Origin of the sequence: Parabacteroides johnsonii DSM 18315, from assembly GCF_025151045.1 — a bacterium.
Taxonomy (GTDB): domain Bacteria; phylum Bacteroidota; class Bacteroidia; order Bacteroidales; family Tannerellaceae; genus Parabacteroides; species Parabacteroides johnsonii.
The window spans coordinates 1,672,473-2,595,218 of record NZ_CP102285.1 but is presented as its reverse complement, the minus strand read 5'-3'; the positions used below and the strand labels follow the sequence as shown (position 1 = coordinate 2,595,218).

The window sequence follows — 922,746 nt, the reverse complement described above, 5'->3', positions numbered from 1 at the left end:
CTTTCTTCAAAGCAAGTTAAAGCTACACGTTTCTCTGTATCAATCAATTCTCGGACATATAAAAGATAATTCCAATTTTCTTTTAGGGTAGATTTTTCATATGACTCAAAAAGAATTTCATAATCTTTTTGTGATTTTAAATCTTGTCTTTGTTCTGATTCTATTCCCAGTTGCGGTATATGGATATATTTTATACCTACTCCTGTACATGCTTTCTCTAATTGATTTTTTGAAAATCCATATTTTTGACTATAGGCATTTTTACGGACATCACAGAGAATATGTACATCATTCACGAGGAGAATATTAATGTATTTTTCTAAAGAGCGTCCTTCATATCCTATAGTGAATAATTGAGGCTCTGTAAAGGTTCTTTTTTGCTTATCTATTACAGCTAATTCTTCCTCATTTAGCAAATTAATTGCTATTGTACTTTTTGTTGCGTAATAAGGATAATTGATATAAGTGTAACGAATTAACTCGTTTTGAGATAGATAACCAAATTTTTCTTTTATTTCTTTTATAGCTTGCTGTTCAAACATATCAAGCATCATCAAATAATTATTGGGTTGACAAATTTGTATTCTACGACCATTCTCGCTTTTTATAATACTTAAGTAGCCCAATTTAGCTAATGTCATTATATCCTGATTTGCTTGGAATGAAAAACAACCATAGTAATAAGGAATAAAATCAAATGCTTTTTCCTCTTGTTTCCTTGTAAAAAGAAACAAATATTTCTGAAGTTGTTTGGCAGTCAAATGACCGCCAAATGCTTCAATCAATGCTAATAATATTTTTCTTCTATAATATAACATATTGCAAAAGTAAGAAAACTCTCTGCATTTTCGTGTTAAATATGGCTCTTTTATTTTATTACTCTATAATAAACACCTATCTTTGCATCAACTCAAACAACCACCGCAATACCCAGCAATCCAAAGAATTGCACATGTGGGGTTATCAGTGGGAGAAAGAATAAAAGAGCTTGCTAAGATATTGAGTACGTGAAGAATAGAATAAAAGTTCATCTTCCGTACGCACCGCGAAAGCAAATAGTAAATTAAAGCAAAGCTCTGAAATTCAAGGATTTCAGAGCTTTTTCTTTTTCCCCGCTTCGGCAAAAAACAGCGGTTTCAGGCAGTTCTCACGTGGCTTATCCGTGGGACTTTTGAAAAGTTACTTTTGCTCCCCCGCGTCAAGCGCGGGGACAAGGGGATTTCGACACACCTTCATAATTAAGAATCTCAGAACAAAAATACGAATATTGGGGAAATAATAGCTTTTTATGCTGTATATTCATCTTTAATAAATACCTTTGGGAATTATAAATATATGAAAGATGGAAGATCTTGTAAATAGACGTTGTGGCTGGGCTGGAACTGATGATTTATATGTGAAATATCACGATGAAGAATGGGGACGATTGGTTACCGATGATAAAACCTTATTCGAATTTCTTGTTTTGGAAAGTGCTCAGGCTGGGTTAGCCTGGATTACCATCCTTCGTAAACGTGAAGGATATAAAAAAGCATTTTATAATTTCGATGTAGAGAAAGTGGCTGCGATGAATTCGGATGATATTGACCGGCTGATGCTTTTTGATGGGATCGTCAGGAATCGGCTGAAGATCGCGTCTACGATCACAAATGCCAGATGTTTCATCGCAATTCAAAAGGAATTTGGTAGTTTCTATAATTATACGTTATCGTTTTTCCCCGAGCAGAAACCGATTGTAAATAATTTCAAGTCGTTGAAGGAGATTCCGATTACGACTCCAGAATCGGATGCAATGAGTAAGGACATGAAGAAACGAGGGTTTAAGTTCTTTGGCTCTACTATCTGCTATGCTCATATGCAGGCAACAGGGTTTGTAAACGATCATTTGGAAGGATGCTTCTGTCGGGAAAAGATTTTTACTGATTGTTCGGTTTAGAAGTTTTTGAAGTGGTAACAACCTCTGTGCAATAGACTTCTGATCCCAGATAATAATGGTGTTTTGACAGTCTTGACAAGAAAAACGAGAATTTATAGGTTGTAATAGTTGTTGGTTCGATTAATAGTGTTACCTTTGAGTCAGAGTTTGAGTTACGTATTATTAGCGTATAGTTCTTCTTTATTATTAAGTAGGCCTCTCCATTAATTTTCCTCCTCATACCCTATTAGTATTTATTAAAAAAAATTTTAAATGAACATTTACATTACAGGCTTAAATTATAGCATTAATGATGCTGATTTAAATGATCTATTTGCGGAGTATGGAGAAATTACGTCTGCAAAAGTTATCATGGATAGAGAAACAGGAAGATCCAGAGGATTTGGTTTTGTTGAAATGGTAAACGATGGAGATGGCCAAAAAGCGATCGATGCTCTTAATGGAGCTGAATTTGAGAAAAAAGTAATCTCGGTAAGCGTAGCGCGTCCTCGCTCTGAAAAACCTTCAAACGGCGGATACCGCGAAAGAAAAGGTGGTTATAATAGTTCCAGACGATATTAATCTCCTGGTATATGAAGGTGTGTCTAAACTACCTTGTTCCCGCGTTTGACGTGAGGTCGCATATAACTGGCCGTATAAACTTTGATTGATAAGGCCAGTTCTTTTGCGTCCTCGCGTCAAGCTTGGGGATTAGTATATTTTGACACACTGTCTTATTGCTCTCCTATAGTTTAGTTAGCTTTTACTCTTCAGTGCAATAGTTGGAATTTTTTATATCCAGCGTTTCCATATTCCGGAAATACCTTGGCATTCCACTCTGAATCCTTATATAATAGATTGATTATTAATATAAATAATATAGATAAATGGCAAAATCCGTAACATACAATAAACGAGAAAACGAAAAAAAGAAACAAGCCCGGAGGGCCGAAAAACAAAAAAAGAAAGAAGACAGAAAACTACTTGGCAAAGCGAATAGTTTTGATGATATGATCGCTTATGTGGATGAAAACGGCGTGATTACATCGACTCCTCCCGAACTGGATCCTAATAAAGAAGGAATTAAGCAAGAAGAGATTCTTATCTCGACCCCCAAAAAAGAAGATATAGAGACACCTACCGTGCTGAAAGGGAGGGTTGATTATTTTAATGAATCAAAAGGGTATGGTTTTATCAAAGACCTTGGTAGCGGCGAGAAGTATTTTTTTCATGTTAGTAACAATACACTGACCGATATTTCGGAAACCGACATCGTTACTTTTGAACTTGAACGCGGTCTAAGGGGAATGAATGCAATTAATATTCGTAATGAAAGTGAATCTCCCAATTAAAAAAGGAAGTAAATTCTTTAACTGACAGACTCTTGTCTTATATAGGCTGCCCTATTTTTTTGATTTAAGGCAGCCCCGTTTGAAATATAGGTTATTCTATCAAAGCAAAACAGCACCATAGTAGGGGAGCTTGCCCATGATAATCTCCCACTATCCTTCGACGGTCATAGTAATATTGTTTATCATTCTTTTTATTGGTTCCGATACACACTTCTGTCACGTCTCCTTCTTCATTGATATAGGGAATTAATGCCATCCAAGCTTTACGAGCAACTGGAGAATATTCTTTTTTATCTAGCCACCCTTGTTTAACCCCTGTGATCATAGCATACGTGAACATTGCTGTTCCTGATGTCTCTGCCCAGCAGGCGGGATCATCTACTAGTTGGCTCCACATGCCGTCAGGTAGTTGATAGTTTTTCAGATTCTTCATCATCAAACGATACCCTTCCAGGATACGGGGACGGTCTTGATTGTCTTTTGGCAAATAGCGCAGTAATTCTGTCATGCCGGCGGCCATCCAGCCATTGCCGCGTCCCCAATAAAAAGGAACATCTGGGGCGTGATAGAATAAACCGTTAGGGTGTTGGAGTTCATCCAGATACATTACCATTTCACGGGCTGCACGGTCAATGTATTCTCGTTTTCCGGTGGCTTTGTATGCTTGGGATTGGATAATGGTGATCATAAACATATCATCGATCCATAAACGGGTTTGCCAGGAGAAACCTTTTAGGGCCCAGTTCTTTTCTTCCGTTGTTGCTGTGTCCGGTACCTGCCATTGCGTGTCTGCATAAGGAAGCCCCATATCATAGTAACGTTGATCTTTTGTGATCTGATAAAACTCAAACGGTAAACAACCGAACATATTCAAATCTACGTGATTCATAAGCGGTTGATAATTTGCCTCGGTGGTAAAGAGTGGTTCAAACTTGTTCTGAAGTTGCTTGATCAATGCTTTGTCACCAACGGCAACAGCATATTTTAAGGCTCCATACCATGTACAGACTTCTGCATAGTGAATACCATCTTTTCCGTTTTTCTTATGAAGCATATGTTTACCGGAAATAAAGCGTTTGCTTATCCGTGTCCCAACTTCTTCCGGTGTATAACCTTCAGGAAAGTTCTTTAAATCTGCGTTAGAATTTGTCGAACATCGGGTGAAAAGCAACAGAAATATAATGGGAATAAAATACTTTGTTTTCATATCATTTATAAATGAGAAGCTGCCCGCTCTCAACAGGGCAGCTTCAGATAAATATTGTGTAATTAGAAATAACCGGGATTTTGTTCTTCAGCATCCGTTCCTTTTGGATTCAAGCGGTCTATATGCTTTTGAGGAATCGGACGAAGTTTGTGATGTGATTTGAAGGTGACAGCTCCTTCTGAATTCCATTTCTTGACGTATTCTTCCAGCTTTTCACATCGTACCAGGTCATTCCAACGGCAAGTTTCACCTAACAGTTCGCGTCCACGTTCATCTAACATAAAGTCGATAAAATTGCTTTGGATATCTGCAGCCGTGACTTGAATATCTGCAAAGGTACTATTGGTATCTCCTATTTTTCCTCCTTCTTCGCGCCAGTATTGAGACATTTTGGTTTCACCATCCTGCCATGCGGCACGTTTGCGGACAACATTAATGTAATCGGCTGCTGTTTGGTAATCACCGTTGCGGCCGGAAGCTTCCGCAGCAATCAGATACGTTTCGGCCAAACGCATTTTTACCCATTCGCGGCCACCTTGACCATCATTGACAGATAGACGCAGGGGATCGAAATATTTAAGCAAGGGAGGATAGTAGCGATTGTTTTTGGTTACATCTTCCTTATCCCAGGCAAAATATTTATAACGATATGTTTCCGTGGTCGGGTTTATACTGTAATAAATTGCTGTATCTCCCAGTTCCAGTCCTGCACCTTCACGATTGGCATAATATGCCCATTTGAAACTTTTATAGAAGCGGGAATCGTTTTTACGGTCAAACAGTTGCAACATTGTCTTTTGCGATTGAAGATGTCTTCTGTATGGACGTCCGTTTTCGAGGTCCCTTGTCATACCCGGTTGATCTTCATACCAAGATCCCCAATATAGGTGGAAGGAATTGCCATCTCCACGGTAAACCGGATCTGTCGTGAATTGAACGGAGAAAATCACCTCCTTATTACCCTGATTATTTATATCCCACAGATCGGCAAAATTTGTCAGTAATTCGTATTGTCCGCAATCAATTACCATTTTGGCATATTTCAGAGCATTCTCCATATCTGAAGGCTGCTGTCCGCGCTGATCACTTACGGCACTTCCCCTGGTCAGATATACCTTAGCCAACAGGTGAGCTGCAGCATATTTAGCTGCTTTCCCTGTTTTTGCCGGTTTCTCGGGAGAATATTGGACCGAATATTCCAGATCCTTGATAATTTGATTGTAAATATCGGCAACTGAAGCACGTGGAAAGTCAGTTCTCACGTCGAAAGACACATCTAATACCAAAGGGATACTTCCGAACTGTTGTACCAACTCAAAATAGAAGAAGGCACGTAAAAAAGACATTTCGGCAAGAGCTACTTGCTTTTGTACCTCAGACATTGATGTAGATCCTTCTACTTGCTGAATAACCAAGTTTGCAGTATTGATCGCTTTATAATGATTTTCCCAGAATTCGTACAAGACACTTGCATCTGGATTCAACTGGCTTCCATATTTGTTAAAAGCGTCAGCTTGTTTTCCCGGATCTTCTCCTTGCGTGAAGAGATCTGTGCCGTATTCTGTGAGTACGTTATATCTTTCATTACCAGCTCCCCAACGCATGAAGCTATATGTTGCTGTTGCGGCGGACTCCACACCGGCAACGGTTCCATAATAGTCGGGAGTTAAACGGGGAAGGTCTTTCTCCTTCAGATAATCATCACAGCTTATAAGCCCGATACATGCGCTTGCCAGGCTAAAAAGGACAACTTTCTTTATGTTATTTGATTCTTTCATTGTTTCTGATTTTTTAGATTAAAAGCTTATATTAAGACCTACTAACCAGGTTGAAGGAGTTGGACGCGTGTAACCTGCGTATGTTCCATCAACATCTTTATTCAGAGCGCTTTCAGGATCCACTCCGGTGAAGTTGGTCCACATCCATGAGTTTTGTGCCTGCACGTAGACACGGCAACGTGATATATCCCATTTCTTGGTAATATGACTTGGAATGGTGTATCCTAAAGTGACATTACGAAGTTTGATAAAGTCGCTTTTTTCATAATGCAACGTTTCATAATAAGGAAGATAGTCGACACCTTCAATCGGACGTGGGAAGGCGTTAGTCGGATTTGTCGGTGTCCAGTAATCGACTTTCACATTGCCGTTCCTGTGTGCTTGATTCAGATAACTGATGTTGTTTTTGATCATTGCTCCGAAATTGCCTTCAAAGAAGAAGCTGAAGTCGAAGTCCCTATATCTGAATGTATTATTTAAACTCAATATTACTTTAGGTCTTTGCTGGCCCTGGATAACACGGTCTTCCGAAGTGATCTTATAATCGCCATTATCCCACAGGCGGATAGTACCAGGTGCAAAGTTACTTCCGTTCTGGTTGAACTTCTCCATTTCGGCACGATCTTCCGGCGTGTCTTGCCAGATGCCTATTTTCTTGTAATCGTAGAACACGTTGATCGCTTCACCTATAAACCAGGAACTTCCGGGATCATCTTCCTTGCCATTATATAATTCAACAATTTCTTCCTTGTTGGTGTACATCATAAGGTCTGTAGACCATGTGAAATTCTTATTATTGATATTTAAAGAGTTCAAGGTAAGTTCAAGTCCTTTGTTACGCGTTTTTCCAACATTCGATTTTATTTGATTGAAACCGGATACGATAGGCAATTGTCTGTCCAATAGCAAATCTTTTGTGTTTTGTAAATAAATATCGATTGTACCGTTCAGCCTGTTTCCGAGAAATCCGAAATCAAATCCGGCATTCCATTGCCCTGTTGTTTCCCAGGTTAACATTGTATTAGGCATTTTGTTGGGAGCATAACCAAAGATCGACTCGCTGCCATAATTATATGGTTTTTGTGACAATGTCCCCTTGGTTTCATAAGGGTCTACTTCTGAGCTGGCAACGACACCATATCCGGCACGCAATTTCAGGTTACTGAGGAAATGAACATTTTGCATGAATGATTCTTCATTGATACGCCAAGCTAAAGCAGCAGCCGGGAAAGCGACCCATTGATGTCCTTCCGCAAGACGTGAAGAACCGTCATATCTGGCAGAAATAGTAGCCAAGTATTTCCCTTTGAAGCTATAGTTCAAACGAGCCATGAAGGAAGCTAATTTCCATTGGCTTTTACCGCTTTCCGTTTTTTCAGGATTAGAGGCAGAACCTACATCATAATATAGTAGTTCATCAGCCGGTGTTCCTTGAACCGGAATTTTGTTGTATTCCCGGAGGTATTCGTTTATAGATTGGAGCAAAGTTACCCCGATTGTATGATCCTCAAATGTTCTGTCATAGAATAACAGGTTTTCCCAAGTAAACATGGATCTGTTTTCCGTACCGTTCCGAGCATAATTCATGGTATTTCCCCGTGCTTCGGCCGATTGGAAATTATAATCTTGTCTGGTTTCATAGTCGATACCTAAATTCGTACGGAACCGGAGCCCTTTCAGTGGTAACGTGATATCAGCATAATAACTGCCAATAAATCTGTTTATCTTTAAAGGGTTGGAAACAGCTCCCTCTGCTAATCTAAGTAACGGGTTACGCCACTGGTCGTCTGTGCCTGAAACTTTTTCCAATAAATCGCCGTTGTCATCATAGAAACGGCCCATTGGCATGACACGCCACGAGTTAAACAGGGTAGACCCTCTTTCTTGCACGGAATGGGTATATCCAGTAAATGCCCCCAATTTAATATATTTGTTTACAGAATGTTCGAGATTCAGGCGAATAGAATACCGGGAAAATTCTTCATCTTTAACAAGACCTTTATAATCATAATAGGAACCGCTAAAAGTGAAATTGGTTTTGTCGTTGCCTCCGCGAACGCTTAACTGATGGTCGGTAACCATACCTGTGCGTTGTACGGCTTCCCACCATTTACTTCCTGAACGGACCTTTGAAGGATCATAATTCCCATTTTCATCGTATGCCATTTTTAGAGATTCCAATGTATAAGGGTCATTGGCGAAAGAACCGATCTTTTGGTCTTCTTCCCAACTCGGTTTATCAGAGAGGTATTTACCGGTTGAACGATAAGATTCCCGGACTGTTTCGGCATAGGCTGCCCCGTCCATGTATTCCAACTGGTTCAGCACTGTTTGGAAGCCAACATATCCATTATAGTCGACTTGAGTTTTTCCTGCTTTTCCCCTTTTGGTGGTTATCAGGATTACACCGTTTGAACCGCGTGCACCATAAATAGCCGTAGCAGAGGCATCCTTGAGGATATCTATTGTTTCGATGTCTGAAGGACTGATTTCATTTATTCCTCCTACTACTGGAATTCCATCGACTATGTAAAGGGGATCACTGCTACCGCTGATAGAACGTTTACCTCTGATAACCACAGATGCATTTTCACCTGGTTTCGTTGTCGAATTGGAAATGAATACACCGGGGAGGCGTCCTTGGATTGCTTGGGTTGCACTTGTCACAGGTGATTTAGAGATCGTTTCCGAGTTTACGGATGATACCGAACCGGTAAGGTCTTTTTTCTTAACGGTACCGTATCCTACGACAACGATTTCTTCCAAGCCTAATGTTTCTGCCTCTAATGTGACATTCAGGCTGGATTGATTACCTACTTTGATTTCTTGCGATTTATAGCCGATGTAAGAAATGACAAGAACAGCGTTTGTTTCGGTAATAGGCAAAGAGAATTTGCCATCGATGTCGGTTACTGTTCCTGTAGAAGTCCCTTTCACAACAATATTAACTCCGATTAGAGGTTCGTTTGTGTTATCGACAATTGTTCCTGTAATTGTCTTTGTCTGTTGTTGTGGTGTAGGATATGAAGATCCTGCTTTTTTCGACTTTGCAATTGATACCTGGCGATCGTTAATCGTATATACCAAGTCTGTATCAGCGAAAAGGTTATTCAAGATTACATCAAGTGTTTTTGAATTGACCTTTATGTCAACACTTTTTTCTAAATCTTGACGGACATTGTCCGAAAAGAAGAAAACATATTCCGACTTTTTCTCAATGATGCCAATAACTTCTTTTATGGACTGTTTATTGATGTCAAGCGAAAGTAATGTATTTTGAGAGTAGGTCATAGAAAAGGAGTTCCCAATGCTTAAGACCAGTAAAATGATTATGATTTTCATAATATGTAAGGTATAACGTAGACCGTTAAACCACGATCTATCAAGATAATGATTTATTTTCATATATTTGTAGTGATTTTAAAAGTTTAGTACGCAATAATAACTTTGAAATCTTATGCCGGGGAATACGCCAATATTGTCCGGCATTTTTTATTTTCATGATATATGTTTCATAGGCATCTCAATTTTAAATTAGACTTATAAGTTAGCAATTATGACTCTCTTTATTTTTTTCGAACCAATATCCGGCCTGCTTCGTGTGAATATTGGATCGGTATTGTGTTATATATGGTTTTCATGACATCTTCGATATTATCGAATAATACTAATTTTCCGTTACATTTTAGCTGTGCAATACTATTGTCGCAATCAATAGGGGTATCATAATAGCGGGACAAACGTTTCAGTATGTTGGATAGAGGTTCACTTGCAAATTGGAGGTATCCTTCTTTCCAACTTATATAATTGTTGACATCTATTTTTTTTACAGAAATCTGATCTGTCGATACCGATAACATCTGGTTGGGTAATAAACGGGCTTTTTCTTTGTCTATGCTGACATCTACACATCCTTCGACCAATACGACTGAATAATCCGTATCTTCGTCATAGGCAGTAACATTGAATTGAGTTCCCACGACGTTGATTACCATATGAGAGGTATTTACATAAAAAGGATGTGCTTTATTTTTTTCAACCTCTATATAAATCTCTCCATCTACCCAGATCTCCCTTTTATCTGTTTTGAATGTAGAAGGAAATTTGAGTGTGGACCCAGAATTGACCCATACTTTGGAGCCATCGGCCAAGGTGAGGCTTGACCGTTTTCCTTTAGGAACGATCAGCGTATTTAATGTGGTTTCTTTAGTAGCTTCTTTTGATACTTTTATTTGTTCGATTCCAGTATTTGCAGTAATACCACCCTTTTTATCATATTTGATATCAGCATCTTCTTCAAAAGTAATGGTCCTGTTATTGGCCAGTACTAATTGTATATCTTTTTGATTGACAGAGGTTGTATCTGCAACAACAAGCATGTTTTTGTGTGAAATCTCGTTTTTGCCAATAAATAGTGGTTGTAGTAAAACCAGAAATAGGACGATACAAGCAACTGCCGATACGGTCAGATATAGCCGGAGGTGACGTTGTTTGTCTTTCTTTTCTATATTTTTTTGTATTAATGCAAATATTTCCTGTTTCTCTTCCGGAGAAAGTTTTTGAGTATTCAATTTTATTGATTTTAATATCCTTATTGCTTCTTCTATTTCATCTTGGAAATGTGGGTTGTCTTGGATAAACTTCTCCCAATAGAGATTATCTTCTTCAGAAGGGAATAATCTCCATTGTATAAAAGATTTATTTTGTAACCACTGGTTCGACAACATACTTTCAAATCAATTTATATAGAATAGACGATTCGGAATTTTTTTTGTTCTCATTTTTTCTAAAATTTTTCGTCACGCATGCGTTTTATTGCTCTGGAGATAAGTTTTCTTACTGCAGGAGCAGTCATATCCAATAAATTTGCAACTTCTTCGTACTCCAATTCTTGTATAAAACGTAAATAAACAGCTTCTTTTTGTCTATCAGTTAGTATTTCCAACAAATTCTTTATTTCTGTTTCAATCGCAGCTTTATCCTCGTTTGCAACCAATTCATCTAAAACGGACGGTTCGATTAAAAAAGGCAAATTGGTTACGTCTACGATATTTTCTTTGTTTGAAGACTTATATATATCGAACAGGCGATTTTTAAGCATACGAAATAAGTAATATTTCAGATGAGTGACACCTTTCAATTGCTTCTTGTTGGTGTAAAATTTGAAGAAAGTATCCTGTATGGCGTCTTTGAGGGTTTCTCTTTCGAATCCTAATCCTATGCCATATGCAAATAGCTCATCGACATATTTATTGTATATCGATGAAAAAGCATTGTTGTCTCCTTTCAGAAATGAAAATAACAGGATCGGATCTTCTTCGTGTTCGCCTATTTTACTCACTTAAAAACGGATCTTCTTTTCTAATGAAGCACAAAAATAAGAAAAAAACTATTTTAGTATGGAAGAAACTCTGGAAAGCATTTTTCGAGTCATGATTTTATTATTCAGGAAACTCACGATATAGCCTGTGATGCAGGCTGCTATCAGGGAACCTTCTCTGACTCCTTCGATCCGTTGAGTGAAGATCAGTGATAAAATGACGGCGACCGTTACTAAGGTGAAATCGAAAATGACCTTGAATTTTCCGAACTCTTTATTGTAACGGCGGGCGGCGTAGTTGACGAATCCTTCTGCACTCATCATCGCAACCTGGGGCTTGATCTCTAATACGACACCGATAGACTGGATGAGACAACCCAGCAGTAACAGCGCAATCGACATTATATAGTTGGATGGATACAGGTCTTCAGTGAGTGCCATATTGAAATCGATGAATGCTGAAAATATGAACGAAAATGGAATTTGCAGCAGGATGGATATCTGGTCTTGACGGCTTTTCATTCCTCGGATTAACCAGAACTGTCCCAGTATCAGCAAAACGTTTACGATAAAGGTACAGGTGCCTAAAGATAAGGGACTGTTGAGGCTTAACACATAATTTACACTTGAAATAGGAGTGGTTCCTAAAGCGGAATGTATAATCAGGACGATTCCTGCAGCTAAAAAATATAATCCAATGACAAATACCAAATACTTTTTTAAAATCGTTTTTATATCCATATCTCCCGACAACATTTAATTACTTTCTTGCTTGGAGCAATATAAGTGTATGCAAAGGTCGTTATTTTTTCGTGAAGAGATTCTGATTTAGTATGAAAAAACGTTATTCATCGAAGCGATTGTTACTATTTGTCTGTCGGCTGTTGGGAAAGATTTTGTACCTTTAGGGCAATTAAAAGGGTATCTTATGTTTGAAAGTTTTGATTTTCAGCAAATGATCAGTGCATTCATTGTATTATTTGCTGTGATTGATATTATTGGTTCCATTCCAATTATTGTCAATTTGAAAGAAAAGGGCAAAGATGTGAACGCCATGAAGGCAACGGTTATCTCTTTTTTGTTGATGATCGGGTTCTTCTACGCAGGCGATGTCTTGCTACGGCTTTTTCATGTGGATATCGAATCGTTTGCTGTGGCAGGTTCGTTTGTTATTTTCCTGTTATCACTGGAAATGATACTCGATATAGAAATTTTTAAAAACCAGGGACCGATAAAGGAGGCGACACTGGTTCCGCTGGTCTTTCCTTTACTGGCGGGTGCCGGCTCGTTTACTACATTATTGTCTTTGAGGGCGGAGTATGCCAGTGTCAATATTGTGATAGCCTTGATACTGAATATGATATGGGTTTATTTTGTCGTTCGCATGACAACCCGTATTGAACGCTTTTTCGGAAAAGGCGGAATCTATATTGTCCGGAAGTTCTTCGGTATTATTTTGTTGGCGATATCAGTCCGTTTATTTACCGTCAATATCAATCTTCTGATAGAAGCTTTGCAAGGGCATTGAAAAGGAAATTATAATGATCCCTTTTTGCTTTCTATTTGTCCTTTGTTTCTGTGGGCTGGTGAATAACTGTAGTCGCCTGCAAGTTGATGTGGCATTAGCTCGACGGACTTCACTGCGATTTTGCCACCTTTTTGGGTGAATACCAGGCATTGATTGTTAAGTTTCCGTTCTTGCAGGTCGAATACCAGGTTCGGATTGAAGTGTTGCCCGTTTACCCGTACTTCAAAATGAAGGTGTTCCGTCGTAGCTCTTCCTGTTCGTCCGGTCAGTGCGATCGGTTGTCCGGCTTTTACATAGTCTCCCGGCTTGACCAGATTTTTGGAGTTATGGCTGTAAACTGTTTCCAATCCGTTGTAATGGCGTACAACAATTACGTTTCCGTATGCATAATAAGGCTTAGCCAGACGGACGATTCCGTCGAATGCCGATACGATCGTATCATTGGCGCAGGTTTTCAGATCTACACCCGAATGGTGTTTTCTACGTCCGGCATATGGAGAGATTACTTTTGCGCCGGGTAAAGGGAAAGCATAGTCTTCTTTCTGTACCAGGCTTAAATCGATAAGCATCGAATTCTCTTCTGCCATCAGGAGTGGGTCTATTACGGCAATATCATTTTTTTCTCTGTTGGAGAAGTTTTCCGTTATATTTTTGCGGGGAGAAGTTTGTTCGTTCAGCTTCGGTTCTTCAGGAAACAGAAAAGCGAAATCTGTGTTTGGAAGAGGGATATCCGTTGAAGGCAAGACCAGAATCGATTCCTGCTGTGGGGCAGGCTGGGTCTGGGCCGTCCACAAAGAATGGCATGCGCTTAACACAAGTAATAATAGGGCTGATAGTATACTGTAGTGTGTTTTAGACATTTTGCAAAATTATTAGTGCTGCAAAAATAAGGAAAAAAAGTGAAACGGGAGAGAGGTAAAATGAAAAAGGCGTCCGAAAAAGAATCAGACGCCTTTCAATGCCAAACTATTTGTGATTACTCGTCACTCATTATTTGAATAAAGAACGGGCAATACCCAGTTCTAAACCACGCAATTCAGCCAAGCTACGCAAGCGACCGATACAGGAATAACCCGGATTAGTCTTCTTGTGCAAGTCATCGATCATCTGATGGCCGTGATCCGGACGCATTGCGATTGAGCAACCGCGTTCCTGCTCGATTTCAAGAAGGGCTTTCATTACTTCATAAACGTTCACGTCTCCTTCCAGCAGGTTTGCTTCGAAGAAGTTTCCGGCTTCGTCGCGTTTGGTGCTGCGTATATGAACGAAGTCGATACGATCGCCGAAACGCTTCATCATGCCGGCCAGGTCATTGTCGCCACGAACGCCGAAAGAACCGGTGCAGAGGCATAAACCGTTACTTTGGTTTGGTACGGCTTCGATCAGCTTACGGAAATCTTCTTCTGTACTCAAGATGCGGGGCAAGCCTAAGATAGAGTAGGGAGGATCGTCCGGATGGATAACCATACGTGCTCCTACTTCGTCGGCAACCGGAGTAATCTCTTTCAGGAAATAAATTAGGTTCGCGCGAAGTCTTTCTGCATCGATATCTTTGTAACGATCCAGTTCTGCACGGAACTGATCCAATGTGAAACTTTCCTCGGAGCCTGGTAGACCGGCGATCATATTGCGTACCAGCAGTGCTTTGTCATCTTCGCTCATTTCGTCGAAACGAGCTTTTGCAATTGCCTTTTCTTCGTCTGTATATTCCTGTTCTGCCGCAGGGCGTTTCAGAATGTAGAGATCGAAAGCCATGAAAGCTGCCCGTTCAAAACGTAATGCTTTAGAGCCGTCAGGCATGGTGTAAGCCAAGTTTGTACGGGTCCAGTCCAGAACCGGCATGAAATTATAAGTGATCACACGGATATCACATGCTGCCAGGTTACGAATGCTTTCTTTGTAGTTCTCGATATATTTCTGAAAATCTCCGCTCTGTGTCTTGATATGTTCGTGTACCGGAACACTTTCCACTACGCTCCAGCGTAAGCCGGCAGCTTCGATCATATCCTTGCGTTTCTGGATTTCTTCGATCGTCCATACTTCTCCGTTCGGGATATGGTGCAAGGCATTTACAATTCCGGTAGCACCGGCCTGGCGGATATCGGAAAGGCTAACTGGATCGTTCGGGCCGTACCAGCGCCATGTTTGTTCGCATAAATACATAATGTCTTGTTTTTTAATTGTGAGATTAAATGGAGAATGCATCAAAACCGCCGTCTACGATAGCGATTGTTCCGGTTACGAATTTGGAAGCGTCGCTGATCAGATACTGGATCGTACCAAACAGTTCATCCGGTGTACCCAGACGTCTGAACGGAGTATGTGCAATGACAGATTCGGCACGTGGAGTGTAAGATCCGTCCGGATTTGTCATCAAAGTACGGTTCTGCTCCGTCAGGAAGAATCCCGGAGCGATTGCATTTACACGTAGACCTTCTCCGAATTTGATCGCCAGTTCACCAGCCAGATATTTAGTCAGGTTGGAGATAGCAGCTTTTGCGGCACCGTAACCTACGACGCGGGTAAGCGGGCGCAAAGCGGATTCGGAAGAGAAGTTGACGATAGCACCTTCTTTCTGATTAGCCATTACATCGGCAAACACCATTGTCGGGAGAACTGTACCGAACAGGTTCAGGTCTACTACTTTACGGAAAGCGTCGATATTCAAGTCGAAAATCGTGCAGTCCGGTCCGATAGTCGCACCAGCCATGTTTCCGCCGGCTGCATTCAGCAGCGCGTCGATACGGCCGTATTTGGCCAGGATATCTTTTTTGTTCTGTTCCAGGACTTCTTTGTTTAAAACGTCAGTCAGATAAAAACTTGCTTCTCCGCCTTTCGCTTTGATGTCGGCTACAATTTGTTCACCAACTTCGGCTGCGCGGTCGAGAATAACGATTTTAGCACCTTCTTCAGCCAGGTGGCCTGCAATACCTCTGCCCAAGATTCCGGCTCCACCGGTAATAATGACAACTTTGTCTTTAACGCAAAATAAATTAGCCATATTTTTATTGTTTATGATTGTGATAATTTCATTGTTACTATCTCATTGTGCTCGCGCACACATCGGGCACAAAAGTATAGTATTTATTTATCAAACAAAAAGAAAACAGGGAAAAAATACCTTTTTATGTTTTCAAATATAATTGTTATAGTATTTGATATTCTCTTTCATCAGGATATCGATCGGCATATAATTGATTTGTTCGACTTTTTCTTTGAGAACCAGATGGCGGAACAATGCCCGTATGCAATTGAATCCCTGTACTTCCGGCCGTTGGGCGATCAGGTGCGTGATGGAACCGTCATTCAGGCAAGTGATATTCGGGTCTATCACATCGTAGCCGATTAATCTGAATCTTTCTCCTTTGTCACGGAAGTATTTTCCCAATAAATGGGCACGGGAGTTGAATATGATACCAGCGTTCACTTCCTTATGTTCTTCTAAAAAGGCATTCAGGATGTTTATGTTCTTTTCCGGCTCGTCGGCATGCAATTGTACGGAATAGATACGCCCGTCGTAGTTCTTTTCTGCCAGATAATTCCTGAAGCCTTCCTCACGTTTCATGACTTGGGTTACTTGCATTTCTCCTTTACGGATAAAGCGGAAGATTGCGATATTTTCGGTCGGGTTGATTTGTTCGTATAGCAGACGGCCGGCAATATATCCGGAGTCGTACGAGTTGGTTCCGTAATAAGCTACGCAATTGGTGTTTTCAATGAATGCATCTATCAGTATGTAAGGTATTTGTATTTGATCCAGCCGGGACGCCAGCTTGACGACACTGTCATGGAACTGTGTTGCGATCACGACCCCCTGGCAGTTGGCTTCTTCGATCCGGGGAATGAGTTCGTCGAAACTGCTTTTGTCATATTGATTGAAGCACATACGTTCGACTTCTACGTTGTAGCTGAAAAGTTCCTGTTCCGCTTTGTCTATTCCTTCGCAAAGCTTATCCCAATATTCGCCTTTTGCAAAAGAGGGAATCAGTGTGATGAAGTGGTAGCTCTTTTTTAGTGCAAGGGAACGGGCTATTAGGTTCGGGTGATAGTCTATTTCTTTTAAAACTTTTTCTACTTTTTTCTGTGCCTCTTCAGATACTTTGCCCCGGTTATGTAATATGCGGTCGACAGTTCCGGTCGAAACACCGGACATCTCTGCAATGTCTTTGATTCTATATGTCTTACCCATAGATTGGAAAGCTATACAGCCCGCAGAATGTTTATTTTTGCGGGCTGTTGTCTATTTATTGATTTGAAATTATAGTTGTTGTACTTCTTCTTCCGTTGAAATCGTATTTAATTTTCTGAATGTGTAACACTGCATCATATAGATAAGGGGTACGGCCACAAAAAATCCGACGAAGAACAAGATGCAGCCGACGATCGCGGTGCCGATCATGGTCAGCAGCAACAGGAATAACGGAAGTGTCTGTCCTTGGGTCATATTCCAGCTTTTTTGCAGTGATTCGATGATGCCGCAGTTTTCCTCAACGATGAATGCCGTGAAAAATTGCAGGCGTAAGTATAGGTAGATACCGGGAATGATCAGCAAGACTGTACCGATACAGACAGCTATGGAGAACAAAATGTTGGCGATGAGATATGTGATTATCTTGCGCGATTGTTGCCCATAGGCGGAAAACTGCGGCTCTTCTCCATCAAGAGCCTGGAATATATTTTTGACATATCCCAGCATGAAAATACAGGAAATGAGCAAACTGACTATTTGGACAATAACTCGTCCGACAATCGAACCCTGTGCCGGCATACCGAACAGTGTGACGATCATCGACAGGATAGAAAATCCGATAAACAGCCCTACCAGTACCCAAATCTGCGATTTAGTGTGCTTCCATGAAGTGCCGAACACTTCCGATATCATAAACTTTGGTTCCATATGAATTGATTATTTAGGTTATATAAGCCGTAAAATTAGGATAAATTATTGAATAAACAAATTCCGTGTTAAAATTATGTAGCAATTTAAACGAATATATTTTCGATCGGTCAAAGTCCTAATATATCTCTGATACAGAAATATAAAATAAGCAATTTTTTAGTATAAAAGATTGTATAAACGGAAAAAGTACAACAAAAAGATTCTACATTTGTACGCTTTTTATGAGGAATAGGCTATGAACCCATAAATTTAGAACAGCATCGTTGTGGAATTTTTACTATGGCACAACGGATCTCACCCGTTGTGATGGCTTTAACGGCCTTACTAATGACTGAAAAACGAGAATAGATAGAATTATATAAATAATGAATATGGATAAACAAATGTTGAGAACTACTATTACCCAATTAAGGCAAATTGCATTGTTTGCAGTAGGGGTGTCTTTATTAACTGCTTGTGGAAACAAGCAAAGCGGTATGAAGTTAGGGGATAATGAATTTGCGGTCCTTGCTGTTAATTCGACAACAAGCGACCAGACGACTTCCTATCCGGCCACGATCAGAGGTACGCAGGATATCGAGGTACGCCCCCAAGTTTCGGGTTTTATTGTTAAGTTATGTGTAGATGAAGGAGCAACTGTTCGTAAGGGGCAGGCTTTGTTCCAGATTGATCCGACCCAGTATGCTGCTGCGGTTGGACAGGCGAAAGCCGCTGTCGAGATGGCAAAAGCCAATGTCGCAACTTTGACTTTGACCGAAAAGAACAAAAAAGCTTTGTTCGATCAGAAAATTATCAGTGATTTTGAATATCAGACAGCGGTCAACCAACTCATGTCTGCCAAGGCAAGCCTGGCTCAGGCGGAAGCTTCTTTGGTAAGCGCGAATCAGAATTTATCATTCTGTACGGTGACGAGTCCGTCGAATGGCGTTGTCGGTACATTTCCGTATCGTATCGGTAGTTTGGTCAGCCCCTCTGTTGCACAGCCGTTGACAACCGTATCCGAAATCAACGATGTGTATGTTTATTTCTCTATGACGGAGAAAGAGTTGTTGCGCCTGACAAGAGCCGGAGGCACATTGAAAGAACAATTGGAAAAGATGCCGGCTGTTCGCTTGCAACTGTCCGACGGAACTACCTATCAGTCGGAAGGTAAGATCGATGCCGTTAGTGGCGTGATTGACCAGTCTACCGGATCTGTCAGCATGCGTGCTGTTTTCCCAAATGATAAAAATATCCTGAGAAGCGGCGGTACCGGTAACATCATATTCCCGTATACGATGGATGGGATCATTATTATCCCTCAGTCTGCAACCGTTGAAATCCAAGACAAGAAGTTCGTTTTTGTTTTGCAGGCGGACAATTCTGTAAAAAATACGGAGATTCAGATCTCCAATTTGGATGACGGAAAGAATTACCTGGTGACGAATGGTTTGAAATCCGGCGACAAAATCGTGATTGAAGGCGTACAGAATCTCCGTGACGGCCAGGCTATCGAGCCGATCACCCCGGAACAGCAGAAAGCGAAATATGATCAGGCCTTGAAAGATCAGAACGAAGGTAATCTGAAGACCGCTTTTAATTAATAACTCCCATTTTGTTCGTTAAAAACAGAAAATATGAAATTAGATAGATTTATAAACCGCCCGGTGCTCTCAACGGTGATCTCCGTCCTGATTGTCATACTGGGTATATTAGGCTTGCTGTCCTTGCCTATTACCCAATATCCGGATATCGCCCCTCCAACCGTTTCGGTGAGAGCGACTTATACGGGTGCAAACGCACAGACGGTATTGAATAGTGTGATTGCACCGCTGGAAGACCAGATCAATGGTGTGGAGAACATGATGTACATGACTTCCAATGCCTCCAACAACGGATCTGCCGATATTTCCATTTATTTTAAGCAGGGAACCGATCCCGACATGGCTGCCGTAAACGTGCAGAACCGTGTTTCTATGGCACAAGGTTTGTTGCCCGCTGAAGTAACCAAGATCGGTGTGACAACTCAGAAACGTCAGAACTCCATGCTGATCGTGTTCTCCGTCTATGATGCAGAGGACCGTTACGACCAGCGATTCATCGAGAACTATGCCAAGATCAACCTGATCCCGGAAGTACAGCGTGTGCCCGGTGTGGGGGATGCGAATGTGTTAGGAACCGACTACTCCATGCGTATCTGGCTGAAACCGGATGTGATGGCACAGTACAATTTGGTTCCGAATGATGTTGCCGGTGTCCTGGCCGAGCAGAACGTGGAAGCTGCTCCCGGTTCGTTCGGTGAGCAGGGTAACCAGAGCTTCCAGTATACGATCCGTTATAAAGGACGTTTGCAAGAAGTGAACGAATTTGAAGACATGGTCGTAAAAGCCTTACCGGATGGTGAAGTCCTCCGCATGAAGGATATTGCCGATATCGAATTGGGACGTCTGACTTATAATTTTGTCAATAAAGTAAACGGTCATAGTGCCGTAACCTGTATCGTTTACCAGATGGCAGGAACCAATGCGACGGAAACCATCAATAATATCCAGAACCTGCTGGAAGAAACAGAAAAGATATTGCCTCCGGGCTTGAAGATCGACGTCGGTATGAATGCCAACGACTTCTTGTACGCTTCTATCCATGAGGTGCTCAAGACATTGATCGAAGCCTTCATCCTTGTATTCATCGTTGTGTATATCTTCTTGCAGGATTTACGTTCGACTTTGATTCCGGCTATCGCGATCCCGGTTGCGTTGATCGGTACGTTCTTCATGCTGTCGCTGATCGGCTTTAGCTTGAACTTGCTGACTCTTTGTGCCATGGTGCTCGCCATTGCGATTGTGGTCGATGATGCGATCGTGGTCGTCGAGGGTGTCCATGCCAAACTGGACCAGGGTTACAAATCGGCGAAATTGGCTTCTATCGATGCCATGAACGAGCTGGGTGGTGCTATCGTCTCCATCACGTTGGTCATGATGTCCGTGTTTATCCCGGTAAGTTTCATGAGCGGTACGGCCGGTACATTCTATCGCCAGTTCGGTTTGACAATGGCTATCTCGATCGGTTTGTCCGCATTGAATGCCTTGACACTGAGTCCGGCTCTGTGTGCGATGTTCTTGAAGCCGCACGAAGAAGGACATGAGAAGAAATCGACTTTCGTCTCCCGTTTCCACTCTTCCTTCAATGCCGCATACGATTCTTTGCTGAACAGCTATAAAAAACGTGTCGTATTCTTTATACAGAAGAAATGGCTTTCGTTCGGTATCGTTGCCGGATGTATCGTCCTGCTCGTTGTTTTGATGAATGCGACTCCGACAGGTATGGTTCCGAATGAAGATACCGGTACGATCATGGGCGCAGTGACGCTGCCTCCGGGAACATCCCAGGAACGTACGATAGAGGTGATGAACAAGGTGGATAGCCTGATCGCTGCCGACCCGGCGGTCAAATCACGTACGGCCGTCATCGGTTTCAGCTTTATCGGTGGCCAGGGACCTTCTTATGGTTCGTTCATCATCAAGTTGAAAGACTGGGAGGAACGTTCAATGATGCAGAGTTCGGATATCGTGTATGGCAGTTTGTTCATGCGTGCGCAAAAGATAGTGAAGGATGCACAAGTGCTGTTCTTTACTCCGCCTATGATCCCGGGTTATTCCGCTTCCAGTGATATCGAGTTGAATATGCAGGACAAGACCGGTGGTGATCTGGAAAAATTCTTCGAAGTGACGAAGCAATATACGGCAGCCTTGACTGCCCGTCCTGAAATCAAGTCGGCACAGAGTACCTTCAACCCTAACTTCCCGCAGTATATGATCGACATCGATGCGGCCGCCTGTAAGAAGGTGGGTATCAGTCCGAGTGATATTCTGGCAACCATGCAGGGATATTACGGTGGTCTGTATGCCTCCAACTTCAACCGTTTCGGTAAGATGTACCGTGTGATGGTCCAGGCTGATCCGGCTTTGCGTACCAATTTGGAATCGTTGAAGAATATCAAAGTCCGCAATGGAAACGAAATGGCTCCAATCTCGCAGTTCGTGTCTATCAAGAAAGTGTACGGACCGGATATTATCAGCCGTTTCAATATGTATACATCTATCAAAGTGATGGTTGCTCCGGCAGACGGTTACACCAGTGGGCAGGCATTGAAAGCGATCGAAGAGGTTGCCAGTACAACGCTTCCGACCGGTTTTGGATACGAATTGGGGGGGATGGCGCGTGAAGAGGCTGAAACCAGCGGCAGCACGACCGGTTTGATCTTCCTGCTCTGTTTCGTATTCGTCTATTTGCTGCTGAGCGCTCAGTATGAAAGTTATATCCTGCCGTTAGCCGTATTGCTTTCCATTCCGTTTGGTTTGATGGGTAGCTTCCTGTTCGTGCAAGGCTGGGCCGCTTTAGGCAATATCCCGGCTCTGAAGATGATCTTGGGTACGATGTCCAATAATATCTATATGCAGATCGCCTTGATCATGTTGGTAGGTCTGTTGGCGAAGAACGCCATCCTGATCGTAGAGTTTGCCCTTGACCGTCGCCGTATGGGTATGAGTATCACATGGGCTGCTGTTTTAGGTGCCGCCGCCCGTTTGCGTCCTATCTTGATGACATCACTGGCTATGGTAGTCGGTTTGTTGCCTATGATGTTTGCGTTCGGTGTCGGTGCTCATGGTAACCGTACTTTGGGTACTGCCGCCATCGGAGGTATGTTTATCGGTATGATCTTCCAGATCTTTATCGTCCCGGTTCTGTTTGTGGTATTCCAGTACTTGCAGGAGAAATTCAAACCTATCGAATGGGAAGATTTGGATAACAGCGATATGAATACGGAAATAGAACAGTACGCAAAAACAAAATAAGAGATGACAATGAAGAAACAGATTATATATATGGTGTGTGCAACCGCTCTTTTGAGCAGTTGCCATATCTATAAAGCATATGATCGTCCGGATACGATCGAAACTTCCGGCATCTACCGTGATCCGGTATCTGCTGCCGGTACGTTAGCCGAAACAGATACGACCAATATGGGAAACCTGCCTTGGCAGGAGGTTTTCCGTGATCCGAAATTGCAGGCCTTGATCGAAGAGGGATTGGCAAACAATGTGGATCTGCAAGCCGCTATCCTGAGGGTCGAGGAGGCCAAGTTGCTGCTGACTTCCGCTCGCCTGTCTTTTCTCCCTTCTTTGAACCTGGCTCCGCAAGGAACCATAACTAAAATGGAGAATACGGGTTATGTGAAAGCCTATACCTTGCCGGCGGCAGCCAGTTGGGAAGTGGATTTGTTCGGTAAGCTGTTGAATGCGAGTCGTGGACAGAAGACTGCTTATTTGCAGAGCCAGTACACACAGCAAGCGATACGTTCGCAACTGATCGGAGGAATCGCCAATACCTATTTCACTTTGTTAATGTTGGATCGTCAGGTCGAGATTACTTCCAAGACGGTGGATATCTACAAAGAGAATGTTCGGGTGATGGAAGCGATGAAGATTGCCGGCATGACAACAGAAGCCGCAGTCGTCCAGATGCGTGCCGTGTTCCATCAGGTGTCCGGATCGTTGATCGAACTGAAACGCCAGGTGCGTGAAGTGGAGAACTCCTTGTCTGTATTGCTTGCGAAAGCACCGCAGCCAATCGATCGCAGTACGCTTGAAGATCAGGTGATGCCGGAAGAGCTGATGGCTGGTGTTCCTTTGCAGTTGTTGGAGAACCGTCCGGATGTGAAGGTGGCCGAAATGACATTGGCCAGTGCTTATTATACGACCAACAAGGCCCGTGCCGCTTTTTATCCGGGAATCAATATTACGGCGACAGCCGGTTGGACGAATGGTTCGGGTGTTACGGTTTCCAATCCGGGACAGTTTATGTTCCAGGCTTTGGCTTCCTTGGCACAGCCTATCTTTAACAATGGTAAGCTGGTAGCCAATCTGAAGATATCAAAAGCGGAAGAACAGATTGCCAAGATGAACTATCAGCAAACGATCTTGGAAGCGGGAAAGGAAGTGAGCGATGCTTTGCATCTCTATGATGCGACCAATAGAAAACTGGTCCAGGATCAGGCCCAGATAGAAGAGTTGGAAAAGGCGGTTGCCTATACCAACGCCTTGTTCCAGTCAGGACAGTCCACTTATCTGGAAATCCTTTCTGCCCAACAGAGTCTGCTCAGTGCGCAGTTGACGGAAGTTTCCGACAATGTCCAGCGTATGCAGGCTGTTATCAATTTATATAGTGCCATTGGTGGTGGAAGAGAGTAGAAAGCAATTGACAATTTAAAAGGAGATTATTATGATTAGTCCATTAGCTTATGTAGATGCAAGCGCGAAGTTAGGAGCGAACGTAACCGTCCATCCGTTTGCATACATCGATAAGAATGTAAAAATAGGTGATGACTGCGAGATCATGCCTCATGCCAGTATCATGAGCGGAACCCGCATGGGGAAGAGGAACCGCATCTTCAATGGTGCCGTTATCGCTGCCGAACCACAGGATTTTAACTATAAGGGAGGTGATACGATTGTCGAAATCGGAGACGACAATGTGATCCGTGAAAACGTGGTGATTAATCGTGCAACCAATTCTGATGGGAAGACGATTATCGGTAATGGCAATTTCCTGCATGAAGGCGTGCATGTTTCCCACGACACGCATATCGGTAATCATAGTGTGTTCGGGTATGGAAGCAAGATTTCCGGCAACTGCATGATTGAAGATTATGTGATTTTCGGCGGCAACGTATTAGTGAGCCAGGGATGCCGTGTGGGAAGATGGTCGATGACGCAGACCGGTTGCCGCTTCCGTAAGGATATCCCGCCTTATATCGTAGCAGCATTGGAACCTACGACCTATTACGGGGTGAACTCCTTTATTCTGTCACATGAAGGCCTGAGCGAAAAGATAATCAAGCATATCAGCCATGCCTACCGTATCATTTACCAAGGTAATACGAGTATATTCGATGCTTTGCTGATGATTAAAGACCAGGTGCCGATGAGCGACGAAATCCAGCATATCATCGACTTCATCAATGCCTCGAAATTGGGTATCATCAAATAAAATAGGATTATCTGATAGAAAAGAAAGAGTTGTTCTTTATGGAGCAGCTCTTTTTTTATTTATCTTTGTTGAGTTTTATATTCTCAATGTCTAATCTAAAAATGAGATGCAACATGAAAAACTTATTTAAATCGTTTGTGGTTCTTTTGGCAGTTATGGCTGCTGTCCCTTCTTTTGCGCAAAAAGCGAATAACACGTTGACTGAAAAAGAAAAGAAACAAGGCTGGACCTTGCTGTTCAACGGGAAAGATTTTACCGGTTGGAGACAATGCAACAATACCGGGATGGCTCCGAACTGGGTAATCGAAGACGAGGCGATGAAGGTCTTTACCGCTCCGGGCAAAAAACCGGGACACGGTGCAGGAGGCGATATCCTGTATAAGGAAAAGAAGTTCAAGAACTTTGAACTGTCTGTAGATTGGAAAACCAGCAAAATGGGAAATTCAGGTATCTTCTATTATGTACGCGAAGTTCCGGGCAAACCGATCTATTATGCAGCTCCCGAAGTGCAGGTGCTGGATAATGTGGATGCTACCGACAACAAGCTGGCAAACCACCTTGCCGGTTCTTTGTATGATATGCTCCCTGCCGATCCGAAAACGGTAAAACCAGCCGGCGAATGGAACACGATCGTGATCAAAGTGAAGGATGGCAAAGTGACGCATACCCAGAATGGTAAAAAGGTCGTTCAGTATACTTTGTGGAGCAAAGAGTGGGATGATATGGTTGCCAACAGCAAATTCAAAGATTTCCAAGGTTTCCAGGAAGGCATTTCCCATGAAGGGTATATCGGCTTGCAGGATCATGGTTATCCGATCTGGTTCCGCAATATCAAGATTCGGGAATTGAAGTAAGTTCTTACCAAGGGAAATAATAAACCAATTGGACAATGTATCAAATGTCTTAAGATTCTAAGACAAAAAAGAGGATAATCCATCACGGACTATCCTCTTTTCTATATTATCAAACCTTTTTCCGATTATTAGAGAGCGCCGACTTCTTTCAAAGCTTCGTTTGTCTTGTGAACGGCTGCTGCACTCTTGGCGAAGAGTTCTTTTTCTTCGGCATTCAATTCCAGTTCAACGATCTTTTCGATACCATTCTTGCCCAAGATAACAGGAACACCGATGCAAAGGTCGGATTCTCCGTATTCACCTTCCAGATAAACAGAGCAAGGAACCATCTTCTTTTGGTTGTGGATGATAGATTCAACAACGTAAGCTCCTGCTGCACCCGGTGCATACCATGCAGAAGTACCCAACAGCTTAGTCAGTGTCGCACCGCCTACCATAGTGGAAGCGACAACTTCCTGCAGTTTTTCTGCGCTCAACAGCTTGCTTACGGGAATGCCTTTGTAAGTAGCCAGACGAGCCAGAGGGATCATAGTCGTGTCACCGTGACCACCGATTACCATGCCTTCGACTTCGTTGGCATTGCAACCTAAAGCCTGAGACAAGAAATATTTGAAACGAGAGCTATCCAGAGCACCACCCATACCGATGATACGGTTTTTCGGCAGACCCAGAGACTTCAATGACAGGTAAGTCATTGTATCCATCGGGTTGGAGATCACTACCAGGATTGCGTTCGGAGAATATTTCAAGATGTTCTGAGCTACGCTCTTAACGATACCAGCGTTAACACCGATCAGTTCTTCGCGAGTCATACCCGGTTTACGAGGAATACCTGAAGTGATGACAACAACGTCAGAGTTAGCCGTTTTTTCGTAGTCGTTTGTGCAACCAACAACTGTAGTATCGAAACCAAGCAGTTGAGCGGTCTGCATCATATCCATTGCTTTACCTTCGGAAACACCTTCCTTAACGTCAAGCATTACAACTTCGTCTGCCACTTCATTGAAGGCAAGAACATTTGCGCAAGTAGCACCTACATTACCGGCGCCAACAACTGTTACTTTAGACATAATAATAAGTTTTATATGTTTTACTTATAATAATATTTCCATCTCTCTTAAAAGTGAGACAAAGGTACAACCTATTACGAAATAAAGAAATATTTCCGTAAATATTTTGCACCTCCCTTGATTAAATTTATGATTTATGATTTATGATTTATCATCGACGCATAAATCATAAATCATAAATTATTACCTCTTCTCACTCCACATAAAGCACCAGCCCCTTCAGATATTCCCCTTCCGGATGGTAAATGTTGACCGGATGGTCGGCGGGTTGTGTCAGTTGGTGTAGGATACGGACACTGCGTCCGGACTGGGCGGCGGCACTGAACACGGCCAGACGGAAGTTCTCCTTGCTTACCACCTGTGAGCAGGAGAAGGTGAACAGGATGCCTCCTGGCTTGATCTTTTCGAAAGCGATGGCATTCAGTTTGCGATATCCCTGCAAAGCGTTGCGCAATACGTTTTTATGTTTGGCGAAAGCGGGCGGGTCCAGGATGATGAGGTCGTAGTTGCTTCCCATCTTTTCGAGATACTTGAAAGCGTCTTCCGCATAAGCCTCGTGGCGAGGATCACCCGGAAAGTTCAGTTCCACGTTCTTGTTGGTCAGCGAGATCGCTTTGGCGGAGCTGTCGACCGAGTGAACGACCTTGGCGCCTCCGCGCATGGCGTAGAACGAGAATCCGCCGGTATAGCAGAACATGTTCAGTACGGAGCGATCTTTGGCATAGCGTTCCAAGAGCGAACGGTTTTCACGCTGGTCGACAAAGAAACCTGTCTTTTGCCCCTTTTGCCAATCGACGCAGAATTTCAAGCCGTTCTCAAGTGCGATGTCCTCCACTTCGCCACCGTACAGGTAGCCGTCTTCGCTGCCCAGGTTGGCTTTGTAAGGCAAGGTCGCTTCCGATTTGTAATATATATTTTGTAAAGAATCTCCCAAAACGGCTTTTAAGGCGTCGGCAATCTGGTGGCGGGCATAGTGCATGCCGACAGAATGTGCCTGCATGACGGCGGTGTGGGCATACATGTCGATGACCAGTCCCGGAAGATTATCTCCTTCGCCATGCACCAACCGGTATGTATTATTGTTCTCCACTCCGGCAAGTTCCAATGCTTGGCGCAGTGTGTAAGCGATACGGATGCGTTCTTCCCAGAAAGCGGCATCTATCGTGACCGGTTTGAAAGATAAGATGCGTACGGCGATGCTGCCTATCTGATAATGTCCGATACCTAAAAAACGTCCGTTCGTACCATAAACTTCTACCAAGTCGCCTTCTTCCGGCTCACCTTCGATCGTCTGAATAGCGCCGGAGAATACCCACGGATGGAAACGTAGCAACGATTCCTCTTTTTTCGGTTTGAGAAATACTTTACACTCCTTCATTTATATCTGTTTCAATTGATTGTATATTTTCAGGCAGGCCCATGCGTCGAGGGCTGCATATTTTTTCTGCGCGTCGCTGAGGACGTCGGCTTCCCAGTTGCTCAAACGCTGTCCTTTCGAGATCTTCTTGTTGAAAAGGATGGCGTATATCTTTTGCAGGCTGGCATCTTCGATCCCGAATTGTCCGACATAATTCTGCAAGTCCAGGAAGTTGGCGGGTTGTATGTCCTTGCGCTTTTGCATCGCGCCGAAATCGTCGCGTAGCGAAAGGCCGATCTTCTGCACCTTTTCGTTTGCCAGAAATTCTTCGAGAACTTTCGGAATATCGATCCGGTTCAGGCGGAACAGGAAACAAGCCTCATCGGTCGAAATCTGCATAAGCGATATTTTGTAGCGTTGCCCTTTCTTGAAACTCGGACGGGTTTCCGTATCGAATCCGACGGCCTGGAACTCGGAGAGGTAGCTGACCGCTTTCTCCGTATCCTTCAATGTGTCGATCACGATGATCCGCCCGGTAAATTCCTCTAAGGGAAGCTCGGATACAGCCTCTTTTGTTATCGAATGTGTATATTGTTGTGTCATTCTTCTTCGTTGGTTTCTAAAAACTCTTCATCGCTGTATCGCACGGCGTGGAGCGCTTTTAATGCGTTTAATAATTGTTGTCCCCAGAATTCGCTGAAATTTTTACGACACAATACGATTGCCCCGAGCATCACTTCTTCATTGCCCTGGCGGAACAGAGAGATGAAATTACCCGCATCCTGGTAAACATCGGCCAGATTCTCTGAAATAAAGGCGGCGATCGGCGTGTCGCTATATTGCATATCCGGATGGAACGTTTCGAGGTAAGAGTCTTTCTCTCCGAGCAGTCCGGCAATCCGGTTGCGGACCGATTCGTACATGTCTTCCGTGACAGTCAGCTCTGGCTCTGCATCCTCCTCTTCTTCCGCTTCGGGTAGGAGGGTGGCTTTCAGATACAACAAGGGCAAGATCTTGACTGCCTTATCCAAAAAATCAAAAAGACCAGTATTGCCGGCATTCTCGACAAATGTACAAAATTCCAGTGCAACTGTTACGAATTCCAGCGTGTTGCGTTCGTATATCGGGTTGTTCTCTTTTTCCATGCTGATTATCTTAGTCGATACCTTGCGTTTATAATCTGCAAAAGTAGCAATTTTTTCTTTGTAAAGCTAATATAGGGAACCGTACCGCACCGAAATTCCTTTATCTTGGCAGGCTCGGTGGCAAACCATTGCGATTCGTTTCGACTTCGATGCAAGTGTAATCTGTTTTCGACGTTGTCGTGTACATATTCGACATTGTCGAGAATATACACGGCATTGTCAAAAATATATTCGACATTGCCGAAAACAGATTACACTTGCATCAAAGGGCAAATGCATTGGGAATTATCCGTATTTTATGAGGTTGTTTTTATAAGTAAAAAGAGGTGAGAATGTCTGTGGCAAGAAATGTTTTGTGATGCGGTTGCCGGGGAGAACTTTGAAAAAAGGCGGTAAGGGAAATACGAATGTCGTAGGGAACTTAAAATTTTCTGTGTACATTTGCGAGTTGTAAATTTAATTGTGTAATGGCTAAAAAGACGACTGCAAAACAAAATACGAATAACGGGGAAAGTAAATTTAAGGGGATTCGAAATTTCTTTACCAGTGAGCGGACCCGTTTTATTACCGGATTAGTTATTTCCATTGTTACCATATATGTCGGTCTGGCATTGATTTCGTTTTTCTTTACGGGAGGAGCGGATCAGAGCAAGATCGAAAATATCCCGTTATCGGACCTGGTGATCAATCGTGGATCGGTAGAGAACTGGACGGGTGTGCGTGGGGCTTTCCTCGCCGATTTGCTGATGAACCGGTGGTTCGGGATCTCTTCATTCTTGATTTTGTTTTTCCTCGGTTCGGTCGGGGCGAAGCTGATGAACCTGAGCCGGGTGTCGTTGCTGAAACGTTTCCTGTTCAGTGCAGCCATGCTGATATGGGGATCGTTGTTTTTTGCTTTTATCTTTATTCGTGGATATGAAGATACGTTTATTTATTTGGGCGGTCAGCACGGATATTATTTGTCGGAGGTGATGATGAATAATATCGGGATACCGGGTACGATCCTGCTGCTGGTCGGCCTGTTCCTGATTATTGCAATCTTCACCAGCAAACGGACGATTCCGTTCCTGCAAAACGTCTTCTCTTTCGGATGGTTGAAGAACCGTTTGAAACGTGAAAAGAGCGAAACGCCGGAAGTGCAGGAAGAGAAAGAAGAGGGTGAAGAAGAAAAGGATGTTTATGTTCCGGTTGAAAAACCGGCTGCTGCTTCTCAGCCTACTGCATATCACGAGACAAAAGAGGAAGTCGTCGAGCCGGACGAATATGTTTTCGATACGGAAACAGAGATGCGGAAAGCCGAGGCAGAAAAGAGAATGCCGGTAGGCAAGGAGATTCCGCAAAAGAATGATTTTGAATTTGAAGTAGCCAGGGGAGATGATCCGGTTGTCGAGGCGTCAGCCGATGGAGGTACGACTTTTGAAGTGGAAGTGCCGGAAGATGAGGAGGCTTTCGATCAATCCCAGTTGGGTAAATATGATCCGCGCCTGGATTTGTCCCGCTATGTGTTCCCGACGCTCGACCTGCTGAAATTTTACGATTCGGGCAATGTCGAGGTGAACCGCGAAGAATTGGAAGAAAACCAGCAGATGATCAAGCAGACGTTGGAAGATTTCGGTATCAATATCGCCTCTATCAAGGCGACGGTCGGACCGACGGTTACGCTCTATGAGATCGTCCCGGAAGCCGGTGTTCGTATTTCCAAGATCAAGAACCTGGAAGATGACATCGCTTTGAGCCTTTCAGCCTTGCAGATCCGTATTATCGCGCCGATGCCGGGAAAAGGAACGATCGGGATCGAGGTCCCGAATAATAAACCGCAGACTGTTTCGATGCAGTCGGTGGTTGCTTCGCGCAAATTCCAGGAATGTTCGTATGACTTGCCGGTGGCGATCGGAAGGACGATTGTCAACGAAGTGTTCATGTTCGACTTGTGCAAGACTCCCCACCTGTTGGTGGCGGGTGCGACCGGGCAAGGTAAATCGGTCGGCTTGAATGCGATTATCACCTCTTTGCTGTATAAGAAGCATCCGGCCGAACTGAAGTTCGTGATGGTTGACCCCAAGCAGGTGGAATTTAGTATTTACTCGAAGATCGAACGCCATTATCTGGCGAAATTGCCGAATGCCGATAAACCGATCGTGACGGAGCCGGGCGATGCGGTGGCAACCTTGAACTCTTTGGTGATCGAGATGGAAAATCGTTATAAATTGCTGGTGGAGGCTTCGGCACGTAATATAAAGGAATATAATGAGAAGTTCATTTCCCGCCGTCTGAACCCGGAGAAAGGACATCGGTTCCTGCCTTATATCGTGGCTATCGTCGATGAGTTTGCCGACCTGATCGCGACCTCAGGCAAGGAGATCGAATTGCCGATCTCGCGTATTGCGGCCAAGGCCCGTGCGGTCGGTATCCACATGATCCTGGCCACCCAGCGCCCGGATACGAAAGTGATCACCGGTACGATCAAGAGTAACTTTCCGAGCCGTATCGCTTTTAAGGTAATGTCGCAGATCGACTCCCGTACGATTTTGGATACTCCGGGTGCCAACCGTTTGATCGGTAAGGGCGATATGCTGATCCTGATTACCGGAAGCAGCGAGCCGACACGTGTCCAGTGTGCGTTTGTCGATACGCCGGAAGTGGAAGATATCGTGAATTATGTCGGTGCGCAGGTGGCTTATCCGACAGCTTACCTGTTGCCTGAATATATAGGTGAAGGCGGTGAGTCTTCTTCGGCCGGATCGGTGGATCTGTCGGATCGCGACCCGTTGTTTGACGAAGCTGCCCGTCTGATTGTGATCCAGCAGCAAGGCTCGACTTCGCTTATCCAGCGAAAGTTCGCAATCGGTTACAACCGTGCAGGCCGCCTGATGGATCAGCTGGAAGCGGCGGGCATCGTCGGTCCTTTCGAAGGCAGTAAAGCCCGTCAGGTCTTGATCCAGGACGAATACAGCCTGGAACAATTATTGAATTCATTGAAATAAAATATAAAGGATGATTTATCGGTGTGCAATAAAATAATGGTGTCCTGTAGGGGCGGGGTTCTACTCCGCCCAATGAATCCGCCAATGCAAATAATGTTCGTTTTGCTCCGGATTCAATGGGCAGAGCAGAGCCCTGCCCCTACAAACGACAATCGTTTCATGTTCCACACCCATAAACCCTTATTATGAATAGCAAAGAATAGATAGAATGAAAAGAGAAAATGAAATAAAAGTTTGCCGCATTTTGGTTGCAGTCTTCCTGTGTCTTGGGGTTGTATCCGGTATGAAGGTCGTAGCACAGAACGCCATTTCCATTTTGGATAAGGCCGCGTCTGCTTATGAAGATTCTAACGGTTTGACTGCTTATTTTACGATGCAGACACGCTCGGATGTGCAGAAAGTGTCGGAAAGCTTTGACGGTACGGTAGATATAAAAGGTGATAAATTCGTACTGAAGACCCCCGACATGATTACCTGGTTCGATGGAACGACACAATGGTCGTTTGTCGAGCGCAACGAGGAAGTCAACGTTTCCACCCCGACCGGCGAGGAACTACAAGCTACGAATCCGGCCCTTCTGCTCCGTTCCTATAAAAAAGGATTTACCGCAAAATATAAGGGCGAGAGCACGGCTTCGAACGGTAAATCCGCCTACGATATCGAGCTGGTACCCAAAAAGAAAAGTGATATCATACGGGTGGAGCTCCAGATAGAGAAGTTTGCCGGGCTCCCGGCCTCGATCGCTGTTTTTTCAAAGAATGGGATCAGCAGTACGATCCGTATCAGTAAAATGGAAACGGGAGTAAACCAACCGGATAGTTATTTTGTTTTTAACGAAAAAGACTATCCTGATGCTGAAATAATAGATTTGAGGTGATTAGAATGATTTATGATTTGTGATTTATGATTTATGCGTCGATAATAAATCACAAATCATAAATCATCAATCATAAATTATAAATCATAAATCATAAGATGAATACAACTCAGAATGAAAAAGTCCGTTGCCTGATTATCGGTTCGGGCCCGGCCGGTTATACTGCGGCTATCTATGCTTCACGTGCAAATCTGTCTCCTGTCCTTTACGAAGGTATTCAGCCGGGTGGACAGCTTACGACTACGACAGACGTCGAGAATTTTCCCGGTTATCCCGAAGGCATTGCCGGAACGGAGCTGATGGAAGACCTGAAAAAACAGGCAACCCGCTTCGGTGCGGATATCCGCGTCGGCATTGCGACTGAAACAGATTTGTCTGCCGCTCCCTATAAGGTGACGATCGACGGCGAGAAAGTGATCGAGACGGAAACACTGATCATCTCGACCGGAGCGACTGCCAAATATTTAGGATTGCCGGACGAGCAGAAATATGCCGGAATGGGTGTCTCGGCTTGTGCGACCTGCGACGGTTTCTTCTATCGCAAGAAAGTCGTGGCTGTCGTTGGCGGTGGCGATACGGCTTGTGAAGAAGCGCTCTATCTGTCCGGTTTGGCGAAACAGGTATATATGATTGTCCGCAAACCGCATTTGCGTGCATCGAAAGTCATGCAGGAACGTGTCCTGAACACTCCGAATATTACGGTCTTGTTCGAGCATAACACAATCGGTCTTTTCGGTGAAGACGGTGTCGAAGGCGCACATCTGGTAAAACGAATGGGTGAACCGGACGAAAAGAAATTAGATATCGCAATCGACGGTTTCTTCCTGGCTATCGGCCACACTCCGAACTCCAAGATATTCAAACCCTGGGTAGAAACAGACGAGATAGGCTATATCAAGACGATTCCAGGTACGCCGAAGACCAGAGTTCCAGGTGTCTTTGCTGCCGGTGACGTGGCTGATCCGCATTATCGCCAGGCCATTACGGCTGCCGGTAGCGGTTGTACGGCTGCGATTGAGGCGGAACGTTATTTGTCGGAAATAGGAAGATAATCTGTTACTTTTGGCTTGATCCAAAAGTAACCAAAAGATCAAGGCTTAAGCTGCTTCGCTACTCCGCTCCCTTCGTTCGCTGTCGCGTCTGAAACTCGCTTCGCTCAAACAGCAGACGCTCCGGACGCTCACTGCGGTCACTGCGCTTAACGCTCACCAGCTTAGGCCGGAGATAGAGCCTGACGGCTCTTTTGGGATGGCCGATACTGCCTGTTTTCTTGTGATCCCGCATCAAGTGCGGGAACGGGCTTGTCCCTGTGCTTGCCTCCGGGTTGCCTTTGGGCTTGTCCTCGCATTTGTGAGGATGCTTCGAAACTATCCTGTTCCCGCGCTTGACGCGGGATCACAAGAAAACAGGCAGTATCGGCCATCCCAAGAGAAAGCGGAGCTTTCTAAGAAAGGCCTAAGCGGGTGGGCGTCAAGCGGAGGGCAAAGGCGGAGCGTCCGGAGCCTGCGCTGTCTGAGCGAAGCGAGTTTCGCAGGCGACAGCGTAGTCTTTGCCCGGAGCAGCCCAGACGGTTAAGCCTTGAACTTTTGGTTACTTTTCTTTCAAGAGAAAAGTAATAGAACAATCTTGATCTTTTGGTTACTTTTGGATCAAGCCAAAAGTAACGTATAGCATATAAAATATATAGTATGAAACATTTGAAACTCTCTCTACTTTTTCTTTTGTGCGTATTGGTGGCGGTTCCCGTGTCGGCTAAAAGAAAGACAAAGATAATTGCCCATCGTGGTTATTGGAAAACGGAAGGTTCTGCCCAAAACTCTATTCGTTCGTTGGAACGGGCGAATGAAATCAAAGTCTATGGTTCCGAATTCGACGTGCACCTGACAGCCGATAATGTCCCGGTTGTGTTCCATGACCGTAAAATAGAAGGAAAGGATATCCAGACGACTCCCTATGCGGAGCTGAAAGACCTGAAACTTCCGAACGGCGAAACGCTTCCGACGTTGGAGCAGTATTTGGACAGGGCGAAGAAATTGAGAAAGACCAAACTGATCTTCGAATTGAAATCCCATGCAACTCCCCAGCGGGATCGGGAAGCGGCAAAGATTGCCGTCGACATGGTAAACGGCAAGAAATTGACGAAGCGCACCGAATATATCGCTTTCAGCCTGGAAGCCGCAAAGGAACTGCACCGCCTGTCTCCGAAGACACCGGTCTACTACCTAAACGGCGACTTGTCTCCGAAACAGTTGAAAGAACTCGGTTTTGCCGGTCTCGATTATAATTATAAGGTTATGCAGAAACATCCGGAATGGTTTGCCGAAGCAAAAGATCTGAATTTGAAAATCAATGTCTGGACGGTCGATGATCCTCAGATAATGAAAGAGATGATCGAGAATCGGGTGGATTTTCTGACTACCGACTATCCCGAAGAAGCGCAAAAAGCCGTACATTTGTACCGCTGAATAAATGTGTGAAATGAGAAAGTATTGCCTGTCGTTATTGCTCCTGTTACTGATATCGGTTTCGAATGCGGTCGAACCTCCCAAGCGCGAGATTCGGGGCGTGTGGCTGACAACCGTCTATGGTCTGGACTGGCCGCGTAAGCCGGCAACGACGGAGGCGGGGCGGAAGGCGCAGCAACGCGACGTCTGCGACATACTGGACCGTTTGCAGGATGCGAATTTCAACACTGTTTTTCTGCAGGTCCGTTTGCGTGGCGATGTCATTTGGCGTTCAGCCATTGAACCGGCAAGCAAGACTTTCTCCGGAAAATACGGAACGATGCCGGGATATGATCCGCTGGCTTTCGTGATCGACGAATGCCACAAACGCGGGATGGAGTGTCATGCCTGGTTTGTCACTTTCCCGCTGGGAACGGACAAAAGCGTGAAAGAGCAAGGAAAACTTTCCGTTGTCAAGCGCCAGCCGAAACTCTGCAAGCGTCATAACGGCGAATGGTATCTGGACCCCGGCGTTCCCGGAACTGCCGATTATGTTTTGTCCTTAGTGAAAGAACTGGTGAACGGATATGATATCGACGGTATCCATTTTGATTATATCCGCTATCCGGAACAGGCAAAATCTTTCCCTGATAAAGCCCAGTACACTAAATACGGCAAGAAACGCCCGTTGGCAGAATGGCGCCGGGAGAATATCAATAAGATGGTGTATCGCATTTACGACTGGGTGAAATCGGTCAAACCCTGGGTGCAGGTCAGTAGTTCGCCGCTCGGCAAGTATAATCGCATCGAACGTGTCCCGAATGCCGGATGGACGGCTTACGAAAGCGTCTTCCAGGACCCGAAAATATGGATGCAGAACGGGAAGCAGGATATGATTGTCCCGATGATGTATTACCTGCATGATAACTTTTTCCCGTTTGTCGACAATTGGGTCGATAACTGCAACGGACGCCTGGTGGTTCCCGGATTGGGCGCATACCGGATGCTGAAAGAAGAGGCGGACTGGACCGTCAACGATATAACGGACCAGATCGACTACAGCCGTTACTACGGAGGGGCTGGTTGCACGTTCTTCCGTTGTGCGAACGTCCTCGACAATACGAAAGGGCTGTATGACGAGTTGAAGGATAAATATTATAAATATCCGGCCCAACTTCCACCCTTGTCTTGGTTGAACGATACGGTTCCCGCTGCCCCGGAAGAGATACAGGTGGAAAAGGAAGGGAGCGAGTTGAAGCTCTCCTGGAGGAAACCGGATTTGGAAAAGGAGGTGTTGACTTATACCGTCTATTATTCGCTGACGGACTCGATCGACCCGGTATCCGCCCGGAGTATCCTGATGACGGGAATCCGGGATACTTCCATCTATCTGCCTGTCGATACGGCTTCGGAGCGGGGATATATATTCTCCGTTTCATCTTCCACCCGCTACCATATCGAAAGCGCACTATCGAAAGAAACCTATTATTATCTTTCCAAATATCCTAAATAATATTAACGGTTTGGAAGAAAATCCCGGAATGCTATATCTTTGTGCCGGATGAAAAAGACTGTGACATATCTGTTTATCGTATTCCTGGCGACCCTTGTGTTTTACGGAGGTGCTGGTGTCAGTCTGGTAACCTACTGCTGTGGGGATTGCCAGACGGAGGGTGTCACAGCCTTGCTGGAAAACAAATGCTGCGAGATGCATGGACAGGCCCGGTGTGCAAGTCAAGATGGCTGCTGTTGCGATGTCGAGTACGTCAGTTTCGACTGGAATGTCTTTCACGGTCATTTGTTCAATTTGCAGCCTGTGGCAATCGATTTGATTTCGCATATCTGTTCACATCTATCACTTGTTCCTGTCCCTTTTATAAACGAAGCGGGAGAAATCGAGCGGGAATCTCCTCCCGGATTCGATGCAGGAACCTACCTTTCTTTTTTGACAGTCCTTTTGATTTAGTCCTTGCCGGCGTGTCTCTTTATGTGGGATCGCCTTTGCCCGTTTTTGCAACCGGGTTGCATTGCTAACGCCTTATTTTTGCACGAAAATAAAGGAATGCAATGGAGCCCTCATGTAGATGAATGATCTAAGTCAGGATAACAAAAAAGGAATTTATGATGAAACAACTCTATCTTACAATTTTATTATTTCTTATTGCGATTCCGGTTTCTGCCGAGAAACTGGTGAAAGGACATGTTTTGGATGAACAGGAAGAACCGATAATCGGGGCGAATATCTATTGGGAAGGCACTCAACAAGGGACGACCTCCGATGCCGACGGTTATTTCGAACTGAAAGGAAAAGAAAACGCGAAGAGTCTGGTCGTCAGCTATATCGGGTACACGACAGCGGTTGTCCCGGTCGAGGACACAAGTAAGCCCCTGCGCATCGTGCTGGTTGGCGAAGTCGCTTTGCAGGAAGTCGTGATCAGCGAGCGCAAAATGGGGACGATCGCTTCCCGTACCAGCGTGTTGCAAACCCAGAAGATCACCTATGACGAGATTTGCCGGGCGGCTTGCTGTAATTTGGCGGAGAGCTTCGAGACAAACCCGTCTGTCGATGTCTCCTATTCGGATGCCGCTACCGGAGCCCGCCAGATCAAACTGTTAGGGCTTGCCGGAACCTATGTCCAGATGCTGACGGAGAATTACCCGAACTTCCGTGGAGCCGCCTCTTTGTATGGTTTGGACTACGTGCCTGGCGCTTGGATGGAAAGTATCCAAGTCTCGAAAGGAACCTCTTCGGTCAAGAACGGCTACGAAGCATTGGCCGGACAGATCAATGTGGAATTTAAGAAACCGCCTACGGCCGATATCTTTTCCGTCAACCTCTTCGGTAGCGATGCCGGCCGTTATGAAGGGAATGCCGATGCCTCTTGGCATATAAACGACAAGGTGTCGACCGGTTTGCTGGTGCATTATTCCAATGACAAGATGCAGCACGACGGCAATGACGACGGCTTTCTGGATACTCCCCTGAAAGAGCAGGTGAACCTAATGAACCGCTGGTATCATAAGCTGGAACATTATGTCGCCCAGTATGGCGTGCGCTATCTGCATGAGAACCGTACGGGCGGACAGTCTACGAAACACCATGACTTTGCCGATCCCTACCGCGTGCGCCTGCAAACGAACCGTGCGGAGCTGTTCACCAAACAGGCCTATATAATCGACAAGGAAAAGGTGGAAAGCGTAGCGCTGATCCTTTCCGGTTCCTATCATGAACAGAAATCTATGTATGACCGGACGCCTTACAATGTGTATCAGAATAATGTGTACGCCAGCTTGCTCTACGAAAAGGAGTTTTCTCTGGCACATAGCCTGAGCACAGGCTTGAGCATGAACTACGACGGTTTTGACGAAAACCTGACACTTGGCGGTGTGCGGACCCCTTACAACCGGACTGAAGTCGTGCCCGGAGCTTATGCACAATATACATACAATCTGAATGACAAGTTGATCCTTCTGGCAGGATTACGGGCGGATTACAGCTCGCTGTACGATTTCTTTGTGACGCCTCGCCTGCATATAAAATATAATCCTTTCGACTGGTTCCATGTGCGTGCTTCGGCCGGGAAGGGATTCCGGACGGCGAATGTGCTGGCTGAAAACAATTATCTTTTGTCCAGTAGCCGCAAAATGAATATAGCTGCCGACTTGGACCAGGAAGAGGCCTGGAATACGGGTGTGAACCTTTCGTTTTACATACCGCTGTTCGGAAAGGAGCTGACTCTGAACGGAGAGTGGTATTATACGGATTTCCGGAAACAGGTAGTTGTGGATATGGATAGCGATCCGCATGCTGTCAGTTTCTACAACCTGGATGGCCGTTCTTATTCCAACAGTTTCCAGGTTGAAGCCACTTATCCGTTCTTCCGTGGCTTTACCCTGACAGCCGCATATCGCTATACGGATGCGAAAACGGATTACCGGAATGCGGAAGGCGTCACCCGCCGGCTGAAAAAGCCGTTGGTCAGCGACTATAAGGGCTTGCTGACCGCCTCTTATCAGACTCCGTTGAAGAAATGGCAATTCGACCTCACCGGACAGTTTAACGGAGGTGGAAGAATGCCGACACCGGATGCCGTAAATCCCTTGTGGGAACCCGATTTTAAGGCCTATACGGTCGTGAATGCCCAGATCACGAAATATTTCCGCCGTTGGTCGATTTATGTCGGAGCGGAAAACCTTTTCGACTATAAACAGCCGCATCCGATCATCGATGCCGAGAACCCGCGCGGAGATAATTTTGACGGATCGATGGTCTGGGGCCCTGTTCACGGTAGAAAGATTTATGCCGGACTGCGTTTCAACATCAGTCGTGATTAATATCGCTTATTTTTTAATTCTTTCATTTTTTAATTTTAAATTTCAATTTAACATGATTCGTTTATTAGCAATTTTAATCTGTGCCGTATTTACTTTTTCAACGGCCTATGCGCAAGATGCGAAAAAGAAAAAGGAGACAGTGACTTTCTTTGTCGAAGGAATGGATTGTGCCAACTGTGTCAAAAAGATCGAGAAGAACATCGCTTTCGAGAAAGGGGTGACCGATCTCAAGTGCGATCTGAGCACCCGTACGGCGGCCGTTACTTATCGTGCGGATAAGACATCCAAGACGAAGCTGGCTTCCGCCTTTAAGAAAATAGGGATGGAAGCGACCCCTGTAGACAATGGCGCCGGTTGCCCGGTTGACCCTGCCAAAAAAAAGTGAGGGTTAAAGCTGTCTACCTCTACGCCGAAAATTAAAATGGATGCCGATTCCGATTATTTGCCGGAATACAGTATCTTTGTGCGTTCTCAAGAAAAATATTTTATCCGGAATGCAGCGTTTCGGATAATCTGAACATCATAATAAATGTATGGCCCCGGAAAGGGCGTGAAGGCACACACTAAATGACGGAGAAACAACTGATAGAGGGTTGTAGGAATGGGGAAAGGCTGGCTCAGAAGGAGCTGTACGAAACGTATTCCCGTAAAATGATGGGAGTTTGCCTGCGTTATGTCAGCGACAGGGAGACTGCCCGTGATTTGCTACAGGACGGTTTTGTAAAAGTCTTCACCAGTATGGACTCTTATTCGGGACTCGGGTCGTTTGAGGGGTGGATGCGAAAGATCTTTGTCAATTGTGCGTTGGAGTATTTGCGCAAATCGGATGTTTTGCGTGAGGCTGCCGATCTGGATAATACGGTGGAATTGATCCATCCGGACAGTTCTGCCATATCCGACATGTCGGCAGCCGAGTTGATGAAACTGGTGCAGGAACTTCCTGCCGGTTTTCGTACGGTGTTTAACCTGTTTGCAATAGAAGGTTATTCGCATAAGGAGATTAGCGAGATGATGAATATAACGGAAAGTACATCCCGGTCGCAGTTTACGCGTGCCAAACAATTATTACAACGCAGGATTAATGAATTGTATTGAGTAAAAAGAAATGAAGGATAAGGAAAGAGATATATTTGACGATTTGTGCCGTTCGAAGTTGCAAGACTTTGAAGCGGATACGATGCCGGGTGATTGGGAGGCGATAGCCGACCGCCTCGCGGTAAAAAAGTCTGTCCCTTTCCGTCGGACTTTACGCTATTGGGCGGCTGCCGCCGTTATTTCTTTATTAGTGCTAACGGGAGGCATCTATGTCTTTAACCACGATCGGGAACATCTGCCTATAGCCGAAACACAGGAATATCTGCCTGTAGTCGAAACAACACCTGCTGTTCCGGCCCGACCCTCTCAAAATAAGATGGCTGTTGTCGCTTCCGCACCGGTTGGCCGGATGGCAAAACGTGCCGTAGCGCAAGTTGCGGCCACTACTGCATTTCGTTCAGATAGGATAACGGAAGACGGCGTCGTCCTCTCGCCGGCAGACCATGATACTGTCGCAGTGGTGTCTTCCGAAGCATCCGAAGTGGAGGGAGCGGCCGAATCGGCAATGCCGGCCGGAACGACGCACTCTTTGCTTGCAGATGCTGCGCCGGTGGAAAAAGAAGAAAAGAAGGCGCGGGCAAAAAGATGGAGTTTCGGAATGGGCGGCGGTAGCGTGAGTGCCGGAACATCCAATTCTTTGAATGCCTATGCTTTAAAGAATACGATGATGACAGACCAGGAACTGTTGCAATTGAATTCCCCGTATTTCAATAACCAGTCCCCGAAAACGAATATTCGCCATAAGACACCGGTTTCGGTCGGATTGGGTGTCAGTTATTCTTTGAATGACCGTTTTTCCCTCCAGTCAGGTTTAAATTATACATTCCTCTCTTCCGAATGGGAGACCGGTGCCATCTATCATGGCGAGACGAAACAGAAGCTACATTTTATCGGAATCCCTCTTTCTTTGTCCTATAAGATAGCAGAATGGAAGCGTATTCAATTCTATGCAGCGGCGGGAGCCATGACCGAGGTCAATGTTGCCGGTAAGCTGAATGCCAAAATATTTGTGGAAAACAATGAAATTCGTCACGAGAAGAAGCATATCCGTATGAAAGAATGGATGTGGTCTGTGAATGCCCGTGCCGGTGCCAGCTATCCGTTGCTCCGTTTCTTAAGTGTTTATGCGGAAGTGGGAGCCGGTTATTATTTCGATAACGGAAGCGATATCGAAACGATCCGTTCCGAGAAACCGTTTAATGTGAATTTGCAGGCGGGTTTCCGTTTCGGCTTTTGAGTAAAGACAAATAAATAATAAACAATATAAAATTAAAGAACAGTAAAAATGAAGAAACTTAAAGTTTTAGGGTTGGCAGCCATCGCTGCAGGTATGTTTTCGTTAACCTCTTGTTTGGACGGCGGCGGTAATACACAGCAGCTTTCAAGCTACGCTATTGTAGATTATTCTTCTACGATGAGAACTCTGATTTATCCATTGGGTTATTATCCATTATATTTATCAACAGTAGCCAATGATCCGACCTATAGCGCAGGCGATTGTGTCTTGGCAAACTTTACGGTCGATTTTGATTCTCCGGAGAATGCGAATGCTAATACAAACGGCTTTTATGTAGCGACAGGAGCAGCTTCTTCTCCATTAGCAAAATATAGTTTGGATTTCTCACCATTGGATTCGACGGCATTGGATAACGAATTGCTTTTGTCCGGCTCTGAAAGTGCCTTATTGTTTTCTAATAATTATAAAAGAATCGTTGTTATCCCTACTTTTGCCTCTGTATTGACGGATCAGAAGAACACATATACTATGTCGATGGATTATGATCAGGAACCTGAAACTGTCGACGGAACAGACCGGGTTTATACGTTGTGCATACGTGCTCAAAAGCGGGAAGAGGGAAAAGCGCCAACCATTAGCAATGCTATGGACCCGATCGCTGTTGAAGGTGGTTCATTATATTCCATGTTGAAAGGAAAAGAATCGGCAGCCGGTAAGAAGGTTGTAAGTTATCGTGTAAAATATCCGTTGACATTCAATTCGGATTCGACAAAGATCGCGACTTGGGGATATTCTAAGATTTCCCAATTCTCGATTGAGGAAGCGACCAATTAAGATTCCATAAGAAATAGATAAAAGATAGACACTGAATTTGTTTTTGGTGTCTATTTTTTTTGTTTGTATGAAAGAATGGATTGTTTGCCTTAAAAGGTTGCCCGCATTCATTTTTCGAATAATTATTAACATCTTGTAAATGCAAAGAGTTACTTAACGGCATAGCACCGCAAATTGCTGGAAACATCGACACCTTTTTATATCCGGAGGTTTCGTCCGGAGCCTGTCCATCTTCATGCAGCAACTATTTCGGAACACGCCATAAACTACCTCAAAAGTCATAGTGAACTAATTCATTGCATATCGCATATTGTTTATATGTAGTACTCCCTCTCATGGATACGTAGTACTATATATTGTCAATAGGTAGTGCTACTTGTTGCATATAAGTAGTACTACCTATATCTACTTTACTATATGTTATCATTTAGTTCTTTGCATGTTTTGAATTAGTTGATGGCATGAAACAGGATAGTTGGTAGATTATTATTTGTCTACAAATATCCGGCAATCATCAGAGAGGGGAAAAGGTGTCGATGTGGTGTCGACCTTAAAACCGACATCGGCACCAGCTAATGTATTATTTATTAGATAGATGGTGGCAAAAGATACCAGGTGTCGTTCTCTTTTGTATTTTCTCTTGTTCTCCATGTTTTCGCCGCACAAGAGGTTATACATAAATATCAGCTTGGTTCATCGTCCAATGTTAGTAGATGTTTTGTCCTTTTTTACTATCTTTGCGTGCTTTCCCTCTGTAAAATAGGGAATGTCTGTAATATATAATGGATATGAAAATGAGAAAAACAGTATTATATGGCGTTTTGGCCTTTTGTTTGGTTGTGTTGAATTCTTGTTTGGGAGACCCGGCCACCCAGTTGACGATGGCCAACCAGGCAGGTGTCGTGGTGACCGGATACGGGCCGGGTAAGGCTATTTATACCAAGGGGGACGTTGTGGTTTCTTCGGAAGACTTCCAGAATGCCAATGTGGAAAACGGAGAATGTATCTTGTTTGATTACTCCATTGATTATGGGACTGCAAACAATATGGGAGCAGGGACGGATACCAGTTATACCGAGGCTGTTATCTATGAAAATACGATCTCGGAGGTCAATCGTTGGAACTTCTATAATACGTTGACCGATACCTCCGTCGTTGCAAAGGACGAATTGCTGCTTTCTTCCCTCCAGGCACGTTCCGCTTATATCAGAGGCAATTTGTTCCTGTTCACGGAGATAAGCAATCACCCGACAAACCAGGTGGATAGTTTCTCTTTATCCTATAATCCGGATCAATTGTTGGGAGACGATAATATTTATAGCCTCTACCTCCGCACGATCAGGATAAAGGCGGACACGACGAGAGGCGAATCGATGATTATTCCTTGTGCGTTCAATATAGAAGATCTGGTGAAAGAGGCGGGAAAGAATAATTCGGATGAACTGAAGTTCCGGATTAACTATGCCTATTCATTCGGGAAGGATTCTGCGTCGATAAACTGGAAAAGCTCCGATGTGTTTACAATAGACCTGTCGGGAAAAGGCAAATAAAGGATAAATAGCAAACGAACGTATTGAGAAATGTATAAAGAGATATTTAAATTGGTTGTAGCCATCATCTCCCAGCCGGGAAAGGCATGGGAGATTCTGACGAAAAAAGAAGAAAAAGACGATGAGTTTTTATCCCGGTTTGTCTATCCCCTGATTGGATTCGTTACGGTAGCAGCTTTTTTGGGCGTGCTGTTCACCCGGAAAGAGTTTGATGTCGAACTGGCGCTGAAATCGTCTATCCGGACGCTGGTTGCGGCGTTCGGCGGCTTTTATCTGGCAGCCTATTTGTTGAACGAACTTTGGCAGGGATGGTTCAAACGGGAGAAGGACATGAAGCTGTGCCAACGCTTTGTCGGCTATTCGTCTTCGTTGATGTTTGCTTTGAACATCGTGTTGATGTTGCTCCCGGAGTTTTTCTTTTTGCGTATATTTGTGTTATATACGTTTTATATCGTATGGGAAGGGGCTGGCCCTTATATGCAGGTGGAGGAGAAGATACGCCTGAAGTTTGTCGGGATCGCGACCGGGCTGATTTTGCTGACGCCTTGGCTGATTGAGGTCCTCCTTTCCATGTTGATGCCCGGCTTACGTTTTTGATAGAAGAATAAGATGAAAGAGAAGATTAGTAATAACATACAGATAAAGAACAAACGGGCGACTTTCGATTATGAGTTGCTCGACACGTTTACGGCAGGTATTGTGCTGACCGGTACGGAGATCAAATCGATCCGCCTGGGGAAGGCGAGCCTGGTCGATACGTTCTGTATTGTAGAGAAGGGTGAATTGTGGGTGAAGAATATGTATGTGGCAGAATATTTCTACGGGACATACAATAACCATACGGCCCGCCGTGACCGCAAGCTGCTGCTGACCAAAAAGGAATTGCGGAAGATTGAAGGTGCTGCCCGTAATAATGGCTTTACAATTATTCCGACACGCCTTTTTATTAATGACAAGGGACTGGCAAAAGTCGTTGTCGCTATCGCCAAAGGTAAGAAGGAGTATGACAAACGCGACTCTATCAAGGAGCGGGACGACCGCCGGGAGATGGATCGGGCTTTTAAACGGAATTGAAAGAATTTATAATTTATGATTTATGATTTATGCGTCACAAATAAATCATAAATCATAAATTATAAATCATAAATCATAACATGGATAAAGAGATGTTTTTGAACGCCCTGAAAGAACGTATTTTGATTCTGGACGGGGGAATGGGGACGATGGTCCAGGGATTTAAACTGACCGAGAAAGATTATCGCGGAGAACAGTTTGCCGATTGGCCGGGCGACCTGAAAGGAAATAACGACCTGCTGTGTATCACCCGACCGGATGTGATCAAATCGATCCATCGCCAGTATCTGGATGCCGGTGCCGATATTTTTGCTACCAACACTTTCAATGCAAATGCCATCTCGATGGAGGACTACGGCATGCAGGAACAGGTAAGGAATATCAACTTGGCTGCCGGAAAGTTGGCGCGCGAGGTGGCCGACGGCTTTATGGCGGAACATCCGGATCGAACGATCTTTGTAGCCGGCTCTATCGGACCGACCAATAAGACGGCCTCGATGAGTCCCGACGTGAGCGATCCGGCTTATCGGGCTGTCACCTATATGGATTTGTATGACGCCTATAAGGAACAGGTGGATGCCTTGGTAGACGGGGGCGTGGATATCGTCCTGTTTGAAACGACTTTCGACACGCTGAATGTGAAAGCCGGGCTGGAAGCTGCCGAGACTGTGTTGAAGGAAAAAGGCAAAGATTTGCCGATTATGCTTTCTCTGACGTTGTCGGCCCAGGGGGGACGTACGTTTTCGGGGCAGACGTTGCTTGCGTTTTTGGCTTCTGTCGGGCATGCCAATATTGTCAGTGTCGGTCTGAACTGCTCGTTCGGTGCTGCCGATATGAAGCCTTACCTGGCTGAATTGGCAAAACATGCTCCTTATTATATAAGTGCTTATCCGAATGCCGGTCTGCCGAACAGTTTCGGCTCTTATGACGAGACGCCGGAAAAGATGGCTGTTCATGTAAAACCCTTTATCGAGGAAGGGCTGGTGAATATCTTGGGAGGCTGTTGCGGTACGACGCCGGCCCATATCGCCAAATATCCCGAACTGGTGAAAGGGGCCAGGCCGCATGTGCCGGCTCCGAAGCCCGATTGTCTTTGGTTGTCCGGTTTGGAACTGCTCGAAGTGAAGCCGGAGAATAATTTCGTGAATGTCGGCGAACGATGTAATGTGGCCGGTTCACGCAAGTTCTTGCGACTGATCAAGGAAGAAAATTATGAAGAGGCTTTGACAATTGCCCGCAAACAGGTGGAAGACGGCGCGCAGGTGATTGATATCAATATGGACGATGGAATGTTGGATGCTGTGAAAGAAATGACGACGTTCCTGAACTTGATCGCTGCCGAACCTGATATTTCTCGTGTCCCTGTGATGATCGACTCTTCCAAATGGGAGGTGATCGAGAAAGGCTTGATGTGCGTACAGGGTAAAAGCATAGTGAATTCGATTTCTTTGAAAGAAGGTGAAGAGCTCTTCCTGCAACATGCCGCCCGTATTAAACAGTTGGGTGCGGCTACGGTCGTAATGGCTTTTGATGAAAAAGGACAGGCCGACACGTTTGAACGGAAGATCGAGGTGTGCGGACGTGCTTACCGTCTCCTCCGGGAGAAAGTGGATTTTGATCCGAACGGAATCATTTTCGATCCGAATGTATTGGCTATCGCCACCGGTATGGAAGAACATAACGGATATGGGCTTGATTTTATCCGTGCCGTGGAATGGATCAAGAAGAACCTGCCGGGCGCGAAGGTGAGCGGCGGTATCAGCAACCTTTCCTTCTCTTTCCGGGGAAATAATTACGTGCGGGAGGCTATGCATTCCGTATTCCTGTATCATGCGATTAACAAAGGTATGGATATGGGGATCGTGAACCCGTCGTCGTCCGTACTCTATGAAGATATCGAGCCTGTTTTTCGAACATTGCTGGAAGACGTTATTCTGGCACGCCGTCCGGAAGCCGCTGAAGAACTGATCGAATATGCCCAGAACCTGCATGTAAAAGCGCAGGAGAGGGAAGAAGAAAAGCTGGAAGCCTGGCGTGAATATCCGTTGAAGGAGCGTCTGGAAAACGCTCTGATAAAAGGAGTCGGCGATCATCTGGAAGAAGATTTAAAGGAAGCCTTGAAGGAATATCCTCGTGCGGTGGATATTATCGACGGACCGCTGATGGGTGGAATGAATAAGGTGGGCGAATTGTTCGGCGCTGGAAAAATGTTTCTACCGCAGGTTGTCAAGACTGCCCGTACGATGAAAAAGGCGGTTGCTATCCTGCAACCGGCAATTGAGGCGGAAAAGGTCTCTTCTGATTCTGCTAAGGCTGGAAAGGTCCTGTTTGCGACAGTGAAAGGTGATGTGCATGACATCGGAAAGAATATTGTTTCGATCGTCCTGGCTTGCAACAATTATGAGGTGATCGATTTGGGAGTGATGGTTCCGGCAGACGTGATCGTAAAAAAGGCAATCGAAGAGAAGCCTGATCTGGTCTGTCTTTCCGGTCTGATCACGCCTTCGCTCGAAGAGATGGTGCATGTGACGGACGAGATGCAGAAAGCCGGCTTGAGTATTCCCATAATGGTGGGGGGCGCCACGACTTCGAAGTTGCATACGGCCATTAAGATCGCTCCTCATTATGACTATCCTGTCATTCATGTGCTGGATGCTTCGCAAAACCCGTTGATTGCGGCCAAACTGTTGAACCCGGATACGCGGGATGCTTATATTGCCCAGTTGAACAGTGAGTATGAGGCTCTGCGTGCTTCCATGAACAAGAAAAAAGAGATCTTGGTTCCGTTGGCGGAAGCCCGGACGAATCGTCCGGAGATCGACTGGGCTTCTTACAGTCCGGTTGTCCCGGCCCGGGGCGGGGTGCAGGTGATTCCTTATATTCCTCTGGAAGAAATAATCCCATATATTCATTGGACCTTCTTTTTCAGTGCCTGGAAACTGAACGGGCGTTTTTCGGAAATTACGCGGATCCACGATTGCGATGCTTGTCGTGCCGCCTGGCTGGCCGAATTCCCGGAGGCAGACCGGGCGAAGGCGTCGGAGGCTATGCAGTTGTACAAGGATACTGTTAAGCTGTTGGACCGCCTGGTTGAGATGAAAGCCGAGTATTGCAAGGCGATTTATGGTTTCTTCCCGGCAAATGGCGACGGGGATAATATCCGTATGGGTGAGGTCCTGCTTCCGGTTTTGCGTCAACAGGCGAAGAGGGAGGAGGGAATTTATAAGTCGTTGGCCGATTATGTGATGCCGGTATCGGAAGGGCGTACGGATTATGTCGGCGCTTTTGTGGTGACGGCCGGTGTCGGTGCCGAATCTCTGAAAGAGCGGTTCGAGCGGGAAGGAGACACCTATAATTCCATGTTGCTGCAAACTTTGACCGACCGTCTGGCCGAGGCTACAGCCGAATATCTCCATGAAAAGGTCCGTAAGGAATATTGGGGGTATGCTCCGGATGAGTCGCTTTCCATCTCCGACCTGTACAAAGTGAAATATCAGGGAATACGTCCGGCTGTCGGCTATCCTTCATTGCCGGACCAGCTTTTGAACTATACGCTGGATAAGTTGTTGGATATGTCACAGATCGGCGTCCGGCTGACGGAAAACGGTGCGATGTACCCGACGGCGACGGTCAGCGGTATTTATATCGCACACCCGGATTCGCAATATTTCATGATCGGTACTATCGACGAGGAACAGATGAAGGATTACGCCCGCCGCCGGAATCTGTCGGAAACGGAAACGAAGAAATTATTGAATAAAAACATATCGAATTGAAATACATACGCCGGATAATCTTGTCTCTCCTTTTAGTCGCTATCTGGTTCACCATGCGTTCGCCGGGAGCAGGAGAGGCGTATGCCCGGAATATCTATCCGTATGTATCGGCTGTCCTGTCCCGTTTCTCATCTCTTTTCCCTTTTTCGGTGGGCGATTGCCTAATATATGGTAGTATTGTCGGTTTGCTTGTTTATGTGGGCTGTGCTATTGCTGGCAAATGTTCGTGGAAGACGTTAGCAGGGCGGACAGTCGAATATCTGTTGTGGGTGTATGTCTGGTTCTATATGGCATGGGGACTGAATTATTTCCGGCAGGATTTCTTTACCCGGACACAGCTTCCGTATGCGGCTTATTCGGCCGATGCATTCCGTTCTTTCCTGTCTGCTTACACGGATGCTTTGAATGCTTCTTTTGTCCCGGTTGAGGAGGTCGACAAAGCGGTTGTTGCGAAGGAATCCGAAAGGGGATACCGGGAAATTGCCGGACGATTCGGACTGGTTGCTCCTGCCGGATATCTGCATCCGAAGCCGATGTTGTTCCCTTCGCTGATGAGCGGTGTGGGTGTTTTGGGATATATGGGGCCGTTTTTTACTGAATATAACCTGAATCCGGAATTGCTGCCTGTCCAGTATCCGTTTACTTATGCGCACGAAATGGCGCATGTGTTGGGGATATCCAGCGAGGCGGAAGCGAATCTGTACGGTTTTCTGGTCTGTTCCCGCTCGGAAGTGCCGGAAATCCGTTTTTCAGCTTACTTCGCCTTGTTGCCATATGTGCTGAGCAACGCATATCAGCTCCTGCCGGAGGAAGAATTTATCCGGTGGAAAAACACGATCTCTCCCGAAATAAAAGAGCTTTACAACCGTAAAGTCGCTTATTGGGAAGAGTTGTACAGCCCGCTCATAGGTGAAATCCAAAGTATCGCTTACAACTGGTTCCTGAAAGGAAACAACATCCCCTCCGGCCGGAAGAATTATTCGGAAGTGGTGGCATTATTGATGGCACTGGAAAATACGTCAGGAGAGATTTGAGACCTTGCTGTTTCCATATTGCCTAATTCGAATTAAATCACTACCTTTGCGGCAATTTTTGAGAAGATAGATAAATATAACACATATGAGTAAGAAATTTGCCGAATACTCGAAATTTGACTTATCGAACGTCAATAAAGAGGTGCTGAAGAAATGGCAGGATGGCGACATCTTCCATAAGAGTCTTGAAATCCGCGAAGGACATCCCTCGTTTGTATTTTATGAAGGTCCTCCTTCTGCAAACGGTATGCCCGGTATTCACCATGTGATTGCCCGTTCGATTAAGGATATTTTCTGCCGTTATAAGACCATGAAGGGGTATCTTGTCAATCGTAAGGCGGGATGGGATACACACGGGCTGCCGGTAGAGCTGGGAGTCGAAAAAACATTGGGTATAACCAAGGAAGATATCGGCAAAAAGATCTCTGTGGCCGAATATAATGCCGCCTGCCGCCGTGACGTGATGAAGTTTACGAAGGAATGGACGGATCTGACACAGAAGATGGGATATTGGGTCGACCTTGAAAACCCGTATATCACTTACGATAACCGTTATATCGAAACATTGTGGTACTTGCTGAAGGAACTGTATAAGAAAGGTTTGCTTTACAAAGGGTACACGATCCAGCCGTATTCGCCGGCCGCCGGAACGGGGCTTAGCTCGCACGAGTTGAACCAACCGGGGTGTTATCGCGACGTGAAGGATACGACTTGTACGGCTCAGTTCCGCATTCTTGATCCGAAACCGGAGATGGCGGGATTTGGCGAACCGTTCTTCTTGGCATGGACCACTACTCCGTGGACTTTGCCTTCCAACACGGCTCTTTGTGTGGGTCCGAATTTCACTTATGTGGCTGTTCAGACCTATAATCCATATACAGGTATGCCGATGACGGCTGTTTTGGCTAAGGACTTGTTGAATGTGTATTTCAATCCGAAAGCCGCCGATCTGGCTCTGACCGATTATAAACCGGGCGATAAACTGGTGCCGTTCAAAGTGGTCGGCGAATGGAAAGGACCGGAACTGGCCGGCATGCATTACGAGCAGCTGATCCCGTGGGTCAATCCGGGAGAAGGTGCTTTCCGGGTAATCACCGGTGACTATGTGACGGTGGAAGATGGTACGGGTATCGTACATATCGCTCCGACTTTCGGTGCGGATGACGACCGTGTGGCAAAAGCAAGCGGCGTACCTCCTTTGATGATGATCGACAAAGACGGGAACCGCCGTCCGATGGTCGATATGACAGGTAAATTCTATCTGCTGGAAGACCTCGATCCCGAGTATGTTCAGGAGCATATGAATGCTGCCGACTATGATCCGTGGCAGGGCAAGTTCGTGAAGAACGCTTACGATGCGACAAAGGGAGAGAAAGACGAAACGCTGGATATCGAAATCTGCATGATGCTGAAAGCGCAGAACCGTGTGTTCCGCATTGAGAAGCATGTCCACAACTATCCGCACTGTTGGCGTACGGACAAACCTGTGTTGTACTATCCGCTGGATAGCTGGTTTATCCGCACAACCGCTTGTCGCGAACGGATGATCGAACTGAACAATACGATCAACTGGAAACCGCAGAGCACCGGAACGGGACGTTTCGGCAAATGGTTGGAAAACTTGCAGGACTGGAACTTGAGCCGTAGCCGCTACTGGGGAACGCCGTTGCCTATCTGGCGTACCGAAGACGGGGCGGAAGAAATCTGTATCGGTTCGGTTGAAGAACTGTACAATGAAATTGAGAAATCCGTAAAAGCTGGGCTGATGGAGTCCAACCCGTATAAGGAACTGAAATTCCAGCCGGGTGAATATACAAAGGAAAACTACGAAAAGATCGACCTTCACCGTCCGTATGTGGATGATGTGATCCTGGTTTCCGAAAGCGGTAAGCCGATGAAGCGCGAGACCGACTTGATCGACGTATGGTTCGATTCCGGTGCGATGCCTTATGCACAGATTCATTATCCGTTCGAGAACAAGGAAATCTTCGACGACCGCAAGGTGTATCCGGCCGACTTTATTGCCGAGGGTGTCGACCAGACACGCGGATGGTTCTTCACTTTGCATGCGCTCGCTACGATGGTGTTCGACAGTGTGTCGTATAAAGCTGTCGTTTCGAACGGACTGGTACTGGACAAGAATGGCAATAAGATGTCCAAACGTCTGGGCAACGCTGTCGATCCGTTCGCCACGATCGAGCAGTATGGTTCCGATCCTTTGCGCTGGTACATGATTACAAATGCGTCTCCGTGGGATAACATCAAATTTGATATCGATGGTATCGAAGAAGTTCGCCGCAAATTCTTCGGTACATTATATAATACCTATTCGTTCTTCGCTTTGTATGCGAATGTAGACGGTTTCGATTATTCCGAACCGGATGTAGACTGGAAAGAGCGTCCCGAAATCGACCGCTGGATTCTGTCGTTGCTGAATTCGCTGGTGAAGGATGTGGATGGATTCTTGGATACATACGAACCGACACGCGCCGGACGTGCGATCTCTGATTTTGTAAACGACAATCTGAGTAACTGGTACGTGCGTTTGAACCGCCGCCGTTTCTGGGGCGGAGGCATGACAACCGACAAGTTGTCTGCTTACCAGACTTTGTACACCTGTCTGGAAACGGTCGCCAAGCTGATGGCTCCGATCGCGCCGTTCTATGCAGACCAGTTGTTCTGCGACCTGATTGCCGCTACCGGACGTGAGAAGGTTGAATCTGTTCACCTGTCCGAATTCCCGGTTTGCAACGAGGCATTGATCGACAAGAATCTGGAAGAACGTATGCAGATGGCGCAGGATGTGTCTTCTATGGTGCTGGCTTTGCGTCGCAAGGTGAATATCAAGGTGCGCCAGCCGTTGCAGACCATCATGGTCCCGGTTGTGGATGCCCATCAGCAAGAAAGCATCGAAGCTGTGAAAGCGTTGATCCTGAACGAGGTCAATGTGAAGGAACTGAAGTTTGTCGATAACGCTGCCGGTATTCTGGTGAAGAAGATCAAACCGGACTTTAAGAAGTTAGGCCCGCGTTATGGCAAGATCATGAAGGCGTTGGCCGCCGCTATCCAGACAATGAGTCAGGACGAAATCAATGCGTTTGAGAAGGCCGGAACATTCACGCTGACGGTTGAAGGTCAGGAGGCGGTGATTGAACGTGCAGACGTTGAAATCATCTCCGAAGACATACCGGGCTGGCTGGTTGCGAACGAAGGCCGCCTGACAGTGGCTTTGGATATCACCGTAACAGAAACTCTCCGTAAGGAAGGATTGGCGCGCGAGTTGGTAAACCGCATCCAGAACCTGCGTAAGAGCAGTGGTTACGACATCACCGACAAGATATCCGTCACTGTCCTTTCGAACGATGTGATGGATGAGGCGATCAAGGACTTCAATTCGTATATCGCAAACCAGGTGTTGGCTGTATCAGTGGAAATTACGGATGTGATCAGCGATGCGACCGAGTTGGATTTCGAAGATTTCAAACTTTCGGTCCGGATTGAAAAAGCATGAGTGTTTTCAATTGAAGAATGAAAGAATGAAAGAATTAAAGAATGAAAGGGGGAAAGAAAGGAAGAATTGCTTACATTTGTGGCCAAGAGAAAGAAAAATCATCATTGATCTTTTCATTCTTTCATTCGTTAATTATTAATTTTTTAAAACTATGGCAGAAAAGACAAGATATTCGGATGCCGAACTCGAGGAGTTCCGCGCCATAATATTGGAAAAGCTGGAGAAGGCAAAAAAAGATTATGACCTGTTGAGATCCGGTGTCACTAACTCTGACGGCAATGATGTCGCTGATACGTCTCCTACGTTTAAGGTATTGGAGGAAGGCGCTGCGACTTTATCGAAGGAAGAGGCTGGCCGTTTGGCACAGCGCCAGATGAAGTTTATACAGAACTTGCAGGCTGCATTGATCCGGATTGAGAATAAAACCTACGGTATTTGCCGCGAAACCGGTAAATTGATCCCGAAAGAAAGATTACGTGCAGTGCCTCACGCTACGTTGAGTATCGAAGCTAAACAGGGAGGTGCCAAGTAAATGAGATATTCCAAAGGTTGGGGAGCAGCGTTGATTGTGATGCTGCTCCTTATTCTTGACCAGGCTCTTAAAATATGGATTAAAACTCACATGCAGTTGCATGAGAGTATTGAAATCACTCCGTGGTTTTATCTGTACTTCACTGAGAATCCGGGAATGGCTTTCGGGATAGAAGTGATCGGTAAGTTGTTTTTGTCGGTATTCCGTATTATTGCTGTCGGTTTTATCGGTTATTATCTGTATAAGCTGGTGAAACAGAATTACACCTTTGGCTTTATCGCTTGTATCTCGTTGATCTTTGCGGGAGCGATCGGAAATATCATCGACTCCATATTCTATGGGGTAGTGTTCGATCATAGCTTCGGACAGGTGGCCTCGTTTATGCCGGAGGGTGGCGGCTATGCCAGTTGGTTGCATGGAAAAGTGGTCGATATGTTTTATTTCCCTTTGATACAGACGGTGTTGCCAGACTGGGTACCAGTATGGGGAGGGGAGGAGTTTGTCTTTTTCCGTCCAATCTTTAATTTGGCCGATTCGGCGATCTGCGTAGGTGTCTTTTTGTTGTTACTGTTCTACCGTCACACATTGTCGACAAGTCTCTCAAAAGAAAAATAAAAGAACTGATGCGGAACAAACTGCATAGATATGGTGTCGTTTTGCTGCTGGGAACCTTACTGGTCGCCTGTAGTAAAGTGCCGGACGGCATTCTTTCGGAAAAGAAAATGCAAGCAGTACAGGTGGATATGCAATTGGCAGAAGCCATGATTAACCTGGATAGCAAAGAGTTTTCCGATAATGCCCGTAAGGAGGCTCTATATCAGTCCATCTTCCGCAAATACGATATCACACAAGCCGAGTACGACAGTTCGCTCGTTTGGTATGGACGGCATCTGGATATTTATATGAAAGTGTATGACCGCGTGCTGGCCGATCTGAATGAACGGCAGAAAGCATTGGGCGACGTACAGGCTTCGGCTGCTCCTGTTTCCAAACAGGATTCGGTGGATATCTGGCCCCGCCGTACCTCTTTAAGATTGGAACCCGATGCCTTGTTTAACGGTGTGACGTTCGATATCAAACCGGAAACGAACTATTCGTCCGGCAGTTCGTTTGTCTTGGGCATGAATGTCTGGGGTATCAACGAGGGGATGGCTTATAAACCGGAAATACGCATAAGCGCTGACCAGGGTGATACGATCGTGACTGTCAATGATAAGGTGCTTCGCGATGGCTATCACGAAACCGTTTTGAAGACGGTTCCGACCAAGCAGGTCAAACGCGTGTACGGGTATATCTTTATGAACAATGCCGATTCTTCCTACTACAAGGTTTATCTGGACAGTCTGAACCTCATGAAATATAATTACGGCCGTCTGACTGATATGGCAAAAGATTCGTCTGCCGTAAAAATATCCGCAGTGGAATAAATCGTGTTATGCGCCGGATCGCTTCCCATTATATCTATTGGAGACAGTTCTACCGGATGCACTATGTCGAGTTGGACGATAGCGGTATCCTAACCGGTGTTTTCCCTTTGGAAGGGGAAATTGCGGGTACGGAGTTTTATGACGGCATCTTGATCCTTGTGCCTATTCCCGCTCTTGATGCGAGATTGAAGGGGAACAAGCGATATTACCTGAATTTTTATTCTGATACTCCCTTTGTGATCCCGAGTCAAGTACGGGAACGGGTCGCTTTTGATATGCTGTCGGGAGAACAGTTGGCGGATGCCTTGGAACGTCGAGGTTTTACAGGTATTATTGAAGCGGGTTCGCCTGTTTGTGTGCTGTTATTGGGCGGCATTCCCCTGACGACGGCGAAATTCGGCGCAGATGACAGCCGTAGCGATGGCTACATTCAGAGACTCTGATGTTTCTCTTTCGGGTGGAAAGCTTGGAATGTAAAGTTTTTGATCAATCAGCTCTTCTATTTGCGGACGTATTCCGTTTCCCTCATTCCCCATCACGATAATTCCGTTTGCCGATAATTCCTTTGTGTACATATTTTCTCCGTCGAGGAATGTGCCGAACAACGGAATTTGCCTTGCCACTTGGGCTTTCAAGTAGTCTTCCAATTCCGTATAATGGACTTTTACGTGTGCCAGTGCGCCCATTGTGGCCTGTACGGTCTTCGGGCTGAAAACATCTGCGGTGTCGGGGCTGCAAACGATATGTTCGATGCCGAACCAGTCGGCAAGCCGTATGATGGTACCGAGATTGCCGGGGTCCTGTATGCCGTCCAATGCTAAAACGAGTGAGGAAGAAGGATCGGCTTCGTCGATCGACCAGTCCGGACGTTTGAATACGGCAAGTACATCCTGCGGGTTTTTCAGGAAACTGGCTTTACGGATGTCTTCGTCTTCCGCTTCCAATAGTTCTTTCGCCGGAATGTTCCCCTGCATCGCCATCCAGGATGGTTTGGCGAGAATCAGTTCGCATTCGAAAGCAAACATCATGTCGGCTACCAGCTTGTTTCCTTCGGCAACGAATGCATTCAGTTCGTTCCGATATTTCTTCATTTCCAACGAATGGATGTATTTGACTTTCCCCTTACTTAGCATCTTTATTCTCTTTTTTCAAGTGCAAATGTACAGGGATTTATTCAAATTCACGTTATTTTTTGTGCAAAGATACGTTGGTACGTGTGGCGTGACAATATGACAAGAATGTTTTTCGTCGCGCACCACGCTTTATGATTTTTTCTTCCTATTTTTGCGTGCGTAAAAGCTTGAATGATGAAGGGAATCCAAACACTATATTTCATTTGTTTCCTATTGCTGTTAGTCTCCTGTAGCTCGACAAAATATGTGGGCGAGGGAGAATACCTCCTGGACAAAGTGGAGATTGTGTCGGATGGCAAGACTTATAAAAACAGCGATTTGAAGCCTTATTTGCGCCAGCAACCCAACTTTAAGGCTTTTGGGCTGATGAAATGGCAGTTGTTCGTGTACGACTGGTCGGGCCGGAATGAGAAGAAATGGATTAATAAGCAGCTTCGTCGGATGGGAGAGGCGCCTGTTATCTTGGATACGACGCTGGTAACGCAGTCGGTCGACGAGTTGAAACGCTTCTTCATCAATAAAGGATATATGAACGCTGAAGTTTCGGCTTCTATCGATACTTCGCGAAGTAAAAAGGCTGTCGTGACCTATAGGATCGTCCCTAACACTCCTTACCGCATCCATAACTATTCGATGGATTTGAGCGATCCGAAGATCGACAGCATCGCCAAGCTCAAACCGCCTCACCGTTCCGTACTGGCTTCGGCTTTCCGTACTTATTCCGACGATTATACTTCCCTGATAAAAGACAGTGCCTTGTTTGACCGCGATGTACTGGATAAGGAACGGCAGCGCCTTACGACTTTGCTCCGCCGGCGTGGTTATTATGCCTTCAACCGGGATTACCTGTCTTATATTGCCGATAGCTCTTTGAACCGGAATATTGTAGACTTGGATATGCTGTTGAAACCGTACCGTTTGCAGAAGCCTGACGGGACGGTGGTCGACACATTACATCGACAGTATTATATTAAAGACGTTTCGATTGTGACCGATTATGATCCGTTGACGTTGGAAGAAAACAATGCTATGCTTTACGATACGGTCCGAACCGGCGGTATCGATATCCTGTACGGAAAGAACGGCAGAAGCATCCGTCCGGGAGTCTTGCGCAAGAGCAATTATATCATGCCGGGACGCTTGTATAACGAGCGGACGGTGGAGCAGACCTACTCTTCGTTTGCTACGCTGCGTGCTTTGCGTAATGTGAATATCCGTTTTTCGGAGGTCGAAGAGAACGACACGATGAAGCTCAACTGTACGATCCTGACTTCTCCTGCCAAACTACAAGGTTTCGGGGTCGACTTGGAAGGGACAAACTCGGCAGGAGATTTTGGTTTTGCTTCGAGTTTGAACTATCAGCACCGGAACTTGTTCAAGGGGTCGGAGGTTTTCTCGGCTAAAGTCCGCGGTGCTTATGAGGCGTTATCCGGCAACCAGTCGGAAGGAAACAACTTTTGGGAGTTCGGTACGGAGGCGTCTGTCTTGTTCCCCCGTTTCCTGTTTCCCTTCCTGCATGAGAATTTCCGTCGTAAGATTCGTGCAACGACCGAACTGAAGGTGAGTTACAGCATACAGACACGTCCGGAGTTCAAAAGAGCCATCGTCTCTGCTGGATGGAATTATATCTGGCAGGAGCGGAGTAATATGCAGGCGCGCCATGTGTTCAAGTTGTTGGACATCGACTATGTGCATTTGCCGAAGATCAGCCAGTCATTTAAAGACTCGTTGCCTGAATCTACTTTGCTCTACAATTTTACCGACCAGTTTATCGTCGGTTCCGGTTATACTTATTCTTTTAATAATTATGATCCTCAGAATCGTTTGAGGAATACGCATTCCGTTCGCTTCTCCTTCGAGATGGCGGGCAACCTGCTGTACGGGCTTTCCCACCTGACCGGTGCGGATAAGGATGACGAAGGGCGCTATAAATTGTTCGGGATTAATTATGCCCAGTTTGTGAAAGGGGATATCGATTTCAGCAAAAGCATTGTGTTGGACAATCGTAACAAGTTGGCTTTCCACGTCGGTGTCGGAGTCGGCTATCCGTATGGCAACTCGAAGATGCTGCCGTTCGAACGCAGCTATTTCTCAGGAGGAGCAAACAGTGTCCGCGGCTGGTCCGTCCGTTCGCTCGGTCCTGGTAGCATGCCGCTCGATTCGGTTAAGTCCTTTGCCCAGCAGATCGGTGATATCCGTCTGGATCTGAATTTGGAATATCGGACGAAGCTATTCTGGAAATTTGAGATGGCGGCTTTTATCGATGCCGGTAATATCTGGACTTTCCATAAAGATGAGAGTCGTCCGAACGGCAACTTCGATTTTTCCCGTTTCTACAAAGAGATTGCCGTCTCATACGGATTAGGTCTCCGTCTCGATTTCGATTTCTTCTTGATCCGCTTCGATACCGGTATGAAAGCCTATAATCCGCAGGAAAGTGGCAAAAGGAAATGGGCCATCCTTCATCCGAATTTTCACAGTAACTTCGCTTGGCATTTTGCCGTGGGATATCCGTTCTGATTTTGGAGGATAATAGTCTTTTGTATTCGATCTGTCGATTATCAAAATGATAGTGTTATACCATGAAATTTGAATTTGTATGGCTTCTAATTAAAATTACCCGCAAGGCTAATATTTTTTAACATTCTGTTTGATAGCAATAACCCTCTTTCGATATCGAAATGCTAAACGGTATGTTTGTGAATATAGCTTTTCCGTTGACTCTATCCTTATGAATTTTGGAGGAAAAATAACGGAAATATTTGCTTGTTAAAATAATATTACTACCTTTGCACCGCAAATAAGGATGGTTCCGTAGCTCAGCTGGATAGAGCAACGCCCTTCTAAGGCGTGGGTCGAGCGTTCGAATCGCTCCGGAATCACATAATTTGAAAAAATACCCGGTAGATATTAATTGTTTACCGGGTATTTTTTTATGCTTTGGATGCTTTGTTTGGATGTTGGCTGATATTTTTATTGATCAAATCTGCCGTAATTGTATATCAATTGCTTATATTTACAACAATTTTGAAAGGTACATACTTTTTGCACTGAAGAAGAAATGAGAAAATGGCGTATTGAAGACTCAGAAGAACTCTACAACATCACAGGTTGGGGTACTTCGTACTTTGGTATCAATGACAAAGGTCATGTAGTGGTAACTCCTCGTAAAGACGGCGTCGGTGTAGACCTGAGAGAGCTGGTCGACGAACTGCAATTACGGGATGTGGAGGCTCCTGTACTGATCCGTTTCCCAGATATTCTGGATAACCGTATTGAAAAGATAGCGAACTGTTTCAAGCAGGCTTCCGATGAATATGGTTATAAGGCGCAGAATTTCATTATCTATCCTATTAAAGTAAATCAGATGCGTCCGGTGGTGGAAGAGATTATCGGTCATGGCAAGAAGTTCAACTTAGGGTTGGAAGCCGGTTCAAAGCCGGAACTCCATGCGGTGATTGCGGTCAATACAGATTCGGATTCTTTGATTATCTGTAACGGTTACAAGGATGAGAGTTATATCGAACTGGCTTTGCTGGCACAGAAAATGGGCAAACGCATCTTTCTGGTTGTCGAGAAGATCAACGAACTGACTTTGATCGCTAAGATGGCCAAGCAACTGAATGTCCGTCCGAATATCGGTATCCGTATCAAACTTGCCTCTTCCGGCAGTGGCAAATGGGAAGAAAGCGGGGGGGATGCCAGCAAGTTCGGTTTGACGTCCAGCGAGCTACTGGAAGCACTTGATTTCTTGGAAAAGAAAGATTTGACGGATTGCCTGAAGCTGATCCATTTCCATATCGGCAGTCAGGTGACCAAGATACGCCGTATCAAAACGGCTTTGCGCGAAGCATCGCAGTTCTATGTGCAGCTGCATGCGATGGGCTTCAATATCGAGTTTGTGGATATTGGCGGCGGGCTGGGAGTCGATTACGACGGTACCCGTTCTTCCAATAGCGAGAGCAGTGTCAATTATTCTATCCAGGAATATGTGAATGACTCTATTTCCACAATGGTCGATGTCAGTGACAAGAACGGCATCCCTCATCCAAATATCATAACGGAGAGCGGGCGTTCGTTGACTGCCCATCATTCCGTTTTGATATTTGAGGTGCTGGAAACAGCTACGCTTCCCGAAATGGATGAAGACTTTGAAGTGAGTGAATCCGACCATGAACTTGTGCATGAACTGTATGAGATTTGGGATAAGCTGAACCAGAGTCGTATGCTGGAAGCCTGGCACGATGCGCAGCAGATACGCGAGGAGGCGTTGGATTTGTTCAGTCATGGTATTGTCGATTTGAAGACTCGTGCCCAGATCGAGCGCTTGTATTGGTCTGTGACGCGCGAGATCAGCCAGATCGCCTCCGGTCTGAAACATGCACCGGATGAGTTTCGCAAGCTGGACAAACTGTTGGCTGATAAGTATTTCTGTAATTTCTCGCTTTTCCAGTCTTTGCCGGACTCTTGGGCGATCGATCAGATTTTCCCGATCATGCCTATCCAGCGGTTGGATGAACGGCCTGACCGGACGGCGACTTTGCAGGACATAACTTGCGATTCGGATGGCAAGATCGCCAACTTTATTTCGACACGCAATGTTTCTCATGATCTACCGGTACATTCGCTGAAAGGAAAAGATGCTTATTATATCGGTGTCTTTCTGGTGGGAGCTTATCAGGAAATTCTGGGAGACATGCACAACCTTTTCGGCGATACGAATGCCGTGCATGTAACGGTGGATGAAAAAGGTTACAACATCGAGCAAGTTATCGACGGGGAAACGGTTGCCGAAGTGCTCGATTATGTTCAGTATAATCCTAAAAAACTGGTGAGGACGCTGGAAACTTGGGTAACTAAGTCCGTAAAGGAAGGAAAGATTTCGGTTGAAGAAGGTAAGGAATTCCTTTCCAACTATCGTTCCGGCTTGTATGGATATACTTATTTGGAGTAATCCCAGTCACTGAATTCGAAACTGAGTTGTTCCCAGCGAGCTTTCTCTTCGTTTTTCTCGTAAGGGTTGGAGATCGAAAGACCGATCAGGCGAATCGGATGAGTCGTATATTCGATGTCTTTCAACAGCCCTTTGGCTAAAGGTAGTATTTCGGCTAAAGTAGTCAGTTCGTGGCTTTGGGTGATACTTCTTGTCTTTTGGTTGAAATCATGGAATTTAATCTTTAAAGTAAGAGTGTTTCCTTTGAAACCGGTCCGTTGCAACCGTTCGATCAGTTCGGTTGCAACATGATATAATTCGATGATAACGGACGATTGCCGCGAAATGTCTTTTTCAAGCGTATGTTCGCAGCCTACGGATTTGCGGATTCGGACGGCCTCGACAGGGCGCAGGTCTATCCCTCTTGAGAATTCATAATATAAAACTCCCGCTTTTCCGAATTGTCGGGTGAGCATTTCGTGTGAACAAGCTCTCAACTGTTCACCGTTATGGATGCCTAATGAGTGCATCCGTTGGGCGGTGACCGGGCCGATCCCCCAGAAGGATTCGATCGGCAGATGTTTGATGAATTCTTCCGCTTGGGACGGATGGATGGTACACAGTCCGTCCGGCTTGCGGTAGTCAGAGGCGATTTTAGCTAAAAACTTATTATACGATACCCCAGCCGAGGCAATCAGATGCAGCTCCTCCCGGATTTTTTGCTTGATTGCTTTGGCGATGTCGACGGCAAGCGGGATGTTCTGTTTATTCTCGGTAACATCCAGAAACGCCTCGTCCAGTGAAAGCGGCTCGATAATGTCCGTATATTCGTGGAAGATTTCGTGTATCTGTCGGGACACCGCTTTATAGACATCCATCCGTCCGGAAACAAACGTGAGTTGCGGGCATAGACGTTTAGCCCTTTGTGACGACATGGCGGAACGTACGCCGAACTTCCGGGCTTCGTAGCTTGCTGCCGCTACGACACCCCGTTCCTCCGCGTGGCCGACTGCAAGCGGAATTCCGCGAAGTTCCGGATTATCCCGCTGTTCCACAGAAGCGTAGAATGCGTCCATGTCGATATGTATGATCTTCCGCTCCATTAAAATCCGTTCATCGGAACCAATACTGTCGGAATGAGCAACAGGAATCCGACTATTACCAGAAGCAATATGAATTTCCATGCCCAGCGAAACCATTTATCGTAGGGGATACGGCTGACACCCAGAACAGCGATCAGCACTCCGGATGTCGGGGTGATCATATTGGTGAATCCGTCTCCGAACTGGAAGGCCATCACGGTTGCTTGCTTTGACAATCCGATCAAGTCGGAGAAAGGAGCCATGATCGGCATGGTCAGGGCCGCTTTGGCACTTCCGGAAGGAATGATCAGGTTGATCAAGGTCTGGATCACGTACATCATACCGACGGTCGCCACTTGTCCGAGCCCTTCCATCCCTTTCGCCAAGTTGTAGAGAATGGTGTCGATGACAAGCCCGTCTTTCAGTACCACGATAATACCGCCAGCAAGGCCGACTACCAAAGCTGCGCTCATAATGTCCTTGCACCCGTCGAGAAACAGTTTGACCAATTCGTTCGGAGTCCGGTTGTTAGCGATGCCGGCTGCCAGTCCGAGGGCGAAGAATAGGGTGGCTATCTCCATGATATACCAGCCATATCCCATCACTCCCGTGATCAGATAAAAAATCGTGAAGAAGAGGAGGTTCAGGATATAAAGATGGACTGTCTTGCGGAGGGCGAACAGGGAAGTCAAGATAAAAGCAACCGTTAGAATGGGAAGGAGAGGCAATCCTTTGATTATGTTGTTCCCGATTTGTAAAGTTGTTGCAGGGTAATAAGCTGCGAAAATGATTTGTATGACTGCCAATATACCAAAACTGATCCAGGCGGTACGTGGCGTGTGATAGCTTACTTCCAGCGAGTTATTATTGTGCAGGTCCCGCCAATACTGGTCCTCTTCGTAGACTAACGATGCTTTCGGATTTTTCTTTACTTTAGCAGCATAACGCAGTATCCAGGCGAAACCGATCAGGTTGATTACGATCCAGCAAAATATCCGGTATTCGATTCCAGAAAAGAGCGGAATACCGGCCAGTCCTTGTGCAATACCGATTGTAAACGGGTTCAATATCGCTCCGGCAAATCCTAATCCGGCGGCGACAAAGACCATGCAAACACCTGTAATGGAGTCATACCCCATCGAGATCGCCATCGGGACAAGTACTAAGCAAAATGCAATGGTCTCTTCGCTCATCCCGAAGACAGCCCCGAATATGCTGAATAGTAGCATGATGGACGTCAGCAAGAAATTCTCCACTCCGATCTTACGCAAGAAGCGGTTGTTTTCCATTTTACGGGCGCGGCCGAGGAAACTGACGGTTCCGATATCGAAGGCCTTACTGTCGTTGACGATCCAGAACGCTCCTCCGATGATCAGGATGAAGACGATGATATCTGCCTTGTCGACAAACCCTTTGTAAAAAGCCGAGAACACCTGCCAGGTCTGCGGAGCATGTTCTACCGCTTCGTAGACAACCGTTTTTTCCCCGGCTGCATTGATGCTTTCCTTGTATTGTCCACCCAGAATGATCCAGGTGAGGGCGGCACAGAAAAGAATGATATAAAATATGATGGCGTATGTATGTGGAATCTGTCTCTTTTTCATAATCCGTTTTCGTCTTCTTCATCCGTTAATGAACCTATTTCCGGAAGGATAGCGCGTGCCTCCCTGTCGCTGAGGGTGTCTACATCTTTCAGTTTGCGCTGGATCACGCGTGTGCGTGTCCCTAACACCTCTTCGATCTGCCCGCTGGCCGTCTGCAAGTTCTTCTGTGCTTTTTCCAACATGCCGCCTACCTTCTCGAATTCTTTCTTTACCGCTCCCAGGATGGTCCATACCTCGCCGGAGTGTTTCTGGATAGCGAGTGTACGGAATCCCATTTGCAGGCTGTTCAGGATGGCGGCAAGTGTTGTCGGGCCGGTGACGACCACCTTATAGTTGCGCTGTAGTTCTTCCAATAGGGAGGAACGGCGTACTACCTCCGCATAGATTCCTTCGAAAGGCAGGAACATGATGCCGAAGTCAGTGGTGGCGGGGGGAGCCAGATACTTGTCGGAAATATCTTTTGCCATTTTTTTAATGGTTGTCTCCAGTAGCTTTCCGGCTGCCTCTATTGCCTGTGTATCGGCATGGTCGTATGCATCGAGCAGCTGTTCGTAGACATCTTTGGGAAATTTTGCGTCTATCGGCAGATATACGAATTCGCGGACGTCGTCACGCCCCGGAAGTTTGACGGCAAATTCCACGACGGCATCCGATCCTTTGCGGGTATGCACGTTCGCTTCGTATTGTTCCGGTGCCAGGATTTGTTCGAGAAGCATGCTTAACTGGATTTCCCCGATGTTGCCGCGTGTCTTTACATTGCTGAGGACACGTTTCAAGCCGCCTACGTCTTGTGCCAGCGTTTGCATTTCTCCAAGTCCTTTCTGTACGCTTTCCAGTTGTTCCGTCACAAGCCGGAAGGATTGGCCGATCCGGTCGTTAAGTGTCTTTTGCAATTTCTCGTCTACGGTCAGGCGGATTTCTTCCAGCCTTTTTTCTGTGTTAGTGACAAGTAGGCGTTGTTGTTCGTCCAGGTTGGCGAACTTTTCCCGTTGCAGGGTGTTGAACGAAGCGATCCCCCGGTCGAAAGCATCCCGGAATTCGTTCATGGAGCGCGTCAGCTCTTCCCGGTTGTCTCTGGCGACGATACGGCCTTCTTCCCGGTTCAGACGAAAATCTTCCCGAAAGTTTTTTTCGATACGTTCAAATGAACGTTGCATTTCGTCGAGCAACCGTTTCAGCTCGCCCGCGATGTCCGAATGGTCTTTCCGGGGACGGAAAAAGACCTGTAAAGCAATGATTACGACAAGTAAACAAATAATCAACCCATCCATTTCTTTCTATTTTGGGCCAAAGATAGAAAAAGAGTTATCGTGAGCAGTAATTAAAAAGAGTTAAAAGGAAAAACATTATTCAGATTCCTTTGTTTAAGTTATACAAAGCAGCTTATATTTGTAAGTCGCTTTTGATAAAGAACATAAAATACTACAAAAGATGGCAAAGATAACATTTAAAGGTAATGAAGTCAATACGAACGGTTCATTGCCCGCAGTTGGAGCAGAGGCTCCTGATTTTAAAGGTGTAAAGAGCGATTTATCCGAATTGCATCTGAAAGATTTAAAAGGTAAGAAAGTTGTGATCAACGTATTCCCGAGTTTGGACACCGCCGTGTGTGCCGCATCGGTAAGACGTTTTAATAAAGAAGCCGCTTCTCTTCCTAACACTGTGGTGCTTGCCGTATCAAAGGACTTGCCTTTTGCACAAGGACGTTTCTGTACCACGGAAGGTATTGATAAAGTGATTCCACTTTCTGCATTCCGTTGTTCTTGTTTTGAAAATGGGTACGGGATGCTGATGGTCGATGGTCCGCTGAAGGGTTTATTAGCCCGCGGCGTGATAGTTGTCGACGAAGCTGGTAAAGTTGTTTATGAGGAACTGGTTTCCGAAATAACAAACGAACCGAATTACGAAGCCGCAATCGCTTCATTAAAAAACTAATAAAGTAGATTATTGTTTTTCATTGGTTAAAGTTAAGGGTTAGTGTAGGAGGCCGTCGGATGTGAATCCCGCGGCCTTCGTTTTTTTAAAGTATTCCTTCCAATCCATTAACAATTTGTCCGTCGAAAAGGTGGATGATGCGGTCGGCGTAGGTGGCATCGTGTTGTGAGTGTGTCACCATGACGATAGTCGTTCCTTCGGCATTTAGTTGGCTGAGCAGTTCCATTACATCGAGGCTGTTTTTGGAGTCAAGGTTGCCGGTCGGCTCGTCGGCTAATATCAGTTTGGGTTTGCCTATCACGGCACGGGCAATGGCAACCCGTTGTTGCTGGCCGCCGGAGAGTTGTTGCGGATAATGTTTGGCGCGTTGGCTAAGGCGTACTTTGCGTAGGATGTCGAGTACTTGTTGCTTGCGTTCGGCTTTGGGGACACCGATGTATTTCAACTGGAGGTCCACATTTTCTTCCACCGTTAGTTCGTCAATGAGGTTGAAACTTTGGAATACGAACCCGATACGCCCTTTGCGGAAACGGGTCCGCTCTTTCTCTTTTAACCGTCCTACTTCTTCGCCATCCAGTAAGTAACTCCCCCCGTCCGGGTTGTCAAGCAGACCGAGGATATGTAGCAGGGTCGATTTGCCACATCCGCTGGGTCCCATAATGGCTACAAACTCACCTTTTTTCACTTCCATACTTACACCGTTAAGCGCAATAGTCTCTATTTCTTCCGTTCGGAAGCTCTTGCTGAGGTTCTCTATTTTAATCATGACTTGTTTTTGTTTTCTATGAATGATTCTTTTATATCTATTCTGTCCGTATACTCTCAATAGGATTGCGTCGTGCCACTTTCAGGGTCTGTCCGATGATAGAGACGATAGCGATGCCTACGGTTGTCAGAACAGCTACGGCAATGAGATGCCACGGGAATGCGATGCGGTTATAAAATGGTTCTAAACCGGTTTGAACCGCTTTTATACTGAGAGGCAAGGCGAAGCAGGCAGCGAGTAACGAGAGCGCCATGAAGTGTTTGGATAGTTCCCATACTGCACCGTTTGTTTCGGCCCCCATTACTTTGCACAAAGCAATCCGCTTGCTCTGCTGTTCGGTATAGCTTATCGACATGGCCAGTAGTCCCAAGGCTGAGATAAGAATGGAGATAGTCATGAAACAGAGGACGAGCATTACGGTGTTCTTCTCGCGTGTCAAATCTTTGTCCAGATAATCGTCAATATAATCGGCTTCCAGCTCTTTCGGCATTCCGAGTAGTTCGTTGGAGACTTCGCGACAGGTGCGACGGATAGCAGCCAAAGCCTCTGTCCGGTCGCCTACTGTTCGGACAAGTTGGTTGTAGGAGTTCGTTTGCGGGTTCAACACTTTGACAACCCCGTGTGAGTCGGGCATGGGTGTACTGAGTGCTGTAAGTGAACGGTAGTCACGGATAACGCCACAAATATTATACGTGTAACCGCCTTTGTCTCCATCCTTTCCGAAATGAGGGTTGTCGGTCGAAAGGTTGTATCGGCGGCAGGTCTCTTCCGTTGCCCAAGTTTTGCCAGGAAGTGGGTCGGACCAGCGTTCCAACACTTCGAATCCGAGCATCCGAAAAGCTGCACTGTCCATATCCGATAGGTGAAGCCATGACCTGCTCTCTTCGTCCGGTTGTTGGACACCGTTATGTCCGCAGATAAAGGGTAGACCTCTGGCTAGTGCAACTTCGGCCACTTGGGGCAGAGCTTGTAGACGTTCTTGCAGGATGACCTGTTTGTCATGCGTCATCCCCAAGGTCCAGGCTTTAACAAATACCAAATCGGTGTTATAACCAGTCGGCAGGGTGGCAAGGTGATGCATTTGAACAGCCATTGTCAATCCCAAGGTGATGAGCACCGTGCTGATAACATTCTGTACAATAATAAACAGACGGCTGAATATCTGCTTGTTTTGCAGACGGAAATTCCCCTTTACAATATCTATCGGATGGTATCGATGCATGATGAGGGCAGGAATCAATCCCGATACGCCGGCGATTCCCACCAGCAGCAATAGCATATAGGCAACAGTCGAGAACGAGTAAATCAATGATATTTGAGTGGAGAGTAAATATTCGAAATAGGGTTTGGCGATGACGGCAATCAGGCATCCGCCGATAAAACAACCGGTAGTGAAGAGGGCTGATTCGGCTAAGTAACGAAGCACAATTTCCCCGGCGGTATCTCCCAACAGGCGGCGGGTTGCCATCTCGTGGGCACGTTTGCCGGTTTGCGACACGGTCAGGTTGATATAGTTAATAATGGCAGACAAGAGTAATATCAATGCGATGCCGAACAGGATTTGTACCTGCTTTTGAGTTCCTTGACGGAAAGGTCCATATCTGTTCAATGGTGAAAAGTAAATTTCGTCCATACGTGTAAGTGTGGAACCCCATAAGAATCCGTTACCACTCTCGTCTTTGCTCCAAAAGTCCCAATAGCTTGTATATTTGTCGAGTAGTTTGCGAGAAACGATATCGGGAGTCGTCCCCTCTGCCAAGGTGACGAATATTTGGGTCGAACCGAAAGTATCCATATAGGCATAATCTTTTTCCTGTAGTTTGAAAGGTAGTAGGAGATCTATCGGTTTCAATAACTCCGTTGGGCTGAAAGACGGAAGAATCCCTATGACCTGTAGTGGTGTCTGGTTCAAATATTTCACCGTGCGACCGATAGGGTTTTCATTACCGAAGACTTTGCGGGCAAATGCCTCGGAGATGATAACTTCATCCGTTCCGGTCAAGACCTTGTTGCGGTCGCATCCGATCAGCGGATAGTCGAGCAGCTGGAAAAAGTTAGAATCGACTGCCATACACTGGGCTTGGTAGTAATTGTTGTCTATGGTTACGTCCGTTTCATTGGTTGAGGTCAGGCGTGTCCATTCTTTTATTTCAGGAATGGAGGGGAAAAATTCCAAAGCAGTACCGACCGTCATACCCAGTCCGTCTCCGTAGCCGAGGGCATACAGTTGTCGGGATAACGGTTGCCTGTTTCCAATGTTAAACTCGGTTCGGGCATATGAAGTCAGAAGGACGACAGTCCCTAACGCAATAGCCAATCCGAAGAACTGGATAGCGGTATAGAGTTTGTTACGGCTGAGAAAAGTGAAGTATGATTTCATGTTTATTCATTTTTTATTTGTTGCAAATGTAGGGGTTTGCCGGTGTTCGACAATGGTAGGAAAGTTTGGTGGGAGCGGTTTGTATGAAAATCATACACCTGTATGTATGATCTTCATACAGCCTTTTTCCGTACCTTTATCCCCGCTTAGAGAAATGAAGAAAATTTAAACGAATCGGATATGACGAATTATGGGACAATATTGGTGGTGGATGACAATCCGGCGATTCTTACGGCGGTCAGGATATGTCTAGCCGGTGAGTTTGACAAAGTCTTGACACTTACTTCTCCCGATACGCTTCTTACGGTATTGGCTCAGGAAGTGGTGAATGCGATTTTGCTTGACATGAACTTTGTGCCGGGAGGGAACACCGGACAAGACGGGCTGCTTTGGCTTCGGGCGATTCATAAGAAGCATCCGGCGATTCCGGTTGTGTTGGTGACGGCATACGCTGATATCAAGTTGGCGGTGCGCGGATTGAAAATGGGGGCGGCTGACTTCGTTACCAAGCCTTGGGATAACCAGGAGCTGATCCGTGTCTTAAAAGATGCGATTGATGCCGGACGAAAGGTTATCCCGTTGGAACAGGTCGAGGCGGAACATGTACACAAGGTCGTAGAGCGTTGTCATGGCAACATCAGCCGAGCAGCAGAATTGCTGGGCATCACCCGGCAGACGCTTTATGCTAAAATGAAAAAGCTATGATGTTGGTATTGTCTCTTGTCTTGGTCGCTGCTGTTTTTTTCGGGTGGTTTTATCATCATCAAATGTTGCTGAAAGACCGGGCACATTTGATGCGCGAGGCAATTCGCAACGAAGAGTTTACGTTCCGTCTTCCGGTGAAGGGGCTGTTTTTTGGCGAAAGGGCGTTGCAAGAGGCTCTTAACGAGACGGGCAAGGACATCGGCGGACTGCTTGCCCGTAACGAAGTGGATTCATGGCAACGATTGACTCGTGTGCTTACGCATGAAATCATGAATGCCACTACACCGATAGCCTGTATTAGCCAAGCCTATTTGGATAACCCTGCTATTGCTGGGACTGTTTACGAAGAGGGAATCCGTGCTATCCGCGATACCAGTCGGGGGCTTGCTTCGTTTGTGGACAGTTACCGGAAACTGGCGGAATTGCAGGAACCGGTTCTTGTGGAGGTCTCTTTGGTTGCTTTTATGGAAAAGATTCGAGTGCTTTACCCTGATTTGGAGTGGCATATCTCCATTCCTTTGTCAGTTACGATGGTTGTTGATGAGAATATGTTACGCCAAGTATTGTTCAATCTTATCAAGAATGCTTGTGAAGCAGGAGCGACGGCTATGGATGTACGTTGGAAAAAGGAATTATGGGTTAGTAACAATGGCGCACCCATTCCGGCAGATGTCGGACGAGAGATTTTTGTCCCGTTCTTTACTACAAAAAAAGTAGGGACGGGTATCGGCTTGTCTCTTTCCCGGCAGATGATGATTCGGCAGGGTAGGGAACTTCGGTTGGCGGAGCGGCCGTTGCAGGGTTGGCAAGTGACATTTGTTGTGTCTTAATCGAGTATCTATCATGCTTTTTACTTGTGGATTTGTTTATATGTCTGGTAATATGCTGCTTATGTTTGCATGAGACAAAAACAGCTATCGCCCCAAAGGGGACCATTTGAAAAAACGCCTTTTTCCGCCGGATAAGATGTAAAAACAGGATATAAAAGTGTCTCTGACATGGCAGATAAACATTCCTGCACCTCCGGTAGGAATCCCCGAAGATCCGGGTCTGTACCTCTCACACATCCGGATGTAAGAGGCACAGACATCCGGGTCCCGAATAGCTTTCCAAGCTGTTTTTGGCAAAAGAAAAGCCAGTCTTGATGAAAAAAGATATCGTTTTTAACCTGTTTTGCACCTATTCCTGATTGGTCTTTATTTTTATCGTAGATTGATACACAGTATGTTAGTGTTTTTTACCATGATAGTTATGATAGATGAATGATAGTATAAAACGGCAACTGTCATGCAGTAACGTATTGTTTTAAAACAATATATGGATAATTATGATAGTATGGTAGTTGTTCTTGCAAAAGCACTTATATACGTTTGTCCGTATCGGTGGCAAAAGTAGATGGGCACTTTATGAGTTTGGTTGCCCTGGTTATTTATAAAGTAATCTGTAACTTTGCCGACAAAGTTAGGAATAGTTTTTTTATAGGTATGATGAATAATGAATAAAAAGATACTTCAGTTAGCGCTTCCTTCTATCGTTTCCAATATAACGGTCCCTTTGTTGGGATTGGTCGATGTGGCGATTGTCGGGCATTTGGGGGCTGCTTCTTATATAGGGGCGATTGCGGTAGGGGGAATGTTGTTCAATATTATTTACTGGCTGTTCGGCTTTTTGCGGATGGGAACGAGCGGGATGACTTCGCAAGCTCTGGGGAGACGGGATTTCCTGGAAGTAACGAAGGTTTTGTTCCGGTCGGTCGGTGTCGGGATTCTGATTTCTCTGGCTCTGCTTTTGCTCCAGTATCCGATACGGGAGATAGCTTTCTCCCTGCTGGATACGACAGATGAGGTGGAACGGTTGGCTTCCTTATATTTCAATATTTGTATTTGGGGTGCGCCGGCTGTGTTGGGGTTGTATGGCTTTTCCGGTTGGTTTATCGGAATGCAGAATTCCCGTTTCCCGATGTTTATTGCGATCACCCAGAATATCGTGAATATCGTGGCGAGCTTGATCTTCGTCTTTGTGTTCGGCATGAAGGTACAAGGGGTTGCGATGGGAACGCTGATCGCCCAATATGGGGGCTTCGGGATGGCTATATTCCTGTGGTTCGCATTCTATCGGAAGCGGTTGAATATTCGTGTTTGCTGGCATGAGGTCATGGATAAGGTCGCTATGCGTCGCTTCTTCCAGATGAATGGCGATATTTTCTTTCGTACGCTTTGTTTGGTGGCGGTTACTACATTCTTTACCTCTACGGGTGCGAGACAGGGGGATATCGTTTTGGCTGTTAATACGTTGCTGATGCAGTTGTTTACGCTTTTCTCCTATATCATGGATGGTTTTGCCTATGCAGGCGAGGCTTTGGCGGGACGTTATATCGGTGCCCGTAATAAAATAGCCCTTAGCCGGACGATCCGTTTGCTGTTTGGCTGGGGAATCGGGCTGTCCCTTTCGTTTACCCTGCTTTATGGAGTAGGAGGGAAAGGTTTTCTGTCTCTCCTGACAAATGATCCTGCTGTCATACAAGAGGCCGGAACCTATTTCTATTGGGTGTTGGCTGTCCCGCTTGCCGGCTTTGCCGCCTTCCTGTGGGATGGCATCCTGATCGGTGCGACAGCCACCCGCCTGATGCTTTATTCTATGTTAGTCGCTTCCGGCACTTTCTTTTTGATCTATTACCTCTTTTCCGGGATGATGGGCAACCATGCATTATGGATGGCATTCCTGATATATCTGTTGCTTCGTGGTAGTATGCAATGGGTATTATGGAATCGCCACAATGAATTAGCGTAATCGGTCGTATGCCCATTGTGCCGGATTGTTTAATATATAATTGGATATATTATGATACGCCTTTTCATCCCGTATGATATGTTCATAATAATTACGTTGCCATAATTTTTGACCGTGTAGATTAATCATTTTTGTCGATTGATATTTAAAATATCCCACAATATGCCCCAGTGTCACCACGTAGGGGCGGGGTTCGCCCGCCCTAAATGTATCCCGATCGATTTTTATAATCGCATGGAAATGATTTGGCATAATAACATATTCGCAACATTCGATATTGGGGTATTTATGTTCCAAATCCCAATAACATTGTTGGATTATTTCACCATATGGGTTTAATATCATTTGGGGGATGTTGATATTAGATTCGGGGCAGGCGGACCCTGCCCCTACAGTCCCTACGTGGGGAACGTTTTTGATTTCGCCGAATAAATGTTTATGGTTTTGGGTACATATTGTGATGAAATATAACCCTTCCTGTGAATAATCATATCCTTTCAAACGGATACTGTGACGATGGTAGATGTCTGGATTGTACTGTTTCATAGTCGATGGTTGTCTTATTGGCTTAATACGAGCCTAAATATAAGGAAAAAGCCGGAAATCAAAAGAAGATATCCGGCTTTTATAAAATAGATAATGTCTATTATTGTCTGTAGCTTGCTAATTCGTTTGCATTGAACTTGCAGATGAAGTTGCTGTGTTTTTCCACTTCCGCTTCGACATAATTCAGATATACGACAGCTGATTTGGCAAACATTTCAGGAGCTTTTGTCGCGTCTTGGATCAGCAGGTGAGCCATGATGCAGCCGGCTGCCATTTCATAGAGGCGACGGGCAACAAAGTCCTGCAATTCTTGGTTCTGAGCTTCCTTCACCTTGTTCATGCAGGCTTCGAACTTATTGGCCATTTCAACCAAGCGGGCTTTCAGCGGTTCCATTTCCGGAGAACACGGGATTGTCTCGAATTCGCGTATGGTAGCCAGATAAGAACCGTTGGTCACGTAACGGATGGCTGCAACTGTCTGCAACTGCGTCGTACCCTCATAGATGGAGGTGATGCGGGCATCCCGATAGATACGTTGACAAGCATATTCCAGCATGAAGCCTGAACCACCATGAATCTGGATACAGTCATATGCGTTCTGGTTGGCATATTCGGAGTTCATACCTTTTGCCAGCGGAGTAAAAGAGTCGGCCAGTTTGGCATATTTCTTCTGTTCCTGACGTTCTTCCGGAGTCAGCTTACGTTCACGGGCGATGTCGTCTAACGCTTTGTAGATATCTACATAGCGAGAAGTTTGGTACAGCAGTGCGCGGCCGGCATCCAGCTTCGCTTTCATGATAGACAGCATGTCATAAACAGCCGGGAATTCGATAATGGCTTTGCCGAACTGTTTGCGTTCCTTTGCGTAAGCCAGTCCTTCGTTGTAGGCGGCCTGGCTCAGACCGACAGACTGTGCGGCGATACCCAGACGGGCACCATTCATCAGCGCCATTACATATTTGATCAAACCCAATTTGCGGTCCCCGCAAAGTTCGGCTTTCGCATTTTTGTAAACCAACTCGCAAGTAGGCGAACCGTGGATACCCAACTTGTTTTCAATACGGCGGACATCTACGCCACCTTGACGCTTGTCATAGATGAACATAGACAAGCCACGTCCGTCTTTCGTCCCTTCTTCCGAACGGGCCAGAACCAAATGAAGGTCGGCGTCTCCGTTGGTGATGAAACGTTTCACGCCGTTCAGCAACCAGCAATTTTCTTTTTCGTCGAAAGTAGCTTTCAGCATCACGGACTGCAAATCGGAGCCGGCATCCGGCTCTGTCAAGTCCATAGACATCGTTTCTCCGGCGCAGATACGCGGAATGAAACGGCTGTGCTGGTCTTCGTTTCCGAATTCATATAATGTTTCGATACAATCTTGCAACGACCAGATGTTTCCAAATCCTGCATCGGCGGCAGCCACGATTTCGGCACACATGGTGTACGGTGTGATCGGGAAGTTCAAACCACCGAAACGGCGCGGCATTGTCATACCGTTCAGGCCGGCTTTCACCATTGCATCCAGATTCTGCTTGGTCCCGGAAGCGTATTCCACACGTCCGTTTGCGCAGTGAGGACCTTCTTCGTCGACACCTTCGGCATTGGGGGCAATGATCTCACCTGTGATTTCACCTGTGATTTCAAGCACTTTGTCGAACGAGTCCATTGCATCGGCATAGTCTTGCGGTGCATAGTCGAACTCTTCTTTATCTCTGTAATTGCGTTCTTTCAGTTCGCAAATACGTTCCATCATCGGATTGTTCAAGTGATACTTGAGTTCCGGAATGTCTGTATAATAATTTGCCATCTCTTTACTTGCTGTTCTGTTTGTAATACTTAATCATCTTCGGAATCACTTCCTCAACGGTACCGTTGATTACGTAGTCGGCAATCGTGTTGATCGGAGCGTTCTCGTCGTTGTTGATAGAGATGATGATACCTGCATCCTGCATACCTGCGATGTGCTGGATTTGTCCGGAGATACCGCAAGCGATATATAATTTCGGACGAACCGTCACACCCGTCTGGCCAATCTGGCGGTCATGGTCACAGAAACCGGCATCAACGGCTGCACGGCTGGCGCCCACTTCGGCATGAAGTTCTTTCGCCAGTTCGAACAACATATCGAAACCTTCCTTGGAACCCATTCCGTAACCGCCGGCTACTACGATCGGAGCACCTTTCAGGTTGTGCTTGGCCTTTTCTACGTGGCGGTCGATGACTTTTACGACATAATCCGTTTCCGGAACATATTTGGCGACGTCATGTTTTACCACTTCGCCTTTATAATCGGCGTCCAGGATTTCCTTTTTCATCACGCCTTCGCGAACTGTCGCCATCTGAGGACGGTGTTCCGGGTTGATGATCGTCGCCACGATGTTACCACCGAAAGCGGGGCGGATCTGGTATAACAGGTTCTCGTATGTTTTACCAGCTCTTTTGTCTTCATGCGAGCCGATTTCGAGGGATGTACAGTCGGCAGTCAGACCGCTTGTCAATGCAGAAGAAACACGGGGGCCTAAGTCGCGTCCGATAACCGTAGCTCCCATCAGGCAGATCTGCGGTTTTTCTTCTTTGAACAAATTGATTAAGACAGAAGAATGAGGAAGGGAAGTGTACGGGAACAGACCCGGGGCATCGAAAATATGCACCTTGTCCACACCATAAGGCATCACCTGCTTTTCAATCCCTTCCAGTCCGGAACCGGCAATGATGGCTTCAAGTTGGCAGTTCAACTGATTGGCTAACTTACGACCTTTGGTCAGCAGTTCGAGGCTTACATCGGCAACCGTCGTACCTTCAAGCTCACAATATACAAATACATTATTCATATTGTTCAATCTTTTTTACCGTATGTAATTGTCAATTACCCGATAGTGTGGTTAGCTAACAGTTCAACAATCAAATCTTCCACATCCTTGTCCGAGCCGGTCAGCGTCTTGCTTTCCTTAGCCTGGAACACGATGTTTTGGATGGCTTTCACCTTTGTCGGCGAACCGGACAAACCGCATTGTGCGAGATCTCCGTCTACATCGGCAACACTCCATTCCGGAATATTCAGGTACGGGCGTTTTTCATACAGTTCGGGGTATGACAGTGCAGATACGCCTTCCGGATGACAAGCGGGAGCGGGAGCTTTTTCCTGTGCGCCCAATGCCCGTTTGAATTTCATCACCAATTTGGCGTTACGCGGACGGCAGGGGGCAGCCGAACCATTGACCGTAATCACGATAGGCAACGGTCCTTCTACTGTTTCGACACCACCGTCGATATGCCGTTTCACTGTGATGCTGCGATTCTTTTCATCTACGTTTAGGATTTCTTCGGCATATGTGACCTGTGTTAATCCCAATTTTTCGGCGACTTGGGGACCAACCTGGGCCGTATCACCGTCAATGGCTTGGCGTCCTCCGATGATAATATCGTAGTCACCTATCTTTTTGATCGCTGTGGCAAGCGCATAGGACGTTGCCAAAGTGTCGGCGCCGGCAAATGCACGGTCGGTCAGCAGATAACCACCGTCTGCTCCCCGGTATAAACCTTCACGAATAATTTCTGCTGCACGCCCCGGGCCCATTGTCAACAGAGTAACCGTAGTTCCCGGATAGGCGTCTTTCAAGCGGAGGGCTTGTTCTAATGCGTTCAGGTCTTCCGGGTTGAAGATTGCGGGGAGAGCGGCACGGTTGATAGTTCCGTCCTCTTTCATCGCATCCTTTCCCACATTGCGTGTGTCCGGAACCTGTTTCGCCAATACAATAATTTTTAAACTCATATTAATAGGAATATTAGATTTCTATATTGGATATTTGTTCGAATTAACCTTCTAAATATTGACTTGCAAAAGTAATCAAACATTCTTTATATCAAAGAACTTTCGTCTGGAATCTGCACACTTTAGGTTTTTTTGAGCATATCCTTTCGAATATCTTTTGTATTTTTGCATTTCGTTAGACCAATAAAAATATAATGAATAGTACCATGAATTTTAATCAGAAAACCACAAAGCCATTGATCATGCTTTGTATGACTGGATTTTTTGTCGCAGGCCTTCAGAATAAAGTATTGGCGGAAGAATTGGTTCGTACCGTGGAAGTCTCGAATGAATGGAAAACCGGCAAGCAGGATGAACCGGTAGTGCTTCGCCTGAGCGATATGAGTCCGTCTTTTCGTGTACGTTCGGCAACAGTCTGGGACGGAACGAAGGAAATACCTTCCCAGTTGGATGATTTGGATGGTGACCGTAAAGCGGATGAACTGGCTTTTGTTTTGGACGTTCCTGCCCAGTCGGTCAAGAAGCTGAAAGTTGTTCTCTCTTCCGAAAAGACAGACCGGACCTATCCTGCCCGTGTCTATGCCGAGATGTTGGTGAGCGATAAGAACGGCAAGCATGTCCCGATTTCATCTCTTACTATTCCGGGGACTAGTAACGTTTATAATCAGTTGCACCATCATGGTCCTGCTTTCGAATCGGATCAGGTAGCCTATCGTATTTATTTCGACAAGAAACAGACTGTCGATATTTACGGCAAGTTCAATAAGGGTTTCGAAATACGGGAGTCTCAATTTTATCCTACCGATGAACAGCTGGCACGTGGTTTCGGAGACGATGTCCTGTTGGTAGGCAACAGTTGCGGCGTAGGAGCCTTGAAAGGATGGGATGGAAAGAAAGCGACCCATATCGAACCGGTTGCCAGTCTGACGGAAACTATACGGGCATACGGTCCGGTGCGAACTGTTACGGATATTGTTTCGACTGATTGGCAGTATCAAGGTTCGGAACTTCAGATGACGGTCCGTTATATTTTGTATGCCGGACATCGGGATTGCGAAGTTCAGGTGCATTTTGCCGAGCCGCTGAAAAATGAAGTGTTCAGTACGGGTGTTCTGAATATAAAAGGTTCTTCTTCTTTTTCCGATCATAAAGGTCTGGTGGCCTGTTGGGGTACAGATTGGCCTGTCAACGATACGGTCAAATATGCAAAGGAGACGGTCGGTGTTGCCACTTGCCTGCCTTCCGATCTGATAAAGAACGAAACGCAAGACGCTGCCAATTATCTATATGTGATAGGAGCGGAGGGACGGTCTTCTTTTACTTACCACATCACTTTTACATCGATGAAAGAAACTTTCGGTTATAAAACAAAAGAAGACTGGTTTGCCTTTGTCCAAAAATGGAAAAAGGAACTGCACCAGTCTTGTCAGATCGAAGTCAAGTGATTGGATTGATATCTCCTATCTTGTATCCAGCCTTTTGACTACTTGCCCGTAAATGATAAGGGCGAATGCCGAAACCAGCGCGATTGCTCCGAAGTAGTACCAGATGTAATGGGCGTGGGCGCTTGCGGCTACCCATTCTTCGTGCGTACTGAACAGGGTCGGTTCAGGGCAATACTTGCTTAGCAGGAATCCGGACAGACCGAATCCTAAGATAGAAGAAAGGAAAGAGTGCAAATGGCTGAACCCCAGATAAAGCCCTTCTTCTCCTTTCGGAGCCTGCAAAGAGAAGTATTCGAGGAAGCGTGGAGAGATGAAAGTTTCGGCCAGACCTTGGAAAACGATGCCGACTACCATCATAAAGGCAACAGGGTGCATGCCCAGGATAGTCGAACTGCCGTCCAGCATATTTCCGGAAGCCATACATAAGGCCGATACCGGCATGATAAACATCCCGATAGTCATAGACATCAGTGCGGTTCTTTTCCGCATTAGTTGGGTAACCAGGTTGACTGTCAGTACTACCACCAACGGGTTGACATTCGCATACCACGAAGGAGAAGCCCCTTCACCTGCCAGGCGGAGCACATATTTAGGCATTGTAGCATATAACTGGTGTTGCACCATCCAGAATCCCGTAATGATCAGGATCAGGATGATAAGACGTCCGTTGCAGCAGACTTTTATTAGTGCCTGCCAGATTTGGCTGAATGTTTTTCCTTCACCGCTATGCTGGCTGCTCTTGTAGAAGAACCAGATCGCGAGTAAAGCCAGAAATGTCATGGAAGCGGAGAAATAGTTCAGTGTGATGAGCCCCTCGTTTCCGAGAGCTTCGCGGAGTGGTTTGACAATCGTCTTGCCGGAGAAAGCCCCTATATTGACCATCGCGTAAAAGATGGAGAACCCTTTGGCGCGGGTTTCAGGGGTCGTCTCTTTGGCTACTGTACCGGAAATCACGCTTTTGATGAAAGCACCACCGCATACGATCAGGATCATGATCGGGATGATTCCATATTGCAGGTTGCTTTCCAACAGTCCGGTAAAAGTGGTGGTCGTTCCATATTGCACTAATCCGGCAGACTGTAGCCAAGTCGGATAGACGGCCAGTCCCAGATATCCGAAAGTGAGCAAGGAGAAAGCGATTAACATGGAGTTGCGGAAGCCGATCTTGTCGGCAAGAGCTCCGGCAAACGTGGGAAACAGGTAGAGGCAGGCGGAGAAGACACCGGCGATACCGGCTGCCTGAATGTCATTGAATCCGAGAATCCGGCTAAGATAGAGGGTGATTACGATGAAGACGCCGTAGTAGGCGGCACGTTCGAAGAGTTCAACGGTATTTGCTACCCAAAATGCTTTGCTGAATCTGATTTTCTCTTTAGTTGTAGTGTTCATTGAATTTATTGTTTGTTATTAAAAAAAATAACGCAAACGGCGGGGAAAGCAGATGAGAAAATAAGAGCTGCGTTTTCGTGCCGTTTGCGTTATACCGGTTTATATTAAATTTCGCATGCGCAAAGTGTCGGGATCAGGTTACGGTCGCCATACGCATTGTCTACGCGGGCTACGTTGATCCAGAACTTGCTGTCGTGCAACCATTCCAGCGGGAAGGCGGCTTTACTGCGTGGATACTCGTGTTTCCATTCGTCGGCTGTCACTTCGTATTCGGGATGAGGAGCATTCTTTAATACGTTATCTTCCTTCGAAGCCTTGCCTTCTTCCACTTCCTTGATTTCGTTCCAGATACATTCCAATACCTCGACGAAACGGTCCAGTTCGGCCTTGCTTTCACTTTCGGTCGGTTCGACCATCAAAGTGCCGTGAACAGGGAAGGAAAGAGTAGGAGCGTGGTAGCCGAAATCCATCAGACGCTTGGCGATATCGCCTTCATCAATGCCTGAACGTTCTTTTACCGTGCGGCATTCCAGGATTAGTTCGTGACCGACACGGCCTGTAGCACCTGTGTAAACGATTCCGTAAGTATCTTTGAATTTAGCCGCTAGATAATTCGCATTCAGGATTGCGGTCTTGGTGACCGTTTCCAATCCTTCTGTTCCCAACATGCGGATGTAAGCATATGTGATCGGCAGAATGCCCGCGCTACCGTAAGGTGCAGCGGAGACTGTGTTCAGGCCGTTACCCCATAATACCGGGTGTTGCGGTAGGAACGGAACGAGGTGTTCGGCAACGCAGATCGGACCGACACCAGGACCGCCTCCACCGTGAGGAGAAGAGAAGGTCTTATGCAGATTCAGGTGGCAGACGTCTGCACCGATAGTCCCCGGGTTAGTCAGACCGACCTGTGCGTTCATGTTGGCACCGTCCATATACAGCTGACCGCCGCAAGCGTGAACAATGTTGCACATTTCTTTGATGTCCACTTCGAAGATACCGTGGGTAGACGGATAGGTGATCATGCTGGCAGCCAAGTTGTCTTTGTTGGCTTCGGCTTTTGCCCGGAAATCTTCCAAATCGATATTACCCTTGTCGTCACATTTTACCGTAACAGTCGTGAAACCGCACTGGATCGCACTTGCCGGGTTTGTACCATGAGCGGAAGCCGGAAGCAGAACGATGTTGCGATGTCCTTGCCCAATGCTTTCCAAGTAAGCCCGGATTACGCGCAGACCTGTATATTCGCCGGCTGCTCCGGAATTAGGTTGAAGTGTACAGCCTTTGAATCCGGTGATCTCGCACAAGTAGGCCGATAAGTTTTCAATCAGTTCCGTGTAGCCTTCGACCTGGTCTTCCGGTGCATACGGGTGTATATTCATGAATTCCGGACGGCTGAGCGGAAGCATGGATGATGCTGGGTTCAGTTTCATTGTACAAGAACCCAAGGAGATCATGGACTGGGCTAGTGAAACATCCTTGCGTCCCAGGCGGGTGATGTAACGCATCAGCTCCGTTTCAGTATGATACTTCTTGAATACGTCTTCCTGCAGGAATTCGGAAGTACGGGTGAACTTCGGATCGAAATAAGTCTTTTCAGGAACGGCTTCTTGCAGCATGTAATCCTTTCCGGCTGCACCAGCGAAGATATACAGCAATACGCCGATATCGGTCGGACCGGTCGTTTCGTCCAAACTGATACCGATCTGTCCGGCCTCGAAGTAACGCAAGTTTACCTTGCATTCCAATGCGATCTCGCGGAGCGCATTGATGGATACTTGTTCCGGTAACTGGATTTTCAACGTGTCGAAATAGTCTTTGTTCAATTGCTTGTAGCCCAGTTTTTCCAGTTCGCCTGCCAAGAAACCGGCAGAAGCGTGGATACGACCGGCAATGTTCTTCAGGCCTTCGGCACCGTGGTAAACGGCGTAGAAACCTGCCATCGTGGCCAGCAAGGCTTGGGCGGTACAGATATTGGAAGTTGCCTTTTCACGTTTGATATGCTGTTCGCGTGTTTGCAAAGCCAAGCGATAGGCCGCGTGTCCATAGGCATCTTTGGAAATGCCGATGATACGTCCGGGGATGGAACGCTTGTATTCGTCTTTCGTTGCGAAGAATGCAGCAGACGGGCCGCCGTAGAACATTGGGATACCGAAACGCTGGCTGCTCCCGAATACGACGTCTGCGCCCCATTCTCCCGGAGGAGTCAGCAGGACAAGGCTCATTAGGTCGGCAGCAACGGCGACACGTGCTCCACCGGCATTGGCACGCACGATGAATTCTTTATAATCTTCGATCAAACCGTCGGCATTCGGATACTGGACGATAGCCCCGAATACATCCGGTGTGAATTCAAATGTTTTGTAATCACCCACAACGACCTTGATGCCTTGCGGGATCATGCGAGTGTTGATAACGGCCAGTGTAGAGGCGAATACGTTTTCGTCGACAAACAACGTATTGGCTTCTGCTTTTACCTGTGCACGGCTACGGCTACCGTAGAACATGGTTGCCGCTTCGGCTGCTGCTGTCGCTTCGTCCAGCAGGGAACAGTTGGCCAGCGGAAGGCTGGTCAGTTCCGCGATAACAGTCTGGAAATTCAACAATGCTTCCAGACGTCCTTGTGAAACTTCTGCCTGGTACGGAGTGTAGGAAGTGTACCAAACCGGATTTTCAAATACGTTACGTTGGATAGGAGCCGGACATACTGTGTCATACCAACCCATTCCGATATAAGAAGTGAAGACTTCGTTTTTGGATGCCAACTCCGAGATGTGTTCTGCGAACTCACGTTCCGTCATGGGTTCGGGAAGGTTAAGCGGCTCTTTCAAACGGATGTCGGACGGGATGGTCTGATCGATCAGTTCGTCAACCGACTTGACGCCGATGGCTTGCAGCATGGAAGGTATGTCTTCTGCCGAGATACCAACGTGGCGGTTTACAAATTTATTTGTGTCCATAATATTATGATTTATGAATTATGATTTATGATTTAATTCTTAATTACAAATAGGGATTATTGAACTTCTCATCGATGACCCTTGTTTCCGGTCCATGCCCCGGATAGATTACTGTCTCGTCGGGAAGCGAAAGGAGTTTGTCGCGGATGGCGGCAACCAATACCTCCTGGTTTCCACCCCAAAGGTCGGTACGGCCGATACTTCCGGCAAACAGTGCATCGCCGACGATCGCAAAGCCGTTCTTTTTGTTATAGAAAGCGACGCTGCCGGGTGAATGTCCGGGAACTGTCAGCACTTGAAGTTCGGATGTGCCGAACTTGATGGTCTCGCCTCCTACGATATATTTTTCAACCGGGACATTCTCGACCTGCTGACGGAGTCCGAACAATTTGGCCTGTTCGTCTGGAGAGGGCAGTTTCTCGACATCCTGCTTGTTCGCTTCGGGTTTCAAACCGTATGTCTTATATATAAAACCGTTTCCGAATACGTGATCCACGTGTAGATGAGTACAGAGCAAATGCTTTAATGTCAACTTGTTTTCGAGGATAAAGTCGGTTAACTCCTTTTCCTCTTCCTTGCGACAGCAACCACAATCGATCAGTACGGCCTCGCGTGTATCATCATACAGCAGGAATGTGTTTTCCTGGAAATAATTGAACTCAAACGATTTTATTGTAATCATAACGGTACGTAAACAACTTTTTTAGTTTGGAAAAATTCTTCTTTAAAATGGTCACTCAGGTTGAGGCTGACAGCTTGCTTGTGGAATGGCAATATTTCATGCTGCAACTCTCCTCCTTTCAGACAAATCAAACCGTTAGGAAGTGCATTTTGTTGTTCCTTCTTTATATTCTTACGGGCGATTTTTGCCAGATCGGCCAGCGGCATGACGGCACGGCTCACGACAAAGTCGAATAATTGTTTTTCCTCTTCGGCACGACAATGGCGGAAAGTGACGTTTTTCAAACCGATCGCTTCGGCTACGGCTTGTCCGACTTTGATCTTTTTCCCGATACTGTCTACTAAATGAAACCGTACTTCAGGAAGCAGGATAGCAAGTGGTATGCCGGGAAAACCTCCTCCCGTACCGATATCCATCACTGTTGATCCTTCTTTGAATTTCAGCATTTTCAGGATACCCAAAGAATGAAGCACGTGGTGCAGGTACAGGTTCTCTATATCTTTGCGTGAAATTACATTGATTTTGGAATTCCAGTCTGAGTATAAGTCGAACAGGGCATCTATCTGTAGCTTTTGCGCATCGGTCAGCGTTGGAAAGTAAGACTTTAGAACCCCCAATTGACAATTGACAATTGATAATTGGGGAGAGGATGTTACGTTGTTATCCATAGATTATTATGTGTAGGATTTTATTGTATTTTAATTGTCAATTGTCAATTGATAAATCGGACTGTCTTTCTTCAATAGATATTGGATTTCCGCATAGGGTAAGAATACATTTGTTTCTCTTACCACGTAAGCGGCGATTTCATATTCATTAAAGGTATATGTGATACCGTCTCCGTCGACCAGGAAATTACCGTTCGGAAAGATTTCTTCGACACTGAAGAAACCTATGTTTTCCAAGTCTTTCGGATTCTCTACCTTGTTTTGTTTGGCAATATGATCGATCAATATCTGTGCGAGACTGTCCTGGAAGTTCTCGATGAAAATATCTTCTTCCGTGATTGCATTGCCTGTTTTCAGGTTGATCACATGGTTGTTGTAGGCATGCGAACCGTGTGCGCCGCCTGTATAGTTTTCAAAACTTACGGTATAGCTCAAGATGTCATTCTGGTTGTAGACGATTTCATCCGACGACATTTCGAAATAAGAGAACCAGGCCCCGACCGGCAAATCATCCTTCTTTTCCAACTCCGCCTTGAAATCAGCTTCCAGCTCTTTATAGTTGTTCAGATAATCTTCCGTGTACTTGGCGACCGCTTCTTCCGGAGGCAGGTTCTCGTAATTCTCGCCGAAATAGGAGAGGACGAAGTCATTTTGTATCTTTTTCAGGATCTCTTTATCGGAAAATTTGGCGGGATAGGTGAAGCTCAATTGCAGGTTACAATTGGGATTATCAGGATTATCCAGCAGATGATAGGTCTTATCCACCCGGATAGAATCGAATTTGATATCGTTATCGGCCGTTTGCTTTATGTTGGTATTGCAACCGGTTACGAACATTCCTAAAAAGAAAAGCGCTATCAGGCTTTTACTAATTTGTGTACTCATCGGAATCATAGATTTTAGATAATACTTTTAGATGCAAATGTAAGCTATTATCTTGTAATAAACGAATGGCTGGTTTCTTTTTTCAGCCTCAGAGGCATCAAAAGGGTGAGGAGATAGCAGTGCAAGTGTTGTTCCCTGCCTATGTAACGGTCGTTCCTTACCTATGGAACCACTGTTTCCTGCCCATGAAACGGGAGTGCCATGCCAGTGGAACTCTTGTGCCAATAAAATGTAACAGGCTTGGCACTGCGTTTTAGCTTATCATCTGGAAAAGGAATTCTGCTTGGCGAAGGTTGAGTTGTAATAAATGTTTTAAACGAAAATAAACGCTAATTAGGCAACCTTTTAAGAAAAAGGTTGCCTAATTCTATTTGTGAAACGAACAAATCCCCTATATTTGCAGAGTGTGTACGCGCACCTCTTTGAACCATGTAAAAAATAACAAGTAACAAATGGCTTATTCTAACTATTATGCGGCTTCCGGGCTTTTCCATGGATCTATGTCGTCGGTAATGGGAACGCAGTTCGACATCTTGATGGTCGGCAGTGATCCCCGTCTTCTTGGTACGGTCTGGGAAAAGGTCGAATCGGAAGTGCAGCGATTAGATAAAATGCTGAACCGGTTCGATCCGGAGAGTGAGGTTTCATTTGTTAACCGGGAAGCCGGGCACTACCCGGTGACGGTGGGGGAAGAGCTTTGGAATATATTGTTGAACTGCAAGCGTTACAATGAGCTGACGGAAGGATATTTCGATATAACTTTGCAGGGATTCGACCAGGTATTGCTGACGGAAGAAGATAAAAGCATTTTTTTCTTTTCTGAATCTTTACACATTGATCTCGGCGGGTACGGGAAAGGATATGCGCTTGCTAAAATACGGGAACTGTTGGAAGAAAACGGGATTGGTAAGGCGCTTGTCAATTTCGGAAATAGTTCGGTTCTGGCGGTCGGTACGCATCCGTGCGGCGAATATTGGCCGGTGGGTCTTGACAATCCGTTTACGAAAGAGCGGATTGCCGATTTGAAGTTGTGTGACAGTTCGCTATCGACATCGGGAAATATGCCTTCCCATCCGCGTCATATCGTGAACCCGCATACGGGAACATTCGTGGAGGATAAGAAAATGGTGTCGGTGGTGTCGAAAGATCCGGTGGTGGCGGAGATTCTGACAACTGCCTTTATGATCTGCGACGACGAGCGTGTTCCGGTAATCGCGTCTCAATTTGATATTTATGAAAAACATGTATATAAGTTATGAAAAATGATGAGAATTCAGTCAATTTAAGCCGGCGGGACTTCTTCAAGGAGTTGGGAATGATTGGTGGAGGCGGTGCACTGCTTTCCGCGTTTCCCTGGTTGCAGTCCTGTAGTGCCGACGATAAGGTGCAGATCGCAAAGGAGAAAGTGCGGATCGGATTTATCGGTACAGGTTCACGCGGACAATATCACTTGAACAACCTGAAGACGGTTCCGTATGCTGATGTGGTTGCCTTGTGTGATAATTATCCTCCTAATCTGAAAGCCGCTTCGGTTATCTATCCCCAGGCTAAGACGTATGATGATTACCGAAAGGTTTTGGAAGATAAGGATATACAGGCCGTTATGATCGCGACTCCGCTGTACGAACACGCGCATATAACGATAGATGCTTTGCACGCCGGAAAGCATGTCTTTTGCGAGAAATCGATGGCGATGACGTGTGCCGACTGTCTGGATATGTATAATGTGTTTAAAGAATCCGGTAAAGTGATGTTTATTGGCCAGCAGCGCTTATATGATCCGAAATATATAAAAGCGATGGAAATGGTTCATGCCGGCTTGTTGGGAGATATAAACTCGATACGGGCGTATTGGTTCCGTAATAACGACTGGCGCCGTCCCGTTCCTTCTCCCGATTTGGAACGTAAGATCAACTGGCGCTTATATAAGGAATATTCATGTGGCTTGGTAACGGAGTTGGCCACCCATCAGTTGCAGGTCGGAAACTGGGCGCTCCGGATGCTTCCTGAAAAGGTGGCCGGCATGGGGGATATCGTCTATTGGAAGGATGGCCGCGAAGTGTATGACAGCATCAATTTGATTTACCATTATCCGAACGGTGTGAAGATGACCTATGAGTCAATGATTGCCAACAAGTTTTATGGCCTTGAAGAAGAGATCATGGGAAGTAAGGGCACAATGGAACCGGAAAAAGGTAAATATTATTTTGAAGATGTCGAACCTGCTCCTGGTATCATGCAGTTGATCAACCAGATCGAACATAAGATTTTCGACAATGTTTCATTTGCCGGCCCGAGTTGGGTGCCTGAAACTGCATCGGTAAACAAGGGACATCTGATCATGGATAATGTCACAACGATCAGTGGACAGTCATCGGTAGGTGCTGCCGGCGACGGCTCTATCGAGTTGGTTACCGCTTTCTGTGAAGCGGCCATTACCGGAAAACCAGCTCCTAACTTGGTGGAAGAAGCTTACTATTCTTCTGTTTTGGGTTTGTTGGGTTTGCAGGCGATTGATGAAGGACGGGTGATTACTTTCCCGGATGAATATAAAATACCGTATCTAAATTTTGCATGATTATGAAAGAAATCGTATTATCTGTAAAGAGACAAAAAACGGAAATCAAGATATTCTGTGTCTGTATCGCGCTCGCCTATCTGATGAACATTATCTCTATCATCACATACGGTACAAGTTGGTCCGAGCTTTGGACACAATCGTTGTGGATGCTGCTCATCACGTGTGGCTTTTACGGGTTGTCGGTTGTACTCCGTCTGTTGTATTACGGAGTGTGCCAGTTAAGAAAGTGATTGTTGCTTTTCTCTTGAAAGAGAAGTAACCAAAAGATTTTATATCGTTCTATTGCTTTTTCATCAGGAGGAAGTGATAGAACGATTTTTATATGTTTTTGATTGATTTCTTATCATGTTTTTCTGTCGGATTCCTTTCCTTTGTCCAATAAATCTGATAAGCATGAAAAAGACGATTTTACTTTTCTCAATTCTGTTGGCGTCGTGTGCAGGTAAACAGACGCAAGAGATTCGGACGATGGAACGTTTGTCCACAGCCTCTCGTAATGACTATTATGTAAGTAACCGGGCCCCGTTGCAACCATTGCAATTTATCAAGCTGCCCGCCGGAAGTATCGAGCCTGAAGGCTGGATACGTCGGCAAATCGAATTACAGAAGGACGGACTTTGCGGTCATTTGGGGGAGATTAGCGCTTGGCTGCAAAAAGGAAACAACGCCTGGTTGAAAAATGGAGGCGAATGGGGTTGGGAAGAAGTACCTTACTGGCTGCGTGGGTATGGTAATATGGCGTATGCCTTGAAAGACGAGGCTTTGTTGAAAGAAACGAAATTCTGGATAGAAGCCATTCTGGCCAGTCAGCGGGCGGATGGTAATTTTGGACCGGTGCATCTGAATAACGGCAAGCAGGATTTTTGGCCGAACATGATCGTCCTCTGGATCATGCAATCCTATCATGAATATACGAACGATAATCGGGTGATCGACTTCATGACCCGCTATTGTCACTATCTGCAAACGGTTTCCGATGACGCTTTCCTGTCAAGTTACTGGGAAAATAGCCGTGGAGGGGATAATCTTTGGAGCGTGGTCTGGCTATATAACCGTACGGGTGACGAGTCGCTTCTTCCGTTGGCCGAAAAGATTCACCGGAATACGGCAGACTGGACAAAATCGACTCAGCTTCCGAACTGGCACAATGTGAATGTCGCTCAGTGTTTCCGTGAACCTGCCACCTATTATCTGTTTACTAGAGACTCGGCGATGTTGGCTGCCAGCTATAATGTCCAGAGTTTGATACGCCGTGCTTTCGGCCAGGTTCCCGGTGGAATGTTCGGGGCGGACGAGAATGCTCGTATCGGATTTTTCGATCCTCGCCAGGGAACGGAGACTTGTGGTTTTGTGGAGCAGATGGCATCCGACGAGATCATGCTTCTGATCAGTGGCGATCCTTATTGGGCCGATCACCTCGAAGATGTCGCGTTCAATAGTTATCCGGCTTCTTTGATGCCTGATTACCGGGCACTTCGTTATCTGACTTGTCCGAATATGGCGATCAGCGATTCACGCAATCATCATCCGGGATTGGATAATTCCGGCCCGTTCTTGGCCATGAACCCGTTCAGCAGTCGTTGCTGCCAGCACAATCATGGTTTCGGCTGGCCCTATTATGTCGAACATTTGGTGTTGGCGACGCCGGACAACGGGGTAGCCGCCGTTTTATATAATTCTTGTAAGGCAAATGTAAAGGTGGGCGACGGAACGGAAATCACCTTACATGAACAGACGAATTATCCGTTTGAGGAAATGACACGTTTTACGGTCGGAACATCCGAAAATGTATCTTTCCCCTTCTATCTCCGCATCCCTGCTTGGTGTAAAAATGCTTCTGTCCTGATCAATGGGAAACCTCAGCAGACGAAGTTCGCTCCCGGAACATACGCTTGTATCGAACGGGAATGGAAAGATGGCGATGAGGTTGTCCTGAACCTTCCGATGGAATATGCCGTTCGCCAGTGGCAGGTAAATAAGAACAGTGTCAGTGTCGATTACGGTCCGCTTACCCTGTCTTTGAGAGTAGAGGAAGAATACAAGCAAATGCCCAGTACCGAAACCGCCGTTTGGGATTCCAAATGGCAGGAAGGAGCGGATGCTTCCGCATGGCCGACATTCGAGATTCTGCCTGCAAGCCCGTGGAATTATGCCTTGAGAGTCCAGTCACCTATCACGTTGCAACGCAGAAACTGGCCGTCGGACAACAATCCTTTCACTCTCTCTTCCGTCCCGATGGAATTTAAGGCTCAGGGACGTTTGGTGCCGGAGTGGAAAATTGACGAATACGGATTATGCGGAGTCCTTCCATACGAAAACGCTCGCAAGTCCAACCGCCTGGATGAAATCACCTTGGTCCCTATGGGAGCGGCAAGGTTGAGGATTTCTGCTTTCCCGGTGGCTGAGTGATAATACACTGCCTTACTTCGTTCCCGCCTGTTTCAGATACTCCGACGGCGTCTTCCCGTACTGCTTCTGGAAGCAGGTGGAGAAGTAGGCAGGTGACGAAAAGCCGACTTGGAAAGCGATCTCGCTGATGCGGTTCTCTCCGTTCTGCATCAGCAGGATCGCTTTCTTTAAGCGGGCGATGCGGATGAAGTCGTTAGGAGAGAGACCGGATAAGCCTTTGACCTTGCGGTAGAGACTGGAAGTACTCATTCCCATCGTATCGGCAAGCATCTCAACGGAGAGGGCTTCATTGCTGAGGTTCTCTTCCAAGTAATCGTTCAGTTTGTGAAGAAAAATATCATCCACCTGTGAAACAGCAAGAGAGGCTACTGGGGCGAACGGTTTCTCCAAATAAGTTTTGTTCAGTAGCTCACGGCTTTTCAAAAGGTTACTAACCTGGGCCGTCAGTAGTTCGATGGAGAAAGGTTTCTCCATATAGGCATCGGCTCCTGTGTTCAGTCCCTTCAGGCGTGACTGCAGGTTGTGTTGTGCCGTCAGCAGGATAAATGGGATATGGCTGACATTGACGTCGTTTTTCACTTCGTTGCAAAGTTCAAAGCCGTCCATGATCGGCATCATGACATCGCTGATGATCAGGTTGACCGTGTTCTTACGAACCAGATCGAGAGCTACTTTCCCGTTTTCAGCTTCTACTACTTGATACATTTCCGCCAGTTCGCGAGCGATGAAATGGCGCATATCATTCTGGTCCTCGACAATCAAGATCACCGATTTGTCGGTTTCGGTCAACGTGACCATTTCCACTTTCTCTTTCTCGTTTCCGGCAGCGATCCGGTAACTGTCTTCCTGTTGTTCCGGCAGCTTTAGGACAAACTGGTTCAAGCCGTCCGGTGTTTGCCGGTAGAACAGTCTGCCACGGTGGAATTCAGCCAAAGAATGGGCTAGCGATAAACCGATACCGCTTCCCTGTCGGTTTTCTGTTTCTTTGAGGCGATAGAACGGATTGAATATGTTTTCGGTTTCACTGTCGGGTATCAGATGTCCGTCATTGGTGACGAGTAGGGTGAACATGCGTTCTTCGCCCGAAGGAGGGAGCAGTTCGAGCGATATCCGGCTGTCCGAGTACTTCAACGCGTTGCTGACTAAGTTGCTGACGATCTTGGAGAATGCCTCCCTGTCTAAACTGGCTTCGAAAGGCAGCTCCGGAAGTTTGACTGTAAAATGCTTGTTTCCTTGTTCGAAAGCCGGGCGGAACGGATGCAAAATCGTTTCCAGCCAGAGAACGACATCGGTCGTGACATAATTCAGCTTGAACCCGCGGCTTTCCGTCTTGCGGAAGTCCAATAACTGGTTGCTGAGGTCTAACAGCCGTCCGGTGTTTTTCTCGATGATCCGTAAGTTCTCCTGTGTGGCGGGCGTTCCATCTCCCGAACGAAGGATCTTTTCTAACGGGGCTTTTATCAATGTGAGCGGTGTCCGTATTTCATGTGTAATAAAGGTGAAGAACTGTATCTTTGCATCGTAAAGTTCTTTCTCCTTTTTGGTTTCGAATATTTCACGGTTGATGCGGTGCTTCTCTTCCAGTTTGGCTTTTTTGTAGTAATACCAAAGTACGATCAAGAGGCATACGGTCAGGAAATAAATAAGATATGCCCATCCGGTAGCCCAGAACGGCGGTGTTACCGTAATTCGGAGAGTCGTCTCGTTATCCTGCCAAACCCCGCTGCTGTTGGTCGATTTTACCCGGAAAACATAATCTCCGGGTGACAGGTTTGCAAAGGTCACGTCTTTATTCTGCTTCATATAGATCCAGTCCTTGTCACTTCCGTCCAAGCGATAGGCATACTGGATCGCATCCGGCGAGGTGTAGCTCAATGCCACATACGAAAGGGTAAAGGTGGAACGGTTATGTGGGAGTTTCAATTCTCCGCTTTCCAAAATCCGGTTGACATTATATTTAGGGGCGCCGATACGGTCGTCCTGAACATCTATGCGGGTGATGCATACCGATGGAGAATAAACATCCTCTTTAAAATCACGCGGATTAAAGGCGATCATTCCGTTGATCGTTCCCATATACATGGTCCCGTCCGGCATCTTGTAAGCGGAACAATAGTTGAATTGCGCTTCGGGTAGGCCATCCGTGTATGAGAAAGTCTTCATCACGTATGTTTCGGGGTTAAAACGAACCAGCCCGTTGGCCGTTGCAATCCAGAAAAAATGTTCGTCATCTTCCAGGATGCGGTGTACGATATTGCTGGGCAGTCCGTTTTCAACCGTGATGCGATTGAATGAATCGGATATCTCGTTGTAGAGGGAGAAACCATAGACGGTCGCCACCCAAATTCTGTTTTTCGAGTCTTCGAATATGGAAGTCACGTTGTTGTCGCCGATAGTCTGCGACCGCTCACGGTTGGATGTATAATGCGCGAACTTCTTTTCGGTTTTGGAGTAGCGGTAAGCTCCGGAGGTGGTTGCCACCCAGATATCCCCTTTGCTGTCCTTGTAGATTTGACGTACCATCGACTTGATCTCTGTTCCCCAAGGGATGAAACATTCTTCTTTTTTACGGAAGAGGACAAGCCCTTCGGAGGTTCCGATCAGGATTTCGTCTTCAGAGAGTTTGCAAAAGCAGAGTATGAAGTCTGACGGTAGTAGGTTGTCGGTATTACTCCGGGTATATCGTTTGATGATTTTCCCGGAAGGAATGTCCAACAGATCGATTCCGGTGTTGAAAGTTCCTACCCACAACCGGCTGTCGTCGGCAAGTAGGCCGTGGATATTGGTTGCCGAAAGTGGATGGGCGGGGTTGGTACGGGAGAAGTTCGTGATCTCGCCGGTAGCCGGGCTATAGCGGTTGATCCCGTTATCTTCCGTTCCTAACCAAAGGTTGCCGTACTGGTCCGGACAGATTTCACGTACAGCATTTCCCGGCATTCCCGGATGGGTTTTCCCTCCGATAAAATATTTAAACGGGATATATTCTTTGGGCAGATAGTTGATTCCACCGAAAAAGGTGGTAACCCATATTCCTCCTTCACGGTCTTTTGTGATTGAATAGACCGCATTGTCGGAAATCGTATATTCGTTTGTCAGAGATTTTTGCAGGTGCGTAATACTCCGGTCTGTCATATTCAAGATATAGACACCGGATTCGGATGCGATCCAGTAAGTATTCTCATTGCACTGCTTGATGTCGCGAACTTGTATGTCCGGGATGATCGTTTCCGTGTTCCGACTGTTTCGATCGTAAAATTTGAGTCCCGCCCGGTCTGTTCCGACCAGTATTCCCCAGTCCGGCACGAGGCAAAGCCTGGTGAGGCTGATCGGATTTCCTTTTTCCTTTTCTGTCAGTACTGGGATGCGGACGAATTTGTCTGCCTCCGGTTTGTAGAAAAACAGGTCGCTACGTCCGGCGAGGATCGGCTCGTTCTCTTCGTCCATCGTGATGTCTATCAAGCTTATCTGTTCCCCTTCAGGATAGAAATGCGGACTGCTTTCGCCTGAAAGGGCATAACGGGCAATCCGGTTGTAGCTCATCAGCCACAAATTCCCCTTTTTATCTTCTCTGATTTGCTGGAAATATTCCGGGGTATTATTGCTGTCGGAAAAGGTCAATGGGTGAAATGCATCTGTTTGATAGTCGTAGTAACAGGTGTGGGAGTAAGTGCAGACCCATATCCTACCGGTCGAATCTTCGAAAAGACTGATGATCCTATCGTTCGGCAGGCTTTCCGGATCGTACGAATTGTAACGGTAAATCCGGAACTGATGTCCGTCGAAACGGTTCAATCCGTCGTCTGTCCCGAACCACATGAATCCTTTTTTATCCTGTAGGGCACAATAAACCGTGTTGTGCGACAATCCCTGTTTGTTGGTATAGTGGCGGAAATACAAATCGTGTGCCTTGCCGGAGTAGGGAAGGAGTAGCAAAAGTAAGTTTATTATGGTAGTTAAGAGTAGTCTCATACAAAGTTGTTATTCTTCTGTTGTGTGCTGCAAAAGTAAGTAAAAAAACGCTATTTAAGAGGTCTTTGTACGATTTTGATTGATATTTGAAAGCTTCTGATTGATCCTTGAAAGAGGTTTTAAAGGTCTGGAAATATCTTTGCATTCAAATTTCAGACAAAGGAAATTTAAGTTCTTATGAATGTTGTGTTTTATTATATATATGAAAGAATGAAGAGAACCTCTCTGATACTATTGGTTTGCTGCCTTTGGATACTGAACGTATCCTGCGGTTCAGGGAATTTGTTTCAGCCGGATAAGAAGAATGCCCTGCGTGCTCCTTCTTATCCACTGATAACGATTGATCCTTACACCAGCATCTGGTCGTTTACAGATCAGCTGAACGAGGATGCGACCCGTCATTGGACCGGAAAGGAGCAGGGACTGTTAGGTGTCATCGAAGTGGATGGGGTTTCTTATCGTTTTATGGGAAAAGAAGCACCGGAGGAGGGAACTCCGGTGCGTTTTGAAAAGGCTGCGGTTCAACAGTCGGTGAATGTTCTTCCGACACAAACCTATTATACATTCGAATGTGGTCCGGTCTGTCTGGATCTCATTTTTACGTCTCCTCTTTTGTTGAATGACTTGGATCGTATGTCCACGCCTGTTAATTATATCTCCTGGCAGGTTCGTGCTACGGATGGAAAAACGCATGAAACTCGTCTGACGGTCGAGGCTTCTCCTTCTTTAGCCGTTCATTCAGACGATCAGGCTGTGACAGTGGCCTTTGAAGAGGAAAATGGTATTTCATATGTAAAAGCAGGAACCGTCGAGCAGTCCGTGCTGGCACGTAAAGGAGATGATGTCCGTATCGATTGGGGATACTTCTACCTGGCTGCCCGAACGGAAAAACAGACGGAGATGAAAGTGAGTGACCGGCAACAACTTGTTTACAGCCGTGATATGGGGACGGTGTCTAATTCTCCCCAATCCGGTTTCCTGATGGTCGGGTATGATGATTTGTATTCGATCCAATATTTTAAAGATAACCGTATGGGGTATTGGAAGCATAACGGAAAGAAAAACATCCGGCAGGCTTTCGAAGGATCGGCTGAAGAATATCGTTCGGTTATGGATCGCTGCCGTCATTTCGACACTCGCCTGATGGAAGATGCGGAAGAAGCCGGAGGGAAGGAATATGCGGACCTTTGTGCCGTCGCTTACCGCCAGGCGGTAGCAGCCCACAAACTTATAGAAGACAAAGATGGGAACCTGTTGTTCCTTTCCAAAGAAAATTTCAGTAATGGTTCGATCGGTACGGTCGATGTGACGTATCCGTCTGCCCCCTTGTTCTTACTTTATAACCCGGAGCTACTCAAAGGAATGTTGAATCCAATTTTCCATTATAGCGAAAGCGGACAATGGAACAAGCCTTTTGCTGCCCATGACGTCGGAACTTACCCGCATGCCAACGGGCAAACGTATCCGTTCGATATGCCGGTCGAAGAATGTGGGAATATGTTGATTCTGACCACTGCCATCGCTTTGCGTGAAGGTAACGCGGATTATGCCCGTGAACATTGGAAGACATTGGGTGTTTGGGCCAATTATTTGTTGAAAGAAGGACTTGATCCTGAAAACCAGTTGTGTACGGATGATTTTGCCGGACATTTGGCTCATAATGCCAACCTTTCGATAAAAGCAATCATGGGTATTGCCGGATACGGAAAGTTAGCAGAGATGTTGGGAGATAAGGAACAGGCGGTCCGGTATGTTTCCGCCGCTCGCGAGATGGCGGAGAAATGGGAACGGATGGCTGACGATGGAGATCATTTCCGGTTGACATTCGATCGGGAAAACACTTGGAGCCAAAAGTACAACCTGGTTTGGGATAAGGTTTTGGGGTTGCATATTTTCCCGGAAAGGATCGCCCGGAAGGAGGTCGCTTTCTATTTGAGCCGGCAACAACCGTTCGGTCTTCCTCTTGATAGCCGCAAGACTTACACTAAGATAGATTGGATCTTATGGACGGCTTGTCTGGCTGATACACAGGAGGATTTCTCCCGCTTGTTATCGCCCGCTTATAAATATGTGAATGAAACTGAACCTCGGGTGCCCTTGACCGATTGGTACGAGGCTACCGATGGCCGGTCCATCAACATGCGTGCCCGTTCGGTGGTAGGCGGCTTTTTTATGAAGATGCTGGAAAAGCAGATGTATAAACCCTCTTCCCGCCCTGAACCGATGGAAGAACCGGTTACGCAGGCTAAAAGCACTTACCGGAATCCAGTGATCGATTACAGCTTGCCTGATCCGACCGTCATCAAAGCGGATGATGGCTATTTCTACCTGTATGCAACCGAAGATATCCGCAACACGCCGATCCACCGTTCACGCAACTTGGTGGACTGGGAGGAGATCGGGACGGCTTTCACGGAAGAAACACGTCCGACTTTCGAGCCGAAAGGTGGTTTATGGGCTCCGGATATCAATTATATTGACGGACGGTACGTGCTGTATTATTCTATGTCTGTCTGGGGAGGCGAATGGACCTGTGGGATCGGCGCCGCCGTTTCCGATAAACCGGAAGGACCATTCATAGACAAGGGACCGTTGTTCCGAAGCAAGACAATTCAAGTTCAAAATTCTATAGACCAATTTTTCATGGAAGATAACGGGAAAAAATACCTGTTTTGGGGTAGTTTCCGCGGTATCTATGGGATAGAGCTGTCGGGAGACGGCCTATCTGTTTGGGACGGAGCCAAAAAAAGACAGGTTGCCGGAACCGCCTACGAAGGTACTTACATCCATAAAAGGGGCGATTATTATTATCTGTTTGCCTCGATAGGGAGTTGTTGTGAGGGATTGAAAAGTACCTATACTACAGTTGTAGGCCGTTCTGACAGCCTGTTCGGCCCGTACACCGACAAACAGGGACGACCGATGATGGAAAATCATCACGAGATCCTGATTCATGGAAATGAGGCGTTTGCTGGTACGGGGCATAACTCGGAAATCGTCACGGACGATCGTGGAAACGATTGGGTTCTCTATCATGCTGTGAGTCGGGAGCATCCTACCGGACGTGTCCTGATGTTGGACCGGATTCGTTGGAAAGATGGTTGGCCGGAAGTCGAAGGGGCGAGTCCTTCTCTGGAAGCGGAAGCACCGGAGTTTATTAATTGAAAGTTGAAGATTGAAAGTGAAAATCAATTACAAATCATAAATCATAAATCATGAAAAAGACCTTATTAGCATGTTGTGCATTGGCACTGACCTTGGGCGCACAGGCTCAATGGAAACCGGTAGGAGATAAGATCAAGACACCGTGGGCGGAACAAGTGAATCCGGCGAATGTCCTTCCTGAATATCCCCGTCCTCAATTGGAACGTGGCGATTGGCAAAATCTGAATGGTGAATGGGAATATGCCATCAAACCGGCTGGCGATGTAGAGCCGGCAACATTCGATGGCAAGATTTTGGTTCCTTTTGCTGTCGAATCCTCTCTTTCTGGCGTACAGAAAGAAGTTGGCGAAAACAACGAATTATGGTATAAACGTACTTTTTCCGTTCCTTCAGCCTGGAAAAACAAGGATATCGTATTGAATTTCGGTGCGGTGGATTGGAAAGCGGATGTGTTTGTAAACGATATCCTGATCGGTTCTCATAAAGGTGGTTTCACACCGTTCTCCTTCAATATCACTCCGTATCTGACAGGAAAGAGTAATCAGAAACTGGTTGTTCGCGTATGGGACCCGAGCGATAAGGGATATCAACCGCGTGGTAAGCAGACTTCCCGTCCGGAAGGCATCTGGTACACGCCTGTAACCGGTATCTGGCAGACGGTATGGCTGGAACCGGTAGCTGCTGCCCATGTGACTTCTGTAAAGTCTATTCCCAATATCGACAATAATACATTGAGTGTGACGGTCGGAACTTCCTGCGACTGCAATTCCGGTATTGTAACCGTGAAGTTGTTGGACAAAGGTCAGGTTGTGGCTTCCGCAAAAGGTGTTCAGGGTGAAGAATTGCGCTTGTCTGTGCAGAACCCGACACTCTGGAGCCCGTCCAATCCCTATCTGTATGATATGACGGTTTCTTTGTCGAAAGACGGGAAAGTGTTGGATGAAGTAAAATCATATACGGCTTTCCGTAAGATTTCTTCCAAACGTGATGCTGCCGGTATTATGCGTATGCAGTTGAACAATCAGGACTTATTCCAGTTCGGCCCGCTGGACCAGGGATGGTGGCCTGACGGACTTTATACGGCTCCGACAGACGAAGCATTGCTGTTCGACATCAAGAAAACGAAAGACTGGGGCTTCAATATGATCCGTAAGCACGTGAAAGTGGAACCGGCACGCTGGTATTATCATTGCGATAAGGAAGGTATTCTGGTATGGCAGGATATGCCGAGTGGAGATCATGGCTCTTACATTTGGGATCACCACGTGTATAACGGTGGAAAAGACAATGAACGTACGCCTGAATCAAAGGCCAACTATTACCGCGAATGGAAAGAGATCATGGATCTTTGCGTATCCAATCCTTCTGTAGTCGTTTGGGTGCCTTTCAACGAAGCATGGGGACAGTTTGAAACGGAAAAAGCGGCTGAATGGACAAAAACTTATGATCCTTCCCGCTTGGTGAACCCGGCAAGCGGCGGTAACCATCGTCCTTGCGGTGATATCCTGGATTTGCATAATTATCCGGCTCCCGATATGTTCCTGTTCGATCCGAAACGTGTGAATGTGTTGGGTGAATACGGCGGAATCGGTCTTCCGGTGGAAAATCACTTGTGGTGGAACAAACGTAACTGGGGGTATGTGCAGTTTAAGAACAGCGACGAAGTGACGGCTGAATATGTCAAATATGCCAATATCCTGAAAGATTATGTGAAACGTGGCTTCTCTGCTGCTGTCTATACGCAGACTACTGATGTGGAAGGTGAAGTAAACGGTTTGATGACATACGACCGCAAAGTGATCAAGATCAACGAAGCTGCCGTAAAGAACGCCAATCAGTCGGTTATTAACGAATTAAAGTAAAAGCATGAAACGGATTAGCATAGCTTTTTTATCTCTTTTTCTGTGCGTGGCCTCTATCTGGTCCATGCCGCGTCCCGAATATCCCCGTCCGCAGTTCGAGCGGACGGGTTGGGTCAACCTGAATGGAGAATGGACCTGCTCGTTTGATTTCGGCGGTTCAGGGATGGAACGCGAGTTCTATAAATCGAACGGCTTTGACAAGAAAATCACTGTGCCTTTCTGCCCGGAAAGTAAGTTGTCCGGCATAGGATATACAGACTTCATCAATCATTTCTGGTATCAGCGTCCGATCACGATCCCGCAGGAATGGAGCGGAAAGAACATTCTGCTTAATTTCGGTGCGGTCTACTATAAATCGGAAGTCTATATCGACGGCGTTTTGGCCAACCGCCATTTCGGTGGAACCTCTTCGTTTGCTGTGGATATTACTTCTTTAGTAAAGCCGGGCCAGACACATAGTTTGGTCGTTTATGTTGAAAGTAACGTGCGCGGAGCCAAGCAAGCAGCCGGCAAACAAAATCTGCAATACGCTTCTTATGGTTGTAACTATACTCGAACGACCGGTATATGGCAGACGGTCTGGATGGAAGCTGTCCATCCGGAAGGATTGCAATCAGTTCAGGTGTTGCCCGATATCGACCAGCAGCAATTGGTTGTCCGTCCTCGTTTCTATAAAGAAGCAGGAGGAAAATTGCAGGTGACACTGAAAGACAATGGTAAGGTTGTTGCCAGTCGGACGGTTTCGGCAAGTTCTCTGTCTTCCGTTGTTCTTCCGGTTAAGAAGATGAAGACCTGGAGTCCGGAAAGTCCTTTCCTTTACGATCTGGAGTACAAGGTTTTGGATAAGAATGGAAATATAATTGATGAGGTCAATGGTTATACCGGTATGCGTAAGGTGCATATCGAAGGCAATAAGATTTATCTGAACAATAAGCCTTACTACCAGCGTCTGGTGCTCGACCAAGGTTTTTATCCTGACGGTATCTGGACGGCTCCGAGTGACGAGGCATTGAAACGGGATATCGAATTGTCTATGGAGGCAGGTTTCAATGGTGCCCGCTTGCATCAGAAGGTTTTCGAAGAACGTTTCTATTATTGGGCGGATAAGATGGGTTATCTGACTTGGGGGGAAGCTTCCAGCTGGGGGATGGATTGTAACGATACGGAAACGGCTCGTAATTTCATTACCGAATGGAGTGAAATTGTGCAGCGCGACCGTAACCATCCGTCACTCCTGATCTGGACGCCGACCAACGAGGAGTTCTGGCCGGACCGTGTACAGTATCCGCGCCTGATGCACGACCTCTATAATCTGACGAAAATGATCGACCCGACCCGTCCTTTCCACGGGGCAAGCGGTGGAACGCATATTGCAACCGATATCTGGACCGTTCATAATTATGAACAGGATCCCGCCAAGTTGAAAGAAAAGCTGTATAACGGCGGTAAGTTGATGGAAGCCCCAAAATGGGAAATTCATCTGAATCCGATGAATATCGGTTATAATGGTCTTAAATATACAGACCAGTATGCTTTCCCGGAATACAAGAAGGATATGCCTTATTTGATCGACGAGTTCGGCGGTATCAAATGGAATCCGGCACAGCAGACGGAAAGCGCCCAGAATACCTCATGGGGATATGGCGAAGCTCCCCGTTCGTTGGAAGAGTTCTATGCTCGTTTGGAAGGCCAGGTGGATGCGGTTTTATCTCTTTCGAACGATATTTGGGGATATTGTTATACGCAGTTGACGGATGTGGAACAGGAGCAAAACGGTATTTACTATTATGACCGTACACCTAAGTTCGACATGAAACGTATCCACGCTATTTTCAGTAAGACACCAGAATCAAAATAATAACGGACTAAAAATCAATTAAGGGGGAGCAGAGAATATCTTTGCCTCCCCCTTATTTTATTAATTATTTGTTCAACCATATTTTTATCCGCTTATTCATAGGCTTTTCAAAATAGTAGTAGGAAAGCAAGCTAAGCAGGACGATGATGCCGAATAGAACCGGAACAGCAATATACCACGCTATATGGAAACTACTTCCTTTCTGCCATTCCGAATAGGTAAGCAGAACAAAAAGATGAATCAGATAAAAACTGTAACTAATCTCTCCGCCTATTATTAAAAAGCGGTTGGACAGGAGATGCGAAACGTAGCCTTTTTGCAATGAGAAACTGATCAGGATCACGGCTACCGGCAGCCAATAGTAACAGGAGTACCGATATACTTTAGGTATTTCAATCGCATAGAAATAAAAGGCGAGGAATAAGACTATGGAGGCTATTTCGATGATGGTCCCTTGAGGCAAAGAAATGTTCTTGTCTTTTAGCCGGTCATATAGCTGGAATAAAAGCATACCGGCGATGAAGTCCGGAAGCCGGGTAATCGGATTCACGTACCAATATCCTTTGATGTCGTTTTCCGGAGTAAAATACATACCGGTCACGACCAGGATGGCTGCAACTATAAAAATGCAGAGCAGACGTTTGTAATTCTTGGTTAGCGGTATAAAAAAAGGGAAACAGAAGTAAAAAAGCTGCTCGCAACATAGACTCCAGGAAGGGCTGTTGAAGGAGAAGAAATAATCAGCTTGAGGTATGTAACCGTTTGTTAGAGTAAGCGAAGCAAAAAAGTGCTTGAGCCAATCTGTTGTTCCTGAAGCTACCACATAATTCCCTAATACAGCGGCAACCAATAGTGTCAACCAATGCAACGGATAGACGCGTGCTATGCGTGCCACCCAAAAAGTTCGTTTGCTGATCTTACTTTCGCTTAACTTTTTTTGATAATTGTAGGCGATGATGAAACCGCTCAGTACAAAAAAGAAGCTGACACCGACAAATCCTTCTTTGAAAAAATGGGTGTTGAAAAAGCTGTCTATTACGTAGCAGTGTGCACTGAAAACCATTATGGCGAATATAAACCGTAGTGATGTTAATGTGTCGATCATGGCTTTGTTTTTTGTCCGGTCGTAAAGATCGGAATTTAATTTGGATAAAAATTTATGGAGAGGCACTAAAAACTGTATAAGGCAGGCGATAAAAATATATTTTCTTCAAATATAGCGATAATGAAACAAAGTACAATTTACTATCAGACAAAAAGTAGTCAACTAAAATTATTAAGCTACAGTGAAAATATTTTTTTTGCGGGTGAAAATAAATTTTCACTTGCAGGAAAATTTATTTTCACCCAAAAGTAAATGCTGAAACAAAAGTTTCAACCTGTTTTTTCTCTGAAACTTTTTTGCATTTCAATTTTATTGAATTATAAATTCAGTAATCGCTGGCACTGATTACTGAATAAATGCAGGGGTAAACAAGATTTGTCCCCTGTCTGTTATCTTTTAGATTGCCGGCAGAGCCATATTGTTTAAATCAATTATAATCTGTAACTTTGCCGGATAAACAGAATTTGTAATGAAATATAATACAGAAGAAAAGAAATTGGTTATGCCCGAATATGGACGCAATATACAGAATATGGTGGACTATTGCATTACCATTCAGGACCGGGAAGAACGTAAACGCTGCGCAAACACGATAATCAACATCATGGGAAATATGTTTCCCCATCTACGTGATGTAAACGACTTCAAGCATATTCTTTGGGATCACCTGGCTATTATGGCCGACTTCAAACTGGATATCGATTATCCGTACGAGATCGTAAAGAAAGAAGACCTTTACTCACGTCCTCCACGTATACCTTATAACAATTCGCGTATACGTTACCGGCATTACGGCAAGACGCTTGAGAAAATGATCCAGAAAGCAACCGGGTTCGAACCGGGAGCGGAAAAGGATCTGCTGATCAAATTGCTGGCTACCCAGATGAAGAAATCGTTCCTGACCTGGAACAAAGAGTCCGTAGATGACCGGAAGATTTTCAAGGACCTCGATGAATTGTCGGAAGGCCGGATCATTTTGGATGAAGAGGTGCATAAACTGGCGGAAAGCCGTGATATACTCGCTCGCAACAATACGAACAACAAGAAAAATTATTCACGTAAAGGCCGATGAGTTCATTTGTCATAGAAGGCGGTTACCGGTTGGCCGGTGAGATTGTACCGCAGGGCGCAAAGAATGAAGCCTTGCAGGTCATTTGTGCAACATTGCTTACGCCGGAAAAAGTGACAATCCATAATGTACCGGATATACTGGATGTGAATAACCTGATACAACTCTTGCGCGATATGCAGGTGAAGGTGGAACATCCGGCGGCCAATACCTATACATTCCAGGCCGATGCTGTCGACTTGAACTATCTTGTGACGGAGGTGTTCTTGCGTAAAAGCGGTTCCCTGCGCGGTTCGGTGATGATTGTCGGCCCTCTGGTCGCCCGTTTTGGCAAGGCACTGATCCCGAAACCGGGAGGCGATAAGATCGGACGCCGTCGTCTGGACACTCACTTTGTCGGTATTCAGAAGCTGGGGGCTTGCTTCAGTTATGATCCCGACCGTCAGCTCTACGAAATAGAGGCGAAGAAGTTGAAAGGAGCCTATATGCTGCTCGATGAAGCTTCGGTGACCGGTACGGCCAATATCCTGATGGCGGCTGTGCTTGCGGAAGGAAAAACAACGATTTATAATGCTGCCTGTGAACCTTATCTGCAACAACTTTCTTCCATGCTGAACCGTATGGGAGCCCGTATTTCGGGTGTCGGTTCCAATTTGCTGACAATAGAAGGGGTTGAGGCGTTGGGTGGCACTACACATACGATCCTGCCGGATATGATCGAGGTCGGCAGTTTTATCGGAATGGCCGCTATGACCGGTTCCGACATTACGATCAAAAATACAGGCTATGATATGTTAGGGATTATTCCCGATTCATTCCGTCGCCTGGGAATTACAGTCGAACAGATCGGTGACGATATCCATGTCCCGACACACGAATCCTATCAGATCGAGACGTTTATCGACGGCTCTATCATGACGATTGCCGATGCTCCCTGGCCGGGACTGACGCCGGACTTGCTGAGTGTCTTCTTAGTTGTGGCGACGCAGGCTGTCGGCAGTGTGCTGATCCATCAGAAGATGTTCGAAAGCCGTCTCTTTTTTGTCGACAAACTGATCGATATGGGGGCACAGATCATTCTTTGCGATCCGCATAGGGCGACTGTGATCGGGTTGGGCAATCGTTTCAAACTGCGTGGCTCCAATATGGTTTCTCCGGATATCCGCGCCGGTATTGCCTTGCTGATCGCGGCGATGAGTGCCGAAGGAACCAGCCATATCCACAATATCGACCAGATAGACCGCGGATATCAGAATATTGACAAACGGTTGAACAGCATCGGGGCACGGATTACCCGACTTTAAACATTCTTGTCATGATTAAAAAAGAAGATGTTTTCAAGATAGGGCAGTTTGCCAAACCTCACGGCATAAAAGGGGAGATCGCATTGGTTACGAACAGTGACGTTTTTGAGGATTCGGACGATCCGTATATTATATGTGAGATGGACGGGATCTTGGTTCCTTTTTTCATTGAGGAGTATCGCTATAAGACGGATACCGTCATCCTACTGAAGTTGAAGAATGTGAACGATGAGAAAGCGGCCCGTGAATTTTCCAATCGCGAAGTCTTTTATTCGCTTGATGAAGTGGACGAGGACGATCTGGTGGGAGATATGACATGGGACAGTTTTATCGGCTATCGGGTCATAGACGAGCATCATGGCGAAATAGGCGAGATTACCGATGTCGACGAGTCGACTATCAATGTCCTTTTGCAGATCGACCATAATGGCGAAGAGCTGTTGTTACCTGCCGCAGAGGAACTGATCTTGTCTGCCGATCATGAAAATAAGACGCTGACCGTTTCCATCCCGGAAGGTCTGCTGGATTTATGAAATTGACGAATACACATGGCACAAAAGCAAAGACGAACAAATAAGAAATCATTCTGGCACCGGATTAGGTTTAAATATAAACTGTCTTTCTTCAATGAAGGAACGCTGGAAGAAGTATGGTCTTTCCGGTTGTCGCAGCTCTCCGCGTTTGCGATGCTGGCTGTGTTTGCTTTCCTGCTGATCGCCTTTACTGCCTTTATCATTATTAAGACGCCGATACGTAACTACCTGCCGGGTTATCTGGATGTGGAAGTCCGTAAGGAAATCATGCAGAATGCCTTACGTGCCGATTCGCTGGAAAGGATGATACAGATACAATCTCTTTATCTGAATAATGTGGCGGGTATCTTGTCGGGGACGATGCCGGTCGATTCGATTCGAGAGATCGATTCGCTGGCGCGGGTGAACCCTGACTATGAGATTCCGCAAACAAAGGAGGAAAAGAAATTTGTAAAAGATTTTGAAGAGGCGGAGAAATATAACTTGGCTGTCCTGGACCCAAATCCGGTTCCTACCGACGGTGTCTTTTTCTACAAGCCGGTAAATGGTGTGGTTTCTTCTCATTATGATGCCAATATCCGGCATTACGGTGTCGACTTGGTTGCTGCTCCGAAGGAAAGCGTGCTGGCGACGTTGGATGGCACGGTGGTTTTTGCCGGCTTCGATCCGAATTCCGGGAATGTGATACAGGTGCAGCATAAGAACGGTTTTTTATCTATCTATAAACATAACGAGTTATTGCTGAAAGAGGTGGGCGACCGCGTTGTTGCGGGTGAGGCCATTGCTTTGGTTGGCAATACGGGTAAATTGTCGACCGGTCCGCATCTCCATTTCGAGTTGTGGTATAAAGGTGGTCCGGTCAATCCTGAAGAATATATAGCATTTTAATACGCATGAAAAGAAACTTGGCCATATTAGGCTCTACAGGTTCTATCGGAACGCAGGCTCTGGAAGTAGTCAGCGAACATCCCGACCTTTTTGAAGTATATGCTCTTACTGCCAATAATCAGGTGGATCTGCTGATCAACCAGGCACGTAAATATATGCCCGAAGTGGTGGTAATCGCCAACGAGCAGAAATATCCCGAACTGAAGGAGGCGTTGGAAGATCTTCCCATCAAGGTATGGGCAGGCTCGGATGCCATCGCTCAGGTCGTGCAGTCGGAGCCGATCGATATGGTGCTGACGGCAATGGTAGGATATGCGGGGCTGAAACCGACGATTGCAGCGATCAAAGCCGGTAAGGCGATTGCCTTGGCAAACAAAGAGACGCTGGTGGTGGCCGGCGAACTGATCACTGCCCTGGCTGTCGAACACAAAGTTCCTATCTTGCCTGTCGATTCTGAACATTCAGCCATTTTCCAGTGTTTAGCGGGAGAGTGGGAGAACCCGGTGGAAAAGATTTTGCTGACGGCTTCCGGTGGCCCCTTCCGTACCAAGACAATGGAGGAACTGGCAGTCGTGACTAAAGCACAGGCGTTGAAGCACCCTAACTGGAGCATGGGGGCAAAGATCACGATCGATTCGGCGTCGATGATGAACAAGGGGTTCGAGATGATCGAGGCGAAGTGGTTGTTCGGGCTTGCACCGGAACAGATACAGGTTGTGGTGCATCCGCAGTCGGTGATCCATTCGATGGTTCAGTTCGAAGATGGTGCGGTGATCGCCCAGTTGGGGATTCCCGATATGAAACTTCCCATAAGCTATGCTTTCTCTTATCCTAAGCGGTTGCATAGCAAAGCACCTCGTTTGGATTTCACCCAATATGCAACGCTTACGTTCGAGGAGCCGGATATGGAACGTTTTCGTAACTTGGCATTCGCCTTCGATGCGGTTCGGAAAGGCGGAAATATGCCTTGTATCCTGAATGCGGCCAACGAAGTGGTAGTGGCAGCTTTCTTGCGTGACGAAATCGGCTTCCTGCAGATGAGCGACGTGATTGAAAAAACAATGGCGAAAGCCACCTTCATCCCTGTTCCCACCTACGAAGATTATGTGGCGACGGATGCGGAGGCGAGAAAAATTGCGGAGAAACTTATTTAAATTGACAAAGTATGGAGACATTTTTAGTTAAGGCTCTACAGCTCATTCTGAGCTTATCGATATTGGTGTTGGTCCACGAGTTCGGGCATTTTATTTTTGCTCGTATCTTTAAGGTCCGGGTGGAGAAATTCTATCTTTTCTTTGACCCGTGGTTTTCGATTTTTAAATTCAAACCTAAAAACAGTGATACGGAATACGGTGTCGGCTGGCTTCCTTTGGGTGGTTATTGCAAGATTTCCGGTATGATCGATGAGAGTATGGACAAGGAGGCGATGGCGCAGCCGCCGAAGCCATACGAGTTCCGTTCTAAGTCAGCCGGACAACGGTTGATGATCATGGTTGCGGGCGTGTTGTTCAACTTCCTGCTGGCGCTGTTTATTTATTCGATGGTGTTGTTCACTTGGGGCGATACTTTCCTGCCGTTGAAAAATGTGAAGGCAGGTATGGATTATAGTGAGACTTTCCATAACGTTGGATTTCAGGATGGGGATATCTTGCTGAAAGCAGACGATACGGAGTTGGAGCGTTTCGGAGAAGACTGTTTCCGCCATGTACTCAATGCACAGACCGTAACGGTTTTGCGTGGCGGTGTTGAAACGGTAATTCCCATCCCTGAAGATATGGCACAGCGTGTTATGCGGGATAAGAAAGGGTTTGCTTCTTATCGTTTCCCGATGGTCGTGCGCGAATTGGGTGAAACGGAAAGTGGCGAATCGCCTGCCGCAGTTGCCGGTTTGCAGCCGGGAGACAGTATCGTGTCTATTAACGGCCTTTTAACCCCTTCCTTCTATGAAGTGGGTGAAGTGCTTGCACAAAATAAGGATAAGGATGTCTCGGTCGGTTTTTACCGTGCTGGTGTTCCGCAAACATTGACGCTGCATACGGATACGGCCGGGAAAATGGGTGTTTATTCTGTTTCCCCTCTTGAAATCTACCAGACGGTGACTCGTAAATATGGTTTCTTTGAGTCTTTCCCTGCTGGTGTCATGCTGGGTGTGAATACGCTGAAAGGTTATGTCAGCGATATGAAATATGTCTTTACGAAAGAGGGGGCTTCCAGCCTGGGTGGTTTCGGTACGATCGGCAGCCTGTTCCCAGCGCAGTGGGATTGGCATTCGTTCTGGATGAAAACGGCTTTCCTTTCTATTATCCTTGCCTTTATGAATATTCTGCCGATCCCGGCCTTGGACGGCGGACATGTGATGTTCTTGCTCTATGAGGTGATTGCACGTCGCAAGCCGAGTGATAAATTCCTCGAATATGCGCAGGTTACCGGGATGTTCCTGCTGTTTGCTTTACTGATTTATGCAAACGGAAACGATATTTTCAGGTTCTTCTTCAAGTAATAAGTGATATATGAATAAACGGGGCTGTGTCAAATTGATATTACCGGACGCAGATGACGCGGAACACGCAGACTGACGCAGATTTATTTTATTGATAATAAATAATATCTGAGTTAATCTGCGCTCGTCTGAGTCGTCTGTGTCCCATGAATACCGATATTTGACACAGCCCCGTTCTTATAAAGGCATCTGACGCTTTGTCATTGCTGTGACGGTGCATGATGGACGTTCGAGGTGCCAGACCTGATTCATACTACTTCGTCGTAAACTGATACACCATTCAAAACACCGATGCTTTGATTTCAAAACACCGATGTTTTGGATGCGAAACACCGGTGTTTTGAAAAGGAGGGGTAGAGGAATTTTAGAGTAGGCTGCTGATATCTATGTCAACCTCTCCTGCCACTTCTTCCGGAAGCGTGATAAGGGCGGTTCCGGGAAATTCTTTTTTCAGATATTGGGTGAGGTATTCCTGTGTGTTGACGGTTATCAATTCGTCTGTAGGGGGATAGAGGTTGTAGACGACTGCCTGAACCGGAATCTTGTATTGCTTGCAGGCATAGAGGCTTAATAATGTATGGTTGATACTGCCTAACTTTCCGGATGTCACTAAGATAACCGGATAGCCTTGCTCTTTTACATAATCAATAGCGAGCGAATGAAAATCGTTCGGTACCATTAATCCGCCCGCCCCTTCCAGCAAGACGTATTCATATTTCTCCTGTAGGCGGCGGGTTGCTTCGGTGACAACTGAGAGGTCGATTGTTTTCCCGTCTTTCTCCGCAGCCATATGGGGAGAACAGGGATAGGTAAAGATGTAGGGGCAGGTTAATCCGGTTTTATCCTCTTCGGTGAAAGGGATTCCCTGTATTTTCCGGTGCATTTCGATGTCTTCCGAAACTTCTGCGCAACCTGTTTGAATCATTTTCTGGGTGATGACTTTTTTCCCTTTTCCGGCCAATGCGCATGCGATCATGCCGGTGGCAAAAGTTTTACCGATATTGGTATCTATTCCTGTAATAAATAAGACTGTTCCTTTCATACTACTACTATTTTTTTATTGCTAATATATAAAGCGGGCGATATGTGAGTGTCACTTGGCCTGTGGTTGTCGTGAACTGTTCCGAATAGTGCCGGCAGAATGATTCTTGCCGGCCCCTTGTCCAACGGCCATTCCCGGTTGCTGTGACGCCTGTTGCTTTCAGGTGTCGCAGTACGTCCAGCGGGGTTTTAAAGGTGAGGACGATCGTCTCCTCTTCGTAATGAAGCAAATTGAAGCCGGCTGTGGATAACCATCCTACAAGTGTATCGGAAGTTGGGTACACGAGTCCTTTTCCTGTCAGCTCTTTGATCTCGTACAGATTGCCGGGGACAAAAGTGCTGAACAGGAGCATCCCTTGCGGCACCAGCAGTCCCGACAGTTTATGGAGAAACGTTTCCGGTTCTTTCATCCACTGGAAAGCAGAGGCGGATGCAATCAGGTCGTACTTGCCGGGAAAGGATAGTGTTTCGGCATCCCCGGCTATGAAGAGGGGAGGATTGCCGGGGAAAAGTTGCTCTATCTTTTTCTGGCAGTCTTCGCAAAGATCATTCAGTATCCATTCGTCAATGTGGCATTGTTGTTTCAGTGCTCCGGTGAATCCTCCCGTCCCGCAACCGATTTCCAGCACTCTCCTGTAACGGGTATCCGCTTGATGAGGGAGGAGAGAAGCGAGTTTCCGGCTGATACGGTGTTGGGCATCGGCATGATTGTCGTAGCTGGACAAGGCGCGTGTAAAGCGGATATGTATGCGTTTAGCTTCTATTGTTTCCATATTTCGTTCCATTGTTTCCATAAATAAAAAGGATAGTGAGGAGCCTCTATCTCAGTTATAGGACAACGATCTTGCCAGAAGGCACGCAGGTTCGCGGCAGGAAAGATCCGGTCGCCGGAGGGGATGAGGGTATGCGTCCATCCACTGAATAAGGGGGAAGCTGATGGTGTTTTCTTTATTTCTGTGTACAGATAGTCCAATTCTTCCCGGATGTCGGTGAGTGGACGAGGTGGTATCTGTTCGTAGGCTTCGAGGAGATCCCGTTTGCCGCACATCCTCCGGTTGAAGCGGTGCATGCCTTCCTCAGTCAGGTTATCCAATGTTCCTCGGAAGATCGTTTCCGGGATGCCCCACTGGTCATGGACAGGGTAGAGAGTTCCACCCACGGCGATAGCCTCGGTGAAGGGTATTTGCCTCTTACCAAATACGACCGATGCAACCCATACTCCTAATGACCAGGCTATCAGTCGAATTTCGGGGTATCTGGAAAGGGCTTCTCCTTCAAATTCCATCCCCCGATAGTCATAGCAAATCCAGATATCCGTATCCGACTCCGGTTCCAGATGCCGGAATACTTCAGGAGAAGCCGCCCAGCCTGAAAAGACGAGAAGGAGTTTGCTGTTGCCTGCTTTTGTTTGTTTATATATGTTCATGATTTATGTGTTTTGATATAAATCATAAATCATAAATCTTATCTCCTCTTCAGTTATGTCGGCTGTTAATGAGAAACGTATTCGTGCCGTTCCTTTGGGGATCGTAGGAGGGCGGACAGGGAGGCAGTAGAAGCCTTTCCGCTGTAGGCTGAGGCTTGTCAGGATGCAATCCTCGTTTTCTCCGATAATGAAAGGAATGATGTGGCTTGCCGATATTTCTCCTCCTTTCCCTTTCAAGGCCTCCGAAAGTAGGTGGCTGATAACGGACAGACGGTGTCGTTCGTCAGTAAAGCAGGGAAGTTTCTCAAACAGGAACTTTGTCCAGGCTATTTGGGCAGGCGGAAGGGCTGTGCTGAATATCAAAGGCCGCATCGTATTGATCAGGTATTCTCTGACTGTCCGGCTGCACATCAGGTAGGCTCCCATCGATCCCAAAGCCTTACCAAAAGTACCGACCAAGAGGTCTATATCACGGATGCAATCTTGCTCCTCGGCGATCCCCAAACCGTTTTTTCCCCTAACACCGATGGCATGCGCTTCGTCTACATACAACCATATATTCGGATAGCTTTTCTTTAAGGACACCAGGCGGCGGAGGTCGGCGACATCTCCATCCATGCTGAAAATACTTTCCGTAACGATAATAATCTGCTCATACTCATGCGCATATTTCACTAATAGTTGTTCCAAATGCTCATAATCACAGTGACGATAGCGTTGATAAGGCGCACCGCTTAACCGGATACCATCGATGATACTCGCATGTATCAGTTTGTCTGCCAGGATGAATGACTGTTTGTCTGTCAAGGCAGGGAGTATTCCGGTATTAGCATGATAACCGCTGTTGAACAGCAGGGCGGCTTCGCGCTCGAAGCGTTCGGCCATTAGTTCTTCCAGTTCGGTATAGATCGGGAAATTCCCTGTCAGTAACCGGGAAGAAGAGGAGGAGAACGGCAGGCCGCTTTCCTGCAACTGTCCGATAAACTCATTCCGCAAATCCTGCCGGGACGAGAGTCCGAGATAGTCGTTGGAAGATAGGTTGAGCATAGTCTGCCCTTCTTTTTCGATCCATTTGCCACGATGGATGACATCGGGAAGACTGCGCAGGTTGCCGGAAGACTTCCATTCTTCCAGTTTATTGTTATAGTATTTCATTATTTTTTTGAATATAAGTGTTTTATATATTATTGAATGGATGCCCTTCTATGACATCCATATGTCGGTGTCGACGACATCTCGGTGAAGATCCTGCCGACATCTCGATGAAGCTGCCAGGGACATCGGTATGTCGTTTCAGCTTTCTTCGGAGAGTGTGTTGAGCAATCCTTTCGTCAGCTTCGATAGCTCCTCCTTAGTGATGATAAAGGGAGGCATCAGGTAAACCAACTTTCCGAACGGACGTATCCAGATGCCCTCTTCGACGAAACGTTTTTGCAAGACTGCCATATTCACAGGCTCTTTCATCTCAATCACACCGATGGCTCCCAGTACACGTACTTCTTGTACGCAGGGGAAGGATATTGCCGGAGCTAATTCTTCCCGGAGTTGTGCCTCTATGGTCTTTACCTTTTCTTGCCATCCGCTTTCTAGCAAGAGAGAGACCGATGCCGATGCGATCGCGCAGGCTAACGGATTCCCCATGAAGGTCGGTCCGTGCATGAAACAACCAGCTTCTCCACTGCAAATCATATCGGCTACGGGGGTACTGGTGATGGTTGCCGAAAGTGTCATGTAACCTCCCGTCAATGCTTTGCCGATGCACATGATGTCAGGTTCCACTCCGGCCCATTCCCAGGCAAAAAGGCGCCCGGTCCGTCCGAATCCAGTTGCGATTTCATCAAAAATCAGCAATACCTGATATCGGTCGCACAATTCGCGTGCCTTGACCAGGAATGCGGGCGAATAGAAATACATACCGCCTGCTCCCTGAACGATAGGCTCAAGGATCAAGGCGGCGATTTCTCCTGCATGTTTTTTTAACAAGTCTTTTAAAGGTTCGATCGCCTTTTCGTCCCATTTCTCTCCGAATTTGACGGAAGGCTGGGGGATAAAATATTGTATAGGCAGGCTTCCGGCAAAAATTCCATGCATGCCGGTTACCGGATCGCAGACAGACATCGCGTGCCAGGTATCGCCGTGATAGCCACTGCGGATGGTCGCAAAAGCATGTTTTTCCTGTTTCCCTTGCGACTGCCAATATTGGATTGCCATCTTCATGGCGACTTCCACCGCAACGGAACCGCTGTCGGCAAAGAATATCTTTTCCATGGAGGGAGGTAGTAGCGGGAGTAACTTGGCTGCCAGTTCTACTGCCGGTTCGTGGGTAAAGCCTCCGAACATGATGTGGCTCATCTTATCCAGTTGTGCCTTGGCTGCCGCATTCAATACCGGATGATTGTAGCCATGTACGGCTGCCCACCACGATGACATGCCGTCGATCAACTTCCGGCCGTCTTTCAGGGTGATCGTAACCCCTTCCGCACGTTCGACCGGATAGACCGGAAGCGGATCGATAGTCGATGTGTACGGGTGCCAGATGTGTTCCCGGTCAAAATGGAGTAATTCTTCTGTCGTCATCTTTCCCAATCTGTGTTTTCGGTTAATGAATATCCTTCGGAGGTGAAAAGGACTTTGTCTTCTGCCACCCGGCTTCCGATAGTTGTCAGGAGGTCGCCGATGATGGCCGAATTGATACCAATATAAAGAGCCTTACGCTGTACCTTTTCACTCAGCCTGGCTCGTCCGCCTGAGAAACGCAGGTAAGCATTCGGATTGATAAAGCGGAACAGGGCGATCGTGGTCAGGAACTCTTCGTCCGTCAGAGGTTGTGCCTTTTCCAATGGTGTGCCGGGTATCGGCTGCAGGAGATTCAGCGGGATAGAGAGGATTCCTTCCTTTTGAAGTAACAAAGCCATCTCGATGCGCTGCTCAACCGTTTCGCCCATCCCGATTATCCCGCCTGAACAGATACGGAAACCTATTTCCCGTGCCGTTCGGATCGTTTCGAGCTTCTGCTGCGTCGTGTGGGTCGTGCAAAGGGTGCGGAAATAGGAGGGAGCTGTTTCTATATTGCAATGGTAATTTTCCGTTCCGCTGTCGTAAAGAGCTTGCAGCTGCTCACGGCTTAGAAGTCCCATCGAGGCGCAACATTTGATATCGCAGGCTTGTTTGATAAGGCGTACGGTTTCCGTAATCTTCACCATATCTTTGTCTGAAACCTTCTTACCGCTGGTGACGAGTGCAAAACGGCTGATTCCTTGCTTATGGTTATGCGTAGCATGGCGGATACATTCTTCTGCCGGCAACAACGGGTAAAGCGTCACATTTGTTTTATAATGTCCGGACTGTGCACACCATTTACAGTCTTCACTGCAATTCCCGCTTTTGGCATTGATGATGGAGCAAGTGTCGAACTTGTTCCTCATGAAATGACGGGTGATCTGATGGGCCGCTTCGTATAAGGCCTCTTTATTTGGGATAGCAGCCAGTTCTCTTGCTTGTTCTTCGTTGATCATGCCACCGGAAAGAACGTGTTGTTTGAGTGTTTCAATCATGTGATTTCGTATTTGTATAAACGAAAATCGCGGAAGGCCTTCAGCTTATAGCTGGGACCTTCCGCGATTTCGGAAATGTTATCTTTTACTATGTGTGCGTACGATGCTGCAGGCTGGCTTACAGTCAGGACAGGGCATAAGGCTTGCAGGTACAGTCTGGACAGAGGGATGCTTTCCGAACTGTCAGAACGATATGTCTTTTCCTTTTCTTCGGCTTCCCCTTCTCCTGTCTTGTCGAAAGTGAGTACGGATGTATGTACGGAACCATTTTTGGTCTGGAACCGTTCGGATACATTTGCTGACAATTGCCCGATCGTAACGGCACGTTGTATACTGACGAAAGCAGCATACCTTTTCCGGCTCCACCTTCTGAAGCGGAGAGCGACAGGTTTATATGTATACTGCTTTCTCATGGTTGTCTTATGCTACCTTTTCTAATTTTTTCATGACTGAGAAAATGAAAACGGCAGAAACGAGGCATACTCCGACCAATACCCCCCATACGATCCATAGAGGCATATCTCCCCAAATCCATGCCGCTACGGCTGTCAAATAGTTTCCAATAGCTGTTGCAACAAACCAGCCTCCCATCATCATACCTTTGTATTTGGGAGGAGCGACTTTCGAAACAAAAGAAATACCCATAGGTGAAAGCAATAACTCACCGAATGTAAGGACCAAATAGGTGGAAATTAACCAATTGGGGGAAACGAAAGAGGCAGTGCCAGCCTGAATTGCTTCGGATTGTGCTGCTGGAGTCAGTAAGCCGAATGATGAAAACATCATTAATATGAATCCGCATGCTGCCACCAGCATGCCGAGGCCGATTTTACGTGGAGCCGACGGTTCCTTGCCCTTTCTGGATAATGCACCGAAAATGGCCATGGAAACAGGAGTTAAAGCAACCACGAAGAATGGGTTGAATTGTTGGAAAATAGGAGCATCTACAGGAACCGAACCATTGAGTGAACTGTATCGGTATCCTAAGAATGCAAGTGCGAGTAAAATGACGATACCGGATATCGCTTTTCCTTTTCCTGTAGAAGACTGGAATAAGGAAAATAAACCATAGACGATAAAGATTATAGCAACCAGATTCCATACGTCGAACATCATACTCTCCAATCCGGTTGAACTTTTGGCCGTGAACTCATCGGCAAAATAAGTCAAGGTAAGTCCGTTTTGATGGAATGCCATCCAGAAAAAGATGACAACAGCAAATACTAAACACAGAGCGATGATACGGTCTTTTGTTTCGCTCGGAGAGAGTTCTTCTACTTTGGCCGTTTCTTTTCCTGCACTTGTTTGTTTGATATTCCCTTCCACATGCTTGAATGTGCGACGGGAGGCATAATAGATAGCCATGGATATGATCAGTGAGACGCAGGCCACTCCGAAAGCGAAATGATAAGAGTCGTTTACACTTACACCTAAACTTTGTTGGGCATATTCCATGATCTTTACGGCTGCCGTAGGAGCAAATAATGCGCCGATATTGATAGCCATATAGAAGATACTGAATGCGGAATCACGTTTAGATGCATATTCGGGAGAGTCGTATAGATTACCGACCATTACTTGCAGGTTCCCTTTGAATAGTCCTGTCCCCGTACTGATTACCAACAAGGCGGAAAACATACAGGCCAAAGCCAATGTTCCACTGCCTAATGGCAATGCGAGCAGAACATATCCGGCAAACATGGCGATGATACCGATTGTCACCATCTTGCCATAACCGAATTTATCGGCTAAAATACCGCCGATGAATGGTAAAAAATAGACTAAAGCAAGGAATGTAGAGTAGATCGTTCCTGCCATACCTGGCGATAGGCCAAAGTTTGCTTTTAGAAAAAGTACAAAAATCGCGAGCATGGTATAATAACCAAAACGCTCGCCGGTATTCGCTAAGGCTAACGCATATAAACCTTTAGGCTGTCCTTCAAACATAGAATTAAATTGTTAGATGATTATTGAATGATTTGTTTTATTGCACCTGTTTCCGGGTAGAAATAAACTTTTACCGGAGCTTTTTTGTCTTCAAACATGACGGGGGCAAGTCCTTCCCGTGTACCGAATTGGGTAATTTGTGCTTCGCCTTTATAAAGTGTTTTTTTGTTCATGCTAATTTCGATGCTGGCTTTACCCGGTACATTATATATAATGCCTTTCAGTGATTTTTCTTTCTTTTCAGCTTCTTTCGGGTCTAAAACAGGAGCGCGGTCGATGGCTTTTAAGTTCATGTATACAGGAGCTCCGCCCAAATCATCGGCATCCACGATACCAAGCTGGGGCGAGAAGCGGAACAATACTTCTTTATCAAGGTTGTCGAAAGGAACAATTGTCACTTCGTAGTCACTGACTTCCTTTGTCCGGATTCCTGTGAACAAGTTGGTTAGCGCTTTCTCCTGCTCTTCCAATTGCTGGATGACCAGCTTCATCGCTTCGCCGTCGGGCGGCAGGTTATCGGCGTCACCCGTAAGGATGTTCATGCGGCTTTCACGGATACGGTAGATTTGCTTGGCTGCCACCTCTGCTTGTTTAGCTGTAGATCCCGCCATAAGTAACTCTTCTGAAAAAACAGAGGCGTCGGTTACTTTTGTCGGAGTTTGGTTTTTCTTTCTTGCCGCTTCCAGTGCGGATTCATTGGGTGTGTATTCGGCGTTGATGGAACATAGCAGTCCGTCTTCTGTCAGATAAGCATATGGAGCGACTGTGCCGGCCTTAAATTCAACGATAAATGTATTGTCCGCATCGGGTACACCTTTGTTGATCAAGCCGATCTTTCCTAATTCGTAATAGACATTATCTTCTGTGATAGCGTCTTTTACACCTAAATATTTTTCTGCGTATTTATAATAGGGACCTGCTTTGCAGGTTACTTTCGTGACTTCTGCATCTACAACCAAAGATGTTTTGGGAAGTGAATAAGTTATGCCGAAATTATTGGCCTTGACGGCATTTTTCTTTACAACTTTCGTCTGAGCCATAATGGGGAAACTAAGGAGCAGACTGGCTATAATGATTAAATTCTTCATATTCTAATCTAAGTTTAATCTCTAATAAATGATTGTACAAAACTATGAAATATTTTGTTAGTAACCAACCGGAAAAGCCTCTTTTCCTCATTTATAGATTAGAGAAGATATAAAGAACGGTCCCAAGGCGGCGGAAAAGGAGATCGAGATATTAGGCCTGGTTAAATCACCGCCCGGGACTGTTCTTATACATTTACATGTAAAGGAGAATTACACGCAACCTGTTATTTTATGGCAAACTCACCAGTTAAATAGCCGAGTTCATGAGTGAATGACAATGTATAATCGCCATTTTCTGCATTCAAGATTACAGACTTGCTCTGCGGAGCAGATGCGGAAATACATTCTTCATAAACAACTTTTCCTGTTTTGTTGTCTGTAACTTTTACGGTCAGATCAGCAAGTGGATTTACAAAGTTAACTGTTAATACATTTCCTTCGATGGAGGCTGTTGGAGGTGCAGGAACTACGGAACGTATGTCTTCGATACTCCATTCTCCTTTTATAGGGATAGTATCACAAAATGCCACTTGGGTACAAAATATACCACACACAATTAAAAATAAAGTTGAAATTAGATGCTTCATAATATTAAATAAGATTTGTTTTACTAAAAGTCAAAATTGAGATTTCGGGCAAAGATAAATTTATCATTATTATGGAGTACGTATTTTTGTTGACAAAAATGTGACAAATTGTATCTGTTTAAAAATCAGATATAAATTTGTCGAATTTTTCCGTGTTTTGTGGTTCCCCCGTGAATTTTTTGTATAATCTTCTACGGCATTGAGATACTCCTGAACTCGTGATGTGCATGATGGAGGCTATCTTTTTTATAGATAGTTGCATCTTTACTAAATAACAAATATGTATTTCTTCTATGGATATTTGTGGGTAAAGTTTTATAAGCCGATTGGTGAAATCTGAATATGTTGCATCAATTAATTGGTGTAGTTCTTCCCATTCACTTGAACCAAGTTGTATATCATCTTCTCTATGAATTCTGATATATAAAGATGAGTTATGGAAGTCTTTTTCTAACAAAAGAAACGTTCCCTGTTTTTCGAAGATTTGCCTGTTTTCCATTTCGAGCATTAATTTTCTTGCTTCATATAATTGCCTTTCAACTTCACTCATTTCTTCTTGCTTGGAATGAAGTTTTTCAGTCAGTTGCAAAATTTGCCTTTCATTGTCTTCGATATATTGCTGACTACGTTTATACTGTTCTTCTCTTAAATCAGCAAGCCTTTTTCTTTTCTTTTGTCCCCTTTGGATGGTAATGAAGCTCATTGCAAAGATGATGGAGAAGATAATAATGACCTGATATACTAATATCATTCTATGAGTTGCTTCTTTTTCAAATTTGTTTTTTTCTTTAGCTATATGTTGATAATTAAACATGCCTTGAACCATGCGAATATTTTCAAAGTGTGAGTATTTTGTGATAGAATCCCGTACCTGTTCGTAGTTTGTGATGTATCGAACATAATCGTGAAGTTTATTTTCTTTTAATGCTATTTGAGCTAAACGTTGCAAACTTCCTGCTTTTGTATAGATATAGGGACTTTTTAATCCTTTTGTTAAATAATGTTTGGCAGAATCAAGCTCTCCTATAGCTGCAAATAATTTGCCTTTTGATAAATAAACAGGTCCTAAGGTTTTTTTATTAACTGCTAAATTTAGCGCTTTTTCAATATATTCTTTTGCTTTCTGATATTCTCCTTTTTCGTAGCTTAAATTACCTAAACTAAGGAAAATTGACGATATATTTTGAGGAGTTGTATAATTGATAGCTTGCAAATAGTAATATTGTGCACTATCTGTTTGTTCAGTGGAAGAAAATACACGGGCTATATTCCTTAAAGCAAATCCTGTTTTTACCGAATCAGGCTCTAACTCCAAATATGACAAGACCTTTTTATACATAGGTAATGCCATATCGTTGATATCCTGGTATGCATATAAAGTACCTAAGTTGTTATAAATTTTAATTAGGAGAGTATAATCTTTTGAATCTTCGCCGATCTCCAAAGCCCTTAAATAATATTCTTGTGCTTGTAGAGCATCTTGTAAATCGGAGTTTACACGTCCTAAGTAGTAGTAAGCTAACATGGAGTGTTGTTTATCGTTACTTTTCTCAAAATACGTCGCCGCAATTTTAATTAAAGAATCTGAAGTATGTGTGATATAATTCAGGTCTTGAGCTTGGGTTAAGAGCAGGCAATAAGTTGCATGATCCTTTTCGGACAGCTGGTTGATATTTTCGATTTTATTCAGGATACTTAGGGCACTGTCTGGTTGTTCTTCGATGATTTTCTCCACTTCGAGTAGCATTGGGGCCTGTGGGTGATTATGGCAAGCACCCATGAACAGGAATAAAATAATGACTACAAACGATGTTATATGTAGTAAAAACTTATTCATTTCTATCTCCTTTAATTATGGATTCGAATATACTTGTTTTCGGGGAAAAAACGATTTATTTACAATAAAATGTTTTAATCATTTTATTTATTTGCTTCGGTTTATGAGATAAAAGCCTATCTTTTTGTCGATACAGTAGCAGATTAGCGGATCATATAACAAAGGCGGTGTGTCAAAATCTCCTTGTCCCCGCATTTGATGCGGGGCCGCAAAAGAACAGGCCTTATCAATCAGATTTTTATAGGGCCGGTTTTAATGCGATCCCGCTTCAAGCGCGGGAACAGGATAGTTTCGACACACCTCCTTTATTGAGTTAAATAAATGGAGTGTTTTTATTTTATCTGCTTGAACGCTTTCCCCAGCATATCCGTAATATCACTGGCGATCATGCTCTCTTCGGAGCGGTAGACGGCAGCCAGGTCACCTGCTGTCCCGTGGAGGAAAACACCTGCGACAGCAGCCGTTTCAGGTTCTAACCCTTGCGTAAGCAATGCCAGGATGATACCTGTCAAAACATCGCCACTGCCGGCTGTAGCCATACCCGGATTTCCACAATTGTTGAAATAAACATTCCCGGTAGCCGTACAGATTGCCGTATAAGCCCCTTTCAGGACAACACAAAGTTGATGATCGATAGCGAAAGCCTGAGCTTTTTTCAACCGTTCGTATGAATTGATGCTTTCACCCGCTATCCGGTCGAACTCTTTGGGATGCGGCGTCAGGATACTGCGTGGAGGGATACGTTTCAATAAATCTTTATTGGCTGCGATCAGATTCAATCCGTCGGCATCGATCACAAGCGGCTTCTCTACTACTTGGAGCAGTTGTTCCAGTGCTTTTGCGGAATCCTGATGTTTTCCCAAACCAGGCCCGATTGCGATAGAAGAGTAGGCTTTGATACCGGAAACAGAACTGAAATGATCTTGATGTTGGTCCAGATCAACCATCGCTTCCGGAAAAGCAGTCTGCAAAATCTGTTCGCCACGTCCGGGGATATGAACAGTCAGCAAGCCGGCGCCACTCCTAAGGCAGGCCTTTGCGGACAGCAGGGCGGCTCCCATCTTTCCTTGGCTTCCGGCTATCAGCAGTGCATGTCCGAATGTACCTTTATGGGCAAAACGGTTACGGGGCTGGAAGACAGCAGCAATATCCTCTTCTGTCACCAATGTGAATTGTGTCGGAGTGTTGGCTATTATTTCCGGGTGTAACAGAATATCCAGTACTTTCCATTCACCGACAAATTCTGCATTTTCAGGGAGCAGGAACGCCAGTTTCGGGAAACCGAATGTCAGCGTCAGGTCGGCATGGATAATAGAGTCCGGATCGTTCTTGCGGTTATCTTCTCCGAACAGGCCGGAAGGGATGTCAATTGAGACGATGGTCGCATCCGACTGGTTGATATATCTTACCATTGCAGCAAAACCTCCGGTTAAGGGGCGATTCAAGCTGGAACCGAACAAGCCGTCTATCACTACATCCCGCTCTTCCAGTTCGGGCGGGACAAAATCATCCACGACTTCCGTGAATTCGATCTTTTCCATGTGGAGCAATCGTTGCTTATTCAGTTCGCAGTCTTCGGAAAGACGCATGGTAGGATTGAACAGATAAGTTTCCACCCGGTAACCGGCATCCGTCAGCATACGGGCAATTGCCAGTGCGTCGGCTCCGTTATTTCCTTGTCCGGCAAATACGATAATGCGGGTTTGTTTGGAATAGCGGCGGCAAAATTCACTTGTAAATACGGTTGCCGCGCGTTCTACCAAGTCGATAGAGCTGATCGGTTCGTTTTGAATGGTATATTTATCGAGCTCTCTGACTTTGTCTGTTGAGAATATCTTTATCATAACTATCTGCTGTCTTTGTTTCTTTGTGCATACAAATGTAGGAATATTACTTTTCTCTTGAAAGAAAAGTTTTGCTTACTTTTGAATTGAGCCGAAAGTAACGAAGAACCGACTGCCTTGTCCGTTCTCGGATAAAACGGACAAATCTCCTTTGTGCATGTGCATGATCTGCCTGGAAATACTCAACCCGATGCCGGAGCCGGAAGGTTTGGTCGTGAAGAATGGGATAAAGATACGTTCCTGAACTTCAACCGGTATGCCTGTCCCGTTGTCGCTTACCCGGATAAAGGTTTTGCCCTCTTCGTTGATGCCGGCAGACAGTTCGATCTGTGGCCTCAGACAATGGCGTGTTGCGTCCAAAGCATTCTTGACCAGGTTGATCAGCACTTGTTCGATCAATCCTTTGTCGGCAATAACTTGTAGGTGTGCCGTCGCGGGGATGATCTTGATCTTGTCTTTCTGGTCCTTGAACAGGAGGCTGATGTTGTCTAGGAAATGGTTGACCGGTATAATCTCCGGAATAGGCATCGGGATGCCCGTAACTTTCCGGTAGCTTTCTACGAAGCGTACCAAGCCGCTGCTCCTGCGGAAAATCGTTTCGACAGCTTGGTTGATCTCTTCCCTGTCTTCCGTATCGACTCCCGGTTCATCCATGCACTTGTTCCGGAGCAGTTCGGATAGGGAAACGATCGGCGTCATGGAGTTCATGATCTCGTGTGTCAGAACCCGGATCAATTTCTGCCAGGCTTCCGTCTCTTTGTTTTCCAGGACGGAACGGATGTTTTTCATGCTGACGACCGTAAGCGGCTTGCCCAGGACGACGAATGATATGGCTGAAAGGATCAACTGCGAATATTCATCTTTCCGCCTGACTTGCAGGATGGACAGTTCGCCAGGATGCAAAGTGCGCAGGCGGGCGGGAAGTTCCGGATGATAGGTGGCCAGATCGTCGATCGTTTCGGCAAAGTTCAGACCCGTTTGTATCTTGAACGCTTGGTTCATCCATTCTACCTGTCCGGTGGCGGAGTAGACAAATACGGAAAGGTCGATATGGTTTGCCAAAGCCTGGAAATATTGCAGCTGGCTTTCCTTCTCTTGCAGGTGTTTTTTGTAATGTTGCAAAGCTTCTTCCATGACCTTCACCATGTCTTGCGGAATCTTGTCATTCTGTTTTTGTAAAGGAGTGCCGGAGGCGAGAAAGTCGGAATAGCGAATCGACCAGATAAACTGTTTGAACAAGCGGTCACTGCGTTCCATCATGTGAAACAGATAATATCCCTCGAACAAAATCAAGGCAAACGTGACGATGGCGGAGATATAAAACTGGAAAGCGACAAGTAGCCCGAACGTCACGCTGGTCGCCAACAGTAGGAAAATCAATCCGGCCGCTTTTTTCGTATAACGTTTCATAAGCTGTATTTTTCCAACCTCCGGTATAAGGAAGTACGTGTGATACCAAGCAGGCTGGCTGCCTGTGTCATATTTCCGGAGCAATGACGAAGCACTTCCTGTATCGTGTTTTTCTCCAGTTCTTCCAGGTTGAACTTGCCTTCTTTGTCCTGGGAGTTGTAAACAGGAAGGCGAAGCATGAAATCGTCATATTGCAATTGTCGGGTTTCGGAAAGGATTACGGCGCGTTCGATCACATGTTGAAGTTCACGCACGTTTCCCGGCCAGTTATACTGTTTCAACAGTTGATATGCTTCGTCGGAAAAGCCGTCTATCTCTTTTTTATACTTCTGGCAATAGCGTTGCAGGAAATGCCGGGCGAGGAGCGTCACATCATTTCCCCGTTCACGTAAAGGCGGGATTATGATCTCGATCGTATTGATCCGGTATAACAAGTCTTGCCGGAAATGTCCTTCCTGCACGGCTGCGTGCAAGTCTGTATTGGTGGCTGAGATCAGGCGGATGTCGATCGGGATCTCTTGTGTGGAACCAACCCGGTTTATTTTGCGCTGTTCGATGACTGTCAGTAATTTGGATTGGGCCATCAACGGCAAGTTACCGATCTCGTTCAGGAAAAGCGTGCCGCCGGATGCGATCTCGATGCGCCCGGATTTATTTTTGTCCGCATCCGTAAACGCTCCTTTCTCGTGGCCGAACAGTTCGCTTTCGAACAGTTCATGTGGGATGCTTCCGAGATCTATCGGGATGAACGGCTCTTTCCCGCGTCCGGATTGCTTGTGAAGCGTGTAGGCGATCAAATCTTTACCTGTCCCGTTTTCTCCCTGCAACAGGATGTTGGCGTCCGTATCTTTTAGCTTTTCAAGCGTTCGAAACACGTTTTGCATGGCAGCCGATTCGCCGATTACTTCCGTTTCCGGCTCTGTTGCAGCTGTGAGCGTTGATTTTTGCGCTTTAAGCGCTCGCACTTCCGAACGGCTGAAACTAAGTTCGAGGGCAGACGATAGGGTTGCCAGCATCTTTTCGTTCTGCCAAGGTTTAGGAATAAAGTCGGTTGCACCGGCTTTGATGGCACGTACGGCTTTTTCTGTGTCCGAGTAAGCGGTGATCAGGATAACGACTGTATCCGGCGCGATTTCCAGTATCCGTTCCAGCCAGTAGAATCCTTCTTTGCCGCTGACGGCATCCGTTGTGAAATTCATATCCAGCAGGATGACGTCATATTGATTTCTGGAAACTAACCGGTTGATTTCTTTCGGATCGGAGCAAGTGGTGATACTTTCTACGCGTGGACGCAGTAACATCTTTAGTGTGAATAGTATATCCTCGTTGTCGTCAACTATCAGAATCTTTCCCTGCCGTATTGTCATTGTCTGTTTATTGCTTTTTGCTTTCAAACATACAGATAATTTATGAATCCCAGCCTTCTAATCTTGTTTTTCCTGGCGGATAATCGTAAATATATGCTGAGCCGCTGGGATTTTTCTGTGCATGTATTTTGTTTTCGGCATTGTCGAGTATATTCCCGACATTGTCAAAAATATACACGACAATGTCGAAAACAAGCTAACCTTATATCTGCGGTATCTTTTTGCTATGTGTATGATTTGTTTCTTGCAAAGAAAAAACACTCCCGATTATCTGTTAATAGTTTGATAATCAGAGAGTGTTTTCTTAGGAGCGGTAGGCGAGGCTCGAACTCGTGACCCTCAGCTTGGGAAGCTGATGCTCTACCAACTGAGCTACTACCGCGTTGGATGATGCAAAAGTATACAAATCTTTTATTTTTTAGTACCTTTGGCTCAAAAAATTTAAAAGAATTTATTAGAAATGGAAAAGCTGACGCTGATAAAGGTGGGAGGAAAGATTGTGGAAGAAGAAGAAACACTCCGCAATCTGCTGAATGACTTCTCGCAGGTGGAAGGATATAAAGTGCTGGTTCATGGGGGGGGACGTTCCGCTACCAAACTTGCTGCACAGTTGGGTATCGAGAGTAAGATGGTGGGCGGTCGCCGGATTACGGATGCAGATATGTTGAGAGTGGTTACAATGGTTTACGGAGGACTGGTCAATAAGAATATTGTCGCCGGCCTTCAGGCCTTAGGCATAAACGCGTTGGGACTGACCGGAGCGGATATGAATCTGATGCGGTCGGACAAACGTCCGGTAGGAGAGGTTGACTACGGTTTTGTCGGTGATGTGAAAGAGGTGAATGCGGATTTGCTGGCCTCCCTGATTCATCAGGATATTGTTCCCGTATTAGCTCCCCTTACACACGACAAACAAGGACATATGTTGAATACCAATGCCGATACGATCGCGGGAGAAGCAGCTAAAGCTCTGGCAAAACATTTTGAAGTGACTTTGATGTTCTGCTTTGAGAAGAAAGGGGTTTTGAAAGATGAGAACGATGATGAAAGTGTGATTCCCGAAATAGACCGTACGGCTTTTAAGCAGTATGTGGAAGCAGGTGTGATTCAAGGGGGAATGATCCCTAAACTCGAAAATTCGTTTCAAGCGATTGATGCCGGGGTTAAGCAGGTGATTATCACGCAGGCTTCAGATATTCATTTGGGAAAGGGCACACGTGTCTTTTAATGTGTTACTAAACTTATTGTAAATATTATGTTTTGCAACAAATTTGAGTTGTAAAATGATAATAAGTAAAATTATTTACTATATTTGTGGTGTAAATAGTTTAAGTGTATTTTTGAAACGAACGTTGGGATACTGTACAGGTCTGTTTTTGGTAACTAATTTGCGAAGAAATATATATAACAATATACCTGTACAAAATAGAAGGGGGAGCTTGGGAGAGTTTCCCCTTTTCTGTTACCTTTGCTTCGTGTAATAAAAAGGCGATGGAAAATAGGAAAATAATGGTGAATATTCGGAACGTCGTGACCCGTTTGCCGGAACTGCGTTTTGAAGAACCTCTCAACTGGATAATAGAAGAGGGACAACAATGGGCTGTCATCGGGCCAAATGGTGCAGGCAAAACATTGATTGCCGATGTTATGCAACGTAAATTTGCATTGAAGGAAGGCGAAGTTACTTTCGGATACGAGGGGAATGTCAGTAATCTGGTGAAAAGTATAGCGTTTAAAGATATTTACTCTTTGGCTGATTGCCGTAATTCTTATTATCAGCAACGCTGGCATTCGACTGAAACGGACGAGGTTCCTACAATAGAAGATATATTAAATGAAGATGCCGGATCGGAAGATTATCATAATGTGTTATCTTTGTTCGGTATAGAAGAGTTTTTGCCGAAGAAACTGATCTTCCTGTCCAGTGGTGAATTGAGAAAGTTCTTGATTGTTCGTACGTTGTTGAAACGTCCCCGTGTCTTGATATTGGATAATCCTTTTATCGGACTGGATGCTCCTTCGAGAGGTGTTCTGGTGGAGATGTTGCAGCAAATGACGAAATTGAAAGGTGTGCAGGTGGTTTTACTGCTTTCCAATCCGGATGATATACCTGAAATGATTACGCATATCTTACCGGTCAAGCAGCGTAAGTGCCTTCCGATTTACAGTCGGGAGAAATTCCTGAAGCAAACGGATCTGATTGCTGATTTGTTCCCGTCCGAAGGAAAAGTCGATTCTGTTCGGAGCGAGTCGTTTTCACTCCCGGTTGAGGATCAGAAAGAACCTTCCACCCATCTCGTTACTTTCAGGATGGAACACGTTTCGGTCAAATATGGTAGCCGTACCATCCTGAAAGAATTGGATTGGGAAGTGAAAAATGGGGAGAAGTGGGCGTTGTTCGGTCCGAACGGGGCAGGCAAGTCGACTTTGTTGAGCTTGATTTATGCCGATAATCCTCAATCGTATGCCAACACGCTTTATCTTTTTGACCGGAAACGTGGGTCGGGAGAAAGTATCTGGGATATAAAGAAGCGCATCGGATATGTTTCCCCGGAAATGCATCTTTTCTATATGGAGAATGTACCGGTATTGAGTATCGTTGGTTCCGGTTTCTTTGACTCAGTCGGGTTGTTCAGGAAGTGTACGGAGCAGCAACAACAGATAGCTTTGGCTTGGATGCGTGTATTCGGTATCGAAGAGTTGAAAGACCGGTCTTTCCTTACGCTTTCGTCCGGCGAACAGCGGTTGGCACTTTTGGCGCGTGCGTTTGTAAAAGATCCGGACCTGATTATCTTGGATGAACCGTTGCATGGGTTGGATGTGAGCAATAAGAAGAAGGCGGCTGCCATTATCGAGCAGTTTTGTTCGTGTCCGGGAAAGACGCTGATCTATGTCACACACTATCCGCATGAATTGCCGTCTTGTGTGGATAGACGTTTTGAATTAGTTAAACACGCTTAAGGATTTGTCTGATGAAATACAAACTTGTTGCCTTTTGGTTGGTCGTTTTCGGAGCTTTGTTTGCTTTCTTGCAAACGCGTTTCGAGTATCACTTTTATTATATAGAACAGAGCCAGCTGTTTTTGTTTACCGAGGCGTATATAAGGAATAAACTGCTTCTTCCGGGTGGCTTTTCCATGTTGGTGGCGGAATTCCTGGTGCAGTTTTTTATCCGTCCCTATGTTGGGGCGTTGGTTACTGCGGCCTTATTGACAGGTGTCGGGGTTTGTACGGCTGGTATTGTGAAACGGATCGCGCCTGTTTCGGGGCTTTTTATCCTTTATGTGCTACCGATGTTGGCTTTGCTATTCATGCATTTCGACTTCAATTACAGGGTACAGGGCACTGTTTGCTACCTGATGATGATGGCTTTGCTCTGTGGGTATATGAGGATACGGAATGATCTTTTCCGTTTGGTGGCAGGCTGTGTGTTGGTTACGGTCTTGTTCTGGTTGGCAGGATCGATTGCCGTCTTGTTTGCCGGAATGGTTTGCCTGTTCGAAGGGTTGCGGAAGACGCCTAAATGGTATATCTCGTTGATCTGGGTTGCGGAGGTTTTGCTATTAGGTGTTGGAACGGTTTATTTCTCTTTGATGGGCGAATATCGGTGGGTTTTCGGGCCGGATCTGTATTACCACAATACGCTCCATCCAAAAGAAATCATTTATTATTCTTGGATTTGCCTGCCTCTGGTCTTTCTTGTCGCTTTCTTTATCCGGAATAAAAATAGCTTGTCCGGAAAGAAATGGCGGGCGGGGATCAGTTGTATCGTTCAATTGGCTATGATCGGTGCCGTCCTGTGGTGGGGAATGCCCAAATATAGCGATGCAAAGACGCTGAGGTTGAAAAAACTGGATTACTTTGCCCGAACGGAACAATGGGACAAGACAATAGAAGAATGTAAAGGGAAACTGACTAACTTTTTATATATGTGCCATCTGAATATGGCATTGGCCAATAAGGGGGAACTTTCGGACAAAATGTTCAACTTCGACCAACGGGGACCTCAGGGATTGCTTGTACAATGGAATAAATCGGAAAATATATCTTGCCTGCTCAGTGATATCTATTTTACGATGGGAGCAACCGCATCATCGCAGGAAATGGCTTTTGAAGGTTATGTGAGTGCTATGGAGGATGGCAATCCTCGTATGCTGAAAAGACTGGTGCAGACAAATCTGATTTATGGCACGTATCCCATAGCTGAAAAATATATCTCGATACTTGAGAGAACATATGCATATCGTGATTGGGCTCAATCACAGCGCAAATTCCTTTATAATGACGAAGTTGTCGAAAGCGATCCTGTATTGGGAATCCGCAGGCGGATGTTGCCGGATCGGAATTCATTGGCAATGATAAATGGGTTGACGGGGGACCTGGAGCTTTTCCTGGAAAAGGGACCGGCCAATTCTGCAGCATTGCAGTATTTGGGTGCTATGTATTTACTGGCTAAAGATTTAGAGGGGTTTAAAGCGATGGTGGAGAAATATTATGGGACGGAGTTCTTGCCTGTTTTACCTGTGCATTTCCAGGAAGCTGTCATTGTGATGTCTGAAAAAGAACCGGATTACTGGAAACGTTTCAATGTCTCCGAAACAACTGTAGCCCGCTTCGCCGACTATAAAAAGCAGGTGCTTGCGAACCGTAATAACAGTGCTATTGCCGGGTTGTTGAACCGGTCGTACGGAAATACCTACTGGTTTTACTTTATGTTTAAATGATGTGTGAGAACATGGAAAGAAAGAATATATATATGTGTATGCTGGCTGCTTTGTTGTCTTGTTCCGACTCGGTGAAAGTGAGCCGTACATTGGACGAGATGCCTGTCATTTTTCCGGATTATAACGGTGTGGTAATTCCCCCTAATATAGCTCCCTTGAATTTTGCTTTGAACGACCAGGATGCCGGATCGTGTGCTGTTTTTTCTTTTGGAGGGCAACAATTCGAAGTGAAAGGAGAAAAGGGTGGCTTTGTGATTCCCCCTTCCAAATGGAAGAAATTATTGGAATCGGCTACTGGTAACTCCATACAGGTGACGGTTCAGGTGAAACAAGGCAATGAGTGGGTGGCCTATTCTCCTTTTACCATCCAGGTTGCTGCGGAAAAAATAGACTCTTATCTGGCTTATCGTCTGATTGATCCGGGATATGAGTTGTGGAATAAGATGGGAATCTATCAGCGGGATCTGGAGAGTTATACGCAAACTCCCATTATTGAAAATAAGATGAGTGGAAACAATTGTGTGAATTGCCATTCGTTTTGCATGCAGAATCCGGATAAGATGTTGTTCCATATGCGTGAGACTTTTCCGGGAACGATCCTGGTCGATGGTGATAAGATAGAAAAACTGAATACCAAGACGAGGGAAACGATTTCTTCTTTGGTTTACCCTTCCTGGCATCCTTCGGGTAAATATGTGGCTTTCTCTGTGAATACGACCAAGCAGGCATTTCATCTGAATGACAAGAATAGGGTGGAGGTATATGATGAGGCTTCAGATGTTGTGGTATACGATGTGGAAAAACACGAGATCGTAACAGCTTCAACTATTTTTTCGAAAGATGCTTTTGAAACATTTCCTACTTTCTCTCCCGACGGAAAGACACTCTATTTCTGTACAGCGGAGGCCCGCCCTATTCCGCAGGAATACTCAGAAGTCAAATATAACTTATGTTCCATTTCCTTTGATCCGGCGACACGTACTTTCGGAACGCAGGTTGATACGCTTTACAATGCGAAGAGCGGCGGAATGAGTGCTTCTTTCCCGCGTGTTTCACCTGACGGACGTTACCTTTTATATACATTGTCCGGTTATGGAAACTTTTCGATCTGGCATAAAGATGCCGATTTATATATGACGGATCTTCAGATTGGCACGAGTCGTCCGTTGGCGGAAGTGAATAGCGACGATGTTGAAAGCTACCATTCCTGGAGCAGCAACAGTCGTTGGTTCGTTTTCAGCAGCCGGCGGATAGACGGTTTATATACACGTCCGTATATTGCTTATGTGGGAGAAGATGGCAAAGTAGGCAAGCCGTTTCTACTGCCTCAGAAAGATGTCGGTTTCTATCCCTCTTTTATGAAATCTTTCAATATCCCGGAATTTATAACCGGAAAAGTAAAAGTTCAAGGCCGGGCTCTGGCTATTAAGGCGAAAGAGGATAAGGGGACCGATGTCAGGTTTGCAAAATAATTCTTAATGACGTCAGAAATGATATAAGCCAAGGTCGTATTGGTATCAGCACTGGTGATATTCGGATTCGCTTTTTTGGTAATTGTATTCTGATACATAAAAAACGAGGCTGTCTATTTTTCAGACAGCCTCACTTGTTTAATATAATAAATAATCAGATTTTACTTGCCTGGATATTCTTTACTCCAAACAAAAGATCCGTTTCCGACATACAGGTCGGATCCGTTGTCAGTAAACAAGAAACCGAAATTAAAGCTATTTCCTTCATTTGTAAAGAAGCAGTAATTAGGATATTGTTCAGGAACATAGTAAAGCTGGTATCCATTTCCTAAATCGAACAGAGAACCGACCGGCAATAAAGATACAGCATTGTGATTATCGTCCAATGTAAATTGAAGATGAATTCCAGCACCTTCTTCACAATACGGTTCGATGATTCTATAAAGGTTATTACCTTCTTTTGCTTTTTCTACCTTTAATTCACCTTCTGCTCCGGTAAAAATCGGATCAGAGAAGGTTAAAGAGCCTGCAGAAACCCAAGTGTAATCTCTGGCAACTTTAATGGTCTGCTCAGTTAAACCATATATATATGTATCACCTTCCTCAATACCTATTTTCACAGATGCTGAAGCCCCGATTGCAATATCGAATGTGATTTTTACGGCTTTTTCAGTTTCACCGGCTGCAAATTCAACCGTTTGTGGAACATTGAACTTTTCACCTTCTGCCGTAATATGGACTGTTGCTGCTTCTGTTGTCAATTGACGGCCGATTTTTATTTCGAAAGACTGTTCGTCATCGGGTAGGAATGCGAAAGAAGTTGGCGTATTGAAATCAATATAAGCAGTAATCCCATCTGTCTGAACAGGAGAAGCTTCTCTTTCGCATTCGTCTGTACAAGCATTGAACACCATAGTTAAAGCGCCCAATGCAACCATGCTAATGTATTTATTTATCTTTTTCATATTGATATACTTTTAATATTATTCAGCCCAAGAAGAATATACATCACTCGGATCCGGATTCTCGAATCCGACTAAAGCTGTGTTATTGTTTCCTTCGCTTCTAACGATACAGAAGTTCATATAGGCAGGACGTGTTGTCGTATTGAAACGGCTGATTGTATGATGCATTGTTCCTGCATAACCGCGAGTCTGAGGCATGTTCAAACGTTTAATGTCGAAGAAACTCTGTCCTTCACCCCAAAATTCCACACGCTTCTGGAATACGATTTCTTTTACAATATCGTCTTTGTTGGACTTTGTACATTTGTACTGCGGATCTCTATAATTATTCATAAAATCATTCAACAGAGTAACCCCCTGTGCCGGATTTTGCTGAGCGACTGCTTCTGCTTCGATAAAATACATTTCCTCTACACGCATCATCGGATATGAACAAGCTGACCCTACATTGAAATCGGACGTATTTCCGGAGCCTGGGCGGAATTTCAAAGAGGCATATTCCGGTAAAGCAGCTCCTGCAGCTTCATCGACGTAAGTATTTTTGCCGGATAAAGCACTACCGGCCGGAGCTTTCCAAGATAATTTTCTAAAGTCCGTATCTGCAATTTTGTTATAGAAGTTGACATCTACTAAAGGCATCGGTCCGGCAGCTGCATATCCGTAGGTCGTTTCATTCGACATCCAAGAAGTCCAGTTGATGATACCGGATTTTACCACATCGTCTTCCTTTTGCATGGTAGAACCGAACATCCAAGAAGAAACAGAGATATCATTGAATCCGGAAGTGGCATTTAACCATTGCTCCTGCGTAGTTGGGGTTGCACCACTTTCGTCAATAGCCTTACGCGCATAGATCTGTGCATTAGCATAATCTTCCATCCACATATATAATCGGGCTTTCAATCCATATACAACGGCCAAATCGGGTAATGTTTTAGTCGAGCGATGGAAATTAGGGATATATTCTTCGGCCTTATTTAGGTCGGCAAGGATGAACTCATACATTTCCTGACGTTTCACACGCGGATTATTACGAGCGGATTCTTCAGTTACACCTTCCGTTACAATGGGAACAGTAAGATTCAAAACATTGTTTCCACTTGCATTGGTTGAAGAAGTTCCGTCATTTTCGAGAAATTCGTACATACGGGCCATATCCAGATAAATAAATGCACGATATCCATAAGCGGCCCCTAAATATCCCAGCTGTGTCTCATTTGCGTTTTCCGGATCGATAGCGCCGATCATATTATTGGTTGTCTGAACGAATTTCCAGAAATAAGTCCAGATGAACTGAGTGGAAAGATAGTTCGGACCAATGTATTGGTTATGTTCCCAAGCACTATAATGATCGTAATTGCTTTCTAAAACAACCATTTCTTCTGTCATTACGTCACGGATGTGCATCAATGAAGCGTATCCATAATCATAATCCCCGCCATCTACGGTTTTATAGTTATTGGCAAATGCCGGCATAGCCCAAAGAAGTGCCTCCGTTGCTTTGGAAGAAGAACTTAATTGCTCATCCGTAGCTTGATGAGTCGGCAAAGTCTCATCTATACATCCTGTCAAAGCGATAGCCGAAGCACAAGATATTCCTAATATAATATTCTTTAAACTTTTCATCTTCTAATTCTTTTTTCAATTAAAATGTAAGTGTTATACCACCTGATACGGTACGAATCGGTGCATAGTAAGAAGCTGTACCCTCTCCGGAGATAGTCTGTCGTGGATCCAATCCTTGACGTTTTGTCCACAAGGCAACATTATCGGCAGCCAGATAAAGTCTTAATTTTTGGATGCCTAACGGGCGGCAAACTCTAGTTGGCAAAGTATAGCCGAAGTTAATGTTCTGTAGACTCAGGTAAGAACCGCTTGTCAAGAAACGATCAGATGTCGCTGCGGTATAAGAATCTCCATATTGGAAACGAGGAATATTGGACGTTGTATTTTCCGGAGTCCATGCATTCAATATATCGGCGTGGATTACATGTCCTTTACTGCTGGCTGTAGGAGAATTCATAGCAGAAGAATAATCCCCGTCGTATACCTTTCCACCAATCTGGTATGCGAAATCAATCGAGAAGTCAAATCCTTTCCAGCTTACAGATGTTCCAAAACCACCATATACATCTGGCAGAGAAGAACCGCAAAGATACTGGGTTGCTTCAGAGTAGTTAGTTGTCTTTTCGCGTGTAATATTACCTTTATCGTCTTTTACATCTTTAAAATAAAGAGCTTCTCCCTGTTCATTGACACCTGCATATTTCTGCATATAGAATGTATACAATGGAATACCTTCACCGAAGAAATGGTTTCCGCTGGAATAACCTTGTACGCCTTCAGGAGTAGTCATTGTCTTACGTTCATCCGGCAAGTAGCTTACTTTGTTTTTGTAGTGGGTCAGATTGACATTCACATCCCAATAAAAATCTTTGGTTTGGAGAATAACACCTTTCAAATCCAATTCGAGGCCTCTGTTACGCATATCACCGATATTGGCATAATAAGATGTATAACCATAAGAAGGAGGCAATGGGAATGAGAATAGCATATCGGAAGTCTTGCGATTAAAGAATTCAAAAGTACCGCTAAAACGGCTTTTGAACATTTCAAAATCAAAACCAGCATTGAAGTTTCCGTTTGTTTCCCATGTGATGTCTTTATTTCCTAATACTTTAGGCACTGATGCCGGGTGGCCTGACGAGTTTACGATATCATACGTATTTGTATAGCGGGGTGTTTCATAACTGTCGGCGATATTGTCATTACCTTGTGAACCATAAGAAGCCTTGATCTTTAACATATCGATAAATTTCAAAGCATCGCTGTTCTGGAAAAAGTTTTCTTTTGAAATCAACCAAGCAGCACCGGCTGACCAGAAATTACCCCAACGGTTATCCGGATGGAAACGGGAAGAAGCATCTCGACGATAAGAAGCTGAAGCGTAATATTTTTCATCGAAATTATATTGTACACGGGCAAAATAACCTTCCGTATTATAATCTGTTGTATATGAATTGGAAGAACCGTCAGTCACGGCACCGGCCAGTTCGTGGTTGCTTGGGTCGAACATATTGGATTTGCTACCATAAGTATAGAAGTACTGCGTCCGATAATATTCGTGACCAATCATCGCTGTGATATTATGTAATCCGATTGATTTTACATAGTTCAATAACTGCTGATAGTTGACTGAATATCTCCGACTATGTGTTTTTCCTAAAATACCGTTTGAAGAAGCGTAACTACCGTAATAAGGATTTGTTACAGTTGTCAATCGGCTTTCATCTACATAAACACTGTTTGTTGTTGTAAACTTAAAATCTTTAAGGAAAGAAATTTCTGCAAAAGCAGTTCCGTTAATCGTATTGCCATCTGTTGCATAAGTGTTTAGAATAGCATCTGACAAAGCATTAGATTTGCCAAACACAGGACGTTCCAAACCAGCATTTCCACCATCTCCATAATCGTACATCGTATTGCCATTTGCATCAATCAGTACATTACCGTTTTTATCGCGGATAAACAATGGATAGATTGGAGCCACTTGAGTAGCCGCAGCGAAAATATTACCGGAAGAAACCGAACTTCCGTCACCATCGCCACCACTTACGAAAGAATTCATATCGTAATGAGTGAAAGAGGCATTCGCACCCACTTTCAACCAATCTTTTACTTGATAATCCGCTTTCAAACGACCGACAAAACGAGTATAATCAGAATTGTCTACAATACCTTCGTTTTTCAAATAACCGAAAGAAGAATAAAAAGAACTTTTCTGGTTACCGGAAGAGATTGTTACATTGTACTCTTGACGCAAACTGTTTTTGTAGGCAGCATCCAACCAATCATCAGGAGTCAAAAGATATTCCTGTCCGTTGTAATTGACAAGATTACCGATTGTAGCGTTCGGATTCAACTTTCCGTTACTACCGATCATAGCCTGACCTGCAGGTACATTAAACACATTATACCACAATCCGTAACTGTTGTTGGCACACAAGTTTTGGTTAGCCAGATAGTGAGCCTGTGCTGCACCGTTTCCGTTAGCCATAAACATATTTTTCAAACCTGTGTAATAGACTTCATAGTATTGTGCAGGATCATTAATCGTATTATATGTTTTAGTTGCACGTGAGTTTACACCCCATTTGGCATCTAATGTCACACGCGCATCTCCTTTTTGTCCTTGTTTTGTCGTAATCATAATCACACCATTGGCACCACGTGCACCATACAGAGCATTTGAAGCTGCGTCCTTCAACACAGTCATTGATTCAATATCCTGCGTATTGATACTGTTCATATCTCCGTCAAAAGGAGAACCATCGAGGATGATCAACGGAGTATTGCCGGCATTGATAGAACTGATACCACGAATACGAATACTTGGTGAAGAAACACCAGGCTGTCCTGATGCTGTAGACAGTTGCACGCCGGCAGCTTTACCGGCCAGTGTACTCATGGCATTTGATGTCTGTATTTTACCGATCTCTTCAGATTTGAGAACAGCCGCAGATCCTGTAAATGCAGATTTTTTAGCAGTACCATAAGCGACAACCATTACTTCTTCAAGCATCTGATTGTCAGATTCCATAAAAATTTTTAAGTTAGATTTTACCCCAATTTCCTGGGCTCTCATACCCACAAAGGAAACTACCAGAGTCTTTGCAGAACTTGATACCATTAAAAATTAATGATTATCAATACTTTACGCTTCTATCCAATTCAATTATCTTTATGTATATAGAACAAGATACATCAAGCAGTAATAACGTGTATTTCATTTACAAACAATACATTAGCATTAATAATTCAAGTAACATCCTATTCAAGAAAGCCTTTAAACGGGACTATCATTCTACTAATTTCCCCATCCCAAACTTCGATTTTATTATTATTAATATTAGAATATTATTTTGAATTATATATTGAAAATCAAGTCCAATACGAATGGGCAGTAAAACGCGTAGAAGTACTTCTTCCCTTAAAAGATGGGAACCAACTTTGAAAGTTGTGCGTGAGATAAGCAAAAAATTGAATATTGACGCTAATATTGTATTGGGAGGAATTTGATTTTATCAAAATGTCACTACTCGCCCGCCAAAATCGAATTAGTACCCCACATATTTGGAATTAGTATAGCGGGTAATATTTTTTAACATGGCAAAATATCATGCTTTGTCATAGAAAAATGGCAAATTGTCAAAGAACAAAAACGAGTAAACTCATTATAGGTTAGCATTCGATCCGAAACCCTATTGGTTACGATGGATAAAGCTATGCATTACGGTCACTAAGGCATAGCTTTACAGAGGCAAACCTGATGCTGAATTCTCATTCTCCCAATAGCTTCAAATTCTACACCCCTTCATCAGGTTTTCGGAATTTTCTACCCTGGTGGTCCTAAACTGTTTTTTGCCCCCTTGAAATGACTCAAAAACGAAGGGTTAAAAATAGGAAATTTTAAAGGGGCGGAATTAAAAGAAATTTCATGCAAAATCAATACAAAATATCGATTTTGCATGATCTTTTGTTAATTATCATCCCCATTTTTGTAAAATCCTATTAGTTTTTAGTTGTTATAATAAATTTATTATTACATTTGCCCACTCTTAGGAATATTTATACATTGCTTGTACGTATAAAAACAGATAGTGCAAATTAGTTATTTATAAGTTAAACAAAAAAAGTGTGTCTATGAAAAGGTTAACTTTCCTTTTATTCTGCCTATTATTAGGTATTGGGATGGCCAACGCTCAGACGACGAAAGTAACAGGTACTGTTATTTCGGCGGAAGACAACGAGCCCATCATTGGTGCATCTATAGTTGTTAAAGGTACGACTATAGGTACAGTAACAGATTTTAACGGTGCATTTTCTCTGGATGTACCAAGTTCTGCAAAGACTCTGGTTGTTTCCTTCGTGGGTATGAAGGCTCAGGAAGTTGGAGTGAAATCTGATTTGAAAATTGTTTTGGAATCTGACAACCAGATGCTTGATGAAGTAATGGTCGTCGCTTATGGAACCGCGAAAAAAAGTTCTTTTACGGGATCGGCTTCTACGATTAATAATGAAAAGTTAGAACTTCGTCCTATTACGAACTTAACAAAAGGGTTAGAAGGGCAGGCTACAGGTCTGTTGACAACTTCAGGATCCGGACAGCCTGGTGAAGATGCTTCCATTGTAATCCGTGGTTATGGTTCAATTAATGCATCACAAGACCCTTTGTACGTTGTCGATGGTATTCCGTTCGATGGTTCTTTAAGTTCTATCAATCCGTCTGATATTGAGTCTATGACTGTATTGAAGGACGCTTCTGCTGGTGCTTTGTACGGTGCGCGTGGTGCGAACGGTGTCGTTATGATCACAACTAAACAGGGTAAAGAAGGAAAAGCTCAAGTAACATGGCGTTCTACTGTAGGATGGGCCTCACGTGCTATCCAGCCGTATGACATGGTCGATCAGAAAGAATTTGTGCAATTAACTTATGAAGCTCTTCGTAACGGTTATGCTTTCAACTCTGGCTATTCATGGGAACAAGCACAACAGATGGCAAGAGCTGGTCTAAGTGCCAATTTAGGAGGTGAACTATATAACCCATTTAAGAATTATACATGGGACAATTTGATCAATCCTGAAACAGGAATGGTACAAGCTGATGCTGTTTCTGCCTGGGATGAACGATGGATGGATGCAGTTCAACGAGATAATGCATTCAGACAAGAACACCAATTATCTGTAAATGGAGGTTCTGAAAAAACAAAATATATGTTTTCTCTTGGTTATCTGAATGAAGACGGTATTCTTATCAATACAGGTTTCCAACGTTACAATGCTCGTGTAAACGTTAATTCCAATGTAACAGATTGGTTTAAGGCCAATGTAAATGCTTCCTTATCTAATTCTGTACAGGATTATAGTGATTATGACGGATCTTCCACATCAAATGTATGGTATTCTGCTCAGTTTGTTTCACCATTATTCCCTGTCTATATGAAAGGGTTGGATGGAAAGAATGTATTAGGTGAAGATGGTAGACCTCAGTTGGACTATGGTGAAAATGGGCGTCCGGGAAGTTATACAGATTACAATCCGGTTGGCGGTTTGACTGATGACAAGTCGAATAAAAAGAATGATGTAGCGAGTCTTCGTACTGGCGTGACTTTTGGTTCGGATAAAGATAACTTCGGAATTTTCAAGGGAATTAAACTGAATGTGAATTTCGGTCTTGATTACCGTAATCAGGCACGGATGAGTTATATGAATATGTATCACGGTAACCAAGCTACAGCAGGTGGTTTGCTGACCAAGTATAATACACGTATGCAGAGTTATACTTTTAACCAACTGTTGTCATGGAACCGTTCTTTCGGATTACATTCTTTTGATGTTCTGGCCGGACATGAGTTTTATGCTTATAGTTATGAATATTTACAAGCAGGTAAGACAAATCTGGTAGACGGTATCCTTGAACTTCGTCCAGGAACAACTTTGTATGCAGCCGATTCTTATACGGACAAATATCGTATCGAATCGTGGTTAGGACGTTTCAACTATAATTATGATGAAAAATATTATTTCTCAGCATCATTGCGTACTGACGGATCTTCTCGCTTTCATAAAGACCATCGTTGGGGTACATTCTGGTCTATAGGTGGAAACTGGCGTATTTCTAAAGAGGCATTTATGGAAGATGTTAAGTGGGTCGACAACCTGTCTTTGAAATTAAGTTATGGACAACAAGGTAACGATAATATCTTAAATTCGGATGAGACGAGCAACTATTATTTGTGGCAAAGTTTGTATGATCTGGGATGGCCGAATTCAAATCAGATCGGAGGTATGGTTTCTTCTTTGGAAAATCAGGTTGTGTCTTGGGAGAAGAATGGAAATTTGAATGTCGGTGTAGAAGCTACATTCTTTGGAAGTCGTTTATCTGTCAATGCAGAATATTACAATCGTAAGACAGTCGATATGTTGTTAAGCTATCCGATGGCAACCTCTACAGGATTCAATGGCTACAATGCTAATGTCGGGGATATGAGAAACTCAGGTTTTGAATTTGAAGTAAGAGGTACGGCTATTAAAACAGACGATTTCACTTGGAATATAAGTTTGATGGGATCTACTGTAAAAAATAAAGTTTTGAAACTGACTAATACAGCACCTGAAATTATTAAAGGTGTTTATAGTATCAAAGAAGGTATGCCTATCAATACATTCTATATGGCTAAATCTGCAGGAGTAGATCCGGCAACAGGAGCTCAGCTTTATTGGGTGTACGACAAGGATGAGAATGGAAATATCATCAATGAACGTATTAGTGACGACTATTCGAAAGCATCAACCAGCAAATATTATTTGGGAAGTCGTATTCCAGATCTCTACGGAAGTATTGGTACTGATTTTTCTTACAAAGGTTTTGATTTATCAATCTTGACTTCTTATTCTATTGGTGGTAAGATATATGATGGCCTGTATATGGGCTCTATGAATGCTCAATATGCGACAAATACATGGAACAAACACCAGTTGCGCCGTTGGCAGAAACCAGGAGATATCACAGATGTTCCTCGTGTGGAAATCAATGGTTCTTATACAACAACAGATCGCTTTTTAGTTGATGCATCTTATTTTGCAATCAAAAATATCACATTAGGTTATTCTTTGCCTAAGGACTGGATGAGAAAAGCAAAATTGGGTAATGTCCGTGTATTTGGCTCTATTGATAATTTGGCATTATTCTCACATTTGCAAGGTATGGATCCTCAATATAGTTTCAAAGGTGAAACGGATTATTCATATGCTCCTAATAAGACTTATTCTTTTGGTGTAGAAATTAATTTCTAAAATAGAAACATTATTTTATAAGAAACAAGATGAAAAAGATATTTAAATATATGATTGCCGGTTTGGTGGCTTGTACGACTCTGTCGTCTTGCTTGGAAAGTTCTCTTGATACCAATCCGACCGATTCAATGTCCGGGAGTGGACTATTGGCAAATGCAAATGCGGCTTTAGTTCCCCTGAACGGTCTTTATCGTTCCATGTATTCAGCATGGTCTCCAACAGGAAACACGCATCAGTGCTTCGGTATCAGTGCTTACAATCTGATGGCTGATGTTATGGGAGAAGACATGATCATGTCCGCAGCTGGTAGCGGTTGGTTTTGGTACGATTGTTTGTATAACGTAAAAAGTAGATATACCACTACTACTTGGCGTCCATATGATTTATGGAATTGCTATTATACTTGGATATCTAATGCAAATTATATACTTGCAGCAGAAGAGACTATGGCTGGTACAGAAGCGGAAGTAAACTACATTATGGGGCAAGCTTACGCAATACGTGCTTATTCTTATTTTATGTTGGCGCAGAGCTTTGCCCGGACTTATAAAGGGCATGAGGCTGAACCTTGTTGTCCGATCTATATCGAGCCGACAGTTGCCGGAACGGAAGGTAAACCACGTTCTACGGTACAAGAGACATACGATCAGATTGTGAGTGACATCAACAAAGCAGTCGAAAAATTGAACGGTACAACTCGTAAACATATTTCACATATTGACTATACCACGGCTTTGGGCTTACAAGCTCGTATCGCATTAGTGATGGAAGATTGGGCTACAGCTAAAAAAGCGTCAGAAGATGCAATTGCGACAAGTAAATGCACGATTGCAAAAGTTTCAGAATTTAAAGGTCTGAACAGTACGAGCGCATCTAATGTCATGTGGGGAGCTGAAATCATTTCTGATCAAAGCGGTATGTATGCAAGCTTGTTTTCACACATGGATGCCACAGCCGATAAATATGGAGCAACAGCCCGTAAGCAGATCAGCAAGGAACTGTATGGAAAAATAGGTACGGAAGACGAACGTCTGGTATGGTGGAATCCCAAAGATGCCAACAATAAAGATGGTGGTTATCAACAGGAAAAATTTAAGTTTTCCGATATCCAAACTTGGATGGGAGACTATGTCTGGATGCGTATTGAAGAGATGTATCTTATTGCAGCGGAGGCTGAATGCCGTTTAGGAAATGACGCCGGTGCACGTGAATACTTAATGGATTTGATGAGTAAGCGTGACGCATCTTACAACTGTGCTCAAAAATCCGGTACATCTATGGGAAAATTGACTACCGATTATACAGGTTCGCTATTGGAAGAAATTATTACACAACGCAGAATTGAACTTTGGGGTGAATTTGGGCGTATTTATGACATTCGCCGTTTGAAACAGGGATTCAAACGAACTGCAGAAATGGGTTGGCCAACTGATGCTTTGCTTGTTAATCGCAATGCAAATGACCCGGAAAGCTATATGTGGGTATTGACAATTCCCCAAACTGAGTTTGATGGAAATGTTAATATGGATCCGACAAAAGACCAAAATCCGGTAGGTGATACTAAATAAAATTTATTCACTGATTAAAAGATTAAAGCGATGAAATATATTTCAAAAATATCAACATTGATAGCTCTTCTATTAATTACACTGAGCTTTACTGCCTGTGATAGTGAACAAGAATGTGCTATATATACAGATGCTACAGATGGGGCGGCCTTTATAAATGCTTCTTTAGCCAACATTACAGTTTCACCGGTTGATCCGACTTTTACTGTAGACATTGTACGTGCAAATGCTGGTGGTGAATTAAGTGGAACTGTTGCATTGACTGCTATGGTAGATGACGAACCATTGAGCGGTTGTACCGTTTCTGGCTATACTTTTGCAGCAGGTGAAAATATGACAAAAATCACTGTGAATGTATCTCCTTTGGAAATTGGCAAAGAATTGAATGTCACATTAACATTGGATAATACAAATGAACCTATAAGTGGTAGTAATACTGTTTCAGTTACGGTTAATAAAGACTATAACTGGGTATCTTTGGGGACTGGTACATTTGCAGATGTTTTAGCTTTTACAGAAAAGCCTTATAATGTGGAAATTCAAAAAGCGGATGGCTTTGATCGTTATCGTGTAATGAAACCTTATGAACAAGGTTTGAAAAATGATGACGGTGAATGGGGAAATGCTGTAGCCGCAACTTCGTGTGACTATATTGAATTTTGGATTAAGGATGGCATCATTTATTATAATAAATTCTTTATTGGAATCAACTATGATGGGAATGCTTCAAATGCAATCTATGCTCACCATCCAAGTGATTTTGCAGGAATCAGTTTGGTAAATAATAAACAGCTTGATGACAAAACATTTCAGTTAGCTCCTTACTATTATATAGAAGCTTTACAAGGTGGATTTGATTACACAGGCGAAGGTGGTTCTATTCTTATTACTCTTCCATAAAAAGACAGAATAATATTTTTTGAGAGCCGGGTTCTATTAGTCAGAACTCGGCTCTTTTTATTTACTTACACATTGTAAGTAAATAGAGTTTTATAGATAAAGAAGCAGCTATATTTTAAAATAAATGTAGTGAGTATTGGCTTAAAAATGTGTATCGGAATCCTGCAAAATAGTTTAATCTAGATCAAAAAGATCAGAAAGAAATCGGTAGAACTTCAGCGCTATTTGGGAGTATTACGGATGTAGCTATTATTTACACTAAATACCTTAATGTGTTGTATATTAAATAAATATGCTTATTGGGCATTTAGAACGTCATCTCTTATAAATGGATGATGATTTAAAAATAAATATAGTATAATATATTGATAATAAGATGATTATGTATTGAGTGAGTTCTGCAAAGACTCTGGTTGTTTCCTTCGTGGGTATGAAGGCTCAGGAAGTTGGGGTCAAGCCGACATTACACGTAGTATTGTCTTCTGATAATCAAATGCTTGATGAAGTAATGATTGTAGCTTATGGTACAGCTAAAAAGTCTTCATTTACCGGAGCTGCTACATCGGTGAATGCAGAGAAAATATTAAAAGATGTACCTGTTACATCTTTTGAACAGGCCTTGCAAGGCGCAACAACAGGTCTGACCGTAAATTCGAGCAGTGGACAGCCTGGTGCGGGTTTAAGTATCCGTATTCGTGGTACAGGTTCTATGAACGCAACAAATGAACCTCTTTATGTAATTGATGGTGTACCTGTTGTTTCCGGAGATATTGCTGTATCTGGGGTAAGCAATGACTCAAAAGCTTTCAATATTATGTCTTCAATCAATCCAAGCGATATTGAAAATATTACAGTTTTGAAAGATGCTGCGGCTGCTTCTTTGTATGGTTCACGTGCTGCAAATGGTGTAATTCTTATTACAACGAAAAGAGGTAAAGAAGGCAAAACACAGATCAATTTTAAAGCGAACTGGGGTTTTTCTGATTGGGCTGTTAAAAACAGAGAAACTGTTTCAGGAGAACAACAGCACGAACTTACCTATGAAGCATATTACAATGAAGGTATTCTGTATAAAGATATGTCAGAAGAAGAAGCAAGAGCTTATGCACAAGATGGTGCGGATACTTTTGCCCCTCTGAGAGATCGCTATTCAAACTGGGAAGATGCATTGTTCAAGAAAACAGCATTCAACCAGAATTATGAATTTTCAGCACAAGGAGGTAGTGAACAGACAAGTTTCTTTGCTTCATTAAACTACAAAACAGAAGATGGTATGATCAACACGACCGGTATGGAAGGTTTTACCGGTAGAGCTAACATAACCCACAGGTCAAAAGACGGAAAAATGCAGATGGGGGCGAACATCTCATTCTCAAAACAAAAATCCGAAATGGCTTCAGAAGGGACAGCTTATGCCAATGCCTATTTCGTTAAAAACTGGTATGCAATCCCCAACCTTCCTATCTATAATGAGGACGGCTCATTCTACGAAGGTTTCCCATTGGATCAGTTAAATGTACCCAACCCTTTAAAAGACCAAGGGATGGACAAAAATACTTCCGAAGTATTGAGAAGTACGAATTCTCTTTGGGCGTCTTACAAAATAATCGAAGGCCTGACAATCAAAGAAACAATCAGTTATGATTTTATTGACAATCAGTCTACGACTTACTGGCCAATGAATTCTAATAACGGTGAGGCTTACAAAGGTTTGATGATTAAATATCCGTATCAACACCATAATATATATTCATCTACAGTGTTGAATTATACCAATACATTTGCTGACAAGCATAATTTGGATGTTTTGGTCGGTTGGGATGTCGATGACAGAAAAGAACAATATGTCCAGGCTGTCGGAGCCAACTATCCGCACGATAAACTGCCGGAACTTGAAAATACTTCGGAACCAATGACGGCTGCATCCGGATACAAGGAAGATCATCTGTTGTCTTTACTTTCCCGTATCAATTATGATTATGACAACAAGTATTATGTTTCAGCTAACTATCGTCGTGACGGTAGCTCAAGATTAGGAGCAAACAAACGTTGGGGTAATTTCTGGTCTGTTTCAGGTGCTTGGAGATTGAGCCAGGAAGCTTTCATGAAAGACTTGACTTATGTCGATGACTTGAAGCTGAGAGTTTCTTATGGTATAAATGGTACTTTACCCTCTAAATTTTATTCTCATTTAAGTTTGTTCGGTTATGGTTATAACTATCAGGATCAACCGGGATCTGCTCCTACGACTATCCCTAATCCTGATCTGGGATGGGAAAAGAATGAGAACTTCAATATCGGTTTCGATGCCAGATTGTTCGGACGTTTAAGTGTCGCATTCGATTTCTATAATCGTGAAACAAAAGACTTGTTGCAGGATGTTCCGGTTTCCATGACTACCGGTTTCAAAAACACATTGAAAAACGTAGGAGCTATGAATAACCGCGGTATAGAATTGGACATCAACTATGATGTATTCAATGAAACAGCCGTAAAATGGTCTACAGGTATTGTTTTGTCTCATAACAAAAACAAGATTAGTAAACTATATGGAGGAAAAGACATTATTGACGGAACTTCCATCTTAAGAGAAGGCGAGTCTTACTATTCTTGGTGGAGCCGTGAATGGGCTGGTGTTGATCCTCAAACCGGTGAAGAACAGTGGGTATTGAACACTGAAAACGAAGATGGAACTATTAATCGTGAATTGACAAAAGATCCATCACAAGCTCAACGTGTTATTATCGGAAAACCGGATCCTAAAGTAACCGGAGGATGGAGAAATAACCTTTCTTGGAAAGGCTTGGATTTAAGTGCTTTGTTCTCGTTCTCTTTAGGTGGACATATCATGGATGATCCCGCGTTGCTATACACAGATACAGATGGTGAAACCGCATATCAGTCCATCGGTATCCAGCAGCTGGACAGATGGCAAAAGCCTGGTGACATCACAGATGTCCCGAGACGTGTCAATAGTTACCAATATGCTCGTTACGGAAGTTCCCGTCACATGAAAAGTTCGAATCATCTTCGTCTGAAGACCGTGACATTATCTTATAATTTACCGTCAAAATGGATGCAGGCTGCCGGAATGAGAAATGTCAGAATCTTCGCATCTGGTAATAACCTGCTGACATGGGCTGCTTATAAGAATATTGATCCGGAACAGCCGGTCAATGGTGTGGCTACTTGGGCGTTGCCGAACTTGAAATCAGTAACATTTGGTATTGAAATCGGATTGTAATCCGGAATTCGTTTTACTATAAATAATAACAATGATGAATAGACTAAATATAAAATCTATGTTTGCTGCTGTAGCAATCGCTTCAGTAACATTTACATCTTGTGATGGATATCTGGAAACTTTCCCTTCAGATTCATTGGTCAGTACAGATGCTATCACGACTTTACAAGATGTAGAAACAGCACTAAATGGTACATACTACAGTTTAAAAAGTGCCAGCTATTATGGTTGTGATTTTGTATCACGTGCTGAAGTGGGGGGTGAAGATGTACAGACAATTTCTTCCGGTGGTTTAAGAACCGATACTTATTATCGTTTCACACACCGTCAGAATAACTCTCCGGAAAACTTGTGGAGTTATCCGTATGCTGTTATCAATCGTGCGAATGTATTGCTGAATGCAATTGAAACAGGAGCCCTTCCTACAGGAGACGAGCTCAATAATGCAAAAGGAGAGGCTTTGGCCCTTCGGGCTTTATGCCATTTTAATCTCTTGATTACATACGGAAAGCCTTATTTTGTGGAAAATGGAGCGACTCCGGGTGTCGTACTGGTAAAGGATGTTTTGAGTGCAGACGACCTTCCTGGTCGTTCCACTGTAGCAGAAGGATATGAAATGGTTATCAACGACTTGGAAGAAGCTTTAAAATGTATCGGGACAGAAGTAAAAGACGGACGTTTCAATAGTTGGGCAGTAAAAGGGTTACTGGCACGTGTCAATCTATATAAAAGAGATTGGGATAAAGCTTTTTCTTATGCTGAGGATGTAATTAATAATTCTCCGTATTCTTTGCTGAAAACAGAGGATTATGTTGCAGCATGGTCAGGAAGATACTCTTCAGAATCTGTATTTGATTTGGAAATCTCAGATTTGGATGCAGGTGATCGTGAAATGTTTGGATATGTGGTCGATCCTGAAGGATATGCGGCAGTTTCCAATACGAAAGAGTTTGAAGATCTTATCAATGAGAATCCGGATGACATCCGTCGTAATTTGTTGAGTGAGACATCGGTCAAGGGACGTACTTATATGAATAAATATCCAGGCATCAATGGTAAAACGGCTGTAAACAATATCCGTGTAATTCGTCTATCAGATATTTATTTGATTGCTGCTGAGGCTGCATTAAAAAAACCTTCTGCAGATCAGGCAAGTGCAAACAAATATTTGAATGCAATTATTAAACGTGCTATTCCTTCTGCTTCAGATGTGACTGCTACCGAAGCATTGGTCTTGAAAGAAAGACGCAAGGAATTAGTGATGGAAGGTCATCGTTTTCATGATATCATGCGTTTGGGAATTACGGTAACTCGTAAGGGGGGATATCATTTCCTGAACAATACAGATCTTATATCTCCGAGTTATCAGGATTATCGTACAATTTTGGCAATACCACAGTCTGAAATAGATGTTAATCCTAACATCAAACAGAATGAAGGGTACTTCTAAAAGGATAATATTCAAATGATAAATAGGCTGTTATGTAAAAATGACAGCCTATTTTCTTTTGTGACTATTATGTATTATCAGTACCTCCTTTTTCAATATTATTTTAGTCGATATGTATGAAACTGGTTAATTTGAAATAGATTGATTTCAAATTAATCGGTTTCATATTTGTGTCTTCCAACTATTGTTGCTACATTTGTTTATATATAAAAAGATTATCTTATGGAGGCTCCATTTGTTTACGGGCGTATTGCCGATGACTTAAATTTTACTGATAGGGAAGACGAGGTTGCTTTGTTAACGCAAAACTTCAAGAATCTCATTAATACCATTATTATATCTCCACGCCGCTGGGGTAAAACGTCTTTGGTAAATAAATGTGCCAGACTTTTATCCGAAGAGAGTAAGGATATACTGGTCTGTCAGGTCGATATTTTTAATTGTAGGACGGAAGAACAATTTTATACAGCTTATGCTAATGCCTTAATGCGGATATCTACTTCTGCTTGGGAGGAATTCGTAGCAGGAGTAAAAAAATACTTGAGCCGAATGGCACCTACCGTTTCTCTTTCTGAGGGTAGTCAAAACTATGAATTGTCTTTTGGTATCAGTTTTAAAGATAACCGGTTATCTTATGATGAAATATTAGATTTGCCACAACAAATTGCTAAAGATAAGGGTAAAAAGATAATTGTCTGTATCGATGAATTTCAAAATATCAACGAATATGAGGATTCACTTGCATTTCAACGTAAACTTCGTGCCCATTGGCAGACGCATACATCTGTCTGCTATTGTTTGTACGGGAGTAAACGTCATATGTTACTGAGTATTTTCAATGATTACAGTATGCCTTTTTATAAATTTGGCGATATCTTATTCTTACAAAAAATAGAACGAAAAGACTGGGCTGCATTTATATCCCAACGGTTTGTTGATACCGGAAAGCAAATATCGGATGAACTATCAGGTATGATTGCCGATAAAATGAAAAATCACCCGTATTATACTCAGCAATTAAGCCAGCAAACTTGGCTGCGTACTTCAAAGGATTGCTCAGAGGCTATTGTCAATGAGGCGTTCAGCAGCTTAATCGGACAATTGAGCCTGCTATTTACCAATATAATAGATACTTTAACTTCCCGTCAAATTAGCTTTTTGATAGCAGTTGCTGATGGAGTGGTTAATTTTTCTTCTAAAGACATTTTGAAACAATATCAACTGGGAACTTCAGCAAACATTAAAAACCTGAAAAAAGCGACACTTGAAAAAGACTTGATCGATATATTGCCTGGCAATACAATAGAAATCCAAGATCCAGCTTTTGAGTATTGGCTTAAAAATGTGTATCAGAATCCAATAAGATAGTTTAATCTATATCAAAAAATCAGGAGTAAGCCGGTAGAACTGTGGCACTATTTGAGAGGTATTACAAGTGTGGATATTTTTCACATTAAGCATATTAATATACTGTATATTAGATAAATAAAACTATTTGGTATTTAGAATGTTCTCTCTCATAAATGGATGATGATTAGAAAATAACTATGGATTAATATATTGATAATAAATATATTATATATTGAGTGAGTTCTGCAAAGACTCTGGTAGTTTCCTTCGTGGGTATGAAGGCTCAGGAAGTTGGAGTTAAGCCGAAAGTAAATGTGGTGTTGGAAGGTGACAATCAGATGCTTGATGAAGTGATGGTTGTTGCTTATGGTACAGCAAAGAAAAGTGCTTTCACTGGATCTGCTGCAACAATTAAAAGCGAGAAAATCACATCTCGTCAAACCTCAAATGTTACAAATGCTTTGACTGGACAGGTTGCTGGTGTACAGACAACGAGTAATAGCGGACAGCCTGGTAAAGATGCTGAAGTCCGGATTCGTGGTATCGGATCTATTTCTGCCAGCAATAAACCTTTATATGTAGTTGACGGTGTTCCCTATGACGGTGAGATTTCGGCGATTAGTACTTCTGATATCGAATCTATGACTGTGTTGAAAGATGCTGCTTCTAATGCGTTGTATGGTGCCCGTGGTGCTAATGGTGTTATTTTGATTACGACTAAAAAAGGTAAAAGTGGTGAAGCTCGTGTCAGCTTTGATGCAAAATGGGGGGTAAATAAACGTGGAGTACCTAATTATGAAACAATTAATGACCCTGCGAAATTCTATGAACTGAATTATTCTTCTATTTATAATGCAGACTTGAAAGGCTATGCTGCAGCTGGTGATCTGGTAAATGCTAATGCATATGCTAATCAAGCTTTACTTTCCGGTACTTATTTAGGATATCAGGTCTATTCTGTGCCGACAGGAGAACAGTTGATTGGTATGGATGGAAAATTGAATCCTAAAGCTACACTTGGTTATTCCGATGGAACTTATTATTATACTCCGGATAATTGGTCTGATGAAATTTTCGAAAATAATGTTCGTCAGGAATATAATTTAAGTGTTAGCGGTGCTTCTGACAAAATGAATTATTATATGTCCGCTGGCTATCTGGATGATCAAGGTATTGTCCCTAATTCAGGTTTCCAACGTTATTCTGCTCGTTTGAAAGCTGATTATCAAGTGAAATCATGGTTGAAGATGGGAGCTAATGTTTCATTTACTCACTATGATAGCCGTGAACAGGATACAGAAGGGGGATCTTCAAATGCGAACATATTCTATGCTTCTAATATTATGGGAGCGATATATCCGATGTATATCCGTGATACGCAGGGAAATATAATGACCGATAACCGTGGCTTCCAACGTTATGATTATGGAAAGAAAGGACAAGATACGAATGGATCTCGTAATACTATCCCTAATGCTAATCCACTGGCCAGCTACATGTTGGACAAAATGAAATATTCCGGAGACGTAGTTAGTGGCAAATGGTTTGCGGATGTTGATATCTGGGGTGGTATTAAGGCTAAGGTGAATATTGGAGTGGATGCCAATAATGTTCGTAATACTGATATGGTGAATCCGTTTTATGGGCAATATTCGGAAACGACAGGTGTCGGTGGTTTGATTTCCGTTTCAACCCAACGTACATTTAGTGTAAATCAACAGTATTTATTGACATACAATAAAACGTTTAATGATGTACACAATCTGGATGTTTTAGCAGGCCATGAAAGTTATAACTATAAATACCAATATTTATATGGCCAGCGTGAAAAACTGTATAATCCGAATGTTCCGGAATTGGATAATGGTATTTCAAATCAATATAACTCATCTTATTCAAAAGATTATGCAACTGAAGGTTGGTTGTTCCGTGTTCAGTATGATTATGACGGAAAATATTTCGGTTCAGCTTCTTATCGTCGTGATGCTTCTTCTTGTTTCCATCCGGATAATCGTTGGGGTAACTTTTGGTCTATTGGTGCAGGTTGGTTATTGAATAAAGAAGCTTTTCTGGAAAATCAAAGTTGGATTAATATGTTGAAGTTTAAAATCAGTTATGGTTTGCAGGGTAATGACAATTTGATGTATCAAGGTGGGTTATATCGCAACTATTATCCATATCAAGATCAGTTTACTTTGGCAAACAGTAATGGAGATTTCTCAACATCTCTATATTATAAAGGGAATAAAGATATTACATGGGAAACTTCTCATAGCTTCAATACCGGTTTTGACTTTACGTTGTGGGGAGGTAAGCTGAGTGGTTCTGCAGAATACTTCTCTCGTAAGACTACGGATATGCTTTATTTCAAACCAGTTGCAGCCTCAATGGGATATTCTCGTTTCCCGGAAAATGTCGGTTCTATGGTGAATCGTGGCGTTGAAATCGATTTGAATTCGAATATTATTGAAACAAAAGATTTTTCATGGAGTGTAAATTTGAACTTGACTCACTTCAAAAATAAAGTGTTGGAACTGGCGCCTGAACTGAATGGCCAGATGATTGATGGTAGTCGTATCTATCGTGAAGGAGAATCTATGTATCAGCTTTATTTACCGAAGTATGCCGGTGTAAATCCTGAAACAGGGGAAAGCCAGTGGGCTTTATTGAAACCGGATGCTGATGGTAACACTGTTACAACGTCTTATTCTACTGCTACAGAAAATCGTTTTGCAACAGGAGATATTCTTCCCAAAATATATGGAGGATTCGGTACAAGTTTTACTGCTTATGGTTTTGATTTGTCAATCTCATTCGCTTACCAGGTGGGGGGACGTGTTTTGGACTACACATACCAGGAATTGATGAGCCCTGCTGCTACAGGTAGTGCTTTGCATAAAGATATGCTGAATGTATGGACTTCTGAAAACAAGAATACAAACATTCCTCGTATGAATATAACTGATAAGTACACAAACAGATTGTCTGACCGCTTTTTGACAAGCTCTGATTATCTGAGTCTGCAAAATATCACGTTGGGTTATACTCTGCCGAAAAACTTGACTCGCAAGTTACAGATTGAAGGCGTCCGTTTGTACTTTGTTGCAGATAATGTTGCATTGTTGACTGCTCGTAAAGGGCTGGATCCACGTCAAGGTTATGTCGCTTCTGATAATGTTTATTCACCGATCCGTACGATCTCAGGTGGTATATCATTGAATTTCTAATCCATTAAATTGTTTTTGAATATGAAATTAACAAACAAATATATAATGTTCGCAACCGCCACTCTTATACTGGCATCTTGCGATTTGGATAAATATCCTGAAGGCCAATATGTCTCTGACGGGCAGAAAGAAGAAACGATCAAAGACAGACCTAACTTGATCACGGCTGAGGTAAATGCTATGGCTGCTAAATTGAATGCTTTCGGAACGATCTCCGATGATGCATCTACTTCTCATAATGATTATGGAGTCCCAGCTGTCTCTATGGCGTTGGAGTCAGGAGGACAGGACCTTGTTGCATTAGTGACAGGATATAATTGGTTTAACACTTCCCAAAACTATTCTGACCGTGTTTATGACAGTTCTATGGATGAGCTGATCTGGAAAACTTTTTATAATCATCTGAAGGCAGCCAATAACGTATTGAGCTTGATTGATCCTGCCACAGAAGACGCTTCTTTGAAAACTTATCGTGGTCAAGCCTTGGCTGCTCGTGCATACGACTATTTGAATCTGGTTCAGATTTATCAGTTTACATATGCAGGTCATGAGAATGCTTTGGCGGTTCCTATTGTAACAGAAAAGATGTCTGACGAAGAAATGCAAAATAATCCTCGTGCTACAGTTCAGCAGGTATATGATCAGATTATGAGCGATTTGAATCAAGCTGCAGAATTGTTGGCCGGTTTTGATAATGGAGCGAATAAGGACCAATTAGATGAAGCGGTCGTATATGGCTTGCGTGCCCGTGCCAATCTGTTGATGCAGAAATGGGCTGATGCTGCAAAAGATGCAGAAAGAGCTATTGCCGGCGGAACTCCGCAATCATTGGCAGAAGTATCTACTCCGACATTTAATTCAGCTACTGCAAATTCTTGGTTATGGGGTGTCATGATTACTCCGGATAACGATGTTGTACAAACAGGTATCATAAATTGGCCTTCTCATTTATGTTCTTTTACGGGGAATGGATATACTTCAGGCGTGCCTGACGGATACAGAAAAGTAAATACGGCTTTATATGACCAGATCCCGGATACAGATATTCGTAAACAATGGTTTTTGTCTCCGGATAACACATCTTCGTTGATAGACAACGAAAAGATAGAAGGTTATTCTATTGTTGAGTATTTTGGTCTTGAACCATATGTAAACACTAAATTTGGTGCTTATCAGAGTGTGTTTGGGAACACAACTAATGCTTCGGATTGGCCGTTGATGCGTGTGGAAGAAATGTATTTGATTAAAGCGGAGGCTGAAGCAATGAGTGGAAATCTGGCGGCAGGTAAGTCTACATTGGAAAACTTTGTGCAAGCATATCGCGATCCTTCTTTTGTTAGCAAAGCAACTTCGCCACAGCAATTTCAAGATGAGGTCTGGCTGCAGCGTCGTATGGAACTTTGGGGTGAAGGTCATTCGTTGTTCGATCTTCTGCGCTTAAAGAAGCCGGTTGTACGTAAAAATACGAATTATCATGCTTCCGTACAGTTTAATTTGGAGCCGGAATCCCAAATAATGATCTATCGTATCCCACAATGTGAAATGGAAACCAATACAGGCATTTCTGATACAGATAATAATCCGGCTGCTCCACAACCTACCTTATAAAAGAAATAAGGTTTACATCCGGAAAAGGGCTAAAGAGGCGTGTTTTTTTTGAACACGTCTCTTTTTTTGTCTCTGTCCGGGCTTTTGCAGGATCGTTTTGCGGATAGCTGTTCGTCTATTGAAACACGAAATATAACAAACTTTTAGTTTGTCTCATACGAAACAAAGAACTTATTATTGTTCCTTCGTGTTCTCATTCAGAAAATAATGTATATCATGGAAAAAGTTATTTACAATCTGGTGTTCAATCGGAAAAAGCGGTTGAATGCAGAAGGAAAGGCTTTGATTCAGGTAGAGGCTTACTTGAATAGGCAAAAGAAGTATTTCTCAACAAAAATCTATGTTAAGCCCACGCAGTGGGATAGCAAGAGGAAAGCTGTGAGGAACCATCCTAATATGGATGAGCTCAATCAGTACATTGAGGATTATATTACTTATTTGGAACGGATCGAATTAGATATGGTCCAGAGCGGACGTCCGTTCTCTTTGAGGTATTTGAGAGAGAGAGGAGATTTTGAGTCTGTTTCTACCTCTTTTGTCTCTTTTATGAAAAATGAGATCGATCATAGTAATTTAAGACTGTCCACATTGAAAAACCACTTATCCACTTTGCAGGTTTTGTGCCAGTATCAGCCACAAGTCTCTTTTGACGATCTCACCTTTAATTTCCTGTGTGATTTTGAACATTTTCTTCTTGAGCAAAAGTATCACCGAAATACGATTGCCAAGCATATGAAGCATCTGAAAAGATATGTTAACCTGGCGATTAATAAGGATTTGTTTGAATTGCAGAAATATCCTTTTCGCAAATATAAGATTAAATATATGGAGAGCAAGCGTGGTCATCTGACACCGGAAGAATTGGGGAGGTTGGAGAAAGTCGCTCCTAAATTGCAACGGACGCTCAGACGGACGCTCGATATGTTTCTTTTCAGTTGTTATACAGGGCTTCGCTTTTCCGATATTGTAAATATACGACCGGATAATTTTCATCTGATCGATGATAAGTTATGGCTGGTCTATTCATCGGTCAAGACGGATGTGAACGTCCGGCTTCCTTTGTTCCTGCTGTTCGACGGAAAAGCTCTTGCAGTCTATGAACGCTATCGCAAGCGTTATTCAAGAACGCTGTTTGGAGTTTCTGTTTCGGCAAACTCGAATGTGAATAAACAATTGAAAAGGATTTGCCGGCTGGCGGAAATAGATAAAAGGCTGTCTTTCCACATGGCACGCCATACCAATGCGACCCTATTGTTATATAATGGGGCGAATATCACGACAGTCCAAAAGCTATTAGGGCATAAAAGCGTACGGACAACGGAAATCTATAGTGATATTATGGATATGACTGTTATACGTGACCTGGAAAATATCACATTGAAATAAAATGAAACGATGGATACAGGAGGGCAGGCTGCATTGAACGGGTGTTTAATACAGCCTGATCTTTTATGATTTCATTTAGTGTCCAGAAGTTGTAAATATGACAAAATGGTATAATTTTATAGTACCAATAGGTGTATGTAGCTATGTTTGCTTACTTTTTTTTATATTTTCTGCTGTCAAACATTAAAACAGGCTCGAATTTTTACGGTGTTTATACTTTGAAAAGTAAATAAAATATACGACTTTTGCCTACATGATGAGTCAACCGTTAGCAGAGAGATTACGTCCGAAAACGTTGGACGATTATATCGGGCAGAAACACCTGGTAGGTCCGGGGGCTGTTCTTAGAAAGATGATTGATGCGGGTCGTGTCCCCTCTTTTATATTGTGGGGACCTCCGGGAGTAGGAAAGACTACGCTGGCGCAGATTATTTCAAATAAGCTGGAAGCTCCGTTCTATACGTTAAGCGCAATTAGTTCAGGAGTAAAAGATGTGCGAGAGGTAATAGAAAAGGCAAAAGGTAATCGCTTTTTCAATACCGTTTCACCGATCCTGTTTATTGACGAAATACATCGCTTTAGCAAGTCGCAGCAGGATTCCTTGCTCAATGCAGTAGAGACTGGTGTGGTAACCTTAATCGGAGCCACAACGGAGAATCCCTCGTTCGAAGTTATCCGTCCGTTGCTTTCCCGTTGTCAGGTATATGTTTTGAAGTCATTGGAGAAAGCTGATCTGTTGACTTTGTTGAATAAGGCAGTTACGGAAGATATCGTATTGAAGGATATGAATATCGTGTTGACCGAAACGGATGCCATGTTGCGTTATTCCGGTGGTGATGCACGAAAATTGCTGAATATCTTAGAACTCGTAGTGGCAGCAGAAGAAGGGAATGAAAAGATTGAAATAACAGATGAAAAGGTGGTAGAGCGCTTGCAGGAAAATCCGGCGGCGTATGATAAAGGAGGAGAGATGCATTATGATATTATATCCGCTTTCATCAAATCCATTCGCGGAAGTGATCCGGATGCTGCTATCTATTGGCTGGCTCGTATGGTTGCCGGTGGTGAAGATCCGGAATTTATAGCCCGTCGTTTGGTTATTTCAGCCTCGGAAGATATCGGATTAGCGAATCCGAATGCTCTATTGTTGGCAAATGCCTGTTTTGATGCCTTGAAGAAAATCGGTTGGCCTGAAGGACGGATCATTTTGGCGGAAACAACCGTTTATCTGGCATGCAGTCCTAAAAGTAATTCGGCTTATATGGCGATTAATGATGCGTTGGAGTTGGTGAACCGTACAGGAAACCTGCCTGTTCCCCTTCATCTGCGAAATGCACCGACAAAGTTGATGGCGGAACTGAATTACGGAAAAGACTACAAATATGCACACGATTATGAAAATCATTTTGTCAAGCAAGAGTTCCTTCCAAAGGAGATTTTGAACGAACGGCTGTGGAAAGGACAGGAAAATCCGTCCGAACATAAACTAATTGAACAAATGAGACGTTTGTGGGGGGACCGGTATTAGAATTGACAATTGATAATTGATAGTTGCCAATTGGGAGGTAAATGTTATGGATAAAGGTGGCTGTTGTAGCGTTTTGGTAATAATTGTCAATAATTAATTGTAAATTGTCAATTTATTTGTACATTAGCCGCCTGTTTTTGGGAAATTAGTTACTTAAATTATATTTAACATTAAAAAGACATTGGTATGAAGAAGCACAATTTTTATGCAGGTCCCTCTATCTTGAGCGAGTATACAATTAAAAATACGGCTGCTGCGGTAGAGAATTTTGCGGGTATGGGTTTATCTCTTCTTGAAATCTCCCACAGAAGTAAAGAATTCATTGCTGTGAACGATGAGGCGCGTGCGCTGATCAAAGAATTGCTGGATGTTCCTGCCGGTTATGAGGTTGTTTTCCTGGGTGGAGGTGCAAGCATGCAGTTCTGTATGGTGCCTTACAATCTCTTGAATAAGAAAGCTTCTTATTTAGATACCGGTACATGGTCGTCCAAAGCTATCAAGGAAGCTAAATTGTTCGGAGAAGTTGAGGTCGTAGCATCTTCTAAGGATAAGAACTATACATATATTCCGAAGGATTATACGATTGCCGACGATGCGGACTATTTTCACTTTACGACCAATAATACGATTTACGGAACGGAAACTCGCAAGGATCCGGATGTGAAACAGCGTTTGGTTGCCGATATGTCGTCCGATATTTTCTCCCGTCCGATCGATGTGTCCAAATATGACATCATCTATGCCGGAGCACAGAAAAATTTGGCTCCTGCCGGTGTGACATTGGCTATTGTACGTGTAGATGCTTTGGGACATGTGGAGCGGCCGATTCCGACAATGTTGAACTATAAGACTCATATTGACAAAGATTCTATGTTTAACACTCCTCCCGTACTGCCTATCTATGCCGCTTTGCAGACATTGAAATGGTATAAGGAACAAGGCGGTGTTGCCGCTATGGAAAAGAAGGATATGGAAAATGCCGCTATCCTGTATGATGAAATCGATCGTAACAAGCTGTTTAGAGGGACTGTCGCGGCTGAAGACCGTTCTATCATGAATGTATGTTTCGTGATGAATGACGAATATAAAGACCTGGAAGACGAATTCAGCAAATTTGCTGCGGCTGCAGGTATGGTCGGTATCAAGGGACACCGTTCTGTCGGTGGTTTCCGGGCTTCTCTGTACAACGCAATGCCAAAGAGTAGTGTTGAAGCTTTGGTTGCATGTATGAAAGATTTTGAAAAACAGCATTGATTATGGCAAAGATATTAGTAGCAACAGATAAACCTTTCGCAGCGATAGCTGTGAAAGGTATCCGCGAAGTAGTGGAAGGTGCAGGTGACGAACTGATCCTGTTAGAGAAATACGGTGAAAAGGCTAAACTGCTGGACGCTGTCAAGGATGTGGATGCGATCATTATCCGCAGTGACATTATCGATGCAGAAGTGCTGGATGCCGCTAAACAGTTGAAGATTGTGGTCCGTGCCGGAGCGGGTTACGATAATGTTGACTTGGCTGCTGCGACAGCACATAATGTTTGTGTGATGAATACCCCCGGGCAGAATTCCAATGCCGTTGCCGAATTGGCTTTCGGCATGATGGTAATGGCTGTCCGCAATTTCTATAACGGAACTTCGGGAACAGAATTGAAAGGAAAGAAACTGGGTATCCACGCATATGGCAACGTTGGCCGCAATGTGGCTCGTATCGCAAAAGGTTTTGGAATGGAAATCTATGCATTCGATGCTTTTTGCCCAGCTTCGGTAATTGAAGCGGATGGTGTGAAACCGGTAGCTTCACCGGAAGAACTTTATGCTACCTGCGATGTCGTTTCTTTGCATATCCCGGCAACCGCCGAAACAAAGAATTCTATTGGTTACGCTCTGGTTGGCAAGATGCCGAAAAACGGTCTGCTGGTTAATACGGCCCGTAAGGAGGTGATCAACGAAGCCGAGCTGATCAAGCTGATGGAAGAACGCGCAGACTTGAAATATGTAACTGATATTATGCCCGCAGCAGGCGAAGAGTTTGCTGCCAAGTTTGCCGGCCGCTATTTCTCCACTCCTAAAAAGATGGGGGCACAGACTGCCGAGGCTAATATCAATGCCGGTATTGCCGCTGCCAAGCAGATCGAAGGCTTTTTGAAAGAAGGATGCGAAAAATTCCGCGTAAATAAGTAATAGACGGTGATTTATGAGTGTGGAATAAAATAATGGTCTCCCGTAGGGGCGGGGTTCTACTCCGCCCAATACAAATAACGTTTGCCTTGCCGGATCACAAGGGCAGAGCAGAGCCCTGCCCCTACGAGATGATAATTGTTTTGTATAACCATGTTTTCAGATTCCACACCGGATAAATCATCATGGGGTGTAAAACCTAAATAAATCTACATCATAAATCATAAATCATAAATATCATGGCACAAATAAAACCTTTCAAAGGAATCCGTCCTCCTAAAGATTTGATCGAACAAGTCGTATCCCGTCCTTACGATGTGTTGAACTCGGAAGAGGCACGCGAAGAAGCGAAGGGAAATGAAAAATCATTATATCATATCATTAAACCGGAGATCGATTTTCCGGTCGGGACAGATGAACATGATCCTGCCGTTTATCTGAAAGCTGCTGCCAATTTCCAGATGTTCCAGGAAAAAGGCTGGTTGGTACAGGATAAGGAAGAATGCTATTATGTATATGCCCAGACAATGAACGGCAAGACACAATACGGTCTGGTTGTCGGTGCATACGTGCCCGATTATATGAATGGTATTATTAAGAAACATGAGTTGACACGGCGTGACAAGGAGGAGGACCGTATGAAGCATGTACGGGTGAATAATGCCAATATCGAACCGGTGTTTTTTGCTTATCCCGATAATGCTGAATTGGACAAGATTGTCGCCAAATATACTTCCCATACTCCGGAATATGACTTCGTCGCGAAAGACGATGGTTTCGGTCATACGTTCTGGATCATTGACGAGCCGGCGGATATTGCCCGCATTACGGAATTGTTTGGCGAAATGCCTTCCTTGTATATAGCTGACGGTCATCACCGCTCTGCTGCTGCTGCGTTGGTCGGTGCGGAAAAAGCCAAACAGAATACAGCTCATAAAGGTGATGAGGAGTATAACTACTTTATGGCTGTCTGCTTCCCGGCTAACCAATTGACGATTATCGATTATAACCGTGTGGTGAAAGACTTGAACGGCTTGTCGGATGATGAATTTCTGATCAGATTAGGGAAGAACTTCGTTGTGGAAGAAAAGGGAGCGGATATTTATAAACCGGCAGCTTTGCATAACTTTTCGCTCTATTTAGGAGGAAAATGGTACTCACTGACGGCCAAACAAGGCACATACAACGATAACGATCCGATCGGTGTCCTGGATGTGACGATCTCTTCCAACCTGATTTTGGATGAAATTTTGGGTATAAAAGATCTTCGTTCGGATAAGCGTATCGATTTCGTAGGCGGTATCCGTGGTCTGGGAGAATTGCAGCGGCGTGTGGACAGTGGTGAGATGAAGGTAGCGCTGGCTCTTTATCCTGTCACTATGAAGCAATTGATGGATATTGCCGATACCGGTAATATCATGCCTCCCAAGACAACTTGGTTCGAACCGAAACTGCGTTCCGGCTTGGTTATCCATAAACTCGAATAAGACAATCGGCATTATCTGAAAAAAAGCTATAGCCTGTTCTCAAAAAGGTTATAGCTTTTTTCTTGGAAAGCTATAGCTTGTAAGTGGAAAATCTATAGCTTTTTGTGGGGGTGAATTGTTTTTTTGAGTCTCTAAATATAGAAAAGGACATAAAGGGGTAAAAAAGGCACCGCTTGTTTTTTCAACCGATACAATGTATGGTTGTGATGTATGGTGTTGATAAACATGTGATTGCTAAATTATGTGTAATCTCTTTTGTCTTTTTTCGAAGGTTCGCATTGCATGGTCCCGAGCCTCCTTTTTTGGTCTGTATGGGAGAGGTCGGGAGTGGAGAAAATATTAAAAAAACGTTCAATACGCATCGTTTGCGTCAAAGTTAATTTATCAGGCAAGCAGGGGAGGCTTCCACGAGGAATGATGTGCCAATAAAATAATGAAGTAATAGAATAATGGATCAATATGCTCATGTCGGAAAATGTGAGCATAAACGTATTGCTCTGAAAAAACAGGTGGTGCCTTTTTTCCCCTTTTTTGTCCTTTTCAGAAAGAGAATATTTGTAATGTGTTGATATGTTCTGTTTTAGTTAAAAACCAAGTGCCAATTTTGCTTGCATGGCCACCCCTGAGTCTTTAAATGAAAAAGAGGATGCCAATGGGTTTTAGAATGAATTTTGGCACCCTCTTCTTCTATCAATTATGAGAATAATTCCGATTACATGATACCGCGTTCACGCAGTTTTTCCTGCCATTTCCAAGCAGAAGCCAATGTGTCGGCCAATGTTTCTGTCGCTTTCCAACCCAATACTTTGTTGGCTCGTTCGGGGTTGGCCCAAACTTTCTCGATATCACCTTCGCGGCGACCTACGATCTTGTGCGGGACTTTAACACCTGTAGCAGCTTCGAATGTATTGATCAGTTCTAATACGGAAACACCGTTGCCGGTTCCGAGATTGAAGATTTCCACATTATCCAAAGACTTGCCGCCCAACATGCGGTCCATCGCGATCACGTGGGCCTTAGCCAAGTCTACGACATTGATGTAGTCGCGGATGCAGGAACCGTCAGGCGTGTCATAGTCATCGCCGAATACACTCAACTCTTTACGGATACCCATAGCAGTCTGTGTCAGATACGGGATCAGGTTCTGAGGAACGCCGTTAGGCAATTCACCGATCTCTGCTGTCGGATGTGCTCCGATCGGGTTAAAGTAACGCAGGATGATGCTCTTGAAAGGAGCACCGGCATGGATAGTATCGCGGATGATCTCTTCGTTGATCTGCTTTGTATTTCCGTACGGAGAAGTAGCCGGTTTGATCGGTGCATTCTCAGTTACAGGCAGATTCTCGGGATCGGGCTGTCCGTACACGGTGCAGGAAGACGAAAATACAATACCTTCGATATTGAATTCAGGCATCAGTTCCAACAGGTTTACCAGTGTCACTACGTTGTTGCGATAGTATTTCAATGGCTGTTGTACGGATTCGCCTACTGCTTTGCTGGCGGCGAACAGGATGATGCCTTTGATTCCCGGATGAGCTTTCAGCGCTTCGCGGGTTCCTTCCTTATCTTTCAAATCCAGTTGGATGAATTCAGGACGGATGCCTGTGATGCGTTCGATACCGTCCAATACTTCTATATTGGAGTTAGACAGGTCGTCGATGATGACTACTTCATAACCTGCGTTCTGCAGTTCTACTGTGGTGTGTGATCCGATGTAACCAGTTCCACCTGCTACTAAAATCTTCTGTTTCATCTTAGTGTTTATTTAGATTAGTAATTACACAATCCCTGAAAATCCCATGAAAGCCATCGCCAACAGACCAGCTGTGATAAGAGCGATCGGGGTTCCTTTCATGCCATCGGGAACATTTGTCATTGCTAATTGTTCTCTGACACCTGCAAAGATAATCAAAGCTAACGCAAATCCAATAGCAATAGAGAATGCATATACTACAGATTCTAATAAATTATACTGCTTCTGGATGACCTGGATGGCGACACCCAACACGCAACAGTTTGTCGTGATCAGCGGAAGAAACACCCCCAATGCCTGATAGAGGGCAGGAGAAACTTTCTTCAGGATGATTTCCACCATTTGAACCAGAGCTGCGATGATCAAGATAAAGCTGATAGTCTGCATAAAGCCCAGACCGAATACATCCAGCACATATTTCTGTACGAGGAAAGTCACGAGTGTCGCAATGATAAGCACAAATGCAACGGCTGCTCCCATCCCTATTGCTGTATCCACTTTCTTGGATACGCCGAGGAACGGACATATACCTAAGAACTGGGACAACACGACGTTGTTGACAAATACAGCGGCGATAAATATCAATATATATTCCATATCTTACCTTGTTTTATGCTTTACGCAGTTTATTAACAATAGCTATCAGGAATCCCAATGCGATGAATGCACCCGGAGCCAATACGAAAATCAGTGAGCCGAACTGTTCCGGCATAATTGTCAGGTTAAACAGTTTGCCTGTTCCCAACAGCTCGCGGATAGCTCCTAACAGTGTCAAAGCAATCGTAAAGCCGAGTCCGATCCCGATCCCGTCGAAGGCCGAGGCTACCACTCCGTTCTTAGCGGCGAACGCTTCGGCACGTCCTAACACGATACAGTTTACGACGATCAACGGGATAAACAATCCCAAACTTGCGTATAAGGCAGGAACAAATGCTTCCATGCACATTTGCACAACTGTTACGAATGTGGCGATCACGACAATGTATCCAGGGATACGGACCATATCGGGGATTACGTTCTTCAGCGCGGATATAGCCATGTTGGAACAGATCAGCACGAACATGGTGGCAAGTCCCATACTCATACCATTCATCGCCGAAGAAGTTGTACCCAATGTCGGACACATACCTAACAGCAATACGAATGTCGGGTTCTCTGTGATGATTCCGTTCATCAATATTTTCAGATTACTCATTATCGTTTCCTCCTTCTTTAGTTGTGTTATCGGATGATGTGGTTGCACCGGTCGATCCGTCGGCACCGGTGAATGCGCTGTAGGCGCGGTTCACAGCGTTCAGGAATGCCCGGCTGGTAATGGTCGATGCTGTTATGGCATCGACGTCTCCACCATCTTTGGTTACTTTCAGTTCGCCATCGGATAATTTGCGTCCCAATACGCTCTGGCGATTCTTGTCTGTGCGGAACCATTCTTGCATCTTAGCCCCTAATCCCGGGGTTTCAGCATGTTGTAAGACAGAATAGTTCAGCAGTTTGCCTTCGATGTCAAAACCGACAATCACGCGGATTTCACCGCCGAACCCTTTCATTGTGTTACTTTCCACTGCGGCACCGACGAATTTGCCGTCTTGTTTTGCCGGGTAGATTTTCAATGAGTCGCCATCTGAGGTGGCTGCCATATAGGCTTCTTCTGTCGGTTTGTTGTTGAATTCGGGTGTCACCTCCTTGATTGCTTTTTCCAAAGTTGCTGCTTTGGTGGCGGCAATCGGACCGGTGGTGTACATATTCACACCTGCTAATATTGCTCCGGCCACTACACAGATGATCGTGAGTGAAAGGAACATATTGGGTAATGTTGATTTTAGTTTTGCCATGCTTATTTTCCTCCGAAATGTTTAGGTTTCATATAACTGTTGATTAGCGGAGTAACTCCATTCATGATGAAGATGGCAAATGACATACCTTCGGGATAAGAACCGAACAGACGGATCACCGTTGTCAGGATACCAATGCCGACACCGTAGACAATCATACCGCTCTTGCTCATCGGCGAAGTCACATAGTCGGTCGCCATGAAGATGGCTCCCAACATCATACCACCGGATAACAGATGGACGAACGGGCTTGCATATTGAACCGGATTCACCAGGTGCATGATACCTGTGAAGACAAATACCGTAGCGAAGATGGATACCGGAACGTGCCAGGTGATAATCTTCTTCCATAACATATAGAACATACCTAACAGCAGTGCCAGTGCGCTGACTTCACCAAGGCTACCGCCCATGTTACCGACCAGCATATCGATGAGTGTCGGCATCTTGTCGAGTGCGCCTTCGTTCATCAAGGAGAGGACGGTTGCGCCTGTTGTTGCGTCCGTATAGGATGTTAACTGTCCGGCTACAGGCCAGGTGGTCATCTGTGCCGGGAAAGAGATCAGCAGGAAGATACGGCCTGTCAGTGCCGGGTTGAAAATATTGTTACCCAGGCCGCCGAACGACATCTTACCGATACCGATGGCTGCCAGCGCACCGATGGCGATGATCCAGATCGGCAGGTTGGACGGCAGGTTGAATGCCAGCAAAACACCGGTCAGGATAGCCGAACCGTCGTAAATGGTTGGTTCCTTTTTCATCAGGAACTTCTGAATCAGATATTCGAACAGGACACAGAAGAAAACCGAAACTACGGTTACGATCAGTGCACCCAGTCCGAAAAAGTAGAGTGATACCAGGAAAGCCGGAACAAGGGCAATCAGTACACCGTACATATTTTTGCTTATGCTGTCGCCGCCATGAATGTGGGGCGAGGGAGACACGTATAATTTGTTTTCCATATTGCTCTTGTTTTATGACTTTCTTGCACGAATAATACCCATAACTTTGCCTTTACCCAATCGGATCTGATCCAACAGCGGGCGGTTGGCAGGACAAGTATAGCTACAGGAACCACATTCGATGCAGTCCTGAATGTAGTTGGCCTCGGCTTTTTCCCAGTCTTTATAGACGGTGAACTTCATCAAGAAGGCCGGATTCAGCCCCATCGGGCAGACGTTCACACACTTGGCGCAACGGATACAGTCCTGCATCGGCTTGCGGACGGATTCTTCTTTTGTCAGGAGCAATACGCCGGAACTACCCTTGGTTACCGGAACTTCAGCGCTTACCAACGCTTTACCCATCATCGGGCCGCCACCGATAATCTTACCCGTGTTTTCGGGAATACCACCGGCTGCCTCGATCAGTGTGTTGATGGGCGTACCCATACGGACCAGGAAGTTCGACGGGTTGGCAACGGCCTTTCCTGTTACGGTCACGACGCGCTCGAACAACGGTTTGTTCTTCTGGACGGCTTCGTAGACGGCGTAAGCGGTTCCAACGTTCTGTACGACGGCTCCGGCCGAGATGGGCAGGGCGCCGCTCTTTACCTGACGACGGATCACAGCGTCGATCAACTGCTTTTCACCCCCTTGCGGATATTGCACCTTCAGTGGCATGATCTCGATTCCGGGATAAGCGGCTGCCAGCTTCGTCAGGTGGGCGATTGCATCGGGTTTATTGTTTTCGATACCGATAATGGCTTTGTTTACATTGACGGCTTTCATCAGTAACGTGACGCCTACCAGGATCTGTTCACCTTTTTCCATCATCAGGGAATGGTCGGAGGTCAGATAAGGTTCACATTCGACAGCATTGATGATGATGATCTCTGCTTTGCTTCCGGGAGGTGGCATCAGTTTCACTTGTGTCGGGAAAGTAGCACCCCCCAGACCTACGATACCGGCTGCTGCAATCTTGTCGACGATCTCTTTAGAGGATAACGTACAGTCTTTTACCAATGCATCACTGCGGTCGATCGTTTCTTCCCATTCATCTCCTTCCACATCGATGTAGATGGCAGGACGCTTGTAGCCGCTTGAGTCGAGAGCGTTATCTATTTTGTTTACTTTACCGGATACCGACGAGTGGATGTTGGCGGAAACGAAACCTCCTGCCTTGGCGACAAGTGTTCCGACTTTAACCAGATCACCCTTCTTTACCACTGCCTGGGCCGGAGCCCCGATGTGCTGACTGAGCGGTATGATTACCTGCTTAGGAGCAGCTAACGCGGTAATTTTCTTACCGGCAGACAATTTATTTTCGGGCGGATGTATACCTCCGATTCGAAATGTCCTTAGCATACTATTAGATTTTATTTTTGATTTGTTTCTTCTTTTGTTTCAACTTTAGGAGTTTCTGTTTTAAGAACTTCGGCCTTCGGTGCTGCCGGTTTCGGTGCTACCTTCGGTTTTACTTTGTCGGCGTCCACAGCCGGAGCTGCCTCTTTACGTGGCGGGAAATTCAATTCGTGAATAGCACCGGTCGGACATACGGCTACGCACTTGCGGCATAAGCGGCATTTTGTGTAATCGATGTAGGCCACGTTGTTTTCTACTGTAATGGCTTCGAACGGGCATTCCTTTGCACATTTGCCACAACCGATACAAGCATTGGCACATGCTTTCTTGGCTACTCCGCCTTTGTCTTTGTTTACACAGCTGACGAAGATACGGCGTGATTTGGGGCCTTTCTTACGCAGTTCGATGATGTTTTTCGGGCAAGCTTTTACGCAAGCTCCGCATGAAGTACATTTGTCTTCGTCCACTTCCGGAAGTCCTGTCTCAAGGTTGATGTGGATGGCGTCGAAGTTACATGCTGCCACACAGTCGCCATAACCTAAGCAACCGAATGAACAGCCGGTCTCTCCGCCATACAGGGTAGAAGCAATCGCACAACTCTGCACACCGTCGTATTGGTTGGTACGCGGACGGGCGGCACAGGTTCCGTTGCAGCGGACAACGGCTACCATCGGTTCTGCGCTGGCTGCTTCTTTTCCGAGGATGGTGGCTACTTTACCCATTACCGGTGCTCCGCCTACGGGACATAACAGGCCGTCCAATGTGTCGGCCTTTACACAAGCCGCAGCAAAACCACCGCATCCGGGATATCCACAACCTCCGCAATTGGCTCCAGGCAATACCTCCTGAACTTGTGCGATACGAGGATCTTCGTATACTTCAAACTTCTTGGAGGCGGCGTATAGAAAAACTGCGCCGATGGCTCCAATCGCTCCTAATGAAATAACGGCAATTAAAATCATGATATGTTTGTCAATTAAGTTTTTTCAAAGTAAAAATGAATCGCCTTTTTAGTTGGTCGCGTAAAAAGTATAATATGCAATAATAAGGAACTAAGAGCAGTAATCCGGTTAACCCGCTTGTGGTTTCTTCCCATTGCATACTTGTACCTGTTACAATAGCCGCAAAAACTATTATAAGCGGAAATACAAATGCAAGAAGTACGGCCTGCAGCCCCAGTGAACTTTGTCCGCATAACTGGACTTCTTCATTTATATGGAATTTTCCAGAGTTGTCCGGAACCTCGATGATCTTCTCTTTACTCTCGGATGCCGTACACATACTTTTCGCATGGCATCCGGAGCAAGCCGATTGTTGGATGATCCTGACATAGACCGTACCGCCGTCGATCTTCTCTATAACCCCATTGTGATTGATACTTTCGCTCATATTTGTAATCTCGACATTGCAAAACCGAGGCAAAAGTACGTATTATTTGGAAATTATGTCACGATTAACAAAGTTTATTATGGAAATAATCGACTTTGTCTTACCATTTGTAATTAAACCCGAAGCTTAACAGCTCGTTGATCTGAAGATAACTGTCGAAATCTTCTTTCTTTTCCACGGCATCATCATACCGGAGGTTCAATGATATGGTTGTAGAGAAGAAGCGGCTGATGGCCATTGTCAGGCGGTTTTCAAATTCACCCAACATGCGGTCGTAGCTGGTAAAATAATAAAAACGTGAATACCAGCTTACATTCCGGTTGAATTGGAATGTCATGGTTGCATTGATCGTGGAACCGAACTGGCTGAGCTTGTAGTTGTATTTATCTGTAGCTTCATTCTTTTTGAAACCGTGACGTCCCAAATCTATGTCCTTGTCCGTACTGTACATGAATGTATATGAAAGCGGAGCCAAGTTGGCAGACAGGGTCAGTTTTTTATGGCGTCTGTTGGGGAATGTTTTATTCAAGTCGTATTTCATACCGATACCGAGGTTGATGTTGAAGGGCGATAAGAAACCGGCGAGTTTATTATTTGTGTTTTCCGCATAATTGCTGAACAACTGTGTTTGGAAAGTCGCATCGAAGGTATAGAACCATTTATTGAATGCTTTGTAACCGATATTACTGTGAAGACGCAACACGTCATCACCGATCTTATAATCGCGCAACGTATCCTTGGGAGCCGTATAGACATTCGTTTTCCATTCCAATTCATTTGTAAACTGAACTTTGTCTTTGTTATAATTGTACACGAAATATTGGCGGTTGGTCAGATTTAAAGTGCTTACACCCCCCTTGTGCCAGTTCGGAGAAATATAATTCTGTGCAAACTGAATGGCGCTTTCGAAATGAGAAATCCAATAACGGCGTTCCGGGATGAACTTGACCGGAGTGTCCACGTCGCTGAAAGCGTTCGGGTCGCTTTCTATTTTGATTAGTTCCGGTTCATATGTCGCTTTCTTGATAACATGTGTTTTAACGACATCGGTTGGCAGGTCGCGTTCCGAATAGCGAAAATATTCCGGGTAGTTTACACGTACATAATTATATGCGGTATTCTGTAACTTGTTCTTTAATGTTTCGTCTTGGAATAAAGTGGTATCCGGTTCGAACAATGGAAAATTGGGACGTTGTTTCGCAATAAAGTCCTTATCATACAATTGCAGGTCTTTCGGGATAAGTCCTCCCTTGAACAAGATCGGTGTGAACAGCGGGTTGACGATGGTCGTATCCCGTAAGGTGGCCCACGGGCTGATGATAGTAGACGGGTCGCGTACCCAATTTACCCAATATTGTGCTTCCGGCGATAATTCTATCTCGTCTTTTTTTAAAAAGCGGAGCAAGTTTTCACTCGGTGTAGCGGGAGAGGAGTAGCTGCTATTGAGTTTTTCGAACTGTGCCCTGAGGTCAGGGATTTTATCCAGTTCCGTTTCTTCCAAATCTAATAAAGGGAATGTATCGGGGACAGCAGTCTGAACCGGCTGGTTCAACTGATTCCCGCTGATTATATTAACTTCCTGTGCTCCTCCCCGATTACTACTAAATAACAATACAATAAATAACGCTAAAACAGACCTCTTTATCATAGTCGCATCTTTTTACATTCATTTAAAATATTGGTGCGAAATTAATGAAAAGTTCTGAGATAGACTAATTTTATGTGTAATTGTGGTGAGGTTGAATGCTTTGTTTTTTACTACTACATTGCACGATGTTTTCTATTGAGCCTATCTTATTGTTGATCAGCTACTAATTCTGATTTTATGCAAGTGTATTTTGTTTTCGGCGTTGTCGAGAACATATTCGACAATGCCGTGTAAATATTCGACAATGTCGAAAATATCTTCGGCAATGTCGGAAACAAATTACATTAGCATTTATATATGCATATACTGCATAGGAAAGCTGGTTCCATCGGAATCTGTTCGTCATTTGTTGAAATGGAATTTTATTTTGTCTGGTGATGGAGGATCATATCTGTGCGTTTTTGCACGTAAGGTGTACGGGAACGGACAATCTGTTTAAAGGGGAGAGTATATATAGGGTTGTAAATAAGTGAATTCCGAAATTGGCATGGTCTTTGCTTTGTTTTAAATGATTCATAAAAAAGAGATATGTTTAAACACTATGTAAAAGTCGCACTCCGGTTAATCAAACGGAGCTTTTTGTTTTCGTCTATTAATATGTTGGGGTTTGTGCTGGGGATGACGGCTGCTTTCCTGATCTATCTTTGGATTGTGGATGAGTTGACCTTTGAAGATTTTCAAATTAACCGGGATTCGATCTATCGCCTGGTTGCGGTAGAGCAGGAGGGGGGCGGACAAGTAAAGGAGTCTGTCTATACGGTAGCACCGTTGAGCAAGGCATTCCGGGAAGAGTTTCCGCAGGTGGAGAATGCGACTTTTATGTTGAATTTCGGAACTTTGAACTTGCATTCGGGCACTGATTTGATTGAAGCGACCTATAAGTATGTCGATACTACCTTTTTCGATGTATTCAGTTTTCCGGTTATCGCCGGCGATCCTGGTCTGATAAAGAAAGATCCGCAACAAATCGTGCTGGCGGAGTCGACGGCAAAGAAATTGTTTGGTAGGACTTCGGCTGTCGGGAGAGAAGTTACCTGTCAGTTTTTCGGGCAGACTTTTCGTTATAAAGTGGCGGCAGTCCTGAAAGTCCCGCGTAAAAGCCATATAACGTTTGAGGTCCTGTTGAGCGAACAGGCTTATTACGAACCGATGAATTGGGATTTTGTCGAGGGAACAAGTGTCTATATCCAGTTACGAAAAGGTACGGTTTTATCCGAAACAGACTGGAGGAAGATGAGCCGTGTCTGGCTGAACCATAGGGATAAGGGGATGCGTTTGGAGTTCCAACCGCTGAAAGATATTCATCTACAGACGTCGTTTAAAGATCCGGAAGTCGGCAATCATGGGAATATGTCGCAAATTTATCTGTTTACGGTTTTGGCGGTTCTGATCGTTTTTATGGGGGCATTCAATTTCACAACCTTGTCTACGGCACGTGCTTCCCAGCGATTTAAGGAAATCGGCGTCCGGAAAGTGACTGGAGCCAAACGGAAGGTTCTGGTGATGCAGTTTTTGTCGGAGAGTCTGGTACAGGCGTTCCTGTCGCTTATATTGGCATTGGCGTTGACGGAATTGCTGCTACCGCTTTTCAACCGGTTTGTAGAAAAAGATATTGTGTTGACGGCCAATTGGCAGACCGTATTGTTTGTCCTGTTCGGAATTATCGGAGTCGGCTGCCTGGCAGGAGCGTTTCCTGCTTTTTATATGTCGCAGTTTAATCCGCTGCAATCTTTTAAGGGAGGATCTTCGACCGGGAAAAAAGGCACGTTGGTCAAAGGCCTGGTATGTGTACAGTTTGTCATCGCTATAGCGATGGTCATTTGTACTTCTGTCGTATTCAAACAACTTCATTATCTGCAAAATGCAGATTTGGGCCTGGACAAGGAAGATATGGTGGTTGCTGATTGCGGCCTTTTCGACTTTATGTCGTATATGGGCGGTTATGGGATTGATGATTATAAGCAGGAAGTATTGAAGAATCCGAATGTCAGGTCTGTGACCGGAGGAGTGGAACTTTCGGATTATCTTCAGGGACATCGTACGGAGGAGAATTCGTTCAGTTGGACGAATGAGGCCGGACAAGTCGATTCGCTGAAAATGGTCGGAGTGGCCGGTGATGGCGATTTTATGGGAACATTGGGCTTGACTCTGTTAAAAGGAATGTCGTTTGGAACAGATAAAAAAGCCTATATGGATGGCGCCTATGAGAAAGAGTTACCGATTGTAATTAATGAAACCGCCTGGAAGATGATGAATGTGGAAGATCCGGTCGGTATGCTTCTGCAGAATAAAGGGTGGTACGGAGAGGCATCGCGGATTGTTGGTATCGTGAAAGATTTTAACTTCCAGCCGTTGCGTGAGAAAGTTAAACCGGCTTATCTGTATTATTCCCGCCGGCTGTTAAATACATTATATATAAAGATTTCTCCTGAGAATAAGGCTGAGACATTGAAGTTTCTGAAAGAGGAGTATGAGAAGATGCGCCCGGATAACGTCTTTACATATCATTTTTTCTCAGATGCCTTGAATCTGAATTATGTTCATGAACGGCAGCTTGGCCAGATGTTTCTGGTCTTTACGATACTGGCTATCATTGTCGCTATGATGGGAGTGTTCGGTCTGGTCGCTTTGTCGACGGTGCAACGTACGAAAGAGATCGGTATCAGAAAGGTGAACGGAGCACATTCCCGACGGATTGTGTGGATGTTCTGCCGGGAATATATGGTTGGGGTTGGGATCGCATTTTTATCGCCTGCCCGTTGAGCTATCTTCTGATGCTTCGCTGGATAAGTAACTTTGCTTATCAGACAACGATCAGTTGGTGGTTGTTTCCGCTGGCTGGCTGTGTCATCTTGCTGATTACGATGTTGACGGTCATTGTCCAGGTTGGGCGTGCCGCCTCCCGCAATCCGGTGACATCATTGCGCTATGAGTGAATGAAATGACAAGCATGGAATAAAAACAGATGATTATGATAAAAGCAATTAGTCTGACAAAAGTGTTCCGTACGGAAAGTGTGGAGACGACAGCCTTGAATGGCATTAATCTGGAAATAAACGAAGGGGAGTTCCTGGCAATCATGGGGCCTTCCGGTTGTGGAAAATCGACTTTGCTGAATCTCTTGGGACTGTTGGATAACCCGACGGACGGCGAGCTGTGGTTTCTCGGACAGGAAGTTTCCCAATATACGGAAAATAGCCGTACGGACTTGCGGAACGGAAATATCGGTTTTGTTTTTCAGAGTTTTAACCTGATAGACGAATTGACGGTCTTTGAGAATGTGGAACCTCCTTTGCTGTATGCAGGTGTTTCGGTCAAGGAACGGGTGGAAAGGGTGAATGCGGCTCTCGACCGGATGCAGATCGCTCACCGCTCGGAACATTTCCCGCAACAATTATCCGGCGGTCAGCAACAACGTGTGGCGATTGCCCGTGCCATCGTCACGAATCCGCATATCGTCCTGGCGGACGAGCCGACCGGAAATCTGGATTCCGTCAATGGCAATGACGTGATGAATCTTCTAACGGAGCTGAATCGTAAAGGGACGACCGTCGTGATGGTTACCCACTCCGAGGAAAATGCCCGGATGGCAGGCCGGCTGATCCGTATGATAGATGGCAATATTTTGACAGAAAGTAGAAAATGAATGGAAACATTAATAAAATAAGATAATGAAGAGACTAAATTTAAGTTGGGTACTTTTTTTGCTGATAGCTTGCAGTTCACCGAAATCCGATCCTTCGAACTGTCCGGTAGCGGATATAAGGGCTGGGCTCGAGAATCCGAAGAGTTTGAAATTGAGTGATGAAATAGAAAGCGTTGATTATGTTCCGTTAGAAGTAACTTCCGATGATGCATCTTTAATAGATGGGGTAGCGAATTATGCCGTTACGGATAAATATATTTATGTTCTCCCGGTAAAGGAGCAGCGGATTGTTTTGTTCGACAGGCAGGGGCATTTTATAAAGACATTGATTCCGTTCGGGCAGGGACCTGGAGAGTTTAGCGGTTTCGTTGCCAGTATGCAGGCGGATGAAAAGAACGATCGTCTCTATTTATTCAGTACGGATCGGGTAGAGGTCTATACGTTGGACGGCGAACCTGTGCAGCATTTCACTCATGATTATCAGATTATTTTCCAGTATAAGCTCGGTCAGGGACACTTGGCGGCCGTATCTATGCCTTATGTACCTTTCCAGAACGGTAGTTTCGGTATCGGTCTTTTTACGGAAAAGGGAGATACGATTACGATGAAGAATGATTTTTCATCTCCTTTGGTTTCAAGTGATAAGTCAGGTTTGACGGTTCGGATCGCAGCAGGCTATTCCGGTCGGCAGCAATCTGTGTTGTTCAAAACCGGTAGTAACGATACCGTGTTCAGGCTGTCGGACGATAAGATTTCGCCCGCTTGTGTCCTGAGTTTGCGTAACTCGGATGAGGAAATGATCAATTCGCTCGATGTGACGAATTTTAATAGCCTGAAAAACTTTGGAAATGGCAAAGATTACTTTGTTTCCGATCTCTTTGAAACACCCCGTCGATATTATTTCCGCCTGAGGAATAACGACGGGCATTATGTCGCTTCGGTAGATAAGAACACCGGTGAAGCGTTGGTGGAAAAATGCGAACAACCTGCTTCACTCAAGGAATTGGCGGCTACGACTTTGCAGCATGGTCTTTTAGGGACAAGAAGCTACCAGGGATTCCCGGTCTGGGGAAATATGACAGGGAATGACCTGGTACAGGTCATAACATCGGCAGAGCTTGATTATTATAAGAATATCCGTTCGATTTTAATCCCTGAACAATTGAAAAACTTAGGGGAAGAAAGCAATCCGGTCTTTATATTTTACAAATTAAAGGACTCCTGATCGATCACATTGTTTGTGCTTACCCGAAAAAGTTGTACATTTGTCCCCTCGAAAATCAGACGGAATATGGATAGAATCCGATTAAAAGACAAAGAATTTGAACTCTTTATCCCGGAAGAGGAGATAAAAGAAGCGATAGCAAAAGTGGCGGAACGTATTCGTGCCGATGTGGAAGGCACACATCCGTTATTCGTAGGGATTCTGAACGGAGCTTTCATGTTCACTGCGGAGTTGATGCGCCAGTTGAACGAGCCGTATGAAATCACTTTTGCCCGCTATTCATCCTACAAGGGGACCAGTACGACCGGTGTAGTTCGTGAGATTATGCCAGTACAGGCCGATGTGAAAGGGAGGACTTTGATCTTGATCGAGGATATCATCGATACCGGCTTTACGATGCAGTATGTTATGGATAAGCTTCGCAAGGACGGGGCGGCCGATGTTAAGTTGGCGACTATGCTGTTCAAGCCTGATTCGTTGAAGTGCGATCTGAAACCTGATTATATCGGCATCCGGATTCCGAGTGACTTTATTGTCGGTTACGGACTGGATTATGATGAACAGGGACGGGGCTATCGGGATATCTATAAGATAATTGATAATTTGGGAAGAGGAGGAAATTTATTAGATTAATGTATAATAAGAGGCGATGGATGGTTGGATAGTTGGCGAGTAATTGTCAATTGCCAATTGTCAATTGTCAATTTAAAAAGTTTACTTTTTATGTTGAACATTGTTATTTTTGGTGCTCCCGGTTCAGGAAAGGGAACACAGAGCGAATTGATTATTAAAGAATATGGTTTGGACCATATCTCTACAGGTGATGTTTTGCGTTCTGAAATGAAGAACGAGACAGAGCTGGGTAAGATTGCTAAAGATTATATCGAAAAAGGACAACTGGTTCCGGATGAGTTGATTGTTGACATGCTGGCTAAGGTTTTGGACAGCAAGGTGAACTCCAAAGGTGTCATCTTCGACGGTTTCCCCCGTACGATCCCGCAGGCAAAAGCACTGAAAGAAATGTTGAACAAACGTGGAACCGATGTATCCGTTATGCTGAACCTTCAGGTAGAAGAAGAAGAACTGATCAACCGTCTGTTGGAACGTGGTAAGGTCTCAGGCCGTTCGGATGATAATCTGGAAACAATCAAGTCAAGACTGGATGTTTATCACAAACAGACTGCTCCTTTGGCTGATTACTATATCGGTGAAGGTAAACATGTTGCCATCAAAGGTATGGGGACAATCGAAGAAATTTTCGGACGTATCAAAGAAGCGGTAAATAATTTGTAATAGATTTATGAATGGGATTTATGATTTATGATTTGTGATTTATATCCTTTGTCGCTATGAATCATAAATCATAAATCATAAATCATAAATTAAAAAGTAAAAGTGGCTGAATCAAACTTTGTAGATTATGTAAAGATCTATTGCCGCTCAGGTAAGGGCGGGAGAGGGTCTTCTCACTTTCGCCGCGAGAAATACATTCCGAAAGGAGGTCCCGACGGAGGCGATGGAGGGCGAGGAGGCCATGTGTATCTTCGTGGAAACCGGAATTACTGGACGCTTCTTCATCTGAAGTATGAACGTCATATCATGGCGACAAATGGTGAAGGCGGCGGTGCTAAACGCAGTTTTGGGAAAGACGGTGAAGATCGTGTGATAGAAGTCCCTTGCGGAACAGTCGTGTATGATGCCGATACGGGTGAGTTTATCTGTGATGTGACCGAGGACGGTCAGCAGGTAATGTTATTGAAAGGCGGGCGTGGAGGATTGGGTAACTGCCACTTCAAGACGTCGACCAATCAGGCTCCCCGTTATGCACAACCCGGCGAACCGGCGCAGGAACGTATGGTGATCTTGCAATTGAAACTGCTGGCCGATGTCGGTCTGGTCGGTTTCCCGAATGCAGGAAAGTCGACGTTGTTGTCGGTTGTTTCGGCTGCCAAACCGAAGATTGCCAATTATCCGTTCACGACGCTCGAACCGAATCTGGGGATAGTAAGCTATCGTGACAACCGTTCGTTCGTTATGGCCGATATCCCTGGCATTATCGAAGGTGCCAGTGAAGGTAAAGGGTTGGGATTACGCTTCTTGCGCCATATCGAACGCAATTCGTTACTCCTGTTTATGGTGCCGGCCGATGCGGATGATATCAAGAAGGAATACGAAATTCTTTTGGGCGAACTGGTCAAGTATAATCCGGATTTGCAGGGTAAAAGTCGTGTTCTGGCTATTACCAAGAGCGATATGCTGGATGAGGAGTTGATCGAGGCATTGTCCGAAGATCTGCCGGAAGGCGTTCCTTATGTATTTATTTCTTCCGTTACCGGAATGGGGATCACCGAATTGAAAGACCTGTTATGGAAGGAACTGAACAAGGAAACGTTCCATGAGGTAGAGTGTATTGTACATAAGAACATCGATGTAAGCGCACTTTCGCTTGATGATGATTTTGTTATTCCTCTTGAGGAAGATGATCCCGACGACGATGAAGAGTATGAAGAATATGAAGATTGGGATGACGCAGAAGATGACGATATTTCCAAATGAAAAAGTGAAGATGTTGCAATTTCCCGCATTAAGCGAGGATTGCAACATCTCTCATTTTGTGACAACCCGCCAAGGAGGTGTGAGCGAAGGTGCATATGCTTCCTTTAACCCCGGCGAATACAGCGGGGACAATCCGGAAGCTGTCCGGGCGAACCGGAAACTTCTTTCAGATGTGCTCGGAATTCCTTCCGAACGTATTTTCGTGCCTTTCCAGGTTCACGGGGCGGAGATTCGTTCGATCGAGCCTTTTTTTCTTTCCCTTCCATTGGAAGAACAGCAGCTTTATATGCACGGTGTAGATGCTCTGGTGACGAATGTGCCGGGAGTTTGCATTGCCGTCTCAACAGCTGATTGTGTCCCTGTCCTGCTGTATGCTCCCGATGTAAAGACGGTGGCCGCCATTCATGCCGGTTGGCGGGGAACCGTACAGCGGATCGTCGCGAAAACCGTTCGCTTCCTTATTGATGAATATGGAGCCGATCCTTGTCTCATGAAAGCCGGTATCGCTCCTTCCATCGGTCCCGATGCCTTTGAAGTCGGCGAGGAGGTTGTCGACGCCTTTCGGGAAGTCGGTTTTGAAATGCCGCGTATTTTGAAGCGCAATGTCGATACAGGAAAAGCTCATATCGATTTATGGGAGGCTAACCGACTGCAACTATTGTCCGAAGGCCTCTCAACCGGACATATCGAACTAGCCGGCATCTGCACTTACACCCATCCCGACGATTTCTTCTCCGCCCGCCGTTTGGGAATCAAGAGCGGGCGTATCTTGTCCGGTATCATTGTTAAATAGATGGTAAATAACAATCTATAGTTTTATAAATCATAAATTTTCCCTATGTTACACATTTCAATTTCAGAAGAAGTAGCTACCGCCTGTCCGGATTTACATGTTTTGGTCCTGTCTTGTGATGTTTGCAATTCGGAACCGGATGAACGGCTTTGGCAGGAGATAGCGGACGAAGAAAAGGTAGTCCGGGAAACAGTTAAACTGGAACAAATCAACAAATGGCTCCCTATACAGGCTACCCGCCAGGCTTATAAGCGTCTGGGAAAAGATCCGAATCGTTATCGTCCTTCTTCTGAAGCGTTGCGGCGGCGTATTCTTCGTGAATTACCCCTTTATAAGGTCGATACGTTGGTTGATCTCATCAATTTGGTTTCTATCCGTAGCGGATATTCCATTGGTGGCTTCGATGCAGATAAGATTGCCGGTGGAAGTCTGGTGCTGGGAGTCGGTAGGGAAGGTGAAGTTTATCATGGAATCGGGCGTGGAGAACTGAATATTGCAGGTTTGCCAGTCTATCGGGATGCGGTCGGCGGGGTCGGAACTCCGACCAGCGATGAGGAACGGACAAAAATAGGGCTGGATACCACCCGCCTGTTAATGATTATAAATGGTTATTCCGGATTGGATGGTCTGGAATCGGCAGGAAAGTATGCGGCAGACCTATTAAGCAAATATGTTTCAGCTATAAACATGGAGGTGGAACTTATTACAGCTGAGGATAGGCGGAAAATAACACTATAATTGTGCTATAGCAATGTTAATTATGCTTACAAAGTATAAAAAGCACCTGTTTTTATGCTAAAAAACATCTATATCCTTTTGTTTTAATCGATTAATCTATAAATTTGCCCCCGTTAACGAATTAACAAAACAAAAAGAAACATGATCGAATTGATTGGAACAAACGCCGGCCTTGTTTGGAACGCATTAAATGAAGGCGGTAAGATGAGTGTTAAGGCAGTAAAGAAAGCGACTAAGATTAAAGCGGAAAAAGATATGTATGCTGCTTTTGGTTGGTTAGCGAAAGAAGGCAAATTGGCTTTCGAAGACGTCGAGGGTGAATGGTATGTTGCGTTAGTATAAATATAGCGTAGCTGAATCTATTAGAAGGAGGGCTGTTCGGATTTTAGTTTGAACGGCCTTTTGTGTATCCGGACGTTTTCTGTCAAAAAAACAAACCGATTCGTTGTTTTATTCAATTCTATAGTTTACTTTTGTGTAGAATTTGGTGTGAAATGACCGAAGATCATAAAAGATTGTTGGCTGTATTTGATGTTAGGGTTCGTGATTTGATGGAGCTTTGCGATAGGCAAAAGCAGAAAATCAACGAGCTTGAAGATTTTTTGGTACAGAAGGAAGGAGAACTTCAACAAGCAATGAAGACGATCGAAGAGTTGAATGCCAAATGTGATAACATGCTGACTGCACGGGTTGTTTCTGTCAATGAGGGAGAAATGAAAAGTGCCAGGATGAGGTTATCGAAGTTAGTGCGGGAAGTAGACAAGTGCATTGCACTATTAAACGAATAGAGGCGATGGACGATAAATTTCTTATACATGTAGAGATAGCCGGTAAAAGTTATGGTATCAGGATCAACCGGAGCGAAGAGCAGGTAGCCCGTGAGGCTGTCCGGCAAATCAGGATGAAAATGGACCAGTACCGGAAGAAATATTCCGAAGTGGATGTAAAAGATTTGTTAGCCATGGTGACCTTCCAACTATCAGTGGAAAATTTGATGTTGGAGGATAAAAATGACACAAGTCCCTTTACTGAAAAGATACAGGAACTGACCGATAAATTGGAAAGTTACCTGAAGGATAAATAGTTGTAAGAATAAAGAAGATGCGTTTCCGCACTACTTTGCATGGGGATTCCATGTAAGGCAGTGCTTTTTTTGTATAATAATATAACTGAATTTAAACTATAAGTAAAATGGGTATGACTATAATCATAGCACTTGTAACCTTCGTTGTCGGAGGTTTGCTCGTGTGGTTTGTGATGAGAGTCCTTATGAAGTCAAGGTATGACGCTGTGATACGCGAGGCTGAAAAGGAGTCGGAAGTAATGAAGCAGAAGAAATTGCTCGAAGTAAAAGAGAAGTTCCTTCATTTGAAAGCGGATCTGGAGAAACAGGTGTCCGCACGTAATTCAAAGATACAGTCCGTAGAGGCTAAGTTGAAACAACGCGAGTTGGGCTTGAACCAACGCCAGGAAGACTTGCAACGCAAAAATAGTGAAGTGGATGCCGTAAAGGAGAACCTGGCCGCCCAACTGGAACTGGTAGAAAAGAAGAAGCAGGATCTGGATAAACTTCACCAGCGTGAAATCGAACATCTGGAAACCCTTTCCGGACTTTCTGCCGAAGAAGCGAAAGAACGTTTGATCGAATCCCTGAAAGACGAGGCTAAGTCCGAAGCCACTTCCTATATCAACGAAATCATGGAGGAAGCGAAGATGACGGCCAATAAGGAAGCGAAGAAAATCGTTATCCAGTCCATCCAGCGTGTGGCTACCGAAACGGCAATCGAGAATTCGATTACAGTCTTCCATATCGAATCAGACGAAATAAAAGGCCGTATCATCGGTCGCGAAGGCCGTAACATCCGGGCGTTGGAAGCGGCAACCGGTATCGAGATCGTGGTTGACGATACGCCTGAAGCAATCGTGTTGTCCGGCTTTGATCCGGTTCGTCGTGAAATAGCTCGTCTGGCTTTGCACCAGTTGGTACAAGACGGACGTATTCACCCGGCACGTATTGAAGAAGTAGTTACGAAAGTGAGAAAGCAGGTTGAAGACGAAGTGGTGGAAACCGGTAAACGTACCGTTATCGACCTCGGTGTTCATGGCTTGCATCCTGAACTGATCCGTATGATCGGTAAGATGAAATATCGTTCTTCTTATGGCCAGAACTTACTGCAGCACGCACGCGAAACGGCGAACTTATGTGCAGTGATGGCTTCTGAACTGGGATTGAACCCGAAAAAGGCAAAACGCGCCGGACTGTTGCATGATATAGGTAAGGTGCCTGATGACGAGCCGGAATTGCCGCACGCAATCTTAGGCATGAAACTTTGCGAGAAATATAAAGAAAAACCGGATATCTGCAATGCCGTAGGTGCTCACCACGACGAAGTGGAAATGCAGACACTGCTTGCTCCGATCGTACAGGTTTGTGATGCTATTTCAGGTGCACGTCCGGGAGCCCGTCGTGAGATCGTTGAGGCTTATATCAAGCGTTTGAATGATTTGGAACAGTTGGCTCTTTCTTATCCGGGTGTAGTGAAGACATATGCTATCCAGGCCGGTCGTGAACTCCGCGTAATTGTCGGAGCTGACAAGATCGACGATAAGGATACCGAAAACCTGTCAAACGAAATCGCAAAGAAGATCCAGGATGAAATGACTTATCCGGGCCAGGTGAAGATTACGGTAATTCGTGAGACTCGTGCGGTAAGTTATGCTAAGTAGAATCGATAATCATTGAATAAGTTTATGGAAGGCCGGGCTGAATAAAGTCCGGCTTTTTTATTTTTCCGCCATAATCAGGAATTTGCCTTCACTTTTGTATGCACTGGTTTGATTATAAGATTGTTAATGGGTGAAGGTAAATACTAAAAGTACCTTCACCTGCTACGGTTGTCTTCATCTGCGGGTGAGTCGGGTATGGGAGGTACTATACCGCTTTGTATAAGAGACCGGAATTGGTGTATCTGGGAGGGACGGGGTGAAAGTAAATTTTTTAGGGTGAAGGTAGATATCGAGATTGCCTTCACCCCTCCGCCTAATAATAACCAAAAGGTCTCAAGGAAAGGTGAAGCCTAATCGGATACTTGCACAAAAAAAGCGGTTGTCTGGAAATGAGGCAACCGCTTTTTTAGTTGTTATTGTGGGACGGACTACTTATTTGTAGCTGTAACCCGCTTTCTTCTGTGCGCTGTTGGCATTAGCACCAGGGATCAGAGTGAAGCCCCACTTGTATTCCCGGTCTGCCGGTAAAGTGTATTCCGGTTCCGGACGTGAATACCAACTGTCGTAGCCGGCCAATCCCTGTTGTTTTAGGTCTACACATACTTCAACGAAGTTACGCGGTGCGATGTCGTTGATATGTGTCTGGCGAGGTTTGTCGTACGGTCCGATTTCCGGACGGTTGGCAATCTCTTCAGGTGTGAAGTTGTTCCACTGGTACGGACGGTTGGTCGCCTTGCCGGCATCGAAGTCTTCGACGGAGTTACGCATAGCGTTGAATTCCATCTCGTCGTCTGCAACGATCAAAAGGTTCTTGCCTTTACCGCCTAAAGAGATCCAGCGGGTGTCGCAGTGGTGACCGTTTTCCTGTGGGCGGACATAGGGGAAATACTGTTCTTCTGCCGTGCTCTTATACTGTCCGATCATGTAACCGGCTTTGCGGTCCCAATAGTTTTCCAATGGACCACGACCGAAATATTCCAGTTGGTTCATCGTTGCCGGCAGACGGAAGCGTACACCGATACGCGGAACGACCATCTTGTCGCGTTCGCTCATGTTCTCGCGGCCCGGAGAGAAGGTGGCGGTTGCAGTCGCTTCCGATATCTCGATCTTTTTCCCATCCAAATGAGCTGGAGTGAAAAGTGTAGCTACGTTCATGGTGCCATCGGGATAGATTTTATAAGTGATGATGAACTGGTTGCCGGCCGGCAGTTTATAGTCAGCCTTCACGATAGCATTGCCGTCTACGATTTCAGCGGAAGTGCTTGTCACGTTGAAGTTGCGGCTTGAGATTTCCCAGATTTCCAGACGCTGTGGGTCACCGCTTCCGTAATCATTATCATTCGGGGCACGCCAGAAATTCGGTTGGATACCGAAACCTTCATTGAAGTATTCCGTGTTGCCCACCTTGTAAGAGGTGACGACACCGGCTTTCTTGTCGAATACGAAGTTTACTTTCGAGGAAGTCACTTTCACGTTGTCTCCTTCTTCCGATACAGTCAGTTTAGGACCACCGGCCTTGTAAGCCGTCTTGTCGGCTTTGACAGGCAGACGGAACTGGCCCAGTGCGATATCGTGACCGGCAGGAACAAGACCTTCTGCCTTTACGGTCGTAACGACGAAGTCAACTAAATAATCCACACCTGCTTGCGGTTTCAGGCCGGCTACGGGAACCGTGATTTCCTGTGAAGCCTGCGGAGCCAGGTCGAGTGACATCTTGTTGCTCTTGATGATCTTGTTGTTTGCTTTTATGGTATAAGTAAACATATAGTCCTTCAGATTCGTGAAGTAGAAGCGGTTGGTGATTTTGAACACACCGTTTGCCGCATCGACTGCTTCGAAGCCGACGTTCTGATGCGTGAACTTCACTTCTGCCATTCCCGGATGGGGGGTGCGATCCGGATTGACCAAACCGTTGCAAAGGAAGTTGCCGTCGCTCGGCATATCTTTGCCGAAGTCACCACCATAGGCGTAAAACTCTTTTCCGTTTTCATCTTTGGTAAGGATACCCTGGTCTACCCAGTCCCAGATCCAACCGCCTTGCAGGTTCGGATATTTGTAGATGGCTTGCCATTGTCCCCACAGGTTACCGGTTGAGTTACCCATCGCATGGGCATATTCGGACGGTGCAATCGGACGGTCGCTACCCTGTGCGCCGATTTCTTCCAGCCATCCGGCACTTGGGTATTGCGGTACATACATATCGCTATTCCATTCCCAAAGAGCACGTTCGTAGTTGACCGGACGGTTCATCAGATTTTTGTCTTTATTCTTTACATACAGGTAAGTCTGGTAGAAGTTGTAACCGTTTCCGGCTTCGTTACCTAATGACCAGATTGTCACAGACGGATGGTTTTTGTTGCGTTCGTACATGTTGACCGTACGGTCCATGTGCGGTTTCAACCATTCCGGATTGTTGCCTAATGTTCCACCTTTGCGCAGATTGTAGTACATGCCGTGTGATTCGATATTAGCTTCGTCGTAAACATACAATCCGTATTCGTCACAAAGCTCGTAGAATCTGCGGTCCTGCGGATAGTGGCACAGACGGACGGAGTTGATGTTGTTCTTCTTCATGATTTCGAAGTCCTTACGCATTAGCTCTTCTGTCACGTAGTGTCCGGTCAGCGGGTTGTGTTCGTGGATGTTTACTCCTTTGAATTTGATCGGCTGGCCGTTGAACAGCAGGACGGTGTACGGTTTGCCGTTGCCGGCGATCTGATCGATCTCTTTGATTTCGATGCGGCGGAAACCGACGTTCTGCGGGATTACTTCCGTCACCTTGCCGTCTTCCTTGATTGTCATCAACAGTTTGTAGAGGTTTGGATGTTCCGCGTTCCAGGTTTCTACATTGTTCAGTGTCTTTTCGAACGAAGTTGTTGCAATCGTGTTCGGACTTACCCACAGTTTGTTTTCGGCTGTTGCAGCCACGTTGCCTTTTGCATCTAATAATTCGTATGTGACGTCGATGTTCTTAACCTTGTCGGAATGGTTCTTGATATCCATTGCCAAGCTGAAGATACCGTTTTTGTAGGTGTCGTCGAGCGTGGAGACAATGCGGTAATCATTGACGGCGATCTTGGGCTGTGACCATAGATAGACGTCGCGTTCGATGCCGCTCAGACGCCAGAAGTCTTGGCATTCTAGATAGGAACCTGTGCTCCAACGGAAGATTTTCAGTGTCAGCACATTCTTGCCCGGCTGCAGGTATTTGTTGATCAGGAATTCGGCCGGGTTTTTGGAATCTTCGCTATAGCCGACTTCCTTGCCGTTTACATAAACATATAAACCTGATTTAGCTCCGGCGATGTGCAGATATACGTCACGTCCGTCCCAACCGGCAGGAATCTCGAAATCGCGGCGGTAAACACCTACCGGATTCGTTTCCGGCAACAGCGGAGGTTGCGGGTTACGCGGTTTGAACTCATATCCGTGATTTGTATAGATGGCGGTACCATGTCCCTGAACTTCCCAGTTTCCCGGAACGGTGATATCGTCCCAATCGGAAGTGCTGACAGAAGGATCTGTGATATTGGCAGGAAGGTCTTTGTACGAATCTACAAAATAGAATTTCCATGTGCCGTTCAGCAATGAATAGAAAGGACTTTTTTCATACTGGGAAGAGAGAGCTGTAGCACGGTCTCCATAAGTCATAAAAGAGGAGCGGGGTGCCTCTTTATTAACGGCAACGACCTGAATGTCCTGCCAATAAGGCTTCTCTGGCTGGTTTGTCGCATTGTCAGCCAAAGCGGTGCCCAGAAGGAAGCAACTCAATGCTCCTGTGAGCATCGTTTGTTTGATCATGTGTTTCATATGCATTTTTAATTTAGATTAGACTTAGTCAGTTGAAAGTTGAGAGTTGAAAGTGAAAAGAGTATTTCTTTAACTTTCAACTCTCAACTGTTTTATCTTGCTGCGTAGAAAGAATACCCTTCGGCTACCTGTTTGAAAGCAAGTACGCCTGCCTGGTTCAGTTCCACATTCATTTCTTTGCCGTCAGGAAGGTACATGACAACTTCGTCGTCACCTGTGAACTTCAACAGCTTGGTCGATTCACCGTCTGCTTCTACACTCCAGCTTTTATCTGTTTCATTGAAAACTAGGTCGACCGCTTTTTCTTCTCCTTCTTTCTGGATGTGGTAGCCGTCTTTCTTTGTTTCGATAGCATACGTGCCGTCTTTTGTTTCGATTGTTTTTACCGTACCGGTATCTGCAACAGGGTTGCTTCCGCTCCAGAATTCAATTGAGTTCAATACCAATATGTCGGCTAATGCAGAGATTTCGTAAACCGGAACAATCCAGAATGCGATGAAAACCAGTTCGTTTACAAACTTGCTGTCAATGTTTCTGTTCCAATCCAACAGCTTATTGGACAACCCAAATGATCCAATACATGATGAGAATAATACACTGCTGGCGAGCGTTGCCGTCACCAATAAAGTTACACTTTTTTTCTTCATGAATATTTAGTATTTGTAGTTAATTTGGGGACGAAGATAACAATTTATGCGATAATAGCTATTAATGGAGAACTTATAATTATCTATAGGTAACTTTATATACGTCTTTTATTAAGCGAAGAGACTGTTTGAAAGAAGAAAGACTCCTGAAACTTTTCGAATGAATTCTTCAAAAAACTTCAGAAGTCTCTCTTTTTTATTTAATAGATAATGTCAACTGTCAATAACCTGGGTTCTGGTCCGTAGCCAATAGCGGATTCAGGTCGATAGCCGTTTGAGGAATGGGTCTTAAACTCATACGACTGTCCCATTTCATCGTAAGAACTTTTTCTCCGTCAGGCATAGTGATAGGAACATTATTTAATTGAGCATTCCAGTAGGCATCTCCGTAACGGCTCAGGTCGTCGCTGCGCATACCTTCGCCAGCCAATTCGATGCGGCGTTCAGTCTTAATCAGATTCAATCCTTCTTCTTTGCCGAGGCTTGTCGGAACATCGGGCATACCACAACGTTCGCGAAGCTGGTTTAAGGCTGCCTGGGTTTGTCCGTCAAAACCGGTTGTTTGCGTATGTGCTTCGGCGAAGATTAACAGGATTTCTGCATAACGGATGCAAGGATAGTCACCGGTTGCCTGTCCATCATTGTTTGCGTCATTTTCCAGTGGTGACATTTTACGGAAATTAAAACCGGTCTTAGACTCGTTGTTCCCGTTTTTAATCCATTCATAGATGAAGTCCGTGCCGTAATTGGTCTCATACCAGCCCTTGAATGGGAATAAAACAGAGGCATATAGACGGCTGTCTCGATTACGGAATTCCTGCATATATTCATAGTCTTTCAGTTTGCCACTGTTGATCAAATTGGATGCGAAAGATATGAATTTGGCTTCTCCTTCCGGAGCTTTATAATCATCCAGATCTTTTTTGATTTTACTGTATGCCTCTTTACGTTTTTCTATGCTTGGAGTAGTCGGTGTCTTGCCTTCTACCGTCCAGTAAGCATCGACCAAGTTCTGTGTCGGGGTTACGGAAGACCAACCACCCAACTGGTTGGGGCGAATGCTTGTATAGCGCGTCATGTCCTGATAATCCCAGCTTGAGGCTGTGTATTGACGGGTCATTACATATTCCGGATTATCCGGATTCCCGTTTTCCGTGTGCCACAAAGTCTCGTAGCTGAAGATACCTTTTATGAAAGCGTCACGGTCGATACCATATTTATCAAAGTCGATATATAGTTCCATTTCTTCCGCTTCTTTCTTTTGGGCTTCAGTCAGCTCGTTTACTTTGAAAAGAGAGAAGCCTCCTTTGTCCATGATCTCTTTGGCGGTAGCTTCGGCCGTTGCATAATCTCCGAAATAAAGAGCTGCCCTTGCTTTTACGGCCAGAGCTGCGTATTTCGTCATGCGTCCTTTTTCATTTGGATAGCCACCTGCATATTTTTCAGGAAGTATAGCGGCCGCGGCTGTCAGTTCATTAATAATGAATTCTCGCACCTTGCTTACTTCATCGCGTGGAATGTTGGGTGAGTCATAAGACGGGACATCGGTGATCAAAGGTACTTTTCCGAATGTGAGGGTCAGGTTCAAATAAGTCCATGCGCGCATAGCACGAACTTCGGCTTTAAACCGCTCTTTCAGGTTTTCGTCCATCGGAACATTTTCCACTTCCTGCAAGAATATATTTTGTTTGCGTACGGTCTCGAAGTTGTAACCTTCATCATACAAGGCACTCAGACCGTTTTGCAGGTAGATGGAACCGCTTGATTCCCAGGCATACTGACAGTAAGCGTCATTCGTATAGGAATCGCTATGGACTGCCGCACCGGGGATGCTTGCTGAGTAAACGGCGTTCAGATTATACCAGGCATCTTTTTCTGATGTCCAAAATGTTTCCGTTGCAATGCTGGAAGTAGGCTCAACATCCAAATCGCAACTGCAAACAGTTGCTCCCAGAGCCATGCAAAGGAATGTATGTTTGAATATTTTATTAACTGTTTTCATTTTGCTTTTTATTTAGAATGTTAAGTTTACACCGAGTGATATGGAAGAAGAACCGCGGGTGTCTGTACCACGTCCCGAAGGAGTTTCCGGATCGAAGTCTTCCATTCTCTTGTCGGCACGGATCGTGAATGGATTCTCGGCAGAGACATACAGCTTCAACGCGTCTACTCCTAAATGCTGAATCTGGCTCTTGTTGAAATTATATCCGAATGTGATGTTTTTGATACGGAAATAGTCGGAGTCGAACAGCCAGAAATCGGAGAATTTGTTGTTGAATGTCGAATGCGTACTTGTACGTGGATAGATACGTGGGTAAGCTGCATTCGGGTCCGGATTGTCTACAGTCCAGCGTTTCAAGTGGAATTCACGCGGGCTGGCATTGTCAGAGAATGCCCATGCCTGTTCTTGATAGAAACGAACCATCGTTCCGGTGACACCTTGTCCGAACATGCTTAATTCGAACCCTTTGTAACGCAGGTTCAGGTTGACACCGTATGTGATGTCGGGCACGTCGCAAGCCAGATAATCTCGGTCCTTGTCTGTCAACTGTCCATCTCCGTCCAAATCGACGTATTTGATATCTCCGGCTTGCGGAGTAATACCATCTGTGATGTAGTTACCGTTGTCGATATCTTCCTGTGTCAATAAACCGTCTGTGCGGAAACCATAGAATGTACCGATTGCATAACCTACTTTTTTGATCCAAGGATCTTCGATCATCGGATCGTTCGCGCCTAAATCTTTCACTTTGTTCCAGTTTTTGGACAAGTTGAATCCTACCGTGTAAGAGAAGTCACCGATGTTATTGTTGTGGGATACGTTGAATTCCAATCCCTTGTTGCTTACCTTACCGATGTTCTGCGAAACCTTATAATCTTTATTGATACCTACTTCGGCTGGGCTTGGGTAAGACAGCAGGATATCTTTGGTTTGTTTGTCGTAAAACTCACCTGTAAAACTGAAAAGTCCGTTGAGGATGTCGAAATCGACGCCGACATTGGTGATTGTCACGGTTTCCCAGCCTAAGCCGGTGTTGGCAGGTTTACCTTCCCGGATACCGCTGACGATTGTGTTTTCGAAGTTGTAGTTACCTCCCTGAACATAAGTGGCGAAATAGTCATACTGGCCTACGTTATTAATATTACCAAGCTGTCCCCAGGATGCGCGTAACTTTAGGTTGTCGATCCAGTTTGCATCTTGCATAAAGCCTTCCTGGTTGATACGCCATCCGGCAGAGAAGGAAGGGAAGAATCCCCAGCGATTGTCTTTGTGGAAACGAGATGAGGCATCGGCACGGAAGTTGGCTTCTAACAGATAGCGATCTTGGAACGAGTAGTTCAAACGTGCGAAATATGACATCAGTTTGTCTTCGTAAACGTCGCCTTCCGTATTCATGTCGCTTGGTGCGCTCGAACCGCCATTGATACCAGTCATACCGTTTGTCGGGAAGTTACGACGCCATGATTTCTGTTGCTGGTATTTGTAATGCTCATAGGAGACACCGCCTAATGCGCTTATATTATGATTGTCGTTGCTCCAGTTATAGTTTGCCAAACCGTTATAAGTCAGACGGGTGTTTTCATTCCAGTCATAAGTCATCTTAGATGCCGTCACATCTGTTCCGTTCAGTTCTTTGCCTGTGACGAAGTCTTTGATCTTGTTTCTATTGGCTTCGTATGTTTTGCCTTTGTAGTCATACGCTTTGTAGATCATCTGTCCGGTCAATGTCAGTCCTTTTACGGGTTTGATGTCGAGAGCGAGATCGATCAGGGTGTTCTGAGACTTGTTGTTGTTCCATCCTCCTTCTTCAAGACGGCGCAATGGGTTGCGTTGCATGTTTACCAGTGCTGCTGGATTACCTCCTTCATAACTACCCCATTCACCGTTGCTTTGGCGAGCTACATATGTAGAAGGAACGGTTAGTAATTCCGTATAACCGATACCACCGCTTTCGGTGTTGTTTGTATTCTGGATGTATTTGAAATTTGAACGCCATGACAGCCAGGAAGTGATGTCGGATGATAGATTCGTCATCATGTTATAGCGGTTGGAAGATGCACCCGGTGTAAATTTATCGTCGTACATATAGCCCAATGAAGTGTAATACTTCACTTTGTTTCCACCACTAACGCTGACCGAATGCTTGGTCATGACAGCGAGATCGTCGAGTACGAGGTCATACCAATTGGTATTAGGATACATGTCCGGGTTGCTGCCGTTGCGGAACAACTCGATTTCTTCGTCCGTGTAAGGCATTTCCGCATTTGGATTTTCGTTAAATGCAGCTTCATTGCTCAGACGGGCATACCACTCCGAACTTAACACTTTCGGTGTATAGGTTGCAATTTTCATAGAGACTGTTCCATCGTACGTTACTTTTACGTCGCCTTCCTTACCATCTTTGGTTTTTACTAATACGACACCGTAAGCGGCACGTGAACCGTAAATTGCCGAAGAAGCGGCATCTTTCAAGAAAGAAACGCTTTCGATGGATGTTGGGTCCAAGCTTGAAAAAAGAGTTGCATCGGCGATAGCTCCGTCAATGACAAACAATGGAGAAGAAGTCCCCAAATTTCCGCGACCACGCATGTTGATGGAGATGGAACCTTGACGGTTGATAATGGTTACACCCGGTACCTGCCCTTGAACGGAAGCCAACACATCTGTATTGACGCGCTCTTTCAATTCTTCGGAGCCGACAGATGCAACAGCACCGGTGAGGTTTACTTTCTTTTGAGTACCATAGCCGATCACGACTACTTCCTCCAATTTTTGAGTGTCTTCTTTCAGATTGACTTTGATCGTTTGTTCTCCATTGTATTTAATCTCTTGAGTAAGATAACCAATAAATGAGATAACGATTACATCCCCCTTTTTTACTTCCAGGGTAAAGTTTCCATCCATGTCGGTGACGGTACCGTTAGTCGTACCTTTTACAACGACCGAGGCTCCGGCTACCGGGCCGAGTTCGTCTTCAACGACACCTTTCAAACTTGCCTGTTGCTGAGAAATACCAACTTTGGGAGTAGCAGTTTCGTTGGCAGCAAATATCACCCCTGATGAACAAAGGGTAACAGACAACAGCAAAAAACTGACTGGTCTTGCGATTTTCAACATACTAATTGTTTTTTGTTTAATAATAGTTAGATATAATAGGCTTTAAGAGGACCTGTTTTCTTCTACAGCTCACACTTACTTGCTTATTTTTTAGTAATTAGAGCCAAAGTTTATGCTTGCATATACGTAGTTCTTGTAGGACTAAGACTTATTGTAAAAAATATAAAGATGTATAAGCAAAAAGGAGGGATTTTTGTATGAAGTTCTTGTAGGACTATGATTAAGTTATACGAATTTGTACTGGAACATCAGAATTTATCAGCCAGTCCATAGCAAAATCTCTTGGGAGTAAATTTGATTTTCTCGGTGGTTGGTATATTGATGTTAGTAAGTCGTGTGGTCTATGATTATCAACCGGACAGTATACAATTATCAGCCAATAAATAGGATTGCTTTAATATGTAGATAGTTTTGTGTTATTATTCTGGTTATTAGTTGTTTGCATATTTGGAGGCGCTTGTGGGGAAAAGCGGGCAATCATATAACAAATTAAATTATTGATTAGAGTCTATTCTATAGATATTAGATATATACAATAAGTATAAAGAAAAAAGCCGGAAAATTTGATAGGCTTAGAAAATAACACTCGAATACACTTAGTTGTTAATTAACATTTCAAGATGTGTACTTGATTAAAATATTTGAGAACTTCGGAACATGTATGAAACAAACCGTAGATTCATACATCTTGTACAATACTATCATATTGTCGAATTTTCAAAGGATTTAGGGCGGAATATAGAAGTAGTAGAAGAAAATGACGATTAATATTGTTTGTATTAGTAAAATATTTTAATATATTTGTCTCGATGTATAAAAACGGCATTAAAATACATTCAAGAGTATTCTTGCTAATTTTTTCTAAAAAAAACATGCATGATAATAAATAAATGTATTACATTTGCCATGTCAAAGGACGTAGTCCTACAAGAACTATGTCTTCATTTATATGGCGAATTTATGATATATGTTAGAAATCATACCATGAATGTATAAAGTCTATAAGTCAGGTGTTTATCACCTCCTTGGATCTTATTCATATAGTGACTATTATTATTAAACAAAAAACTATTTTAGTATGTTGAAAATCGCAAGACCTGTTAGCTTCCTGCTGCTGTTTGCTGCATTTTGTTCTGCTGGAACAACGTATGCATCGGATATGACGGCAACTCCCAAAGTTGGCATTTCTCAGCAACAGAAAAGTTTGAAGGGAACAGTTAATGATGTATTAGGCCCAGTTGCTGGTGCATCAGTAGTAGTAAAAGGTACTACAAATGGTACAGTTACCGACCTGGATGGCAATTTTGTTTTGGAAGTGAATAACGGTGATGTTATTCAAGTCTCTTTTATTGGCTATATCACACAAGAAATCAAGTACACAGGACAAGCTACTTTAGCTGTAAATCTGGTGGAGGATACCCAAAAGCTAGAAGAGGTTGTGGTTGTAGGGTATGGTACACAAAAGAAGGTAAATATGACTGGGGCTGTAGCCCAAGTTGATAGCAAAATGTTGGAAAGTCGTCCTGTGCAGAATGTGTCTACAGCTTTACAAGGAACTATGCCAGGGGTGACGATTACAGCTGGCCAAGGCCGACCAGGACAAGATGGCGCAACGATTCGTGTACGTGGTGTTGGAACGTTGAATACTGCTGACCCGTATATTTTGGTGGATGGTATTGAAACGAGTACGATGAACGAAGTCGATCCTAATGACATTGAAAGTATTTCTGTGTTGAAAGATGCTGCTTCTGCTGCCATTTATGGATCAAAAGCATCCAATGGTGTCATTTTGATTACAACCAAACGTGGTAAAACTGGTAAAGCTCGTATCTCTTATAATGCGAATGTAGGTTTTTCTAGTCCGACAATGATGGTTGATCGTATGAGTTCTTATGATTATGCAACTCGTCTGAATCAGGCGATGATTGATCAGGGAATGACCCCCCGTTTTGGAGATGATGTTTTGCAAAAATTCAAAGATGGAACAGATCCTCTTTATCCGAATACTGATTGGTATGATTTGGGGTATCGGACTGCGGTTCAGCATTCCCATAACGTAAATGTAAGTGGTGGTACGGAAGATGTCAAATATATGGGATCTGTCGGTTATTTATCTCAAGAGGGTATCTTGAGGAATTCTGATAGGCAGCAATTTAGCGGACGTACGAATTTGGATGTAAAGTTGACGTCGAAGTTAACGGCCCGTTTGAATTTGGCCTATATCAAGAATGATTATTCAGATCCTAACCCCAGTTATTTTGGAGGTACAGATTCGGACCAGATTATTCGTCAGTTGAATCGTATGGCTCCTTGGATAGTTGCCCGCTATGATGATGGAACTTGGGGAACTATCAGTGACGGTAGTCCGATTGCTTGGTTGGATATGGACCAGAAAATAGATACGAAAACTCAGAACTTTTCAGGTTCATTGGCACTTGACTATGAAATTATCGATGGTTTGAAGGCTACTGTGACTGGTGCTTATGTTAATGATCAGATGCATAGACGTGCATTCCAGAAAGATTATATGTATAATGCGACTTTCCCCTCTCAACAGAGTCAATTGAATGAGAGATTTGAAGGTTGGCATCGTGCGACGTTTGATGCTTTATTAAACTACGATAAACAATTCGGAGATCATGGCTTAAAGGCTTTAGCCGGTTGGCATACTGAAAAATATAGCTTTTATAGAAATGATATGGAGCGTAAAAATTTCCCGAATAACGATTTGGATGATATGAATGCAGGTGATGCATCAACTCAGAAAAATGAGGGATATCGTCGTGAATTGGCTATGATTTCTTGGTTTGGTCGTGTTAATTACGATTATGCTGGTAAATATTTATTAGAGGCCAATATTCGTGCAGATGCATCTTCCCGTTTTGCTGATGGTAATCGTTGGGGATATTTCCCATCCTTCTCTGCTGCTTGGCGTATGAGTGAAGAAGGGTTCATGGAAAACACGAAAGATTGGTTGAATAATTTGAAGGTTCGTGGTTCATGGGGATTATTGGGTAATCAGGATGCATTAGACGATTATTATCCTTGGATGAATACTTATCAATTGGATGCTACCTATCCATTTGGTGGATCTTTAAATTCTGGTTTTTATCAGAAATATTATAAACTGCAGACAATCTCTTGGGAAAAAGCTCGTACATGGGGATTGGGTTTAGATGCAACGATCAATAATAAGATTAATTTAACAGTAGATTATTACGACAGAAAAACAACTGGTATTATCATGGATGTTTCTGTTCCGAAAGAATTCGCTTTGGAACCGTATAAAGATAATGTGGGTGAAATGCTGAATCGTGGTGTCGAAGTTATTCTAAGCTATAACAATAAATGGGGTGACTGGTCATTCGGTGCAACAGCTAATTTCTCTTACAATAAAAATAAATTGTTGGATTTAGGTGGAGTTCCTTCCATGGCAGATCCGAACAATGGTAATATGTACAGAGCAGTTGGAGAACGTGTGAACTCTTATTACATGTATCGTACAGACGGTTTCTTCAGTTCTGATGCAGAAGCTAAAGCATGGATGGATAAATATTCAGGACAGTCCGGTTATCCTTTTGGAACTGCAGAATTTAAAGGAGGGGATGTAATTGTTCAGGACGTAAATGGTGATGGTAAGATTACGGAAGCAGACCGTGATTTTTGTGGTTCGGCTGATCCTTCATGGGCTTATGGCTTGAATTTGAATGTTGGTTGGAAAGGCTTTGATCTTTCAATGCTGTTTACGGGAGCTGCCGGTGGACATATTTATTTGACAAATGACGGTATTGGATATTTCAAAGGTGATGATTCTCATCCGGCATCTGTTTGGTTGGATGCTTGGACTCCTGACAATCAGGATGCAAAGATGCCTCGTATTGCTTACGATACAAAGTCTCCAAGTCTAAACTATACGACAGATTTCTTCTTGCAGAACACAAGTTACTTGCGTATGAAAAATTTGCAGTTTGGTTATACATTCCAACAGTCTTGGTTGAAAAAATTAGGTGTACAGAATTTGCGTGTATATTATTCGGCTGAAAATCTGTTTACTATCCATAATATGCTCGTCAATTTTGATCCGGAAACTCCGCCTACTTCTGGTCAAGGAGAACGTGGTTCTAACTACCCGTTATCGCAAGTTCATTCGTTTGGTGTGAACTTGACATTCTAAACAATATTAATGACTTAAGGTAAATTAAGATGAAACGATTATTTTTATATATGTTGACAGGAATGTCATTGATGGGTGTAACTTCCTGTTCTGATTTTTTGGATACAGTTCCGCATGATGCGCTTTCTCCTTCTACAACATGGAAAACGGAAGATGACGCACAAAAATTTTTGGTTGGTTGTTATGATGGTTGGGCAGACCCGACGCAACTTGTATATTTGGATTGTGGTTCGGATATCGGCTATAACAATTTCGAATGGGAGGAGTGGAAAACGATTGGAAATGGTAGTATGAGTGCTGCTGCCTCGGTTTACGATATGTATAAATTCGATATAATTCGCCGTTGTAATACTTTTTTGGAAAATATCGAAAATATCGAATTTGAAGATGATGCGAAGAAAAACGATATGATTGCTCAGGTTCGAACAATCCGTGCTTACCAATATTTTGATAAGAACTGGTGGTATGGTGGAATTCCTATTATTAGCAATTATGAAACAGCAGAAGAAGCTCAGGTTCCACGTAATACAGAGGAAGAAGTAAAAAAATTCGTTTATGATGAATTGGATGCTGCTATTCCTTTGTTGAAAGATGCTCCTTCTTCAAGAGGTTATATTGCTAAAGGGACAGCTTTAGCAATAAAGATGCGTTCTGCTTTGTATTATGGTGATTATGATCGTGCAAAGGCTACTGCTCAAGCTATTATGGACTTGGGACAATATGAGTTGGATTCTAATTATTCCAATCTGTTTACAGTTGCTGGTCAAGGATCAAAAGAGATTATAGCATCGGTTCAACGTATTGAGAACTTGAAAACTTTTGGAGTTATCGGTCAGATGTATAATAATGCAGATGCAGGATGGTCTTCTATTGTTCCGACACAAAAACTGATAGATATGTATGAAATGGATAACGGTTTGACAAAGGAAGAAGCTGGAACTTATTATGATCCCGCTCATCCTTTTGCTCATCGAGATCCACGAATGGCAATGACGGTTATTTTTCCTGGACAAGATTGGAATGGAAGAATATTTAATACGTTGGATAAGCAGATTAACGGAGAGGATAACAAAGATTTTCCGGGTGGAGCTGATAATGCATCTAAAACAGCTTTGACTTGGTATAAGTATTTGGGACCTAAATCTCAGTATTCCGATATGTGGAACACAAATGCTTGCCCGATTATTTTCCGCTATGCAGAAGTCCTTTTAACTTATGCAGAAGCAGAGAACGAGTTGAACGGTCCGTCGGCTATTGTTTATGATTTGTTGGATCAAGTTCGTTTACGTGCAGGACATAAAGCTGTGGATCGGAGTAAATATGGCACACAAGCGACATTGCGTGAGTTGATTCGCCGTGAACGTACAATAGAATTTGCTGGTGAAGGATTAAGACGTGCCGATATTTTACGTTGGAAAGACGAAAGCGGTAAAATGATCGCAGAAAAAGTCTTGAACGGAAAGTTGACTCGTATTGTTGGTACGGTGGACTATAATGGTACTGATCCTTATACTCGTGCAACGATTACTGGAACAGACGAGTTTATTGAAAATCGTAGTTTTAAAGTAACGAATCGTTATTTGCCTATTCCACAGAAGGCACGGGATGCAAATCCTAACTTGGAACAAAATGACGGTTATTAATTTTTTAATTTCTAATTAAGTAAAATCCACTTCAAAAAGTCTGAAAATCGTATCTTTATTCTTCCATGAAGAATAAACAAGAAATCGATATTTAAGACTTTTTGAAGTGGATTTTTTATTTGTTTAAAGGCTTAACTAGTGAATTACAATTATTTTTATTGTAGATCAATATAAAAAGACATGATATGAGAACCTATATATTAATTCTAAGTCTCTTATTAATAGCTTGTATTGTTAAAGGACAAGCTATAATAGAAGGTATAAGTTATGATGAATCAAAAGTTCCGAATTACGTCTTACCAGATGTTTTAACTTGTAATGATGGGAGTAAAGTTACGACTGTTGCTGAGTGGGAGAAAAAAAGACGCCCTGAAGTGTTAGAGTATTTTTATTCTCAAGAATACGGTCGAACTCCAAAAGAAACAATTGCTGTTACATATGAAAAATTAACAGAGAATCCCAATGATATGGGAGGAAGAGCTACCAGTAAGCAGGTTCGTTTTAAGTTTACGAATGGAAAAAATGTTGTAGAAGCAATATTATTAGTGTATATTCCAAATAAGCGGAAAGGAAAAGTTCCTGTTTTTGTTGGATATAATTTTAAAGGAAACCATAGTACAACACTTGATACAACTGTACTTTATTCACCTTCATTTTCTTTAGTGAAAGCTCCTGACCATCCAGATTGGCAGCGTGGAAACCAAATGAATCGTTGGTGTTATGATAAAATTATTGATAGAGGATATGCTGTTGCTACGATGTGCTACCATGATATTTTTCCGGATAAACTTGGGTTGATAAAGCACAGTGTTTCTTCTCTGTTTCCAACATATGATCCTAATTCAACTGCATTAGATGAGTGGAAAGCTATTGGAGTTTGGGCGTGGGGTTCCAGTCGTATTGTTGATTATTTAGAAACACAGGATTGGGTTGATCTTGAAAAGATTGCTATAATGGGGCATTCTCGACAAGGGAAAGCTGCGCTATGGGCAGGTGCTCAGGATACCCGTTTTAAAGTTGTCATATCTAATGACTCAGGTTGTGGTGGAGCTGCTCTTTCCAAGAGAGTGTATGGTGAAAATATAGCTCGAATAGTTAAAATTTTTCCTCATTGGTTTTGTCCTGCTTTTGAACAATATGCTGATAACGAGGATAAATTACCTTTTGATCAGCATGAGTTGTTAGCCCTGATTGCACCTCGGCATGTGTATGTTGCCAGTGCTGTGGGTGATCTTTGGGCAGACCCTAAAGGTGAGTTTTTATCGGTCTATCATGCAGGGCCAGTTTATGAACTTTATGGTCTTTCCGGATTAGGAACAAATATAATGCCTGATATTCATCAGCCAATCATGACAGATGTTGGCTATCATATACGTGCAGGAGAGCATGATGTAACAGATTATGATTGGGAACGTTTTATGGATTTTTGTGATATGCATTTTAAGATAGTAAAAAGAAAGTAGTAATACCCCAAGTGTTAATGATTACATTTAAATGAAAGTTGAAAGCTCTTGGCCTTGTGGATTTATAAAAAGAGGAGGGATAGAATCCCTTTGTTGTCCTGATTTTACAGAGTTCTTGATTTTTTGTAAATTAAATTTACGAAGTAGTATAAAATTTAATGATCTTTATTGATGTGAAACGAATTAATTTTTTCTTGTTCTTTTTCTTGTATATAGGACTAAGTTCTTGTTCCCCTTCTTCTTCCGGCCGGGAAATCCTGGATATGAATACCGATTGGGCTTTTTATCGGGGGGATGTGGAAGAGGGGAGACGGGCGGATTTGGATGATTCCGGATGGATGCCTGTTGCCTTGCCTCATATCATGCAACTGGAAACGAAACATTGTGGCGGGAACTCCATTTATGACGGGGTCGGTTGGTATCGCCGTTATTTCAAACTGCCTGCAAAATATAAGGATAAACGGGTCGTCGTCTCCTTTGAAGGAGTGATGACGAATTGCGATGTTTATCTGAACGGTCAAAAAGTGACGGAACATCATGGCGGTTATATGGGATTTGTCGCAGACCTTACGGACCGTATTGATTGGAACGGTAATAATGTGCTGGCTATCCGGGTCTCTGCCGAACCGGATCCACTGACACCTCCGGGAAAGCCGCAGGACAAGATGGACTTCTATTATTATAGCGGAATTTATCGGGATGTCCGGATGGTGATTACTGACAAAGTATATATCACCGACCCGTTACAGGAAAATATTGTTGCCGGCGGAGGTCAGTTTGTGACATTTCCTGAAGTAACGAAAGACAAGGCGAGGACACATCTTGCGACCCATATTCGGAATTTGACGGATAAAGATCAAACATTGTCCGTTATCTCGCAACTGGTCGATTCTGTTGGCCATGTCGTTGCAGAGGCTGAAACACCAGTAACCTTGCAAAAGCAATCGGACGGGACGGTGGAGCAGGATCTCATTGTCGATCGACCTGCATTATGGCATCCTTATACGCCTAATCTCTACACCTTGCATACACAGTTATTATCGGAAAATAAAGTCCTCGATGAAACCACCCGGAAAATCGGTATTCGTACTATCCGGTACACGGCCGAGGACGGGTTCTTTATCAATGGGGAAAAATTGTATATGCGTGGAGCTAACCGCCACCAGGCTTTTGCCAATGTCGGGGATGCAGCCTCCAACTCGATGCAGGTTCGGGATGTGATCGACCTGAAACGGGGAGGTTATAATGCGGTTCGCGCCGCCCATTATCCGAATGACCCGGCTTTCTTGGAAGCATGTGACGAGTATGGACTGTTAGTGGTGGAGTGTATTCCCGGATGGCAGTTCTATAATCCGGATTCCACCTTTATTAAACGTCTGTATGAAATCGGACGCCAGATGATCCGTCGTGACCGGAATCATCCATCTGTCGTTCTTTGGGAAACGGCTTTGAACGAATCCCGTTATCCGGTCTCTTTGGCAAAAGAGATTTTCGAACTGTCTCATGCCGAATATCCGGGCGACCAGATGTATACGGCAGGCGATTATTTCGGACATGCGGAGATGGAGCCTTATTATGATGTCTTTTATAAACAGGTTTCCAAATTTCCGAAAGACGGAGATGTGATGAGTAATTATCCGGAAGATTTTATAGCGATCAAGCCGTTGTTTACCCGTGAATGGGGAGATGGCGTGGGCGAAAAGCCGCGGGTCAGCCTGAAAGAAAGCGAGCAGGAGCAGATGCGCCAGTGCCGTAGCCGTATCGAGCAATTGAACGGTAAAGGCTATTTTGACTGGTGTATGTTGGATGCCAATCCGCATATGGGCGGACATTTCGTTTGGAGCTACAATGACTATGCGCGGGGTAGCCAGGATGAAACGATGTATAGCGGTGTGGTGGATATCAACCGGTATCCGAAATTCAGCTATTTCATGTTACAGAGTATGCGGGACAAGGCGGTTTCGCAACTGGGATTGTATGAAGGACCGATGGTCTTTATCGCTTCTTATAATGCTTCGGGTGATTTCGCCTCGTCAACGACGGATTTGACAGTATTCTCCAACTGCGACGAGGTTCGTCTGTACCGTAATGGAAAACTGATCGGAACTCAGACGCGGGCAGAACGGACTCCGCTGTATCGTTCGGTTGTTGAGAAGGGAGGCAGTCCTGTATTCGTTTTTAATGCCGGGGAATATGAAGCCGGGACATTAAAAGCGGAAGCGTTGGTGGGTGGAAAGGTTGTTGCGACCCACAATGTGAGCACTCCGGAACAAGCTGATCGTCTGGTTGTGGATATCAAGACGGATGGTATTGTCCCTGTTGCCGACGGTTCGGATATGATCCCTGTCTACTTTAAGGTCTGTGATAAGAATGGTTCTTTGGTTTACAACTCCGGACAGGAAATCCGGATTCAGGTGTCAGGCGAAGGGGTATTGGTCGGAGATACGATCAGCCGTATCGGTATCAATCCTCAGAAGGTAGAAGGAGGTGTTGGTTTCGTATTTGTCCGCACGACGAAGAAAGCTGGTAAGATTACGGTGAGAGCGACAGCAGAGGGTTTATCTTCCGGTGAAGCGGAAATCAGTACGAAACCGTTTGAAGGAAAGTATCTGCCCGATGGAAAGCATGCCCTGTTTACCGGAAAGGAAGAAGACAATGTCGTGGTGAAACCTTCTTCCTGGCAGAAGCGTATTTTGGAGAAATCTCGCCTGAAAATAGCTTCGGTTCAGGTTGGAAGCAGCCAGGACGGGTATCCGGCTTCCAATATAATCGACAATGACGATCATACCTGGTGGATTGCCGGAGAAGACCGGTTGCCTCAGGTGGTCACTTTGGCACTGGACCGTCCGACGTACGTGGCTGCCAGCCGTATCCTTTTTCAGAAAGACAGTTCTTCTTATAAGCATAAAGTGGAGACTTCTGAGGATGGAGAACGGTGGGAACTCCTGTATGAACGCGAATGTACGGGGTGGGAGTTCAAACCGATGACGGTCGACCGGGAAGTGAAATATGTCCGCCTGACAATCGAGAATGTTTCCGAAGGACGTGCCGGCCTGGGGGAAATCTCGCTCTATTAATAAATAATTGTATAATAGTCTAATCAGAATAGCATGAAAAGAATCTTATTTATGTTGGCAGTCCTGTTTTACGGGACAAGCCTTTTTGCACAGGACAAGCCGTTCGACATTGAACATGCGCCGGCTCCTTTGTTTCGTTGTCCGATCCATGACGGTCCTACCGACCCGACGCTCGAATGGAATGAGGAGCGGCAGGAATGGTGGATGTTCTATACACAACGCCGTGCCAATGTCCCTAACTTACAGGAAGTGGCCTGTGTCTATGGTAGTAAAGTCGGGATCGCGGCTACCAAGAACAACGGTAAAAACTGGTATTATGTCGGAACGGCGAACCTGCCGGAACCCATGCAGGGACAGAGCACCTTCTGGGCTCCCGATGTGTTCAAGCATGAGGACACTTATTACATGATCGTGACCTTTATCCCCGGTATCCATCCTTTTTGGGGAGGCGATGCCCGGCTTGTCTTTTATAAGAGCAAGGACCTGATGAATTGGGACCTGGTGGAGGAAATAGAGGGTACTCATGGCTGTATTGATGCTTCGGCGTTCCAGATGCCGGACGGGACATGGAAGATGTGGTATAAAACTCCTGACTCCAAAACGAATACAGGGGTGAGTAAGGATCTGACAACTTGGAAGGTAACCGGCAAATGCGAGATTGACGATGTCCCGCACGAAGGGCCGGTTGTCTTTTATTGGAAAAATAAATACTGGAACATCATCGATGAATGCAATTTAGGATATGTCGGTTTGCATTGTTATGAATCGGATGATGCGACAAACTGGACCTATAATTCGACGATCCTGAATAAGCCAGGTCTCCGTCCGGACGATTTCGACCAGGGAAGGCATTGTGATGTCGTTGTGATTGGTGACCGTGCTTTTATCTTCTACTTCACCCACCCGGGACGAACATACAAGATGGACGGTATCGAAGTGGAAGAAAACACTTGGAACTATCATCGTGCCTCTATCCAGATTGCCGAGCTGGAATATGTGGATGGAAAGATTGTCTGCGACCGGGATAAGTATGCAAAGAAAGTCCCGTCGCCTATTGAGAGAAAGGAAAAGTAAAGGACGGATAAGGAAAATATAGGATGAAAATCGATCATTTGTTAGTGGTCTCCTTGGGGACAATTGTTGGATTGACAGCTTGTTCCTCCGACCAGAAAGAAGAGGTGCGGAAGCCGAACATCCTGATTCTGCTCGCCGACGATGCCGGATATGCGGATTTTGGATTTATGGGGTCGGCAGATATCCAGACACCTAACATAGACCGCCTGGCAGCCGAAGGGCGTATCTTTACGGATGCTCATGTAGCGGCGACAGTGAGCAGTCCTTCACGCTCCATGATGCTGACGGGCCGCTACGGACAACGCTATGGATATGAATGTAACCTGGATAAGCCGGGAGACGGCATTCCTGACGATGAAGAATTGCTTCCGGCTTTGTTGAAACGGTATGGCTATCGTACGGGCTGCATCGGAAAATGGCATTTGGGATCCGAACCTTCCCAGCGTCCGAATGCGAAAGGCTTCGATACGTTCTATGGGCTTTTGGCCGGCCATCGCTCTTATTTCTATGATCCTGAAACCAGTGATAAGGATGGGAACCTGCAACAATATCAGTATAACGGGCAGAAATTGTCTTTTGATGGTTACTTTACTGATGAGCTGGCTTCTAAGGCTCGGCAGTTTGTTGCGGAAAGCGAGCAGCCTTTTATGTTGTACATGTCCTTTACTGCTCCTCATTCTCCCAATGAAGCGGCGGAAGAAGACTTGGCGCGTTTCGAAGGACAGCCCCGTCAGAAGTATGCGGCTATGATGTATGCGTTGGATCGTGGTGTCGGTAAAATCGTGGATGAGCTGAAAGCGGCGGGCAAGTTCGATGATACGATCATATTCTTTTTGAGCGACAATGGCGGTTCCACGACAAACCAGTCGTCAAACCTTCCGTTGAAAGGGTTTAAGGGAAATAAGTTTGAAGGCGGACAGCGGGTACCGTTTTTTGTTGTTTGGGGAGATCGTTTCAAACGGGATCAGCGTTTCACAGGGCTGACTTCTTCGCTGGATATTTTTGCCACGGTAGTGGATGCGTTGGATATTCCGGAAGAAGGGTTGCATAAACCGGTTGACGGCGTCTCCCTGTTGCCGTATCTTTCCGGGGAAAAATCCGGCAATCCGCATGAAGCCTTATTCTGGCGAAAGATGGATACGCGGGCCGTCCGCTCCGGTTCGTACAAGTTGATCATTACTCGCGGAGTCGATTCCGTCCTGTATAATATGGATCAGGATGTGGAAGAAATGCACGACCTTTTATCATCCGAACCGGAAAAAGCACAAGAACTCATGGAGCAATTGAGCGAATGGGAACAGACCTGCTGCAAAGATCCCCTTTGGATAGAAGAAGGCTGGGCCGAAATCACAAACGGCCTGCATGAACGTTTGATGAAAAACGAGATAAGGACGGCACAGGATCTTTGATAAAAAAAGCCTCGGTATAAAGTCGAGGCTTTTTTTATGGATAAATTGTATCTTTGCAACCATAAAAGAGAAAAAATATGATTTCTGTTGAAGGACTTACAGTTGAGTTTGGCGGGTTTACGCTTTTTGATGATGTTTCGTTTGTGGTAAATAAGAAGGATCGTATTGCACTGGTGGGCAAGAACGGTGCGGGAAAATCGACGATGCTGAAAATCTTTTCCGGATTGCAGTCGCCTACATCCGGTTCGATCAGTGTACCGAAGGAGACGACGATCGGCTATCTTCCCCAGCAGATGAAACTGGCGGATACTCAGACGGTGCGCGAAGAGGCGGAACATGCCTTCGAGCATATCCATGAGATGGAAAAAGAGATAGAACGACTGAACCAGCAACTGGCTGAGCGGACCGACTACGAAACGGAATCGTATCAAAACCTCATAGACCGTGTCACGCATCTGACGGAACATTTCCAGATGATGGGTGGAAACAATTATCATGCCGAATTGGAGCGGACATTGATCGGTCTGGGATTTAGCCGGGAAGATTTCGACCGGCCGACCTCTGAGTTCAGTGGGGGATGGCGTATGCGTATCGAGCTTGCCAAGCTTCTGCTCCGCAAGCCGGATGTTCTGTTGCTGGACGAGCCGACCAACCATTTGGATATCGAGTCCATCCAATGGCTTGAAAACTTCATAGCAACACGTGCTAATGCGGTGATCCTGGTTTCACATGACCGGGCGTTTATCGATAACACGACTTTCCGTACGATAGAGATAGAACTTGGGAAGATTTATGATTATAAGGTAAAATATTCCGAATATGTGGAGTTGCGTAAAGAGCGCCGCGAACAACAGCTTCGTGCCTTTGAAAACCAGCAGAAGAAATTGGCCGATACGGAGGCTTTCATCGAGCGTTTCCGTTATAAGGCGACTAAATCCGTGCAGGTGCAATCCCGTATCAAACAATTGGAAAAGATCGAACGCATCGAAGTGGACGAAGTGGATACGGCTATGTTGAGCCTGAAATTCCCTCCGGCCCCCCGTTCCGGTTCCTATCCTGTAATAGCGGAAGATGTAGCCAAGCGCTATGGCGACCATCTGATTTTCGAACATGCCACTTTTACCATTAACCGTGGAGATAAAGTCGCTTTTGTCGGCAAGAATGGCGAAGGTAAGTCCACATTGGTCAAATGCATAATGGGAGAGATCACCGACTTTACTGGAAAGCTTCAGTTGGGGCATAATGTGAAGATCGGCTATTTTGCACAGAACCAGGCACAGCTGTTGGATGAGAATATGACCGTTTTCGATACGATCGATTACGTTGCGCAGGGGGATATCCGTCTGAAGATACGGGATATACTGGGAGCTTTCATGTTCGGTGGAGAAGCATCGGACAAGAAAGTGAAGGTGTTGTCCGGTGGAGAAAAGACCCGTCTGGCCATGATCCGCCTGTTGCTGGAACCGGTGAACCTGTTGATTCTTGATGAGCCGACCAACCATTTGGACATGCGTTCGAAGGATGTGCTGAAAGATGCTTTGAAAGAGTTCGATGGTACGGTTATCGTCGTTTCGCATGACCGTGAATTCCTGGATGGACTGGTAGATAAGGTCTATGAATTCGGAAATAAACGGGTTATCGAGCATTTGGGTGGTATTTATGATTTCCTGGAACATAAAAAAATGGATAGTTTGCGTGAATTGGAACGTTCCACCCAGGTTACAGTCTCTATGGAAGGAACCGTTTCGGAACCGACTCGAAACAAGCTCTCTTATGAAGCCCGCAAGGAACAAAGCAAAGCAATCAAGAAGGTTGAAAAAGCGATAGCCGAATCCGAAAAGAAAATCACGGAGCTCGAAAGCTCTATTGCAGCTATCGAGGCCAAGCTGGCCACTCCGAAAGGGGCGGCAGATGTTTCCTTATACACCGAATATTCAGATTTGAAGAAGAACCTTTCCGACACGATGGATCTTTGGGCGGAACAGACGATGGAACTGGAAGAACTGAATGCTGCTAACAGTTAGCGGCCAATTCTTGGCAGATACGAAATTCGCAACTGTATTTCAAGCTGAAAATAAGGATACTATAATCCGAATTAATGAATATCGATACAGGTATTTATGGATGTTACTACCATTCTTTTACCTTTTGCCCTTGGTCGAAAAGGCTTTTGACAATTGTCGAAAAGGTTTTTGACCAAGGGCAAAAGTCTTTTCGGCCAAGGGCAAAAGGGCAATGATGGGGCTGTCTGACAATAGAAGCATGGCGGTTGATGGTTTAAAAGTAAATATTAACGCTTGATTTTTAACTCTCTTTAGAAAATCTTTCTACCTTTGTCTACTTAAAAACTAAAAAACACAAACTTAATTCTTGCGCTATGTTAACTCAGATTATAAATGGCAAGATCCTTACCCCACAGGGCTGGTTGAAAGACGGTTCTGTTCTGATAAGCGATAATAAGATTTTGGAAGTGACTAACTGCGATCTGGCAGTGGTAGGAGCCACTTTGATAGACGCTAAAGGTATGTATATCGTGCCGGGCGGAGTAGAAATTCATGTTCACGGTGGTGGAGGCCGTGATTTTATGGAAGGTTCCGAAGAGGCCTTCCGTGTTGCAATTGCCGCCCATATGCAACATGGTACGACCAGTATTTTCCCGACACTGTCGTCTTCGACCATCCCGATGATTCGCGAAGCAGCTGCAACGACTGAGAAGTTGATGGCGGAAAAAGACAGTCCTGTCTTGGGACTTCATCTGGAAGGACATTACTTCAATATGAAGATGGCCGGCGGCCAGTTGCCGGAAAATATCAAGAATCCGGATCCGGAAGAATACATCCCTCTGTTGGAAGAAACCCATTGTATCAAGCGTTGGGATGCCGCTCCTGAATTGCCGGGTGCCATGCAGTTCGGTAAATATATCACATCGAAGGGTGTATTGGCATCTGTCGGTCATACGCAAGCCGAATACGAAGATATCCAGACTGCTTATGAAGCTGGATATACGCATGCCACACACTTCTACAACGCAATGCCCGGTTTCCACAAACGTCGCGAATATAAATATGAAGGTACAGTTGAGAGTATTTATCTGATCGACGACATGACGGTCGAGGTGGTGGCTGACGGTATCCATGTGCCTCCTACGATTCTCCGTCTGGTTTATAAGATCAAAGGTGTGGAACGGACTTGTCTGATCACCGATGCGTTGGCTTGTGCCGCAAGTGACAGCCAGACGGCGTTCGACCCGCGTGTAATCATCGAAGACGGCGTTTGCAAGCTGGCTGACCGTTCTGCTCTTGCTGGTAGCGTTGCGACTATGGACCGCTTGATCCGTACGGTCGTCCAGAAAGCAGAGATTCCCTTGGAAGATGCCGTTCGCATGGCTTCCGAAACCCCGGCGCGCATCATGGGCGTTTACGACCGTAAGGGTTCTTTGCAACGAGGTAAGGATGCGGATATCCAGATTCTGGATAAGGACTTGAATGTCCGTGCTGTTTGGGCGATGGGTAAATTAGTGGAAGGAACGAATAAACTGTTTTAAGGAAAATCGAAGAATAACATGCTGACACAAATAATAAATGGCCAGATTCTTACCCCTCAGGGATGGTTGAAGGACGGCTCCGTATTGATTAGCGACGGGAAGATTTTGGAAGTGACAAATAGTGACTTGGCTGTTATCGGGGCCAAAGTGGTTGATGCCAAGGGGATGTACATCGTCCCCGGTTTCGTAGCCATGAACGTGCACGGTGGTGGAGGTCACGATTTTAAGGAATGCACAGAAGAAGCCTTCCATAGCGCGATAGCTGCTCATATGAAGCATGGTGCGACAACTCTTTTCCCCACTTTGTCATCTTCTCCTAAAGAATTGATATGCAAAGCTGTCTCTATCTGTGAGAAGCTTATGGCGGAAAAGGATGGTCCTGTGTTGGGACTTCATGTGGAGGGACCGTATTTGAATACGAAGATGGCCGGTAACTTATACGATGTGAAAGATCCGGACGAGGAAGAATACAGGTCTATTCTGGAAAGCACGAACTGTATTAAGCGTTGGGATGCCAGTCCTGAATTGCCGGGTGCGCATGATTTCGCCCGTTATCTCAGGTCGAAAGATATCCTGGCAGCCATTACACATACGGAAGCTGAATTCGGGGATATCAAAGAGGCTTATGCGGCTGGTTTTACTCATGCTGCCCAGTTCTACAATGCAATGCCCGGTTTCCACAAGCGTCGTGAGTATAAATACGAAGGAACGGTGGAAAGTGTTTTCCTGATGGACAATATGACGGTGGAAGTGATTGCCGACGGTAAACATTTGCCTTCTACGATCCTTCGTCTGGTGTATAAGCTGAAAGGGGTGGAACGCACGTGCCTGGTAACCGATGCGCTGTCTTATGCCGCGAGCGATGTGAAACCGGCTGAAGGTTCACGTATTATCATTGAGGATGGCGTCTGCAAGTTGGCCGACCATTCTTCGCTTGCCGGGAGTATTGCCACGATGGATGTGCTGGTTCGTACGATGGTTCAAAAAGCCAATATCCCGTTGGCCGATGCTGTCCGCATGGCTTCCGAAACTCCGGCACGCCTGATGGGGGTATCCGACCGTACAGGTACGTTGCAGCGTGGAAAAGATGCCGATATCATCATCCTGGACCGCAATCTGGCTGTCCGTGCCGTTTGGTCGATGGGACATCTGGTTCCAGCTGCCAATACGCTGTTTTAAAGAAATATGAACCGTAAATGCAGATTTATCGATGTGAAACCTGGATGGCATGATTATGCAAAATAATTGTCATTCCGTAGGGGCAGGGCTCTGCTCTGCCCATTGAACCCGGGCAGACGGGCGTTATTTTTATTGGGCGGAGTAGAACCCCGCCCCTACGTTGCCATATAAATTCACACCGGTAAACCATCATTTACGGTTCATATCTTCCAAACCTTGTATTATCTATATTGCCTATAACCGTATTGATTTTTTTAATGGTCTGGTAAAGCTAAATTCGTTTATTTATTGTTATATTTGTGATTCAAGTTATGATAATATACTAAATCAAGAATTAAACATGAAAACAGACCTTAGTTCGCAGATTACCCTGACGCGAATACCGCAGCGGTACTATCGTCCGGAGAATGCTTTTGAGCATTCAGTTTTAACCCGTCTGGAAAAGATTCCGACAAACATCTATGAATCGGCTGATGAAGGTTCGTTTGCTATCGCTAAGGAGATAGCGGACCAGATTCGCAAGAAACAGGAAATCGGTGAAAATTTTGTGATGGCTATTCCCGGAGGCCGTTCTCCGTTGAGTGTATATAAAGAATTGATCCGTATGCATAAGGAAGAGCAACTGAGCTTCCGCAACGTAGTTGTCTTTGTCGAATATGAATTCTTCCCGCTTGTCTCCCCTTCCGCCGGCAACGTAGCGCAGTTGAAAGAGGCTTTGCTGGACCATATTGATATTGCTCCTGAGAATATTTATGCTCCCGACGGATGTATGCCGAAGGATGCCATCATCGATTTCTGCCGGATGTACGAAGAAAACATCCAGAAGGCAGGCGGTTTGGATTATATCCTATTAGGCGTGGGACATGCGAGCAACATTATGTTCAATGGCGTAGGTTCGACTTTGAGTTCGCGTACCCGTCTGGTTCTGTTGGAAGGGGCAGCCCGTAAAGAAGCTTCCCGTACATTCCCGTCACTGGACAATGTGCCCGCGGGTGTTATCACAATGGGGATCGCTACCATGATGAAAGCCCGTAATGTGATCCTGATGGCGTGGGGTGAAGATAAGGCGAAGATCATTGCAAAAACGGTGGAAGGCAAAGTGAGCGACGCTGTTCCCTCTTCTTACCTCCAGAATCATACGAATGCGAAAGTCGTAGTCGATTTGTCTGCCGCGTATGATCTGACACGTATCAGCCATCCCTGGCTGGTTACCAATTGCGAGTGGGATAACAAATTGATCCGTCGCGCAATCGTTTGGTTGTGCCAGTTGACGGGCAAACCGATCTTGAAACTGACAAACAAGGATTATAGCGAAAACGGCCTGGGTGAGCTGCTTGCCCTGTACGGTTCGGCCTATAATGTGAATATCAGAGTATTCAACGATATCCAGCACACGATTACCGGATGGCCGGGAGGCAAGCCGAATGCGGACGATTCAAACCGTCCCGAACGTGCAACCCCGTATCCGAAGAAAGTCATTATCTTCAGTCCGCATCCAGATGACGATGTAATCTCAATGGGCGGTACATTCCACCGTTTGTGTGAACAGCATCACGATGTGCATGTCGCTTACGAAACTTCCGGCAATATTGCCGTAGGGGATGAAGAAGTAATCCGCTATTGCGAATATCTGCGTGACGTTTGTGCCAAATATACCGAAGACGAAACGGTTAAGAAGAAAGCTGAAGAAATCATCCATTTCCTCCGTTATGAAAAGGTGGAAGGTGAAGCTGAAAAACGCGATGTACTCTTTATGAAAGGTACGATCCGTCGGGAAGAAGCCCGTGCAGGTGCCCGTTACAGCGGAATCAAGAGTGACGACCATATCCACTTCCTCGACCTGCCTTTCTATGAAACAGGGTTGGTGAAGAAGAACGACCTGAGCGAAGCGGATATTGCCATCGTGAAGAAGTTGTTGACGGATGTGAAGCCTGATGAGATGTTTGTTGCTGGTGATCTTGCCGACCCGCATGGCACTCATCGTGTATGTTTGAATGCTGTTCTGGCGGCTATCGACGAACTGAAAGATGAAGAATGGTTGAAGAACTGCCGTATCTGGATGTATCGCGGAGCTTGGGCTGAATGGGAAATGGACCATGTGGAAATGGCTGTTCCTATCTCTCCCGAAGAATTGCGGCACAAGAGAAATGCGATCCTGAAACACCAGTCGCAGGCTGAAAGCGCACCGTTCCTCGGAGACGACGAACGCTTGTTCTGGCAGCGTGCCGAAGACCGTAACCGTGCTACTGCCGAACTGTATCATCAGTTAGGTCTTGCTTCTTATGAAGCGATGGAAGCATTCGTACAATATGTTCCGGTTCGATAAGTAACCCGGACTGTCATAAAAAAGAGAGGGCGACTCGATCATCGGGCCGCCCTTCTTCGTTGTTTAATATATATAATATGAATTAGTAAGTGGTTCCTTGGAAAACGTTGGAGTCAGAATAAGGAAGCAATGTTCCGTTCATTGTCAGGTCGTTTCCTGAGAAGTTCGGGTCGACGGTAACCATTGCATTGTTGGTTCCGCTGTATAGTACCAGGTTTACGGTTGCAGAGATAAAGATACCCTGTACGCTCATGGAGAGATACACGTTCCCGTTGTTTTCCTGTTTAACCTGTACATTGGATGCTGAACCTTGTACGGTGATACCACCTAATCCGTTAGGACCGGGGTAAGGAGAGTTGGAGGCGATCTGAACCATAGCCTGTCCGTCGTTCAATGAAACGAAGTTTGTGTTTGAGTTTACATAGTAAACACGTCCGTTCAACGGTTGTACGGAGTTGGCTTCGAGTACGAACGACTGGTTTGTGATAGCTTGCATGGCATTGTTGAATGCTTCTTCGCCCATGACGGCGTCTTTAGCTAACCTTTCTTCTTTTTTCTCTTTTCTTTCCTGCTTTTTTTCAGCTTTTTCTGCGGCTTTACTTGTTTGAGCCTGCACATGGGTCATGCCACCCAACAGAAGGGTGAAGATCACCATCATAGATACAATTCTTTTCATACGACTTAGTTTAAAACGTTTATTCAAAAATGTAATAAAAGAACAAGCTGATAGGGGAAATGTTTAAAATCTCCCGTATTTTTGTAGGGATAATAATCGTTTGATATGAAAATAGATGTTTGTTTTTCACCGGTATTATATCCGGTCTATCATAATCCGGAAGCTATCGTGGTGGTCGTGGATGTGTTTCGTGCGACGACGACGATGGCCGCCGCTTTTAGTAATGGAGTTAGTAGCATTCGCCCGGTCGCAACTGTCGAAGAGGCCGAGGCATATAAGGCAAAAGGCTGGCTGGTCGGAGCGGAACGGAATGTGAAGCGATGTGAGTTTGCCGATTTCGGGAATTCCCCGTTCGATTATACGTCGGAAAAGGTGTTTGGGAAAGATATTGTGTTCACCACGACCAACGGCACGCGTGCGATCACGATCGCCAGAGCCGCTTTCCGGGTGATAACGGGAGCTTTCATTAATTTGCAGGCGGTGGCCGGTTACTGTGTCCGTCATAAGCGGGATGTGGTCGTGCTCTGTTCCGGATGGCAGGATAAGGTGAATATAGAAGATACGCTTTTTGGCGGAGCTTTGACGGATGTGTTACTGAATACCGGCCTGTATGAAATGGGCAGTGATGCTGCCGTGATTGCCCGTGATATGTGGACGAGTAACAAGGAGGATCTGTTTGCTTATCTGGAGACGACGGATCATATGGGACGTCTGAAAGCGAACCACCTCGAGGAGGCTGTTCCCTATTGCCTGACTTTGAGTATTACGGACAAGGTTCCCGAACTTTCGATAGAGGGAGATACATTAATATTATGTTGACAAGAAATGGAATATATGGAAAAATATACCGGAAAAGTACGTTTTGGAGTAGTCGGAACTAATTTTATAACCGACTGGGTGATTGCTGGGGCGCGGCAGGACAACCGTTTTGAATTGGTTGCTGTTTATTCCCGCAAGCAGGAAACGGCAGATGCCTTTGCCGTCAAACATCAGATACCTTATACTTTCACCTCTCTGGAAGAGATGGCGGAAAGTCCGTTGATCGATGCCGTGTATATCGCATCGCCTAATTTCCTTCATGCGGAGCAGAGTATTTTGTGTATGAAACATGGAAAGCATGTGCTCTGTGAGAAACCTTTCGCTTCGAATGCACGGGAAGTGAGGGAGATGGTCGCTGCCTCGGAGGAATATGATGTTACGCTGATGGAGGCAATGAAACCGACCCTTACCCCGAATTTCCGGTCTGTGCTGGAGAACTTAGGACGCTTGGGAACGATACGGCGTTATTTTTCCTGCTATTGCCAGTATTCTTCCCGTTATGATAAGTTTAAGGAAGGAGTCGTACTGAATGCCTTCAGACCGGAACTGTCGAACGGGGCGATGATGGATATCGGGATTTATACCGTTTATCCGATGGTCGTTTTGTTCGGACGCCCAAAAAAGATCGATGCTTCCGGGATTGTCCTTTCGTCCGGAGCGGATGGACAGGGAGCTGTCAATTTCGAATACGAAGGGATGAATGCGACCGTCCTCTATTCTAAGATAGCTAATTCTTCCCTGCCCACGGAGATACAGGGGGAAGAGGGAAACATAACACTCGACCGGATCAATATAATCGGAGAGGTGAAATATACGCCTCGTCTGGCAGCTGCTTCCGGTAAAGGTCCCTCTGCCGAACATCAGGATATAAGTGCCGTGACGGACAAGGATGAATATTATTATGAGGTGGCAGAGTTTATCGATCTGGTTCTGTCCCGCAAACGCCAGTCTGGAATTAACAGTCACGAACATTCCCTGATCACACTGGAAATCATCGATGAGGTACGCAGGCAGTTGGGGATTCGGTATCCGGCTGACCGATATTGATTGTTACTTTTCTCTTGAAAGAAAAGTAACCAAAAGTTCAAGGCTTAACCGTCTGGGCTACTTCGGCCAAAGACTCCGCTGTCGCCTGCGAAACTCGCTTCGCTCAGACAGCGCAGACTCCGGACGCTCCGCCTTTGCCCTCTGCTTGACGCCCCTCCGCTTAGGCCTCTCTTAGAAAGCTGCGCTTTCTCTTAGGATGGCCGATGCCGACTGTTCTTTTGCGGCCCTGTGCGGGGCACGGGGACAAGCCCGTTCCCGCACTTGATGCGGGATCACAAAGAGGCAGGCGGTATCGGCCATCTCCAAAGAGTCGTCAGGCTCTATTTCCGGCCTAAGCTGGTGAGCGTCAAGCGCAGTGATCGCAGTGATCGTCCGGAGTGTCTGCTGTTTGAGCGAAGCGAGTTTCAGACGCGACAGCGAACGGAGGGAACGGAGTAGCGAAGCAACTTAAGCCTTGATCTTTTGGTTACTTTTGGATCAAGCCAAAAGTAACAATCAATATTCCCGAAGGAAATACCGCATCAAGAACTCCCAGTTCTCATGAACGATCGCCTTGCTGCGTTCCTCGCCGAGCAGGCTCTTCGCCTGTGCATCGGCTAACATGCCTTTTTCTTCCAATATTCTCAGCAGATACGGTCTGCATTGCCGGATCATGAAGAAGGATATACCTTGGTCTTCCGCCTCTTTCTGATCGTAGAAAGGATTGTTTTCGTCTTTGATATACTTGACGCCGGAGGTCAGGACTTGCAGACCTTCTGTCGGAGTGGCATAAACGGCAAATTTCCGGGAGGCAGTATCGCCTTCCACCCCTTCCATCTCGATACCGGCCTTCGTCAGGAAATCTAAGAATTCCTGCTTGTTTTGGAAATAAAGGAGCGCTTTGCCATCTGCTGCTGCCGTAAATTTTTCGAAATGCTCGGCCAGCTTTTTCTTGCTCTCTTCGGACATTGGTTCTGTGAACGCTTGTGCCTCTTCACCTTCTTTAACGAACAGGCTGTGATCCGGATGGTCTGCCGGAAGGATCAACGAAAGCCATTTGGGGGAGGTATAGGCCAGGAATGCACTTTTGGAAATATGTGCCAAAGCCTTATGGATGGCCATGATGTACTGCTCGTTCTGTTCTTTCGCCTGTTCCCAATATTCCTTGACTGTATCCGTCAGTTCCTGTAGTGAATCGGTAAATAGGTAAGATTGGTAATGGAACCAATAGAGCAAATTCAAGTATTTGTCTTTATCCTCATAGCGGGTTTCCGGAGCAAAAAGCTGTTGCATCCGTTCGTTCTCCGGGGCAGTTGTCCATTCTTCGCAGAACATCTGATAGATCAGGCTGGCTGTCTCGCCGTTTGCCGCATTGTCGGGACCGACGAACGTACTGTTGGCAAGGCCGTGGTACTGCTGTGTGTAATGCCAGAGTAGGAACCGGATGTCTTCGTAGTTGACTTCGTCATCATAATAATGATCATCAGGCGTGTAGAACGGCAGGTATTTGCCGTACAGGGCTTTGTGCTCCGTAATGAACGAGCGCCAAATATTCAGGCCGGAAATCACGTCTTCGAAATAGGCGGCCATACGTATGCTGATCTGCTTCACCTCGTTCTTCTCGAAAGAATAGGCGAGATTCGTCTCTTCCAACATTCCGTAAATACGGTTTGCAATATTAGTATAATAGAGGTCAGTCGGATCTGACTGCTTATAAGGGTGCAACTGCAACCAATCTTTCGGATAGATTTTAATGTCCTTCATATATTAAATAATTCGTGTCCATATTAATGATATGTGGCACAAATGTAACAAATATTTAGTTGTAAACGGATTGTAATAATCGTTTTTACAATGTAATCCTGTTTACATCTTCCTGCAATACGCCCCTTCTACTTTTGCCGGCAAATAAATGTAACAAGTAGTAAGGAATGGGAAACAAGTGTGAAACAGGATATGTGAAGAGGTTCTTTCTTTTGTTGTTAGGAAGTTTTCTTTCGCTGTCTGCCTGGGCGCAGACGGGTGTTATCTGCGGAACGGTGTCGGATGCTAAATTTAAAGATGCGCTGATCGGTGCTTCGGTCGTGATCGAAGGGACTACGGTGGGAGCGATTGCCGATGTGGAGGGGAACTTCCGTATAGAGAATGTCAAACCGGGAAAATATACGGTCGTCGCTTCTTATGTCTCTTATAAATCGGAAACTATCCGAGACGTCGTGGTGAAAGCACACCAGGAATCAGTGCTGAGGATCGAACTGTCGGATGCCGACCTGCAACTTCAGAACGTGGTGGTTGTAGCACAGCGGAAGTTAGGGACGGAAACCGCCATTATCAATACGCTACGAAACAGCCTGCCGGTCGTAAGCGGCATTTCAGCCCAGCAGATCGGCAAGACACAGGATAGCGATGCCGCCGAGGTGTTGCGCCGTATTCCGGGGCTTACGATTGTGGATGACCGGTTTGTGGTGGTCCGAGGGCTGGCGCAACGATATAATAATGTCTGGCTGAACAAGGCGACTACTCCTTCGAGCGAGACGGACAGCCGGGCGTTCTCGTTCGATGTACTTCCTTCTTCGCTGATTGACAATATGATGGTCTACAAAAGTCCGTCTGCTGAACTGCCGGCCGATTTCTCCGGTGGTTTCGTACAAGTGATGACCAAAAATATACCGGACGGGAATACTTTCAACGTCTCTTACCAGATGGGATTCAATACGAATGCCACTTTCCGGAGTTTCCAGCTGACAGACGGGAACTGGAAAGATTATCTCGGTTTTGGAGCCGGACTGCGGAGTCTGCCCTCTTCTTTCCCTTCTCATTTAGGGGATTATTCGACAGAGGAAGCCGCAGCCTTCACACGCCGGATCAACCAGCGGTGGGGAATCAATCGGTTCACGGCCGTCCCGGACCAAAAGATATCGCTCACTTCGCACCGTTCGTACGATGTAGGCGACTGGAGAATCGGGAATATCACGAATGTGAATTGGAGTACGGGGTACGACTATTCGGAGACGGTGAATAACAACTATATCGCCTACGATGTGGCGAACGATGCCTCACGTCCACGTTTTGAGTACAACGATGTCCGCTATAAGAATATTTCCAAGTTGGGAGCCTTGTTCAACTGGTCGTTTATGAAAGGTAACCATAAGTACGAGTTCCGTAACTTCTTCAGCCAGCGTGGTGTTTCCGCCTTGACACAACGGGAAGGAATGAACTACTATTCCGACAAGGCGATCCGCAAATGGGAATCCCTTTATACCGGACGTACTACCTACTCAGGACAGCTCGGCGGTACGCATACGTTGCAGGAGAATACTGGCAAAGTGGACTGGACCGCGGGCTATGCCTTTGCGTCTTATCGGGAGCCGGACCGTAAGATCGTGAACTCCATCCTTGACGAGGCGAAGACGGACTTGCCGAACTATTACGTCTCCGACCCGATGCGTTATTATCAGGATCTGAAAGACCATAGTGTCTCGCTTGCCGCCAATTATGAACATAAGTTCACTGTCTCCGACAAGTTCGCCCCTGTTCTTAACGGTGGTGTCTATGGAGAATACAAGAGCCGTGCGTTCGATGCCCGCCGGTTTGGCTACAACCTCTTGGGAAAAGGGTATGACCGGTATGCTGACTGGGATTATACGGGATTGTTCAGTGATGAAAACATTTCGGCAGACCGGATATGGATGCGTGAGACGACGACGAACAGCGACTCTTATACTTCCGAAAATATCCTGGGAGCTGCTTATGTTTCTGCCAAACTGAACTATGGGGAGGCGTTGAATGCAAATATCGGTGTCCGCATGGAATACTATAACCTGAAAATGGATGGCTACAGTTCGGACGGTACGACTCCTGTCCATTTGGATAACCGGACGGCCGATTTCTTTCCTTCCGTCAATGTCTCCTACAACCTGTCTGCGAAACATCTTGTGCGTGCCGCTTACGGTCGCTCGGTCAACCGGCCGGAGTTCCGCGAGGTGGTGCCGTATGTGTATTTCAACTTCGAACGAGATGCGAATATCGTCGGTAATACCGGATTGAAAAATGCGTATGCGGACAACTTGGATGTGCGTTATGAGTTCTATCCGGCATCCGGCGAGATGATAACGGTCGGGGCTTTTTACAAGCGGTTCAAGGACCCGATCGAGGAAACCTATAACGAGGCGGGTTCCGGTCTGCAATATACCTACCACAATGCGAAGAATGCCGAGACGTTCGGTATTGAGTTGGATGTGAAGAAAAGCCTCGACTTCATCGGACTGAGAGGGTTGAGCTTGGTTTGCAATGCCGCCTATATTCATAGCCGTGTCCGCTTTGAGGAAGGAGCACCCGAACGTGACCGGCCGTTGGCGGGACAATCTCCTTACTTGGTGAATGCCGGCCTGTTTTATCAGCACGACGACAAAGGAATCTCAGCCTCGCTTCTTTATAACCGTATAGGGAAGCGTATCGAATCGGTCGGTGTTCCGATGCAGAACCAGAATGAAGATATTCCCGACATATACGAGATGCCTCGTAACTCTCTGGACCTGACCTTCTCGAAGAAGATAGGCAAGGTGGTCGAGATCAAAGCGGGAATCCAGGATATGCTGAATTCTAAAATCGAATACAAGCAGTTCGTGAAGCTGGCGGATGAGAACGGGGGCAAGCGTGAACGGGAACAGTTGGTGCGCAGCTACCGTCCAGGAGTGGATATTAACGTCGGTGTCTCCCTCAAGTTTTAAAGTGAATTGGAATATATCTCTATTACAAACAAAATGTGATTATTATGAACAGATTTCTATTGAAAGGTTGGGCCTCTGTATGTGCATTGGCCGTTATGTTTGGAACGGTGTCTTGTAGCGAAGACGACAAGCCCGTTGGCACCATAGCCGTGTCGGCTGTTGCCGTAAGTCCTGCGACTGCAACTGTCAAGGTGGGCGAGTCGGTGACATTGTCCGCCACGATTACTCCGGAAGATGCAACGGACAAAACGATAACATGGAGTTCCTCTGATGAAAAGGTGGCAACGGTAGATGCCGGTAAGGTGACTGGGGTTGCCGAGGGTACTGCCACGATCACTGCTACGACTAAGGATGGTGAGAAGACGGCTACTTGCGCCGTGACTGTTTCCAATAGTGCCCCCTCTTCCAAAGAGGTGATCCTTGAAGGTGAAATTACTTCCGATCTTACGCTGAATGCTGCTGATAAGAACTATCTGAAAGGCTTTGTTTATGTAAAGCCGGGGGCTACGTTGACAATCGAAGCCGGAACGGTTATCAAAGGTGTGTCCGTCTCTTCCGGTGAAAAGGCCGCCTCTTTGATTATAGAACCGGGTGCAAAGATCATGGCTGAAGGTACAGTCGACAAACCGATCGTCTTTACTTCCGATAAAGAGCCGGGCAAGCGTGTGACTGGTGACTGGGGTGGTTTGATTATCTGTGGCAACGCCCGTGTGAACCAGACAAAAAGACCGGTTATAGAAGGTGGACCCGGAACGGAATATGGTAATACGACCTCCGATGAATTTAACGGTGAGAGTTCCGGTAAGCTAAAATATGTCCGCATCGAATTTGCCGGTTATCCTTTGGAGCCGGACAAGGAGATCAACGGTTTGACATTCGGAGGGGTAGGTAGCGGTACGGAAGTGGAGTTCGTACAGGTGTCTTATTCCAATGACGATTCGTATGAATGGTTCGGTGGGACGGTCAATGCCAAGCACTTGGTGGCTTACAAAGGCTGGGACGATGATTTTGACACCGATTATGGCTATACCGGTAACTTGCAGTTCCTGTTGAGCGTACGTGACAAGGATATCGCTGATACTTCCGACTCTAACGGCTTCGAATCCGATAATGATGCAAGCGGCTCCTCCAACACTCCGCTGACGAAGCCGATCTTCTCAAATGTAACCTTGATCGGTCCGTTCTATGGAAAAGTATCTGATATGACACAGGCAGAGGTAGAGGCAAAGACTGCCGATGCCGCCAATGGTGCCAAGGGTGGTAAATTCCAGGCTGCTATGCACCTGCGCCGTAATTCGAGCCTGAACGTCTACAATTCCGTATTCACAGGATGGCCTTACGGACTTCGTGCAACGGATAAGAAAGGTACGGCAAACGACGGTATCGCTGTGAAGAACGTCATTTTCGCCGGTATGTGGAAGAATTTCTATGATGATGAAAAAGTAAGCGAGAATTTCTTCAACCGAGCTGGCAACAATACGACTTTGGCAACGACCAACGAGATTATCTCAAAAGACGGTGACTATTCTTCCGTCATCGCTTCTGCTGTACAGGGAGCTGAATTTATCGACGAAGTCCTGAACAACAACTTCTTCGAGAAAGTAACCTACAAAGGGGCTTTTGACGGTACGAACGATTGGACAGCCGGTTGGACAAACTGGGACCCGCAGAACACTGAATATTAAAAAAAGATGATAAAGAGATTATTATTGACATCGACATTATTGGCAAGTTCTGCCCTGGCGATCCAGGCGCAGGACTTGTTCCTTAGCGAAGGCCAGTATTATACGGACGAGTCTCAAACGACTCCTTACACTGGCCGTTATACCGAGTTTTATGACGACGGTATGTTGAAGATGGAACTTTTCCTCAAAGACGGTCGCCCCGAAGGAACGTATGTGATTTATTATCCCGACGGTAAGATCGCGGAAGTCCGTTCTTACTATCACGGTATTTTCCATGGAGAGTGGCGCACGTATAACGAAGCTGGACAACTGACCGGTATCGCTTCCTATAAAGAGGGGCAGAAGGACGGCCCTTGGCGGGTATGGAACGACAAAGGCGTCCTCCGTTTCGAGATGTTCTATACCAAAGGAAAGAAGATCGGTATTTGGCGTACCTGGGATGATGATGGCAGACTGTTGACGGAAGAGAAGCAAGAGGAGTAATTGACACACCTTCCGACAGGGAAGGTTATCGGTTCCCTAAATCGTCATACAAGGTTTGAAGGAGTGCCTTTCCTTTGCGAAGTCGTAGGTCACTGCCTTCGCGGGGTGTTTCGATCAGAGTTTTTTTCCCTTCGTTGTCATAGACGGAGATACCTGTACTGTCAATAAATCCGAACCCGTTGGAATAAGTATAGAAAGCATATTCCGGGTAATCGGGACTTAGGATGTTCCGGCTGAAAGTAAAAGCGTCGTGATCGATCCCTAACTGGTTCAACAAAGTGGCGGCAAGATCCGTCTGGTTGGCAAGTTTGTCAATCACGACGGGTTCTTTCACCGCACCGCCGATCCAGAGCATCGGGATATGATAGCGGCGGGGCTCATAGCCCGTCACATCTTTCGGATAAGGATATCCGTGGTCGGAAACGAAAATAACCAGCGTATTCTTCCACACAGGCAGCTCTTTCAATTTTTCTATGAAGTGGCCGATACAACTGTCCGTGAAAGCAACCGAGTTCGGATATAGTCCCATTTCATCCAATCGGTGATAAGGAACTTCAAACGGCTCATGGCTACTTAATGTCAGGAAAGTAGTCAGCCAGGGGACTTGGTTGTCCCGGCTTTTGATGTCTTCGTACAGGTTGCGGAATGTAATATCGTCGTTCGCTCCCCATTTACTCAGGCGGCTGGTGATCGGAAAATCACGGTCTGCCGTGATCCGGCTATAACCGGAGCCGAAGAAATAACTCTGCATATTGGTGAAGTTGATGTCTCCGCCATAAAGCATATTGGCAATATATCCTTCGTTTGTCAGGCTCTTGGCGATAGAGGGGAGCGTTTGACTTTTTGCCGGATACTTCATAATGGAAGTGGTAGGCTGTGCCAGGTACCCGTTTAACACTGAAACGATTCCTCTGTCTGTTCGGAATGAATTGGCATACATATTCGTAAAAAGCACTCCTTCCCGACTTAACCGGTTCAGGTTAGGCGTAATGACGGAATCTCCACCGACAGCTCCGACCGCGTTTGCCGAGAAACTTTCCATCAGGATAATCAATATATTCGGCCGAGAGGTATTGAGAAGGGTCTGCGGTTTCATGGAGTCTTCCTCGTTTCCGTACCCGGTACGGGGGGACGAGGACAAGGTTTCCATTACTTCCTTCCTTTCCTCTTCCGGGAAGAAATTGAACTGTGCCGCAAAATCCTGTTGCTTGCTAAGCGAAGCGATCAGGCTGAAACAAGGATTGATGGCCGAATGGTTGAGGAACTGGTTCTGGCTGAAATACACCATTCCAACGTTGGCCGTCGAAGTTGTTACGCCTCCCCGTATTGGAATAAAGAGTATTCCTCCCGATAATAGGACGACAAGACTGCCGCTCAGTCGTTTCCGTACCTGTGTTTCAGGGAAGAGTGGAACGATACACTTCTTCAACACCCAATATATCCCGGAAGCATATACGACGAACATCCCCAATTGAGCAAAGAACTGTCCCAGCGGTACGCTTGCCATTGCATCTTTGGGCGATTGAAGATAGAAGAAAAGAGTTGCATCCAGCCTGAACCCCCAATAGCCGTATAAAGCCACATCTACAGAGAAGATCGCCGCGATCAATACCGCCATGATCCCGAAATATCCTTTTAGCAGCTTCTTATAAAAAGTCCCCGGCAACCATATCGAAACGAGTGTCATCAGCAAAGGCAATGCCGTCAGATAGCCGGCCATCGTACAGTCCAACAGCAACCCGTGTGTAATTACCTTAAGGTAATCGCTTAGCGAGCATCCGCTCGCTAAGGCATGGTGGTACAGCAGAAACACTGGCTTCTGGACCGCCAAAAGTGGCAACCAGATGAAAAATAGGGCAAGGAGGAAGAGAATTCTTTTCTTCATTACATTATTTATAAAGCTTTTCTCTCAGCTCGGCAACCTTCGGATCAGTAATATAATCGTCGTATTCCATTATACGATCGATGATACCATTCGGAGTCAGCTCGATGATGCGGTTGGCAACCGTTTGAATGAACTCGTGGTCATGGCTGGAGAACAAGACGTTTCCTTTGAATGACTGTAACGTGTTGTTGAATGCCTGGATGGATTCCAAGTCCAGGTGGTTGGTCGGCGTGTCGAGGATGATGCAGTTGGCATCTGTCAACATCATGCGGGAGATCATACAACGCATCTTTTCACCTCCGGAAAGTACCCCTACTTTTTTCAACAGCTCTTCGCCGGAAAACAGCATACGTCCGAGGAAGCCTTTCAGGAAGACTTCGTTGGTGTCGGGTGAGAACTGACTCAGCCAATCGATCAGGTTGTAATCCGAATTGAAATATTTGGAGTTGTCGAGTGGCAGATAGGTCGTCGTGATGGTTTGTCCCCACTGATACGTTCCGGCATCGGCCTTTTCTTCTCCGTTGATGATCTGGAAAAGGGCGGTCATCGCACGCGGGTCGTGACTGATGAATACGATCTTGTCGTCTTTTTCCACATTGAAGTTCAAATCCTGGAACAGGACTTTGCCGTCGATGGACTTTGTCAGCCCCTTTACTTCCAATATCTGGTTGCCCGGTTCGCGGTTGGGCGTGAACAGGATACCCGGATAGCGTCGTGAAGACGGCTTGATTTCTTCGATGTTTAGTTTCTCCAACATCTTTTTGCGACTGGTCGTCTGTTTGGACTTCGCTACGTTGGCACTGAAACGACGGATGAACTCTTCCAATTCTTTCTTCTTCTCTTCCGCTTTCTTATTCTGGTTCTGCTGCTGGCGAAGTGCTAACTGGCTGGATTCGTACCAGAAGCTGTAGTTTCCGGCGAACATTTGCAGTTTGCCGAAGTCGATATCTACCGTATGGGTACAAACAGAGTCGAGGAAGTGGCGGTCGTGGCTGACAACCAACACTGTGTGCTCGAAGTTTGCCAGATAGTTTTCAAGCCACATAACGGTTTCAAGGTCGAGGTCGTTGGTAGGCTCGTCCAGCAACAGGTTGTCGGGTTGTCCGAAGAGGGCGCGTGCCAGCAGGACACGTACTTTTTGCTTACCGCTCATGTCCTTCATCAGCGTGTAGTGGAATTCTTCCGTGATACCCAAGCCACTCAATAGGGCAGCCGCATCGCTTTCGGCATTCCAGCCTTCCATTTCGGCGAATTTTTCTTCCAGTTCCGATACGCGGATACCGTCGGCATCGCTGAAATCAGGCTTTGCATACAAGGCGTTTTTCTCGCTCATCACCTCCCAAAGGGTGGTGTGTCCCATCAACACCGTGTCCATTACGGTATATTCGTCGAATGCGAAGTGGTCCTGGCTCAATACGGAAAGACGTTCACCCGGTCCTAAAGATACCGTTCCTCGTGTAGGGTCCAGCTGCTTGCTGATAACACGGAGGAATGTTGATTTGCCGGCGCCATTAGCTCCGATGATACCGTAGCAATTGCCCGGTGTAAACTTCATATTGACATCCTGGAACAGGATACGTTTTCCGAACTGTACGTCCAGATTGTTAACCGTTATCATATCTTCTATACCTATTAATTTGCTTATGAGTGTGCAAAGGTACAAAAAATATCGGTTACTTTCGGATTAAGCGAAAGTAACTATTTGTACAAGCCTTCCCTCGACAGCAAATGATCCAGGTTGGCCACTCCTAACGTCACGATCGCGATTACGGTGGCGGCATGCTCCTGATATTCCGGGATGCTTTTGCTGTAAGTGTCGCGTTCGGTGTGCCAGATCTCACCGTAGTTGAAGTTGTATCCTTTGATGTCCTTTTCGTTGAAGGCGATGGCCGGGACTGCTTCGACAGCAAAAACGGATGCATCCGTACCGGCAGGTTTGGCAGGTTTAGTGAACGGGCCGGCTTCTTTCACTTCGAACGGATAGTCGAGGCGGATCTTCTTGACGGGCGCGCATATCTTCACGAAGTCCTGATACATCGCTTTCGGAACATTGAGTCCGACGGGAGGTGTCGGGCCTCCGTCGCGGTTGAACAAGTTGGAGATTTTATCTAACTTATCTTTATTGGCTTTCACCCAGGCTGTAGAACCTAACAATCCGAATTCTTCGCCAGCAAAAGCACAGAATAACATCGTCCGTTTAGGCTTCGCACCGGATTTCATGATCATGCGGGCCGCTTCCATCACCGGAGTGATGCCGGAACCGCAGTCCACACCACCCGTCGCCACGTCGAACGCATCCAGATGGCCGCTTGCCATCACATACTCGTCCGGGTATTGGGTGCCTTTGATTTTACCGATCACATTATAGTATTTCACCGGCCCCATACGGAAATGGTTGCGGATATCGAATTCAAGGAAGAAGGTACGGCGTTCCTTTACCATCTGCTTGATGGTCGCATATTGGTGCTCGTCCAACTTGATGTCGCAGACGTCCGGCAGATTGTCGAAGGTGAAAGTCGGGTCGTTCATGATTGTCCTGTCATAGAGCGCTCTGAGCGGAACTGTCGCCGACTGGATAAAGCCTAATACACCGGCTTCGCACATCTGTTTGTAGAACAAGGCCGGGACATCCTCTTTCAATGGCAGCAGCGGGTTGTCGGTATTGTTGCGCCAGTTATCCTCCATGATCTGGTAGTTCTTTTGGGCCGTTTCATTGTTTTCGGCAATGATGGTGGCGCGTATGGAATCGCCTTTAGCGGAACGGTCGACCGGCCAGCCGACATTCTTTCCGTTAATCAGCACCCAAGCCCCTTTGAGTTGTCCTTTTATACGGTCGAATTCGCTTTGGGTAAGCGGTTCTTGTAAGACGTGTCCACGTTGAACCCCCTTTGTCCCGGCAGTGTAGGAGGGAGTGACGAAGTGTAGTTCCATCCCGTTCTCTCCTAATAGCTTGCCGAACCACGGCCCCCGGTTGAAGCCGACCGGTAGCGTACCGGCCTCTTGCAGTTCAACTTCCAATCCCCATTCCTTAAACTTGGAAGACACCCAATCGACTGCATTGTCGTATGCGTTCGAGCCGATCACGCGGCCGCCGATGCGGTTGGTGAGTATATCTAAATGATCCATCACCTGATTATCCGTTTGACCGATTTCGATGATTTTATTTACCGTAGCGTCCTGTGCCGGAACCGAATGAACAGCCATGCAAGCCATCGCTGCCCAGATAAGTAAAGCTCGTTTCATATTGTGTGTTTTTTATGGTAATGCAAATTAAGATATAAAAAAGTCGTGTTCCAAATGAATCAGGGGGGAATGTAGAGCAGCGCTAAGAGAATTTCTTAGACAAGCCTTCCCTTTTTGTCATTTTCTTGAATTATACCTACTTTTGTGCTTCAAATAACGAATAGGAATATGATATTTTACTTTACCGGAACAGGGAACTCCCTTTGGGTGGCAAAGACGTTGAGTGAAACGTTGGGAGAACCGTTGATCTCAATTGCAGATGAATTGCATAAGGAAGAAAAAGACTTGATTTATCCGGTTCGTCCGGATGAAAAGATTTTGTTTGTCTATCCCGTGCATTCCTGGGGACCGGCGGTGCTTGTTATCCGCTTTATCTCCCGTCTGACTTTAACCGGATATACCGGGCAACCGGTCTATTCTGTTTCTACCTGTGGAGATGAATGTGGATATACGGATCGGCTGATCGGGAAAGCGTTAGGAAAAAGAGCTATATCACTTACGGCAGCATACTCTGTTATTATGCCGAATAATTATATCTTGCTGCCTGGTTTCGATGTAGACGGTAAAGATGTAGAGGAACGGAAATTGCAAGATGCCCCGGCACGTGTCGCTGAGATTATCAGAGTAATCCGGGAACATCAGCAGAATACTTTGTATCAAACAGGGAGTATGCCCGGTTTGAAAAGTTACTGGATTTATCCTCTTTTCGCACATCTGGCCATCGGAAGTAATTCTTTCCGGGTAACGGATGCCTGTATTTCCTGTGGGTTATGTGAACGGATTTGTCCGACCGGAACGATCAGTCTGCAGGGAGGGAAGCCTGTTTGGGCGAATACCTGTGTGCAGTGTGTCGCTTGCATTCATCGCTGTCCGGTTCGTGCGATCGAATATGGGAAGGGAACGCTGAAAAAAGGGCGATATCATCACCCTGAGATAAATAATAAACAAAACAGATAGAAATGAAACGATTAGTAGCGACAGTCCTGGTGGCCTTGACGTTGGTGAGTTGCCAGGAAACACCGAAAGGTTATGTAATAAATGGAGAAGTGACTGGCAGAACGGATGGGAAAGTTTATCTTAAGTCCTTCCGGAATAAGATGTTTTTTGATATCGATACGGCAGAATTAAAAGAGGGAAAGTTTACTTTTAAGGGAGAAGTGGATCAGCCTTTATTGTTTGGTCTGGCAACAGAAGACATGAATTATCCGGTTCAGTTCTTTGTCGAAAATACGAATATGGATGTGCGGATAAGTAATGACGGCGAAACGATTACGGTCCGGAACTCTCCTGTCAATACGATCTTTCAGGAGAATGCCGAAAAGGTTTTTGAAGAAGGGTATGACATAGACAGTCTGATCACTAAGTACCCGGCTTCGCCTGCCGCCGCTTTTTACCTGTATCGTTATTTCACTTACCAATTGCCGCTGGATGAACTGAAAGCAACTCGTGCCAAGATTTCTCCCGAACTGGCCGGTTGTCCGTATGTAAAAGATTTGGATGGTATTATCAAGCAGCTGGAAAATGTGCAGATAGGGAAGGTGGCTCCTGAATTTTCATTACCTGATACAGCGGGAGTATCTGTTTCGCTTTCTGATTTCAGAGGTAAATATGTGCTGTTGGATTTCTGGGCTTCCTGGTGTCCTCCTTGTCGTCGCGAGAATCCGAATGTAGTAAAGGCGTTTAATGAATATAAAGATAAAAACTTCACGATTGTGGGGATTTCTCTGGATAAGGATAAAAGTAAGTGGCTGAAAGCAATTACCGACGATAATCTGGCCTGGACACATCTTTCCGATTTGAAATATTGGGATTCGGAAATTCCGGCTCTTTACGGGGTTCGTGGTATTCCGGCCAATGTCCTGTTAGATCCGGATGGAGTGATTGTCGCTAAAAACATTACTGGCGAGGATTTGCATAAAAAACTAAAAGAAGTAATCAAATAAACGATGCGGAAGTACGGTTTTCTGACTTTGTTCCTTCTTTTCTGTCTCTGTCTTTTGGCGACAGAAAAGAAGGATTTCGAAAAAGCGGTGCGTGAAGCTGTTTCCCGGCAGATGCAAAACTATCCGAAGTCAACCTTGAAAGACTTATACAAAAATTTCTTTCAGGATAAATTCGGTCCCGGACATATCATCAGCGATACGACGGCTGCCGGTAACTATTTGCATCGCGAACTGGCCTCTTATACGGAGTGTACCGGAGAGATCGCGGAGCCGACTGGGTGGGAAGGTAACTTTCTTCGGGTAAACCTCTCGGTCATCAAGAACGGCCGAATCTCTTATAATACATTCTTTGATGCGTTTGTCCGGAGTGTGAATGGTGTCCGACCTGTTACAGTTGCCGATTGGCAAAAAGAATGGCAGCGGATTGAGTCTATTATCCGTTCTATGGAACTTTCTTTGCCGGATTACGATGCCGATTGCAAAGAAATAGAAGACCGTCTGGACCGGGGAGAATATGTGGGACATCACAGCAAGGTTTTCGAAGAATCCTATTCGCCGCATTATCGTATAATCAGCAGACAGATCTTTGAAAAGGAGCTACAACCCTTGCTGTGAAAAACGGGCTTAGTCTTCGTCTTCCGGGTCCTCGAAGTCAAACTCGAAATCGAATCCATCGTTCATCATCCCTGGATCGGTAAACTGTTCCAGTTCGCGACGGTCTTTTTTGGTCGGACGGCCTAAACCACGTGCACGGTCTACGAATCCGGATATGCGGTTCATTTCCAATATTTCGTATTGGTCGGGAGTTGTGACGTTTTCCAGATAATCGGGTACCAGTTTTGCTCCCATACGACGTTCTGTTAAATCGAGTACCTTGAAGGAAAAGGTGATAGGTGGCTTGCGTACCTGAATCACTTCTCCGACTTTGATCATACGGGAAGGTTTTACATTGACTCCGTTTATCATCACCCTGTTTTTCTTGCAAGCCTCGGCTGCTATGGTACGTGTCTTGAATATGCGGGTGGCCCACATCCATTTGTCTATACGGACTTCGTTCATGGATTTAATTGTCAATTTATTTATTATTAAATTGATTCATCGTATTCTGTATACCGGCCAGGCAGAAGCTTTTGATGATTTCTACCGCCCGTTTCATCTTATCCGGCATCTCCTGGAGTTCTTCCGGAGGAAACTTGCCAAGTACATAGTTGATTTGTCCTCCACGCGGGAAATCACTGCCGATACCGAAACGAAGGCGGCTGTATTCTTGTGTGCCTAACAGCTGTTGGATGTTTTTCAATCCGTTGTGTCCTGCATCACTGCCTTTCGGCTTCAGGCGGAGTGTCCCGAACGGGAGTGCCAGATCGTCCACTACGACTAACAGATTCTCTACCGGAATATTTTCTTTCTGTAACCAGTAGCGGACAGCATTGCCGCTCAGGTTCATGAATGTGTTAGGCTTCAGTACGATCAGCTCACAGTTCTTGACACGCATCCGTGCGATTGCACCATAACGTTCTTCTGTGAAAGGGATGCCGGCATCTTCAGCCAATGCATTTACAACGCGGAATCCGATGTTATGACGGGTCCCTAAATATTCGGAGCCGATATTTCCAAGTCCTGTTATCAGATATTTCATTGTCATGTTGTTTTTAGTAATAACAAAGGGAAGAATACTCTGCTGAATATTCTCCCCTTACATTATTTAGGAATAATAATTTTATTATGCCTTAGCCTGAGCACCACGAGCGGCACGAGTCAACTGAACGGCGCAAACAACAGCGTTCTTAGCGTTCATCAGTTCAAGACCTTCGAAGTGTAATGCGCCAACCTGCATAGTCTTGCCTAATCCCAGGTGATCGACATTGATAAACAATTTCTCAGGAATTGCTGTGTAAAGGGCTTTTACTTTCAGCTTTCTCATCTGCAAGTTCAATTTACCACCGGCTTTAACACCTTCGGCGTGACCTTCCAGAACAACCGGAACTTCCATTACTACCGGCTTGTTATCTGATACTTCCAAAAAGTCCATGTGCAGGATAGCGTCGGTTACAGGTTGGAACTGGATATCTTTAACGATAGCCATTGTCTTCTTGCCGTCGATAGCCAATTCTACAACAAAGATTTCAGGGCTGTAAACCAAGTTACGGACGCTGTCTTTCGTGATAGTGAAATGAGATACTTTTTCGCCGCCGTACAGTACAGCAGGAATTTCGTTGTTTTTACGCATAGCCTTCAAAGCTCTCTTCTGGTCTGCAGAAGTAGCGGCTACTTCTCTTGACTTTCCTTCTAATTGAAATGTCTTCATTTTGTTTTAATTTTTGTGTTACTCAAAATTAGATGTTTATGCTTTCTAATTTCCCATCACACGTACGGGGGTTAAAAGCGGTGCAAAGGTACGATTTATATTTATATCTGCAAAATCTTGTCTGCATGAATTTTCAGTTTCATAGGCATGAAACTGAAATTCCCTCGGCATGGAACGGTAGTTTCATAGGCATGGAATAGGAGTTTCATCGGTATGAAACTAAAAGTGCATGCCGGTTCAGAACCGGATTCCTTTTTGCCGGAGCAAGATTTCCGTATCGTCCCAAAGTTGTTTTTGCTGTGTATGATGCCGGATGCGTTCCGGCACATTCCTCTTTTTACAATTGGCATAACAACAACCGTTTTTATCTTTCGCCTCATTCGAAAGAGCCAGGTGGATGGCGGTTGCCGCACCTTGGGCCGGTGTTTTGATAAAGGGGCGGAACAGGATGTCGGTAAGCGGGTCGAACCAGGCTTGCATCGTGATCATGTTTGTACTAACAATTCCTGGGTCTGATGCATTTATGGTGATGCCCTTGTCCTGAATCCGCTTGGCAAGTTCCTGTGTGAACAGAAGCAAGGCCAGCTTGGTATTCCCATAGACCGGAATGCGGAAAAAGCGTCCGTTCTTCCCTTTTTCAAAGAAGTCTGGTTCGATCCGGCCGATAGCATACGTGCAGGATACTGTGTTTACAATGCGGCATCCCGGTTGCATCAGGGGTAATAACTGGCGGGTGAGCATGTAGGGTGCCACATAATTGACGCTTACGATTGTTTCCAACCCATCTTCAGTTTTGCGTACCGGAGTCGTCAGGATTCCGGCATTGTTCATCAGGAGGCTGACGGGACGTCCTTCTTTTAATAATTGACCGGTGAAATTGTTTACGGATGAGAGGGAAGCGAGATTGATTTCCCGCACTTCGATCTGAGTGTTACCGGTTTCTTGCTGGATCCGGGTGCATACGGGGACGGCTTTTTTCGGATCGAGGCAAGCCATAATCACCGGATAGCCTTCTTTTGCGAGGGCTGCCGTGATTACTTGTCCCATGCCTCCGTCGGCACCGGTTATGATGGCTAATCCTTTTTCCATTACTTGTATTCTAATTTCTCTATTTCTTTAATAATGCTTTTAGGCAAGTTCTGAATATGTTTATGGCATGCCATTTCGATGGAGTACATGCGAGCGATACAATAGTTGCTATGTCCGCAGTCGCAACGGGCATGTTCGTCTTCCTTCATCTTGTTTACGAATGACGGATCGTTGAGCAAGGCCCGCGCCATACTCACGAATTCGAAACCGTCGTTCAAGACTTCGTCTATCTTCTCGCGTGAGGTCAGACCGCCTACATAGACAAGCGGCATTTTCAACGCTGCCCTGAACTTCAGTGCATCTTCCAGGAAGTAAGCCTCTTTGAATGGTTCAGACGGGATCATGAACCGTCCGGCCATTTTGACTCCAAGCGGCAACCAACCGAAAGGCATATAATGCGTCATCGTATGAATCGGCATGGACCCCCGCATCACGTACATCGGAGCACGGCTGACGAAGCCACCGCTAAGTATCAAAGCATGTGCTCCACATTCGTCCTGCAAGGTACGGGCTACCTCGAGTGTCTCATCCAGCTCCATTCCTCCTTTGAAGCCGTCGCGCATATTCATCTTTACCAGTACTGCCATATCCTGTCCGGCTGCTTTCATCACTTCGTCCATGCACATTTTCATAAAACGCATCCGGTTTTGCAAGCTGCCGCCATATTCATCTTTCCGGTGGTTGGTATAAGGAGAAAGGAACTGGCTGATCAGATAACCGTGACCGGCGTGTATTTCCACAGCATCCATTCCGGCTTCGCGTGCCAGATGAACTGCTTGTCCGAACGCTTTTGCCATCGCTGTGATTTCGGAAGGTTTCATTCCCCGGACAAGAGTGGGGGAATAGATATTGAAACCGCCGGATGCGGAGATAGGCCTGCATCCGCAGATATTTTTGTGGGACATGTTCCCGCAATGTCCGAGTTGTACGGAGGCGGCCGCTCCTTCTTTGTGGATGGCATCAGTGATACGTTTTAATCCGGGGATGATATCCGGGCGCATCCAGAGCTGACGCTCGAAAGAAAGTCCACTTTGCGTAACAGCCGCATAGGCCAAAGTCGTCATACCGATCCCGCCGACGGCAACCGATTTATGGTAATCGTACAACATGTCGGAAGGCGCGTTTCCCGGGCACATGCTTTCAAATGCAGCTGCCCGTATCGTCCGGTTTCTCAGGGTCAACGGCCCGATTTTACCGGGAGTGAACAGTACAGATTCTTTTTCCATATCCATATGAGTTAGTCATTCAATATATAAAAGGAATAACCCGTTTCCGGTTTTCCAGTTCGTTGCCAAACATCGCTTTGTATTTATGGTAGATGGTATTTGCGCGAGGTACAAGGTTTGCAAATGTCCACCAAGCGAAAACAGCCCCGCTTGCGCTCCAGGTCAGGATTGCAAATCCGCACCATTCCACAATCTCCCCGAAGTAGTTAGCTGATGTCACATATCGGAACAGGCCTTTTTGGGGTAGATAATGATTCGTGTCGCCAGGCTTTCTGAGATGGCGGACAATATGGTCCGATTGGATATTAATTGCCATGCCGGTGAAAAATAAGATGGTCCCGGTGATAAATTGAGGGCTGTACAACCAACTTTCCGTATACATATCCTGCGGTGCCAGATGGAAAATCCATTCTCCCTGCATATAGCCGTTCAAGAGGTTAAAGGTGATTCCCATAAGCATGATGCCTGCCGGCATTTTGCTTTTGCCTTTTATCAGCAATGGAAAAATAAAAGACCGTTGGAAATAATGCAGTTCGAAGAATAAAAATATCAGGAACGGTACTGCCTCGAACTGCCGTTCCGATCCGTTCCATAACAAAAACATGACGATAAAAACCGGAGCTTCCATACAAATCCAAGCGATCTTGTTCGGTATCGGAAATCCCCATTTTTTATCGAACAACATTCCATAACCGGCTTCAACGAAGTAAAGGGCTATGAAAACAATGGCGGCGATAGCTGCCATTACGATTAGAAATAAGGTGAAATGTTCAATTGTCATCTTCGCGCGTTGATAATTTATAACCTCTTCCGTGAATGTTTATAATTTTGATAGTAGGATCATCCTGCAATAATTTGCGTAATTTGGTGATATAAACATCCATGCTACGGGCACTGAAATAGTTATCGCTTTTCCATATGACTTGCAGGGCGTGTATCCTCTCTACCATATTGTTTGCGTGTTGGCACAACAATGTGAGCAAATCAGCCTCTTTGGTCGTCAGCTTGGTCGTTTTGCCTTCTATGGACAAGAGCTGTTTGGGCAAGTCGAATTTGAATTTCCCGAAAAGATAGACCCTGGCCTCCTTCTTGTGCTGAGGTCGGTAACGGCTTTGTATCGCCTTAATCCGAGCCTGTAAGATATCAGCGTCAATAGGTTTGCGTATCACATCGTCCGCATGGAATGAAAACAGTAGTGCTATTTCTTCTCTCGTCGGATGTTCGCATAGGAAAACGACTGGTATGATATTTTCCGAACTTTTGATCATGGCAGCCAATGTCCGTGTTTCATTCGTGTCTATATCGTGGTCGATAATACAGAATGTGAAATTTCCGGAAAGGAGACCCTCATATGCCGCCTTTTCCTGATCGAATACTTGTGAGTTGTATCCGGTAGCTTTTATATAGTCCTGGATGATCGCTCCCTGATTATAGTCTTTACTGAAAATGAGAATGTTAAAAAGATCGTTCATTATATTCTTAAATTGTTTTTTCGATGTTCCAGACGAAAGCACGTAACCCTTGTGCTTCCGTCTTCTGATCCATCTGATGAAGTATCTCCAGGAAATGGTCGACTTTTTCGTCATCGACCATTGCCAGGATTGCCGAATTCAGTGTCGGCCAAGCGTGACTCCCATAGTGCGGCTCGCCGGTCTTACTTCCACGTCCTTGTACTTCGTCCCAGTATGTGAAGCCCCGGATGTTGTTCCGGTCCATCGCATTCAGGATCATTTCGTAATATGCTTGATTAAATGATACAAATATAGCTTTCATATTAACTTATTCCTAATTATTATTTATTCTTTTTTAGAAGATATTCCATTTCTTGCCATCTTGCGATGTCTGCGCCGGACTCCGTTTCCGGCAAATACACAGTATACGACCGGTACGATTACCAGGGTGATCAATGTTGACACCGAAAGTCCCCATGCAACCGTCATACCCATCGAACGCCACATTTCCGAACCTTCGCCTGTTCCGACTGCCATCGGGATCATACCCAATACGGTCGTCAGGGTGGTCATCAATACCGGGCGAAGGCGGGATTTTCCGGCTGTCACTACTGCGGTCAGGATTCCCATTCCTCTTTCCCTGCAAAGGATCGTGTAGTCGATCAGTACGATACCGTTTTTAACAACGATACCCATCAGCATAATCAGGCCGATCAATGCCATAACGCCCAATGGAGTCTGCGTGATTGCCAGCCCTAAGATTATGCCGGTGAAGGCGAAGGGGATGGAGAACATGATTACGAACGGGTCTGTCAGTGATTCGAACTGAGCGGCCATTACGATAAATACCAAAATGATGATCAGGATCATCAGGATTGTCAGGTCGAAGAAGGTGTCCATCTGGTCTTCGTACGTTCCTCCTAACTGCCAGCTGACATCCGAAGGTATATCCATCTCCTTCAATTGATTCCGGGCGGCTGTTACGATATCGCTCATGGCTGCACCTTTTCCGACTACTGCCGATACGGTAATAACGCGTTCGCGGTCTTTGCGTTCAATGGTCGGAGGTGTCATTCGTTCTACTACTTTACCCAGGTCGCGGATACGGATTCCCTGACCGGCACTATTATACACCAGGATATTCTCGATGTCTTCAACCGACTGGCGGAATTCAGGGGCGTAGCGTACTTTTATATCATACTCGTCACCGTCTTCGCGATATTTGGAGGCGGTAGAGCCGTTGATGCGGTTACGCAAAGCCATAGCAGCCGTTGTGATATTCAATCCGTTGATCGCCAGTTTTTCCCGGTCGAAATCAACTTGATATTCGGGTATGTAATCCTCACGGCTGATGTTGACCTGTGAACAACCTTTTACCTTACGCATCCTTTCGGCCAGCTCGGCGGCTACGGCATCGGTCCGGCCGAAGTCGAAACCATAAATCTCGACGTCGACAGCGTTTTGTCCGCCCATGCCTTCTTCCTGTCCACCTTCGATAACCTTAAAGGTTTTGATCTCCGGGTATTTAGCTAAATCCTTACGCATCTCTTCACAGATTTCAACCATACCGCGTTCACGATCGCCGACACTTGACATATTGATGTAATAATCGATAATATGTGTCCCGTTATTGCTCAATTGAGCCCAGGTATTATCGGAATCGGCTTGTCCCTCGGTAAAGTTGCTGGTTTTTATTTCCGGATATTTCTGTCGAAACAGTTCGTCGATTTCAAGCGCCAGTTTACGGGTGATGTCCTGGCGGGTTCCGACCGGCAACTCAATGTGAACACTGATCTGCGCATTATCCTGAGTCGGGAAAAATTCCGTCTTGATAGTCGGAACTAATAACATACTTCCCGCAAAGATCAAAGTTGCGCCGAATATAACCGTTTTCCGATGGCGTACCGCCCAATAAAGGAAATTGGAATAGCCACGATCCAGCGCATCCAATGCCTTTTCGATCGGCGTGAAGAACAAGGTGTACAAGCGGCCTTTTTTAGGATTTTGCTTGAGTAGTTGCGAACTCAACATCGGAGTCAGTGTCAAAGCTCCGACCGTTGAAACAATCATGATGATACTAACGATCCAACCTAACTGTTTGAACAGGATACCCGCCATACCCGTCACCATCGTCAGGGGCAGGAATACAGCCAACATGGTCAGGGTTGAGGCGATTACGGAAATAGCCACTTCGTTTGTCGCATGTACGGCCGCCTGTTTCGGGGCACTACCTCTTTCAATATGAGTTGTAATGTTTTCCAGCACCACGATCGCATCATCCACAACCATACCGATAGCAATGGAGAGTGAACTTAGCGAGATAATATTCAGTGTATTGCCGGAGGCAAGCAAGTAAGCGAATGAAGCTATCAGTGAGATCGGAATGGTCAGGATAATGATAAACGTTGCTCTCCATCGTCCGAGGAACACGAACACCACTAACATAACGATAACGAAGGTGATGAAAATGGTTTCTTTCAGGCTGTCGATCGTATTCAAGATATTAGTGGAAGTATCCATGATGACCCCCAACTTGACATCCGAAGGGAGACTTTTCTGGATTTCCGGCAGTTTCTGGTGAACCTTTTTGGCTATGTTCACCGAGTTGGCCCCTGATTGTTTTTGGATAACGATCATACCGCCTTTTTTTCCGTTATTGTAAGTCTCCTGGGCACGCTCTTCGATGCTGTCTTCAATGCGGGCGACATCACGTAGGTAGATCGTTTTATTATCCTTATGACCGATTACAAGATCGTCCATTTGATGTGCATCCGTAAATTCACCTTGTACGCGGAGCGCATAAGCGTTGGAACCGATATCCACGCTACCGCCCGGGGTGTTCCGGTTCTCCTGTGCGATAATTGCGGATATTCCTTCGATTGAAACTCCGTATGCTTCCAGTTTGTACGGATCGCAATAGACTTGTATTTCACGTGTCGGCGTACCGGAAATGGAAACCGCTCCTACACCACTGATGCGTGCAAGTGGGTTCGATACCTTGTCGTCCAGAATCTTGTATAGGGCGTTTGTACTCTCTTCCGCCGTAACCGACAGGATGATAATCGGAATATCGTTCGTTCCGAATTTGAAGATAATAGGATTATCCACATCATCCGGTAGCATTGGCTCGGCAACGTCCAGTTTGTCACGCACGTCATTGGTTGCCACGTCGATATCCGTACCATAGTCGAATTCGAGTGTGATGATCGAGATGTTTTCACGCGACTGTGACGTGATGTGTTTCAGGTCGCTGACGCTGTTCAATACGTTCTCCAGTGGTTTGGAGACGTTCATTTCGATATCCGCAGCACTGGCGCCGGCATAGGAGGTCATGACCATGATCGTGTTTGTCTCGATCTCCGGCAGCAAGTCTACTGATAATCTGGTTAATGAAAAAAGACCGAAGATCACGATTGCCACAAAGACAAGGGCAGTCGTAACCGGCTTTTTTACCGCTGTTGCATATAAGCTCATAGTGTTTGTCTCTTACTTTTCGATTTCTACTTCCATTCCGTTATTCAGTCGGCTTTGACCGGATACTACTACCTGGTCGCCGCTGTTTACCCCCGAAATGACTTCATATTTATTCCCCATACGGCGTCCTAACTCTACTTTCTCGTAGGAAACTTTACCGTCTTTGTATACATATATATAGCGGTCTCCTGCACCGGACTGTTTTACGATGGCGAGATCCGGAGCGACCACATGGTTTTGTGTCCCGAAACCGATCGTCACGCGGGCGAACATTCCCGGACGGACACGCTCGTCATTGTTGTCGATTTTGATTTCGACAGGGAATGTGCGTGTATTCGGATCGATAGTCGGGTAAACCAGGCTGACTTTCCCTTTGAATACTTCGTCTCCGTATACATCCAACCGGATGTCGACATCTTTCCCCTTTTTTACTTTTGTGAAGAGGCTTTCGGATACGTTGATCAGCAGTTTGACCGGACGGATCTGTTCAACGGTGAAGATAGGCAAGCCTCCGCTATACATATCTCCGCTATCATAATTGCGGGCGGTGACGATACCGGTGATCGGACTCAGTAACTGTGTGTTTTCTTGTAAATTCTTGTAGGTCGCACGGCTTATGTCCAACTGTGTTTTCTGTGCATCCCAGGCTGATTTGGAAGCACCGCCTACTTTGTACAGTTCGTCGATACGTTTGAACTCCAGCTCCTGGTTGTCCAATTGTATTTTGGTCTGTTTGAGGTTGGTCTCATCCATCTTGACCAGGAGTTGGCCTGCTTTTACATGATCGCCGACTTCTGCAAACAACTTCTCTATGCGTACCGGGGTTTGCGGGGCGATGTTATTCGAGATGTTGGCCTCGACTGTTGCTGTAAATTCACTGATCTGCTCTACGTCTTGTGCAGATACAGTCTCTACTCTCACAATAGCTTTGTTGCTGACAGTTTCTGTTTGTGTCGAATCTTTCTTTTCGCCTGAACAGGATAACAGTAAAGGTAGAATGAGGAGTGATATGAAGTGTTGTCTTTTATTTGTTTCCATTTTGTGATATTTTTATTCAATGTCTACTTTTTATTCCTTAAAATTCTTGCTGGCCTAACACCTTTTCCAGGTCAGCCTTTGCTACCATATAATCGTAAATAGCCTGGTTGAAATTCAGTTTGGCCTGTGTCAACGCTAATTCCGAATCGTTCATCTCGAGCAGAGTCCCGGCACCTGTGTCATAGCGTTTCTGTGAGATCATATACCCCCGTTCGGCTTGTTCCACTCCCTTCTGTGAGGCGTCGAAGCGTTTGACGCAGGTATTCATATTATCTATATATTGCTTGATTGCCAGTTGCAGGTTTCGCTGTGTATCCTCTCTTTGCAGGCTCAATTGTTCGATCGAATTTCTTGTTTGTTTGATCTTATAGAACTTACTACCGCCGGAGAAGATCGGAATGGAAAGTGAGACACCGACCATAGAGTAGGGGTTCCACATATAGTCTTTGAACTTGAAGTCGTTGTTCATGGCTGTCCACTGATACAAACCGGTGAGCGACAGCGTCGGCAAATAATCGAACTTTTGCATGGTCAGTGTCTTTTCCAGTTGCTTGGCTTGTAAATCCATTTGTTTCAAATCTGTATTATTAGCCAATGTCGTGTCTGTCGAAAGAAAATCGCCGAATAAATCTTTTTCAAAATCGGTCAATTGTCCTTCACATTCGATGTTTATGTCCAGGTCTATGCCTAATAAAGCTTTTAATTGCCATTTGGCGAGAACCAGTGCGTTTTCTGCCTGCAACATATTGGGCTCGCTATTCTTTACGGTAACATTGGCGCGTATCAGGTCATATTCGGCGACAGTTCCCTGTTCAAACTTACGCTTGATATCCAGGTAATTTTCCATCGCGTTGTCATAGCTTTCCTTAAATACGCGGTATGAATCGTTAGCAAGAAGCACGCCGTAATACCCTTTCTTTACCTGGTTGACCATCGCAATTTTGGAAGAACGTGCCTGTTCGATTGCCAATTCCACATCGACAGCCGAGATACTCAGGCTTTTCCAAAGAGCAGCGTTGACAATCGGCATCGAGGCGTTGAAACCGAGGTTCCAGTTATTATCACGTCCCACTTCAATCCCTTCATCCATATTCGGCATGTCTTCCATGCCTGGTATTTCGGTACTTCCCATGTCGAAGCCGTCCATATACATCACTTGTTTTTTCAAGGTCCGGTTGTAGTCGGCTGCAAAACTGACTTGGGGAAATAGAGCGGCATATGAACCTTTCTGTGCATATTTTTTCTTCTGGATTTCCTTATTAGCCACTTTTACAGTAGGGTTTTCGCTCAGCGCGATCTCAAGAGCTTTTCCTATATCGAGAACGAGTGTGTCCTGAGCTTTTGCGGAGGTAAAGGCCAGAGAGGGGAGTAACATTATCACTACCCACATCATCTTTTTAGTAATTAAGATTTGTCTCATTTAGAATAAGTAAATTTGATTTTTAATAAAATCGTTTGTTCAATCTAATTGCTTCTGTGTATATTTCAATAAATAACGGTCTAAAATGGCAATACCTTTTTCAGTAGAGATTCCCCGGAGGAAGGTATAAAGAATCGTATTGAACACTTCGGCCACGGAATGGTTGGAGAGGGCTTTGGACGGACGGATCATCTTCGCCTGCTCTTTCGCCAGCAAAGCTACAATTTCGAAGTTAATATTCGGTTGAAAAACACCTTCTTTTGCCCCTCTTGACAGTAGTTTTATACATTTTTTCAAAAATCGGGATTTTTCTTCTTCTGTTTTTTGCAATGCTTTCGGATAACGTTTCAGATCATCATAGAACTTCCGGTTAAACCAGCGAGGTCGCCTCATAAGCTCTTCATAAAAAAGCAAGGCAATTTCAAGAGCTGTTATCGGCTCGGATTCAAGTTGCTTCATGGATAGCTTCATTTTGGTATAACTCAGGTTTATACATTCTGTTAGTAGAGTCTCCTTATCTTCGAAAAGTTCATAAAGAGTCCGTTTGGATATACTCGCGTTATGAGCGATATCATCCATACTGACATTCTTGATCCCGTGTTCCGAAAATAAGTCGAATGCCGTTAACATTATTTGTTCTTTTATGATCATCGATTTTAATGATTACTTTTTATACGATCAGATGTTGCAAAGGTCTGTCTAATTTGGAAAACTAAAAAGGTTTATTCTGTTACGGAATTAGTCGAAAACGAATAAATGAAGCCTTCTTTATTCCTAAAAAACCGTTATTCATTGGTAAAAAATGAAACATATTTCTGTTTGTTGAAAAAATGTTTACCTTTGCAAGTACACGATTAGTAAATATGTAAAGATGGAAAAACTTCCTTTAATAGAATTGGCGGAGTTGAATAAGAGTATTATTTTCCGTGATAGTTTTCAGGATATTTTTTCGATTGCGGATCTGGACGGAGGTATGGATATCGGAGATCCCGACTCGCCTGAGCGTTTTGCTCCGATGCGGTTGAACGCACTTTTGATGGTGCTGACTTTTGAAGGGACGCTTGAAATCCATCTGGATTATGTTTCTTACACTGTCAAACCGAATAGTTTTATAACGATCATGCCTACGCATGCTCTCCAGCTTGACAAAATCAGTAAAGATTTTAAAGGTCGCTTGCTGATTGCATCCAAAGAGTTTCTGGACGATTGTAATCCTGGTGGGGGTAACCGGACTCAGGCAATCGCTAACTATATGGAGGTTCGGAAGAATCCTTGCACGGAGCTGGAACCGGAAGAAGCAGTAAAACTGGCCGGAAATATGCAGATTATACGGGATAAGATGAGGGAACGTACTCATTTTTATCAGAAAGAACTGGTGCAGAACGCCTTTATCGGCTTCCTGCTGGAGTTGGGAAATATAATGTTAAGCAAGAAAGACCGTTTGATCCGGCCGACTCTTTCCCGCAAGGAAGAATTGTTCGAACAGTTTCTGCAATTGTTGTTTGAACATTGCAAGGAACAGCATGTAGTTACTTTCTATGCTGAAAAGTTGTTTATCACACCGCAGTATCTATCATTGATACTGAAGGAATTGACAGGTAAATCTGCTAATAAGTGGATAGACGATGCCCTGATCGTCGAGGCGAAAATTCTTTTGAAAGCTCCTCAGGCAACTGTCCAGCAGGTGGCGGATATACTTCATTTTTCCGACCAGTCGACTTTTGGAAAATTCTTTAAGAAACATATGGGGATTTCTCCGATGGAGTACCGTAAGTCCTGAAACGGGCGGTACTCCGTTTTCTTTTATCTTTTACTGAACTTATACCAGTTGATCAGTTCGGAAATACCATAGACCAGGCAAGCGACTCCGAAAATCACAAATGTGTTGGCGGCTGCTCCGAACGGGTAGGCGAGGATCATAACTCCTGTTATCAAAATCAGGGACGGTAGGATGTAAAAACCATAGGGTACGGTACTCCATTTGCGGGCGGAAACCAGCGAAATCAGTTGTTGTGCACCTGCAAGAACCAGTAAAGCTCCTAAAATATACATTAGTATGCTAACGAAAAACTGCGGCATGATCACTAACCATGCTCCGAACAGGATACTGCCCGCTCCGTCGATCGGAAACATCGGGCTTGGCTCTCCTTCTACTTTTTCGCGGGTGAAATAATTCAAGAGCGAGAATAATCCCGGTATGATAAAACAAATCCCGATTGTTATTACCAAATAAGTAACGGCCGCTTCCGGCCAAAGAACCAATACAAGTCCCAATACGATTGCAAATATGCAGCGCAGGACTGATCCATTTAAACTTTTCATCTTATGTCTATTTTATTCTTTCTTTATATATAACAACGAAGATACACTTTTTTCTTTGGACTGGAAAGAAAAATGAAGAATACCCGTCTCCTTTTCGATTGACAAAATGTTACTGCCCTACAGTGAAAAACTATTTTCTACCCCATGAAAATGGAATTACTATAGCGGGTAATATTTTTTCACATATCTATATGGAGAGAATTTACCTCCTTTTGCTGTCAAAAAGACAAAAGATGTTTTTTCTCTCCCCCTTGTTATATGAATGAAATTATGTAACTTTGCAGTTTTGAAATGCGAGTGTGCAATTAAAAGATAATTAAAATATTACTATCGTGGCAGATACAAAGTACATCTTCGTTACGGGCGGCGTGGTCTCTTCATTAGGTAAGGGAATTATTGCCGCATCATTGGGTAAACTACTTCAGGCAAGAGGTTACAAGGTTACCATTCAGAAATTTGATCCCTATATCAATATCGATCCGGGTACGCTGAACCCGTACGAACATGGGGAATGCTATGTTACCGTAGACGGACATGAAGCGGATTTGGACCTCGGACACTACGAGCGTTTTCTGAATGTTCAGACAACCCGCGCAAATAACATCACTACAGGGCGCATCTATCAGAGCGTTATTAGCAAAGAGCGTAAAGGGGATTACCTGGGAAAGACTGTGCAGGTGGTGCCTCATATCACGGACGAGATCAAGCGCAATGTGAAATTGCTGGGAAATAAATACAAATTTGATTTCGTGATCACTGAAATCGGCGGTACGGTCGGTGATATCGAATCTCTTCCATTTATCGAAAGCGTGCGTCAGTTGAAATGGGAACTGGGAAAGAATTGTATATGTGTACATCTTACTTATGTGCCTTATATCGCGGCTGCAAAAGAATACAAGACCAAACCGACACAGCATTCCGTAAAACAACTGCAGGAGTTGGGGATTCAGCCGGATGTTCTGGTATTGCGTACCGAGCATGAGTTGAGTGCCAATTTGTTAAGTAAAGTGGCTCTCTTCTGTAATGTAGCGCAGGATGCCGTTATACAGTCAGTCGACGTTCCGACGATTTACGAAGTTCCGTTGGTATTGCAGCGTCAGAAGATGGACGAAGTGATCCTGCGTAAAGTCGGGCTGGAAGTCGGACCGACACCTGAGATGAAGCCTTGGCATCAGTTCTTGCAACGTAAGGTGGATGCTACTGAAACAGTAAAGATCGGCTTGGTCGGTAAATATGTCGAACTACAGGATGCTTATAAGTCAATCGACGAATCTCTGCTGCAGGCTGCTATTTATAATGATCGTAAGCTGGATTTGCATTTGTTCCATTCCGAAAAACTGAATGACGGCAATGCAGCCGAATTGTTGAAAGATATGGATGGAATCCTGATCGCTCCGGGATTCGGGCAGCGTGGTATTGAAGGGAAATTTGCCGCATTGAAATATGCTCGTGAAAACGATGTCCCTTGCCTGGGTATCTGTTTGGGTATGCAGTGCATGGTGATCGAATTTGCCCGCAACGTAATGGGGCTGACGGAAGCCAACTCGACGGAAATGGAACCCAATACCCCATATAAAGTGATCGACCTGATGGAAGAGCAGAAAAACGTAACCAATATGGGTGGTTCTATGCGTCTGGGGGCATACGACTGTATCTTGAAGGAGGGGTCTAAGGCTTATGAAGCGTATGGACAGACACACATCCAGGAACGTCATCGCCATCGTTTCGAGTTCAACAGCGAATATCGCGATAAGTTCGAAGCTGCCGGCATGATGTGCGTAGGTGAAAATCCGGAATCGAACTTGGTTGAAGTGGTAGAGATTCCTGCATTGAAATGGTTTGTGGGTGTTCAGTTCCATCCGGAATATAACAGCACGGTCGTTAATCCTAATCCTCTTTTCGTTAGCTTTGTAAAAGCTGCAGTTGAAAATAAAAAATAAAAATTATAGATGGATAAAAACACGATAATAGGTTTCCTGCTTATTGGAGTTGTCTTAATTGTATTTACTTGGTTGAACCAGCCTACACCGGAACAGATAGAAGCACAGCGCCGGATGCAGGATTCGATCGCCCAGATAGAATACGCAAAGCAGCTGGAACAGCAGAAAGAGTTGAATAGAGAAGCAAAAGCGGACGACGAACTGGCTGGCTTGCCCGATTCCGTACGGCTTGCCCGTTTACAGAACACGTTTGGTGTTTTCGCCGATGCAATGGTTGGAGAGGAGGGTTCCACTGTCTTGGAAAACGAGCTGGTTGAAGTCCGTTTGGCTAATAAGGGAGGACGTGTCGGATATGTCCGCCTGAAAAAGTACGATAATTATAAAGGTGAACCTTTAGTGCTTTTCGATGAAAAGGACTCGAAGTTCGATTTTACTTTGATTACGGCTGATAATCGCGTGGTAAATACCGGTGATTTGTATTTTACCCCTGTAAAAGGAAATGATCAGAACAGCATCACCATGCGTCTGAATACAGGAGAAGGCAGTCATCTGGATTTTATCTATAGTTTGAAACCGGACGATTATATGTTGCAGTTCTCCATTAAGGGAACTGGCCTGAATGGTGTACTGTCACCGGGTACGACTGCATTGGACTTGTTATGGCAACAAAAAATAACCCAGCAGGAAAAGGGACGTAAGTTTGAAGACCGTTATGCAACAGTGTACTATAAATTTATGGCCGACGATGTGGAGTACCTGAGCGAAACCAAGAACGACAGCAAACAATTGTCTAACCGGTTGAAATGGGTCGCTTATAAAGACATGTATTTTTCTTCTATCCTGATCGCCGGAAACGAAGGATTCGAGTCGACGACTATCGATTCGAAGATGCTGCCCGAAGACGGTTCTTTTCTGAAGGAGTATAAGACAACAACGTCCGTACCTTTCGATTTGAAGGGGAATGAAGCGACGGATATGCGTTTCTATTTTGGTCCCAATCAGTTCTCCCTGTTGAAATCTTACGATGATGATGTAGAGAAAGCCGATCAACTGGATCTGGAAAAGATCGTTCCGCTGGGATGGGGTATTTTCCGTTGGGTGAACCAGTATTTCGTCATTCCGTTGTTTAATTTCCTCGGACAATTTATTCATAGCTACGGCTTGCTGATCTTCCTGTTGACGGTTATCGTAAAATTGATCCTGTTCCCGTTGACGTATAAGTCTTATATGTCATCGGCCAAGATGCGCGTATTACGTCCGCAGGTGGAAGAGCTCAATGCTAAATATCCGGGACAGGATAAGGCTGTAGAACGCCAGCGTGCGACAATGGAACTGTATAGTCGCGCCGGAGCAAGTCCGATGGCAGGATGTGTTCCGATGTTGTTGCAGATGCCGATCCTGGTCGCTCTGTTCATGTTCTTCCCGTCAGCAATCGAATTGCGTCATCAGAGTTTCCTTTGGGCGCACGACTTGTCTACTTATGATGCGATTGTAAGTTGGAATACATATATTCCTATTATTACGCCGTACTTCGGTAACCATATCAGTTTGTTCTGTTTGTTGATGACCGTAACGAACATTATATATACGAAGTTCAATATGGAACAGACGAATACCGGACAGCAGCAGATGCCGGGGATGAAAGCGATGATGTATATGATGCCGCTGATGATGCTGGTATTCTTCAACCAGTATGCATCCGGTTTGACTTACTATTACTTCATCTCTACATTGATCACGATCTTGCAAACTATCATCTTCCGTTATACGATTGACGAAGATAAGTTGCTGGCCAAGTTGGAAGAAAACAAAAAGAAGCCGATGAAGAAGTCCGGTTTCATGAAGCGCCTGGAAGAAGCTCAGAAAGCTCAACAGGCTCAGTTGGAAAGACAGAAACAGCAGCGGGAGAATAACCGTCGCCGTTAAGAAGTCAAATCTGATGTGATAAAAGGAATGCCGATTGCTCTCCAAAGCAACCGGCATTCCTTTTTATGCGGATACCGATTCATTTGTCAGTTGATGCTCGTGTTTTTCAAGAAAGCCAGTGCCTTTTCCATATCCTCCGGTGTGTCGATACCGATTGTTTCCTGCTGGGTAATTCCTACTTTGATCTTGTAGCCGTTTTCCAGCCAGCGCAGTTGTTCTAAGCTTTCAGTCAGTTCCAGGGGAGATTGGGGTAAATGAGTGATCTCCTTGAGTGTGTCGGCGCGGTAAGCATATAGTCCGATATGCTTGTAATAGGTATGGTTCGGAAGCCATTCGGTATATTTCCTGCCCCTCATATAAGGTATAATCGAACGGCTGAAGTACATGGCTTCATTGTTCTTGTTCAAGACCACTTTCGGTGAATTGGCGTTGAATAAGGTCGTTTCGAAATCATCATCCGGTCGAAAGGGTTTTACCAAGGTGGCGATTTGGATACTGTCATCGATGAAACATGCTTTTAGTATTTCGATCTGTTCCGGTTGGATGAAAGGTTCGTCACCTTGTATGTTAACAACCACGTCATATCCGTCTCCTATTTTACAATACGCTTCATAACAACGGTCTGTACCGCTTTTGTGTTGGTCGGATGTCATAACGACATGGCCGCCGAAAGCTTGGACGGCAGCTTCTATACGGTCGTCGTCCGTAGCTACGCAGACTGCATCAAGCACATTTTGGACTTGTTCGTATACCCGTTGAATCATCGGTTTGCCTGCCATATCGGCAAGTGGTTTCCCCGGAAAGCGGGTAGAGGCGTAGCGTGCGGGAATTATTCCTATAAACTTCATGATGTATAATGTATAATTTATAATGTATGATTCATAAAATTGTCCATTGTCAATTATTTACCGTTTTCCCCTCGCTCAACAGCAGAACCTTCTCATGTTCTCCAACAATCCATACAATATCACCCTCTTCAAAAACGGTCGAAGGAGATGGATTTTTGATGGAAGAGGTTCCTCGTTCGATACCGATGACCAGGCAGGCGGACTTGTCCCGTATGCCGGATTCCAGAATGGTACGCCCGATCAGATGGGAGCCTTCGGCGATAGTGAATTGCTCCATATTGACTTCATGTGTCGTCTGCTCCTTATTGGTTTGGGCTTTTTTATATCGTTCGACTATATATTGACGGAAATGTTCAAGATCGTCATCCGCACCGACTACTACCAATTTGTCAAATGGATAGAGGCGTTCTTCTCCTCCGGGTATATTAATCCGTTGTTCTCCTCGAATAATTGTCACGATGTTTACATTACATTTCTGTCGGAAGTTGAGTTCTTTTAAGGTCTTTCCCATGCTGGGAGAGTTCTGCTTCACTTCAAAATCGGCTAAATGCAAGTCACGTTCCAACAGGTGGTTGGCAAAACGTTGGTTGATCGGTGCTTTCCGTTCGTTTTCCAATTCGCGTGCGGAGAGGTTACTGAAGAAATGCCGTTCCATCAGGATGGATTGTCTTTTCAACCGTTTGGATAAAATGACAATAACTATGACAGTTGCTGCGATCGCCAGTACGATACCGACTGCGGCATTCAGCAAACGGGCGACGGGCAGCATGACCAGGCCGATACATAATATAATACGTAAAATGATCAATGAAACCAATGGCCCCCGATTGTACTTGCTATCCAGCCATAATTGTTGGAACTCGGCTGAGTGGTTTTTCTTCATCATGATCGCACGCAACATGGGGGCTATTAATAGAAGGATCAGAACGAGTGAGATCCCCGCTCCCCGTATGCCCGGAAGTTCCTTCATGATAAAAGGTGCTATGAACTGAAGCCAGATAAAGATCAGGACAAGGGTAACGGCTGTATAAGTGCCGACTATACGGACCAGTGCCTTCAACAGTTTATTCCAGGCGCTTTTCTGGTGTATGGTATTGGAGCCGGAAGAATAGCGTTCGAGAAATTTCATCCATGACTTCGGTATGACCTGATCGGCAGCCCGGCATGCCGGTTCTGCCATACGAATCATATAAGGTGTAAAGAAAGTCGTAACAACTGAAACCGCCACGACAATAGGATAGAGGAAATTATCGGTTACCCCTAATGACAGTCCTAACGATGCAATGATAAAAGCGAATTCACCTATTTGAGCGAGAGAGAAACCGGATTGTATGGCTATCTTGACCGGTTGGCCGGAAAGCAATACCCCAAAACTGGCAAATAGTATTTGTCCGGCCATTACGACCAGTGTAAGGATTAGAATCGGAATTTTGTATTCCCACAGTAATGCCGGATCGATTAACATTCCGACTGAGACAAAGAATATGGCCCCGAAAAGATCTTTTACAGGTTTGATAATATGTTCGATATGTTCTGCGTCGATCGTTTCTGCCAGGATAGATCCCATAACGAAAGCTCCCAAGGCTGAAGAAAAACCGGCTTTCGTGGCAATGATGACCATTCCGAGGCATAGTCCCAGACTGACGATCAACAAGGTCTCGTCATTCAGGAAAGTCCTGGCTTTTTTCAGAAAAGAGGGAATCAGATAAATGCCGATAACGAAACAGAACAGCAGAAAAACTCCCAGTTTGACCACGCTGTTGAGCAACTCCATTCCTTCCACGTGTTTGCTGACTGCCAATGTAGACAGTAAAACCATCAGTAAAACGGCAAACAGGTCTTCGACAACAAGGATTCCGAAAACCACTCCGGCAAACCGCTGGTTGCGCAGTCCCATGTCGTCGAACGCTTTGAAGATAATCGTTGTAGACGACATGGAAAGCATTCCTCCGAGGAAAAGACTGTTCATATGTCCCCAACCTAATGACAATCCGGTAGTATAGCCAAGTGTCATCATGCCTATCACGATGGTAATAGCCCCGATCACTGCTGTTCCGCCGACTTTCATCAGCTTTTTGAAACTAAAATCAAGCCCTAAAGCGAATAGAAGGAAGATCACGCCTATATCCGCCCAGATGCGGATGCTTTCTACATTCGTGACAGTCGGTATTTGTGTGATGGAAGGGCCGGCAAGAAGTCCGGCTACGATATATCCGAGTACGACCGGTTGCTTTAATTTTTTGAAAAGCAAGGTAACCAATCCCGCTGAAATCAATATGACAGCAAGATCCGATATAAGAGATGGTATTTGAGACATGCTTTCGTTGTTTTTCCGTTGGCAAAGTTATGTATTTATTTTAATTTTGCCGGTCTAAAAAATTGCCAAAATGAAGAAGATACATCCGATAGAAGCGTTGATAGAGCAAGGAGAACACCAACAACTTGATTTTAAATTCGAAGTGAGCGACAGTAAGAAGATTGCGCGTACGCTGAGTGCTTTTGCCAATACTGACGGGGGACGCCTTTTGATCGGTGTGAAAGATAATGGGAATATCTCTGGTGTCCGAAGCGAAGAAGAATATTATATGATTGAAGCAGCCTCCAGGATGTATACCCGCCCGGAAGTCCCCTTTGAGGCGACCCGCTGGGAGGTGAACGGCAAGACGGTTCTTGAAGTATATATCGCCCCCAGTCCGGATAAACCGCATACGGCTCCTGATAAGGATAACAAGTTTAAAGCCTATATAAGGGTTGCCGATGAAAATATATTGGCCAATGAAGTGTTGGTGCTTGCCTGGCAGAAAAAGCATAAACGGGACGGGACTTTATTGAAGATAAGCAAACCTGTGGAGCGTTTGTTTGCTTATCTGGATGATCATCCCCATATCAATGTCAGCCAGTTTTGCCGGATCGGACGGATCAATTATTACACCGCAAAGAATATCCTAAGTGACCTCCTGGCCATGAACGCCCTGCAATATATCGTAATCGACAAACATATCTTATATCAGCGTATCCCTGCATAGAGGCGACCTTTATGGCCGCCTTACAATGTGTTAAAGATTTTCTACATACACTTGTGCATTCTCGAAACGGACCACTTTGACCTTGTCCCCTTTCTCTATAAAACCTGATTCGGAAACCCCGTCATAAAATTCTCCGTCGACCGAAACTTTCCCGGAAGGGCGCAATACGGTGGCAGCTATTCCCTCTTTCCCTACCAGTGAAGATAGGTCAGGAGATGATATAGCATCTTTCAAATCCGTATTCAGCGCGACTTTCCGGAACATTCCCCGGTGTCCGATCTTATTGGACAGCCAGATCATCAGGCCGAAGCCGGCCACTAATCCGACCAGGACCGTCAATGTCGCTTCCCCGATCTCTTTTCCGCTGACTCCTTCGAAATCGAAATTATCGTTATTCAGTAAGCCCATGACCAGGCCGCCGATAACCAATACGATACCGCTTATTCCGGCAACCCCGAATCCCGGAATGATGAAGATTTCTACTGCGAGCAATAGAATGCCGATGATGAAGATCAGAATTTCCCAATTTGCCGCCAGTCCGTCTATATAGAGTGGTGCAAAGTAGAGGACTGCTGCCAGTAGGGCGGCCGCAGAGGGGAAACCTAGCCCTGGTGTTTGCATTTCAAAGTAAATACCGCCGATGATAATAATGATCAGAATAGACTGAAAAATAGGGTTCATTAAAAATCCTTTTAAATCATCTTGCCAACTGGGTGTATAACTTCTCATTTCGTAGTCTTTATATCCCAAATATTGCGTGATTACTTCATCCGGATTTTCGGCTATGCCGTCGCAATATCCCCACTTTTGAGCTTCCTGCGCTGTGAAAGTAAGGACTTTTCCTGTGTCTATCAGGTTGGGAATAGCCACCCGTTCGTCTACCATCGCTTCAGCTATCAACGGATCTCGTTTCCATTTGTATAAAGTATCGTTTTTTTGAATGATTGTATCCTGTCCGTGCGCTTCGGCTGTCGAACGCATCATGGAGCGCATATAGGACTGGTATTTGTCCGGCATGGCTGCCCCTGTTTGGTTCACGACAGTGGCTGCCCCGATGTTTGCGCCTTTCCGCATATAAATTTTCTTGCATGCGATGGAAATGAGCGCTCCGGCAGAAGCGGCATTGTTGTCGATAAAGACATAGACTGGGATGGAATTGTACAAAATGGCCGTACGCATCGAGTCTGCCGCATCCACTTGGCCGCCGTATGTGTTCATATGGATCAGGACGGCATCTGCCCCCAAGGCATTGGCTTCCGCCAGACCACCTCTAAGATACAGGCGCGTGGTATTGCTTATCTCCTTTTTTATATCGATTTTATATACTAACGGGTGCAAGGTGTCTGCCGCTGATATAAATGGGGCTATCTGGACCAATATGATAGCTAAAAAAAGTCCTAAATTTTTCTTCATTTTATATTATTCTCCATCTCTTTTACATGTTGTACGAATTTGTAACATACATGTTGTGAATTTTGTATTTTAGTTGCTTGAAAACTTGTAAATACTGCTCATTTTCAAAGCTGTTTGTTATAAATGTATTAAGTTACGATTTTTAATATTAATAATCATCAAACCGCATTGTAATTAAAATATTATTCCTACATTTGTAATGTCCTTCAATGCTGAAGGATAATGCCAAACCGGTATTAAACAAATAAAAAAATAAGTAATATGAATGCGTTGCAATTTCAGAAAAAATTATTGAGCATGCAAGAAAACATGATGAATTTTGCATTAATGCTCACCGCAAATCGGGATGACGCCCAGGATTTGATGCAAGACACAACGCTGAAAGTTTTGGACAATCAGGAAAAGTTTGTAGATAATATTAATTTCAAAGGATGGGTCTTAACTGTGATGCGTAATATCTTCATAAATAATTACCATAAAATCGTTCGTACACAGACTGTCGTTGACCAAGGTGTCGACCTGTATAATCTGGATGTAGTGAATGATTCAGGTTTTGATTCTCCTGACGGTGCTTATCAGATCAAAGAAATAACAAAAGCGATAAATAGTCTGAACGATGAACTGAAGGTTCCGTTCTCCATGTTTTTGAGTGGTTACAAGTATAATGAGATTGCAGAAAAGCTCTGTGTTCCTCTGGGGACGGTTAAGAGTCGTATCTTCTTCGCTCGTCAGGAATTACAGAAAGTCTTGAAAGATTTTCATCGGAGTTGAGGTGAAGTTTAAAATAAATATGTGAAAAAATAAACGGGGGTATCCAAGAGGTGCTCCCGTTTATTTTTATTACTTTTGGCGCAAAATTCTAAACGGAAATGAGAAGTTTTGCAAGTGATAATAATTCGAGCGTTCATCCTTTGGTGATGGATGCTGTGATAAAGGCGAACGATAATCATGCAGTAGGATATGGTGACGATCCCTGGACAGCAGCAGCTACAGCGAAAATAAGAGAAGTGTTTGGCGAAATGGCATCGCCTTTTTTTGTTTTTAACGGAACGGGGGCGAACGCTGTAGCTTTGCAGGCAGTGACACGTCCGTTTAATAGTATTTTGTGTGCTGAAACAGCTCATATTAATGTGGACGAGTGTGGTGCTCCTGCCCGTATGACCGGCTGCGCTGTCGTGACGATTCCGACTCCGGACGGAAAACTGACACCGGAATTGATCAAACCTCGGCTGCATAATTTCGGTGTCTGCCATCATTCACAGCCGAAAGCTGTCTATATTTCACAAGTTTCCGAGTTGGGGACGATTTATACGATCGAGGAGGTCAAGGCGATTGCCGATTTGTTACATTCTTATGACATGTATCTGCATATGGACGGTGCACGTTTGGCGAATGCCTGCGCTTATCTGAATTGTTCGATGCGAGAGATAACCGTTGATGCCGGGGTGGATATCCTCAGTTTCGGGGGAACCAAAAATGGGATGATGATGGGAGAGGCAGTCGTCTCTTTCCGTCCGGAAATAACCGAAAATTTGCAGTATTTCAGAAAGCAATCTGCTCAATTGGCTTCCAAGCTGCGTTATCTTTCCTGTCAGTTTATCCCTTATCTTGAAAATGACCTGTGGCTGGAAAACGCAAGAAGAGCTAATCATAGTGCTTATCGTTTGGCTGAAGCGTTGAAAAAGTATCCGCAGATACGGTTTACCCAGAAAATAGAATCCAACCAGCTTTTCTTTACCATCCCCACGGAACCGTTAAAGAAGTTGCAAGAGAAATATTTCTTCTATATGTGGAATGAAGAAGCCAACGAAGCACGGCTTGTCACTTCGTGGGATACGACGGAAGAGGATATTGACGCTATGATACGGACGTTGGACGCCCTGTTCTGAGTAAAAAAGCCGTAGGGCTGCCTACCGTTCCCTTATAGGGAAATTTGCGTTCCCTGCCGGGGAAACATCCGTTTCCCGCTGAGGGAACTCCCGTTTCCTGCCAGGGGAACGGAAATTTTTCCAGCTTCCTGCTGCTGGTGTGCCGGCGGGTAACGTGGATTATGTATGGTGTTCCAAATGAAAATAACTACTTTTGCGTCAAATTTGTAAATAGAGCGATAAAATGAAACAAGCGGTTTGGCTGGCGGCAGCATTGATGATGTTGTTGCCTCTGGGGAAAGTCTACTCGAAGGAGAGGAGCGAACGCGAAAATAACACGTTGCGTATCATGAGTTATAACATCCGTAACGGCAGAGGAATGGACGATATGACCGATTTCCGGCGTACGGCGGAAGTGATCAATAAAGTTTGCCCCGATGTCGTGGCCGTACAGGAGCTCGACAGTGTGACAGGCCGTAGCGGAGGAAAAGATGTTTTGCGGGAAATAGCCGGACTCACCCTGATGCATCATATTTACGCCCCGGCAATTGATTATGACGGAGGGAAATACGGTATCGGCATGTTGAGCAAGGAGAAGCCTCTCGGCTATCGTTACCTGTCTTTGCCTGGAAGGGAGGAAGCCCGTGCACTGCTTGTCGTCGAATTTGAAAAGTATATATACTGCTGTACGCACCTCTCGTTGACGGAGGAAGACCGGATGCTTTCCTTGCCGGTCATCCAGCAGGTGGCGGCTTCGGCAAACAAGCCTTTTTTTATTGCCGGTGATATGAATGCGCATCCCGATTCGGAGTTTATCCGGCAGTTGAAGAACGATTTTGTGATCTTGACGGATATGGAGAAGCCGACTTTCCCTGCTGATAAACCCGATGAAACGCTTGATTACATTGCAGCCTATGCGAAAGATACGGTTGCCTTTACCCGTATCTCCTCCCTTGTATGGGAGGAACCGGCCGCTTCCGACCATCGTCCGATCCTTACGGATATCATCTTCAACCTTGGGAAAGAGATGACTCTTCGTGTGTTGAATGCGAAAGGGGAAACATTAAAAGAATTGAATTTATAATAGACGAATAGTAAAGATATGAAACTGAACCCGGAAGAGTTGGAAGAAATGATTGAACCGGTCGAAAAGACCGATCTGATTTATGGTATAGACGACCGTCCTCCTTTTAAAGAAGCCCTGTTTGCCGCTTTGCAACATTTGCTGGCGATCTTTGTGGCGATCATTACACCTCCGTTGATTATTGCCGGAGCCTTGAAGCTGGATCTCGAAACGACCGGTTTCCTGGTTTCGATGGCACTTTTTGCATCCGGTATCTCGACATTCATACAGTGTCGCCGAATTGGCCCGGTAGGGGCGAAGTTGCTTTGTATCCAGGGAACGAGTTTCTCTTTCATCGGTCCGATCATAACGGCTGGACTGGCGGGAGGACTGCCTCTTATATTCGGGGCGTGTATTGCGGCGGCTCCGATCGAGATGGTGATTAGCCGGACATTCAAGTATATGCGTTCTATCATTACTCCGCTAGTATCGGGTATCGTGGTGCTGCTGATCGGACTTAGCCTGATCAAGGTCGGAATCGTTTCATGTGGCGGTGGCTATGGTGCGATGGATAACGGGACGTTCGGGAGTATCCGGAATATAGGGGTGGCGGCGACAGTGTTGCTGAGTGTCTTGTTCTTTAATCGTTGCAAGAACAAGTATCTCCGTATGAGTTCGATCGTGTTAGGGTTGTGCATCGGTTATGCGCTGGCTTACTTTCTCGGTATGGTCGATATGGCGGCGGCTTCTTCGCAAAGCCTGATGGGATTTAATATCCCGATGCCCTTCAAATATGGGCTGGACCTGAATTTCTCCGCTTTTGTCGCTATTGGTTTGGTGTACCTGATTACGGCGATTGAGGCTACTGGCGATGTGACGGCCAACTCGATGATTTCAGGTAAGTCGATAGAAGGGGAGGGCTACCTGAAGCGTGTTTCGGGCGGTGTGCTGGCGGATGGGGTGAACTCCTTTATTGCCGGGATTTTCAACTCTTTCCCCAATTCGATCTTTGCGCAGAATAACGGTATTATCCAGCTGACGGGAGTTGCCAGCCGGTATGTCGGATATTATATCGCCGGTATGTTGGTATTGTTAGGACTGTTCCCGGTTGTTGGCGTTGTCTTTTCCTTGATGCCGGACCCGGTGTTGGGTGGGGCGACCTTATTGATGTTCGGTACGGTTGCGGCTGCCGGCATACGGATTATCGCTTCGCAGGAAATCAACCGGAAGGCTACTTTGGTCTTGGCGGTCAGCCTCTCGCTCGGCTTGGGGGTGGAACTGATGCCGGATATCCTGAATACGGCACCGGAAGCTATAAAGGGCATTTTTTCTTCCGGGATCACGACCGGGGGGCTTGCCGCTATTTTTGCGAATGTATTGATACGAGTCAAAGAAGATAAAACAGAATAAAAATGGAATTACTTAAACAGCGTATTCTGCAGGATGGCAGATGTTTTCCGGGAGGGATTCTAAAAGTTGACAGCTTTATCAACCATCAGATGGACCCCATGCTGCTTTATAAAGTGGCTGAAGAATTTATTTACCGTTTCCGGGATGCGGATATCAATAAGATTGTGACGATAGAAGCAAGCGGTATCGCCCCGGCGATCATGGTGGGATATATCATGCATCTGCCTGTCGTCTTTATCAAGAAAAAACAGCCGAAGACGATGGAGAATATGTTGTCTACCGTTGTCCATTCGTTTACAAAAGATCGAGATTACACGGTGTGTATCAGCAATAACTTTCTGACAGCTGACGACCGTATCCTCTTTATCGACGACTTCCTGGCGTATGGTAATGCCGCAATGGGAGTGCTCGATCTGGTAAAACAATCCGGAGCCAAGCTGGAAGGAATGGGTTTTATCATCGAAAAAGCCTTCCAGAAGGGACGCGATGTGCTGAATGATGCGGATGTACGTGTGGAAAGCCTCGCCATTATCGACAGCCTGGAAGATTGTACGATCACCATCCGCTAATGATTTAAATAACCGTATGATATGGATCAGGAAGTGAAGGAACGGCTGATAAGCCGTGTGAATACGAATCCGTATGTCAATCACCTGGGTATTGACTTTACGGTGGTGGAAGAGGGAAGGGTGGAAGCCCGCATGCCCTTGCATGATGAGCAACGGCAATATAGCGGCGTTATTCACGGAGGTGTTTTGGCAGCCCTTGCCGACACGATTGCCGGTTTTGCTGCCTATACGATGCTGCCTCTGGACCGCGACGTGCTGACCGCCGAACTTAAAATTTCCTTTTTGCGGGCGGCATGGGGGAAGGAATTGATTGCTAAAGGCTATGTTGTGAAGCCTGGAAGCCATCTTCACTTTTGCGAATGCGAGATTTATTGTGATGACAAGCTTGTCAGCAAATCATCGGGTACTTTCTGTGTCGTCCATCCCCAGATATAAAGCCGATTGCCTGAAAATAAACCGTCAGAAGATTACGGCAGCGTGAAACGCATGCATGCCGTATTCTTCATGATTGGTAAACTCAGTATCTTTTCTGGGGTCAGTTTTTCCAACTGCGCGATGATAGCACGGTTGAAGCCTCCATGCCCGATCGCCAGAATCCGTTTTCCCGGAAACTCCTTTTTCAGGAAGTTGACAAAATCTCCCGCTCTTTTATACAGGGCATCTATGGTCTCCACGCTTTCCGGCAGTGTCGTAAAATCCATTTCATCCGCTACCTTCCCAGTATATACACCCCAATCCATTTCACGAAGAAGGGGAGTCACCACCGGTTGCAACCCTTTCCGCCGGGCGACGGCCATTGCTGTGTCATAGCTGCGTGCGAGGTCACTGCACACGATCACGTCCAGCTCTTCCTTGTCCAACATTTCAGCCAGTGCTTCGGCCTGTTGTTTGCCCAGTTCCGACAGGTGGCCGGGGAGCTGGCCTTGCATAATATGTAATTTGTTTTCTTCCGTCTCGCCGTGGCGGCTTAGGATCAATTCTATCTGACTCATCTCTCTTTTTATTTGGCGGTAAAGATAAATAAAAAAGAGAACCAATTGCTTGATTCTCTTTTACTGGTTGCGGAGGCAAGACTCGAACTTACGACCTTTGGGTTATGAGCCCAACGAGCTACCACTGCTCCACTCCGCGATATAGTGGCAATCATTCTGGATTGCGAGTGCAAAGGTACAAAAATATTCTTATAATCCAAATTTATTTACAAATAGTTTGTTGAATATTCTTGTACCCCGGTTCTCAAGCTTTAAGAAACAGCATTTTGACAGCTTATAAATCTTCAATCGAATCATGATTTTCTGTTTCGTATAGCCTTAATTTGCTTTTCAACCGATTAACTTCCTGTTGCAGGGATTCCACCCGGCCCAGCAAATGGTGGATGGCATCGATCCCCTCGATATTGATGGATAGGTCGTAATACATACGCGTATATCGTTCTACATCATACAATTGGGAGGCAGGCAGGTAGCTTTCTCCTTCTACTGTGTCTATCTCTATCAGGCCACCTTTCTGTAGCAGGTAGAGAAACGATGGTTCGATATGGCATATCCGGCAGTATTCACTGACTATGATTAAATCTGTTTGCATAACAATCTCGTTTTTTAATTAAGACTTTGTATTTCGCGGAACAATTCTTTTTGTTTGTCCGTCAAGTTGGTCGGGATGTCGATGGAGTAGGTCACTATCATGTCACCGAACTTCCCTTCTTCCTTATAAATGGGGAATCCTTTTCCTTTCAACCGTACCTTCGTGTTGTTCTGGGTTCCCGGTTTGACCTTGAGTTTGACTTTGCTGTCCATTGTCTCGATGATCTGTTCGCCACCGAGAATGGCGGTGTACAGGTTCAAAGGAGCGGTGACGTACAAATCATCACCCACCCGTTTGAACCGGCTGTCTTCCGGGATGTGGAAGGTGATATACAAATCACCTGCCGGTCCGCCGTTTACACCCGGTCCTCCCTGTCCTCTCAGCTTGATGGTCTGCCCGTCGGCGATACCGGCCGGGATGGTGATACGCAGGTTCTTACCGTTTACGGTGATGATCTGCTTGTGTGTTTGGGCAGCGTCTGCCAAAGAGACCTGCAACTCTGTCGTGTAGTCCTGTCCGCGGAAACCGTGGCTGCGTCCGCCTCTGCTGCCCATGCCTCCGAACATCTGTTCGAAGAAGTCGGAGAATTCGCTGCCGTCACCGGAGCTGCTCCAGTAGGCTCCTCCGCCTTGTCCATTCTGGTATTGGCGATATTGCTGTTGTTGGGCTTCGAATTCGTCAGCGTGTTTCCAGTTTTCTCCGTACTGGTCATATTTCTTCCGTTTCTCCGGGTCGCTGAGTACCTCATTGGCTTCATTTATTTCCTGAAACTTGCGGTGAGCGTCCGGATCATTCGGGTTCAAGTCGGGATGGTATTTTCGCGCAAGCTTTTTGTACGCCTTTTTGACGTCGTCCTGCGAAGCGCCTTTGTCTACCCCCAGAATTTTGTAATAATCTATATAGGCCATATTTATATATGTTATTAAGTCTGCTTCTTTTTCTGATTTTAATACATATATAGAATAACAACAAATGTGCCGGAGAGTTCATGCCGGGTTTAAATAGAACTAATAAATTTTAGAGGAAGTAAAAATAAAAAACCTCCGATCCTGAAAAACCGAAGGCTTACTGAGTTGCGGAGGCAAGACTCGAACTTACGACCTTTGGGTTATGAGCCCAACGAGCTACCACTGCTCCACTCCGCGATATAGTGGCAATCATTCTGGATTGCGAGTGCAAAGGTACGACTTATTTTTAATAAAACAAATTTTTCAGCAGTTTTCTTTATCTCTTTAAGCTGCGCCCCTTCTTGTCGGAAGATTCTTGTTTGAACAAAATGTCACTACTACCCCGCCAAAATCGGATTAATAGGGCATATTTTGGAAATTAGTATGGCGGGTAATATTTTTTAACGTTTCTTCGTGCGCTATAATACCTGTGTAAGGATAGCAAAATGATATTTGAGAGAAGTTCTGCCCTTTTTAGAGAATGATTGGTTCATATCTCTATTATAAAGGTTCGTTTGGATAAAATGTAAGTATGTTTTTGGTAGTTATTATTTTTTCCGGTACTTTTGCGCACAGTTTTAATCAAAATGTGCAATACAAATGCCGATGACAGTTTCTAAAACACGTGAGATGTTGGTGGATGTGGCCAGACAATTGTTTGCCCGCATGGGGGTGGATAATACGACAATGAACGATATTGCACAGGCATCCAAAAAGGGAAGGCGTACGCTTTACACGTACTTTAAAAGTAAGAACGAGATTTATCTGGCAGTAGTCGAGTCCGAGCTGGACCAACTATACAAGATGCTTCAGGATGTGGCTGCGAAAGACTTGCCGGCAGACGAGAAGTTGATGACGTTTTTGTATGCAAGATTGGATGCTATCAAGGCGTTGGTGTTTCGTAACGGGACATTGAAAGCTAATTTTTTCCGTGATATCTGGCGGGTGGAGAAGATCAGGAAGAGCTTCGATATCCGTGAGACGGAATTGATACAGGGAATTCTGGAAGCCGGAGTGAAGGAAGGAATTTTTGCGATGCCCGATACCGAGATTACGGCGGTCGTTCTTCATCATGCCCTGAAGGGGTTGGAAGTTCCGTATATACGTGGAATCATGGGGGATAATATCAGCCAGCGGATTAAACGGAGAGATAATGTAATGAATTTGATATTCAATGGTATAAAGATAAAGTAACACAATACTGAGGAATGTTTATTAATGCAACAGGGTTTTATGTACCTGAAGAACGGGTCGATAACCAACATTTTTTAGAGTTAAACGGGCTAACCAGCGAGTGGATTGAACAGCGCACAGGGATTCGTTCCCGGTCTAAGGCAAAAGCGGAGGAAAATATCAATACGATGAGTATGGAAGCTGTTCGCAACGCCCTACCTAAATTACCGTATGATATTACGGATGTGGATTTGATTGTTTCTGCCTCTTATTCTCCGTACGATACGGTAGCGACTGCGGCTCATCTTGCCCAGCACGAATTCAATATTGAAAATGCGAAAGCGCTCTATCTTTCTTCCGCCTGCTCTTCCTTCCTGAATGCATTGGAAGTTGTGGAAGGATATTTTGCTATGGGAAAAGCAACGAAAGCGCTGGTCCTTTCCGCTGACAAGAACTCGGCTTACTATAATGAGACGGACCCGAAAGCCGGCCACCTCTGGGGCGATGCGGCTGCAGCCTTTTTCATCTCGAAGGAACGCGTTTCGGAAAAGGATTCCGAGATCGTGGATGTCTATACACAAGGACTCGGTTACCTGGGCAAGGCTCCGGATGCGGTTCACCTTCGTCCGCGCGACGGCGGTATCATGATGCCGGAAGGACGTGACGTGTTTATCCAGGCTTGTACCTATATGCCGAAGAACGTGCTCTATCTGCTGGAAAAAAATGGCTATACGCTGGACAACCTAACATATTTCATCGGCCACCAGGCCAATATGCGTATCATGTCCAATATCGCTAAACAGCTCAATCTGCCGGAAGAGAAGTTCCTGCATAATATTGAAGAATTGGGAAATACCGGTTCGGTAAGCTCAGCGTTGGTATATGCCCAGAATGATCATAGTTTCAAGAACGGCGACCTGGTTGCCATTACCGTGTTCGGCGGTGGCTATTCTACGGGTGCTTGCTTGATTAAGTGTTGAATTTAAAACGGAATTAATATGAAATTATTAGAAGGTAAAGTGGCAATCGTTACCGGTGCCGCACGCGGTATTGGTAAGGCGATCGCATTGAAGTTTGCCGCAGAAGGTGCAAACATCGCATTCACGGATTTGGTGATCGACGAAAACGGTCTGGCTACCCAGAAGGAAATCGAGGCATTGGGTGTAAAAGCAAAAGGCTATGCTTCAAACGCTGCTAATTTTGAAGAAACACACAATGTCGTAGCTGAAGTCGTAAAAGATTTCGGTCGTGTGGATATCCTCGTAAACAATGCGGGCATCACGAAAGACGGTCTGATGATGCGTATGAGCGAAGGCCAGTGGGATGCTGTCATCGGCGTCAATCTGAAATCTGCTTTCAACTTCATCCACGCTTGTACTCCGGTGATGATGAAACAGCGTTCGGGCAGCATCATCAATATGGCTTCTGTCGTAGGTGTACACGGTAATGCCGGCCAGAGCAACTATTCGGCATCCAAAGCCGGTATGATCGGTCTGGCTAAGTCTATCGCGCAGGAATTGGGTTCACGCGGTATCCGTGCCAATGCAATTGCTCCGGGCTTTATCATAACAGATATGACAGCCGGTCTGCCGGAAGAAGTAAAGGCAGAATGGGCAAAGAAAATTCCTTTGCGTCGTGGCGGTACGCCTGAAGATGTGGCCAATATCGCTACATTCCTGGCTTCCGATATGTCTTCTTATGTCTCAGGCCAGGTGATTCAGGTTGATGGCGGTATGAATATGTAAAGAGATTTATGATTTATAATTTATGATTTATGTAGGTGACGTTTGTTTTGCAAAATCATAAATCCATAAATCATAAATCATAAATTTGAAATCATGGAGGTTATTTACGAAGACAATCATATCATTGCGGTGAATAAGACTTGCCGCGAGATTGTTCAAGGAGATAAAACCGGTGATACTCCTCTTTCGGACATGCTGAAGGCATGGCTGAAAGAGAAGTATTGTAAACCCGGAAACGTGTTTGTCGGTGTTACGCATCGCTTGGACCGCCCGGTCAGCGGTGTCGTGTTATTTGCCAAAACGAGCAAGGCGCTCGCCCGTCTGAACGAGATGTTCCGGGTTGGCGAGGTAAAGAAGACCTATTGGGCAATCGTGAAGAATTGTCCGCCGTCAGAAGAGGGAGAACTTGTTAATTGGCTGGTACGTAACGAAAAGCAAAACAAAAGCTATGCTTATGATACGGAGCGTCCGAATGCCAAGAAAGCGATCCTGCGTTATAAGGTGATTGCCCGCTCGGAAAACTATTATCTGTTGGCTGTAGATCTGAAAACAGGTCGTCATCATCAAATCCGTTGCCAGCTTGCCAAGATGGGCTGTCCTATCAAAGGTGACTTGAAATACGGCTTTCCCCGTTCTAATCCGGACGGTGGCATCAGCCTGCATTCCCGCAGTGCCGAATTCATCCATCCCGTATCGAAACAACCGGTCAGCATTGTCGCTCCTGTGCCTGTGGATTCCCTTTGGAAAGCACTTACAGAGTTGTAGGCTACTTTTTATATCCCTGCTTTCATAGGAGTAAAAAAGCAGAATGTCTGCCAAGTCTGCTAAATCTGCCTAGACCTTTTTCCTGGAGGGGATATAGAATGGTTTGTTTGTAATGTTTTGATTATTATTACGTTATTATTATTCCCCTTTATTTTTGTTTAGTTTGAGGGTGGAAAAATAATTTTTCACGGACATTTATTTGTTACTTTTGGCTTGATCCAAAAGTAACCAAAAGATCAAGGCTTAAGCTGCTTCGCTACTCCGTTCCCTCCGTTCGCTGTCGCGTCCGAAACTCGCTTCGCTCAAACAGCAGACGCTCCGGACGCTCACTGCGGTCACTACGCTTAACGCTCACCAGCTTAGGCCGGAGATAGAGCCTGACGGCTCTTTGGGGATGGCCGATACCGCCTGCTTCTCTGCGATCCCGCATCAAGTGCGGGAACGGGCTTGTCCCTGTGTTTGCCTCCGTGCTTGTCCTCGCACTTGTGAGGGTGTTTCGGAACAAGGGGATTTTGACGTACTTTCTACAAAAGAACTGTCGGTATCGTCCATCCTAAGAGAAAGCGTAGCTTTCTATGAAAGGCCTAAGCGGATGGGCGTCAAGCGGAGGGTAAAGGCGGAGCGGCAGGAGACTGCGCTGTCTGAGCGAAGCGAGTTTCGCAGGCGACAGCGTAGCCTTTGCCCGGAGTAGCCCAGACGGTTAAGCCTTGATCTTTTGGTTACTTTTGGATCAAGCCAAAAGTAACAGATAAATGTCCGTGGAAGAACCTTGTTTTGTGACCTTAAGTTTTATCTTCTCCTTTTGTTCTATATAGTAATATATTGATCTATAATTGTTTGTTTACTTTTGTTACACATCCTTTGTAAAATGTCTCTTTTTTAAGAAGGCCCGGCAGACTTGGCAGACTTGGCAGGTTTTTTGTGTCTTGTTCAGGTTGGAGGCGAAAGGTTTTATTCAGGTTGGTATTCGTTTGAAGTTCGACAGGCATCCGTTTCCGCATTGACAGGCATCCGTTTTGAGATGGATGCCCATGCAATTCGGCATCTCTCTCCTGGGAATATAGGGAAGTTTCGCATAATAGTTTTATCTTTGTATATAGTAGAAACAATAAAGGTAAAAATCGTATGAAACCGACTCGTATTATCGAAATTTGTGCCAACTCCGCACAAAGCTGTGTGGAAGCAGAAGCCGGAGGAGCTAAACGTGTGGAACTTTGTGCCGGAATTCCGGAAGGGGGAACGACACCCAGCTATGGGGAGATCCGGACGGCGCAGGCACTCACTTCGTCTATCGATATAAATGTGATTATCCGTCCGCGTGGAGGCGACTTCCTTTATGCACCGGCAGAGGTTCAGTCGATGTTGCTGGATATCGAACTGTGCAAGCAGTTGAAGGTGCACGGCGTAGTCTTTGGTTGCCTGACGAAAGACGGGGATATCGACGTCCCTTTGATGCGCCGTCTGATCGAGGCAGCCAAGCCGCTGTCTGTCACCTGTCACCGGGCTTTTGATGTCTGCCGCGATCCCTTTGCCGCATTGGAACAGTTGATCGAGCTGGGCTGCGACCGTATCCTGACTTCCGGCCAGCAGTCTGATGCCGTGAAAGGGATTCCTCTCATTGCCGAACTGGTGAAACGTGCAGCAGGACGCATCATAATCATGCCGGGATGCGGAGTTCGGGAAAATAACATCTCCCGTATCGAAGCGGAAACAGGGGCAAAGGAGTTCCATACATCCGCCCGCAGCATCGTCTACAGCAAAATGGAATACCGGAACGAGAATGTCCCGATGGGCAGCAGTATCGTTTCTTCCGAGTTTGAGACAGTCGAAACGGACCGCAATAAGGTGGCTGCCTACCTGTAAGGAAATCATTTATAATATTTCAATATCAATATGAAAAAACAGTTGTTAGGGGCAACCCTGTTCTCATTAATTTTGACCGCTCCGGTCTCTGCTGTTCAACCATATAGGAAGGCGGCGGGAGATTGTAAGATAGAGTTGAAACAAGATACGCTGACGATCGAAAACAATCAGATCAAGCGTAGCTGGCTTTGGAATAACGGTAATCTGATTACTTGTAAACTGGAAGACAAGGGAAATGGCTTAGCCTGGCAGCTTCGGAACAACCAGCCGGACCTTTCCCTTCCCGGAGAGGAAAAGGAGGGGAGCGAAGCTTCTATCCGGATAGAGGAAGTACCTGCTTCTTTGCAATATACACACCATCTTCGTGCTACGGTGGAGTATAAAGCCGGCAATTTGCAGGTGAGGAAAATTCTCAAGATCTATCCTGACTGTCCTGCCATCGCTTGCGAATTGTATCTGAAAGGACAGGCTTCGCAGAAATGGATAAAGGCATTGGATAATCCTGCCGACTTGCAGAATATAGAAAAACTGACGCAAAATTCGCAGGGCGGAAATGTCCCGGTGATGGAACAGCTTATGCTGGAAGGAAAGCACTGGCAGCTGGAGGCGGTGGAGTTCTTTGACGTCACCGACCGTTTCAATACGCTGGTTCGTCCTGTTCATGCGCTTTCTTACCGGGATTGTCTCTATCGTGGCAATCTGCTCTTTGCAGAGAATACGGAGAAGGAAGCTGGCTTTTTCATGTTGAAAGAGGCACCTACGTCAAATGTACAACTCTACTATCCGGGAGGTGATTATCTGGTGAGCGAGGGTACTTTCCGAATGGTCGGTTTGGGTGTCGACAGTGCGGATATAAAGACTGACGAGTGGACAAAGGCTTATAGCTATGTGACCGGAACATTTCGTTCGGGTGAGAAACAGAAACGGATGGCGCTTCGTAATTACCAGATGCGTATCCGCCCGTTCCTCGAAGACCGCGACGAGATGGTGATGCTGAATACCTGGGGAGACAGAGGACAGGACACGCGTGTGAACGAGGCTTTTTGTCTGAAGGAATTGGAACTGGCAGCCAAGTTGGGTGTCACTCATTTCCAGATCGATGACGGATGGCAGGCCGGACGTAGCGCGAACTCGGCTTATGGTGGCAGTTTTAAGAATATCTGGGATAACCCGGATTACTGGACACCCGATCCGGACCGTTTCCCGAATGGCCTGGCGCCTATCGTGAAGCGTGGTAAGGAGTTGGGGATCGAAGTGTGTCTTTGGTTTAATCCCAGCATACAGCACGATTATGCCGATTGGCAGAAAGATGCCGATGCGTTGATCGCTTTGTATGAAAAATATGGTATCCGTACTTTCAAGATTGACGGTACTTTTTTTGATAACAAATTGGCGGAAAGCCGTCTGCGCAGTCTCTATAACCGAGTGATGGAAGCGACTGGATGGAAAGCTGTCTTAAACCTGGATGCGACAGCCGGACGGAGGGGAGGATATTTCTTCTTTAATGAATATGGAAACATCTTTTTGGAAAATCGTTATACGGATTGGGGCAACTATTATCCGTACTGGTCGCTGCGTAACTTGTGGATGCTGTCGCGCTATGTAGCTCCCCAGTCGCTGCAGATCGAGTTTCTGAACAAATGGCGTAACAAGGAGAAATATGCCGGTGATAAATTCGCTCCGTCAACTTATTCATTCGATTATTTGTTTGCAATAACGATGGCAGCCCAGCCATTGGCCTGGTTTGAAGCGTCTAACTTGCCGGATGAGGCATTTCCGACGGGTGGAGTGATCCAGAAATATAAAACGGTACAGCATGATTTCCATACCGGATATGTCTTCCCAGTGGGGGACGAACCTTCGGGCAAGTCATGGTGTGGTTTCCAGTCTGTGAAGGACAGGAAAGGATATTTCCTGTTGTTCAGGGAGTCTAACGAGGAGGAGTCATTTGATATGGATACGTTCTTCGAACCGGGCGAACAAGTTGAATTTACTCCGGTTCTCGGTGCTGGAAAAGCATTCCGCAGCATAGCCGGAAAGGATGGGCGGATTCGTTTTTCCCTTTCGGAACCTAACAGCTATGTATTGTATAGTTATCGAGTATTATAAGTATATTTGTAACATAAATAAAGGATAAACAATAAAAAACGAAAGAATAATGGAAGAACCTAAAAGACTTTACCGTTCGAATAACGGGATGATAGCAGGTGTTTGTGCGGGTATCGCCGATTATTTCGGCTGGGACCCTACGTTAGTGCGCATCGGATATATATTATTGAGCATCTTTACGATGTTTTCCGGGGTGATCGCTTACCTGATCCTCTGGATGGTTATACCGAAACAATCTAAATAGTGAAAGGAGAGGCGGAATGACTCGATGGAGCGGGGTGATTTTGGGCTTGATGGTGCTGGGCTTGTCTTGTACGCAACCGCCGGTACAGGAAAAATATCAGAAAAGCCGGGACAAGGTGGTCGATGTGAAGGACAAGGTGGTGGAGATCGGGACCGGAGATGTGCTGGTCGGTAATAACAACTTGCTGTATGTGCTGGGCGATTATTTAATTGTCGTCGAGTATAGCTGGACGGCGATTGATAAGATCGTGCACCTGTTCGATCGGTTTACCTATAAGCCTGTTTTGAGTACGGTAAACAAAGGGCAGGGGCCGGGAGAGATTGCCAATCCCGGAGTGTTGATTATGAATGAACGAAAGGGGTGTTTTTACTTTCCTGATAATGCTCGGATGAAGTTGTACACCTATGTCTTGGATAGCCTGCTGGCTGATCCTGACTATATACCTGAGGTCAAATGCTCCTTCCCAGAAGACCGCGTACCAAGCGATGTCGTTTATGTTTCCGACACGCTTTGTATCGGTGGGACGGTCGTCCCGATCGGGACAAATGATTTCAAGACGGCTGTCGGATGTTGGAATATGCAGACTGGGAAGGTCCGTCTGATGCCCTACGAACATCCGGAGATTAAAAAGAAACGAGCGGATTGCATCGTCTCGACGGAGCATGGTATCTATGTGGATGTCTATTCGCGGGACGACTTGCTGACGATCTGCGACTTGGATGGAAATCTGAAATACAATGTTTATGGCCCGGAGTGGCGGCATGGCGAGTGGAATGATGTTTATCGGCATATTGACGGCGTATTTTGCGGTGACAAGATCGTGACGGCTTATTCCGGGAAACATCGTCAGGAGAAAGACGGATTTACGGCTTCTCTGTTGCTGGTATTCGATTTGGAAGGCAATTATCTGAAGACGCTCGATGTCGGTCGTCCAGTGGTCAGGCTTTGCTATGACGACCACAACAAACGTTTGCTGTTGAGCATGAACGACGAGATGCAGTTTGGTTATCTCCCGTTGGATGAGTTGCTCCGGTAAAGCGGACGTTTTGCGAAGGATCGGATTTTCCTGAATGCATAACTGTATAACCTATAAAATAAAGAATGAACTTTGAACTATCTTCCCCATTTAGTCCGACGGGCGACCAGCCGGAAGCGATTGCGGCTCTGTCCGATGGAATAAAGAGTGGTGTGCCTTTCCAGACCTTGTTAGGGGTGACTGGGTCCGGAAAGACGTTCACTATCGCCAACGTGATCAAGGAAGTGCGGAAACCGACCTTGATTTTGAGTCATAACAAAACGCTCGCTGCACAGTTATACAGCGAGTTCAAGGCATTTTTTCCGAACAATGCCGTCGAGTATTTTGTCTCTTATTACGATTACTACCAGCCGGAGGCTTATCTTCCGACGACGGATACCTATATAGAAAAGGACTTGCAGATCAATGACGAGATCGATAAACTTCGTTTGCGTGCAACCGCTTCGCTTCTGTCGGGACGGAAGGATGTCATTGTCGTTTCGTCTGTCTCCTGTCTGTATGGTATGGCGGACCCGACTGCCTTTGCCGAGAAGGTGGTGCATCTGGAGAAGGGGATGCGGATAGACCGGGATAAACTGTTGCGTCGCTTTGTGGATGCCCTTTATGTCAATAATAAGATAGAGTTTAATAGGGGCTGTTTTCGTGTAAACGGCGATACGGTCGATATTTTTCCGGCTATCGAAACTTTTGATGGGGCAGCCTACCGTATCGAGTTCTGGGACGACGAAGTAGACCGTATATCTTCGTTCGACCCGCAGACCGGGCAGGAAATAGACGAGCAGGATGAACTGAACATCTACCCGACCAACCTCTTCGTGACTACCCAGGAACGTATCAATACCGCTATCGGGCAGATCGATGTCGACCTGGGGACGCAGGTGAATTTCCTGCGGGAGATCGGCAAGCCTTATGAGGCGAAACGTTTGTATGAGCGTGTTACGTTCGACTTGGAAATGATACGCGAGTTAGGACATTGTTCTGGAATTGAGAACTATTCCCGTTATTTCGACGGTCGTCAGGCGGGTGAACGGCCTTTCTGTCTGCTCGATTATTTCCCGAAAGATTTTCTGTTGGTGGTCGACGAGAGCCACGTGACGATCCCGCAGATACGGGCGATGTATGGAGGCGATTATTCCCGTAAGAAAAATCTGGTGGAGTACGGTTTCCGTCTGCCGGCGGCGATGGATAACCGCCCGTTGATGTTCGACGAGTTCGAGTCGCTGACTCCGTTGGCGATTTACGTGAGTGCGACGCCTGCCGACTACGAGTTGGAGAAGAGCGAAGGGATCGTGGTGGATCAGGTGATCCGTCCGACAGGCTTGCTTGACCCGGTTATCGAGGTGCGTCCGACGCTTAACCAGATCGACGATCTGATGGAGGAGATCACGCAGCGCTCCGCTGTGGATGAACGTGTTTTGGTGACGACATTGACGAAGCGCATGGCGGAGGAACTGACTACTTATCTGACACGCATGGGAGTCCGTTGTAACTATATCCATAGCGATGTCGATACGTTGGAACGCATTCAGATTATGGATGATTTGCGGAAAGGGTTGTTCGACGTGCTGATCGGTGTCAACCTGCTGCGTGAAGGGCTCGACTTGCCGGAAGTCTCTTTGGTCGCTATCTTGGATGCCGATAAGGAGGGTTTCCTGCGCTCGCACCGTTCGCTGACGCAGACAGCCGGACGTGCTGCCCGAAACGTGAATGGGAAGGTGATATTTTATGCCGACAAGATAACGGACAGTATGCGCCTGACGATGGACGAAACGGCACGCAGACGTGAAAAACAGCTCGCTTATAACGAGAAACATGGCATTACACCTAAGCAGGTTATCAAAAACAGTGTTTCCTTGGTAGCGGAGAAACAACAGCCGGTTACCGGTGAGCCGTATGCTTATGTGGAACCGGAACCCAGCCTGGTTGCAGACCCGGTAGTTCAGTATATGAATCGTAAACAGCTTGAAAAGGCGATCGAACGGACGAAGAAGCAGATGATGGAGGCGGCCAAGAAGCTGGACTTTATCGAAGCTGCGCAGTTCCGTGACGAGTTGGTGAAGCTGGAAGACTTGTTAGCGACAAAGAAGGATTGAAATTAGATCAAGAGATGAAACGGACGTTATTTTGTTTGCTCTTTTTAGCCTTTCTTTCTCTGTCCGGGAAAGCCCGGGAGGAGAAGGTGATTTACGAACGCTATTGTGAGGTTGTGAAGGAGAAAGCGACTTTTCCGACAGGTGACCTGATGATGGAAACTGCCCGTTTTTTCTTGGGGACTCCTTATGTGGCTGGGACATTGGAGGAAGAACCCGAAAGCCTGGTAATAAACTTGCATGGCTTGGATTGCATGACTTTGGTTGAGAATACAGTTGCTTTAGCCTGGTCTGTCAGGCAACATCCCGGATATGAAGGATATGCTTCTGTCTTAAAAAATATGCGTTACCGGGATTCCGGCAACGTGACACTCGATTATACGGATCGCCTCCATTATACGACCGACTGGATGTATGAAAACGAAAAGAGAGGGTATCTGAAGGATGTCACGAAAGAAATCGGGGGACAACCGCTTAAACTCGACCTGTCCTTTATGTCCACACATCCCGATAGCTACAAGCAGCTGAAAGGCAACCCGGAGCGCATCGCGATAATAGCGGCGAAGGAAAAGGAAATCAATGCCCGTCCGCATTACTATATTCCGCAGGATGAAATCAATGCGCACGCCGGTCAAATCAAGAATGGCGATATCGTCTGTTTCGTCACGACTGTGAAAGGACTGGATATCTCGCACGTTGGCATTATCTGCCGGGAAGGGGATAAACTCACTTTTATCCATGCCTCGACCACGAAGAAGCAAGTGATTGTGAACGAAGAACCTTTGCAGGAGTATGTGCAGGGTATCAAACGTAACTGCGGTATTATGATTGTCCGTCCGCAATTCTGAACTTACTGGAAGAGTTCGAACGCAAATTTGAATCCGATCCCGTCATATTTCAATTTGTCGAACCCGATGAAGGCGGCAACGTTGAAGATATGGTTACCGAAACCGTATCCGATTTCTGTGTAACTGGGTTTGACCGGCATCCATAACTGGCTGAGGTAAAAACGTTCGGAGATGATGTGTTTGGTAGCCTCCGGCTTGAATAGCTGGAAGAGCATGAACGGGCTTTCGTACATGACATGCGCCTGGACATATTTGTCGGATGCGTTGAACCACACGCTCCTTAGCTGATGAAAGACACCCCCGAAATCGTCACCTCCCCATGATTCGGGGAAGTTGTGCCGCGTGAAATACCTGTAGTCGGCAAAATAGGTCGATTTCTGGGCTGTATAAAGCCCTCCGCTAATATGGTAGTTGAACCGGCGTGACAGGCCCAGGTAAATGCTTTGGTGGATATCGGCTTCCATACGTCCGTAATTGCCGCTGCTTTTCCATACGCCCGGTATGGCTCGCCCGAACTCGATGGAGACGGTCGGGTAGTAGGAGTAGAGGTACTCTTTACGATAGCCGTCCATCCAGTAGTATTGTCTGGGAGTATAGGAAAAACCGATCGTAGGAATGAAATCGTGATAGTTTTCGTTAATGATCTCCGTAACGCCGTCTCCCGGATCTATTGCGCTTTTGCGGGTGGGGATGCGGCGGTGGTAGGAGATTCCGGTGGTCATCTGGAAACCGTTGAACAGTTCGATCTGGTTCTTGAGCTCTATGTAATAGTGCTTGAAGTATTCCAGGTCCAGGTTTTCGAAGTTGAAAGTGGAGTCTTTCAGTTGTTCGTTGATTTCGTTCATGATCTTGGAGGAATATCCTTGGTTGGTGTTTCCGAGGCTGAGGCTTAGGGCACCTTGTTTCTCCGGAAGGTATTCCCAATCTCCTCCGAACTTGAAGAATAACTCTTTTCGTTTGAACACGAAACCGATCTCAGGCCGGAAACGTAGCTGGCGGTCCTTCTTGAAGGTCTTGCTGAAACGTAGTTGTTGCCTGTAGGTAATGCCGTTCCGTCCTGAATAGCCCAACTGGAAGGGATTCAAGATGCCGGAATATTTCAGACGGGTTGTCTTATAATCCAGATTGATGGTGTTGGTCAGGCGTTCTGTTATTTTCAGGTATTTCTGAATGTTACTTGTGTCGTTGGCCTGAGTAGTCTTGATGATTGTCTTTTCGTACTTTTTCTCTTCTTCCTGAGTCAGCGGGATATCTCTTTTGTTTTTCCAATAGCTGCTGTCACTGATGATCGGGATCGTATCGGATGATAGCTGGTAATATCCGGTCAGGTCGAGGGAATGGTGTTTGTTGTCTTCATTGTCTTCTTCAACCCATTCGACGGCTTCGTATTTGAATGATGTATGATAGTAACTGGCGATGGCATTTCCCAGCACATGGTACCGGAGAAAGAGGTCTGCCTTTTGCGGCAGGATGAAATGGCGGTAATCCCGTCCGAATGTCATGACCAGGTTGAATTCGGCAAAGGAGAAACGCCCGTTTACGTCGATCTTGTCGATGTGCCAGTCTTTGTCGGTGATGTACAAGTCTCCGCAAATGAGCTTCTGGCTCCATAGCTTGGGCATGAAACGTATCTTATAGATTTTCAGGTTATCGGTTATTTCGACACTTTCCAAGTTGAAGTTGTAATATTTGAATGCTTCATGGGCTACCGGCATGATGATCCCTTCGTTGTAGATGGTCGGCGAATAAACATTCAGGTTCAGGAATGTCAATACTTCCTGCTGTTTTGCGCCGTTGGGGATACTGTTCCCGTTTATCGCTTCGAAGCTGTGCAGGTAGTTGTTCGGGGCGTTGAACTTGGAGTGGCTGACCATCTCGAAGATCATATCCTTGTTCTTCCTGTCTACCGGGAAAAGATGATGGGCGAAACGCATCAGGATGTTTTGTTTGAGGATTTCCGTTTTGCCTTTGATATAGATTTCGGCCTCGTAACGGGAAACGACTGTTTTGTATTTGTCGGCCTGCTCGATTACCTTCCTCATAATAGAATCCCCTTGCTGGGATGATTCCGTTTTGGGAGACCGGCCCAGCAATAAAAGGTTTCCATAACTACCGTCAAGGTTAGCTAAGGCATTTACTGCGATAAAAAGCAGAATGATTATATAAGAATACTTTTTCAACAAATTATCGTCTCTTTCTTTACAAACGTAACGAATAAAATCGAATTTTTATTCATTTATCGTATTAAACTTATTCAGCTTTTAAAAGAAAAGTATTACATTTGTGCTTCATAAGTATGTTATATAGCAGTCGTGGTTAAACAACAGAAAGAAGAGGTCGATCTATCGGCCAGTTTGGCAGAAGTCTGGAGGGTCCTGACCGAAAAGGAGCGGGATGTTCTCCGTAATAATTCGACGATCCAGCATTTCAAACGTAATGAGTTGATATATTGCGAGGGCGACGAACCGAGAGACATGATGTGCTTATTAAAAGGCAAGGTTAAAATCTTTAAAGAAGGTGTTGGCGGAAGAAGCCAGATCATTCGAATGATTAAACCGGTGCAGTATTTTGGCTACCGGGCAAATTTTGCTCAGGAGAATTACCTGACGAATGCATCCGCTTTTGAAGCTTCGACGGTATGCATGATTCCGATGACGATTGTCCGGAATCTTTTGATGAGCAATCCGCATCTTGCCATGTTTTTTATCCGCCAGCTTTCTCTCGATTTAGGAATTGCAGACGAGCGTACAGTCAACCTTACTCAGAAACATATCCGGGGTCGTTTGGCAGAATCCTTGTTATTCCTGAAAGACAGTTACGGTTTGGAGGAAGATGGGGCGACATTGAGTATTTATCTCTCTCGAGAAGATTTAGCTAATCTTTCGAATATGACGACATCTAATGCAATCCGTACATTGTCTACATTTGTTGCTGAGCGTATTATCGCAATCGACGGTCGGAAGATCAAGTTGATAGACGAGGACAAGCTCAGAAAAATAAGTAAGATGGGGTGATATAATTGAATTGAGAATTGACAATTAAAGAGTAAAAACAAAAAATTGTCAATTCTCAATTGTCAATTGCTCCTGACTGCTTCCCGTATCCTCACCAATTTTGTCAGCATCTCTTCCAATAAATCCAGTTGTAGCATGTTCGCGCCATCGGATTTGGCTTTAGAAGGCTCCGGATGGGTTTCGATGAATAGTCCGTCGGTTCCGACGGCAATGGCTGCTTTAGCTATTGTTTCGATCAGAGCAGGGAGTCCGCCTGTTACGCCTGATGTTTGGTTAGGTTGTTGCAGGGAGTGGGTCACATCCATGATAACAGGATAGCCGAACTGCTGCATTTGAGGAATACCCCGATAATCAACAACCAGATCCGTATATCCGAATGTAGTGCCTCTTTCCGTAATCATGACGTTGTCATTTCCGGCGTCAGCTACTTTTTGTACGGCAAACTGCATGGCTCCCGGCGAGAGAAACTGTCCCTTTTTGATATTGACGATCTTCCCTGTTTTGGCGGCGGCGACCAGCAGATCTGTTTGCCGGCAGAGGAAAGCTGGGATTTGTAGAACATCCACATATTCGGCAGCCATTGCGGCTTCAGTCGTTTCGTGAATATCGGTTACAGTCGGGATGCCGAACGTCTCACCTACCTTGCGGAGTATTTTCAACGCTTTTTCATCGCCTATGCCTGTGAAGGAATCTAGTCGCGAACGGTTGGCCTTCCGGTATGAGCCTTTGAATACATACGGTATATTTAACTTATTCGTAATGCCGACTACCTTCTCCGCAATACGCAATGCCATATCTTCCCCCTCTATCACACAGGGGCCTGCCATCAGAAAGAAGTTGTCTTTATCTTTTAAATCCTTAACTGTTACCATAATTATTATATATTGTTTTGTTTCAAAATTTGCCAGTTTCGAGTCATAAATGATGATTTATCGGTGTGGATTGATAATGGCGACCCGTCGAGGGGGGTGTCAAAATCCCTTTGTCCCCGCGCTTGACGCGGGGCCGCAAAAGAGCAAACCTTATCAATCAGATGTTTATATGACTGGCTCTAATGCGATCCCGCGTCAAGCGCGGGAACAGGATAGTTTTGACACACCTCCAATGAAAAATAGCATCCGTCTTGCCCGGATTCAATGGGTAGAGCAGAGCCCTGCCCCTACGGGACGACAATCCTTATCGTTTCAATAACTCTAATGCCTTCTCTATCTTTTCCTCTGTCGGCAATGTTGCATCTATCCAATGGATGGTGCTTCCCCGGCGCTCCATACCCCGAAACCAGGTCATTTGCCGTTTGGCAAACTGGTGGATAGCGATCTCCAACTGGGAAACCATATCTTCGTAAGACAGTCCGCCTATTATATATAATGTCAGATATTTATATTCCAGCCCGTAATAGATCAGATCTTCCGGTTTAACTCCCGAATCGATGATCTTCCGTACCTCGTCGACCATCCCTTCATCCAGGCGGGCATGCAGACGGCGGGAAATCTTTTCGCGCCGTAGCTCCCGGTCTATGTCTATACCGATGATCAGGCTATCGATCGGATCATATTCATTGGCATCCGGCGCTTCGTTCTTATAATATTCTTCGATTTCGATTGCCCGGATAGCCCGTTGGGCGGTATCTACATCTGTCTTGTTATGAAGGACCTTGTAGCCGGCAAGTATCTGCTCCAGTTCCGGGAGTGACTTGTCTTTCAAAGACTCGCGCAATTCCGGGTTCTGAGGGACATCCAAGAGTCTGTATCCTTTCAGAACAGCTTCTATATACATGCCTGTACCGCCGCATAAAATCGGCAGTTTTCCCTTTTTCCGGATTGCTTCATACACCCGGAAGAAATCATGCTGGTATTCGAATACGTTATATTTGTATCCCGGATCGCAGATGTCAATCAGGTGGTAAGGAATCTTTTTTCCATTTACCGTATAATCGGCCAGGTCCTTTCCGGTCCCGATATCCATCGAACGGTAGATCTGTCTGGAATCGGCGCTGATGATCTCCGTGTCCAGCTGGGCGGCGAGTGCAGCGGCAAATGTTGTTTTGCCGGATGCTGTCGGCCCTAAAACAGTGATAAGTTGATAGGCATCCATAGATGCAAAGGTACATGATTATTTGTCAACTACCATATGGAGCTGGAGGATTATGGAATAGCTGACATAAAAAAAGCTGCACCTTTTCAGGTACAGCTTCTTTCATATATGTTTGTTTCTGATTACTTACCAGCGATAACGCGAGCCATTTCACAAACTTTGTTTGAATAACCCCATTCGTTGTCATACCAAGAAACGATCTTAGCGAAGTTGTCATCCAAAGAGATACCAGCCTTAGCATCGAAGATAGAAGTGTTAGAGCAACCACGGAAGTCAGTTGAAACAACTGCATCTTCTGTGTAACCCAGTACACCTTTCAATTCGCCTTCAGAAGCTTCCTTCATAGCAGCCTTGATGTCGTCCATTGTAGCAGCCTTTTCCAGAACTACTGTCAGGTCAACAACAGAAACGTCAGAAGTCGGAACGCGGAAAGCCATACCAGTCAGTTTACCGTTCAATACCGGCAGAACTTTACCTACAGCCTTAGCAGCACCTGTTGAAGACGGGATGATGTTTTCAAGGATACCGCGACCACCTCTCCAGTCTTTCTTAGAAGGACCGTCTACTGTCTTCTGAGTAGCAGTAGCAGCGTGAACTGTAGTCATCAAACCTTTAACGATACCGAACTTGTCGTTCAATACTTTAGCAATAGGAGCCAAGCAGTTTGTAGTACAAGAAGCGTTAGAGATGATGTCCTGACCTGCGTAAGTTGTGTGGTTAACACCATAAACGAACATAGGAGTAGCGTCCTTAGAAGGAGCAGACATGATAACTTTCTTAGCACCAGCCTGGATATGTTTGCGAGCTGTTTCGTCTGTCAAGAAGAAACCTGTTGATTCAACAACAACTTCAGCACCAACTTCGTTCCATTTCAGGTTAGCAGGATCCATTTCAGCAGTCAGACGGATTTTGTTACCGTTTACAACTAAATTGTTGCCTTCTACTTCTACAGTTCCGTCGAAACGGCCGTGTACTGAATCATATTTCAGCATATATGCCAAATAATCAGCATCCAACAGGTCATTGATACCTACAATCTGAATGTCATTGCCGAAGTTCTTAACTGCAGCACGGAACACCATACGTCCGATACGGCCGAAACCGTTAATACCTACTTTAATCATTGTAATAAAACTTTTATGGGTTTATTAAAAATATTATTTATCTCCAATTTAACTGAACAACTGCAAGGAAAAAATACATTCGTCGCACCTTGTTTTTAACGACTGCAAAGTTAGTCATTTTTTTTATTGTACAGGAATTAGAACGAGAAAAATATGCCCTCTAACATAAATTAATTGTTGAGGCTTATTTCTTTTTCTTGAAAAGTTTCTTAATTATCCATGTCTGGACTTTCTGGATGCCCCAGGCAGTCAATAATGGGCGTGCGACATCCCATGCGACGGGTAATAATCCTTGTGCCACAGAAAGATAATCGGCAAAGCCTAATGACATGGATGGCACTTCCGGTGTCTGTGCGGGCCGGTTGCTTTCTGTCCCTTTGGATTTGGCTTTTGTGTTGGGGAATAGGAGTGCGGAGACACCTGAAAGTAACAACGTTCCGGCATTCTCTTGTATGTAGGAGAAGTCGGCATTCAATTTCCGCTCCTGTATCGTGCATTCCTGTTGGATGCGGCGACGGTCAGAAATCAGTTTCTCCAGTGGTGTCTGTTGCGGATTGTTCATTGTCTGTCGCGTTTGTTTTATCATCATTTGTTGTCAATGCGGAGATCACAACGTTTAATACTTTATTGCTGATTCTGTCTTTGTTCATAATAATAATGCCGATCAGCAGCAGATAGAGTACGGCTACCACGCCGAATCCCGAACCAGCCGAACCGAACAGATCCCCCAGGAAAAAACCTAATGCGAGGAAAATGAACAGAATCGCAAAGAAAGCCAGAAATAGTAAAATAACACCATATGAAAGAACGGCAATAACCTTTCCCGTTCTCTCATATGTGTTTAATTTTAGGAGTTCGAGCTTCAACTCCACGTAAGCCGAAAGATCTTTTTTCAGCTCCCGGAAGATTTCACCTGAGTCTTTCTCCATACAAAATTATTCTGCTACGATTTCTTCTGTAGTTTTTGCAATTTCAGCTTTTCCTTCTTTATATTTGGCAAGAGCAGAATTGAAGCCTTCTTTTACTTTACCAACTACACCATTCAATTCGTCCAATAGTTGTTCCCTTTTATCTGTTGCTGCCAGATAACCAACTGCGGCGCCAACGGCTGCACCAACTACTAATCCCAGTAATAATTTAGAATCTACGTTTTTCATAACTCTTTCTTTTTATAATGTTGCTACTAAGATAACGAATATACTTGAATGATGGTTTATTTTGGCCTTAACTTTTAGGGTTAATTAATGTTATTGTTTTTGGACTTTCACCGCTGCCCAATTATTCTTCTCTGTGTGCGACAACAATGCTAATCCGTTACGTTTGCACTCCTCTTCAATGGCAGGAATGTCTTCTACATAAAAGCCGCTCATGTAAAGGAAGGCTCCGGGTTTCATACACTCGTTGTAATGGCGGATGTCATTCAGCAGAATATTCCGGTTGATGTTTGCGAATACGATGTCGAATGTTCCGAATGCCGGGATCTGTTCGGCCCCTCCCAGGGCGACCATGATATCGTTCGTATTGTTAAGGCGGATGTTTTCGAGCGCATTGTTGTAGGCCCATTCGTCGATGTCGATGCCCACCACACGTCCGGCTCCTTTCATACGGGCGAGGATGGCCAGTACGGCTGTTCCGCAACCCATATCGAGCAACTCTTTGCCGATGAGGTCCAGTTTGAGCATTTCGCTGATCATCAAGAAGGTTGTCTCATGGTTGCCGGTCCCGAATGCCATCTTCGGATCGATGATGATGTTATAGGTATAACCCGGCTCATGTTCGTGGAATGAAGCACGGATGATACAATCCTTGCCGATGCGAATCGGTTTGAAATAGTTCTTTTCCCATTCTTCGTTCCAGTCCTTGCTTTCCACCATTGTTTCAGTAAAATGGATTTCCACGTTTTCCAACGGAAATTCGGCAAGTTTCTCCTGCAATCCCTTTACATTATATAGTTGGTCGGAAATATACCCTTGTAACCCGTTTTCGTTTTCGGCAAAACTTTCAAAACCGATTTCTCCCAGTTCGGCTGCCAATACGTCATTGATGATGGAAGTCTCGACAGGAGAGGTGTATGTGAATGTAAGTTCGTAATAATTCATATCGCTCTTTCTTTTAGTCGTTAATTACAGGCAAAAGTACTTAATTTGCTTTAGGAATGCAACCTGATGTCTTTCTGATTTGATGCAAGTGTAATTTGCTTTCTGCATTGTCGTGTATGTTTTCGACATTGTCGTATAAATTCTTGACGTTGTCGTATATATTTTCGACGTTGTCGAAAACAAATTACACTTGCATCGGATTGGAAACGGATGGGAATCGAACCGACTCTTCCTTTTGGTCGGCCGGGCAAACGATCGCAAGGCCGCTTCCGGCTCTTTTTTATCAAAATCATAAGATATAAAATCATTTTTAGAAACGGAGTCTGTGAAGAAATCGTTTCCTTTGAAAACAAAGTCATGCTATTAACAGATTAAATCGCAACGATATGAAAAAGACAGCTTTATTGCTTCTGGTCGCTTTGGTCTTGGGATGGACGGGATGTTCGTCCGATTCGACTGTCGAAGTGAAGAACCTCCGGTTGGAGATGAAAGAAAATCCATTGGGAATCAATGTGGTGCAACCCCGTTTTTCCTGGCAGATAGCTTCCGGCAAGCCGGATTTGAAACAGACTGCCTATCAGATACAGGTGGCCGCTTCTCCTGAACAGTTGGAGTCCGGTGACGGGCTTTGGTGGGATTCGGGAGTGGTCCGTTCGGACGAATCGGTACTGGTTCCGTATGCCGGAAAAGCGCTGGAATCGGGGAAACCTTACTATTGGCGTGTGAAATTGACGACTAATCAGGGTGATACTCCTTGGAGTGATGCCGGCAGATGGTCGATGGCGTTGCTCGATGGTTCGGAATGGAAAGCGACTTGGATTGGTGAAAATTCCCTTTCCAATCCGGGAGAGGAGATAGGTGTGGCCGGTGGAAACAATAAAACACGTTTGGCCGCTCGATATCTGCGTAAAGAGTTTACGGCGGATAAGGCAGTGGCAAGGGCTGTCTTGTATATTTCCGGCCTTGGCTCGTATGAGGCTTACCTGAACGGAAAGAAAGTAAGCGAGGATGTGTTTGCCCCGATGCCGTCCCTGTATTATAAACGTATATATTATAATGTATATGATGTAACAGCTTTGATGGCTCCCGACAAGAATACGTTGGGGGTGATTTTGGGGAATGGCCGTTTCTTCTCTATGCGTAACCCGGGAATGAAAACATTCGGTTTGCCCCGTTTGCTTGCACAACTCCAGATCGAATATACAGACGGGTCGCAGGAGACGGTCGCCAGTGATACGTCTTGGAAAATCACTTCGAAAGGCCCGATTATCGCAAATAACGAGTTTGATGGTGAAGAATATGATGCCCGCCTCGAGATGGAAGGTTGGAACACGAATGGTTTCAATGATGGTGCATGGAAGACTCCCGATGTGATGGAAGCTCCTACGGGTAAACTGACTGCGCAGCAGAATCCGAATATCCGCGTACAAGAAACGTTGAAACCTGTTGCCATTTTTGAACGTCCCGATGGAAAGTATATCCTGGATATGGGACAGAACATGGTCGGTTGGCTCTCTGTTGACTTGAAGGGGAAGAAAGACAAACCTGTTTCGATGAAGTTTGCCGAATTGTTGCAGAAAGACGGTTCGCTCTATCTGGCAAACCTGCGTACCGCACAGGTGACTGATGTTTATACTCCGGCTAAAGACGGTGATTTCAGTTGGCAGCCCCGCTTTGTGTATCATGGTTTCCGTTTTGTGGAAGTTTCGGGGCTCGATTATAAACCGGAACTGTCTGCGTTTACCGGACATGTGATTTATGACGAGATGGCGACAACCGGACGTTTTGAAACCTCCCATCCGCTGGTCAACCAGATACACAAGAATGCGTATTGGGGCATCCGAGGCAACTATCGTGGAATGCCGACCGATTGCCCGCAGCGTGACGAGCGTCTCGGTTGGTTGGGCGACCGTGCGACGGGTGCTTATGGCGAAGCCTTTATTTTCAATAATGCCCAGTTGTATAATAAATGGTTGCAGGATATTGAGGATTCTATGAGCCCGGAAGGAAGCATCTCGGATGTCTCCCCGAATTACTGGACGATCTATGCTGATGATGTAACCTGGCCGTCTGCTTTCTTCTATGTGGCGGATATGCTGTATCGCCAGTTCGGTGACGACAGTGCGATTCGTGCCCATTATCCTGCCATGAAACGCTGGATGGCGCATATGGAAGAAGTGACCATGAAGGACTATATCATGACGAAAGACCAGTATGGCGACTGGTGTATGCCTCCCGAATCGCAGGAACTGATCCATTCCAAAGATCCTTCCCGCAAGACAGACGGTGCTATTCTCAGTACGACTGTCTATTATGATTTGCTGAATAAGATGATCGGTTTTGCCCGTATCTGCGGACAGGATGTGGATATCCCCGGCTATGAATCTCTGGCAGCTAAAATGAAGGCGGCTTATAATGCCAGATTTTTTAATGAGGAAACAGCGGAATATGGTAATAATACGGTTACAGCTAACATCCTTTCGTTGCGCCTCGGACTTGTGCCGGAAGGGTATGAAGGGAAGGTTTTCAGTAATATCATGAAAAAGACGGAGGGGGATTTTAACGGGCATGTAAGTACCGGAGTCTTGGGAATCCAGCACCTGATGCGCGGACTGACTGAGTACGGGCGTGTCGATATGGCCTATAAGATATTGACGAACGAGACGTATCCGAGTTGGGGATATATGATCAAGAACGGTGCGACAACTATTTGGGAACTTTGGAACGGTGATACGGCTAATCCGGCCATGAACTCCGCCAACCATGTGATGTTGCTCGGCGACCTGCTGATCTGGTACTATGAAGACCTGGCCGGTATCAAATGCGCTCCTGATGCAGTCGGTTTCAAAAAGTTGGTGATGGAGCCTGTTTTCCCTGATGGCCTTGACGAAGTTTCCGCTTCTTACGGTTCGGTGTACGGAGAGATCAAGAGTGCATGGACCAAGAAGGGGGGCGACTTTAGCTGGGATATCACGTTGCCGGGTAATACGTCGGCAATCGTCCGGATTCCGAAGAAATATAATGTGACGGTCGGCCATTTGCCGGGCGTGCGTAGAGTTTCGGCAACAGAAGGATATATGGAAATCGAGATCGGTTCGGGAAGCTATCATTTTGGAAAATAGTTTCAAAAAGATTTGGATGATACGTCAAGAAACCGTAATTTTGCGCTCTGAATTCTGCAGGAGGTAAACAAGTGATGCTTAGAAGTGTATCCACCTCCGGGACATAACCTGTTTAAATATAAAAGACAGATGTACGTAATCGTAGAAATTAACGGACAGCAGTTCAAGGCTGAAGAAGGAAAGAAGTTGTTCGTTCATCACATTCAGAACGCAGAAAGCGGTGCTGTTGTGGAATTTGAAAAAGTATTGTTGGTTGACAACAATGGTGAAGTTAAAGTAGGTGTTCCTACCGTAGAAGGCGCAAAGGTAGTATGCGAAGTACTGTCTCCGCTGGTAAAAGGTGATAAAGTGCTGATCTTCCACAAGAAGAGAAGAAAAGGTTATCGTAAACTGAACGGTCACCGTCAGCAGTTCACTGAAGTGAGTGTAAAAGAAATTGTTGCTTAACGTTTAAAGGAGAAAAGAAGAAATGGCACATAAGAAAGGTGTGGGTAGTTCTAAGAACGGCCGTGAATCACAAAGTAAGAGATTAGGTGTTAAGCTTTTCGGTGGCGAAGTTGCTAAAGCTGGCAACATCATCGTTCGTCAGAGAGGAACAGTTCATCATCCGGGTGAAAACGTAGGTATCGGTAAAGATCATACGTTGTATGCATTGGTTGATGGCGTAGTAACTTTCCGTAGAGGCAAAGAAAACCGTTCTTTCGTTTCTGTAAAAGAAGTGGTAGCAGAAGCATAAGGAAGACATTTTTAAGATAAGGAAAGCGGTATCTCCGAAAGGGGGTACCGCTTTTTTAGTTAAGAAGTTTTGACATACTTTGTACAAATGTTGGAGGCATCCGAATAGTTTGTTCTTTATTCGCCTTTGGCTATGATGATGAAGACTTGGCGTTTGGATATGCGTGTGAGGAAGAAGTCTCTACCTCCTGTTGGGATTGATGGAGAGGGTAAGAATTATCGTAGGAATATACTATATTTGTAGAACATATTCTTAACATGCAAAATCGTTATGATTCATAAAAAATATAACCTGTTTTTCTTTTGGATACTGTTGTTTGTTTTGACGCTTACGTCGTGTGGCAGCAAGAAACAGCGTGTAGCCTTGCCGGCAGATTTCAAGGGACCGAAAGAACTTTCTCGCCTCTATGGTGTTCGTCTGACTCCGGATGATAATATATTTTTGTACAATGAAGGAGCCAAATGGTTAGGTGTCCCTCACCGGATGGGAGGGTTGACAAAGAAAGGTGTGGACTGTTCCGGTTTTGTGGCGATCGTATTTCGTGAAGTGTATGGAAAGCAGTTAGCACGTTCGTCGGCCGATATGCTGAAGCACAATTGCAAGAAAGTCAATCGTGCCAGCCTGAAGGAAGGCGATCTGGTCTTTTTTCGGACAGGCAAGGGAAGGAAGAAAGTGCCCAATCATGTTGGTATTTATCTGAAAAACGGAAAGTTTATTCATACCAGCACTTCGAGTGGCGTGATTGTCAGCAGCCTGAGTGAACCTTATTATGTCCGGTCATGGCTTACAGGCGGGCGGGTGAAGAATTTGTGATTTATGAATTATGAATTATGATTTATGCGTCGATGATAAATCATAAATCTTGCTTATCTTTGCAACTCAAATAAAAAAACATCATTAAAGTATGTTGACGCTTAAAGTAATTACGGAAGAGACAGACCGGGTGATTCGTGGTCTGGAAAAGAAACACTTTAAAGGTGCACAGGAAAGCATCGCAAAAGTGATCGAATTGAACGATAAAAGACGTGGTGCGCAAAATCAATTAGATAAAAACCTGGCAGAGGTGAACCAGACTTCGAAAACCATCGGTATGCTGATGAAAGAAGGTAAAAAAGAGGAGGCCGAAACTGCCAAGCAACGTGTTGCCGAGATCAAGGAAGCCAATAAAGCTATCCAGGCTGAGATGGATCAGGCGGCCGAAGATATGCAGAACTTGCTCTATACAATCCCGAATGTTCCTTACGATGAAGTTCCTGAAGGTGTGGGAGCTGACGACAATAAGGTGGAAAAGATGGGCGGTATGGAAACTGAACTGCCGAAAGACGCACTGCCTCATTGGGAATTGGCAAAGAAATATGACCTGATCGATTTTGACTTGGGTGTGAAGATCACAGGTGCCGGTTTTCCGGTTTACAAAGGACAAGGTGCACAGTTGCAGCGTGCGCTGATTAACTTCTTCCTGGATGAAGCCCGTAAATCCGGTTATACGGAAATTATGCCGCCGACAGTTGTGAATGCTGCTTCCGGTTATGGTACGGGCCAGTTGCCTGACAAGGAAGGACAGATGTATCATTGCGAAGTGGATGATCTTTATTTGATCCCGACAGCCGAAGTCCCGGTCACTAATATCTATCGTGATGTTATCCTCGACGAAAAGCAGTTGCCGATCAAGAATTGTGCCTATACGCAGTGTTTCCGTCGCGAAGCCGGCTCATACGGAAAAGATGTGCGCGGACTGAACCGTTTGCATGAGTTCTCCAAAGTGGAATTAGTTCGTATCGATAAACCTGAACACTCCAAACAGTCTCATCAGGAAATGTTGGATCACGTGGAAGGTCTGCTTCAGAAATTGGAACTTCCTTACCGTATTTTACGTCTTTGTGGTGGCGATATGAGTTTTACGGCTGCTCTGTGTTTCGATTTTGAAGTTTATTCGGAAGCCCAGAAACGTTGGTTGGAGGTAAGCTCGGTTTCTAACTTTGACAATTACCAGGCAAACCGCTTGAAATGTCGTTATCGCGACGAAAACAAAAAGACACAGCTCTGCCATACTCTGAATGGAAGTGCATTGGCTTTGCCGCGTATCGTTGCAGCCTTACTCGAAAACAATCAGACACCCGAAGGCATCCGCATTCCGAAGGCGTTGGTTCCGTATACGGGATTTGATATGATTAAGTAAATATTCGTATTAAAAAAACACGACCGTCTTCGTTGCCGCGAAGGTTGACTTCATCAGCACGAAGACGGTCGTCATTATAGGGGAAGTCAATCTTCATTTCTGCGACGACCGTCTTTGTCGCCATGAAGATTGACTTTTTTGTAATAATGTCTTTTTAGATGAACAGGTTTACATTCGCTTCCTCGGCTCGTTCGAGATAAGAAGCTACGCCGCCTAGCGTAACATTGTCCATCAACTCTTCTTTTTGCACGCCCATCACATCCATGCTCATGGTGCAGGCAATCATTTCCACGCCGTTGTCTACGGCTTGTTGGATCAGGCTTTCCAGACTGTCGATCCGCTTTTGCTTCATGATAAGGCGCATCATCCAGCTACCGGCACCTCCCATGTTCATTTTAGATAGTTTGAGCTTGCCGCTGTGTGCCGGAAGCATCCAGCCGAACATCTTGCCGAAAATATCTTTGGAGACGGCCGGTTTTTGTTGCTTCTTGATTACGTTCAATCCCCAGAAGGTGAAAAACATCGTTACCTTTTTGCCGGTCGAAGCTGCTCCGTTGGCAATGACGAAAGAGGCCAGCGCTTTATCCAAGTCATCACTGAATACGATCAGTGTCTTGTTATCGGCATTATTCTGCACGCTTGCGTGGGGGGCTGTCTTTTCTTGTTTGCGGATGGTGGCGGCAACGACTCCGTTCTTGTTTTCCAGCGCAACCAGTTCGGCACCTGTCACTTTGCACCAAGAGGCGACATCTTTACCGAACGCCTGGTCGGTAGCGGTTATCTGGAGTTGCTCGCCGGTTTTCAGTGTTTCGTAATTCTTTTTCAGTTGCATTACGGGACCCGGGCACATCAGTCCGCAAGCATCTACCTTCAGTGTGGGGATAGCGGAACATTCACAGTTTGCACCTTCCGATGATCCCGGATTGCAGGGGGCAACCTCCTTGACAGGGGCGGTCGCCACACTCCATGTCTTGTATCCGCCGGATAGATTGCGCACATTCTTGAAACCGTTCTGTACCAAGATGCGGTAGGCTAAATAGCCACGAAGCCCGACTGCACAACTGACAATGATCAGTTTATCTTTCGGCAGTTCGTCCAGGTGTTCTCTCAGCTCGTCAACCGGTATGTTGATGAATCCGGGGATTGATCCTAATTTGTGTTCGTCGCGCGTACGGACATCGATCCGGATTGTGTCGGCAGGCAGTTCGGCGAGTTCGCGCCACTGGATGATTTGCGATTTTCCTTTCAATATGTTTTCAGCTACGAATCCAGCCATGTTTACCGGATCTTTTGCTGACGAATAAGGAGGAGCGTATGCATGTTCCAGCTCTGTCAGGTCATAGATGGTTCCTCCTCGTTGGATCACCTGTTCCAGCATTTCGATGCGTTTGTCTACTCCGTTGAAGCCAACTATTTGGGCGCCTAAGAGTTTGCCGTTTTCCGGATCAAACAGAATTTTAATCGACATCGGAACAGCTCCGGGGTAGTAGCCGGCATTCGACGCTCCGTGTGTATAAGAAGAGGTGTAGGGAATGTTGTTCCGTTGTAGCAGCTTGGCATTAGCACCGGTGGCGGCGACTGTCAGGTCGAAGACTTTGGCGATGGAAGTTCCGATCGAACCTGCATATTTCTTTTTATTACCGAATATGATATTGTCCGCCACGATGCGTCCCTGTTTATTGGCTGGTCCTGCCAGAGGGATGAGAGAGGGCTGTCCGGTAACGAGATTTTTTACTTCCGTGGCATCGCCGAGGGCATATATGTCGGCATCGGAAGTTTGCATATAGTCGTTTACGGCAATACCGCCCCGTTCTCCGATGGCGAGTCCGGCCTCTTTTGCCAGTTTGGTTTCCGGACGTACCCCAATGCTCAGTAAAACCATGTCGGTAGCGATCTGTTTGCCACTACGGAGGTGTACGGTCACACCACCGTCTTTTTCTTCAAAGCGGCTGACACCATCTTCCAAATGTAACCCGACTCCCTTATCGGTTAGTTGCTGATGTACGATTGCCGCCATCGAGAAGTCTAACGGAGCCATTACTTGGTTAGCCATTTCCACCACGTCGACCTGGATACCCAAATCGTGCAGGTTTTCCGCCATTTCCAGTCCGATAAAGCCTCCCCCCACAACGATAGCGCGTTTCGGCTTTTCGATATTGATGTAATTCTTGATCGTATCGGTGTCCGGCACATTACGGAGAGTGAATATCTTCTTGCTTCCGATCCCTTCGATACCCGGTCGGAGCGGTTCGGCTCCCGGTGAAAGTACCAGTTTGTCGTATGTTTCGGTGTAAATTTCACCAGTGGATAGGTTCTTGACTTCCACTTCTTTTTTATCCGGACGGATGGCGGTTACCTCTTGTTCTGTGCGGATGTCGATCCGGAAACGATCAGTGAAACCTTTCACTGTCTGTACGAATAGCTTTTCCCGGTTATTAATCGTGTCACCTATATAATAAGGTAGACCGCAGTTTGCATACGATACATATTTTCCTCGTTCGAACAGGACGATATTGGCTTTTTCATCCATTCTGCGCAGACGTGCTGCAACGGTAGCTCCTCCGGCTACTCCTCCGATAATCAGGTAGTTCATGTTGTAAAAGTATTATTTATATTATACATATTTGTTAATAGAAAATATTGGGGTAAAAAAGGGGTTAACCTTTTTCCATACAAGTTTTCAGTTTCTCGAACAATTCGTCGAAACACAGTTCTGCATTCATCATCTTCTGTATTTTCTCTTTTCCGTTAGGGGTGAGGGAGAAGAACATCTGCCGTTTGTCGTTTTTGTTGATGTTGCGGCGGATATAACCTTTATTCTCTACGGCTGTGATGACTTTCGAAACGCGTGAGTTGGACAGGCCTATATATTCACAGATCATACCGGCCGATTTCGTTTCTCCGTCTTTCAGGCAGCAGAGCAACATGGCCTCGTTGATTGTAATATCGTGTACTTCCGCAAAGGTTTTCTCGAACTGATATAAAATTTTGTATATATCTTTGATCGCACAAATTGGTTCCATATTCTTATATGTTATTGATGGGTACAAAGATATATAATATTTTCAATATAAATAATGTTTAGTGGAAAATATTTTATCCGGATCATCTTTTTTACAAAAATATGTGTTGTTTTCTGTTGTAAAAGGGGCTGTGCCAATTCTCTTGCCCCGTACTTGACACAGGAACAAGGGAATTGACACAGCCCCTTTGAAATAATTTTGTCGGATGACGAAGTATCGTTTGTTTAATCTCTGTTGGAGAAATATTTCATGAACTGTGAGCGTTCATACATCGCCGGATTGGGGATGTTGGCATAGTTTAGTTTACCTTTGAACTGGTCAAGCGACTGGTAATGTGCCTGGTGCATCCATTCTTCGATACAGGTGAGCACCTGTGAGATAATTTCTGCCCCATGTGTATAGACGGCGCTACACATCTGTACGGCATCGGCTCCTGCGAGTAAACATTTGATGACATCTTCCCAATCGTGTACTCCGGTAGAGGAAGCAATACTGATTCCGGGTATTTTACCTGAAACGATTGCTGTCCAGCGAAGCGTGTCGCTCAAGTCAGAATGATTACTGAAGACATTACCTGAGACTATTTGCATATTGTTGATGTCGATATCCGGTTGGTAAAAACGGTTGAAGAGGACGATTCCGTCCGCCCCGTTTACTGTCAGCGTATGGGCTACAGCCGGAATATTACCGACCATTTTGCTCATTTTGATCATGACAGGGATCGAAACCGTTTCTTTCACTTTGCGGATAATATTGACATACAAATCGCGCATATTATCACTGTTGTACGTGAGGTCTGTTTCCAAGAAGAACACGTTCAGTTCCAAGGCGTCGGCTCCTGCCAACTCGATCTGGCGGGCAAATTCGACCCATGCATCCGATTTATAGCAGTTGATGCTTGCGATAACCGGGATGGTACATAGTTCTTTCGTCTTCTGGATCAGTTCCAGATAGCTGTTTATTTGATTTGCTTTTACATAGCCGCGTATGTAATCGGCCGCCTCGGGATAGTCCGACTCCTGCATCAGCACATCGCTTTGCATTTCAATCTGCTCTTCGAAGAGTGATTTCAGTACGATCGCACCTGCACCGGCTTTTTCAAATTCCTTATTTCGTTCCGCGTTGTTTGTCAAACCGGAACTTCCGACGATAAGCGGGTTACGAAGTGTCAGTCCCGCATATTGTGTCTTAATGTCAATCATGTCAGATTCAATTATGTTCAACGATTACAAAAATAGAGAATTATTTTCTCCCTTATCTATTCTTGTTATTTAAAATGGTTAAAACTCAATATTCCCGTTCTCCAAAAATGCTGGTTCCTATGCGTATCATCGTACTACCTTCACGGATAGCGATCGGATAGTCATGGCTCATTCCCATCGATAATTCGCAAAAATATTCATCACCCTTGAATACCGAGCTTTTCAGTTCAGTGAAAAGTTTATGGATCTTATGGAACTCATCTTGGATCTGTGATGTGTTGTCGGTGTTTGTAGCCATCCCCATCAGTCCGCATATCCGGAGGTTGGGAAGAGCTTCGGGTGATAAACTGTGCAGCAGTTCACGGCATTCGTCGGGACTGAAACCATGCTTGGCTTCTTCCTGAGCGACATGTATTTCCAGCAGAACACGGACGATGCGGCCATGCTTGGCCGCTTGCTTATTGACTTCCTGCAATAGTTTCAGCGAGTCAATGCTGTGTATCGTGTGGATGAACGGGGCAATATCTTTTACTTTGTTGCTTTGCAATGGGCCGATAAAATGCCATTCGATGTCACTGGGCAAGACTTTTTGTTTAGCTGTCAATTCTTGGGCCCTGCTTTCACCAAATACACGTTGTCCGGCATCGTAGGCTTCCTGCAAAGCCTCGGCGGGATGGAACTTGGAGACCGCCACCAGCGTGACACCTGCCGGCAGCGATGCTTTCAGTCTTGTTATATTTTCGGTGATGCTCATGCTTCTCTTGTTTCAGCCAGTTTTTTCTGTTCGGCAATCAGTTCTTCCTCTGATTTCTTTTCCGCAGGGACACTGTTGGCGTCAAAAGGAAAGACATCTATCAGCGGAGTTTCCGTAACGGATGCAATGGTATAGTCGGCAAGCGTCCCTTTCATGCCATCTTCCAATACGGCGATGGCATCTTTTAGATCAGACGCCTGTGCCAACATCTGTGCGGCTGTTTTCTTTTCGGCTCCGCTTTTTTCATCAAGGGTGATGAAGTAAACTTTGATTTTATAGAAACGGTCGCCGTTTTCGTTGAAGAACAATTCCGACAGGCGTGCGCGTTTGATGTCTGTCACCGTAAACTCCCCGGAGACGAAAGGACGGATTTCTTCGATGATACGAGCTTCAGCTTCCGTGAATGACAGGGCGTCAACCAGATAAGGTTCCGTCACTTTCTTTTGCATTCCATTCTCCATGACTTTTTCGAAGGAGACTTTACATTCAAACCAGTTATGCATATATTTATTACGTTTTATAATGTCTGTATTTTTATTTCAAACGAGGTACAAATATAACGGCAATTCGGGAATTAAGCAACCGGAACAAATTTCTTTGTCAATTATTGGAATCGTAGTGAACTTTTTATCCTATGCTCCGGTTATATAAGCGTAGTGTGTTTTTTCATGGTATTAGATTTTTAGATTAGTAATTAGGTTGTTTTGTCTGGTTCGAGAAGGATAGGGCAAAAGTTCTAAAATATCAGAGCTGGAAGTATAGGAATTCCCCATACATTCCGGCTCTTTTACGTTTTAAAACTCATCGTTGGCATAAGTCGCAAGCAAGTTGTTCATTCTGTAGTCAAACAATTCGTCATCATTGAAAAAACGTTTCAACTCGATGGCTGCTGTTTCGGGTGAATCGGAAGCATGGACGATGTTTTCTTGTACGCTCATGCTGAAGTCGCCACGGATGGTTCCCGGTTGTGCGTTCCTTCCGTTGGTGGCACCAGCCAGCTGGCGAACGACATGGATGGCGTCCACCCCTTCCCAGCAACATACGATGACGGGACATACCGACATGGCGTCTTTGATGCGTTGGAAGAATGGTTTTTCTTTTAGGTGTGCATAATGTTCACTGAGGATATTATCTGTCAGCCAGATCATTTTCATGCCTGCCAGTTGTAAACCTTTTCTCTCGAAGCGGGAGATTATTTCTCCAATCAGTCCTCGCTGAATGGTACAGGGTTTTAGGATAACAAGTGTCTTTTCCATACTGTTCGTTTAATAAGATTCGACGTATCTGTCAAAGATAAAACAATTATTTTTAATAAGTTAATTTGTAGTATAATATTCAATAAAGATTTTGAAATAAAGGAGGTTGGAAAGGGAATATGCAACTTATAACCGTATGAAAAGGGAAAAGTTCGTTCTACCGAAGGAAAGAATAAAGCACACAAAACCTGCCGCACACTGGCGGCACAGCGTGCAGAGGTATTGGATTATTTAGTATGCGGATCATCTTATCCCGTTGGGCATGCCGTATTGACTGATAATAAATTACCTCAAAAACAATTTATTAAGGTTACATAGATTAACATTCAGACAATTAGGGCTATGAAGGTCCGATTACTTAATATATCTATATTTCCTCCAGTCCGGGAATGTGTTCCTCAGGAAATCACGTAGAGTTTGGCGATTTACTCCGAACTTTTCGGCGATTTCGTTCATCGAGCATTTCTCATTGATCATTTTCCTGATGACATTTTCTTTTCCGGACAGTCTGACCTGCATGGTCTTTTTGCCTTTCGGACGACCGAGTTTCGTGCCTTCTGCTTTTTTACGCGCAAGTGCTTCGCGGGTACGTTGTGAAATCAGATTGCGTTCGATTTCTGCGCTCAGGCTAAAAGCGAAAGCCAGGATTTTACTATTGATATTATTCCCTAATTCATAGCGTTCTTTGACTGTAAGGACGATGATATCCCGTTCCATGCACTGGTGAAGGAAACTCATGACTTGCATCAAATTACGTCCAAGCCTTGATAGTTCTGTTGTTACAAGTGTGTCACCTTTACGAATTTGCTTTAATAGTCTGCCTAGTTGGCGATCCGATACACTTGTTGTTCCACTGATTGTTTCGTCTACCCAACGTTCGATACGGAAACCTTTCGCTTTTGAATAGTTCTCAATCTCGAAGCGTTGATTCTCAGTACTCTGTTTATCTGTACTGACTCTTACATAACCGTATATCATACCATCTGAATATTAAATGAATAACTAAAGATACTTCAGAAATAGAAATGAAAGGGTGGGATTAGTATTTACCAACTTTTTTTATTGTCGTATGATTATAAGAGTGCATTCCCTTTACAAAGGTGGATATAATAATTTAAACGAAATAGCCTCTGAAAGTAAAAATTAAATTAAATTTTACGCAGTAAAAGGGGAAAGGAGTACATTTGTCGGAAAGAATAGTGGGATATGAAGAAATTATTGTCGCTGCCGCCTAACCTGGTTGGCAGTTTTCACGAGATAGCCAATGCCGATCCGGCAGATTGGTTTTGTACGTCTGATCCTGTAGGTGCCCGTCTGGGATCGGGCGGAGGAACGACTTGGTTGCTTGAGGCTTGCCGCCGGGATGATAATACTGCCGGAACGTTGCTGCCTGGAGAGTGGCTGGCGCGTGAAAAGCGGATTTTGCTGCATGCCGGAGGGCAGAGTCGGCGCTTGCCTGGATATGCACCTTCGGGCAAGATATTGACACCGATCCCGGTGTTCAGGTGGGCGAGGGGACAGAAATTATCTCAAAACCTTCTTTCACTTCAACTCCCGTTGTACGAGGAAATCATGCGCAAAGCACCGGATTCGCTGCATACGCTGATTGCCAGTGGCGATGTTTACCTGCGTAACAGCGAACCGTTGCAGGAGATTCCTGAAGCAGATGTTGTCTGTTATGGTTTGTGGGTGGATCCAGCACTGGCCACTCGCCACGGGGTTTTCGTGTCGGACCGTAAATCTCCTGACCAACTTGATTTCATGCTTCAAAAGCCTACTCTCGATGAGTTGGGACGGCTGGCGGGTACGCATCTTTTTTTGATGGATATAGGCGTCTGGCTGCTCAGTGACCGGGCGGTGGAACTGCTGATGAAACATTCCTATGATCCGGACGGGAAACAGATGAAGGAATACGACCTGTATTCTGAGTTCGGTCTTGCTCTTGGGACTCATCCGCGTATAATTGACGAAGAGTTGAATGCATTGACTGTCGCTATCTTGCCTTTGCCGGGCGGCGAGTTTTATCATTATGGTACAAGCCGGGAACTGATTTCTTCTACGCTGTCGGTGCAGAATCTTGTGCGCGACCAGCGGGCGATCATGCAGCGCAAGGTCAAACCACATCCTGCCATGTTTGTTCAGAACGCCGAAGTTTCTTGTCTGCTGACCTCCGGCAATTCTGAATTGTGGATTGAAAACAGTTTTGTCGGGAAACGATGGATGCTTGCCGATCGGCATGTGATTACGGGAGTTCCGGTGAACGATTGGGAGTTGCATGTCCCTTCCGGTGTGTGCATTGATGTCGTGCCTGTCGGTGATGAAGGCTGGGTGGCACGTCCATACGGTTTCAATGATACTTTCAAGGGGAATACAATGGATGAGTCAACGTTCTTCATGGGGCGCTCTGTCGTGAAGTGGTCTGCGGAGCGGGGTGTTTGCCTGCCGGAGTGTGTCGACATACAGAATGCGGCCTTGTTCCCTGTCTGCCGGAGTATAGACGAGCTGGGTGTTGTGCTACGCTGGATGGTTTCTGAACCTCATTTGGAGGAAGGGCGCAAGGTATGGGAAGCGGCTGAAAAGATGTCTGCAAATAGGCTCTCCGACTGTGCGAATCTCCGCCGTCTGTTTGCTCAGCGAGAAGCGTTCAGGAAGAAAAACTGGCCAATGCTTGCGGCTAATCATGATAAAAGTATTTTCTATCAACTGGATTTGGCAGATGCCGCCTCTGAGTTTGTTTCCAAAGGAATTGCGTTGCCTGAGGGCTTGCCGGCGGATGCTCCGCTAATGAAGCGTGTGCATGACCATATGTTTCGTGCCCGTATCTTGCAACTTTCGGGAGATGACCGAGGTAGGGTGGAACAGCAGCAGGCATTCTCGCTATTGCGTGAAGGTCTGATCGCTACGATTGCTGATGCAAAACAGATGCCTCGTCTTAATGTCTATCGCGATCAGATTGTCTGGGGGCGCAGTCCTGTACGTATTGACTTGGCAGGAGGATGGACGGATACGCCGCCTTTCTGTATGTATACCGGTGGCAATGTCGTGAATGTGGCGATCGAGTTGAACGGCCAACCTCCTTTGCAGGTTTATGTGAAGCCGGCTCGTGAGTTTCGTATCATCCTTCGTTCTATAGATATCGGGGCGATGGAGAGCATCTCGACTTGGGATGAACTGCGTGATTTTAACAAGGTAGGATCTCCTTTCTCTATCCCGAAAGCGGCACTGGCTTTGGCCGGGTTTATACCCGAATTTTCAGCAGGCCGTTATGTTTCGTTAGAAGAGCAGTTGAAAGCATTTGGATGCGGGTTGGAAGTGACGTTGCTGGCTGCAATCCCGGCCGGTTCCGGTCTGGGAACCAGTTCGATTCTTGCTGCTACGGTATTGGGTGCATTGTCGGATTTTTGTGGATTGGCGTGGGATAAGAACGAGATTGGTAACCGGACGCTGATCCTTGAGCAGTTGCTCACGACCGGAGGGGGCTGGCAAGATCAGTACGGAGGCGTGTTGCATGGGTTGAAACTGTTGCAGACGGGCGAGGGGTTCCATCAGAATCCGTCGGTACGCTGGTTGCCGGAATATCTTTTTACCGAACCGGAATATCGCACTTGTCATCTGCTTTATTATACGGGAATTACCCGTACTGCAAAGGATATCTTGGCTGAGATTGTACGTGGAATGTTCTTAAACAGTGGTCCCCATCTTCGTCTGCTTTCAGAAATGAAAGTGCATGCATTGGATATGTACGAGGCTATCCTTCGGGGTGATTTCGCTTCCTATGGCCGATTGGTCGGCAAAAGTTGGGAACAGAACAAGGCGCTTGATGCGGGGACAAATCCACCTGCTGTAGAACGGCTCATCTCTCGTATCAAAGATTACGCTTTAGGTTATAAACTTCCCGGTGCTGGCGGAGGTGGCTACCTTTATATCGTGGCCAAAGATCCGGAAGTCTCTTTGCAGATCCGCCGCCTTCTTACGACAGATCCGCAGAATGACAATGCCCGTTTTGTCGAAATGAGCTTGTCGGATAAGGGGTTGCAGGTGAGCAGGTCGTAAGCCGTTGTGAGGTGCTGCCATGTGTGCGGACGGATCTCGATTCGGGATAACGATTCTTGGATTACGCTTCAGATCCCGGTGATGAGGTGATCTCATATTTCTGGATGATCAGATACCCGCATCCTCCGATGAAGGCGAGGAAGATGAATGCTACCAGAATCAGCAGTTTCTTGGGAGAAGAAGCTTTGAGAGGGACAGTTGCCGGTTCGATAATGGTGTAGACTGGTGTCTGTTCCTGTACCCGGAGTTTATCTTGTTCGAGCTTTTGCGCTAACGTGTTATATACATTGAACGTGAGGGTCATCTCGTTGCGTAACCGTTCTTGCTCGGTACGGTAACTGGCGGAGATAATGTTTTTGTTGCCGTCTTCGAAAGCTGCATAGGCCTGCTGTGCTTTGTAATAGGCACTGCGTGATTCCTTTAGCACTTTTTCTGTAAATTCCAGATCTTTCTTTGCTTTCTGTGTTCGGTAATGTGTGATGTAGGTCTGTAGCTTTATCACGATACTGTGCGCCACGTCGGCTGAGATCAGCGGGTCTTGCATGTCGACACCGAGAGTAACGACTTGTGTCTTTTTATCGACAAAGACAGTGATGCGCTGGCGTAGGTTTTTCAGTACATCTTCTTGCTTGCGGGTGAGCCGAAAGGGGTTTAGGTGCCCATCGTTTTCTTCGTTATCGAAGAAGAATGAACGGAGGGCGGCTATTCCTTTTAGAGGAGCTTTTATAAGGAGGCTCCACCAAGTGGAGCGCTGATGGCTGTCTAAGTAATCATATAGGGTGATCGTGTACTTATTCTCTTTGTCGGTTACCTTTTCGGGGAAAAGTTCCAACAGAAAAGGTGTACTGTGCACAATATCGGGATAGAGGTTGGGTGACAAAGCATCCTGGCCGGAGGCTGAGTTGAGGTTGATTCCTGCCATTGCCGCGAGTCCACTGAGATTGCTCATCTTGCTTGTGGCATCGAGGAGTTCGGGAGCCAGTTTCACCGTTGTAGTGAACTCTTTGGGTATGCTGAAAGCAATGATGAGTCCCACCATTGTTGCAAATCCGCAGCATTTTATGAAGAAACGTCGTTTTTTCCACAGGTAGCCGGTGAGGGCGACCAAGTCGATTTCCGATAGTGTAGATGACGGAGTATGATTGTTCTTATCCATTTGTTTACTTTAAAAGATTAACCATTGATGTTATCATTGCAGCCATTGATGTGACAGAACTGCCGACGCTCATGATTTCAGCCAGACTTGCCCGGCGGTCGCGTTGCGTCTTGGCGGGGACTACGATTTCGCAGCCAGGTTCGACCTTGGGGTAACGTTTGAAGAAAATCATTTTACGTTGCGTGGTCGCCACTTTTCCGTTCATGTAGATGACGATAGGATACTTGCGGGCAATGTCGTTGTAGCCACCAGCCTGTGAGAGGCAGTCCCGGATGTCCATTCCTTTCGTATAGGTCACGCTGTTAGGGTAGGTGACGGAGCCGCTCACTTTCACTGTGCTTTGCTGTTGGGGAATGTAGAGCACGTCTCCATCGCGCAATACCAGGTCGTCGGCGCTTCCCGGGTGGGCGAGCGCTTTTTGCAGGTCGATGCCTACGGGGTACTCCTTCAGGTTGGCAAGCGAAATGGAGATCGAGTCACGACTCTGCTTACTGTTATTACTCAATTGCAGGAGAGTTTCGATCTGGCGCAACTCGTCCGTTGTCAGTTTGCGTTTCAAGCTGGCTCCCCGCACATAGGCGTCTGGAGTGATTCCGCCCGATTGCTTGATCAGTTCGCTTAGGCGCGTATTCTTTTTCTTTAAAGCATAGTTGCCGGCAAAAGTGATCTCGCCTCCGACCTTCACTACTTGCTGTTCCTGGTAACCGGGTGAGAAACGGACGAATACTTCGTCGAATGGTTCGAGGGTGAAAAGTGTATCGCCGGAGGTTACAGCCAGTCCTTCGTCGAGGGTGAAGTTAAATGTCTCGGCTGTCTGGTTACTGCTCCGGGTGGCGGACGGATCTTTGAGCCGTCGTGCCACTTCCACGTTGATAGTCGAGGCTGCTTCGCGTAGGCCACCGGCGAGGACAATAACATCCTCTACTGTCAGATTCTTACGGAAGGGCAATACGGTATCGGGAGCGTTAACTGCTCCACTCACTTTGATAGTATAAGGTTCACGGAGGCCAAACAAAGAAGGGATATATAGTTGGTCTTCCTTCTGTAGTTCGATGTCAGGAGCCTTCCCGTTCAAAATGTCTACAATATTGATGGCGATTACCGAACTGGTGAAGTCAGGGTTGAGCCTTGTGATCTGTGCGCGTCCTGTAAATTCGTCTCCTTTAAGTCCCGAAGCCTGTTCGACCAATTGTTTGACGGTGTGTACGTCCGGACTTAACTCATATTCTCCGGGTCGCCAGACTGCACCGGAAATGATGATTCGATTATCGTAGTAGGGGATGACTGAATCCACCATCAGTGAATCGCCGTCTTGTAGCACAAATGTCTGGAATTGTTCCTCGTTAACTGTGGCAATCTTGTAGCGATCGCCAGCTTTGCGTTTCACCCGTATACTGTTGGTGTAGGCATCTCCTGTGAAACCGCCTGCCATGTCGAGCAGGTCGGCAAGCGTCTCTCCTCGTCGGAGTTCGTATGTACGGTCTCTTTTCACTTTACCACCGGCGGTGACAAGCTGTTCGTAAGGGCCGATAATGATCATGTCGTTGTCTTCCAGTCGTATATTCGTGTCATATTTACCGTTCAGCAGATAGTCGTATACATCGAGGTTGGCGATCTCTTTGCTGTTCCGGTATACTTTTATATTTCTCAGTGATCCGATATCGTTTACTCCTCCTGCTGCATAAAGGGCATTGAAAAGCGTGGCGAGAGATGAGAGTGTATAAGTTCCGGGTGCGACGGCCTCGCCGACAATATTGACTTTAATGCTGCGAATTTGCCCCAGTCCAACAGAAACGAATGTGTTAGGCTGACTGCCGTCAAGCGTTGCCATGATTTTACCCAATTCCTGCCGGATGCGATTCTCTGCTGCCTCGATAGTCAGTCCACTTAGGGATACGGGACCGACATTGGGGATCAAGATCGTTCCGTCGGGAGAAATACTGAGTTTCAAGTTCAGCTCCGAATCTCCCCATACATTGATCAGCAACTCGTCTCCTGCCGATAGGACATAATTTTTAGGCGTCGGCATATTCAGATCCGGTTCGAATGTCAAATTCTTATCAGAAAAGATTTCTCGCCCGAAAACAATATCTTCCAAAGGTTGCTTAGGCTTATGTTCGTCGCGTTGCTCCGTCAGTGGAGGAAGTGCTTGCTGGGTAGGTTGGGAACGGTCGGATACGATGTTTTCCGCAGTCGGATGAATGATCTGGTTGATACCATTTTGTTCTTTCCCATGCTTGGCTATTTCTTTTTGTATCTGTTCCTCTGTCATCCCGGCGGCACGGGCTTTATCGATTAATTCCTGTGGAATTTGTGCATGTATGGTAATTGATACCAGTATAAACAGGAACCCAATGATGTATCGTGTCAGATGCTGTTGTCTTATCCGTTGACGACTTGATGGCTTATGACGGCATAATACAGCTTGTTTTTTGTCAAGATTTTTCATATTACTTTTTCTATTGTTTGAACGATTTGTTGGCTGGCAGTTCCGTCCCCATAAGGGTTTACTGCTTGGCTCATACGGTTATAATAAGTATTGTCATCTAGCAAGTGGGATACTTCAGTCACAATCCGGGAGTAATCCGTTCCTACCAATTTTACTGTCCCTGCGTCAAGTGCTTCTGGCCGTTCCGTTGTGTCACGCATGACAAGCACTGGTTTTCCCAACCCCGGAGCCTCTTCTTGTATGCCTCCGCTGTCGGTTAGGACAAGTGTTGACTTCTCCATTAGATAGACGAAGGGAAGATACTCCAAAGGCTCTATAAAGAACAGGTTAGGGAGATGGGCATTTCCGAATATTTCGTGAATGGGTTCCCTTACATTTGGGTTCAAGTGCATAGGGTAGACAAAGTCTACCTCCGCATACTGCTCTGCCAGAGTCTTTATTGCCCGGCATATTTGGATAAATCCATCGCCGAAGTTTTCCCGGCGATGACCTGTTATTAAAACCAGTTTGCGGTAACTTTGTTCAGCAAGTGGAGTTGTTTTATAACCAGCAGACATCAGTTCGGTGTCAAGTTGTTTACGCAGGGTGAAATCTTTGCGGATAGTAGCGGCAACATGGTAAAGGGCGTCGATAACAGTATTACCGGTAATGCGAATCTTGTTCTCATTTATACCTTCATGTATCAAGTTATTCCGGCTCAAAACTGTAGGAGAGAAATGCCAGGTGGCAATCCTTCCGGTGATCTGTCTGTTCATTTCTTCCGGCCACGGACTGTAAATATTGTGTGTGCGTAATCCCGCTTCTACATGACCGACCGGTATTTGCCGGTAGAAGGCGGCGAGTGCTGCGGCTGTTGAAGTGGTGGTGTCCCCGTGGACCAGAACGATATCTGGCTTCGCTTCCTGCAGAACGTCTCGCATTCCTGTCAGAACTCGGGCTGTTATATCGTAGAGGTCCTGTCCTTGCCTCATTATGTTGAGATCGTAATCGGGGCGGATGTTGAAAAGCTTTAGAACTTGGTCCAGCATTTCCCTGTGTTGCCCAGTAACACAGACAATGGTTTCAAATTTATTTTTTTTCTGTTGGAAAGCTTTTACTAATGGTGCCATTTTAATTGCTTCAGGACGGGTTCCGAAGACGAGCATTATTTTCTTCATGTTGTTTCTGTTTAGATTTTTCCAGTCTTGACCAGTATCAAGAATTTGATTAAATGTATTTGTCGTTTGATGCGCGAGGGTTGTTTCAATAGGCGGTATGCAAATTCGAGATTGTGCTTTATCCACCATTCGGGTGCTCGTTTCACGTTCCCTGTATAGACGTCGAAACTTCCTCCTAACCCTTGGTAAATTGCGGGATGTGCCTGATACATTTTTTCCATCAATAACTCTTGTTTGGGTGATCCCATTGCAACGAATATGACATCCGGCTGTTTTGTCTTGATGTCTTCGATCAGTTCTTCCTGTTCTGTCTCTGTTTGTATGTATCCGTCACGGTAACCCGCTATCTGTATTCCGGGAAAGTCTTCTTTCAACCGGGAGATGGTCTTCTCTATTACGGGCTGTTTACTCCCGATCAAGTAGAAGGTTTTTTCTTTTTGATACAGAGCTGTTATAATCTTCAACCACAGTTCGCATCCCGCGATCTTGACGGCATCCACGGCTCCGTGCTGCCGTACTGCCATAACTGCTCCTATGCCATCGCAATATCCGATATTCCTGTTCACAATATCTTGTATTTGCTCGTTCGCATGCAGTATCTTCTCCGCATTTATCGCTACTAATATCCCTTTATGTTCCTCCACATATTCCAGCAAACTGGAATCTGAGGGAAAGGGGTGGACTTTTATTCCGTTTATGAATGTTGATTTACTTTTCATATTGCAATTGTTCTAATAAATAATAAGATAAGGCATTAAACATGAAAGCATTGCTCCAACGCATATATGGTATGTGCGAGCTGAAGAATTGTTTTAACTGGTAGTAAAAGTATCCTTCGGAATCTTGCATATTCGTGATTGTCCAGTTTACTACTTTGTCGGCTAATTCTTTATGTTCCGCATATTTTTTGAGTTTGGATAGGGTGACGAGCAGTTGGCCCGGACAATGGATATCAATAGGATATGTCTTATTGTCATAATATTTAGGTGTTCCGTCATTTTCGAAAAAATGCTGAATGTAGTATTTGAAACCGTTTTCGATATGAGCGGAGAATGTCGTGTCTCCTGTTAAAGTCTGATATTCCTGTATGCAATCTAAATTGTATCCTGTATGGAAACTGTCTTTCCAGGTTTGTACCGGCAACATTCCGTAAGACCAGGAACCGTCCCCTTTCTGTGCATCGCAACAGGCTAAGACCGATTCTCCTGCTAATTCTTTGTATAAGGTATTTTGGGTATAGTGATAACCATAACTTAAAATTTTACTTCCTAAAAGAGAAGCATTGTACACGGTGTCGTTGCCTGGTAACGGACTGTATGAGAATAAAAAACCTCTTTTCTGAGGAGTCCTGTGCAGATCTTGTATAACAAAATTGACAGCCGATAATGCGTTTGCAAGATAATTTTCTTTTCGTGTAATTTTGTATGCGCTAATGAGTGCCTCTGCGCAAAAACTTGTTGCTACTACTGTCGGGGTGTTTTTAGGAAAGAAAAATAAACGACGGGCCTGCCAGTCGAAATTGTATCCCCAGCATGAGCCGCTATATCCTTTTGAACGCAGTGCAATCAGAAGTTCGGCCAATTGATGGATACGGGATAGGACTCTCTCTTTTTCCTTTGATAAGTCCTCTTTGCTTGTTTTCTCTATGATGGTATAGAGGTTACAATATCCTTGCAGGAAAAGTCCGATTCCTTTTGAATTGTATTCTTTCGGAACAAGAAACAGAGGCCTCAAGTTAAAAGGCATGCGCTTGAATCCTTGTATCATGATCAATCGGCATAGGGCTGATTTATGAAGGAGGGGGATATTCTGGAAAATTTTAGAGTTTAATCCGTCATAAGGATCCCAACCTTTGAAGTGTTCGGACTCGCAATATTGGCGGAGTTTATTGAATATGTGTAATTGTTTATTATTCATATTATTTCTTTATTGGTGAGCAGTCGCTTATAAAATGAAGAAACTATATTTTTACTATAATTCTCACAGACAAATTTTGCTGGAGTGTATTGATTTATATGTTGGTATATCATTATTATTTTATCTTCTATTTCTTTAATGTTAGGCAAAAAAGGTATTAATTCTCCATTTATACCTGGCAATATTAATTCAGTCATAGATGTTGTATTTCTGGCAATAACAGGAACATTGCAGGCCATTGCTTCAAGTACTACGAGGCCTAATGATTCTCTTTTTGAAAACATAAGACAAATGTCGATATTCCTGTAAAATTTATACATTTCATTTTTTTTGTATGGTTCATATTCGACTAAATTTACTGGGTTTTTGTAAAATAATTTTTTCCATTTATTTTCTTTGTCTCCATAATTTATATAATGAATATATATTTCTTTTTTCAATTGTAATTGTAGTTTGGGAATATCTTGTATGAGTTTTAAAAGATAATCGACTCCTTTATGTTCGGTTAAAGAGGATGGAAAACCGATATGTAGGACTTCTCCTTTCTGTTTATGGTATATGGGACTGAATAAATCCGTGTCTACTCCTCCGCTTGGAGAAATAAGTATTTTTTTAGGATCAATTTTTAGTTGCTTGGCAATAATTGAACCGTAATAATGAGAAGGTGATATATGAATGTCTGTACTTTTGAATGTTTTCTTCATTAAAGAACGAATAAACTTAAATAACCAAGTATTGTGAATTAATTCTTCTCCGTGCCAATGGTAAATGATTTTATTTTTTTGGAATGGGATGCGTATAAATAGCGGAAGTAAAAAAGTGTAATGATTGATATATAATACATCATATTGTTTTAACGGTGCTAATAATAATCGAGAATAAAATGTAATATAATCTTTGATCTTTTTTAATCCGGATCCTGAAGGGCGTAATACGACTGTATCTACATGAAATCCGCCGCTTTCGAGTGCAAGTTTGATGGATTCAGCATATGTCCCGCTATTAGGCATTTGTGGAGATGGGTATGCATTGTTTATCAGTATAATTTTTTTTGTCATACAGGTTGTTAGTATCTTATGCTATTTTTTAAAATATAGCGGTAAGTGAGTAAAGCTAATTCATTATATTTATTCTTTGAAAATATCCATTCTCCATTATATTGAACAGGATATCCCCCAGATGATTGTTTGAATAGGTATACTAAGTTACTGCTGTTGATTCCTGGTCCTATTCTTCCGAAATCGAAGATCTTAATATTATTTTCAGAGAGGTAATCTAGTATTTTATCAAGAATAAAATAACTTGCGCCGTTTTTTCTTGAATAAGAACTATTTGCTCCATAAATATCCCAAGCCTGTTTGTTCTCAATATAAACAATTCTTCCTGAAACTATTGTACCAGTTTCGTTGTAAACAAAGAATAATTTGAAATTAGGATCATGAAGCAGATTGTAAATATCTTTTTTATCAAGAGTATACGTTAGATGTTTTATTTTCGCCATTTCACTAAAAATTTGGGCAAAGATTTCACATTCATCCATAGTTGGTTTAGATATAACTTCGAAGGAACATTTGGCATTGATTGCTTTTTTTACATTATTTTTCCAACTTCTATGTGGAAGAGGCCTGTCGATAGTGTTGACTAAGATAGTCAGTGGGCAAGTTGTTTGATGAAGAGGGCGGATGAATCCGGCCTGACGTATTCCGATTTCATATTCAATATTGTAGAGAGAAAGGCTGGAAACGAATATCAAAGAATATCCAATTTTGGTTATTTCTGCATAAAAGTTCCGAATAGTTTCTAGCTCTGGATTTTTAATGGCTTCTCCCTGTATCCGCAAGATGGAGCCTATGAGGGGCTTTTTATAAAGCTCTCCCCGACAACAAATAGTAGGATTCGTTGAATTATCGACAAAATAAACACTATTATCATTAGTACTCATATATTTATCCCATCCTTTACTTTGAGTAAAAGGAACTGTATCCATCTGTTTTATTATTTCGAAAAATAGTTGTTTTTTTATTATTTCCATCTGATTGTTTTTTTGTTGAATATTTTAAAAATGATGAACTTCTTTTTGGTTTTGAAGCCTACTTTTGTTTCAGCTTTTAAAGCTGGATAGTTACTTGTTAGTATTACTACAATACTTCGTTTTTTTCCATATTTGTAAAGCTGATTTAATCTGAAATTCAAAACATAACTGTGAAGTCCTCTTCTTCTGAATTCAGGCATACAATAATCATCTAATAAAGCACCTTCGTCCTCATTCAGTTTTAGTTCGAAGTTATATGGGAGTGGAAGTTTGTCTAGACTTATCCAGGCTGAATAAGCTAGTTTGTTGTTTATTACAATTCCATATGGAATATACGTTTTGTCGATTAACCGTTTTTTTATATCGGCAAGTTTTATCTTTGTAAAATAGGAAGCATCCCCTTTTAGGAAATCATCGAATGTCAGTTTTCGGATTATATAGCCGGTATTATTTTTCACTTCCAGTATACCGGAAGTGAGTACTTTTTCCATATAGTAGAATGTTTCCCACACAAAACCTATTTGCCGAAAGGCAAAATGGAAGATTCGAACAACAGTACCTGATGTTCCATATTGTTTTTTGTGTACTTGTATTTTTTTTAATAAATTCATTTGATAACAGATAATTTTCTTTTGATTTTAACTAGCGGTTTAAAAATGTATTTCAATCCGTCTACAACACAGATATTTTCTTTGTAATTTAGTGTATGTAAACCGTGTCTATATTGGGTATCAGGTAGAATATTTATTGATTTTTCTTCTTTGAATTTATTTTTATCAATGGATTTGATTTGGCAGATATAAAGAGAAGCTCCATAACTTTTAAAAGAGTTTTGTGTACATCTGTATAAATGATCGTTATAAATATATAGACCTCCACCAGAACGAGCCGATGTAATATCTTGTTTTACAGGATTATCAAAGAAAGGGATATAAGGACCGAACAGATTATCCGAATAGTAAATTAGTAAATCTGCATCTTGATCAAAATTCAGAGATGTACATAATAGAAAATAGGTATTATTAAGTTTTGTAACTACCGGATCTACAACCGGTGCTTGTATTAATTTTTGGGGAAACTCTAACTTTTGGTATTTCTGATTATAAGTATAGATAAAAAGTGATCCACTTTGGCTGTTTTCAGGAATGATGTATGTTTGATCGTTTTCCTCATAAATAAATGGAAAAGATAAATGCGTATCGAGTTTTAATAAGGTTTTTCTGTGTATTAACCTGTAGTCTCTGCGAGAAATGGTTAATAAAGAAATTTCACCTTTCCATTTAGCGTAAAAAAATTCTTCAACCAATACTTCAATTTTTTCATCTGTCACTTTTAGAATAAAAGGATCTGCGAAAAAACGATCGTGATAGGGATGCTTGAGCCAATGGATGACTGGTTGAAAAGATATGTTGTTTATGATATCATCTATGGATGATTCAATAAAACCAATATTCCAATGGAATATACCTAATTTTTTTTCTAAATTTTTTGTTGAAAATAGTTGCATAATAATTTAAATTTGATCCCACCAAAAAAAATAAGTTGCCTTCATTCTTTCTTGATCTCCTAAATAAATAGTACTGCTTAGGCTTAAAAGTTGGGTTACAATTATTAGTAAAAAAATAAATGTATGTGTAATGCTTTTACCTCCATACTTCCATAAATATACCATTAAATAAGAGAAAACAATAATATTCATATTGATGAAAAATAGGAATGGTCTTTGTAAAGCGTGATTTCCAACTAATAGAAGGTTTATGTAAGAACCAACAATATACAAATTGTAATATATACTTATATTTGATGAGGGAAATGTGTCTTTGATTTTTTTGTTATATAATATAAGTATGACATTTAATGAAAATATGAGCCATGTGCGTGGTCCATATACATATTCTTCATCAATAGCCAAAATATTATCTATATTGCTATATCTGTCTCCTAAGCCAATTAGACTCAGTATTACATCTATATTATTTAAATATTGGTTCCAAATAGAAACACCACTTAAAAATAGAGCACCGAATAGTAATGTAAGTTGCAGAGGTATATTTCTAAGAAAGTCTTTTCCTGGTTTAAAGATGAAATATAGAGGAATTAGCAGAAGTGCTGTTTTGTGAAGTGTAAATCCGATAACAACACATAGCATATAGGGTATAAATCTTCTTTGCTTGATAAAAGGGATAGCGTATACGAATAAACACCAAACTAAAGATTGTCTGATAACACTCATCCATCCTAAAAAAGCTCCAGACATAATCATGAATGATAGAAATGGGAAAAGATATCCTTCTTTTCTAAAAGTATAATAAATTAAAAATATTTGTAAGAAAGCAATTAGGCCAAAATAAATGGAATAGTGTAATCCGGTTTCTGCCATTAATCGAGTAACAAATTCGAATCCTATCTCCAAATCGTCTCTGATAGTATAATAATGAGCGTATCCTTCATATATATCTAAATAGCTCATGTAGTCATTGCCTACATTATATCTGATTCCAAAAATAAAAGAGAAACAAATTATCGGTAAGATAAAATCTATGTTGTACCAATTAAATTTAGAGTCTATACATTTGTAATATCTTTTCATGTAGATATATCCGGAAAAAATCATTATCAACATGAGTAATGTATATATGTAAATTGTTTGAATCATATCTAATTAAAGTAATTTGTAGTATAGTTTTTTGAGATGTGAATACCACTTTGGATAGATTTTTATTTTTTGTAATAATAGATAGTGTATGGAAAAAATGAAATTTGTATTATTATATACAGATGTAAGACTGTAAATAGTTTTGTCTAATGATGTGATAGATAGTATATCACTGAATTTGTATCCTATTTCCATTAAATATCGAATTCTGTAAAGATGATATTTTGTGATATATTTGGGGTTAACATTTTTTTCTGTGAGATATTGGTAGCACCAGTCATTAGAGAAGATGATATTTTTTAATATACGGTTGGAAATTTTGGGATATGAATTGGATTCCTTGTTTAAATAATAACAATAACATGAATGATGAGTGAAACTTGATTTTTTTGCATAGGATATTAATTGGATAAATAACATTCTGTCTTCTGCATTTGTTATACCTGAATATGAAACTATTGGATGATTTTTAAATAAGTTTGTAGAATAAATATTTCCCCATAATGTATAAGGAATTTTTTGCTCTAAAAATAGATTTTGTATTTCCTCTGAAGAACTATTTGTTGGTATATAACGTATAATATTTTTTTGAGACATATTATTGTTGATAATTGTATATCCACCAAATACAATATCTGATTTGTCTGTGATGATTGTGTCGTAGAGGATCTGAAAGGCATTTTGAGGGAAATAGTCATCTGCATCACTGAAAATAATGTATTTACCTTTAGCTTTGATATAGCCACTTTCCCTTGCAGACATTGTCCCTTCATTTTTTTCTTTGTTAATGATTATTATTCGGTCATCTTTTAGAATGTATTGTTTTACTATTTCGAAAGATTTATCTTGACTTGCATCATTGACTATAATTACTTCAAAATTTTTGAATGTCTGTTTAATGATTGACTCCAAACATCTTGAAATCCATTTTTCTGCATTATAAACAGGTATGATAACACTTATTTCAGGTTTAGTATTTCTGTTCATTTGAATAGTTTATTATTTCTGTATACGTTTAAAATTCCATCTTTTTATTTTTAGAATTAATTCTTTTGGTAGTAAATATTCAACTGTCTTTTTTAGATAGTGATAAATTATAAATTTGAAATATTTTATTTTCCATTCTATTGTTTGCTCGCGTTCGGATATAATCCCGAACTCTTTCTCTCTTGTAATCCTGTTAGAAGAGGAAACTCCTTCTCGAGCATCAAAAATTGCGATTGTACTTGGAACATATTGAAGTATTTTCCCTTCTTTTAGACAAAAAAGAAAAAAGTCATAATCAGCACAAATTTTATATTTTGTATTAAATTCCCGTTTCTTAAGTAAGTAAGTCCTTACAAATGAAGATTGGTGGCAGAAAATCATACTTTCTTTTAAATATGTAAGAGATGCTGGCTTTCTTATATATTTTCCAAATGTGTAAATAAATTCTGTATCACCATAAATGATATCAGTACTTGGTTTCGGAGCTGGTATAAACAGTGAACTTAAAATATTTTGGTCATAAAACCTATCTCCAGCATTCATAAAATTTATCCAATCACCGGTTGACTGTCGAATTCCTTTGTTCATCGCATCATATATGCCTTCGTCTGGTTCGCTAATCCAATATGTGATTTTATTTTGATATTTTTTTATAATATCTATCGTTCCATCATTGCTATTGCCATCAATAACAATGTATTCAATATTGGGATATGTTTGATCAATAATACTTTTTATTGTCATTTCTAAATCATCTTTACAGTTATATACAACTGTTATAATGGAGATTAAAGGATATCTATTTGGATTCATCTTTTTATTAATCTTAAGATTTGATATATGAATGGATCTTTAACTATTAGTAAATAGGAAATGTATATAATAGAACAGATAGTAATGCTTATAAGAATAAATGGAATGTTTTGTAAGTGTGTATAAGATAGTCCAGTTAATACAATTGTAATTAATAGACTTGCTATTATATATTGTGTGTTTTGTCTATTTATGAGTTTGAATGGGAGGTATTTATGTCCTAATCCAATCATCAATACAAATACAATTAATTCAGCAATAGATGTTGTAATTGCAGCTCCATATTGTGACATGTGAGGGATTAGTATCCAATTTAAAGAAAAATTGGTGGCTGCTCCGATTGCTGTTGCAATGATTACAATTATCTCTTTACCTTGAGGGTAGAGAATCTGTATGCCGATGACATTGGATAAGCTAATAATGAATATAATAGGAGAAATTAATTGTAATGTTAATATAGATGGTTCAAATCCTTCTCCACAAAACAGTTCAATAATAGGTCTTGCCATGAAAAGCAGTCCAATAAACATTGGCAGACTAAGTCCAATAGCAAAACTTATCGTTTTATTGGCTAATTTAGTGAATTCCTTTTTTTCTCCGGTAATTATCAGATTTGAAAATCTAGGTAATAAGACGCTTCCCATAGATGCGACTATTGCTAAAACAGCTCTGGTTAATCGTGTTGCTGCAGTATAATATCCAACTGCTTCTTGATCTTTTAGAAAACCGAGCATAACAGAATCTAAATTGACGTAAATACTTATAATTAAGTTTAATATAAAAATTTGTAAAGCAGGTTTTAAATGTCTAGAAAGTGATAATCTTTTAAACTCAATCTTGTGAATCTTGATATATTTTCTAAGTCTGATAAAGTTGAAAATATTACTACCGCTATTGGCAATAACAGTTATAAGTGCATAGATAAATAAATCATTTTTATCTTTTACAAATACAAAAAGGGCAATTAAAGATAATATCCGAATAACCAATGTTCGGATTGTAATATACTTAAAATCTTCTATTGCTTGATAAAACCATACGACTCCAACTGTATTGAAACAAATATTGATACTTAATAATAAAAAGAGGGGAATGTCAACTTTTATTATTGAAATAGTACTGGCTAAAATAAAAACAATAATATATCCACCAAGGGTTAGTAATCCATGTAGAAGTAAGATTTCAATAGTTGTTATACTATATTTTTTTTCATCATCACGAATACGTGCTATCTCTCTTATTGCATAAAGAGGAATTCCTAAAGAACAACAAAGGATAATATAGTCAATTATTGATTGAAAAAATTGGAATTTTCCAATTCCTTCAGCTAATAGAATACGTGACAAATAGGGAAATGTTATCAATGGAAATAGAAGGCCACTTAATGTATTAATTAGATTAAACGCATAATTTCTTCTTATTGAACTGTTTCCAAAAGTGTTGTTTGATGCCATTTTATGATGATACTTTATTTCTTAAACACCCCGCAAAAATCCAATATCACTTTTTCTTCGTTGTGAGGTAATGTTTTGAATTCTTTGTGGGAGACGAGGAAGGCGACGATGTCGGCGCGGGTGTAGGCGGATTTGTAGTCGGTCAGTTTGAAGACTGGATGTTCGTGAACGTTGGGTTCGACGATCAGGATGTCGGTATCGGCTGAACGTTGGAGAACTTTCGAGGTGATGTATTTGGCTGGTGATTCGCGCAAGTCGTCGATATCAGGCTTAAAGGAAAGGCCCATCAGAGCTACTACTGGTTTACGATGATGCTCAAGGAAGAAGCGGAGGATGGCGTTTTCGATTTTTTCGGCGCACCAGAATGCTTTGTAATTATTGATTTCGCGTGCTTTCGAGATAAGTTGCGACTCGTAGGGAAATTCGGATGTCAGGAAATAAGGATCTACGGCGATGCAATGTCCTCCCACGCCTGAACCTGGTTGCAGAATGTTGACACGCGGATGTTTGTTGGCGAGTTCGATCAGTTCCCAAACGTTGATACCTGCCTTGTCGCAGATCAGTGACAGTTCGTTGGCGAAAGCTATTTGGACGTCACGTGACGAATTTTCCGTCAGTTTGCACATCTCCGCTGTCCGGGCGTTTGTCCGGTGGAGTGTCCCTCTGACAAAGTGGCGATAGAATTGTATCGCCTTTTCAGTTGATTCGGAGTTGATTCCTCCGATGACCCGGTCGTTCTGCATCAGTTCGTAGATGACATTGCCTGGTAAAACGCGCTCCGGACAATAAGCGATATATATTTTTCCTTCCAGTTCCGGACGCAAAGCGTAGAGCAGATTTGCCATCTTTTCGGTGGTCCCGACAGGTGAAGTCGATTCGATGACGAAAAGATCCCCTTTCTTAAGAAAAGGTGCGACCATACGTGTAGCGGCTTCGACATATGAAATGTCCGGTTCATGATTTCCTTTGAACGGAGTTGGTACGACGATCAGGTATACATCGCTTTCTTCCGGAACATCTGATGCTTTCAGCTTACCGGATTCCACGACTTCCGAACACAACTCCTGTAATCCAGGTTCCACAATATGGATAACACCTCGGTTTGTCATTTCCACTACTTTCGGATTTACGTCGACCCCGATAACTTGAATGCCGCTTCCGGCTGCGATAATAGCTGTAGGCAGGCCGATATAGCCCAATCCCATAAAACATGCTTTCATTATTTGTATTTTTTCTAAATTCGTTTGACCCATTCTTTTCCGTTTAAAAATTCTTTTTTGTTTCTGGCCTTTTCAAACCAAATGCTTAATACTACCCAGATCACGATGTCGCCGGCAAATACGATATTGATATTCACGAACGACACGAGCAAGATATTGAGGCTACTGAATAGACTGGCGATTACGACGATACTGATCATCGCCTTGTGTGCGCTCATTCCCATATCGAGGAACTTATGGTGGATGTGATTACGGTCCGGTTTGAATAGTGGCCGATGGCTGCGTGCCCGTACGATCATCACACGCACAACGTCGAACATTGGTACGATCAGTGTCGAGAAGGCGACCACGATGGCACCGGCGGAATAGTGTGCAACATCCGGATTGTAAGACGCATAGCGGATGGCAAGGAATACCAGAATATAGCCCAATGTCAGACTCCCCGTGTCACCCATGAATATTTTCCTCCCGTGATCAGCCTGTCCGAAGACGTTGTAATAGAAGAAAGGCACCAGCACTCCAAGAGTCGCGAATGACAGCAGGGCGTATATCCACATTCCGTTAATCAAGAATAGACTGCCAAGCACGAGTAATGCCGAGCCAGTTAGCCCTGAAGCCAATCCGTCGATTCCGTCGATCAGGTTGATGGCATTGGTGATAAATACAATTACGAGGATAGTAAGCGGAATACCGATCCATGATGCCAGTTCGTGTATTCCGAATAACCCGTAGAGATTGTTGATCCATAGTCCTGACAACGGCAGGAGCAAGGCTGCCACAATCTGCACCATGAACTTCTTTGTATAACGCATTCCCACCAGATCGTCTTTCAACCCGGCAAGGTAGAGTAAGATCACTCCGCAAACCAACAGGTAGAATTCCGAAAGGGTATGTGTGAGCAACCATAGCGGTATTTGCTGTCCGTACATGTATCCCGCGCAATAGAGTGCGGAAACAAACGAGAGGGAGAACAGAATTGACGGAGCGAAAGACAATCCCCCCAGTCTTGGGATGGCTCCTTTATGTACCTTCCGACTGTCCGGAATGTCGAAAAGCCGCTTTTTCAGCGCGACGACCAAAATCCTCGGAATAATGATCATCGACATCAGGGCAGAGATCGTGAAGGCCAATAAAATCAATAGGTATATCATATAACAAATTTCGGTTTATATGTGACAAAGTTCGTCAGTCACATAGATATGTTCTGGCGATTGTCCACTATTCTTATAGTTTGAGAAGTAACAAGAGGCAGGAATAAAACGTTTTGTCTTTTGATTGTAATTGTGGTATTTTAGAAACCGTTTCCTAAAAATAATGGAGAAAGTACGGAGGGATGAGATTTGTATAAAAGGAAAAGAACAAGAGGTATGGGTTATGATTCAACCTATGCCCGCAAGTCATTGCCTAAGCAGAATGCATTATAGTATGTTAATAAGGAAAAGAATATTTAGCGAGTGCTAAAATGCTGTTTTCGGCAGTGGTGAAAGAGCATTATATGGCCTTCTATCGCCTCTGTGTGTGAAGGTCGGTATTCAATGAAGCATTCTTTCGCATGAACCATCTGTCTGGCAGTTATCCGACTTCTTTTTCATGCCAGTCCATTTTTAATTTCATGCCAGTCTATTCGCAAATGGATGCCAGTGCATATAAAACTCCATGCATGTTACTTAGTGGATGGAGTTTGTCGGCTTGCATTTGTCCTGTAATCATAACCGGAGACATCGGTTTGACGCATTGGAGGATGTGTCGAATTGACATTACCGGACGCGGATGACGTAGAATACGCAGACAGACGCAGATTTATTTTGTTGATAATTAATATATCTGCGTTCGTCTGCGTTGTCTGCGTCCCATGAATACCGATATTTGACACATTTACATTTGCAGTATTAAATATCACAATAAAATATAAGTGTATATTTGAAAAGAAGAGTTGCAGTGAACTAACTTTGACACTAGTCTTAAATGACTATAGGCTGAATCAGACTGCAACTCTCTTAATAGGAGAACCTAGCCAGTTAGAATTGTAGGTTCACGACCTAATAAATGTATTAGCTGTTTCTCCTTCATGTTTAATACTGTAAAATACAAAATTATGAATTATTCTCATTTTGTAGGTCTTGATGTAGGAAAAAAAACTTTCGATGCATCATTAATGTCTGCGGCCGAAAAAGAGTTGTCTCACAAGTCTTTTGATAACACTCCAGAAGGGATCCAATCTTTATTGGATTGGATAGCAGGTTATCATCTCTCTTTATCCAAACTCTTGTTCTGTGCTGAAAACATGGGAAGCTATGTCACAGAGTTATCTGTTTCCAGTGTCTCCATGGGATTTTCCCTGGCTTTGGTTTGCCCGTTGACCATCAAGAAGTCCATGGGCCTACAACGAGGCAAAAATGACCGCATTGACGCCAAAAGGATAGCGAACTATGCGGTATTACATTATCGAAAACTAGAGTTATACAAATTACCTAACAAAGACTTGGTGAGACTGCGGGGATGGATTATTATACGTGACAATTTGGTCAAGCAAAAAGTATCAAGCATAAAGTTATTGGAAACATTCTCCCAGATGGCTAAGTTGGCTGATGTGACAGAATCCATTTCTTTTTTGGAAGAGCAGCTCAAGTCGATAAAAGAAAAGATCCTGGAAGTGGAAGAAGATATGGAGCAACTAATAGCCGCCAGTACATCGCTTTACACAAACTACTTGCTATTAAGAAGTATAAAAGGAATAGGAATTATCAATGCCATTGTATTACTGTGTGTTACTGACAATTTTCAAAGATTTGACACCCCGAGGAAATTTGCCTGCTATTGTGGGGTTGCCCCATTTGAACATACTTCAGGTATTTCCATACGGGGAAAAACGCAGACTTCTTCATTGGCTAACAAAGAAGTAAAAGTATACCTTACCCGAGCAGCTATTACTGCCATATCTTGGGATCCGCAGATGAAAGCATATTATAAAAGGAAAATAGCGGAGGGGAAACATAAAGCATCTGTAATCAATGCAGTAAGAGCCAAAATCATAGCAAGATCTTTTGCTGTGATACGAAGGCAGACTCCATTTGTAGCATTAGCCGTATAATAAAAAAGGTCCTTAACTTCGAAAACATCTTAGGTTTAGGAAGTAGCTATACACTTCTGAAGAGTTGTTATGTCTATATACGAACTTACCCAAGGATACGTTAATGTTCGTAAACTTGGGTAAGATTTGAGAGATATTGTTTGGAAAGGACTTAGAATTCACCCTCAGGAAATTTATTTTTTTCTCAAGAACTTTTTGCCTAACCACTTTCTTACCGGTTCGTCATAAAGTTTCAGGCAGAGGTAAGCCAAAGCGATACTGCCGGCGTAGACCACTATTGCCATAGGCCAGATTTCTGCGAAGGTATAGAGTTCGTTGTCGATCAGCCAAGCATAGAATAGGTACATAATCGGGTAGTGGACGGCGTAGAGCGGATAGGATATGTCGCCTAAGAATTTACATATCTGTGTCGAACGTTTGTCCGTAGTCTTGCCGGAGGCACCGAGCCAGACAAGGACGGGAAAAATGAAGATGATACAAACTGCTTCGAATAGCCCGTTGAGACTGATAGGTGCTGCATCTGCCTTTATGTAAGGCACACAGAAGAGGATCAGCAGAACGATCGAACAAATCCAGAAAGCCCCTTTCATTTGGAACGGTTTGAAGTTGCGGGATAATAACATTCCTAACGAGAAGGGAAAGAGCATACGCAAGGAACCTCCGAGGAAATTCACGCCGTCAAGTGTCCAGCCCACACCGATCATGTCATATCCCGAAACATCGAATAGCGTGAATCCGGCCAGTCCTACTCCTAAAAGGACGACGAGTATGGTCAGGACTTTAGTGGAAAGGCGGTGAATGAAAACAGCGTAAAGGATGTTGCCGATATATTCGAAAAAGAGCGACCAGCTTGGACCGTTGAGCGGGAACATCTCGCCATTGCCGCGTACTTCATATCTCGCACCGGGCAGGGCGGGAATGAAAAACATCGCACAGAGTGTGGATAGCATCACTGCTGAGATTGCCACATGTTTACCGTCCCATTGGACACTGCCTTGTATGAGGAAAGCGATCGTTCCCAATATCACTCCCATGATAATCATCGGATGGAGGCGGATTAGGCGGCGTTTGAAAAAGTTACCGGTAGTCATGGTCTTTCCCAAACGGTCGTCATAGGCGTAACCGATCACGAAACCTGAAAGGATGAAGAAAAAATCGACGGCCAGGTAGCCGTGATTGATCGTTGTGATAGGAGTTCCTCCGGCAGCAAACGAAAGGCCTTCGAATATGTGATAAAAGACAACCAGCAAGGCTGCCACCCCTCGCAATCCGTCAAGGAGTTCGTAATGGGGTTTGGTATCCGCAAATGCGGCTGAAGAGATTGTTGTGTCTGACATTGATATTGAATTAGATATTTGTAATATGCGACAAAAGTATTCGTTTTTTGAGGTAAAAAATTTGTCCTATGTCAAATTCGGCTATCCGTTTGCCCGGAGCCGGCTGAGTGTGGAAAGTCTGATACCCAGATAGGACGCGATATATCCTAAGTTTACTCGCCGGTATGCGTCCGGAAACTGTTCCTTGAACGCCTCATATCGCTCCCTCGCCGACAAGGTCAAATGGTCTTTGTGGCTGCGATGTAAACGCCTGTATTCGTTTTGATGGATGATTCTTCCCCAGTTGCACAGTTCGATGTTTGTCTCGAAAAGATGTGTCAGAGTGGCCAGCGGTATCCGATAGGCTTCTACCTCTTCCAGGGTTTCGACGAATTCTTCGCTTATCTTTCCATAATACAGTTCATCCATACTGAACACAATGCTTCCTTCTCCGGCAAATGATGTCGTAACCTCTTCGCCGTCTACCAGCCAGAAGGAACGCGTTATTCCCTTCTCGATGAAAAAGGCAGATTTGCAATAGGTGTCTGCTTTTATCAACTGATACTTTTTAGGAAAGTGGCAGCAGGTCACGTTCTCTTTCAATACTTGAACGGTATCATCAGAGATAGGAAACAAGGAGTTTATTTTATTTAATATATTTGTCATGATGTTACTTTGGCATTGTCTGTCAATCACAAAGATACGAAAAACCGGTAAAAGACAATTGGCAACCGGGCAGTAATTATCTTACCGTCTGATTGCCAACCGCCAATTGAGTTATTGCAATGTTTTTATAGCCATTCGCTCATGAACGCATCCATTTCGTCAGCGTGTGCTTCGAGACTTTGGAGCAGTTTGAACTGAGCCTTTGTGCGGATCAGGTTATGCTTCGGGCTGTGTATCTTGTAGTATGTGTCACCGTTGATGTAGTCGGTCAGGAAACGGACTGTCTGCATGTAGGTCAGCAAACGACCGCCGTACGGGAGCAGCTTGATTTCTGTCGGAGTCAGGAAAGACTTGGCTTTCTCCATATAACCGCGTGTGTAAGCTTTGAAGATATCCATGTTGACATTGACATTATCCAGATTCTCGTCATCTTCGGCACCGGTATTGGCTCCTGTGCGGATGAAATCACCGATATCTGACAGGACGAAACCCGGCATGACAGTGTCGAGGTCAATCACGCATAAGACCTTGTCGGTTTCGGCATCGAACATCATATTGTTGACCTTCGTGTCGCAATGGTTTGTGCGTTTTTTCAGTTTGCCTTCACGATAGAGGCGTTCCTGGATACACATGGCTTCGGCGCGTTTTTCGATTTCCTCGATCAAATCTTTCACTTCGTCCAGACGGCCGGCGACGTTGCTCTTTACTGCATCGTGGAACTGCTCCAGACGGAATTCCATGTTATGGAAGTTCGGGATGGTTTCACCCAGCGTGCCTTCCGGAATGTCGGCCAGCATGGATTGGAAATCGCCGAAAGCCTTGCCAGCTTCGTAGGAAAGTTCCGGGTTAACCTCTTCGTAGCTCTTGCTGTTCGGGATGAACAGACAAACACGCCAATAGCTGTCTCCGTCGAAATAATACAGTTTGTTATCTTTTGTCGGAAGGAAAGTCAAGACTTTGCGGTCGATGTCGCTTTCACCTTTTTCTTCCAGTTTCTTACGGATATGAGAAGTAACTATCTGGATATTGTTCTGCAACATATCCACATTTGTAAAGATCAGGTGGTTGATGCGTTGCAGCACGTATTTGATTTCACCTTTTTCGTTTGTTACTTTCAGCGTATCGTTAATGTGTCCGTTTCCGAATGGTTCGGCGGAAACTACTTTCTCTGTGAGCTGGAACTGGTCCAGGATGTTTAGTAATTGTTCTTTCGTTTTTGCCATGGCATTATTTAATTGATAATTGATAATTGACGATTGACAATGAAATAAGGGTATGGATTCACTCCAATCATCAGTTACGTACAAAAGTAAGAATATCTTTGTAAATAAAAAACGGAAGTTGCTTTCTTTATGGATGTCTCCTAATAAAATAGGAAAAGGCCGTCCTTTTCAGAACAGCCTTTCTCTATTTTTTATCTAAACAGATTGTCAATCGGTTTTATTTTTTGTTACGGTTACCGTAGCGGCTCATGAACTTATCAACACGTCCGGCAGTATCGACCAATTTAGCCTTACCTGTGTAGAACGGGTGAGAAGTGCTTGAGATTTCGACCTTTACCAGCGGATAAGTAACACCGTCGATCTCGATCGTTTCTTTTGCATTGATAGTAGAACGAGTGATAAATACGTCCTCGTTTGACATGTCCTTGAATACTACAGGACGATAGTTGTCAGGATGAATTCCTTTTTTCATTGCTTTGTTATCTTATTTTTAATTTATATTCTCTTATACTTGAGTTTGGTAACCGGTATTTTGGGTTGCAAAGGTATGGATTTGGGTTGAACAAACAAAGAATTTTGCACTATTTTTTCAATCTGATCTACTTTTGTGTTATTTTATATGCTTAAAAGCATAATGTTACCGGATAGTTATTATCTTTGTGGAAGATTTCTAATCATTAACGTAATAACATATATAACAATGGTAAATTACAAAGATTTAGGTTTGGTGAACACAAAAGAAATGTTCGCAAAAGCCATCAAAGGCGGATACGCAATTCCGGCTTTCAACTTTAACAACATGGAACAGATGCAGGCTATTATTAAGGCTGCTGTTGAAACAAAGTCTCCGGTAATCCTGCAGGTATCTAAAGGTGCTCGTCAATATGCAAATGCTACTCTGTTGCGCTACATGGCTCAGGGAGCTGTCGAATATGCTAAGGAATTAGGTTGTCCGAATCCTCAGATCGTACTGCACCTGGATCACGGCGATACGTTCGAAACTTGTAAAAGCTGTATCGACTCAGGTTTCTCTTCTGTCATGATCGACGGTTCTCATCTTCCATATGAAGAAAACGTGGCTTTGACTAAGAAAGTGGTTGAATATGCTCACCAGTTTGATGTGACTGTAGAAGGTGAATTAGGTGTATTGGCAGGTGTTGAAGACGAAGTTTCTTCTGATCACCACACTTATACAAACCCTGAAGAAGTAATCGATTTCGCTACTCGCACAGGCTGTGATTCTTTGGCTATCTCAATCGGTACTTCTCACGGTGCTTATAAATTTACTCCGGAACAGTGCACTATCGACCCGGTAACAGGTAAGATGGTTCCTCCTCCATTGGCATTCGATGTTTTGGACGCCGTAATGGAAAAACTTCCGGGATTCCCTATCGTTCTTCACGGTTCTTCTTCTGTTCCTCAGGACGAAGTTGAAACGATCAACAAATTCGGTGGTGCATTGAAAGCTGCTATCGGTATTCCTGAAGAATGGTTGCGTAAAGCTGCTACATCTTCTGTTTGTAAGATCAATATCGACTCTGACTCTCGTTTGGCCATGACTGCTGCGATCCGTCAGACATTTGCAGAAAAACCGGCTGAATTTGACCCGCGTAAGTATCTGGGCCCGGCTCGTGATAATATGGAAAAGCTGTACAAGCACAAAATTATCAATGTACTTGGTTCTAATGATAAACTCTAATCTCTGTTTACAGAACGAGGTATAGGAAGGGGTACCTGTCGGTACCCCTTTTTATTTGTATCTTTGTAACGTATAAACATGAGTAAGAATAGATGAAAATGAGAAAGAATTGGATTTTGGGGGTTGCCGTTTGTGGCATATTGTCCGTGTCGGATTCGGTGTATGGACAATCAATTAAAGACATTTTGAATTCTGCTGCCGTAAAAGACGCTGTAACAGCCGTGACCGGAGGAAAAAAGCTGACGGTGGAAAATCTGGCCGGTACATGGACGTATGTGAATCCTGCCATTCAGTTGGAAGGCGATAATGCTTTGAAGAATGTGGCGGCAAGTGTGGCCTCTTCGGAGATGGAAAAGAAGCTGAAGGATTATTGTGCGAAAGTAGGAATCATTGAAGGAGCATTCAATTATACGTTTAATACCGACAGCACGTTCACCAGTGTCCTGAAAGGTCGAACATTGAAAGGTACTTATTCTTTTAATGCGGACGATAAGACGATGGAACTGCACTATGGTAAGATTGGAAAATCGAAGTTGACGACGATGACGGCTCATGTCGTTGTTACCAATGACCAACTCTCTTTGCTCTTCAATGCCGATAAATTACTGGACTTTCTGACGAAGTTGTCTGCTGTCTCCAAAAGCACGACCTTGCAAACACTCAATAAGCTGGCGAGCCAGTATGACGGGATGATGATGGGCTTCGAGTTGAAAAAATAAACAATGTGCCAATTTGATAATGTGCTAATATGCCAATGAGAGAATGCTCATATCACATCATTGGCACATTGGCATATAGTGTGTCGGCACATTATTGCCCTTTCCTGTATTCGTCTACGATTTCCAGTAGCTTTGCACCATAGTTTTCTACGATCTTTTTCCCGATACCTGGGATTTTGAGGAGATCGCGTCCGCTGACGGGTAAGGTGTTGGCCACACCGATCAGAGCCTTTTGTTGCAGGATGGTATAAGTAGGAAGTCCTTTTTCGGTTGCCACTTCATAGCGCCAGTGTTTCAGGTTGGCATATAGTTCCGGATGTTTGATGTCTGTCGATATTTCCAGTTTGGCCGGCTCTGATGATTTTTCGGAACGTTTGCGTGCGGTCGGAGCAGACGGTTGTTCGATGCTTGCTTTGGCTTTAGCCGACAAATAGCTGGAAATCGTGAATCCCTCTTGACAGCCCTGCAGGGTTGACAGTTTGATACGAAGGTCTTCGTTCCACTTGTCCAACGCATTCTTGACTGTTTTGCGCGTTTCTTTATTGTCGATTTCCACATCCGACGCTTCCTGCAATGGGCTGCAAAGGCGGTCTATTTGCTCCAGAAAATAAGCTACGCCTTTTCGGACACGTTCCTGGATTGTTTCGTCTTTCAGGTAATTGGTATTGCCTGCTATCAACCGTTTCAATTGCTGGATGAATCGTTCTCCGACATCTGTGACTGTGGAACGGAATGCGTCGCGAGTGTTGGAATACTGCACGCTCAGTTCCGGATATAGTTTTTGCAGGTTCCCGTACACGACAAAGGCGGCATATTGTATGCGCTGCTGGAGATTATTGAAGTCGAACAGTTCACATATCAGTTCCGTGAAATAGAGCTGCTGTGCGGCCTGCATCTGCTCTTCGCGCGGTTGTCGGCTGTCGACCGATGAAGTGAATTCCTGTATTCGGTAATCATTGATCATGGCGTTGCGGGTGATCTGGCTGCTCAGCACAAGGCCCTCTAATGTTTTGCAACGGCTGAGTGCGACATACACCTGTCCGTGCGAAAAAGCAGCCGAAGCGTCAATGATGGCATGTTCGAAAGTCAATCCCTGGCTCTTGTGGATGGTGATCGCCCAAGCGGTTTTCAGCGGATACTGGCTGAAGGTGCCGGAAATGGTTTCGGTGATTTCTTGTGTTTCGGGATCGATCGTATATTTTACATTGTTCCAGGTTTCCTTTTCAACGACGATCTCGTTTCCTTCACGGTCGACTACGGTTATCTTGTTGGAATTAATAAATACGATCTTTCCGATCTTCCCGTTATAGTACCGTTTTTCGGAAGACGAGTCGTTTTTGACGAACATGACTTGCGCGCCGCATTTCAAGATCAGCTTGTCGTCGGTCGGGTAAGAATATTCGGGGAAGTCGTTGTTGATCTCGGCCGAGAAGGCGTAAGGCTGGCCGGGAAGCTCCGCCAGTTTCCGGTTGTTGATCTGCTGTGCCTGGTAGTTATGCGTCGTGAGTGTGATATAGCCCGATTGTTCGTCCGGTCTGAAGTTGGGAATGTACCGCTGATTCAGTTGTTGCAAGGTCTCGTCGTCGAAGCGGTTCTCACGGATATTGTTCAGTAGGTTGATAAAATTCGTGTCGCTTTGGCGATAGACATGCGTTAGTTCAATACAGAAATAATTGCTTTCTGACAGCGCTTTGCTATCGAAAAAGAAGGTGGACGGATAGTGCTCTTTCAGTAGATTCCATTCATCGTCTTTGGCAACAGGTGCTAATTGTTGCAAGTCTCCGATGAGCAATAACTGGACACCTCCGAAAGGTTTACTATGATCTTTATAACGACGCAGAACGTCGCTGATAGCGTCCAGCAAGTCTGCACGTACCATACTGACTTCATCGATCACCAATAGGTCCATGCTGCGGATGATATTGATTTTATCCTTGCGGAATTGGTTTTTGAAATCTGTTTTTCCTCCCCGATATTCCGGTGAAGACGGAATATAAGGGCCAAACGGCAATTGGAAAAAGGAATGGATAGTGACGCCTCCTGCATTGATTGCTGCTACTCCGGTTGGCGCAACAACGATCATTCTTTTAGGCGAAACCTCTTTGAGCCTTTTTAAAAAGGTCGTTTTTCCCGTTCCGGCTTTTCCTGTCAGAAAGAGGTTGGTTCCGGTGTTCTGCAGTAAGTTGAAGGCGAGGTCAAACTGTTGGTTTGTTTGCATGGCGAATTTGTAATATTGTTAATCCTTACAAAATTAGGGAAAATAATTAGAATCTTCAATACATAAAAGGGAAAACGTTCGTTTTGTGCGGTGAAAAGGACTGGCGACTGAATATTTTCAGTTTATCCATTTAGGTGAAAATTTATTTTCTCTGGCATGAAAATTTATTTCCACCGGCATGAAAATAAATTTTCATGGTATGGAAACCTTTTTTTCATGCCGGAGAAACGTTGCTTTTTATGCAACCAAAGCTGCGATGAACTGGATAAAGAGAATCAGGAATACCATCGCGATTGGATAGACCGTCGCATAGGCGATGCTGGGAGCGGAACTGTCGCTCATCGAGTCGGCGGCGGCAAGTCCCGGCGTACTGGTCATTCCTCCTGCAATCGTCCCGATCAGGTCCAGAATATGGATCTTGAATACGAAATAGCCGAACAGGACAGCCACGATCATCGGTACCATTGTGATCGCCATACCGATTCCGAACAGTGTCCAGCCGCTTTCCTGGAATGTTGATACCAGGTTGACTCCGGCGGATGTTCCGACCTCGGCGAGGAACAGAAGTAGGCCGATCTGGCGAAGCAACTGGTTGGCGGAACCTGACATAGACCAGATGATCGGTCCCGTCTTGCCGATTGCGCTCAGGATAAGTGCGACAATCAGGATGCCACCTGTCAGTCCGGGCGAGAAAGAGAAGGAATCCGAAAACGAAATGTTCAGCTTCCCGAACAATACCCCAAGGACAATACCGGCAGCAATCGGGAAAAAGTCCGTGTCGGAAAGTTTCTTTTCGTCATTCCCGAATACCTGTCCCAATTCCTTTATGTCTTCTTTTTCTCCGGCGACCATCAGTTTGTCACCGAATTTCAGCAACAATTCCGGTTCAGGCGGAAGGTCGATACCACTTCGGCGTACGCGGGTGACGGTGCAGTTGAACGTGCGTTGCAAGTTTAGGTATCCTAAACTTTTATTGATGACGTTCTTGTTCGTTACTAACAGGGATTGTAATTCTTGCGTACTGCCGAAGGGAAGATCGTTTTCTACACGTTCTCCGACAAGAAGTGCCAGTTGTTCCAAAGACTTGTCGTTGCCGACAGCCTTGATCATATCCCCTTCATGCAGGATGGTTTGCGCTACCGGTATGCTTGTCCGGTCTTTATGTTTTACACGGGAAATAACGGCGCCTGTCATAGAACGGAGTTGTAACTGGGCCAGTGTTTTTCCGAATATATTGGCATGGGTGATGCGGAAAGTCGCTGTGTGCAATGGGGGATATTTCCCTTTCCGTTGTGCTTCGAGTGCTTTGGCCTCGGCGACAAGGTCCTTGCGTAGCAATTTCGGCAGTAATTTTATGAAAAGTATTACACCGATCACTCCGAACGGATAGGCGATACCGTAGGCGATGGAAGCGGAGGAAGAGTGCGTGCTGTCGATCGCGACGGCAAGACCCGGTGTACTGGTTAGCGCCCCGGCGATCAGTCCCACGAGGCTAGGTGTATCGATTCCGACAACATATTTAAGTATCAAACCGGTAAGGCTGGCGGAGCCGACGATCAGGAGCGTCAGTATGATCAGTGTTTTCCCTTTCGAACGGAAGGAGTCGAAGAATCCCGGACCCGCTTGTATGCCGATGGTGAAAATAAACAATACCAAACCGAAATTTCCCAGTTCCTTAGGAATGATTACCCCGAAATGCCCAAACAGGAGAGCGATAAAGATAACGGCTGATACATCAAGAGAAAGGCCTTTGATCTGTATTCTGCCTAACATGAACCCTAAGGCGATAATCAGGAACAAGGCAAAATAAGACGATTGAAGCAATGTTTCAAACATGTCAAATAGTTTTGTTGTGAAGATTTATGTTTGCAAAATTACACTTTTCTGTCCGCATAGGCAATCCCTTGGCAAGAATTCTGTTACCTTTGCATCCGAATTTAAACAGAAGCAAGGACATCCGGACGTGAACAGATACTTTATATATTTAGGTTATAACGGCAAAAAGTTTTGTGGCTGGCAAATACAGCCGAATGGAATCACAGTGCAGCAATCTATCGAAGAGGCCTTGGCAACCTTATTGCGCCAGCCGGTCCCCATTGTGGGAGCGGGGCGGACGGATGCCGGCGTACATGCCCGCCTGATGGTGGCTCATTTCGATTGGAAAGAACCGATTGACGACCTCGTTTTTCTGGTGGAGAAGTTGAACCGTTTGCTTCCCAAAGATATCGCGGTCTACCGTATCGTACCTGTTCGTACCGATGCGCATGCTCGGTTCGATGCCACTTCGCGTACTTATAAATATTATATCACGACACGAAAAGATCCGTTCAACTATGAACTGGTCTATAAAATTCCGGGAAAACTCGACTTCGAGGCAATGAACAAGGCTTGCCCGGTTCTGTTCGATTATATAGATTTCACCAGTTTCAGCAAGCTGCACACGGACGTGAAGACGAACAACTGTCGTATCTATAAGGCCGGTTGGGAAAAGGATGGCGATGTATGGTTTTTTACCATACAAGCGGACCGTTTCCTGCGTAATATGGTACGTGCTATTGTCGGTACTTTACTCGAAGTAGGTAGAGGAAAACTGACGGTCGATGGCTTCCGCCAGGTGATCGAGGCCAAAGATCGTGGCCGTGCCGGAACATCCGCTCCCGGACATGCCCTCTATCTGGTCGATGTCACTTATCCCGAAAGTATTTTCCTTTAATTTTTTAATTCTTAATTTTAAATTTCCATGTGGATTGGATTAGCTTTCATCTCCGCCTTTCTTTTAGGGTGTTATGAAGTAAACAAAAAGATTTCGCTGGATGGCAATGCCGTTATTCCGGTTTTGTTTTTCAATACATTGATAAGCAGTCTTATCTTCGTTCCTTTCATTTTTCTTTCGTTTTTTACGGATATGCTTGACGGGACGATGTTGTATGTGCCGCGTGTCTCCTTTGAGACGCATGTGGCAGTGTTTATCAAGGCAGTGATCGTCTTGTCGTCGTGGATATTCGGTTACTTTGCCCTGAAACATTTGCCGCTGACCATTACCGGACCTATTAAGGCGACCCAACCGGTCGTGACACTGGTGGGTGCCATGCTTGTCTTTGGAGAACGGCTGAATCTGTATCAGTGGATCGGGGTGATCCTTTCCATTGCCTCTTTCTATCTTCTTTCCTCATCCGGAAAAAAAGAGGGAATCCGTTTCACACATAATAAATGGATCTTCTTTACCGTCTTGTCTATCCTTACCGGAGCGGCGAGCGGCTTGTATGACAAACATCTGATGGGGAGTTTGGATGTGATGACGGTGCAGGTCTGGTTTAATGTCTATCAGTGCCTGATGATGTTACCGATCCTTCTGTTCCTTTGGTATCCGCGCCGGAAAAGCACGACGCCTTTTGTTTGGCACTGGAATATTATCTTTATATCCGTCTTCCTTTGCGTGGCGGACTGGATTTACTTTTATGCCCTGACTTTTCCCGGTTCGATGATCTCTATCGTCTCGATGGTCCGTCGTAGCAATGTCTTGGTGACCTTCCTTGCCGGTGCTTTGTTCTTCCATGAAAAGAACCTGAAAAGTAAGGCAATCGATCTGTTTTTAGTATTATTAGGAATGATATTCCTGTATCTCGGTACGCGCTAAGGCATATTCTATTACTTTTGTAGAGGAAAATTGTAATTTAAGATATGAAACGATTATTTCTTTCTATATTGCTTTGTGTATTTGTGTGTGGGATGAAGGCGCAGGACATGGATGCGGTTTTTGTCGCCATGCCTGACCAATATGTTCCTCAGCTGGAAAATGCCTGGCGTAAGGATTTGATAGATTTATATAATTCAGGGAAGGAAGCGAAGCTGAAAAACACCATGAACGGTTTTTCCACCCTGAAGAAGCTGACGGATGACTACCTGTTGTTGCAGGTGACGGAGCGTAGCACGGTAGAGATGAAGCTATTGCCGCTGGTCAACGATACCTATGTCGTTTGTATGATTACGACCGTATACGGTCCCGTTCCCGACAGTCAGGTCGAGTTTTTCACGACAGACTGGAAGCCGTTGAACCCCGCCGATCTGTATACTCCGGTTTCGGCAGAATGGTTTATTAAAGACGATGCCGATAAGAACCGTACCGCCTTTAGCGAAGCAACCGCCCGTTTGGACATGGACTTACGGAAATATTCGCTCAGCCCTGATGATCAGACGTTGACGGTCGAGTATACGACTCCCCAATATCTGACGAAAGCCGAACGCAAGCAGGTGGAACCTTTCCTGAAGAGCACTCCAAAGGTTTATACCTGGGAAAAGTTCCACTTCAAATAAGGGAGTTTATTGTAAAAAATGATTCATGAGTGAATACGGCAACCCGGAGCAACGAAGACGGTCGTCACGGCGATAAAGACCGTCTTCACGGAAAAGAAGTGCCGGAACCTCTTGGAATATCCGCCAATTGTAAGCCAAATACTTTTACCGTAATCCCGTATCCTTCCAAATATTCGATTCTCCGGGAGTTCATTTTTATCTTTCCTGCTGATTTTTGAGCCTATCAATTTCATTTTTCCGGCCTTTTTTATTTTTCCCGGTTTTCTTATGTTATGTTTTTGTTTCTTTGTCGTCATAATAGTAGAAATGGAACTCGAAACGTTTAAAATAACCGTGCTGCCGCTCCGGGAGAAGTTGATTAATATTTCCTGGCGGATGATGGAGGACAGGTCGGATGCAGAAGATATCGTGCAGGAGACTTTTCTGAAATTGTGGCAGATTCGCGAGAAGTTGGACGGCTATAACAGTGTCGAGGCGCTGGCTGTACAAGTGGCTAAGAACCTGGCGCTGGACAAGCTGAAACAGCACCGGCCGGAAGGGATGGATATCGCCTTGCTTTCGCTCGATTCGGGAACAAGAAACCCGGCGGAAGAACTGGAACAGCACGATACGGTGGCCCGTATCCGCTGGCTGATAAGCAAGCTGCCCTCGCTTCAACAAACCATTATCCGGATGAAAGACGTTGAGGGGTATGAGTTGGCGGAAATAGCGGAGATAACAGGAACCCAGGTCGAAGCGGTCCGGGTGAACCTTTCGAGAGCTCGAAAAAAGATACGGGAATGGTTGATGAAGGATTTATAATTTATGATTTATGGAAAAGAGGAATCTACATATGATGGAAGAGTTGCTGGAACGATATTTCGAAGGTGAGACTTCTGCTGCGGAAGAAAAGTTGATCCGTGCCTTTTTCGCTTCGGGAGAAGTGCCGGAGCATTTGGCCGCCTATATCCCTCTGTTTGCTTATTTCGATGAAGAAATAGAACGTAACGCGGAAGTACAAGATGGCAAAACGGATTCGAATCCCGAACCGGTATCCGTTCCGCTACGCCCAGAGAATAGGAAACGCTCTGCCCTTTACATCCTTTCCGGCGTGGCAGCCTGCGTGTTGGCTCTGTTGAGTCTTACCCGTTTGCTGTATCCTGCCGATCCCTGTTTCTGTTCCGATAACTATGTCGTGATAAACGGCCGTTGCTATACCGACATCCATAAAGTCCGTTCACTGGCGATTGAAGCGTTGCAGGAGGTGGCCACTTCTGCCAATGACTACTTCCCGGAGATGGATAAAGAGGAGGAGGCAGACCGCCAAATAATAGATAATCAATTAAAAGAATTAGGTAGCCTTTTTAGTGAGGACGAATAAAAGAGTATTAAGATGAAACAATTGAGATATACATTATTAATAATGTTGGTAGCCTTGGTGTTGTTGCCGACCGGTGTGGGAGCTGCCGAAACGCAAAAAGATTTGAAGATACAGGATGTCTTTACCCGTTACGGGAAAAAGAAGAATGTCACTATGGTGGAGCTTTCCAATGAAATGTTGGAAACATACGGTATGACACGCTACAAGAGCATTACGATCAAGAATGATCCGGAAGCTCTTCGTTTTACCCGACAATGCCTCGAAACCGATCAACGGGGAGCACGCAAGATCAAGGAAGTGACGGACGACGGGGGAGTGGTTTCCGCTTATTACCAGCTTCCGGGTAAGGAATCCGATGTGAACCGTTTTGTCTTGTTCAAAGTCAACTCCAAAGGGACGATCACGCTGGTTTACATCGAAGGCGAGTTGGACAGTGACGACCTGATCACCCTTTTATTTACCAAAAAAGATTTATAAACTGATAAACAAGAAAAGAGATGAAAAGATTTTTACTAATCATAGCCGCATGCTTTCCTGCTATCGGATTGCTGGCTGCAGATGTCGAACCGATGTCGACCGATACGGTTATTCGGTTGGAAAACAAACGTATCGTAGTGAAGGACAACGGTGAACGGATGAAGGTGAAGGTGTATGAACTGACCGAAGAAGGCGATTCTATAGACAGTGAAATGATTTTTGAGGGACATTACCGGGACGGACAGAGTTACGAGCGACGCAAGCATATCAAGTCGATCAACATCCCGATCCCTTCTTGGGACAAAGACTTCGATCCGCACTGGGCCGGCTTCGGCATGGGGTTTGCCAACCTTTCAGGTAGTGAAGGGGTTAATGATGTGGATGGTGTTTCGCTCCGTAGTGGTAGTTCGTTGGAGTATAATTTGAATTTTATGGAGTTCAGTTTCCCTTTCTCCCGTCATAGATGGGCGGTTGTGACCGGTGCCGGTATGCGCTGGAGTCGTTATCGGTTGGATATGAATGCACATTTCCAGGAGGTGGACGGTGTGACGCAGTTGATTCCTGCTCCCGATGGTATCGTCTATAATGCCAGTAAATTGAATATCACCAGCCTGACGATTCCGGTCCTGCTTGAATGGCAGTCGCCGAAGCATCGTCGCAAATCTCCGCGTTTCTTTGTCTCTGGTGGTGTCGTAGGTGTGATCAAAACTATTTCTTCTTCCAAAATCGTCTATCATGATGCGGATGGTGAAAAACGTAAGAAGAAGATGGACCGGGGCATGAACCTTCGTCCGGTAACCATGGATTTTCTTTTTCAGGCAGGTGTCGGTTGTATCGGTTTCTATGCCAAATATTCTCCTTTCGGTTTGTTTGAAAAAGATAAAGGTCCGAAAGTTCACCCTGTTTCGCTGGGATTACAACTGCATATATGAAAAGAAAGACTTGGCGTGTTCGGATTCAACAATTTAGGCTTCCTGCTTGTTCTATCTCCATATTAACAAATAAAACACAGATAATTATGGCTGGAATAATGAACACTTTGTGGGACGAAAGTTCCGAATTGGAGGATGAAATCCTTACTCCGCGTCCGGTTTTGTCCGATGATTACACGACTCATGATGTGACAAAATTGGATGAAACGATTGAAGATGCAGACGAAAATGACAAGATTATCGAAGAGTCATTGAAAACGTCTCAGGATAAGTAATTTGCTCCCGGCTGTTTCGCAAGTTTGCGGACGGCCGGGTTTTTCGCTTTATGTAGCACTCTTTAATAGTTGGTGATAGGAAATTATTATCATACCTTATATACATATTGAAAATAAATCCCTACTTTTGTGCTCTAAAACATTAAAATAAACCCAACGAAGATGGCTGCAACAAAACGTATTAAACGTGCATTGGTATCAGTATACCATAAAGATGGATTAGATGAAATTTTAAAGAAGCTCCACCGTGAAGGTGTTAGTTTTGTGTCGACAGGTGGTACTCAGAAGTTTATAGAAGAGTTGGGACTCCCGTGTGATGCGGTAGAGGACCTGACCGGCTATCCTTCTATCCTGGGCGGACGTGTGAAGACACTTCACCCGAAAGTGTTCGGCGGCATTTTGAACCGTCGTGACAACGAAGGCGACCAGGCACAGATCGCCCAATATGAAATTCCTGAAATAGACTTGGTGATTGTCGACCTGTATCCGTTCGAGGAAACAGTCGCTTCCGATGCGGAAGAGCAGGCAATTATTGAAAAAATAGATATAGGCGGTATTTCTCTTATCCGTGCCGCTGCAAAGAACTTCAAAGATGTTGTGATCGTAGCATCCAAAGCTCAGTATCAGCCGTTGATGCAATTACTGAACGAAAAAGGTGCGGAAACTTCTATCGAAGACCGTAAATGGTTTGCCAAAGAAGCGTTTGCTGTTTCTTCTGGCTACGATTCTGCAATCTTCAATTACTTCGACGATCGCCAAGGTTCTCATTTTCGTGCTACCGTAGATGATCCGATGCACCTGCGCTATGGTGAAAACCCGCACCAGGCTGCTAAGTTCTATGGCAAGTTCGATAATATGTTCGACCAGTTGCATGGTAAGGAAATCTCTTACAACAATTTGCTTGACATCGACTCTGCTGTAAACCTAATTGACGAGTTCGACGAACTGACGTTCGCTATTCTGAAACATAACAATGCCTGTGGTATCGCATCCCGCGGTAACGTGGTGGAAGCATGGAAAGATGCTTTGGCCGGCGATCCGGTGTCTGCTTTCGGGGGAATCCTGATCACGAACACGACTGTAAACAAGGAAGTGGCGGAAGAGATCAATAAGATTTTCTTCGAAGTGATTATCGCTCCGGCTTATGATGCTGATGCCCTTGAAGTATTGAAACAAAAGAAAAATCGTATCATATTGGTCCGCAAGGAATGCAAGACTTGTCCGATGCAGTTCCGTTCATTGTTGAACGGCGTGCTGATGCAGGAAAAAGACCTTAGTATTCAGGGGGAAGCTGATTTGGAACCGATGACGGAAAAGAAACCGACGGCTTCGGAAGTAGAAGATCTGTTGTTCGCCAACAAGATCGTGAAGAACAGTAAGTCTAACGCTATCACGCTGGTGAAGAACAAACAACTTTGTGCAAGCGGTATTGGACAGACTTCGCGTGTGGACTCTCTGAAACAAGCTATTGAGAAGGCAACTTCATTTAATTTCGACCTGAATGGTGCCGTTATGGCTTCGGATGCGTTTTTCCCTTTTGCCGACTGCGTGGAAATTGCCGACAAGGCCGGTATCAGTGCCGTTATCCAGCCGGGAGGTTCTATTAACGACAAGCTGTCTGTCGATTATTGCAACGAACATGGTTTGTCTATGGTTAAGACGGGTATTCGTCACTTTAAACACTAATTGAAATATTTATGATTTATGATTTATAGTTGATTGGGGTTTCGGTCTGTTTGTGAATCATAAGTTTATAGGTTATAAATCATAAATGATAAATCAGAAATCAAAAAAATGGGATTATTTTCTTTCACACAAGAATTGGCAATGGACCTGGGGACTGCCAATACCATTATTACCTGCAACGATAAGATGGTAGTGGATGAGCCTTCCGTGATCGCTTTGGATGCTCGTTCGGAAAAGGTGCTGGCGGTAGGACGCCAGGCACGTGAGATGTACGAAAAGACCAATCCGAATATTCGTACGATCCGTCCGCTTCGCGAAGGTGTCATTGCTGACTTCTACGCTGCCGAGCAGATGATGCGTGGACTGATTAAAATGGCCAGCGGACGCAAACGCTGGTTCGCGCCTTCGCTCCGCATGGTGATCGGTATCCCGTCGGGTAGTACGGAAGTAGAAATCCGTGCCGTACGCGACTCTGCCGAACATGCCGGTGGCCGTGAAGTGTATATGGTTTTCGAACCGATGGCTGCTGCTATCGGGGTCGGCATGGATGTGCTTGCGCCCGAAGGAAACATGATTGTCGATATAGGGGGCGGTACGACCGAGATCGCGGTGATTTCGCTGGGTGGTATCGTTTCCAATAAGTCTATCAAGATGGCAGGAGACGACCTGACGAACGATATCGTGGAATATATGCGTCGCCAGCATAATATACGTGTCAGCGAACGTATGGCGGAACGTATCAAGATCAATGTCGGCTCTGCTTTGAGTATCCTCGAAGATGCTCCCGAAGATTTTGAAGTATGCGGTCCGAACCAGATGACGGCTCTACCGATGAAGGTGCCTGTTTCCTACCAGGAGATCGCACATTGTCTGGATAAGTCGATCTCCAAGATTGAAGCAGCCGTTCTGAGCGCTTTGGAACAGACGCCTCCTGAATTGTATGCCGATATTGTGAAAAACGGTATCTATCTGGCTGGTGGTGGCGCTTTGCTGCGTGGTATCGACAAACGTTTGCGTGACAAGATGGGGATTGAATTCCATGTGGCAGACGATCCTTTGCATGCAGTAGCAAGAGGTACGGGGATTGCGTTGAAGAATATCGACAAATTTAATTTCCTTATCCGGTAAATACAAGTTGAAAGTTGAGAGTCGAGAGTTGAAAGTAAATGAGTGGTACACTTGCTGAATATTCAACTTTCAACTTTCAACTTTCAATTTTCAACTGATTATGCATAAACTCCTGGATTTTTTAGTCAGAAAGAGGCATTGGTTCTTATTCATTTTGCTTGAGATCATATCGTTGACGCTGATTTATCGTAATAGTGCGTATCAACGGAACATCATGTTCAGTTCGGCAAATGTGATAACCGGACATATTGCTTCTGTCTCCGGCTTTGTGACTTCCTACCTGAACCTGCGTGACATAAACCGGGAGCTCTTGGAGCGTAACGGGCAACTTGAGATGGAGTTGCTCGAATTGCAGGACCAGTTGGAGATGATGCGGGCCGACACTGCTTTGTTTGCCGGTTTTGCATCCGACTCGACCGAACAGTTTCCATATAGTTTTGTGACGGCGGATGTCGTGAATAACAGTGTTACGCATTTATCCAATTATATCACGGTGAACAAAGGTCGTAAGGATGGAGTTGAGCCGGACATGGGAGTTGTGTCCGAACGGGGGGTCGTAGGAATCGTGTCGACGGTTTCCGACCATTTTTCCGTTGTAATCCCTCTGTTGAACCCAAAGTTCAAACTGAGTTGTAAAGTGTTGGGAAGTAGCTATTTCGGAACGTTGAGCTGGAACGGGCGTAATGCGCGTTTTGCCAATTTGGACGAATTGCCGCGTCACGTGGAGTTTGAGAAAGGAGATACGATCGTGACGAGCGGTTATTCTGCTATTTTTCCGTCTGGGGTTGTTGTGGGTAAAGTCGTGAATTTCGAGAAACAGCATGATGATAACTTCTATTCGCTTGAAGTGGAACTGGCTACTGATTTTCAGGCCTTGAACAATGTGCGTATCATAAAGAACTACCGTCAGGCGGAGCAAAAAAATACAGAACGGGAGGCGAAAAAGAATGATTAACAATATACTGCGGGGCTTCATCTATTTTGTGGTGCTGGTGTTGGTCCAGGTCTTGATTCTGAACAATATCCATTTCCTGCGTGTGGCCACGCCGTTTTTGTATCTTTATTTCATACTGAAAATGCCTGTGGGGAGTTCACGGACGAATGTGGTGTTTTTCTCTTTTCTGATTGGGTTGGTGATCGATATCTTTTCAAATACGCCCGGAATGCATGCGTTTGCCTGTACGCTGGCCGGTTTTATCCGTCACCCGTTGATTCAGTTGTTGATGGGGAAAGACTTGCCGGAAGGGATTAACCCTTCTTACAAAACGTTCGGATATGGCGGTTTCTTCCGCTACACGCTGTTGTTTGTCGTGATTCATCATGTGGCGTTGTTTTTAATTGAGTCGTTGACATTATTCGATCCGTTGTTCCTGGCGATCCGCATCGCGGCGAGTGTGCTGACGACAACCTTGTTAATTTGTACAATAGAAGCATTCAATATAGAGTCCCAGAAAAGTGGAGATTAATACGAAGTATACTCTTGAGAACAGGCGTTTCGTGATTGGTGGCGCCGTCGTTCTGCTGGTTCTCATCTTTATCATTCGTCTATTCTTCCTGCAAGTGGTGGATAGCGACTATAAAGCATGGGCGGACAGCAATGCGTTTCAGAAAAAGACACTGATCCCTTCCAGAGGGATCATTTATGACCGCAACGGGAAATTGCTGGTCTATAACCAGCCTTCTTATGAAGTCATGCTGATCATGCGTGAGATTCAACCGTTCGATACACTTGATTTCTGCAATATCCTTGGTATTACAAAAGAATTGTTTGTAAAACGTATAGCCGAAATTAAGAACAGGCGATTGAATCCTGGATATTCATCCTATGTCCCGCAGGTGTTTATGAATCACCTCTCCGCACAGGAATGCGGCGTTTTGCAGGAAAAGTTGTATAAATTTCCCGGTTTTTATATTCAGAACCGTACGATCCGGGAATATGAATATCCTTATGGAGCCCATCTGTTGGGTAATATCGGGGAGGTTAACCGGGGGGATATCGAAAAAGATCCCTATTATGTGCAGGGAGATAATGCCGGACGTTCAGGCGTGGAATTGTCTTACGAAGAGGCTTTACGTGGTGTGAAAGGAGTGGAGATCTTGTTGCGTGATGCGCATGGACGTATAAAAGGAAGGTATGAAGAAGGCCGTCACGATGTGGCTCCCGTGTCCGGTAAGAACCTGACGCTTTCGATTGATATGGATTTGCAAGCTTTGGGTGAGAAGCTGATGCAGAACAAGAGAGGCAGCATTGTCATGATCGAGCCGGAAACGGGAGAGGTACTGTGCATGGTTTCTTCGCCTTCTTACGACCCAAACTTGTTAGTCGGCCGTCAGCGGGGAAAGAATCATATCATGCTTTCGAAAAATTCAGACAAGCCTTTGTTGGATCGTGCCATCATGGGACGTTATCCGCCAGGATCGACATTCAAGCCGACACAGGCGTTGACTTTCCTTCAAGAAGGAGTGATTACGACTGAAACTATGTACACTTGTGCACATGGATATACAGGAGCCCGAAATGGCAAACCGGCCTGTCATGGCCATGCATCTCCTCTAAATGTGACCTATGCGCTGGCTACTTCCTGTAACTCTTTTTTTTGTTGGGGGTTGCGGGATATGATCGATAGCCGCCGGCGTTATCCGAGCGTGGGAGAGGCGTTTGAAGTCTGGAAGAACTACCTGGTGTCTATGGGATACGGCTATAAGTTGGGCATTGACCTGCCTGGGGAAAATAGAGGTTTTTTGCCGAACAGTGAATATTATGACAAATATCATGGTAAACGTTGGAGCTCCAGTACTGTCATCTCCATTGCGATCGGGCAGGGTGAAGTGTTGGCTACGCCATTGCAGATTTGTAATCTGGCGGCGACCATCGCTAACCGGGGATATTTTATTACTCCGCATGTCGTGAAGGAGGTGCAGGACACCCCGTTGGATTCCCTTTACACGGATAAACGGTACACGATGGTGAATCGCGAAAATTATGAAATCGTTGCTGAAGGTATGCGGAATGCCGTTATAGGTGGCACTTGCCGAGGGGTGGCTATTCCGGATATTGAGGTCTGCGGCAAGACTGGTACAGCTGAGAATCCGCATGGGAAAGATCACTCGGCTTTTATCGGTTTTGCTCCTTATCGGAATCCGAAGGTGGCCATTTGCGTATATGTGGAGAATGGTGGTTTTGGTGCGACTTACGGTGTGCCGATCGGCAAGTTGATGATGGAGAAGTATCTGAAAGGCGAGATCTCGGAAGAGAACAAGTTGCTGGAAGAGACAATGTCAAATGCGGTTGTATCGCCAAACGTTTTATCTTTACCGAATCGTGAGTTATAGGAAGACAGAAATATGGAAGACGGTTGACTGGTTGACGATCATTCTTTATGTAGTTTTGGTCGTCGCCGGTTGGTTTAGTATCTGCGGTGCCAGTTATGAATTCGATAACGTGGGGCTGTTCGACCCGTCGGGGCGTCCTGGTTCGCAGTTGATGTGGATGGGGTTATCGGTAGGGTTGATCTTTGTGATCCTGATGCTGGAGAGTGAGTTTTTTGATGTTTTCGCCTATCTGATATATGCCGGTGTCATCGTGTTGCTGATTGCTACGATCTTTCTGGCTCCGAACATAAAAGGTTCCCATTCGTGGCTCGTTTTGGGACCTGTCAGGTTGCAACCGGCTGAGTTCGCCAAGTTTGCGACGGCACTTGCTGTCGCGAAGCTGATGAATACGTATGGTTTCAAGTTGACTGTACCTAAAAATTTCATACTCGTCTTGTCGCTTATATTCCTGCCGATGATTTGCATTCTATTGCAGCAAGAGACAGGTTCGGCGTTGGTTTACCTGGCTTTCTTCCTGATGTTATACCGGGAGGGGATGTCGGGATATATTCTTCTGTCGGGAGTCTGTGCGGTTGTCTTTTTTGTCACCAGCATGAAGTTCTCGGATGTGACGGCGGGAGCTACGGCAGTGGGAGAGTTGCTTGTATCTTCTTTGATCTTGTTGATCACGGTTATCCTGATACAAATAGAAAAGAAAGATACCCGTGCGATACAGGCGATATTAGGTGCTGTGGGGATTGCCTGTTTAGGGGGATATGCTGCCTCATTCTTTATGCCGGTCGATTATTCCCTGATATCGATCGGATTGGTTTTGCTGGTAGTCTGCTATCTGATTTTCCTTTCTATCCGCAACTGGGTATGGCATTATGTGCTGATCGCTGTTTTTGCATTGGGATCACTGGCTTTTATGTATTCGGTGGATTATGTGTTTACCGATATCTTGGAACCGCACCAACAGATACGCATCAAGGTTTCATTGGGATTGGAAGACGATCCGAGCGGTGCCGGCTATAATGTGAACCAGTCGAAGATTGCGATCGGTTCGGGTGGACTCACCGGAAAAGGCTTTCTGAACGGTACGCAGACCAAGTTGAAGTATGTTCCTGAGCAGGATACCGACTTTATCTTTTGTACGGTAGGTGAAGAGCAGGGGTTCATCGGAGCCTCGATAGTCCTGTTGTTGTTCGGGTTTCTGATCCTGCGGCTGATCGTGTTGGCAGAGCGGCAAAGCTCTACTTTCAACCGGGTGTATGGCTACAGTGTCGCTTCTATCTTTTTCTTCCATCTGGCTATTAATATCGGGATGGTGACGGGGCTTACACCTGTGATCGGTATTCCATTGCCTTTCTTTAGCTACGGCGGTTCTTCCCTTTGGGGATTCACGATCTTGCTCTTTATCTTCCTTCGTCTGGATGCCTCCAGAAGGGAACGGTAGCAAGCGAATGCTCGTGCTCGGGGCGGATGAAGGGGCCGTCAATGGGAGGGGCGGACCGAGAAACCGATTTCCTGTATTCCTTTCAGAGCATCGTCGCGCATTCCCTGTCGGAAACTGAACGTATATTGTCCAGCATACGGAAACTTATATTGCGAATGGATGGGAAAGCTGCTTTGATATAAGGAAATGCCATGCCCGTGCCATTTGCCGAATTCGTCGGCAAGTATACATTCAATGGTATCCCGGCGAAGTGGGCCGATCGGCTGCTCTTCACTACAGAAAAGCCATAAGTTCTGATAAGGGTACAGGTTGTTGTTCCTTACTTCCAGTGTCAGGTCGTAAGGAACGGATATATCTTTCACCTCGAAGGTAAAATAGTATTCCTTATCCTTTTCCCACGTGATATTGTTGATCGCCTGGTACTGGTCGTACAAGGCTGGGTTTTCGCAGGAAAAGAATAGGGAACAAGTCAGTACGGCAATGATTCCTTTAAGCTTCCGGCTTTGTGTCCGGCTTGTTTTCCGGTTTGGAGTCCGGTTTGGTAGCAGGCTTAGCTTGTTGCTGAGGTTTGTCATTATTCGGTTGCTTATCGTTATTTACTCGGTTCGGACGCGGTCTGTTACGGTTGTTGTCGCGGTTGTTTTCGCGATTCTCCCGCTCGCGGTTGTTGTCTCGGTTCCCGTTGTTACGGTTGCGGTTTCCGTTCCTGTTACCGTTTCCTTTACCGTTTTTATTTTCGTTGCCGTTGTTGCCGTTCGCTTTTTCTCCGTTGGTAGGTTTGCTGTTTCCTTCGCTGCCGGTGTTGGCTACGGTTTCTTTCGGCAGATTTTCCTTGTTGCCGTTTCCGTTGCGTTTCTTTTTCTTCTTTTTCAGGGAAGCATCGAAACGGGTAACGCTGTCCTGCCCCAAGATATCCTGGGCATCGCGCTTAGGTGGCTGCGGCTTGGTATCGGCTTCGAGAGTGACGGGCTTCATACCTTTCTTGTTCATGTTGATCACATCGAAGGCACGGTTGGCGGAGATCGTAACCAAATTGGCCGCGAACGATTTATCGGTAGAGTAGGTGATTTCCCGTTTGAAGATATCCGTTTTAAAATGATAGTAGGTATTGTCCTTTGTTTCCAGCACCACTTCACGGGACGGCAAACGTTTTTGTGCTTCCACATAAGCATCCACTTCATAGTTGATGCAACATTTCAGCTTGGCGCATTGGCCGGCTAACTTTTGGGGGTTCATGGAGATATCCTGATAACGGGCGGCTCCGGTGGCTACCGATACGAAACTCGTCATCCAGCTTGAACAGCACAATTCTCGTCCGCAAGGGCCGATACCTCCGATGCGTCCGGCTTCCTGACGGGCACCGATCTGCTTCATCTCGATGCGGACACGGAAGGCTTCGGCAAGTACTTTGATCAACTGGCGGAAGTCAACACGCTCGTCGGCAATGTAATAAAAGATCGCCTTATTGCCGTCACCCTGGTATTCCACGTCCCCGATCTTCATATTCAGTCCCAAGTCGGCAGCGATCTGTCGCGAACGGATCATTGTGGCGTGTTCCTTAGCTTTCGCCTCTTCGTATTTCTCGATATCGGTCGGTTTGGCTTTGCGATATACCTTTTTAGGCTCGTTACCTTCGCCGGTACGGACATTGTTTTTTTTCATTTGGAGAAGGACGAGCTTGCCGGTCAGCGTCACAGTCCCGATGTCATGTCCGGGACTGGCTTCCACTGCGACTAAATCTCCTTTTTCCAGAGGTATCTTGGAACTGTTGAGGTAATATCCTTTGCGGGTGTTTTTAAACTGCACTTCCACGTAATCGGTTGCATTTGCCGCATCGGGCACGTCGCAAAGCCAGTCGTAGGTGTTCAGCTTATTATTTTGTATCTTGCTGCATCCTTTTTTACCCATGCAGCAACTTCCTGTATTTAATTTAAAATCCATTTGTCTGGTATATATAATGTATTTATAGTGCGTACAATTACGCAAAAATAGTCAAAATATTTGGTTCGTAGCAAATGAAGAATGAATTATAAAGAGAAAGGGCAAAACAGAATGTTCCGCTTTGCCCTTTTCGATATCATTGTCCGTACTGATTTACTTAACCAGGCCGTGACTTTTAAATACTTTGTGTATTGCTTCCAATGCGTAGTCGAGCTGTTCGATCGTGTGAGTTGCCATCAGCGAGAACCGGATCAGCGTATCTTCAGGTGCAACAGCCGGAGAGACTACTGGATTTACGAAGATACCGGCTTCGAACAATTCTTTTACGATCAGGAATGTCAGGTCATTGTCGCGGATAAACAACGGGATGATCGGTGTTGAGGTATGGCCGATTTCACACCCCATGTTACGGAATCCGTCCAATGCATAGTGAGTCAGTTTCCACAGATGCTCGATGCGTTCCGGTTCACTCAGCATGATATCGAGTGCTGCACCGGCTGCTGCTGTAGCGGCGGGAGTATTACTTGCACTGAATATGTAAGAGCGTGAGTTGTGGCGGAGATAGTTGATCGTCTCCTTGTCCGAAGCGATGAAACCACCTATAGAAGCAAGCGACTTACTGAATGTACCCATAATCAGGTCTACGTCGTCAGTTACGCCGAAATGGTTACAGGTTCCGCGACCATGATCGCCCAGAACCCCCAGACCGTGAGCTTCGTCTACCATCACGCTTGCATTATACTTCTTGGCTAACGCAACGATTTCTGGTAATTTGGCAATGTCGCCTTCCATACTGAACACACCGTCGATAACGATCAGCTTCACCTTGTCGGGTTCGCATTTCTGGAGTTGCTTTTCTAAAGACTCCATATCGTTATGCTTGTATTTCAGTTTGGTAGAGAAGGAAAGGCGGTGTCCTTCGATGATGGATGCATGATCCAACTCGTCCCAGATAATATAGTCTTCACGTCCTGTCAGGCAGGATACTACACCCAAGTTTACCTGAAATCCCGTAGAATAAACAATGGCATCTTCTTTTCCGACAAATTCGGCCAGACGTTTTTCCAACTGAATGTGCAAATCCAGCGTTCCGTTCAGGAAGCGTGAACCGGCACAACCTGTACCATATTTCTTAATGGCATCAATTGCCGCCTCTTTTACTTTCGGGTGGTTTGTCAAGCCTAAATAGGCGTTAGAACCAAACATCAGGACCTTTTTACCGCTGATCATTACTTCTGTATCCTGATCACTTTCAATCATTCTGAAGTATGGATAAATTCCTGCGGCCATAGCCCGCTGAGGTGCATCGTACTTTGATAGTTTCTCTTGTAAAAGTTTCATATTATAATTAACAGAGAATGATTTTCTCGCTACGTTGTTATTCTAAAAGAACCCAGATCTGCTTACTACATAATATCTATGTTTCGGCAAATCCAGCCGCAAAAGTAGTAAAAAAATAACTTATAGTAGCCGAAATGCTTTAAAAGTTTTACAAAAGCATTATTTTTGTCCTCTCAAAGTAAGTAGCAGCAAGAATGGAGGGACAGACAATCAATATACAGGCTATTATAAATCCGATTTCGGGTGTCGGTTCGAAAAGGAAGATTCCGAAAATGATTGAAACCGCCTTTGCGGGCGGAAATTGTTGTGTGGAAATTTCTTTTACGGAATATCCCGGACATGCCAGTGAACTGACACGGCAAGCCCTCGATAAAGGAGCCAATTGCGTGATTGCGGTCGGGGGAGACGGGACTGTGAACGAGATTGCCCGCGCCATGCTCCATTCGGATGCTGTGCTGGGGATTATCCCGAAAGGTTCCGGTAATGGTCTGGCGCGTGAGCTGCATATTCCGATGGATGTACGCCGGGCGATCGATCTGATTGTAAAGGGGCACGTTTCGACAATTGATTGTTGCAAGGCGAACGGACGTATTTTTTTCTGTACCTGCGGAGTCGGTTTTGATGCGGCGGTCAGCCAGAAGTTTGCAGGGGAGAAACGCCGCGGGTCGCTTACTTATATAAAGAATACGGTGGAGGAATATCTGAGTTACCAACCCGAGCCTTATGAGCTCTTGATCGACAGTCAGACAGTCAAGGAAAAGGCGTTTTTGGTGGCTTGCGGGAATGCTTCGCAGTATGGCAACAATGCGTTTATTGCTCCTCATGCCAATATACAGGATGGTAAAATGGATATTACAATCCTTTCCCCTTTCGGTCCGCTGGACATAGCGCCGTTGGCTATCCAGCTGTTTACGAAGCAGATCGACCGTAACAGCAAGATCAAAACATTCAAAGGAAAAGAGGTGACGATCATTCGCCAGAATCCGGGAGTCATGCACCTGGATGGCGAGCCAATCATGGCGGACAGCCGGATTGAAATCTCCGTCCTTCCTAAATCATTGAACGTATTGACACCGGAAACTGTTTCCTTTACGGAGGAGGTGCAGAACCTGTTTGGCGAAGTGACTCGTTTCTTCGATAAGAAACTCCCTTACATCTTTAGATAAAAGTCTTTAGTCAGGCTGACATATTCGTCAGTGTACTGATGTCTTGCAATCTCAATGGTCAACTGGCTGGAAAATGTGGGAAAAACGGGTGGCTCTGCCGTTAGCTCGGCTAACAGTCGTTTCGGCTCGGCACCGGGTACGGGTATGACGGAGGTTTCTTTCGAAAGGAACAGGTTTTGTGTTCGGATACAATCCGTAAGACGTTCTTTTTGGTCGTAGGGCAGGATGAGAGCGATGCGTCCCTGCGGGGCGAGTAGTTTGCGGCTGTCCTGCAACAAATCTTCCAATGTCAGCGTGTCGGTGTGGCGAGCCGTGTTCCGCTTCTGGTCAGGACATTTCAACGAATCGACGAAATAAGGGGGATTGGATACGATCAGGTCATATAAGCCCGTATCGGTTTGTGCGAAATCAGACAGGGCGGAATGCTGGATTTTTATCCGTTCGGCGAAAGGAGAGGATTCTGCATTTTCCTGTGCCTGAAGACAGGCCTCGGCATCTATATCGATAGCGTCGATAACCGCCTTGCTGCGTTGTGCCAGCATCATGGCGATTAGCCCAGTCCCTGTCCCGATGTCCAGTATGCGGTTGCATGATTCTATTCCGGCCCATGCGCCGAGCAGAACACCGTCAGTTCCTACTTTCATTGCGCATTTATCATGGCGGATGGTGAATTGTTTGAATTGGAAAAAAGGATTTGACATAACAATTGACAATTAATAGTTGACAATTGACGATTGGAGTGGACTGAATAGTTGTTCATTGTCAATGGTCCATTGTCAATTGTTTTGTGCAAAAGTAGTCAGAATTGAGTTAAAAATAGTAACTTTGGCACGTTTATTGTACAAAATAGAATTGCGGTCGATAAAAGAATATTCCGCAACTATGACAAAGAATATATGAAGAAAGATAAAGTAACGATGTTTGCCGAGGAGTCGTATAACGACCTGGATGATAATATTGGTATAGTAATGCCTATCCTCACGGATTGTGATGTTGATGAAGACTTTACCGAAGGTATGGAAAAGGTGGGGGAGGAATTGCCCATTCTTCCGCTTCGGAATATGGTTCTGTTTCCGGGCGTAGCTATGCCGGTGATGATCGGTCGTCCTAAATCCATGCGCCTGATCAAGGAAGCCGCCCACAAGAAAAGTCTGATCGGAGTGGTTTGCCAGAAGGATATGAATACAGAAGATCCGAAGATGGAAGATTTGTATACGACGGGAGTCGTGGCTGATATTGTCCGCGTGCTTGAAATGCCTGATGGGACGACGACCGTGATCCTGCAGGGTAAGAAGCGTTTCCAACTGGAAGAGCTTTCCGCTTACGATCCTTACCTAACCGGAAAGATCAAATTGCTTGAGGACGTCATGCCGGACAAGTCCGACCGCGAGTTCGAGGCGCTTGTCTCGACTATCAAAGATTTGACGATCAAGATGCTCGGAGCTGCTTCCGAACCGCCCCGCGACTTGATATTTTCAATAAGGAATAATAAAAATATTCTTTACCTGATCAATTTTTCTTGTTGCAATGTTCCCAACGGATCGTCTGAAAAACAGGATTTGTTGTTGATCGGTAACCTGAAAGACCGAGCGTACCGTCTTTTGTTCATCCTGAATCGGGAGTATCAGTTGGTGGAATTGAAAACATCCATCCAAATGAAGACGCACGAGGATATTAACCAGCAGCAGAAGGAATATTTTCTCCAGCAGCAGATCAAGACCATCCAGGAAGAGTTGGGGGGCAATATCAACGAGTTGGAGATAAAGGAACTGCGCGAAAAGGCTGCCAAGAAAAAATGGTCGCCGTCTGTAGCCGAAACGTTTGAAAAGGAAGTGCGCAAGTTGGAACGTCTGCATCCGCAATCTCCTGATTTTTCCATCCAAACGCAATATGTACAGACGATCATCAATCTGCCTTGGAACGAATACAGCAAGGATAATTTCAATCTTGCCCATGCCCAGAAAGTCCTGGATCGTGATCACTACGGGCTGGAGAAGGTGAAAGAGCGCATCATCGAACATTTGGCGGTGCTGAAATTGAAAGGCGATATGAAGTCGCCCATCATCTGTTTGTACGGGCCTCCGGGAGTCGGTAAGACTTCGTTGGGAAAATCGGTCGCAGAAGCCTTGCACCGCAAGTATGTTCGGGTTTCGTTGGGCGGTTTGCATGACGAGGCGGAGATACGTGGTCATCGCCGTACCTATATCGGTGCGATGTCCGGACGTATCATCCAGAACCTCCAGAAGGCTGGAACTTCAAACCCCGTGTTTATTCTTGACGAGATTGACAAGGTAACGAATGATTTCAAGGGAGATCCAGCTTCCGCTTTGCTTGAGGTGTTGGACCCGGAGCAGAACAATGCTTTCCATGATAATTATCTGGATATAGATTATGACTTGAGTAAAGTTATGTTTATCGCGACTGCCAATAACTTGAACACGATTTCCCAGCCGTTGCTGGATCGTATGGAGTTGATCGAAGTGAGTGGTTATATCATGGAAGAGAAGGTGGAAATTGCTGCCCGTCATCTGGTCCCGAAACAATTGGAGATTCACGGTCTGTCGAAAGGAAAAGTGAAGTTCCCGAAAAAGACGTTGCAGGCGATCATCGAATCTTACACCCGTGAGAGCGGCGTTCGTGAACTGGATAAAAAGATAGCCAAGATTATGCGTAAGTTGGCCCGTAAGCTGGCTTCCGACGAGGAGCTTCCCGCACAGATACGCCCCGAAGATCTGCACGATTATTTGGGAGCAGTCGAATATACCCGTGATAAATATCAGGGAAATGACTATGCGGGTGTCGTAACCGGACTTGCCTGGACGGCTGTCGGTGGTGAGATCCTGTTTGTGGAATCGAGTTTGAGTAAAGGAAAAGGTTCAAAGCTCACTTTGACAGGAAACTTAGGTGACGTGATGAAAGAATCTGCCATGTTGGCACTTGAATATATTCATTCGCATGCCGGGCTATTCGGTATTGACGAAGGTATGTTCGAGAACTGGAATGTCCATATCCATGTACCTGAGGGTGCGATTCCGAAAGACGGTCCGAGTGCGGGTATCACGATGGTCACATCTTTGGTGTCTGCTTTTACGCAGCGTAAGGTGCGCAGTAATTTGGCTATGACCGGCGAGATCACGTTGCGGGGTAAAGTCCTTCCGGTAGGTGGCATCAAAGAAAAGATATTGGCAGCCAAACGTGCCGGAATCAAGGAACTGATCCTCTGTCAAGAGAATAAGAAAGATATCGAAGAGATCAAGCCCGACTATCTGAAAGGACTGACTTTCCATTATGTGGATGATATCCGCCAAGTAGTCGATCTGGCCTTGTTGAAGGAAAAGGTGGCTAATCCGCTGTTCTGAGGATAAATAAATTTTCTATATATACGCCCTGTAAAGAACACACCTTTACAGGGCGTATTTTATGCTGGCTATATTCGTCGGATTCCAAATATGTTAAAATGGTTCGTTTTTTGATGAAGATAGGCAGGTTTTTGCAAATAAACAGTTTGAGCACTCTCTCGAGACTTGGGTGTAGGAGATGGAGAGACCCGGATACTCGTGAAGTTTGGATAAGATGTGGCACTGTTTAGTTGCCTTACCAGGTGAAATTTATACTTTATTTTACATAAAAAGCCTCCGTATCGAGGCGATGCGGAGGCTTTTTATGTAAAATAAAGGACTTATCCTAAGAATCCTAACAGGATACCGGCTGCTACGGCAGAACCGATTACACCTGCTACGTTCGGACCCATGGCATGCATCAACAGGTAGTTGGTCGGATCATATTCCAGACCTACGATTTGTGAAATACGTGCAGAGTCAGGGACGGCAGAAACACCTGCATTACCGATAAGCGGATTGATTTTGTTGCCTTCTTTCAAAACCAAATTGAATACCTTAACGAACAATACGCCAGCACAAGTTGCGATCACAAATGACAAAGCTCCTAAGCCGAAAATCTTGACGGAATCGATGGTCAAGAATTGGGTTGCTTGTGTGGAAGCCCCTACCGTGATACCTAACAGGATTGTGATTGTATCGATCAGCGGACCACGAGCTGTTTCAGCCAAACGACGTGTTACACCACTTTCTTTCAATAAGTTTCCGAAGAACAACATACCCAACAGGGGAAGACCGGAAGGAACCAGGAAGCAAGTCAGCAACAGACCTACGATCGGGAATACGATCTTTTCTGTAGAAGAAACAGCTCTCGGTGGTTTCATACGGATCAGACGCTCTTTTTTAGTTGTCAATAAGCGCATGAACGGTGGCTGGATGATAGGGACCAGTGCCATATAAGAGTAGGCTGATACCGCAATAGCACCCATCAGGTTCGGAGCTAACTTGGAAGACAAGAAGATGGCCGTCGGACCGTCAGCACCACCAATGATACCGATAGCACCGGCTTGGTTCGGTTCGAATCCCATCTGGAGAGCGATGATATATGCACCAAAAATACCAAATTGGGCAGCAGCACCGATCAACAGCAGTTTTGGATTGGAGATCAATGCCGAAAAGTCTGTCATGGCTCCGATACCGAGGAAGATCAGTGGCGGATACCATCCGGAGGTTACACCCTGATAAAGGATGTTCAGTACGGAACCCTGTTCATAAATACCGACTTGTAGTCCGGCATCTTTAAAAGGTATGTTACCGATTAAGATACCGAAGCCGATCGGGATAAGAAGCATGGGTTCAAATTCATATTTAATAGCCAGAAATATGAACAACAGACCGATAAGGATCATGATAAGGTGACCCGGGGTCGCGTTGTAGACTCCTGTATATGTAAGGAATAGCTCAAGATTTTTCCCCAGAAACTGGAGAAAACTTTCATGAGCAACTCCTGCTGCTTGTAATAATACTGATCCTAACATAATATTATCCTATTACGACGAGGTCGGCACCTTCCAGCACTGAATCCCCCTTGTTTACTTTTATTTCGATGATCTTGCCGTCACGATCGGCGTTGATGTTGTTTTCCATCTTCATAGCTTCAAGGACAAGCAGGGTTTGTCCTCTCTTCACTGTGTCGCCGACGTTACATTTTATTTGCAGGATTACGCCTGGTAGCGGAGTTTTGACTGCTCCTTTGGTTGTAGAGGCTGCCGGACGTGAAATAACAGGTTCACCACTTGCTGTGGTAGGAGCTTGTGCGGGACGTTTTAATGTCACCATTTGTTTTTTAGCCGGTTTCTCCATTTTTACCTGATAAGGAGTGCCGTTTACTTCCACTTCGGCTACATCTTCTACAATTGAGTTAATATGTACTTTATATACATTACCATTGATGGTATATTTGAAACTTTTCATTCTTGTTTGTTTTTAGGGGTGATTACTTTTTGGGCATTTCACGCAAACCGTATATTTTGGAACTCCAGGGTGAATAAGCACGTTGCACCTTACGGATTGTGAGCACGGTATTCTCGATATCGTGGTTGTCGTCGCTGATCTCATAAAGGGCAGCACCGATGGCCGCGAATATTTCTCCGGATTCCTGTCCTGCATTGTCTGCAATAGGTGTGGTTCCAGCTGCTTTCTTGGCATTTCGTTTGCTGACGGCGATGGAAATTTTTCCAATCTGTTTGAAGATAACATACAACAGGAATAATCCAAGGAATACCACTGCCATAGCAGTAATGGTCATACCGATACCCCAAGAGTCGTTTTCCTTGAAATTGTCTATCTTTTCATTTGAGTCCAGTGTCAGGTTATTTGTGCTGGGAGTTACTTTTGTTAACTGTGCCCATTCTTCCTTACCATCGATAATACGTCCGAAACTGACGTCTGCTACCTGTCCTGCAGGTATAGTCACTTCGTCGATCAAGGTTTTTCCGTCCGCATTATATAAGGCTACATAGTTCTCTTTGGTCGGATCCAAAGAAAAACTGACATGGAATGTACCCCGGTCCGGTTCATTGTCTGCCCAGAAGAGCACGTGCTGTCCCGGAGGAATCTGTGTCAATACATCTCCTTTAGGGATCGGATATTTCTTCGGATTGTTTTTGTCGTCCGTCAGAAAACATCCTGCGATGTTCACCGTTCCGGCGGAGGAATTATACAATTCGATCCAGCCGTGACGTTTACCGTAGTCATCGACAAAGTTATCTTCGTTGATGACCAGCACTTCATTTATTCGCATGGAGGTTGCGAGCTGTGCTTTTGCCCCGAATGAAACGAGCAAAGCAAACAGCAGCAATACCCCTATTTTCTTATTCATCATAATCATTTCCTGTTTTAAGAATTATAGAGGCAGATTGTCATGTTTCTTAGCAGGATTGCTTAACTTCTTAGTCTGCAATTGTTGTAAAGCACGAATAATACGGAAACGAGTGTTACGAGGTTCGATAACATCGTCGATATAGCCATATTGAGCGGCATTATACGGGTTTGCAAATGCTTTTTTGTATTCGGCTTCTTTTTCTGCTGCGCAAGCTTTCGGATCTTCCGAGGCAGCCACTTCTTTTGCGAAGATCACTTCTACAGCACCGCTCGGACCCATAACTGCAATTTCGGCTGTCGGCCATGCGTAGTTCATATCGCCACGCAGATGTTTGGAACTCATCACACAGTAAGCGCCACCGTAAGATTTGCGCAATGTTACAGTAACTTTGGGCACTGTAGCTTCACCGTAAGCGTAAAGCAATTTAGCTCCGTGCAGGATAACGCCGTTATATTCCTGGCCTGTACCCGGTAAGAATCCCGGTACGTCAACCAATGTAACCAGAGGAATGTTGAAAGCGTCACAGAAACGGACGAAACGGCCTGCCTTGCGGGAAGCGTTGCTGTCCAGACAGCCTGCCATTACTTTCGGCTGGTTGGCTACGATACCGACAGTCTGGCCGTTGAAACGGGCGAAACCTACGATAATGTTCTTGGCATAGTCGGCATGTACTTCCAGGAATTCACCGTTATCGATGATGGTTCCGATTACGTCGTACATATCATAAGCCTGGTTAGGATTGTCAGGGATGATGTCGTTCAGGTTGTCATCCAGACGGTCGATCGGATCTTTACATTCGATCAGCGGAGTTTCTTCCAGGTTGTTCTGTGGCAGGAAGCTAATCAATTTGCGTATCAACTGCAAACCGTCTTCTTCCGTATCAACTGCAAAGTGGGCCACACCGGATTTGGTCGTGTGTACGCTTGCTCCACCTAACTGCTCTTGTGTAACGTCCTCGCCTGTAACTGTTTTTACTACTTTCGGACCGGTCAGGAACATATAGCTTGTTCCACGAGTCATAATGTTGAAGTCTGTCAGGGCAGGAGAATAAACCGCACCACCGGCACATGGACCGAAGATACCGGAAATCTGAGGAATAACACCGGATGCTAAGATATTACGCTGGAAGATTTCTGCGTAACCGGCCAAAGCGTTTACGCCTTCCTGGATACGTGCACCACCCGAGTCGTTCAAGCCGATAACGGGAGCTCCCATCTTCATTGCCTGATCCATGACTTTACAGATCTTCATGGCCAGCGCTTCAGACAAAGCACCACCGAACACGGTGAAATCCTGCGCATAAATATAGACCAGGCGTCCGTCGATCGTACCGTAACCTGTTACGATACCGTCGCCCAGATACTTAGTTTTTTCAATACCGAAGTTTGTACAACGGTGTTGTACGAACATATCGAATTCTTCAAAACTTCCTTCATCCAGCAACATGGCAATACGTTCGCGTGCGGTGTATTTGCCTTTTTTGTGCTGAGATTCAATTCTTTTTTCTCCCCCACCTAAACGAGCTGTTTCGCGAAGGGCGATAAGCTCCTTTACTTTTTCAAGTTGGTTACTCATTGTACTATAGATTTGTTGTTAGAAATGAACTTATTTGATTGGCAATTGATAATTGACAATTGACAATTAAATAGCATCAAATAATTGTCCATTGTCCATTTTCAATTGTCCATTGTTTTTTATTTTCCCGGCATGCAAAGTTCGGTCAGAACGCTGCAAGTCGATTTCGGGTGAAGGAATGCGATGTCCAAGCCTTCTGCACCTCCGCGAGGAGCTTTGTCGATCAGCTTGACACCTTTTGATTCGGCTTCGTTCAATGCTGCCTGTACGTCGGGAACGGCAAATGCGATGTGGTGGATACCTTCGCCTTTCTTTTCGATGAATTTAGCGATTGTACTGTCTTCGCTTGTCGGTTCCAATAATTCGATCTTAGTCTGGCCAACTTTAAAGAAGGCGGTTTTTACTTTTTGGTCTGCCACTTCCTCGATGTTGTAGCATTTCAATCCCAAAACTTCTTCATAATACGGCAGACAAGCTTCGATGCTCTTCACTGCGATACCCAAATGTTCGATATGTGTAAGTTCCATGTCAATAATAATTTAGTGATTTAATATTGTTTTTTGTTCTATGTGGACAAAGGTACACTTTTTTATGAATTAGGAAAGAAAAATTGTGATTTATGATTTATGATTTATGTGCCGATCGCAAATCATAAATCATAAATCATAAATTTAAAAGTCAACAATCAGACGGACATTCAACTGCCGACCGGTCAAGTAATTCGGGATCGCGTACTGGTGGTTGTCTATGTTGGTAATCCAATAATAGGAACTTGTATTCTTTATGTCGAACAGGTTGAAAATGTCGAGCCCGAGCCAAATGTTCTTGAGATTGCGGAAGAATCCGCGGTCCATAATCGCATCCGTTCCCCCGGCAAGCTGGTAAGAGAAACCGAGGTCTACACGTTTGTAGGTCGGAGTGCGGAAATAGCCGTCCTCATAGCCTGTGCGCGGGGCTGTGACGGGAAGGCCGCCGGACAGGACGCCTTTCAAGTTCAGCTTGACGCGTTTGTAACCGGGAAAATAATCCTGGAAAAAAAGCGAAACATTATAACCTTGGCTGTTTGGCATCGGGACATATTCGCTCCCCCGGATGCTCTGCTCCGCTTTCATCAGGGAGAAGCTGATCCAGGAGTCCGTACCCGGAACAAATTCACCGAAGAATTTGACATCGAGTCCCATCGCATGGCCCTCAGCGCAGTTTTCACCGTAATATCGGATTTTGACATTATCCACCGTATAAGGATTCAGGTTATCCAACTTTTTGTAATACATGTCGGCACTGACTTTGAAATTCCTGCCGGATGCCCGGAATGTATAATCGCCTCCTGCAATGACATGGATGGAGCGCTGCGATTTAAGATTTTTGTTCAGTTGTATGATACTGTTGCCGTGTTCGTCCTGCACGGTCGTACGCAATTCCTTATAGAACGGAGACTGATAATACAGGCCGGAAGCCAAGCGGAATGTCAGGTTCTGGTCGAAGTTCGGAATGAAACCGATTGAAGCACGCGGACTGAATATAAATTCCTTATTATAGCTCCAGTAACTACCGCGTACACCACCGACCAGCGTGAACAGCCCTTGTTTGGTACGGAACTTGAATACATCCTGCAAATAGCCGGAAATACGTGTGCTTTCCAGTTCATTATCTGAGAAAAGGTTGGCGATCACGTTGACATTGCCGCCTCCTTGCGGTAGCGAGTAGCCGGCAGAATCGCGTTTTTCCCATTCACTGATCTTGTCGTTGATTTTCTCCAACTGGACGGTGGCACCCCATTTCAACGTATTGTTTTTCATGCGGGCGATACCATAGTGTCCGACATTCATGATGTTGGAGTGCAGTCGGTTGCGGGCGTGCTCGTTATAGCGTGCTATGGATAGATTCTCTATTTCCCCGCCGCCTTCTTCGGCTGCATCTCCCAGCCAGTAATCTCCGGCGATATCATATCCTTCCTCTTCCTTGCTGGTGAATGCGGATGCCTGCAAGCCGAGTTCCGTATTCTCATTCAGGTTATGCTTTAAAGTGAGTGCTCCGAATAGCGTCTCGAACTTGTCCCGTTCCTGGCCGCTCATGAACACTTTAAACTTCTTTGCGTTTGTAGCCGTTCCGAAAGATGTTTCGCGGGTGTGGGGAATGAATTTGTAATTGTTTATGGCCAGGTTCCCGAGGAAGTTGATCTCCCATTTTGGGGCAAACTGGTAGGTCATATAGGTCTGCAAGTCAATAAAATTCGGATCATATTCGGCATCCGTATCGGTTGTTTTCAAAAGGGAGCGCCCTGTTTTATAACGGAAACCGGTCACCTGTGTGAACTTGCCGGAAGAACTTCCCACATAAGCATTGGCCCCCAACAGGCTGGCGGAGGCAGAACCTTCGAATCCTTTCGGTTTTTTGTAGGTGATGTCCAGTACGGAACTCATCTTGTCTCCATAACGGGCTTCAAATCCTCCGGCGGAAAAGTTGACGGCTTCTGTCATGTCCGGGTTGATAAAACTCAGCCCTTCCTGTTGTCCGGAACGGATGAGCAGCGGACGAAACACTTCCAGTCCGTTCACATATACGATGTTCTCATCATAGCTGCCGCCGCGTACAGAGTATTGCGAACTCAGTTCGTTATTGGAAGTAACGCCGGCAAATGTAACGACCAGGCTTTCAATACTTCCTCCGGCAGGATCGGGGAGCAGCTTGACGCGGTCGGCATTCAGGGTTTCGAGAGTGGTTGTCTGCTTGCGGATGGCGGTGGCTACGACTTCTCCCAGTTCAAGTGATGTATAGTTCATCTGCACATTGAGCCGCATATCTTTGGTTACCAGAGGCAGGATCCTCTCGGCCTTGTTGTAGCCTAAGCATGAGTAGATCAGCGTCACCGAGTCGCCGGTAGCGACCGAAAGCGAGTAGTGGCCTTTTTCATTACTCATCGTCCCGTTTAACGTGTTCTTGACTCGGATATTGACCAAATCCAGCGGATTGCCGTCTGCATCGCGGATGTAACCGCTGATTTTGGCACGTCCCTGTCCGAAAGCAGATATCGAAAATAATATAAATAGTAGCGTAGCTATTGCACGAATCTTCATATTCCATTTTAAGTTATACATCTACTAACGCGGGAAATAATGATTTATTTTCAAAGGAAGGCAATTTGATAGTAGAAAAGGATATTTGTTGTCTATTTGAATGTTAAAAAATATTACCCGCAAGTGTAATTCCGGATAGATGCCCTATTATTTTGAAATAGATGCAGTCATACTATCATTTTGACAATGGGTAGGAAGAGAAATTCTCACTATCTTTGTGCCTCATATAAATAATATCAAGGAAAGAAGATGCCTTTAAACCTACAGAAGAACTTACCGGCCGTTGAGCTGTTGAAGAAAGAGCACATCTTTGTGATGGACTCGTTGCGTGCGTCCGAGCAGGACATTCGTCCGCTACGTGTGGTTGTGCTGAACCTGATGCCGCTGAAGATCACGACGGAGACAGACCTTGTTCGTCTCCTGAGTAATACACCCCTGCAAGTGGAGCTTGACTTTATGAAGATAAAAGGCCATACTCCCAAGAACACGCCGATCGAGCATATGCAGGAGTTTTATAAAGACTTCGACGAGATGCAGGATGATTTCTACGACGGCATGATTATCACAGGTGCCCCGGTAGAGCAGATGCCTTTCGAGGAAGTGAACTATTGGGAGGAAGTGACCGAGATATTCGATTGGGCACGTACGCATGTGACTTCTACCTTATATATATGCTGGGCGGCGCAAGCCGGTTTGTACCATTTCTATGGTGTCCCCAAATATGATCTGCCTGCCAAGATGTTCGGCGTGTTCCGCCATACGTTGCGCGAACCTTATGTGCCGATCTTCCGGGGCTTCGACGATGAGTTCTATGTGCCGCACAGCCGGCATACGGAGATACGCCGCGAGGATGTGATGAAAGTTCCCGATTTGACGCTCTTGTCCGAAAGCGAAGAGTCGGGCGTCTATATGGCGATGGCACGTGGAGGACGCGAGTTCTTTATCACCGGGCATTCCGAATACTCGCCTTATACGCTGAACGACGAGTATATGCGCGACGTGAACAAGGGGTTGCCGATTGCCGTCCCCCGCAACTATTACCGTAATAACAATCCGGCCCTCGGTCCGGTGGTCCGTTGGCGTGGTCATGCCAATTTGCTGTTCACCAACTGGCTGAACTACTATGTCTATCAAGAAACCCCGTTCCGTATCGAGGATATCAGCAAGTTGGGCGATTTGTAATCAAGAAATAAGAAATAATAGCATGCAAACAAAATCCCGTCCTATAGAACTTCTCTCTCCGGCTAAAGACCTTAATTGCGGGATGGAAGCGATTAATCACGGTGCCGATGCGGTCTATATCGGTGCGCCCAAGTTCGGTGCGCGTGCCGCTGCCGGCAATTCTTTGGAAGATATACGCGAGCTTTGCGATTATGCCCACCTGTATGGAGCCCGTATCTACGTTACGCTCAACACGATCCTGAAAGAAGAGGAGTTGGAGGAAGCCGAACGGATGATCTGGGATCTTTGGCATGCCGGAACAGATGCCCTGATCGTACAGGATATGGGGATTACCCGGCTGAACCTGCCGCCTATCCCGCTTCACGCCAGCACGCAGACGGATAATCGCACGCCGGAAAAGGTTCGCTTTCTCCAGGCCGCCGGCTTTACGCAGGTAGTGCTGGCACGTGAACTCTCGCTGAATGAGATCCGCCGGATAGCGGAAGCGACTACCGTCCCGTTGGAAGTATTCGTGCACGGCGCCCTATGCGTCAGCTATAGCGGGCAATGTTACCTGAGTGCCGCCTTGAGCGGACGCAGTGCCAATCGTGGGGAGTGCGCCCAATACTGCCGCTTGCCCTATACGATGGTCGATGCGACAGGAGCGGAGATCGTCACCCATAAACACCTGCTTTCGCTTAAGGACATGAACCGTTCCGACCAGTTGGAAGCCCTGTTGGATGCAGGTGTCTCTTCCCTTAAGATCGAAGGACGGTTGAAAGATGTCGATTATGTCAAGAATATCACAGCTTATTACCGGAAGAAGTTGGACGCTGTCCTGTCCCGCCGTCCGGAATATCGCCGTGCTTCTGCCGGACGAAGCACTTATACGTTCGAGCCGGTAGCCGAAAAGAGCTTTAACCGAGGCTTCACCCCGTTCCTTTTGGAGGGGCGGACGGCAGATATTACCGCTTTCAATACGCCTAAATCGCTGGGTGAACCTGTCGGGACGGTCAAAGAGATCAAAGGCAATTCCTTTACCGTGGCCGGCTTGAAGCAGTTGAACAACGGAGACGGGCTTGTTTTCTTTAATAGGAAAGGCGAGTTGGAGGGCTTCCGCGTCAACCGGGTGGAGGCGAACCGGGTGTTTCCGCTGGATATGCCGCAGCTTGCCCCCAAGACTCCGCTTTACCGCAATTTCGACCAGGTCTTTGATAAGCTGCTCGCCAAGCCTTCCGCCGAACGCAGGCTGTCTGTGAAAATCGAGTTCCTGGACAATCCTTTCGGCTTTACGCTTTGCATGGAGGACGAGACGGGTGCACGGATCATGCTGGCCGAGCCGTTCGCAAAAGAGTTGGCTCGCCGTGAACAACAGGATAATATCCGGACACAGCTATCTAAGTTGGGGAATACCCCTTTCGAGGCCTCGGAGGTGGTGGTCGGTTTGTCTGAAAACTGGTTCGTTCCCTCTTCTCTGCTCGCCGATATGCGCCGTAGAGGAGTGGAGAAGTTGTTGGAAGTTCGCCGTGCCCGTTATCCTCGTGAGACGGTGAAACGTGTGCGGCTGTCCGAGCCGATACCTTTCCCTGAACGCAGCCTGACGTATTTGGGGAATGTCGCCAACGGGAAAGCCCGTTCGTTCTACCAGGACCACGGGGTGGAACAGGTTGACCCGGCTTTCGAACTGTCTCCCCGGAAAGATGTTCCGCTGATGTTTACCAAGCACTGCCTGCGCTACAGCATGGGGTGGTGTCCTACTTATCAGAAGAACAAGTCTCCCTATAAGGAGCCGTATTATCTGCTTTATAAAGATACGTGCCTCCGGTTGCAGTTTGACTGCAAGCATTGTCAGATGTTGGTATTTGAACACACTCGGCTTGCAGGCAAATGACTTTGTGCTGGCAGGTATCGAGAAATTGTTATGCATTGATTATTAGTGTGATATGTGGAAGCGTACCCCTCCTTTCGAGATAAAAGGACACGAAAGGGTAAAAAAGGCATCCGCTACAATTTCAAATGCGCAGGTGTATTCCCACCCATGCTGGCGGTTGGAGGATTTTCCGGAGTAGTTTTGCTTGTAGTTTACCTTGCAGGGAAGACGTGGCAAAAAGGAGATAAAAAGAAGGGGAAAAGGAGGGGAGGATGTTATATGTATGGATTTATATTGTTGTCTGTCAATCGTATAGTGTGTTATAGCCGTAAGAGGTTACCGTCCCCCCTTCACCCAAAAACACACGATGCCTTTTTGGCCCTTTTTTGCCCTTTTCCTCAAAAAGGCTCTTCGAACCCCAAAAAAAGCTATACCTTTTTCCTGCAAAAGCTATAGCTTTCGGGAGAAAAAGATATAGCTTTTTGGGGGATAGGGGATAGGCGGCGGGGGAGATAATAAACCTGCCGGGGTTATATTGCTTTCCCCAATAGTTCCATATATTTTTCCACCCCTTCCGTATCTTCCGGAGCCGGACTCCAGGGAGCGAAATTCTCCGGAGCAAGCGGGGCGAACGGCCCTTCCTTGATCTCATATATGACAGAGCCGGATTCCAGGACTAACAGGCCGTGCCATGTTCCCGCTTTTATTTCGGCGCCGTAGGCACCTTCTTTCGGATCAAGTATCTGCGTTTCGGTGATTTCCCCTTTGTTGTCGAAGAGGAAAACAGCAATGCGGCCGCGTAACAGAAGGAATATTTCATCCTTTGCAGGGTTCAGATGACGGTGCGGACGGAGGTAGGTTCCCGGCTCCAGGGCATTGAGCAGGCGGTTGACGGGATCGTCCAAACGTTCATGAAAGTTGTAGTTCATGCGTAGTCGGGGCGACTGTTTGGCACGTCCGGTCGTTTCGTCCAATAGAGCTTCGTTTATGATCTTCATGCGAATAATTGATTTCTGAGGGACGAATGTACAAAATAAATATTGGCTGGTATGCCATTTCTCCGTACATTTGCAGAAACCTGTAAACAAAACAGAATGAAACCTGCTCTAACTTATTACGCTCTACTGGTCTTACTTCTGGCATTCTGTTTTTCCTGCAAAACAGATTCGGAGAAGAAGAAGTATGTTATTGGCGTCTCGCAGTGTACACTTGAGGGTTCCTGGCGCAAGTCGATGTTGCTGGATATGAAGGTGCAGGCCTCCGAATATCCGGGTGTCTCCCTGTTGGTCGAGGATGCTGCGGACAGCAGTTTGTTGCAGGTGGAGCAGATACGCAGCCTGATAAAACGGAAGGTCGATCTGCTGATTATCTCCGCCAACGAATCGGAACCTGTCACTCCCATTGCGATTGAGGCCTACCGTGCCGGTATCCCGACTATCCTGGTAGACCGGAAGATCAGTTCGGACGAATATACGACTTATATCGGCGGCAATAATTACGAGATCGGTCGTCAGGCGGCATTTTTCGTGAACCGCCAGGTGAAAGAGAAATATCCTACCGTGCTGGAAGTATGGGGCTTATCCGGTTCTTCTCCGGCACAAGATCGCCATCGCGGTTTTATGGATGTCTTGAACTCCCGCACCAAGGTGAAGGAAATATACGGAAAATGGAAGCCGGAAACGGTGGAGAAGGAGATTGCGAAAATGGATTCGTTGGAGGAGGTGGACGTGGTGTTCGCCCATAACGATGTGATGGCAATGGCTGCCCGCAGGGCAATCGAGAAGAAGCATCCCGGATTGGCGGACCAGATTCGCTTTGTGGGCATCGATGCTGTTTCGGGACGCGGTTCAGGGCTGGAGGCTGTCATGCACGGGGAGTTGGCTGCTTCGATCCTGTATCCGACGGGTGGGAGCTTAGCTATCCGCGTAGCCATGCAGATATTGAACGGGGAAGATGTGTCCCGGCAATACTTACTTTCTTCCGCCTTGATCGATAAGAACAATGCCGGGACGCTGTTTATCCAGTCCGAACAGGTGGTCGACTATCAGCACCAGATCGAGTTGCAACGGGAGAATTTGGAGAGCATGCTTTCCAAATATACGTTCCTCCAAAGCTCTGTCAGCATCATCCTTTTGTTGATGGGGCTGTTGCTTTTGTCTGCCTTGTATGTGATTCATGTGAACCGGACGGTGAAGCGGAAGAACCGTGAGCTGAAACGCACGAACTTGCAGGTACAGCAGCAAAAAGAAGAACTGGCCGAGGCAAATCGTTATATAGAGAAGTCGACGGCTCAGAAACTTCAATTCTTTACCAATATCACGCATGAGATCAAGACACCGCTGACGCTTATTCTCGGTCCGCTCGGCAAGCTGTCGAAGGAGGCGCCCGAAGGTTCTTCGTTAGCCGACGATATCCGCATTATCCGGAAAAATGCGGAGAGGTTGAAGAGGGTAGTGGACCAGTTACTCGATTTCCGCAAGGTGGAGAGCAATAAAATGAATATGCGGGTCGGCGAGGTGGATTTAGTCGCTTTTGTGGCGGAAGTGAAGTCTTGTTTCGATACGATGGCTGCCGCCAAGCAGATACATTTCACGTTCGAACATGACTGTCCTTCTGTCAGTATATGGGTGGACAGGGACAAGATGGAGAAGATTCTGGCCAATCTTTTGTCTAACGCATTCAAGTTCACGCTGGACGGAGGTACGATCACGGTTCGCCTGAAGGATAAGGGCGATCAGGTCGAACTTTCTGTCGAAGATAATGGCAAAGGTATTCCGTTGGAAAACATTGCTTCCGTTTTTGACCGCTTCTTTACCGGCGACCAGAACTATGTGACGGGGACGGGGATCGGCCTGCATCTGACGCGTGAGTTCGTCCATATGCACAAAGGTACGATCCGGGTGGAGAGTGTTCCGCATAAAAGTACCGTCTTTACGGTTGTCCTCTTGAAAGGTAAATCTCATTTTGACGAATCCTGTACGTTCGATCTTTCCGTAACCGAGCTTTCCAGTGGTGTCGCCAATCTGAACACGGACGAATTGCAGGAGGCTTTGGACCGCACCTACGATTATACGGTCTTGGTCGTGGAAGACGATCCTGATATACAGGGTTACTTGCAGGCGGAATTAAAACAGAACTTCCATGTGTTGGTTGCCGATAACGGCGTGAAGGCTTTGGAGGTGCTGATGAGCGAAGAGGTTTCGGTGGTTGTCAGCGATGTGATGATGCCGGAAATGAACGGTTTCGATCTTTGCCGCAAGATCAAGTCGGATATTGTCCTGAGCCATCTTCCGGTTATGCTGTTGACCGCCTTGTCCGACGACAAGCAGCAGATGTACGGAGCTGCCAGCGGTGCGGATGCGTATATCCAGAAGCCTTTTAACATAGAAGTCGTGAAATTGCGTATCATCAAGCTGCTGGAGGATCGCGCCCAGTTGCGTGAGGCTTATGCTCGCGATGCTTCCTCGCCTGCTGTCTCCGTGAAGGAGGAAAAAGCGGAAAGCATGGACGATCTTTTTATGAATCGTTTCTTGAAACTGATTGAAGAGTCATATGCCGATCCGGATTTCAGCATCGAGAAAGGCAGTGAAAAGTTGGGCTTGTCGCGTGTACACCTTTACCGGAAAGTGAAGGAGCTTGCCGGAGTGACGCCGACCGATTTCCTGCGTAACTATCGTTTGAAGAAAGCCGCCGCCCTGCTCCGTCGGAAAGCCGGAAATGTGAATGAGGTGGCTTATGCGACAGGCTTCGGTTCGCCTGCTTATTTCTCGAAATGCTTTAAGGCCGTTTACAATATTACTCCGACGGAGTATCTGGAAAAAGAATAATATCCTTCTCTTTGATAACGCTCGTTACATTTGTGTAACATCTGTGTATGTAACTTGAAAATAAGTGCATTATGTAACAAACGTTATCAATCCTGTAGCATTTGTTATCGTCGCATCCGCCCCCGGTATCTATCTTTGCATCGTGAAAAACGAAATTATCCTTGTCAAATAAACTATAATGAAACAAATGCAAAGCAACAATAAGAAACCGGTCGTAGTAGGCATAGGAGAACTCTTGTGGGACATGCTGCCAACAGGAAAGAAAGCAGGCGGTGCTCCTATTAATTTCGTCTACCATGCTTCACGGTTGGGTGCGGAAGGATATGCCATCAGCGCCGTGGGAGACGACGAGCTGGGACATGAAATACTCGGCGAGCTGGATAATAATTCGATCCGGTATCTGATCGAGAAAGTCCCTTATCCGACCGGAACGGTACAGGTTACTTTGCAGAATGGTGTCCCTGATTATATTATCAACGAACGTGTAGCCTGGGATCATCTTTCTCCGACGTCGAATGCGATCGATCTGGCTGAACGGGCGGATGCCATTTGCTTCGGTACTTTAGGACAGCGTTCCGCGCAGTCGAGAGAGACAATACAGGCGATTCTTTCTTTTGCCCCGGATGATGCTTATCGTTGCTTTGACATCAATCTGCGCCAGCATTATTATACGAAAGAGCTGATCGAAGAGTCGCTTTATCTGGCCAATGTGTTGAAGGTGAATGACGGGGAGTTGGTTGTCCTGCGGGAGATGTTTCATTTGGAAGGAACGGACAAGGAGGTGGCACATTGGTTTATAGAACGCTATAATCTTCGTTTGGTAGTTCTGACTGCCGGAAGTGCTTATAGCACGATATATACTGCTAATGAAGAATCGACTTTGCAGACTCCGGAAGTGCAGGTGGCGGATACGGTTGGAGCGGGCGATGCTTTTTCCGGTGCGTTGATCATCTCACTATTGAAAGGGGCTTCGCTAAAGGAAGCACATGAATTTGCTGTCCGCACGGCCGCTTATGTTTGCACGAAAGAGGGGGCGTGGCCGGCATACGAGGAATAGGAAACTTGGGAAATATATATACGATTTGATAGGTTTAGTTTTTAGGTTAGAAAGATTGTTTAGTAATAGGAAACCTTAACGTAGAGTAGAACAAAAAGAGAAAGATGGTTGATGTTTAGGTTTTTAGGTTTTTTTGTTTTGGTTGATTGAATGGCTCGGAACTTCCGGGCCATTTTTATTGTTGAATAGCTATAGAAACATAAATAGTAAATGATATGGACAAAGATTTTACCAAAATTCCGGAGAATGCCGAATCGAAAGCATCAGACAGAGAAAAAGAAGAATATCCCGTACAGCAAGTTGCCGTTACCTATCCGATAGGTGAAAAAGAAGTGAAGGATGCCGTCAAAGAGCTCAATCCTGATACGGATAGCCTCGGAAGCAGAGGATAAAGGGTATTAAAATGGAAGTATGTCAAAATGTATTATGCGATTCAGCGTCAAGCACAGGAACAAAGCTGTTTTGACACACTTCCATTTTTAATTCTCAAAAACTTCCTTCTATTTTATATCTTAGCTGATCCAGCATCAGAGCTACTTCGGTTTCTTCGATACCGGCGATCAGTAGGTCTGCTACGTCTTGGCTGAACTGTTCCTGGAACTTGAGGAAGTTGCCGTTTTCCATTTGTACCGCTTGCAGGTAAAAGGAGAGTGCACCTTTGATATTCTGTAACGCCCATTCGGTATGCCCGGCATTCAGCAGGTCTTGTGCGTTGGGCTGGTTGTCCAGTATCTTTTTATAGTAGTTCCGGGCCTGGTCGTATTTTCCTGTCAGGAAAGAGCACCATGCGATAGGTCGCCATGCCTTGTGGCTTTTGCTATCCAGATAATCGACTTTGAAGAAGCATTTCAGTGCTTCGTTATAATCTTTTAGTTCGAGGTGGCAATGGCCGATGCTGATTTGAACCGACAAATTGTCCGGATTTAAAGCCTCGTACCGGCGGTAATATTTCAAGGCCTCTTCCGGTTGTTTTAGTGAACGGTAGCAACCGGCGATTCGTCGGATTACCCATTTGCTTTCGGAATTCAACAAATCAGCGTGCAAATAAGCTTCCAGGGCTCCTTTCAAGTCTCCTTCCATTTGTTTGCAATAGCCGATTTTCTGGAAAAGAATGTCGCTATCTTGATCCGTTTCCGCCAATTGGTCGAATATGGTCAATGCGTCGTTGAAATAGTTTTTGCGGAGGTAATATTCAGCGATAGTCGTAAGGCTTTCTTTATCCGAAATATAAGGACGCAGAATGGCGAGGTTGTGAAAATCGAGTGGCATTGTGAAGATATCCGTAAAATCCAGATGGCCCGGATATAGCTTGAAGAAACGATACAGGTCTTGTATGTATTGTCCGATGATTGTGTCCTGTTTTCCGCGTTTGCTGATCAATTCTTCTTTATTCTGTTGGATCATTTCCGTGGCCTGGCTGTCGAACTGATTCATCATCATCTTTCGGGCCTCTTTCGGCAATTGCATCATGCTGAAATAAAGCGAATATTTGTCCGAGTTGCACATGAAAGCTGCGAATGTCATAGAGTCGAGCATCTGTTTTTCAGATTCGTTGTCCGGAGTGAATTGATCGTCGAAATAAGAGTGCTCGATGGTGAACGGAAGCAGCCAATTGCTTAGTTCGTGGAAAAACGGGAAGTTTTTTAAATGAACGAAGGTCGAGTGCATGATGTCGGCCCCTTCCTGTTGAAGTTCCCCGAATTCTACCATCTTCTTTCCGAGGGTGCTGTCGGAAAAGAAGCTTTCCCATTCCGGATTCATCTCATTTCCTGTCAAATCCTCAGGGGTAAGTTCGTTGAGGTTGATTTTCTTGCTGAGCTTCGGACTCAATTTTAGCATCTCCGGGATGATCTCATCCTGTAGTTTGCGGGTGATCTTCTCTGTCTCGCGAGCTAAGATAAAGCGCAGGATGATTGTGCGGACCGTCTTGGTGAATCCCGGAGTTTCGGCCAAGGCTGCCAGTCTGTTGGCTATCTGCGGGTATAACTGTGTCCGTTTTCTATATGTATATAAAGTGATCAAGATTGAAATCAATGCCCTGACTTTGATCTCTTCGTCCGGATGGCTGGCTGCGTCGAACAATAAAAGAATCTTTTCTTTATCAAACGCCTCTTGCAATCCTAACATCAAGGCGGAAACAATCTGACTGCCGGTTGTAAAAGACAGTGCGTTATCCCGAAGCATGCCGCGGATGTCTTCAGCCTCCTCTCTCTTCAGAAAAGAGGATACCCATATTTTATTAAAAATGAGAATATTGAATGCATCGCTCTCTTTGTGCTTTCCGGCTTCATATTCTAACAACAGTTGGTCGTGCAGCTGTTTGTAAGTGAGAGGAGGCTGTATGTTCAGGCTTCTTCGGCGGCTGTAGTAGGATAGGGGAGATTCTACTGCCAATGCTTTTTGCTTGACTGAATCGGCCAGTTCATAGGTCGATGCCTGTAGATTGTTGTATATCTGTTCCTGCATCGGATCTTTCGCTCCTTCAATCCGGTAGCGCAGCATATATTTGTAGGTATCCTGCAGTTCGTTCAGCTTGTCCTGGAAAGAATATTCACGGCTTCCTGCAATAAGAGCCTGTAAGGAATCGAAAGCGTTCTTTAATTCTTTACTGTCCAATGAACCGACTATGCGGTTGTATGATTTGTTTATTTCTTGTAGTGTCATATATTATTAACAACAAATGGTATGCCAAATGTATAATAAACCAGACTAAATTTTCTATAAAAATTCAAGGTAACCGCACCAAATTCATTTCTCTCCATAGAAATAAGAAATTGTTGCTGCTGAATTTGGTACGGTTGCCCTATGAACCTATAAAATCCTCATTCCAGGTATGAAAAAAATCTGTATATTTGCACCACTGAAAGTGAATATCTGTCAGTAAACTTTGGATATTTTTTTACATATATCTTACAATAAGTTTCTGAATATGATATAAGCTTTTGAAAATAAATATATTACGGTATAAAAATGAAGAATATCCGCAATTTCTGTATTATTGCTCATATTGACCATGGTAAAAGTACTTTGGCCGACCGTTTGCTTGAGTATACCAAGACAGTAGAAGGTAAAGATTTGCAGGCGCAGGTTCTGGACGATATGGACCTGGAACGTGAACGAGGCATTACGATCAAAAGTCATGCCATTCAGATGAAGTATAATTATAAAGGAGAAGAATATATCCTGAATCTGATCGATACTCCGGGACATGTCGACTTTTCATATGAAGTTTCCCGCTCGATTGCTGCTTGTGAAGGTGCTTTGCTGATTATTGACGCCGCTCAGGGCATTCAGGCACAGACTATTTCCAATTTGTATATGGCAATAGAGAATGATCTGGAGATTATTCCGATCATGAACAAGATAGACCTTCCAAGCGCTATGCCGGATGAGGTGGAAGACCAGATTGTTGAACTGCTGGGATGTCCGCGGGAAGACATTCTCCGGGCCAGTGGTAAGACAGGAGAAGGGGTTTACGACATTTTAAATACGATTGTCGAAAAAGTACCGGCTCCGAAAGGTGATCCGGAAGCCCCGTTGCAGTGCCTGATTTTTGACTCTGTGTTTAATTCCTTCCGTGGTATTATTGCTTATTTCAAAGTTGTAAACGGGGTGATCCGTAAAGGAGACCATGTTAAGTTTATTGCAACCGGTAAGGAATATGATGCCGATGAGGTTGGGGTATTGAAGCTTACGATGTCTCCTCGTAATGAGATTCGTACCGGGGATGTCGGTTATATTATTTCCGGTATTAAAACTTCCCGCGAGGTCCGGGTAGGAGATACCATTACACATGTGGCTCGTCCGGCGAAGGACGCGATTGCCGGGTTCGAAGAAGTAAAACCGATGGTCTTTGCCGGTGTTTATCCGATCGATAGTGAAGATTTCGAGAATTTGCGTGCTTCTTTGGAAAAACTCCAGTTGAACGACGCCTCTTTGACATTCCAGCCGGAAAGCTCGGCTGCATTGGGCTTTGGTTTCCGCTGCGGCTTTTTGGGATTGTTGCATATGGAGATCGTGCAGGAACGTCTGGATCGTGAGTTCAATATGGATGTGATCACGACTGTTCCTAATGTGTCTTATAAGGTTTACGATAAAAAAGGCAATTGTACGGAGGTACATAATCCGAGCGGCTTGCCTGATCCCACGCTGATTGATCATATCGATGAGCCGTATATCCGTGCATCTGTCATTACCAATACGACTTTCATTGGTCCGATCATGACACTTTGTCTGGGTAAACGTGGCATATTGATCAAGCAGGAATACATTTCCGGTGATCGTGTCGAGATTCATTATGATATGCCTTTGGGGGAGATCGTAATCGATTTTTATGATAAGCTGAAAAGTATTTCTAAAGGGTATGCCTCTTTTGACTATCATATCCATGATTTCCGTCCGAGCAAGCTGGTTAAACTGGATATTCTTCTGAATGGAGAACCTGTGGACGCTCTTTCGACGTTGACTCATGTGGACAATAGTGTTACCTTCGGTCGGCGTATGTGTGAAAAACTGAAAGAGCTGATTCCTCGGCAACAGTTCGATATCGCTATCCAAGCGGCTATCGGAGCCAAGATTATTGCCCGCGAAACGATAAAGGCGGTTCGTAAAGATGTTACGGCCAAATGTTATGGTGGCGATATCTCTCGTAAACGTAAGCTACTTGAAAAGCAGAAAGAAGGAAAGAAACGAATGAAACAGATCGGTACGGTTGAGGTTCCGCAGAAAGCGTTCTTGGCTGTATTGAAACTGGATTAGAAAGGAATATTCTAAAAATAGATGGCATGTGAAATGAAAACTACGGTCATTTACACATGCCATTTACTACTATTCTATCATTAAGCCTCTTCTTGCGTTTCTTCAGCCGGAGCCTCTTCTGATGCGGGTTCTTCCGGTGTGAATTCTGTGATGCCGGCGCCGATCAGGATGTTATACCAAGAGATCAATTTCTTGATATCGCTTGGATATACACGTTCACGGTCGAAATTGGGAAGGATTTCTGCGAAATAAGCACGCAGTTCGTCCGGCTTGGCGGATGTGGGGATAGAAGCCTGCTGTCCGTTTTCTTTATTTTTGACGCTGGTCAGAACTTCATGCAAGGGAACTTCTGCTTCATCTGTGTAGATCGCAATGTCTCCCAGAGAAATTACTTTATCTTTTGCGTATGCAGGAACTCTTTTCTTGTCTGCTAACGACTCAACAATCAGCATATTTTTCCCGTGGGAAACCAATTTAAACAATCCCGGTTTACCCGAGATAGACAAAATCGTCTTCAACATAATACTTTGTTTTTCTAATAGTGTTTAACTTTTGTGCTGCAAATGTAGCATAACTGTCGGGAATTTCCGGCAGTTTTGAACATATTTTCTTGTTTCTAATGATTATTCACTAAGCGAAAAGGTCTCTTTTGACCGGATATCTTCGTTGTTCTGTTTGTTATAAAATTGAAAATCAATATTTTCATGTATTTAGCCCAGTAAGGAAAGCAGTTATCTGCGGAAGTAAAGCCTGCTTGCCGTCATTGAAGACCACGTAGTCCGATTTCTCTTTCTTCACTTCGTCCGGCAATTGGCTTTCGATGCGGCGTATGACTTCTTCGCGAGAAACGACGTCGCGTTCGAGTGCCCGTTTGATGCGTACCTCCATCGGGGCATAGACCATCAGTGTCGTATCGACAACCCGGTTAAAGCCCGATTCGAAAAGGATGGCGGATTCGATGGCGCATACCGGAGTATTTTGTCTCTCGGTCCAAGCAAGAAAATGACGGTTCACTTCCGGATGAATGATCGCATTCACTTGTTCAAGTCGTTCCGGATTTCCGAAAATATGAGAGGCAAGCCGTTTTTTATCCAAACCGTCGGCCGTATAAAGCTGCTCGCCGAATAAGGCAATCAGTTTTTCCCGGATAACGGGTGACGTGGCTGTCAGGAGCTTGCTTTCCGTATCGGCGATATACACGGGAATGCCTGATAACTCCAACAGAGTGGCTACCACTGATTTGCCGCTTCCGATTCCTCCGGTGATTCCAATCTTAATCATTTGATTTTGTTTGTTCCAATATAAATTCGATCCGATCAGGTGAAATAGTGGCGACATCCACCCAGCTCGGTTTTTTGTCCAGTTGCAAAGGTAATGTTCCCGAAGCGCTTTGCTCCAAATCGGCAAAAGAGATCCGTATCTCGAAATCATCCGCCGAGACATCCTTGAAGCGTGAAAGGGGAACACTACAGCTCACTTTCACGACAGATGGGAATGTGCGCAAGGTATAATGGCGCGGTAGGTTGGTACAGACAACCGGTATTTCCAGTGTCTTTTCCGTATATTCTTCTATTGGGACCGTGATGGTCACACTTGTCGGTTCGAGAGTGGCTCCGTCTATTTTTTCCAGTTGGATAGTGCGCGTGACGGTCTTGTTTCCTTTCTTGATCTCGGTATAGACCGTTTTTATCTCTTTCAAGGTATCCAGAACGACATCGCTGGCATAAACGCTGATGTTGCGGGGGGTAATGGATATATCGCCTGAGACTTTGAAACCGGCATTCGTCTGGACAGTTCCCTCGAACACGGCCGGTATCTCCTTCTTTATACGTTTGCTATAAGCTGCATCGATATACTGGGGCTCGAAGCTGAGCAGGGAAGTAGTCGCAATCAGATGTTTCTTTATATCGCTTTCGATATCCTTTCGGCTGATGACCAGTTTACCGGCTTTTTCCGGCTGTGCCTTCATGTTGGCCTCAATCGGGGCAAACGAACGGCCGAAGGAGTAGTTCAGCAATACGCTCCCCTTGTCTTTCACTTTGACCGTAATGGCTTCGGGCGGTGTTTCCGTGAAAGATATATCCGGTGGCACATTCTTGTATTTGACCGGAATCTTGATATCTATTTCATACTCCTGTTGGAGGCTCTGGAGAAGCCAGAAGCCGAAAGCCAACAGTATAAAACAGAAAAAGATCAAGGCTTCTTTCCACTGTTGACGGCGAAGAAAAGCCTTAATCTCTATCCGGACAGACTTGAATGTTTGTTTGATTTGTCCAAGTCGTGACATATGTTCCGTTGTTTATTTTTGCTGTGCGTCCTCTGCAGATGCAAACACGGATGTTTTGTCTACACGGATGCGTACGCCATCAGAAATTTCAATCAACATATAGGTGTCACCGATTTCTTTGATTTTTCCGTAGATACCTCCGGCAGTGATCACTTTATCTCCCGCTTTCAAAGCTTCGCGGGCTTTCTGAATTTCTTTTTGTTTCTTTTGTTGCGGACGGATCATAAAGAAATAGAAGATCGCAACAATAACAACCATCATCAAAATACCAGACCATTGCTGGCTTCCACCGGCGGCCTGAAGTAAAATAGTAAGTAAGCTCATATAACTATAAACATTAATAAGTTAATATCAATTCGATACTGACACAAATGTAAGGATAATAATTAATCTTTGAGCAATAACTTTTCTTTTTTTAACTCGTTGACTACGGAATCTAAAATACCGTTGATAAACGTTCCGCTTTTCGGGGTACTGTAGTATTTGGCCGTGTCGATATATTCGTTCAGCGTCACATTGATGGGAATTGTCGGGAACGTCATGATTTCAGCCAGTGCAACCTGCATGATAATAAGGTCCATATTCGCTATGCGTTCGGTCTCCCAGTTCTTCATGTGCTTGTTGATACGTTCGCGGAATTCACTACCTTTCATTAAAGATTGGCGGAATAATTTGATGGCGAAAGACTGGTCTTCGAGATCTTTAAACATCGGCAACAATTTTTGTTTGCTTCCGGCTGTTTCTTCGAATTGTTTGATTGTTTTCAGCGTAAATGTTTCGACGATGGAGATATCGTCGTTCCAATAAATACTCTTATCTTGTAGGTAGTCGTCGATCGCTTCGTTGCCGCAAATCAGTTTTTTGAATACGATGCGCCAGAATTCCTTGTCTGTCTCGTATGAATCGTTTTCGTTGTTCAGATATTCTCTGTACTGTTCGGACGATAAGATCAGGTCGAGTACCATTTTGATGAAATCTTCATCGTTATCCCATGAAAGCCCCTGCTCGGCCACATACTTCCGAAGCGCTTCGTTTTCAGCTATTTGTGCAGCGAATCGGTTGTCTATCAGTCGGGTGTTAGGGTTCAACTCGGCTTCAGTCGGCATATACTTGTTTTTACGGGCATCCAGGATGCGTCTTTGTAAGTTTGTGACGTCGACAATTAGGAGAAGAAAATAATGATATAAGTCATAAGACTTTCTAAGACTGAAAAGCAATTCGTTTTCCGCTACTTTGAGGTCGTTGTTTCCGTTTTGATAGTAAGAATATACTATCTGTAAAACTTTAATGCGGATTAAAATTCTGTTGATCATCGTTTGAAGGAACTACTTGTTATAAATTTGGCTGCAAAGTTAGTCATTCTTTTGATAAAAGTTCGCCGCTTTGCTTAATTTTATGTGTGTTATTTATTATTTCATACTATTCCGATTCTTTATACGCATTTTCATGCGTTAAAATAGTTGTTGTTTAAAAAAAAATGCACATATTTGAAGCAAGTTATGATAAAATGGGTGGGTGTTTAACGAATGTTTGCTATAATGGAAGACTCGGTGAAGAAAATACAGGTTGAAGGTGGTGACAAAGAGATTTTATACTCTAAAACCATTAAAGCAGGAAAAAGGATTTATTATCTGGATGTAAAGAAGAATCTGAAAGACGATTTGTTTCTGGCTGTGACGGAGAGTAAAAAGGTACAGCCGAAGAATGGTACGCAGGTTTCTTTTGAAAAACATAAGATTTTCCTGTACAAAGAGGACTTTGACAAGTTCATGGATGGGATGAATGATGTAATCAGTTACATTAAGCGATGTAGAGCTGGTGAAAAGCCGGAGGAGTCGGTGTCGGATGAAGACCGGCAGGAAGACGACTCGGATGAGATCAAACTGAATATCGAATTTTGACGAAGTCGGCAAAGAATGAGAAAATAATAAGGGGCTGTTCCGAAAGGAAACAGCCCCTTATCTTTATAGGTCCTGTGAAAGAAACCTATCGATGTTGCGGTTTATTCTGCCGGATGAATTGCTTCAGTAGGACAAGCATCTGCGCAAGTTCCACAATCTGTACACATTTCAGGGTCGATGCTGTATTTGTCACCTTCTGAAATTGCTCCTACCGGACATTCGTCAATACAAGTACCGCAAGCGATACAATCGTCACTAATTACGTAAGCCATTTTTTTAAACGTTTAAATTGATAACTATTAGTTCGTGCAAAAATAGAGCTTTCTTTGAATTAAAAAAAGAACTCCTCCTTTTTTTTACAAATAAATGTTCTTTTGCAATAAGTCGGGTTCTTTCCCGTTATAGATTCAAAATTACGAAAAGAATTGAGACGTCTACTGTTTATTATATGTGTGTTCTTTCTGTCTGTAACTGCTGTAATGGCACAGAAAGAAAAGGTGAAGAACCAGCCCTATGCGGATTTGAAATGGTTTCATCTGGGATTTCATGTAGGTTTGCATGCGCAGGATTTGATATTGACTAATACTGGTGTGGCAACAAATGGTGAAACTTGGTATGCTGAGATTCCGAGCTATTCGCCCGGTTTTAGTGTCGGGGTTATCGGAGATATGTACCTGAATCCATACTTCAACCTGCGTTTTACGCCGACTATCCACTTCGGTGACAAGAAATTTGTGTTCCGTCGTCCTGAAATGGAAGGAGTGGAAGGGACGGATGAAAATCCGGTGGTAAGTATGTATTCCACTTCTGTCCGTTCCAACTATTTGACGTTTCCGCTCGATGTGAAGTACAGCGCTTTTCGTGTGAATAACTATCGTCCTTATCTTATCGGCGGTATTTATGGCGCTTTCGACCTGGGGCGTAAAAAAGGAAATCCGATCCTGTTGAAAGGAACGGATTTCGGTGTCGAGTTCGGTATCGGATGTGATATTTATCTTCCGTTTTTCAAATTATGTCCGGAACTTAAGTTCAGTTTCGGCTTGGTAGATTTGTTGGAGAAAGACCGGGGTGACCTGACAGATCCGGAATTAATCAAATATCCAAACTCCCTGTCCAAAGCAACTTCCCGGATGGTAACGCTCACTTTTAATTTCGAATGAATAATTCAATATAGATGTAGCTGGCGGGAACAGCCAGCATAACGCTGTCGAAACGGTCCAGCATTCCTCCGTGGCCTGGCAATATATGGCCGGAATCTTTTACACCGAGTGTACGTTTCAGAAGGGATTCGATCAAGTCTCCCCAAGTTCCGAACAGGACGACTGTAGTTGCCAGCCCTAACCAATTCAGCCGGCTTATTTCCGGAGCGAACCAGGCGAATGCCTGCGAAGAAGCCAAAACGAGGATCAATCCGCCAAAGAAGCCTTCCCATGATTTCTTGGGAGAAATCCGTTCAAATAATTTCCTTTTTCCGATCAGGGAGCCGACCAGATATGCTCCGGTATCGTCCAGCCAAACAAAAATAAAGATTGCCATGATGAAGAGCGGCGTGTAGCTCATGACACCGGGTGTTCCCGGCTCTGCTCCGATGAAGTTCAGCATGGAGAAGGAGCCGGCACAATAAATCTGGGCAAAGAGCGTAAACGCCCAGTTGTTGATCGGGTTCGGCGCCTTATAGTAGAGTTCGGCTATCATTGTCAACATGATAAATAACAGGTAGGGAAGGAATATCTTTCCGTCTGTCAACCCGTTTGCATAAACGAAGGTGGCGATAAACAGATATACTCCTCCGAGCACATTTACGGCTCGTTGCAGATTTGCATTTTCGTAATGCTTGACCAGACCACCGAATTCCCAAAGGGTCAATCCTGTTATAATACAAAAAAGAATAAGGAAAAAAATCGGATGGATACAAATGGCACTGACCAGTACCACGACGAATATAATGCCGGTTAACGCCCGTATAATCAAATTTTTCAAGACGATAGTGTTTTTTTATTGATTTATTCAGGTACAAATATAATTAAAAAATAAATTCCATGCCCATCTGTTTCAAATTTAGTGGACATGGAATTATTATTTATTGTGCGGACAGTTATGCATTTACTGCCTTACTGTCGGATGTCGTGACAATTGTGTCATCTTCCTGTTTACTTGCTTCGGTAACTTTCGCTTCTTCGGCCTTCTTGCCGTTTGCTTTCTCTTGCAGTTCCAGGATCTCTTCCGAGCGGGAAACCCAGGCACGCTTACCGAAGATATGTTCGACATCTTCAGTGTAGATTACTTCCCGTTCCAGCAATACCTGAGCCAACATGTTGTGGCCTGATGCGTGTTCTTTCAGAATGCTTTTGGCCCGTTCGTACTGTTCATTGATAATGGCCTGTACTTCCAGGTCGATCATCCTGGCTGTTTCCTCACTGTACGGTTTGGTGAAGCCCCAGTCCTGTCCGCTTGAATCGTAGTAGTTCAAGTTCGGCAGTCGGTCGCTCATACCGAAATAGACGACCATCGCATAAGCCTGTTTAGTTACTCGCTCAAGGTCATTGGATGCTCCGGTAGAGATTTTTCCTAAGAAAAGTTCTTCGGCAGCGCGACCGCCGAGGGTGGCACACATTTCGTCCAGCAATTGTTCACGGGTGGTGATCTGACGTTCTTCCGGCAGATACCAGGCGGCGCCTAATGCCTTGCCCCTCGGAACGATCGTTACTTTAACTAACGGATTGGCATGTTCCAACAACCAGCTTAAGGTGGCATGACCAGCTTCGTGGTTGGCTATACATTGGCGTTCATCCGCAGTCGTTATTTTAGTGCGTTTCTCCAAACCTCCGACGATACGGTCGACTGCGTTCATGAAGTCTTCTTTCTGGACAAACTTTTTACCGTTACGAGCGGCAATCAAAGCTGCTTCATTGCAGACATTAGCAATGTCGGCACCGGAGAAACCGGGAGTCTGGCGTGCCAGAAATTCGGCATCGACACTTTCGTCGATTTTGATCGGACGCAGATGCACTCCAAATATCTCTTTACGCTCGTTCAAGTCAGGTAATTCCACGTGAATCTGGCGGTCGAAACGTCCTGCACGAAGCAGCGCCTTATCCAAGATATCGGCGCGGTTAGTAGCTGCCAGGATAATAACACCGCTGTTGGAACCGAAACCGTCCATTTCAGTAAGCAACTGGTTCAACGTGTTCTCGCGTTCGTCATTGCTGTTCATATTTACATTTTTGCCACGGGCGCGGCCGACGGCATCGATCTCGTCGATAAATACGATACAAGGAGCTTTCTCTTTTGCCTGACGGAACAGGTCACGTACGCGGGAAGCACCTACGCCGACGAACATTTCTACGAAGTCCGAACCGGATAGGGAGAAGAACGGGACATCTGCTTCTCCGGCTACAGCCTTGGCCAATAATGTCTTTCCGGTTCCAGGAGGGCCTACGAGTAAAGCGCCTTTAGGTATTTTACCTCCTAATTCCGTGTACTTTTCGGGGCTTTTCAAGAAAGAAACGATCTCTTCCACCTCCTGTTTCGCTTCGGCAAGGCCGGCGACATCCTTGAATGTCACTTTCCGGTCGTTGTCTTTATCAAAAAGTTGTGCTTTTGCCTTTCCCACACTGAATACACCGCCGGGACCGCCGGTCGCACCACCGGACATTCGTCGCATCAGGAAGATCCACACGACGATGATCAGCAAGATCGGGCCGAACGAAACAAGAAAATTCCAGATCGCATCATCGCCTTCTTCGAAGCTGACTTGCGTAGTGATATGATTTTCGGCAACGGCTTTGTCATAGAAATCCGAGAATTTATCGGCCGATGGTATTTTGACATACACTTTCGGGTTGGTACCCAATGTCGCACTATCTTTTCTGAACACCAGACCTTTTCGTCCGTCTTTTACGGTTGCTTCAACCAGATTCTTCTTGTTGTAGACGACCATCCGGTCGAATACGTTTTCCTGTGCTAATTTCTGGAATTCGGTCCAGCCTAATTCTTTAGATGCCGAAGAGTCGTTCGTCAGATACAAAGCAAAAAGCATAAGAAAGATGAGTCCATACATCCAGTATAGGTTGAACTTGAACATCTTCTGCTTGTTATTCTTCGGATTTTTGTTAAAAATGTCGTTTTTATTTTCCATATGTGATTATCTCTATACTATGTAAGATCGGTCATCAGTCGAGGTTAGCAATCTGTGTCACTTTGGCATCCGACCAAAGATTTTCCAGATTATAAAACTCGCGAAGTTCCGGTAAAAATATATGTACAAGAACCGTGCCATAGTCCATCCCGATCCATTCGGCACGCTGTGCTCCATCTATCGACAGCGGTTTTTCACCAGCCTTACGATGGGCAAAATCCCAGGCTGAATCAGACAATGCGGAAACCTGGGTAGGAGTGCTTCCTTCGCAGATTATCATATATTGGCAGATTGAGCCGGATAATTGGGTTAAGTCTACGGTTACAATGTTTTTGCCTTTTTTTTCCTGTAGGCCTTCTACAATCGTTTTAACTAATTCTTCTGTTTGATCCATTATTTTTTATTGAGTAATATTCGAAGTCGCAAATATACTTCTTATATTTATTATGTGGGTGATTTCCCTCTATTAATATATGTATATACTTGCAAAATCAAAACAAGCAGGAAAAGAAAAAAGTTTATTAATGAAAAAAAATTACAGTATCGTTTGTTTATTTTGAAAAAGTATGTACTTTTGCACTCGCTAACAACAAGAGAGTTGACAAGCTTTATTGAAATTGTTCAATGGTGTAATGGTAGCACAACAGATTCTGGTCCTGTTAGTCCAGGTTCGAGCCCTGGTTGAACAACGAAATAATTGATTGTCATTTTTGTTGAACGGAAATTGTTCAATGGTGTAATGGTAGCACAACAGATTCTGGTCCTGTTAGTCCAGGTTCGAGCCCTGGTTGAACAACAAAAAGCCTGTCATTCTTTTGAGTGACAGGCTTTTTTCATACATATCTTTTACAATATCAGGGCGATTGTGGATCATACCGAAATCCTGAGGGATTAAAATATAATCATCTCCCAAAGTATCCATTGCATCTTCCTATAAGCCCCCTGATAGTATTTAAGTATTTATTATAATCCCCGATAGTGTAAAAATAATTCCAGATAAATTTGTTTTGTATAAAATAAAAGCGTTCCTTCGTGCTGTCACTCATTTTCAGAGAGATTATAGGTATAGAGTGAACAAAAACAAAGGAGCCTTGACTGTGCAATGGGTATAGCTTGACAACTTTCAGGTCAAGCTTTTTTATAACAGTATATAACGACAAGAAATATAATAACCCAAACCTTAACTATTAGAAAGAGTGTGTTGCCTCTATATTAGAGGGACACGCTTTTTTATTGTAGTTATGTTGCAGTTCTTTTATTTAGCCCGGTTATGTACGTATAAGGAGATACCTATATTCATAGAGAATTAATTATGCATACATATTGGTGAGTCTGAATAAGAAAAAAGCAATATCCCTCACGCCTCTCAGCTGTGCTCTAAAAGCTTTGATTTTAGCATTGAAGGACTCACTCGCGGCATTGGTGGAGCGTCTTTTAAAAAAGCCAACAATATTCAAGTAGTGTGTTTGTATGGTTCTGGCAACAGTGCCAAAAGACAGGAAACCGGATTTGTCCACCTGATCATACCAATGTGCCAAACGCGTCAAGGCAATATCTGCCGATTGTGCCTGATGATATATCAACCCTAACCTCATGCTTAAGTAATAGGCCTTCTTGATATCGGGATATTCCCGGAAAAGGATTTTAGCTCTTTTTCTTTGGCTCTCCGACCACAGTTCAGTTTTTTTGAACAAAAGATAGCGGCTTCTGGCCAACAGCTGTTTTCGACTGTCCCCATTCTCAAATGTTTCAGTAACAAAAGGCTGTCCTGATGCTTTAGCGTATGTGATCTCGACCATTTCTTTATCCAAGGCTTCCCATCGTGCCTTTATCCGCATTTCCTGAACGGCTTCAAAAGCTAACTTTTGAACATGAAAACGGTCGATAACCAGCTTGGCAGCCGGGAAACAGAGACGGGCTATCCGGGCCATATTGGGTGCCATGTCCAATGTTATTTCCCGAACTTGAAACCGCCTGCGACGGGAAAGTTTGAGTATAACTTGGGATACCTTTTCTACGGATGTCCCTTTGATCATGGCGATGATTGTGCCTTTTCTTCCTTTGGCCTCTTTGTTAATCAGGATTGTATACAGTTCTCCCGACGACAGTGCCGTTTCGTCCATCCCGACGTAGGGTCCAATGTTTTTCTCGAAGAGAATCCATTCTTCGGCATGGGCACGTTGCTCCCAATTCCTGAAATGACTCAGATGATTCTTATATTGGGACTCCAACAGTTTGGCTTCCATTCCGTAATGATCCGCCAAAAGACTAATGCTAAGAGCGCGCGAGTCGATCCAATGCTTTTAAAAAAGACGCAAATTCAGTCGTTATTTGCGTTCCTTCTGCCACTAATTTCCAATTGCGGCTTACATACTTGCCAGTACTGTGATTGAACCATCTTCGTTTTTTGATAAACAACAGGCAGCTACGCCCACGCATCGGATAATCCTGCATCCTGACTTGTTCATAAAAGCCCTTGCTCTCCAAGTTATCGGTTGCATATTCTTTAGGATGTATATTCTTCTCTTCAAAATATATTTCTACCCTATCCGACTTTTCTTTGAAATCAGACAACTCAAAATAATCAAACATTCCCTCCAGAAAGATAAAACGAAGAAATTGATCGTAACTCATCTCTTTTATTTTTTTACTGCCACTAAGATACGATTTTTCCCCTCAGGATTTCGGGATGATCCGCGATTGTTACAATCGCCCTAACAATGTTATTTATATTTTACCCATTTGATCATTTCTTTGATGCTTGGTTTCTTTCCATACATTAAAATACCTACACGGTAAATTTTGGCCGAGAACCAGATGATGAGTAGGGCTGTGGCAAACAGCAAGGCAAACGAAAGCGCCAATTCCCATACCGGAATGTCGAATGGTAAACGGACCATCATCACGATAGGGGAGGTAAACGGAATCATCGAACACCAGAATGCCAGCGGGCCATCGGGATTATTCATGCTGTAGATTCCGGCATACAAGCTGAATGCCATTAAAAGCATAATCGGGGTCATGAACTGCTGAGCGTCTTCCTGCTGTTCCAGAGCACTTCCGATGGCAGCGAATAGAGCTGCATACAGTAGATAGCCTCCGATAAAATAAAGAACGAAGCTGGTGCCGATCATTCCGAAGTTGATTGAATTGATAATTTCCTGCACTTGGATGCTGATATCGGAAGAACCGGCAGCCACATTGTTTACGCCCTGTGCTGCCATCTGAGCGGCCACCATATCTTCAGGTGACGTGTTGCCACCGAAAAAGAAAAGGCTTCCCGATACCAAAACAGTTGTCAGGATTCCCCACAGGAATACTTGTGTCAGGCCGACAAAACCGATGCCGATGATTTTCCCCATCATCAGGTCGAATGGCTTGACGGACGAAATCATCACTTCGATGATACGGTTCGTCTTTTCTTCCATCACTCCCTGCATGACCATCCCACCGTACATGATGATAAACATATAGATAATGAAGGTCAATATCATACCCAAGATAGAGGCAACCTCGGCCGAAGTGCTTTTCTCGCTTCCGTCTTCGTCCCATTTGATGGTCTTGATATTGAAGTTGATCTTGCTGTCTTCGATGATCTGTTTCAGGTTGTCTATATTGTAAGAGGCGAGTTTCTCGTCTTTCAGGTATTCAGACAACGTTTTGTCGATCGTATTTTTCAATCCTATCGGAATTTGCTTTTGCGAGTAGAGTGTTGCGGCGGTCGGATTTTGCAGCAAATCGTCTGTTATATTCAAGAATGCGAATATTTCCTTATCCGGATTTTTACGATATTCTTCCAGGCTGGAACCTTTTTCGGTGATGAAAGTGTATTCTTCTGTGTCTTTGAACAGCGAGGCGTATTTGCCTGTCGTGTCGATGATCGCCACCTGCTTGGCATCATCTCCTTTGATAGTGGATAGCCAAAGCGGGACGAATACCAGTGCGGCAAACAGGAACGGCGTCAGGAAAGTCAGCAACAGAAACGATTTTTTGCTGACACGGCGGAGGTATTCTCTTTTTATTATAAGTCCTATCTTATTCATGCTTGCGTAGTATTTGTACCGGAGACGGTGTTAATAAATATGTCGTTCATTGAAGGTATCTCTTCCGTAAAAGAAATAATTTCGGTCTGTCCCGCCAATGCGGAGAGAAGGGCAGAGTTGGTAATGCCCGGCTCTTTATGGATGCGTACCTCGCTTGTTCCGGCCAGGTCTTTTTCCGCCAGCAGGCTGAACATTTCCGGGATGGGTTGCAACTTCCCTGATCCAGTATGGAAACGGATGGTGAAATTGTTTGTCCGGAAACGACTTTTCACTTCTGTTACATTGCCGGAAAGTACAACTTGCGAACGGTTGATCAAGGCGATATTATCACAAATCTCTTCAACAGACGACATGTTGTGCGTGGAAAAAATGATCGTGTGTCCAGCATTCTTCAGTTCGAGAATTTCTTTTTTCAGCAATTCGGCATTCACAGGGTCGAATCCGCTGAACGGTTCGTCGAAGATCAGAAGTTTCGGTTCGTGGATGATGGTGATGATAAACTGTATTTTCTGTTGCATCCCTTTGGATAGCTCTTCCAGTTTCTTATTCCACCAAGGCATGATATCGAATTTTTCGAACCAACGTATCAATCTTGTGCGGGCTTCCTGGTAGGAGAGTCCTTTGAGCTGTGCCAGGTAGATGGCCTGTTCACCGACTTTCATTTTTTTATACAGGCCGCGTTCTTCCGGCAGGTAACCGATCTGATAGATATCTTCCGGCTGGAACTCACGTCCGTTAAAGCGGACAAGGCCGCTGTCGGGGGCCGTGATGCGGTTGATGATACGGATCAGTGTGGTCTTGCCGGCTCCGTTCGGCCCTAATAACCCGAAGACTTTCCCCTCGGGAACTTGGATGCTAACCTTGTTGAGGGCGAGGTGGTTGGCGTATTGCTTTACCACGTCTTCCGTTTCTAAAAAGTTCATAGGCATTACATTTTTAATATGATTCTTTCTCCCAATTCTTTACTTAATATATTTTTTATTTCATTCAGGCGTGTGAGCTTTTTCATCAGCTCGAAAACCTGTTCCATGTCTTCGTTGTTTTGCATGTTCTTGATCTGCGCCTGTATCTCTTTGATTTGCGAGAGGATATAGGCATCTTTGAAAGCATACAGTTCCCGGATTACCAGCTGGTCGAGTTTGTCTTCTTCCTGTTCCAGCTCCCGGTATTTGGTGTGATACTTGCTAAGCTGATACTTTTCGCTAATCAGGTTGGCGGCAAGGCGGCTCACGTTCGGGTCGGGATGGGCGAGGAAATACCGGTTTGCGATGAACCCTTCGGACTGGCAACGGTCGGCCGCCTCATCCATCATACTCTTGAAAAGCGGAGTATAAAAGGTCAGGTCATCGCGTTCCAGCTCGGAACGGATATATTCGGAAACGCGGATTATGACTTCCTCGTTCGTCTCTTCATCCGTATATTGAAACAGGATACGCTCGCCATAACGTACGATGTACCGCAGCAGGACGATTTCGTATGCCTCGTAAGGTGAACGCTTCGGTCCGGCCGGAATGTGTGCCGGCGGTGTGAAAGGTGCTGTCGGCGGTATGCTGCCTCCTCCGTCATCGGGACCGTATTCTTCAGGCGGTGGCGGCGGGATCGTATTGTCAGGAGGCAGGGAACTTTCCTGTGGTTGTTCCGTCAATGCCTCTTCCGGGTAAGGTTGGTAACCAGGGATATCCGGATATTCGGGGAGATTGACAGGAGTAGCTGGGATGGAGGAAGGTGAAGTATTTGTCTGCCTTTCCCCCTTGTTGAGACGGATTTTGTTTACTTCGTTCAACAGAAGCATCTCGTCTATTTCCATCATCGCACTGCATTCCCGGATATAAAGGGAGCGGGCGATATTGTCGGGGATGATGGCTACCGTCCGGATAATATCGGAGATCAGTGCCGACCGTTTGATAGGGTCTGTTCCCGCATCATCCAATAGCAGGCGCGTTTTGAAACGGATGAAATCGGTTTCGTTCTGCCGGATAAACTCGGCAAACTGGCTCGCATTGTGCTTGCGGGCGAAAGAATCCGGGTCTTCTCCGTCCGGGAGGAGCACCACTTTCACGTTCATACCGTCTTCTAATAGCAGATCGATACCGCGCAAGGCTGCTTTGATACCGGCTGCGTCGCCGTCATACAAGACCGTGATGTTGCTGGTGAAGCGGTGTATCAGGCGGATCTGCCCCTGTGTGAGGGCCGTACCCGACGAGGCAACCACGTTCTCGACTCCTGCCTGATGCATGGAAATCACATCCGTGTAGCCTTCCACCAAGAAGCAGCGATCAGCCTTTACGATCGCCTGTTTGGCGAAATAGATTCCGTAAAGCTCATTGCTCTTATGATAAATCTCACTTTCGGGCGAGTTGACATATTTGGCCGTCTTTTCGTCTTTCTTCAGGACGCGTCCTCCGAAAGCGACGACTTTTCCACTGAGCGAATGGACCGGAAAAATGACACGCCCGCGAAAACGGTCGTTTACCCCGCCGTTGTCGTAGGTGATCACCAAACCTGTCTTTTCGAGAAATACTTTTTTGTAGCCGCTCTTTGTCGCGGCTTTATACAAGGCGTCCCGTTGGTCGAGGCTGTAGCCTAACTGGAATTTACGAATCGTATCTTCGCGGAAACCACGTTCGGCAAAGTAACGCAGGCCGGCAGCTTTGCCTTCCTGGTGTTCGTAGAGCTGGGTCGTGAAGTATTTCTGTGCCCAGCTATTGACGATCAGCATACTTTCGCGGTCGCTGCGTACCTGCTTTTCGCGTTCCGACAGTTCTCGCTCTTGTATTTCGATGTTGTATTTCTTGGCAAGATAGCGAAGCGCATCATAATAAGAAAGCTGCTCATGCTTCATAATGAAGTGAACAGCCGTACCTCCTTCGCCGCAAGCAAAGCATTTGCAGATATTCTTTGCCGGCGATACATAGAAAGAGGGTGACTTGTCGCTATGAAAAGGACACAACCCTACATAGTTTATACCTCGTTTCCGAAGGGTAACGAATTCGGAAACAACGTCCACAATGTTTGCAGCATCCAGTATCCGGTCTATGGTAGGTTGATCGATCATTGCTTATCTTTTTATGGATTGCAAAGGTAAAAAGATTTCAGATTTATGATTCAATCGGAACAAATAGTTTTCGCAGATACATTTGCCTATCACGTTTATAGTGGTAGAGGTGAAGGTAAAAAAAGTTACCTTCTCCTTACATAAACCTTGTTAAACAAAGCGTGTGGTTAAAAGGTGAATGGTGAACCATAAAGTTGTCGAAAACATTTGTTCAAAAGTAGTCGGGAGTCGTTTTATTGGGTTTCCGTCCCCAGAAAGATAGCCTAAAGGCGAAAAAACAGCCTATGACCTATGCGAGGGCAGGCTATAGGGGGATGGCAAAAAGGGTATAGGCTTTTCGGAAATAGCCTATACCCTTTCAAAAATGCTGCCTACAGTTTGTTTTATAAAAAGCAAAATGTAACGTATAGCGTTACGATCAGTCGAATCTCTTGGTGTAAAGTTATTCTTCAATCTCCATCTCATCCAGCAAATATCCCGCTCCGGCATATTTGTCCATGATGAAGAGGACGTAGCGGATGTCGACAATGATGCTGCGCTGGTAGTCGGGGAGATACTGGATATCGCCACCGACTCCTTCCCAGTTGCGGTCGAAATTGATTCCGATCAGTTCACCGTTTGCATTCATCACAGGGCTACCGGAGTTTCCACCGGTCGAATGAGTGGTTGTACTGAAAGCAACAGGCATTTTTCCGCCGGGAGCTTTGTAGCGTCCGAAATCTTTGGCGGCATACAGCTCTTTCAGGCGGGTGGGTACAACGAATTCCCAGTTGGTGGAATCTTCTTTTTCCATCACACCGTCCAGTGTTGTCTGATGACCGTAGTAGTCGCAGTCACGCGGGCTGTAGCCTTTTACCTGTCCGTAGGTGAGGCGTAAGGTAAAGTTGGCGTCGGGGAAATTGGCACGATCGCCATACATGGCCAGCAAACCTTTTACATAAGTACGGTGAGCCATTGCATACCCATCTTCAAATTCTTTTAAGGCATTCTTCAGATTGGTTTCTTCTGCACGGACAGACTTGGCAAAAAGAATCATCGGGTCGTTTTCCAACGCTTTGACAGATGGGCGGGAGAGGAATTTATTGAAATTATCCTCACTACCGAAGATGGATTCCTCGAACAGATAGTCGACGAACCGGTCCGTGTCTCCTTTGAACTTCTTGTCAATCAGTTCGAAATAGGTCGGTTGTGCTTTCGGATCGATCTGGCTACGGTATTCTTTCAGCATCACTTTGGCGATTTTCTTGTCTACGTCGGCTGAGTAATTGTTGTTGGCGAATCCATGATAAGCCCGTTCTAACAACCGGAGTTGTTCCTGTCTGGCTTTTTTGTCTTTCCCTTTCAGGGCATCTATGAGGACCTTCGTTTGAGTCGGCACGCTTGTAAATTCAATCCCTCTCAGAATCGCTTCGTCCAACATCCAACTGCGGAAACGCAGGTCTTTACGATCCGATACGATCTGTTCGAGTGCCATCAAGGCATCGGGATAGCTCGGTTCGCACATTTTGTTGGACCAGGCGATCAGTTTGTCCTGTTCCTCCTTTTTCACTTGTTCGAAATTCCGCTTTTTGATGGCCCAGTTGCTGCCGATCGCATTTTTGTAAGCATTTGTCGAGCCAGCATATTTGCTGGCATACTGAATTCGGACAGCCGGGTCTTTCAACATCTCGTCTAACATGACTTTCTGGCGCAAATCACGGATGTGGATACGGACCGTGTTGTCGATATCACGGCGTTCCGCCACTTCCCAGGAAGTATAGTATTTATTGGTCCGGCCGGGAAATCCCATCATCATGGCATAATCGTTTTCCTGGACGCCTTTCAATGAAATCTTGAACCAGCGTTTCGGGCGAAGCGGGACATTCTTGTCGGAGTAGGGAGCCGGGTTGCCGTTCGCATCGGCATAGACACGGAAGACGGAGAAGTCGCCTGTATGACGCGGCCACATCCAGTTGTCGGTATCAGCGCCGAACTTCCCGATCGACGAGGGAGGAGCCCCTACGAGACGGACATCGGAATAGATTTTCTTTGTGAACATGAAATACTGGTTACCACCGTAGAACGCCTTTATCTCGACTTCCGTGCCCGGATTGTCCTGCAGGAACTTTTCTCCGGCTTTTGCTTTTGCCAGTCCGTTCAGAAATTTAGGGGAGAGGAAATTCATGCTGTTAGGATCGGTGTCTTTTTCCAGTTCCTTTTTCACATAGTCGGTCACATCCTCTATTTTATCGATGAAAGTGACGGTCATGCCGGGATTCGGAAGTTCCTGATCGCGCGACATGGCCCAAAAGCCGTCTGTCAGGTAGTCATGCTCCAGCGTACTGTGACGCTGGATGCAGCCGTAGCCGCAATGATGGTTGGTCAGGAGCAATCCTTCCGGTGAAACGATCTCGCCCGTACAACCGCCTCCGAAGATGACGACGGCATCTTTCAGGGAAGCCGAGTCGGGGCTATAGATGTCATAATCTTGCAATTTAAGTCCCAGAGCTTGCATTTCCGGGAATTTTTGTCCTTTCAGCAAGGGTAACAGCCACATGCCTTCATCGGCTGTTACCGGTAGCGACAGGATGGCTGCCGCGAGGGAGATGATGAGTCTCTTCATTGATTTATGATTTATGAATTATGAATTATGATTTCAGATTTATGGCTTTATCGTCTTCATAAATCATAAATCTGAAATCATAAATCTTACCATTGTTTATACGGATGTTTTGTCAACATCGAGTTATAGTAACGACGATCTCCACTGACCTCTTGTCCGATCCAGTCGGGCCGTTCAAAAGGTTCGTCCTCGGAAGCCAATTCTATTTCCGCTAAGATCAGCCCTTCGTTCTCGCCATGAAAAACGTCGATTTCCCAAGTGTGTTTTCCTGCCGGGACCAGATTGCGCATTTTGTCTATGGCGCCGGGTTCGCATAGTTTCAATAGCTCTTCCGCATCCGCTAACGGTATCTTCTGTTCGAACTCGTAGCGGCTCAACCCTTTCTCATCCGATGCGCCCTTGATCGTGAGGAATCCTTCTTCCCCCCGGATGCGCACCCGTACTGTCCGTCCGGGTTGTGAACAGATATACCCTTGCACGATACGTTGTGCCGAGGTCACTTGCCGGCTGAAGTCACCGGTGACAAGGAATTTTCTTTCTATTTCGGTAGCCATGATGAGCAGTGGATAATTGACAACTTATTTAATCGTTACCATCGTTGCTCCGAAGCCGTATTCGCGGAAGGAGGCATCTTGGTAATAATGTTGTTTGTATTTTGTTTTTAGTTCTTTCTCGATTGCCTTGCGCAGTACCCCGTCGCCTTTTCCGTGGATAAAGACGATTTTCTGTCCTTTGTTGGCTGCGTATTTGGAGAGCACTTCATGGAATTTTTCCAACTGGTAGTTCAGCATGTCAGCGTTACTCAGCCCATTGGTGTTGTCCAGTAGTTCAGTGATATGCAGATCCACTTCGAGGATAGCGCTGTCTGTCGCTTTCTTCTTGACGATTGTTTGGGGAGCGCGGCGGTCTTCGCGTACCTTCTGCTGCATGGCTTCCTGCAATTCGGCTGCGGAAATCAGCAACTCTTTTTCGGGGATATCCTGGCGCACGATCGGGTAGACCATTGCATCTTCGTCGAAGAAATCGTTTTCCATGAAGCAGTGTTGCTTATAGAATTTGACCGTATCGAGATGGAGTTCTACCGAAATGGCATTCTTCAATGAATAAGGTTTGTCTTTTTTGAACGCGATCAGTTGCACGCAGATACGTTCCAAGTCGTTCAGTTCTTCTTTGCCGAATTCTTCCAGGAAAATCTGTGTATTCGGCTCCACGATACCGTTATAGCGGCTGATCCAACTGTTGTTTTGGCGATTCATATAATTGAAGAACAGATAGTAATTGCTGTCGTTGATGAAATAGGTTTCGTAACCGCTTCCCTGCATCACTTTGGCAGGCTCTATCGGGAGGTAAGCCAAGTAGATATTCAGCCGTTCGCCCTCTACGGTCTCCGTTACTTTTTCCATTTCGGGTTGAGGCGCCGGTTTCTTTGGTTGTGGGGCAGGACTCTGTGTTATGGGAGGCAGCGGTGAACGCCGGGAGCTATGTACTTGCATCTCGCTGTCTCCTACGACTACACATTCGCGGATCAGCGCCGGCACTTCGAATCCGTCTTCATCTTCCACCAAAACCTGGTCTTTTCCTTTGAAACTACGAACGACACCTCCACCGGTGCTGTTCAGGAAACGCACTTTGTCTCCTACTTTTATGTTACTCATAATTCGATTTACTTTTGTTATTTGCCACAAAAGTAGTAAAATTCAGCGATTAATCCGGTTTCGGACGGTTGATTTGCCAACCCTGCTTTTTATAGGAAATATCAGCATATCATTTTGCTATACTTATAAAGGCAAAGCATGGCAAAATGAAGTGTTAAAAAATATTACCCGCGATACTAATTCCAAATACATGCATAACTAATCCGATTTAGATGGGGTGGTAGTGACATTTTGATAAATCCGGGGTCGGATTCTTGTTCGTGTTTTCTGATGCTTTTTACCTATAAATTTGTACTTTTGCAACCCGGTTCGATTAAAAGAGCCTGTAATAGCAAAAGTCATGACAACACAGACGCAACAGATACGCATCGAAGATTTTGATTATCCGCTGCCTGACGAGCGGATCGCCAAATTCCCGTTATCCAAACGGGATGAATCGAAACTCTTATTATATAAGGAAGGAAAAGTCAGCGAGAGTATATTCAAGCATATTACGGATTACTTGCCGGATGGATCTCTGATGGTATTCAACAATACGCGGGTGATCCAGGCACGTCTGCTGTTTCAGAAAGAGACAGGTGCGAAGATCGAGATTTTCTGTCTGGAACCGGTCGAGCCACATGATTATGCTTTGGTTTTCCAGCAGACTGAATGCTGCCGCTGGACTTGCCTGGTCGGCAACCTGAAGAAATGGAAAGAGGGGGTCTTGAAGAAGGAGGTGCAGTTTGGCGACGAGACTGTCATACTGAAAGCGGAAAAATTACAGACCTGCGGGGATAGCCATCTCATCGAGTTTACATGGGATCATCCGACTTGCACGTTTGCCGACCTGTTGGATGCAGCGGGCGTATTGCCGATCCCACCTTATTTGAACCGGGAAACCGAGAAAAGCGATTTGCAGACCTATCAGACGGTTTATTCCAAGATAAAAGGTTCGGTGGCCGCTCCGACAGCCGGTCTGCATTTCACTCCGGAAGTTCTGGCTGCTATTGATGCTCGGGGGATCGGACGGGAAGAATTGACGCTTCATGTTGGAGCCGGGACATTCAAGCCTGTGAAAAGCGAGACGATCGAAGGACATGAGATGCATACGGAATTTATCTCCGTACGCCGGAGTTCGATCGAACGGATTAAGAATAACCTCGGTAAGATTATTGCAGTCGGCACGACTTCGGTCCGTACGCTTGAAAGCCTCTATTATATGGGGGGCACATTGGCTTCGAATCCGGATGCCACTGCCGAGGAGCTGATCGTTAAGCAGTGGATGCCTTATGATGAAATGAATAACAAGCTGACGGCTGGCGAGGCTTTGCAGAATATTCTTGATTACTTAGACAGGCATCAGGCGGATAAACTGGTGACGGCTACCCGGATTATTATCGCTCCGGGATATGAGTTTAAGATCGTACGTGGTATTGTGACTAACTTCCATCAGCCGAAAAGCACGTTGCTGTTGCTGATATCCGCTTTTGTAAAAGGAGACTGGAAAAATATTTATGATTATGCCTTAGGGCATGAATTCCGTTTTTTGAGTTACGGGGACAGCTCGCTGTTGTTATAGAGAACGGGTAGATCGGGTAGTAGTTGTGCTGAATGATGAATGGTAAGAATATCTATGCGTTTGTCATTCAGGACTAAATAAACAATTCTATAGTTGGAACGAATTAATTCCCGCACATGATATGTGTCATATTCAGGAACAATTCTTCCTGATAGGGGAAATGTTTCTAAAATACTAACTGAATCAAAAAGATAGTTTACCATTTTTGAGGCTTGGCGATAACTATGCTGTTCGATGTAATCTCCGATATCATTAAGGTTCTGAATTGCAAAATTAGTCCATTTTATTTCAACCATTTTGATAGTTTGTTTTTGGCTTCTTGTTTGGTATTGGTTAACATGAATGAAGATTCTAAACGGCCTTTTTCTATTTTTTCAAGAAAAAGTAGTTTATCCTTTGCTTCTTTCAGAGATGAAAGGTTAGCCGGTTCTTTTAAGATGTTCAATTCATTTAGCATAGCTCAATTGGTTTTATTGTTTGGTCAAAGATAATCATTTCTTTTTAATTCAAACTTTTGATGCAATAAGATTATTACGCATTCGTTGTAGTTACTGTAGATAATTGTATATTTGCCTCTCTTATTTGGCATAAAATGAATTTAAAAATAATTTCATATCTGTTTTTGTTTTTAGCAATAGGCTTTTTGTATTCCTGTAAATCGGCGAAACTGAGCGACGCGGAAGAAAAGCAGCGTATCGGTGAATATTTTGAAGCGGCGGCCATTTACCGGAAAGTATATACGAAGACTCCTCCTGCCAAGCGTGACCTGCGTGGATATATCGCTTTTAGGATGGCGGAGTGTAACCGCTTGATCAATAATACGCCGCGTGCGACCAGCGCCTATATGAATGCGCTCAGGTATAAATATCCGGACAGTATCGTGAATCTCCGTCTAGGGCAGATGTACCAGAAGAGCGGACGTTATGGGGAGGCAATCAAATATTACAACGATTACCTGCTGGCGGAACCGGGCAGTGTGTTGGCCTTTAATGGTGTGACGGGCTCGGAGGAAGCGGCGAAATGGAAACAGTCGCCAACCCGCTATATGGTGAAGCGGATGGATAAGTTTAACTCCCGCCGTTCCGAATTCAGCCCGATGCTGTATGGCGAAAAGTACGACCAGTTGTATTTTGCTTCCACCCGTACGCCTAAAGGGGCCGGGAAAGATAAGGAAGAGACCAACAGTGCGATCACCGGACAGCGGAATAATGATTTCTTCTTGGTCAAGCAGGATGAAAATGGAGCTTGGCAGGCTCCAGTCGAACTGGAAGATGAGGTAAATACGGAGTTCGATGAGGGAACGCCTTCTTTTTCTAAAGATGGGAATACGATGTATTACACCTATTGCGCACAAGACCCGGAAGGACCACGTACTTCGGAAATCTATATATCTTCCCGCAGTAGTGCCAAATGGGGAAAAGGAACCAGGGCGAATATCGTAAAAGATTCGGTGACGGCTCTCGGTCACCCCTCGATATCGCCGGACGGCAAGTATCTGTATTTTGTGTCGGATGCCGTAGGGGGGTATGGAGGCAAAGACCTGTTTCGGGCACGTGTCGTGGGGAGCGATTTCGGGCCGATGGAAAACCTGGGACCGGATATCAATACGCCGGGTGACGAGATGTTTCCTTACGTGCGGGATTCCGTAACGCTCTATTTTGCTTCCGACGGGCATCCGGGAATGGGAGGGTTGGATATTTTCAAAGCGACCTTGGACAGTACGGGTAAGTGGAACGTCGAGAATATGAAAGCTCCGATCAATTCGGCCGGCGATGATTTTGGAATTACGTTTGCCGGAAATAAGGAAAGCGGCTTTTTTAGTTCCAACCGCAATGATGCGCGTGGATATGATCATTTGTATTCTTTCGAATTACCGGTTATCACTATCTTTATCGAAGGTATCGTGTCCGATGTGGACGAGAACCCGATAGAAGATGCTACGGTTCGTATTGTCGGCAGGGACGGACTGAACGAAAAAGTGTTGGCAAAGAAAGACGGTAAGTACAGGGTTGAATTGGAACGTGATATCCGTTATGTGATGATGGCAAGTGCGCGTGGGTATTTGAATCAGAATTTTGAGTTGAAAACAGGGCCAGAGGAGAAGAACGAAACATATATCGTGGACTTTTTCCTTTCCCCGATCAGCAAACCTGTTGTGATCGAAAATATTTTCTATGATTTCGACAAGGCGACGTTGCGTCCGGAATCAAAGAAGGCGTTGGATGAAATGATCAAGATGTTGAACGACAATCCGAACGTGACAATCGAGTTAGGAGCGCATACCGACCGGAAAGGTTCGGAGCAGTATAACGAGCGGTTGGCGCAGCGGCGTGCACAGTCGGTCGTCGACTATCTGATTGCCGGGGGGATCGCCCAAGACCGGCTTGAGGCGAAAGGATATGGCGAAAGCGTTCCTAAAACAATCAATAAGAAGATGGCCAAGAATTATGATTTCTTGAATGAAGGAGATGTCCTGACCGAAGAATTTATTGATAAACTGACGCCTGAGCAGCAGGAGATTGCAGACCAGATAAACCGCCGGACGGAATTTAAAGTCTTGCGGACGAACTATAATTTGTTTTGATTTATCGATAAGATAAAAAAGATATAAGGTACCTCGAATTTTAACCTGTAGCCTGTAAGAGGTTATCCATAGAACACCGGTATTTTTTCTGAATGAGCCCACCGGTTTTCGGATAACCTCTTACTTTTATGAATAAGACCGTTAATTATTTGTTTCTCCAGTTTTTTAATTGCTAATAAATCATATCTTTGCAGGAATAAAAACAAGATACTATGAGGATAAAAATACTTTTCCTATTATCTTTTACATTAATCTTTAGCGCCTGCAACGGCCAGCAGACGAAGAAAACGGAAGCTGGAAACACGAAAGAACGTACTTTTCAAATGGTTTCTGTCCCCAGTGTCATTACGGAACCGGAAGAACGTGCCGCTTATTTGGTAAAACATTATTGGGATAAGTTCGATTTTACGGATACTGCTCTGATCCATCTCCCGGAGATTACGGAGCAGGCGACTTCCAATTATATCGATATGATGAAATATGTTCCGGCAAAAGTGGCCTCTTCTTCTATCAAGGAGATGATGAACAAAGCGTCGGTCGACAGTGTGATGTTTGTCTATTTTTCCGGTCTGTATGAAAAGTATCTCTATGATCCGAATTCTCCCATGAGGGATGAGTCTTTGTATATCTATGTGCTGGAAGCTGTATTGGAAGCTCCGGTTTTGGATGAGGTAAGTAAAATACGTCCGGCTCATTTGCTCGAATTGGCTCTTAAAAACAGGGTGGGAGAACCGGCAACGGATTTCACGTACACGCTGGCGGACGGCAAGAAAGGGACTTTGTACCACACGAAAGCCGATTATCTGCTCTTGTTTTTCTATAATCCGGATTGCCATGCCTGTAAGGAGATTACGGACCAGCTTACTGCTTCTCCGCTTGTGACGGAGTGGATCAGGAACAACAAGCTTAAAATCCTGGCTGTTTATCCGGATGAGGATCTGGAGGCCTGGAAAAACCATATTTCTTATATGCCTGCAAGCTGGATCAATTCTTATGACAGTGCGGTAAGTCTGAAAAATGATGAGATTTATGATCTGAAAGCAATACCGACTCTTTATCTGCTGGACAAGGATAAGAAAGTTGTATTGAAGGATGTGACATTCAATCAGGTCGAGAATTATTTAAAACAATAACAAACGATATGAAAGTAAGGACTATTTTATTATCAATGGCTTTAGTAGCCGGAGTCAGCCTGAATGCTTCGGCTCAGTTTAAGATCGGTGGTAAATCCATCAATACTAAAAAGTTGGTGAATGCCGCATCTGACGCGGCAAAAGCGGTGACTTTGTCGGACGAGGACGTGGCTGCTATGGCTCGCGAGTATATCCAGTGGATGGATACGCATAATGAGGTTGCCGGACCGGAAACGGAGATGGGGCAGCGTTTGGCAAATCTGACGAAAGATATCAAGGTCGAAGGTCTTGATTTGAATTTTAAGGTGTATAATGTGATCGACGTGAATGCGTTTGCTTGTGGAGATGGCAGTGTGCGTGTTTGTGGAGGCTTGATGAAGATTATGGATGATAATGAAGTGTTGGCTGTTATCGGTCATGAGATCGGCCATGTTTTACATACGGATTCGAAAGATGCCATGAAGCAGGCTTATCTGACTTCGGCCGCCAAGAATGCCGTCGGGGCTGCCAACAATACGGTAGCCAAGCTGACTGATTCGCAATTGGGAAGCTTGGCAGAAACGCTTGCCGGTGCACAGTATTCGCAAAAACAGGAGAATGCGGCGGACGATTATGGCTTTGAGTTCAGTATCGCGAACGGCATCGATCCTTATAGCATGTATAATTCGCTTAATAAACTCTTGGAACTAAGTGCGGAAGCTCCTAAATCATCCAAGTTCCGCCAGTTGTTTTCGAGCCATCCCGAAACACAAAAACGTGTCGAAAGGATGAAAGAAAAAGCGGATGAATACACAAAGAATCAGCAATGAACTGTTAATCACCTTTAAACGGGTGATTTGCAGGTTAAAATAATGCTAAAAACTTAAATATTCTGCCGTAAAACTATGCTGAATAACATAAAACCTGTATATTTGCACTGTGTTTTTCATGGTATTAGATTTAAGGTTAGCAATGAAGATTGGTTGTCGTGATGACAACCTTTTCTTTTTTTAGGCCCTTTGTACTTTTCTTTTCTTTCGAAAGTTTTTAAGATTCCGAAATAATATTACTTTTGTGTATTGACTAAAAAACTAAATAGTGTGGATACAAGAATAAAACTACGGGTGCAAGGTTTAACGAACAGCCAGATACAGTCAGGTGCTTATGCCTTGATTCTGGCAGAAGAGGATGGGGCTCGCCGCATACCTATTATTGTCGGGACGTCGGAAGCCCAGTCGATTGCGATCGCTTTGGAACGCATCACGCCTCCTCGCCCTTTGACGCATGATTTGTTTGCTACCTTTGCACAGGCATTCGGTGTTCGTTTGTGTGAGGTTTTCATCTATAAGTTTGAAGATGGTGTGTTTTATTCCGAACTGCTTTTTGAGGATGGTATAAAACAGATCCGCTTGGATTCACGTACTTCCGATGCTATCGCTATCGCTTTGCGTGTGAAATGCGATATCTATACGACACCTGAGATTGTCCGCGAATGTGGAGTCGTGCTTGAAGATGCCACAGAAGAGAAAGACAGGGATGATGATGATTCTATATTGGCTCTGGAACCGGAGGAAATACACGATGAAACAAAGCTGAAAAAATGGCTTTCTCTTTTGGATGCCGATGAATTGTCGGATCGTTTGGACGATGCGGTCGCCGATGAGAACTACGAGTATGCAAAGATGTACAAGGATGAAATCCGGCGTCGTGAAGAGGAGGGCAGGTCCAGATGATAGAACAACAACTTGGTTTTAGTCTTGAGTCTTTTTTACGTGGTATAGTAGGGATTGCTACGGTGTTGGGGGTTGCTTACCTGATGAGTTACGATCGGAAACGGGTCGATTGGAAATTGGTGGGGGGCGGATTGTTTATGCAGTTTGTCTTTGCTCTTGCCGTATTGTATGTCCCTGTAGTCGGAATTGCTCTGGAATGGGTGGGCAAGGCTTTTATTAAGTTGATGGATTTTACTCAGTCTGGGGTCACTTTTCTTTTAGGGCCGTTGGTAACTAAAAGTGAAGGGTTTATCTTTTTGTTGAACTCACTTCCGGTGGTGATTTTTTTCTCGGCCTTGGTTTCCTTATTTTATTATTGGGGGATTATCCAGCGCGTAGTAGGAGGTTTTTCTTGGCTGCTACGGCGTTTCATGAATATTTCCGGAGCCGAAGGATTGGTCACATCCGGCAATGTGTTTTTGGGAATGACGGAGTCACCTGTTTTGATCAAGAATTATCTACCGGCGATGAACCGGTCGGAAATATTTCTGGTTATGGTTTCCGGGATGGGGACGATAGCCGGAACGGTGATGGGAACTTATATCGGTATGTTGGCGGGAGGTGATCCTGTGTCGAGGGTTTTGTTTGCGAAACATTTGCTTTCGGCCTCGCTGATGGCTGCTCCGGGTTCTATTGTTCTGGCTAAAATTCTTTGTCCGCAAACAGAAAAGGTCGACGACCGCTTGGTGAAGATGGAGAAGGTCGGACAGCATTCCACTGTATTGGATGCGTTGGCTGCCGGTACGTCGACGGGGGTACGTCTGATGGTGAATATCGCAGCGATGTTGCTTGTATTCATAGCAATGGTCGCACTTGCCAATTATATTTTGGAGGGTGTGATCGGACGCTATACCGGACTGAATGACTGGATCGTATCCATTACAGGCGGGAAGGCTCAAGGACTGACATTCCAGTTTATATTGGGAGTGATCCTATCTCCTTTTATGTGGCTGATCGGAGTTCCTTATCAGGATGTGATGCTGGTCGGTTCTTTGTTGGGACAAAAAACCATTTTAAACGAGTTTGTCGCTTATTTCCAGTTACAGGAATGGAAAGATGCCGGTTTGTTTCTGTATCAGAAATCTATTTTAATGTCTACCTATATCTTATGTGGTTTTGCAAATATCTCGTCTATCGGTATTTTGCTGGGAGGGATGGGCGTGTTGGCTCCCGAAAAGAGGGAACTGATCACCCGTTTTGGCTTTCCGGCTATGATTGCCGGTGCGTTGGTATCGGTACTTTCGGCTACGATAATAGGAATGATGTTAATTGTCAATTGACAATGGGGAAATCTTTTAATTTTTAACTTTCAACTTTTAATTTATTCAAGTGCAGATATTTTATACGCCGGAGATAGCTGTGAACCCAGAGCTTCCGGAAGAAGAGGCCGGGCATTGTATTCGTGTACTCAGGCTGACTGAAGGTGACGAGATTTTGTTGACGGATGGTAAAGGTTCTTTTTTTAAAGCGGCAATCAGCCGTGCCCATCCTAAGCATTGCGAAGTGAATATTCTGGAACAGTGGGAACAGCCTGCTTTATGGAACTTCAATCTTCATATAGCAGTGGCTCCGACCAAGAATATGGACCGTATGGAGTGGTTTGCGGAGAAAGCGACCGAGATCGGTATCAATGCCATTACTTGTTTGAACTGTCGTTTTTCCGAACGGAAGGAAATTAAGCCTGCCCGCTTGGAAAAGATTTTGGTCAGTGCAATGAAGCAATCACAGAAAGCGACTTTGCCGGAACTAAACGGAATGACCGATTTCCGCACGTTCGTTAGTCTGCCTTTTGCCGGTCGTAAGTTTATTGCCCATTGCGAGGAAGGGGTAAAACCTCTTTTGAAACAAACGTATCATCCGGGAGAAAACGCACTTGTCTTGATCGGTCCGGAAGGCGATTTCAGTCCCGAAGAAATAGCGCTTGCCTTAAAATGTGGATTTGAACCCATTTCATTAGGCGAAAGTCGTTTGCGTACGGAAACGGCAGCATTGGTCGCTTGCCATACGATACATGTGTTGAATCAGTAATAATAAACAATGACCGAAAAAGAAAAATGCCGTCTCGGCCTGTTGTACGATGCTAATTATGATCCTGAAATATTGGCGGATCGTGAGCGTGCAAAAGAGCTGCTTTATGATTATAATCATTTACGTCCTTCCGAGCAGATCGGGCGGACGGAACTTCTGAAAAAGCTTTTGGGAAAGACTGGGGAGAACCTGATCGTCGAGCCTCCTTTTACTTGTGACTACGGGTATAACATAGAAGTAGGAGAGAACTTTTATGCGAATGTCAATCTGGTTATATTGGACGGAGCAAAGGTTCGTATAGGAGATAATGCTTTTATCGCCCCCAATGTCGGCATTTATACGGCAGGACATCCATTGGACGCATCCGATCGCAACAAGGGCTTGGAGTATGCTTACCCGATCACGATCGGAAATAATGTCTGGATCGGTGCCGGAGCGATCATCCTTCCTGGTGTTACGATAGGTAATAACGTGGTGATCGGAGCCGGTAGCGTAGTAACAAAAAATATACCCGCCTATTCACTTGCTGTCGGAAACCCTTGCCAGGTGATCAAGCGAATAGACGGATAATACTTTTTGTAATGTTTCCTTTTTATCTTATTCCCACTCGATTGTCGCATTGGGCTTCGGAGACATATCGTAGCAAACGCGGTTGACGTTTTTGACTTCTTTCAGGATACGGTCCGTGATCTTCATCAAAATAGGCCAATCGACGGGCTCGATAGTAGCCGTCATGGCATCTACCGTATTGACGGCACGTATGATAACAGGCCAGTCGAAAGAACGGGCATTGTCGCGTACACCTACGGATTTGAAATCAGGCACAACGGTGAAATATTGCCAAACTTTCTTGTCCAATCCGGCTTTCTGGAATTCTTCACGCAGGATGGCATCCGCTTCGCGAACCGCTTCCAGTCTGTCACGTGTGATAGCACCTAAGCAACGTACTCCTAAACCAGGGCCAGGGAACGGCTGGCGGAAGACCATTTCGTAGGGTAAACCCAATTCGAGACCGCAAGCGCGAACTTCGTCCTTGAACAATTGGCGCAATGGTTCGACCAATTCGAATTTCAAATCTTCGGGCAGACCGCCTACGTTGTGGTGTGATTTTACCATCTTGGCTGTCTTTGTACCGCTTTCCACAATATCGGGATAGATAGTGCCTTGCGCTAAGAAGTCGATGCCGTCCAGTTTGCGAGCCTCTTCTTCAAAGACCCGGATAAATTCGCCACCAATGATTTTTCGTTTTTCTTCCGGATCGGCAACACCAGCCAACTTATCTAAGAAACGGTCCGTAACGTCTTTATAAATCAGGTTTGCATTCAACTGGTTTTTGAAAACTTCAACAACATCTTCCGATTCACCTTTGCGCATCAAACCATGATTGACGTGTACGCAAACTAACTTGTCGCCGATAGCTTTCAGAAGCAATGCGGCAACAACGGAACTGTCGACTCCGCCAGAAAGAGCCAACAATACTTTTCTGTCGCCAACCTGGCGTCTTACCAGTTCGATCTGGTCATTGACGAAATTTGTCATGTTCCAGTTCGCTTCGGCTTTACAAGTATCGAATACAAATGGCTTTACCGCTTCTTTGATCGCTTCCATATCATCGGCAAATTCGCCTAATTTAACTTCGCAGAGAGCCTTGTCGTGACCGGCGGCCATAACAGGGATTCCAACCGAATAGATTGCCGGATTCACATCGATGGCGACACCGTCGATCACATTGTTAGGACCACCGTTGATGATGATACCTTTTACATTCGGAAGTGCTTTGAGTTCTTCAACCGTAATGTCGTGCGGATAGATTTCGCTATAGACACCCAATGCGCGGATTGCCCGTGCCAGCACAGTATTTTCATGACTGCCCAAATCCAGAATAACAATCATATCTTGTTTCATACGACTTTTATTTTTTATTGATTTTACAATTTTGTTATACTTTGAATGCAGATATTAGGACGATTATTCCCACTCGATCGTTGCAGGCGGTTTCGAACTGATGTCGTAGACAACGCGGTTTACGCCTTTGACCTTGTTGATGATTTCGTTGGAAACTTTCGCAAGAAATTCGTATGGGAGTTGTGCCCAGTCGGCCGTCATGGCATCCGTCGAGGTTACGGCACGCAAGGCAATTGTATTTTCATAGGTCCGTTCGTCACCCATGACACCTACAGACTGGATCGGAAGGAGGATTACTCCGGCCTGCCAGATCTTGTCGTACAAGCCCCATTCGCGCATCAGTGACATATAGATATCGTCAGCCTCTTGCAAGATTCGTACTTTTTCAGGGGTGATATCACCTAAGATACGAATACCTAAACCGGGACCGGGGAACGGATGACGTTTGATCAGATGTGGTTGCATACCTAACTCCATACCGACACGACGTACTTCGTCTTTGAACAGAAGGCGTAGCGGTTCGACCAGTTTCAGGTTCATTTTGGCAGGCAGACCGCCTACATTATGATGGCTCTTGATAACGGTCCCGGTAATGGATAGCGACTCGATTACGTCCGGATAAATAGTACCCTGGCCTAACCATTTTATATCTTTCAACTTGTGGGCCTCTTCGTCAAACACATCGATAAAACCTTTGCCGATGATCTTACGTTTCTTTTCAGGTTCGCTGACACCTGCCAGTTCCTTATAGAATTTCTCTTTGGCGTCGACTCCGATCACGTTCAGTCCCAGGTGTTCGTAATCTTTCAACACGTTTTCAAATTCATTCTTACGCAACAAGCCGTGATCGACGAAAATGCAAGTCAGGTTCTTGCCGATAGCCTTGTGTAGTAAAACGGCTGTAACCGAAGAATCCACACCGCCGGAAAGCGCTAAGATTACTTTGTCGTCTCCTAACTGTTCTTTCAGTTCGGCGACAGTCGATTCGATAAAGGATGCCGGCGTCCAGTCTTTAGCACATCCGCAAATATTCAGGAAGTTGTCTAATAGTTTAGTACCATCGGTCGAGTGGAACACTTCCGGGTGGAATTGTACGCCCCAAGTTTGTTCGCCTTCCACGTGATAGGCCGCTGCTTTTACATCGTCCGTACTGGCGATTACTTTGAAGTTTTCGGGGAGGACCGTGATGGTGTCTCCGTGGGACATCCAGATTTGCGAACCTACATTGATACCTTTCAGTAATTCGTCCGTACCCGCGATATACGACAGGTTGGCACGTCCGTATTCGCGGGAGTTGGCCGGTTCGACATTTCCGCCGGATGTATAAGCCAGGAATTGGGCTCCGTAACAGATTCCCAATACGGGATATTTACCGCGTATTTCACTTAAGTCAGCTTTGAACGCATTGGCGTCATATACGGAATAGGGACTTCCGGAAAGGATAACACCTTTTACATCTGTAGCATCATGGGGGAATTTGTTGTAGGGGACAATCTCGCAATACATATTCAACTCGCGGACTCTACGCCCGATTAATTGAGTTGTTTGCGAGCCGAAATCAAGAATAATAAGTTTCTCGTGCATGCAAATTATTATTTAATTGATGCGGCAAAGGTAGGGAAAATATTCGGAACTTAAATCATTTTTACTACCTTTGCGTGTTCATTTTTAATCGTAACCGTATGGATGCTGAAAAGAAAGAAACAAAAGAAATAAATAAGATGTCGCTGCTGATCATGGCAGTAGTTGTATTATTGTTGGTTATTGTCGGTGCTGTCTACTATATATTTAATCAAAAACAGCAGATGGAGGAGCTGGAACAAGCTTATGTTCTGGATAAAGAATCATTAGAAGATGAATTTAATGAATTGTCTCTCCAATATGAAGGATATAAATTTAATATAGGTAACGACTCGTTGCTGAACCTATTGTCTACCGAGCAAGCCAAGGTACAACGCTTACAGGAAGAACTTCGTACCGTAAAGGCGACAAATACGAAAGAGATTGCCCGTCTGAAGAAGGAATTGCAGACATTGCGTAAGATCATGCGTAACTATGTAGTCCAGATCGACTCCCTGAACCGCGCCAACGAACAGTTGAAAGAGGAGAAGAACGAAGCGGTAAAGAAATACAAACAGGCTTCCTCTACAGCGACCACTTTGAAGAAGGAAAAAGAGAAACTGACGGAACGTGTCACTCTGGCAAGCCGGCTGGATGCGACGGGCATCAATGTAACCCCTGTCAATGGCCGTGGAAAGAAGGCTAAGGTGATCAAGAAAATGGAACAATTTGTCGTGGACTTCCGGATCGGCAAAAACATTACAGCTCCGGTCGGAGAGAAGACGATTTATGTGCGCATCATGAAGCCGGACGACGATATCCTGTTGAAGAGCCGTGCCGATGTTTTTACCTTCGAAGGAAAAGAAATCAATTACTCTATGAAGAAGCTGGTAGAATATGACGGTGAGGAATTGCCGGTTACGATGTACTGGAATATCGAAGAGTTCCTTTCTCCAGGCACATATCGGGTCGATATATTTGCTGATGGTAACCTGATCGGCCGTAAAAGTTTCACACTCGAAAAATAGCAATGGAAACGGATGTCCATTTCGCGCGACTACTTGCCGACCTTCCGGAAGCTCTCGCTCGTGATGAAGCTTTTCTCGGCGAACTGGAAAAAAACGCAAAGGTAATCTCTGTGAAAAAAGGGGATTATCTGTTGCGTACAGGCGAGTTGTGTCAGGACGCTTATTTCATCAATAAAGGCCTTTTCATCAATCTATATGTAAACGAGAACGGCACTGAATGTGTCACCGGTTTTGCGGCCGATAATATGTTCCCGTTCCTTTCCGCCATCGGTTATTTTACCAAGCAGCCTTCCGAATTCGAGATCAAGGCACTTGAAGCCGGCGAGTTGCTCTGTTTCTCCCGCGACCATATTGAGGGCCTTTCGTTCCGTTACCCCTTGTTCGCTTCCTATTATCAAAATATCATGCTGACGATCATCTATAAATTGGATGTCTTGTTGGCCGTCCGCCTCTCCTCTACGGCGGAAGAGTTCATTCAGTTCCTCTACACGAACTATGCTTGGATGATCAATCGAGTTCCTGATAAGTACATCGCCCATTATATGGGAATCAGCAATGCTTGGTATTGCAAGTTGAAGCGGAAAGTTCTTTCATTCACTTAAAATAGGCAATGAAAAAGTAGTTTCCACCGCATGAAAATAAATTTTCTATAACGGGAAAATAAATTTTCATGCGGTGGAAAATTTATTTTCACTGTTTGGAGAAAGGTGAAATTATATCTCCTCGGATATATAAGAAAGCAATTATTGAATTAGTTCAATTGTATATTTAAAGCGAACCAGTACTTTTGCACTATTTAGGAAAGAATCCGAATAAAACAAGATAAAGATGAAGAGATTTGTCGTATTAGTCGCATTACTGGTTTCGTCGGGCTATGCAAGTGCCGGGCGTACATTGACGCTGGAGGAATGTCGTGAATTGGCTATTCAGAACAACAAAGAGTTGAAGATCTCGGGGGAAAAGATTAAAATGGCCGGCTATGAGAAAAACGCCGCTTTCACCAAATATTTTCCTCAACTTTCGGCGACTGGCGCGTATATGTGGAACCAAAAAGATATCAATCTGCTGGATATGGGAGCACTCGGCGCTTCTATCGGAGGGGCTCTCGGACCGATCGCCCAATTGCCGGTGTTTGGAAAGTTGATGGAAGGGGTGGACGACTTGCAACACCTCGACATTCAGAATATCTGGGTGGGAAGCGTTTCACTTGTGCAACCTGTGTTTATGGGGGGCAAGATTATCAATTACAATCAGATTACCAAGTACGCCAAACAATTGGCCGAGTCGATGAATGACCAGCAATTGCAGGAGGTCATCTATAAAACCGATGAAACCTATTGGCAGGTGATTTCTTTGGTAAATAAGAAGAAGTTGGCCGATGCCTATGTCGATTTACTTCGCAAGACCGATCATGATATAACGGCGATGATCAACGAGGGAGTAGCGACCGAAGCTGACGGGCTCTCTGTCAAAGTCAAACTGAACGAGGCCGAGATGGCGCAGACGAAAGTAGATAATGGTCTGGCCCTTTCCCGTATGTTATTAGCACAGATATGTGGGTTGCCATTGGAGGAACCACTTGTTTTGGTTGATGAAGATATTGAGGATTTCCCGACGGAACCCTCCATTACGGCTGCCGATGTAAACGAAGCCTTTATGAATCGTAACGAGTTGAAAAGCCTTGACTTGGCGACTAAGATTTATAAGCGGAAGGAACGGATCGTTTTGTCGGATATGTTGCCGAATGTGGCATTTATGGCGAATTATTTAGTCACGAACCCTAATTCCATGAATGGCTTCAAAAATGAATTTGCCGGGATGTTCAATGTCGGTGTAATGGTGAAAGTTCCGCTTTCCGGCTGGTGGGAGGGAAGTTATAAGCGCAATTCGGCTCGTGCCGAGACACGCATCAAGTCGTTGGAGTTGCAGGATGCCCGCGAGAAGGTGGAATTGCAGGTCAACCAATCCGTCTACAAGGTCAATGAAGCGAACAAGAAACTGATCGCCTCCACCCGTAATATGGAGAATGCGGAAGAGAATCTTCGTCATGCCAACCTCGGATTTGAGGAAGGCGTCATCCCAGCTCTTAACTTGATGCAGGCGCAGACAGCTTGGGTATCGGCTCGTTCCAGCCTGATAGATGCGCAGATAGAGGTGAAATTGACGGAAGTCTACTTGACAAAAGCAATGGGAAAATTAAAAGTTGAGAATTAAAAATTAAAAAATAAATCATAATACATACTCTTATGAACGAGGATAAGAAGTTTTCGATCAATAATATGCTATTGGCATTTATCACATTTTTAGGTGTGGTAGGATTAGTCGCATTAACCGGTTTCTTTTTACTGACACCGCCGGATGATATCATTATGGGGCAGGCGGAAGCTACGCAAGTTCGTATTTCGGGTAAAGTGCCCGGACGGATCGAAGCGTATCGTTTCGGTGAAGGCGATAAGGTGAAAGCGGGTGACACGCTTGTCTTTTTGGATACGCCCGAAGTCCTTGCCAAGCTCCAGCAAGCGGAGGCTGTGCGGCGTGCTGCCGAAGCCCAGAATGCAAAGGCTATCAAGGGAGCTCGCGCACAAGAGATAGCGGGTGCGTATGAAATGTGGCAAAAGGCGAAGGCTGGACTGGATATTGCCCAGAAGTCATATACACGCGTACAAAACTTGTTCGATAAAGGGGTAATGTCCGCCCAGAAACGTGATGAGGCGGAAGCCAATTACAAGGCAATGGTCGCTACCGAAAAAGCCGCCAAATCCCAGTATGATATGGCTGTTGACGGTGCCCGTACGGAGGATAAGGCCGCCGCCGCCGCCCTTGTGCAACAGGCCGGCGGAGCGGTTGCCGAAGTGGAATCCTACTTGAAGGAAGCGGCACTTGTCTCACCGATCGACGGAGAAGTGTCCGAACGTTTCCCGGAAGTGGGCGAGTTGGTCGGTACGGGTGCTCCGATTATGAATATCACCGATCTCAACGATATGTGGGTGACTTTCAGTATTCGTGAAGACCATCTGAAAGACATCAAGATTGGTTCCGAATTAGACGCTTTTATCCCGGCGTTGGATAACCGACCGGTTAAATTGAAAGTCTATTATATGAAAGATATGGGCACATACGCTGCCTGGAAAGCGACGAAAACGAACGGACAGTTCGACTCCAAGACATTCGAGGTGCGTGCCCGCCCGGTGGAGAAGGTGGCTGATTTACGTCCCGGAATGTCAGTCATTAAAAAATTGACAATTAAAGAACAAGATTAAATGAATGATGAAAAATTAAATAGTTCCCCAAAATTGTCAATTGTCGATTGTCAATTGTCAATTGCAAAGCGTGAGATATTCAGGATTTGTAAAGACCCGATCTACTTCTTTTGTATGTTAGTGGCTCCGACTATCTGTGTCGTTTTTTTCCTTTCGTTGATGAAGGAGGGCTTGCCGACCGATATGCCTGTTGCGGTTGTAGATCTGGACGGTTCTTCCAACTCCCGTAACTTAGTCCGGCAGTTGGATGCTTTCGAGCAGACGAAGGTGGTGCTGACGACTGTTTCGTTCGAGGAGGCTCGCCAAGCGATGCAGGAAGGGAAAGTGTATGGCATCTTTTATATCCCGAAGGATTTCGGTGTAGATGCGACGGCAGGCTGGCAGCCCAAGCTGTCGTTTTATACGAATGGGACTTATCTTATTGCCGCATCCCTACTGTTCCGGGATATGAAAACCATGTCCGTCTTAGCTGGTGCTTCGGTCGGGCTTCAGACGGGACTGGCGCATGGCTATACCGAAGACCAGATTATGGCGCAGCTCCAGCCGATCGTGATCGACACGCACGCGATCGGGAATCCTTGGCTTAACTATTCGGTCTATCTGAATAACACGCTTTTGCCTGGTGTTTTGCAGTTGATGATTTTCTTGGTGACGGTGTTGAGCATCGGTTCCGAGATCAAATACTCGACGGCTCGCGAATGGTTGTCGATGGGTGGAAACTCTCTTACGGTGAGCCTTATAGGAAAGATATTGCCTCATACGGTGATTTTTACGATCGTGGCATTCTTGTATGCGGCTGCCTTGTATGGGTTCAATTCGTTCCCGTTGAATAGTGGCTGGCTACCCATGTTGTCGGCTCTGTTTCTGTTGGTGATTGCTTCACAAGCGGTCGGGATCTTCATGATCGGGGTGCTGCCGACTTTCCGTTTAGGGCTGAGCTTCGCTTGCTTGTTCGGGATGATCGCTTTTTCTATCGTCGGATTCTCTTTCCCGGTGTTCGGGATGGACCCTACTTTACAGGCGCTTTCCGACCTGTTCCCTCTCCGGCATTATTTTCTGATCTATGTCGACCAGGCATTGAATGGAAGGTCTTTCTTCTATAGCTGGACCGAATATGCCTGGCTAACGGGCTTTCTCGTTTTGCCTTTTTTGATCGGAAAGAACCTGAAGAAAGCGTTGCTGTACTTTAAATATATTCCGTAAAAACAGAAAGTAATGAAAAAAGAACATCGTTTACGATATATAATAAAGGAAGGGATCTTGGATACCTTTTACATCTGGAAGGACGAGTTGAAAAATGTCTTCAAAGACGAAGGCGTGCTGATTTTCTTTTTTCTGGTGCCTTTTGCTTATCCGTTGCTCTATTCCTTCATTTATAATAATGAAGTGGTGCACGAGGCGAAGATGGTGGTTGTGGATCAGTCTGATTCTTATCTGAGTCGCGAGTTTACCCGTCGTGTGAATGCTACGCCTGATGTCGAGGTGGTCGCTGTTCGGGCGGATATGGAGGAGGCGAAGCGGATGTTGGACCGGAAGGAAGCCTACGGAATCCTCTATTTCCCGGCCGAGTTCAGTAAGGATTTGCATACGGGAAAGCAGACGACCGTTCCCCTGTATTGCGATATGAGTAGCCTTTTGTTTTATAAGGCGTTCCTGCTGGCGGCGACGGAAGTGTCGCTCGACTTGGGGAAAGAAATACGGATGCATAGTGTCCCGGGTACATCGGCAAAACAGGAGGAGATAACGGTTAACCCGATCCCCTATGAGTCTGTGACCCTTTTTAATACGCAAAATGGCTTTGCCAGTTTTTTGGTTCCGGCTATCCTGATTTTGGTCATTCAGCAAACATTGGTTTTAGGGATCGGGATGTTGGGGGGGACGGCACGCGAGAAGAATCGTTTTCATAGCCTTGTCCCGGTCAGCCGGCATTTTAGCGGAACCTTGCGTGTCGTGCTTGGCAAGTCTCTGACCTATATCCTGATTTATGTGGTTGTCTGCATCTGGGTATTGGCTGTTGTGCCGAAACTCTTCTCCCTGCCTCAGGTGGGCGATCCGGTTACGATCTTGCTGTTCATTTTGCCGTACCTGTTTGCCTCGATCTTCTTTGCTATGACGTTGTCCGGTTTTATGACGACCCGCGAGGCGCCTATGTTGGTGTTTGTCTTTACATCTGTGATCCTGATATTCATCTCCGGCGTTTCTTGGCCGAAAGAAGCGATTCCTCCGTTTTGGCAGGCTGTAGGATATCTGTTTCCCTCGACACCGGGTATCCAAGGATTTATCCGTATCAATACTTGCGGGGCGACATTGAATGAGGTGGTACATGAATATCATACGTTATGGATTCAGGCTGGTATTTACTTCGTACTGGCCCTCATAATTTACCGTTTCCAAATTATCCGTTCTCGTGCTTGACATGGGATAAGAAAGTTTTATGACTCCGTTTTGATGATTTTAACGTTATTATGTTAGAATCCACCGAATATAGTTTTACTTTTGTAGAAATTCTCAAAGCAAACTTAATTTTTTAGTACTATGCAGAACAGACGTGAGTTTTTAAAGCGAGCTTCGTTAATGCTCGCAGGGGGTATGGTGATGCCTCAGTTGTTATCTTCTTGTGCAGGAAAAGCGTCAGCTTCCGAGTCCTCCAAGTATATTGGGCTTCAGCTATATTCCTTAAGAGACCTTGTAAAAGAAGAAGGAATTCAGAAGGTATTGGAAACAGCTTCAAAGATGGGCTATAAGAATCTTGAAACAGCCAGCTACGACAATGGTAAGATCTATGGTTTGGCTCCGGCTGAGTTCAAGAAGATGGTGAATGACTTGGGCATGAAATGTACGAGCGCTCATTTAGGTCAAGCTTTCACAAAGGAAAAAGAAGCCGAAGTGATGAGTTGGTGGGATCAGGCTATCGATGCCCATAATGAATTAGGTGTCAAATATATGGTTCAACCTTGGATGCCGGTTACCGATCAGACGACTTTGGACGATTTGAAAATGTATTGCGACTATTTCAACACTGTCGGCTATAAAACAGCAGCTGCCAGCATTGCATTTGGTTACCATAACCATGCTTTTGAATTCCGTAAAATCGAAGACCAGTTGATCTACGACTTCTTGCTGGATAATGTAAGTCCGAACCATGTATTCTTTGAAATGGATGTATATTGGGTACAGGAAGGCGGTGGTGATCCAGTTGCTTACCTGAAAAATCGTCCGAGCCAGTTCAAGGCAGTCCATATCAAAGACGAAAAGGAAATCGGTGCCAGTGGTAAAATGAATTTCAAACCTATTTTTGATCAGATGTATGCCAACAACATCAAAGACTGGTATGTTGAAGTTGAACAGTATACCCAAAACGATCCGGTTGCCAGTGTCCAGCAGAGCTATGATTACCTGAACAAGGCGGATTATGTAAAGTAAGAAGTAGTTTGTATAGTTTTTAAATGTATCAAAAAAGAACCAGGTATGCGGATGAACGCGTACCTGGTTTTTTTGATACATTTCTAATTTATTTAAGAGACCTTGATTATATTCATCAGGTTGTTCCAATCCTCCGCCAAAGCTGTCATGCTGGGATAAAGCAGGTCGGCGCCGGCATCGAGTAAAACCCGGTCATCCAAAGGGCCGGTATTGACCGCTATCGTGAAGATCCCTGCAGCAACTCCTGCTCGTACACCCATCGGAGCATTCTCTACGACAAAAGCTTCGTGAGACTTGACACCTGCTTTTTCCAACCCCATTAGATAGGGTTCTGGATGAGGTTTACCTAACTTCACGTCAAAGGCCGTCACCATCTTCTCCCGTTTGAAATAGCCAGGGTAGGTATGTTCCAGTTTGTTGATCAAGCTATGTTGTCCGGAACCGGTTACGACAAGTGTTTGTAAGCCGGAGGCTCTTACTTCTTTCAGTACTTCGGCCGCTCCTTGCATTGCCTTTCCATCGTTGTATTGATTGAATAAGACTGCTTTTTCTTCATAGATGGATTTCTTTTCCTCATCGGTCGCATCCCTCTGGAAAGTCTTTTGGTATAACTCGTTGATCGTGCTTTCACCTGTCCGGCCTTCATACAAGTAGAATAGTTCCGGGGTGGAGATCAGCTGGTGGTGGGTAGCTGTTTCGTACCAGGCACGGGCATGAAAACGCATGGAATCGTACAAGATACCATCCATATCGAAAAGTACGGCCTTGGGAGCAAGGAAAGTTTGTTGCTGCTTTTGCAGATATCGGGCGATTGCTTCTTGAATCATTTTTTTATGCTTACTAATAGATATTTTTCAGGCACGATCCTTTTGAAAGGGTCGTGCCTGAAAATTGTTTGTGCTATGTGATTGCTGATTACAACCGTGCGCGGATCGCTTCGCTTTCCTTTTCGTAACCTGGTTTGTTCAGCAGGGCGAACATGTTCTTTTTATAGGCTTCTACACCCGGTTGGTCGAACGGGTTTACACCTAACATATAACCGCTGATACCGCAAGCTCTTTCAAAGAAGTAGAATAACTGGCCGATATAGTAAGGACTTACTTCCGGCATTGTGATCTTCAAGTTAGGAACACCACCGTCTACATGGGCCAACTGAGTGCCCAGTTCTGCCATCTTGTTCACTTCGTCCACACGTTTGCCAGCGAGGAAGTTCAAGCCGTCCAGGTTTGCTTCGTCTGTCGGGACAACCACTTTGTGATTCGGTTCTTCAACAGAGATAACGGTTTCGAAGATCGTACGTTCACCATCCTGGATCCACTGGCCCATAGAGTGCAGGTCGGTTGTCAGATCGACGGAAGCAGGGAAAATACCCTTACCGTCCTTACCTTCGCTTTCACCGTACAACTGTTTCCACCATTCAGCGATGTAGTGAAGTTTCGGGTGGAAGTTAGCGAGGATTTCAACTTTCTTGCCACTCTTATATAATTCATTACGGGTAGCAGCATAGATTTCCGCCATGTTTTCTGCAAAAGGAACGCTTACGTCTGTTGCTTTTTCCATTGAAACGGCTCCAGCAACCAACTCGCGGATGCTGATACTGGCAACGGCGATAGGCAGCAAACCAACCGGAGTCAGTACAGAGAAACGGCCGCCGACATTGTCGGGGATAATGAATGTTTTGTAGCCTTCCTGGTCAGCCAGCGTGCGGAGAGCCCCTCTTTTGGCATCCGTGATGGCGACGATACGGTGTTTTGCTTCTTCTTTACCAACGGCGTCTTCCAATTGCTTTTTCAGCATACGGAAAGCCAGAGCCGGTTCGGTTGTCGTACCTGATTTGGAGATATTGATCAGACCAAACTGTTTGCCTTTCAAGATTTCGCAAAGTTCGTACAGGTAATCTTCGCCGATGTTGTGTCCGGCATATACCAGAACTGGGTTTTTACGGTCCGTATGTAACCAGTCGAAGCTGTTATTCAATGCTTCTACCACTGCTTTTGTTCCTAAATAGCTACCGCCGATACCGATAGCAACAACAACTTCACATTTGGAGCGAAGTACGTTAGCTGTATTTTCGATATCTGTCAATTCAGCATCTGTAATAGAAGAGGGTAGGTGCAACCAACCTAAAAAGTCGTTACCTGCTCCATTACCATTCTGTAAAGTAGCATTACATTCGTTAGCCTTTGCAGCCTGAGCATACACCTGTTCTTTCGTTACGGTACCCAGTGCTTTGTCAATGTTAAGACTGATGTTCTTCATATTTACATTATTATTTAAATGTTTCAGTCAACTGCCGTATCGCGGTAGTCGGCGATTTCTTTTCGTATAGAATACTATATAAAGTATCCAGAATCGGCATGTTTACTTTATATTTTTCGTTTATCTCATGGATACATTTTGTTCCGTAATATCCTTCGGCGATCATCTCCATTTCTAGCTGGGCTATTTTGACGGAGTAGCCTTTTCCGATCATAGTTCCAAATGTACGGTTCCGACTGAAGCGGGAATATGCGGTTACCAGAAGATCACCGAGATATACTGAATCTGTTACATCTCGTTCCAGGCCATGTACGGCGTTAAGGAAGTTACGCATCTCTTCGATCGCGTTGCAGATGAAAACAGCCAGAAAATTATCTCCATATTTCATGCCGTGGCAAATACCTGCGACGATGGCATATACGTTTTTCAATACGGAAGCATATTCAATACCTGTAACATCCTTGCAACAGGAGTTGTTCAGATACTGGTTCTTGAATACGGAAGAGAAAGCTCGTGCATTCTCGATATTCGGGCAGGCCAGCGTGATGTAGGACAACCGTTCGAGAGCGATCTCTTCGGCATGGCACGGACCCCCGATAACAGCGATATTGTTGATCGGGACACTGTAGTATTCGGCAAAATAATCGGCAACGAGCATGTTTTCGTCCGGAACGATCCCTTTGATGGCCGAAATGATGAATTTGTCCTGCATGGAAGTCGTCACCTTCATCAAATGTTGTTTCAGAAAAGGAGATGGGGTGGCGAAAATCAAGGTGTTCGAATCTTTGATTACTTCGTTGATATCCGTGTAGAATTTGATTTTGTCAGTATCAAATTTAACGGCGGAAAGATAGCTGGGGTTATGTCCCAGCAGCAGAAATTCTTCCACCTGGTCTGGCCGACGCATATACCAGTTAATACTATCTTGTGTAGAAAGTACAATCTTGGCTAAGGCGGTAGCCCAGCTACCACCTCCCATTATTGCAATTTTTCCGGGCAACTTCATAGTATTACTTTTATTTGGCTGCGCCCGAAATCCATGCCTCTACTTCTTCGGCAGTGGGGTTTTGCAATTCCAGTTTGTATTTCTTATTCATTTCGCAGAGTTCCTGTCTCAGTTTGTTGGGATTGACATCGGCCAATGTGTCGATTGTGATATATCCGGCTTTATGCAAAGCGGGAACCCATGCTTCATCAATACCCAATGCAACGTATTTGTCTGCGGCATCTTTCTTTACTGTCTTTTCCGGACGCATCTGCGGGAAGAGCAACACTTCTTGGATAGTTGTCTGACCTGTCATCAACATTACCAGACGATCGATGCCGATACCGATACCGGATGTCGGAGGCATACCGAATTGCAAAGCGCGTAGGAAGTCTTGATCGATGAACATCGCTTCGTCGTCTCCTTTTTCACTTAAGCGTAATTGTTCTTTGAAACGTTCTTCTTGGTCGATCGGATCGTTCAACTCGCTATAGGCATTTGCCAATTCTTTACCATTGACCATCAACTCAAAACGTTCGGTCAATCCCGGTTTACTTCTGTGCATTTTGGTAAGCGGGCTCATTTCGACTGGATAGTCGATGATGAAGGTTGGCTGGATAAACGTGCCTTCGCAGAATTCACCGAAGATTTCGTCAATCAGTTTGCCTTTGCCCATTGTTTCGTCGATTTCGAGGTTCAATTCCTTACAAATCGCGCGTATCTCGTCTTCGCTTTTGCCATTTAGGTCATAACCTGTCTTTTCCTTAATGGCATCCAAGATCGGCAAGCGACGGTAGGGAGCCTTGAAGTTAATCGTCTTGCCATCGACCACGCTTTCGTGTGTGCCGTTGACGGCGATGCAGATACGCTCCAATAATTGTTCGGTGAAACTCATCATCCAGTTGTAGTCCTTATATTGGACGTAAAGCTCCATACAAGTGAATTCCGGATTATGCGTACGATCCATACCTTCGTTACGGAAGTTCTTGCCGATTTCGTAGACACCTTCGAAACCTCCGACGATCAATCGTTTCAGATATAATTCGGTTGCGATACGCAGATAGAGGCCGATATCCAGTGAGTTATGGTGTGTGATGAATGGACGTGCGCTTGCACCTCCGGGAATGGATTGCAGGATCGGAGTTTCCACTTCCGTATATCCAGCTTCGTCTAAGGCGGTACGCATGGTCTTGATAACTGCCGCACGTTTCATGAATATATTCTTTACACCATCATTGACTACCAGATCCACATATCGTTGGCGATAACGCAATTCCGGGTCGTTGAATCCATCATATGCTACGCCGTCTTTGTATTTGACGACCGGTAGCGGCTTGAGTGATTTGGATAATACCGTTATCTCTTGTGCATGGACGGAAATTTCACCCATCTGTGTACGGAACACGAAACCTTTGATTCCGACAAAATCTCCGATATCTAGCAATTTCTTGAAAACGATGTTATACAGATCTTTATTTTCTTCCAGGCAAATGTCGTCACGAGAGATATAAACCTGTATTCTGCCTTCTGAATCCTGCAATTCCATGAAGGAAGCCTTTCCCATAATGCGGCGGCTCATGATACGACCGGCAATACTTACGGGACGGGGCTCTGCATCGTCTTTAAAATTCTCTTTTATCTCTTTGGAAAATGCGTTCGTTACATACTCAGCTGCGGGATAGGGCTCTATCCCCATCTGGCGTAACTGCTCCATGCTGTTACGTCTTATGATTTCCTGTTCACTCAGTTCTAATAGATTCATTACGCTATTATTTTGTATAATACGGTGCAAAAATACAAAACTTTTCTTACTTATTGCCTAAAAACGTATGTGACTTTACGCTTTATGTTCTTAAAAGGTATTGTTTTGTAATGGAAAAGGCAGATTACGTATAGCTTCGGGCAGGAAGAAGCGGACATCTTTTCCAGTCTCGAATGCTTTGCGTATAAAGGTTGAAGATATTTCGATCAAAGGGGCGTCTACCTTTTTTATGTGAGGATATTGTGCCGGAATTTCAACATCGAATCCTTTGCGCGGATAGATGAAGATCGGATAATTGGAAATGATGGCTTCGTATTCTACCCACCGGGTAATATGTTTCCAATTGTCCGCACCCATGATGAAATAGAATTCACGGTCCGGATAACTTGCTTCCAATGTCCGGAGTGTCCGGATGGTATAAGTGGGCTTCGGAAGGGAAAACTCGAAGTCGCTGGCGTGGAACTTAGGGTAACCTGCGATGGATTTTTTTACCAGTTCATAGCGAAGCTGGTCATCCATCAATTCTTCCTTCTCTTTTAGCGGGTTGTGGGGGGTGATCAGAAACCATAGTTCGTCCAGCTCCGTAAATTCACACAGCCAGTTGGCTAATGCCAGATGGCCGATGTGAACCGGATTGAATGAACCAGAATAAATACCGGTTTTACGTCTGCTGGCCGTATTTTTTTTCAGTCCCGTTTCCACTTGATGATATTTATGACTTGTGCACCAAATACCAGTCCGGTACCGGTCGCTATGATATACTCCTTATGATATAGGGCGGTTGTACAAGTGGCAAGAGCGACAAATGCTATACCAATGAATGTATATAGCCATTTCTTGGATAACTTCTTGCCGTTCATGCTTTTTCAAGAAATCTTTTTATCACTTTTAGTGCTTCTTTTTGTGCGACTTCCAGCTTGTCGTTCACCACTATTACGTCAAATTTGTCGGCAAAACCCAGTTCAAATTCGGCTTTGGCAATGCGGCTTTCGATTACTTCCGGAGCATCCGTACCACGTTCTTTTAGGCGACTCCGCAGATCTTCGATCGAAGGGGGCTGAATAAAGACCGAAAGAGCACGGTCACCATAAAACTTTTTGATGTTGCAACCTCCTACGACATCGACATCGAATATGACGTTATCGCCACTCATCAACCTTCGTTCCACCTCACTTTTCAGTGTGCCGTAATATTTATCGGTATAGACCTCTTCGTATTCCAGGAAATCTCCTGCTACTATACGGGTGCGGAATTCATCCGGTGTAAGGAAATAATATTCCACTCCGTCTTTTTCCGTACCACGTGGGGCCCGGCTGGTAGCCGAGATGGAAAAATGCAGGTTCAGATTCTGTTTCAGCAGGAAATTGATGATAGTGGATTTGCCCGAACCGGACGGTGCGGAGAATATGATCAGTTTGCCAGCCATATATCGTTTTTATAATACGTTTAATACTTGTTCTTTGATCTGTTCCAACTCGTCTTTCATCTGAACGACAAGCTTTTGCATCTCGGCATGGTTGCTTTTCGAACCGAGGGTATTGATTTCGCGTCCCATTTCCTGGGCGATGAAACCGAGTTTCTTACCTTGTCCGTGTCCGCTCTCCATCGTGCTGATGTAATATTTCAGATGATTGTCCAGGCGGTTCTTTTCCTCGTTTACGTCCAGTTTTTCGATATAATAGATCATCTCCTGTTCGAACCGGTTTTTATCGTAGTCCTGTCCGGCAATCTTTTCGAGATTGTCCATGATACGGGCTTTGATTTTTTCAATCCTCTCCTTTTCGTAGAGTTCTACATCTGAAAGCAGACGGGCGATATTGGCAATTTTCTGTTCGAACAACTTTTGTAACATGGCGCCTTCCTGAATACGGAAATCACAGAGGTGCCTTATGGCCTCTTTGATCGCTTTCTCAACCACATTCCATTCCTCTTCGTTCACTTCCTGGGTCTCTGTCTTGATCACGTCCGGCATGCGGAGTAGGGTTTGGAACCAGTCAGCGGGAAGTCCGATGTTCAGGCGGTCGGCAATATCTTTAATTTGATTGTAGTAGTTTTCTACCGCAGCCAAGTTGATCTGTGTGGGTGTGTCTTTACCTATATATTCGACGAATATATTAAATTCGACTTTTCCACGTTCAAGCGACTGGAGTAACAAACTGCGTATTTGCATTTCTTTTTCTTTATAGATGGAAGGAATGCGGGTAGACAAATCCAGTTGCTTGCTGTTCAGAGCCTTTATTTCTACGGTTACTTTTTTAGAAGGGAGTTCGGCTGTAACCTTACCGAATCCAGTCATTGATTGTATCATTGTTCTAAAAATTTGTGCAAATATAGCTAATCAATTGATAATTGACAATTAACAATTGACAATTAATTGGAAAAAGCCGAAACCTTCCGTGCCAGCCTTAATAAAATCGGTTTTGATCATGAGATTACAGTTATGTTTTATATTTTTGCATCCATTATTAACCGATTGGCTTTTGACATATATTTAATTGTCAATTGCTGGTTGTCAATTGCTGGTTAAAATGTCTTGTATATTAAATATCGAAACATCGACTTCTGTATGTTCTGTAGCGTTGTCTATGGATGGTGAAGTCCTTTTTGAGAAGGCCTCGTTCGACGGTCCTTCGCATGCAGCCCTATTAGGCGTATTTGTTGAAGAAGCTCTTTCCGCATTGAAAAAGAAGGAGGGAAAAAAACTGGATGCCGTAGCGGTCAGTAGCGGTCCCGGTTCCTATACCGGACTCCGTATCGGAGTGTCTGTCGCTAAAGGCCTTTGCTTTGGTTTCGGTATTCCTCTGATCGGCATTCATACGTTGGACATCATGGCTGCTACTGCCTGCAGTAAGGGCGATTCGCAAATCGTCTCTACTACTGAGGACCTTCTTTATTGCGCTATGCTGGATGCCCGGCGTATGGAAGTTTATGCGGCTATCTACAATGCTTCTTTAAAGCCTGTCCGCGAGACGAAGGCTGATATTGTGGAAGCCGGCACGTATGCTTCTTACTTGGAAAAAGGGAAAGTTTGTTTCTTTGGCAACGGTGCCTCCAAATGCAAACCGGTCATCACTTCTCCGAACGCCATCTTTATCGAAGATATCTATCCTCTTGCCGTAAACATGATTCCGCTCTCGGAACAAGCCTTTGCCGCTGGCAAGTTTGAAGATACCGCCTATTTCGAACCGTTCTACCTGAAAGAGTTCCAGGCGACGGTTGCGAGGAATAAGGTGCTGGCAGCACGTTGATTTTCTATAAATTATAGAATAGATGACCACAGATTTTAATTGAATATTAAATAATAATTCTGTGGTCATCATGTTAGGAATCGTGATCTTTTTACCTCAAAATTCACTTTGTGTAAATAGAAAGACAATTTCACCAGACGGATTCATGAAACCGGCCGTGAGGGCACTTTTCCCATCATCAAAACAAACATAGGACCGATTATTAGAAAAAGGGCGGATGATATTTGACGCATATATAGCATCTCCTTTATTATCCATTAGAACTCCTTCTTCCGAAAGCCATAAATTGTTGGATGGCCAATGCTCTTCGTTATAATTGTCAATAAATAGTGGCATTTTTTTTGAAAGACCTACGACTTTGAACTCTCTATCAATAATGAAAATGAAGTTGTGATTAGGATCAATTTCTCGATAAGGACTTTCTTGGCTAAAATTGACAAATGCTTTATTATTGTAAAATGGTGTCATTTTATAAATAAAGTCTAAAACAATTTTTCCTGTTTTATCAATGAGGCAACTGGGGCCTTCTCTCCTGCTAACTAAAGCTACACCTTCAGAAAAGGGCATAGGTTCACGTGCATACATCGCTGGTATCTGGAATGTCCCATTTGTGTCAATGAATCCCCATTTGTCATTGGTAGTTAATACAGCAGCATACCCATCATGGAAGTCTTGCACCATTTTGTATTGAGCTTTTACGACAGTATTGCCTGTATGGTCGATAAATCCCCATAATTTTTGGTCATAATCATAGTAAGCAGATAAGCCGTCATTAAAAGGACGCATTGGTTTTGAATTTTCCCATTTAACAGTGAAATACAAATGAGGAAAAATCAATTCGCCTTTGTTATTTACATAAACAACTCTCCTTATGTTAAGATGTTTATTTTTAGGGTCAGGCATTGTTTGGGTTGCGGTAGCTATCCCTTGTTGGAAATTAGATAAATTATTGATGTTGGTAAATTGTGAGACTATTTTACCTTGTTTATTAATGATATAAGAACCTTTTGGATCTCTAACAGGACAGTATCCATTTTCAAATTCAGGCATTTGTGAGTTTCCTACTATGGTCCCAAAATGAAGTTTGTAGTCTATTATCTGAGTCCCAGTAGTATCAAACACTCCCCATCCTTTTTGAGGATGACAAGCCAAACAAACACCGTCTTTGAAATATTCGGTGCATAATATGGTCTTGTTTTCTATATAGATAATTTTTGTTTTATTCGTTTTTTGAGGATTTATTGGAGATGAATTATCTGTATACGCACTACCTATGTAAAGTTTGTTTTTTGTGACTGTTTTATTATTATCTGTTTGTGACTTTTCTTCTGTCTCTATAGCCGTTTTTTTATCACTGTTTACGGCTTTATTTACATCATTTACCGTTTCCAATACTTTCAATGTCTTTTTTAAGAATGACTGAGCGTGGGTAGTTGTAGTAAACAAGAAACCACACATGGAAATGCAAATAATATTGCCAATTTTGTTCATTGTTTTTGAATTAAAATGTTGTGTGATAAATTAGGTATAACCAAAGAGCCATACCCTATTTATTAGATTTGTTTAGGAACTGATTTTCCTCAACTCGAAGATAATCTGTGGTCAGAACTTATCAGTTTGAGTTTGGATCGTTTCCTGTTTTTCACCATTCATATTGACAGTGACATTGACGGATGTCGGTTGTGCCTGGTAGGGCATACGGTTTTTAGGATCTGCTCCATAGCGATTTGGGCCTACCGTGCCATCGGCAAATAGCATATACAGGCCTAAGATGAAGTTAACGATTGGTATCAATGCTAATAGTAAGAACCAACCGGACTTGTCTACATCATGCAGACGTTTTACATCTTGTGCAATAGTGAACCAAATACCACCGGCCAATGCAGCGATGCCGATTAAAACTCCAATGCCGAAACCGCCTCCGGAATTGCTGGCAGCTCCGAATACGGCGGTTCCTACTCCAAGCCAAAAGGCAATACCGGTTACGACACCGCCAATGATAGCGGATAAAAGGTATTCGATTCTGCGAATACGTCCTTCAAAAGAAAAAGGTGCTTTAAACATAAAATAATAATTTAAAAAATGAGAAAATAAAAATTTATAGAACTTTTCCCTATGTTTTAGCATAAGGCTTTTGTTGTGCTATTTTGTAAAATAGTTGTTTGGTTGCTGAATTGCCCTATAATTCCGAAAACAACACCGATGCTGCCACCTATCATGAAACCAGGCCAAAATGCATCGAATATCCAATACGATAACCCTCCCACTATAAGCCCCGGAATCAAGGAAGCCCCAATTAAAAATAAAGCTATCTTAAAGGCGATTACAACCAATACGAAGGCGACAAAAAGGCCGATGATTTTCAAGATAATTTCCATGATATTTTTGTTTTATTGATTCAATTTGATAATCCGTGGTTTTTCCTTCTCATATCCCGGCATACATTGGCCTATATCGGCACCTATGTAGGTCGGGTCGCATATCAGGTAGCGTTTGTCACCAGTGCGGATATAGCTGCCCGGGATTTCCTTTTCTATCCGGACTCCTGTAGCCACATGGTCGCTGTAATGCAGCAGGACGATCTCTTGTTTCAGCAGGCGGCGGACTAGCCAGGAGAAGAAGATCGCTCGGTCTTCGCAATCGGAATAGGGGTAGTAGAAAGTCTCTTCGGGGAAGAGCGATCGTTCGCGGCCGAATTGCTGGCCGTCTGTCTGGTAACGGAAAGCCGATTGGGTGAAATGCAGTAAAAAATTCAGGGCATCCTCCCTGCTCAACGGGGCTATCCGGCTTCCCAATCCTTGGCAGGTATTTTCGGCGAAAGCGACATCGACCGGCATATCGGCATAGACCGCCAAGTCCGTGTGGGGCATATCGTTGAAAAAGGAGATCCTATTTTGGTTGACCGGACTGTTCAGGCTGCAATCCCGGTATGTCCTGTTTGTGTCGCGGTAGTCTTCGGCCAAGAGCATCGGCTCCGTGATGGCGAGGCTGAACGGGCGTTGTTTGTTTCGGGAGAGGGATGGCAATGTCCGCACCGGGGTGGCGGATGGCTTTTCCCCGGCGGTGAACAAGTAATATTTCTTTCCGTTTTCCGGCAGGTAGCTGTAAGCATATACTTTTTCTTGGATGGGAACTAATAGGGCTACTTCTTTGTCTATAATCCCCATTTTGATGTCGTAGCCATATGTATGTAAGGCGTAGTGCATGAAAATGGTCCGAGTGTTGTCGTCTTTCAGCTGGGGTAATTGTCTGGCTGTTTGCTTGAGCAGGCAGAAAAAAGCCCAGTCGTTCAGCCGCATTTCTAATTTTACGGTAATCAAGTCGGTAAACAATGAGCCGTTTTTTTGTTTGCCAAATTGTTCCCACAAATCGGCAATCTGTTTTTCGCGGACTTGTGCTAACTGGCAAGGTTCGATGTTGTGGGTAAATTGTAAGGTTGATCCGTAAAAAGCTATTTGTACGTTATATTTTCCGACCTCTTTTTTCTTCTCTTCGAAGATGATGGGAGGAAGAGGCGGTGTTTGCAATCCGTCCGGTTTCGGAGCAACAATCAATTCGCTTGTCTTCGAAGGCCGTTTCTGTGGAGAGGCGGGGGGGAGATTGTCCGGTTTTGGGCGTTCGAATGGCTCGATCCCCTTTTCTAATCTGTATTCCTGCCAAGTCTGGCGCAGGTATCGGGCGTATTCCCGTTCGTTTTGCTTTTGGTATTCGGCAAACTCCGCCCGCATCTCTTTCCGCATTTGTTCGAATATCTCCCGGTCGCTTTGGGCGTGTCCGGACAGGCAGAACAGCCCGATTAGGCATAATATATAAACATCTCTTCTCATGGCAGGATTGTTTTATGGTGAGGAAAAGGGAGGAGGTGTGCCTGTCTTATTCAGACACGACCTCCTCCGGTAAGATTGTGGATTATTGAGCTTTCTCGTAATCGTAGATGGCTTTGATTTCCTGATTGCTCAAAGCACGGTCGTAGAAACGGATGTTGTCTATTTTCATGCTGCCGAAAGTCAGATTTTTATAAGCCCCTTCACCATCTCCTCCGATCTGGATCTTGGTCGCTTTCCCATTGTTGCTTCCTTCATCGAAATTTCCATCGGTCGTATCGATCAGCTTCCCGTCAATGTATAATTTTTTTATGCAATCGCTGCTTGTGTAAGTATCCTCGTTCGGGGTACAAATCAGAGTGACCATGTGCCATTGGCTGTCTTGGAGCGGTTTGAAGGAATAGGAGAATAGATAACTGTTATAAAAGTCATAATATCCGGTCGTAAATTCGAATTTACCGTTTGAGTCGGCTAATAAGCCGGGTACGTTGTAAGTCTTGTTGCTTGGGCAAACAGCGTTGAATATGACACCTGCGCCGAAATCTTTCAGCCACAGGGAGACGCTATAAGATGTTTTTGCCTTGAACGGGTTGTGAGGGATGTTGACGAACTGTTCCTTGGTGCCGTTGATGAACAAAGCTTTCCCTTTTCCATTCGGCGTATTATCTACGAATGTCGGGTTGTTCATCAGAACACCATTCATTTGGTTGTCTGTCGCATCGTCGGCATTTTCGTTATCGAACGTGTAGTAGGCCATCAGTCCGGCAACAACATTTTCTCCACTTCCGGGTTGATCTGGATTGTCCGGATTATCGGGATCATCCGAGTCTTCACCATTGCCACCTCCGCTTGCCAATATCGTGACATCGGCTGCACCGGCGTTGGAAGTGATGATGATGGAGTAGCTGTAGTTCTTCCCCTTTTCGAGTTTGCTACGGTCTATTTTGACGGTTACGGAACTTCTTTTGCCGGGAGCCGTGTTACCGGCGGATGGGGTGATTTCAGAAATCCAGTCGCAATCTTTTTTGATGGTCCATTGCAGTTCGATTTTCCCGCTGTTGCTGATTTCGAAAGCAGCCATATTGTTGCTTGTCCCCAAATTGATTTCCGATTTGTTCACTTTCAGGTAGCCGTCACCGGGGCGGAGCAGGATGTCGCATTGGGCGGTTTGTCCCGGCACGACTGTTACGTTGCCTACATTCGTCTGGTAGCCGTCTTTGGCGATTTGTAGGGTGTATTGTCCTGCTTCGAGTGTTGTGTATTCAAAGCGGCCGTCACTTCCGGTCACCGTTTTCTTCCCTCCGGGGTTGATGGTGACGCTGGCTGTCCGGATCGGTTCGCCGGTGGCTTCATCGGATACATAGCCGTGCACGTTGCCGTATAATTCCGGCTCCTCTTCCGTACAAGAAGTGGCTGTCAAACCTAAAGCTAAAAACAAGGCAAACAGCCATGAACAAGAAAATTTAAAGATAGGATTCATATCGTTTTTTTGTTTTAAAATTGATAACACAAACGGACTCCGTTGCAATCGGGCGAAGCAACGGGGGTGAAAGACAGATGGCTTTTCTTGACAATGGTCCGTTTTTTCCCATTGGCCACCAAAGCATCGATCAAGTTATATAGGTATAGGGCAGCCGCGCTTCCGATGCAGACATCCCGGAATGTCCGGCAATTGTCGGCTTTGTCGGCATAGCTGCGTATGTGGTCGGCGTTTTGTGTCCGGTGCATCTTCTTCGAATAGTTTTTCCGCATATTCTCGAATGCGACCGCCCCTCCGGCCAAAGCCGCTTCGCCACCTAATATGCAGACTCCTTTCACTACGCTCCCTTTGTAGATTTGTCCGCATCCGGGGATGATGGAGCGCACCAATCCTCGTGCTCCGTATTTGCGTGAGAAGGTGACTTCATCGAAGATAGCCGTCTCGCCCGGGTGGACGGCTACGGCGTAGAGCGTGAAGCAACGGTATTCCCTTGCCCGTCCATTGTAAGAGACGTATTCCCAATATTCGTCTATTTTCTTGTAGATGACACGTTGCGTTGCCCCTTTGCTCTCATATTCAAACTCGATATAGGAGCTCTCTTTCCCGGAAGCCTGTTCCAAACTTCCGCCTGACCGGATCGTCCCGCCGATCTCCCTGTCCTGTTTGATCTTTTCGGCCAGGTCGAGGATGCAATCGTAGCGGGCTTTAGCCAACGTGCTGCCTCCGGCTTCAGCGATCCGGTAAACGAATGTCCGGTTTCCGGGGGCAGGGGTTTTGTCGGCAAGCCAATCGGGTTTGGATGGCTCCGAACGTTCCAATATATCCTGCCCGTGGGCCGGACCGGATATATTCAGAAGGGACAGAACGAAGAGCGTTGTTATTATATAATGTATGTTCATTCTATGTCTGGCCTTTTGTTTACGTGTTCCCGGATCTTGTCGGCATATTTTTGGTCAAGGTCAACATTGTCCAAGGCTTTTTTCATGGCTGCTTCCCGGCTGGCCTGTGCTTTTACCTCATCGATCAGGTAATGTATTTCGCAATCCAACTTGCCGTCTTGGCGGTTGCGCACCAATGTATAAGCCTCTTTGAGGTCTCCCCGTATCAGTCGTTCGACGGTACTGGAGTAGGCTGCGTAGAGGTTGTCCCTTTCCGTGCCCAAGGCTTGTGACAATTGGGCATCGCTGTCGATCGCCCCTTTGACCAGCCGGGTCGCGGTTGCCGCATAGCGGTTGCTGGCGTTGGCTGCTGCCGCTTCCTTCCCGATGCTGACGACAGCGAAGTTGTTTGCCGTACCGGTCACTTCGACAAGGTCCGGGTTTTCGTTCAGGCGGTCGATCACGGAAGAGAGTACGCCGCGAAGTGTTCGCGAGGAACCCTGTATCTGCCAACCGGCAGTTTTGTATTCAGCGAGTTTTTCACTGATTTCATCTTGCACACTGTAGTGTGAGGCCTGTTTTTTACTGCCACATGAAAAGAACAGGGCGATAGCTGCGAGTAGGAGTAATTGGGTGGAATAGAACTTTTTCTGTTTCATGTTTGTTTGTTTTTTTTATGTTGTGCTTTCTATTGGTTGCAAATGTATTTGCTTTTTGTCTGATAGAATTTATCTTAAATTAAGAAGTGAGTGATATAAATACATAATTGTTTATTCAATATATACTATCATATTTGTTTATAAGTATTAGTTAATCAAGTGTATATATGATGATGGTTGGTGGTTTATACTATCATGATCAACTATCATACTATCATAATCATAATGGCTTAAATGAGGTTTTAGAGTGCTCTAAAACATAGGACTTATAGGAAATAAATGTGCTATAATGTTTTGTTTTACAATATATTATTTGTATATTTGTAGTGAAGAAAATACTCCGAGACCCGGGTTTAAACATCTGAAAGACCCGGGTGTGGAAACCGGTAATATCCGGGTCTGAAAAGTGTTAAAATAGGGGTTCTGACGTAGTTCTATGCATTGTTTAATGTTAAATATAATATCTTATGGCACATTTTTATGTAGTCCGGCAAAAACTGGACAAGACGGGAGCGGAAGATAAAGTACGCTATTATGGTGTTCCGGTTACGCGCGGGCGGGTTTCAACGAAAAAGCTGGCTGATTTGGTTGCCGATCGTTGCTCGTTGAGCCGAGGTGATGTGTTCGCTTCGGTTTGCGAGATCGGAGGGATGATTCTTGAATTGTTGAAAGACGGCCATTCTGTGGAGTTGGACGGGTTGGGTGATTTTTATCTTTCGGCAGGGAGCGAAGGCTTCGAAGATCCGAAAAAATGTACTCCCCATCGGGTGAAGGCGCGTCGTGTCTGTTTCAGGATGGCTCCCTGCGTGAGAAAGAGCATGAAATTTGTCAAATTCGAAAGAAATCCTTGGTAATGCAAATCACATATTACAGGCATAAAAAAGGCGTGTTGCGGATGCACTCGCGTGATATGGAATATATTGTCGGGTTGCTGAAAAACGGCAAGGATGCGGAAGGGATACTGTCGGTTCGTCGAAAATTGAATATGGCGTTTTTAGCACGAACTACGGATTTGTCCGGAAAACTACCGGTTCTGGCTTTTGGTTCGACGTTCAAGAAGAGTGGCGATGGAATACGGTTGAGGCGCTATAACGGATATGTTTTGTTGGAAGTGAATGGCTTGGGAAGCCAGAGTGAGGCGGAGGCCGTCCGTCGTGAAGCTGCCGCCCTGCCGCAGACCTTGCTGGCGTTCGTCGGGCTGAGCGGACGTTCGGTCAAGATCGTGGTTCCTTTTGTGCTGCCCGACGGCTCGTTGCCGAAAAAAGAGGAGCAGGCCCGTATGTTTCATGCTGCGGCTTATCAGCTGGCGGTGCGGCATTACCAGCCGCAGTTGGGCAGCATTATATCGTTGAAGGAACCGTTTCTGTCGCGGGGTTGCCGGATGAGTGTGGATCCGGACACCTATTACAATCCGGATGCGGTGGCGATCCGGATCGAGCAACCTTTGCAGGTGCCGGACGGGGGTGACTTGAAAATCGTACCATCTCCGGTTCGGGATCCGTTGGAGATGATGGCTCCGGGAGCGGATCGGAACGGGCAGATCGCCACGCTGTTCAGTGTCATTCTGATGGAGATGACGCGTCGGTTTTCAGAAAGCCCGGAAGATGATATCCAATTGCTGTTCATTGACTTGGCGCAGGCTTGCTGCCGGCTTGGAATACCGGAGGAAGAGGCGGTGGGCTGGACATTGCGCTATGAGGCTTTGAAAAAATATAAGATAGATATCCGTATGGCTTTCCGTACGGCATATACGTTGGAGAATATTTCAAACCGGGCAGAGCCGTTCTCTTCCATCCCGCCATCCATGTCGTTGGTGTTGCGGCTGGACGAGTTTATGAACCGGCGTTATTTCTTCCGGACGAATGAAATGAGCGGAGGAGTTGAATATTTGGACCGTTCGATGATACAGTTCGTTTACAAGCCTTATACGACGAAAGTTCGGAATTCCATTTGCCTGGAAGCCCAGCAGGAAGGGTTGAATGTATGGGACAAGGATATCGACCGGTATGTCAATTCCGATCGTGTTCCGGTATATCATCCTATCGACCATTTTCTTGGGAATCTTCCGGCTTGGGACGGGAAAGAACGCATCAGGGCATTAGCCGGGCGTGTCCCTTGTGACAATCCGGTATGGGGCGATTTGTTTTACCGTTGGTTCCTAAGCATGGTGGCACATTGGATGGAACTGGATTCGGAGCACGGGAATAGTACGACACCTCTGTTGGTCGGTGGCCAAGGGTGTGGAAAGTCCACGTTTTGCTTGAATTTGTTGCCACCGGTGTTGCGTCCTTATTATACGGACAGTATCGATTTCGGCAATCGCCGTGGGGCGGAGTTGGCTTTGCATCGGTATGCGTTGGTTAATATTGATGAATTTGATTCAGTGAAAAGTTCTCATCAAGGTTTTTTGAAGCATATCCTGCAAAAGGCGGTTGTGAACACCCGTTTGCCTTATCAGAGCGCGAGCCGTAACTTGCGTCGCTATGCCACGTTTATCGCGACCAGCAACAATTATGATTTGCTGACGGATCCGACCGGTAGCCGCCGTTTCATTTGTGTGGAGGTGAAGGACCGGATCGATTATGCCCAGCCGATCGATTATGATCAGTTGTATGCGGAAGCGAAAGAATTGTTGAGGCGTGGTGAACGTTTTTGGTTTACTCCGGAGGAAGAGGCACTGATCACTGAAAACAACAGGGATTTCCAGCAGCAGCCAGCTGAAGAGCAACTGTTCTTGCGTTATTTCAAGATCGCGGAGGATATTGAAGAGGTAAAGCCGCTTCTGGCGTCCGAAATACTGGATATGATCGCGGAGAAACAACCTGGTTTTAACATTACAAAAACGATGATCCTTAATTTCGGCAAGCTTTTGAAGCGGAATAGCGTGCCGAATAAGCGGACGATGAGGGGGACTTGTTATTATGTGGAAGAGGTAGATGGTTGATATATAACCGATTGACTAATTTTATGTATGATGGTATGATAGTAGCCATGACAGTTGTTTTGCGAACTGTCATGGCTGTTTTGTGTTGATATATAGTTAGTTGCTGAGTGGTATGATGATATGATGGTTATTTCTTTTCGAAAATCAATTCTCCGGCAGTGGTTTCGTCCGGGAGGTAAACGAATGTAAGTACCAGCCTTTTTTTGTCGATTTGTACAATCCTATATTCGTTGTCGTGTGTATCGTCTGTCAGTGATAGGCGCATGATGATGGATTTGTTTAATAATGTGTAGGTTGTCCTATCTTTTACTCCATTGAATGTTTCAAAAAGGCCGCAATTGTCGCAGTTGTCATTTTTTTCGAATGTCAATGTGTAATTTTTGACCGGCTGGGAGACTCCCGCTTTCTTTTGGGAGATTAGTTTCCAAGTCCCAACAAGGGAGGATTTTTCGAATGTTTGTTGTTTAGGTGTTTCGCTATTTGGGGCTTTTGAGGAGGGGGATGGTGCGGCCATTTCGTTCAAGAAATATCCGGCTGTGCCGTATAGGATGACTCCTGAGATGAGGCAGGCATAAAATAATTTCATTTTGTTTGAAGCCGCCAATCGGTTGCAAGCCAAATAAAACAGATAGACCCCTCCGGCAAGCAACAGGGCTCCTATGTAAGGGATGAGGAATAGGGCAATTTCCAGCAACAACCAAAGTGCGTAATAAATGAGGGCTGTCGTGAACAGTGGCATGATGAAAATATTGATGATGATGGTGTATAGGCAACCGCTCATAGCGTCTTCTTCCACGCCTCGCGAAGAAATATTGAAAACGGAATAGGATGTCATGTTGAACAGAATGAAAGATAGGGGAAAGCCGAAAATAAACAATACCCAAAACAATTCATCGGACTCGAATACGTTTCCATTGATCGGGTTTGCAATGAATGACAATGCTCCTTGGATGATCGAATATATGCACCAAAGGGTCATTATGCCTGCTAATACGGTGCAAGACAGAAGGAGTGTCCTGCTTTCTTTTTTGATAGTATTTTTCATATTATTAGTTGTTTTTGTAATTTTGGAATACAAATTAAGGGGGTGGTATTGGATGAAAAAATAATATAGATTAAGAAATAGTGGCTTGGATAGCTTGAAAATGAAAGCATTTTTTGTAAACCTTGTTTATTTGCACTACTTTTGCTCCTCGATAAACCGTAAAAAGCGGAATATGAAAATACTGCATTATAGGGTATTCTTGTTTTTGATTATAAATTGGGGATGCATTGTGGCGGATCCGGATATACCGGAAGGGTATAATTCTTATGAAAAAGGAGGAGAGCCGGAAGCACATATTAATGTGTGGGAGCTTTCTCAATATAGTGCGGTTCTGAAAATTAATATTGCCAGTGTCGGGAACCGGAAGCTGACACAACTTCGTGCCTGCTATAGTGAAACCAATCCGTTGCCGGATACAACCGATTGGGTAAGAGATATTTATTTGCAATATAAGCCGGATCATGAAGAATTATTGCTTTCTCTTCCTGATCTTGAACCTGCAACTAATTACTATTGCCGTCTCTATCTGGCTAATTCAGATAGTGGTAGTTATACGAATAGCGTGGTCTTTTCGACCAAAGCTCCAAGTGATGATTCTTCGTGGGAGAAAGTGGCAAGTATTCCTTGGATAGAGGAACAGTACGCGTGCGGCTTTAACTTTGCCGATCGTTATTTCGCCCTTTCGTCACTTTATCCTGTGGAAGGAGGGAACAAACTAATCGAGTATTTGCCGGAAACGGATGAATGGGTGAAACGGTCTGTTCTACCTTTCGGCTGCCGGGTCGGACCGGTTGCGGTTGTTGCGGGAGGAAAAGGATATGCCGGGTTGGGAGATATAGAGGTGATAACCGAAGATGGTTCCCATCGGTATTATTCCCAGCAGGATTGGTGGTGCTATGACCCTGAAACGAATGAATGGGAACGCAAGGCTGATATTCCAGCCCGTACAACGGGAATGATGGCTGCATTCGGGATAGAAGAGAAGGTTTATGTAGTGACTTCGACGGATTACTGGAATTCAACTCCGATGCAAGTATGGGAGTATGATACGCGATCGGATGCTTGGAGCCGGAAAAGGAATTTCCCCGGTGATAAGTTGCAACGTGCTTCCTCTTTTGTGATCGGTGGTAGGCCTTTTGTCTTTACTGGAATAACGAACCGGATGGAAGAAGGTGGAAATGTGGATGATAACAAGGTGGAATATACTTCGTGCATGTGGGAATATGAAGCAAATACGGATACTTGGCACAGGCGTGTGGATTTTAAGGGAGGTGGACGCGAGCGGATGGTTGCTGTAGCCCTGGATGGGAAAGGTTATGCCGGGTTTGGCGTTCAACCAGTGACGGAAACATATCTGATACGTGCTGTTGACTGGTGGTGCTATGATCCTGATACGGATCGATGGGGCCGGAGGAGTGTCCTGACTGATTGGTTTAATATTCGGCCTTCAATTTCATTTGCATTGAGAGGACATGTGTATATCGGGAGCATTTATGATGGAGTTTGGAAGTATGCGGAATAATATTCTTTTTTTTGCTTGTATATGGTTTTGTGCCTGTTCCACGATGGATCCCGAAATTCCGGATTATGAGTCGTTGGAAAATGATCCTTTGCCGATTGCCACGATCAAATCGGCAAGTCGGGTTTTTTTGCGGGAGGCAACGCTGAGCATTGTTTTGTCACCTACGAGCAGCCGGATCCCCCGTCGCCTTTATTTATGTTACGGGAAAGATTCGGACCGGCCGGACACCTTGCAACTTAAAGTCGATTTGTTACCCTTGTATAAAGATGGGACTATCGATGTCAAAATAACCAATTTGCTTCCAGCTACCTTGTATTATTGTCGAGTATATGCCGAAACTCGGAATGAAAAAGGCTATTCGGATGTATTTAAATTCCGGACTTCTACATCGGACACGGATATCGCTTGGAAGAAAATTGCTGATTTTCCGGATCGAAAGGCTTTCTATAATCGGGCTTTCACCATTGGAAAGGATATTTATTTTCAGGAATGCGAAATGGATGGGCTGATGAATGTCGGTGGTACGGCTATATTGAAATTTACGCCAGCCTCGTGTATATGGGAAAAGTTGACCGATTTTCCAGGTGGTAAACGATGTGATCCGGTAATATATGTGATGAATGATAAAATATATATGGGGCTGGGACATACAACGAATGGTGATAGTCTTGTCAACCTACAGAATGATTTCTGGGAATATGACTTATCGGATCGTTCTTGGAGACCGATGTCGGATTCGCCGGGCTGTTATTCGGCTTTGATGGCTTCTTTTGTGTATAAGGATAAAGGGTATCTGATTTCAACGGGCGCAATGTGGGAGGAGTATCCGATGATGATCCGGATGTTTGATCCGGTTTCAGGGAAATGGACCAAAAAAGCTGATTTTCCCGGAGAAAAAGTGAGTAATACGTTGACCCTTGTGGCTGAAGACCGTATATTCGTCATAGGCGGGAGTTTTGTCTATGGCAAGAATCCTGTTCATTCCAACTGCTTGTGGGAATATGTGCCGGATACTGATACCTGGTTCAGGCGTGCGGATTTTCCGGGGACGGCTCGGTCGGATATGCATGGGTTTGTTATTAGCGGGCGTTTGTATGCTGGTTTCGGATATGAGAATATGCGTGGTGATTGGTTGGACTATACACGTGATCTGTGGGAATATCTCCCGGACCGGGATGTTTGGGAGCCTCGTGCAGGTATTACAATGTGGAAACCTGATTATTTCACGTTTTCGGCTGGTACGGACCAAGGGGGATATATCGGTTGTGCTAAGGACGGTTTATGGATGTATTCACCGGAAAAAGACAAGTAAGAATGATGAGAAGAGTGACGTTTATATGGATATTATTCTTTTTGATAGGATTGCAATTGTATGCCCAGCGTATTTCAAACGTCCGTTTCGAACCTTTTGGACGGGCAATACGGATACATTATACGCTGAGCCGTCTGCCATTTGATTCGTTTGCTGCACTGAATTTGTTTGTCAGTACCAATGGAGGTGAAAGTTTTATCGGTCCTTTGGTGCAGGTACAGGGTGAGATAGGGAAAGTGGCCGGCAACGGGGAGAAGTCGGTTGTCTGGCAAGTGATGGATGAAATAGGGAGGTTGGAAGGACAAATAGTTTTCGAATTGCGCGGAGAGGTGGTAAAGGAGAAGCAGAAAGCGGAAAATATATTGATGTATAATGTTTCCGGTTCTTCTTGTTTCGGGCTGATGTATGGACGGGTGGCACGATGGGGAGGTTATGTGAGGGGAAAAACGAATTTTTCATTTGATAATGCACCTTATACCTGCGATAATTCGGGTATTTTCAGTTATGAAGGGGAAAATGATTTTTATATAGTGGATAAAGCTTCCAAACGGAGCCGCCTCGGGATTACGGGGGGAGTCTTGTTCCGGCCTGCCGGTTGCCTGTATCTGTATGCCGGAGCCGGATACGGATATCGCCGTTTGATGTGGCATGCTGAAACTTTCGATTATCTGAGCGAACAGCGGACCGGAGATTTATGGGCTATTAATACGTCTAATAGTGCGGATGGTGTAGAGGCAGAGCTAGGGGGAATTTTCAGATATAAAAAACTGGCTGTATCTTTAGGGGTAAATACGGTCGGTTTTTCGTTTTTTGAGGTGAATGGTGCAATCGGATTGTTTTTTTGATGAAGGTGGTGATGACGATACAAAGTGCTGTGACGGAATTGGTCCGGAAGGAATGCGAAGCATATCGATTAGTTGATTTGGGCTTGTTGTCTTCTGTAGAGGAAGGGGTAAGCATGTTGTTGCCAGTGTTTGAGACGGCCGATCTTTCTGTTTTAGATGACTTTGCCCGTTTCCGTGTGTGGCGCAAAGAGGTGTTGTTGCTGTTTTATCGACAACTGGATTATGCCGGTTTTATTCGGGAAGCCGGAGATTCAGCCTCTTTCCGATGTTTTCTGCTCAGTTTGAAGAAGAGAATAATTGCGACGTTACGTGAACGATGTAAAGAGCCGACGATAGATAGGGAATTGGCTGTTCCGGGGAAAACACTTGCGTTTAAGTTATCTGCAATGTTGGACGAGGAGTTGTTTCAGAAGGAGAGGCGGGTTTTGCTAACGGTCGACACACCGGTACTATTAGAAGAGATCTGTTGGGATTATTGCCGAAGGTTTTTCCCTGTTGGCATGGAAAATCTGATGATACGTTTGGAAAGGGATGATTCTGAGTTTTGGAATGATTTATACCTGACTATAAAAAAGATAGCTCATACTGTCACATCCGGACAATCAGTTTCAATACAATATAGGAAGGATGTTTTGCAGGAGGTGTGGGCGGATACTTCTTTGTTGTTGCACGGTAAGGTTGTGGAGAAAAATACTCCGGCCTTTGAAACGCCTTTGCATTTTCGCAATTATATAGCCCGGATGTGCTTGAATAAATGTAGAGAAGCCATTCGAAAACATAATTTTCCGGATATCATGCTAACTGTTACCGGAGAAATGCATTCAGAGGCTTTTTTGTATGAAGAAGAGGCAAAAGATGATATTGGTTTGCAGAAAGGGAATTTGCATGATATTGATTGTGAAGATGAAGAAGAGGTAAGACGTGGCCTGACTGTTGTCCTTTGGGATAAATTGGAACCTTGGTACTCGGAATTGACTCGGGGGATCGAAGAAAAGACCGAACTGATATTTTTACATTATGTGGAAGGCTTGTCTTATGAAGAAATTGCCGCAATGAAGGATACGAGAGTTTCTGTTGAGGGGCGGAGCCGTTTGGTCGGTAAGCTGAGACAGGATGTTGTCCGTACCCGACGTCTGTTAAAGCTGCGTTTTGTAGAACTATTGAAAGGAAAGTAAGAAAATGGATAGATGTAGTGAACATAAAGATCGGCAGTTACGGGATTATTTCTTGAACAGATTAACTCCAGAAGAGGTGGAAGTTTTTCAATTCCATTTGTTTCACTGCGAGACTTGCCGGATGAATCTGGAGCGTATGCGTCTTTTGGTACATGAAGGGGAAGAAGAGGTTGTTTCCGCATCTGATGCGGAAGAGTCAAACGCTAAAAAACGTCGTTTGACTTTTTCAGTCTTTACTCGTGCGGCTGCAGTGGCCGGGTTGCTGATTGGTTTGGCAGGAGGATGTTATTATTTTTTGTATGCACCGCCATCGGATGGAGAGTTGCAGTTGGAGATGAATGAGTCTCCTATTCTTCATTCGGGGGATTCCATTAAGATGGAGGTTGATAGTACGGCTGTGGAGTTGAATGAAAAAAAGAATAAAGATGTGGAATAAATGGATATGCCTATTGGGTGTTTTATGTTTGTTCGCCTGCAGAACACGCTGGCAGGATACGTCTGTTCAGGCCGCAAAAGAAGAACAATTGCAACATGCCGTTCGCCAGTTGCAGGCAGAAGGATATCATACTCTTGCCGGTAAACTGCCTTTGGAAGAACAACTTGCTGAATCTTGGCGTTACCAGCGGGAGAAAGACGGGAGCGGAGAGGTACGTTATTTCGTCGTTTCGGCCAAGTCCAAAGGCGATAGTTTTGATGCTGCCCGTGTGCAGGCGGAAAGTTTGGCAAAAGTACAATTGGCCGGATTGATGGAAACGCGTATCGGACAGCTTGTGACGAACCGTTTGGAAACTTCGGATGGAAATACGGTTATGCAGACGGTTGCAAGCAGTAAAAATTTGGTTACGACTCGGCTTTCCAATGTTTATCCTTTGTTGGAGGTGTATAGAGAGTGCCGGGATGGAGAGATCGAAGTCCAGCTCGTAATGGGATGTGACCGAAGGTGGGCAAGTGAGATTGCTTGGGCTGTTATTTCGGCGGAAGCAGTGCAGAGTCCGTCCCGTGGTGGTTCATTTTCTTTTTCTTTAACTGGTTTGGATCAAGCGTACCGAAATGGTGAGTCGTTGCGTTTTTCTTTGATTGCCGAACAGGATTGCTATTACCATCTGTTTGTCTTTGATGCGGATGGAGTTGAGCAGTTATATCCTGGAGCATATGAGGAAATATCCCTTTATAAAAAAGGAGTGGAGTATTTTTTTCCCCGGAATCAATGGGTGGCCTATAGTGTGGAGAAGGGAAACTATCCGGTCCGCTACGAACAGAATATATTATTGGTGGTGGCTACCCGGAAAGATATACCTTTTACCGGAGAAGTGACTGTTGGTAATGTATTGGGATGGTTACGCCGTATACCGGAAGAATTACGGAGTGAACAATATTTTTCTTTCCTTTCTGAATAGGTGAACCGATGAAAAAAAGCCGTTTTATATATAGTTGGTTGCTGTTCGTCTGTTTTTTAAATGTAAAGTATGCGGAACCGGCAGAGGCTCAAGTGAGTGCGGAAGATGAATTTGAAGATTATCTTTCTTCCATAGAGGCTGACTTTTATAACTTCGAAGACAGTATTAACAGGAATTTTGCAGATTATTTGGAACAAGCCTGGCAAGAGTTTACAGTTTATGAAGGAACGGAGCCGCCAGTCTATGCAGGTGGCCTATTTTTTACAGGAACGATAGAGACTACTTTGGTACACCCCCATGATTCTTTTTTCGGTAGTTTTTTGCATTTCCCTTATATGGTAGAGGAAGGGCTGTCTTTGTCTGGTCTGTCGGAAAAAAATATAGCGGATGGATGGCGCAAGTTAGGGACAGTGGATTTTACTTCTTTCTTCAGGGCTTATACAGGGTACTCCCGGCAGTTCAGTCTGAATGATTGGGGAAATTATCAGCTGCTTAAATATGCAAGTATGCAGTTATATCCTTCTTTTTCACCTCGCGAGCGGACTTTGTTTTTATTTTATGCCTTAAGTAATGCTGGCTATAAGGCGAAGATTGGCAGGGTGGAGAAAGATGTGTTGGTATTATTGCTTCCGTTTGCGGAGGAAGTTTATAAGCTCCCGTTTATCAAGGCTGGAGAAGAGAAGTATTATGTCATGGATATTTCTTCGAAGCAACTGAAAAAACTTTATTCGATCATGGCTGATTTTCCGAAAGCGGAGAAGGTCTTATCATTACATATTTCAGAAGCATTGGATTTTCCAGAAAATGAGATTGGCCGTAAGTTTACGGGGAAGTATCCTTTTTCTTTATCTTTGAACCGGAACCTACTTGACTTTTATGCAACTTTCCCGCTATGTGATTTGTCGGTTTATTTCAGAGCTGAACCGTCCAAGACCTTTACAAACTCTATGGATAAGATTGTAAAGATACATTTGAAGGGAAAGTCCCGACCGGAACAGATTGCCTGGTTATTGGATCTTGTACAACAGGTATTTATCCATAAACCGGATGTGGAGGTGCATAAAACGGAGGTTTATTATTTCCCGGAAGAAACGGCTTTTTATCCGTATGCGGATTGTGAAGATTTATCTGTATTTTTGTCATGGCTGATATGCCGGTATGTGACAAGTGAAGTGCTGGTCTTGTATTATCCCACACATGTGGCTATTGCTGTAGAATGTTTTGAAGGGAGAGAGGTTTTTAAGTTCCGGAATAAAGAGTATCTGATTTGTGATCCCTCTTATCGGGGAGCTGTACCTGGTAAAATAATTCCTGCTTGTGCTTCCTTAAAGCCTGTCATTGTTTCATATTCCAAACAGAAAAGAGTAAAATGAAGAAGATTACTTTATTGTTTATTGTATTGTTTTACTTTAGGTTTCTGCCGCAGGGCATAGGGCAGAAGAGAATATCCGGGCGTTCTGTATCTGTGCAGTTCAGTATGGTTGAATCGCCTCTGACACCGGAGGGGGAAGGTAGTTCGTTAAAAGAACATTACGTGTCATCTTTGCAGATTGCCGATCTGGACTCTCTACCGGACGATGTTCCGATACGTCCTAATTCTGTTGCTGTTATAATAGGAGTTGAACAATATGATTTTATTCCGGTGGCACCTTATGCAGCCAGGGATGCTGAATTGGTTTCCCGCTATTTCAAAGCATTATTAGGCTTGGAGAGAGTGATTGTGCATAAAAATAAAGATGTGTCCGGTTTCTTTTTTGAGAATTTATTTAATGCGGAAGAGGGAGAATTAGCCCGGATAATCGAAAAAGGAAAGACGGATTTGTATGTTTATTATTCCGGTCATGGGATACCGGCCGCTGATGGAGGAGATGTTTATATGCTTCCGGTAGACAGTAAGATGCGGTTGATAGAGAAGCAGGGATATAGTCTGAATACATTATTCGAGCAGTTGGATAAATTGCAGGCAAAGAGTACGACAGTATTTATAGATGCCTGTTTCAGTGGGTTAGGTAAGTTTTCCCAATCGGGAACACCTTTAAATTTGATGCAGACTAAAGGGGTAAAGGTGCAACCTTTGCTTTATCAGCCGTGGCTTCTGAATTCTTCTTTCAGAGTATTCACGTCTTCATCTGTGGGGCAGGCGGCATTAGTATTGGATGAGGCACGTACTGGATTATTTACTTATTTTCTGGCAATGGGGTTACGGGGAAAAGCTGATCTGAATGGGGATGGGCATGTGACAGCTGGTGAATTATATCGGTATATTTATTCGAACGTCTCTGAAAATTCAAAGAAAATCTATCAGGAGCAGATTCCTTGTTTCTATGGAGACGATTCTTTTATCCTTTATTAGTGTTTCTTATTTTACATCAATAGAAATTAGTAAAGACTTTTTTAGCTTCGCGTGCAATAATTGCGAGGTTTTTATGTCACAAAAAGTCTGTTTGTCTCAAATAAAAGAGATAAGATTTTTATTGAACTAAAATAAGAAACAAATGGAAGATAATAGGAAGGTGTTATATGATATCGTTTATGAGAAAATGTTTACCGTGATGAACAATTATCATCCAGTTTCCGAAAGTCTTCGTGAGCTGATTTACGATAATAGCGCTCCCGTTCGATTTACAAAAGGAGAATTATTACTGACAGAAAATAGGGAGTGTAATGTACTGTTTTTCATTGCGGGTGGATTCTGTTCCTGTTTCTATAATAAAGATGGGAAAGAATGTATCATACGATTTGCCGGTGACGGGAATTTTTGTACGTCATGGCATAGCTTTTTGGGGAAACAACGTTCTTTGATTAATATTAAGGCTACGGAAGATACGACGGCTGTTTGTTTTAAGCGAGAACAGTTTGATAAACTGTGGGAAGAAAGTACTGAATTTGTCGCTGTTATTTGTAGAGTGCTTGAAATGTATGCCATTGAAAGTGAAGAAAAAACATTCAGGATGCGTAGTAACCAGGCCGAGGGGAGAGTCAGACATTGCATGGATACGCGTGAAATCCATTATTTGATGAAGCATGTTCCTCGTTATAATATCGCTTCTTATTTGAATATGACGCAAGAGACTTTTTCTAAGATATTTACTCAGTTAAATAAAGAGCAAAAGTAGAAGAACGATTAAACCAAAAAAGAGATTGTCTTGTTTAATCTTCAAATCAATATTGAAGAATAGACATGAAACGAAAGAATACGAATGTACTGCTGATTTTTGGGGTAGTGATTGCGATTATCCTGTTAATGATCTGGTTGTTCTTGGGAACTACATTGGAACAGGAGGCAAATCCAGAGACAGATCCGATGACTGTCGAACAAAATATCTGATCTTTAGGAACGCCATGCCCATGCAATTCCGATTCCATGCCCATCCGATTTTGGATACATGGGCATGAAATCGGAAACGCGTGGATTGGATTTTTAATATTGTCTTTCCAGAAGCCAAGCATCCTGGAAGTTAGGAGCATATTTTGCTTTGATTGCATCGCGGCTGTCAGCAGCATCGGCTTTGTCATTAAAGCTGGCAACGATCACACGAAGCATACCTTGTTCGTTTTCACCCAAAACAGCATTATATCCGTCGTTCTGCATACGCTCTTTCAAAGCGTAAGCATTGGTTTTGTTCTTGAAACTGCCGATAACAACACTATAACGTTTCAGTCTGCTTGCGTCTTCACCTTGTGCAGCATTAATTCTTTCTGCACGTGTGCTGACATTGGAAGTTCTCGGTTTAGAAACCGGAGTTACTTCTTCTACCACTTCCTCTTCTTCGACAACTTCGACCGGAGCTGTTGACTCTTTTTCTTTTGCTTGTTCGTAAGCAGCCTTATACGCACTCTGTTTAGGTTTACAAGAACCTAATGCTAAAACCATACATATGGAGGCTCCAAATAACCAAATCTTATTCATACTGTTCAGTTCTTAAATTAATGGGACAAAGATATAAATTATATTTTGTACTTTCGTGCCCAAAACACAATATATTATAAACTGCATGAATAAATCTATCGGAACAATGGTTATGGCAACATCCTTATTATTTGGTGCTTGTAATAGTAAGGATATAGACATTGAAGTAAAGGTGAAAGCGAAAGAAAACATGGAAAATGTGATCGGGCGTTCGGATATTAAAGTGAAAGACGGACGGATGACGCCGGAAGTGCTTTGGGCAATGGGACGTATCGGAGGGATGAATGTCTCTCCGGATGGACAGAAAGTTGTGTATACTGTAGCTTATTACAGCGTACCGGAAAACAGAAGCAATCGCGAAGTCTTTGTCATGAACGCAGACGGGACGGACAATAAGCAGATTACGAAAACGGCTTACTCCGAAAATGAAGCTGTCTGGATCAAAGGAGGAAAGAAAATCGCTTTCCTTTGCAATGAAAGCGGCAGCAGCCAGCTTTGGGAAATGAATCCGGATGGAAGCGACCGTAAACAGCTCTCTCGGTATGACGGAGATATCGAAGGTTTTGCCTTTTCTCCTGATGAAAAGAAAGTCCTGTTTATTTCACAGGTAAAGACAGTCAAGAGTACAGCAGATAAATATCCGGATTTGGATAAGGCTACCGGCATTATTGTTACGGACCTGATGTATAAACATTGGGATGAATGGGTAACAACAGCCCCGCACCCTTTTGTTGCCGATTTTGATGGCAAGGCTATCAGTAACCCTGTCGATATTATGGAAGGTGAACCGTTTGAAAGCCCGATGAAACCGTTCGGAGGAATCGAACAGCTGGCATGGAATACGACATCGGACAAGATCGCTTACACGAGTCGTAAAAAGACTGGAAAGGAATATGCGTTGTCTACCAATTCGGATATTTATGTATATGACTTGAATACGAAAGAGACGACCAATATCAGTGAAGGCATCATGGGGTATGACACGAATCCCCAATATTCTCCCGATGGCAAGTTTATCGCATGGCAGAGCATGGAGCGGGATGGCTATGAGTCAGACCAGAACCGTTTGATGGTCATGAACCTGGAAACAGGCGAAAAAATCTTCGCCAGCAAAGATTTTGACTCCAACGTAGACGGGTTTGTCTGGAGTGCAGATGCAAAGGCCCTTTATTTTACGGGGGTATGGCATGGCGAGTCTCAGGTATATAAGATTGATCTGAAAGATGGTAACAAAATCACGCCGCTTACTTCCGGAATGTACGATTATGCCGGTGTAGCCTTGTTAGGTGAAAATAAGTTGATTGTGCAGCGCCATTCTTTGAGCATGGGAGATGAAATCTATTCGATCGATTTGGCTGATAACAATAAAGTGGCCCAGTTGACAACGGAGAACAAGCAGATTTATGACCAGTTGGCAATTGGCAAGGTGGAAGGTCGTTGGATGAAAACGACAGATGGCAAACAGATGCTTACCTGGGTGATTTATCCCCCTCATTTCGATCCGAATAAGAAATATCCGACCTTGTTGTTCTGCGAAGGAGGTCCTCAAAGCCCGGTAAGCCAATTCTGGTCTTACCGTTGGAATATGCAGATTATGGCCGCTAATGATTATATCGTGGTTGCCCCGAACCGCCGCGGCCTTCCCGGCTTCGGTATGGAATGGAACGAACAGATCAGCGGCGACTATGGAGGCCAGTGCATGAAAGACTATTTTACAGCTATTGACGAGATGGCCAAAGAACCGTTTGTCGATAAGGATCGTCTGGGTTGCGTGGGGGCGAGCTTCGGAGGTTTCTCTGTTTATTGGCTGGCCGGTCACCACAACAAACGTTTCAAAGCCTTTATTGCACACGACGGTATTTTCAATATGGAAATGCAATATCTGGAAACAGAAGAAATGTGGTTTGCCAACTGGGATATGGGTGGCGCTTACTGGGAAAAGCAGAATGCGACGGCACAACGTACGTTTGCCAATTCCCCGCACTTGTTTGTTGATAAGTGGGATACTCCTATTCTCTGCATTCACGGTGAAAAGGATTATCGGATTTTGGCTAACCAGGGTATGGCAGCGTTTAATGCAGCCGTCCTTCGAGGTGTTCCGGCCGAGTTGTTGATCTATCCTGATGAAAACCATTGGGTGTTGAAACCTCAGAATGGAGTGCTTTGGCAGCGTACATTCTTCGAATGGCTGGATATGTGGTTGAAGAAATAAGGATTTATTCATAAAAGAGAAAACGCCGTTCTGAATTGTCCGGGACGGCGTTTCTTTATTTATACTAAGCAATTGTGATTCCTGGGTCCAGGTATACATCCTGTATGGTGTGCAGCAGTTCTACACCGTCTTTCATTGGACGTTGGAATGCTTTTCGCCCGCTGATCAACCCCATACCGCCTGCCCGCTTATTGACGACAGCCGTGTAGACCGCATCTTTCAAGTCGGAAGCTCCATGAGATTCACCGCCGGAGTTGATAAGACCGACACGCCCCATATAGTTGTTGGCAACCTGGTAGCGACAGAGGTCGATCGGGTGTTCTGTAGTCAGTTCGGTGTACATCTTCTGGTCGATCTTGCCGAATTTGACAGCCGTGAATCCCCCGTTGTTTTCCGGCAGTTTTTGTTTTATGATATCCGCTTTAATCGTAACACCCAAGTGGTTGGCTTGTCCCGTCAGGTCGGCTGCGGCATGATAGTCCACACCGTCTTTTTTGAATTCACTATTGCGCAGGTAGCACCATAAGATGGTGGCCATTCCCAATTCGTGTGCATATTCAAATGCCTCTGACACTTCGACCAACTGCCTTCTGCTTTCTTCCGAACCGAAGTAGATGGTGGCGCCTACGGCAGCCGCTCCCATATCCCAAGCTTCTTTTACGGAGCCGAACATGATCTGGTTGTATGAATTGGGATAAGTCAGTAATTCGTTATGATTCAGTTTGACCACAAACGGAATCTTATGTGCATATTTACGTGCTACGGAACCTAATATTCCGAACGTGGAAGCTACTCCGTTGCATCCTCCTTCAATGGCCAGCTTGACGATATTTTCCGGATCAAAATAGATCGGGTTCGGAGCGAAGGAAGCTCCCGCCGTATGTTCGATATCTTGGTCCACAGGCAGTATCGAAACATATCCCGTGTTTGCCAACCGTCCGCTTCCTAACAAGCGTTGCAGGTTGTTTAATGTTTGGATATTTCTATCCGAGTCGATCCAGATACTGTCGATGACAGATGGTGAAGGAATGTGTATAAGTGATTTATCGATCGTTTTACAAGTGTGTCCCAACAGAAACTCGCTTTGTTCGCCCAGTAGGCTGATAATCTTTGATGTGTCCATATTTATGAAAGTTTTTTAATATAACATGGAGAGCAAAGGATAGGTTTCATAGTTTTTATCAATTAATAGATAGAATAAATTTATGAGTTTTTGTAGAGCTTGTTTTAGAATGTTTCCCTACATTTGCAAAGAACAAATGACGAGTGTTACAACTATTTTAGATTATACAACCAATAAAAATTTTACAAAAATGAAAAAGAAATGGATTTGCACAGTATGCGGTTATGTACACGAAGGTGATGAAGCTCCTGAATTCTGTCCTCAATGCAAGCAGCCGAAGAGCAAATTTAAAGAAATGGTAGAAACGACCGGTGCACTGACTTTTGCCGATGAACACGTGATCGGTGTTGCTAAAGGTTGTGATGAAGAAATGATTAAAGACTTGAACGCACATTTCATGGGCGAATGTACCGAAGTAGGTATGTATTTGGCTATGAGTCGCCAGGCTGATCGTGAAGGCTATCCTGAAGTTGCGGAAGCATTCAAACGCTATGCTTGGGAAGAAGCTGAACACGCCGCTAAGTTTGCCGAACTGCTGGGCGATGTTGTTTGGGACACAAAAACAAACCTGGAAAAACGTAAAGATGCCGAATGTGGTGCTTGCGAAGATAAGAAACGTATTGCCACTCGTGCAAAACAATTAAACCTGGACGCTATCCACGACACAGTTCACGAAATGTGCAAGGATGAAGCTCGCCACGGTAAAGGATTTGAAGGTTTATACAACCGTTATTTCAAATAATTCGCAAATTCGTTAACAGGAAAGGGTATTCTTTTTTAGGAGAATGCCCTTTTTTATTAAGAAAAATGCTCTTTGGAGGACAACGGAATTAAATTTTCCCTACATTTGTACTCGCAAATGACGACCTAAGGAAAGCTGCCAGAGTGGTCGAATGGGCCGCACTCGAAATGCGGTGTACGGGTAACTGTACCGGGGGTTCGAATCCCTCGCTTTCCGCAGAAAAGAGGATGTGTCACCAAATACTATGGCACACCCTCTTTTTTTATGTCGTCACTGACTTTAGTGCCGATATGGAATTGACAACTGCACACATACAATTCATCAAAGAACATGCCGCAGACGACTTGGCCCGCTTGCTGCTTTCTGCCGCCAAATATCCCGGAATGGATATTCCCTTTTTGGTCGATCAGATTGCGGCCAGGAGACAGATTCGGGAAAAATTGCCGTCGTGGTATGAGAACGGACAATTAATTTTTCCGGCTAAGATTGCTGCGGAGCAATGTTCTTCCGAACAGACGGCTGCTTATAAGCAGGAGCTGATTGGTGAAAGTTGGACAGTTTGCGACCTGACAGGAGGACTGGGGATCGATAGCTATTTCCTTTCCCTCAAGGCGAAACATTTGACTTATATAGAACGTTTTCCTGCTTATTGTGAAGCTGCGAAACACAACTTCTCCGTCTTGGGTGCCAACAACATAACGGTTGTAAATGCTGATACCGCCCAAGCCGTCGATACCCTTCCGGAGGTCGATGCTTTTTATATCGACCCTGCACGCCGGGGAGAATCCAACAAGCGGGTTTTCGCTTTGCAAGATTGCGAACCCGATCTGCCCGGACTGTTACCGGAGCTTCTGAAACGCTCTCCATGCCTCATCGCAAAGCTCTCGCCGATGGCGGATATACAAATGACTTTGGAACTGTTGCCGGGGACGACATCCGTGCATGTCCTTTCTGTTAGGAATGAATGCAAGGAACTGCTTTTCGTGACGGAGCGTGAGGCGGATGGCAGGGAACCGTCGATCCGGTGCATTAATTTCGGACCGGACGGAATGCAATCTTTCTCTTTTACATTAGAAGAGGAACGTAATGCTGTATTGGTTCCGGTCAGTCAGGTCGGTGCTTATTTATATGAACCGAATACTTCGGTTTTAAAAGCCGGTGCATTCAAGCAGGTAGCTGTCCGGACGGGAGTAAAGAAGTTGCAAGTGAGTAGCCATCTATATACATCTGACCAATTGTTGCCCGACTTTCCCGGCCGCAGATTCCGGGTGGACGAAGTGCTGCCTTTTGCTGGAAAACTGTGTAAAGGACTTTCAAAAACAATCCCTCAGGCAAATATAACCGTGCGCAATTTCCCTCTTTCCGTAGAAGATTTGCGCAAGCGGACGAAGATTGCCGATGGTGGGCACGTCTATCTCTTTGCAACCACTCTGGCAGATGGAGAAAAGGTGTTGGTCAGATGCTCCAAAGCCTGATCAGGTGAATAACATTAGTACCAACTGAGCCGAAATCACACGGATAAACATCGAGAGCGGATAAACAGTGGCATAAGAAACGGAAGGCTCGTCGCCATCGACAGTCGTGTTGGCATAGTTTAATGCCATCGGGTTTGCCATACTTCCGCAGAGCATCCCCACGTTGTGTGCATAGTCGAGTTTGAAGAATTGCGAAGCGATGAAACCAACAATCAGCACCGGAACGATCGTCAGCAGGAACCCAAGTCCGATCCAAAGCAATCCTTCTGTCCGGAAAACTGTTTCGAAGAAATGTGCACCCGAATCGATTCCCAATCCCGCCAGATAAATAATGATCCCCAATTGACGGAGCATCAGGTTGGCACTCATCGTTGTGTAGGTTGTCAGGTGGAAACGCGGACCGAATGCACCCATCAGGATTCCGACGATGATCGGACCTCCGGCAATCCCCAATTTGACCGGTGTGCTCATTCCCGGCAGTGTGATCGGTAATGCCCCCAACAGCATCCCCAATGAGATGCCGATAAAGACAGCCAAGAGGTTTGGATTGTTCAACCGTTTGATTTCGTCTCCTAAAATCTTTCCGACTGTGTTTACCGAATTCGCTTCTCCCACGATTGTCAGCCGGTCGCCGATTTGCAGGCGCAGGTCAGGAGAGGCCAACAGGTCTATACCGGCACGATTCACGCGCGTAATATTGATACCGTAGAGGTTACGGAGACGGAGAGAACCTAATTTTACCCCGTTCACCCGGTTGCGTGTCACCGCGATGCGGCGCGAGATCAGTTGGCTGTCGATGGCATTCCAATCGATATCTGCTTTGTTCCAGTCCACATTCTCTTGCTCGCCGAAGAGGACTTTAATATTTTCGACATCCGATTTGACAGAGATAATCAAAAGGTGATCATGCTCATGAAGCAAGGTGTCCGAAGTAGGGATGCTCACTTTCCCGTTTCTCCATACGCGTGAGATAACGAAATGCTTTTCCGTCAGCTTCATCACGTCCTTGATGCTCTTCTCGTAGATCGCCGGATTGCTTACGTGGAACTCGGCGACATAGGTAGTCATGTCGCGTTGTTCTTTTTGGTCTTTCTGTTTCTTGTCGGTAAACAGAGCTTTCAGTATGATAATCGCCAAGATCACGCCCACTACACCGAGCGGATAAGCGACGGCACATGCTAAAGCCATGTCTGTCACCCCTTTGGTGTTGGTTGGATCTATCTGTAACAAAGCTTGTTGAGCGGCTCCCAAAGCAGGTGTGTTGGTAACGGCCCCGCAAAGTAAACCGACCATATTGGAAAGGGAAATTCCTGTTGTCCAGTGCAACCCGACCGTCATAACCAGACCGAGCAGGATCACGCCCAACCCCATCATATTCATAGCTACACCTCCTTTTTTCAGTGAAGAGAAAAAACCGGGGCCAACCTGTAATCCTAATGCATAAACGAAAAGAATCAGGCCGAAACTTTGCGCAAAATAAAGCATATCCTTATTCACGACGATCCCTAAGTGTCCCGCTAAGATACCGGCAAAAAATACGAATGTGATACCCAGTGATATGCCGAATATCTTGATCCGCCCCAAATATAATCCGAGTGCAGAGACCAGCGAAATAATGATAACTGCTTGAACCATAGTAGGCTCTAAAAAAGCCTCTTGTAACCAATTCATACGTTCCGTTTCATTTATTGAGAGGGCAAAGATAGACAATAAATTCGGATATTGCCGTTTGTATGTCTATGTGCTTGACCATACAGGATATGTTTCCACGGCAAATATTCCTTTTGCTGTCATCGAATGATGTTCTGCCGGCTTATGACGAGGTGTCATTTTGTTCGTGAAAAAAGGGGAACGTAGTGCATTTTGTTGTGTTAAAAAATATTACCCGCTATACTAATTCCAAATATATGCACTACTAATCCTATTTTCATGGGCGGGTAGTGACATTTTGATAAATTGGCAAATCGTGGTTGAATGGCTCCCCGGATCGTGTTTGCGGTTCGGGGAGTTTTTCAAAAGCCTAACATGGCAGCAGGAGGTATGTTCAATATTTGGCAAAGCAATCTCGCTATCTTTAAAGTCGGTTCTGAACGTCCGGAAACAAAATCATTCACTCGTGAAGGGCTTATTCCGATCTCCCCGGCAAGCTGTTTTTGGCTCATCCCTTTTTCTTCAAGGGAAAGCTCGATCAGTTCAGCGATTGTTGGTTTTTTTATAGGGAAGTGTTCCTTCTCGTATGCGATTACTATATCGGACATGACGGTGAGCTCCACTGCATTCTTATCGTTTGTAGGAATATTGTCATTGACCAAAGGCAGAAGTTCTTCCACTCTTGCCAACGCAAATTCATATTGTTCTTTTGTTATTTTATTCATAACTAATCCCCCAAAGCTATGTGTGATTTTCATGACTTCTGTTTTATAGAGTTTTCTCAGTTCCTTAGGTGATACAATTCTTATTATCCTTTTTTGGTACAAATATACGAGTCGGTTTAGAAATATAGAATTTATTCGAGACAATATTTAACAAAATGGATTTATCGATTCTTTAATCGTGTTTTTGTGGTCCGGATATTTTTTATTTGAGCTAAATATAGCTTTGTTTCTATAAATTCCCTACTTTTGTGACAATTCCAAGTAGTAGCCTCGGTGGAGGTTGGAACGGAAGGACTTACTGAAAAAGCGAAAAGCGTTTACGATATTATTCCTAATCTAAAGAATCGCCAATTTTTTGTTATGCAGGAATAATAAACAATAAATGCTTGTGCTCTGCTGTATATTCCCTTGTTATGTACAAAGATTATTACAGTTATAGAGCGCAGGCTGTTGTTTTATTATTTGCATAACGGGTGTTTGGCGATACCTTTAGATTAGATAATAAAGTGACAGTTCCTGCGCTTTTCTTATTTTATAATCTTACAAAGTGAATGCCGAACGGAGGGGGACAGGGAGGCGGAGGTTAGGGGTATGAAAAAAACGTTACAGGTCATATTGCTCGTTTTATTAGCTTGTTTGGGTAGTATAAATGAAGTGAGGAGTGAATTGCTTGATCCAGAATTAAAGATGCAACATCCCGAAATCAAATATCTTAATTTTGGCTTTGATTATGATTTAACGTTGCAGGGAGTCAAAGCTGAAATCTCTTGCGAAGACGGAGTTTTGCGCTGGATATTTACTATTCCTGATCTTATCCAGACAAAATCTCTTGCATCTTTAAGTTTTACTTGTGAGGGAGACAATATTCCCATTTCTGTAAATAAACTCTATAGGAAACAACAGGGAGATGTGTATAAATATGATATCCAGTTAGTTTATGATGGTATCGACTTGGGGTTGAAGGATATTAAAGGTGTCTCTAAGATAGTAATAAAACAAGAAAGCAATGACACTTACCGATCTGCGACATCGGAATTTCAAATAAATTTTGATCAAACACACAAATTTGCTGTTCAAATTGTTCCTTGGAATGCTCAAGAGGGAAGTGTACATTGTTATGATGTGAACAATAAATATTATATGTTACAAGGTTCAATTGGATATTTTTTGGATAGTAACTATGGGGAAGGATCTCAATTTAAATTTACTTTTTCGTCTAAACAGGGTTTCCATATTAAAGATGTTAAAGTTAATGGAATTAGTCAAGGATCTATAAATTATTATGTTACAGAATATAGCCAACAGAAGAATTTTTTGATTGAAGTTATTTGGGAGAAAGATTCCGACGATCCTTATATAGAGGTTTTATACAAAGAGGAGAGAGGAACAATAATGGTCAATGATGTGGAAGTAAAGAATGGGCAGAAAGTATCTATAGAGAAAGGTTGTTCTGTTTCTGTTAGAGTTGTACCTAAAGATGGCAGTTGTCGTGGTTGGGTAAAACTTACTCCACAAAGAGAAATTTCAACCATGACAATGGCTGGTAGTAGAACTGATCCTGTTATTTATAAGTTTGATGATTTTGTTGAAAATATGACTTTCGATTATTTGTTTTATCAACTTTACGATGCCAATATAAAAGTTAGTGATGGAGGAGCTTATGATAGTCATAATTGGGTGAAAATTGATGGGAATTGGGTATATCCGGATCCATCGGACCTGCAGACGGTGATTCTTCGTCGTATGACAGGTATTGAAATGGAGTTCTCAAATCAGGAAGGATATTATTTGAAACGGGTTTTGATTGATGGTGCCGATAAGATTACTGAGATTAGTGAGAACAAATTAGTCCTATCTGATCCTCCGAGTGATATTAAAGTTGAATATGCTAAAACTCTTTCTGTTTCGGTTTCTTATAATGAAGGTGGAGCGGTAATGGTGAATGACAAGTCTGTCACATCTGGAAATTCTGTAGCTGTGGATGCTTCAACGGATGTGAAAGTTATGATAACCCCAAATAATGGTTATCACATTAAGCAAGTAAAATTAGGTACAACGGATGTGACTGATCTGGTTCGTGATAACCTATTGACTATTTCTTCTATTTCGGAAAATTCGAATGTGACAGTCATATTTGAAAAGGATGCTCCCGTAATTTATTCAGTAAAGGTTACTTGTTCAAATGGTGGGAGTGTAAAGGTAAACGGCCAATCTGTTACATCCGGAAATTCAATATCCGTGAATGCTTTATCTGATGTCAAAGTGACGATAATACCGGATAAAGGTTATCACTTGAAGTCAATGAAATTGGGAAGTACAGATGTGACAAATCAGATTCAAGATAATGTTTTTACGATTTCTGCTGTTTCTGCGAATGAAGAGATAACGGTTACGTTTGAAAAAGACCTTTATGCAGTAAAGGTGACTTATTCAGCAGGAGGAACTGTGAGATTGAATGATCGGTCTGTTACATCTGGAAGTCCAATATCTGTGGATGCTTTGACTGATGTCAAAATTTCAATAATACCGAATGCTGGTTATCATCTTAAACAAGTAAAAATTGGGGCTGTAGATGATGTTACTGATCAGGTAAATAATAATGTATTGACTATTCCTGCTATTTTAGAAAATAAGGAAGTGACAGTTGTATTTGAAAAGAATGCGGCTACCAGTTTTACTTTTCGAGTTAATGCTTCAGAAGGTGGAAAAGTTAAAGTTGATGGTAAAACAGTAGAAAATGGAAGTTCGGTGACTGTTCCGGTTACAGGAACGAAACTGGAGTTTTTGCCGGATAATAAATATCGTGTGGCTAAAGTACTGCTTGGCTCGAAAGATATAACCGACGAAATAGTTGACAATGTATATAATGTTACTTCTGTCTCTTCCAATATGTCGCTTTCTGTGACGTTTGAAAAGATCCCTACATACAAGTTGAATATAAATATGACAGGAGGAACTGGTAGTATAAAGATTGGGGATAAAACAGTAACGCAGTCAGATTTAATATCAAATTTGCAGGAAGGAACAATGCTTAGTCTCAATTTTTTGCCGGATAATTATTATGAAGTAAAAAGAGTAATTCTTGGAGGAAGTGACATTTCCTCACAAATAAGGAATGGGTATTATGAAATCCAATCCATAGAATCTGATTTGACATTATCAGTAGAATATCAAAGGAAGTCTTATACTTTGACATTGAGTACAATTCAAGGTATTGAAAAAATATATGTGAATCAAAAGGAGTATAAGGATGTCACTCAAATCGAGTTGCTTTCTGGAGAGGCTACAATTTCTGTTTATTCGAATGAACTATATTACATTGGGCAAGTCCTTTTAAGTGGTAAAGTAATTTATGATGATAATAATAATGCCACATCTGCTCATACAGGAAACTTAAAGATAGATATGAATGGGAATAAAGATTTGACTGTTGTTCTGACCTTACGCGAAAAAAGGCAGTTATCGGTAAAGGTAACAAAAGCAGGGACTTTGAATTCATTGTTATCAGAAAATGACAAGCTGTTAGTAACACACCTTATAGTTGAGGGTGATATAGATCAGCGGGATTTTGAAGTTATGAATCAAATGGGATCGCTTTTGGAATTGGATTTAAAGAATACGACTGTCGTAAAATATGGCATTCATTCGGCAAATACAATACCGGATAAGGCTTTTAATTGTAATCAGAAAATTCAATCCATGTATTTGCCAAAGTCAATAGAAGCAATTGGAAATCAGTCTTTTTATGGTTCTGTTATTTCGACATTCCCATCTCTTAATATAGAAATATATGAATATAAATATTTGAAAAAAATTGGAGAAGAGGCTTTTAAAAATTGTAGTCATCTAATTAATGGACCGAGACTTATGTCTGTAGAGCTGATTGAAAAAGGTGCTTTTGAAAATTGTTCAAATATGTATGGAGTCGGAATTTTGCAGAAAGTAAAAGAGATAAAAAATTCTGCTTTTAAAAACTGTGTCAAATGTAGTATACAGTTTACTTCAGGGTCTAATATCGCATGTTTGGAAAAAGTGGGGGATTATGCTTTTGAAAATATGAAAGCTGTTTATTTTGATGATGTCGAGAATTTATCTTATATTGGGTATCAAGCGTTGAAAGGTTGCCAAAATACGTCTTTTAATTTTAGTGATTGCCTAAGTTTGACTGAATTACCCAGTTTTGAAAACTGTTCGAATATGCAATCTATTGTATTCCCTCCTAAAGTTAAGCGAGTTTACTCAAATTCTTTTATTGGATGTAGTTCTCTGCAATCGGTACACATGGCAGGGGATATTTCAATAATAGAAGAGTATGCTTTTAAAGATTGTCCTGCTATAGATTATGTGTATTTGTCCTCAGAAGAGGTTCCACAGGTGTCGTTAAATAGTTTTTGCAATTCTGTTTATCAGTCTGCAAGGTTGTTTGTACCTGTAAACCGTTTGCAATTTTATAAAGAGGATGCCGTTTGGGGCAAATTTAAAAATATACGAACTCATGGAATTGTAACTAACTATGTAATCGAAATATTATTGTCGGAAGGAGGTACTGTCGGAACTCGACAAGACGAAGAAGATTGGGTGTATTGTTATTATGGTTATATGAAAAGGACGGAATCTTCTCGTATATATTTTCATGTCCGACCGGAACGGGGTTTTATAATAGAATCCGTTATTTTGAATGATGCAGATATAACAAATACATTGGATGAAAATAATCAGTTTGTACTTCCTTATTTAATGGAAAATGTTTATTTGTCTGTCAAATTCAAAAAAGAATCTGATCCCACCAGCATCGACCAACTGCCAAACACCACCAAACGCGTTTACCGTTCCGCCCCCAGACGCTTGGCTCTATCCGGTTTTGAAGCCGGTGTTCCGGTGTATGTCTATGATGGCAACGGGCGGCTTGTCGTTTTGAAAACGATCCGGGATAGTGTGGAGGTTGTGGATGTGCCTTCCGATGGACTTTACTTCGTTCGCATAGGAAAGGAATCGTTTAAGGTGATTTTGTAAAAAGGTAAATAGCCGGATTGTAAAGGGTATATCTGAAGGAAGGTCTGTCACTTTCGGATATACCCTTTGTTTTTTCTGTTTGAAAAAGTAGGGAAGGATAATGCTTTTTTCGTATGTTTGTATTGGCTATAATGATGGATAAATAGTAGTATAATAAAAGTAAAAAGTATGCCAGAAATATGTCGTTTTTTTGGAATCATCATAGCAATGTTTGCCGATGACCATAACCCTCCGCATTTCCATATCCGATATGGAGATTATCAGGCTATAGTGACGATTGAAAAAGGAGTGGTGAAAGGAGAAATTCCCAGTAGTGTCTTAAAGCAGGTTTTTCGTTGGATGGAATTGCATAAGGAAGAGTTGATGATGAATTGGGTGCGCTTGCAAAACGGCGAAGAAGTTCATAAAATAAATCCTTTAATATAAAAAGTCATGGAAGAAGATATAGATTTGATAAGAGTGACGAATGTAGATTATGTAGAAGGCTATACGATGGATTTGGAGTTCAGCAACGGGAAAACCAAAAGGATAGATTTCCTGCCTTTGCTCAACGGGAAAATATTTGAGCCTTTGAAAGACATGAAGAATTTCATCCAGTTTGGGCTGACGCATTGGACGATCGAATGGTTCAACGGTGCTGACTTCGCTCCCGATTATTTGTATAAGCAGGGAATTGAGATATAACCCTTTGCTGTTATGTCATTGAAAATAATCCATACCGCCGACTGGCATCTCGGACAAACCTTTTTCGGGTATGACCGCGATGATGAGCATGAGGCATTTCTTTCGTGGTTGACTGACCTGTTGGTGCAACGGCAGACCGATGTCCTGCTGATTGCAGGCGATGTCTTCGATGTTGCCAATCCATCAGCAGCCGCCCAACGTCGTTTTTTCCGGTTTTTGCGGGAAGCGAATCGGCGTAATCCTCATTTGCAGATCGTGGTTATCGCAGGCAATCATGATTCGGCAGCTCGTTTGGAGGCGCCGATACCTTTGTTGGAAGAACTGAATACGTCGATTGTCGGGATTGTCCCGCGAACGGACCTGTGCAAGATCGATTTCGATTCACTTCTGATCCCCTTATATAATAAGGAGGGGAAACGGGAGGCACTTTGCTTGGCTGTTCCCTATCTTCGCCAGGGAGATTACCCCGCTTCGGAGGAAAGGAAAGATACTTATGTGGAAGGGGTTACCCGAATGTACCGCGGGCTCTATGACTATGCCGATAGTCAGAGGCAGCCGGGCGAGGTACTCCTTGCGATGGGACACCTGCATGCGACCGGTGCCGAACTGTCGGAAGATGACCGGAGCGAACGGACTATCATGGGAGGGCTTGAATCGATATCGGTAGAAGCCTTTAACGAGGACTTGGCCTATACGGCTCTCGGGCATATCCACAAGGCACAACGGGTAGGAGGGCGTGAGCATGTACGCTATGCAGGTAGTCCGCTTCCGATGTCTTTCTCTGAACAGCATTATCACCATCAGGTTGTTGCCTTTACCCTCAAAAACGGATGCCTGTCGGATCTCGAAGCAGTGCCCATCCCACTCCGGACCGCCCTGCATCGGATTCCGGCGGAACCGGCATTGCCTGCCGAAGTCCTTTTGCAGCTTTCTGACCTGCCGTTGGCGGAAGAGGGAGCCGACCGCAGCCTATGGCCTTATCTGGAAGTACAGGTGCTGCTGACGGAGCCAGACCCGGGTTTCCGGCATCGGGTAGAGGAGGTGCTGGCGGATAAGGCTGTACGCCTGACTTCTATCATCCCTTCTTATCCGAAAAAGGAGGGAGAGGAAGATTCTCGTCCTTTGTCTTATACGGATTTGCAAAAGATCGCTCCGCTGGATATGCTTCGCCATACTTTTACGAACCGTTTCGGGGGAGATTTGCCGGAAGAGTTGGAGAAGATGTTTAACGATGTAATACGGGAGGTTTCCCTATGAAGATATTAGCGATACGAGGTCGTAACCTGGCCTCGCTGGAAGGTGATTTTGAAATAGACTTTACAGTAGAGCCGTTGCTCTCGGCCGGGATCTTTGCCATTTCCGGACCTACGGGAGCTGGCAAGTCCACGCTTTTGGATGCGATGTGCTTGGCTCTGTTCGCCCGTACGCCTCGTACCGATCAAGCAAAAGAAAATAATGTCAAGCTTCAGGATGTCAGTAATGAACAACTGTCGCAGAGCGATCCCCGTTTCTTGCTGCGGCGGGGGACGGCTTCTGGTTTTGCAGAGGTGGATTTCATGGCCTTGAACGGACACCGCTACCGGACACGCTGGTCGGTGGCGCGGGCGCGTGACAAGGAAAACGGACGGTTGCAGAATCCGCGTCTGGCGTTGTACAACCTCGACAAGGAGGAGGAAGAGCAGGGGACGCGTTCCGATCTGCAAGCCCGTATCATCGAACTGATCGGCCTGACCTTCGAACAGTTTACGCGTTCCGTATTGCTGGCGCAGAACGATTTTTCCACTTTCTTGAAAGCCGAGCAGGGAGAAAAAGCCTCCTTGTTGGAGAAGTTGACCGGAACCGAGCTTTATTCTGCTATTTCCCGCCAGATATTTGAAAGAAATGCGCGGGCGAAAGATGCCTTCGACTTGATCCAATCACGCATACAAGGCATTGAGCTATTGACGGATGAGGAAGAAAACGACTTGCGCACTCGTCTTGCCCAAGCGGAGAAAGAATCGCAGCGGATCGAGAAAGCGAAAGCGGAGCAGCAGGCTCTTCAAGAGGCTGTCCGCTCTGTCGAACAGCAGATTTCTGTCCGCCGGAGGCAGCAAAAAGAGGCTGCCGACAAGTTGGTGCACGCAACGGAATTGTTGTTGGTTGCTCGCCGTGAATACGAAAAGGGAGTGGAGGAGCAGCAACAGTCCGAAGCTCGTTTTAAATCTCTTCAACAGGAGATATTGCAGGCGCGTAAACTGGATATCCAGTTGGATACGGCCATCCGCGACTTGTCACATTCGGAGCAGCAGTTGAAGAATGTTACGCTTCGGAAGGAAGATGCCGAAAAGAAATATCAGGCTGCCGTCCTCCGTCAAAAGCAGGGGGCGGAGGAGATGGTCCGTCTGGCTGCTTGGCGCGAGCGTTATAAGAAGAAGGAACGTATTGCGGAGCAGCTTTCAGCCTTGTTGTTGCACTTGGATGCAGCATCGGTCGCCCGTTCGGGGATGGAAGCGGCCACTCGTTCGATCGAAACGCTCCAGCAGGAGGTTGTGGCGTTGAATAAACAACTTGCCGCTCTGCAACAGGCGAATGCAAACAAACAGCAGGCGTTGAAACGGGCGGAAGAGGAGTATCGGAACCTGGAAGAAGAACTGAAAGCTGTCGATGCACCGGCTTTAGACAAACAGATTGAGAAACTTCGCCAGGAACGAGAACAATTGCTTATCGAACAGGCACGCTTGGAGGCTTCCGGCAACATAAAGGATTTGCGCGGCAGGTTACAGGAAGGGCAACCCTGTCCGGTTTGCGGGAGTACACATCATCCTTTTGCCCATCAGGCACCCGTCGCCCCTGTTTCTGCCCTCACCCTTCAATTGCAGGCTTTATCGGATAAAAAAGAAACCTACATCGCCCATACTCGCCATCTTGCCCGTCTGCAACAGCAGTTGCTTCAACTCCATAAAGAACTTGCAGATAGCGAGGCTGCCTGTAAGGAGATGATCGGCAAGCAACAACTCGCCGCCAGCCGGCAAGAGAGGGAAGAAGTCACTATAAAAGAACAATCCGACCAGTTGGCTCAGTCCCTTTCGGCTGCCGACCTCTTGTTCGGCAATAGCGAATGGCAGAAAGCATGGTTGCAGAATCCGGAAGCCTTTCGTAAAACATTGACAGACTTTGCCCGTCAGTGGCAGGAAAATACCGAGAAACTTCATCAGTTGGAACGGCAGGAGAGCGCCCAAAAAGCCGAATGCGAATCTCTTGCTTCTTTTCTTCCTTCTCTCGAAAAGCAAGCGGAAGAAGCCGGACAGTTCCACGAAAAGAACCATATCGCTTTTTCCTCTTTACAGGCGCAGCGAAAGAAACTACTCGACGGCCGCCCCGCAGATAGTGTGGAGCAGGAGTACACCCGGCGAATGGAAGAACTGAAGGAACGTCTGAAAAAACTGTCGGCTACCCAGACCGAGCAATCCGGCATCGCCGACCAGACGCGTGGCATTGCCGACCAGATCGCAAAGGACTTGGATGAAGCTTCTGCCGACCTACTCCGGAGAAAGGTGGCTTTAGATAAATGGACTGCCGGCTACTTGGCTTCTTCTGATGGACAGCCACTCGAAGCAACCCTGCTCCGCTTTACGCAGGAAAAGACGGAACTTGCTTTCCGGCTTCGTACCCAGACGGAGAACAAGGCGAAAGTTTCCGGTCTACAGGAAGAATTGAATGTCCGGCGTACGGAAAGCGAACGTTGGGCGAAGCTGAACGAATTGGCCGGTTCTGCCGATGGCGCCAAGTTCCGTCGCATAGCGCAAGGATATACGCTTGATATTCTGTTGAACTATGCCAATGTGCAATTGCGTTGCTTGACAAGGCGTTATCGGCTGGAACGGGTTCCCGAAACGCTTGCCTTGCAGGTGATCGACCGGGATATGTGTGATGAGGTGCGTACCGTTCATAGCCTTTCGGGGGGCGAATCGTTCCTTGTTTCGCTGGCACTTGCGCTCGGTTTGTCTTCTCTTTCATCCAACCGGATGAGGGTCGAAAGCCTTTTTATCGACGAAGGTTTCGGGTCCTTGGATGCCGAGACGCTTCGTGTGGCGATGGATGCTTTGGAAAGTTTGCGGACGCAGGGACGCAAGATCGGTGTCATCTCGCATGTGCAGGAAATGACTGAGCGCATCCCCGTCCGCATCTGTGTGAACCGCGCCGGCAATGGACGCAGCTTTCTTGAAGTTTTGTAAAGTTCCAAAATCCCTTGTCCCCACGCTTGATGCGGGGCCGCAAAAGAACAGGCTTTATAAGGTTCGGTTCTCATGCGATCCCGCGTCAAGCGCGAGAATAGGGCTTTCGCCTTTACATATCTTCGACAATAATCCTAAAGCCGACGTTCATCGGTCGTTGCCAAGGCAGGTAGGCTTTACGGACGGCAGATGTGGAGTATTTAGGACGTTCACGCCAAGAGCCGCCACGTACGACTTTCTTTTCGGCAGTCTCTTTGTTTGCCTTTTCTTTTAAAGGATAAGGAATGTAATCGGAGGCCGTCCATTCCGCCACGTTTCCGTTCATGTCGTACAATCCCCAGGGATTGGGGCGGTAAGAGGCGACGGGGCCACTGATCAGTTGATGGTCGTTTACGTTCAGGACTTTCGGCAAGAAATCCCAGAACTTGCGCATGGGATCGTTTGCCCGCATCGGCTTCGGATCTACACCCGTTACCGCCAGATCGACAGTCGTACTGTCTGCCAAGTTCTCGAAAGAGCCGAAGTCGCTGCTCGTCGATCCGAACCAGAAATCATCTGCACTTCCTGCACGTGCCGCCCATTCCCATTGTGTTTCGGTAGGAAGGGAAGTGTTGCAGCCCGACATCTTGCCGAGTTTTTGACAGAAAGCGTTCGCCTCGTCCCAACTGACGCGCACGACTGGCTGTTCGGGTTGGTTGGCCGCATAGCCGGGAGTCGTATGGTCCTTCCAGGTCTGCCCGATGTATCGGCTGTCGTGTTCCGGGAAAAGTGCACGGAACTGTTCGTTCGTGATTTCGGTCGTACTCATCCAGAACCCCTCCTTTACATTTGCCTTAAATGCAGGCGAAGCGGAAGGCGTCCGGTTGTTGCCCATCACAAAGCTACCGGCGGGAATCCATACCAAATCGATATGGACATCCGGAGTGATACTGAGGCGGCGAGTCGTTTCGCCTTTGGCTGCTTGCCGGGTAGTCGCCGTCTGCGTGTCGAACGGGAATCCCTTTACTTTGATTGGGCGGATCGGTTTGGCCGGTTCTTTTATTTCGACTGTCTCTCCGGTCGTCGCTCCGGTAATACCGTCTGCTTTTTTGTTTTCTTTCAGCCAGTTGGCATAGTCGGCGATCTCTTTTTGCCAGTCTACCCGTACTCCGCTGTATTTCTCGGCCAGTTCCATACGACGTTCCACCTGGTTCTTCGGTGATTGAGGCTTTAGGTCGATTTGGGTGAAAGCCCCGTTGTAAGGCGCATTGAGGTCGATCCAGGTATAGAGTGTCCGCATATCTTCCTCTGGAACCTTTACACTGTGGTGTCCGGCTTGCAAGATGCGGATCAGTTCGCTATTGCTCGCGTGGAACTCGGCCGGTTTGAGGACGTAGATATCTGATTCCGGTCCCTGACGGTACACGTACGGATGCAGGTTCAGATAGCTCTGGTCATACTGTTTGTTGATTTTCGTCAATATACCTCTCTTATAAGTGACCATCTGATCCTTTCGGAAGTCCGGTTCGGCATTTTTCCCGTTGTGGCAAGAGACGCAGTTACGGTCCAGTACCGGTTGTACTTCCAGACGGAAAGTGAACGGACGGACACCTCCTTCCGGTGTCTCGAGCCGGCGTGCCTGCTTGGCCGAAGCAATCGTGCGTTTAGGAATGGGTATGCTGTTCTGGTCCTCATGGCAACCGACACAAGAGACGATCTCGCCCGGCATACCCGTCAACCAGCTACGCATCCACTGGATAGCAGCCCCGTCTTTATCCAACGGCTGGATGGAAACCGGCGTGTTGGCTGGAATGGTGAACAGTGCGGAACCGTCTTCCTCGACCGGGACCGTTCCGAGCACGCGCTTGATATCCCATCCGCTTTGTATTCCCTGTGCATCATGGTCGGAAGGAGCTAAGATATAGGCGTACTCATAGGCGAAGATACGGAGTGCCTTGATCGTACCTCGGGGAACACCCTGCGTACCTTCACCTTCATAAATATCTTGGATAAAGACCGTAGCCTCTTTGCTATCCGGCTTGATCTTCGAAGGGATGACAGGAGGTGTTTCACGTTTTACCAGCGGGATGGGAGCAGTCAGGCCTTCTCCTTCCTTCTCGGTGATGAGTGTCAGGTTATCGAAAACGTCAACCAGGTAAATTCCCCACAGGGCATCCTTATCCGGTTTGCAGGCAACTAAAAAATACTTTTCGCTGAGCGGGAACGGCTTCATGAACTGAGGCCAGACACCTTCCACCAATTCGTCTTTGATGATCGGGACGATCGGACGGTCTTTGAACGGCAGTTCTTGTATCATCCCTTTTTCCTCTTTCCGGCTTTTGGCAGGATCGAAGATGACGAGCCGTCCCGAACGTGCCGTCCCGTGATGGCCGGAGATAATGCCGATGAAGCGGCTGCTGTGCTTGGAGAGCGGTTTCATGTCGAACGTGCTGTTCGGAAAGTAGGAGCCGCTGCCGTAGAGTGCTTTGTTTTCCGTCCCATCAGGGTTCATGTGCATCACGATACGGGAGAAATAGTGTGTCAGATCCGTATATTCCCAGCGGGTGTACATAATGCGTCCGTTCGGAATCACGATAGGCGACCAGTTGCCATCCTGGTCGAAGGTGAGGCGGCGTAAAGCACGCGTCTCGGGATCAAAGGAGATAAGGTTGGCTACCACATCGTCGCCATGCACGCAAGGAACGCCGTTGTAACCGATATTGGTCGTTGCCACCACTTTCCCGTCCGGCAGATAATTGGCATCGCAAAACTCTAAATCCGGCTCATCGACGGTGATCTTCTGGTGGAGACCGCTTCCGTCCGTTTTTATTTCGTAAATCTGCCATTTCCGTTTTTCGTCGAGCGAGGAGAAAAGGAGTCGGTCGGCATCCCAGTGGAGTTGTATGTCCGACAGGGGAACATCGGCTTCAGGCTTGTATATACGGCCGCTTTCGATTTGTCCACGTAGGCCTGTGAGCAAGTCGATCTCGGCATCGTAGCCTTTACGCGGATTGGAAAATAGCGAGTTGTAGTTGGCCGTCGAAGTGCCCATAGACGGGCCCATTGCCTTACGGGCCTTGTCGCCTAAACGGTAACGGGCCACTATGACCTTGTCCATATCCAGCAGCGGATTGGCCAGGATGATCTCGCGCTTCAACGCGAGTATTTCTTGGGCTTGGCCAATCACTTCGTCGGCTGCATTGCCGGAAATCTTGCCGGAGAAGGCTTGCCGTACTCCGGGCAGGAGCGTTTCCAGACGGGACAGTTTTTCGTAAAGTGCGGGAGCTTTCTCTCCTAATGCCGTTTTTGTGTCGTCCAGATAGGCACGTATGGCGGTAGGATTTACCCATCGGATTTGCACTCCCAGATCATTAAGCTGCATTTGGCGTAATGAATCCTGTCCGTTCGTTGCGGAAATACCGGATAAGGAAAGGGAGAGGAATGCGAAGAGTAAACAAACTGTATGTCTCATTTGTCTGCTAATTTGTAAATTTCCGATGCAGCCATCAGGAATGCACCTGTACCATAGAGCTCGGTCATGTCGCGTGTCACCTTTTTCGGATCGGCGCCTACCGGCTGGACCCAACCCAATTTTCCGTCCGTTTCAACGGCGCGTGTCAATGCTTCCCAGCCTTTTTTTACGACAGGCAGGTATTTGTCTGCCAGCAGATAACCCTGGTTGATTCCGTATGCCAGGCCGTAGACGATAAATCCGGTCGCGCTTGTTTCGGGCGAAGGATAGCTGTCCGGGTCCAGCAGGCTGGCATGCCAGTAACCGTCTTTCCCTTGCAGCCCGGCGAGGCGCTCGGACATCTCCTTATAAAGTTCGAGATAGAAAGGTCGGAACTCGGTATCTTCCGCCGGCAGCGTCTTCAATATTTCCGCCAATCCGCCGATTACCCAACCGTTGCCGCGTCCCCAGAACACCTTCTTGCCGTTGGCTTCTTTCTGTCCGATATAGCGGCTATCGCGATAGAAGAGATCTTCGTCTTTATCATACAGGTGATTGTAAGTAGCACGAAATTCGCCATCGGCAAAATACATGTATTTGCGGTTGCCGGTCAGTGTGTAGAGCCGCGTGTAGACACCGGGCGCCATGAAGAGGGCGTCACACCAGGTCCAGCGTTCGATCGTGCTGCCTTTGCTGTAATCGAGGTCCATACTTCCGTTGGAAGGGTTGTTCAAAACCCAGTCAGCGCGAGCGATAGTCGGTTTCAGCATATTCTCGTTCTTTTCCTTATTATAGAAATCGATGTAGGTTTGTGCGATACAAACGTCGTCGGCATGATACATCCGGTTAGCGACTTGCCAGCTCTGGCGGTTGAAGATTTTCCGGAGCCAGTCGTAATAGGTATTGTCTCCACTCAGTTCCGCCCAGTCGAACATCCCCATATAAAGCGCCCCGGCGATCCATCCGCGCGGTTCGCTCTTGGCATATTTGTTTTCGGGATAATCCTTGATCTGCCAGTCTGCCACCCGGCGGGCGACGTCCATAACGCTTTGCCGGTTCCAGCCGGCAGCTGTCGTAGTGACGGCGGTATTTGTCGTTTCGGCCTGTGCCGGCAGGTTGTTCACTAAACAGGTACAAGCGCAAAGTGAGAGGCCTGTACAAATGTACTTGATTGTAGTTTTCATGATATTCGTTCTGTTTCTATTTAATTCTGCACCAAAAATAGGAAAGATAAGGCTCAGGATATAATAATATCATCTCAAAATGATTAAAAAATGTACCAAATCCAATGATTCTTATTAAAAAGAAAGGGGATGTTCCTTTGGCTGGAACTCCCCTTTCACCATATAAGTGTGTGTCTGTCAGTAGGTATTCAATGCTTAATACCCCGGATTCTGCGGGAACTCGGCTCCTGTGTTAGAGTCGATGATGGTCTGCGGGATCGGCCACAAAGTGTGGTGTTCGTCCATTGTGTTGCTGTGCGGGTTGTATTTCTTTACGCGCTCAACCAGCTTGCCTGTACGAACCAGCGTAAACCGGCGCAACTCTTCACCGACCAATTCACGGATACGTTCGTCCAGCAGGAAGTCGATCGTGGCATCTTTGGCTGCGATTTCCGGTGCGTTTGCACGTTTGCGGATTACATTGATCGCGTCTGCAGCTCCTTGCGCATTGTTTTGCATCAGACGCGCTTCAGCCAATAACAGATATGTTTCGGCCAGACGGAACTTCATGCGGTCTTTGTTGTTACCGCCGTAGCTCAGGTTTTCAGCTTTTCCGTAAAAGAATTTCGTGACAGCCGGGAATACGGTGAACTTGGTCCATGTATCCTCTGTAATTTCGGCTTTCTTTCCATATTTATCAGAAGAGGTATCATTGTAATACCAGTTCCTCTTGATGTTGTATTCCGAGTTACGGATATCGCTTGAAGCGAAGAAGTCGTTGCTGTCGATCCACCATTTGAATGGGACGATCTGTGCCAGGCCACGTCCGCCTAAAGAGTCTGCCAACACAAAACCGTCTTCGTTATAGTATTTGGGAACCCAGGCACGTTTTGTCCAGTCTTCATATTCCCCGCCGCCTCCGGTCGTGTTATATTCGAGCTGCATTACCCAGATACTTTCCATATTGCCGGAAGTACGGTTCTGGTTGTACTCTTTAAACATATCGGAGAAAGGATCACCGGCTTTATCTTTTTCCGCACCGAAGCGTGAAGTCATCAGATTGAAGTAACCGCAATCGATTACGGCTTTTGCAGCTGCTTCCGCTTCCGCATACTTGCCTGCCATGAGGTATACTTCCGAAAGCATATGCTGGGCAGCCCATTTAGTCAATTGTCCAACTTCGACCTTATCGGGATCTTCCGGAAGATTTGCAATTGCAAACTGCAAGTCTTCGATCATCTTGCCTAAAACTTCCGCTTTCGGCGTACGGGTAAAGTCTATACGGAAATTCTTTTCAATTTTGTCGACATATGGAACATCTCCGTACAAATATACCAGATACCGGTAAGCATAAGCACGGAAGAAGCGGGCGACAGCCTGATAATAGGCTTTGTCGGTCGGTTCGTCCCAGTTGACGTCACCTTCCGAATATTCGAGGATTTCATTTGCAGAGGCAATCAGACCATATCCCCAGTTCCAATAGGACGTGACAAACGTGGTAGAAGAGGTATAGGATAAATTCTCAAAAGGAACCAGTGAACCGTCGCCATGACCGGCATAGACAATGTCGGTTGCAACCTGGAACGATTCGTACGGGCAAGCTTGTCCCTGGCTTGTGGTAGCCTCTCCCCATGTGTTAAACTCAGAACGGGCCCAACCGTACAGTCCGTTTACGCCGACTTCGAAGCCATAGCTGCTTGTGTATGTATTGTCCGGAGCCAGCGAGCTTTTTAGCTCTTCATCCAGAAAACCAGAACAACCGGTTGATGTCACCAATAAAAATGCGGCAGCGGCAGTTGCTAATATATTTTTCATATTCAAATTCGATTATAATGTTAGAAAGTAAGATTTAATCCAAACATGTAAGAACGGGCTGTCGGATAAGTAACGAGGATGTTTCTGTTGTTATCGTTATCTTCCAAGTTCAACCAGTTGTCGATGTTGCTGAAAGTATAGAGGTTATTGACACTTGCATTGATACTCAGCGAACTGATTCCAATCGTGCTTAAAACAGTCTTCGGGAACGTGTATCCGATCGTGATGTTCTTGATATTGACATAATTCATCTTTTTGTAGAATGAGTGTTTGTCGTAAGGAACATAAGCCGGAGAGGTCATTTCGTTTGTCGGATTTTCCGGTGTCCAGTAGTCCATACCACTTATGTAGTTGTATGTCGGCATCCAGCGATCGAAGTTGTAGTCATGCAATTCTTTTGTCTGTCCGAACACTCCGTTCAGCAAGAAAGAGAAATAGATGTTTTTGTAATCGAAGCGGTTACCCATTGACAGCAGAAAGCTCGGTAGTTTAGAACCAATGATTTTCTTATCGTCGGCCGTGATGGAGCCGTTTCCGTCTTTGTCTTCCAGTTTAGCAGAACCGGGAACAGCACCTTTCTGGTATTCTTTTCCTTCTTCATTCAGGAACTTGCCGCTTTCGGCATCCCAGCTGATCGTATGTCCATTCTCAACGTATGTTTCGTTTTCCTGCCATGTCCCGACAACATTGTAATCGTAGAATACGCGCAGCGGTTCTCCGATGAACCATTTGTTTGTGATATCGTCTTTACCGTCGCCGCGCAGTTCGATAATCTTGTCACGGTTCAGTGAGAAGTTGACGTTCGTAGTCCAGCTGAAATCATTGTTCTGGAAGTTGACAGAGTTCAATGCGATTTCAACCCCCTTGTTACGGGTTTTACCTACGTTGTCCATGATGGATTTGTAACCGTTCATGTAAGGGACCGTACGGCTCATCAACAAGTCGCTTGTGTTGACCACATACACGTCGATGTTACCGGAAAGGCGGCCATTGAAGAAGCTGAAGTCGATACCGGCATTGACCGTGCGTGAAGTTTCCCATTTCAAGTTCGGGTTGCCGACCCCATCGGTAGGCAAGTAAGAACCGTTTACAACAGTACCGTGGTCGCCCCAAATATAGTTTGTCAGTTTCAAACGGTCAAGTGTCTGATAAGGGTTGATAGCCTGGTTACCGTTAGAACCCCATGACAGACGGACCTTTAACATATCCATCCAGTTTGACTGGTTCTCCATGAATTCTTCGGAAGACATGTTCCATGCTGCAGCAACAGAGGGGAAGAATGCATATTTGTTGTTCTTACCGAATGCAGAGTAACCGTCGGAACGGCCGGTAAGTGTCAGCAAATATTTATTTGCATAAGAATAGTTCAAACGTAACATATAGGACAGCATCGCTGTTTCCGTAAGCTTGGAAGTGATTTCCTTGTTCTTTTCAGCACCGGCCATATTATGGTATTCGGAATCGTCGTTTACAAAGCTTTCACCGGATTCTTTAGCTTCCTTTTTACTTGTTTCCTGCATACTGAACAAGGCTGTGGCATCGATTTTATGCAGGCCGAATGTTTTATTGTATTTCAAGAGATTTTCCCATGTGTAATCGTAATAGTGGATATTCTCTATGGAGGCAGAACCGTTTACTTTACTACCGGAAAGCGTGTTTCTTCCGTAATAAGTTCCTTCGAACTCGTTACGATAGTTGTAACCGAAGTTTGTGCGGAATGACAGACCTTCGATAGGGAATTGAATTTCTGCAAAAGTAGAAATAAATACGTTGCGGTTTGTCTTATCGTTTGTCGCATTTATGTTAGCCATCGGATTATAGAACAATGTCTGGTCCATCGGATAATCGACGTAGCGCCCTTCTTCATCTTTGTAGATACCGTAAGGACTCATTTTCAGGCCGGCTTCCAGGTAAGGCTGTTCTCCTCCGAATTCCTTCTGGACAGCTTGTGTACCCATTCCGACAGTTAACCATTTATTTAAAACCTGTGTAATGTTCAATGCGATGTTGGTACGTTTTAACCCTGTATTTTCCATAACACCATCTTCTTTCAGGTGAGAGATCGATGCCATATAGGTTGTTGCGTCTGTTCCACCGGAAATGCTGATCTGATGACTGGTGGTTAAAGCATTGCGGAACATGATGTCCTGCCAGTCCAGTTCCGAACCGTTCTGATAATTTGCACGTTCGCTTGGGTTCAGGAGTACAAGCGGATCGAGCTGATCTCCGGAATAACCGTATTTCATGCGGTTGTAGTCCTGCGTGTATTTTACATATTCGGCACCTTTCATCATGTCGATGCGACGTTGTGCCTGTTGCATGCCGACTTGTCCTTTGTAGCTTACGGTCGGTGCTCCTTTTTTACCTTTTTTAGTCTGGATCAGGATGACACCGTTCGCACCGCGTGAACCGTAAATGGCAGCTGAAGATGCATCTTTCAATACGGACATGTTCTCGATGATATCCGGATCGATGTCACCTAATGAACCGCTGTAAGGAATACCGTCCATGACGATCAAAGGGGAGTTGTCTGCACTCAACGAGTTTTCACCACGGACACGCAGTGACTGGTCTTCGCCCGGTTTGGCGTTGCCGGTCGTGACATTCATACCCGGAATCTGTCCGGCCAATTTATCCATCAAGTTGTTTGTCGTGACCATTTGGAGCTTTTCTTCGCCAACTGCCACGATACCGCCCGTCAAGTCTGATTTGCGCTGCGAACCGTAACCTACGACTACCACTTCGTCCAACTTTTGTGTGTCTTCAGACAGTTTGATGTTGAAAACCGTTTGATTTCCCACTTTGAATTCCTGGCTCGTAAATCCGATGTAGGAAATCTGGATGACTGCATCTTTCGATGACACGGTCAGCGTGAACTTACCATCCACGTCTGTGATGACACCGTTGGTCGTTCCTTTTTCGATGACGTTTGCCCCGATAATCGGCCCCATACTGTCATTGATCGTACCGGAAACTTTGACATCCTGCGCATATACCTGTACGGATACAAACGCCATAAAGAGTAGTAATAAGGAAAGAAATCTGTTCTTCCCGTTTGCCTTTTCGTTGGGAGGCAAATTCCCTCGTAGTTGTCTGTTCATGCCTTTCATAATTTATTAGCACATTAAACAATTAGTAATTAACCTGTCGGTCCTATTTATTTTTTGTGTCAAAAGAATGAAAGATGCAAGCCAAGCGCGTGTATTTTTATTCCAAAAGGGGATAAAAACATACCAACGTGCTAAAAAACATTTATTTTGATGAAATTTGATAGAAATACCCTTAGTTTTGAGATTCTGTTTCCTGATATTCTGTCGGCGACATTCCATAGACAGCCTTGAAACTGCGGGCAAAATACGAACGGCTACTGAAACCGATGTGCTGGGCTATTTCGGAAACGTTCATGTCCGATTCCTTTAGTAATTTCGCCCCAGCCTCCAGGCGGATGTTTTTGATCAGTTCGATAGGAGAAAGCCCGGTTACCGTCTTTACTTTCCTGTAAAAGTTAGTCCGGCTCATTCCCAATGCTTCATAAATGACCGACACGTCGAGTTCGGGATTCGATATATTGGCTTTTACAATCTCGATATATCGGGCGAGGAAATCGTCGTGCTCTTTCGGCTCTTCAACTCCGAACTGTTTGAGGGAAAGCGTTTCCCCGTACATCGTCTTCATTTTCTCGCGCAGGGAAAGGATGTTCCGGATGCGGGCTTTGAGCAAAGATATCTGGAACGGTTTGACGATATAGTCGTCTGCGCCGGCATCCAGGCCTTCTTCGATTTGTGATATCATCGATTTGGCGGTAAGTAGGATAACCGGTATATGGCAATAGTTTTGGTTTTCTTTGATACGTTTGCAAAGTTCGAGCCCGTTCATTTCGGGCATCATGACGTCGCTGATGACGATATGAGGATATGATTCCTCGATCATCGCCAATGCCTCTTTGCCATTGAATGCCTTGACCACGACATAGTCCAGGCAGAGTTGTTGTTCCAGATATTGAAGCACTTCCTGGTTGTCGTCGGCCAGCAAGATGGTCTGCTTGTTTTTGTTCCGAGTCTCTTCGACCAGCAAATCGAACTTTTTGCTGATTTCAGCAGATTTGGACAGGACGGGAGATTCGTCTTGCCCTTCTTCCTGCTTCTCGGTGTCGGGAAGAAGGAAGAGGAAACGAGTGCCTTCCGCTTCCGAGCTTTCGGTCCAGATGCAACCGTTATGCTGCAAAATGATGGAGCGTGTCAGGCTAAGCCCGATGCCTGTACCGGAAATCTGCCGGTGTATATCTTCTTGCGAACGGTAGAAAGGTTCGAAAATCTTTTCCGCTTCCTGTTCGCTGAATCCTTTACCAGTGTCGGCCACTTCGATAAACAAGTATCTGGCTTCTACCAGAATGGAGCTGTATTGAGCCGGGAAATGGGGGAGCAGTTCGCATTCTGCTTGTGTGATCGTACTGACACGGATGGTCACCTGTCCTTCTGAAGGTGTGAATTTGAAGGCATTGGAGAGCAAATTGAAGAATATCTTTTCGATTTCCGCCTCATCGAAACAAACCTGGTAGGTTTCCGGCAGCTCGTTGTCCAACGTGAAACGGATTTCCCTGTTGCCCGCCACACTCTCGAAGGAGTGATACATCTCGCGGATAAAGGCGGAGAAGTTGAAACTGGTCTTTTGCAGGATCGTTTTACCGGCCTCGTATTTTTGTATATCCATCAGGTTGTTGACTAAGAGTAACATCCGTCCGGTGTTCTTTTTGATCAGCTGAAGTGTCTCCTTTATTTCGGGCGAGAACGAGACGTACTGCATCAGGTCGTTTAGCGGGTTGATGATGAGCGTCAGGGGAGTACGCAGTTCGTGTGAGAAATTGGTGAACATGCGCATTCGTTCCTCATGCAGCTCGTTGACCTTATCCTGCTCCATCTGTTTGTAGCGAAGTTCCCGTTCCCGTTCATGCTTGTCGTGTTGGTGGCGGATGATTTTCACAATGATGAATGTGATGATACTGAAGTATAGGAGATAAGCCCACCAAGTCTTGTAAAAGGGCGGATCGATCGTGATGCGTAGTGTCGCTTCTTCGGAGTTCCATACGTTGTCGTTGTTGGAGGCTTTGATCCGGAACGTGTAAGTGCCGGGGGCCAAATTGCTGTAATAGGCTTCCCGCCGGTTGCCGACCGTGTGCCACGTCGGGTCGGCTCCTTCCAACTTGTAGGCATACTGGTTCCGTTCGGAATGGATAAAGTTTAACGCCGTGTATCTGAACGTGATGCTATTCTGGTCGGAAGCAAGCGTAATGCCTCCGTCCTCAATCTCTCCCGTCACGTCGTCTTTGTTATTTACAATCAGGGAAGTGATATATACGGGTGGAATGTTGGGGTTCACCATGATCTTGTCCGGATTGAAGAAAAGGATTCCTTTGTCTCCAGGAAAATAGATGCTGCCGTCGTCAGAAATGCTGTTGCCTGAAAATCGTGTAAACTCCATTGCAGGAATATCGGCTATCTTCATTTCGTTGAAAATATCGGTCGTACGATTCAGTTTGTACAGAGATTTTCCCGTCGTCACCCAGATATTTTGATGTCGGTCGATAGTCAGCGAGTTAATGTAACTGTCGGACAGCCCGTCCTCTTTCTGATAATGTTTGGCCAGTTTCAGGTTCCGGTTCAGGCGGTATAAGCCGTTTTTATTGGTCGCAATCCAGACGTTGCCTTCGTTGTCCTGCGTAATGGCCGTGATATTCCCCAACTTCTCGAACTTAGGATTCGGTTGCAGTTCGGTGGAAAGATTGCGGACGGTTTCTTTCTTGATGTCGTACAGGTAAAGGCTGTCGGACAATGTGCCGAACAAAAACAGGTCTGGTTCGAGTTCATGGATCACGGTGACCCATCTGAAAGGACGGGAAACACCATCGGCCATGAACCGATTGACCTGCTTCCCCCTGTCGACCATCACCAAGTCCTGGCTGCTGTTTGTCGGTATCCAGAGCCGTCCTTTTTTGTCGATGTATAGGGAGAAAATGTCGTTGTGCCGGAAGTCGTACAGCTTTTTATACTGTTTGTCACGGATAGAGAACAAATAGACCGATCCGAAATGCGTGGAACACAAAATCGAGTCTCCCTGTATCAGGATCGATTTTATGATATTGATCTCGTAATTCCCTTCGTGAAGAGGTTTGATGGGATAAAGCTGTTGCCGCCCGCTTTCCGGGTTATAGTAAAACAATCCGGCACCTTCTGTTGCAAACCACATGTTTCCGTTCTTGTCTTGTTGGCCTTTGCCGATGATACCGGCATATTCGTTTGGCGTGATATAGGAAACCGGCCTGTAAAAGGGACTGTGATAGTTGACTCCCGCCGAATAGGTCCCGATCCAAAGTGTCTGGTCTTTGTCGATCATCATGCTATGGATGGAGTAATGACTCAGTCCTCCTTTCCCGGCGATATTGATATCTGCCGGAGCGATGGCAAGCTCTTTTTTATCCAGTATGTTCAAACCCCGGAACGTTCCGATCAGAATGGAACTGTCGCTATAGGGGACGAGTGTGCGTATCGAGTTGTTGCTGAGGCAGGTGTTGTCTTTGTGCAACCAGGTAAAAGTCTGCCTCTCTTTGTTGAAAAGGCAGATTCCGGCTTCGTCCAGCCCCAGCCATATGTTTCCGCCCTCGTCCGGCAGTATGGCTGTTATGGTACCGTCGACTGGTATATGTTGTTTTAGTTTCCAGTTTCCGGAATAGATGTACAAGCCGCTGCTCTCCGTTCCGATATAGATGTCCTCGTCCGGAGCTTGTGCTACGGAGTGGGCCGGTGAAGAGATTACCGTGTCGGGCAAGATCGGTTCGACTGTCTGGTCCATGCTGCATTTGAATATGGACTGGTTGCAGAAAGCATAGACATTTCCGTCGGAATGCTTCAATAGTCGTACTGCGGCGTTGGTGGTGCATTCTTTGTCGATGCTTTTGGGGTAGAAACGGATTATCTTTTTGGTTGTATGATCGATGCAGTTGATCCCGTTTGAAGTTGCGATCCAGATATTCTTCCGGTCGTCTTCAGCAAATCCCCGGATATAGTTGTCGGTCAATGTGGCGTTGTTGTTTACCTCATTCTGATAGATGACAAATTCATACCCGTCATAGCGGTTTGCTCCGTTGCGTGTCCCGAACCAGATGTAGCCGTCCGAATCTTGGAAAATATCAAGAACGGAAACTTGCGACAGGCCATCTTCTACTCCCAGGTGGGAGAAGAAGAAATTTATGCTATATGCCGGGGTTGCATATAGCATAACCATATATATGATGAATGCGGTATAGAGTCTTTTTATCATTTGTAGTTTTTATTAAATTAGACCTTTATAGGGGTGTAACTCTGCAAAGATAACGATTTAGAGACGATCTTGAACAGGATTGAGATGATTTTACACGGTGGATTTGTCAGGTAATCCTATTTTTGTAACTCAATCAATTAAAACATCATGAATAAACGAGTATTAAGTTTAACCTTATTGCTGGCCTGTTTCAGTTTGATGATGCAGGCTGAAGGCCGGATTGTCGAGTCGTTTAACTCCGGCTGGGTATTTAAGAAAGCGCCGGCAGGCAAGGAACTGGCCGTCAATGCGCCCAAATGGGAGAGTGGATGGACCGAGGTCGAGATTCCTCATACATGGAATGCGAAAGACATGCAGGTGCAGTTCGATAATTTCTATGAAGGGCCTGCCTACTACAAAAAGCACTATTTCTTCCCTGTCGAAATGGAAGGGAAACGCGTGTTTCTCCGCTTTGAAGGTGTGGGAGCCGTTGCGGAAGTGTATGTGAACGGTTCGCTTGTTGCGACTCATAAAGGGGCCTATTCCGCTTTTTCATGCGAGATCGGCACGGTGCTGAAGCCGGGAGCGGATAACGAGATCATTGTGAAAGCCGACAATGCGTCACGTCCGGATGTGATTCCTGTCAACCATGTGCTTTTCGGCGTCTATGGCGGGATGTACCGTCCGGTTTGGTTGATCGTGACAGACCCTTATAATATCTGTGTGACCGATTGTGCATCTTCCGGTGTTTACATTACCCAGAAGAATGTCTCCAAAAAGCAAGCGGATGTAAAAGTAAAGGTGAAGTTGGATAATGGAACACTGCAACCTGCTCCGCTCACTTTGCAGAACACGATTTATGACCAGGAAGGGAAACAAGTCGCGACCCAGAGCCGTTCATTCGACCTCGCGGCACAGGGTGTACAGTCGTTCGAAGCCGATTTCAAGATTAAGAATCCCACCTTATGGCAAGGACGGAAGAACCCTTATTTATATAAAGTCGTGAGCCGCCTCGTCCGGGACGGGAAAGTGATCGACGAAGTGGTACAGCCGTTGGGCTTGCGCAAGTATGAGATCGTTGCCGGCAAAGGGTTCTATCTGAATGGCGAGAAATATCCGATGTACGGCGTTACCCGCCATCAGGACTGGTGGGAGCTGGGCAGTGCGTTGAAGAATGAAAATCATGACTTCGACTTGGCTACTATTATGGATATCGGTGCGACGACCGTCCGTTTTGCCCATTACCAGCAGTCGGACTACCTCTATTCGCGTTGCGACAGCTTAGGGCTGATCATCTGGGCGGAGATTCCTTTCGTGAACCGTGTCTCCGGGCAGGAGGCCGAAAATACCCGAAGCCAGCTCCGCGAATTGATCCGCCAAAGCTTCAACCACCCTTCGATCTATGTCTGGGGGCTGCATAACGAAGTCTATCATCCGCACGAATATACCAAGGAACTGACTAAGTCTCTGCATGACCTTGCAAAGACAGAAGATCCCGACCGTTACACTGTTTCGGTAAACGGCTACGGACACATGGAGCATCCGGTCAACCTGAACGCCGATATACAGGGAATGAACCGCTATTTCGGCTGGTATGAAAAGAAATTGCAGGATATCGAACCGTGGGTGGAAGGCTTGGAGAAGAACTATCCGGACCAGAAACTGATGCTGACGGAATACGGAGCCGATGCCAACTTGTTGCACCAGACGGAATATCTGGAGAACTCGTTGAACTGGACGAAGCCTTTCTATCCGGAAACGTTCCAGACGAAAACACACGAATACCAGTGGAGCGTGATTGCAGGGCATCCGTATATCGTCGCTTCTTATTTATGGAACACTTTCGATTTTGCCACTCCTCTGGCCAACCGCGGCGACCTTCCCGCCCGTAACATGAAGGGGCTGGTGACGTTCGACCGCAAGACGAAGAAAGACTCTTATTTCTGGTACAAGGCGAACTGGAGCGAAGACCCTGTCCTCTACCTGACACAGCGCCGGAATGTGGATCGCGAAAAGAAAGTCACTTCCATCACTGTCTATTCCAATATCGGCGAGCCGAAAGTCTTCTTGAACGGCCAGGAGCTGTCCGGCATCCATAAAGGTTATACCGACGTACATTATATCATAGACAATGTCACCCTCAAAGACGGAAAGAACGTCGTGAAAGCTGTCGTCCAGAGTGACGGTAAGACATACGAAGACACCATCGAATGGATGTACACCGGAGAGAAAAAGAGGGAAGCGGATTCCTTCTCCATCAAAGGGGTACATGCTGGGTTTGAATAAAAAAACAACATACTAATTAAATATAGCTGGCCTTGACTGTAGACGTCACTGAAGTTCGCCCGATTTGTGCAGCTTTAGTGGCGTTTTTTCATATCCAATCATATATTAAAGGTTCCTTGGAGGTGGTTATATTTAAATTTAAATCAGACAATATCCCCCAATAAAATAAATATCTACAATAAACCATTGTCTCCTAACACTATACTAGAAATAGTAGTTTGTTAAAAAATATTACCCTTGCTACTAATTACAACTATATGGGGTAGGAAATCGAATTAGATGCAGTAGTAGTTTCGATTTGAACCAATGGCTTTTTTACCTTTATTACAATAAGGGTAAAAAAAGACATATCGAGGAAAAAGCGGATTTACCATTCCGATGAATGGATGTGTATAAACGAATCTGAAGAAGGCAAATCTGACATTTTGCAAAAAAACAAAATCGTCAGTAAAATTTCTCATCACACAAAGAGTTATATTAATTCCTTTTCTTACTTTTGCAAGAAACCGTATCAGAGATAGCAGATGGGTAAAGGAACAAAAAGCATAGCCTTTTATTTGATGATGATCTTGGTCTTTGGCTCACTTATGTATTTCATAGTCAAAGAAGGAGAAAGCCAGCAGGTCGGAACAGCCGTTCAGACCATGCAAAATGCCCCCAAAACGATGGGGGAAGGCTTTCTTGTGTTCTGGGATTCGGTTACTCATCACATCCAATCGTCGATGGGAATCCTCCTTCTGCAAATCATTACCATATTAATCGTCTGCCGCCTGTTCGGCTGGATGTTCCAAAAGATCGGCCAACCCACTGTCATCGGTGAAATCGTAGCCGGTATTGTACTCGGTCCGTCCGTGCTCGGCCACCTCCTGCCGGGAGTATCCGCGTTTCTTTTTCCACTCGAGTCATTAGGCAATATCACCATATTAAGCCAATTCGGCCTCATTCTTTTCATGTTTGCCATCGGTATGGAACTGGATATCGGCGAAGTCCGCAAAAAATTGAAAGAGACCATCCTGATCAGCCACACCAGTACGGTCGTGCCGTTTTTCTTCGGTATGCTGACAGCCTATTATGTCTATGGATCTTATGCTCATAAAGGGACGCCGTTTCTCTCGTTCGCCCTCTTTATCGGGATTGCCATGAGTATCACGGCCTTTCCCGTTCTGGCCCGTATTATTCAGGAAAAGGGGTTGACCAAAACACATTTGGGAACTATCTCATTGGCAAGTGCAGCCAACGGAGATATCACAGCCTGGTGCCTGTTGGCCGTCGTGATTGCTATCGCTCAGGCCGGCAGTATGCTGAGTGCCGTTTACAATATATTGTTTTCCATCCTGTATATCCTCTTCACGTTTCTTGCCGTTCGTCCTTTCTTACGGATGATCGGGCACATATACCATAATAAAGAGGTAATCGACAAAGCACTGGTAGCCTTGATGTTCCTATTACTGATCGTATCCTCCTATTTTACTGAAATATTGGGGTTGCATGCTCTCTTCGGCGCCTTTATTGCAGGCGTGGTCATGCCGGGAAACATCAAATTCCGCAAGATCATGACAGAGAAGGTGGAAGACGTGTCATTGGCGCTTTTCCTTCCGCTTTTCTTTGTCTCGACCGGATTGCGTACGGAGATCGGCTTGTTGAACACTCCGGAACTTTGGGCCATGTGCGGAATCTTCATAGTAGTGGCTATTATCGGTAAGTTCGGAGGAGCACTGTTTTCCGCCCGTTTTGTCGGTGAAAGCTGGAAAGACAGTCTTTATATCGGGGCCTTGATGAATACGCGCGGTCTGATGGAACTGGTCGTGCTGACGATCGGCTATGAGATGAAGATATTGCCGCCTTCCATTTTCGTCATGTTGGTGCTGATGACATTGGTCACGACCTTTATGACGATACCGTTGGTCTCGTTCATTAAATTATGTTTCAAGACACGCGAAAAGATCAAGGAACACCAGGTTTATGCGGACCCGACCGATGGGATATTCAAGGTGCTCCTTTCATTCGGACGTGCCGGAAACGGACAGATTATGCTCGATGTCGCCCACCAGATGTTTGCCCGTGGGAAGAACAAACTGGACCTGACGGCGCTTCACCTGACCGTCGGCTCCGATGTCAATCCGTTGCATACAGATAATTTCGAGGAAGTGAGTTTCGGCCCTATCCTGTATGGAGCCAAAAAATTAGGCATGAACATCCATACACGCTACGAGGTTTCGAATAACGCCGGACAGGATATTTGCGACATCGTCAATAACGAAGGATTCGACTTCCTGCTGGTCGGTTCCGGTATCTCCATGAGCGACTCGCCGGACGATATCGCGGCTACCCGCTACCGTACCTCTTTCTATAACCGCTTTTTCAAACGCTTCAAAGCTCCCGAATCCTGGTTTTATCCCGGAGCATTGCTGAAAGACAAGACCAAGATGTTTATCGCCCGCAGCAATTGCGACGTCGGTGTGTTCATCAACCGCAATTTTGTGAAGGCTTCCAATACATTGGTCGTCATCAGCTCCGAAGAAGACCTCTTCCTGCTCGACTACACAAGGACATTGCTGAAAGCGACTCACGGTTCCGCAGGCATTGTAGCCAAGATATCCACCACGACGCCCGGACATGACCGGATTGTCAAAGAACTTTGGGATTTCGTCTCGTCTACCCCGCAAACTCATTTGCTGCCGGATAAAGACCTGACACCGGGATTGTTCAATAGCTATAACTTCATGCTGATCGGCTACAACACCTGGAACGATGTATCCGAACATCGTAAAGAGGCACTTCAAAAAATGCCGTCGACATTAATTTTGAATAAGAACAAACGGAATTCTTCGGATAATTAACCCGAAGCTTATGCATTTTATGTGAGTTTTTTCTTCTATCTTTGTGCGAAACCAATCTCAAAAAATCATGGAGTCGCTAAATCTAATAAAGAATGACCCTTGGCTGGCCCCCTATAAGGAGGCGATCGAAGGACGATACCAATATGTGGTAAACAAAGAAAAGAGCTTGACCGGTAACGGCAGACAGACGTTGTCGGAAATGGCTTCCGGGTATCTTTACTTCGGATTGCATAAAACAAAGAGTGGATGGGTTTTTCGTGAGTGGGCACCCAATGCCACCGCTATATACCTGATCGGAACTTTCAACGGATGGAAGAAAGACGACCGGTACAAGCTGCAACGGTTGGGCAATGGCGTTTGGGAGATCACGCTTGCAGAAGATTTGCTGCATCATGAAGACCTGTTCAAACTTCTGGTCGAATGGGAAGGAGGCAGCGGGGAACGTATTCCTGCATGGATACGGCGCGTCGTTCAGGATGAAAATACCAAAATTTTCAGCGCGCAAGTATGGAATCCGGAGAAACCTTATGTATTCAAGCATAAGCGGTTTAAGCCTAATGTCTCTCCTTTGTTGATTTATGAATGCCATATCGGTATGGCTTCGAATGAAGAAAAAGTCGGCAGTTACGACGAATTCCGCCGTATGGTCTTACCTCGTATTGCGAAGGAAGGATATAATGCCATTCAGATCATGGCTATTCAGGAACATCCTTATTACGGCTCGTTCGGTTATCATGTCAGCAGCTTCTTTGCCGCATCTTCCCGTTTTGGAACGCCGGAAGAGCTGAAACAGTTGATAGACGAGGCTCATGGCATGGGGATCGCCGTAATTATGGATATCGTACATAGCCATGCTGTCAAGAACGAAGTAGAAGGACTCGGACGTTTCGATGGGTCTTACACGCAATATTTCCTGGGCGGTGCTCGTCGCGAGCATCCGGCTTGGGACTCTCTCTGTTTCGACTATGGGAAGAATGAAGTGCTTCATTTTCTGTTGTCGAACTGCAAGTTCTGGCTGGACGAATATAAGTTCGACGGTTTCCGTTTCGATGGCGTGACCTCGATGCTTTATTACAGTCACGGGTTGGGCGAGGCATTCTGCAATTACAGTGATTATTTTAACGGCCATCAGGATGGTGATGCCATTGCGTATCTGACGTTGGCTAATAAATTGATCCACGAAGTCAATAAGAATGCGATTACGATTGCCGAAGAAGTCAGCGGGATGCCCGGTTTGGCTGCTAAATATGAAGATGGAGGTTATGGTTTCGACTATCGTATGGCAATGAATATTCCCGATTACTGGATCAAGACGATCAAGGAAAAGAAAGACGAAGACTGGCATCCTTCTTCTATTTGGTGGGAGACAACGAACCGCCGTGCCGACGAAAAGACAATCAGCTATGCGGAAAGTCATGACCAGGCGTTGGTGGGTGACAAGACGATCATTTTCCGCCTGATCGATGCCGATATGTATTGGCATATGCAGAAAGACGATCATAATTTTATGGTGGAACGCGGTGTGGCTTTGCATAAAATGATCCGTCTGGTTACGGCCTCCACCATCAACGGAGGCTATCTGAACTTTATGGGAAATGAATTCGGCCATCCGGAATGGATCGATTTTCCGCGCGAAGGAAATGGCTGGTCGCATAAGTATGCACGCCGCCAATGGGATTTGGTCGATAATATGGATTTGAAATATCATTTCTTGGGCGATTTCGATCGTGAAATGTTGGAGATGATCCGTAGCGTGAAGAACTTCCAGTCCACTCCGATACAGAAAGTCTGGGATAACGATGGAGATCAGATTTTGGCTTATATGCGGAAAAATCTGGTATTCGTATTCAATTTCAGTCCGACAAAATCGTTTACCGATTACGGCTTCCTTGTGCCGAAGGGAGAATATGAAGTGCTGCTGAATACCGATGCCACCCGTTTCGGAGGTTTCGGGCTCGCGGATGACTCCATTCACCATTTCACACAGTTTGACCCGTTATATAAAAAAGAGAAGAAAGAATGGCTCAAATTATACATTCCGGCACGTAGCGCCGTCGTATTGAGGAAAATGAAATGAGTTTTAAATTTATGATTTATGATTTATGATTTATGCGTTGACCACAAATCATAAATCATAAATCATAAATCTGACGAATCCGACAAATCATAAATCATCAATCATAAATTACTCATGTTATATCCAATGACATTTAAGCCTATCCTTAAGAGTATTATCTGGGGAGGCTCTGACATCTGCCCGTTTAAGGGGATCACTCCGGTACAGGAAGGTATCGGCGAAAGTTGGGAACTTTCACATGTTGAGGGGAATTATTCCGTTGTGGATAATGGTGCACTCGAAGGTAAAACGCTGGATGAACTGATCCGTACATATGGCAAACAACTGTTGGGGGAAAAGGTGGTCGAACAGTTCGGTTCCACATTTCCTTTATTGATCAAGTTTATTGATGCACGCGATGATTTGTCTATCCAGGTTCATCCGGATGACGAATTGGCTAAGAAGCGTCATAATTCTTTCGGCAAGACAGAAATGTGGTATGTGATCAACGCAACCAAAGGTGCCGGTTTGTATTCTGGTTTTTCAAAGCAGATCGATGCGGATGAATATGTGAAACGTGTCGAGGACAATACGATCATGGACGTGCTACAGCGTTACGAAGTGAATCCGGGCGATGTTTTCTTCTTGCCTGCAGGTCGTGTACATGCAATTGGGGCCGGTTGCTTCATCGCTGAAATTCAGCAGACAAGCAATATCACCTATCGTATATATGATTATGACCGTAAGGGACCGGACGGAAAAGGGCGCGAATTGCATACCGAACTGGCAAAGGATGCGATCGACTATACTTTGTATCCGGACTACCGCACCCATTACAAGGCGCATACGAATGCGACCGTAGAACTTGCCGCCTGCAAGTATTTTACAACGAATTTGCTGGATGTCGATACGATCATGGTTCGTGATTTCTCTGAGCTGGATTCTTTCGTCGTTTATATTTGTATGGAAGGTAAAGCTTCTATCCGTGATAATAAAGGCAATGAAATTTATATTCACCAGGGACAAACAGTCCTGATTCCGGCTGATACGGATGTCGTGACGATTTCACCGGTTCCGGGTGCCAAGTTCATGGAGACGTATATTGGATAAAGGCGGTGTGTCAAAATCTCCTTGATAAAATGCCGCAGGTTTTCCGGATCATCCGGAGGCCTGCGGCATTTGTTTTTATTCGATTGTCAACTCTAATCTCTGTAAGGCTTTATCGTCGGATGAACCGCCGTAAAGTATCTGGTATTTTCCGGGGCGGACTTCCATCGTTTGTGTATTGTCGTTAAAGGAGTGGAATGTTTCGGGAGCCAGTTCGATGTTGACTTCCTGACTGTCGCCAGCTTTTACGTGTACACGCAAGAAGGCCTTCAGCGCCTTGATCGGTCCTTCCGGATCGTTCGGATTTTTGATGTAGATTTGGGCGACTTCGTCACCATCCATTTTGCCGGTGTTGGCAATGTCGAACGTCAGTGTAACAGATTGGTCTTTGGCAATCTTGCCAGAAGACAGCTTCGCATTCCGATAGGCAAAGTTCGTGTAGCTCAAGCCATATCCGAACGGATAAAGCGGCGTTTCGGTCATATAACGATAGGTACGGCCTTTCATGCTGTAATCTTCGAAGTCCGGCAACTGGTCGATCGATTTATAGAATGTGACCGGCAGGCGGCCTGACGGGTTATAGTCGCCAAACAGGATGTCGGCAACTGCTGTTCCGGCTTCCTGTCCGCCATACCAGGCATTCAGAATGGCGTCGATGTTGGCCTCTTCCCAGTTCAAAGCCAGAGCACTACCCGTACAAAGCACATAAACAACCGGCTTGCCTGTCGCCTTCAGTGCTTTTACCATTTCTTGCTGTACTTTCGGCAGTTCGATATTGGTGCGGTCTCCTTTTTTGAAACCTTCCACGTTGACCGGCATTTCTTCACCTTCCAGGCGGGGAGAAATACCTCCGACATAGACAATCACATCCGCATCTTTGACTTTGGCGGCTGTAGCGGCATAATCGACAGGCCGACGCGTACCGATCTGGAAATTGAGGTCGGCGCTGCCCATGCGTTGCATATATTCGATCTTGACAGGATATTTCTTTCCCTTTTCTGCATTCAGCATATACGTCTTTTCCGCTCCGTATTCGTTTTCCCATACTTCGGCTACTTTTTCATCTCCGATAAAGAGACGGAAGGCGTCGTTTCCTGACAACTTGATCTCGACCTGTTCCGTCTCAGGCGCTTCAAACTCGCCGGTGAAACGTGCTGTGAAGTTTATCAGGTTTACATTCGGTGCGAACTGCGTGTTTCCACCTGTCGTATAATGCAACTGGCTTGCTAAACCTTTGTAAGCCGCTTCTCCCTTGAATTCCGTATTGTTGAAAAATTCGGAAGCGAATCCCTGTCCGGCAGAGGAGGTGATGTGGCTGCCCAAGTCTTGGATTACGAAGTCGGCGGCATGATTACATCCCAATTCGTAGATGACTTCTGTATCGGGTACTTTGTTGCGGATACCTTCCAATATTGTTACGGTATGTGTTGGGAAGCCATTGTAGTTCGCCCAAAGCATGGTCGAGTCGGCAGCGTTCGGACCGACAACCGCAATTTTCCGGATCGTTTTACTCAGCGGCAGTGTGTTGTTCTTGTTCTTCAGCAACACCATACTCTTATGCGCCATTTCGAGTGCTTGGGCCACATGTTCGGGGCTTTCCACCACATTGTACGGGATTTGTGCATAAGGAACCTGTTCGTCCGGATCGAACATGCCTAATTCAAAACGCCCTTTCAGCAGTCGGCGGAGGGACACATCCAGATCGTTTTCGGATATCTTTCCGTCCTTCAGAGCTTTGACCAAAGCTCGGTAGCTGTTGCCGCATTCCAGGTCTGTGCCGTTCAGGACGGCATCGGCAGAGGCACTTTCCGCATCGGGATGTGTTTCGTGGCGAGGCGTGCGTTCGTCCCGTTCCCAGAAGTCATTGATCGCACCGCAGTCGGAGAGGATGATGTTTTCATATCCCCAACTGTTCCGGAGGATGTCGATGAGCAGTTTGTCGCTGCTACAGCAGGGCTTGCCTTGATAGCGGTTGTAGGCGCACATGACTTCCTGTACATTCCCTTCTTTCACTAAGGCTTCAAAAGCCGGCAGGTAGGTTTGCCATAGATCACGAGGTGTCACCGTTACATCGAATTCGTGACGGTTCCATTCCGGCCCGCTATGGACTGCATAATGCTTGGCGCAAGCATGTGTCTTGAAGTATTTGGGATCGTCTCCCTGCAAGCCTTTCACTACGGCAACGCCCATCCGTTCTGTCAGGTACGGATCTTCTCCATAGGTTTCCATGCCACGTCCCCAACGGGGATCACGGAAGATATTGATATTCGGGGTCCAGAAGGTCAAGCCTTTGTAGCGGTCGTATTCTTTATCCTTTTGATACTGATGGTATTTGGCGCGGGCTTCGTCGCTTACCATCGTGAATGTCTCATACAGTGCGTCGTCATCAAAAGTAGCCGCCATCGCGATTGCTTGTGGGAAAACGGTCGCTTTTCCGGCACGTGCGACACCGTGCAAGGCTTCGTTCCACCAATCGTATTGGGGAATTCCGAGACGTTCGATTGCCGGAGTCGTATTCATCATTTGTCCGACCTTCTCTTCCGCAGTCAGACGCTTCAAGAGGTCGTCTATACGTTCGTCGATAGGGAGATCGGGGTTGCGGAACGGATAATCTTCTTGTCTTTGACTACAAGAAACAGACAGCAATAATGTCAATGCTGCCACCGTCAGATGTTTCATTCTCATGTTATTAAATTTTAGATATTGTATGATTTACGTTTTATCTTATTGTAAGATGTTTGTTATTAGATATTTATTGTGATAAATTGTGTTGCAAAACTAATGGTTTACTTGCATTTCTTCAAGTAGAATTACTTAAAATAGGTTACTTCGTCCGTTATTTTAGCAAATGTCCTATTTTTGTAAGATCGAATAATAAAAAGAAAAAGAGATGAAGAAGTTTTTAAGTATGCTTTTGGTAGCGGTGGGACTTGTGTCTTGTGGAGATGATGATAAGCCGTATATTCCCGAGTTGAATAAACTGACGAGTGTAACATGTACGAAAAACGGAAATGCTTTTTTTAACGCGGATATCACTTACGATCAGGACAAGCAAATCAATCGGATTATATTGACTACGGAAGGAAACCAGTTTACCGATAATTATATTATTGTAGACAAGACGATTTCCGTAAGCGGGGTGAAGATGGTTGACGGTTCTCCGACTAATCCGTTTGTTCATACGGTTTACACGTTGAGCGGAAATATGATTGCGGCCAAGGAAGAAAAATCCGAAAACAAGTATATGAGCAATGCTGTGTACACTGCTGTAGAAAACAGGTACACCTATAGCTCTAATTGGCTGAAGTCGGTTTCGCAGGTTATCCAATGGCCGAATGAGAACGGTTCGGGTTATCAGACAAGAGAGATGGGTGAGGTAGATCGCTATTCATGGGAAAATGGAAACGTGGTGCATTACGCTTACCTGCCACAACAAGAGATTACATACGAATATGACTCTCAATTGCGTCCGGAAAACTTCCCGTTCCGGGTTGTCAATTCATTCCGGCCGGTCGGCTTTGATATGATCTCTCCGTTGAACCTGCTGTATGGGAAGATGAATCAGAATCTGCCGACCCGCGCCTATTGGTATAATGTCTCTGCTGCTACGGATATCTGTGCCGAATATACATTCCGCTATACATTGACCGGTGATTATATCACAGGCATGACGATTGAAGAAAAAATCAATCCTGTGAATGGTGTTACTGCGGAAAACAACACGTATGAATATGCGTTTGTCTATAATTTCGTGGCAGAACAGAAGTAGAGAGCTCTACTTCAATAAATCGGGGCGTAGCCGGGCAGTTCTTTCTTGAGCTTGCGCGAGGCGCCACTCCTCAATCTTGCGTTGATGTCCGGATAGGAGGACTTCAGGGACTTTCCATCCATTATAATCGGCTGGCCGGGTATAGACCGGAGGAGCCAACAAATTATCCTGGAACGAGTCGGAGAGGGCGCTTTGCTCGTCGCCGATTGCTCCGGGAATGAGGCGTACGACGGCATCTGTGATGATGGCGGCAGCCAGCTCACCTCCTGTCAGGACATAATCGCCGACGGATATTTCCTTTGTTATCAGATGTTCGCGGATGCGGTAGTCGATTCCTTTGTAATGCCCGCAAAGGATAATCAGATTGTTCAGCATCGACATGCTGTTTGCCATCGGCTGGTTGAAGGTCTCCCCATCCGGCGATGTGTAAATAACTTCATCATATTCCCTTTCGCTTTTCAAAGCCGAGATGGCTCGGTCGATGGGCTCGATCTGCATCACCATGCCGGCTTCACCCCCGAAAGGATAATCATCCACACGCCGCCATTTGTTGGTCGTGTAATCCCGCAGGTTATGCAAATGTATTTCAGCCAAACCTTTGTCTTGTGCCCGTTTCACAATGGAGCAGTTCACCATTCCTTCGATCATCTCGGGAAGTACGGTCAGTATATCTATGCGCATCATATTTTATTTCAGATTTATGGTGCAAATGTAGGAGATTTCCGATAGTCTGCAAAATAAAGTTCCATGGGCATGAAATTTTAGCTCCATGAGCATGGAACTAAGTTTTCCCTTGCATGAAACGAAGGTTTCGCCTTAAGAAACTTCTTGGAACTATCATATTTAAATAATTATTTGTACTTTTGTCCGTCAATTTGGCGTAGGCCGGACGGCCCCGTCTCTTTACTGAATAAATTTTAAAGCGATGAATATATCTTACAATTGGCTGAAAGATTATCTTGATTTTGATTTACAGCCTGATGAAGTAGCAGCAGCACTGACCTCCATCGGTTTGGAAACCGGCGGAGTAGAAGAAGTTCAAACCATTAAAGGCGGATTGGAAGGACTTGTCATCGGTGAAGTTCTTACTTGCGAAGAACACCCGAATTCCGATCATTTGCACATTACAACCGTGAATGTCGGCGGTGCGGAGCCTTTGCAGATTGTTTGTGGCGCACCGAATGTGGCTGCCGGACAGAAAGTGGTTGTTGCTGTAAACGGTACTAAATTGTATGATGGTGACGAGTGCTTTACGATCAAGCGCTCCAAAATCCGTGGCGTTGAATCGAACGGTATGATCTGTGCTGAAGATGAAATCGGTATAGGGACGGATCATGCAGGTATCATCGTTCTACCGGCCGACGCGGTAGTCGGTACTCCGGCCAAAGAATATTATAATGTAAAGAGCGACTATGTGCTGGAAGTCGATATCACACCGAACCGCGTGGATGCCACTTCCCATTTCGGTGTAGCCCGCGACTTGGCCGCTTACCTGAAACAGAACGGTAAACCTGCCAACCTGAAACGTCCGAATGTGGATGCTTTCAAGATTGATGATGAAACTCCGGCTATCGAAGTAGTCGTTGAAAATACGGAAGCCTGCCTGCGCTATTCAGGCATCACGATCAAAGGTGTGACTGTGAAGGAAAGCCCGGAATGGTTGCAGAATCGTTTGAAGGTGATCGGTCTGCGTCCGATTAATAACGTGGTGGATGTCACGAATTATATTCTGCATGGTGTAGGACAGCCTTTGCACTCTTTTGATGCCGATAAGGTTAAAGGTAATAAAGTCGTGGTGCGCTCGGCGAAGGAAGGTTCCAAGTTCGTTACGCTCGATGGTGTGGAACGCACGTTGACCGACCGCGACCTGATGATTTGCAATGTGGAAGAGCCGATGTGTATCGCCGGTGTATTCGGTGGACTCGATTCCGGCGTGACGGAACATACCAAGAATGTATTCCTGGAATCTGCCACTTTCCATCCTACCTGGATCCGTAAGACAGCCCGTCGCTTCGGTCTGAATACGGATGCTTCTTTCCGCTATGAACGCGGCCTGGACCCGAATCAGACGGTCGATGTGATGAAACGTGCCGCCCTGTTGATTCAGGAAGTGGCAGGCGGAACGATTACGGGCGCCATTCAGGATATCTATCCGGCTCCGGTAGCACCGTATCGTGTGGAATTGGCTTATAACAAGGTTAATACGTTGATTGGCAAGGTGATCCCGGTTGAAACGGTTAAGAGCATTCTGGAAAGTCTGGAAATGAAGATCGTTTCCGAAACAGCCGAAGGTTGGGTGATCGATGTGCCTGTATATCGTATCGATGTACAGCGTGATGTCGACGTGATCGAAGATATTCTTCGTATTTACGGGTATAATAACGTGGAGTTCAGTGATAATGTGAAGTCCAATCTGAGCTATCAGACTCCGACCGATCGCAGTTATAAATTACAGAACCTGATTTCCGAACAACTTTGCGGTTGCGGTTTCAACGAAATTCTGAATAACTCGCTGACACGCTCGGCTTATTATGACAATCTTTCCACTTACCCGGTTTCTCACTGTGTGATGTTGATGAATCCGTTGAGTGCTGATCTGAATTGCATGCGCCAGACGTTGTTGTTTGGTGGCTTGGAAAGCGTCGAACATAATGCGAAACGTAAAAATGGCAATATCCGTTTCTTCGAATTCGGAAACTGCTACGATTACAATATCGACCATAAGAAGGAAGGCGAAACGTTGGCCGAATTCTCGGAAGATTATCGTTTGGGCTTGTGGGTGAGCGGTAGCCGCGTGGATAACAACTGGGCACATCCGAATGAAAAGTCTTCCGTTTACGAGTTGAAGGCGTATGTGGAAAATATTTTGGTTCGTCTCGGTGTGAACTTGCAGAAGGTCATTTTCGGTAATCTGGCTAACGATATCTATTCGGCAGGTTTGAGTATTACGACTTCCTCCGGTCGTCAGTTAGGTACGATGGGGATCGTCAGCCCGAAGATCTGCAAGGAACTGGATATTGAAACGGACGTCTATTATGCAGAACTTTCCTGGACATTGTTGATGAAGGAAATCAAGAAGAGCAAGGTTACTTTCTCTGAAATTTCCAAGTTCCCGGCAGTGAAACGAGACCTTGCCTTGTTGTTGGATAAGAATGTTCAATTTGCCGAAATAGAGAAGATTGCAACGGAAAGTGAACGTAAACTCCTGAAGAACATTGCTTTGTTTGATGTGTACGAAGGTAAGAATCTGCCGGCAGGAAAGAAGTCATATGCTGTCAGCTTCTATTTGCAGGATGAAGGAAAGACTTTGAATGATAAGCAGATTGATGCTATCATGAAAAAGATCCAGACGAACCTGGAACAGAAGTTAGGTGCACAGTTGAGATAAATGAAGAATTAAAGAATTAAAAATTAAAAAATAAAGATCATACATCATGGGAAGAGCGTTTGAGTTTCGCAAAGCGAGAAAGTTTAAGCGTTGGGGCAATATGGCCCGTGTATTTACAAAGTTAGGTAAAGAAATTACGATAGCCGCAAAAGCCGGTGGGCCGGATCCTGAGAACAACCCTCATCTGCGTGCATTGATGCAGAACGCCAAGAAAGAGAACATGCCGAAGGAGAATGTGGAACGTGCTATCAAGCGTGCGGTTGAAAAAGATTTCTCTGGTTATAAGGAAATGACTTACGAAGGTTACGGACCTCACGGCATCGCTATTTTCGTAGAAACGGCAACCGACAATACGACCCGTACAGTGGCAAACGTTCGTAGCTATTTCAACAAACATGGCGGTTCGCTTGGTACGAGCGGTAGTCTCGAATTCCTGTTCGATCATAAGTGTGTATTCCATATTGCTAAAAAAGAAGACATCTCGCTGGAAGATCTGGAACTGGAATTGATTGATTACGGTGTAGATGAACTGGATGAGGATGAAGATGAAGTCGTAATCTACGGTGAGTTTGCACAGAACTCCGCTATCCAGAAATATCTCGAAGAAAACGGATTCGAGATTACAAGTAGCGAATTTGTCCGTATTCCAAACGACTTGAAAGAAGTGACAGCCGAACAGCGTGAAGCAATCGAAAAATTGATTGAAAAGCTGGAAGAAGACGACGACGTTCAGAATGTGTTCCATAATATGAAGGAAGATGGAGGCGATGGCGAAGAATAAGTCCGTAATTGTTATAGAATAAAAAAAGAGAGTGCAAGGTTATCATCCTGCACTCTCTTTTTTTATTCTATATCAGCCTTTATGTCAAAAATTCTTCTTTTCTTTGCCGTACTTTATTTCAATACAAATACATTTTTTAGTGGTTATGAAAGGTTTTAGAACTCTACTTTGTGTTATTTCGTTGGCCTTGTCAGGCGTGGTTGTGAGTGATGTTATGGCCCAAAAAGAATTGGGAGTGTTTAATTCTTTAGCAGTAGGTGTGGGCGTCGGTACGACTGGTATTGACGTGAATGTGGCAACTCCTATCACTTCTCATTTTGATTTGCGTGGTGGTTTTTCTATTATGCCGAATTTCAGTATGAATACGGATGTGGATGTCGATGTGGAAGCAATAGAAGGTGTGAATGTTCCCTCTACGATCGATATGGAAGGAAGTATCAAGCGGGTCTCCGGTGAATTGCTTGTGAATTATTATCCGTTTAAAAAAGGTGCTTTCTTTTTGACTGCCGGTGCTTACTTTGGCGGAGGAACTCTGTTAAAGATTAACGGACATAGTGATGAATTGAAGGAACTGGTAGCCGAAGCTGGTAAGGCTGGTGTCGTTATCGGTGATTATACGATTCCGGTAGATGAAAATGGCAATGTGTCAGGTGGCTTGAAAGTTTCGAATTTTCGTCCGTATGTAGGACTGGGGTTCGGTCGTGCCGTACCGAAGAAACGGCTTGGCGTGATGTTCGAACTGGGAGTCCAATTTCATGGCAAACCGGAAGTTTATACGGACTATGGTAATGTCAATGATTTGCTGGATGAGGTCGATCCGGACGATACGTTTTCGAAAGTTATGGATAAACTGACTGTTTATCCGGTTATGAAGATACGTCTTTGTGGACGGATTTTCTAATCGTTCGTAAATATATTTGAATGAAAGCCTGGCTGTGGAGTCAGGCTTTCATTTTTACTATGAATAGTACAGGATTGTCTTCGTCTGTCCGGTCGGGAAAAGAGGTGGCGAGCTCTTTGCCACTTTTATAATAACAATAGGTGTTGCTCTGAAGGTCTATAGATTGAAGTTCGGGAATTTTGCCTGTCTTGTAGAAATTGTCTTCCAGTCCTCCCAGCACGTTATAGGCCTTTGTCTCTCGTTGATCGTAACAAAATGTATAGCTACGTTCCGGCAGGGTAGGATCGTAGTGTGTTGAGACTAAAAAACGTGTCCCAATCTGTAAAGGAAGAATTTTTGCATAATTCTCCGTGATAGCCAACTGGTTGCAATTGATGAGATAGAGCGTGTCGTTCAGGATATGGGCCGGCTGTAAGGAGGGAGCCTGTACATAAACGTGTCCGTCCTTGACGGCTATTTCGGAACCTGTCTTGTAATTGATATCCATTCTTCCCAAATCGGCTACATCCAGTTTGCGTTTCTCGACTTCATTGAAACCGAGATCAAATTTATAGAGCCATTGTTCTACTGTCGGAGCTTGTTTGTTTTCTGAATTGACCAAGTCGATTGTCGCCCACAGGTGGTTGTCATAATAAGCCATGTGGCCGAAAGTTTTCCATGAAGCATCTTGAGGAAGGATACTTTGGAAAAGGAGTTGCCCGTTGTAATCATAATAATATACTTCCTGTCCGGTGCCGATCACGATCAGCCGGTCGCGGACGGGATCGACTGCATAATCGGCCAGTTCGACAGGCTGCTTTGTTCCTGGCCGATATGCCGTTATTTGTCCGAGAAATTGTCCGGAGCTGTTGAAATGATAAAGCCTGCGGTCGCTGACAAGGAAGATGTCTTCACGGTCGCGCTTGATCATTTTGATCTTTTTCAAGGAACAATGTCCGTTGGTTTCCAAAGGAATGGCGATCACCTCTTCGGCGACATCGGACAGGCTTCCTTCCAGTTGGCATTGAGGCAAATCGGTATTATGGATCACTTGATATCCGATCCGGCCGTATAAGGCTATCAGACATATGAATAAAAGATTAAAGGTTTTTCTCATTTCATTTCTAATTAAAAAAAATATCCAACCATTTATTTGTATAAACGGACGATACTGTCGGTTTATTGCAAGGGTTTCTTAATCTTGCAAGAAAACCCAGTTGCTTTCGGAGGAGATATCTTCCCTGTACCGAAACCCTTCCCAAGTAAAACCTTTTAAGGCTTCCGGATCGGTAATCCGGTTTTTAATGATGTAACGGGTTATTTGTCCACGCGCCATCTTGGCATAGATTACGATTGTTTCGGCTTTCCCGTTTTTCCAGACTTTAAAATCCGGTGTTATTACACGGACAGATTGTTCTACCATTTTCCAGTCGAATGAGGGTTGTAGGTCCATGCTCCCTAAGTTGACCAGCAGGTTGTCGTCGGCTTTCACTTCTTCAATAAGCGGTTCTGTTTGGCGGGTACGCCAGTAAGCATACATATTCCCTTCTCCTAATTCAGGCAGTTTCACATCATATTCCATCCGGTAAGGTTTGATCAGGTCTAACGGACGAAGGAGTCCATAACAAATGGAAATGAGCCGCAGGTGATCCTGGGCAAAGCGGAAGTCCGCTTCTGTAAAATCTTTGGGATTGATATTCTTGAATACGACACCCGTATAAGCTAACAGAGCTTGTAGCGGTTCTTCTTCCGTAGAATGGAAATTCTGAAAACGGCGGTAACTTTCCAGCATCAGTTTGGGACTGAGCTTTAGTATCCTGCCTAATTCTTCGGCGGGATATTGAGCCATGTGCAATGCGATCTCGATTGCTTCCCGGTTGAATCGGGGCGTTGTGCCTGCAGGCGCTTTTATTTTGGATGTTCCAGCCATTGTCTTAGCTGGAGATAAGATGATATGCATATTTACGAATATATTGTTTTTATTATGTGAATATCTCGTCGTTTATATCCGGTGCATAAATAAAAGCCGGATATCCCGCATCCATTTTCTGATATAACTGCCTGATATCACGATGCAGACTGCCGATAGCACTACTACTATTCCGCCGATCTGCATCGGTTGTAGATGCTCTCCTAAGAAAAGGACACCCATACATACGGCGGTAAGTGGCTCCATACATCCCAAGATCGCGGTCGTTGTCGAACCTATATAACGAATGGCCAGTATGAGCGTAAGGTCGGATACCAGCGTCGGGAGGAAAGCAACCATCAACACGTCTATCGTTGTGTCCAGATTCGGCATCGGGTCGGGCAAATCTCCTTTTATCGCCAGATTTATCAGAAAGACAATCGCTCCGGAAAGCAGGATATAGAAAGTGGCTTTCAAGCTGTCGAGCCTGGCAATCCGGCTTCGGTTCATGCCTACGATGTAGGTTGCATAGGCAACTACCGTAGCCAATACCAACATCAATCCTTTCATATTGATAGAACCTCCCGGCGTATTTCCTCCACTCAACATATAGACACCGCTTACCGCCATCGCCATTGCCAGCAATATCGGCATTGTCAGCTTGTCCTTATAAAATACAAACATGATCAGGCTGACTACCACCGGATAAAGGAAATGGATGGTTGTCGCTACCCCGCTCGGAATATAAAGATAAGCCTCCGTCAGCCAAAGCGCCGTGATGGCATAGAGCGTACCTAAGATAAAAGCGATCCCGAATTCATCTTTCTGTATATCGAACGGAATCTTTTTCATCCACATCAGTACGGCAACCAGTACGGAAGCTAAAGAAAAACGGTAAAACAGCAACGAATCCAAACCTACGCCGTTTTCAAGTGCGGGAATGGAAAAAAGAGGAATCAATCCGAATGTGGCGGATGCGATAAGTCCGTACAAAAATCCTTTTACCTTCATGTAAATTCACTGTCTATTGAAATGAGGGGACAAAAGTAGCAAATCTTTCCGAACCTTTTCTAACGAAATGGGATTCATGCTTTGCTATTCTTTTCGATTAATTTTGTATGTTTACGGCGTATTAGAAAATGATGGACAGATAATTGTGTCCGGGTGCATGATGAAAACCCTTGTTTAGGGAGAGTGGAAATTAATACAAACTTTATATTATATGAAAGTCGGAATCGGTATTTTACTATTATTCTTTGTTGCTTCCTTGCAGGCACAGAATATAACAGGAAAGGTTACGGACAATAAAAACCGACCGGTAGATGGTGCAACTATCGTTTTGCAGGCAATAGATTCTACTTATATAAACGCCTCTATCTCAAATGTAGACGGAACTTTTGTGCTGGATAGCCTGCCGGAAGAATACCGCTTGATCATACAACATCTCTTGTACAAGACCAAGGAAATCATAGGAAAGGGGAAAGATGTCGGTCTCATTCGACTTGATCCGCAAGACTATGTTTTGGAGGAAGTCGTGATAAAAGCGGAGCGTCCTTTTGTGAAGGTGGAAGAAGGGCGTTTGGGGTATGATCTGTCTGTTCTTGCCGGCGACGGAGTGGTGAACAATGCCTACGAGGCTCTGACTAAACTCCCCGGTGTCACGGAGAGTAAAGGCGCACTTACTTTAGCTGGTACGGGAAACTTGACTGTGATCTTGAATGGAAAGCCGACCACAATGGACACCGGACAACTCGAGACGCTTTTGCGCAACACTCCGTTAGACCGGGTGGAGAAGGCGGAAGTCATGTACAGTGCACCTCCCGAATATCATGTAAGAGGAGCTGTGATTAATGTTGTCCTGAAACGCTCGAATGATTATTCTTTCCAGGGAGAAGTCAATGCCGATTATACAAACCAATATTTCAATAGTGGTGGAGCGAACGGCAATTTTCGCTTATCGACGCCTAAAATGGCTTTTGATGTCATGTATGGAGCCAATGATGTAAAAAAGATGGAATATATGAATCTCTATTCTAAGCATACATTGAAAAATCAAGTATATGATATCAGGCAAAACGAGCAATTGCGGATGAAGTATTGGAACCACAATCTTAGGACTGCATTCGAGTATAATCTGAATGATAAGGACCATCTCAATATCGCTTATACCGGCAGTTTCACTCCTGACCAGTATAGTAATAGCTTGACTTCCGGCAATTACCAGGCAAGCAATGTAGACAAATATGTTGAGACCCGTATGCACAATGTCACTTTGCAATATCATTCCGGAGTCGGATTTGATGTCGGTGGAGATTACACGCATTATACGTCCGATAATAACCAGACGTTGCTTGCGGACTATGCGGATGGCGGTCAGAGCAGTTTCTCTATAATCGGTGGTCAAAAGATAGACCGGTATTCTATTTATGCCGACCGGAAGCGTCATTTGGCTAAAGAATGGAATTTAGGCTATGGTATATCTTATCGATTTGCGAAAGATCGTGATTTTCAGACCTATGATAAGGTTACAGGTGATATTCCGACCGAAAATACAGATTCCCGGCTTCGCGAGCAAACTGCCAACTTCTATGTCTCCCTGAGTAGGAATTATGCGACCGGTACGTCGGTTTCTGTCTCTGCTACAGGTGAATATTATACCATTGGCAGTTATCGTAAGTGGGCGGTTTATCCACAAGCATCCCTGACGTATGTAAAATCTCCCAAACATTTATTCCAGCTTTCGTTATCAACGGATAAGACTTATCCGGGTTATTGGGATATGCAGTCTTCCGTCAGTCATCTGAACGGATATACCGAGCTTTGGGGAACACCAGGATTGAAGCCGTCGACAACCTATAATTTGAATGGCAATTATATATGGAAACAAAAGTATATTTTCGGCCTGTTCTTCATGCATACATCTGACTTTTTTGTTCAGACGGGCTATCAATCAACCGACCGTTTAGCATTAATCTATAAGAATACGAACTGGAACTATATGCAGATGTGGGGGGCAAACATCATCCTGCCCTTTAAAGCCGGAAATTGGCTGGATTCACGGCTAACTTTGGTCGGTATGCAGGTTCACCAGCGTTGTGACGACTTTTTCGATATCCCGTTTAACCGGAGAAAATGGATGTTCAACGGTTCACTGGATAACACGTTTAAAGTCAATAAAAATCTGGCTTTCGAATTGATAGGAAGCCTGCAAACCCCGATGATTCAGGGAACTTTCGATATTGAAGCGGTCTATAATCTTACTGCCGGATTGAAATGGAATTTTGCTAACGATAGGATAAGTCTGTCAGCCCGTTGCAGTGATCTTTTCAACTCCGGTATGCCTGACTTGAAAGTCCGTTTTAAAGGGCAGCATTTGGATATGAACAATGGTTTCTATTCACGTGCTTTCACCTTACATTTCAGTTACCGTTTCGGTGGATATAAGAAGAAAGAAGTCAGAAAAGTCGATACCTCAAGGTTCGGACATTAGAATGGGGCCTGTTTTTCTTTTGGGGCTGTATGCCAAATGTACTTGCCTCCGTCTTTATGGATAGCATACTGGACGAGTTACAGCTTGTCCAGTATGCTATTTATTTTTTGTAAATTATTTTTGCATGAGACGATTTGCCGAGAAGGCATTTCGTCTCCTATCAGGTCGTATATATCATGTAGCAGAGGTTTTACCCGAAGGGCGAGCCGTTCGCCTGCTTCTGTCAGGTGGATTTGTTTGTTACGCCGGTCCGTCGGGTCTTCCCGTCGTTCCACCCAGCCTTTCTTTTCTAGGTTATTGATAAGATTGGTCAGGCAGGCTTTATCTTTAGCTGTCTGTTCTGCCAGATATTGCTGGCTGACTCCGGGTTTCTTCCATAGACGGTGCATCACCTGGAGCATTTCAAATGTCATGTCGACATTATTGGTTTTTAATACTCTTTGTATGGTCTGGCGAAAGGTCATTCGCGTTTTCAGGATTTGGAGTATTAGTTCGTGTGCCGTTTCGTTATTTGCCATTGCTGTTTACTTTTACGGCACAAAAATAAGGAATATCCTTGAGATATCGGTTAGATGTTTGACTGTCGGTCAAAGAATGCGCCGTTCCAATTCGTCCAGCATATTCACGCGTTCCAAAGAGAATGTGTTGTCATGTGTTTGGATATATTCCAAGAGTGTCTTGGCCTTTTGCAACATTGCCTGTTCCTCGTCGGGGTAGAGATAACTTTCTTCGATCAAGGTCTTGACGGCTATCTCAAGACGGGGGATTCCGCCGTTATCGTCACTGTCGAGCTGGCGGATAAGTTCTTCGGGCTGGACCGTCATAAGGGTGGGACGGTCCAGTTTGAGGGAACTGTATACGGTTTGGATCAACTCCGGTGTATGGCGGGCCGCATTTGTGTTGCGGTTCATAATGATCTGAAGAACCACTTTGGTAAGCTCCTCGATCTGTACCAGGATAAAATCTCTCTTAAGCATAAGAAATATCAGCTTTTAAAATGGTCAATTCTCGATTGTCAATTGAATAATGCGTACATCCTTCTTAGGGCGGTCATATTCGTCGCGAGGTTGTCCGGCGATGGCATCGAGCACGTCGAATCCTTCAATGAGTTCGCCATATACGGTATAGTTGCCGTCCAGATGGTGGCAACCTCCTTCAGTGGTGTAGGCCTTCCGTTGCTCTTTGGTGAACAGCAGGTGCCCGGGTGTGGCACGTACCATTGAATCTACTTGGGCGTTGATCTTGCGCAGACGTTTCTGGTATTCGCGTTTATTGCTGGCTTTCTGCATGCGCAGTTCGGCGCGGACGGGATAGAAGAACTTCTGCATGGCCTTCTCCTTGATATCCTGGTTAGCGATCATTTCCAGCGTGTCCAGTTCACCATTAGTGTAGACTTTTCCTTGTACGATATAGAATTGCGACATATCCGATTTCTTTTGCGGGTTGATGTCGTCGTTCTGGCGGGGAGCAGCCAACGCACCCCGTTTGTTGAAATGGTGAGGCCGCATCTCCGGCATGATCTCCGAATTTCGGTCTCCGAAACCGCAACGAGCACCAGCGGGAGCATTGCGTGAATCGGGAGCGCCGCCCTGTATCATAAATTCCGGGAGTACGCGAGTGAATAGCGTTCCGTCGTATTCGCCTCGTTTGGCGCGTTCGATAAAGGTACGGACGTGGTTGGGAACATCGTCATACAGTTTCGCTTTCAGGATTCCAGCACTTGTGTTGATGGTGACTATTTTTGCTGGAGTCTGTTCTGATGCGGAGGTTACGGTGTCCGCATCGCTCTGTCCGAAGATAGGAGAGAGGTAGGTCAGCAAGCCTAATAAGATATAATAGCTCTTTTTCATCTTTTAAAATATTTGGTGGGTAAAGATAGTATATATGTTGTTAAACACAAAGTAAATGGCTACCTTTGCAGCCTTTAAGGCAAATTTAAGATTATAACTACACGTATTATTATGAATTGGATTAATGATTTGTTATGGGGCGAGGGCATCGGCCACTCCATACTTCTGCTTTCCTTTGTGATCGCTGCGGGCATACAATTAGGTAAGATCAAAGTCTTCGGCGTATCTTTGGGAATTACTCTTGTGTTGTTTGTGGGGATCATTTTAGGGCATTTCGGTTTTACGATCAACCACAATGTGATTCACTTTTTTAAAGAGTTCGGATTGATACTTTTTGTCTACTCTGTAGGTATGCAGGTCGGGCCGGGTTTCTTCTCTTCTTTCAAGCAGGGAGGAGTTACGCTGAATATGCTGGCGTGCGGTATTGTGTTTTTAGGAGTCTTGACGGCTGTCATTCTGCACTATGTGACTGGTATCCCGATGCCTACGATGGTTGGTATCTTGTCGGGGGCGGTAACGAATACACCTGGATTGGGTGCTGCCCAGCAGGCATTTTCCGATATGCACGGAGTGTCTGACAATACGATTGCTTTGGGATATGCTGTCGCTTATCCGTTGGGTGTGATCGGTATTATCCTGTCTATTATCCTGATTAAGTATATTTTTCGTGTAAGTTTCGATAAGGAGAACGAGCAGTTGAACAGTGAGGATTCTTCGCATATCAATGGCGCCAAGCCGATCTCGTTGCTCGTGAAGAATCCGGCTATCTTCGACAAGACGATCGCAGAATTGTCGAACCTGCTGGAACATCGTGATTTTGTTATTTCCCGTGTCTGGCGTGACAGCAACAAGCAGATCGAAATTGCTTCCGCCAATACCATTTTAAGGGAAAACGACAAGGTTTTTGTCATCACGACCGAGGCGGATGCCGAGACGATCAAGACTTTTGTCGGAGAAGAGATCGATATGGAACGTAAACAGTGGATCCGTATGGAGAGCCAGTTTATCAACCGCCGTATCCTGATTACGAAACCGGAACTGAACGGTAAGCGTCTAGGCCAATTGAAACTGCGTAAATTATATGGTATCAATATCACCCGTATCAATCGTGCCGGTGTCGATCTGGTTGCCAAACCGGAATTGACGTTGCAGGTTGGCGACCGTGTGAATGTAGTCGGTACCGAAACAGCGGTTTCCAATGTGGAAAAGGTTTTGGGTAATTCGATGAAGCGCCTGAACGAACCGAATTTGATCACGATCTTTGTCGGTATTGCGTTAGGTATCGTGCTGGGTAGTATTCCAATTACCTTCCCTGGTATTCCGCAGCCGGTCAAGTTAGGTCTGGCGGGCGGTCCGTTGGTTGTGGCTATTTTGATCAGCCGCTTCGGTTACCATTATAAATTGATTACTTACACGACACAGAGTGCGAACTTGATGTTACGTGAGATCGGTATTACACTTTTCCTTGCTTGCGTAGGTATCAGTGCAGGTGATGGTTTTGTCGATACGATTGTGAATAATGGCGGTTTTGCCTGGATCGGCTACGGTTTCATTATTACGTTTGTGCCGTTGATGATCATCGGTTGTATTGGCCGTTATTTCTGCAAAGTCAATTACTTTACGCTTATGGGGCTTATTGCCGGTAGTACGACCGACCCGCCTGCATTGGCTTATTCGAATGCGACAGCCGGAAACGACGCTCCATCGGTAGGGTATGCAACTGTCTATCCGTTGACTATGTTCCTTCGGGTATTGACAGCGCAGCTGTTGATTCTGTTCTTCGCATAACTGTATAATTATTGTCGTAGAAGAGGGGCAAAAAGACGACCGTCTTCATCACTGTGACGACCGACTTTATTTCCATGAAGTCAATGTTCGTTTCCTATGAACATTGACTTCATCGCGATGAGGACGGTCATTACGACGATGAAGACGGTCGTTTTTTTATAGCAATATGACTTCTGCTTTTATATTATAGAAATCGGGATTACTTTTTTGTCTGTTCTGTTGCTGTCGGTATTTGCCGCGTGCTGTCCGGTGTGGCCGGGCGTAGAGGAATTAAAGGGTATTTTTTCCGGCGACGGAAAATGTCGGAGAAGCGGGTAAAGTCTTTCTTGTACATGATGCCTACTCCCTGTGTTGTCAGGGCTTGTTTAAGGATCATGTACATATCGTTGGCATGGTTGTAGGCTTTTAGGCGGATATCACCGCTGGGTGTCAGCAGATATTCGAGGTCGAACTCACCGATGAAAGCATTCTTCTGGTTGTTTACGATGCTGTTCTTATATCCGAAGTTTCCGTTGAATATGAGGCGATTGTTCAGCAATTGGCTGGACAGCAGCATTTCTACTTCTGTATCTTCGATACCGTCCTGGCTGGTTCGGATATTTGTACCGAGTTGCACTTTGTCGGTGAAGCTGTTCATGATACTGGATATCTGGGAGGAAAGGGCGGATGAGGCCACTGCGCTGAAATCGTTCGATTTATATTGTGCATTGTATTCCGGTGTATAGAATTTGTTCAGAACCAGCAGATAGATGATTTGCCGGGTCATCATGTCTTCTGTATCGACCAAACTTTTGACCTGCCGTTGGAGTTCTTCGTTGGAGCTCGGCAGTTCGAGGTCGAACGAAATAGTTGGGTTCCGCAGCACACCGTCTAATTTCAATACGCAGTTGACCGGCGTATTGCGTCGGGAACTTTCGTACGTCAGACTGGGGTCCAAATCCTGTATGTTGGCTGTCACGTTATAGATGGCATTTACATTCATCGTTGCCTCGAAAGGATCTCCCCGAAAGTTGATAATACTGCCATCCCGTATCTTAAAGTTTTTATGGATGAGTTGTTGCAGGCTGAAATTATAGTTTCCTTGCACGATCCCGATGTTTCCATACATACGCAAGTCGGTTTTCGTCCCGTATTGTATCTGAAGGCTTCCGTTACAGTTCCCAGTTATTTTATCTCCTGCGACCGGATCCATGATCAGTTCGATGTCGGCATCTGGTGTGATGTCGAGAAGGAAGTTCATGCGCAATTCCGCCCCTTCATCTTCGTTTTTGAAAATAAGAGGTTTAATGGAATCGACCGGTTGTGTAAGTGCCATTTCCCGTAATTCCTTTTTATTCACGAAGGTGATGAAATCATATTCTGCCGCAGAAGAGTTGTTCATGAAGTCGAGTTTGACGGATGTTTTGGGATCACTTCGCATATTGATGTCGAAGTTGATCAATTGTCCATTCCCTTTTATGGAGGCTGTTCCGGTTCCGAAGACGGTTCCGAAGATCAGCGGATTTTGCTTTTGAGGTGCATCGAATACCAACATATTGTTTGTTTGGACTCCTACATCGAAGCTGACATCCTTGAAATGTTTGTGATTGACGGTCAGGTTTACTTTTGCCGAGTTGCCGAACTTGTCATGCACTGTTACGTTGCGTCCGATGATGGCTCCCGGAGTCAGGTGGATGGAGTCGGAAAACGTGTAGTAGGTGTTCAGATATTCGATACCCAGGCCACCATCGAGAACAAAGGCATCTCCCTCTACATTCAGCTCCTTGAATGGACCATGCAGGTGGACATTGCCGAATCCTCGTCCTTTCATGTTCTTGGCGATATTCTCGACGAAAGGCCGCAGGAAAGCGACGTCCAGGTCATTCGCCCCGAAGAAGAGGGAAAGGCCTGCGTTTTTGCCGACCGGATAGATATAGCCACTGACATCGGTCCAGGTCGTATCGTTCTTGTAGATGCTGCCTAGCATCAGAATGCCCTTTTGCTGGTCATCCCATTCGCTGAAAAGGTTGAGGCGTCCTAAGGGTACTTGGTTGAACGAAAAGTCTTGTACTTCGAGGTCGGTGTTCAGCATCCGGCTGCCGTAGAGGTCGGTGATGTTGAAGGTTCCGGTAGCCTTTCCGGCAAACTGGAGCACCGGGATGTTCAGGATGTCGAAGATGTAGCTCAGTTCGACTTGTTTCAGGTCCAGCAACAGTGTGTCGGCCGGATCTTTCGAAACCGTTCCTTCCATGTGGAGATATTCGGTGCCGTTGGAGACGGAAAAGTCTTGTATCCCGATCTTGCCGTCTGCAATGGTGATGGTGGACGGGGCGATGTGCCAGGTGGAATCGTTCAGGATCAGCGGACTTTCGTTCAGCGAGATTTCTGTGCGTAGTTTGGTTGGCCCTTTTTCCTGTTCTTCCTCGATGAAGAGCGTGGAGGCGGAAAGGTCTGCTTTAAATAGTCGTTCTTTGTTGTTTGCCCAGCTGATCTGCGTCTTTATCTGGTTGTCTTTTGCATCTACTTTCAGATCCATGTAGTTGCGTAATCCTTTGGCATTGTAATTGGTTGCCTTGAGTTTCAAGTTTACCTTGTCTTCGGGATTGTCACAGGTCAGATAGCCGGATTCGAACATAGACTTACCGATGTTGAATTTAGGTAGGTAGGCCTCGAAACGGAAGCGGTTGTACTGGTTGTTATAATGCCCTGTGATACGTCCCTGGTTCAGCATCGTAAAAGGGAGTTTCAGAGTGTTGGATATGACTTCTGTGTTTTCGATCGTCAGCAAGAGAGAAAAGTTGTTTTCCATCACTTTCTGTTTCTTTTGCGTGACGTTGATCAGAGCTGGAACATACCCTTTTAATGTCTGCATAAGGCTGGGAACGATTGTTGTGAAGGAGTAAGCCCCCGTTACTTCGCCATTCAGAACGTCGGAGGTGATGGTCAGATGGCGGTTCAGCGAATGGCCTGTAGCCTCCACCTTGAGCTTTTTCAGGAAAAAGGTGTCCGGCTTGGTTTTGAAAGAGAGGCTGTCAAGCGTAATGCTTCCTTCCAGATTGTCGATGTTGTTGCCTGTGAAATCAGCATTCAGCGAGCAGGAGATGTCCGGTGCTTCGTATTTATTCGTCAGATGGAGACTGTCCGGACGGAAATGTTCCAGACGTGAAGTGAAGTTGAACATGGAATTCTTGCCTTCATGCAGGAACAACCCTTCAGCATACAGTTTGCCGTTCGGATCGTCGATGTCCAGCACTCCGTTGAATCCGTTTTTCTTGAAGTTACCTGATAGGAGTATGTTTTCGTATTTATAGCCTTTGTATTCGAACTCATCTATATTAGCCTTGATATTACCCGAAAACGATCCTCCTACAGGACGGTGCGTGTCCAGTGTAACGGCTAATTTGGCTGTTCCATACGGATTGCCGTCTGGAAAAAGTTCGTCCAGTTGCAGGGTGGAGGTCGAAAGGTGCCCTTTCAGGTAGGCGGCGATATTCTTCTCCTTGTCATTCCCGAATATCAGGTCGGTCTGGACGGAACCGATCGCCGACGAGAACTTGCCGAAAGCGACCAGGTTGTCGAAGAAACCGGATATTTCGCCAGTAAAATTGATCGTGCCTAATTTGACGATCGCATCCGGCAGTTTGACCGGACGCTGGTTGAAGTTGTTAGCCAGGCCCGAAATTCCTTCGGTCGTGATATACATCTTATTGACTTGCCCGAAGATATAGGCGTCTTCCGGATGTGTGATCCCTTTCATCTCCATCTTGCCGACGAAAAGCATCTTGTCGCTGTATTTCAGTGTCAGCCGTTTCAGGTCGATATTGTTTATGTAGCCTGATGCCTCGGCCGAAAGTTCGATAGTTTCCGAGAAGTTACGGAATGCCGGGACGAAGGTGGAGAGGTCTTTCAGGCAAATTTGCGAAGGTGCGATATTTAGTTCGATGGGCGAACGGTCCAGCCAATCGGATGCACTGGTAGCTTCCCTAGTATGGATATGGGCGCGGTCTATATTGAGGTCCGTGTCAGGCAGCTTGATTTCAAAGTTGTTAATGATCGCGCTGTCCTTGTTGGCCACTATGTTGAGTGACAATTTGTTCAACGAAAAGCCCGAAGCCTCGTCGAAACTCATCTTCTTGATGTTGGCATTGAGGCTGTCCTTGTTGAATGCCTTCATCGAAATTTTAGCACTCATATTGCGGATGTCGATATGCTTGGCGTTGAACTTTCCGGGGGTGACGGCTGCATTCTTCACATCGTAACGGAAATTACCGCGGCGTATCAGGATCGAGTTGAAACGCAGGTCGATATTGGATTGTTTTTTCACCGTATCTTTGCTGGCGAAAGCATCGATAACGAATTGCAGGTTCAACTTGTCTGCCGGCGTTTCCTTGTTCAGGTTGACGGAGAAACCGAACAGGCGGACTGTCGAGAACACAATCTTTCCATTCAGCAAAGGTAGGATTTCGAAACCGGCCGACACATGGTTGGCATCGAACAGTACGGCTCCGCTTTTATCTTCGAGATACAGATTTTCCAGCACCAGGCGGTTGAACCACTCGATGTCTACATTCCCGATCCGTACGGGCACACCTAAACGTTCGGATAATTCTGTCGTTGCCGTATTTGCCACTTTTTGTTGCACATAGGGAATGCGCAACAAGATGGCTGGAGTTGCGTAGAATATCCAGAACAGGGTGAGCAGGGTGATGATTATGTATTTAAGTCCTTTGATATCTTTACTATATTTAAGCACAAAACTACAACAATATCCCGATAGATTTCGTTAATTTGCACAAAAATTAAAACGAAGATATGAGTGTGACAATATTAGGAATCGAATCGTCGTGCGACGATACTTCCTCTTCTGTAATACGCGACGGCGTGATGCTGTCGAATGTAATTGCCAGTCAGGCTGTTCACGAAGCCTATGGCGGTGTTGTTCCCGAACTGGCTTCCCGCGCACATCAACAGAACATTATCCCAGTGGTTGCCGAAGCGATCAAGCGTGCCGGTATCGATAAATCCGAATTAAGTGCCGTTGCTTTCACCCGTGGGCCGGGTTTGATGGGATCATTGCTGGTTGGGACTTCCTTTGCCAAAGGCTTGGCTGTCTCGTTGGATATTCCGATGATCGAGATCAACCACTTGCAGGCACACGTGCTGGCTCATTTTATCAAGGAGACGCCGGAAGATGATCATGCTCCTTCGTTCCCGTTCCTTTGCCTGTTGGTTTCGGGTGGAAATTCGCAGATTATCAAGGTGAATGCTTACAACGATATGGAAGTGATCGGGCAGACGATCGACGATGCTGCCGGTGAAGCGTTTGACAAATGTGCAAAGGTGATGGGGTTAGGTTACCCCGGTGGTCCCGTCGTGAACCGCCTTGCTAACGAAGGAAATCCGAAGGCTTTTACATTCAGTAAGCCGCATATCCCCGGTTATGACTATAGTTTCAGCGGATTGAAAACCTCTTTCCTTTATACCTTGCGTGACAAACTACAGGAAGATCCCGATTTTATCGAAAAAAACAAGCAGGACCTTTGTGCCTCTTTGCAAGCGACGGTGATCGATATCCTGATGAACAAATTGCGTCGGGCAGCGAAAGATCTGAACATTAAGGAGGTGGCTGTTGCCGGTGGCGTATCGGCCAATTCCGGCCTTCGGGATGCTTTCCTCGACCATGCGAAACGTTTTGGTTGGAAGGTGCATATCCCGAAGTTCTCTTTTACGACGGACAATGCAGCGATGGTTGCCATAACGGGGTATTATAAATATCTCGACAAGGAGTTCTGTCCGATGGATGCCGCTCCCTTTGCAAGGGTAGAGGCGAAGTTGAAGTAATGTAAATTTTATTCCATGCCTATGGAGCAAAAGTTTCATGCCTATGAAACTAAATTTTCATGCGCATGGAACAAAGGTTTCCTGCCGAGGAAACTGTTTGTATGACGTGAGGAAAAATAGAGAAGGTAAGAATGGCTATAGAAAAAGAAATAGGCGAGTGTCTCCGTGCCCGTCACCTGACGATGGGGACGGCTGAAAGTTGTACCGGCGGATATATCGCACATCTGATAACACGTGTGGCCGGCAGTTCCGATTACTTTTGCGGGGGAGTCGTTTCCTACAGCAATGAAGTGAAGCATCATGTTTTAGGCGTTTCGGAAGAGAGCTTGGCACAATACGGAGCAGTCAGCCGTCCGGTTGTCGAGCAGATGGCGTTGGGAGCGATCCGCGTGTTAGGTTGCGACTGTGCCGTTGCCACTTCCGGCATTGCTGGCCCCAGTGGAGGTTCACCCGAAAAACCTGTCGGAACCGTCTGGATTGCTGCCGCCTTGAAAGACAAAGTTGTATCCGAATGTTATCATTTCGGGACGGAGCGTGAAGAGAATATCTGGTTGGCGGCGAGAAGGGCGTTGAGGATGCTGCAGCAGTTGTTATAAATATTTTCCATTATTGATCCTTAGAAATAAAACATCCCGTATAAAACACCCGGCCATTCTCCCGTGTCGTTTGGTTGGAAACCTCGAATTGCGGAAAGGCCTGTTCCAGTCGTAGTGCCAGCGTGTCGCCTAAAAATGTATATAAACTGTCGGCGGCCGAATTATAAGGGAGGCTACCGAAATAACAAAGATGATTTTTGTTCATGAAAAGGTCGGCGCCTACCCATTCTTTCCGGATACGCCATTCGGCCGAATCGGGGAGGGAGATGTAGAGGTCGAGGCTGTCCGATTGTACCATCAGGTTCAACGGAGCGTTCCGATCGAATGAATGGCGCAGGCGATCTTGGTCGGGAAACAGGTAGCTTTGCCGGTTTCGTTGGATTTGGGCTACTTCTTCGAGCAACTTCTTGCTGTAACTTGCCACCCATATGCCTTCGTGCTGGTAATAACCGAAAAAACGGTTTCCGGCGTCCGGGTAATAGGTAAAAGTGATGCCGTTCCTTTTCTGCTTTTGTGGGGCGAATGAGCCGAAAGACTTTTGCAATGTATTTTTCTCTATCCGACCTGCGAGGCTGTTTCCCGCCTGTGCGTAAAAGACGACTCCCTGGGGATGGAAAGAGAGAAGCAGCCACGGAAGATCGCGGTTGTTTTGGATGATGGAAAGATAGATATCCGGGACCTTTGAGGCGAAAGCATCCCGTTCCGAATTCCGGGATAAGATATATTTTGTGAAAGCGGCAGGGCGATTTACACTCAGGATCGCATCCGATGCCGGGGCGACTAAGGTATATAGATCAGTCCGCACCGTCTCTTTCTCTTTTTGCATTTTGCTTAAAAAGAACCAGACTGCCACCAGCGTAGCGAGAGCAGCTATAACGAATGTCACTATTTCCCGCTTGTCAGCTTTCATTGTGCGTTATGTTTTCTTGGGACTCAGGAAATATTTACACCAAGGTTTGAGCCCGCATTCTTCACATTTGGGCTTGCGTGCAATGCAGGTGTAACGTCCATGTAGGATCAGCCAGTGATGGGCGATCGGGATTTGTTCCTCCGGGATGTGCTTCACCAGCTCCTTTTCTGTTTCCAACGGAGTTTTACTGTTGTTTGTCAGGCCGATACGGTTGGCTACGCGAAACACATGTGTGTCGACAGCCATTGCTGGCTTGTTGTAGACGACTGAGGCAATGACATTGGCCGTCTTGCGGCCTACGCCAGGCAACTTTTGCAACTCGTCGATATCGGATGGTACGACACCGCCGAAATCGGACATCAGCATCTTTGCCATGCCGACTAAATGTTTCGATTTATTGTTGGGATAAGAGATGCTCCGGATATATTCGAAGATCACTTCCGGGGTGGAAGCGGCCATAACTTCGGGAGTCGGAAAATCCCGGAAGAGGGCGGGAGTGATCATATTCACCCGTTTGTCTGTACATTGGGCGGACAGGATCACGGCGATAAGCAACTGATACGGGTTGTCGTAATGCAATTCCGTTTCAGCGACCGGCACATTTTCGTTGAACCAGTTCAAGACTCCTTTATATCGTTCCTCTTTACGCATATCTTATTTTATTAGTGACATGAAATTTTTACCAAGAAGCAGTCCGGAGAATACGGCTAACAATCCTAATACATTGCTGGCGAGCAGATTCAAAAGTGCCAACTTATATTCGCCTGTTTTCATCAGCGACATCGTATCCAGTGCAAACGAAGAGAATGTGGTAAATCCGCCGAACAGTCCGGTGAAGAGGAATACTCTTGCGCCCGCAGATAGATTACAAGTTTCGGCTATACTCCAGCAGAAGCCGATCAGAAAAGAGCCGATCACATTGACCGAAAGTATCCCGAAAGGGAAGGAGTGTAGCATCGAACGCTGTATCCACGTGGAAACTCCATAGCGGAATACCGTGCCGATTGCCCCTCCTGTTATAAGTAGTAAAACCTTTATCATACCATTTACGTTTTTAGTGTGTTTTTCCCCGGGCTGGTTAAGGACCCGGGGAAGATGGTAAATGATTTAGGTTCTCAACTTAATTGGCTGACTCAAACTGTCTCAGGAAACGGACATCGTTTTCGGAGAACATGCGTAAGTCTTTTACTTGGTATTTCAGGTTTGTTATACGCTCGATACCCATTCCTAAAGCATAACCGGAATATACTTTGCTGTCGATACCGCAGTTTTCAAGTACATTCGGATCTACCATACCGCAACCGAGGATTTCTACCCAACCGGTTCCTTTACAGAACGGGCAACCTTTTCCCCCGCAGATATTACAAGAAATATCCATTTCGGCAGAAGGTTCGGTGAACGGGAAATAAGACGGGCGCAAGCGGATTTTCGTATCTGCGCTGAACATTTCTTTGGCGAAGAACAGTAATGCCTGTTTCAGGTCGGCGAAAGAAACGTTTTTGTCCACATACAAGGCTTCTACCTGATGGAAGAAACAGTGTGCGCGATAGGAAATCGCTTCGTTACGATATACACGTCCCGGACAGATGATACGGATAGGAGGCTCTTGGTTCTCCATGACACGTGTCTGTACGGAAGAAGTATGTGTGCGAAGCAATACATCCGGATTATGTTGAATAAAAAAAGTATCCTGCATGTCGCGGGCAGGGTGGTCTTCTGCAAAATTCAGAGAAGAGAACACATGCCAGTCGTCTTCGATTTCCGGTCCTTCAGCAATGCTGAATCCTAAACGTCCGAAAATGTCGCAGATTTCTTTCTTTACGAGTGAAAGCGGATGGCGGGTACCTAATTCGATAGGATAGGCTGTACGGGTGAGGTCGATGTCATCGTTCGTCGTCTGTACATTCTCGAAGCTGGCTTTCAGCTCGTTTATTCTATTTTGGGTTGCCTCTTTCAGTTTGTTGAGGTGCTGGCCGACTTCACGCTTCTGATCTGCCGCTACATTGCGGAAATCGTTCATCAGCAAGGATATTTCACCCTTTTTGCTGAGGTATTTAATGCGTAATACTTCCAGTTCTTCAGCGTTTGCCGCTTTCAGGTTCTCTATTTCCTTAAGCAGAGCGTTAATCTTATTGATCATTTCTAATCATTTTTATTTTCAACGTGCAAATTTACTCCTTTCTTTGAATACTGCAACCGATTACGGCGGGTTTTTTTGAAAAAAGAGAGGCAACTATCCGCTTTTTATCAGAAATTATAAGCTACGCCGATACCTAAAACCTCTTTGAACTGAACTTTAGCACCGTGTTTTTCGCCTTCATCATTAAAGGTTTTCACGTCGTTGTCGTATTTGAGCGTGGTGTTGAGCGTAGCACTGAGGTATTTGTTAATTTTCATGTTGATCAGGACATCCCAGTTCACGTCTACATTGCCGAACTGTTTGTCATAGGGGGTGAAAAAGTCTACGCTTGTGATCAGATTCACGTTCTCCATGATCTTTTGCTCTGCTTTTGCCTTGATATAAGCTCCGATCTCCGCCCTGAAACGGTCGCCGGGATCGACACCGAACGCTCCTTCTTTGGATAGATAGTCATCTTCCACAAATGTTAGTTTTCCAGCGATTGGGGAGAGGTAGAGGGAATAATTGCTTTTTGGACGGAAATCCATACCTAAAGAAATATTGGAATAGGCGGGAGCAAAGAATTTGGAGATATAATGCGATTTATCCGGATAATTATAACCTTTATAGAACTGGGTGTTGAGGTCGGCCATCGCCGTGTAATACCATTTTTCGCTTGCCTGGTAGCCTAACTGGGTGGAGAAAGCGATCTTGTCGGATGTTTTCTGTACGCCCTGTGATTTTGTCTTCGTCAATCCGTAGTCCAGTCCGAGATTGCTGATCCATAGCCAATTCCCGCTTTTATGCGTAAGCGAACCGTTCAGATAGGCATTTCCGGCAAAAGAGTTTTCACCACCGGCCGACCAGTTGCTGACGGCTGTTTGTGACATATTTATACCAGTGATACCTTTCAATACCCATTTTCCCTCTTCATAACCTTTATCATCTGTTTGGCTATAGCCGGCAAGGCTTCCCATTGCGAGCGCTACTGTTAAAAATATACGTTTCATTTCAATTCTGTGTTTTTTTAAGTTGTAATTAATTAAAGACGTCTTTCAATAAAAAAACAGGTAGCGCTACGTTTTGTTTAGATTGACAATATTAATTTAGCCGTTTTCTTTTGATCGGCAACCGAGGGAAGAGCTTCCTGAAACGGATCAAATGGCTTGTGATATTGCTGCCCGCAATGATGATCGTCACGGCAAGAATGATTAATAATATCCCGCAACCGATCCTTGGTGTCAAGGCTTCTCCGAACACAGCTACCCCGAAAAATACAGCTGTGACCGGTTCGAGTGCTCCCAGTATGGCTGTCGGTGTCGAGCCGATATATTGGACAGCGCTGGTTGTACAAAGGAATGAGATGGCGGTCGGAAAGACGGCAAGTGCGATCAGATTTCCCCAAAGATACCATTTGTCTACGATATAGAGGTCTTTCCCGAATCCGACACGGACTAAAAACAGGGATACGCCGAAAAGTAGTATGTAAAAAGTCAGTGGGAGTGTAGCTACGGTTTTTAGTGTCGACTGGTTCACACCTATTATATAGATGGCATAGGAGAGGGCTGAAGCCATGACCAGCAAGACACCGGTAAGATTGAGCGTCGTGCCGTCACTGCTTTTATAGAGCAGACCGATACCTGCCAATGCCAATAAGATGCAAAAGACTGTTTGCAAGGTCAGTTTCTCTTTGAAGACAAGTGCCATGATCAATGCGACCATGATCGGGTAGACGAAAAGAAGTGTCGAGGCAATCCCGACTTCCATATAATTGTAACTTTGGAACAAGGCAAGTGAAGAAAAGGCGACCAACAGTCCCATGACAATCAGTGGAGCTACTGCTTTACGTTCTACTTTGAAACTTCTCCCTCTCCCTTTTATCATCATGCCAAGTATGGGAATTGCGAATAAGTACCTGAAAAAAAGAACCGAATCAGGGTCCATCCCGTCTTTATATAATGGAAGAGCAAACAATGGGTTAGTTCCGTAAGTTGCAGCGGCGATCGCTCCCAAAAAATATCCTTTTACCTTTGCATTCATGTCATGTAGAATTTGAGGTGCAAATGTAATATATATTTGGTGTTTTTTGTTCCGTTAAACCCTACAATTATAGTTTCGCACCCTTGTATCTCTCCCTTTTGAGGGAGCTGGACAGAGGGAGAAAAACTGCTGCAGTTTACAATAACCCCTATAATAAGGTCGTATGTTTATATTTGCTTGATAATTATAGAATTATGTGATAACGTGTTTGTTAAAAAATATTACCCCTGCGGCTAATTTGAAATATATGGGGTATAAAATCAAATTTTATGTGCTATTGTTTCGATTTGGACCAACGGGTATTGAGATAAATATGACAATAAGCAAGAAGTGCTTTCTGAAATGCTCCCGGGCATTGAAATAAAAAGGGGATAAAGTTTTGGAGGGATACCCGGGAACATTCTTTGTCTTTAATCAAATAATTATTATTTCGCCTTTTTCCCCTGATTAGCTACGGCATCCATTAGTTTTTTGATTTCTTCCGGATCACCGAGGAAATAATCCTTCACTAAAGTCAGACTATCGTCGAACTCAAATACATATGGTATGGCTGTCGGCAGATTGAGGTGTACGATCTCATCGTCTGGAATGTTCTTCAAATATTTGATGATCCCGCGCAGACTATTCCCATGAGCGGCTACCAATATCTCATCGGATGTTTTAAGCGAAGGGAAGATCACCTCTTTCCAATAAGGCAGAATTCGTTCTACCGTATCTTTCAGTGATTCGGTACGGGGAAGCTCGTTATCGGGTACATCTTTATAACGGAGTTCGAAACGTGGGTTGCGTGGGTCGTCTTCTTTCAGGGGCTGGGGAGCAATGTCATAACTCCTTCGCCAGATCAGGACTTGTTCGTCTCCATATTTTTCGGCTGTCTCACTTTTGTTCAGTCCTTGCAATGAACCATAATGTTTCTCATTCAGCCGCCAACTTTTTTCTACAGGGATCCAGTCCTGATCCATGCGGTCAAGAACGCAGTTCAGGGTTTTAACAGCACGTTTTAGGTAAGATGTATAGGCTTTGTCGAATTTGAATCCTTTCTCTTTCAACAAACTACCGGCTTTTGTCGCTTCTTTTATACCCTTTTCGGTAAGATCGACATCTGTCCATCCGGTAAAACGGTTTTCTTTATTCCAAACACTTTCGCCATGGCGAAGTAATACTATTTTTTTCATATTCTTAATCTTTATAACTGACTGATTATTAGTATAACAAATAAAGTGATGGAAAAGATTTTACAGATTCCTGAAAAAATCTCTTTTTATTATAATACAAATTCTTTAGCAATAATTACCGGTCGGACAATAAGGAGTTATTATCAAATAATATAATATGTTTTCACAAAATATATTATCTTTACGCCCGAAATTTTAATAAAAAGTTGTATATGTCTTTAAAGCGTTTTGGAGTCTCCTTAGAAGATAATTTATTGGAATCTTTGGACCAATATGTGAACGAGAATGGTTTTGCCAACCGTTCGCAGGCTATCCGTTTTCTGGTGGAGAAGAATGTCGCTGAAAAGAAATGGCAGTGTAACCATATCGTGGCAGGTACGATTATCCTTATGTATGATCAGGTAAAAAAGGAGATTGCTTCCCGGATTGCCGATATTCAACAAAATTATCAGGATGTTATCTTGTCCTCTTCCCAATATTATGTGAACCGGAATTTCTGTCTGCACATCGCAACTGTGATGGGTACGGCCTATCGTTTGACCGAACTGTCGGACCGGCTGACTACGATAAAGGGACTTAAACATGGCAAGTTAGTTATGAGTCGGGCGGATTAGATATATTTTTTATTCGAATGGTAGCACGAATTACGAAAAAAGTGACACGATTAAGGGTTTGACAATAGAAATTTAATACATAAAAAGAGATATGAAAAAAGTAATTTTACTTGCCTCTGGGCTTTTGTGCAGTTCTCTGGTTTTTGCAAATGATCCGACTGCCATCGATAGCCTGATTAACTTACAGGGGGTTGTGATTTCAGCGAATAAGGTACAAGTGAACCGGAGCAGTGTGCCACTTACTATCTCGGTGATTGATCGGGAGCAGATCGAGGCGAGCAGCGAATCGGCATTGTTGCCGGTGCTGTCAGAACGTATACCGGGGTTGTTTGTGACAGAAAAGGGGGTTACCGGGTTTGGGGTTTCTTCTGGATCAGCCGGTACGGTGAATATTCGTGGTGTCGGACAGGGCAATAAGGTATTGATGTTGTTCGATGGGCAGCCGCAATGGGCTGGAGTGTTCGGACATTCTTTGCCTGATACTTATGTGGCTTCGGATATAGAGCGTGTGGAAGTAATCCGTGGTCCTGGTTCTTTACTATATGGCTCTAATGCGATGGGAGGGGTTGTGAATATCATTACTCGCCAGCATAAACAGCAGGGACGACGGACACAGGCACGTGTCATGTTCGGTTCGTATAATACGCAGAAGTATATGATTAACAATGGGTATAATGTCGGGAATTTCAGTAGTTTCGTATCTGTCAATCATGATCGTACAGATGGACACCGGCCTGATTCCAAATTTGACATCACGAATGGTTTTGCAAACTTGGGATACCAGATTGATGATCATTATAAAGTAACTGGAAATTTGAGTCTTGCTAAATATAATACGGAAGATCCCGGTATGATCACTAGTCCCAAGTTCGATCATGTAATGCATATCTTACGTGGGACGACCTCTTTTGCATTGGAGAATCACCATGAAAAAACAAGTGGAGCACTTCGTGTTTTCTATAATTGGGGGCATCATAAAATCAACGATGGCTATTCGGAAGGAGAGCAACCGAGTCCATTTTTATTTTATTCGGACGATCACAATACAGGAATCCAATTATACCAGTCTTTCCGTTTGGTGAAAGGGAATACATTTACGGCTGGTGTCGATTATAAAAACTGGGGAGGACATGCTTGGAATGATTCGATCAAAGGTACGATAGGGGAAGTTGTCGATAAATCGGTCCATGAAGTGGCGGGATATGCCATCATGCAGCAGGATTTATTTGATATTTTGAGTTTGAATGCCGGTGTACGTTATGAACATAGTAGTGCTTACGGGGGAGAGTGGGTTCCACAAGCCGGTTTTGCAATTCGTCCGTTTGAAGGAAATACGATAAAAGCTTCTTTTTCTAAAGGTTATAGAAGTCCGACGTTGCGTGAATTGTACATTTCTTATCTTCCTTATTCGAAAGCTAATCCGGACCTGAAACCGGAAAGTATGTTGACTTATGAATTGTCTATCGGCCAATTCCTATTGGATAATCGTTTACATGCCGAACTGACAGCTTTCTATATTGATGGTAAAGACATGATTTCGGTTGTAAACCGACAGATGTCCAATATCGGGCGATTTTATAATAAAGGTATAGAATTCGAAGCTGGTTATCAAGTCTGTAAGAACTTGAATCTGGATATGAACTATAGTTATTTATATATGAATAAAGAAATAGAAGCGGCTCCGGCACATAAATTATATGCCAGTGCTACTTATACGCCTGGACGCTTTACTTTTAATATGAGTGTACAGTCTATTTTCGATCTCTATACTACGGTTGGGAAGACGCCGGAAGATAATAGAAAAGAGGACTATACGGTTCTGAACGCTCGTGCTTCTTATCGTTTCGGCTCGTTGGATAAGGGATTGAAACTCTTTATAAAAGGTGAAAATCTAACGGCTACCCGTTATTCGATAAATGCGGGATACCCAATGCCGAAGGCAACCTTTATGGGAGGTATCGATGTCACTTTCTAAACATTTTGTATACCTTTGCGCCTTGTAACATTTAATAAAAATCATTATGTCAGTTGCAAAGAGGGATTTAGAGGATAATAGAAAGGTGACCACACATCGCCTGATAGAAATGAAACAGCGTGGAGAGAAAATTTCCATGTTGACTGCTTACGATTATTCGATGGCTCAACTAATCGATCAGGCCGGTATGGATGTTATATTGGTGGGCGATTCGGCTTCCAACGTAATGGCTGGTAATGTAACAACATTGCCGATCACGCTTGACCAGATGATCTATCATGGTAAATCGGTCATGAAAGCGGTAAAGCGTGCCTTAGTTGTCGTGGATCTGCCTTTCGGGACGTATCAAGGTAACTCGAAAGAAGCGTTGGCTTCGGCCATCCGTGTGATGAAGGAAACGCATGCGGATTGTATTAAGCTTGAAGGAGGTTCTGAAATTCGGGAATCTATCGAACGTATTCTGTGTGCGGGTATTCCTGTCATGGGCCATCTGGGATTGACGCCTCAGTCCATTAATAAATTCGGGACATACACAGTTCGTGCCCGTGAGGAAGCGGAAGCGAAGAAACTGATCGCAGATGCTCATCTGTTAGAAGAGATTGGTTGTTTCGCAATCGTATTGGAAAAAATTCCGGCTGCTTTGGCTGCACAGGTTGCTTCCGAACTGACGATTCCGATTATTGGTATTGGTGCTGGCGGAGGTGTGGACGGACAGGTGCTGGTTATGCATGACATGTTAGGGATCAACCAGGGATTTTCTCCCCGTTTCTTGCGCCGTTATGCGAATTTGGCAGAGGAAATAACGCGTGCCGTACAAGCATATATTGAGGATGTAAAGACGCTGGATTTCCCGAACGAGAAAGAACAGTACTAATGCAATCTCATCTCCTTATCGGTGCCGCTTCATCGGGAAGCGGGAAAACAACTTTTACGCTCGGTTTGCTTCGTGCCTTGAAGAATCGTTCGTTTGAGGTGCAGCCTTTTAAATGTGGGCCGGACTACATCGATACGCGCCATCATAGGATGGCTGCCGGCAATCCGTCTGTGAACTTGGATCTTTTTATGATGTCGGAGGCACATGTGCACGACTTGTATGCTGGTTATACAGAAAAAGCGGATGTGGCGGTGACCGAAGGGGTGATGGGGTTGTTTGACGGGTATGACGGTATGAAAGGGAGCAGTGCGGAAATCGCTTGTCTGCTGAAAATACCGGTAGTCCTGATTGTAAATGCAAAAAGTACGGCATATTCGGTAGCTCCTTTATTGTACGGGTTTAAGCATTTCAAAAAGCAAGTACAGGTAGTAGGAGCTATCTTTAACTTTGTCGCTTCCGAAAGCCATTATTCTTTTTTGAAACAGGCATGTGAAGATGCCGGAGTCGAGGCGTTGGGATATCTTCCCAAGTGTGCGGATGTGGAGATTCCCTGCCGTCATTTAGGGTTGTCTCTCGATGAAGATTTTTGCTTTGAAGAGTTCGCCGACCGTGTAGCGGAACTTGTCGAGAAGTATGTGGACATCGACCGGTTGCTGGAATTGACGAAGCAGGTTGCGCCAGCAGCCCTTCCTATGTCCGTAAGCCATCGTACCTATAGACGTGAACCTTCTTTCACTGTTGCGATTGCTCGTGATCCTGCATTCAATTTTATGTATGAAGCGAATATCCGTTATCTGCATCATTTAGGAGAAGTTACTTACTTCAGCCCGTTGGCAGACACTTCTTTGCCAGATGCCGGTTTTGTTTATCTTCCCGGAGGTTATCCGGAGTTATATCTGGCTGCTTTATCGGCAAACAGGCCGATGCTTCAATCCATTCGCCGGTATGTCGAGAATGGGGGAAAGTTGTTGGCCGAATGTGGCGGTATGATGTATCTATGTGACGAGATACGAGATAAAAATGGAGATGTTTTTCCGATGGTAGGCGTATTGCATCAGTCTGCAACAATGGAGAATATGAAGTTACGTCTGGGGTATCGTACCCTATTGTATAACGATGCTCGTCTGAAAGGGCATGAATTTCACTATTCCCGTTTGGTGGAACAACAGGATCCGCTTCCGTCCTGTGCTGTCGCTTATACGGCCAAAGGTGTGAAAACGGATACTCCGCTTTATCGTTATAAAAATGTTTTAGCCGGATATACGCATTTGTACTGGGCAGATCCGGCCGGGAACGACTGGTTTACCAAATTTATCATTAAATGAAAATATACACGCGTGGAGGAGATAAAGGCCGCACCGGAATTCATGGGGGCGAGCGGGTGGATAAAGACGATATCCGGATCGAAGCGAACGGGACGTTGGACGAAGCGAATGCCGAAATTGGAATTGTCCGTGCACTACTCCCGGCCGGACATGAGTGGCAGGATTTGCTGGGGAAAATACAAATGGAGATGATGGCGGTGATGTCGCATGTGGCGACTCCATCGGCTATTCGTGATAAGAATCCGAACAAAATATCCGATGACCTGGTTCTCGTTTGTGAGGAACAGATCGATGCTTTGTCGGCGAAGATGGAGGATAACGGTTATTTTATCCTGCCTGGCGGCTCTTTGGTTTCTGCTCACTTGCAGTTGGCCCGTACGATTGTACGCCGTGCCGAACGCCGCCTGTGGACGTTAAACCGGAAAGACCCGGTTTCACCCGGGATCATGCGGTTCGTGAATCGCCTTTCCGATTTGTTTTTTACAATGGCACGTTATGAAATGTTTCGCCAAGGGAATGCGGAGGAACGCTGGCAGTCGTTTTTGTATAAGCGGAAAAAATAGAATAAAACTTGAAGATTCCACAAAGAAGTTGTTCACATTTTTGTGAATACTGAAAAGAATACGTTATATTTGTACGCAAATACGAGAACGATATGGTTGTTACATTCGGAGAAGCATATTTGCGTGACCTTTACGAGAAAGGAAAGACTGATGCCAAGAAGCATCGTTATCAGCCTGATGTGATAAGGCGTTATCAAAAGTGTATAGATTTTCTTTTGGATGCCAAGAAGGTAGAAGAACTTCTTTTGATAAATTCCTTGAATTATGAGATGCTGAAAGGCGATAAGGCTGGTATTTCATCTGTACGGGTGAATAATAAGTATCGAGTTGAGTTTACCGTAAGGGATTCGATAGAAGAACCGATTGTTACCGTATGTAATATAATAGAATTATCAAACCATTATAAATGATTGTAGCTATGATTACACTTCAAGGTATTGATCCTAAAATGATCGCCAATAATTTGACTCCATCCAACCCCATACATCCAGGCGAGTTGATAAAGGATGAGATAGAATATCGAGGTATTTCGCAGCGGAAATTGGCATTGCAAATGGGGGTTTCTCCGACATTGCTGAATGAAATATTGAATGGAAAGCGTTCTGTTTCGACAGAATATGCCCTTTTGTTTGAAGCTGCGCTTGGCATTGATGCAGAAGTTTGGATTCGTCAGCAAGCCCGGTACGACATGCAAATGGCAAAATCCGATACCTCTTTTTTGGAGAGATTGGCCCATATTAGAAAAATAGCGGCAGTATTATAGTAGGCACAGATTAAAATTAAGAATAGATATGACATCCGTAAAAAAATACATCGAGTCCAACAAAGACCGTTTCATCGAAGAGCTTTTCTCTTTGATCCGTATTCCATCGATAAGTGCTAAAAATGAACATAAGCCTGATATGGAGGTATGTGCAAAACGCTGGACAGAACTCTTGCTTGCGGCCGGTGCCGATAAAGCGGTTGTGATGCAGACCGAAGGCAATCCGGTCGTGTATGGAGAAAAGATGGTTGCTCCCGAGGCGCAGACCGTTTTGGTCTATTCGCACTACGACGTAATGCCCGCCGAACCGCTTGATCTTTGGAAGAGCCGCCCGTTCGAACCCGAAATCCGGGACGGTCGTATCTGGGCGCGTGGTGCGGATGATGATAAAGGGCAGGCCATGATGCAGGTAAAAGGCTTCGAGACTGCCCTGAATCTGGATTTGCTGAAATGTAATGTGAAATTTATCTTCGAAGGAGAAGAAGAGATCGGTTCGCCGAGCCTCGAAGCTTTCTGCCGTACACATAAAGAATTGTTGAATGCTGATGTTATCCTGGTTTCCGATACCAGCATGGTCAGTGCCGAAACACCTTCTTTAACCACCGGTCTTCGTGGATTGGCCTATTGGGAAGTAGAAGTGACTGGTCCCAACCGCGATTTGCATTCCGGGCATTTCGGGGGTGCAGTCGCTAATCCGATTAATGTGCTGTGCAAATTGATGGCTGACATAACTGATGCCGACGGACGGATCACGATCCCCGGTTTCTATGATGACGTGGAGGAAGTTTCCCCGGCCGAACGCGAAATGATTGCACAAATCCCGTTTGACGAAACCAAATACAAGGCCGCTATCGGAGTGGATGAACTGTTCGGTGAAAAAGGTTATTCTACGTTGGAACGCAATAGTTGCCGTCCATCCTTCGACATCTGCGGTATCTGGGGCGGTTATACGGAAGAGGGCAGCAAGACGGTTCTTCCTTCCAAAGCCTATGCCAAAGTTTCCTGCCGCCTGGTTCCACATCAGGATCATGAGAAGATTTCAAAACTGTTTGAAGAGTACATCGCTCGTGTAGCTCCGGCTTATGTCAAGGTAAAAGTGACGCCTAAACATGGTGGACAAGGCTATGTTTGCCCGATCGACCTTCCCGCTTATAAAGCAGCTGAAGATGCCGTAGCCGTAGCTTTTGGCAAACGTCCGTTGGCCGTGCGCCGTGGCGGAAGTATTCCTATTATCTCGACTTTCGAGCAGGTGTTGGGCATCAAGACGGTCCTGATGGGATTCGGCCTCGAACAGAATGCGATCCATTCGCCGAACGAAAGCTGTACGCTTGACTTCTTTTATAAGGGAATCGAGTCGGTAGCCGAATTTTATAAACGATTCAATTGATATGACAAATAATGAAATAGTCGCTCGTGCGCTTGCCAATACTGGCATTACTGCTCTGAACGAGATGCAGCAGGCGGTATTGGATGCCGGGACGATAAAAGACATGGTGCTGCTTAGTCCGACAGGGTCGGGCAAGACACTGGCTTTCCTTTTGCCTTTGCTGACGACATTGACGGATGAAGACAGAAAGATACAGGCATTGATCATCGCTCCTTCCCGTGAGTTGGCCTTGCAGATCGAAACGGTATTGCGCTCGTTGGGGGCCGGATATAAGGTGAATTGTTGCTACGGAGGACATCCGATCCGCACGGAGAAGAAGAGTCTCGAACATCCGCCGACGGTCCTGATCGGGACACCAGGACGTATCGTCGACCACCTGGAACGGGGAAATATCGACTTGGACAGTGTGCGTACGCTGATCCTGGATGAGTTCGACAAGTCGCTTGAACTGGGTTTTCTTGCCGAAATGAAAGAGATTCTGGCACATCTCCCCGGCGTACGCCGCCGGGTACTGACTTCGGCTACGGCAGCAGTCGATATTCCTGCTTTCACCGGAATCACAGCTCCGGTGCGGTTGTCGTTCCTGAAAGATGTGAAAGAAGCGAAAGGACTGACTTTGCGTGTGGTCAAGTCTCCCGTTAAGGATAAGCTGGAAACATTGTACAAGCTTTTGGGTGAACTGAAAGGCGGTTCTGCCCTTATCTTCTGTAATTACCGGGAGACGGTGGAACGGGTGAGCGACTATCTGACTGAAATGGGCGTGGATAACGAATACTTCCATGGAGGAATGGAACAGCCCGAACGCGAACGTGCCTTGTCGCATTTCCGTAATGGCAGTGCTACCGTATTCATCTCTACCGATTTGGCCTCTCGAGGTCTTGATATTCCGGAAGTGAAGAATGTGATCCATTATCATCTCCCTGTGAGTGAAGAGGCATACGTGCATCGTAATGGACGTACGGCCCGTATGAACGCGGAAGGAGTTGCTTATCTGATCTTGAATGCGGAGGAGACGGTTCCCGAATATATCACCCGCGAGCCGGACGAGTTTTTCTTGCCGGAAGTGGCGAAGAAGCCCATGCGTTCGGAGTGGGTGACGTTGACGATCAATCGGGGGAAGCGGGACAAGCTGAGTAAGAAGGATGTAGTCGGCTTTCTTTTCCAAAAAGGTGGACTGGAAAAGGATGATTTAGGTATTGTTGAGATAAAGGAAAGTTGTGCATTCGCTGCTGTCAAGCGGGACAAGCTTTCCGGTTTGCTGGATCGCATCCGGGATGAAAAGATAAAGAATATGAAAGCTAAGTTTATATGAGCATATTAATAAAAGGCGCTTTGTTGGATGGCGCTGTAACTGATGTTTATATTGAGAAAAAGGAGATCAGGCAGATAGGGGAGGATCTTCAGGTACAGGCAGATCAGGCGATAGACGGAAGGCGTAAGGCCTTGATCCCTGGTTTCGTAAATGCGCATACACATGCTGCCATGACGCTTTTCCGGGGCTTTGGCGATGATATGCCGTTGATGCCCTGGCTGGAACAGAAGATCTGGCCGAACGAAGCGAAATTGACGCGCGAGGATGTTTATTGGGGAACGAAGCTGGCCTGTCTCGAAATGATAAAAAGCGGGACGACAACGTTCTTCGATATGTATCATAAGTTCCGGGCTACGGCCGATGCTGTCGAGGAAATGGGGTTGCGTGCATTGCTTTCCGGTGTCTGCTTCGATCATTTCAAACCGGAACTGGCCGAAAAGAGCAAGCGGGAAAATGAGAAACTGGTTGTCGATGTGGCCGGCTATGGCAAACGTATACGGTATGCGATCGGTCCTCACGCCATTTATACCGTATCCGGCGAATTGTTACAGTGGATACATGGTTTTGCTGCCGAGCATTCCGTCCCGATCCATTTGCATTTGGCAGAGACGGAGGGCGAAGTCAGGGACTCCGTCAAACAGTTTGGTCTTACTCCCGTACGTTATTTATATAAATTAGGCATATTGTCCCCTCGTCTGATCATTGCGCACGGTATCTATGTCGATGATGATGAGATTCGTATGCTGGCGGATCACGGAGTGAAAGTGGTGCATAATCCGGCATCCAACATGAAGCTGGCTTCCGGTATCCAATTTAAGTTCTGTGAGATGCGAAAGGCCGGTGTGACTGTTGCTTTGGGGACTGACGGCTGTTCTTCTTCCAATAACCTGGATATGGTTGAGGCAATGAAGCTCGCTTCGCTTTTAGGCAAGGCCTGGCGGAAAGATCCGGAGGCGATTCCTGCTGGTGAAATATTCAGGGCGGCGACAGAAGCCGGTGCTTCGGCTATCGGGCTGAAAGCCGGACGGATTGCCGAAGGCTATCTGGCGGATCTCTGTTTGGTCGATTTGAATATCCCGGCTTTTACTCCGAATCATAACTTTGTCTCCAACCTGGTGTATGCAGCGAACGGCAGTTGTATCGATACCGTTATCTGTGATGGTAAAATCTTGATGCAGGATAAAAAAGTTCCGGGTGAGGAGGAAATTCTGGAGCGTACGGCCGAACTTGCCTATAAATTGGTGAGAGAACCGTAGACGGAGTGTATGAACAATAAATCTGAATGTATATGAATACAAATGACAATACGATTTATCGGGAAGCGGCCGGTTACTTGTCGTCCCGTATTACCGGCAATCCGGAAACTGCGATTATCTTAGGTAGCGGTTTAGGTTCCCTTGCCGACCAGATCGAGGAGGCTGTGGTCATACCCTATAGTGAGATCCCGCATTTTATGCATTCGACGGCCGCAGGACATAAAGGTAACTTCATTTGTGGCAGGTTAGGAGGGAAACAGGTGCTTGCCATGCAGGGGCGTTTCCATTATTATGAGGGGTACACGATGCAGCAAGTGACGTTCCCGGTTCGGGTGATGAAGTTGTTGGGGGTTAAGAATCTGTTAGTCTCCAATGCTGCAGGCGGTATCAATACGAATTTCAAAGTCGGTGACTTGATGATTATACGGGATCACATCAATATGATGCCTAACCCGTTGATCGGTCCGAATGACGAGCAGTTCGGAACCCGTTTCCCGGATATGACGCGCGCGTATGATCGGGAGTTTATCGGGCTTGTCGAGGAAATTGCCGCGTCCCACGATATCTCGTTGAAGAAAGGCGTATATGTCGGACTGACAGGCCCTTCTTTCGAGACTCCGGCAGAGTATGCTTTTTACGGTAGGGTAGGAGGTGATGCGATCGGAATGAGTACGGTTCCGGAGGTGATCGTGGCCCGTCATGCCGGTTTGCGTGTATTCGGTATGTCTGTGATTACAAATGAAGGCTATCATTTTGCCGATGATTTCGTCAATGACGGAGCCGATGTGATTGTCGCCGCCAATAAAGCGGCTGCGGTCATGACCGTCCTCTTCCGGGAGTTGGTTGCCAGGATATAAAAGGAAATTAGCCAACCTTGTCTATTGTAAACCGATCCTCATCTGAATATGGCTGAGAGGGGAGGTGATGAAAAGCTATGCGTTAGCATTTCGTAATGCATAGCCTTACGAGTCAAAAAGCATAACTTTACAATCCGGAAAGCATCTCTTTGGAAAACGGTCAGCAGATTTTCCGGCAGGGATGCCGACCGCTTTTCAAAAAGGTATAGGCTGTGCCGGAATAGGCTATACCTTTTTTATTGGCAGCCTATATCTTTTTTGCCGGAATGTTATAGGCTGCGATTAAATGTTTTGGGAAATTTGTATCCCTATTATTCACCCCTGTCTTGTGTACTTTATTTTTCAATGTGTTTAAGGATGAATGCACGCTTGCCGTTTGCCTTCACCTTTTACCGTTTGCCTTCACCGTTTCGTCCCCGTATATATATGTGGATAAAAAAGCACGGCGAAAGCAAAACTCCGGGTGAAGGCAAAAACGGTCAGTGCTTTCACTTGTTAAGATATTAACATACAGAATATTGAACAAACAGGTGAAAGACAAATTCCTAATTATGTACAAAAATTTTGATGTGGTAGTCCTGATAACTTGTTTTTGGAGAAGAGAAAATAGCATTACCTTTGTAAGTATGAAAACATTTGTAATAGTAGGATGTGGACGGCTTGCCGGAATAGTTTCGGAAGCTGTCGTTAAAGGATTATTGCCTGAATATGAGTTGGTAGGAGTCTATTCGCGTACGGTTGCCAAAGCTGAACGTATTGCCGGCGAGATGGAAAAGATTGGAAAAAGTTGTGCTGTATGTACTACGGTGGATGGATTGTTGGCTTTGAAACCCGATATATTAGTGGAGACGGCTTCTCCAGCCGCTCTTCGGGAGTTTGCCATTCCGGCTTTGAAGAATGGAACTTCTATTGTTACCCTTTCGATCGGAGCGCTAGCTGACGACTCGTTTTACAGGGAAGTATGTGAAACGGCAAAAGAGAACGGGACACGCGTTTATATTGCTTCGGGTGCTACCGGAGGATTCGATGTTTTGCGTACGGCTGCTTTGATGGGGAATGCGACAGCCTGTTTCTTCAATGAGAAGGGACCTGACGCTTTGAAGGGTACTCCGGTTTATGAGGAGACGATGCAAAGCGAACAGAAAGTGGTGTTTACAGGCAATGCAGTGGAAGCCATCCGCTTGTTCCCTACGAAAGTGAACGTTACGGTGGCTGCCTCGCGCGCATCTGTCGGTCCGGAAGCTATGCAGGTGACCATACAGTCGACTCCCGGATTTAAGGGAGACACGCAGAAGGTCGAGATCAGGAACGACCAGGTGCATGCTGTGGTGGACGTGTATAGCGCTACTGCGGAGATAGCAGGATGGTCGGTTGTGAACACCCTGCTGAATATTGTTTCACCCGTTGTATTCTGAAAGATTGGCCAGCACCTTCTCGCTTAGGCGGTCGAACGCCTGGCGGGTGCGGCCTGTTGAAGTCTGTACGCATCGTATATGCGGATGCTCTAAAAGGTGAGCATCGCCCAAGGCTCCGACGGTATCGCAAAAACAAAGGTTATTGCCCGATAGCCATTTGACAAACGGTTCTTCGTCCCATGCAGGAGAAAGCCCTGTGTTGAACAGTATCTTTTTATCACCCAACTTCTGGAATTCGGCTTCGTGCAGCAGGACGGTGTTTTTGTTCAGGCAGCAGAACAGGGCTTCGCTTTGTGCGAGCAGTTCGTCCAAAGGGAGAAAGCGATATCCTTTCTCACGTGCCCATTCCTTTTCGCTACGGGCAAAATAAGATATTTCCGCACCGAAGAACCGAAGTGCATCGGCGATCATGCCGCCTGACTTGCCCAAGCCGATAATGCCAGCTTTTAGCCCGGTGATTTCACGGACTTCGTCCTCCCAGGTCGGTCCGTCAAACCCATGAAAGCAACGTACCAGCTCGCTTATGACATATTCGACTACTCCTTCGTCTCCGTAATCCCGGATACCTGTGACTTTGATACCGTGCTCGTTGGCATAAATGATATCGACGTTGGCGCTTTCCGGTGAGTAAAGTGAACAGCACATACCGATATATTTGATATTGGGGCATCTTTCCATTACCTCGCGGCGGATACTCGAAGTATAACTCAGCAGCACCGCGTCGGCATCGCCGATGCGACGGACAATCTCCTCGTCGTCTACTGGAATATCAGGGTACATCACTACTTCATTTGCAAACGTGTGCAATGCTTTTTCTGCCGAGGGAATCAAACTGACCGGCTCTATCGCAACTATTTTACTAAACATGGTAAATTATTCTTTTTGAAAATATGAAGAAACAAAGATACGTTTTTTTGTAAAGTTTCTATCTTTGTATTCGATTCAATCAATGTAATAAAATAAACTTATTTCTACCCATGAAGAATTCCAGAAGAGACTTCCTTAAAAAGGGAGCATTGGCAGGGTTCGGCACCCTGATGATCCCGGAGATCGCAAAAGCCGCTGTAAAAGAAAATACATCTGTACATGCTCCGAAGATTAATCTGAAAAAAGATTGTGTGATCCTGTTCCAGGGAGATTCCATCACAGACTGCGGTCGAGACAAGAATAGTAACCGTTGCAATACGATGGAACAGTTTGGTAGTGGTTATGTGCTCTTTACCGCTACTCAGTTGTTAGAGAAGAAAGCGGCTTTGCAGCCAAAGGTTTACAATCGCGGTATCAGCGGCAATAAAGTCTATCAGCTTCGTGAACGCTGGGAGATTGATTGCCTTGCTTTCCAGCCGGATGTCCTAAGTATCCTGATCGGGGTGAATGATTACTGGCATACGTTGACACATGCTTATAAAGGAACGGTCGAGACATACGAAAACGATCTGCGCGCCTTGTTGAAGTATACGAAAGAGAAACTTCCGAATACGCAAATTGTCCTTTGCGAGCCTTTCACTTTGCGTGACGGAACGGCTATAGAAGATTCCAAATGGTATCCGATGTTCGATGAATTCCGTAAATCCGCCCGTAAACTGTCGGAGGAGTTCAATACTGTATTCGTACCTTTCCAATCGGGATTCGATGCTGCGGTGAAACTGGCTCCGGCACGTTATTGGTCGAATGACGGTGTGCATCCAGATTTACCCGGTCGCCAGCTAATGGCAAACATGTGGATGGAAGCAACTGGATTAAAGTAAGATATGATTTTGAGCGGGTGCGGACTGTAAAATAGTACAAAAAAAGTGCAGTCAGGTTTTGGAAAATAAAAAAATACCTCTATCTTTGCACCCGTTATCGCGGAAGTAGCTCAGTTGGTAGAGCATAACCTTGCCAAGGTTAGGGTCGCGGGTTCGAGTCCCGTCTTCCGCTCAAATCGATAACAGAGGCGGTATGAGGCCGCTTTTTTAATGTACTGAAGAAAGGCCCAGGTGGCGGAATTGGTAGACGCGCACGTTTCAGGTGCGTGTGTCGAGAGGCATGCAGGTTCGAGTCCTGTTCTGGGCACCTTTTCTCGCGCAGGTGGTGGAATTGGTAGACACGCTACTTTGAGGGGGTAGTGCCGGTTACGGCGTGTGAGTTCAAGTCTCATCCTGCGTACACAGATAGTCCATATAGTTAGTTTTAAAAGCTGATTATATGGACTATTTTTTTGTATCTTTCTCCCGTTCCTGTTCGGGATGCTCTCATTGTTATGGATTCCATGCTTTATTTGAATACAAAAACCTCATCCACATTCACATGTAGATGAGGTTGTACCAAATCAGTTTATATAAAAAACAAACTGAAGTTGACTAATACCTTAAACTTAGGAATAGTTTGTTTAATTAATGTGAGTTCTACACTGTAGAACTGTTTCTGCAAATTTATATATCTTTTTGTTATTATACAAGTCGCGTTCGTTTGAGTTCATATAAAAAATGATTAAAAAACTTTAGTCGTTTGCTTCCATATCCGGACCATATAAAAGGCCAGATGCGTAAAGGCAAAAACAAAAGAGATGATCAGCAGGACTTTACTTTCTTCCCAACCGACGGTTTGCTGATGCCAAAGTCCCGTGATCACACAAAGGATAGCAAGGACGATCCCGATCATATTCAGTGCCAGATGACCGCGACGGTTGGCTTGATTGTATTCCAGCTTGCTATGTTTGATGCCGTAGCAGGCATAAATATCCAGCCCGATCAACATCCACAGCACCAGTCGGATCCAAGTGTCGGCCGGTAGGAAAAGCATCATGCACAGACAAGTGATGATCCCGGCAACCGGAACAAACGGGACCAACGGAGTCTTGAAAGCACGATGTACATCGGGCATTGTTTTCCTGACCACAAGCACACCTGCACAAACCAGCGTAAAGGCGAAAAGGGTTCCGATACTGGTCATTTCACCTGCCAGGCGTGCCGGAACGAAAGCCGCCAGCAGACCGACGAGTACCATAAACAGCAGATTGCTGCGGGCGGGTGTTCTGAACTTTTCATTGATATGCGAAAAGAACGGAGGTAACAGACCGTCGTGGCTCATGCTGAGGAAAACGCGACTCTGCCCTAACAATGTCACCATAATGACTGAGCAATATCCGAATAAAATGGCAAGGACGATTGCCTTATTCATCCAAGGGTAATCCGGATGAAGTACACCCGAAGCATCTACTTCTCCCATATGTCCTATCGCAATTGCCACGGGAGCTATTCCCTGTTGGCCGCCAAATTCGGAATAATGGGCTACGCCTGTCATGACGTGGGCGAACAACATATATAATATGGTACATACAAGCAATGAGACGAGGATTCCGATCGGCATATCCCTTTTGGGGTTTTTGGCTTCCTGGGCAGCTGTACTGACAGCATCGAAGCCTAAAAAAGCGAAGAACACAATGGCCGCTCCGCGTAGGACACCTGATAGTCCATATTCGCCTAACGTACCAGTGTTTGCCGGAATATAAGGTATGTAATTGTCCGTATTGATATATTTCCATCCTAAAAAGACGAATATCAGGACGACCGACACTTTCAGAAAGACGATGATCCCGTTAAAGATAGAACTCCCTTCCGTCCCGCGGATCAGAAAGATACTCATCAGGACAACGATCAGGAATGCCGGGATATTGACAATCCCTCCATCCCAGGGGCAGGCGGTGAAAGCTGTCGGAAGGTTGATTCCGATCCCTTCCAAAAAGACGACGAGATAACGGCTCCAGCTGATGCTGACCGTCGTTGCAGCAACCGTATATTCTAAAACCAAATCCCAACCGATAATCCAAGCGATCAGTTCGCCCATCGTCGCGTATGAGTATGTATAGGCACTCCCGGCAACCGGAATCATCGAAGCAAACTCTGCATAACAAAGTCCGGCAAAGCAACATCCGATTGCGGCAATGGCGAATGAAAGTGTAATGGCCGGTCCTGTATATCCGGCGGCGACTGTTCCGGTTATGGAGAAAAGTCCGGCTCCGATAATGACTCCCACACCGAGTGCGACCAGACTCCAGGGGCCTAATACCCGTTTTAATGATTTACTTCCCGTTTGATTGGCTTCGGCCTGCAAGGCTTCCAAAGGCTTTTTAATGAATAATCCCATTGTTTATTTGTGCATATTTATAAATAGGACACAAAGGTAGGGATTGCCCGGATGATATACAAATGCTAATTGTGGATGGGTAATCGCCTCCATACAACGTTGGGAATCAACTTCCATAGAAATACTAAAACAGCATATTTCCAGTCGATTACGGAGTGTCGTTTCTTCCGTTCGATTGCCTTTACTATTTTTCGGGCAACATATTGCGGAGACATCAGCATCGGGTATTTATCGTTTTTCAACAGATCTGTCTTTACAAATCCGGGGCGGATATCCGTGAATACGATCGGGAGCTTTTCCATCCGTGCCAACTGGTCGAGTGCCTCGATATAAGTATTCTGGTAGCGCTTGGTTGCGGAATAGGAAGGAGCGGCTCCCAATCCTTTTGTACCGGCGATGGAACTGATCACGGCTAATTGGCCGCCGCCTTGCCTTTTAAAGTAGTCGTATGCGGCAACGACCATTCGGGTGAAACCGACCGTATTTGTCTGGACCGTTGATAATTCTATGTCGGGATTCAGGTCCCGATTCTGGCTGCCGATTCCGGAACTAAGCAAGAAGACATCCATTCCGCCGACTTTATCGATTAACTCCGCTAATTTGTTCGGGGCATCCTGACAAGTTATGTCTATTTGTGCCGTTTCGATTTGGTCAGGTGCTTCCGACCGGATTTTTGCGAGCAATTCCGTCCGTCGTCCGGCAATCCCGATCCGCCATCCCTGCTTACGGTACAGTTGAGTGATCTCGTATCCGATGCCTGAAGTAGCTCCGATGATAATGATTTTTCTTGCTGATGCCATGTTAAATGGTGATTTATATATGCAAATATACGATTTCTTTCGTACGAAAATCCTATCTTCGCAGCATTGTTAACAAACCAATGTAGGAAATGAAGAAGTGTTTTTGTCTCTTGTTGACCTTATTGTGTATTAGCTATTCTGTCATGGCGGCCCCAGGCTTCCGTATAAAAGGGAAAATAGTCGATGCCAATAACAACCAACCGATTGATTTTGCCGATGTCCTCCTTTTTCGTGAAGGAGACGTTAATCCAGTATTCCATGCTTTGCCCGACCCTGACGGTACGTTTCGTATTGCCGATGTGAAAGATGGAAAGTATAACCTTTTGGTACGCTTGGTCGGTTACGATCTGTATAACCGACCGGGTATTGTTTTAGACGCGGTTTCGAAAGCTGTAGATTTAGGGATGATCGCCATGAAACCCTTGGAAGTGGGATTAGCGGAAGTCGAAGTAGTAGCACAGAAAAAGCAAGTGATTTATAAATTGGACAAGAAAGTGATCGAAGCCTCTTCGAACCTGCTTGCCGGAGGGGGATCGGCTGTCGATATCCTGGAAAATACGCCCTCCATACGCGTGGATGCGGAAGGAGAGGTCAGTTTTCGTGGAAGTACCGGTTTCACGGTCTATGTAGATGGCAAACCGAGTGTATTCAGCGGTACTCAGGCTTTGGAGCAGATTCCCGCGGGACATATCGAGAATATAGAAATCATCACTACACCTTCGGCTCGTCACGATACGGGAGGAGATGTAGGGATCATCAATATCGTAACAAAGAAACACGCCCAGCATGGTTTTAGTGGTATGGTGAACCTGACGGGAAGCACGGTCCTTTCACGCGGGGTGGATTTTCTGGTGTCTCAGCAGAACAAAGCATCGCGCTGGTATTTGGGTGGTGTATGGAGTGATCGCCTGCGTAAAAGTGATTTCGATCAGGAGAAGACAACTATTATCTCAGACACGGCAACGACCTCCCATTCCAACGGACCGCGTAAAAGTAACAACTTCAACTATTCGATGAAGGCGGGTTGGATGTACACATTACCCCATACCACCTTGAATGCCGACTTTGAAGGTGGTTATGGTGGGCGTACGCGTAACGGTGACCTGGATTATAAGGAGAAGCGCCTGGCGGAGGGGATTACTTTCGGTGAAGGTGATTATTATAGTCGTGACGATTACGACCTGCATGAAACTTATTTTCAGGGAACAATCGGTTTCGATCATAAATTTGACGATAAGGGGCATCAGTTGACGGGCAGTTTCTATCTGAAATACGGAGGCAATGCGATGGAGTATTTCCAGAGTGACCTTTTTAATAAGAATAACGAGCGTGAAAAGGGACATCGTGCCTGGGAAGATGAACATCGTTGGACGGTACGGGGCAATCTGGACTATATTTACCCGTATAGCAAAACAGGACGGCTCGAAGGCGGTTACCAATATTTCTCGTATTTGGAAGACGGTGACTACACGATGCATTTCTGGGACCCGCAAAAGAAAGAGTTTTATAACCGGGACGATATCTATAACACATTCTATTTCCAACATGGCATCAATTCGGTTTATGCAATCGTTGCCGACAGCTATAAGTCGTTCGATTTTCAGGCGGGTGTACGGGGGGAGCATACGCATCGTGTCTTGCGGAGCTCGATCCCGGGCAAGGATCGTACATACAACAAGTTCGAGTTTTTCCCTTCCCTTCATTTGGGCTATACGTTTCCGAAGGAGCATAAGCTATTGGCTTCTTATTCGCGCCGTATTACTCGTCCGGAACTCTTTTTCATGGAACCGTATATCACCTATCGGGACTTTTATTCGGCCGAGATCGGTAATCCGGATATCCGTTCGGAATATATCAATTCTTTCGAATTGAATTATAAAAAGAATATCGGTGAGCATACGGTTTCAGCTACGGTGTTCCACCGGAGTCGCAAGGATAAGATCGAACGTTTGCGTGTCCCCTATGAAGCCGGTGTGACACTGGATTCGATGGCGAATGTCGGGCACGACTATTCGACCGGTATCGAATTGAGTGGCCAAGTACAACTTACCCGTTGGTGGAATGTGAATCTGAATGGCAGCCTGTATCATTATAAGGTAAAGAATCAGTATAAAACCGGCGGTGAAAATGAAACAAGTACGAACTACGATGTTATGTGGAACAACTCTTTCGATGTCTTTAAATATACCCGTATCCAGGTAGACGGCAACTTTGTCGGCCCGTCTGTCACGACCCAGGGACGTACGGATGCTTTCTGGTATGTGAATCTTGCCGTTCGCCAGCAGCTGATGAATCGTAAATTGGCGGCAACGCTTTCTTTCCGTGATGTTTTCAATTCGGCTCGTTATGTAAGTAAGATTATCACCTCCGACTTGCAATCCATTACGCGTATCCGTCCCAGCTATCCGCTCATTACGCTTACGTTGAGCTATACGTTCAATAACTTCAAAGCCAAGAGTTCCCAGAAAAAGGAAGATCATGATTTGTTTGAAGGAACGAACCACTAAGTAATTGACAATTGATAATTGACAATTGACAATTTTTTTTACATTTGTGAGCAATTTTAAAAGGATATGGAAGAACGGGAACTGATACTACTATTGAAACAGAGCAGCAAAGACGCGTTTACTGCTCTGTATAAGCAATACTGGAAACAGGTCTATAATTTCAGTCGCCTTTATTTAACCCGTGCCGATGCTGCCGAAGAAGTCGTGCAGGAGGTCTTCATCAAAGTATGGGAAACGCGTGAATTTCTTCGTGAAGATGACCATTTTAAAGGCTTGCTGTTTATTATCACCCGGAATCTGATCTTTAACCGGCATCGCAAGAATGTGAATGAAGATTTCTACAAAGTCACGGTCCTTGCTGCATTGGAAGAACCGTATGACGTAGAAGAAGAGATTGATGCCCACAACCTTCAGGAATACATAGACCGCCTGATTGACGAACTGCCGCCACGCCGCCGTGAGATTTTTAACTTGAGCCGAAAGGAACAAAAGAGCTACAAAGAAATAGCTCTCCTGTTGAATATTTCAGAGAAAACAGTCGAAAATCAAATCGGCGAAGCCCTCAAGTACTTAAAGAAAAATATAACATTGCTTCTTCTCTTTATCTGATTGAATGTATTCTGTCTCCTATCTCTTATTGTCATTTATCCCAAAAAGTGATTGGTGCAAATCGAAACTACTACTGCATCTAATTCGATTTTCTACCCCTTCTAATTCAAATTACCCGCAAGGGTAATATTTTTTAACAAACTGGTTGTTGTTGCATTCTATTAAAAATCAGTTTATTAGTTGAGATATTAGTCTTTAGAGGGGATATTGTCATATTTTTTTGGAAATTTGTACTGTCAGGTGCTAAAATAATCTGTTTTTTCCCGGACTGGGTAGGGGAAAGAAGTAACTTGTGTGTATTTATATATGTAAAGCAATTGAAATGGAATATAAAGACAAAAAATATATAGTAAAGAAACTAATGAAGGATGCGTTGACCGAAGAAGAGCGCATAGCCTTGCAATCTTCTCGCCGGGTGACAAAAGAAATGGAGCGGCAATGGAATAATGCTCCTGATGCAGTGGAAAGCGATTGCCCGGATGAGCCGTCCATCTGGCGGAATATTTGTAAGGAAGTCTGGCGGCATGGTGAAGAGCGGCAAGTTGTGTTTTATAAGATATATAGTATGGTTGCCTCCATCTTATTGGTATTGGGGGGAGTTGGAACTGCTTATTTCGTATCTCAAGATAAGGCGAATGTCCCGATGTATGTTGTAAGTTCCGGTATCCAAAATATGGAATCTGTCTCTTTACCGGATGGAACGAAAGTGCAGATGGGACCGGGTAGCCGCTTAACCTATCCTGCCAGTTTTTCCGGTAAGACGCGTGAGATAAGATTGGACGGGCAAGCCTTTTTCGATGTGGCGAAGAATCGCGAAAAACCTTTTATTGTTCATACGGAGGATATGAGTGTGGAGGCTTTGGGGACTGCGTTCGAATTGTTCAGCTACGACATGGAAAATAAGATGGAAGCGATTCTTCTGAATGGCAAGATCAAAGTAAGTGTGGCGGATAAGGAAACAAACCAAATGAAAGAATACTTCGTCTCTCCCGACGAAAAGATCTTGGTGGACCGGCAGACCGGCAAGATCGCCAAACAGATTGTGGATGCCGACAAATATACCGCTTGGCGCAAACAAAAGATGCTGAGTTTCGAAAACGAAAAACTTTCCATGATCATCCCGCGCCTCGAACAGTGGTACGGCAGAAAAGTGATGTGCCAGAAAGATCTGGCTGATAAATACCGGTTCACTTTTAAGGTGAGGGATGAGTCGCTGGATCGAATACTCTTTATGATGAAAGCCTCTTCTCCATTGCAATATAAAGAGGAGAAGAATGGTGATTATATATTGACTTTAAAATAACTTATTATAAACAACTTAATTCTAATGCTTATGGTATAAAAACGAGTTAGCCTTCAAAAATAGGAAGATGCCGGCAAGCACCTTCCTATCAGAGAGTTTTCAAAAATGCTTGTCATAGGAGTCCAAGCCAAGGACTTGCATTTATTATTCATTAAAAACTATTACAAAGTTATGGAAAAAAACAGTGACAGGGATTATTGTATCCCGTTATTTAGAAAAACTAAACGTATCATGAAGATCACAACCTTATTTTCGTTGGGAGTTGCATGTTGTATCTCTGCTTCTACTTATGCTCAGAGCTACAAGGTGTCGATCAACAAGCAGAACAGCAGTATTATTGAAATCCTTAGGGAAATTGAGAAAAGCAGTGAGTTTACATTCTTTTTTAACGATAATCGTGTGAATGTCAATAAAACTGCGAGTGTTAATGCTAAAAATGCTACATTGGAAGATGTACTGGATCAGGTGTTGAGGAATACCGGCTATAAGTATCAGATTATTGATCGCCAGGTGTTGATCAAGGCTTCGGACAACCTCTCATTGGCCAGTGCCCAACAGAATCAGAAAACTGTTACAGGTGTAATCCTCGATGAATCCGGTCTGCCGGTCATTGGTGCCAATGTGGTGGAGAAGGGAACAACTAATGGTACGATAACGGATGCGGAAGGGAGGTTCTCCCTTAACGTTGCATCTGATGCAACGTTAATAGTTTCCTATATCGGATATGTTCAGAGTGAAATATCTGTAAAAAATAAGACATCTGTGTCTATAACAATGAAAGAGGATGCGGAATTGTTGGAGGAAGTAGTTGTAATTGGTTATGGATCGGCTCGTAAAGGGGATTTGACCGGTCCGATATCCAGTGTCAAAGGGGCCTCTTTGACAGAACGTTCTACTCAAATGTTGTCTACGGCTATGCAAGGGCAGATTTCGGGTGTGGAGGTGACGCGTTCTTCCGGTGGTCCCGGTAGTTCGGCAACAATACGTGTTCGTGGTGTGACGACACTTTCCAACAATGATCCTCTTGTTATTATTGACGGTGTGCCAGGTTCGTTGAATGATGTCGTAGCTTCGGACGTAGAGACTATGAGTGTTTTGAAAGATGCAGCATCGGCTTCTATTTATGGATCTCGTGCTGCGGCGGGTGTCATTTTGATCACGACCAAGAGGGCCAAGGAGAATAAATTCAATTTAGATTATAATTATGAATATTCCATTGACAAACCGACTACACGCCCGACTAATGGAAATGTGATTGATTGGATGAATGTCCAAAATGAGATTAAATGGAACGATGGCGCTTCTAATCCTTATTCGCAATATTCGCAGGAAACCATTAATGCTTGGATGGCTAATAATGCAACGGATCCTTATCATTATCCGAATACAGATTGGGTCGATTTGTTGTTGAAGAATACGACTTCTCATCAACAACATAACATTAACGTTTCTGGTGGAACGGATAAATTACAATCCAAGATTTCGTTCAATTATCAGACTGCAGATGGGTATTATGCGAATAAATCGTATGAGCGGTATGCGGGTCGTATCAATAATGATTATAAGATAAACTCTTGGATTCGGGCCAATATCGATGTTGATTTTTCAACCTCGAAAAGTCTAAATCCTTTTTCAACCAATTTTTCTGAAGATCAAACTTTTAACCCGATTTATTGGGCATATTTGACGACTCCTTATTATAATCCGTATTGGCAAGATGGTAGTTATGCTGACGTGAAATCAGGTGCTAACCCGTTGGCTATGTTGAACGAGGGAGGAACAACCAATACCAATTATTATAAATTCGGAGGTAAAGCACAGTTGAGTTTGACCCCTATGAAAGGGTTGACTTTGACGGCGGTTTTTGCTCCTCGTTACACTTTCGAGAACAAAAAGGCATTTAATAAGAAAGTGAATGTTTATTATGAAGATGGGACAGCTATTGCTGCACAAAATAGTAAGACCACTCAGTTGAACGAAGCGCGTAATAACACGCAAAGCCGTACTTATCAATTTTATGCCAATTACGAGAACAAATGGAATGACCATTCCTTGAATGCAATGGCCGGTTATGAAGGCTATAAGTATAAATGGGAAAATTTGGGTGCATCAAGAAATAATTATGAATTGGATACTTATCCTTATTTGAATCTTGGGCCGGAAGATTATCAGTATAATTCAGGTAAAGCGGGCCACAATGCTTATCAATCTGTTTTCGGACGTGCCATGTATTCATACAAAAGCCGTTATATGTTGCAGGCGAATGTCCGGGCTGATGCCTCTTCTCGTTTTGCCTCCGATTATCGTTGGGGAGTATTTCCCTCTGTATCGGCAGGTTGGGTTGTCTCAAATGAATCTTGGTTCCCTAAAAATAAGCAGATCGATTATTTGAAAGTACGTGCATCTATTGGTTCATTAGGCAATGAGCGTATCAGTGATGCGGAATTTCCGTATCAGGCGGCAATCAATTTCGGAAATAGCTATATGTATGATAAGGGTTCCCAATCGGTGACCGCTGTACAGAATGCTGCACAATATAATTATGCATTTAGTGATATTACGTGGGAAACAACGACGACTTATGATATTGGTGTCGATATTACTTTGTTGAATAATCGTTTGAGCTTGACAGGAGATTACTATTATAAGAAAACGGCTGATATGCTTCTGACTTTGGGCTTTCCCTCTTATGCTGGCTTTTCTGCTCCGAAACAAAATGCAGGTGATATGTATACTCATGGTTGGGAATTTGAAGCAAGTTGGCGTGACCAGATTGGTGAGGTTTCTTATGGTGTATCTTTTAATTTATCTGATTATCGTTCAAAAATGGGATATTTGGGAGACAGAAGAACTATAGATGGTAATAAGATTTATGAAGAAGATTCTTATTATTATGAGTGGTTTATGTATAAGACCGATGGTCTGTTCGTTACTGATGCTGATTTGTATGATTCGGAAGGAAACAAGTATCCGACATTGACAGCTAATGACAAGGCAGGTAACATTAAATATGTCGATGTGAACGAAGATGGTGTTATCAATGCAGATGATAAAGTCCGTTTAGGTAATTCCTTGCCGGAGTTCCAGTTTGGTGGTAATCTGTTTTTAGGCTGGAAGGATTGGGACTTCTCTCTCTCTTTCCAAGGTGTGGGGCATCAGAATGTTCTCTTCAATTCTGCATGGATACAACCGCTGAAAGAGCAATGGGGAGCTGTGCCTTCTCTTGTATTGGGAAATTATTGGAGCCAGCATAATACAGAAGAGCAAAATCGGAATGCCCTATATCCTCGTCTTACCTATACCAATACGACTAACACTTATACAGGTTCTGATTATTGGTTGTTTAACGGGGCTTATTTCCGTGTCAAGAACATTACATTGGGCTATTCATTGCCAAAAACTCTTATGGATAAGTGCTTCGTCAAGGGATTGCGACTCTATGCTACGGTAAATGACCTTCCTGCCATCAGTCATTATCCTAAAGGATGGGATCCGGAAATCGGTGCAAGTTCCGACTTTATATCTACCTCTTTTACATTTGGCGTAAACGTTAAATTTTAAATTTATAGTGATATGAAACAGATAAAATTTTCTATATGTACAGCTTCTCTTTGCCTGCTGATGTCGTGTGTCGATCTAGACTTAAATCCTCTTTCTGAAGGATCAAGCGAGAATTGGTATTCTTCTCAAGCAGAAATAGAAATGTCTTTGAATGATTTCTATCGTACGGATTTTTTCCCGATTGATGATATGAAATGGGGAGATGATGTAACGGCTCGAAATGAAACATCGGCTGTGAATAACGGAACATTGACTTCAGAAGATGGAACGATTGCCAAACGTTGGGAAAACTATTATAAAGGTATCGCACGTGCTTTGCGTATAATCAATAATATGGATCGAGCACGTGCTATGGGTGTTTCGGAAAAGGATATCGCGCAATATGAAGGTGAAGCTTATTTCTATTTAGGATATGCTTATGGCATGTTGGCTTTTCATTGGGGGGATGCGATCTTGGATAAGGTGGGTATGAGTTTAGATGAAGCTTATACCGCTTCCCGATCTCCGAAAGCAGATGTATTGGCTTACAGCTACGAATGTTTGGACAAGGCTGCGGAACGTTTACCCAATAGTTATCCAGGCATCCAGCGTGCCACAAAGGGGGCTACTTATGCTTTTAAAGCAAGAATTGCTATTTATAATGAGGATTATGCTACTGCTGCTACTGCTGCCAAAAATTGTATGGATTTGAATGTGTATAAATTGCATGACAATTATCAGGACCTGTTTACGGCTTCTTGGTCTGACGAATGGATTTTCTTCTTCCGTGGAGATGTGACGTTGAAAAAATATTATTGGGCTGCGGGTGATGTGTTGAATAGCATATCTCGCCTTTCAGGCGGATGGGGTGGTCAAAAAGCACCTTCTTACGAATTGGTTTGTGCTTATCCTTGTATTGATGGTAAACCGATCGATGAATCTCCGCTTTACAATCCGAAAGACTTTTTCGAGAACCGAGATCCACGTATGGCAATGACGATTGTTCCGTTTGCCACAGCGCACAACAAGAGTGTGTTGGAAGGAACGTATGATCCAAACGATTATAAGTGGTTGGGTTATGAATATTCTCCATCGCCAGTTAAAACAACCGTTCTGAGAGTTTCTGACGGTGTACAAGTAGGAAATAATGATTCTAAAGCAAGAGCGGAACATGCTTCCTACACTGGTTTGTTGTTTAAGAAATATGTCGATGAGTCATTTTTGGAAAATGGTAAAGCCGGGGCACCGACTACTTATCCTATGTTGCGTTACGGTGATGTTTTGTTGATGTATGCTGAAGCGATGAATGAGATGAATCAGTGTAGCCAAGAAGTGCTGGATGCAACGATTAATAAATTGCGTGAAAGGGCTTATAACGGAACAAATCTTGAGTATCCGCGAGTAACGGAAGGATCACAACAGCAGTTACGTACGGTTATCCGTACCGAGCGTTTTATTGAAATGGCTTGGGAAGGTCATCGTTATAGTGATTTGATTCGGTGGAAGATTGCCGGTAAAGTTTTTAATCGTCCGATTTATTTCTTGAATCGTGCATGGTCCGGTAATACCTCTTGGAATGGTGATGAAAGTTCTGTATCGGCTGAATACAAGCAGTTGATTCAGAACTGGAAAGATGGTAACTATCCGATAGGTGGTATTCCACAGATTGATGAAGACGGTATTGCAGATTTAAGCGAAATGGCGAAAAAAGGGTATATTACCGTGGCAACCGAACGTAAATTCGATGAAAGTCGTGATTATTTGTGGCCGGTTCCTGCAGCAGATAGATTAATTAACGAAAATCTGTCACAGAATCCGAAATGGTGATCGGTTTGGGATAGATTCGATATGATATTCATTTAAGGGTTCCTCGGCTTTATATGGTTATATAGAGGATGAGGAACCCTTGTTGTAAAAAATCAAATAATATGAAACTGAATAGTGTAATAGGATTACTGACTGTATTTTCGGTATTAGGATGTACTGCCCAAAAGGATGTCAAAAAAATACCGGAATCGATTTCCGGTATTTATCCCCGTTTGGCTTACTATAATAATGAAGGCGAATGTGGGACAGGGGCAGTCGTACCTTGGGCGGATCGTTTATGGGTGATTACTTATGGGCCTCATTTACCGAATGGCTCTTCTGATAAATTATATGAAGTGACGTCCGATTATCGGCAGATCATGCATAAGGAGAGTATTGGAGGTACACCTGCAAACAGAATGATTCATAAAGAAAGCGATCAACTTTTTATAGGACCTTATGCGATTGATAAAACAGGTAAAGTTCGTGTTATTCCATATACTGTAATGTCTGGTCGACATACTGGAAATGCTCGTCATTTGACAGATCCGTCCAATAAGATTTATTATGGGACAATGGAAGAAGGATTTTATGAAGTGGATGTGAATACATTAGAAGTAAAAGAATTGTATCAAGATGGCAATAAGAAACAACAGAAAAAAAATGATACGGATGCCGGGCCGATAAATGCTTTATTACCGGGAGTACATGGTAAGGGGTTATATTCCGGGCAAGGCTGTATGTATTTTACCAACAATGGAGAAGGGACACAGGAAGCATTGAAGAAGTTTGACGTGGAGGCTGGTGTCTTAGCTGAATGGAATGGAAAAGAGTGGAAGGTGGTTCGTCGTAATCAATTTGTCGAAGTAACGGGTCCCGGTGGTATTTATGGGAATACGAATTCGGAAACAGACCCGATTTGGGCTACCGGTTGGGATTATAAATCGGTTATTTTAGGTGTACGCGATGTTCGAAAAGGATGGGCTTTTTATCGTTTGCCTAAGGCCAGTCATAGCTATGACGGAGCGCATGGATGGAATACGGAATGGCCGCGTATTCGGAATGTCGGGACAGAGTCTCAGCCTGATTATCTGATGACGATGCATGGAATGTTCTGGCATTTTCCAGGAATGTTTACGGCTGATAATTCAGCAGGTATTCGTCCGCGCTCCGCTTATTTGAAGGTGATTGGTGATTTTACACGTTGGAACGATCAGTTGGTTTTCGGTTGTGATGATTCGGCTCAGAAAGAATTCTTGAACAAACGAAAAGCAAAGGGGAGTATAGAGGGACCAGGTCAATCGAATTCGAACCTGTGGTTTACCTCTTTGACAAGACCGGATGAATTAGGACCGGCTACTGCTGAAGGTGCTGTTTGGGCAAAGGAAAGTGTGAAGGCAGGTGAGAGCTCTGAACCGTTTCTTTTTAGTGGCTGGACACATCGTTTCGGTTGGGTCAAAAATGAAGGAAAACAACCGGTGATCTTTACTTTTGAAATAGATGAAGCCGGTAAAAACGAATGGAAGACCTTGAAGAGTGTAACAGTAAATGCAGGAAAGTCGGTCTCTGTCCCTTTTGCTTCTACCGAAAAGGGAGAATGGATTCGTGTAAAAACGGATAAAAATACATTGGCAACGGTTAGTTTCAATTATACGACTGCCGATCCCCGTTCGACTTCTTCTGATCCGATTTACCAAGGTTTGACAACAGTTAAACAAAATACGACAATCGGAGGTTTGTTGTATGGGCTTGGTGACAACCGTCGTGCATTGGGAGTGTTGGCAAATGTGACGGTAGATGGAAAAACATCGGAAACCGGTTATTATGAAATGGGAGATAAATTGGAACTGGTTCGTAAGGAAGATACAAAAACGACTGATTTTATTCGATCAAAGTTTGCCATACCTCAACAAGTCGTTTCGATAGAAGAGGGTTCTGTCTTGATTGTAGATGATTTGAACCGGCGTTGGCGTCTTCCTTTGGGGGATGAAACGTATAAAGAATTGACTAACCAAGGTGTACTGCGTGTTTGTCGGGAAGTGGCAACGGAGCGTGATATGTTCTCTTGTATGGGAACTTTTTATGAACTTCCTGCGGAGAATGCGGATGGATATGCAAAAATTCGTCCTATATCAACTCATAATTACCGCATCAACGATTATGCTTCTTACCGAGGTATGCTTGTTTTGACAGGTGTGACACCTGAAGATACTAAAGGGAATCCGCATATTATTGTTTCGGACGATGGAAAAGCTGCTGTTTGGGTCGGTGTTATTGATGATTTGTGGACATTGGGTAAACCGGTAGGTCATGGTGGTCCGTGGAAGAATACAAATGTAAAAGCGGGTATCGCTTCTGATCCGTATCTGATTGGATTCTACGACAAGAAAGAGCTTTCGTTGTCGCATCAGTCTGATAAGAAAGTTGTCATTACGGTTGAAGTGGATCCTACCGGTAATGGAGATTGGATGGAATATGCCGCTTATACTGTACAACCTGGAGAAAGGTTTGTTCAGCAACTCCCGGAGGCATTTCAAGCAAGATGGATTCGTTTTGTATCGGATACAGATACAAAAGCAACTGCTTGGTTGGATTATAAATAAAGAAAATGTAGAAATGACATCCGGTGATGATACTGATAAATCAATTACCGGATGTTGTTGAATTGTAATCTTTAAATCTATAGAATCATGAAATACATTTTAATATCTGTTTTGTTAGTTTGGGGATGTCTGAATAATAAGGTTTTATCGCAGCAACAAATAAATTGTAGCGGAGTGTTTCCGCATTTAGCCATGATTGCAGATCAAGCTCCGAGAACTGAGGCTGGGACGGGAGCCTTGTTTCCTTGGGCAAACAGATTATGGGTCGTTACTTATGTCGCACATTTCTCCGCGACCGGTTCCGGTACGGGACTTTTTGAGATTAATGATAAGATGGAAATACATAAACGTCCGGAAAGTGTGGTGGGAACATATGCGAATAGATTGTTACACGGTCCTACGAATCAGTTGATCATAGGTCCGTATATAATTGATATGAAAGGAAATGTACGAGTAATTGATGGAGTAAAGGATCATCGTTTGGCTGCAACAATGACGCATTTAACGGATCCAGAGAATAAAGTTTATTTTCTGGCTATGGAGGGTCAATTTTTTGAAGTGGATGTAAATACCTTAGATACCAAATTATTGTTTAACCTTTATGATGAGTTGAAAGAACCGAAAGGGTCAAAACCTCATTTTAAATCTGGTTTTACGAGGCATGGTAAGGTTGTCGTGTGTAACAATAGTTATTCCACAAAAGATTATAATAAGGATTGGAAAGCGGGTCGTTTAGCAGAGTGGGATGGTAAAGTTTGGAAAATAATAGAAGAGAAGTCGTATACGGAAGTATGGAGCTCTTCTCATTTTGGGGCACCAATTTTGGCAACAGGTTGGGACAATGCATCTGCTGTAATGAGTGTGTTTTTCCCGAATACGAAAAAATGGAAAAGATATCGTTTGCCAAAATCCAGTAAGACATTCGATGAGACGAGTTGTACGGAGTGGCTGCGTATTCGTGAAATCGAAACGGAACGTGCAATGATGGATTGTCATGGATTATTTTATGAAATAGGATTTCATCTATATGCCGATCAGCTATGGGCTATTCGTCCGGTTTGTTCGCATTTGCGTGTAATTCCAGACTATTGCTCTTGGAGAGGTATGTTGGTGATGGGAGGAAATCAGGCGACACCAATGAAGTTTGGTTCTGCTGATGGAAATCCTTTGGCTGGTCAGCCTCAGGCTGGATTATGGTTTGGTAAAACAGACGATTTGTGGTCGTGGGGAAAACCCTCTGGTGAAGGAGGGGTTTGGTCTGATGATGAAGTTATAGCCAATGTCCCGTCTGATCCTTTTTTGATGTATGGATTTGATCAGAAATCTCTTCATCTGTGGCATGATTCTAATGAGGCTGTTTCTTTTAAAATAGAAGTAGACGTTGTAGGCAATGGGCAGTTTAAGATTTATGAAACCAAGATTGTTGGTTCTGGTGAATATATGCATTATGAGTTTCCTGAGAGCTTTTCTGCTCGATGGGTACGTGTAACCGCAAATAAAAATTGTAAAGCAACAGCATGGTTTATTTATAATTAGTTCTATTTTTGCAAAATAGAAAATTTAAGGAGTGTTGTGTTTTCTGTTGTTTTAGTTAATTTAAAAATATTAATATCATGAAGACTCGTGTAATTTTATCATTATTATTTTTGTTAAGTTTGGGAAGTGTCCGAGCAGCCGACCTTTTTGTCGAAGCCGAAAGTTTTAGTAACAAAGGAGGTTGGAAGGTTGACCAGCAGTTTATGGATTTGATGGGGTCTCCTTACCTTTTGGCGCATGGGATGGGTGTACCCGTCGATGATGCATCTACGGAAGTCACGTTTCCAGAAAAAGGAGAATATTATGTATATGTTCGGACCTATAACTGGACTTCCCCATGGAAAAAAGGGGAAGGTCCCGGTAAATTCAGTTTGTCTGTCGGAGGAAAGAAGATGACTTCTCCATTGGGAGCGGAGGGTTCTGCCTGGATGTGGCAGATAGCTGGAAAGGTATCTGTCAAGAATCTGAAAACAGTAATCAAGTTGCATGATTTGACGGGATTTGACGGTCGTTGTGATGCGATCTACTTTACTACGGAAGCAGGCAAGATGCCTCCGTCGGATATAAAGGAGCTGGAAGCATTCCGTCGTCAAGCATTGGGATTGCCGGATGAAGCACCGGTTGCCGGCGAATATGATCTTGTAGTCGTGGGAGCCGGTATAGCAGGGATGAGTGCCGCAGTGTCGGCCGGCCGTCTGGGTTGTAAGGTGGCTTTGATCAATGACCGTCCTGTGGTAGGCGGAAATAATAGCTCGGAGATACGTGTTCATTTAGGAGGCCGTATCGAAGAAGGAACTTATAAGGAACTTGGTGGTCTGCAGAAAGAATTTGGTCCGGAAAAGGGAGGAAATGCGCAACCGGCAGAATATTATGAAGATCAGAAGAAAATGGATTGGTTGGCAGGTGAGAAAAATGTATCCCTTTTCTTGAACTATCGCGCGATAGGAGTGACAAAGGAAGGCGATAAGATCACATCGGTTGTTGTCAAACACATCGAGAACGGTAAAGAATTAAAATTCGAGGCACCTCTGTTTTCCGATTGTACGGGAGACGGGACGATCGGTTACCTGGCAGGGGCTGATTACCGTATGGGGCGTGAAGGTCGTGACGAATATGGTGAGAGCATCGCTCCGGAGAAAGCAGACAAGTTGACAATGGGCTCTTCCGTACAGTGGTACTCTGTGGATAACAAGAAATCGAGCCCTTTCCCGGAGTTTAGCTATGGAGTGGAGTTCAACGACAAGAATTGTGAAAAGGTGATGATGGGAGAATGGACGTGGGAGACAGGTATGAACTTCGACCAGATCAAGGACTTCGAACGTATCCGTGATTATGGAATGCTGGTTGTCTATTCAAACTGGAGTTATCTGAAAAACCGTATGAAGGAAAATGACCAGTATAAGAACCGAAAATTAGGTTGGGTTGCTTATGTAGCCGGCAAGCGTGAATCTCGTCGTCTGATGGGTGATTATATCTTAAAGGAAGACGATATCACGAAAAACGTGTCCCATGAAGATGCCTCTTTCGCTACGACATGGAGTATCGATTTGCATTGGCAGGACCCGAAAAACAGTGAACATTTTCCGGGCAATGAGTTCAAAGCTGTGACGAAGCATATCCTGATCCATCCGTATGCTGTTCCATATCGTTGTCTGTATTCGCGTAATGTGGAGAACCTGTTTATGGCTGGCCGTAATATTAGTGTGACCCACGTGGCATTGGGAACGGTCCGTGTGATGCGTACGACAGGAATGATGGGAGAGGTAGTAGGTATGGCTGCATCATTGTGTAAGAAATATGATGTGACACCTCGTGGTGTTTACCGTTCTCATCTGGAAGACTTGAAAACGTTGATGAAGGAAGGTGTGAATAAGAAAGGACTGCCGAACAACCAGCGTTATAACGAAGGTGGTATATTGAAAGACAAACCGGTTGTTCAATAAATGTAAAAGTATGGGTGGGTGCCAAAATTGTCTTGTTTCTGTGCTTGATATGGGGGCAAGTACATTTTGACACCTCTCTTTTTAATATATGCCCATAAAATATTGCAAGTCCAAAAATCATGAAACGTAAAGCTCTTTATTTGTATCTGTTATTATTTTCTTTATTATGCTGTTCCGTCACTACTACAGGACAGGAGAAAAAACAGGAACGGTTTACCCTGATGGGGTTAGGTGATTCCATTACGGAAGGAGCGGATTTCTTCACTTGCTATTTGTATCCGCTTTGGGAGAAATTGTTTACAGCCGGGTATCAGTTTGATTTTATCGGTCCTCGTGAGAGTAAATGCCGGATCGGGACGCTTAATCATTGTGGTTTCAGCGGTAAGAATGTGGAGTTTTTAGAATCGAAGATCGACAGTATCTACCGGCTTTATCCGTCAGATATCGTATTGCTCCATGCCGGTCATAACCATTTTGTGGAAGAGAAACCTGTTTCCGGAATGATTGCTTCCTATAAGTCTATTATCAACAAAATACGGGCGATCAATCCGAATGTTCGTATTTTAATCGCCCAGGTAATACCAAGCGGCAAATTACCTAAATATTCGTATATTCCGGAATTGAACGAGAAGATAGCGGAAATGGTTGCCGGATTAAACTCAGGACAAGTCTTTTTGGTCAATCAGGCTCAAGACTTTAACTGGCAAGACTATACGGTGCACGATAAAGTACATCCGAATAAGGCTGGTGCGGAGAAGATGGCGACTGTCTGGTTCGAGGCCTTGAAAAAAGTACTGGCTTCATCGGAAACAGTATTCTCTCCTGATATCGTCCGGTATAAGACATTGGAAAATGGGGATTCCTTGGCACTTCACATCTTCAAGCCTCGGAATATGCAGGCAGGGGAAAAAAGGCCGGTTATTGTATATTTCTTCGGAGGAGGTTGGAAGTTAGGTACCCCGCTTCAGTTTTATCGTGAATGTGCTTATTATGCTTCAAAAGGAATGGTTGCCGTATCGGTTGATTACCGGATAGAATATCTGCATCATTCTACTCCGTTCGATAGTTTTGAGGATGCCAAAGATGCGATATGCTGGTTGCGTAGCCATGCTTCGGACTATCAGCTTGATCCGGATAAGATTGCTGTAGCGGGTGGTTCTGCCGGAGGTCATTTGGCTGCCGCACTCGGAACGATCGGAAGTGATGAGGCTGTTAATTACAGGCCGAACCTTTCCGTGTTATATTATCCGGTTGTAGATATGGTTTCGAGAGGTTATGGTTTTCCGGAAATCAAAAGAGATTTCGAAAAAATTTCACCGATCCATCATGTATCGGAAGCAACTCCCTCCACTCTGATATTGCTCGGAACGAAAGATCCGATCGTATCGGTCGAAACGATCAGATCCTATCAGGATAAACTTTTGCAAAAAGGAGTGGATTGCGAACTCCATCTCTTTGAAGGAGCCGGGCATCCGATCTTTTTATATAGAAAGCCGCTGACGGAAGATTATTATAAGGTCCGGAAGTTAACGGATGATTTTTTGAAAAGAGAGGGATTCCTGTAGTATTTGTTGTTTTCTTAATTTGGATATTCATTTATTTGAGGTTCTTGTCTAATATTGATTATTTTACAATGTTATACATCCTTTATAAACAGTACTGAAATTCAGCTTTTGCTCTTAAAAAAGTAGTTTTTCGGTATGAGGTGCACAGTTTGTTGTGAAGACGACCGTCTTTGTTTCTACGACGATCGTCTTCATTTCGTATGAAGATGAACTTCGTTATGATGAAGACGGTCTTTATCATAACGAAGACGGTCGTAGTCACAATGAAGCTCGGAAATACGTTTTAGATATTCGGATCCGTCCCCTGATTTTTTTGCTATAAGCCATTCTCCAATAATTCAGGTTTCCTGGAATGTCGTTTTTTCTCTCTTTTCTTTGTCATAAAAACTGTATATATCCATTATCTTCCGACTCCGTATTTTCGATTGTCGGTAAAACAGGATTAACAGTGTAAAAATGTCAAACCAAAATGATCTGTATTTGGAAGCGAAATAGAAAAAGCTCCAAATTGAGGTTATTGTAAATTTCGGGATACGGTTAAATGATTATTCTATCTGCTCGTGAAGAAGGCGAATATGGATAATTAACAGTCCATATAGACTCTACCCATATTGCCTCTTGATTCGTTGATTTGCTATTTAAGCAGAATATTCTATATTTGTAACCAATTCTCAGACCATTGATTTCTAATTTAAAATTTAAACCATGAAGTATTTTGTTAATTTTTTCTCAATCATGTGCTTGTTTATGTGTCTGGCACAATCGGCAGGTGCACAAAAAGACCATTTTAAAGATTTACCGGACGAGTGTTCTCCCCAAAAAGTCGGGGCAATTTTAGGGCAGCGTTTCATTCCTTCCAAACATATGCTGCATGGAGGCAAATGGATTCATTATGCAGAGGTCTGTACCTGGTATGGAGCATTGAGATATGCTGAAGTGGTCGGGGATAAAAAGTTGATCAAGCAATTACAGGATCGATTCGATTTGCTTTTTACCACAGAGAAGTCATATCAACCGATTATGAACCATGTAGACCTGAATATGTTCGGATGTCTCCCATTGGAATTTTATAAGATAACAAAGGATAAAAAATATTTCGAACTCGGTATGCCGTATGCCGATACGCAATGGACATTACCTGAAGGAGCAACACCGGAAGAAAAAGTTTGGGCGGATAAAGGCTTGTCTTGGCAAACCCGTCTTTGGATCGATGATATGTTTATGATTACGATTGTACAGGCACAAGCCTATCATGCAACAGGAAAACGTGAGTATATTGATCGGGCGGCCAAAGAAATGGTTGTTTATCTGGATGAATTGCAGCGTCCTAACGGCCTGTTCTATCATGCCCCCGATGTCCCTTATTTCTGGGCCAGAGGAAATGGTTGGATGGCAGCTGGTATGGCGGAACTCCTATTGTCCACTCCGAAGGACAATCCCGATCGTACCCGTATTTTGGAAGGTTATCGTCTTATGATGAAGAGCTTGAAAGATTATCAGAGTGAAAGTGGCATGTGGAATCAGTTGGTGGATAAAGCCGATTGCTGGCCAGAAACATCCGGTTCCGCAATGTTCGCCTATGCAATGATAATGGGAGTGAAAAAAGGCTGGCTGGATGCTGCCGAGTATGGTCCGGCGGCACGGAAGGCTTGGATTGCTTTAGTCCCCTATATTAATAAAGAGGGAGATGTTGAAGAGGTTTGTGTTGGTACGAACAAGAAAAACGATCTTCAATATTATTATGATCGCCCCCGTATTACGGGAGATTATCATGGGCAGGCTCCGCTGTTGTGGTGTGCTTACGCATTGTTGTGCGAATAAACATATTTGCTATGGTTATTAAAAAGGGGCTGTGTCATAATTCCTGATTATGTGCAGCCTCTTTTTTGTGTCTATACAGCAATAAATTTGATTATGCCGTCATTTTTTTCAAACTTATCCTGGCATATCTCCAGTTTATGCATGTAACAAATAAAAATAACCATGAATTTTCCATAAGAAGACGCTTTTCTTCCCTTTTTGTCCACTTTTCTCATCATTGAACATAGTTTCTTTATATTGAAGGCTATGGCAAAGAAGGTAAAATCCATCACGCCCTTGTCTTTTCCCATATGCCTGAAACGGCGGTAAGCCATATTGGACTTCATCTGTCCGAAGACTGCCTCCGGTTCAATGCACCGCCTTCCCCTTTCCTTGATCCCTTCTTCTGAAGTCAATAATTCACAGGCCTTTCGTTTATAGGCATGACCCTGATCGTCCTTTGGTTGGCCTTGGCCTTGTAACAGAGGCAGCGCAAGGGACACCCCTTGCATCGTATGGCGCGATAACAGGCGCTCTGGGAGATATAACCGCCCTCCGTCCGGGTTTGTAGCGTACCGGTCCGGGACATGCGCTGCCCCATCGGGCATATGTAATAATCTCCTTCCTCATTATAATAGAGGCTGTCGGGATGAAAGGTGTCAGGTTTATAGCGGGGACGGTGTTCCAAATGGAAACGATTGTATTTGACGAACCCCTCAATGCCGGCTTCGTCCATGAAACGGTAGTTCTCTTCCGAGCCGTATCCGGAGTCGGCGACGACCCTTTTTGGGAAACGACCGTAACGGCCCGGGAAAGAGCCAAGGAATGGAAGGTCAGCGTGTCGGTCGGGTTCGGAAAGAGGGCGAAGTCTGTGATGAATTGGTTCTCGGAGGATATCTGCAAGTTGTAGCCGGGCTTGGTTTGTCCATTACACATGGCGTCTTCCTTCATGCGCATGAATGTGGCCGAGGGATCGGTCTTGGAGATGGAATTGCGGCCTTCCATCTGTTCCAGGCGGCTGTTATATTCCGCTAGCTTCTCGCCATGCCTCTCCAATTCTTTGAACATCTTGTTCTTTCCTCTTTGCGCAGCCTTCTCTTCCTTTGTCTTTGCCTCAGGTTCCGAACCGAGTGCCTCCTTGAATTCCTTGGAGATCTCGCACAATGTCTGGGGGGTAAGCTCCAAGGGGTCAACATCGGCCGCCTTGTCTTGTGCCATCTGCTCATTGATCTGCTGGAGTAACACACGGATTTTCTCCAACAGCTTCTCACAGTTCCTTTCCACGCTCTTGCGCCATACGAAGGTATACTTGTTCGCCTTGGATTCTATCTTCGTCCCGTCAAGGTACTCGACCTCAAGCGTGACAAAACCTTTCTCTACCAATATCAACACTAAGAGGGTGAATATATGTCCGATCTCATTCTTGACACGGTTGCGGAAACGATTGATGGTAGCGAAGTCAGGCTTCTGGTATCCCGACAGCCAGATATAATAGATGTCCCGGTATAGGAGTTTCTCTATTTTTCGGCATGAGTATACGTTATTCATGTAACTATAAAGGATTACCATGAGCATCATTTTGGGATGATAAGGGCTACGGCCACGCTCATGGTATAGTTTCTTGAAACCTGACAGGTCCAGGCTCTCGATAACCGACTTGAGGATACGTACAGGATCATCCTTAGGGATATCCCGGTCGATCCTCTGGGGAAAAAGTAGCGTTTGATCGGGATCATAACTTCTGAAGTGTAAATTTTCTGGCATCTTGCAAGCGTTTATATGTCACTAAATTACAAAAATATCAGAACTTGGGCAAGTTCTTGCAATAGAAAATCAAGTTATTTATCTTGATTTTCATATCTTATAAAAAGAATAAGACTGCTGTGTGAATACCGGTTTTTACAAAAGGAGCGCGCCCCAAATATGGGACACGCTCCTCGTCATAATTAAAGTTTCGGCTGTCATTATTATATTATTATTTATCCTTGTCAATCCCATATTACAAAAAAAGCCTGACACGATAAGTTGTCAAGCTACACATCCCGTATAATCAAGGCTTCTTTTGCTTGGTTACTCTCTACTTATAATATCTCTTAAAACGAGTGACTTTGCAAAGGAACAATTTTATTTTATACAAAACAATTTTTTTAGACTTTACTTTATATGTTGTCCAGCATAAAAAAAGAAAGGGGGAATTTTGACACATTTACATTTGCAGTATTAAATATCACAATAAAATATAAGTGTATATTTGAAAAGAAGAGTTGCAGTGAACTAACTTTGACACTAGTCTTAAATGACTATAGGCTGAATCAGACTGCAACTCTCTTAATAGGAGAACCTAGCCAGTTAGAATTGTAGGTTCACGACCTAATAAATGTATTAGCTGTTTCTCCTTCATGTTTAATACTGTAAAATACAAAATTATGAATTATTCTCATTTTGTAGGTCTTGATGTAGGAAAAAAAACTTTCGATGCATCATTAATGTCTGCGGCCGAAAAAGAGTTGTCTCACAAGTCTTTTGATAACACTCCAGAAGGGATCCAATCTTTATTGGATTGGATAGCAGGTTATCATCTCTCTTTATCCAAACTCTTGTTCTGTGCTGAAAACATGGGAAGCTATGTCACAGAGTTATCTGTTTCCAGTGTCTCCATGGGATTTTCCCTGGCTTTGGTTTGCCCGTTGACCATCAAGAAGTCCATGGGCCTACAACGAGGCAAAAATGACCGCATTGACGCCAAAAGGATAGCGAACTATGCGGTATTACATTATCGAAAACTAGAGTTATACAAATTACCTAACAAAGACTTGGTGAGACTGCGGGGATGGATTATTATACGTGACAATTTGGTCAAGCAAAAAGTATCAAGCATAAAGTTATTGGAAACATTCTCCCAGATGGCTAAGTTGGCTGATGTGACAGAATCCATTTCTTTTTTGGAAGAGCAGCTCAAGTCGATAAAAGAAAAGATCCTGGAAGTGGAAGAAGATATGGAGCAACTAATAGCCGCCAGTACATCGCTTTACACAAACTACTTGCTATTAAGAAGTATAAAAGGAATAGGAATTATCAATGCCATTGTATTACTGTGTGTTACTGACAATTTTCAAAGATTTGACACCCCGAGGAAATTTGCCTGCTATTGTGGGGTTGCCCCATTTGAACATACTTCAGGTATTTCCATACGGGGAAAAACGCAGACTTCTTCATTGGCTAACAAAGAAGTAAAAGTATACCTTACCCGAGCAGCTATTACTGCCATATCTTGGGATCCGCAGATGAAAGCATATTATAAAAGGAAAATAGCGGAGGGGAAACATAAAGCATCTGTAATCAATGCAGTAAGAGCCAAAATCATAGCAAGATCTTTTGCTGTGATACGAAGGCAGACTCCATTTGTAGCATTAGCCGTATAATAAAAAAGGTCCTTAACTTCGAAAACATCTTAGGTTTAGGAAGTAGCTATACACTTCTGAAGAGTTGTTATGTCTATATACGAACTTACCCAAGGATACGTTAATGTTCGTAAACTTGGGTAAGATTTGAGAGATATTGTTTGGAAAGGACTTAGAATTCACCCCCTCGTTCCACAAATGTGGAAAATATGGCCCACAGGTGTGGAAAGTACGTTTCACGCTTGTGGAAAGATTAAAAACTGCCTGCTGCAGGATTAGAACATGACTAAATTCAGATGAATATGGCTGTACAATATGATTTTTATAAGAACCCTTCTCCAAAGGATAGCAAGAAACGGGTGCGCTACCATGCGCGGGTGGTTCCTTATGGAACTGTCGACACGAATAAACTGACACAGCGGATACATAGTCGTTGTACGGTGACGCCGGCCGATGTGAAGGCTGTCCTTTCTTCGCTCAGTGATGTCGTCATCGAAGAGCTGAAAGATGGAAACCGTATTCATATCGAAGGGTTGGGGTATTTGCAAATCACGCTTGAATGTCCGCCGATACAATCTACGAAGGAAATAAGGGCGGAATCGATACGTTTCAAGTCGGTTGCTTTTCGGTCAGAAGCCGAGTTGAGGAAACGTCTTAGGATAGCACGCTTCGAACGGGCTCCGCGTAAGAACCATTCGAGCGGACTTGTGGCGGGCGAACGGCTCGATGCGCTTCTTGCTGGTTATTTTGCTACGCATGACCATATAACTCGTATTGGTTTTCAAACACTTTACGGTTTTATCCGTACCACGGCGAACCGCTGCCTCAAGGAGCTTCGAGAGACGGGTAAGATCGACTGTCTCGGTGCAGCACGAGCTTCGATTTATATAGTGGGGAAGAACCTTGAGGTGCATTCACCAGGCTCACAGGAAACAACTGGTTTATAGTTGTTTGAGAATATGTGAAGGTGAAAAATGATAATTTATCCGTTAAAATAAAGATGCTCAATCAGAATCTTGGTCCCGATGCCGATTAGGATCAATCCGCCGATCAGGTCCAGTTTGAGATCGATCTTGCGGCCGAAGTGGTTTCCGAAGTAAACTCCGAAAGCCGAAAGCAAGAAGGTGACGATCCCTATTGTCAGGGCTTCCAGCGCAATGGCCGATTCGATGCAGGCTAGCGATATGCCGACTGCCAGTGCATCGATACTTGTCGCAATGCCTAATCCGTACAGAGTCTTGTAGCACAGAGGATTCGTTCTGCAATCCTCCTCCTGCTCCTGGGTGCTTTCGTATATCATTTTGCCTCCGAGGTAAAGTAACAGAAGGAAAGCGATCCAGTGATCGAATGCCGTGATGTATTTCTTGAAGCTCATCCCCGCCAGGTAGCCCGCTATGGTCATCCCTGCTTGAAAAACCCCCATCACGCAGCCGATCTTCAGCATGTGGTGATGTCTGTAGTTTTGTATGAGAGCTCCGCCGGTGACAGAAACTGCGAGACTGTCCATTGACAATCCCACTGCCAGTAACACTATTTCTAAAAATGACATATTACACTAAAATGTTTCTTCCTTGATGATCTCCTCCAACGCTTTCCGTTTTTTGGGAGTCTGTTCGAAAAGGTCCGGACTTTCCGGATAACCTATCGTGAGTATAATCGCCGGTTCTATTGTTTCTGGTAAATTGAAATGCTTCCGGCATAGATCCGTGTCAAAGTTACAAACCCAGCAGCTGCCCAGACCTTGTTCAGCGGCTGCTAAGCTGATATGTTCCGTGGCGATTGCCACATCGATGTCCATATGATCTTTCTGATCCGAAGAACGTTTCCATGACTGGCTATGGTCGCCGCAGATAAGAATGTAGAGCGGTGCGGACCGGAACCATTCGCGTGCATAGCATTCCTGGATTTTTGTCCTTCCTGCTTCTTGTCGGATTATGATGAAATACCAAGGCTGGAAGTTGACTGCCGATGGGGCCATACGTCCGGCTTCCAGGATATATGCCAATTTCTCGTCTTCTACTGGGAAGGACGCGTACTTGCGTACCGAACAACGTTTCTGTGCCAGTTCCAACAGGTTCATAATTCCGTTTCGATTTTATATTTGTTCCGGTTAGGTGAATCTCTTGAAATCAGTTCTCCGATGAATCCCGCGAGGAACATCTGCGTTCCGAGGATCATGGCTGTTAGCGAAACATAGAAGTAAGGTGAGTTGGTGACCAGTGGTCGCAAATCTCCCGTACAGATGGAAATCAGTTTCGCGCTCAACACAATGACCAGTGCGATGAAACCGATGAAAAACATCACGCTTCCCCATAATCCGAAGAAATGCATCGGCTTCTTGCCGAATTTGGAGGTGAACCAGAGGGTGATCAGGTCCAGGTAACCGTTTACAAAGCGGTTCAGTCCGAACTTTGTCGTTCCGTACTTGCGTGCTTGGTGTTGCACCACCTTTTCGCCAATCTTGCTGAATCCTGCTATCTTGGCAAGATAGGGAATGTAGCGGTGCATATCGTTATAGATTTCTATGTTCTTGATTACGATGTTTTTGTAAGCCTTCAGCCCGCAGTTGAAGTCGTGCAGGTTCGTAATGCCGGAGAATTTGCGTGCTGTAGCGTTGAACAGCTTGGTCGGGATGGTTTTCGACAGCGGGTCGTAGCGCTTTTTCTTCCAACCGGACACGAGGTCATAACCGTCTTCGGTGATCATCCTGTACAGTTCGGGAATCTCGTCGGGGCTGTCCTGCAGGTCAGCGTCCATCGTGATGACCACATCTCCCTTTGCCCGTTGGAAACCACAGTTCAGACCGGGGGATTTGCCGTAATTACGACGGAACTTGACCGCGTGTACCACTTCCGGGTTCTTGCTTTTAAGGGCTTCGATCACTTCCCAGGAGTTGTCCGTGCTTCCGTCATTGATAAAAATTACTTCGTAACTGAAATTATGTTCTTTCATCACCCGCTCTATCCATGCAAACAATTCTGGAAGAGACTCGGCTTCATTGTACAGTGGTATAACTACTGATATGTCCATTATTTGTTTTTATTTTCTTCTTATTTTTCTTCGGGCACAGGGCTTGCTGTTCGACCTCGGCAAACCAGTGCTGCTACCGGTATGGATAATATGATTCCGTAAAATATATTATTGAAAATCTGTTGAATAGCCATGTGGATGGGAGTGAAGTTGGTCCGGCTGATGGTCTCGATCACTTCGCTGTTGAAGCCTGCGTTCTTCAGCGCTACTATAGCTTGTGTAATCGTATTGCTCAGGAAGTCGGGCGGAGCGATAAACTGAAAGAATATGAAATGCTCGATCGAGACGATCAAGGCAGCAAAGAAGTACAGCATGATTCCGAACCGCCATGCGTGGAAGAAACTGATGCTTCCTCCTATGTCCTGCCGGTAACGCTTGGTCAGGTAGTAGGCTATGAAAGGAACGGCAAGGCTTAGGCCTTCATAAATAAAGATGAGCGAGGGGATGGAATATCCGAAAATAAGGAACAGATATTTTATCACCCAATAGATGCCCATCGCCAGGCCATAAGACATCGCGCACTTCAACAGTAAACCTTTATTCTCTTCCATGATAATGCTGTTTTTTAATGTTCTCATCAGCAAAATTAATCCTTTTGTGAGAATATACAATGCTTAGAATTGACAATTGGCAACTGACAATTGACAATTAACGAACGATTAACAGATAATTAACAATTGAAAATAAAAAAGGACAATTGACAATCGCAATTAAATATTTTTCTTAATTGTCAATTGTCAATTGTCCATTTATTTTGAGCCTCTTGTCGGATTCGAACCAACGACCCCGAGATTACAAATCACGTGCTCTGGCCAACTGAGCTAAAGAGGCAGGTGGGTAAGCTTACTACATCGCGCCGCTACAACCAAGTACCCTTGCTGCGGTCAAGCCCTGGGGGATTCCGAGGGAGCATGCCGTGTAGGACTTACCCGGGTGCAAAAGTAGATATTATTTTTTACAATACAAGTGTTTTTTGCGGGGGCAGACCTTATTTGTTTGTAAGTGGTTGGAAACCTTTTGTTTTTAGGTGTGTTAAAAAATGTATGCAAAATATTTGAGCATGTAATTTGTTGGAAAGTTCTATTTGTCGTTTTGGTAGTGAAAACAGGACATTGATGTGAAATAGCTTTGTTAAAAAATATTACCCTTGCTACTAATTCTAAATACATGGGGTATAAATTCGATTTTGATGGGGTAGTAGTGACATTTTGTAAATAATCTTGTACCTTTGCAACCAAATTCAAAAATCAAAAACACTATTTACAATGGGTGGTTTTTTCGGAACTATTTCTAAGTCGGCCTGTTCAACTGATTTATTCTATGGCACCGACTATAATTCTCATTTGGGGACCCGGCGCGGCGGTATGGCTACATACGATAAGGAAGCTGGTTTTACCCGTTCGATTCACAATCTGGAAAGTTCTTATTTTCGTACAAAGTTCGAGCCTGCTCTCGACAAGTTTGTGGGAAATGCCGGAATCGGTATCATCAGCGATACGGATGCGCAGCCGATTGTCATCAACTCCCATCTCGGTAAGTTCGCCATCGTGACGGTTGCCAAGATAAATAACATCGAGGAATTGGAACAGGATTTGCTGAAAGCGAATATGCACTTCTCCGAACTGAGTTCGGGCAAGACGAACCAGACCGAACTGGTAGCGTTGCTGATTACGCAGGGAAAGAATTTTGTCGAAGGTATTGAAAATGTCTACGACCGGATCAAAGGTTCCTGTTCCATGCTGTTGCTGACGGAAGACGGTATCATCGTGGCCCGTGACAAGTGGGGACGTACACCTATTATTATAGGTAAAAAAGACGGAGCCTATGCCGCTACCAGCGAATCGAGCAGTTTGCCTAACTTGGATTATGAAATAGACCGATTTGTCGGGCCGGGCGAAATCCTTCGCTTGCGTGCCGACAGCATCGAGCAGATGCGCCAACCGAACGAACAGATGCAAGTCTGCTCTTTCCTTTGGGTGTATTACGGTTTCCCGGTTTCTTGTTACGAAGGCAGGAATGTCGAGGAGGTCCGTTTCCAAAGTGGCTACAAGATGGGGAAGAAGGACGAGAGTGAAGTGGATTGTGTTTGCGGTATCCCCGATTCGGGCGTAGGGATGGCTTTGGGGTATGCCGAAGGTAAAGGGGCTCCTTACCATCGGGCGATAGCCAAATACACACCGACCTGGCCGCGTAGTTTCACTCCGGCTAATCAAGAGTTGCGTTCGCTTGTCGCGAAAATGAAACTGATCCCTAACCGGGCTATGCTGGAGGGTAAGCGGATTCTGTTTTGTGATGACTCGATCGTACGCGGTACGCAGCTTCGCGACAATGTGAATATCCTGTATGATTACGGAGCAAAAGAGGTGCATATGCGTATTGCCTGCCCGCCTCTTATCTATGGCTGCCCGTTCCTCGGCTTTACTTCGTCGAAGAGTCCGCTCGAACTGATCACCCGCCGGATCATCAAGGAGCTGGAAGGAGACGAGAACAAGAACCTGGAAAAATATGCGACGACCGACTCGCCGGAATATCAAAAGATGGTGCAGATCATTGCCGAACGTTTCGGCCTGAGCTCGTTAAAGTTCAATACGCTGGAAACACTCATCGAGGCAATCGGCTTACCGAAATGTAAAGTTTGTACACATTGTTTCGACGGAAGCAGCTGTTTTTAAAGAGATATGATCGGATGGAATAAGGAAAATCATGTGCAGAAATGCGCATGATTTTTTTGTTGTTAGTGACACTTTGATTACTTTTATGGCTTGTAACATTAATGATAAGCTTATGACTGTAACAGATAGATTTTTGAAGTATGTGACGTTCGATACCGAGTCGAGTGAAACTACGGGTGTGACTCCCAGTACGCCGGGACAACGTGTGTTTGCCGAAGCATTGGTAAAAGAGTTGGAAGAGATAGGATTGGAAGATATCACTCTCGATGACAAGAGCTACCTGATGGCTACTTTGCCCGCCAATACGGCGAAGGAGGTTCCGACGATCGGATTTATCGCCCATTTGGATACCAGTCCTGATATGTCAGGCAAGGATGTCGAGCCGCGTATCGTGAATTATAAAGGGGGAGATATCGTGTTGTGCGCCGAAGAAAACGTGGTGCTTTCGCCGCTTATGTTTCCCGAACTGAACGATTATAAAGAGCAGGATATCATCGTGACCAACGGCAAGACTCTGTTAGGAGCGGATGATAAGGGAGGCGTGGCTGCTATCATCGCCTCCATGAAATACTTGAAGGATCATCCGGAAATCGAACACGGCAAGATCCGTATCGGGTTTACGCCCGATGAAGAGATCGGAGCCGGAGCCGACTATTTCGATGTCGAAAAGTTTGGTTGTGAATGGGCCTATACGATCGACGGCGGACAGATCGGCGAGCTGGAATACGAGAACTTCAATGCTGCCGGAGCCAAAGTTGTTTTCAAAGGGCTGAACGTACATCCGGGATATGCCAAGGATAAGATGCTGAACGCATCGTTGCTGGCGGTAGAGTTCGCCTCTTGGCTGCCTGTTGCACAGCGTCCCGAACATACGACCGGTTATGAAGGCTTTTTCCATCTGACCGGCATGGGCGGAACGGTTGAGGAGGCTTCCCTTTCTTATATCATACGTGACCATGTGCGCACCGCTTTCGAGCAAAAGAAAGAGTTGCTGCATGAGCTGGTGAAACGAATGAACGAGATGCATCCGGGCAGCACGACGCTTGAAATGCGCGACCAGTATTACAATATGCGTGAAGTGGTCGAACCGAAGAAGTTTATTGTGGATCTGGCGTTCGATGCAATGAAGGAAGCCGGTGTCAAGCCTCTTGTGAAACCGATCCGCGGAGGAACGGACGGTGCGCGTCTTTCTTTCATGGGGCTGCCTTGCCCGAATATCTTCGCAGGCGGGTTGAATTTCCACGGACGTTATGAATTTCTCCCGGTCAAGTCGCTTGAAAAGAGTATGGAGACGATCATTAAAATAGCAGAATTGTTAGTCAAAGGTAATTATACATCATAAATCACAAATCATAAATCATGAAAACAACTCCGTTTACCGACGTGCACATCGCACTCGGTGCCAAAATGCATGAATTTGCAGGTTTCAACATGCCGATCGAATACACCGGTATAATCGACGAACACATGACCGTTGTGAACGGTGTAGGTGTGTTCGATGTCTCCCACATGGGCGAGTTCTGGGTAAAAGGTCCGAACGCGCTGGCATTCATCCAGGGTATCACCTCGAACGATGCTTCCGTGTTGCCGATCGGCAAAGCTCAATATACTTGCTTCCCGAATGACAAGGGCGGCATTGTGGACGACCTGCTGGTCTATCATTATGAGCCGGAAAAATATCTTTTGGTTGTCAACGCGGGCAACATCGCCAAAGATTGGGACTGGTGTGTAAGCCATAATACGGTGGGGGCGGAACTGGAGAACTCTTCCGACCGTACCGCACAGTTGGCTATCCAGGGACCGAAAGCTGTTGAGGTTTTACAACGCCTGACGCCGGTCGACCTGTCTTCCATCCCTTACTATGCGTTTGTGACGGGCGAATTTGCAGGTTGCAAGAACGTCATCATTTCCAATACGGGATATACCGGAGCCGGTGGTTTCGAACTTTATTTCTACCTGGACGATGCCATGACGATCTGGAATGCCATCTTCGAAGCCGGCAAGCCTGAAGGGATCAAGCCGATCGGCTTGGGCGCACGCGACACGCTGCGCCTGGAAATGGGCTTCTGCCTGTACGGTAACGACCTCGACGATACGACATCGCCGATCGAAGCTGGCCTGGGTTGGATCACCAAGTTCGTCGAAGGCAAGAATTTCACCAATCGTGCCGAACTGGAACGCCAGAAGAAAGAAGGCGTTACCCGCAAGCTGTGTGCCTTCGAGCTGGTTGACAAAGGTATTCCTCGTCACGGCTATGAGATTGCCGATGCCGAAGACAATATCATTGGTGTGGTAACATCCGGAACCATGTCGCCAGTATTGAAGAAGGGTATCGGTATGGGATATGTGAAACCGGAATTCGCAAAAGCCGGGACGGAAATCTGTATCAAAGTCCGGGGGCGCAACTTGAAAGCCCAAGTCGTAAAAGCGCCGTTTCGCAAGTAAGGCGAGATAGATAGGAAAACCCATAGGGTTAGAGGGTGTAAAGCTATGCATTATGACCCGTAACCCTACGGGTTTTGTTGTGCTTTGGATTTTATTGTGATTATAGTGCGGGAAGTGGGAGATGTTTTGTAAGTTTGCATCCCGAATAAAAAACATGCTGTTTCTATGTTGAATTTTCTGAAAAACTGGACATTGCCTGTTGCGATGCTCGCCGGTGCATTAGGTTATTTTATCTTTGCCAACTTCGCTTTTCTGGAGCCGACAAAACCATTTATGAGTTCTTTTATCTCTTATCTGACTCCTGCCCTGATCTTTGCACAATTATTGCTGACTTTCTGCAAAGTGCAACCACACGAGTTGATGCCTTCTCCCTGGCATGGATGGTTGCTGTTGTTCCAGCTTGCTTCGGCTTCATTGGTAGCTGTGTTATTGATATTCGTGAAGATGGATGGTGCCTACAAGGAGGTTTTCGAGGGTGCGATGGTTTGCCTGATCTGCCCGACGGCTACGGCCGCGGCTGTTATCACCGGTAAGTTGGGAGGGAGTGCGTCCAGCCTGACGACTTATACATTGCTGTCGAACATTTTGGCGGCGGCAGTCGTCCCGTTGATGTTTCCGTTGGTAGAACCTCATGCTGATATAACTTTTATGGTTGCTTTCCTGAAGATATTGAGCAAAGTGTTCCCTTTGTTGTTATGTCCGTTTTTTCTGGCGATGTTATTCCGCTATTTCCTTCCGAAGCTGCATCATTACCTGTTGGGGTTCCGCGATCTTGCTTTCTATCTTTGGGGTGTTGCGCTTGCCATCGTGACGGCACAGACTGTGAAGTCTCTTGCCGAAAGCAATGCTCCGGTAGGAGTGGAGCTGTTGATAGCCTTGGCCGGATTAGTAACCTGCGCCATCCAGTTTTATTTGGGTAAACAGATCGGAACCCGTTATTCCGACCGTATCAGTGCTGGACAAGCCCTTGGACAGAAAAACACCGTACTTGCCATCTGGATGGCCTATACCTATCTGGCCCCGCTTTCTTCAGTTGGCCCCGGATCATACGTCCTGTGGCAAAACATTATCAATAGTTGGCAGTTGTGGAAAAAGAGAAAAAATGAGATGAAATATTAAATATAAGATGTTGATATTTAATGTTTTGTATTTATTTGGTGTAATTTCCTTTATTTTCCTTGTTTTCTTGTTTAGTCTAATAAATGCCTTTATTTTGTTACTATTTTGTTACCCGTATTCATTGGAGTAACAAAACAAATCGTTATATTTGTATCGGTAACAAAATAAGAACATAATTATGGCGAAGAAAAAACAAGAAGTTAAATTGAAAGAACCTGTAAGGATTAGATTCAAGCAGCTTGCCAATGGCAACCAGTCTATTTATTTGGACTACTATACAGGTGATGTTATTAGAAAAGAAAATTATGTTGGCGGTAAACGGCAATATGAATTTTTGAAGTTGTACCTTATACCCGAAAAAACGAGGGAGGATAAGGCGAAGAACGAAGCTACATTGGCTCTTGCAAAAGCGATTCAGAGTAAGAGGATAGTGGAGTTACAAAATGATGCACACGGCTTTCAGAACACCAACAAATCAAAAGCGAATGTGATTGATTATTTAATGGGTATAAGAAGCCAATCTAAAGAGCGTGGCAGTTTGAACTATGAAAAGACTGTCGGTAATACTATCCGTGAGCTAAAGTTGTTCAGAGGGGATTATATCGCTTTTCGTGATATAGATAAGGATTTCTTAAATAGCTTTGTAGATTTCTTGAAGCAAGCGAAGAAAGCAAGCAAGTTTGGCTTGTTAAAAACTGGGGGAGTGTTAAGCAATAATTCAGTTATAGCCTATTATGGAGTGTTGCGTACTGCTATAAACAGAGCTTATAAAGAGGGAATTATTACGGTGAATCCTACAAAAGAGTTTGATTTTGCCAGTAAGGTAAAAGCGGAAGTCAGCCGCAGGGAGTATTTGACAATAGACGAGTTGAAATTACTTATTGGTACAGAGTGCAAGTATGAGATAATGAAACAAGCCTTTCTTTTCAGTTGTTTGTGTGGACTGCGTGTTAGCGATATAAGAAAATTGAAGTGGAACGATTTGCAGAAAAGCGGTGAGAGAATAAGAATTGAAATCAAGATGCAGAAAACCAAAGAGCCGCTTTATCTGCCTATATCCGATGAAGCGTTAAAGTGGCTGCCGCAACAAAATGAAGCAAAAGGCGATGATTTGATTTTTCCTTTGACGCATGAGGGGACTATAAATAAAATACTTCAAAAATGGGCGAAAGATGCAGGGGTTATTAAGCATATCTCGTTTCATGTTGCCCGCCATACCCATGCTACTATGATGCTTACATTGGGGGCTGATTTGTATACGGTTAGCAAACTGTTAGGGCATAAAAATATTGCCACAACCCAAATTTATGCGAAGATTGTTGATAAGAAAAAAGAAGAAGCTGTAAGTTTGATACCGAATTTGACGGACTGATTAAAAAAGAAAGTACGGGAACTGCGACATAACCGTACTTTCTTTCTTTTTTTGCCTTTGTTTAGTCGGAAAAATATATCTTTGTTTCTACTAACTGAAACATAGAATATTATGATAGAAGAAGAACTGAAAATAAAATTCGACCATATACAAGGTATATTTAACCGCTGTATCAATCATGCCAGCCAAGTTTTAACAGACAGCATTGCCGCTAAATCTGTATATCTTAATGAAGAACAGGCTGATAAACTGGAACGGCAAGAATATATTCGTACTGTTGATGAGTTGGTTCAACTATATATTCGCTATTCTGTATTGAATGATATTCAAAGTTTTTATTCAGTATCTGATTTCTTTTGGGAAAGTGGTTTTTATGAATCTTTGAAATCTGATGAGAAAAGAAAATACATGTCGTTTAATCCTCTTTCATTTGATTATTCCCGGTATGAACAAGATAATACGGTTTATGATGAAGAACTGCCTTATTTCTCCGTAATAGTCAAAGTTGTTGTGTTAGAAAGATATTCGGCATACTTGCGAAAAAAGAAAGAAAATAAGGTGCAAGCGGAAATGCAACCACAACAGGGACGGGAAGAACCGCAACCAATTCAAGATAAATACCAAGAGCCTAAAATTATACCCCATATTGCTAAAACTGAAAATCCTTTTAAGTCTGTTTTAAACGATAGGCAAATAGAGTTATTGGTAGAGTGTATCAATGAAGTAGAGATTTTCAATGTCCCTATGACCTTTGAAGATTTGAAAGCGATACTTGCCTGTAAGCCTAAAGTTATATTTAGGTCTAATAACAACAGGCTGGTAGCTTTTCTTTTTTCGGAGTTAAGCAATCATGGTTTGATAACACCTAACTGGCAATCGGTTATAGCAAAGAGTAAGTTGTTTGTTACGAAGAATATAAAGAAAGATAAATATCTGAATCAAGGTGATTTAGCCACAGCCGCCAATTATGTAAAAGGGCTGGAATATGAAAAAGATTATGCAATCATCAGCAACTATATCAAACAACTGAAAAAACTTTAAGAATAGGTTAAGACCTCAAACATAGCTTAATCCGCTATCAAGCTATTCCTCAATACTTTTGCCCCCGTAATCGATTACAAGAAACCGGAGGGCATACACTCCATATTGTCTAATGCAAATACTTTTGTTATATGGAAACAAGTATTGAGAAGCGAGTTGCAGAACTCGAAAATTTAGTGTTCCTTTCAAAGAACGTGCTTAGCTTCGATGAAGCGAGCAAGTTCTTGAACCTTTCTAAAAGTTACCTGTACAAGCTGACTTCGGGTAACTTGATACCCCATTACAAGCCGCAGGGCAAAATGCTTTATTTTGAGAAAGCGGAGTTGGAAGCATGGTTGCGTCAGAACCCGGTCAAGACGCAGGCGCAGATAGAGCAGGAAGCGCAGAAGTATATCCTTAACCGTCCTCTAAAGAAATAACGGCTATGGAAAATAGAAAAGCGACAGAAGCCGGGCAGGACATCACCATGCAGAAAGAGGATTTCGCAGCCCTTTGGAAAACCATTCATCTAAAGGTGACGGACACTTACGAGGTGCCGCCCGAAATACTTTGGGTGAACGGCTCTACCATTGGCACGCTGGGTAATTTCAGCGCATCCACGGGTAAAGCCAAGAGCAAAAAGACATTCAACATTTCCGCTATCGTTGCGGCAGCGTTGAAGAATGACGAGGTACTGAAGTATTCGGCATACCTGCCACCGAACAAACGGAAAATCCTTTATGTCGATACCGAGCAGAGCAAATACCATTGCTACAAGGTCATGGAGCGTATTTTGCGGCTTGCCGGACTACCTACCGACAAGGACAGGGACGATTTTATTTTCATCGTGCTAAGGGAGCAGACACCCGACAAACGGAAACAGATTATCGGCTATATGCTTGAAAATATGCCCGATGTGGGGTTGCTCATCATTGACGGAATCCGTGACTTGATGTATGACATCAACAGCCCCAGCGAATCAACCGACCTAATCAACCTCTTGATGCGCTGGTCAAGCGGATATAACCTGCATATCCATACTGTTCTACATTTAAACAAGGGGGATGACAATACAAGGGGACATATCGGTACGGAACTGAACAACAAGGCTGAAACCGTCCTGCAAATTACCAAAAGCACGCAGGACGGCAACATAAGTGAGGTAAAGGCGATGCACATACGTGACCGGGAGTTTGACCCGTTCGCATTCCGTATCAACGACAGCGCATTGCCGGAAGCTGTGGACGGTTATGTATTCAAGCAGCCCAGCCAAGACAGGGGCTTTCCACTGGCAGAACTGACGGAGCAACAACACAGGACAGCTTTGGAAAACGGTTTTGGCAAACAGGTTATATATGGTTACGAGAATGTCCTAAAGACCTTGAAACAGGGTTATGCGAGTATCGGCTATAAGCGTGGACGCAATATCCATGTGGAACTTAACAAGTTCCTTGTGAACAAGCGCATGATTGTGAAAGAGGGCAAGGGCTACCGCTATAATCCCGATTTCCATTATTAAAAGTCAGTTTGGTTTAGTCCGGGTGTATATATAAGAGGAACGGACTTACTATTTCCCTGTATCGGAACAAGCAGGTTTAGTATGGTACGGGTATATATATAACGGACTAAACAGGACTGGCGCACTTTTCAACTATTTTTTAATCCCAAAAAAAGAAAATGTTATGAACATCGAAGATGTGAAACAAATACCCATCGCAGACTATCTGCACAGTTTAGGCTACTCTCCTGTCAAGCAGCAGGGCAACGGCTTATGGTACAAATCACCGTTAAGGGAGGAACACGAACCGTCTTTCAAGGTGAACACTGACCGCAACCTTTGGTATGACTTTGGCGCAGGCAAGGGCGGCAACATTATCGCATTGGCAAAGGAACTCTATTACTCTGACAGCCTGCCATACCTTTTAAACCGGATAGCGGAACAGACACCGCACGTCCGCCCGGTCAGTTTTTCTTTTCCCCAGCGTAGGACAGAACCGAGTTTCCAACATTTGGAAGTCCGTGACTTGACCCATCCGGCATTGCTCCGTTACTTGCAGGGACGGGGTATCAATGTCGAACTGGCAAAAAGAGAATGTAAGGAACTCCATTTTACCAATAACGGCAGACCGTTCTTTGCTATCGGTTTCCCGAACATGGCAGGAGGTTACGAGGTTCGCAATTCCTTTTTCAAAGGCTGCATCGCCCCGAAAGACATCACCCATATACGGCAGCAGGGAGAGCCGAGAGAGAAATGTTTGGTATTCGAGGGTTTTATGGACTATCTTTCTTTCCTCACGCTCCGGGTGAAGAACTGCCCGACCATGCCCGACCTTGACAGGCAGGATTATGTCATACTCAACTCTACTGTCAATGTGCCGAAAGCTATTGACGTGCTGTATCCGTATGAACGCATCCACTGTATGCTTGACAATGACGAGACGGGGTATAAGGCAACACAGGCTATTACGTTGGAATATACCTATCGTGTGCGTGACTTCTCGGACAATTACAGGGGGTATTCGGACTTGAACGATTACCTGTGCGGCAGGAAGCAGGAACAGAAGAACAGCACCAGCCAAGCGCAGGAGATAAAGCAGGAAACCGGACAACGTGCCGCCCCAAGACAGAAAAGGGGCAGGGGCATTTAGTCCGGCAGGATTACCAACGGCAGGCGGTTTAATTTGGAGAGCAAGGTTATGTTTCGGTAAACCGAAACTACCTTGCTTTGCTTGACAGCAAAGAAAATTTCTCCCGTTGGTCGCAATTTTTAAGATACCATTTAAATGTAAAAACCTATGACGAATATAAAGGATAAGCCGGGGGGACGTCCGGCAAAGAAACGGATAGAGAAGCAGCAACGGGTAGTCAGCACGAAGCTGACCGAGTTGCAGTATTACGCCATCAGGAAGCGAGCCGGGGAAGCCGGGTTGCGTGTCAGTGAGTATGTAAGGCAGGCGGTTGTTTCGGCAGAGGTCATACCCCGGCTGAACAGGCAGGATGCGGACACCATCCGTAAGTTGGCAGGGGAAGCCAACAACATCAACCAACTGGCGCATCGGGCGAATGCCGGAGGTTTCGCACTGGTGGCGGTGGAACTGGTGAAACTCAAAAACAGGATTGTCGAAATTATAAACCAGTTGTCGGATGATTGGAAAAATAAAAAAGGGAAGCGGGTTTAAGGGCTGCGTAAACTATGTGTTAGGCAAGGAACAGGCAGCTTTGCTCCATGCGGACGGGGTACTGACAGAAAGCCGGGGAGATATAATCCGCAGCTTCTGTATGCAGACCGGGATGAATCCCGACTTAAAAAAGCCAGTCGGACATATTGCGCTAAGCTATTCGGTAGTGGATGCACCCAAATTGACAGACGAGAAGATGATACAGCTTGCGCAGGAATATATGCGTGAAATGAAAATCACCGATACGCAGTACATCATCGTGCGCCATCAAGACCGGGAACACCCACATGTGCATATCGTATTCAACCGTATTGACAACAACGGCAAGACCATTTCGGACAGGAACGATATGTACCGTAACGAGCAGGTATGCAAGAAGCTGAAAGCCAAGCACGGGCTTTATTTTGCTGGTGGAAAAGAACAGGTGAAGCAGCACCGCTTGAAAGAGCCGGACAAATCGAAATACGAGATTTACAACGCTGTAAAGAATGAAATCGGGAAGTCCAAGAACTGGCAGCAGTTACAGCAGCGGTTAGCGGAAAAGGGTATTACTATCCAATTCAAGTACAAGGGGCAAACGGGTGAGATACAAGGCATCTCCTTTTCCAAAGGTGAATACACGTTCAAGGGTTCGGAGATAGACCGCAGTTTCAGTTTCTCCAAACTGGATAAATGTTTTGGGGATGTAGGGCAAACGACAGTCGGAAGCAATAAGCAGACGGTTACCGCACCGGTTCAGAAATTAGTATCAGCACCCGACAAAACGGATAATTCTTTTATTGCAGGTTTAGGCGGTCTGTTCTCCGGTTTGTCAGCCCCGGCTGATGAAATGCCCGATGATTCCTTTTTGAGAAAGAAGAAGAAAAAGAAAAAACAACTTAAACTGTAAATACATGGAGGAAAATTTGATTTTAGAGGGGCTTCTCTCAATGGTTACTGAACTGAAAGAGAAGCAGGAAGCACAGGTAACGCCAGCCAGTCGGGAGGAAACTCTCGAAAGGCTGAACGCAATCGAACAGGCATTGTCGGAACTGCACAGTAACCCGGCTGTTCCCGAAAAGGATTTACAAGCTATCCAAAGCCAGCTTGACGAGATAAGGAACAGGATGCAAGGTCAGCAGAAACATATCGAGGACACCAAGAAAATAGTATTGGAAACCTATCGTTGTTTCAAGGTAATGATTGATGCTTTGGGCTCTTGCAAGACGGATAAAGAGGAAGCTGCACCCTTACCGTTCTATCAGCGGATTTACAACAAGGTCGCTTCTTGGATTCGTCCGGGATTGTTTCTTTTTTCGGCAGTGCTGGTTATCTGTTTCGCTTCCATATTCTTGAATGTCCGTTTGGCTGAACGTATGCAGCAGTTGCAGGACAACGATATGAAATACCGCTATTTGCTGATGCAAGGACAGGCAGACGGGGAAACTCTTGATATGCTGGAAAACAAGTTCAAGTGGCAACGGGATAACGGTTTTATCCGAAGTCTGACCGATTCAGTGATGGATTTTGAATACCGCATCCAAAGGCAGGTGGAAACACTGGAACGTGCAAGGCTGTTGAACGAGCAAGCCGAACAGCTAAAGGAGGAAGCCGATAAGTTGGGCAAGCCATAAACCAAAGCAAAGCCGGAGCAAAACCGCTCCGGCTTTTTTAATTCACTTCTTTTTCTTCGTGCAGTGTTCTTTCTCAAACTGGCGTAAGGTTGTAACACTAAACCGCTCCTTGATGAATTCCCGAACATCGGAAGCCTTGTAATATACTTTTCCGCTGATTGTGAAGTACGGCAGCGCACCGATAGCCCGGTAGCGTTGCAGGGTCTTGATACTTACTTTGAACAGCAGGCACAAGTCCTGATTATCCAATAGGTTGTCATCTTCGGGCAGTACCCTGTCGGCATTGCGCAGTACCCGTACATCTTTGCAGAGTTCTTCCAGTTTGGCATACAGCTTCTGCATCCATTCACCAAATTCGTCATTCTCTATATACATAATTGCTTCATGTTTCAGATTATACATTCTTATTTGTCAATCGATTGATGAAGCAAAGTTCTAAAAACGGATGCAAAGAAATTACAGGGGAACTAATGGAGTCCCCTATAAATAAATCATAAGTTGCTGATTATCTATATCCTTTCTTATCATGTTCATTTTTGATTAGGTTTGCCAGTCCATTAAGAAATTCGGTGAGTTTGCCCGGCTTCCGTTTTATCACGTCCTCATGTTTTTGGTGGCAGTCGCTTATCTTGATGTTAAACAACCATTCAAAACCTTTGGATAAATCCACCAAATAGGCAGGCTTTCCGTTCTGATAAACGATGTCTTTGGAGAGGAACAGACCGCTTATCATTTCCATGATGTCGATAAGAGCTGTTTTGTCTGCAAGAAAAAGAGGAGAAAGAGCTTGTTTATTAATGCGTTGTTGTAGCTGTTCCGGGTATTTGATGCGCCATTCAACAAGGCGTATTTCGGTGTTTAAAAGTTCTATCGCTTCATCAATTAGATGCAAAGAGGGTATTTTTTTCTTGCTCAAACCGTGTGCGATACGATTTAAGACGATACAAGCCAAAAGAAAAATAGCGGAGTAGTACGCTATAATCCTGTTCGTTAATACTGAAATCAGTTACGTGGGTAGCCAATTCATTGATAGCTTCTGTTAGTTCATTTGCAGAAACTTTGCATTGTGAGTATTCCGACAATAGGCGGAAAAATCTCTGTTCTAATAAATTCTTAACCATTAGGCAATAAATTACACAAAATAAAATCCAACCCTAACCTTAAAAAGTCAAGATTGGATTTTGCAAACAATAGTATTTTAAATCTCAAATTTGATATTATTCAAACGTTCTACCGCTTCCGGGTCATAATGGGAATAGAAAGCCGTTTGGTCTTTATCCAATGACTTGATTTGGTTCATGTCATCATCGGAAAGCCGGAAATCGAAAATGTCGAAGTTCTGTTGCATACGTTCCTTGTGCAAGGATTTGGGAATACAGACAATCCCCCTTTGGATAAGCCAGCGTAAGGCAACTTGAGGTATTGATTTTCCATATTTCTCTCCTATGTTTTTTAGAGTATCGTTTTGGAAGAAGCCGTTTTTCCCTTCTACAAATGCTCCCCAAGATTGAAGCTGTACACCTTTGCTTTGCATTAGCTTTTGGTATTCGTTGTGCTGCCAAAATATATGTGTTTCTATTTGATTGACGGCAGGAACTATTCTATTATGCTGAACCAAATCAACAAGACGGTCAGGGAAGAAATTGCATACCCCGATGGCACGTATTTTACCATCTTCATAAAGTTCTTCTAAAGCTCTCCATGCACCATAATAATCTCCCAGCGGTTTATGGATAAGGTAAAGGTCAAGATAGTCTAATCCCAATCGTTCGAGTGAACCGTAGAATGCACGTTTCGCACTGTCATAGCCAGCATCTTGAATCCAAAGTTTGGTAGTTATAAACAGTTCTTTGCGTGGAATATCACTATTCCTAATAGCTTCTCCAACAGCTTTTTCATTCATGTATGCCGCAGCTGTATCAATCAGTCGATAACCGACTTTTAGGGCATCTGTAACACATCTTTCGCAATCTTCGGGGGCAATCTGATAGACACCGAATCCCAATAAAGGCATTTCAACCCCGTTGTTTAATTTTGTAAACTCCATAATTTTAATTATTTGATTTGTAATTACTTGAAAAAATGGTGATAAACGATAATAATGTGAAGATGAAGCCGATTAGCATGGCTGTGTGGCAAATAGCAACCATATCTGCTGTATGGGTTGTACAAGCCACCATCACAGAAAGCCCGACAGAGCATCCTATCTGATGTGCCGCATTGACCACCCCGGATGCCGCTCCTGAATCTTCAGGTCGTACTTCCTGTATTCCAAGATTTGTAAGAGGGCTCATCACCAATCCTTGCCCAAATCCAATCAACATCATCGGTATGCCTATTCCCAGCCAATAACTACTTGTAGTATTTAAATAAAGCATGCCTATAAATCCGGTTAGCATCAGTACAAATCCCCCGAACAGAGTTTTTTTATTTCCCCAGTGTCTTACTGCCCGTGGAACCTCTATTGCTCCCCAAAAAGTAAATAGAGTTAAAGGAAAAAACGCAATACCCACCCATAAGGGTGAAAACATAAAAACCTCTTGTAGATATTCAGACACGAAGAAATAAAACCCCATCATAGCTCCGGCAAATAATATGCGGGCTATGTTGGCACGAGTGCGGGACTTGTTGAACAGGCGCAAAGGCATAATGGGGGCTGTGGCTTTTGATTCAATCCACATGAACAGAAAAAGGGAAATGCAGGAAACTATCAGCCATAGCCATATATTGCTCGCCCCATTAACGGCATAGACAAAGCTGAAAATGCCTATGACGGAAGCAATCGTTCCACAAATGTCAAAATACCCCTTGGAATGTTTTTGCTTATTTTTGTTAAGCACTTTCATTGAAACAATAAGCATGAACACAATAAGTGGAAGATAAATAAAAAATCCATATCTCCAAGAAAAGAAACTGGCTAAAGTTCCGCCTATAACCAAACCTATGCACATACCCAAACCAGAAATAGAACTGTACCACGCTATTGCTTTTATACGTTCTTCGCCAGTGAAGTAGTCCATAATCAAAGCCAGTGAAGTAGGTGCGAGAATAGAAGCCCCCACGCCTTGAATAAATCGGGAGAAAATCAATATTGTTGCAGATGTAGCGATTCCTGCAAATAATGAACCAATTCCAAAAAGTAAAAGAGACAGGTTCAAGATACCTCGCCTGCCGAAAGCATCACTCAATCGCCCGCCCAATAACATGAAACATCCCCAAGCCAATACATATGAATTCTGCACCCATGACAATACAGATTGGTTTAAATCCAAATCTTTAGCCATGTTCTCCAATCCTGTAATGACTATCGCCCCATTGATGGCAGTTGCCAAATAGCTTAACAATACAATGGTCAATATGAATTTCTTTTTTATCTCCATATTCTTATTCTTTTTTCGGGTGCAAAATTAGGATGTATCAGGCTTGTGGTCGGTGCAAATACTACGGATAGAATTATAAATTTTATCGGTACAAGGTGGAAATTCTATATTTCAATACCTGTATTGACTGGAAATAAATACCTTTGCTTTAGAATTTTGCAATAAACGATGATGAAAATAACAGAAATAAAGAATATACGGCAATATTGTGATATGATTGGGGCGGAAACATTACATCCATTGGTCAATGTCGTGGATTTCGCAGCACTTCCACCTATCCGTTATATCAATTTGCATCGGAGAGCAGAGTATTATGCCATTTATTTAAAAGAAAGCAAGCATACGGCTTTAAGGTATGGGCATAGCGTGTACGACTATGAAGAAGGTACACTCGTTTTCATAGCTCCCGGTCAGGTGGTCGGTTCAGAAGAAGATGGTGAATATCATCAAGTAAAAGGGTATGCGTTACTGTTCCACCCTGATTTGCTGCAAGGAACTGAATTGGCACAGAACATGAGGCGTTATTCTTATTTCTCTTACGACATTCACGAAGCATTGCACCTGACGGAGCAGGAAAGGCTGATTCTTGTAGATTGCCTGATACACATACAAAACGAATTGCAGCATTATGATGAGCAAAGCAAATATTTGATTACTGACTACATTAAGTTGGTTCTTGATTTTTGCGTTCGCTTTTACGACAGGCAATTCAAGACACGGACAATAGAGAATCATAATGTCTTGGCTCGGATGGAAAAATTGCTTGATGATTATTTCCTTTCTTCCTTGCCTGTGCAGAAAGGATTGCCTACCGTGCAATACTGTGCCGATAAGCTATGCCTTTCCGCTAATTATTTGGGCGACCTTGTCCGAAAAGTGACCGGAGTCTCAGCTTTGAAACATATTCATCGCAAAACATTGGAAATAGTAAAGTTGCGATTAGATGACCAGTCCAAATCTATTAATCAGATTTCAGAAGAGTTAGGCTTCTCTTCTCCGCAACACTTTAATAATTGGTTCAAAAAAATGGAAGGAAAAACGCCCAATGAATATAGGATACAGGGACATTAAAAAGATTAGTTGAATGAGTTTAGTTTATTCTTTTGTCTATATATCCAAAACGGACTAAACCTATTTCTATTGACAGCAAAGTATGTATGCTGGCGAAAAGAAAAAAAATAGTATTTTTCTTTTCGCCAGTTTTACTTTTATGGTTAGGGGGCATTTGTTACCTTTGCACATGAAGCCCACCACAAAGCGATTTCTTCGTTTTTTTTGTTACTATTTTGTTACCCACTGTTAGTAATATGTGGGCTTTTGTTTTGATAATCAATATTATATTCTGTCATATATATAATATGTGGCAAAATGTTTTTAACAGTTACCAGTTGTGGAAGAAAAGAAAGAATGAGATAAATCTATACCAAGTTTAATAGTGTTTCCAATCTTCAATGTTGCAATTAGATTGGAAATCATTGGTAAAACTCCACTTATAAAGAAGCGTAACCTGCTCTTTATAAGTGAAGTTTTTAAATAGCCTTTTCATATATTATCAAGGTGTTTTATTATTCGGCAAGGATTACCCACCGCTACGCAATTTTCGGGAATTGAGCGAGTAACTATACTGCCAGCACCAATCACGCTATTTTTGCCAATAGTGACACCTGGCAATAAAATTGCACCGCCGCCAATCCAAACATTATCTTCTATTGTGATTGGTTTTGAATAAGTGCGGCAGAAACAACCGGAGATTTTCTTGTTTTCGGGAGTGTTAGTACGTCCGGCAACATCGGTCGTGTGTGTGGCGGTATAAATTTTAACATCTGATGCGATGAGCACGTTGTTGCCAATGTTAATGCAGTTGTTATCTACAAATGTACAGTTCATATTGATTATGACATCACTACCACAATGTATATTAATGCCGTATTCACAGTGGAAATCAATATCGATATGTACATTATCACCTATTGAACCCAATAATTCATTCATAATTTTTTTACGTTCGCTTGTGTTTTCCATATCTGTGTTATTAAGACTTCGGAGAAGTCGCTTGCAACGATACGTTATCTGTAACATTTCCGGGTCGGCGGTGAAGAAATCACCGTCCATACATTTTTGATACTCTGTTTTCATACTATAATGAATTTATAAGTTAGTATTATTTAACTATGTCTTCTTTAAAAAACAGTGTAACACAAGATTTAATGTCTATGCGGTTTTTGATGCTTATTTTTTAATATCATTTATAACCAATCTGAATTGCGCATAAATCGGCATAGTTTTATTTTAAATCAGCTATGATACGCTGGCTTTCTGTTCGAATATATGTATATTTGCGGAAATACACAATATTAATTATGCGGAATTATGCTGAAAGAAGAAAGACATCGGTACATTATAGACCGGATAAACAGAGATAGCCGAATTTATGTCACAGCCTTGAGTGAGGAACTAAAGGTATCTGACGATACGTTAAGGCGAGACCTTGTAGAATTAGAAAATTTAGGCTTGCTTACCAAAGTACATGGCGGGGCTGTTGCCAAGTCTGATATATCCATAAAATTTTTAGAAAGGTTGAATACATCCACTTCCATTAAACAAGAAATGGCTGCAAAGTTAGTTCCTTTATTTAAGGAAGGTGATGTAATATTGATAGACGGAGGTACATCAAACCTTGAGGTAATGCGTCAGTTACCAAAAGACAAAAATTTTACGGTATATACCAACTGTTTGCCTATAGCCAGCGAGGTATCCAGCTATCCTAAAGTAGATTTGGTACTTTTAGGAGGAACGGTGTTTTCTTCTTCCCAAACAACGATAGGAGTATCAGTATTTCAGATGGTACAATCCATCTATCCGGATTGGGTCATTGTAGGTGTAAGTGACATTCATCCTCAAAAGGGATTGACTACATCAGATAGAGAGGAAGCTGTCATTAAGCGTTGTATGCTTAAGCAAGGAGGTAAACGGGTCATACTTGCAACAGGTGAGAAACTGAATACTGCAAGAAATTATCATGTTGCTTCTTTGGCTGAAATAGATTACATTGTTACGGAAAATAGTAAAGTAGATTATATTAAACAACATTGGCCTTCTTATACGTATCAAGTCCTATAAGTTTAGTCCGTTCTTTTGTTTATATATCTAAAACGAACTAAACCTATTTCTATAGACACCAAAATATTTTTAACAGTTACCAGCTTTGGAAAAAGAGGAAGAATGATCCTATTCCTTCGCCATCCAGAAATTAGTGAGAGATAGTTGATTGGCTTTGCGCTTTTGCTCTTTCTCTACTATATAACCTCTTTTTTCAAAGAATGGACGGGCTGTTAAACTAACTTCTGATGTGATTCGCTTGATCCCAGTTGCGGTTGCATGCTGTTCTATCTCATTTAGAAGCATTGTGGCAATGCCTTTGCCTTGGAAATCCTTATGGACAAACATGGAATGTAAATATCCCTGTGTCGTAATGGATGAAAAACCGACAATTTGTGCCTGCCGGTTAGTTGCCACAATAAAATAATGTGTCCGGATCATTTCTTTTATACGGGAAAGATCGTTTCCGCAAGATGCCCAATCTTCCACTTCCGCCTGTGAATAATCACGCTTGTTGATTGTGAGGACTGTCTCTCGGAATAAATCTCTGAGTTCAGAGGCATCAGACAGCTCGGCTGTCCTGGTTGTAAAATCTGTTTTCATACATTCTTTTATCATCGGAATACTCATAATTCCCTGATTAAACGATCCTTCTTTGACCTTTTTGAATCCCACGTGTTTGTAAAATGCTTCTCCATATGTTGAGGAGTTGACCGTTATTTTTGTGAAGTCACAATCATTCATCATATGATTGAAAAGCGATTTCCCTATTCCTTTCCGGTGATATTTCGGTAGGATGAAAAAGAGTGATATGTGTTGTCTTTTTCTATTGAGACCGATGACTCCTATCAATAGATTGTTATCAAAAGCCCCATATAGATCAAGTTCATTCATTAATGATGTGTCGTAGATGAAACTTTTGAAGGTTTCGATACCTTCTTGTGTAAAGTCGCTGATACCACATTCCATACAGACTTTATAGGATAAATCTGCGGCATTGTTGTACTCCTCTTTTGCTAATTTCCGTATCATACTAATGTCTTTAAGTAAGATTTGCAAATATAATCATTTCATTTTTTATTTTGTTATTTTTGTGTCTGAGTAGGAACGTAATAGGTTTCAGCTATCATACGGAATTTAAAAGAAAAAGCGATGAATGTAGAAGAATTTAGAGAGTATTGTTTGTCTTTTAAAGGAGTGCAGGAGAAGATGCCTTTCCTGGATGTGGCAGACCAATACAGCAGGGATGTGCTTTGCTTCTATGTCGGGAGCAAATGGTTTTGTTTTGTCAACATAGAGGTGTTCGATTTCTGTTGTTTGAAATGCGAGCCGGAGAGGAACCTTGAACTGCAAGAAACTTATCAGGGGATAAAGCCGGGATGGCATATGAATAAGCGGCATTGGATGAGTGTTCACTTTAATCAGGATGTTCCCGACAATATGGTCAAGGAACTTGTGCGGCAATCTTATGATATCGTTTATCGTACCCTTTCCAAGAAGGAGAAGGAATTGATGTAAGGCATGTGATCTTTAGCGATTCTTTCAGTCGCAGGTCGGGGTCAGCAAAAGTTCGTAGTCTGCGACATCCAGCCAGCGATCGAACTTTAAGCCGACCTTTTTGAAGTGGGAAACCTGTTTGAATCCAAGTTTTTCATGCAAGATGTTACTGGCTTCGTTTCCTTCCGTGATGCAGGCGATCAGGGCTCGGTAACCATTTTCGCGACATGCTCCGATCAATTTTTTCATCAGGAGCATCCCGATTCCTTTTCCGGTGTGTCCGGGAGACAAATAAACAGTCGTTTCCAGCGTATAGCGGTAAGCGGAACGTTCTTTCCACGTATGGGCATAACAATAGCCGGTGATTTCCTGGTTCTCCTCGTAGACGAAATAAGGAAAACGAGAGGATATTTCCGCAATCCGGGTACGCATTTCCTCTTCCAATACCGGTTCTGTGTCGAAAGTTGCTACACTCTGCAATACATATTCGTTGTAAATATTCGTGATTGCCTTCGCATCCTGGAGTTCTACTTGTCTGATCATATCCTTTTAATCTTGTATTCTTGCCGCAAAAATAAAGTATTGGTAGGAAAATAATCCCTATTTTTGTAGAATAATTGATATTGATATGAGATTAAGCAACGAGTGGTTTACCGCTCTTTCAGAGAATGAATCCGGACAACTGGTCACCGTTTCCGGTCGTGATGAATTGACCGAATTTATTCAGTCGGGCAAGTTTAAGGAACGGGTGGAAATCACCTGGAAATATAAAGGTGACGACAAAGGAATGCCTTCCGAAGCACTTGCCGAAAAGATGGAGGAGGTGCAGGAAGTTCTGCGTAAGGCGATGGAAAAGGATAAGCTATCGATCCTGACCGGCGTTTATACCGGAGGCGAAGAGAGGATATGGGTCTATTATACCCGCACCGTCCGCGTCTTTGGTGAACGGTTGAACGAAGCCTTGGCTCCGTTTGAAATGTTGCCGCTCTCTATCTATACGGAGGTGGACCCCGAGTGGGAGGAATATCTGGATATGTATGAGATGAAGGAGTGGGCTATTGAATGATGTCTTGCCTGTACGGAAAAAATTGAGGGACTATCCCGATGTCGAGTATGTGCGTGCAAAATCCCGTCATTCTGGGTTTCGAATTAGTTTAGGCCCTGAATGGCGGGATATTTATTTTTGTGCAGGCTGTTTATTGTGCCAATAGGTAGCTTTTGAATGTCTCGAAATCCTTTCTCATCCCGACGCTTTGCTTTTCTCCTTGCATAAAGGCTTTCAGTTTGGCAGGGATTTCGATGTCGGCATCCAGTATTTGGTCTACCGTCTCTTTGAATTTTGCAGGGTGGGCGGTTTCAAGGAACAAACCTGTTTCGTCCGGAGCCAGCCCGTTTTCGATCAACGCCTGATAACCGCAAGCGCCGTGCGGGTCCAGTATATAACTTGTTTCGTCGTAAACCTGCTTCATGGTAGCCCCGATCTCTTCATCCGTGAAACGGTAACCGCTGACCAGTTGGATGATTTTCGCGTGCGGATTGCCATTCTTCCCGTACAAGTCCAGGATACGTGCGAAATTACTCGGATCGCCGACATCCATAGCATTGGCGATGGTCGGTACGGAAGGACGCGGTGTGTAGACACCTGTACGCAGATATTCCAGGAATACATCGTTGCGGTTGTTGGCAGCCACGAAGCGTTTGATCGGCAGTCCCATCCGGTGTGCGAACAATCCGGCTGTGATATTGCCGAAGTTTCCGCTGGGAACAGATACAACGAGTTCGTCCGCTTTACCCATCTTGTCCAATTGTGCATACGCGTTGAAGTAGTAGAAAGATTGCGGCAGGAAACGTGCTACATTGATGGAGTTGGCGGATGTCAACTTCATGTGGCGGTTCAACTCTTCGTCCATAAAGGCAGACTTGACTAATGCCTGGCAGTCGTCGAAGGTTCCGTCTACTTCCAGAGCTGTGATGTTTTGTCCAAGCGTAGTGAACTGGCATTCCTGGATCGGACTCACTTTCCCTTTCGGATAGAGTACATACACGTGAATGCCTGGTACGCCGAGAAAGCCGTTTGCAACGGCACTCCCCGTATCACCGGAAGTGGCCACTAATACGTTTACCTGCTTCAATCCTTCTTTTTTGATGAAATAACCTAACAGACGAGCCATGAAACGCCCCCCTACATCCTTGAAAGCTAAAGTCGGGCCGTGGAAAAGTTCAAGGCTGTAGATATTATCGCGTACAGGGACGACCGGTGTTTCGAACGACAGTGTGTCCCGGACGATTGCATCGAGCGTTTCCGGTTCTATATCTTCTCCGAAGAAAGCCCGTGCTACTGTACAGGCGATTTCATGGAACGATTTGTTTTTAAGATCGGAGATCGTATCCTTGTCCAAAGGCCGGATGTGTTCCGGCATATATAAACCTTTGTCACCGGCAAGACCTTTTACGACGGCTTCTTCCAGTGAGGCAAGCGGAGCTTGTTTGTTCGTGCTGTAATATTTCATAATAATTCTTTTATAAATTCGTTTTTTTCTAAAATGCCATATTTCCCTTTCAGTACAGAGAACTCGTCGAAACGTGTCACACTGTCAGGGGCCTGTCCCGGCTTATAGATCAGGAAAGGGACGGGAGTGTTTGTATGCGTGCGGATGGCACAAGGAGTCGGATGGTCGGGCAGGACGGCAATCGCTACCGGTTCATCCCATTTCTGCAACTCTTCGAAGATGATGCCGATGGCCCGTTTGTCCAAATTCTCGATAGTCCGGATTTTCAGATCGATATCTCCTTCGTGTCCGGCTTCGTCGCTGGCTTCAACATGAAGATAGACGAAGTCATTTGTTTTCAGTGCTTCCAGGGCGGCACGCGCCTTCCCTTCGTAGTTTGTATCGTAAAGTCCGGTAGCCCCTTCCACATCGATTACTTTCAGGCCGGCATAAACACCTATGCCCCGTATCAGATCGACGGCCGAGATGACGGAACCTTGCTTGAAGCCATACATTTCCTGCATGGTCTGCATAGCCGGACGATATCCTGGCGACCAGGGCCATATGCTGTTTGCCGGGTCTTTGCCGACAGCAATGCGCCGGAGGTTGACGGGGTGATCTTTCAGTATCTCCTGCGATTTCAGGATCAGGTCATTCAGCAGATCGGCCGTTTCCTGTGCTTCGGGAATTTCCGGTTTGATCATCAGGGGGAGGAAAGGATGGAGAGGCACATCGTGCGGGGGAGTGCAATCCAGGCGTTTGTTGCCTCCTTTCACTACTAACAGGTGGCGGTAAGACACACCGGTATGGAAATGTACGCGGTCAGACCCTAACTGCTCATTCAGGAAGCGGATCAGCTCGTCTGCTTCCTCCGTGGTGATATGGCCGGATGAATGGTTCTTCAGGATATCGCCCTCCACGCAGATCAAGTTGCATCGCATGGCCATTTCACCCGGTTTCAGGTCATATCCGATACTGGCCGCTTCCAGCACGCCCCGTCCTTCGTAGACGGTCGGGAGGTCGTAGCCCAGTACTGCCATGTTTGCTACTTCGCTTCCCGGATGGAAACCGTCGGCAACGGTCTTCATGCGTCCGGTAACGCCTATTTCGGCCAGTTTGTCCATATAGGGAGTGTCCGCATATTGCATTGGTGTCTTGCCGCCCAAAGCCTCTATCGGCTCGTCGGCCATACCGTCTCCCAGGATGATGATGCTTTTCATAATTATCTTCTAATAATTGTAAATTGTCAATTATCAATTGTTTAACGGATATTCGCAATCGATATGATGTCGGCGAAGACTCCGGCCGCCGTGACATCGGCACCGGCTCCATAGCCTTTGATGATCATCGGATACTCGTGGTATCGTTCAGTAGAGATCATGATGATGTTGTTACTGCCTTCCAGTTCGTAGAACGGGTGGTGGGCATCGACTTCCTGCAAACCGACTTCGCAGATACCGTTTTCCATTTTGGCAACAAAACGGAAGCGCTTGTCTTCCGCTTCCAGTTGTTGACGCTTTTCTTCGAACCGGGCATCCAGGCCTTGTATGTTGCGCCAGAAATCATCCAGCGAACCTTCGAAATAACTTTCGGGAATGAAAAGGTTGCGTTTCACATCTTCCTGCTCCACCTTATAACCGGCTTCGCGTGCCAGGATCACTAATTTGCGTATCACGTCCTTTCCGCTTAGGTCGATACGAGGGTCTGGTTCAGAATATCCTTCTTCTTTCGCCATCATGATTGCTTTGCTGAAGGGAATGTCCGCACTTAACGTATTGAAGATATAGTTGAGCGTGCCGGAAAGGACAGCTTCCAGTTTTAGGATATGGTCGCCACTGTTGATCAGATCGTTCATCGTATTGATGATCGGTAGCCCAGCTCCGACGTTCGTTTCGAAGAGGAACTTGATACCTCGGTGACGGGCCGTCTCTTTCAGTTTGATATAGTTCTCGTATGAAGAAGAAGCGGCGATCTTGTTCGCGGCAACGACTGAGACGTTGTTGTTCAGTAATTCTTCGTAAAGGTCGGATACCGCCTGATTAGCCGTGCAATCCACGAACACTGAGTTAAAAATATTCATCTTCAGGATCTCTTCTTTCAGATGTTCGGGCGAACTTTCCTGTCCGTTTTTTTTCAGTTCATCAATACAGGTTTCCAGGTTCAGCCCTTCGCGACAGAAGATGGCATGCTTGCTGTTGGCTATGCCGACAACATTCAGTTTCAGCCCGTTCTGCTGCATCAGTTTCGGCTGCTGGATGCGAATTTGTTCCAACAGGTTGCCTCCGACCGTACCGATTCCGGCGATGAAGAGGTTCAGCACCTTGTATTGGGAAAGAAAAAAGGAATCATGGATCGAGTTCAATGCCTTGCGCAGGTATTTCAACTTGATGACGAAGGAAATGTTTGTTTCGGAAGCCCCCTGTGCACAGGCGATCACGCTGATACCTGCGCTACCCAGTGTCCCGAACAACTTACCGGCGATACCCGGAGTGCGTTTCATGTTTTCGCCTACGATAGCGACGGTTGCCAGGTCTTTTTCCGCTACCGTGTCACTCATGTCGCCCTGGGCGCGTTCAAGTGCGAACTCTTCGTCCAGGACTTTGACTGCCAGGTCTGCGTCTGCATTCCGGACGGCAAATGTCGTATTGTTTTCCGAACTGGCCTGCGAGACCATGAACACACTGATACCGTTCTTTGCCAATGTTTTGAAAATACGGTAGTTGACACCGATAACACCTACCATGCCCAACCCTTGAACCGTGATCAGGCAGGTGTCGTTGATGGACGAGATCCCTTTGATGATAGCTTTGCTGTCATCCTGCACCCGTTCTTTGGAAATATAAGTTCCCCTTGCAGTCGGGTTGAAGGTGTTCAAGATGCGGATCGGTATGTTTTTGTGATAAACCGGATAGATCGTAGGAGGATAAATCACTTTCGCGCCGAAGTTACATAATTCCATCGCTTCCGTAAAGGTTAACCGGTCGATGACGTAGGCCGAACTGATCACACGCGGATCGGCTGTCATGAAGCCGTCCACATCCGTCCAGATCTCCAGCCGGCGTGCACCTAAAGCCGTCGCCAGAATGGAGGCGGTGTAGTCGGATCCGCCTCGCCCGAGGTTGGTCACTTCTCCTTCTTTGCTGGAAGAGATGAAACCGGGAACCAGCGAGACTTTGGGCAGCGGGTTGAATGCCTCTTCAATCAGTTTGTTTGTCAATTCGAAATCGACGATATGCTTGTTGAACTGCTTGACCGTCTTGATGAATTTGCGCGAGTCGAACAGTTTGGCCTCGTTTATCACGTTCGAAACGATCAGCGAGGAGATGCGTTCTCCGTAGCTGACGATCGTGTCGGAAGTTTTGGCCGACAGGTCGTTGATGAGGTACACACCTTTGTAAATATTACCCAGTTCGTCGAGCAAAGCCATCACTTGCTTTTGCACTTCGATCCGCTTTGTTTTGTCGGGGATAACACCTTGTATGACATCGAGATGGCGGGTTACGATTTCGGAAAACTCTCTTTCGTAGGCTACATCTCCGTTTGTTGCCATCGAGGCTGTCTTCAGCAGTTTGTCCGTGATCCCTCCTAAGGCGGATACTACGACGATTACAGGCTCTTCAATGGCCTCTACTATCTTCTTTACACTCAGAATGCTATCCACGGAACCTACGGATGTTCCGCCGAATTTCAATACTTTCATCGATATGTATTTATTTAGTTGACAATCGGCGATCGACAATCGGCAGTTTAAAAACAAGACTGCATGCCGATTTGAGAATGTCAGTTATTTACTAATTATTGATTGATTTGAAAAAAAGAAACGCAAGTGCAATGTGAGAATTGCAACAAAGCGGGACGTGGTCTCCGCACTTGTTTATTTGTATATGCTAAACCCCCCAAGGGGTCATTGTCAGTGCCCAGGTATGATATGTGAAACCTGTTAATGTCATTTGCGATTTTCCTTGTGTTTATATTTACGTCGGCAATATTACGCATTATTTTTCAAATGCAAGCATTTTTTTAGCTGAAAGTTGAAATTTGATAGAAAAAAGTTCAATATCACGCCAAAAAGAAGGACGTAGTTCTAACAGGACTTGGCGAGACGATGTTTCAGTCGGTTTCCCCACAAGAAAACTTATCTACAAAGGCATAAAAAATATCGAAGTGCCTACTAATTCTTTAATCAGTGGCGCCGATTATATAATCAGTGCCAGCAATTATATAATCACAACCACTGATTACAAAATCACTGGTGCCGATTACAGAATTAGTAGGTATTTAAGAAAGAATTATTCGGAACGAAAAAGTTTTTTCTCCATAGAAATAAGAAATTGTTGCTTCTGAATTTAGTGCGGTTGTCCTGAAAAGGTATAGACTCGGTAGAAAAAAAGTCCGGAAACAGCGGCTCCGACAGTTTTGTGGTTTTACAATCTGAATATTTTTTAGCCTTTTCGATTAAAAAATATATTATTTTAGTTTGATTGATTATAAAATTAATATATTTGCGTCTATTAGTGTGTCGAATACAATGTCCTGTTAGAACTACGTCCTTTAATTGGGGATCATTAATGCTTTCCATACCTTAATTAAAAGGAAACGTTTTTATGGGTCAATGTAGCTCTACTTGAATGTATTATTTAAATCTATTGATTATGAAGAGGTTCTTTTGGATTCTTTTTGTAATGTCCTTATGGGGGCATTTGCTGTTAGCACAGGAAAAGACAGTGTCTGGTATCGTAATTTCTACCGAAGACGGCTTGCCGATGATTGGAGTGGCTGTCGTAGACAAGCAGACGATGAATGGCGTAACCACCAACGAAAAAGGAGAATTTTCGATGACCGTTTCTCCCCGTACGAAAACACTGCATCTCTCTTACTTGGGGTATAAGACGAAAGAAGTTTCCATTACCGGCCGTAGCATGAAGATCGAAATGGAGCCGGACATGGTAGCGATCGACGAGGTGATGGTGGTTGCCTACGGTACAGGAAAGAAATCGACCTTTACAGGATCGGCCAGTGTAGTCAAGAAAGAATCGCTGGAAAAAATCAAAGCCTCCAATGTAACCCAGGCTTTGCAGGGGCAGAGTAGCGGTGTGCAGGTGTTGAACAATTCTGGTGAACCGGGCGAAGATGCAACGATCATGATCCGTGGTATCGGTTCCATGAACGCATCCAGTTCTCCGCTTTATGTGGTCGATGGAACAGCCTATGACGGTTACCTGAATGCTATCAACCCGAACGATATCGAGTCCATGACTATTCTGAAAGATGCTTCGGCTACTGCTTTGTACGGTTCTCGTGCTGCTAATGGGGTTGTGATGATCACAACGCGTAAGGGTTCAAGTGAGAAAGGGCAGATCAATTTCCGTTCGACTTGGGGCTTCTCTTCTTTGGCTGTAGGATTGCCGGATCAACTTTCACCGGACCAACTATCACAATTAACTTGGCGTGCTTTGTATAATGGTTATCTGGATTCAGGTTATCAAGATGAAGATTCCCGTTCCTATGCGTCTTATTATGTGATGGGCGAATTCGGTAATAATCCTTATAGTATCGATATGCCGGTCGGGACAGATGGCAAGATGGATCCTAATGCCAAATTGAATTATTGGGGAGATTGGAGAAATGCTTTGTTGAAATCCCGTTTGCGTCAGGAATATACGATAGACTTCAGCGGTAAGAATAAAAAAGCCGACTACTTTATATCAGCTGGTTACTTGAATGATAAAGGTGTATTTTCTATCCAGCGTTTCGAACGCTATTCTACACGTGCAAACTTGAACTATAGTGTAAATAAATGGTTGAAGGTAGGAACCAACATCAGTTTGTCTCATAGTGTGCGCGAAGGGTCTGCTGGTGATCAGACTGTATGGCTTTTGCGTACGATGCCGACATTGTATCCTATTTATGAATGGGACGGAGCGACAAATGCCTATAGATTGGATAAGAATGGCAACCGTATTTTTGACTATGGAAACTATCGTACATCTTGGAGCGGAACCAACCCACTGGCTGATGATACCTATAACAAGGCCCCTTGGACACATGATGATGTTTCCAATCGTACCTATTTTGAAATAACATTCATTCCGGGCTTGAAATGGCGTACCAATTTCAGTGTGGATTTTTATCAATATAACTATGATGGTTATGTAAACAGCGAGTATGGTTTCGCAGCCGGTTACAAAGGGTCTGCTACTAAGGAAAGTGACCGGAATTTGTCTTACACGATCAATAACCTGTTGACTTACGAGAAATCTATAGGAGATCATTCTTTGTCCGTGTTGTTGGGACAGGAGGCTTATTCTTTGGAGTATAAACTGTTGTCTGCATCCAAGCAGGGATTCCCTTTTCCTGGTGTTACGGAGATCGGTTCGGCTGCCGTTATGAGTAGTATGAATTCTTATACCGACAAATATCGTTTGTTAAGTTGGTTGAGTCGTGTCGAGTATGACTATAAAGATCGTTACTACATTTCCGGTAGTTTTCGTACAGACGGTTCTTCCCGTTTTCATCCCGATAATCGTTGGGGGCAATTCTGGTCTTTAGGTGGTTCATGGAGAATATCCAATGAAGAATTTATGAAACCTTATAGTTCCTGGTTGGACAATTTGAAACTGAAGGCCAGTTATGGTGCTGTCGGTAATGATAATTTGGGAACTTATTATGCTTATCAAGGTTTGTATGCGACAGGTATGAATAACTATCGGGACCCGGGTGTTATGGTTAGCCGTTTGTCAAACAAGGAGTTGAAATGGGAGACGAATTTGCAGTTCAATGTCGGGTTGGATTTTGCAGTGTTTAATAAGCTGAGCGGTAGTGTCGAATGGTTCAGCCGTAAATCTAAAGATCTGTTGTTTACATTACCGATGGCTCCATCTACCGGTATGAGCGGTATTGACCGTAATATTGGTGACGTTAAGAATCAGGGTGTTGAATTCTCTTTGAATTATGCTGCCATATCCAATAAAAATTTTAAATGGACCATCGATTTGAACGGAACGTCTTATAAGAACCGTATAACTAAGTTGCCACAGGCCGAAATCAACTCGGGTGTTTTCAAATGGCGTGAAGGCGAATCCCGCTATAATTTCTGGGGAATCGAGTATGCTGGTGTGAATCCCGAAACCGGAAACGACCAGTATTGGAAAACGATTTACGAAACAAACGACAAAGGAGAAAAAGTCGTGAAGGAACGGGTAAAGACTGAAAATTATAATGAGGTGACAAGTGATAGCCAGCAGAAATACTTGGGTGATGCTATTCCAAAATTGTTCGGGGGCTTTACCAATAATTTTTCATATAAAGGTATCGATCTTTCTTTCATGATCTATTATAGTATCGGTGGCAAGTTGTATGATAGTGACTACGCACAATCCATGTATTACCGGAGAGGCTATAGCATGCACCCGGATATGTTGGATTCTTGGACTCCGGAAAATCCGAATGCCGAGTTCCCTCGTTTAACTAATTATTATAATTATGCGAATTATATGAGTTCCTATACTTCCAAATTTATTTTCAATAACTCTTTTGCGAGGTTAAGAAACGTGACGTTGGGATATACGTTGCCTAAAAACTTCACGAAAAAGTTCCAGGTTAATTCATTACGCCTGTTCGTGCAGGGTGATAACTTGGTTACGATTGGTAGTGCTGCCCGTCGTGGTACGGACCCGGAACAAAGTATATCTGGTACGACTGCCAATCGGTTCCCGGTAACAAAGTCCGTTTCATTCGGTTTGCAGCTTAATTTGTAAGAAGTCTAATTAATAAATGATGAAGAATATGAAATCAAAGAACTATATATTATCGGTTTTGGCTACAGGTCTCATGGCAGGAAGTTTGGTTTCCTGTAGTGATTTTTTGGATACGAAACCATCGACATCTGTCGATGATACGGATGTCTTCCAAACGACTTCCGGAGCACAGTCCGCTTTGAATGGTTGTTATTATCAAATGCGTGCGTATGGTAGCGGGGGAGCTAATCGAGGTGACGACTATGGTATACCTTCTATCCAGATGATTTCGGACATGTGTGGTGAAGATGTGATGAGCAATGGCGGAGGTTGGTATAGCTTTGTTTATAATTATTGGGGAGAAACGCAGGCCAATATCTTCCGTACGGATCAGTTGTGGACCTTCCATTACCGGTTGATTAATAATTTGAACTCTGTAATCACTTATGTCGACGATTCGGAAGGTGAAGACATTGATAAGCAATATATCAAGGGGCAGGCTTTAGCTTTGCGAGGATGGGCTTATTTTGATTTGGCCCGTTTATATCAGCAGACTTATGCTATCGCTAAAGATATGCCGGGAGTACCTATTTATACGGAACCGACTATAGATGGCACACAAGGAAAACCGCGTGGAACCTTAGAAGAAACCTATCAGCAAATTTTATCCGATTTGACGACTGCCGAACCGATGTTGGAGGGTTTTGTGCGCAGTTCCAGTTATCCGAACGTATTTGATCAAACGGTTGTACAAGGTGTTTTGTCTCAGGTTTATCAAGTAATGAATAACTGGGCTAAATCGGAAGAATATGCTAAAAAAGTGTTGGCGGCTTATCCTTTGACAACAGCGGAAGAATATGCAAACGGGTTTAACGATCATCTGACTAAATCTTGGATTTGGGGTATCAAGCAGACGGAAGAACAAAATATGGGTGACTATTCTCCTTTTGCCATGTGGTATAACGGAGATCGTAAGTGCTGGACTTTTGCTTGTTTTATCCTTTCCGATCAGTTTGTTGATTTATTTGATGAAGGTGATATACGTTTCAAGCAGTTCGAACGTTGGGCGGCAGGATCAGGTGAAACAAAAAAAGAATTTTGGATCTCCCATAAATTCCGAGACAATGAGGATTGTCGTGGATCGATGGTTGTCATGCGTTCCGACGAAATGTTGCTGAATGCAGCGGAAGCTTGTGCACATCAGGGAAAAGATGCGGAAGCGAAAGCACTACTGTGGGAACTGCAGGATCTACGTAATGCTAAACGTACGGAAGCGAGTGGTGGCGAACTGATCGAAGCCATTTTGAAAGAAAGAAGAAAGGAACTTTATGGAGAAGGTTTTTCTTTGTTTGATATGCTTCGAACACAGAAGGGGCTGGAACGAACCGGTAATCATTTGGATTGGGGCGGTTTGATTACATTCCCAGCTAATTCATGGCGATTTATTTTCCAGTTGCCGGGAGCTGAAATGAAGAACAACAAATCTTTGGTTGATGAAATCTGGCCTGCTGGTGACCAGAATCCGTTTGATGGAGTTTATGAACCGTAAAATTGATAGAAATGGACTGTTGAGAGAGGTGATATTGTCAATCAAAATGGCAATATCACCTCTATTGCTGTTAAAAAGATTAGAAAGAGTGGGACTATCCGGCGGCAATGTTTTGAGATATCCAAACCGTCTTATTGTATAATACTGTTTAGTTAACAATAAAATACTTCCTTTGCGAATAGTTGCAAATTCCGGTTCTTTATAGAGAAAAAAGGATTTCCCATCATGAGGTGCGCAGTTTTTCGTCACGAAAACGGTCGTCATTGCCGTGAGTTGTCGGAAGCGTGCATCGTGAAGACGGTTGTCGTGGCAACGAAAGCCGTCGTTGCAGTGATGAAGACAATCGTTATGCCGATAAAAGGGCAAATTCCTTTTGGAATATTCAGGCCGATATCGACTTTCGTTTGCTACAGACGATTCTCCGGAAGTTCTGCTTTTCCACAATGTCAGGATTTTCTATTTTTTAGTAACAAAGGAATTCCGTTTTTCTATTTCCTGCCGGTCTCGTTTTATCAACTGCTTATTAGTCCTGATTTGAAAGAGGAAAACGTCAGATATGAATCATCCAAGATTTCATACCAAATAGAAAAATGTTCTAATAAGGGTTATTGTCTGCTTTTATAACCTGTTTTTCTTTCTCTATGTCTTCCCTGCTTTTGCTCTGTGTCACGAGGTAAACACCTATAAAGACCAGGATTGCCGACAGGAATTTCTGCCAGGAAAAGGTGTCTTGGCCGATCATGACGGCGATGAACGAGGCAACGATCGGCTGCGCATAGTTATACATGCTGACCGTTGTCGGGCGGATTCGCTTCAAAGACATCGGGATGAGCAGGTAGGGGAGGAACGTCGCTCCGAAGAGGACATAGAAGATCGCACTCAGCTCCTTGAAATCCCAAACTTCCCGGTGGAAAGCAGGAGCGTCGAGCACATGCCGGAAGGTGAAGGGAACCAGCGTCAGCGTCGTAAATAGAAACATCCATTTCATCATCGTGACTGATGAATAGCGCAAGGAGAGCGGCTTCGACAGAACCAGGTAGATGGCGTACATTAACCCGCTGACAATCATCATCACGTCACCGTCGAGGCTACTGATACTGTCGGCGGTATGCGTGGAACTGAAGACCAACAACAGACCCCCACTGACTCCCATGAAGACCCCGAACGATTTCTTTCGGGTGATCGGCTCCTTCAGGATGACGGCGGCCAACAGCAGGACGAAGATCGGTACGGCGGTGGCGATGATGGAGGCGTCGACAGGAGAAGAGCGGTTTAGCCCGACGATAAATAACCCTTGGTTGATCCCTACTCCGCAAAGAGCACAGACAAAAAGCATCCCTAAGTCTTTCAACGGCACTTTCTCTTTTACCGTGAAAAGAGACACGATCCAGAACATCACGCAGGCGAAAGCCATGCGCATGATCGTAAGACCTTCGGGGGGAACGTGCGTCGGCAGCAGATATTTGGATATCGGCATGTTGACGGCAAACAGGATATTGGTTATCAATATCAGGATGTGACCTTTCAGTTTCTCGCTGTTCATAACAAGTGTTCTTATTTATAACGCTCTTTTTCTTTGATAAACCCATTGCGGAACGCATAAAGGAGTTTTTCCAGATCGTGGATCTGCTGCTGCAGGTCCGCTCCCTTATCTGTGTCCTTGACCATTTGGCGGTGAGAGTTCAGTTCGACGACGATGGTGGTCGAGCGGATGTCCTTGCCCTCCTTGATGGCCTGGTCGGTCGACAGGAACGGCTCGTGCTGCACAAGCTGGAAGCCGCGCGAATGGTAGACCAAGGTATAACCGGCTATACCTGTTTCTGGGTGGTAGGCTTTGGAGAAGCCGCCGTCGATGACAAGCAGTTTGCCATTCGCCTTGATAGGGTTCTCACCTTTGATAGAGCGGACGGGGACATGTCCGTTGATGATGTGGCGGTGTTGGCCGGTAACGCCGAACTCGTCCAACAGCATGTCGCAGACCGGCTCTTCTTCCCGGAGGGAATAGTAAGCACCTTTTTCTTCCTTCTGTACCGATTTGTCGTCGATGAAGCAACGTTCGAAAGTCGCCATCCGGCTTTTGTCGAAGAGGGGAGAGTCCTTGCCTTCCCAGAGGTACCAGATATAATCCATCGCAAAGTCCTTCTCCGGACTGTCGTCGGCGTCGAAATAGGCGGTGCGTACCAACTGGTCTACTTTGTCTAACAGGGCTTTTCCTTTATATTCCGTACCTTCGATCCGGACTGACTTGAGCGTACCGTCCGGGTTCATCGGGACGGAGGCGTGGAAGAGCAGGTTGGAGTTGCAGACCTGGTACATACTGCCGTGCGTGAACAGGCAGCGCATGTGCTTTTTCAGCTTTTCACTGCACTCGAACGAGTGTTTGATGCGTCGCATCAGTTCTTCTTCTTCGATGGAGAGAGCATAGGGATCTTTGGCGTTGAGGGTTGGCCAGTTTTTGTCTTTCAGCTCGTATTCCTTTCCTTCGATGCGGATTGTTCCACGTCGGAGGTCGATGTGGTGGAGTAGCAGGCGGTCGTCCATCCGGAATTCCGGACGACGGCGGATGATTTCGCCTTCCACCTTGAACTGTATGACCGTGATCGCCTTGTGCATGCGGGCGATCAGTTGAGTAGTCTTTTCATCGAAAGTCGTATCCGACGCGTTTGTGCGCGGGATGAACAGTTCGCAGGGATCGTCGCCATAGACTTCCATCGCGAATGTCGCTAAGGGCAGGAGGTTGATGCCATAGCCGTCTTCCAGGGTTGCCAGGTTGCCGTAGCGCATGCACATGCGGATCACGTTGGCGATGCTTCCTGCGTTGCCTGCGGCGGCCCCCATCCAGAGAATGTCGTGATTACCCCATTGGATATCGAAATTATGGTAGTTGCAAAGCGTATCCATGATGATATGGGCGCCTGGCCCGCGATCGTAGATGTCGCCGATGATGTGCAATAGATCGATTGTGAGGCGTTGGATCAGGTTACACATGGCGATGATGAAGTCGTTTGCGCGACCTGTCGAGATGATCGTGTTGATGATCTGGTCCACATAGGCGGACTTGTTCGGCTCGTCGCTCGATTCGTGGAGCAGTTCCTGGATGATGTAAGAAAATTCTTTTGGCAATGCCTTGCGAACCTTTGAGCGTGTATATTTGGAAGAAACGTTTCGGCATACGCGTACCAGCTGATTTAGGGTGATTAGGTACCAGTCGTCCAGGTCCTTTTCGCGTTGCCGGATCAGTTCCAGTTTTTGTTCCGGATAGTAGATCAGCGTGCAGAGTTCTTTTTTTTCTAAATCGCGCAATGTGTTGCTGAATATCTCGTTTACCTTGCGCTTGATCGCACCGGAGGCGTTCTTCAGCACATGGTTAAAAGCCTGGTGCTCGCCGTGGATGTCGGATAGGAAATGTTCCGTCCCTTTCGGCAGGTTCAGGATGGCTTCCAGGTTGATGATTTCCGTACTGGCGTCTGCCACCGTCGGAAAGCTGCGTGCCAACAGCGTCAGGTAGCGCAGGTCGTTTAATACGTGTTCTGCTGTTATGTCTTTAGTCATACACTATTTTTTTATTGTCAATCGATTGAAACGTTTCCAAAGTAACACCCCGAGCGTAGTCAGGCTGATCGGGAAGCCGCACCAGATGCCGATGGCCCCCCATCCGAAGGTGAATCCGCACAGGTAACCGATGGGAAGCGCCAGCCCGAAGTGGCAGAAAAAAGCCATGTAGGCCATGTACTTGACATCCGAGATGCCACGCAGGGCATTGGCGAAAAGGATTTGCAGCCCGTCGCCGAACTGGTAAAGGATCACTGACCAGGCAAGCAGGGCAACCAGCTCGACCACCTCTTTTTCCGGGGTGATGATGTAACCCATATTGTCGCGGAACGCCAAGATAAGCAGTACGACGATAATGGCGGTTCCCATGATCAGGTGAAGGCCTGCAAAAGAGGCATGGCGTATGGCCGGCCAGTCGTTCCATCCCTTGTAGGCACTTACGCGTATGGCGACGGCTGCTGCTATGCCGTAATAGACCATGAAACCGAGCGTGGTGATCACGCCTAATACTTGGTGGGCGGCGAGTGCCACGCTTCCCAGCCAGCCCATCATGATGACGCTCAGGCTGAATGAGCCTGTCTCGACTCCCATCTGGAAACCGACCGGCAGGCCGAGACGCACTAAATTGCTCAGGCTGATCTTGTTGAGGGTCCCTTTCTTGAATCCTTCCAGGTAGGGCTTGTAACGGGAGTGCTTGGCAAAGAGGAAGCAGAACATCCCGAATGTCAGGATGCGGCTGAAAAGCGTCGATATGCCGGCACCGGTAAGCCCCAGTTCGGGACATCCGAAGTTACCGTATATCAGCAGGTAGTTCCCGATAATGTTGATTACGTTGGCCCCTAACATGACGCACATGGGGGTGAGCGTATCTGTCGTGCCGTCGCTGAACTGCTTGAACGAATTGAACAGCATGGCAAAGATGACCGAGAAAAGTTGCAATATGTAGTAAGGCACGATATAGGGCATCAACTCTTCTGGTTGCTTCAGGATGTGGATGTTCAGAAGTAGTGCCAACATGCAGAGGCTGAGCAGCAGTCCCACGGCGAAGTTGATGCAAAGGCTGTTTTTCAGTGTCTCGCCCGCCTTGGTATACTCTTTCCGCGCGAAATAGCCTCCGATGATGGGGGTAAGCCCGTAAGAGAACCCCATCCCTGCAATGAACACAAGGTTGAAGAAGTTGTTGACAAACGACGCGGCAGCCAGTTCGGCCGTACTGTGGTGTCCGACCATGATGTTATCGGCAAAGCCGACAACAATAATGCCCAGCTGTCCCAACATGATCGGGACACCCAGGCGTATCGTTTCTTTGTAATGTTCCTTGTAAACTGAAAGTTGCATCATCCCAAAACCTCTACCGACTTGATTACTACATTTTCCGTCGGGCGGTCTTGTTTATTTGTCTTTACTTGCTGGATCGCATCTACCACGTCCAGACCTTCCACCACTTCGCCGTATACGGTGTATTGGTTGTCGAGGAAGGGCACGCCGCCGATCGTCTTGTAGGTCTCGCGTAGTTCAGCCGGCATCTTCGTCTCGTCTTTCCGTTTTTCGGCCTCCAGTTCGGTCTTTCCGATCAGGGTGTCGCGGAGCACGGCGAGTTCTTCTTTGTTGCCACTACGGTAGAGCTCCATGATTTTAGGTTTGTTTTCCGTCTGGAGGCGGTTGAAGATAGCTTGTTTCAGCCGTCCTTCCAGTTGCTTTTCCATTTGGCCGAGTTCGGCTTCCGAATATTTTTTGCCTGTGACAATATAGAACTGCGAGGCTGACGATGCTTTTTCCGGATTCACTTCATCTCCGGTACGGGCAGCACACAAGGCTCCCTTTTTATGGAAATATTTAGGGTAGTTGAATTCCGCCGGAACGGTATAACCCAAGTCTCCGGCTCCTAATTGCTTGTTCATCGGGGCGTCTTTAGAAGTGACGTCGCCACCTTGCACCATAAAGTCTTTGATGACGCGATGGAACAGCAGGCCGTCGTATTGTCCGGCTTTCGCCAACTTGATGAAATTGTCGCGGTGCTGCGGAGTATCGTTGTATAATTTGAATTTTATCTTTCCGAGCGTGGTGTCCATCACCACTAATGTTTCGTTCGTTTCCATTCTTTGTTGTTTATTTGTTGACTATTTTCATTGACTTGATCTTGATGTTCTTGACGGGACGGTCTTCTGCATTTGTCTCGGTGAACTGAATCTTGTCGACAGCTTTCATACCACTTACGACTTCGCCGAAGATCGTGTATTTACCGTCCAGATGAGGCGTACCGCCTTCCAACATATAGGCTTGCCGCTGTTCGGGAGTGAAGGTGATGCCTTGTTCCTCCTCCATCTTGTCGAGCTCCATTTCCGTAAAGAACTTACCGGTTACGATATAAAATTGGGTGGCTGACGAGGCGCGTTCGGGGTTCTCTTCATCGCCTGTACGGGCAGCTGCGAACATACCGCGTTTATGGAAATATTTCGGGTACACGATCTCTGCCGGGATCGTATAGTCTAGGTCACCGTCTCCCAAATGTTGTTCCAGTGGCGCGTCTTTTGAATTGATGTCACCAGCCTGTACCATAAACTGCTTGATGACGCGGTGAAACAACAATCCGTCATAGAGGTGCTCCTTCACGTTCTTGATAAAGTTGTCACGATGTTGGGGGGTGTCATTGAAGAGCTTCACTTTGATCTTTCCCATATCGGTATCGATCAGTACCAGTGTTTCAACCTCTTGCGCTTGCAAATGGACGGATATCAGAGCCGATAGGGCCACTAAACATATAGCAAACAGCTTTTTCATCTTCATCTTATTTTTGTATTATGGCAACAAAAATAGTGATATTTAGCCTGAGTTCGATATATCTTTTAAGAAAATGTATCCAATCTCTCCTTTTTGAACACTATATATTTTGCAGCCTTTCATATCATCTGCTTTAGCAGACGGCAAAAAAGACTGATAAAGGACATACTGAAAAAATATTATTTTAAAGAAATGTGTATAAATTTTATATACCCCGAATTATCTTTATCTTTGTGAAATTATCAAGATATTGGCTTGCAGCGGTAAGTCTTCAATAATTCGTTTTTGAGTAAAGCATTTTTGAGGTATTATTCCGGCACGAAAAGTTTCCCGTTTTTTAAGTATATCGGAGTAATGGAAACAAAATGCTCACGTCAGTTGTATATATCAGGAGTGTATAGCATAACGGCTTGGACTGTTGTTTATTATCTATGTACTGGGCATTGGGAAACGCCTTCGTGTGGATAGTATTGTGGCAGTCTCACGCTTTTTTTATATTCTGCTACATCATCTTGATCATGATGAGTTCATATTATATAGCATTATTTTCTGAGAAAAACGGGTCGATTTGAACGCATTCATTGACCATCTGTTTTTTATACAACTGTCCGTTCGCGAGAATATGGCAGTTGTTAATAATGAAATGTTTTGTTTTTGTGATGATAGAGGACCTCGAAAGCCTGTAACATGAGGCTGTTCCGCAAAAGACCGTTTTTTTCGGTGTGCGGACAGCCTCTTTCTTATTGGGGGGCATCCTGATGAGAAAAATGTTTCCCTGAAAAACGTTGGATAGCTCTCCGTGATATGGATGGAACGTGATGGATATTATCAATCACTCGTTAAATGAACCCTTTAACACAACCTTTTCCGCTGATATCTGTTCAAATTGGTAATTCATCTAAACAAAGCACATTTATGAAAACATTGTTGAAAAGCGCAGTTCTACTGCTCGGAATGGGACTAGTTTCTGCCCATTCCCATGCTCAGAAAGTTGTGGTTGAGGATAACGAACCTAACTCAGTCATGTTTGTCACCATTGATAAGGCAGGTAACGAGATTATCCGGATCATGAATGAGTCACAGAGTCCCCGTTTTCACGAACCGAAAGCGCCCCGCTTCCTACTGACGGATCGGAAAGGTAAATTTGCACTCGGTATTGGAGGGTATGTGAAACTTGCTGCCGAATATGATTTCGGCGGTATTTCCGATAATATAGACTTTTATCCGGCTTTGATTCCCGGAAAGGGACAGTCATACGTGCGGAATCAATTCCAGATGGATGCAACTACCAGTACCATCTTTCTGAAACTGGTCGGACATACGGATCTGTTGGGCGATTTCGTGGTGTATACTGCCGGGAACTTCCGGGGAGGTAGCGGCAAGATATTCGAGTTGAGGAATGCTTATGTATCGGCACGAGGCTTTACGGCGGGTTACGATTATGGTTCGTTCATGGATTTAGGCAATGTGCCTGCAACAATCGATTTTGCCGGCCCTAACGGAATGTCGATCTACCATGCTACGCAAATCCGCTACGAATATGCACTTGCCAAGGGGCTGAAAGCCGGTATTGGTGTGGAAATGCCGATTGTGGACGGCCTGACGAACGAACATGTCAGTATCGCCAAACAGCGGATGCCGAACTTCCCGATTTACGTGCAGTATGGGTGGACCCCTAAAAGCCATTTTCGCGCAGCGGCTATCATTCGTAGTATGAGTTACGACAATTTGACTGCCCACAAGACGGAGTCGGAGATCGGATGGGGTGTGTTGGCTTCTGCTACTTTCAACGTGATGAACCGTTTGCAGGTCTATGGACAGGGTGTTTATGGCAAGGGTATCGGACAGTTCCTGAACGATATGAGTTTGTTGAATGTCGATGTCGTCCCGAATCCAGAAAAGGAAGGGAAGATGCAGGTGCTTCCGATGATGGGATGGTTTGCAGGTATGCAGTATAATTTCTCTCCGAAAGTGTTTATTACCAGTACGTACGGACAGTCACGCCTATATAGTCATGATGGTTATCCTACCACTCCTTCTGAGCAGTACCGCTACGGTCAGTATTTGAATGCCACGCTTTTCTGGAACATCACTTCCGACCTGCAAGTTGGTGCCGAATATCTACGTGGCTGGCGTACGGATTTCAACGGTGATACACGTCATGCCAACCGGATGAACCTGGCGGTGCAGTATAGTTTCTAAGAAAATACAATGAAAAAGGGTTCCCGTGCAATAATGATTTTATCATACGGGAACCCTTCTATGTTTTGTCTTGCCGGTACTTAGAACAATTTGTTCGGATATTCGCCTGCATTGATCAATGCTTGGATCTTATCTACCACTTCCTGGCGGTCTTCCGGGTAGGTGACACCGAACCATTTGCTGGCGGTATCTAATACTTCGACCGTAGCAGTCTTGTCACTGATCAATTTATCTACCATCAGCGGAATGAAAAATTCGCTCTTCAGGTTTTCCATGTTCTTCGGATCGCTCAAAAAAGTTTTGAAGAATTCCTGGCTGTAAGCAAAGTAGTCAGGAGTGAAGCCCCAGAAATTCATGCTTACCGGGGTCGTGTCGGGAGTAGCTGTCCATTCGCCGTTGTCGTCGATGTACTTGACTTCGCCATCGATACGCTGGATCTTGGTACGTTCGACAACGGATGTTAACAGATGGTTTTCATCTGTGCTACAGATACCGCGTGATACCGTACCACTCTCACTCAATGTGTTGCCTACACGGAAACCTACCATTGAGTACACATTTTTGGAACCTTCCGGCAGGGCGGAAAGGAATTTACCCATTACCTGGAAAGAGTCGCGGCCGTAGAAGTCGTCGCAGTTGATAACAGCAAACGGTTCTTTGATGACATCAGCCCCCATCATGACTGCATGGTTTGTTCCCCACGGTTTTGTACGTTCTGCCGGGCAGGTGAATCCTTCGGGCAGGTTGTCCAATGCCTGGAATACCAGTTCGCATGGGATGTGACCTTCATATTTGGAGATGATTTTGTCGCGAAAATCCTGTTCGAAATCTTTGCGGATCACGAAAACAAGTTTACCGAAACCGGCGTGGATAGCATCATAGATAGAATAATCCATGATTGTTTCACCGTTAGGACCCAGTCCGTCCAATTGCTTCAAGCCTCCATAGCGGCTTCCCATTCCGGCAGCCAATAAGAATAATGTAGGTTTCATAATCTTTAAGTTTATATAGTGTTTTTGTTTTCTTCGGACAAAAGTAGGAAATAAATATGATTTATGATTTATGATTTATGATTTATTCGCTTACTCCTGACTTGATACCACGGACAACACCATGTTTAATCATAAATCATAAATCATAAATTATAAATTATTCCACTTCCAGTACGACAATTGATTTGGCCGGAAGGTTGACCTTGAGCTGTCCTCTTTCGATTTTCGCACCATCGAAGGCTACCGGTTTTACGACATCCGGTTTCTCGAAGGTGTTGTGATCGTTGATGGAAGCGGAGGACAGGATGCGGCCGTTTACACGCTTGATCTTCTCTCCTTGCAGGTCGAGGGTGATATTTTGGGCGTTGTCGACATCTACATTGGCCAAAGAAATGTGGATACGTCCGTTCTTGTCTTTGGAAGCGGAAGCACTTACCATCGGCACTTCTCGGCCTCCGCGCACCTTGGCTTTGTCGCAGATCAAGTCCATCGGCAGGAAAGTGGCGTCTTGGTGCACGTTGTACATCTGGAAAACATAGTAGGTTGGCGTGAGCAACATTTTCGGGCCGTTTGTCAGGATCATGGACTGGAGCACGTTGACGATCTGGGCGATGTTGGTCATTTTGACACGATCGGTATATTTATGGAACACGTTTAGGGTAAGGGCTGCCACGAAAGCATCGCGCATGGTGTTCTGTTGGTACAGGTGCCCATTTATCGTTCCCGGTTCTTCGTCCCACCAGGTTCCCCATTCGTCCACCATCAGGGCGATTTTTTTCTGCGGGTCGTATTTGTCCATGATCTGGATATGTTTCCTGACGACATCTTCAATTTCGAGGCATTTGCCCATTGTCCAGTAGTAATCGTCTTTGTTGAAATCCGTAGCCGATCCTTTACTGCCGCTCCATCCCGTCACCGTGTAATAGTGCAAGGAGATACCGTCCATGCGGCCACCTACGTTTTTCATCAGCGTTTCCGTCCAGTTGTAGTCGTAGTCACTGGCACCGCTGGCAATCTTGAAAAGCCGGTTCCCATCGTAATTGCGGCAGTAGGTGGAGTAGCGACGGTATAGATCGGCGTAATATTCGGGGCGCATGCTTCCGCCACATCCCCAGCTTTCGTTTCCGACGCCGATGAATTTGACTTTCCATGCCTTGTCGCGTCCGTTCTGTCGGCGTAGGCGGGCCATCGGGCTGTCGCCTTCCGATGTCATATATTCAACCCACTTGGCCATCTCTTCAACGGTTCCGCTGCCGACATTGGCGCTGATATAAGGTTCGCAGCCTAACAGTTCGCAGAGGTTCAGGAATTCGTGCGTACCGAAACTGTTGTCTTCGATCGTACCTCCCCAGTTATTGTTCACCATCTTGGGACGGTTTTCCTTCGGACCGATCCCGTCCATCCAGTGGTATTCATCGGCAAAGCAACCTCCTGGCCAGCGGAGGTTGGGGATTTTCAGCTCTTTCAAGGCGTTCAGCACGTCGTTTCGGTAGCCCCTGGTATTGGGAATTTCGGATTCGGGGCCGACCCAAAGCCCTCCATAGATACAGGTTCCGAGATGTTCGGCGAACTGGCCGTAGATGTGTTTGCTGATCTGTTGGTTCCCTTGCTCAGGATAGATACGGATGCTCGCGTCTTTCTGGGCGAAGAGGGGCAGTGCGGCGGCTGCCATTAAACTTACTAATACTGTTTTCATGTTATTTTCGTTTACTATGTTTTATTTGAATGTTTGGGTGAAAGCAGCCGTTTATAATGGAAACGGCTTATTTCAGGTTGATTACGAATGTTGTCAGCGACTTGGCCGGGCGGGTATAATCCAGCTTCTTTCCTTTGACTTTGACTGCCTGGAAAGACTGGCAGTCTTCCGTTTCGCTTGTGCGCCAATTACTGACGGAGGCTATTTTGCCTGCGAACTTGTCCAAGTCAATAACTAAAGGACTATCTGTTTCAGTCGTGTTCAGAACGGCGATGACCAGTTCTTTACCCGTGGGGGAGAGGGCGGCAAGTGTCCCGGCGTTTCCCGTCTCGATAAAGGTGTAGCCTTGTTTGAAGAAGCGGGTGATTTGCATGCGGACATATAGGTTTTTGATTACCTTGTATTCCTGTGTTTTGAAATTGCCTCGCAGTACACACCATTCGTTGTTGCCCTCTTCCATCAGTTGCCAGTCGAGCCAGGCTTGCGGGCGCATGATCCGCATGTCGTCGAATAGCTTCTGGGCGAGCAGGAGGTTGCTTTCCAGTCCTTGTCCTTTGCTGGGACCTGTTTCTGATTGCCAGAAAGGTTTGCCGGATTGTCGGATGAGCCTTCGTACTTCTTCCCGTTCAGTATTCGTGCCTGAATAGGTGTGGGTGTTAAGTTGCCCCAATTTATCCCAGATGTCACCGGCTGTCTGATAAGCTTTCTGGACGGTCAGGAAATGCCGTAAATTGGTTTCGTCGGAAGCCGATAGTAGGGTGTTGAGGCCTGTGGCTTTCAACTTGGGATATAGCATCCGGATGATTTTCATCTGGCTTTCCGGTTCGAAGTGGCAACCTTCTTGGCTTCCTTCCGCATACCAGTAATCGGAAAAAGACTCGTTGAAGGGTTCCAATGTCTTGAAATCGATCTGGTAGGTTGTTTTATAGTGTTTGCAGACATCTAACAGGTAGTCGCAGAACATCTCGTAATATTCCGGTTTCAGGTTATCCTTCAGCGGGTCCTCATTTCCGGCGGCACAACCGCTATAGGTCATCCAGTAGGGAGCGGAGTTCGAGAATGCTTCGAAAACAGCATCGGGTCGCTTTTTTTTGATTTTCAGGAGGATCGTACGCTGTCCTTTATCTGCCTCCCAGTTGTAGGGGGCGGTGGGGGAATCTTTGAATCCTTCCATTTCTGCCCGTTTCCCTTTTCCTTTGACCATATGGCCGTCTGCATGTGCCGGATCATCACCTCCTCCGATATTGTAACGGAAGATGTTCATATTGAGTTTGTCGGGAGACGTGATCAGGTCGACGATCTCGTCCACTTTCTTCTCGTCCCAGTTTCCGACCTGGGCAGCCCACCAGCAAAGGGAACTCCCCCAGCCTTCGAGTTTCTGGTAACGTAGGGTCGGATCAATTACGGCGTGCCCGTTTTCCGTCGCTTCCGCCTGGACAAACAGGGGAAGCGAAACGGCTACCATCAAACTTATGAATATGTTTTTCATGTCTGTGGATTAAAACTTGAACGGGCTCATTTTTGTATATGCCTTATATTCTTTGACCATGCCCGGATATCCTTCTTCTGCCCGGGGCAGATACTGGAAGCCGGAAACAACCACCTCTTCGCGTAGGTCGATCACGACTTGATGTGGGTATTTGTCACCGCGGGCCGTACTCCAATAAGTCGATTCCTGCAGGTCGAATATTTTATCGGCGGTGAAGTTTCCACCCCGTGTCTCTTCACTGTCGGCATATGCGATCTGCCAATGTTGGCGGGAGAGCGGTTTCCCGTTTTCGCCCAACAGGTAGAATTCGGCAATGGCGGCGTTGTCATTGCCATTTTGGGAGCTTAGTGCTTCGAAGCAGAAGAAACGGGCTTTTACAGGGGCATCGAATTTGACTTCTTGCCAGCCATTGCCGGGTTTCAATGTGCCTGAGGCCACCGGCTTTTCGTTTTTGAGGTTCAGGTTTTCACCTTCCTTGCGGTGTGTCATCGGTGCTTCGGCACGCAGCATATCCAGAATCGGTTTATCCAGACCTTTGATCGTTGCCTTCTCTGGACCTAACAAGTCGAGGACGATAATTTCATTTTCGCCTTTTTTCAACCAGCAACCCGGCATAAAGAGCGTTTGTTGCGGCCCGATTTCCCAGAAACGGCCTATCGCTTTCCCGTTTACCCAAACCATCCCTTTTCCCCAGGTCTGCATATCGAGGAATACATCGCCCGCTTCTTCCAGATTGAATGTCGCACGGTAATAAGCGGGTCCGTCTAATTTCTTGCCTGGGGCATACTTTTTTTCTTTCACGAATGGATAATCCACCGGAAAACTATACACTTGCCAGTTCTTCAATTCCTGAGTGGAGCTTTCGTTCAGCAATTCCACTTTCTCGGTGATCCCTTTGCGGTCGTGGATCGCTTTGTCGAAATTGACACGCCCCATAGCCTCTATCAGGATGTCCAACTGTGTCCCGGCTGCTAAAGCCGGCAGTTTGAGGGAGTTCTCACCGCGGCGGCGGTCCAGGCGTCCCAGGAGTTTTCCGTTTGCATAGACCTGTGCCCAATCATGCACTTCCGTAATCAGAAGGGTTGTGCCGGAGGTAACGGCAGGCAGAGTGGTACGGTACAGGATCGTTCCCCAGCCTTGATCGAACTGTTCCATCGGTTGGATGTTTTCAGAAGTCTTCGGCTCCGGCAGGTTACCGAATAAAGGAGCGACCTCCTTTATTTCGAATTCGGGTATTTCGATGATCGGTTTTGCTGCCGGTACCTCTGACTGTGTTTTCCCTTCGTCCATATAGTCTGCGAGGAGTTCACGTAATTTGAAATATTTGGGTGTCGTCCATCCTGCCTCGCTGATAGGTGCGTCATAATCGTAAGAACTGCACATGGCCGAATAGGCAGGGCTGTTGGCCCCTCCCCAATGGCCGAAAGTCGTTCCTCCATGCGTCATGTAAAGGGAGAATGAGATGCCCCTGTCAAGCATGTCCTTAAGACCGGATACCATTGTTTCCGCATCGCGTGTTTCGTGCTTGCGCCCCCAATGGTCGAACCAGCCGCTCCAGAACTCACTACACATGAGCGGGGTGTTGGGGCGTACTTCTTTCAGTTTCTTGAATTGTTCGTCTATATTGGCTCCAGTACCGAAATTGATGGTCCATACCAAGTCGTCGAGGGCGTTGTTCTGGAAATTGGAACTCCAATCGCATTGGAATAGAGGAACGTCTGTAAATCCGGCTCCCTTCACGATGTCTCGGATGTTGGCGATGTATTCCTTATCGGTTGCATAGGAACCGTATTCGTTTTCGACCTGTACCATAATAATATTGCCTCCTTTGGTGATCTGGAGGTCGGCAAGTTGTTTCCCGATTTCATTCATGAACAGTTTGGTCCGTTCCAGAAAATAAGGATCGTTGGTTCGTAGTTTGATATCGTCTTTTTTCAGCAACCACCAAGGCAGTCCTCCCATTTCCCATTCGGAGCAGACGTATGGACCGGGGCGTAGCATGATATACATATCGTATTTTTGAGCCAGACGGCAGAAAGCGGCAATATCGTTCTGGCCGCTGAAATCGAATTCGCCGGGTTTTTGTTCGTGGATATTCCAGAATGCATAGATGCAGATCGTATTCATGCCAAGTGCTTTGCAAAGTTGGATACGGTGTTCCCAATATTCGGCCGGAATACGGGTGTAATGGATCTCTGCGGCTTTGATCACAAAAGGCTTTCCGTCTAACAGGAATGTTTTGTTGCCGATCGCAAATGTGTGTTCTCCTGCCGGCTTTTGGTTACAGCCGGAAAAGGCGAAAAGGAGCAGGGCTGTCAGCCAGATAGCTGTATTTTGTAGGTACTTCATGATATAAAATTAGTTTATAAATATTTGGGGGTAAAAGTACACATAAAAAACAAGCCGGAGTACCGTAAACAGATTCTTTCTTTTATCAAAATGTCACTTCTACCCCATGTAAATCGGATTACTACCCCATGTTTTTGAAATTACACTGGCGGGTAATATAAATTAACATTTTCATTTGTAATGAAATTGCCGTTTTTTCTGTCATTATAATAATTCAATTTGCGTACCTTTGCCGGACATAATGAATGATTAAACGTTGAACAAAATGAAAAAGTTAATGGTGATACCGCTTGTTGCCGCCGGAATGGCCGCAATGGTGGGATGCAGTACGACTCCTGTGAAGGAGGCAGCGAAGAATGACGCTATCAATCTGGCAAACCTGGACACCGCCGTGGCACCAGGAACCGATTTCTATCAGTATGCTTGTGGTGGCTGGATGAAGAATAATCCGCTGAAACCGGAATATGCCCGTTTCGGTACTTTCGACCAGCTTAGGGATAACAATCAGGAACAGATCCGTACGCTTATCGAAGGTCTCAGTGAGACACCCGGGCAGGAGGGGAGCGTCGGGCAAAAGATCGGTCTGTTGTTCGCAATGGGGATGGATAGTGTGAAACTGAATGAAGACGGTTATGCCCCGATCAAGGATCAGCTCGCTGAAATCAACAAGTTAGGTACGAAGGACGAACTGACCAAGATGGTGGCAACCTTGCATAAAGAGGGGATGGCTCCTTTCTTCGCCTTGTATGTCGGAGCTGACGAAAAGAACAGTTCCATGAATATCGTACAGTTGTACCAGGCTGGGCTGGGTATGGGGGATCGCGATTATTACCTGCTGGAAGACGAAAGTAGCCAGAAAATGCGCGAAGCCTATAAGAACTACATTACCCGTCTGTTTACCCTGATCGGAAGCTCTCCTGAACAGGCCGATGCTGCCGTTGATGCGATCATGAAGATCGAAAGAGGTATTGCTGAAGTTTCTTTTAGCCGTGAAGACCTGCGCGATTCCCAAAAGAACTATAATAAGATGTCTATCGAAGAATTCAAGGCTAAGAACGATCCTTTGAACTGGGATGTCTATTTCGAAAGCATGGGGATGATGGATATCAAATATCTGGATGCAAAACAGCTTTCGTTTTACGAAGGTCTGTCGGCCTTGATGAAGAATACGACTTTGGATGAGCAGAAATATTACCTGACATTCAATTTGCTTAGCTCTGCCGCTCCTTACCTGAGCGATCCATTTGTTGCTGCTGATTTCGATTTCTATGGGAAGACGATGTCCGGTCGTCAGGAACAGCAACCGCGTTGGAAACGTGCTTTGTCTACGGTGAACAGTGCTTTGTCGGAAGCTGTCGGCCAGATGTATGTGGCTAAATATTTTCCGGCTTCTTCTAAAGAAAAGATGTTGAAGATGGTCGGTGACTTGCAGAAAGCGTTAGGTGACCGTATCTCCGGCCTGGAATGGATGAGCGATGCTACAAAGGCGAAGGCGCAGGAGAAATTGGCTGCTTTTATCGTCAAGATCGGCTATCCCGACACTTGGCGCGACTATAGCGGTCTGGAGATCAAGAATGATTCTTATTGGGCGAACGTACGCCGTTCCAATATCTTTGAAGTCAATTATATGTTGGCGGATGTAGACAAACCGGTCGATAAGGCTCGTTGGGGAATGAGTCCGCAGACGGTAAATGCTTATTACAATCCGACAACGAACGAGATTTGTTTCCCTGCCGCCATCCTACAACCTCCTTTCTTCAATCCGGAAGCTGACGATGCCGTGAACTATGGTGCTATCGGTGTTGTGATCGGTCACGAAATGACTCACGGATTCGACGATCAGGGACGTAACTATGACAAGGAAGGTAATCTGAGTGACTGGTGGACAGCCGAAGACGCCGCTCTCTTTACGCAACGTGCCGACCGTCTGGCTCAGCAATACAGCGATATTATTGTTGTGGATAGCGTTCATGCCAACGGTCGTTTCACTTTGGGAGAAAATATTGCCGATCAGGGTGGCTTGATGGTCGCTCATTTAGCTTACCTCAATTCTTTGGAAGGAAAGGAGATACCGGCTCCGATCGACGGTTTTACCAATGAACAGCGTTTCTATTTGGGGTATGCCAATCTCTGGGCTCAAAATATCCGTCCCGAAGAAATCTTGCGTCTGACCAAGATCGACCCGCACTCATTAGGCAAATGGCGTGTCAACGCCGCTCTCCGCAACATCGATGCTTTCTACACCGCATTCGATATCAAAGAAGGCGAACCGATGTACATGCTACCGGCTGACCGGGTGGTGATTTGGTAGAGTCCCGACAGATTGAATTTTTATAAAGAATATCCTGGTATAAAATGTTTTGTATCAGGATATTTTTTTACCTTTGGCGCAAATAGATAAAAGAATTGTTATGACAACCTTTGAATTAAATTCGCGTCGAGTATATTGCAACAAATGGCTGAACTGCTCAACAATGAAGAGGCAATAACCAAAGCCGAGCGTTGGATAAAAAGAATGTACCATTCCCAAGTTGAAACTTATCCTTTATTATTAAATAAAAAAGCCTTAAGAAAGGAAATAGAAGAGGCTGAGGAAGATATAGTTCATAACCGTTATATATCTCATGAAGATCTTCTTAAGGAAATAAAGACATGGTAGAAAAGAAAATAACCAAAATCCAATGGACTCGAAAAGCTCAAAAGAGACTTAAGGATATCAAAACCTATTATAAAGAAAATGCCAGTGAGAGTGTAGCGAACCATATTATATCTAATATTGTCGTCTCTGTTTCAATGTTATATCTTAATCCTGATATATTTACATAATGACGGTTTTTGATTGTCGGCAAAGTCTTTCGAAGTTATTGGAGGATATTACAGGCAAGAAATAATATTCTCATTCCATTGTGGAAATGCAGACGACGTAAAAGCGATCGCCATAAGGATTGCCGGCTTCGAAAAAGATACTCCGCCTTTATATATAGAGATGTATAGAAGTTATGTTGCTTTGATGCATCTCTTTTTTGTATCTTTGCATCTTTCTTTAACACTTTAACAATTTAGGATAATAAGATGAGAAAGCTCTTTGTGTTGGCGGCTTTGCTGGCGATTGTTTGCCAAGGGAAGGCACAGAATGTGCAATTACATTATGATTTCGGGGGTGCTCTTTATGATAAGGACTTACATGGCCGTCCGGTGCTGACCTCGACGGTGGAAATGTTTAAAGCGGATAAATGGGGGAGTACCTATTTCTTTGTCGATATGGACTATACCAGTAAAGGCGTTGCTGCCGGCTATTGGGAAATTGCCCGCGAGTTGCGTTTTTGGCAACCACCTTTTTCCATACATGTCGAATATAACGGGGGAGCGTCGAATTGTTTCTCCTATAATAACGCCTACCTCGGCGGTGCGACCTATACCTGGAATAATCCGGATTTTACGAAAGGTTTCACACTTACCGCCATGTATAAATATATCCAGAAACATCGGGAGCCCAACAATTTCCAGTTGACAGGTACTTGGTATGTCCATTTTGCCAAGAACGGTCTTTGTACATTCAGCGGTTTCGCCGATTGGTGGAGGGAACGGACCGATTATGCGGACGGTAGCCATCGGAACTTTATTTTCCTGGCCGAACCTCAGTTTTGGGTGAACCTTAACAAGCTGAAACATGTTGATGATAAGTTTAAGTTGAGTGTCGGTAGCGAGGTGGAACTGAGCCAGAATTTCGGTGCACGTAAAGGGTTTTATGCCATTCCGACATTGGCAATTAAGTGGTCATTCGATTAATCTGGTTGGAAATGCTGAAGAAGTTACTTGGGTTCGACCCGCAGACAATGACGTTGCGTACGGAGATCATTGCCGGGATTACGACATTCTTGACAATGAGCTATATCCTGGCCGTCAATCCCTCTATCCTGGCAACGACGGGGATGGATAAAGGCGCCGTTTTTACCGCAACCGCTTTAGCTTCGGCCCTCGCTACCTTACTGCTGGCTTTTATGGCAAAGCTGCCTTTTGCCCAGGCTCCCAGTATGGCGCTGAACGCCTTTTTCGCTTTTACACTGGTGCAAGGCATGGGGTATTCCTGGCAGACCGCTATGACGGCGATGTTTGTGGAGGGAGTGATTTTTATCCTGATTACGTTTCTGAACGTTCGGGAGGTGATCTTGAATAGCATACCGATGAACCTGCGTTTCGCTATTTCGGCGGGGATCGGCATGTTCATCGCTTTCGTGGGGTTGAAGAATGCTGGTATCATCGTTCCGAATCCGGCGACTTTCGTGATGTTCGGACCGTTTACCCCGGTTTCGGTCCTGGCGATGGTGGGGATTCTGTTGAGCGGTATCCTGGTCTTGAGGAAGGTGAAGGGAGCGTTGTTCTACAGCATTCTGATCTGTACGCTGATCGGTATTCCGTTAGGAGTGACGGAAATTCCGGATGGATTCCTGCCTGTTTCCGTTCCTCATTCGATGGCGCCAACGTTTTGCCGGTTCGATTTCAATGAATTTTTTACACTGGATATGGCAATCGTCATCTTTACCTTACTGTTTATGAATATATTCGATACGGTCGGTACGCTGGTCGGCCTGGCTTCGAAAACAGGTATTATGGAGGAAGACGGACAGATTCCTCACGTAAAGGAGGCGATGATGTCCGATGCGATCGGTACGACGATAGGCTCCATGATGGGAAGTTCTACGATTACTACCTATGTAGAGAGCGCTTCCGGTATTGCGGAAGGCGGACGTTCGGGGTTCACTTCACTGGTGACGGGTGTGCTGTTTTTACTGGCTTTGTTCTTTGCTCCCCTGTTCCTTTTGATTCCGAGTGCGGCAACGACGGGGGCTTTGGTTCTGGTCGGGGTGTTTATGATGGATTCTATCACAAAAGTCGATATGGACGATATTTCTGAGGCGCTTCCGGCTTTTATCACCATGATCATGATGGTGCTGACCTATTCTATTGCCGACGGAATGGTTGTTGGATTGCTGTGCTATGTACTGGTCAAGTCAGGATGTGGCAAACATAGAGAGGTAAGCCCTACCATGTATGTGTTGGCAGGCCTGTTCATCTTGAAATTTATTTTTGCATAAATGCCGTCAGAAGGTGTCGCGAAGTAACCAGAACATGTAAATCACATAGAAGAGAACCAACACGAACCCTTCCGTACGGGATATTTTTTGACCACTTTTCACCAGCGGCAATAACAAGACGGATATGCCCAACATGACTAGCAGGTCGATGTAGTTTACATTATTGGCCTCGATGGGATGTATAAGCGAACAAGAACCGGCGATGGCCAGTATATTGAATAAGTTTGAGCCGACGATATTCCCGATGGCAATATCCGTTTTACGCTTATAAGCGGCAACGATGGATGTTGCCAACTCCGGCATACTTGTTCCGGCGGCGACGATCGTAAGTCCGATAACCGCTTCGCTCACCCCGAGTTCTTTGGCAATGGAAATCGCATTGTCCACCAATAATCGGGAAGCAAAAACCAATACAACTAGCCCCCCGACGATGGCCAGCGTATCGGCAATCCAGTGCCCCGGTTGTTCTTCGAGCTCCTGGCTCGGCCCTTCTTCTCCATGCTTGCGGGAGTGGAACAGGCTGAATAATGTATAAATGATGATACCTGTCAGAAAGAAAAGTCCTTCTGTCCGGCCCAATGTCCCGTTCCAGAAAAGGATGGTGAGCAGTACGGTTGCGGCCAGCATGACCGGGATATCGATTCGGAGCAATTGTTTTTTTACTTGAAGCGGGCAAATGGTTGCCGAAACTCCTAATATGACTCCGATATTGAAGATGTTCGAGCCTACGATGTTTCCGATAGCTATATCACCTTGTCCTCTGAGCGTGGCATTTAGGCTTACTACTAGTTCGGGTGCGCTTGTCCCGAATGCGACGATGGTCAGACCGATTACCAAAGGTGAAATTTTGGCTTTGAGAGCTAAAGCGGAACTCCCCTGAACCAACCAGCCGGCCCCTATGTAAAGTGCCGCCAGCGAGAGAATCAATAACGTCAGACTTGTTATCATGGCCCCTTTTTCCTTATTCGTTGTTAATCTATTAAAATGTCTTGCTTCCTGCCATCCCGGCAAAGAATATTTGCCGTAACCAAGTAAACAGCAAGTTGTTTTATAGGCAGAAAAACGTACCTCGGAAAACCTCGAGATCACCACGAAGTAAATGACAGGAAGCGAATAGACATTCAGTTAGGGTTGTTAGGAATTATTCTTTACTATTCGTATTCTTCATTCTTCGGACTATTGGCTTCCTGCCGCATATAGATGATCCGTAAGGTAACCATTGCCACACTCAGCAGGGCGAGGCCACCCATTGTTATCTCTTTTAATAACATATCGGAGAAGTCGGTTGTTCCGATCAATACCAGAATAATGAATGACAACATCATGGTTGCATCCACAAGATCTTTATTTATTTTCATGTCTGTACATTTTTAGGTTGTGAAACAATCCTTTATTTTTCAGGAGTGGCTGTTTCTTCTGCCCCTGAAGGAGTGCTAAGGCCTTTCATGATGCCATACAAGCCGACACCGAGGGCTCCCATAACAACTACCAGTTTCAGATAATCGTTCGGAATGATGGAGCTGCAAGCGAGTACACAACCGATAATAGTAATAACGACATAGATATAGATGCTGAATTTATTCTTTTTAGTAGACATATATTTAATTTTTAAGTGAATGATGAGTTGTTCGCATTTTTCAAAAATGCAAAATAAGATAACGGTACGGAATTTATATCCCATACAAAAAACAAGTGATTCACTTACAATTAAATAATGATTTTCCGCAGGCCATACACATGATATCCCATGCGGCAGAGGAGAGTTGAAAAGTTAATGGTTTGACATATTGTTACCTCTTCGGATACTTTCCGGAGAAGATTAATTTCTTTCAAGCGAAAATACTGGATGGCTCTTTCTTCAATCTTCAGTAACCGTATGTTTAGGGTATTGCTGACATTCTGGATACTTCTGCGAGGTGTCAGGCAATTGCTGCCTTTCAGGTCACTGCTGAGGATTTCCAGATTATGTTGCATGTCGGTAGTCCCTTTTTCCATCATAACAGCCTCTTTCTGCGCCTGTAAGTCGGGCGTAGGATCGTTGTTCTGTACGTCTTCGGGTACAAAAAGCAACATACCGAACAGTAGAGTTAATATGAATAGAAAATTTTTCATGCTGCAAAGATATATGAATTCTTGCGTAAAAAACAAATATGTGCCCTTTTTGTTTTTATTTTTGCATGCAAATTATGCTGAAAACAGATATGGAAAATAAAAAATCTCTTGTTGGAGCTTGGGTAGAGGCGGCACGTCCCAGAACCTTGCCAGCCTCTGTCAGTCCGGTTTTGTTGGGATGCGCATTGGCCTACTATGACGGGGTGTTCGATGTCGTGCCGGCGGTATTGTGCCTCCTTGTGGCTCTCTTCGCCCAGATAGCCAGTAACTTTGCAAACGATTATTTCGATTTTAAGAAAGGAGCCGACCGGGAAGATCGGTTAGGGCCGGAGCGGGCGGTCGCCGAGGGGTGGATCACTCCGAAGGCCATGCTGGTAGGCACGTTCGTCACATTGGGATTGGCCTGCGCGGCGGGTTTGTTGCTGGTTTGTTTCGCGGACTGGCGGCTGATAGGGGTGGGGATTGCGATCGCCATATGTGTGCTGGCTTATTCTGCCGGTCCTTTTCCTTTGGCTTATAACGGCTTGGGGGATGTCTGCGTATTGTTGTTTTACGGGGTTATACCGGTCTGTTTCACCTATTATATACAGACGTTGAATTTCTCCTTATTGTCTTTTTTGCTATCTGTGGCTCTGGGGCTTTTGTCTGTGAATATCTTAATTGTCAATAATTACCGGGATTACGAGCAGGATAAGGCTGCCCGCAAACGGACGACAATCGTTTTGTTCGGTCGCCGTGCAGGACGGGTGTTTTATGTTTTAAATGAATGTATGGCGTTTCTCTTGGTTCTTCCGCTTATATTGGATGCTCCCTGGTGGATTCTGTTTTTATTCGGAATCCTGTTCGCCCTTTGCTTTTACACGACACGGGAATTGTTTACGCTGGAAGGGAGAGCGTTAAACCGTACATTGGGGCATACAGCACGCAATGTATTTCTTTTTGCATCCGTCCTTTCTCTTTTATTCCTATATATAGGGGGTGTGTCAAATTGATATTACCGGATGCAGAAACTCAGAATACGTACCCCTCTCTCTTACCGTAATCGGGCTGCCCTGTATATTTTTCGTAGGGTACTTTGTATCGATTTGGACAGGATGATCAGGGTGACGGCGATGATGATAAGCAGGATACCTATCGCCAGGTTAGGGGTGAAAGGTTCGCTGAAAACCAATACCCCGACACATACGGCGGTGATAGGTTCCACGGCCCCCAATACAGCGGTAAGCGTCCCGCCGATACCCCGTACGGCAAGTACGAGGGTGATATTAGAGATGACGGTCGGAACGATCGCCAGCAGGATCAGGTTGGCAAAGGACATCCAGTCGGGAATCGGTTGTATGCCCTGATTGGTTCCGGCCTTGATGGCAAATAGGATCGTACTGACAATGAATACATAGAAAGTCAGGCAGCGGCCGGTCATCTTTTGCACTCGGGATTTATTGACGGTCGTAATGTAAAGTGCATATCCTATCGCCGACAGCAGTACGATGAAAATACCCAATGCGGAGGGATGGTCGGTAAGGGATGGAAGGTCCGAACTGTCCGTGCCTTCACCTATCGAGAGGCGGGCCACTCCGCAAATAGCCAGTATGATCGCCATCAGTGTGATCCAGGAAGTCTTTTCTCGGAAAACGAGCAGCATGATCAGTGTCACGAATATCGGATAGGTGAAATGTAGGGTTGTTGCGATACCGGCCGACATGAAGTTATATCCCCAGAACAGGAACATGGCTGAAGCTGTATAGAAAAAGCCTAATAACACCAGTACCGGAATGTCCCGCTTTTCCACATGGAAAGATTCGTTCTTTGCGGCCATAATACCTGTCAGGGCCAATGCCGCGAACAGGAAACGATAGAACAGGATGGAATCGAATTGCATCCCTTTTGCCATCAAGGGCAAGGTAAACAACGGGATCAATCCGAATGTCGCAGATGTCAAGATACCAAAGGCAAATCCTTTTAAATTGTTCATAGTATTTTTTCTCGTAAAACGGCTGCAAAGATAGTAGAAATGGGCAAACGGATCAAGATTTATGTCTGATACTTGCTCGCATTCCATAAACCTATAGAGTGACGAGGTCTATTCCATAGGATTTAGCCTCTCTAAAACGATGTTTTATCAAAGTCGAAACAAGGGGGGCTGAATTCTAAGTCCTCTCCAAACAATATCTCTCAAATCTTACCCAAGTTTACGAACATTAACGTATCCTTGGGTAAGTTCGTATATAGACATAACAACTCTTCAGAAGTGTATAGCTACTTCCTAAACCTAAGATGTTTTCGAAATTAAGGACCTTTTATTATACGACTAATGTTACAAATGGAGTCTGTCTTCGTATCACAGCAAAAGACCTTGCTATGATTTTGGCTCTTACTGCATTGATTACAGATGCTTTATGTTTCCCCTCCGCTATTTTCCTTTTATAATATGCTTTCATCTGCGGATCCCAAGAGATGGCAGTAATAGCTGCCCGGGTAAGGTACACTTTTACTTCTTTGTTAGCCAATGGAGAAGTCTGCGTTTTTCCTCGTATGGAAATACCCGAAGTATGTTCAAAGGGAGTAACCCCGCAATAACAAGCAAACTTCCTTGGGTTGTCAAATCTTTGAAAATTGTTAGTAACACACAGTAATACAATGGCATTGATTATCCCTATACCTTTTATACTTCTTAATAACAAGTAGTTTGTGCAAAGAGAACTACTAGCGGCTATTAGTTGCTCCATAACCTCTTCCACCTGCAGGATCTTTTCTTTTATCGACTTGAGCTGCTCTTCCAAAAAAGAAATGGATTCTGTCACATCAGCCAACTTAGCCATCTGGGAGAATGTTTCCAATAACTTTATGCTTGATACTTTTTGCTTGACCAAATTGTCACGTATAATAATCCATCCCCGCAGTCTCACCAAGTCTTTGTTAGGTAATTTATATAACTCTAGTTTTCGATAATGTAATACCGCATAGTTCGCTATCCTTTTGGCGTCAATGCGGTCATTTTTGCCTCGTTGCAAGCCTATGGACTTCTTGATGGTCAACGGGCAAACCAAAGCCAGGGAAAATCCCATGGAGACACTGGAAACAGATAACTCTGTGACATAGCTTCCCATGTTTTCAGCACAGAACAAGAGTTTGGATAAAGAGAGATGATAACCTGCTATCCAATCCAATAAAGATTGAATCCCTTCTGGAGTGTTATCAAAAGACTTGTGAGACAACTCTTTTTCGGCCGCAGACATTAATGATGCATCAAAAGTTTTTTTCCTACATCAAGACCTACAAAATGAGAATAATTCATAATTTTGTATTTTACAGTATTAAACATGAAGGAGAAACAGCTAATACATTTATTAGGTCGTGAGCCTACAATTCTAACTGGCTAGGTTCTCCTATTAAGAGAGTTGCAGTCTGATTCAGCCTATAGTCATTTAAGAGTAGTGTCAAAGTTAGTTCACTGCAACTCTTCTTTTCAAATATACACTTATATTTTATTGTGATATTTAATACTGCAAATGTAAATGTGTCATAATTCCTGATTATGTGCAGCCTCTTTTTTGTGTCCATAAAGCAATAAATTTGATTATGCCGTCATTTTTTCAAACTTATCCTGGCATATCTCCAGTTTATGCATGTAACAAATAAAAATAACCGCGAATTTTCCATAAGAAGACGCTTTTCTTCTCTTTTTGTCTACTTTTCTCATCATTGAACATAGTTTCTTTATATTGAAGGCTATGGCAAAGAAGGTAAAATCCATCACGACCTTGTCTTTTCCCATATGCCTGAAACGGCGGTAAGCCATATTGGACTTCATCTGTCCGAAGACTGCCTCCGGTTCAATGCACCGCCTCCCCCTTTCCTTGATCCCTTCTTCTGAAGTCAATAATTCACAGGCCTTTCGTTTATAGGCATTAAGCCGGTGATTGACCCTGATCGTCCTTTGGTTGGCCTTGGCCTTGTAACAGAGGCAGCGCAAGGGACACCCCTTGCATCGTATGGCGCGATAACAGGCGCTCTGGGAGATATAACCGCCCTCCGTCCGGGTTTGTAGCGTACCGGTCCGGGACATGCGCTGCCCCATCGGGCATATGTAATAATCTCCTTCCTCATTATAATAGAGGCTGTCGGGATGAAAGGTGTCAGGTTTATAGCGGGGACGGTGTTCCAAATGGAAACGATTGTATTTGACGAACCCCTCAATGCCGGCTTCGTCCATGAAACGGTAGTTCTCTTCCGAGCCGTATCCGGAGTCGGCGACGACCCTTTTTGGGAAACGACCGTAACGGCCCGGGAAAGAGCCAAGGAATGGTATGAAGGTCAGCGTGTCGGTCGGGTTCGGAAAGAGGGCGAAGTCTGTGATGAATTGGTTCTCGGAGGATATCTGCAAGTTGTAACCGGGCTTGGTTTGTCCATTACACATGGCGTCTTCCTTCATGCGCATGAATGTGGCCGAGGGATCGGTCTTGGAGATGGAATTGCGGCCTTCTCTTCCTTTGTCTTTGCCTCAGGTGCCGAACCGAGTGCCTCCTTGAATTCCTTGGAGATCTCGCACAATGTCTGGGGGTAAGCTCCAAGGTGTCAACATCGGCCGCCTTGTCTTGTGCCATCTGCTCGTTGATCTGCTGGAGTAACACACGGATTTTCTCCAACAGCTTCTCACGGTTCCTTTCCACGCTCTTGCGCCATACGAAGGTATACTTGTTCGCCTTGGATTCTATCTTCGTCCCGTCAAGGTACTCGACCTCAAGCGTGACAAAACCTTTCTCTACCAATATCAACACTAAGAGGGTGAATATATGTCCGATCTCATTCTTGACACGGTTACGGAAACGGTTGATGGTAGCGAAGTCAGGCTTCTGATATCCCGACAGCCAGATATAATAGATGTCCCGGTATAGGAGTTTCTCTATTTTTCGGCATGAGTATACGTTATTCATGTAACTATAAAGGATTACCATGAGCATCATTTTGGGATGATAAGGGCTGCGGCCACGCTCATGGTATAGTTTCTTGAAACCTGACAGGTCCAGGCTCTCGATAACCGACTTGAGGATACGTACAGGATCATCCTTAGGGATATCCCGGTCGATCCTCTGGGGAAAAAGTAGCGTTTGATCGGGATCATAACTTCTGAAGTGTAAATTTTCTGGCATCTTGCAAGCGTTTATTTGTCACTAAATTACAAAAATATCAGAACTTGGGCAAGTTCTTGCAATAGAAAATCAAGTTATTTATCTTGATTTTCATATCTTATAAAAAGAATAAGACGGATCATCCCGAAATCCTGAGGGGAAAAAATCGTATCTTAGTGGCAGTAAAAAAATAAAAGAGATGAGTTACGATCAATTTCTTCGTTTTATCTTTCCGGAGGGAATGTTTGATTACTTTGAGTTGTCTGATTTCAAAGAAAAGTCGGATAGGGTAGAAATATACTTTGAAGAGAAGAATATACACCCCCAAGAATATGCAACCGATAACTTGGAGAGCAAGGGCTTTTATGAACAAGTCAGGATGCAGGATTATCCGATGCGTGGGCGTAGCTGCCTGTTGTTTATCAAAAAACGAAGATGGTTCAATCACAGTACTGGCAAATATGTAAGCCGCAATTGGAAATTAGTGGCAGAAGGAACGCAAATAACGACTGAATTTGCGTCTTTTTTAAAAGCATTGGATCGACTCTCGCGCTCTTAGCATTAGTCTTTTGGCGGATCATTACGGAATGGAAGCCAAACTGTTGGAGTCCCAATATAAGAATCATCTGAGTCATTTCAGGAATTGGGAGCAACGTGCCCATGCCGAAGAATGGATGCTCTTCGAGAAAAACATTGGACCCTACGTCGGGCTGGACGAAACGGCACTGTCGTCGGGAGAACTGTATACAATCCTGATTAACAAAGAGGCCAAAGGAAGAAAAGGCACAATCATCGCCATGATCAAAGGGACATCCGTAGAAAAGGTATCCCAAGTTATACTCAAACTTTCCCGTCGCAGGCGGTTTCAAGTTCGGGAAATAACATTGGACATGGCAACCCAATATGGCCCGGATAGCTCGTCTCTGTTTCCCGGCTGCCAAGCTGGTTATCGATCGTTTTCATGTTCAAAAGTTAGCTTTTGAAGCCGTTCAGGAAATGCGGATAAAGGCACGATGGGAAGCCTTGGATAAAGAAATGGTCGAGATCACATACGCTAAAGCATCAGGACAGCCTTTTGTTACTGAAACATTTGAGAATGGGGACAGTCGAAAACAGCTGTTGGCCAGAAGCCGTTATCTTTTGTTCAAAAAAACTGAACTGTGGTCGGAGAGCCAAAGAAAAAGAGCTAAAATCCTTTTCCGAGAATATCCCGATATCAAGAAGGCCTATTACTTAAGCATGAGGTTAGGGTTGATATATCACCAGGCACAATCGGCAGATATTGCCTTGACGCGTTTGGCGCATTGGTATGATCAGGTGGACAAATCCGGTTTCCTGTCTTTTGGCACTGTTGCCAGAACTATACAAACACATTACTTGAATATTGTTGGCTTTTTTAAAAGACGCTCCACCAATGCCGCGAGTGAGTCCTTCAATTCTAAAATCAAAGCTTTTAGAGCACAGCTAAGAGGCGTGAGGGATATTGCTTTTTTCTTATTCAGACTCACCAATATGTATGCATAATTAATTCTCTATGGATATAGGTATCTCCTCATACGTACATAACCGGGCTAAATAAAAGAACTGCAACATAACTTATTAAAAAAAGCGTGTCCCTCCAATATAGAGGCAACACGCTCTTTCTAATAGTTAAGGTTTGGGATATTTATATTTCTTGTCGTTATATACTGTTACAAAAAAAGCTTGACCTGAAAGTTGTCAAGCTATACCCATTGCACAGTCAAGGCTCCTTTGTTTTTGTTCACTCTATACGTATAATCTTTCTGAAAATGAATGACAGCACGAAGGAACGCTTTTATTTTATACAAAACAAATTTATCTGGAATTATTTTTACACGGTAGAGTCAACAAGCAAGTGCAATTATAGTCATAAAAATGAAATTCATCCAAAAATCGTCATTATTAAAAGAAAAATCAATAAAGATTTGCAAACTTTAAAATAATCGTTTACATTTGTGCATATCAAAACCCTAACTATGAAAAGAAACCGAAACCTTGACAGCAAAAACAAAAAGAATTATTGACCAAAGCCAGGCTATGATTAGTAAGGCTTTTTGTACGGGTGGTATTTATACCACCCGTTTTTGTTGCTCCCATTTCTCGAAAAAATACTCTTTGGGGCTTCTGAAGCCCAGCTTTTCCCGAGGCCTACGGTTGATCTTCTTCTGTATCTCCATGACGAAACGGTCGCTCACCGTATTAAAATCAGTGCCTTTTGGGATGTACTGCCTAACCAGCTTATTGGCATTCTCTATAGCCCCTTTTTGCCAAGAGCAATAACTGTCCGTAAAATAGACGGTAGCTCTTAACTTTTTCTCTATGAGTTCATGGCAGGCAAACTCGCCGCCATTATCCGTCGTTATGGTCCTAACGCCTTTGCCCCTATAAGGGAACAGAAGACGGTTCACCACTCTCGGCAGGGAAGCTGCCTTCTTGCCATCGGGCAGCTTTTCCATCAGCAATAAGTTGCTTGACCTCTCGGTTAAGGTAAGGATCGCCCCTTTGCCCCCCTTGCCAACGATAAGATCCATCTCCCAGTCGCCGAAGCGGGTGCCATCCGCTTCCAAAGGGCGTTCGCGGATACTCGTGCGGTTGGGGATGTTCGTGACTTTTGTAGGACAAAGACGGGATATATGCCGACGATACTTCATCTTGTGACGACAATGGGAAGCAAGCTCACCACTAAAGTCCGCACGTATACGTCTATAGAGGGTCTCATGGGAGATCTTATACCCTTTCCTCTTCAAATAACCGGATATTTGCATGGGAGACCAATCTTCTTCTACCAACAAACGCAACGCCTCTTTTTCTATGGCGCTAGGAATTTTACGATTGCCGGGGAGACGTTCACGCCGTTCGCGCGACATCTCATCCGCAAGGCTATAACTATAAACACGATGACTTTTATTGCGTCTGAGCTCACGACTTACCGTACTGGCCGACACTCCTATTTGAAGAGCTATCGCTTTTTGGGTCTTACCTTCTTTTAGTCCCAAAGATATTGCATATCTTTGCTCACGGGTTAATTGTTTATACTTCATAACAATACAAAAATAATTAATCCTAAGGAGACTTCGGTCTCCTTTTTTATTGTATTGCTAATTGATTCTACGCTCTCAGGGGCTATGCACCCCTGCCGCTGGGGCAAACCCGCAGTGGTTTTTTCATGGGAAACACACTGCGAAGTTGCACTTCTAAGTTGAATTTGCAATTATTTTTACACTATCGGGGATTATAATAAATACTTGAATACTATCAGGGGGCTTATAGGAAGATGCAATAGATACTTTGAAAGATGGTTATATTTAATCCCTCAGGATTTCGGTATGATCCAATAAGACTGCTGTGGGAATACCGGCTTTTACAAAAGGAGCGCGCCCCAAATATGGGACACGCTCCTCGTCATAATTAAAGTTTCGGCTGTCATTATTATATTATTATTTATCCTTGTCAATCCCATATTACAAAAAAAGCCTGACACGATAAGTTGTCAAGCTACACATCCCGTATAGTCAAGGCTTCTTTTGCTTGGTTACTCTCTACTTATAATATCTCTTAAAACGAGTGACTTTGCAAAGGAACAATTTTATTTTATACAAAACAATTTTTTTTAGACTTTACTTTATATGTTGTCCAGCATAAAAAAAGAAAGGGGGAATTATGACACACCCCCAAGGAGAGGATATGATCCGATTCCGTATCTACCGGTTTTTGCAAATGAGATTATAGAAAGTCATGATGTTTCTCAAAGGTTTATGAATGATTACAAACAAACGGTTTCAGACCTGATTGCGGAACATTATCGTTACCAACAAGAAGTTGCTCACAAAGATGGATTATTGACGATGTGTGAGGCTTCGGGCCCCCATCAGAATCAGTCGGATGCATTATTATGTCAAAAATATTCGGATGTTCCTATGGGGGAGTTTTGGGCTCGTTCCAAAACACATCGTATATCCTTAAAGCAGCGTTTTTTGACGAAAGAAGCTGTCTCTGCCGGGCATATTTATGGTAAAAATGTTATTTCTGCAGAATCTTTTACATCGGTCGGACCTCAATGGGAGGAAGATCCTTATTTTTTAAAACCGACTGCGGACCGTGCTTTCTGTGAAGGAATCAATAAATTGTATTTTCATACATATCCTCATTCTCCGTCTCTAACAGCGAAACCTGGTTTTGTCTATTATGCAGGGACCTATATAAACAGGAATACTACTTGGTGGAATTATTCTTTGGATTGGAATACTTATCTGGCCCGTAATCAATATGTGCTGCAGCAGGGAACTCCTGTTGTAGATGTTTGTATTTATTATGGTACCGGCATTGAAAAAAGGATTCAATATAAGCAAGATTCTGCTCTTATGGATCTTGGTTATCAATACGATTATGTTAATTCTGATGTCATATTAAATCAAATGTCGGTTCAAGATGGGAAGATATGCTTGCCAAATGGAATTTCATATGAATTATTGGTTTTACCGGAAGAAAGTGGAATTTCTATAGAGGTATTGGAAAAAATAAGGGAGATGGTGTATGACGGTGCAACGATTGTTGGTCCCAGACCTATTTGTTCTATTGGTTTATATAAAAGTACAGAGATAGATCGCCAGATAAAAAGTATCACGAATTTATTGTGGGGAGAACTTGATACACCACTGATAGATAGAACTGTTGGAAATGGAAAAATAGTCTATGGGAAAAATATCGATCAGATTTTGTCCGAGAAAAAAATAGAGCCGGATTTGAAAATAGAAAATAGAGATTCGAATTTCTCATTGGACTTTATTCATCGTCGAAATAAGGAGTATGACATTTATTATTTGGCCAATTTGAGAGAGGAGGCAATAGATTATGCAACTTTATCTTTCAGGACTTCTGGAAAGGTACCTTATATTTGGAATCCAGTGGATGGTACAGTAATAGAGCAAAGGGTATATGTTGATGATGGGGAAAGGACTCATATTCCTTGTTCATTTGATCCGTATGGCTCTTATTTCATTATTTTTGAGAAAAAGGAGAATGCGAAACCTTCTATAATTTCTGTTACAGGGCCGGATGGTAATAGAAGTTGCTTTTTGGAGAAAAGTGGAAATTATCAATTGACTTATAGTAATGGTGAAAGTAAGAATATTACAATTGCTTCTGCACGATATTTAACGATAAATACATCTTGGAATGTCTCTTTTTCAACGGAAATGGGAGGACCCGGATCTGTTGAATTTAAGAATTTGATATCTTGGCCTGAATCAGAGAATTTAGGTATAAAATATTATTCGGGGACAGCTTCTTATCAAAATACATTTATAATAAAAGACGAGATTGAGGGAGCAAAAGTTTTTCTTGATTTAGGAGAATTGTATAATGTGGCTGAAATTGTTCTTAATGGACATAATCTGGGAACTTGTTGGCTGAGGCCATTTCAAAAGGAGATTTCGGAATATGTAAAACAGGGAAGAAATAAGATAGAAATCAAAGTAACAAATTTGTGGCCTAATCGGTTAATTGGAGATCAATTTCTTCCTGAGGCTGAAAGGTATACTCAGACAAATATATCCAAGTATACGAGACAAGATACATTGAGACCCTCCGGGTTATTGGGGCCGGTGCGTTTGATGATTATTCCGGACAGAGATGAATTTTAATGATTATTTTTTCTGAACTGCAACCCTAATAATATCCCTCCCGGTATCAATATGATCCCGGCTGAAACGAGCAAGGCTATCTGGAGGGAATACATGTCATTCAACCAACCGATGAAGGGGGCGATAGCGGCGAACATCAGGCGGATAATGAAGTTACGGATGGAAAGCACTGTCGCCCTCATGTCGGAAAATGTCATTTGGTTGATGTAGCCTTTGAGGATGGGTGTGGCAAAGCCTCGGAAAATGTAAAAGACGAACAATATGGCAAGGCCGGCATATGTAAGGTTGAAAGCTAAGGAGATATATCCGCCGACGATAAAGACGAGGATCAGGATTCCCATCTTACGCGGACCGAAGTAGTTGTCCACCCGGTCGGACCAGAGAGCGGCGAAGCCGACCGTCAGGTTCAGCACTGTCCAAATAACGCCATACCAGGAAACGGGAGTTTTCAGATACATTAAAACCGGTTGTACGAACCAAGCCATCGTGAGAGTGGCTGCCCCAATGATACCTGAATACATGATATTGTAGCAAAGTTGCTTGTTCGTTACCAGCGAATATTTAATGATCCGGACAATCTCGTTTACCGGATTCTGTATTTTATTGGAACGGCTGACCTCCTTAAGTACGAATGCTGCCGGAATGCCTGTAAATGCAATCACAGCTTGCGCATAAAAAGGAAGACGAAGGGAATAAGCTGCCAATAAACCGCCAAAGATACCCGCCAGTGCTTCGGCGAAATTACCGATCATTGTGATCCGTCCCTCATATCGTAAGTATAAATTCTCTTTTTGGTATTGGGCGGTAGTGTCGTATAATAGAGCGGAATCTGCACCGTTCACCAGTGTTTGCCCTGTGCCTAACAAGATTTCGGCGAAAAGGAAAGCTGTGAATGTTGAAGTGAACGAATAGCACAGGTATCCGAGAAAGAAAAGGATACACCCCAGTATCAGGCATTTTCGGCGTCCCCAAACATCAGCCAGATAACCCGAAGGAATCTCCAAAGCTACGGCAGCTACCGAGTAAACACTCTTCAGGATAAACACGTCCTGCAATCCTAGCCCGTGTTTTTCGTAAAAAAGCACGATGATAGGCATAACCAGTGTGAACCATTTGGATAGTTTGATCAGATAAAGAGCAAGTATGTTCCGTTTCATGCCTGCAAAAGTACAAAATATATGAAATGGCTTTTCTTCCTTTTGGAAAATGATATGCGTCGTACTCATTTTACGTTTTGAGCGTAAATAAACGAAATATTCGTAATGTGTTTGTTTATTTTGAATTAAATTGTTTTATTTGCTTTCGTATATTGATAGGATCAACTTAAAAAATCATATTATGAGAAACATTTTTATTTTGTTACCGACTATTTTGCTATTGTGCACATTGGGAGCATGTAAGAAAAATTCTGGGGTGGAGGAAGCCTTGCCGGTGCTGGATTTTCGTCAGGATATACCTGAAAAAGAAGTGACTTTGCAGGATATAGGGAATGTCAGGTACATCCGTTTTCACACATCCGACAGTATTTTGTTGGGAGACCATATGCGCTTACTCCCCTGTGGTGATAAACTCTTTTTCTATGATCGGGGAGGCGGTGATGTTTTAGGGTTTGATAAGGATGGCAATAGTTTAAGCCGCTTTAACCATAAAGGGCAGGGAGCCGACGAGTATACAGGTATTTATTATTTTGCCTTCGACCAAGAGAAAGCGGAGGTTTTTATCTGTGCCCCTAAAAGAATACAGGTTTACGGAATGGATGGCAGATATAAGCGCTCGTTACCGATCCCAGATTCCATTTTGATAGACGATATTATCTCTTTGAATGGCCGGTTCCTGTTATTGTCCGAAATGAGAAATACCCCTTTTATCCAGGATGGCGAACTGAAAAAATATGCTGAAGAGCTTCCGGATCCCAATCCTTATCCCTTCCTTTTGATGGATAAGGAAACCGGTAAGATCGAAGCTGTGCCGGTAAGGTCTGAAGGGCGTTTTCAGAATCTTGTATGGACCATGCGGGAAGGTAAGCCTTTTATCCTTGTGGGACGCCAACAGCATTTCTTTCCGGCTAGTGGGAAATACCTGTTGAGCCAGCCGGCAGCCGATACGCTCTATGCTATTTCCCCATCCCGTGAACTGGTTCCGATGTTTGCCCGTTTGCCATTGACTAAAGAAAAAGATGGTAAGATCGGCTGTGCCTTAATGGCGGCAACTTCCCGGATTATGCTTGTGGATGCCGTCTTTTTGAAAGATGAAGGAATGAATCAGTTGAAACGTCAACTCTATGTCTATGATATAAATAAGAAGAGTCCTGCCGTCGGCAGTTTGGTTAATGTTGAATTTGAAGGATACAATAATCAATATCCGGTTGTTTCGGATAACAAATTATATTTTATCCTGTATCCCCATGTTCTGTTGGAGGCAAAAGAGAATCATAAGTTGAGCGGCAAGCTGTTGGAGATAACGGAAACACTGGACGAAGAGGACAATCCAGTGTTGGTGGAGGTCGAACTGTATTAGTTTTTTCTGTATTCGGTAGTAGCGTCTTTTCTATGCCGGATAATAAACCAAGAGTGTCTAATTATTGTACACCATTGTCAAATAATTGGACACTTTGAAAAAATATCGTTGTATTTATTTGTTTGAACCTTAGTGTATTATGTGTTTTGGCACGTTTTTTGATTCTATAAAGGCAGAATATAATAAATTACATGACGATATGAAAAACTTAAACATCGCAGTTCGTTCCCTTTTTAAGAAAGGGCGACACAACGGAATGAAAATTGTTTCCCTGAGCGTAGGGTTATCGGTCGCTTTGGTCTTGATTGCGAAAATCTATTTTGAACAGTCGTATGATACGTTCTATCCGGATGCTGATCGTATCTATCGATTGACTGAAAGTTTTGTTACGGCAGATGGAAGTGGCGACTTTCCTCAAGTTCCTGGGGCTGTGGCAAGCGGGATGAAGGCTGAAGTTCCTGGTATCGAGGAGGCAACTCGCTTGACATATATTGCCGGTGAAGGAACGACATTCAAGACGCCGGAAAAAGAACGCTATTTTGCTGATTATATCTTGATGGCAGATAGCAATGTGTTCGATGTTTTGCAGCGGCCGATTCTGCTGGGTAACCCGAGAGAGGTGTTGGCTCGTCCCTGGTACGCCATGATCTCTCGTTCATTGGCTGAGAAGATGGGGGGCATCGATGCGGTAAACGGGATTCAGATCACTCCGGACGATATGCCGGGAATGAAGCTGACGATCGGGGGCGTATTTGAAGATATTCCGGAGAACTCGCATCTGCGGTTTGATATGTTGGTTTCTATGAATGGTATGAATGAATGGAGTCGTACCAATTGGGTGGGCAACGATCGTTATTTGAGTTACGTGCGCCTTTCTCCGGGTGTCTCCCCTGAAAGCCTGAAACCGGCCATACATGAAATGACACTGCGCCATATCGACCAGGAAGAAATGCAAAAGGCTGGAGTTGAATTAGATTTTTTCATGAAGCCAATGTTGGAGATGCATAGTGGCAGCAGTGATGTCGAAAACATGATGATGATGCTTGCCGTTTTGGCTTTCGCTTTGTTGTTTACGGCAGTTATGAATTATATTTTGATTGCAATCTCTTCGATCGTCAACCGGACGAAAGAGGTGGCAGTACACAAGTCTTATGGTGCTTCGGAAGGAAATATCTATAGTATGATAATGTCCGAAACATTTGTACACATGATGATTTCCTTACTGTTAGCTATTTTTATCATCTTCTTATGCCAAGATGTGATCGAGGATTTGTTAGGCGTTTCGGTAGCGAACTTGCTGCTTTCAAAGGGGGCATGGCTACTGTTGATGATATGTGCAGTTGTCTTTTTGTTGACAGGGTATGTGCCGGGTTTCCTGTTTGCTCGCATTCCGGTAGCTTCTGCGTTTCGTAATTTTCGTGAGAGCAAGCGGGTGTGGAAATTAGGGTTGTTATTCTTGCAATTCATTGCGGCGGGATTGTTGGTCACCTTGTTGATGAATGTGATTCGGCAGCATCAGTTTATGATACATGATGATCCAGGCTATGCTTACGACCGTTTGGCTTATTGCAACATCGCAGGACTCGATTCGACGAATCGGTCGAAGGTTTCACAGGAATTGATGCGTATGCCGGAGGTAGAAATGGTTTCAACAGCCTATGCATTGCCTCTTAGTGGTATGTCGGGAAACAATATCTCGTTGCCCGGATCGGAAGAACAGTTGTTTAATGTGGCAGACCAATATTGGGTAGGAAATGGCTATCTGGAATTGATGGAAATCCCCGTGATCGAAGGGCGTTCATTTACGGAAAACGTTGCTGTTTCTTATGAAATTATGGTGAATCGCGCCTTTGTCGAAAAGATACAGATGTATGCCAATTGGCCGGATGGACCGATAGGAAAGCAGATTTTTATTACCGGACATGACCAGGGTGAGAATGTCAATGCCATGTCGGGAGGTTACTACACCATTTGCGGTGTATATGAAAATTATCGGATCGGCTCTTTGGCTCGCTTGGATGATCGCCCTTCGGTCTAGTAGTACTCCTTTATCGATCCAATTGGTTAAGTTCAACACTTTGACAGCCGAGGCGGTTGATAAAGTCAACAATCGTTTGTTGGAAGTGATGCCGGACCGCAATGAGACATTGTCGATCTATTCGGTAGATGTCGTCAATTTATATCGGGATTCCCGGAAATTCCGCGATCAAGTGCTGGTTGGAGGGATCATCACGCTAATTATTTCCTTGATCGGTCTTATCGGATATACAAACGATGAGATCAACCGTCGTCGCAAAGAGTTGGCTATCCGCAAAGTGAATGGGGCGGAATCATTCGACATTATCCGGATTTTCTTGAAAGATATTATGCAGATCGCCATTCCGGCTGTTTTGATAGGATGTGTCGGTTCCTATTTTATCTCGGACTATTGGCAAGAACAGTTCCAGGAAAAGGTTAGTTTGCATCCTATGGTCTTTATCATAGGCGCTCTCTCGGTTTGGGTGATAGTTGCCATTTGTGTGGTTTATCGTACTTGGAAAGTGGCTAATTCGAATCCAGTGGAAAGTCTAAAATCAGAATAAGTTGAACACCCTTCATTTTTCGGTGAGTGTCTAATATCTTTACACTACTGTCTAAAAATTAGACACTCCCCAGAAATATCGAAATCTTTATAATGTTGTAAATAAATAGTTTATATACTTTGGCACGCTGTTTGCCTATAAGTAAGCAAGAAGAAGTAATAACAATAAAAACAGATACAGTCATGATTAAAATTGAAGGATTAAGTAAGTTTTTCCGTACGGAAGAAGTGGAAACGATAGCATTGAACGGAGTGTCGATGGAAGTGAAGGATGGTGAGTTTGTGGCAATCATGGGCCCTTCCGGCTGTGGAAAGTCCACTTTGCTGAATATCTTAGGTTTGCTGGACAATCCGACGTCGGGCGACTATTACCTGGCGGGCAAAGAAGTCGGACACCTGAAAGAAAAAGAACGTACACAGGTGCGTAAAGGCAATATCGGTTTCGTGTTCCAGAGTTTTAACCTGATCGATGAACTGAATGTATTTGAAAACGTGGAGTTGCCGCTTACCTACCTGAAAGTGAAAGCAAGCGAGCGCAAGCAGATGGTGAGTGATATCCTGAAACGCATGAACATCAGCCACCGGGCCAGTCACTTCCCGCAGCAGCTTTCCGGAGGTCAGCAGCAGCGTGTAGCCATCGCCCGTGCCGTCGTTTCGAATCCGAAAATCATTCTCGCCGATGAGCCGACCGGTAACCTCGACTCCAAAAACGGTGCTGAAGTGATGCAACTCCTGACTGAACTAAACAAAGAAGGAACCACTATCGTCATGGTGACCCACTCTAAACACGATGCGAGTTTCGCCCACCGCGTGATCAACCTGTTCGACGGTAGTATCGTTTCATCCATAAGCGAATTCATTTGATTTTTTGCAAAAACGCATAGACACATTCAAATTGTTTTTTGTAGATATATCCGGCTTGGGAAAGTCGGATATATCGCTTAATTAAAAGTAACATTATGAGCAATCTATTGGATATAAAATCTTTTCTGAAATTCCTGAGCCGGAATAAAGGGTACACGGCGATAGATGTCTTCGGACTGTCCGTTTCGCTGATGTTCGTGATCCTGATTGCGGTATATGTGGAACGGGAATTGAATATTGACAAGCAGCAGGCGAATTACGACCGGATCGTTGCTATCGGCAATGAAGAGTTTTTGGAATCGGCTGTTCCGGTTTCTTATTGGTTGGAAGAACGTTATCCGGAAATCGAAAAAGTCTGTCCGGTCATCACGGATCAGGGGAAGGGCAAACAGATTTTTTATGGCGACAAGAAGTTGACGGCTGATCTTGTGTATGCGGATTCAACGTTTTTCGATCTTTTTTCGTTCAAGGTACTCGATGGTGACCGTGACCGGCTTCTGGAAGATCCCTACAGCGTGGTAGTTTCGGAAAGCTTTGCCCGGAAAGTATTCGGTAATGATAATCCGATCGGGAAGAGTTTGCGCATCAGCGACTCGACCAGTGTCATGGTAACCGGTGTCATGGAGGACATCAACCGTTCGGTGATTCCGAATATGGACCTGTTGGTGCGTATCGAGCGGGTGACGGAATTCAACCAGTCATTGTCGAAGACAAATCCGGGTAATGCCGGCTCCTGTGTCTCGTTCCTGTTGCTGAAGCCGGGAATGGACTTGCAGGGACGGGCGGATGAGATATTGAGCTTTTTCAAAGAGCGGTATTGGCTTTACAAGAATGATTTCATGAAAGAGGTGCGCATTGTTCCCCTTTCGGAGATCTATTTCGGAAATACAGGGGTGCATAGTTTGAACCGAGGGGATAAGCGCTTTTCATTGGTCCTGATGTCTGTCGGTATCCTGATCCTGATTTTCGCGATCATCAACTATATCAACCTGACGGTGGCACAGGCCGGCCAGCGGGCGAAGGAGATGGCGACACGTCGCCTTTTAGGTTCTTCGCGTGTGGAACTGTTCCTGCGGTTGATGCTGGAGGCTACTTTCCTGACAGTCGTTTCGTTTATTATCGGGCTGATGTGTGCCAAGGCGGCATTGCCGTATGCCAATGATTTGTTGCAGGTGCGTTTGACGTTCGATGTGCTGGCGACACCACTTTGGATAGGGGCGATCGTTGCATTTATTGTGCTGACGGGAGCTTTGTCGGGACTCCTTCCGGCCTTGATGATCTCGTCGGCCAAGCCGATCGACGTAGTGCGCGGGACGTTCCGCCGGCAGACGAAGATGGTGTTCAGTAAGGTCTTTATTACGTTTCAGAATGTAATTACGATCGCCATGATCGCTGCCTCGCTGACGATGTATCTCCAGATCGACCATCTGATACATGCTCCGTTGGGCTATAATACGACGAACATCATCGAATCGAATAATGTTTTCCGTTCGAAGAGCGAGATGGAGCGGGCGGAAGATCTGTTGCGCCAGCTTCCGATGGTCAAGGCCGTCGGTCACAGCAACGGGACACCTTCGAGTGGGACGAACAATATGAGCGGAACTTATGAAGGCAAATCGCTCAGCTTCCAGCAAGTGCAGGTCGACAGTGCGGCTTTCCACATCTTCGGTTTCGAAATCAAGTCGGACAACCGGGTGGCTAATGCCGATGGAGGCTGGTATTTGAACGAGCTGGCTTTTAAACAGATGGAACTGACGGAAGATGCCCCTTCTTTCAAGATGTATGAAAATACGGTCCCGATCTTAGGGGTGATCCGTGATTTCCAGTTGAGGGACATCACGCGGAAAAATTCACCGGTGATGTTCCGTTTCCGGAATACGGAATCCGGCTGGTGGCCGTGGGATTATGTGATCGAGGTACAGGGTGATCCAGTCGAAGCATATGAGTCTGTGCGCAAGGTCTTCGAGGAGGTGTCGGGTATTCCTTTCGAGGGGCGGTTTATTGACCAGGGCATCCGAGCACATTTTGAGTCGCAGATCCGTTTGGCCAAGATCGTGGTGATCTTTGCCTGCATTGCGATCCTGATTTCTCTGTTGGGGTTACTGGCGATGTCGACCTATTTCATCCTGCAACGTTCGCAGGAGGTGGCGATCCGCAAGGTGTTCGGTTCGGACAACCGGGGAATCTTGATTCGCCTCGTCGGTACGTTCCTGATGTATGTTGGGATTGCGTTCGTGATCGCGACGCCACTGAGCTGGTTTTTTATGAAGCAATGGTTGGAGGACTACAACTACCGGATCACACTTAGCCCGCTGATCTTCATTGCGGCTGGCCTGTTTTGCCTTCTGATCTCCTTCCTGGCGGTATTCTTCCAGAGCTGGAATGCGGCGAATGCGAATCCGGTGGAGAGCGTGAAGAACAATTGAAATTAAAAATGAAAAATAATGAAAACACTTTTGCGCAATTTTCTGAGCGTCCTCAGGCGTTTTCAGATGGCAGTCGGTCTGAATATCATAGGCTTGTCTGTTGCCTTTACGGCATTCTTGGTCATTATGATGCAGGTGAGCCATGACCATAGTTTCGACCGTTGCCATCCGAAGGCGGGACGCATCTTCCTTGCCGAACTCTGCGACAGTGTGATGGCGAATGGCCGCGTGATTTATCCCGGTGCTTTTTCCGACGTGCTGATCGCCTCCTCTCCCCATATCGAGGCTGGGACGATGATTACTCCTTATGACAAACGGAACTATCTCTCGGTCGGCGAGGGAAGTGATGCAGAAGGTTTTCGCGAAAAGGTGACGACCTGCCATCCTGCAATCGTGGATATATTCGGATTCTCATTTGTCGAAGGGGACAAGGATTGCCTTTCCGATCCCGAAAAAGCGATTATCCCGGAGAGCATGGCACACCGAATGTTCGGTAGCGAACCGGCTGTAGGGCGGCAGATCCATTTTAAGGAGGCCGTTTGGACAAAGGCCGGCCGCGACCTGACAGTAGGGGGTGTCTACCGCGATTTTCCGGATAACACGCAATTGGGTAACACGATCTACTCTGCGATAGATGCTTCTTTCCGGAAACCTACCGAGTGGGGCGGATCGAACTGGCTTTGTTACCTGCTCCTTGATAGTCCCGAATCTGCCAAAGTGGTGGAGGATAATTTCAACCGGACGTTCGATTTCTCGCAAATCTGGGGATGTGAAAATCTCCATCTCCGATTGCTGCCACTTGAAGAACTTCATTATATGAATATGCAGGACATATGGGGAAGCAACTCGCTCAGGACACAAAGCCCCGAAACAGTACGCCTGCTTTTTCTAATCGCTTGGCTGATCCTGTTGATCGCGGCGGTCAATTATATGAATTTCAGTACTGCCCTCACTCCGATGCGTATCCGGAGCATCAACACACAGAAAGTGTTGGGAAGCCCGGCGAGTGCGCTCCGCCTGTCGTTGTTGGTGGAGGCGGCGGCTATTTGCTTGATGGCTTACCTGTTGGCACTCGTTTGGGTCTATTTGTTGGACAGAGGACAATACCTGTCTTTTGTAGAGGCGGATATTAGTTTGCTGCCGAACCTGCCGATTGTGCTGGTGACGGGGGGAATCGCTTTGTTGGTGGGGAGCCTGTCGGGTGTCTATCCGGCTTATTATATCACCTCTTTCCCGCCAGCATTAGTGCTGAAAGGGAGTTTCGGGCTGTCGCTGAACGGACGCAGGTTGCGCACGGTGTTGATCGGCTTCCAGTATATCGTCTCTGTCGCACTGATCGTTGGGGCGTGCATCATTCAGTTGCAGAACTATTTCATGCGTCATTATGCGCTTGGTTTCGACCAGGACCAGATCATGATTACTGAGCTTAGCCGGGATCTATGTATCAAGCATAAGGATGCTTTTACCGGCCAGTTGATGAAATATCCCGATATAGAAGGTGTCGCTTTTTCCGCCCAAAAGGTAGGGGGCGAGGATGCGTATTCGACTTACGAGTTTACGCATAAGGAAGAGGCTTTTCCCGGTTTCTTTTTAAGTGTCTCCCCTTCGTTCTTGGATGTGATGGGGATCGAGGTGACGGACGGAAATTGTTTCTCGCCGTCGGACGATAAGGATGGCAATTTTCATTTTATATTCAATGAGACGGCTCGCCGGGCAAACGGGCTTGAAGTCGGAGAGATGGTCGATATGGGGTGGGGACCGGGACGGATCACCGGTTTTATAGGTGATGTGGCGCTGACTTCGCTCCGGGAGGAGGAACAGAACATTGCTTTTTGTGTCTCGCCCGACAATAAGTTCCAGTGGTTGAGTTATGCTTATATCCGCCTTAGAGCAGGGGCGGATGTAACCAAGGCGGTCGACCGTCTTCGCGAGGTGGTGTCGGGGCTGGATGCTTCTTATCCGTTGGAAGTAGAGTTTTACGACTCGCTTTATAACCAGCTTTATCATCGCGAGGAGTTTGTAAAGAAGATGGTGACGGGGGCGAGCTTGTTAGCAATCCTGATCTCGGTCGTGGGTGTCTTCGGCCTGGTGATCTTTGAGACGGAATACCGCCGTCGGGAGATCGGCATCCGCAAAGTCTACGGGGCGACGGTGACGGATATCCTGCTGATGTTTAATCGCAAATATCTTTCTATAGTCGTGGTCTGCTTCGTTCTTGCCACACCGGTCGCTTACCTGTTTGCCGCCGGCTGGCTCGAAAATTTTGCCTATCGTACGCCTGTCTATTGGTGGGTGTTCGCATTGGCTTTCGGCATCATTTTCCTGGTCACTTTCCTGACCGTCTCGTTCCAGAACTGGCGGACGGCGAATGAGAATCCGGTGGATAGTGTGAAGGAATAGTTACTTTTCTCTTGAAAGAAAAGTAACCAAAAGTTCAAGGCTGAACCTGGCGAGCTACTTCGTTCCCTTCGTTCGCTGTCGCGTCTGAAACTCGCTTCGCTCAGACAGCAGACGCTCCGGGCGCTCACTCCGGTCACTGCGCTTAACGCTCACCAGCTTAGGCCGGAAATAGAGCTTGACGGCTCTTTGGGGATGGCCGATACTGTCTGCTTCTTTTCGATTCCGCATCAAGTGCGGGAACAGGCTTGTCCCCGTGCTTGACACGGGGCCGCAAAAAGAACTGTCGGTATCGGCCATCCTAAGAGAAAGCGTAGCTTTCTTGGAAAGGCCTAAGCGGATGGGCGTCAAGCGAAGGGCAAAGACGGAGCGTCCGGAGCCAGCGCTGTCTGAGCGAAGCGAGTTTCGCAGGCGACAGCGTAGTCTTTGCCCGGAGTAGCCCAGACGGTTAAGCCTTGAACTTTTGGTTACTTTTCTTTCAAGAGAAAAGTAACAGAATCAAATCTTTTTCTTGAGTGTAAAGAAGAACGTCATCCCCTTGCCCAGCCCACTCTTGGCGGATATCTGTCCTTTGTGGAAGTTCACGCCGTTCTTGACGATGGAGAGTCCCAGACCGGTCCCGCCCACCTTGCGGCTGCGGCCCTTGTCGACACGGTAGAAGCGTTCGAAGATACGATTCACGTGTTCTTCTGAGACGCCGACGCCATTGTCCGAGAAGCTGAAATAGTAGAACTTCGGGTCCTCCTTGTAGCAACTTACCGTGATCCGGATGCCTTCGCCCGCATACGCGATTGCATTGTCGTAGAGGTTGCGGAAGATCGAGTAGAGCAGCGAATAATTGCCATAGATCGTGGGGTTGCCTGGAAGGGCCACCTCTGTCGTGATCTTTTTTTCCTCCATCTCCTTCGAACATTCCTTCTCGATCTCGCCGACTAATTTCCGGATGTTTACTTCCGATAACTCGAACATTTCGGAAGCTTCGTCCAGCCGGTTCAATACCGAGATGTCGCGCAGTAGTCCCGTTAGCCTTGTACTCTGCGAGTAGCAGCGTTCGAGGAAGAAGCGGCGTTTGTCGTCCGGCAATTCCGGGTTGCTGATGATCGTTTCGAGGTAGCCTTGGATACTGCTGACGGGAGTTTTCAGCTCGTGCGCCACGTTCTGTGTCAGCTGTCGTTTCATCCGGCTTTCTTCCTCCTGACGGGATATATCGTTGATAGATATCTCGTAGCTGTTGTCGAGGAACAGGATACATTCGATCAGGAAAATCTTCCCATTTTTGTCCACCGTGACCGATTCGCGTAGCACTTTCCGTTTGCGGTTCGTGTTCGGGATGTTTTTGGAAAGGAACAGATGGATCGGTTCCAGTTCCGGGATGTCGACTGCGTCTTCCGATTGCCGTATCTGCATGTCGGAAATCAGGTTTGCAAACTGTACGAACAGGATGTTGGACAATATCTCCCTGCCTTCCGGCGTGAACATGGCGAAACCTTCTTTTGCATATTGGAAATGCTTGATCAGCTTCTCGCGTTCCATCGAAAGCTCGTCTTTGGCCTTCTGCTGGCGGTGGTAAAGCCCGACGATGTTCTTCGATATGTCTCCAAGCTCGTCGTTAGGAAAGACATATTCATTCTCCGGTATGCGGTCTTTCTCCACATTCAGGGCGAAATCGCGCAGTTTCGAGATCGTCCGTCCGATGCTGAACGTGAAACGGGAGAGGACGAAGAAGAATATCAGCGTCATCAACGCCATAAAGTAGATGAAATCCTTGTCGATTGTCAGTACGCGTTGCGTGTAAGGATCCCAGGGAAGAGCGGAACGGTAGATATACCCGCCGATATTCGTCGCCGTGTAGAAATAACGTTTACCGGTCGAATTAGACGAACGGATGGCGAATCCTTCATTGTAGAGGCGTGCCTTGCGCACCTCGCTGCGGTCGTTATGGTTGTTGAACTCCTCGGCGCCACTATTATCGAACAGCACTTTCCCCGCGGGGTCAATAATGGTCACGCGAAGATCTTTTTGGGGGATGTCGTCGATAAACTGGTGGACCACTTGGCTGATATCTTCTACCTGTTGTGTGCGGCGGAACAACTGGTAATTGTAATTCCCCAACACGTTATTCAACTTTTCCTGGGCAAACTCTCGTTCCCGCTGATACTGGAATAGCAGGAAGCAAGCTGTGAACCCCAGAAACATGGCGAATATTGACCAGAAAAGTCGCTGGCTAAACGGTATTCTGCTGTTTGTTGTTGATTCTATCTTGACCATAATATGAGTTGAGAGTTGAAAGTTGAGAGTTAAAAGTTGGGAACTGAAAGTTGAGAGTTGAGGTCTGTGTGCCCTCCACTTTCAACTTTCCACTCTCAACTCTCAAAGCAGTATCCGAAACCGAGGCGCGTTACGATGTTCTTGCCATACGGCCCGATCTTTTTGCGTAGGCGAGTGATATTTACATCGATGGTGCGGTCAAGCACATATACTTCGTCTTTCCATATCCGGGAAAGGATTTCCTCGCGTGAGAACACATTTCCTTTGTTTTCGAGGAGGAGTTTCAGTATCTCGAATTCCTTTTTGGTGAGCGGGACTTCCTGCCCATCGACAGAGGCTTTGATACGCTTCGTGTCGAGTGATAGGGTTTCGTATTTGAGGCATTCGTTTTCCTGTACTTTCTCCTTGTCTGATGTACGGCGCAACACGGCTTTCACGCGTGCCACCACCTGGCGGATGGAGAAGGGCTTGGATATATAGTCGTCGGCTCCCAGGTTGAAGCCTGTCAGCATATCGTTTTCGGTATCCTTGGCTGTCAGGAAGATGATGGGGATATCGGCCGTCTTTTCTTCTTTCCTGAGGATGCTGGCCATCTTGAATCCGGATATTTCACCCATCATGACATCTAAAAGCAGCAGTTGGTAGGAGGCTATGTCCATCTTCAACGCTTCCTCGGCGCTGAAAGCCGTGTCTACCTCATACCCTTCTATCTCAAGATTGAACTTGAGGATCTCGCATAAATCCTCTTCATCGTCCACTACAAGAATTTTTGGCATATCCATAATCTTTGTCTCTTTTTTATTACAAATACAATTTATTTCTGCAAAGGACGTATTTATGTATTTCGATGGAATGAAATACATATTACATTCTTATTACAAATGCGTCAGATCGGCACATCCTGCCACTGCCCGCTGATCAGTTCGCGGGTGGATTTGAACCCGTTTTTTTTCAGCAGCTCGAATGCTTCCGCACGTCCGTCGTTCACCAGGTCCGGGTAGTGGCAGTCGGAGTTTACCATCACCGGAATATTCAACTCGCGGAGGCGGTGCAGATAGTCGGTATGCGGATAGACCTCCTGTTTTTTCACGAGGTTTTTTGTGTTGACTTCGACCATCAGGCCCTTTTCTGCGATCAGGTGCAGGCAGTCGTTGAGCGGTTTTTGATACCAGTCTGCTTGCAGGTCGAAGCCTTCGCATTTGTGGCCGTTCATGTATATCTTGTCCATGTGGCCGACAATGTCGATTCCGCCTGCCTCGATCATTTGCTGTGTGGAGCTGAAATAATGGGCGACCAACTTGCGGATATCTCCGTCGTAGTAGGTGTCGACAGACTTCTGGTATTCCCGGAAAGAGCCGTCGATGCACACCATATTCTCTTCTGCAAGCGGCTGTGCGATTGGCAGAAAGTGGATGGAGCCGATGCGGTAATCGAGCGGCAAGTTACGGAAGTAGGGGATGGATGCGTTGTAGCTCTTGTCTAAGAAATCGATTTCCAGTCCCACGTATATTTCCAACCGGTCGTTGTATTTCTTTTTCAGCCGTTCTATCTCTGTCAGATATTCGGGCATATCATCTTTCGACATGTTCCAGAATGTTTCGAACGGCAATGGTGAATGGGATGAAAAACCGTAGGCGCGGAACCCGTGCGCAACAGCGAATTTAACGAAGTCTTCCGGCGTACTCCGCCCGTCACAAAATGTACAATGGCTATGGTAGTTACTGAGTTGCATAAAATTTTACTTGTAAGAAGACAAAGATAATTTTTTTATCCCGAAAGACAACCTGTTTGATAAAAAAAGGCTTGATTGCTGCCGAGGGATTAGCGGCGGAATCAAGCCTTGAAAACACTTAAAGGATGAAAAAATTGTATGTTTTATTTTATTACATTCAGTTCTTTACCCACCTTGATAAATGCTTCGATAGCTTTATCCAGATGTTCTGTTTCGTGGCCAGCGGACAACTGTACGCGGATACGGGCCTGGTCTTTCGGCACTACCGGATAATAGAAACCGGTTACATAAATGCCTTCTTCTTGCATCTTAGCTGCGAAATCCTGAGATAATTTGGCATCATACAGCATAACGGCGCAGATAGCGGACTGAGTCGGCTTGATATCGAAACCGGCAGCTAACATCTTTTCGCGGAAATAGCTGACATTGTTCATCAGTTTCGTATGCAATGCGTCGCTTTCTTTCAGCATCTTGAACATTTCCAGGCTGGCACCTACGATAGCGGGAGCGACAGAGTTGGAGAACAGATAAGGACGGGAGCGCTGACGCAGCATGTCGATGATCTCTTTCTTTCCGGTTGTGAATCCGCCCATAGCGCCACCGAATGCTTTACCTAATGTACCTGTGAAGATATCGACTCTTCCGTATACATTATATTGTTCAGCCACACCGTGTCCTGTCGGGCCTACGACACCGGCAGAGTGGGATTCGTCGACCATTACCAATGCGTCGTATTTTTCTGCCAGTTCGCAGATCTTGTCCATCGGAGCCACGTTTCCGTCCATAGAGAACACACCGTCTGTTGCGATGATGCGGTGACGTTGTGCCTGGGCTTCTTGCAGGCAACGTTCCAGGTCGGCCATGTCTGCATTGGCATAACGGTAGCGTTTTGCCTTGCAAAGACGTACGCCGTCGATGATGGAGGCATGGTTCAAAGCGTCGGAGATGATCGCATCCTCTTCAGTGAACAACGGTTCGAACAGACCACCGTTGGCATCGAAACAAGCAGCGTACAGGATTGTATCTTCGGTTTTGAAATAATCGGAGATAGCAGCTTCCAGTTGTTTGTGAAGATCCTGTGTCCCGCAGATGAAACGGACGGATGACATGCCGTATCCGTGTGTGTCCATAGCTTCTTTGGCTGCCTTGATCAGACGTTGGTTGTCGGACAGGCCCAGGTAGTTGTTTGCGCAGAAGTTCAAAACGTCGCTTCCTGCGTTTACTTTGATGTCGGCTCTTTGAGGAGTGGTGATGATACGCTCGTTCTTATACAATCCGGCAGCTTTGATGTTTGCCAATTCCTGAGTAAGGAAATCTTTCAGTTTACCGTACATAACTTTGTTTTTTGTTAGTATTTCTAATTAAGTTGACAATTATATCTCTTTTATCGCAGACAAGTGGCAAAATATCTTTTCGAAACCTTTTTCTTTGTCTCTGATTTGTCTGCCGATGCGGCAAAGGTCATATTTTTTTTGAATATATAGGCTAAAAAAATACAAGAAATTCATACCGGAATGTTTTTATTCTCTATACCTTTGCCGCAGAAAAACTTAAAAGAACATCAAACGCAATGAAGAATGTATTAGTAATTGGTTCTACCGGTCAGATTGGATCAGAGTTAACCATGAAGTTGAGAGGTATCTACGGTGGAAACATTGTAGCAGGTTACATCCCCGGACAGGAACCTAAAGGTGAACTGTTGGAATCAGGACCTTCTGCAATTGTCGACATTACAAACGAACAGCAGATTGCTGAAACTGTATCTAAATATAAAGTAGATACGATTTATAACCTGGCAGCCTTGCTGTCGGCTGTTGCAGAAGCAAAACCGCAGCTGGCTTGGAAAATCGGTATGGGCGGTTTGTTTAATGTATTGGAAGTGGCACGTGAAATGAATTGTGCAGTATTCACTCCGAGTTCCATTGGTGTATTCGGCAATAACACACCGAAAGACAAGACTCCGCAGGATACAATCCGTAACCCGCGTACCATGTACGGTGTTACGAAGGTTTCAGGCGAGTTGTTGAGTGACTACTATAATATCCGTTTCGGTGTCGACACTCGTTCCGTACGTTTTCCGGGTCTTATCTCTTATGTAACACCTCCGGGTGGGGGTACGACCGACTACGCAGTTGATATCTATTATTCGGCTGCCAAAGGCGAGAAGTTCGTATGTCCGATCAAGCAGGGTACATTCATGGATATGATGTATATGCCGGACGGTCTGCGTGCAGCTATTGAAATTATGGAAGCCGATTCGACGAAATTCGTTCATCGTAACTCTTTCAACATTGCCTCTATGAGCTTTGATCCTGAAATTATCTACAACAATATCAAAAAGTATGTTCCTGACTTCCAGATGGAATATGATGTAGATCCGTTGCGTCAGGCTATCGCAGAATCTTGGCCGAACTCTCTGGACGACACGTGTGCCCGTCAGGAATGGGGCTGGAAACCGGAATTCGACCTGGATGCCATGACTCAGGATATGTTGGCAAAATTGAAAGAACGTTTCAACAAATAAGAATTAATTCCCCGGTCATTAACTGATCAATAGGAGAAAAAGGCGACTGTCCATCCGGATCGTCGCCTTTTTGTTTGTATCGTTTTTATTCAGTATTGTAGGCAGTTTCAATAACAATGTGACTGTTTCTTGTGTAGGAAACGATTAAGTTAAAAGTGCATGAAAAATTATGTTGTAAAACATGAAATAGTTAAATCAGGTTAAGGAAAAGTACTTTTTCGGTGAAATATTATGCTGTATAACATAAACTCCCTATATTTGCATCGTGTTTTTCATGGTATTAGATTTAAGGTTAACAATGAAGATTGGCTGTCCGTGATGGATGGCCTTTTTTATTTTATGCCAGTCCCGATTCTTTCCGGTTAATTCTAAAACACGTCTTGTCTTTTTTCAATCCCTTATTGTAATATCTTTCAAAAATGCATTGGTTCAAATCGAAACTATTACCGCATCTATTTTAGTTTTCTACCCCGTTTAAATCAAATTACATGCAAGGGTAATCTTTTTTAACAAACATCTATTTTAGCATATTATTGTATATCAGATTTTTATGTAATATTTGACTTTTAAGGGGGATACTGTTGTTTTTTGGAGGTGAGAATAGGTGTGGATGGTGGCAAAATGGGTTCCGATTTACTGTAAATGATGCCGATTAATTATGTTATATAGCATGTTTTCGTTAAATAGATTTAAATAAATGAGATTTCCAAGTGAAAATGTATGCTTCATAACATAAAATGCCTATATTTGCACTGTGTTTTTCATGGTATTAGATTTAAGGTTAACAATGAAGATTGGCTGTCCGTGACGGATAGCCTTTTTTTGTTTTTATCCGGATCATCCATTCTTTTGGTATTCTTGATTATATTTGTATCTCTGAAAAGGATTCATTGTAACTAAAATATCATAGTATGGAAATGTACAAAGCAAATGATAACCGGTATGCCGATATGGCGTACAGGCGTTGCGGACGGAGCGGGTTGTTGTTGCCGGCCATCTCTTTAGGATTGTGGCATAATTTTGGTAGTGTGGATGTGTTCAGTAACTTTATTCAGATTGCGCATGCTGCTTTCGACAATGGGATTACACATTTTGATCTTGCCAATAACTACGGTCCTGTATATGGATCGGCAGAGGAAAACTTCGGTCGTATCTTGAAGAAAGGTTTGGGGCTGTACAGGGATGAGCTTGTTATTTCTACAAAAGCCGGATATGATATGTGGCCCGGTCCGTATGGTAACTGGGGAAGTCGCAAGTATCTGATGGCAAGCTTGGATCAGAGCTTGAAACGGATGGGTCTGGAATATGTTGATATCTTCTATTCGCATCGTCCGGACCCGCAGACACCGATTGAAGAAACGATGGGAGCGTTGGCAGATATCGTTCGACAGGGAAAAGCTTTGTATATCGGAATTTCGAACTATAATGCCGAACAGACAGAAAAGGCGCTTGCTGTCCTGGGGGAACATCGTGTGCCTTGTCTGATTCATCAAGCGCGCTATTCGATGTTGGATCGCTGGACCGAACCGGACCTCTTGCCTCTACTGAAGCAGGAAGGGGTGGGAATGATCGCTTTTTCGCCCTTGGCACAGGGTATGCTGACGGACAAATATCTGAACGGTATCCCTGAAAACTCACGCGCAGCCAAATCTACAGGCCATCTGCAACGCGAGCAGGTAACGGAAGAAAAGATAAGTAGAGTTCGCCAATTGAATAAACTTGCAAAACAACGTGGACAAACGCTTGCAGAAATGGCACTCGCCTGGTTGTTGAAGGACGAACGGGTAACGAGTGTCTTAGTGGGGGCCAGTTCGGTTGCACAGTTGACGGATAATTTGAAGGCGTTACAAAACAAGGTTTTTTCAACGGAAGAGTTACAGGCAATAGAGAGTATATTACAATAAAATAATAATATAAATCATCATTTACCGGTGTACAATAAAATAAAGGTGTCCTGTAGGGGCGGGGTTCTACTCCGCCCATTGAATCCGGACAAGGCAAATAACGTCCGCCTTATCCGGATTCAATGGGCAGAGCAGAGCCCTGCCCCTACAAACGACAATTATTTTGTATGACCGTGTCATCCATGTTTTATATTGATAAATCAGTATTTACTAATTCGAACAATTAATGAAACCATTCTTATATCAGGTTGCATCTCTTTTTTATTCTAAATACGGGGCGGAAGTCAGCCGTCTGGCTTTTGTTTTCCCGAACCGTCGTACGGGATTGTTCTTTCAGAAATATTTGTCGGAAGTGTCGGAGAAGCCACTTTTCTCTCCGACGATCCTGACCATCAACGACCTGTTTGTACAGTTGAGTGGAAAGCAGACTGCAGACCGGATCAGCATGTTGTTTAAGCTGTATGATATCTATTTGAACCATAGCGGTTCTTCTGAAACATTCGATGAGTTCCTCTATTGGGGGGAAATGTTGTTGAATGACTTTGATGATATCGATAAATATATGGTTGACGCTCGCATGCTCTTCACAAACGTGACAGACCTTCGTGAAATTGAGAATGATTTCAGTTTTCTGAGTCCCGAACAGATCGCGGCTATCCGGACTTTCTGGTCTTCTTTCTACCCGAAAGGAGATACACCCAATCAGGAACAGTTTCTGGCTGTCTGGCAAATCTTATACGCCCTATATACCGATTTGAGGGAAACGCTTGCTGCCGAAGGTAAGGGATATGAAGGTATGATTTTCCGGGAAGTGGTCGAGCAGATGGAGAAAAACGAATGTTGTGACCTTCCCTATACGAAAGTCGTGTTTGTCGGCTTGAACGCCTTGTCTGTGGCTGAAGAACGTTTCCTGTCTGAATTACAGAAACGGGAAATAGCAGATTTCTACTGGGATTATGCTTCGCCGAAAGTGACAGATCCGGATAATAAAGCCTCTTACTTCGTGGAACGCAATTTACGGCGATTCCCTTCACAGTTGCAAGTTGAAAGTGGAGAGTTGAAAGTGGAAAGTGAAGATAGCAACGCGAAGCCACTTTCCACTTTCATCTCTCCACTTTCAACTCCCAAGGTCGAGGTGATCGGTATCCCTTCCGGTATTGGGCAGGCCAAGCAGGTGCACAGTATTTTAAGCGAGCTTTGCAGGGAAGATGAAATGAGTGCAGAAGAAGCGTTGCGGACGGCTGTGATTCTGCCGGATGAGCATTTGTTGATTCCGGTCCTGAATGCCATCCCCGAACAGATCAAACGGATCAATGTGACGATGGGATATCCGTTGGCCGGTACACCAGTCGCATCTTTGATGGAATATATTTTAGCTTTGCAAAAGAATATTCGTTATGTGGACCGGAGGCCGGTGTTCTATTTCCGGGATGTTTTGCCGATCCTGAACCATCGATATATTTCGACTACTTCTCCGGAGGTGGTCTCCGATCTGGTAAAAGATATTTCAGAAAACAACAAGATTTACATCTCGTATGACGATCTGGATAAGACGTCTCTGCTCTCCATCCTCTTTACTCCGGTGACTGCGGTGGAAACTTTCTCCGATTACCTGATCAACGTGTTGCAGGAACTCAATAAAGCAGTTGAAAGTGGAAAGTTGAAAGTGGAAAGTGAAGATAGCAACGCGGAGCCACTTTCCACTTTCAACTCTCAACTTTCAACTATTAACGACATCGAACAGGAGTTTATCTTCCATTATTTTGCTACCGTCAATCGGATGAAGGAAGTCATGCGGGAGGCGAATGTAGAGATGAAAATCGACACCTATTTCCGTTTGCTGAAACGTGTGACGGATACGATTACGATCCCTTTCCATGGCGAACCTCTTTCCGGTTTGCAGATCATGGGGGTTTTGGAGACTCGTGCGCTTGACTTTGACCGGTTGATTATTCTTTCGATGAATGAAGGGATTTTCCCGTTGAGGAAAGCGGCTAATTCATTTATTCCTTATAATCTCCGCCGGGGGTTCGGTTTGCCGACATACGAGCACCAGGACAGTGTTTGGGCGTATCATTTCTATCGTTTGATTTATCGTGCCAGCCATGTCAGCCTGCTTTATGATACCCGGAGTAACGGATTGCAGACAGGCGAGGTAAGTCGTTTCGTGCATCAGTTGCATTATCATTATGAGGAACCGATACAAAACAAGCTGGTCGTTTACAATGTCTCTTCTTCCAAGACTCCTGCCTTGCAGGTGGCTAAGACGGAGGAAGTCATGAACCGTCTGGTGGCTTTCCGGAGTGGCGGGACGCGAGCGATATCGGCGAGTGCAGTCAATACTTATCTGGATTGTCCGCTTAAATTCTATTTCTCCGTTGTCGAAGGAATACGGGAAGAAGAGGAGGTAAGCGAGACGATCGAAAGTAATGTTTTCGGAAGTATCCTGCATAAGGTGATGGAGGAATTGTATCAGCCATTCTGCGGAAAGATGGTGACGGCTGATCTGCTGAAAGCGATCCGCAAAGATACGCCTATGTTGACAGGAGCGATTGCCCGTGCCTTTGCCGAAATTTTCTTTAAAACGGATATCGTCCGTCCGCTCACCGGACAGAATTTCCTGATCGGCGAAATGATTCGCAAATATGTAGAGAAAGTGTTGGAGAGGGACGCTAAACTGACTCCTTTCCGTTATATCGAATCGGAAAAGCAGATAAAATGCCTTTTCCCGTTGACGGATAAGAGCAATATCCAGCTGAAAGGATTTATTGACCGTATAGACGAAGTGCGAGATACCGTCCGCATCATCGACTACAAGAGTGGGAGCGGAACGACACAGTTTACCTCTGTCGAAGCTCTTTTTGACAAAGAAGATACAGATCGTTCTAAAGCGGTTATGCAGGTCTTTATGTATGCATGGATGTACGGCACGGTTCAACTTTCAACTGCTATTCAACCGGGTATCTATTACATGCGGACTCTCTTTTCTCCCTCTTTCGACCCCGGAATCTACCGGCGTACAGACCGGTTTAAAACAGAACAGGTCCTGGACTTCGCCAATTATCATGCGGATTTTGAAAACAGTCTGCGAAATTGCCTGGATGAAATCTTCGACACAGAAACCCCATTCGTACAAACTCCGAACGGCAAAGCTTGCGTATATTGCCCGTTTAAGGATATTTGTGGGAAATAGGATTTTTCACTGATTTCCCATATATTCATCCACAATCTCATTCAGGAAGCGGTTGAATGGGAGAAGCTTTCGAAAACAATCGATGGTTTCTTCCATCCAGTCAGGCTGGCTGAAAAAGCTGTCGGGCTTAATACCGATAACGCTGAAATCTTTGTGCTTTAATATATGGCCATAAGGGGAATCGGAGGGGAAACCTGCCGGGATACGTTTTAGCATGTCCCCTTCGAGTGACGGGTATAGAGCTTTGAAGGAAGGCTCTTCGATGATGGAAACAAATTCATCTATGTTATTGTATATTTCACGTCGAAGGACTTTCAATATTTCCGGTTTGGGATACCAGATACCACCGGACAGTACGCAGTATTCCGGTTCAAGATGAAAGTAGTAAGCTCCCCGGATACTATGACGCCCTCCTTGAGCAATACAGGCTGACATATAAGTCTTGTAAGGCGACTTGTCGAGGCTGAAACGGATGTCGCGATTAATACGGAACAGACATTTCCGGGCATCCAATCCCCGTATGTCAGGATCGAATACACTGATTCGTTCGATTAATTCTTGTACTTCGTTGATAAAGGTACGGCGAAGTTTGTCATATCGTTCTCTATTTTCATGGAACCAGACGGTATTATTGTTCCGCCGTAAATCGTCTAAGAATCGGATGATTTCTGCATTCATATTAGGATATTCTTTTTATTGTATTTTATATCTCCATTGTCCCGGAGTCATCTGTTTCATCTTTTTGAAAGAGCGATTGAAGTAGGGAATGTCGGTGAAGCCGCATTGCCAGGCTATTTCATTAATGTCCTTATCCGGAAAGTTGAGGAGTAAAGTGCAAACGGCTTCTATCCGGTATTCGTTGATGAAGTTTGTAAACGTTTTGCCTGTTTCACGTTTGAAAAACGAGCAGAATGCCGTTGTACTCATACTGATTACATTTGCGGCGTCCGAAAGAGTTATTTTCTCCTTGTAATGCTCGATGACGTATTTGAAGATCAGTTGCATGCGTCTCATATTTTTGGTGATACCATTAAATTCCGTTTCCTGCAAACCGATAGGGATTAAATCGGTTGTGGTTCCGATTTGTTGCAGGATGCGGATCAACATCAGCATCCTTTCGCTTGCATTCAAGCAGTTCATTTCTTCTAAGCAGGATTTGATTTTTCCGGCAGTTCCGCCTGTCAGCAGGATACCTTGCTGGATTGCTGATAACCGATGAGCGGCATATTCCCATTCGGTAAAAAAAGACAGGCCGGCTTGTAGCAGGTCGGGGTTGAATTGCACGACTATACATTGTCGTTTCCCATCCGGCTCGCAACTTTCCGGGTTATACATCCAACAATGTGGTTGGTTGGTCGGGACCAGTACGACTTCTCCCTCCTCGAACGGCTCCAGAAAGTCGCCCATCATCCGGTAGCCTGAACCTTTCACAACATAACATATTTCTATTTCGGGATGAAAATGAAGAGGCATTTCATCTTTTGGGTACAAGCTGGAATAATCGTAGCGTAACGAGGCACAACTATCTTTTTTGATTTGTTCGAATTTTAGTTTCTCGTGCATGTCGGATGAATTTTCAGATAAAACACAGTAAAATTAGACAATAATCGCATAATCTGCGACAATTACACTTAATAATTTTGTTGTTTCTTTGCGGCCGGAAAAACAGAAAGATTGAATAGGTTATGAAGAAAGGTTTGTATGCATTGTCCTTTGGTACATTTGGGCTGGGGATTGCAGAGTTCATTATGATGAGTATCTTGCCGGATGTGGCGGCAGGATTTGATATTTCCTTATCCGAAGCCGGACATCTTATTTCGGCTTATGCGTTGGGTGTATGTGTGGGAGCACCGTTGGTAGTGGTGGTGGCCAGGAGTTGGCCGTTACGTACGATCTTGCTTGCTTTGGTCGGGCTTTTTGTTGCCGGGAATCTGCTTATGGCGCTGTCGACCGATTATTGGATGGGACTGTGTGCCCGGTTTGTATCGGGGTTGCCGCATGGGGCTTACTTCGGAGTCGGTTCGATTGTCGCCAGCCGTTTGGCGGAGAAGGGGAAAAGTACTTCTGCTGTAGCTATTATGATTATGGGGATGACGGTTGCCAATTTGTTCGGTGTCCCGGCTGGGAATTTCCTGGGACATTTTCTGTCTTGGCGTTTGGTTTTTGTGATTGCAGCGTTGTGGGGTGGTGTAACGATTTGGTTTATCCGGAGGTGGGTTCCTGTTTTGCCCGCCCTGCCGGCAACGAATCTGAAAGGGCAATTTCGTTTTTTGAGAAGGTCGGAACCGTGGATGCTGATTGCTGCTACCATGTTAGGAAACGGGGGAGCTTTTTGCTGGTATAGTTATGTCAATCCGTTAATGACGGATGTATCTGGTTTCAGTATCGGGGCAATGCCTGTATTGATGTTGCTGGCGGGTGCGAGTATGTGTATCGGTAACTATTTGGGAGGACATTTGTCTGATCGTTTTACGCCCGGTATTGTGGCGATGTCCATGCAGTTTCTGATGTTTGCATCACTTCTGCTGATTTATTTTTTTGCTTCGTACGGCTTTTTGTCTGCTTTGCTGATGTGTGTTTGTACTGGTTGCCTGTTTGCTGTTTCTTCTCCGCAGCAATTGTTGTTGCTTCAGTATTCTCCTGGCGGAGAGATGATGGGCGGGGCGATGGTTCAGCTTGCCTTTAATTTGGGGAATGCTGTGGGTGCTTATTTCGGAGGATTGTCGATCGAACATGGGGCAGGGCTGGAAAGTACGGCATTGATCGGTTCGTTTTTTGCTCTGTTGGGGACGACGGTATTCTTGGTTTTCAATTATATGGTGCTTAAACCTCAGTGGAAGTTACTTTAAAAAGGGGAAATAGCCGTCCTAAGTCCGGATGGCTATTTTCAATGTCCAAAAGGGGGTGAATTCTAAGTCCTTTCCAAACAATATCTCTCAAATCTTACCCAAGTTTACGAACATTAACGTATCCTTGGGTAAGTTCGTATATAGACATAACAACTCTTCAGAAGTGTATAGCTACTTCCTAAACCTAAGATGTTTTCGAAGTTAAGGACCTTTTTTATTATACGGCTAATGTTACAAATGGAGTCTGCCTTCGTATCACAGCAAAAGATCTTGCTATGATTTTGGCTCTTACTGCATTGATTACAGATGCTTTATGTTTCCCCTCCGCTATTTTCCTTTTATAATATGCTTTCATCTGCGGATCCCAAGATATGGCAGTAATAGCTGCTCGGGTAAGGTATACTTTTACTTCTTTGTTAGCCAATGAAGAAGTCTGCGTTTTTCCCCGTATGGAAATACCTGAAGTATGTTCAAATGGGGCAACCCCACAATAGCAGGCAAATTTCCTCGGGGTGTCAAATCTTTGAAAATTGTCAGTAACACACAGTAATACAATGGCATTGATAATTCCTATTCCTTTTATACTTCTTAATAGCAAGTAGTTTGTGTAAAGCGATGTACTGGCGGCTATTAGTTGCTCCATATCTTCTTCCACTTCCAGGATCTTTTCTTTTATCGACTTGAGCTGCTCTTCCAAAAAAGAAATGGATTCTGTCACATCAGCCAACTTAGCCATCTGGGAGAATGTTTCCAATAACTTTATGCTTGATACTTTTTGCTTGACCAAATTGTCACGTATAATAATCCATCCCCGCAGTCTCACCAAGTCTTTGTTAGGTAATTTGTATAACTCTAGTTTTCGATAATGTAATACCGCATAGTTCGCTATCCTTTTGGCGTCAATGCGGTCATTTTTGCCTCGTTGTAGGCCCATGGACTTCTTGATGGTCAACGGGCAAACCAAAGCCAGGGAAAATCCCATGGAGACACTGGAAACAGATAACTCTGTGACATAGCTTCCCATGTTTTCAGCACAGAACAAGAGTTTGGATAAAGAGAGATGATAACCTGCTATCCAATCCAATAAAGATTGGATCCCTTCTGGAGTGTTATCAAAAGACTTGTGAGACAACTCTTTTTCGGCCGCAGACATTAATGATGCATCGAAAGTTTTTTTTCCTACATCAAGACCTACAAAATGAGAATAATTCATAATTTTGTATTTTACAGTATTAAACATGAAGGAGAAACAGCTAATACATTTATTAGGTCGTGAACCTACAATTCTAACTGGCTAGGTTCTCCTATTAAGAGAGTTGCAGTCTGATTCAGCCTATAGTCATTTAAGACTAGTGTCAAAGTTAGTTCACTGCAACTCTTCTTTTCAAATATACACTTATATTTTATTGTGATATTTAATACTGCAAATGTAAATGTGTCAAAATCCCCTTGTCCCCGCGCTTGACGCGGGGCCGCAAAAGAGCAAACCTTATCAATCAGATGTTTATATGACTAGCTTTAATGCGATCCCGCGTCAAGCGTTTGACACACCTCCTTTCATTTTATAATGTCTCTTGTTTCAGTTGTTCGACGAAACGGTCGATCCGCTGTAGTTCTTTCGGAATATCGATCCCCTGCGGACAGTGTGGATTGCATTGATTGCAACTGGTACAATGATCCGCCTGGCGGAGCTTCGGAACACTGCGGTCATATCCGATCAGATAAGCTCGGCGAGCTTCGCGGTAGTTTTCATCCTGTCCACTCTGGGGAACATTCCCTTCGTTCACACATTTATTATAATGAAGCAGAATTCCCGGAATATCGATCCCGTAGGGACAAGGCATACAATATTTGCAGTCGTTACACGGAATGGTCGGATACTGCATCATCAAGTCGGCGGTGTCGAACAAGAAATGGTTTTCTTCTTCTGTTAATGGCTGCAATGGGCAGTAGGAGCGTAGGTTGTCTTGCAGGTGCTCCATGTAAGTCATACCACTCAGAACGGTGAGCACACCGGGAAACGAACCGGCAAACCGGAAAGCCCATGAGGCCACACTTCGTCCCGGCTCTCGTTGTTTCAAGCGTGCGACGATATGGTCGTGTACGTTTGAAAGCCGCCCTCCGAGAAGTGGTTCCATGATGATGGCGGGAATCTCCCGTTTTTGTAATTCCCCGTACAGATATTCCGCATCGGTGTTTCGCGGGTTGATCTCTTTGGCGTGTTTCCAGTCTAAGTAATTCAATTGGATCTGGACGAAATCCCATTGGTATTCGTCGTGCTTCGAAAGCAAATAATCGAACACCTCTATATCTCCGTGATAGGAGAAACCCAAGTTTCGGATACGTCCTGCCTTGCGTTCTTCGAGCAGGAAGTCGAGTATACCGTTCTTGACATACCTGTTTTCATAGGCTTCCATGCCTCCCATACCGATCCCGTGGAGCAGCATATAGTCGAGATAATCGACTTGTAACTCTTTGAGCGAATTGTTATACATCGCGATAGAAGCCTCACGGCTCCATGTGTCGGGAGAGAAATTTGAAAGCTTGGTGGCGATATAATATTTGTCACGCGGATAACGGCTGAGGGCGATCCCCATGGCATGTTCCGAACGTCCTTTGCAATAGGCTGGCGATGTGTCGAAATAGTTTACACCGTGTTCGATGGCATAGTCGGTCAGCCGGTTGACCATTTCCTGGTCGATTTCGTCGTCGCTGTCTCTTGCGCTGCTTTTGGCAATAGTCGGCAGACGCATGCATCCGTAGCCGAGGATGGAAACTTTGTCTTTTGTGGACGGCGTTGTGCGGTATGTCATCTGATCTGTAGGAATAGGAGTGGAGTTGCCTGAATCTGCGGTCACCCCGCTGTTCGAGTTGCACCCGGAGAGCAATGGGGCGGTAGTTGCCGTACTGATTCCTACAATCTTCAGGAAGTCTCGACGGTTTATCGCTTGATGATTGTCTTTTTTCATATATGATGATTCTTTTATTTCTTGATTAAATATTCCGGTGTTGTTCGTGCCCTTCCACATAAATGGCGCTGAACGGACGGGACGGACACAGGTTTTCACAAGCTCCGCAGCCGATGCATTTTTCCTCGTTTACGACTGGTAGTTGAAGCGAATCCGGGTCGTTCGGGTCTTTTGCCACCATCAGGATCGCCTGGGTAGGACAATGGCGGGCACAGTTGCCGCAAGTGACGCCATCCCGATTGACGATGCAATTTTCTTGGATCAGTACGGCATGTCCTATCTGGATAGCTGTTTTATCTGCTTTCGTGATCGGGCGGATCGCTCCGGTCGGGCAGACTTCCGAACATTTGACGCATTCGGGACGACAATATCCTCGCTCATACGATACCTCTGGTTGCATAAATGTTTGCAGGTTTCCCGAAGGACGAAGTACATGGTTCGTACAAACCGATACGCAAAGCTGGCATGCGGTGCAATGTTGGGAGAAGTTGGCAGCGCTCAGCGAGCCCGGAGGGGTGATCGGTGTCGTCCGGTTCGGTTTCTTTTTATCTTCAATGATAGCCAATCCGCCGTCGACTTTCTTGTCCGGAAGTTGTACTTTTTCCTGGGCTTTCAGGGCTGCTGAAGTGGCAAGTAATGCCGATACGGTAAAGAACTTGCGGCGGTCGGGCTTGTTTACAACCGGTTGGTTAGCCTGTGTTTCTGCTTTGTTTGTTTTTCTGCGTGTATATCGGATGGCCCCTTGCCGGCATTTGTCTATGCAGTCCATGCAATCGACGCAACGGCTGTAATCGATCTCGTGTGCTTTTGTATTGATACAGGCTGCTTTGCAATTACGGGCGCATAAGCCACAACCATTGCATTTGGACGTATCGATAACCGGCTTGAAAACAGAAAAACGGGAGATCAATCCCAAAACCGTACCTACCGGGCAAATCGTATTGCAATAGGTCCTTCCGTTCCGCCAGGCAAGTATGATTAGTGTAATAAAGGTAACTGTGGCAATGATGAAAGTAGGGAGGCTCCGTAGCCAAACTTCCGTCTCGTAGAAAGCGTAACTGTCTGCCCGTTCTGCTAAGTAGGCCAAGAGGTTATTTGCCCACCCCCAGAAGGGGGCGAATAAGTTGGAGGCGATGCGCCCGTAAGCGCTGTAAGGTGCGATTAATGCCGCCCATGCTCCTAATCCGCTGATCATGGCAAGGATAAATATTCCCATAACTCCGTATCTTAACCAAGACAACGCGGGGGAATAACGGAAACGATTTTTCTTCCGTTTCCCCGCCAGCCATGAAACAATATCCTGGAATATACCGAGAGGACAAATTACAGAACAGTAAACCCGACCGAAAATCCAGGTCAATGCAATGAGAAACAGTACCACACCGAGGTTTAGTGCCAATACTGCCGGCAGGAACTGTACTTTTGCCAACCACCCGAACCATACATGTAATGTTCCCGTAAAATCGAGAAACAGCAGGGTGACAAGCGTAAAACAGATGAGTGCAGTTGTAAGTCTGATTGTTCGCAACATAATAAGCTCTTTTTAGATAGTCTGTTATTTTATGTTGCAAAAATAGTGAAAGGAAATGGTTTACAACTTACACGAATTACGGATTGATGTACCAATATTACGGTTTTGTCAACTTCTGCAAAAAGTCTGACTGACAAACCTCAGAACTTCAGGCAGAGCCGTCCGCCAATAGGTCCAGCTATGGCCGCCGTCACGTACCCGGAATTCGTGCTTGATCCCTTTCTGCCTCATGATCTGGTGCACCTGCATGTTTCCGTCCAGTAAGCTGTCGTCATCACCACAGTCAATGTAATAACGGATTTTGGGTAAGTCGTTTTGATTCCAGTCGGACAGGATCTTCAAAACATTGTTTTGTTGCCAGTGTTCGTCTCCCGGTCCGAACAGGCGGTTGAATAAATCTTTGTGCGATTTGTTTTTTCTCGCTTCCATGACCGTATCGTCGAAAACGGCGGCACTCAATGGGGCGCATGCGCAGAACATATCCGGATGATGCAAGCTGTACAGGAATGAACCGTAGCCACCCATTGACAACCCGGCAATCGCCCGGCTTTCTTTATTACTGCGAATCCGGTATGTTTTTTCCATATAGGGGATAAGCTCTTCAAAAAACATGTCTTCATAAGGTGCTTTTCCGTCATACTGGTTGATATACCAAGTGTCCCATGCGTCCGGCATGACGATGATCATCGGCACGGCTTCCTCGTTTGCGATGGCACGGTCGGCAATCGTTTTCATTTGTCCCATCTGTATCCAGTTGGTTTCATTATCCGTATAACCGTGTAGAAGGTAGAGGACCGGGTAATTCCTTTTCGAGGTGCTGTAGTCGGAAGGCAGGTAGATGGAGTAGGAAACTTTCCTGCCTAATTTGTTACTTTCGAAAGAGAGCGATTCGAAAACCGTACTTTGCGAATATCCTGCCATATTGAATAGAAAACACAGGATGAAATAGAGGTGAAATTTGTTTTTCATATATTATTAATAATTAGATTTGTCTGTTTGGACAAAGTAAAAATAAGAGAAGAGAGCTTGCCGAAAAACTATTAAGTTCCGACATACTCTCTTTATCTTGTTAGGGGGTTAATCTGCCACCGGATAGGGAAATTCGGTCAACCCTTTGTACATAAACTGATAGGTCGGAACTTCGATTCCTAATTCCTGGGCAGCTCGTACGACATAACCTGTCAATGTTTCCACCTCGGTGCGGTTGCCCTTTTGGAAATCACTGTGCATGGAGGTAGTGGAATTGTTCGGCATGATCTTCTGAGCGTCGATAGCGGCGAATACCTGGTCGTCGGGCAGAGGAATCCCTTTGGCTACAGCCACGCTTTTGAGTTCATAACCTAACGTGATGAATAGGTCGATGTGGTTATTTATCACTTCGCCAATCGTCTCATTGAAATAGGAGGTGATGGTGGCAGCGGTCGAGATCATGAAGAATTTCTTCCAGATTTCCAAGTCGATATTATCCGGTATTGTGGTAAGGATACGGGCGTTAGCCAATATATCCTGCAATTCTTTCTGCCGTTTTGTTGGGGCTTCCTTACTACCGAAGAACATCCGGTCCTTTATGGTGAACTTTTCCACTCTTCCCGGTCTGACCAGGCGGGAACCGATGTAAACGCATCCTTTCCAAATCTCGTTGTTCGGTAATAGCTGTTGTATGCGTTCCGTTATGTTTGCCCCGTTCAGTAAGGGAATGATAACCGTGTTCGGACCGATCACCGGGGTTAGCTGGGCTATATTCTCTTCCAAATCGTAGCTTTTGGTGCAACAAAACAGGTAATCGACTGGTCCTATTTCGGCAGGATTGTCGGTCGCGAGGGTTGGTTTTGCTTTGATCGTCAGGAATGTATTTTTAACTTCGATGCCGTTCTCACGTATCTCTTTCAGGTTTTCACCCCGAGAAATGAAATAGATGTCAATATCTTCGGAATCTTTGTAACGGGCAGCTAATAATCCCCCGTAGTAACCGCCTACAGCTCCTATACCGGAAATTGCTATTTTAGTTTTACTCATATTCTTGTCTTATTATTTTTACAAAGATGAAAAATAAAATTGGAATAACTATATCAGTTTGAGTTCTTTTAGAAAGTCGGGGATACATTGTTCAAAATTAACACCGAAGCGGTAATCTGTTTTTGCATTATATGTCCGGCGTATACTGTCGGCTGTGAAGTTTACGGCTATTTGCGTTGAATCCTTTAGGCTGAAGTTATTCAGAAGGCCGGATAACAGAGCACTTGCAAAAACATCACCTGTACCGTGATAACTTCCTGGTATCCTTTCGGTAAATAGATAGTCTGTCGAATCACTCCCTTTGTCGTAGGTCGCAGCTCCCAATTTCTTTTCTTCGAAGTACACACCGGTCAGTACGACCTTTTCCGGTCCGAGCTTACTTAGCTTTTTTAAGATTTTTTCGATGTAAGCCTGCGTATAGGGACCGGGGTGGTAACTTTCTTCCAGTAATAAGGCGGCTTCGGTCAGGTTAGGGACAATGATGTCCGCCTTTTTGCATAAAGATCGCATACCTACGGCAAATTCAGGCTGAAATATACGGTATAGTTCGCCGTTGTCCGCCATTACCGGATCTACCAGGATCAGGTTGTTTTTTGATCTGAATAGTTCGAAAAACTCTTTGACGAGATCCAGTTGCTCGAACGAACCTAAGAAACCGCTATAGGTCGCATCGAATTGTATGTCGAGTGATTTCCAGTGCTGCATAAAAGCCCGCATGTCGCTTGTCAGGTCGCGGTAAGTGTATCCGCTGATTCCTCCTGTATGAGTCGATAATATGGCGGTCGGCATGGCACACGCTTCTATTCCGGCGGCAGAAAGGATCGGTAAAGCGACTGTTAAAGAGCATTTCCCGAATCCGGACAAGTCATGTATGGCTGCTACACGTTTTTGATAATCTCTATTTTCCATTTGTATGTTATGACTTTATTTTTCTATAACAACAAAAAATATTTCCTATTTGTTATTTGAAAAACAGAAAGGCTATGAGAAATATTGCTATTATTGCATTGTTATTGGTATGTGTCAGTCTGGTTGACAGTGCCGAGAATATGAAAGAGTTTGATTTAATGGAACAAGAAAATATGAATATGAAAGACAAGGCTGAAATCTATCTGGCAGGCGGTTGTTTCTGGGGTACGGAACATTTCCTGAAACAGATTAGAGGTGTGGAAAAAACGGAAGTCGGTTATGCTAACAGTCAGGTTCCTGATCCTACCTATAAAGAGGTATGTACAGGGAATACCGGAGCTGTAGAAACGGTTAAGGTTGTTTATGATCCGCAAACAGTCAGTCTGGATTTATTACTGAATCTATACTTTCAGACGATAGATCCGACCAGTGTCAACCGTCAGGGTGGGGATAGCGGTCTACAATATCGCACAGGCATTTATTATACCGATAAGGATGATGTCCTGGTGATCGAAGCTGCCATTAAGGAATTGGCACAGGACTATGCGAAACCAATCGCCATCGAGGTGATGCCACTCGTTAATTTTTATGCTGCAGAAGAATATCATCAGGATTATTTGGATAAGAATGTGGGCGGTTATTGTCACATTAATCCGAGATTGTTTGAATTGGCAAGGAAAGCAAACGAAGATATAAAATCCGGTTTTTAGTATTGAATGAGGTCGTGTCAATTTGATATCACTGGACGCAGATAACGCAGAATACACAGACGGACGCAGATTTATTTTGCTGATAATTAATAATATCTGCGTTAATCTGCGCTCGTCTGCGTCCCATGAATACCGATGTTTGACACACCCCCTTGTTTTTTATTTATTGTTTGAGAACATCCAAGTCCATTTATGCCAGATGCTTTCCAAGGGACCTTGTTTGTGATTTGTCAGCCACCATTTGCAGAACGAAACTTGTAACAGGAAGAGGACGAACCCGATTAGTAAACTTATTGTATAGCCGCAATAAGGAGCTAAATATAGCCCGAACGGGAAATAGATGATCGCTCCCATGATCGATTGTGCGATATAGTTGGTCAGGCTCATCTTTCCATAAAAGCGTAGAGCAGAAACAGCTTTCCTGAAGTATTCTTTCTGGTACAAGATCACAAACGAGGAAACGAGGACGAATGTAAACGCAAATTTCTGCCACATGTCGAAAGCTGTCCCTACAGTTTGCTTGATCAGGACATTGTCGCCTGCCATGATCTGTTCCTTTAAAGAATACAAGGGGGCGAAACAGATTGCAGCAATAATAAGAACCTTTACCCAAAAACGCAGGTGTGATTCGGTTGTAACGAATAGCTCTTTTCTACCGATATAAAATCCTAACAAGAATAAGCCTGCCGTTTGCAGAAAACGTCCGGCTCCGATAGCCCAGTATAAGCTTGCTTTTTGTCCTAACGTGATATTTCCCCAGATGAAATCCCAGAAATTTCCTGCTTTGGTATATTCGGCGACTTCACCATACATCTCGCCTACACCGAGGTTCGGCAGTGTATGGGTCGGATTGAACAGGCTCATGATGTAGTGATACCATTCTATCGGTTGGATTAATAATATAATAGCTGTGATTAAGATCGCTTTGTCATTCCATTTGCGAACCAGAAATAAAACCAGGCCTACTACGGCAAATAACAACAGTACGTCTCCGGCTGGGAAAAAAGCGGCGTTCAATGTGGCGAAACCGAGTAGCAGAACCAGTCGCCATAAAAAGCGGTAGCCGAAGTCTTTTCCTTTCTTTTCCTGATTATGACATTGGATGTAGAATGTAAATCCGAACAGAAGAGCAAAAATGGCATACGCTTTTCCTGCAAACAGGGAGAATATGATGTTAAACACTCCGTCGTTGAGGACAGCCAGCCATGCTGGTTGTTCTGTTGGATAGACAGGGAAAATAAAATGTTCCAGATTGTGCACTAAAATAATTGCCATGACGGCGAATCCTCTTAGCGCATCGACCACTTCAATACGTGGGGTTTTACTTGCTGATAGTTCCATATAAATTGTTTGTTAAATTATAAAATACAAATGTAAGTATTTGTGTGTGATTTCTTCTCTTTTTTTATTCCATTTGTTTGGCTTCTAATTTTTTACGGTGTTTGATGATGGATTTCATATTGGTTTGTGCCCATTTGTTGCCGAAGCTCGATACGGCAACAAGGCAACCGTACCAAAAATCGCCATCCAAGACTGCCTCTTCTTGTCTATGGAAATTTTGCAAAACAACCATCATACTATCATAGTTAGTTATTAAAAGCTGCTTTTCAGGCTATTAAAGCATGATAGTTGCTGTTTTCTACTATCATGCATCTATCATGTTTTTTGCTTGTGAATTTGTTTATGTATCTGATAATAAAATATTTATGTTTTTATAAGACAAAAACAGCTATCTCCAAAAATGGTGTCATTTGTAAAAAACGCCCTTTTTCTCCATATAAGATGTAAAAACAGGGCATAAAAGTGTCTCTGACATGGCAGATAAACATCCCCGCACCTCCGGCAGGAATCCACGAAGACCCGGGCCTGCACCTTCCCCACATCCGGATGTTCGTGCCTCTTACACCCGGGTCTCGAATAGCTTTCCAGGCTGTATTTGGCAAAAGAAAGGCTTGTCTTGATGAAAAAAGAAGCCGTTTTAACCTGTTCTGCACCTATTCCTGATCGGGCTGTATTTATCGTAGATTGATACACAGTGAGTTTGTTTTTTCGTCATGATAGTTATGATAGATGAATGATAGTATAAAACGGCAACTATCATGCAGTAATACATTGTTTTTAAACAATATACAGGCGATTATGATAGTATGATGGTGGTTCTTGCAAAAGTACTTATCGAAGTTCCGGGTAACTGTGGTGGGGTAAAGATAGCCGGATTATATGAAGGAATTGCTCGAATGGGCACTCTTTTAGCAAGCTTTTGGTATTCCTATCGAAATTCCGAACGGATTGCATTTCGTTTCCTATATTCTTTAGGTGTTATTCCTTGCGATTCTTTGAAAACTCTGTTAAAATGTGGGACATCATTAAATCCTACTGCAAAACAGATTTCCGATATTTGTTTTTGCGAATGTTTTAGAAGTTCGCAAGCTGTATTCAAGCGGTATTGGGTGACAAATTGCGAAAATGTCATTCCTTTACATCGTTTGAAGTATGAACAGAATGCAGAACGGTTCATACCGACTTCGGCGGCGATTTCGTCTAAAGAGATGGTATGAACATAATGAGCCATTACATAAGCGCAAATTTGCTGGATACGTCTCACATCACGTTCTATTTGTGTGGGTTTGCCGGCAAGAATATGATCGGAAGAAGTAAAAATAAAAGGTAGTAGGCGGAACATTTCGCATAATCGTCCCAAATCATCCATGTCGTTCATTTGTAATAGTGTATTACGAATAATACGAGAGCTATTCGATCCGAATTTTAATGCATTGACGGGAAATGTAAGACCTTCCAGGCGATTTCGTAATTCAGGGAAAAACTCCATGCACTTCATGACAAAAGAGTGGCTGAAAGCTACCATTAGATAATGGATACGCCCTTTACTGTCAGCTGATAAAGGAGTGTATTCCCAACAATGGTGCATAGACGGTGGTATAAGTGCCACATCACCTGCCGAAAAGGGTTGTAACGTATTTCCTGCCATTCGAGTTCCATGTCCGCAAATTACATAATATAATTCCCAAGCATCATGCTGATGCAATTTGGCTTCTAAGTGAGTCTCTATCCGCTGGTCTATGAAAAAGAATGAATGGTTCTCTATTTCAGGCAATTCGTAAGGGGTAATCATTTCTTCCATAATCACATATAAAATGGTTTAATGCAAATATACGACAAATATGTGATATGAAATGACAAATATTCCACAATATAGATCCATAACTTTGCTGCCGGAAAATGATACGTCTAACTATTAAAATGTATTGTTATGGATTTCTATCAAGTATTGGAGAAAAGAAGAACTATCCGAGATTTTTCCGATAAGGAAGTAACGGAAGAAGTGTTGGAAAAGGTATTGTCAACAGCCTTTAAAGCTCCGACCAACGACCATTTGCGGCAGTTTGAGTTCGTCGTTGTAAGAGGACAGGAAAACATTGCCCGGCTTATTTCACTGGTGGCGGAAAACACTCAGAAAATTCAGCAGGCTGGACTTGAAGCTGCTGCAAGTACAATGGATAAGGACGAATATACTATGTTTGTCGATGCATTACCCAAACAACAACGTATGCTTATGCAAAGCAATTGTCTTGTTCTGCCATTCTTTCGCCAAAAGGATTGCCCTTTGTGTTATCCGGCAGATCAAAGTTCACTCAATTATTTCGCCTCGGCATGGTGTGCTGTGGAGAATATCCTGCTGGCTGCAACTGCAGAGGGATTATCATGTGCGTTCCGTATTCCCATAGGTAATGAACCCGAGCATGTGAAACACCTTGTTCATGCCCCTGAAGAATATGAGTTTACTTGTTTTCTTGCCATCGGCTATGCAGCAGAGAACGCACATATCTGTAAACAGAAAGAAATTAGAGTGATGGATAGAATTCACCGGAATGTCTGGTAATTTGAAAAATTATTTGGTAGGTATAGGTGAATAAACAATTAAGTCTCACAAATTTAATGAACTTGTAAGACTTAATTGTTTATTTTTTAATAAGTTTCAGCGGAGAGAGAGGCTCTCGAACCTATACATTCAAGAAATATCATAAAAATGCAAATTATTGATAATCAAATATTGTTTGAAGTGCATAGTAAATCCAAATCTTTCTGAATATCTTTTGCTATTCCAAATATTGGGTGTATATTGGGGTGTAGAATTTCAAACGCACCCAATTATGAATATCAAACGAAACATCATTTTTGCATTGGAAAGCCGGAAAAAGAACGGTGTGCCAATCGTGGAGAATGTCCCCATCCGTATGCGTGTCATATACGCAAGCCAGCGCATTGAGTTTACAACGGGTTACCGCATTGATGTAGCCAAGTGGGATGCTGACAAGCAGCGAGTGAAGAACGGGTGTACCAACAAATTAAAGCAAAGTGCATCTGAAATCAATGCCGATCTGCTGAAATACTATACCGAAATTCAAAACGTATTCAAAGAATTTGAGGTACAGGAAGCCATGCCCACTACCCAACAATTAAAGGACGCATTCAACCTGCGAATGAAAGATACAAGTGAAGACCAGGAAGACGTAAAGATAAGTTTTTGGGAGATATTCGATGAATTTGTAAAAGAATGCGGCAATCAGAATAACTGGACTGAATCCACATACGAAAAGTTTGCAGCCGTAAAAAATCACCTTAAAAACTTCAAGGAAGATTTAACCTTTGAATATTTCAATGAGTTCGGACTGAACGAATATGTCAATTTCCTGCGTGACAAGAAAGATATGAGAAACAGTACCATCGGTAAACAAATGGGATTCCTCAAATGGTTCTTGCGATGGAGCTTCAAGAAAGACTATCACCAGAATATAGCATACGATACGTTCAAACCGAAATTGAAAACCACCCCCAAGAAAGTAATCTTTCTGACATGGGAAGAGTTGAACAGACTGAAAGACTATCAGATACCCAAGGACAAGCAGTATCTGGAACGTGTCCGGGATGTTTTCCTGTTCTGTTGCTTTACCAGTCTGCGTTATTCAGATGTTCGTAACCTAAAGAGAAGTGATGTCAAGTCCGACCATATAGAAGTCACCACCGTTAAAACGGCAGACAGTCTGAGTATTGAGCTGAACAAGTACAGTAAAGCCATACTTGAAAAATACAAGGACATCCATTTTGAAAACCACATGGCATTGCCTGTTATCAGCAATCAGAAAATGAATGATTATCTGAAAGAACTGGGAGAACTGGCAGAAATTAACGAACCTATACGTGAAACCTACTACAAAGGAAATGAACGTATAGATGAAGTTACACCGAAATACGCATTGCTCAGCACGCATGCAGGAAGAAGGACATTCATCTGTAATGCGCTGGCTCTAGGTATTCCTGCACAGGTTGTAATGAAATGGACAGGGCACAGTGATTACAAAGCCATGAAACCTTACATTGATATAGCCGATGATATTAAGGCTAATGCAATGAACAAGTTTAACCAACTATAAAAGTATCAGTCAGTTTCATAGATTATCATTTATTAAAGTTATCTTTGTCAGACAAGACTTATTAATATGGAAAGTGACAATAATCATAATATAGACAAAAGGAATTTTGACGCTTTTGTCCATGCTGTCGGTTCGGAAATAGAACAGGCGCAAGTCCGTCTCATTACAGCTGCCAATGCCCAGATGTTGTTCCATTATTGGAAGATGGGTAACTATATCCTGTATCAGCAGAACTTATATGGCTGGGGAGGAAAAATTATCAATAAATTGGCTCAGGCTATCCGCTTCAACTATCCTGAGAAGAAAGGATATTCTGTCAGAAATTTATCCTATATGTGTCAGTTTGCAAAGGCTTATCCTTTAAGTGTATTGAGGAAACTCATAGAAACGGATACAAAGTCCACTATCACAAGTGTACAGAATATTACAGAATCAGTCCAGGAGTTAAACAATACTGTATTTACGCAAGAGCCTCTTGCGCAAATACAACCGGCAGACAATAAGGAAACTACAATTATGCAAGAACCTCTTGCACAAATTCCGGATGTTACCGGAACAATATCCAGAATTTGCCAAATAGCAATTGAAGATATGGAAAGAATATTCCTATCATCACCTGTTGCAAGGATAAATTGGGCAAGCCATGTGGTCATACTCAATAATCCGCTTCTATTGGGTGTAAGATACTGGTACATGAAACAATCGGTAGAAATGGGCTGGAGCAGTAATGTGTTGAAAATGCAGATTGAAAGCAATCTGTATGACAGACAAATCAAGAGTAACAAGGTAAACAACTTCACTGCCACACTTCCGGCACCTCAAAGCGATCTTGCCAATTATCTGTTAAAAGACCCGTATATCTTTGACTTGGCAGGAGCAAAGGAAAAGGCTGACGAAAGGGATATAGAAGAACAGTTGGTAAAGCATGTAACCCGTTACTTGCTGGAAATGGGTAACGGCTTTGCTTTTGTTGCCAGACAAAAACATTTCCAGATTGGGGACAGTGACTTTTTCGCCGACCTGATCCTATATAATATCAAGCTCCACGCCTATGTTGTCGTGGAATTGAAAGCAACGCCATTCAAACCGGAATATGCAGGGCAGTTAAATTTCTATATCAATGTTGTAGATGATAAACTGAGGGGAGAAAATGATAACAAGACCATCGGTCTTTTGCTGTGCAGGGGTAAGGATGAGGTCGTGGCACAATATGCCTTGGCTGGATATGACCAGCCGATAGGTATCAGCGACTATCAATTGAGCAAGGCAGTACCCGAAAATCTGAAATCTGCTCTACCGAGTATAGAAGAAGTGGAAGAAGAACTGACCTTATTCCTTGACAAGGACAAGAACCCATAATATAAAGTATATGGCAGGAAAGATACAGACGATGATTCCCCAATATGGAGAACTCAACAGAATATACAGAGACTATATAGATAATTACGCTTTTTCTTTTGACAGGCAGAAATTCATATCGGATTTCTATCAGGAGTATAATGACATGAAATCCTTTGAAGCCGCTATCCTTGAACTGGTGCTTGACAAGCAAAAAGAGCAATACACCTTGATACTCAACAGCCTGAAAACTGAAATAGAAAAGAGCATACAGGCTTATGAGATACGCCCGTTAAGTGACAGAGCCATAGAACATGCTTGCTATCAGCACATGGAAAGGTATTCTCAGGAAATTGAAGCCCAGCTGGATGTTACAAGAAGTCTGAGCAAGCCGCTGAATGAAGCCAACAACAGGTATGATTCCATTGGTTACAGGGAGCATACAGCCGAAGAGGAAAAACAGGCAGAGAAAGAATATGAACGCTGCAAGGCTGAATATGACAGGGAAAAAGCCAAACTGAACAAACTCTATGATCAGCAAAAGGCTGCAAGAACAGAGGCATTCCAATACATGAAGAACTGTTGTGCGGACATATACCGTCAAAGCTGCCTTTTTCTGGATATATTGAAGAAATACATTCCTGACGGAAAGCAAGAGAATAAATCAAGCGAGCCAATCAGTCAGCAGGAAACGACAGAAGAACAACAGGAATATTTCAGCATGAAATTACTTTCGCTCATTCATGAGGTGTGCATAGGAGAACAGTTCGAAGAAATTTCCGCACTGGATTTCTATGCCAATATGAATCTTCACCCCTGCAACTGTAAGCTGAAAATAAAACCGAGAGAGAAAATACGTGTATGCTATCTGATATTCCTGATGAGCGAGAAACTCTCCAAACAGGACAGGGACAAATGGAAAGACAGAATACTGAAACTGCTGGATATTGACGACAGCTACTACAAATCCAAGTACAAGGAGCCTGTTTCAGATTTCCCCAGTGACAGCAACCAAAATTTCGCCAAGGAAATGGAACATATATTCAGATAATCCGTGATATATCCTGATACTTTACGAAAGTTCCACTTTTACCACTCAAATTAATTTTTGAGTGGTATTTTTATTTTCTGATATTCAATAAGATACAACGAAATTCAGATTATATCATCCCCATCCTTACCACCCGTATCCATATCTAATTTTGCATCGTTCGAGAACAGAAATAACAGCCAGTGCGCAGGGCTGATTGTTTAACGACTAATTAGATTGGACTATGACAAATATCCAAGAATTATTATCCAAACCCGTCTGGCAGATGACAGGCGAAGAGTTCATCATGTTAAGCAGGCACGCATCCGGTCAGCCGGAAGCGCAGCCGCAGCCCGTAACGGACACAGGCAGGAAGTATGTGTACGGAATACTCGGCATAGCCAAGCTGTTCGGGTGCAGCCTGCCTACCGCCAACCGCATAAAGAAAAGCGGAAAGATAGACAAGGCGATTACCCAGATAGGGCGCAAGATTATCGTAGATGCGGAATTGGCTCTTGAGCTTGCCGGGAAGAAAACAGGAGGACGGAAATAATGGGAGGTATGCTTATGGACTATATGAAAGAAATAAAGGAGATTTCGGCAGAACAGGCAATAATCCTTTGGCAAGCTTCACGCCTGAGCCTGTCGAAAATCTACGAGAAAGCACCTGAGATTCTAAAAGTGCAAGGTTCGGTCATTGGTACACTGGGCAATTTCAGTGCATCCATCGGCAAAGCCAAGAGTAAAAAGACTTTCAATGTATCGGCTATCGTAGCCGCCGCATTGAAAAACGGTACGGTACTGCGGTATGTGGCAGAACTTCCGGAAGATAAAAGGAAGATTCTTTATGTGGACACAGAACAAAGCCATTATCACTGTCTGAAAGTCATGAAACGTATTTTACGGCTGGCCGGTCTTCCTGATGACAGGGACAATGAACATCTGGAGTTTCTCGCTTTGAGGAAATACACGCCCGAGCAGCGCATCAGGATTGTCGAACAGGCTATCTATAATACACCGGACATAGGGCTTGTAATCATAGACGGCATCCGTGATATGGTATATGACATCAACAGTCCGGGAGAATCGACACGCATCATATCCAAACTGATGCAGTGGACGGATGACAGGCAGATACACATCCATACGATACTCCACCAGAACAAAGGCGATGAAAACGCAAGAGGGCATATCGGTACGGAGCTGAACAACAAGGCGGAAACCGTTCTGCTGGTGGAAAAGGACAAGAGCAACGGGGATATAAGCAATGTTTCAGCCATGCACATCCGTGCAATGGATTTCGAGCCTTTCGCTTTCCGTATCAACGACAATGCATTGCCTGAACTCATAGAGGGGTACAGACCCGAAGCGAAGAAACCGGGAAGACCGGAAGAGGAAAAGTTCGACCCTTACAGGCATATTACCGAACAACAGCACCGCATAGCACTGGAAGCGGCTTTCGGGCTAAAAGAGGAATACGGCTACAAGGATCTGGAAACCGCCTTAGTCAAGGCATATATGTCGGTAGGTGTAAAACTGAACCATCAAAAGGCGGTATCACTTATCATCATGCTCCGGAACAAACGGATGATAGTACAGGAGAACGGCAGGAAATACACGTTCAAGCCGGACTTTCACTATTAGACCGTCTAACTTGTAATCACTTCACTTTATTCGGCAGGTCTATATATTAAGGATAAAGCGAAGCGGTTGCAGAGAATGTAAAACCGCTTCACTTTATTACCGTATTCTATATATACGAAAATAAAGTGAAGTGATTATACAGACCGTACTTCATAAAAAGGTACGGGCGAAAAGAGAAATAAATATTCCAACCATTATTCAAACACTCATCTTATTATGGATATACAAACAGCAAAACAAATCAGGATAGCGGATTTTCTGTACAGTTTGGGACATTCTCCCGTCAAGCAGCAAGGTATCAACCTGTGGTATAAATCCCCGTTACGGGAAGAGACAGAGCCCTCGTTCAAAGTGAATATCGAGCGCAACCAATGGTATGATTTTGCAATTGGTAAAGGTGGAAATATCATTGCACTGGCACAGGAACTTTACTGTTCCGACTATGTACCTTATCTTCTACAGAAAATCGAGGAACAGACACCACACATACATCCCGTGTCTTTCTCTTTTGGCAAGCAGTCATTTTCCGAACCGAGTTTTCAGGAGTTGGACATTGTACAGTTGACTTCTCCTGCCCTGCTTGCCTATCTACAGGAAAGAGGGATAAACACGGCACTGGCGAAAAGAGAATGTAAAGAAGCCCGTTTCACCCACAACGGCAAACGGTATTTCGCCATAGCCTTTCCAAACATATCTGGAGGTTATGAAATCCGCAACCGATATTTCAAGGGATGTATCGCACCAAAAGAAATATCCCATATCAGACAGTCAGGAAAGCCAAGGAGTGCATGTTACGTTTTTGAGGGATTTATGGACTACCTTTCCTTTCTTACCCTGCGGCTTGAAAGCTGTCCGCAATACCCCGATTTCGACAGGCAGGATTACATGGTGCTGAACTCTGTCACCAATGTTTCCAAGGCACTCTACCCATTGGGAAGTTATGAGCGCATCCACTGCTTTCTTGACAATGACCGTGCAGGAATGGAAGCCTTGCAGCAAATCCGCAAGGAATACGACAGCACCCGGCATATACGGGACGCTTCCCAAATCTACTGCGGATGCAAAGACCTGAACGAGTATTTGCAGAAGCGCATGGCTGATGGAAAAGAACAAATGCAATCCGTCAGAAAGAGAAATGACACGCTATCCAAGAAACCGAAAGGCTTCCGGTTATAGCCCACTATAACTACACGCTTCGCTTACGTAGTTGTGGGCTCTCCCGAGGGGATTAGGGCTTTACCCTAAGAACCCACTCAGGGCGTTTCTCCCCTGAGAACCCCGAGCAAAGAGTGACCCTCTCTTTGCAATCTCCGCTTATGGGTTACACCCCTAAGAACCCTGTGCGGCTATGAGCGGACATCAGCTAACAACTTTAGTCAGACAACCAGAATCAAAATTTAAGAATATGGCAACAAAATCAAGCATACATATCAAGCCCTGCAGAGTCACATCAAGTGGGGCTCATAACCGGAGAACTGCCGAGTACATGCGCAATATCGGCAAGTCTCAAATCTACATCGTGCCCGAACTGACTGCCGGTAACGAGCAGTGGATAAACCCGGGCTTCGGTAATCCCGATCTGCAGGCGCACTATGACTACATCAAGCGGATGGTCAAGGAAAAGACAGGCCGTGCGATGCAGGAGAAGGAGCGTGAACGCAAAGGCAAGAACGGGAAAATTACCAAGGTGGCTGGATGCTCGCCAATCCGTGAGGGCGTGTTGCTCATCAGACCGGACACGACACTGGCAGATGTTCGCAAGTTTGGCGAGGAGTGCCGGAGACGCTGGGGCATCACTCCCCTCCAGATCTTCCTGCACAAGGACGAGGGACATTGGCTTAGCGGTCAGCCGGAAGCGGAAGACAGGGAGAGTTTCAAAGTCGGTAACAGATGGTTCAAACCAAATTATCATGCTCATGTCGTATTCGACTGGATGAACCATGAAACTGGAAAGAGCCGAAAGCTCAATGACGAGGATATGGCAACCATGCAGACCCTTGCTTCCGATATTCTCCTGATGGAACGTGGACAGGCAAAAGCTGTCACAGGTAAAGAGCATCTGGAACGAAATGATTTCATCATTGAGAAGCAGAAAGCCGAACTGCAACGTATAGAGGAAACCAAGCGACACAAGGAACAACAAGTAAGCCTTGCCGAACAGGAACTCAAACAGGTAAAAGCAGAGATACGCACGGACAAACTAAAGAAAACAGCCACCAATGCTGCTACCGCCATAGCAAGCGGTGTAGGTTCTCTTTTCGGAAGCGGTAAGCTGAAAGAACTGGAACATCACATCGAGCAGCTACATCAGGAAATTACCAAACGGGACAAAGCTACTGATGAATTAAAAATTCAGATACAACAAATACAGGAACAGCATAGCAGACAAATTCGTAATCTTCAAAGAATACATAATCAAGAACTTGAAGCCAAAGACAAGGAAATATCACGATTGAGCACCTTGCTTGAAAAAGCCCACAAATGGTTTCCCATGTTCAAAGAGATGTTGAGAATGGAAAAATTATGCGCTGTTATCGGGTTTACCAAAGACATGATAGAAAACCTCTTGACAAAGAAAGAATCCATACAATGTAGTGGCAAAATTTATTCCGAAGAACACAGGTGGAAATTTGACATCAAGAATGATATTTTTAGGGTTGAGAAACATCCGATGGATAGTGGTAAGCTTATGCTGACCATAAACCGACAACCCATAGTACAATGGTTTAAGGAACAATGGGAAAAGTTACAGCAGAATCTACGTAACTCGGTGCAGAGAGAGCAAAAATCCAGAGGATTTAGAATATAGAATAGCCTATTATTAATAAAATCAAGTATCTATGCATCCAAACAGATTGTTTTTATTACAGAATCAAAATCCTAAGAATTTATAAAAAATGAAGCCTAAAGAAGTTTTGGAAAAATGGATAGATTGCTTTAACAAAGCAGATGCTTATCATATAGCAGAGCTGTATGCTACTAATGCAGTAAATCATCAAGTCGCAAACGAACCAATAATTGGTAAAGAATCAATCTACAAAATGTTTGTGAATGAATTTGCCACTGCTAAAATGGTTTGTATGGTGGAAAATATTTTTGAAGATGGCGAATGGGCTATCATGGAATGGAAAGACTCTCTTGGACTTCGTGGATGCGGATTTTTTCATGTAAAAGATAACAAAATCGTCTTTCAAAGAGGGTATTGGGATAAACTTTCATTCTTGAAGCAACACAATCTTCCAATTGAATAAGTACTATCAGAATACGGACTGGGAAATTGAAATACCCAGTCCGAGTTATATAATGAATTTTACTTGTTAAACTATTTAAAGTCAGTTGGATAACAAACCATACCTTTCACATTCTCAGTAGCTCCAGGTATTAATTCAGCCACCATGCAATATTCATGAGAGACTTCGAAAGGAAATTCAATTCCTAAATCGATAGCCTTGCGATAGCCAAATCGAGGATAATACTCTTTATGCCCCAATACGACTGCTGTGCCGTAACCCAAAAGTGCTGCCCTCTGATGGGCTTACTGAATCAACATCCCCCCCAATTCCCTTACGCTGGAATTCCGGCAAGACTGCCAATGGAGCTACACTCAGGGATGTGACAGACTGGGTGTCACTATCTATCTTTACTTCTGTAAGTAAGATATACCAGACAATTTGTTTTTCTGTCATTTTCTTGTTCTTATCTAATTGTTAGGCTCATTGTTGTTATACATTGTTTAATTATAGATAAATCGTGAATATCCTTCTCTCTTAAATCGTAGCCCGAATGGAATACTTGTTGCCCTTTTGCAGAAATGCAAGGGATGCTTCTGCCTTCAAAGACTGCTGTTCCAAAATAGTCCGGTTGAAATTCATACCAGCCTCCATCCAAGTCGGCTTGTTTGGAAGTGCCGTCCGCATTCAAGACAAAAGGATGGATATCAATATAGCCTAATTCTTTGCTATACAGTTCCACACGGGTGGGCAACCAATTTGTTTCAATTTGATATCCTCTCTCCTGCAAAAGATCAAGGAGTTGGTCTGTATAATTGGCATCAAAATCAATGTCAATATCTCTATGCAAGCGGGTTTGCTGTCCGTACAAGACATCCACTCCCCAGCCTCCATCCAACCAAAACTGCATGTCCAGGCTTTCCAACAAGTCCAAAACTTGAAATAACTCTGTAATCGTAGTGTGTTCTTTCTTTGTCATATAATAATTCTTTAATAAATAATACTATGCGTAATTATCCAACTGCTTGATTGAAGAAATAAAATTTGCACCCACTCCAATCAGAAAGATAACCCATCCGCTGATCATAAAGACGGATGTGATACCCCATGCTTCCACCCAATATCCTGAAGCTACGATACCCAGCATTGATGGAAAGGTACTCAAACTAAAGATGAGAGAAAAAGTCCGTCCAAGCATGTCCGAAGCCAAGTTCTGCTGAATAATAGCGATGAAAAGCGCATGGTAAATGGAATAGGCTATGCCTCCTGTAAATGTTAGGCAAACAAAACCTATAAATGCGCTTGATGGTAAATAACTGGCGCTAATCAGATACAATCCCAATATCACATAAGCCGTATGCATCACTAATGTTTGCTTGCTTTTCAAAGCCTTACAGGCAAGTACTAAACCGCCCAACAATGCCCCTGAGCCCCAACCCATTTCCACAACTCCCATTTGCAAAATGTTTCCGTTGAAATGCAGAAGCGTCATAAAAGGAAATAACGTAAAAACAGGCATAAGGACAAAAGTCACCAGCGTAAAGCATACGAATAAAGGCAAAATGCCCATTGTACGCCGCAAGGTATGCCAACATTCCGTCAGTTCTTTTTTGAAATCTGGAAGAACTTTCGTTTTTTGAAGAGAAGGAATCTGGACACAAAGTAAGGTCAGACAAGCAGCAACAGCTCCGATCACATCTATGAGCAGAATATACTGTATGGGAAGCCAAACAACGAGGCTTGCCCCTACAACGGGGGCTATCACCTCACTGAAGGATTGAATGGAATGGTACAAACCTGATACCCTGACAAGATGGTGCTTGGGAACCAGTAGAGGGATGCTTGCCTGTAAAGCAGGTGCATGAAACGTACTGCCTATTGAACGACAAGCAGTCAATAGATAAAAAAAAGAAAGGTCTTTATAACCCTTGGTTATCACAATAAAAAGACATAGGGTACAGAACGCGATGAACAAGTCCGAATAAAACATCGTTTTCTTTCGATTCCATCTGTCAACATAGACCCCGGCAAACAAGCCTAATACAAATTGTGGTAAAAATCCAGCTAAAATAGCCAGAGATAAAGCTGTCGGGGATTTAAATTCGTTGCTAATCCAAAAAATAATGGAGAAGCCAACAATCGTACTTGTTAAAATAGATATGAGTTGGCCTATTCCTATCACGGCCAAAGTTGATTTCCAATGATTCATTGTGCTAATATTTCATGCGTTTATAGATAAGTACTTTCGTACATTAAGCAAAACGAAATTCTATCCACACAAAAAACTTGTATTATAATCCACTCCTGACGTTGGAATACAATAACAAATACTTTCAGGACGATGTAAAGTCCTGAAAAATCAAAGTGAATGGATAGATAAATATTAGTCTTTTCTCATCGGATTCTTTTAATATCGCTACTCTTTTATTATGTAGTGGTTGTATTATCTTAAATAAAACAAAAACACCCGACTTTACATTCTTGGGTGCAAAACTGGGTGTTTGTTTTGCAATCTGCTGATTTTCAGCGTTTGTTGCGGAGAAAGAGGGATTCGAACCCCCGGAACCTCTCGGTTCAACGGTTTTCAAGACCGCCGCAATCGACCACTCTGCCATCTCTCCAATATATTATGCAAACATTTTTTTGATTGCGGTGCAAAGATAGTGATTATTTTCGAATAACCAAATTAGGCTGTGAATATTTTTCTTTTCACTCTATTCTTTTTCTTTTAACCACTGAGAATAAACGTTTGTATCTTTTTATTGTTATTTTTGTAAGTGATAATAATTAAATAGTAATAAGTTTTATATGAGAAGTTTGAAAAGTCTATTGATGGTTGCGGTCGCACTGGTTTTGGTCAGTTGCTCCATGTCCGCAAAACCGGAAAAAAATGAAATGGAAGAGGTGTCTGCACAGGGGGAAGTGATTGTATTGAATAAGGCGGACTTTCTGTCAAAAGTATATAATTACGAAAAGAATCAGACTCAATGGGTATATGAAGGGAACAAACCGGCTATTATTGACTTTTATGCAGACTGGTGCGGCCCTTGCAAGAAAGTATCTCCGATCCTGAAAGAACTGGCTGCACAGTACAAGGATGATATTGTTATTTATAAGATAAATGTAGATAATGAAAAAGAGCTGGCTTCGGCATTTGGTATACAGAGTATTCCGACGTTGCTGTTCATTCCCAAAACAGGTAAACCTCAGATTGCTCAGGGAGCCTTATCAAAAGAACAGTTTGTAGAGCAAATAGATAATTTTTTGTTGAAAAAATAAGATCTTGCTTGAGAGGAGCAAGAAGGCACAATAAAAAAGAGGACATCTGCAAAGGTGTCCTCTTTTTATTTTGGCAAAGCTCGAATTATTCAGCGCTTTCTGCTGCAGGAGCTTCTTCTGCCGGAGCGGCAGCAGCTGCTTCTTCAGCTTGCTTAGCAGCTTCAGCGGCTGCCAATTCTGCTTTCTTTTTAGCTACGATTTCTGCTTTTGCCTTGTTTGCTTCTTTTTCTGCTTCCAGACGAGCTCTTTCTGCAGCTTTTGCAGCTTCGCTATCTTTGTCCTTTACAGCCTGAACAGAAGCCTGTTTGTTTTTCAACCAAGCCTGAAACTTGGTTTCAGCAGTAGCTTCATCGAATGCACCCTTCTTAACACCTTCCAATAAGTGTTTTTTCAAGCAAACACCTTCACGAGAAAGAATGTTACGAGTGGTATCTGTAGGTTGTGCACCTACCTGTAACCAATACAAAGCTCTTTCGAAGTTCAAATCTACTGTAGCAGGATTAGTGTTCGGATTATAAGAACCTATCCTTTCAATAAACTTTCCATCACGTGGAGCCCTGCTGTCTGCGACTACGATCTGATAAAAAGCGTAGCTTTTACGACCGTGTCTCTGCAATCTAATTTTTGTTGCCATGTTTGAATAATTAATTTAAGCTGTTTGTATTAGCGGGTGCAAAGATAGGGATTTTCATATATAAAACAAATATATTGGAGAAGAAAATAATTGATTATCTTTGCATGGGTGTGAAATTCTCAATTATCAAATAATAAAACGGATACATTATGAAGACGAATGTGTTGAAGAAAATGCTATTGATGCTGTTGTGTGTTGTTGCGGTAAGTATGACTGCCCTAGGGAAAGAGACGGTTTCGGATGTGTTGCCGATTGCCGATCCTTATATCCTGTTTTACAACGATACCTATTATGCTTATGGAACATCCCGTGCGGACGGTTTCGAGGTGTACAGTTCTAAAGATTTGAAGTCGTGGGAGCGTTCTTCCCGTTTGGCACTGAGTAAAGAAGACTCTTACGGGGATAAATGGTTTTGGGCACCGGAAGTCTATTATGTGGAGAAGGACAAGAAGTTTTATATGTTCTATTCGGTAGAGGAGCACGTTTGTGTTGCCACGTCCGATTCTCCTTTGGGACCGTTCGTGCAGGATGAAAAGAAGCCGATTCGAGAAGAAAAAGGAATCGATACATCCGTCTTTTTCGATGAGGATGGGAAGGCCTATCTTTATTTTGTCCGCTTTACAAACGGTAATGTGATTTGGTGTGCAGAACTGAAAGATAATCTGAAGGAAATCAAGGAGGAGACGCTGACACAATGCATCGAAGCGGTCGAGCCCTGGGAAATGGTGTTTGGTAAGGTGGCCGAAGGTCCTTCCATTCTGAAACGGGACGGCTTGTATTATCTGCTCTATTCTGCCAACGATTTCAGGAGCCAGGATTATGCAGTCGGCTATGCCACGTCGGATTCTCCTTTTGGCCCTTGGAAGAAAAACAGTAAAAACCCGCTTTTGCATAGGGTAGACGAACTTGTCGGAACCGGCCACGGGGCACCGTTTGCCGACAAGGATGGCAATTTACGGTATATTTTCCATGCCCATAAGAGTCAAACGGAAGTGAACCAGCGAAACTCCTATATCGTTGATATGTCTTTGTCTGGCAAAGACCAGGTTTCGATCGGTGGAGGGTTGATCCGCCCTGCTGTCGTAAAATAAATCACGAGATATCCATTGTGAATAGGTCCGATAGGGCATAAAAAGATATGTTTCCCTTGATTAATTCTGTAATCAGTGGCACTGATTATGTAATTGCTGACTGTGATTATATAATCGCTGCCACTGATTTTATAATCACTGCCACTGATTACAGAATTTCAGGTGATCGAAGCAAGAATTAGACACTGTCTTTTTTCTATTCCCTATCATTGCCATTTATTTCTTACCTTTGCCGCTCGTTTTATAAAAGTAATACATTTATATAGTATATGATTTCAGTAGACGGACTAACAGTTGAGTTTGGCGGTAGCGCATTATTTTCGGATATATCTTTTGTTATTAACGAGAAAGACCGGATTGCCCTGATGGGAAAGAATGGAGCGGGTAAATCCACATTGCTGAAGATATTGGCTGGAGTGCGTGAGCCGACCCGCGGGAAGGTGTCTGCCCCGAAAGATACTGTCATCGCATACCTTCCGCAGCATTTGATGACGGAAGACGGCCGTACGGTGTTTGAAGAGACTGCCCAAGCTTTTGCCCATCTACACGAGATGGAAGCGGAGATCGCTGCAATTAACAAGGAACTGGAAATACGCACTGATTATGAGTCGGACAGCTATATGGAACTGATCGAGCGTGTTTCTACTTTGAGTGAGAAGTTCTATTCTATTGAAGAGATTAATTATGATGCCGATATCGAGAAGACTTTGTTAGGGCTTGGTTTCACCCGCGAAGATTTCGGCCGTCAGACAAGTGAGTTCAGCGGTGGTTGGCGTATGCGTATCGAATTGGCGAAACTGTTGCTGAAGAAACCGGATGTGCTTTTGCTGGATGAGCCGACCAACCACCTCGATATCGAGTCTATCCAATGGTTGGAAGATTTTCTGATCGATAACGGGCAGGCAGTAGTCGTAATCAGTCACGATCGCGCATTCGTAGACCATATCACGACCCGTACGATCGAAGTGACGATGGGCCGCATCTATGATTATAAAGTCAATTATAGCCAATACCTGCAATTGCGTAAGGAACGTCGCGAACAACAGCAAAAGGCGTATGACGAGCAACAGAAATTCATTGCCGAAACGAAAGACTTCATCGAACGTTTCAAAGGCACTTATTCCAAGACTTTGCAAGTGCAGAGTCGTGTGAAGATGCTTGAAAAGCTTGAAATACTGGAAGTCGATGAAGAAGATACTTCCGCTCTGCGCCTGAAGTTCCCGCCTTCGCCCCGTTCGGGTTCCTATCCGGTGACGATCGAGAATGTGTCGAAGTCGTACGGAGACCATACTGTTTTCCGTAATGCCAATTTGATGATCGAGCGGGGTGACAAGATCGCTTTCGTCGGAAAGAATGGGGAGGGTAAATCCACGCTGGTAAAATGTATTATGAAGGAGCTTGAACATGACGGTACGTTGACAATCGGGCATAACGTGATGATCGGCTATTTCGCGCAGAACCAGGCGTCCCTTTTAGATGAAAACCTGACGGTGTTCCAAACGATAGACGATGTTGCAAAAGGGGATATCCGCAACAAGATCAAGGACCTGTTGGGTGCTTTCATGTTCGGAGGCGAGAATTCGGCGAAAAAAGTAAAGGTGCTCTCCGGTGGCGAACGTACCCGACTGGCAATGATCAAGCTGTTGCTGGAGCCCGTCAACCTGTTGATCCTCGATGAGCCGACGAACCATCTGGATATGAAAACGAAAGATATCCTGAAACAAGCCTTGATGGACTTTGACGGGACGCTGATCGTCGTTTCGCATGACCGTGATTTCCTGGATGGCCTTGTGACCAAAGTTTACGAATTCGGAAACAAGAAAGTGACGGAACATCTTGAGGGGATATACGAGTTCCTGCAACGCAAGAAGATGGAAAATCTGAACGAGCTGGAACGTAAGAATTAAATTCGTATCCCGAGTCCGAGCATCAGGTCGTAAGTGGAATAATCCACTCTGGGATAATGCCGGTAGTTCGTCCGTCGTGAGAAATAGCGGTTTGTCAGGGTGATGTTCCACTTGTCTTTTAATAAATAAGCCAGTTTCATCGAGAAAATGGTCAGGCGTGCGTTTCCGGCATCGCCCTGGATATTCAGGGTGCTGGGATCTGCCTGTGACCAGTCGATATCCGGATCGTATCCTTTCCAGGTAAAGATATGATAGTTTTCCATGTTGAGCAGGAAAGCCAGTCGTCTGTTGTAGATGATACCGGCACCGGCTTTGGTGCTGTAGCCACTTCCTAAGTTATAATCCCGTTCGCCAAGCAGCATGTAGTCCGACAGGCTGGCTCCTAAAGCTACGCCGTTTGCATACAGTTCAGCATAAATATCCGTCTTGTCCCCTGGTGTGGCCTGTTTGTAATAAATCAAACCGGCTCCTGCTGCTGCCGGTGCTGCTATGCGGTAGGGAGGGACGGTCATATCGCTCCCGTGGCGAAGTTCCGAATTGTAGAAATCGAAATGTTGGAAAAATCCAGCGGAAAGCGTCCGTGGACCTTTTGTCCAGACTGTTTTTCCCCATAAAGCTCCGATAGCGTTTACTTGGCTGACAACCGGTTGGGCAGAAAATAGATCTATTCCGAAGTTGAAGCGGAACCATTCGTAGGGAGAATAAAAATCATCGTTGATAGGATTCCCGTAATCGATGCGGAAGTTGATGTTCAGGCTGGTGGTTCCCCGTTTCGAACCTTCTTGTTCTGCTAAAAAGCGAGGTCCCATTGTGACGATGAAGTTGACGGGAACGGAGGAATAAGTTCGTCCTTTTGAGGAACTACGTCTCCAGGCTTCCCCCGAAATGATACGATTGAAAGCGCGGACCGGCGATAGGACACCTGCCAACACCTCTCGCCCCACACGTTCGGCTCCCGACGAACGGTTGTCGATGAACAAGTCGGACAACCGGTAGGTGATTTCTCCCAATTCGATTCCTCCGAATGTTGTCGCCAGCATGTCGTTGATCGAAGGTGGTTCGTTCTCCATAAAGAACTCCCACATCAGACTGCCGCTGGCTGCAAACGGGGCGGATTGCCAGAAATTCATGCCGTTGCTGCGGGCTGCGTTGAAATAGAGCGAACCGTGATAGGGATGGGAGAAAAGGTTTGTCGTGAACTGGTCGGTATCCCATACCGGACCTTTTTTGAAATTGCTCTTGATCGTATGCCCGTTGATATAAGCCCAGTCCTCTTTTACGAGATACCGGTCGAAGCCCCAGACGAGCATATTGAGTCCGAATGTTTCGAGTGCCGCTTTCCAGGGATGGCGGGGATGGAATAGGGTTGTGTCACTTATATAATGACGATGTGTAATTTGAGGTATATATTCTTGTCCCCGTATCCAGGAGAACGAAAACAGACAAATGAGTCCAGTTAATATATATTTCTTCATTTTTTCCCTTAATTAGATAGTCATCAGCACTTTTTTGAATGCAAACTTATATATAATCAACAGCCGGATATTCGTTTGGTTTAAATAATTATCAGGTCGTCTCTATAGAAAAACGCAACATTGCGAGGAAATACTTATTTTTGCAGAAAAAATCAAAATGATAGACTTCATTACGTTTTGCGATTACACCGGGACATTCGCTTTTGCGATTAGCGGCATCCGTTTGGCTTCAGCCAAACAATTTGACTGGTTCGGGGCCTATGTGGTCGGTGTGGTGACGGCGGTGGGAGGCGGTACGATCCGCGATATCCTACTCAATGCCACCCCTTTCTGGATGGAACAGGCTTCTTATCTCATCATATCGGCACTGGCATTGCTCTTTGTTATCATATTCAGGAAATATGTGATTAGCCTGAACAATACTTTCTTCATTTTCGATGCCATCGGGCTGGGATTGTTCGGTGTGGTCGGTATCGAGAAGGCGCTGGCATTCGGGTTTCCGATGTGGGTGGCTATTGTGATGGGGACAATTACGGGGGCTTTCGGCGGTATGATCCGCGATATCCTGATTAACGAGGTACCCCTGATCTTCCGAAAAGATATTTATGCACTAGCATGCGTGTTTGGAGGCTTTATTTATTACGCTTGCCTGCAGATGGGGATCGGACCGTCTCTGACGCAGCTTATCGCTGCTACCGGAATATTCGTCTCGCGGATAGTGGCAGTAAAATATCATATAAGCGTCCCTGTATTAAAAGGAGAAGAATAAAATTATTAACTTTGCGATCTATGACAGCAAGTATGAACACTCAAAGTGAGAAAGCCTCGATCCTGCTTATCTATACTGGCGGAACGATCGGTATGATTGAAAACCCCGAAACAGGTGTGTTGGAATCATTCAATTTCCAACATTTGAAGGATAATATGCCGGAGTTGAAGAAGTTGGGGTATGCGGTTTCGACCATCCAGTTCGATCCGGCAATGGATTCGTCGGAGATGGGGCCGGAGTCATGGATGAAGATCGTAAAGATTATTGCAGACAATTACCAGTTGTACGACGGCTTTGTTGTGCTTCATGGTACGGACACGATGTCTTTCACGGCATCTGCTTTGAGTTTTATGCTCGAGAATTTAAGTAAACCGGTTATCTTTACCGGCTCGCAATTGCCGATCGGTATGTTGAGGACCGACGGAAAAGAAAATCTGATCACTGCTATCGAGATTGCCGCTGCAAAGGAAAACGGCATCCCGGTTGTGCCGGAGGTTTGTATCTTTTTTGAAAATGACTTGTTGAGGGGTAACCGTACGAGTAAGATTAATGCGGACAACTTCAATGCTTTCCGTTCATACAATTATCCACCATTGGCACATGCCGGTATTTATATAAAGTATGACACCGGGCAGGTTTACCATCCTGTTTCGAGAAGACCGTTGAAACCGCATTATCTCTTGGACCGGAATATTGCGGTGTTGAAGCTTTTTCCGGGAATCTCTCCTCAGGTAGTGGAAAGCATCCTGAATATACCGGGGTTGAAGGGGGTTGTGATGGAAACGTTCGGAAGCGGTAATGCGCCGTGCTATGATTGGTTCCTGACGATGCTGAAAGATGCGGTTAGCCGGGGAATTGTGATTGTAAATGTAACCCAGTGTAGTGCCGGAAGTGTGGAAATGCACCGGTATGAGACAGGGCATAAATTGTTGGAAGCGGGGGTGATAAGCGGATTCGACAGTACGACTGAAAGCGCTGTTACCAAGCTCATGTTTCTTTTCGGCCACGGCCTGACGCCGGAGGAGGTGAAGGATCACATGAACTGTTCGCTGATCGGGGAAGTGACGATCCCCGACACGTTTCGCCCGTAATTCCTGTTAAGGACTGAATTGGAAATTAAAATGAAACTATCATTTCTGAGTTTAGCAAGTGGAAGCAGTGGAAACTGCTATTATCTGGGAACACCCGAATTCGGCGTGTTAATTGATGCAGGTATCGGTATTCGTACCATAAAGAAGGTGTTGAAAGATAAAGCGATCGATTTCTCCAAAATTATTGCAGTTCTGATCACGCATGATCATGCTGATCATATCAAAACCGTAGGTTGTCTGGGAGAAAAACATTGTATCCCTGTCTATACGACGGAGGCTGTCCACCGGGGAATCAACAAGAGCCGCTACGTGGAGGAAAAGCTTGTCGGTTCGCGTAAGGTGATCGAAAAAGAAGTGCCTTTTATGATTCGCGATTTCCGCATTACCGCTTTCGAGGTTCCGCATGACAGTACTGATAATGTCGGCTATTATATCGAATATGGCGATCATAAGTTCACGTTGGCAACGGATGTCGGCCATATTACCGAAACAGTATGCAAATATATGAGCATGGCAAACCACTTGATCATAGAAGCCAATTATGATGAGGAGATGTTGAAGTTCGGCACGTATCCAGCTTTTCTGAAGGAACGTGTAGCCAGCTCGACTGGACATTTAAGCAACCGTGAAGCTGCCGAGTTCCTCGCAACTCATTATGATCCTAAACTGAAAGATATCTGGTTGTGTCATTTGAGCCGTGATAATAATCATCCCGAACTTGCCTATAAGACAGTCGATTTTCGTTTATTTCAAGAAGGAGTAAGGGTAGGGAAGGACGTTTCCCTGCATGCTCTGAAACGGACTACACCGTCTGATATATTTGAATTCGATTAAAATTTTATGTAAAAAACTGCGGGAAAAGTTTGCAAAGAAAAATTAAACTCCTATCTTTGCACCCGCAATCGAGAAATAACGATAGCATGAATGACTTGGTAGCTCAGTTGGTAGAGCAAATGACTCTTAATCATTGGGTCGAGGGTTCGAGCCCCTCCCAGGTCACAAATTAAAAAACCTTTTACAGCATTTGTCTGTGAAAGGTTTTTCTCTATATCGGATCTACCGAAATTCCTCAGGATTAAAAAAGGGGATCAAAACTTACCCGCTCTATCGAAATAGCAAAAAGTTACAAAGAAAGTGAGGGTAAGTAATATGTTTTTTTATTGTGAAACAGAGCATAAGGCACTGATATACATACTCCCCTTACACGTCTATAAACATTTCTCCCAATTGTGCAACCAAATTCATCCACTTTTTGTACCTTTGCATTATGAAACATTTCTGCACAATGACCCGATAATTAAACAATTAAGATATACGAAACTCCGGCATCGTCTTATAGGCTTTGGTCAGCCTCGCAGGGATGGTGTCGGGGTTTTGCGTTTTTTAAAAAGCTATGGATATAACCGCCATTAACAAATATCTTCAATCAGCACCAAGATACCGCCTTGTTGTGCTGAAAGATGAGATGCCGCCTGACGACATCCCTAAGTTTGACATAGGTAAATCCATTTCTGCTTACATAATATCCGAAAACTTACCCCATTCAAAAGATTTGAAAATGCTCGTGAATGCTGAGTTTATGCGCCTTTTCAGGGAAATAGCCAGTAACGACACTACTTTCGGCAATGCTATTTCTCTATGTAACTTCGGGATAGTTTTTGAAGAAAAACTTGGCTTGGATATGCGGACAATCTTAAAAGATTTATCTCGCAATTATCTAATGTTTATTCAATGGGAGGGCGTAGTCAAAGATGACAGACTTTGTTTTTTGACTTCCGACTCTTCTAATTTTATAGATCTTTCAGAAATATCACACCTCACTATATGAAATATCTTGAAATACTGCAATTCAACCCAATAGTTGATGTAATCCAATTCAACAGACTTTCGGAGCGCGACTATCAACTCGATGCTCTACACAATTTCGTTTACCCTGATTATTTCCTCGAAACCATTCTCCCCGAGTTCGTGAAGAATATGGTTTTCGGAGGGCACGACCAAAAGGGTATTCAAGTAATAGGTAGCTACGGTACTGGTAAGAGCCACTTGATGGGTCTTGTGCAACTTGTAGCTGAAAATGCCGACAACCTCGCAGAGCTTCGCAATGAACAAGCACGAGAGATAATGCAACCTATTGCAGGTAAGTTTATGGTACATCGCTTTGAGTTGCAGCATAACAATTCGCTTTGGCGTATTGTTACTTTTGAGATACAGCGTTTCCTTGACAGCCACGACATCGACTATAAATTTGACGAAAATTCGCTCAAAAGCTACGGAGAGCAATTAAGCGAAATGATGGCTGCTTTTGAGGATAAATATCCCGACAAAGGCTTTATCCTCGCTATTGACGAGATGCTTCAGTTCCTTCGCCTCCGTGCAGAATCGGGTAACCTCGAAAGTGAGTTGCCCGTGCTTCAAGCCTTGGGGCAGGCTTGCAACAACACAAAGTTCGTGTTTATGTTCGGCGTGCAAGAATTGATTTATTCCGCCCGTGAGTTCCAGTTTGCAGCCGATATGCTCCGAAAGGTGAAAGACCGCTACCGCGACCTTTCAATCCGCCGCGAAGATGTTTCGTATGTGGTGCAAAAACGCCTTCTTGATAAGACCGAACAACAAAAGGCTATCATCCGTGAGCACCTTAAACCGTTTACGCTTTTCTTTGCCGATATGCACGGCAACATCGAGAAGTATGTGAATCTGTTTCCCGTTCACCCCTCATACATCGAGAACTTTGAGAAAATCAAACTTGCACAGTCGCAACGCGAAATTCTCAAAACACTTTCTCGCCAATTCGACAAAATCAAGGACAATGATATTCCTGAAAACGAACCGGGACTGATTACTTACGACCAATATTTTGAACAGATGATGCAAGATGCCTCGATGATGGCCAACCCCGACTTTAAGTTGGTTAGCGACACGGTACATCTTGTTCATGATAAAATTGAGAATAATTTCGAGGGCCCGCGCCGCAAGCAAATTCCGCTTGCTAAGCGCATTGCCAACGCTTGTGGTATCAAAATTATTCAAGCTATGCTGAATAAACAAAACGGTGCTACAGCCGAAACCTTGACCGATGACCTCTGCCCGGTATTCGCAATAATGGAAGACCGCGAGTTCCTGCTCGACCAAGTGGGCAACTGTGCCAACCTTATCGTCAAGGCTACTTCGGGTCAGTACTTTGACCGCAAAGAAAATGACGAGTTTGCGCTTCGCACCGAGGGCGGCATTAATCCCGACCAACTTATTAAGGATTATGCAGATAGTCTTTCTCCTGCTCTGCGGGACAAGGCTTTCTCCGCATTTATGGTAGAAATGCTCGGTATCGACACCGACCCGTGTCGCACGGGTTTCGACATCTATACTCACGAGCTGATTTGGAAATCGCACCGCATCACTCGTGACGGTTACATCTTCTTTGGTAGTCCGAATGAGAAATCCACTACGCACCCTCGCCAGCATTTCTATATGATATTTATGCCGGTGTTCCGCACCGACATACAGCGAGGACACGATACGGACGAAGTCTATTTTGTTATGGACGGTCTTACCAATGAGTTTAAGGATGCCGTTTGTATGCACGGGGCTTCCACAGCTCTTTTTAACTCTGCTCCCACCGAGCAAAAGACTATTTTCCGCGACAAGATGCAGCACTGGTTCACCAAAGCGCGTGATGCTTTTAAGGCTTGCTATCTTGACGCTACCAAGATTTATTTTAATGGCGATGAGCCTAAATTACTTCGCTCTTTCTCACTTCCGGGCGCAGGCACTCCTTTGTTGGAAATCTTTGATTCGGTTGCAGGAGATGTGCTTGAAAGTGCGTTTGCTGATGCTTCACCTAACTATCCTGCGTTTACCGCCGTGCGCTCGGACATTACCAATAGCAACCGTGAACGCTTTATCCGCAATGCCATTGCGAAGGCGGTGAAGCCTGATGCAGCTAATTCCGAGGGTGAGGCGGTGCTCCTTGGTTTGAAACTTTTCAGCGGTGGACAACTCAATGCCGACACTTGCGATTTTGCTAATTCGCTGATTGACAAACTCGAAGAAAAAGGTGAGGGTATGGTGCTCAATCGCGATGAAATCATTGTTGCCGTAGCAGATTCCAATGAATCTATTTGGCGCACTCTCGACTTCAATATCGAAGCCGACCTCGAATTTGTGGTTTTGACAGCAATGGTGCAACTGGGACTGATTGAGATTAAGCTATCTAACGGATCGGTTGTCAATGCTTCCAATGTCGATACTTTGCGTAATGTGGACAAGAGCGAGTATTTTATGTTCTCGCTTATCAAGAAACCGCAGGGCATCAATATTCCTTTGGTGCGCCGTGTTACAAAATCGTTTATTGGACAAGACCTTTCCAACAAACTTGATTTTACCGACACTTTTGCCACTATATCGAATAAGGCACGAGAACTGGCGGCACAAGTTGCCACTTTCCAAGGTCGTATGATGAACGAACTTGCGGAAATCACCATTGCCGGGGAGAAAGTGTTTGGCGAGGAACTGCTGCATTATCTGCGCTTGGAAACTCCTGCACTCAAAGGTTTTTACGACCAACTCGCCACCTATACCTCTAAGGCTAAAATCCGCAACCTGCAAATTCCACTCGACCGTATTGCGCGTTTGGAGGAGGTGCAAAAGTTGATTACCGACACTAAACTGCGTATGGGTGTTGTTCGCAAACTTTCCGACTTGATTAACTATTTGACCTCGGCAAAGCAGTATGTTCCTGCAGGAAGCAACCTGATGACGAACCTTGACCGACAAATTGAGGCGGCTCTCGCTTTCGACCCGGTAAATAGTTCGGAGCAGGAGGTCAATGCTTTGCAAACTTCGCTTGCCGAAATCAAACAAGCATACATCGACTACTTCTTGCTTCGCTACAATGCCGTTTGCTTGAATGATATTCAGCAGGGCGAGCGCAATGCGGTGCTCAATTCCTCGGAATATCGAGTGTGTCAAATTTTGCGCGACTGCACCATATTGAACCCTGCGGTGTTCACATCTTGGCTGTCTGACTTCACCCGTCTGCGTGTGCCGCAGCCGTCTGTCAATTCGGATATTCAGAATTTTCCGAATCCTATCAGTGGTTTCAATCCGATTTCAAGCACTCCCTCGCAGAAGACTATTACCGAACTGCGTCGGGAACTCGAAAACATCTATCGCTCTTGGCATCAAGACATCATCGATTTCCTGAACTCGCAGCATACGCAAGACACGCTAAAATTGCTTAAAGAGGAAGACCGCAGTTATGCCCAAGGTATAACAAACGGGCTGGTACAGATTGATTCCGACTATTCGGCACGCACGGTTATTGAGTTTATCAAGCACGTTTCGCAAGACCTCGAAGAAGTGGAGATAACTCCTGCGGTGCTCAACGAGCAATTTAGTCGCGCTATGTCGGTCGATGAGTTTACCGCAAGAATGGATAGGCTCGTTATGAACCTTATCGGCTGCAAGAAACGCGACAAAGTACGCATTATTTTCCGTCTAAATAATTCTGACAATGAGTAAAAAGACATATAATTCTGGTGAACCCTCTCTTGGCTTGGAGCTCGAGGAGGAAACCGCAACCGAGCAGAAAGGCCCGGTAACCGTACTGGGACTGACCTTTTCCAATGACGATGAACGGCGCGAATATTTCCGTGCCGAACTGCGCCGTAAACTGCCCGAACTGCGCAACATCGAGGGCTTCCCAATTGGCGAGGACGATGACATCATCGCACTTTCCGACCCTCCATATTATACCGCTTGCCCGAACCCTTGGCTCAACGATTTTATCGCAGAATGGGAAGCGGAGAAAAAAGACCTCGAAGCAAAAGGATTGAGAAAAACGGACTTCGAGGTGACTGAACCGTATTCTGCTGATGTAAGCGAGGGAAAGAACAACCCGGTTTATACAGCTCACACTTATCATACAAAAGTACCACACCCTGCCATTATGCGATATATCTTGCATTATACGCAGCCGGGTGATATTATATTCGATGGCTTTTGTGGTACGGGTATGACTGGCGTGGCAGCGCAGGCTTGTGCTAAATCTAATAATGAATGGCATTCAAAAATAGAAAGCGAGTTTGTTAATTCGGTAGGACATAAGCCTAAATGGGGAAAAAGACATGCTATTTGTGGTGATTTATCACCATATGCATCGATGATCTCGAACAACTATAATTCTCCTACTGACATTTCACTTTTGAAAAGTGAAACGCAACGTATCATGAATGAATTGAAAGATGAATGTGGGTGGATGTATACAACTCTGCACGACAATAAACCTATTGGTTGCATTAACTATATGGTTTGGAGTGATGTGGCAATATGTCAAAATTGTGGTAAGGAATTCATCTATTGGGATTCTGCTATGAGTAAAGAGAAAGAAGGATTATTAGATAATTTCGAATGTCCTTATTGTAAATGTTCTCACACAAAAGCAACTGCTAAACGTTCATTTCAAACTGTATATGACGATGTTATTGACGACGTAGTCAATGTCATTAAGCATGTTCCAGTAGTAATGGTTTATACTGTAAAAGGTAAACATATCGAGCGTGAACCATTAGCTTATGATATTGATTTGTTGAAGAAAATAGACCAACATCCGATTGATACTAAATATATTCCTATTCAACTTTTGCCTGAAGGCTACAATACAGAGCAGCCTAAAAAAACACAAGGGTATTTTTATGTACATCAGTTTTATACTCGAAGAAACTTAATTGCATTATCAATTCTATTCAAGAAGATATATGAATCAAAGTATCCGAGTAAATTGATGTTCCTGTTTACTGCGATGATAGGCAGGTCAACAAAAATGCAAAGAGTTCATATAAACAACTATTTTCATGGTGGCGGTGGATGGAATGCGGGTAACCTCAAAGGGACTCTTTATATTCCTCCTTTCCCAGTTGAGACTTCTGTACTTGAGCAAATTGGAGACAAATTACGTCTTCTCTTAAAAGCTGAACCATATTTGCCCCATAGCTTTGACAACGTCATACAAGTTGCTTCAGCATTAAAACAGAATATGTACACAAATAGCGTTGACTACATTTTTACCGATCCTCCATTTGGAGCTAATATTAATTACTCTGAATTAAACAGTTTGCCTGAGGCTTGGCTAAGAGTGACAACAAACAATGAAACAGAAGTAATAGAAAATTCGGCACAAGGTAAAAGTCCTGCATTTTATCATAATGAAATGCAGAAATGCTTTTCTGAATATTATCGTATTTTGAAACCTGGCAGGTGGATGACTGTAGAGTTTAGTAATACAAAAGCAAGTGTATGGAATTTTATACAGAGTGCTATAACATCTGTAGGTTTCATTATTGCTAATGTCGCTTCTCTTGACAAAAAACAAGGGTCATATAAATCTGTAACCACAACCACAGCCGTTAAGCAAGATCTTATTATTTCTTGTTTTAAGCCGAGCGAGAAGTTACTTGCACATTTCGAGAATATGAGGCAGTCGGACGACAACCAAAATATATTTGTCAGCACACAATCGTTTATCGAAGAACTGCTGACACGTCTTCCCGTGATTATTGTCAACGAGAAGAAGACAACTGCTGTTGTGGAGCGCAGCCCGAAGATTTTGTACGACCGACTGATTGCTTTCTTTGTGCAAAACGGTCGCCAAATTCCCATGGACGCATCGGAGTTTCAGCGTTTCCTGCGCGATACTTTTGTAGAGCGTGACGGTATGTTCTTTACCGCCGAACAAGCCATTAAATACGATGACTTGCGGCGACAGATCCCGGAAATGGTTTCGCTTGCACTCTTTGTGGGTAGCGAAGCAGATGGTGTGCAGTGGCTCAAACGCGAACTTGTCGACAAACCGCAGACCTATCAAGACTTGCAACCGAAGTGGATGCAAGACCTCGTTGCTCCGAAGAAAGGGGATGCTATTCCCGAACTGATGCAGATTCTCGAAGAAAACTTCTTGAAAAACGAGGATAGCCAATGGTATATTCCCGATGCGGAAAATGAGGCTGACCTCGAAAAGGTACGTACCAGACGTTTGCTCCGTGAGTTTAAGACTTATGTGGAAGCTGCGGAGAAACCCAAAGGGCGCATCAAGGAAGCTCGCCTTGAAGCACTCCGCACGGGCTTCAAGAACTGCTATCAAGAGAAAGACTTCGCCACCATTGTTCGGGTAGGCGACCGCATACCGCAGTCGCTACTTACCGAAGATGATGTGCTGTTGCAATACTACGACATCGCCACTAACCGCATATAATATGGCCAAGAAGAATCTTCCACAAGGAATTATCAACCGCCTTTTCGGAGAATATTCCGAAAAGCGATTGGTCGTGGTGCAAACCTACGATGAATTTCTGGCTCGCGAAGATGTGCGCATGATGCTTACTTATGCTTCGCTCCGCATCTCTGAGGGGGATAGCCTTACCTTGCGCCTTTGGTGGGAAACCACCGTGAAAGAGGAATTGCAGGAGCAATCCAACATCCGCTTTGTTTTTGTGCAGCGAGAGCAGTTTGATGTGCCGGACGATATAGCAATTTATGCCGACACCACCCAATTTGTGGCTCGACATATCTTTCCTCGCTATAAATGGGCTTTAATCAAAGACCAATCTATCGGTACATTGAATTATCTTTATCAATATCCGGGCAGGGTTTCGATTGACGAACTGCGCACTCATCATATCATTGCCGAATACCAAACTTCGTATGAGGGTGCAAAGGAGAAAATTGAAAACATCATTGCAGAATGGGATAAGCTGTTTGCCAAAATCAAGATTGATAAGCCGGGAGAATGGTTGCCACAAGCAAGCGCACTGATACTTCGTGCGCTCGAAATCGGAAACCTTTCAGCCTTGATGCCGAAAGTAGACGAACTCAATACGCTCTTTCAGCAACACCTTGTTGAACGCTATGCTTCAATCATCAGCTCGACCACACCTCCTGCCAACAAAGCACCGAAGAATGTATGTCAAGTGTTGCCGTTTATCAGTAAGCAGCCCAAAGAGGACAAGTTGGCTCTGGTGGTTGTCGATGGTATGAACTTTTGGCAAAGTCAGATGTTGGTAAACAGTTTGAAGAATAAGTATTTTGACATCAACGCACAGACCGATGTGATATATTCGTGGCTACCGAGTGTCACCGAACTCTCTCGCCAAGCTATATTCCTCGGTAGATATCCGTCTGTCAGCTACCAGCAAAGCAGTTCCTCGGAGAGTAAAATGTGGGAAGATTTCTGGCTGTCGAAAGGCTTTATCAATCGCAACCAAATTCTTTATGAACACGGTTCTACGATTGCCCTAAGCGACATATACAAACGAGTGGCTTGGGTAACGGTTGACCTCGATGAGAAGATGCACGCTTCCGATGACTTCCGTTATCTCCATGCCGCCACAAAGTTGTGGGTGGAGGAAGAAGACTTGCTCAATAATATCGGCGACCTTTTGCAACAAGGCTTCAAAGTGTATATCACCACCGACCACGGAAACATCGAAACCAAACCCTCCCGTTTGCTTTCGCAGCCGGAAAAGGTTGGCTCTCTGTCATTGAGCAAACGCCATGTCACGCTTGCTCCGCAGGCATCGCGCGTGTTGTTTGAACAAGACCACCGAGGAGAAGTGCTTCAGATTGACCCTGCTTCATGCACTTACTATCCGACCTCAAACCACTGCTTTTCAAATATTCCGATGAACGTGACCCATGGCGGCACTCATTTCTTCGAAGTACTTATACCCTTTATTACGATTACAAAAGAATGACAGATAAAACAATACAAATAAGTATCAAACAGCGAGTTCCGCTCGATATATTTTGTTGCACCCTTGCTGACTATCTTAACAAGGGCGAAATAAACGAGCAGTATTTGCTCGAAAACCTACACTCGGTGTTTTCAGGGGAGTATAATATCAAATTGACTTTTAATTACATCAAAAGTTCAATATTGAATCCTTTAATAAATGAAACTTTGGTGCAAAACAAAACTAAAATTCTTGCGGCTCTTAAAATTCCTTTCGAGGCTAATGTTATAGCAATTTCGCTTATCAATGTCAGATTTCCTTTTTGCTATTACTTTACAACTCTTTTAGCCAAATATATGCGTTTGGAAACAGAACTTTCAAGAGATACTATCAACAAACTTGTTGGCAAAGACTATCCTTTGAACGGAACTTGCAAAAAGGCTATCAGAGTATCATTGACACAGCTTATAGATATGGGAGTTATCAAGCGTATCAAGATTGGACTGTACGCTTGGAATGAACCCATTTCTGTAAAAAATAAGATTACAGCAGAATTATGGGCTGAATCTTTTTTTATCAACAACCAGTTACTTGATCGTACTGATACCGAATTGCAATTATTTGACCCATATTTTCTGTATATCAAAGAGGAATAAAGATATTCTAATCAACCACCCATTCGTAAGCTCCGGCAAAATCGGGGCTTGTGTTGTTTTTGTCGGGTATCGGGAGCGCATTTCCTTTTGCAACTCGGAGCGAGGGAGATGCGGTTGGCAACCCGTAGCGGATAAGTCCGAAGTGATAAGTGGCAGTGTTGCGCATGAGTGATTGGCGGGGCGCATCTATAAGAGGTAGCGAGGTAGTGAGCGATGGCTATGCAGAGTCGCTTCGGCTTTACGGAGTGGTACGGCTGTGTTCCGATTGTCGCAAACGAGTTGAACGAGTGAGTTGCGAGCTTTCCCTTATCCCGATAGCAAAGGTGTAAAACGTGTTCCATTTGTAAGACAACACGATGATGGGGTCCAACGAGTAGAACTCCAGCAGCAATCCGTTATCCAAACGGACGAGTTTCACCACCTCATAGTCGTTCAATACATCCGACTTCAATACCCGCTTCACGGCACGGTTCACGCTTGCCGCCGTGATATTGAAAAGGTCGGCTATCTCCCTGGTATTCATCCGCACATTGTCACCCGTGGCGACAATGCAGTTGTCTTCTTCTACTATGATCGTGTCGCGCCACATACGTTGTCCTCCTTTCCGTTTTTTGAATGAATCCGGCAGGAAACTATCAATATTCCCCAACCTTTTTTCCGGATTCTCCATGTCTTGATTGAGCTTCTCTTTGGTGAGGAATGACTGGGTCAGTTCTTTCAAGGCGATGTCTTATACATGGTAGCGTTGCATGAGAAACATACTATCATTTTCTGCCTTTATGCACTATTGTTCAACAGATTAAAGCATGATGGTTTCTGCTTTAAACTATCATACTACTATCATGCAACTATCATACTTTTTGCCTATAATTTTACATATATCACTGATAATGTGATATTTATATTCTATTAGCCAAAATAATCATTAGCAAACATAAGGGACTATTTGTGTTAAAAAAGTAGGTATTCCGCCTAATTATAATCGGAAACAGTGCATAAAACCTCCTCGGACAAGGCAGATAAACAGCCCCACATCCTTGTTTCGGTTTCATCAAGATCCGGGTCTCCACATCTTCCACACCCGGATCTCCCGCATCCCGCCACCCGGGTCTAAAGAAACTTTTCAAGTTGCTTTTGGTAAAAGAGTAGCTTGTATTCATGGAAAAATGAGTCTATTTATATATTTTATATCAACTTCAGAGTATATCTGCAATTTTATAGAATGCTGATATATAATACCTTATTGATTTTTACCCATGATGGTTATGATAGATGAATGATAGTTGAAAACAGTAACCATCATAGAATAACAGGCTGTCCTACAGGTATATAAATTTAGTTATGACAGTATGATAGTTGTTTTGCAAAAAAAACTTTTATACAAAAATGTCCGTACTAAAAACAAGGATTGATTATCCCTTATGATTTTTGGTGCGGTTGCCCTATGATGCTTCCGTATTCCAAGAAATTGTAGTACTTTTGTATTAGAAAATAAGCCTATATTTGTGCTGTAATATAATCGCATATTTTAGATATAGATGGAAAATAAAATCATATTACCTGCAGAGTGGTATCCGCAAAGTGCCGTCCAGTTGACATGGCCGCATGAAGAAACGGATTGGGCGCCTATATTAGACGAGGTGATTCCTTGCTTCGTATCGATTGCCAAAGAGGTAATCAAACACGAAAAGCTCTTGATTGTCTGTCCGGACGAACAGAAAGTACGCAGACAATTAGGCGATGTGGATGACAGCCGGATCATTTTCAGGGAGATGGCGACGAATGATACCTGGGCTCGTGATCATGGTGGCATTACCGTATTCGACCAAGGGGAACCGGCCGTGTATGACTTTGTGTTCAACGGGTGGGGAATGAAATATGTGGCAAATTTGGATAATCTGATTACACGCAATCTGGCGATGCAGGGTACTTTTGCCGACGGAATCCCGATTATCAACATGCAACCGTTCATATTGGAAGGCGGCAGTATCGAATCGGATGGCAAAGGAACGCTGCTCACTACCGTCGAATGTCTTTCGTCTGTGAACCGGAACGAATATCTGCAAAAGGAAGAACTGGAAGCCTATCTGAAGGATGTCTTTGGTTTTGAACGTATTTTGTGGCTGGAAAACGGCTATTTGGCCGGTGATGATACGGATAGCCATGTCGATACGCTGGCACGGTTCTGTAGCGAAGATACGATTGCTTATGTGCAGTGTACGGATGAGTCGGATGAACATTTCGAGGAACTGCAGGCAATGGAACAGGAGTTGCTGGCTTTCAAACAGGCTGACGGTAAACCTTATCGGCTGATTGCTCTGCCAATGGCGGACCCGGTAGTATGGGAGGGCGAACGTCTCCCGGCCACTTATGCCAATTTTTTGATTATCAACGGAGCTGTGTTGCTTCCATATTATAATTCTCCAAAGGATGAACTGGCGAAGGATGCTTTGCAACAGGTTTTTCCGGATCGTGAGATTATTGGGATCAATTGCTTGCCGTTGATTAAACAACATGGTTCGCTACATTGCGTGACGATGCAGTATCCGGAGGGGGTTATTTGAATGAAGAATGAAGAATAAAAAATAAGGATGAATACGTTAAAGGTAGGGATGGTGCAGCAGGCGAATACGGGGGACCGGGCTGCTAATATTGAGAAGCTGAAACAAAATATCCGGGTTTGTGCTTTGCAAGGGGTGGAGTTGGTCGTTTTGCAGGAGTTGCATAACGGGCTTTATTTTTGCCAGACGGAGAATACCGAAGTGTTCGATCAGGCTGAACCGATTCCAGGACCTTCTACAGAGGGCTTCGGGGCGTTGGCAAAAGAATTGGGGATCGTGTTGGTTCTTTCTTTGTTTGAGAAACGGGCTCCCGGTTTGTATCATAATACAGCTGTCGTGATTGAGAAAGACGGGACTATTGCCGGGAAATACCGTAAAATGCATATTCCGGATGATCCGGCCTATTATGAGAAGTTCTATTTTACTCCCGGTGATCTTGGGTTTGAGCCGATCGATACTTCGGTGGGTAAATTGGGCGTATTGGTTTGTTGGGACCAATGGTATCCCGAAGCTGCCCGCCTGATGGCGATGAAAGGGGCGGAACTGCTGATTTATCCGACAGCTATCGGTTGGGAAAGTAGTGATACGGAGGATGAGAAAAAACGCCAGTTAGGAGCTTGGGTAACTGTTCAGCGGGGGCATGCTGTGGCCAACGGGCTTCCGGTCGTTACGGTTAACCGGGTGGGGCACGAGGCTGATCCGTCCGGGCAAACGAATGGGATTCAGTTCTGGGGAAACAGTTTTGTCGCCGGTCCGCAGGGTGAGCTCTTGGCCGAACTTTCCAATAGTGATGAAGAAATACGAATTGTGGAGATCGATAAGACGCGTAGCGAGAATGTCCGCCGTTGGTGGCCTTTCTTCCGGGATCGCCGTATCGATGCCTTTGGAGGTTTGACCGAACGTTTTCTGATATGATATTCTATAACCGTATAGAGGCCGTCTGCCGTATGAACCGATTGGGTACGGAAAGGCGGCCTTTCCTGTTTGTGATCGATTACAAGCAAGACCGGGTGATTGTAGAAGAGCTGGACCAGGTCGATCCTGAGATGTTGCTTTACGACCTGGATGGTGTGACGAATGCTGCGATTGCAAGTCGCATGAAGATCATGGAGAACTTGACTTCTGCGATCCGGTGGGAAACGTTCCCTATGACACAGGAGGCTTATGCCGGCTCGTTTCATAAAGTTGTCGGACATATCCGGGCTGGGAACTCTTACTTAGTCAATCTGACTTGCGCTACTCCTGTCCGGACCGATCTGAGTTTAGAGGATGTTTTTATCCGTTCGGAAGCCCGGTATAAGCTCTGGCTGAAAGATCGTTTTGTTGTTTTCTCTCCTGAGATATTCGTGAAGATACGGGGTGAACATATCTATTCCTATCCGATGAAGGGAACGATCGATGCTACGTTGCCGGATGCCCGCAGGCGGATATTGGACGATCCGAAGGAAACGGCCGAGCATGCTACGATTGTCGACCTGATCCGCAATGACCTGAGTATAGTGGCGACCGAGGTGACGGTGACCCGTTATCGGTACATAGACGAGTTGCTGACGCATAAAGGTGCTTTGTTGCAGGTCAGTTCGGAGATCCGGGGTCGTCTTGTCAGGAATTGGCAGGCAGAGATAGGAGATTTGCTATTTTGCCTCCTTCCGGCAGGCTCCATTACTGGCGCACCTAAAAAGAAGACAATGGAGATTATAGCGGAAGCCGAGACATACGAAAGAGGGTTCTATACGGGTGTTATGGGCTATTTTGACGGGAATAGTTTGAACAGTGCTGTCATGATTCGCTTTTTGGAACGACAGGGGGATGGCTCTTTGGTCTTTAAGAGTGGAGGAGGCATCACCTCCCAAAGTGATTTGGCAAGTGAGTATGACGAAATGAAACAGAAAGTTTATGTCCCCATTTATTGAAACGATCCGGATCGAGAACGGGCAGATTCATAATTTGCCCTACCATAACCGGCGTATGAATGAGACACGCCGGGACGTGTTGCATCAAACCGGTTTCCTTGATTTGAGTGACTGTATCCAACCTGGAGACTATCGGGAACGGACAAAGTGCCGCGTTGAATATGATAAAGATATCCTGAAAGTGGAGTATGCCTCCTATCATATTCGTCCGGTATCCTCTTTGCGATTGGTTGCCGATGATGAAGCCGACTATCGGTATAAAAGTACGGACCGGAGTGTACTGAACCGTTTGTTCGATTTGCGCGAAACGGAGGACGACGTGCTGATCGTTCGGAGAGGATGGTTGACCGACACTTCTATTTGCAATATTGCGCTCTGGAACGGAAAACAATGGATTACCCCTTCCGTACCGTTGCTGGCAGGAACGAAAAGGGCTTCTTTGCTGGATCGGGGAGAGATGGTTGCAGGTGATATCCGGCCGGAGGATTTGCCGGGCTATTCCCGTATCAGGTTGTTCAATGCGATGATCGAGTTTGGAGAAATCGATCTTTCGGTTGATAAGATCGTGCTTTGGCTCAAATAGTCTTTGTCATTGGCATATATGTAGAGTAAGGTCCCGTTTTTGATGGTGTTGATAATTGGCTTGGCAAGTGACTGAGGCAGGGCGGGACAACCGAAACTTCTACCTAAGCGGCCTGCCGATGCAGCAACGGACGGGCTACAATAATTAGCCCCGTGTACCACAATCGCCCGTTCTTTTGCCCGGTCGTTGATCCCTTTTTCCAAACCGTTCAGGACTAAGGAATAGCCGTTTTTACCCTGATAGGTATTCTCCGTCACGAAAAATCCCAATGAACTTTTGTAAGAATTGACTTTGTTGGAGAAAGACGTGGCGTAATTTCCTCCGCTGTTTTTCCCATGCGAGACGAGAGAGGAGAACAGGAGTTTCTTGTGCCGGATATCCAGAACATAAAGCCGCTCTTCCGTGGAAGGCTTCGTGAAGTCGATCAGGGTAATGATATCCTTGTTACGTCGTTCGATTGCCTGCGATCCGGTTATTGCTTGTTCGAAGGCGGTATAGTCCACCACATTATCCAGCTGCATATCTGTATAGAGCTGTCGGCATACCGAAGACATGGCCGCCGCAGGATCAGCCGGAATTAGGGGAGACGAACTTCTGGTTATCGTATAATTAGCCGGAAGAAATAATAAAAACAAGTATAAACAGATGCGCAATAACATAAGATTGAATAATGTCGCACAAAGATAAGACTTTTAATCAAAAACGAAAACAATAGTCTCATTTACAGGCGCCCAATCATAAACGAACTTGGCGTGCGAGGTCGCATTCCGGACGCACATATGGGAACGTGGAGTCGTTCCAAGCGTTGGACTGTATTCGATCAGCGACTTACGTGGCGCGTTTACCGGAACTCCGTGGATATACCCTCCGTTGGTGAACCGACTGGCATAAGGAGCGAATCCACCTGTCTCTTTGCTGCCGTCTACCAGATAAATCATCCTTGCCTTCTTTTCCTGGACGACAAATATGCCTAATGGCGTTTCCTGTGCGTATGGAGGGCGGTGCTGCCCTGTTGTTGCCGGATTCATGCTTCTGACAAGCCATTTGGAACCCGTATGCTCGAGCGTTGCGATATTTTGGTTGGTGACATCGACGAATATGGCCTTGTCGAATGTGACGCTATCGGCTATCGGCTTGACATATTTTCCGGGAACAAGCCATTCCCCGTTTGTATAGATCGTTTGGATACGGAAAAGGTGGTCGCTGTCGTCCAGTAATTTCACCAGAGTCCCGTCACGGCCATAGCGTTCGGCTGTCAGCGTATCGTCTGGCAGATACAGTGGGACAGACTGGTAACGTTCGATACCTAAAGTGTCGGAAACACGCTTGTAAGCATCGCGATGAAAATTTCGGACCAGTGGAGCTTCCCCATTCTTGTTCCTGTAGTTTTGAAAGATCGCCCAACGGGACGGTTTTTGCCGGATCGAATCGAGCAGACGAATACCGGCACGGATCTTATCCCATTGAAATTCCCGTGTCGTATCTTTATACGGGTAAGTATCGGTCAACGTGTGCTGGTCGTAAAGTAGTTCCTTTTCTATAATGGTTTCAATGAGGGGAGGGGGTGCCTCCGGTTCCGGTGTTGTTTCGGCAATCGGAATGTTTTGTCTGGGGGAACCGGGTCCCTGCGGCTCTCTCGGCTTTGTCGTACAGAAACTCAGTGAGGAAAGACAAAGTAGTAAGAGTATGGGGACTGTTTTCATTGTATCTATCATTCTATTCATTATGTAAATATAAACAAAAGAATAGGACGATTGTTTGTTTTTCTTTTTTATTCTTTTTTAGGCAAACGAAGGACAAAGCGGATCAGGGCGACGAATACTTTTCCGTATTTGTCCAGCTTGAGCTGTCCGACACCTCGTATTTCGCTAAACTCGTCGAGTGTGACCGGTTTCTTCTGGACCATATCTTCGAGGGCATCATCTGAAAAGATGATATAAGCCGGGGTATGTTCACGTTCGGCAATCTGCTTGCGAAGCTGTTGCAGGGAGTCGAGAAGCGTTTCTTCTACGGAGGTGGATTCGATCGGACGGATCGGACGGTATTTGTAGCCGCCTTTTTTGGTCGGCAGGGCAAAGTCTTTTGTCTTTTGATAAATGGTCATGAGTGCCTGCTGTTCGCCGAAAAGGACTTTACGCCCTAATGGAGTCACTTTCAGGTGGCCGGCCGACATATAGTCGATTTCGATATAACCGAGCTGAAGCATCTGGTATAAATATTCTTTCCACTCTTTGTAGCTGAGGTCCTTGCCAACCCCGTAGGTTTTTAGTTTATCATATCCTTTTTCCTTCAACTCTTCCTTTTCGGCCCCCCGGAGTATATCGATCAGCAGGTGCATATTAGCTGTTTGCCCGGTACGGAAAATACCGCTCAAGGCTTTCTGCACCAAGATACTCCCGTCGAAACGCTGGGGAGGGTTCTTGCAGACGTCGCAGTTCCCGCAATCCTTGTCCGTTTCTTCTCCGAAATAGCTCAGCAAGATACGGCGTCGGCAGATGTCTGCCTCGCAATACCGGCGCATCCGGTTTAACTTTTGCAAACTGACGTCTTTCTGTCCGCTTTCCTCTGCAAAACGGCGGAGGAGCAGGATATCGCCTACGGAATAGAAAAGAAGCGTGTCGCTTTTCATGCCGTCCCGCCCGGCACGGCCTATTTCCTGGTAGTAGTTCTCGATGCTTGACGGCATATTATAATGAATGACCCAGCGGACATTGCTTTTGTCTATCCCCATTCCGAACGCGACTGTCGCACACACCACATTGACACGGTCGTTGATGAAATCGTCCTGCGCTTTCTCGCGCTTGTCGGGGCTTAGTCCGGCATGATAGGCGACTGCCCGGATACTGTATTCGGACAGTTCTTCAACCAAAGATTCCGTACTGTTGCGGCTCATGCAGTAGATGATGCCGCTTTGCCGGTGGTGGCGGTTGATGAAATGGACGATCGCTGCAATCTTTTCCTTTTTGCTCAGTCCGCGACGGATAGTGAGCGATAGGTTCGGGCGATCGAAAGACGAGATGAATGTTTTAGGATCACGTAGTTTCAGTTGATTCAGTATGTCTGTCCGGGTGATTTTGTCCGCCGTAGCTGTCAGGGCGACGATCGGTACTTTCGGGAAATTCTCTTTCAGAACGGACAGCTGGGTATATTCGGGACGGAAATCATGTCCCCAATGCGAGATACAATGTGCCTCGTCAATGGCGATCAGCGAAATGTCGATGCGGGGAAGAAGCCAATGCAGTTCGCTTATGATCCCTTCGGGGGAGATGTAAAGCAGCTTCACCTTCCCCTGTATGCAGAGTTGCCGTACCCGGTGGCGTTCTTCCTCAGGCATCATGCTGTTGAGTGTTGATGCCGGTATGCCATTGGCGATCAGTCCTTCGACCTGGTCCTTCATCAGAGCAATAAGGGGAGATACTACGATGGCAGTTCCCGGCATGTAGATCGCCGGAAGCTGAAAACAGATCGACTTGCCGCCACCCGTAGGCATCAGGACCAGCGAATCTTCTTTCTGCAAGATGCGCTGTATGATTTCAGCCTGTAAAGGGCGAAATGTAGTGTATCCGAAGAACCGTTTGAGTAGTAACAATAATTCTTTCATGAGAATCAAAAAGAACTGAATGTTTTTTAAGCACGCAAATATAAGAAATAATATTTCCTTGCTACAAGAAAACTTATCTACATGAGCAAAAAAACATCAGAATGCCTACAAATTTTGTAATCAGTGGTTGTGATTATAAAATCAGTGTCAGTGATTATAAAATCACAACCACTGATTATATAATCACTGACGCCGATTACAGAATTGGTAGGCACTTAAAAAAGAATTATTCGGGACAAAAAAGGTTTTTCTTTCCATAGAAATAAGAAATTGTTGCTGTTTTGGTACAATGCCCTGAATTTTTGTGTACCTTTGTCATCATTATTTATTTAACGAGCCGTGATGGCTCATACTTATTATATGACATTTGAACAATTAGAACTGATCGAGCCGATACGCAAGGCTCTCAAAAAAGAAAAGTACACAACTCCCACTCCCATACAAGCCGAAGCCATTCCCCTAGTATTGGACGGATCTGATTTATTAGGTTGCGCACAGACAGGAACCGGTAAGACGGCAGCTTTTTCCATCCCTATCATTCAGAAGATCGAAGAACAGATTTCAAGTAGGTGTAAGCCGGGTATTAAAGCCCTGGTCCTGACTCCGACACGCGAATTGGCGATCCAGATCGGTGAAAGCTTTACGGCATACGGGTGTTATACTCACGTGAAACATACCGTTATTTTCGGTGGTGTGGGACAGAAACCACAGACGGATGCTTTGGAACGGGGTGTGGATGTGTTGATCGCAACTCCCGGTCGTCTGTTAGATCTGCTCAGTCAGGGTTTTATCCGTCTGGATACATTGGAATATTTTGTTTTGGACGAAGCGGACCGGATGCTGGATATGGGATTTATCCACGATATCAAACGTATCCTGCCTTTGCTGCCCAAGAAGCGCCAGTCTCTGTTCTTCTCTGCAACAATGCCACCGGAAATCGAGCGTCTGGCCGGAACGATCCTCCATGAACCTGAGAAAGTAGAGGTGACTCCTGTATCTTCCACTGTCGATACGATTGACCAGTCTGTCTATTTTGTAGAGAAAGTGGAAAAGATCAACCTGCTGAAGAATCTGCTGGAAGACCGTTCGTTGGAATCCGTTTTGGTTTTTACCCGTACAAAGTACGGAGCCGACAAAGTCGCTCGTGTCCTGAACAAATCCGGGATTGGTGCGGAAGCCATTCATGGAGACAAAGGGCAGAATGCTCGTCAGCGTGCCTTATCCAGTTTTAAAGATCATACGCTTCGTGTTTTGATCGCGACCGATATTGCCTCCCGCGGCATTGATGTCGATCATCTTTCGCATGTCATCAACTATGATTTGCCGAATGTGCCGGAGACATATGTACACCGTATCGGCCGCACCGGACGTGCTGGCCGTAGCGGGATTGCTTTCTCTTTCTGCGATGTGGAGGAAGTTCCGTATCTGAAGGATATCCAAAAACTAATCGGTAAAGATGTGCCGGTTGCCGGAGGCCATATGTTTGAGACTGCCGAGGTAAAGGAAGCGGTTGCCGAGAAGAAAAAAGCGATGAAGGAAGAGTCGAAGCGTAGGAATATGTTCGGTAACAAACGCGATGGAAGTTTTTGGCGGAATAAGAAAAGAACGGCAAATAAATAAAACCACCATTTATCCTTTGAAATATTCATGGAATATTATAAATTTGCCCACTTAACATAAAATTCTAAATTGAAAAATGGAAAACACTCGTCGTTCATTCCTGAAAAAGATGACCGCTGCCGGAATTGGTACTGCTGGTCTTGCATTAAGTAGTAACGCCGCTGCTGCTACAGTTACAACAGAAACAAGTGCAGAAAAGAAAAAGAAACCTGCCGGCAAAGACGATGGCAAATTGCGCTTCGGTTTTATCGGTACAGGTTCCCGTTGTCATGAACATATTAACAACGTATTGTCTATCCCCGGAAACAAGATCGTGGCTATCTGTGATATCCAGGCTGGCCCGATCCAGCGTACACTGGATCATATCGCCAAGTTCAATGTGCCGGCTCCAAAGGTATATACAGGTAGCGAACGTGAATTTGAAAAGATGTTGAACAACGAAGAATTCGATTGCGTTATCATCGCCAGCCCGTGGGAATGGCACGTACCGATGTCGGTTGCAGCCATGAAAGCAGGTGTTCCTTATGTCGGTGTGGAAGTGTCTGCTGCCAATACGCTGGAAGAATGCTGGGATCTGGTCAACGTATCAGAAGCTACGGGAAGCCATCTGAACATCATGGAAAACGTTTGCTATCGTCGCGATTGTATGGCTGCGTTGAACATGGTCCGCAAAGGCCTGTTTGGTGAATTGCTGCATGCGACTTGCGGTTATGAACATGATTTGCGCGATGTCAAATTCAATGATGGAAAACATTATACTTATCAGAAAGGCGGTGAGTTGCGCATGGGTAAAGATGCGTTTGCAGAGGCCCAGTGGCGTACGAACCATTCTGTCCGTCGTAACGGCGATGTCTACCCGACGCATGGAATCGGACCGGTGGCAAACTGCCTTGATATCAACCGTGGTAACCGTTTCCTCTCCTTGTCTGCTATGGCAACCCAGTCTCGTGGCTTGCATAAGTTCATCGTGGACAATGGTGGTGAAAACCATCCGTTGGCAAAAGTCCGTTTCAACTTGGGCGATATTGTAACCTCCATGATCAAATGTGCAAACGGGCAGACGGTTATCGTTACACATGACACGAATTCCCCCCGTCCTTATTCTTTGGGTTTCCGCATTCAGGGAACCGAAGGTTTGTGGATGAACGATGGCGATCACGTTTACGTTGAAAATCAATCCAAACCTCACCGTTGGGATGATTCGGAAGAATGGTTTAAGAAGTTCGACCATACATTGTGGTCCAAACATGAAGCCGAAGCTGCTCAGGCCGGACATGGTGGTATGGACTACGTGATGATGTTCGACTTGATCAACGCTATCCATAACAAGAAACCGGCTCCTATGGACTGCTACGATGCTGCTGCATGGAGTGCTATTTCTGCTTTGTCCGAGATGTCTATCGCTCGTGGCGGTGCATTGGTAGACTTCCCCGACTTTACTCGTGGACAGTGGATCCACCGTCAGCCGGCATTCGCTTTGTCTGAATAAGATAAAATAGAAATATCCTTAAAAAAAGGCTATCGGATTGCTTCCGATAGCCTTTTTTTTATACCCTTTCTATCTCTTCCAACCAGAGTCGCGATACTGCATCGCTCGGCATACGCCAGTCTCCACGTGGCGAGAGGCTGACGGAGCCGACCTTGGGACCGTCTGGCAGGCAACTACGTTTGAATTGCTGCTGGAAGAAACGACGGAAGAAGGTGTAGAGCCATTTCTTGATCGTAGCATTGTCGTAAGTGCCTGCGAATGCTTTCTGTGCTAAGAAATAAATCTTGGACGGGTGGGAGCCGAAACGCAGGAAATGGTAGAGGAAGAAGTCGTGCAATTCGTATGGGCCGACCAAGTCCTCTGTCTTTTGTTTGATATTACCGTTTTCGTCTGCCGGGATTAGTTCAGGGCTGATCGGCGTGGCGACGATGTCCAGCAAGGTGAGGCGGGAAGCATCGTCCACCTTGTAGTTGGCAACCCATTCGACTAAGTATTTGACCAATGTTTTCGGGATACTTCCGTTCACGCCGTACATCGACATATGGTCGCCGTTATAGGTCGCCCAGCCGAGTGCCAGTTCGGAGAGATCGCCGGTCCCTATGACGAGTCCGTTCTTCTGGTTGGCGACATCCATCAGCAATTGGGTCCGTTCGCGTGCCTGGCTGTTTTCATAAGTCACGTCGTGGACGGACGGATCGTGGTCGATGTCGCGGAAATGTTGTAGGCAGGCTTCCTTGATCGAGATTTCTTTCAGGGTGACACCGAGGGAGCGGATGAGGTCACAGGCGTTGGTATAAGTGCGGTCGGTCGTACCGAACCCGGGCATCGTGATGCCGATGATCTGCCCTCGTGGTATCTTCAGAGCGTCGAATGTCATGACGGTCACGAGCAAAGCCAACGTAGAATCTAGGCCGCCTGAAATACCGACGACAGCCGTTTGAGCATGTGCATGTATGAGTCGTTTGGCAAGGCCAGCTACCTGTATGTGGAATATTTCTTCACAGCGTTCCTTCAAAGCGTCTCCGGAGGGGGTAAACGGATGCGGATCGATCGGACGTGTCAGGCTGAATCCGTCCGGAGTCCGAACTTGGAAGTCTACAACCTGTGCCTTCTCCTTCAGCAGACCGGATGCTCCATACATGAAACTGGTATTTACCTGGCGGTCGTTTTGTAATGTCTCTATATCGATCTCGCTGATGACAAGTTGTTCTTCCATCGTGAAGCGGGGAGACTCGGCAAGCAGATTGCCATTCTCGGCGATGATCCCGTTACCAGCAAAGACGAGGTCGGTGCTTGATTCGCCGAAGCCGGAAGAGGCGTAGACATAGCCTGCCATGCAACGGGCGGATTGTTGGCAGATCAGCGAACGCAGATAGGTGTGCTTACCGATCAGTTCGTTGCTGGCGGAGAGGTTGAAGATGATGTTGGCTCCTTCCATCGCCAGCAGGGAACTGGGGGGGACGGGGACCCAAAGGTCTTCGCATATCTCGATGCCAATCGTGAGTTGTCCCGAACGGAACAGCAGGTGGCTGCCCATCGGGTATTCTTCTTCCCCGATGGAAATCGTCGATGTCCGAAGCTCTGTGGCGGATGTGAACCAACGTTGTTCCTGGAACTCTTTATAGTTGGGCAAATATGTCTTAGGGACGACGCCCCGTATAACTCCTTTTTGGAAGACAACGGCGGCATTGATCAGCTGGTTTCCTGTCCGGAGCGGAACGCCGACGATAGCCAGGATATTCAGGTCTGCCGTATTGCTGACCAGTTGGAGCAGCGCTGTTTCTGCGCCATCAAGTAGCGTTTGCTGGGCAAAGAGGTCGAGGCAGGTGTAGGCGGTGACGGACAGCTCCGGAAAAGCGATGATCTGTACACCTTTTTCTGATGCTTGTCGCATCAGCCCTTCTATCTTTTCTATATTATAAAAACAATCCGCTACCTGTATATGCGGCACGGCGGCGGCAACTTTTACAAATCCGTAGTTCATATTCGTTTATATTTGTCTTATAGATTGTTCGAGTTTGTCGGGGTCTTGACGGCAATCGAAGATACAGGCGATGACAATAGATAATAGATAATTTTATAGTGTGAACTGATTATATAGCGATATTCCCTGCTTTTTGTTGCCAACAACGGTTCGATAACCCCGATTTGGGGCATAAGAAGCAATCGTTGTGCTTCCCGCTGGATAGAGGTTGTGATATTCCTTGCAACTTGTGCAGACGCTTCTTTTCTATAGTATCGGATTATGGCTTTCATTCCATCTTTGGCCATCTTAGACCAGATTAGGCGTGTCATCGAAACCATGTTTCTATTTCTTTAGAAAGTTCTTCGTCTGTAATGTATTCACCTCTTTCCACTTGAGCCTCAGCTTCCCTGACCTTCGCAATCATCTCTTCCTGCGAGTAATGACACAAGGGCGAGCGTTCTCTTTCTTGGGTAAATGCGTTTGGCATATTTTTTGATCTTTTCTAAAACCTCCATATCGTCTATCTCGTCCAGATAATCGCGTATGAAGTTCTGTTTCCATTGTTGGAATTCCATTGCCGTCATGATGTAAACTCCTTTCTTATGAATTATGCTCCAAAGGTATGCAATTCCTTTGGATTAAAAAAGAAGGGGAGCCATACTTCACTGCATGCTCCCCTTGCAAACACAAAACAATCAACAAAAAACTATTGTCTGAATACCTTCTCGGATTTATCTGATAAATAATAGTTCCCTGTATTTCGGTAATGTCCAGATCTGGTCATCGACAACCAGTTCTAATTTGTCGATGTGATAGCGGATGGCTTCTAGCATCGGGACGATCTTGTCGTGGTAGGTGATTGCCTTCTCGCGTTCGCTTTCGATCTTGTTGGCGACCTTGCGGGCTTCCACCATTTCGTCGACCTTCTCTTTGATGAAGTTGGTGCGATAGGCGATGTCTTCAATAATTTCCAGGTTGCGGGACGAAAGGATAGAAGCTTTATCAGCAGGGAAAAGGTCTTTCATTTTGTAGACGTTGTCGATCAGGGAAGTCTGGTATTTGGTGGCGGTCGGGATGATGTGGTTCATCGCCAGGTCGCCGAGTACGCGGGCTTCGATTTGGATTTTCTTCGTATAGGTTTCCCATTTGACTTCGTTACGGGCTTCCAGTTCCTTGCGTGTCATGACACCGGTGGATTCGAACATCCGGACGCTGCTTTCTTTCAGATAGTTGTCGAAGATCACCGGCACGCTTGTCTCGCAGTCCAGGCCACGACGGGCAGCTTCGGCTTTCCATTCGTCACTGTAGCCGTTGCCGTCGAAGCGGATCGCCTTGCATTCCTTGATGTCTTTACGGAGCACTTCGAGAATGGCGGCGAATGTTTCCTTGCCATCGGCAATTTTTGCATCAACCTCGGTTTTGAATGTCTTCAATTGTTCGGCTACAGCCGCGTTCAGGGCGAGCATAGCAGAAGCGCAGTTGGCTTCTGAGCCTACGGCACGAAATTCAAATCGGTTGCCGGTGAAGGCAAAAGGTGAGGTACGGTTACGGTCGGTATTATCGATCAGCAGTTCGGGAATGCGGGCGATGTCGAGCTTCATGCCCTGCTTGCCTGCCAACATCAGATCTTCCGGTTCGCTTTTTTCAAGATGCTCCAGGACTTTTGATAACTGTGTTCCAAGGAAGCTGGAGATGATTGCCGGAGGTGCCTCGTTGGCTCCTAAGCGGTGGGCGTTGGTGGCGCTTGAAATGCTAGCTTTCAAGAGTCCGTTGTGGTGATATACAGCCATCAGCACATTGACGATGAAGGTGATGAAGCGGAGGTTTTCTTCCGGTGTCTTACCCGGAGCCATCAGGAGGATGCCTGTGTCGGTTCCTAATGACCAGTTGTTATGTTTGCCGGAACCGTTTACGCCTTTGAATGGTTTTTCGTGCAACAGGACACGGAAGCCATGTTTACGGCTGATCTTACGCATCAGGGCCATTACGAGCAAGTTATGGTCGTTCGCCAGGTTGCATTCTTCGAAAATGGGAGCTAACTCGAACTGGTTCGGAGCTACTTCATTGTGGCGTGTTTTCAAAGGAATTCCTAATTTGAGCGATTCGATTTCCAGTTCCTTCATAAACTCCATGACACGAGTCGGAATAGCGCCGAAGTAGTGGTCTTCCAGCTGCTGGTTTTTCGAACTTTCGTGTCCCATCAACGTACGGCCGGTTAGCAATAGGTCGGGACGTGCAGCATACAAGCCTTCATCGACCAGGAAGTACTCCTGTTCCCAGCCCAGGTAAGCGTACACTTTCTTTACATCCGGATTGAAGTAATGGCAGACATCTGTGGCAGCCTTGTTGACGGCTTCGAGGGCTTTCAGCAGTGGGGCTTTGTAGTCCAGCGATTCGCCGGTATAAGCGATGAAGATAGTCGGGATGCAGAGTGTATCGCCTACGATGAAAGCGGGAGAGGAAGGGTCCCAGGCGGAATAGCCGCGTGCCTCGAATGTGTTCCGGATACCGCCGTTCGGAAAACTGGATGCATCCGGTTCTTGCTGGATCAGCAGTTTGCCGGAGAACTCTTCGACCATGCCACCTTTTCCGTCGTGTTCGACGAAAGCGTCGTGCTTCTCGGCCGTTCCCTCGGTCAGCGGATGGAACCAGTGTGTGTAGTGGGTGGCACCCATTTCGATCGCCCATTTCTTCATGCCGACGGCAACGGCATCGGCTGTTTCTCGGTCGAGTGGAGTGCCGTTGTCGATACAGTCCGTGATTCGTCCATATGCTTTTTCAGTAAGGTATTTGAACATCTTCGCCCGGTTGAATACGTTCTGCCCGAAATAACCGGATGGACGTTCGTCCGGAGTCGGAACTTCCACAGCCTGTTTCTTGAAGGCTGTTTCTACTACTCTGAATCTTAACTTTGACATAGATATAATGATTTGATGTGATAATTTTCCAAGTATGCCGATAGATCGGGATTCATCGACAGCCAACTTAGAGCAACCACTTCTTCAGCCTGCTCATGGCCTCCAACGTGTCGTCTCTGTCTCCGAAAGCGGTGAGACGGAGAAATCCCTCGCCTCCGGGTCCGAACCCTACACCGGGGGTTCCTACTATATTGACTTCATAAAGCAGTTTGTCAAAAAATTTCCAAGAGGAGAGTCCGTCCGGTGTTTTCAGCCAGATGTAAGGAGCGTTTTCGCCACCATACACCCGCAGGCCGCAGCTCCGGAGGCTTTCCCGCATGATACGGGCGTTGGTCATGTAGTAATCGATCGTTTTCCTGATCTGTGTTTTTCCTTCCGGGCTGTAGACTGCTTCGGCACCTCGCTGGGTGATGTAGCTCGTACCGTTGAACTTCGTGCATTGGCGGCGGTTCCACATCCGGTTCAGCGGAACCCGTTCGCCTGCCAGGGTAAAGGCGTTCAACTCTTTCGGGACAATCGTGTAACCGCAACGCACACCTGTGAAACCGGCTGTCTTGGAGAAACTGCGGAACTCGATCGCCACCTTCTTCGCTCCCTTGATCTCGTAGATCGAGTGGGGGATATTGGGGTCCTGGATATAGGCTTCGTAAGCCGAGTCGTACATGATCAGGCAGTCGTTGGCAAGGGCATAGTTCACCCATTTTTTCAGCTCCTCTTTCGTAAGCGTCGTTCCGGTCGGGTTGTTCGGGTAGCAAAGGTAAATGATGTCTACACGGCGGCTGGGCAGATCGGGCACGAAATCGTTAGCTTCCGTGCAAGGTATGTAGACCACATCGCTCCATTTGCCGTCTTCCAGTGTTCCGGTCCGTCCGCTCATCACGTTCGAGTCGATATATACCGGATAGACCGGGTCTGTCACGCCGATACTGTTGTCGTGGCGAAGCATATCACCGATATTCCCACAGTCGCTTTTGGCACCGTCGCTCACAAACACTTCTCCGGGTTCGAGGAAGATACCGCGGCTGGCATAATCATTCTTGATGATGGCATCTATCAGAAACGGATAACCTTGTTCGGGGCCGTATCCGTGAAATGTATCCTTACTTGCCATTTCATCGACTGCTTTGTGCATGGCCTCGATGACGGCAGGGGCTAACGGTTGTGTCACATCGCCGATACCCATGCGGATAATCTTCTTTTTCGGATGTGTAACCTTAAAACTGTTTACTTTCTTTGCGATGTCCGAGAACAGGTAGTTGTTTTGCAGCTTCAGGAAATGTTCATTAATCAGTGCCATACTTTATCAATTGTTTTTTGTTGTGTTTATATTTCCAGTTCTCCCTCGAATACCTTGACCGCCCCGCCGGTCATATAGACGTGTCCGGAACTTTCGTCCCAACGGATGGTGAGAGGGCCTCCATCCATGACGACTTTGGTTTTCCGTCCGGTTTTTCTGCGTATCACGCCTGCGACAGCTGTCGCACAGGCTCCGGTTCCGCAAGCTTGTGTAATGCCGGAGCCTCGTTCCCAAACCTTCATCCGTACTTCGTCCATATTTAATACCTGAACAAACTCGACATTCGTCCGGTTCGGGAACAGCGGATGGCATTCCAGTAAAGGTCCGATGGCCGGCAGATTTATATTCGCGATATCTTCAACAAAAATAACGAGATGCGGATTTCCCATCGAGACAACTGTTCCCGTATAAAAATAGCCTCCGGCTTCTATTTCGAGGGCTGCTTCACCTACAACCGGACAGCCCATGTCGACCGTTACTTCGATAACTTCTTCGCGGGAACCGGAAAGCTTTCGGGTGGTCAGTTGTAACTCCTTAATGCCGGATCGTGTTTCCAGTGTAACGTTTTTTTTGTCTGTCAGTCTTTTGTCATATACATATTTGCCGATACAACGGGAGGCATTTCCGCACATCATGGCTTCGGAACCGTCTGCATTGAAAATACGCATGCTGAAGTCAGCGATTTTCGACGAACCGATCAGAACCAGTCCGTCTGAGCCGATCCCGGTATGAGGAGCGCTTAACCTGATGGCAAGTTTTTCCGGGTTCCGGATCGGAAAAGCCATTGCATTCACGTATATATAGTCGTTCCCGGCTCCGTGCATCTTTGTAAATCTGATTGGTTCTGTCATTTTTGTTATTGTTGTTTTGATTATTATATCTTTTTGCTTTATTACAATGCAAATATACGACGTTTTGATATATTGTAAGTGTAAATAGTATCTTAATGTATGAGAATATTGTGTTGGTAATGGATTGTTACAAATAGGGGTGTTTTATGTTATAAATAGTAATGGTAATACTTGTTTTATCTTTATTATTGTAAGTTCTTCTTTTGAAAATGACTATTCAGATTTATGATAAGGATTTTGGGTTTTGGAAGGAGGAGAGAAAGTTCTGTCTGCTGGTCGACATACATCCTGAAAGATTGCAAGAGTCTGTCAAAATAGAACTTTGCTTGCTACTTCTTTTTTAAGTACGGATTACAGGAATTTCACGGGGACAGAATAAAAATCCGCGTAATCCCTGTAATCCGTGCCTAAAAACAATCATCAAGCGCATTTTGACAGTTCCTTTTATAGGTATGGAAGAGGTTATTTTTGGAATATCTCCGGATATTTGTTGATAAAATAGACCGGAGTGCAACTCCAGGCATGGCAATAGCTATTGATTACGAAGAAGCCATAGGGGGAAAGGTAATCATTGTTCGGGTCATAGACCTCCCAGAAAGTATCGGCTCCTCGCTTTACCATGCTGCCCCAATAATCGGTAATCAGTTTGCGTGCGTCTTGCTGCATGTCGCATTGCAGAAGGGCTTCTATTACATAATGGTAAGCATAGGGGCAGCCCGGATAGCAAGCGTCGGGCATGGACATGACGGCAGCCATCGCCTTAGCTCCTTCTTTCTTGTCCAGCGTGTTGGACAGGATCATCCAAACCTGCGATAGATAGGAGACTTGTTTGTCTTTGCCACTGACCATTACGCCCCGTTTCTTGTCGTAGAAATGCTGACGGGCAGCTTTCTTCATCTTGCCGGCTATTGCTGGCCATTCGCCGGCCTCCTTTTCTTTTCCTAACATTTTTGCCAATTCGTAGCTGTGTTGCAGGGCGAAAATCGTTAATCCTTGCATGGAAGCTTGACGGTCATAGCCGTCTTTCCAGTCGAATACCAGCCAGTATTGAGGTTTCTTATCCATGTCATAGATCCATTCCGATGAGAACTGGCGAAGCGCCAATTCTATCTGGCGGACGGCAACGGGCCATAGGTCATTCGCTGTTTCCATGTCTCCCGTCTCTTTCAGGTATTCCAACAAGGCTACATTGTAAATGAGGCAGTAGTCCAGCGTGTGCGTGCCGTATTGCGGATGGGGTTGGGGCTTTTCGAGCAGTGTGGCATGCAGCAAGCCTTCGTCGTTAGCAAATGCGGCGAGCAGATACAGGCAATATTTGGTCAGTTCATGGTTCTTGAACGTATAGGCATTTGCCAATGCTTCGAGATAGAGGTCACCAATCCACAGGCGGCGATCCCGTTTAGGCCCGTCTTCATAGACGGTCTGCATGCATTCCTTTAGGGTGTTCAAGCCCACTTCGTATATGTCCCGGACCAGAGGATCGGTGGTAGAGGCTAAAGCCGGTGCTTCGTTGGTGACGGAGGTTTGTGCCTTGAAGGTCAGTTTGTCGAACACGAAGTCGAAACTACTCGATATACCCAACAGTTCGATCTTCAGGTAGCGTCCTGCCAGGCGGCGCGGGATTGTCATCTCGTGTGGGACACTCATGATCGTCACGATCTCGTCCTGTACCCAAGAACGGGCCAGGCCACCCTTATAAGGTTCGAGCGGGGTGTTTAATTCACTTGGAACTTCTGCAAAGGTGAACTTAAGCCGGACGGGTGCGTCGGCCGCTTTCAGCCCGGATGGTTTGATGGAGAAAGTGAGATAACCGGTATAATGATTGCCGAAATCCAGGGTAATGGCAGGATGTTTTTTGAATGGTTCGTTGAAGAGGATATCCGGTTGTCCGGCATCTTCCATCCGCCAGCCTTGGAATGCTTTTGCGTCCTGTACGGAACGGACGACTTTTACGGGAGAAATAGTTTGATAACTCAACTCCGGCTTGCAGGCTTCAGCTTTCCGGAGCCATTCTTTACTGTCGCTGAAATACGTGCTTTGCGCCAAGCAGGTCGATCCCCAAGCAAATAGGGCAAAGCCTGCGGTCAATAAGATTTTCTTCATTCTTTATAGGGGCTTAGTAAATAGTTGTTTTGTTTGAATGACGCTTTTTCGGTGAATGAAAACCGCCTTGGAGATATGTCGGGCTTACAGCTCTTTTTGACACTTCCAAGGCGGTTAAGCCATCTTCACTGACAGGCTACTTTGCGTTCTCGATACGGAATGAGTAGCTATAGTCTTTGTTTTTTTCAATCTCATAATGCGGGCGCGGGCCTGGGCCGCAGCTGCCGTTTCCGATGCCACGCTGGATGCAGTCGAGACTTAGGATCACTTCCGCACGGCGGATATTGTCGAGGTCGTGCCCATAGGTCAGTCCCCACAGTTCCGAGTCGGTGAAATGAAGCGCACTGAAATTCAGGTGATCTTTGGACGTGATCCGGATACCCTGGTTATCGAGGCTTTTCAGTGTCAGCCAGCGTACATCGTCGCGATTACCCATCGACTGGGCACGCACGTAGGCTTCTTCCATTCCGGTCACGGTGTTTTTGTACAGGCCGACATAGGCTGCATTTTTGCGGTCCCAATAGTTTTCAATCGGGCCGCGTCCGTACCATTCCACCTTTTCGAGTGTCGGGTTCAAGGCAATCTGAAGGCCGAGGCGAGGCAGGTTAAAGTCGTCACCAGCTTTGAAAGTCGCGTCCACATCGACTGTACCGTTTGCATAGACCGTATAGGTGATGTCGAATGGCAGTACCACCTTTTTGGCTCCGCTTCCTACGGTCGCTTCCAAGCTCGTGGTAATGGTAACCGACTTTTTGTCGGCAGCCTGTTTCCAGTCGAATGCCTGCTTTTTGACGGTGGTCGGCAGATAATCCCGTTTGTCATTGTCTATTGCTCGGAACCAATTGAAATCGAAACCTTCCTTGTTATAGATCATATCTGTACCGGCATAACGCAAAGAAACCATCTTGCCTGTCTCCGGATTGAAAGCGATGAAGAATCCCGGAGCGCGGAAACCGATCTGCCCTTTTTCTTCTTCCACTTTCAGCGTGTCGTTGAAAGCCATGTCGACAGGAACTACCGCAATCTTTTCGGTCAGCGGATATTGCTCGGATGCCACTTCGTGTCCGGCATTCGTCCAGTTGCAATCCTTTTTCAACCGGGTTGACAAGTTAAGGAAGTATTCACTGCCGGTATTCAAAGCTGTTTTATAAGGAATCGTCACTTCGATATCTTTGTTTGGGGCTGTATCGCCTAAAGGCAGTATGCCCGATTCGACTACTTGGCCGTCTTTCAACAACTGCCATTGCAAATCAAACTGATCCAGATTCAGGAAGTCATAGCGGTTTTCCAGCTTCACCTTGCCGGCCTTGAGGTCTACCGGTTTGAATTTGATGTATTGGTATACTTTCTTCACTTCGATCAATTTGGGAGTCACTTGGCGGTCGGGAGTTACGATACCGTTACAGCAGAAATCGAAATCGTTCGGTTTGTCGCCGAAACCACCGCCGAAGTAGTAACGGTCAGGCAGTTCGCTATATTTGTTGATACCTTGGTCCACCCAGTCCCAGATACAACCGCCTATCATACGGTGGGAATGGTTTTCGATATAATCCCAATATTCGTCGAGGTTGCCGATCGCATTCCCCATCGCGTGTGCATATTCGCAAAGGAAGAACGGTTTTTCGCTCTTTTCCTCATCCTGTTGCTTCATTGACTCGATGGAAGGATACATACGGGAATCCATATCGGCGATCCGGTTCTTACCTTCGTAGTGGATCGGACGCGGATCGAGCTTGCGTGCTTCTTCATATACGGTGTCGAAGTTCTTGCCGTCTCCGGACTCGTTACCCATAGACCAGAAAATGACGGACGGGTGGTTCTTGTCGCGCTCGATCATGCGGACCATACGATCTACGTAGGCGGGCAACCAGCTTTCCTTGTTGCTGATCGAATGGTTGCCATGACATTCTATATCTGCTTCGTCCATCACATAGAGGCCATAGTAATCGTACAATGCGTACATCTTGGCGTCGTTCGGATAATGGCTCGTACGGATCGTATTCAGGTTATAGCGTTTGAAAAGCAATATATCCTCGATCATCGACTCGACTGGAACCGCTTTTCCATGTTGCGGATGGATGTCGTGGCGATTGGCCCCTTTGAAGAAGACCTGCTCGTTGTTGATATATACCCGCTTATTCTTGATCTCGATTTTACGGAAACCGAATTGTGAAGACATCGCTTCGAGTGTTTTGCCCGTCTTGTCTTTCAGTTCCAGTATCGTTGTGTAGAGGTAGGGAGTTTCGGCAGACCAGAGATGTGGGTTCTTGACTTCAACGCTGGCCGTGCTGACCGCTTCCTGTCCCTTCCTGATGTCTTCGACAACATCGGATATAAAGGCCACCTGCTTGCCGTCCTGGTCCAGCAGCGTGATGTCGACAACCGCTTCGTCCACCGCCTTTCCATAGTTCGTCACGTTGGTACGGACATTGAATGTCGCTTTGCTCAGGTCATCCCCAGCAAATGAAGCGGTCAGATAGTAATCGCGCAAACGCAGTTTGGGAGTTGCGAACAGATAAACATCGCGATGGATACCGCTCAAGCGGAACATATCCTGGTCTTCCAAGTAGCTACCGTCGCTCCAGCGGTACACTTCGACTGCCAAGATGTTCTTTCCCGGCTTCACGTATCGGGTGATGTTGAACTCGGCATCGTTGTTTGCTCCTTGGCTGTAACCGACTTTCTTTCCATTTACCCAAAGATACATGGCGCTGTAGACACCGTCGAAATGGATAAAGATTTCACTCCCTTTCCAGTCGTCGGGGATATTGAAGTCACGGCGGTAAGAACCGACAGGGTTCGGTTCGTCCATGATCGTATATCCTTTCTTACCCTGTATAAAAGGAGGATTGTTGCGATGCGGATAGGTGATATTCGTATAAATCGGCGTGCCGTATCCGTACATTTCCCAATTGGAAGGAACCGGAATTTCTTTCCAGCCGGAAACATCGTAATTCGGTTTATAGAAATTGACCGGACGTTCGGACGGCTGTTTCACCCAATTGAATTTCCAGTTGCCGTTCAACAGCTGGTAACGCGGCGAGTTCGGGCGAAGCCAGGCTTTGCGGTAGTCGGGCGAACTTTTCAGGCTTTCTACGGAGGGGAAGGGGACATAAGTCGTATGCCCCGGTTCCTTGTTGACAGCAAAGATGGTTTCGTTCTCCCAATCCTTGTCGCTGGAGCCACGTAGGGCTTCCTTGTCTATTTTAAGGTTGGACCGGCGCAGTGTCCAGTGTTGTCTGGCACTGGTCGAATCGGCGGTAAGCTGGAGAGCTGCTTTACCCGGCTGTCCGTCGTCGCTTATACCGAGGTTCAGCCCGTTTGCTATGTTGGTGAATGTGTAGGTGTTTTCGCCTATCTTCGTGAGTTTCCAGAACTGGTTCATATTGGTCGCTCCGTTGTCCCACTGGATAACCGGGCCCGGTTCTTTCGTATTGTTGTTGTCCACGCATTTGTCGGAGAGGGGCGTGCAGATCTTGTAGACCCCGTAGCCGGGAGTCGTCAGTTGCCATACCTGCGACATCCGGTTCTCCACACGGTTGTTGATGAATATTTGGGTCCCGTCGTCTTCGCTGTCTTGATTGTCGAGAACCAGATTGTTACTGCTTACGATCTCGTAATAGGCGTTGGGATCGATTTCTTGTGAATGTCCTGTTCGGGGAAGCATAGCCATAAGCAGAAGCATGGCGAAGAGCACCCCAGTAGAAATCTTGCTTTTCATGTGAATATAGATTTATATTATTCCTCAAAAGTAGGACAATTTGACGGATAATCCTATTCTTGTTTCTGTATTTATTTTTACTTTTGTCTACATATAAACAGAATAGGATGGATATGGAAAGTAATAATTTTCAGTATGAGAGCGGGATGAAGTGGGAGAATGCCGGTGAAGGGGTTGTCCGTCAGATCATGGCCTACAATGACGACCTGATGATGGTCAAAGTAAAATTTGAAACCGGGGCTGTCGGTACTCCTCATACACACCCGCATACGCAAGCTACTTATGTGGCAAGCGGCGTGTTTGAGTTCACGACGGATGGTGAGACAAAGATCGTCCACCCAGGCGACGGAATCTATATGAAACCGGGGGTACTGCATGGTTGCAGATGCCTGGAAGCGGGTGTGCTGATCGACACATTCAGTCCGATACGGAAAGATTTTCTCTGACTTATTTAAAATAGAGTCTTAAAGGGTTTATGCTTTACGGCCTATCTCCGGCAATGTCCGGCGGTAGGCCGTTATTTTTTTGGTAGACAGAGAAAATAAAAAATGAAGATTTGGATTTATAATCAATGTAGAATAAAAAAAATGACTTAGTTCGATAAGAACTACGTTAATAATGACGCAAAGATATGGAATTAAACTTAATAGAAATGGATATATTGTTAAAATATGTAATTTATGTAGTGACTTGTTATGTAAAATAGCTTTTTTAGGGATTGTATGGGGCTTTCTACCGTTAAAAAATACCTAAAAAGTAAATAGTTCTTATCGAACTTAATTAAATTTTAAATTATGAACTTAGATGAGCCTCAAAAATGCAGTATTACTGGTTGGTTAGTCGCTAACAAATTGACAGATCGTGAATTCTATTTTGCCATCGTTTTGTTTGTGTTTTCAATCTTGTTTTTGACAGGATGCTATAATGATGAAGAGCTATGGAATAAAATTTCGGGATTGGAAGAACGAGTCAAGGCTTTGGAAACCTGGCAGGCAGCTGCCAGCAGCAACATCGATGCTCTTCAAAAATTGATGGACGAGACTGATTATATCACGGATGTCACCCCAGTGATTTTGGGTAATGACACGGTCGGCTATACGATCCGTTTTAAGAATCAGGAACCGGCGACCATCTATACACGGAGAGAAAGGTGAAACAGGGGATACCCCGGCGATTGGTGTAAAACAGTCCGAAGAAGGCGATTGGTATTGGACGCTCGACGGTGAGCCTATTACAGATCCCGACGGCAATACAATCCATGCTAACGCACAGACTATTGCTCCGCAATTGAAACTGGGTAGTCAGTTACCTCCCGATGCGATCATAATCGGTTTAAGATCGATAGATGAAACAGCCGTTTATCTTTCTGTAGACGGTGGCAAGCAGTGGGCTAAAATCTCCGGTGAACGAGGTGAGGCGGGAGAGCAGGGACCGACCGGCTCGCAAGGTCCTACCGGAAGTGGGGGTGGTGGAGATCCATTCTTCAAGGATGTGAAGGTATATGATGATTTTGTTGAGTTTGTTTTGAAAGATGGAACAGTATTGAGTATGCCTGTCACTGTCCAGAATTATATCGACATAAATGATATAGACTGGGACAAATCCAATGTCTGGAAGGTTATGGATGGGGAAAAACAGGTTGCGGAGATTTGTAAGGAAGGGTTTGGCAGGATTCCGGGGCAGAGTGGGATAACTTGTCAAGTCGTTGCCGTTTATCCAGTTGGTCCCAATAATGAGGTGGACCTTGCAAATGGTTATATAGCTAAATATCTCGGAGGTGCCAAAGGCAGTAGGAATATTGCCGGAGGAAGTATCGGTTGGACAACACGAGGCGATTATGATAATGGTAATGTGTCACCTCTTGCAACTTTTATCGCAGGAACTGAAGGGAAGGAAGAAGTCTCCAAATTGATGATTACATCATCTAAAAAAGTCAAGGAGTGCAAAAGTGGAATCGATAAGTATAAGTTAGAACCTTATATTATTTCGGATACTGACGGTAACGAATATCCTGTTGTTAAGATTGGAGTGGCTTATTGGATGAGAGAGAATTTACGTGCTACTAAGTTTAAGGATGGAACTTCTTTGGTTTATCAGCGGAGTGCGACGGATGATCAGAAGAACCAAACCTTGTATCTTAACGAATATTCGACTGGTACTCAGTATCAGAAGGTAGCTATGTATGATTACTATAAGAAAGATGATAGTTTCGATGTTGAAACTCAGAGTGATGAAGTGAAGAAACGATATGGCTTGCATTATAACTTTTCGGCTGTGGCGGGAGATTACGATCCATATGTCCAGAATCTTGGAGCAGGCTACAATATCCTTTCACAAGATATAGAAGGACAAACTAATAATAGTCTTTGTCCCGATGGGTGGCATATTCCTACAAGTTTTACGAATGGTGTATTTGGTAATTATTATGCAGACATGGAATACATTGATTATATTTTCGGTTTTGACTGGTGGCATATGATGGTCTCTAATGTAGCGGAAAATAAAGATAGTCGTGATTGGGTGGTTGCGCAATGGTGGAAGTCTGGTGATAATACTCCTGATAATTTGAGCGGACTTTCACTTTATGCTGTGCCTGCACTGGGACAAACAACAGGGTTTGGTAAAACCGGTACTCCTAAGTTTAATTCAACAGAATTAGAAGGTACTGTCTTATTTTGGGTCGATATCTTGTCAAATGGAATACCAATGTTTCCATATTTGGATGGCGACAATGATATGGTTAATAATAATGTTCCAGCGGCAGCAGTCGGAGCCTGTTATTTCCCTATCCGTTGCGTGCGGGATTAGTGACAGTTATCTGAAAACAGAAGCAAACTTCAGTTTAGCGGTTTGCTTCTGTTTTTATATCTATCTCTTCAGTAGGAATTCCAAAAAGGACAAGAGATATAGAAGGATTATTGTGTCTTATCCGTCAATATCTTATTTTTGAAGAAATCTTTATTCGACTTATATTTTGATAGAATATACCGATTTGGATATATTTTGTTACAGGGATCGGTATGTCAGTATGCCGCCTCATGTACCCCTTTCACCGCCCGTCCGCTGGGGTCGTTCATGTTTTTGAAAGCAGAGTCCCAGGCGAGGGCTTCGGCGGTAGAGCAGGCGACGCTGGGGATGCTCGGCACGCTGCGGGCGGCACTTTCGCTGGGGAAATGTTCCTCGAAGATGGTGCGGTAGAAGTATTCTTCTTTGTTTTGCGGTGTGTTGATCGGGAAACGTCGGGCTGCATTGGCCATTTCGGTGTCGCTGACGGCTTGGGCGGTCACCTTCTTCAGCGTGTCGATCCAACTGTAGCCAACGCCATCGGAGAATTGTTCTTTCTGGCGCCAGGCTATTTCCGAGGGGAGCACGTCGGCGAAGGCCTCGCGGAGAATTTTCTTCTCGATCACGCTACCGGGACACATTTTGGCTTCAGGATTGAGGCGCATGGCAACATCGAGAAACTCTTTGTCGAGGAAAGGAACGCGACCTTCCACACCCCAGGCACACAAGCTTTTGTTAGCCCGGAGACAGTCATACATATAGAGTTTGCTCAGTTTACGGACGGTCTCTTCGTGAAAAGCCTTTGCATCCGGGGCTTTGTGGAAATAGAGGTAACCCCCGAACACTTCATCCGCCCCTTCGCCACTCAATACCATCTTTATCCCCATCGATTTGATTACGCGAGCCAACAGGTACATCGGAGTGGAGGCGCGGACAGTTGTCACGTCGTATGTCTCGATGTAGTAGATCACGTCACGAATGGCATCGAGTCCTTCCTCGATCGTGTAGTTGATCTCGTGGTGGACAGTACCGATATAATCAGCCACTTTCTTGGCTGCCACTAAATCTGGCGCTCCTTTAAGACCGACAGCGAAGGAGTGTAGCCGGGGCCACCATGCTTCTGCCTTTCCTTCGGTCTCGATACGTTTGGCTGCGTATTTTTTGGCTATGGCGGAGGTGATGGACGAGTCCAGGCCGCCGGAAAGGAGTACGCCATAAGGCACGTCGCTCATCAGTTGGCGGCGTACGGCCGCTTCGAGGGCATCGTGCAGTTCCTCTACGCTGGCAGGATTATCTTTCACGTTATCATATTGCATCCAGTCGCGGATATACCAGCGGGTGAAATCCTTATCACGGCTATAGAAATAGTGTCCCGGAGGGAACTGTCCGTATGTGGTGGCGAAGCCTTCGAGCCCTTTCAGTTCAGAAGAAATAAGGAGATGCCCTTCGTCGTCGTAGCCGATGTAGAGGGGGATGACGCCGATCGGGTCGCGGGCAATCAGGTAGCTGTCGTCCGTTTCGTCGTAGAGAGCGAACCCGAAAATGCCGCTCAGCTTTTCCACACATCCCACACCGTACTTGCGGTAGAGGGCGAGGATGACCTCGCAGTCGCTTCCGGTCTGGAATTCGTATTCGTCTTTCAACTGTTCGCGGAGTTCGCGGTGGTTGTATATCTCGCCGTTGACGGTGAGGATCAGTTGGCCGTCTTTGCTTCTCAGAGGTTGGCCGCCGGATGCAGGATCGACGATGGAGAGGCGTTCATGGGCGAGGATGGCGGTCCTGCCTTGATAGATACCGCTCCAGTCCGGACCGCGGTGACGGATGCGTTTACTCATTTTTAGGGCTTGCTGACGGAGGTCGGCGGCGTTGCTATGGATGTTGAAGATTGCTGTAATACCACACATGTTAATTAAATTTTAAAAGTTGAAATTATTTGTTTCTGAGATACTGGTCGATGGCAGCGGCGACCTTGCGGCCGGAGGCCATGGCACGGACAACGAGGCTGGCCCCGCTGACGGCATCGCCGGAGGCGAAGAGGTTGGTGTCGGCTATCTGGTTGGTGACCGGATCGACGGCGATGTTACCGCGTGCGTCGACGGCAAGGGAAAGTTCTTTGACGAGGCCTTCCTGCTCGGGATGTATGAAACCCATCGCAAGAAAGACGAGGTCGGCTTCGATCACTTCCGTGCGGCCAGTCTTGCGCATTTCCGGTCGGCCTTCCTTTTCGGTCGGTTGCCATTTTACCTCTTCGACTTCGACACCTTTCAGGGTGTTCTTATCTCCGATGAAGCGGACGGAAGCGAGGTTCCAGCGACGGATGCATCCTTCTTCATGACTGCTGCTTGTTTTCAGTACTTGCGGATATAAGGGCCAAGGAGTTGCCGGGTTATGTCCGACAGGTGGCTGTGGCATGATCTCGATTTGCGTCACGCTCGCGGCTTTGTGGCGGTTGGCTGTCCCGACACAGTCGCTTCCCGTATCGCCGCCACCGATGACAAGGACTTTCTTGCCTTTGCAGTTGATGATGTCTTTAGACGGGATAACGATGCCTTCGAGGATACGATTCTGTTGTGACAACAGTTCGAGGGCGAAATGGACACCTTTCAGATTACGCCCTTCGATAGGGAGGTCACGTGGTATTTCGGAGCCGATGGCGACACAAACGGCATCGAACGTCAAGGCGATCTCTTTGGCAGATACTTCGCTGCCGACCATCGTGTTAACTTTGAAGACGATCCCTTCCTGTTCCATCAACCGGATACGGCGGTCGATGATGTTCTTCCCTAATTTGAAGTTCGGAATACCGAAGCGGAGCAGGCCACCCGGGAGTTCGTCCTTTTCGAATACGGTCACTTCATATCCCCGGCGGTTCAGTTGGTTGGCGGCTGTCAGTCCGGCCGGGCCACTGCCGATCACCGCCACCCGTTTGCCGTTACGGACAGGACGGATCGGTTGGATATATCCTTCTCGGAAAGAGGCCTCTACGATGGAGGCTTCGTTCTCACGTATCGTGACAGGCTCGTCGCAGCTCAGTTTCAGCACACAGCTTTTCTCGCAAAGGGCGGGGCAGATGCGTCCGGTAAACTCCGGGAAGTCGCAGGTCTGTTGCAGCACATGGAAGGCCTCGCGCCATTTGCCTTTATAGAGCAGGTCTTGCCATTCGGGTTGTTTATTGCCTAACGGGCAGGCCCAGTGGCAGAAGGGCACGCCGCAGTCCATGCAGCGAGAGGCTTGTCTGCGGCGGTCACTGCTGTTGAGCGTTTGTTCTACTTCGCTAAAATCGTCGATGCGTTCATGGACGGGACGATATCCGGCCTCTTGCCGGTGTATGGTGAGGAATGCTTTTGGATTTCCCATGTTGGTAATTGATTGTTTATACTGATACTTTTTCTTTCTTCATAATTTGGCCCGGATGGGTACGTCTCTCTGCCGTTTTAGTAGTCGCGCTGCATCTCAGCGATCTTTTGCTGCAACTTCTTCATCTGCTCTTCCTGCAAGACCTTTTTGTATTCGATCGGGACGATCTGGATGAACTCATCTACATACTTGTCCCAGTTGTCGAGCATCTTGCTTGCGAGGTGGCTACCGGTGAAATGGTAATGCTTGCGGATCAGCTCGTGCAGTTCTTTACGTGTCGTACTGTCTTCGATCAGCGAGAGTTCGACCATCTCCATATTGCAGTAGTAGTCGAAGTCCCCTTCCTTGTTCCACACATAAGCGACACCACCGCTCATGCCAGCGGCGAAGTTGCGCCCTGTACGTCCGAGAACCACCACGCGTCCTCCGGTCATATATTCGCAGCAGTGGTCGCCGACCCCTTCCACGACAGCGATAGCACCGGAGTTGCGCACGCAGAAACGTTCGCCTACACGTCCGTTGATATATACTTCGCCACTTGTCGCCCCGTATATCAGGGTGTTTCCGGCAATCGTGTTGTTCTCGGCTATGAAAGTCGACCGTACCGGAGGCATCACGCTGATGCGCCCACCACTCAAGCCTTTGCCTAAATAATCGTTGGCTTCCCCTTCGAGGCGGAAGTTGACACCGTGTGCAAGGAAGGCGCCGAAGCTCTGTCCGGCCGAACCTTTGAATTTGATATTAAGTGTATGTTCCGGCAGTCCGGCGTCGCCGTATCGTTTGGCAATCTCGCCAGAGAGCATAGCGCCTACCGAGCGGTCGGTGTTGGCTATGGCATAATCCAAGGAAATCTCCTGCCGGTGCTCGATGGCCGGCATAGCATGCAGGATAATGTCCTGATCTTTTACATGTCCGGTCAGATGCACCTGTTCCGTCGTATGCCGGATGGCATTTGTCGCCGCTTGTGCCGGGATGTGCAGCAATTTGGAGAAATCGAGCAATGCGTATTTGCCGGATGCTGACGAAGTAGAGGAGAGCCGATCGATCAGGTCCGTGCGTCCGATAATGTCGTCTAACCGCCTGAAGCCCATCTCTGCCAAATATTCTCGAACCTCTTCAGCGAGGAAGGTGAAGAAGTTCACTAAATATTCGTGACGTCCATGGAAACGCTTGCGCAGTTCCTCGTCTTGAGTGGCGACACCTACCGGGCAGGTGTTCATGTGGCATTTGCGCATCATCACGCAGCCCAGCACGATCAGGGCGGAAGTAGCGAAACCGAACTCTTCGGCTCCCAGCAGAGCCATCAGGACGATGTCGCGCCCGGTCTTCAACTGTCCGTCTGTTTGCAATCGGACCTGCCCGCGAAGGTTGTTCATGACTAAGGTTTGTTGTGTCTCCGACAATCCCAGTTCGGGGGGCAGTCCGGCATATCGGATGGAGCTTATTGGCGAAGCACCTGTTCCCCCTTCGGCACCTGATATGACGATGCGGTCGGCCTTCGCTTTTGCCACGCCCGCTGCAATTGTCCCGACGCCGCTTTCCGATACCAGCTTCACGCTTATCTCAGCACTTGGGTTGACGTTTTTCAAGTCGAAGATCAGTTGTGCCAAGTCTTCGATCGAGTAAATATCATGGTGAGGGGGAGGAGAGATCAGTGAGATACCCGGAATGGAGTGGCGTGTTTTGGCAATCACGTCGTTAACCTTGAATCCCGGCAACTGTCCGCCTTCGCCCGGCTTCGCGCCCTGGGCAACCTTGATCTGTATCTCGTCCGCATTCACTAAATATTCGGCTGTCACGCCAAAGCGTCCGGAGGCGACCTGCTTGATGGCGGAACGGAGGGAGAGGCCGTCTTTGCGGGGGATGAAACGGGTGGAGTCTTCACCCCCTTCCCCGGTGTTGCTGCGTCCGTGTATCTTGTTCATCGCCATTGCCATCGTCTCGTGTGCCTCCTTGCTGATCGAACCGAAACTCATGGCGCCCGTGACGAAACGCTTCATGATCTCGCTTGCCGGTTCCACCTCTTCGACCGGAATGGGGTTTCCCGTCCGGAAGGTAAGGAAGTCGCGGAGGAAAATCGGTGCGTCTTTTTCGTCTACGAGATGCGTATATTCCTTGAATTTCTTGTAGCTACCTAATCGGGTCGCTAGTTGAAGGGCCGAGATCGTCTCCGGGTTCCATGCGTGTTTTTCACCGTCTTTTCGGAAGTTGTATAGTCCTTTATGTTCAAGAGTCAGGTTGTCCACCGTTCCACCGAAGGCCTGATGATGCAGGGCGATGGCGTCGGCTGCTATTTCTTGTAGGCGGATACCGCCTACATTGCTGGCTGTCCCGCCGAAATAGGTATCGATGAGTGCGGTCGAGAGTCCGACTACCTCAAACAGTTTGGCGCCGCGATAGCTGCGGATCGTACTGATCCCCATCTTGCTCATGACCTTGAACAGGCCTTTGCAAAGCGCTTTGATATAGTTCTTGCGCGCCATCTCGTAGTTGAGTTGTATCTCCTGTTTGTCCACCATATCCTGAAGGATGGCGAACGACATATATGGATTGATGGCACTTGCCCCATAGCCTAAGAGCAGGGCGGCATGCATCACTTCGCGCATTTCCCCCGTCTCCACCACCAAAGCGGTCTGCACACGTTTCTGTACGGAGATCAGGTGATGGTGTACGGCGCTGACGGCAAGGAGCGAAGGGATAGGGGCATGGGTTTCATCCACGTCCTTATCGCTCAGGATGATGTAGTTCACACCGTCTGCGACAGACTGTTCCGCCTGCTTGCAAAGTCGGTCGAGGGCGGCTTTCAGTCCTTCGCTGCCTCGCGACACTTCGAAAAGCATCGGCAGCTTGACGGATTTGAAACCTTTGTAGCGGATATTGCAAAGAATGTCCAATTGTGTGTTGGTCAGTATCGGATGGGCGAGGCGCACCATTTTGCAATGTGTTTCATTCGGGATAAGGATGTTGCTCCCTACGGCGCCGATATATTCTGTCAGGCTCATAACCAATTCTTCACGAAGCGGATCGATCGGCGGGTTCGTCACTTGGGCGAACTGTTGGCGGAAATAGTTGAACAACAGTTGAGGGCGCTCGGAAAGGATGGCCAGCGGCGTGTCGTTTCCCATCGAACCGACCGGCTCTGCACTACCTGTGCACATCGGGGTGATGATGCATTCGATATCTTCGCGGCTATACCCGAAGGTGCGTAGCATCCTGTCATATCCGGCAACGGTGTGCGGTACACGGCGTCCCGACTTCAGTTCGTCCAGTTCTACCCGGTTGTTTGCCAGCCATACATGGTAGGGCTGTGCGTCGGCAAGCTGCTTTTTCAGTTCGCCGTCGTAATAGATCCTGCCTTCTTCCGTATCGACCAGCAGGATTTTGCCCGGTTGCAGACGCCCCTTTTCCTCTATTTCATCAGGTTCGAAGTCCATTACGCCCACTTCGGACGCCACGACCATTATGCCGTTTTTCGTGATCAAGTAGCGTGCCGGGCGCAAGCCGTTGCGGTCGAGCATTCCTCCGGCATACCGTCCGTCGCTGAAGAGTAGGGCGGCCGGGCCATCCCACGGTTCCATCAGGATAGAATGGTATTCGTAGAACGCTTTCAGGTCTTCCGATATCGGGTTTTTCTCATTGAAACTTTCCGGGACCAGCATCGCCATGGCATGTGGCAGGCTCATGCCGGACGCCACGAAAAATTCCAGCACGTTGTCCAGCGAAGCACTGTCGCTCATACCTGGCTGGATGATCGGGCGTATCTCGTCTATGTTTGGGATACGGGGAGAGGACAGGACGCTTTCACGTGCTTCCATCCAGCCACGGTTGCCCCGTATCGTATTGATTTCCCCGTTGTGTGCCAGGAGACGGAACGGTTGTGCCAGACTCCAGGTCGGGAATGTGTTTGTACTGAAACGGGAGTGGACGAGTGCCAGTCCGCTTGTCAGATAGTGGTTGGCCAGATCGGGGAAATAATGGCGAAGCTGCATTGATTCCAGCATACCTTTATATATAATACTCTTGGTGGAAAGCGACACCACGTAGAAATCTTTCCTATCCGGTATGTCGGATGCCGCCACCCGCTTCTCGATCCGTTTACGAATGATGTAGAGTTTCAGTTCCAACATCTGCTGGTCGTCGCATCCGGTGATAAACACCTGTTTAATATCCGGCTCCGTGTCTCGTGCGTCGTTTCCTAAGATGTCCGTGTTGACAGGTACTTTGCGCAGATGCATCAAGGTCAGTCCTTCCTTTTCGATCTCTTCGATCATAAAACTGAGGATGGCCGAACGCTGTTCCTCGTCTTTCGGAAAGAAGACCAGTCCGGTTCCGTACTTGCCCTTTTCCGGTACGGGGATGCCTTGCAGTAAGATAAACTCGTGTGGAATTTGCAACAGGATGCCTGCACCGTCGCCGGTCTTGTTATCCGCTCCTTCCGCACCTCGGTGCCGCATGTTTTCCAATATTTTAAGGGCTGATTCCACTATGCCGTGCGATTTACCACCATGGACGTTTACGACCAGCCCTACGCCGCAAGCGTCATGCTCGTTGGTAGGATCGTATAATCCTTGTTTATTGTTCAAATTGCTCCTTGTATCCATTATTAGTTGACCTTATGTTTGTGAAATATTTGATTTGTTTATCAAATTGCTTGACAAATATATGCTATTTGTTTCAAAATGTAATAATATTGAGCGCGGATGAGGAGAGGCTTTTTTATTCTATAGATTGGTTTGTTTTTATTTGAAAGTGTTTTGCTGATTTGTGTGATAATTTGTAATGAAAATATTGTTTAATTCTTTCAAATAGAAAGTATATCGTATTCTTTCGATACGTATTCTTGGAGGATAATAAAGGAGAGGATGGAATGAAATTTACCGGATGCGACCTGCCGCAGACGATACAGGGATGCGCACTCGTCTGCGGCAGGCAATGTATGTGTCAGGTTACACCTGCAATACCAGAATAAAGCGGCTGCCTTTTTTGTATTCGGGGTCTATGGACAGTGTGCCGTTCATCTTCGAAGCAATCAGGGAGCAGATGGGTAATCCCAGTCCGTCTCCATCGGCCAGGTCCTTGATTTCGGTAAAAGGTTTGAAGATCGCCACCTGCTTTTCGGCGGGGATACCCGGACCGTTGTCGGTTACGATAAACTGACAGAGATGGGCCCCTTTCTTTTTGAATTCCAACTTGATTTTGCCTGATGTCGTGTAGATCGCCGCATTTTTCAGCAGGTGCAGCAAGATGCGTTGTAGCTGTTCGGCATTTGTCTTGATTTCGATCTTCGGGATATCAGTAGTGACTTCAACGCCCGGACGGACATCCTCTTTTACCTGTTCCATCACTTTCTCGCAGAAAGAGCTGACATTAAAAGATTGTGCTTCGTAGGTTTCCAGCAAGGAGTTTTCCAACAAAGAAAGTTCTTGTATATGGTCTCCGAACTGTTTCAGGGCATCGACACGGGCTTGTATGGCTTTCGCCTGTCCGGGGGCCGCGGTTTGCAATCCGGCTACCGATTTGCTCATTTCGTCCAGTGTCGGTTCCATCTGCGCCGATATGCTTTGGATGAACCCGGTCTGTTGTTCGCTGTGCTCGGTGATGGTCTGGATGATCTTCTTCAGCTTCCGGTTCAGGAGGATGAAACGCATGACCAGGAATGCCAGGAACGCCAATGCGGCAATTAAAATGGCGGCCAACGTGCAGAGCCCGGCGATGATATACTGCTTGGCTGATAGCCGGTCTTCTTTTTCCTGTATCGTTTGCAGGCTGCTATCGTATTTTTGTTGCAAGGCATCCAATTTGTCTTCTGCGGTAAGCATCTTTACGGAATCGGTCCATACCATATATTTCTCGTAGGTTTGCTCCATCAACGAGGTATTATTGGCTTTGCGAGCAATCGCGATCAGGTTTTGATAGCATTCGCTGACTTTGCCGTATTCCTTTTTTTTCCGGTATTGGCTGATGAGCTTGTTGAATGCTGCATCTCCTTCTTTTTTCTGTCCGAAGATATAGAAATAATCGGTTTGTGTGTACAACAGTTCTTCGGTAAGTTCGGGATTGCCTGATTCTTCGGCCAGGTTGTCCAGTGTGTTAAGCTGGAGCTGTGCCTGTGCGGCGTTCCTCAGCTTGATATACATTTGCAGGCGCTCTTTTGTTATCATAAAACGCAGGCCGTACAGTTTCTTTTGCTCTGTTTGTTCCTGATTCGCCACTATCTGGCTCATTTGCCGGCAGAGGTCGAACGCTTCCTGATAGTAGTTCTCGCGGTAATAGAGGGAGGCCGCCTGTGTACCGCATTCGATTGCTTGCGTTATTTTTCCTTCATTTGCGTAATCCTTATATGCCTGGATATAAAGATAGCGGGCTTTCGTATAGTCTTTGTTCTCAAAGCTACTTTGTGCCTGTTGCTTAAAATTGTCCGCATTGTTTTGTGCCTGAAGGGAAACACAAAAACAGATAATGAGGGCGATAATAAAGTTGTAAATTCTCATAATTTGAATTTTAACGTTAGACAAATATAAAGATTTTTTGTCACAGGGGACATGAAAATGTGAGATTTCTTAGTTTCTCCTGTTTCCGGCAAAAGATTATTATCAAAATGATAGCTCTATCCCATCTATTTTGAATTAATAGGGCATCTTTTGGAAATTACCCGCAAGGGTAATATTTTTTAACATTCTATTTGAAAGCAAATACCCTTATTGACTTATCAAAATGACAATATGGGAAAGAGGATTGAAAAAAAGATTCTTTTGCCCTGAAGATAAAAGAAGAGGAGATAAGAGTGCTTTTACCGGAAGTCGTGTTGGTGAAGGTCGAAAAGGGTTGTGGTTGTCCTGCTTGAAATAAAGGTCGGATTCTCCGGAACAAAACCACTCCGATAATGATTATAAAGGAAAAGCCCTTTGCTCTCTTACGATCCGTATATGGCGAAAGGGCTTTTCCTTTTTATTTGATAGATTTGTCGAAAGAATATTATTTTATAAAATAATTTAACTAAATGGTAGATAAAATAATTATTTCTATTAATATGTCAAATAAATTTCGTTTGTATGAACATTATGTAATATAATGTAAGTATCTTTGCAGTCGAAATAAACAAGATAGAACCAAATGGAAGTACTTAAACACGAGTGTGGAGTCGCCATGGTCCGGTTACTAAAGCCTTTGGAATATTATCATCAGAAGTATGGAACCTGGATGTATGGGCTCAATAAGCTCTATTTGTTGATGGAAAAGCAGCATAACCGCGGTCAGGAAGGAGCCGGTTTAGCATGCGTCAAGTTGGAAGCCAGCCCCGGTGAAGAATATATGTTTCGGGAAAGAGCGTTAGGCACAGGAGCTATTACCGAGATATTCGCAGCCGTTCATGAGCATTACAAAGATTTGCCGCCCAGAAAACTGAACGATCCGCTTTTTGCTAAAACAAACCTTCCTTTTGCAGGAGAGCTTTATATGGGGCACCTGCGTTACAGTACAACCGGTAAGTCCGGTATTTCCTATGTCCATCCTTTTTTACGCCGTAACAACTGGAGAGCCAAGAACCTCGCTCTTTGCGGTAATTTCAATCTTACTAACGTACAGGATATTTTTGAAGAGATAACAGCTATCGGCCAGCATCCGCGTGCCTATGCCGACACCTTCATCATGCTGGAACAGGTAGGGCACCGTCTGGACCGTGAGGTCGAACGCCTGTACCGTAAATATGAAGCCGAAGGGCTGAAGGGAATGGAGATCACCCATGCGATCGAGGCGAATGTCGACCTGTCGAATGTCTTGAAACGTTGTGTCCCGTTGTGGGACGGTGGTTTTGTGATCTGTGGGCTGACGGGGAGCGGTGAGTCTTTCAGCGTGCGTGATCCCTGGGGCATCCGTCCGGCATTCTATTATGCCGACGACGAGATCGTGATCCTGGCAAGCGAACGCCCGGTGATTCAGACGGCCATGAACGTGCCTGTCGGTGATATACATGAACTGAAAAGAGGAGAGGCGCTGATCATCAACAAGCAAGGTGACTGGCATACGTCGCAGATCATGGAGCCGAAGGAAAATAAGGCTTGCTCGTTCGAACGCATTTATTTCTCACGCGGAAGCGACCGGGATATTTACCGCGAACGGAAACGGTTGGGTGAAAATCTGGTACCTGCTGTCCTGAAGGCTGTAGACAATGACCTGAATCATACGGTCTTCTCCTTTATCCCGAATACAGCGGAGGTCGCCTATTTCGGGTTGCAGGAGGGCATGAACGAATATCTGAACAAGAAGAAAAAGGAATGGATCGCCGATCGCAGTCACCTGCTTCAGGAGGAAGAACTGGAACAAATCCTGTCCATGCGTGTCAGGTGTGAAAAAGTAGCGATCAAGGATATCAAACTGCGTACCTTTATTGCTGAGGGCAACAGCCGTAACGACTTGGCTGCCCATGTATACGACATCACGTATGGAAGTATCGTGCCTTTTGAGGACAATCTGGTCGTGATCGACGACAGTATCGTGCGTGGTACGACACTCCGGCAGAGTATCATCGGTATCCTGGATCGCCTGAACCCGAAGAAGATTGTGGTGGTCAGCTCTTCTCCGCAGGTACGTTATCCGGATTATTATGGTATCGATATGTCCCGCATGAGCGAGTTTATCGCGTTCAAGGCCGCCGTGGCGCTCCTGGTAGACAGGGGGATGGAATCCGTCCTGCTCGATGCCTACAAGAAAGCCAGGAGGCAACAGACCGTGCCGTGTGATACGACTGTGAATTATGTAAAGGAGATTTATGCACCTTTTACCGATGAGGAAATCTCGGCTAAGATGGTGGAACTGCTTACTCCCGTTGGAACACGTGCAAAGGTGGAGATCGTCTATCAGACACTCGAGGGGTTGCATGCCGCCTGTCCCGATCATCCGGGCGACTGGTACTTCTCCGGTGATTATCCGACACCGGGCGGTGCGCGAATGGTGAACGAGGCGCTTATCCACTATGTGGAAATGGAATATGAAAAATTGAAAATTGAAAAATAGATAAGAATGACAAGAAAAACAGCAACATTGGTCTTAGACGACGGAAGCATGTTTCGTGGCTTCTCTTTTGGTTTTGACAAGGCGGTGGCTGGCGAGGTGGTGTTCAATACCGCTATGACCGGTTATCCCGAAAGCCTTACCGACCCTTCGTATGCCGGGCAGCTAATGGTTCTGACCTATCCGTTGGTCGGAAACTACGGGGTGCCTCCTTTCTCGATCGAAGAGAACGGCTTGCCTACCTTTATGGAGAGTGAGAAAATCCATGCAGAGGCGATTATCGTGAGTGACTATAGCGAAGAGTATAGCCACTGGAATGCTGTGGAGAGCCTTAGCGACTGGCTGAAGCGTGAGATGATCCCCGGAATCACCGGTATCGACACCCGTGCACTGACGAAGAAGATCCGGGAGCATGGCGTAATGATGGGACGTATCGTTATCGGCACCGCCGATAACGAAGGTGAAAGTGGAAAGGTAAAAGGTGAAAGTGAAGGGGAAATGCCGGACTACGGGAGCATCAACTATGTGGACCGCGTTTCCTGTAAAGAGATCATTGTCTACCTGCCTGACGGAACGGAAATGTCGTTTCCCGTAGATACCGACAAATTTCAAATTTCAAATTTCAACTTTCAACTCTTAAAGCGTGTAGTGCTTCTCGATTGTGGTGTGAAGGCTAATATCATCCGCAGCCTCCTGAAGCGGAATGTGGCGGTGATACGTGTCCCCTGGAACTATGATTTCAACCAACTGGAGTATGACGGGCTTTTCCTATCGAACGGTCCCGGCGATCCGGACACTTGCGATGCGGCTGTCCAAAATATCCGTAAGGCACTCGGTGGCGACAAACCGATCTGTGGCATCTGTATGGGAAACCAGTTGCTTGCCAAAGCTGGTGGTGCTTCGATCTATAAACTGAAGTACGGCCACCGCAGCCATAACCAGCCGGTGCGTATGGTGGGGACGGAGAAGTGTTTCATCACTTCCCAGAATCACGGCTACGCAGTGGACAATGACACGTTGGGTGCTGACTGGGAACCGCTCTTTATCAATATGAACGACGGGACAAACGAAGGAATCCGGCATAAGACGAAGCCTTTCTTCTCTTCCCAGTTCCATCCCGAAGCATGTAGCGGACCGACCGATACGGAGTTTATCTTCGATAAGTTTGTCGATTTGCTTTAGGAATTGGGACGACAGATCTAAAAATGTTAACGAATAAAAGAGTCCGAAAATGAAAGAAGATATAAAGAAAGTCCTGGTACTCGGTTCCGGCGCCCTAAAGATCGGCGAAGCGGGAGAATTCGACTATTCAGGCAGCCAGGCTTTAAAAGCTATTAAGGAGGAGGGAATCCAGACAGTGCTTATCAATCCGAATATCGCCACGGTACAGACTTCGGAAGGAGTGGCAGATACTGTTTATTTCCTGCCTGTCACTCCCTTTTTCGTCGAAAAGGTGATTGCTAAGGAACGTCCGGATGGTATCCTGCTCGCTTTTGGCGGCCAGACGGCATTGAACTGCGGTGTGGCGCTTTACCAGAGTGGAGTGCTGGAAAAATATAACGTCCGTGTGCTCGGTACTCCGGTACAAGCGATCATGGATACGGAAGACCGTGAACTCTTTGTCCGTAAACTCGATGAGATCGGTGTGAAGACGATCAAGAGCGAAGCGGTGGAGAATGCCGAAGATGCCCGCCGGGCTGCTGCCGGGTTGGGCTATCCGGTGATTGTCCGCGCTGCTTATGCATTGGGCGGCCTCGGTTCCGGCTTCTGCGACAATGAGGAAGAACTGGACGTGTTGGTCGAAAAAGCCTTCTCTTTCTCTCCCCAGGTGTTGGTGGAAAAGAGCTTGAAGGGGTGGAAAGAAGTGGAATATGAAGTGGTGCGGGATCGTTTCGACAACTGCATCACGGTCTGTAATATGGAGAACTTCGATCCGTTGGGCATCCATACCGGCGAAAGTATTGTCATTGCTCCGTCACAAACACTGACCAACAGCGAGTATCATAAACTTCGCGAACTGGCTATCCGGATCATCCGTCATATCGGTATCGTGGGGGAATGCAACGTGCAATATGCTTTCGATCCTGAGAGCGAAGATTATCGTGTGATCGAAGTGAACGCCCGTCTCTCTCGTTCATCTGCGCTGGCCTCCAAGGCAACCGGCTATCCATTGGCGTTCGTCGCTGCCAAGTTGGGATTAGGGTATGGCCTTTTCGATTTGAAAAATTCAGTGACGAAGACGACAAGCGCTTTCTTCGAACCGGCTCTCGATTATGTGGTCTGCAAGATCCCGCGTTGGGACTTGGGCAAGTTCCACGGTGTGGCACGCGAATTGGGGTCGAGCATGAAATCGGTGGGCGAGGTGATGGCGATTGGTCGTACCTTCGAAGAGGCGATTCAGAAGGGTCTGCGTATGATCGGACAGAGCATGCACGGCTTCGTGGAAAACAAGGAGCTGGTGATCGCCGACATCGACAAGGCGCTCCATGAACCGACCGATACCCGCATCTTTGTTATCTCGAAAGCATTCCGTGCCGGATATACCGTCGACCAGATACATGAATTGACGAAGATCGACAAGTGGTTCCTGCAAAAACTTTACGGAATCATGCAGACCGATAAGGAACTGCGCGCCTTCGATATGAAAGGCATCAAGCGTTGGCGTTTGAACCCGGAACTCGTTCGCAAGGCGAAAGTGCAGGGCTTCTCCGATTTCCAGATCGCCCGTGCCCTCGGCCTTGAAGGGGATATAGAAAAAGGCATGATGCAGGTACGCCAGTTCCGTAAGGAGCACGGTATCGTCCCGGTCGTGAAGCAGATCGATACGTTGGCCGCCGAATATCCGGCGCAGACGAACTATCTGTATCTGACCTATAGTGGTACGGAAAACGATGTGCAGTATCTGGGCGACCATCGCTCCATCGTCGTGCTGGGTTCCGGCGCTTACCGGATCGGCAGCTCGGTCGAGTTCGACTGGTGCGGCGTGCAGGCGTTGGAAACGATCCGTAAGGAGGGCTGGCGTTCGGTGATGATCAACTACAACCCCGAAACGGTTTCGACCGACTATGATATGTGCGACCGCCTTTACTTCGACGAACTGACCTTCGAGCGTGTGATGGATATCCTCGAACTGGAAAATCCGCACGGCGTGATTGTCTCGACAGGCGGCCAGATCCCGAATAACTTGGCGATGCGCCTCGACGAGCAGCATGTCAATATCTTAGGGACATCCGCCAAGAGCATCGACAATGCCGAGGACCGCGAGAAGTTCTCCGCCATGCTGGACCGTATCGGAGTGGATCAACCGCGCTGGAAAGAACTTTCGTCGATGGAGGATATCAACGAGTTTGTGGCCGAGGTGGGTTTTCCGGTCTTGGTTCGTCCGAGTTATGTGTTGAGCGGTGCCGCCATGAATGTCTGCTCTAACCAAGAGGAACTCGAACGCTTCCTGCAGCTGGCGGCCAACGTTTCGAAGAAGCATCCGGTCGTTGTCAGCCAGTTCATTGAACATGCCAAGGAGGTGGAAATGGATGCGGTGGCCGATAAGGGTGAGATCGTCATGTATGCGATCTCCGAACATATCGAGTTTGCTGGTGTGCATTCCGGCGATGCGACTATCCAGTTTCCCGCACAAAAGCTGTATGTCGAAACGGTCCGTCGGATCAAGCGTATCAGTAAGCAGATCGCGAAGGAACTGAATATCTCCGGCCCGTTCAATATCCAGTTCCTGGCGAAAGGCAACGAGATCAAGGTGATCGAATGTAACCTTCGCGCGAGCCGTTCTTTCCCCTTCGTTAGTAAAGTATTGAAGATTAACTTTATCGAACTGGCTACCCGTATCATGTTGGGCTTGCCTGTCGAGAAACCGAATAAAAACGAGTTTGACCTGGATTATGTAGGTATCAAAGCTTCCCAGTTCTCTTTTAACCGCTTGCAGAAAGCCGATCCCGTCCTGGGAGTTGATATGGCTTCGACGGGTGAGGTCGGCTGTATCGGTGACGATGTTTCCGAGACAATCCTGAAGAGTATGCTCTCTGTCGGTCTCCGCATTCCTGAAAAGAATATTTTGCTCTCGACGGGGACACCGAAACAGAAAGTGGCTATGCTGGATGCCGCCAAGATGCTGGTTGCAAAAGGCTATAATCTCTTTGCCACAGGCGGGACGTATCGTTTCCTTGAAGAGAATGGTATCTCCAGCACGCAGGTTTACTGGCCGAGCGAGGAGGGCAAAGAACCGCAAGCACTCACTATGCTCCACGAAAGGAAAATCGACATGGTTGTGAATATTCCGCGCGATCTTTCCGCCGGAGAATTGGACAATGGCTACAAGATCCGCCGTGCCGCTATCGACTTGAACGTTCCGCTCATCACGAATGCCCGTCTGGCAAGCGCCTTTATTGAAGCTTTCTGTACCTTGGGCATAGATGATATTCAGATACGGAGTTGGCAAGAGTATAAATGATCCGTTACTTTTGGATCAAGCCGAAAGTAATAGAAATAATTATTACATTTGTGGTAATTAAAATAAACCAATATGAAGATAGGACTATTTATTCCTTGTTATATCAATGCGGTGTATCCGGAAGTTGGTGTTGCTTCCTATAAATTATTGAAAAGTCTTGGGTTGGATGTGGATTATCCGTTAGACCAGACTTGTTGCGGTCAGCCGATGGCTAATGCCGGGTTCGAGCATGAATCGGCAGGGTTGGCGCTGCGGATGGAAGAGTTGTTCCGTTCATACGATTATGTGGTTGGTCCTTCCGCCAGTTGCGTCGCTTTCGTGAAAGAGAATCATCCCGGTATTCTGGAAAAGGCAGGGCATGTGTGTATGAATAGCAAGAAGATTTATGATATCTGCGAGTTTCTGCACGATATTGTGAAGGTCAAAGAACTGAAAGCCGAGTTTCCCCACAAGGTGAGCATCCACAATAGCTGTCACGGTGTGCGCGAGTTGCATCTTTCTTCTCCGAGCGAACGGAATATCCCGTATTTTTCCAAGTTACGCGATCTCCTTTCTTTGGTGAAAGGCATCGAGATATTCGAACCGAAACGTGTCGACGAGTGCTGCGGCTTCGGTGGCATGTTTGCGATTGAAGAGCCCGAAGTGTCCGTTTGCATGGGACAAGATAAGGTGAAGGACCACATGAGCACGGGAGCCGAGTACATCACCGGTGCCGATAGTTCTTGCCTGATGCATATGGAAGGCGTGATCAAGCGTGACAACCTTCCGATTAAAACGATTCATATTGTTGAAATATTAGCCTCCGGATTATGAGCACGAAACATTCAAAAGCGGCTGCCCGCTTCATCGGGAACCGCAAGCAGGAAGCCTGGCACGACGAAACCCTCTGGATGGTCCGTGCCAAACGGGATAAAATGAGCCATTCGCTTCCCGAATGGGAACGCTTGCGCGAACTGGCTTGTGATATCAAACTTTATTCGAACAGTCATTTGGATACCCTTTTGGAGGAGTTCGAGAAGAACGCCACGGCTAATGGGGCAATCGTCCATTGGGCGAAAGATGCGGCGGAACATAATGCGATTGTCGCTGAAATCCTGAGGCAACATAAGGCGCATACGCTGATAAAGAGTAAATCTATGTTGACCGAAGAGTGTGGCATGAACGATTTCTTGTTCGGAAACGGCTACGATATAATTGAGAGCGACCTCGGTGAACGTATACTTCAATGGATGAAACTTCATCCCAGCCATATCGTGATGCCCGCTATCCATATCAAGCGGCAGGAGGTAGGCGAGATGATGGAGCGCGTGTTAGGTACGGAAAAAGGAAACTCAGACCCGACCTATCTGACGCATGCCGTCCGCAAAAATATGCGCGAGAAGTTCCTGACAGCCGATGTCGCTATGACGGGAGCTAACTTTGCAGTCGCTTCGACTGGTGAGATAGTGGTTTGTACCAATGAAGGGAATGCAGATATGGGAACTTCTTTCCCGAATGTCCACATTGCGACGTTCGGAATGGAGAAGATCGTTCCGGATCGGGAGTCGTTAGGTGTCTTTACTCGTCTGCTGGCACGCTCCGGCACGGGGCAGCCGATCACTTCTTATACTTCTCACTATTGTAAGCCGAAAGAAGGGGGAGAGTTTCATATCATTATAGTCGATAATGGGCGGAGCGATATCCTGGCGCGTCCTGATCATATCCGTACTCTGAACTGCATCCGTTGTGGCGAGTGTATGAATACCTGTCCGGTCTATCGTCGTAGCGGTGGCTATTCTTATACCTATTTTATACCCGGACCGATCGGGATCAACTTGGGGATGCTAAAAGATCCGGTGAAATATTCGGACAATGTTTCCGCCTGCTCGCTGTGCCTCTCTTGCTCGAATGTCTGCCCGGTCAAGATTGATCTCGGCGAACAGATTTACCGCTGGCGCCAGGATTTGGATAAGATTGGAAAAGCGAGCACAGAGAAGAAGATTATGTCCGGCGGCATGAAGTTCTTGATGGAACGCCCGAAGCTGTTCAATGCGGCTTTGAAGTTTGCCCCGGTGGCCAATAAGATGCCTCGTTTTATGATCTACAACGCTCTGAATGCATGGGGAAAGGGTCGTGAACTGCCGGTTTTTGCCAAACAGTCGTTCAATGAAATGTGGAAAAGTAACAAGATAAAATAATATGACAATGAGTAGTAAAAACGATATATTATCTGCTATCCGTCGCCACACCGGCAAACGTTACGACATGCCGGAACTGACGCTGGATGCCATCACTTACGAAGATAAAATCACCCAATTTACCGACTCCCTGAAAGCTGCCGGGGGGCAAGCTGTCCTGATGCAGCCTGGCGACGATATCAACGATATCATCCGCCGCCATTTTCCTGATGCAACCCGGATTGCTTCCAATCTGCCCGGTATCACCTGTGCCACCTTCAATCCGGACGACCTCGACGATCCCCGCGAGTTGGACAATACTGACCTTGCCGTCGTGGAGGGCCATTTCGGTGTAGCCGAGAACGGGGCTGTCTGGATTACCCGCGGGGTGAAGCACAAGGCATTGTATTTTATCTCCAACAGCTTGGTCATGCTGATAGATCGTAGTTCGATCGTGAACAACATGCACGAGGCCTATAAGCGAACGGAAAACATGACATACGATTTCGGCGCTTTCATCTCAGGCCCATCCAAAACAGCCGATATCGAACAGGCGCTTGTATTGGGGGCACACGGCCCGGTCGGGGTGCTGGTGGTGTTGAGATAGGGCTCTCCCCAATTGGAGTTAAAACCTGGAAAACAGAATACATTATGAAGAAAATAGCCTTGTTGGTACTTCTGAGTACCTTGTTTTTCTCTTATACAGAGGCACAGGTACATACTACTTTTGAGATGCGTTATATCACATCCGACTCAAAAGCGGACGGAGAAACCGATTTTACCGGAGAGAGCGAATGGATGTCTCTTGACCAGCGGATTGATTTCCTGAACAAATATGCTGCTTTTGCTTCCGGGTTTTATGGTAATCTCGGTCTGGATAAACCTCTTATCGGAGACGGAGATATACGGCAGACGGTCAGACGGATAAAGCCTCAGCCGTTGACGAATGTCCGGCAAACACTCCGGCTCGCCGATTGGCGTGCATATGGTTATCGTGCCGGAAAAGCTGAAGATGTTCAAAATGCCTTTGCCGGATGGACGGTTGTGAACGGGGCGACTGTGAAAGATGGTAGCCTGATTCTGGAAGATTGTGCGGTCGAAAGAAATCTGGACCCCATCCGGTGGCGTTTCCGGTTGCATCTGGATGTAAAGAAAGTGGGCTCCGGATGTACAATTGTTTTTCATAAAGGCGGGAAACCTCTCCTCTCCACTCGCTTGGCGGATAAGGTATTCTCGTTGTCGTCAGGAATGAACAAGGGTAACGGGCATTATGACTCGAGCGTTCCTTTGCATCTGGAAATATACGGTGATTTCACCAACAATCGTTTTTTTGTGACGGTAAACGGCAAATCGGTTGCTTGTCTGATAGGAGAGGCAGATATCCGTGAAATTGACAAGATGGTGATTCGTTCGGAAGGTACAACGGAGATAGACGATATTTCCCTTTTTAACTTTGTTGAGGACCGAACGAATAAACATACTCCTTATTCTTCTGTCTTGCTTATTAACGAGGATTTTAACGATGTATTGCCGATGCAGGGATGGCAATCGCTTGACTATGACGATAGTGCTTGGAAACAGGTCACGCTACCCTCATCTCATGGTGGTTTACGGGAAAAGGAAGAGAGCTATTATCTGCGGAAAAAGATTCACCTTACCGACTTCGAGCGTGCCGTGCTTAAGTTGGAAACAATAGATCCCGGCGGTGAGGTTTGGATAAACGGGCAGCCTGTAGCCGTGATTAACAATCGGCATCCGTATGATTTGGATGTGACGGAGTATCTGCAGCGGAATCAGGAGAATCTCATTGCTGTCCGTGTAAAACCTTATAAGGCGGCTCACCGGATGCTGCACTCCCCATCCGATCCGTATATCGGCTGGTTCCTGGGACGTGCGACATTGATCCTGACGAACCGTTGTATGATTAAGGATGTCTTTGCATATACCGGATCGCTTGACGGAGCCGCCCGGCAGGTCAATAGGATACTCTTGCAATACTCCGGTGTCTATGCTTTCGAGGGGAGTGTCGAAGTCAATTACTATCCTTGGTTCCCGGTGGAAGGGGAAAAGGTCGCTACGATGAAGCAGAATATCGAAATCCGCCCGTCTGTCGATAACGAGATCGTATTGGAAATGCCAGTCGATAATCCTGTCTTATGGTCTCCCGAGAGTCCGAACTTGTATCGGGTGGAAGTGATCTTGCGTGACAAGGAAGGCCGTGAGATAGACGACTATATGCTGACGACCGGTATCCGTACTATTTCCCAGAAAGATGGGAATCTGTATGTCAATAATCGGCCTGAAATACTGAAAGGTGCCCAGATACTGGGTTCGAGATATCCGGTCGAAACAATGTCGAAAAACTATAAGTGTGTGTCAGACGAAACAATTGCAAAAGACTTGATGATGATCAAGGAAATGAATGGAAACCTATTGCGTCTGCATGTCCATGCTGAAAAAGACACGACAGACGGTATCAACGATCCCCGTTATGCCGAATATGCGGATCAGTTGGGAGTCTATCTTCTTTGGCAGACTGCCGCTTGGATTAGGGAAGGGGAAGCTTGGAATGTTGATTTAGAAGGTTATCCGAAGTTTATGCGCCAGGTCTGCAACCATCCGTCTATTGTCATGTGGGAGGCAAGTAACCATCCGAACCGTTTCAAACTGCACGACATATCAGATTCGCATGATTTTGTGACAAGGGTTTACAGGACTTTGAGTGCCGTAGACACCAGCCGCCTGATCTCACCGACCTCTTTCTGGCAGCATATGCACTATGGCAATTACGACGGTTCGCTCGACAAGGAGGGTAACCCGATCGTTCCTAATCCTGTTTTGATGGAAAAGTTGATGACTCGCGGGAGTCAGGATGCCTATACTGGCTACGGAGCCAAATGGACAGCTCTCAGAAAAGCTCCCAACAAATGGGCTGCTTCCTGTCTGGCTGCAAACGATAAGGCTTATTTCAACTTCGAACATGAGGAATCTGCCGCACAACCGAATTGGACATTAGCGGAAAAAGAGCCGTGGTTTAAGATCCAATCCTATGAATGGGAATATGAGAAAGGTAGTATCGGCCGCCTTCTCGATGCTTCGGAATGGAGAATCAGCCAGGCATTTCAAGCATTCGCAGCTTGGGAGTCTATGAAGAAACAGATTTTGATCGGCTATGACGGCTTTTCTTGGTGTAGCCTTGAGTCGGGCTCGAATATGTTCACGTATCAGAAGCCGTTGATTGATCCGTTCGGTATTCCCAAACTTGCCTATTATGCCAATCAATCCGTTTTCCAACCGATCTGGGCGGGTAGTAGTAATGTCGATGTTGTATATGGTCCGGCCGATCACATTTCTCCAGTGCTGTTCAACTTAGGACAGCCCAAGACTGTCGACCTCACTATCGAGCTGAAAAATGATAAAGGGAAAAGGATTGACCGGAAAATCTTTAAAAATATACAGGTCGCCGGTGGCAGAACGGTTGTGAACTTGGATGGTTTCCGCTTTAAAACAGTCCCGGACGGATATTATTTCCTTGTATATACGGTAAAAGAACAGAACCCTCCTTATAGGCATAAAGAGTAAAAAAGGAACAGGGTGACGCAGATCTTGTCAATTGGGCGGATTTGCGTTACCCTATATGTCCTGTTGTTACTAATCTACATTTCGCTTATTAAACAACGAAGCGATCCATAGTACCAGAATGGCTCCGACTGTTGCCGTAATCAGGCTGCCGATAATACCGGAAGCCGCAATCCCGAACAATCCGAATACCCAGCCGCCCAATACACCGCCGACTATTCCCAAAATCAGATTGATTATTACTCCGAAGCCACCTCCCCGCATGATTTTACCAGCAAGAAAACCGGCTGCTATACCTATGATAATGTACCATAAAAATCCCATAGCTTTTAAATTTTATGTTGTATTGTATATATAACCGTCCATGAAGGCATGAAGTTTATTACAATAATGGGTCCCTTTTTCAAAACACCGGTGTTTTGCTTACAAAACATATATGTTTTGAATACGAAACACCGATGTTTTGAGACTGCTGTCCGAATCTATTTTATGAAGTAGGTGATAGTATTGGAAAAAGGATTATCTTTGCGGTATAATTATATAAGTACTCCGATGAAAATATCCAATTAAGCCGGTTTCTGCATATCGTAAATATCTACTGATGTAATTGCCAATTGTTCATTTTCGATTGCCGATTCTTTACTCCGGCCTTATCCTGTGTCGCCCTTCGGCACGTTTGTGATTATCCTTTTTAGTTTGTAATTTTTAATCCAAAGAAAACTATGTGCATATCCGTACATCAGCTATGCTATGTTCATGCCGACAAAGAACCACTTTTTCAGGACATAAACCTAACAGTCAATAAAGGACAGCGTCTTGCGCTGGTCGGCAATAACGGTACGGGCAAATCGACCTTGCTGCGTATCATTGAGGGAAGCCTGCAACCTTCGTCGGGAGAGATTATCTGTTCTTCACGCCCTTATTACATTCCGCAACATTTCGGACAGTTCGATCGCCTGACAGTGGCGGAAGCCTTGAGGGTGGACAACCGGATAAAGGCACTTCATGCAATTCTTGAAGGTGACACTTCGGTAGAAAACTTTATCTCCCTGAATGATGATTGGAATGTGGAGGAGCGTTGCCTTTCGGCACTTGCCTTTTGGGATTTGGGACATCTGCAACTGTCCCGGCCGATGCATTCGTTGAGTGGAGGGGAAAAGACAAAGGTATTCCTTTCCGGTATTCTTGTACATGCGCCGGAAATTATTCTGATGGACGAGCCGACGAATCATCTGGATGTTGCCAGCCGTGAAAAACTGTATGAGATGGTTAAGAACGGCCGTTCGACCATGCTGATTGTCAGCCATGACCGGACGTTGCTGAATCTGTTACCCTGTATTTGTGAACTTGAGAGAAATGCCATCACTCTTTATGGAGGTAATTTTGATTTCTACAAGGAACAGAAAGAATTGGCGTTGACAGCTTTGCAAAACCGGTTGGGAGAGAAGAAAAAGGAGTTACGACAAGCCTGTAAACTTGCCCGCGAAGTAATGGAACGGAAAAATAAGATGAATGCCCGCAGCGAAAAGTATGCTTTCAAAAAAGGTATTTCGCGTATGGCCGTAAATACATTGAAAGATAAAGCCGAGAAAAGCACAGTTCGGTTGGGGGATACCCATGAAGAAAAAATGGTATCCCTGCAAGACTCGATTACCGACCTTCAGAATGCGATGCCCGGTTTGCGAGGACTTCAGACGGACTTTAATTCTTCCAACCTGCATATCGGTAAAATTCTGATAGTGGCGGAACAGATCAATTTTGGTTATATTTCCTCCAGCTTATGGCAGTTTCCGATGGATATTCAGGTCAGGAGTGGTGACCGTATTCATATTTCCGGTAATAACGGGAGCGGGAAAACAACTCTGGTCAAACTGTTGTTAGGCGAATTGGAACCGACTGTCGGAACGATTATGCGGACCGGTTTCAGTTATCTATACATCGATCAGGAATGCTCCGTAATCGATCCCCGGCTGACTGTATTCGAACAGACGGAGCGTTTTAATACCGGAAATTGGGCGGAACACGAACTGAAATCCATTCTTAATCGTTATTTGTTCCCTTATGACACATGGGATAAGGGCTGTGCCTGCCTGAGTGGAGGCGAGAAGATCCGTTTGTTGTTCTGTTGTCTTATGATTGGGAATAATGCGCCGGATGTATTTATTTTAGACGAACCTACGAACAATCTGGACATACAAAGTGTTGAAATAATAACAGCGGCTATAAAGAGTTATAGAGGAACGGTGTTGTTGATCTCGCACGATCATTATTTTGTGAAAGAAATAAAAATAAACCGTTCCATTAAACTTTTCGATACCGGTTCTGTTATTAAGATATAGTGTTTTTCATGGTATTAGAATTAAGTTAGATTAGGTTATCCGTCCAGTTCGCGAGAATAGGACGGTTTTTTTATTTCCCCCCCCTCATAGTCTTTAGGGCTTGTATTTCGAATCGGTCAGGATAGCCTGGCTATCGTTGTTTTGCATCAAGGCTTCCGGAGTCGAATTCGTTTCCCGCATATATTTGTCGATGATTTGCCAGCCGAGCCAACTGCCGAGATTTCCGGGAGCATCGCTTGCCAGGAATGTGCTGGGGACGTTATCGAAATATTTACCTGTTGTCATCTGGTCTGGCGTATAAAGATGCTTGCGTTCTATGATAGCCTTCCACAGGTTGGATTCATTCTCTTTGCACCAGTTATAGGAAGTTTCCGTGTAGCCCATGAGTACTTCAGGCTTCAGTTCAGGAAATGCTTGATGGATCAGATATTTTATTTTGCCTTCATAGATCATCCGGTCGAGTAGTACGTTTTCTTTTCCTTCAAACGGATACTCGGACATCAGCCAACCGGCAAGGTAATCGGGGACGATATGCTCAGGTGTCATTAATTGGCGCTGGAAATCATAGAAAAAATCCTGGTATAACGGATATTCCTCGCCTAAATATTTATCTATCGAGATGGACAACAGGCTGTCGCCGACCAGTACATTTTGGTTGAAGCCGGAAACATGCATATAGATGGCCGGAATCTGCATCGAAGGAAAACAGGCCTTCAACCATGTGAAACCGTTGCCGAGAGCTTGCTCGATCTGGGAAACATTGTCATAATGACGGACAGCATCGGTATATAACCCCTTCAAAGTCGGTTCGGAATAGTAGTTGACCAATTTGTCGAAGAAACCGGGCATTGCCGGAGATTTCATGTTCAGGATGCCTTTTCCCAATATGTCGAGCATTTGTGGGTATTCGCGTACAAGCCCGGCTTGCAGGGCGGAGTCGTTCGTATCGACCAACTTCAAAAGCTCCTTGTCGAAACGGTTGATCTTGACTGGAACGGCCGAAGTGACAGCTGCCGGGATATGGGAATTCTGTCCATTACAACTGAAAAGGTAAAATGACAGAGAGAATATCAGCAATAATTTCGCTTTCATAGGAATATCATTAATAAATTATACGCACCATCATACCGGTTCATTTTTATAAAAACGAATGTCTTCCGGTTATATTGTGCAATCCATTCTTATTATTATCTTTGCACCCCTTTTTATCTGGCAATATGCAATTCACGAACAAACAAATTCTGCAAATAACATTCCCTGTTCTGATGAGCCTTCTGATGGAGCACATGATCGGGCTGACCGATACGGCCTATTTGGGGCGGGTAGGGGAAGTCGAGTTGGGAGCTTCAGCATTGGCGGGAGTCTATTATCTTGTGATTTATATGCTTGGCTTCGGTTTCAGTATCGGTGCGCAGGTATTAATAGCACGGCGAAACGGTGCACAGGAATATAAACGGATCGGGCCGGTCTTTCTGCAGGGGACATTTTTCCTGTTGTTGCTTGCAGCGTTGTTGTTTACGGCTTCGCATCTGTATTCGCCTTTCTTCCTACGCAAACTGATTGGTTCTGATGATGTCTACCAGGCTACGATGAAGTATGTGGACTGGCGTGTCTATGGCTTTTTCTTCTCTTTTGTGGCTGTTATGTTCAGGGCTTTTTATGTTGGTATTACAAAGACAAAAATCCTGACCGTAAACTCGGTTGTGATGGTGTTGACCAATGTAATGCTGAACTATGTCCTGATATTCGGAAAGTTCGGATTACCGGCATTGGGAATTGCCGGAGCGGCGATCGCTTCATCGATTTCGGAGGCTGTTTCGGTGCTGTTCTTCATTCTCTATACGTGGAAGAAAGTCGATTATGGAAAATACGGGCTGTTTGAGTATTCGGGTATAGATTTCCGGATGTTGAAGCAAATATTGAGTGTTTCTATCTGGATTATGATTCAGCATGGGATTGCTTTTTTAGGCTGGTTTGTGTTTTTTGTCGTGATGGAGCATCAGGGAGAGCGGCCGCTAGCGATTACGAATGTGGTGCGAAGTATTTCTTCGTTCCTGTTTATGTTTGTCAATGCCTTTGCTTCGACTTCCAGTTCTCTGGTCAGCAATCTGATTGGTGCCGGAAAGCCGGAACAGGTGATGGGCTTGTGCGGACGTATGATACGGATTTGCTATTATTTCGTTTTGCCGCTCGGTATTCTGATCGCCCTGTTTCCGGAACTGGTATTGCGCATCTACACGGATAATCCGGATCTGATTGCCAGTTCTGTGTCGTCGCTTTGGGTGATGCTTTCCTCTTATCTGATTGCGGTACCTGCTTTTATTTTCTTTTTCAGCGTGTCGGGAACGGGCAATACGCAGACGGCATTGCTGATTGATATGGTAAGCATCTTTGTCTATGTTTTCTATGCACTTTGGGTCGGTATCCGAATACATGCGGATGTGGCGGTCTGCTGGACAACGGAGCATGTCTACGATTTGATGATCCTGTCCGCTTTCTTCTATCTCTGGAAAGGAAACTGGCGGAATAAAAAGTTGTGACCGGTGATCCGGAAACTATCGTTTTATCAATACAGTGAGCCGTAGGGAAAGATCGAAAAAGACCATCTTCGCATTCACATTTTGTGTCACATGCCGTTCCGCTTTTGCCAACTCGTCCATGATGTCGATCACATTCCGTTCATTGATGAAAGGTGCGAACTTTACGGCAAAGCCGGCTTCGTCCATATTCATATAATTGAGTTCCGGCGATTGGAACCGGTACATGAAGTTCTCACGTATCAGGTGCTGGCAATAAGAAAGAAAGTTCTTCTGCCGTTCACGCCCGATACCCGCCAACATGTCTGCCATGTCTTTCATGCCTCTGACATTACGCGCCCAGGAATTGCGCATCATGCCTTTGAACTGTTCCAAGTAGAACTTGTTCTCCTCTCCCAGGCTGATTGCCTCGACTGCTTTCAGATAACTGCCGTTTGCCAGATGGGCGACATGCTTGGCATCTTCGGGAGTCAAGTTGAACCGGGAAATCATGGAAGAAGCGATATCTTCCGGATGAATTCCCCGCACGTTGATACGTTGTGCACGGGACAGGATCGTTCCTAAAACCAGGTCGGGAAGTTCTGATACCATCAGGATCACCGTGTTCCGGGGAGGTTCCTCGATAATCTTCAGGAGTTTGTTGGCACAGGTCTGATGGAGTTTTTCCGGAAGCCATACCAACAGGATGCGATAAGTCGCTTCGTATATCTTGAGGCTTAGTTTCCGGATAATCTCGTCGCTCTCTTTCGAATAAATTAGGGCCTGTGAGTTACCGGCATCGATATGATCCAGCCAGCCGTCTATGTCGAAATAGGGGCGATCTTTCAGGAAATCTCTCCATTCGGTGAGGTAATCGTCGCAGACTTCTTTTTTTTTCTCCTTCTTGGATACGATCGGGAACACGAAATGAAGGTCCGGATGGGCCAACTCGTTATACTTCAAGCATGACGGACAATGCCCGCATGAATCTGTTTCCGTCCGGTTCGTGCAGTTCAGATAACGTGCGTAGGCCAGTGCCAGAGGAAAAGCGCCTGCACCACCCTGTTCCGTGAATAGCTGGGCGTGCGGGACGACACCTGTCTGTGCCGAATGTATAAGTCGTTTTTTTATTTCTTCCTGACCGATAATATCCTTGAAGTACATGTTGCTCCTTATTGAGTTGATAGAGCAAAGGTACGAATAATCGGGGAAATAAGAAACCTCATCTTAATGTGCGATCTGTATTTTCTCTTTGATGCATTTACCGATAAAAAGCACAAGTAAAAAAGGATATAACGCCAAATCCATGGCGATAAACAGTATGTATTTCATCTTCGTAACATTTATTATTTCGTCGATAAGACTAAGATACTTGGAAAAACCCCTATCCGATAACAAACTTTTTTTCATTTTGTTGTATGGTTTCTGGCGTATTGCTTACTTCTATTGCCTGATCAATAAAAGCGGAAATGGCGGTTTGTTTTTGAGATATTGACAAAATGTAATATTTTTCTTGTGTGTATTTCTGATATAATGGCTTTTGAATAAATTTTAATTATCTTATTTCGGTATTTGATTTCAAAATGATAGTTGTTATCTTTGCGTCGTAAAAAGGAAAATCACATAAATACGGATTGTATTATGAATGTATGCAAAGATGACGCTTCTATTCTGATTATATATACGGGAGGTACTATCGGAATGATAGAAAATCCTGAAACAGGCTCTTTGGAGGCTTTTAACTTCGAACATTTGGAGGAACATGTTCCCGAACTAAAAAATCTCGGATATAAAATCTCGTCTATTCAATTCGACCCGCCGATGGATTCATCGGAGATGGGACCGGATTCATGGATGAAGATCGTGCATGTCATTGCGGAACATTATCATGATTACGATGGCTTTGTCGTTCTGCATGGGACCGATACGATGGCCTTTACCGCTTCCGCTTTGAGCTTTATGCTGGAAAATCTGAGTAAGCCGGTGATCCTGACCGGTTCACAGCTTCCGATCGGTATGCTTCGTACGGATGGAAAGGAAAACCTGATTACGGCGATAGAGATTGCCGCTGCCCGTGAAAACGATATGCCGCTGGTTCCTGAAGTTTGTATTTTCTTTGAGAACGACCTGCTGCGCGGAAACCGTACCAGCAAGACGAATGCGGATAATTTCAATGCGTTCCGTTCCTATAATTATCCTCCGTTGGCACATGCCGGTATTTCGATTAAGTATGATGTCTCCCAGATTTACCATCCGGTATCCCGGAAACCGCTGAAACCGCATTACCTATTGGATCGGAATATTGCTATCTTGAAAATATTTCCCGGAATTTCTCCGCAGGTTGTGGAAAGCATTTTGAATATCCCCGGTCTGAAAGGCGTCGTGATGGAAACATTCGGTAGCGGGAATGCGCCCGGATATGACTGGTTGCTGGAGATGTTGAAGGAGGCGGTCGAACGGGGGATTGTCATTGTCAATGTTACCCAATGTCTTGCCGGAAGTGTGGAAATGCACCGCTATGAAACCGGGCGAAAACTGTTGCAGGCCGGTGTGGTGAGCGGTTACGACAGCACGACCGAATGTGCTGTTGCCAAGTTGATGTTCCTGTTCGGGCATGGCATGGCGCCGGATGAAGTAAAGGAGCATCTGAATTGTTCGCTGATCGGGGAGATTACGATTGCTTGAAACTATAGTTCCTTCGGCATGAAAACATCGTTTCATAGGCATGGAAATATAGTTTCGTGCTCATGAAACGATGTTTTCGTGCTTTCAATACACCTCTTTTGCCACCTTATAGACGCTATCCGATGCCATCATCGTATAGAAATGCAAGCTCGGAACGCCGTGTGCAATCAAGTCTTTGCATTGCTGGATACACCATTCGACACCGACGGCTTTCGCTTCATCGTCCGTTTTGCATTTACGAAGTTCCGTTGCAAACGGTTCGGGAATATCCGAACGGAATATCTTAGGCAGCACGGTGAGCTGGTTCTTGAATACGATCGGCTTGATACCCGGAATGATGGGGACCGTAATGCCTTCCGCCCGGCATCGGTCTACGAATGCGTAATATTTTTCATTGTCGAAAAACATCTGTGTCACCAAGTAGTCCGCCCCGTTCTTTACTTTCTCTTTCAGATAGAAAATATCCGATTCCATATTGGGGGCTTCTTCATGCTTTTCCGGATAGCAAGCCATTCCGTAAGAGAACGGGGTTTCATTGGCTTCGAAAGCAGATCCGTCGATGGCGATCCCTTTGTTGAAGTTGTTCACCTGCTGCTGGAGGTCAGTTGCATGTTCGTGGTATATGTCCGTTTTTTGTCCGGCTTCCAGTGTTTTTACATCTCCACGGAGCAACAACAGGTCATAAACACCTAAAAAGTTCAGGTCGATCAGTGCATATTCCGTTTCATCTTTTGTAAATCCCTTGCATATAATATGAGGAACAGCCGTTATGCCATATTTATTCTGGATAGCCGAAGCGATGGCGACCGATCCGGGACGTTTGCGGATGTTGACTTTCTGAAAGCTACCATCCGGCAAAGTCTTGTAGATATATTCGCTGTGATGGGATGTTATATTAATGTATTTAGGATCGAACTCGATCAGTTTATCTATGACATTATATACTTTCTGTATGCTGTTTCCTTTCAACGGAGGAAGTATTTCAAATGAGAAAGCAGTACTCTTGCTGCTGTTGATCAGATCGATTACTTTCATGTTATTTATTTATTTGGGTGGACAAATGTACATAAAAAACAGTTATGTTTGTCTGCCCAATATGTTGATTGTTTATGTTGTTTGAATTTTCCACGTGCCGATATTCCGTGTTTCGTTGCTGAAATTGACGCCTATCCTGAACAGCGTTCTTGTATCGGATGCGAAAGGTAAAGCGTACTGCTTGTCTTCGATCTGTTGCAAAGCCTCTTCTGCCGTACCATTCAATTTGAACTCCATAATATAGATATATCGGTCGGTTTGCAGCACCAGGTCGATGCGTCCGCGCGAAGTATGGTATTCTGTTTTTACATAGAACCCAACCAGTTTGAAGACGATGAACAAGACGTTCTGGTAGTGTACTTCCAGATTGCGAATCAATTCGTAGGGAGTGTCAGCAAAGAAACTTTGCAGGCGGGCGAAGAAAGCCTCCGCATCACCCATCCGGATTTCTTTGATGAACTTTTGTATCTCGAAAGTGGAGTCAACGGCGGTTATGGAGGAGTAGTAGGGAAGTAGATACCGGACGAATCCTTCCTCTACCTCTTGGTTGGGAAAACCTAATGTATAGATTTGGAACTCCGGATCATACTCTTTAATCGTCAGATAGCCGCTTTGGTAAATGACCGGAATGGGATTACGCGAGACGATGTCGATGCTGTTCAGCACATCCGCATTTGTTTGTGTATGCGCCATATCATATAGATTGTAATCCGTCCTTTTGAGCAGTTCGACTAAATAGGAGGGGGTGCCTGTTTCGAACCAATAGTCGCTGAGCTTTTTCTTGGCAAATGTGTTCAACAGGCTGAACGGATTATACATACCAATTGAATTTTCAACGAAATGATAGCCATCATACCGTTTTTTCAATTCAAGGCACATCTCCTCATAGCTGACCTTTTGCCGGGACGCCAACCCTTGTAGTTCTTTTTCGAGATAAGTATGGATCTCTTCCTCCGTAATGCCACATATCTCGACATACCGGTCGTCCATCGAAATGTCCATCAGGTTGTTCAGATCGCTGAACACGCTCACCTTCCCGAACTTCGTCACGCCTGTCAGCAGTGCGAATTTGATACAACCGTCCATCGTCTTCAGAACGCCGTAGAAAGGCTTCAGCATATTTCTCAGTTCCGTTTGCATCGCTTCGTCGTGCAGGTTCTGTAGCAAAGGTTTGTCATACTCGTCCACCAAGATGACCACGCGCTGCCCTGTCTTTTCGCAGGCCCGCTGGATGATGCCTGCGAAACGCAAGGCGAGGCTCCGTTCGGCCGGATCTGCCCCGTACAGGTTTTCCCAGGCGACTAAGTTGCGGTTCAATATATCCTCCAAGTCCTTTTGTGAGCTATATTGCGAGATGTTCAGGTCCAGATGCAAGATCGGGTATTTCACCCAATCTTTTTCCAACCGTTCCATCGCCAACCCCTCGAACAGCTCTTTTTTACCTTGAAAATAGGCTTCTAAAGTTGAAATTAGCAATGACTTGCCAAAACGCCGTGGACGGCTTAGGAAGTAATAGCTTCCCGTCTTCGCCAATCGGTAAACCAATGCCGTCTTATCTATGTAAAGATATCCCTCTTTGCGTATCTTTTCGAAATTCTGTATGCCTATCGGATAAAGTGTTTCCATCATGTCTTTTTGTTGCTTCTTCACAAAGATACGATATAATCTGCAATTTGCATCTATCGTTCCTGTTATTTTTGCCGTTTTTGAGGGGGTAAATGAGTGTTAAAATAGACAATATCTCCCTTTAAAATACGATTTTGGATTAAAATCTTGATTGATAGTGAGGTGTAGGAATCTTATGTCTGTTAAAAAATATTACCCTTGCGTGTAATTTGAATTAAATGGGGTATAAAATCGAATTAGATGCAGTAGTAGTTTCGATTTGGACCAATGGGGTTTGAAGCAAGGTGTACAATAAGAGTGTAGCCGAATTTCTCTGTACGCATTGCGACAATTAGCGGGATTATTTTCCTGTGAGGATTAAATGAGTAACGGTTGCCGTTTTTCATTTTTTATTAATACCTTTGCCTGTCAATAATCTAATTACGATAAGATATGGAAAATATTAATTGGTCTGATCTGTCATTCGGTTATATGAAGACAGACTATAATGTACGGTGTTACTATCGGGATGGTAAATGGGGCGAACTCGAAGTAAGTTCTTCCGAGATCATCAATATTCATATGGCTGCCACATGTTTGCATTATGGACAGGAGTCGTTTGAAGGATTGAAGGCGTTCAAAGGGAAAGACGGCAAGATCCGTGTGTTCCGTATGGATGAGAACGGCAAACGCATGCAATCTTCCAGCCGCGGTATCAAAATGGCCGAGTTGCCCGTTGAGAAGTTTGAGGAGGCTATCCGTAAGGTCGTAAAACTGAACGAACGTTTTGTTCCCCCTTATGAAAGCGGGGCTGCTTTATATATCCGTCCGTTGATGATCGGTTTGGGTGCCCAGGTGGGTGTGAAGCCGGCTCCCGAATATATGTTCATGGTGTTTGTGACGCCGGTGGGACCGTATTTCAAGGGTGGTTTTAAACCCTCCAAAGTATGTATCATGCGCGATTACGACCGTGCTGCCCCTCAGGGAACCGGTACGATCAAAGTCGGCGGTAACTATGCCGCCAGCCTCGTTGCGGGCGAAAAGGCTCATGAGCTGGGCTACGCCGCTGTTTTGTATCTGGACCCGAAAGAAAAGAAATATCTGGACGAATGCGGTCCGGCCAACTTCTTCGGAATCCGTGGCAACAGCTACATCACTCCGCAGTCTCACTCTATCCTGCCTTCCATCACGAACAAAAGTTTGCAGCAGTTGGCAACCGATATGGGCCTGACAGTGGAACGCCGTCCGGTTCCGGTAGAAGAAATCGCTACGTTCGATGAAGCAGCCGAATGCGGAACAGCCGCGGTTATCGCTCCGATCTCACAGATCGACGACTTGGACATCAATAAGTCTTATGTGATTGCGAAAGACGGCAAGCCGGGTCCTGTTTGTGAAAAACTATACAATAAACTGCGTGCTATCCAGTATGGGGATGAGCCGGATGTGTATAATTGGGTGACGGTGATTGAATAATTGATAATTGATAATTGACAATTGACAATTTGTGTTTTGTGGTGAAAATTGCAAACTCTGTATTGCAATTTGAGAAAGATTATCTATATTTGCCCCGCTAAACAAATGGATAAGCGACCGCAAGTTGTCAATTGTCCATTGTTAATTGTCAATTGAATAGAAGGTGGATTCATTCTTTAAAACACATAAATACCTGGTAGAACACTTGTATTCGCCGGTTCGCAGAGGACTGATGGATGAGATCGACTGGAATGACCGGCTGATCGGCATTAAGGGTTCTCGCGGAGTGGGAAAGACGACTTTTCTGCTGGATTATGCCCGCGAGCATTTTGGCGCGGATAATAAGGAGTGTCTTTACATAAATCTGAATCATTTTTATTTTACGGAACGTACGTTGGTCGATTTTGCTTCTGAGTTCAGGGCAAAAGGGGGAAAAGTGCTGCTGATCGACCAAGTGTTCAAATATTCGGGATGGTCGAAAGAACTCCGTTATTGTTACGATAACTTCACTGACTTGAAGATCATTTTTTCCGGTTCTTCCGTCATGCGGTTGAAAGAGGAAAATCCCGACCTGTCGGGCAAGGTGGTTTCGTATAACCTACGAGGTTTTTCATTCCGGGAATTTTTTAATCTGATGTCCGGGAATAGTTTTCCGGCTTATACATTTGAAGAAATATTGGTGGGCCATCAGGAGATTGCGAAAGGCATCTGCTCGGTGGGAAAACCGATGGCATACTTCCAGGACTATCTGCATCATGGTTTCTATCCGTTCTTTCTGGAGAAACGCAATTTCTCGGAGAATTTGCTAAAGACCATGAATATGATGCTTGAGGTAGATGTGTTATACATAAAACAAATCGAACAAAGCTATCTGCCGAAACTGCGTAAGCTGCTTTATCTGTTGGCGACAAGCGCTCCTTGTACGCCCAATGTAAGCCAGTTGAGCAAGGATATCGAGACTTCGCGGGCAACCGTGATGAACTATATCAAATATTTGGCCGATGCCCGTTTGATGAATATGCTTTATCCGGTAGGAGAGTCGTTCCCCAAGAAGCCGTCTAAAGTGTATATGTACAATTCCAATCTGATGTATCCCATCCGGCCGATGGAAGTGAATATGCAGTCTGTCCGCGAATCGTTCTTTTATAACCAGCTTCTGAAGGACAATAGATTGAACGAGGGCGGAAAGAACGCACATTTCTTGGTCAATGGAATGTATAATTTCAGGATTGAAGAAAGTATGAAAGTGAAGAATAATCCTGATCTGTATTATGCAATCGATAAGGTCGAAGTAGGAGAGGGCAACATGATCCCGCTTTGGCTTTTCGGCTTTTTATATTGAAATTTTTTTAAATACTAATAGTAAGAGTCTATGACAAAACAGAAGAAATTTTTAACCTGTGATGGTAACCAGGCTGCTGCACATATCTCCTATATGTTCAGTGAAGTTGCTGCGATTTACCCCATCACTCCGTCATCTACAATGGCAGAATATGTAGATGAATGGGCTGCTGCCGGACGTAAGAATATTTTCGGCGAAACTGTAATGGTGCAGGAAATGCAATCTGAAGGTGGTGCTGCCGGTGCAGTTCACGGTTCGTTGCAGGCTGGTGCACTGACTACGACTTATACGGCTTCTCAGGGTTTGTTGCTGATGATCCCGAACATGTACAAGATCGCAGGTGAATTGCTGCCTTGCGTATTCCATGTATCTGCTCGTACATTGGCTTCTCATGCACTGTGTATCTTCGGTGACCATCAGGACGTAATGTCTGCCCGTCAGACAGGTTTCGCCATGTTGGCCGAAGGTTCCGTACAGGAAGTGATGGATTTGGCAGGTGTTGCACACTTGGCTACAATCAAATCCCGCGTTCCGTTTATGAACTTCTTCGACGGTTTCCGTACATCTCACGAAATCCAGAAGATTGAAGCATTGGAAAATGAAGATCTGGCTCCGCTGATCGACCAGAAGGCTCTGGCTGAATTTCGCGCACGTGCCTTGAACCCGAAAACTCCGGTTGCACGCGGTATGGCTGAAAACCCTGACCACTTCTTCCAGCACAGAGAATCAAGCAACTCTTACTATGATGCAGTTCCTGCTATCGTAGAAGAATATATGAACGAAATCTCCAAGATCACAGGCCGTAAATACGGTTTGTTCGATTACTACGGAGCTGAAGATGCAGAACGCGTAATCATTGCGATGGGTTCTGTTACGGAAGCTGCACGCGAAGCTATCGACTACCTGACAGCTAAGGGTGAAAAAGTAGGTTTGGTTTCCGTTCACTTGTATCGTCCGTTCTCAGCTAAACACTTCTTGGCAGCTGTTCCTAAGACTGCTAAACGTATTGCTGTTTTGGACCGTACAAAAGAACCGGGTGCAGTAGGCGAACCTCTGTATCTGGATGTAAAAGACTGTTTCTATGGCCAGGAAGATGCTCCGGTTATCGTAGGCGGCCGTTATGGTTTGGGTTCTAAGGATACGACTCCTGCCCAGATCCTTTCCGTATATGAAAACCTGGCACTGCCGATGCCGAAGAACCAGTTCACGATCGGTATCGTAGATGACGTAACATTCACCTCCCTGCCTCAGAAAGAAGAGATCGCATTGGGTGGCGAAGGTATGTTCGAAGCTAAGTTCTACGGTTTGGGTGCAGACGGTACTGTCGGTGCCAACAAGAACTCTGTTAAGATCATCGGTGACAATACAAATAAATATTGCCAGGCTTATTTCTCTTACGACTCTAAGAAATCGGGCGGTTTCACTTGTTCTCACCTGCGTTTCGGTGATCATCCGATCCGTTCTACCTATTTGGTAAACACACCGAATTTCGTAGCTTGCCACGTTCAGGCTTACCTGCGTATGTACGATGTGACTCGCGGTTTGCGTGAGAACGGTACATTCTTGCTGAACACTGTATGGAATGGTGAAGAGCTGGCAAAACATTTGCCTAACCGCGTAAAACGTTATTTTGCTCAGAAAAATATTACAGTTTATTATATCAACGCTACACAGATCGCATTGGAAATTGGTTTGGGTAACCGTACCAATACAATCTTGCAGTCTGCATTCTTCCGTATCACAGGCGTAATTCCTGTTGATCTGGCTATCGAACAGATGAAGAAATTCATCGTGAAGTCTTATGGCAAGAAGGGTGAAGATGTTGTAAACAAAAACTATGCAGCTGTTGACCGTGGTGGCGAATACAACCAGTTGACTGTTGATCCTGCATGGGCTAACCTGCCGGATGATGAAGAGGTTGTAAACAACGATCCTGCATTCATCAACGAAGTGGTTCGTCCTATCAATGCACAGGATGGCGATCTGTTGAAGGTTTCTGCTTTCAAGGGTATCGAAGACGGTACATGGCATCAGGGCACTGCAAAATATGAAAAACGTGGTGTTGCTGCATTTGTTCCGGTTTGGAATGAAGCAAACTGTATCCAGTGTAACCAGTGTGCTTATGTTTGTCCTCACGCTTCTATCCGTCCGTTCGTTCTGAATGACGAAGAACAGAAGGGTGCAAACTTCCCGATGTTGGATGTGAAAGCTCCGGCTACAATGAAGGGTATGAAGTTCCGTATGCAGGTTGATGTTCTCGACTGTCTGGGTTGCGGTAACTGTGCCGATATCTGTCCGGGATTCAAGGGCAACAAGGCGTTGTCTATGGCTCCGCTGGAAGGTCAGTTGGCTGAAGCTGACAACTGGACGTACTGTGTGGCTAACGTAAGCTCTAAGCAGAGTTTGGTAGACATCAAGTCTAATGTGAAGAATTCTCAGTTCGCAACTCCGTTGTTCGAGTTCTCCGGCGCTTGCTCCGGTTGTGGTGAAACTCCGTACGTAAAACTGATTTCCCAGTTGTTCGGTGATCGTGAAATGGTCGCTAACGCTACGGGATGTTCTTCCATCTATTCAGGTTCTGTTCCTTCTACTCCGTATACGACGAACGAAAAGGGCGAAGGTCCTGCATGGGCTAACTCTTTGTTCGAAGACTTCTGTGAATTCGGTCTGGGTATGGAACTGGCTAACGAAAAGATGCGTGCACGTATCCAGGCGGCTATGGAAGCTGCTGTCGCTTCTGAAGAATGTCCGGCTGAATACAAAGAAGTGTTCACTGCATGGATCGAAAATCAGAACGATGCCGATAAGACGAAAGAACTGGCTGCACAGATCACTCCGATGGTTGAAGCTGCCAAGGATAAATGTCCGAATTGCGCTACTATTGCCGAATTGAGCCACTTCCTGGTAAAACGTTCACAGTGGATTATCGGCGGTGACGGTGCTTCTTACGATATCGGTTATGGTGGTCTGGATCACGTGATCGCTTCCGGCAAGAATGTGAATATCCTGGTTCTGGATACTGAAGTGTATTCAAATACAGGCGGTCAGTCTTCAAAGGCTACTCCGGTCGGCGCAATCGCCAAGTTTGCCGCAGCCGGTAAGAGAGTTCGCAAGAAAGACTTGGGTCTGATGGCTACAACTTACGGTTATGTTTATGTTGCTCAGATCGCTATGGGTGCTGATCAGGCTCAGACCTTGAAGGCTATCCGCGAAGCTGAAGCTTATGACGGTCCTTCTTTGATTATCGCTTATGCTCCTTGTATCAACCACGGTTTGAAGAAGGGTATGGGTAAATCTCAGGCTGAAGAAAAAGAAGCTGTTGCATGTGGTTACTGGCACTTGTGGCGCTACAATCCTGCTCTGGAAGCTGAAGGCAAGAACCCGTTCACATTGGATTCCAAAGAACCGGATTGGAGTAAGTTCCAGGACTTCCTGAAAGGTGAAGTTCGTTTCGCATCTGTTGCAAAACAGTATCCGGCTGAAGCTGCCGAATTGTTTGCTGCCGCAGAAGAAAACGCTAAGTGGCGTCTGCGTAGCTACAAACGTATGGCTGCTGAAAACTGGAGCGTAGAAGAATAATTTGATTATGATCATCTAAGGGTGGAAATCCTTTTTTCACCCGAATAAAATAGAAAGCGGAGTCTCACCATGAGATTCCGCTTTTTTATTATTCCAATAAAGACCGGTAAAAGGCTTTTGTAATATGAAATTCATGTCCTTCTGGTTCTTCGGCAGAACAAAATGGAATATTTCTGTGTTTAATTAACGTATATAGTAAAGATAAAAATATGAATGTAACATATGAAGATGTCCGCAATTCCGAAGAGATCCGGACTTATATCAAACAAGCGGACGAGTCGTTGAAAGCAATCGGCTACACGGAGCATAGCTTTGCCCATTGCACGAAGGTTGCGAAAGTAGCAGGAGATTTATTGGAAAAGTTAGGATATGATGCGCATGAGGTGAAATTGGCTCGTATCGCCGGTTTCATGCACGATATAGGCAATGTGGTGAATCGCATCGACCACGCTCAAAGCGGAGCTATGATGGCTTTCCGTATTCTGGATAAGATGGGGATGCCGCCCGAAGATGTGGCGACCGTCATTACCGCTATCGGGAATCATGATGAACAGACGGCTGCTGCCGTAAATGCCGTTGCGGCTGCTTTGATAATCGCAGATAAGACGGATGTGCGTCGCAGCCGTGTCCGTAACCGTTCCACGATTAATTTCGATATCCATGACCGGGTAAATTATGCAGCCGAAAAATCGGATGTTATATTGGAGCCGGATTCGAAAACGATCACTCTCGATTTGAAGATCAACACCGAAATCTGTGCTGTGATGGACTATTTCGAGATTTTTACCGGACGGATGCTACTTTGTAGGAAAGCGGCGGAATTTCTTGGCCTGCAATTCAAGCTGGATATTAATGATGTCTATTTATTGTAATATCATCCCGGTATAATCGGGTCGGATCGGCTTTGTTTGAATGATCCGAAGCAGATTGTATTGGCTCTAAAGAAAAGTGGAGTTTTCAAAGAAGGCTTAACTGGCCGGGCGTAAAGCGGAACTGTTGTCCGAAACCGTCGGCCGGTTAAGCCTTGTTTTTGGTTGCTTTTCTTTTAAGGGAAAAGTAATTGTGATTTCATTTCCGGGAATTGTGCCTGATGCCAATAAGGGTAAACCGGAGTAACGCGGCTGGCTTCATCCAGCCGTTTCACCTGTTCCGGTGTCAGATTCCAGCCGACTGCCTCCAGGTTTTGTTTTAACTGTTCCTCCGTGCGGGCACCGATGATCAGGCTGGAAACAGTCGGACGTTGCAGCAGCCAGTTCAAAGCACATTGTGCAACCGTACGGCCGGTCTCTTCGGCAATTTCATCCAGCACTTCCATGATATCGTATAACCGTTCATAGGATGTCGCTTCGTCGGGAATCGGACTTCCGCCGCGGGCTACACGGCCGTCGGACGGAATCGGGTTATTACGGCGATATTTGCCACCCAGGCGACCGGCTGACAATGGGCTCCAGATGATTGTCCCTACTTTTTGGTCGATGCCGAGCGGCATCAGCTCCCATTCGAACTCACGGTTCAGAAGTGAATAATAAACCTGCTGAGCTACGTAACGGCTCCATCCGTGACGTTCGGAAACAGAAAACGACTTCATCAAATGCCAGCCGGAGAAGTTGGAGCAAGCGATATAACGGATCTTTCCGGCAGTGATCAGATCGTCAAGGGCACGAAGCGTCTCTTCCACCGGTGTGTTGGCATCGAAACCATGCATGTGGTAAATGTCGATATGATCGGTGTTCAGCCGTTTCAGGCTGGCCTCGCAAGCCTCTATCAGATGGAAGCGGGAAGAGCCCATTGCGTTACGGGTGGCAGGGTTTAGGTTGAAAGTCGCTTTTGTCGAGATCAATAATTTATCGCGCAGTCCGCGGATCGCCTTACCCAATATCTCTTCGGAAAGTCCTCCGGAATAGACATCTGCCGTGTCGAACAGATTCACGCCCGCATCCAGGCATAGGTTGACCATTCGGGTAGCTTCTGCCACTTCCGTGTGTCCCCAACCTTCAAAACCATTTGTGCCACCGAAAGTAGCTGTCCCTAAACAAAGTGCGGGCACGAAAAGTCCCGAACCTCCTAATTGCCTGTATTCCATAGTCTCTATTTATTTATGTTTTTACAAAGATATATAAAAAACAGAGACTTGAAAGAGAAGGTTTAAAATACCGGAATCGAATAGACCAGTCCTAACGAAATACGATGCGTGTCGGGATCGACTGCTCCCATATCCAAGGCTGCTTTTTCGAGTTTCACGCCGCGATATGTGTAAAGGAGGAAGATAAAAAGATCACTGTTCTTGATCGGGAAAAATTCGAGGCTGCTCTGTGCATTCCAGGAACGGCGGTACATGCCTTTGGCAAACGGCCCGTTCGCCTTGTACACTCTTCCGGTTTCATAAGCACCTTTCACATAGAGGTTCCAACGCGGGTGAATCCGGTAGTCCACATCGGCGATGACCGATAGATACTCGGTATTGCAAGCTGTCTGGGCTGTCTCTGGCAGACGGCTGATAACGCCGTGTTGGTCCAATCCCTGCCGGGTGTACATGATGTCCAGATAAGTCAGCAGAGGACCTTTCTCGATTGTGTTGCCGCAGGTGAAGTAATAAGAGTAACGTTTCTGTGTCTGTTGTCCTACGGAAGCGGCATAACGGAGTTGCAGGACGCGGTCGAAATAGTAACTGTTCCAGTTTACCGTATACATGAAAGGAACTTTTGCTTCCCGTGTGTTGTCAGGCAATCCGGTCGGGTAGATCTCGTTGTCCTGTCCGCTCCGGTTGTTTACGATCTGGAAGCAAAGTTCGTGGTCAGGATTGATCTGCCAGTTGCCTGAAATACCAGCCTGATAGCAGGTCAGTAGGTTATTGAACTCACTGAATTCACGGACTTTTATCGAATTGACAAAATATTCGTATCCTCCGAAATTGACAAACTGCTTACCGATCGTAAAGCCGAATTTGTCATGTACTTTCAGGTTGACATAAGCCAATTCGAGCGAGGACGAAAGGTTGTCCAGCGAATAAGGGTCCGAATATTTATTGAACGACTGCCGGTAATGATAGGAAAGGTTTTTCCATACATCCCCTTTTATTTCCAGCCGGACACGATTCAGCTTGAAGTTCATGCCGTCGAAATTGGAACCAGTGAAATTGGCGTTTGCCGAAGTAAAAAGCTGGAAATTCATTTCTGCGCTTTCGATCACCTTTTTCCCTCCTGTGAGTCGTTCGACCAAAGTCGGTTCTTGTCCGGGAACGGTTTCTTTCTCAATCTCTTGTGCAAAGACGGATGGGGAGAATATGAATAGTATTGTCAATAAGTAGAGATGTGTTTTCATGTCTGCAAATAAAATGTTTCAGCGTTCAAATATAGTAATTTTATATGACCTTTGGAAATCCGTAATTATTCTTACCTTTGTTGAGATTTAAAAGGTAATGAGTTTAGGTTATGATTAAAGCAGTATTTTTTGATATCGATGGGACATTGGTCAGCTTTAAAACACATGTAGTCCCGAAATCCACCCTTCATGCGATCGAGTTGTTGAAGAAGAAGGGGATAAAAGTATTTATAGCAACCGGCCGTCATCGCCGTTCGATTAACAATCTGGGCGATCTTGAGTTCGATGGATATGTGACTTTGAATGGTGGCTATGTGTTTGCCGGAAAGGACGATGTGATTTATAAGCACAGTATTCCCGATAAGGATATCGAAGCCTTGGTACGTTACCAGGAAAAGGAAGGCGAGTTCCCTTGTGCCTTCGTACAGGAAGACGAGATTTTTATGAACTATACGGATAAAGCGGTCAACGATGTGTTTCATCTGTTGAACTTCCCGGCTCCCCCAATCCGTCCGATCGAGGATATTTATGGAAAGACGGTCTACCAGCTGATCGCCTTTTTTACGGCAGAGCAGGAAAAACGTATTATGAAGGTCCTGTCTCATTGTGAATCCACACGATGGAACCCTCTTTTTACAGATATCGTACCGCTTGGAAGTAGTAAACGGGTAGGGATTGACAAGATGCTGGAACATTACCATATCGGTCTGGACGAATGTATGGCCTTTGGCGATGGAGGCAATGATATCCAGATGCTTAGCCATGTCGGTATCGGGGTTGCTATGGGAAATGCGGCCGAAGATGTGATGAGTGCGGCCAGTTATGTGACGACCTCTGTCGACGAGAATGGTGTATACAATGCGTTGAAACATTTCAACATTATTTGATTTTGAACTGTTACATATATATAGGATAGTTATGATAGACGAGTTATTGAAATTTAATCGTGAATTTGTAAAGAATAAAGGATATGAGCGGTTTATCACCAATAAATATCCTGATAAGAAAATAGCGATTGTGTCTTGTATGGACACACGCCTTACAGAGCTACTGCCGGCAGCTTTGGGCATAAAGAACGGCGATGTCAAGATCATCAAGAATGCGGGGGCGATTATTTCCCATCCTTTCGGAAGTGTGATCCGGAGTCTGCTGGTTGCCATTTATGAATTAGGGGTGAACGAAGTCATGATTATCGGTCATACCGATTGCGGTGCCAAGCATATGGATAGCGAGCAGATGATTGAGGTAATGAAGAAGCGCGGCATCCCTTCGGAACATATCGATATGATGCGTTACTGCGGTATTGATTTCAAATCGTGGTTGCGCGGATTCGACACTCCGGAAGGTTCTGTTCGTGAAACAGTAGCTCAAGTGCAAAAACATCCGTTGATTCCGAAAGATATAACGGTTCGAGGATTTGTAATCGATTCGACTACAGGTGAATTGACTACTGTCGTTTAGGTAAATCGAGATGAAAAGTGTTTAATAAAAACCTAAATATGGTTAAATGATAAATATTAAATATGTTTTACAGCATAAATTCAAATAAAATGTTTATCTTTGCACTGTAAACAAAAAGAAAAAGAAAGTTTAGGTTTAGTTATTATTAATCGTTCTCCAAGCGTGGAGAATTTAAATGAGTAAAATTATGATGATGAGAGAAAACGAAAAAAGTATGCGTACTTTAGCGATGTTGCGTTATCAGGCTGATCGTTATCAGTCAGTAGGAAATGGTTCGATGTGTCAGCGAGTAAATGCTGAGATCCGCAGATTGATGAGCCAAATGAGCGAAAGCTCTAAAAATTGAGTATTAAACAGTAAATAATTTTAGATGTAGTCTCTCCACCGTAGTCTTTTGAAAGACTGGTGAGAGATAAACGAGGAGGCATTCGACGCTTATAAGATAGCGGAGTTTGGCCTTTTTTTATTTTAATGAAGTCTGTCCTATTCCTATCCCGTCCGGCCACACAGAAAAAATCTTTTTTAGGCTTATTTTTACTGATTGTCATTTTGATAATCCAATCAGGGTATTTGCTATCAAATGGAATGTTAAAAAATATTACCCTTGCGGGTAATTTTCAAAATATGCCCTATTAATTCAAATTAGATGGGATAGAGGTGTCATTTTGATAATTTATTTGGATGAGGTTATCTAGGGTTGATCTAAATATTCCTATATTTGCGTGATGTGGAAAACTATAATCTGTAAAACACAATATCGAAATGAGAAAAACGGGATTATTCTTAGCCTCTATTGCGCTAAGTGCGACGTTATGGGCCGAGTCGCCTGAAAAAAAAGGGCTGGATGTCATTAACAAGGCAAATGCCGAGGCCTATATCGGTTTTCTGGCAAGCGATGCTTTGGAAGGACGTGAAGCTGGTTTCCGTGGTGGACGTATTGCCGGTGAATATATTGTATCTAATTTGAAAACGATGGGGATCGAGCCTCTGTTCGAATCTTATTATCAACCTTTCGAGGCCTATAATAAGGAACGGCAAAAGAGAGGCCGCTTCCAGGTTCATCCGGATTCGATCGCGAAGTTGAAACAAGGTGTCCACCAGAAGCTCTCGATGAACAACATCCTGGGTAAGATCGAGGGTAAGAACCCGAACGAATATGTGATTATCGGCGCCCATTACGATCATCTCGGTTTTGACCCGATGCTGGACGGCGACCAGATCTATAACGGGGCTGACGACAATGCTTCGGGGGTTTCAGCTGTCCTGCAGGTTGCCAAGGCGTTTTTAGCGACAGGTGTCCAACCGGAGCGAACCGTTATTTTCGCATTCTGGGATGGTGAAGAGAAAGGCTTGTTAGGCTCCAAATATTTTGTGCAGACATTCCCGGAGATGGATAAGGTGAAAGGGTATCTGAATTATGACATGATTGGCCGTAATAATGACGAGTCTAAGCCGACGCATGTTGTTTATTTCTATACGGAAGCGCATCCTGCGTTTGGCGACTGGTTAAAAAGCGATATCAAGAAATATGGCTTGAATCTGGCTCCTGATTATCGTCCGTGGGATAAGCCGGTAGGAGGGAGCGATAATGCTTCATTCGCCCTCCTGGATATACCGGTCATCTGGTATCATACGGACGGTCATCCTGACTATCATTTGCCAAGCGACCATGTGGAAAAGATCAACTGGAATAAGATTGTCGACATAACGAAAGCCTCTTTTCTGAATATGTGGAATCTGGCGAATGAGAAAGACTATTGACGTGGTCGTTTATACTCTTTTTCAAACTGTCGATTTGGCTTCACCCTTAAAAATTTGCTTTCACCCTGTCTTGCCCTGATTTGGGTTGACTATGCTCCATCTCCGGCCTTTTTCCGATGTAATATATTTAAGTGAAAAAATAAAGGGATGAGTGGACTGTTTATAAATTAAGATACAGACTATTAACTCTTGTCTTATCTCTCTTTCCATTATCGGCCTAAGTCGAACACCTTTTCGACCCTTGTCAAAAGCCTTTTTCACTAAGGGCGAAAAGGTATTCGACTTAGGTCAAAAGCTCTATAGCATTATAGCTTAACGATAGAAGTATGGCCATTGCCACTCTATAATTATTGTATCCGACTTATTTTCAATGGAGGCAATCGTAATCGGTGAGTGCATCTCTGCGATTCTATATAGTTTGATACAATAAAAAGGCTACAGCTCTTTGTTTACTCCTTAGCTTTTCCCATCTGTCAGGAAGCTGTTCTCTGTATTTTACAAAGAAGGTCCGCCTTCCGTTGGGAAAAGCGGACCTTCTGGAAATGTATGGATTGTGAATTATAAATTCCAACCTGTGTTTTGCTTCAAATTCGGATTCAGACCAATTTCGTCAGTCGGGATGGAGAACAAATAGTTTTTCGGTTCGATGAAGTTTGGAACCGGATTTGTTACACGCTTGGTGTAAATATCGAGTGCTCCGTTGACAAAACCTAATTGGGTTTCGAGAGTCTTATACTCTTCTTCCGTATAGGTTGTCGGGTCCTCGTTGCCTGCTGCTTTATCTGGGATGATACCTAATTTGGGTTCGTTCAGGCGCAAACCGCAAGCCCAACGCATTAGGTCTGAATAGCGATAACCTTCAGCCATTAATTCTACACGGCGTTCACGGCGAATTTCACGGATCAGATTGGCATTTGTTCCCTTGATAGTCGGGTATTCCTTAACTAATTTCGGGTCCTGTTCCGGATTGGCAGTCAGATGATGGGTGAATCCTACGCGATCACGCAGCGCATTGATTGTTTTGTCCAGTTCCGGATCTAATCCCAATTCTGCACCGGCCTCGGCACGTATCAATAGGATTTCACCATAGCGGAACAAAGGAGCATCAAGAGTTCCTTGATGATGTACGGTCGAGAATTCAGCCGGATTGAAGAATTTGGCTATTGCATAGCCGGTAGATGAATTGTAAAGTCCTGGCAACAGTGAACTGATACCGGCGCGTTTACCGTTCAATTGGTAGCTGTGCTCTCCGGCTTCCGGCGATGCTACGGTCTGCAACAAACGCGGGTCACGGTTGTTCAGTTCGGCAACGAGTGTCGTATGTTTCGTATGGCCTTCACATCCACAAAGTGTGACGGGCTTTCCTGTCTTTGCACAAAGGTAATCCTCTATAGCATCGCGACTGAATCCGATAGGAGTTTCACCAACACCTATCATACGGGAAACATTGTTCGCACCTCCGAGTGCCGGATCATATTCACGCGAAAGGATTATTTCCGGGTTACTATTGTAATTTTCCTGTATAAACAGTTCGTGATAAGCCTGGCTGGGTTTTGAACCTTGGAAAAGCGAATAACCGTATTCCGGTTTCATCAATTCTCCTGCAGCGTCGTAAGCTGCCTGCAAAAACTCTACATCTCCTTCTATATTATGATAGCGGCGGAAAGTCCCTTCGAACAAACACATACGTGCTTTCAAAGCCAGAGCGGCGTCTTTGCTGACACGACTGACACCTGTAGTGGCTTTTGTCGGCAACCATGCGATCGCCTGGTTGATATCCTTCAATACATTAGCCATTACTACCGTACGTGAGTCGCGTCCTTTATACAAATCTTCATCACCAGGGATCAAAATATGGTCATACCAAGGAACATCCCCGAAACGGCGTACCTTGTTGAAGTAATCCATGCATTTGAAGAACAGAACTTCTCCTGCATAATGTTGCTTGATGCTTTCAGCGACCGGTGCAAGTTCGTAGTATTCAAGGTATGCATTGCAGGCACGGATTATTTCCCATTTCCACTGGTCATCTTTTGTGGAAATGGGATGTTGACTAAATGCTACGGTATTAGGACTCCACGGCAGAATATTGTCTGATTGGAAATCTCCTTCCAGCATTCCGAAACTGTATCCATTGAAAGCTCCATGTCCGCTAAGCAAGTCGGGATAGAAATTGTTGCAGTAGGATTGCAGCGTTTCTTCGGTGGCGTTTGCGAAAGTTTCTTCCGTACTGACGAATTCGACAGGATCTTTATCCAGTACGTCACAACTTTGTGCTGCGAAGAACAGCAAGCCACACAGTGATATAATTGACTTTTTCATGTTCTTTGTTTTCTTTTAAAATGTTACATTAATACCGAATGAATAGGAACGGGTAAACGGATAAACACGTCCACCGGCATCTGCTGCCAAATCTCCGACTGTTTTATTATCAGCAGTTGAAGTGCGGCGACTTCCGACTACGTCAGGATCCAGATATTTATACAATCCGGTTGCTTCCCAAAGGTTCTGACCGCTGACATATACTTTCAATTGCTGTATGCCGATGCGGCTGGTCAGTGTTTTCGGAATAGTATAGCTCAGAGTCACATCTTTCAGACGAATGAAGGCTCCGTTCTGGATATATTTGGATTGTACCTGCTTACTTCTCTTATCGAATAGGGGGACAGGATAATAAGCGTTCGTGTTGGTTGCTGACCAAGAATTGTCGACATGGTAATCATTCAGGCAAGATGACCACATACCGTCGTATCCCCAGAAAATAGGGCTGTCTAACCATATGTCACGTTTCATGGTTCCTTGGAAGAACAGACGAAGATCGAAACCTTTCCATGATCCGCCGAGGTTGATATTGAAGTTGTAACGTGGAGTGTTGTTTCCGATGATTTTTCGGTCTCCGGAATCACCTACACGGTTATTGCCTTGATTGATTTTACCATTACCGTCCAGATCGGCATATTTAATATCTCCAGGAATCCAAGTCGTAGAGATGAAAGACTGACGATCTGCCATTTCTGCGGCTTCGGTTTTATCTTGGATAAAGCCTTCCGTTTCGTATCCCCAGATTTCACCGATCTTCATACCTTCGTAATAAGTCTCATTCAAACTTTTTGTCGGATTGTCATATCGAGTGATTTCAGATGTGTTATCAGAAATACCGATACCGACGGAGTAACTTAGCGGGCTTCCGGCAACATTCTTGATCTCATCATTCCAAGTGAAAGATAATTCCATACCTTTTGTACGCATGTCAGCCAAATTTTCTTTGCCTCCGGTTGTCCCTAATACAGCTGGATATGTACGACGTACTACCATGTCTTTCGTGTCTCGGATGTAATAATCGAACGATCCTGTCAGACGTCCGTTCAACATGGTCCAGTCTAAACCGACATTAGTCGTATAAACTTTTTCCCAGGTGATATTCGAACTTGCTAATGTCGGAGCTGTTAAAGCGCCTGCCATTTGCCCGTTAATCAAATAGCTTAATGTTTTACTGTTCAGGTAACTTAGATATTGGAAGTTCCCGTCAGTTACCTGGTTTCCCAATCCACCATAAGAAGCTCTTAACTTCAAATTGTCGAAAATATTACGTGCCGGTTCGAAGAACGGTTCTTCGGAGATACGCCAACCTGCCGATACGGAAGGAAAGAATCCCCAGCGGTCACCGCTTGCATATTTGGACGAACCGTCATAGCGACCGTTTACTTCAAGCAAGTAACGCTGCATATAGTCGTAGTTCAAACGGAAGAACGCACCTTGTACTGCCCAGATTGTTCCAGTAAAATTCGGCAGATTATGCGTATTGGCAAGGTCGATAATAGGTTTGTCGTTGTTGAACAAACTCTGTGTAGTTACGGACAGGTTATTTGTTTTTTTACTCTCCTGATTGTAACCGACCATTATACCGAGGTTATGTACATCGTTGAACGATTTTTTATAATCGGCATATATGTTGAGTGCTTGATAAGTCGTGTTGTATCTGGCTTCTGTTAATTTGTTCGGACTTCCGGCGACTGAACTCTGACTTCCGTCAGGATTGGTTTGGTAAAGTGTCTTGACATTGTTTGTCTGGTTTTCATAGTATTTATTACCGGTATAGTCACCTTTTATGGATAATCCGGCGATCGGGGTCAGATTGAACGCAGCTGTATACCATATGTCGTCTGAGTTCATTTTGTCTCGTCCGGCAAGAGCCATACGGCCAACATAGTTGTAGTTGAATCCGCTACCTCCAATACCGGCCCAGTCTCCATTGGCCGTGTACATCGGAACCCAAGGGAATGAACGATAGACTTCATAGTGTGCTGATTCACCCATATAGTCTTTAACGTCCGGAGTATTGGATGTGTTACGGTTATATTTTGTACGGAAAGTCAATTCCAACCATTTGGTAACTTGGGTCGAATAGTTAAACGTCATGTTGATACGTCTGTATTCGTCTGTCCCATGACGTAAAAGACCGTCTTGTCCTTTGTAACCGATAGAACCGTAATAAGTACTTTTGTCTGAACCTCCACTGATGCTGGCATTATGCTGTTGCATAAATGAGGGTTGGTACATTTCTTCGAACCAGTCAGTGTTACCAGCATAGGCCCATTCGCCGACTGCTGTGATTTGACTATCTGTTGCCGGGAAAGAAGATGGACCTGTACCGGCAATATAAGCGTCAACGGCGTCGATTAATTCTTGAGACCATAGTTTGCTGTTTGAATTGGTTCCTGCTACGTTCATGGCCGCAATCCATTTGTCGGAAGAAATGCCGTCCGGTAGACGGGAAGCCTTTGACCAAGACAGGTTATTGTTGTAGTTTACTTGGACTTTCTGCTCTTTCTTTCCTTTTTTGGTTGTGATCAACACTACACCGAATGCAGCACGTGCTCCATAAATAGAAGCTGAAGCGGCATCTTTCAATACGGATACGCTTTCGATATCCTGTGGGTTCAATAAAGATAGATCTTCTGTTTCCACACCGTCAACCAATAATAAGGCAGAACCACCGTTCAGAGACGTTGTACCACGAATGTTAAATGTTGTACTTGCCGTCGGGTCACCACTGGCAAAGTCGATGTTCAAGTTCGGTACAACACCTTGCAAACCTTGTGCAATGTTACCGATCGGGCGGTCTTCCAAAACGTCACCGTCTGCAATCCCTACGGCACCGGTCAGGTTTACCTTCTTTTGTACGCCGTAACCTACGACTACGACTTCTTCCAGTTTCTGGGTGTCTTCCGCTAATTTGATTTGAAGGGTGGATTGTCCTGTATATGGGATTTCCTGAGTAGTGTAACCAATGAAAGAGATCTGGATAATATCTCCATTTTTTACACCTTCCAATGTGAAATTACCATCCATGTCGGTGATGTTTCCATTGGTTGTTCCTTTCACTACGACTGATGCTCCGGCAACAGGGCCCAGATCATCTTCCACAGTACCTGTGACTTTTCCACTCTGCTGGGAAATGTTCATGCTTTGCTTGGAGGGCATTGTTTCTGCAAATATACTTGCAGGGAAACAAGTGGCACCTGCCAGCAAGATTAAGCTGATAGGTTTAAAATTTTTCAACATAATTTGTGTCTTATATTTAATTGAAAGAATGCTCTTTTAATTAAAATGATGGCGCTTGTTATCGCTTTTCTACATCATGTATACAAAATGTTAGAGTTTTTTAGCTTTTGCGTATAGTGTTTATCTGTGTTTGTAATTAGTTCTAAAAGAACTCTGCACATTTCATATCGGTGTCAAAGATATGAAAATTTTCTGTTGCACTGTTATTTTTCTAAAAAAAATACGTAGAAGTCTCTTTTTTAACATTTTGTTCTTTTTAGCATATGCAGATATTTTACTGTTTATCAATATGATATGTATATATAAAAATATATGGTTTCATAAAAATAGATTAATAAAAAATGTAGTCGGAACTTCTGCTAACTTGTTAACAGAAGTAATTTAAAGCGATTTGTGTATTTTAAGTAATTATTACATAATATCTTTACATTTATATCAAGTGATTAAAAACCAATATGTTACTAAATTTAGTCAAAAATATATCAAAGCTAAAATACCTGAGTTCTTTTAGAACTAATATCATTTTAAACACTAAAACGCAAAGACGTGTAGAACCTGCCTGTTTCATCGAATAAGAAGTTATTATGAAAATCAAAATAATTCTTTCAATTTAATAAAACACAAATTATGTTCAAAAGAATCAGACCTATCAGCTTAATCTTGTTGGCTGGAGCGTTTTCTTTCCCTAAAAGCGCTTGGGCCGAACCGACTATAGTCGGGGAAAGCCTGAACATTTCCCAGCAGAGTGGAAAATGTTCAGGTATTGTAGAAGATGATTTCGGACCTGTTGCCGGAGCGTCTGTGATTGTAAAAGGGACCACCAACGGCATCATGACGGATATGGATGGTAATTTTACTTTGGAAGGGGTAAAGAAAGGGGATATCATCGTGATTTCTTTCATTGGTTACACAACTCAGGAAATCCCATATACCGGACAATCATCTCTTCAAGTCAAATTAGTAGAAGATACACAGAAATTGGACGAAGTTGTTGTTGTTGGTTTCGGTACTCAGAAAAAAGTAAACTTGACTGGTTCTGTCGGAACAGTCAATTCAGAAGCGTTGGAATCCCGTCCTGTTATGAGTGCCACACAGGCTTTGCAGGGTATGGTTCCTGGTTTACAGATTTCTTCGTCTAGTGGTAGTTTGGAGAAAACGGCAGATATCCAGGTCCGTGGTACGGCTACTATCGGTGAAGGGTCCAGTGGCAGTCCGTTAGTTTTGATCGATGGTATGGAAGGTGATATCAACTCTATCAACCCGCAGGATATTGAGAATATTTCTGTTTTGAAGGATGCTGCCGCTTCTTCCATTTACGGGTCCCGTGCTCCTTTCGGTGTAATTCTTATTACCACAAAAAGCGGTAGAACAGGGAAACCGGTTGTAAACTACAACAATAGCTTTCGATGGAATGATCCTGTAAAGACTCCTAACCAGATGGATTCATATACCTTCGCTACTTTCTATAACGATGCAGCGGTTAATGCTGGCCAGACTCCACACTTTACTACTGAGCATTTAGAGCGTATCAAAGCTTATCAGAACGGAACACTGAAAGATCCGATTATTGCAAACGGCCAGTATTGGGCGGATGGTTATGCTGCCGGTAATGCGAATACGGATTGGTATGATGCTTTGTACCGGAATTGGGCTTTCTCGCAAGAACATAACTTGAGTGTAAACGGCGGAACGGAAAAGATCAGTTATTATCTGTCTATGAATTATCTGGATCAGAACGGCTTGATGGAATTCAACCAAGATCAGTACAACCGTTATACGACAACGGCTAAAATTAATGTGACTTTGACAGATTGGGCTAAGTTCAATTACAGCAATCGTTTCACCCGTGAAGATTATGGGCGTCCTGCTGATTTGACAGATGATTTGTACTACAATTTGGCTCGTCAGGGATGGCCGACTTTGCCTCTTTATGATAACAATGGTTATCTATATTCTTCTCCTTCTCCTGCATTGGGGCTGCGTGATGGCGGTCGTGATAGAACACAGACGGACAATCTGTATCAACAGGCTTCGTTAATCCTTGAACCGATCAAGAATTGGGTTACGCATGTGGACTTTAACTACCGTATCAAATCGGCCAATCGTCATTGGGATAAGCAGCTGACTTATAATCATGATGTGGATGGTAACCCCTATGTTTATAATCAGAGTTCCAATGTACATGAAGATTATCTGAAAGAAAATTATATGAATATCAATGCTTATACAGAGTATTCACATAGTTTGGAATCAGGTCATAATTTCAAAGCGATGGTTGGTTTCCAGGCAGAACGCTTGAGCCAGACTAAATTTGGTTTGCAGCGAAATGGCATTATCGTGCCGGGATTGCCGGAAGTTGATATTACAACCGGACTGGACTATCAAGGTAACCCGGTGACTCCTTCTACGAACGGTTCACGTGCACGTTGGAGCACAGCCGGTTTCTTCGGTCGTTTGAACTATGATTATGAAGGTAAATATCTGGCGGAAGTGAATCTGCGTTATGACGGTACTTCCCGTTTCCGTGAAGATCAGCGTTGGAACTGGTTCCCCTCTTTCTCGGTAGGTTGGAATGTGGCTCGTGAGGAATTTTGGAGCGATTGGGCCGAATATGTCGGAACGTTTAAACTTCGTGGTTCGTATGGTGAACTGGGTAACCAAAATACAACGGAATGGTATCCGACTTACCAGTCTTTGTCTGTAAAGGCGAGCGACGGTAAATGGTTGCAGGGAGGTATTCGTCCGAATGCTGCTTATGTGCCGGCATTGATCAGCTCTACTTTAGGCTGGGAACGTGTTCGTAACTGGAATGTCGGTTTGGACTTTGGTGCTTTGAACAACCGTTTGACCGGATCGTTCGATTACTATCAACGTAAGACACTGGATATGGTTGGGCCGGCCCCTGAGCTTCCCGCTATCTTGGGGCTGGATGTTCCGAAAACGAACAATACTGACTTGAGAACTTACGGTTTTGATTTGAATATCAGTTGGCAAGACCGCTTGAAAAATGGATTGGGGTATGGTGTGACATTTATCCTTTCCGATGCACAGACTGAAATTACCCGCTACCCGAACCCAACCGGTACGTTTGAGAAATACAATGCCGGACGCAAGATGGGGGAAATCTGGGGATATGAAACAATCGGTATTGCTAAATCGCAAAGCGAAATGGACGAACATTTGGCTTCATTGCCTAATGGTGGACAGGATGCACTGGGTACGAACTGGGCAGCTGGTGATATCATGTATGCGGATCTGAATGGCGACGGTAAGATCGATAATGGTGGTAATAAGTTGGATGATCATGGCGACTTGAAGGTGATCGGTAACGACACTCCTCGTTTCCAGTTTGGTCTGGATTTGAATGCCGACTGGAAAGGTTTTGATTTCCGTGCTTTCTTCCAAGGTGTGATGAAGCGTGATTATTGGCAGGGCAGCTCTTATTTCTGGGGTATCGGCAACAGTGGTATCTGGCATTCTACAGGTTTCGTAGAACATGCGGACTATTTCCGTGCTGAAGCTTCCAATGATCTGTCCGCCAACCTGAATGCTTATTATCCGCGCCCTATCTTTGATGAAAATAAGAACAATCAAAAGCAGACTCGTTATTTGCAAAATGCTGCTTATATCCGTCTGAAAAACGTTCAGCTGGGTTATACATTGCCTTCTACATTGACAAACCGTTTTTATGTAAATAAGTTGCGTGTATTCGTTTCAGGTGAAAACTTGTGGACAGGTACTTCGCTGGCCAATATGTTCGACCCGGAAACTGTTAGCGGTGGTAATGATCACAATGGTAATGCTTATCCACTGTCAAAGACGATATCGTTCGGTATTAGTGTAACTTTATAATAACAGGAAACAATGAAACAAATCAATATATTTAAACATGTTGCAGGAGTAGCCCTGCTGGGACTGTTGTGTTCCTGCAACGACTTTTTGGATGAAACTCCCAAGTCGACTATTTCTCCGGAAAACTATTTGACTGAAGAATCGCAGTTGGCTTCTTATGCCAACGGTTTGTATGCCGATATTTTGCCTTCGCACGGCAACTGGAGCTACGGAACGTTCGGTACCGACCAGCATACCGATAACCAGGCTTATATGAATTATGACAATAAGTATATTCCGGGACAGTGGAAGACGATACAGTCACAGAAGGCTGACGACGATCCATATCGTTTCAAATTTATTTATAGCTGTAACTATTTCCTCGAAAATGTGATGCCGCGTTATACAGCTAAGCAGATCAGTGGTTCGGATGCGAATATCCGCCATTATATCGGAGAAATGTATTTCTTGCGTGCTTATGAGTATTTCAAACGCTATCAGATGTTCGGTGATTTCCCTATCGTGCGGAATACATTGCCCGATCAAATGGATCCGCTGGTAGAAGCTAGCAAACGCTCGCCGCGTAACGAAGTGGCCCGTTTCATTATTTCCGACTTGGATTCGGCTATCGTGCTGATGGAGTCTAATCCAGATAAGGCGAAGACGCGTATTAATAAGGAATCTGCTTTACTGTTGAAGTCTCGTGTTGCCCTGTTTGAAGGCACCTGGTTGAAGTATTTCAAAAATACAGCATTCGTTCCGAATGGTCCGGGATGGCCGGGAAAAGAAAAAGATTACAATGCCAATTACCAGTACCCGACTGGCGATATCGACAGCGAAATCAATTATTTCCTTACACTGGCAATGGAGACTTCTCAGGAAGTGGCCGATGCTGCTGTCTTGGTTGAAAATACGGGATTGGTACAACAGGCTGCCACGGAACCTGCTAACCCATATATGGATATGTTCTCGGCTGTGGATATGTCGTCCTATAGCGAAGTGCTGTTGTGGCGCCCGTATAGTAAAGGTCTCGGCCAGATACATTGTGTCGTTGTAGGAGCGCAATTCGGCGATTATGGTGTTGGTGTGACTCGTGGTATGGTCGACGGTTTCTTGATGGCAAACGGTCTGCCGATTTATGCGGCCGGAAGTGGTTATCTGGGTGATGAAACGATTGCGGATGTCCGCAAGGATCGTGACTCCCGTCTGACGATCTTCTTGAAGGAGCCGGGACAGAAAAATATTTTGATTGAGGCTGTTGAAGGTGATCATGCTGTTCCGGTAGAACCTATCCCTAATATTCTGACAGGTGATGCTGCTAAAGGTTATGCGACCGGTTATGCGTTGCGTAAGGGTGGTAGTTTTGATCAGGCACAGTGCGTAAACGGTGAAAACTATACAGGTTCTATTACTTTCCGTGCATCAGAAGCCTTATTAAACTATATGGAAGCATGTTATGAAAAGAATGGAAATCTGGATGCCAAAGCACAGGGCTATTGGAGAGCTTTGCGCGAACGTGCTCATGTCGATACGGATTATAATAAGACAATCGCTGCTACTGTTATGAGCGAAGAGGCCAAGAATGACTGGGGCGCTTATTCCGCTGGGCAACTGGTTGATCCGACCTTGTATAACATCCGTCGTGAACGTCGTTGCGAATTGATGGCCGAAGCGTTGCGTTATATGGATTTGTGCCGTTGGAGATCAATGGACCAGATGATCGCAACTCCGTACCATATTGAAGGTATCAAGATCTGGGGTGAAATGCAGAACTGGTATAAGGATGAGACTACCGGTGAAAGCCTTTTGGTTTACGGTATGGATAATCCGAAAGCGAATGTTTCGGCTCCGAGTCTCAGCAAATACTATCGTCCGTATGAAAAGTTGTCCAATTCGATTGCAAAAGATGGCTACAGATGGGCTATGGCTCACTACTTGAAGCCGATTAATATCCAGCATTTGGACATAACTTCCGGTAGCGGAGATGTTTCATCTTCTCCGATTTATCAGAATCCGTATTGGCCTACTGCTGCCAACCAGGGTGCTCTGCAATAAATATTTGTTAATAATTATAAGTCTTTAAGGGCTGCCGACTGTCTCTGTGGGAGAGATGGTTGGCGGCTTTTTTATTTTTTGTTCCCAAATCGAAAAAAAAGTTTTTTGTCTTTTCCCATTTGTCTTTTCTTCTCGTTTCTCTGTCCTTGTGAAACAATTTGTCAATATGTTTCCGGAATACTTTTTCAGCATGATCTTCTTTTATCCGAAAAGTTAAATACAAAACAACTTCTCTTTTTTTGTGTTACATATATCAAAAAAGACGTTGGTTTCAGCCAAGACATGTATCATAAATTAAATAAAAAACATTAGTTATGTTGAAAAGAATTAAGCCTGTCAGCATGGTTTTGCTTGTGAGCACGTTATGTTTCTCCGGGAATATATACGCGGCTTCAAGTGCAGGTAATCCGGACACTGACATTTTGGGGCAAAATACAAAAGTAACGGGAGTTGTCGAAGATGCTTTAGGCCCAGTTGCCGGTGCATCCGTCGTTATCAAAGGAACCACCAACGGGACAATGACCGATATGGATGGTAACTTCACGCTGGATGGTGTGAAAAAGGGGGATATTATCCAAATATCCTTTATCGGTTATGCCACACAGGAGATCCCTTATACAGGACAAGCCTCTTTGTCCGTACATCTTGAAGAAGACACGCAGAAATTGGATGAAGTAGTCGTGACGGCTTTGGGTATGAAACGTGATAAAAAAGCATTAGGTTACGCCATGCAGGAATTGAAGGGAGACGAGTTGTTGTCTTCCCGCGAACCGAATCTGGCCAATTCGTTGTCCGGTAAAGTCTCCGGTTTGCAAATTGTCCGTTCCAGTAACGGAGTGGGAGGTTCTTCGAAGATCGTGCTCCGTGGTAACAGTTCGCTGACCGGCAGCAATCAGCCATTGATCGTGGTGGACGGTACGCCGATGGATAACTTCACTGGCGGTGTGGATGATGTCTGGGGTAACTCCGGAGCCGATATGGGTAACGGTCTCTCAGATATCAATCCTGAAGACATCGAATCGATGACGGTCCTGAAAGGAGCCTCGGCTGCTGCTCTTTACGGTTCGAGGGCTGGTAATGGCGTGATCCTGATCACGACCAAATCGGGACGGAAAAACGAAGGGCTGGGGATTACGGTGAATGCCGGTATTACGGCTGAATCCATTTTCCTGAAACCGGATATGCAAAACAGTTTCGGACAAGGATCGGTCGGAGTCTATGATAACCAGTCTCGCTTGAGCTGGGGACCGAAAGCGGAAGGGCAGATGGTGACGGACTGGCTCGGACGCCAGGTGCCTCTCCGGACATATGATAATATCGATGCCTTCTTCCACACAGGAACCTCTTTTAACGAAGGCGTCAGTTTCCAGCAGAATATTAACGGAACTTCCGTCTTTGCTTCTATCAACCGTTCGGATGATGCCGGTATCACACCGGAAGCGAAGCTGAATAAGACGAACATCACGTTGCGTGCCACCACGTTCCTTGACAAGGAGGAAAAATGGAAAGTGGATGCCAAGGTGAACTATATCAATATGAATGCCCATAACCGTCCGATCCAGGGTGTGAACCCGTCAAATGCGTTCAATACGATATACGGTCTGCCTCGTTCCTTGAATGTCAAGGAATTTAAGAACAGTGTGGATGAAGAAGGCAATATGATCTGGTGGGACGCATCCAAGAACCCGCAGGAAAACCCTTACTGGGTAACCAAATATCGCCAGAACAACGATACTCGTAACCGTCTTTTGGGGAATGTATCGTTGAAATATGCGCCGACCGATTGGTTTGATATCGAACTGCGTGGCGGTACCGATTATTATACGACAACCAAAAACGAGAAAGTGTATGCCGGCGGTAACACTTCTCCACGCGGCCTGTATAATGAAGGTTCCGAAACATTCTACGAGAATAACTACAGTTTCCTGGCTACTGCACGCAAAGATAATTTGCTGGATCGCTTGGGCGGTTTTGTGACGTTCGGCGGCAACTTGATGATGCAGCAAAGAAGTAAAATGAACGCTTCGGCCGGTGAATTGCTGGTTCCGAACCTGTTCTCCTTGAACAACGGCATTAATAAGCCGACCGTAACTTCCGAGTTGATCCGTCGGAAGATGAACTCTCTTTATGGTTCGTTGCAATTGAATTGGGACGGCTATCTGTTCTTGGACGTGACAGCTCGTAACGACTGGTCGTCTACGATGTCTAAAGCTAACCGCTCTTATTTTTATCCTTCGGTCAGCCTCTCCGGTGTGATTTCGGATATGTTGCCTAAGATCGGCGGAAGCATGCCGGAATGGTTCACTTTTGCAAAGGTGAGGGCTTCTTATGCGGAAGTGGGGAATGACCTCGACCCCTATCAACTGTACAACAATTACACGGTGGGAAAAGACGAAAACGGGAACACGACGGCTGCTCCCGGCCAAATCTTGTTTGATTCGAGCGTGCGGAGCGAGTTGATCAAATCTTGGGAAGCTGGTTTCGACGTGCGTTTCATCCAAAACCGTTTAGGTTTGGATTTCGCCTGGTATAAGACAAATGCTACTCGCCAGCTACTGAATCTGCCGCTTGATCCGTTTGCCGGGTATAGTTCCCGTAAGGTGAACGCCGGTAATATCCAGAACGAAGGTTTGGAAATCTCATTGAACGGTGCTATCTTCCAGAGCCATGATCCGCAAGGATTCAACTGGAATGCTACAGCTCAGTTTTCCCTGAACCGCAATAAGATCATCGACCTTTATCCGGGAGTGACGCTTTATGACATCAAGACATTGGATGCGATTCAGATCGTGGCGGCACAAGGCAGTTATTATGGTGATATTTACGGACAGACCTTTCTGCGTGTGACAGACAAGGACAGTCCGGATTATGGAAAAGTAATCGTCGGTGAAGACGGTCTGCCGCTGATTTCGACTGAAAAGAGTAAAGTGGGTAACCAAAGTCCGGACTGGATGCTGGGTTTGACGAATAGTTTCTCTTACAAAGGTTTTAACCTGAGCTTTCTGGTCGACTTCCGTATCGGTGGTGATATCTATTCGGCAACAGCTTCCAACCTATTTGTTCGTGGTAATGCGGCCGGAACGGTTGTGAACGGTGAACGTCAGGATTTTGTTGTGCCTAACACGGTTGTTCAGAAAGATGGGGGATATGTGGAAAATAATGTCCCGGTCACTCACCAAAACTATTGGGAACGGATCGGATCGACTGGTAATTACGGTTTGCCGGAAGTCTTCACCTATGATGCGACCAATATTCGTCTGCGTAACATTACTTTAGGATATACGTTCAACAGAGCGATGCTGAAAAAGACGCCGTTCCAGCGTTTGAACCTGTCTGCTACTTGTAATAATGTATGGATGATCCATTACAATTTGCCGGGTATCGACCCTGAATCCGTTTCGGCAACCAACACGAATGCGACCGGTTTCGAAAACGGGGCTGCTCCGACGAGTCGTTCGTTCACGTTTAACGTGACGGTCGGATTCTAAAAAATTAAAAATTAAAAATAGAGAATTGAAGATATGAATACGAAGAATAAAATATTGACAGGGCTGTTTTCCGTGGTTGCATTGTTTTCATCTTGTAGCGATTTTCAGGAGATAAATGAAGATCCGAACCAGGTAGATGAAAGTAAGGTGAAGCCAGAATGGTTCCTGAACGCCTCGATCATCGGCGACCAGATGAATCCGGAGATCGCCGAACGTATGTTTATCCTGACTTGGAACCGGGCATCCCGTTTCAACCGGGGAAGCGGTTTCACGATCGGTACGGATAATAATGATTATATCACGCGTTACCTGAGTAATGACTATGCTGTGAAATGGTTGAACCAGGCGACTAAAGCCGTTCAATTGGGCGAGAAGAAAGTGGCCGATGGTGAAGCAGAACTCTATCCTTATTATAAGAATGTGATCCAGATGGCACGTATCTGGCGGGCGTATCTGAACTCAGAGGTCTCTGACGGGTTCGGTCCGATTCCGGCATTAGATGCTTTTTCCGGTGTACCGGGGGAGTATGACAGTGTGGAAGCGATCTATACCTTTATTCTAAAAGAACTGAAGGAAGCGGAGGCTGCGCTCGATCCGTCGATCGATATGTCTCCGATGTCGGCGGAAGATGCTTTCTATGCGGGAAATGTGAATATGTGGAAGAAATATGCCAATTCTTTGCGTATGCGCCTGGCAATGCGTATCGTGAATGCTAACCCGCAGCTGGCTGAAAGTGAGTTTGAAGATGCTGCCTCCAAAGGATATATATCTTCGCTCTCCGAACTTGCCGGTGTACAGGAAAAGGACGGATGGAGTGATTTGACCAGCGTCATGTCTCGTACCTGGAATGCACAGGCAATGTCTGTTACATTCAAAAATCTTGTGGTCGGTTTGGGAAACAGCGAATTCCCGCTGCCCGATTCGTTGAAGATGCATCTGAAGAACCCGCATACTTACATGGGGTTGTATCTGGATAAGCATTTTCCGTTGACGACAAACGATCCGTGCGCCGGATTCTATTTCGACGGCATTCCTCAATATGTCGATCCGCGTGCGCCGAAACTGTTTAGTGTAGTAGGATGGAACGATGGCGTGGTTTATTCCGATTATATCGGGGCGGCGAGCGAGGTGAAGCCGGTCTCCCTGTTTGATCCGAATGATAATACGAAGCCGGTGCTGACAATTGACCCTAAATATACTTGGGGGACATGGGTGGCAGGCGAATGGGATGTGAAAGGTAGTTTGGCTACCGAATTGACCGGAAAGAATTATAACTATCCGTCTATATCCAAGCAATACCGTATGAGTACTCAGAAACGTGTCTATTTCGGTCCTTGGGAAAGTTATTTCCTGCTGGCTGAAGCCGGTGTGCGCGGTTGGAATGTTCCGGGCTCTCCCAAATCGAACTACGAGAACGGAGTGACTGCCAGCTTCGAGTATCATGGATTGTTGAGTGAAGTAGGGGCTTATCTGTCTTCTACCGAGTATAACCGGATCGGGACATCTGTCAATTTCGACCATACGGCTGAGGCAAAGCCTTATATTGTAAACTATGTCGATCCGTACACGAAAGAGAATAAGACGATGACTTATACATATCCGAAGAACTCCATCTATCGTGGAGGTGCATACAATAATGATGCGATGACGAAGATTTTCACGCAGAAATATATAGCCCAGGTTCCCTGGTTGCCGGAAGAGGCCTGGAGCGATCATCGCCGTATCGGTTTGCCTTTCTTCGAGAACCAGGCTGTCGAAAAAGACTACAATCCGTTGAACCAGGTCCCGTTGACGGTTGCCACTTCAAAAGAATGCCGTCTGGAATTTTATCCGAAGCGTTACCGCTACCCGGCCAATATCCAGACGAACAACCTCGAAGGTTATAATAAAGCCCTTGAACTGCTGGGAGGACCGGATGTGGTGGGGACTGCCTTGTGGTGGAATCTGAAGTAGGAATATAAAAAGGTTGGCAGGAACGTTCTTCATCGAACACCTGCCAACCTTTTTTATTATGAATAAGGCAAACTGCTTATTGCATGCCTTCTGTTGTCACTTCTTTATTGATCTTTTTCACCAATCCCTGAAGTACGGCTCCCGGACCCAGTTCGATGAAGTGATCGGCACCGTCGGCAATCATGTTCTGAACGCTTTGTGTCCAACGGACCGGAGCTGTTAGCTGGGCAATCAGGTTCGCTTTGATTGTTTCGGGGCAGGTTTCACCTTTCGTACTTACGTTCTGGTAAACAGGACAAGACGGTTTGTGGATCGGAGTCGCTTCGATAGCGGCAGCCAATTCTGCACGGGCCGGTTCCATCAGAGGGGAGTGGAATGCACCGCCTACTTTTAGTTTCAGTGCACGTTTTGCACCGGCAGCCAGCATCTTTTCACATGTGGCATCGATACCCGGTACGGAGCCGGAGATGACGAGTTGTCCCGGACAGTTGTAGTTTGCACATACGACCACTTCGCCTTCGATGCTTGCGCAGATCTCTTCTACTTTCTCATCCGGCAATGCCAGAACGGCTGCCATGGTTGAAGGAGTGGCTTCGCAGGCTTTCTGCATCGCCATAGCACGTTTGGATACCAAGGTAAGTCCGTCTTCGAAAGATAAGGCTCCGGCTGCAACAAGCGCGGAGAATTCTCCTAAAGAGTGTCCGGCTGTCATATCCGGTTGGAACTGGTCACCTAATGTTTTTGCAAGAATGACTGAGTGTAAGAAAATGGCAGGCTGTGTTACTTTTGTCTGACGCAGATCTTCGTCTGTTCCGGCAAACATCAGGTCCGTGATGCGGAAACCGAGGATTTCGTTAGCCTTTTCAAACATCTCTTTTGCAAGGGGATTGTTTTCGTAAAGGTCTTTTCCCATTCCGACAAACTGTGCACCCTGACCGGGAAATACATACGCTTTCATTTTTTCTAATCTTTTTCTAATTTCAGTTTTTTAAGATGGCACAAAGGTAATAAATTTAGAATAATTGGGGTACTATTCATTACAAATTGTATCTTTGCCCCATCGATAACAGGAATATTAACGACTAATTTATACAATATCATGGATCAATTATTATTTCTTGGAAATTTAGGAACTGGCGAGATTATCATCATTGCCATTATTGTTTTGTTACTTTTCGGTGGTAAAAAAATACCTGAACTGATGAAAGGTATCGGTAAGGGTGTGAAAAACTTCAAAGACGGTGTAAAAGGATTAGAAGACGACATTAAGATAGACGATACCGATAAAAAGTAAAAGATGGCAGAATTAGAACAAGAAGAAATGTCCTTCTGGGACCACCTGGAGGCACTTCGTTGGACTCTGTTCCGTTCTTTTTTAGCGCTCTTTATCTTTGCGATAGGCAGTTTTGCCTTTATGCGCGGTAGTGATGGTATATTTGACCGCGTAGTATTGGCACCCTGTTATTCCGATTTTATCTTTTACAGATGGTTGTGCGATCTGAATCAATGGCTGGTCAATGTCAGTCCGTGGTTTGATGTCCTGCCGGATTTCTGTAATGATAATTTTCACGTGGATGTGTTTAATATCAGATTAGCATCTCAGTTCTTTACTCACATGACCACCTCGTTCTGGTTGGCACTTGTGCTTACTTTCCCTTATCTGATGTGGGAAATCTGGAAGTTCATCAGTCCGGCTTTGTATGAGAACGAGAAGAAAAATGTCAAATGGGTATTTCTTTTGGGAACAATCATGTTCTTTATCGGATGTGCTGTCGGATATTTTATGGTATTCCCGATGACGCTGCGCTTTTTGGCAACTTATCAGTTGAGTGCTAATATACAAGAACAGGTCTCTTTGGATTCGTATATGGATAATTTCCTGATGCTGATCTTTGTGATGGGAATCGTTTTTGAAATGCCGCTGGTGTCGTGGTTGTTGTCGAAGATCGGTTTGTTGAAACGTTCGTTCTTCCACAAATACAGACGGCATGCTATCGTAGGGTTGCTGGTTGCTGCTGCATTTATCACCCCGAGTAGTGATCCGTTCACATTGGGTATCGTATTCTTCCCGTTGTATGGATTGTTCGAATTGAGTGCGTTCTTTGTGAAGAATGATACGAATGAAGATACAGATGACGAGGATGAAAATAGTACGGAAATCGCACCGGCCTAAAACTACGGACATCGTAAAATAGTTATAGAAGAGACGTACAGTTTTCATTGTGCGTCTCTTTTTGTATCTTTGTCAAGACTAAAACAGTATGTAAACATGAGGCACATATCCTTATTGGCGGTCTCCTTGCTGGCTCTGGCAGCCTGCACGCCGGAAAAACAACAGGAGGCGGATGATTATACACAATATGTAAATCCTTTTATCGGGACGGATTTTACCGGTAATACTTATCCGGGAGCGCAGGTCCCTTTCGGAATGGTGCAGTTGAGTCCTGACAACGGGCTTCCCGGTTGGGATCGTATTTCCGGGTATTTCTATCCCGACACGACTATCGCTGGTTTCAGCCATACTCATTTGTCTGGGACTGGTGCGGGTGATTTGTACGATATTTCCTTCATGCCGGTGACGCGTCCGTATAAGGAAGCGCCTGCTCCTTTAGGCATCTATTCGACTTTTTCGCACAATGATGAGGCGGCTTCGGCTGGCTATTACCGTGTGTTGCTGAAAGATTATAATATTAATGTCGAATTGACCGCAACTGAACGTTGCGGTGTTCAACGTTATACGTTCCCCAAAGCAGAGGCGTCCGTATTTTTGAATCTCAAAAAGGCGATGAACTGGGATTTTACGCTGGATTCGCGCATAGAAGTGGTCGATTCGATGACGATCCGGGGATATCGCTTCTCTCAGGGCTGGTCTCCTTTACAGCATGTTTATTTTGAGACTCGTTTCTCAAAACCTTTCGTGGCTTGCCATATGGACACGACTTCCATCGTAACGAAAGATCGTGGCTGGATCGGTACGGCTTATATTGCCCGTTTCGATTTCAATACGGAGAAAGATGAGGAAATTTTGGTGACGACAGGTATATCCGGTGTCAGTATGGAAGGAGCAGGTAAGAATCTGCGTGCGGAGGCTCCGAAAGATGATTTCGATTATTATCAGATGCAGGCTGCCAAGACATGGAACAAGCAGCTTTCTAAAATAGAGGTGAAGAGTCCGGATACCGATGACCTGGTGAAGTTCTACACTGCCTTGTATCATTCCATGATTGCTCCGACTGTTTATAGTGATGTGGACGGTTCCTATTACGGCCCGGACCAGCAGATTCATAAAGCGGACGGGTGGACGAACTATTCCACTTTTTCATTATGGGATACCTATCGTGCTTCTCATCCTCTATTTACCTATACCGAACCGGAACGTGCAAACGATATGATCAAAGGATTCTTGAAATTCTATGAGCAGAATGGAGCTTTACCGTTATGGAATTTGTATGGTTGGGAAACTAATATGATGATCGGATATCATGCTGTTCCAGTCATTGTGGATGCGTATCTGAAAGGTATCGGCAATTTCGATCCGGAAAAAGCACTTGAGGCCTGTATCGCTACGGCTAATCGTGACGATTACAGGGGGATTGGCGATTACAAGAAGTTAGGATATGTCCCGGCTTACAGTGATCCGAAGAAATGGGAGAATTGGTCGTTATCCAAGACATTGGAATATGCCTATGATGATTATTGTATTGCAACAATGGCAGAGAAGATGGGTAAGAAAGATATTGCCGATGAATTCTATAAACGTGCTCAGAACTATCGGAATGTTTATAATCCGGCCACTTCTTTTATGCAGCCGCGTGACGAGAAGGGGAATTTCGCCGTAAACTTCAGTCCCGACGATTATACCGAAGATATTTGTGAGAGCAATGGCTGGCAATATTTCTGGTCTGTTCCTCAGGATCTGGATGGCCTGATCGGTCTGGTTGGAAGCAAGGAGCGTTTTGCAGAGAAATTGGATAGTATGTTTACTTATGTTCCGAAATCGGATGAGGAACTGCCGATTTTCAGCACCGGTATGATCGGGCAATATGCTCATGGCAACGAGCCGAGCCATCATGTGATTTATTTATATAATAAGGTAGGACAGCCTTGGAAGACGCAAAAATATGTGGCAGAGGTCCTGCATAACCTGTATTTGAATACTCCGGACGGAATCTGCGGGAATGAAGATTGTGGACAGATGTCAGCCTGGTTTGTGTTTAGTTCCATGGGCTTCTATCCGGTCGATCCGATCAGCGGCAAATATGAGATCGGAACCCCGATATTCCCGGAGGTGAAAATGCGTCTGGCAAATGGCAAGGTTTTTACGGTTCTGGCTCCGGCTGTAAGTCGTGAGAATATTTATATCCAGTCTGTGAAGTTGAACGGTCAGCCGTATGATAAGAGCTATATAACTCATGAACAGATTATGAATGGTGACACATTGAAATTTGAAATGGGGAACCAACCGGGACCGGTCTGGTATAAATAACCGTTCCCCTTGCAGGAAACGGCAGTTCCCCTTGCAGGAAACGGTAGTTCCCCTTGCAGGAAACGGTAGTTCCCCTTGCAGGAAACGGTAGTTCCCCTTGCAGGAAACGGTAGTTCCCCTTGCAGGAAACGGTAGTTCCCCTTGCAGGAAACGGTTTATGGATGGTAATCTGTTGTATTGGGATTGATAAATAACGATTAGTCCGATAAGCGGATGTTAGTACGGAGGAGCCGGCTGTTAAGCTGGCTCTCTTCGTATAACATGATTTATAGTAATAGGGTATGTGTACTCTTCTTGTATGATTTTACTCCCAACGTTTCTCTTCTTACATTTGAATATATACACAAAGAAACGAATGTTGCGGTCAGAATGCAATTGTTTCATACACGAATATGTCTCATTTTGTCATCAAGATGTGACAAAAAGTCCCGGAAATAGATAGTTTTCTCATTTTAAAGTAGAAGCAATCAGGTGTAATGTATATAAAAAGGAGAGCAAAAGAAGGTTTCTTTGCAAAAAAGTTATTACTTTGCAACTGATTTAGACTACTAACATTAAAAAGATAACGAACTGATACCATGATTTGGAACGAAACTATCGAATGTATGAACCGCGAGGAAATGCGGAAATTACAGAGTATCCGCTTAAGGCGGGTTGTTGAACATGCTTATCATAATTCTCCTTTCTATCGTAAAAAAATGCAGGAAATGGGGATTACCCCGGAAGACATCCATTCTATTGATGATATAGTGAAGCTCCCGTTTACCGTCAAACAGGACTTGCGGGATAATTATCCTTTCGGACTGATGGCTGTGCCGATGTCTGAAATTGTCCGATTGCACGCCTCTTCCGGAACGACGGGAAAGCCTATTGTTGTTGGCTATACCCGGAAAGACTTGTCTATCTGGGCTGAAGTTGTGGCGCGATGTCTGACTGCTTATGGTTTGACAAAGAATGATTCCGTACAGGTTTCATATGGTTACGGTCTGTTTACAGGAGGTTTGGGAGCACATGCCGGAGTTGAGAATATCGGTGGAACGGTAATCCCGATGAGTAGTGGTAATACGCAGAAGCAGATTCAGTTGATGCATGATTTCGGAGCTAAGGGATTGGCTTGTACTCCTTCGTATGCGTTATATCTGGCAGAAACGATTCATTCGTCCGGCATTCCGTTGGAAGAATTCAAATTGCGTGTCGGTGCTTTCGGTGCTGAACCTTGGACGGAAAATATGCGTAAAGAGTTGGAAAGCAAGTTGAATATCAAAGCATACGATATCTATGGGCTGACAGAAATTTGCGGTCCGGGGGTCGGAGGAGAGTGCGAATGCCAGAACGGTACGCATCTGTGGGAAGATCATTTTTTTCCTGAAATTGTCGATCCGGTTACTTTGGAACCGGTGGAACCCGGACAGCATGGAGAGCTGGTTTTTACGACATTGACAAAAGAGGGGATGCCTATGATCCGCTACCGTACGCGTGACCTGACGCATTTGATCTATGATAAATGCGAATGTGGACGTACGGCTGTTCGTATGGGACGTATTCTCGGGCGTAGTGACGATATGTTGATTATCCGGGGTGTGAACGTATTCCCGTCGCAGGTGGAATCGGTTATTCTTGAGATGCCGGAATTCGAACCGCATTATCTGATTGTGGTTGACCGTGTGAACAATACGGACACATTCCAGATTCAAGTGGAAGTGCGTCAGGAGTTTTATTCAGACGAAATGAACAAGATGATCGCTTTGAAGAAGAAAATCGCAAACCGTATGCAAAGCGTAATCGGTTTGCAACCCGATATAAAGATTGTCGAGCCACGCAGCATCGAGCGGAGTATGGGTAAAGCCAAACATGTGATCGATAATCGCAGACTGGAATAGGAGAGAATTATGATTTATGATTTATCAGTAGTTCATAAATCATAAATCATAAATCAGAATTTATAAATTATAAATCACAAATCAAATTTCATCCCCATGTTAATTAAACAGTTATCTATCTTTCTGGAGAATAAGAAAGGCCGTTTTACGGAAGTTGCAAAAATATTAGGTGAAGCCGGCGTAAATATGTCCGCTTTCACGGTAGCTGAAAATTCAGACTTCGGTATCTTGCGTTTGATTGTGTCGGATACGGATACTGCTATCAAGGTCTTGCGCGATCGTCTGTATGCTGTGAGTGTGGCCGATGTTGTTTGTCTGCATTGTCCCAATCAGCCGGGAGCATTGGCTAAAGCTATGGATATCATTACTTCAGCTGGGATATTTATTGAATATATGTATGCTTTTTCTCAGGGTGAGGCGGCCAATGTGATCATTCGTCCCGATAATGTGGAGAAGTGTGCGGAGGTTCTGAAAGCCAATAAACTGGAGCTTATTGCGGCCAGTGACTTATATAAGTTGTAAATATTAACGTTAAGCGCTTCGTTTATTTGTCGGAAAACTTTAACTTTGCGCGCTAAAAGTATGTGAATGAAAAAGGTTGTATTTTTATTGATGATGATTACAGTTCTGTTGTCTTCCTGCGGGGAGTATAACAAGATACTGAAAAGTACAGACTACGAGCTGAAATATTCGTATGCAAAGAAATATTTCAATGCAAAGCAATATTCGAAGTCTGCCACTTTGCTGGATGAACTGGTGCCTGTACTCAAAGGTTCCGCTCAAGCTGAAGAATCTTTGTATCTGTTGGCGCAAAGCTATTACGGCCAAAAAGACTATCAGACTGCTTCGCAATACTTTAATACCTATTATACGACTTATCCGAAAGGCGAGTATACCGAGTTGGCCCGTTATTATTCGGGTTATGGATTGTATTTGGATTCACCGGATCCCCGCTTGGATCAGGCACAAACGTATGAAGCTATTAACCAGTTGCAATTGTACTTGGAGTATTATCCGCAAAGCGAACGGGCTAAAGAAGCTCAGAACATTATGTTCGAATTGCAGGAAAAGCTCGCTTATAAAGAACTGTTAGCAGTCCGGTTGTATTTCAACCTGGGTACCTATATGGGAAACAACTATCTTTCATGTGTGATTACCGCGCAAAATGCACTTAAGAATTATCCGTATTCAAAATACAGAGAAGAGTTCATGTTCTATACCATTCGTGCCAAATATGAATTGGCTGTAGTGAGTGTGGAAGAAAAGTTGCAGGGACGTTACCGCGAAGTCGTGGATGAATACTACAACTACATGAATGAGTATCCCGAAGGCAAGTATGTAAAACAAGTTCAGAAATTCTACGACTATGCCAGCAAGCGAATAACAGATACGTATTAACGAAACAACTAATCAATAAAGTAAGTATGGATTACAGAAAGACTAACGCTCCGTCGAATACAGTTACCCGCGACATGATGAAGCTGTCGGCAGACACGGATAATGTGTATGAAACTGTTGCAATCATTGGTAAACGTGCTAATCAGATTTCTGTTGAGATGAAACAGGATCTGGAAAAAAAACTCCAGGAATTTGCTTCCTATAATGATAATTTGGAAGAAGTTTTTGAAAACAGAGAACAGATTGAGATTTCACGTTACTATGAAAAACTCCCGAAACCGACCTTGATCGCAGCTAAGGAGTATGAAGATGGTAAGGTATATTATAAGAACCCTGCAAAAGAAAAGAATAACCTTTAATGAATTGACAATTGATAATTGATAATTGACGGTTGGTGAGCATCATCTAATAATTGTCAATTGTCAATTAATTGTCAATTGTTTTATTATGTTACAGAGAATACAAACGGTTTATTTGCTTATTATAGTGGCATTGACGATTGCCATTCTGTTTTTACCGCTTGCTGTGTTGCAGTCGGGTGACCAGTTGTTTACTTTTGATGCAACCGGTATCAGTACGATGGCTGCTCAGCCGGAACTTATTTATCCCACATGGGGACTGTTTGCTTTGGCAATCGTGATCTCTTTGCTGGCTCTTTTGACTATCTTCCTGTTTAAGAAAAGAATCCTTCAAATACGCCTCTGCATATTTAATGCGATTTTAATGTTAGGCTTTTACGGCCTTTTTGCATTTTTTTACTGGAATCTGGGTAATCAAAAGGAGATATTCTCATTAAGCCTGAAGATCGCCTTTTCTTTTCCGCTGGTCAGTCTGATTCTGGATTATCTGGCTATACGCAATATCGGGGCGGATGAAGCGCTGGTGCGTTCTTTGGATCGTCTGAGATAATTATTTCGGATTATATAAAAAGAAGAGGATGTCTCATCACTGGGACATCCTCCTTTTTTTGGCCTAAATCTGATAGCCTAAAGACTATATTACTCTATTAGCATTGATAAATCCTTACTACTTCTGATGCAAAACTAATCATTTAGTTGAGCTTCACTTTATTTATGGGAAGAAAGGCGGCGTTTTTGTTTTGGGAGGAGCCTGCTACCCATTCTTAGCTTGTCTTTGTTGCAAAGTTATATGTAAGCCTTGATTTTTATGTTTGATATTGTCTAAGATTGTTCAAGAATCATCTTTTTTATTATATTTGCTACATGAAAAAGCTGCTTGCCATATTATTTAGCCTATTCTTATGTATATTTTCTACACAAGCAGAATCTCCTAATTATTATTTTAAACAAATATCCTTGAAAGACGGTCTTTCGCAGTCGACGGTCAATTGTGTGTTGAGCGACCATCAGGGAGTCATTTGGATAGGGACGAGTTTCGGGTTAAACCGTTTCGACCGAGAGAGGATCATGTCTTATAATAACGATAAGGATAATCTTTTTTCTATTCCTGGAAACGATATTATTTTCTTAACGGAAGACATTCAGCATAATATCTGGATCGGAACCGATAGAGGACTGGCCCGGTATGACCGCAGTAAAGACAGGTTTATGCGTATCACATTTGCCGGTTTGCCTTTGCATGTGCACAGTTCGGTTGTGACGGATAATGGAGTCCTGTTCTTTGGGACGGGAACAGCTTTCAGGTATTCTTATGTTGATAATCGGATTACGTTTTTACCTGTGAATGGACCGGAAAGAGTTACCTCTGCCTTCACGCATGCCTACATATATGATAAGCAAAAGCAGATCGTACTGCTTGTCTGCCGGCGTAACGGACTGTGGTGGTACCATCTTGCAACGGGCAAGTTGGAGCGGATTTCTTTTATTCCTGCAAAAGAAATTACGAGCGTATGCTTGGATTCTTCAGGAAATATTTGGCTTTCGGTATATGCGGACGGCGTGTATGGATATACCAGTGCGGGAGATGAGTTCTGCCATTTGAATACGGGGAACCTGCTGAGTAATGATGTCGTCCTGGATATTAAGGAGATAGATGGTAAATTGTGGCTGGCGACAGATGGAGGAGGACTGAATGTATATGATCCCGATACACAGGAAATACGTGTGATCTCGCATATCCCCGGAAATAATAACTCGCTGCCGGTCAATTCGTTCGGTTGCCTTTACAATGATCAGGAAAAGAATATATGGGCCGGTAGTATCCGGGGGGGACTGATCGGTTTGAAAAGAACTTATTTTTATACCTATGGTGATGCGCAATTGAATTCAACCAGTGGTTTGAGTTATAAGACTGTGACGAGCCTGTATGAGGATCGGGATCATATTTTGTGGTTGGGGACCGACGGTGACGGTATCAACCGGTTTGATCCGCGGACCAGTCAGTTCCGGCATTATCCTGCGACATTCGATAAAAAGGTGGTTTCGATCGTTGAATATGATGAAGACGAGCTATTGCTTTCGATATTTAGCCAGGGATTATATCGGTTTCATAAGAAGACCGGAGAACTTCAGGAATATATAGTTGCTGATGCCGAAAAATCCCGTCGCCTGTTCCGTCTTGGATTGGCTGTACATTTGGGCCGCCTGGATGATGCAAGTTTTTATATTTATTCCGATAGTGTTTATTTGTATAACCAACAGACAGGGCATTTGGATGCAATAAGGTGTAAGGAGGAAGGAGTGGTACTATCTGCTCTTATGGAGGTGTCCGGAGGCGAGCCGGATACATATTTGCGCAGTTTGTCCAATCTGTTGGTGCTGGACCACAAAGACCGCTCCATAGGTGTCTTTTATACTCCACCCGATTCTATCGGGACGATTGGCGCAGCGTGTCGGGATAAGGCCGGTTGTTTCTGGTTGGGGACATCCTCCGGCCTATACCGGTATGATCCGGTAACAAAACGGACTTCGACTATCGAAGAGAACCGCTTTGCAGGTACGAGTTCGTTAGGTTTTGACAGGCAGGGAAGGCTTTGGATCGGAACTCATAACGGGCTATATGCTTATATTCCGGAAGAAGGAAAAACCGTTGTTTTTGGAGAGTCGGACGGCGTTTATGCCAACGAATATTTGTTCAAACCTCCTTTGTTGACTGCTTCTGGCGATCTGTATATGGCCGGAGTGAACGGGTTGGTCTATATACGTAATAGTGTGCCTTTTCCGGAGGAAGCAGATCCTTCGATCAACTTACTGGATGTGGAACTCGATGGTATTTCTGTCGGTTCCGATGTGATAAGAGATAACAACCAGTTGTCGATCCCCTGGGATTATACATCCTTGAATGCCCGAATTATTGTGAAGGAAAAAGATTTGATGCGGAAGAAACTGTTTCGTTATTATATAAAAGGTAGCCTGAATGAAATGATCGAACGGTCCAGCCACACGATTTCTTTCCATGCCCTTTCTGTCGGTGAATACCATATTTGGGTGTCCTGCAATAAAAGGAATGGCGACTGGAGTACTCCGGTTCAGCTTCTGGCGATTACGGTTACGCCTCCTTGGTGGAAAACGACCGGATTCCTGATCTTGTTGATCCTGCTGATCCTGTTCGGCTCTGTACTGACAGCCTGGTTGGTGGTATTGAAAAAGGAACGTAAAATGGTTTGGGCGATTAAGGAACATGAACGGAAGACGTATGAAGACCAGGTGCGCTTCCTGATCAATATCAGCCATGAACTTCGTACGCCTCTCACCCTGATATACGCCCCATTGAAACGGTTGCTTGCGTCGGGAGAGGTGAAAGATGACAAATTGTTGCATTTATTGACCGGTATTTTCAGACAGACACGTCGGATCAAAGATAATATTAATATGGTGTTGGATGTCCGTAAGATGGAGGTTGGAGGCGAATCGTTGAGCCTGACCAGGCAGCCAGTCAACGACTGGTTGCAGGAAATCTCCAGTGACTTTGACCTTGAATTCCAGGTCCGGAATATCCAGTTGGTATATGATTTCGACGAATCGCTTGGAGAAGTGCCTTTCGACGCCTCCAAGTGTGAGATCGTATTGTCCAACCTGTTGATGAATGCCCTGAAGTTCAGCAAACCGAATACAGTCGTTGTCCTGTCTACGCGCCGTAAACCTGATTATGTCCGCATATCTCTTTCGGATGAAGGTATCGGGTTGGACCATGTGGAGATCGATCGTCTGTTCACCCGTTTCTATCAAGGTGACCATGACCGGAAAGGGAGCGGTATCGGATTGTCGTATGCTCGTATGCTAGTTGAAATGCACGGAGGAAATATCGGTGCGCAGGCAAATGAAGGACGTGGGGCGACCTTCTTTTTTGAACTGCCCCTGGAGAATACATCCGTGTCTATAGAGGCAAGGCCCTATATGTCCCAATTGCTACAGACATCCGATGTCGAGATACCCGGTGCCGATGACTATCCGGTTGCCGGATATACAGTTATGATCGTAGAAGATGAACCGGAACTGCGTAACTACCTGAAAGATGAATTGAGTGGGTCTTTCAAGGAAGTTTACGTTGCGGAAGATGGTCGGCAGGCGCTTGAAATGATTCAGGCGAAACTTCCCGACTTGGTAGTCAGTGACGTGATGATGCCTTATATGAACGGTTTCGAATTGTGCCGCCGTATAAAGAGCGATGTGGGGATCAGCCATATTCCGGTTATCCTGTTGACGGCGCGTACCGATAATGAGAGTACCGTACAGGGATATAAGTTAGGAGCCGATATGTATGTCCCGAAACCGTTCGACCTTGGTTTCCTGCTTGCAGTCCTGCGCAACCAGCTTAAGAGCCGTGAGATCATCCGGAATCGTTATAAAGAAGCAGAACAGATCGTTTCGCCTAAAACCGATACGATCAGCAATGCCGATGAACAGTTCATACGCAGACTGAATGAACTGATCAGCAGCAATCTGACCAATCCTGACCTGGATGTGCAGTTTGTCGCTGCACAGATGGCCATGAGTCGCGCTTCGCTTTACAATAAATTGAAATTGCTTGCCGGCATTAGCATAGGCGATTATATCAACAAGTTCAGAATGGCCGAGGCCGTTCGCCTTCTTGCCGACAAGGATCTAAGTATACAGGAAGTATCGGAGAAGACAGGTTTCTCCCATCAACGCTATTTCAGTACAGTCTTTAAACAAATATATGGAGTGACACCCTCACAATACAGACAGGACTTATGATTTAAAATCCCGGAATCATATACGTGATTTTGGCCGAGATCACCTGTGAAGACGATTTGGAAAAATAATCTTCTTTACGGCTGTTGAAGATGTCGCTAAGGGCATAGTAGTAACGGCCTTCCAACAGGAAAGAGCCGATTCCCGTACGAAGTTCGATACCTGGACCACCGCATAATCCCCAGTCGAATTTCTTTTCGACCGGCATATTGTGCTGTTCGTTTTCGGTGTTCGGCTTGGCTCCGTTCAGATTTTCGTCTGTCTTCTCGCCAAAAGCATATCCTATTTTGGGACCCAGGTTGACGAATACCCTGAAACGTTTACTGCCGAAATAGATATGCGTCAGAATCGGAAGTTCAAAGTAGTTGATCGTCCGGCTGTATTTATACTGTGGCTGGTCTTCGAACTTTTCATCCCATCCATGTTGGATGAAATTCAGTTCGGCCTGCAATCCGAGATTCTTTTCTGTGATCCACCGGAGTGTAAGGCCTCCCGTATAGCCCAATTTCATTTTCTGCTGCACTTTTGTCTGGGCAAAACTGACTTTGGAAAAGGTTGTACCGAAAGAAGCTCCCAAAGATAATTCCCGTTTGAACTTATTCTGAGCCTGGATGCCGTTCAAGGCGACAAGGCCTATAATAGCTGTTGCAATAACTTTCTTGATCATCTTACTTCATTTCGTGTTACATTGAAATCACTCTGATAATGAACAATAAAGATGTTCGTGTTGATGAAGCCTCCCCAGTTATTCACACGATGGAAATCGAATCCGGTCTGTACACCCTGGTAATGAATCTTATCCAGATTATTTTCGAAGTTGGAACCGTATTTGTTGATTGCTCCGATGAAAAACATACCGGTGTCGAATCCTAAAATACCATATTTAGGGAATATATTGATCAGGTTCTTACTATACCAGTTTTTATATTTGGTATAGAAATCAGCCACCTCTTTCGACAGGTTGTCTGCGTAGAAGTTACTGTATATATACGTGTTCAGGGCATAGAAATCTTCCAAACAGTCACGTGTGTACGTCTGCCATTCGGGATAGCCGAACAAGGTCAGTCCGCATTCGGGCTTTGTCTCCGCCAGCATGCGTAACGGAGACTTGATCTTGTTTAGAGCCTCCAATGTACCCGAAGTCGGTACGACTACATTCCGTTTGTCCGTTCTGAGGAGCGTGTCGACATCGGCAGTCAGGGTTTCGGCATTATAATTGATTTCGGTAAATGGGATCTGTCGTTGTTTCATCTCGGCTTTGAATGCTTTGATAAATTCGGTTTTATCCTTGCCGTCTCTGATGTTCAGCAGGATTATATTGTCTTCGGCAAATAGGTCGCATCCGCCTTGAGCCGCTTTGGCATACAGATAGGAGTGGGGCGTATTTACCTGGTAAACATACGCGTTCGACAACACATCGTCGTTCTTCGATGTAAAAGGAATCACATATTTGATGTTGTTCTTCTGGGCAAATTCCGCAACCGGACCGATCTGGTCGTTTTGTACGGCTCCGATGATGAGGTTTGCATTCTTCAAGGCGTCCTCTTTCAGGATCTCTTTCAGTTTCTTCGTTCCGTTTCCCGTATCATAAACCGACAGATCGACAGAACAGCCTGTGTTTTTAAGACTGTCCACCGCCAGCAAGAAACCTTCGTAATATTCGATGAAGCGTTGTGTCTCCGTAGACGGGGTAGCTTCATTCGTCATAAACGGCAGTAACAAGGCTACTTTAACGCTGTTGACGCGCTCGATGCTTTTGGGCTCCGAGAGTAAAGCATTGACATCTCTTTCCGAAAGCATAGCGGTTGCTGGTTCGGTCGTCACATTCTCTTCAGCTTGTACGGGTATCTTAATGACCATACCGGCTTTCACCCCTTCTTTCAATTTCGGGTTAAGCTTGATCAGCTCGTAGCTGGAAATATTGAATTTCCGGCAGATCCGGTACATGGTTTCCTTTTTCTGGACGGTATATTCAATTTCTTTGGTAATGGTCTTGAGCTCCGTTGTCGGCAAATCTTCTACTTGCGTCGCCGGAATACGGATTGTCTTGCCGATCGTAAAAGTGGAAGTAGACAATCCGGGGTTCGCTTTTACGATAGCGGTAGCGGGAACTGTGTACCGGATGGATAATGAATACAGGGTTTCTTTGGGCTGTATGGTATGGAAAATATAATTTCCATCCTGCTTCTTAGCAGTACCTCCAACCATGTCGCGTTGCGGGATTTTAAGGGTGGCGCCTGCTTTGATCCCCTCTTTGCTATCTGGATTCAGCCGGTAAATATCATCAGGCGTAACCCCGTACATGGTAGCGATTGCGTAAACTGTTTGTCCTCTTTCTATCGTATGAAAAAACACATTATTGTCTTGTCCGCTTGTAATAACCACTTGTGATCGGTTGTTTTGTGCATGGATAGATACACCAGCCAGACTCAGAAAGAGCATCAGTACATATATGTTAATCTTATTCATTTGCTGATTTGGATTATTTAGGGGCAAAGATAACAACAAAAAACGAGAGTAATAATAGATAAGAGCAAATTCAACTCTCACTTATCGTCATAATGACCATAAGCAGATAGCACGAGAACAAGTTTTACAAAAATAGAATATTTATTCTGATTTATATGATTCTCTAAGAAAATAATGGAATTTCGGTTCTTTTTTAACAGGAAATCCCGACCTTTCCCTCCTTCAAATAAAACCGTTTGTCATGCTCGGCCAAAAAGCGGATGGTGGTGACGATTTTCTCCTCCGGAAAAGGCAATAAAGGGAGCAAAGCGGTGACAGGAAGCGGTTGCCGGGTAGATAGCAGTTCGAGCAACAGGTCGCGTATGGCATTGAAATCCCGATTGTTCAAGCCGGAATCATTCTTGGAAAGGCAGACGTCGCAACACCCGCAATCTTCCGTATTCTTTTCTCCGAAATAGGAGAGTAGCAGACGGCTCCGGCAGATATGTTCCCCGTCCATGTATTCCACCACTTTCGAAATGCGCTTTTTCATTCTTTCCCGACGTTCCTCATAAGCGGAGGATGGGATAATAAGGGCATTTTTTCGCACGCGTGGATGCGTATAAGTGATTTGGGGAGCGGTCTGGAAGGAAGATTCGTCCATTCCTTCGCAATATTCGATGTAGCCGGATAGTTCCAGCAACTTCAATGCATGATGCACCTGTAACGGAGGAAATTGGCAGGTGGAATAGAAATCCGTCAGTTCGAAGTTATAAACGATATCTTTTCCCTGTCCTTCCTGAATCCGGAAATAATCGCCCAACGCTTCATACACTTTCCCGATCAGCTTCTTTTCGGGAAACTCATCGTCTATCCGCTTTCTCAGATGAAAACTATCCGTATCTGTGCAGAGAGCCACCGCAAAGGCCTTCCGGCTGTCCCGTCCGGCACGGCCTGCCTCCTGGAAATATTCCTCCAATGACTCCGGCATATCCAGATGGATGACCAGTCGTACATCCGGTTTGTCGATCCCCATCCCGAAAGCGTTCGTGGCCACTATTACGCGGCATTCATTGTTTTTCCAGCGGCTTTGCCGGATCACCTTTTCCTCCCGGCTTAATCCGGCATGGAAAAAGTCGGCCGATATTCCCGATTGTTGCAGGAAGATTGCCACCTCCTTGGTCAGCTTGCGGTTTCGTGCGTAGACGATAGCCGTACCGGGCACTTTTCCGAGTATGTAGGCCAGTGTGCCTAACTTGTCTTCCGTACGGCGCACGATATAGGCGAGATTCGGGCGGACAAAACTTTTCCGGAAGACATTTTTTTCCTGGAAAAGCAGTCGTCCCTGTATGTCGTCCACGACTTCGGGTGTGGCGGTTGCCGTCAGTGCCAGTACCGGCACTCCGGGCAGTTGCTCCCGTATATCGGCGATGTGGAGGTAGGAAGGACGGAAGTCATAGCCCCATTGCGAGATACAATGACTCTCGTCTACCACTAACAGGCAGACGTTCATGGCCTGCAACTTTTCCCTGAATAATCCGGTGGCAAGCCGTTCGGGTGAAACATACAGGAACTTATTTTGTCCGGAAACGCAATTTTCCAGCTCCCCGGCGATTTCCTGGCGGCTCATACCCGAATACACTGCTGTGGCTTTGATTCCGACCCGGCGCAGATTGTCGACTTGGTCGCGCATCAAAGCGATAAGCGGGGTAATGACAAGGCAAATTCCATCCATCGCCAGCGCCGGAACCTGAAAGGTGATCGATTTGCCACCTCCCGTAGGCATAAGCCCGAGTGTATCTTTTCCGGCACAGACAGAACGAATGATCTCTTCCTGTAAAGGACGGAAAGCAGGGTATCCCCAATACTTCCCTAAAATCTTATGGTAGACATCCACCGCATCCCTTCATATATCGTTCTCCTTGATGTCCTTCACCATGAGTTGCAACGACGTGTTGCCGTTATAGGTGTTCTCCTCGATGGTGTAGCAGATATTGAAAGGTTTCATGTTCTTGATATGCGTATTGTGTTGGCGCATACCGAAAGCAATGCCATGTATCGGTGTGTTCGACTTGTCGTCGATCAGTTCCAATTTGATGTGTTCAAGGTCTTTCCCTACCAATTTGCTGGTCCCGTAGTCTTTGACTCCGAGAGAGCAGAATACGGGCTTCTGGTTGTCCGGGCCGAACGGGTTCATTTTTTTCAGTTCGCTCATGAACTTTGAATTGATATCTTGCAGGTCCAGTACGGCATCTATATCGATCTGCGGCGTCATCTGTTCGGGAATGATCTCGTCGGCAGCCAGTTTGAGGAACCGCTGGGTGAAAGCATCTAAGTTTTCCTCTTTCAGGGAGAGGCCGGCGGCATAGGTATGGCCCCCGAAGTTTTCCAGCAGGTCGCGGCAGCTTTCTATCGCTTTGTATATGTCGAATCCCGTAACCGAACGGGCGGAACCGGTAATCAGTTCGGACGATTTCGTCAGGACGACTGCCGGGCGGTAGTATTTTTCCGTCAGGCGGGAAGCGACGATCCCGATCACCCCTTTATGCCATCCCGGATTGTAGACGATGATCGCCTTACGGTCTTCCATATTCTGGAATTCGTCGATGATGGCGTTCGCCTCGTCTGTGATCTTTTTGTCCAGTTCGCGGCGTTCTTCGTTATACTGGTTGATGCTTTCGCTCTTTTCGCGGGCCACGTCCACATCCTTTGCCAAGAGTAGTTCGACTGCCTCCTTTCCGTTCATCATACGTCCGGAAGCGTTGATGCGCGGTCCGATCTTAAAGACGATGTCGCTGATCGTGATCTCTTTGCCCGACAGACCGCAGATATCGATAATCCCTTTCAGGCCGAGGCTCGGATTGCTGTTAAGCTGCTTTAGACCGTAATAAGCCAATATGCGGTTTTCGCCAGTGATAGGGACGATGTCCGAGGCGATGCTGACAGCCGTCAGTTCCAGCAGTTTTTCCAGGTCGGCGAACGGGAAGTTGTTGCTTTTGGCGAATGCCTGCATGAACTTGAAGCCGACGCCACACCCCGACAGATGTTCGTACGGATAGACCGAGTCCACCCGTTTGGCATCCAGCACGGCGACCGCATCCGGCAATGTGTCGTCCGGCATATGATGGTCGCAGATGATAAAATCGATTCCCAATTGCTTGGCATATTCGATCTTTTCGATGGCTTTGATACCGCAGTCGAGCGAGATCACCAGCGTGATTCCGTTTTCCCGGGCGTAGTCGATCCCTTTATACGAAATCCCGTATCCTTCGTCATACCGGTCCGGAATATAGAAATCCAGCGTCGATGAATAAGGACGCAAATACTTGTAGACCAGTGAAACGGCAGTTGTGCCGTCTACATCGTAGTCTCCGTAAATCAAAATCTTTTCTTTGTTTCCCAATGCTTTATTCAAGCGCTTGACAGCTTTTTCCATATCCGGCATGAGGAATGGATCATGCAAGTCGTTCAAGCTGGGTTTAAAGAATTTCTTCACCTCTTCAACAGTGGAGAGTCCTCGTTGAACGAGCAAAAGACATACGAACGGACTGAGTCCCATTTCGCTTGCCAGCTTGTCTCTCTTATGTAACTCTTCTTCTGTTGGGGTTTGAAAGTTCCATTTTGTAATCATTATATATTGTTTTTTCTTTTTTTCGTCTCTGAGATGAGGAGGGTGTTTCAAATTGACATTGCCGGACGCGGATGACGCAGACAATGCAGACGGACGCAGATTTATTTTGTTGATAATTAATATATCAGCGTTAATCTGCGCTCGTCTGCGTCATCTGCGTCCCATGAATACCGATATTTGACATACTCTCTTCATTTGAATCCGTAAAGTTAGATAATATAAATGGATATTTCTGTTTGGCGGCTTGCTTTTTAATTAAATTATAATTTCGGAAAAATTTTCACCTTGCTTTTTATGGTGAAAATTTATTTTCACTTTGTTTCGTGTGGCTGAAAATTTATTTTCACTTGCGGGAAAATTTATTTTCTCCGGGGTGAAAATAAATTCTTATGGCTTTTCTTGTTTGTCGGCTGTGGCGGCAAAACATTTTATCTCTTTTGTTTCCAAGTCCGCGAATGATTTGTACATTTGTGACATTATTTAAAAAACAATGACAGAAGATATTCAAAAAGCTTGCGAGATCATGCAGGCGGGAGGCATAATACTCTATCCTACAGATACGATCTGGGGAATTGGTTGCGATGCGACCAATGAGAAAGCCGTACAAAAAGTGTACGAGTTGAAGAAGAGAATGGACAATAAGGCTATGCTGGTATTGACCGACAGTTCGGCAAAGCTGAGCATGTACGTGTCGGATATGCCCGATATAGCCTGGGACCTGATCGAGGTGGCCGATAAACCGCTTACGATTATCTATCCTCATGCGAAGAATCTGGCGAATAATCTCTTGGGGGAAGACGGAAGTGTCGGTATCCGGGTGACGAACGAAGAGTTTTCCCGTAAACTGTGCGAGCGTTTCCGCAGACCGTTGGTATCTACCTCTGCGAACGTGAGCGGCGAACCTTCTCCGGGTAATTTCAGCGAGGTGTCGGACAGTATTAAGAACGGAGTCGATTATATTGTGAAATATCGCCAAGATGATATGAGCAAGGCGGGGCCTTCCAATATCATTAAGTTAGGAGACGGTGGCGTTGTCCAGGTAATCAGGTAAGAATGAAGAGGAGCAAGCAGGCAGGAAAATACATATTATCGGATTTCGTATCGGCTTCGGTTGCGTGGTTGCTATTCAATATCCTTCGTTATGAAATCTTGTTCATTATTAATGAGGGAACTGATAGTCTGCTTGATTATTTGCAATATCCGGGTGTACTCACCGGCCAGATCGTCATTCCTTTCTTCTGGTTGGTGCTTTATTATTTTTCGGGATATTACAACAAGCCGTTTGGAAAGTCTCGCCTCACCGAACTTTTTTCGACATTCATTACTGTGCTGATCGGGACGATTTTCGTCTTCTTTGCTTTGCTGCTCGACGATATTCCCCGTTCGATCAATATCTATTATAGATTATTCTTCGGAATGTTCGGATTGCAGTTTTTCATTACCTACATTCCACGTTTGCTGATTACGCAGAGCGGGGTAAGAAAAATAAAGAACCGGGAATGGGCGATGAACGTGCTGATTGTCGGTGCGGGAGAGAAGGCGGTCCGTATCGCTCACGATTTGTATCGCTTGGGCTATGATATTTGCGGGTTTGTTTCGGAAGACGAGAGGATTCCGGTCAAGGCTGACCGGAATCAGGTGTTAGGGACGGTGGAAGATATTCCGGTTTTGATGGAAAAGAAGAATGTGGATGAAATCGTTTTGGCTGTCGAGTCGAAGAACAATAAGATGCTCTTGGGAATCCTTTATTCGCTCTACCGCTATAAACGTCCGATAAAAGTGCTGGCGGACCGGTTCAATATGCTTTCGAAAATCCAGCTTCGAACGATACGGGGAATCCCGTTGGTCGATGTGACGGATAACAACTTTTCACCGGCCGGGCAGAACATAAAGTTTTTTCTGGATAAGGTTTCTTCTGCTGTTGCATTGTTACTGCTTTCTCCTTTATTCGTCTATATTGCATGGCGGGTGAAGAGGGATTCTCCGGGACCCGTGTTTTTCCGTCAGGAGCGGATTGGTTATCTTGGACAGCCGTTTTGGATGTATAAGTTCCGTACCATGTATGTCAATGCTGAAGAGAACGGGCCGTCGCTTTCGTCGGAAGACGACCCGCGTGTAACGCCGTTCGGACGTGTCATGCGAAAATACCGGCTGGACGAATTGCCACAGTTCTGGAACGTACTGAAAGGGGATATGTCACTGGTCGGACCGCGCCCCGAACGGAAATATTTTATCGACGAGATTGTGAAGACGGCTCCTTATTATTATCTGTTGCACAATGTCCGTCCGGGCATTACCTCGTTGGGGATGGTGAAGTACGGCTATGCGGCAAGCGTGGACAAAATGGTGGAGCGTATGGAATATGATATATTGTATTACGAAAATATGTCGTTGACGTTGGATCTGACGATTCTGATCTATACGGTTAAGACTGTCGTTACCGGAAAAGGGATTTGAGGAATTAAAGAATTAAAGAATGAAGGAATTAAAGAATTAAGGAATGAAGAAGGATAACTTTCAACTTTCAACTTTCAACTTTCAACTTTTCTATCGCTTCCTGCTATGGCGGGACAAGCATATACAAGAGAAGCATTTCATACTGATCGTCAGTTTCCTGGTCGGTATCTGTACGGCGGCAGCAGCTATTATCCTGAAGTCGATCATCCATTTTATACAACATCTTCTGACCGGCAATTTCAATCAGGACGGGGCGAATTACTTGTATCTGCTCTATCCGGTGATCGGTATCCTGCTGGCCGGTTTGTTTGTAAAATATATCGTACGGGATGATATCAGCCATGGGGTGACGAAGATACTCTATGCCATTTCCCAACGAAAGAGCCGTATCAAGCCTCATAATACTTGGACTTCCATTGTTGCCAGTTCCGTTACCATCGGCTTTGGTGGATCGGTCGGGGCGGAGGCGCCTATCGTGTTGACGGGGGCGGCGATCGGTTCCAATTTGGGCCGCTTGTTCCGCATGGAGCAAAAGACGCTGATGTTGCTGGTCGGTTGTGGGGCTGCCGGTGCGATTGCCGGTATTTTCAAAGCTCCGATTGCAGGGGTGGTGTTTGTGGTGGAAGTGCTGTTGCTGGACTTGACGATGACGTCGGTACTGCCTTTGCTTATCACTTCGGTGACGGCTGCGACCGTTTCCTATATCTTTACGGGTACGGAAGCGATGTTTCCGTTTTCGCAGACTGAAGCGTTTGTGATCGAGCGTATCCCTTATGTGCTGCTGCTCGGGGTTTTCTGCGGTCTGGTGTCTCTCTATTTTACCAAGGTCATGAACCGGGTTGAGGGAATGTATCGCAACTTGAATAATTACTGGAAGAAATTCGTCGTCGGGGGGATCATGTTGAGTGTGTTGATCTTCATATTTCCTCCGCTCTACGGTGAAGGTTACGATACGATTTCGTCTTTGTTGAACGGGCAGTTTTCCCATATAATGGATAAGAGTATGTTCTATAGCTTGAACGATACCTATTGGGGATTGCAGATATTCCTTACGCTGATCCTGTTGTTTAAGGTCTTTGCTTCGAGTGCGACGAATGCAGGAGGCGGTTGCGGTGGTATATTTGCTCCCAGCTTGTATTTGGGATGTATTGCCGGATTCGTGTTTGCTCATGCGTCCAACTATTTCCCTTTTACGATGTATCTGTCGGAGAAGAATTTCGCCTTATTGGGAATGGCGGGAATCATGTCCGGTGTCATGCACGCGCCGCTGACCGGTGTCTTCCTGATTGCGGAGCTGACCGGAGGATACGCTCTTTTCCTTCCGCTGATGATCGTATCCGTGAGTTCTTATATCACGATCAAGATGTTTCTTCCGCACAGTATCTATTCAATGCGTCTGGCTCAGAAAGGAGAGTTGCTTACCCATCATAAAGACCGTGCCGTGTTGACGTTGCTGAATACCGACAGTGTGATCGAACGCGACTTCCTGACCGTCTCTCCCGAAATGTCTTTGGGAGATATGGTGAAGGTGATTGCCAAGAGCGGACGAAACACGTTCCCGGTTATCGACGAGCGGGGAATCCTGTTAGGACTCGTTCTGTTGGATAATATCCGGAACATTATGTTCCGCCCTGAGTTATATAACCGGTTTCACGTCTCCAAGTTCATGGTTTCGGCACCTGCCAAGATCCAGGTAGGGACGCCGATGGAGCAGATCATGCGTATCTTTGACGATACGAAGGCCTGGAACCTGCCGGTTGTAGATGAGGAAGGACGGTATATCGGTTTTATGTCCAAATCGAAGATATTTAATTCATACCGCGAAGTGCTGGTTGAAAACTTTTCAGGAGATTAAAAAATGAAGAAAGAAGATTTACGAATCGTTTATATGGGCACTCCCGATTTTGCGGTGGAGAGCCTGCGTGCCTTGGTTGAGGGCGGATATAATATAGTAGGGGTGATTACGATGCCGGACAAGCCGGTCGGCCGTCATGGGAGTGTCTTGCAGGCAAGTCCTGTGAAGCAATATGCCGTATCGAAGGAATTGCCGGTACTCCAGCCGGAAAAACTGAAAGATGAGGCTTTTCTTTCCGAGCTGCGGGCTTTGAAAGCGGACTTGCAGATCGTCGTCGCTTTCCGTATGTTGCCGGAGGTTGTCTGGAATATGCCTCGCTTGGGAACGTTTAACCTTCATGCCTCTTTGCTTCCTCAATACAGGGGAGCTGCGCCTATCAACTGGGCGGTGATCAACGGAGATACAGAAACCGGTGCGACAACCTTTTTCCTGACTCACGAGATCGACACGGGGAAGATTATCCGCCAGAAGCATTTGCCTATTGCCGATACGGATGATGTGGGCATTGTCCATGATTCTCTGATGACAATGGGGGCCGGGTTGGTGTTGGAAACCGTCGATTTGCTGCTGGAAGGAAAAGCAGATGCCGTTCCTCAGGAAGAATTTTATAAAGATCCTTCCGAACTCCGGCCCGCTCCGAAGATTTTCAAAGAGACTTGCCGTATTGATTGGCATCAGCCGGTGAAAAGGATTTATGACTTTATTCGTGGTCTGTCTCCCTATCCGGCGGCCTGGACTGAAATCGTTTCTCCGGAAGGTGTGCGTACCACACTGAAAATCTATCAGGCAGAGAAGCTTTTTGTCGCACATGAACTTCCCGTCGGAACCGTCCGGACCGATCGTAAAAGTTATATCGATGTGGCAGTGGAAGATGGATACCTGCGTTTGCTATCCATTCAATTGGCCGGTAAGAAACGTTTGCCGGTGGCGGACTTCCTGAACGGGTTCAAACAGATAGGAGAATATAAAGTTGATTAATAAAAAAGGAGGTGTGTCAAACTATCCTTGTCCCCGCGCCCCTCGCGGGGCCGCAAAAGGACAGACCTTATCAATCCGATTTTTATAGGGTCGGTTTTTATGCGATCCCGCGTCAAGCGCGGGAACAGGATAGTTTTGACCTCCTTTTACTTGATAGATATTTTTATTTATCTGGTTTCTTGTAATGCATCTTCCAGACTGATTCCTAATGCATCGGCTACACCTTTGCCATAAGCGGGATCTGCCTTATAACAATTGCGCACGTGACGTTGCTGGATGAACAGTTCGGCTCCTCCGATCTGACGGGCAGTGTTTTCGAACAGGAGTTGTTGTTCGTCGGCCGGCATCAGACGGAATAGTGCACCGGGCTGGCTGTAGTAATCGTCGTCGTATTCACGCTCGTTATAGTTGTAGATAGGACCGTTGGCAGGATAGGGCGGTTCCTTGTTTTCGGGTGTGTCCTTCCATTCACCGTAACTGTTAGGCTCGTATCCTTTGGCTGCACCGTAGTTGCCGTCTACACGCATGGCTCCGTCGCGATGGTAAGCATGGAACGGACAACGCGGTTTGTTTACCGGAATCTGCTCCAAGTTGACTCCTAAACGGTAACGTTGTGCATCTCCGTATGAGAAGAGGCGGCCTTGCAGCATCTTGTCAGGAGAAAATCCGATACCATCCACGATATTTATCGGATTGAAGGCGGCTTGTTCGACCTCGGCGAAATAGTTTTCCGGATTGCGGTTCAGTTCCAGGATACCTACATCCATCAACGGGAAGTCTCCGTGCGGCCATACCTTCGTCAAATCGAAGGGGTTGATGTGATAGTTGTTTGCCTCTTCGACTGTCATCAACTGGATTTGGAACTTCCATTTCGGGAAATCGCCTTTCTCGATGCTTTCGAAAAGGTCACGCTGGTGTGATTCGCGGTCTTTCGCAATGATCGCTTCGGCTTCCTGGTCGGTCAGGTTCTTAATGCCCTGTAATGTCTTAAGATGGAATTTCACCCAGATGCGTTCGTTATCGGCATTGATGAAGCTGTACGTGTGGCTTCCGAATCCATGCATGTGACGGTAGGAATAGGGAATGCCGCGAGGGCTCATCGTGATCGTTACTTGGTGTAAGGCTTCGGGAAGCAAGGTCCAGAAGTCCCAGTTGTTGTTGGCACTGCGCATGTTTGTTTTCGGATCCCGTTTGACGGCGTGGTTAAGGTCTGGAAACTTCAACGGGTCGCGCAGGAAGAATACGGGTGTGTTGTTTCCCACCAGGTCCCAGTTACCTTCTTCGGTATAGAACTTAATAGCGAAACCGCGTATGTCACGTTCCGCATCGGCAGCACCACGTTCGCCGGCAACGGTCGAGAAGCGGACAAAACAGTCTGTTTTTTTACCTACTTCGCTGAATATCGCGGCTTTTGTGTATTTTGTGATGTCATTTGTAACGGTAAAAGTACCATAGGCACCTGAACCTTTAGCATGCATACGTCTTTCGGGGATTACTTCCCTGTCGAAATGGGCGAGCTTTTCAATTAACCATGGGTCTTGTAATAAGACCTGCCCACGCGGACCCACTGTCTGCGTGTTCTGATTGTCTGCAACGGGACGACCGTTGGCTGTCGTTAGTTTTCTGTCATTCATACGGATGTTTTTTTAGCCTGTAATTCGTCAGATTATATCTTGCCTTTATTATATAAAACTGCTTTCATACAGATTTTGTTTTTAAATGTGCTGTAAAAGTAAGCTGTTATTAAATGCCTGTCAAATAGGTAATATCAATGCTTGTATAAACCTATTCTATATTGGCCGGCTTATTTCTGTTTCCGATTGAATTTGTCCAATACTTTTTCCTGGAATAATTGCAGCAACTCGTAAAAACTGGGGATAAACATCGTTGCAAAAATGGTGTTTATCGCCATGCCGAATACGACTGCCGCTCCTAAGGATAGACGGCTTCCGGCTCCGGCTCCTGTTGCAAACAGTAAAGGCATAACCCCTAATACGAATGCGAATGAAGTCATCAAGATCGGACGCAGACGGACATGACCGGCTTCGAGTGCGGATTCGCGTATCGGATTACCGGCCTTATGGTAGTCACGGGCAAATTCTACAATCAGGATACCGTTCTTGGCAGAAAGGGCGATCAACAGGATGATACCGATTTGTGTATAAATACTGACCGGCACGCCCATGACGAAACATCCCAAAATGGCTCCTAACAAGGCGATCGGAAGTCCCATAATGGCAGCGATCGGGCTTGTCCAGCTTTCATACTGTGCGGAAAGAACCAGGAAAGCGACCAAAAGAGCCATTGCAAAAACGAGCATGGTGGTGGAGCCTGCTTTCGTTTCCTGATAGGCGACGGATGTCCATTCATATCCGAAATTATTGCCTAACTGCTCTTGTACGAGCTCTTCCATAGCCTGGATCGCTTCACCGGAGCTATATTTCGGATTGGCTATGCAGGTGATGGATGTCGACTTATACATATTATACAGGTTGATCTGATCCAGTCCCAACTGCTCCTTCACCTCTGTAAAAGCGGAGAAAGGAACCATTTTGCCGGAATTGTTTTCGAGACTCAGGTGCAACACATCGTCTATAACTTTTTGAGCTTGGTCGTTGGCCTCGATCTTTACCTGGTAGATACGCCCGAATTCGACGAAGTCGTTTACATAAGCAGCCCCCATATAGTAGCTTAAAGTCGAGAAAACCTGGTTAAGCTGAAGGCCGAGCAATTGTACTTTGTCACGGTCTATTTCCAGATTGTATTGCGGTACGTTGGCTTGGTACATACTGGAAAGGCTGAGCAATTGCGGTTTGCTTCGATACGTGGCTTGCAGTGTTTCGATGGCATGTTGCATTTCTGTAGGTCCCAGGTTTTTACGGTCCTCCAACTGGAGTTGCAGGCCTCCTGAAGCTCCCAATCCGGGAATTGCAGGGGGAACCATTGCGAATATCTGTGCCTCCTGGATACCGTAGGCTTCTCGGTTGAAACGGTTTACGACGGCCGAAGCGGTATGCTCTTTACCTCTTCGTTCGTTCCAGTTTTTCAGGATCACGAAATAGGTTCCTGCGTTCGAGAGTTCACCGCCGCCCATGATAGAAAAACCGTTTACTCCGATATAGGTCTTGACTTCAGGATAGCTGTCGAGGATCTTGTCGATCTGCTTTCCGACTGCTTCCGTACGGTTCAGGCTGGCTGCCGGCGGGAGCTGGGTAGATACCAGGAAATAACCGTCATCCTCTTCCGGAATGAAAGTGGTAGGCCAGCGCATGAACATGACAATGGCAATGATCGTTATGATCCCGAATATCACCATTGTGACAAGCGGGCTTTTCAGCATGCGGCCGACAATGTCGTCATATATTTTCTGAGTTTTGCCGAACACCTTGTTGAAGGCCTTGAACACAAAAAATTTCGGTTCTTTGTTTGCTTGCAGGAACAGGGCACACAAGGCCGGCGTGAGCGTCAGTGAGTTGAAACCGCTTAAAACGGTGGCAGCAGCGATTGTCAGGGCAAATTGTTTGTATAATTGCCCGGAGATACCGCTGATGAAGGTGGTCGGGATAAAGACAGCCAGTAATACCAACACGACACCTACGATCGGACCGACAATTTCACCCATAGCTTCTGTCACGGCTTCACGGGCAGTATATTTCCCCGTATCCATGAGCCGCGACGAGTTTTCTACCACCACGATCGCATCATCCACCACGATCGCGATAGCCAGGATCAACCCGAACAAAGTCAACGTATTGATCGAAAACCCCAAGGCCGACATGACCGCCAGTGTCCCGATCAGGGAGACGGGGATGGTGATACAGGGGATAATGACGGCACGGAAATTCTGGAGGAACAGGAAGATTACCAGTATGACGAGAGCTGTTGTTTCCAGGAAGGTGACGAGCACTTCGTCGATGGAGGCATTGATTACTTGTGTTGTGTCCAGTGTCACATCATAAACGACTCCTTCCGGTAGGTTTGCTGCCAGCTGCTCCATTTTCTCCCGTACCCCTTTGGCCACTTCCAGTGAGTTGGAACCGGGGAGTTGGTAAATGGCTATGGCGGCACTCGGCTGGCCTTTCAACTTGGAGGTGACATTATAAGAAGAACTGCCTAATTCGATACGGGCGACATCTTTCAACCGGAGAATTTTTCCTCCCTCTTCCGTACGGAGGATGATATCTCCGAATTCTTCCGGAGTCGTCAAACGGCCTTTTACCGTCAGTGTGTACTGGAACGGATTGTCCGCTTTGGCTATTGGCTGCCCGACGTAACCGGCTGAAACCTGTGTGTTCTGTGTCGAGATTGCCTGGAAGATCATATCCGGAGTGAGGTTACGGATACGCATGGCGTTCGGGTCGAGCCATATACGCATACTGTAGCTTCCGGCTCCCATGACACTGACGGAGCCAACACCCGGCAAACGCGTCAGTTCGTCCGTCATGTTGAGGCTGGCGTAGTTGCTCAGGTATAGACCGCTGTATGTGGAGTCACGGGAGCTTAGTGTCAGCATCATAACAATGTTGGATGATTGCTTCTTGGTGGTGATGCCTTGTACGATCACGGCTTCCGGCAGACTACTTTGTGCAATGCTGACACGGTTCTGCACCATGACGGTCGCCATGTCGATATCGGTTCCGACTGCGAATGTGATGGTGAGTGAATAGGCTCCGGAGCTGGATGAATTGGAACTCATGTAAAGCATTCCGTCCACACCGTTTACCTGTTGTTCAATGGGTAATCCTACGGTCTGTGCCACTGTTTCCGCATCTGCACCCGGGTAGAAAGCTGAAACCTGTACGGTCGGCGGTGTGATTTCCGGATATTGCGCAATGGGAAGTATATGTAGCGTGACTAATCCGGCTACCACCAGGATCAGTGCGAGGACGGTAGCGAATATCGGTCTGTTTATGAAAAATTTTACCATAGCTTTTTATTTTATAGGCTTAATACTCATACCGTCTCTAACTTTCAACAGGGCGGTTGTCACGTACCGTTCGTTAGGGCGGATACCGCTGATGACTTGACGAAGTGTATCGTTTACCAACTGTCCGGGTTCGATATGACGGTATCGTACGATATTCGAGTCGTTTACTATGTACAGGAATTTTCCTAACTGGTCGGTTCCAATGGAGGCATCGCGTACGAGGACAGCGTTTTTCTGTTCGCTGTAGGGCAATGTGATCGTTACGTATAACCCACTTTTCAGTTCGCCGTCTTTATTTTCGAGATTGGCACGGACGTTTAGCGTACCGGTTGACAGATCGACGTTAGGGGAGAGGTAGTCCAATGTCCCGGTATACCTTTGCCGTCCGTCCTGTCCGAGACGTACGGAAACGTGGGTAGGCATCTTGACGTTCGGATCGTTCTGGGCGGCAATCATTTTCATCCGCATGAACTGGTTATCTTCGATATTGAAGTTGGCGTACATGATGTCATCTTTGTATAAGGTAGCCAAAGTGACGGGTTGGACGGCACCGTTGATATAATTGCCCACGTCATAGCTTGCACGGGTGACACGTCCATCATAAGGGGCCCGGATATAGCAATAGCTCAGGTTGGTCCGGGCTGTTTTCAAAGCTGCTTCGGCATTGTTTACAGATGCCTCCATTTCCGCTGCGGTCGATTCGGCTTGCAAGACTTGTATTTGGCTGACAGCCCCGCTTTTAGCTGCTTCTTTCATGCGTTCGTAGTTGCTGCGGGCATATTCGGTCTGAGCTTTTGCCGTGTTCAGCGCGGCTTCCGCTTGGGTGACATTGTTCTGGTAGACTTCCGGTTCGATTACAAATATCAGGTCGCCCTTTTTTACTTTTGCACCCGGCACAAGTTGTGAGGATTGCAGGTATCCGTTCACGCGTGCTACCAGGTTGACCATACGGTCGGAGCTCAAATAGCCCGGATAGTCCTTTGTCAGCGTGATATCTTGTACGACAGGCGTTGCAACACTGATGGAAGGGGCTGGCATTTCCGTCTGGAGACTTTTCTCTTTACATCCTGTCAACAGGACAATGGACAGTCCTACAATCCCTATTTTAATAGTAGTCTTCATCTCTTTTATTTTTTAATTCTTAATTATCAATTTTCATTTTCCCAACCGCCGCCTAACGCCTGATAAAGTTGGATCAGGCTTAGCAGGGAGGAGCCTCTGGCTTGTGTCAGCTCATTTTCATAGGAAAGGAGGGAGCGTTGTGCGTCCAGGACATTCTGGAAAGGAGTAAGTCCCTGTTTATAGAGGTCGAGCGAAAGCTCCAATGTCTGCTTCCCCTGATTGACGACTTCCCGGAGCGCGACAATTTGTTTGATCGAGTTCTTGTAGGAATTCATGGCATTGTCCACTTCCTGGACAGCTGTCAGTACATCCTGGTTGAATTGTCGGATCGACTCGTCGAGCTGGGCTTTTGCCAGCCGTGTCGCCTGCGCCAACTTTGTTCCCTGAAAGAAATTCCAGGAGATGGCGGGAGCGATCTCGTAGGTGAAGCTGTTATGATTTACCAGTTTGTCCAAATCATGCGAAGCGAATCCCACCGACCCTTTGACGAAAACTTTCGGCCACCAGTCTGATTTGGAGGCGCCGAGCGATGCCGCCCGTGCGTTTACCAGGCGTTCAGCCGCCCGGATGTCCGGCCGGCGTAGTAGCAGGTTTGCGGGAATGCCGATGCCGATTGTCTCGATGTATTCCGGCAATGGCTTCCGTGTTTCCATGATTTCCCGGACGTCCCAGGGATAAAGTCCCATCAGTACGCCCAAAGCGTTTGTGTACTGGATGATTCCGGCTTCCAGCATGGGGAGAGAGGCTTTTGTGTCGTAGTAGACGGATAAGGCCTGTGCGACATCTAATTTTGAGACAAGCCCTGTTTCGTACCTTTTTTCAGTGATCTTGACGACCGCCTGTTGCGACAGGCAGTTCTTTTTGACCACTTCCACTTCCTGTTGCAGTTCCCGCAAGTTGATGTAGGCGGATGCCACTTGGGCGCAAAGGGAGACCATCACGGCGTTGTAGTCTTCTTTGGAGGCTGCAAAGTTCTCCTTTTGGGCCTTTACACGGTTGCGGATGCTTCCGAATACATCGATTTCCCAGTTCATAGACAGGGCGGCATCGCTGTATTGGGTTATCGTCTGCGGCAGGTTGCTTGTATGCCCGCTACTTTGTTGCCGGGTCCAGCCGGCAGCGAGTCCCAGGGTTGGCGAATAGCTACCTTGTTGTATACGCAGATTGGCTTTTGCCATAGCGATACGGTCTGCCGCCATCAGTATGGAGTAGTTCTGCTTTACGGCTACTTCAATCAGCGAGTCCAGGGTGGGATCATTGAAGTTTTTCCACCACTGGTCGTCTACCGGTAATGTCTGTTGAAAATCACTGTCGTTTTCCTGCCACGCTTCCGGTAATGCGTGATCCAGGTATTTGTGTTCTTTCTGCGCCGGCAGCGTTATCGGCAGGAACAGGCAGAGCACAGCATAACACCATGTACGTATGTGCATAATTTTTTTGTTTAGATTTAGCCATTAAAGAACAGACTTGCCGTATAATTGTTTGCCTCTTTTTATTTCTTTCTGTTTATTTTATACGTGGGATGCTTTGTATCTTTGCCACGAAATGAAATGAGAATAACAATGGGAAAGAAAGAAGAATATAAAGAAAAGAATCTACGGTTTTTAGAAGAAGTGGCTACCGGCGAGGGAGTCGTCAAGCTCCCTTGTGGTGTGTTGTATAAGGAGATAGAGAAAGGGACCGGTGTGGTTTCACCGGAACTGACGGATGTCGTCTCTGTCCATTACCGTGGAACGCTGGCCAACGGACGCGAGTTTGATAATTCCTGGAAACGGGGATGTCCGGAGGCATTCCGCCTCAATCAGGTGATCGAAGGATGGCAGGAAGCGCTCCGGCGGATGCATGTGGGAGACCGTTGGATGATTTATATCCCGTATACATTAGGTTACGGGACACGTACATCCGGTCCGATCCCCGGTTATTCCACACTGCTGTTCGAAGTCGAACTGTTGGGGATTGCATAATTTTCCTTAAGGCTCTTTTTCAGTTTCCGATAGACATATATGAATGCCGGGACGAGGAAGAGGTCTGCGGCTATCCAGGCGGTCGGATCGCCAAAGCAAACAGCTAAGAATCCGAATATCGGTACGGCATAGATACTGACCAGCGTGCGTGCGATCATTTCGGAAACTCCGGAAAGCATCGCCAGATTGGTGTATCCTGCGCCTTGTATGGTGTAGCGCAGGATACAGAGCAGCCCTAAGATCGGAAAGAAATAGCAAGAAACGTGTAGGAAGAGTACCGTGTTTTTAAGTATTTCCGTTTCCGAAGCGTCTACGAACAGCAATGATATCTTGTCGGAGGCCGACATCAGTATTGTAAAAGTGAAGACGGCATAGATCATCATCAGCAGCGAGCTGGCTTTGATCCCCTGCCAGATGCGTTCGGGTTTTCCGGCTCCGTAGTTTTGCCCCGTATAGGTAGCCATCGCTATACCTAAGCTTTCAAAGGCACAGATAAAGAACATCTTGATTCTCATTGCTGCTGTGAATGCGGCTACACAAGCTGTTCCCAAAGCGTTATTGGCACTTTGGAGCAGGATGCTGCCGATTGCCGTAATGGAGAATTGAAGTCCCATCGGTACTCCGATATATAAAAGATTTTTAGCCAGTGGAAAGCGGAATTTACGGTCGTCAGCCGTCCCTTTCAGGACTGGAAAATGCTTGTACATATAAAAATAACAGAGAAGTGCCGACACACCTTGTGACACGACGGTGGCGATACCAGCTCCTAACACGCCCCATCCCAACACGAGGATACAGAACAGGTCGAGCACGATGTTCAATACGGTAGAGAACAGCAGGAACCAAAATGGTGTTTTACTATCGCCGAGTGCACGTATGATGCTGGACAGCAAGTTGTAGAAGAACGTACAAGGTACTCCGATAAACGTTACGAGCAGATAATAGTAAGCTCCGTGAAAAATATTTTCCGGAGTCTGCATACTTCTCAGGATATCTGCACAGTATACGCTTGTCAGAACCGCAATGACGATCGACATCAGGGCTGCCAGTTGTAAACTGACCGTCACGTACCGTCGCATTGTCTTGTAGTCTCTCGCCCCGAATTTCTGTGCTACCGGAATCCCGAACCCGCAACAACACCCGTTGCAAAATCCTAAAATCAGGAATACGACCGAAGTGCTTGCCCCGATTGCTGCCAGATCATTGATCCCTAAGAATTTTCCAACGATAGCGGCATCCACAAGCGAGTAGGTTTGTTGCAATATATTTCCAAGCAACAGGGGGAAGGTGAAATTGAGAATAAGCGGCAGGGGAGCACCCTCCGTCATTTCTTTAGTAGTAGTTGCCATAAATGTGATACCTAAACAATTTTGGGGGACAAAGATAGAGAAAAGGATGGGAAGTTGTTCCGATAAGCGTATACAGATAGCAAAAAAATAGCGATGAAACTTCAATGCCTCATCGCTATTTTTTTATTAAGCTTAATTGAGTTATTCTCCTTTTTCGATCTGTTCCTGTACGATCGCATCTACGACAGCGACAGTCGTCAGGTTCAGGATGTCACGCGTAGAGCTTTCTACGTCGGTGAAGTGGATCGGTTTGTTCAAACCCATCTGGATCGGGCCGATCGTTTCGCTGATGCCGAGTGTGTCGAGCAACTTGTAAGCACTGTTGGCAGAACTCAGGTTCGGGAAGATCAGCGTGTTGACATCTTTGCCTTTCAGCTTGTTGAACGGATACATGTCGTCGCGCAGTTTCTTGTCCAGAGCGAAGTTGACCTGCATTTCTCCATCTACCATCATGTCCGGATAGTTCTTGTGCAGATAGTCGATCGCGTCGTGGACCTTCAGCGGGCTGCCCTGCTTGTCGGAACCGAAGTTGGAGTAGGACAACATCGCCATAACCGGTTCGTGCGCGAAGAATTTCACAGCATCTTGAGTCAGGCGGGCGATATCGATCAATACTTCTGTCGACGGATGGCGGTTGATCAGCGTGTCGGCAATAAAGAACGTACCTTTCTTGCAAGTCAGGATATTCAAAGCACCGAAATGTGTGTAAGACGGACGGATACCGATGATCTGCTCTGCCATTTTGGTCACTTCGGAATAGCGGCTGTAAACGCCTGTCACGAAAGCATCGGCATCGCCTGTCGCAACCATCATCATACCGAATGCGTTGCGGTCGACCATCTTTTCGCAGGCTTCCGCATACGTGACACCTTCGCGGGCTTTCTTCTCAGACAGGATCTTGGCATAACGATGGCGGCGTTCCGTCTCGCGGTCGTGACGAAGGTTGACGATTTCGATCCCTTCGAGGCTGATATTTTCTTCGGCTGCGATCTTTTGCAGGCGTTCTTCGTTGCCTAAAAGGATAGGGATGCAGATACCTTCGGCTTTCGCTTCGGCAGCGGCTTTCAGCATATTGCCGTGGTTGGCTTCTGCAAATACCACCCGTTTCGGATTGGCTTTAGCCATATCGGTGAACGAACGGAGCAGCTTGTTGTCATATCCCATCATTTCGCGCAAGTGGTTGGCATATCCTTCCCAGTCGGTGATCGTCCGGCGGGATACGCCCGAGTCGATGGCTGCTTTGGCAACGGCACAGGAAACACGAGTCAGGAGTCGCGGGTCGAGCGCTTTCGGCAGGATGTAATCGCGTCCGAAAGTCGTCCGTTTCAGTTTGTAGGCAGCATTTACGACGTCGGGAACCGGTTCTTTGGCAAGTCCGGCGATTGCGTAAACGGCTGCTAATTTCATCTCTTCGTTGATTGCTTTGGCGTGTGTGTCCAATGCGCCGCGGAAGATATAAGGGAATCCTAATACATTATTGATCTGGTTCGGATAGTCGGAACGGCCTGTGGCAAAAATAATATCGTCGCGTGAGGCCATTGCATCGGCATACGAGATTTCCGGATTCGGGTTGGCCAAAGCGAACACAATCGGGTTCGTATTCATGGAGCGGACCATGTCTTGAGTCAACACATTGGCGACCGATAATCCTAAGAACACGTCAGCTCCGACGACGGCTTCCGTCAATGTCTTGATGTCGCGGTCGGTAGCGAAGAATTTCTTGGATTCGTTCAAGTCCGTGCGATGTGTGGAGATAACCCCTTTGCTGTCGCACATGATGATGTTTTCCTTCCTTGCCCCCAACATTATATATAGTTTCGTGCAAGAGATGGAAGCGGCTCCGGCGCCGTTCACCACGATCTTCACGTCCTCGATCTTCTTCCCTGCGATCTCCAGCGCGTTGATCAAGCCTGCGCCGGAGATGATAGCTGTCCCGTGCTGGTCGTCGTGCATGACCGGAATATCCAGTTCTTCTTTCAGGCGTGTTTCGATCTTGAAACATTCGGGAGCTTTGATATCTTCAAGGTTGATGCCTCCGAAAGTGGGGGCGATGGCCTTTACCGTTTCGATAAATTTGTCAGGGTCTTTCTCGTTCACTTCGATATCGAACACGTCGATACCTGCAAAGATCTTGAACAACAGTCCTTTTCCTTCCATCACCGGCTTGCCTGCCAACGGACCGATATCTCCTAATCCCAATACGGCGGTACCATTCGAAATAACGGCAACCAGGTTTCCTTTAGACGTATATTTGTAAGCATCCAACGGATTCTTTTCGATTTCCAGACAGGGTTCGGCAACGCCGGGCGAATAAGCCAGCGACAAATCCATCTGGGTACTATAGGGCTTGGTGGGAACGACTTCTATCTTTCCCGGCTTGCCTTCCGCATGGTAGCGGAGTGCTTCTTCTTTAGTGATCTTAGCCATAGACTTTATAGTTTTTAATTTATTGTTTGTCTTTCGAAAATTGCGCACAAAAGTAACAAATTATTATGAATATGGTGTCGGTTGCTTACATTTAGTTGCTCGAATTTTGTGTATTTGTAGTTTTCGAGCATTTGTCTTATCTTTGCACCCTCAATTCAGCAAGGACGGAATGTGAAACAGACAATAGTAAAATATATGAAATGGCTGCTGCCGGCACTTTTTATAGTGTACTACAGCAGCATTTCTTTGTTCATGCACGTCCATGTCGAGGACGGCACGACGATTGTCCATTCGCACCCGTTCAAGAAGACGGCAGACGGCACCTGCCACCATCACTCGTCTCTTTCGGAAATCCAGTTGTTCCATTTGTTGACGACTGTCGACGTGCAGGACGGAGCGATCTGTTCGTTGCTTCTGCAATTTTATGCTACACCAAACTATAAGATAATTGAAAATCCGGCCTGTCTGGATCATCTGCTCCCTGTTTTGGGGAAACTGTCTCTCCGCGCTCCTCCTCCTTTTGTCTGATCAAGATGGCATCTGGCTGTCGGTAGGAGGATAAAAAAAGTTTCATCTTCCGGAAAATATTGAAAATAAATTTTCACTTGTTCTTTATTGTGTGGAAATTTATTTTCAGTTGCTTTCATTGTGTGAAAATAAATTTTCACTTGCGGGAAAATAAATTTTCTCCCGGGTGAAAATAAATTTTCAGGCAAAGGAAACAATTGTTGCATATAAGGCTTTCCGATGACGGAGGTCTGGCAATATGCGTTTATGTTTAAGTTTTTATATTATCAGAACAAACGAGAATGAATAAGATTATTACATTTATAGTATGCTTGTGCTGTGCCTTTATGGTTGCGCGGGCGGAGGGAGATCCGGCTTTGAATCCATCGGACGCGAATATTGTCGGCCATGTGGTGGATCGGAAAACCGGAGAGCATTTGTCTTTTATTACGATCTTTTTGAAAGGGACGACGATCGGGACTGCGACCGACGCCACAGGGCATTATTATCTGAAGAACCTGCCGGAAGGAGCGTTCACGGTCGTGATGAAGACGATGGGTTATAAAACGGTCGAAACACCCGTGACATTGAAAAAGGGAAAAACGCTGGAAATCAATTTCGAGGCGGAAGAAGAAGCTTTGTCTTTGGATGGAGTCGTGGTTTCGGCTAACAGGAACGAGACGACCCGCCGTATGGCTCCGTCGCTTGTAAACGTATTGGATTCGAAAATGTTCGAGACGACGCATGCCACTTCGCTTGCCGACGGACTGAACTTCCAGCCGGGCGTACGGGTGGAAAACAATTGTCAGAACTGCGGTTTCCAGCAGGTGCGTATCAATGGGCTGGAAGGTCCTTACACGCAGATATTGGTGGATAGCCGTCCCATATTCAGTGCGTTGACGGGTGTGTATGGTCTCGAACAGATTCCGGCTAATATGATCGAGCGTGTCGAGATCATGCGTGGCGGCGGTTCCGCTCTTTTCGGTTCTTCGGCAATTGCGGGCACGATCAATATCATTACGAAAGAGCCTTTGCGCAACTCGGCCCAGATCGCTCACTCGTTGACGATGATCGGGGGAAGCCGCCCGGACAACAATACGACTTTGAATGCTTCCTTGGTGACGGACGACCACAAAGCCGGCATCTATCTCTTCGGGCAGAGCCGCCATCGTTCGGCTTATGATCATGACGGAGACGGTTTCTCCGAACTTGGCCAGTTGGAAGCCCGGACGGTCGGTTTTCGTTCCTATCTGAAGACAAGTACCTATTCCAAATTAGGTTTTGAGTATCATAATATAAGCGAGTATCGTCGTGGTGGTGACCAGATTAACCGGCCGCCTCATGAAGCGTGGGTGGCGGAACAGACGGATCACAGTATCAATGGTGGTGGCCTGAAGTTTGATTTGTTCTCTAAAGATTATAAACATCGCTTGAACGTATATACTTCCGCGCAGCATACGAACCGGAAGAGTTATTACGGAACCAACCGTAATCTTGATGCTTACGGGCATACGACGGACATGACGGTTGTCGCCGGTTCGCAGTATTCCTATTCGGCTGATAAATGCTTGTTTATGCCGGCGGAATTTACCGGTGGCCTGGAATATAACTTCGACGAGTTGAAGGATGAGATGTTGGGGTATAATCGTATCGTGGACCAGACGGTTCATATCGGTAGCCTGTTTTTGCAGAACGAGTGGAAGAATGAGAAATGGAGCTTTCTGATCGGCGGCCGTTTCGACAAACATAATCTGATCGATCATCTGATCTTCAGTCCGCGTGCGAATGTCCGTTTCAATCCGACCGAGGACATCAATCTTCGTTTGTCTTATTCGAGCGGTTTCCGTGCCCCGCAGGCGTTTGACGAGGATTTGCATGTGGCGGCTGTCGGTGGCGAAGTGGCGATTATCCAGCTTGCCGAGGACCTGAAAGAGGAGAAGTCCAAGAGTGTCAGTGCCTCGGCAGACTTCTATCATCGTTTCGGGCCGGTTCAGTTGAACCTGTTGGTGGAAGGTTTTTATACGGATCTGAGTGATGTGTTCTTCTTGCAAGAGAAAGGACATGACGATCAGGGCAATCTGATTATGGAACGTCGCAATAAGGACGGCGCCCGCGTGATGGGAGTCAATTTGGAAGGAAAGATGGCGTATGCCTGGCTGCAACTTCAGGCGGGTGCCACTATCCAGCGCAGCCGTTACAAAGAGGCTGTGACTTGGAGTGAGACGAATCCGGACTTGCCGGCGCAGAAAAAAATGTTCCGTACGCCGGATGTGTACGGTTATTTCACTTCCACCTTTACACCGGTCAAACGTCTGGCTGTTTCTTTGACCGGTACTTATACGGGAACCATGCTGGTACAACATTTGGCCGGTTACATTCCGGAGGATAGGGAAGAGAAAACACCTGATTTCTTTGATTTGAATATGAAAGTCGCTTACGATTTCCCTCTGTATAAGTCGGTGACTTTGCAGTTGAATGCCGGAGTGCAAAACATATTCGAGGCCTATCAGAGTGATTTCGATCAAGACAAGGACCGTGACTCCAAATATATCTACGGTCCCGGAATGCCGCGCAGTTACTTTGTGGGGTGTAAAATCAGCTATTAAGCAGTGAAAAACGAAAGGAGGTGTGTCAAAATCTCCTTGTCCCCGCACTTGATGCGGGGCCGCAAAAGGACAGACCTTATCAATCAGATTTTTATAGGGTCGGTTTTAATGCGATCCCGCGAGGGGCGCGGGAATAGGATAGTTTCGACACACCTCCTTTTTATTTCAATCGTTTGTCAATGTCTTTGGGGTTTTGGCTGTTTGGCCAGATATCGGCAATGTTGATGGTGTCTTTTTCTATATAATAGATGATCTTATGATTGCGGTGTTCGACAAAGGAACGATAGTTTCTTTTGTATGCCTTAAGTTCTGGTTCTTCTTTTCCCAAATGGGGATTTTGCTCCAATAAAACAACTACATCATTAATACCTTGCACAAATTTATTTGCGGCGGATAAGCCCATTTTCTTTTTGTACCAAAGTGTGATGCTTTTATATTTTGCTAAGGCTTTGCGTTTCCAATATGTTTTCATTTGAGCCATTCTAATGACATTTTTTTGACATCTTCATGCATATAAACAACAGGGTCGGCTTCGGATACTTTCAATCTTTCCAATTTCTCCTCATATGAATAAGGGCGCATTGCATCTTCGATTTCTTCATCACTGATGGTATCGATCTTTTTTTCTGCTTTTCCTCGCTGGTGGTCGTGGATAACCCTTTTGACATACCTTTTTACCTTGGCAAAACTTTCGTTGTCAAGACTGGCTATCTGGTTGAACAGTTCGAGCTGTTCTCCTTGTAAATTCAATGTATTCATACCTTTACTTATTTTGGTTTTGTAATATTCACAAATGTAGCTCTTTTTCAGCAAGAAAGAAATTATTGCATGGATTCTATAGACTTTTATTGATCTCGTCGATGTAATCAAGGATCTCATCCCTTCCTTCTTTCTTCTCGGAGGAGGAGAGGAGGATGGGAGGAAGTTCTTCCCATGATTCTAATAACTTTGTCTGGTAGGCTTTCAGGTTTTCCTGCAAACGGCCTTTACTGATTTTGTCGATCTTTGTGAAGATGAGGGAAAAGGGTATTCCGTTTTCTCCAAGCCATTCCATAAATTCCAAGTCGATCTTTTGAGGCTCGTGACGGCAGTCGATCAGGACAAACAGATTCGTGAGCTGTTCACGTTCCAGAATATAATCTTCGATGATACGCTGGATATTTTCGCGTCCTTCTTTTCCCCGCTGGGCAAAACCATAGCCGGGGAGATCGACCAGATACCATTGTCCGTTGATGAGGAAATGATTGATAAGCATCGTCTTTCCCGGTTTCTGAGAGGTCATGGCAAGCCCCTTTTTACCAGTCAGCATATTGATAAGGGAGGATTTGCCAACATTGCTTCGTCCGATAAAAGCGTATTCCGGCAGATTACCTGCGGGACATTTCTTTACGTTTGTGTTACTGATAACAAATTCTGCACTTTTGATTTCCATTGAAACGGTGTTTTAAATTGACGAGTGACACACCCTTATCGTCGCTCGTCACGTGTTAATACTCTTTTCTCAAAATTCTCCATTGCCAATTGTCCATTGTCAATTGAACAAAGCCATAGTCCCCAGAAAGTGATAGCCCCGTTCAGCATCAACATCTCGTAGCCGAAGACATATCCCGTATGTCGTTTCACTAAATAATCCGTCAGGAAACAGATCAGAGGAGAGGCGATGCAAATATAAGGAACAAATTTGTCACGAGGATGTTTTTTCGTAAATAACCCGAACATAAAAAGGCCGAGTAGCGGACCGTATGTATAGGATGCGATCATGTAGATGGCATCAATCACGCTCCGGCTATTGATCGCCTTAAACGCGAGTATGATGATGGCAAATAGGACAGAGATCATTAAATGGACTGCCAGGCGAGTACGTTTGGCGGTTTGTGCCTTTTCTTTTTCAACCCCTAAAATGTCGATGCAGAAAGAAGTTGTAAGAGCTGTCAAGGCAGAGTCGGCACTGCTGAATGCCGCTGCGATGATACCGATCGTGAAGAAGATCAGAATCGAATGTCCCAATATGCCGGAGGTACAGAACATCGGGAGAATATCGTCGCTCAATGCGGGCAGTTCGATCTGTTGCTGCGATGCGAGCGTCAGCAGAAGGACACCAAGCGAAAGGAACAGGAAATTAACCGGTGTGAAGGCAAAGCCATAGGTGTACATATTCTTCTGTGCGTCTTTCAAGCTTTTGCAGGAAAGGTTTTTCTGCATCATATCCTGATCGAGACCTGTCATTACGATGGTGATAAAAATTCCGCTAAAAAACTGTTTCACGAAATGTTGTGTGCTGTGCCAATCGCCGAACTCGAAGATGCGGAAATGCGGGCTGGCCTGCAAAGTCTGTACCATGCCTGCAAAATCCAGTTGCATCTTGTCTTTCACCTGCCAGATAATCACGATCAGCATGGCGATCAGGCATAATGCTTGCAGCGTGTCTGTCCAGATGATTGTTTTGATACCGCTCCGATAGGTGTAGAGCCAGACCAGGAAAATACTGATAACGACTGTTACGGCGAACGGTATGTTCCAAGTGCTGAATACATAATGTTGCAGGATCAGCACAACTAAATAGAGCCGTGCTGCCGCCCCTACGATCTTGGACAGAAGGAAAAAGGAAGCCCCTGTTTTATAGCTATGCCGCCCGATCCGGTCATCTAAATACGAATAGATGGAAGTTAGCTGCAACTTGTAATAAAGCGGTAACAGCACTTTGGCAATCAGGATATATCCGAAAAAGAACCCTAGGACCGTCTGCATATAAGTCATATCTATGCTGCGTACCATCCCCGGAACAGAGACGAATGTGACACCTGAAAGCGATGTCCCGATCATTCCTATCGATACGATGTACCAGGGAGATTTACGGTTGCCGAGGAAAAACGCTTCATTGCTTGAGCTTTTTCGCCCTGTGATCCAGGCAATCAGCAGAAGGATTCCGAAGTAGGCGGCTATAATAAAGAGGATGATATAGCTATTCATGACTTGTTCTTAATTTTTGGCAAAGATGCGGATAAAAAATGAAAACTATCCGTAATATCTCTCGATTCATCGGTGAAATTTTCGTTTTCGCAGGAAAATTTGGGCTTTTTGTCTATTTTGTTTTGCGTATGTTATTAATTTCTTGTTCCTTTGTATCAGCTGGAGCTCGGGAGAGTCAAGGCGACCGGTTTACAAGACCGGAGACAAATAGGTAAACACAATAAAGAAAAGGCTGCGATCTTCGGATACGCAGCCTTTTTGATTTATGATTTCAGATTTATGATTTATCATCGACACATAAATCATAAATCTGAAATCATAAATCCCTCAATACCGTTTCTCAACAAAAGCTCCGGGGAAGTAGTGGGAGAGAATCTGCCGATAATCGTATCCCTCGCCTGCCATCATGGCGGCCCCGATCTGGCACAACCCTACGCCGTGTCCCCAACCGGCGCCGGTCAGGACGAACCGTCCGGGGATATCGAATTGCATATCTTCTTTGTCCACGACAAAAGCTGAGCTGTACAAATGTGTTTCGGACAAGGTCCGGCGTATCTCCAACTCCTTGCCGATGGTAAAGGTCCGGTGCGTTCCGACAATCTTCAGCATTTCGATACGGCCGGAAGTTCCGCGACTGACCGGAACCAAGTCGAGGATCTGGCCGAAATCGATACCGCTTTTGCGATGGATCAACTCGGCTAATTCTTCTTGCTTGTAAGATACTTTCCAGCGATAGAAGTCAGTTGTCTCCTGATCGTAGTTGTTTAGCACCTGGCGAAGGATTGCTTTGTCGGATGTGTTGCAAAAAGCATCGGGAGCGGAGCGAATCCATTTCTGGGCCTCTTCTTCCTGAGTGAGGTCCGGAAAAGTTGTTTCCCGGCTGTCTCTCAATGCTGTCAGGTAGGAATGGGGGACCGGTTCCCAACAATGTTCGAACTGTTCCGTAACGCCTCCGCAGCATTTGGAAAAGCGGGTATCGCAGATCGTTTCACCATCCGTCAATATTTCTCCCCTTGTTTCGTGGACCACCTTTTGGACGACCGGGTTGGAGGCACGGGTAATTCCCTGATAACGCTGACAATGGTCGTCGGCACAGACATCGAAAATATCATGGTCTTCGCGGTCGTACCAGCGTATGAGTTGTTCGTTGTCCCGGTAATAGCTCTGCTGTTTCTCCTCTTTCCCGACCAGGCGGAAATTCTTTTCGATTTGCGCGAGCAGCCAACTGCGGGAGATGACGGCATGTGCCTTTAACAGTTCCTTCGATGCCTCCGCACTCATTTCCGAAGAGATGACGCTGGTCAGGTATTCTTCCACATCTACCTGGTTGATGACCACAATTCCGTTTTCGCCGGCCACCAGGTTGAAAGCCCCTTTGAAGCATTGGTCTTCTTGCCGTTGCCAGTGGAAGTTACGGCCTATGGTGACTGCCTTCAATTCGAAGGACGAGGTAGGGGAGGCCGGTTCAAAGAATATCTCTTTAAACAACTTCCCGTTGAATACGATGTTGCCGTTTACAAATAATGCGCGCTGTTCCCCCGTCAGGAACTTTCCGGTTTCCGTATGTACATACTCCCCATGGAATACAAACGAAACGGCCTTTTCCGTCATAATGCCGACATTCACTACAGGTGCTTCCATTTGGCTTATTATTTCTTTGTTTTCAATGAACTGATTGCTAAATATGTAATCAAAATGACATACATCACAACGGCCAGTCCTCCGGCTGCATTGCTTTCCATCCATTCCGTATTAAGCAAGTTGATGCCGGCAAAACGCATGGCCGCACTGACAACTCCCATCAAGGCTCCGCCCGCGATGAAACCGGATGCCAACAAAGTCCCTCTCTCCAGACGTGTACTATTCAACGCCTGATCTGTACTGCGACTGCCAACATACCAGCTGATAGCGCCACCGATGAGCAACGGCGTGTTCAGCTCCAGCGGGATAAACATACCCAGCGCAAACGCCAGCGCCGGAATTTTGCAGAAGTTCAGGATGATAGCCAGTACCGCCCCGATGGCATACAATGCCCAGGGAGCGCTCGAACCACTCATCAACGGCTCGATAACCGCCGCCATCGCATTGGCTTGCGGAGCGGCGAGTTGCCCGCTTGTGAAACCGAATGTCTGATGCAAGATCAGGATCACGCCGCCTACGGTAGCAGCCGAAACCAGTGTGCCGAGGAATTTCCATCCTTCTTGCTTGATAGGTGTACTACCTATCCAGTATCCGATTTTCAAGTCGGTGATGAAACCGCCTGCCATTGAAAGCGCCGTACAAACCACGCCTCCGATAATCAGTGCCGACACCATGCCGGCCGTTCCTTTCAGTCCGACGGCTACCAGGATGATGGATGCCAGGATCAAGGTCATCAGCGTCATGCCGGATACGGGATTGGTCCCGACGATGGCAATCGCATTGGCGGCAACAGTTGTGAACAGGAACGCAATGATACCGACGAGCAGTAACCCGATCAGCGCATAATACCAATTGTCTAACACGCCGAAATGGAAAAACAGGTAGGTCACGATCAGCGTGACGAAGATACCGATGGCAATCACCTTCATTGAAATGTCTTTCTGAGTGCGCAACTCTTTCGCCTGTCCGGCGTCTGTTTTTCCTTTCAGTTCTTTGGCAGCCAACCCTACGGCCCCTTTGATGATGCCCCATGAATTAAAGATACCGATTACTCCGGCAGTTGCAATACCTCCAATACCGATGTGGCGGGCGTAGGTGGTGAAGATCTCTTCCGCACTCATGCTGCCTACCGTCTGCGTAATGGCATCATTGCCGAATGTCAGCACTTCGGCTCCGAAAATGGCAGACATCAACGGTATGATTACCAACCATACCAAGAATGACCCGGCACAGATGATGGCCGAATATTTCAATCCGATAATATATCCCAAACCCAACACTGCGGCACCAGTATTTACTTTGAATACTACTTTCACCTTGTCGGCCAGCATTTCGCCGACACCGATGATGCGTGTGCTGACTGTCTCGCTCCACCAACCGAAGGTCGCAATGATGAAGTCGTACAGACCTCCGACCAGGCCTGCATAGATAAGCGGTTTCGCCTGGTTACCTCCCTTTTCTCCGGACACCAATACCTGTGTGGTGGCAGTCGCTTCCGGGAACGGATATTTACCATGCATGGTCGATACGAAATATTTCCGGAACGGGATCAGGAGCAGGATACCGAGGATACCACCCAAAAGCGAACTCATGAATACTTCGAAGAAATTGATCGTGATCTCCGGATACTTGTCCTGCAAGATGTAAAGGGCGGGCAGCGTAAATATGGCTCCTGCCACGATAACACCGCTGTTTGCCCCGATGGACTGGATAATGACGTTTTCGCCCAGTGCGTTTTTACGTTTGAACCCGCTGGATAGTCCGACTGCTATGATCGCAATCGGGATGGCGGCCTCGAATACTTGTCCGACTTTCAGCCCGAGGAAAGCTGCCGCCGCACTGAATATGACGGCCATGACAAGTCCCCAGAATACGGACCAGGGGGTTACTTCCCGATATTGTTTGTCGGGCGACAGGATAGGTTTATATACCTCACCTTCTTTCAGTTCTCTGTAGGCGTTTTCCGGTAGCCCGCTCACCTTTTCTTCGTCTTCCATGATGTATGAGATTTGTAATTTGATATCTTGTGATTCTGCAAAACTACGTCTTTTCTTGCTAAGAAGCAAACTCAGGTGAGAACCTGCCTGTTGTTTGCCATTTTTTGTCTCCCGCATGAAAATAAATTTTCCTGCAAGTGAAAATAAATTTTCACGCAAAACGAATAGGTGAAAATTTTTTCTGCATTCACCGGTCGGGTATATGGAATGAATTTTTAGCCTGTATAGGAAAAAGTGCATTAGATAATAGCTAACTTTACGCAATAAATAGAAAACGTTATGAAACTATTCAATTCATTGGATTTGGTATCGGTTGCCGACTTGCTGGACGAGGAGTATAAGTTCTTTGTGCCAGCTTACCAGAGAGGGTATCGCTGGACTGCCGATCAAGCCGAACAGCTTATAGATGATTTGCTGGAATTTTACGCTTTTCATTATTCAGCCTTCCGGAATAAGGAGACGTTCTATTGCTTGCAGCCTTTGGTTGTAAAATTGAGAAAGGATGAGAAAACTGGAAATGAAGAATACCTCGAAGTGATCGACGGCCAGCAAAGGTTGACCACCATACTGCTCATCCTTCAGGCTCTTCATTTATTGGCCTATGAAAGTTTTGTAAGCAATACGAAACTTCACTTGGATGTATCTCAAGCAAGTGTCGCTCCCGGTCTCTACACCATCAAATATGAAACCAGGGCTGAAAGCAATGTTTGGTTGGACGAGGTGAGTGCGGTTGTCCATTCTGATGAGTCCTATAGGCTGTTTGATCAAAGGAATTGCGACTACAGCCATTTTGCAGAAGTATTTTTTACTGCATATAATAAGTTAAAAAACTTATCCCTTACAGACCGCAACCATTTTGTGGAGGTACTCCGGATAGGGACAAGGTTTATATGGTATAACCCTGCCGTTTCATCCGGGAGCAATGCGGATATTTTCGATAGGCTTAATGCAGGTAAAATCGGCCTTAATAACGCCGAACTTGTAAAGGCTCTCCTTTTGCAAAGGAACAATTGGAAAGAGTCTGAGCCTTCAAAGCCAGAGTCTCTTGCATTTGAATGGAGCGAAATGGAGACGGCACTGCAACAGAAAGAATTTTGGGGCTTTATATATAGTTCCCAGCATCCATATAAATATGATTCCCATATTGAGTATATCCTTGATCTTTTGAAAGAGAAAAATGTAGAACATCGGGATAAACGCTTCTATACTTTTAACTGTTACCTTGATGATTATCGAAAAATGATGGAGAGGGAAGGAAAAACGGCTCCAAAAGCAAGGGCATTATGGGCGGAGCAGGTTTGGCAGGAAGTTAAAGAGATGTACGATCTTTTAAAAGAATGGTATAGGAATAAAAAGATGTACCATCGGATTGGTTTTATATTAGAATATGTCGATGGCGAAACTGTCTTGGCCTTAAAGAACAAACTCAAAAATAAAAAGCATTCCGAGCGTATAGCAATTCTTGATGGCATTATCAAGCAAGACTTTTCTACCATTGATGCAGCCAAACTTTTTCATGGCAACCCTGAACTGTCGAAAATATTATTCATCTACAATATTCTTCTTGAAGACAGAAGGGCAGCCGAGAATGCGCGTTTCTCTTTTGCGGACTATAAAGTTGTCCGTAAAAACAAAGGCTGGGACCAGGAGCATATAGCGTCGCATACTGATTATACCCCGGATGCCAATAAGCAGAAAGAGTTGGCAGAGGACGTCATCGAATTGCTGACAGGGCAAAAAACTATCGGAATAGCCGGCGGTTGTTTCTCTTTTGCCAATGAGGATGTTTTGGATGAAAAGGAAAAACGTCTGTGTGAAAAAGCTATAGGCATTTTAAAAAACATTGACCGAACGGAAGCAAATGTCTCCATGAGCCAGGAAAATGAACCCAGGCAGTTCTTTGCTTCTGTTTCCGGATTTTTTGAAACATCGAAAGATGGTTTCGGGATACGCAAAGTGAAAGGGCGTGACAAAGAAGAAAAAGATTTTATTTGGAATTTTGCTTTGCTGAACTCTTCAACCAACAGGAGTTATGGCAATAGCATTTATCCGGTGAAGCGTCGGCGGATACTTCAAGACGAATTTAATATTTATACTCCGGTTGGCACAAGGAATGTTTTTGAAAAAGCATATTCGAAAAAAATAGACCAAATCTTCTATTGGTCGAAAACAGATGCGATGGCCTATTGGGATGACATAAGAGCCACGCTGAAACCCTATGTAGAACTTGTATTACCTTTTGATTAATTATGAATGATAGATTTGAAGCAAAAGAGATGTCCTTTGTGGATATCTTCCACAAATATGGGTTTGAAATATCAATTCCCTCCATACAACGTGATTACGCTCAAGGCCGCAATACCGTTGAGGCTAAGAAAATCCGTGAGAATTTTGTACGGCAACTCAAGGAATATATTCTTAGCGGAGAATCCCATAGCCTTGATTTTATTTACGGGAGCGGGGAGAATGGTTCTTTTGTCCCTTTGGATGGCCAGCAACGTCTTACGACACTTTGGCTTTTACATATTTATGTGCTTTGTGTAAACAATAAGAACCAAGAGGATAGTTTGGATGATTTCAAATTTACTTATCAGACCAGAGATAGTTCGAAAAGGTTTTGCCACGCTCTGCTTTTATCGGCAAAAAACGTTTTGAACCACAAATCTCTGGCATCGAGAAAAGTCCGGCCTTCCGAACTGATAAGAAACGAAGGTTGGTGGTTTATTGCTTGGGATGACGATCCTACCGTATATGGGATGCTCAATATGCTCGATGAAATTGATAAGGTTTTCTTTGATGTGGTCGATGAAGCTTACGAAAGGCTTTTCAGTGCCGGTTCCTATCCTATTGTATTTGAATTTCTCCCGCTCAATGGCTTCCATGATATTGATGACCTGTATATCAAGATGAATGCCAGAGGGTTGCCATTGACCAGTTTCGAGATCTTCAAAAGCAAACTTATAGAAGATGTAGAGCGCTATTTGCCTAATGAAGAAAAGTTGTTCAAAGCCAATATTGATGTCAACTGGTCAGATACTCTTTGGGCTTTTCGTGATGCGGACAAGAGCATAGACAAGTTCCTGCAGAGGATTATGATAGTCCTTTTAGCCAATGAGGGAACTGTGGCTGGCGATGGTAAAACAATCGATCCTGCAAGTTTGGATTGTCTGTTTGAAGCGAATGATAAAAAAGTGACCTTTGCCCACAATTGGTATGAGCGGAAAGGGGTCATTTTCAACTCTGCTTTGTTGGCACGTCTGAACTCCGACTTGCACCTGCTTTTGGATCCTGAAGTTTCTCCATTGACAAACTCGATAGATGGATATGATACATTCTGGTTTGATGTCTCCGAAGCTGTCCGTAGGTGGATCTTGAAAGGGTGGGATGTAGACAACGAGGCAAATTTGTCTTACTCAACGAGGCTCAAGCTCCATGCTTTTCTTAAATACCGTAAGGCTTTTGCTGATTCTTCAAATGAGGAATTTTCAGAATGGATGCGCGTTGTCCATAATCTTTTGGAGGCTACTCCTATTGACAGTTCTTCAGATATGGCCAGGGCGCTTAGAGGCATTGAGAACATGCTCGCCTCATATGGCAAATGGAGGGATAAAATGTTGGGCGACAGCCAAGGTTCCGATGTTTCTATTAATGAATGGGTGGCCAAATCGATGTCTTTCAAACCGTTGTTCATGAATAATGACCAATGGCAGGAGGAAGTGGTCAAGGCACAACTTCGCCGAAATGAAGAATGGAAAGAGCTGATATATAAAGCGGAACATCACCCTTATCTCAGGGGGCAAATAGGTGTGACTTTATGGTTGGCAGGGGTAATTCCACCCGCCACTCCTTTTGTAGATCTGACAGAGATTCCGCCCATCGGACTTTATCAATCATATATCACAAAAGCCTACCCGTTATTTGAGAAACTGGGGAACGCTGCATCTGAAGAAGTTAAAAACTTTCTTATGGTGCGGGCTATGTTAGCCCAAGGTGATTATATGCCTTGGGCATCAAGTTATAGGAAAAATCTGTATAACCGGCCCAACCATAGAGATTATTCATGGAAGAGTTTATTCCGAATTACCACTTCAAGTACCAATGGCCCAGCATTGAAATGCCTGAAAGGGATATTGGATAATACGTGTTTCTCCGAGTCTGATATTTGCCGGTCCCTAACGACTATCATGTCTCAGGGGGAACCAACTGAATTTTGGAGAAAAGCGTTTCTTGGTGAATGTGGAGTCAAGTTGATGGAATATGCCAAGCAAGGATTCATTGCATTTGATGGCGAGAATGTCCTTATCTATGGTTCCAGCCAAAGGAACCATTATCATGCGGAGTTAAAATCACGTCTTCTTTATGAATGCCTTTGCAAACAATCCCATTGTTCACCCGAATATGTTTCTGTGAAATCTCAGGAAGAAGATTCGCACATCGATATTAAAGGCTTCTCTATCTGCCATTGGAATTCGGAATGGAAAGTATGGAAAGACGGCCAATACGACCAATACGAAATCCTGCAAAATGAGGATGAGGTTTTGGAGTATATAGGGGTTCCTAAAACATACATGTTATAAATCAGCACCCGGTTTCCGTTAAATCAGCCGGATATGTCTTTTTTTTGAGTTGGACCATTCCGAAGAGAGAAACTATTTGGCTGATGCGGAATTCTGTTCTGCAATAAAAATATTATCTTTGCCTCTTTGGAAGATCAGGTTACAAAATGAATCAAAAATATCCATCAGTCTTATTGGAAAATGCGGTGAACGAATTGTCGTCGTTGCCGGGAGTGGGACGGAAGACGGCGCTCAGGCTGGCGCTTCATATGCTTCGTCGGGATGTCGGCTATACGGAAGGGTTTGCGTCCGCGCTGTTGGCACTTCGCCGGGATGTCAAATATTGTAAGGTCTGCCATAATATATGCGACGATAACATGTGCTCTATCTGTGCCGACCACCAGCGTGACCATTCGATGGTCTGTGTGGTCGAGAATATTAAGGAAGTGATGGCGATCGAAAACACAGGGCAGTTCCGTGGCGTTTATCATGTCTTGGGCGGTATTATTTCGCCGATGGACGGAATAGGCCCGGGGGATTTGCAGATCGACAGCCTGGTACAGCGGGTAGCCGAAGGAGAAGTGAAGGAAGTTGTCTTGGCACTCAGTACGACAATGGAGGGCGACACGACGAATTTTTTCATCTACCGCAAGCTTTCTTCCTATGATGTGAAGATTTCGGTCATCGCGCGTGGCGTCTCTATTGGCGACGAAATCGAATATGCCGATGAAATAACGTTGGGGCGTTCCATCGTGAACCGTACCAGCTTTAATGACTCCATCAAGGTGTGAACGATTTATGATTTATGATTTATGATTTATCAATGACGCATAAATCATAAATCATAAATCATAAATCATAAATCATAAATCTTATGAAACTGTCCATCATAATAGTCAACTACAATGTAAAGTATTTTCTCGAACAGTGCCTCTGTTCCGTCCGGGCTGCTACCCGAGGGATGGAGGCGGAAGTGCTGGTTGTCGATAATCATTCGGCCGACGGTTCGGTCGAATACCTTCGCCCGCGTTTTCCGGAAGTCACTTTTATCGAGAATAAAGATAATCCCGGATTTGCAAAAGCGAATAATCAGGCAATCCGGATCAGTAGCGGAGAATATGTCCTCTTATTGAATCCCGACACCGTGATAGGCGAGGAAAGCATGCGTTCCCTTTGTTTCTTTATGGACGAACACCCGGAGGCGGGAGGAATCGGTGTGAAGATGTTGGACGGGCATGGTGCTTTCTTGGCGGAGAGCAAGCGGAGTTTTCCTTCCCCTTGGGTGTCTTTCTGCAAGATATTCGGGTTGTCTAAGTTGTTTCCTTCTTCACCTCTGTTTGCCCGTTACAGCCTGCCGTATTTGAATAAGGAGAAGCAGCATAGGGTAGAGGTTTTGGCGGGTGCTTTCATGTTCCTTCGTCGTGAAGCGCTGGATAAAGTGGGGCTGCTGGACGAGTCTTTCTTTATGTATGGCGAAGACATCGATTTGTCTTACCGGATTGTGCAGGGGGGGTATGTGAATTATTATATCCCCGAACGTATCCTTCATTATAAAGGAGAAAGTACGAAGCATGGTGATATCAAATATGTAAAAGCCTTTTATGGGGCCATGTTGATATTCTACCGGAAATATTATCCGCATTCCGGTTGGCTGATGAGCCTGCTTATCCGTTTGGCTGTTCTGCTGAAAGCATCCCTTTCCGCTGTCGCCGGTATGTTGGGGCTGAAACGGAAACCCCGGACGAAACATCGCCGCCTGCTGGTACTTTGCCGGGAAGAAGAGTTTGAAAAGGTGAAAGCGGCCTGTGTGAGACGGATGCCGGATCTGGAATATGTCAATCTTTGGAATCTGGATGAAGAACGCGTGATGGATGCTATCTGCCGTCGCAACCAGATGAAACGTTTTACCGATTTGGCATTCTGCTACCCGGATGTCCGTTTCGAGCAGATGCTCTTATTGATGGACAAGATGGTCGATAAAAAGATCAACTATCATATAGTCATTAATGGAGAATTGATAATTGACAATTGAAAATTGCATCAAGCGATTTCTCATTGTCAATTGTCAATTGTCAATTGTCAATTAAAAAATGAACCTACTTCAAAACAATGTCGTCCGCCTTCGCGCTCCGGAACCGGAAGATTTGGAACTGCTCTATTCTTGGGAAAACAATCCCGAATGGTGGGAGCTTGGGAATACGTTGGCACCTTATTCCCGCTATCTGTTGAAAGAATATATAGCAGAATCTCACCGGGATATATTCGATTTGAAGCAATTGCGCCTGATGATCGATCTTTGTTCTACGGGACAGACGGTCGGCATGTTGGATTTGTATGATTTCGATCCGCATCATCGCAGGGCAGGTGTCGGCATATTGGTCGATCCGCTTTACCAGAAGAACGGACTGGCGACAGAAGCGTTGAACCTGTTGGTAGGATATGCTTTTTCTTATTTAAAGTTACATCAACTCTTTGTTCATATCCCGGTAGGGAACGAACCGAGCAAAAGTCTCTTTACCCGTTGCGGCTTTACCGTGACAGGCATATTGACAGACTGGATAACGACTAAGGATGGTTATTCGGATGTCTTGATTATGCAGAGAATCAATTGAGCGAGGGTTCTTTCGGATATTTGGTCCATGTTTCATATTGGCTGCCGAGCGATTCGAGCGATTTTTTCCAGAAGTCTTCACCTTCGGCAAGAAGCATATTCCGGTTGGAAGTATGACTTACGACCCATGAGTTTTTAGCTATTTCATTGTGCAGTTGTCCTTTCTGCCAGCCGGAATAACCTAAGAAAAATTTTACTTTCCCGTCGATAGGGTGCCCGTTTTGGATATAGCGTATCAGTGCGCTGAAATCGCCGTCGAAATAGAGGTGATCGTTTATCTTAACAGAGTTAGGGATGATCAGGTCTCCTAAGGAATGAATGAAGAACAGGCGGTTGGCACTGACCGGACCGCCTAAATAGATCGGCATTTCCGGAAATTCTTGTAAATCCGCAAAAAAAGTATTGACCGATAACTCTGTTTTCTTGTTTAATACGAACCCCATCGAACCTTCTTGCGTATGTTCTACCAATAGTACGACGGAACGTTGGAAGTAGGCGTCTTGTAAAAAAGGTTCTGATATCAGGATGCTTCCCTGGGCCGGAAGCACGTCGTTATGAGTTATTTTGAATATGTTGTTATACATTGCCATGATGGAGTGGTACTTGCTGGTTAATAAAACAGCGACAATATATAACTTTTGGTTTAAAGAAACAAACGAAAAGCCGGACTTTCATGTTAATGAACCATAAATAAAAGTCCGGCTTATGTTAATTATGCAGTGTGATTCTCTTTGAACAGTTTCAGGCGTTCTTCGAGAAGGGCATATTGATGTGGTTTGATAAAAGAAGTACAAGCGCGTAAGCCTTCTTGGTTACTGCCTGTCGTGCTTAATGAAATGGCACTTACGCCGTAATAAATCAGCTCTTCCATCAGTTCCCCTCCTGTCATTCCCGGATAAGCGATCGTGAAATAAAATCCGTCTGCGATCGGTTCGTCCAGGTCATGGTCGTAGACGATCCGGAAACCATAATCGGTAAAGATCTTTTTTAATCTTTCTGCCCGGCGTCCGTATTCTTTTACTTCCGAAATAAAATCGAACGTTCCGTCTGCCGCTGCTTTGAACATGGCTGCTAATGCGAACTGTGCCGAGTGGCTTGTGCCCGACGATAGGGCATACAATACGCGGTGAATGTATACAGTTCCGAACGTCCCTCCTCCGTAGCGCTGTGTCAGTCCGGGATAGGCTCGGTGATACAGTTTGTCGGAGATTGCCGTGACGCCGATGCGCTGGCCGGCATAGCTGAATGCTTTTGAACCTGAAATTTGTAAAATGTAATTATCTGTATAGCGGGCAACGGTTGCCTGGAAAGGCGCTTCAAACGGCTTGCCCAACGGTTTCCGGAAATCCATAGCGAAATATGCCAGGTCTTCAATCACGATCGTGTCATATTTGTTTGCCATGTCTCCGATGATCCTCAGCTCTTCTTCCGTCAGGCAGAACCAGGCCGGATTGTTGGGGTTGGAGTAGATCATGGCTGCGATGTTGCCTTTCGAGAGATATTGTTCCAGTATGTCCCGGAGTTTTTCGCCTCGGTATTCGTACACGTCGAACGATTCGTATCTATAGCCCATGACTGTGATCTGCTGTTTCTGGACAGGGAATCCCGGATCGATAAAGAGAATCGTGTCCTTTCCCGGCGTACATTGTCCGCAGACGAGGAATGAAGCGTATGTTCCCTGCATGGAGCCAGTTACGGGAACGCAGCCTTCCGGCGCTACATCGATATTGATAAATGCTTTGATAAAACGGGATGCTTCCGCTTTTACATCGGGTGTACCATTGATATTCGGATAGATGGAGGCAACGCCATCTTGAAGGGCTTTGATCTCGGCATCGACACCGACTTGGGCCGCTTTCAGTCCGGGAACCCCCATTTCCATATGGATAAATTCTGTTTTAGTCTCTTGTTCGAGTTGTGTGGATATAGCAACGACTTCGCGGATCGTCGCTTTCCCGAAATCGGGAAGTCCGTAGCCATCTATAATCTTTCTGGCTGTCTGATAATCTACCGGAGTATTCTTCATGATTGTTATTGTTTATATGAAGGGCAAAAGTAGAAAAATAATCTATCCGACGTAAATTTTTGCCGCGAAACTATTGCAAGATTCAAAATAATATCTACCTTTGCACCGCAATCGAGAGAGATTGCAAGACAAGAATTCTGGTTCGGTAGTTCAGTTGGTTAGAATACATGCCTGTCACGCATGGGGTCGCGGGTTCGAGTCCCGTCCGGACCGCCAGAAATAAAAGCCTTTGGTTCATTGCGAATCAAAGGCTTTTTTATTTTTAATCCGAGAAGCTGAGATCCGGTTGAAAATGGGGGTAAGGCTTCCGGATGGTGGGTAAGACGGAATGACGGTTATGAGGCTGTGAAGTGAATCTAAAACAAAAAAGACCTGAAAGAAAATCTTTCAAGTCTTTTTTGTGGGCAGTGATGGATTCGAACCACCGAAGGCGAAAGCCAGCTGAGTTACAGTCAGCCCCATTTGGCCACTCTGGTAACTGCCCAATAAGTTGACAGATAAAACAGGAAAGTGACATAAACTGTCAACTGCCAACTTTCCACTATCAACTATTTTGAGCCTCTTGTCGGATTCGAACCAACGACCCCGAGATTACAAATCACGTGCTCTGGCCAACTGAGCTAAAGAGGCATTCATTTTTTATCAGTATCAATCTCTCTCGATTGCGGGTGCAAAGGTACGCATTATTTTTAAATATGCAATAGTTGGATGGCATAATGTGTAATATTTTTTGAAAAAAAACTCTCCGAGCTCTGTTCGGAACTCGGAGAGGGCTTCCTGTTTATGTTGGGATATTGTTATTCTTTCTTCAAAAGTACCTCATTTATAGCTTTTTTGAAATCAGCCTTTCCCATTGCACCTTTTGCCATCTGCGGTTGCCCGTCCATCGGGCAGAAAAGGAGGGAGGGAATGCTTCTGATACCGAAAGAGGCGGCTAATCCCTCTTCTTTTTCCGTATCTACCTTATAGATGTCGATTTTTCCGGCATATTCTTCTGCTAATTCTTCTAAGATAGGAGCGACCATCTTACAAGGTCCGCACCAAGTGGCATAAAAATCCACGATACAAGGTTTGTCTCCTTCGTACACCCACTTGTTGGGGCTGGCTTCGTAGTTTGCTACTTTTTTCAAAAATTCCGCTTTTGTCAATTCTTGTACTTTCATGTTTATTCTCCTTATTAATTGAGGTTTATATTCTTGTTTATTGATTATATAACAAAGGTACGCTATTTATTCCATTCCGTTATTGGACATTTTTCCCTTATAATTGTCAATATTACTATATTGCTTGAGTTCCAGTCATATTACAAATAAAAAAAGCCGTCCGGTATGTTGCCGGGCGGCTTTTATCTGTAGTTTAAAGAGCTTTAATATCTTTTGCCAACGGTATCCCAATCGATGATCTTCCATAAGGCGTTCAAATGATCGGGACGGCGGTTCCGGTAATCCAAATAGTAGGCATGTTCCCACACGTCGAATCCCAGGATCGGTTTCAATCCGTGAGCAACCGGGTTACTACCGTTAGCTTCTTTGGTAATTGAGAGTTTTCCGTCTTTATCTTTAGCCAGCCATACCCATCCTGAGCCGAATAGACCGGTTCCGGCAGCTACGAATTCCTTCTGGAAGTTCTCGAACGATCCCCAAGTCGCGTCGATCGCTTTGGCGAGGGCGCCGGTCGGTCTGCCACCACCATAGGGGGAGAACTGGGTGAAGTACAAATTATGATTAAGCGTCTGTCCGGCATTGTTAAAGATAGCACCGTCGGATTCTGCCACGATCTGTTCTAAAGTAGCGTTTTCGAACTTGGTTCCCTGAATGAGGTTGTTCAGGTTATTTACATAAGTCTGTAAATGTTTGCCATGATGGAACTCAATCGTTTCTTTACTTATAACCGGTTCCAGCGCGTTGGCTGCATAGGGTAACTGGATTAATTCAAATTTCATAACTTTTTCTTTTTTATCTGTTATTTGACTATTATTACTATTATTTGTTATCAACAATAATAAACTGAGACATAATGTAAGCATGATCAATCTGTTTTATGTTGTTTCTACTATTCTAACATTCCCTGCTCGAAATTTGTTCATAGAATGAAATACATATTATTTATCGCGGGATAGACTTTATCTATGAACGGAATGTACTATCTTCGCCAACCAATTAAAATAAACACAATAATGACAAAAATTCAGGAAACACTGGCTGCGTTGCCAGAGGAAAAGAAAGCTCTGTTTATCCCGGCTTTCGGAGATGTGGACAAGTTTTATACGACCGTTTATCTGATTGCCCGAAACGAGCATGTGACGGAGCTGGAAAAACCGGACCGTTATGAAGACCGCTTGCAGGTGATCCGCCAGATTCGTGGCAAGGTGGAGAAGTTGGTGAGTTCTTTCGGGTTGGACGGCTCTGAGATCGTGGCAGATATCGCCAGCGATTATTTTGAAGATTACGTGAATTATAAGGAACCGGATATCCGGATGACGAATGAAGAGTTTCTCGGTATCATACAGAAGGTGGCGAGGGGGAATTTGTGATTTGTGATTTATGATTTATGATTTATGGTTTGTGTGTACGATACTATACAAGGCATAAATCATAAATCATAAATCTTTTACTTTCTCTTCAGCCGTTTTTCCAGCAATCGCATATAGTAGCCGCCGACGACTGAACGGGCCTGGAATCCACGTTGTGTTCCGTCGGAAGTGTAATGCCAGTCGCTCAACGGGACGCGTGAGGTCGTTTCGTTGGCGTATTTCCAGACCGGAAGCATGAACGTTTCAAAATCGGCCGTATTGCCGGTCAGGCAGGCACTCCACAGAATCCAGTCGGATTTGGTATAATCTTCGCGGTTGTCCAGCGGCAGACCATATTTGTTTTGTCTGGTCTTGTAGTAAGCTGTTTCCGTTTCAGCTATTTCCGAAGGGAATATATTCAGATCTAACAAGCGGTCCCAAACCAAATTATATTTCTGGCTCCATGTACCGGACTTATCGAAGGTCAGCTTATAGTGATCCCCGTCTTTTGCCATCGCAATCCATTTGCCAGCCATTTCACGAGCTGTCGCCAGATAAGAATCCGCTATTTCCTTCTTTCCCAACATTCCGGCCATCTTGCCGTAGCCTGCCACACCCATGATGGCCTTGATGGACAGGTTGGTGTTGTGAGCGAAATGACCGGCGAAATCGTCTGTACATAACTGGTTGTCCGGGTCAAGCCCCTCTTTTTTCAGGTAATCGGCCCAGGTTGTCAAAACATCCCAATGTTTGGCCGCATAATCCGCATTTCCTTCGATTGTCGCAATGGCTGTCGCGAGGATCAGCATATTGCCGGATTCTTCGACCGGCATATCGCCGCCGTAGGTCTGTCCGTTAGCCTGCGGATACGTGCCGACATCGTGTGAGGGGAAAGGCTTGTTCCATCTGCCACTTTCACTGTAGTAGAAGATCGGGTTCATCATTCCCTTCAGGAGTTCGGGGTTATAGCATAAGAACATCGGGGCCGAAGGATAGGTGATATCGACCGTTCCGATCGAGCCGTTGCTGAAATTCTCTTTCGACAGGAATAGCAAGTTGCCTTCCTTATCTGTTACCAACTTGTGGGCGGAGATAGCCTGACGATAGGCCAGGGCGCACAGCTCGGCATATTTTTGTCCGCCGGCAGCCGTTGTTTCCTGCATTAGTTGCCTGTCGAAATCCGCACACCGTTTCATCATTCCGGCATACTCTTTCTGACCTTTGGCGAAGGCATCGAAAATATCCGTCTGTCCGTCGTGCTTCCAGTAGGCCATCCGGTTATCATTGAAATACTGGATCGCATACAGATCGTCATATCCGATCAACAGATGTCCTGATACGGTCTTTCCGTTTACCTTGCCTAAGTTGTCGGAGTAGGCGAGGACCGTCATCTGTTTTTCCATATCCGGAGATACGTTGTCCGCTTTGCCGGACAGCCTGCCGTCGGACATAAATGCTTTCTTGGCTGCATAATATTCGTCGATAGCGACTGTCACATCCGGAGATTGTGCAGCCGAGAGATAGAAATAACCCCAGTCGATGCGGACATCGTCACCTTTCTTGCCCAAAACTTCTTGGTCGACAGAGCCGGTCTTCAGATAGACATACCCGTCTTTTTCGATCTTTTCGAAGGTGACAGGTTGATCTGTCGTGTTTACAGCCCATTGAGGGGTCGCTTCGAGGTATAACTGGACTTCGTGTGTCCGGCCATCTAACGAACGGGCCTGATACGTGATATAATTGTACGGGGCGGTCATGGCCTCCAGGTCGTCCATCAGCATCGGAGCAGTGAAGATCAAATCCAGTTCGACAGGGCCGCATTCGAACGTATAGTACGTCTGTGTCGGCATGACGGTGGTCGCCGTCTGGACCGCTTTATTGTCAAATGTGTCTCCCCGTTTTACCTTCTTCATGATTCCCATGTCCACGTAGGCTCCTCCTCCGTTGTTGCGGCAGTGGGCAGCCAGGATGTTGCCCGTCGGTTTGAGCGTGTTGGCCACTTCCTGCGGGATTTCCTTCAGCAGGTCGTAATCCAACCCGTTGCCGGTTACGGCCACCTGCTTGCCGTTGATGTACAACTCGATGTTGTCGTCGTGCGAATATTGCAGGAACAGATCTTCCTTATCCGTCCCCTCAGGCCAGTCGAACGAGCGGCGTACCCAGATGTCGCCGTCTTGCCAGGGAGTGGAGCGATACGGATTATCGTCTGTCCCGAATGCCGCCTTGCCTGTTTTCCAGCCTTTTGCCTCGTAATCGACGGCGGTCCATTCTCCCTCCGGCTGCCCGAATGTGTAGGTCGCCTCCCATAAGCCGGAAGCCGCCGTACCGATAACCGGCGTCACCTCTACTTTGTCCGCTCCCATGAACCGGTATGAAACGCCGTCTACACGCAGGCTTCCCAACAGCGGGAAGTTACGGCCGGTCCAGTGGCGCACGCTTTCTTCGTTCAGGCGGTCGGCAAACGACCAGGCGCTGGTGTACGGGTCGATCGTTACCAGCGGTGTTGCCGGCGCCCGTAATTCGTTTTTGGCAGCAGGGGCATATACTTCGTTTGTGATGCGCGTGTTCGACGAACAAGCACTCAGCAAAGCGACCGTACAAGCCGATAGCAGCATGATTTGTCTTTTCATTTTGTCTTTACCTTAATTATTATTGATGATTTTAAATAATCTTCCCCTTTTTCGGTTGCCCGAAATTAAAAATAAAAAGCGACAGTCGGAAGCAACAAAGTTCTGCTACCGGCATATTGCAAGATTATTGAAAGCATTTGCATGATTTTTAAAATATCAAAATGTCATTACGACCCCATGTAAATCGGATTAGTACCCCATATATTTGGAATTACTATAGCGGGTAATATTTTTTAACATTTCTATTTGGACTGGGGAGTGGCTGTTTTGCTGACGAAATGATATCGGGCAAGGCAGACGTTGAAATAACTTTTTTTGTGCTTCTTCTGTATGTGTATGTGATGGATAACGCTTATTTTTGCCGATTACAGCAGTACTGTTGTGGAATAGTGATAAGAATAGTTGATAAAATTAGGCTTTTTAGGCAAAAATCGATGAGGTACTTTACTAATATTTTGCGTTGGATATCTTCACAGGAACACTTATATTTCTTGTTCGGCTTGCTTTTCATCATTCCGAACTGTGTTTTTCTGTTCACAGAGCCTTTGCCTGTTCCGGTGGGCCTTGCTTCTATCGTCATGCCGCTGGCGTTCTGGATGGGAGTTTTGCTGCTGGCGCGTAAACCCGGAGTGGTGGTCTGGTGTCTGTTGCCGAAAATCATATTGGACGGAGGGCAATTGGTCCTGTTGTATCTTTTCGGCGAGTCGGTGATAGCGGTGGACATGTTCCTGAACCTGACAAGTTCGAATGCTTCCGAGGCAAGCGAATTATTAGGGAATATTTTTCTTGTCATCGTTTGCGTCTTTTTCTTTTATACGCTTCCTACCTTGTGGCTGGCTACGCGTTCGGTCCTCATGAAAGACAGGTTGACCGCCGTGTTTCGCAAGCGGTGGGCGTTCAGAAGCTTAGGACTTTTCGGGGTAGGGGTGCTGCTTTGCTTTCTGCCTTCTTGGCAAAAGCACAGTTTCTCGCTCAAGAACGATGTCTATCCGGTCAATGCGCTTTATAATCTCTATTTTGCGATTACCAAATCGAACAAAAACGCCAACTATTCGATCTCTTCCGCCGATTTCAAGTTCAACTCGGTCCGGACGGGACAGGCGGATGGCAAGCGCGAGATTTACGTGCTTGTGGTGGGAGAGACTTCGCGGGCTATGGAATGGAGCTTGTATGGATATGAACGCAATACGACTCCGCGGATGAAGGGGCTCGATGGCCTGGTGCATTTTACGGATGTCGTGACGCAATCCAACAATACGCACAAAAGCGTACCGATCATCCTGTCTGCCGCCAGCGCGGAAAACTATGGCGTGATATATGACGAGAAAAGCATTGTCACCGCTTTCAAGGAAGCCGGTTTCCGTACGCTTGTCATCGCCAACCAGAAACTGACCACTTCGATGATCGGGGCTTTCTACCGGGAGGCCGATACGTTTATTGATATGAGCACGTTCAACACCGGATCGTATCTGACCTCGTTGCACGATGCCGCCCTTTTGCCGTATTTGGAAAAAGAACTGGATAAATCGGACGAGGATATGTTTATCGTCCTCCATACATACGGGTCGCATTTCAATTATCATGAGCGGTATCCGGCCGAGTTCCGGATTTATACGCCGGATAAGGCCGAAGGCATCCGCCAGTCTTATAAGAAGGAACTGCGCAATGCTTATGACAATTCGATCCGTTATACGGATTATGTCTTGGGAGAGATTGTCGACATGTTGAAAAAGAAGGAGGTTTGTGCGTCGATGCTCTATCTGAGCGATCATGGAGAAGATATTTTCGATGATGCGCGTGCCCGTTACCTGCATGCTTCGCCTATACCGACTTATTATCAGCTCCATATCCCGTATATTATTTGGTTTTCGGACGATTATCGGACCGTTTTCCCGGAGAAATACCGGACGGCGATGTCTCACGGGGCGTATCCGGTCAGCACGAACAGCGTGTTCCATACGGTATTGGATATTGCCGGTGTCCGGACTTCGGTATCCGATTCCACATTGGCCCTGACCAACCCTGCTTTTGCCGTTCGTGACCGTATGTTTCTCGGTGATCACGACGAACCGGTCCCGTTCTGGAAGGTTGGATTGAAGAAAGCGGATTTCGTTATGTTGGACAAATGGAAAATGGCCTATAAGAAAGACTGATGAGCGCACAGAACGGGCATATTACAAGTAAAGTCATATTGGGATACTTGTTATTGATCCTGATAGCCGTGTGTTCGGTCGTTTATATCTATAACATCATCGAACAGTTTGCCGGCGAAGACGACCCGAACAACAAATCGAGCGAGAAGGTCTATCTCGTGACCAACACCTTGTCGTTGCTCTACGAAAGCGAAGCACTCGGACAAATGGTCGGGCTTCCGCAGGGGGAAATCAAGCATTTCAACCGCACGCTGAACAAGGCTTTGCAGAATATGGATTCCTTGCGTACGTTAGTGTCGAATCCCGCACTATATCCCAAGATCGACACGATCGATATGCTGATCGAGCAGAAGCGTTGGAACACGCGCCGCCTGTTGGAAACCTGGCGCGAGACGAACGCGGAACATCTGTACACCCAAAACATCGAGAAGGTGATCGCCCGGCAAGATACGATGATCCGGCAGGTCGAAATACAGGAGCGCGTGATCGTGCACCAGGATTCCGTGAAAACTCCCCAGCCCCATAAGCACCGCGGCTTTTTCCGCCGCCTTGCCGATGCATTCTCACCGCCTAAAGAGGATTCGACTGTTATCGTGAATACGACCCGGCAGATCGTGACTGATACGTTGGTGAACTCCTTCAACCCGGCAGACACGATCGTGACAGTCCTGAAAAATTTGCAGGACAGTGTGGCCGACCAGCGTAAACAGCTTGTCGACCAGCTTTTGGAGCGTGCCGCTAATTTACGTTATAATAACAGTATCATCACAAGCCGGATCAACCAGATGTTGCGCGATATAGAAGAAGAGGAGATGAACGCGTCGATGGAGCGTGTCGTGAAGAAACAGGAGGTGCTGCGCGAAACCTCTTATCTCATTGGCGGCATCGCTATCCTGTCGCTGATTATCGTGGTGGTCTTTATCATTCTGATCACGCGTGATATCTCCAGGAGCCAGTATTACCGGCAGCAATTGGAGAAAGCCAAGCAATATGCCGAAGACCTGCTCCATAGCCGGGAGAAGCTGATGCTGACGATCAGCCACGATATCCGTGCGCCGCTCTCGTCCATAATCGGTTATATCGAACTGTTGCTGCGCCGTCGTCCGGACGAAAGGCAACGTTATTATTTGGAAAATATGACCGGATCGGCCGATCATATCCTTTCGCTGGTGAACGGCTTGCTTGATTTTCATCGGTTGGAATCGGGGCAGATGGAGATACAGAACGTGCCCTTCAGCGTGCGTACGCTTTTTAACGAAATATACGGGAGCTTCCGTCCGATAGCCGAGGCGAAAGGACTGGCTTTTGTTCTGAATATGAAAGAGGAAGGGATGGATCGCATCTATTCCGGTGATCCGATACGTCTCCGCCAGGTAGTCAGCAACTTGTTGTCCAACGCTGTCAAGTTTACCCACGAAGGGCGCATCGTCTTAATAGTCAAATTAAATTGTCAATTGTCCATTGTCCATCCTCAATTGTCAATTACCGTCTCCGACTCCGGTGTCGGGATTCCGGAAGAAGAACAGGAAAAGATTTTCGGCGAGTTTGCCCGTCTGTCGGGAACTGAAAAGGAAGAAGGTTTCGGTCTCGGACTTTCCATTACCCGCAAGCTGATCGAACTGATGGGAGGAACCTTGTCGCTAAAGAGTGTTCCGGGAAAAGGAAGTGATTTTACGATTGTCCTGCCTTTGCAGGAGTCGGAAGTGCAGACACTACCTGCCACGCCTGCCATAGAGGAGGAAGACGAAACGGAAACCGGGAGCTTCGGAGGACGCGAAATCTTTTGTTTGCTGGTCGACGACGATCCGTTGCAGTTGGCACTGACGGAAGAGTTTTTGAAACGGAACCATGTGGAGGTCGCCAGTTGTTCAAATCCGTTTGCCGTGGTCGATATTTTGCGTAATAGTTCTTTCGACGCGATCATAACCGATATACAGATGCCGGGAATGGATGGTTACGGCCTGCTCAACGTCATTCGTTCGTCGGGTGTCCCCGGTACAGATACCGTGCCTGTCATCGCGCTTTCGGCCAGTGTGGAAAACGAGCATACCCATTATTTGGAAGTCGGCTTTACCGGATTCCTGAACAAGCCTTTCACGGCTAAGCAGTTGATCGCTTTGTTGAATAACCTGTTGCAGGCGGATATACAAGCCGAGGTGTCGCCCGAATTCAATTTTGATTCGCTTACCGCTTTTGCCGGTGAAGACAAAGAAGCCTCTGCGTCCATTATTCGGACTTTTGCCGAGGAGACGAACAAGAGCGTTTCGTTGCTGCAACAAGCTTTGGAGAAGACCGAACGTGTTCCGGCTGCCAAAATCTCCCATAAGCTGATCCCGCTTTTCACCATGTTGGGAGCTTCCGACTTGGTAGCCCAACTGAGAATCCTTGAGAAGAACGACGAAGCACTGACAGACGAAGGTTGGAAGCGGCTTTTATCTGAAGTGATCCGGCAGGCGGGTGTTGTTGTGGGCCAGGCTGTGGAGCGGTATTTGTAGAAAAATTCCCCATGTATGTCCACAATTCCCCATTTGTAACGTTGTAATAATTAGCTCCTGTAAAACATTCCGGGTGACTTATCTGTTAAAATAGAAGAGTTTACAAAAACAGGTCGTGTGCCGGGCCGAGTTTGGCACGGTATTCGCTTCTTTTATAACGAGAAGCGGAAGTGGACGTTTCTACATTAAAAACCGTTTTAAAGTTACTATGTTCGAGTATCTATTTTAAGTCTGCAAACAAAAAGAGCGCCTAAAAGGGTGCTTTTTTTGTTTTATATGACTTCTTTATCTACTTTTGCCTTTCGTAAAATTGTAAATCATAAATCATAAATTAAAAATCATAAATCATAAATCATTATCAATGGAGCACGGACTTTTAGCTAAGTCGCCTCGTATCGAGGTGGTGGATGCACTACGCGGTTTTGCCGTTATGGCTATTATGTTACTACACAACATCGAACATTTTAATTTCTATGACTTCCCGGCAGCTTCTTCGGCTTTTATGGAGGCGATGGATAAAGGGATATGGGAAACATTGTTTTTCCTCTTTTCCGGGAAAGCTTACGCGATTTTCTCTCTGCTGTTCGGATTCAGTTTCTTTATTCAATATAACAACCAGGCGAAGAAAGGCAAAGACTTTCGCCTGCGTTTCCTGTGGCGGCTTTTCCTTTTGTTCATTATCGGCTGTTTCAACGGGGCGTTTTTCCCCGGCGACATATTAGTCCTTTATTCTATAATTGGCGTGGTGCTCGTGTTAGTCTGCAAATGGAGCGACCGGGCGGTCCTCATTGCCGCTATTATCCTGATGCTCCAACCGCTCGAACTCGGCAAGTTTTTCTATGCGATGATGAATCCTGACTATGTGCCGGCAGCCGGCGTTTGGCGTGTGCATAGCCAACGTATGTATCCGTTCCTTTCGCAGCCGGATTTCTGGGCGATGGTCAAGTCCAACCTTTGGGACGGCCAGTTGTTCAGTCTGTTGTGGGCATGGGGGTACGGACGTTTCTTCCAGACTGCCTCTTTGTTCCTGTTGGGTATGCTGATCGGACGCAGACAGTTGTTTGCCAAACTGTCCGAACATCGGGTTTTCTGGATGCGGACGCTGGTTATCGGCGCGGTCTGCTTTGTCCCGTTGTATTTCATTACGGCTTCCCTGCCGGATATGATCTCCAACAAGGCGATGCTGACTCCGATGAATACGGTGGTTTCCTCTTTCCGCAATTTCTCTTTCATGTGTGTGTTGGTCGCTTGTTTCGTCTTCCTGTGGCAACAAGTTTCGACCCATAAAGTGTTGCACAGTTTGGTGCCATACGGAAAGATGAGTTTGACTAACTATTTGACACAGTCTATTATAGGATCGTTTGTCTATTTCGGCTATGGTTTGTCACTTTATAATGTTTTAGGTACGACAGCCAGTTTCGGAGTCGGTGTCCTGCTGTTCGTCCTCCAGTTAGGTTTCTGCCATTGGTGGTTGAAGAGATTCAAGCAAGGTCCGTTCGAAGGGGCGTGGAAAAAGGCGACTTGGGCTTTTTGAATTGACAATTATCCGTTATATTTGCGTAGGAAATAAAATAAAAACAATATGCCGTCTATTCTGATTTTAGAAGATGATATAACATTCTCGTTGATGCTGAAAACCTGGCTGGGGAGGAAAGGCTTCGAGGTCAGTTCGGTATCATCGGTTTCGGATGCGCGAAGCCGGATAGAGGATGCCTCGTTCGATTTGATCCTGTCTGATTTGCGTTTGCCGGACGGGGATGGAATCGATCTGTTGAAATGGATAAAAGAAAATAATTTTGTAATTCCCCTGATTATGATGACCAGCTATGCGGAGATACAAACCGCCGTGCAAGCCATCAAGTTAGGGGCGTCCGATTATATCGCCAAACCGTTGAACCCGGAAGAACTTTTAGGCAAAATCAAGGATGTGATAAAGACGGAAACAGGCCCGGTCGCTTCTGCCACCGAGCCGGAACGTCCTGCGCGTTCAGCTAAACGTCCCGAACTGCCGGGAGGAACGCATAGCCAGTATGTGGAGGGACAGAGCCAAGCTGCCCGCCAGCTCTACGAGCATGTACGTCTGGTTGCTCCGACAGATATGTCTGTATTGATTACCGGTTCGAGCGGTACGGGGAAAGAGTATGTTGCCCGCCGTATTCACGAACAGAGCAACCGTAAGAAAGCCCCTTTTATTGCTGTTGACTGCGGAGCGATCCCGAAAGACTTGGCCGCGTCTGAATTTTTCGGGCATGTGAAAGGTTCGTTTACCGGAGCTATCGATAATAAAGAAGGTGCCTTTGTTGCCGCCCAAGGTGGTACGATTTTTCTGGATGAGATCGGCAACTTGTCCTATGAGGTACAGGTGCAGCTTCTTCGTGCCTTGCAGGAGCGGAAAGTAAAACCGATCGGTAGCAATCAGGAGATCGCGATCAATGTCCGTCTTATCTCCGCGACAAACGAGAACCTGCGTTCTGCGATTGATAAGGGGGATTTCCGCGAAGATTTGTATCATCGTATCAACGAGTTTACCGTCCGTATCCCTGATCTGAAGGAACGGAAAGAAGATCTTTTGCTGTTTGCCAACAACTTCCTGGATCAAGCCAATATGGAATTGCAGAAAGATATTATTGGCTTTGATAATGAAGTGATCCGGATTTTCCAGTCTTATTCGTGGCCGGGCAACTTGCGCCAGATGAAGAACGCCATCAAGTATGCTACCCTGTTGGCGACCGGCCGCTATATTACCTGTAACGAACTCCCGGAAGAGCTGACTGCCGGTCCGGTTTCCGCTCCGGTCAATATCCAGTTGAAAAACGAATCGCATGAATGCGAAATGATCAAACGTGCCCTGCAAGAAGCCGGCAACAATAAGACCAGAGCAGCCCAGCTGTTGGGTATTGACCGCAAAACGCTTTATAATAAGTTGAAAGCGTATGGGATTGCTTGATTGATCTTTTTACAGGATGGGGTGCACCGGGTTTTATTAAATAAATATGATTTCTTTTGTTTTTATGGAAAAATGTCTATATTTGCTGCAATCATACACTTAATACCGAGTGTTGATTTTAAATTATTACAATATGTTCGTTAAATCTTATAGACGACTATTCAATTGCCTGATTTCTTGACAGGCGTTTTTCCCCCTTTCTCTTTTACCGTTCTCGGGTAAGAGTTCTTTCGGTTTGTATTAGTATCTGAAGTCATTGGCCTCTATGCCGGTGGTTTTATCTCTGTATCTGTCCGGAATTTATCAGATTAAAATAATTGAATAAAAATAGCCTTTTATATAATATGACTACAATCACAGCTCAGCGTGCACCGCACAGTGCATCTAATTTCGCTCCCGCAGTAGAGGCAAATGCCTATGGAATGAATGACCGGATCAAACGTCTTCGACAAGAGACGTTCGAAGCCGAGCCCTCCCTGTCTATTGAACGCGCTTTGATAGAAACCCGTTTCTACAAGGAAAACTACGGAAAATATCCGATTCCGATTCTTCGGGCCATGAATTTTTATGAGATCTGCAAGCAGAAGACGATCTATATCGGCAAGGACGAACTGATCGTGGGCGAACGCGGACCGAAACCGAAATGTGTGCCGACTTTCCCGGAACTGACCTGCCATAGTGTGGAGGATCTGCATGTCTTGAACACACGTGAATTGCAGCGTTATACGATCAGCCAGGAAGACATCGACACGTATGAACGCGAAGTGATCCCTTACTGGAAAGGGCGTACCCAGCGAGAACGTATCTTCAGCCATGTGCCTCAGGAGTGGAAGGATGCCTATGAGGTGGGGATGTTTACCGAATTTATGGAACAACGCGCTCCGGGACATACCGCTTTGGACGGAAAGGTGTATAAGTACGGATTGCTGGATTTGAAAGAACGTATCCGGAAAGAACTGGACGGGCTCGATTTCATGAACGATCCCGAAGCGACCGACAAGCAGGAGGAACTGACTGCCATGTCCATCTCGTGCGACGCCGCCATCTTGTTTGCCGAACGGCATGCGGACCTCGCCGATGAAATGTCGCTGACGGAGAAAGACCCGAAACGGGCGGCCGAGTTACGCCGTATTGCCGAAGTTTGCCGCCAGGTTCCGGCCCATGCTCCCCGCAACTATTGGGAGGCGATCCAGATGTATTGGTTCGTCCACTTAGGGACGATCACCGAACTGAACGGTTGGGACGCGATGAATCCCGGTCATTTCGACCAGCATCTGGCTCCTTTCTACGAAAAGGGGATTGCCGACGGTACGTTGACACGCGACGAGGCAAAAGAATTGATGTCCTGTTTCTTCATCAAGGTGAACAACCACACGGCTCCTCCCAAAGTCGGCATCACGGCTAAGGAAAGCGGTACGTATAATGATTTTACGAACCTGAATATCGGCGGTGTGAAAGCCGATGGTAGCGACGGGGTGAGCGAGGTTTCCTATATCATGCTCGAAACGATCGAAGAACTGCATATCCTGCAACCCGGCAGTGCGATCCATATCAGTGCCCGCACACCGGAACGTTTTCTGCGTGCCGGTTGCAAGGTGATCCGCCAGGGACATGGCTATCCGTCCGTGTTCAATCCGGATGTGTATATCCAGGAGTTGATGCGCCAGGGAAAATCGTTGCAGGATGCACGCGAAGGTGGTTGCAGCGGTTGTATCGAGGTCGGGGCGTTCGGCAAGGAGGCGTATGTGCTGACCGGTTACCTGAATGTGCCGAAGATTTTGGAAGTGACGCTCCACAACGGTGTCGATCCGGTTTCCGGGCGTAAGGTCGGATTGGAGACGGGCGATCCGCGCGGTTTCGGCAGCTATGACGAACTATATGCCGCCTTTATGAAGCAGGTCCGCTACTTTGTGGATATGAAGGTGCGTGTCAGCAACTATATCGACCGTATGTTTGCCAAGTATGCACCGGCTACCTTCCTGTCTCTCTTCATCGACGATTGCATAGCGAAAGGACGGGACTATTACAACTGCGGCCCGCGCTATAATACGACCTATATCCAGTGTACGGGACTCGGTACGATTACCGACAGCCTGGCGACGCTGAAAAAACATATATTCGAAGATAAACGCTGGTCGATGGACGAACTGCTGAAAGCGATGGCCGATAATTTCGAAGGGGCCGAGGCGATGAGACAGACGATTCTGAACCGCACGCCATTCTTCGGAAACGATGACGAATATGCCGACAGTATTGCTGTGAAGGTGTTTGACGATCTCTATGATACGATCGAAGGAAAGCCGAATACGAAAGGCGAATGTTTCCATCTGAATATGCTGTCTACCACCTGTCACGTATATTTCGGCAAGGTGATGGGGGCGACTCCTAACGGACGCTTGGCCGGGCGTGCCATCTCGGACGGCACATCTCCGTCTCATGGCGCCGATACGCACGGGCCGTCTGCCGTCATCAAGTCGCTCGGCAAGCTTGACCAGGTGAAGAGTGGAGGAACGTTGCTGAACCAGCGTTTCCTGCCGAGCCTGCTGAAGCGTGAGGAGGATATCTCCAAGTTGTCTTCGTTGATCCGCAGCTATTTCGCTTTGGGCGGACATCACATCCAGTTCAATATCGTCGATACGGAGACGCTTTATGCTGCCCAGAAATGTCCGGAAGATTATCGCGACCTTCTGGTCCGCGTAGCCGGTTACAGCGATTATTTCAATGACATGAATGCCGATCTGCAGGCGGATGTGATCATGCGGACGGAACAGGAAACGTTTTAGCAATTGAAAAAAGATGTTTGTTTTCGATATAAAACGATATGCCATCAACGACGGGCCGGGTATCCGGATTACGATCTTTATGAAAGGATGCCCCCTGTCGTGCGTATGGTGTCATAATCCGGAAGGAATCTCCAGCCGGAAGCAAAAACTCTATACGAAAAAGAAATGCATCGGTTGCCGGACATGCGTCGAGGCTTGTCCGCAGCAGGCATTGACACTCACGCCGGAGGGGATCGTGACGGACGGGGCGCGTTGTACCCTGTGCGGAATCTGTGCCGAGGTGTGTCCGGCTTTGGCGATGGAGATATCGGGTACGGAGTATTCGGCCGAAGCCTTGATGAAGGAGATTGAGAAGGAGACCGTTTTCATGGACCGTTCGGAGGGGGGCGTGACGTTTTGCGGAGGAGAGCCGTTGTTGCATCCCGAACCGTTATTGGACTTGTTGCGCCGTTGCGGGGAACAGGGGATCCATCGGGCTGTCGACACGACGCTGTTCGCCCGGCCGGAGATCGTACGCGACGTGATGGATAATTGCGAGCTTCTCCTTGTCGATTTGAAGCAGATGGATTCGGCCAAGCATGCGAAATATTGCGGTGTCCCGAACGAATTGATCCTGTCCAATCTTCGGATGGTTGCAGAAGCCGGACACGATTTCTATCTTCGTATTCCTTTGATCGAAGGTGTGAATGCCGATGAAGAAAATATAACACGCAGTGCCGCTTTCCTGGCTTCGTTGCCGTGGGAGCACCGGACTGTAAACCTGCTTTTATATCATGACATTGGCAAGGGCAAGCATGAAAAATTGGGTACGGTCTACAATCCGGATCGATATGCTTTCGCTGCCCCTTCGGACGAGACGGTCGGACGTTGCCGGGAGATATTTGCCGACTATGGGATCGAAACGACCATCGGAGGATGATTATTCATATTTTTCCTTACCCTGAGCATATTCTTTTTTCTTTTTGACGATATCAAGATATTTGTGGGTGGCACAGAAACGTGCATGCTGTACGATAATGTCTTGGATGGCAGGGTTTTGTCCGAGCCCTTCCATCAGGACATCAACGCGATATCCTTGTTTCTCCAAATTTTCTTTCCAGTCTCCGGCAATATCGTTTTTCGCGTGCTCGCCGGCAACGAACATGAACGGTATTAATTGGATGGTCTTCTGACTTCCACTTTCGATTTGTAACAAAGCATCGTCGAAGGAAGGATACCCTTCTATAGTGCCGACGGACCACCGGCTGAACCCTTTTGCTTTGAGCATATAGTCCAACATGGCGTATTGAGCCGTGTTCGGTGTGTAGGTGCCGTGTCCGACTAATAGGACCGCTCCGTCTTTGATCCCTTTTGGGGTGATGGCTGCTATCACTGCTTCGTAGTCGCCGGGGCTGAACAAAAGGGGAGTGCTGATGCGGATCTCTTTGAAATCTTTTTCCTGTGCGGCGACGTCTTTGCGGAGTGATTCCATTTCAATCCCTTCTATGATGTTGCTGGATTGGATCAGGATATGAGTATAACCATCCGTTTTCAGTTGTCGGAGAGCTTCTTCCGGACTCAGTCTCTTCAAGCCGCGGGTTTTCATGCGGTGCATGATGATGCGGGATGTCCAGGCCTCGCGGACTTCGATGCCGGGAAATGCTTCCGCTATCTTGTTGTTGACGGCGTCTATTGTCTTGGCCCGCGTATCTTCGTGTGTAGTTCCGAAATGGACGACAAGTACGGCAGCCTTTTCGCCTTCTTTCAGAGAACCGAATAGATCGGATTCGACAAAATTCCCTTCCGCTCTCGCAGATTGTGTCAGGATGTAGAACATGCAAAAGAAAATGTAGATAAATTTGCTTGTTGTCATTTTGATAATCTAATAGGGGTATTTGCTATCAAATAGAATGTTAAAAAATATTACCCTTGCGGGTAATTTCCAAAATATGCCCTACTAATTCAAATTAGATGGGATAGGGGTGTCATTTTGATACTACTCTCTTGCCGGAAATTTATCCTCTCCGCAAGAGAGTAGCTATTTTATATGATTATTGGTAATCCTCGCCAGTTTGCCACTCGTCGGCATTATTGTAGATGGCTTTCAAATGATCTACCCATACTTTGCGTATGGAGGCATAGTCGCCCAAACCGTTGATCGTACATTTATCGACATCCCCGTTGTGACTTTCGTCTGTGGCGATCTTGAAGCCCATCTTCAGCAATTTCAATCTCCAGCAAGCATCGGCGCCCGGAGTAGCTTCGCTAAAGTCGTCACCGTCTTCGATGCCCCACAGGTCGTTGTGGGCATGGTCGCCAGCGATAGACATGAAGGGAGCCAACGAGATCGTGATATCTGACGGTTGCAGGTTGTTGTCTTCGCAGTATTTTGTCAGTTTGGAATAAACGCTTTCGGCATTAGGCGCAGGTAAAGGTTTTTCATCCTTGTCCAACGGCCAGAACAGCATGTCGCCATAGTCGACAGTCCCGACGAATACGTTTTTGTTAGGAGACAATGCTTGCATGGCTTCTTCCACTTCGGCGTATTTGCTGTTGGCATTGTAGTTCTTGTCCGGGTTGCCGTGTCCCATCAACAGGAGCAAATGTTTTTTGTCGGCCAGGTTGCTCTTGTAATGATCGTATAAGGCGGCAGAAACAGCTTGCACATCGTCTTCATCGTAAACCAGACAGGTACCTTTTGTCACTTGGACATTCGGGTATTGTTCGATCATGAAGTCTTTCTTGACCGTTTTGTTCATTAAGTTCAGATACTCTTCGCCGGGAATGATGTGTAAAGATTGTACGGCTACTTTTTTATAACCGGCTTTACCAATTGCTTTTAACCAAAGATCCGGTTGATAACGCTCGATACCTGTTTCGGCGAAGACACGATTCACACAGGTGTAAGATGTAAAAGCCAGATAGATGTCTGCATCAGGAAATGCCGTTTCGAAATCTGCCAACGTCTGATCGTAGGTCTTGATAGATTCTTTGAAAGTACTTCCGAAAGTACATAGCAGAATGGCTGTCTCGTGCTTTTTGTTCTTTGTCACGAATTCTTCTGCCGGGTTGGCAGATGTTGCATTGTCGTCATCGTCGTCACAGGATGTGAACCCTACTGTGGCTGCAAGTAATAAGCCTGCCAGCCATAAATGTTTAAACTTCTTCATTTTTACTGATTTTTAAAAGTGATTATTTTTGTTTATTCTGAAATTTAACGTTCAGCGAGAGGTATAAAGTCCGTCCGGGACTGGTTGTCCCCCGGTTCTTGCCGAAAGGTGTGCGGTCGATATAATTGAATATATTATCGATGCCGGCATTCATCCCCAGGTTCCATTTCTTCGTTTTCAGCAGTGAGCTTCTTACATTCAGGCGCCAGAGCTGATAGGCTTTTCCATTTCCATCCGTGATGTAATAGCGTGTGGACTGGTATCTGCCGAAAAGGCTGACGCCGACATCTTTGTGTGTCCAGGCTATTTTCCAGTTGGCATTGTGGTAGGAAGTCGCGTTGATCGGCAGATATTTCATGTAGTTGGGATCGTTCTGGTCTTCCGTGTACTGGGCTTTTGCATCCGTATAACTGTAGCCTCCTCCGATAGCCAGTGACGGAAGCACCTGATAGTTGAAGGTGAAGTCGGCTCCGAATGAACGGGCTTTGGCGAGGTTGTTGTATTTCATCGTTTCTTCTACTTCCAGGAATTTGTCTTCTGACGAAGTCGGGACGACGGTCAGGGCGATCATGTTGTGTATCCGGTTATAGTACCCGGTCACGGTTGCCTGGAATTTCCCGTTGCTGTATTCTACGCTTGCCGAACCGTAGTTCGAACTTTGGGGCTTTAGGTTCTCGTTGCCGTAATAGGCTTTCAGCGGTCCCATGATAACGGTGATATAATTCTGATAAAGCTCTTTCAAGGTGGGGGCTTTGAAACCATACGAGTAAGTGGCACGCAGGTTGAAATCGCCAAGGCTGTACTTGGCTGATATTTTTGGGGTGAACTTTTGACCGAATTCTTTATGATGGACAAAACGATAACCGAGAGTCAGGTTTAGCCGGTTTGTTATCGACCATTCGTCTTGTGCATAAGAGGCTAAAGTATAGACAGATGCCTTCCCCTGTTTCAGGCGGTAAGGAGATTTCAGATAGTCGTGTTGGTGCTCGATTCCGGCACTTAAAATATGATTGTCTCCTAAATAGAATACCCCTTTGACATGGTTCAACCATCTGCGCTGCATGGTCTGTAATACGCGGTCGCCGGGGTAATTGACAACCCGCGTTCCGTCGGGATGGAAAAAGTTGGTCACTTCTTGGCCCGTATAATCGAAATAGTAGTTGTACTGTCCGAAAGAAGCATCGGCGGTCAGATAGCTCCGTTTGTCGTTCAGCCTATATTTTAAGCCTAAGGCGTAATCCTGGTTCCGGTAGAAATAGTCGTATAAATAATATTTCCAGGGACCGACAGGACGGAAAATCCATTTCTGGTAATAAGAGGCATCGGCCGACAAGCTGAGTCTGTCGCTCGCTTTATAAGTGAAATTCTGGGAAAGCGTGAAGTTGGTGGAGCGGCTCACTGTTTTGCTCACGCTTCCTTCTTGCAGATCGTGGTGATACCATTCTTGAGTCGTGTTTTGCCAACCTCCGGTATGTTTCATGCTTGCGGAAGTGGTGGAGTTCAGCTTTCCGTTGCTGAACCCTATTATTTCGCTCTGGAGCAGGTCGTCGTAATTGCCGACGCGTGTCGTGTTGGAGACACTGACTTTATCGCGGTTCTTTTTCGTGATGATGTTGATGACACCCGCGATAGCATCGCTTCCATACAAGGAAGAGGAGGCTCCTTTTACAATCTCGATGCGTTCGATGGTTGCCGGGTTGATGATACTCAGGTCGTTTTGTCCGCCGATGTCGCCGTTCATCCGTTTCCCGTTCACCATGATCAGGATATAGTCGTTCTTCAATCCGTTTAGCTGGATATTGCTACCCATGTCTCCCGGACTGAACGTGATGGAAGGGGAGAGGGCGCTCAGAATCTCGTCGAGGCTGCGTCCGTTGTATTGTTCCAACGCTTTCCCTGTGATCACTTCCGTCTGTACGGGAGCGTCTTTCAAATAATGTTCCGTTCCGGTACCTGTCACGACGACCTCGTCCAGGCGGATCTCTCTCAGATCATTCGTATCCGTGCGCAACACGGTTTGTGCGTGTGACGCGCAAAGAGAACAACCCGCAAGAAGGGCTGTCAGCCAACATTTCTTTTTCATGGAAAAAAGAGTTTTATTATGTATGTGTCAATAGCTTTCCTGGCCCCGGGAGAGTTATTATTGTCTTGCTTGGCAGGTTTCCTGACTTAGCCTTTTCGGAAAGCGGCCTTCCCATCCTTGCGGATAGTGGCATGGAGAATGCTTTCTTCTTTTTTTAATATGGCTTTACAGTAGCGGGCACTGTTCCGGATTTCCACCGGATTCCCTTTTATACAACTGTCGGATGGCAGTTATATCACCTAAGCGGAGGCAAAGATAGAGATTTATTTAGAAATGCCAACTATAAATTTAACTCTGCTTTCGTTTGGTTTAACACAACAACTCTTTCCTTTGTCGTGTTTCATTATCAATTTTATTAACGCCAAAAAAAATAGATATATGGAATGGTTTGCCAATTTGCTCCGGCATTACCCGGAGCTTGCCATCTTTCTCACGCTGGCTTTCGGCTTCTGGATCGGTAAATTCAAGATTAAAAAGTTCACGTTAGGGACGGTTACCAGCGTCTTGCTGGTCGGTGTGTTGATCGGGCAATTGCATATCGATATCGGGGCCCCGCTGAAATCGGTGTTTTTCCTGATGTTCTTGTTTGCCGTAGGGTATAGTGTCGGTCCGCAATTCTTCCGGGGATTGAAAAAGGAAGGATTGCCACAGGTCTTGTTTGCCGTCGTGATGTGCCTGTTCTGCCTGCTGGCCCCGTTTATGCTGGCAAAGATCATGGGCTATTCTGCCGGAGAGGCTGCCGGTCTGTTGGCTGGTTCGCAGACGATATCCGCTGTGCTCGGTGTGGCCGAAGATACGATTAACCAATTAGGAATACCGGCGGCAGATAAAACGGATATGATCAATGTCATGCCGGTAGCCTATGCCGTTTCTTATATTTTCGGTACGGCCGGTTCCGCCTGGATCATGAGCGATATCGCTCCTCGTCTGTTGGGCGGGATCGAATCGGTCAAGAAAGCCTGTCGCGAACTGGAAGCCAAAATGGGGGCGGATGACGAAAGCGAGCAACCCGGCTTCATGCCTGCCGCCCGTCCGATCACGTTTCGCGCCTACAAGATCAGCAACGACTGGTTCGGGGCGGGGAAGACCGTGAAAGAACTGGAAGATTATTTGGAAGGAGAAGGAAGACGCCTTTTCGTCGAACGGGTTCGTATCGATGGTGTGATCCGGGATGCGAAGGCCGATCAGATGCTTTTGAAAGGAAACGAAGTCGTGCTCAGTGGACGTCGTGAATTTGTGATCGGAGAGGAGGACTGGATCGGCGATGAAGTCAATGATATCGAGTTGTTAGACTTCCCGGCCGAAACGCTACCCGTATTGATCTCCCGCAAGAAATATGCAGGCATGACAGTTGCCAAACTGCGCAAACTGCCGGTCATGCACGGTGTCAGCATCAAGAGCATCAAACGTGCCGGCATCAACATACCGGTTTTGGCTGCCACGACGATCGATCCCGGCGATATGCTGGAGTTGGTCGGCACAAAATTGGAGGTGAATGCGGCTGCCGATACATTAGGCTATGCCGATCGCCCGACAAACCAGACGGATATGATTTTCGTCGGCCTCGGGATTTTTCTCGGAGGTGTCGTGGGGGCTTTGACGATCCATTTCGGAGGTGTTCCCATCAGCTTGAGTACGAGTGGTGGGGCGTTGATCGCCGGATTGGTCTTCGGATGGTTGCGTTCCAAGCATCCGACTTTCGGACGAATCCCGGAACCTTCCCTTTGGGTACTGAATAATGTCGGGTTGAATATGTTCATCGCTGTTGTCGGTATTACGGCCGGACCGAGCTTTGTCACCGGGCTGAAGGAAGTCGGTATCAGTCTCTTCTTTATCGGTGCGTTGGCTACCGCTATCCCGTTGATTGTCGGTGTGCTGTTGGGAAGATATGTCTTTAAGTTCCATCCGGCCATTACGTTAGGCTGTACATCCGGAGCACGTACTACCACAGCAGCTTTAGGGGCTGTGGAGGATGCCGTTGAGAGCCAGACACCAGCATTAGGCTATACGGTAACATACGCGGTCGGTAATACCCTGTTGATCATTTGGGGAGTCGTGATCGTCCTCTTGATGACCTGAAAGGTGTTGGAAGCATTGTTTTTTATATACTCATTATATTCAATTAAGTTATTTCTTTATGACACACAAAATCACTCGTGAATACGAAAAGAAAATGTCGGAAATCAGTCCCTTCGAACTGAAAAATATCCTGATAGACCTTGCGGACGAAAGCGCCCGTAAGAGTACGCATATCATGCTGAACGCAGGGCGCGGCAATCCGAACTGGATCAGTACCGTGCCCCGCGAAGCCTTTTTCCTGCTCGGCCAGTTCGGACTGGAAGAATGTGCCCGTTCCTCCGAATATGGCGAGGAAATGGTCGGGTTGGCCGGTATTCCTGAAAAGAGACGTATCGCCACCCGTTTCACGCAATTCCTGATGAAGCACGCCGGCTCGCCCGGCATGGCACTGCTGAAAGATACCTATGATTATCTGGTGAACGAGAAAGGAGTAGATGAGAACGACCTCGTACATGAATGGACGGAAGGCGTCATCGGCGACCAATATCCCGTTCCCGACCGTATCCTGAAATATACGGAAGTGCTGGTCGAAGACTACCTGAAGCAGGAGTTGTGCGACAACCGCCCGCCCAAAGGGAAGTTCGACCTTTTCGCCACCGAAGGGGGAACTGCCGCGATGTGCTATATATTCGATTCCCTGCAACAAAATTTCCTTCTCGACAAAGGCGACAAGATCGTCCTGTTTGCCCCGGTATTCACTCCTTATATAGAGATACCGGAACAAGCCCGCTACTTATTCGATGTAACCGAAATCCACGCTTGTAAAATGACAAAAGACGGCTACCATACCTGGCAGTACAAGGAAGAAGACCTGGACATCCTGAAAGACCCGTCTGTCAAGGCCGCCTTTATCGTCAACCCGAGCAATCCGCCTTCATACGGTTTGACGGATGGTCTGATGAAACGTATTGTTGATATCGTGCGCAATGACAATCCGAACCTGATGATCATTACCGATGATGTCTATGCGACCTACATTCCCCATTTTCGTTCGATCATGGTGGAATTGCCGGAGAACACTCTCTGCGTCTATTCTTTCTCCAAATATTTCGGAGCGACAGGTTGGCGCCTGGCCGTTGTCGCGTTGCATGAAGAGAATATATACGACCGGATGCTGAAGGAACTGCCGGCAGAGCGGAAAGAACAGTTGAATAAACGTTATAGCAGTATTTCGCTCCATCCGGAGGAAATCCGTTTCATCGACCGTATGGTGGCCGACAGTCGCCAGGTCGCCTTGAACCATACCGCCGGGCTTTCGCTGCCGCAACAGACGCAAATGGCGCTCTTTGCCTCCTTCTCCCTGCTGGATCGCGAGAATGCTTATAAGACGAAAATGCAGCAGATCATTCACGATCGCCTCCATACGCTTTGGGAAAGCACCGGTTTCACATTGCTCGACGATCCGTTGCGTGCCGGCTACTATAGCGAGATCGATATGTTGGTCTGGGCAAAGAAGTTTTACGGGGATGATTTCGTTGTCTACTTACAGGAAAATTACGAGCCGGTAGACGTCGTGTTCCGCCTGGCACAAGAAACTTCACTGGTATTGCTCAACGGTGGCGGGTTCGATGCACCGGAGTGGTCTATCCGTTGTTCGCTTGCTAATCTGAAACGTGAAGATTATGTCCGTATTGGGGAAGGGATCGCCTCTATCCTGCACAGCTATGCGGATAAATGGAAAGAATCGTTGAAGAAATAAGAAGAAATAAATAAAGCCTTTGAACAAAGAGGGTGTCAAATTGATATTACTGGACGCGGATGACGCAGAATACGCAGAGGGACGCAGATTTATTTTGCTGATAATTAATAATATCTGCGTTAATCTGCGCTCTTCTGCGTTATCTGCGTCCCATGAATACCGATATTTGACACACTCTCCCTCATAGATACCCTTTATCGATCGATAGAAATTATTGAATAAAAGGTATTTATATAAATACTATTTTTATCCCAGCCTACATTGCTAACTAATAAAAAGAATAGATATGGTGTACGACATTGACATGCTGAGAAGCTTTTATTCTAATTTCCCGAAGCGGGTGGATGCAGCCCGCAAACACGTTGGCCGTCCGTTGACCCTGGCCGAGAAAATCTTATATGCACATTTGTACAACGAATCGGACATCCATCCTTTCCGCCGTGGTGAAGATTATGTGAATTTCCGTCCCGATCGTGTCGCGATGCAGGATGCGACCGCACAGATGGCGTTGCTTCAGTTTATGAACGCAGGAAAATCCGAATCGGCCGTTCCCGCCACCGTGCACTGCGATCACCTGATCCAGGCGAATATGGGGGCTAAGACAGATATTGCAACGGCTACGCAGAGCAACAGCGAGGTCTACGATTTCCTGAAATCCGTTTCCGACAAGTACGGTATCGGCTTTTGGAAACCGGGAGCCGGCATTATCCATCAGGTAGTGCTTGAGAACTATGCTTTTCCCGGCGGTATGATGGTCGGTACGGACTCGCATACGCCGAATGCGGGCGGTTTGGGTATGATCGCTATCGGCGTGGGCGGCGCTGACGCTGTGGATGTGATGACCGGCATGGAATGGGAGTTGAAAATGCCGAAACTGATCGGTGTAAAACTGACCGGTAGCCTGAGCGGATGGGCCTCTCCGAAAGATGTGATCCTAAAATTAGCAGGAATCCTGACTGTGAAGGGAGGAACGAATGCCATCATCGAATATTTCGGTCCCGGCGCCGCATCCTTGTCGGCGACAGGGAAGGCGACAATCTGTAATATGGGAGCCGAGGTGGGCGCCACGACTTCTCTTTTCCCGTTCGATACGAACATGGCCACTTATTTGCGCGCAACGGGACGCGATGATGTGGCCGAGTGGGCAACAGCCGTTTCCGATTATTTGGAAGCCGATATGGACGTGCGGGCACAGCCGGATTCTTTCTATGATCGTGTGATCGTAATCAATTTGTCCGAACTGGAACCGCATATCAACGGCCCGTTCACGCCGGATGCGGCAACGCCTATTTCCGAATTTGCCGCTAAAGTGAAGGAGAATGGTTGGCCCCGTAAGATGGAAGTCGGACTGATCGGTTCCTGCACGAACTCGTCCTACCAGGATTTGAGCCGTGCTGCTTCGATTGCCCGCCAAGCAGCCGAAGACAAGATACCGGTAGAAGCTCCGCTGATTATCAACCCCGGTTCCGAGCAGATCCGTTATACGGCTGAACGGGACGGTATCCTCGGAGATTTCGAGCGGATCGGCGCGACGATTATGGCCAACGCCTGTGGCCCGTGTATCGGGCAATGGAAACGGCATACCGACGATAATACGCGCAAAAATTCCATCGTCACCTCCTTTAACCGTAATTTCGCCAAACGGGCGGACGGCAATCCGAACACACATGCTTTTGTCGCCTCCCCGGAACTCACGCTGGCGCTGACCATCGCTGGAGACCTCTGCTTCAATCCGCTGACCGATACGCTGAAAACCTCCGACGGCCGCGAAGTGAAACTGAAAGAACCGGAAGGCACCGACTTTCCGCCGAAAGGGTTCGAAGTGAAAGACAACGGTTATGTAGCCCCGACAGGTAAGGAAGCCGGAGTGGTGATCAGTCCCGAATCCAACCGTTTGCAGGCCTTGAAGCCTTTCGCAGCCTGGGATGGCAAAGACCTGATCGAAATGCCTCTGTTGCTGAAGGCCGAAGGCAAGTGTACGACCGACCATATCTCGATGGCTGGTCCGTGGCTTCGCTTCCGTGGTCATTTGGAGAATATCTCGGACAATATGTTGATGGGGGCTGTGAATGCTTTCAACGGCAAGACCAACAGCGTATTGAACCAACTGAACGGCAAGTATGAGGCTGTGTCGGCCGTCGCCAAGCAGTATAAGGCAAAGGGAATTTCATCTATCGTCGTAGCAGAAGAAAATTATGGCGAGGGATCGTCCCGCGAACATGCCGCTATGGAACCTCGTTTCCTGAATGTAAAAGTGATCCTGGCCAAGAGTTTTGCCCGCATCCATGAAACGAATCTGAAAAAACAGGGTATGCTTGCTCTCACTTTCGCCGATAAGGATGATTATAAGAAAGTACGCGAAGAGGACAAAATCTCGATCATCGGTCTGAAAGAGTTCGCACCCGGAAAACCGCTGACGGCCATTCTGTACCATGCCGACGGCACGGAAGAATCATTCGCGGTGAATCATACCTATAATGAGTTGCAGATAAAGTGGTTTAAGGCGGGGGCCGCGTTGAATGCAGCCCGGTGATAAATTATTGATTTATGGGCGTGGAACATGGAGGACATGGTTATACAAATGATTATCATTCCGTAGGGGCAGGGCTCTGCTCTGCCCTTTGAATCCAGCAAGGCAGACGTTGTTTTCATTGGGCGGAGTAGAACCCCGCCCCTACGAGTCGCCATTATCAATTCATACCCATAAATCATCATCCATAAAAATAAATAATCAGTATTATGAACAAGATTACAAAAGAAAACGGAAACCTCCTTGTTCCCGATAAAGTGGTGATTCCGTTTATAGAGGGAGATGGAGTAGGTGCGGAGATCACGCCGGTCTGCCAGCGCATCGTCAACGAAGCGGTCGGCAGGGCGTATGGCGGCCGACGGGCGATCGAATGGAAAGAAGTGTTGGCAGGCGAGAAAGCTTTCAAGCAGACCGGCAGTTGGCTACCCGACGAGACGATGGAGGCTTTCCGAGAATATATGATCGGGATCAAAGGCCCGTTGACAACCCCTATCGGCGGCGGTATCCGTTCGCTGAACGTCGCCCTCAGGCAAACCCTCGACCTTTATGTCTGCCTCCGTCCGGTACGTTGGTTCCGCGGAGTCGTGACACCTGTCAAAGAACCGGAAAAAGTCGATATGTATATCTTCCGCGAGAATACCGAAGATATCTATGCCGGCATCGAATGGCAGCAAGGGACGCCAGAAGCCCGCAAATTCCTCAAATTCCTGACGGAAGAGATGGGGGTGACGAAGGTGCGTTTTCCCGAAACCTCCTCTTTCGGCGTGAAACCTGTTTCGGTCGAAGGTACGGAACGTCTCGTACGCGCCGCCATCGAATTTGCTCTGGCCAACCGCCTGCCCAGCGTCACGTTGGTGCATAAGGGAAACATCATGAAGTTTACGGAAGGCGGATTCAAACTATGGGGATATGCGCTTGCGGAACGCGAATTCCCCGACAAGACCTTTACATGGCCTCAGTATGAGAAGATCAAAAAGGAAAAAGGAGAGGAGGCCGCCGCTGCCGCCCTGCTGGATGCCGAAGCAGCCGGAAAAGTCGTCGTCAAAGATGTGATTGCCGACGCTTTTCTCCAGAACACCCTCCTCGTGCCGGAAGAATATTCGGTGATCGCAACGCTGAACCTGAACGGCGATTATGTCTCCGACCAGTTGGCAGCTATGGTTGGCGGTATCGGTATCGCACCGGGAGCCAACATCAACTACGACAGCGGCTATGCGATCTTCGAAGCGACACATGGGACGGCACCTAACATCGCCGGTAAAAACGTCGTGAATCCCTGCTCGCTTTTGCTCTCTTCCGTCATGATGCTCGAATATATGGGATGGAATGAGGCCGGCCGGCTGATAACCGCCGCACTCGAACACGCTTTCTCCGAAGGGAAGGCCACCCGTGACCTGGCCCGCTTCATGCCGAACGGACAGCCTCTCGGCACTAAGGAGTTTGGAGAATATATCATGTCGGTCTTGTAACGGCATAGGAGTTGAATAAATTAAAATTTACTGTCATGAAAAAAGAATATATCATTTATAAATTGTCCGATGCATCCAAAGAAGCATGCAAGATCGACAACGAACTGTTCCCGATGTATAATGTGAAGCGCGGGCTTCGTAATGAAGACGGTACAGGTGTGCTGGTAGGACTGACGAAGGTCGGTAATGTGGTGGGTTACGAGCGTCTGCCTGAAGGCGGACTGAAAGCGATCCCCGGAAAACTGTTTTACCGCGGATACGATGTGGAAGACATCGCACACGGGCTGATCAAGGAAAAACGTTTCGGCTTCGAAGAAGTCGCCTACCTGCTTCTGTCCGGCAAATTGCCCGACAAGGAAGAACTGGCAGGCTTCAAGGAGCTGATCTGCGACAATATGCCGCTCGAACAGAAGACGAAGATGAACATCCTGGACCTGGAGGGACAGAACATCATGAACATCCTGGCCCGTAGCGTCCTCGAAATGTACACGTTCGACCCGAACCCCGACGATACCTCGCGCGACAACCTGATGCGCCAGTCGATCGAGCTGATCTCGCGTTTCCCGACCATCATCGCCTATGCTTACAACATTTACCGGCATAGCCAGCAAGGCCGTTCGCTGCATATCCGCCACCCGCATGAAAACCTTTCGATCGCCGAGAACTTCCTTCATATGCTGAAAAAAGATTTCACCGATCTGGAAGCCCGTACGCTCGACTTGCTGCTTGTCCTGCAGGCCGAACATGGCGGAGGTAACAACTCGACGTTCACCGTCCGCGTGACCAGCTCGACCCGCACGGATACCTATTCTTCCATTGCCGCCGGTATCGGTTCGCTGAAAGGCCCGTTGCACGGGGGAGCCAATATACAGGTTGTCGATATGTTCCATCATCTGAAAGAGAATATCGCCGACTGGAAGAATGTGGACGAGATAGACACCTATTTCATGCGGATGCTGAACAAGGAAGCCTATAACAAGACCGGCCTGATCTACGGTATCGGACACGCCGTCTATACGATTTCCGATCCCCGTGCCGTCGTCTTGAAAGAGCTGGCACGCGACCTGGCAAAAGAAAAAGGGCGTGAAGAAGAGTTTGCCTTCCTCGAATTGCTCGAATCACGTGCCATCGAATGTTTCGCCAAGCATAAAGGGACGAAGAAACGCGTTTCCTCGAACGTCGATTTCTATTCCGGCTTCGTGTATGAAATGATCGGATTGCCGCAGGAAATCTATACGCCTCTGTTCGCGATGGCACGTATCGTCGGATGGACCGCCCACCGAATCGAAGAGTTGAACTTCGACGGCAAACGCATCATCCGCCCGGCCTACAAGAACGTCCTCGAAGAACAGAAGTACGTCCCTGTTGCCGAACGCTAATGCCTGCCGATCCTGCGGAGTCCCGCGATTCCCCCGACGACGGCAATGACCCCGGCCGCCCATTTCCATAAGGCGGTCGGGGTCTGCTGTTTTTCTGCCTTGTCTCGCGAACGGTTGTTCTCCTTTTGCCGGACGGTTCCGGTGACGTTTCGCCGCAGGCTGTCCTCCGAGAAGGAACGGCTGCTCCGGGTGTCCCGGCTCCGGACGACAGCCGATACGTGTTGCCTGCCAGTGCTGTCGGGGGGAGAAAGGCAGATCATTTCCCACTGGCGGATGCTCTCGCTCTCCCTCCTGCGCTTGCCTCCCGAAAAGAGGCTGTCCGTTTGCAGGCGGTACGTTTCTTCCTGCCGCCACACCGATTTTTCCCGTTGTTTCCGTACCGAGCAAGCCGGCAGGAACACTATCTGCCCTATGAGCAGGCATCCGATCGTAAAGCGGCATCCTTTATTCTTTTTCATCCTGTTTCCTGTATCTGTATTTATAAGTATAGTCGACTCCGAACAGCGCACCGGAAAAAGTGGATATCTCGCCGAATCCGACCAGTACGGAATTATGTATCTCGCCTGCCGGCGTGCACCAGAATCCCATGAACAGCAACGCGATCCCTGCCAGCGCCAGCGCGACAGCCACAGTCAGTTGGCAGGTGAACGGATGGTGCATTTTCTTACAGTCCCGCATATTCTTCCTCCGCATTAAAACAAGGGCAGGCTTTCCGGGCCCCTAAATCCCGGTGGCCGCATATCCGGCTGCCGGGAAAGCGGATGATCAGGAGCTTCAACAAGATCAGGATCGATTCTTTCTGCCCCTCCGTACGGGTATCACGGAAACCGCCTGCGGCGTCCAGCCCGCCCTCGTAACAAATCCCGATGCTGCTACGGTTGTGTCCCCTCACGTGTGCCGGCACCTGCTCGATGGGGCGCATGGGCACGATCTCACCACTGCGGCGGATGTAGTAATTGTAACCGGCGCGGACGAACCCGCGTGCTTTGTGGTCGCGTTCCAACTGTTCGGGCGTGTATTCCTGTGTCTCCCTCGTGGCGGAACAATGCAAAACGATCAGATCAATCTTTCTCATAATTTTTCAATTTTTAATTTCCAATTTTCAACTTCCGAAAGCGAAGGTAGAGGAAGGGCGGGATGAGGAATCGGCTTCTGTCGGGGAGTGTCGGTATTTGTCGTCATAAACCGCATTGCCTTGTTCTGAAAGGAAAAAAGAACCCGGCAGCCGGACCTACGGGAAAATCTGCCGGCAGCCGTTGTTATTTAATAGTCCAAGTCTCCGGGTCGCCCAGATGGTCGACGAGGATGGTTACTTGCAGCGGTGTGAAGACCTTCTGCCCCTTGCGGTAGCCCGCGAGCAGGAGTTCTTCCCACAGTTCTTCGTCACGTCTGATCCATCGGGCCAGTTGCGTGGATGCCGATTTCGGCTGTATGTTCTTGAAATACAGTAAGGCCAGTTCGGCATGGCCGTAAATGCGATCTTTATCCATTTTTGTTTTCTTTGAGTCGTTTTTGTTCGAGATATTCTTCACGTGTGATGTAGTTTCCCGTGTCGGGAGGCGGTAAAGCCGATTTTTCGGCACGCGATTGCTCTTCTTTATATCGGATGATGTCCGTGCGTCTCTGCTCGCTGAATTGCAGGAGCGAGGAAGTGATGAACAGCGCGTCCACCATCCCGTAGAAACGCCCGTAACGCCCGCATTTGAGGCGGTGGAAAAACAGCAGTATCTCCGATGCTTTCAGACTGGGATATTCGGCCAGTATCAACGTAGCCAAGTCCCTCTGCCGTGCGACCGGCATCTTTTCTCTGACTCCGGTGAAGTTATTCAGATTCTCGATCATGATGCAGAGCCATACGATGACGGTCTGCCAGCCGTAACCCTCCGCCAGTACTGCCAGCGAAGGGGCCGAGCCGAGATAGGCCCGCACCTCGTTGCGCGCGGTGGCGATCTGCAGGTCCGGCGTGAAGAGCTTCAGAAATTGTTCGGCCGAGCCGTAGCGCCCTCGCATGTCAGCGACCTCTTGTTGCCTCTTGAGCCATGAGGAGGATTTCTGCCCTTCGGGCTGCTTCCCCATGATCGTTTGATGATTGATATCCATAAAATCCTGTTTTTTGAGTGGTTGTGTTTTTATTTGTATTTCCATTTCTATTTTCCGGGATTTTTGCTGCACAAACGGTCGTTTCCGTAGCAGAAACCCCCGTTTCCGTAGCAATAACTCCGACGGGAGCCGTCTGTCCGCCGGTTTCGGTGACGATAACGGGCGGCGTTTGCGGCATTTTGGGTGCCAGCAGGTTGAGTTCCGCATCGATTTGCATTGCCGTCCGGCGGCTGATCTCTTCGAAACGCTGCTGGATGCCGACGGACGAGAGTATCTGCCGGTATTCCATCAATTCGCTGTCGAAGAGGCGTATTTGCACGCAAAATTCGATGATTTCCTTCACTAACTTCTCGTCCTGCCCGGTCGTGAAACCGATGTCGAAGCAAAAATCGCCATCGTAGCAGGCATAATAGCCGTTCTCGCCGTACGCTTCACACAGGACGGCTATATAAATGCAGATGCCGTTGCATCCGTATCGTTGTGCAAGGCGCTGTATTTTCCTGTCGGACATGAAATGCGTGTCTAACGGAAAATAGCCGAGCCCTTTTCTTCTTGGTCTTGCCATTTTAATAGTGTTTTTTTGAATGTTGTTAAAAACCGCTGGTTAACTTTCCCGGTATATGAAAAAGGGGGAGAATGAATTGATGGATTTAGTCGTAGCGCAAACCAAAAAGTCGAACTCCGGAATTTCCATTAAAGATTCGACTTCCTGGTTCTATGTCGCAAATATAACTTGATTTTTTATGATTATAAAAGGTTTGTAAATCAAAGTTTATTGATTTTATCTACGTCTTTCTTCCGGCGGATGGAGAGGAGATAGAATTGATATGTTTGTATATGTTAAATAATACAATATCCCTCTGGAAATGAACTTGTTTTATACTGGATTGATTATTAGGTGTTTGCTGAAAATGATGTTTGTTAAAAAATATTACCCCTGCGGGAAATTTGAAAAATATGGGGTATAAAATCGAAATAGACGCAAGGGAATTTCGATTTGGACCAACGGGTATTTGGGAGAATGATACAATAAGGGGAGGAGATGGGGGATAAGCTGGAAATATCAAAAGGAGATATAATTTCGCATAATCCACCCTACAAAATCGGTGTGCCATGATATGAAATGAAAAAATTAGGCTTAAATAAAGGGGATATTTCATATCTTTATGCCCAAATAAAAAATATCGAGAATAGGTGCGACTTTTCGAGATTGCAAATATGTTAGGTATTGAAATAAAGGATTCAATAGATCGCTAAAGAGTGGATAAGTATGATATCTAAGGAAAAACAAATAGAAGATCATTTTATTAATAAATTAATAGATTTAAAATATACCTATCGTGACGATATCCGTGATAGGAATTCATTAGAGAGGAATTTTAGAACAAAGTTCGAAACATTGAACAGAGTTCATTTGACCGATTCTGAATTTAGTCGTCTACTTGAAGAGATCATTGACGCTGATGTTTTTGCTTCTTCTAAAAGGCTGCGAGGAATCAATACGTTTATGCGTGAAGACGGGACGCCGTTACAATATATGCTGGTCAATATCAAAGATTGGTGTAAGAATGATTATGAGGTGATAAATCAGTTGCGTATAAATACCAATAACAGCTATCATCGGTATGACGTGATTTTATTGATCAATGGCATTCCTGTAGTTCAGGTAGAGTTGAAGGCTTCGGATGTAAGTCCTCGCCGGGCAATGCAACAAATTGTTGATTATAAAAGTGATACGGGTAACGGTTACACGAACACATTACTCTGTTTTATGCAACTTTTTATCGTAAGCAATCAGGCAAATACTTACTATTTCACCAATAATAACGATCAATATTTCAGTTTCAATACAGATGAGCAGTTTTTGCCAGTCTATCAATATGCGACAGAGTCAAACAGAAAAATAACACACCTTGATGCGTTTTCTACGGCATTTTTGTCGAAATGTACATTGGGGGAGATGATTAACCGCTATATGGTTTTGGTTGTCAGTGAACAAAAGTTGCTCATAATGCGTCCCTATCAGATATATGCGGTAAAAGCAATCATAGATTGTATTCATCAAAACAGAGGTAACGGTTATATTTGGCACACGACAGGAAGTGGCAAGACGCTTACATCATTCAAAGCATCTACTCTGCTAAAAGATAATCCCGACATTGATAAATGCTTGTTTGTGGTAGATCGTAAAGATTTGGATAGACAAACCCGTGAGGAGTTTAATAAATTTCAGGAAAATTGCGTAGAAGAGAATACCAATACAGGGACTCTTGTTAGACGCATGTTGTCGGACGACTATGCCGACAAAGTGATTGTAACTACCATTCAAAAATTGAGTGTCGCTCTCGATTCGTCCAATAAAAACAACTATAAGGACCGTTTAATCCATCTAAAGGATAAACGTATTGTATTTATTTTCGATGAATGTCACCGTTCCCAGTTCGGATACAATCACAAGGCAATCAAAGAGTTCTTTCCGAACGCCCAACTCTTCGGCTTCACCGGAACACCTATATTTGAACAGAATGCAACCTATACAAAAATAAGCGGAGAGCAAGCCTCGTACAAGATCACGGAAGATATTTTCCCAAGCCGGCTGCACGCCTATACCATAACACATGCTATCGAGGACAAAAACGTCTTACGTTTCCATGTCGATTACTTTAAGCCCAAAGAGACAGGTGACCGCCGGGCAGATGGTACGCTCAAGAAGCAAGCGGTGGTAGATGCGATATTATCGAAACATGATGCTGCCACCCATTCCCGTAGGTTTAATGCCATACTTGCCACAGCTTCTATCAATGAAGCTATCGAGTATTACGAACTGTTCCGCAGCGCACAAGAAAGCCTAAAGCAACAGGATGAAAATTACGAACCGCTTAACATCGCTTGTGTATTCTCGCCTCCTGCCGAAGGAAATAAAGATATTCAGCAAATACAGGAAGATCTGCCGCAAGAGCAGGATGATAACCGTGAAGAGCCTGAAGAAAAGAAAAAGGCGTTGAAGACGATTATTGACGACTATAACCGGCAGTATAAGACCAACCATACGATTGCAGAGTTTGATGCCTACTATCAGGATGTGCAGAAACGCATCAAAGATCAACAATATAGCAATAAAGACTATCCACATAAGAATAAGATCGATATAACGATTGTCGTGGATATGTTGCTGACAGGCTTTGACTCCAAGTATCTCAATACTTTGTATGTGGATAAGAATTTGAAGTATCACGGTTTGATACAGGCGTTCTCACGTACCAATCGTATTCTGAACGATACTAAGCCGTACGGTAATATTCTGGATTTCAGAGGTCAGCAAGATGCCGTCGATGAAGCGATCGCATTATTCTCCGGGGAAAAGACCGATAATCCGAAAGAGATATGGCTTGTGGATTCCGCTCCGAAAGTGATCGAGAAGTTTCAGGATGCCGTTCGGAAGTTGAGTGAATATATGCAATCGCAGGAATTGGAATGCCGGGCAGAGGATGTTTATAATCTGCAAGGCGATGAAGCCCGTGCCGGCTTTATCAATTGTTTCAAAGAGGTACAACGATACAAGACTCAGTTGGAACAATATACGGATATTGACGAGCAGGAGAGAGCGAAAATAGAAGAACTGTTTTCGGAAGAGGCTTTGCGCTCGTTCCGTGGGGCTTATCTTGAAACAGCACAGCAATTACGCAAACTGCGGGAGAAAGGTAAAGGTCAAGAGGTCAGCCAACAGGTTGAAGACCTTGATTTTGAATTTGTGCTTTTTGCTTCAGCTGTCATCGACTACGATTATATAATGGGATTGATCGCCCGCTACACAAATAGCAGAAACAGCAAACAACGAGTAACCAAAGAGCAGTTGATCAGTCTTGTGGCATCGAGCGCCAACCTGATTGATGAACGAGACGATATTCGGGAATATATCGATAGTCTCGACGAAGTGAACGGTAAGACGGAACAAGAGATAAAAGAGGGGTACGAAACATTTAAGGCGGAGAAATATGCTAAACAATTGGCATCCATTGCCGACAAACACGGTATCACAGCAGATTCGTTGCGCGAATTTGTTGAACAGATAATGGAACGAATGATCTTCGATGGTGAAAAACTGAGTGATTTGTTAGCTCCGTTGGAATTAGGATGGAAAGCGCGTATCAAGGCCGAATTAGCCCTGATGGATGATCTCATTCCATTATTGAAACGTTTGGCTGCTGGCCGTGAAATTTCAGGATTGTCTGCTTATGAAGATTGATGTTATGACAAAAGATAAGGATACAAAAACGGTTGTGCCTGCTTTGCGGTTTCCGGAGTTTCGGGATGGTGAAGGGTGGAAGAGAACACCATTATTGGAAATATGTGAAATTATAGGTGGAGGAACTCCAACATCATCTAATGACGTATATTGGAATGGTGACATTCCTTGGATATCCTCATCAGACATTAACGAAAATAACATATCTGAAATAACTCCTACAAGACATATAACAAAAGATGCGATTAAAAACTCTGCGACCAAACTTTGTAAAGCTCCAAGTATTCACATCGTATCCCGTGTAGGTGTAGGAAAAGTAGCTTTTAGCAGAGTAGATATATGTACCAGCCAAGATTTTACTAATCTGTGTAATATAAACTGCAACTATATTTTTCTGTCTTATTTGCTTTCAATCATAATGAAACAAAAGGTTCAAGAAACACAAGGTACCTCTATTAAGGGCATTGCATCTGCTGAAATTAAAAACCTTCATGTGCCATTGCCAGAAATTGAAGAACAGCAAAGGATAGCTGACTGTTTGAGTAGTTTGGATGATTTGATAAGCGCAGTAGCAGATAAGATAGAAACATTGAAGGAGTATAAAAAGGGATTGATGCAGCAACTATTTCCTGCCGAAGGCAAAACAATTCCGGCTATTCGTTTCCCCGAATTCCAGAATGCAGGAGAATGGATGCTTTTGCCAATAAAAAAATGTAATATTGATATACTTACAGGTTATGCGTTTAAAGGGACTGAAATTTTAGAAGATAACGACGGTATTCCATTAATGAGAGGGATAAATATTACAGAAGGTGTAGTGCGTCATAATAATGATATAGATCGATTTTACAGCGGAGAAGATCATACATTATCTAAATACAGATTATTATGTAATGATCTTGTTATAGCAATGGACGGTTCAAAAGTTGGACGTAATTTTGCATTGATTAATAAGCAAGATGAAGGTTCATTATTAGTTCAACGTGTGGCAAGACTAAGAGCTGATAATATTGATTTCATCATGTTTATTTATCAACAAATAGGATCAGATCGATTTAAAAAATATATTGATCGAATAAATACAAGTAGTGGTATTCCCCATATTAGCTTAAAGCAAATTGAAGATTTTAAGATATGGACAACACGTAATGACAAAGAATTTAGGATGGTTACGAATTGCCTATCATCAGTAGACGAACTCATATCCACCGAGATCGCAAAACTCGACCAACTAAAAGCCCATAAAAAAGGATTAATGCAACAACTATTTCCTAAATTACAATGAGTAACGAAGCAAAAATATTCAAATACAACACATTGTCGGATGTTGCCGTCAGATTTCGTTCTGATTTAAACGATTTCAACTATGTTTTAGTATATGCCTATAATGGGACGGGAAAAACTCGTCTTTCTATGGAATTTAAGAACAGAGGTAGAGATACGGAAGCTAATACCAGAGATACACTATACTTCAATGCTTTTACCGAAGATCTTTTCTATTGGGACAACGACCTTGAAAATGATACGGAGAGGGTTCTCAAGATCAATGCAGATTCAAACTTCTTTAACGGGTTTAAAGAATTAGCATTAGAAGAGAAGATATTCGGTTATTTGCAACGATATGCAGAGTTCGATTTCAAGATCGATTATGAAGAGTGGCATATCTCTTTTTCTAAAGGGGAAGAAGATAAAATAAAGATTTCTCGTGGTGAAGAAAACATATTTATATGGTGTGTGTTCCTTGCCATTTGCGAACTGGTCATTGATGGAGCCGAGGCATATTCATGGGTTAAATATATTTATATCGATGATCCTGTGTCTTCGCTTGATGATAATAACGTTATCGCAATTGCCAATGATTTGGGCAATCTGCTGAAAAAGGATTCCGGAAAAAGAAAAATCGTTATTTCCTCTCATCACCATTTATTCTTTAATGTGATGTATAACGATTTAAAAAGGAATGGACGTAAAAGTTATTTCTTTCACAAAAACGGGGCAAACGGCTATACATTGAGGGCGACCGACGAGACACCGTTCTTTCATCATGTTGCAACTCTATGCGAATTAAAACGGCTCTTACCTAAAGAGGGGCAGACGATAGACGATGTGCAGATAAACACGTATCATTTTAATATGTTGCGCAGTGTTGTTGAAAAAACAGCGGTGTTTTTCGGTTATAGCCATTTTTCGAAATGTATTCATGGTATAGAAGATGAAGTGTTATTTGGACGAGCTTTGGATTTACTTAGTCATGGTAAATATTCGATATACGAACCTGTATTCATGGGAAGAGATACGAAACAACTATTTGTCCGAATCCTTGATGCCTTTTTGAGAAAGTATGAATTTTACCTGCCTGAGATATTAATAGAAACAGAACAAGAAAACAGATAAAAATATGACAATAAAAGAACAGCACGAACTGGGTAAAACCCTGTGGAGAATAGCAGATGACCTTCGTGGTTCAATGATGGCAGATGATTTTCGCGATTATATGCTGTCTTTCCTATTCCTGCGTTATATTTCAGATAACTATATAGAGGCTGCAAGAAAAGAACTCGGAAGGGATTATCCAGATAAAGCACCGGAAGAATTGAAAGAGCATGGTGTTTCGACACCGTTGCAATTATGGTACGGAGAGAACCCGGCAGATGTATTGGATTTTGAAAAACAGATGCGCCGTAAAGTGCATTATGTGATTGAACCGGACTATCTATGGACTAATATTTACGAACTTGCACGGACGCAAAATGATGATCTTCTGAAAACACTTGAGAAAGGGTTTAAATATATCGAAAACGAATCTTTCGACAGGGCGTTTCAAGGACTTTTCTCCGAAATAAATTTGAACTCGGACAAGTTAGGTAAGAATTATGACGAACGTAACGCACTACTTTGTAAAGTGATAACAAAGATTGCCGAAGGAATCGCTCAGTTTTCTACCGATACGGATATATTAGGGGATGCTTATGAATACCTGATCGGTGAGTTTGCCGCAGGTTCAGGACAAAAGGCTGGCGAGTTCTATACGCCACAACAATTGTCGAGCATTCTGTCGGGTATCGTCACATTGGATACCCACGACCCTAAGTCCGGACCGAAGAAAAAACTTGAAAACGTCTTGGACTTTGCTTGTGGTTCTGGTTCTTTGTTGCTCAATGTGCGCCACAGGATGAAAGCCAATGGGGGAAGTATTGGTAAGATATACGGACAAGAGAAGAACATCACGACCTACAACTTAGCTCGTATGAATATGCTCCTGCACGGAGTCAAAGATTCGGAGTTCGAAATCCATCACGGTGACTCACTTTTGAATGATTGGGATATGCTGAATGAAATGAACCCGGCCAAAAAAGTAGAGTTCGATGCTATTGTTGCAAACCCTCCATTCAGCTACCGCTGGGAACCTACGGAAGAGATGGGGAAAGATTTCCGCTTTAAGAACTATGGGCTTGCTCCCAAATCAGCCGCAGATTTCGCTTTCTTACTTCATGGTTTCCATTTTTTGAAACAAGACGGCACGATGGCGATTATTTTGCCTCACGGTGTGCTTTTCAGAGGGGGAGCAGAAGAACGTATTCGCACAAAATTGCTCAAAGACGGCAATATAGACGCAGTAATCGGATTGCCTGCAAATCTTTTCTTTTCAACAGGTATTCCTGTATGTATCTTGGTACTCAAGAAATGTAAGAAGTCCGACGACGTACTCTTTATCAACGCCAGCGACAAAGAAAATTTCGAGAAAGGCAAGAAGCAGAATAAACTACGGACTAAAGACATTGACAAAATCATAGACACCTATAAGCAGCGGAAAGAAGAAGAACGTTACTCTCGTCCTGTCTCGATGGACGAAATCGAAAGAAACGGTTATAATCTGAATATTTCACGCTATGTTAGCATTGCCAAAGAGGATGTGAAAATTGATTTGTTGCAAGTCAATAAGAAGTTGATCGAGCTGGAAGGTAAAATAGCTGATGCCTCCGAAAGACATAATAAATTTCTCGCAGAACTTGGCTTACCATTACTTACAAAGAGTAAAGAAGGTGAGACAAAACATTGACGGAGTAATCACACACAATTAAGTTGCATATTTTGTTTCGGTTTGCCTACATCCGCCCACACATCCCCACAAATGCCGACACACGCCGACAGATGGCGACTGGGCTGTTTTTAGTGGGAGTATCTTTGTCATGTTTTCGAGAACAAAGCATTTCAAAAGTTATTCACAATTAAAAAACAGAAACAGTTATGTCAGTAAAGTATCGTTTGGTAAAGAAGAAGAATTTGGGTAAAGATCAGGAAGCGGTTCCTGAGAAAGTGTATGCACAGCCGGTCTATATGGAACTGGTCAGTTTCGAATCCCTTTTGGACGAGATCGTCGAGGCGGGTATTCCGACCAACCAGGTGAAAGGGGTGATCGACCGTATGAATTATCTGATCCGCAAGCATCTGTCTGCCGGCCGGCGCGTGCAGTTCGGTGAGTTCGGGAACTTCCGCTACGGTGTCGGTTCGATTGGAAGTACGACGGACGAAGATTTCGATCCGGAGATGATCAAGACTCCGCGTATCGTGTTCAGCCCGGGTTCGTTGCTCCGTAAGGCAAAACAGGATGCCAAGTTCGAACGGTTCGCTTTTGTCCCTGTTGACTCCGGAAACGGCAGTGGCGGGGGTGAAGATGACCGCCCCGGTGAATTGTAAGGGAAGCATCATACGAATAGGCAAGGAGAGCGCAGGTCACGAAAGGGGACTGCGCTCTTTGTTTGCTGTAATGGAGTTGATATCAATAAAAATATCCTCAATTTTGTTGATGTTTAGAGGAAAAAAACTATCTTTGTTGATAAGTAAAGCAAAATGATAGTAACATTCGATAAAGAATATTTGAAAGTGCTGTATGAACAGGGTAAGGATGACAAAAAACATCGTTTCCAGCCAAGCATCGTGAGTCGTTACAAACGATGTGTTGATTACTTGAAACAAGTCAAGAAAATTGAAGAACTCTTCCTTATACCCTTTTGCGTTATGAAGTTTTAGAGGGTGATAAGGCTGGTATTTCTTCCATACGAGTGAATGACCAATATCGAGTGGAGTTTGCTGTGGTGGAGAAAGGTGAGCCGAGGATCACCATTTGCAACATATTGGAATTGTCCAACCATTATAAATGAACAGATCCATGATAGAAGTAAAAGGCGTGAAACGGGATATGATAGCTAATAATTTGGAACCGTTTGAACCGACACATCCGGGGGAATTGCTTAAAGACGAAATAGAATGTCGAGGCATATCTCAACGGCAACTTGCCGCTGACATGGGTGTCTCATATACGGTACTCAATGACATTGTAAACGGCAAACGCTCCGTAAATACAAAGTTTGCTTTGCTTTGTGAGGCAGCCTTGGGATTGCCGGCTCATATATTGATAGGATTGCAAGCCGATTATGATATGCAAACAACTAAGCGGGACAAATCTTTCCTGAAAAAGTTAGAAAGTGTCAAACGGATTGTTGCGGTATTCTAAGTGGTAATTTTCATAATTTCCTCCGCATCCACCTTTTCCGTTTGTGTCAGGATGATCGTACCGCTTTTGTCGGCAAGGAATACGCGGGGGATGGTGCTGTCGGCAAAGAGGGAGTAGACGTTCCGGTCCGGATCGGCGAAAAACTCCATATCGTACTGATGTTCCCGGAAGTAGGCCGTTACCTGCTCTTCGGTTTCGTTGCGGGCGATCAGGAGTATGCGGACGGACGGGTTATCTTTATACGTATTATATAAAGTGGAAATATCCGGGAAAGCCTCCCGGCAGTCGGAACAGGTCGTGCTGAAGAAAATAATTAGTGCGAACTTATTTTCTAAATCCTTATTCGAGACCGTGCCATCCGGATTAGAGATGCTGAATTCGGGGAGCAGGTCGCCTTTTTCCAGAGCAAAACTACCCGCAGGCAAATCTTCGCGGATACAGGCAGTGAGGGATAACAGGCTGATTATGTAAAACAATAAATATTTCATGTCGGCAAAGATACGGGTTGATCGCCATACTTTGTGACTTATTGTATGGCTATTTGCATATTATCCTGTATATTTGTCCCGGAATTTCAAATATCAAAGAACAAAATAGCAAGAAGCAGGCTTGGTCTCACAATCGAAAAATATGGTGCGCGTGATGCGGTTTATACTGATCGGCACGCTGAATGCGTTGATTACAGTCTTGATTGTCTGGCTGATGATGGACAAGCTCGATTGCAACTATATCGCTACTAATATCACCGCCTATGTGATTGCGCAGATCAATAACTTCTTCTGGAGCAAATATTGGATATTCTCTTCCCGTACCGGTAAGTTCCGCCGCGAGATTCCCCTTTTCCTGATCGCTTTCGGGTGCGCTTATTGTTCCCAATTCCTCGCTTTGCTGATCATGGTGGAAATCTTCGACCTGAACGAATACCTCGCCCAATTCTTAGGACTCTTCATCTATGGCGCAGTCAACTATATGATGAACAAGAAAATCACCTTCCAATTCCCCCCTTAGCCCTTTAACTCTTTAATTCTTTAATTCTCCCTCAATGCGCCCTTTCGCGGAACTCCGACGGTGTCACTCCCTCTTTCTTCTTGAAAAAGGTGGAAAACTGCCCGGCATTCTCGAATTTGAGGCTGTAGGCTATTTCCGAGATATTCATACTGCTGCTGGTAAGCAGTTCCTTTGCCTTCAGGAGTTTTTGTTGCAGTTGGTACTGGGCGGGCGATACGCCTGTATATTCTTTGAACATACGGCGGAACCAGGAGTAACCGAGCCCCAGGCGGGAGGCTATTTCTTCAGGCGTCAACGGGTTTTCCACTTGCTCTTTCATCAGGATGCGCGCTTCGTTGATCTTATCCACTACATAGGTATTCGTAAAGGAGTTGTTTCTTCTTTTGTAATAGACGGTACCTAATATGTGGAGAACGATACTCGAAATCATCTCCTGGTAACCCGTTTTTTCCTCGGAGGCGAATTTCAGGATATCTTCATACAGTCCGACGATCGTCGCGCTGAGTCCGATGTGCTGTAACGGCTCCTCGCGGGTAAAAAAGCGTTTCTCCACGCGTCGGTCGATGTGAATGCCGCGAAAGCCTACCCAGTATTCGTCCCAGCCTGTCTCGCTGTCAGGGTAGTAGCTGTGCCATTCTCCCGGAAAAAGCAAGATCATCGTGCCTGCGTTTATCTTTTGCATCTTGCAGGATTGTGAGGAGAAGTAACCGCTTCCCTTCGTGATATAGACCAGTTGATATTCGTTCAGGATTCGTCCGGTCTGCGGCTTGAAGTTATAATTGTCCGGATGCTTCGAAAGAGGATAGTTCCCTTTCGGGGGAATAAACTGGTAGCCTACAGTCGTGACGACAATTCCCCACTCTTCGTCTATCGCGCTTATCGTCAGGTATCTTAATTGATCGCTTAGTTGTTTCTCCATCTCCTCTGTCAGATTTGAAAGGTTTAAAATCATTTTCAAAAGCAAAGATAGTAATTTACCGTTTACTTTTGCAATCATAAAACAAACAACTTTGTTGTACCATGAAGAAATATAACTTTTTAGCCTTTGACATAGGAGCGACCAGCGGACGTGCCGTATTAGGGACTTTGGTTGGTGACAAATTTGAAATGCAGGAGCTCCACCGCTTCCCGAATGCGATCATGGAGTTGCATGGAAAATATTACTGGAACATCTATCAGTTGTATGATGCCTTGAAAGAAAGCCTTACGATTTGTGCACGCCGGAACGTGGTGCCGGACTCTATCGGGATCGATACCTGGGGTGTCGATTTCGGATATCTGTCGAAAGACGGTACGCTGTTGGGACTGCCGCGTGCGTATCGCGATCCTTATACGGAAGGGGCGCCGGAAGAATATTTCCAGCGGATTCCCCGGTCGGAAGTCTACCGGCTTACCGGCATACAGATCATGAATTTTAATAGTGTTTTCCAGTTGTTCCGGGCCGGGCAGGAAGACTTCGGACCGTTGAAGGCTGCCGAGGAGATCCTCTTTATGCCCGATTTGCTTTCCTACCTGTTGACGGGCAAAAAGGTTTGCGAATATACGGATGCTTCCACTTCGGGACTGCTGAATCCGGCGACGAAGGAGTTCGAGGCGTCCTTGTTGGAAGCGGCCGGTGTAGCCCCCTCTATCATGCGCCCGGTAGTGATGCCGGGAACAGTGGTAGGGGAGTTGACCGACGCGCTTGCCCGGGAAACGGGGATCGGCAAAGTACCGGTCATAGCGGTCGCCGGTCACGACACGGCTTCGGCCGTCGCGGCTGTCCCGGCTTCGGACCGGGAGTTTGCCTACCTTAGCAGCGGCACGTGGAGCCTTATGGGGATCGAAACGGAGGAACCGATTATCTCGGAAGAATCTTTCCTGCATAATTTTACGAACGAAGGTGGTATAGACGGGACGACCCGTTTCCTGAAAAATATCACAGGAATGTGGCTGCTCGAACAGTGCCGGAAAGAGTGGGAGAAGGCCGGGCGCGATTATTCTTATCCTGCGATTGTCAAGATGGCGGAGCGGGCGACACCTTTCCGCTGTTTTGTGAATCCCGACGATCCGCGTTTTGCCAATCCGCCCAGCATGACGGAGGCGATCAGGGCCTATTGCCGCGAGACGGGGCAGCCGGAGCCTAAGGAAGATGACGAGTTTATCCGTTGTATCTTTGAAAGTCTGGCATTCCGCTACAAGGAGGTGCTGGCGTTATTATCCGGAATAGCTCCTTTCCCGATCCGTAGATTGCATGTGATCGGGGGTGGTTCGATGAATAATCTTCTCAATCAATTTACGGCAAATGTAATCAATATGCCGGTTGTGGCAGGACCTTCCGAGGCGACGGCAATCGGCAACTGTATGGTGCAGGCGAGGGCGGCAGGATTAGTGGCCGACCGCTGGGAGATGCGCCGTTTGATCAACTCTTTCCTCTCGCCGGCTGTCTTTCTGCCGGAAGGTAACGGCGAGTGGGAAGAGGCTTTTAAGAAATATCAATCTATAACCTCAAAAAAATAAGACCATGACAAAAGAAAACATTATCAGACAAGCGTATGAAGCAGCTGTTGAACGCTATGCAGCTGTCGGTGTAGATGTAAAAGAGGCAATGGACAAATTGCAGAAAATTTCTCTCTCCATGCATTGTTGGCAGGCGGACGACGTGAGCGGCTTCGAGAACCAGGGTGGTTCGCTGACGGGCGGAATCCAGGTGACAGGCAACTATCCGGGACGTGCCCGCACGATCGACGAAGTTCGTGCCGATGTCCTGAAAGCGGCTTCGCTGATCGCTGGTAAACATCGCTTGAACCTGCATGAAATATATGGTGACTTCCAAGGCAAGAAGGTCGATCGTGATGAAGTGGAACCTGCTCATTTTGAAAGTTGGATGCAGTGGGCGAAAGAAAACGGGATGAAACTGGATTTCAACAGCACTTCTTTCTCGCATCCGAAGAGTGGCGACCTGACGTTGGCGAATCCGGACGACGCGATCCGTAATTTCTGGATCGAACATACGAAGCGCTGCCGCTGGATCAGCGAGGAGATGGGTAAATATCAGGATGATCCCTGTATCATGAACCTTTGGATTCATGACGGCAGCAAGGAAGTCCCCGCCAGCCGTCTCAAATACCGTCAGATATTGGAACAGTCATTGGACGAGATTTTTGCAACCGAGTATAAAAATATGAAGGACTGTATCGAAGCAAAACTGTTCGGTATCGGCCTGGAAAGTTATACGGTCGGTTCCTATGATTTCTACTTAGGCTACGGTGCGAAGAAGAATAAGATCGTGACACTCGACACAGGCCATTTCCATCTGACGGAAAGTATTGCCGACAAGGTTTCGGCCTTGCTTCTCTTTACACCGGAGATCATGTTGCACGTGAGCCGTCCGATTCGTTGGGACAGCGACCATGTGGTGATCCTGAGTGACGACTTGCTCGATTTGGCACGTGAAATCATCCGTTGCAAGGCATTGGATCGGGTGCATATCGGTTTGGACTATTTCGATGCGACGATCAACCGTATCGGGGCGTACGTGATCGGTTGCCGTGCGACACAAAAAGCCTTTATGCAAGCTCTTCTTGAACCCTCTGCAACCTTGCAACAATACGAAGCTGAAGGCAAGTTTTTCCAGCGTTTGGCTTTGCAGGAGGAAATGAAGAGTCTTCCGTGGACGGCTGTCTGGGATATGTTCTGCCTGCAAAACGATGTGCCGGTAGGTGAGGATTATATTGCAGAGATAGAGAAATATGAAGCCGAAGTGACAAGCAAACGATAATATGGAAATAATCATTGGATTAATTATAATTGCAATCGGCAGCTTCGGACAGAGTAGTTCCTATGTTCCGATCAATAAAGTCAAGGATTGGAGTTGGGAAAGTTTCTGGCTGGTGCAGGGCATTTTTGCCTGGCTCGTCTTTCCGTTCTTAGGGGCGCAACTGGCCATTCCCGACGGTAGCAGCCTTTCGGAACTGTGGAGTGCCGGCGGAGCTGCGGGAGCTGTTATCTACGGAGTCCTGTGGGGAATCGGCGGCCTGACCTTCGGGTTGAGCATGCGTTATTTGGGGGTGGCGCTCGGCCAGAGCATCGCGCTTGGAACGTGTGCCGGTTTCGGAACGCTTTTCCCGGCAGTTTTTGGCGGAACGGATTTGTTTCATGGCGATGGACTGGTCTTGCTGATCGGTGTATGTATCACGCTTGCCGGTATCGCTGTGATCGGATATGCCGGAAGTCTTCGATCCCGTAATATGACTGAGGAAGAGAAGAAAGCGGCTGTAAAGGATTTTGCGTTGACGAAAGGCTTGCTTGTCGCTCTTTTGGCCGGTGTGATGAGTGCCTGCTTCAATCTGGGCCTGGAGTCCGGTGCTCCGATTCTTGAGAAGGCGAAACAGTCCGGTGCAAGCGAATTGTTCGCACTGAACCCGGTCATCCTGTTAGTGACGATCGGAGGCTTTATCACGAACGCTTCTTATTGTCTCTTCCAGAATGTAAAGAACGGGACGGGGAAAGATTATTTTTCCGTATCGGGCGGTACTTTGCTGAATAATGTCTTATTTTGCGCGTTGGCAGGTGTTTTGTGGTATTCGCAATTCTTCGGGCTGGGAATGGGAAAGAGCTATTTTGCCGATTCTCCGGTGATGTTGGCTTTTTCATGGAGTATCCTGATGTCGCTGAATGTGATCTTCAGCAATGTGTGGGGCATTATCCTGAAAGAATGGAAAGGGGTGAGCCGGCAGACGATCATCGTTCTGATATGCGGCATGTGTCTCCTGATATTCTCGCTTTTGCTGCCTAATTTGATTTAAGATGACGGTTTTAAGTTGGGGGCGTGTCCCTCATAAAAAAAGATATAATAAGTAAAATGGAAACAATCAGAAACAATGAAAAATTGATGGCCGAGATCGGCCGTATCGCCGAAGTGGCCGGTTATCTCTGGACAAAAGGATGGGCGGAACGTAACGGCGGTAACATTTCCGTAAACCTGACCGACCTGATGAGCGACGTCGAAAAAGCGCTCCCCGCACTGGGGCCGGCTATTCCGTTGCAGGAAGCAATGACCGCCCTCGCCGGGCATATTTTCTATGTCACCGGTACCGGAAAGCGGATGCGCTATGTCGCACAGAACCCGTTTGCCAACGGTTCCCTGATCCGTATCGCCGGGGATGGTAAAAGTTATGATATCATAGCCGAGCAATTGATTTTGCCGACCTCCGAACTGCCTTCTCATCTGATGATGCATAATTATCTGCGTGCAATGGGCCGTGACAATAAAGTCGTTCTGCATACGCACCCGACCGATCTGATCGGCATGACGCATTGCAAACCCTTCCTGGATTCGGAGGTCATCACCCGCACGTTGTGGAGCATGATTCCCGAATGCCGTATCATTGTCCCGAAAGGTGTCGGTATCGTTCCGTATGAAATCCCCGGAACGTTGGATTTGGCACGTGCCACCATCAAGCAATTGGAAAAACATGATGTCGTATTCTGGGAAAAGCATGGAATTTTGGCAGTCGGTGAAGACCTGATCGAATGCTTCGACGCAATCGACACATTGAGCAAATCCGCCCAAATCTATTTCAGTGCACGCATGGCTGGATACGAACCCGCCGGCATGACCGACAAACAGTTGGATGATTTGGTTCCGGCGTTCGGATTGTAATCGATTGTGATTGTATATGATGATTTATCGGTGCGCAATAAAAAAATGGTGTCCCGTAGGGGCGGGGTTCTACTCCGCCCAATGAAAATAACGTCCGATAAATCATCATCCATATAAATACCATGTACCATGAAACAATTATTTATTCTCCTATTCCTTTTCTCCTCCGTCTCGTTGTTTGCCCAGCAACGGGATAGCCGTGTTCGTGAATATCTTCCTCCTACGCGTATCGTATGGCAACAGGAAAGCCAATTAATACAAGGCGCAGACCATTTGCTTCTTCCCGGAAACGGACAATCCGATCTTGCCAACCGCTCGATCTGCCGCCTGACAAGTACCGACCGGCAACACCCGGCCATCCTCTTCGATTTCGGAAAAGAACTACAAGGCGGTCTTCAGATAGTAACCGGAATGCCATCTTCGCACGAGCCGATTACCGTCCGCATCCGTTTTGGCGAGTCTGTCAGTGAAGCGATGTGCGATATCGACGGAGCAAACGGAGCTACCAACGATCATGCCATGCGCGATTTTACCATTCGCCTGCCCTGGTTGGGAGTCATGGAAGTCGGTAATTCCGGTTTCCGTTTTGTGCGTATCGACCTCTTGGATGATTCCGTCGAATTGCAGTTGAAAGAGGTCCGTGCCATCTCTACTTTCCGTGATATTCCCTATAAAGGATCTTTCCGCTGCAACGACGAACGTTTGAACAATATCTGGCAGACCGGAGCCTACACCGTGCATCTGAATATGCAGGAATACCTTTGGGACGGGATCAAACGCGACCGCCTGGTCTGGGTGGGCGACCTGCATCCGGAAGTGATGGCCGTAAATACCGTTTTCGGTTATAATGAAGTCGTTCCGAAAAGCCTTGACCTGATTCGTGATATCACACCGTTACCTGGGTGGATGAATGGGATGTGCAGTTACTCCATCTGGTGGGTGCTGATCCAGCGTGACTGGTATTACTATCAGGGTGATTTGGCTTACTTGAAGGAGCAAAGGAATTATTTGACCGGTTTGCTTCGCCTTCTGATCTCTAAAGTCGGTGAAGACGGTGTGGAGAAGCTCGACGGAGGAGGCCGTTTCCTCGATTGGCCGTCCAGTGAAAATCCGGTAGCCATCGATGCCGGCTTGCAGGCCTTGATGTTACAGGCTATGAAAGCGGGCGGCGAACTTTGTAAGGTGTTGGGCGAAGATGCACTGGCAGCTGAATGCGACGTTGTAAGAAACAGGATGACCAAAGCCGCTTCGAAGGTGATAAAACCTTTCCTGAAATCCGGTGTCGCACCGGACGCGCCGGGATCGAAACAGGCGGCTTCCTTGTTGGCATTAGCCGGACTGATGAAGCCGGAAGAGGCTGATCGGAAATATCTCGCAGTTAATGGAGGGCATGGATTTTCTACTTTTTATGGCTATTATATGCTTCGTGCGATGGCAGCCGCCGGCAATTATCAAGGGGCGATCGACGTGATACGTCAATTTTGGGGAGCGATGCTTGATTTGGGTGCAACCACTTTCTGGGAAGATTTCAATTTAGACTGGTTGCCCGGTGCTTCCCGTATCGACGAGCTGGTGCCGGCAGGTAAGAAAGATATTCATGGTGGTTACGGGGCTTATTGCTATAAAGGTTTCCGCCATAGTCTCTGTCATGGCTGGGCTTCCGGTCCTACCTCTTGGTTGAGCGAATATGTATTGGGTGTCCAGGTGGTGGAACCGGGCTGCCGCGTTGTCCGGATCACACCGTATTTGGGAGATCTGGATTGGGTGGAAGGAACATTCCCGACTCCTTATGGCGTGATCACCATCCGTCACGAAAAAGGTGCCGACGGGAAAGTACGGAGCCAGATCGATGCGCCGTCCGAAGTAGAAATAGTACGATAATTAAATGATATAAAGATATGGGAAAGAAAAACACGCTGTTGATCTGCTCGCTTGCTTTCCTCTCCTTGATGGGATGTAAAGGTAAAAACGAGCTTACAGTTCCAGTGAACCTTAGAACCGAATACCTGCGCGAACCGATCGGGTTGGATACTAAAAGTCCCCGTTTCACCTGGGAATACAAAGGAGGTGAGAAGAACTTCTTAGCCTCCCGTTCGGAAATCCGTATCGGGACCTCGCCGGATAACCTGCAACCGTACACCGGCAATATGATATTGAAACCGCATACTCGTTACTATTGGAACGTGACGGTATGGGATCAGGACGGAGAAATTTGCGAGACTTCGGAGACGGCTACTTTCGAGACGGCCAAGCTCGATCCGTCCGACTGGTCGGGAAAATGGATAACCGACAGCCATGATAAGGAATTCGAGCCGGCACCCATGTTCCGAAAAACCTTCACCTTGGGAAAAGAGATCGAAGAAGCTCGCGTGTATGTGGCTGCTGCCGGTTATTACGATCTGTTTATCAACGGTAAGCGGGTAGGAGAGAACTACCTCGATCCGGGCTATACGCATTTCGACAAACGTATCCTGTATGTGACGCACGATGTGACTCCTTTGTTGAAGAAAGGTGAAAATGCAGTCGCTTCGGTGTTGGGCAACGGCTGGCACAACATACAGTCCAAGGCTGTCTGGGATTTCGAGACTGCCCGTTGGCGTAACCGTCCCCGGATGCTCTGCGAACTGCGCCTCCGCTATACCGACGGTACGACCGAGGTTATCGCTACCGATGAGAGTTGGCGTACGGCGACTGGCCCTTATACTTATAATAATATTTATAGCGGTGACAAATACGATGCCACATTGGAAGAGAACGGTTGGAACACGAACGAGTTTGACGACAGCAAGTGGGCTCCGGTACAAGTAACGGAAGCTCCGGCCCCCTTGTTGGTTGCCCAGCAGATGCCGGGTATCCGGATTACGGAAGAATTGTCGCCTGTCTCGATGAAGAAGTTCAGCGACAAACTCTATGTATTCTCCTTCGAAAAGAACTTTGCCGGCCTGTCCCGCTTAAAAGTGAAAGGCGCTCCCGGTACGAGGGTTACCCTGAAGCATGGAGAGCTGCTGAAAACGGATGGCCGTCTGGAACCGGGAAATATCGATGTCTATTATCACCCTGTGAAACCGGGGGAGGTTTTCCAGATGGACGTGTTCACGCTGAAAGGAACGGGCGAAGAGGAAGTCTTTATGCCTTCATTCGCCTATCACGGTTTTCAGCATGTGGAGGTCGAAAGTTCGGCTCCCGTAACCTTGACAAAGGAGAGTTTGACCGGATTGTTTATGCATACGGCGGTAGAGCCCGTCGGTTCTTTCTCCTGCTCCAATCCGTTGTTGAACAAGATATGGAAGGCGACAATGGAAGCCTACCGCAGCAACCTGCACAGTATTCCGACCGACTGTCCGCAGCGTGAAAAGAACGGCTGGACGGCCGATGCACATGTCGCGATCGATCTCGCCCTGTTAGGGTTCGACGGTATCACATTGTATGAGAAATGGATGAATGACTTCATCGACAACCAACGTGAAGCCGGTGAAATCTCCGGCATTATCCCCTCCAGCGGTTGGGGATATGGCGAATGGCCTGGCCCGGTATGGGATGCCGCCATGTTTATCATTCCGAACGCCTTGTATGATTATTACGGTGAAACGCGCAGCATCGAGAATCTTTATCCTACGATGTTGCGTTATCTGGATTATCTGAAAACGAAAGAGAAGGACGGTGGCTACCTGACCTTCGGTTTAGGGGATTGGGTGTACTGGAAGTCTACGACCAACAATACCTATACCTCTACCGCCTATTATTATCTGGATTATACCTTGATGGCCCGTTTCGCCGAATTGTTGGGCAAAGATGCCGCTCCTTACCGGCAAAAAGCCGATGAACTGAAAGACTTGGTCAATCGTAAATTCTTCAATCCCGAAACGGGAGTCTATGCGGAAGGAACCCAGACAGCACAGGCGATCGCCCTCTATTTGGGAATTGTACCGGAAGGGAAAGAGCAGTTGGTGGCCGATAAACTTTGCGAGGTCGTGCGTGCCAACAATCATTTCCTCGATTTCGGCCTGTTGGGAAGCAAGTCTGTTCCGGCTATGCTGACCCGCTACGGCTATGTCGAGGACGCGATGAAGATGATTACGAAGACGGAAGCTCCCTCCTGGGGGTATTGGGTGGAAACAATGGGATATACGACGCTGCCTGAAACCTGGACCTTGAGTCCGCAGTTCCGGGATGCCTCTCTGAACCATGTCTTTATGGGAGATGTCTCTGCTTGGATGATGAACCAGCTTGCCGGTATCAATTATGATGCTGCCGGACCTGGTTTCCGCCACATTCTGATTACTCCTCATTTTGTGGAAGGAATGGATTGGGCGAAAGGTGAGTACCATTCCGTACGCGGATTGATCTCGAGCCAGTGGAAACGGGAGGGAGACAAAGTCACCCTTACCGTGACGATCCCGTCCGGCTGTACGGCCGATATCCGTGTCGGCGATAAGACGGAGACGGTCGGATCAGGTACATATGTGAATACTTATTAAACGAGAATACCATGAAACACTATTTCCTGTTGCTGCTGTTGATCGGATGTATCGCTTCCGGCCGGGCCGAATCCGGCTGGAAAGCGCATTGGATCAATACGGAACGTTGCCAGAGCGCGACGAATACCTGGCTGGCTTTCCGTAAAACCGTTCATATAGACAAGGTCCCGCAAACACTTACCGCCCGTATCGCTGCCGATAGCAAATATTGGTTGTGGATAAACGGCCGCTTGGTCGTCTTTGAAGGGGGATTGAAACGGGGACCTTCTCCTGATGATACTTATTACGATCCGGTCGAGATCGCGCCTTATCTGCAAAACGGTGAGAATACCATTGCTGTGCTGGTCTGGCATTTCGGCAAAAGCGGGTTCAGCCATGTGAACAGCGGGCTGGCTGCCTTGCTGTTTGAAGCGGTCGCTCCCGGAATCGAGATCGTTTCCGACAAGAGCTGGCAATGCACTGTATATGATGCTTATCAGAATACGGGTGCTCCCTATCCCAATTATCGCTTGCCGGAGAGCAATATCCGTTTTGATGCCCGGATGGAAATGTCCGGATGGAACCAGCCCGGCTATACGGGCAAGATGCCGAATGCCGAAGTTATTTCTCCTGTCGGGGGCGCACCTTTAGGCAAGTTGGTCGAGCGTCCGATACCCTTGTGGAAAGACTATGGCTTGAAGCCGTATGTCAGTGTCCGCCGGTCGGCTGCCGGCGATACGCTTTATTGCCGCCTGCCTTATAATAGCCAGGTGACTCCTTACCTGAAAGTGGAAGCTCCTGCCGGTAAGGTGATCCATATCCGGACGGACAATTATGAGGGTGGTTCACAATATAACGTCCGCGCCGAATATGTCACGCGCGACGGTGTGCAGGAATACGAGAGTTTAGGCTGGATGAACGGTCACGAGATGCTATATATCCTGCCGGAAGGCGTGAAGGTGTTGGACGTGAAATTCCGGGAGACCGGTTACAATACCGAATTTACGGGTTCTTTCAGTTGCAACGATCCGTTTATGAACGAACTTTGGAAACGTTCGGCCCGTACCTTATATATAACGATGCGCGACAGCTATATGGATTGTCCGGATCGTGAACGGGCGCAATGGTGGGGTGACGAAGTGAACGAATTGGGTGAGGCTTTCTATGCCCTTTCTCCCTCCAGTCATAAATTGGCGCTGAAAGGGATTCACGAGCTGATGAACTGGCAACGCGAAGACGGTGTGATTTTCGCTCCGGCCCCGGCTGGCAACTGGCGGAAGGAACTGCCGTTGCAAATGCTGGCTTCGGTGGGCTGGTACGGTTTCTACACCCAGTATTATTATAGTGGCGACAGTAGCTTTGTCGCCGGTATTTACGACCGTATGCACCGTTACTTGCACGAAGTATGGCAAGTGGACAAGAGTGGCCTGGTCATTGAGCGCGACGGTGACTGGAGTTGGGGTGATTGGGGAGAAAACATCGATATGGGCGTGTTGGCCAACTGCTGGTATTACTTGGCCTTGAAAGCTGAGAAGGCTTTTGCCCTCCAACTCGGAAAAACGGCCGATGCCGACGAGATCAGCCGTATGATGTACAGCATCGGGAAATGTTTCGATACGAAGTTCTGGACAGGATCATCCTATCGTTCTCCCGGCTATAAGGGAGAAACGGACGACCGCGCACAAGCGATGGCTGTCGTTTCCGGCTTAGCTTCCGCTGATAAATATCCCGCCTTGGTTAAAGTGCTGAAAAAGGAATATCATGCCAGCCCTTATATGGAAAAGTATGTGCTTGAAGCCTTGTTCCGAATGAATGAACCGTCCTTTGCTTTGGAGAGGATGAAGCAGCGCTATACGAAAATGATGAATTATCCCGAATATACGACTTTGTTCGAAGGATGGGGGATCGGCCCGGACGGGTTCGGCGGCGGTACGATCAACCATGCATGGAGTGGTGGACCGCTGACACTGTTGAGCCAGAAAGTGTGTGGCATCGAACCAACCTCTCCTGGTTTCCGTTCCTTCAAAGTTTGCCCTCAAATGGGTACTTTGACCGAAGCTTCTGCCGCGATCGACACGCATTTCGGCAAGATCGAGGTGTCGCTGAAACGGAAGGGAAAAAAGATACAAGTCGCCCTTTCCGTCCCCGAAGGAACGACCGCCGAAGTCATCTGGCCCGACGGTTCCCGAAAGAATTTCGCTCCGGGGCGTCACCTGGCGAAATAGAGCTTGCCATATCCGGATAAATAATGAAAAGGCCGAGGTCTCCGAATAGGAACCCCCGGCCTTTTTTGCTATATGCCTGTTTATACCTTCACGCCTCTTTCCTGCGTACATACACTTTATGTCTTCCCCAACCGGAAAAAGTGATCCCACTGGAAGGTTCGTGGCGGATTTTGTAAGGTATTGGTTATACGGATTTGGACCAACTGGTGTGCATTGGGGCACTTTTTTCTAACAATCCAAACCAATACATTCCCTTCGCATGTGTTGTATAGCATCTTTATATTGTCTACTTTTGCGCCTGAGTAGGAATAGGTTTTATCAAGAGAGATGGCAAAGAGAAAAAGCGTAAGGAAACCGCGGAAAAAAGTTCAAAAGACTTCGTCCTTCCTTTCCACAGTGAAGCGAATGTTTATTGGCGCCTTTATCGTAGTGGCTTGTTTTATAGGATTTCTGTTTATATATGATTTCTTTGCTCCGATGGCCGGACATGAACCGGTGGCTTTGGAGAAAAAGGGGCAGGAGACTGTTTCTTCTAAAAAGGCTGTAACCGCTCCGAAACAAAAGGTGCAGGACAAAACATCCGCCAATAAAGCTCCTGCCAAACCTTCCACAAAGACATTTAAAATCCCCGCAAATACAGAGATACCCCGCTTAAAAGAGAAACGCCAAGAGCAGGTTATCAAACATGAAGGATATACGGTTTCTTATAATTCCGAGTACCGTATAGCCAACTGGGTTGCGTATGAATTGACGGCGACGGAAGCCAAAAGCAAAAAGACGGAACGCTCTAATAAGTTTGTATCCGACCCGCAGGTGAAAGGCGCAACGGCAATGAACGAGGATTATACGCGTTCTGGCTACGACCGTGGCCATTTAGCTCCGGCAGGCGATATGAAATGGTCTGCAAAAGCCATGCGCGAGTCTTTTTATCTGAGTAATATCTGCCCGCAAAAACCGAAATTAAACCGGGGTATCTGGAAAGACCTGGAGGAACAGTGCCGTTTGTGGGCGTTGGATAACGGTTCGCTTTTGATCGTTACGGGTCCTGTCATTACAGGCGATATGAAACGGTTAGGAAAAAACAAGGTGGCGATACCCAAATCTTTTTATAAGGTATTATGTTACCATACAGAGAAGGGTTATAAAGGTATCGGATTTCTTTTCGAAAATAGGGACTATAAAGATAATTCGCTGAAATCGATGGTGATACCTATCGATAGCGTGGAAAAGGTAACAGGCATTGACTTCTTCCCGTCTATCCCCGACGATCAGGAAAAAGAAATGGAGGCGACGGTCGATTGGAGCAGCTGGTCGTTTTAATGCATATATCCGAAAAATTTTGGAGGCTACACTTTGAAATCCGGTCGGAACCGGAACAATAGATTTTAAAAGAATGTTGTATTCTTATGGTATAAAAGCCTGGGTATGCAATTTATAATCAGAATATAATAATAACAAATAACTAAATGCAAGTTATCATGAATGGTAAATTAATCCCCGTTTTTGTATTGGCAGCATTGATGTCGTGTAGTCAGCCACCGGTGAAGGAGCAAGGTCCCCGCCCGGTGAAATTGACGGAAGTGACCTCATTGAACCTTGTGGAAAAGTCGTTTAGCGGTGTCGTATCGCCGGACCAGTTCAGTGATCTGGCCTTTAAAATGTCTGGACCGCTGATTTCGCTGAATGTGGATGAAGGGCAAAAAGTCCGTACGGGACAGGTTGTAGCAGAGATCGACCCACAGGATTTCAAATGGGAATATGAAGCGAAGAAGGCTTCTTTTCAAACAGCCGAAGCACAGTTGCAACGTGCGAAGAAGCTGTTATCCAAACAGGCTATCTCGAAGCAGGAGTATGAGACGACCGAAGCCTCTTATTCCAACGCAAAGGCTGCATTCGAATATGCACAGAACCAGCTGGAACAAACGAAACTGCGTGCTCCGTTCGATGGATTTATCCAGAAGAAGTATGTAGAGAACTATCAGAAGGTACAGGCCGGGCAGGGGATCGTTTGCCTGATCAACCCGAACAAGTTGCAGATTCAGTACACGATGCCTGAAACGAACATTACCTATTTCTCCACTCCTTATCAGATCTATGTGGAGTTTGACAACTATAAGGGAATCCGTTTCAAAGCGAAGGTGAAGGAATATGTGGAAGCGTCTCCCGATGGTTCCGGTGTTCCTGTCTTCCTGTATATCGACGATCCCGAATTTAATCTGAACAAATACAAAGTGGCTGTCGGATTCTCCTGCCGTGTGGTGTTGCATATCGAGAGTGCAAGCTTTAACGAGGGAGCGGTGCTGGCGCCTCTTTCCGCCATTGTAGCCAGTGAAGAAAATAACGACAAATTTGTCTTTGTCTATAATGCCCAGTCACAAAAGGTGGAACGTCGCCAGATCGAAGAATCAGGACTGGTTGGAAAAGACAATGTTGTGATAACCAAAGGACTGAATGCCGGTGACCAGGTCGTTTCGGCCGGAGCTACCCGTCTGGTTGAAGGACAACAGGTAAAAGTATTAACAGATTAAGCTGATAAATAATGAATCTTCCAGTATATTCCTTAGAGAATAAGAAGATTATATATTTCTTTTTGGCAGTGATGCTGATCGGGGGTATATATTCTTTCTTTAAATTGCCGAAAAAGGAGGACTCGCCTTTCGTAATCAAACAGGCTGTTCTGGTTACGCAATATCCGGGTGCTACTCCTCTGGAGGTAGAAAAATTGATAACGGAACCTATCGAACGGGAAATTCAGTCCATGTCGGATGTTTTTCAGATCAAGTCTGAATCTTATTTCGGCATGTCGAAGATCTCGATCGAATTGCAACCGACTTTGGCTCCGGATTATATGCCGGTCAAGTGGGATGAATTGCGCCGTAAGGTGGCTAACATACAACCCCGCCTTCCGAGCGGTGCTTCCGCCATTAACGTGAGCGATGACTTCGGGGACGTGTTCGGTATCTATTATGCCTTGACTGCCGACGAAGGCTTTACTTATGACGATATGCGCGATTGGGCGCAGAAGATCAAGACCGAGCTGACTCCTATCCAAGGAGTGCAGAAGGTCTATCTGTTTGCGGAACAAACGCAGGTTGTGAATGTGCGTATCTCCGTTCCCAAGCTGGCAAACCTGGGGATCGACCCGAACTCGATCCAGCAAGTCCTGCAGACCCAGAACCTGCTGGTCAATACAGGCGAGATCATGACCGGGACTTACCAGCTTCGTGTACGTGCCGAAGGTACTTATAAAAGCATAGAGGATATACGCGACCAGCTGATCGTGACAAAGGGAGGAGGCGAAGTGCGCCTGGGCGATATCGCTATCATCGAACGTGGCTATATGGACCCACCTTCCAACCTGATGCGTGTGGATGGCAAACGGGCCATCGGTATCGGTGTGGCTACGGGTGCGAAAGACGACGTGGTGGCTGTCGGCGATGCTGTTGCCGAACATTTGAAAGAGATGGAGCAGCTTTTCCCGATCGGTATGGAACTGAAAACCATTTATCCGGAAAACCAGATTGCCAACGAAGCGAATAACGGGTTTATCCTGAACCTGATCGAATCGTTGCTGATCGTAATTGTGATTATCTTCCTTGTGATGGGATCGCGTGCCGGTATGCTGGTGGGCAGTTCGCTGCTTTTCTCGGTAGGCGGTACGTTGCTGATTATGCTGATCTGGGGTGTCGGGCTGAACCGTACGTCCCTTGCCGCTTTCATCATTGCGATGGGTATGCTGGTGGATAACGCGATTGTGGTGACTGATAATGCGCAGGTCGGTATCAAGCGAGGCTTATCGCGTTACCAAGCGTTGGTCGATGGAGCTACCAAACCGCAGTGGGCGTTGTTGGGTGCGACCTTTATCGCTGTTTGTTCTTTCTTACCGATGTATTTGGCGCCGGCTTCTGTGGCCGAGATTGTCAAGCCGTTGTTTATCGTGCTTGCCGTGTCTCTCGGACTGAGTTGGATATTGGCTTTGACACAGACAACGACTTTCGGTAGCTTTATCCTGAAAGAAGCCAAGCCGGGTGAGTCAAAAGATCCGTATGACACGAAGTTGTATCATCAGTTTGAGAAAGTCCTGGCCCGTCTGATTAAGCGTCGTTATCTGACACTTACTTCGGTAGTGGCGACTTTGTTCTTATCCTTGTTTATCATGGCGATCATGCCGCAGAGTTTCTTCCCGATCATGAATAAGCCCTATTTCCGTGCCGACCTGATCTTCCCGGAAGGGTATGGTATCGACGATGTGGAAAGGAATGTGATCAAGATCGAGGACTATCTGAAGAATAACGAGAAGATCAAATCCTATTCGTTCACGTTGGGAGGCTCGCCGGTGCGTTATTACCTGGCAAGTTCTTCTATCGGCCCGAAACCGAACTTTGCTAATGTCTTGATCGAAACCAAGGATGCAAAAGATGCGCAGAGCGAAGAAAATAAGTTCTATGAATATATGGTCGCTAACTATCCGGATATTTTGACCCGTTCAGCTTTGTTTGCTTTGTCTCCTGTGCCCGATGCTGCAATTGAAATCGGGTTTGTTGGTGATAATATCGATACGCTGGTGGCTCTGACGCAGCGTGCACAAGAGATCGCCCGCAAGAATGACATGGTGATGGAAGTGCGCAACAGTTGGGGAAACAAGGTTCCGGTATGGAAGCCGTTGTACTCGCAGGAAAAAGGTCTTCGCTTGGGTATTACCCGCCAGCAGATGGCCTATTCGCTTCGTTCGGCAACCAATGGCGTGCCTTTAGGAGAATATCGCGAGGGGGATGTGTTCATGCCGATCCTGCTGAAAGATGCTGACCGGGATTCCATGAACTTGAACGATATCAAGACCTTGCCGGTCTACAGCGCCAAAGGCCGTTCGGTCAAAGTGGAGCAGGTGATCGACGACTTCTCGCTCGATTACGAGTACAGCGTCGTGAAGCGTTATAATCGCCAGCGTTATATGATGATGCAGTGTGAACCGAAACGTGGCGCCAATACAATGGCAGCTTTCAGCCAGTTGTGGCAGGAGATCCAGCAGGAGGTGCAGGTTCCCGAAGGATATAAACTGCAATACTTCGGCGAACAGTCCGAACAGGATAAAGGTAACAAGGCGATTGCCGCCAATATCCCGTTGATGTTCGGTTTGATTTATCTCACCTTGTTGTTCCTTTTCCCGAAATACTACCGGAAGCCGGTCTTGATCATGTGTATGTTGCCTCTGATCTTCATCGGTGTGGTATTGGGATTGCTGGTGTTCGGCAAGTCGCTCGATTTCTTTGCCATGTTAGGTCTGTTAGGCCTGATCGGTATGAATATCAAGAATGCGATCGTGCTGGTGGACGAAATTGGATTGCAGCTTGACAGTGGCCTGTCGCCGGTCAATGCGGTGATCGAGGCAACCAAGACGCGTATCGTTCCGGTAACGATGGCATCGGGCACAACGATCCTGGGCATGTTGCCATTGTTGGGTGATGCCATGTTTGCCGGTATGGCGGCGACGATTATGGGAGGTCTGTTCGTTTCGACCATCCTGACGATCTTCGTGCTTCCGGTGACCTATTGTATATTCTTTAAGATTAAATCGGTATAATAATATGAGAAATAAAATAATTATCGGTTGTATGCTGTTGGGGGCTTTATCTGTGGGAGCACAGGAAAAGCCCGTCACGGCTGCAGACTACAAGCAGAAAGTGCTTGAATATAGCCGTCAGATCAAACAGAGTGCGGAAGAGCGTATCGCGATGCAGCATGCTATCAAGGCGGCCAAGACCGCTTTCTTCCCGGCTCTCGACTTCTCCGGCAGTTACCAGTACCGTATCAATAAGTACGATTTGGATTTCGGTCCGGGTATGTCTGTCGAAATGGATCACAATACTTATAGTTTGGGAGCTACCGTAAGTCAACCTGTTTATGCCGGCGGACAAATCTACAACAATTACAAGGCCGCCCAGATACAGGGACAGATCGCTTCCGAAGCAGAAGACCTGACGACGGATAATATCGTGTATGCCGCCGACCTGAACTATTGGTCTGCGGCTGCCCGCAAAGGTATGTACGATGTCATGTGCCAGTATGTCGATATCGTGCAGGAATTGGCAAACGTGCTGACTACCCGTTTCAATGACGGGCAGATCAGTAAGACAGACCTCTTGCAGGTACAGTCGCGTTTGAAAGAAGCGGAATTGAACAAAAGCGCTGCGTACAAAGACTATCAGATTGCCTTGCAAAACCTGAACGTGCTGATGGGAGTTCCTCCTATGACACCGGTAGAGATTGCCGATGCCATCACGATGGTTCAGCCGTTGCCCATGCACATAGGGGAAGAGGCTGCTTTGCAGAACCGGCCGGATTTCACGATCTCTAAATTGAATATCGAATACCAGAAACGGCAGATCAACCTGTCAAAAGCAAAGTATAATCCGACACTGGCTATCGGTTTCCAGGGAACCTGGGGCACTCCGATGTTGAACGTGAAAGGGTCCGACCAGCTTTGGACACCTGCCGTGTTCGCCTCCCTGAAGATACCTTTGTTTCGTTGGGGAGCCCGTTTCAAAGAAGTGAATTCTCAGAAAGCTATCTTACGCAGTAAGGAATATGCGATGGATTATACACGCGATCAGATTTCTCAGGAAGTCGCCAACTCTTGGACCAGCCTGACGGAAAACACGAAGCAAATCAATGTCGCTGAAGAGGCCTGCAAGATTGCTGAAGAAAATCTCGACCTGAATACGTTCAGCTATAATGAGGGAAAACTTCCGATCCTCGACGTCCTTTCCGCCCAGCTTTCCTGGATTCAGTCCTATAGCAGCCTGATCCAGACCTGGTATCAGCAGAAAGCGTCCCTCGCCCAATATAATAAAGCGGTGGGTATTCGTCGCCTGCAGTAATCGGAAAACACCTTTATCACAATCTTTTTAGGCACGGATTTCACTGATTTACACGGATGAATTTATTTTTTCCGTGTTTTCCGTGAAATCCGTGCCTAAATTATATCTATTAGTAAGCTAAATTTTGCTTCGACACAGCTCCTTGCCAAGAGCAGAAACAAATGCAAATATTATTGAAACTCCTTTTTCAGTTTCTCCACCCATTTCAGTATCCGTTCCTCCGTCTGTTCGGACTGGTTCTCGATATCGAGGGGAAGTCCCAGGAAATGTCCTTCCTTAACGGCCCGTGATTGGGTGAAATGGTAGTCGTTGACAGGCATGAAACCGACCAGTTCCGCATTGCTTTGGGTAAAGGCTTCCGCCAGAATGCCGATCCCATCGACGAAATTGTCGGGATAGCGTTCTTGGTCTCCGAGCCCGAATAGGGCGACTTTCTTGCCCGTCATGTCGATGGATTTTATTTCCGGCATGAACTCGTCCCAGTAAGTCGGCAGTTCTCCGTCGAACCAGGTGGAAGTTCCGGCGATAATATTGTCGAACGATTCGAACTCCTCGCGTGTCGCCCCTTCTATCGGGATCAGGACGACTTCGTTTTCTGCGAATGCTTCTTGTATTTTCAAAGCGACTACGGCTGTTTTAGCGGTTGTGCCACCATAGAATAAACCTATTTTCTTCATTTTGTATGTTGTTTATAGAAAGTGTGTCGAAACTATCCTGTTCCCGCGCCCCTCGCGGGATCGCATTAAAACCGGCCCTATAAAAATCTGATTGATAAGGTCTGTCCTTTTGCAGCCCCGCATCAAGTGCGGGGACAAGGAGATTTTGACATACCCTCTTCATTAATATTCCAATAATGCTTTTGCTGCGTTGTAGATCCGTTCTTCTCCGGGCAGGATCGCCTTTTCGAGGACCGGATGGAAACCGACAGGGGTAAAGGTGGAGCCGACGCGCTGGATCGGAGCATCCAGGTACCGGAACATTTCCGTGCCGACGATACCGGCTATTTCCGCACCGAAACCGGAGAACACTTTATCTTCATGTACGATCAGCACCTTGCTGGTCTTTTTCACGGAGGCGAAGATTGTTTCCGTATCGAGCGGGATCAGCGAGCGGATGTCGATGACTTCCACGTCCCAGTTATGCTCTTTCTTCAACTTCTCGGCGACACTGAGGCAGAAATGCGTGGTATTGCCATACGTGATCACGCTCAGGTCACTACCCGGCCGGCGGATACGGGCTTTCCCGAAAGGAACCTCGAAGTCTTCCGGCACAAAACTGGCTGCTTCGACCGAGTTATACTGTGCTTTCGGTTCGAGAAAGACAGTAAAGCCTTTCGAACGTAGGCTGGTGCGCAACAGTCCTGCCGCATCGTCGGCAAAAGAAGGATAGACGATGCGGGCTCCCGGAATGGAAGTCAGCGCACCTTCGATCGTTTGCGAATGGTAGAGTCCGCCGCCGATATAACCGCCCGATGCCAGGCGGAGCGTCAGGTTAGGGGTGAACTGTCCGTTGCTTCGCCAGTATTCGTGCGTACATTCGACATACTGCTCGATGGCCGGCCAGAAATAATCGGCAAATTCGGCTCCTTCCACCACGACGTGTATTTTCGGATCGAAGCGGCACATGCCGTTGGCCGTACCCACGATGTAGTCTTCGGCGATGGGAGCGTTGAAGATACGTTTTGGCCCGAACTCCTGTTGCATGCCTTTGGTGACGTTGAACACGCCGCCTTTGTCTTTGTTAGCCACATCCTGTCCCCACAGGAATGTATTCGGGTTATGGCGGAATTCTGCTTTTAGTGTTTCGTTGATTGCGGTTACCAGTGTTCTTTTTTCGCCATTTTCTTCTTTATGCGTGCCGTCTGTATATTTCTGTGGCTGGTAAGGTTCGGGCAGGACATAATCAAAGATCGTCGCAGGATCGGGTTCGGGAGCCGCCAACGCTTTGCGGTTGGCCGCACTCAGGTCTTTTTTTGCCTGTGCTTCTATCTGCTTCAGCTCATCTTCGGTCAAGCGGTTGTAACGGAGCAGCATACGGCGGAATTTTTGCAGCGGATCGGCTGCTTTCACGTAGGCAAGTTCGTTTTCATCGCGATACAAAGTCTGCTTGTCAGAGTTCGAATGGGAGCCGATGCGTACGCAGTTTGCATGGACGATCACCGGATTATGCGTATTGATCGCATGTTCGCGGGCTTCGGTCATGGCGTTCATCGAGTCAAAAACGTCTTTCCCGTTACAGTGGATGATACGCAGGTTCTTGAAGCCGGAGAAGTTGTCGGCTACCTTGCGGTTGGCCGTCTGGTCCTTTTTGGGGACGGAGATGCCGTAGCCGTTATCCTGCAAGACGAAGATAACGGGGAGCTGTTCGTTGCTCGCCCCGTTGATGGCTTCATAGACGTAACCTTCGGAAGTGGCGGACTCGCCATGCGAAGTGATCGCGACACCTTTATGGTCGTAATAAACCATTGCACGGGCGACACCTACGGCATGCAGGTCGTGTGTCCCGGTTGCCGAGGATATGTTCTCGATGTGCCACTCCGGCTTGGCGAAGTGGTTGGACATATGCCGTCCGCCGCTGGACGGGTCGGTCGCTTTCGAGATACCGTTCAGGATAACTTCTTCCGCCGTCATTCCGGCAGAGAGGACCGTCAGCATATCGCGGTAATAAGGAAAGAGATAATCCTCTCCCCGGCGGAATACCTGTCCGATGGCAAGTTGGATGCCGTCATGCCCGGCATAAGGGGCATGATAAGACCATCCTAAGGACTGGAGCAGGTAAGAAGGCGCCTTTTCATCGAGCGCCCTGCCGAGACTCATCAGGTAATACCATTTGCGAAGAGTCTCGGTATCGGTTGTTTTTATATCGTATCGTTTCATATTTGATTATTTTATGTGTTGTATTAGTTACTTTTGGATCAAGCCAAAAGTAACAGATAAATCATTATTTATCCCAATTCTCAAGGTAGTCCGCAACCCTCCGCAGGAATTCACCGCCGAGAGCACCGTTGATGATCCGATGGTCGTACGACAGGGATAGGTACATCTTGTGCCGTATTGCAATCGTATCTCCTTCGGGTGTCTCCACTACAGCCGGTTTCTTTTCGATGAAGCCGACACCTAAGATGGCGACCTGGGGCTGGTTGATGATCGGAGTACCGAACAGGCTTTTGAACGAACCGAAGTTGGTGATCGTAAAAGTTCCGCCTTGTATATCGTCCGGCATCAGCTTATTACTGCGTGCTTTGGCGGCAAGGCTGTCGATACTGCCGGCAAGACCGTTCAGATTCAATTTATCTGCATCATGTATGACCGGAACGATCAGGTTCCCGTCCGGTAGCGACACGGCGATACCCAGGTTGATATGCTTTTTCAGAATGACTTTATAGCCATCTACCGATGCGTTCACGTATGGGAATTCAGCCAATGCTTTGGCCGTAGCTTCGGCAATGGCGGGCATATAGGTGAGTGGCACGCCCTCGCGTTTGAAGAAAGCCTCTTTCACGCGGCTGCGCCATTTGACGAGGCGGGTAACGTCGGCTTCGACAACGGTCGTGACGTGAGGAGACACTTTTTTCGACATCACCATATGGTCGGATAGGATGCGGGCTATGCGATCCATCTCGACAATCTCGTCGCCGTTGGCCGAAGCTACCGGACTGACCGGATTGTTACGTTTGTCGTTACTACCCGTTGTTGATGCCGGAGCCTGTCCGGTAGCGGTTGTCGCTGTTGTCCGGTGCGACTGTTCGCCACTGTCTGGTAACGAGGTGAGGGACTGTCCGGTGACGGTGACCGCCTGGGGAGCAACTCCGCTTTTCTTCGTCGTTATATAGTCTTTGATATCTTTTTTGCTGAGCCGTCCTTCGTAGCCGGTTCCCGGAATGGCATCCAGTTCGGCCTGCGATATTTTGGCTTCCTGTGCCAGTTGCAACACGATGGGCGAATACCACCTTCCGTCTTCTTCTTTGGATGATTTGACCGGCTGGGCGGGTTCTGCCGGGGTGGACCGTACCGTGGTGCTTTCGTCGCTTTTGGCTGCTGCGGAAGCGGAGCTTTCCTGAGTTTCTCCTTCTTCGCCCTCCAACTGGATCAGGGCGACGGCTGTACCGACAGCTACCGTGTCGCCTTCGGCAAACAGAAGTTCGAGAACCTTTCCGGCTACCGGAGAGGGAATTTCCGCACTGACTTTGGCTGTGCTCACCTCAAAAAGGACATCGTCCTCCTGAACGGCGTCGCCTACTTTGACGGACCAGGAGACAATCGTCCCTTCCGTAATGCTTTCGCCCAGTTTGGGCATTTTTATTTCAAATGTCGACATATTATTTTAAATGTGTATTTTATGTTTTGATATTGAAGTTCCAGGCCGGTGTCGCATATTTGTTGTCACGCAGGGACCAGATGGCGTTCAAATCGTCTTCAGTGAATGAATAGGGACGGGTAGCCGTCTTGTTTTCAGTAAAATAGTTCAGAAGTGCATCTCTGAATTCTCCGATAGATACCGCTTTACGGGTATAGGTGCATATGTTGGTGACCGGGCTTCTTACGGACTTGACATAAAAAGGAGCAGGGTTCACCTCCTTTTCCTCCGGCCTCTGCCCTGTGCTTTTGAGGGCGGTCGTCAGGTGATACAGGTCGGTGGAGAAAAGGAGGGTGGCATGATGCAAGATCCTGCCTTTATGGATGGATTGCGCACTGCCCGATATTTTCAGCCCGTCGATCGTGAGTGCCTGCCGTTCGTCTGTCTCTGCCCGGATGCCGAATGTGGCAAGGAAGTCGATCAGCCGGGCTGTGAATGTGCCGGATGCAAGTTCCTTGCTGTTTTGTATAAAAGTAATATTCAGGTTACCGGAATCATGATAGACGGCCCCGCCACCGGAATAACGGCGTACGACTTTGATGTGCTTCTCCTGTATATAGTTCCGGTTTATCTCGTCCCATACGTTCTGGTGCTTGCCGATGATGACGGACGGTTCGTTCTGCCACAACATGAAGATGTCGTCCGAAAAGTTCTTGAGCAGATACTCCTCGGCCGCCAGGTTGAACCAGGCATCGGTGTATGGATTGTCGATATAAAGCATCATCAGAGGTACAGGCTTTCGTGTATTACCTCTCCGACGGTCGGATGGGGGAATACGGTTTTCTTGAATTCATCGACCGTATAGCCGTGCTCGACGGCGATACCGGCAATGACGATGATCTCCGATGCCGGATTTCCCAACAGATGGCAACCGATGATCTGGCCGTTCACGTTCGTCAGGAGCTTGCAGAGCCCGTTGCCGGTTTCGTTTTCAGCGACAAAACGGCCGGAGTAGGTCATCGGTATCTTGACAAGGTTGTAATATTCTCCGTTTGCCTTCAGTTCTTCCTCCGTCTTGCCGACACCGGCCACTTCAGGGTTGGTGTAGACAACGGCGGGAATAGCCCTGTAGTCCATCCGGTCCTCATGCCCTAAGATATGGTTGACGGCGACCTCACCTTCCCGATAGGCCGTATGGGCCAGTTGCGAGAATCCTGTGATATCGCCGGCTGCATAAACGTGCGGATGGGAGGTCTGCATATATTCGTTCACCCGGACTCCCCGGCGGTCCGTCTCGATGGAAAGGCTTTCCAGGCCTAAATCTTTGGTGATCGCCCGGCGTCCTACGCTGACCAGGATTCTGTCCGCCGGGATCGCATTCACCTTGCCGTCTTTTTCGACAATGACCTCTTTCGGGTTCACCTCGATCACTTTTGTGTTCAGATGAAATTCCACCCCTTTCTTGGCGTATTCGTTCCGGAGCATGGCGGACGCCTCTTTGTCCATTGCGCCGAGTATTTCCGGCATCATCTCGATCACCTTCACTTTTACTCCCATGCTGGTGAAAAAAGAGGCGAACTCGATCCCGATGACACCGCCGCCTATGATGGCAAGTTCTTTGGGGAGTTCTTTACTGTCGAGTGCTTCCCGCGAAGTCCAGTAGTCTGTTTCTGAAAGTCCCTTGATTGGGGGAATTACCGTTTCGGAACCGGTGCAGAGGAGTATGTTTTTGACGGTGAAAAGGTCGTTTCCGCACTGTATGCGGATCATTCCGTCGGTTTCCCCGTTCAACACGGCAGTGCCCTCGACGATCGTGATCCCGCTCGAAGTGAGTCGCATCTTTACACCGGATGTCAGTTTTTTGACCGTCCGGTTCTTACGCCCGATGATCTTATCCATGTCGAAAGACGGCGTCCCTTCCGATGAAATGCCATATTTGGAGGATGTTTTGAAACTGTCTAATATCTTGGCAGAGTATAATAATGTTTTTGTGGGAATACAGCCTTCGTTCAGGCAGACACCCCCGATGGCGTTCTTTTCGAAGAGGACGGTCTTCAGGCCCCCTTCGGCTGCCCGTTCGGCGGCGGTGTAGCCTGCCGGTCCTCCCCCTATAATTGCAATATCGTAATTCATGTTTGTGCTTAATTTAGTTTGACATTTTTCGGTGCCTTTAGCAAGGACCGTATCAGGATACTCCGTTACCATTTCGACAGTAAAAGGAGGCTATCGCTTTCAAATAGAAATGTTAAAAAATATTACCCTTGCTACTAATTCTATTTATATGCACTACTAATCCGATTTACATGGGGTCGTAGTGACATTTTGGTAATGGAGCAACTTTCTCTTTTCTCGATTGTAAATAGTGATATCGGTGCTTAAAACGGCTTCTGGTCTTTTATTTGAAAACCAGGACTCTTTTATCTAATGGTTTTATCTCTTTCGGTCCGGGCTCTTCCGTCGGTGTTCCGAAAGGCATTTGTGCCACCAGTTCCCATTTCGGGTCGAGTTTCCATTCTGCACATACCGTTTCGTCGATCAGCGGGTTATAGTGTTGAAGGGACGCGCCTAAGCCGGCATCTTCGAGCATTGTCCAGATAGCCAGCTGGTGCATGGCGGATGTTTGCTGTGCCCAAACCGGAAATTTGTCGTAGTAGGTAGGGAAGGAGTCTTGCAACTGTTCGACTACCGCTTTGTCTTCGAAAAACAGGATCGTTCCGTAGCCGGCAGCCAGGCTTCCGTCTATTTTAGCCTCCGTTCCTTTGAAGACTTCCGCAGAAACAAGTCTCTTCAATGTCTCTTTCGTGATCTCCCAAAGTCTTTTATGGTTCTTGCCTAACAGCAATACGATACGGGTCGATTGCGAGTTGAAAGCAGAAGGGACGTTCATGACTGCGAAGTCTATTATTTCTTTGATCTGTTCGTCTGATATCGGGGAACTGTTTGTGATGTGATAATAAGTTCTGCGATGTCTCAATGCTTCTTTAAAATCTCGTGCCATAATTAATACGTTTTTATTTTATGCTTCTTTGAAAATAAAACCATCCGGAGTTTGATTTTGTTGCAAAAACGTCCCGTTGTTCCCCGAATGAACCGATAGAATTAATCTATCACGGGCGGATTAGTGGTGAAAAGGCTGTATCTTTGTCTCCCAAAAAGAGCTAAAGGAATGATTGGGAAAAAATTACCGGCCGTTTTTCGGATCGTGTTTGCCATATGGGTGATCCTGCAGGTTTTCCTGGTAGTAAAATACTGGGATATGCCTAACCACGATGATGCCCTGGCTTATGTGAAACTGGCTTCGGAATGTATCGCGAGAGGTACTTGGTATCCGGACATGCATAACCAATATGAGGATTTTATTTTCGGTCCGGGTTATGTAAACCTTTTGATCGGAATCCATCATCTTTTCGGATCTTTCTCTTTTGTCCGGTTACTGAATTTATTGATGAATATTGCAATGGTATTTGAAATACGGAAGTTGGCCGGGCGGATGTTTTCGGATAAAACGGGGTATTACGCTGCTATTTTATATATGTTGATTTTTTCGAACCTATATGCTCCGATAGCCGTATTGACTGATTTGCCTTTTACTTTCCTGCTGTTGACAGCCCTGCTGCTATGCAACGTCCGCCGGCTGTTTCCTGTGGCTGTCGCCGGCGTGTTGATCGCTTTGGCTAACTGGTTCCGTCCTCTGGCAGTTGTCTTTTTATTCGTGATTTTGCTCCTTTTCATCGTGCAAAAGCGTCGATGGCAGTTTTATGCCGCTTTGACCCTGCCGCTTGTCTTGACTGTTTTCCTGATCGGACAGAGTGCGAAGAAGAGAACCGGTCATTTTGTCTATCAAGCGGTATCCGGAGGCTATAATTTAGCGATGAGCTCTTTTGATGAAGCAAACGGTTTAGTCAATTTTAACGGCTTCAGTGATCCGGACAATTATATTTGCCTTCCTCCCGGAGAATATACCTATATGGAGCGGGACAGCCTGTTGAAGCGTGCGTCGGTCCGTTGGATATCGGAACATCCGTTTAAATATATTGCTCAAATGCCCTTCAAGTTGGCCGCTTTATATTGCGAAGATACCTGGACGGAGCGTGTAAAGCCTGATATGGGATTTAGAGTAGTACTTTCGAAAGTACAGGGCAATAGGCTGAAATTGACGGAGTTGATAGTCTCTTTGGCCTTGAAGAGCATTGCCTATTACACCGTGCTTTTGCTATTCCTTTATTACATTTGGACGAACCGGCGCGACCTGTTACGGGAACGGAATGTCTATCTCCTGATCCCAGCTTTAGGCACGGCTGTAACGGTTTTGTTCGTGATTACTTCCCGCTATCATTATCCATATCTGTTTGCGATAACAATCTATGCGGCAGCGGGACTTGATACTCTCATACAGAATAAATTAAGGAAAAATAGCAGAAAGTGCTGATTTATTTGTTGATTTCTTGTGTGTGAATGAAAATAATTTGTACCTTTGTGCCCCGTAAAAGAAGAGAAACTCTATTAGAATCTTTGTTTTTGTTCAAGATGCAGTTCAAAAAGGGAAGACAGATAGCAGGAGTTGACTTAAATTTCGTAATATTAAAAAGAAAGATTAGCGATGTCTAAAATTTGTCAAATTACCGGAAAGAAAGCAATGGTTGGCAACAACGTTTCTCACTCTAAGAGAAGAACGAAACGTAAGTTTGATGTGAACCTGTTTACTAAAAAGTTCTACTGGGTAGAACAGGATTGTTGGGTTAGCCTGAATATTTCAGCCGCTGGCTTGCGTACTATCAATAAACTTGGTTTGGATGCAGCAATTAAGAAAGCTGCTGAAAAAGGTTATTTAAACGCTTAATTTGAGGAGGAAATAAGAAATGGCAAAGAAAGCAAAAGGTAACAGAGTTCAGGTAATTCTTGAATGCACTGAGCACAAAGAAAGTGGTATGCCGGGTACATCTCGTTATATTACAACAAAGAACAGAAAGAATACAACTCAGAGATTGGAGCTGATGAAGTACAATCCTATCCTGAAGAAGATGACATTACACAAAGAAATTAAGTAAGAGGAGATTAAACAATGGCAAAAAAAGCGGTTGCAACATTTAAGAAAGGTGACGGTCGTACCTATTCTAAAGTAATCAAGATGGTTAAGTCCCCGAAGACCGGTGCTTACATCTTCCAGGAAGAAATGATTCCTAACGAAGCTGTTAAAGATTATTTCGCTAAATAACAGAGCGTAATATCAAGATACAAAGAGAGGTTCTTCCCCATAGCGGGAAGGACCTCTTTTTTTGTCTCCATTCGGGTGGTTATATGGAATATTTTCATAATTTTGTGTGGGCGAATCTGCGGCTGTCCGATTGGGGGCTGCCGGTGAGTCGAACCTACAACACGTTGATAAATAATAAATAGAAACAAATTAATAATTAAGAACCATGAGATTTGATGTATCCAGCACAGCGCTGTTATCACGTTTGCAATCTATTAGCAAAGTTATTGCTTCTAAGAATTCATTACCGATCCTGGACAGTTTCCTTTTCAACCTGGAAGGTAATAAACTTACCATAACAGCTTCGGATGCTGAAACACGTCTGGTTACATCCGTTGACGTGATGAATGCACAGGGAAGCGGGCTTTTCGCTGTCTCGGCAAAAATCCTGCTCGATCCATTGAAGGAGTTGCCCGAACAACCGCTGACTTTTGATATTAACGATGATAACTTGGAAATTTTTATCCATTTCCAGAATGGTAAATATAATTTTATCGGACAGAAGGGAGACACATATCCGCAGCAGAAACCGTTGAATGATAACGCGATCTCCATCATGATGGACGCGCAGATGTTGCTGAACGGTATCAGCCGCGCGTTGTTTGCAACGGCTGACGACGAACTTCGTCCGGTAATGAATGGTATCTATTTCGATATTCATACGGACGATTTGACATTTGTGGCTTCCGACGGTCATAAACTGGTGCGCCTGCGTAATCTTTCGGTAAAATCACCGGAAAGAGCTTCTTTCATTTTGCCGAAGAAGCCCGCTAACCTGTTAAAAGGCCTTTTGTCAAAGGAGGAGGGGATGATCAGCATCAAGTTCGATGATAACAACGCCTATGTGAACTGTGCTAATTTCGAAATGGTTTGTCGCCTGATCGAAGGCCGTTATCCGAACTACAACAGCGTGATCCCGCAGGAAAATCCTTTCAAGGTGACAATCGACCGTGTCTCTTTCCTGAATGCCTTGAAGCGTGTTTCCGTTTTCTCCAATCCGGCCAGCAGCCTTGTCAAATTGCAGTTGAAGGAAAGTGAAATGCTTGTTTCCGCACAGGATATCGATTTCTCTACTTCCGCAGAAGAGAAGATTGTTTGCAGCTTTGACGGAACTGAATTAAGCATCGGTTTCAAGGCTACTTATCTGATTGAAATACTGAGCAACATCAATTCGGAAGAGGTGATACTCGAATTGGCTGATCCTTCACGTGCCGGTCTGATCGTTCCTTCTGAAAACGAAGAGAACGAGGATCTGCTGATGCTGCTGATGCCTATGATGTTGAATGATTAAAATACGAAAAAATGCAGTTAAACCTGAAAAACCCGTTAGTCTTCTTCGACTTGGAGACTACGGGTATTAATATTGTTAAAGACCGTATCGTGGAAATCTCTTTTGTGAAGGTTTACCCGAATGGAAAAGAAGAATCTAAAACGAGACGGATCAATCCGGAAATGCCCATTCCACCGGAGTCGACCGCCATTCACGGCATCACTGACGAAGATGTAAAAGACTGTCCTACTTTTAAAGAAATAGCCAAATCGCTGGCAACCCAGATAGAAGGGTGTGATCTGGCCGGATATAATTCCAATCGTTTCGATATCCCTTTGCTGGCGGAAGAGTTTTTGCGTGCTGGTGTCGATATCGATTTGAACAGACGCAAGTTCATAGACGTACAGACTATTTTTCATAAGATGGAACAGCGTACGCTTTCGGCCGCTTATAAGTTCTACTGTGACAAGAGCCTTGAAAACGCCCATACGGCGGAAGCCGATACGATGGCGACTTATGAAGTGTTGAAAGCGCAGCTGGACCGTTATCCGGAGTTGCAGAACGACATTGATTTCCTTTCCAAGTATTCAAGCTATACGAACAATGTGGACTTTGCCGGAAGGATGGTCTATAACGACAAGGGCGAAGAGATAATCAACTTCGGCAAGCATAAGGGGCGTCTGGTAGAAGAGGTCCTGAAGACTGATTTGGGGTACTATGAGTGGATGATGAAAGGGGATTTCCCGTTGAATACTAAGAAGAAATTGACGGAGATCAAATTAAGGATGGCAGGTTTTAATATGAATTCGAAATAAGCGGTATGAATAATTTTGAGTTTTGTAACCCGGTAAAGGTCGTTTTCGGTAAAGGTTCCATCGCCCGCTTGTCCGCTTTGATTCCGGAAGGAAGCAGGGTACTCATGGTATATGGTGGCGGAAGCATAAAGAAAAACGGTATCTACGATCAGGTGACGAAGGCGTTGGAAAGTTTTGAAGTGACCGAATTTCCAGGTATCGAAGCAAATCCGCATTACGAAACCTGTATGAAGGCCGTGGAGATCGTCAGAGAGAAGAAGATCGATTTTCTGTTGGCCGTAGGCGGTGGTTCGGTGATCGATGCAACAAAGTTCATCGCAGTATCTGTCGGTTTCGAAGGTGATCCGTGGGATATCCTTTCGAAAGGCGGGCAGGTGAAGAGTGCTCTGCCTTTGGGAACGGTGCTTACATTGGCTGCGACTGGTTCGGAGATGAACGAACGTTCGGTTATCTCCCGTGTATCGACTCGTGAGAAATTGAATTTCGCCAGTCCGCTGATTTTCCCTAAATTCTCTGTGCTGGACCCGGAAGTGACTTATTCACTTCCTGCTCGACAGGTGGCGAACGGAGTGGTCGACTCTTTTATTCATGTAGTGGAACAATATCTGACATATCCGGTCAATGCGAAGGTACAGGATGCCTTTTCGGAAGGCTTGATGCGCGTCATCCATGAAGAGGGACTGAAAGTTCTGGATCATCCGAATGACTACGATATCCGTGCCAACCTGATGTGGGCGGCAACCAATGCGTTGAATGTCTGGATCGGACAGGGAGTTCCGCAGGACTGGTCTTCTCACCGTATGGGCTATTCGCTGACGGCACAGTTCGGTCTGGATCATGCACAAACACTGGCGATCCTCTTGCCGGGCGTGATGACGTATATGTTTAAAGAGAAGCAGGCCAAGTTAGCTCGTATGGGGGAAGTCGTTTTTGGCATTACAGATGGAACGGAAGAGGAGAGGGCACGAAAGACAATTGCGGCCTGTGAGGATTTCTTCCGCCGGATGGGACTGAAAACGCGCCTCGGTGAATGTGGCATTACGGAAAAGGATTTGGATGCCCTTGCTGCTCCTGTGGACAAACAGGGCTGGAAATTGGGTGAACATCATAATATCGACAGCCGTGTGGCCCGTGAGATAATGGCGTTGCGTTTGTAATAAAAATGGAATAAGGGACTTGAGGGGTGTGTCGGGCACACCCTCGGGACCGCATATCGAATAAAATGCTGAAAGGTAAACATATCATATTGGGGATAACAGGGAGCATCGCTGCCTATAAAGCCGCCTATATCATCCGTGCCCTTGTGAAGAAAGGGGCGGAAGTTCAAGTTGTTATTACCCCTGCGGGAAAAGAATTCATAACGCCGCTCACGCTATCCACCTTGAGCAGCCATCCGGTGATCAGCGAATTTTTCTCGAATCGCGACGGTACGTGGAACAGTCATGTCGATCTTGGCCTCTGGGCCGATGCCATGCTGGTCGCGCCGGCCACTGCTTCGACAATCGGAAAGATGGCGAATGGCATTGCCGACAATATGCTGGTCACGACATACCTGTCATGTAAAGCACCGGTTTTCATCGCACCGGCAATGGATTTGGATATGTTCGCGCATCCATCGACACAGCAGAATTTGGAGCGTCTGCGTTCGTTCGGTAATCGCATCATCGAACCTGCCGAAGGGGAACTTGCCAGTCATCTGGTGGGTAAGGGGCGTATGGAAGAACCGGATAAGATCGTGGCGGTCCTGGAAGATTTCTTTGCTTCTCAAACCCAGCTTGAAAAAAAAAAGATTGTAATAACTGCCGGTCCGACATATGAAAAGATAGATCCCGTACGTTTTATAGGTAACTATTCTTCCGGAAAGATGGGCTTTGCATTGGCGGAAGCGTGTGCAGAGCAGGGGGCCGAAGTGACATTGATCGCAGGACCGGTGTCTTTGGCAGCGGTTCATCCGAATATCAAGCGGATCGATGTCGAGTCGGCCGAAGAAATGTATCAGGCGGCCATGACGGCTTTTCCGCAGGCGGATGCCGGTATCCTTTGTGCCGCTGTGGCGGATTATCGTCCGGGTGAGCAGGTAAGCGAAAAGATCAAGAGGGAGACGAAAGGGGAAATGACGCTCCGCCTGGTTCCGAATAAGGATATCGCAGCCTCGTTAGGGATGATCAAACGTGAAAACCAGGTTCTGGTGGGTTTCGCATTGGAAACAAATGATGAAACAGCTCATGCGGAAGGAAAGCTGAAGCGGAAAAACCTCGATTTCATCGTGTTGAATTCTTTGAGGGATGCAGGTGCCGGTTTCCGTTGCGACACGAATAAGATCACGATCATCGACAAGGAAGGCGGAACGATCGCTTATCCGTTGAAGAGCAAACAGGGGGTAGCCGTTGATATTGTAAATAAATTGGCAACATTATTAAAATGAGAATGATTAAGAAATTATTATGCATATGTCTGTTGGGAGCCGCTCCTTTTATAGGTAAGGCACAGGAGTTGAATGCCCGCATCACGATAAACAGTGATAAGGTGCAGAGTACGAATAAACAGGTATTCAAAACCTTGCAGGATGCATTGAATGATTTCGTCAATAACAAAAAGTGGACGGATGCCACTTTTGCCATGAATGAACGTATCGACTGTTCCATGACTCTCATCATCAACGAGATGGTATCGGACAATAGTTTTAAAGGAGAGATACAGGTGCAGGCTCGCCGTCCGGTATATAATTCCAGCTATACGACTACGTTGCTGAATTATCGTGATACGGAACTTTCTTTTGACTATACCGAATTCGAACCGTTGGAATATACGGAAAATACGTTGAACAGTAACCTGATCGCGACTGTTGTTTTCTATATTTATACGATCCTCGGACTGGATTTCGACAGCTTTTCTCCGAAGGGAGGTACTGCTTTCTTCGGACAGGCCATGCAGATCGTGAGTCTGGCTCAGGCACAACCTACGTGGACGGGTTGGAAAGCTTTTGAAAACGACCGTAACCGCCATGCTTTGGCAACGGCCCTGACGGACAATACTTCGGAACTGTTTCGGGATATGTGGTATAACTATCATCGTAAGGGGCTCGATGAAATGGCTGCAAATCCGGATCGTGGACGTACGACTATAATCGGTTTGCTTCCGGTTTTGGAACAGGTGAAAAGTGCCCGGCCGACATCACCGTTGCTTCAGATGTTCGCCGATTCCAAGTTGGATGAGGTCGTTTTGATTTATTCGAAAGCTACTACACCGGAGAAGCAGGAAGGTTATAAAATGTTGTCCAATCTGTATCCAGCCCTCACGACACGTATGGAATCGCTTAAAAAGTAATCTGGAATAGCTATGCTGAAATCTTTATTCATACGGAACTTTGTTCTGATTGACAGCCTGGACATTAAGTTCGATAAAGGTTTTTCTGTGATAACCGGCGAGACGGGTGCAGGAAAGTCTATTATATTGGGGGCTCTATCCCTGGTCTTAGGACAGCGTGCGGATGGAAAGAGCATTAAAAACGGTTCTGAAAAATGTGTGATAGAAGCAGTCTTTGATGTCTCCCGCTATAAGCTGGAAGAATTTTTTCTCACGAATGACCTGGAGTATGATGCGGAGGTTTGTATTCTTCGCCGGGAATTGTTTGCATCGGGAAAGTCCCGTGCTTTTGTAAACGATTCTCCTGTCCCGCTTTCCGTGGTGAAGGAGTTGGGAAGCCGGTTGATCGATATCCATTCGCAACACCAGAATCTTTTGTTGGGAGATAACCGGTTTCAGTTGAAAGTAATCGATGTAATGGCTGAAAATGATATTCTGCTGATCCTTTACCGGAAGGAATACAGCCGTTATTTGTTTTTGAAAAAGGAGCTGAAAGAGCTGACCGAAAAGGCTCTCCAGACTAAACAGGAGGAAGACTATGTGCGTTTTCAGTTGGAGCAGTTAACCGATGCCGGTTTGGTTGCCGGCGAACAGGAAGAACTGGAACAGGAATTGGAAACCCTTTCTCATGCCGAAGAGATAAAAGGTTCTCTTTATAAGATAACCCAACTGCTGGACGGGGAAGAACAGGGAGCCGTCCAACTGATAAAAGAGGCCCTTTCCACCGCAGACAGCCTGGAACGTTATTATCCGAAAGCGAAAGAAATAGCCGAGCGCCTGCGTTCTGCCTATATCGATATGAACGACTTGGCTTCCGAGACGGAAGTGCTCAAGGAGGATATAGAATTTAATCCTGAACGCTTGGATTGGGTGAACGAACGTCTTAATACGTTATACACCCTGGAGCAGAAACACCGGGTTTCCAAAGTTGAAGAACTGATGGAGTTGCAGGATAAATATACTGAGCAGCTGAAGGAGATCGATTCTTTTGATGAACAGATCGAATCGCTGAAAAAGCAGTTGGAAATCTCTCACCAGGAATTGCTTCAACAGGCAGCCGTATTGAGCGAGCAGCGTAAGATCGCCTCGAAAGCTATTGCTTCCCAATTGGTGGAAATGATTGTCCCGCTGGGTATGCCGAATACGCGCTTTGCAATCGATTTTGTTCCTAAACAGGAGCCGGAAAGCGATGGAATGGACGAAATCCGGTTTATGTTTTCTGCCAATAAGAGTGCGGAACTACAACCGGTGGCTCAGACGGCATCCGGTGGCGAGATCTCCCGCCTGATGTTATGTATCAAGGCGATGATTGCCGGATTTACGGCGTTGCCTGCCATCATCTTTGATGAAGTGGATACGGGGGTTTCCGGAGATATTGCCGATAAAATGGGGGATATCATGCAGGAATTAGGTACGAAGATGCAGGTTTTTGCCATTACCCATCTCCCTCAGATCGCAGCAAAAGGAAAAGACCATTATTTTGTTTATAAGGAGGATACGGATGAACGGACCGTTACCCGTATCCGGAAAATGAATAAGGAGGAGCGTGTGAAAGAGATTGCGCGTATGCTGAGCGGTGCTTCGTTGACCAGTGCTTCCATTGCAAATGCAAAAGAACTGTTGAAAGCGAAAAATTAAACCTTTTCACCGCTCTCTGGTCATAATAGCAACAGAGTGTAAGTGCTAATTAAAAATTGAGTGACATGAAGAGATTGAGTAGTATATTGTTGGCAGTCCTTTTTTGCAGTTTGCAGGGATATGCACAGTTTTGGATCAGCTTCGGATGGAATGAACCCCATTGCCAGAACTGCCTCTGGATGGAACAGGCAATCCGCATGACGAACCGTCAGGCTGCCGAGTATCATAAGATCATTCATCGATACGGGGAGAAGATCGAGCGTGAAGCACGCAAACATTATCGCTATTGGGACCAGTCTGCCCAGAAGATATATAAGCTACGTATGGAGCGGGACCGGAAGTTGCAGCGTATCCTTTCACCTTCGCAATTCCGTTTATATGTGCGTTTTGTCCGTGAAACACCGACACGCATCCATGATTGGAGAGGTTGGTATAATAATCCGCATTATCCGGACTATCGTCCGTCCAGCTCCTGCCATCGTTATGAAGATCATTACTGGCATTGCCAGTGGGAGTATACGAACAATAGATGGTTCGACCGTTTCGACGATGGCAAATGGTATCCCGGTAAGTATGACCGTCCCGGTCATGATAACGGGCAGTGGAGGCCGGACAAATATGATCGTCCTCAACCGAGTCATAACAATGGCCGTCCTCACCATGACAATGGACAGTGGAAACCTGACAAATACGATCGTCCGCACCATCAGGGAGGCCGTCCCGGTTCCGATCATCACAAGAATAAGCACGATAAGGACAAATATGACAAGAAACGTCCGGATCGGGATAAAGACAGACATTACGATAAGAACAAAAAAGAAGACAAGCGGTCTGACAAGGATCGCACGAATAGCCGCCAACGTACGAGTGACAGGCGGAGCATAGAGAAAAGTATCTGATAATGGGATTTAGAGTAAACCGGCGCACCCTGCTTCTGATAGCCGGGTGCGTTTGGATAATAGCAGGTATCAATATCTTAAGGATCGGCATCGTCACGTGGTTGAACGATGCCCATTATTGGTTGTTTAAAGTCGGGGAGGCAATTGTTGTTTTCCTGCTTTTCTTCCAGTTTGTCTTTCGCCGCTTGTTTATTAAGCATTCCGAGCGGATCTCACAGAAAGGGGAAAAGAACTGTCCTTTTTCATTTTTTGATGTGAAAGGTTGGATTGTGATGATCTTTATGATTACTTTCGGTATTACGATCCGTCATTTCCAATTGCTTCCCAACTCTTTTATTTCGGTATTTTATACCGGACTTTCGTCAGCCTTGATTATTACCGGTATCTTATTCCTGATCCGGGCTTATTCTCATACTTTTAACAGAAGTTGAAAAGCGACAGCCAAGATGAAGTAGGCCAGGTAACATACGATGGAAGCCCCGAGTGAGACCAATATCTGCATCGGCATACGTTTTTCTTTCCGCATATAATCATAATTAAATGTGGCACCAAAGATACCGAACACGCCTCCTATAGCTCCTCCTAAAAAGATAAGCAGGATAGGGAGGCCGCCTATTATATATTCGGCAGTGGTCAGCCTCTCGTCCAATGCTATTTTCTTTCCTCTGAATATCGCCATGTAAACGAAATCCAATCCATATTGTATTCTTAGTTCTTCCTGCTCGCCGGATGTGTTGGTGATGTAGTATTTGGGTTTGAATGTTCCGGATCGTTTGATTTCTCTTCCATCCTGAAATAAACGTAATTTAAAAGGACCGTATACCAGTGTCAGCTCTCCTTGTACTCCTTCAAGAGTAAATTTCTTTTCCTTTGCCATGTTCTTTCAATTTTGATAGATTGTAGTGTTTGTTTTTATACAATACAAAGGTATATAATAAAAGCGTAAATCTTTGTATCTTTGTCCACATAAAGCCGGGAATAGTCGAATAGCCCGGCGATAAAACGGAAAAGATATAGAATAATGAAAGAAAACGAAATGGTGTTCGGCATCCGTGCCGTGATCGAGGCAATCCAGGCCGATAAGGAGATTGATAAAATATTGGTAAAACGTGAACTGCAGGGAGACTTGTCTCGTGAACTGTTTGAAGTTCTGAAAGGACGTGACATACCTGTACAGCGTGTGCCTGCCGAACGTCTCGACCGTTTGACACGCAAGAATCATCAGGGGGTAATAGCCTTTATCCCAGCTGTCACGTACGAGCGGCTGGAAAATATTATTCCGTTTGTATATGAACAGGGAAAGAATCCGTTTATTGTGTTGTTGGACGGGGTTACGGATGTCCGTAATTTCGGTGCGATTGCCCGTACCTGCGAATGTGCCGGTGTGGATGCGATCGTGATTCCTTCAAGGGGAAGCGTGACGGTGAATGCCGATGCGATTAAGACCTCGGCTGGTGCGCTCCATGTATTGCCTGTCTGTAAGGAAAAAAGCATTACGGAGGCTATCCGTTTTTTACAGGCGTCCGGAGTAAAAGTCTATGCAGCCAGTGAAAAAGCCTTTGAGAATTATACTGCTATCAAATATGACGGACCTGTGGCTATCGTAATGGGAGCCGAAGATACGGGAGTTTCGATGGATAATCTTCGTATCTGCGACAGTATGGTGAAGATCCCGCAGTTTGGTACGATCGGTTCGCTGAACGTATCGGTCGCCTCTTCCATCCTTGTCTATGAAGTGGTTCGTCAGCGGATGAACGAACAAGCACAATAACGTTATTAAAATAAAAGGAACAATGAAAAAAGTGATCGCAACAAAAAATGCACCGGCCGCTATCGGTCCGTATAGTCAGGCTGTACAAGTAGGTAATATGCTGTTTGCTTCCGGACAGTTGGGACTTGATCCCGCAACAGGCAATTTCGTAGAAGGCGGAGTGAAAGAGCAGACCGTACAGGCATTCAAGAATGTACATGCAATTCTGGAAGAAGCCGGTCTTAGCATTAACGATGTCGTAAAGACAACGGTATTCCTGGCTGATATGAGTGATTTCGCTGCTATGAACGAAGTGTATGCTTCTCAGTTCGAAGAAACTTTCCCGGCCCGTTCTGCTGTCGCTGTCAAGACATTGCCGAAGAACGGCTTAGTGGAGATTGAAGTGATTGCCGTAAAGGAATAAAGATACCCCGAAACCCGTAGGGGCAGGGCTCTGCTCTGCCCTCCCAAAAAAATGTCCGAAAGGGGGTGAATTCTAAGTCCTTTCCAAACAATATCTCTCAAATCTTACCCAAGTTTACGAACATTAACGTATCCTTGGGTAAGTTCGTATATAGACATAACAACTCTTCAGAAGTGTATAGCTACTTCCTAAACCTAAGATGTTTTCGAAGTTAAGGACCTTTTTTATTATACGGCTAATGTTACAAATGGAGTCTGCCTTCGTATCACAGCAAAAGATCTTGCTATGATTTTGGCTCTTACTGCATTGATTACAGATGCTTTATGTTTCCCCTCCGCTATTTTCCTTTTATAATATGCTTTCATCTGCGGATCCCAAGATATGGCAGTAATAGCTGCTCGGGTAAGGTATACTTTTACTTCTTTGTTAGCCAATGAAGAAGTCTGCGTTTTTCCCCGTATGGAAATACCTGAAGTATGTTCAAATGGGGCAACCCCACAATAGCAGGCAAATTTCCTCGGGGTGTCAAATCTTTGAAAATTGTCAGTAACACACAGTAATACAATGGCATTGATAATTCCTATTCCTTTTATACTTCTTAATAGCAAGTAGTTTGTGTAAAGCGATGTACTGGCGGCTATTAGTTGCTCCATATCTTCTTCCACTTCCAGGATCTTTTCTTTTATCGACTTGAGCTGCTCTTCCAAAAAAGAAATGGATTCTGTCACATCAGCCAACTTAGCCATCTGGGAGAATGTTTCCAATAACTTTATGCTTGATACTTTTTGCTTGACCAAATTGTCACGTATAATAATCCATCCCCGCAGTCTCACCAAGTCTTTGTTAGGTAATTTGTATAACTCTAGTTTTCGATAATGTAATACCGCATAGTTCGCTATCCTTTTGGCGTCAATGCGGTCATTTTTGCCTCGTTGTAGGCCCATGGACTTCTTGATGGTCAACGGGCAAACCAAAGCCAGGGAAAATCCCATGGAGACACTGGAAACAGATAACTCTGTGACATAGCTTCCCATGTTTTCAGCACAGAACAAGAGTTTGGATAAAGAGAGATGATAACCTGCTATCCAATCCAATAAAGATTGGATCCCTTCTGGAGTGTTATCAAAAGACTTGTGAGACAACTCTTTTTCGGCCGCAGACATTAATGATGCATCGAAAGTTTTTTTTCCTACATCAAGACCTACAAAATGAGAATAATTCATAATTTTGTATTTTACAGTATTAAACATGAAGGAGAAACAGCTAATACATTTATTAGGTCGTGAACCTACAATTCTAACTGGCTAGGTTCTCCTATTAAGAGAGTTGCAGTCTGATTCAGCCTATAGTCATTTAAGACTAGTGTCAAAGTTAGTTCACTGCAACTCTTCTTTTCAAATATACACTTATATTTTATTGTGATATTTAATACTGCAAATGTAAATGTGTCAAAATCTCCTTGTCCCTGCACTGGATACGGGGACGCAAAAGGACAGACCTTATCAATCAGATTTTTATAGGGCTGGTTTTAATGCGATCCCGCGAGGGGCGCGGGAACAGGATAGTTTCGACACACCTCCCTACAATTTCCCGAACAACCTTCCTATCAAATCCTTTTTCCCGATTCGTTGCAACGCCTGTGTGATCTGGCGGCGAAATTCCGGTTTATACCAGAAAAAGAACTGACGCTGTGCCAGTTTTTGTTCTTTCGTATGGGCTGTATATATCTTTTCCAATGTGTAGGGATGATAACCTGTGTAGTACATCTCCGTTGCCAGTGTCATGGGAGTAGGCGTGAAATCCTGTACCTGTTCGAGTTGGAAATGCAGTTTCTTGGTCTGGATAGCCAAGTTTGCCATATCTGCCTCGGTACAGCCGGGATGGCTGGATATGAAATAAGGGATTAGTTGCTGGTTCAATCCGTATTGCTTGTTTATGCGGTCGAATATTTTTTTGAATTGTCCGAAAAGCTCGAATGAAGGTTTGCGCATCATTTTCAGGACATTGTCCTCTGTATGTTCGGGGGCGACTTTGAGACGGCCGGAGACATGACGGGCTATCAGTTCCTCCATATAGGTATGGGCAGCCTTGTTCAGATTGTCGTCTGTATACCGGTGCAGGAGCAGGTCGTAGCGGACACCGCTACCGATAAACGAACGCTTGATTTCCGGCATTCTGTCCACTTCTTTGTATATATCCAACAGCGGTGTGTGATCTGCATTCAGATTCTTGCAGACGACAGGAGAGATGCAAGACGGTTTCTTGCACTGGGAGCAGATATCCGGATTCTTCCCTTTCATCCGGTACATATTGGCCGAAGGGCCACCGAGGTCGCTCAGGTATCCTTTGAAGTCCGGCATCCGGGTGATCTCTTTCACTTCTTTCAATATGGACTCTTTACTTCGTGAGGCGATAAACTTTCCCTGATGGGCCGAGATGGTACAGAAAGCACAGCCTCCGAAACATCCCCGGTGGATGTTTACCGAGAACTTGATCATTTCGAAAGCCGGTATCGTCTTCCCTTTGTACTTGGGATGGGGCAGGCGGGTGTAGGGTAGGTCGAATGACGCATCGATCTCTTCTTCCGTCATAGGCGGGAAAGGGGGATTAACGACGATTGTTTGCCGGCCGACCTTTTGCAGGATGCGGGATGCCTGCTGTTTGTTGGATTCTTCTTCTATGTGTTTGAAATTTTTAGCCTGTTTCAGCTTGTCGCGCAGGCATTCTTCATGGGAAAAGAGATTGATGTCGTCCGGTAGCGGCTTTACCTCGTCTGCCAAATAGGCCGTTTGCCGTATATCTTTGATCTCATGGAAGGGAATGCCTGCCTGTAACCGGCTGACCAGTTCTTTCAAGGGAAGTTCCCCCATGCCGTATATCAACAAATCCGCCGGGCTGTCTTTCAGGATTCCGGGGAGCAGCTTGTCTTGCCAGTAATCGTAATGGGTAACCCGGCGCAAGGATGCCTCTATACCTCCTAATACGACAGGGACATCCGGATAGATTTCCTTTATTATTTTCGTGTAAACGATGCTGGGATAATCGGGGCGCATACCGGCACGGCGGTCCGGTGTATAAGCATCGTCGCTACGCAGGCGCTTGTTGGCCGTATAGTGGTTGATCATCGAATCCATCGCTCCGGCAGAAACACCGAAGAACAGGCGGGGGGCTCCCAACTTCTTGAAATCCCGGTAATCACCGCGCCAGTCCGGTTGCGGGACAATCGCTACGCGCAGTCCCATTGCTTCGAGTGTCCGCCCGATGACGGCCGCTCCGAATGAAGGATGGTCCACATAGGCATCTCCGCTGAAAAGTATCACATCTATATAGTCCCATCCGCGGGCTTCAACTTCTTTCTTTGTTGTAGGCAACCATGCCTCCGGTCTGAATGTTCTCATGGCTGCAAAGGTACGAATTATATTCTGTCTGTATAATAGGGCAACCGTACCAAATCCAGCAGCAACAATTCTTTATTTCTATGGAGAGAAAAAAACGTTTTTGTCCCGAATAATTCTTTCTTAAGTGCCTGCTAATTCTGTAATCGGTGCCAGCAATTATATAATCAGTGGTTGTGATTATATAATTGCTGGCACTGATTTTATAATCACTGGCACCGATTACAGAATTAATAGGTACTCCGATGTTTTTTTATGCCTATATAGAAATGAATTTGGTGCGGTTGCCCTAAAGTTATAACTTTTGCTTATGGGAGATAGGTATTAATGATGTACAGAGGAGATCGAAATCTCTTACCTTTGCAAACGAAAGAAAAATAAGGTTTTCAAGAAAACTTTATGGTTGCAGGGAATGTTTTAATAGAAGACATATCATTAAAAAAACAATACAATATGAAAACATTGACAGACGAAAAGCTCACGATCGTAGGAGCGGCAGGTATGATTGGTTCGAATATGGCTCAGACAGCCATCATGATGGGACTTACTTCTAATATCTGTTTGTATGATCCGTACGCTCCGGGCTTGGAAGGGGTTGCCGAAGAGTTGTTCCATTGTGGCTTCGAAGGTGTTAATATCACTTTCACTTCCGATATCAAAGATGCACTGACTGGAGCCAAATATATCGTGAACTCCGGTGGGGCCGCCCGTAAGGCGGGTATGACCCGTGAAGACTTGCTGAAAGGAAATGCCGCTATCGCCGAAGAATTCGGAAAAAACGTAAAGGCCTATTGTCCGGATGTCAAGCATATCGTAGTTATTTTCAATCCGGCTGACATCACAGGTTTGATCACACTGTTGTATTCAGGTTTGAAACCTTCGCAGGTGACGACTTTGGCAGCTTTGGATTCTACTCGCCTGCGTAGCGAATTGGCCAAGCATTTCGGTGTTTCTATGGATGTTGTGGAGAACTGTCGTACATACGGCGGTCATGGCGAGCAAATGGCTGTTTACGCTTCTACCGCTAAAGTGGATGGCAAGCCGTTGGCCGGCATGATCGGCACGGATGCTTTGACTAAGGAACAATGGGCGGAAATTCAGACGAAGGTGACGAAAGGTGGTGCCAACATCATCGCTTTGCGTGGCCGCTCTTCTTTCCAGAGTCCGTCTTATGTCTCTATCGAGATGATTGCAGCCGCTATGGGAGGTAAACCGTTCCGCTGGCCGGCAGGTGCTTATGTCTCCAACGGTAAGTTCGACCACATCATGATGGCTTGGGAAACTTCCATTACAAAAGATGGCGTAGCTTTGAAAGAGATAAAAGGTACCCCGGAAGAAGAAGCCGCTTTGGAAAAGAGCTACAAGCATCTTTGCGCGTTGCGTGACGAAGTGATCGCAATGGGTGTTTTGCCTCCGATCTCCGAATGGCATGCATTGAATCCGAATATTAAATGAAAAGTCAAAAAGACGGGTAGAAAGATTTAGGTTACCAGAAAGTAGATCGTAGATATTTATTTTAAGGAGTATGTCAAAAGGGCTTTTCGGCCCTGACATACTCCTTTTTTATAGTCAGGATGCTGTTTGGCTGTTTGATAATTTCTGTATCAGGTCGGCCACGTCTCTTCCGTCCATAAGCCCGTGATGTACGCAAATCGAAATGGGTAATAAATGCTTTTCACCTTCCTGCATTAATTTCCCTGTGGAAATGCGGGGTACGGAGTCTCCGTTTTTAAAAGATGTAGCATGCTTCATTTCGGAAAAAGCGAACCAGGGTAATGCCGAATAGTGAATGACATCCTGTCTGTCTGTGTTTTCGGAAAATGACAATCCTGTTCCGTTTTTAACCCTTTCTATTTCCTGTGTCGCTGTTTGAATAAATCGGTTGATATTTGTATTGTATTCAAAAAAGCCGAAACCGAAAGTCCCGTCTTCACGTCCGATAGTCGGGGAGATATGGATCGTATCATAACGGACTACCGAGTCTTTTTCTATTCGTAATTTGAATGCATCGGTTTCGTTTGCACACTTCAATAAGAAATGAAGGGAATAAAGGAAAAAAGAAACATTCAGTTCTTTACTTTGTCTGTAGATATCGGTGAAATCCACAAGAGTTGTAATCCCGAAAAAGGGGTCGTCGAATGCGGAAAAGAAAGCAAAATGTTCTTTTCTGTTCCAATTGTCTAAATCGATAACTTGCTTCATCTTGTCTTCTTTTATAAATGTCTTTCCGGATAAAGTGCATCCCACCATTGTGGTTCGTCTTTCAGGTATTTGGCGAACCAGGCAAAGATGGTGTTTTGCCATTCGAGACGTTTTTTATAATCCGCAACACCGTGGTTCTCTCCGTCTACCTGTACAAACTCGACTGTTTTTCCAAGTAGTTTCAAAGCCAAGAACATTTGGATACTTTCTCCGACAGGCACGTTCGTGTCAGCATTTCCATGAAGCAAGAGGAGAGGGGTATTGATTTTGTCAGCATTGAACAGCGGACTATGCTTAGTATAGAATTCCGGATTATTCCACGGGTATGTGCCCGTATTGGCAACCGAGCAATATCCATATCCCCAATAACCTTCACCCCAATAGCTACTCAGGGCACTGATGCCCGCATGACTGACTGCGGCAGCAAACAGGTCGGTTTTTGTTTGCAGATATTGTGTCATGAAGCCACCGTAGCTGGCGCCGGCACAACCGATTTTCTTCGGGTTGACGAACGGATGCTCTTTGCAGAACTGTTCTGTCCCCTGGATAATTTCATCGGCGGTCTTATCTCCCCAGGCATTTACGTGACGGGCGGCGAATTCTTGTCCGAAGCCGGTCGTACCGCTTGGGTTCAAAGTGTAGACCACGTAGCCGAGGGCTGCATACATATGCATGGAGTAACTGAACTCCAACGCACGGTTAGTGGGAGAGGTTCCGCCGTAGTAATAGACGATCATCGGATATTTCCGGGATGCATCGAAGTTGGGCGGGAGATAATAGCGCCCCTGAATGACAGTCCCGTCGGTAGAGGTGAAATTCCAGTCGTGGACTTCTCCGAACTTGATGTCTTTCAGCTTGTCGGCCGATAAGTCGTAGATCAGTTGCGTCTTGTTGTTCTTGGTGTTGTAGCTGTACAGACGGTTGGCATTGGATACGCTTTGTCCGTAGTAATACATGACCGGAGCGGTTTCGGCCAGCGAATAATTGTAAATGACGTCTTCCGGCAGGTCAAGACGGCGGATTTTTCCGTTGACCGGATTGCAGGTATAGATACGCTGGTAATCCTGGTCTTCCGTCAACATATAAATCTGTCCGTCGAATTTGCTCCATTGTGCACTCGTGACGTTCGGGTTGAAATCTTTGGTAAGCGCTTTCGCTTTTCTCGTTGCCGGATCGTACAGGAAAAGCTGTCCGTCGTAAGTGTTGGATATTTGCCCCTCTTTGATGTTCAGACCGATATTGTCGAAAGCATTGCCGGAACCGAATACCATCAACTGCTTGCCGTCCGGTGAGAAAGTCGCCCCATTGATGTATTGGGCTTTTTCCCATAAGGTGTCGACCGTCATGGTCTGCAAATCCAACTTATACATGGAGTTGCTTGAGTGAGGCAGTGAAGTGTAATCCTGCTCGCTGGTGCTGAACAGCAGATAACGGCTGTCGGCACTGACATCATTGATAAAGGTATTGTTATGCCCGTATGTCAACTGCTCGTATAAACCGGTCTGAAGATCGTAGCGCCAGATGAAGTAACGGTTACGGAATCCCGGCAGACGATCGTTCGGTTCCAGGATACGAAGCATATCCGGCCCATCTTTAGGGCCTTCTTCCTGGATGGTATAAAGCAAAGTCTTTTCATCCGGGGTAAAACTGAAACTGCCTTCCGGGAGGTTTTCCGCCAGGATTTCTTCCTGCATGGTTGCCGGATCAACGGTTACCAGCTCTTTTCCGTTCATTCCGGTACGGGTGAAATACATCTTGTTGCTCGTCGGCATCCAGTCGGCAGTTAAGATAAACCCTTTGTCCTGCAATAGGATCTGTCCGGTCGCAGCATCCCGCAGTTGAGCATATTGTTCGCTTTTTCCACCTTCCATGCGGGTGTAGTATTTTACCAGCACATATTTTCCGTTAGGCGAGATGCTCGTTCCCCGGAATTGCGTTCCTTCCAGGATGTCGCGTGATGTGTATCGCTTTTCAGGGTTAAGGGAAGCTATGACCTCTGCTTCCTCTTCACTTTTGAATTTGGCTGTCAGCGTGGACGGACAGGTATCGGTGTCGGCTGTCAGATATTTGATGACCACTTCATAGCGGTGTGGTTCCAGGGTCAATTCAGAAGTGGCGCCGACCGGTTTATTGTTGACGAACACTTCGAATGTTCCCGGTCCGGAAACTTCCAGCGAGCCTTTTGTGTAGCGGTCGCTGTTCAGGTAGAACGAATAGAGATGCAAGGCATATCCTTTTTCGGGTGTCGGGACGGTAATCAGTCCGGCGGTATCCGCATCGATAACGACCGCATTGCCGAGGGCGCGGCCGAAAGGAATAGTCGATTTGACCAGGTTCTTTGCCTCGAAAGGCTTGCCATTGACGTTCAGGCTGTCTGCCAGGATGGGCTTGTTGACCGCTATCGGCCCGGCATGAAGGTACTGCATCACTTTTACGTCTTCTGCCGCTTGGGTGGCGAAAGCCGAAAAGAGGAGTAACGGGATAAGTTTAATCTTTTGATTCATGTATCGTGTATATTTAGAATATCTATTTGCGAGTGGCGCTAATCATATAAAGCCGGTCACTGTCTTCCATCGTGTTGACAGTGAAAAAAGGAGATAGCATGCGGGCCAGCTCTTCCACGGGAGGCAATCCTTCCGACAGTTTTCCGGCATGCTTGTCATGGTGTCCGTTGATCTTGTCGCGACTTTCGCTGTGACAGATCACCAGTTCGCCGCCTGCCGGTAGTATTCCGGCTAAATGGGAGACCAGCTTCTCCGGTTCCTGGAAATGAGGGAAAACACTATAGGCAATGATATAGTCGAAAGATTCTCCCTGTATATCCCATACGTTCTGGCAACGGAAGTCGACGACCGGGGTCGCATATTTGCTCCGTGCCTTCTCGATCATTGCAGGCGAAAGGTCTACTCCGACAATCTGCCGGGGAGAATAAGGTAGGAGATAACTCTCCAATACGCCGGTTCCGCATCCGATGTCCAGGATGCGAAGCCCTTTTCGAAGGCCGGTCCGTTGCAGGATGTCGTTCAGTTTTTCCGGATCATGATAGCAAAGTTCGTCCCATCTGTCGGCAAGAGTGTCGAAGAAGTCTGCTATCTTGTTCATGGTAGTTGTCCCTCCCAGACAAAACAATCGGCAAACAAACTTTTGAGATCTGTCGCCTCTCTGAACAGGCCGAACACGGAAGAACCGGAACCGGACATGGAGGCATATACGGCTCCCTTTTCATACAATGTCTCTTTAATCCCGACAATGACCGGATATTTTGGGAAAACACTTTTTTCAAAATCGTTGACCATCAGTTTTTTCCATTTCTCGACCGGTCTCCGGATGATTTCTTTCAAAGAGATGGCCGGAGCAGCAGGTGTCACCATCGAGTAGGCTTCCGGTGTCGAGACGGCGACATCCGGCTTGACAAGACAGAGATGGTAACCTGCCAGCGACAATTCCACCGCTTCGAAGATATTTCCCGTACCGGATGCGAATACCGGCGTATTGCGGATAAAGAACGGGCAATCCGCCCCGATGGAGGAAGCAAGTTCTTCCAATCCGTCTTCCGGGATCTGAAGTCCGCAATAGTCGTTCAATAACTTCAGCATAAAGGCGGCATCAGCCGAGCCTCCGCCAAGTCCGGCCCCGAAGGGAATAGCTTTCAGCAGATGGACTTCCAGTTCCGGGATTTCATACCGTGACTTCAGCAGATTCAGTGCTTTGACAACTAAGTTCTTCTGGGTTGGAGTATCTACCGGTATTCCCGTCTGTGTGAAAGAGAATGTATCGGCTCCGACTATTTCCAGCGCATCTTTCACCGGGATCGGATAGAAGATAGTTTCAATATTATGGTAGCCATCGGGACGTTTGCTCACGACATTCAGCCCCAGATTTATTTTGGCATTAGGAAAACAGATCATATATAGTCTCTTTTTAATGATTGACAAATGTAAGTTAATTGATATAATTTAGGCACGGATTTCAATTCCGTGAATTCCGTGCCTGTAAAATCATGAAGGAGGTGTTTTGCCACCGCCTTTCGGTGCTTATCTTTGTCCTTCGCCGATCATCTCTTCAGCCAGAACGATATCTGCGTCCTTTTTGATGTTCGGAAGTTCCAGACCGTAGCCTTTGATACGGTCTTCACGTTTCAACAACAAGGAGATCACGAGTGCCAGAACACCGAAGCAGGTGAAGATCAACATCGGGATCGTATAGTCGTAGGTCGGTTTACCGTTGATCTCTCCGGAAATGCAATATTGATCCAGTACGATACCGATCATATACGGAACTCCCATCAGTCCCCAGTTCTGTACCCAGAATATCAGTGCATAGGCTGTCCCCAATTTGTTTTCCGGGATGATTTTCGGAACGGAAGGCCACATGGCGGAAGGGACCAGCGAGAATGCGATGCCCAGCAGCAAGATCAGTATCAGAGCGACCAGCCAGTTGTCCAGCATCGGAATGGAGAATGTGAAGTGGATGAATATCAGCATGATGGAACCGATAATCATGATGGTTGCTCCCTTTCCTTTGCGGTCGTACAAGTTTCCGAAGAACGGAGTTAATAGGATATTGCCGAATGGCAGCAAAGCCGGAATGACACCGGACCATTCGGGATCGATGCCGAATTTGTTAATCATCAGGTTCGGAGCATATTTCAAGAAGGGGAAAACAGCCGAATAGAACAAAACACAAAGGAGCGCCATGTACCAGAAACCCTTTAACGTGATGATATCCAGGATATCACCGAAACGGAACGGTTCTTCCGCATCTTCTTCCCCGGTAGCGCCGGCGGCATCTTCCGCATCACGTCTCTTGTCCATAACAACAAATACGATGAAGGATAACAAACCGATGCAAAGCAAAATCAAACCGATGAAGATCGGCATACTGATGGAGTTGCCGAACGCACGGCTCAACAAAGGCGTAACGCCGATTGCCAAACCTGTACCGATACGGGCACAAGCCATTTCCAAGCCCATTGCCAATGCCATCTCTTTGCCTTTGAACCATTTTACGATGATCTTCGAAACGGTGATACCGGCAATCTCGACGCCGACGCCGAACAAAGCATATCCTAATGAAGCGACTACCAATGGATATCCGTATTCTGAACCGAAAACGGTAACGGTTGCACCGTCAAAATTATGTGAAATACCGAACCACTTGATGAAAACACCGATGAGCATGATGCTGGTTGCCATCAAACCGGTGAAGCGGACCCCCATCTTGTCTAAGATCATGCCTCCGAAGATAAGCATCAGGAAAAATACGTTGAACCAACCGTAGGCGCTGGTGAATTTGCCGTATTCATTGGCTGTCCATCCCAGTCCGCCACCTTCGACGGGGGTTTGTAGTAAGTCCTGTAGCGGAGCCATCATATCCGTGATGAAGTATCCGCAGAGCATTGTGAATGCGACGAGCGCCAGTACGGACCATCTCGCCGTTTTTGATTCGCTCAGTTTTCTCTGAATTTGTTCTGTCATGATATTTGTTTTTGAATTATGTTATTTGTCTTTTTTCAAGAACAGGGGCAAGGCGTCCGCCACAACAAAAGTGCTTCCACCGATAAAGATGATGTCGTCCTGTCCGGCACGTGCCAATGCTTTTTCTACAGCTTCCGGCACGGAATCGCAGATCGTGCCCGACAAACCGTGGAAGATTGCTTTTGTCGCAAAATCTTCCGCAGGCATTGCCCGTTGCACGGATGCTTGCGTAAAGAAGTAAAAGGCTTTTTCAGGCATCAGGTCCAATACGCCGTCGATATCTTTGTCGTTGACCATGCCGACAATCATAAAGAGGTGCTTATGCCGTTTCAGTTCTTCTTCCAGTTGGATTTGCAGATATTGCCAGCCTCCGGCGTTGTGCCCGGTGTCGCATACGACTTTCGGGTTCTCCTGCAAAACCTGCCAGCGCCCCATCAGTCCGGTCAATTCGACCACATGTTCGAAACCTTCCCGTATCGCTTCGACCGGAATATTTACGCCGGCTGCGCTCAATAAGTTGATCGCTCCCAATACGGTAATCGCATTCCTGAACTGCACGACACCCCCTAATTCACCGAACAACTGTCCGTATTCCGCAGAGTCCAGATACCATTCGCCCGTATCCATCAGATAAGATTCTTTCAGTAACCCTTCGTCCTGGGCGAAATATACTAATGTACCGGCTTTGGCGGCTGCGTCTGCAAAAACTTGTGCCACGCTGTGGCGGTCTACTTCGCCGACTAATGCCGGAACGTCCTTTTTGATGATTCCGGCTTTCTCAAAAGCGATCTTTTCGACCGTATCTCCTAAGAACTGGGTATGGTCCAAGCTTATATTCGTAATGATACTTAGGATAGGAGTGATGATGTTGGTACTGTCCAGGCGGCCGCCCATGCCTACTTCGATAACGGCATAATCCACCTTTTCGGCACGGAAATAGTCGAATGCCATACTGGAAGTCAGTTCGAAGAAGGAGGGTTGGAGAGGTTCGAAGAAGGAACGGTTGCGTTCTACAAAATCTACCACATATTCTTTGGGGATCTTTTGCCCGTTTACCCGGATTCGTTCGCGGAAGTCGACCAGGTGCGGGGAGGTGTAAAGCCCGACTTTATATCCCGACTGGCGCAGGATCGCGGCTAACAGGTGGCTGACGGAGCCTTTGCCGTTGGTTCCTGCAACGTGTATCGTTTTGTAGGCTTTATGCGGGTTGCCTAAATGGTCGTCCAGTGCGATACTGGTTCCTAATCCGGGTTTGTAGGCTGAAGGTCCGGCATTCTGAAAAACTGGAATACTGGTGTATAGATAGTGTAGCGTCTCTTCGTATGTCATGCTGTTATTTTTTATATTTCGCAAAGTTAGGTACAAATCTTTTAGGAAAAAAGGAATTGGTTAAAAGATAGGTGGAATAAACAAGAAAAGGATACCCGAAACCGGATATCCTTTTCAATTTAACTTTTATAATTCTGTAGAATTAATTTCTTGGGAGTGCTTCTTTTACAACCATCTGACGGCCTTCGTAAGTGGCTCCGTTCAAATCTCTGATTGCGTTTTGTGCTTCGGAATCTTCCGGCATTTCGACGAATGCAAAACCTTTAGATCTTCTTGTGTCGCGATCGATGATAAGTTTTACTGAATCAACTGTTCCGAACTCTTCCATTACATCTCTTAAATCTGATTCCCTAACGTTATAGCTAAGGTTACCAATATACATGTTCATAAAATATAAAAATAAAAAAATTAATAATTCAACAATCGAATGTAAGGAAGTTATTTATCAGAGATGAAAATGCTCAATATATAATTGAGAAGATACATGTGAAAAATCAAATCGATATAATCTCTCATTGTTTGTTGATACAAAGGAAAGCATTCTTTTTGGATAAAGCACTATACTTCCCGATATATATTGAATAATTTGTTTCTTTTGTGAAATTAGGCCAATACTTAAGGATTGACCGCAAACATGGGACGTCGTGCCCGGACCAGTCGGCACAGCCATTGAAGCAGATCAGTCGATGATAAGCTTGTAACCGATCCCGCGTACGTTCAGTATTTTGATCGATCCGTCTTTCGATAGTTTATGCCTCAACTTGGTTATGAATACATGCAGGCTGCGGGCATTGAAGAACGAATCGTCTCCCCAAAGTTCCAAGAGGACATCTTTCATGGGCAGCACATGATCTTTGTTTTCACACAAACGCTTCAGTATTTCGGATTCGCGGTTGCTCAGCAATTGCTTTTCTCCGCAGTACTGAAGCGTTTGTGTGATGGAGTCGAATGTATACTGTCCGAGTGTGAAGTGGCTGCTTTCTTCCTTACGGACACTTATTTTATTCAATAATGCTTTGATACGGATGATAAGTTCCGCCATGCCGAACGGCTTTTTCAGGTAATCGTTTCCTCCCAGCTCGAAGCCTTCAACCACATCATTGGCTGCGGAACGGGCGGAAAGGAAAAGGACCGGTATTTGCTGATCCGTTTTCCGTATATGCCGTATCATCGTGAAGCCGTCTATTTTCGGCATCATGATGTCTGTGACGATGATGTCCGGCTTTGTTTCTTTATATCGTGACAACCCTTCTTCTCCGTTTGCGGCGAGAATCACTTCGAATTCTTCACCGTCCAGGGTGTCTTTTATGATCATGGCGAGCGTCGGCTCGTCTTCTACCAATAATACTCTGATCTTATCCATTGTCGTCAATTTTTAAAATGAAGGGTGAATGTGGAGCCTTTTCCCGGCTGGCTCTTGACCGTCACGTTCCCGTTATGTTTGGACATCATGTCGCTGACGTAGTACAATCCGAGGCCGAAGCCTTTCACGTCATGCAGGTTGCCGTTGGGCACGCGGTAGAACTTGTCGAACACCCTCTTTTGGTTGGCTTCGCTGATGCCGATCCCTTCGTCTGTGACCGAGAGGGTCGTTTCCTTAGATGATACCGTCCCTTTGAGGGTGATGCGGCAGGCTTTTTCTCCGGAATATTTGATTGCATTCCCGATCAGATTGCTGAGCATGTTATACAGATGGGTACGGTCGGCCGTTACGGTCATATGTTCCGGTACTTCTGTCGTAATCTCGACCGGTTTGTCTGACTTTAGTTTGAACTGTTCGATAAGCGGAGCCAGCAATCCTGCCACCTGTATCGTTTCGGGCTGAAGGCGGAAAGTACTTCTGTTCTCGACAGAAAGCGTGAGGATTTGTTCGACCAAACCGGATAGATGGTTCAGTTGCTCCCGCACGATATTCAGATATTTCTTTTGTTTGTCATTTGTCGTCTCATCGTAGTTCAGCAATACATCGTTGGCAGCATAAGCAACGGAGATCGGGGTTTTCAACTCATGTGTCATATTGTTGGTGAAATCCGTTTTAAGTTCCTCTATCGTCTTTTGCCGCAGGATCGTATAAAGCAAATAGATGAAAGCAACCAAGATAACCACAAAAAGCAGGAAAGATGAAATCAATATGCCTGCCATATTCCGGAACACGACCCAATCGGGAGATTGGAGTTCCAGATCGTAGTAGCATTGTCCCGGTTCGATCGCGTGGGTGAAGCGAACCGAATTTTTCCAGGCTTCATCTTTTCCGGATGCATCCGTATAGGTATATAGCACAGAGTCTCTGACTCCCTGCCGGATCACTTGCAGACGGAATGGGACCATAATGCCCCGTTCCTGTAGCCCGTTCTTTAGTAAGGTGCAGAATCGGGAATAGTCGACAGGAAGTAATGTGTCTATCTTTTGATGCATGAAAATCTGCACGTTCCTCTCCATCGTACCGATTATCTGCAAGTAGTCATCCAGCTCTTGAGCAGTCTCCGTATACTGGATGGCCGAATCCGCCAAAACAGTAGTCGTGTCCCGGCTAAATTTGAATTGAGGATTTATTTCGGCGTGAAATTTTTTTGCGGTCAGCGAGTCCATACGCAGGAACAGTTCCATATAGTCGGCCATCCGCATGGCTTCCTCTATATTATCCCACGTACTTTTCTTACTGGACACATATAAACCTTTCAGCCAGTACCCTTGTGATATCAAGAGCCCGGCAAGCGAAAGGCAAATAAGTGCAGCTATTATCTTAAATCGGAGACGTGTCTTCATATCTATGTGTTTGTATTTGCGACAAAAATACAGGTTCCGATTCAATTTATCACGAATCCGGTAAGACTAAATAACACTCCGTAAGCGAGTGATAACACAGTTTCTCCTCGGAAGGCTTTTCCTTTGCAGTGTCAATTGAAAAACGAACGAAAATGAAACGAATACTTTATTACTCTCTGGTTTTATTGGCTGCCGGTAATGGGATGTTACAAGCGCAGAATTGGATTCATGGAAAAGTGGTCGATAAAGAAGAACGACCGGTAGACGGGGTGGCTGTCGTGTTGCAAACATTGGATTCTACTTATATAGATGCAGTCGTTACGGATAGTCTCGGGGCATTCATGTTGAACCAGGAAGCTGGTCCGAACTATCGTTTGTTGTTCCAACATCTGTTATACGAGCCGGTTTGTAAAAAAATATCGACTGCTGATGCCGGTACGATAAGCCTGACTGAAAAAGATTATGAACTGGAAGGCGTTGTAGTAAAAGCCGAACGTCCGCAGGTCAAGGTGGAAAACGGCGCTTTGAAATACGACGTGCCCCAATTGATGAAAGATAAGGCGGTCAGTAATGCGTTCGAGGTGGTGAAGCAGATACCCGGTGTGATCAGTACGGACGATGCCGTCCAACTGTTGGGTGCCGGCAGTCCGAGCATTGTGATCAATGGGCAGTTGACCACGATGTCGGTCGATCAGTTAGTCGGTTTGCTGAAGACCATTCCTGCTTCGCG

At 45.4% G+C, this 922,746-nt stretch carries 706 protein-coding genes, 16 tRNA genes, 10 pseudogenes and 1 riboswitch (2 of these 733 running past the window's edge); of the genes and pseudogenes, 391 read left to right on the top strand and 341 right to left on the bottom strand.

The features are described 5' to 3' along the window. A protein-coding gene (locus NQ564_RS10585; RefSeq protein WP_227963133.1) for a DUF488 domain-containing protein crosses the window boundary here: on the bottom strand, positions 1 to 785 show its 5' portion. The gene continues 82 nt to the left of window position 1, outside the view; only the first 785 of its 867 coding nucleotides appear in the window; it begins with the start codon at positions 783 to 785; the stop codon falls past the left edge of the window. A 557-nt stretch (positions 786 to 1,342) separates the two neighbouring features. Here NQ564_RS10585 and NQ564_RS10580 point away from each other — a divergent pair. The 3 genes from NQ564_RS10580 to NQ564_RS10570 all read left to right on the top strand — a co-directional run bounded on the left by NQ564_RS10580 (position 1,343) and on the right by NQ564_RS10570 (position 3,267). Continuing rightward, complete coding sequence (locus tag NQ564_RS10580) at positions 1,343 to 1,936, top strand: DNA-3-methyladenine glycosylase I (protein ID WP_008150962.1); 594 nt, start codon at positions 1,343 to 1,345, stop codon at positions 1,934 to 1,936. 252 nt (positions 1,937 to 2,188) lie between these two features. Beyond that, a complete protein-coding gene (locus NQ564_RS10575) occupies positions 2,189 to 2,497 on the top strand; it encodes an RNA recognition motif domain-containing protein (protein WP_008150960.1) in 309 nt (102 codons plus the stop codon). Positions 2,498 to 2,802: 305 nt separating this feature from the next. Then, the gene (locus tag NQ564_RS10570; RefSeq protein WP_008150959.1) at positions 2,803 to 3,267 is read left to right on the top strand and encodes a cold-shock protein; all 465 of its coding nucleotides are present in this window, start codon (positions 2,803 to 2,805) and stop codon (positions 3,265 to 3,267) included. A gap of 91 nt (positions 3,268 to 3,358) precedes the next feature. Here the strand turns inward: NQ564_RS10570 and NQ564_RS10565 are convergent, their stop codons facing one another. From NQ564_RS10565 to NQ564_RS10540, 6 genes are all read right to left on the bottom strand, one after another. After that, a complete protein-coding gene (locus NQ564_RS10565; protein WP_008150957.1) occupies positions 3,359 to 4,474 on the bottom strand; it encodes a glycoside hydrolase family 88/105 protein in 1,116 nt (371 codons plus the stop codon). 62 nt (positions 4,475 to 4,536) lie between these two features. After that, complete coding sequence (locus NQ564_RS10560) at positions 4,537 to 6,252, bottom strand: RagB/SusD family nutrient uptake outer membrane protein (RefSeq protein WP_008150955.1); 1,716 nt, start codon at positions 6,250 to 6,252, stop codon at positions 4,537 to 4,539. 18 nt (positions 6,253 to 6,270) lie between these two features. Beyond that, positions 6,271 to 9,657, bottom strand: coding sequence for a TonB-dependent receptor (locus NQ564_RS10555; protein WP_008150953.1), 3,387 nt, complete (start codon positions 9,655 to 9,657; stop codon positions 6,271 to 6,273). A 161-nt stretch (positions 9,658 to 9,818) separates the two neighbouring features. Continuing rightward, entirely contained in the window at positions 9,819 to 10,979 is a 1,161-nt protein-coding gene (locus NQ564_RS10550) for a FecR family protein (RefSeq protein ID WP_008150949.1), read from the bottom strand. Positions 10,980 to 11,038: 59 nt separating this feature from the next. Further along, entirely contained in the window at positions 11,039 to 11,593 is a 555-nt protein-coding gene (locus NQ564_RS10545) for an RNA polymerase sigma factor (protein ID WP_008150947.1), read from the bottom strand. 48 nt (positions 11,594 to 11,641) lie between these two features. Beyond that, positions 11,642 to 12,313 carry a YczE/YyaS/YitT family protein gene (locus tag NQ564_RS10540; protein ID WP_039848280.1) on the bottom strand — a complete coding sequence of 224 codons (672 nt, stop codon included), beginning with the start codon at positions 12,311 to 12,313 and terminating at the stop codon, positions 11,642 to 11,644. 187 nt (positions 12,314 to 12,500) lie between these two features. On the opposite strand from NQ564_RS10540, the gene NQ564_RS10535 reads away from it, so the two are divergent. Further along, positions 12,501 to 13,100, top strand: a complete 600-nt coding sequence (locus NQ564_RS10535; RefSeq protein ID WP_008150944.1) for a MarC family protein — start codon at positions 12,501 to 12,503, stop codon at positions 13,098 to 13,100. Between the two features lie 8 nt (positions 13,101 to 13,108). On the opposite strand, the gene NQ564_RS10530 is transcribed toward NQ564_RS10535, so the two are convergent. The 5 genes from NQ564_RS10530 to NQ564_RS10510 all read right to left on the bottom strand — a co-directional run bounded on the left by NQ564_RS10530 (position 13,109) and on the right by NQ564_RS10510 (position 17,997). Next, a complete protein-coding gene (locus NQ564_RS10530) occupies positions 13,109 to 13,960 on the bottom strand; it encodes a M23 family metallopeptidase (protein ID WP_008150941.1) in 852 nt (283 codons plus the stop codon). A 130-nt stretch (positions 13,961 to 14,090) separates the two neighbouring features. Continuing rightward, positions 14,091 to 15,263: a mannonate dehydratase gene (gene uxuA, locus NQ564_RS10525; RefSeq protein WP_039848279.1), complete on the bottom strand. Its 1,173-nt coding sequence runs from the start codon at positions 15,261 to 15,263 to the stop codon at positions 14,091 to 14,093. 25 nt (positions 15,264 to 15,288) lie between these two features. Next, positions 15,289 to 16,101 (bottom strand): SDR family oxidoreductase, encoded by an 813-nt coding sequence (locus NQ564_RS10520; RefSeq protein ID WP_008150938.1) that lies wholly within the window; start codon positions 16,099 to 16,101, stop codon positions 15,289 to 15,291. Positions 16,102 to 16,233: 132 nt separating this feature from the next. Then, the gene (locus NQ564_RS10515) at positions 16,234 to 17,289 is read right to left on the bottom strand and encodes a LacI family DNA-binding transcriptional regulator (protein WP_008150936.1); all 1,056 of its coding nucleotides are present in this window, start codon (positions 17,287 to 17,289) and stop codon (positions 16,234 to 16,236) included. 69 nt (positions 17,290 to 17,358) lie between these two features. Next, positions 17,359 to 17,997: a hypothetical protein gene (locus tag NQ564_RS10510; protein ID WP_008150935.1), complete on the bottom strand. Its 639-nt coding sequence runs from the start codon at positions 17,995 to 17,997 to the stop codon at positions 17,359 to 17,361. Between the two features lie 374 nt (positions 17,998 to 18,371). Between NQ564_RS10510 and NQ564_RS10505 the strand changes: the two genes are divergently transcribed. The 5 genes from NQ564_RS10505 to NQ564_RS10485 all read left to right on the top strand — a co-directional run bounded on the left by NQ564_RS10505 (position 18,372) and on the right by NQ564_RS10485 (position 25,883). Continuing rightward, the gene (locus NQ564_RS10505; protein WP_008155075.1) at positions 18,372 to 19,583 is read left to right on the top strand and encodes an efflux RND transporter periplasmic adaptor subunit; all 1,212 of its coding nucleotides are present in this window, start codon (positions 18,372 to 18,374) and stop codon (positions 19,581 to 19,583) included. A gap of 33 nt (positions 19,584 to 19,616) precedes the next feature. Continuing rightward, positions 19,617 to 22,835, top strand: a complete 3,219-nt coding sequence (locus NQ564_RS10500; RefSeq protein WP_008150930.1) for an efflux RND transporter permease subunit — start codon at positions 19,617 to 19,619, stop codon at positions 22,833 to 22,835. Between the two features lie 3 nt (positions 22,836 to 22,838). Continuing rightward, positions 22,839 to 24,230, top strand: coding sequence for an efflux transporter outer membrane subunit (locus NQ564_RS10495; RefSeq protein ID WP_008150928.1), 1,392 nt, complete (start codon positions 22,839 to 22,841; stop codon positions 24,228 to 24,230). Between the two features lie 31 nt (positions 24,231 to 24,261). Beyond that, a complete protein-coding gene (gene lpxA / locus NQ564_RS10490) occupies positions 24,262 to 25,029 on the top strand; it encodes an acyl-ACP--UDP-N-acetylglucosamine O-acyltransferase (RefSeq protein WP_008150927.1) in 768 nt (255 codons plus the stop codon). Between the two features lie 113 nt (positions 25,030 to 25,142). After that, complete coding sequence (locus NQ564_RS10485; RefSeq protein ID WP_005646192.1) at positions 25,143 to 25,883, top strand: 3-keto-disaccharide hydrolase; 741 nt, start codon at positions 25,143 to 25,145, stop codon at positions 25,881 to 25,883. Positions 25,884 to 26,011: 128 nt separating this feature from the next. Here the strand turns inward: NQ564_RS10485 and mdh are convergent, their stop codons facing one another. The 4 genes from mdh to NQ564_RS10465 all read right to left on the bottom strand — a co-directional run bounded on the left by mdh (position 26,012) and on the right by NQ564_RS10465 (position 29,455). Then, positions 26,012 to 26,953, bottom strand: a complete 942-nt coding sequence (gene mdh, locus NQ564_RS10480; protein ID WP_008150923.1) for a malate dehydrogenase — start codon at positions 26,951 to 26,953, stop codon at positions 26,012 to 26,014. Positions 26,954 to 27,146: 193 nt separating this feature from the next. Then, positions 27,147 to 28,331: a class I SAM-dependent rRNA methyltransferase gene (locus NQ564_RS10475; protein WP_008150919.1), complete on the bottom strand. Its 1,185-nt coding sequence runs from the start codon at positions 28,329 to 28,331 to the stop codon at positions 27,147 to 27,149. Next, positions 28,332 to 28,913: a 3'-5' exonuclease gene (locus NQ564_RS10470; protein ID WP_008150917.1), complete on the bottom strand. Its 582-nt coding sequence runs from the start codon at positions 28,911 to 28,913 to the stop codon at positions 28,332 to 28,334. It lies immediately after the preceding gene. After that, positions 28,910 to 29,455 carry a DUF5063 domain-containing protein gene (locus tag NQ564_RS10465; RefSeq protein ID WP_008150915.1) on the bottom strand — a complete coding sequence of 182 codons (546 nt, stop codon included), beginning with the start codon at positions 29,453 to 29,455 and terminating at the stop codon, positions 28,910 to 28,912. The genes NQ564_RS10470 and NQ564_RS10465 overlap by 4 nt, the downstream gene beginning before the upstream one ends. 467 nt (positions 29,456 to 29,922) lie before the next feature. Between NQ564_RS10465 and NQ564_RS10460 the strand changes: the two genes are divergently transcribed. The 21 genes from NQ564_RS10460 to NQ564_RS10360 all read left to right on the top strand — a co-directional run bounded on the left by NQ564_RS10460 (position 29,923) and on the right by NQ564_RS10360 (position 56,608). Then, positions 29,923 to 32,439 (top strand): DNA translocase FtsK, encoded by a 2,517-nt coding sequence (locus tag NQ564_RS10460; protein ID WP_008150907.1) that lies wholly within the window; start codon positions 29,923 to 29,925, stop codon positions 32,437 to 32,439. A 208-nt stretch (positions 32,440 to 32,647) separates the two neighbouring features. After that, positions 32,648 to 33,316 (top strand): LolA family protein, encoded by a 669-nt coding sequence (locus tag NQ564_RS10455; RefSeq protein ID WP_008150905.1) that lies wholly within the window; start codon positions 32,648 to 32,650, stop codon positions 33,314 to 33,316. A 98-nt stretch (positions 33,317 to 33,414) separates the two neighbouring features. Next, complete coding sequence (gene trxB / locus NQ564_RS10450) at positions 33,415 to 34,368, top strand: thioredoxin-disulfide reductase (RefSeq protein ID WP_008150903.1); 954 nt, start codon at positions 33,415 to 33,417, stop codon at positions 34,366 to 34,368. Between the two features lie 636 nt (positions 34,369 to 35,004). Then, positions 35,005 to 35,781 (top strand): glycerophosphodiester phosphodiesterase, encoded by a 777-nt coding sequence (locus NQ564_RS10445; protein WP_008150902.1) that lies wholly within the window; start codon positions 35,005 to 35,007, stop codon positions 35,779 to 35,781. A 13-nt stretch (positions 35,782 to 35,794) separates the two neighbouring features. Next, entirely contained in the window at positions 35,795 to 37,273 is a 1,479-nt protein-coding gene (locus NQ564_RS10440) for a glycoside hydrolase family 10 protein (protein WP_039848245.1), read from the top strand. Positions 37,274 to 37,321: 48 nt separating this feature from the next. Beyond that, positions 37,322 to 37,726: a hypothetical protein gene (locus NQ564_RS10435; RefSeq protein ID WP_008155092.1), complete on the top strand. Its 405-nt coding sequence runs from the start codon at positions 37,322 to 37,324 to the stop codon at positions 37,724 to 37,726. Positions 37,727 to 37,881: 155 nt separating this feature from the next. Next, positions 37,882 to 40,095, top strand: coding sequence for a TonB-dependent receptor (locus NQ564_RS10430; protein WP_008150899.1), 2,214 nt, complete (start codon positions 37,882 to 37,884; stop codon positions 40,093 to 40,095). A 52-nt stretch (positions 40,096 to 40,147) separates the two neighbouring features. Further along, positions 40,148 to 40,480, top strand: a complete 333-nt coding sequence (locus tag NQ564_RS10425; protein ID WP_008155094.1) for a cation transporter — start codon at positions 40,148 to 40,150, stop codon at positions 40,478 to 40,480. Positions 40,481 to 40,662: 182 nt separating this feature from the next. Further along, positions 40,663 to 41,190, top strand: coding sequence for an RNA polymerase sigma factor (locus tag NQ564_RS10420; protein ID WP_005646207.1), 528 nt, complete (start codon positions 40,663 to 40,665; stop codon positions 41,188 to 41,190). Between the two features lie 10 nt (positions 41,191 to 41,200). After that, positions 41,201 to 42,427, top strand: coding sequence for a porin family protein (locus NQ564_RS10415; RefSeq protein WP_008150897.1), 1,227 nt, complete (start codon positions 41,201 to 41,203; stop codon positions 42,425 to 42,427). Between the two features lie 48 nt (positions 42,428 to 42,475). Further along, a complete protein-coding gene (locus NQ564_RS10410; protein WP_008150896.1) occupies positions 42,476 to 43,261 on the top strand; it encodes a BFO_2992 family lipoprotein in 786 nt (261 codons plus the stop codon). Positions 43,262 to 44,055: 794 nt separating this feature from the next. Continuing rightward, positions 44,056 to 44,811: a BFO_2992 family lipoprotein gene (locus NQ564_RS10405; protein WP_021862546.1), complete on the top strand. Its 756-nt coding sequence runs from the start codon at positions 44,056 to 44,058 to the stop codon at positions 44,809 to 44,811. Positions 44,812 to 44,841: 30 nt separating this feature from the next. Next, on the top strand, positions 44,842 to 45,408 hold the full coding sequence (locus NQ564_RS10400) for a YIP1 family protein (protein ID WP_008150892.1): 567 nt from the start codon (positions 44,842 to 44,844) through the stop codon (positions 45,406 to 45,408). Positions 45,409 to 45,420: 12 nt separating this feature from the next. Continuing rightward, positions 45,421 to 45,885, top strand: coding sequence for an SsrA-binding protein SmpB (gene smpB / locus NQ564_RS10395; protein ID WP_008150890.1), 465 nt, complete (start codon positions 45,421 to 45,423; stop codon positions 45,883 to 45,885). A gap of 80 nt (positions 45,886 to 45,965) precedes the next feature. Then, complete coding sequence (gene metH / locus NQ564_RS10390; protein ID WP_008150888.1) at positions 45,966 to 49,661, top strand: methionine synthase; 3,696 nt, start codon at positions 45,966 to 45,968, stop codon at positions 49,659 to 49,661. Then, entirely contained in the window at positions 49,658 to 50,695 is a 1,038-nt protein-coding gene (locus tag NQ564_RS10385; protein WP_008155107.1) for a DUF3810 domain-containing protein, read from the top strand. Before metH ends, NQ564_RS10385 begins: the two co-directional genes overlap by 4 nt. An 85-nt stretch (positions 50,696 to 50,780) precedes the next feature. Continuing rightward, positions 50,781 to 54,206: an isoleucine--tRNA ligase gene (gene ileS / locus NQ564_RS10380; protein WP_008155109.1), complete on the top strand. Its 3,426-nt coding sequence runs from the start codon at positions 50,781 to 50,783 to the stop codon at positions 54,204 to 54,206. A gap of 151 nt (positions 54,207 to 54,357) precedes the next feature. Further along, positions 54,358 to 54,738 (top strand): TraR/DksA family transcriptional regulator, encoded by a 381-nt coding sequence (locus tag NQ564_RS10375; protein ID WP_005641525.1) that lies wholly within the window; start codon positions 54,358 to 54,360, stop codon positions 54,736 to 54,738. Further along, the gene (locus NQ564_RS10370) at positions 54,739 to 55,353 is read left to right on the top strand and encodes a lipoprotein signal peptidase (RefSeq protein WP_008150881.1); all 615 of its coding nucleotides are present in this window, start codon (positions 54,739 to 54,741) and stop codon (positions 55,351 to 55,353) included. Between the two features lie 8 nt (positions 55,354 to 55,361). Next, positions 55,362 to 56,165: a DUF4296 domain-containing protein gene (locus NQ564_RS10365; protein ID WP_008150879.1), complete on the top strand. Its 804-nt coding sequence runs from the start codon at positions 55,362 to 55,364 to the stop codon at positions 56,163 to 56,165. 8 nt (positions 56,166 to 56,173) lie between these two features. Continuing rightward, on the top strand, positions 56,174 to 56,608 hold the full coding sequence (locus NQ564_RS10360; protein WP_081450222.1) for a hypothetical protein: 435 nt from the start codon (positions 56,174 to 56,176) through the stop codon (positions 56,606 to 56,608). Here the strand turns inward: NQ564_RS10360 and NQ564_RS10355 are convergent. Beyond that, positions 56,528 to 57,298, bottom strand: coding sequence for an RNA methyltransferase (locus NQ564_RS10355; RefSeq protein ID WP_008150877.1), 771 nt, complete (start codon positions 57,296 to 57,298; stop codon positions 56,528 to 56,530). The two genes, NQ564_RS10360 and NQ564_RS10355, sit on opposite strands and share 81 nt — an antisense overlap. A gap of 171 nt (positions 57,299 to 57,469) precedes the next feature. Between NQ564_RS10355 and tamL the strand changes: the two genes are divergently transcribed. The 3 genes from tamL to speA all read left to right on the top strand — a co-directional run bounded on the left by tamL (position 57,470) and on the right by speA (position 62,252). Next, positions 57,470 to 59,818, top strand: a complete 2,349-nt coding sequence (gene tamL / locus NQ564_RS10350; protein WP_008150874.1) for a translocation and assembly module lipoprotein TamL — start codon at positions 57,470 to 57,472, stop codon at positions 59,816 to 59,818. 288 nt (positions 59,819 to 60,106) lie between these two features. Next, positions 60,107 to 60,180: transfer RNA gene (locus tag NQ564_RS10345), tRNA-Arg, on the top strand. A 179-nt stretch (positions 60,181 to 60,359) separates the two neighbouring features. Continuing rightward, positions 60,360 to 62,252 carry a biosynthetic arginine decarboxylase gene (gene speA / locus NQ564_RS10340; protein WP_008150868.1) on the top strand — a complete coding sequence of 631 codons (1,893 nt, stop codon included), beginning with the start codon at positions 60,360 to 60,362 and terminating at the stop codon, positions 62,250 to 62,252. On the opposite strand, the gene dinB is transcribed toward speA, so the two are convergent. Genes dinB through NQ564_RS10325 form a run of 3 tightly spaced genes read right to left on the bottom strand, consistent with a single transcriptional unit; the run spans position 62,240 to position 66,188 of the window. Beyond that, on the bottom strand, positions 62,240 to 63,334 hold the full coding sequence (dinB, locus tag NQ564_RS10335; protein ID WP_008150866.1) for a DNA polymerase IV: 1,095 nt from the start codon (positions 63,332 to 63,334) through the stop codon (positions 62,240 to 62,242). The genes speA and dinB overlap by 13 nt on opposite strands. Next, on the bottom strand, positions 63,334 to 64,917 hold the full coding sequence (locus NQ564_RS10330; protein WP_008150865.1) for a YfcC family protein: 1,584 nt from the start codon (positions 64,915 to 64,917) through the stop codon (positions 63,334 to 63,336). The genes dinB and NQ564_RS10330 overlap by 1 nt, the downstream gene beginning before the upstream one ends. Next, positions 64,914 to 66,188 (bottom strand): DNA recombination protein RmuC, encoded by a 1,275-nt coding sequence (locus NQ564_RS10325; protein ID WP_008150863.1) that lies wholly within the window; start codon positions 66,186 to 66,188, stop codon positions 64,914 to 64,916. Before NQ564_RS10325 ends, NQ564_RS10330 begins: the two co-directional genes overlap by 4 nt. 160 nt (positions 66,189 to 66,348) lie before the next feature. Between NQ564_RS10325 and tpx the strand changes: the two genes are divergently transcribed. Next, positions 66,349 to 66,852, top strand: coding sequence for a thiol peroxidase (gene tpx / locus NQ564_RS10320; protein ID WP_005641510.1), 504 nt, complete (start codon positions 66,349 to 66,351; stop codon positions 66,850 to 66,852). 85 nt (positions 66,853 to 66,937) lie between these two features. Here tpx and NQ564_RS10315 read toward each other — a convergent pair whose 3' ends face one another. After that, a complete protein-coding gene (locus tag NQ564_RS10315) occupies positions 66,938 to 67,618 on the bottom strand; it encodes an ABC transporter ATP-binding protein (RefSeq protein WP_008150859.1) in 681 nt (226 codons plus the stop codon). Positions 67,619 to 67,655: 37 nt separating this feature from the next. Continuing rightward, the gene (locus NQ564_RS10310; RefSeq protein ID WP_008150857.1) at positions 67,656 to 69,998 is read right to left on the bottom strand and encodes an ABC transporter permease; all 2,343 of its coding nucleotides are present in this window, start codon (positions 69,996 to 69,998) and stop codon (positions 67,656 to 67,658) included. A gap of 180 nt (positions 69,999 to 70,178) precedes the next feature. Between NQ564_RS10310 and NQ564_RS10305 the strand changes: the two genes are divergently transcribed. The 3 genes from NQ564_RS10305 to NQ564_RS10295 all read left to right on the top strand — a co-directional run bounded on the left by NQ564_RS10305 (position 70,179) and on the right by NQ564_RS10295 (position 73,493). Further along, the gene (locus tag NQ564_RS10305) at positions 70,179 to 70,703 is read left to right on the top strand and encodes a response regulator (RefSeq protein WP_008150854.1); all 525 of its coding nucleotides are present in this window, start codon (positions 70,179 to 70,181) and stop codon (positions 70,701 to 70,703) included. Further along, positions 70,700 to 71,533, top strand: coding sequence for a sensor histidine kinase (locus NQ564_RS10300; protein WP_008150852.1), 834 nt, complete (start codon positions 70,700 to 70,702; stop codon positions 71,531 to 71,533). Before NQ564_RS10305 ends, NQ564_RS10300 begins: the two co-directional genes overlap by 4 nt. 664 nt (positions 71,534 to 72,197) lie before the next feature. Continuing rightward, positions 72,198 to 73,493, top strand: coding sequence for an MATE family efflux transporter (locus NQ564_RS10295; RefSeq protein WP_008150846.1), 1,296 nt, complete (start codon positions 72,198 to 72,200; stop codon positions 73,491 to 73,493). Here the strand turns inward: NQ564_RS10295 and NQ564_RS10290 are convergent. From NQ564_RS10290 to NQ564_RS10275, 4 genes are all read right to left on the bottom strand, one after another. Beyond that, positions 73,485 to 74,039, bottom strand: a complete 555-nt coding sequence (locus NQ564_RS10290) for a transposase (protein WP_008150844.1) — start codon at positions 74,037 to 74,039, stop codon at positions 73,485 to 73,487. The two genes, NQ564_RS10295 and NQ564_RS10290, sit on opposite strands and share 9 nt — an antisense overlap. A gap of 100 nt (positions 74,040 to 74,139) precedes the next feature. After that, on the bottom strand, positions 74,140 to 75,846 hold the full coding sequence (locus NQ564_RS10285; RefSeq protein ID WP_008150839.1) for an acyl-CoA dehydrogenase family protein: 1,707 nt from the start codon (positions 75,844 to 75,846) through the stop codon (positions 74,140 to 74,142). Between the two features lie 4 nt (positions 75,847 to 75,850). Then, positions 75,851 to 76,870 carry an electron transfer flavoprotein subunit alpha/FixB family protein gene (locus tag NQ564_RS10280; protein WP_008150836.1) on the bottom strand — a complete coding sequence of 340 codons (1,020 nt, stop codon included), beginning with the start codon at positions 76,868 to 76,870 and terminating at the stop codon, positions 75,851 to 75,853. A gap of 35 nt (positions 76,871 to 76,905) precedes the next feature. After that, positions 76,906 to 77,811: an electron transfer flavoprotein subunit beta/FixA family protein gene (locus NQ564_RS10275; protein ID WP_008150834.1), complete on the bottom strand. Its 906-nt coding sequence runs from the start codon at positions 77,809 to 77,811 to the stop codon at positions 76,906 to 76,908. A 251-nt stretch (positions 77,812 to 78,062) separates the two neighbouring features. Between NQ564_RS10275 and NQ564_RS10270 the strand changes: the two genes are divergently transcribed. Then, positions 78,063 to 79,256 carry a DUF4861 domain-containing protein gene (locus NQ564_RS10270; protein WP_050771054.1) on the top strand — a complete coding sequence of 398 codons (1,194 nt, stop codon included), beginning with the start codon at positions 78,063 to 78,065 and terminating at the stop codon, positions 79,254 to 79,256. 15 nt (positions 79,257 to 79,271) lie between these two features. Here NQ564_RS10270 and NQ564_RS10265 read toward each other — a convergent pair whose 3' ends face one another. The 5 genes from NQ564_RS10265 to NQ564_RS10245 all read right to left on the bottom strand — a co-directional run bounded on the left by NQ564_RS10265 (position 79,272) and on the right by NQ564_RS10245 (position 85,846). After that, positions 79,272 to 80,645, bottom strand: coding sequence for an MFS transporter (locus tag NQ564_RS10265; protein WP_008150830.1), 1,374 nt, complete (start codon positions 80,643 to 80,645; stop codon positions 79,272 to 79,274). Between the two features lie 104 nt (positions 80,646 to 80,749). Further along, positions 80,750 to 83,602 carry an aminomethyl-transferring glycine dehydrogenase gene (gene gcvP / locus NQ564_RS10260; RefSeq protein ID WP_008150829.1) on the bottom strand — a complete coding sequence of 951 codons (2,853 nt, stop codon included), beginning with the start codon at positions 83,600 to 83,602 and terminating at the stop codon, positions 80,750 to 80,752. 43 nt (positions 83,603 to 83,645) lie between these two features. Then, entirely contained in the window at positions 83,646 to 84,284 is a 639-nt protein-coding gene (locus tag NQ564_RS10255) for an MBL fold metallo-hydrolase (RefSeq protein ID WP_008150827.1), read from the bottom strand. Then, positions 84,281 to 84,952 carry a 16S rRNA (guanine(527)-N(7))-methyltransferase RsmG gene (gene rsmG / locus NQ564_RS10250; RefSeq protein WP_008150825.1) on the bottom strand — a complete coding sequence of 224 codons (672 nt, stop codon included), beginning with the start codon at positions 84,950 to 84,952 and terminating at the stop codon, positions 84,281 to 84,283. The genes NQ564_RS10255 and rsmG overlap by 4 nt, the downstream gene beginning before the upstream one ends. Positions 84,953 to 84,982: 30 nt before the next feature. Further along, entirely contained in the window at positions 84,983 to 85,846 is an 864-nt protein-coding gene (locus NQ564_RS10245) for a DUF3298 and DUF4163 domain-containing protein (protein ID WP_008150823.1), read from the bottom strand. Between the two features lie 443 nt (positions 85,847 to 86,289). Between NQ564_RS10245 and NQ564_RS10240 the strand changes: the two genes are divergently transcribed. The 4 genes from NQ564_RS10240 (at position 86,290) to NQ564_RS10225 (ending at position 90,827) form a co-directional block, all read left to right on the top strand. Then, positions 86,290 to 87,096, top strand: coding sequence for an FAD:protein FMN transferase (locus NQ564_RS10240; RefSeq protein WP_008155137.1), 807 nt, complete (start codon positions 86,290 to 86,292; stop codon positions 87,094 to 87,096). Beyond that, on the top strand, positions 87,093 to 88,415 hold the full coding sequence (locus tag NQ564_RS10235) for a Gfo/Idh/MocA family protein (protein WP_008150817.1): 1,323 nt from the start codon (positions 87,093 to 87,095) through the stop codon (positions 88,413 to 88,415). The genes NQ564_RS10240 and NQ564_RS10235 overlap by 4 nt, the downstream gene beginning before the upstream one ends. A gap of 2 nt (positions 88,416 to 88,417) precedes the next feature. Continuing rightward, positions 88,418 to 88,648, top strand: a complete 231-nt coding sequence (locus NQ564_RS10230) for a hypothetical protein (RefSeq protein ID WP_008155138.1) — start codon at positions 88,418 to 88,420, stop codon at positions 88,646 to 88,648. Between the two features lie 163 nt (positions 88,649 to 88,811). Next, positions 88,812 to 90,827 (top strand): beta-L-arabinofuranosidase domain-containing protein, encoded by a 2,016-nt coding sequence (locus NQ564_RS10225; protein ID WP_008150814.1) that lies wholly within the window; start codon positions 88,812 to 88,814, stop codon positions 90,825 to 90,827. Positions 90,828 to 90,839: 12 nt separating this feature from the next. On the opposite strand, the gene NQ564_RS10220 is transcribed toward NQ564_RS10225, so the two are convergent. Next, on the bottom strand, positions 90,840 to 94,796 hold the full coding sequence (locus tag NQ564_RS10220) for a hybrid sensor histidine kinase/response regulator transcription factor (protein ID WP_008150812.1): 3,957 nt from the start codon (positions 94,794 to 94,796) through the stop codon (positions 90,840 to 90,842). Between the two features lie 210 nt (positions 94,797 to 95,006). Between NQ564_RS10220 and NQ564_RS10215 the strand changes: the two genes are divergently transcribed. From NQ564_RS10215 to NQ564_RS10205, 3 genes are read left to right on the top strand one after another with little or no spacing between them, the layout of a single operon-like run. Continuing rightward, positions 95,007 to 97,961 (top strand): glutaminase domain-containing protein, encoded by a 2,955-nt coding sequence (locus NQ564_RS10215; RefSeq protein WP_039848277.1) that lies wholly within the window; start codon positions 95,007 to 95,009, stop codon positions 97,959 to 97,961. 50 nt (positions 97,962 to 98,011) lie between these two features. Beyond that, positions 98,012 to 99,823, top strand: coding sequence for a glycoside hydrolase family 2 protein (locus tag NQ564_RS10210; RefSeq protein ID WP_008150808.1), 1,812 nt, complete (start codon positions 98,012 to 98,014; stop codon positions 99,821 to 99,823). A gap of 4 nt (positions 99,824 to 99,827) precedes the next feature. Then, a complete protein-coding gene (locus NQ564_RS10205; RefSeq protein WP_021862525.1) occupies positions 99,828 to 101,681 on the top strand; it encodes a glycoside hydrolase family 2 protein in 1,854 nt (617 codons plus the stop codon). A 64-nt stretch (positions 101,682 to 101,745) separates the two neighbouring features. Here the strand turns inward: NQ564_RS10205 and NQ564_RS10200 are convergent, their stop codons facing one another. Next, positions 101,746 to 102,786 carry an acyltransferase family protein gene (locus NQ564_RS10200; protein WP_008155150.1) on the bottom strand — a complete coding sequence of 347 codons (1,041 nt, stop codon included), beginning with the start codon at positions 102,784 to 102,786 and terminating at the stop codon, positions 101,746 to 101,748. A gap of 469 nt (positions 102,787 to 103,255) precedes the next feature. On the opposite strand from NQ564_RS10200, the gene NQ564_RS10195 reads away from it, so the two are divergent. The 6 genes from NQ564_RS10195 to rseP are packed head-to-tail and all read left to right on the top strand — an operon-like array spanning position 103,256 to position 109,080. Further along, positions 103,256 to 103,858: a DUF4290 domain-containing protein gene (locus tag NQ564_RS10195; RefSeq protein WP_008150799.1), complete on the top strand. Its 603-nt coding sequence runs from the start codon at positions 103,256 to 103,258 to the stop codon at positions 103,856 to 103,858. Next, a complete protein-coding gene (gene murA / locus NQ564_RS10190) occupies positions 103,855 to 105,159 on the top strand; it encodes a UDP-N-acetylglucosamine 1-carboxyvinyltransferase (protein WP_008150797.1) in 1,305 nt (434 codons plus the stop codon). The genes NQ564_RS10195 and murA overlap by 4 nt, the downstream gene beginning before the upstream one ends. A gap of 11 nt (positions 105,160 to 105,170) precedes the next feature. Further along, entirely contained in the window at positions 105,171 to 105,692 is a 522-nt protein-coding gene (rimM, locus tag NQ564_RS10185; RefSeq protein WP_008150796.1) for a ribosome maturation factor RimM, read from the top strand. A gap of 15 nt (positions 105,693 to 105,707) precedes the next feature. Continuing rightward, complete coding sequence (locus NQ564_RS10180) at positions 105,708 to 106,580, top strand: M23 family metallopeptidase (protein ID WP_008150794.1); 873 nt, start codon at positions 105,708 to 105,710, stop codon at positions 106,578 to 106,580. Positions 106,581 to 106,585: 5 nt separating this feature from the next. Beyond that, complete coding sequence (locus tag NQ564_RS10175; RefSeq protein WP_008150792.1) at positions 106,586 to 107,734, top strand: 1-deoxy-D-xylulose-5-phosphate reductoisomerase; 1,149 nt, start codon at positions 106,586 to 106,588, stop codon at positions 107,732 to 107,734. Positions 107,735 to 107,745: 11 nt separating this feature from the next. Beyond that, the gene (gene rseP, locus NQ564_RS10170) at positions 107,746 to 109,080 is read left to right on the top strand and encodes an RIP metalloprotease RseP (protein WP_008150790.1); all 1,335 of its coding nucleotides are present in this window, start codon (positions 107,746 to 107,748) and stop codon (positions 109,078 to 109,080) included. A gap of 364 nt (positions 109,081 to 109,444) precedes the next feature. Here rseP and bioD read toward each other — a convergent pair whose 3' ends face one another. From bioD to NQ564_RS10095, 15 genes are all read right to left on the bottom strand, one after another. Continuing rightward, the gene (gene bioD / locus NQ564_RS10165; RefSeq protein WP_008150788.1) at positions 109,445 to 110,122 is read right to left on the bottom strand and encodes a dethiobiotin synthase; all 678 of its coding nucleotides are present in this window, start codon (positions 110,120 to 110,122) and stop codon (positions 109,445 to 109,447) included. Positions 110,123 to 110,129: 7 nt separating this feature from the next. After that, the gene (gene bioC, locus NQ564_RS10160; RefSeq protein WP_129650086.1) at positions 110,130 to 110,894 is read right to left on the bottom strand and encodes a malonyl-ACP O-methyltransferase BioC; all 765 of its coding nucleotides are present in this window, start codon (positions 110,892 to 110,894) and stop codon (positions 110,130 to 110,132) included. Next, positions 110,882 to 111,547 (bottom strand): DUF452 family protein, encoded by a 666-nt coding sequence (locus tag NQ564_RS10155; RefSeq protein ID WP_008150785.1) that lies wholly within the window; start codon positions 111,545 to 111,547, stop codon positions 110,882 to 110,884. Before NQ564_RS10155 ends, bioC begins: the two co-directional genes overlap by 13 nt. A 3-nt stretch (positions 111,548 to 111,550) precedes the next feature. Next, the gene (locus NQ564_RS10150) at positions 111,551 to 112,702 is read right to left on the bottom strand and encodes an 8-amino-7-oxononanoate synthase (protein ID WP_008150782.1); all 1,152 of its coding nucleotides are present in this window, start codon (positions 112,700 to 112,702) and stop codon (positions 111,551 to 111,553) included. A gap of 138 nt (positions 112,703 to 112,840) precedes the next feature. Further along, entirely contained in the window at positions 112,841 to 114,124 is a 1,284-nt protein-coding gene (bioA, locus tag NQ564_RS10145) for an adenosylmethionine--8-amino-7-oxononanoate transaminase (RefSeq protein WP_008150781.1), read from the bottom strand. Beyond that, positions 114,121 to 115,101 (bottom strand): biotin synthase BioB, encoded by a 981-nt coding sequence (gene bioB / locus NQ564_RS10140; RefSeq protein WP_008150779.1) that lies wholly within the window; start codon positions 115,099 to 115,101, stop codon positions 114,121 to 114,123. Before bioB ends, bioA begins: the two co-directional genes overlap by 4 nt. Beyond that, positions 115,098 to 115,514 carry a hypothetical protein gene (locus NQ564_RS10135; protein ID WP_008150778.1) on the bottom strand — a complete coding sequence of 139 codons (417 nt, stop codon included), beginning with the start codon at positions 115,512 to 115,514 and terminating at the stop codon, positions 115,098 to 115,100. Before NQ564_RS10135 ends, bioB begins: the two co-directional genes overlap by 4 nt. Before the next feature lie 7 nt (positions 115,515 to 115,521). Continuing rightward, positions 115,522 to 117,048, bottom strand: coding sequence for a peptide MFS transporter (locus NQ564_RS10130; protein ID WP_008150777.1), 1,527 nt, complete (start codon positions 117,046 to 117,048; stop codon positions 115,522 to 115,524). Positions 117,049 to 117,068: 20 nt separating this feature from the next. Then, on the bottom strand, positions 117,069 to 118,136 hold the full coding sequence (locus NQ564_RS10125) for a DUF4831 family protein (protein WP_008150776.1): 1,068 nt from the start codon (positions 118,134 to 118,136) through the stop codon (positions 117,069 to 117,071). 224 nt (positions 118,137 to 118,360) lie between these two features. Next, positions 118,361 to 118,723: a DUF3244 domain-containing protein gene (locus NQ564_RS10120; protein ID WP_008150775.1), complete on the bottom strand. Its 363-nt coding sequence runs from the start codon at positions 118,721 to 118,723 to the stop codon at positions 118,361 to 118,363. A 118-nt stretch (positions 118,724 to 118,841) separates the two neighbouring features. Next, positions 118,842 to 120,560, bottom strand: coding sequence for a tetratricopeptide repeat protein (locus NQ564_RS10115; RefSeq protein WP_008150774.1), 1,719 nt, complete (start codon positions 120,558 to 120,560; stop codon positions 118,842 to 118,844). 332 nt (positions 120,561 to 120,892) lie between these two features. After that, a complete protein-coding gene (locus NQ564_RS10110) occupies positions 120,893 to 122,404 on the bottom strand; it encodes a bifunctional ADP-dependent NAD(P)H-hydrate dehydratase/NAD(P)H-hydrate epimerase (RefSeq protein ID WP_008150773.1) in 1,512 nt (503 codons plus the stop codon). A 75-nt stretch (positions 122,405 to 122,479) separates the two neighbouring features. Further along, on the bottom strand, positions 122,480 to 123,814 hold the full coding sequence (locus NQ564_RS10105) for a sensor histidine kinase (RefSeq protein ID WP_008150772.1): 1,335 nt from the start codon (positions 123,812 to 123,814) through the stop codon (positions 122,480 to 122,482). Then, entirely contained in the window at positions 123,811 to 125,181 is a 1,371-nt protein-coding gene (locus NQ564_RS10100) for a sigma-54-dependent transcriptional regulator (protein WP_008150771.1), read from the bottom strand. The genes NQ564_RS10105 and NQ564_RS10100 overlap by 4 nt, the downstream gene beginning before the upstream one ends. Positions 125,182 to 125,490: 309 nt before the next feature. Beyond that, positions 125,491 to 125,563, bottom strand: a tRNA-Gly gene (locus NQ564_RS10095). Positions 125,564 to 125,641: 78 nt separating this feature from the next. Between NQ564_RS10095 and argB the strand changes: the two genes are divergently transcribed. The 4 genes from argB to NQ564_RS10075 all read left to right on the top strand — a co-directional run bounded on the left by argB (position 125,642) and on the right by NQ564_RS10075 (position 131,377). After that, a complete protein-coding gene (gene argB / locus NQ564_RS10090; protein WP_008150769.1) occupies positions 125,642 to 126,409 on the top strand; it encodes an acetylglutamate kinase in 768 nt (255 codons plus the stop codon). 263 nt (positions 126,410 to 126,672) lie between these two features. Further along, positions 126,673 to 128,142, top strand: a complete 1,470-nt coding sequence (locus NQ564_RS10085) for an ATP-binding cassette domain-containing protein (RefSeq protein ID WP_129650080.1) — start codon at positions 126,673 to 126,675, stop codon at positions 128,140 to 128,142. 11 nt (positions 128,143 to 128,153) lie between these two features. Next, on the top strand, positions 128,154 to 129,905 hold the full coding sequence (locus tag NQ564_RS10080; RefSeq protein WP_008150766.1) for a DUF6057 family protein: 1,752 nt from the start codon (positions 128,154 to 128,156) through the stop codon (positions 129,903 to 129,905). A gap of 11 nt (positions 129,906 to 129,916) precedes the next feature. After that, complete coding sequence (locus NQ564_RS10075) at positions 129,917 to 131,377, top strand: TolB family protein (protein WP_039848276.1); 1,461 nt, start codon at positions 129,917 to 129,919, stop codon at positions 131,375 to 131,377. A gap of 161 nt (positions 131,378 to 131,538) precedes the next feature. Here the strand turns inward: NQ564_RS10075 and NQ564_RS10070 are convergent, their stop codons facing one another. Genes NQ564_RS10070 through NQ564_RS10060 form a run of 3 tightly spaced genes read right to left on the bottom strand, consistent with a single transcriptional unit; the run spans position 131,539 to position 136,987 of the window. Beyond that, the gene (locus NQ564_RS10070) at positions 131,539 to 132,342 is read right to left on the bottom strand and encodes a hypothetical protein (RefSeq protein ID WP_008150763.1); all 804 of its coding nucleotides are present in this window, start codon (positions 132,340 to 132,342) and stop codon (positions 131,539 to 131,541) included. An 18-nt stretch (positions 132,343 to 132,360) separates the two neighbouring features. Continuing rightward, positions 132,361 to 133,968, bottom strand: coding sequence for a RagB/SusD family nutrient uptake outer membrane protein (locus tag NQ564_RS10065; protein WP_008150762.1), 1,608 nt, complete (start codon positions 133,966 to 133,968; stop codon positions 132,361 to 132,363). Between the two features lie 19 nt (positions 133,969 to 133,987). Then, positions 133,988 to 136,987, bottom strand: coding sequence for a SusC/RagA family TonB-linked outer membrane protein (locus NQ564_RS10060; RefSeq protein WP_081582520.1), 3,000 nt, complete (start codon positions 136,985 to 136,987; stop codon positions 133,988 to 133,990). 1,058 nt (positions 136,988 to 138,045) lie between these two features. On the opposite strand from NQ564_RS10060, the gene NQ564_RS10050 reads away from it, so the two are divergent. From NQ564_RS10050 to NQ564_RS09990, 13 genes are all read left to right on the top strand, one after another. After that, positions 138,046 to 141,198: a SusC/RagA family TonB-linked outer membrane protein gene (locus NQ564_RS10050; RefSeq protein WP_259032719.1), complete on the top strand. Its 3,153-nt coding sequence runs from the start codon at positions 138,046 to 138,048 to the stop codon at positions 141,196 to 141,198. Between the two features lie 29 nt (positions 141,199 to 141,227). Next, a complete protein-coding gene (locus NQ564_RS10045; RefSeq protein WP_008150754.1) occupies positions 141,228 to 142,766 on the top strand; it encodes a RagB/SusD family nutrient uptake outer membrane protein in 1,539 nt (512 codons plus the stop codon). A gap of 30 nt (positions 142,767 to 142,796) precedes the next feature. Further along, positions 142,797 to 143,666, top strand: coding sequence for a hypothetical protein (locus NQ564_RS10040; RefSeq protein WP_021863017.1), 870 nt, complete (start codon positions 142,797 to 142,799; stop codon positions 143,664 to 143,666). Between the two features lie 430 nt (positions 143,667 to 144,096). After that, positions 144,097 to 146,910, top strand: coding sequence for a SusC/RagA family TonB-linked outer membrane protein (locus tag NQ564_RS10035; RefSeq protein WP_260057429.1), 2,814 nt, complete (start codon positions 144,097 to 144,099; stop codon positions 146,908 to 146,910). A 31-nt stretch (positions 146,911 to 146,941) separates the two neighbouring features. Then, entirely contained in the window at positions 146,942 to 148,360 is a 1,419-nt protein-coding gene (locus NQ564_RS10030; protein ID WP_008150747.1) for a RagB/SusD family nutrient uptake outer membrane protein, read from the top strand. A 222-nt stretch (positions 148,361 to 148,582) separates the two neighbouring features. Next, a complete protein-coding gene (locus NQ564_RS10025; protein WP_008150749.1) occupies positions 148,583 to 149,728 on the top strand; it encodes an AAA family ATPase in 1,146 nt (381 codons plus the stop codon). Positions 149,729 to 149,985: 257 nt separating this feature from the next. After that, positions 149,986 to 152,937: a SusC/RagA family TonB-linked outer membrane protein gene (locus NQ564_RS10020; RefSeq protein ID WP_260056320.1), complete on the top strand. Its 2,952-nt coding sequence runs from the start codon at positions 149,986 to 149,988 to the stop codon at positions 152,935 to 152,937. Between the two features lie 21 nt (positions 152,938 to 152,958). After that, a complete protein-coding gene (locus NQ564_RS10015; RefSeq protein WP_008150736.1) occupies positions 152,959 to 154,545 on the top strand; it encodes a RagB/SusD family nutrient uptake outer membrane protein in 1,587 nt (528 codons plus the stop codon). 216 nt (positions 154,546 to 154,761) lie between these two features. After that, positions 154,762 to 155,931 carry a site-specific integrase gene (locus tag NQ564_RS10010; RefSeq protein ID WP_008155201.1) on the top strand — a complete coding sequence of 390 codons (1,170 nt, stop codon included), beginning with the start codon at positions 154,762 to 154,764 and terminating at the stop codon, positions 155,929 to 155,931. Positions 155,932 to 156,184: 253 nt separating this feature from the next. Beyond that, positions 156,185 to 157,459 carry a replication-associated recombination protein A gene (locus tag NQ564_RS10005; protein WP_008150732.1) on the top strand — a complete coding sequence of 425 codons (1,275 nt, stop codon included), beginning with the start codon at positions 156,185 to 156,187 and terminating at the stop codon, positions 157,457 to 157,459. A gap of 186 nt (positions 157,460 to 157,645) precedes the next feature. Further along, a complete protein-coding gene (serC, locus tag NQ564_RS10000) occupies positions 157,646 to 158,713 on the top strand; it encodes a 3-phosphoserine/phosphohydroxythreonine transaminase (RefSeq protein ID WP_008150730.1) in 1,068 nt (355 codons plus the stop codon). A 2-nt stretch (positions 158,714 to 158,715) separates the two neighbouring features. Then, the gene (locus NQ564_RS09995) at positions 158,716 to 159,639 is read left to right on the top strand and encodes an NAD(P)-dependent oxidoreductase (RefSeq protein ID WP_008150728.1); all 924 of its coding nucleotides are present in this window, start codon (positions 158,716 to 158,718) and stop codon (positions 159,637 to 159,639) included. Between the two features lie 236 nt (positions 159,640 to 159,875). Further along, positions 159,876 to 161,123 (top strand): DUF1015 domain-containing protein, encoded by a 1,248-nt coding sequence (locus NQ564_RS09990; RefSeq protein ID WP_008150725.1) that lies wholly within the window; start codon positions 159,876 to 159,878, stop codon positions 161,121 to 161,123. A gap of 712 nt (positions 161,124 to 161,835) precedes the next feature. Here NQ564_RS09990 and galE read toward each other — a convergent pair. The 9 genes from galE to NQ564_RS09945 form a co-directional block, all read right to left on the bottom strand. Beyond that, positions 161,836 to 162,876 (bottom strand): UDP-glucose 4-epimerase GalE, encoded by a 1,041-nt coding sequence (galE, locus tag NQ564_RS09985; protein ID WP_008155204.1) that lies wholly within the window; start codon positions 162,874 to 162,876, stop codon positions 161,836 to 161,838. A gap of 24 nt (positions 162,877 to 162,900) precedes the next feature. Then, a complete protein-coding gene (gene rsxA / locus NQ564_RS09980; protein ID WP_008150717.1) occupies positions 162,901 to 163,473 on the bottom strand; it encodes an electron transport complex subunit RsxA in 573 nt (190 codons plus the stop codon). Between the two features lie 13 nt (positions 163,474 to 163,486). Beyond that, positions 163,487 to 164,071, bottom strand: a complete 585-nt coding sequence (locus NQ564_RS09975; RefSeq protein ID WP_008150715.1) for an RnfABCDGE type electron transport complex subunit E — start codon at positions 164,069 to 164,071, stop codon at positions 163,487 to 163,489. Continuing rightward, positions 164,064 to 164,708: an RnfABCDGE type electron transport complex subunit G gene (locus tag NQ564_RS09970; protein ID WP_008150714.1), complete on the bottom strand. Its 645-nt coding sequence runs from the start codon at positions 164,706 to 164,708 to the stop codon at positions 164,064 to 164,066. The genes NQ564_RS09975 and NQ564_RS09970 overlap by 8 nt, the downstream gene beginning before the upstream one ends. A 2-nt stretch (positions 164,709 to 164,710) precedes the next feature. Continuing rightward, a complete protein-coding gene (locus NQ564_RS09965) occupies positions 164,711 to 165,670 on the bottom strand; it encodes an RnfABCDGE type electron transport complex subunit D (RefSeq protein ID WP_008150712.1) in 960 nt (319 codons plus the stop codon). A 12-nt stretch (positions 165,671 to 165,682) separates the two neighbouring features. Continuing rightward, positions 165,683 to 167,014 (bottom strand): electron transport complex subunit RsxC, encoded by a 1,332-nt coding sequence (gene rsxC / locus NQ564_RS09960; protein WP_008150710.1) that lies wholly within the window; start codon positions 167,012 to 167,014, stop codon positions 165,683 to 165,685. A gap of 11 nt (positions 167,015 to 167,025) precedes the next feature. Then, a complete protein-coding gene (locus tag NQ564_RS09955) occupies positions 167,026 to 167,973 on the bottom strand; it encodes a Fe-S cluster domain-containing protein (RefSeq protein ID WP_008150708.1) in 948 nt (315 codons plus the stop codon). Positions 167,974 to 167,983: 10 nt separating this feature from the next. Further along, positions 167,984 to 168,400, bottom strand: a complete 417-nt coding sequence (locus NQ564_RS09950) for a SoxR reducing system RseC family protein (protein ID WP_008150706.1) — start codon at positions 168,398 to 168,400, stop codon at positions 167,984 to 167,986. A 100-nt stretch (positions 168,401 to 168,500) separates the two neighbouring features. Continuing rightward, positions 168,501 to 170,048 carry a DUF3078 domain-containing protein gene (locus tag NQ564_RS09945; RefSeq protein ID WP_129650076.1) on the bottom strand — a complete coding sequence of 516 codons (1,548 nt, stop codon included), beginning with the start codon at positions 170,046 to 170,048 and terminating at the stop codon, positions 168,501 to 168,503. Between the two features lie 528 nt (positions 170,049 to 170,576). Between NQ564_RS09945 and NQ564_RS09940 the strand changes: the two are divergent. From NQ564_RS09940 to rny, 12 genes and pseudogenes are all read left to right on the top strand, one after another. Then, positions 170,577 to 172,984: pseudogene (locus NQ564_RS09940) on the top strand (ABC transporter permease). Between the two features lie 35 nt (positions 172,985 to 173,019). Continuing rightward, positions 173,020 to 173,694 carry an ABC transporter ATP-binding protein gene (locus NQ564_RS09935; RefSeq protein WP_039848271.1) on the top strand — a complete coding sequence of 225 codons (675 nt, stop codon included), beginning with the start codon at positions 173,020 to 173,022 and terminating at the stop codon, positions 173,692 to 173,694. 25 nt (positions 173,695 to 173,719) lie between these two features. Further along, the gene (locus NQ564_RS09930) at positions 173,720 to 174,919 is read left to right on the top strand and encodes a 6-bladed beta-propeller (protein WP_008150692.1); all 1,200 of its coding nucleotides are present in this window, start codon (positions 173,720 to 173,722) and stop codon (positions 174,917 to 174,919) included. A gap of 66 nt (positions 174,920 to 174,985) precedes the next feature. After that, positions 174,986 to 175,552 carry a hypoxanthine phosphoribosyltransferase gene (gene hpt, locus NQ564_RS09925; RefSeq protein ID WP_008150690.1) on the top strand — a complete coding sequence of 189 codons (567 nt, stop codon included), beginning with the start codon at positions 174,986 to 174,988 and terminating at the stop codon, positions 175,550 to 175,552. Positions 175,553 to 175,642: 90 nt separating this feature from the next. Continuing rightward, a complete protein-coding gene (locus tag NQ564_RS09920) occupies positions 175,643 to 176,212 on the top strand; it encodes an adenylate kinase (RefSeq protein WP_008150688.1) in 570 nt (189 codons plus the stop codon). Positions 176,213 to 176,314: 102 nt separating this feature from the next. After that, positions 176,315 to 177,475, top strand: coding sequence for a GTPase ObgE (gene obgE, locus NQ564_RS09915; protein ID WP_008150686.1), 1,161 nt, complete (start codon positions 176,315 to 176,317; stop codon positions 177,473 to 177,475). Beyond that, entirely contained in the window at positions 177,423 to 178,268 is an 846-nt protein-coding gene (pgeF, locus tag NQ564_RS09910) for a peptidoglycan editing factor PgeF (protein ID WP_008150684.1), read from the top strand. Before obgE ends, pgeF begins: the two co-directional genes overlap by 53 nt. A 45-nt stretch (positions 178,269 to 178,313) precedes the next feature. Further along, positions 178,314 to 179,006: a B3/B4 domain-containing protein gene (locus NQ564_RS09905; RefSeq protein WP_129650074.1), complete on the top strand. Its 693-nt coding sequence runs from the start codon at positions 178,314 to 178,316 to the stop codon at positions 179,004 to 179,006. Between the two features lie 141 nt (positions 179,007 to 179,147). Continuing rightward, on the top strand, positions 179,148 to 179,348 hold the full coding sequence (locus NQ564_RS09900) for a winged helix-turn-helix domain-containing protein (protein WP_008150680.1): 201 nt from the start codon (positions 179,148 to 179,150) through the stop codon (positions 179,346 to 179,348). A gap of 152 nt (positions 179,349 to 179,500) precedes the next feature. Continuing rightward, on the top strand, positions 179,501 to 179,794 hold the full coding sequence (locus NQ564_RS09895; protein ID WP_008150678.1) for a hypothetical protein: 294 nt from the start codon (positions 179,501 to 179,503) through the stop codon (positions 179,792 to 179,794). 5 nt (positions 179,795 to 179,799) lie between these two features. Next, on the top strand, positions 179,800 to 180,090 hold the full coding sequence (locus NQ564_RS09890; RefSeq protein ID WP_008150677.1) for a cell division protein ZapA: 291 nt from the start codon (positions 179,800 to 179,802) through the stop codon (positions 180,088 to 180,090). Positions 180,091 to 180,197: 107 nt separating this feature from the next. Further along, the gene (gene rny / locus NQ564_RS09885) at positions 180,198 to 181,733 is read left to right on the top strand and encodes a ribonuclease Y (RefSeq protein WP_008150675.1); all 1,536 of its coding nucleotides are present in this window, start codon (positions 180,198 to 180,200) and stop codon (positions 181,731 to 181,733) included. Between the two features lie 432 nt (positions 181,734 to 182,165). Here rny and NQ564_RS09880 read toward each other — a convergent pair whose 3' ends face one another. From NQ564_RS09880 to NQ564_RS09865, 4 genes are all read right to left on the bottom strand, one after another. Beyond that, positions 182,166 to 185,543, bottom strand: a complete 3,378-nt coding sequence (locus NQ564_RS09880; RefSeq protein ID WP_129650072.1) for a glycoside hydrolase family 2 TIM barrel-domain containing protein — start codon at positions 185,541 to 185,543, stop codon at positions 182,166 to 182,168. Between the two features lie 92 nt (positions 185,544 to 185,635). Further along, positions 185,636 to 186,190: a DUF3332 domain-containing protein gene (locus NQ564_RS09875; RefSeq protein WP_008150668.1), complete on the bottom strand. Its 555-nt coding sequence runs from the start codon at positions 186,188 to 186,190 to the stop codon at positions 185,636 to 185,638. A 220-nt stretch (positions 186,191 to 186,410) separates the two neighbouring features. Next, complete coding sequence (locus NQ564_RS09870) at positions 186,411 to 188,192, bottom strand: RagB/SusD family nutrient uptake outer membrane protein (protein WP_008155238.1); 1,782 nt, start codon at positions 188,190 to 188,192, stop codon at positions 186,411 to 186,413. 12 nt (positions 188,193 to 188,204) lie between these two features. Next, entirely contained in the window at positions 188,205 to 191,309 is a 3,105-nt protein-coding gene (locus NQ564_RS09865; protein WP_008155239.1) for a SusC/RagA family TonB-linked outer membrane protein, read from the bottom strand. A gap of 1,078 nt (positions 191,310 to 192,387) precedes the next feature. On the opposite strand from NQ564_RS09865, the gene NQ564_RS09860 reads away from it, so the two are divergent. The 10 genes from NQ564_RS09860 to NQ564_RS09815 all read left to right on the top strand — a co-directional run bounded on the left by NQ564_RS09860 (position 192,388) and on the right by NQ564_RS09815 (position 211,198). Further along, positions 192,388 to 195,483: a SusC/RagA family TonB-linked outer membrane protein gene (locus NQ564_RS09860; protein WP_008150662.1), complete on the top strand. Its 3,096-nt coding sequence runs from the start codon at positions 192,388 to 192,390 to the stop codon at positions 195,481 to 195,483. A 29-nt stretch (positions 195,484 to 195,512) separates the two neighbouring features. Further along, positions 195,513 to 197,126 (top strand): RagB/SusD family nutrient uptake outer membrane protein, encoded by a 1,614-nt coding sequence (locus NQ564_RS09855; RefSeq protein WP_008155240.1) that lies wholly within the window; start codon positions 195,513 to 195,515, stop codon positions 197,124 to 197,126. A gap of 185 nt (positions 197,127 to 197,311) precedes the next feature. Next, complete coding sequence (locus NQ564_RS09850; protein WP_008150658.1) at positions 197,312 to 198,589, top strand: alpha/beta hydrolase family protein; 1,278 nt, start codon at positions 197,312 to 197,314, stop codon at positions 198,587 to 198,589. A 158-nt stretch (positions 198,590 to 198,747) separates the two neighbouring features. After that, positions 198,748 to 201,666, top strand: a complete 2,919-nt coding sequence (locus NQ564_RS09845) for a glycoside hydrolase family 2 TIM barrel-domain containing protein (RefSeq protein ID WP_008150655.1) — start codon at positions 198,748 to 198,750, stop codon at positions 201,664 to 201,666. Positions 201,667 to 201,699: 33 nt separating this feature from the next. Beyond that, positions 201,700 to 202,740, top strand: a complete 1,041-nt coding sequence (locus tag NQ564_RS09840; protein WP_008150653.1) for a glycoside hydrolase family protein — start codon at positions 201,700 to 201,702, stop codon at positions 202,738 to 202,740. Positions 202,741 to 202,763: 23 nt separating this feature from the next. Then, positions 202,764 to 204,149 (top strand): sulfatase family protein, encoded by a 1,386-nt coding sequence (locus NQ564_RS09835; RefSeq protein ID WP_008150652.1) that lies wholly within the window; start codon positions 202,764 to 202,766, stop codon positions 204,147 to 204,149. A 77-nt stretch (positions 204,150 to 204,226) separates the two neighbouring features. Further along, positions 204,227 to 206,173 (top strand): ABC-F family ATP-binding cassette domain-containing protein, encoded by a 1,947-nt coding sequence (locus NQ564_RS09830; RefSeq protein WP_129650070.1) that lies wholly within the window; start codon positions 204,227 to 204,229, stop codon positions 206,171 to 206,173. A 353-nt stretch (positions 206,174 to 206,526) separates the two neighbouring features. After that, positions 206,527 to 207,693 carry an N-acetylglucosamine-6-phosphate deacetylase gene (gene nagA / locus NQ564_RS09825; protein ID WP_008155248.1) on the top strand — a complete coding sequence of 389 codons (1,167 nt, stop codon included), beginning with the start codon at positions 206,527 to 206,529 and terminating at the stop codon, positions 207,691 to 207,693. An 18-nt stretch (positions 207,694 to 207,711) separates the two neighbouring features. Further along, positions 207,712 to 208,872 carry an N-acetylglucosamine-6-phosphate deacetylase gene (gene nagA, locus NQ564_RS09820; protein ID WP_008150642.1) on the top strand — a complete coding sequence of 387 codons (1,161 nt, stop codon included), beginning with the start codon at positions 207,712 to 207,714 and terminating at the stop codon, positions 208,870 to 208,872. 340 nt (positions 208,873 to 209,212) lie between these two features. After that, the gene (locus tag NQ564_RS09815; protein ID WP_008150640.1) at positions 209,213 to 211,198 is read left to right on the top strand and encodes a glucosamine-6-phosphate deaminase; all 1,986 of its coding nucleotides are present in this window, start codon (positions 209,213 to 209,215) and stop codon (positions 211,196 to 211,198) included. 82 nt (positions 211,199 to 211,280) lie between these two features. On the opposite strand, the gene NQ564_RS09810 is transcribed toward NQ564_RS09815, so the two are convergent. Then, complete coding sequence (locus tag NQ564_RS09810) at positions 211,281 to 211,874, bottom strand: DUF4251 domain-containing protein (protein ID WP_008150639.1); 594 nt, start codon at positions 211,872 to 211,874, stop codon at positions 211,281 to 211,283. Positions 211,875 to 211,979: 105 nt separating this feature from the next. Between NQ564_RS09810 and NQ564_RS09805 the strand changes: the two genes are divergently transcribed. Both NQ564_RS09805 and NQ564_RS09800 read left to right on the top strand, forming a co-directional pair. After that, on the top strand, positions 211,980 to 212,693 hold the full coding sequence (locus tag NQ564_RS09805; protein ID WP_008150637.1) for a 2-phosphosulfolactate phosphatase: 714 nt from the start codon (positions 211,980 to 211,982) through the stop codon (positions 212,691 to 212,693). A 6-nt stretch (positions 212,694 to 212,699) separates the two neighbouring features. After that, a complete protein-coding gene (locus NQ564_RS09800; protein WP_008150635.1) occupies positions 212,700 to 213,740 on the top strand; it encodes a Gfo/Idh/MocA family protein in 1,041 nt (346 codons plus the stop codon). Between the two features lie 495 nt (positions 213,741 to 214,235). Here the strand turns inward: NQ564_RS09800 and NQ564_RS09795 are convergent, their stop codons facing one another. After that, on the bottom strand, positions 214,236 to 215,483 hold the full coding sequence (locus tag NQ564_RS09795) for a DUF3843 family protein (protein WP_008150632.1): 1,248 nt from the start codon (positions 215,481 to 215,483) through the stop codon (positions 214,236 to 214,238). Between the two features lie 167 nt (positions 215,484 to 215,650). Here NQ564_RS09795 and NQ564_RS09790 point away from each other — a divergent pair, with 167 nt between their 5' ends. From NQ564_RS09790 to NQ564_RS09780, 3 genes are read left to right on the top strand one after another with little or no spacing between them, the layout of a single operon-like run. After that, positions 215,651 to 218,449 (top strand): TonB-dependent receptor, encoded by a 2,799-nt coding sequence (locus NQ564_RS09790; RefSeq protein WP_021861975.1) that lies wholly within the window; start codon positions 215,651 to 215,653, stop codon positions 218,447 to 218,449. A 44-nt stretch (positions 218,450 to 218,493) separates the two neighbouring features. Next, complete coding sequence (locus NQ564_RS09785; RefSeq protein ID WP_008150627.1) at positions 218,494 to 220,134, top strand: Ig-like domain-containing protein; 1,641 nt, start codon at positions 218,494 to 218,496, stop codon at positions 220,132 to 220,134. A gap of 6 nt (positions 220,135 to 220,140) precedes the next feature. After that, positions 220,141 to 220,617, top strand: coding sequence for a toxin-antitoxin system YwqK family antitoxin (locus NQ564_RS09780; RefSeq protein WP_008150626.1), 477 nt, complete (start codon positions 220,141 to 220,143; stop codon positions 220,615 to 220,617). A gap of 25 nt (positions 220,618 to 220,642) precedes the next feature. Here the strand turns inward: NQ564_RS09780 and NQ564_RS09775 are convergent, their stop codons facing one another. From NQ564_RS09775 to NQ564_RS09765, 3 genes are all read right to left on the bottom strand, one after another. Beyond that, complete coding sequence (locus NQ564_RS09775; protein WP_008150624.1) at positions 220,643 to 222,502, bottom strand: LTA synthase family protein; 1,860 nt, start codon at positions 222,500 to 222,502, stop codon at positions 220,643 to 220,645. Between the two features lie 4 nt (positions 222,503 to 222,506). After that, entirely contained in the window at positions 222,507 to 224,120 is a 1,614-nt protein-coding gene (locus NQ564_RS09770) for an ABC-F family ATP-binding cassette domain-containing protein (protein ID WP_008155269.1), read from the bottom strand. Positions 224,121 to 224,200: 80 nt separating this feature from the next. Beyond that, positions 224,201 to 225,745, bottom strand: a complete 1,545-nt coding sequence (locus NQ564_RS09765; protein ID WP_129650068.1) for a M28 family metallopeptidase — start codon at positions 225,743 to 225,745, stop codon at positions 224,201 to 224,203. A 168-nt stretch (positions 225,746 to 225,913) separates the two neighbouring features. Between NQ564_RS09765 and NQ564_RS09760 the strand changes: the two genes are divergently transcribed. The 3 genes from NQ564_RS09760 to NQ564_RS09750 are packed head-to-tail and all read left to right on the top strand — an operon-like array spanning position 225,914 to position 228,303. Beyond that, positions 225,914 to 226,702 (top strand): EFR1 family ferrodoxin, encoded by a 789-nt coding sequence (locus NQ564_RS09760; RefSeq protein ID WP_008150621.1) that lies wholly within the window; start codon positions 225,914 to 225,916, stop codon positions 226,700 to 226,702. A 2-nt stretch (positions 226,703 to 226,704) separates the two neighbouring features. After that, on the top strand, positions 226,705 to 227,688 hold the full coding sequence (locus NQ564_RS09755; RefSeq protein ID WP_008150620.1) for a TlpA disulfide reductase family protein: 984 nt from the start codon (positions 226,705 to 226,707) through the stop codon (positions 227,686 to 227,688). Between the two features lie 3 nt (positions 227,689 to 227,691). Beyond that, entirely contained in the window at positions 227,692 to 228,303 is a 612-nt protein-coding gene (locus NQ564_RS09750) for a hypothetical protein (protein ID WP_008150619.1), read from the top strand. A 9-nt stretch (positions 228,304 to 228,312) separates the two neighbouring features. On the opposite strand, the gene NQ564_RS09745 is transcribed toward NQ564_RS09750, so the two are convergent. From NQ564_RS09745 to NQ564_RS09690, 12 genes are all read right to left on the bottom strand, one after another. Continuing rightward, positions 228,313 to 228,747, bottom strand: a complete 435-nt coding sequence (locus tag NQ564_RS09745; RefSeq protein ID WP_008150618.1) for an RNA-binding S4 domain-containing protein — start codon at positions 228,745 to 228,747, stop codon at positions 228,313 to 228,315. A gap of 16 nt (positions 228,748 to 228,763) precedes the next feature. Then, positions 228,764 to 229,327, bottom strand: coding sequence for an aminoacyl-tRNA hydrolase (gene pth, locus NQ564_RS09740; RefSeq protein WP_039848242.1), 564 nt, complete (start codon positions 229,325 to 229,327; stop codon positions 228,764 to 228,766). A gap of 84 nt (positions 229,328 to 229,411) precedes the next feature. Beyond that, on the bottom strand, positions 229,412 to 229,996 hold the full coding sequence (locus tag NQ564_RS09735; protein WP_008150616.1) for a 50S ribosomal protein L25/general stress protein Ctc: 585 nt from the start codon (positions 229,994 to 229,996) through the stop codon (positions 229,412 to 229,414). Between the two features lie 237 nt (positions 229,997 to 230,233). Further along, positions 230,234 to 231,085 (bottom strand): SDR family oxidoreductase, encoded by an 852-nt coding sequence (locus NQ564_RS09730; RefSeq protein ID WP_008150615.1) that lies wholly within the window; start codon positions 231,083 to 231,085, stop codon positions 230,234 to 230,236. Further along, on the bottom strand, positions 231,085 to 232,311 hold the full coding sequence (locus NQ564_RS09725) for an NADH:flavin oxidoreductase (protein WP_039848269.1): 1,227 nt from the start codon (positions 232,309 to 232,311) through the stop codon (positions 231,085 to 231,087). The genes NQ564_RS09730 and NQ564_RS09725 overlap by 1 nt, the downstream gene beginning before the upstream one ends. A 19-nt stretch (positions 232,312 to 232,330) precedes the next feature. Beyond that, positions 232,331 to 233,092, bottom strand: a complete 762-nt coding sequence (locus tag NQ564_RS09720; RefSeq protein ID WP_008150608.1) for a DUF1295 domain-containing protein — start codon at positions 233,090 to 233,092, stop codon at positions 232,331 to 232,333. Then, positions 233,082 to 233,783 (bottom strand): response regulator transcription factor, encoded by a 702-nt coding sequence (locus NQ564_RS09715; RefSeq protein ID WP_008150606.1) that lies wholly within the window; start codon positions 233,781 to 233,783, stop codon positions 233,082 to 233,084. The genes NQ564_RS09720 and NQ564_RS09715 overlap by 11 nt, the downstream gene beginning before the upstream one ends. 7 nt (positions 233,784 to 233,790) lie before the next feature. Further along, complete coding sequence (locus NQ564_RS09710; protein ID WP_008150604.1) at positions 233,791 to 234,084, bottom strand: PG0541 family transporter-associated protein; 294 nt, start codon at positions 234,082 to 234,084, stop codon at positions 233,791 to 233,793. 23 nt (positions 234,085 to 234,107) lie between these two features. Beyond that, a complete protein-coding gene (locus tag NQ564_RS09705) occupies positions 234,108 to 237,236 on the bottom strand; it encodes an efflux RND transporter permease subunit (protein WP_008150598.1) in 3,129 nt (1,042 codons plus the stop codon). A gap of 12 nt (positions 237,237 to 237,248) precedes the next feature. Beyond that, positions 237,249 to 238,274, bottom strand: a complete 1,026-nt coding sequence (locus NQ564_RS09700; protein ID WP_008150597.1) for an efflux RND transporter periplasmic adaptor subunit — start codon at positions 238,272 to 238,274, stop codon at positions 237,249 to 237,251. Positions 238,275 to 238,311: 37 nt separating this feature from the next. After that, complete coding sequence (locus NQ564_RS09695) at positions 238,312 to 239,694, bottom strand: TolC family protein (protein ID WP_008150596.1); 1,383 nt, start codon at positions 239,692 to 239,694, stop codon at positions 238,312 to 238,314. 39 nt (positions 239,695 to 239,733) lie between these two features. Beyond that, positions 239,734 to 240,345 carry a TetR/AcrR family transcriptional regulator gene (locus NQ564_RS09690; RefSeq protein WP_008150595.1) on the bottom strand — a complete coding sequence of 204 codons (612 nt, stop codon included), beginning with the start codon at positions 240,343 to 240,345 and terminating at the stop codon, positions 239,734 to 239,736. Positions 240,346 to 240,565: 220 nt separating this feature from the next. Between NQ564_RS09690 and NQ564_RS09685 the strand changes: the two genes are divergently transcribed. Continuing rightward, on the top strand, positions 240,566 to 241,474 hold the full coding sequence (locus NQ564_RS09685) for a helix-turn-helix domain-containing protein (protein ID WP_008150594.1): 909 nt from the start codon (positions 240,566 to 240,568) through the stop codon (positions 241,472 to 241,474). A gap of 23 nt (positions 241,475 to 241,497) precedes the next feature. Here the strand turns inward: NQ564_RS09685 and NQ564_RS09680 are convergent, their stop codons facing one another. Beyond that, positions 241,498 to 242,016, bottom strand: a complete 519-nt coding sequence (locus NQ564_RS09680) for an HdeD family acid-resistance protein (protein ID WP_008150591.1) — start codon at positions 242,014 to 242,016, stop codon at positions 241,498 to 241,500. 332 nt (positions 242,017 to 242,348) lie between these two features. On the opposite strand from NQ564_RS09680, the gene NQ564_RS09675 reads away from it, so the two are divergent. Together NQ564_RS09675 and yidC are read left to right on the top strand one after the other, a co-directional pair. Beyond that, positions 242,349 to 243,956, top strand: a complete 1,608-nt coding sequence (locus tag NQ564_RS09675; protein WP_008150588.1) for a CTP synthase — start codon at positions 242,349 to 242,351, stop codon at positions 243,954 to 243,956. A 9-nt stretch (positions 243,957 to 243,965) separates the two neighbouring features. Next, on the top strand, positions 243,966 to 245,882 hold the full coding sequence (gene yidC / locus NQ564_RS09670; RefSeq protein ID WP_008155286.1) for a membrane protein insertase YidC: 1,917 nt from the start codon (positions 243,966 to 243,968) through the stop codon (positions 245,880 to 245,882). A gap of 86 nt (positions 245,883 to 245,968) precedes the next feature. Here the strand turns inward: yidC and kdsB are convergent, their stop codons facing one another. Beyond that, a complete protein-coding gene (gene kdsB / locus NQ564_RS09665; protein WP_008150585.1) occupies positions 245,969 to 246,730 on the bottom strand; it encodes a 3-deoxy-manno-octulosonate cytidylyltransferase in 762 nt (253 codons plus the stop codon). A 49-nt stretch (positions 246,731 to 246,779) separates the two neighbouring features. Beyond that, on the bottom strand, positions 246,780 to 249,047 hold the full coding sequence (locus NQ564_RS09660) for a cation:proton antiporter (protein ID WP_008150584.1): 2,268 nt from the start codon (positions 249,045 to 249,047) through the stop codon (positions 246,780 to 246,782). Positions 249,048 to 249,117: 70 nt separating this feature from the next. Between NQ564_RS09660 and NQ564_RS09655 the strand changes: the two genes are divergently transcribed. Further along, on the top strand, positions 249,118 to 249,756 hold the full coding sequence (locus tag NQ564_RS09655) for an AlbA family DNA-binding domain-containing protein (protein WP_008150583.1): 639 nt from the start codon (positions 249,118 to 249,120) through the stop codon (positions 249,754 to 249,756). Positions 249,757 to 249,786: 30 nt separating this feature from the next. Here the strand turns inward: NQ564_RS09655 and NQ564_RS09650 are convergent, their stop codons facing one another. Then, positions 249,787 to 251,169 (bottom strand): NfeD family protein, encoded by a 1,383-nt coding sequence (locus NQ564_RS09650; protein ID WP_008150582.1) that lies wholly within the window; start codon positions 251,167 to 251,169, stop codon positions 249,787 to 249,789. A 261-nt stretch (positions 251,170 to 251,430) separates the two neighbouring features. On the opposite strand from NQ564_RS09650, the gene NQ564_RS09645 reads away from it, so the two are divergent. The 6 genes from NQ564_RS09645 (at position 251,431) to NQ564_RS09620 (ending at position 256,514) form a co-directional block, all read left to right on the top strand. Beyond that, positions 251,431 to 251,940, top strand: a complete 510-nt coding sequence (locus NQ564_RS09645; RefSeq protein WP_008150580.1) for an RNA polymerase sigma factor — start codon at positions 251,431 to 251,433, stop codon at positions 251,938 to 251,940. Between the two features lie 98 nt (positions 251,941 to 252,038). Further along, a complete protein-coding gene (locus NQ564_RS09640) occupies positions 252,039 to 253,058 on the top strand; it encodes a threonine aldolase family protein (RefSeq protein ID WP_129650064.1) in 1,020 nt (339 codons plus the stop codon). 223 nt (positions 253,059 to 253,281) lie between these two features. Further along, positions 253,282 to 254,121, top strand: a complete 840-nt coding sequence (locus NQ564_RS09635; protein ID WP_008150577.1) for an endonuclease/exonuclease/phosphatase family protein — start codon at positions 253,282 to 253,284, stop codon at positions 254,119 to 254,121. A gap of 18 nt (positions 254,122 to 254,139) precedes the next feature. After that, on the top strand, positions 254,140 to 255,510 hold the full coding sequence (locus NQ564_RS09630; protein WP_008150576.1) for a nucleobase:cation symporter-2 family protein: 1,371 nt from the start codon (positions 254,140 to 254,142) through the stop codon (positions 255,508 to 255,510). A gap of 2 nt (positions 255,511 to 255,512) precedes the next feature. Continuing rightward, entirely contained in the window at positions 255,513 to 256,079 is a 567-nt protein-coding gene (gene xpt / locus NQ564_RS09625) for a xanthine phosphoribosyltransferase (RefSeq protein ID WP_008150566.1), read from the top strand. A gap of 21 nt (positions 256,080 to 256,100) precedes the next feature. Further along, positions 256,101 to 256,514, top strand: a complete 414-nt coding sequence (locus NQ564_RS09620) for a PaaI family thioesterase (RefSeq protein ID WP_008150565.1) — start codon at positions 256,101 to 256,103, stop codon at positions 256,512 to 256,514. A 32-nt stretch (positions 256,515 to 256,546) separates the two neighbouring features. Here NQ564_RS09620 and NQ564_RS09615 read toward each other — a convergent pair whose 3' ends face one another. The 5 genes from NQ564_RS09615 to NQ564_RS09595 all read right to left on the bottom strand — a co-directional run bounded on the left by NQ564_RS09615 (position 256,547) and on the right by NQ564_RS09595 (position 258,808). Next, entirely contained in the window at positions 256,547 to 257,071 is a 525-nt protein-coding gene (locus NQ564_RS09615; protein WP_008150564.1) for a histidine phosphatase family protein, read from the bottom strand. A gap of 64 nt (positions 257,072 to 257,135) precedes the next feature. Next, positions 257,136 to 257,210 (bottom strand) — tRNA-Met (locus tag NQ564_RS09610). A 135-nt stretch (positions 257,211 to 257,345) separates the two neighbouring features. Next, positions 257,346 to 257,663: a chaperone modulator CbpM gene (locus NQ564_RS09605; RefSeq protein ID WP_008150563.1), complete on the bottom strand. Its 318-nt coding sequence runs from the start codon at positions 257,661 to 257,663 to the stop codon at positions 257,346 to 257,348. A gap of 14 nt (positions 257,664 to 257,677) precedes the next feature. Further along, positions 257,678 to 258,571, bottom strand: coding sequence for a DnaJ C-terminal domain-containing protein (locus NQ564_RS09600; protein ID WP_129650062.1), 894 nt, complete (start codon positions 258,569 to 258,571; stop codon positions 257,678 to 257,680). Positions 258,572 to 258,736: 165 nt separating this feature from the next. Beyond that, a tRNA-Met gene (locus NQ564_RS09595) sits at positions 258,737 to 258,808 on the bottom strand. 402 nt (positions 258,809 to 259,210) lie between these two features. Between NQ564_RS09595 and NQ564_RS09590 the strand changes: the two genes are divergently transcribed. From NQ564_RS09590 to NQ564_RS09545, 10 genes are all read left to right on the top strand, one after another. Further along, a complete protein-coding gene (locus NQ564_RS09590; protein ID WP_008155303.1) occupies positions 259,211 to 259,804 on the top strand; it encodes a TetR/AcrR family transcriptional regulator in 594 nt (197 codons plus the stop codon). A gap of 14 nt (positions 259,805 to 259,818) precedes the next feature. After that, the gene (locus tag NQ564_RS09585; protein ID WP_008155305.1) at positions 259,819 to 260,763 is read left to right on the top strand and encodes a 3-oxoacyl-ACP synthase III family protein; all 945 of its coding nucleotides are present in this window, start codon (positions 259,819 to 259,821) and stop codon (positions 260,761 to 260,763) included. Between the two features lie 18 nt (positions 260,764 to 260,781). Then, on the top strand, positions 260,782 to 261,528 hold the full coding sequence (gene fabG, locus NQ564_RS09580; protein WP_008150559.1) for a 3-oxoacyl-[acyl-carrier-protein] reductase: 747 nt from the start codon (positions 260,782 to 260,784) through the stop codon (positions 261,526 to 261,528). Between the two features lie 93 nt (positions 261,529 to 261,621). After that, on the top strand, positions 261,622 to 262,293 hold the full coding sequence (locus NQ564_RS09575; protein ID WP_008150558.1) for an RluA family pseudouridine synthase: 672 nt from the start codon (positions 261,622 to 261,624) through the stop codon (positions 262,291 to 262,293). Between the two features lie 1,125 nt (positions 262,294 to 263,418). Beyond that, on the top strand, positions 263,419 to 264,156 hold the full coding sequence (locus NQ564_RS09570) for a copper homeostasis protein CutC (protein WP_008150555.1): 738 nt from the start codon (positions 263,419 to 263,421) through the stop codon (positions 264,154 to 264,156). A 30-nt stretch (positions 264,157 to 264,186) separates the two neighbouring features. Further along, a complete protein-coding gene (locus tag NQ564_RS09565) occupies positions 264,187 to 266,265 on the top strand; it encodes an alpha-galactosidase (RefSeq protein WP_008150553.1) in 2,079 nt (692 codons plus the stop codon). Positions 266,266 to 266,314: 49 nt separating this feature from the next. Beyond that, a complete protein-coding gene (locus NQ564_RS09560; protein WP_008150551.1) occupies positions 266,315 to 266,509 on the top strand; it encodes a PspC domain-containing protein in 195 nt (64 codons plus the stop codon). Between the two features lie 16 nt (positions 266,510 to 266,525). Next, positions 266,526 to 267,545, top strand: a complete 1,020-nt coding sequence (locus tag NQ564_RS09555; RefSeq protein ID WP_008150547.1) for a hypothetical protein — start codon at positions 266,526 to 266,528, stop codon at positions 267,543 to 267,545. A gap of 65 nt (positions 267,546 to 267,610) precedes the next feature. Continuing rightward, the gene (gene uvrB, locus NQ564_RS09550) at positions 267,611 to 269,638 is read left to right on the top strand and encodes an excinuclease ABC subunit UvrB (RefSeq protein WP_008155315.1); all 2,028 of its coding nucleotides are present in this window, start codon (positions 267,611 to 267,613) and stop codon (positions 269,636 to 269,638) included. Positions 269,639 to 269,652: 14 nt separating this feature from the next. Next, a complete protein-coding gene (locus tag NQ564_RS09545; RefSeq protein ID WP_039848240.1) occupies positions 269,653 to 270,483 on the top strand; it encodes an N-acetylmuramoyl-L-alanine amidase-like domain-containing protein in 831 nt (276 codons plus the stop codon). Between the two features lie 2 nt (positions 270,484 to 270,485). Here the strand turns inward: NQ564_RS09545 and NQ564_RS09540 are convergent, their stop codons facing one another. Further along, a complete protein-coding gene (locus NQ564_RS09540) occupies positions 270,486 to 272,666 on the bottom strand; it encodes a DUF5686 family protein (protein WP_039848239.1) in 2,181 nt (726 codons plus the stop codon). Between the two features lie 129 nt (positions 272,667 to 272,795). Between NQ564_RS09540 and NQ564_RS09535 the strand changes: the two genes are divergently transcribed. Beyond that, entirely contained in the window at positions 272,796 to 273,497 is a 702-nt protein-coding gene (locus NQ564_RS09535; RefSeq protein ID WP_008150534.1) for a Crp/Fnr family transcriptional regulator, read from the top strand. A gap of 62 nt (positions 273,498 to 273,559) precedes the next feature. Here the strand turns inward: NQ564_RS09535 and kdsA are convergent, their stop codons facing one another. From kdsA to prmA, 7 genes are all read right to left on the bottom strand, one after another. After that, entirely contained in the window at positions 273,560 to 274,369 is an 810-nt protein-coding gene (gene kdsA, locus NQ564_RS09530; RefSeq protein ID WP_008150533.1) for a 3-deoxy-8-phosphooctulonate synthase, read from the bottom strand. A 304-nt stretch (positions 274,370 to 274,673) separates the two neighbouring features. Continuing rightward, entirely contained in the window at positions 274,674 to 275,591 is a 918-nt protein-coding gene (miaA, locus tag NQ564_RS09525) for a tRNA (adenosine(37)-N6)-dimethylallyltransferase MiaA (RefSeq protein WP_008150531.1), read from the bottom strand. Positions 275,592 to 275,713: 122 nt separating this feature from the next. Next, positions 275,714 to 276,715 carry a type I glyceraldehyde-3-phosphate dehydrogenase gene (gene gap, locus NQ564_RS09520; RefSeq protein WP_008150529.1) on the bottom strand — a complete coding sequence of 334 codons (1,002 nt, stop codon included), beginning with the start codon at positions 276,713 to 276,715 and terminating at the stop codon, positions 275,714 to 275,716. A gap of 184 nt (positions 276,716 to 276,899) precedes the next feature. Beyond that, a complete protein-coding gene (locus NQ564_RS09515) occupies positions 276,900 to 277,277 on the bottom strand; it encodes a hypothetical protein (protein WP_008155328.1) in 378 nt (125 codons plus the stop codon). After that, entirely contained in the window at positions 277,234 to 277,644 is a 411-nt protein-coding gene (locus tag NQ564_RS09510; RefSeq protein ID WP_008150522.1) for a phage holin family protein, read from the bottom strand. Before NQ564_RS09510 ends, NQ564_RS09515 begins: the two co-directional genes overlap by 44 nt. A gap of 6 nt (positions 277,645 to 277,650) precedes the next feature. Next, complete coding sequence (locus tag NQ564_RS09505; RefSeq protein WP_008150520.1) at positions 277,651 to 277,872, bottom strand: YtxH domain-containing protein; 222 nt, start codon at positions 277,870 to 277,872, stop codon at positions 277,651 to 277,653. A gap of 90 nt (positions 277,873 to 277,962) precedes the next feature. Next, a complete protein-coding gene (gene prmA / locus NQ564_RS09500) occupies positions 277,963 to 278,814 on the bottom strand; it encodes a 50S ribosomal protein L11 methyltransferase (protein WP_008150518.1) in 852 nt (283 codons plus the stop codon). A 386-nt stretch (positions 278,815 to 279,200) separates the two neighbouring features. Here prmA and NQ564_RS09495 point away from each other — a divergent pair, with 386 nt between their 5' ends. From NQ564_RS09495 to serS, 5 genes are all read left to right on the top strand, one after another. Further along, positions 279,201 to 281,936, top strand: a complete 2,736-nt coding sequence (locus tag NQ564_RS09495; RefSeq protein ID WP_008150515.1) for an alpha-L-rhamnosidase — start codon at positions 279,201 to 279,203, stop codon at positions 281,934 to 281,936. Between the two features lie 129 nt (positions 281,937 to 282,065). Further along, positions 282,066 to 282,383 (top strand): 50S ribosomal protein L21, encoded by a 318-nt coding sequence (gene rplU / locus NQ564_RS09490; RefSeq protein WP_005641072.1) that lies wholly within the window; start codon positions 282,066 to 282,068, stop codon positions 282,381 to 282,383. Positions 282,384 to 282,405: 22 nt separating this feature from the next. Then, a complete protein-coding gene (gene rpmA, locus NQ564_RS09485) occupies positions 282,406 to 282,672 on the top strand; it encodes a 50S ribosomal protein L27 (RefSeq protein WP_005861909.1) in 267 nt (88 codons plus the stop codon). 270 nt (positions 282,673 to 282,942) lie between these two features. Then, complete coding sequence (locus NQ564_RS09480) at positions 282,943 to 283,485, top strand: C40 family peptidase (protein ID WP_008150512.1); 543 nt, start codon at positions 282,943 to 282,945, stop codon at positions 283,483 to 283,485. 91 nt (positions 283,486 to 283,576) lie between these two features. After that, positions 283,577 to 284,851, top strand: coding sequence for a serine--tRNA ligase (serS, locus tag NQ564_RS09475; protein ID WP_008150511.1), 1,275 nt, complete (start codon positions 283,577 to 283,579; stop codon positions 284,849 to 284,851). Here serS and NQ564_RS09470 read toward each other — a convergent pair. The 8 genes from NQ564_RS09470 to NQ564_RS09435 all read right to left on the bottom strand — a co-directional run bounded on the left by NQ564_RS09470 (position 284,844) and on the right by NQ564_RS09435 (position 292,064). After that, positions 284,844 to 284,975 carry a hypothetical protein gene (locus NQ564_RS09470; protein ID WP_008150509.1) on the bottom strand — a complete coding sequence of 44 codons (132 nt, stop codon included), beginning with the start codon at positions 284,973 to 284,975 and terminating at the stop codon, positions 284,844 to 284,846. The genes serS and NQ564_RS09470 overlap by 8 nt on opposite strands. Before the next feature lie 30 nt (positions 284,976 to 285,005). Further along, positions 285,006 to 287,444 (bottom strand): FAD-dependent oxidoreductase, encoded by a 2,439-nt coding sequence (locus tag NQ564_RS09465; RefSeq protein ID WP_129650060.1) that lies wholly within the window; start codon positions 287,442 to 287,444, stop codon positions 285,006 to 285,008. A gap of 64 nt (positions 287,445 to 287,508) precedes the next feature. Then, positions 287,509 to 287,874: a MarR family winged helix-turn-helix transcriptional regulator gene (locus NQ564_RS09460; RefSeq protein ID WP_008150504.1), complete on the bottom strand. Its 366-nt coding sequence runs from the start codon at positions 287,872 to 287,874 to the stop codon at positions 287,509 to 287,511. A 224-nt stretch (positions 287,875 to 288,098) separates the two neighbouring features. Next, complete coding sequence (locus tag NQ564_RS09455) at positions 288,099 to 289,076, bottom strand: dihydroorotate dehydrogenase-like protein (RefSeq protein WP_008150496.1); 978 nt, start codon at positions 289,074 to 289,076, stop codon at positions 288,099 to 288,101. A gap of 85 nt (positions 289,077 to 289,161) precedes the next feature. Then, on the bottom strand, positions 289,162 to 289,830 hold the full coding sequence (locus NQ564_RS09450) for a YggS family pyridoxal phosphate-dependent enzyme (RefSeq protein WP_008150494.1): 669 nt from the start codon (positions 289,828 to 289,830) through the stop codon (positions 289,162 to 289,164). Further along, positions 289,827 to 290,333, bottom strand: a complete 507-nt coding sequence (locus NQ564_RS09445) for a DUF4494 domain-containing protein (protein WP_008150493.1) — start codon at positions 290,331 to 290,333, stop codon at positions 289,827 to 289,829. The genes NQ564_RS09450 and NQ564_RS09445 overlap by 4 nt, the downstream gene beginning before the upstream one ends. Positions 290,334 to 290,624: 291 nt before the next feature. Continuing rightward, positions 290,625 to 291,086 (bottom strand): nucleoside-diphosphate kinase, encoded by a 462-nt coding sequence (gene ndk / locus NQ564_RS09440; protein ID WP_008150491.1) that lies wholly within the window; start codon positions 291,084 to 291,086, stop codon positions 290,625 to 290,627. A gap of 354 nt (positions 291,087 to 291,440) precedes the next feature. Continuing rightward, the gene (locus NQ564_RS09435; protein WP_008150490.1) at positions 291,441 to 292,064 is read right to left on the bottom strand and encodes a master DNA invertase Mpi family serine-type recombinase; all 624 of its coding nucleotides are present in this window, start codon (positions 292,062 to 292,064) and stop codon (positions 291,441 to 291,443) included. Between the two features lie 228 nt (positions 292,065 to 292,292). Here NQ564_RS09435 and NQ564_RS09430 point away from each other — a divergent pair, with 228 nt between their 5' ends. Then, the gene (locus tag NQ564_RS09430) at positions 292,293 to 295,139 is read left to right on the top strand and encodes a bifunctional fucokinase/fucose-1-phosphate guanylyltransferase (RefSeq protein ID WP_008150489.1); all 2,847 of its coding nucleotides are present in this window, start codon (positions 292,293 to 292,295) and stop codon (positions 295,137 to 295,139) included. 61 nt (positions 295,140 to 295,200) lie between these two features. Here the strand turns inward: NQ564_RS09430 and NQ564_RS09425 are convergent, their stop codons facing one another. The 15 genes from NQ564_RS09425 to NQ564_RS09355 all read right to left on the bottom strand — a co-directional run bounded on the left by NQ564_RS09425 (position 295,201) and on the right by NQ564_RS09355 (position 312,131). Continuing rightward, positions 295,201 to 296,295, bottom strand: a complete 1,095-nt coding sequence (locus NQ564_RS09425; protein WP_008150485.1) for a Wzz/FepE/Etk N-terminal domain-containing protein — start codon at positions 296,293 to 296,295, stop codon at positions 295,201 to 295,203. Positions 296,296 to 296,299: 4 nt separating this feature from the next. Then, positions 296,300 to 298,744 (bottom strand): SLBB domain-containing protein, encoded by a 2,445-nt coding sequence (locus tag NQ564_RS09420; RefSeq protein ID WP_129650058.1) that lies wholly within the window; start codon positions 298,742 to 298,744, stop codon positions 296,300 to 296,302. Continuing rightward, positions 298,741 to 299,901: a non-hydrolyzing UDP-N-acetylglucosamine 2-epimerase gene (gene wecB, locus NQ564_RS09415; RefSeq protein ID WP_008150481.1), complete on the bottom strand. Its 1,161-nt coding sequence runs from the start codon at positions 299,899 to 299,901 to the stop codon at positions 298,741 to 298,743. Before wecB ends, NQ564_RS09420 begins: the two co-directional genes overlap by 4 nt. An 11-nt stretch (positions 299,902 to 299,912) precedes the next feature. Next, positions 299,913 to 300,620, bottom strand: coding sequence for a WecB/TagA/CpsF family glycosyltransferase (locus NQ564_RS09410; RefSeq protein WP_008150479.1), 708 nt, complete (start codon positions 300,618 to 300,620; stop codon positions 299,913 to 299,915). Next, the gene (locus NQ564_RS09405) at positions 300,610 to 301,818 is read right to left on the bottom strand and encodes a glycoside hydrolase family 88 protein (RefSeq protein ID WP_008150478.1); all 1,209 of its coding nucleotides are present in this window, start codon (positions 301,816 to 301,818) and stop codon (positions 300,610 to 300,612) included. Before NQ564_RS09405 ends, NQ564_RS09410 begins: the two co-directional genes overlap by 11 nt. Then, the gene (locus tag NQ564_RS09400; protein WP_008150477.1) at positions 301,815 to 302,876 is read right to left on the bottom strand and encodes a glycosyltransferase family 4 protein; all 1,062 of its coding nucleotides are present in this window, start codon (positions 302,874 to 302,876) and stop codon (positions 301,815 to 301,817) included. The genes NQ564_RS09405 and NQ564_RS09400 overlap by 4 nt, the downstream gene beginning before the upstream one ends. 8 nt (positions 302,877 to 302,884) lie before the next feature. Continuing rightward, the gene (locus NQ564_RS09395; protein WP_008150476.1) at positions 302,885 to 303,850 is read right to left on the bottom strand and encodes a hypothetical protein; all 966 of its coding nucleotides are present in this window, start codon (positions 303,848 to 303,850) and stop codon (positions 302,885 to 302,887) included. Next, positions 303,841 to 304,341 carry a hypothetical protein gene (locus tag NQ564_RS09390; RefSeq protein WP_129650056.1) on the bottom strand — a complete coding sequence of 167 codons (501 nt, stop codon included), beginning with the start codon at positions 304,339 to 304,341 and terminating at the stop codon, positions 303,841 to 303,843. Before NQ564_RS09390 ends, NQ564_RS09395 begins: the two co-directional genes overlap by 10 nt. Before the next feature lie 116 nt (positions 304,342 to 304,457). Then, complete coding sequence (locus NQ564_RS09385) at positions 304,458 to 305,357, bottom strand: glucosamine inositolphosphorylceramide transferase family protein (RefSeq protein WP_008150474.1); 900 nt, start codon at positions 305,355 to 305,357, stop codon at positions 304,458 to 304,460. Positions 305,358 to 305,363: 6 nt separating this feature from the next. Next, a complete protein-coding gene (locus NQ564_RS09380; RefSeq protein WP_157632055.1) occupies positions 305,364 to 306,440 on the bottom strand; it encodes an EpsG family protein in 1,077 nt (358 codons plus the stop codon). A 72-nt stretch (positions 306,441 to 306,512) separates the two neighbouring features. Continuing rightward, entirely contained in the window at positions 306,513 to 307,493 is a 981-nt protein-coding gene (locus NQ564_RS09375) for a glycosyltransferase family 2 protein (RefSeq protein ID WP_008150472.1), read from the bottom strand. Positions 307,494 to 307,505: 12 nt separating this feature from the next. Beyond that, positions 307,506 to 308,306 carry a glycosyltransferase family 2 protein gene (locus NQ564_RS09370; RefSeq protein ID WP_008150471.1) on the bottom strand — a complete coding sequence of 267 codons (801 nt, stop codon included), beginning with the start codon at positions 308,304 to 308,306 and terminating at the stop codon, positions 307,506 to 307,508. Further along, positions 308,303 to 309,760 carry a flippase gene (locus tag NQ564_RS09365; protein ID WP_087375145.1) on the bottom strand — a complete coding sequence of 486 codons (1,458 nt, stop codon included), beginning with the start codon at positions 309,758 to 309,760 and terminating at the stop codon, positions 308,303 to 308,305. The genes NQ564_RS09370 and NQ564_RS09365 overlap by 4 nt, the downstream gene beginning before the upstream one ends. 14 nt (positions 309,761 to 309,774) lie before the next feature. Beyond that, the gene (gene wecC / locus NQ564_RS09360) at positions 309,775 to 310,980 is read right to left on the bottom strand and encodes a UDP-N-acetyl-D-mannosamine dehydrogenase (RefSeq protein WP_021861793.1); all 1,206 of its coding nucleotides are present in this window, start codon (positions 310,978 to 310,980) and stop codon (positions 309,775 to 309,777) included. A 14-nt stretch (positions 310,981 to 310,994) separates the two neighbouring features. Continuing rightward, positions 310,995 to 312,131, bottom strand: a complete 1,137-nt coding sequence (locus tag NQ564_RS09355; protein WP_008150466.1) for an MraY family glycosyltransferase — start codon at positions 312,129 to 312,131, stop codon at positions 310,995 to 310,997. Between the two features lie 944 nt (positions 312,132 to 313,075). Between NQ564_RS09355 and NQ564_RS09350 the strand changes: the two genes are divergently transcribed. Beyond that, complete coding sequence (locus NQ564_RS09350) at positions 313,076 to 314,071, top strand: IS110 family RNA-guided transposase (protein ID WP_129650054.1); 996 nt, start codon at positions 313,076 to 313,078, stop codon at positions 314,069 to 314,071. A gap of 173 nt (positions 314,072 to 314,244) precedes the next feature. Here the strand turns inward: NQ564_RS09350 and NQ564_RS09345 are convergent, their stop codons facing one another. The 4 genes from NQ564_RS09345 to NQ564_RS09330 form a co-directional block, all read right to left on the bottom strand. Then, positions 314,245 to 315,408 (bottom strand): acyltransferase family protein, encoded by a 1,164-nt coding sequence (locus tag NQ564_RS09345; RefSeq protein WP_008150464.1) that lies wholly within the window; start codon positions 315,406 to 315,408, stop codon positions 314,245 to 314,247. 81 nt (positions 315,409 to 315,489) lie between these two features. Continuing rightward, entirely contained in the window at positions 315,490 to 316,053 is a 564-nt protein-coding gene (locus NQ564_RS09340) for a Crp/Fnr family transcriptional regulator (protein ID WP_008150462.1), read from the bottom strand. 125 nt (positions 316,054 to 316,178) lie between these two features. Continuing rightward, positions 316,179 to 317,276 carry a phosphotransferase enzyme family protein gene (locus tag NQ564_RS09335; RefSeq protein ID WP_008150460.1) on the bottom strand — a complete coding sequence of 366 codons (1,098 nt, stop codon included), beginning with the start codon at positions 317,274 to 317,276 and terminating at the stop codon, positions 316,179 to 316,181. A 217-nt stretch (positions 317,277 to 317,493) separates the two neighbouring features. Then, positions 317,494 to 317,748 carry a type B 50S ribosomal protein L31 gene (locus NQ564_RS09330; protein ID WP_008150452.1) on the bottom strand — a complete coding sequence of 85 codons (255 nt, stop codon included), beginning with the start codon at positions 317,746 to 317,748 and terminating at the stop codon, positions 317,494 to 317,496. A gap of 228 nt (positions 317,749 to 317,976) precedes the next feature. On the opposite strand from NQ564_RS09330, the gene NQ564_RS09325 reads away from it, so the two are divergent. Further along, on the top strand, positions 317,977 to 318,975 hold the full coding sequence (locus NQ564_RS09325) for a class II fructose-bisphosphate aldolase (protein ID WP_008155377.1): 999 nt from the start codon (positions 317,977 to 317,979) through the stop codon (positions 318,973 to 318,975). Between the two features lie 98 nt (positions 318,976 to 319,073). Further along, positions 319,074 to 319,694, top strand: coding sequence for a DUF4923 family protein (locus NQ564_RS09320; RefSeq protein WP_008155379.1), 621 nt, complete (start codon positions 319,074 to 319,076; stop codon positions 319,692 to 319,694). A 91-nt stretch (positions 319,695 to 319,785) separates the two neighbouring features. Here the strand turns inward: NQ564_RS09320 and NQ564_RS09315 are convergent, their stop codons facing one another. Next, positions 319,786 to 321,912 (bottom strand): HRDC domain-containing protein, encoded by a 2,127-nt coding sequence (locus tag NQ564_RS09315; RefSeq protein WP_008150447.1) that lies wholly within the window; start codon positions 321,910 to 321,912, stop codon positions 319,786 to 319,788. Between the two features lie 237 nt (positions 321,913 to 322,149). Continuing rightward, positions 322,150 to 323,748, bottom strand: coding sequence for an aspartate:alanine exchanger family transporter (locus NQ564_RS09310; RefSeq protein WP_008150445.1), 1,599 nt, complete (start codon positions 323,746 to 323,748; stop codon positions 322,150 to 322,152). A 127-nt stretch (positions 323,749 to 323,875) separates the two neighbouring features. On the opposite strand from NQ564_RS09310, the gene truA reads away from it, so the two are divergent. From truA to rodA, 15 genes are all read left to right on the top strand, one after another. After that, the gene (truA, locus tag NQ564_RS09305) at positions 323,876 to 324,625 is read left to right on the top strand and encodes a tRNA pseudouridine(38-40) synthase TruA (protein WP_039848265.1); all 750 of its coding nucleotides are present in this window, start codon (positions 323,876 to 323,878) and stop codon (positions 324,623 to 324,625) included. A gap of 27 nt (positions 324,626 to 324,652) precedes the next feature. Continuing rightward, positions 324,653 to 325,549, top strand: a complete 897-nt coding sequence (locus tag NQ564_RS09300) for a DMT family transporter (protein ID WP_008150442.1) — start codon at positions 324,653 to 324,655, stop codon at positions 325,547 to 325,549. A 44-nt stretch (positions 325,550 to 325,593) separates the two neighbouring features. Beyond that, positions 325,594 to 326,226, top strand: a complete 633-nt coding sequence (locus NQ564_RS09295; RefSeq protein ID WP_021861762.1) for a DUF3256 family protein — start codon at positions 325,594 to 325,596, stop codon at positions 326,224 to 326,226. Positions 326,227 to 326,255: 29 nt separating this feature from the next. Further along, on the top strand, positions 326,256 to 326,444 hold the full coding sequence (locus NQ564_RS09290; RefSeq protein WP_195485522.1) for a hypothetical protein: 189 nt from the start codon (positions 326,256 to 326,258) through the stop codon (positions 326,442 to 326,444). Between the two features lie 88 nt (positions 326,445 to 326,532). Further along, on the top strand, positions 326,533 to 327,027 hold the full coding sequence (locus NQ564_RS09285) for an RNA polymerase sigma factor (protein ID WP_008150436.1): 495 nt from the start codon (positions 326,533 to 326,535) through the stop codon (positions 327,025 to 327,027). A 10-nt stretch (positions 327,028 to 327,037) separates the two neighbouring features. Continuing rightward, positions 327,038 to 327,586: a hypothetical protein gene (locus NQ564_RS09280; RefSeq protein ID WP_008150434.1), complete on the top strand. Its 549-nt coding sequence runs from the start codon at positions 327,038 to 327,040 to the stop codon at positions 327,584 to 327,586. A gap of 12 nt (positions 327,587 to 327,598) precedes the next feature. Further along, positions 327,599 to 328,063 carry a hypothetical protein gene (locus tag NQ564_RS09275; RefSeq protein ID WP_008150433.1) on the top strand — a complete coding sequence of 155 codons (465 nt, stop codon included), beginning with the start codon at positions 327,599 to 327,601 and terminating at the stop codon, positions 328,061 to 328,063. 20 nt (positions 328,064 to 328,083) lie between these two features. Then, positions 328,084 to 328,995, top strand: coding sequence for a porin family protein (locus tag NQ564_RS09270; RefSeq protein WP_008150431.1), 912 nt, complete (start codon positions 328,084 to 328,086; stop codon positions 328,993 to 328,995). An 86-nt stretch (positions 328,996 to 329,081) separates the two neighbouring features. Continuing rightward, positions 329,082 to 329,270 (top strand): hypothetical protein, encoded by a 189-nt coding sequence (locus NQ564_RS09265; protein WP_005647798.1) that lies wholly within the window; start codon positions 329,082 to 329,084, stop codon positions 329,268 to 329,270. Positions 329,271 to 329,432: 162 nt separating this feature from the next. After that, complete coding sequence (purH, locus tag NQ564_RS09260) at positions 329,433 to 330,956, top strand: bifunctional phosphoribosylaminoimidazolecarboxamide formyltransferase/IMP cyclohydrolase (RefSeq protein WP_008150427.1); 1,524 nt, start codon at positions 329,433 to 329,435, stop codon at positions 330,954 to 330,956. A gap of 108 nt (positions 330,957 to 331,064) precedes the next feature. Next, positions 331,065 to 332,084, top strand: a complete 1,020-nt coding sequence (locus tag NQ564_RS09255; RefSeq protein WP_005640987.1) for a rod shape-determining protein — start codon at positions 331,065 to 331,067, stop codon at positions 332,082 to 332,084. Positions 332,085 to 332,184: 100 nt separating this feature from the next. After that, positions 332,185 to 333,039 carry a rod shape-determining protein MreC gene (gene mreC, locus NQ564_RS09250; protein WP_008150426.1) on the top strand — a complete coding sequence of 285 codons (855 nt, stop codon included), beginning with the start codon at positions 332,185 to 332,187 and terminating at the stop codon, positions 333,037 to 333,039. Continuing rightward, positions 333,032 to 333,550, top strand: coding sequence for a rod shape-determining protein MreD (mreD, locus tag NQ564_RS09245; protein WP_008150424.1), 519 nt, complete (start codon positions 333,032 to 333,034; stop codon positions 333,548 to 333,550). The genes mreC and mreD overlap by 8 nt, the downstream gene beginning before the upstream one ends. Next, positions 333,540 to 335,417 carry a penicillin-binding protein 2 gene (gene mrdA / locus NQ564_RS09240; protein WP_008150422.1) on the top strand — a complete coding sequence of 626 codons (1,878 nt, stop codon included), beginning with the start codon at positions 333,540 to 333,542 and terminating at the stop codon, positions 335,415 to 335,417. Before mreD ends, mrdA begins: the two co-directional genes overlap by 11 nt. Further along, positions 335,407 to 336,852 (top strand): rod shape-determining protein RodA, encoded by a 1,446-nt coding sequence (gene rodA, locus NQ564_RS09235; RefSeq protein ID WP_008150421.1) that lies wholly within the window; start codon positions 335,407 to 335,409, stop codon positions 336,850 to 336,852. The genes mrdA and rodA overlap by 11 nt, the downstream gene beginning before the upstream one ends. A gap of 38 nt (positions 336,853 to 336,890) precedes the next feature. Here the strand turns inward: rodA and gldH are convergent, their stop codons facing one another. From gldH to spt, 3 genes are all read right to left on the bottom strand, one after another. Then, positions 336,891 to 337,427 (bottom strand): gliding motility lipoprotein GldH, encoded by a 537-nt coding sequence (gldH, locus tag NQ564_RS09230; protein WP_039848236.1) that lies wholly within the window; start codon positions 337,425 to 337,427, stop codon positions 336,891 to 336,893. Continuing rightward, positions 337,342 to 338,793, bottom strand: a complete 1,452-nt coding sequence (locus NQ564_RS09225) for a PSP1 domain-containing protein (RefSeq protein WP_039848235.1) — start codon at positions 338,791 to 338,793, stop codon at positions 337,342 to 337,344. Before NQ564_RS09225 ends, gldH begins: the two co-directional genes overlap by 86 nt. 153 nt (positions 338,794 to 338,946) lie before the next feature. After that, positions 338,947 to 340,134, bottom strand: a complete 1,188-nt coding sequence (gene spt, locus NQ564_RS09220) for a serine palmitoyltransferase (RefSeq protein ID WP_008150418.1) — start codon at positions 340,132 to 340,134, stop codon at positions 338,947 to 338,949. 194 nt (positions 340,135 to 340,328) lie between these two features. Here spt and NQ564_RS09215 point away from each other — a divergent pair, with 194 nt between their 5' ends. Then, positions 340,329 to 341,300, top strand: a complete 972-nt coding sequence (locus NQ564_RS09215) for a diacylglycerol/lipid kinase family protein (RefSeq protein ID WP_008150417.1) — start codon at positions 340,329 to 340,331, stop codon at positions 341,298 to 341,300. On the opposite strand, the gene NQ564_RS09210 is transcribed toward NQ564_RS09215, so the two are convergent. Continuing rightward, complete coding sequence (locus NQ564_RS09210; RefSeq protein WP_008150416.1) at positions 341,285 to 342,001, bottom strand: tRNA1(Val) (adenine(37)-N6)-methyltransferase; 717 nt, start codon at positions 341,999 to 342,001, stop codon at positions 341,285 to 341,287. The two genes, NQ564_RS09215 and NQ564_RS09210, sit on opposite strands and share 16 nt — an antisense overlap. Positions 342,002 to 342,196: 195 nt before the next feature. Here NQ564_RS09210 and lon point away from each other — a divergent pair, with 195 nt between their 5' ends. Further along, positions 342,197 to 344,659 (top strand): endopeptidase La, encoded by a 2,463-nt coding sequence (lon, locus tag NQ564_RS09205; RefSeq protein ID WP_008150414.1) that lies wholly within the window; start codon positions 342,197 to 342,199, stop codon positions 344,657 to 344,659. 320 nt (positions 344,660 to 344,979) lie between these two features. Here the strand turns inward: lon and NQ564_RS09200 are convergent, their stop codons facing one another. The 6 genes from NQ564_RS09200 to NQ564_RS09175 all read right to left on the bottom strand — a co-directional run bounded on the left by NQ564_RS09200 (position 344,980) and on the right by NQ564_RS09175 (position 352,174). Then, complete coding sequence (locus tag NQ564_RS09200; RefSeq protein WP_008150413.1) at positions 344,980 to 346,176, bottom strand: sodium ion-translocating decarboxylase subunit beta; 1,197 nt, start codon at positions 346,174 to 346,176, stop codon at positions 344,980 to 344,982. Between the two features lie 4 nt (positions 346,177 to 346,180). Continuing rightward, the gene (locus NQ564_RS09195) at positions 346,181 to 346,612 is read right to left on the bottom strand and encodes a biotin/lipoyl-containing protein (protein WP_008155405.1); all 432 of its coding nucleotides are present in this window, start codon (positions 346,610 to 346,612) and stop codon (positions 346,181 to 346,183) included. Positions 346,613 to 346,634: 22 nt separating this feature from the next. Beyond that, on the bottom strand, positions 346,635 to 347,522 hold the full coding sequence (locus tag NQ564_RS09190) for an OadG family transporter subunit (RefSeq protein WP_008155406.1): 888 nt from the start codon (positions 347,520 to 347,522) through the stop codon (positions 346,635 to 346,637). Positions 347,523 to 347,543: 21 nt separating this feature from the next. Beyond that, positions 347,544 to 349,097 (bottom strand): acyl-CoA carboxylase subunit beta, encoded by a 1,554-nt coding sequence (locus NQ564_RS09185; RefSeq protein WP_008150410.1) that lies wholly within the window; start codon positions 349,095 to 349,097, stop codon positions 347,544 to 347,546. A gap of 119 nt (positions 349,098 to 349,216) precedes the next feature. Continuing rightward, on the bottom strand, positions 349,217 to 349,624 hold the full coding sequence (gene mce / locus NQ564_RS09180) for a methylmalonyl-CoA epimerase (protein WP_008155407.1): 408 nt from the start codon (positions 349,622 to 349,624) through the stop codon (positions 349,217 to 349,219). 144 nt (positions 349,625 to 349,768) lie between these two features. After that, positions 349,769 to 352,174, bottom strand: a complete 2,406-nt coding sequence (locus NQ564_RS09175; RefSeq protein ID WP_039848263.1) for a TonB-dependent receptor — start codon at positions 352,172 to 352,174, stop codon at positions 349,769 to 349,771. A gap of 249 nt (positions 352,175 to 352,423) precedes the next feature. On the opposite strand from NQ564_RS09175, the gene metA reads away from it, so the two are divergent. After that, positions 352,424 to 353,356 (top strand): homoserine O-acetyltransferase MetA, encoded by a 933-nt coding sequence (gene metA, locus NQ564_RS09170; RefSeq protein WP_008150399.1) that lies wholly within the window; start codon positions 352,424 to 352,426, stop codon positions 353,354 to 353,356. A gap of 22 nt (positions 353,357 to 353,378) precedes the next feature. Further along, positions 353,379 to 355,226, top strand: coding sequence for a peptidase U32 family protein (locus NQ564_RS09165; RefSeq protein ID WP_008150398.1), 1,848 nt, complete (start codon positions 353,379 to 353,381; stop codon positions 355,224 to 355,226). A gap of 509 nt (positions 355,227 to 355,735) precedes the next feature. Here NQ564_RS09165 and NQ564_RS09160 read toward each other — a convergent pair. Beyond that, the gene (locus NQ564_RS09160) at positions 355,736 to 356,203 is read right to left on the bottom strand and encodes a WbuC family cupin fold metalloprotein (protein ID WP_008150396.1); all 468 of its coding nucleotides are present in this window, start codon (positions 356,201 to 356,203) and stop codon (positions 355,736 to 355,738) included. 96 nt (positions 356,204 to 356,299) lie between these two features. On the opposite strand from NQ564_RS09160, the gene NQ564_RS09155 reads away from it, so the two are divergent. The 3 genes from NQ564_RS09155 (at position 356,300) to NQ564_RS09145 (ending at position 360,481) form a co-directional block, all read left to right on the top strand. Further along, the gene (locus tag NQ564_RS09155; protein WP_039848234.1) at positions 356,300 to 359,032 is read left to right on the top strand and encodes a substrate-binding domain-containing protein; all 2,733 of its coding nucleotides are present in this window, start codon (positions 356,300 to 356,302) and stop codon (positions 359,030 to 359,032) included. 187 nt (positions 359,033 to 359,219) lie between these two features. Next, on the top strand, positions 359,220 to 360,089 hold the full coding sequence (locus tag NQ564_RS09150) for a carbohydrate kinase family protein (RefSeq protein WP_370008660.1): 870 nt from the start codon (positions 359,220 to 359,222) through the stop codon (positions 360,087 to 360,089). A gap of 215 nt (positions 360,090 to 360,304) precedes the next feature. After that, entirely contained in the window at positions 360,305 to 360,481 is a 177-nt protein-coding gene (locus NQ564_RS09145) for a hypothetical protein (RefSeq protein ID WP_008150391.1), read from the top strand. Positions 360,482 to 360,575: 94 nt separating this feature from the next. Here NQ564_RS09145 and NQ564_RS09140 read toward each other — a convergent pair whose 3' ends face one another. Further along, the gene (locus tag NQ564_RS09140; protein WP_008150390.1) at positions 360,576 to 362,753 is read right to left on the bottom strand and encodes a tetratricopeptide repeat protein; all 2,178 of its coding nucleotides are present in this window, start codon (positions 362,751 to 362,753) and stop codon (positions 360,576 to 360,578) included. Positions 362,754 to 363,059: 306 nt separating this feature from the next. On the opposite strand from NQ564_RS09140, the gene lepA reads away from it, so the two are divergent. Beyond that, positions 363,060 to 364,847 carry a translation elongation factor 4 gene (gene lepA, locus NQ564_RS09135; RefSeq protein ID WP_008155419.1) on the top strand — a complete coding sequence of 596 codons (1,788 nt, stop codon included), beginning with the start codon at positions 363,060 to 363,062 and terminating at the stop codon, positions 364,845 to 364,847. 80 nt (positions 364,848 to 364,927) lie between these two features. Here lepA and NQ564_RS09130 read toward each other — a convergent pair whose 3' ends face one another. The 5 genes from NQ564_RS09130 to nusB form a co-directional block, all read right to left on the bottom strand. Then, positions 364,928 to 365,368: a DUF5606 family protein gene (locus NQ564_RS09130; protein ID WP_008150383.1), complete on the bottom strand. Its 441-nt coding sequence runs from the start codon at positions 365,366 to 365,368 to the stop codon at positions 364,928 to 364,930. Positions 365,369 to 365,549: 181 nt separating this feature from the next. Then, on the bottom strand, positions 365,550 to 366,128 hold the full coding sequence (gene coaE / locus NQ564_RS09125) for a dephospho-CoA kinase (protein ID WP_008150381.1): 579 nt from the start codon (positions 366,126 to 366,128) through the stop codon (positions 365,550 to 365,552). Continuing rightward, entirely contained in the window at positions 366,121 to 367,134 is a 1,014-nt protein-coding gene (locus tag NQ564_RS09120; protein WP_008150379.1) for a YbbR-like domain-containing protein, read from the bottom strand. Before NQ564_RS09120 ends, coaE begins: the two co-directional genes overlap by 8 nt. Before the next feature lie 12 nt (positions 367,135 to 367,146). Then, entirely contained in the window at positions 367,147 to 367,458 is a 312-nt protein-coding gene (gene yajC / locus NQ564_RS09115) for a preprotein translocase subunit YajC (RefSeq protein ID WP_005647768.1), read from the bottom strand. 62 nt (positions 367,459 to 367,520) lie between these two features. Continuing rightward, the gene (gene nusB, locus NQ564_RS09110) at positions 367,521 to 368,447 is read right to left on the bottom strand and encodes a transcription antitermination factor NusB (RefSeq protein WP_008150377.1); all 927 of its coding nucleotides are present in this window, start codon (positions 368,445 to 368,447) and stop codon (positions 367,521 to 367,523) included. A gap of 225 nt (positions 368,448 to 368,672) precedes the next feature. On the opposite strand from nusB, the gene NQ564_RS09105 reads away from it, so the two are divergent. Further along, on the top strand, positions 368,673 to 369,035 hold the full coding sequence (locus NQ564_RS09105) for a DUF3276 family protein (RefSeq protein WP_008155425.1): 363 nt from the start codon (positions 368,673 to 368,675) through the stop codon (positions 369,033 to 369,035). Between the two features lie 101 nt (positions 369,036 to 369,136). Here the strand turns inward: NQ564_RS09105 and NQ564_RS09100 are convergent, their stop codons facing one another. Next, positions 369,137 to 369,307, bottom strand: a complete 171-nt coding sequence (locus NQ564_RS09100) for a DUF362 domain-containing protein (protein WP_005640945.1) — start codon at positions 369,305 to 369,307, stop codon at positions 369,137 to 369,139. 153 nt (positions 369,308 to 369,460) lie between these two features. Here NQ564_RS09100 and porT point away from each other — a divergent pair, with 153 nt between their 5' ends. After that, on the top strand, positions 369,461 to 370,195 hold the full coding sequence (porT, locus tag NQ564_RS09095) for a type IX secretion/gliding motility protein PorT/SprT (RefSeq protein WP_008155428.1): 735 nt from the start codon (positions 369,461 to 369,463) through the stop codon (positions 370,193 to 370,195). Here porT and NQ564_RS09090 read toward each other — a convergent pair. From NQ564_RS09090 to rsfS, 3 genes are all read right to left on the bottom strand, one after another. Continuing rightward, entirely contained in the window at positions 370,182 to 371,015 is an 834-nt protein-coding gene (locus tag NQ564_RS09090; protein WP_008155429.1) for a phosphatidate cytidylyltransferase, read from the bottom strand. The two genes, porT and NQ564_RS09090, sit on opposite strands and share 14 nt — an antisense overlap. Before the next feature lie 115 nt (positions 371,016 to 371,130). After that, the gene (gene ftsH / locus NQ564_RS09085) at positions 371,131 to 373,173 is read right to left on the bottom strand and encodes an ATP-dependent zinc metalloprotease FtsH (RefSeq protein WP_008150370.1); all 2,043 of its coding nucleotides are present in this window, start codon (positions 373,171 to 373,173) and stop codon (positions 371,131 to 371,133) included. Between the two features lie 34 nt (positions 373,174 to 373,207). Further along, a complete protein-coding gene (rsfS, locus tag NQ564_RS09080) occupies positions 373,208 to 373,567 on the bottom strand; it encodes a ribosome silencing factor (protein WP_008150368.1) in 360 nt (119 codons plus the stop codon). 224 nt (positions 373,568 to 373,791) lie between these two features. Between rsfS and NQ564_RS09075 the strand changes: the two genes are divergently transcribed. Together NQ564_RS09075 and NQ564_RS09070 are read left to right on the top strand one after the other, a co-directional pair. Beyond that, positions 373,792 to 373,862 (top strand) — tRNA-Gln (locus tag NQ564_RS09075). A 36-nt stretch (positions 373,863 to 373,898) separates the two neighbouring features. Further along, positions 373,899 to 373,969: transfer RNA gene (locus NQ564_RS09070), tRNA-Gln, on the top strand. 514 nt (positions 373,970 to 374,483) lie between these two features. On the opposite strand, the gene NQ564_RS09065 is transcribed toward NQ564_RS09070, so the two are convergent. The 8 genes from NQ564_RS09065 to NQ564_RS09030 all read right to left on the bottom strand — a co-directional run bounded on the left by NQ564_RS09065 (position 374,484) and on the right by NQ564_RS09030 (position 384,528). Further along, positions 374,484 to 375,419 carry an ISAon1 family transposase gene (locus tag NQ564_RS09065; RefSeq protein ID WP_129650243.1) on the bottom strand — a complete coding sequence of 312 codons (936 nt, stop codon included), beginning with the start codon at positions 375,417 to 375,419 and terminating at the stop codon, positions 374,484 to 374,486. A 28-nt stretch (positions 375,420 to 375,447) separates the two neighbouring features. Next, the gene (locus NQ564_RS09060) at positions 375,448 to 375,807 is read right to left on the bottom strand and encodes an ISAon1 family transposase N-terminal region protein (protein WP_129650047.1); all 360 of its coding nucleotides are present in this window, start codon (positions 375,805 to 375,807) and stop codon (positions 375,448 to 375,450) included. Positions 375,808 to 375,896: 89 nt separating this feature from the next. Next, positions 375,897 to 377,216 carry an ABC transporter permease gene (locus NQ564_RS09055; protein ID WP_129650045.1) on the bottom strand — a complete coding sequence of 440 codons (1,320 nt, stop codon included), beginning with the start codon at positions 377,214 to 377,216 and terminating at the stop codon, positions 375,897 to 375,899. Beyond that, positions 377,213 to 378,139 (bottom strand): ABC transporter ATP-binding protein, encoded by a 927-nt coding sequence (locus NQ564_RS09050; protein ID WP_008155433.1) that lies wholly within the window; start codon positions 378,137 to 378,139, stop codon positions 377,213 to 377,215. The genes NQ564_RS09055 and NQ564_RS09050 overlap by 4 nt, the downstream gene beginning before the upstream one ends. 5 nt (positions 378,140 to 378,144) lie before the next feature. Continuing rightward, positions 378,145 to 380,271: a DNA primase gene (gene dnaG / locus NQ564_RS09045; protein WP_008150364.1), complete on the bottom strand. Its 2,127-nt coding sequence runs from the start codon at positions 380,269 to 380,271 to the stop codon at positions 378,145 to 378,147. A gap of 442 nt (positions 380,272 to 380,713) precedes the next feature. Beyond that, positions 380,714 to 382,873, bottom strand: coding sequence for a S46 family peptidase (locus NQ564_RS09040; protein WP_008150362.1), 2,160 nt, complete (start codon positions 382,871 to 382,873; stop codon positions 380,714 to 380,716). Positions 382,874 to 382,959: 86 nt separating this feature from the next. Beyond that, positions 382,960 to 383,427 (bottom strand): CYTH domain-containing protein, encoded by a 468-nt coding sequence (locus NQ564_RS09035; RefSeq protein WP_008150361.1) that lies wholly within the window; start codon positions 383,425 to 383,427, stop codon positions 382,960 to 382,962. A 24-nt stretch (positions 383,428 to 383,451) separates the two neighbouring features. Next, complete coding sequence (locus tag NQ564_RS09030; RefSeq protein WP_129650043.1) at positions 383,452 to 384,528, bottom strand: DUF2027 domain-containing protein; 1,077 nt, start codon at positions 384,526 to 384,528, stop codon at positions 383,452 to 383,454. Positions 384,529 to 384,868: 340 nt separating this feature from the next. Between NQ564_RS09030 and NQ564_RS09025 the strand changes: the two genes are divergently transcribed. After that, positions 384,869 to 386,089: an S-adenosylmethionine:tRNA ribosyltransferase-isomerase gene (locus tag NQ564_RS09025; RefSeq protein WP_008150354.1), complete on the top strand. Its 1,221-nt coding sequence runs from the start codon at positions 384,869 to 384,871 to the stop codon at positions 386,087 to 386,089. On the opposite strand, the gene NQ564_RS09020 is transcribed toward NQ564_RS09025, so the two are convergent. Together NQ564_RS09020 and NQ564_RS09015 are read right to left on the bottom strand one after the other, a co-directional pair. After that, entirely contained in the window at positions 386,062 to 386,385 is a 324-nt protein-coding gene (locus NQ564_RS09020; protein WP_008155441.1) for a type II toxin-antitoxin system RelE/ParE family toxin, read from the bottom strand. The two genes, NQ564_RS09025 and NQ564_RS09020, sit on opposite strands and share 28 nt — an antisense overlap. Beyond that, on the bottom strand, positions 386,373 to 386,546 hold the full coding sequence (locus NQ564_RS09015) for a hypothetical protein (RefSeq protein WP_008150351.1): 174 nt from the start codon (positions 386,544 to 386,546) through the stop codon (positions 386,373 to 386,375). Before NQ564_RS09015 ends, NQ564_RS09020 begins: the two co-directional genes overlap by 13 nt. A 135-nt stretch (positions 386,547 to 386,681) precedes the next feature. On the opposite strand from NQ564_RS09015, the gene porE reads away from it, so the two are divergent. From porE to NQ564_RS08980, 7 genes are all read left to right on the top strand, one after another. Next, positions 386,682 to 388,673, top strand: coding sequence for a PorE family type IX secretion system protein (gene porE, locus NQ564_RS09010; protein ID WP_008150349.1), 1,992 nt, complete (start codon positions 386,682 to 386,684; stop codon positions 388,671 to 388,673). Between the two features lie 212 nt (positions 388,674 to 388,885). Further along, entirely contained in the window at positions 388,886 to 389,806 is a 921-nt protein-coding gene (locus NQ564_RS09005) for a DUF5106 domain-containing protein (RefSeq protein ID WP_008150347.1), read from the top strand. Positions 389,807 to 389,814: 8 nt separating this feature from the next. Next, a complete protein-coding gene (locus NQ564_RS09000) occupies positions 389,815 to 390,615 on the top strand; it encodes a M48 family metallopeptidase (protein WP_021863213.1) in 801 nt (266 codons plus the stop codon). Positions 390,616 to 390,885: 270 nt separating this feature from the next. Further along, entirely contained in the window at positions 390,886 to 391,518 is a 633-nt protein-coding gene (locus NQ564_RS08995; protein ID WP_008155449.1) for a bifunctional nuclease family protein, read from the top strand. Continuing rightward, positions 391,515 to 392,837 (top strand): NupC/NupG family nucleoside CNT transporter, encoded by a 1,323-nt coding sequence (locus NQ564_RS08990; protein ID WP_008150341.1) that lies wholly within the window; start codon positions 391,515 to 391,517, stop codon positions 392,835 to 392,837. Before NQ564_RS08995 ends, NQ564_RS08990 begins: the two co-directional genes overlap by 4 nt. A gap of 49 nt (positions 392,838 to 392,886) precedes the next feature. Then, entirely contained in the window at positions 392,887 to 393,585 is a 699-nt protein-coding gene (locus tag NQ564_RS08985) for a 16S rRNA (uracil(1498)-N(3))-methyltransferase (protein ID WP_005642156.1), read from the top strand. 9 nt (positions 393,586 to 393,594) lie between these two features. After that, entirely contained in the window at positions 393,595 to 394,155 is a 561-nt protein-coding gene (locus NQ564_RS08980; protein WP_008150337.1) for a sugar O-acetyltransferase, read from the top strand. Between the two features lie 27 nt (positions 394,156 to 394,182). Here NQ564_RS08980 and guaA (NQ564_RS08975) read toward each other — a convergent pair whose 3' ends face one another. Both guaA (NQ564_RS08975) and guaA (NQ564_RS08970) read right to left on the bottom strand, forming a co-directional pair. After that, positions 394,183 to 395,490 (bottom strand): glutamine-hydrolyzing GMP synthase, encoded by a 1,308-nt coding sequence (gene guaA, locus NQ564_RS08975; RefSeq protein ID WP_008150335.1) that lies wholly within the window; start codon positions 395,488 to 395,490, stop codon positions 394,183 to 394,185. Positions 395,491 to 395,553: 63 nt separating this feature from the next. Next, a complete protein-coding gene (guaA, locus tag NQ564_RS08970; RefSeq protein ID WP_008150333.1) occupies positions 395,554 to 397,074 on the bottom strand; it encodes a glutamine-hydrolyzing GMP synthase in 1,521 nt (506 codons plus the stop codon). Between the two features lie 98 nt (positions 397,075 to 397,172). On the opposite strand from guaA (NQ564_RS08970), the gene NQ564_RS08965 reads away from it, so the two are divergent. The 7 genes from NQ564_RS08965 (at position 397,173) to NQ564_RS08935 (ending at position 404,761) form a co-directional block, all read left to right on the top strand. Further along, positions 397,173 to 398,078, top strand: a complete 906-nt coding sequence (locus tag NQ564_RS08965; RefSeq protein ID WP_008150332.1) for a hypothetical protein — start codon at positions 397,173 to 397,175, stop codon at positions 398,076 to 398,078. Between the two features lie 2 nt (positions 398,079 to 398,080). Continuing rightward, positions 398,081 to 398,680: a Crp/Fnr family transcriptional regulator gene (locus NQ564_RS08960; protein ID WP_008150330.1), complete on the top strand. Its 600-nt coding sequence runs from the start codon at positions 398,081 to 398,083 to the stop codon at positions 398,678 to 398,680. Between the two features lie 226 nt (positions 398,681 to 398,906). Beyond that, complete coding sequence (locus tag NQ564_RS08955; protein WP_008155455.1) at positions 398,907 to 400,292, top strand: TolC family protein; 1,386 nt, start codon at positions 398,907 to 398,909, stop codon at positions 400,290 to 400,292. A gap of 32 nt (positions 400,293 to 400,324) precedes the next feature. Beyond that, positions 400,325 to 401,338: an HlyD family secretion protein gene (locus NQ564_RS08950; RefSeq protein WP_008150326.1), complete on the top strand. Its 1,014-nt coding sequence runs from the start codon at positions 400,325 to 400,327 to the stop codon at positions 401,336 to 401,338. Beyond that, complete coding sequence (locus NQ564_RS08945; RefSeq protein WP_008150324.1) at positions 401,339 to 402,541, top strand: ABC transporter permease; 1,203 nt, start codon at positions 401,339 to 401,341, stop codon at positions 402,539 to 402,541. It abuts the gene before it with no gap. Positions 402,542 to 402,553: 12 nt separating this feature from the next. Continuing rightward, positions 402,554 to 403,753: an ABC transporter permease gene (locus NQ564_RS08940; RefSeq protein WP_008150322.1), complete on the top strand. Its 1,200-nt coding sequence runs from the start codon at positions 402,554 to 402,556 to the stop codon at positions 403,751 to 403,753. Positions 403,754 to 403,873: 120 nt separating this feature from the next. Further along, positions 403,874 to 404,761: a sugar phosphate isomerase/epimerase family protein gene (locus NQ564_RS08935; RefSeq protein WP_008150320.1), complete on the top strand. Its 888-nt coding sequence runs from the start codon at positions 403,874 to 403,876 to the stop codon at positions 404,759 to 404,761. 92 nt (positions 404,762 to 404,853) lie between these two features. On the opposite strand, the gene NQ564_RS08930 is transcribed toward NQ564_RS08935, so the two are convergent. The 8 genes from NQ564_RS08930 to NQ564_RS08895 all read right to left on the bottom strand — a co-directional run bounded on the left by NQ564_RS08930 (position 404,854) and on the right by NQ564_RS08895 (position 412,075). Then, positions 404,854 to 405,588 carry an HAD-IA family hydrolase gene (locus NQ564_RS08930; protein WP_008150319.1) on the bottom strand — a complete coding sequence of 245 codons (735 nt, stop codon included), beginning with the start codon at positions 405,586 to 405,588 and terminating at the stop codon, positions 404,854 to 404,856. An 88-nt stretch (positions 405,589 to 405,676) separates the two neighbouring features. Beyond that, the gene (locus tag NQ564_RS08925) at positions 405,677 to 407,020 is read right to left on the bottom strand and encodes a glucose-6-phosphate isomerase (RefSeq protein WP_008150317.1); all 1,344 of its coding nucleotides are present in this window, start codon (positions 407,018 to 407,020) and stop codon (positions 405,677 to 405,679) included. 10 nt (positions 407,021 to 407,030) lie between these two features. Continuing rightward, a complete protein-coding gene (locus NQ564_RS08920) occupies positions 407,031 to 408,026 on the bottom strand; it encodes an NAD(P)H-dependent glycerol-3-phosphate dehydrogenase (protein ID WP_008150315.1) in 996 nt (331 codons plus the stop codon). Positions 408,027 to 408,036: 10 nt separating this feature from the next. Continuing rightward, positions 408,037 to 409,767, bottom strand: a complete 1,731-nt coding sequence (gene lysS, locus NQ564_RS08915) for a lysine--tRNA ligase (RefSeq protein WP_129650041.1) — start codon at positions 409,765 to 409,767, stop codon at positions 408,037 to 408,039. 90 nt (positions 409,768 to 409,857) lie between these two features. Then, entirely contained in the window at positions 409,858 to 410,469 is a 612-nt protein-coding gene (nadD, locus tag NQ564_RS08910; RefSeq protein WP_008150310.1) for a nicotinate (nicotinamide) nucleotide adenylyltransferase, read from the bottom strand. Continuing rightward, on the bottom strand, positions 410,454 to 410,627 hold the full coding sequence (locus NQ564_RS08905; RefSeq protein ID WP_008150308.1) for a hypothetical protein: 174 nt from the start codon (positions 410,625 to 410,627) through the stop codon (positions 410,454 to 410,456). Before NQ564_RS08905 ends, nadD begins: the two co-directional genes overlap by 16 nt. Next, positions 410,624 to 411,193 carry a guanylate kinase gene (gene gmk / locus NQ564_RS08900; RefSeq protein ID WP_008150306.1) on the bottom strand — a complete coding sequence of 190 codons (570 nt, stop codon included), beginning with the start codon at positions 411,191 to 411,193 and terminating at the stop codon, positions 410,624 to 410,626. Before gmk ends, NQ564_RS08905 begins: the two co-directional genes overlap by 4 nt. A gap of 9 nt (positions 411,194 to 411,202) precedes the next feature. Then, complete coding sequence (locus tag NQ564_RS08895; protein ID WP_008150304.1) at positions 411,203 to 412,075, bottom strand: YicC/YloC family endoribonuclease; 873 nt, start codon at positions 412,073 to 412,075, stop codon at positions 411,203 to 411,205. Positions 412,076 to 412,295: 220 nt separating this feature from the next. Here NQ564_RS08895 and tsaB point away from each other — a divergent pair, with 220 nt between their 5' ends. Then, on the top strand, positions 412,296 to 413,015 hold the full coding sequence (gene tsaB, locus NQ564_RS08890) for a tRNA (adenosine(37)-N6)-threonylcarbamoyltransferase complex dimerization subunit type 1 TsaB (RefSeq protein ID WP_039848231.1): 720 nt from the start codon (positions 412,296 to 412,298) through the stop codon (positions 413,013 to 413,015). A 96-nt stretch (positions 413,016 to 413,111) separates the two neighbouring features. Here the strand turns inward: tsaB and NQ564_RS08885 are convergent, their stop codons facing one another. The 7 genes from NQ564_RS08885 to NQ564_RS08855 form a co-directional block, all read right to left on the bottom strand. Continuing rightward, positions 413,112 to 414,506, bottom strand: coding sequence for a WG repeat-containing protein (locus tag NQ564_RS08885; protein WP_008150297.1), 1,395 nt, complete (start codon positions 414,504 to 414,506; stop codon positions 413,112 to 413,114). 111 nt (positions 414,507 to 414,617) lie between these two features. Beyond that, positions 414,618 to 415,079 carry a DUF805 domain-containing protein gene (locus NQ564_RS08880; protein WP_021863218.1) on the bottom strand — a complete coding sequence of 154 codons (462 nt, stop codon included), beginning with the start codon at positions 415,077 to 415,079 and terminating at the stop codon, positions 414,618 to 414,620. A gap of 56 nt (positions 415,080 to 415,135) precedes the next feature. Beyond that, positions 415,136 to 415,393: a hypothetical protein gene (locus tag NQ564_RS08875; protein ID WP_008150292.1), complete on the bottom strand. Its 258-nt coding sequence runs from the start codon at positions 415,391 to 415,393 to the stop codon at positions 415,136 to 415,138. Positions 415,394 to 415,405: 12 nt separating this feature from the next. Next, positions 415,406 to 416,842 carry a hypothetical protein gene (locus tag NQ564_RS08870; protein WP_008150290.1) on the bottom strand — a complete coding sequence of 479 codons (1,437 nt, stop codon included), beginning with the start codon at positions 416,840 to 416,842 and terminating at the stop codon, positions 415,406 to 415,408. Between the two features lie 82 nt (positions 416,843 to 416,924). Then, positions 416,925 to 418,319: a carboxypeptidase regulatory-like domain-containing protein gene (locus NQ564_RS08865; protein WP_021863219.1), complete on the bottom strand. Its 1,395-nt coding sequence runs from the start codon at positions 418,317 to 418,319 to the stop codon at positions 416,925 to 416,927. 14 nt (positions 418,320 to 418,333) lie between these two features. Beyond that, on the bottom strand, positions 418,334 to 419,218 hold the full coding sequence (locus tag NQ564_RS08860) for a DUF5683 domain-containing protein (protein ID WP_008150286.1): 885 nt from the start codon (positions 419,216 to 419,218) through the stop codon (positions 418,334 to 418,336). Further along, on the bottom strand, positions 419,215 to 419,856 hold the full coding sequence (locus NQ564_RS08855) for a hypothetical protein (protein WP_008150285.1): 642 nt from the start codon (positions 419,854 to 419,856) through the stop codon (positions 419,215 to 419,217). Before NQ564_RS08855 ends, NQ564_RS08860 begins: the two co-directional genes overlap by 4 nt. Before the next feature lie 467 nt (positions 419,857 to 420,323). Between NQ564_RS08855 and NQ564_RS08850 the strand changes: the two genes are divergently transcribed. Continuing rightward, a complete protein-coding gene (locus NQ564_RS08850) occupies positions 420,324 to 420,710 on the top strand; it encodes an HU family DNA-binding protein (RefSeq protein ID WP_008150283.1) in 387 nt (128 codons plus the stop codon). Further along, the gene (locus NQ564_RS08845) at positions 420,710 to 422,800 is read left to right on the top strand and encodes a BT4734/BF3469 family protein (RefSeq protein WP_165352363.1); all 2,091 of its coding nucleotides are present in this window, start codon (positions 420,710 to 420,712) and stop codon (positions 422,798 to 422,800) included. The genes NQ564_RS08850 and NQ564_RS08845 overlap by 1 nt, the downstream gene beginning before the upstream one ends. Before the next feature lie 127 nt (positions 422,801 to 422,927). Here the strand turns inward: NQ564_RS08845 and NQ564_RS08840 are convergent, their stop codons facing one another. Further along, on the bottom strand, positions 422,928 to 423,845 hold the full coding sequence (locus NQ564_RS08840; RefSeq protein WP_129650037.1) for a lipocalin-like domain-containing protein: 918 nt from the start codon (positions 423,843 to 423,845) through the stop codon (positions 422,928 to 422,930). Positions 423,846 to 424,017: 172 nt separating this feature from the next. Between NQ564_RS08840 and NQ564_RS08835 the strand changes: the two genes are divergently transcribed. The 10 genes from NQ564_RS08835 to NQ564_RS08790 all read left to right on the top strand — a co-directional run bounded on the left by NQ564_RS08835 (position 424,018) and on the right by NQ564_RS08790 (position 433,424). Beyond that, positions 424,018 to 425,367, top strand: a complete 1,350-nt coding sequence (locus NQ564_RS08835) for a Kelch repeat-containing protein (RefSeq protein WP_008150269.1) — start codon at positions 424,018 to 424,020, stop codon at positions 425,365 to 425,367. Continuing rightward, positions 425,339 to 426,679: a hypothetical protein gene (locus NQ564_RS08830; RefSeq protein WP_008150267.1), complete on the top strand. Its 1,341-nt coding sequence runs from the start codon at positions 425,339 to 425,341 to the stop codon at positions 426,677 to 426,679. The genes NQ564_RS08835 and NQ564_RS08830 overlap by 29 nt, the downstream gene beginning before the upstream one ends. Before the next feature lie 2 nt (positions 426,680 to 426,681). Next, a complete protein-coding gene (locus NQ564_RS08825; RefSeq protein WP_021863226.1) occupies positions 426,682 to 427,524 on the top strand; it encodes a hypothetical protein in 843 nt (280 codons plus the stop codon). Between the two features lie 11 nt (positions 427,525 to 427,535). Continuing rightward, positions 427,536 to 428,699: an RNA polymerase sigma factor gene (locus NQ564_RS08820; RefSeq protein ID WP_129650033.1), complete on the top strand. Its 1,164-nt coding sequence runs from the start codon at positions 427,536 to 427,538 to the stop codon at positions 428,697 to 428,699. Between the two features lie 4 nt (positions 428,700 to 428,703). Next, complete coding sequence (locus tag NQ564_RS08815; RefSeq protein ID WP_008150260.1) at positions 428,704 to 429,135, top strand: anti-sigma factor; 432 nt, start codon at positions 428,704 to 428,706, stop codon at positions 429,133 to 429,135. Continuing rightward, the gene (locus tag NQ564_RS08810) at positions 429,125 to 430,096 is read left to right on the top strand and encodes a DUF4384 domain-containing protein (protein ID WP_039848227.1); all 972 of its coding nucleotides are present in this window, start codon (positions 429,125 to 429,127) and stop codon (positions 430,094 to 430,096) included. Before NQ564_RS08815 ends, NQ564_RS08810 begins: the two co-directional genes overlap by 11 nt. Positions 430,097 to 430,104: 8 nt before the next feature. Next, on the top strand, positions 430,105 to 431,469 hold the full coding sequence (locus NQ564_RS08805; protein WP_129650031.1) for a hypothetical protein: 1,365 nt from the start codon (positions 430,105 to 430,107) through the stop codon (positions 431,467 to 431,469). Continuing rightward, on the top strand, positions 431,466 to 432,449 hold the full coding sequence (locus NQ564_RS08800) for a caspase family protein (RefSeq protein ID WP_008150252.1): 984 nt from the start codon (positions 431,466 to 431,468) through the stop codon (positions 432,447 to 432,449). The genes NQ564_RS08805 and NQ564_RS08800 overlap by 4 nt, the downstream gene beginning before the upstream one ends. Before the next feature lie 142 nt (positions 432,450 to 432,591). Continuing rightward, the gene (locus tag NQ564_RS08795) at positions 432,592 to 433,212 is read left to right on the top strand and encodes a Crp/Fnr family transcriptional regulator (RefSeq protein WP_008150249.1); all 621 of its coding nucleotides are present in this window, start codon (positions 432,592 to 432,594) and stop codon (positions 433,210 to 433,212) included. A 65-nt stretch (positions 433,213 to 433,277) separates the two neighbouring features. Next, on the top strand, positions 433,278 to 433,424 hold the full coding sequence (locus tag NQ564_RS08790; RefSeq protein ID WP_008150248.1) for a hypothetical protein: 147 nt from the start codon (positions 433,278 to 433,280) through the stop codon (positions 433,422 to 433,424). 93 nt (positions 433,425 to 433,517) lie between these two features. Here NQ564_RS08790 and NQ564_RS08785 read toward each other — a convergent pair whose 3' ends face one another. Beyond that, complete coding sequence (locus NQ564_RS08785; RefSeq protein WP_008155465.1) at positions 433,518 to 434,006, bottom strand: SPOR domain-containing protein; 489 nt, start codon at positions 434,004 to 434,006, stop codon at positions 433,518 to 433,520. Positions 434,007 to 434,091: 85 nt separating this feature from the next. Between NQ564_RS08785 and NQ564_RS08780 the strand changes: the two genes are divergently transcribed. After that, positions 434,092 to 436,218 (top strand): S9 family peptidase, encoded by a 2,127-nt coding sequence (locus NQ564_RS08780; protein ID WP_008150244.1) that lies wholly within the window; start codon positions 434,092 to 434,094, stop codon positions 436,216 to 436,218. Between the two features lie 64 nt (positions 436,219 to 436,282). Here the strand turns inward: NQ564_RS08780 and NQ564_RS08775 are convergent, their stop codons facing one another. Beyond that, positions 436,283 to 437,341 carry a class I fructose-bisphosphate aldolase gene (locus tag NQ564_RS08775; RefSeq protein ID WP_008150241.1) on the bottom strand — a complete coding sequence of 353 codons (1,059 nt, stop codon included), beginning with the start codon at positions 437,339 to 437,341 and terminating at the stop codon, positions 436,283 to 436,285. Between the two features lie 190 nt (positions 437,342 to 437,531). On the opposite strand from NQ564_RS08775, the gene NQ564_RS08770 reads away from it, so the two are divergent. The 3 genes from NQ564_RS08770 to NQ564_RS08760 all read left to right on the top strand — a co-directional run bounded on the left by NQ564_RS08770 (position 437,532) and on the right by NQ564_RS08760 (position 439,558). Beyond that, the gene (locus NQ564_RS08770; protein WP_005640236.1) at positions 437,532 to 438,083 is read left to right on the top strand and encodes an NADH peroxidase; all 552 of its coding nucleotides are present in this window, start codon (positions 437,532 to 437,534) and stop codon (positions 438,081 to 438,083) included. Between the two features lie 129 nt (positions 438,084 to 438,212). After that, positions 438,213 to 438,299 (top strand) — tRNA-Ser (locus NQ564_RS08765). Positions 438,300 to 438,373: 74 nt separating this feature from the next. Further along, on the top strand, positions 438,374 to 439,558 hold the full coding sequence (locus NQ564_RS08760) for a class I SAM-dependent methyltransferase (protein ID WP_039848226.1): 1,185 nt from the start codon (positions 438,374 to 438,376) through the stop codon (positions 439,556 to 439,558). On the opposite strand, the gene NQ564_RS08755 is transcribed toward NQ564_RS08760, so the two are convergent. Next, positions 439,559 to 441,229, bottom strand: coding sequence for a putative transporter (locus NQ564_RS08755; protein WP_008150235.1), 1,671 nt, complete (start codon positions 441,227 to 441,229; stop codon positions 439,559 to 439,561). Positions 441,230 to 441,570: 341 nt separating this feature from the next. Beyond that, positions 441,571 to 441,933 (bottom strand): helix-turn-helix domain-containing protein, encoded by a 363-nt coding sequence (locus NQ564_RS08750; protein ID WP_039848258.1) that lies wholly within the window; start codon positions 441,931 to 441,933, stop codon positions 441,571 to 441,573. Between the two features lie 591 nt (positions 441,934 to 442,524). Between NQ564_RS08750 and NQ564_RS08745 the strand changes: the two genes are divergently transcribed. The 5 genes from NQ564_RS08745 (at position 442,525) to NQ564_RS08725 (ending at position 451,844) form a co-directional block, all read left to right on the top strand. After that, entirely contained in the window at positions 442,525 to 446,946 is a 4,422-nt protein-coding gene (locus NQ564_RS08745) for a leucine-rich repeat protein (protein WP_008150232.1), read from the top strand. A gap of 168 nt (positions 446,947 to 447,114) precedes the next feature. Further along, entirely contained in the window at positions 447,115 to 447,372 is a 258-nt protein-coding gene (locus NQ564_RS08740) for a DUF4160 domain-containing protein (RefSeq protein WP_008150229.1), read from the top strand. Positions 447,373 to 447,378: 6 nt separating this feature from the next. After that, the gene (locus NQ564_RS08735) at positions 447,379 to 447,630 is read left to right on the top strand and encodes a DUF2442 domain-containing protein (protein ID WP_008150227.1); all 252 of its coding nucleotides are present in this window, start codon (positions 447,379 to 447,381) and stop codon (positions 447,628 to 447,630) included. 12 nt (positions 447,631 to 447,642) lie between these two features. Beyond that, entirely contained in the window at positions 447,643 to 448,887 is a 1,245-nt protein-coding gene (locus NQ564_RS08730) for an exonuclease SbcCD subunit D (RefSeq protein ID WP_008150226.1), read from the top strand. Further along, complete coding sequence (locus NQ564_RS08725; RefSeq protein WP_008150224.1) at positions 448,884 to 451,844, top strand: AAA family ATPase; 2,961 nt, start codon at positions 448,884 to 448,886, stop codon at positions 451,842 to 451,844. The genes NQ564_RS08730 and NQ564_RS08725 overlap by 4 nt, the downstream gene beginning before the upstream one ends. A 112-nt stretch (positions 451,845 to 451,956) precedes the next feature. Here the strand turns inward: NQ564_RS08725 and NQ564_RS08720 are convergent, their stop codons facing one another. The 5 genes from NQ564_RS08720 to NQ564_RS08700 all read right to left on the bottom strand — a co-directional run bounded on the left by NQ564_RS08720 (position 451,957) and on the right by NQ564_RS08700 (position 465,566). Then, entirely contained in the window at positions 451,957 to 455,295 is a 3,339-nt protein-coding gene (locus tag NQ564_RS08720; RefSeq protein WP_039848224.1) for an SUMF1/EgtB/PvdO family nonheme iron enzyme, read from the bottom strand. Further along, a complete protein-coding gene (locus NQ564_RS08715; protein WP_129650027.1) occupies positions 455,292 to 456,458 on the bottom strand; it encodes a glycoside hydrolase family 88/105 protein in 1,167 nt (388 codons plus the stop codon). Before NQ564_RS08715 ends, NQ564_RS08720 begins: the two co-directional genes overlap by 4 nt. A 195-nt stretch (positions 456,459 to 456,653) precedes the next feature. Then, complete coding sequence (locus NQ564_RS08710; RefSeq protein ID WP_008150216.1) at positions 456,654 to 458,252, bottom strand: RagB/SusD family nutrient uptake outer membrane protein; 1,599 nt, start codon at positions 458,250 to 458,252, stop codon at positions 456,654 to 456,656. Positions 458,253 to 458,272: 20 nt separating this feature from the next. Next, the gene (locus NQ564_RS08705) at positions 458,273 to 461,353 is read right to left on the bottom strand and encodes a SusC/RagA family TonB-linked outer membrane protein (protein WP_039848256.1); all 3,081 of its coding nucleotides are present in this window, start codon (positions 461,351 to 461,353) and stop codon (positions 458,273 to 458,275) included. Positions 461,354 to 461,534: 181 nt separating this feature from the next. Further along, complete coding sequence (locus NQ564_RS08700) at positions 461,535 to 465,566, bottom strand: hybrid sensor histidine kinase/response regulator transcription factor (protein ID WP_021861880.1); 4,032 nt, start codon at positions 465,564 to 465,566, stop codon at positions 461,535 to 461,537. A 201-nt stretch (positions 465,567 to 465,767) separates the two neighbouring features. Here NQ564_RS08700 and NQ564_RS08695 point away from each other — a divergent pair, with 201 nt between their 5' ends. From NQ564_RS08695 to NQ564_RS08680, 4 genes are all read left to right on the top strand, one after another. Further along, a complete protein-coding gene (locus tag NQ564_RS08695; protein ID WP_227963254.1) occupies positions 465,768 to 467,831 on the top strand; it encodes a glycoside hydrolase family 2 protein in 2,064 nt (687 codons plus the stop codon). A 524-nt stretch (positions 467,832 to 468,355) separates the two neighbouring features. Next, the gene (locus NQ564_RS08690; RefSeq protein ID WP_008150202.1) at positions 468,356 to 470,671 is read left to right on the top strand and encodes a cation:proton antiporter; all 2,316 of its coding nucleotides are present in this window, start codon (positions 468,356 to 468,358) and stop codon (positions 470,669 to 470,671) included. A gap of 67 nt (positions 470,672 to 470,738) precedes the next feature. Further along, a complete protein-coding gene (locus tag NQ564_RS08685; protein WP_008150201.1) occupies positions 470,739 to 472,748 on the top strand; it encodes an alpha amylase C-terminal domain-containing protein in 2,010 nt (669 codons plus the stop codon). Between the two features lie 114 nt (positions 472,749 to 472,862). Continuing rightward, positions 472,863 to 473,837, top strand: a complete 975-nt coding sequence (locus NQ564_RS08680; protein ID WP_008155494.1) for a type I phosphomannose isomerase catalytic subunit — start codon at positions 472,863 to 472,865, stop codon at positions 473,835 to 473,837. A gap of 75 nt (positions 473,838 to 473,912) precedes the next feature. Here the strand turns inward: NQ564_RS08680 and xyl3A are convergent, their stop codons facing one another. Beyond that, positions 473,913 to 476,519 (bottom strand): xylan 1,4-beta-xylosidase, encoded by a 2,607-nt coding sequence (gene xyl3A / locus NQ564_RS08675; protein ID WP_008150196.1) that lies wholly within the window; start codon positions 476,517 to 476,519, stop codon positions 473,913 to 473,915. Positions 476,520 to 476,724: 205 nt separating this feature from the next. On the opposite strand from xyl3A, the gene NQ564_RS08670 reads away from it, so the two are divergent. Further along, on the top strand, positions 476,725 to 477,603 hold the full coding sequence (locus tag NQ564_RS08670; RefSeq protein ID WP_008150194.1) for a DUF5032 domain-containing protein: 879 nt from the start codon (positions 476,725 to 476,727) through the stop codon (positions 477,601 to 477,603). Positions 477,604 to 477,609: 6 nt separating this feature from the next. Here NQ564_RS08670 and trmD read toward each other — a convergent pair whose 3' ends face one another. Beyond that, positions 477,610 to 478,284, bottom strand: coding sequence for a tRNA (guanosine(37)-N1)-methyltransferase TrmD (gene trmD, locus NQ564_RS08665; protein WP_008155499.1), 675 nt, complete (start codon positions 478,282 to 478,284; stop codon positions 477,610 to 477,612). 244 nt (positions 478,285 to 478,528) lie between these two features. Here trmD and pheT point away from each other — a divergent pair, with 244 nt between their 5' ends. The 3 genes from pheT (at position 478,529) to NQ564_RS08650 (ending at position 482,673) form a co-directional block, all read left to right on the top strand. Next, positions 478,529 to 480,991, top strand: coding sequence for a phenylalanine--tRNA ligase subunit beta (pheT, locus tag NQ564_RS08660; protein ID WP_008150190.1), 2,463 nt, complete (start codon positions 478,529 to 478,531; stop codon positions 480,989 to 480,991). Between the two features lie 46 nt (positions 480,992 to 481,037). After that, a complete protein-coding gene (locus NQ564_RS08655) occupies positions 481,038 to 481,772 on the top strand; it encodes a YebC/PmpR family DNA-binding transcriptional regulator (protein ID WP_008150188.1) in 735 nt (244 codons plus the stop codon). Between the two features lie 145 nt (positions 481,773 to 481,917). Then, positions 481,918 to 482,673 (top strand): hypothetical protein, encoded by a 756-nt coding sequence (locus NQ564_RS08650; RefSeq protein ID WP_008155511.1) that lies wholly within the window; start codon positions 481,918 to 481,920, stop codon positions 482,671 to 482,673. 40 nt (positions 482,674 to 482,713) lie between these two features. Here NQ564_RS08650 and NQ564_RS08645 read toward each other — a convergent pair whose 3' ends face one another. From NQ564_RS08645 to NQ564_RS08635, 3 genes are all read right to left on the bottom strand, one after another. Beyond that, a complete protein-coding gene (locus tag NQ564_RS08645; protein WP_129650023.1) occupies positions 482,714 to 483,769 on the bottom strand; it encodes a 6-bladed beta-propeller in 1,056 nt (351 codons plus the stop codon). 78 nt (positions 483,770 to 483,847) lie between these two features. Next, a complete protein-coding gene (gene yaaA / locus NQ564_RS08640; protein ID WP_008150184.1) occupies positions 483,848 to 484,612 on the bottom strand; it encodes a peroxide stress protein YaaA in 765 nt (254 codons plus the stop codon). A 42-nt stretch (positions 484,613 to 484,654) separates the two neighbouring features. Beyond that, a complete protein-coding gene (locus NQ564_RS08635) occupies positions 484,655 to 485,572 on the bottom strand; it encodes an EamA family transporter (RefSeq protein ID WP_008150182.1) in 918 nt (305 codons plus the stop codon). 211 nt (positions 485,573 to 485,783) lie between these two features. On the opposite strand from NQ564_RS08635, the gene NQ564_RS08630 reads away from it, so the two are divergent. Then, entirely contained in the window at positions 485,784 to 488,051 is a 2,268-nt protein-coding gene (locus NQ564_RS08630) for an outer membrane beta-barrel family protein (RefSeq protein ID WP_129650021.1), read from the top strand. A gap of 77 nt (positions 488,052 to 488,128) precedes the next feature. Here the strand turns inward: NQ564_RS08630 and NQ564_RS08625 are convergent, their stop codons facing one another. From NQ564_RS08625 to NQ564_RS08615, 3 genes are all read right to left on the bottom strand, one after another. After that, on the bottom strand, positions 488,129 to 488,569 hold the full coding sequence (locus tag NQ564_RS08625) for a MarR family winged helix-turn-helix transcriptional regulator (RefSeq protein WP_008150174.1): 441 nt from the start codon (positions 488,567 to 488,569) through the stop codon (positions 488,129 to 488,131). Between the two features lie 69 nt (positions 488,570 to 488,638). Continuing rightward, positions 488,639 to 489,028, bottom strand: a complete 390-nt coding sequence (locus NQ564_RS08620) for a hypothetical protein (RefSeq protein WP_008150172.1) — start codon at positions 489,026 to 489,028, stop codon at positions 488,639 to 488,641. 24 nt (positions 489,029 to 489,052) lie between these two features. After that, entirely contained in the window at positions 489,053 to 489,901 is an 849-nt protein-coding gene (locus NQ564_RS08615; RefSeq protein WP_008150171.1) for a peptidylprolyl isomerase, read from the bottom strand. Between the two features lie 111 nt (positions 489,902 to 490,012). On the opposite strand from NQ564_RS08615, the gene NQ564_RS08610 reads away from it, so the two are divergent. Next, complete coding sequence (locus NQ564_RS08610; RefSeq protein ID WP_008150169.1) at positions 490,013 to 491,689, top strand: putative transporter; 1,677 nt, start codon at positions 490,013 to 490,015, stop codon at positions 491,687 to 491,689. A gap of 199 nt (positions 491,690 to 491,888) precedes the next feature. Here the strand turns inward: NQ564_RS08610 and NQ564_RS08605 are convergent, their stop codons facing one another. Then, positions 491,889 to 496,370, bottom strand: a complete 4,482-nt coding sequence (locus NQ564_RS08605) for a translocation/assembly module TamB domain-containing protein (protein WP_129650387.1) — start codon at positions 496,368 to 496,370, stop codon at positions 491,889 to 491,891. Positions 496,371 to 496,480: 110 nt separating this feature from the next. Here NQ564_RS08605 and tsaD point away from each other — a divergent pair, with 110 nt between their 5' ends. Then, complete coding sequence (gene tsaD / locus NQ564_RS08600) at positions 496,481 to 497,509, top strand: tRNA (adenosine(37)-N6)-threonylcarbamoyltransferase complex transferase subunit TsaD (protein ID WP_039848223.1); 1,029 nt, start codon at positions 496,481 to 496,483, stop codon at positions 497,507 to 497,509. Between the two features lie 131 nt (positions 497,510 to 497,640). After that, entirely contained in the window at positions 497,641 to 498,105 is a 465-nt protein-coding gene (locus tag NQ564_RS08595) for a CinA family protein (protein WP_008150159.1), read from the top strand. A gap of 10 nt (positions 498,106 to 498,115) precedes the next feature. On the opposite strand, the gene NQ564_RS08590 is transcribed toward NQ564_RS08595, so the two are convergent. The 7 genes from NQ564_RS08590 to gpmA all read right to left on the bottom strand — a co-directional run bounded on the left by NQ564_RS08590 (position 498,116) and on the right by gpmA (position 504,349). Further along, positions 498,116 to 499,015 (bottom strand): hypothetical protein, encoded by a 900-nt coding sequence (locus tag NQ564_RS08590; RefSeq protein WP_008150157.1) that lies wholly within the window; start codon positions 499,013 to 499,015, stop codon positions 498,116 to 498,118. Positions 499,016 to 499,021: 6 nt separating this feature from the next. After that, on the bottom strand, positions 499,022 to 499,666 hold the full coding sequence (gene nth, locus NQ564_RS08585) for an endonuclease III (protein ID WP_008150154.1): 645 nt from the start codon (positions 499,664 to 499,666) through the stop codon (positions 499,022 to 499,024). Positions 499,667 to 499,669: 3 nt separating this feature from the next. Continuing rightward, on the bottom strand, positions 499,670 to 500,056 hold the full coding sequence (gene crcB, locus NQ564_RS08580; protein ID WP_008150153.1) for a fluoride efflux transporter CrcB: 387 nt from the start codon (positions 500,054 to 500,056) through the stop codon (positions 499,670 to 499,672). Between the two features lie 79 nt (positions 500,057 to 500,135). Continuing rightward, positions 500,136 to 501,155, bottom strand: a complete 1,020-nt coding sequence (gene pheS / locus NQ564_RS08575) for a phenylalanine--tRNA ligase subunit alpha (RefSeq protein WP_008150151.1) — start codon at positions 501,153 to 501,155, stop codon at positions 500,136 to 500,138. A gap of 107 nt (positions 501,156 to 501,262) precedes the next feature. Further along, positions 501,263 to 502,144: a DUF3078 domain-containing protein gene (locus tag NQ564_RS08570; protein ID WP_008150149.1), complete on the bottom strand. Its 882-nt coding sequence runs from the start codon at positions 502,142 to 502,144 to the stop codon at positions 501,263 to 501,265. Between the two features lie 91 nt (positions 502,145 to 502,235). Then, complete coding sequence (locus NQ564_RS08565) at positions 502,236 to 503,174, bottom strand: DMT family transporter (protein ID WP_008150148.1); 939 nt, start codon at positions 503,172 to 503,174, stop codon at positions 502,236 to 502,238. 425 nt (positions 503,175 to 503,599) lie between these two features. After that, positions 503,600 to 504,349 (bottom strand): 2,3-diphosphoglycerate-dependent phosphoglycerate mutase, encoded by a 750-nt coding sequence (gene gpmA, locus NQ564_RS08560; RefSeq protein WP_008150146.1) that lies wholly within the window; start codon positions 504,347 to 504,349, stop codon positions 503,600 to 503,602. Positions 504,350 to 504,561: 212 nt separating this feature from the next. Between gpmA and nikR the strand changes: the two genes are divergently transcribed. The 12 genes from nikR to NQ564_RS08500 all read left to right on the top strand — a co-directional run bounded on the left by nikR (position 504,562) and on the right by NQ564_RS08500 (position 516,690). After that, positions 504,562 to 504,963, top strand: coding sequence for a nickel-responsive transcriptional regulator NikR (gene nikR / locus NQ564_RS08555; protein WP_008150144.1), 402 nt, complete (start codon positions 504,562 to 504,564; stop codon positions 504,961 to 504,963). Positions 504,964 to 505,054: 91 nt separating this feature from the next. Beyond that, positions 505,055 to 506,938 carry a TonB-dependent receptor plug domain-containing protein gene (locus NQ564_RS08550; RefSeq protein WP_008150142.1) on the top strand — a complete coding sequence of 628 codons (1,884 nt, stop codon included), beginning with the start codon at positions 505,055 to 505,057 and terminating at the stop codon, positions 506,936 to 506,938. A 46-nt stretch (positions 506,939 to 506,984) separates the two neighbouring features. Further along, a complete protein-coding gene (gene panB / locus NQ564_RS08545; protein ID WP_008150140.1) occupies positions 506,985 to 507,812 on the top strand; it encodes a 3-methyl-2-oxobutanoate hydroxymethyltransferase in 828 nt (275 codons plus the stop codon). Next, the gene (locus NQ564_RS08540) at positions 507,812 to 509,137 is read left to right on the top strand and encodes a cobyrinate a,c-diamide synthase (RefSeq protein WP_008150138.1); all 1,326 of its coding nucleotides are present in this window, start codon (positions 507,812 to 507,814) and stop codon (positions 509,135 to 509,137) included. Before panB ends, NQ564_RS08540 begins: the two co-directional genes overlap by 1 nt. Beyond that, positions 509,134 to 509,700: a cob(I)yrinic acid a,c-diamide adenosyltransferase gene (locus NQ564_RS08535; protein ID WP_008150136.1), complete on the top strand. Its 567-nt coding sequence runs from the start codon at positions 509,134 to 509,136 to the stop codon at positions 509,698 to 509,700. The genes NQ564_RS08540 and NQ564_RS08535 overlap by 4 nt, the downstream gene beginning before the upstream one ends. A gap of 92 nt (positions 509,701 to 509,792) precedes the next feature. Further along, positions 509,793 to 510,110 carry a type II toxin-antitoxin system RelE/ParE family toxin gene (locus NQ564_RS08530; RefSeq protein WP_008150134.1) on the top strand — a complete coding sequence of 106 codons (318 nt, stop codon included), beginning with the start codon at positions 509,793 to 509,795 and terminating at the stop codon, positions 510,108 to 510,110. 8 nt (positions 510,111 to 510,118) lie between these two features. After that, positions 510,119 to 510,463, top strand: coding sequence for a HigA family addiction module antitoxin (locus tag NQ564_RS08525; protein WP_008155531.1), 345 nt, complete (start codon positions 510,119 to 510,121; stop codon positions 510,461 to 510,463). 28 nt (positions 510,464 to 510,491) lie between these two features. Then, complete coding sequence (locus tag NQ564_RS08520; protein ID WP_008150130.1) at positions 510,492 to 511,850, top strand: dipeptidase; 1,359 nt, start codon at positions 510,492 to 510,494, stop codon at positions 511,848 to 511,850. 1 nt (position 511,851) lies between these two features. Beyond that, on the top strand, positions 511,852 to 513,162 hold the full coding sequence (locus tag NQ564_RS08515) for a DEAD/DEAH box helicase (RefSeq protein WP_008150129.1): 1,311 nt from the start codon (positions 511,852 to 511,854) through the stop codon (positions 513,160 to 513,162). Then, on the top strand, positions 513,159 to 514,418 hold the full coding sequence (locus NQ564_RS08510) for an amidohydrolase family protein (RefSeq protein WP_008150127.1): 1,260 nt from the start codon (positions 513,159 to 513,161) through the stop codon (positions 514,416 to 514,418). Before NQ564_RS08515 ends, NQ564_RS08510 begins: the two co-directional genes overlap by 4 nt. 32 nt (positions 514,419 to 514,450) lie before the next feature. After that, positions 514,451 to 515,275: a purine nucleoside phosphorylase I, inosine and guanosine-specific gene (locus NQ564_RS08505; protein WP_039848253.1), complete on the top strand. Its 825-nt coding sequence runs from the start codon at positions 514,451 to 514,453 to the stop codon at positions 515,273 to 515,275. A gap of 626 nt (positions 515,276 to 515,901) precedes the next feature. Then, complete coding sequence (locus NQ564_RS08500) at positions 515,902 to 516,690, top strand: aspartate dehydrogenase domain-containing protein (RefSeq protein WP_039848222.1); 789 nt, start codon at positions 515,902 to 515,904, stop codon at positions 516,688 to 516,690. Here NQ564_RS08500 and NQ564_RS08495 read toward each other — a convergent pair. After that, the gene (locus tag NQ564_RS08495; RefSeq protein ID WP_008150121.1) at positions 516,673 to 517,557 is read right to left on the bottom strand and encodes an NAD(P)-dependent oxidoreductase; all 885 of its coding nucleotides are present in this window, start codon (positions 517,555 to 517,557) and stop codon (positions 516,673 to 516,675) included. The two genes, NQ564_RS08500 and NQ564_RS08495, sit on opposite strands and share 18 nt — an antisense overlap. 110 nt (positions 517,558 to 517,667) lie before the next feature. On the opposite strand from NQ564_RS08495, the gene NQ564_RS08490 reads away from it, so the two are divergent. From NQ564_RS08490 to NQ564_RS08475, 4 genes are all read left to right on the top strand, one after another. Continuing rightward, a complete protein-coding gene (locus NQ564_RS08490; protein ID WP_008150119.1) occupies positions 517,668 to 518,438 on the top strand; it encodes an SGNH/GDSL hydrolase family protein in 771 nt (256 codons plus the stop codon). A gap of 99 nt (positions 518,439 to 518,537) precedes the next feature. Beyond that, positions 518,538 to 518,610, top strand: a tRNA-Gly gene (locus tag NQ564_RS08485). Between the two features lie 53 nt (positions 518,611 to 518,663). Further along, positions 518,664 to 518,745: transfer RNA gene (locus NQ564_RS08480), tRNA-Leu, on the top strand. A gap of 9 nt (positions 518,746 to 518,754) precedes the next feature. Continuing rightward, positions 518,755 to 518,838 (top strand) — tRNA-Leu (locus NQ564_RS08475). Between the two features lie 324 nt (positions 518,839 to 519,162). Here the strand turns inward: NQ564_RS08475 and NQ564_RS08470 are convergent. Both NQ564_RS08470 and NQ564_RS08465 read right to left on the bottom strand, forming a co-directional pair. Then, entirely contained in the window at positions 519,163 to 520,818 is a 1,656-nt protein-coding gene (locus NQ564_RS08470; protein ID WP_008150117.1) for an amino acid permease, read from the bottom strand. A gap of 65 nt (positions 520,819 to 520,883) precedes the next feature. Beyond that, positions 520,884 to 521,618, bottom strand: a complete 735-nt coding sequence (locus NQ564_RS08465) for an SDR family NAD(P)-dependent oxidoreductase (RefSeq protein WP_008150116.1) — start codon at positions 521,616 to 521,618, stop codon at positions 520,884 to 520,886. A gap of 89 nt (positions 521,619 to 521,707) precedes the next feature. Here NQ564_RS08465 and NQ564_RS08460 point away from each other — a divergent pair, with 89 nt between their 5' ends. From NQ564_RS08460 to NQ564_RS08415, 10 genes are all read left to right on the top strand, one after another. Further along, positions 521,708 to 524,125, top strand: a complete 2,418-nt coding sequence (locus NQ564_RS08460; RefSeq protein ID WP_039848221.1) for an outer membrane beta-barrel family protein — start codon at positions 521,708 to 521,710, stop codon at positions 524,123 to 524,125. A gap of 66 nt (positions 524,126 to 524,191) precedes the next feature. Continuing rightward, positions 524,192 to 524,734 carry an RNA polymerase sigma-70 factor gene (locus NQ564_RS08455; RefSeq protein ID WP_008150112.1) on the top strand — a complete coding sequence of 181 codons (543 nt, stop codon included), beginning with the start codon at positions 524,192 to 524,194 and terminating at the stop codon, positions 524,732 to 524,734. Between the two features lie 322 nt (positions 524,735 to 525,056). Next, positions 525,057 to 526,037 (top strand): FecR family protein, encoded by a 981-nt coding sequence (locus NQ564_RS08450; protein ID WP_008150110.1) that lies wholly within the window; start codon positions 525,057 to 525,059, stop codon positions 526,035 to 526,037. A gap of 231 nt (positions 526,038 to 526,268) precedes the next feature. After that, a complete protein-coding gene (locus NQ564_RS08445; protein ID WP_233426969.1) occupies positions 526,269 to 529,598 on the top strand; it encodes a TonB-dependent receptor in 3,330 nt (1,109 codons plus the stop codon). Positions 529,599 to 529,610: 12 nt separating this feature from the next. Further along, the gene (locus tag NQ564_RS08440) at positions 529,611 to 531,404 is read left to right on the top strand and encodes a RagB/SusD family nutrient uptake outer membrane protein (RefSeq protein ID WP_008150104.1); all 1,794 of its coding nucleotides are present in this window, start codon (positions 529,611 to 529,613) and stop codon (positions 531,402 to 531,404) included. A 101-nt stretch (positions 531,405 to 531,505) separates the two neighbouring features. Further along, the gene (locus tag NQ564_RS08435) at positions 531,506 to 533,986 is read left to right on the top strand and encodes a hypothetical protein (RefSeq protein WP_008150102.1); all 2,481 of its coding nucleotides are present in this window, start codon (positions 531,506 to 531,508) and stop codon (positions 533,984 to 533,986) included. Between the two features lie 87 nt (positions 533,987 to 534,073). Continuing rightward, complete coding sequence (locus tag NQ564_RS08430; protein ID WP_008150100.1) at positions 534,074 to 535,522, top strand: hypothetical protein; 1,449 nt, start codon at positions 534,074 to 534,076, stop codon at positions 535,520 to 535,522. Between the two features lie 77 nt (positions 535,523 to 535,599). Next, positions 535,600 to 537,465: an FAD-dependent oxidoreductase gene (locus tag NQ564_RS08425; protein WP_008150098.1), complete on the top strand. Its 1,866-nt coding sequence runs from the start codon at positions 535,600 to 535,602 to the stop codon at positions 537,463 to 537,465. A gap of 119 nt (positions 537,466 to 537,584) precedes the next feature. Then, on the top strand, positions 537,585 to 539,030 hold the full coding sequence (locus tag NQ564_RS08420) for an alpha/beta hydrolase fold domain-containing protein (RefSeq protein WP_008150097.1): 1,446 nt from the start codon (positions 537,585 to 537,587) through the stop codon (positions 539,028 to 539,030). A gap of 705 nt (positions 539,031 to 539,735) precedes the next feature. Continuing rightward, positions 539,736 to 540,851 (top strand): glycoside hydrolase family 88/105 protein, encoded by a 1,116-nt coding sequence (locus NQ564_RS08415; RefSeq protein ID WP_008150092.1) that lies wholly within the window; start codon positions 539,736 to 539,738, stop codon positions 540,849 to 540,851. Positions 540,852 to 540,942: 91 nt separating this feature from the next. Here the strand turns inward: NQ564_RS08415 and NQ564_RS08410 are convergent. Further along, positions 540,943 to 542,594: pseudogene (locus NQ564_RS08410) on the bottom strand (IS1182 family transposase). Positions 542,595 to 543,256: 662 nt separating this feature from the next. Between NQ564_RS08410 and NQ564_RS08405 the strand changes: the two are divergent. Both NQ564_RS08405 and NQ564_RS08400 read left to right on the top strand, forming a co-directional pair. Continuing rightward, positions 543,257 to 544,252: an IS110 family RNA-guided transposase gene (locus tag NQ564_RS08405; RefSeq protein WP_129650054.1), complete on the top strand. Its 996-nt coding sequence runs from the start codon at positions 543,257 to 543,259 to the stop codon at positions 544,250 to 544,252. Positions 544,253 to 544,533: 281 nt separating this feature from the next. Further along, a complete protein-coding gene (locus NQ564_RS08400; protein ID WP_039848103.1) occupies positions 544,534 to 545,178 on the top strand; it encodes an HU family DNA-binding protein in 645 nt (214 codons plus the stop codon). A 35-nt stretch (positions 545,179 to 545,213) separates the two neighbouring features. Here the strand turns inward: NQ564_RS08400 and NQ564_RS08395 are convergent, their stop codons facing one another. The 5 genes from NQ564_RS08395 to NQ564_RS08375 all read right to left on the bottom strand — a co-directional run bounded on the left by NQ564_RS08395 (position 545,214) and on the right by NQ564_RS08375 (position 548,092). After that, a complete protein-coding gene (locus tag NQ564_RS08395; protein ID WP_008147965.1) occupies positions 545,214 to 545,780 on the bottom strand; it encodes a manganese efflux pump MntP in 567 nt (188 codons plus the stop codon). A 6-nt stretch (positions 545,781 to 545,786) separates the two neighbouring features. Further along, positions 545,787 to 546,311 (bottom strand): nitroreductase family protein, encoded by a 525-nt coding sequence (locus NQ564_RS08390; protein ID WP_008147963.1) that lies wholly within the window; start codon positions 546,309 to 546,311, stop codon positions 545,787 to 545,789. Then, positions 546,308 to 547,261 carry a glycosyltransferase family 2 protein gene (locus NQ564_RS08385; protein ID WP_008147961.1) on the bottom strand — a complete coding sequence of 318 codons (954 nt, stop codon included), beginning with the start codon at positions 547,259 to 547,261 and terminating at the stop codon, positions 546,308 to 546,310. The genes NQ564_RS08390 and NQ564_RS08385 overlap by 4 nt, the downstream gene beginning before the upstream one ends. A 20-nt stretch (positions 547,262 to 547,281) precedes the next feature. Beyond that, a complete protein-coding gene (locus tag NQ564_RS08380; protein ID WP_008155589.1) occupies positions 547,282 to 547,812 on the bottom strand; it encodes a DUF4199 domain-containing protein in 531 nt (176 codons plus the stop codon). Between the two features lie 206 nt (positions 547,813 to 548,018). Further along, positions 548,019 to 548,092 (bottom strand) — tRNA-Thr (locus NQ564_RS08375). Between the two features lie 434 nt (positions 548,093 to 548,526). Between NQ564_RS08375 and NQ564_RS08370 the strand changes: the two genes are divergently transcribed. From NQ564_RS08370 to NQ564_RS08315, 12 genes are all read left to right on the top strand, one after another. Next, entirely contained in the window at positions 548,527 to 549,933 is a 1,407-nt protein-coding gene (locus tag NQ564_RS08370; RefSeq protein ID WP_008147957.1) for an amidophosphoribosyltransferase, read from the top strand. Positions 549,934 to 550,045: 112 nt separating this feature from the next. Then, a complete protein-coding gene (gene pepT, locus NQ564_RS08365; protein WP_039848102.1) occupies positions 550,046 to 551,275 on the top strand; it encodes a peptidase T in 1,230 nt (409 codons plus the stop codon). A 17-nt stretch (positions 551,276 to 551,292) separates the two neighbouring features. Then, a complete protein-coding gene (gcvT, locus tag NQ564_RS08360) occupies positions 551,293 to 552,378 on the top strand; it encodes a glycine cleavage system aminomethyltransferase GcvT (RefSeq protein ID WP_008147953.1) in 1,086 nt (361 codons plus the stop codon). 165 nt (positions 552,379 to 552,543) lie between these two features. Next, the gene (locus NQ564_RS08355; protein ID WP_008147952.1) at positions 552,544 to 553,497 is read left to right on the top strand and encodes a transporter; all 954 of its coding nucleotides are present in this window, start codon (positions 552,544 to 552,546) and stop codon (positions 553,495 to 553,497) included. Positions 553,498 to 553,675: 178 nt separating this feature from the next. Next, positions 553,676 to 554,869: a site-specific integrase gene (locus NQ564_RS08350; RefSeq protein ID WP_129650019.1), complete on the top strand. Its 1,194-nt coding sequence runs from the start codon at positions 553,676 to 553,678 to the stop codon at positions 554,867 to 554,869. A gap of 111 nt (positions 554,870 to 554,980) precedes the next feature. Then, entirely contained in the window at positions 554,981 to 555,910 is a 930-nt protein-coding gene (locus NQ564_RS08345; protein ID WP_008147948.1) for a hypothetical protein, read from the top strand. 131 nt (positions 555,911 to 556,041) lie between these two features. Then, positions 556,042 to 556,329: a helix-turn-helix domain-containing protein gene (locus NQ564_RS08340; protein WP_005802192.1), complete on the top strand. Its 288-nt coding sequence runs from the start codon at positions 556,042 to 556,044 to the stop codon at positions 556,327 to 556,329. A gap of 5 nt (positions 556,330 to 556,334) precedes the next feature. Beyond that, entirely contained in the window at positions 556,335 to 557,408 is a 1,074-nt protein-coding gene (locus NQ564_RS08335; protein ID WP_008147941.1) for a P-loop NTPase family protein, read from the top strand. A 163-nt stretch (positions 557,409 to 557,571) separates the two neighbouring features. Then, positions 557,572 to 558,537 carry a toprim domain-containing protein gene (locus tag NQ564_RS08330; protein WP_008147938.1) on the top strand — a complete coding sequence of 322 codons (966 nt, stop codon included), beginning with the start codon at positions 557,572 to 557,574 and terminating at the stop codon, positions 558,535 to 558,537. Positions 558,538 to 558,684: 147 nt separating this feature from the next. Continuing rightward, a complete protein-coding gene (locus tag NQ564_RS08325) occupies positions 558,685 to 559,068 on the top strand; it encodes a MobC family plasmid mobilization relaxosome protein (protein ID WP_004310825.1) in 384 nt (127 codons plus the stop codon). Further along, positions 559,034 to 559,957, top strand: a complete 924-nt coding sequence (locus NQ564_RS08320) for a relaxase/mobilization nuclease domain-containing protein (protein WP_008147936.1) — start codon at positions 559,034 to 559,036, stop codon at positions 559,955 to 559,957. Before NQ564_RS08325 ends, NQ564_RS08320 begins: the two co-directional genes overlap by 35 nt. A 4-nt stretch (positions 559,958 to 559,961) precedes the next feature. Continuing rightward, positions 559,962 to 560,681, top strand: coding sequence for a hypothetical protein (locus NQ564_RS08315; protein WP_008147935.1), 720 nt, complete (start codon positions 559,962 to 559,964; stop codon positions 560,679 to 560,681). 42 nt (positions 560,682 to 560,723) lie between these two features. Here the strand turns inward: NQ564_RS08315 and NQ564_RS08310 are convergent, their stop codons facing one another. From NQ564_RS08310 to NQ564_RS08290, 5 genes are all read right to left on the bottom strand, one after another. Continuing rightward, positions 560,724 to 561,056 carry a helix-turn-helix domain-containing protein gene (locus NQ564_RS08310; protein ID WP_008776959.1) on the bottom strand — a complete coding sequence of 111 codons (333 nt, stop codon included), beginning with the start codon at positions 561,054 to 561,056 and terminating at the stop codon, positions 560,724 to 560,726. Between the two features lie 130 nt (positions 561,057 to 561,186). Beyond that, positions 561,187 to 561,582: an RteC domain-containing protein gene (locus NQ564_RS08305; protein ID WP_039848101.1), complete on the bottom strand. Its 396-nt coding sequence runs from the start codon at positions 561,580 to 561,582 to the stop codon at positions 561,187 to 561,189. Then, positions 561,560 to 561,802: a hypothetical protein gene (locus NQ564_RS08300; RefSeq protein ID WP_008147932.1), complete on the bottom strand. Its 243-nt coding sequence runs from the start codon at positions 561,800 to 561,802 to the stop codon at positions 561,560 to 561,562. The genes NQ564_RS08305 and NQ564_RS08300 overlap by 23 nt, the downstream gene beginning before the upstream one ends. A gap of 77 nt (positions 561,803 to 561,879) precedes the next feature. Then, the gene (locus NQ564_RS08295) at positions 561,880 to 562,728 is read right to left on the bottom strand and encodes an aldo/keto reductase (protein WP_008147931.1); all 849 of its coding nucleotides are present in this window, start codon (positions 562,726 to 562,728) and stop codon (positions 561,880 to 561,882) included. A gap of 4 nt (positions 562,729 to 562,732) precedes the next feature. Continuing rightward, complete coding sequence (locus NQ564_RS08290) at positions 562,733 to 564,061, bottom strand: MFS transporter (RefSeq protein WP_008147930.1); 1,329 nt, start codon at positions 564,059 to 564,061, stop codon at positions 562,733 to 562,735. 168 nt (positions 564,062 to 564,229) lie between these two features. Here NQ564_RS08290 and NQ564_RS08285 point away from each other — a divergent pair, with 168 nt between their 5' ends. Continuing rightward, positions 564,230 to 565,132, top strand: coding sequence for a helix-turn-helix domain-containing protein (locus tag NQ564_RS08285; RefSeq protein WP_008147928.1), 903 nt, complete (start codon positions 564,230 to 564,232; stop codon positions 565,130 to 565,132). A 471-nt stretch (positions 565,133 to 565,603) separates the two neighbouring features. Here the strand turns inward: NQ564_RS08285 and NQ564_RS08280 are convergent, their stop codons facing one another. After that, complete coding sequence (locus tag NQ564_RS08280) at positions 565,604 to 566,197, bottom strand: sugar O-acetyltransferase (RefSeq protein ID WP_008147923.1); 594 nt, start codon at positions 566,195 to 566,197, stop codon at positions 565,604 to 565,606. A gap of 234 nt (positions 566,198 to 566,431) precedes the next feature. Here NQ564_RS08280 and NQ564_RS08275 point away from each other — a divergent pair, with 234 nt between their 5' ends. Then, positions 566,432 to 567,181: a DeoR/GlpR family DNA-binding transcription regulator gene (locus NQ564_RS08275; protein WP_008147921.1), complete on the top strand. Its 750-nt coding sequence runs from the start codon at positions 566,432 to 566,434 to the stop codon at positions 567,179 to 567,181. A 108-nt stretch (positions 567,182 to 567,289) separates the two neighbouring features. Here NQ564_RS08275 and NQ564_RS19345 read toward each other — a convergent pair whose 3' ends face one another. Both NQ564_RS19345 and NQ564_RS19340 read right to left on the bottom strand, forming a co-directional pair. After that, positions 567,290 to 567,763 carry a GNAT family N-acetyltransferase gene (locus NQ564_RS19345; protein ID WP_036607477.1) on the bottom strand — a complete coding sequence of 158 codons (474 nt, stop codon included), beginning with the start codon at positions 567,761 to 567,763 and terminating at the stop codon, positions 567,290 to 567,292. A 12-nt stretch (positions 567,764 to 567,775) separates the two neighbouring features. After that, positions 567,776 to 568,192: pseudogene (locus NQ564_RS19340) on the bottom strand (GNAT family N-acetyltransferase); the annotation flags it as partial. 120 nt (positions 568,193 to 568,312) lie between these two features. On the opposite strand from NQ564_RS19340, the gene NQ564_RS08265 reads away from it, so the two are divergent. Continuing rightward, on the top strand, positions 568,313 to 568,678 hold the full coding sequence (locus NQ564_RS08265; RefSeq protein ID WP_008147917.1) for an MmcQ/YjbR family DNA-binding protein: 366 nt from the start codon (positions 568,313 to 568,315) through the stop codon (positions 568,676 to 568,678). Between the two features lie 24 nt (positions 568,679 to 568,702). On the opposite strand, the gene NQ564_RS08260 is transcribed toward NQ564_RS08265, so the two are convergent. Continuing rightward, the gene (locus NQ564_RS08260; protein ID WP_008147914.1) at positions 568,703 to 569,200 is read right to left on the bottom strand and encodes a GNAT family N-acetyltransferase; all 498 of its coding nucleotides are present in this window, start codon (positions 569,198 to 569,200) and stop codon (positions 568,703 to 568,705) included. 85 nt (positions 569,201 to 569,285) lie between these two features. On the opposite strand from NQ564_RS08260, the gene NQ564_RS08255 reads away from it, so the two are divergent. Next, entirely contained in the window at positions 569,286 to 569,723 is a 438-nt protein-coding gene (locus tag NQ564_RS08255) for a DUF695 domain-containing protein (protein ID WP_008147912.1), read from the top strand. Between the two features lie 130 nt (positions 569,724 to 569,853). On the opposite strand, the gene thrC is transcribed toward NQ564_RS08255, so the two are convergent. The 3 genes from thrC to thrA are packed head-to-tail and all read right to left on the bottom strand — an operon-like array spanning position 569,854 to position 574,846. Beyond that, entirely contained in the window at positions 569,854 to 571,167 is a 1,314-nt protein-coding gene (gene thrC / locus NQ564_RS08250) for a threonine synthase (protein ID WP_008147909.1), read from the bottom strand. Next, a complete protein-coding gene (locus tag NQ564_RS08245; RefSeq protein ID WP_227963246.1) occupies positions 571,164 to 572,366 on the bottom strand; it encodes a cofactor-independent phosphoglycerate mutase in 1,203 nt (400 codons plus the stop codon). The genes thrC and NQ564_RS08245 overlap by 4 nt, the downstream gene beginning before the upstream one ends. A gap of 41 nt (positions 572,367 to 572,407) precedes the next feature. Beyond that, the gene (gene thrA / locus NQ564_RS08240) at positions 572,408 to 574,846 is read right to left on the bottom strand and encodes a bifunctional aspartate kinase/homoserine dehydrogenase I (protein ID WP_008155602.1); all 2,439 of its coding nucleotides are present in this window, start codon (positions 574,844 to 574,846) and stop codon (positions 572,408 to 572,410) included. A gap of 952 nt (positions 574,847 to 575,798) precedes the next feature. Here thrA and NQ564_RS08235 point away from each other — a divergent pair. After that, positions 575,799 to 578,903 (top strand): SusC/RagA family TonB-linked outer membrane protein, encoded by a 3,105-nt coding sequence (locus NQ564_RS08235; protein ID WP_008155603.1) that lies wholly within the window; start codon positions 575,799 to 575,801, stop codon positions 578,901 to 578,903. Positions 578,904 to 578,931: 28 nt separating this feature from the next. Then, on the top strand, positions 578,932 to 580,431 hold the full coding sequence (locus tag NQ564_RS08230) for a RagB/SusD family nutrient uptake outer membrane protein (RefSeq protein WP_008155604.1): 1,500 nt from the start codon (positions 578,932 to 578,934) through the stop codon (positions 580,429 to 580,431). Between the two features lie 595 nt (positions 580,432 to 581,026). Here the strand turns inward: NQ564_RS08230 and NQ564_RS08225 are convergent. The 5 genes from NQ564_RS08225 to NQ564_RS08205 are packed head-to-tail and all read right to left on the bottom strand — an operon-like array spanning position 581,027 to position 586,764. Beyond that, positions 581,027 to 581,974 (bottom strand): DMT family transporter, encoded by a 948-nt coding sequence (locus NQ564_RS08225; protein ID WP_227963245.1) that lies wholly within the window; start codon positions 581,972 to 581,974, stop codon positions 581,027 to 581,029. An 11-nt stretch (positions 581,975 to 581,985) separates the two neighbouring features. Continuing rightward, complete coding sequence (locus NQ564_RS08220; protein WP_008147890.1) at positions 581,986 to 583,983, bottom strand: fructose-bisphosphatase class III; 1,998 nt, start codon at positions 583,981 to 583,983, stop codon at positions 581,986 to 581,988. Between the two features lie 3 nt (positions 583,984 to 583,986). Further along, positions 583,987 to 585,324, bottom strand: a complete 1,338-nt coding sequence (locus NQ564_RS08215) for an MATE family efflux transporter (RefSeq protein ID WP_008147888.1) — start codon at positions 585,322 to 585,324, stop codon at positions 583,987 to 583,989. Next, positions 585,321 to 586,082, bottom strand: coding sequence for a peptidylprolyl isomerase (locus tag NQ564_RS08210; RefSeq protein WP_008147887.1), 762 nt, complete (start codon positions 586,080 to 586,082; stop codon positions 585,321 to 585,323). The genes NQ564_RS08215 and NQ564_RS08210 overlap by 4 nt, the downstream gene beginning before the upstream one ends. Before the next feature lie 10 nt (positions 586,083 to 586,092). Then, positions 586,093 to 586,764 (bottom strand): peptidylprolyl isomerase, encoded by a 672-nt coding sequence (locus NQ564_RS08205; RefSeq protein WP_039848098.1) that lies wholly within the window; start codon positions 586,762 to 586,764, stop codon positions 586,093 to 586,095. 915 nt (positions 586,765 to 587,679) lie between these two features. Here NQ564_RS08205 and NQ564_RS08200 point away from each other — a divergent pair. After that, positions 587,680 to 588,966: a porin gene (locus NQ564_RS08200; protein WP_008155613.1), complete on the top strand. Its 1,287-nt coding sequence runs from the start codon at positions 587,680 to 587,682 to the stop codon at positions 588,964 to 588,966. Positions 588,967 to 589,046: 80 nt separating this feature from the next. On the opposite strand, the gene NQ564_RS08195 is transcribed toward NQ564_RS08200, so the two are convergent. The 4 genes from NQ564_RS08195 to NQ564_RS08180 form a co-directional block, all read right to left on the bottom strand. Then, positions 589,047 to 589,958, bottom strand: a complete 912-nt coding sequence (locus NQ564_RS08195) for a nucleotidyltransferase family protein (RefSeq protein ID WP_008147881.1) — start codon at positions 589,956 to 589,958, stop codon at positions 589,047 to 589,049. Between the two features lie 157 nt (positions 589,959 to 590,115). Further along, complete coding sequence (locus NQ564_RS08190) at positions 590,116 to 591,654, bottom strand: alpha-N-arabinofuranosidase (RefSeq protein WP_129650017.1); 1,539 nt, start codon at positions 591,652 to 591,654, stop codon at positions 590,116 to 590,118. Positions 591,655 to 591,721: 67 nt separating this feature from the next. After that, positions 591,722 to 593,143, bottom strand: a complete 1,422-nt coding sequence (locus NQ564_RS08185; protein ID WP_008147877.1) for a glycoside hydrolase family 30 protein — start codon at positions 593,141 to 593,143, stop codon at positions 591,722 to 591,724. A gap of 9 nt (positions 593,144 to 593,152) precedes the next feature. Further along, a complete protein-coding gene (locus NQ564_RS08180; protein WP_008155620.1) occupies positions 593,153 to 595,492 on the bottom strand; it encodes a beta-galactosidase in 2,340 nt (779 codons plus the stop codon). Positions 595,493 to 595,757: 265 nt separating this feature from the next. Between NQ564_RS08180 and NQ564_RS08175 the strand changes: the two genes are divergently transcribed. The 5 genes from NQ564_RS08175 to NQ564_RS08155 all read left to right on the top strand — a co-directional run bounded on the left by NQ564_RS08175 (position 595,758) and on the right by NQ564_RS08155 (position 600,588). Beyond that, positions 595,758 to 597,803: a M13 family metallopeptidase gene (locus NQ564_RS08175; protein ID WP_008155622.1), complete on the top strand. Its 2,046-nt coding sequence runs from the start codon at positions 595,758 to 595,760 to the stop codon at positions 597,801 to 597,803. A gap of 144 nt (positions 597,804 to 597,947) precedes the next feature. Further along, on the top strand, positions 597,948 to 598,151 hold the full coding sequence (locus tag NQ564_RS08170) for a hypothetical protein (RefSeq protein ID WP_008147870.1): 204 nt from the start codon (positions 597,948 to 597,950) through the stop codon (positions 598,149 to 598,151). Continuing rightward, positions 598,145 to 598,318: a type II toxin-antitoxin system RelE/ParE family toxin gene (locus tag NQ564_RS08165; RefSeq protein ID WP_008147863.1), complete on the top strand. Its 174-nt coding sequence runs from the start codon at positions 598,145 to 598,147 to the stop codon at positions 598,316 to 598,318. Before NQ564_RS08170 ends, NQ564_RS08165 begins: the two co-directional genes overlap by 7 nt. Before the next feature lie 246 nt (positions 598,319 to 598,564). Further along, positions 598,565 to 599,281 carry a nucleoside-specific channel-forming Tsx family protein gene (locus NQ564_RS08160; RefSeq protein WP_008147860.1) on the top strand — a complete coding sequence of 239 codons (717 nt, stop codon included), beginning with the start codon at positions 598,565 to 598,567 and terminating at the stop codon, positions 599,279 to 599,281. A gap of 11 nt (positions 599,282 to 599,292) precedes the next feature. Next, positions 599,293 to 600,588, top strand: a complete 1,296-nt coding sequence (locus NQ564_RS08155; protein WP_008147858.1) for an NCS2 family permease — start codon at positions 599,293 to 599,295, stop codon at positions 600,586 to 600,588. A gap of 6 nt (positions 600,589 to 600,594) precedes the next feature. On the opposite strand, the gene NQ564_RS08150 is transcribed toward NQ564_RS08155, so the two are convergent. The 4 genes from NQ564_RS08150 to NQ564_RS08135 all read right to left on the bottom strand — a co-directional run bounded on the left by NQ564_RS08150 (position 600,595) and on the right by NQ564_RS08135 (position 602,700). Next, positions 600,595 to 601,536 (bottom strand): calcium/sodium antiporter, encoded by a 942-nt coding sequence (locus NQ564_RS08150; RefSeq protein ID WP_039848097.1) that lies wholly within the window; start codon positions 601,534 to 601,536, stop codon positions 600,595 to 600,597. 203 nt (positions 601,537 to 601,739) lie between these two features. Next, a complete protein-coding gene (locus tag NQ564_RS08145) occupies positions 601,740 to 601,946 on the bottom strand; it encodes a hypothetical protein (RefSeq protein ID WP_008147854.1) in 207 nt (68 codons plus the stop codon). Positions 601,947 to 601,978: 32 nt separating this feature from the next. Further along, positions 601,979 to 602,185 (bottom strand): hypothetical protein, encoded by a 207-nt coding sequence (locus NQ564_RS08140; protein WP_008155627.1) that lies wholly within the window; start codon positions 602,183 to 602,185, stop codon positions 601,979 to 601,981. 110 nt (positions 602,186 to 602,295) lie between these two features. Then, positions 602,296 to 602,700 carry a hypothetical protein gene (locus tag NQ564_RS08135; protein WP_008147848.1) on the bottom strand — a complete coding sequence of 135 codons (405 nt, stop codon included), beginning with the start codon at positions 602,698 to 602,700 and terminating at the stop codon, positions 602,296 to 602,298. Between the two features lie 89 nt (positions 602,701 to 602,789). Here NQ564_RS08135 and NQ564_RS08130 point away from each other — a divergent pair, with 89 nt between their 5' ends. Further along, positions 602,790 to 603,692 (top strand): 1,4-dihydroxy-2-naphthoate polyprenyltransferase, encoded by a 903-nt coding sequence (locus NQ564_RS08130; RefSeq protein ID WP_087375716.1) that lies wholly within the window; start codon positions 602,790 to 602,792, stop codon positions 603,690 to 603,692. A 41-nt stretch (positions 603,693 to 603,733) separates the two neighbouring features. On the opposite strand, the gene NQ564_RS08125 is transcribed toward NQ564_RS08130, so the two are convergent. The 3 genes and pseudogenes from NQ564_RS08125 to NQ564_RS08115 form a co-directional block, all read right to left on the bottom strand. Further along, positions 603,734 to 604,672 carry a DMT family transporter gene (locus NQ564_RS08125; protein ID WP_039848094.1) on the bottom strand — a complete coding sequence of 313 codons (939 nt, stop codon included), beginning with the start codon at positions 604,670 to 604,672 and terminating at the stop codon, positions 603,734 to 603,736. Positions 604,673 to 605,000: 328 nt separating this feature from the next. Then, entirely contained in the window at positions 605,001 to 605,936 is a 936-nt protein-coding gene (locus NQ564_RS08120; RefSeq protein ID WP_227963244.1) for a transposase, read from the bottom strand. A gap of 341 nt (positions 605,937 to 606,277) precedes the next feature. Continuing rightward, a pseudogene (locus NQ564_RS08115) lies at positions 606,278 to 607,850 on the bottom strand (IS1182 family transposase). A 178-nt stretch (positions 607,851 to 608,028) separates the two neighbouring features. Here NQ564_RS08115 and NQ564_RS08110 point away from each other — a divergent pair. Together NQ564_RS08110 and NQ564_RS08105 are read left to right on the top strand one after the other, a co-directional pair. Continuing rightward, positions 608,029 to 608,388: an ISAon1 family transposase N-terminal region protein gene (locus NQ564_RS08110; protein ID WP_087375800.1), complete on the top strand. Its 360-nt coding sequence runs from the start codon at positions 608,029 to 608,031 to the stop codon at positions 608,386 to 608,388. 28 nt (positions 608,389 to 608,416) lie between these two features. Then, positions 608,417 to 609,353: pseudogene (locus NQ564_RS08105) on the top strand (ISAon1 family transposase). Positions 609,354 to 609,919: 566 nt separating this feature from the next. Here NQ564_RS08105 and NQ564_RS08100 read toward each other — a convergent pair. Then, positions 609,920 to 610,891, bottom strand: coding sequence for an IS30 family transposase (locus NQ564_RS08100; protein ID WP_129649829.1), 972 nt, complete (start codon positions 610,889 to 610,891; stop codon positions 609,920 to 609,922). Positions 610,892 to 611,476: 585 nt separating this feature from the next. Here NQ564_RS08100 and NQ564_RS08095 point away from each other — a divergent pair. Then, entirely contained in the window at positions 611,477 to 613,492 is a 2,016-nt protein-coding gene (locus tag NQ564_RS08095; protein ID WP_087375269.1) for a glycosyl hydrolase, read from the top strand. On the opposite strand, the gene NQ564_RS08090 is transcribed toward NQ564_RS08095, so the two are convergent. Further along, the gene (locus NQ564_RS08090) at positions 613,489 to 614,649 is read right to left on the bottom strand and encodes an MFS transporter (RefSeq protein WP_039847970.1); all 1,161 of its coding nucleotides are present in this window, start codon (positions 614,647 to 614,649) and stop codon (positions 613,489 to 613,491) included. The two genes, NQ564_RS08095 and NQ564_RS08090, sit on opposite strands and share 4 nt — an antisense overlap. A 181-nt stretch (positions 614,650 to 614,830) precedes the next feature. Here NQ564_RS08090 and NQ564_RS08085 point away from each other — a divergent pair, with 181 nt between their 5' ends. From NQ564_RS08085 to NQ564_RS08065, 5 genes and pseudogenes are all read left to right on the top strand, one after another. Next, positions 614,831 to 616,009, top strand: coding sequence for a 6-bladed beta-propeller (locus NQ564_RS08085; RefSeq protein WP_008145726.1), 1,179 nt, complete (start codon positions 614,831 to 614,833; stop codon positions 616,007 to 616,009). Positions 616,010 to 616,208: 199 nt separating this feature from the next. After that, positions 616,209 to 618,591 (top strand): annotated as a pseudogene (locus NQ564_RS08080) (ABC transporter permease). 182 nt (positions 618,592 to 618,773) lie between these two features. After that, positions 618,774 to 619,454 (top strand): ABC transporter ATP-binding protein, encoded by a 681-nt coding sequence (locus NQ564_RS08075; protein WP_008155644.1) that lies wholly within the window; start codon positions 618,774 to 618,776, stop codon positions 619,452 to 619,454. Between the two features lie 95 nt (positions 619,455 to 619,549). Then, complete coding sequence (locus NQ564_RS08070; RefSeq protein WP_008145735.1) at positions 619,550 to 621,880, top strand: ABC transporter permease; 2,331 nt, start codon at positions 619,550 to 619,552, stop codon at positions 621,878 to 621,880. Between the two features lie 18 nt (positions 621,881 to 621,898). Continuing rightward, positions 621,899 to 624,280, top strand: a complete 2,382-nt coding sequence (locus tag NQ564_RS08065; RefSeq protein WP_008145736.1) for an ABC transporter permease — start codon at positions 621,899 to 621,901, stop codon at positions 624,278 to 624,280. A 495-nt stretch (positions 624,281 to 624,775) separates the two neighbouring features. Here the strand turns inward: NQ564_RS08065 and NQ564_RS08060 are convergent, their stop codons facing one another. From NQ564_RS08060 to kbl, 4 genes are all read right to left on the bottom strand, one after another. Continuing rightward, positions 624,776 to 626,545, bottom strand: a complete 1,770-nt coding sequence (locus tag NQ564_RS08060; RefSeq protein ID WP_129650013.1) for a sensor histidine kinase — start codon at positions 626,543 to 626,545, stop codon at positions 624,776 to 624,778. Positions 626,546 to 626,640: 95 nt separating this feature from the next. After that, the gene (locus tag NQ564_RS08055) at positions 626,641 to 627,327 is read right to left on the bottom strand and encodes a response regulator transcription factor (protein ID WP_008155650.1); all 687 of its coding nucleotides are present in this window, start codon (positions 627,325 to 627,327) and stop codon (positions 626,641 to 626,643) included. Between the two features lie 104 nt (positions 627,328 to 627,431). Continuing rightward, complete coding sequence (locus NQ564_RS08050; protein ID WP_039847968.1) at positions 627,432 to 628,277, bottom strand: histidinol-phosphatase; 846 nt, start codon at positions 628,275 to 628,277, stop codon at positions 627,432 to 627,434. A gap of 143 nt (positions 628,278 to 628,420) precedes the next feature. After that, a complete protein-coding gene (gene kbl / locus NQ564_RS08045; RefSeq protein WP_008145747.1) occupies positions 628,421 to 629,611 on the bottom strand; it encodes a glycine C-acetyltransferase in 1,191 nt (396 codons plus the stop codon). A gap of 236 nt (positions 629,612 to 629,847) precedes the next feature. On the opposite strand from kbl, the gene NQ564_RS08040 reads away from it, so the two are divergent. The 3 genes from NQ564_RS08040 to NQ564_RS08030 all read left to right on the top strand — a co-directional run bounded on the left by NQ564_RS08040 (position 629,848) and on the right by NQ564_RS08030 (position 635,898). Further along, positions 629,848 to 630,801 (top strand): NAD-dependent epimerase/dehydratase family protein, encoded by a 954-nt coding sequence (locus tag NQ564_RS08040; RefSeq protein WP_008155655.1) that lies wholly within the window; start codon positions 629,848 to 629,850, stop codon positions 630,799 to 630,801. A 911-nt stretch (positions 630,802 to 631,712) separates the two neighbouring features. Further along, the gene (gene mgrA / locus NQ564_RS08035) at positions 631,713 to 632,705 is read left to right on the top strand and encodes an L-glyceraldehyde 3-phosphate reductase (RefSeq protein ID WP_129650011.1); all 993 of its coding nucleotides are present in this window, start codon (positions 631,713 to 631,715) and stop codon (positions 632,703 to 632,705) included. Positions 632,706 to 632,931: 226 nt separating this feature from the next. Beyond that, positions 632,932 to 635,898 (top strand): PD-(D/E)XK nuclease family protein, encoded by a 2,967-nt coding sequence (locus NQ564_RS08030; protein WP_008145760.1) that lies wholly within the window; start codon positions 632,932 to 632,934, stop codon positions 635,896 to 635,898. 6 nt (positions 635,899 to 635,904) lie between these two features. Here NQ564_RS08030 and NQ564_RS08025 read toward each other — a convergent pair whose 3' ends face one another. After that, a complete protein-coding gene (locus NQ564_RS08025; protein ID WP_008145761.1) occupies positions 635,905 to 636,576 on the bottom strand; it encodes a DUF2461 domain-containing protein in 672 nt (223 codons plus the stop codon). A gap of 15 nt (positions 636,577 to 636,591) precedes the next feature. Then, positions 636,592 to 637,461 (bottom strand): AraC family transcriptional regulator, encoded by an 870-nt coding sequence (locus NQ564_RS08020; RefSeq protein ID WP_008145763.1) that lies wholly within the window; start codon positions 637,459 to 637,461, stop codon positions 636,592 to 636,594. A 122-nt stretch (positions 637,462 to 637,583) separates the two neighbouring features. On the opposite strand from NQ564_RS08020, the gene NQ564_RS08015 reads away from it, so the two are divergent. Continuing rightward, the gene (locus NQ564_RS08015) at positions 637,584 to 638,747 is read left to right on the top strand and encodes an MFS transporter (protein ID WP_008145766.1); all 1,164 of its coding nucleotides are present in this window, start codon (positions 637,584 to 637,586) and stop codon (positions 638,745 to 638,747) included. A gap of 217 nt (positions 638,748 to 638,964) precedes the next feature. Here the strand turns inward: NQ564_RS08015 and NQ564_RS08010 are convergent, their stop codons facing one another. From NQ564_RS08010 to NQ564_RS07985, 6 genes are all read right to left on the bottom strand, one after another. Next, complete coding sequence (locus tag NQ564_RS08010) at positions 638,965 to 639,960, bottom strand: IS110 family RNA-guided transposase (protein WP_129649941.1); 996 nt, start codon at positions 639,958 to 639,960, stop codon at positions 638,965 to 638,967. Positions 639,961 to 640,309: 349 nt separating this feature from the next. After that, positions 640,310 to 641,716: an aldo/keto reductase gene (locus NQ564_RS08005; RefSeq protein WP_008155666.1), complete on the bottom strand. Its 1,407-nt coding sequence runs from the start codon at positions 641,714 to 641,716 to the stop codon at positions 640,310 to 640,312. 25 nt (positions 641,717 to 641,741) lie between these two features. Then, complete coding sequence (locus tag NQ564_RS08000) at positions 641,742 to 643,247, bottom strand: 4Fe-4S binding protein (protein WP_021861802.1); 1,506 nt, start codon at positions 643,245 to 643,247, stop codon at positions 641,742 to 641,744. A gap of 108 nt (positions 643,248 to 643,355) precedes the next feature. Continuing rightward, complete coding sequence (locus NQ564_RS07995) at positions 643,356 to 644,216, bottom strand: alpha/beta hydrolase (protein WP_129650009.1); 861 nt, start codon at positions 644,214 to 644,216, stop codon at positions 643,356 to 643,358. 108 nt (positions 644,217 to 644,324) lie between these two features. Beyond that, the gene (locus NQ564_RS07990; protein WP_008145773.1) at positions 644,325 to 645,263 is read right to left on the bottom strand and encodes a ketopantoate reductase family protein; all 939 of its coding nucleotides are present in this window, start codon (positions 645,261 to 645,263) and stop codon (positions 644,325 to 644,327) included. Between the two features lie 48 nt (positions 645,264 to 645,311). Continuing rightward, positions 645,312 to 646,172, bottom strand: a complete 861-nt coding sequence (locus NQ564_RS07985; RefSeq protein ID WP_008145775.1) for a pyridoxamine kinase — start codon at positions 646,170 to 646,172, stop codon at positions 645,312 to 645,314. Between the two features lie 140 nt (positions 646,173 to 646,312). Between NQ564_RS07985 and msrA the strand changes: the two are divergent. Continuing rightward, positions 646,313 to 646,858 (top strand): annotated as a pseudogene (msrA, locus tag NQ564_RS07980) (peptide-methionine (S)-S-oxide reductase MsrA); the annotation flags it as partial. Positions 646,859 to 647,041: 183 nt separating this feature from the next. Here the strand turns inward: msrA and NQ564_RS07975 are convergent. From NQ564_RS07975 to NQ564_RS07965, 3 genes are all read right to left on the bottom strand, one after another. Then, complete coding sequence (locus tag NQ564_RS07975; protein ID WP_008145779.1) at positions 647,042 to 648,223, bottom strand: DUF418 domain-containing protein; 1,182 nt, start codon at positions 648,221 to 648,223, stop codon at positions 647,042 to 647,044. 64 nt (positions 648,224 to 648,287) lie between these two features. Then, the gene (locus tag NQ564_RS07970; RefSeq protein ID WP_008145781.1) at positions 648,288 to 648,458 is read right to left on the bottom strand and encodes a hypothetical protein; all 171 of its coding nucleotides are present in this window, start codon (positions 648,456 to 648,458) and stop codon (positions 648,288 to 648,290) included. 693 nt (positions 648,459 to 649,151) lie between these two features. Beyond that, a complete protein-coding gene (locus NQ564_RS07965) occupies positions 649,152 to 650,024 on the bottom strand; it encodes an AraC family transcriptional regulator (protein ID WP_008145784.1) in 873 nt (290 codons plus the stop codon). A 129-nt stretch (positions 650,025 to 650,153) separates the two neighbouring features. Between NQ564_RS07965 and NQ564_RS07960 the strand changes: the two genes are divergently transcribed. The 9 genes from NQ564_RS07960 to NQ564_RS07920 all read left to right on the top strand — a co-directional run bounded on the left by NQ564_RS07960 (position 650,154) and on the right by NQ564_RS07920 (position 659,598). After that, a complete protein-coding gene (locus NQ564_RS07960) occupies positions 650,154 to 650,783 on the top strand; it encodes a nitroreductase family protein (RefSeq protein ID WP_008155686.1) in 630 nt (209 codons plus the stop codon). Between the two features lie 271 nt (positions 650,784 to 651,054). Beyond that, complete coding sequence (locus NQ564_RS07955; RefSeq protein ID WP_008145900.1) at positions 651,055 to 652,335, top strand: site-specific integrase; 1,281 nt, start codon at positions 651,055 to 651,057, stop codon at positions 652,333 to 652,335. Positions 652,336 to 652,401: 66 nt separating this feature from the next. Continuing rightward, positions 652,402 to 653,694 carry a PDDEXK nuclease domain-containing protein gene (locus NQ564_RS07950; protein ID WP_008145898.1) on the top strand — a complete coding sequence of 431 codons (1,293 nt, stop codon included), beginning with the start codon at positions 652,402 to 652,404 and terminating at the stop codon, positions 653,692 to 653,694. A 10-nt stretch (positions 653,695 to 653,704) separates the two neighbouring features. Continuing rightward, on the top strand, positions 653,705 to 654,724 hold the full coding sequence (locus NQ564_RS07945) for a hypothetical protein (protein ID WP_008145896.1): 1,020 nt from the start codon (positions 653,705 to 653,707) through the stop codon (positions 654,722 to 654,724). A gap of 223 nt (positions 654,725 to 654,947) precedes the next feature. Beyond that, positions 654,948 to 655,256 carry a DUF3853 family protein gene (locus NQ564_RS07940; protein WP_008145895.1) on the top strand — a complete coding sequence of 103 codons (309 nt, stop codon included), beginning with the start codon at positions 654,948 to 654,950 and terminating at the stop codon, positions 655,254 to 655,256. Between the two features lie 14 nt (positions 655,257 to 655,270). Then, positions 655,271 to 656,347: an AAA family ATPase gene (locus NQ564_RS07935; protein ID WP_032596724.1), complete on the top strand. Its 1,077-nt coding sequence runs from the start codon at positions 655,271 to 655,273 to the stop codon at positions 656,345 to 656,347. A 216-nt stretch (positions 656,348 to 656,563) separates the two neighbouring features. Next, complete coding sequence (locus NQ564_RS07930; protein WP_044299534.1) at positions 656,564 to 657,523, top strand: toprim domain-containing protein; 960 nt, start codon at positions 656,564 to 656,566, stop codon at positions 657,521 to 657,523. Between the two features lie 229 nt (positions 657,524 to 657,752). After that, positions 657,753 to 659,156: a mobilization protein gene (locus tag NQ564_RS07925; protein WP_227963243.1), complete on the top strand. Its 1,404-nt coding sequence runs from the start codon at positions 657,753 to 657,755 to the stop codon at positions 659,154 to 659,156. 88 nt (positions 659,157 to 659,244) lie between these two features. Further along, positions 659,245 to 659,598, top strand: a complete 354-nt coding sequence (locus NQ564_RS07920) for a nuclear transport factor 2 family protein (protein ID WP_004308780.1) — start codon at positions 659,245 to 659,247, stop codon at positions 659,596 to 659,598. A 445-nt stretch (positions 659,599 to 660,043) separates the two neighbouring features. On the opposite strand, the gene lnu(AN2) is transcribed toward NQ564_RS07920, so the two are convergent. From lnu(AN2) to NQ564_RS07905, 3 genes are all read right to left on the bottom strand, one after another. Next, positions 660,044 to 660,556, bottom strand: coding sequence for a lincosamide nucleotidyltransferase Lnu(AN2) (gene lnu(AN2), locus NQ564_RS07915; RefSeq protein ID WP_004308783.1), 513 nt, complete (start codon positions 660,554 to 660,556; stop codon positions 660,044 to 660,046). A 24-nt stretch (positions 660,557 to 660,580) separates the two neighbouring features. Beyond that, positions 660,581 to 661,786, bottom strand: coding sequence for a macrolide efflux MFS transporter Mef(En2) (gene mef(En2), locus NQ564_RS07910; protein WP_005786079.1), 1,206 nt, complete (start codon positions 661,784 to 661,786; stop codon positions 660,581 to 660,583). Positions 661,787 to 662,113: 327 nt separating this feature from the next. After that, positions 662,114 to 662,198 (bottom strand) — tRNA-Ser (locus NQ564_RS07905). A 187-nt stretch (positions 662,199 to 662,385) separates the two neighbouring features. On the opposite strand from NQ564_RS07905, the gene trxA (NQ564_RS07900) reads away from it, so the two are divergent. Beyond that, positions 662,386 to 662,856: a thioredoxin gene (trxA, locus tag NQ564_RS07900; RefSeq protein WP_008149058.1), complete on the top strand. Its 471-nt coding sequence runs from the start codon at positions 662,386 to 662,388 to the stop codon at positions 662,854 to 662,856. 85 nt (positions 662,857 to 662,941) lie between these two features. Here the strand turns inward: trxA (NQ564_RS07900) and NQ564_RS07895 are convergent, their stop codons facing one another. Next, the gene (locus tag NQ564_RS07895) at positions 662,942 to 663,490 is read right to left on the bottom strand and encodes a 30S ribosomal protein S16 (RefSeq protein ID WP_008149060.1); all 549 of its coding nucleotides are present in this window, start codon (positions 663,488 to 663,490) and stop codon (positions 662,942 to 662,944) included. Positions 663,491 to 663,639: 149 nt separating this feature from the next. On the opposite strand from NQ564_RS07895, the gene NQ564_RS07890 reads away from it, so the two are divergent. Together NQ564_RS07890 and NQ564_RS07885 are read left to right on the top strand one after the other, a co-directional pair. After that, the gene (locus tag NQ564_RS07890; protein WP_008157231.1) at positions 663,640 to 664,581 is read left to right on the top strand and encodes a glycoside hydrolase family 43 protein; all 942 of its coding nucleotides are present in this window, start codon (positions 663,640 to 663,642) and stop codon (positions 664,579 to 664,581) included. A 269-nt stretch (positions 664,582 to 664,850) separates the two neighbouring features. Then, a complete protein-coding gene (locus tag NQ564_RS07885) occupies positions 664,851 to 666,488 on the top strand; it encodes an ABC-F family ATP-binding cassette domain-containing protein (protein WP_008149069.1) in 1,638 nt (545 codons plus the stop codon). Here the strand turns inward: NQ564_RS07885 and NQ564_RS07880 are convergent. Then, complete coding sequence (locus tag NQ564_RS07880) at positions 666,485 to 667,963, bottom strand: DUF3943 domain-containing protein (protein ID WP_087375274.1); 1,479 nt, start codon at positions 667,961 to 667,963, stop codon at positions 666,485 to 666,487. The genes NQ564_RS07885 and NQ564_RS07880 overlap by 4 nt on opposite strands. Before the next feature lie 157 nt (positions 667,964 to 668,120). Between NQ564_RS07880 and NQ564_RS07875 the strand changes: the two genes are divergently transcribed. The 9 genes from NQ564_RS07875 (at position 668,121) to NQ564_RS07835 (ending at position 680,204) form a co-directional block, all read left to right on the top strand. Next, positions 668,121 to 668,732, top strand: coding sequence for a trimeric intracellular cation channel family protein (locus NQ564_RS07875; RefSeq protein ID WP_008153383.1), 612 nt, complete (start codon positions 668,121 to 668,123; stop codon positions 668,730 to 668,732). A gap of 20 nt (positions 668,733 to 668,752) precedes the next feature. Next, the gene (locus NQ564_RS07870) at positions 668,753 to 669,823 is read left to right on the top strand and encodes an asparaginase (RefSeq protein WP_008157238.1); all 1,071 of its coding nucleotides are present in this window, start codon (positions 668,753 to 668,755) and stop codon (positions 669,821 to 669,823) included. 30 nt (positions 669,824 to 669,853) lie between these two features. Further along, a complete protein-coding gene (locus tag NQ564_RS07865) occupies positions 669,854 to 670,657 on the top strand; it encodes an MBL fold metallo-hydrolase (protein ID WP_008149075.1) in 804 nt (267 codons plus the stop codon). A gap of 92 nt (positions 670,658 to 670,749) precedes the next feature. Continuing rightward, positions 670,750 to 670,822: transfer RNA gene (locus tag NQ564_RS07860), tRNA-Lys, on the top strand. A gap of 394 nt (positions 670,823 to 671,216) precedes the next feature. After that, the gene (locus NQ564_RS07855) at positions 671,217 to 671,651 is read left to right on the top strand and encodes a hypothetical protein (protein WP_008149079.1); all 435 of its coding nucleotides are present in this window, start codon (positions 671,217 to 671,219) and stop codon (positions 671,649 to 671,651) included. After that, positions 671,648 to 675,343 (top strand): DUF6079 family protein, encoded by a 3,696-nt coding sequence (locus NQ564_RS07850; RefSeq protein ID WP_227963242.1) that lies wholly within the window; start codon positions 671,648 to 671,650, stop codon positions 675,341 to 675,343. The genes NQ564_RS07855 and NQ564_RS07850 overlap by 4 nt, the downstream gene beginning before the upstream one ends. Next, positions 675,336 to 678,071 (top strand): DNA methyltransferase, encoded by a 2,736-nt coding sequence (locus tag NQ564_RS07845; RefSeq protein ID WP_008149085.1) that lies wholly within the window; start codon positions 675,336 to 675,338, stop codon positions 678,069 to 678,071. Before NQ564_RS07850 ends, NQ564_RS07845 begins: the two co-directional genes overlap by 8 nt. Before the next feature lies 1 nt (position 678,072). Next, complete coding sequence (locus tag NQ564_RS07840) at positions 678,073 to 679,569, top strand: PglZ domain-containing protein (protein WP_217803628.1); 1,497 nt, start codon at positions 678,073 to 678,075, stop codon at positions 679,567 to 679,569. Continuing rightward, positions 679,566 to 680,204 (top strand): hypothetical protein, encoded by a 639-nt coding sequence (locus NQ564_RS07835; RefSeq protein WP_008149091.1) that lies wholly within the window; start codon positions 679,566 to 679,568, stop codon positions 680,202 to 680,204. Before NQ564_RS07840 ends, NQ564_RS07835 begins: the two co-directional genes overlap by 4 nt. A gap of 7 nt (positions 680,205 to 680,211) precedes the next feature. Here the strand turns inward: NQ564_RS07835 and NQ564_RS07830 are convergent, their stop codons facing one another. From NQ564_RS07830 to NQ564_RS19405, 3 genes are all read right to left on the bottom strand, one after another. Beyond that, positions 680,212 to 680,370: a hypothetical protein gene (locus NQ564_RS07830; protein ID WP_008149092.1), complete on the bottom strand. Its 159-nt coding sequence runs from the start codon at positions 680,368 to 680,370 to the stop codon at positions 680,212 to 680,214. Positions 680,371 to 680,442: 72 nt separating this feature from the next. After that, positions 680,443 to 680,925, bottom strand: a complete 483-nt coding sequence (locus tag NQ564_RS07825; protein WP_008149094.1) for a hypothetical protein — start codon at positions 680,923 to 680,925, stop codon at positions 680,443 to 680,445. A gap of 178 nt (positions 680,926 to 681,103) precedes the next feature. Further along, positions 681,104 to 681,364, bottom strand: a complete 261-nt coding sequence (locus tag NQ564_RS19405) for a hypothetical protein (RefSeq protein WP_008149096.1) — start codon at positions 681,362 to 681,364, stop codon at positions 681,104 to 681,106. 378 nt (positions 681,365 to 681,742) lie between these two features. On the opposite strand from NQ564_RS19405, the gene NQ564_RS07820 reads away from it, so the two are divergent. The 4 genes from NQ564_RS07820 to NQ564_RS07805 are packed head-to-tail and all read left to right on the top strand — an operon-like array spanning position 681,743 to position 685,261. Beyond that, the gene (locus NQ564_RS07820; RefSeq protein WP_008149098.1) at positions 681,743 to 682,768 is read left to right on the top strand and encodes an agmatine deiminase family protein; all 1,026 of its coding nucleotides are present in this window, start codon (positions 681,743 to 681,745) and stop codon (positions 682,766 to 682,768) included. 27 nt (positions 682,769 to 682,795) lie between these two features. Further along, complete coding sequence (locus NQ564_RS07815) at positions 682,796 to 683,680, top strand: carbon-nitrogen hydrolase (RefSeq protein ID WP_008149100.1); 885 nt, start codon at positions 682,796 to 682,798, stop codon at positions 683,678 to 683,680. Next, positions 683,677 to 684,678 (top strand): aminodeoxychorismate synthase component I, encoded by a 1,002-nt coding sequence (locus NQ564_RS07810; RefSeq protein ID WP_008149101.1) that lies wholly within the window; start codon positions 683,677 to 683,679, stop codon positions 684,676 to 684,678. The genes NQ564_RS07815 and NQ564_RS07810 overlap by 4 nt, the downstream gene beginning before the upstream one ends. Next, positions 684,662 to 685,261 (top strand): aminotransferase class IV family protein, encoded by a 600-nt coding sequence (locus NQ564_RS07805; RefSeq protein ID WP_008149103.1) that lies wholly within the window; start codon positions 684,662 to 684,664, stop codon positions 685,259 to 685,261. The genes NQ564_RS07810 and NQ564_RS07805 overlap by 17 nt, the downstream gene beginning before the upstream one ends. Here the strand turns inward: NQ564_RS07805 and NQ564_RS07800 are convergent. Genes NQ564_RS07800 through recQ form a run of 3 tightly spaced genes read right to left on the bottom strand, consistent with a single transcriptional unit; the run spans position 685,174 to position 688,862 of the window. Then, positions 685,174 to 685,920, bottom strand: coding sequence for a murein L,D-transpeptidase catalytic domain family protein (locus NQ564_RS07800; protein ID WP_008157253.1), 747 nt, complete (start codon positions 685,918 to 685,920; stop codon positions 685,174 to 685,176). The two genes, NQ564_RS07805 and NQ564_RS07800, sit on opposite strands and share 88 nt — an antisense overlap. 33 nt (positions 685,921 to 685,953) lie before the next feature. Beyond that, the gene (locus NQ564_RS07795) at positions 685,954 to 686,976 is read right to left on the bottom strand and encodes a L,D-transpeptidase (protein ID WP_208855427.1); all 1,023 of its coding nucleotides are present in this window, start codon (positions 686,974 to 686,976) and stop codon (positions 685,954 to 685,956) included. A gap of 56 nt (positions 686,977 to 687,032) precedes the next feature. Next, entirely contained in the window at positions 687,033 to 688,862 is a 1,830-nt protein-coding gene (recQ, locus tag NQ564_RS07790; RefSeq protein WP_008149108.1) for a DNA helicase RecQ, read from the bottom strand. A gap of 360 nt (positions 688,863 to 689,222) precedes the next feature. On the opposite strand from recQ, the gene NQ564_RS07785 reads away from it, so the two are divergent. Together NQ564_RS07785 and NQ564_RS07780 are read left to right on the top strand one after the other, a co-directional pair. Beyond that, positions 689,223 to 690,482, top strand: a complete 1,260-nt coding sequence (locus NQ564_RS07785) for a DEAD/DEAH box helicase (RefSeq protein WP_008149112.1) — start codon at positions 689,223 to 689,225, stop codon at positions 690,480 to 690,482. Between the two features lie 76 nt (positions 690,483 to 690,558). Beyond that, positions 690,559 to 691,971, top strand: a complete 1,413-nt coding sequence (locus tag NQ564_RS07780; RefSeq protein WP_008149114.1) for a Gfo/Idh/MocA family protein — start codon at positions 690,559 to 690,561, stop codon at positions 691,969 to 691,971. A gap of 58 nt (positions 691,972 to 692,029) precedes the next feature. Here NQ564_RS07780 and NQ564_RS07775 read toward each other — a convergent pair whose 3' ends face one another. From NQ564_RS07775 to NQ564_RS07740, 8 genes are all read right to left on the bottom strand, one after another. Continuing rightward, the gene (locus tag NQ564_RS07775; RefSeq protein WP_087375337.1) at positions 692,030 to 693,955 is read right to left on the bottom strand and encodes an NAD(+) synthase; all 1,926 of its coding nucleotides are present in this window, start codon (positions 693,953 to 693,955) and stop codon (positions 692,030 to 692,032) included. Positions 693,956 to 693,972: 17 nt separating this feature from the next. Continuing rightward, the gene (locus NQ564_RS07770; RefSeq protein WP_157632046.1) at positions 693,973 to 694,266 is read right to left on the bottom strand and encodes a type II toxin-antitoxin system RelE/ParE family toxin; all 294 of its coding nucleotides are present in this window, start codon (positions 694,264 to 694,266) and stop codon (positions 693,973 to 693,975) included. Positions 694,267 to 694,335: 69 nt separating this feature from the next. Further along, positions 694,336 to 694,521: a hypothetical protein gene (locus NQ564_RS07765; RefSeq protein WP_008149119.1), complete on the bottom strand. Its 186-nt coding sequence runs from the start codon at positions 694,519 to 694,521 to the stop codon at positions 694,336 to 694,338. A gap of 147 nt (positions 694,522 to 694,668) precedes the next feature. After that, positions 694,669 to 696,855 carry a glutamine synthetase III family protein gene (locus NQ564_RS07760; protein WP_008149123.1) on the bottom strand — a complete coding sequence of 729 codons (2,187 nt, stop codon included), beginning with the start codon at positions 696,853 to 696,855 and terminating at the stop codon, positions 694,669 to 694,671. A gap of 67 nt (positions 696,856 to 696,922) precedes the next feature. Then, a complete protein-coding gene (locus NQ564_RS07755) occupies positions 696,923 to 698,152 on the bottom strand; it encodes an LL-diaminopimelate aminotransferase (RefSeq protein ID WP_008149124.1) in 1,230 nt (409 codons plus the stop codon). A gap of 26 nt (positions 698,153 to 698,178) precedes the next feature. Beyond that, positions 698,179 to 699,003, bottom strand: a complete 825-nt coding sequence (dapF, locus tag NQ564_RS07750; protein WP_008149125.1) for a diaminopimelate epimerase — start codon at positions 699,001 to 699,003, stop codon at positions 698,179 to 698,181. 462 nt (positions 699,004 to 699,465) lie between these two features. Continuing rightward, complete coding sequence (locus NQ564_RS07745) at positions 699,466 to 701,106, bottom strand: alpha-L-rhamnosidase-related protein (RefSeq protein WP_008149127.1); 1,641 nt, start codon at positions 701,104 to 701,106, stop codon at positions 699,466 to 699,468. 136 nt (positions 701,107 to 701,242) lie between these two features. Beyond that, the gene (locus NQ564_RS07740; protein ID WP_008149128.1) at positions 701,243 to 704,827 is read right to left on the bottom strand and encodes a glycoside hydrolase family 2 TIM barrel-domain containing protein; all 3,585 of its coding nucleotides are present in this window, start codon (positions 704,825 to 704,827) and stop codon (positions 701,243 to 701,245) included. A gap of 107 nt (positions 704,828 to 704,934) precedes the next feature. Here NQ564_RS07740 and NQ564_RS07735 point away from each other — a divergent pair, with 107 nt between their 5' ends. The 3 genes from NQ564_RS07735 to NQ564_RS07725 all read left to right on the top strand — a co-directional run bounded on the left by NQ564_RS07735 (position 704,935) and on the right by NQ564_RS07725 (position 707,635). Beyond that, positions 704,935 to 705,273, top strand: a complete 339-nt coding sequence (locus NQ564_RS07735; protein ID WP_008149129.1) for a cupin domain-containing protein — start codon at positions 704,935 to 704,937, stop codon at positions 705,271 to 705,273. A gap of 348 nt (positions 705,274 to 705,621) precedes the next feature. Further along, on the top strand, positions 705,622 to 705,981 hold the full coding sequence (locus NQ564_RS07730; protein WP_008149130.1) for a PL29 family lyase N-terminal domain-containing protein: 360 nt from the start codon (positions 705,622 to 705,624) through the stop codon (positions 705,979 to 705,981). After that, positions 705,908 to 707,635, top strand: a complete 1,728-nt coding sequence (locus tag NQ564_RS07725; RefSeq protein ID WP_227963241.1) for a fibrobacter succinogenes major paralogous domain-containing protein — start codon at positions 705,908 to 705,910, stop codon at positions 707,633 to 707,635. The genes NQ564_RS07730 and NQ564_RS07725 overlap by 74 nt, the downstream gene beginning before the upstream one ends. A 215-nt stretch (positions 707,636 to 707,850) precedes the next feature. On the opposite strand, the gene asnB is transcribed toward NQ564_RS07725, so the two are convergent. From asnB to NQ564_RS07705, 4 genes are all read right to left on the bottom strand, one after another. Continuing rightward, positions 707,851 to 709,515: an asparagine synthase B gene (asnB, locus tag NQ564_RS07720; protein WP_129649991.1), complete on the bottom strand. Its 1,665-nt coding sequence runs from the start codon at positions 709,513 to 709,515 to the stop codon at positions 707,851 to 707,853. A 25-nt stretch (positions 709,516 to 709,540) separates the two neighbouring features. Further along, positions 709,541 to 710,968 carry a glutamate synthase subunit beta gene (locus NQ564_RS07715; RefSeq protein WP_129649989.1) on the bottom strand — a complete coding sequence of 476 codons (1,428 nt, stop codon included), beginning with the start codon at positions 710,966 to 710,968 and terminating at the stop codon, positions 709,541 to 709,543. 77 nt (positions 710,969 to 711,045) lie between these two features. Continuing rightward, a complete protein-coding gene (gene gltB, locus NQ564_RS07710; protein WP_129649987.1) occupies positions 711,046 to 715,569 on the bottom strand; it encodes a glutamate synthase large subunit in 4,524 nt (1,507 codons plus the stop codon). Between the two features lie 345 nt (positions 715,570 to 715,914). Then, positions 715,915 to 717,459: a sensor histidine kinase gene (locus NQ564_RS07705; RefSeq protein WP_008149142.1), complete on the bottom strand. Its 1,545-nt coding sequence runs from the start codon at positions 717,457 to 717,459 to the stop codon at positions 715,915 to 715,917. A gap of 622 nt (positions 717,460 to 718,081) precedes the next feature. Here NQ564_RS07705 and NQ564_RS07700 point away from each other — a divergent pair. From NQ564_RS07700 to NQ564_RS07670, 7 genes are all read left to right on the top strand, one after another. Further along, the gene (locus NQ564_RS07700) at positions 718,082 to 719,980 is read left to right on the top strand and encodes an amidophosphoribosyltransferase (protein WP_008149146.1); all 1,899 of its coding nucleotides are present in this window, start codon (positions 718,082 to 718,084) and stop codon (positions 719,978 to 719,980) included. Between the two features lie 6 nt (positions 719,981 to 719,986). After that, positions 719,987 to 721,159, top strand: coding sequence for a glutamine-hydrolyzing carbamoyl-phosphate synthase small subunit (gene carA / locus NQ564_RS07695; protein WP_008149147.1), 1,173 nt, complete (start codon positions 719,987 to 719,989; stop codon positions 721,157 to 721,159). 49 nt (positions 721,160 to 721,208) lie between these two features. Continuing rightward, positions 721,209 to 724,439 carry a carbamoyl-phosphate synthase (glutamine-hydrolyzing) large subunit gene (gene carB / locus NQ564_RS07690; RefSeq protein ID WP_129649985.1) on the top strand — a complete coding sequence of 1,077 codons (3,231 nt, stop codon included), beginning with the start codon at positions 721,209 to 721,211 and terminating at the stop codon, positions 724,437 to 724,439. Between the two features lie 72 nt (positions 724,440 to 724,511). After that, positions 724,512 to 725,252: a (Fe-S)-binding protein gene (locus tag NQ564_RS07685; protein ID WP_008149151.1), complete on the top strand. Its 741-nt coding sequence runs from the start codon at positions 724,512 to 724,514 to the stop codon at positions 725,250 to 725,252. Next, positions 725,249 to 726,616, top strand: a complete 1,368-nt coding sequence (locus NQ564_RS07680; RefSeq protein ID WP_021862848.1) for a lactate utilization protein B — start codon at positions 725,249 to 725,251, stop codon at positions 726,614 to 726,616. The genes NQ564_RS07685 and NQ564_RS07680 overlap by 4 nt, the downstream gene beginning before the upstream one ends. Before the next feature lie 7 nt (positions 726,617 to 726,623). Beyond that, positions 726,624 to 727,202: a LutC/YkgG family protein gene (locus NQ564_RS07675; protein ID WP_021862849.1), complete on the top strand. Its 579-nt coding sequence runs from the start codon at positions 726,624 to 726,626 to the stop codon at positions 727,200 to 727,202. Between the two features lie 44 nt (positions 727,203 to 727,246). Beyond that, complete coding sequence (locus tag NQ564_RS07670; RefSeq protein ID WP_021862850.1) at positions 727,247 to 730,177, top strand: glycoside hydrolase family 2 protein; 2,931 nt, start codon at positions 727,247 to 727,249, stop codon at positions 730,175 to 730,177. Between the two features lie 69 nt (positions 730,178 to 730,246). On the opposite strand, the gene NQ564_RS07665 is transcribed toward NQ564_RS07670, so the two are convergent. Then, positions 730,247 to 730,498 (bottom strand): GlsB/YeaQ/YmgE family stress response membrane protein, encoded by a 252-nt coding sequence (locus tag NQ564_RS07665; protein ID WP_008149163.1) that lies wholly within the window; start codon positions 730,496 to 730,498, stop codon positions 730,247 to 730,249. A gap of 398 nt (positions 730,499 to 730,896) precedes the next feature. Between NQ564_RS07665 and NQ564_RS07660 the strand changes: the two genes are divergently transcribed. Further along, complete coding sequence (locus NQ564_RS07660; protein WP_129649984.1) at positions 730,897 to 732,513, top strand: ABC-F family ATP-binding cassette domain-containing protein; 1,617 nt, start codon at positions 730,897 to 730,899, stop codon at positions 732,511 to 732,513. 93 nt (positions 732,514 to 732,606) lie between these two features. Here NQ564_RS07660 and gldB read toward each other — a convergent pair whose 3' ends face one another. Next, positions 732,607 to 733,605 (bottom strand): gliding motility lipoprotein GldB, encoded by a 999-nt coding sequence (gene gldB, locus NQ564_RS07655; RefSeq protein WP_008149168.1) that lies wholly within the window; start codon positions 733,603 to 733,605, stop codon positions 732,607 to 732,609. Between the two features lie 125 nt (positions 733,606 to 733,730). Between gldB and NQ564_RS07650 the strand changes: the two genes are divergently transcribed. Further along, positions 733,731 to 735,053 (top strand): MATE family efflux transporter, encoded by a 1,323-nt coding sequence (locus NQ564_RS07650; protein WP_008149170.1) that lies wholly within the window; start codon positions 733,731 to 733,733, stop codon positions 735,051 to 735,053. A gap of 15 nt (positions 735,054 to 735,068) precedes the next feature. Here NQ564_RS07650 and NQ564_RS07645 read toward each other — a convergent pair whose 3' ends face one another. Continuing rightward, positions 735,069 to 736,193 carry a DNA polymerase III subunit gene (locus NQ564_RS07645; protein ID WP_008149172.1) on the bottom strand — a complete coding sequence of 375 codons (1,125 nt, stop codon included), beginning with the start codon at positions 736,191 to 736,193 and terminating at the stop codon, positions 735,069 to 735,071. Positions 736,194 to 736,670: 477 nt separating this feature from the next. Between NQ564_RS07645 and NQ564_RS07640 the strand changes: the two genes are divergently transcribed. Next, positions 736,671 to 737,714 (top strand): asparaginase, encoded by a 1,044-nt coding sequence (locus NQ564_RS07640; RefSeq protein ID WP_008149176.1) that lies wholly within the window; start codon positions 736,671 to 736,673, stop codon positions 737,712 to 737,714. Positions 737,715 to 737,798: 84 nt separating this feature from the next. Here NQ564_RS07640 and metF read toward each other — a convergent pair whose 3' ends face one another. Together metF and NQ564_RS07630 are read right to left on the bottom strand one after the other, a co-directional pair. Next, complete coding sequence (gene metF, locus NQ564_RS07635) at positions 737,799 to 738,749, bottom strand: methylenetetrahydrofolate reductase [NAD(P)H] (protein WP_008149178.1); 951 nt, start codon at positions 738,747 to 738,749, stop codon at positions 737,799 to 737,801. Between the two features lie 72 nt (positions 738,750 to 738,821). Then, positions 738,822 to 740,378: an ATP-binding protein gene (locus NQ564_RS07630; RefSeq protein WP_207212140.1), complete on the bottom strand. Its 1,557-nt coding sequence runs from the start codon at positions 740,376 to 740,378 to the stop codon at positions 738,822 to 738,824. A 429-nt stretch (positions 740,379 to 740,807) separates the two neighbouring features. On the opposite strand from NQ564_RS07630, the gene NQ564_RS07625 reads away from it, so the two are divergent. From NQ564_RS07625 to NQ564_RS07610, 4 genes are all read left to right on the top strand, one after another. Beyond that, the gene (locus NQ564_RS07625) at positions 740,808 to 741,827 is read left to right on the top strand and encodes a branched-chain amino acid aminotransferase (RefSeq protein WP_008149182.1); all 1,020 of its coding nucleotides are present in this window, start codon (positions 740,808 to 740,810) and stop codon (positions 741,825 to 741,827) included. Between the two features lie 163 nt (positions 741,828 to 741,990). Beyond that, complete coding sequence (locus NQ564_RS07620) at positions 741,991 to 743,169, top strand: ATP-binding protein (RefSeq protein ID WP_036608232.1); 1,179 nt, start codon at positions 741,991 to 741,993, stop codon at positions 743,167 to 743,169. A 30-nt stretch (positions 743,170 to 743,199) separates the two neighbouring features. Next, positions 743,200 to 746,748, top strand: a complete 3,549-nt coding sequence (gene nifJ, locus NQ564_RS07615) for a pyruvate:ferredoxin (flavodoxin) oxidoreductase (RefSeq protein WP_008149188.1) — start codon at positions 743,200 to 743,202, stop codon at positions 746,746 to 746,748. A gap of 209 nt (positions 746,749 to 746,957) precedes the next feature. Next, positions 746,958 to 747,620, top strand: coding sequence for an HD domain-containing protein (locus NQ564_RS07610; RefSeq protein ID WP_008149192.1), 663 nt, complete (start codon positions 746,958 to 746,960; stop codon positions 747,618 to 747,620). A 173-nt stretch (positions 747,621 to 747,793) separates the two neighbouring features. Here the strand turns inward: NQ564_RS07610 and NQ564_RS07605 are convergent, their stop codons facing one another. Continuing rightward, the gene (locus tag NQ564_RS07605; protein WP_008149193.1) at positions 747,794 to 748,831 is read right to left on the bottom strand and encodes an aldo/keto reductase; all 1,038 of its coding nucleotides are present in this window, start codon (positions 748,829 to 748,831) and stop codon (positions 747,794 to 747,796) included. 62 nt (positions 748,832 to 748,893) lie between these two features. Further along, complete coding sequence (locus NQ564_RS07600) at positions 748,894 to 750,069, bottom strand: porin (protein ID WP_008149195.1); 1,176 nt, start codon at positions 750,067 to 750,069, stop codon at positions 748,894 to 748,896. A 110-nt stretch (positions 750,070 to 750,179) separates the two neighbouring features. On the opposite strand from NQ564_RS07600, the gene NQ564_RS07595 reads away from it, so the two are divergent. The 4 genes from NQ564_RS07595 (at position 750,180) to NQ564_RS07580 (ending at position 753,291) form a co-directional block, all read left to right on the top strand. Next, complete coding sequence (locus NQ564_RS07595) at positions 750,180 to 750,956, top strand: Cof-type HAD-IIB family hydrolase (protein WP_008149197.1); 777 nt, start codon at positions 750,180 to 750,182, stop codon at positions 750,954 to 750,956. Positions 750,957 to 750,987: 31 nt separating this feature from the next. Beyond that, positions 750,988 to 751,530: a beta-class carbonic anhydrase gene (locus tag NQ564_RS07590; RefSeq protein ID WP_008149199.1), complete on the top strand. Its 543-nt coding sequence runs from the start codon at positions 750,988 to 750,990 to the stop codon at positions 751,528 to 751,530. A gap of 187 nt (positions 751,531 to 751,717) precedes the next feature. After that, the gene (locus NQ564_RS07585) at positions 751,718 to 751,876 is read left to right on the top strand and encodes a hypothetical protein (RefSeq protein ID WP_008157311.1); all 159 of its coding nucleotides are present in this window, start codon (positions 751,718 to 751,720) and stop codon (positions 751,874 to 751,876) included. A gap of 416 nt (positions 751,877 to 752,292) precedes the next feature. After that, positions 752,293 to 753,291 (top strand): M28 family metallopeptidase, encoded by a 999-nt coding sequence (locus NQ564_RS07580; protein ID WP_008149201.1) that lies wholly within the window; start codon positions 752,293 to 752,295, stop codon positions 753,289 to 753,291. Positions 753,292 to 753,849: 558 nt separating this feature from the next. On the opposite strand, the gene NQ564_RS07575 is transcribed toward NQ564_RS07580, so the two are convergent. After that, positions 753,850 to 755,613 (bottom strand): RagB/SusD family nutrient uptake outer membrane protein, encoded by a 1,764-nt coding sequence (locus NQ564_RS07575; RefSeq protein WP_008149203.1) that lies wholly within the window; start codon positions 755,611 to 755,613, stop codon positions 753,850 to 753,852. 15 nt (positions 755,614 to 755,628) lie between these two features. Beyond that, the gene (locus NQ564_RS07570) at positions 755,629 to 758,856 is read right to left on the bottom strand and encodes a SusC/RagA family TonB-linked outer membrane protein (protein WP_008149205.1); all 3,228 of its coding nucleotides are present in this window, start codon (positions 758,854 to 758,856) and stop codon (positions 755,629 to 755,631) included. Positions 758,857 to 759,483: 627 nt separating this feature from the next. Between NQ564_RS07570 and NQ564_RS07565 the strand changes: the two genes are divergently transcribed. The 4 genes from NQ564_RS07565 (at position 759,484) to NQ564_RS07550 (ending at position 770,183) form a co-directional block, all read left to right on the top strand. Then, entirely contained in the window at positions 759,484 to 762,708 is a 3,225-nt protein-coding gene (locus NQ564_RS07565; protein WP_008149209.1) for a SusC/RagA family TonB-linked outer membrane protein, read from the top strand. A gap of 12 nt (positions 762,709 to 762,720) precedes the next feature. Then, complete coding sequence (locus NQ564_RS07560) at positions 762,721 to 764,742, top strand: RagB/SusD family nutrient uptake outer membrane protein (RefSeq protein ID WP_008149210.1); 2,022 nt, start codon at positions 762,721 to 762,723, stop codon at positions 764,740 to 764,742. Positions 764,743 to 765,056: 314 nt separating this feature from the next. Then, a complete protein-coding gene (locus tag NQ564_RS07555) occupies positions 765,057 to 768,230 on the top strand; it encodes a SusC/RagA family TonB-linked outer membrane protein (RefSeq protein ID WP_008149213.1) in 3,174 nt (1,057 codons plus the stop codon). Between the two features lie 33 nt (positions 768,231 to 768,263). Beyond that, complete coding sequence (locus tag NQ564_RS07550) at positions 768,264 to 770,183, top strand: SusD/RagB family nutrient-binding outer membrane lipoprotein (RefSeq protein ID WP_008149216.1); 1,920 nt, start codon at positions 768,264 to 768,266, stop codon at positions 770,181 to 770,183. 76 nt (positions 770,184 to 770,259) lie between these two features. Here NQ564_RS07550 and fabD read toward each other — a convergent pair whose 3' ends face one another. Continuing rightward, positions 770,260 to 771,141, bottom strand: coding sequence for an ACP S-malonyltransferase (gene fabD / locus NQ564_RS07545; protein WP_008149218.1), 882 nt, complete (start codon positions 771,139 to 771,141; stop codon positions 770,260 to 770,262). Between the two features lie 141 nt (positions 771,142 to 771,282). Here fabD and NQ564_RS07540 point away from each other — a divergent pair, with 141 nt between their 5' ends. The 9 genes from NQ564_RS07540 to NQ564_RS07500 all read left to right on the top strand — a co-directional run bounded on the left by NQ564_RS07540 (position 771,283) and on the right by NQ564_RS07500 (position 783,085). Next, positions 771,283 to 771,477 (top strand): Sec-independent protein translocase subunit TatA/TatB, encoded by a 195-nt coding sequence (locus NQ564_RS07540; protein WP_005639296.1) that lies wholly within the window; start codon positions 771,283 to 771,285, stop codon positions 771,475 to 771,477. Between the two features lie 3 nt (positions 771,478 to 771,480). Beyond that, positions 771,481 to 772,356: a twin-arginine translocase subunit TatC gene (gene tatC, locus NQ564_RS07535; protein WP_129649982.1), complete on the top strand. Its 876-nt coding sequence runs from the start codon at positions 771,481 to 771,483 to the stop codon at positions 772,354 to 772,356. A gap of 96 nt (positions 772,357 to 772,452) precedes the next feature. Further along, complete coding sequence (locus tag NQ564_RS07530; protein WP_008149228.1) at positions 772,453 to 774,669, top strand: GH92 family glycosyl hydrolase; 2,217 nt, start codon at positions 772,453 to 772,455, stop codon at positions 774,667 to 774,669. 578 nt (positions 774,670 to 775,247) lie between these two features. Next, complete coding sequence (locus NQ564_RS07525) at positions 775,248 to 776,549, top strand: phenylacetate--CoA ligase family protein (RefSeq protein WP_008157321.1); 1,302 nt, start codon at positions 775,248 to 775,250, stop codon at positions 776,547 to 776,549. Between the two features lie 96 nt (positions 776,550 to 776,645). Then, positions 776,646 to 777,071, top strand: a complete 426-nt coding sequence (locus tag NQ564_RS07520; RefSeq protein WP_005639303.1) for a hypothetical protein — start codon at positions 776,646 to 776,648, stop codon at positions 777,069 to 777,071. A gap of 66 nt (positions 777,072 to 777,137) precedes the next feature. Then, complete coding sequence (locus NQ564_RS07515; protein WP_008149233.1) at positions 777,138 to 777,947, top strand: outer membrane protein assembly factor BamD; 810 nt, start codon at positions 777,138 to 777,140, stop codon at positions 777,945 to 777,947. Positions 777,948 to 777,973: 26 nt separating this feature from the next. Next, on the top strand, positions 777,974 to 778,306 hold the full coding sequence (locus NQ564_RS07510; protein ID WP_008149234.1) for a DNA-directed RNA polymerase subunit omega: 333 nt from the start codon (positions 777,974 to 777,976) through the stop codon (positions 778,304 to 778,306). An 88-nt stretch (positions 778,307 to 778,394) separates the two neighbouring features. Then, complete coding sequence (locus tag NQ564_RS07505; RefSeq protein WP_008149236.1) at positions 778,395 to 778,856, top strand: DUF4293 domain-containing protein; 462 nt, start codon at positions 778,395 to 778,397, stop codon at positions 778,854 to 778,856. A 407-nt stretch (positions 778,857 to 779,263) separates the two neighbouring features. Further along, positions 779,264 to 783,085: a hybrid sensor histidine kinase/response regulator transcription factor gene (locus NQ564_RS07500; protein ID WP_227963240.1), complete on the top strand. Its 3,822-nt coding sequence runs from the start codon at positions 779,264 to 779,266 to the stop codon at positions 783,083 to 783,085. A gap of 1 nt (position 783,086) precedes the next feature. Here the strand turns inward: NQ564_RS07500 and NQ564_RS07495 are convergent, their stop codons facing one another. The 4 genes from NQ564_RS07495 to recJ all read right to left on the bottom strand — a co-directional run bounded on the left by NQ564_RS07495 (position 783,087) and on the right by recJ (position 789,161). Continuing rightward, positions 783,087 to 783,749 carry a porin family protein gene (locus tag NQ564_RS07495; protein ID WP_008157328.1) on the bottom strand — a complete coding sequence of 221 codons (663 nt, stop codon included), beginning with the start codon at positions 783,747 to 783,749 and terminating at the stop codon, positions 783,087 to 783,089. Beyond that, entirely contained in the window at positions 783,746 to 785,551 is a 1,806-nt protein-coding gene (locus tag NQ564_RS07490; protein ID WP_008149240.1) for a PBP1 and LysM peptidoglycan-binding domain-containing protein, read from the bottom strand. The genes NQ564_RS07495 and NQ564_RS07490 overlap by 4 nt, the downstream gene beginning before the upstream one ends. Positions 785,552 to 785,744: 193 nt before the next feature. After that, complete coding sequence (locus NQ564_RS07485; protein WP_008149241.1) at positions 785,745 to 787,427, bottom strand: RecQ family ATP-dependent DNA helicase; 1,683 nt, start codon at positions 787,425 to 787,427, stop codon at positions 785,745 to 785,747. A 9-nt stretch (positions 787,428 to 787,436) separates the two neighbouring features. After that, positions 787,437 to 789,161 (bottom strand): single-stranded-DNA-specific exonuclease RecJ, encoded by a 1,725-nt coding sequence (gene recJ, locus NQ564_RS07480; protein WP_008149242.1) that lies wholly within the window; start codon positions 789,159 to 789,161, stop codon positions 787,437 to 787,439. Between the two features lie 490 nt (positions 789,162 to 789,651). Between recJ and NQ564_RS07475 the strand changes: the two genes are divergently transcribed. The 4 genes from NQ564_RS07475 to fmt are packed head-to-tail and all read left to right on the top strand — an operon-like array spanning position 789,652 to position 794,451. Then, positions 789,652 to 790,212 carry an L-threonylcarbamoyladenylate synthase gene (locus tag NQ564_RS07475; RefSeq protein ID WP_008149245.1) on the top strand — a complete coding sequence of 187 codons (561 nt, stop codon included), beginning with the start codon at positions 789,652 to 789,654 and terminating at the stop codon, positions 790,210 to 790,212. A 2-nt stretch (positions 790,213 to 790,214) separates the two neighbouring features. Further along, positions 790,215 to 791,618 carry a sugar transferase gene (locus tag NQ564_RS07470; RefSeq protein ID WP_008149246.1) on the top strand — a complete coding sequence of 468 codons (1,404 nt, stop codon included), beginning with the start codon at positions 790,215 to 790,217 and terminating at the stop codon, positions 791,616 to 791,618. Positions 791,619 to 791,661: 43 nt separating this feature from the next. Then, positions 791,662 to 793,473: a chloride channel protein gene (locus NQ564_RS07465; protein ID WP_021862709.1), complete on the top strand. Its 1,812-nt coding sequence runs from the start codon at positions 791,662 to 791,664 to the stop codon at positions 793,471 to 793,473. A 3-nt stretch (positions 793,474 to 793,476) separates the two neighbouring features. Further along, positions 793,477 to 794,451, top strand: coding sequence for a methionyl-tRNA formyltransferase (gene fmt, locus NQ564_RS07460; RefSeq protein ID WP_008149249.1), 975 nt, complete (start codon positions 793,477 to 793,479; stop codon positions 794,449 to 794,451). A 167-nt stretch (positions 794,452 to 794,618) separates the two neighbouring features. On the opposite strand, the gene NQ564_RS07455 is transcribed toward fmt, so the two are convergent. The 4 genes from NQ564_RS07455 to NQ564_RS07440 all read right to left on the bottom strand — a co-directional run bounded on the left by NQ564_RS07455 (position 794,619) and on the right by NQ564_RS07440 (position 801,930). Beyond that, positions 794,619 to 796,085: a catalase gene (locus NQ564_RS07455; RefSeq protein WP_008149250.1), complete on the bottom strand. Its 1,467-nt coding sequence runs from the start codon at positions 796,083 to 796,085 to the stop codon at positions 794,619 to 794,621. Between the two features lie 170 nt (positions 796,086 to 796,255). Continuing rightward, positions 796,256 to 799,378 carry an efflux RND transporter permease subunit gene (locus NQ564_RS07450; protein ID WP_008149251.1) on the bottom strand — a complete coding sequence of 1,041 codons (3,123 nt, stop codon included), beginning with the start codon at positions 799,376 to 799,378 and terminating at the stop codon, positions 796,256 to 796,258. A 6-nt stretch (positions 799,379 to 799,384) separates the two neighbouring features. After that, entirely contained in the window at positions 799,385 to 800,500 is a 1,116-nt protein-coding gene (locus tag NQ564_RS07445) for an efflux RND transporter periplasmic adaptor subunit (protein WP_008149252.1), read from the bottom strand. A 26-nt stretch (positions 800,501 to 800,526) separates the two neighbouring features. After that, positions 800,527 to 801,930, bottom strand: coding sequence for an efflux transporter outer membrane subunit (locus NQ564_RS07440; RefSeq protein ID WP_008149253.1), 1,404 nt, complete (start codon positions 801,928 to 801,930; stop codon positions 800,527 to 800,529). A gap of 132 nt (positions 801,931 to 802,062) precedes the next feature. Between NQ564_RS07440 and NQ564_RS07435 the strand changes: the two genes are divergently transcribed. Next, positions 802,063 to 802,464 carry an FKBP-type peptidyl-prolyl cis-trans isomerase gene (locus NQ564_RS07435; RefSeq protein ID WP_005639328.1) on the top strand — a complete coding sequence of 134 codons (402 nt, stop codon included), beginning with the start codon at positions 802,063 to 802,065 and terminating at the stop codon, positions 802,462 to 802,464. On the opposite strand, the gene NQ564_RS07430 is transcribed toward NQ564_RS07435, so the two are convergent. Beyond that, on the bottom strand, positions 802,419 to 803,813 hold the full coding sequence (locus NQ564_RS07430) for an MATE family efflux transporter (RefSeq protein WP_008149256.1): 1,395 nt from the start codon (positions 803,811 to 803,813) through the stop codon (positions 802,419 to 802,421). The genes NQ564_RS07435 and NQ564_RS07430 overlap by 46 nt on opposite strands. 141 nt (positions 803,814 to 803,954) lie before the next feature. Beyond that, complete coding sequence (locus tag NQ564_RS07425; protein ID WP_005639332.1) at positions 803,955 to 806,240, bottom strand: NADP-dependent malic enzyme; 2,286 nt, start codon at positions 806,238 to 806,240, stop codon at positions 803,955 to 803,957. Positions 806,241 to 806,411: 171 nt separating this feature from the next. Here NQ564_RS07425 and NQ564_RS07420 point away from each other — a divergent pair, with 171 nt between their 5' ends. Both NQ564_RS07420 and NQ564_RS07415 read left to right on the top strand, forming a co-directional pair. Then, positions 806,412 to 806,768, top strand: coding sequence for a hypothetical protein (locus NQ564_RS07420; protein ID WP_039848177.1), 357 nt, complete (start codon positions 806,412 to 806,414; stop codon positions 806,766 to 806,768). 281 nt (positions 806,769 to 807,049) lie between these two features. Beyond that, the gene (locus tag NQ564_RS07415) at positions 807,050 to 809,353 is read left to right on the top strand and encodes a TonB-dependent receptor (RefSeq protein ID WP_039848178.1); all 2,304 of its coding nucleotides are present in this window, start codon (positions 807,050 to 807,052) and stop codon (positions 809,351 to 809,353) included. Between the two features lie 160 nt (positions 809,354 to 809,513). Here NQ564_RS07415 and NQ564_RS07410 read toward each other — a convergent pair whose 3' ends face one another. From NQ564_RS07410 to NQ564_RS07385, 6 genes are all read right to left on the bottom strand, one after another. Then, the gene (locus NQ564_RS07410) at positions 809,514 to 809,834 is read right to left on the bottom strand and encodes a type II toxin-antitoxin system RelE/ParE family toxin (protein WP_008149265.1); all 321 of its coding nucleotides are present in this window, start codon (positions 809,832 to 809,834) and stop codon (positions 809,514 to 809,516) included. Then, the gene (locus tag NQ564_RS07405; protein WP_008149267.1) at positions 809,822 to 810,112 is read right to left on the bottom strand and encodes a hypothetical protein; all 291 of its coding nucleotides are present in this window, start codon (positions 810,110 to 810,112) and stop codon (positions 809,822 to 809,824) included. Before NQ564_RS07405 ends, NQ564_RS07410 begins: the two co-directional genes overlap by 13 nt. A 76-nt stretch (positions 810,113 to 810,188) precedes the next feature. Next, complete coding sequence (gene yihA / locus NQ564_RS07400; RefSeq protein ID WP_008149268.1) at positions 810,189 to 810,785, bottom strand: ribosome biogenesis GTP-binding protein YihA/YsxC; 597 nt, start codon at positions 810,783 to 810,785, stop codon at positions 810,189 to 810,191. A gap of 35 nt (positions 810,786 to 810,820) precedes the next feature. Further along, a complete protein-coding gene (locus tag NQ564_RS07395) occupies positions 810,821 to 812,323 on the bottom strand; it encodes a sodium:solute symporter (RefSeq protein ID WP_008149271.1) in 1,503 nt (500 codons plus the stop codon). 327 nt (positions 812,324 to 812,650) lie between these two features. Beyond that, on the bottom strand, positions 812,651 to 813,964 hold the full coding sequence (locus NQ564_RS07390; RefSeq protein WP_129649971.1) for a SpoIID/LytB domain-containing protein: 1,314 nt from the start codon (positions 813,962 to 813,964) through the stop codon (positions 812,651 to 812,653). Positions 813,965 to 813,972: 8 nt separating this feature from the next. Continuing rightward, the gene (locus NQ564_RS07385; protein ID WP_129649969.1) at positions 813,973 to 815,961 is read right to left on the bottom strand and encodes an OPT family oligopeptide transporter; all 1,989 of its coding nucleotides are present in this window, start codon (positions 815,959 to 815,961) and stop codon (positions 813,973 to 813,975) included. Between the two features lie 297 nt (positions 815,962 to 816,258). Here NQ564_RS07385 and NQ564_RS07380 point away from each other — a divergent pair, with 297 nt between their 5' ends. The 5 genes from NQ564_RS07380 to NQ564_RS07360 all read left to right on the top strand — a co-directional run bounded on the left by NQ564_RS07380 (position 816,259) and on the right by NQ564_RS07360 (position 823,129). After that, the gene (locus NQ564_RS07380) at positions 816,259 to 818,208 is read left to right on the top strand and encodes a DUF262 domain-containing protein (protein ID WP_233421176.1); all 1,950 of its coding nucleotides are present in this window, start codon (positions 816,259 to 816,261) and stop codon (positions 818,206 to 818,208) included. Positions 818,209 to 818,210: 2 nt separating this feature from the next. Continuing rightward, complete coding sequence (locus NQ564_RS07375) at positions 818,211 to 820,538, top strand: DUF262 domain-containing protein (RefSeq protein WP_008149281.1); 2,328 nt, start codon at positions 818,211 to 818,213, stop codon at positions 820,536 to 820,538. A 146-nt stretch (positions 820,539 to 820,684) separates the two neighbouring features. Then, positions 820,685 to 821,308: a recombination mediator RecR gene (gene recR, locus NQ564_RS07370; protein WP_008149283.1), complete on the top strand. Its 624-nt coding sequence runs from the start codon at positions 820,685 to 820,687 to the stop codon at positions 821,306 to 821,308. 83 nt (positions 821,309 to 821,391) lie between these two features. Further along, entirely contained in the window at positions 821,392 to 822,549 is a 1,158-nt protein-coding gene (locus NQ564_RS07365) for a glycosyltransferase family 2 protein (RefSeq protein WP_008149286.1), read from the top strand. 58 nt (positions 822,550 to 822,607) lie between these two features. Beyond that, a complete protein-coding gene (locus NQ564_RS07360) occupies positions 822,608 to 823,129 on the top strand; it encodes a GNAT family N-acetyltransferase (protein ID WP_008149288.1) in 522 nt (173 codons plus the stop codon). On the opposite strand, the gene NQ564_RS07355 is transcribed toward NQ564_RS07360, so the two are convergent. Beyond that, positions 823,122 to 823,718 (bottom strand): YqgE/AlgH family protein, encoded by a 597-nt coding sequence (locus NQ564_RS07355; RefSeq protein WP_008149290.1) that lies wholly within the window; start codon positions 823,716 to 823,718, stop codon positions 823,122 to 823,124. The two genes, NQ564_RS07360 and NQ564_RS07355, sit on opposite strands and share 8 nt — an antisense overlap. A gap of 122 nt (positions 823,719 to 823,840) precedes the next feature. Then, the gene (locus tag NQ564_RS07350) at positions 823,841 to 825,154 is read right to left on the bottom strand and encodes an aminotransferase class I/II-fold pyridoxal phosphate-dependent enzyme (protein ID WP_008149292.1); all 1,314 of its coding nucleotides are present in this window, start codon (positions 825,152 to 825,154) and stop codon (positions 823,841 to 823,843) included. Between the two features lie 139 nt (positions 825,155 to 825,293). Here NQ564_RS07350 and NQ564_RS07345 point away from each other — a divergent pair. Then, positions 825,294 to 825,370: transfer RNA gene (locus tag NQ564_RS07345), tRNA-Asp, on the top strand. Positions 825,371 to 825,555: 185 nt separating this feature from the next. On the opposite strand, the gene NQ564_RS07340 is transcribed toward NQ564_RS07345, so the two are convergent. The 4 genes from NQ564_RS07340 to NQ564_RS07325 form a co-directional block, all read right to left on the bottom strand. After that, positions 825,556 to 825,638, bottom strand: a tRNA-Tyr gene (locus NQ564_RS07340). A gap of 72 nt (positions 825,639 to 825,710) precedes the next feature. Then, positions 825,711 to 825,784 (bottom strand) — tRNA-Thr (locus NQ564_RS07335). 167 nt (positions 825,785 to 825,951) lie between these two features. Continuing rightward, positions 825,952 to 826,365, bottom strand: coding sequence for a thioredoxin (gene trxA / locus NQ564_RS07330; protein ID WP_370008216.1), 414 nt, complete (start codon positions 826,363 to 826,365; stop codon positions 825,952 to 825,954). Between the two features lie 155 nt (positions 826,366 to 826,520). Beyond that, the gene (locus NQ564_RS07325) at positions 826,521 to 827,180 is read right to left on the bottom strand and encodes a superoxide dismutase (RefSeq protein WP_005639364.1); all 660 of its coding nucleotides are present in this window, start codon (positions 827,178 to 827,180) and stop codon (positions 826,521 to 826,523) included. A 150-nt stretch (positions 827,181 to 827,330) separates the two neighbouring features. Between NQ564_RS07325 and NQ564_RS07320 the strand changes: the two genes are divergently transcribed. Beyond that, positions 827,331 to 827,687, top strand: coding sequence for a hypothetical protein (locus tag NQ564_RS07320; protein ID WP_039848179.1), 357 nt, complete (start codon positions 827,331 to 827,333; stop codon positions 827,685 to 827,687). 77 nt (positions 827,688 to 827,764) lie between these two features. Here the strand turns inward: NQ564_RS07320 and NQ564_RS07315 are convergent, their stop codons facing one another. Continuing rightward, on the bottom strand, positions 827,765 to 830,296 hold the full coding sequence (locus NQ564_RS07315; protein ID WP_008149300.1) for a glutaminase domain-containing protein: 2,532 nt from the start codon (positions 830,294 to 830,296) through the stop codon (positions 827,765 to 827,767). Between the two features lie 434 nt (positions 830,297 to 830,730). Between NQ564_RS07315 and NQ564_RS07310 the strand changes: the two genes are divergently transcribed. The 6 genes from NQ564_RS07310 (at position 830,731) to NQ564_RS07285 (ending at position 841,593) form a co-directional block, all read left to right on the top strand. Next, entirely contained in the window at positions 830,731 to 832,449 is a 1,719-nt protein-coding gene (locus NQ564_RS07310; RefSeq protein ID WP_008157478.1) for a phosphoethanolamine transferase, read from the top strand. Beyond that, positions 832,449 to 834,944 carry a hybrid sensor histidine kinase/response regulator gene (locus NQ564_RS07305; protein WP_129649965.1) on the top strand — a complete coding sequence of 832 codons (2,496 nt, stop codon included), beginning with the start codon at positions 832,449 to 832,451 and terminating at the stop codon, positions 834,942 to 834,944. The genes NQ564_RS07310 and NQ564_RS07305 overlap by 1 nt, the downstream gene beginning before the upstream one ends. A gap of 361 nt (positions 834,945 to 835,305) precedes the next feature. Further along, the gene (locus NQ564_RS07300) at positions 835,306 to 836,478 is read left to right on the top strand and encodes a DUF418 domain-containing protein (RefSeq protein WP_008149308.1); all 1,173 of its coding nucleotides are present in this window, start codon (positions 835,306 to 835,308) and stop codon (positions 836,476 to 836,478) included. A 48-nt stretch (positions 836,479 to 836,526) separates the two neighbouring features. Then, positions 836,527 to 837,891, top strand: a complete 1,365-nt coding sequence (locus tag NQ564_RS07295; RefSeq protein ID WP_008149311.1) for a sigma-54-dependent transcriptional regulator — start codon at positions 836,527 to 836,529, stop codon at positions 837,889 to 837,891. A 344-nt stretch (positions 837,892 to 838,235) separates the two neighbouring features. Continuing rightward, positions 838,236 to 840,674 (top strand): trans-4-hydroxy-L-proline dehydratase, encoded by a 2,439-nt coding sequence (hypD, locus tag NQ564_RS07290; RefSeq protein WP_008149314.1) that lies wholly within the window; start codon positions 838,236 to 838,238, stop codon positions 840,672 to 840,674. Positions 840,675 to 840,687: 13 nt separating this feature from the next. Further along, a complete protein-coding gene (locus tag NQ564_RS07285) occupies positions 840,688 to 841,593 on the top strand; it encodes a glycyl-radical enzyme activating protein (protein WP_008149316.1) in 906 nt (301 codons plus the stop codon). Here the strand turns inward: NQ564_RS07285 and NQ564_RS07280 are convergent, their stop codons facing one another. The 3 genes from NQ564_RS07280 to NQ564_RS07270 all read right to left on the bottom strand — a co-directional run bounded on the left by NQ564_RS07280 (position 841,594) and on the right by NQ564_RS07270 (position 845,906). Beyond that, on the bottom strand, positions 841,594 to 842,526 hold the full coding sequence (locus tag NQ564_RS07280; protein ID WP_129649963.1) for a sirohydrochlorin cobaltochelatase: 933 nt from the start codon (positions 842,524 to 842,526) through the stop codon (positions 841,594 to 841,596). It abuts the gene before it with no gap. 178 nt (positions 842,527 to 842,704) lie between these two features. Beyond that, positions 842,705 to 843,823 carry a sirohydrochlorin cobaltochelatase gene (locus NQ564_RS07275; RefSeq protein ID WP_129649961.1) on the bottom strand — a complete coding sequence of 373 codons (1,119 nt, stop codon included), beginning with the start codon at positions 843,821 to 843,823 and terminating at the stop codon, positions 842,705 to 842,707. Positions 843,824 to 843,845: 22 nt separating this feature from the next. Next, on the bottom strand, positions 843,846 to 845,906 hold the full coding sequence (locus NQ564_RS07270; RefSeq protein WP_008149321.1) for a TonB-dependent receptor plug domain-containing protein: 2,061 nt from the start codon (positions 845,904 to 845,906) through the stop codon (positions 843,846 to 843,848). A gap of 54 nt (positions 845,907 to 845,960) precedes the next feature. Then, positions 845,961 to 846,164: riboswitch (cobalamin riboswitch) on the bottom strand. Between the two features lie 120 nt (positions 846,165 to 846,284). On the opposite strand from NQ564_RS07270, the gene aspT reads away from it, so the two are divergent. The 5 genes from aspT to NQ564_RS07245 all read left to right on the top strand — a co-directional run bounded on the left by aspT (position 846,285) and on the right by NQ564_RS07245 (position 855,062). Further along, the gene (aspT, locus tag NQ564_RS07265) at positions 846,285 to 847,985 is read left to right on the top strand and encodes an aspartate-alanine antiporter (protein ID WP_008157492.1); all 1,701 of its coding nucleotides are present in this window, start codon (positions 846,285 to 846,287) and stop codon (positions 847,983 to 847,985) included. A gap of 58 nt (positions 847,986 to 848,043) precedes the next feature. Next, entirely contained in the window at positions 848,044 to 849,684 is a 1,641-nt protein-coding gene (locus NQ564_RS07260) for a bifunctional aspartate transaminase/aspartate 4-decarboxylase (RefSeq protein ID WP_008149324.1), read from the top strand. 286 nt (positions 849,685 to 849,970) lie between these two features. Continuing rightward, positions 849,971 to 852,217 (top strand): aconitate hydratase, encoded by a 2,247-nt coding sequence (locus NQ564_RS07255; RefSeq protein WP_008149326.1) that lies wholly within the window; start codon positions 849,971 to 849,973, stop codon positions 852,215 to 852,217. 206 nt (positions 852,218 to 852,423) lie between these two features. Further along, entirely contained in the window at positions 852,424 to 853,683 is a 1,260-nt protein-coding gene (gene icd / locus NQ564_RS07250; protein WP_129649959.1) for an NADP-dependent isocitrate dehydrogenase, read from the top strand. Positions 853,684 to 853,718: 35 nt separating this feature from the next. Next, positions 853,719 to 855,062 carry a citrate/2-methylcitrate synthase gene (locus NQ564_RS07245; protein WP_008149331.1) on the top strand — a complete coding sequence of 448 codons (1,344 nt, stop codon included), beginning with the start codon at positions 853,719 to 853,721 and terminating at the stop codon, positions 855,060 to 855,062. Here NQ564_RS07245 and NQ564_RS07240 read toward each other — a convergent pair. From NQ564_RS07240 to NQ564_RS07215, 6 genes are all read right to left on the bottom strand, one after another. Next, entirely contained in the window at positions 855,059 to 855,520 is a 462-nt protein-coding gene (locus tag NQ564_RS07240; protein ID WP_008149333.1) for a hypothetical protein, read from the bottom strand. The genes NQ564_RS07245 and NQ564_RS07240 overlap by 4 nt on opposite strands. Continuing rightward, positions 855,507 to 855,740: a hypothetical protein gene (locus tag NQ564_RS07235; RefSeq protein WP_227963239.1), complete on the bottom strand. Its 234-nt coding sequence runs from the start codon at positions 855,738 to 855,740 to the stop codon at positions 855,507 to 855,509. The genes NQ564_RS07240 and NQ564_RS07235 overlap by 14 nt, the downstream gene beginning before the upstream one ends. Further along, positions 855,727 to 856,137: an N-acetylmuramoyl-L-alanine amidase gene (locus tag NQ564_RS07230; protein ID WP_008157507.1), complete on the bottom strand. Its 411-nt coding sequence runs from the start codon at positions 856,135 to 856,137 to the stop codon at positions 855,727 to 855,729. Before NQ564_RS07230 ends, NQ564_RS07235 begins: the two co-directional genes overlap by 14 nt. Positions 856,138 to 856,321: 184 nt before the next feature. Continuing rightward, positions 856,322 to 856,552, bottom strand: coding sequence for a DUF4248 domain-containing protein (locus NQ564_RS07225; protein WP_008149341.1), 231 nt, complete (start codon positions 856,550 to 856,552; stop codon positions 856,322 to 856,324). Continuing rightward, entirely contained in the window at positions 856,545 to 856,991 is a 447-nt protein-coding gene (locus NQ564_RS07220) for a DUF6633 family protein (protein WP_227963238.1), read from the bottom strand. The genes NQ564_RS07225 and NQ564_RS07220 overlap by 8 nt, the downstream gene beginning before the upstream one ends. A gap of 82 nt (positions 856,992 to 857,073) precedes the next feature. Then, the gene (locus NQ564_RS07215) at positions 857,074 to 857,727 is read right to left on the bottom strand and encodes a DUF4373 domain-containing protein (RefSeq protein ID WP_008149346.1); all 654 of its coding nucleotides are present in this window, start codon (positions 857,725 to 857,727) and stop codon (positions 857,074 to 857,076) included. Between the two features lie 705 nt (positions 857,728 to 858,432). On the opposite strand from NQ564_RS07215, the gene NQ564_RS07210 reads away from it, so the two are divergent. From NQ564_RS07210 to NQ564_RS07180, 7 genes and pseudogenes are all read left to right on the top strand, one after another. Beyond that, positions 858,433 to 861,408, top strand: coding sequence for a type I restriction endonuclease subunit R (locus tag NQ564_RS07210; RefSeq protein ID WP_008149350.1), 2,976 nt, complete (start codon positions 858,433 to 858,435; stop codon positions 861,406 to 861,408). A 4-nt stretch (positions 861,409 to 861,412) separates the two neighbouring features. Beyond that, positions 861,413 to 862,693, top strand: coding sequence for a restriction endonuclease subunit S (locus NQ564_RS07205; RefSeq protein WP_129649957.1), 1,281 nt, complete (start codon positions 861,413 to 861,415; stop codon positions 862,691 to 862,693). Continuing rightward, a complete protein-coding gene (locus tag NQ564_RS07200) occupies positions 862,690 to 863,802 on the top strand; it encodes an AAA family ATPase (RefSeq protein ID WP_129649955.1) in 1,113 nt (370 codons plus the stop codon). The genes NQ564_RS07205 and NQ564_RS07200 overlap by 4 nt, the downstream gene beginning before the upstream one ends. 4 nt (positions 863,803 to 863,806) lie before the next feature. After that, on the top strand, positions 863,807 to 865,468 hold the full coding sequence (locus NQ564_RS07195; RefSeq protein ID WP_008157519.1) for a type I restriction-modification system subunit M: 1,662 nt from the start codon (positions 863,807 to 863,809) through the stop codon (positions 865,466 to 865,468). Positions 865,469 to 865,656: 188 nt separating this feature from the next. Then, complete coding sequence (locus NQ564_RS07190; RefSeq protein ID WP_008149358.1) at positions 865,657 to 866,106, top strand: HU family DNA-binding protein; 450 nt, start codon at positions 865,657 to 865,659, stop codon at positions 866,104 to 866,106. A 153-nt stretch (positions 866,107 to 866,259) separates the two neighbouring features. Beyond that, positions 866,260 to 866,570 (top strand): annotated as a pseudogene (locus NQ564_RS07185) (type II toxin-antitoxin system RelE/ParE family toxin). A gap of 8 nt (positions 866,571 to 866,578) precedes the next feature. Further along, positions 866,579 to 866,923, top strand: coding sequence for a HigA family addiction module antitoxin (locus tag NQ564_RS07180; protein ID WP_008149372.1), 345 nt, complete (start codon positions 866,579 to 866,581; stop codon positions 866,921 to 866,923). Here the strand turns inward: NQ564_RS07180 and NQ564_RS07175 are convergent. Then, positions 866,920 to 867,411, bottom strand: coding sequence for a TlpA family protein disulfide reductase (locus NQ564_RS07175; protein WP_008149375.1), 492 nt, complete (start codon positions 867,409 to 867,411; stop codon positions 866,920 to 866,922). The two genes, NQ564_RS07180 and NQ564_RS07175, sit on opposite strands and share 4 nt — an antisense overlap. Positions 867,412 to 867,565: 154 nt before the next feature. Between NQ564_RS07175 and NQ564_RS07170 the strand changes: the two genes are divergently transcribed. Beyond that, positions 867,566 to 867,931 (top strand): GtrA family protein, encoded by a 366-nt coding sequence (locus NQ564_RS07170; protein ID WP_050771044.1) that lies wholly within the window; start codon positions 867,566 to 867,568, stop codon positions 867,929 to 867,931. Between the two features lie 31 nt (positions 867,932 to 867,962). On the opposite strand, the gene NQ564_RS07165 is transcribed toward NQ564_RS07170, so the two are convergent. Continuing rightward, positions 867,963 to 868,850 carry an AraC family transcriptional regulator gene (locus tag NQ564_RS07165; protein WP_129650383.1) on the bottom strand — a complete coding sequence of 296 codons (888 nt, stop codon included), beginning with the start codon at positions 868,848 to 868,850 and terminating at the stop codon, positions 867,963 to 867,965. A gap of 101 nt (positions 868,851 to 868,951) precedes the next feature. On the opposite strand from NQ564_RS07165, the gene NQ564_RS07160 reads away from it, so the two are divergent. The 11 genes from NQ564_RS07160 to NQ564_RS07110 all read left to right on the top strand — a co-directional run bounded on the left by NQ564_RS07160 (position 868,952) and on the right by NQ564_RS07110 (position 887,135). After that, the gene (locus tag NQ564_RS07160; RefSeq protein ID WP_129649953.1) at positions 868,952 to 870,430 is read left to right on the top strand and encodes a rhamnulokinase; all 1,479 of its coding nucleotides are present in this window, start codon (positions 868,952 to 868,954) and stop codon (positions 870,428 to 870,430) included. Positions 870,431 to 870,434: 4 nt separating this feature from the next. Continuing rightward, positions 870,435 to 871,691, top strand: coding sequence for an L-rhamnose isomerase (locus NQ564_RS07155; RefSeq protein ID WP_008149387.1), 1,257 nt, complete (start codon positions 870,435 to 870,437; stop codon positions 871,689 to 871,691). Between the two features lies 1 nt (position 871,692). Beyond that, positions 871,693 to 872,718 carry an L-rhamnose/proton symporter RhaT gene (gene rhaT, locus NQ564_RS07150; protein WP_008149389.1) on the top strand — a complete coding sequence of 342 codons (1,026 nt, stop codon included), beginning with the start codon at positions 871,693 to 871,695 and terminating at the stop codon, positions 872,716 to 872,718. 56 nt (positions 872,719 to 872,774) lie between these two features. Further along, entirely contained in the window at positions 872,775 to 873,575 is an 801-nt protein-coding gene (gene rhaD, locus NQ564_RS07145) for a rhamnulose-1-phosphate aldolase (RefSeq protein WP_008157533.1), read from the top strand. Positions 873,576 to 873,704: 129 nt separating this feature from the next. Further along, a complete protein-coding gene (locus NQ564_RS07140; RefSeq protein WP_129649951.1) occupies positions 873,705 to 875,456 on the top strand; it encodes an alpha-L-rhamnosidase-related protein in 1,752 nt (583 codons plus the stop codon). Positions 875,457 to 875,473: 17 nt separating this feature from the next. Continuing rightward, the gene (locus tag NQ564_RS07135; protein ID WP_129649949.1) at positions 875,474 to 878,053 is read left to right on the top strand and encodes a family 78 glycoside hydrolase catalytic domain; all 2,580 of its coding nucleotides are present in this window, start codon (positions 875,474 to 875,476) and stop codon (positions 878,051 to 878,053) included. Between the two features lie 11 nt (positions 878,054 to 878,064). Further along, entirely contained in the window at positions 878,065 to 880,257 is a 2,193-nt protein-coding gene (locus tag NQ564_RS07130) for an alpha-L-rhamnosidase-related protein (protein ID WP_008149399.1), read from the top strand. 327 nt (positions 880,258 to 880,584) lie between these two features. Further along, positions 880,585 to 881,577, top strand: a complete 993-nt coding sequence (locus NQ564_RS07125) for a DNA/RNA non-specific endonuclease (protein WP_008149402.1) — start codon at positions 880,585 to 880,587, stop codon at positions 881,575 to 881,577. A gap of 158 nt (positions 881,578 to 881,735) precedes the next feature. Further along, a complete protein-coding gene (locus NQ564_RS07120; RefSeq protein ID WP_008157539.1) occupies positions 881,736 to 882,785 on the top strand; it encodes an efflux RND transporter periplasmic adaptor subunit in 1,050 nt (349 codons plus the stop codon). Positions 882,786 to 882,796: 11 nt separating this feature from the next. Further along, the gene (locus NQ564_RS07115; RefSeq protein WP_008149406.1) at positions 882,797 to 885,838 is read left to right on the top strand and encodes an efflux RND transporter permease subunit; all 3,042 of its coding nucleotides are present in this window, start codon (positions 882,797 to 882,799) and stop codon (positions 885,836 to 885,838) included. 4 nt (positions 885,839 to 885,842) lie between these two features. Then, complete coding sequence (locus NQ564_RS07110; RefSeq protein ID WP_036608292.1) at positions 885,843 to 887,135, top strand: TolC family protein; 1,293 nt, start codon at positions 885,843 to 885,845, stop codon at positions 887,133 to 887,135. Positions 887,136 to 887,305: 170 nt separating this feature from the next. Here the strand turns inward: NQ564_RS07110 and NQ564_RS07105 are convergent, their stop codons facing one another. The 7 genes and pseudogenes from NQ564_RS07105 to NQ564_RS07080 form a co-directional block, all read right to left on the bottom strand. Next, positions 887,306 to 887,812, bottom strand: coding sequence for a flavodoxin (locus NQ564_RS07105; protein ID WP_008149409.1), 507 nt, complete (start codon positions 887,810 to 887,812; stop codon positions 887,306 to 887,308). 162 nt (positions 887,813 to 887,974) lie between these two features. Then, the gene (locus tag NQ564_RS07100; protein ID WP_008149411.1) at positions 887,975 to 890,011 is read right to left on the bottom strand and encodes an alpha-ketoacid dehydrogenase subunit alpha/beta; all 2,037 of its coding nucleotides are present in this window, start codon (positions 890,009 to 890,011) and stop codon (positions 887,975 to 887,977) included. 64 nt (positions 890,012 to 890,075) lie between these two features. Further along, positions 890,076 to 891,089, bottom strand: a pseudogene (locus NQ564_RS07095) (dihydrolipoamide acetyltransferase family protein); the annotation flags it as partial. 192 nt (positions 891,090 to 891,281) lie between these two features. Continuing rightward, positions 891,282 to 891,431: pseudogene (locus NQ564_RS19400) on the bottom strand (biotin/lipoyl-containing protein); the annotation flags it as partial. Positions 891,432 to 891,471: 40 nt separating this feature from the next. After that, the gene (locus NQ564_RS07090; RefSeq protein ID WP_039848194.1) at positions 891,472 to 892,212 is read right to left on the bottom strand and encodes a lipoate--protein ligase family protein; all 741 of its coding nucleotides are present in this window, start codon (positions 892,210 to 892,212) and stop codon (positions 891,472 to 891,474) included. A 2-nt stretch (positions 892,213 to 892,214) separates the two neighbouring features. Continuing rightward, on the bottom strand, positions 892,215 to 893,564 hold the full coding sequence (lpdA, locus tag NQ564_RS07085; protein ID WP_039848195.1) for a dihydrolipoyl dehydrogenase: 1,350 nt from the start codon (positions 893,562 to 893,564) through the stop codon (positions 892,215 to 892,217). 262 nt (positions 893,565 to 893,826) lie between these two features. Then, positions 893,827 to 894,429: a nitroreductase family protein gene (locus tag NQ564_RS07080; protein ID WP_008149419.1), complete on the bottom strand. Its 603-nt coding sequence runs from the start codon at positions 894,427 to 894,429 to the stop codon at positions 893,827 to 893,829. A 168-nt stretch (positions 894,430 to 894,597) separates the two neighbouring features. On the opposite strand from NQ564_RS07080, the gene NQ564_RS07075 reads away from it, so the two are divergent. The 12 genes from NQ564_RS07075 (at position 894,598) to NQ564_RS07020 (ending at position 905,104) form a co-directional block, all read left to right on the top strand. Beyond that, complete coding sequence (locus tag NQ564_RS07075) at positions 894,598 to 895,860, top strand: hypothetical protein (protein WP_008149421.1); 1,263 nt, start codon at positions 894,598 to 894,600, stop codon at positions 895,858 to 895,860. Between the two features lie 171 nt (positions 895,861 to 896,031). Next, a complete protein-coding gene (gene rpmB / locus NQ564_RS07070; RefSeq protein ID WP_005638129.1) occupies positions 896,032 to 896,271 on the top strand; it encodes a 50S ribosomal protein L28 in 240 nt (79 codons plus the stop codon). 19 nt (positions 896,272 to 896,290) lie between these two features. After that, complete coding sequence (rpmG, locus tag NQ564_RS07065) at positions 896,291 to 896,479, top strand: 50S ribosomal protein L33 (protein WP_005642977.1); 189 nt, start codon at positions 896,291 to 896,293, stop codon at positions 896,477 to 896,479. A gap of 14 nt (positions 896,480 to 896,493) precedes the next feature. After that, entirely contained in the window at positions 896,494 to 896,646 is a 153-nt protein-coding gene (locus NQ564_RS07060) for a DUF4295 domain-containing protein (RefSeq protein WP_005638125.1), read from the top strand. 205 nt (positions 896,647 to 896,851) lie between these two features. Continuing rightward, positions 896,852 to 897,976, top strand: a complete 1,125-nt coding sequence (dnaN, locus tag NQ564_RS07055) for a DNA polymerase III subunit beta (RefSeq protein ID WP_008149437.1) — start codon at positions 896,852 to 896,854, stop codon at positions 897,974 to 897,976. Positions 897,977 to 897,987: 11 nt separating this feature from the next. Beyond that, positions 897,988 to 898,770, top strand: coding sequence for a 3'-5' exonuclease (locus NQ564_RS07050; protein ID WP_008157553.1), 783 nt, complete (start codon positions 897,988 to 897,990; stop codon positions 898,768 to 898,770). A 5-nt stretch (positions 898,771 to 898,775) separates the two neighbouring features. Then, positions 898,776 to 899,927 (top strand): iron-containing alcohol dehydrogenase, encoded by a 1,152-nt coding sequence (locus NQ564_RS07045; protein ID WP_021862753.1) that lies wholly within the window; start codon positions 898,776 to 898,778, stop codon positions 899,925 to 899,927. Between the two features lie 65 nt (positions 899,928 to 899,992). Further along, the gene (coaBC, locus tag NQ564_RS07040) at positions 899,993 to 901,195 is read left to right on the top strand and encodes a bifunctional phosphopantothenoylcysteine decarboxylase/phosphopantothenate--cysteine ligase CoaBC (RefSeq protein WP_129649947.1); all 1,203 of its coding nucleotides are present in this window, start codon (positions 899,993 to 899,995) and stop codon (positions 901,193 to 901,195) included. Next, positions 901,192 to 902,097, top strand: a complete 906-nt coding sequence (gene porD, locus NQ564_RS07035) for a type IX secretion system protein PorD (RefSeq protein WP_008149444.1) — start codon at positions 901,192 to 901,194, stop codon at positions 902,095 to 902,097. Before coaBC ends, porD begins: the two co-directional genes overlap by 4 nt. Positions 902,098 to 902,109: 12 nt before the next feature. Then, positions 902,110 to 903,774, top strand: a complete 1,665-nt coding sequence (recN, locus tag NQ564_RS07030) for a DNA repair protein RecN (RefSeq protein WP_129649945.1) — start codon at positions 902,110 to 902,112, stop codon at positions 903,772 to 903,774. 65 nt (positions 903,775 to 903,839) lie between these two features. After that, on the top strand, positions 903,840 to 904,673 hold the full coding sequence (locus tag NQ564_RS07025) for a hypothetical protein (RefSeq protein WP_008149450.1): 834 nt from the start codon (positions 903,840 to 903,842) through the stop codon (positions 904,671 to 904,673). A 2-nt stretch (positions 904,674 to 904,675) separates the two neighbouring features. Continuing rightward, positions 904,676 to 905,104 (top strand): hypothetical protein, encoded by a 429-nt coding sequence (locus tag NQ564_RS07020; RefSeq protein WP_008149451.1) that lies wholly within the window; start codon positions 904,676 to 904,678, stop codon positions 905,102 to 905,104. Here the strand turns inward: NQ564_RS07020 and NQ564_RS07015 are convergent. Beyond that, positions 905,083 to 905,550, bottom strand: a complete 468-nt coding sequence (locus NQ564_RS07015; RefSeq protein WP_129649943.1) for a hypothetical protein — start codon at positions 905,548 to 905,550, stop codon at positions 905,083 to 905,085. The genes NQ564_RS07020 and NQ564_RS07015 overlap by 22 nt on opposite strands. A gap of 144 nt (positions 905,551 to 905,694) precedes the next feature. On the opposite strand from NQ564_RS07015, the gene rlmB reads away from it, so the two are divergent. Both rlmB and NQ564_RS07005 read left to right on the top strand, forming a co-directional pair. Continuing rightward, a complete protein-coding gene (gene rlmB, locus NQ564_RS07010) occupies positions 905,695 to 906,444 on the top strand; it encodes a 23S rRNA (guanosine(2251)-2'-O)-methyltransferase RlmB (protein ID WP_008149459.1) in 750 nt (249 codons plus the stop codon). 22 nt (positions 906,445 to 906,466) lie between these two features. Next, the gene (locus NQ564_RS07005) at positions 906,467 to 906,847 is read left to right on the top strand and encodes a RidA family protein (protein WP_008149461.1); all 381 of its coding nucleotides are present in this window, start codon (positions 906,467 to 906,469) and stop codon (positions 906,845 to 906,847) included. 227 nt (positions 906,848 to 907,074) lie between these two features. Here NQ564_RS07005 and NQ564_RS07000 read toward each other — a convergent pair whose 3' ends face one another. Next, positions 907,075 to 908,070, bottom strand: a complete 996-nt coding sequence (locus tag NQ564_RS07000) for an IS110 family RNA-guided transposase (RefSeq protein WP_129649941.1) — start codon at positions 908,068 to 908,070, stop codon at positions 907,075 to 907,077. Between the two features lie 357 nt (positions 908,071 to 908,427). Beyond that, a complete protein-coding gene (locus NQ564_RS06995) occupies positions 908,428 to 910,245 on the bottom strand; it encodes a YgiQ family radical SAM protein (protein WP_008149463.1) in 1,818 nt (605 codons plus the stop codon). A 450-nt stretch (positions 910,246 to 910,695) separates the two neighbouring features. On the opposite strand from NQ564_RS06995, the gene NQ564_RS06990 reads away from it, so the two are divergent. Next, the gene (locus NQ564_RS06990) at positions 910,696 to 911,697 is read left to right on the top strand and encodes a malate dehydrogenase (RefSeq protein WP_021862757.1); all 1,002 of its coding nucleotides are present in this window, start codon (positions 910,696 to 910,698) and stop codon (positions 911,695 to 911,697) included. 114 nt (positions 911,698 to 911,811) lie between these two features. Here the strand turns inward: NQ564_RS06990 and NQ564_RS06985 are convergent, their stop codons facing one another. The 9 genes from NQ564_RS06985 to NQ564_RS06945 all read right to left on the bottom strand — a co-directional run bounded on the left by NQ564_RS06985 (position 911,812) and on the right by NQ564_RS06945 (position 922,016). Continuing rightward, a complete protein-coding gene (locus NQ564_RS06985; protein ID WP_039848197.1) occupies positions 911,812 to 912,444 on the bottom strand; it encodes a chloramphenicol acetyltransferase in 633 nt (210 codons plus the stop codon). Positions 912,445 to 912,455: 11 nt separating this feature from the next. After that, the gene (locus tag NQ564_RS06980) at positions 912,456 to 914,948 is read right to left on the bottom strand and encodes a S9 family peptidase (protein WP_008149476.1); all 2,493 of its coding nucleotides are present in this window, start codon (positions 914,946 to 914,948) and stop codon (positions 912,456 to 912,458) included. A gap of 22 nt (positions 914,949 to 914,970) precedes the next feature. Next, complete coding sequence (locus NQ564_RS06975; protein ID WP_008149479.1) at positions 914,971 to 915,546, bottom strand: class I SAM-dependent DNA methyltransferase; 576 nt, start codon at positions 915,544 to 915,546, stop codon at positions 914,971 to 914,973. Then, positions 915,543 to 916,352, bottom strand: a complete 810-nt coding sequence (gene ispE / locus NQ564_RS06970; protein WP_008149482.1) for a 4-(cytidine 5'-diphospho)-2-C-methyl-D-erythritol kinase — start codon at positions 916,350 to 916,352, stop codon at positions 915,543 to 915,545. Before ispE ends, NQ564_RS06975 begins: the two co-directional genes overlap by 4 nt. A 126-nt stretch (positions 916,353 to 916,478) precedes the next feature. After that, the gene (locus NQ564_RS06965; protein WP_008149485.1) at positions 916,479 to 917,921 is read right to left on the bottom strand and encodes an MFS transporter; all 1,443 of its coding nucleotides are present in this window, start codon (positions 917,919 to 917,921) and stop codon (positions 916,479 to 916,481) included. 21 nt (positions 917,922 to 917,942) lie between these two features. Beyond that, entirely contained in the window at positions 917,943 to 919,250 is a 1,308-nt protein-coding gene (locus tag NQ564_RS06960; protein WP_008157582.1) for a bifunctional folylpolyglutamate synthase/dihydrofolate synthase, read from the bottom strand. 142 nt (positions 919,251 to 919,392) lie between these two features. Further along, positions 919,393 to 919,638, bottom strand: a complete 246-nt coding sequence (locus NQ564_RS06955; protein WP_005638083.1) for an RNA recognition motif domain-containing protein — start codon at positions 919,636 to 919,638, stop codon at positions 919,393 to 919,395. 291 nt (positions 919,639 to 919,929) lie between these two features. After that, positions 919,930 to 920,613, bottom strand: coding sequence for a response regulator transcription factor (locus tag NQ564_RS06950; protein ID WP_008149492.1), 684 nt, complete (start codon positions 920,611 to 920,613; stop codon positions 919,930 to 919,932). 5 nt (positions 920,614 to 920,618) lie between these two features. After that, a complete protein-coding gene (locus NQ564_RS06945) occupies positions 920,619 to 922,016 on the bottom strand; it encodes a sensor histidine kinase (RefSeq protein WP_008149493.1) in 1,398 nt (465 codons plus the stop codon). A gap of 152 nt (positions 922,017 to 922,168) precedes the next feature. Between NQ564_RS06945 and NQ564_RS06940 the strand changes: the two genes are divergently transcribed. Further along, positions 922,169 to 922,746, top strand: partial view of an outer membrane beta-barrel protein gene (locus NQ564_RS06940; protein ID WP_008149495.1) — the 5' end (the start) only. It continues 1,798 nt past the right edge of the window; only the first 578 of its 2,376 coding nucleotides appear in the window; its start codon is at positions 922,169 to 922,171; the stop codon falls past the right edge of the window.

What these genes read in the sequence shown, in the direction of transcription:
- NQ564_RS10580 (WP_008150962.1), top strand. Translation starts at nt 1,343, where the DNA reads ATGGAAGATCTTGTAAATAGACGTTGTGGCTGGGCTGGAACTGATGAT.
- NQ564_RS10575 (WP_008150960.1), top strand. Translation starts at nt 2,189, where the DNA reads ATGAACATTTACATTACAGGCTTAAATTATAGCATTAATGATGCTGAT.
- NQ564_RS10570 (WP_008150959.1), top strand. Translation starts at nt 2,803, where the DNA reads ATGGCAAAATCCGTAACATACAATAAACGAGAAAACGAAAAAAAGAAA.
- NQ564_RS10565 (WP_008150957.1), bottom strand. Translation starts at nt 4,474, where the DNA reads ATGAAAACAAAGTATTTTATTCCCATTATATTTCTGTTGCTTTTCACC.
- NQ564_RS10560 (WP_008150955.1), bottom strand. Translation starts at nt 6,252, where the DNA reads ATGAAAGAATCAAATAACATAAAGAAAGTTGTCCTTTTTAGCCTGGCA.
- NQ564_RS10555 (WP_008150953.1), bottom strand. Translation starts at nt 9,657, where the DNA reads ATGAAAATAAATCATTATCTTGATAGATCGTGGTTTAACGGTCTACGT.
- NQ564_RS10550 (WP_008150949.1), bottom strand. Translation starts at nt 10,979, where the DNA reads ATGTTGTCGAACCAGTGGTTACAAAATAAATCTTTTATACAATGGAGA.
- NQ564_RS10540 (WP_039848280.1), bottom strand. Translation starts at nt 12,313, where the DNA reads ATGGATATAAAAACGATTTTAAAAAAGTATTTGGTATTTGTCATTGGA.
- NQ564_RS10535 (WP_008150944.1), top strand. Translation starts at nt 12,501, where the DNA reads ATGTTTGAAAGTTTTGATTTTCAGCAAATGATCAGTGCATTCATTGTA.
- NQ564_RS10530 (WP_008150941.1), bottom strand. Translation starts at nt 13,960, where the DNA reads ATGTCTAAAACACACTACAGTATACTATCAGCCCTATTATTACTTGTG.
- uxuA (WP_039848279.1), bottom strand. Translation starts at nt 15,263, where the DNA reads ATGTATTTATGCGAACAAACATGGCGCTGGTACGGCCCGAACGATCCA.
- NQ564_RS10520 (WP_008150938.1), bottom strand. Translation starts at nt 16,101, where the DNA reads ATGGCTAATTTATTTTGCGTTAAAGACAAAGTTGTCATTATTACCGGT.
- NQ564_RS10515 (WP_008150936.1), bottom strand. Translation starts at nt 17,289, where the DNA reads ATGGGTAAGACATATAGAATCAAAGACATTGCAGAGATGTCCGGTGTT.
- NQ564_RS10510 (WP_008150935.1), bottom strand. Translation starts at nt 17,997, where the DNA reads ATGGAACCAAAGTTTATGATATCGGAAGTGTTCGGCACTTCATGGAAG.
- NQ564_RS10505 (WP_008155075.1), top strand. Translation starts at nt 18,372, where the DNA reads ATGGATAAACAAATGTTGAGAACTACTATTACCCAATTAAGGCAAATT.
- NQ564_RS10500 (WP_008150930.1), top strand. Translation starts at nt 19,617, where the DNA reads ATGAAATTAGATAGATTTATAAACCGCCCGGTGCTCTCAACGGTGATC.
- NQ564_RS10495 (WP_008150928.1), top strand. Translation starts at nt 22,839, where the DNA reads ATGACAATGAAGAAACAGATTATATATATGGTGTGTGCAACCGCTCTT.
- lpxA (WP_008150927.1), top strand. Translation starts at nt 24,262, where the DNA reads ATGATTAGTCCATTAGCTTATGTAGATGCAAGCGCGAAGTTAGGAGCG.
- NQ564_RS10485 (WP_005646192.1), top strand. Translation starts at nt 25,143, where the DNA reads ATGAAAAACTTATTTAAATCGTTTGTGGTTCTTTTGGCAGTTATGGCT.
- mdh (WP_008150923.1), bottom strand. Translation starts at nt 26,953, where the DNA reads ATGTCTAAAGTAACAGTTGTTGGCGCCGGTAATGTAGGTGCTACTTGC.
- NQ564_RS10475 (WP_008150919.1), bottom strand. Translation starts at nt 28,331, where the DNA reads ATGAAGGAGTGTAAAGTATTTCTCAAACCGAAAAAAGAGGAATCGTTG.
- NQ564_RS10470 (WP_008150917.1), bottom strand. Translation starts at nt 28,913, where the DNA reads ATGACACAACAATATACACATTCGATAACAAAAGAGGCTGTATCCGAG.
- NQ564_RS10465 (WP_008150915.1), bottom strand. Translation starts at nt 29,455, where the DNA reads ATGGAAAAAGAGAACAACCCGATATACGAACGCAACACGCTGGAATTC.
- NQ564_RS10460 (WP_008150907.1), top strand. Translation starts at nt 29,923, where the DNA reads ATGGCTAAAAAGACGACTGCAAAACAAAATACGAATAACGGGGAAAGT.
- NQ564_RS10455 (WP_008150905.1), top strand. Translation starts at nt 32,648, where the DNA reads ATGAAAAGAGAAAATGAAATAAAAGTTTGCCGCATTTTGGTTGCAGTC.
- trxB (WP_008150903.1), top strand. Translation starts at nt 33,415, where the DNA reads ATGAATACAACTCAGAATGAAAAAGTCCGTTGCCTGATTATCGGTTCG.
- NQ564_RS10445 (WP_008150902.1), top strand. Translation starts at nt 35,005, where the DNA reads ATGAAACATTTGAAACTCTCTCTACTTTTTCTTTTGTGCGTATTGGTG.
- NQ564_RS10440 (WP_039848245.1), top strand. Translation starts at nt 35,795, where the DNA reads ATGAGAAAGTATTGCCTGTCGTTATTGCTCCTGTTACTGATATCGGTT.
- NQ564_RS10435 (WP_008155092.1), top strand. Translation starts at nt 37,322, where the DNA reads ATGAAAAAGACTGTGACATATCTGTTTATCGTATTCCTGGCGACCCTT.
- NQ564_RS10430 (WP_008150899.1), top strand. Translation starts at nt 37,882, where the DNA reads ATGATGAAACAACTCTATCTTACAATTTTATTATTTCTTATTGCGATT.
- NQ564_RS10425 (WP_008155094.1), top strand. Translation starts at nt 40,148, where the DNA reads ATGATTCGTTTATTAGCAATTTTAATCTGTGCCGTATTTACTTTTTCA.
- NQ564_RS10420 (WP_005646207.1), top strand. Translation starts at nt 40,663, where the DNA reads ATGACGGAGAAACAACTGATAGAGGGTTGTAGGAATGGGGAAAGGCTG.
- NQ564_RS10415 (WP_008150897.1), top strand. Translation starts at nt 41,201, where the DNA reads ATGAAGGATAAGGAAAGAGATATATTTGACGATTTGTGCCGTTCGAAG.
- NQ564_RS10410 (WP_008150896.1), top strand. Translation starts at nt 42,476, where the DNA reads ATGAAGAAACTTAAAGTTTTAGGGTTGGCAGCCATCGCTGCAGGTATG.
- NQ564_RS10405 (WP_021862546.1), top strand. Translation starts at nt 44,056, where the DNA reads ATGAGAAAAACAGTATTATATGGCGTTTTGGCCTTTTGTTTGGTTGTG.
- NQ564_RS10400 (WP_008150892.1), top strand. Translation starts at nt 44,842, where the DNA reads ATGTATAAAGAGATATTTAAATTGGTTGTAGCCATCATCTCCCAGCCG.
- smpB (WP_008150890.1), top strand. Translation starts at nt 45,421, where the DNA reads ATGAAAGAGAAGATTAGTAATAACATACAGATAAAGAACAAACGGGCG.
- metH (WP_008150888.1), top strand. Translation starts at nt 45,966, where the DNA reads ATGGATAAAGAGATGTTTTTGAACGCCCTGAAAGAACGTATTTTGATT.
- ileS (WP_008155109.1), top strand. Translation starts at nt 50,781, where the DNA reads ATGAGTAAGAAATTTGCCGAATACTCGAAATTTGACTTATCGAACGTC.
- NQ564_RS10375 (WP_005641525.1), top strand. Translation starts at nt 54,358, where the DNA reads ATGGCAGAAAAGACAAGATATTCGGATGCCGAACTCGAGGAGTTCCGC.
- NQ564_RS10370 (WP_008150881.1), top strand. Translation starts at nt 54,739, where the DNA reads ATGAGATATTCCAAAGGTTGGGGAGCAGCGTTGATTGTGATGCTGCTC.
- NQ564_RS10365 (WP_008150879.1), top strand. Translation starts at nt 55,362, where the DNA reads ATGCGGAACAAACTGCATAGATATGGTGTCGTTTTGCTGCTGGGAACC.
- NQ564_RS10360 (WP_081450222.1), top strand. Translation starts at nt 56,174, where the DNA reads ATGCGCCGGATCGCTTCCCATTATATCTATTGGAGACAGTTCTACCGG.
- NQ564_RS10355 (WP_008150877.1), bottom strand. Translation starts at nt 57,298, where the DNA reads ATGCTAAGTAAGGGGAAAGTCAAATACATCCATTCGTTGGAAATGAAG.
- tamL (WP_008150874.1), top strand. Translation starts at nt 57,470, where the DNA reads ATGATGAAGGGAATCCAAACACTATATTTCATTTGTTTCCTATTGCTG.
- speA (WP_008150868.1), top strand. Translation starts at nt 60,360, where the DNA reads ATGAGAAAATGGCGTATTGAAGACTCAGAAGAACTCTACAACATCACA.
- dinB (WP_008150866.1), bottom strand. Translation starts at nt 63,334, where the DNA reads ATGGAGCGGAAGATCATACATATCGACATGGACGCATTCTACGCTTCT.
- NQ564_RS10330 (WP_008150865.1), bottom strand. Translation starts at nt 64,917, where the DNA reads ATGAAAAAGAGACAGATTCCACATACATACGCCATCATATTTTATATC.
- NQ564_RS10325 (WP_008150863.1), bottom strand. Translation starts at nt 66,188, where the DNA reads ATGGATGGGTTGATTATTTGTTTACTTGTCGTAATCATTGCTTTACAG.
- tpx (WP_005641510.1), top strand. Translation starts at nt 66,349, where the DNA reads ATGGCAAAGATAACATTTAAAGGTAATGAAGTCAATACGAACGGTTCA.
- NQ564_RS10315 (WP_008150859.1), bottom strand. Translation starts at nt 67,618, where the DNA reads ATGATTAAAATAGAGAACCTCAGCAAGAGCTTCCGAACGGAAGAAATA.
- NQ564_RS10310 (WP_008150857.1), bottom strand. Translation starts at nt 69,998, where the DNA reads ATGAAATCATACTTCACTTTTCTCAGCCGTAACAAACTCTATACCGCT.
- NQ564_RS10305 (WP_008150854.1), top strand. Translation starts at nt 70,179, where the DNA reads ATGACGAATTATGGGACAATATTGGTGGTGGATGACAATCCGGCGATT.
- NQ564_RS10300 (WP_008150852.1), top strand. Translation starts at nt 70,700, where the DNA reads ATGATGTTGGTATTGTCTCTTGTCTTGGTCGCTGCTGTTTTTTTCGGG.
- NQ564_RS10295 (WP_008150846.1), top strand. Translation starts at nt 72,198, where the DNA reads ATGAATAAAAAGATACTTCAGTTAGCGCTTCCTTCTATCGTTTCCAAT.
- NQ564_RS10290 (WP_008150844.1), bottom strand. Translation starts at nt 74,039, where the DNA reads ATGAAACAGTACAATCCAGACATCTACCATCGTCACAGTATCCGTTTG.
- NQ564_RS10285 (WP_008150839.1), bottom strand. Translation starts at nt 75,846, where the DNA reads ATGGCAAATTATTATACAGACATTCCGGAACTCAAGTATCACTTGAAC.
- NQ564_RS10280 (WP_008150836.1), bottom strand. Translation starts at nt 76,870, where the DNA reads ATGAATAATGTATTTGTATATTGTGAGCTTGAAGGTACGACGGTTGCC.
- NQ564_RS10275 (WP_008150834.1), bottom strand. Translation starts at nt 77,811, where the DNA reads ATGAGTTTAAAAATTATTGTATTGGCGAAACAGGTTCCGGACACACGC.
- NQ564_RS10270 (WP_050771054.1), top strand. Translation starts at nt 78,063, where the DNA reads ATGACTGGATTTTTTGTCGCAGGCCTTCAGAATAAAGTATTGGCGGAA.
- NQ564_RS10265 (WP_008150830.1), bottom strand. Translation starts at nt 80,645, where the DNA reads ATGAACACTACAACTAAAGAGAAAATCAGATTCAGCAAAGCATTTTGG.
- gcvP (WP_008150829.1), bottom strand. Translation starts at nt 83,602, where the DNA reads ATGGACACAAATAAATTTGTAAACCGCCACGTTGGTATCTCGGCAGAA.
- NQ564_RS10255 (WP_008150827.1), bottom strand. Translation starts at nt 84,284, where the DNA reads ATGATTACAATAAAATCGTTTGAGTTCAATTATTTCCAGGAAAACACA.
- rsmG (WP_008150825.1), bottom strand. Translation starts at nt 84,952, where the DNA reads ATGGATAACAACGTAACATCCTCTCCCCAATTATCAATTGTCAATTGT.
- NQ564_RS10245 (WP_008150823.1), bottom strand. Translation starts at nt 85,846, where the DNA reads ATGATTCCGATGAGTACACAAATTAGTAAAAGCCTGATAGCGCTTTTC.
- NQ564_RS10240 (WP_008155137.1), top strand. Translation starts at nt 86,290, where the DNA reads ATGGCTTATTCTAACTATTATGCGGCTTCCGGGCTTTTCCATGGATCT.
- NQ564_RS10235 (WP_008150817.1), top strand. Translation starts at nt 87,093, where the DNA reads ATGAAAAATGATGAGAATTCAGTCAATTTAAGCCGGCGGGACTTCTTC.
- NQ564_RS10230 (WP_008155138.1), top strand. Translation starts at nt 88,418, where the DNA reads ATGAAAGAAATCGTATTATCTGTAAAGAGACAAAAAACGGAAATCAAG.
- NQ564_RS10225 (WP_008150814.1), top strand. Translation starts at nt 88,812, where the DNA reads ATGAAAAAGACGATTTTACTTTTCTCAATTCTGTTGGCGTCGTGTGCA.
- NQ564_RS10220 (WP_008150812.1), bottom strand. Translation starts at nt 94,796, where the DNA reads ATGAGACTACTCTTAACTACCATAATAAACTTACTTTTGCTACTCCTT.
- NQ564_RS10215 (WP_039848277.1), top strand. Translation starts at nt 95,007, where the DNA reads ATGAAGAGAACCTCTCTGATACTATTGGTTTGCTGCCTTTGGATACTG.
- NQ564_RS10210 (WP_008150808.1), top strand. Translation starts at nt 98,012, where the DNA reads ATGAAAAAGACCTTATTAGCATGTTGTGCATTGGCACTGACCTTGGGC.
- NQ564_RS10205 (WP_021862525.1), top strand. Translation starts at nt 99,828, where the DNA reads ATGAAACGGATTAGCATAGCTTTTTTATCTCTTTTTCTGTGCGTGGCC.
- NQ564_RS10200 (WP_008155150.1), bottom strand. Translation starts at nt 102,786, where the DNA reads ATGATCGACACATTAACATCACTACGGTTTATATTCGCCATAATGGTT.
- NQ564_RS10195 (WP_008150799.1), top strand. Translation starts at nt 103,256, where the DNA reads ATGAAATATAATACAGAAGAAAAGAAATTGGTTATGCCCGAATATGGA.
- murA (WP_008150797.1), top strand. Translation starts at nt 103,855, where the DNA reads ATGAGTTCATTTGTCATAGAAGGCGGTTACCGGTTGGCCGGTGAGATT.
- rimM (WP_008150796.1), top strand. Translation starts at nt 105,171, where the DNA reads ATGATTAAAAAAGAAGATGTTTTCAAGATAGGGCAGTTTGCCAAACCT.
- NQ564_RS10180 (WP_008150794.1), top strand. Translation starts at nt 105,708, where the DNA reads ATGGCACAAAAGCAAAGACGAACAAATAAGAAATCATTCTGGCACCGG.
- NQ564_RS10175 (WP_008150792.1), top strand. Translation starts at nt 106,586, where the DNA reads ATGAAAAGAAACTTGGCCATATTAGGCTCTACAGGTTCTATCGGAACG.
- rseP (WP_008150790.1), top strand. Translation starts at nt 107,746, where the DNA reads ATGGAGACATTTTTAGTTAAGGCTCTACAGCTCATTCTGAGCTTATCG.
- bioD (WP_008150788.1), bottom strand. Translation starts at nt 110,122, where the DNA reads ATGAAAGGAACAGTCTTATTTATTACAGGAATAGATACCAATATCGGT.
- bioC (WP_129650086.1), bottom strand. Translation starts at nt 110,894, where the DNA reads ATGGAAACAATAGAAGCTAAACGCATACATATCCGCTTTACACGCGCC.
- NQ564_RS10155 (WP_008150785.1), bottom strand. Translation starts at nt 111,547, where the DNA reads ATGAACATATATAAACAAACAAAAGCAGGCAACAGCAAACTCCTTCTC.
- NQ564_RS10150 (WP_008150782.1), bottom strand. Translation starts at nt 112,702, where the DNA reads ATGAAATACTATAACAATAAACTGGAAGAATGGAAGTCTTCCGGCAAC.
- bioA (WP_008150781.1), bottom strand. Translation starts at nt 114,124, where the DNA reads ATGACGACAGAAGAATTACTCCATTTTGACCGGGAACACATCTGGCAC.
- bioB (WP_008150779.1), bottom strand. Translation starts at nt 115,101, where the DNA reads ATGATTGAAACACTCAAACAACACGTTCTTTCCGGTGGCATGATCAAC.
- NQ564_RS10135 (WP_008150778.1), bottom strand. Translation starts at nt 115,514, where the DNA reads ATGAGAAAGCAGTATACATATAAACCTGTCGCTCTCCGCTTCAGAAGG.
- NQ564_RS10130 (WP_008150777.1), bottom strand. Translation starts at nt 117,048, where the DNA reads ATGTTTGAAGGACAGCCTAAAGGTTTATATGCGTTAGCCTTAGCGAAT.
- NQ564_RS10125 (WP_008150776.1), bottom strand. Translation starts at nt 118,136, where the DNA reads ATGAAGAATTTAATCATTATAGCCAGTCTGCTCCTTAGTTTCCCCATT.
- NQ564_RS10120 (WP_008150775.1), bottom strand. Translation starts at nt 118,723, where the DNA reads ATGAAGCATCTAATTTCAACTTTATTTTTAATTGTGTGTGGTATATTT.
- NQ564_RS10115 (WP_008150774.1), bottom strand. Translation starts at nt 120,560, where the DNA reads ATGAATAAGTTTTTACTACATATAACATCGTTTGTAGTCATTATTTTA.
- NQ564_RS10110 (WP_008150773.1), bottom strand. Translation starts at nt 122,404, where the DNA reads ATGATAAAGATATTCTCAACAGACAAAGTCAGAGAGCTCGATAAATAT.
- NQ564_RS10105 (WP_008150772.1), bottom strand. Translation starts at nt 123,814, where the DNA reads ATGAAACGTTATACGAAAAAAGCGGCCGGATTGATTTTCCTACTGTTG.
- NQ564_RS10100 (WP_008150771.1), bottom strand. Translation starts at nt 125,181, where the DNA reads ATGACAATACGGCAGGGAAAGATTCTGATAGTTGACGACAACGAGGAT.
- argB (WP_008150769.1), top strand. Translation starts at nt 125,642, where the DNA reads ATGGAAAAGCTGACGCTGATAAAGGTGGGAGGAAAGATTGTGGAAGAA.
- NQ564_RS10085 (WP_129650080.1), top strand. Translation starts at nt 126,673, where the DNA reads ATGGAAAATAGGAAAATAATGGTGAATATTCGGAACGTCGTGACCCGT.
- NQ564_RS10080 (WP_008150766.1), top strand. Translation starts at nt 128,154, where the DNA reads ATGAAATACAAACTTGTTGCCTTTTGGTTGGTCGTTTTCGGAGCTTTG.
- NQ564_RS10075 (WP_039848276.1), top strand. Translation starts at nt 129,917, where the DNA reads ATGGAAAGAAAGAATATATATATGTGTATGCTGGCTGCTTTGTTGTCT.
- NQ564_RS10070 (WP_008150763.1), bottom strand. Translation starts at nt 132,342, where the DNA reads ATGAAAAAGATAAATAAATACATTAGCATGGTTGCATTGGGCGCTTTA.
- NQ564_RS10065 (WP_008150762.1), bottom strand. Translation starts at nt 133,968, where the DNA reads ATGAAAAGTTTAAAGAATATTATATTAGGAATATCTTGTGCTTCGGCT.
- NQ564_RS10060 (WP_081582520.1), bottom strand. Translation starts at nt 136,987, where the DNA reads ATGAGAGCCCAGGAAATTGGGGTAAAATCTAACTTAAAAATTTTTATG.
- NQ564_RS10050 (WP_259032719.1), top strand. Translation starts at nt 138,046, where the DNA reads ATGAAAAGGTTAACTTTCCTTTTATTCTGCCTATTATTAGGTATTGGG.
- NQ564_RS10045 (WP_008150754.1), top strand. Translation starts at nt 141,228, where the DNA reads ATGAAAAAGATATTTAAATATATGATTGCCGGTTTGGTGGCTTGTACG.
- NQ564_RS10040 (WP_021863017.1), top strand. Translation starts at nt 142,797, where the DNA reads ATGAAATATATTTCAAAAATATCAACATTGATAGCTCTTCTATTAATT.
- NQ564_RS10035 (WP_260057429.1), top strand. Translation starts at nt 144,097, where the DNA reads ATGAAGGCTCAGGAAGTTGGGGTCAAGCCGACATTACACGTAGTATTG.
- NQ564_RS10030 (WP_008150747.1), top strand. Translation starts at nt 146,942, where the DNA reads ATGATGAATAGACTAAATATAAAATCTATGTTTGCTGCTGTAGCAATC.
- NQ564_RS10025 (WP_008150749.1), top strand. Translation starts at nt 148,583, where the DNA reads ATGGAGGCTCCATTTGTTTACGGGCGTATTGCCGATGACTTAAATTTT.
- NQ564_RS10020 (WP_260056320.1), top strand. Translation starts at nt 149,986, where the DNA reads ATGAAGGCTCAGGAAGTTGGAGTTAAGCCGAAAGTAAATGTGGTGTTG.
- NQ564_RS10015 (WP_008150736.1), top strand. Translation starts at nt 152,959, where the DNA reads ATGAAATTAACAAACAAATATATAATGTTCGCAACCGCCACTCTTATA.
- NQ564_RS10010 (WP_008155201.1), top strand. Translation starts at nt 154,762, where the DNA reads ATGGAAAAAGTTATTTACAATCTGGTGTTCAATCGGAAAAAGCGGTTG.
- NQ564_RS10005 (WP_008150732.1), top strand. Translation starts at nt 156,185, where the DNA reads ATGATGAGTCAACCGTTAGCAGAGAGATTACGTCCGAAAACGTTGGAC.
- serC (WP_008150730.1), top strand. Translation starts at nt 157,646, where the DNA reads ATGAAGAAGCACAATTTTTATGCAGGTCCCTCTATCTTGAGCGAGTAT.
- NQ564_RS09995 (WP_008150728.1), top strand. Translation starts at nt 158,716, where the DNA reads ATGGCAAAGATATTAGTAGCAACAGATAAACCTTTCGCAGCGATAGCT.
- NQ564_RS09990 (WP_008150725.1), top strand. Translation starts at nt 159,876, where the DNA reads ATGGCACAAATAAAACCTTTCAAAGGAATCCGTCCTCCTAAAGATTTG.
- galE (WP_008155204.1), bottom strand. Translation starts at nt 162,876, where the DNA reads ATGAAACAGAAGATTTTAGTAGCAGGTGGAACTGGTTACATCGGATCA.
- rsxA (WP_008150717.1), bottom strand. Translation starts at nt 163,473, where the DNA reads ATGGAATATATATTGATATTTATCGCCGCTGTATTTGTCAACAACGTC.
- NQ564_RS09975 (WP_008150715.1), bottom strand. Translation starts at nt 164,071, where the DNA reads ATGAGTAATCTGAAAATATTGATGAACGGAATCATCACAGAGAACCCG.
- NQ564_RS09970 (WP_008150714.1), bottom strand. Translation starts at nt 164,708, where the DNA reads ATGGCAAAACTAAAATCAACATTACCCAATATGTTCCTTTCACTCACG.
- NQ564_RS09965 (WP_008150712.1), bottom strand. Translation starts at nt 165,670, where the DNA reads ATGGAAAACAAATTATACGTGTCTCCCTCGCCCCACATTCATGGCGGC.
- rsxC (WP_008150710.1), bottom strand. Translation starts at nt 167,014, where the DNA reads ATGCTAAGGACATTTCGAATCGGAGGTATACATCCGCCCGAAAATAAA.
- NQ564_RS09955 (WP_008150708.1), bottom strand. Translation starts at nt 167,973, where the DNA reads ATGATTTTAATTGCCGTTATTTCATTAGGAGCGATTGGAGCCATCGGC.
- NQ564_RS09950 (WP_008150706.1), bottom strand. Translation starts at nt 168,400, where the DNA reads ATGAGCGAAAGTATCAATCACAATGGGGTTATAGAGAAGATCGACGGC.
- NQ564_RS09945 (WP_129650076.1), bottom strand. Translation starts at nt 170,048, where the DNA reads ATGATAAAGAGGTCTGTTTTAGCGTTATTTATTGTATTGTTATTTAGT.
- NQ564_RS09935 (WP_039848271.1), top strand. Translation starts at nt 173,020, where the DNA reads ATGATAAAAGCAATTAGTCTGACAAAAGTGTTCCGTACGGAAAGTGTG.
- NQ564_RS09930 (WP_008150692.1), top strand. Translation starts at nt 173,720, where the DNA reads ATGAAGAGACTAAATTTAAGTTGGGTACTTTTTTTGCTGATAGCTTGC.
- hpt (WP_008150690.1), top strand. Translation starts at nt 174,986, where the DNA reads ATGGATAGAATCCGATTAAAAGACAAAGAATTTGAACTCTTTATCCCG.
- NQ564_RS09920 (WP_008150688.1), top strand. Translation starts at nt 175,643, where the DNA reads ATGTTGAACATTGTTATTTTTGGTGCTCCCGGTTCAGGAAAGGGAACA.
- pgeF (WP_008150684.1), top strand. Translation starts at nt 177,423, where the DNA reads ATGAAGAATATGAAGATTGGGATGACGCAGAAGATGACGATATTTCCA.
- NQ564_RS09905 (WP_129650074.1), top strand. Translation starts at nt 178,314, where the DNA reads ATGTTACACATTTCAATTTCAGAAGAAGTAGCTACCGCCTGTCCGGAT.
- NQ564_RS09900 (WP_008150680.1), top strand. Translation starts at nt 179,148, where the DNA reads ATGATCGAATTGATTGGAACAAACGCCGGCCTTGTTTGGAACGCATTA.
- NQ564_RS09895 (WP_008150678.1), top strand. Translation starts at nt 179,501, where the DNA reads ATGACCGAAGATCATAAAAGATTGTTGGCTGTATTTGATGTTAGGGTT.
- NQ564_RS09890 (WP_008150677.1), top strand. Translation starts at nt 179,800, where the DNA reads ATGGACGATAAATTTCTTATACATGTAGAGATAGCCGGTAAAAGTTAT.
- rny (WP_008150675.1), top strand. Translation starts at nt 180,198, where the DNA reads ATGGGTATGACTATAATCATAGCACTTGTAACCTTCGTTGTCGGAGGT.
- NQ564_RS09880 (WP_129650072.1), bottom strand. Translation starts at nt 185,543, where the DNA reads ATGAAACACATGATCAAACAAACGATGCTCACAGGAGCATTGAGTTGC.
- NQ564_RS09875 (WP_008150668.1), bottom strand. Translation starts at nt 186,190, where the DNA reads ATGAAGAAAAAAAGTGTAACTTTATTGGTGACGGCAACGCTCGCCAGC.
- NQ564_RS09870 (WP_008155238.1), bottom strand. Translation starts at nt 188,192, where the DNA reads ATGAAAACAGTTAATAAAATATTCAAACATACATTCCTTTGCATGGCT.
- NQ564_RS09865 (WP_008155239.1), bottom strand. Translation starts at nt 191,309, where the DNA reads ATGTTGAAAATCGCAAGACCAGTCAGTTTTTTGCTGTTGTCTGTTACC.
- NQ564_RS09860 (WP_008150662.1), top strand. Translation starts at nt 192,388, where the DNA reads ATGTTGAAAATCGCAAGACCTGTTAGCTTCCTGCTGCTGTTTGCTGCA.
- NQ564_RS09855 (WP_008155240.1), top strand. Translation starts at nt 195,513, where the DNA reads ATGAAACGATTATTTTTATATATGTTGACAGGAATGTCATTGATGGGT.
- NQ564_RS09850 (WP_008150658.1), top strand. Translation starts at nt 197,312, where the DNA reads ATGAGAACCTATATATTAATTCTAAGTCTCTTATTAATAGCTTGTATT.
- NQ564_RS09845 (WP_008150655.1), top strand. Translation starts at nt 198,748, where the DNA reads ATGATCTTTATTGATGTGAAACGAATTAATTTTTTCTTGTTCTTTTTC.
- NQ564_RS09840 (WP_008150653.1), top strand. Translation starts at nt 201,700, where the DNA reads ATGAAAAGAATCTTATTTATGTTGGCAGTCCTGTTTTACGGGACAAGC.
- NQ564_RS09835 (WP_008150652.1), top strand. Translation starts at nt 202,764, where the DNA reads ATGAAAATCGATCATTTGTTAGTGGTCTCCTTGGGGACAATTGTTGGA.
- NQ564_RS09830 (WP_129650070.1), top strand. Translation starts at nt 204,227, where the DNA reads ATGATTTCTGTTGAAGGACTTACAGTTGAGTTTGGCGGGTTTACGCTT.
- nagA (WP_008155248.1), top strand. Translation starts at nt 206,527, where the DNA reads ATGTTAACTCAGATTATAAATGGCAAGATCCTTACCCCACAGGGCTGG.
- nagA (WP_008150642.1), top strand. Translation starts at nt 207,712, where the DNA reads ATGCTGACACAAATAATAAATGGCCAGATTCTTACCCCTCAGGGATGG.
- NQ564_RS09815 (WP_008150640.1), top strand. Translation starts at nt 209,213, where the DNA reads ATGAAAACAGACCTTAGTTCGCAGATTACCCTGACGCGAATACCGCAG.
- NQ564_RS09810 (WP_008150639.1), bottom strand. Translation starts at nt 211,874, where the DNA reads ATGAAAAGAATTGTATCTATGATGGTGATCTTCACCCTTCTGTTGGGT.
- NQ564_RS09805 (WP_008150637.1), top strand. Translation starts at nt 211,980, where the DNA reads ATGAAAATAGATGTTTGTTTTTCACCGGTATTATATCCGGTCTATCAT.
- NQ564_RS09800 (WP_008150635.1), top strand. Translation starts at nt 212,700, where the DNA reads ATGGAATATATGGAAAAATATACCGGAAAAGTACGTTTTGGAGTAGTC.
- NQ564_RS09795 (WP_008150632.1), bottom strand. Translation starts at nt 215,483, where the DNA reads ATGAAGGACATTAAAATCTATCCGAAAGATTGGTTGCAGTTGCACCCT.
- NQ564_RS09790 (WP_021861975.1), top strand. Translation starts at nt 215,651, where the DNA reads ATGGGAAACAAGTGTGAAACAGGATATGTGAAGAGGTTCTTTCTTTTG.
- NQ564_RS09785 (WP_008150627.1), top strand. Translation starts at nt 218,494, where the DNA reads ATGAACAGATTTCTATTGAAAGGTTGGGCCTCTGTATGTGCATTGGCC.
- NQ564_RS09780 (WP_008150626.1), top strand. Translation starts at nt 220,141, where the DNA reads ATGATAAAGAGATTATTATTGACATCGACATTATTGGCAAGTTCTGCC.
- NQ564_RS09775 (WP_008150624.1), bottom strand. Translation starts at nt 222,502, where the DNA reads ATGAAGAAAAGAATTCTCTTCCTCCTTGCCCTATTTTTCATCTGGTTG.
- NQ564_RS09770 (WP_008155269.1), bottom strand. Translation starts at nt 224,120, where the DNA reads ATGATAACGGTTAACAATCTGGACGTACAGTTCGGAAAACGTATCCTG.
- NQ564_RS09765 (WP_129650068.1), bottom strand. Translation starts at nt 225,745, where the DNA reads ATGAAACGAGCTTTACTTATCTGGGCAGCGATGGCTTGCATGGCTGTT.
- NQ564_RS09760 (WP_008150621.1), top strand. Translation starts at nt 225,914, where the DNA reads ATGATATTTTACTTTACCGGAACAGGGAACTCCCTTTGGGTGGCAAAG.
- NQ564_RS09755 (WP_008150620.1), top strand. Translation starts at nt 226,705, where the DNA reads ATGAAACGATTAGTAGCGACAGTCCTGGTGGCCTTGACGTTGGTGAGT.
- NQ564_RS09750 (WP_008150619.1), top strand. Translation starts at nt 227,692, where the DNA reads ATGCGGAAGTACGGTTTTCTGACTTTGTTCCTTCTTTTCTGTCTCTGT.
- NQ564_RS09745 (WP_008150618.1), bottom strand. Translation starts at nt 228,747, where the DNA reads ATGAACGAAGTCCGTATAGACAAATGGATGTGGGCCACCCGCATATTC.
- pth (WP_039848242.1), bottom strand. Translation starts at nt 229,327, where the DNA reads ATGAAATATCTGATAACAGGACTTGGAAATATCGGCTCCGAATATTTA.
- NQ564_RS09735 (WP_008150616.1), bottom strand. Translation starts at nt 229,996, where the DNA reads ATGAAGACATTTCAATTAGAAGGAAAGTCAAGAGAAGTAGCCGCTACT.
- NQ564_RS09730 (WP_008150615.1), bottom strand. Translation starts at nt 231,085, where the DNA reads ATGGAAAAAGGATTAGCCATCATAACCGGTGCCGACGGAGGCATGGGA.
- NQ564_RS09725 (WP_039848269.1), bottom strand. Translation starts at nt 232,311, where the DNA reads ATGGAAAAAGAATCTGTACTGTTCACTCCCGGTAAAATCGGGCCGTTG.
- NQ564_RS09720 (WP_008150608.1), bottom strand. Translation starts at nt 233,092, where the DNA reads ATGACAATTGAACATTTCACCTTATTTCTAATCGTAATGGCAGCTATC.
- NQ564_RS09715 (WP_008150606.1), bottom strand. Translation starts at nt 233,783, where the DNA reads ATGAACGATCTTTTTAACATTCTCATTTTCAGTAAAGACTATAATCAG.
- NQ564_RS09710 (WP_008150604.1), bottom strand. Translation starts at nt 234,084, where the DNA reads ATGAAAGCTATATTTGTATCATTTAATCAAGCATATTACGAAATGATC.
- NQ564_RS09705 (WP_008150598.1), bottom strand. Translation starts at nt 237,236, where the DNA reads ATGAGCTTATATGCAACAGCGGTAAAAAAGCCGGTTACGACTGCCCTT.
- NQ564_RS09700 (WP_008150597.1), bottom strand. Translation starts at nt 238,274, where the DNA reads ATGGAAACAAATAAAAGACAACACTTCATATCACTCCTCATTCTACCT.
- NQ564_RS09695 (WP_008150596.1), bottom strand. Translation starts at nt 239,694, where the DNA reads ATGAGACAAATCTTAATTACTAAAAAGATGATGTGGGTAGTGATAATG.
- NQ564_RS09690 (WP_008150595.1), bottom strand. Translation starts at nt 240,345, where the DNA reads ATGATCATAAAAGAACAAATAATGTTAACGGCATTCGACTTATTTTCG.
- NQ564_RS09685 (WP_008150594.1), top strand. Translation starts at nt 240,566, where the DNA reads ATGGAAAAACTTCCTTTAATAGAATTGGCGGAGTTGAATAAGAGTATT.
- NQ564_RS09680 (WP_008150591.1), bottom strand. Translation starts at nt 242,016, where the DNA reads ATGAAAAGTTTAAATGGATCAGTCCTGCGCTGCATATTTGCAATCGTA.
- yidC (WP_008155286.1), top strand. Translation starts at nt 243,966, where the DNA reads ATGGATAAAAACACGATAATAGGTTTCCTGCTTATTGGAGTTGTCTTA.
- kdsB (WP_008150585.1), bottom strand. Translation starts at nt 246,730, where the DNA reads ATGAAGTTTATAGGAATAATTCCCGCACGCTACGCCTCTACCCGCTTT.
- NQ564_RS09660 (WP_008150584.1), bottom strand. Translation starts at nt 249,047, where the DNA reads ATGTCTCAAATACCATCTCTTATATCGGATCTTGCTGTCATATTGATT.
- NQ564_RS09655 (WP_008150583.1), top strand. Translation starts at nt 249,118, where the DNA reads ATGAAGAAGATACATCCGATAGAAGCGTTGATAGAGCAAGGAGAACAC.
- NQ564_RS09650 (WP_008150582.1), bottom strand. Translation starts at nt 251,169, where the DNA reads ATGAAGAAAAATTTAGGACTTTTTTTAGCTATCATATTGGTCCAGATA.
- NQ564_RS09645 (WP_008150580.1), top strand. Translation starts at nt 251,431, where the DNA reads ATGAATGCGTTGCAATTTCAGAAAAAATTATTGAGCATGCAAGAAAAC.
- NQ564_RS09640 (WP_129650064.1), top strand. Translation starts at nt 252,039, where the DNA reads ATGAGAAGTTTTGCAAGTGATAATAATTCGAGCGTTCATCCTTTGGTG.
- NQ564_RS09635 (WP_008150577.1), top strand. Translation starts at nt 253,282, where the DNA reads ATGAAACAAGCGGTTTGGCTGGCGGCAGCATTGATGATGTTGTTGCCT.
- NQ564_RS09630 (WP_008150576.1), top strand. Translation starts at nt 254,140, where the DNA reads ATGAAACTGAACCCGGAAGAGTTGGAAGAAATGATTGAACCGGTCGAA.
- xpt (WP_008150566.1), top strand. Translation starts at nt 255,513, where the DNA reads ATGGAATTACTTAAACAGCGTATTCTGCAGGATGGCAGATGTTTTCCG.
- NQ564_RS09620 (WP_008150565.1), top strand. Translation starts at nt 256,101, where the DNA reads ATGGATCAGGAAGTGAAGGAACGGCTGATAAGCCGTGTGAATACGAAT.
- NQ564_RS09615 (WP_008150564.1), bottom strand. Translation starts at nt 257,071, where the DNA reads ATGAGTCAGATAGAATTGATCCTAAGCCGCCACGGCGAGACGGAAGAA.
- NQ564_RS09605 (WP_008150563.1), bottom strand. Translation starts at nt 257,663, where the DNA reads ATGCAAACAGATTTAATCATAGTCAGTGAATACTGCCGGATATGCCAT.
- NQ564_RS09600 (WP_129650062.1), bottom strand. Translation starts at nt 258,571, where the DNA reads ATGGCCTATATAGATTATTACAAAATTCTGGGGGTAGACAAAGGCGCT.
- NQ564_RS09590 (WP_008155303.1), top strand. Translation starts at nt 259,211, where the DNA reads ATGCCGATGACAGTTTCTAAAACACGTGAGATGTTGGTGGATGTGGCC.
- NQ564_RS09585 (WP_008155305.1), top strand. Translation starts at nt 259,819, where the DNA reads ATGTTTATTAATGCAACAGGGTTTTATGTACCTGAAGAACGGGTCGAT.
- fabG (WP_008150559.1), top strand. Translation starts at nt 260,782, where the DNA reads ATGAAATTATTAGAAGGTAAAGTGGCAATCGTTACCGGTGCCGCACGC.
- NQ564_RS09575 (WP_008150558.1), top strand. Translation starts at nt 261,622, where the DNA reads ATGGAGGTTATTTACGAAGACAATCATATCATTGCGGTGAATAAGACT.
- NQ564_RS09570 (WP_008150555.1), top strand. Translation starts at nt 263,419, where the DNA reads ATGAAACCGACTCGTATTATCGAAATTTGTGCCAACTCCGCACAAAGC.
- NQ564_RS09565 (WP_008150553.1), top strand. Translation starts at nt 264,187, where the DNA reads ATGAAAAAACAGTTGTTAGGGGCAACCCTGTTCTCATTAATTTTGACC.
- NQ564_RS09560 (WP_008150551.1), top strand. Translation starts at nt 266,315, where the DNA reads ATGGAAGAACCTAAAAGACTTTACCGTTCGAATAACGGGATGATAGCA.
- NQ564_RS09555 (WP_008150547.1), top strand. Translation starts at nt 266,526, where the DNA reads ATGACTCGATGGAGCGGGGTGATTTTGGGCTTGATGGTGCTGGGCTTG.
- uvrB (WP_008155315.1), top strand. Translation starts at nt 267,611, where the DNA reads ATGAACTTTGAACTATCTTCCCCATTTAGTCCGACGGGCGACCAGCCG.
- NQ564_RS09545 (WP_039848240.1), top strand. Translation starts at nt 269,653, where the DNA reads ATGAAACGGACGTTATTTTGTTTGCTCTTTTTAGCCTTTCTTTCTCTG.
- kdsA (WP_008150533.1), bottom strand. Translation starts at nt 274,369, where the DNA reads ATGGTAACAGTTAAGGATTTAAAAGATAAAGACAACTTCTTTCTGATG.
- miaA (WP_008150531.1), bottom strand. Translation starts at nt 275,591, where the DNA reads ATGGATGCCTATCAACTTATCACTGTTTTAGGGCCGACAGCATCCGGC.
- gap (WP_008150529.1), bottom strand. Translation starts at nt 276,715, where the DNA reads ATGATTAAAGTAGGTATTAACGGTTTCGGCCGTATCGGACGTATGGTG.
- NQ564_RS09515 (WP_008155328.1), bottom strand. Translation starts at nt 277,277, where the DNA reads ATGAACAATCCGCAACAGACACCACTGGAGAAACTGATTTCTGACCGT.
- NQ564_RS09510 (WP_008150522.1), bottom strand. Translation starts at nt 277,644, where the DNA reads ATGGAGAAAGACTCAGGTGAAATCTTCCGGGAGCTGAAAAAAGATCTT.
- NQ564_RS09505 (WP_008150520.1), bottom strand. Translation starts at nt 277,872, where the DNA reads ATGAAAAACGTAGATTCTAAATTATTACTGGGATTAGTAGTTGGTGCA.
- prmA (WP_008150518.1), bottom strand. Translation starts at nt 278,814, where the DNA reads ATGAATTATTACGAACTTACATTCACATACACCTCTCCTGTCGAGACT.
- NQ564_RS09495 (WP_008150515.1), top strand. Translation starts at nt 279,201, where the DNA reads ATGAAAAAGACAGCTTTATTGCTTCTGGTCGCTTTGGTCTTGGGATGG.
- rplU (WP_005641072.1), top strand. Translation starts at nt 282,066, where the DNA reads ATGTACGTAATCGTAGAAATTAACGGACAGCAGTTCAAGGCTGAAGAA.
- rpmA (WP_005861909.1), top strand. Translation starts at nt 282,406, where the DNA reads ATGGCACATAAGAAAGGTGTGGGTAGTTCTAAGAACGGCCGTGAATCA.
- NQ564_RS09480 (WP_008150512.1), top strand. Translation starts at nt 282,943, where the DNA reads ATGATTCATAAAAAATATAACCTGTTTTTCTTTTGGATACTGTTGTTT.
- serS (WP_008150511.1), top strand. Translation starts at nt 283,577, where the DNA reads ATGTTGACGCTTAAAGTAATTACGGAAGAGACAGACCGGGTGATTCGT.
- NQ564_RS09470 (WP_008150509.1), bottom strand. Translation starts at nt 284,975, where the DNA reads ATGGCGACAAAGACGGTCGTCGCAGAAATGAAGATTGACTTCCCCTAT.
- NQ564_RS09465 (WP_129650060.1), bottom strand. Translation starts at nt 287,444, where the DNA reads ATGAACTACCTGATTATCGGAGGAGTAGCCGGAGGAGCTACCGTTGCA.
- NQ564_RS09460 (WP_008150504.1), bottom strand. Translation starts at nt 287,874, where the DNA reads ATGGAACCAATTTGTGCGATCAAAGATATATACAAAATTTTATATCAG.
- NQ564_RS09455 (WP_008150496.1), bottom strand. Translation starts at nt 289,076, where the DNA reads ATGATTGACATTAAGACACAATATGCGGGACTGACACTTCGTAACCCG.
- NQ564_RS09450 (WP_008150494.1), bottom strand. Translation starts at nt 289,830, where the DNA reads ATGAGCATCACCGAAAATATAACAAGACTGAAAGCATCGCTGCCGGCA.
- NQ564_RS09445 (WP_008150493.1), bottom strand. Translation starts at nt 290,333, where the DNA reads ATGCATAACTGGTTTGAATGTAAAGTCTCCTTCGAAAAAGTCATGGAG.
- ndk (WP_008150491.1), bottom strand. Translation starts at nt 291,086, where the DNA reads ATGGAAAAGACACTTGTTATCCTAAAACCCTGTACCATTCAGCGAGGA.
- NQ564_RS09435 (WP_008150490.1), bottom strand. Translation starts at nt 292,064, where the DNA reads ATGATATACGGTTATGTAAGAGTCAGTACAGATAAACAGAGTACTGAG.
- NQ564_RS09430 (WP_008150489.1), top strand. Translation starts at nt 292,293, where the DNA reads ATGAAGAAATTATTGTCGCTGCCGCCTAACCTGGTTGGCAGTTTTCAC.
- NQ564_RS09425 (WP_008150485.1), bottom strand. Translation starts at nt 296,295, where the DNA reads ATGGATAAGAACAATCATACTCCGTCATCTACACTATCGGAAATCGAC.
- NQ564_RS09420 (WP_129650058.1), bottom strand. Translation starts at nt 298,744, where the DNA reads ATGAAAAATCTTGACAAAAAACAAGCTGTATTATGCCGTCATAAGCCA.
- wecB (WP_008150481.1), bottom strand. Translation starts at nt 299,901, where the DNA reads ATGAAGAAAATAATGCTCGTCTTCGGAACCCGTCCTGAAGCAATTAAA.
- NQ564_RS09410 (WP_008150479.1), bottom strand. Translation starts at nt 300,620, where the DNA reads ATGAAAAGTAAATCAACATTCATAAACGGAATAAAAGTCCACCCCTTT.
- NQ564_RS09405 (WP_008150478.1), bottom strand. Translation starts at nt 301,818, where the DNA reads ATGAATAATAAACAATTACACATATTCAATAAACTCCGCCAATATTGC.
- NQ564_RS09400 (WP_008150477.1), bottom strand. Translation starts at nt 302,876, where the DNA reads ATGACAAAAAAAATTATACTGATAAACAATGCATACCCATCTCCACAA.
- NQ564_RS09395 (WP_008150476.1), bottom strand. Translation starts at nt 303,850, where the DNA reads ATGGAAATAATAAAAAAACAACTATTTTTCGAAATAATAAAACAGATG.
- NQ564_RS09390 (WP_129650056.1), bottom strand. Translation starts at nt 304,341, where the DNA reads ATGGAAAAAGTACTCACTTCCGGTATACTGGAAGTGAAAAATAATACC.
- NQ564_RS09385 (WP_008150474.1), bottom strand. Translation starts at nt 305,357, where the DNA reads ATGCAACTATTTTCAACAAAAAATTTAGAAAAAAAATTAGGTATATTC.
- NQ564_RS09380 (WP_157632055.1), bottom strand. Translation starts at nt 306,440, where the DNA reads ATGAAAAGATATTACAAATGTATAGACTCTAAATTTAATTGGTACAAC.
- NQ564_RS09375 (WP_008150472.1), bottom strand. Translation starts at nt 307,493, where the DNA reads ATGAACAGAAATACTAAACCTGAAATAAGTGTTATCATACCTGTTTAT.
- NQ564_RS09370 (WP_008150471.1), bottom strand. Translation starts at nt 308,306, where the DNA reads ATGAATCCAAATAGATATCCTTTAATCTCCATTATAACAGTTGTATAT.
- NQ564_RS09365 (WP_087375145.1), bottom strand. Translation starts at nt 309,760, where the DNA reads ATGGCATCAAACAACACTTTTGGAAACAGTTCAATAAGAAGAAATTAT.
- wecC (WP_021861793.1), bottom strand. Translation starts at nt 310,980, where the DNA reads ATGAAAGCATGTTTTATGGGATTGGGCTATATCGGCCTGCCTACAGCT.
- NQ564_RS09355 (WP_008150466.1), bottom strand. Translation starts at nt 312,131, where the DNA reads ATGATATACCTATTGATTTTATTGGCCTTCACGATCTCTGCCCTGATG.
- NQ564_RS09350 (WP_129650054.1), top strand. Translation starts at nt 313,076, where the DNA reads ATGAATTATTCTCATTTTGTAGGTCTTGATGTAGGAAAAAAAACTTTC.
- NQ564_RS09345 (WP_008150464.1), bottom strand. Translation starts at nt 315,408, where the DNA reads ATGTCAGACACAACAATCTCTTCAGCCGCATTTGCGGATACCAAACCC.
- NQ564_RS09340 (WP_008150462.1), bottom strand. Translation starts at nt 316,053, where the DNA reads ATGACAAATATATTAAATAAAATAAACTCCTTGTTTCCTATCTCTGAT.
- NQ564_RS09335 (WP_008150460.1), bottom strand. Translation starts at nt 317,276, where the DNA reads ATGGCAAAAACGAAAGAACAATTACTAAACATCCTGGACCAGTTCCAG.
- NQ564_RS09330 (WP_008150452.1), bottom strand. Translation starts at nt 317,748, where the DNA reads ATGAAAAAAGGAATTCATCCTGACAACTATCGTCCTGTAGTATTCAAG.
- NQ564_RS09325 (WP_008155377.1), top strand. Translation starts at nt 317,977, where the DNA reads ATGGTAAATTACAAAGATTTAGGTTTGGTGAACACAAAAGAAATGTTC.
- NQ564_RS09320 (WP_008155379.1), top strand. Translation starts at nt 319,074, where the DNA reads ATGAGAAAGAATTGGATTTTGGGGGTTGCCGTTTGTGGCATATTGTCC.
- NQ564_RS09315 (WP_008150447.1), bottom strand. Translation starts at nt 321,912, where the DNA reads ATGCAAACAAACCAACAGTTTGACCTCGCCTTCAACTTACTGCAGAAC.
- NQ564_RS09310 (WP_008150445.1), bottom strand. Translation starts at nt 323,748, where the DNA reads ATGTTTGAAACATTGCTTCAATCGTCTTATTTTGCCTTGTTCCTGATT.
- NQ564_RS09300 (WP_008150442.1), top strand. Translation starts at nt 324,653, where the DNA reads ATGTGGATTGGATTAGCTTTCATCTCCGCCTTTCTTTTAGGGTGTTAT.
- NQ564_RS09295 (WP_021861762.1), top strand. Translation starts at nt 325,594, where the DNA reads ATGAAACGATTATTTCTTTCTATATTGCTTTGTGTATTTGTGTGTGGG.
- NQ564_RS09285 (WP_008150436.1), top strand. Translation starts at nt 326,533, where the DNA reads ATGGAACTCGAAACGTTTAAAATAACCGTGCTGCCGCTCCGGGAGAAG.
- NQ564_RS09280 (WP_008150434.1), top strand. Translation starts at nt 327,038, where the DNA reads ATGGAAAAGAGGAATCTACATATGATGGAAGAGTTGCTGGAACGATAT.
- NQ564_RS09275 (WP_008150433.1), top strand. Translation starts at nt 327,599, where the DNA reads ATGAAACAATTGAGATATACATTATTAATAATGTTGGTAGCCTTGGTG.
- NQ564_RS09270 (WP_008150431.1), top strand. Translation starts at nt 328,084, where the DNA reads ATGAAAAGATTTTTACTAATCATAGCCGCATGCTTTCCTGCTATCGGA.
- NQ564_RS09265 (WP_005647798.1), top strand. Translation starts at nt 329,082, where the DNA reads ATGGCTGGAATAATGAACACTTTGTGGGACGAAAGTTCCGAATTGGAG.
- purH (WP_008150427.1), top strand. Translation starts at nt 329,433, where the DNA reads ATGGCTGCAACAAAACGTATTAAACGTGCATTGGTATCAGTATACCAT.
- NQ564_RS09255 (WP_005640987.1), top strand. Translation starts at nt 331,065, where the DNA reads ATGGGATTATTTTCTTTCACACAAGAATTGGCAATGGACCTGGGGACT.
- mreC (WP_008150426.1), top strand. Translation starts at nt 332,185, where the DNA reads ATGCATAAACTCCTGGATTTTTTAGTCAGAAAGAGGCATTGGTTCTTA.
- mreD (WP_008150424.1), top strand. Translation starts at nt 333,032, where the DNA reads ATGATTAACAATATACTGCGGGGCTTCATCTATTTTGTGGTGCTGGTG.
- gldH (WP_039848236.1), bottom strand. Translation starts at nt 337,427, where the DNA reads ATGACAAACCTCAGCAACAAGCTAAGCCTGCTACCAAACCGGACTCCA.
- NQ564_RS09225 (WP_039848235.1), bottom strand. Translation starts at nt 338,793, where the DNA reads ATGGATTTTAAATTAAATACAGGAAGTTGCTGCATGGGTAAAAAAGGA.
- spt (WP_008150418.1), bottom strand. Translation starts at nt 340,134, where the DNA reads ATGAAACTTTTACAAGAGAAACTATCAAAGTACGATGCACCTCAGCGG.
- NQ564_RS09215 (WP_008150417.1), top strand. Translation starts at nt 340,329, where the DNA reads ATGGAGGGACAGACAATCAATATACAGGCTATTATAAATCCGATTTCG.
- NQ564_RS09210 (WP_008150416.1), bottom strand. Translation starts at nt 342,001, where the DNA reads ATGTCAAATCCTTTTTTCCAATTCAAACAATTCACCATCCGCCATGAT.
- lon (WP_008150414.1), top strand. Translation starts at nt 342,197, where the DNA reads ATGAAGAAAGATAAAGTAACGATGTTTGCCGAGGAGTCGTATAACGAC.
- NQ564_RS09200 (WP_008150413.1), bottom strand. Translation starts at nt 346,176, where the DNA reads ATGTTAGGATCAGTATTATTACAAGCAGCAGGAGTTGCTCATGAAAGT.
- NQ564_RS09195 (WP_008155405.1), bottom strand. Translation starts at nt 346,612, where the DNA reads ATGAAAAGTTTCAAATATACCATCAATGGTAATGTATATAAAGTACAT.
- NQ564_RS09190 (WP_008155406.1), bottom strand. Translation starts at nt 347,522, where the DNA reads ATGATGAATAAGAAAATAGGGGTATTGCTGCTGTTTGCTTTGCTCGTT.
- NQ564_RS09185 (WP_008150410.1), bottom strand. Translation starts at nt 349,097, where the DNA reads ATGAGTAACCAACTTGAAAAAGTAAAGGAGCTTATCGCCCTTCGCGAA.
- mce (WP_008155407.1), bottom strand. Translation starts at nt 349,624, where the DNA reads ATGGAACTTACACATATCGAACATTTGGGTATCGCAGTGAAGAGCATC.
- NQ564_RS09175 (WP_039848263.1), bottom strand. Translation starts at nt 352,174, where the DNA reads ATGAAGATTCGTGCAATAGCTACGCTACTATTTATATTATTTTCGATA.
- metA (WP_008150399.1), top strand. Translation starts at nt 352,424, where the DNA reads ATGCCTTTAAACCTACAGAAGAACTTACCGGCCGTTGAGCTGTTGAAG.
- NQ564_RS09165 (WP_008150398.1), top strand. Translation starts at nt 353,379, where the DNA reads ATGCAAACAAAATCCCGTCCTATAGAACTTCTCTCTCCGGCTAAAGAC.
- NQ564_RS09160 (WP_008150396.1), bottom strand. Translation starts at nt 356,203, where the DNA reads ATGAAGATCATAAACGAAGCTCTATTGGACGAAACGACCGGACGTGCC.
- NQ564_RS09155 (WP_039848234.1), top strand. Translation starts at nt 356,300, where the DNA reads ATGAAACCTGCTCTAACTTATTACGCTCTACTGGTCTTACTTCTGGCA.
- NQ564_RS09150 (WP_370008660.1), top strand. Translation starts at nt 359,220, where the DNA reads ATGCAAAGCAACAATAAGAAACCGGTCGTAGTAGGCATAGGAGAACTC.
- NQ564_RS09145 (WP_008150391.1), top strand. Translation starts at nt 360,305, where the DNA reads ATGGACAAAGATTTTACCAAAATTCCGGAGAATGCCGAATCGAAAGCA.
- NQ564_RS09140 (WP_008150390.1), bottom strand. Translation starts at nt 362,753, where the DNA reads ATGACACTACAAGAAATAAACAAATCATACAACCGCATAGTCGGTTCA.
- lepA (WP_008155419.1), top strand. Translation starts at nt 363,060, where the DNA reads ATGAAGAATATCCGCAATTTCTGTATTATTGCTCATATTGACCATGGT.
- NQ564_RS09130 (WP_008150383.1), bottom strand. Translation starts at nt 365,368, where the DNA reads ATGTTGAAGACGATTTTGTCTATCTCGGGTAAACCGGGATTGTTTAAA.
- coaE (WP_008150381.1), bottom strand. Translation starts at nt 366,128, where the DNA reads ATGATTAAGATTGGAATCACCGGAGGAATCGGAAGCGGCAAATCAGTG.
- NQ564_RS09120 (WP_008150379.1), bottom strand. Translation starts at nt 367,134, where the DNA reads ATGTCACGACTTGGACAAATCAAACAAACATTCAAGTCTGTCCGGATA.
- yajC (WP_005647768.1), bottom strand. Translation starts at nt 367,458, where the DNA reads ATGAGCTTACTTACTATTTTACTTCAGGCCGCCGGTGGAAGCCAGCAA.
- nusB (WP_008150377.1), bottom strand. Translation starts at nt 368,447, where the DNA reads ATGATCAACAGAATTTTAATCCGCATTAAAGTTTTACAGATAGTATAT.
- NQ564_RS09105 (WP_008155425.1), top strand. Translation starts at nt 368,673, where the DNA reads ATGGAAGACTCGGTGAAGAAAATACAGGTTGAAGGTGGTGACAAAGAG.
- NQ564_RS09100 (WP_005640945.1), bottom strand. Translation starts at nt 369,307, where the DNA reads ATGGCTTACGTAATTAGTGACGATTGTATCGCTTGCGGTACTTGTATT.
- ftsH (WP_008150370.1), bottom strand. Translation starts at nt 373,173, where the DNA reads ATGGAAAATAAAAACGACATTTTTAACAAAAATCCGAAGAATAACAAG.
- rsfS (WP_008150368.1), bottom strand. Translation starts at nt 373,567, where the DNA reads ATGGATCAAACAGAAGAATTAGTTAAAACGATTGTAGAAGGCCTACAG.
- NQ564_RS09065 (WP_129650243.1), bottom strand. Translation starts at nt 375,419, where the DNA reads ATGGAAGCCAAACTGTTGGAGTCCCAATATAAGAATCATCTGAGTCAT.
- NQ564_RS09060 (WP_129650047.1), bottom strand. Translation starts at nt 375,807, where the DNA reads ATGAGTTACGATCAATTTCTTCGTTTTATCTTTCTGGAGGGAATGTTT.
- NQ564_RS09055 (WP_129650045.1), bottom strand. Translation starts at nt 377,216, where the DNA reads ATGAATAAGATAGGACTTATAATAAAAAGAGAATACCTCCGCCGTGTC.
- NQ564_RS09050 (WP_008155433.1), bottom strand. Translation starts at nt 378,139, where the DNA reads ATGAACTTTTTAGAAACGGAAGACGTGGTAAAGCAATACGCCAACCAC.
- dnaG (WP_008150364.1), bottom strand. Translation starts at nt 380,271, where the DNA reads ATGATCGATCAACCTACCATAGACCGGATACTGGATGCTGCAAACATT.
- NQ564_RS09040 (WP_008150362.1), bottom strand. Translation starts at nt 382,873, where the DNA reads ATGAAGAGACTCATCATCTCCCTCGCGGCAGCCATCCTGTCGCTACCG.
- NQ564_RS09035 (WP_008150361.1), bottom strand. Translation starts at nt 383,427, where the DNA reads ATGGCTACCGAAATAGAAAGAAAATTCCTTGTCACCGGTGACTTCAGC.
- NQ564_RS09030 (WP_129650043.1), bottom strand. Translation starts at nt 384,528, where the DNA reads ATGAGTAACATAAAAGTAGGAGACAAAGTGCGTTTCCTGAACAGCACC.
- NQ564_RS09025 (WP_008150354.1), top strand. Translation starts at nt 384,869, where the DNA reads ATGACAACACAGACGCAACAGATACGCATCGAAGATTTTGATTATCCG.
- NQ564_RS09020 (WP_008155441.1), bottom strand. Translation starts at nt 386,385, where the DNA reads ATGGTTGAAATAAAATGGACTAATTTTGCAATTCAGAACCTTAATGAT.
- NQ564_RS09015 (WP_008150351.1), bottom strand. Translation starts at nt 386,546, where the DNA reads ATGCTAAATGAATTGAACATCTTAAAAGAACCGGCTAACCTTTCATCT.
- porE (WP_008150349.1), top strand. Translation starts at nt 386,682, where the DNA reads ATGAATTTAAAAATAATTTCATATCTGTTTTTGTTTTTAGCAATAGGC.
- NQ564_RS09005 (WP_008150347.1), top strand. Translation starts at nt 388,886, where the DNA reads ATGAGGATAAAAATACTTTTCCTATTATCTTTTACATTAATCTTTAGC.
- NQ564_RS09000 (WP_021863213.1), top strand. Translation starts at nt 389,815, where the DNA reads ATGAAAGTAAGGACTATTTTATTATCAATGGCTTTAGTAGCCGGAGTC.
- NQ564_RS08990 (WP_008150341.1), top strand. Translation starts at nt 391,515, where the DNA reads ATGATAGAACAACAACTTGGTTTTAGTCTTGAGTCTTTTTTACGTGGT.
- NQ564_RS08980 (WP_008150337.1), top strand. Translation starts at nt 393,595, where the DNA reads ATGACCGAAAAAGAAAAATGCCGTCTCGGCCTGTTGTACGATGCTAAT.
- guaA (WP_008150335.1), bottom strand. Translation starts at nt 395,490, where the DNA reads ATGAAACAAGATATGATTGTTATTCTGGATTTGGGCAGTCATGAAAAT.
- guaA (WP_008150333.1), bottom strand. Translation starts at nt 397,074, where the DNA reads ATGCACGAGAAACTTATTATTCTTGATTTCGGCTCGCAAACAACTCAA.
- NQ564_RS08965 (WP_008150332.1), top strand. Translation starts at nt 397,173, where the DNA reads ATGGATGCTGAAAAGAAAGAAACAAAAGAAATAAATAAGATGTCGCTG.
- NQ564_RS08960 (WP_008150330.1), top strand. Translation starts at nt 398,081, where the DNA reads ATGGAAACGGATGTCCATTTCGCGCGACTACTTGCCGACCTTCCGGAA.
- NQ564_RS08955 (WP_008155455.1), top strand. Translation starts at nt 398,907, where the DNA reads ATGAAGAGATTTGTCGTATTAGTCGCATTACTGGTTTCGTCGGGCTAT.
- NQ564_RS08950 (WP_008150326.1), top strand. Translation starts at nt 400,325, where the DNA reads ATGAACGAGGATAAGAAGTTTTCGATCAATAATATGCTATTGGCATTT.
- NQ564_RS08945 (WP_008150324.1), top strand. Translation starts at nt 401,339, where the DNA reads ATGAATGATGAAAAATTAAATAGTTCCCCAAAATTGTCAATTGTCGAT.
- NQ564_RS08940 (WP_008150322.1), top strand. Translation starts at nt 402,554, where the DNA reads ATGAAAAAAGAACATCGTTTACGATATATAATAAAGGAAGGGATCTTG.
- NQ564_RS08935 (WP_008150320.1), top strand. Translation starts at nt 403,874, where the DNA reads ATGCAGAACAGACGTGAGTTTTTAAAGCGAGCTTCGTTAATGCTCGCA.
- NQ564_RS08930 (WP_008150319.1), bottom strand. Translation starts at nt 405,588, where the DNA reads ATGATTCAAGAAGCAATCGCCCGATATCTGCAAAAGCAGCAACAAACT.
- NQ564_RS08925 (WP_008150317.1), bottom strand. Translation starts at nt 407,020, where the DNA reads ATGAAGAACATCAGTCTTAACATTGACAAAGCACTGGGTACCGTAACG.
- NQ564_RS08920 (WP_008150315.1), bottom strand. Translation starts at nt 408,026, where the DNA reads ATGAAGTTGCCCGGAAAAATTGCAATAATGGGAGGTGGTAGCTGGGCT.
- lysS (WP_129650041.1), bottom strand. Translation starts at nt 409,767, where the DNA reads ATGAATCTATTAGAACTGAGTGAACAGGAAATCATAAGACGTAACAGC.
- NQ564_RS08905 (WP_008150308.1), bottom strand. Translation starts at nt 410,627, where the DNA reads ATGAACGGCAAGAAGTTATCCAAGAAATGGCTATATACATTCATTGGT.
- gmk (WP_008150306.1), bottom strand. Translation starts at nt 411,193, where the DNA reads ATGGCTGGCAAACTGATCATATTCTCCGCACCGTCCGGTTCGGGCAAA.
- NQ564_RS08895 (WP_008150304.1), bottom strand. Translation starts at nt 412,075, where the DNA reads ATGATACAATCAATGACTGGATTCGGTAAGGTTACAGCCGAACTCCCT.
- tsaB (WP_039848231.1), top strand. Translation starts at nt 412,296, where the DNA reads ATGTCTTGTATATTAAATATCGAAACATCGACTTCTGTATGTTCTGTA.
- NQ564_RS08885 (WP_008150297.1), bottom strand. Translation starts at nt 414,506, where the DNA reads ATGAACAAAATTGGCAATATTATTTGCATTTCCATGTGTGGTTTCTTG.
- NQ564_RS08880 (WP_021863218.1), bottom strand. Translation starts at nt 415,079, where the DNA reads ATGTTTAAAGCACCTTTTTCTTTTGAAGGACGTATTCGCAGAATCGAA.
- NQ564_RS08875 (WP_008150292.1), bottom strand. Translation starts at nt 415,393, where the DNA reads ATGGAAATTATCTTGAAAATCATCGGCCTTTTTGTCGCCTTCGTATTG.
- NQ564_RS08870 (WP_008150290.1), bottom strand. Translation starts at nt 416,842, where the DNA reads ATGAGAAGAGATGTTTATATATTATGCCTAATCGGGCTGTTCTGCCTG.
- NQ564_RS08865 (WP_021863219.1), bottom strand. Translation starts at nt 418,319, where the DNA reads ATGAATCCTATCTTTAAATTTTCTTGTTCATGGCTGTTTGCCTTGTTT.
- NQ564_RS08860 (WP_008150286.1), bottom strand. Translation starts at nt 419,218, where the DNA reads ATGAACATACATTATATAATAACAACGCTCTTCGTTCTGTCCCTTCTG.
- NQ564_RS08855 (WP_008150285.1), bottom strand. Translation starts at nt 419,856, where the DNA reads ATGAAACAGAAAAAGTTCTATTCCACCCAATTACTCCTACTCGCAGCT.
- NQ564_RS08850 (WP_008150283.1), top strand. Translation starts at nt 420,324, where the DNA reads ATGGCACATTTTTATGTAGTCCGGCAAAAACTGGACAAGACGGGAGCG.
- NQ564_RS08845 (WP_165352363.1), top strand. Translation starts at nt 420,710, where the DNA reads ATGCAAATCACATATTACAGGCATAAAAAAGGCGTGTTGCGGATGCAC.
- NQ564_RS08840 (WP_129650037.1), bottom strand. Translation starts at nt 423,845, where the DNA reads ATGAAAAATACTATCAAAAAAGAAAGCAGGACACTCCTTCTGTCTTGC.
- NQ564_RS08835 (WP_008150269.1), top strand. Translation starts at nt 424,018, where the DNA reads ATGAAAATACTGCATTATAGGGTATTCTTGTTTTTGATTATAAATTGG.
- NQ564_RS08830 (WP_008150267.1), top strand. Translation starts at nt 425,339, where the DNA reads ATGATGGAGTTTGGAAGTATGCGGAATAATATTCTTTTTTTTGCTTGT.
- NQ564_RS08825 (WP_021863226.1), top strand. Translation starts at nt 426,682, where the DNA reads ATGATGAGAAGAGTGACGTTTATATGGATATTATTCTTTTTGATAGGA.
- NQ564_RS08820 (WP_129650033.1), top strand. Translation starts at nt 427,536, where the DNA reads ATGACGATACAAAGTGCTGTGACGGAATTGGTCCGGAAGGAATGCGAA.
- NQ564_RS08815 (WP_008150260.1), top strand. Translation starts at nt 428,704, where the DNA reads ATGGATAGATGTAGTGAACATAAAGATCGGCAGTTACGGGATTATTTC.
- NQ564_RS08810 (WP_039848227.1), top strand. Translation starts at nt 429,125, where the DNA reads ATGTGGAATAAATGGATATGCCTATTGGGTGTTTTATGTTTGTTCGCC.
- NQ564_RS08805 (WP_129650031.1), top strand. Translation starts at nt 430,105, where the DNA reads ATGAAAAAAAGCCGTTTTATATATAGTTGGTTGCTGTTCGTCTGTTTT.
- NQ564_RS08800 (WP_008150252.1), top strand. Translation starts at nt 431,466, where the DNA reads ATGAAGAAGATTACTTTATTGTTTATTGTATTGTTTTACTTTAGGTTT.
- NQ564_RS08795 (WP_008150249.1), top strand. Translation starts at nt 432,592, where the DNA reads ATGGAAGATAATAGGAAGGTGTTATATGATATCGTTTATGAGAAAATG.
- NQ564_RS08790 (WP_008150248.1), top strand. Translation starts at nt 433,278, where the DNA reads ATGAAACGAAAGAATACGAATGTACTGCTGATTTTTGGGGTAGTGATT.
- NQ564_RS08785 (WP_008155465.1), bottom strand. Translation starts at nt 434,006, where the DNA reads ATGAATAAGATTTGGTTATTTGGAGCCTCCATATGTATGGTTTTAGCA.
- NQ564_RS08780 (WP_008150244.1), top strand. Translation starts at nt 434,092, where the DNA reads ATGAATAAATCTATCGGAACAATGGTTATGGCAACATCCTTATTATTT.
- NQ564_RS08775 (WP_008150241.1), bottom strand. Translation starts at nt 437,341, where the DNA reads ATGGACACATCAAAGATTATCAGCCTACTGGGCGAACAAAGCGAGTTT.
- NQ564_RS08770 (WP_005640236.1), top strand. Translation starts at nt 437,532, where the DNA reads ATGAAAAAGAAATGGATTTGCACAGTATGCGGTTATGTACACGAAGGT.
- NQ564_RS08760 (WP_039848226.1), top strand. Translation starts at nt 438,374, where the DNA reads ATGGAATTGACAACTGCACACATACAATTCATCAAAGAACATGCCGCA.
- NQ564_RS08755 (WP_008150235.1), bottom strand. Translation starts at nt 441,229, where the DNA reads ATGAATTGGTTACAAGAGGCTTTTTTAGAGCCTACTATGGTTCAAGCA.
- NQ564_RS08750 (WP_039848258.1), bottom strand. Translation starts at nt 441,933, where the DNA reads ATGAATAAAATAACAAAAGAACAATATGAATTTGCGTTGGCAAGAGTG.
- NQ564_RS08745 (WP_008150232.1), top strand. Translation starts at nt 442,525, where the DNA reads ATGAAAAAAACGTTACAGGTCATATTGCTCGTTTTATTAGCTTGTTTG.
- NQ564_RS08740 (WP_008150229.1), top strand. Translation starts at nt 447,115, where the DNA reads ATGCCAGAAATATGTCGTTTTTTTGGAATCATCATAGCAATGTTTGCC.
- NQ564_RS08735 (WP_008150227.1), top strand. Translation starts at nt 447,379, where the DNA reads ATGGAAGAAGATATAGATTTGATAAGAGTGACGAATGTAGATTATGTA.
- NQ564_RS08730 (WP_008150226.1), top strand. Translation starts at nt 447,643, where the DNA reads ATGTCATTGAAAATAATCCATACCGCCGACTGGCATCTCGGACAAACC.
- NQ564_RS08725 (WP_008150224.1), top strand. Translation starts at nt 448,884, where the DNA reads ATGAAGATATTAGCGATACGAGGTCGTAACCTGGCCTCGCTGGAAGGT.
- NQ564_RS08720 (WP_039848224.1), bottom strand. Translation starts at nt 455,295, where the DNA reads ATGAGACATACAGTTTGTTTACTCTTCGCATTCCTCTCCCTTTCCTTA.
- NQ564_RS08715 (WP_129650027.1), bottom strand. Translation starts at nt 456,458, where the DNA reads ATGAAAACTACAATCAAGTACATTTGTACAGGCCTCTCACTTTGCGCT.
- NQ564_RS08710 (WP_008150216.1), bottom strand. Translation starts at nt 458,252, where the DNA reads ATGAAAAATATATTAGCAACTGCCGCTGCCGCATTTTTATTGGTGACA.
- NQ564_RS08705 (WP_039848256.1), bottom strand. Translation starts at nt 461,353, where the DNA reads ATGAACAGACAACTACGAGGGAATTTGCCTCCCAACGAAAAGGCAAAC.
- NQ564_RS08700 (WP_021861880.1), bottom strand. Translation starts at nt 465,566, where the DNA reads ATGATAAAAAGACTCTATACCGCATTCATCATATATATGGTTATGCTA.
- NQ564_RS08695 (WP_227963254.1), top strand. Translation starts at nt 465,768, where the DNA reads ATGCAGGCTGAAGGCCGGATTGTCGAGTCGTTTAACTCCGGCTGGGTA.
- NQ564_RS08690 (WP_008150202.1), top strand. Translation starts at nt 468,356, where the DNA reads ATGGGTAAAGGAACAAAAAGCATAGCCTTTTATTTGATGATGATCTTG.
- NQ564_RS08685 (WP_008150201.1), top strand. Translation starts at nt 470,739, where the DNA reads ATGGAGTCGCTAAATCTAATAAAGAATGACCCTTGGCTGGCCCCCTAT.
- NQ564_RS08680 (WP_008155494.1), top strand. Translation starts at nt 472,863, where the DNA reads ATGTTATATCCAATGACATTTAAGCCTATCCTTAAGAGTATTATCTGG.
- xyl3A (WP_008150196.1), bottom strand. Translation starts at nt 476,519, where the DNA reads ATGAGAATGAAACATCTGACGGTGGCAGCATTGACATTATTGCTGTCT.
- NQ564_RS08670 (WP_008150194.1), top strand. Translation starts at nt 476,725, where the DNA reads ATGAAGAAGTTTTTAAGTATGCTTTTGGTAGCGGTGGGACTTGTGTCT.
- trmD (WP_008155499.1), bottom strand. Translation starts at nt 478,284, where the DNA reads ATGCGCATAGATATACTGACCGTACTTCCCGAGATGATCGAAGGAATG.
- pheT (WP_008150190.1), top strand. Translation starts at nt 478,529, where the DNA reads ATGAATATATCTTACAATTGGCTGAAAGATTATCTTGATTTTGATTTA.
- NQ564_RS08655 (WP_008150188.1), top strand. Translation starts at nt 481,038, where the DNA reads ATGGGAAGAGCGTTTGAGTTTCGCAAAGCGAGAAAGTTTAAGCGTTGG.
- NQ564_RS08650 (WP_008155511.1), top strand. Translation starts at nt 481,918, where the DNA reads ATGAAAGGTTTTAGAACTCTACTTTGTGTTATTTCGTTGGCCTTGTCA.
- NQ564_RS08645 (WP_129650023.1), bottom strand. Translation starts at nt 483,769, where the DNA reads ATGAGAAAAACCTTTAATCTTTTATTCATATGTCTGATAGCCTTATAC.
- yaaA (WP_008150184.1), bottom strand. Translation starts at nt 484,612, where the DNA reads ATGCATATCATCTTATCTCCAGCTAAGACAATGGCTGGAACATCCAAA.
- NQ564_RS08635 (WP_008150182.1), bottom strand. Translation starts at nt 485,572, where the DNA reads ATGAAGGTAAAAGGATTTTTGTACGGACTTATCGCATCCGCCACATTC.
- NQ564_RS08630 (WP_129650021.1), top strand. Translation starts at nt 485,784, where the DNA reads ATGAAAGTCGGAATCGGTATTTTACTATTATTCTTTGTTGCTTCCTTG.
- NQ564_RS08625 (WP_008150174.1), bottom strand. Translation starts at nt 488,569, where the DNA reads ATGGCAAATAACGAAACGGCACACGAACTAATACTCCAAATCCTGAAA.
- NQ564_RS08620 (WP_008150172.1), bottom strand. Translation starts at nt 489,028, where the DNA reads ATGCTTAAGAGAGATTTTATCCTGGTACAGATCGAGGAGCTTACCAAA.
- NQ564_RS08615 (WP_008150171.1), bottom strand. Translation starts at nt 489,901, where the DNA reads ATGAAAAAGAGCTATTATATCTTATTAGGCTTGCTGACCTACCTCTCT.
- NQ564_RS08610 (WP_008150169.1), top strand. Translation starts at nt 490,013, where the DNA reads ATGAATTGGATTAATGATTTGTTATGGGGCGAGGGCATCGGCCACTCC.
- tsaD (WP_039848223.1), top strand. Translation starts at nt 496,481, where the DNA reads ATGAGTGTGACAATATTAGGAATCGAATCGTCGTGCGACGATACTTCC.
- NQ564_RS08595 (WP_008150159.1), top strand. Translation starts at nt 497,641, where the DNA reads ATGGCTATAGAAAAAGAAATAGGCGAGTGTCTCCGTGCCCGTCACCTG.
- NQ564_RS08590 (WP_008150157.1), bottom strand. Translation starts at nt 499,015, where the DNA reads ATGAAAGCTGACAAGCGGGAAATAGTGACATTCGTTATAGCTGCTCTC.
- nth (WP_008150154.1), bottom strand. Translation starts at nt 499,666, where the DNA reads ATGCGTAAAGAGGAACGATATAAAGGAGTCTTGAACTGGTTCAACGAA.
- crcB (WP_008150153.1), bottom strand. Translation starts at nt 500,056, where the DNA reads ATGATAAAGGTTTTACTACTTATAACAGGAGGGGCAATCGGCACGGTA.
- pheS (WP_008150151.1), bottom strand. Translation starts at nt 501,155, where the DNA reads ATGATCAATAAGATTAACGCTCTGCTTAAGGAAATAGAGAACCTGAAA.
- NQ564_RS08570 (WP_008150149.1), bottom strand. Translation starts at nt 502,144, where the DNA reads ATGAAACGTATATTTTTAACAGTAGCGCTCGCAATGGGAAGCCTTGCC.
- NQ564_RS08565 (WP_008150148.1), bottom strand. Translation starts at nt 503,174, where the DNA reads ATGAATGCAAAGGTAAAAGGATATTTTTTGGGAGCGATCGCCGCTGCA.
- gpmA (WP_008150146.1), bottom strand. Translation starts at nt 504,349, where the DNA reads ATGAAAAAAATAGTATTACTTCGCCATGGCGAAAGTGTTTGGAATAAA.
- nikR (WP_008150144.1), top strand. Translation starts at nt 504,562, where the DNA reads ATGTCTTTAAAGCGTTTTGGAGTCTCCTTAGAAGATAATTTATTGGAA.
- NQ564_RS08550 (WP_008150142.1), top strand. Translation starts at nt 505,055, where the DNA reads ATGAAAAAAGTAATTTTACTTGCCTCTGGGCTTTTGTGCAGTTCTCTG.
- panB (WP_008150140.1), top strand. Translation starts at nt 506,985, where the DNA reads ATGTCAGTTGCAAAGAGGGATTTAGAGGATAATAGAAAGGTGACCACA.
- NQ564_RS08540 (WP_008150138.1), top strand. Translation starts at nt 507,812, where the DNA reads ATGCAATCTCATCTCCTTATCGGTGCCGCTTCATCGGGAAGCGGGAAA.
- NQ564_RS08535 (WP_008150136.1), top strand. Translation starts at nt 509,134, where the DNA reads ATGAAAATATACACGCGTGGAGGAGATAAAGGCCGCACCGGAATTCAT.
- NQ564_RS08530 (WP_008150134.1), top strand. Translation starts at nt 509,793, where the DNA reads ATGGTTGTTACATTCGGAGAAGCATATTTGCGTGACCTTTACGAGAAA.
- NQ564_RS08525 (WP_008155531.1), top strand. Translation starts at nt 510,119, where the DNA reads ATGATTACACTTCAAGGTATTGATCCTAAAATGATCGCCAATAATTTG.
- NQ564_RS08520 (WP_008150130.1), top strand. Translation starts at nt 510,492, where the DNA reads ATGACATCCGTAAAAAAATACATCGAGTCCAACAAAGACCGTTTCATC.
- NQ564_RS08515 (WP_008150129.1), top strand. Translation starts at nt 511,852, where the DNA reads ATGACAAATAATGAAATAGTCGCTCGTGCGCTTGCCAATACTGGCATT.
- NQ564_RS08510 (WP_008150127.1), top strand. Translation starts at nt 513,159, where the DNA reads ATGAGCATATTAATAAAAGGCGCTTTGTTGGATGGCGCTGTAACTGAT.
- NQ564_RS08505 (WP_039848253.1), top strand. Translation starts at nt 514,451, where the DNA reads ATGAATACAAATGACAATACGATTTATCGGGAAGCGGCCGGTTACTTG.
- NQ564_RS08500 (WP_039848222.1), top strand. Translation starts at nt 515,902, where the DNA reads ATGAAAACATTTGTAATAGTAGGATGTGGACGGCTTGCCGGAATAGTT.
- NQ564_RS08495 (WP_008150121.1), bottom strand. Translation starts at nt 517,557, where the DNA reads ATGTTTAGTAAAATAGTTGCGATAGAGCCGGTCAGTTTGATTCCCTCG.
- NQ564_RS08490 (WP_008150119.1), top strand. Translation starts at nt 517,668, where the DNA reads ATGAAGAATTCCAGAAGAGACTTCCTTAAAAAGGGAGCATTGGCAGGG.
- NQ564_RS08470 (WP_008150117.1), bottom strand. Translation starts at nt 520,818, where the DNA reads ATGGGATTATTCATTAAAAAGCCTTTGGAAGCCTTGCAGGCCGAAGCC.
- NQ564_RS08465 (WP_008150116.1), bottom strand. Translation starts at nt 521,618, where the DNA reads ATGGCATCAGCAAGAAAAATCATTATCATCGGAGCTACTTCAGGCATC.
- NQ564_RS08460 (WP_039848221.1), top strand. Translation starts at nt 521,708, where the DNA reads ATGAAGAAGTGTTTTTGTCTCTTGTTGACCTTATTGTGTATTAGCTAT.
- NQ564_RS08455 (WP_008150112.1), top strand. Translation starts at nt 524,192, where the DNA reads ATGGAAGAACGGGAACTGATACTACTATTGAAACAGAGCAGCAAAGAC.
- NQ564_RS08450 (WP_008150110.1), top strand. Translation starts at nt 525,057, where the DNA reads ATGGAATATAAAGACAAAAAATATATAGTAAAGAAACTAATGAAGGAT.
- NQ564_RS08445 (WP_233426969.1), top strand. Translation starts at nt 526,269, where the DNA reads ATGAAGATCACAACCTTATTTTCGTTGGGAGTTGCATGTTGTATCTCT.
- NQ564_RS08440 (WP_008150104.1), top strand. Translation starts at nt 529,611, where the DNA reads ATGAAACAGATAAAATTTTCTATATGTACAGCTTCTCTTTGCCTGCTG.
- NQ564_RS08435 (WP_008150102.1), top strand. Translation starts at nt 531,506, where the DNA reads ATGAAACTGAATAGTGTAATAGGATTACTGACTGTATTTTCGGTATTA.
- NQ564_RS08430 (WP_008150100.1), top strand. Translation starts at nt 534,074, where the DNA reads ATGAAATACATTTTAATATCTGTTTTGTTAGTTTGGGGATGTCTGAAT.
- NQ564_RS08425 (WP_008150098.1), top strand. Translation starts at nt 535,600, where the DNA reads ATGAAGACTCGTGTAATTTTATCATTATTATTTTTGTTAAGTTTGGGA.
- NQ564_RS08420 (WP_008150097.1), top strand. Translation starts at nt 537,585, where the DNA reads ATGAAACGTAAAGCTCTTTATTTGTATCTGTTATTATTTTCTTTATTA.
- NQ564_RS08415 (WP_008150092.1), top strand. Translation starts at nt 539,736, where the DNA reads ATGAAGTATTTTGTTAATTTTTTCTCAATCATGTGCTTGTTTATGTGT.
- NQ564_RS08405 (WP_129650054.1), top strand. Translation starts at nt 543,257, where the DNA reads ATGAATTATTCTCATTTTGTAGGTCTTGATGTAGGAAAAAAAACTTTC.
- NQ564_RS08400 (WP_039848103.1), top strand. Translation starts at nt 544,534, where the DNA reads ATGGCTGTACAATATGATTTTTATAAGAACCCTTCTCCAAAGGATAGC.
- NQ564_RS08395 (WP_008147965.1), bottom strand. Translation starts at nt 545,780, where the DNA reads ATGTCATTTTTAGAAATAGTGTTACTGGCAGTGGGATTGTCAATGGAC.
- NQ564_RS08390 (WP_008147963.1), bottom strand. Translation starts at nt 546,311, where the DNA reads ATGAACCTGTTGGAACTGGCACAGAAACGTTGTTCGGTACGCAAGTAC.
- NQ564_RS08385 (WP_008147961.1), bottom strand. Translation starts at nt 547,261, where the DNA reads ATGGACATATCAGTAGTTATACCACTGTACAATGAAGCCGAGTCTCTT.
- NQ564_RS08380 (WP_008155589.1), bottom strand. Translation starts at nt 547,812, where the DNA reads ATGGAAGAGAATAAAGGTTTACTGTTGAAGTGCGCGATGTCTTATGGC.
- NQ564_RS08370 (WP_008147957.1), top strand. Translation starts at nt 548,527, where the DNA reads ATGGGTGGTTTTTTCGGAACTATTTCTAAGTCGGCCTGTTCAACTGAT.
- pepT (WP_039848102.1), top strand. Translation starts at nt 550,046, where the DNA reads ATGACTGTAACAGATAGATTTTTGAAGTATGTGACGTTCGATACCGAG.
- gcvT (WP_008147953.1), top strand. Translation starts at nt 551,293, where the DNA reads ATGAAAACAACTCCGTTTACCGACGTGCACATCGCACTCGGTGCCAAA.
- NQ564_RS08355 (WP_008147952.1), top strand. Translation starts at nt 552,544, where the DNA reads ATGTTGAATTTTCTGAAAAACTGGACATTGCCTGTTGCGATGCTCGCC.
- NQ564_RS08350 (WP_129650019.1), top strand. Translation starts at nt 553,676, where the DNA reads ATGGCGAAGAAAAAACAAGAAGTTAAATTGAAAGAACCTGTAAGGATT.
- NQ564_RS08345 (WP_008147948.1), top strand. Translation starts at nt 554,981, where the DNA reads ATGATAGAAGAAGAACTGAAAATAAAATTCGACCATATACAAGGTATA.
- NQ564_RS08340 (WP_005802192.1), top strand. Translation starts at nt 556,042, where the DNA reads ATGGAAACAAGTATTGAGAAGCGAGTTGCAGAACTCGAAAATTTAGTG.
- NQ564_RS08335 (WP_008147941.1), top strand. Translation starts at nt 556,335, where the DNA reads ATGGAAAATAGAAAAGCGACAGAAGCCGGGCAGGACATCACCATGCAG.
- NQ564_RS08330 (WP_008147938.1), top strand. Translation starts at nt 557,572, where the DNA reads ATGAACATCGAAGATGTGAAACAAATACCCATCGCAGACTATCTGCAC.
- NQ564_RS08325 (WP_004310825.1), top strand. Translation starts at nt 558,685, where the DNA reads ATGACGAATATAAAGGATAAGCCGGGGGGACGTCCGGCAAAGAAACGG.
- NQ564_RS08320 (WP_008147936.1), top strand. Translation starts at nt 559,034, where the DNA reads ATGATTGGAAAAATAAAAAAGGGAAGCGGGTTTAAGGGCTGCGTAAAC.
- NQ564_RS08315 (WP_008147935.1), top strand. Translation starts at nt 559,962, where the DNA reads ATGGAGGAAAATTTGATTTTAGAGGGGCTTCTCTCAATGGTTACTGAA.
- NQ564_RS08310 (WP_008776959.1), bottom strand. Translation starts at nt 561,056, where the DNA reads ATGTATATAGAGAATGACGAATTTGGTGAATGGATGCAGAAGCTGTAT.
- NQ564_RS08300 (WP_008147932.1), bottom strand. Translation starts at nt 561,802, where the DNA reads ATGGTTAAGAATTTATTAGAACAGAGATTTTTCCGCCTATTGTCGGAA.
- NQ564_RS08295 (WP_008147931.1), bottom strand. Translation starts at nt 562,728, where the DNA reads ATGGAGTTTACAAAATTAAACAACGGGGTTGAAATGCCTTTATTGGGA.
- NQ564_RS08290 (WP_008147930.1), bottom strand. Translation starts at nt 564,061, where the DNA reads ATGGAGATAAAAAAGAAATTCATATTGACCATTGTATTGTTAAGCTAT.
- NQ564_RS08285 (WP_008147928.1), top strand. Translation starts at nt 564,230, where the DNA reads ATGATGAAAATAACAGAAATAAAGAATATACGGCAATATTGTGATATG.
- NQ564_RS08280 (WP_008147923.1), bottom strand. Translation starts at nt 566,197, where the DNA reads ATGAAAACAGAGTATCAAAAATGTATGGACGGTGATTTCTTCACCGCC.
- NQ564_RS08275 (WP_008147921.1), top strand. Translation starts at nt 566,432, where the DNA reads ATGCTGAAAGAAGAAAGACATCGGTACATTATAGACCGGATAAACAGA.
- NQ564_RS19345 (WP_036607477.1), bottom strand. Translation starts at nt 567,763, where the DNA reads ATGAAAACAGATTTTACAACCAGGACAGCCGAGCTGTCTGATGCCTCT.
- NQ564_RS08265 (WP_008147917.1), top strand. Translation starts at nt 568,313, where the DNA reads ATGAATGTAGAAGAATTTAGAGAGTATTGTTTGTCTTTTAAAGGAGTG.
- NQ564_RS08260 (WP_008147914.1), bottom strand. Translation starts at nt 569,200, where the DNA reads ATGATCAGACAAGTAGAACTCCAGGATGCGAAGGCAATCACGAATATT.
- NQ564_RS08255 (WP_008147912.1), top strand. Translation starts at nt 569,286, where the DNA reads ATGAGATTAAGCAACGAGTGGTTTACCGCTCTTTCAGAGAATGAATCC.
- thrC (WP_008147909.1), bottom strand. Translation starts at nt 571,167, where the DNA reads ATGAAATATTACAGCACGAACAAACAAGCTCCGCTTGCCTCACTGGAA.
- NQ564_RS08245 (WP_227963246.1), bottom strand. Translation starts at nt 572,366, where the DNA reads ATGAAAAGCATCATCATCCTGGGAGACGGTATGGCCGACGAGCCGATA.
- thrA (WP_008155602.1), bottom strand. Translation starts at nt 574,846, where the DNA reads ATGAAAGTATTGAAATTCGGCGGAACATCCGTAGGTTCCGTGGATAGC.
- NQ564_RS08235 (WP_008155603.1), top strand. Translation starts at nt 575,799, where the DNA reads ATGAAGAGGTTCTTTTGGATTCTTTTTGTAATGTCCTTATGGGGGCAT.
- NQ564_RS08230 (WP_008155604.1), top strand. Translation starts at nt 578,932, where the DNA reads ATGAAATCAAAGAACTATATATTATCGGTTTTGGCTACAGGTCTCATG.
- NQ564_RS08225 (WP_227963245.1), bottom strand. Translation starts at nt 581,974, where the DNA reads ATGAACAGCGAGAAACTGAAAGGTCACATCCTGATATTGATAACCAAT.
- NQ564_RS08220 (WP_008147890.1), bottom strand. Translation starts at nt 583,983, where the DNA reads ATGACTAAAGACATAACAGCAGAACACGTATTAAACGACCTGCGCTAC.
- NQ564_RS08215 (WP_008147888.1), bottom strand. Translation starts at nt 585,324, where the DNA reads ATGATGCAACTTTCAGTTTACAAGGAACATTACAAAGAAACGATACGC.
- NQ564_RS08210 (WP_008147887.1), bottom strand. Translation starts at nt 586,082, where the DNA reads ATGGAAACGAACGAAACATTAGTGGTGATGGACACCACGCTCGGAAAG.
- NQ564_RS08205 (WP_039848098.1), bottom strand. Translation starts at nt 586,764, where the DNA reads ATGAAAAAGCTGTTTGCTATATGTTTAGTGGCCCTATCGGCTCTGATA.
- NQ564_RS08200 (WP_008155613.1), top strand. Translation starts at nt 587,680, where the DNA reads ATGAAAACATTGTTGAAAAGCGCAGTTCTACTGCTCGGAATGGGACTA.
- NQ564_RS08195 (WP_008147881.1), bottom strand. Translation starts at nt 589,958, where the DNA reads ATGAAACCTACATTATTCTTATTGGCTGCCGGAATGGGAAGCCGCTAT.
- NQ564_RS08190 (WP_129650017.1), bottom strand. Translation starts at nt 591,654, where the DNA reads ATGAAAACAGTATTAGTAAGTTTAATGGCAGCCGCCGCACTGCCCCTC.
- NQ564_RS08185 (WP_008147877.1), bottom strand. Translation starts at nt 593,143, where the DNA reads ATGAAAAACATATTCATAAGTTTGATGGTAGCCGTTTCGCTTCCCCTG.
- NQ564_RS08180 (WP_008155620.1), bottom strand. Translation starts at nt 595,492, where the DNA reads ATGAAGTACCTACAAAATACAGCTATCTGGCTGACAGCCCTGCTCCTT.
- NQ564_RS08175 (WP_008155622.1), top strand. Translation starts at nt 595,758, where the DNA reads ATGAAAAAGTTAATGGTGATACCGCTTGTTGCCGCCGGAATGGCCGCA.
- NQ564_RS08170 (WP_008147870.1), top strand. Translation starts at nt 597,948, where the DNA reads ATGGCTGAACTGCTCAACAATGAAGAGGCAATAACCAAAGCCGAGCGT.
- NQ564_RS08165 (WP_008147863.1), top strand. Translation starts at nt 598,145, where the DNA reads ATGGTAGAAAAGAAAATAACCAAAATCCAATGGACTCGAAAAGCTCAA.
- NQ564_RS08160 (WP_008147860.1), top strand. Translation starts at nt 598,565, where the DNA reads ATGAGAAAGCTCTTTGTGTTGGCGGCTTTGCTGGCGATTGTTTGCCAA.
- NQ564_RS08155 (WP_008147858.1), top strand. Translation starts at nt 599,293, where the DNA reads ATGCTGAAGAAGTTACTTGGGTTCGACCCGCAGACAATGACGTTGCGT.
- NQ564_RS08150 (WP_039848097.1), bottom strand. Translation starts at nt 601,536, where the DNA reads ATGATAACAAGTCTGACGTTATTGATTCTCTCGCTGGCGGCACTTTAC.
- NQ564_RS08145 (WP_008147854.1), bottom strand. Translation starts at nt 601,946, where the DNA reads ATGAAAATAAATAAAGATCTTGTGGATGCAACCATGATGTTGTCATTC.
- NQ564_RS08140 (WP_008155627.1), bottom strand. Translation starts at nt 602,185, where the DNA reads ATGTCTACTAAAAAGAATAAATTCAGCATCTATATCTATGTCGTTATT.
- NQ564_RS08135 (WP_008147848.1), bottom strand. Translation starts at nt 602,700, where the DNA reads ATGAAAAATTTTCTATTCATATTAACTCTACTGTTCGGTATGTTGCTT.
- NQ564_RS08130 (WP_087375716.1), top strand. Translation starts at nt 602,790, where the DNA reads ATGGAAAATAAAAAATCTCTTGTTGGAGCTTGGGTAGAGGCGGCACGT.
- NQ564_RS08125 (WP_039848094.1), bottom strand. Translation starts at nt 604,672, where the DNA reads ATGAACAATTTAAAAGGATTTGCCTTTGGTATCTTGACATCTGCGACA.
- NQ564_RS08120 (WP_227963244.1), bottom strand. Translation starts at nt 605,936, where the DNA reads ATGTCTGCGGCCGAAAAAGAGTTGTCTCACAAGTCTTTTGATAACACT.
- NQ564_RS08110 (WP_087375800.1), top strand. Translation starts at nt 608,029, where the DNA reads ATGAGTTACGATCAATTTCTTCGTTTTATCTTTCCGGAGGGAATGTTT.
- NQ564_RS08100 (WP_129649829.1), bottom strand. Translation starts at nt 610,891, where the DNA reads ATGAAGTATAAACAATTAACCCGTGAGCAAAGATATGCAATATCTTTG.
- NQ564_RS08095 (WP_087375269.1), top strand. Translation starts at nt 611,477, where the DNA reads ATGTTGTCCAGCATAAAAAAAGAAAGGGGGAATTATGACACACCCCCA.
- NQ564_RS08090 (WP_039847970.1), bottom strand. Translation starts at nt 614,649, where the DNA reads ATGAAACGGAACATACTTGCTCTTTATCTGATCAAACTATCCAAATGG.
- NQ564_RS08085 (WP_008145726.1), top strand. Translation starts at nt 614,831, where the DNA reads ATGAGAAACATTTTTATTTTGTTACCGACTATTTTGCTATTGTGCACA.
- NQ564_RS08075 (WP_008155644.1), top strand. Translation starts at nt 618,774, where the DNA reads ATGATTAAAATTGAAGGATTAAGTAAGTTTTTCCGTACGGAAGAAGTG.
- NQ564_RS08070 (WP_008145735.1), top strand. Translation starts at nt 619,550, where the DNA reads ATGAGCAATCTATTGGATATAAAATCTTTTCTGAAATTCCTGAGCCGG.
- NQ564_RS08065 (WP_008145736.1), top strand. Translation starts at nt 621,899, where the DNA reads ATGAAAACACTTTTGCGCAATTTTCTGAGCGTCCTCAGGCGTTTTCAG.
- NQ564_RS08060 (WP_129650013.1), bottom strand. Translation starts at nt 626,545, where the DNA reads ATGGTCAAGATAGAATCAACAACAAACAGCAGAATACCGTTTAGCCAG.
- NQ564_RS08055 (WP_008155650.1), bottom strand. Translation starts at nt 627,327, where the DNA reads ATGGATATGCCAAAAATTCTTGTAGTGGACGATGAAGAGGATTTATGC.
- NQ564_RS08050 (WP_039847968.1), bottom strand. Translation starts at nt 628,277, where the DNA reads ATGCAACTCAGTAACTACCATAGCCATTGTACATTTTGTGACGGGCGG.
- kbl (WP_008145747.1), bottom strand. Translation starts at nt 629,611, where the DNA reads ATGTACGGTAAACTGAAAGATTTCCTTACTCAGGAATTGGCAAACATC.
- NQ564_RS08040 (WP_008155655.1), top strand. Translation starts at nt 629,848, where the DNA reads ATGAAGAATGTATTAGTAATTGGTTCTACCGGTCAGATTGGATCAGAG.
- mgrA (WP_129650011.1), top strand. Translation starts at nt 631,713, where the DNA reads ATGGAAATGTACAAAGCAAATGATAACCGGTATGCCGATATGGCGTAC.
- NQ564_RS08030 (WP_008145760.1), top strand. Translation starts at nt 632,932, where the DNA reads ATGAAACCATTCTTATATCAGGTTGCATCTCTTTTTTATTCTAAATAC.
- NQ564_RS08025 (WP_008145761.1), bottom strand. Translation starts at nt 636,576, where the DNA reads ATGAATGCAGAAATCATCCGATTCTTAGACGATTTACGGCGGAACAAT.
- NQ564_RS08020 (WP_008145763.1), bottom strand. Translation starts at nt 637,461, where the DNA reads ATGCACGAGAAACTAAAATTCGAACAAATCAAAAAAGATAGTTGTGCC.
- NQ564_RS08015 (WP_008145766.1), top strand. Translation starts at nt 637,584, where the DNA reads ATGAAGAAAGGTTTGTATGCATTGTCCTTTGGTACATTTGGGCTGGGG.
- NQ564_RS08010 (WP_129649941.1), bottom strand. Translation starts at nt 639,960, where the DNA reads ATGAATTATTCTCATTTTGTAGGTCTTGATGTAGGAAAAAAAACTTTC.
- NQ564_RS08005 (WP_008155666.1), bottom strand. Translation starts at nt 641,716, where the DNA reads ATGAAAAAAGACAATCATCAAGCGATAAACCGTCGAGACTTCCTGAAG.
- NQ564_RS08000 (WP_021861802.1), bottom strand. Translation starts at nt 643,247, where the DNA reads ATGTTGCGAACAATCAGACTTACAACTGCACTCATCTGTTTTACGCTT.
- NQ564_RS07995 (WP_129650009.1), bottom strand. Translation starts at nt 644,216, where the DNA reads ATGAAAAACAAATTTCACCTCTATTTCATCCTGTGTTTTCTATTCAAT.
- NQ564_RS07990 (WP_008145773.1), bottom strand. Translation starts at nt 645,263, where the DNA reads ATGAGTAAAACTAAAATAGCAATTTCCGGTATAGGAGCTGTAGGCGGT.
- NQ564_RS07985 (WP_008145775.1), bottom strand. Translation starts at nt 646,172, where the DNA reads ATGGAAAATAGAGATTATCAAAAACGTGTAGCAGCCATACATGACTTG.
- NQ564_RS07975 (WP_008145779.1), bottom strand. Translation starts at nt 648,223, where the DNA reads ATGGAACTATCAGCAAGTAAAACCCCACGTATTGAAGTGGTCGATGCG.
- NQ564_RS07970 (WP_008145781.1), bottom strand. Translation starts at nt 648,458, where the DNA reads ATGATGGTTGTTTTGCAAAATTTCCATAGACAAGAAGAGGCAGTCTTG.
- NQ564_RS07965 (WP_008145784.1), bottom strand. Translation starts at nt 650,024, where the DNA reads ATGGAAGAAATGATTACCCCTTACGAATTGCCTGAAATAGAGAACCAT.
- NQ564_RS07960 (WP_008155686.1), top strand. Translation starts at nt 650,154, where the DNA reads ATGGATTTCTATCAAGTATTGGAGAAAAGAAGAACTATCCGAGATTTT.
- NQ564_RS07955 (WP_008145900.1), top strand. Translation starts at nt 651,055, where the DNA reads ATGAATATCAAACGAAACATCATTTTTGCATTGGAAAGCCGGAAAAAG.
- NQ564_RS07950 (WP_008145898.1), top strand. Translation starts at nt 652,402, where the DNA reads ATGGAAAGTGACAATAATCATAATATAGACAAAAGGAATTTTGACGCT.
- NQ564_RS07945 (WP_008145896.1), top strand. Translation starts at nt 653,705, where the DNA reads ATGGCAGGAAAGATACAGACGATGATTCCCCAATATGGAGAACTCAAC.
- NQ564_RS07940 (WP_008145895.1), top strand. Translation starts at nt 654,948, where the DNA reads ATGACAAATATCCAAGAATTATTATCCAAACCCGTCTGGCAGATGACA.
- NQ564_RS07935 (WP_032596724.1), top strand. Translation starts at nt 655,271, where the DNA reads ATGGACTATATGAAAGAAATAAAGGAGATTTCGGCAGAACAGGCAATA.
- NQ564_RS07930 (WP_044299534.1), top strand. Translation starts at nt 656,564, where the DNA reads ATGGATATACAAACAGCAAAACAAATCAGGATAGCGGATTTTCTGTAC.
- NQ564_RS07925 (WP_227963243.1), top strand. Translation starts at nt 657,753, where the DNA reads ATGGCAACAAAATCAAGCATACATATCAAGCCCTGCAGAGTCACATCA.
- NQ564_RS07920 (WP_004308780.1), top strand. Translation starts at nt 659,245, where the DNA reads ATGAAGCCTAAAGAAGTTTTGGAAAAATGGATAGATTGCTTTAACAAA.
- trxA (WP_008149058.1), top strand. Translation starts at nt 662,386, where the DNA reads ATGAGAAGTTTGAAAAGTCTATTGATGGTTGCGGTCGCACTGGTTTTG.
- NQ564_RS07895 (WP_008149060.1), bottom strand. Translation starts at nt 663,490, where the DNA reads ATGGCAACAAAAATTAGATTGCAGAGACACGGTCGTAAAAGCTACGCT.
- NQ564_RS07890 (WP_008157231.1), top strand. Translation starts at nt 663,640, where the DNA reads ATGAAGACGAATGTGTTGAAGAAAATGCTATTGATGCTGTTGTGTGTT.
- NQ564_RS07885 (WP_008149069.1), top strand. Translation starts at nt 664,851, where the DNA reads ATGATTTCAGTAGACGGACTAACAGTTGAGTTTGGCGGTAGCGCATTA.
- NQ564_RS07880 (WP_087375274.1), bottom strand. Translation starts at nt 667,963, where the DNA reads ATGAAGAAATATATATTAACTGGACTCATTTGTCTGTTTTCGTTCTCC.
- NQ564_RS07875 (WP_008153383.1), top strand. Translation starts at nt 668,121, where the DNA reads ATGATAGACTTCATTACGTTTTGCGATTACACCGGGACATTCGCTTTT.
- NQ564_RS07870 (WP_008157238.1), top strand. Translation starts at nt 668,753, where the DNA reads ATGACAGCAAGTATGAACACTCAAAGTGAGAAAGCCTCGATCCTGCTT.
- NQ564_RS07865 (WP_008149075.1), top strand. Translation starts at nt 669,854, where the DNA reads ATGAAACTATCATTTCTGAGTTTAGCAAGTGGAAGCAGTGGAAACTGC.
- NQ564_RS07855 (WP_008149079.1), top strand. Translation starts at nt 671,217, where the DNA reads ATGGATATAACCGCCATTAACAAATATCTTCAATCAGCACCAAGATAC.
- NQ564_RS07850 (WP_227963242.1), top strand. Translation starts at nt 671,648, where the DNA reads ATGAAATATCTTGAAATACTGCAATTCAACCCAATAGTTGATGTAATC.
- NQ564_RS07845 (WP_008149085.1), top strand. Translation starts at nt 675,336, where the DNA reads ATGAGTAAAAAGACATATAATTCTGGTGAACCCTCTCTTGGCTTGGAG.
- NQ564_RS07840 (WP_217803628.1), top strand. Translation starts at nt 678,073, where the DNA reads ATGGCCAAGAAGAATCTTCCACAAGGAATTATCAACCGCCTTTTCGGA.
- NQ564_RS07835 (WP_008149091.1), top strand. Translation starts at nt 679,566, where the DNA reads ATGACAGATAAAACAATACAAATAAGTATCAAACAGCGAGTTCCGCTC.
- NQ564_RS07830 (WP_008149092.1), bottom strand. Translation starts at nt 680,370, where the DNA reads ATGCGCAACACTGCCACTTATCACTTCGGACTTATCCGCTACGGGTTG.
- NQ564_RS19405 (WP_008149096.1), bottom strand. Translation starts at nt 681,364, where the DNA reads ATGAATACAAGCTACTCTTTTACCAAAAGCAACTTGAAAAGTTTCTTT.
- NQ564_RS07820 (WP_008149098.1), top strand. Translation starts at nt 681,743, where the DNA reads ATGGAAAATAAAATCATATTACCTGCAGAGTGGTATCCGCAAAGTGCC.
- NQ564_RS07815 (WP_008149100.1), top strand. Translation starts at nt 682,796, where the DNA reads ATGAATACGTTAAAGGTAGGGATGGTGCAGCAGGCGAATACGGGGGAC.
- NQ564_RS07810 (WP_008149101.1), top strand. Translation starts at nt 683,677, where the DNA reads ATGATATTCTATAACCGTATAGAGGCCGTCTGCCGTATGAACCGATTG.
- NQ564_RS07805 (WP_008149103.1), top strand. Translation starts at nt 684,662, where the DNA reads ATGTCCCCATTTATTGAAACGATCCGGATCGAGAACGGGCAGATTCAT.
- NQ564_RS07800 (WP_008157253.1), bottom strand. Translation starts at nt 685,920, where the DNA reads ATGTTATTGCGCATCTGTTTATACTTGTTTTTATTATTTCTTCCGGCT.
- NQ564_RS07795 (WP_208855427.1), bottom strand. Translation starts at nt 686,976, where the DNA reads ATGATAGATACAATGAAAACAGTCCCCATACTCTTACTACTTTGTCTT.
- recQ (WP_008149108.1), bottom strand. Translation starts at nt 688,862, where the DNA reads ATGAAAGAATTATTGTTACTACTCAAACGGTTCTTCGGATACACTACA.
- NQ564_RS07785 (WP_008149112.1), top strand. Translation starts at nt 689,223, where the DNA reads ATGACATTTGAACAATTAGAACTGATCGAGCCGATACGCAAGGCTCTC.
- NQ564_RS07780 (WP_008149114.1), top strand. Translation starts at nt 690,559, where the DNA reads ATGGAAAACACTCGTCGTTCATTCCTGAAAAAGATGACCGCTGCCGGA.
- NQ564_RS07775 (WP_087375337.1), bottom strand. Translation starts at nt 693,955, where the DNA reads ATGAACTACGGATTTGTAAAAGTTGCCGCCGCCGTGCCGCATATACAG.
- NQ564_RS07770 (WP_157632046.1), bottom strand. Translation starts at nt 694,266, where the DNA reads ATGACACGCCTAATCTGGTCTAAGATGGCCAAAGATGGAATGAAAGCC.
- NQ564_RS07765 (WP_008149119.1), bottom strand. Translation starts at nt 694,521, where the DNA reads ATGACGGCAATGGAATTCCAACAATGGAAACAGAACTTCATACGCGAT.
- NQ564_RS07760 (WP_008149123.1), bottom strand. Translation starts at nt 696,855, where the DNA reads ATGTCAAAGTTAAGATTCAGAGTAGTAGAAACAGCCTTCAAGAAACAG.
- NQ564_RS07755 (WP_008149124.1), bottom strand. Translation starts at nt 698,152, where the DNA reads ATGGCACTGATTAATGAACATTTCCTGAAGCTGCAAAACAACTACCTG.
- dapF (WP_008149125.1), bottom strand. Translation starts at nt 699,003, where the DNA reads ATGACAGAACCAATCAGATTTACAAAGATGCACGGAGCCGGGAACGAC.
- NQ564_RS07745 (WP_008149127.1), bottom strand. Translation starts at nt 701,106, where the DNA reads ATGAAGAAAATCTTATTGACCGCAGGCTTTGCCCTATTTGCTTGGGGA.
- NQ564_RS07740 (WP_008149128.1), bottom strand. Translation starts at nt 704,827, where the DNA reads ATGAAAAGCAAGATTTCTACTGGGGTGCTCTTCGCCATGCTTCTGCTT.
- NQ564_RS07735 (WP_008149129.1), top strand. Translation starts at nt 704,935, where the DNA reads ATGGATATGGAAAGTAATAATTTTCAGTATGAGAGCGGGATGAAGTGG.
- NQ564_RS07730 (WP_008149130.1), top strand. Translation starts at nt 705,622, where the DNA reads ATGAACTTAGATGAGCCTCAAAAATGCAGTATTACTGGTTGGTTAGTC.
- NQ564_RS07725 (WP_227963241.1), top strand. Translation starts at nt 705,908, where the DNA reads ATGACACGGTCGGCTATACGATCCGTTTTAAGAATCAGGAACCGGCGA.
- asnB (WP_129649991.1), bottom strand. Translation starts at nt 709,515, where the DNA reads ATGTGTGGTATTACAGCAATCTTCAACATCCATAGCAACGCCGCCGAC.
- NQ564_RS07715 (WP_129649989.1), bottom strand. Translation starts at nt 710,968, where the DNA reads ATGGGAAATCCAAAAGCATTCCTCACCATACACCGGCAAGAGGCCGGA.
- gltB (WP_129649987.1), bottom strand. Translation starts at nt 715,569, where the DNA reads ATGGATACAAGGAGCAATTTGAACAATAAACAAGGATTATACGATCCT.
- NQ564_RS07705 (WP_008149142.1), bottom strand. Translation starts at nt 717,459, where the DNA reads ATGAGAATTTACAACTTTATTATCGCCCTCATTATCTGTTTTTGTGTT.
- NQ564_RS07700 (WP_008149146.1), top strand. Translation starts at nt 718,082, where the DNA reads ATGGAAGTACTTAAACACGAGTGTGGAGTCGCCATGGTCCGGTTACTA.
- carA (WP_008149147.1), top strand. Translation starts at nt 719,987, where the DNA reads ATGACAAGAAAAACAGCAACATTGGTCTTAGACGACGGAAGCATGTTT.
- carB (WP_129649985.1), top strand. Translation starts at nt 721,209, where the DNA reads ATGAAAGAAGATATAAAGAAAGTCCTGGTACTCGGTTCCGGCGCCCTA.
- NQ564_RS07685 (WP_008149151.1), top strand. Translation starts at nt 724,512, where the DNA reads ATGAAGATAGGACTATTTATTCCTTGTTATATCAATGCGGTGTATCCG.
- NQ564_RS07680 (WP_021862848.1), top strand. Translation starts at nt 725,249, where the DNA reads ATGAGCACGAAACATTCAAAAGCGGCTGCCCGCTTCATCGGGAACCGC.
- NQ564_RS07675 (WP_021862849.1), top strand. Translation starts at nt 726,624, where the DNA reads ATGAGTAGTAAAAACGATATATTATCTGCTATCCGTCGCCACACCGGC.
- NQ564_RS07670 (WP_021862850.1), top strand. Translation starts at nt 727,247, where the DNA reads ATGAAGAAAATAGCCTTGTTGGTACTTCTGAGTACCTTGTTTTTCTCT.
- NQ564_RS07665 (WP_008149163.1), bottom strand. Translation starts at nt 730,498, where the DNA reads ATGGGATTTTTATGGTACATTATCATAGGTATAGCAGCCGGTTTTCTT.
- NQ564_RS07660 (WP_129649984.1), top strand. Translation starts at nt 730,897, where the DNA reads ATGTGCATATCCGTACATCAGCTATGCTATGTTCATGCCGACAAAGAA.
- gldB (WP_008149168.1), bottom strand. Translation starts at nt 733,605, where the DNA reads ATGAAAGCGAAATTATTGCTGATATTCTCTCTGTCATTTTACCTTTTC.
- NQ564_RS07650 (WP_008149170.1), top strand. Translation starts at nt 733,731, where the DNA reads ATGCAATTCACGAACAAACAAATTCTGCAAATAACATTCCCTGTTCTG.
- NQ564_RS07645 (WP_008149172.1), bottom strand. Translation starts at nt 736,193, where the DNA reads ATGTACTTCAAGGATATTATCGGTCAGGAAGAAATAAAAAAACGACTT.
- NQ564_RS07640 (WP_008149176.1), top strand. Translation starts at nt 736,671, where the DNA reads ATGAATGTATGCAAAGATGACGCTTCTATTCTGATTATATATACGGGA.
- metF (WP_008149178.1), bottom strand. Translation starts at nt 738,749, where the DNA reads ATGAAAGTAATCGATCTGATCAACAGCAGCAAGAGTACTGCTTTCTCA.
- NQ564_RS07630 (WP_207212140.1), bottom strand. Translation starts at nt 740,378, where the DNA reads ATGATGGAAACACTTTATCCGATAGGCATACAGAATTTCGAAAAGATA.
- NQ564_RS07625 (WP_008149182.1), top strand. Translation starts at nt 740,808, where the DNA reads ATGGAAAATATTAATTGGTCTGATCTGTCATTCGGTTATATGAAGACA.
- nifJ (WP_008149188.1), top strand. Translation starts at nt 743,200, where the DNA reads ATGACAAAACAGAAGAAATTTTTAACCTGTGATGGTAACCAGGCTGCT.
- NQ564_RS07610 (WP_008149192.1), top strand. Translation starts at nt 746,958, where the DNA reads ATGAATGTAACATATGAAGATGTCCGCAATTCCGAAGAGATCCGGACT.
- NQ564_RS07605 (WP_008149193.1), bottom strand. Translation starts at nt 748,831, where the DNA reads ATGGAATACAGGCAATTAGGAGGTTCGGGACTTTTCGTGCCCGCACTT.
- NQ564_RS07600 (WP_008149195.1), bottom strand. Translation starts at nt 750,069, where the DNA reads ATGAAAACACATCTCTACTTATTGACAATACTATTCATATTCTCCCCA.
- NQ564_RS07595 (WP_008149197.1), top strand. Translation starts at nt 750,180, where the DNA reads ATGATTAAAGCAGTATTTTTTGATATCGATGGGACATTGGTCAGCTTT.
- NQ564_RS07590 (WP_008149199.1), top strand. Translation starts at nt 750,988, where the DNA reads ATGATAGACGAGTTATTGAAATTTAATCGTGAATTTGTAAAGAATAAA.
- NQ564_RS07585 (WP_008157311.1), top strand. Translation starts at nt 751,718, where the DNA reads ATGATGATGAGAGAAAACGAAAAAAGTATGCGTACTTTAGCGATGTTG.
- NQ564_RS07580 (WP_008149201.1), top strand. Translation starts at nt 752,293, where the DNA reads ATGAGAAAAACGGGATTATTCTTAGCCTCTATTGCGCTAAGTGCGACG.
- NQ564_RS07575 (WP_008149203.1), bottom strand. Translation starts at nt 755,613, where the DNA reads ATGAAAAAGTCAATTATATCACTGTGTGGCTTGCTGTTCTTCGCAGCA.
- NQ564_RS07570 (WP_008149205.1), bottom strand. Translation starts at nt 758,856, where the DNA reads ATGTTGAAAAATTTTAAACCTATCAGCTTAATCTTGCTGGCAGGTGCC.
- NQ564_RS07565 (WP_008149209.1), top strand. Translation starts at nt 759,484, where the DNA reads ATGTTCAAAAGAATCAGACCTATCAGCTTAATCTTGTTGGCTGGAGCG.
- NQ564_RS07560 (WP_008149210.1), top strand. Translation starts at nt 762,721, where the DNA reads ATGAAACAAATCAATATATTTAAACATGTTGCAGGAGTAGCCCTGCTG.
- NQ564_RS07555 (WP_008149213.1), top strand. Translation starts at nt 765,057, where the DNA reads ATGTTGAAAAGAATTAAGCCTGTCAGCATGGTTTTGCTTGTGAGCACG.
- NQ564_RS07550 (WP_008149216.1), top strand. Translation starts at nt 768,264, where the DNA reads ATGAATACGAAGAATAAAATATTGACAGGGCTGTTTTCCGTGGTTGCA.
- fabD (WP_008149218.1), bottom strand. Translation starts at nt 771,141, where the DNA reads ATGAAAGCGTATGTATTTCCCGGTCAGGGTGCACAGTTTGTCGGAATG.
- NQ564_RS07540 (WP_005639296.1), top strand. Translation starts at nt 771,283, where the DNA reads ATGGATCAATTATTATTTCTTGGAAATTTAGGAACTGGCGAGATTATC.
- tatC (WP_129649982.1), top strand. Translation starts at nt 771,481, where the DNA reads ATGGCAGAATTAGAACAAGAAGAAATGTCCTTCTGGGACCACCTGGAG.
- NQ564_RS07530 (WP_008149228.1), top strand. Translation starts at nt 772,453, where the DNA reads ATGAGGCACATATCCTTATTGGCGGTCTCCTTGCTGGCTCTGGCAGCC.
- NQ564_RS07525 (WP_008157321.1), top strand. Translation starts at nt 775,248, where the DNA reads ATGATTTGGAACGAAACTATCGAATGTATGAACCGCGAGGAAATGCGG.
- NQ564_RS07520 (WP_005639303.1), top strand. Translation starts at nt 776,646, where the DNA reads ATGTTAATTAAACAGTTATCTATCTTTCTGGAGAATAAGAAAGGCCGT.
- NQ564_RS07515 (WP_008149233.1), top strand. Translation starts at nt 777,138, where the DNA reads ATGAAAAAGGTTGTATTTTTATTGATGATGATTACAGTTCTGTTGTCT.
- NQ564_RS07510 (WP_008149234.1), top strand. Translation starts at nt 777,974, where the DNA reads ATGGATTACAGAAAGACTAACGCTCCGTCGAATACAGTTACCCGCGAC.
- NQ564_RS07505 (WP_008149236.1), top strand. Translation starts at nt 778,395, where the DNA reads ATGTTACAGAGAATACAAACGGTTTATTTGCTTATTATAGTGGCATTG.
- NQ564_RS07495 (WP_008157328.1), bottom strand. Translation starts at nt 783,749, where the DNA reads ATGATCAAGAAAGTTATTGCAACAGCTATTATAGGCCTTGTCGCCTTG.
- NQ564_RS07490 (WP_008149240.1), bottom strand. Translation starts at nt 785,551, where the DNA reads ATGAATAAGATTAACATATATGTACTGATGCTCTTTCTGAGTCTGGCT.
- recJ (WP_008149242.1), bottom strand. Translation starts at nt 789,161, where the DNA reads ATGATTACAAAATGGAACTTTCAAACCCCAACAGAAGAAGAGTTACAT.
- NQ564_RS07475 (WP_008149245.1), top strand. Translation starts at nt 789,652, where the DNA reads ATGACAGAAGATATTCAAAAAGCTTGCGAGATCATGCAGGCGGGAGGC.
- NQ564_RS07470 (WP_008149246.1), top strand. Translation starts at nt 790,215, where the DNA reads ATGAAGAGGAGCAAGCAGGCAGGAAAATACATATTATCGGATTTCGTA.
- NQ564_RS07465 (WP_021862709.1), top strand. Translation starts at nt 791,662, where the DNA reads ATGAAGAAGGATAACTTTCAACTTTCAACTTTCAACTTTCAACTTTTC.
- fmt (WP_008149249.1), top strand. Translation starts at nt 793,477, where the DNA reads ATGAAGAAAGAAGATTTACGAATCGTTTATATGGGCACTCCCGATTTT.
- NQ564_RS07455 (WP_008149250.1), bottom strand. Translation starts at nt 796,085, where the DNA reads ATGAATGACAGAAAACTAACGACAGCCAACGGTCGTCCCGTTGCAGAC.
- NQ564_RS07450 (WP_008149251.1), bottom strand. Translation starts at nt 799,378, where the DNA reads ATGGTAAAATTTTTCATAAACAGACCGATATTCGCTACCGTCCTCGCA.
- NQ564_RS07445 (WP_008149252.1), bottom strand. Translation starts at nt 800,500, where the DNA reads ATGAAGACTACTATTAAAATAGGGATTGTAGGACTGTCCATTGTCCTG.
- NQ564_RS07440 (WP_008149253.1), bottom strand. Translation starts at nt 801,930, where the DNA reads ATGCACATACGTACATGGTGTTATGCTGTGCTCTGCCTGTTCCTGCCG.
- NQ564_RS07435 (WP_005639328.1), top strand. Translation starts at nt 802,063, where the DNA reads ATGGGAAAGAAAGAAGAATATAAAGAAAAGAATCTACGGTTTTTAGAA.
- NQ564_RS07430 (WP_008149256.1), bottom strand. Translation starts at nt 803,813, where the DNA reads ATGGCAACTACTACTAAAGAAATGACGGAGGGTGCTCCCCTGCCGCTT.
- NQ564_RS07425 (WP_005639332.1), bottom strand. Translation starts at nt 806,240, where the DNA reads ATGGCTAAGATCACTAAAGAAGAAGCACTCCGCTACCATGCGGAAGGC.
- NQ564_RS07415 (WP_039848178.1), top strand. Translation starts at nt 807,050, where the DNA reads ATGAATAAGATTATTACATTTATAGTATGCTTGTGCTGTGCCTTTATG.
- NQ564_RS07410 (WP_008149265.1), bottom strand. Translation starts at nt 809,834, where the DNA reads ATGGCTCAAATGAAAACATATTGGAAACGCAAAGCCTTAGCAAAATAT.
- NQ564_RS07405 (WP_008149267.1), bottom strand. Translation starts at nt 810,112, where the DNA reads ATGAATACATTGAATTTACAAGGAGAACAGCTCGAACTGTTCAACCAG.
- yihA (WP_008149268.1), bottom strand. Translation starts at nt 810,785, where the DNA reads ATGGAAATCAAAAGTGCAGAATTTGTTATCAGTAACACAAACGTAAAG.
- NQ564_RS07395 (WP_008149271.1), bottom strand. Translation starts at nt 812,323, where the DNA reads ATGAATAGCTATATCATCCTCTTTATTATAGCCGCCTACTTCGGAATC.
- NQ564_RS07390 (WP_129649971.1), bottom strand. Translation starts at nt 813,964, where the DNA reads ATGGAAGCACCTGTAGTGAATGTCGGCATTATGACGGAAAAGGCCGTT.
- NQ564_RS07385 (WP_129649969.1), bottom strand. Translation starts at nt 815,961, where the DNA reads ATGGAAGACGAAGAAAAGGTGAGCGGGCTACCGGAAAACGCCTACAGA.
- NQ564_RS07375 (WP_008149281.1), top strand. Translation starts at nt 818,211, where the DNA reads ATGAATGATAGATTTGAAGCAAAAGAGATGTCCTTTGTGGATATCTTC.
- recR (WP_008149283.1), top strand. Translation starts at nt 820,685, where the DNA reads ATGAATCAAAAATATCCATCAGTCTTATTGGAAAATGCGGTGAACGAA.
- NQ564_RS07365 (WP_008149286.1), top strand. Translation starts at nt 821,392, where the DNA reads ATGAAACTGTCCATCATAATAGTCAACTACAATGTAAAGTATTTTCTC.
- NQ564_RS07360 (WP_008149288.1), top strand. Translation starts at nt 822,608, where the DNA reads ATGAACCTACTTCAAAACAATGTCGTCCGCCTTCGCGCTCCGGAACCG.
- NQ564_RS07355 (WP_008149290.1), bottom strand. Translation starts at nt 823,718, where the DNA reads ATGGCAATGTATAACAACATATTCAAAATAACTCATAACGACGTGCTT.
- NQ564_RS07350 (WP_008149292.1), bottom strand. Translation starts at nt 825,154, where the DNA reads ATGAAGAATACTCCGGTAGATTATCAGACAGCCAGAAAGATTATAGAT.
- NQ564_RS07325 (WP_005639364.1), bottom strand. Translation starts at nt 827,180, where the DNA reads ATGCTTACATTATGTCTCAGTTTATTATTGTTGATAACAAATAATAGT.
- NQ564_RS07320 (WP_039848179.1), top strand. Translation starts at nt 827,331, where the DNA reads ATGACAAAAATTCAGGAAACACTGGCTGCGTTGCCAGAGGAAAAGAAA.
- NQ564_RS07315 (WP_008149300.1), bottom strand. Translation starts at nt 830,296, where the DNA reads ATGAAAAGACAAATCATGCTGCTATCGGCTTGTACGGTCGCTTTGCTG.
- NQ564_RS07310 (WP_008157478.1), top strand. Translation starts at nt 830,731, where the DNA reads ATGAGGTACTTTACTAATATTTTGCGTTGGATATCTTCACAGGAACAC.
- NQ564_RS07305 (WP_129649965.1), top strand. Translation starts at nt 832,449, where the DNA reads ATGAGCGCACAGAACGGGCATATTACAAGTAAAGTCATATTGGGATAC.
- NQ564_RS07300 (WP_008149308.1), top strand. Translation starts at nt 835,306, where the DNA reads ATGGAGCACGGACTTTTAGCTAAGTCGCCTCGTATCGAGGTGGTGGAT.
- NQ564_RS07295 (WP_008149311.1), top strand. Translation starts at nt 836,527, where the DNA reads ATGCCGTCTATTCTGATTTTAGAAGATGATATAACATTCTCGTTGATG.
- hypD (WP_008149314.1), top strand. Translation starts at nt 838,236, where the DNA reads ATGACTACAATCACAGCTCAGCGTGCACCGCACAGTGCATCTAATTTC.
- NQ564_RS07285 (WP_008149316.1), top strand. Translation starts at nt 840,688, where the DNA reads ATGTTTGTTTTCGATATAAAACGATATGCCATCAACGACGGGCCGGGT.
- NQ564_RS07280 (WP_129649963.1), bottom strand. Translation starts at nt 842,526, where the DNA reads ATGACAACAAGCAAATTTATCTACATTTTCTTTTGCATGTTCTACATC.
- NQ564_RS07275 (WP_129649961.1), bottom strand. Translation starts at nt 843,823, where the DNA reads ATGAAGAAGTTTAAACATTTATGGCTGGCAGGCTTATTACTTGCAGCC.
- NQ564_RS07270 (WP_008149321.1), bottom strand. Translation starts at nt 845,906, where the DNA reads ATGAAAAAGAAATGTTGGCTGACAGCCCTTCTTGCGGGTTGTTCTCTT.
- aspT (WP_008157492.1), top strand. Translation starts at nt 846,285, where the DNA reads ATGGAATGGTTTGCCAATTTGCTCCGGCATTACCCGGAGCTTGCCATC.
- NQ564_RS07260 (WP_008149324.1), top strand. Translation starts at nt 848,044, where the DNA reads ATGACACACAAAATCACTCGTGAATACGAAAAGAAAATGTCGGAAATC.
- NQ564_RS07255 (WP_008149326.1), top strand. Translation starts at nt 849,971, where the DNA reads ATGGTGTACGACATTGACATGCTGAGAAGCTTTTATTCTAATTTCCCG.
- icd (WP_129649959.1), top strand. Translation starts at nt 852,424, where the DNA reads ATGAACAAGATTACAAAAGAAAACGGAAACCTCCTTGTTCCCGATAAA.
- NQ564_RS07245 (WP_008149331.1), top strand. Translation starts at nt 853,719, where the DNA reads ATGAAAAAAGAATATATCATTTATAAATTGTCCGATGCATCCAAAGAA.
- NQ564_RS07240 (WP_008149333.1), bottom strand. Translation starts at nt 855,520, where the DNA reads ATGAAAAAGAATAAAGGATGCCGCTTTACGATCGGATGCCTGCTCATA.
- NQ564_RS07235 (WP_227963239.1), bottom strand. Translation starts at nt 855,740, where the DNA reads ATGCGGGACTGTAAGAAAATGCACCATCCGTTCACCTGCCAACTGACT.
- NQ564_RS07230 (WP_008157507.1), bottom strand. Translation starts at nt 856,137, where the DNA reads ATGAGAAAGATTGATCTGATCGTTTTGCATTGTTCCGCCACGAGGGAG.
- NQ564_RS07225 (WP_008149341.1), bottom strand. Translation starts at nt 856,552, where the DNA reads ATGGATAAAGATCGCATTTACGGCCATGCCGAACTGGCCTTACTGTAT.
- NQ564_RS07215 (WP_008149346.1), bottom strand. Translation starts at nt 857,727, where the DNA reads ATGGCAAGACCAAGAAGAAAAGGGCTCGGCTATTTTCCGTTAGACACG.
- NQ564_RS07210 (WP_008149350.1), top strand. Translation starts at nt 858,433, where the DNA reads ATGATATCTAAGGAAAAACAAATAGAAGATCATTTTATTAATAAATTA.
- NQ564_RS07205 (WP_129649957.1), top strand. Translation starts at nt 861,413, where the DNA reads ATGACAAAAGATAAGGATACAAAAACGGTTGTGCCTGCTTTGCGGTTT.
- NQ564_RS07200 (WP_129649955.1), top strand. Translation starts at nt 862,690, where the DNA reads ATGAGTAACGAAGCAAAAATATTCAAATACAACACATTGTCGGATGTT.
- NQ564_RS07195 (WP_008157519.1), top strand. Translation starts at nt 863,807, where the DNA reads ATGACAATAAAAGAACAGCACGAACTGGGTAAAACCCTGTGGAGAATA.
- NQ564_RS07190 (WP_008149358.1), top strand. Translation starts at nt 865,657, where the DNA reads ATGTCAGTAAAGTATCGTTTGGTAAAGAAGAAGAATTTGGGTAAAGAT.
- NQ564_RS07180 (WP_008149372.1), top strand. Translation starts at nt 866,579, where the DNA reads ATGATAGAAGTAAAAGGCGTGAAACGGGATATGATAGCTAATAATTTG.
- NQ564_RS07175 (WP_008149375.1), bottom strand. Translation starts at nt 867,411, where the DNA reads ATGAAATATTTATTGTTTTACATAATCAGCCTGTTATCCCTCACTGCC.
- NQ564_RS07170 (WP_050771044.1), top strand. Translation starts at nt 867,566, where the DNA reads ATGCGGTTTATACTGATCGGCACGCTGAATGCGTTGATTACAGTCTTG.
- NQ564_RS07165 (WP_129650383.1), bottom strand. Translation starts at nt 868,850, where the DNA reads ATGGAGAAACAACTAAGCGATCAATTAAGATACCTGACGATAAGCGCG.
- NQ564_RS07160 (WP_129649953.1), top strand. Translation starts at nt 868,952, where the DNA reads ATGAAGAAATATAACTTTTTAGCCTTTGACATAGGAGCGACCAGCGGA.
- NQ564_RS07155 (WP_008149387.1), top strand. Translation starts at nt 870,435, where the DNA reads ATGACAAAAGAAAACATTATCAGACAAGCGTATGAAGCAGCTGTTGAA.
- rhaT (WP_008149389.1), top strand. Translation starts at nt 871,693, where the DNA reads ATGGAAATAATCATTGGATTAATTATAATTGCAATCGGCAGCTTCGGA.
- rhaD (WP_008157533.1), top strand. Translation starts at nt 872,775, where the DNA reads ATGGAAACAATCAGAAACAATGAAAAATTGATGGCCGAGATCGGCCGT.
- NQ564_RS07140 (WP_129649951.1), top strand. Translation starts at nt 873,705, where the DNA reads ATGAAACAATTATTTATTCTCCTATTCCTTTTCTCCTCCGTCTCGTTG.
- NQ564_RS07135 (WP_129649949.1), top strand. Translation starts at nt 875,474, where the DNA reads ATGGGAAAGAAAAACACGCTGTTGATCTGCTCGCTTGCTTTCCTCTCC.
- NQ564_RS07130 (WP_008149399.1), top strand. Translation starts at nt 878,065, where the DNA reads ATGAAACACTATTTCCTGTTGCTGCTGTTGATCGGATGTATCGCTTCC.
- NQ564_RS07125 (WP_008149402.1), top strand. Translation starts at nt 880,585, where the DNA reads ATGGCAAAGAGAAAAAGCGTAAGGAAACCGCGGAAAAAAGTTCAAAAG.
- NQ564_RS07120 (WP_008157539.1), top strand. Translation starts at nt 881,736, where the DNA reads ATGAATGGTAAATTAATCCCCGTTTTTGTATTGGCAGCATTGATGTCG.
- NQ564_RS07115 (WP_008149406.1), top strand. Translation starts at nt 882,797, where the DNA reads ATGAATCTTCCAGTATATTCCTTAGAGAATAAGAAGATTATATATTTC.
- NQ564_RS07110 (WP_036608292.1), top strand. Translation starts at nt 885,843, where the DNA reads ATGAGAAATAAAATAATTATCGGTTGTATGCTGTTGGGGGCTTTATCT.
- NQ564_RS07105 (WP_008149409.1), bottom strand. Translation starts at nt 887,812, where the DNA reads ATGAAGAAAATAGGTTTATTCTATGGTGGCACAACCGCTAAAACAGCC.
- NQ564_RS07100 (WP_008149411.1), bottom strand. Translation starts at nt 890,011, where the DNA reads ATGAAACGATACGATATAAAAACAACCGATACCGAGACTCTTCGCAAA.
- NQ564_RS07090 (WP_039848194.1), bottom strand. Translation starts at nt 892,212, where the DNA reads ATGCTTTATATCGACAATCCATACACCGATGCCTGGTTCAACCTGGCG.
- lpdA (WP_039848195.1), bottom strand. Translation starts at nt 893,564, where the DNA reads ATGAATTACGATATTGCAATTATAGGGGGAGGACCGGCAGGCTACACC.
- NQ564_RS07080 (WP_008149419.1), bottom strand. Translation starts at nt 894,429, where the DNA reads ATGGCACGAGATTTTAAAGAAGCATTGAGACATCGCAGAACTTATTAT.
- NQ564_RS07075 (WP_008149421.1), top strand. Translation starts at nt 894,598, where the DNA reads ATGATTGGGAAAAAATTACCGGCCGTTTTTCGGATCGTGTTTGCCATA.
- rpmB (WP_005638129.1), top strand. Translation starts at nt 896,032, where the DNA reads ATGTCTAAAATTTGTCAAATTACCGGAAAGAAAGCAATGGTTGGCAAC.
- rpmG (WP_005642977.1), top strand. Translation starts at nt 896,291, where the DNA reads ATGGCAAAGAAAGCAAAAGGTAACAGAGTTCAGGTAATTCTTGAATGC.
- NQ564_RS07060 (WP_005638125.1), top strand. Translation starts at nt 896,494, where the DNA reads ATGGCAAAAAAAGCGGTTGCAACATTTAAGAAAGGTGACGGTCGTACC.
- dnaN (WP_008149437.1), top strand. Translation starts at nt 896,852, where the DNA reads ATGAGATTTGATGTATCCAGCACAGCGCTGTTATCACGTTTGCAATCT.
- NQ564_RS07050 (WP_008157553.1), top strand. Translation starts at nt 897,988, where the DNA reads ATGCAGTTAAACCTGAAAAACCCGTTAGTCTTCTTCGACTTGGAGACT.
- NQ564_RS07045 (WP_021862753.1), top strand. Translation starts at nt 898,776, where the DNA reads ATGAATAATTTTGAGTTTTGTAACCCGGTAAAGGTCGTTTTCGGTAAA.
- coaBC (WP_129649947.1), top strand. Translation starts at nt 899,993, where the DNA reads ATGCTGAAAGGTAAACATATCATATTGGGGATAACAGGGAGCATCGCT.
- porD (WP_008149444.1), top strand. Translation starts at nt 901,192, where the DNA reads ATGAGAATGATTAAGAAATTATTATGCATATGTCTGTTGGGAGCCGCT.
- recN (WP_129649945.1), top strand. Translation starts at nt 902,110, where the DNA reads ATGCTGAAATCTTTATTCATACGGAACTTTGTTCTGATTGACAGCCTG.
- NQ564_RS07025 (WP_008149450.1), top strand. Translation starts at nt 903,840, where the DNA reads ATGAAGAGATTGAGTAGTATATTGTTGGCAGTCCTTTTTTGCAGTTTG.
- NQ564_RS07020 (WP_008149451.1), top strand. Translation starts at nt 904,676, where the DNA reads ATGGGATTTAGAGTAAACCGGCGCACCCTGCTTCTGATAGCCGGGTGC.
- NQ564_RS07015 (WP_129649943.1), bottom strand. Translation starts at nt 905,550, where the DNA reads ATGGCAAAGGAAAAGAAATTTACTCTTGAAGGAGTACAAGGAGAGCTG.
- rlmB (WP_008149459.1), top strand. Translation starts at nt 905,695, where the DNA reads ATGAAAGAAAACGAAATGGTGTTCGGCATCCGTGCCGTGATCGAGGCA.
- NQ564_RS07005 (WP_008149461.1), top strand. Translation starts at nt 906,467, where the DNA reads ATGAAAAAAGTGATCGCAACAAAAAATGCACCGGCCGCTATCGGTCCG.
- NQ564_RS07000 (WP_129649941.1), bottom strand. Translation starts at nt 908,070, where the DNA reads ATGAATTATTCTCATTTTGTAGGTCTTGATGTAGGAAAAAAAACTTTC.
- NQ564_RS06995 (WP_008149463.1), bottom strand. Translation starts at nt 910,245, where the DNA reads ATGAGAACATTCAGACCGGAGGCATGGTTGCCTACAACAAAGAAAGAA.
- NQ564_RS06990 (WP_021862757.1), top strand. Translation starts at nt 910,696, where the DNA reads ATGAAAACATTGACAGACGAAAAGCTCACGATCGTAGGAGCGGCAGGT.
- NQ564_RS06985 (WP_039848197.1), bottom strand. Translation starts at nt 912,444, where the DNA reads ATGAAGCAAGTTATCGATTTAGACAATTGGAACAGAAAAGAACATTTT.
- NQ564_RS06980 (WP_008149476.1), bottom strand. Translation starts at nt 914,948, where the DNA reads ATGAATCAAAAGATTAAACTTATCCCGTTACTCCTCTTTTCGGCTTTC.
- NQ564_RS06975 (WP_008149479.1), bottom strand. Translation starts at nt 915,546, where the DNA reads ATGAACAAGATAGCAGACTTCTTCGACACTCTTGCCGACAGATGGGAC.
- ispE (WP_008149482.1), bottom strand. Translation starts at nt 916,352, where the DNA reads ATGATCTGTTTTCCTAATGCCAAAATAAATCTGGGGCTGAATGTCGTG.
- NQ564_RS06965 (WP_008149485.1), bottom strand. Translation starts at nt 917,921, where the DNA reads ATGACAGAACAAATTCAGAGAAAACTGAGCGAATCAAAAACGGCGAGA.
- NQ564_RS06960 (WP_008157582.1), bottom strand. Translation starts at nt 919,250, where the DNA reads ATGACATACGAAGAGACGCTACACTATCTATACACCAGTATTCCAGTT.
- NQ564_RS06955 (WP_005638083.1), bottom strand. Translation starts at nt 919,638, where the DNA reads ATGAACATGTATATTGGTAACCTTAGCTATAACGTTAGGGAATCAGAT.
- NQ564_RS06950 (WP_008149492.1), bottom strand. Translation starts at nt 920,613, where the DNA reads ATGGATAAGATCAGAGTATTATTGGTAGAAGACGAGCCGACGCTCGCC.
- NQ564_RS06945 (WP_008149493.1), bottom strand. Translation starts at nt 922,016, where the DNA reads ATGAAGACACGTCTCCGATTTAAGATAATAGCTGCACTTATTTGCCTT.